The organism is Legionella massiliensis, from assembly GCF_000756815.1.
GTDB classification, from domain to species: domain Bacteria; phylum Pseudomonadota; class Gammaproteobacteria; order Legionellales; family Legionellaceae; genus Tatlockia; species Tatlockia massiliensis.
Window position 1 is genome coordinate 920,001 of record NZ_CCVW01000001.1, and the last position, 793,511, is coordinate 1,713,511.

Consider the following 793,511-nt stretch of genomic DNA (forward strand, 5'->3'; position numbering starts at 1 on the left):
GAAGGACGTGGAATCCTGCGAAAAGCTTTGGTGAGCTGGAAACGAGCGTTTAACCAAAGATGTCCGAATGGGGGAACCCGGCTGTAGTGATACAGTCATCTGCAACTGAATACATAGGTTGTAGAAGCGAACTCGGGGAACTGAAACATCTAAGTACCCGAAGGAAAAGAAATCAATTGAGATTCTCTCAGTAGCGGCGAGCGAACGGGGAAGAGCCTGGTGTGATTTATCATCAATAGCGAGTAGAACGCTCTGGGAAGTGCGACGATAGAGGGTGATAGTCCCGTATACGAAGCATTGATGAAGAACTAAGCACGCGAACAAGTAGGCCGGGACACGTGTAATCCTGGTTGAAGATGGGTGGACCATCATCCAAGGCTAAATACTACTTACTGACCGATAGTGAACCAGTACCGTGAGGGAAAGGCGAAAAGAACCCCGGAGAGGGGAGTGAAATAGAACCTGAAACCGTTTGCGTACAAGCAGTGGGAGCATGTCTTTGGATGTGTGACTGCGTACCTTTTGTATAATGGGTCAGCGAGTTACTTTCAGTGGCGAGGTTAACTTATTAAGGGAGCCGTAGAGAAATCGAGTCTGAATAGGGCGCGAGTCGCTGGGAGTAGACCCGAAACCGGGCGATCTAGCCATGTGCAGGATGAAGGTTGGGTAACACCAACTGGAGGTCCGAACCGGGTAATGTTGAAAAATTATCGGATGACGTGTGGCTAGGAGTGAAAGGCTAATCAAGCCCGGAGATAGCTGGTTCTCCCCGAAAGCTATTTAGGTAGCGCCTCGTGAATGATTACTGGGGGTAGAGCACTGTTTCGGCTAGGGGGCTGTCATGGCTTACCAAACCGATGCAAACTCCGAATACCGGCTAATTGAATCACGGGAGACACACGGCGGGTGCTAACGTCCGTCGTGAAGAGGGAAACAACCCAGACCGCCAGCTAAGGTCCCAAAGTTATGGTTAAGTGGGAAACGATGTGGGAAGGCATAGACAGCCAGGAGGTTGGCTTAGAAGCAGCCACCCTTTAAAGAAAGCGTAATAGCTCACTGGTCGAGTCGGCCTGCGCGGAAGATGTAACGGGGCTAAAACCATACACCGAAGCTGCGGATGTGCACTAAGTGCACGTGGTAGGGGAGCGTTCTGTAAGCTGATGAAGGTGAACTGAGAAGTTTGCTGGAGGTATCAGAAGTGCGAATGCTGACATGAGTAACGATAAAGAGGGTGAAAAACCCTCTCGCCGGAAGTCCCAGGTTTCCTGCACGACGTTAATCGGAGCAGGGTGAGTCGGCCCCTAAGGCGAGGCAGAAATGCGTAGTTGATGGGAACCAGGTTAATATTCCTGGACTTTTTATAGGTGGTGAAGTGGGGACGAAGAAGGCTAGGTGAGCCGGGCGTTGGTTGTCCCGGTACTTGCATGTAGGCTGAGAGACTTGGCAAATCCGGTTTCTCGCGACGGCTGAGGTGCGAAGTGGTTCCGACACTACGGTGTGCGGAGAAGTCATTGATGCCAGGCTTCCAGGAAAAGCTGCTAGCCATAACCTATAGAGAACCGTACCGGAAACCGACACAGGTGGACAGGTAGAGAATACTAAGGCGCTTGAGAGAACTCGGGTGAAGGAACTAGGCAAAATGGTACCGTAACTTCGGGAGAAGGTACGCCCTTTTTTGTGATATGCCTGCGCATTGAGCGAAAGAGGGCCGCAGAGACCAGGTGGCTGCGACTGTTTATTAAAAACACAGCACTCTGCAAATTCGTAAGAAGACGTATAGGGTGTGACGCCTGCCCGGTGCCGGAAGGTTAATTGATGGGGTCATCTTCGGAGAAGCTCTTGATCGAAGCCCCGGTAAACGGCGGCCGTAACTATAACGGTCCTAAGGTAGCGAAATTCCTTGTCGGGTAAGTTCCGACCTGCACGAATGGCGTAACGATGGCCACACTGTCTCCACCCGAGACTCAGTGAAATTGAAATCGCTGTGAAGATGCAGTGTACCCGCGGCTAGACGGAAAGACCCCGTGAACCTTTACTATAGTTTTGCACTGGACTTTGATGATAACTGTGTAGGATAGGTGGGAGGCTATGAAGTGAGGACGCTAGTTCTCATGGAGCCGACCTTGAAATACCACCCTGTTGTTATTGAGGTTCTAACTTGGTCCAGTAATCCTGGATGAGGACAGTGTATGATGGGTAGTTTGACTGGGGCGGTCTCCTCCCAAAGAGTAACGGAGGAGCACAAAGGTACCCTCGGTACGGTCGGACATCGTACCAAGAGTGTAAAGGCAAAAGGGTGCTTGACTGCGAGAGTGACGGCTCGAGCAGGTACGAAAGTAGGTCTTAGTGATCCGGTGGTTCTGAATGGAAGGGCCATCGCTCAACGGATAAAAGGTACTCCGGGGATAACAGGCTGATACCGCCCAAGAGTTCATATCGACGGCGGTGTTTGGCACCTCGATGTCGGCTCATCACATCCTGGGGCTGAAGCAGGTCCCAAGGGTATGGCTGTTCGCCATTTAAAGTGGTACGCGAGCTGGGTTTAGAACGTCGTGAGACAGTTCGGTCCCTATCTGCCGTGGGCGTAGGAAAATTGAGAGGAGCTGCTCCTAGTACGAGAGGACCGGAGTGGACGAACCTCTGGTGTACCGGTTGTGACGCCAGTCGCATTGCCGGGTAGCTAAGTTCGGACGGGATAACCGCTGAAAGCATCTAAGCGGGAAGCCTCCCTCAAGATGAGTTTTCCCATGAAGCCCGTTGAAGACTACGACGTTGATAGGTGAGGTGTGGAAGCGTAGTAATGCGTGAAGCTAACTCATACTAATTGGCTGATTGTCTTGACCATATATCCTGAATTGCTTCGGGTTGGGTTTGAGAACGAAGACAAGCTGTGCAAAAAAGCACAGGCGTTTGTGAGACCTGATTAATCAATCTTTACCAGACTGTTAAGTTGGCCAATGATAACCAACTGACAGTAACCAGTTTTCCTGGCGACCATAGCGGTTTGGAACCACCTGACTCCATCTCGAACTCAGTAGTGAAACAGACCAGCGCCGATGATAGTGTGGGGTGTCCCCATGTGAAAGTAGGTCATCGCCAGGGCTTTATCCTAAGAAGCGACTAATTTAGTCGCTTTTTTTTTAATGGAATTTTAAAAGGATATAGGGTTATGCTAGTTCGCAACATACAGGAATTTATACACAATTTAGAGCTTCGAACTGAGCGGCTAAACAGCTTTGATCGAGAGCATCTTCATTTGTTGAAGTCAAAATATGAAACACGTGACGGCAACGAAGAATTAACCCCAGAAGAACTCACCTGGATTCAGCAGATTCTTGCTGAGCGCTGTGAATCAATTAGCGACTCGCTTTACGATTACACCTTCAATATTTCTGCGGCAGCTGAAATACGCCAAGCGTGGATTATGCTCGCTAAGAATTTGGGAGCAACCCTTGAGGTGCCGTATTTATTGCTGTTGATACCTACGATGAGGCTTAGTAGCAATACTGACTTATCGGAACTAATAACTTCATTCGAAACAGGTCACCTCTTTCTTTCACATAATAATGCCCCAGACTCGACCCGTGATTTGTTCACGGCATTAGAAGCAGCTAGGACTTCTAGTGAACAAGAGAAAACAAAGAAATCACGACCAATTACCATACTCGAACTATACCGTATTCGTATGAAAGCAGCTTCGGAGGCACCACTTAGAGCCTTAGATGGCAGTGTCTATGCAAGTTTCTGGAAATACCTACAGGAGACAAAGCTGCCTTTTTTACAAGACAAAGGAGGGTTTCCTGGCGCTGCACTGATAGATTTAAAGATGATTTGCCGTGCGTATTCTTCAATACGAGTTAGTAGGAAGCCAGAGGATTTCGAATTCTTTTATCTGCAAATACAACAATTAATGAATACCTTGTCAACTTTTTCAACTGATGATGTACACCATTTATACGGGACTACAATCCAGGTACAGGGCAGAGCCTACTATTTAATTGATATCTTATTAGATTGTTTGAGCTACAGTAGTGATTTGGATGTGAAGCTAAAAGCTGTAGAGCAATGGCAACGGCAATTTCTTAGCCAAGCCTTAGATGCAGCGATGACTCAGGGCAGGTTAGCGGATATGAAACGTCTAATCAGGTATGGCGCTAAGTTTGATGTTCTCAACTCTTCTGGGAAACGAGCACTTAACTTAGTTTCGTCTCCAGAGGTCATTGATTTTATTGATTATTGTGAGATAAAAGAATTATTTTTAGCTGTGACCGCAGGTAATTTGCCAAGAGTGCAGCAACTTATTCAAGCAGGACTTGATTTGTTTGTACGTGACCAGGAAGGCCAAACGCTATTGCACGTGGTTAATAACCCTGCAATAGCAGAGTTGTTAATTCAACATGGTTTGACCTTAGATCAGAAAGATATCAAGGGGAATTTACCCTTACATTCGGCTGTTATGCGCAGCAATTTGGATGTAGTGAAGCGTTTTTTGCAAGATAAGACCGCACTTTCACAGGTTCAGTCTATTAACGAACTGGGAAATACCCCGCTTCATATTGCGGCACACCAAGATTTTGAACCCGTGTCTTATAGGCAAAGTTTAACAATATTGTCGGCAGCTAAAAAACAGCGCCTTAATAACCTGGCAATTATGAAATGTTTAGTTGATGCCGGAGCAAATCCAAATGCGCAAAACCACTTTGATTTTACTCCCTTACATCTGGCTGTGAGTTGTTGTCATGGTTGTTTTGGCGAAAAAAGAAATGTCATTAAAGCTGACTATAGCCATGTTAAAGATAAGGTTGATTTTTTATGCCGAAGTGGTGCTAATCCCGCATTGGAAACAAACTCAACAAAAATAATTAAGACGGAAGGCAGGTATCAAAATTACTGTTTTAATATTTTTGAGGAAAGTACTGCGCTAGGTATTTTGTACTTATATGGTGGTCAAGGCCCTAATATTGATCAAAAGAACAAAATTAAAACAGAAATAGCAAGCATCTTAATAAGTTACGGAGCAGCTGTCACAATCGTAGATCAGCAGCGTTTATCTTTGTTACATAGCTGTGCAAGACATGGAGATTGGCAGGGATTAGCTTATTTTATTGAAAAGAGGCTCAATGCTGATTATCAGCCAGCTCCTAATGAAGTGTCTCCATTGCATCAATTACTATATTGGCAAGGTTCAGAGTCTTGCTGGGCATCTACAGAGGCTTGCCTTGAAGAATTACTTGAAGCTGGAGCCAATCCGAATATCGGTGTTCTGTGGCCAATTAGAATCAATGTTGATATGCCTGTTGAAGATCTTAATGATATCGAAGTCAACGCTCTCTTTGAAAAAGATAATGTGATTAGCCATCAATTAAAGCTCCAAGGGGAACAAGTTGTTCCAGAAAAGCTAAGGCGGAACGTACTCAAGGCAAAATGGGTGGAGTGTGGCCGTAAGCCGCTGGCTGCAGATGTTTCGCTTTTGCCAGAAGAATATGCGCAAATGAGTCCATTTGTGGAGCTTTGTGATGAGGCAATTGAGTATTTAAGGGATTATAGGACTAGAGTAGCGCAGGAGCAGCTGAGGGTTGGTTGTTCAGGATGACGGAATGTAGGGGCGAGGGCGTGACCTATTACTCCCTTCGCCCCAAACATTGGGAGCAGGTGCCCGTAGGGCGGATGAAGGGAGGCTTGTTCGAAGCTCGTTCCCGATATTAGGCCTAGGGAGCTGACCTAAATCTAGTCTATCGCCAGGTACTTATTCTTAAGACGACTATAATGCTCAGCAGAGTACTCAAGATGATCTAGTTCTTTATCACTAAGGGGACGGACAAGCTTGGCTGGGTTTCCCATATAAAGGTAGCCGCTTTGCAAGATCTTACCCGGGGAAACAAGGCTACCTGCTGCGACCATGACATGGTGCTCAATATGGACATCATCAAGAATTAGGGCATTCATGCCAATTAAACAATAATCATCAACACGGCAACCATGTAAGACAACCTGGTGGCCGATGGTAACTCCTTTACCGATGATCAAAGGCTGGCCACCTGGGTTTGTGAAAGGACCATCGTGGGTAACATGTAAGATGGCGCCGTCTTGAACATTAGATAAGTCGCCAATAGTAATGTAATTAACGTCGCCCCGGATAACAGCCATTGGCCAAACTGACACATCGTTACCAAGCTTCACATCACCAATTACAACCGCTTTAGGATCGATATAGACTCCTTTGCCGAGTTCAGGATATTTATTATCAAAAGGACGAATTGCATCATTCATTTAAATTACACCATGGTTACTATTTCTTCTGCGCTAGTGGGATGTATAGCTACTGTATTATCAAAGTCGCGTTTACAGGCGCCCATCTTAACAGCAACCCCGAAACCCTGCAGCATTTCATCCGCACCATAGCCTATCACGTGCAAGCCGATGATTTTTTCTTCTGTACCTAAGGTAACCAGTTTCATAACAGTTGGCGTTTTCTCTTCACTAAGCGCATCAAATAAGGGATTAAAACGAGTTTTATAGATCTTGATTTGCTCAGCACCATAGAGTGCGATAGCTGCATCCTCAGATAGGCCTACGCTACCAATAGGCGGATGGGAAAAAATTACAGAGCAAATATTGTCATAGTCAAGATGGGCTTCTTTTTGGCCACCGAAGAGACGATCTGCTAAGCGCCGACCCGCAGCAATGGCGACAGGAGTCAGAGCCGGGCCATCGATAACATCACCAATAGCGTAAATCCCTGGAACATTTGTATTCTGATAACGATCCACTGTGATCAAGCCTCTTTTGTCTCTTTGTAGGTCGATCGCGTCGAGATTTAGATCATAGGTACGTGGAATTCGCCCCAAGGCAACGATAACAGTATCGAAATCTGACAAGCTAGATTCATTTTGGCATTTAATCGCTTTACGATGATCCTTTTGCAAACTAATGGTGTGGGCACGATGATTAAGATGGCAATGAATGCCTTGCTGCTGCATTATTTCAAGCAAGGTTTCTCCCAAAAGACTATCAAAGCGGCTTAAAGGGTGTTGACCGCGTATTAGCAAATGAGTTTCTGCGCCCAGGCTATGCAGTACGCCTGCGAGTTCAACGCCTATATAACCACTGCCTATGATCGCAACCTTGTTGGGCCTTGTTGTTAAGGAGAAAAACCCATCAGAATTAATGGTGTGTTCTGCACCATTAAAATCCTCTGGGATATAGGGCTCCCCACCTGTAGCGATAATAATGTGCTCAGCCTGGTAACGCTCCCCATTAACCTCGACGGTATCTGCGCTGACAAAGCTGCCCTTCCCATGCAGATAAGAGATCTTGTTTTGATCCAAACGGTTAGCATAATTTTCACGGAGCTTTTCTATAAAAGCATTACGCTTGTTTACCAGGTTTTTCCAATTCAGTTTGACATCGACAGGGTTAAACCCGAAATCAGGGGCTTTTCTGAGAGTATCTGCAACAGCAGAGGCATTAAACATAATTTTTTTAGGTACGCAGCCAAGATTAACGCAGGTACCACCTAAATATTCTTGCTCAACAATAGCAACCTTAGCGCCATAGCGGGATGCACGAACAGCACTGGCTATGCCACCACTACCACCACCTAAAACAATCAAATCGTATTTCATAGTTAGGCCTGATGTTTATATAGAGTTTTATTATGCTTTATTTTAGGGTGATCTATACTAAAGACAATAAATATAAAATAAAAAATAAATCTTAATGAGTGCAAAGTATTGCAGCATTATCCTGATCTTAGCTATGTTTGTCGGCTGTTGGTCCTCAGATAATGTAAAAACTTATCAAGGCTATGTTGAAGGGGAGAATGTTTATCTTGCCTCGCCCTATTCGGGTATTTTAAAAAAATTATTGGTAAGTCGCGGAGAACATGTCCAGCGCGGGCAATTGCTCTTTATACTTGACCAAAATCCCCAGGAGCTCATCGTTAAACAAGGTGAGGCCAATTTATTGCAAGCCAATAAGGTTCTGAATGATTTGGAACAACCGCGTAGAACCCCGGAAATTGAAGCGATTAAAGCCCAGATTGAGCAGGCTGATGCAGAGATGAAGCTCGCAGAGATCAGGGTAAATCGCTATGTTACCCTGTTGGAGAAGAATGCTGTCGATAAGGATACAGTGGATGCCATGATAACTCGCTACAGGGAACAAAAGAATTTAAAAGAGCAGTACGAGCAAAACCTGCAATTAGCAAGATTGGGTAGCCGTGACGAACAGATTAAAGCCCAAGAAGCCCAGGTTATTTCTCTAACGGCTCGTCTTAATGAGGTCAAATGGCAGTTAGCCCAAAAAACCATGAAGGCGCCTGACGATGGTTTTATTTTTGATACCTATTTCCGTGAGGGTGAATTCGTTCCTGATCAACAGGCAGTTTTATCCTTGTTGCCGCCGCAGTATGTTCGCATAGAGTTTTTTATTCCCTTGGACAAGCTTGCTGCTGTACATAGAGGCCAGCTTATTCACTTCAACTGTGACGGTTGCAAAGACAAGAACGAGGCCGAAATCAATTATATTTCGCCCGAGGCTCAATACATCCCTCCTTTAGTTTACAGCCGAGATAATAGTGACAAACTGGTTTTTCGAATCAGGGCTCAGATTAAGAATCCAGAAGGCTTTAAACCTGGACAACCTGTATCGGTAATTCTGCGATGAATGAAGAATTGATTATTGATGTAAAAGAGCTATGCAAAATCTTTGACGATAAGCCAGTGGTCAAGAGTGTCAATTTGCAAGTTAAAAAAGGGGAAATCTTTGGTTTCCTCGGGCCAAATGGCAGTGGTAAAACGACCACAATTCGCATGTTATGCGGCTTGTTAACGCCGGATTCAGGTCAAGGGACCTGCCTGGGTTATGACATTATTGAAGAGTCCAAAAAGATTAAACAGCATGTGGGCTATATGACCCAGAAATTCAGTTTTTATAATGAATTGTCTATCCAGGAAAACCTGATGCTGATGGCGAGAATTTATTGTCTTGATCGGCGGAAAGAGCGAGTTGAGAAAGCCTTGGAGGATCTTGGTTTGCAAAATCGTCGACGGCAATTAACCAAAGAACTATCAGGGGGCTGGAAGCAACGGCTTGCTTTGGCCGCTTGCTTATTGCACCAACCGAATTTGTTACTACTCGATGAACCGACTGCTGGCGTTGACCCCCTTGCCCGCCGTGAGTTTTGGGACAAGATTCATTTACTCAGTGAGCAAGGCGTTACCACCTTGGTATCGACTCACTATATGGATGAGGCAGAACGTTGTACCCGATTAGCCTATCTTGCCTATGGCCATTTGTTAATTACCGGAACTATCAAAGAAGTTATTGCGGCGACTAAACTTCATACTTGGATGATTTCGGGAGAAGCGATCACCAAGTTATTGCAAGAGAGCAAACAGCTCGATGGCGTAACACAGGTGGCCTTATTTGGTAATCAGCTCCATGTATGTGGTTATGAGATAGCAAGGGTAGAAAAGGGGCTTAATGAGCTAGCCAAAAAATACATTATTCATTGGCAACTCATCGCAACTACTTTAGAGGATGCCTTTATTGCCCTGGTGAATCAATCGCAAGGGGAACCACATTGAAATTCTGGTCTAGTACAAGGATGTTTGCCATCATGGCCAAGGAGTTTATCCAAATGCGCCGTGATAAGGGGACCTTTGCAATGATTATTGGTATTCCTCTATTACAGTTAATCTTATTTGGCTATGCAATCAATACAAACCCGCGCTATTTACCGACAGCAATAGTGAATACCGACCATAGTAATTTAAGCCGGCGGATTTTAGTTTCTATGGAAAATTCGACTTATTTCAAATTTGTCAGCCCAGCATCCAGTGAAAAAGAGGCCAAAGAATTATTACGCAGAGGCGATGTACAATTTGTTGTTAACTTTCCTATCAATTTCACCCATGATTTGGTCAAAGGGCTAAAGCCCTCTTTACTCTTAGAGGCTGATGCAACCGATCCCGCGGCAACTAGCAGAGCTATTTCAGTATTTAATGAACTTTCTTTGCAGGCCTTAAAAGAAGAATTAGTTGGTCCGCTGGCAAAGATAGCTGCTAGTTCTCCCCCTTATCAGCCCATAGTTCATGCAGTTTATAACCCGCTGGCGATCACCGCCTATAATATCGTTCCAGGCTTGCTCGGTGTTGTATTAACTATGACGATGGTGGTTATTACCGCACTTGCTATTACCAAAGAGTATGAATTAGGGACGATGGAAAATTTACTCGCCACCCCACTTAGGCCAATTGAGGTTATGGTTGGTAAGATTTTGCCTTATATCATTGTTGGTTATATACAGGTCTTAGTGATCTTAGTTATTGCTAAACTTTTATTCAGTGTCCCCATACAAGGCAGTATCTTTCTCTTATTGTTACTTTGTCTACCCTTTATTGCCGCGAATCTAGCGATGGGATTAACCTTTTCAACGATCGCAACCAACCAGTTGCAAGCTGTACAAGCCGCATTGTTTTTCTTTTTACCCTCGATTTTGCTTTCAGGCTTTATGTTTCCCTTTCGGGGAATGCCAGAGTGGGCGCAATGGATTGGTTCTATGCTACCCTTGACCCATTTTGTTGTAATCGTGCGAGGCGTTCTGTTAAAAGGAAATGGCTTTGTCGAAGTTTGGCAGGAGCTCATGCCTATTATTTTCTTTACGATAGTGGTTATGGGAATAGGTCTTACACGTTATCGTCAAACTCTAGATTAACGACGAAAAGCCATATTGGGCGCATCTTAAATACTTGTAATTTGTCGATTAATCCTAGGAATGTTAGGAAGCTAAAAATTGGCAGACCTTACTTTCTACCCGTTCATCAATTAATACACTGACATGATTGACGCCAGGTAGTAACTCTAATGAGGCATAGGGGTAATGCTCACAGAAAATAGTTGATTCATAGGGCTTGATCGAATGGTCTTCCTCACCATGAATGCATAGAAAGGGCGTTGTTGAGTGACTGATAAAATGGTGTAAATCAAGGTGTTTTAAATCGGTTGTTGCGCTGTCGCGAAAGATTTCTCGCAAAAGAATAAAACCCTTTCCACTAAGCCTTAGGCGTCTAGCTAATTTTGAAACGGGTACTCGCATTCTTGTGGGGGACGCGATTAATATAGCTTTCTCCGGTGCTTTTTTTAATCGCCACTCAGGGAACTTACTGGCTAGATTCAGTGTGTTTAACAACATTGAACCGCCAAAGGAATGGCCAACCACCCCATAGAAGGGCCCGAAGTTATTAATAGTTTGGCGTAAGATCATCACAGCATCCGTCCAGGGAAGCTGGATCCCTTTTGATTCGCCGTGAGCCGGGAAATCAATGGCATAAACCTGATAACCCTGCTTATGTAGCGCACGAATAAGGCGTGTCATATAAGCGGCACGAGACATCCATCCATGGGCAATAAGTATTTTGGGTGCTAAGGGGTTTTTCGGGTGATCAAAATGGTGAATGACATGATGCCGAGGAATGTCGAGTTTATAGCTGTGACTTCGATTCGTTGCAAAATACTCTATCGCTTTTCTGGCAAAATCGCGGTATTCCTTTTCTATAGGCAAATAAAGTGGGGTAATAAACACCTGATAACATAAATTAGCATGAATTGAATCGAACAGTTCGGCTATTGTATTGGCTATCATAATTCTTACCTATCCTTGCTTTAACTCTATAATAGTTCAATCAAAAACAACTAGTTTATATCTAGTAAGAATAGTATAAAAAATGGAAGTGTTCCTGGCTCTGCCGAAACAAGATAGCTGATCCTCTCTAAGGTCACCCCAAATGGAAATGTTTGAGAACAGTATAAATTTGGTGCTCAGACCCTGTTTGGCTTTCAAATAAAACAATCTCGTTAATCTTAGCGGCAGGGATCGGAGATAATCTAATTGCGTCAAGTGAGTAAGTCTGCTGTCTTCTATGGGCTAGACGCCCAATTGTCAGATGGCCGCGGAAATGCTCTTGAGCCGGCAGATAATTGAGGGCTGCTATTTCTGAACTGATTAGTTTTGCCAAATTTGCTAAAACCTCATTAGGTCCGGCTTGCAAGGCGAGCACAACAGGGTGTTTGATGCTTGGAAAAAATTCAAGTTGTCCTAACTGTAAGTCAAAGGCGTGGCTATCCCTTAGAATGCCTTGGATTTTCTCGCTTAACATGGCTAGATCGGCAGGTTGGAAGCTTTGTAGAAACTGTAAGGTAACATGCAAATTTTCTACAGGAGTCCAGCGTACCTGATGGGCCGGCAGACTCTGATTCAAAATAGTTTGGATTTCTTTGAGCAAGGCTAGTATAGGCTTAGGTAAGCGAATAGCAAAGAAAACACGCAGTGGTTTCATAGCTGGTTGAATTTTGTGAATTTATTTAAAAATTTATCATAAAAAATCTAAAAGGCGTTAGTACCTAAAAAATTTTATCCGGTTCAAAAGCTATTGCTCGCATTTTTCAAAGCTGTCTGGCAGAATCTGCAATACTTTAACTCAAGTTAGTGTAGAAAAAAGGATTATCTATGCACACCTCAAATTATTTATATCATCATGGTGAACAAGAACTACATGGCTTCCTGGCCTATGATGATAGTCACGATAGACCGCGACCCGCTGTCCTTGTTGTTCATGATTGGTCTGGACGTAATGATTTTGCATGTGAAAAAGCAGAGATGCTGGCAGAAATGGGGTATTTGGGTTTTGCTGTAGATATGTACGGTCATGGACGCATAGGCGCGTCAACCCATGAGAAAACGGGACTAATGGAGCCTCTTGCCAATGATCGTCGTATGCTTCGTGAGCGTATTCGAGCTGCCTTTGATGCCTTAGTTGCTATGCCTGAGGTCGATATTAACCGCATTGCAGTTATCGGCTTTTGTTTCGGTGGCTTATGTGCATTAGATCTAGCGCGCAGCGGAGCGGAAATCAAAGCGGTTGTTAGTTTTCATGGCTTACTAGGTAAACCAAAACAACTTCCTAACCATACAATCCATGCCAAGATTCTAGCCTTGCATGGCTATGATGATCCGATGGTCAGGCCTGCTGATGTCAATGAATTTTGTCTGGAGATGACCGAAGCCAAGGTTGATTGGCAGATGCACATCTATGGTCATACGCAACATGCTTTCTCTAATCCTCACGCGCATGATACCCAATTAGGGACAGTCTACAATGCCAAGGCTGAACGGCGCGCGTTACAGGCAATGACTAACTTCCTTCACGAGGTTCTTGGCTAAGAACTATTGTTATGCTTCCGGGTATTGGCTTGGTAGATACCCGGTGTTCTAATCGTTTTATAGATGGTTAAGAAACAGGGATATGTTGCAACAAATTTTCCAACGAGTGCTTGTATTAATTTTGCTTTTAGTCATGAAAAATGGGCTTGCTGAGTCGTTGGATCCTGAGCAAATAAAAGCATTGATTGCGGAGACTCGTGCATTAAGAGACGAGGTTGCCCAATTAAAAAAAGAGCTTGCTGAGCATCGCAATGAGCATAAGCCAGAGGCCATTAAAAAACAGCCTTCCTCGAAGAAAATCTCCCCTAGAGTCAAACCAGCTAAAAAGCCTAAAGCCAAGGCAACTCAAGTTACAACAAAGCAAACTCAAGCTACTCTGATTAAGGCGGAAAAACCCCAAGACAGGGTGCGAACCTTAGGCGGTTATAACCCCATAATTGCACCTTATCTCGGACAGGAACCCGCTTATGATGGCTCGGATTTATTGACCAATTTATCACAGCAAAATGCAGATCTATTGGCCTTACAATTCCGTGAAGAGATAGAAAATGCCTTTTCCAAGCAAAAGACCTCCCCGTTTTATCTAGTTCTAAGCGGTACCTTAGGTGCTCAGCTTGGCCTTGTCAGTCCTTATGTTGGGCGGGGAGATAGTGATATTGATTTAACCGTCGCTAATATTACTGGGCTTGCTGGTATCGGTAAGTGGATGACAGGGTTTTTTAGTTTTGACTATGACAACCTGTCTCCGAGCAGCCTGACGCCACCACAAATTGGTCCAAGAGTAGCGAACTCGCGGGTGTATCTTGACCAAGGGTTCATGACAATAGGGAATCTTAAGACCTCCGACTGGTACGCCTCTGTGGGACAAATGTATTTACCCTTTGGAGAGTTTAATAGTTATACAATTAATAGTCCTTTGACCGCTGCGCTGTTTACTACCTCGGAGCGTCCTTTATTATTGGGATATAGCCATAGTTCAGGGGTTACCGAGTTTGATGCCTCCGTTTATTTCTATCATGGCGAAACGGTTAATTCCGTTAATTCTAGTGCAGTTAATGAATGGGGTATCAATGCTGACTACCTGATTTCTAAGACAAATTGGAGTGCTGAGCTTGGGTTTGGTTATATTTCCAATATCGCTGATGCAGAAGGAATACAACGGAATGGCCAAATTTCAGATCTCTGTACAGTATTTGGCGGCTTTGCCTTTCCTTGTCAGCGAGGAAGTGTATTAAGACATAGAGTACCAGGGTTTGATCTCTATGGAAGTTTGACAGTTGGGCCTTATAGTCTGATTTCGGAATATATGACAGCCACTCGTGCCTTTGCTCCCATCGATATGACCTTTAATCATAAGGGCGCGAGACCACAGGCCTTTGATTTGGAAGCTGCCTATGCCTTTAGTTTCTTCAATAAACCAAGTAGCTTTGCTTTGGGCTACGGTTATACAAAGCAAGCTCTTGCCCTGTTATTGCCAGCTACAGAATATACAATGACTTTTACAACTTCCTTATGGCGAAATACCACGCAAAGCCTTGGCTATGAGCATGACATAAATTATGGCAGGCATTCTCTTGCGACTGGGCAGCAGTTACCTGTTTATCTGCCAAGGGATAGAGTTAATTTAGGACGCCGCAGTGATACAATTATTTTGGCGGTTAATGCTTATTTTTAGGTCAGCCCTGTCACCGTCATCCAGAGCACAGCGAAGGATCTCTTGAATAAGGCACTGTGCTCATCCCGGAGATCCTTCATTGCGCTCTGGATGACGGAATGTAGAGACAAGAAGGGGCGTGACCTAGTACATTTTTAGGGATTTATTTAATAGTGAGGGATTATGAAAGTAAGAAAATCTGGGATAGTACTAATACTTATGCTCTGTCTGGGTTTTACTGCCTGCAAAGAACTGGATCAGACTCCTACCTCCGCCTCAGGAGAAGAAGCGATCACTGGTACTGAGGGGGAAGCAAATAAGCCCTTAAAAATTAATTCTAATAAGAAATATGTAAAACATCGCCAGGTTAATCGACGCGTTATTCATCGAATTCACCGTTTACACAGAGCTTAGAGCCCACCCAACACTAGTGAGCCTGTAGAGATTTGTTCTTTAGAGCTTAGGCTCTTCTCTGATAGAGCTAAATTTTATTTGTTAACAAGCGATTGTCTTTAATTTATCCAAAAAGGTTACTAAAATCTTAGTTTAGTTTGAATTCTGCACAAATTTTAATTATTCTAGTGGGCTTAGTTTGCTGAATTTTCAGGTTTAATCAAAAGCCCGAAGTTTTATTGTTTGATAAATATGTCAATTTTGAAGTCCACTTTTTCCAGTATAGGTAGTGCTGCCGGGGTTGCCTGGCCGATTTTTGGTATTGTTTCAGCAAGCTTAGGCCTTGCTGGGCCGATGGTTGTAGCTTTAGGCACAGGCTGTGGACTATTGTTTGTACTCGTCAGTATTCCCGTTTTTTATATTTTGTATCGCAATGCCTTAGAAGAAAGAAATAAAATCGATGAGAAACTGAGTCGCAATTTATTGCTGTTTCTAGAAAATAGTCACGCAGCCTATCTCAACAATTACCGTGCAAATAGAACAGCTAGCCCAGGGCACTTTCTTTGTTCTTTACTTTTAGCGCAGGCTGATAATGAGCAGAATGCAATCCAAATCAAGTTCCTGGAGTTTATCAATAAAAAATACCCGTATTTTCTCCAAAAATATGCGAGATATGACTTAGAGCAAAAGAAAGAATGGATAGGATTGATAATCAAAGATTTTCTTATTAGCACTAACCTAGACAACGAGCTTGACCTTTTAGACGACCTGGAAGTGTTAAAAATTGCCGCTCTTGGTTTTATCGGAACCTTTGGTGCTGTCGCTGGTTGTAGCGCGGGCATGATGGGCGTCTTTGTTGCTATGGGGTTACTTGCAGGCTTTGGAGCCATGCCAATTTTAGGTTTTCTTGCCCTTGCGGCAGCTGTTTTGGCAGGAGTCTGCACGGCAGGTATCTCGGTGCATATTGCCTTAGAAAAAGACAAAAAATCGCAATTATCCAAGGACTTCAAAAAATTTAATCGTGACTTTGTTGCAGAATTTGACCTGACGCATTACCAAGCGCCTCAACAAGGGGACAGTGAAAATGAATTTGACATGTATAGAGCCAAGCTAAGGAAGAGAATAGTGAATCCTGCAAGGGTTAAAGGAGGGTTATTCACAGCAGAGGACGACAACCGAGATAATGTCGAACTGCAAATACTAGAACCTGCAATTCAGGGTGCTTCTCCATTGAGTATTGTAGCTAGCATTTAACAGTGATATAAAATTCAAGTTCATTTAATTATCAAGGAGTCGGTGAGATGTCACAAAAATTTAACGATGTAACTAAGGGAATCAGTACTCAACTAGCAAAAATGCGCAAAGAAATGCCTGAACTAATGGCTGGGTTTTCAGCGCTTGCTCAGGCTGCTACCAAAGATGGTGCCTTGGATAAAAAAACCAAAGAATTGATCGCTATGGCTTTAGCAGTAGCTAACCACTGCCCTGGTTGTATTGGCTTCCACTCACAAACCTTAGTCAAATTGCAAGCTAGCCGCGAAGAGCTGATGGAAACTTTAGGTATGGCTGTTTATATGGGGGGCGGGCCTTCTCTGATGTATGCTGCAGAAGCTCTGGAAGCCTTTGAGGAGTTTAGTGGTTAAGCGCTGTTCGCCCCTCAGGGGGAAGGGAAGAATCAAGGTATATCCCTTCTCCCTTCTAGGGAGAAGGTACCCGTAGGGCGGATGAGGGGTCTAGCCTGCAACTCTTAACTAAAAGAGTAACTCTCTTCGGAATCCAGCTCGATTTCCTCATCTGCATTACTCACTAAACAGTTTTTAGTTAGCAAAGCTGCGCCGACCAGTAGTATTAATAATCCGGTAACCAGGAGGCCGATACTAACTGGTAAACTCAGCGTGATAACTGCGGTAAGCGCTAAGGTAGCAACTCCCGTAACAGTGGCACCGATAAATAACAGGCCTAGGCTTGCTGTATAGGATTTGGAGTCAGTAGCTGGCTCGCTCGGTTTTTTATCCTCTGCTTTAAAAAAAGTTGCTCGCTTACTAAATCTAGGGCTCTCTGTTTCTGTGATGACAGTTTCTTTTTTCTCTACCAAGGGAATAGTTGGAAGGAGTGGGCTTTGTTCGTTTGGCTGAGGAGGCATCGCTTTCTTGCCCGTTTTTTCTTTCTTCACGGGTGGGAGGAGTAGTGAGTGTAATTCCTGGCCAAGTGTTCCTCCGCTCTTTTGCCGTTTATAAACCTCAGAGCATGTTGCTAGGGAAGCCAAATTGGCTAAGGCATGTATCCAGCAGGTCGATGTTTTTGGGGGCTGTTCTATGCCTGGGATAAATTGAATTTTAGAACTATTGGTTTGCAGGAAAGGATTAGTGTCGATATCGCGTTGGGCAGTAATCCCTTGTTTAGTTTGGGCTTTAGCGTTTAAGCGGGAGTCGGTGATTGTAATACTTTCTAATTCGCCCTTCTCATCCATTTGCGCAAACAAAGCGTGCCAATGAGCCCCTTCTCCGTTGGAGTAGTGGCGCATATGACAAATTTTAGCGTGGGGGGTTCCTGTTGCTAAAAAAACGTTCTCAGCAAAAACATCCTCCTGCTCGATTAAACCCCAAGCGGATTCATCAAAAGAGTCAATAGCGAAAGTTATGGAGCCCTCAGTGGGTTTGAAGGAGGGATCTAATTTGTTGCAAAGCTGGAGGAAGAGATCTTCGAGCGAGGATTCTACTGTTTCTCCACTCGCGAGGTCTTCATGTGTCCCTAAGGCTGAGCCAGATTTCAGAATGTCTAAGAGTGAAGGCATAAGACCTTGTTTGTGCAAATTTTGTGTTATTTAAACATATATGAGTCTGAACATCAAATTTATCTATAGCAGTGATCCAACCCACAAAGCTTAATTGATGAATATCCTTATCTAAGGAAAACCTTGATTACGCTGCGCTCTGAGTGGTCCTGGCATTTTTTTAATCAAAGTATCATTTAGATACCTATATGGACATTAATAAGTTACTTTGACTTATATTTGTGTCATTCCCGCGTAGGCGGGAAACTATTTCTGAAAGTGGTTCCTCACTTTGTTTGCACGATGGTTTCCCGCCTACGCGGGAATGACACACAAAAGAACAGGAAGAACTTATATGGCACATGCTTTCTGTTTAAAAAAATGCAAGGATTCCTCAGCGCTGCGCTGCATCAAGGTTTCATTTAAAATTCACTGCAACCAGTCTGCATTTATTTCTGCGCGTTTAAAATTGTCCCCATATGCTGCATTTGATTGATTGCACTTTGCTGCACTGGGTTCATGACTGGGGTTGTGGTAGTGTTTTGCTGTACCTGTTGTACCAAATTTGAGATGGTGTTTTGTTGCTGTTGGCAGGGGTATTTTTTTATAACGCCCAGCCAAGCAACCTGTGAAACAGTCATCCGGTTCTTATCACTTTGCTGGCTTGAAATGTCTTTATAGGTTTGTTGGATAATAGTATCGAGCTCTGCTGCATCCAAACTAGCGCCTCCTGGCAGACAAAATAAGGGTTTTCCCTGATTTTTTGCTAAATCATTTGCTTGGGTTAGAGTTTCAGCAATGCTTTCGCTGGTAATTGTTAGCACGTTTCGTGCTGAACGCGCCCAGGCTTGTGATTGTTGATCAGCTTTCATTTCCATTTGAGGGATGTTACTAGAAATATTGATGTAATTATCGATAGTGTCAGCTTGTACATTACAGGAACAGACTACGATAAATGAAAAAATTAAACGTCGCATAATTTGTCCTAAGGCCCCTAGCTGTTGTTGGCTTTATTTATATAGCCTTTTTCCAGCTGACGCAATAAGTCATCTTTATTTAGCGGCATCTGGCTAAGACCGATGTATTTATCCGGGCGTAGCAAGATTGCTGTTGCCTCATTAATTGCAAAGCGCTTATGGATATCCTGGTTATTATCAAACCATAGAGAAGAGTGCTGAATTCCCTGTTCATTGCTGTTAGCCAAAATAAGATGCGTTTTAATCAAACCTGAATAGTGCTCTTCGATGGCTGAGGCTGTTTTAATCAGCGGTTCTAATTGGCCATTATCGCGACCAGCGAAGAGAAGTAGATGATGTTCTGTGCCTTGAGTTAGGTCTCGGAAGGATTTTTTTTCCTTGGTTTGGGCCTCAGTCAAATTAAAATCTAAGAGAAACTCACCGATTTTAAATTTGGTTTTGGTGCCTAATTCAGTGACGATGGGACTTTTTGCATAACTAAGATCTAATTCAGAAACATCTTTTAAAATTGCCATTCTTACTGGTTTCAGGGAAGTAACGAGATGCAAGAATTGGTTACGTAAGCGGATAAGCAGAGGATTCCGCAGCATAATCATTCTTGTCATCAAACCTGTTTTTTGTAAAACGGCTTGTGCAATGGGGAAACGTTCAAGGTGATAACTATCCAATAATTGCTCCCTGGCCTGCCCCTTGTGAACCATGGCCAGTTTCCAGGCAAGATTATAAATATCTTGCAGTCCAGTATTCATTCCCTGACCGCCCATTGGACTATGGACATGGGCTGCGTCGCCAGCGAAAAAAACGCGATTATAGCGGTATTGATCGATTTGTTTATGGGCTATCCCAAATTGGCTGAGCCAGATCGGGTTTGACAAAGTTGCCTTCTCCGAGCAACGACGGCTAAACGCCTCTTCGATATCTGTCATAGTGGGATCTTTATATTCGATTTTTTCAGGAGCAGTCATCACTATGCGATAACGTTTTTTACCCATAGGAAAACAGACCATTGGGCCTTCATCACTAGTGAAACCGACCATCTTATTTTCAGGGAGATCCCAGTCAATGAAGAGATCCGCAAGCCACCATGTTTGCTTATAACTGGAGCCAATAAATGGGGCTTTTACCAATTCACGCAGGGTACTATGGGAGCCATCACAGGCAATAACCCAGCTTGCCTCTATCTGTTCACTGTTGCCGTCGTTCTTCTCTAAGGTCGCAAGAACCCTTGCTGATTGCTGTTCGATATTGGTTAATTCAGTATTCCACTCGACATCTAGCCCTTTACCGCGAAGGCCTTCATAAAGAATGTGTTCCGTCTGATCCTGGGCAAGATCAATGAGAAAATTATAATCTGCTTCAAGTATAGTGAAGCTGTTATCCATTAATTGCTTCTCTTTGGATTTGAGAATGATACCGTCGACCTTATGGCCTCTTGCAAATACTTCATCAAGAAAGCCACAATCCTTCAGCAGATCCAGAGTGCGGATATGGAGAGCTAAGGCTTTAGATTTATCAGTTATAGTTGGTTTTTTGTCGATAAGGCGACAGGGTAAACCATGGCGTGTTAATTCATTTGCACAAAACAAGCCTACAGGGCCTGCACCAACAACTAGTACGTCCAATGCTTCGTTAGACATAATCACTCCATAATTTTGCAATGTCTCGTTTCTAGCTTAGTCTTCTTCAATCTGAACAGCAAGAGCATCCAAAACCCGAGGAACCATTGCATAAAAACTGGCTGTCATAACAAGTTCAATAAGTTCGCTGGAGTTAAAAAATGCTGCTGCGCTCTTGTGTACCTCCTCACTAACCTTACCTTGCACAATGGCTTCTGTCAGTGCCAAGGCCGCTTTTTCTTCTGCACTGAAGGCGTGGGAGGAAGGCCACATGGCTAATTCGGCGACCTTATGCTCTGCGACGCCGGCTTTTTGAGCCATCTTGCGATGTTGATGCCACTCATAACTAGAGTTTTGTAACTGCGCGGTTCTTAAAATCATCAGTTCCCTTAGCTGCCGAGGTGTTTTAGCATCGAGACGCAGGCTATAAGCAAATTCTAACCAGGTATCGAGCATTTGGGGGTGATTGGCCAAAATGCGGTAGAGATTTATTGGTTTGCCGCCAAGCTCTTCAATGCGTTGTGCAGTTTGGGGATTGATATCAGCAAAAGAATAACGTGTCATAAAGAAATCTCCTTTTAATTTTATGTTCTAGCTAAGATCTATATTTATAATAAGCCTTAATGGTCGTTCCAGACAAAAGAGATTTAAAGATGGCTGAGTACTTAGAAATTGCTGACAGGGTTAAAGCCTGGACTCGCTACGTTCCCTTTGCAGAAAATGCCAAACAGCAGGTGCTTAATCTTGCTTCCTTGCCTATTATTTTCAAGCATATAGCTATCATGCCTGATGTTCACTTAGGAATAGGGGCGACTGTCGGAGCGGTTGTGCCTACTAAGAATGCTATTATTCCAGCTGCAGTTGGCGTTGATATTGGTTGTGGGATGATGGCTGTCCAAACCAATCTTTTCGCAGACGAGCTTCCAGATAATTTGTCAGGTTTACGTTCAGCAATAGAAAGAGCAATTCCCGTTGGTTTTGGCAAGTGGCGGGAGGATGAGATTCCCTCCTTGGCTATTGGCAAATGGCAAAAAGCACTTGATAAAGACTATGCAATAATCCTGCAACGCCATCCCATGCTTGGCCATAATAAAAAAACTAATAAGCGAATGATTAACGATATCAATGAGTTAGGCACTCTGGGAGGGGGGAATCATTTTATTGAAGTCTGTTTGGATGAGCAAGAACAGCTTTGGCTAATGCTCCATAGCGGCTCGCGTGGGGTTGGTAATTGTATCGGTAATTATTTTATTGAATTGGCCAAGCATGATATGGCGCAATTGCTTGGCAATCTGCCTGATAAAGACTTGGCCTATTTATCCAAGGGAAGCAAACATTTCGATGATTACATTTTTGCTGTCAATTGGGCGCAAAAATACGCACAAAACAACAGGGAAGTGATGATGCAACTTTTACTCAACACCCTGGCTAACGTACTTCATCGAAAAATTGATCCCCATCGCTTTGTGGTTAACTGTCATCACAATTATGTTGCCCTGGAAAACCATTTTGGCCAGGATATCTATGTCACACGTAAAGGCGCTGTTTCCGCCAAAAAAGATGAGTTAGGCATTATTCCTGGTTCCATGGGGGCGCGATCCTTTATTGTGCGTGGTTTGGGGAATGAGGAGAGCTTTTGTAGCTGCAGTCACGGGGCTGGGCGCCTGATGTCGCGCCGTGAAGCGAAAAGGGTTATCAATTTGGCTGAGCATAGAAAAGCGACAGCAACCGTTGAATGCAGAAAGGACAAGGCGGTTCTGGATGAAAGTCCTCGAGCCTACAAAAATATTGATGATGTCATGAAATCCCAGCAAGATTTGGTTGAGATTGTGTTTACGCTCAAGCAAATATTATGTGTAAAGGGGTAAAACAAAAGCACTGTGCTAATCCCGGAGATCCCTCACTATGTTCGGGATGACGAGGCCTTTGCCCCAAAGGGGCTGGGGCGCTCCCAAAGACGTACGTCATGTCGAACGTAGAGAGACATCTCCTGAGTGTAGCACTGTGCTAATCTCGGAGGCCTTTGCCCCAAAGGGGCTGGGGTGCTCCCAAAGACGTACGTCATGTCGAACGTAGAGAGACATCTCCTGAGTGTAGCACTGTGCTAATCTCGGAGATCCCTCACTATGTTCGGGATGACGAGGTCCTTGCCCCAAAGGGGCTGGGGCACTCAGGATGACGGAATGTATGGGCACCTAGGACGTGACTTGTTAGGAGTTTGAATTAGTTGTTTTTTAAATTTACTAAATAAACTATGAAGGATGCTAAAGTGCCGGTTAGCCAAAAAGCCTATCAATGGATAGCAAGCCTCTATTTTTTTCAAAGTATCCCCTTTGTTGTCGTTAGTTTGATTGCAACGATGATGTATCAACAGCAAGGGATGGATAATAGCCAATCTGCTTTGCTAACCAGTTTATTAGTCATTCCCTGGGCGATTAAACCCCTGTTTGCCCCATCTCTGGAAAAATTTTCCACCAAGAAGCGCCTAACGGTTTTGACAGAGGGATTGATTGCTGCATTATTTCTCCTTTTGGCTCTGAGCGCTGACAACTCTTATTTTATCTCGATTAGCACCTGTGGTTTCCTTTGTTTGGCGCTGAGTTCCTCAATTCACGATATTGTTTCCGATGGCGTTTATCTGCTCAATCTGGATGAGGAAAATCAAAAACGCTATGTTGCCCTGCGCAGCTTCTTTTACCAATTGGGGCGTTTGGTGATCAAGGGGGGATTACTGGCTGTTGTTGGTCAACTGGCTATTCATTATAAGGTGAATGCCTGGCAGGTTTTTTTTGCTGTAGTCTTTGCGATAACCTTCCTGCTGATGCTCTACCATAGTTTGAAAATCCCCGAAGTGGAAACGCGTTCGACGCGTTTTAATCGGGAATATTTTTCAATATTCAAAACCTTAATGACTTCAAGACAGGTTTACCTCCCGCTGATTTTTATCTTTTTATATAATTTTACCGACGCGCAAATGCAGAAAGTTGTCCCTTTGTTTCTGCTCGATAAACTAGGACTGGATCTTAGTTTAGCTCGTGTTGGTGAGATCTATGGCATTTCTGGCAGTCTTGCCCTAATGCTGGGGATTTTTATTTCTGGCTTCCTGTTGAGCCGTTTTTCGCTGGCTGCCTGCTTGAAACGATTTACGATCTTATTGCTATCCGGCCATTTCTTTTTCTTCTTGTTGGCTCTGCATAGGCCAAGTCTCTATGCTATCTATGTGACAATCTTATTTAGTCAATTTGCCTTTGGTTTGGCAAATGGTGCCTATATGGGCTATCTCTTGTCAGTAGCAAATAAGAGCGCCTATCCTATGTCAATGTACACGGTATGTACGGCTACGATGGCCCTAAGTTATGTCTTCTTTGGAGCCTTTAGCGGCTGGATTGAACAAGTTTTAGGATATAGTTATTTTTTCTTCTATATTTTTCTGGCGAATTCTATGTTGGTTTTATTAACTTATTGGATGATGCATAGACATGGATGAGTTGTTGGTGCAATTTGAAAATGATTTGGTACAGGCTAATCTCTTGAGCGAATGTGATGAGGCACTGAATCGCTATCTGAGCAAAAAGGGCATTAGTACCTATTCCTTTACGTACTATGCCTATCACCCTAATTCTTCGAACAAATTACAATACGATATGTGTTCTGCAAACTTTAAGGTCTGGCATCAGCATTATCTTGAGGAACAATACAACAATATCGATAGTACCTTGAGCTTTGTTTATAACAACCATTTGCCCATCTATTGGAATTTAAGGCAGCAATTAGCCCAGGCAAGTACCGAGGCTGAGCGCAAAATGAGGGAGGATTCTATTGCCTTTGGTGCAGAATCTGGTTTGTCGATTCCTATTCACGGTGCCCACAATAATTTTGCAATTCTGCTGTTAGTACAAATGCAACATGAGCAATCGAATTTACAGCAGCAGATAATACAATATGAATTTTTTGTTGCTGCCTATTTATATTTCCATTATATCCAGACTCATCTTCTTGCTGAGGCGCCAGAAAAAGAGTTATTCCGGCTGACCCAGCGTGAAATTCAATGCTTATTGTTGATAGCCAAACAGTATTCAGTCAAACAAATGGCTCAGCACCTTGAACTTACTGAGCGCACAATCAATTTTCATATTCAAAAGCTCAATAAAAAACTGGGAACGAAAAACAAATACCAATCTTTGGCAAAGGCACTGGAACATCGGTTGCTTACGCTTTGATAGATGGTAAACCTAAGGCAACGTCATCCAGAGCACAGCGAAGGATCTCCGGGATTAGCACTCTGCCACCGTCAGGAGATCCTTCGCTGTGCTCTGGATGACGTAGTGTTGAGACAAGAAGGGACGTGACCTATTATGATAGATGATAAATAATGAGATATTTCCCTCAATAACGATTATTCGAAGATGTTAGGCAAAAGTGAATATGGATTTTTTTCGACCCAAACTAGCGAAGTCAATAGAGCGTCGGCATGGCAGTTAATCTTATCAGATTTCAGCCATAGCCTCTTTTTTAATCCAGGATCTAAATCAATTTTGGGTTTTGGCAAAAATAGTGCCTATGAATCTGATTATTCATTCAGGCAAAAAAGTTGTGAGCCCTGGACGATTCCCCTTCGTTCTGAGCATTGGGTCAAGCAAGTTGCTGCCGGCGATGGGCATCTACTAATTTTATATGAGAATGGCTTATTGGAGGGCTATGGCCGAAGAACTGCTGGGCAATTAGGTATTGGGTCTTTTATCAATAGGAATCTAAAATCTGTATCAATTCAGCTTCCGGCTGATGACAGACCCCTGCAAATTGCCGCCGCAAGAGACTATAGCTTGGTTATTAGCGAAAGGGGAATCTTATATGGTTTTGGTGATAATCGGGATGGGCAATTGGGTTTAGGTAAGAGAAGAACCATTGAATTTCCAACAGCGATCCCCTTGCCTGAGGGGGTAATTCCTGATCAAATTTTTACTGCAAATAATCGCACAATCATCGCTTGTAAGAATGGTGAATTGTTTGGTTTCGGTTGTAATACTTCTTTCGAGTTTCCAGATGCATCGCGCCAATCTGATCAGAAAACCCCTCTGCGTCTTCATAAATTTGAACTCTTAAAGCCGCGTAGCTTTGGCATTGGAGAATATGCTGTCATTGTTTTGTCTCAGGAGGGGGAATGCTTTTTTTATGGCGTCAATATACAGAATCCCCTTCCTGTCGATTATATAAACCGACGAACCCTCATCCTGCCTTCTGGTGTAAAACCGGTACAGATAGCCTTTAGCCATAAACACCTTATTCTGCTGACTGAGCAAGGGGAAATATGGGAAACGAGGAAGGGTCAGAAGATGGCGGATGCCGCCTTTGTGCAATTGACTTTGCCTGCCAGGGAAACAGCAAAATCAATAGGAGCTGGCTGGGATAACAGCTTTATTTTCACAGAAAGAGCTTGTTATGGCTTGGGGCCTAATAGTGATTACCAGCTGGGGTTAGATGCCAAAACGAGCTTTAGCTCTCCTCAGCTCTTACCCTTGTGCACCACGTACTCAAAAAGTCCCGATAACGCTCTGCTAACTACTCCCTTAAAACCGGAAAAACTCTTTTTAGAACAGGAAAAATGGTCGAGTTATCAAGATAATACGGAAATAATTGAGATTCTGGCGAAGAATGAGGGGCGGGTTATTGAAATCATTCGCCCGCAAATCTATGACCAGGGATTGATTCTAAGTACGTTGTATACCTTTTATTCCAATAGGGTTGTGCTGGCCGAAGATTGTTTTCAGAATAAAAAAATTGCTGGCAATAGGGATATCATGAAAGGCAGGGGAACAATGCCAGTTATCCTGTTGGATTTGGGTGGCTTAGATTTCAGCTCAGGTTATGCCCTTGAGAAGAGTTACAGCAAATTAATGGCGGCCTTGTATTTAGAATATCGAATAGTTCTTTTTGAGGGATATTTGAAAGATAAAGGAGCAGAGCAAGAGGATTATCAGGAAATCGCAACAGAAGCAAATGACAGACTCCTCGGCAAAGCCTTGCTTAACTTGACCCTATATCTCTATCAGCAATATGGACAAAAGGTAAAACTTTTAATTAATAATGCAGATATTCCCCTACGATCAGGGTTGACTGAGCAAAGCTATCAGTACAGAACTGAGCAGCTTAAGGGGTGGATTAATCCTGCCATCGGTGGCTTTTTGCATGAGGCAGAAAATCCCTCTGTTTCACAAACAATTTTGATGGGAATACATCCCTCATCCTTAGGCCTGTCGAGCAAGCATATTCAGAATCTGTCGGATCTCCAGCCAAAGTACAGGCCTTTTTTAAAGGCGAGTACTGATATAGTCGCTCCGAATAAAAGTCATTTTCTCTATGGCATGAAAGTAAGTCCTGAGATTTGTGAGCAAATTGGCTGCCTCTTAGAGAAAAAGACGCTGCAGTTAGCACAGGAAGCAATAGCAGGGGAGCTTTTTCCCTGTTTAATTCAACTGGGATTGTTGCGGCAAAGTCCGCTCGATGATCGATGCTCTCTGCTATCCATTAGCGATCAGCAATCATTAACACTCATACAAGGCCTGCATAAAAAATGGCAATTACAAAACCTAAGGCGGGTCACTGTCGTTTGGGATATTGATCATGTCTTAGCTACCCATGAAAAATGCACGCCGGAAGCAGCCCTATTTTTTTTACGCCGAGGTTATATTATTTCTGCTTTGAATATTACTCATTACATCCCGCCGGGGATTATTGAGCTTATGCGGTATCAATATTCGAATCCTTTGATCAAAGTTGCCTTTTTTAGTTCGGGGGATCTAAGAAGGAACAAAGCCTTTGTTGCCGCCTTGTTAACCCTGGCTTTGGGAGAGGAACGTTATAAGGAAATTGCTGCGGATATCATCATTCTTTCTGGTGCAAATCTTAGAGACTCTAAAAAAGATATTTCTTTAGCGATTGCCGAAGAAGACGAGATTGAGAACGCCATTTTTATTGATAACGACCCAAGATTTGTCTATTTCAACCAGGATCAACATTACTTGCATTCAGAAACGGTTCAATCCCAAGATTTCGCTGATTTAAACGAAACAATAATCCCCTGTGCTAGCCCTGCTGATCCGCTTTTTCATAAGGTCAATGCGCCTTTTTATTTGGCCTCTATTTTGCACCACTGTATTAGCAATAAGGATACTGTACCTGTTGTGAAAAAGTTGGCTGAGATGCAGACTGGACCACAAGGGGCATCAAAGAAGAATCCTGCTATTTATGGGGAAGGGTTGGCTTTGTTAAAACCATTTAACTCTGATCTGATGCTGGTGAGTTCAGAAAGTTTTAGAGCCTGTATCGTAGATTTGCCTTCTGAGGAACAGAAAACAGAGATCGATGTCGCAAAAGAGCATGAATATGAAGAATGTCGCCTGATGTAGGCAGAGGTTGATAAATTACTAATGGGCAAAGTATAATTCTTGTCCACGTTGCAATTAGACCCAGGCAAATGAAATATTTCTTATATTTGTATTTTATTTTAAACAGTTTAATTCACGCCGAGACACATACTGTCAGACTTGGTAATACCAAGATCGCGATCATTAAGCATAAAGGAAAAGGAAAGACCTTTGTGCATTTGCATGAAAGCGAGGTCACTGCTCTGGCAGCTGCAAGGCTCTATGTGGCAAAAGAAGGTGGCACGTTAATAACCCTTAAACATTCGGGGGAGCGAAATGTAGTCTTTTATTTAAGGGGAGTGCGTTATGAGTTTGATCCCAATCGCATTTTTACCGACAAGGGCATTCGTACTACCTTAAAGCAATTTGGCCATTATTCTCCAGCAGCACATTTTGAAGTGAAAAAACTTGCTAACCAGATTTTAGTACTTATTCCTCCGGGCAAAGTCGTCGCGGTACATAATAATAACCGTAATTATTCGCTTAAGGAGTACTTTCCTAAACATAGCTTGGCGCGTGATGCTAACGCTTTGTACTACCGTTCCTTCTCTAATCTCAGGAATTTTTATTTTGTTACTAGGCGAGAAGAGTATCTCCGCTTGAAAAAGCTGAAATTTAATGTCGCCTTACAAGCCAAACATGCTCAGGACGATGGTTCTTTGTCCTATCATTTTGCCAACAAGAATTATGTCAATATTGAAAGTGCTTATGGCGCTTTAAGCGCTCAGCTTAAAATGCTGCGCTCTGCCTAATTTGGGGGGAAATGTTAGATAGATCAGAGAGTTCTTGAAATTTACAAATTCGCTAATTTGTTTTCTTTGGGCTATGATAAATTCGTATAAAGGATATTCATACCAAATTTAATGGAGGATTTTATGAGCTTTCATCGCCCCAAAATAACCTTGGCTGCTTTGTTTATTAGCCTCTGCCCTTTAATGGCCAATGCTGATGATACAACCACAACCAATACAACAACGACTACAACGGCACCTGCCGCAAATACCTCAGCCCCTGCTAGTAGTGGTGATTCAAATAAACAAGAATCTTTTGAAACCATTTGTATTTCCTCCTGGATGAAAAGGCTTAATGATGTTCAGGATAAGGTGAGCTATAAAAATTTCGGTGAAAAATATTGCGCCTGTGCTTTAACCCAGCCTCTGGATACTGATGCTGCTGTTGATAAGGCAATACAGGTTTGTATGTCGCGTATTTTGTTGCATGATGCTATGGATGCGGTAGAAGATGAGATTGGTTTGGACAAGGCTACTGATAAGGATGTTAATCAGTATTGTCAAGATAGGTGGAAGCTAATCTATCCGCAAATGTCAGAACAAGCTCAGCAAAATACTAATGCTTTCTGTACTTGCGCGCAGCCTAAGTTAATGACGCTGATTAACTCTTCTGATGGAATGACGGATAAAGAATATTATGCGCAAATTGATAGTGTTGCTGCATCCTGTTCTTCAGAGGTTAAACCTGCACAAAATTCTTCTTCACCATCATCAAATTAATTCCCCTGGGGCTATTAACTTAGCTCGAAATCCCGCGGCCTGCCGCGGGATATTGGCGCATGCTCTATACTAATAGTAAAGGCAGATGTTTTATCTGTTTGGCAATTATTTAGGGTAAGTGGTAATCGTATTATGAATACAATCAAAGTGTTAGATGTCTCTTTGCGTGATGGCGGTCATCGAACTAATTTTCATTTCCAAGATCGTGATTTGGAAGGAATTTTAACACCCCTGGATAATTCCGGTTTGGAGTATATAGAAGTCGGTTACCGTAATGGCTCGCTACAACCCACAAAAAATCTTGGTAGGGCAGGGCTTTGTACAAAAGACTATCTGCTTCTATGTCAGTCCTTGATAAAAAACGCCAAGATCGCAGTGATGGTTTATCCTGATAATGTCACCAAGGCAGATCTGCTGGAGCTAAAAGAATGTGGGGTCAGTTTATTACGCATCTGTATTCCTAAGGGTAAGATCGAAAAGTCTTTCCCTATCTTTGCGATGGCCAAAGAACTGGGCATGGAAACCTCAGCGAATTTTATTCTTATGTCCTATTATCAAGAACAAGAACTTGATGAGGTGCTTGCCGCGATTGTTAAACACCATCCAGATATGATCTACTTTGCTGATTCAAACGGTAGCATGCTGCCATCAAGAATTCAGGCTATTTATAGTAAATACACTAAACTTTATGCGATTCCCTTCGGTTTTCATGCCCACGATAACTTAGGCTTGGCTCAGGCTAATGCGCTCGCTGCGCTAAGCAATGGCGTACAATTTATCGATGTTTCGCTCGCTGGCATGGGCAAAGGGATTGGCAATCTCAAAACAGAGTTTTTCACCGCCTATTTACATGCTATAGATGTGAAAAAGTATCGTTTGGTTGAGATACTGGCCGCAGCTAATTATGTGCGAAATGCTTTAGGAGTTGGCCAGGAAGATATTGAGATGGAAGAGTTCATCCGCGGGATTAGCGATATTTCATAACCGATTTGAAACGGTTCTAGTCCTTATAGGTATCTACACAAGTGTCTGTAATAGATGAGCTCTGTCCCCCTAAGGCACGTCATCCAGAGCGCAGCGAAGGATCTCCTGAATGTGGCACGGTGCTAATCCCGGAGATCCTTCGCTGCGCTCTGGATGACGTAGTGTTGAAACAAGGAAGGACGTGACCTTATTATAGACACTTGTGTAGCTACCTATGGCCCCAGGCATGGGGCGAAGGTTGCATAGTAGTACTTAGATAAAAAAATTATTCTTTATGCTAAGCTGTGAATTCCCGGTGATTTCAATAATAGTTAAATAAGAGAGAAATTTTATGGATTACGAACGACTTCATGATGAGAATGGCAAGCCCTATATGGCAGTCCATGTTTCTGATTACAAACTAATTTCTAATCCCATTCTGAATAAGGGAACTGGTTTTACCAGCCAGGAACGCAAGGCTTTTAGTCTTTATGGTTTAATCCCTCCTGAATTAAGCACAATCAGGGAGCAACGTGAGCGCTCTTACAAGGCATTCAAAAGCAAGGGTTCTGATCTGGAAAAATATATTTACTTACGTGATCTGCAAGACTCTAATGAGACACTTTACTATAGCCTAATTTGCGAACATATTACTGAAATGATGCCGATCGTTTATACCCCAGTAGTGGGCGATGCTTGTCTCAGTTTTAGCCATATTTACAGACGTCCTCGTGGTGTCTTCATTGCTTATCCCGATCGTGATCGTATTGATCAGATCCTGGCAAATCCACGCTTTGATCAGGTCAAGGCAATAGTTGTTTCTGATGGTGAACGTATTCTTGGTTTAGGCGATCAGGGTGCTGGTGGGATGGGTATTCCTATTGGAAAACTTGCCTTGTATTGCGCTTGTTCAGGTCTTCATCCTTCTACAACCTTGCCAATTTTATTAGATACGGGTACGAATAATCAGGAGTTAATTAACGATCCACTATACATCGGTTGGCGGCATGAGCGAGTTCGTGGCCAGGAGTATGATGAGTTCATCGAAACCTTTATCAAGGCCTTGAAAAAACGTTTTCCGCATATTCTTTTGCAATGGGAAGACTTTGCTTTGCAAAATGCCACACGCCTTTTGGATCGATACCGAGACCAGCTATGTACCTTTAATGATGATGTACAGGGTACGGCGGCAATTGCTACAGGAACCCTGTTCTCTGCGGTGCAAGTGACAGGTATTAGTTTGTCGGAACAACGCATTGTTATTCTTGGCGCCGGTTCTGCAGGTTGTGGTATTGCTGAGCTTATCGTGAATGCCATGATGGAAGATGGGCTTTCTGAGCAAGCAGCGAGAGATCGAGTTTTTATGGTTGACCGTAATGGCTTGTTGCTTGAAGGAATGAAGGATTTATTACCCTTCCAGCAGAAACTATTAAAATCACGTCAACTTGTTGAAAATTGGCAATGTGAGAATAAAGAAAATATTAGCCTGAAAGATGTGATTAAGAATTTGCATCCGAATGCTTTATTGGGTGTATCAGGCCAACCTGGTTTATTTACCGAAGAAATAGTAAGAGAAATGGCGGCCCATGTTAAACAGCCTATTATCATGCCTCTTTCTAATCCAATTACACATAGTGAGGCTGTACCCAGTGATCTGATGGTTTGGACAGATAATCGGGCAGTTATAGGTACAGGTAGTCCTTTTGGCAATATCGTCAAAGATGGCAATCTGTTCCGTGTCGATCAAACAAATAATGTTTATATCTTCCCAGGAATGGGCTTAGGTCTGGTTGCCTTGCAAGTGAAAAATGTGACTGATAAGATGTTCATGGCTGCAGCGCGAGCGCTCGCCAGTTGTTCGCCAGCTAGACAAGATCCCAAAGCCAATCTCTTACCTCCACTTACCGAGGTTCGTGAAGTTTCCTATAAAGTAGCCTTTGCGGTGGCCAAAGAAGCAGTTAGATCAAATCTGGCAGAACCCTTAAGCGATGAGGAAATCGAGAAGCGTATCAAACAGCATATTTGGCAACCGGAGTATGTTCCTTACAAGCCTGCGAAATAATCGTAGGCTTTACGTGCTATTCACTGAAAGTTTGTATGTAATAGGTCACACCCCTACATTGTGCTCCCAAAGACGTACGTCATGTCGAACTTAGAGAGACATCTCCTGAGTGTGGCACTGTGCTAATCCCGGAGAGCCCTCACTATGTTCGGGATGACGAGTTGCCCTAAAGGGGCTGGGGCTCTCAGGATGACGGGCTGAACAGAGCAATTAGATTCACGCAACAATATCTGTCGAGCCGCGTTGGGGTAACTAGGCTGACCTATTACAAAACGTTACTAATAAAAAAAGGTAGTGAATTAAATTCACTACCTTTTTTATTATTGAGTCTTAGACTCTTATGAACCGGTATTACTGGTTGTAACAGGTGTAGTATTCGGCGCATTAAGTATCGGAGATGGTTGGGCTGCTTTGGCGTTTTGCAAGAGCAGTAATGTATTGGTCAAAAGTATACGCTCCTCTTGCTGACGATTCAGATAGAGCTGATAGTTAATTTCAGCAAGCAATACGGCCATTTCTTTTTGTACAGTAGCTGGAGATGCTCCGTTTATTTGTTTAATCCATAGGGTAGCAGAATCACTGCCACTAGCATTTGGATTTGCTGGATTAAAGAGACGCCAGGTTGCCATATTAAACTCATTAAGCGCTTCGCTTGATGGCGAGTTATTAGTACCAGCTGAATTGGGATTAGTTGGGATAGCTATCCTTTTTGACATGATGTAATAGAGGTTACTCAAGCCTACCGACATTTGTGCAGCATAAGTTCTGACACTTGTGAGGTATCCAACTAGGGTTGCTTTAGCTTGTTGTTGAGTTGGGCTGAAAGCGCCATTAGCAGTAGTAACTAGGCTATCGTATGATGAAGCGCTTGGTAAAGGCATTGGTGATACCAAACCTGAAACGTAACGGATAAAGTTGTTTGCTAGTTGGTTACCGTTTTGAGCAATCAATCCTGGGTTATCCGTTTGACCAGTTTGCTGTGTTTGAATATCTGTGTTGGAGTAGAGTAGAGGACCAATCAAGCTGTTAACATTTAATTGACCGATAAGCGTTGTATTATTCTGACTCAACAAATAGTCATTTGTACCAGGAAGAGGTGTAGATGTTATTGCAGCACTTCCTATTGCATTTTGTGGTGCGCCCAAAACGTTTGCCATAACCTGATATTCAGTTAGCTGTGGAACGTTTCCTTGGCAGGTTGCTAACCCATTTGAATCGACAGTATTTTGACAATAGGTGTAATCTGGAGTTGAGAGGATATTTAAAATGCCTTGGCTAATTGGGTCTCCTTGATAAGGCTGTTGATCAATCAAGTTAGATACTGAAATGCTAGAGGCATTATTCGGGGTATAATAACTATAGCTGCCATTAGAGCCCGTCGGATTGAAGCTAAAACCTGAATATTGGTTTATTGTATTGACTGAACCGTTAATATTTGGAGCGGTACTTGACAGGATATTGACAAGCGGGGTGGGATTACCTCGGCTATTAATCGAGACTGATGGCATTGTGAAATTAGCTGCTAAAAATGCGGTTACCGCGTTGAAGGTTGTATTTAGCAGGGTCTCTGGCATGCTTGCCGAATAAGAATCGGTAGCCCCAAGGAGGCCTTGATAAGGAATCGGTGGGACTGGCTGGGGTTGTCCTTGGGCAGGAATAGGATTAGTTGCTATGTTAATTCCAAGGTAGTAACCTAAATTTTGTAGGTATTGTTGTAGATAACTCAGATCCGGTCCGCTGGCAAAGCTGTTTGATGCTGCAGTGAGTAATAGACCTGGTAAAACTAGTCGAACAGATAATTTCATCATTCTTCCCCTTCAAGAGCGCGAGCTACAAGTTTTAAGCGATATTCAGAAAAAACGCGAGCCAGCAAGCGTAGTCGTTCAAACACAATATTTCGTTTGAGAAAAAAGCCAGCAGGATCATGGCTGCCTGTACTGGTTTCTTCTGCATGGATTAATATCCGCGAGGCACTGCCAGGATGGACTGTATCTATAGCTTGCAACAAGCGTAGACCTCTACCCGATTTTATATTACCAACCAAGCGAATAAATACATCTTCCTGAGCTAAGGTTCCCATGTCAATCTTTTCAATGTCATCTAACTCCTTACCAAGTTGATTAATTGCATTTTCCAGATCCGGGTTCCCATCAAGGGTCCAATCCTCAACGCTTTCCATAAAAGTAATTACACGATAAATCATGGGATCGATATATTCGTGCCAATACTGGGCAGATGCTTCATGACTAAGATCAGGCATTTTCTTACTCGTTTACTCTTTTTTTACGGTGAAATTAATTGATAGGATGCTCTTGTTATAACTACTATAGTATAGTAAGAAGAGTAAAAGTCTATTTATAAAAAGTAAATTTTATGAAAAAGAATCCTGGTTCTAGAACATTAAGCGTTTTTGGGCGTATATTTAATGTACGGGCATGGTTAGATTTTGACCGCATGAAATCCTATTCGACCTATTTGGGTGAGGGTTTCAAAAAGATGTTTGTGCCGCAACATAAGGAAGCCGAGGAAACTTTTGAGGAAGCGATGGTTCGAATGAACCTGAGCGAGAAGGATCTTCAGAAGAGGCGAAAGTCGTTACATCGATTAAGCCTTTTTATGTGTGGGGCCGCATTACTTATTTTTGCCTATGGCATTTATCATCTGTTTCAGAGTGATTACAAGGCAACAATAATTAGTTTGGCAGTTATGCTAATTGCGTTAGCGTTAGCTTTTCGTTATCACTTTTGGTATTTTCAAATTACAGAACGTAAATTGGGATGCTCGCTCCTAGAGTGGTATAAGAAGGGCTTAATGGGTGGTAAATGATGAAAAGAATGGCACTGAGTATACTGTCCTTATTCCTCCCCGTGTGGGCCTTTGCATCTTCTTCCTCAGGTGGTGCGCCTTTAAGCTTAGCCCCTCCGGCAAGTGATGTTTCCGTTATCTTTTTGGGCAATATCTTTGGTATTGTTGATGGAGTGCTCCATGGAAGTGGCAGCCAAATCATGGGCAACATGTTTGGTGTGTTTAACTCAGCAGTATTAGCCTTGGGTGGTATTATCATCATGTATACCTTGCTGGTATCGACGATGAATACAGCCCAGGAAGGCCAGATGCTTGGTCAGAAATGGTCATCCATTTGGGTTCCCCTGCGTGCGACACTGGGTCTTTCCTTATTAATCCCTAAGACCTCTGGTTATTGCCTGATGCAGATCTTTGTGATGTGGGTAATAGTCCAAGGTGTTGGGGCTGCTGATAAAGTGTGGTCTGCTGCTTTAAGCTATTTAAACCGCGGTGGTGTAATTATTGCGGCGCAAATGACTCCCTCAACATCATTAGCTAGTGGTAATGGGGCTGTTGCAACTGGTGCTGCAGTCATATTACAAGGCCAGGTATGTATGTATGGCCTGCAAACCGTATTGCAATCTGCGTTACAGACTTATTTAACTGCTGCCCAAGGATCAAGCCCATCAGGTCCATGTGCTCCATCAACCTCAGGTATAGTGGGACCGATGAGCCAGTTTTGTGCGGCGGGGCAGGTACCTGATTTTCTAGCTACAGTAAATCCGGTGACTGTACAGAATGCCAACCCTAATAGTACTGCAACTTATTCGGTACCAATGCCAAATTTTCCTGTTGGTTCTGCTTTTGCTTCGCTCAATGGTATCTGCGGTACTATCAAGTGGAATCCTTTCTCTCAGTCACAACTTAATTCAGTGACATCTAAAATTTCGAACGTTTCATCGTCTGAAATTCAGACAGCTCAATTATCCAGGGCTATAGCAATTCAGCAAATGTTTACGGATCTATCAACAGTCGCTCAGCTGATGGTTAATAATAATCCCGGGATTGTTCCATCTAACAATAACAATGGTCAAACTACTCCTTATTCTTCTGTTGCTGTTCAACAATTCGGTGTGCCTTATATGGGTGCTACTGGCGGACCATGTACAGGACCAGGCCCGAAATGTACCGCTTGGGGTCAGGATACAACTAATGCTGCAGCATCGAACTCAGCGCCTTTATTTACCGGTACAGAGTTTCAAGGTGCTATATCTGATTATAATGGCATTATGTTGCCGACACTCAATTTGGTACAGCAAGCCCAGTCAAATACTAATGCAAATAATCAACGTGCTTTTATTCAGCAAGCCGACGCACAAGGTTGGATGCTAGCAGGTAGCTATTTCTTCAACCTTTCTATGCTTAATGCTTCTGCAATAAATAATTCAAATCTGACAGATACTAATACAGGTCTTGATAGTAGTTCGATCGATGTGAGCTCACTGCTTACTCCATTAAGTTCTCCTGGATGTAATGGTACCTTTCCTAGTTTATGTACTTGGTTAAGTAAATATCCAAGTGGGCTAAGCGCAATGCAGTCTTTAACGATGTTGATCGATAACTATAATCCGGCTGCTGCTACTCCTGCCATAATCCTTTCTGTAATTCCTTCTGCATCTTCAACCCCAGTGCTTGGGAATGGGTCTGCAACGACAGTTGGTTTTATTAATAATTCTGTCCTTATAACTTTACCAGGCCAACCAGGGATGACTCCACCTGCCTTTGCGATGAAGTTTAATTTCAATGTGAATATCGGTCAGTTCAAGCTGCAAACCCAAACCTTCCCTTGCGGTGGTTTCATGTGTTTAGGCAGTCTCTTAGGTAATCTTTTCTATAACGTCATTATTGTGAACCTGTTTAACCTGTTCCTAAGTATTTTGGGTCCGGTTATCAATGTGATTATCCAGAGCTTCCTTGCTGCGCCCTTGGTCGCAATTGCGCAGATTTTCCAACAGTCTGTAGCGATTATTCAACAGCCATCAGTAAACCCAATCATTGCCTTGGCCAATATGGGGGTAAACTATATCAATTTGGCTAATGAATTATGGATTCTGTTGATTGGTTTATCTGGTAACCCATTAACCGTCATTGTTCTCCCATTGATAGGGTTAATCATGCCACTTTTAATGGCTTGGTTAGGTGTAATGGTTGCAATTGGTTTTGTTACGGCCTATTACATTCCATTCTTACCTTATATGATTTTCACCTTTGGCTCGATTGCCTGGATCATGGCTGTGATCGAGGCGATGGTTGCGGCCCCTATAGTTGCTTTGGGAGTAACGCATCCTGAGGGACATGATGCCTTTGGTAAGGGTGAACAGGCTATTATGATCTTAATGAATGTATTCCTGCGTCCCTCTATGATGGTGATAGGTTTTATAGCTGCAATTTCCTTATCCTATGTTTCGGTTTGGGTTATTAACGCGGGTTTTGCCAATGCGTCGGCTTTTATTCAGGGAACCGCTACAGGTACTCAGTGGAACTATTCGATGACGCAGTCGCAGAATGTATATAAGGATACTGCACAGAACCCAACCTCAAGCCAGATTGCAGCAGCACAGGCAAATAACTTTAGTTCAATGAATACTGGTTATAGTGGATGGGCTGGTATTTATGGATTCTTCTTCTCAGTTATTGTTTACACGACCATGTATGTCACGGTAGTTCAGAAGTCCTATACACTCATTACCTACCTCCCCGATAAGGTATTACGGTGGGTTGGTGGGCAGGCTGAGTCGATTGGAGAACAGTCTACCCAGTGGGCAGAGGAGTCTAAGAAACAGGTTGAAACTGCTGGTAAAGCAACCTTTGATAAGTCGCAAGCGATGGATAATCAGATGGCTGGTAAGGTTGAAGAGAAGCTTGCTGGGCTTAAAGAGAAACTTAGCGGAGGCAAGGGCTCGGATGTTGGTGGGGGTGAGTCGACACCGGGAGAATAGCGTTAATCTTGTCTATTCTTCCTGCGCTCTGTAGCTGGGAAGAATAGAGGGGCTGAGCACCGCGGTAGCCGAAGGAACTGATAGTTATATTATCAGAGATGAATTCCACTTATAAAAAGTAAATTTTATGAAAAAGAATCCTGGTTCTAGAACATTAAGCGTTTTTGGGCGTATATTTAATGTACGGGCATGGTTAGATTTTGACCGCATGAAATCCTATTCGACCTATTTGGGCGAGGGTTTCAAAAAGATGTTTGTGCCGCAACATAAGGAAGCCGAGGAAACTTTTGAGGAAGCGATGGTTCGAATGAACCTGAGCGAGAAGGATCTTCAGAAGAGGCGAAGGTCGTTATATCGATTAAGCCTTTTTATGTGTGGGGCCGCATTACTTATTTTTGCCTATGGCACTTATCATCTACTTCAGGGTGGCTACAAGGCAGCAATAATTAGTTTGGCAGTTATGCTAATTGCGTTAGCGTTAGCTTTTCGTTATCACTTTTGGTATTTCCAAATTACAGAACGGAAGCTGGGATGTTCATTCCTAGAGTGGTATAAGAAGGGCTTAATGGGTGGTAAATGATGAAAAGAATAGCGCTAGGTCTACTGTCCTTCTTCCTCCCTGCCTGGGCTTTTGCAGCTTCCAGTTCTTCAGCGCTGAGTTTAGCGCCTCCTGCAGGTGATTATTCTGTTATTTTTCTAGGTAATATCTTTGGTATTGTCGATGGAGTGCTCCACGGAAGTGGCAGCCAAATCATGGGCAACATGTTTGCTGTGTTTAACGCGGCAGTATTAGCTTTGGGTGGTATTATCATCATGTATACCTTGTTGGTATCGACGATGAATACAGCCCAGGAAGGTCAGATGCTTGGCCAGAAATGGTCATCCATTTGGGTTCCCCTTCGTGCAACACTTGGTCTTGCCTTACTAATCCCTAAGACCTCTGGTTATTGCCTGATGCAGATCTTTGTGATGTGGGTAATAGTCCAAGGTATAGGTGCTGCTGATAAAGTGTGGGCAGCTGCTCTAAGTTATTTAAACCGCGGTGGCGTGATTATTGCCGCTCAGATAGCTCCCTCAACATCATTAAGCAGCGGTAATGGGTCTGTTGCAACTGGTGCTGCAGTCATATTGCAAGGCCAGGTATGTATGGCTAGTGTGCAGGCAGCCTTACAAAATGCCTTACAATCGTACCTTGCTGCTAAAAATAGCTCAGCTGGCTCATCTGGTCCCTGTATGCAAACCACTTCAGGTGTGGTAACTGCAATGTCACAGTTTTGCAATTCGAATTCGGTTCCTGACTTTATAAACACAGTTAATGTAACAACTGTGCAAACTGCAAATCCTACAAGTACAACTCCCTATAAAGTACCAATGCCTAATTTTGGCACAGGTTCTATTTATGCATCACTTAATGGGGTTTGCGGGACTATTGTATGGAATCCCTTCTCCGCATCTAGTGTTCAATCCATTCAAAATAATATTTCCAATGTGACATCCTCTGAAATTCAGACAGTCCAACAATCAAGGTCTATAGCAATTCAGCAAATGTATATGGATTTGGCAACGGTGGCTCGGGCAATGGTTCAAAATAATCCCAGTCTTAACCCGCCGTCATCTTCACCTGGCAGTGCTGCTCAAAATAATTTCTCAACAGTAGCAGTTCAACAGTATGGTGTGCCTTTTCTAAGTTCAGGTACTCCATGTTCAGGGATTGATGCTCAGTGTACTACCTGGGGGCCGGTTCCAAACAATAGTTCTTCACCATTGTTTAATGGCACAGAATTTCAGGGTGCTATAACCGATTACAATGGGATTATGATGCCAACACTGAATTTGGTTCAGCAAGCACAGTCGAATACAAATGCAAATAACCTACGTAACTTTATTCAACAGGCTAATTCTCAGGGTTGGATGATGGCTGGAGGTTATTTCTTTAACCTATCCCAGTTAAATGCTGCATCAATTAACAGTTCAAATCTGACTGATACTAATACTGGTCTTGATAGTAGCACTATTGATACTAGTAATTTATCTGCTTCATTTGTAGGAGGAACTGGTTGTAGTACTACGGCTCCTTTCAACAACCTATGTACCTGGTTAAGTGGCAATCAGGGTACGGTTTCAACGATTATTACTGCCATAAATGGTTCAACTGCGGGAAATAATCCTATCCCTGCAAATGTGAGCCCGACTGCGCATCAGGCGGTAGGTAGCTTAGGTTCTTCAACGGCTACGGGTTACATCAATAATTCAGTAATGGTGAATCTACCTGGCCAGCCTGGAATGGCTCCTCCAAGTTTTGCAATGAAATTTAATTTCGATATTAACCTTGGTCAGTATAAGTTACAGCCTCAATCGTTCCCCTGTGGTGAGTTTGGTATCTGGCCAATTAAATTCTGTTTAGGCGCTATTTTAGGTGGTATTTTCTACAACCTGATTATCTTGAACGTGTTTAACCTGTTCTTGAGCATCTTGGCTCCCTTCATTAACGTTATTATCCAGAGCTTTTTGGCCGCACCCTTATTGGCTATTGCTCAGATATTCCAACAGTCCGTGGCGATTATCCAGCAGCCGGCAGTCAATCCGGTCATCGCTCTAGCCAACATGGGAGTAAACTATATCAACTATGCCAACGAAGTATGGATTTTGTTGATTGGCCTTTCAGCAACGCCGCTTATCACCATAGTTCTACCTTTGATTCTGTTAATCATGCCCCTTTTGCTGGCTTGGCTAGGTGTGATGGTGGCAATTGGCTTTATAACGGCCTATTACATTCCCTTCCTGCCTTATATGATTTTCACCTTTGGTTCGATTGCCTGGCTTATGGCGGTTATCGAAGCGATGGTTGCCGCGCCCATAGTTGCCTTGGGAGTAACGCATCCTGAAGGGCATGATGCCTTTGGTAAGGGCGAGCAGGCTCTTATGATCTTAATGAATGTATTCCTGCGCCCCTCTATGATGATCATTGGTTTTATTGGGGCAATTTCCTTATCCTATGTATCTGTCTGGGTAATCAACGCTGGTTTTTCCAATGCGATGTCCTTTGTTCAAGGAACAGTGACTGGTACTCAGTGGAATTACTCCTATACGCAGTCGCAGAATGTATTCTCTAATACGTCACAGAACCCAACCTCAAGTCAGATTGCAATGGCTCAGGCAAATAATTTTAGCTCAATGAATACAGGCTATAGCGGATGGGCTGGGATCTATGGCTTCTTCTTCTCCGTTGTGGTCTATACCACCATGTATGTTACTGTGGTACAGAAGTCCTATACACTCATTACCTATCTCCCGGATAAAGTGTTGCGGTGGATCGGGGGGCAAGCTGAGTCACTTGGAGAGCAATCCAACCAATGGGCTGAAGAATCTAAGAAACAGGTTGAGACAGGCGGTGAGCAGACTCAGAACAAGTCGCAAGCACGTGACTCTGCGATGGGTGGTAAGGTTATGGAAGGTGCTGCTGGGCTGAAGAAGAAACTCGGTGGGGGCGGCGGCTCGTCTGTTGGCGGCGGGGGGTAGAACCGCCGTATTTGGCGCAGCTTCCGAAAAAAACCTACCAAAAAAATGCTCACATACTGATGTATGCTCCGCTTTTTTTGGTAGGGTTTTTTCGAAATCTGCACTCAAATCCGACGGTTCTACGGGGCTCGGTATTATGTTTCTTATCCTTCGCTGCGCTCTGGATGGCGAGGCTCATTTATTATATTTCTCGAAATCTGCACTCAAATCTGAGGGTTCTACGGGGCTCGGTATTATGTTTCTTATCCTTCGCTGCGCTCTGGATGGTGAGGCTTATTATGCCAAAGGCTCCCCTCTCCACTGCGCGTAGCGTGGGGGAGAGGAGGATATAATGTTGCCGCGTAGCGACTACAAAACTAATTCTTTGTTAAGCAAGTTAATTTTTATCCGCCTCTCCCTAACCCTTACTGCCATTGAGCAAAGCCTTGGATTGCTTTGCTGTGGTTATGGGCTATCCCCATCCCGAAGTAATAGGTCACGCGATGATGTCAACTTAAGGAATAATACCCCTGGTTCGAAGACGATATGTCCTCTTGCCCCTTGGGGAGAGAATTAGAGAGAGGGGGGAGATGCGGCATAAATTTACTTAAGTTGACGCCATTGATAGGTCACGTCCCTCCACCTCTTCTCTAAGGAAAACCTTGATTACGCTGCGCTGGGATTTCGCTTTGCTATAGACTCCACGGTCAAGCCGCGGGAATTCAATACTGGAGTGGGGGCTGACCTATTACTCGCTGCGCTCGTAATGGCGGTGTGGTTGGTACCGCTCGGTGATTATTTCTGTACCGGAAGTAAGGATTCAATCTCTTTGCGTATTGTTTTAAATGAGGTGGTTGGTAGATAGCGCTTTAGGACCCTGCCCTGTGAATCAACTAAGATCTTAGTGAAATTCCAGGGGATGAAAAACCAGGGTTTTTTATCTATATGTTTTGCTAGATAAGTGTAGAGCGGCGCTTGTTCTTTGCCCTTAACGTCGATTTTGGCGAATAAAGGAAAGGTCACTCGGAAACAGCTTTCTGCGAAATTCTTGATCTCTTCATTTGAGCCCGGTTCCTGATGTCGAAATTGATTACAAGGGAATCCAAGGATACTAAAACCCCTTGCTTTATAGTCTTGATAAAGTGTTTCCAATTCGGAGTATTGTGGGGTAAAACCGCAGCGGCTTGCCACATTGACTATTAATAAAACCTGCCCCTGATAAGGCCCAAGGTTAGCATTTTGGCCTGAAGAGGTGACAACAGGGATCTGATAAAGATTACTTTGATTTGTGCTCATCATGACAGTCTTGCTGTTCAGTTGGGTATACTTAGTTTAGTAATAATTTAAGCGCTATTGCAACCTGTAAGAGATATACCCACGCAGCTTGAAGTTACTTGGGTATGTTATCGTCCTAGCAATTTAAGGATTAATTCAGTTTTATTTTGAACATGAAACTTATCTTTTAAGGATTCAATACGATCTTCAATAGTGCGAAACGAGACCCCAGTCAAAACGGCTATTTCTTTTGCTGTTTTTCCTTTCAGAAGCAATGAGGCACAGTCGATTTCCTTTGACGTGAGCTTGCTTTGTGAACGTCCGGCAGTGGCGCGTAAAAAATTCTTTCTTTTATCTGCTGTATCAGTTAAAAGCGCCTGCTTCGTTGTGATGGCGGTCTTTGCTGGTTTTTGCTCAGGATTAATCACAAGATCATAGGCCGTTGATAGAGTATTTGATTGGTTGATCTGTCTATTAAAAAAGTGAATAAAATTATCGAGTAAATCAAGATTATTAATATAGATTTGATGGATAGCTGGATCGTTAAGGTGGGTGCCGAAATGATAGAAATCTGAGAATTCCTCTTGTTGTTTGATAATGGTAAATACATGCCTAAAATCAAAAGCAGCAGCATCCTGCATCATTTCTGCTGTTTTACCCTGGCAATTGACAGCATCCCAAACCAGATACTCACCAAAATCGATAGGTTCAGGGTTGATATTGACACAGGGATCCGCGTCAAAATATTTTTTTTGCGCATAATTAAGAAGAAAATCAGGACGATTACAGAGCACGGTAAGGCGATTGTTCTTATAAACCCGCAGATGAGAAAAGGTGCTGATATCAAGATACTCCAATGGTTTGCATAAGGCCTTTAATTCTTGGGCATAGAGTAAGGATGGATGCTTTTGCCAATCATTGAGATTCATAACTGTAGGTAAGGGTTCGAATTATGAGAGCGGAATATAGCATATTTTATCAGATAATGAGTAAATATTGGCTTATTAGATTAACTTTAGTCACTTTAGTCTTTACCGTTTTCTGCAATATAGTCATAGATATACTTAGCCAATTGGCTTTTATCACCTTCTTTAGCGGTGTAGTAGAGAGGGAGTGTGTCGGCGAGTTTAGGGCTGCAATAGACTTTGGGTGTTGGAAAATTTTCAAAGAGTAGTTGAACCTTACCGGCTTCGTCTTTTCCAGCAATTTCTTCGATAAACTCAAAGGCTAAATCAATACAACTAGCGACCCCGCCTGCTAACCACAACTTGCCATTTTTGACGATCCTTTCCTCTACAATCTTTATGTTGGGTAAGGTATAAGCTTCAGGTAAAGCGCGCCAGTAGGTTGTGGCTAATTTATTGTCCAGCAAGCCTGCTTTATAAAGGAGAAACATGCCTGTACAGACAGAGAGAATATATTCTGCATGTTTGGCTTGTTTCTTAATGAACTCAATGAGTACTTCGTTGTTGGTGGCACTAAGTCTGCCCATGCCGCCGGGGATAAAAAGATAATCAATAGCAGGCGCTGAACTAAAGTCACAATGTGCTTTGACTGTAATTTCATTGACACATTTTACTTCGCCACCCTGTTCTGAGATCAGATGCATTTCGAGTGGTGCCCCTAAACCATTTTTCCAGGTGCCAAGTACCTCCCAAAGGCCAATAAAATCCATGGGTTGCACATTATCATAGAGCAATACTCCCAACACTTTTTTCATTCCTTAGTCCTCCTAGGTCGAATTTTGGGCAACATAGAGCATTACCGGAAGCGCGTCATTATTCTGTTGTCTACCTGTAACTTGCTCTTGATGCACGAGTTTCAAAGCATTCTTAAGGCATAACTGGCTAATATAATCAGGATGGTGGCTAAATCGGGCGGTGCTTTGTAATTGCCAGGGCTGGTCCTTAGAAATTTCGGTGGTAAAAATGAAATATCCTTCTGGGGCAAGCCGCTTTTTTAGAGCAGCAAACAGGTCGTCCAAATTCCCAAGATAAGGAAGGACATCCGCGGCGGTTGCTAGCTGATATAGTTCTTTATTTTCACTAATAAAACGCAGTAAATCTGATTCAATCAATTGATCATAAATACCTTTCTCGCGAGCCTGAGCTAGCATTTTTGCAGCTAAATCGACCCCAGTTAAATGCTGGCAGATGTCCCTTAAAACAATACCGGTTAAACCGGTTCCACAGCCTAAATCAACAACCCGAGCAAGATTGTTGAGCTCCAGGTTATAAATAACTCTTGCTATCTGTTGCGGCAGGCTGTAGTGAAGCTGATCTTTCATGTGCTGATCATAATAGAGGGCGTAGTTGTTAAATAAGTTTTGCGCGTATTCAGGACTGGCTTCTGTTGTTAACTTATCACCGGTTAGGGCATTGAGCATGTGGCGGCTGGATGCGTCCTTAGGATTAGCAGCCAGAGCACGTTGCAATAGTGTTTTGGCTTTTTCTTTGTCTTCCAGGCGAATATAGATAGCTGCCAAATTATTAAGCGAGGGAAAATGGCATTTATCGATATCAAGCAGTTTTTCAAAATGGAACATCGCTTCGCTTAAATGTCCCAAAGCCATCTGTGCAACACCAGAATTATAGAGATATTCAATATTGCCAGGCTCTTGTTTAAGCAGGACATCATAATGCATTAGGGCATTTTCAAAACGGTCATAATGCATAAAGATTGCGGCGAGATTATTACGGGCTTCAATATAATTGTTGTCAACTACCAGTGCTCTGCTAAAAAAATCAACGGCAAGCTGGCCTTGTTCTCTTTTTAAAGCAATGACTCCTAGATTAGTAATTGCCTGGATCTGGTTGCTGTCCTGAGTCAGCACCTTGTGGAAATGGTGCTCTGCCTCATCCAATTCATTGGCTTCAAGGCAGAGCACACCTGAATAGAAGGCCGCATCGGAGTTTTCTGGGTTTAGGGTAAGTACATTCTTAAACTGGGTTTTCGCTGCCTTCAGTTGATTATTCTTTAATAGCAGCAGACCCAGATTAAAATGTGCTGCAACAAAATCAGGTTCAGCATGAACTGCCAGACGATAATGTTCTAAGGCATCCTTATAGCTATTTTGTGCCGCATAGACTGTTGCCAGATTATGATGTGCCTGGGCATATCCAGGATTGAGCCGAATTGCTTCCTGGTAATGCTCTATTGCCTTTGCTGTTTGCTGGGCATTTTTGTAAACATTGGCCAGGTTATTATGAAAATTCGCATTCTTCGGCTCCAAGTAAAGGGCCTGGCGTAAGAAGGTTATTGCCGTCTGTAGTTCGCCAATCTGAGCATAGGCAATTCCAAGAAAATGTAAGGACGGGCTATGGTCTGGGTCAAGTTTGAGAGCTTCCCCATAGCTATTAATCGCTTCGGCTAGTTTCCCTTCGCATTGAAGGGCATAGGCCTGTTTAAATAACTCATCAACAGTCATGATAATTCAAGTTGTTTACCTAATTGGTTTAAAGCTTGCGCACGATGGCTGATACTATTTTTTATCTTAGCAGGCAATTCGGCTGCTGTGCAGTGGTGGCTGGGAATATAAAATACGGGATCATAGCCAAATCCGCTGTCACCGCAAGGTTCTAGGCTAATGGTTCCATTCAGTTTACCGGTCGCAATAATGGGTGTTGGATCCTCGGCATGTTCAACGAAGGCGATAGCACAATAGAAGTATGCCTGTCTTTGGGTTGGGGGTGTTTGCGCGAGGTTAGCCAATAATAAATCAATATTCGCGCTATCCGTTGCGTGGGTACCGGCATAGCGCGCGGAATAAATACCAGGAGCACCGTTTAAAGCCTCTACTACTAAACCAGAGTCATCAGCCAAAGCGGGTTTATTGCCCAGGCGGCTGGCGTGGCGTGCTTTAATAATGGCATTTTCTACAAAACTTAATCCGTTTTCATCCGCATCAGTAATATTTAGGAGGCTTTGGGGTATACAATGCCAGAGAGAAAGAATAGCGCTTAATTCGGCAATTTTACCTTTGTTTGATGTGGCTAAAATAATTTCTCTCATTATCTATACTCAGGATTTAATCAATATGGCTATACTATCAGTAATAGCCTTGGTTTCATAAGCATGGGAGCACAATGAATATATTTAATAACATGGGAATGTATGCCTCTTATTTACAAGGATGTTATCAGCATGTATTTGAAAAGACTCCTATTTATAGCTGGGGTTATTTCTATTATGACTTGAGTGGCCGTTGCTTGCAGCTCATGTCACATAAGCCGCTTCTCGATCTTTTTTTAGGAAAGGAATTATTTTTTGATCAAATTTCAACGCATCTTACGCAACATAAGGATAGTTTTTATTCATCAGACATTATTAATGACAAGATGATCTCGCCTTCGATCAAAGAGGCCTTGCATGATCAAAAATATACTTATTTTTTTGATATAGTCCATAAGCATGTTGATTACACAGAAATCTATACCTTTGCAACACTGACAGATGCCTTTCAATCAAACAATTTTATCCTCAACAATATCGATATTTTAAAAATAGTCAGCCAGGATATGGCTCATCGCTGCCGACGTTTGTTAACCAAAGAGAACACCTTAATATTGCCTAAGGATTTTGTCATTGACATGAATTCGCTTGTCGAAACAGCCCTGCCCTTTGATTCGTTGAATTTAAAAGATGCTATCTTAAGTAAGAAGGTTAACGCGCCAAAAATACAGGAAATGGTTAACGATTCTGTCTTCGAATTTAATAATTTGCCCTTTAATTTCATTTCAGCCAAGGATCTTACACTGAAAGAAAAAGAACTTATCTATTTATACTACCATGGCTTTAATCCCCATCGCATTGCCGATATTTTAGAAATATCAAAACGGACGGTTGATAAGCACTTTGAAAATATTAAGAAAAAGCTGGATTGTGAAAGCACAGGTCAGATTATTCCAACTTTATTGCGCTCAAATATTTCGATCAATAATTTCATTAAAAGTGGATAACTGAGATTTAAGCTGCATCCAGGTTGGGGACTGTGCTAACCCCTGCTATGTGCTTTTGTAGAGGAGCGCTGTTGCTCTTGAAACCACTCTTGCATATGTTCCTGTGCCTTAATAGGGTTATCGAGGGCAAAGGAGTTGCTTTCCGCCAAACCTCGGCCAAGGCTGGCATTGTGTATAGAGTATTTACTTTGATCCAGATATTCCTGCGCTTTATCAGTCGCATTTAAAGCTGCTTGTAGCGTTGCACAGGCTGCAAACCAATTATCGGTCTTCAGATAAAATTGTGTAACCTTGAAGAAGGCCTCTGCTAGCATCATATAAGCATAGCTACCGTAAAGCTCTAATACTGACTTGCAATTATTAATAATTTTTTTATAACAATCTTTCTTGAATTCAGCCGGTTGATTTACATCATCGATTAATTGATAAAGATAGCGGTTGTATCGTTGTATAGCATGTATGGATTGATATTTTATGGCCGCTTCAAGAAAGAGTAATTCATTATAAAGAAACTCATTTGGCGAAGATTCTTTGTGTAATTCACTTCGTACTACCTGCGATTTATTGAAGTAATAGGCTCCTCTCAATAAGTCGAAGGAGCTTGTGTTGTCATGCATTAAAAAATTGACTGCTTGCTCTTGGGGCGCTGAGATAGCATATCCTATAATTGCGTAAAGCGCTTCCCAGTGCTTATTGTTCTCTGCACTTTTACACTGCTCTTCAAATGAGGCATTTAAATGGGCAAGTTTGACAATACTATCAAGGTTATTATTCCTAACTAATTCATTGATTAGCATTTGGGCATCAAGAACCTCTTTATTTATTTTGCTTGAAAATAATAAATCGTCCATACCGGGTTCTAAGATACCCTTCAACGTGGTAAAGCTTTGTCCAATAGATCTACCTGTTTTCATGTCTAATAATGATCCTTAAATGTTAGAATGCAGACCCTACTTTTTGCGTTGTTTCTTTCTTCTCAACTATTTCTTCCTCACTATCATCAACTTTAGACTCAACTTTCTGAGCTATGAGGCTGCTCAAGGGTAAAGGAACCGTCGTGCCTTCTTTTGCTAATTTATCGCCTTTAATTGACGGAACCTCATATAATTCCGGGTCAATTTCTGTCTGGTTATCAGAAGGCGGGAAAAGACGATATCTTTCTCCAGATAGCGACAAAGGCGTCTTCGGAAGCACTGCAGGGGGGAGTTCTGTAATGCTTATGGGCGGTTGCTCTGCAACAAGGTCTAACTGCTCGATTAAAGGTACTTTGATATGTTTACCCGTTTCATCAAGTAAAACTATTTCACAGTTATCTCTATTATATTGTGTATTGGTACGCAAAATTTCCTCGATTTTTGTTCGCAATAGCTGATGATCAAGTGTATGCGGTGCATGTGCGATAAAAAAGGTTTTATTTTGTTCGCTATTATGCCGGGCAACAATATGCAGGAAGTCAGCTGGCTTATGCCCCCATTGCTCATCTTGTATAACAGTATAATGCAGAGAGAAACTTGCAACATCATCATAGCTAGAGAGGGGTAAGTGACTGAGAACCTCATTAACTCCCTTGATAAAACCTCTAAGATCATGATGGCGTGATTCGCTATTAGCCCTTTCTTCTAGCGAAGAGCCTACTCGTGTGCTGTCTTGGGCAAATTCGCTAAATACTTCGGGTTTATGGCATACGCCAAGTTCATCTCCGGCTATCATATACCAACCACCAGAACACATCATAGCTGAAATAAATACTTTTTCTCGCATGCGGAAGTTTAGATCGAGATAAAGTTGTCTTAGATCTTCATCGCTCAGTTGAAATTGTTCCTGTAACTGCTTGGCAAGATCGCTTGTATTTCGAATACCTTTTATCTTGTTTTTAAAGTCTTCATAGATGCCGTTTTTATTTGTGTGTTTGGATCTGCTGAAGGCAAGGTCAAGCATCACTTTAGCCTTAAGTGTCCCTGTATCATGATTACCAACTACACCGACTAATCCCCCAGTATTTTTCTGTTTGTAGTGGACTAAGGCAGCAGCTTTATTGATAACTGGTTGGTGAACTCTAATCTGATTATCAACGTTCTTTTTTATGACTTCTATAGCGTCTTTAATAGTCCTTAGCTGTTGATGACACTCCTGCGCAACAGTTTCTCCAATCGTTTGACGTATCGAGAGAATTCCTTGGTCCGATACCTCTTCAATGCTTAGGTTTTTTGCCAGCTCGAGAAACAACCCATGAAGCTCTTCTGGATTCCCGCCAATCGGGTGTAAAACTTGCTCATACTTCTCCGGTTTATTGTCAACTGGGCGTAAAAATTGCTCATATAACTGCTCTTCCGTCCGTTCTATAGCTGACTTGCAGAAAAACAAGGAATAGCCCCCGTCTTTCTTTAATACATAAAGTGTATTTTTCTGATATTTTTTGGGTGCCTTGGATTGTTCGAGGTCAAAATCACAGAGCTTTATGGATGCATATTTTCTTAAGGTTCCAGCTGGTTTGGGGATAGCTGCTTTGGGAGTATTAATTTGTTTAACTACAGCCGATAACAAATCAGTTATTTTGGTTGTTGCCGACTCTTTTTCTTTTTTAAAATCATTGATTTCTTCCTCATGTTCTTTCTCAAGAGATTTTATACGTACTTGCTTTGATGATTGAACACTCTTCTCAGATTGTAGATTTATTGCTTGCTGCTCGAAGCCAACCTTAAGTTCTTCTGATAACTCCCCAACAATTGGGACTAAATCCTGCTTAAGTAACGCAGTTGCAGTCATTTTTTCATTTGAATTGCATAGATACACATAAAAATTCCCTTCTTTTTTTAACACATAAATTGTATTTTTTTGATACGTCCTTTCCTGCTGGAACTCTGGGCTGTCTAAATCACAAAGCTCTGTTTGCGAATACTTTTCTAGGGCTTTAGCCTTAGTTGGTATTAAAACGACCTCCGAAATACTTTGATTCTGCCTAAGGAAGGGGGAATGCTCTGGCTCCGGATTGTAGCCACCGTCCTGGTTGTGTCCCCAAAAGAAAGAACAGGGGTGTAAACTATGGGTTAGGCCACAGGAGTTTAGGTACTTAATATAGGATTCTGGACCACCTACCATCAATTCCCCAACGACAATTGCCGCAGTCTTATATTGCGCTATTACTAGTTCTTGTACTAATGCGTAGGCTCGTGCTTGAACCTTTGGAGGCACATGGGTTAAGGCATCAGCGCGTATTCCCATAAAGCCATATTCAACAATATACTTTGTAATTAATGGTTCCCATAATAGCTTAAATACGGCATCAATTTTTTCATCATCCAAATCTTCATCGGTTGCTTCTACACCGTGATTTTTGGCCCCCTCTTTGTAATAGTCAATTCCCTGAACATCAGGCCAGCGTTTATCAGTTGAAGGAAGCAGCAAGTGTGCATCGTTTAATTTCGCAAAGAGAGGGGAGACTGGATCAGTTGAGTTATTCAGACCAACATGATTTAGCACTAAATCAAATAAGGGAAATAGTCCACATAAGCGAGCCTGTCTAGTCCAGTTCCTTAACTTGTCCTCGCATTGTTCCTTTGTACAACCAGGAAAAATCAGCGGATTAAACTCTTCATCGCTAGACATGGCGTATAAACTTCCGGAGACCTTATTGTTATTACCTGGCTCGGGATTGTCGCGAGCTAAGGTTCCTGCCTGCTGAATAGGGTTTATCCATACCGCATTGAATCCCATTGCAGCAACCTCTGGAAGGTAAGCTGTCATGCCGTCAATTCCTATACCGTCTTTATAGTTGCGGTAGGGGAACATATTATATAAACGTAAACTACCATTAGTCGGATAAGTTAAGTCTGGATTGTACATATCGATCTACCCGTTGAGTTGCTTAAAATTTAAGTATATAAGACCAAGCTTAAGCCAGGATTAAAGGTAATTAGGAAAGCTGGCTAAATTTTGCACTTTTTGCGAATGTGTAGTTCCACTGCTAGATAGACCCCGCGGCTTTTGATCTATTCGAAAGGGGCTTTATTTTGGTAGAATCTCGTTTTTTGTATATCCGCTTTCTCTTAATTTTTTCCCCATCTCGAATGTCAAAGATCGAAAAAACATCTAGGCTGGACTTCAAAAAAAGTAAAAATATGCTAAAATATAGCCCATTTATTGAACTTGTTGTTCTATTTTAGGAAAAAACATGCGTCACAGAATACACTCCGATCTCATGTCAAAATCAGAACCGTCCTATCCACATAATTCTATTTTACGGATGTATAACCAATTTCCTTTTCGCTTATATGCGGATGAAAGGCTTGGTATAGAACAGATGACAAGTTATATCCCGCAGATAGCTGCCATGAACTATAATGCGGTTTGGATAAACCCGCTGCAAGCAACCGGTTCAAAATCTCAGCTCCATCCAGATGGTAAAAATAGTGTCAGCGGAAGTTTATATGCCATGTCTGATGATAAGGCATTAAACCCATTAATTTTTCCTGTACCAAAGAGTATCTCTGAGGATGAAGAGCAAAAAGAATTGCAACAGCGACAATTAAGAAATTGGGCTAAGACGGTTCGTGACCATGGTATGTTTCCTTTGTTTGATCTGGTTTTAAATCATATCGGTATTGATGAGCAAGGTTATAACTCTTTGCAGCTGAAACTAATGGAAGCAGAGAGTCAAACTGGTTTGAACTTACTGCTTCGCGAAACTAATGCTCGTTGGCCAGATATCCAAGGGCTTGATTATTATAAAACAGGCACTAAAAAGCGGGGCATAAATACAGAGCCTAAGGATTTGGATGAGGCTAAAATTGATCTCATCTTTAAGCTGTTATGGGAACCATTAATTACAAAATATATTATTGACTATGGCTTTATGGGGGTGCGAATTGATGCCTTAACCCATATCCCTGTTCCGGTACAGCAACGTATTTATCAGTTAGTGCAAGAATTGGTGCGAGCGAAATATGGTACTGATGCGCTCATCGTTGGTGAGTTAATGGTGGGTAATGCTGAGCCCTACCTTGCTGCCTTAAGTGCATGCGGCTTAACCCATTGTATGAACCCTTATAGTTATTTTTGGGGCCCTGATATGGAGGGCGGGTATGATAACAGCCCTAAGACATCGCCCTTCTATCAGCAAAATGAACAGATAACTCATATAATCTTATCTCCGCCGAAGCCCATACAGTCTTTTAAGAGCCTTATTGTTTCACATTCTGATTTGAATACTTCGGCTAAGCTGCAGAAAGAGACACTGTATATTTTTAAAAGGGAAAATCTCTATTATTTTGCCTTTAACGAGAATGAAACGGATATCTGCTTTAATAAAGCTAAAATTACTCCTATTTATGCTCTGAATCGTCCCAGCTTGCTTACCTTACTGACGAGCCACGAATCAATTGCTGAGGAAATTAAGCAGGCAGGACGTTCTATGGGGTCACAAAAAACCATCAAAAGAGATCAGCAAAATGCAAAAGTCTTAGAAGAAGCTGAAGCACAAAGACAGCGAGTTCTTGAGAAGATGGCTCAAAGCAAAAAGGTCCAGGACACTTTATTGAAAGAAATTGAAGAGATTATGCGCTCTCCAAGCCTGCCCAATTTTCCGAGCCAAACAAAGTTTGCAGGTGGAACTGTGGCTGTACTAGGCAATCATGATGTTGGAACCCTACAAGCAAAAGTGATGCTTGATTCCGCCTATAGCCTAGCGCTAAATAATCCAATGAATGACCCTGTTTTTAAATCACAGTTATCTGAGATCTACAAAGAATTTAAGCAAGCAGTCATTAAGGGCGTAAGAAGTTTTAATGAACTTGTTGATAAGCTGCAAACTCGTTTTCAGTTAAGCGATATTGAAGTGCATCAATTGATTGTTGAATTGAACATGAAAATGCGAGAAAAGATTTTTATACAAACTATGATGAGCTCTGGTGGCTGGTATTCAATAGCTGGCGATGAGTTTTCCCTCTGTCACAAACCAGAAGTTTTTAGCGAGTTTGCGACGAGTCAATTTGTTGGTCCCTCATTAACCGAGCTTGCAGCCTCTGCAAACAGTCAAAATGATTTACGAGGATTTATAACCGGCATCAACGCTATCCTAGATAGGCTCCCAAAACCCTCAAGCCAGGATAAAGTGACTATGTATCACGCTGTATTGAGTAGCGAAGATTCTCACCCTGACAAGCATTTGTATATGGTGCTGCACTTCAGTGCAACAACCAATCAGTATCAACTTATTGCGCATAGCAGCGAAGCTATTTCCAGGAGTAGGTTGTTCCATGAAATCAATAAAGTATTTGGTGAGAAATTAACTTTATGTCAGCTGCTTACTATTGAGCAGGACGGGAAGGTTGGATCCTTAATTTATCAACGAGATTTTGCGGTTTCTGACGATGTGGAAGCTGAAGTGCCCGCAGAAGTAGAGGAGGTAGAAGAAGGTAGGCTCGGTTTTAAAGTTCTTTTAAAGAAGAATTTTTGGGCTTCTCCTCTACTAGAGTCTATAGATTCTTCTGCGGAAAGGAACGCAACAAACACCTCGAGCTCTCTAGGTCTAAGTTAACGTCAGCTCTGCTTATTATAGAGCAGCCCTAATCATTGCCAATTCATGACTAGCAAAGGCGTCTTGAAGCAGAGATGGGGCTCTTTGAAAGAGTTGTTGGGAAATAGCTGGCGCCATATTTTTAAGGATATTGATGGTTTCGCCAACGCTTAGGCAGGGCAGCATAAATTGCAGATTATCCAATACCTTCTCGGTAGACAGGCTTGCCCGGTAGCTTGTCATCACCGCACTTAACTCTTCTTCACTATAAAATTTCCATAAAATTTCCTGCTGAAGCCTTTCCTCCTCTGCTGTGTGTTGTAAGTACATCGCTATAAACTGATTAAAATAGCCATAAAGAAAACAGGTTGATTGTTTGTCGTTAATTATGTTCTCTATTTCTGCAAGCAACTCATCGATTTTCTCATGTTGTGTTTCGAGGGCAGTCAATTTGTCATTCGCTATACAATATAAAGGGTGTATGAAGGTTTCTTCATCTGCTGCGTGTTTGCGTAAATGAATGATCATCATTTTGAGCTCATTTTTTACGATGATACCCTCGCTTTGTTCAGAAAAATCGGTTTTACCAATTCTTATAGATAATTCAAAAAGACGTTGACGCTGTACTTTATGAATTAGTGTATATAAATCAGTTTTCATAATTGCTTACCTCAAAGTTAGTGGTCTAATTGCTGACAGTTCTAGTATCGACGACTACTAAATTAGAGTATTGTAAAAATGCGACAAAAGAAGCCTACTTACGAAATTGCTGTGGGGTTAGACCTGAAAATTCACGAAACTCTTTGATGTAATGTGCTTGATCATAATAATTTAAATCATTAGCAATAGTTGACCAACTAGCACCAGCCTCCAGTTTGCTTAAGACCAGCTGAAAGCGTGCAGAACGCATAAATTTTTTTGGGCTCAAGCCAATAGTGCTGAGAAAATGACGTTCAAGGCTACGCTTAGAGTAACCATAGTGCCTCGCTATTTCTTCAATCGTGCTTTTATCAGGGTTAAGACTCAGTTCTTGGCTGAGCCTGGTAATACGCCGTTCTGCTTCGTAATTGCTGTTTGCCTCATATAACTCGATAAAAAATGCTTGAATGCTGTTTATCATTGATGATAATGAGTCGGCACTAGCGATTTTTTCTTCGAGCCGATTCATTTTTTCTTCATTGATTAATTCATTAAGTCCAAGGGATTGATTCGATAACAGATTAGCTGGTTCTTTAAAAAATTTCGGAATACCCCAGGGATACAATTTGACTAAGACAGTCTTGGTTGAGGGGCTTAGCGCCTTAAACTCCTTATAGCTTGTTAGTAAGCCGGTGATGCCCATCCATGTTAGAGGCGACGTTTCTCTGTCTTTGTTCACTTGTGCAAGTTTGCCCTCATATTGCAGGCCAATGACTGGATAAAGGCCGGGATAAACCGTGTAGGGTGAAAGAGTATGTTGGCTAATAACGACTATTTCCTTGATATAAGGTGACAGCAAGGGATGTATTGCTATGGGATTATTCATATTGGTTTATATAGAAATCTGCTCAATATAAAATCATATTAACACTAATGAACATTATAACTTAATCTTCTGTTAATATTCCCATGTTATTTTGCCATCTAATTTAACTAAGAAATAAATTGCTATGCCTGGTAGAACAGAAGAAGAATTTCAAGAAGCAAAACAAACTATTGTCCAAGACGTTAATCGCAAAAATGCAAACTCTGTTTTTACTCAAGCCAGACAGGAACTCTTAGCTCGCTTAAAACAATTAAATATTGACGATCTCAATGCAATAGAAGATTTTTATCTGGTTTCATTCAGACTCTGTTACGCCCTAAGCCTCTCAGAATGCGATAAACGAGTTGCCCAGCGTGGAACAAGTTTTCAGCAAGAATTGAGTAGTTTTTCGACCGATGACACCCTTAATTTTTTAGTTGAAAACTTTGAAAATGAAATTTCCCAAGGCTATTTTGCCAAGATTATCGATATTGAAAAAAGATACAAACCTGGGATTAATCAGGAATGGTCAGCGATTCATTGCAGAATTTATTCTTTAGCAACTGAACTATCAAAAGATAAGCCGCGCTTTGAGCTAGCTAGAATTGTTCAAGAGAAATTGGACTTTTTAGAAATAAAGATAAATGAACTCGCAACAGAGGATGAGTTCTATGATATTGCTAGAACCTTAGCCGACGATATTCAGCAAGTCACTGAACGCTATTTGCTGTCGCATGATAAGACACAATGGCAGGTTGACATGGAGACTGTAATTAATAGAGCTCGTCCGTTTTTGCATGCTCAGGCAGGGTGGAAACAATTTCTCGACGACCTTGCCAATTTTATTATCGATATCTTCTCGAGTGCTGATCAACAAGTAGCGCTTGATACCCGTTTTTCCTTTTTTTCTAATCCCTTAAAAGAAAATATCTATGGGTTAAAAGCCTTATTGATCTCTGAGGAGCAAGAGCAGCAGAATCCGTCGGCGGTGAATGGTGGATGGAGCGTGGCGCAGCGTGGGGGCTAAGCCTCCAAGCAGTCCTCTTAATTTTTTAGTCAATCTTATTGGGGGCTTGCGGCTTATTCTATTAAACCGCGCAAACCCTCCATCAATACAACTAAACTACCTCTCCCTTTAAATAATGTGCTTATCCATAACTGACGTTAAGTTAAGGAAGGTTTTGTCATTCCCGCGAAGGCGGGAAACTATTTCTAGCAAAGCACAGTGCCAATGTAGAGATGGTTTCCCGCCTTCGCGGGAATGACAAATGCCCTTAACTTAATGGCAGTGGCTATGGGGCTAAGCCTTTAAAGATACATCGAAGAGCTGATTCCTGCAAAGCGCTCATCATCTCTAGCTTGTTCTTCTGCAGCAGCTTGTTCCTTCGCTTCCTCTTTTGCTTGTTTTGCCATTTGTTTCATGAGCAAAAGCATGTTCTGCTTTTGCAATTCTTCCAAAATTGCCGCTAATAAAAAGTCAGTGGTCGATTGCAAGTTCAATTCACGCTCAGCTGGTTTTTGTTTCTGTGGTGTCTCACGGGTTTCTAAGGGCGCAGCTTGTGGTTTTTGATTAAAAAAGCTTTGTAATTTTAGGATCGGTGGGGTTGGATTAGCTTTGTGCTCTTCATTTGCAACATTAGCATTTTCTTTGTCTATTTTGCTTTTGCCCATGTTGATCTCCTTATACTTGTGGGTCTCATCCAGATTAATATAATTCTCGAATAATTTGCAAATGTTTTTAGCAATAATTATAAAAATTGTGTTTTAACATTCGAAATAGATCAGAAAGTATAACAACTGAATCGAGTATTGATTAATTGCTCATATAGCTTGGTTAGCTGCTAGTTTGTCCATATTTAATGACCTCAATCATTCTTTTTATAGTTGAAACTAAAGTTCTAATAGCTTGGCTAGGTGGAATATGGACTATCAAAGAGAAATCCTTCTTGCTTAATCAAATTGCTGATGCAGAAGCTCACTGCTGGACTGAATGGTTTATTCAGGACAACCGTGGCAATTGACCAACTTTCGAAACAACCCTGAATCCCAATTGGGTATCTGACCCTACCGTTTGCCGGACAAAATGTAACGAATGATTGCTGATCGCTTTTTTGCGAATTCCCGCAGCTTGCCCATGCGTACCTACATAAGTGTCTAAAAGCCTTACAGATAAGGGTTTTAGGCAGGATAAGTGAGCCAACCCGCAAGGCATAATTGATGATTATCCTTATCTAAGGAAACCTTGATGCACGCAGTGCAATCAAGGTTTCATTTAAAATTCACTGCTCCCACTCTTCCCACTTTGGTAAGATTTGTAACAGAAATATCAAAATTAAAGAATGGGTTAAACGCTTTGTTATAATCGCCAGCCACAGAAAAACCTTCAGAATTATTATGTCTAGCACAACAGAGCTAACTATTCTTGCTAAGAAATTCAAATCGCTTATGGCTCAAAGGCCTAGAAAAGAGTTTCCTGATAATTTGCAGACTGAATTATCTCAGCTGCGCCATTTAATTCAGTCTGAAGACACTAGACTAAGCCAGGCGGCTGCCGTAGTTTTGAGTCGAGCCTATCTGATAGCGATTAATTTGCTCAATGCTAAATCGCCAATGGATGAGCGGGGAAAAGCGCACATAGCTGAAAACCTAGCGAGTTGTATCGCCTTAACAAGGGCTGTTCTAACTGAGCCCAATAATAAGAAAGCCAGGACAGCCCTAGAAAAAATGCTTCGCTCCTCAGCATTTGAATTGAGGGCTTTTAGCTCTTCCGCTAAGCACTATGCGCTAGCTTCGATAGATGCTGTCGTAAATACGATTAACAGGGGGCGTGCCTTTATATTTCAGACTGCTCCTCATCCACGAAGTCGTTTTGCTAGCCAAGATATTCTTGAAGAAAAACTGGAAAGTTTTTTATTGGTTGCTAACCAACCAAGCACAGCAAAATTATTAAGCTCTTTAAGTTTTCCCCTGAATTTGCCGGCGGAAAAGGGCGGATTTCATTATCTTATTCCTGCGCTAAAAGAGCGTTATAGGCAGTTTAGAGAGGACTATGAAGAGGATGAGGCACGGATTGTTGCAATATCTGACTTACTTAAGACTCTTGATGAGCTAGGCAGAGAGGCTGCTCTTGTAAAGGATAACCAGGCTTTAAGATCCATGGCTATACAAGCCTTTTATGCCAGCCAAGATTTTGTTATCGACCTATTGGCTGAGAAAAATCCCGCGCTGCCGCGTGTGGAGAATTTAAATGCCTGCCTGCAACAAACGATTTTGGTCATTAAAAACCCTGGCCAGCAGGCTGAAATTCTTAAACTAGACGCCTTGGTTACCAAGAGTGACTATAAGCGCTTTCAATGTGATAAAGAGAAAACAACCTACGCAGTTCTTCACATCATTGCTGCCGCTGCCTTATTAGCTCATGCGCTCTTTGAGGCTGTAGCTAGTCATGGTATTTCATTGATCATTACTGCCTGGGTAATCACTGCAGAGGCTAGCAGCCTGGGTGTTGGTTTGGGGCAGCTTTATTATTTCCTAACTGGTGAAATCAAAAATACTCTGTTCTCAGAGTCAATGGCTAACTTGTCTATCGCCGCAAGATTAAAGGGATTAGAAAACTCATCTGAAGATCGCGGGCATGCCTTATATTCGCCAAGCAATTTTGCAGATGTTGAATTAAACGAGGAAATCACAGAATTGCAGGTAGCGCTCATCCGCCTGAGAAACCATAGCAAAGATGCTAAAGCGGCCTTCCTTAGTGAACCAGCGTGGGCTGTATTGCTAACAGGTGAAGATTTAGCAAGTGATCTCCTGCGGGAAAGCTCGCCCTCAATCGAACGAATCCAAAAATTACGTGAATGTATTGAGGCTGCCGATGCTGTTGTCTGCCAACCCAATGATCTAGCAGCGACTATCCAACTGGCAAAATTAATCAATGAGGGCGACTATGAGGCCTCTAGGCTTGATAAATATGAACTCTTTATAGGTTCTGTAATTGCCTTAGCAAGCATTGCTTTATATGTCATTACCATTACTGCCACTGTCTTATCGGCAGGCAGCACTGCAGGAACAATTCTCTCCGCCGTTATGTTATCCGCTGTAGCAGCCCATAAATTGGCACACTGCGTTCATCGAGAGCAAACCTCATTTAGTGTTGAAGCCAAAGCCTTAACGGAGTACGCGCAGTTTGCTGGTAATACTTTTTTCCCGCCGCCAGAACAATCAAAGTATGCAGAGGATGGTTTATCGTATAGTCCTTCTTTTTAAATTCTCGCCAAAATTAACTATACTTTGACTAAAGGCTCGAGTTCCCGTAAAAACTCGGGGACTCACTAATAATAGGCGCATTAATTCATGGACTTGAACCGTGTAAATTTAAATTTACTAATTCATTTTGATACCTTGTTAACAGAATGCTCTGTTTCAAAAGCTGCTAGCAAAGCTCATCTTAGCCAGACCGCAATGAGTGCGATTTTGAAGCAGTTAAGAGATATCTTCGAAGATCCCTTATTTATTCGTGAATCACATGGCCTTAAACCCACCCCTAAAGCCCTAGCGTTGATGCCTAAGATTAAAACCTTTTTAACTCATGCTAATGAAATCTTTAGCAATGAAGAATTTGATCCAAGCACTGAAGTAGCGACCTTTAATTTGATTTTAGGAAGCCATGGTGAATTGCTGATTTTATCTAAATTATCGGCCTATCTAGCGCAATATGCGCCTAATTTTTCATTAAAAACAGCCTGGGTGGCTGAGAGCTTGGATTTAGATAAATTATTAGCGACTAAAGTTGATTTGACTATTGGTGCCGATTTTTTACCCCATGGAAATAGTATAAGAAAGGAGTTTTTACTTGAAGAGGAGATGGCTTGTGCGATGCGTAGCTCACATCCTTTGGCTGATCAAGAATTGACTCAAGACCTATTTATGGTCTCAGAACATGTAAACATACAATTTATTGAGCAGGCCTTAGTGAAACAATGGGTTGATTTTGGTTTTAAAAGAAATATTAAAATAACAGTATCCAATTTAATTAGTGCGCTTGAGGTTATTCGCGATACGGATTATCTAGCCATTGTTCCACGATATTTAGCTGAGTTCTTAAATGACAAGCAGCAGTTTGAGATAAAACTGCTGCCCTTCCCTAAAAAAACGTTTACGATCAATGCCTTTTATCATAAGCGTTTTGATAATTATCAACCCTTACAGTGGCTCATTAAGGTTATTAAAGAACGCTGTTTGTAAATATTCTTCCACCTTGCGATTAGTCCGTAGCCTGGATGCAGCGAAGCGAAATCCGGGAAGTCGTACCACTGCTCCCGGATTTCGCTTGGTTGCATCTAGGCTACATTCAACTTAAGCAACAATTCTTTGCTAATAGAACCTAAGAGAAAAGTGCTGCTAATTTACAAAAAAAAACTATAACAAATTGAAAATTAAATGATATTCAAACAATAAATACCAGATATCAAGACAATTACTTTGCCTGCAAACAAAGCCAAGTGGTTAAATATAGCACTAAATTTTTGTTCCACGTGGAGAGTAAGATGAAAAAAGATGAGATGAGCCCAGGTAATCATTTGGCTGCTGAAGTTTTACAATACAGTCCGCTAAATAATGAGCCCGAAAGCCATCATCAAGCCGGAGGCTATGGCGATATACATTTGCAGGGAAATAGACCTAGCCAAGAAGACGGCGGTCTTTTTGTGCAATTGAACTCTGCTGTGGAGCTAAGTCCAGCTCAAGTCGCTGAACGGATGTGGACAGCGCTCAAAAACGTTGATGACCTAGTTAAACAACAAGAAACTAATCAGCCTCAGATGAAAAACCAAGGCACCACCGCTTGTATAGCCAGTGTTCATCAAAAGCATCTTATCACTGCGAATCTTGCTGATTCTGTACTCTTTGCGGTTCTTTATAGTCCCGAAGGAAAAGTAATAGGTGCTACCCGCGTTACCCAGGATTTGCATAAGCCTACCCAAAAGAATGAGAGGGCACGCATTGAATCACAAGGTGGGAAAGTATTTTTTGGTCGAGTTAACGGATCGTTGGCGGTAGCAAGAGCTATTGGTGACCATCAGCATAACACCTATGGAGAGGTAGTTAGTGAGGTAATCAGTTCAGATGCTTCACTGGGGATTTATTCGCTCGATGAAATGCAAAAGGCTCTGAATCCCAAGGGTCTTGCAGTTGGCAAAATGCAATTCATCATGACTTGTGATGGGGTTACTGAGCCTGCTGAGAATTCTTTGGACATCGAGCATCATACATATTTGTATCAATGCTTAGATGCTATCAACAATGGCCAACCCGGAAATCTGCCTGAGTCTGAGCTTGCAAGGCTGCTTGCCGAACAAGCAATCGCAGATGGTTCAGGTGATAACGTTTCTGCTTCAGTAATGACTTACAACCCGCAAAATACAAACACAAGCTATTTTGCTATCTTTGATGGCCACGGTGGTCAACGCGTTGTCCATGAGGTTGTGCAGAATTTTGCTAATAGTCTTAACCAACAACTTACTATGACTGAAAATGTCTATCAGCAACAAGCCCAATCAGTTCAGAATAAACAAGCAAATTTCTTACGCGATAATGCAGAAATTTTCAAAACGATATCCGCAAGCAGTGTTCAACTAGCACCAGAGGCTCAGAGTCAAACTACGACAACCACGGTTGCGCCAACAGTTCAAAGTCAAACTACGACAACTACAGTTGTACCAACAGCGCAGAGTCAAACTCTAACAACCACAGCTGAGAATGACAGTCTTGCAAAACGCAAAGCCATTGAAGGCAAGGCTCACCAGTTGTTAGCTGCTGGTCAAGCTGACAAGATTATTTTCAAAAATCTGAATTATATTGCTGGCAATGCTGAGCATAACCAAAAGCAACCTTTAGGATTGGTGCAATTTATTTTTGCCAATCAAGAAAAGCAAGAAAAGTTCAAAATATTGGCAGAACAGCTGAGCAAAACCAAGGTAGCCTATTGCGGTAAAGCTAACTTAAATCCCTATGTCGTTGAACTGCTACCAGCGGTTGTTGCAACTATGGATCTCGCCGCTTTGCAACCAGCAAAAGCACCTGAACAAATGGTTGTAGAGCAGGTGCCTGCTCAGAAGAAAGGCATCACTAATTCACAAGCTGAGTTGCAAGCGCTGATGAAACTGTTGAACCTATCAGACAATTTTACCCTCGGTGAAGCAATTGATGATGGCGGTTGTTTTTTCGATAGCTTGGCACAAACCTTAAATCAATTAGGTAACACCGACATCTACAGCGAAAACTATCTACGACTCCTCTGCCAAGAATACTTTTTCGCTAATAAGGCAGAGGTCAATGCATGGAATAAGGCTGATAATGGACTTGAACTGGGTGATGACTATGCCTTTGTTAAATATAACAAAGCACAGTTAGAGGCTGATTTCTATGGTAGATCACCAATCTGGGGTAGACCCTCTGTTGAAGGCAAGATCCTTTGTCGCAAGTTGAATTTAGACGCCCTTTATGTGGTTGAGTTAATTATTGACCCTGACAATGGTTCATTAATTCCTGCTGTCTTTAAGGCGACTAAAACTGGCTATACACAATTGAGTGGTTTACCTCAGGATGTAATTGGTAAGGAGCCTGTGCTACTTGTTCATCAAGGCAAATTACACTTTGTTCCGCTCTTATCTCAAGTGAAACCTAGCCATGGGAAGGACAAGGACAAAGAGTTGCCGAAAAAAGCCGTGGTACAAACAACCACCACGACTACAGCCACAGTTGCTTCTCAAAAGAAGGGTTATGAGTTAAAAATCAGCCGTCATCCCACTGATAACAAGAAAGTATTAGTTAAAGCTAGTGTGACGCCGGCTATTGAGAGAAAACCACAGCATGTTGTTTTTGTTCTTGATAGAAGCGGAAGTATGAAATACTACGGTGCCATTGAGATGGTTAAGGAAGCTACAAAACAGCTGGTTCGTAAGGCCTTACACCCTGATGATAGCTTCAGCGTTATTGTTTATGACGGAAAACCAGAAGTGCTTGTTGCCAAAACAAAACAGAGCGAAGCACAAGCTGCCTTGAAAAAAATAAGCCAGATATCTACTGGAGGTGGAACTGAAATACAAAAAGGCTTGGCACTTATAGGTAATGGCGGCTCTTACCCTGTTCAGGTCGACGATGTTGCCAATACCAGCATTGTTTTATTGACTGATGGTGAGAATGGCACAACGATAACAGCTGAAAATGAAGTGGAACTGCTAAAACAGCGTTTGGGTTCAGATATTGCCCCAATTATCGTTTCTATGGGCGTTGGCCGGCATTACAAACCACAATTCCTCGCTGGCTTTGGTAAATTAACCGGCCTCGACACGACAATCCATATTAGCAATGGGAACTCGATGGCAGCTGGCTTTAATACTGCGGCAAAATTTATTAATCCTCATCTTGCAGAGAGTACTGAGTTAAAACTTAGTGTAACTGCTGATAATTTTGCCTCTGAACAAGCACAGAATCTAGGTGTCTTATTTGTAGATGAACCAGGGACTTATGTTTTTGAATTAGATCAAATGCCTAATGAGGTGACTCTTGCTTTAACCTCTACCTTTGATAACAAGCAGCTTAGCACAATGCAAAACCTATCTGAGATTGCTAGGGTAGATAGGGATATTGTGGCCTTGTATGCGAATCAATTATTGCTTCAGAAGGATGAGGTGCCTTATGTGGATTGGAAGACCTATGATGCGCACAAAAAACAAAGGGCTGTAGAACTTGAGAGGGAGATTCTGTCATTACTTTCTCCTGCTTATGCATCCGATAGTGATTTGGTAAAGCGTGTTCGTTCTAACCTGGTAACGATTATCAAGTCGCTCTATGGAGTCTTGGAGGATGATAATCAGGCTAAGGCAGCGAAAAGCGATTCCGGAACCACTAGTGTATCGTCAGGGGTAATCGCTGAATATGTGAAATTTGGGCTTACAGGCTTGGATAATTATAACCCTGAGACTAAGAGCCTAGCTCTAGAAGAAAATGAGTATCGCTTAGCCGGCTCAGATATCGATTATGTGAAAAGTCAAAACCCTTATCTCATTTCCTTTAGTGCTGCTTTTAGTAAAGACCACGCGGTTCTTATTGATCAAAATAGTCCTGTGATTCAAGCAAAACTTAAGTCCTTAGGTGGGGCGATTAAAGGAAAAATAACTGCCCAGGGCAAATTAGAGACTGTTGCAGAGCAAGTTAAGAGCACTTTTACACGTTCAAAGATTCACACTTGGAGTTATCACTCGAAACAGTCTCTTCAGCTTGGCGGTAATTATATTGCTTGTATTCCTTTTGAGGACTTTGTAAATACTGCTGAGGGCGAGTCTCGACATCAGTCCTTGTTATCTGCTCAATTTGTTGCTGATTTAGTCAAGAAGGGGCAGTTAGCTAATGGTTCTGTTCGTCAGTTTTTCGGGATTTCCGAAGATGGTCAAACAGCTCACTCCTGGCTCAGTTACCATCCCCAAGGTTCCGATAGTCTGTTTATTATTGATCCCTCTAATCACCCTTCTGTCTATGATTTAAGCACGCCAACAGCTGTTATTAAAGCGCGTAGAGATTATGCTGCACGAGGTCTTGCAGGCGTTCTTGATGGCTGTCTGGCTACTTATAAGAAGCTAAAACTTGAGGAGCAAGATCCTATCTCTGATAACCTGCTTGGTAGCATTGCTGACGAACAAATTTTTCAAGATAAGGGCTATGTTGATCCCATCAGCTTAGAAGTTATGGCTAAGCCAGTAAGAATCAAAGGACAGCCTGAACAGCAGGTCTTCGATGAGGCGTCACTTAAAGCTTGGTTTACTAGTTGTGGTGCTCATCCCATTAATCCCTTGACTAGACAACCCTGTTCGACAGAGCTTGTTCCTGCTATTGATATCAGAGATAGAATAATTTTTGAAATTCAATCACAGAACAATGCGATTCCGTCTGAGAAGGTTATCGAGATGTCTGAGAACCGCAAACAGAAGCAATCTAAAGCGCTTTCTAACGGTATCTATGCCTTAAAATACGCGGTGGATAATGGAATCGCTTATAGTGCAGAAGACTTAATACCCCAGAGCAAGAGCGACACAGCAACTGTAGCATTGCCTTTTTTCACTAAACCTGATTTAACTGCAATCTACCAAAAGTTCAGTGGTGTTCGTGCGGCTGTTGGGGCGGCTTCATTGATGTTAGTAAGTCCTGGTCAAGAGCTTCCTGCTACTGGCGAAATCCCCTTAGTGCAGTTGGGTTATTCTGATACTGACGAAGTACAGCTGCAGTTGTCGTTTAGAAATGAAAAAGATGCTGTTGCCTTAGCAAGTCTGCTAAATGGTGAGGGCTATGAAACAATAGGGATTGATAGGACTGTTATCAATAACCCTCAATATGGCTCGTTTAATGCGACAGTGGTGATTGGTGGTAAGGAAATTAAACCATATCTTGAGGACCTTGTAGGTATAACCAAACATGACATGGCATTTCTATTCCGCATTGTTGGTTTAGGTGGTCATTACTGTCAGCTCTACCTTGATTCTGCTAGATTGGACGGACTTGAGGCAGCATTAAGAGGGTTTCAAGAAGGTAAGTCTAAAGCAGAGGGTTCTCTGGGTATTATTAGCTCATACCTATCAGCAACATTCTTAGCGCCACCAACAGTTAGTGTTGTAGAACAAGCAGAGATTGCGACCACACTTCTGAGCATTATTGCCCAGGTTAGAGAGAATGAAGGAACAGCTCTCTATGAACGTTCAAGCTCTAAGCCAGTTCTTGAGCTATTAAGGCCTGACTCTGCTCTCAAGAATGCACTAAAAGATTATATGGACTTAGTCATAGCTCTTGTTTGTAGCAGTCAATATGTCCCGGCTAGTGCGCCAACACTGGCTGTCTAATCCTTGTCATGTCATTGCAAGGAATGTAGTGACGAAGCAATGACGGTGTGGGGGTGACCTTGTGGCGAGAGCCGCAGGATGCTTTTGCCGCCTAGGTACTGTTCTTTATACGTGGTACCTAGGCACTTTATTTTCGTCTTAGCCCATTATTGCTCCCCAAATCACTTCCTGCTAAGGTAATAACCAGCTAACATTTTTTTAGATTTAGGTGCAGGATGCTTCGTAAGGTCATTGATGTTATCCCATTTTGGTGGATGGAATTTAGCTGTATTAGTCTACTCGTAATACTCACTCTGGGAGCTGCTTATCTTTCCTCCCGATGTTTTTCAATACCGAATGATAAAAATCAGTTTGATCGCTCTAATACAGTGCTTGCTATTCTTAGTGGTGGATTCTCTGTGTTATTAGCCTTTATTATTATCACGACCTGGAATACCTTATTAAGAGCACAGGATAGTGCTGCTCAAGAAGCGAATGCAGTGGCAGTTATGATGCGCAATGTCGAGATTTTGCCTGAGAAACCAAGAGTTAAAATCACAAAGGCTCTTCAGGATTATGCGATTGCTGTAAGGGTTAAGGAGTGGAAATCTATGAAAAATGGCAAAGAAAGCCCCGATGCGGCTGGTGCCGTCACCGAATTGTACCGAGCCATGCAATCCTTTGAACCGACGACTAAAATTGAGCAAATCTATTATCAACTGGCTTTGGGCAATCTCAATACCATTCAGAAACTTCGGCGAGATCGCATTAATCATTTATATAGTGTTATCCCTGAGCGCCTGAGTTCAGCCCTCATTGTGGCTTCGATAAGTTTAGCGCTGATTATGGGTGGGGTACGTGGTTGGTCATCCTTTGCTGATTTAATTCCTATTATTATTTTTGCCGTGGTGATGGGATTTAATTTAGCAATCGCCTTTGCTTTCGATTTTCCTTTTTCTGGGGATATTTCGGTAAGAAATCATTTCTTTTATCACGGTGTTTTGGGTGCGTTTAAAGATTAAGAGGGATAGGCGTGGAGTAATAGGTCACTCCAGTTAAGGAAGGTTTTGTCATTCCCGCGAAGGCGGGAAACTATTTCTAGCTAAGCACAGTGCCAATGTAGAGATGGTTTCCCGCCTTCGCGGGAATGACAGATGCCCTTAACTTAATGGCAGTGGGGGTAGGGAGATGATCTGTCAATGACGTCAACTTAAAGAGCAATACCCCTGGTTCGAAGACGATATGTCCTCTCGCCCCTTGGGGAGAGAGTTAGAGAGAGGGGGGCGGCATAAATTTACTTAAGTTGACGCCATTGGATGCTCTATTACGAAATTAAGTTGAATCCTTCGTTGTATACCTCATCATCTGACTCAGCTGTGGGTGCAGCTAAAGATTTCATTGGTTTTGCTGAGAATATACTTAATGGCCATGCAACCGATGAACTATTAGGAATCGCTCTAGGTAAAGCCATCATTCGAATCTGATTCTCGAGACGAGTTAAACTCAAGGCTACGGGTAGATATAAGCTTGCTCCAGGCAATCTAACAGGGCCAGTTAACAACTCCTCTAAAAGGATATCTCGTTCTTGAGAGTCTAGAGGTATTAACGCATGTTTAGCTGTATGTTCATGCGCATCTTTAGCCTGGTTAGTAAGAAAAACTTGTTGTAAATAACTACTATGACAATCAGCATAACAAGGAGCAACAAACTCGACTGTTCCAATTGGATTAGTCCCTGTTTTTCTAAAGGAAATAGCAGTAATTTGTGGTTTAGAAAATTCGAAGCGTAACTTATCTGTATCCTTAATACCTACGAGCTCTTCTTTTAATTCAGAGGTAGCCGTTTCAACAACTAAATTACTCCCATCATGAAAATTTAGCCTTTTTTCTGCATCATGTGCTTCTAGAAAACCGCCTGGAAATGAATATAATCCAAGCGCTGCTCTTTGTAATAACATTGAAAAGCCGTTACGAGTGATTAATGGAGCAAGAACACCCGTTTTAAAAAAATTAAGCTGATAAAGGGTACTATCCACAGGGAATTTTTTATTACTAAGCGCAACAATAAAAGAGTAAGGCACTTTTTTGGCTTCTAAATAGAGCGTATTAGCACTTTCATCATAGGTTACGCCTGTTATAACCATTTGTTCGCCATCATAAAAACGCGGATTTTTGCTTTCTTGTTCTCTAACTACTGCAAGTCGAGCCTCTTCTTCTTCATTAGTTAGATTAACTCCTGGTAAATCATCATAAAAATCAGCAGGTTCTAAAGATGAAGTATTTTTCACAAAAATAACCTTTGGGGATTCTGTAAACTCAAAACTTGATTGGGTTGTATTCGTATCAAAATTAATTGCGGCTTGTTTTGTGTCCTGAGCATAAGAGCGAGGAAACTGCTCTGTATCTGTAGGTTGAGATAAGGTGTTTTCCCACAAACGAATAAGATCTAACATTAAAACCCCCATGAGATGCTATAAAAAAGCGCAATCGTATCATTAATTAACATGTTTGGCACTTAAACCGCTCTTTTCCACCCCTATTTCATCTCTACTATTTTTATAGTAACATCCATCTACTAAGAAAATAGTAGACAACCCTTTTTGTTGCCGGAGAAGACAATGTCCATAAAAAAAATTTCATCAGCTCAAGCTCAGGAGCGCATCCTTACTGAGGTAGAGCTTGAATTAATGACTATTATTTGGAGCCTTGAAAAGGTAACCATCAAAGAAGTAGTGGCACAACTGTCGGCAGAAAGACCTTTAGCTTATACCACTGTAGCAACGGTTATTAAGGTGCTTGAGCAAAAAGGTTTTCTCGAATGTCAAAAAAGCTCTTATGCCCATGTTTTTGTCCCCTTGGTTACCAAGTCTGACTATGAAAGTACTTGTATCGATCACATCGTTGCCAATGTCTTTGATGGCGAACCTGTTGCGCTTGTGCAAAGGCTTTTGAGTGCTAATAAACTGCAACAGGGTGATATTCAAATGATAGAAGAAGCGCTGAAACAATTAAGTGTTGCTGAGGAGCTCTGATGCTATTTATAGAAATTTTACTGAGCATTCATTGCTTGCTCTTGGCGAGTTCGTGGCTCATAAGTCGCCCTTGGTGGGTAAAACAACCGACTTTTAAACTGAAATTAGCACGCCTCTTATTAATCAGTTGTGTGGTTTCACCTTTGTTAGTGCATTGCCTTAGCCTTAATCCAACACCCAAGCAACTTCACTATATATCTCTTGATGTGCTGCAAAACTATGCGAGTCAACCGATTTTAAAAGGGGAGCCGGCAAGCTTATCCCCAAGTTCTGCACCCGAGTTTACTCTGAGTTCTATTAGTTATAGTCAGCTTTCTTATCTGATCTTTGCTTTGCTCATCGCCTTTCGTGCTTACCAGCTATTATCGGGTTTAGCTAGGTTGCGCCTAATGCTCAATGAGGCCATTCCTTATCGAAGCTCGGGCAAGTTGCTGATCAAAGTTTCTCATCGCTGCCATATCCCTTTTTCCATTTATTTATTCAATAAGGCTTATATCCTACTGCCTGTTTCCCTATTGTCTTCTCCCAGGAATGTGAAGATTGCGATTGCTCATGAAGGACAACACCATCGCAATGGGGATTGTCTCTGGGCTTATTTTATTGAAGCCCTGCGCCTCATTTTTTGGGGAAATCCTGCTGTCAAACGATGGCAGCGTGTTTTAAGTGAATTACAAGAATTTTCATGTGATGAAGTATTGGTTGGCCAGCCAAAAATTTCGGCGCATGACTATGGCCACTGTCTGTTTCAGGTTGTCCAGACAGTTTCTCAAAGTTCTCTACCATCAAACCGAGGGTTTGCATGCACGGTGGGTATGGCATTGAACAATGAAAATGAAGACCGTACTTTTATTATCAGGAGAATTTCTATGTTATCAACCTATCCAGGCAAAGTCTCTAAGCCCTTGTTTCTAGGGATGGCCTTTGCGGGGTTTGCAATTGTAGCGCCAATCTGTGTTGCTTATTCGGCTACTGGCTTATTAACCAGTCCGCAAGCAAAGGCAGTCGATATCTCTCACCTAAATCCTAAATTACAGGCTATTGCTGAGAAGGAAATTAGCGCGGCTGTTAATCGATATCATGCAAAATCGGGAGTGATTGCCATTGCTGATCCAAGTACTGGCAAGATCATTGCCTTTGCTGAATCCGCTAAGAATAGTTGGCGGTCACGAGTATTTTCACCGGCCTCTACTATAAAGCCCTTTATTGCTGCTGCGGCAATTGATTCGGGTCATAGTTCTGCGACAAAGACCTATGATTGTCGTTCACCCTATTACGTTGAGGGTAAGGCTTTTACAAACTACGATAGCGATCTTAGCTCTGCCTCATTAACAGAGGCTGTCGCAAAGTCGATTAATGTTTGTCTTATTAAGGTTTCGCAAGAGACTGGTGCCGCCGTTATTCGTAAAAAATTAACTGACTTTGGCTTTGACATGACTAGCTGGCAGGCGAAGCAAAATCAAGATTTACAGCTGGCTGAGGTGGCTCTTGGCGAGAATATACCGGTTACAGTAGAAACCCTGACAAAGTCCTATGCCATCCTTGCCAATAAAGGGCGCTTGTTTGATGCACAAGCAGGCTCTGCTGTTTCAGCGGCAACCACGGAATCCGTGACTTCTATGTTGGAACAGGCCGTAAAAAATGGTACTGGAAAACTTGCTGCTCTTCCTGGGGTTGCTGTCGCGGGTAAGACAGGAACCATAGTTGATTCTCAGGATAATCGTTTTGCCTTATTTGCTGGTTATGCACCTGCTGCGGCGCCACGTTATGTCATGCTGGTAATCATTGAGAATGGCTCCTTAAATAAAGGTTATCAGACCCTAACTAGTGGCGGCGATTTAGCGGCTCCAGTCTTTCGTCAGGTTGCAATGAATGGTGGGTTGAAATGATGGTAAATAAAACATTTATCGCCTTAGGCTTATTATTTTGCACGAGCACCTGGGCTGAAGGCACCTGCTTTCTAGCCAAGGAAAATCAAACCCTGTTAAAACAGGAAGGTAAGGATTGCGAGCAGCGCTATGCGCCGCAATCAACCTTTAAAATCGCCTTGAGTCTTATGGGCTTTGACTCTGGGATATTAAAAGACGAATCGCATCCTCTATGGCCTTATAAAAAGGGCTATGAGTTCTATTTTAATGTACAGCAATACCCCAAAGATCCCCATTCCTGGATAAGAGATTCCTGTGTTTGGTATTCGCAGGTTTTGACTCAAGACTTGGGTATGGAACGGTTTAAGGCCTATGTTGATGCCTTTCACTATGGTAATCAGGATGTCTCCGGCGACAAGGGCAAAAATAATGGTCTAACCCGTGCCTGGCTTTCAAGTTCGCTGGCCATTTCGCCAATGGAACAAATCCAGTTTATCCAACAAATCGTCAATAAGAAGCTAGCGCTAAGCCCAAAGGCTTTCACTATGACTAAAAAAATCCTCTATATCCAGGAGTTATTTGGCGGTTGGAAACTCTATGGAAAAACAGGCTCGGGTCAACAACAGGGATGGTTCGTCGGTTGGATTGAGAAGGATGGCCGTGTGATTGCCTTTGCAGACCATATGACTGAGCGCAAAGAGAGCAAGGTTCCTGCAAGTTTCAGGGCTAAAAATGATGCGCTGACGCAATTGTATTTTCTCATTAATGACTTGGAAAAAAATGCTTGACCCTATTGTTGCTATAGACCTTACCTTAGGTAATTAAGGAGGAAGCACGATGACCCAATGGTTCGTAAAAGACTTAAGTAAACTAACCGGTGTATCGGTGCAGACTCTGCACCATTATGACCGCATAGAATTGCTCAAGCCCTCATTGCGGCTAACCAATGGCTATCGTGTTTACTCTGAAAAGGATTTATTGAAATTACAACAGATTATTGCTTTGAAGTTTTTTGGTTTTGAACTGTCACAAATTAAAACCCTACTCTCTGGGGAAAGCGGTGCCTTACAGCATTTTAACAGCCAGGTTGAGGTATTAGAACAAAAAGCAAAGGCTTTGCTTGAGGGAGCGAAAACCTTGAGAAGCATTATCGGCTCTGTTAATGACAATCAATCCATACCTTGGAAAACCATTATTCAACTTATAGAGGTTTATAGAATGACAGAGAATCTTGAGCATGGCTGGGTTAAAGAAATATTTACCCCCGATGAGTTAAAACAATATGCCGCCTTTGAAAAAGAGATGAAAGCGAAGGCAACTCCTGAACAAAAAGCCGCTTTTGAGGAAAATTGGCAGCTGTTGTTGAATGAGTTGAAAGCGAATAGCAAGCAGGATCCTAAGTCAACGATTGGTATTCAATACGGGAAAAAATACATGGCTTGGGTGAATGGAATCTATGGTAAAAAATACGCCCATCTAAGGACTAAAAAATGGGAAAAAGGATTCGGAGAAGGAAAGGGGCTTGCTGAGGTTGGTTTAACACCAGAGCTTATCTCTTGGCTAAAAGAAGCGACCCATGCTTACTGGAGAGACAGGTTATATGGAATTCTTGAACAAGTAGGTAAATCACCTTCTTCTATTTTGTTGGTACGTTGGAACGAGGCCTTAGACGAGATGTATGGTGATGAGGTTTCGCGCAAAACTGCGGTTTATGAATTGATTTTAGAGGATGAGGAAGTCAGTTTAGATGCTAAAGCTTGGGTTAGAAGCCTTTTAGATTCTTAGAGTGATGCATAGGTACCTACACAAGTGACTGTAATAGACACACGTCATCCAGAGCGTAGCGAAGGATCTCCGGGATTAGCACGGTGCCACATTCAGGAGATCCTTCGCTACGCTCTGGATGACCTAATGTTGAGACAAGGAGGGACATTTGTGTAGATACCTATGGGGCGGCTCTAACTACAAAAATATTTCTCATTAACAATCCAAAAGTTAATCCCTAAAAGGCATGAAACCATCCCAAGCCTGATTTACAGTGATGAAAATTCAAACTACCATTGATTTATGTCACATAAATCAATGAGGTCTATTCATGGTGAAAGGTGGTTCTAGGCCTGGAGCAGGGAGGCCAAAGGGTGGGCGCTATGGTGAGTCAACAAAACAAATAAGGGTACCTATTTCTCGGGTGGAAGAGGTCTTCGCCTTTCTTGATAAGCCTATGTTGGCAAAATTACCCCTCTATGCAAGCTCGGTTCGTGCAGGCTTTCCCTCGCCTGCTGATGATTATATCGAGATGCATATTGATTTAAATGAACATCTTATTCAGCATCAGGCAAGCACCTTTATCGTGCGGGCTTCTGGCGATTCCATGACCGGCGCTGGTATTCAGTCCGGTGATTTACTGATTGTCGATAGAAGTTTGACGCCCACCCATGGAAAAATTGTTATAGCGGCGGTTAATGGTGAACTCACAGTAAAACGGTTGAGTTCGACTCAGGGGCGAATCCAGTTATTACCTGATAACGAGCGCTATCCACCCATTGATATTAGTGAAGACCTCGAGATGGTGATTTGGGGCGTTGTAACCTTTGTTATTCATCAGGCGGATTAATCATGTTTGCCCTTATTGACTGTAATAATTTTTACGCCAGCTGTGAGCGCTTATTCAGACCCGATTTGCGTGATAAACCTATTTGCATCTTATCGAATAACGACGGTTGCGTGATTGCCCGTTCGAATGAGGCGAAAGCACTAGGCATTAAAATGGGGGAGCCTTTTTTTAAGGTGAAAGCCCTATGCAAACAACACAAGGTACAGGTCTTTTCTTCAAATTACACACTCTATGGCGATTTATCACATCGCGTGATGTCGGTGATTCAAGAGTCTTGGGATGCGGTTGAGGTCTATTCCATTGATGAAGCCTTCCTGGATTTAAGTTCTTTGCCTGTGCCCTTACAAGAATCCTTTTGTATTCAGCTGCAAAAAAAGATCCTTAAATATACGGGGATACCTACCTCTATTGGTATAGGGCCTACCAAGACTCTTGCGAAAGTGGCTAATCATATTTCTAAGAAAGAATTAAAAATACCTGTTTTTAATGTGACGAATCAACGTGAATGGCTCAAAAAAATTGCTGTTGGCGATGTCTGGGGTATTGGACGTCAGTGGCATAAGAAATTAGTGGGGCAGGGGATTTTTACTGCTTTTGACTTAGCGCAAATGAATGCGCATCTGCTTAAAAAACAGTACAACGTCGTATTAATGCGCACCGCTATGGAATTACAAGGGAAGTCTTGCGCTGGCCCTGCAATAGACGAACCAAAGCAATCAATCATGTCATCTAAATCCTTTGGTGGCTTGCAAAGGGATTATGAACCGATTGCTGAAGCGATTAGCTCGCATTGCGCCAGGGCTTGGGAAAAATTAAGGCGACAAGGCCTGCTTGCCCATGCCCTTTTTGTGTTCGTGCAAACCAACGGTTTTCGCGACGATTTGCCGCAATACTGTAAGAGTGTGCATTTTAAATTAATCAATGCTACAGATGATTTATGCTTACTGACTAAGGTCGCAAAGTTGTGTTTAAAAAAACTGTTTCGCCAAGGTTATCAATACAAAAAGGTTGGGGTCTGTTTAGAGGATTTAAGCGCAAGAAATCCTCAGCAACTGGATATCTTTCATCAACCTGCGCAAGAGGTTTTATTGACTAAAGAAAAAATGATGCGGGTCATTGAGGAAATTAATCATAAATACGGCAGTCAAACCATTCGACTTGCTGCAGAAGGGTACTCTAAGCCTTGGGCAATGCGCGCGGAATTAAAATCACCGGCTTACACGACGCGCTGGTCGGATTTGGCAATTGTTAAAAATCAGACTTAGAAACCCTCATAGTAATAGGTCTCCCCGTCACCCTAACATACACTGCCATTAAGTTAAGGGTAGTTTTGTCATTCCCGCGAAGGCGGGAAACTATTTCTAGCTAAGCACAGTGCCAATGTAGAGATGGTTTCCCGCCTTCGCGGGAATGACAAATTCTCTTAACTTAATGGCAGTGACCCTAACATAGCCCGTCATGCCGAACATAGTGAGGGATCTCCGGGATTAGCACTGTTCTACACATCAGGAGATGTCTCTCTGCGTTCGACATGACGTACGCCTTTGGGAGCATAGCGAAGGATCTCCGAGACTAGCACAATGCCGCATTCAGGAGATCCTTCGCTATGCTCAGGATGGCAGAAGGGGAGTGACCTATTATCCCTCATCCTCTGCGGTTTTTCCCTTTACCCCTCAGGGGAGAAGGTGCCTAAAGGGCGGAAGGGGTTTCCCTTAATTATCTAAAATAATACGATAACGTGCCTTCCCTGCTCGTAAATGATCAAGCGCCTGATTAACATCCTTCATCGCAAAATGCTCTGTAATAGGTTGGATATTATGGCGAACACAAAACTCGAGCATATCCTGAGTGGTTGCAGGGCTTCCTAGCGGTGAGCCGGATAAACTGTGTTGGCCAAAGATAAGCGAAAACGCTGAAATAGGCATAGGATCCGGTATCGCGCCTACATTATGTAAGCGCCCGCGAGGAGCCAGTAGATTCATATACTCTGTCCAATTAAGATTTGCATTGGCTGTATTCAGGATAAAATCAAATTGCCCGGCTAATTTCTGAAAGGCCTTATAGTCGTTGCTGGTAACCACATAATGGGCTCCCATTTTCTTCGCTTCGGCTTCTTTGGATGCTGTAGAGGAGAATGCGGTGACTTCACATCCCCATTTATTGAGGAATTGCAGCGCCATGTGACCAAGCCCACCAATACCAATAACGCCTACACGATGAGTGGGACGCACGTCAAATTGCACTATGGGATTAAATACAGTAATACCACCACAGAGTAAGGGGCCGGCATCAGCAGCATTCAACTTTTCAGGCAAGGGAAGAGCCCATAAGGCATCGCAACGGACTATATCAGCAAACCCGCCATGTCTTCCTATAATTGTTGATTCTGCTGTTGTACAAAGATTATGGTCGCCGTGAAGACAGCTATGACAATACATGCAACTGCCGCTATACCAGCCAAGACCAACCCGCTGACCGATTTTGAGCGTTTTAACCTGTTCTCCCATTGCCATAACAGTACCTACCACCTCATGCCCAGGCACAACAGGATAACTACTAAGACCCCATTCATTCTCAATCATCGATAAATCTGAGTGGCAAATGCCGCAGAACTCTACCTTAATATCTACCTGATCTGGGCCTAATTCTCCCAGGGTAAATTCAAAAGGTGTAAGAGGGCTGGATTTTTTATTGGCCGCATAAGCGTGAACTTTGGTCATTGAAATCATCCTTGAATATAGTAACTATGTTTAATTTAGTTCATAAGAATCATTTGAGCAACTAGGCAGCGATGATGCACTCCTTTGTAGGGGGCAAAAAAATGTAATCTCATAAAAGACTCGAAATCCCGCGTCTTGGCCGTGGGATCTGCCAGTGGCACTAGCTTGAAGACCCCGCGGTCAAGCCGCGGGGATTCGGAGTGGATTAAAGGTTTTTATTTATTGCAACGTACAAAGGATGCGGTCACTAAAATAAGCATGAGGAAGATAATTGATCAATATGGTACTATGTTGCGTTTTTAGTTTTTAAAATTAACGGTTGATCATTCATGTTGCAAACAATTATCTTAAACCCTTCAAGCACGCATCAAGACATTGAGCAAGTTAAACAAAAAATTTTAGGAATACCCACTGAGAAAACAAGCGTTGAATTTATTCTAGAAAGTCAGAACAACATTGCTGTATTTGAAACGCTTTTTCCTGCCTTAGCGTCCCATATTGGTACTGTGGCGGTAAGGATTAAAGACATCAAGCAACAAAGCGCTAATGACCTGCGAGCGGGTTTTTCTGGACTCAAAAATAGCTTTGTTAATTCAGTGGATTTAAACCTGAATAAATTGATCAGGAAAACTGGCGCAGAACTGCAGCAAGCTTTTAGCGGTTTTATAGGCAGTTCGGTCACTGCAGTGACCTTAAGCTGGAATGATTTGGGCAAAAAAAGTGGTGCAGGCTTGCAGCAAGCCTTTAGCGGATTTATAGGTACTCCCGTTAGATCCGTGGCTTTAAGCTGGAATAAATTTGACAAAAAAACGGGTGAAGAACTGGGGCAAGCCCTTAGCGGATTTATAGGTAGCCGCGTTACCTCAGTCGATCTAAGCAATAATGATTTTTGGCAAAAAAATGGTATAGAACTGCATCAAGCTTTTAAGGGATTTATAGGAACCTTAGTTAATTCCGTGGATTTAGGCTGGAATAAATTTAGTGAGAAAACTGGTGCGGAGCTGCAACAAGCTTTTAGCGGATTTATAGAGACCTCTGTGAGATCAGTGGTCTTAAGCTGGAATGGCTTTGGCAGAAAAAGTGGTGAAGAACTACAACAGGCCTTGAGCGGATTTAAAGGAAGTTTAGTTAATTCAGTGGATCTAAGCTGGAATTGTCTTTGGAAAATAAGTGGTGCAGAACTGCAGCAGGCGTTTAGCGGATTTATAGATAGCTGCGTTACCTCGTTGAATTTAAGCAGCAATAGCTTTGGTGTCAAAAGTAGTGCAGAACTACAGCAAGCCTTCTTCAACTTACCAGCAACTATTCGTGAGCTTGATTTAAGTAATAACGGGTTGGGTAATAAAAGTCCCGAAGAGCTGGTCTCCATTATTTCCGCAATTCCTCCAACAGTGACTTATATCAACTTAGGTGGTAATAATCTTTTTCAAAACAAAACACCAGAAGCCAGGGATGCTCTGCTTAAGGCTCTATCCCCTTATAATAGTCATGGGCGTTTAAATCTAGATAGGAATGGAGAGCGCACTGCTGTTAGAGCGGCTTCATTACTGATTGATCTGGTCCGCCAAGAAAAAGTATCTGTAGATATAGCGAATGAGATTGCCTCCTGCCTTTATTCAAATCGGCCTTCTTTTTTTAGTGCCAATAAAATAAAAAGCTATCAAAGACAAAGCCAAGAGACTGCTTCAGTGGGTATAACAGTCTATTAAACCGATTAAATTTTGGTAGATACCTCGGCACGATGTTAGAGTGTTATATTCCTCGAAGAACTCTAAACTAGCGATGATCACAATTCAGAATGTTTCTAAGTCGTTTGATGGGAATCTAACTTATGCGCTTAAAAACATTAGTTTCACCATCATTGATGGTGAAACACTGGTATTGGTCGGTACTTCTGGGAGTGGGAAATCAACCTTATTAAAACTGATCATTCAAGCACTACAACCAACATCGGGGATGATATCAATTGATGGGAAGCGTATTGAGGATTACCCGAAAATTCAGTTGCGCCGCTCAATGGGTTTTGTATTTCAACATATTGGCTTATTTCCTCATCTGACTGTAGCCAAAAATATAGCGCTTCCCTTGCAACTGATAAATATTCCTAAAACGCAGCGTATGAGGCGTGTTTATCAATTGTTAGAGCTTGTTAATCTGCAACCCGAACACTATGTTGGGCGCTATCCTGATGAGTTATCAGGGGGTGAACAACAGCGGGTCGGTGTTGCTCGAGCTCTGGCGACCAATCCCAATTATATTTTAATGGATGAACCCTTTGCCGCTTTGGACAACATTACACGCGAAGCAATGCAAAATGAAATTATTGCCTTAAAAAGAAAAATCAATAAAACAATTATTTTCGTCACCCATGATATTAATGAAGCCTTTCGTTTAGCGGATCGCGTAGCCATCTTGCATCAGGGCAGTCTTGAACAAGTTGGCAGTAAAGAAGAGGTAGTCACTTATCCTGCTAGCGATTTTGTTAAGCAATTGCTTAGGGTGGCTAAATGAATAATTATTGGCAATTCTTAAATTCACATTTAGCTGAAATATACACCAAGCTAAGTGAACATATTGCCATCTCTGTTTCAGCTATGCTTCTAGCTATCCTGCTTGGTGTTAGCTTAGGACTGCTAATCAGCTCTTTGCCAAGGTTTAGGCCTGTTATCCTGGGCATGACGAGTCTATTCCAAACGATACCAAGTATTGCCTTATTAGGATTTTTGATTCCCTTTGTAGGGATAGGTTTGCTCCCCACCTTAATTGCTCTCGTTATCTATGCTTTATTACCAATTACTGCCAATACTTATACTGGCTTAAAGGGCGTTTCATCAGACTATTTAGAGGTTGCAAATAGCTTAGGTTTTACCCGTTGGCAACGCTTAGCCCTTATCGAATTTCCGCTTGCGTTGCCCGTTATCATGGCGGGTATTAGAACATCCATGGCCATGACTATTGGTATTACTACAATCGCAGCTTTTATAGGTGCAGGCGGCTTAGGGGATTTTATTACTCAGGGCTTATCATTAAATGATCCTCAGCTCATTTTGTTAGGTGTAATTCCAGTCGCCTTGCTTGCTTTAATCATCGACTATGTCCTTGCAACCCTGACCCTATTGCTATCGCCGCGCAGCCGTTTAAGGTTGCGCCTTAAAAAAACAAAAATAGCGCTGGTCTGTTTTGTCATCAGCAGCTTGCTTTTTTTTGCTACTGACAACTGGATTGCTGCAGCTAAAAACTCCAAAAACCAGATTGTAATTGCGACGAAAGATTTTACGGAACAATACGTATTAGGCTATTTGATGGCTGAGTTAATTGAGGCAAAAACAGATTTACAGGTTGTTAAGAAATTTAATTTTGGAACTACAGCGATTTTACAAAATGCACTAGAAGCAGGGCAAATTGACCTCTATCCCGAATATACCGGCACAGCTTATCTTGTTGTACTTAAAAAAGAGCAAATTAAAAGCTCACAACAAACCTATGATGAGGTTCGCAATCTCTACAAGAAAAATTTTGATTTGATCTGGTTAGCCCCCTTTGGATTTGAGAATTCCGAAGCCTTGGCTGTTAAGGACGAATTTGCCCAGCAACACCATTTGCAGAATCTGAGTGATTTGAGCCTCATTGCCAATGAGCTCATACTCGCCGCGCCAGCAGAATTCCTTAAACGTCCTGATGGCTTACCAGGACTTAGCCAGAAATATCATCTTGGTTTTGCGAAAATCGTACAGATGCAAACAAATCTGGTTTATCAAGCGATTAAGCACGATAAGGTACAAGTTATTGAGGCTTTTACAACGGATGGCAGGGTGCCTGAGTTTCAACTTCGTCTATTAAAGGATGATCAGCATTTTTATCCGCCTTATGATGCTGCTCCGGTTGTCCGCAGCCTTATCCTTAAACAATATCCCCAAGTTGCTTTAGCCTTGGCGCCCTTACTTGGGCGCCTCGATAATAAAACAATGCAAGATTTAAATTATCTGGTCGACGTCAAAAAAATCAGCCCGGAGAAAGTTGCCCATGATTTTTTAGTCAGGCAAAAACTTATCCCAAACTAACTTCGGCAAGGTTTTCCCCTTGCATAGTCCGTTGACTCCCTTAAATGTTTTACTTTCCTTTTGGGAATGAGTTAATCAGTTTTTCTTAAGCATCTTATATCGTTGCTGTATTGGTCGCATTTTTCTCGACAATAGTTACAATCAATCCATCAAGCTCTATCATTTGCCGAGCAATGTCTTCATGGGCTGTCTTGGTTTCAAACGCTAAACTTGCCAATTGCATTCGCTCATCGGGAGAGAGTAGGGTGGAGTTTGACAATTTATCAAGCCAGGCGTCTTTTAGTTGTTGGAATGGAGCAAGCTTTTGTTCTAATGACTTAGCCTTAGTGATAAGCGCATGCATATCATCCAAATCTGTATTTTCCTCTTTGCAACAACTGATTGCTCTGGTAATTGAACCCTTAGCGTCGCTTATTTTTTTTTCAAATTGTTTGTTAAACATTGCAATTTCATGATTTGGTGTGCCTTTATTCCACATGATTTTTTTCCTTATCTCAATGTTATTCGGCGTTGTTGCATATTCTGTAAGCTGGGCTTGTCGCCAAGATAAGAATACCCCCTCACCCTAGCCAGTTAAGGGCATTTGTCATTCCTTAACTTAATGCCTATACGCCTACAGTACTCTTTCCCTAATTATCTTAGCCTTTATAGAAAGTAGTCGTCGTAACATGTTCTTGTTCTAGCTCTGGCTTGTCAAACGCCTTTACGCTTTCTTGAAAGCGTGTTTTATATTTTTGAAAGGCTTGAGCCTTTTTAGATAAATCCCCTTCTTCCAGCGCTAGGTCTTCATATTTGCCATAAGCTTTTTTTCCAGTTTGGACTTCTTCAGCAAGATGATTTGCAGCACTCACCTTCACTTCTTTTGTGCGTCCTGTCTCAGGTTTAATATCTCTAAACTCAACCCAGGCATCTCGCAGAGGGGAGTCAGAGCGCTCATCACGATAGTGTTCAATATCGCTTTTCAGGCCGCGGAGCGACTGAATTGATTCAGAAAGGTTATTTTCTAAATTTTTATATTGTTGGATAAGTTCTTCAACTTGTTTAATTTGAGCATTTACATCCTCATAAAAAGACGCATCATTGCATCCTTTTTCTCTGGCATCTAATTTAAGGGTTTCTAATCTTTCTAATAAGGCTTGGGGATTTTGTAGACTCAACTGTTGCTGATAAGTTTGCAATTCATTGATATTGAAATGCCCGCCTTTATTCAACTCATGGGCAATCTGGGCAAAGGCTTTATGTTTTGAAATTCTATCCTGATTAATATTAGAGAGAGCTAAAGTAAGACTGGTAACTAGGGGCGTTAAGACATCGCCCACTTTTGTAAGTACTTTTTCGGTAAATAACATAGCTCTACTCAAAGCATCATCACCAAGATCATTATTTGCAACTCTATCGATCCTAGCATCAACCTCTTTCTCACGTTCAACACGTTTAGCACCAGAAACATTTTTAAGATGAGCTATCTCCTTTTTTTCTGTGATGTAGGTATCAATATTCTCGGCATAGCTTTCATTTTTGCTAATATCAAAATCATTTGTGGGTTGAAGCGAACTCGCAAGTTGGCTAGTCGCTACTGCAACTTGGGCAAAAGATAAGACCTCTCTACCAACTTGGCTAAAACTAGACCAGAAACTGTTTTCTTCCTCAGGGGGTTTTTCTTTAGTTATCTGGTTTTCTTGCTTACCGCCTTTCTTGTTCACTTCTGGTTTAGAATCGCGATTCTTAGTTGATTTAGTATCCATATTTTCAGTTTCTTTGGGTTTTCCCTTGTCTGAACCTTTCAATGAGCGCTTGATTTCATTTTTGACCTCTTCACCTATTAATGACTTCACTGTTTCACTAAAGAAGCTTTTTATATTATCTAAGGCCTTGCCCGCTTTGTTAATGGGATTTTTAAGTTCATCTATGGTCGTTATGCTATCAACGGCCGTTGTAAAAACATTTTTCCTATAGCGCGTACACTGCTCAGAACTAATTTTTTTATGCTCTTCCAGAATGCCCAAAATTTGGTGAATAGCGAAGGCCTTGGTCTTTACGTCTGCCTGAATGCTTTCGGCGTAGTTTCCCGTACGAGTTAAAATATTCATATTGGGCACTAAGGATTGCAGTGACTCTATTAGAATGCTTGAAATGTCAGGTACTTCTGGTACAGAAATTCCTAACTTATCCAAATAAGGCGCCATTTGCATCAGCATTAATGCATCAGGGTCCTTTCTCACATCGTTGACTACCTGATTGACCCCAGAAATAGCTTCAGTTAGCCCGCTAGTTTTATCCCACATAAGAACACCATATAAAAAATACAGGATATATGCATAATTATAATACAGTGTGGTGTGTTTTTTGTTTGATTGGTCTGAATATTAAAACAGGAATGTAGTAGAGCAGCCCATTAGGAATCCAGTCCTGTCATTGCGAGAAACAACGTGACGAAGCAAACCAGAGTTCGGTGCTTTGAACCTTGGATTGCTTCACTCCATTCGCAATGACGAAGGGTTGTGTTCCTAATGACAGACAGGGGTAACCATTAAGTAGCACTTAACATCAGGGGCGTGGGCTACTAGATTCTGGTTCCTTAGGCTGATCTGCTAGTTCAGTTTGGGTGTCTTTAGGCCCTAAATTATTTCGTTGGGCATCCAGTTCTTCCACTGTATCAACAGGACTACCTATTTGTGTATCAAGATAGAGTCGTTTTATTCTTGATGGATTATTTACCGGAGCAAAATTAATTTCGGCTTCAGATTGTTTCTTAATCTCATGCCATTTAGATTGTGCTGGCTTAGACATAAGGGCCTCGAAAAAATAGGACTTAATGAAAGTATACACCTTTTGTGGTCTTATTTTAACCTAACTGGTTAAAACACGTTGCGGCTCTGTGGTTAAATCTGGCTCTTGCTCTTGTCTCAACTCCGTTAGGTTTGTTTTGTAGGATTGCTGTTGAGGTTGTACTTGGTTGGCTAGAAACTGATTATATCCAGGGTGATTTACTAACATTTGCTCGAAACGTTGAAATTTAGCAGTTATCTTGGCAGTTACCTGCTGTTTACAGGTAGGATCGTCAATTGTATCTTCTAAAAGCTGAAAGATAGCCGGTTTATTTAGCAGCATTTTCTGCCAAAGGCCATACAACTCCGCCATGTTCGCCTCTGTCTTTAACTCTTTGTTGTGAAAATCTTCTGTTTGCCAGTTAGGGGATTCAAAATTTTGTGGATTATGAGGGTTCTCAAGGTCTTCTTGGCTAAACGAATATTGCTCAGCAGCAGTTCCTTTCACATTGAATATCAGAGTAGCAATGGCCCCATCATTGTCAATTTTGACAAAATTTCCTTTAGAATCGACGCCCATACTCTCTACTCTGAGATCTGCCTCTTCCAAGAACATGCTCAAAAATAAAGTAGGCAATACTCCTTTGAATCCATTTTCCTCTAACTTGGCGATTGGTTGGGGATTATTCATATTTGTAAATCCCTCTACCTCTTTGGAAAGAACAATGGCATGTTTTCCATCTTCGCTAAGTAGATACTTGGATTGAGGCAGGTGATTACCAAGGAGCATGCGGTAGGTTTCACTGATAAATACTTCTAATTGAACACGGGGTAATTTGGAAATGTCTTTTTTCTTGGCGTACCATACCGAAGAGTCGTCTCTTGTTTCCGTTACTGTATAAACATCAGAAGACACAAAAGTATTTCCAGTAGAGGAGTAGACTCTTTCCGCATCTCTCATTGCAAAATCAGATGGGTTTGCCTGATAGGGTTTTAAAAGGGTTGGTTGGGGGAGAACACTTTCACGATTTTCAGCAAAGTCCTTAACTGCCTCACGTGCTTTTCTGTTGGTTGAAATAAAGGTTGTTTCGCTTTTCGTTAAATTGTCAGGACTATAAGCATCCAATAGATCATATTGTATCTCGCCCAGTTCACCATTATTTGCTGCCGGATTCTCAGCATCCTCTATGAGCTCTTCGTAGCTCAGAATAACCAAGTTTTGTTCTAACTCAGCTTGAGTAGGATAGAGATTTCTTTCCCTTAGTTCATTTATTATTGTTTCAACATCTTTGCAGCCAGAGGTCAGGACGATTCTACAGTCTGGTCTTAATAAATCTTGGAGGGCTTTTTCAACGTTATTTGGTGGAAAATCCCAGTCAATAATGATGGTTTTCATTGAAAATTTCTCATAGAGGCTACATCTAAAGATTAGCACAGTATGAGCATTTTGATTTTTTAAGCGTCTTTTTGTTTATTATGTATTCACTGATGAGCAGTTGATTATCATCTGGTTGCCAAAACAGGAAGATTATTTGCTGTTAGCTGTTCTTGAAGCCATGATTTGAGGATGTCTAAATCATCCAATCTTGCCTCATAGAGGCTCTCCATTGCGCTTAAATCAATAGATACCCAATTCGACCATGTTGCTGCATCACGAATTACTCCTGATCTTACAGCTGCAAGCTGAGCGCCTTTGTATATCGCATAATCGCTCCCTAATTTAGACAGCGTACTAAACCAGTTTTCGTTCTCGTGGCTTATCCAATTATAAAATTGCTTTGATGCATTAGGTTGGGTACTGAATTTATGTCGAGGCTCAAAAGGTGTATCCGAGCAGTATTCATAAACAACATGCATAGGAAGAAGTTTTTGCGCGCCGCCAACCTTGGTTCGCCAAAGCAGATCTAATTCTTCCCAATTCACTAGCCTTGCATTGGAGCGATTAATCTGGGTATCAAGTGCATCAATGATGGTATTTTCGAAATCAAAATGTTTCTCTATAAATTCTTCACCATTGAGCTGATAGTGAACCCCTTTTTCTTGGACCTGCTTATATTGGCGGTCTAACTCGCTGAATATAGCCTTAGACCCTTCGTTCTGCGCTAAACAATCAAGCATTTTGGTCCATAGATGTTTATCCAGCGCCCAAAGTGCGTATTCAAAACCCGAAATATCTGCAAAGGTTCTACCGGTTCCATCTGTCACAGAACCTCTTTTAATAAGAAGATTGCTGTTTTTTTCTAATAGCTTTTTAACGGTTTCGTGATCGCTATTTACAACAGCCTGTAAGAATCGATCAACCTCCAACATTGGCTGAAATAAAGACCAGTTCTGTGTTGAGGTCGAAGCAAGATTGACTAAATCGGTGATTGATATTTTCTTCTTTATTTCCTGCCGGGTATCAGGGGCTAAGGAAGAAAATAATTCGGTTTTAAGATGCACAAATTATGCCTTTTTTGGTTAATGTTTGATTATATCATACGAGATGTGAGATTTGAGAATGATTGCTAGAAATAGGAGAGGGCAGTTGCAAATTCCACTTCCTGTGGTCAATACATCCTTGTATTGTTTCCCTTTAAGGACTTCACTGTCCCGAAATTTGCAACTTCCAACAATATTAGTATGGCTTAATTCAGGCTGTTCGTCATTAAGACATGTTTGGTAAATCTTGTAAGAAATGTCTTACAAAAAATCAGGTGCTCGTTTTGTTCGAAGACGATATGTCCTCTCTCCCCTTGGGGAGAGAGTTAGAGAGATACTGCGATTAAGTTAAGGAAGGTTCTGTCATTCCCGCGAAGGCGGGAAACTATTTCTAGCTAAGCACAGTGCCAATGTAGAGATGGTTTCCCGCCTTCGCGAGAATGACAAATGCCCTTAACTTAATGGCAGTGAGAGTTAGAGAGAGGGGGAGATGCGGCATAAATTTACTTAAGCCGACGCCATTGATAGGGCACAATCAGCACTATTCCATCCTAGCGTAATCTGTATAACCCTTTTCAGCTCCCCCATAAATAGTAGCTGGATCTGCTGTGTTAAGTGGCAAACCATTGGCAAAACGTTCAGGTAGATCAGGATTTGCAATAAATTTGTTCGCGAAGGAAATTGCATCAGCGCGGCCTTCATTAATTGCTGCCTCAGCTGTTTGTAGATCGTAGCCAGTATTAAGTACCAGCACCCCAGAGAATTGCTGCCTTATTTTCGCTGCTAAGGGTTTGGTTCCATTAAAAGATTGCACTGGTTCAACGAGATGCAACATACCCAGTCCTAACTTTTCCAACTGCTCAACCAGGTATAGATAAGTCGCTTCTGGATTGGAATCACTCATGCCATTGAAGGGGTTATTCGGTGATATACGCACAGAAACTCGTTTTGCTCCCCAAACATCAATAACTGCCTGTGTGAGCTCAAGTAAAAAACGTGCTCGATTAGCCGGGCTGCCACCGTATTCATCGGTTCTTTGATTGGAGCCATCCTCCAGGAATTGCGCTGGCAAATAGCCATTGGCGCCATGAATTTCCACACCATCAAAGCCAGCTTCCTTCGCAAGTATTGCTGACGTCTTAAAATCAGTAACAATGCCTTTAATTTCCTGTAGCTCCAAAGCTCTGGGCTTCACAATATCCTTAAAGCCTGAAGGAGTATAGGATTGTCCTGCAAAGGCAATAGCTGAAGGAGCAACTGGAAGCGCCCCATCGTGAAAGTCTGGATGTGAAACTCTGCCGACATGCCAAAGTTGTAAGTAAATTTGTCCTCCTCGAGCATGCACTTTTTGAGTGACCTTTTTCCAGCCAGCAACCTGTTCCTGGCTATGAATCCCTGGCGTAAAAGAGTATCCAACGCCCTGAGGACTGATCTGAGCTGCTTCAGAAAAAATAAGTCCTGCTGAAGCTCTTTGCCCATAGTATTCGGCCATCAAATCGGTGGGTATTTGTTGGGTAGCGCGTGCGCGAGTCATAGGAGCCATAAAAATTCGATTCTTAAAGGTCTGCTCTCCTTTACTAAGTGGTTCCTCAAGTATTAAGTTCTTCATGGTAGATTTCCTCGTTTTATCTTAATTGCGAATTTCAGGGGACTACCCTAAAATTATATTTGCCGACCAACTAATTTTAAATATAGTTGGTCGGCAAAGTATTTGTCAAGCCTTGGGCTATAAGGAGTTTTAAATGGTTAATATGAAAGGAAAAAGTGAGAAAGAAGACTTTCCCTGCAAAGATGAGGATGTTTTGCGTTTTCCAAATGCAGTCAAAGGGAATGAACTTAGTTATCTGATTTTCCTCCTTGCAAGGACACATCGGGGGATGGCAAGCGAACTCTTGCGGCCTCTTAATCTTTATCCAGGACAAGAACTCTTACTCATGCAGCTCTGGGATCGCAATGGCCAAAGCCAGATAGAGCTCATTTGCCGTCTAGGTTTAGACGCATCAACAGTCACCAAAATGGTGCAACGATTAGAAGCCCAAGGGCATATCACCAGAACCGCTTCCTGCACTGATAAACGAGTCATGCAGGTCAATCTTACTGAAACAGGCGAGAAATTAAGGGCAGAGGTTGAGAAAATGTGGGCCTCGTTAAACTCTGCTGTCACTCAAGTGCTCGATGAGGATGAACAAGAGCAAATGAGTACTCTTTTAAAAAAAATCGTGATAGGTATGCAGGAGCAGAAGAATAGAACAAATGATTGTCTCTTAGATTGTGGTCAAACCAAGCCGCTCAAGTAAATTGGTATTTTGTGAGCTTGTGTTAGAATCGTTTGCTGTCTGGATCTAGCTCTGGAGAATCAATGTTTCCTGATACAACTCAATTAATTTTCTTTCTTAGCGCAACTATTCTTTTAAATTTGACTCCCGGCAGTGATGTTTTGTACGTCGCGAGCCAAAGCATGAATAGTTTTAAACATGGTGTGGTTGCCACAATTGGTATAGCTACAGGGATTGCTATTTATGCCCTTGCCTCGGCCTTAGGCTTGTCCAGTATCCTGCAGCAATCTCCCTTAGTTTTTAATCTAATAAAGCTAGTTGGTGCTTTTTATTTGTTTTATCTTGCATGGCAGGCATTTGGCGCAAAAAACAAAACAATTAGCCCGCATAAACAAGGGGTTTCTGTTTGGAAATCCTATAAAAATGGCGTGCTTACCAATGTATTGAATCCTAAGGTAGGTATTTTCTTTTTAACCTTTTTACCGCAATTTGTAGATATTGAACGTGGGGCAGTATGGTTGCAATTGCTAACCCTGGGCTGCTGTTTTGTGATTTCAGGCACTGTGATTAATTTTCTCTATGTTTTCTTATTTGTCTATTTGAAGGATCGTATTTTTTCTAATGTCAGAGCTCAAAAAATGCTTAACAAATTAACTGCTTTTATTTTTTGTGTCTTGGCGTTGAAGGTTTTAAGTGCCGAGCCTGCTTAAATTTAAAAATTTGGATGTAATAACTAAAGGAGTGGTTTATGAAAGTATCTTTGATCGGGCTTGGCAAAATGGGGACCGTTTTAGCACAACGATTATTGCAGGCTGATTTTGATTTAACTGTATTTAATCGCACAGCAGAAAAAATGCTCCCTTTAATTGAGGCGGGAGCAAAAGGGGCTAAGACCATTGAAGAGACGGTGAGGGATGCTGAGATTGTTATCACTTGTCTTCTTGATGATCAGGCCGTTTTGGAGATAGCAAACAATTTTGCCCCCTTGATGCAGCCTCAAGCGATTCATGTCGGCACTTCAACGATAATGCCTGAAACATCCAAAAAATTAACAGAACTGCATCAACTATATGGCAATACTTACCTTGCTGCTAACGTTTTGGGGGTACCCAAAGCTGCCGCTCGCGGAGAGCTCACCACCATCGTGGCTGGAGCAACTGAAGCCATTGAACAATGCAAGCCCCTATTTGCAGCCTATTCCATAAAAGTAATTCCTGTCGGTTCAGAGCCTTATCAAGCCAATGTTATGAAAATATGCATGAATTACTTTCTTGTAACCGCTATAGAAGCGATGAGTGAACTCTATACCTTCGCCGAGAAAAGCCAGCTTGATACCTCGATGCTCAACACGATGTTTCATTCAATATTTGCCCATCCTGCCTTTCAGCTCTATGTTGATAAAATTAAAGAGCGCAGTTTTGATGATGTGAATTTTGATATGAAAGGGGGCCTTAAAGACATCAGTTTATTTCAACAAGCCTTTGCGCAAAAGGGCGTTGTGCCGGGTATCGCGAATGTGATTAAAGACAAGTTCATTATAGCTATGGCTCATCAGATGGAAAATAAGGACTGGAGCGCTATTGCCGAAATCACGCGCTTGCAGGCGAATCTTAAATGAAACCTTGATTACATAACTGACGTTAAGTTACTGTGTTTCAACAAAGGTCTTAAAATTATTTAAGATGCTTTGCCATCCCTGTTGCTGCTGTTCAATTGGATAATGCGACTCAGCGTCAAAGGTTACACGAACAGTTACAGAGTCCTCCGAAGCCTTGCTAAATTCGACCTCTACATTACGATCGCCTAAGGAATACTCAATTAACTGGTTTTCTACGATTTTTGTATAAGTTCCTGCGAAATCGAAACCCATGCTGCCATTCTTTGCTTCCATGCGTGAAGAAAAGCTACCGCCCACGCGTAAATCTACCTTGGCGGTAGTCGTATGCCAATCGTCTGATGCAGCATTCCATTGTTTAATGTCCTCGGCTGTTGTATAGGCTCGCCACACTTTTTCTATGGGTGCCAGGATGGTGGCTTCAACACTAATTTTCATGAGTTTTCTTTCCTTTTTTCATTGATTAACCAATACATCACTAAGGCCGCACGTTGGGTTTGCATCCCTAGTGATTGAATATCCAAGGTTTCCTTATCCGAATGAGCTCCAGTACCTATTGGTCCCAAGCCTGCTAATGAAGCAGACATCCTTGCCGCAATAAATGAAATGTCTCCTGCTCCTCTAACCCCTGGATCGAGCGCTTTAACTTCTCCATAGCCCAAAGCAACACTTGCCTGACTGTATTTTTTTAGCAGAGTTAAATTCTCCGAAGCAGGTGGCATGGCAGGAATGCCAGCTTGAAAAGCGATAGTTGCTTTTGTGCCAGCTAAATGCGAGTTAACAATAGTAGACATTGCTCCCTTGGCCTTATCTTCCTGCTCTTTACTAAGAAAGCGCAAATCGCCTTTGGCTAAGGCCGATTTTGCAATGACATTTCCCTTACCAAAGGCCAGGCCATGGGCATTTTTCTCATCGTAATTCAGGTCGGTTCCCCCAAGTATAATTCCTGGATTAATCGATAAATAACGTTCTTGTGAAAGCTGTTTACGCACCGTATCAAGAATTCGCACTAACTCATAAATGGCGCCATAGCCAATTTCTGGTTGAAAGATTTGCGAAGAATGGGCTTCATTTCCTTCAGTTTTGATTTCCCAACTGCTAATGCCTCTGCGGGCAATGGTTGCTGTATCTTTGGTAAAGGCCCACTCGAAATCTAAGGCGATATCACTTTGTTCAGCCGCAGCAAATAAGGGTTTTCTGGAAATTGAGGTGGGTTTACCGGAATCTTCTTCATCCCCAGTTAAGATCACGGTGATATTAGCATCAGCTAAGGCATCTATTGCCTGCAAGGCCTTTAGGGCATAGAGAATGACAAGATCTCCTCCCTTATCATCAATAATTCCGGGTCCAGATGCATAGTTTCCCTGCTGCTCGAACCTTTGGAAGGCTCCGTCTGCAGGGAAAACAGTATCAAGATGCCCAATAAGCAGTAGTCTTGTTCCCTTGCGCCCAGGGTGTTCGGCGATCAAGGTCCCAGCCCTGTGCATCTCAGCCGGCTCCTCTTGCCAACGCACCTTAAAACCGAGTGCTTCAAACTGCGGGCGCAAAAGCTCTCCTACCTGATGAACCCCACTGAGATTAGATGTACCGCTATTTATATTGACTAATTTTTCTAATAAGGAAAGTTGCTCTTGTTGGTGGCTAGAAACAAAATGGCTAATCTGAGCTACATAGGGTTGCTCAGTTGCCTTCAATGTTGGGGAAAATAATAAGCTGGCTCCAAGGAAAAAGAGAGGTCTTAATTTTCTTTCTATCTGCATAGTTCTACTCCCTATTCTTGATTTGCTAACCAATCTTCAAAGGTTAGGGCAAAACGAAAATGATCCTGCCAAATGCCATAGATTTTCAAATAGCGAGGAGAAAAGCCCTCTTTTAAAAAGCCATTTCTTGTTGCCAATTGGATAGATGAGGTATTGCCTGGTTGAATATTTGCTTCAATCCGATGTAAGTCTAAAGAAGTAAAGATCTCGCGAAGAACAAGCTTTAATGCCTGACTCATTAACCCTTTGCCAGCATAATCTATCGATGCGTAATAGCCTAAATAGGCACTTTTAAAGACACCTCGCATAATACCGCTGATATTAAAGACCCCAATAATCTGTTGCTTGTCATTCCAGGCAAGATAATACTGCTCTGTCTCTAGTTTGCTTTTCTTTAAGTAGGTTTGGAATTCTTCAGAAGAGCAGGGAGCCGCTATAAAAGGAAAATGCAAATCGCGGCTAGTTTGCATTGTAGAAATAAATACATCCTCATCCGCAGCGGAAGGTTCACGAAGTCTAATCATTTTTCAGCCAAGGTTTAAATTGTGAAACTTAGCTTAATGCGGTTATAAGAAATTTGAAACTGCTAGCATAGGAATATACCCAAGTAACATCAAGATGCATGTTTTCTGCCGCCCTGGGATATAGCTTTCAATACCTCAGATATCACTAAGTTCTATAATTACTAGTAAGGACAAATAGAAAGGAATGCTCAAAATGGACCGATCGAAGTTTTTAGGCAAAGTGCTTGGCCTCTACCTTATCCTTATCAGCCTCGCCATGTTGATAAACATGACTCAGTTTGCAGCCTACATACAAATTTTAATAAGCAATGCGCCACTAATGTTGGTTACAGGCTGTTTTACCCTGATCCTCGGATTGCTTATTGTTGTAAGTCACAATATTTGGAAGTGGAATTGGCAGGTTGTGGTAACAATTATCGGTTGGCTCATTTTGTTGAAAGGTATAAGCATAATTTTTTATCCAGCGGTTATTGATAAGTTAACAATCTTGTTTGTGCAAAACACAAAATTTGCCTACCTATCAGCTGGAATCGATTTAATTCTTGGTGTTTTGCTTAGTTATTTTGGATTTAAGCGTTAATTCCAAGCGCTCAAGAAGAGGAGGGAAAGCTAATGAACAGGCTACCACTAATTGTTGCAGGTATCGTATTTAGCATAGTTGCTTTGATACATCTTTTACGTCTGATTTATAGCTGGACGATCGTTGTTGCAGGTTATGTTATTCCAATGTGGTTTAGCGCTCTTGGGCTGTTTGTAGCGACTTCTCTAGCACTCTGGATGTTTAGAGCTACAATTAAAAAACATTAAATATGCATAATCGAGGAGCCTTAGATGCTTGTGACAAATACAAGAGTGCTCATTCTTCTTATCTTGATTGCTGTTTTCATAGAAGCGAAGGCTTATACAAAAACAATCACCTTTTCGAATCTAAAATGGGAGGTTAACGATGGCTTTGGAGGAGCAGGTCGAAATCATTGGTCTAGTGACAATGCATGGGTTGATGAAAAGGGTTCTCTCCATCTTAAGATCTCTAAGATCAATGGTATTGCTCAGAAGTTCTACCACAACTTCCTTTGGTTTCGGACAATATTGGTTTTATCTCATTGGACGAGTTGATAATTTAGATCCTAATGTGGTTTTAGGATTATTTAATTATCCTTCAAATGGAATTGGACCTGATAAAACCAACGAAATTGATATTGAACTTTCCAAGTGGAGGAAGCGTGGAGCTGACGCCGCAAATGCCTCTTATACCGTCTGGCCTGCAATATTAGAACCTAGCAGAACCGTATTAAGTTTTACAATGAGATTAAGTGGTCTTTATTCCACTTATGGTTTTGTATGGAATAAAACTAAAATTTTCTTTCAAAGCAGCTATGGTCATTATGATGATTACCGTTACCCGATTTTAACCTGGTTGTTTTCTCCACCAGATGCAATAAATTGTATTCCGCAAAGACCTCACTTCTCAATTTAGGATGTAGTCTATGTAAGTTCTTTATAAAGACACTCCACCCGCATCCAGCCCGGTTATGCAATGGGGATTTGGAATTAATGGACCTATTACCCAACACCTTTTTATCACTGCTTATTTTGCTAATCTCCGGCAAGCTTCGGCGTTTAGAAACTCACCAAATTAGGGCTATCGATATGGGGGCGTTAGCTTAAATCTATTGTTATAGAGTTTTGTATTGAACAATTCACCCAGTCGTTAACATCCCACAGGAAATACCCGTAACGGTTTTTCTTAAAAGAGGCAAGTCCTCTCTTTTCATCGCCTCAATTTGAATGAGATTCAAAGGATGGATTAAGGTTGATCTTAGTTGAATACTTTCCCCTAGCCAGGGTTGATGAAAACAAAAGTCTTTCTCACCTGTTATTTGATAAAAGAATAGGGTGGTTGCTTTGAGCTCTGACTGAAAAGGCTTGAGATATTTATTGGAACCCGTTAATTGCTGCAGGTATTGTTCCCAAATAGGGAGGTAAACCTTAGAAAGGGTTACGCCAAGTTGTTTTACAAAGGAAGCAAAAAAAGCGTTTTCCTTATAAAGCATCTTAAGTCTATTTTTTCCTAGATCATCGAGCTCTAACCAGGTAGAACCAATACCCCACCAAGTTGGAAAAAGAAGCCTTGTTTGAGTCCAGCATAAGATCCAGGGGATGGCTCGAAGTTTTCTTTGATCGGGTCCTGCTTTTCGTTTGGTCGGGCGAGAACCAATCTTCAATTCTGTCAAAAAATGATAGGGTGAGGCCTGTTCAATGGTTGGCCAAAACCATTCGCTTTGTATAAGCGCTTTGTATTTCTGACTGACTTTTGTGCAAAATAATAACAGATCTTCCCAAAGACCTACGTCATGTCGAACGCAGTGAGACATCTCCTGAATGCCAGGAGATCCCTCATTGCATTCGGGATGACGGAGATTTTTTCCGATGTTTGCCCCAAAGAGGTCAGGGGTCTCGGGATAACCATTATCAGTGCATTTATCTTTTTGTGAGTAGATATCAAGGAATTTGTCAATCTGACTTTTGAGTATAGAACTCGAACCAAAGAGTCGTGCAACCATCTCTCCTTGGATCGTCACCTTGTAATTAGCCATCATTTCCTTGGACCAAGAAGCGGTTTGCTCTTTGATGTCGCCACCTCCCCGCTCAATACTGCCGCCGGATCCATGGAAAAAGATGGGGCGAAGTTTTTTGTTTTCCAAGGTAGATTGAATCGAACTTAGACTTCTCGCAATCATGAGTCGTGAAGGCAATACCCCGCTTTCTTTCGATGAATCGGAATAGCCCAGCATGACCTCATAATTTCCACCCCAGAGCTTAAGATGTCTCTGCTTAACATCCTCAGTGATGGATTCATTTAAAATGGTATCAGCGCTGGTCAGGGCAAGTTGATTTTCAAACAAGGGTACAACAGGCAGAACGTAGCTATTAAAGACTTGTTTAACTAGGCTAATACCATTTTTTATGTCTTCAGCCGATTCAACCATGCTGAGGATGAAGCCTCGTATATAGTTTTTAGGATCAGTCCCATGAGTTATAGAATAAACTTGCTCAAGCATTTTAGTGATGGTTGTTTTTTTTATACTGGCTAAACTTTCTTTGACAACCGATGAATCCTCTCTGAGTTCTATAGGTATGACCAGAGTAGGGTAGAGCTGAAAAATGCTGGTGATGATGGAAAATTGCTCGGGTTTGAAATTTAAAAAACCTAGCGCGTCCGTTTGTATACTAGTTAATCCGTTTTTGAATGCAGAGACTCTTTCATAATCCCTTGTTTGTATTTTCCTAAGACCCTGGGCTTTTTTAATAAGCTGATTGATCTGAGTGACCAAGGCCTTGTTTTCACATAATGCCGTTGAGAGTTTAATAATGTCTAAAACTTCTTTTAGAGATTTTTGAATGTAGTGAATAAAAAAGGAGCGAGAAAGCTCAAGACTTTTAACCATGATCTTTTCATTAACACCAGAGTGCCCATCCTTATCACCGCCTACCCAAGAACGTAATTGAATGGGTACACCCTTGGTTAACAGATAATGATAAAGTTTGATGTTATGTGGGGTGAGTGCGTATTGATAGATGTAGTGTGCTTCGTCTTCTACACTTGGTTTTTCATGATTGGAAATATTAATCTGCAGCGAGATTTTAAGCATTTGATCCAGCTGAAATTCATTCATCAGATAGGGCGACTTCAGCACTTCAACAAGATAGTCACGAATGTCTTTGAAAAGCGTTAGAAATTCAGCTGTACGAGCCTCTGTTGGATGCGCAGTTAACACGTAATGCATACCATGAGGCAGGTCGGTATAGGCTTTTTCCTCTCGTTGATTGATACGAAAAATACGGTAGGCGCTTTCGCAGACATTAATGAGCTCCATCATCAGAGAAAACCCATGCGCAATTTGATAAAGCGCTTTCCTGTCAAGCTTAGAGAGCTCTATTTGCAGACTATGAAGCACATCCCTAAGTACAGAGGTTTCACTGCCAATGGTGTCTTGCATGGATAGTTGAATCTGCTCAATCCTTTCATAAGCGTCTTTTCCATAGACTTCGACGATGGCCTTCCCTAAACGACTAAGGGACCAGGAAACCATACGGCTGAGTTCTCTTGGTAGATAGGAGATATTTTGTCGCATTGAAAACTCCTTTTTCCAAAGGGGGCTTTTTGAATTGATTGTCAAATGATTCTAGTACAATTGAGAGAGGTTTGGCAGGGATCAAGCGTAAATGCAGGATGTAGGCTGGGCTTAACAGCCCAGCCTACGTTCGAAATGAAGGGGCTGACCTATTAAAGTCCAAAACTTGGAGTTTGATCTAGTTGTTCAGCATACATATTGCTGTAGGTAAGATAAAATGCAGTCATTGCGGCTACACCAAAAGCTACAGTGACAGCAGCCTTTACTGCTGGTTTTTTAAAAAATGCAAATTTATCCAATGTTATCTCCAAAAAATGCGCTATATTATGATTACTTCTTCTTTTTGTCAAATTTTAGAGCTAATTTGGGACTAAAGAAAACACTAAGCCTAAATTATAGATTACATAAAGAGAAACCAGGATGATGCCTTCTTTTGATAACGAGCACAGCTCCAATTAGGAACTTTAGAAAGTATCATAATTTCAGGAAACTCCAGGTGTTCAGCCAAAGCCTTAGATTCCTGATTAATAGATAGTGCCGCTAAACAGCAAAGCGGCCTATCTTGTATGTAATTATTGGCCACTAACGTCCAGTTCAAAGTCGATATTACCGCGTGTAGCATGGCTATAAGGGCAGATTTTTTCATGGGTTTCTTGCACTAGAGCACGTGCTTCAGCAGTTGGCAGGGAGGGGACATTAACCTCCATTTTAACAGCAATACCAAAGCCACCACCTTCACGAGGTCCAACAGAAACATGGCAGGTAACAGTTGTTCCAGCAACACTCTTCTTGTGTTGGCTTGCCACAAACTCTAAGGCTCCACCAAAGCAGGCAGCATAACCCGCTGCAAAAAGATGTTCCGGTGTTGTCGTATTTGGTAACCCTGGGCCTCCCATCGCCTTGGGAACGGAAAAATTGGCGCTGACAGAATGATCGCTTGTTTCCGAATGACCGTTTCGTCCTCCAGTGTTAACTGCTGTTGCAGTCACTAGGGGTTTTATGCTGTTAACTGACATGCTGCTCTCCTTGTTCGTAAGTATTTTTAGGTGTCATTAGAATTCTATTATTATCATCATTCTGTCTCAGGACAAAGCCTTTTCCTAGAGCCTCTGTGATTGTATCTAGTAAGGGACAAACAATAAAAATCCTCTAATCCGTTCCGAATCCCCGCGGTCAAGTCCATAGGTATCTACACAAGTGACTGTAATAGACGCACGTCATCCAGAGCGTAGCGAAGGATCTCTGGGATTGGCACGGTGCCACATTCAGGAGATCCTTCGCTACGCTCTGGATGACGTAATGTTGAGACAAGGAGGGACATTTGTGTAGATACCTATGGGCTTGACCGCGGGATCCGCTGGTTAGAAGCTCTTCACTCTGAGCCCATAGATCCCGCGGTCAAGCCGCGGGAATTCGGGATGGGGTATCCATAACTGACGTTAAGTTAAGAGAATTTGTCATTCCCGCGAAGGCGGGAAACCATCTCTACATTGGCACTGTACTTAGCTAGAAATAGTTTCCCGCCTTCGCGGGAATGACAAAACTATCCTTAACTTAATGGCAGTGTCCCTAACCCTCTCCCCCACGCTACGCGCGGTGGAGAGGGGACAAAAAGCATTTTTTACACAGCTTTCTAAGTGCTATTGGGCTGTTAAGCCCAGCGTTTATGTGTGTCGGAGGAAAATGCTGGGCTTGGCAGCCCATATCCTGACGGCTAGGAGCTTCGCGAAGAACATACTAGGATATAGTACAGACCTCTACCCTCTCTGCTTCCTCTATTGCCTGATGCTTGGCACGTTGAGATGCAGCAAGTTGCTTGATTAGGTCATAATTCTCCAGCGCATCCACATCAGATATTCGTCCCCAATCGTGACCGTTGCCAGTTTTACTACGATAAAACTCTAATTGGCCTTCGTTATTAAAGCTCGCAGAAATTAAATTATTCGATACATAGCAGGTTCCGGATCGGTAACTCTTACCCGCTCTAAAGGGAGTGGTATTGCCGAAGGCACCTTGTGGAATATCGACATGCGTACCAGAGGTTTTCGTCTTAAGACGGTGTTCTATTGTCTGATCACGTATAAATTGAGCGACCAGTTGCTTTGTCTGTTGTTGCGCTGGGGAAAGTTTTGGATCAAGAAAACTCTGGCCAACTAGGCTAGCTTGAGGTTTAGCACTCGCCTCCAAAATCTGATTGAGTAAGCCCTCATGCCCCAGAATATTTGCTAGATGAGCATCTTCAATTACTGGAATCCAGTCGCCTGAGGTTGCATCTTTATAGGCAATATTTAGCTGACCCTGCTTATCAACGTAGGCAGAATAAAAACGGTCGCCAACATAAGCTAGTTTTGACTTATGAAAATAACCGACTACAAAGGGATGGTCGCGACCGGCGAGCTCATCACTGGAAATCTCTTCGCGTGTTTTAATCTGTCTATTTTTTAATGTCTCAAGGATATAGGCAGTGATAGTTTTTTTTGCTTGAGCTACTGTAAGCACTTTACCAGAGGACAGTTTTATACCTTGAAGCTGTTGTGTTGGCAGGGGCTGTTTAGTGGGCTTTTCAAGAGGGACTGTTTTAGGTAGCGAATCGCCAAGCGGAGTGCGCACCGTTAATAATGCAGGATCAAGATCTTCCCCCACATTAATCATTGGCCCCCTGGCAGGTACTAGTCTTACCATCTCTTGATTAGTCTTTTTATAATTGGCATCGATAAAGCCTGTTCCCTTGATTTCTACCACTTGTTTACCCGCATCAACACCTTCTCGAGCTGCCTCATATTGATGTAAACGCAAAGTCACATTCTTAGGTATTAAATAGGGATGTTTTCTATAAAAACGTGTAAGGGAATCAAGTATATCCTGGCGATCATCAAAAAAATCAAACTCAATCTCTGCATCCGGGTGTTTATTGGCGATTCGCTGAATTTGGGTATAGATAATCGTTGCTTTATATTCATCAAAATCCCAGTTTGCATGGTGACCTTGATAATCTTTATCCATCGCTCGCCTGCAAGACTCGCCATCAGGTAAATCATCATGAATATCTGCGAGCAGGAAGGGATCGAATTCTAAGCCTATATATTCACAGACTCGCTTGATTTCAGGAAAACAAGAACCATTTAATTTGCTTATCCCGTTGCTAAAATCTACTGCAAACGACTGTCTGTTCGACCCAACAAAACCATAGGATTTTTGATAAGCCGCACTCTCCCTTTTAAGCTTATCCAACAGTATTTTGTTACCGACAAGTATATCTTTGTATTTGGTGCCACAAACATCAACGATGGGCAAACATCCATCATAATCAAATGAAACTACACGTATTTTCATCAAGCTTTCCTCTAATTTAATGCATTCGTAGAAACCAATTTAAGTTCGAGGCAATGACGGCTGCGCTACGTAGCAATGCCTTGTGAGCAACACAAATCCTTTATTCGAGTAAAGAGCTATAACCCAAAACTTTTATGGCTGTATAAGTTTATTTCTCCTTACTTAAGCCTTTATTGATGAAACTACGTAAAAACTACAGCAATAGGTCGCAGTGCTCTCTGATAATTATTAGAGTTGACCTCTGTTGTAACTTTCGCGATATCATTAGTGAATAAATTTTTTACCGAGCTACCTAATGAGTCGTTTTTTGGAAACTAAAAACCTAATTATTAATACGCCAGAACTCTCTGATTTTAATGACTTATATGCCTTACAAACTGATGTTGAGGTGATGAAGTATATTGGTCAGGGGGTGCGCACTAAGGATGAAATAATGCATGGCTTAGAGAAAGCCATTAGGCACTATAAGAAGCATGGCTTTAGCCTGGGCTCTGTATTCGAAAAGAAGAGCAGCCAATTCATTGGCCGGGCGGGATTAATCTATATTGCTTATGATGATAGCCAACCCGATATTGAAGTCGGATATGCCTTGCACAAAATTTCTTGGAATAAAGGCTACGGTATTGAGCTTGCAAAGGCACTAATTGCCTGGGGTTTTCAATCTCTTTCTATTGATAAACTTGTTGCCGACACGCATCTCCAAAATGAACGTTCACGTCGGGTATTAGAAAAAGCAGGCATGAGCTATGTAGGTATAGGGAAATATGGAGATAGCGATGTAGCTTGGTACTCTATTCACAATCCATCTGCTGATTACAATAAAATTAAGCTCACACCAGCTACTTTGAAAGACTATGTAACCATTCAGAATCTGGCTAGATTTTATGTTTATGACATGAGTGAGTATTTGGGCAGCGAAGAGGGTTGGGAAATTCCAGAAGATGGCTTGTATGAGTGCATTGATTTTAAAAAATACTGGGAAGATAAACATTCATTTCCGTTTATAGTCCGTTATGAAAACGAGATAGCAGGTTTTGCTATAGTCGACAAAAAGGGAAGTGAAGCTGAAGTTGATTTTAATATGGCACAATTTTTTATCGCTAGGAAATTTAAAAACAAAGGTATTGGCCGTTATGTGGCAGAGCAATGTTTTAAGAAATACCCTGGCGAGTGGGAAGTAATGGTTATGCCTGGCAATCAAGGTGCTTATCGTTTTTGGCGATCAATTATCAAAGACTATAGCAAAAATGACTTTATTGAATATTCTCGTGAAATTCCTCATTTAAATAACTGCAAAAAGAACATTTTCAGGTTTAACACTAAAGTCCCCGCCATAAAGAGCCATAGGCAGGTTAGGTAGATTTTTATACATCGTCAAATTTGCTTTTGTTCGGAATCTAATAATAACTATTAATAATCAGGCACAAACCTTAAGCTTATTTTAATGTCATCTAGTCATAATTTCTGGTCGCATTAGTCTCAACCAGGAAGTGATCATGCCAGGCGAATTAAGTACCAGCTCATCAAGCAGCCGTTCTTCTCTAATAGATTGGCAAATGCTAGTGCAACGTCACCTACCTTTTTTCTACAACCCTTCCATGCGAGCGACTAATGAGCAATGGGAAGGGTTTTATCAAAGCCACCTCATTGAGATTTTTGGAGCTTTTTATAGCCCAAGCGTTTTAGGTTCTGTAGAGCCATTACAATTACCTCTGTTATTGTCAGAGCCGGAGCAAAAGCGGTTTTTGCATAAACTGATGTTAAGGCTTATGGAACTGAGCAATTTTGATACTCAGCCACTGGACCTGGCTATTCTGCTTCACCATCGCTTATCTGACAGTTTTGCCAAAGCCTTGTATGATCACGCAATAAAGCATGTAACTGGCTTATCGCCTTTACACTGGGCACTTATCTGCCGTCAACCTATCACTGCCGAAATGGCAACAAAGATTAATAGTCGTTGCGCAAGGCCGCCGCTGCATCTAGCGGCCTGTTTCAATGATCCTGAACTTATTTCTTCCCTGGTTGGACTAGGTGCTAATATAAATCTTGCAAATTACCAAGGCCTAACAGCTTGCTATCTTGCTGCTGAAGGTGGCCAAACTGCAGCGGTTGAGCGCATAGTTCAAATTGATGGGTTTGCTGTTCACCAGAAGAGCTTCTCCGGTGAAACCCCGCTATGGGTCGCTGCTAAAAACGATCGTCTTGCAATAGTCGAGCTATTGCTGCAAGCAGGCGCTGAGGCTAATCAGGCAAATATTTTTGGTATTACTCCGCTTTTTACGGCTGTTGAACGAGGTCATATTGCAATAGTTAAGCGTCTGTTACTGCAGGAAGGTATTGCTGTTAATCGTACAGGAAATCAGCCTAATACCCTCTTGCAACTTGCTGCGGATAATAACCATATTGAGATAATTAAACTCTTAATAGCACATGGTGCCAGCGATGGCATGGTGGTTTTAAAAAAGGCTATTGAAGAAGGTAATACGAAGGTTATCGATGCTTTGTTTGCCAGTGGGCTTTATATATCCCCACAGAACAGTCCTAGTTGGTTACAACAAGAATTGTTCAAACGTCTAAAGCGTAATCGCCAAGGTGGCACTTACCTGATGCCTATTGGTTATGATTCTCAGGGCAAATGTTTACTTAGAGACGCACTTGAGGGCAACTCTGAGGCGCTTTCTTATTTCGACTCCAATTACCAAAAAGATTCGCAGGCCTTAATGGTCTGGTTTAAAAATGCCGGTAAAAACGCAGCCTTTTTTCATTTAGCGCTAAAGCTAGTGACTGCCCGTTTGGCGAAAGAGACAGGATGCTCTGAGTTTTTTGAGCTTGAGCGAGCTTTGATTTCAGGTCATATAGACGATCTAGCAAGCCAATTCTCTTATAAGATGTTTCAACGCTGGCTGAGTGCATTAACTACTGCACCGGAGATGGTTAATTTTTCTGAGCGATTCCTCATGCTGACCAAGGAGTTTCAAGAAAGGCATATCGCTGAATTTATGCCTGTGCTTGAGGAGGCTAGTGAGCCTGGCCCCACCTCAGAAACGCTCTCTGCATCTGCATCTAGTTCTTGTAATTGGCAAGAGCTTATGCAAAGCCATTTACCCTCTTTCTACAAGCCTTCGGAGCAAAGGAGCAATGAACAATGGCAGAAGTTCTATCAACATAGTTTAAAAAGGCTTTTTAAGGGTTTTTATCCAAGAACAAAGAAGTTATGGCTGGACTTCTTCTCCATGGATGCGCAGCAAGCGCCTCCTTCTCTGGAATCTGTTCAGGAAGAACTAATACTTGAACTTAAAAGCCTTTGGCGCGATTCAGCACTAAACTTGGCTACCTTCCTTCATCACCGCTTACCTGAGAACCTTGCCAAAGCCTTATATGATTATGCATTAACGCAGGAAAGCGATTTATCCCCCTTGCATTGGGCGCTCATCTTTAATCAGCCTATCAGAGTTGAAATGGCAACAGGAATGAAAAGTCTCAACAATCCGCCGCTGCTGCATCTGGCAACTGTTTTAAATAATCCCTCGCTTATTGATAATTTGCTAAAACTGGGAGCAGAGGTAAATATTACAAGTTTCCAAAATCAGGAAACTAGCTGTTTTATTGCGGCGCGGCATGGTCGTGTTGCAATGCTTGAGCGTTTACTGCAAATAGAAGGCATCGATATTAACCAGGCAAATTTTCATGGTTTAACCCCATTGGATGTTGCCGTTAGATTCGGACATCTTGCAGGGGTTGACCGTTTGTTGCAAGAAAAGGAGATTGCTCTTAACGCAGCAGGGACAGCCCTTGGTATCTCTCCTCATTGTATTGCTTACGAGGGGCGTAGCGCAGTCGTTGAACGTTTGTTGCAAGAAGGGGTTAATGTTCAGCAGGTCAATAGCGCTTTTTCTGCCGCTGTAAAAAATAAGCTTCATTCTACGATCAACGTTCTACTAAGGTATGGAACTAAAGTGGGTATGGAGGTTTTAGAAGACAGTGTGAGGAAGGCAAATACCAAGAGGGTCGATGCTTTGTTTACCAGCGGGCTTTATATTTCTTCGAGGAATACCCCGCCATGGTTAGAAAATGAACTGAGAAAGCGAATTGGAAAGAATACAGCTTTTCGCGAGAATTCCCTGCAGGAACGTGCTTTGTCTGTTTTAGAAGAGACTTTGTTTGATGAGAGTCAGATTCCTTCTCAAATCAAAGGGCTGGTAAAAAATGCTGTGATGCCTATTGGTTATACCCCTAAAGGCAGATGCATTGTTCCAGAGGCGGCTGCTGGCCAGCTGCAGGCGCTTGCCTATTTCGAAGCGGGTATCCAGAAAAATCCTAAGGTCTATGCTGCCTGGTTTAGAGATGCAGGCCAAGATCGCGAGGTCTTTCAATTAGCGTTAAATTTGCTAACCGCAAGATCTCTGCTTATAGAGTTTAATGCCGAAGAACGAGACGCTTTATACTCAGGCCGTATCAGCGATTTAGAAGTACTTTATAGCAAGTATCCCTATGAAGTGCTTAGGAAGGGGCTAAATACCTTGATTGCAGCACCAGAAATGATTAACTATCGTGAATCTTGTCTAAGGTTGGCCAATAGCTTTAATGAGAAACGCATCACTGAATTAGAGCTTTGTCAGCCGCAAAGCCAGGATAGAGTGGTGGAGACTGGCGCTTCGAGCTCTCGGTTCTTCAAGCCCTTGCGTCCGGGAGATAGGATGGTGTCTGCAGCTCAAAGCTCAAATTTAGCTACGGCGTTCTTACCCCATCCACTCTAATGCATCTAAGGAAAACCTTGATTACACTGCGCTCTGAGGAATCCTGGCATTTTTTTAAACAGGAAGCATGTGCCATATAAGTTCTTCCTGTTCTTTTGTGTGTCATTCCCGCGTAGGCGGGAAACCATCGTGCAAACAAAGTGAGGAACCACTTTGAGAAATAGTTTCCCGCCTACGCGGGAATGACACAAATATAAGTCAAAGTAACTTATTAATGTCCATATAGGTATCTAAATGATACTTTGATTAAAAAAATGTCAGGATCACTCAGCGCTGCTTAATCAAGGTTTCATTTTAAAAAAAGACTACGGACTGCTCGGAGCAAGATAAATTTTAGTTCGTATTTTTATCAAGAAAATCACGACATTGCTCCATGACCAACTCTTTCTCATTATCGACAGTAATCATATGATAGCTATCTTCTAAGATAGTTTGTTCTACAACAGATGAGGAAATACCCCCGGCAATTACCTCAATATTTTTTAAACTAGCGATATCATCCTCTTTAGCATGCATAATTAATGTTGGGCAGGTGACTAACGATAAATTTCTAACAGCTACTTTAGCTAATCGACGTGCCTGATAAATATCATAAAAAGATATCTGTGCACCTCCAGAAATAGAAACTGATTTCTCCTGCATCAATTTTGCAGAATAAGCTCTGCGTTCTAGATTTTTAATCCCGAAAGGCTCTGTCTCAGGAAGGGATAATCTATAACGTAATGGTGAGTAATAGACCAATGGAATTAACGATCTTTTCCAGTCAGTACTCCAACCATCGGTAAACAGCGCGGTTGAAAGAAGTAGTAAGGCGGATGGCTTGTTTTGCAATAGTTCAGCCAGTCTCAGCGCGACAACAGCTCCAAGACTCAATCCACAAAGTGCAACCGATTTATATCGACTATTCATTGAATAGAAAATCCCCAAGGCATCGCGAATCCAACTCTCTGAGCGATTGAATATTTTCTTTTTAACATCATAGTGATAACCCTCAATGAGTGGGATCTCAACTGAATAACCCGCTTCATTGAGATTTTTAGCTAAATCAAGAACTTCTAATGGGCTGCCGTTTAATCCATAGAAAAGCAATACGGCATTCTCGCCTCCTTCCAAATAAATATAATCCCTATTGAAACTCTGTCTTCTAATCAATGGTTTCTGATCAACGATATTCTTAGCTTCAAGTGTTTTGCTGGCATCAGCTATTACTGGATTACTCTCGGTAGTAACTATCTCCCTCAACAGATAGGCTACTGCATTTTCTATGTTTGGATTATCAAACACTAAAGTATTGCTTATAGTGATTGACGAACCGAGCATAGTTTGCAAAACATTTTTAAACTCCATTGCCATGATTGAGTCCATACCTAATTCAAAGAAGTTCTTTTTGATATCCAAACTATCAGGCTTAGAAATATTTAATATTTTGGCTAACACCCCTTTAATTTTATCAGTTAGAACTTGTTCACGACGCTCTGTAGGTGTTGCTGCAAGTAAACTAATCCAAGTACCTTGATTTAGGGTTTGAGGAATCACGCGAGGGGCAAAATGGGCTAGATAGGGATTGCTTGGAGAAACAACTTTAGACCAATCAATTTCCATAACTCCAACTAGGGCTTTAGGCGTACTAAGTAGTTCATCCATTGTCGCAAAAGCAGGTTGTGTTTTAAGTGCTGTTAGACCTTGTGCCTTATGCACTGCTTCAAGTCCTGCTGCCATTCCCACAGTACTAAAGGGCCCCCAATTGATACTTAGGGCTGAAAGCCCTTGTTGGCGGCGTTTCATTGCCAACCCATTCATAAAGGCATTGGCTGCTGAATAATTACTTTGGCCGGGATTACCCAACATAGACGATATGGATGAGAACAAAACAAAACAATCCAGAGTTAGAGCTTGGCTCAGTTCATCAAGGTTCTTAGCGCCCTGAACCTTCGGTGTCAGAACAACATCAAAATCCTCCTCACTTAAATTCAAAAGCAATCCATCATGCAGGACTCCTGCCGCATGAAAAATCCCTTTTAAAGAGAAACCACTTTGAGCAATCGCATCAAAGACCTCCTTTAATGCCTTTTTATCAGCCACATCTGTTGCATAGTGGGTAATACTGACTCCATTGGATTGCTGTTGCTCCATCCATAGCCTTAGCTCAGTTGTGGCTTCGCTTCGGCTAGTTAATGCCAAGTGTTTCACGCCTTGTGCAAGCAGATGTTTAGCTAACTCAAATCCTAGACCACCAGTACCGCCAGTAATTAAATAAGTCGCATCAGCCTGATATTGAAAGGACTGGGCTAAGGCTGAATCTTCATCGGCATTAATTAAATGAGGTACATAAACCGACTGTCCGCGTAAGATGACTTGTGGCTCGGGCAAGGAATTAGTACCAATCAAATTCAGAACTAGGTCCAAAGGCTCTTTGTCTTTAACATCAATCAGATAGCAAGGAATATTATTGGCTTCTTGACGCAGGCTTCGCCAAAAACCAAGGGCTTGGCTATGGTCTGGATTGATCTCATCTTTTGCATTAACACTAAAGGCTTGTTGAGTCACTAAGGTAAAACTCAAGGGTTTAGATACCAATAGTTTTTTTGCCAAAGAAACCAGAGTTTTAAAATTATTCTCATAAACAAAAACTATATGGCGATTGCTTAGATCTTCTTCACTAGAATCCTTAACCATCAATACGTCTCGATTGGCTTTCAACGCAGGAGACCAGTTGTATAATTCATAATGCTCAACATAACGGCCTAATGCTTCTTTCTTCGCTAGCAGAAGCTTTTCCAGCGCTTGTTTGGTTACTGCATAGGCAACGAAACCCTTTATCTCTGCTATTAACATGCCATTATTATCAGTGATTTTAATATCCGCATTTAAAGCATGCTCATCACGATTGATTAGAGTCACTTCAGCCCAGATTAAGCCCGACGCTTTTTGATACCAATCCAGGCGTCCGATAGCCAAAGGAATATAAGTAGCATTCAGTTCCTCACTCAGCGCTAAAGCTACTGCCTGAAAAACGCCATCAAGTAAGGCTGGGTGGAAATAGTCGTTATTGGAACGCTGTTCATTTTTAATCGCTACTAAGGCTTTATTGTGTCCTGTAAAGGCTTCTTGAATGGCTTGGAAAGCATCACCATAAACTAATCCTACTTGCTTAAAGCGTTGATACAAGGTTTTCATATCAACCTGAGCCAAGGTACTTTTTATCGCCGCTAAATCGATAACTTCATATCCAGGGTTTAATAATGATTCCAATTCAAAATCAGCATGATGGCTCCAAGCTAAAGCATCTTTTGGTTTAGCATAAATCGAACCTTGATAGCTATTATTTGTTCTAGGCTCTAAGTTCACCTCATAGTCTGTAATTCCATTTAAAGCTAAAGGAGTCTGAAATGAAATGTCTTTTACCCTTAAAGGCGAGTCACCCAACGCTTCTACTCCAGAAGCTAAGGCAGTTTCTATAAACCCTGCTGCGGGAAATATAATATGGTCAAATACACGATGATCTTTTAAATAATCCAAATCATTTAAAACGAGTTGATTGAGGAAGCGAAGGTCATCGCTATGGCCTGGCTGTTTGGCGCCCAAGAGCTCATGAACCATCTCTCCATAGGCTAAGGTCTTTTTCTTTTTAATCGCCAACCAGTGGGATTGCATTTCAAAGCGATAGGTTGGCAGGCTGACTTTCGATAATCTTGAAAGATAGGATGCATAATAAGACTTCCAATCGATATCCTTACCACTTAAATAAACGCTTAGCACATCATCTTCACTAGGCTTCTCCTCAGATTGCATAGTGTCAATTGGGCTAATTTGTCCTAACTTCTCAATTAACTCTTTTTTGCTAGTTGCTGTAACCGCAATACGCCATTGTAAATGAGCACGTCCTACCGCTGCGGTATAACATAGGTCTGCTAGTGAGGCGTCAGTCATCGCCAAGAATTCTTGGTAGGCCTTGATTAGCGAATCCAATGAGAATTTAGTTTTTGCAGATAAGACAAAGACATGTGCTGGAGGTAAGGGCAGTCCACTATCTTTGGTTTGTAAAGGTGCTTCCTCCATAATGATGTGTGCATTGGTACCACTAAAGCCAAAAGAACTGACTGCCGCCCTAAATTTTTTATCTGGGTTGATAGTCCCAAGCTGGGTGTTAATTTGCATGTTGTTGTTTATTTTTATTTTAGGATTCAGTGTATTGAAATTTATTTGAGGAGGAATGGTCCTGTGCTGCAGACATAAAAGCACTTTAATAAACCCAGCCATACCTGCAGCAGCTTCAAGGTGGCCGATATTGGCTTTCACAGAGCCTAATAGCAAAGGTTGTTTTCGTTGATTGTTAAATATTTTTTTAATCGAGTTCACTTCAATTGGATCACCCAAACTGGTACCTGTGCCATGGCATTCGATGTAATCAATCTCTGTTGCATCAATCTTCGAGCGTTCAAGAGCATTACGAATTAACTGCTGTTGCGCTTGTCCATTGGGAACAGTGAGGCCACTGGATAAACCATCATGCGCGACAGATGAGCCTTTAATCACTCCGATAATGTGGTCCTTATCACGTAGTGCATCGCTTAAGCGTTTTAGAATGACAACGCCACATCCTTCTCCGCGAACATAGCCATCGGCATTGGCATCGAAGGTTTTACATTTTCCATCTGGGGCAAGCATGCCTGCCTGAGAAAAACTGATAAATAACTCGGGGCTTAAAATAGCATTCACGCCACCAGAAACAGCCAAATTACAAAGTTTATTCTGCAGAGATAAACAAGCTTGATCTATAGCGGCTAAAGAAGAGGAACAAGCAGTGTCTACCGCGAAACAGGGTCCCTGAAACCCATAAAAGAAAGACAAGCGCCCACTGGCAGTACTTGTTGCGTTTCCCGTACTAAAATAGGGGCTGATTGACTTAGAATCAGTGTTTTCATAAATACAGTGCTCGTAGTCATGGGTTGAAATTCCGATAAATACCCCAGTATTAGAGCTCACTAAATCACTGACATTGATATTGGCATTTTCAAAGGCTAGCCAGGTATGTTTCAAGAGTAAGCGTTGCTGGGGATCAAGGAGCTCAGCTTCTTTAGGGCTAATATTAAAAAATGCTGCATCGAATTGATCAATCCCTTCAATAAATCCCCCTTTGCGGGTACATATTCCCCCTTTTTGACCTTGGATAGGGCTGTAATAGTCATTGATGTCAAAGCGTTCAGCGGGGATGTCTGTTACGGAGTCGCGTCCCTGGATCAAATTGTCCCAAAATTCATTAACATCATTAGCGCCAGGAAATACACAACTCATACCGATTACTGCAATGGGTTCTTGAGTAGTTAAACTTGCAACTGAGTTTGGTTTAAACTCTTTGATATTATCTCTATTAGTTATTTCAGGAAATAATTGAGAAATTAGTGCTGAAGCTGCTACCTGTATTGAGGGAAAATTGAAGAGAAAGTCTTCATCAATATCAATGTCATTACCTAGTTCTTGAGCAATTTTTTCTTTTAATTGAATAGCTTTTATGGAATCAAAACCAAGCTCAAAAAGCCCTCTATCTAGCGGAATTGCTTTGGGATTCTGAACGTCTAATAAATGACTGACTTCATTCTGAAGCAGGGTACTTAAGGTCGATTGACGTATCTCGCTTTTGACTTCTTGTAGTTGATTCAACCAGGTTTCTTTAGCTGGTTTAATTGCTTGTGTTCTAACTAGGATTGGTTGTTTGAATTCGCCATGGTAAAGAATAGTCAATTCATTTTTAGCTATTTTCTCAGCACATGAGCGGCGTTGTAATTTTCCACTGGTTGTTTTGGGGATCTTTTTGGGGGGAATGAAATAGATATTATTGGCTGTAAAATGAAAGGATTTAGCGAGGTGTTGTTGAATTTTCTCAGCAATAATCCGGTAATTTTCTTCAGATTCTCTATCTTTTATCTCACAGACAAGCGTTATTTGCTCTTGACCATCCTTCAATTCTGAATAGGCAATGACGTTGCCTTGGCGAATCTTATCAGAGCTTAAAGTCACTTGATTCTCAAGATCCTGCGGGTAAAAATTTTGTCCATTAATAATAATTAAATCTTTTTTTCGACCGCAAACAAACAATTCATTTTTATACATAAATCCTAAGTCACCAGTGTATAAATAATCCTTGTTGTCACCATTAATTTTATTGTGAAATGTGAGTTCAGTTGCTTCTTCATTATGATAGTAGCCTTGAGCAACGGATTCACCATGCACCCAAATTTCACCTACCTCGCCCTCTGGACATTCTAAGCGGGTCTGCTCATTAATGATTTTGAGCATCATTTGCGGAACACCGGAACTTACTATTTTTACTCCATTCGTATCATCAGTTAACTGCATGATGTTTTTTGTTAGCATTTCTGGGTCGATTGAAACAATTTCCTCAGGTTCCATAATGGGTTTTGCTGTCACCATGAGTGTCGCTTCTGCCAAACCATAACAAGGGAAGATAGCTCCGCGTTTTAAGCCTGATGATTGAAAGGTTTGATAAAATCGATTAACTGTATTGTAGTTAATGGGTTCAGAGCCATTAGCAATAACTTCAAGGGCGCTGAGGTCAAGTTGGGAAAGATCCAGACGATCAGCTTGTTTGACACATAATTCAAAAGCAAAATTAGGCGCTCCAGTTGAGGTGCAATGATAGGCTGACATGTATTGCAGCCATTTCGTTGGGTGAGCTATAAAATCGATTGTAGACATTAAGGTTGACGTAAACCCGCCATAGAAAGGTTCCAGTATTCCGGCGATTAACCCCATGTCGTGATAGGGGGGTAACCATGAAAATTTATGGCTTTGTGAATGATGTCTTAAGGCGTTATAGATAACGTTGAAATTGTCTAGCAAATTACCATGAGAAACCATAACTCCCTTAGGGTTTCCCGTAGAGCCAGATGTATATTGTATAAAGGCATTAGATTTGCTGTTTTTTTGATTAAGTGGCTCTAATTTCACAGCATTAATACTAAATCTTTCTTCGCTAGCCATTAAGGGGATCTGTTGCGATTTTAAATAGGTCAACATAGACGCAGTTTCTTCACTGATACCTGCCGCAAATTTTATGCTCTTAGGTAGAAAGCGATTAACAGTCATTCCTTTTGTTAACTTAGAAATTATTTCTTTATCACAAATTACTAGTTTAGGATTAGCATCCTTAAGAATGTGAATAAAGCGCTCCGTCATTGCTTTACTGACAGGAGGAAATACGGGGACCGCCACGGTACCAGCGTATAGACAAGCATAGAAACTAATGATGTATTCTAATCCTTGTTTTGCTCCTAAAATAACGGTATCTCCGGGCTCAGTGACCTCCTGTATTAAATAAGCTAATTTCGTTACTTCGTTTGCAAAATCCTGGTAATTTAAACAGTTGGTAGAACCATCGGTATTGATAAACCTATAGGCTATCCCTTCTGGATTATATTCTGAATTTATAAAAACTATATCAGCAACGTTTTTAACGTTCTTTTTAGAGTCGAACATATAATCTCACTTATCCTTAGGAGGATTGATGCTTTTTTGCTTTATTGTCTAACTGTACTTGGGTGGGAATTTTTATTTCTTTAATAAAACCAAACCAGGACAAGAACTTGATAAGCCCAAAAGAAATATCTATTTGCCATTTTTTTAGGCCGTGTTTTGCGGAGCTTGGAAAAGCATGATGACCGTTATGCCAACCCTCACCATAAGCTAAGATAGCAAATAACCAATTATTTCTGCTTTGATCCTTCGTATCAAAATCCTTCTTTCCCCATAAATGACATACTGAATTAATTGACCAGGTTACATGTTGTTGTAGACATACTCTAACCAGTCCGCAGACGATGAGTCCTTCCCAGAAATGGTACCAGCTCATATAAATTAACCCATTCAAAATAGCGGGTATTAATAGCCCGAGGGACGCGATTACAGAATAATGTTTATTGATAATTTTAAGGTCAGGATCCGTAAGCAGATCCAGAATATAATGACGCCAACTTTCAATAATATGGGTCGTCATCCATCCCATATGGGCATGATAAAAACCGAACCATGAAAATTTATCATTAATAAGAGGAGTATGGGGATCTCCCTCTGATTCGGTAAATTTATGATGGCGACGATGCGCTGCAACCCAGAAAAAAGGAGATCCTTCAAAAGCCATGCATCCAAAACAAACAAAAATAATTTTTAGCAATCGGGTTGATTTAAATGAATGATGAGTTAATAGCCTATGAAAGCCAATGGTCACACCAAACACGGTGCAACTATAGCAAATTAAAAACAAAACAAGGGTGGCAGTTCCAATGGAAAAAAGCATTCCTGAAATAATACTGTAAATTGTTGCTATGATAGGAACCCAAATAATTATTTCTGCATAAATTATTTCCGAACGATTAAGTCCTCTGTAGGGGTACAACTTATCTATTTTTAACATGTCATTTCTACTATAAAACTCTTAATGACAAAATAATTAATCCATGAATGATTTGTCGTTTACTTGGTTACATATCAGCCACTCTGTTGGTCGTTTTGTTGGTTTTCTTATAAAAAAGAATGGGGTTTTCGTCCTTTATTGCGTGAATAATGGCGGCTACATTCTTGTAAACGCCATATGAGTTTGAGTGTTTATAAATAAATTTTGATAAGCAGGACTTGGAAAAGGCCTCGTAAAAATTTATAAATTTAATATTGTTTTTGTCTGTGTATCTGCTATTAATTTTTATAAAATTTATTTGGCTTATGAAGAAAACATTTTGATGAGCTCTTATCTCATTAACCAAGGTCGGTGTCATGACATATTTAACAGATGGTCTTAAACCTGCCGCAATTCCATTTTTATTAATACCGCGAGTAACCACTTTTATCGAATACGCCATCTCATAATCCAAAAACAATCTCCTAAATTATCTCTTAATAAGGTTTGTTGTAGCTAACAGACTTTTAATCGATAATTATGTACAAATATTAGACAGCTGATCAAGAAAATGCAAATATTTGGTTTTGTATGACGGGTGATCTAAGGGGCTCTGCTATAACGTCAGTGGAGCCACCAAGGATGCAGTCTCGGAAGCAGCCGATACAACAGACTGAAAATACGCCATTCTTTCTCTATTTTGTTGTATGGATTGGCTGCATTCCCGCTGTTTGAATTCGAGAGCAACATAGAGTGGTGCATACAGTTGCTCTATTTCCGTGCTCAAGAAACGAAATAAAATATTCGTTTGTTGCCCAAAATAAGAAGACCTGGTCAGTTGGCGTAATGTGCCAACTACACGGCATGGATATTACAGTTATCAGCACCACCAAAGGAATAAACCAGATGATCCTAAGCATCAAGAAACTCTTGAATGGGTAAAGAAAATAGCTGAAGCCAGCCAGTATTGTTATGGAAGCCTATGAGTAAAAGAGGAGATTGCTGGGATAATAGTGTTATTGAAAGCTTCTTTGGTCGTTTAAAGCAAGAACGAGCTCAATGGCGAAATTATCAAACTCGATGGGAAGCTCAGCAGGATATTTTGAATTACATCACTATGTTCTATAACAGCCACAGATTGCATTCTTACTTAGGTTATTTAAGTCCAAATCAATTTGAAAAACAAAGCGATTGTTTAGTGAAAGTTGCTTAACAGGGGTGTAACATTTTGGTTGACCACACTATTTTCGTCGGGACCCCATTCTTGCAAGAACTTCTCACATCATTCAGCCCAAAAATCAATAACGTCTAGCTCAAAAGAATAATGGGCTAGGGATTGCGAAGATATTCTCTGACGACCTACAAAACTTGATTTAGCCCTTTTTGCCTAAGAACAAGCAGGCTTTGACAGAGTATTAGAGCATTCACTTTACTGTCTTTAAATAGTTTTATTAATCAATAAATTACATCATAGGGTTTAGATGCAGTTACCCCTGCAATCTTTGTTGATCACAATTTGAGCATATGTTAAATTATATGCCACTTATTGAGTCCAGAGAACAAAATGCCTCTTTCTAAAGAACAAAAAGAAACTTTATTAAAAAATTTATACAATCCACGTATTAATGGTAATTTTATTTCAACATTATGCATTGATCCTCCTATTCCTGCGCAGGATCCCTTGATGGATCAAGAAAAAGCCAAAGCATGGATATCACTACATTCCCAAGGCATAAGTCGTCAATGTGCAGAAAAGATTATTAGCAATACGGTGGTGTTCTCTTTTGAAGAGTTTTATATAGGACTACAGGAAAGTGTCGTCCAATTAAATCAATTATATAAAGATGGAAAGATTGATGCGAACCAATCTATTATTGTTGTTCCCCATACTACAGGCCGAAAAGAGTTATTGGGTGCTCGGAAAAGTCAAGCATGGGTGGCTTCCCTTGCTTTAACTTTCTTAGAATTTACTCCTTATCAAATAGTTGATCATAGTTATTTAACACCATTTTTAAAAACTCATCCTGATGTTAAACGGTTAATTTTTTTGGATGATACTGCTTATTCAGGTACAGATATGAGTGCCTATATCAGTAAATGTGAGACATATGGACTAACTGTAGATTTTATCATTCCTTTTTTAACTAATACTGCTTTATCTAAATTTAAACAATCGAATGATAAATTAAACCTTTTTTATTCTAGAATCATTCCGGTAATTACTGAAATGGATTTTACTACTGAAGAGTTAGACTATTTAAGAAAGCACAGGATTACAGGTGATACTTCAAGTCTAGATCTTTCTCGTATCACTTTGACTATTCACGCTCATAAAAAAGCAGATAGTTACTCAATTGCTGAAAAAATACTTACCTATGGTTTCCCTATTGAATATCCGAAGGAAACAAGGGATAAAATACAGATGCTCTTTTCATTGGAAAATAATAGCCTTCAAGATGATAATAGCCTCCAACGGGTTCAGTTTATTCCCGATGTTAGCCCACCTTACAAACTACAAGAGCCATTACGTTTTTTAAGCCATTTTATTAGCACTACTGTTTCTGTTGAGGAAGAAGGTAAGATGGTTAACTCTGTTGATTCTGATATAAAGGTAAAAAACAATATACAATCGAATGCATCTAATCTCTTCTTTGGACGAAATGCTACAAATAGTAATTCTTCATTCCAGTTGTCGGAGGGGACTAGTCTTAATGATGAATACAGCCCCAACTTAGATTCTGAACAGGAAACAACGATGGTCGCGCTATCTCGTTGTCATTCAGTACCCTAATAGAACCACCGCGTCATCACCTAATGGGGCCGACCCATTAGCAGCTAAAAGGACCACCTTATCTATCAAACTTTGGTTAAAAATAAGCGTGTAGTTTCTGCAAGTTTGCAGAAACTACACCAAAATTCGTGTTAGGCAATTTCATTATTTGCTTGATGATTAGTATAAGTTCGCCTAGCGGTTCTCCATTTTTCCTGAGCTTGCGGCAACAGTGCGTGACCAAGACAGGCCAGTAATTTAGCCTATAGCCTCGATGATATTAAGAGGAAGCTTTATGATAAGTGACATAGATAAACTAGACTCAGTCAAACAAGCGTTTAGACATTGGCGAACTACTCGAACAAAGCGGGGACGAAACCCCAATGAGTTATGGGAGCAAGTCAAAGAACTATTGGTTGATTATACGCCTGCAAAAATCGGCATTCATTTGGGTATCAGTCCCATCCAAATCAGGAAAAACTAGCACATCAAGAGAATAAAAACTCGCAGTTTGTCGAGGTAAAGCAAAAACATCCGATACCTGATTTAGGCGTTCTATTCAATAATGATGCTTTCTGTAGTGCCGAACTTCATCGTCCTTGTGGCAGTATACTGAAAATCAATGCATTACCTATACATATGGCATCCAAACTGATGTTGGATTTCATGGGGTAACGATGCTGCAGATTAGCCCACAACATCCTGACCTTTCTGCAATGGTGCGGAAAGGTCAGCGTACTCCTAACCCTGTCTGAATATATGATTTTCTTAATAGTAACTATTAAAAATATCCATTTCTTTTTAATAATTATTTAATTTATAAAAAGCACAATATGACTTTGCAAAATAGATGTGAAATCTATATCTCTTCGCACAATTATTTTGCAAAACGTTTTTTACTTATTTAACCTAAAAGAGTTATAGAATGCCCAAATTTATACCATATGAATCCCCAACATCCTTTCTCGCAGAGCGAATTGAATTTATTAATAAACTAAGAAATTGGTATTTTGAAACCAACAAATTTGATGATGAGTTATCTAGTTATGCACGAGATCCTCGCTCAAGATCTCTGCCTTATTTTTTGGGAGGACTTCATCCTTTTATTGCTATAAAAAAAGATATTATAGATACCTTTAAACCTTATAAGGCTAATTTTCATATAAAGAGAGATCTCATTCAACCAATTAGGGGTATTGCTAATCTAATAAAAGGAGTATTTCATTTAATTGCAGCTCCAACTATATTTTTAATAAACATACCAAGGCACATATATATGGGTGTTTTCTCATATATGTTTACTCGAAGTCTTGCCCGATTAGGTGGTGGTGTTTTAGATGGTCTTGGAAATATTATAAGAGGTTTATCTCAAATAGCATTTACACCTTTAAATTTATTGATAAAGATGCCTTTAAGGGGAATTATTACCTATATAAAAGGACAGCCAACTTTGGCACAAAATTTAGAAAATCAAATTCAAGATTTAGAGCAACTTATAGTTAAAAAGGATAAAACTAATGAAGAAGCAATAACAATTGATAGGGGAATGAAATCAATAGCTGTGAAATTAAATAAAGCTAATGAGAGAGGTCAAGTCATTGGTCCCGTTAGTTTTGAGGTGGCACTAGAGGCTTTGGATCAGTGTTCTACCTTTAGCGAAAGAAGAGTTAATGGTAGAGGAGTACTCGAAGCTGCTATATCGGGCATGCCTTCAAATGAGGGATATAGCTATAGATCAAAAGATTCAGAAATAAAACAAACCCGAGCTCTTGCATTTCTTGGGGTATTCAGAGGTAAAATTCCGGAGCCAAAGGAAGAGCCCTCTTTAAGCGAAAAGTACAATCGACTTATAGGAAATACATATATTTAATTGTTATTTCTTTGTGACTTTTCCGCAAGCTTGCGGAAACGTCACGACGATCCTTAGTCCCAGGCCATATTAATTGGTTGATTTATTTAGTCGCTTGAAAATATAAGGGAGCATGAGCTATTACTGTTTAGGTTTAGAATCGAGATTTTGCTGCTCCTCTACTAAAGGGTTTTTGCTACTTTGAATTATAGGATCACCAAGGGAAGACATAAAAAACCTGTTAGGATTCCGGTGTGACGGATGATAAAGGTCAAGTGCCTCCGCCAATAATTTTTCTTCTTGAGGAATATTACGTTCATCCCATACTTTGATGGTTAGCCAATTACTAGGTTTATCAACAGCAACAAAATACTCAGCTATTTTTTTTCCGTGCTCTTTCTCATACCAATAAGGATCACAAGCTTCCATTATGGCCTCCTCAGTGGTAATTTCATCTGATCTAAGTTTTAAAATAGCACCTTTAGTCTCATTTCCTTTACTGTTCCCACAGTCTACTTCAATTAATTTGCATCGATTATCCCATTCAAAAAACTTAACATGCTTCTCTACAATCGGCGAGTCCAGTTTTGAGTTTCCACTGAGCAAAGCAACTTGATAGTCACCGTCAATAACATCCTTCATCAGATTTATCGATTCATCTGACATTTCTAAAGCTTTATTCAAGTGTAATACCATATTTATACCAGATGCCACTTTCAGAACAATGATTAAGCACGCAGAAGCATCCTTGGAACCAATATAATCAAAACGCTGATCATCTTTATCGATAATCAACGCACATGACATGCCCACTAAGGCCAAACGAGAAAAATCAACATTAACCAAATCCACTGACTTTAAAGGAGTTATTTTTGCAACGGAGCCAGTTGAAGTATCTCTGTACTCAATATTTTGTTTGGTTTTCATTATAGTCTGCCCAATTTGTTTTGGTGTATGTTGATACTATAAACGGTGGATATTAAAAGAAGGTTAGATACTCATGACTTGTTGGCATAGGGGGATGCCAATTTGGAATAATAATGTGAATTAGTTGTGAAGTTTCTGCAAGCTTGCAGAAACTTCACGGAGGGGGGCGTGACCTATTACAATTGATCGAAGCAAGAGTTACGAGATTCAGCAACAATTCTAATGCGCATTCTGTTCAGAGTCGAAATTTACAACTCTGTTTCTACCTGCTTCTTTGTGAGGTTTCAGTAGAGTATCGATGAATGTGCTGTTAGGGGTTGTGAATGATTAGAACTACCAGCTTAGACCGACCCTGGTTATATAACCTATTGATTTTTAATTGTTAATTATTCAATCTTGCCGTCCTTAAATAAGTATTGGATTGAGAAATTACACTGTGCGCTATGCAAAGAAGTATTCTCAGCAACTATCCCCAAAAAGGTCAGCAAAGAAAAATATCATCCAAGCTTCAAAGCCATGTTGACCTTACAAAAATATTATATGGCCATGCCCTTTCATCGCCAGGACTATTTCCAATCACTGCTTGGCTTTCCTATTGCAGCATCGACTCAATGGCAATTGATGGAGGAACTGGTTTCCTGTGTGTTATTGGTATTCCCCGCATTAGAAAAAATGGCCGCCAATTGTTCCTTGATTCACAATGATGATACGGTTGTTCGCATTGTTGATGTCATCCGCAACAACAGACAAAATCCAGGGCAAAAGAGAACAGGGATGTATACCACGGGTATTCTTGCTCAAAATGGTGCCCATAAAGTCGTTTTATTTTATAACAGCAAACGCCATTTAGGGGAAAACATGGCGCGCTTGCTGAATAAGCGGGATAAGAATAAAGGGCAAGTTATTCAGATGTGTGATGCACTGAGCCATAATATCCCCGCAAACCACCGCACCATTGTTTGCAACTGCTTATCACATGGCTTTCGTAAATTTGAAGAGCTAAAGGTTTTTATCCCGAGCACTGTTAAACCTTCATGAAATGGCTGTCGATTCCATTTAAGGTTGATGAAAAATCAAAGCAATTAGGCCACAATGAGCAGCAACGTTTGCAAACACATAGCCAACCTCCCTTGCAGAAAGGTCACGAAAGAAATAGCCTGCTTTCAAGGGCTCCAAAGGACTAGCCAAAATTCAGCAATTGCAAATTTTACGTAGTACAAATAATCTTTTCATAATATAGCAAGAGCATTATCCACCTGGAGATTAAATTCATCCATGTAAACGACTTATCTTCTCTCAAAGGACAGTAGAGGACTGGAGTTTTCCTAGTTTTAATCATTAAACGGGTTTGTCGTTGAGGTAAAGATTGAGTGGGCAAAAGAGGTATTGATGAGAACCATCAATACTACAACCCTTCATGCAGCTTTTTGCTCAGCGATAAACGTGTCCTACACGACGCTCTTTCTTTATCTCTTAAACTATTTTTTTAATAGAGAGAACGAAAATGCAAAGCAAATATGAATTATTAAAACTAGGTCAGATACTCCATGAAGATACTTATTACCAGCTTTATAGCGCAGCATATAAGAAACAACCCGCAGTAGCCTTAAAAATTAAAGGGATTGTCTACGATTTTAATCTCGACGAAATTGACCAGTTAAAAGAAAAGATTTCTGTGAGTAACAATTCATCTGTGCTCAAATTGATTGATGTCGTGTCCGATCGATCTGGTTCTACAAATATGGTAATAATTGAAAACTTTTCAAATATATTCTATGAGCTTTTAGCTAATAATTTGAAATTTTCTCAACATGACATTCTAAATTATGCGCTTACACTGAGTGAAAGCTGCGCATCTCTTGTGAGTGAAGGCTATGTTCCCAAAATAAGCTTTGAAACGGTATGTCTAGACAAGCAAGGGGCGATTAAATTAATTCATCCTCATTTGCTCAAGACTCTTAGTGGATTGGTACTTACACCGCAAGAATGGAGAATGTCTAAAGCCAATAATAAAATGAAATTTCTTTTTAGGGCACCAGGATTTTCTAGATACAATTTCGATGAAGCCGCTTCAGTCTACGAATTCGGCTTGTTTTTATTGTATAGCTCTATTGGCAACCTTGATTTTATGAATAAATCAGATACTGAACTTGATAACATTGCCAAAGCAAAGGCTCACCCTGCTATTCCTGCTCATTGCCACCAAGACATTGCAACACTTATTACTAATTGTTTAAAACCTGAAGGTCGTCCCAGCTTTGCTCAAATCAGAGATTTCTTATCAATCCATCCAAAGATAGAGCAAGTTCAAACAGCAACGAAGAAGGTAGAGCAAGAAAAAAGTAGCCTGCTTTCAAGAATTCCTAGGGACATTATTAATCATGATCTGATGAAAGCAATTGATGCTTATGGTGTATTTGCTAGAAATAGTTCACTGCCTATAACCATTGATAATAGCTGTAATAATACTGCAACCCCTAAGTAACTCCTTTTACTTTTTCAACCTTTAAGGGGCCTGTGGAAGGACCCCAAAAAGTGTTAGTTCTGAGTTTAGTAGTCTTCCAGAAGTATTGTTTTAGGTGCTTTTCCATCGTATTGAGCATTGCAGCCACATCGATCTCATCATTGCTTTTTTTGAAATTATACTTACCCGTAAAAGCGATATGCGACCAAGCAATAAGTGAAGCCCTTGCAAATTCTTCAATAATTTCTTGGCTAACCCCCTTTTTTGAGCATCTTCTCATAAATCGTGTTTAGAATAATAGCATCGTAAGCAATAATACAATTTGCGATGAGACGAACAGCATGTGAAGGTAATCCCCCCATTTTTAACTTCATTTTTATGGCTTATTCTCGTTCCATTAATTTTGGCACTATTCTCCGGGTCCTACCCCTGTTGCTATGCAATAGGCTACCTCCACCCCAAACTCCCGCGGTCAAGCCGCGGGAATTCAATACTGGAGTGGGGGAGGGAACCTATTATGTTGCTATTTCAAGATCCTCCCGACATATTCGTTGGTTGATATATTTTATTGAAATAAGGAAGTTTTGACTCCACAGGAAAGAACTTTTGCAAGCACTGCAACGATTTAAAATTTGATATTCCATAAGGAGCATATTTTTCCTTTTGCTTTTCCCAAGTCATATTCTCGCCAGAATAGTCAATTTCATGCCATTCACGACCTATGATATGCGAGGTATTATTGTCAAAAGCAGGGAGATTCTTAAATTTATAAAATTTCACTTCAGTTATTAAATATTCTGCCATTTTCTCAGTTTCGTTCTTATTTAAACCTCTGTTATAGGTAGCCATCCATAACTCTGTTGTTGTTTTTGGCATCAGATCTTGTAATTTAGACAAATACAAAAAGTTAAAATCTGTGTTTTGTATATAATTTTCTAAGGCTTGTGCCTCTGAGTCTTGTAGTTTCATTTTATGCGAGGTCTGCTCAACTCTGGATTGCAAAACTGGACATAGCTTCTGCCATTCATTAGGTAAATGACATTCTCTGGCTATGACTGGTTTTGCAATGAAAATGGTTATAGCGATTACCATTGTTGCATGTAATTTCATCTCAAATGATCCTTTTTATTTTAGACTGATAGCAATATTTTCTATATGGTTAACCTCATCATCAGAAAGCTCAAAATCATTGATATCCAAATCGTCTTGCATATGTTGTGAGTTTGTTGAGCCTGTTAGCGGCAACATCCCCTTGTGTAAGGCAAAACGGAATATAAGTTGAGGAATGGTTTTATCATATTTAAGAGCCAATTTTTGCATATATGAGGTTGCAAGATAGGAAAGATTTGCAGTGAGTAATGAAAATCCTTGGTAGATAATCTTATGTGTTTTACAAAACAACCTAAGGTTTTGATCCCATCGGGAGATAGCGAAGCATCGATTTTGAATAAATGATGGTTTGATAAGGACCTTGTTGTATAACTCCTCTACCTGCTGGATGTTGACGTTTGAAATTCCGAGAAATTTGACCTTCCCCTCATGTACTAAGGTTTCCATAGCCTGCCAAATTTCCAAATCCGCATCGATTATTCCTCGAGACATTGTTGGTCCATGAAGAATATAGGAGTCAATATAGTCTGTTTGCAAATGATTTAGCGAACTGGCAAAGGATTGCTTAACCTGATTAGTCAAAGAAGCAAATTCATCATAGGGCAAACGCGAATCCTGGCCGTTTATGGACGTAAATTTTGTTTGTAAAAATAAGTCAGCGCGTGTTTTATCACTCGTTTTTAAAAATCTCTGCACAGCCAATCCAACACCTTCCTCAAAGTAATGCTTTCTCTGATTGGCGGTATCAATACCTTCATATCCTAAGGTTAAAGCCTGGGTAACAAGCAGCTCTGTATCCGCTTCTTTCCAGGCCGTCCCATATAAAATTGACGGTATTGATAGCTTATTACTACGTTGGTTCAATGCCATAATGGTTTGCCCCTTCTGAATCATTTTCGACCATAACCAACATCAACTAAATATTCATTATCATTAATTTGACTAATAATATTGCATGCCTAGGTGGGCGGCTACGAAACTCTGCACCATTATAAACTACTTCTGCTAAATGCAACTTAACGCCAAACCCAAGATAGGTAAGTACAGACTAAAATAACCCATTCATCTCATAACAATACCCAACACGATGCCAAGCGTTGATCCTACTGCACAAAATAATTTTGCAATTCGCAAGGCTGTTGGAAGGGGACCTGTAGAGGTCGCTAACTATTTAGCGTCTCTCCCTTGTTACAATCCTTTTGCAGCAAATATCTCCATTAATAAAAGGAATACAATTATTCAACTTCTAAAAGAACTCAAACTGGAACACCAGATTGTTTCTCATCGAATCAATCATAATAAAAATCTAACTTTTCTTTAATGGCCCAGGCAACCCCTTAAACAGTCTGGCTAAGGATGTTAGAGGAGTCATTGTAGAGCAAGCCAATGCTATTGATAATTTAATCTTGGCTTGTTAAGTCAACCATGCGTATATCTGTCACTATCAAAATGCGTTGAGCTATCTCAGAAAAACCGATAGCGGTTCTATAGTCAAGCATGCTGTAATGAGCCATTTAAGGTTTACTTAAGTCATTTATGATACAGTGTGCTTGTATTTTGTTCTCTCTTGGGCATTAAAATGCATTACTCAGATACTTATAATTTTATTAAGCAAATAAAAGATAAAGAGCTTGCTGCTCAATTAAAACAAGAATTAAAAAAGTTGGAAGCGAGCGCTAATGATCCTAGCTTTATTCATTACTTGAGAGAAAAACAAGACGGACAGGAAAAAGATATTTTTGCTTTACGCAAAGAGTATGACCTCATGCAATTGAACAAAGTTGTCATTGGTATTGAGGCGATAGACACTAAAATTAGTGAAGGCAAAGAAAAAGCTTATGCCGAAGATGTCAGTGCTCTGAATGCTATTCAAAGAATTCTAGCTGATATCAAAAGAACTGCTAAAAAACAAGTACAAACCTTAAACTATCGTTATAGAGATAATTATCAGCACTTCCATGAACTGGCTCAAGAGTTTGCCACACATTACCTACCATTTAATCAATCCAATGATCCGTTTAAAGGTTCTGATTTTTCGGGGTACTGCTGGGGGCATACTCACCAATATGGCAAGCTTATATCACAAGGTTTGCTCGATCATTTGTCGACGGCTTCTAACAAAGATCTATATAAAACGTTTAGGCAGAATTGGACTTTTGCAGACATTCTTTTTAGACGGGTTGGTTGGTATTTTAAAGTTAATTTAGAAGCACAAATGCGGGCGGCTATTTGGAATGCTTTAAAAGATATGGATGACCAAACCACCTTCAATTTTAATTTTCTTATTAAGAATCACGGCTTTCACTCAACCAGTTTGAGAATGGTTGGTGAGGGAATGGAATATTATGAAAACAATTATGGAGTTGTAAGATTCAATACGCGAGAAGAGGCTGTTAATTTTTTGGTTAGGCATTTGCTGCATGAAGCGAGTAATGTGTTTGGTGGTGAAGTTAGTTTCATTACCGTCTATAAGCTTCCCTATTCTAATGATCCAACTCAAGATCTGTTTGTTGACTTACCCCTGGCAAAGGTAAAAAAAGAGTCTAAATCAGAAGACCAGGTTGAACACCCTCAAGAACTGAAAACAGCCATTCATGCTTTGCAAACTTATATTAATTGTTTACAGACAGAGGGAGCTACGAAGGGAAAAATCAAAGCAAATGAACTTAGATACTTGGTTGATGAATTAAATTCGTTGCCAGTCGACGAAGTAAAGTCGCGCGTAGATGATATTCTTGCTAATAAAGAACATAGCCTTATGTTAAATAGGGGTACGGGATTATATTTCTTTATGTCGGGCTTCAAGAGTCATAGCACAACAGAAAGTTTATTGCAGGACATTTCTAACGTGGTAGGAGTTAGTGACCCCCTCAATATAATGATTTAACCAATAACAAAGCTAAATGAACTTATTGTCGGTAGTGATGAAAGAAAACCCCAATCGTTTACATATCTCTTCTAACAAGAAGAGATATTCCTCTTTCATGTTCTGAGATAACAAACTGATTTCAATTAATTCTCCCCACCGCTTATAAGTAATCCTCAATAGCTTCTAATGCCGCTTTAGCACAAAGACCATCGAGCTCTGGGTTAGCTCCACTAATACCAATCGCGCCTAAATGTTGACCCTCTTTACTAATAATAGGTAAACCGCCCTCAAGCAAGACTATCCCGGGAACAGAGGAGTAGGGGGAATTATCAAACGATTTATTTCGTTCCGCTAAGTCCTTAGTGGAGACTGGCATACTAGCAGAAGTCATCGCTTTGAGTTGTGACATTCGCACACTTACGAAGCCATTACCATCCATTCGCCGAAAGAGTTTTAAGTTGCCGTGGTTATCGAGAATAGCAACAGCAATTTTCAAATGAAGCTCAGAAGCCGTTTCTTCAGCACGAGCAGCCATTAATTCTGCCATTTGCAATGAAAGCTCTTTAACAGAAAGTAGCATAAAAGTCCCGTCCTTAACACCCAATCGTTGTAGTGAATATGCCATAACCAGAGATTAATGCAATTTACTGACAACAACTATTTTCGTTACTTTAGTAAGTGACCATAGTAAACCGCATTTGGCATATACAAATAATCTCCGATTTATTATTAATGCGGGTTAAATGGATTAGTTCGAATGCCTTATCCTCAGATACTTATCAAAGTGATTTCGCAATTGCAAAATCAGAGACAAACTGATTCTCTTTCTGATTCTTTTCATCAAAAAAGGTTTTAAGCAATTGATTCTGTGTATATGAAAAAGAGTAAATTTGCTCAAACTCATTTTCTTGTGATGAGATACTATCTTCATTAGTACAAGCTTTTTGAAATATTTCTTCTAGCTGAGGGCGCTATTAATTTCTCCCAGCATAGTATTATTCTCATCTAAATAGCTTTGCAAGATTTGTCGGCAATGCTGATTAGTAAAATCCCAGAATAAATCGGGATTTATAATATTTTCATCCCTCTTATTCATCTGCATATAATCCTGAATTAGCCTAATCGATTTTTATTAATTGCACATCGATTTCAATCGTTTCCTCGAATGATCTTAAAATACGAAAATGGGCCTCGCTCATTTGCAGTATTAAGCAACCCATTAGTTCGTTCTCCTTGTTTTAACAGGTTTTTATTTTTCGAGTTAGCTATCGTTAACTTATTTAACCATTCAAGAAATTCACTATAGCTCATAATAGACTCAATTTAAGTGTTTGATTCAGTATAAAATATGAATATTAAGAAAGTATTAACTGCAGCATTACTTAGATATGGATAGCTATCGCTATCAGCAGACAATAAGGTGGGTAGTCATTACCCTGATGGCGTTTTAGTGTAGCGGACAAAAAACCGCTTAAATATAGAACTCATTTTGTACTGATTTGTCATCAAATAGCACCATCAACTCGGATAACAGTAATTGATTGATGTTTGAAATTTGTGATTCGCGATTCGCAAATTGCGAATTCATGCTATATTTTGTTTATACCTCTAACCTGGCAGTGACAAATGCTAAAACCACAAGACATTGTGATACTGCTAAAAATTTTAGCAAGCAAACAACCTGAGCAGCTGCTTCAAAAAGATTTGGCGACATATCTTTGTATGAGTGCTTCTGAAGTACATGAAGGGATGAAGCGCTTAGAGTTATCAGGCTTGCTAGGGCCGGTTTATCGCAAATTAGGAGATTTATTTTCAAATAAAATTGTTCGAATGCCCATAAAAGCTGCTTGTGAAGAGTGCTTAATTATTGGAGTAAAATACTTTTTTCCAGGACAATTGGGATCTTATACGCGAGGAATTGCCACGAGTTATGCGGCTCCTTTGTTTAAAAAGCATATTATATTAGGTGACGATCCCATACCAGTATGGCCCTATTCTGAAGGAGAGCATCGAGGGTTAGCATTAGAACCTTTGTATCGTTCAGTACCTCGGGCGATAGCTAAACATCCAGATCAACTATTTTACGAATTATTGATTCTGATCGACGCTATACGCATAGGGAGAGCAAGAGAGCGAAATATCGCAATTAAACTATTAAGAGAGAAGTTATGCTTCAAAGAAACCAACGGGCAACCTCAAATCTAAAAATGCTGGAATTTGTCGCTCGCAAGCTTGGAGAGTTGAACAATGAGGTAGTCTATCTTGGTGGCTGTACTACCGCACTCTTTATCAATGATCCGCTTTCACTAGATGTTCGGCCAACATTAACGGTTGTGCTGATGGCCGCTTAGGCGATTATCAAAATAGCCCAGTATCGCTCAATGATAGCCGAATGATTGCTGTCTGTTCCAGGAAAAAATACTTGGTCGCTTCCAGCTATTACAAAAAATGCAGGAGCTAGCTGACATAGAAGCTAGTGCTTTGAAAAATGATTTAACTCAAGCGGTTAAACAACAACCTCAAAAAATTATTGTGTTAACTCATGTACCCCCATTCAAAGAGGCTTCTCAGCATATGGGGTAGATGAATGATGATAATTATCTACCTTACTTTAGTTCTAAAGAGATAGGTGATGCATTGATGTCTTTTGCTGTTGATGAGCCCTCAATAGATTTTTTAGTTCTATGTGGGCACACACATAGTGAAGCTGAATATCAGCCACGTGCTAATCTAATTGTGAAGGTTGGTAAAGCTGAATATAACAAGCCTGCGATACAAGAAATAATAACTATATAAGATAGAGCAATTCCTTCGATGAAAATGCTCTCATCCTTTTACAGAGCAGCTCTGGTCAACTTCTATTTCTTCATTTCACACCATTCCAGAACAAATATTTTGTATTGCTTATCTCTATATTGATACTACTCATCTGCAATACCAAGGTAAATAACGGTGTCCTTGAATCGTCTAAAAGCACCTTTACCTTGCAAGGCAATCAAAAGATTTTCTTTGTGACGCTCATCATTAAATGAAAAAGCAAAATCCTCCATCATTCTATACTCATCGACATCGTCTTGAGAGGGTAGTGTGGTAAAGTTTGTATTATCTTCTAAATAAGATTTAGCCAGTTGAACCATGTCATCCACCTACTATTATTTTAAATTGTCTTGAAGCATCTTAATATTTAAGAACAAATCAATTATTTCTGATGTAGACGTTGAGTAGGATACGCGCATCAGTAATGTTGATTTTTTCAATAAGGCATTTGAGTTACCGAGACTTAGCATATCTAATGGGAAAAGCAACGATTTAGATATTCTGTAAAATACTTCTGCCAAATCAATGCCTGTCATAATTTCTTTATTTAGGAAAAATTGTCCTCTAAAACTTGTAAAATCAATAATATGAAAAAAAGCTGCCTTTGGGTTATTGATTATGGAAATTCCGTTCAAACCATGTTTAATAAGATTTTTGTAGTTATTAACTCTCTTCTTTTCAAGAAGCTCATGAATTTTTTTTAATTCACTAGTTTTAAGATCTTTTACACTATTTAAGCCATTAATCAAAACCAACATCAATTTAGAGTTGAAGTTGAGATGTTTTCTTTTTTCTTCTAAAAAGTGATTCCTTAGTTTATCGTTAGATTTTTTGAAAAAAAAATACAACACAAGTTGTGAATGTATAGATGGAAACATAAACTCACTAAAACTGCTTATTTCTAGTGATTTGATAAATTCTCTATCTGACACAATAGATGAGACTCTAAATCCTGGACCAGCAATTTTTGATAATCCAAACATCATAGCGCTTTGGAACCCAGCTCCACCTATTGGATAGGTTTTTTCGCCATTATTTAAGTATGTGAAATGATAAGCCAGATCATTAAGAACAAAAATTTTACTGTTTTCAGGCATTCTAAAGATATTACTTAGTTCCAATGCTCTTTCTTTACTAGTAATTGTCCCAGTGGGATTATCTGGTGTGACATTATAATAAAGTATTGGATTCATATTTAGTTTTCTGGCTTTTTCAATTGCATCATTTATTTCTTTGGGGTGAACGCCATCATGGATTAGTATCTCTGAATTGGCAGAGAGAAATTTAACATTTGAAATATCTGGGATCGTGTAAAAATAATTATTTGTAATAATACAAGGGGTTTTGTCAGGCTGCTCTCTCAGACTTTTGTCACGTAAGTATTTATAAATTGTATTAATAGAAGAATTTATTCCAGGAGCTATTGCTATATTCTCTTCAGTTAGTAACTTATCATCAGATGTTTTATATCCTATTGATTTTACGGTGGCTACTAATTCTTTTCTTATAAATTTTAGACCGTTGCAGTCTTCATATCTTGTCAAAGAAGAAGGATGTTTCATAAGATATTCATTGGCTTGTTCAACTGCAAACATGGGTGGCCTACCGTATGGGTTTGCCCCGGCAGCTTCAATGCCTAGAAGTTCATGAGGCTCATCTTCTGTAATATTAAAATCGTCCCATAATACTTTAAATTTTCTCTCTAAATCGAACCTACTTACAGGTTGGTCAAGATTAATAATAGGGTTTAAAGTGTTTTTTTTATACATTAAACAACTCCGTTTAAATATCTAAGATGCTTCAAGGACTTAAACATGAACGCGTTTGGGGACGTACATGTTTGAGTCTAAATTTGCAATGCTCTTATTACTAACTCATGTTAGACACATATTTTAGGGTGACCTTTCTACAATCGTGTAGAAAGGTCTAAGAAAGGGGCGGCTTTAGCGTAACGGGACATTGGAGTCTTTTGCTCTGCTTGTCATATTGGTTTGATCTCCATCTATGAATGCAGAAGACGAAGATGGTTTTGCGAAAAACGACAAGTCGGAGTTCGATGATGGTGCAGAGACCTCTGATAATGTCTTGCCAGCAACAAAATCAATTAAACGAGCTAAGCCTGATGATAATTTTGCGACCGTTTTTTCATGCGTACTGTTGTATTGTTTAGCCGATTTCTCTTGAAGCTTATAACCATTACAATTACCCACCACTTTAATGAACATGACTGGAGTGTGAGAGGCAATTGCTACAGCAACACCTATAGCTTCCATATCCACATGACGGATTTCGCTGGTTAAAAGAGCCGCAGCTTCTTTTTTTCTCAGATAAAAAGAATCAGATGATCCCAGTGTTGCAATTTTGCAATCCAAAGATTTTGCTAGATAACTCGATGCAATAATACCGGCAGAAGTGGGACGTCTGGCAAAATTTTGCCACTTCTCATCGCCTGGGACGCGACGATCGAACGCGCAGACTTCATTGGCTATGACTAAATAGGGAAATGCTGAATCATCCAAAAATTCATCCTCGCTTCCCACTACATATCCGGCTGTACCCGCATTGATAAACAGATCCGGTTGCAAGAAACTCCTTATCCTTTCAGCCATCAAAGAGGCATCGATGGTACCAACTCGATCAACTTCTTCAGGCCCTTTTCCGGTAATAACCACAATCAATTCAACCCCACTCTTCAGTCTTTCTCCAGAGGAATAAAGGCTATAACCAAATTCAGCGATCAGCGGATTGTCCTCAGGAAGCGTTTCCAAAAAATATCTGTCAGAATAGTCTGTTAAAAATGGACGTGCTTCGACTTCCATTGTGAACTGTAAGACAACCTTTTTGAGTGGTTTGGGACCTTCTTCAAATTTTTCGATCATAATTTTGTACTCCTAAATAAAATTTTTCTGTACATGACAAAAAAACTGTCATGCTCGCGCAGGCAAGCAACCATTTTGCGTTCCGCATTGAAAGAAGTTGAAGTAACGCACTGATATACAATGAAAATAACATAATCTCGATCGCTTGCATTTTCCGATGATGTTGATCACTCGGAACGAAGTGACGGGCTCAGAGAGCAACGGAACCGCTAGCTCATGAGCTTAAAGACCTGAATGCATAAACATGCATTTTTCTCCTTCAATCTAATTTGGAATTATCTCAATGCTAGCTGAATGAATAATTAATAAAGATGTTGGATTTTTGATAGTTAGAATTAAAAAATAAGCAGAGCTAATTAAATATCTATAACTTTCTTCGCTTGGTTCACCGAAACATTGGTTGATTTACCTGGATATTAATGATTATGTCCTTAATGCACGTCCTTGGACGTAAAGCAGTAATGACTCGTCTTGAAGCATTTCCCTGCTAAGCGCTCTGACATTGAATTAGGGAAATGATTCAACCTTTATTAGAAAACGTGGTTTTTCGTTCTAATAACTTAGAGCATCAACTGATGTGGTCAACCAAAATGTTACACCCCAGTTAAGCAACTTTCATTAAACAATCGCTTTGTTTTTCAAATTGATTTGGACTTAAATATCCTAAATAAGAATGCAATCTGTAGCTGTTATAGAACATAGTGATGTAATTCAAAATATCCTGCTGAGCTTCCCATCGAGTTTGATAATTTCGCCATTGAACTCGTTCTTGCTTTAAACGACCAAAGAAGCTTTCAATAACACTATTATCCCAGCAGTCTCCTCTTTTACTCATACTGCCAATATAACCTTTACGCGTTAATAAGTTATGGTATTGGTAACTTGCGTACTGACTTTCTCTATCTGAATGAATAACGAGTCCTGCTGATGGCTTTCGCTGCCAAATAGCTCTATTCAGAGCATCACAGACTAATGTTGCTTTCATTCGAGAGCCCATACTCCAGCCCACTATTTTTCTTGAAAATAAATCCATAACAACCGCTAAATAAAGCCAGCCTTCCTGAGTCAAGACATAAGTGATATCGGATACGTAAGCTTTATTTGCTTCTTTAACATCAAACTGTCTATTTAAAACGTTGTACTGGATGCAATTTTGCGTGCGTTGAGTAGTAGAAAGGTAACTTATTGATACAATATCGTATCGAGAAGCAGCGGACTATCTGAGTTTTTCTTCTGCCAGAATAGGCTTGTTATTGAACAATAAGAGCTGATTATCTGATGATTCTTAATTAGGGTAGTTCAGCAGCTCGAATACTCATGTACTTACCACACCTCATCTTTTGCATGGTTTGGAACGAGGTCTATAATACATGTTGGGGTCGCGACTTGCCTTTCAGTTATAGTCAAATGACAAGACGCGATCCTCTTAAACGAGCCCTAGGATAATTAATGATGGTTGCAGGTTGCACCAAAATTGCGTTTCCTTATGTTATAAGCATCTTATAAAAAGCTTACCATAAGCTTAGAGGTTATCTTTTTCATAGGTTTATGCGGGGATAATATGGAAAGACCCAAAATAGGACTAGTACTTGGCAGCGGGTCAGCACGCGGCTGGGCACACATAGGCGTCATCCATGAGTTGGCAAACATGGGCATAAAACCAGATCTTGTTACAGGCTCATCCATAGGTGCTGTGGTCGCGGGGGCTTATGTATCAGGTCACCTCGACGAATTTGAAGAATGGATTTTCACACTTAGACGTGTGGATATTCTAAAATTATTAGATGTTCGCATAGCTGGTGGCGGTTTTATCCAGGGTAAACCTCTTATGATTGCCATCGAAAAACGAATTGGCAATCCTAATATCGAGGATCTGAAAGTTCCCTTTGGGTGTGTTGCAACATCGCTCTCGAATGGAAAAGAGCACTGGTTGAGAGAAGGCTCCTTACTCGATGCTGTGCGAGCATCTATCGCTCTACCTGGAATTTTTGCACCTATTGCTTTAAAACAAGATATTATGCTGGATGGTGGTCTAGTCAATCCTGTACCTATTTCACTAGCACGTGCTATGGGTGCCGATTACATCATTGCTGTTAATTTAAACAGTGATCTCGTCGGTAGACATTTCTCTTCACATCACAGCGATGTTGCAGCCGACAAACAAGAAAATAAAAAGAAATTGGAATATGCTGAAAAGAATGATCCAAACATTGCTAAGTGGGCGTCCATGTTGAAAGATAACTTCGATATTAGACTAGATTCATTTATTTCCTCACTGCGTAAAAAGAAAATCTTTGAACCAGGTCTCTTCGACGTGATCGCTGGATCCATTAACATTATGCAGGATCGAATCACCAAGTCGCGCATGGCAGAGGATCCGCCCGACGTTCTCATCACACCGAAGCTTGGCTATATCGGTCTTATGGAATTCGATCGCGCTCAAGAAACTATTAGCGAAGGTCACGAAGCGACTCGTCGCATGAAAGTCAATCTGGAAAAGCTTAAGAATAAATCATAATTTCTACTGCACAATTTGATTATTTATTTTGTATCATTGATTAGTGTAACTTTATCGTTTAGTTACTCTCCACCTTATTAACTAAAGACATATCCGTCTGCCCAAGTGTATACAGGTGGTTGAAATGTGCCTTTAAAGCAATCCTTAGTGTTGGATAACAATAATACTCCAACCCATATTCTTTAACGGTTTTCTGTACGATTCTTGCGATTTTAGGGTAATGAACGTGACAAATTGTTGGAAAAAAATGATGCTCTATTTGGTAATTTAAACCGCCAATAAACCAGGTTAATAGGCGGTTATTTGGTGAAAAATCGGAGGTGGTTTTTACTTGATGACTAGCCCAGTCATGTGCAATATTCCCACTGTTATCGGGTAATGGATAATCTGTATTTTCAATGACATGTGCGAGCTGGAATACAACCGCTAGAATGATTCCAGTTACAGCATGCATGACGATAAATCCTATTATCCACTGAAAAATATTAATATTTAGAATCATCATCGGTATAACAAGCATATAACTATAGTAAATAGCCTTTGAAATGATTAAAAACCTCAGCTCTTTCGTATATTGAGCTTTTGACTTAATTAGGCCCATTGAAAAATATCGCTTTAGTTGGGCAAATTCTTTATGTAACACCCATATTAGAGTCGTCAAAGCGTACAAGAAAATGGCGTATAGGTGCTGAAATCTAAATATAGATTTTTGTTTATCATGAGGACAAAAACGCATAAACCCATAAGGGTTTAAATCCTCATCAACGTCATGAATATTTGTGAATCTATGATGAAGAACGTTATGCTGTAGCCGCCACCATATTGGATTACCACCTATTATCAGCACATATATTAACGTACCCCACCATTTATTAATCTTTGATGAGGAAGAAAACGATCCATGGATACAGTCATGCATTACCCCCATACCCAAGCCCGCTATAGCTACTCCCATCGTTGCGGCAAGTAGAAGCATTGATATGGAATTAAGGTTATATGTTAATAAAATACCATATGGGATAAATAGCAAAGCCAACAAAACAACACTTTTTATGACTATTTTTTTACCACCATATTTAGAGATACCTAAACGGCTAAAATAGTTATTTACTCTTTGTCTAAGTACACCATGCAGGTCTGCTTTAGGGAATTGAATCATAGTTTAACACTTATATTTTGACAAACGATTTCATTTGAACCAGTTTTTACCTGAGTGTCAACATATTTAATAAAGATAGAGTATTACTCTTTACCATCGGTTTTGGTTACCTCGAAAATTCTCTTTTTTTCTTGCTGCGCTGACCCGGATAGTTCTTTCTTTTAGTTCCATTCCATCCATATTTAAAGCTTTTACGGCACTTGAATTGGATGAAAAAGTAATAAATGCAAAGCCTTTTGATTCACCAGTATATCTATCAATGATAATTTTAATATCATCAATAGAACCAAATTCTGAAAATGCCTCTATGAGCTCTGTTTCAGTTGTACACGATGATAAAGAACCGACATATATTTTATTTTGTTTCGTAATAACACCTTATGATTATTGGAGTGAAGAAAGGCGATGAAAATCCCATCCTAAACATATTCAGGGGTGTTTTTTGCATTAGCCTTTACGGTGGTTAAGAAGGTTTGGCGGCCTTGTTTATCAGAGTATGAATTAATTCCAATTAACTTTTGATTACATGAATTGCATAATCTGTAGTAGATAAACTTTCCTTCGTTCGTTTTGTATTGTCCTTGTAAGGAAAAACTATCAGAAGTTTGTAAACAGTAATGGCATATTTTAGGGCTCATAACATTCCTACCTTAACAGTCAGCTTCGAGTCAAAATGACTAAAAGGTAAGTGATTGCCTCATAATTATGAAAATTGAATCACATGTAATAGGCAAGTAAAAAAGAAGGGTGGATACAAAAATTTTTATCCACTTGGTTTAATTATATCATATTTCTAATATAAATAGTATTTGTCAATGAGTAAAAGGGGCATCTGCTGAAAATCTGAATTGTCCGGATGAAGTGCTGAAGCGACAATTTCTGAAGTCGAGTTGCATCGAATACTTAAAAAAGAAAAATGCAAACAATACGCCTTCCTTAAAACAATTATATGAGCTAGCAGACTAATTGCGACCAAAATAATGTTAAATTTCAATTTAAAAAAAATTACGCAAAACCCATTTTTGAAACCATTGTAACGACCTCCCTCAGTATAAATATAATTTGCTATATTCAAATATAGGTGTTAATGTGCTTCTATGGCTTGAGAGAAAGCCGGTTTTGCACATTACTAATTCCACGTTGTTTACCTAATTTACGCGCTATTATCAATAAAACTATCTTTTTCATCTTCCTAAACAGCTTAATATTTAAGCATATTTATAATTTTTTTCAGGTATATGTTATGTCAAAAACAACAGCTGGTACGGTTAAATGGTTTAATGAGTCTAAAGGTTTTGGTTTTATTGAACAAAGTACGGGGCCAGATGTTTTCGCCCATTTTAGCTCTATAGTAAGTAGTGGCTTTAAAACATTAACAGAAGGTCAACGTGTAGAGTTCGTCGTAACTCAAGGTCAAAAAGGCCCTCAAGCTGAACAAATCGTTTGCTTATAATTTTTTATAGTAACAAGCAACCTAGTGTCGTGAGCCCTGATGAAAAACGGGGCTTTAAACGATTTACTTTCGCACAAAATTTCTTTTCATCGCCTCTTAATCCTATAGCAATGAGTTGAATATTTTTTGTGTGGTAGTCATCTTATTGGGGTTACTGTATGGCGATTATGAATCTATGTTAGAAAGAAAATCTATTGAAACTGTTCTCTAACTATTCATTTTATCTTAAATTTTATTTGTATATATTTATTTTTAGCCAGTTTAGTCACTCCATCCTATAAGTATAAGGATAATATTATGTCAAATATAAAGACAGGAACTGTTAAGTGGTTTAGCAAATCGAAAGGTTTTGGTTTTATTAAGCAGGACTCAGGAGCAGACGTATTTGCTCACTTTTCCTCGATCATAACCGATGGTTTTAAAACTCTTATTGAGGGGCAGAAAGTAGAGTTTGTTGTAATCGCTGGAGATAAGGGGCCTCAAGCAGATAATATAGTTATAAGAAATTCATTAAGTAGTCCTCGCTATCCTTCTGCCAATGGGAGCTACTTCTCTAGGGCTCAAATGTATTTAAGACGATTTTTCAATATGTCTAACTAATAGCAACTTAATCGCTATTTTTAAAAAATAGAAATGCTATGAAGTAATAGTATGGACCCTGCCACTTTAACGAGGCTTCATAAAGAGCCAGAATGAGAGTGTTTAGTTTCATTCAAAAAAGTGGAGGATCCATAATGAATAATATTAAAGTATTAGGAATAGATTTAGCAAAAAATGTTTTCCAGCTTCATGGTACAGACAGTAATGGAAAAGGTGTTTTGCGTAAACGATTGAGTCGTGAAAAACTAGTTGAATTTATGGCAAATTTATCACCCTGTCTTGTTGGCGTTGAAGCCTGTGGAGGAGCTCATTATTGGTCTCGATTATTTGTTGAAATGGGCCATACAGTAAAAATGATGTCACCACAATTTGTAAAACCTTATGTAAAGTCCAATAAAAATGATGCAAAGGATGCTGAGGCAATATCGGAGGCTGTAACACGGCCGACAATGCGTTTTGTACCAATAAAGAATATGACACAACAGGATGTATTATTACTCCACCGAGCTAAAGAGCTTGCGGTCAAACAAAGAACCGCTCAAGCGAATCAAATTCGTGGTTTTTTAGCAGAATATGGAATTATTATTGCTCAAGGTATTCAGCGTCTTGTGCAACTACCTGAAATACTAGATGCTAATGAAGATAAGATAAGCTCATGTTCAAAGAAAATATTTTTACAGTTACACGAACAACTTAAACTTTATGATGAGCAGGCCAAGTACTACGATAAAGAGATACGTGAACAAGCAAAAACTGATCCCCGCTGTGTAGCAATTCAAAGCATAGAAGGCATTGGACCTATAACAGCCTCGGCAATAGTAGCTACAATTGGTGATCCCACTGTTTTTAAAAATGGCAGAGAGGTAGCTGCCTGGCTGGGTTTAGTGCCTCGACAGAATTCCAGTGGCAACAAGATTGTTTTAGGCTCTATCACAAAAAGAGGAGATCGTTATATAAGGACATTGCTGATTCATGGCGCACGCACAGTCATAAAAACATGCGGGAACAAAAAGGATAAAAAAAGCCAGTGGGTAATAGAGAAAAAGCTTCGTATTGGTTTTAACAAAACGGCAGTAGCATTAGCCAATAAAAATGCACGTACAATTTGGGCGATGTTGGCGACAGGCGAGTCTTATCGTAAGCCATTGGCAATTGCATAATGAACTCATAAATAAAATTTATTAATCAAATTATAGTTTCACTTAATATTACTGAATGTAAAAAGTACATTCAGCAATATTAAGCGATGTAAGTAAAACAAGAAGTTACTTTGTTCTGGAGATTGCTAAAGGTAGACAAAATTGATAGCAAAATAGGTAAGACCAGCTCTTTCAAAACCTGTATTAGACCAAGATCGTTTTCAAGATCGTTGACGTGATGAGGAGAAAGAGCGCGAATACTATCAGGGTTAGAGTGATTTATAACACTTATTAAAAACCGAATATATGACTGCATCTCAACCTATTTTTGTTAAAAATTGAAATTTACCTCTTGCGGTGCCTGGCAGGGTCCATATATGGTCTAATAGATCTATTAAACCGCTTCATTATCCATTAGGCTTTTTGCTTGACGACATGCCAAGAATTTCGGCTCTGTCGAAAATTTTTTGGATAATTGACGCTGCCCTGTCTACTTCTAACATCTCAAATGCTCCTCAATTTTTTTGGAGCATTTGATCATGACGCACTCTTTAATTCAATTCATATTTCGTGGGGATACATCAGTTCCGGAACCATAAACAAGATCTATCTTGTTGTTCTTCCTGGGAATCTTTTATTGTCTTAATTTCATCACCAATAATTTCCTTCAATCGACCTTGTTTTAGCGCCTGCATTTCATCTTCCGTCATCACTTCGCCATCGTCACCTTGCAAGATTTTAATTGCTTTTTTTGCAGCAGAAATCTTTGTTGTGGCACTATTTATGGGTGTAAAGATTTCAGCCCATTTGCTTTTATACTCAGACTTTGATGTTTGTCGCTCTCTTTCACGGTCGACGATATATTGGTTCAATTTTGCAATAGGATCATTTTCTAATTGTTTTTTAATTTCAGGATCGCGCGGATCGGCTTCATTACCATATTTTTCTTTAAACTTGGTGAGGGGGCAGCTATAGGAACCTGAGACAATCATGCAGGTCGGCTTATTGGGAAAATCAGTATCAATAACCTCTTTGAGGTTTCTCTGGCTATCATCATAATAGTCAATAACAAAATCGCTTGTGCCCATTAATTGGGGTAAATGATTTATAAGCTCCTGGCATTGTTCAACTTTTCCTTGAGGGTAAAAGTCACCAGGGCTTTTTCTCTCATCCTGCCCCAAAGCCGCCCTAATTTTTTCAACTTCTGTGCGTACTTCAAGATTAAAACTTGCAATGTCGACTTGATCACCCTTTGAGCTAGCCTCTTCTTTTAAGCGCTCTTCAAAATCTTTCAAGCGGCTCTCATAATACTCAGTAGGGTTACCGAAAAAGCGATCAACAGAGGTAGATACCTTTATTGGTTTGCCTAAAATAGTGCTAAGTGCCTGAACAGCATCGGGGGTATTGATTATCTCTTCTTTTGCAGGTACTTGTTCCGCTAAGATATATGGGCGAGAAACTTGTCCTACTTGCAAAAATTTGCTTCGTTGGGTAAACAAGATAACTTCGTCATAAGCTTTCAGTTGTTCCACTAAGGCCTGATTCAGCTTACCATTCTCAACCAAACAGCCATCAATATCTACAAAAGCGACTTTCTTAGGCATAAGGCCTCCTGACGGTTTCCTTATATTTGTTGTGTTTATTATAGGCAAGATTATATTAAGAAATGATTAAGGGGCGCGACAAACAACGGAATTAAAAGATACTCGGGGTTTGGAGTCCAATGGAGCGGAAACGGGCTGCGTTGCAAAAAATTAACTTTCCTATACTTACCTAATTAATGCTGGGGGTAAGATATGGATAAATACCAACCAAGGGATTTCAAATGGCGCCATTTTCATGGCGAAGTGATTATGCAATGCGTACGCTGGTACTGTAAATATGGAATCAGCTATCGTGATCTAGAAGAAATGATGAAGGAACGCGGGTTAGAAATAGCTCACACTACTGTGTATCGCTGGGTTCAGCACTATGCGCCAGAACTGAAGAAACGGCTGGAGTGGTATAAAAAGCGTTATTCCAACAGATGGCACCTGGATGAAACTTACATCAGGGTAAAAGGAGAATGGAAATACCTATACCGTGCAATTGATGAGCGAGGGAATACGATTGATTTCTACCTATCTGAAGTTTTGCTCAAAGTTTATGTAAATTTTTGAATGTAATTTACACATGACCCTTTTTCGCTAAGGTCCCGGCCGGAGGTCTATTAATAGGCAGTTTGGTTTATATAGCTGATTTATGTCTAAAATTTAGATTCTAGCGTTCATAATATTTTTTGCAACGCAGCCTTCATAATGACAAACTGATAAATTTGGCATGGCTCTGTGATAAGATCTCAAACGACTTTAAGATTTGATCCGGTGTGTGAATAGCGGTGATAAAAAATCGTAACCGGGCTGAATTTTCAGGAACAGCAGGATATATAATCGGTTTAACATTTAATCCATGCTCAAAGCATTGTCTAGATACATGGATACATTTTTGGGAATTTCCCAAAATAATGGGTAAAATTGGCGTATTCTCATTTAATCCTATATCAAAACCATAATGAATTGCGGTCTTTCTCGCTAATTGACTTAATTCTTTCAATTGTTTTACCCGCTCATTTTCTTTGCCCATCACTTTAATGGATGCTAATGCAGCTGCTGCATTAGCCGGGCAAAGTCCTGCAGAAAATACAAAGCCAGGGCAGGTATACTTTAAATATTCAATTAACTCTTTTTTACCAGCAATATATCCACCGCAACTAGCCAAAGATTTACTTAAAGTACCCATCCATATATCTACATCGAAGGGGTTGATTCCATAGTGTTCACCAATACCTTTACCACTTTCTCCCAGAACTCCGATAGAATGAGCTTCGTCTATCATGATCCAGGCAGCATGGCGATTTTTTACTTCGATAAATTTATCAAGCGGAGGGATGTCCCCATCCATGCTATAGACCCCTTCGATAACAATTAATACTCTTCTATAAAAACTCCGCTCTCGATTTAAAATATTATCAAGAGCTTGCCAATCATTGTGGGGGAAACTTATACGTCTCGCATTAGAGTATTCCGCACCTAACACAAGGCTATTATGTGCTAGTTCATCATGTAAAACTAAATCACCTGGCCCATATAAATGGGCAATGGTCATTACATTAGTAGCATGCCCACACGTAAAAACTACAGCGTCTTCAACACCTAACAACTTTGCTAACTCCCACTCAAGCTCTTGATGAATTATTTTTTGTCCCGAAACAAGTCGGCTCGCAGAAACAGAAGTTCCATATTGTCTAATTGCGTCGCAACTTGCAGAAACAACTTCGGGATGGGCCGCTAAACCTAAATAGTTGTATGACGTAAAATTAAGGTATTCTTTTGAATTGATAATACAAGTACTTCCAGATACCCCTTCTTGAGCATCAAAAAAAATATCATTGCCCAACGTTACTTGCATATTTTTTAGCTCAAGGTAAGGAGAGTATTTTTCAAAATCCGTATAATTTTCTGCGCTTCTCTTCTTCTCTATTTTTTTATGATTTATGTTAGAAAACACATTAAATTTACTGAAATCAGACTCGTATTTTTGCTCGTTAATGCATGTAAATAGATAGTTGGCAATTTCTTTAATATTTTCAAAATTAATAATCAGGTCATTATCAATTTTAATTTGAAGAACATCTTCAACATTTGCAAGAAAGTGTTGGATCTGTAATGAATCAAGAGCAAAGTTTTCTAATGGTAAATACACATCGATATTGTTCTTAGGTTGGTGTAGAACCTGCGCTATATTTTTTTGTAAAAAATCTTCAATTTCACTCACAGTGCAGTCAGATTCAATTGGCATTACCCTCTCCTAATTCCCATGAGTAAATTACATTTAGTGTATTTTCTGACACCATTTTCTTAATGATATTTCTTCGCAATTTACCACTAGTAGTTTTAGGAATTTTCTTAGGTGGCAGTAAAGCAACAAAATGCGGTATTAAGCCAAAACTAGAATTAATATTAGTTCTAATTTTATTTACAATATCTTCTAATTCATCTCGAGGGCAAATTCGTTTAATTTCAGCAACGATTGCCAATTGTTCAGAAGTATTAGCATTTACTGAAAAAGCTGCAATACATCCGGTTTTTAACCGAGAATCTAAAGAGCCAATAAGGATTTCAATATCATAGGGATAGTGATTTTTTCCATTAACTATAATGAGTTCCTTAATTCGTCCAGTAATGAATAAATCTCCTTTATATAAAAATCCCAAATCTCCAGTTCTTAAATATGAAATTGTATCCGAGTCTTTTAAATAGGCTTTAAAGTACTCTTTTGTTGCTTCGTAGTTTTCCCAATAACCCGAGGTTACACTGGGCCCGCTGAGCCAAATTTCCCCTATTTCTCCTTCTCCACATATTTTATGTGGGGCTTCAGATACTATACAAAGGTTTGTCATCGGTTTTCCACACCCGACTAAGACAGTTTTAGCATCATCGCTCAGTTCCACCTGATTCTTTTGTAAAGAGTTAATATCAACATTGAGTACTTTGGGGAGATCTGATTCATTTTTATTTCCACTAACAAATACTGTAGACTCAGCTAAACCATAAATTGGATAAAAAGCTTTTTTTTTGAATCCATATTTGCCAAATTTATTAAAAAAATTATTTAACGTTTTATGATATATATGCTCCGCTCCATTATAGGCAACTCGCCAGGAATCCAAGCGAAAATTCTCTTCGATAAGCTGTTCATCGATTCTTTTTTCACAAATTTCATAGGAAAAATTTGGGCCTCCACTAAGGTTTGCTTCAAAATCAGAAATGGCCTTTAGCCACAAATAGGGATGTCTGAGGAATGAAACAGGCGACATCATAAAAATACTAAAGCCAGCATACACAGGGAAGAGTAAGTTACCAATTAGCCCCATATCATGATACGGGGGTAACCAAGAAACCATACGTTCATGATTTGTCTCACCTATCGTTTTATAAACCAAACCCAAATTATCTAGCAAATTTTCATGACGTACGATAACACCTTTCGGCATTGAGGTTGATCCTGAGGTATATTGTAAATAACACATATCAGAACCTTTAATGGATATAGGTTTATATGAATTTGCCATATTAGAGGTTGACTTTTTAATGTCAATCCAGCGAACCCCCTGAAAATCCCATTCCAATAGCTCGGTCATTTTAAATGAAAATGTATTTAAAAAATTTCGAATTAAGGGAAGGGACGCAATATTTTTAATAAACCCGAGTTTCTTAATTTTTTGAATAATTTCAGTATTCGATAAAATAATCGCCGGTTTTGCATTATTAATAATGGCTTCTAATTTTTCCACAGTACTTTTATCAAAGGGTGGATAAGCTGGAACTGCAAGCACTCCTGCAAATACACAGGCCCAGAATGTGACGATATAGTCTAGTCCTGGAGTAAAAATCAGTAAAACTCTTTCTCCTGGTTTAGTTTGCTGCTGGAGTAAAGCAGATAGGCTATTAATTTTTTGGAGAAGCTCGTCGTAGGTAATTTGTTCGTTGTCTTCAAATTTACCCGTTGGTGAGAAATAATATAAAGGTTTAGATTGATTTAACTGACATCTATCCAAAAACATCTCAACAACATTTTCAAATTTATTTTTTGCATTCATTTAAATAATAATTTCCTGAGGATCAAATTTTTTTAGAACTCATTGTTTAACTTTTAAACTATAAGTTTAGTATTGTTCTAATTTTTCGCAAATCAAATTGTTTAAAGGATCCGGGGCAAAGGAGAGGTGCAGTATGCTGCGAGACCATAAAAATGAAGTTTGTAGGGGATCTGTGGAAGAAGTGACAAAAATGCTCGTTTTAGAAAAACATTAATTTTATCATAATGTTATACACACAAAAACATGATAAAAATCAGCCTAAATTAACTTTAATTTATTCATATAGTATTTAAATGTCACAAAAGTTGTGTGGTTTTTTATAGAACGAACATTCTTGTCACTTCTTCCACAGAACCCCTACATAGTTTTGAAGGATGGTTTGAGTATGAAGGAGTACAAATGATCTTGCCTCGAAATTCCGGACACCAACTTTATGCTACTAACTGAAATTCATCCGGTGTCTGATATCCCAGAGTAGAATGTAGTCGCTGCCGATTATAAAACACCTCAATGTAATCGAATACAAGTAATTGAGTTTCTGCTCTGGTTTTAAATTTCTCTCCATAAAGGCCTAGTGTGTACGTCTTCCCTATTTTCGGATTAGATTTTAGACCATTAATAAAACTATTAGTCTAAGAATTATTTAATAGTGGTTACTAATTACCATTAGTATTGATGAGAGCCACTAGCAATATGTAATTCAATAACAATGTTGATCAAATCCAAAACATTTAATGTTATTAATGCCAACTATTTAAGGCTAAAGGGAACTAATCTTGTCCGAAAACAGGTGCACGTACACACTAGGCCTAAATGCTATCGCTTAATAGCTAGGTGGTGATTCTTAACTGCTTACATTTGACTTTAAATCAATCGTTAGTGCGTTAAGGCTAGCAAAAAAATGAATTGGCTATTTCTTAAATTTCATTGCCCCTTCATACGTACTTAATTTGATTACTACAAAATTAGCTGAAACCAACAAGCGTGAGCTAATATGAAAAACCTCAAATTAACACAAGTGCCGGATACTAATTCATTTAACATTTTCGGGCCAGATCCTTTCAAACTACTACAAGTGGAAGGAAAACAAGAAGCTTTGCCCGATTTACCTGAATTACTCAATTTACATCAAACCGGCGTTCAGATAATGCCGTCAAATGGTTATGAACATAATAACCATTTAATTCCTAACCATTCTCATTTTATTTATCAAGTTAATCCTTTGCGAAACCCAGATCATCTGCAAACCATTGCACGTTTTAAAAGACTATATGAGAGTTATAATGTTATCCTGTGGGTTAACTTTTATTGCTATTCCGCAGAAGAATTACATCATCTAAAAGAAACTTGTATTCAAAATCAAGTTCATCTTATGGACTGCGCCGTAATAGATGGTTATATGGGCGAAGTTGAGCCTATGTATAAATTAGAATTACTTCGTGGAAATTACGCAGCTTCAACAGATACCTTTCGCATAGAATTGCTAAGCAGATGGGGCGGTTGGTATATGGATACTGATGTGCTCTCGCTTGATGATCCCGAAAGACTTATCGATGTAGTATCTCCCACTGGTCTATACCTACATAAGGGCCCGGTTAAATTTATTGAGCGGAATATACATCCGTTGCACCATAAACATAAAAAAAGTGATGATACCGGTATTATATGTTCCTTCGATGAATCTGATGATGAGGACGATTTAGATGCAAAATTTAAATATGATCTAATACAAAATAATCAAAATAATGATTTTATTATGGCTACTCGCCGTCATCAGTTTATCGAAAAAGTTAAAGCACAAATCGTAGAGAATTATAAGACTTCTGCGAAGGATCTTTTTGGAGAAGAAGAATTAAAGAAATATCGCGAATTAGCAGAATATAGTTATTCTCAGTTGAATGACCGCTATGGTTTATCCACCTCTGATTTTGTTTTAAACTGGACTATATTCTGCACAGGTCCAACCGTATTTAGAAATATTCATCATGAAGATTCTGACCTAAATTATCACGGAACACCTAAAAATGAAGGACCTGTACCTCTAGATTTTTTTCATTTTGCATGTGAAATAAGCTGGAAGAATCAATTAAATAAAAAAGATACACAAATTGCTGATGAAGATGCAATAAAAATAGCGATTACTGGATTATTGATTGATTTACTACGAGAACCACGCTATTTAAGATTGGATAGATATGCTCCACTTTTGACAGAAGCTCGAGCTTATACAGTGCTTAAAACCATAGACCAATATTATCCTGATTCTTTTGCAAAAGTGAGAAAAATCTATTCCTGTGGATATGATAATGTATTTGCTGAATTAAAAGCAGAAAATAGCCATTTTCTGCCTGAATATCCAAAACCAAGCCAGAGTGTGGGTTCAATATCAGGACATATCAGTCCTTTCTTTTCACCTAAGCCAGTTAATAAATCGATGGATAAATCAGCGGAAGAAGCTAAGGTCCATGTATCAACGTCGAGTGTCTCTTGCACAAGACAGTAATTCAATCAGACACCACAATTGGGCCTGGGACTAAAGATCGTCGGTTTTTCCGCCATTTGAAGGCTGATTTTTAATTATAGATTCAGCCCAGGCGCGGGATAAATGTTCATACCAAAAGAAAAAAATATAAGCGCTTAATCAATTTCACATTAAATCTTATTTTTATTAATTACTTGATAATAAACAAAATTATTAAATTACAAATTTTTTAAAATGTTTAAAATTAGCCAAAAAATTGTATTTTTAATAACGACATTATCTTATTGATTATATTGTATTAATTAAAAAATAACTCTCAAAAAATGCTTCCAGATGTCGGCAAAACCGACGATCTTTAGTCCCAGGCCGACAAGATTAGTTCCCTTTAGCCTTAAAAAGTTGGAACTAAACACTTGGAATGTTTTTGATTTGACTAACAACCTTGTTTACATAGATATTGCCATTGGTTTTCATCAATATTACTGGCAATTAATAACCATTATTAAACAATATTTAGGTTTATAGCTTTACCAATAGCCTGAAATCTTGTCCGAAAACAGGTGTTACGTACACACCAGGCCTAACACTATAATAAGTAAATTCTTCAGCAGCTCTTCGTGGTATATTTATAAAAAAACCGAATGTATTGTGCAGTGCTGTGCATATGACAAAACAATTAGATAATAGCTATGAAAATGATTTCGATGAAATTCATCAGATGATTATGGCTGCAAATCTAAGGTTTGGCAGCAAGTAAATAGTGCACTTATCACATTATATTGGGATATTGGTTCTTACATTAGTAAAAAACGAAAGCAGGTGGTTGGGGGCAGGGCGTTGTTGAGGAACTAGCGCAATATATTTCTACTAAAAGTGTATCGTTTCAATGATTTTCCGCCAGAAATATTTGGAGAATGAAGAAATTTTATGAAACTTATTTGCCCTATCCAAAACTGTCAGCACTGTTGACAGAAATCGGATGGTCTAACCATCTTCATATTCTTTCCAAAACAAAGACAATTAATACCTAATACTTGCGTCAAAACATAATTACTCTTCCAGGGAGTTTGCACGTCTTATTGATAGCTCATCGTATGAGCGAACGGTTTTAGCAGATCAGAAGCTGTCAACAGTGTTGACAGAATTTCCGGAAAATGCGTTTGGTGTTTTTAAGGATAGCTATGTTTTTGAGTTTTTAAATTTACCTGATGATCACTTAGAAAGTGATTTACGGCGAGCATTAGTGAAAAACTTAAAAAAAATTTTTATTGGAGTTAGGACCTGATTTCACCTTGATGGGAGAAGAGTATCCTATCCAGGTTGGAAATAAAGATTTAGAATAGATTGGCTCATGTTCCATCGTGGATTGAATACAATTTGTGCGATAGAGCTCAAAATTTCAGAATTTCATCCCTCACATATAGGCCAGTTACAATTTTATTTAGAAGCTTTAGATCGTGATATACGAAAGCCTCATGAAAATCCAAGTATAGGGATGCTAATTTGTAAAAGTAAAGATGATGAGGTGGTAAAGTATGCTATGAATCGCAATATGTCTCCAACTATGATTGCTGAATATGAAACGAAATTTGTTAATAAAAAACTTTAAGGGGTCTTGTCTCATCTATACCAGGTATAGGCGGATTGCTCGTTGAATATATGGATTTTTACCTTCCGAATTCTTTAGCCAACAGAAGAGATCTTTTTTTACAAGAGGTGGCTAATAGGCTAAATGAGTTAAAAGAGCAATCTATTGTTGATATTGAGTCATTAAGCAGTAACGAGTTATTTAGCACAATTATATATAATGCAATTAAAGAGTCACTTACTATTCATGAAAATGAGAAACGAGAGTATTTAAAAAACGCGGTGATTAATACTGCCCTTGAGATAAATATAACTGATGAACTACAGCTACGTTTTATTAGTGTAATCTCTTCGTTAACTCAATCTCACATTCAATTACTGAAATTATTTGAAGAAAGAGATGTTAGTAAAATTAAGTCGTATGAGAGCTTATTTGCCCTGTGTGAGTTTCCTGGCAATAAAGATGAGTTTAGAATGTTTTGTCATGATTTATTATCTCACAGCCTTATAAATATTAGTGTAGACTTTGATGACTTTGAAGATGTTGCAGCCTCTACAAAAATTATTGCTGATCAGTCTGAAGAAGAGGCGCCTTATATCAGAATTACAAGTATTGGATATGAATTTCTTCGCTATATCGGGACATAAAGACTTATTGCCTTGCTCAAGGAGCTCTACTGCTTTTATTTTAAATTCTTTTGTGTAGCTGTTCTTGCTCATCATTACTCCTGGTTTCTGGGATTATACCCATTAAACAAGATGTCCGGTAAATCGAGGTAGGTTCAGTTTGACAATGATGGTTATTTTAGTGACCATTAAAATTATGGTGGATTTTCTTCATTCAAAAATACAAATGAATTTAGCTATATTGCCCTTCTATCGGCTGTTCCTATTTTATTGAGTAATTAACGATGGATTTTTATAAAAAAATTGGATTGGGGGGCATTAGCTTTTTTCGCAAGCACTTTTATTCTTATGAAAAGTGTATGGGATAGTGGATTTTTTCAAGCGAATATGAACCATTTTCACATTTCTGTGGCACATATTGCAGTTGTTTTTTTAATAAGCATTATTCTTAGACAGTTTATTTCAAATGTTCTATTGGTCGCCTTGTACTTGCCTCTATTAATGCCTCATTCACCTTCTAATTTGAGCTTATTATCTTTAGCGGTGGGTAGCACCATTGCTGGTAATATATCTATTTTAGGTGTGGCTTCGAATATCATTATTATCCAAAATAGTGAAAAAGGTGGGATTAAAGGATTCGGCTTTTTTGAGTTTATAAAAATGGGCGTCCCACTAACATTAATCAATCTTTTAATCTATGCTTATTTCCTTCAAGGAGACTGAATGAAAAACTCACTACCATTTAGCCGTAGTTTGCTTGCATTAAGTCTAATGATATTTTTCATTGCCGATATTCAAGGAGGCATTGGTCCAATTCTCTCTATTTATTTACGATCCAAGTTAGGATGGGACCCAAGCCAAGTTGGTATGGCGTTAGCTACAACGGGTATTGCTGGTGTATTATTTCAAATACCTAGTGGAATAATAGTTGATGTCATTCGATTTAAGCGGTCACTGATAGCCTTTGCATGTATCTGTATTATTTTAAGCTGCACCATTTTGTTAAGCCAAACCTCTTTATATCTCATTATTGCAGCGCAATCTCTTGTTGGTTTGGCCTCTAGTCTGATTCCACCTTCAATTGCAGCAATATCATTGGGGTTAGTAGGGAAAGACTTATTTCCCAAGAGAGTCAGCATTAATGAATCCATCGTTCATACTGGAACCGTCATTGCTATTATAATCATAGGATTATTAGCCCAATTATACGGGCATTCATGGATAATATATGGCACCATCCTGTTTTCAATCTTGTCATTAATTCCTATCTCATTTATTAATGCAAATGAAATAAACTATTCTGCTGCTAGAGAGTTACCCCTTATACAAAATGGAATTGATGAAGCACATGCTACACCCGTTAGCTTCTTACAGCTTGCAAAATCAAAACCAATTCTGATTTTTTTTAGTGCCGTAATTGTTTTTCATTTTACTAATGCAGCACAATTACCGCTAGTTGGCCAAGAGCTTGCGAAAATCAACCCTGATAATGATTCTATTTTTATGGCAGGTTGCATTATCTTGGCGCAAATCGTTATGGTTATAGTTGCTTTTTCTTTAGGATTCATAATAAATAAAATAGGCCGTAAGCCCATTTTTTTATTTGCATTTATCTTTTTAATTTTACGATCTTTATTATTTTCTATAACAGAAAACTCCTTTTACCTACTCCTTATCCAATTACTAGACGGTATCAGTGCCGGAATTTTTGGAGTAGTAGCGGTGATTATAGTTTCTGATTTAGCAAGTGGAACAGGGAGGTTTAATTTTTTATTAGGTGTTCTTGGATTATGCGTAGGAATCGGTTCATCACTTAGTAACATTATTGCCGGATTCATAACAAAAATTTATGGGTTCCATGTGGGATTTATTTCACTATCTGTTATTGCCACAATTGGATTATTCACTTATACATTTGCATTGCAAGAAACTAGGGTACTGAGTGATAAATGATTGACCATTACTATTGGTTTTCGAGTTTAATTATATCTCATTGCCAGTTTGGGCTGGATATGCGGGAAAACCCTATTGAGTCAATGGAGATGCTCTCTACATAACCCTTTTTCGCTTAGCTCCCAGCCGGAGGTCAACATAGCCTATGGTGCTTGCAATTATGTCTTGATCATCTGTCGACTCTCCAGTATTGACCATGGATGAGAGTCTTTTAGCAATGAGCATCTGGATTTCACTGTCAAACCGCGGGAAGTAGACCACTCTCTATTCTAAATTAAAAAATCTGCTAAGATGTTACTTATCTTTTAACCCTATTTGGGCATAGTTATACCAATTTTTGTAAAGATAAGTTTCTCACGAAGAGCTCTATGACCTCTCATTCACTAGGAGAATTTGGTATGCAGCAAAAAAGAGAGATTAACAGTGCAACACGTTTATTTACTAAAGTTGATGCTCTAATTGACCCTGTGCTTCAAACCATCCCTGAAAACCCCAAATTTTTTCTTAATAGCGATAAACAATTGCGATTATTTGACAAAGATACATTAGCGGGCATGAGAGCTTCTACCCGGGATTGTCGTTCTTTAATTGTTGTCATCGATACTAGTGGGCCAACAGGTATTGGATACATCCTTACAGCCTTACCTGAAAATAGTGAACAAGCAGTTAACGCAGGGGATGAATTACTTAAGGCATGGCATGCTAAATTTCCTATGGCTAAATATTTAGACGCGGAAGAAGAACAGGATAGACAACTAGAATTATATTTTCATGAACGTAAACTAGCTACGATTGACCAGCTTTTTGATCAATGGGTTTGGGAGGCACTTCCCGAAGAAGTTCGTCAAATCCCTGTGATAGAAAAACAACTTTATGAATGCTACGATGATCTTGCTAATCTGACAGAAACCGAAGACGATGAAAATATTCAGGCTGAAATAACGCTACTCCAAGAGCAACTTGATGCAGCGAAGAGTATTCGAGCTACCCTTAGTCTTGTTGAGACAAAAGCAAAAGCCTTTATACACGCACAAGTGGCGGTGGCTATAGCTGTTGCTGAGCAAAAGAAATGGAGTGAATTACTGAATTTTGATCAAGATGATCCAGAGCACATTTTAAATGATGAACAGTTTTTGGCACTTGTCTTCCAAGCCGTTGATGCACTAGCAGCTCGCAATTATGCTCGCCTTGGTAAAGATGAATTGGGACCACTAGGAAAGCATTTGGAAGAGCGCAGAGAATTACAAAATGAAAAACGTTCAAATGCTGAAGGTAGTTTGCGCACTCTCGCAACGCTGGAGGGGGAAACACATCAACTCTCGTTAACTGAAATTAGGGATCCAATCAATCGCACCCTCTTTATCGATACTATTACAAGTAGATGTGGCAAGAAATTTCGCGATATTATTGTGGGTGCTTGTCTATTGGTAGAACAAGCATTGCCTACGGCTATAAAAGAATTTATTGATCAGAAAATGGAAACAGATAATGCTTACCCAGCCAAAGCAAAGAAGACATATTATCAATTCAGTAGAAACAGATTGAAATTACCCCCAGAACAAATGGAAGTCCTCGCGGATTTTGGTCTTCATTGTTCATTGCTTAGTATAGATATTGGAAGGGTAAGTCCTAATCTAGAGAGGTTTGGTTTGCTCAAAAGAACCAGAAGTTTAGATGATCTGGCCGATTTAGAAAGCAGCAAGTCAGCCAAGTTTTTGAACTCAACAACACCATAATCTAAGAGGATGGTAAAAGAAGGCTATCACTACCCTCCTTAGTGATTTTTCCTTTATTTTTAAGAGCCCCTAACAGATTTTCTTCTTTAGCATGCTGAATAACCGGCTTATTTGAGAGGTAATAATGATTCAGTGAAGAGGCCTGAGTTGGTTTCTAACCATTTTCTCGGGCAAACTTTATGCCCCGAATAAAATATTCACATGCTAGTTGGGCATCATTAATTGATAAGAATCCGTCTGTTTCCATTAAAACGTCTGAGTTTGCCCTTACTATTCCTATGTAAAAGGTTTTACCTAAAGTCTTATTTTCTTCAATTAAAATTTCATGCCAAAAATTGATCAACTTAACTCTCCATCAAACTAGTTTCTGTTTTTGGCCAATTATAAAACCCACGGCACGCTCAAAAGCTGATGAAGTGATGGAGTTAAAGCTCTGCCAGTCGGGTTATATGGCTTTTCGTTAACCGTAATCGTTTTAGCATAAACAAGTTCTAGTTAGCTTTAAATTGTGTTAATTCAATGCATCTCGATTTCCTAATTCACTGTGCTGTTGCCAGGAAACTTACAATAAAAAATGTCATAAATTAAAAGATCGCGGGTTATAGATATTAAAAGCAAGGATACAATGTTTATGACACCTAAACCACAATGAAGAAAAGCAACAGATTTCTCGAAATAGATGACGTCGGAGAATTTACGGCTTTTAAGCAAACTAAGTACCAAACCGTAAATTCTGTGACAAATGGGGGCGTTACCCCATCTTGAAGGCTTGTTTTGACTCCTTTATCGACTCCAATATTGACTCCTTATTCGTCTGCGCCATGGTCAATACGGCTTTAATTCTCTCATCTCCCCAATATCCCATTGCCATGTCATCTGCATAGGGTGTATTAGGTTCTGTTTCTGGGTGTTTAAATTTGAGTTCCGCACGATAAAATTCCCGGTGAACTGCAGTAAAAAACCTACCTCCGACACTCTCCAGGCTAATCTTAGAAGAAAAAAGCCAGTAGTTTTTAAGATCAGCACGGATCTCTTTCATCTTTTTAAGGGCAACTTCTGGATGTACCGGAGGATTATCCAGTATTTCAGACATTTCGAGCAGTTTTCGATAGAGCTCTTCTGCCTTCGGTATGTATGCAGGAGCCTTCGCAAAAAGAAATAAATTCTCATTTATTGCATTTGAAAAGGTAGTGCATTTTTGGCTTAACCTTTTTTGTGTATCTCTAATTAATTCTCTTACGCTATTTTCTTCAGCAGCCATGACCTACTCTCTTTGTTTATTGTGTGACCTGGATTATAGTAGAGCAATTCTTAAGTGATTATTAAAACTTCTTCTCATTTATTAAAGTGAAGTATTACGAAAAAATGATAGGCCTAGCTGCGTACAGGTGTTTGTGATGTGGTCAACCAAAATGTTACACCCCAGTTAAGCAACTTTCGTTAAACAATCGCTTTGTTTTTCAAATTGATTTGGACTTAAATATCCTAAATAAGAATACAATCTGTGGCTGTTATAGAACATAGTGATGTAATTCAAAATATCCTGCTGAGCTTCCCATCGAGTTTGATAATTTCGCCATTGAACTCGTTCTTGCTTTAAACGACCAAAGAAGCTTTCAATAACACTATTATCCCAGCAGTCTCCTCTTTTACTCATACTGCCAATATAACCTTTACTCGTTAATAGGGTACGGTATTGGTAACTTGCGTACTAACTTCCTCTATCTGAATGAATAACGAGTCCTGCTGATGGCTTTCGCTGCCAAATTGTGTCGGTTTACTAAAAACAACGGCATTACGGAAGGGTTCCATCGAAAGATGAAGCTAATTTATGAGGTTGTGTTATTTGTGCCCCACAAAATCCCCACAATGGGTTTTAGGGCTTTAAGATAATCAGTTGTATATTATTGAATTTAAAGGACTTTGTTGGTGGCCCACTAGGACTTGAACCTAGGACCAACGGATTATGAGTCATCTTTATCAATTTTAACCACTTGATTTTATTATAAATAATCCCGCGGGTTTTTACTACAAATGGCGTATTGTGTCGTACGACGTAGTACTCAAATACGACGATCTCCCGAAGGGGATTTTAATCCAGTTTATTCTGTAAAGGGAATTTGTTTTAGCTTATTAAGTACATACTTTCTGTCTTTGTTATAAGGTTCTAAAAATTGATCAAATAAATTTAAATATTATGATGCAGCCGGTGATAGCCCATTGGTTAAATTTAAAATTTGTTGATGTTGTTGTGCTAGATCCTTCCAAGGCCAGATGGGTTCGTGATGAAAAACTCGATTGCGTAGAAAGCGAATTCGATTAAGCTCTCGTGATAAGAAAGCACGAGTTCTTTGCCTTTTAGGTAGATACTGAAAAGTTCCTTTGAGTAATTTTGGCCATAAAACCTGGCTATGCTCATAACGTATATCAAATAGAGAAGTCCAGAACCCGAAAGATAACTCTGCAACAATACGACCTGCTTCTATTGATTTGTTCCTCTTTCTTAAGTCATCTATTACCTGGCTTATTTGTTTTCTCTCTCTAGGGTGCAAAAATGGTAAATCAAACCAATGTTCTGTATCAAAATTATCACTAATTGCTTGGTGCAATGAGTTACGAAAACTGATTTCTAAAATTTGTAATGCGGGATAAAGAGACTGGCTTAATTTAAGATTTCATGAGTATGTTACAAGAGCATTCATTTTACTTTGGTTACAAGTTACATGATTTAGATAACCCTCTAAACGCTCTTGAGAAAAGATAATAGATCAAGGAAATCAGGATATAGCAATGAGCTATGTTTTAATGTATCTTCCATGTCAGCCAGTTGTTTACCTAAGTTTATCGTAGGTAATGGCACAATATTTTAACCGGGCAGGGACAAAGCGCATGAAGATTGTTCGGATGTATCTAGCGGTTTTATTATTTCTTTTTTTCCATGTATTACATGCGGCATCTGATCCTGTTAGATGGTCTTATTCCCCTGCCACGGGCTTTGCAGTAACTAACGTGGGTAAGAGTTCTGTAGTAACTTATACCTTTACTAACATGCTTCCTTTTCCAGCTTTTATTGCGGTGGATGTTAATAGGCGAGACATTTTTTCTACTCAGGATTCTTGTACGGGTTTACTTATATTACCCCGCTCAAGTTGTACGGTTAGTATCACATTTACCCCTCAAGTTGCAGATCTCTATTATCTCCAAGTTAGTTATATCTATCACTATAATCGCATTAATTTACCTGCTATACCTGCAATTGCCGCTCCTATTGAGACATTTGTGGTTACTCCCGGCGGAGACAACAATGAATCAATCTTCCCAAATGCATCTCAACTGGTTAAGTATAATTATCCTCAAAGTTTCTTTGTGGTTGCTAATCAAGGCCATACCTTGACTAAAATAGTAGAAGGCACCTGTCCTATAGGCTCCTGGGCGGGTGATGTCTATACTACAGGTCCTATTACCAGCTCTTGTTCAGTTTTTTTTCGTGCTTTTCTCGACGTCTTTACTGTTTCTGCTACTCATGACGATCACGTAGCAGCTACACCTCCAGCACAGGATGTCTTTTATGGTGCAAACGCTCACATCAATGTGGTTCCAGATGCAGGCTATATTGCGCTGATTAAGAATGATACTTGTGGTGGTAGTTTAGCTGGCTCTACTTATACCACAGGAAAAGTAACAGCTAATTGTGTAGTGAACTTTATTTCCAGTTTGGAAAGCATTGTGGCGAAAAGCGGTACACCGCAAACTACTGTGGTCACTAAGGCGTTTGGCCAACCTCTGGTTGTCCAAGTCACTGATAGTAATAATAATCCTGTGCCTAATCAGCTTGTAACCTTTACTGTCCCAAGTAGCGGAGCCAGCGCAGTTCTATCGGCAATGACGGGTACAACCGACAATAATGGGATTGTTTCCGTCACTGCTACGGCGAATGGCACAGCAGGGAGTTATCAGATCACAGCTGCAATTGCAGGTATTTCTGCTCCAGCTGTCTTTAGCTTTACTAACAATCCAGGTGCGCCCGCTAGAATTAAAGCGAAGGGTGGTACGCCGCAAGCTACGACTGTCACGCAGCCGTTTGGTAGTCCTTTAGTTGTCCTGGTCACTGATAGTTATGATAATCCTGTACCTAATCAGAGTGTCATCTTTACTCTCCCCAGCAGTGGCGCCAGTGCAACACTGTCATCACTCACAGCTACAACCGATAGTAGTGGCTATGCCTCAGTAACTGCGACAGCCAATACCACTGCAGGGTTTTATGTAGTATCAGCCAAAGTGAGCGGTTTCAATGTCAGTACCGCGGCTTATTTTAGCCTGACCAATACAGCAGGAACAGCGGCCGCTATTGCTGTAAAAAGTGGCTCTGGCCAGTCTACGACAGTGGGCACAGCCTTTCCTGATGCATTGATAGCGACGGTCACGGATACGTTTGGCAATCCGGTGCCCTTTGCGATAGTGAACTTTACAGCCCCAGGCAGTTTGGCTAGTGCAAAATTGTCATCAGACACCGTTATAACTGATATTAAGGGCCATGCTTCTGTCACGGCGACAGCTAGTGATACACCAGGGGAGTATGCGGTAGTAGCCACAGTGAACGGAACCAGTGCTACGACTAATTTTGACCTGAGTAATACAGCAGGCGCGCCGGCCAATATTACTGTGAACAGTGGTACTCCCCAGTCTGCGACGGTGGGCACACAATTTACTCAGCCTTTGGAAGCGAAGGTCACGGATGCTTTTGGTAATCCGGTGCCCTATGCGAAGGTGACCTTTACAGCGCCAGCTCCTAATAGTGGTGCTGGTGCAACGCTGTCATCGTCAACCATGGTGGGTACAATAACAACAATCACGGCTACAACCGATAGTAATGGCCTGGCTTCAGTCACGGCGACAGCCAATACAAAAGCAGGGAGTTATGGAGTATCAGCCACAGTGGGTGGCGTCGGTGCCGCAGCTTATTTTACCCTGACCAATACAGCAGGGGCGCCAGCCGATATTGCTGTAAAAAGTGGTTTTGCCCAGTCTACGAAAGTGGACACGGCCTTTGCCCGGGCATTAGAAGTGAAGGTCACGGACGCTTATAATAATCCGGTGCCCAATGCGTCGGTGACCTTTGCGGCCCCTGGCGGTATTAATGTTGCTAGTGCAATGCTGTTATCGTCATCAACCACGGGTACAACAATCACGGTTACAACCGGTAACGATGGCCTGGTTTCAGTCGCGGCAAAAGCCAATACTGTCGAAGGGGTTTATCAAGTAGAGGCCAAGGTAACTGCAACTAGTATCCAGACTTATTTTTACCTGAGCAATACAGCAAGCAAGGCGACTGCGATTACTACGATCAGTGGCTCGCCCCAGTCTGCGACGGTGGGTACACCATTTGCTAATTCATTGGTAGCGAAGGTCACGGACACTTTTGGTAATCCGGTGCGCCATGCGATAGTGATCTTTACAGTTCCTGGTACTGGGGCTAGTGCAACACTGTCATCAACCACGGCTACTACCGATATTAATGGCTTAGCTTCAGTAACTGCGGCAGCCAATAACATTGAAGGAGCTTATCAAGCAAAGGCTATAATGAGTGGAGTCAGTGCTGAGGCTCATTTTGCCCTGACCAATAATCCAGGGACGCCGACCATTATTACCGTGGTCAGTGGCTCTGGTCAATCTGCGACAGTGGGTACAGCCTTTACTCATCCATTGAAAGCGAAGGTCACGGATACGTTTGGTAATGCGGTGCCCGGTGCGACGGTGACCTTTACAGCCCCGAGCGGTGGTGCTAGCGCAACATTATCATCGATGGGTACAACAGTCACAGCTACAACCGATAGCAGTGGCCATGTTTCGGTCACGGCGACAGCCAATCACACACCAGGGGGGTATGCAGTAACAGCCACGGTGAATGAATCCGGTGCTACGACTAATTTTGGCCTGAGCAATGCAGTAGGCACGCCGGCTGCCATCACCGTCAGCGGTGGTTCTAACCAAATGGTGGTGGTGGGCAACCCCTTTCCCCTGGATTTGGAAGCGACAGTCACCGACACTTTTGGTAATGTGGTGCCTAATGTGACGGTGACCTTTACAGCCCCTAACGGTGGTGCTAGTGCAGCATTGTCACCAAACGGAGCTACAACAACTACAGCTACGACCGATGCTGGTGGTGTGGCTTCAATCTCGGCAGTAGCCAATGATAAAGCAGGAGGCTACGGAATATCAGCCACAGTGGATGGCCTCAGTGCCTCACCTGGTTTTACTCTGACCAATAACGCAGGGGCGCCGGCCGATATTACTGTCAGCGGTGGTTTTGTCCAGTCTACGAAAGTGGGCACAGCCTTTGCTCATCCATTAAAAGCGAGGGTCACGGACTCTTTTGGTAATGCAGTGTCCGGTGTCACGGTGAGCTTTACAGCCCCTAGCGGTAGTAATGTTGCTACTGCAACGCTGACACCAACCGCACCCACAACCGATTCTGATGGTTACGCTTCAGTGGCGGCAACGGCTAATACCGTCGAAGGGATTTATCGAGTAGAAGCCAAAGTAACTGGTGTCAATACCGCGGCTTATTTTTACTTAGCCAACATAGCGGAGACGCCGAATACTATTACCATAGAAAGTGGCTCTGGCCAGTCTGCGACGGTGAATACAGCATTTGGTCAGCCATTGGTAGTAAAGGTCACGGACGCTTCGAGTAATCCGGTGCCTCTAGCGACAGTGAGCTTTACAATCCCTAGCAGTGGGGCCAGTGCCACGCTGTCGTCAATGTCAGTAAGAACCGGCCTTGATGGCAGGGCGTCAGTCACGGCAGTAGCCAATAGCACAGCCGGAGGACCTTATCCGGTGACGGCAGAGGTTGATTCATTGTCTACGCCGTTCCAATTAACCAATTTGCCGGTGATGTATCTAGTATCGGCTTATCCTTCTGATGGTAATGAATCTATAAGCCCTCCTACACAGAACGTAGTAGCAGGGGATACAACCAGTTTTACTGTTAACGCAAGCCCGGGCTACGACCTCAATCTAGGTGGTGTAACAGGCAATTGTCCACAAGGTTCCTGGTCAACGACGTCAACAACGACGAATACCTGGACTTCAGATGCCATCGAGAGCGCTTGCTCAGTTTACTTTAGCGCAACACAAATCCATTATCCGGTAACAGTATCGCTTACGGGTCTTCTCCCTCCCCCTCCTTCTGGTCCCGCTTACACGGTTACGGTAGAGAATAGTATTAATGGAAATGCGGGAGAGCAGTTGGTTTTTTCTGACAATATTTCACAAACATTTCAAACGGAATTAGTATATGGGGATACCTTCAGCGTCACTGTGACTCAGTCGCCAGTACCGGTAGAAAATTGTTTCATTACAAATGGGACAGGTTCGGGGACGGCTGGGACAAATCCTCCAGATCTTACTATTAAAGTTACGGCTGTGTGTACCTTAGCTCTGCCTTACTATGAATCTTTTGGAAACTCAGTGACAGATTTACCTTGGACATCACCGGGGCCTTCTACTACCGAACCACCTAGCCCTAATATTAATTCTGCCTGTTTAACTGCGTCAACAACGGAAGGAAGTACTAACGCTCTTGGTCGTTGTACAAGTTTAACTGGCAGCACATGTAATGCTAATTATGGATGTGGTGGGTATACTGGATCTCCACCAACGCTACCAGATACATCAGGGCCAGTGCCACCATCACCACCAGGGCCACCAGGGAATGGTTCTTTGCGATTAACTGATGCCGCTGGTAGTCAAGCAGGCGGTATTGTTTTTACATACCCATTCCCAACCACTACAAATGGAGTTTCTCCAATTCCAGGAATTGCAATCCAATTTACAGCCTACTCTTATGGCGAAGTGGGATCACCGCTGGTGAATGGTGCGGACGGTTTCTCTTTCTTCTTACTTGATGGATCGGAGAACGGAGGACTACCTAGTACGCTCGGTCCGACTGGTGCAGGCTTAGGATATGGTAATGGTACAAATTTTCCAGGTGATGGAATTGAGTTTGGCTACGTTGGAATTGGCTTTGACGAATTTGGTAACTTTGCGAAGGGAAATGTAGGCCAGCCGCCGACTCCTAATATGATTGCAATAAGAGGGCCAACTTCTGCTGATAATCAATTGATTACTAGCGTAGATGCGTCACTTCCATATATCTTATATTATAATAACTCCTCTGCGGACTCTACTTCTAGAAGCCAGATAGTTGATGTAAGTACCGGTCGCAATGTGTATAGAGTAGAAATCTCGTCCAGCAACCCCCCACTAGCTACAGTCTATCGTAATAATTCAGCGGTTATTACAGCATATAGTCTACCTACTGGTGCTTTGCCTGATGCAGTCTATCTTGGATTTGCAGCGAGCACAGGAGATGACTGGAATATTCATGAGATTACTGACCTGATAGTGGATAATTATGGTTACTTTCATAACATACTTGTTACTCTAAGTGGCTTTAATGGTACGGGAGCGGTTACAGTGACGAATGCAATGCGAACCTATAACGTAGATACGTTGCAACTGAGCGCTAATTCTAGTGCAAGTGTTGCTTTGCCTTCTGCTCTGCCAACGGGCTTTGCTTATAACGTAACTGTATCCACAACCTCGGGTCAAAACTGTACTGCTACTTCGTCTACTGGTACTTTGTCGGGAACAATGCCAAATGGAGATGTACAAATAAGTATCAATTGTAGTTGATATAAGAAGGATAGGCGATCTTAGGCAGACTAACGTAGGCTTGTCAGCCCAGTCTACGCTCTGTCAGCTATTTTTTGCTTGATTATCTGCGCCATAAATCAATACTTTCCTAAAAGCCGCTTTTTCCATTCTTCATATTTGCGGCGGAATATTTGCTCTGGGCGTGCTCTAAAGGACGAGGTATCAAAAAAATATTCAGCTCCTTCAGGGGATTGCTCAGAAAAATAATAATTAAAAATACAACATCTTGGCGAATCTCATAAAACAGGATTTAGGGCGTGCCGGGAAGCGCTGTTTGTTTCCATAACCAACAAGCGATTAAATAAGCGGTGGTGCATCAAAATTGTTGATCACACATTTCTAGCGAACTCAAATAGATTGATAAACAAACCAATAGCAGTGTCATGCATGAGTTCGGATTTAGAAAAGCAGATTGTTTTTCTAGCTAATCTTTTGATACGGGTACGGAAGGTTAAAATCTTACGCTCTATTTTTTGAGTATTACGCTTCCCCTCTTCATGTTGCTCAAAGGGCAATAATCGGTGAGCGCCCAGTCCATCAGTAAAATATTGAGTTATATTGAATGGTTCCAACAGGTGTTGTAATTGTTTGCAGGTCTTATCTGTTCGGTCTCCAAATGTATAAGCAAGTATTTCGCTACTGTAATGATTCAAAGCAAGCCATAACCACCGCTGATTTGACTTATCACGTACGAAAGACCATTGCTCATCAAGTTCTAACGCAACAGGTAAGAGTAAAATGGGTTGTTGCTTTAGCTCCGTATTGGTGGCTAACAGTTTTTCCCAATTCACTTTCTAATCGAACTTATCATATAAATGATTGATTTATTATTGAGATAATAAACAAAAAGATAATTATAAAGACATTGCCAATCAATTAGAGGAAATATGGTACTATTTTATAAATAAAATTACATTAAGAAGCGGTGAGGAAATTTCCTTTGACCAAAATAGCATCACTATAATTGTTGGGCCTAAATCAAAAAACATCTATGAGGAGTGAATAATGCAAATTAAAAGGATAGATCACCTTGTTATTACTGTTAAAGATATCAATACATCAGTTAACTTCTACACAACAATTCTCAATATGCAAGAGCTTACTCTGCGAGGAAAAAATGTTGAGATAAAAGCATTACGTTTTGGCGATCAACGTCTACACATTCATTTAGCGGGCAAAGAAGTTGAACCTAAAGCTTTGAAAGCTACACCTGGGTCAACTGATATTTGTCTTGTTACAGATACTGCAATAACAGAGGTAGTAAAGCATCTTATCAAACATAATATTACTATCGAAAAGGAACCCACGATAATATCAGGAACCTTAGGAGAAATGGAGTCTGTTTGGTTTCGCGATCCAGATGGAAATTTGATTGAAGTTGCACATTACAAAATAGATTAATTTTTTTCATTATCTTACCTGTAGTCTACAGTTACCAGTGAATTTGAGAGGATACCAAAAATATTTACTAAAGGTTCAGCGGATTGTTTCTGCAAATTTGCATAAATTAAGTAATGATGACTGGGGAGCGGAGAGGATTAAATAAGGAGTTGAAGTAACGCTCAGATTCCATCTATTGGTGAAATACATCCAAGTACAATAATTACTCAGAGGCTATGTTTGGCTCAACCCCAAAAGAAGGGGCACTTTAATCAAGTTAGTATAGACTAACTCTTTGATTTTACGGTCAAAAGGAAGATTAAAATGCCCAAGAAAGATTGTATCCTAAATTTACCGGGATATTCTATTAAAAAGGTGAGTGGTGAGAGCCCTGTTTATATCGAAGTAAGTTATCGTTGTGTTGTTCGTTGCATTCATTGTGGCAATAAAAAATTACGTATAAAGGATAGTTTTATAAGACGTGTCCGTCATGAGTCGATTGGCTTGGGTCGTAGCTATTTATGCATTAAGGCTCATAAATATTATTGTGGTGATTGTGGCCGTTATTTTAATCAGCGCTTTCCTGGAATAGGTAAACACCAAAGGGCGACCGAGAGCTTACGCAAACAAGTATTTCATTATCACAGCAAAGGGGTAAGTCAAAAGGACTTGTCACGCGATTTAAAGCTTGGAAAATCGACAGTCGAACGTTGGTATCATTATGGTTATGAACTTCGCTCCAAGAAGATTGCTACCCGCTCTTGTCCGAGAATACTAGGGCTTGATGAACATTCATTTAATAGGAAAGTGGGCTATGCCACCACGTTTTGTGATTTAGCGAAACATAAAATATTTGATGTGGTTGAAGGGCGTTCAGAAAAGGATTTGGAGAGTTATTTAGCGACCTTAGAGGGAAAAGAAAAGGTACAGGTGGTTTGTATTGATTTAAGCTCAAGTTACCGCAAATTAATCAGGCGCTACTTTCCCAACGCCATGATAGTCGCTGACCGCTTTCATGTGATTCGTTTATTGAACCAGATGAGCCTTCAGACTTATCATCAAATTGACCCAGACATGAAATATCAGCGAGGTCTTCTGGCCGCACTGAGAACCAATCCGAGTAATCTCAACCTAAAACGATTAAATAAAAGAGAACGTTATTTGCAGCAACAGCCTATCATTGCTGCTATCTATTATTTTAAACAGCGATTACATCGGCTACTCATGCGAAAACATCGCACCGCAAAGCAGTGTTCGCGTTTAATACCTCTCTTTCTGAAACTGGTTTCCAGTCTGAAAGAAAGCCCTTTTGAGCCTCTTAAAACTCTGGGTAGAACATTATACCAATGGCGTGAAGAAGTGGTTAGAATGTGGCGGTTTACTAAAAACAACGGCATTACGGAAGGCTTCCATCGAAAGATGAAGCTAATTCAACGGCGTGCTTACGGATTTAGAAATTTTGAAAACTATAGGTTAAGGGTTAAAGTTTTGTGTTCTTGATTCGTGCCCCCGGAAATGGGGATGAGCCTAAATAATACAGGCTGGAAAGAGGCTCGTAAGGAAGCTGGTTTGGAATTTGTGCGAGTACATGATTTAAAACATACCTTTGGCAGGCGATTGCGTTCTGTTGGGGTGAGTTTTGAAGATCGGCAAGATCTGTTAGGTCACCGCTCAGGTCGTATTACGACGCACTATTCATCAGCGGAACTGCAAAATCTGTATGAAGCTGGGAATAAGGTTTGCGAAAAACAGAAAAGTGGTGTGGTACTCACTTTGCTCCGCAATCCAAATAATAGGAAAGAAAAGGTAGTTACACAAAACCATAAGGTCGTAAGTTTATGAGATTGTGTTGTTTGTGCCCCACAAAATCCCCACAATGGGTTTTAGGGCTTTAAGATAATCAGTTGTATGTTATTGAATTTAAAGGACTTTGTTGGTGGGCCCACTAGGACTTGAACCTAGGACCAACGGATTATGAGTCATGCTTAACAATTTTAACCACTTGATTTTATTATAAATTTTGCCGCGGGTTTTTCCTACAAATGGCGTACTGTGTCGTACGATGTCGTACTCAAATACGACGATCTCCCGAAGGGGGATTTTAATCCAAGTTATACTGAATTGAAAGTTGGTTTTAGTATATTGAGCATAAATATTACATTCCATTTCTAGCTGATTTAATGTCAAAGAGATTGATCTGATTAATCTTATCCTTATGAATGATAATGGTTAGTTTTGCTGGATATTTAAATCTCATCTCGCTGATTCGAAATGTCCAGAGCATGATTTTTAAAAGATCTTCATCACTAATATTCTTGTGCCCTTTGATTCGGGTTATGCCCGAGCCAAAAATTGTAGTTGATACATTTTGTTGGGCATAAACTCTATTAACTTTGTCCCAGAAGGTAATCAGAAATTCTAAATACTCAGGCATAGTTAGGTTTGCTTTGTTGTTACTATCAAATTTTGAGAATGCTGTTAGAAGGTAATCTTCATATACACATATTGTTCCAATATGATACTGAGTGGTTTTTCCAGATTTTCTGGGTACATTGGTTGCTAAAATCTCGTTTTCGTCAAATTCATAAGTTTGAATATATTCATCGAGTTCTATGGGGCTGCTGTTCAGATGTTTGTTGATAAAAATGCCATTAAGTGACTTTTGCGCAATCACTTTATCATCAACCAACGTATCAAAATATTCATTGAACGCAATTACTTTGAATCCTTGTTGATGAAAAATATCTCCAACTTTGATATTTACGGCACTCCCTTCGATGTTTAAGTTTATATCTTGAAGGCTGTTGGCTCGATACCAAATAGCAATGTAAAGGATAGGTAACAATATCAAAAATGCTATACCATATTTAATGCGGCATTCGGTAGGTATATCAACAAAAATAACAATTGTTGTAATGACCATAGATATAACAGATATCTTTTCTAAAAATTTTCTTAATACACGTGTATCAGTGATTTTAACCTTTGTCATTTTTATTTCTAGGCCTTCCGACTTAAGTTTTATAGATGTAGATGTCCGCTTCTTTTTGGGTAGAAAACATGAAGCCCTGATTTGTTAGAGCTTGGCGAATTACTTCTTTGTCCATGGGAATATGGAGTGTGGGAACATTTTTTATTGAGTTCTTAAATATAGGTAATTTGTCCCATAAATTTTTTACGTCTTGTTTAAGATAACCATTAGTCAATAGGCTTGCTTTGGAATTGTAATCAGGATAAACAACAATCACCGGTAGTTTTTGATCGTTTATCCCATAGTCGATTTCTTCTCTAAGTGCATTAGAGTTGGTCGTTGTTGAACTGAGAAATAAAATAATGTTCTTTGATACTCGAAGCCGTTCTCTTAACCGTGGCTTCAATGTTAGTTCCCAACTACTACCGTCGCGGACATTGTATGTCTTGTCATGTGAGTCAATGAAAGGGAAAGTAGCGTCTGAGCCCTTCCATAATCTTATGAGATTGTAGTAATAGAAGTCTTTTGTTGCATGCGCTCCTAATGAGCTGGTACTAAAAGGCTCAGCGACATAGAAGGCACAATAGTTTCCATTCCTAACTGACATTCACTCACCTATTATTTATTAATCTGTTCCAATTTTTATTGGTTATTTTTATGAAAAATGATTGTCGGATAAATTACATCTTAATTCAATCAATAAATGACTACACTACCTTAATTTTTATCTTTTTTGTTGTATGTGGGTGTTGCTGTGTAAGCCCTCAAAGAGGGCTTAATAGTTTGAAAAAACATGAGTCTGTCCATTATGCTCAACCGAACAATAATCATTGATAAAAAGATCCCGGGCAAAAGCCTCAAAATCAAAATAGCAGATCAAACTATCCGGCATTTGATGGGCATAACAGTCATCAAATAATTGCCTGGCAAAATCAACCTCTGAATCATAGCAACCCTGGTAATGATCCTCCAACATGGTTTGTGCATCATCCACTGAATAATCACAGAGAAGGGCTAAGCCTAGTTCCCCATGTTCTTGAATAAATGAGGCATACTCCACAATGTTGCTTATTCCTTCATATTCATGGATTTTTATGCTGCCGAATCCCTCGTAATCATGTATGGCGTATTCCTCAGCCTTGGGTTCTGGGCTGTTATCTAGCATTTCCCAGATTTCTTTCATGATGTTATCTTCGCTTTGAGTAGCATCTATCCATACACCATGCAGGATGGCGTTGTTGTAAGAGGCTAAGCAGGCGACATAAATTGAAGGGGTGTCCATGGGATTATCTCCTTATGTGAATGGAGCAATCCCACACGGGAGCTTGCTCCCATGATTGGGTTTGACTAATACGGAATTTCTTCTGAATCCGGTTGCAATATTTCACGCATCTGAGCCATGTGTTCTTCTGCGGTTTTGTTACTGGATTCGTCAGCTGATTTTGATGAGTTGAGAAGCTGAATGTGGCTAACAACAATGCTTAAGGCTTGGCGCGTTTTGCCCTCATTGTCAGTCCATTGATTGGAACGCAATTTACCTTCGAGGTAGACTTGCGAACCTTTCTTTAAATATTCAGCGATCTTCGTCAGCTTGCCAAAAAGCACCAGCTGATGCCATTCCACTCTGGTTTGCCATTCATCATTCTGTTTGAATGACTCATTAGTAGCCAAAGTAGCAGTGACAAAAGATTGTCCGTCTTTTCCGGCGATGCTTTTAGGATCAGCACCGAGATTACCTATTAATTGAACGCGATTTAAAGATGCGGTCATTTTATTCTCCTGTTATTGTTGATGTGGGGGGTCATAACATAAAAACACCCGCATAGGCAGATGGTTTTCTGTTATGCGGATAAGGCTTTAATTACTTCAATTAACAAGCGATTCGCTGAGTATCGAACTGTTTGACAAAGGAAATTAGAGATTCCAATTTGTTTAAACTTAGCTCTGCTTGCTGGATGTCATGGGTGCTAATTTGAAGCCGGTGTCGGCTTAAATCATTCACACAACAATTCAGCTCAAAGAGCAAATGTTCAATCTCAAGTTGTACTGGTTCCTGTTGTTGCATGGTGGCTCCTTGGGGTAGGGAGGATTAGCCCCAAAAAGGACTGTTCATCCCAATTGGGTTATGCAAAAAAGATCACCGAAACATCGGTTGATTTACCTGGTTATTAATGATGATGTGCTTGAAGCACTCCTCGGGCGTAAAGCCGTAAAACATCTCTTGATGGGTTTTCCCTGCTAAACGCTTTGCCATGGAATTAGGGGAACAAGATGGCATATCACAAGACCTGGTGGTTTCGTCAGAATTACACTGACTCATCAGTTGTGTTGCTTTCAGATTATCAAGCCAGGATTGTAAATCAAGAGTTTTTTCTTGTTGATATTAAATGAACGCAAATGAAACTATTGTTCTCTTTTAATACGATAGAGGACGTGATTCGATAGTCGGTGATTCAGTGGCAGTTTGGGATGGGCGAAAGAGCCATTTATATCATGCGCCATACCAATTTTTTCCATAACTTTTCTTGAGCGTAGATTGTCTGGTACTGTGAATGCAACTATTTCGTTGAGCTTCAGTTGATTAAAGCCATAATCTAAGGAAGCCAAAGCACCCTCTGTTGCATATCCATATCCCCAGTGTTGCGAGCCTAAACGCCAACCAATTTCAACGGCAGGTGAAAAATGGGCAGGTTTATCAAAATAATTAAGACCTATAAAACCTATTAGTTCGCCCGTGTTTTGTAATTCAACTGCCCATAACATGTAATGACGGGTTTCTAACTGTGCATTTTGATGCCGCATGAATTCATTTATTTGCTCCTCGGACATGCTACCGGGCAAAAACTCCAGTACCTTTTCATCCTGGTTTATTTGAAAAAATGGTTTGCTATCTTGTTCATGCCAGGGTCGTAAGATTAACCGGGAGGTTTTGATAATGTGCATGTTATTTAACTCCAGTTACTGGTTTGTTAACCAATCTTCAAAGGTTAGGGCAAAACGAAAATGATCTTGCCAGATGCCATTGATTTTCAAATATCGGGGTGAAAATCCTTCTTTGATAAACCCGTTCTTCTTTGCAAGTTGTATTGATGCAGTATTTGTTGGTTGAATGTTGGCCTCAATTCGATGAAGATCAAGGGTTGTGAATATTTCTTTAAGAACCAATTTAAGTGCTTCACTCATTAATCCTTTTCCAGCAGACTCCGCAGTGGCGTAATACCCCAAATAAGCACTTTTAAATACGCCTCGCATGATACCGCTAATATTAAAAACACCGATAATCTGCTGGTCATCATTCCAGGCAAAATAGTATTGTTCACTTTCTTGATCGCCCTTATTCAAGTAAAGTCGAAATTCTTCGGCGGTTGTTGGGGCTGTTATAAAAGGAAAATGAAAATCGCGGCTTTTTTTCATTGCTGAAATAAAAGCTGTTTCATCTTGGGGAGATGGTTCGCGAAGTACAATCATGTCATTCTCATTGGCTAAATTATTTAGCCAGATATTATATCATGGTTAAAACAATATTTTATTTTAATAGGGCTAAGGAATTGATGAACCAATTTTACATATTAACTGGAGCACCAGGCAGCGGAAAAACATCTATGTTAGCTGAATTAGCAAAGCGGGGTTTCCCTGTTATTGATGAGCCTGCCAGACGAGTTTTAGCGCAACAAAGGCTCATTGATGGAGAGGGCGTTTATGACAAAAATCCCTTTTTGTTTAAAGAGTTGATGTTATCACGAATGCTTTATGACTATGAGAACGCCCCTAAATATGATTTGGTTTTTTTTGACAGAGGTCTTCCTGACCTTATTGCTTATAGTAAGTGTTTTGGTTTAGATATTGGTTCTGAGCTAAAGGCCAGTCGTATAAATCAATATAATTCAACAGTGTTTTTTGCTCCAGCATGGGAACGGATTTATATCAATGACGAGGAGCGACAGATCTCTTTTGAAGCGGCTCAGGTATTTGAAAATGATTTAAGACAAGCGTATTCAGAATTAGGATATCAATTGGTTGATATTCCTTTAACAACTGTTTCGGACAGGGTAAATTTTATCTTGAAAACTATTCAGGGTGTTTGAATTACAATTTATATTTTATCAGAGTTCAAATGGGTATCGACGACTTTAAAAAGCATAGATTGTCAGCCCAAGTAGATCTTCGTTATACTCAGTCTGGAATGCCCAAGTTCTTGGCTAATCAGTTCTCTAGCGGTTCTATCCCAATATTTTTCAAGGGGATTAAGTTCTTTGTAAACTCTACCCCCTTGTATCGGACATATAAGCCCTTTACCAGCTTTGTCATAGGATTTAGTTATTTCCTGATATCTTCTCTGAGCATAGGCGTGGCGAAGCCCATGGCATTTGCTTAAGCCCATTTTTTCTATTACTTCATGATAGTGTGCCAAATGATTTTTATAAGTCCTTTCTTTAGGAATGAGGGATTGTCCGGGAGGAACCTGTTTTATTGCATTGAGTAGCCATTGCCGTTGTTGTTCATTGGTGAGTTTAATATCGCGGCCAATTCCCCCTTTTGTCCAGCTGGGCTTAATAGCCAGTTTATTTCCTTGCCAGGCATCACTGAGTACGATTTTCATGGATTCTTCACGGCGAAGGCCAAATAGGGATTGAGCTTCCAGAGATAAACGGATCATCGGGTCTGGGCATTTGGAGAAATCGACGTTGTTGATTGCTTTATTGTACAGAGGAATATAATTACGTTTGTTGATTTGGTAGCTGTCGTTGCCTTGCTTTACCAGCTCTGGCTTGTCTAGTACAGAGGCTACTTTTCGCAGTTTAGCCATGTAATTTTTAATTGTTGCAGGGTTTTTATTCTGGGCTTTCCAATGTTCAACCAGGATATGGATGTGTTTCGGCTTTAATCCTTTAATGTGTGTGACCATGTAGCCTAGTTCATGTAAATCTTTGACGCAGCGATTCAGCATGTGTTTCATATCTGCCCGGCTGGCGTGGGAGTAGTTTTGGATTTTCTTAATACATTCATTGATTGAGTACTGGGCATTTTTAAGTTTGGACTTACTCATTGAGATACCTCCATAAAGAATCCCGGGATTTGATGCCCATTTCGCCGCGTATAACCCAATAGGCTTCATATTTTCCCAATAGGGGTAAAAGATACGGAGCCATTTGTTTTGCATAGAGATAGCGGTAGGCTTTGTTAATTGGTAGAGCATGTTTTTTTAACGCCTTACGCCAGGCGACTTTAGTGTCTTCGTAATCGTTAAATTCAGCAATGGATTTACCCTCAGTCAGCTTTTTGATTTCATCCAGGATGGCTTTTTGCACTTCAAATCTGATAGGGATTGTTCGGTCTAGAGAATTGAACGCGATATTTCTGGTTATCCAGATGCCGTCCTCTTGGATGTTAATTTCAGGTTTTATATAAATCGCTTCTTGAAAGGTCAGGCCAAATTCTGTTTGTAATGCCATGATGAGGCGTGGTATGGGATTGTCCCATAATTGCCAGTGGTCGTGCTGGATTTTGAGTTTTCTTTTGCGTTTCTTGGTAACTTTGCTGAGTTGCAGGGATTTATTGTCGATATTGGGAATGAGGCAATCTATGCTGGTTAGATAATGCCTGACAATAGTCATGTGATTCATAATAGTGCTTGCACGAATTTTACTCTTTTTCCAATGAGCTACCAATTGGTGGATATGGTGTGCTTGGATATTTTTCCAGGAAGATGGCACATCACCAAGGGTATATAGATCATCGATCATTTTACGAATGACGTATGCCCTTTGTTTTTTGATTTTGTAGCTGCCTTGATTGCCTAACTTTAAATATTGATTGGTAGTTTGTCTTAAGCTGTATTTTCTCATCATCCCATCCGATAAAAATTTATTTGCCCTGTCTTTGGTTTAGTGTTGAACGAGCGGCTCACTCAAAGATGAAACCTGGCCTAAGCCATTAAGCTCGAAGTGGGGGACAAATCAATCGTTATAAGGCAAACGATATCGCCGATTTACAACAGTTTTTTAGTGCTTATTTCCTCCTTTTTTTGATGATTAATAAAAACGACAAGACAATGGCTCTTGTCATACAAGTCCATGGTCAAATTGAAATAAATTGACTTAAACTCCCGAGAGAGTTGCCCTGTCGGATGACAGAGATTCCTAGATGGTTTTCCCTACTGAACGTCCAGCCACGGGGTTAGGGAATGAAGTGGCTTAGCATAAGACGTCGGTTAACGTTTCGCCGGAGTTTCACCAGCTCTTCAGTCATGCTTGATTCCAAATTAGCAAAGCGGTGCTTGCTTCGCAAGGGATTTTGGAAAGAATTTTGTCCAATCCCGATTGGCGGGATCGGACAAAATGCTGAAATGTGTTGATTTTACGCGGTAAAATCAAGGTGATTTTTCTGCGTCACTGCTGGGAAATTTGCAGTGACGCAGAATTGTAAAATTTAAGCTTGTCGTTTTATAGGTATTATAGAAGTGTCTATAATTGAAAGAAAAACAGGAGTATTACCTAATGATAGAGGAAAAATATCATGATTTTAAATATGGGGCAGTATTTAAATTTGCTCATGATATACAAGAGCAAATAATAAATCAGAATTTGGATTGCATAATAGATTTAGCATCTGATCTTGAAAAACAAATTACGAAGCCGCAAAAGAATACAATTTTACATGATGTTATTGAATATCATATTAATGATTATTTTAGCGTTGTTTATTTTAACCCATATTTTGATGTTCACAGCATAGATGATATTGAGATTTTTGAGGACAATGAGGTGATAAATCTTTTCGAAGAATATCAAATAAAATATTTGACTATTAAACAGTATTTGAAAAAGCATCCCGGAGATTATTTCACGTATGGCTATGAATATTTGCGAGGAATATTAGAAGACAAATTATCGCCGATTTTAAAAGTCGAAGTTTTTAATTTATTATTTGATGATCGAAACCTGATGAAAGAATTCAATATTTTAATTGCTGGTGAATTGGATGAAAGAGTTACAAGATGCAAATCTTGGCCTAAATGGTTAGTGCGGGCTTTATATTGTCGTGAAAAGGGGCTTTGTGCCTTATGCCAAAAAGACTTAAGTCATTTATTACACACAAAAAATAAACCTGCTATTGATCATATAGTGCCTATAGCTTTAAAAGGTGTGAATGACCCAACAAACCTCCAAATGTTATGTGATAAATGTAATGGAAACAAAAGTGATATTCATATCACTACTTCTAATTACAGGCCACTCTATTGGTAATACTCATGTTTGTCTAATTAATTTTGTATTCAGTGGAATGGGGATACGGATCTTATAAATTTCTCCGCCATTTACTATTATGAAAGCCTGTCCCTTTGGTAAGGAAATTATGTCATCCACCCCAATCATAGGCACAGAAGAAGTCTGAACCCGATCCTCATTGGTTGTATTAAAATAAACCCCATCGTCCCCATGCGGCGTATCATTCACCATAGAGACCTGGGTATGTCCAACAACGCCAACTTGAGGCAGCACTTTAACCAGTAAATTAGCTGTTTCCTCATTTTTTACGCGCAGCATAATCAGGGTATTAAAATTCCCTTCAGATACCTCAGCTTTAGCCCTGGAACCTAGTGCAACTTCCATATCCTGGATAGTCTGAGCATAAGCGGTGACCTGAAATCCAGCACCACCTGCCTTATTAAGAATCTTTACAAATGAATCTTGGATAATCTCTGACAACTCATCGCAATGCAGATTTAAAGTGTATCGTGCGTTGGGTTCTTTATAGATCTTACCAGCTGTAGACACCAGATCAGACAAAAAGGCTTTTCCTACTGCTTGGGCAATATTGGGATTGGTTAGGCTATCTAAGCCGATATAAAGCACTTTCTTATTTTTAATTACATCCATCAGTTCAATTTCACCAGGTTGAGCTTTTGACGATAAGATTTTTGAGGCATTGCTTTTATTGATTTCAGAAAGTACAGGACCAACACTGGCCGTGATTTTGTCGTAATAGTGCTTATCCATAATGGCTGCATCGTATAGGTCTATTAAGATTTGGTCGTGTAGGGCTTCTGCATTGTTGTTTTTGATGGTTTTGTTGATGTGGTCTTTGACATATTGCACGACTGCCTGGTGGCGTTCCATTGGGGATTTTGTCTTATTATTTTTGCCTATTTTACTATCATGTTCCTCGATGATTTCATCTATCTCTTGATGGTAGTTTGGGTAGTGGTTAGGAAGAATTTTATCAGCATAGGACATTAATAATTGTTCTAATCGGCTGATATAGAAAGCAATTGTTTGGTAGGTAATGGGTTGTCCCATTTCTTCTAGGCATATAGCAACGATATTTACGTATTTCCAGGCGAAGGCTGCGAACTGTTTTCCTTCACCTTCTGCGGAGATTGCATCGGTGATCCTTGTTGCAACTTCGCTGATTTGGTCGAAATTCTTTAAAGGGTTGTATTGTGCCGATTGCTCTGGAAATCCTAAGTGTACGATTTTGAAATCTTCTGTCCGGCCTGAAACCTTACAGGCTGCCATCATGTCTCTAACCAGGTCTTGATCTCCTTTGGGATCTACAACGATAACAGCATCACCATTACGGATGTCTTGGTTAATTAGAATGCTGGCCAAACGTGTTTTTCCTACTCTGGTTGTACCAACAACGAAGGTGTGGCCTACACGTACATCTTGAGGTATGTATACAGGTTTATCTTCTTCACCCACGCCATGCAAGAATGGACTGCCACCAACAGGCGGATCAGGTCTAAATGGGTTTAGTTTTGAATTGGTATTAAGCCATTTGGCTAATTTCGTGTGTTCATGTTTTTGGCAAAATCTTCTGGCAAACTGGTAGCAATAGTTTCTTTGCATGAACTTTTCATTTTTGACTTGTTTAATTTGATGCAGCTTTTGAGTGTGGCTTGGTCGCCAGCGAAAGCCCTTGCCCAGGAACAACCAGTTTTTTGATAAGGGTATTTCTGTGGTTGATAGGGCATAGGTGGGCATTGCTAATAATCTTCTGTGATAGCGCTTTACTTTAATTGCCTGCCAGGCTCGATAAATTCCAGGGATCAATAATGCGAGTGCAGCATATAATCCCATGGTTTGGGTTAGTAAAAATAAATGCGGTTGGGTATATGCCAGCATGGCGAGAGACAAACATGTAATGGCTGACCAGGCTTCTGTTGGTTCTCTTAATAGGTTATTAATGGGGTAATTGCTCATAATCGGCTCCCAATCATCAAAGCATCAATAAATACAAAAATAGCCAGCAAATACCAACGCGCTTTTAAGGCAGTATTCAGCTGCTCTGTGGTCAGCTGGTGTTGTTTCTGTAGGCGTGAAATTAGTCTTGGCCATAATAGGGCAAGGGCTAAATACAGCACACCATGAAGGCCAATAAACCAGGGTTGGATAGTAGTGAAAGTGCTTTGCCAGCGAGTAAGCAGATTGCTATTAATGAGCCAAGGAGCAATCGCTAATAAGGCAATGATTGGTAAAACGGTTTGAATTAATACTATAATGGATGAACGGATGTAATGTTTAATCATAGGGATAGCTCCAAATGAGAAAGGTATTTCGGTTGTTGGCGGTCGTTCTTGATGCTATTGTCGGCGTGGCAGAGAATAAACCTGCTAAACGCTACTTGACTGTTTATGAGGCTCAAGAAAAATTTGATAAGGGTTTGATTAGTATTCGTGAATACAATGAATCCCTTGAGTCTAAATAAGGTCTTCATCGAAGACCTCCTGAAATTACTTTAGCGCCGGCTTGGGCGACTTGCATACCTGATTGGCTTACGTTATCGCTATGACGTTCAGAACCACTGACTAAATCCATAAGACCCGCCCCAGCATCACCGCCAAAATGACTTGATAACCTTAGCAATAATACCGGTGCAACAAAGTAAAACATCACAGCCATATTCTTCATAGCAGAAATTGCTTCATTTTCCCCTAAAGGATCAAGGACTGATCGTTCAAGAAACCCGACTAAATGCCACAGGTACTGAAGAAAAATAGCCATGACAAATAAGGCGCACAAACTGCCTAATGCCCTGGGGCTGTAGCAACTTAATGACAGAACCATTGGGGTGAGAATGATCAGAAAGAACATGAAAAACGCCTGCATGACGGGCAGAGTTTGCATGATGGCTTCTCGTTTCAATGGGGTAGATGTCCAGGATTTTGTCCATTGCCCGACATTGACCAAACTATGGGTAATTGCAGATGCAACTTTGCCATTGTTATTGTCCATCAGGTTTTGTACTGAGCTTGCCTGCATGTCTTTGCTTTCTTGCAGGAGCATCTTGGCTATAAAATCTTCTGCGCTGATCTCTGCTTTCCAGGCTTTGGGATGTTTCGCTTTATACTGCCTAACTCTATCCAGCATGGCGTAGTAATTTAAGTGTTTGTTAAAAACACTGGCTTGGTTAGACACATCAACCAGATCAGATTTGATTTTAAGCCACCATTGTTGACAGCTAGGGTAGCCGTCTTCAGGTAATTGTTCTGGTGGTATATCGCCACGGTTGGCTGCTTTTTCAAGATTGCGGTTAGGGGCTTGATTAAAAGTAAATCCTGGCACAGGTTGGCGTGCATGGAGTTTGCTGTAATACATTTTTTGCAGAATTTTAGAACCCATCCAGTTTAGATCATCTTCACCGCCATAGCGTTTTAGCATGGGATCTAATTCACTGGCTTCATGCTTTTCACTGTTGAATTGGGTTCTCGCTTCAATAAAACATTGCCTATGAAAATCCAAGGCTTGTTTGCGTATATTCTGTGGCAGATAGGTTGATATCAAATCGCCTTGAATGGATTGGAGACTGTCGGTACAACCCGTTACCTTCATGAGACTGTAAGTAAAGCTCGACATAAAGTTCTGGATGATGGAAAAGCCTATAGGAATTTTGACCTGGTTAGTTAGCAGATCTGCAAAGGCCTCATCATAGGTTGTTCCACTGTCGCCAATCACGGCTGTGGTTGGATTCTTCAATCCACATAGGGGTTTAAATTGCAGGGCTTTGGTTTCCAGTGGTACACAGGGGTAGACAAAAAAACTGCATATCAGGAAAGTGATTGCCAATTCATACAGGAAATTATTTAAAGCATGTTCAACTGCATAGAACGCGCTAGCTGGATTGAGCACGTTCTTAAGAAAGCGACAACCAATGGCCAAAAAGCCAAGGTACAACAGCCCTGTTTGCCACAGGGCGTTGAATAGAACCTCGTACTGTTGCCAACCTAGATAGGTGGTGTAGAGGGATAAAGGATTAAAGACAATCATGATTATGCCCCTTTATTTTCTTTAACGTAGATTGCGCCGTTTTTAACGGCAGGCTGTTCGTGATCCTGGCCTGGTATATTTTGGCTTTGGGCTTGATGGCGTATATCCATGATGGTTCCCAGGGTTTCGGTCATCATTTTTTTACGGACATCGTTTTCAAAGGACAAGGAGTGAATGTCATCATCCAGCTTTTTCAGGGCAAATAAGACCATATTCATTGCAGGCTTTAAATTCTGTACCTCTTGAACTTGTAATCCTGCCTGTAAGATACGGCGCATCATCATGGCCTTATCCAGCATGTTTTGCACTGCGATTTCCTCAGCCAGTTTTGAGACGGTAAGCATCTGTTCTTCACGGGGTAGATGCTGAATGGTGATAATCACTTCATCGGTGATCAGTAAATTAGATGCACTGACTTTTCTAAGATTCTCTTCGGTCAGAGTCCAGGTACCATTGACCAAATTCCATAAAGCCTTGGCTATGTTCTGACTACAGGTATTGGCGTTCGCACAGCTTTGTAATAAGGTCGACAAACCTATTCCTGCTTTAGCATCATGATTTTGCTTGTTCTCACTGCTGCTGACCTGAATATCGCCAAGAACTTTCACTGCCCAATTCGCTGCATCGGTAGGCGTTGGCCAGCTTTGTGTCATGGGGATCTGGGTACTTGGTTTTTCTATAGAATCTAAAGGTTTTCTCTCTAACAGAATGTTGTAGCCAGCAATGACCACATCATTGATTACCTTGATAGGCCTTTGAAACTTACCGCCAGCATTGCCTTTTTCACTGCCAATCCAGGGTAAGCCGTAATCATCGCGTTTCTGGGCAATACTCTTGGCCGTTTCAGTGACATCAACATTTTCCTTCTTAGCCCGCTTGTAGGCTTCCAACCAGCCTTGACTGTCTGAGACGGAGAGCATGCCTTCCATGGGTGATTGATTTTGTTCCAGGGATTGTTTGACCTCCTGGCAATCTTTAACTTTCAGGGAAAACTCATTCTGGGCGCTTGATGCCGCGTTTTGCAAAACATTATAAAGCCCAGGCATGGATTGCTGGAGTTTATAAAGTGGAAACCCTGCAACAGAACCTTTTAAGTTATCAATAACACCGCCGGGGATATTGATCGCCGATTTTTTTAAATCCTGAAATGTATTGGTTATGGACACAGCAGGATTAAATCCGCTACAGGAAAAACCCAGACGGCCATCGACATCTGCCCCGATTCTCAAGGTCTGATCTTTATTGACTGGAGGGACGAATAAATTTGAAGTTCCTCCCAATTCATAATAGTAATCCGACTGAGTGGGCATGAAGCTTCCGGCAAAGGTTAAGCTTGGAATGAGTAAGGGTATTAGTAATATTTTTTTCATAGCATCGTCCTATCGTTTTTGAGGGTGTCCAACTTTGGGAAATGATAAATAGTGAATCAGCTTACCGCGGTGCTGAATGCAGCCACGGTATTTACGCCACAAGACAAAGACATAATTACCATTGCCAGCTTTTTCATCATCCAAACCGTAATCACCGGGATCGCCAGGATGGATCGTGCGGTTGAGGGGGTATACTTCCTGCCAGATCACTTTTTGATTTTTGGGGTCATAAATGGCATTGGCCACCACACAATTTTTACCGCAAGAATTGGTGGTAGATTTAGTCACATGCAAAGGGTTTTTGTTGGTAACAATATCGGCTGCATGCATGGCAGCAACAACAGAGGCGCGATAATTATAAGGTTGAGTCACTCGCATCAGTCTTGGGATTTCAAAGCCCCAATGTTGAAATGTGGTGCCAATTGGTGTGACCAAAAGATAAGGATGGGTTCCCATATAAAGAACTTCCGCAGCCTCAGTCCTATCCATTACTGCATCAGCCTCAGCTAGATAATAAGGCCGGCCAAACCCCGTTTCAGGTTTATGCGATAAGTATGGGATACGATAGAGTCCAGCAGGGCTTCCAATCACATCAACGATACGGGCGCGATCATCATTCATATGCTGATCTGTTGTTTGACCGCTGTCATTGCCGAAGCCAAGCTCAGATCCTGTCGCTGCTTTATAGGCTTGTTGGTAAACCGTCCTTGAAGCCGAGTTCTCATAAATTGCCCGAGCTTCTAACCAGGGGTTTTCCTCTGGCTTATTACTAACGGTAATAATCAAATCAGGCAAGAACTGTTCAACAGCAGGGGTGATAACCAGTTTTGGCGGTAAGTGACCAACCGCCCAGGTGCAGGAACCAATGACTTTGTAATGGCTGTTGTGAAATAATTTTTCGAGAACTCGGGCTGCAATCGTAAAGCTATTCGTAGGGTTTGGCGGGCTAGTGCTTTCCAGGGCATAAGATAAATTAGTCATAAAAGTAAACCCTGTTATCAGACTGAGCCTTAGGTTGTTCGAGCTTTTTAGCCATGATTTCAGCGGCTTCAAGGACATCATATTCTTTCTCCAAAACGTGGCGTTGTGCTTTTTCTGATTTTTCCGTCATCAAAAGGGCGAGCAGGTAGCGAGGTGGAATAACTCTAAATAAGCCCTGATACCTTGAGCCCAATAAAACGGCTTCTGCATACAATCCTTTTTGTGAATCAATATCGCGGATTAGGGTTTCTTGCTGAGGGGTTAGGGATTTAAACCGTTTCACATCAGAGATTTCCTTTTCATCAAGGCCTAATAAAATCCAGGTTTCAATCAAGGATAAAATTTTGGTAGCTTTCTCAGAGTTCATGTCAGTGACGTTTTGAGTAATCGCAACCAGCCAAAGCCCGAGTTTTCTTGCGACCTTGGCAACCAACAAACACACAGTCACCACGGAAGGGATTTGAAATTGCAAATGGGACTCATCAATAAAAAGGAAGGTTGGTCGGTTATCGTTTTGGGTGGCCTCTGCCATGGCTAAAATTCTGGGAAGCAAGGACACCATAACCAAAGCCAGTTTTCCGGTATCATCTTTAATGGCTGAAATATCGATATGAAAGATATCAAAGTCACCCAAGGGTTCGGTCGGTACATTGAAAAAGCGGGATTTGGCACTGTTAATGACATAACTATTTAATCGGTCATGCAGATCAAGAATACGGTCTTTCTTGCGTGGGACTGCTTCCTTATCCAACCGTCTTTTAAAAGCGGCTACCACATGCTCCGTCAGCATTTGCGGGATGTCATTATTAAACGAGGTAAGGATGGCATCGATTAAGACTTCAATTAATAGCGTTTCATCCGCCAGGGTAAATTGCTCTTCTTCCTGGGAATTGGCTTCAGTAATCATGGTGCGCAAAGCCAAGGCGAGCTCAGCTAGAAAGGAACGTGAACCATCACCACAGGAAAATTCTTCTGAGTTAGCTGGCTCTTTGAGGTTTTCTTTTAAAGCCATTATTTTCTGAGCAATGGAGGTTGCTTGCTCGGTACTTAGATTATCCGTGATTTCAGGAATAGCCTTATAGGCCTCGCAAAATGGGTTTAAGGGAACGGCTTCTTCTTTCTTATTGCTCAACAATAGCTGTTTGGTTTTTTTACCATGTGCTTTGGCATGAATGAGCATGCGATCAAAAGAATTACCCATTTCAAAAAGCACCACTCGGGCATTTTTCATTGCCAATAATGATTGAATCATCCACCCGGTCAAAACCGATTTGCCACCACCAGAGTTGGCGAACAAGGCACAATGTGAATTTTGGCTGATAAAGTCATGGTGCAGTAAATCAAAGAACACAGGTTCACCCAGCCGATTAAAAAAGGGAAAGCAGGGTAGATGCCTTGCACCTTGGTTACGGCCATAAACGGGAAGCAAAGCTGCGAGTTCAGTGGCATACATCAGGCGGTCAAAGCATAGGTATTTACGGGCATAGTGAGGATCAAAATTAAAGGGCAGGGCATTGAGCCAGGAGTTAAGAGGGTGAATATCATAGGAGGAGTGAATTAATGGCATTTTGGCATCATTGAAAATCGCATGCAGGTTTTTTTCTATAACTTGTGATTCTTGTTCATCTTTAGCCTGATAGATGACAGCCTGATTGACCCAGAAAAGCCGATTGCCCACGCTTAGTTCATTACGGGCGGTCTTAATGTCATCTCTGACTTCTTGCGGTTTCAGGCTGGTTCCAACAATCCCTTTTTCCAAACGGGTCAAATGGGCATCGAGGCTTTCATCATGACTAAATACAACCTGAATGGTATAAATGCTGCCCTCAGGTAAGGTATCTAAAAGGGCATATCGGTGCTTAGGATTGGCCTGCTGCCTTTCTCTCGAAACCAAACCAATTAGAGGCGCTTCTTTTAGACCATCTACATACAGGATTTTTTGTTTTATCCCTTCAAGGACAAATCCTTGCTCATCGCTTTCTGGCGGAAAAAAGAAAACATTTTGCGCCAGATTAAAACCAGCAGGGATGGGATTGGGGTAGGGATATTGCTCAAGTATTTTATCCGCAGATTGAGGGTTAAACCAATGAACCCACCATTGGTAATAATCCTGCCCGCTCAGTCTTTTAAGTTCTAGTCCAGGTGAGCGGAGTTTACTTTCTATTTGGCTAATGACTTCCTGATGCTCTTGCAGGGCTTGTTCTCGGCTTAGATTAGTTTGATGGAGATTGCGGTAAAACAGTACCCGAGTTCTGCGCCTTCTTCCTCGATAGGGTGAGCCTGTTTTGGGGTCTATGAAAAGCCCCTCAGGCCGCGTCATTTTGTTATAGAGATCTTGCAGGCGTTTTAAATAATCTTGAGTTAAAGGTGTATCGATCAGGGCTGGTGAGACATAATTTTTTATATGTTCGATAACTGGGGTTAGGCAGTATTCATCCTGAACATACATTTGCATCACCCAAGGAGCAGTAGAATGTAAGGGAACAACAGCAGCAAAGGTATCACGTATTTTATGAAAGACGGCTTCCAGGTATTCAGGCGAAGCAGCTTCAGCAGGAATATCGCCTAATTCAAAACCAGAACCTATGCTTTTCCCGTCGGCAAATAAAAAGACCTGCTCTTGCTCGTCAAAATCAACAATAGCCAGTCTGTCGGCTAAAGAGGGCAGGGGATTTGCATAACGCTTTTTGATGTCTTGTTCGGTGATAGCCTGGGGATTCGACTCCCCAAGCAACCAGTTGATTAATGACTTCATCGCTTCTCCTTAATACAATTCTGAGGCCAGGGCATACTGGTTTTGTTTATAGAGAAAAAAACGTGTGGTATAGGCAGGTTTAATCAATTGTTCATCGCCCAGTTGAGCCACATGCGCAAAGACATGAATTGGAACTTCAGGATTTGGCAGCGATTTAAACTCCTCTCCAGATTCCCCCAATTTCACCTCATGAAAGACAGGCTTATATAAAGGCTCTTGTTGGCTTTGCTGATTAAGCTGGCTGACCGTTAAGCCTTGCTCAGGAATTGCGCTTTGAGACATTCTCGCCGTGGAGCAGGCGCTTAATGCCAAATTAGCGCAAAGAATTATCATAATTTTTTTGTTGATGGTAACCATAATCTAATACCCTCCCGTGGTGTTCTTTATCAATGGCTATGGTTTGACTGAAATGTAAACTTAAGTGGTTAGGAATAAATCCAGACGGAGCGCGAAGGCTGGCTGGTACAAAGACCATGTCAAAGCTTCCTTCAATCCGCTTTTCCAGCCAGTCTGATACTTTCTGACTGCCTTCATTAATGGCACCTCCGGCAGCATAATGAGCCATATCGCCAGTCGGTGTGGTGATAGCAGTACCACCTTCAGCCTGGTAGCTCATTTGCCATTTTGAAAGGGCAGTGCCTGCACCTTGTATACCGCCAGCAACCATCAGAGTGCTTAATACTCTCGGGGCATTGGTGATGTATTGCCCTTTGATGCAGGGATTGCCAAATTGAGTCGTGAGATATCCGATGCTGTCGTTATTGACTAATTCGGCAGAACTTTTCATCTGTTCCTGGCCAACGGTTACGAAATGTCCATCTTCGAAGACAAATAAGGCTGAGGTGACGTAAGCTCTGACGCAGCTGATGTTGTCGAGAAAAGAACCTACTCCAATTGCATAACCGCTGATTTTCATGCCGGTAATTTCTGGGGGCAATTGCATGCCATTCGCAGTCATTAAATCCCCACGGCTGACGATGGCCGAGAAAGGAAATAAGGGTTGCATCAGTTTACCTTCAACTGGCACCTCACCTATTAGAGCAGAGAGCAAAGTTACTTTACTAAAATCGCTTCCTGCTGGAATGGTATAGAAAGGGGTTTTGGTCGGTTCTTCCTCTTTGGTTGGGGATTCATTATCCATAAATAAATTGGTTTTCAGCGAAGCTTTATCAAGCAGGGCATCCAGATCTTTAATTTGCCCTCCTTTGGCTACAGGACTGCCATCCATTGGATAGGTTTCGGTTTTATTGTTTGTCAGTGAAGATATTTGCTCTTTAAGGGCTTGTATTTCGTCTTGCCAAACATGGCTTGCTTCTGGTTTAGGGTTTTTTAATTGTTTTTGCAGGGATTTATTTTCCTTATTGATTTGATCAAGCTTCTTTTCCGTCTCTATTAATCGGGCGGAAACATCTCTGATGTTGTCATTAAACTGACTGGTGATAGCCTCGCCGAAGTTATTGGGATTAGTCGGATTATCATTGGCTGGAGTAGTATGACGGCTGTTCATCAGAATCATGATGACAGCAAAGACTACAGAGCCAGCCAGGATTTTAATGCCATGGTTTTTATTCATCGCTGGTACCTCCTATGGGCGGAAAGGGCTTCTACAAAGGGCTTATCAGAGACAACAAAGAGGGTGGTGCTCTCATGCTGATTGCGTTCAGGCAGGGTGCTCTTGGGGAAAAAACTTGCTGTTTGCCACTGCCCAATGATCTTGGAAAAATGTAGTTGCAGGGGTTTATTCAGCAAATTTTTGAGCTCGACTGCCGTCACGTAAAGATTACCCCCACGCCAGGAGGCTAGAGGACGAGCCTCAACGCTGGCCTCATAAAATAAGGGAATGATTTTATTGGTTTGCATAGGTGTGCGATAAATCCCCTCAGGAATTTCTCTCACTCTTTCTGGTGAATACAAGGCCTGGATGGCAAAGCGAGTGAGTTGAATGGCGTTGTATTCATACTGATTAATATTTTGTGATGGAGATAATTTAGGATTATCAATCAAGATCTCGATAGGCGTTGTATTCTTGGCAGCCTCATCAGCCTTAAGATTTAAAATAATAACCTCGCCTTCTGGCAGAAGCTGGGCTATTAAACGCGAATCTTTAAAGGGTTCCTTGGCCTTAAGATAAAGGCTGTCTTTGACCTTTAAAACTTCCAGATTGGCATTTAATTGCTGATCTATGATTTTGATGGGCTGAGGAAATTGCACTAAACGCTCTTGATTAATGGGCAACTCAATGGCAAGAGGAACCTTTTCCCAAACCAAATGTTCACTTGCCAAGGCATGGCTCAATTGCGTTAAGGCAAGACCAAAGGCAAGCAGGGTAAATTTAACGTATTTCATGGTGTTCCTCCGTGTCGACCAGTAAATCTTGTAAGCGTTCCTCAGGGCGGGTGTACCCATCGAGCGCTAATTGAAAGGGGTTATGTAGACGGGATAAATTGACTTTGACTACCCGCAAATGGAAACTAACCACTTTGTCGGCAATGACCATCGCCGAGTTGTCCTTCAGCCTTTGGGTGATCCTTAAAACCAATTGCACTTCCCAGGTATCAGGACCAATTTTTTGAATGTCTTGAGGCTCCATGAAACGATAAAGGCTTGCGACTTGAGTGCGATCAAACAACTGGGCATTTTTATAAGCTGCCAGGGTTTGATGAAGTAGTTGTTCGTGTCTCGGGGTAAAGTAATAATGAAAGGCTCTAATATTTTGGGTGAATTCGTCTTTGCCTTTATTTGTCCAGCTATAAAGGCTAGGCATTAATGAACTCACAAATCCTTGAACATACTCATTAGGCACTTCGCTGGCTTTCATGAGTCCACCATTAGCCGTCATGTTAGGGGTTAGCCAGAATTCATAGCGTTTGGGCAGGGTCATTAAGGTTATAATCAAGGCCAGCATTATCACTGACAACAGGCCTATAAAAGCCAGTAGTAATCGATTGTGGTGATGCAGGTTGTCTATTTTCTTCCAGTAGTTAAACATGAGGCTCTCCAACAGATTTATTCTTTTGCCATCGACCCTGATAATGAATCCAGGGTGATTGTTTGAACCTTAATCGCACCATCCATAGAATTGTTTTCTTCATGACATAACCATAGGGTTTACCTGCTTTTACGCGGGCAACAACTTTAGGCCAGATGGTAATGGAGAGAATGAACCCCACCACAAAACCGATGCAGCCTGAGGCCAGCGAAAACCCAATCAAAAGTCCAAAAAGGACAAATAACAGGGCGGTAACTGGTGTTGTAGTGATGACTATCCAAAACAATTCCCTCAGACTTAAGCCTTTCCAGGCTGGGAAGTCATGCGACAGATGGCGCGAAGAAGGCTGACTCATCGTTTCACCTCCTATATTTTAAATTTGGTAATCATGGTGTAGCCCACATAACCAGAAGCAATGCTGATGGCCAAATAGGTGATACCCATTACCGCAAAAGTCCCAAAGGCCACCATGGAGCCTTCGTTCTTTTTAGACTCCTCTATGCCGTGCTGCACGGTGGTAATGAACTTGATAAAGGTCACCACAGCAGTGATGAACAGCAATAAGCCCAAGCCTTGTTTGACATAGTTTCCAGTCACCGACATCATGTTTTTCGAACCATCGCCGATGTTGTCGGCATCGGAAATTTTCGGGAACCAGTTATCAGCCAGCAAGACTGGGGCATAAAGCAGGTTGACTGCACCAAGATAAATTGAACGAAGCATTGATTTCATGTTGTCTCCTTAACGAATAAAATCAGAATAAAAAGCATCAAGCCAATCACTAATCGGACTAGCCTTGAACCCAGGCGCAGCATATATCCATGCTGCTGTTTTTCTTCATCGCCCATCATGTGGTTTACAGACCACATCACCGCTAATATCACCAAAGCGATGGCGATAAAGCGGATACTGCCGGAAAAGACCTGTGCCGTGATGTTGTTGCTGGCCTGTTTAAAGGTGGTGGCAAATAGTCTGGCGATTTCGTCTTTACTCATTAGGGTTTCCTCACAAAGTCCATTTCTAGGGGTTTAATCTTGCGAGGAGCAATGATTGGCTGGTTGATGTAATCAATCAGCTCATTGCGGATATTTAATAAATCTTCCCTAACCCCTGCATGATGCTGACCTTGAGCATCTTCAAATCCCTCAATTTGCAATTGGATTCTGGTGTTAGGGGTGAGTTGGGTTTGTGCTTCATCCAGTAAAGGCATGATGGCGTTAATTTGGTTAATGATGCGTACCAGGGTTTCGTTTAAATCTGGGTTATTTGCCCAGCTGTTGAGGCTTAGAATCATCAGGGTTAAGTAAAGCAATCGTTTCATGGTTTCTCCCTATAAATACTTTTTAAAGCGGCTGGCGGTCATTGCCACCATTAAACCCATAGCTAAGCTGATGGGAACAAAGACATAAGCCGGTGTAATGCTAACTGGCACCGCAAGCCAAAGCATCAGCAAGATAACCAGCAGTTTTTTCAAATAATGATTAAGGCGGTGAAAAATATAAGAAGACTCTCGGCCTAAACAGGCGGTGCGAATAGCTCTTTGATTAAGCCCGTCAACCAGGCCTGCCGTCATGGTTAATGCAAATAGAGGCAGGGCAGCGAATAGGATAATTAATTTGATCAAAAGGCATTGGCTGGCGAGTACAACCAGTTGTATAAATTGTTGTATTTTTACCAGAAGATCGGCTGCAAATTCATTGAGGGTGAATTTATTCAAGTAGGGGATGATTAGAAGCCAGCTTGGTTTGGCTTCAAGAGGCAGAGCCGCAAGTAGTGAGCCTTGGTAAACCGGTGTAATCGCTTCTCTTTGGGTATTTACTAAGGCAGTTACAGTATCGAGGGCAGCAGGATAGCCATAGAGCAGCCATTGGCTGATAGCCCATAGAATGAGAGCCAACCAGCCCAGAAATAAAACCAGGAACAGTTGCAGGGTTAATTGCCGGGAATATTGTTTTACTGCCATACAGCCCCCTCAGCAATGATCAAGGGGTAATGGTGCTCTTTTATAAAGTCCAACAGGGGATCAATATTGACTGGCAGCAAAGGTAATTTGAATTTGTTCTGTAATGCAACTATGGTTTGAAAATCGTTGACATTTGTGATGAATCCCAACGCTTGCATAGATTTTAATTCTTCTTGGTGAGCTTCTAACCATTGGTAGGAAAGCCTGTCCGCCCCTATGATAAATAGGTTCATATTCAATAAGTTTTTCGGGATATCTTTGCGGGTTACTTTACCGACAGTAGCCTTGCTCTTGGCTGGAACTCCGATTGGGCTTGATAAGTTGAGCTTCATGGCATTATCAGATTGAGCCACTGTTAAGGGGATGACATTCATGCAATGGGCATGGAAAGAAACGATTAATAAGAGCAAAATTCGCAACATCAAAATCTCCCCAAATCGACAATCTGAGAAGTCTTGCCATTGGATAACAGCAGCAAGGGCGTTTGTTTTTTATCGAGTTTTAATGCTTCAAATTGTTGCTGGCCTGGATTTAGGGTTATTTGATGGCTATTTACCAGGCTGATTGGGATTTGATGCCGATTTGCCCATAGCTGGATTGCAGCTTTATTCATATCCAGAAAAAATAGGTTTAATTGGGTGTTAGGTTTGCGGTTTATGGCATCAATCAGCTGCATGAGGATGGTGGTAACTGGATCGTCAGGGCTTATAAAGAAATACAGTACCTCGCCTTCTTTAAGTTCAATGGGATGGTGGGCATAAGGGGAGTAGGGCGAGGGATCAAAATCGCCAACCACAGGGACATCTTTAAATAACTGATTGTAGGCCTTGTAAAAGGCATTATTCCAGGCAATGTTTTGTGCCACTTTCTGGGCTTCTTGTTGGGCTGCCAGTTCGGCAAAATGATTGCGTTCAGAGTCATTTCTGGCATTAAGTCCAAGGATATCGACAGGGGTCATGCGCAGTTCTTTATAATAAATACCGCTCCTGCTTTGCATTAATTGCAGATAGCGTTTTTCTTCTGATTCATTTAGCCCCCAAACTAAAGCTTCTTGTTTTTGTGCTTCATTCAGTTGAAATTCTTTACTATTAATCACTTCATCCTGAAGTTCAGTCAGTCCTGCCTTAGCCAAGGCATTGTCTGCCGTTTGCATAGACGGGTTTACCAGGCCTGGAATATATAATCCTGCCATGGCTTGCTGGCCTAGTAATAGGCCTAAGGTGAGGGTGGTCAGCCTATTCATTGCCCACCTCTTGTTGAGTCAAGTGAATCAGGACATGGGCTTTCTCTACATTCTCAAATTCGATGGTTTGCTTGGCAAAATTGATATCCAGAATTTTCCATCCGGCCAAGGAATCTCCTTTCTCAAGGGCTTTAGTTTTATAATCGTAAGCAACCGAAGCGACTGAAACTTCCTGTATGCTGTCTATGCTTAAAACTTTAAAAGGAAGAGCGCTTGCAGGCAGCATTTTAACTGGCTGCTTTTGGCTATCTAAATGCTTCAGTAATTCCTGGATGCCATCGAGTTGGCTTTTAATGGCGGCTTGTTCAGTTGAAAACAATTCACCTAATTGATGGTCGTCCTTGTTTTGCATTTGCTGGATAAAGTCCCCCAGCTGTTTGATATGGTCAGTAATGGGGGAAAGATCAGGCTGTTGGGTAGGTTTATTTAATTGCGACTCAATGGTTGTCAGTTTTTGTTCCAGGCCATTTAGGTTGTTATTAGAGGATGAAGATTTGTGTTTAACACACACAAACACAACCAACAGAATGTTTAAAGCAACCAGGCCAAGCCATTTGGCATCCAGGAATTTCTTCATTGCGCTCTCCTTGCATTAAGACTGAAATTGATTTCTCTTGAGAGGTCATCCTGCTTGAGGCTGAACAGGGATTTTCCAACCAATACTCTAAGCCCGTCGGCTAAGGTTAAAGGACCAAGGTTTCTGGCAACCTGGGGTAGGGGTTGCTTGAGGATCTGTTGAAGGCTTTCGCTTTGTTTATCCTGAGGCGCAAGATGGTAGCCTGAGTAGCGGAGCCAATACTCAACCGCTTCACCTATCGACTGCACAGAGCTTGGAAAATGAATCTGCTGAACAGTTTTAAGCGGGTTGATTTGTGCAGCCAATGGTTGATTATTAACCGTGGCATAACGCCCAACCTGGGTGATATTGGCAGCTTGGAGTTGCAAGCTGCTTAGGGCTAAAAAGCCGATAATGGTTGTTCTCAACATAATGACCCCTAACTTTGATTTGACTTGTTTTCTTGGTCTAACTTTTCAATGAACTTGCGGATAAAGACTTCTTTGCGATCAATATCGATGTAGTTAGGCGCTCGGACGCCAATCCCTATCAGGCCATTTTTTTCATAAAGAACGGTGATTTTGATTTTGCCTTTATTGATGTAGATTTCTTCACCAATTTTACGGTCTAAGATCAGCATGATTTTTTCTCCTTAACTGAAGGGCTGGTTAGTTTTGTCATCATCTCTTTGATGTGGGATTTAACGACTTGTGGATCGGTTCTTTTGTAGTTTTCAGGTCTAGCTTGTAGGGCTTCTTCTCTAGCCTTGATTGCTTTTTGAATACTGCTGCAAAGCTCTACAAAGACGGGGAGCACTGGAGGGCGTTGTTGCGTTCTTTTAATTTTTTCTACGGCAAAGGTTAATACCTGGCTTTCGAATTCTTTAATGCTGTCAGACCATTCCAGCTTGGCTGCTTCAAGGGCTCTTTCGTTGTTATAAGCTGACAGCCACAATGCGCCATAGATGGCATTAAAACGTAAGAACAAAGTATCCACCCGCTTGTCATACGTTTCTTGTTGAGTTGAAGTGGAGGACGTTGCTTCCTGTTTGGGGTTCGTCTTCAAAGTGGATGCTGAAGCTAGATTCTTTGCAGGATTCAGCGAGAATATCTGCGGCTGATTTTTTCCTAAAACTTGTTTGAGGCTTTGCATGATTTTGCTCCTGTTTTCTTACGGGTAAAAGTTCATCATTCCAGCATTGTTGAGCTAGCCAATTGGCAGGAAATTTCCATTTAGGAACCCATTCGCCACAGAGCTCCAGGTATAAGCGATTTTCAATTTGCGCCTTAAGGGCATCCATCATCTGCTTAAACAGGCTTTCATCAGGCTTGAGTTTATAAAATTCCTCACATGCCCTGGTCTCATCCTGCTTCTGTGGATAAAGTTCCCAAAATTTTTCAAATTGGGCGCCCACATACACACACAAATTTTCTGAGTTATGAGGTGTGTCGGGTTTTATGTTTTGAGCTGTGTTGGGTTTTTTAGAGAAACCATCGTAACTTGATGATTTGTAATTCTTTTTGTTGTCCTGGTTTGTGTCGGGTTGCTGTGTCGGGTTTGTGTCGGGTTTATTTTGAACAGAATTATCCGCATCCGCTAAAAGACATTTTACAATCAGGTTCATTCCTATAGACTCAATCTTGATTAATCCAGCTCTTTCCAGGGCGTAGATGATTCTTCGCAGTTGTTGACGACTAGGACTGCCAGATTGTTCAAGGCCTTGATGAGGTTCAATATATAAAGCCTCAGCCAGTTGCTGATAACTGATTTTCCGTTTAACCCCAACCAGAAAGGTTTCCCTATCCATATAAGGCCGAATCCCCAGCAAATAGGCTGACTGCTGGATATAAGGCAATCCCATCAGCGCTGATAATTCGGTAGTGGTAACAAACAAAAATCCCATTTTCATCTTCTTCCATCTAAAAGCACCGCTCCAAAACCAGTGCTTGCAATATCAAGTAATTTCATTTAGTATCAATCAATAACACGAAGTGTGTTGCCAATAACCCATTGTAAATAGCCACTTTTTAGAGTCAATGGGGTATTTCCTTTTGATAGCAAATGAACCTAAATGAATATGAAAAAAATTATCGGTGGTAGGATTACGCAGGCTAGAAAGGCGAATGGGTGGACGATTAAGATCTTGGCAGAGAGGACAGGGTTGGGGGCTGCTAGGATTGGGAATTGGGAGCAGGGTACGAGGAGTCCTGGGCCAGAGGAGGCTAAAATTCTTTCTAGGGAGTTGAGGGTAGCTGCTTCTTGGTTGCTTTGTTTAACAGACAACCCCCAAGGAGAGTACTTAGACAGTTTGGAGGTTATATTTTAGATGCTATTTCGACTTTAATTTACAATCCATATTAAAATAATCCAAGTAATTCATAATGATGGCGTTTGCGTGCTAACTTCTCATCTCCATTTGCAATTTTTAAGGCAGCTCTCAAATAACCTGAAGCTGAGTTGTAATCTCGACTTTGTTCACAAACTAAGATGAGTCGAGAAAGTACATCAATCAACCTAGGGTTCCGTTTATTAATTGTTTCAAGTTTTTTTCTAGCATCATCATATCTGGCCTCCATAGCATCTATTGATGCTTCGCAAATCGCTAAATCTAAGGATTCATCATTACAATGTTTTGAAATATTTAGTATGTGGGTAGCACTATCAAGACGCCTTAATTTCATGAATACCTTTATCGTTAACTCACGAATATGTGTAGTCGATTGATCTTTAGATTCAAGCTCATCTTGATCTAATTTATCTACTACTTTCGCAAAATCAAACCATCGTTCAGCACGATATAATGCATTTAGCTGTTGCAATAGGGCCAGTTTTTCCTTGGTCTTGAAATATTGATTTCCTGCTATATTGGCTGCTTTAAGGTAATCTGCTTTCTCAAGCGATGCTACAACGTCGGTAGTCCAATCTCGAAGTGACATGTTATTTGCGGGAGCAAGATGCATAATACTATTTTGTTTATTTTGAATTTCAACAGCGCTAGTAAATGCAATTTTTAGTTCTTCTATTGATTGAAAACGATTTGTTGGCTCCTTTTCCAGGCAACGTAAGATTACCTGATCCAGTTCTTTACTGATTGAATGATTAATTTCACTAGGTTTTCTAAAAGGATCATATCTTAATACTTGTGCTTGTGTATCATGTGGTAATTCACCCGTCATTAATTGATATAATAAAACACCCAAGCTATAAATGTCGCCGGCTAATAATTCCGCAAAATTACCTTTTCGACTAACGCAATCACAAAATTCCGGTGCAGAATACAGAACCGTACCGCCATTTTCTCTTGTGCGAACATATATTTCTTCTGGTAGTGCCGAGCTTCCAAAATCTGTTAATTTAACTAACTGGCCTTGGCCAATTAGAATATTATGAGGTTTTATATCTCCATGAGATATCGGGCGATCTAACTGCGAAAGAAATTCAACTGCATCTAATACCTGGGTGTATATATTAAAAAGTCTTTGATAGGTATTTCCAAAATGATGACTGCGTTGTTCAAGCTTTTGGGCCAGGCTCTCGCTGGGGAAATATTCCATTTCTATAGCATACCATTCTTTTTCTGGGGGAACTCGTCCCATATCATATATCTGGATAACATTAGGATGAGGTTTAATGCCAATTAGTTCTTTCCCTTCAGCTAGGGACCGATCAGACAAGGTGATATTTTTTGGTATTTTCACCGCCACAATTAAATTATCTGAAAGGCGTTCTGCTCGCCAAACCCAACCATGACTACCGTCACCTAAACAATCAAGTAATAAATATTTATTACCTAATTGTTTATCTCTTCCTGGTAAAAAATGAGCTGAATTTATTTTCACTTTATGCACCTATATGTCATATTCTTAAGTCGTAACAGACCATCAGAACCTTTTATAAACATCATACGATTAATTAATAGTTGGCAATTGTTAGGCACCTGTATAAATGCGCCTTTATTATTTAGAGCTCCATTTTGAAAAACTTGCTCCAACTCATTAAAGTCGGGTAAGGAAACCAAATCTTGACTCCAAAATGAGAGCACTAGTAATTCAGTGCTGCTTTGCCACCGAGCTGCCGCATCTATAAGATTAATTAATTTTTCTAGTAATTTACGCTTTCCTTTATAGGTACCGTCAAATCGTTCATATTCGATCAAGACTTTTGGTGTAACAGTTTTTTTGTCAAACCAGACGGAGTCAGAACGAATATCATTTCCAGCTGCACTTGGAGCAGGGCCTTCAACTACTGCCATATAATCAAATTCGTGTCCAAGGGTATTCCATAAGCTACAACCAATGCTGTGCACGTAGACATGCTCATCTTTAACTCCATGATGTAGCAGCACTGGAAAAGCGTTTTCAATAAAATCACTGTCAAGCTTATTTTGAATTTTCTGAATTAAGTTACTCACTGAAACTATCCCATATTTTCAATACCTCTGGTGATTCGCCCCCATGAACCAGTGCTTTTGTTCCAATCTTGACTAATAACGGTGCAGGAATAGAACGACCACAAATTAATGCTTCACCAGTTGATAAGCTTGGTAATTCGTCTAAATCAGCTTTACTCACCATATCAGATGCTTTTGCAATAAATCGCTGATCATCAGGATTTTTTAATCTCATGGTAATCAACGTATTGCATTGGGAGGTTACATCAGAATCAAGCTTAGATGGTCTTTGGCTTACAATGCCAAATCCAACACCAAATTTACGGCCCTCACCAGCAATTTTCTTAATGATTCTGTGGCTAACGGCATTGCCACCGGCTGGTGCAAAATTATGTCCCTCTTCATATACAAGAAAACAGGGGCGTAAAGGATCTGTTTTGCTAGAAGCTGCTCTGAGTATTTCACTACTTAGCAAACCACAAACTACCTGTTTTGCTGTATCACTTAGGCCTTGAAGATCTATGACTACAAGACGACCTTTACGATTTGAAGGACGACCTACCATTTGGTAAATATCAGTTGGTTCTTTCATAGTTGCAGAGTAAAAGCTCTGAGCTTCATTTAAAATTCGGCTTAATTTCATTGATGCTACAGCAGCGCTGCGTCCATTTAGTGCTTTAGCTTCGGCCTCTGACAGGTCATCCCATGCTCTGATTTCCTCAATGCCATCGCCAAGAAAAAATCTGAGTCTATTAATATCTCTTGGTTCTGTCTTATCATGTGTTCTCCAATAACGAATCGCTACATCAAGAACACGTTGTTGAGGTTCTGTCAGCCCAGGTAAAATTTCTGAAATATCATCCATTTCGAATCGATCAAATTGCAGGGCTAAAGGATTGTTTTTATTTGCATACTTATACTTGAAGGATTCATGCTGAGGTGTATAAATCTGTATTCCCGCTCCTGAACTATGAAGACGCTCCATCATTGCTTTAATTTCAGGTAACGTTTTTTGGTCGCGAACATCTTCAACATCATTAAAGTTATTATTAAAATGCAATTTACCTTTTGCAAGAGCTTTACCGTATTCCCCATGAGGGTCAAATACCACGACTGTACCATTATTAATAGCGACCAAGCGTTCAATAATTCTACCAACGGTGTAAGACTTACCTGAACCCGTCATAGCCAAAATTGCCATATGTTCTGTTACCAGTTTGTTTACATCTAAAAAAACTGGAACGGTATTTTCACCACGCTCATAACCTATTAAATTTCCTATATGAAGGCTTGTGTGCTCATTAAACTCATAGAAATCAGATAGAAATTGAAAATCAACGGTTTCAACTTTAGCACCAGGATCTAATGGCCTTCTTGGAATTTTAATCTGTCTAGTTGCAGGATCACGGTAGCCAACTAATTCAAGATTTGCATATAAATGCTCCCCGGTTACATTGGCACCAGGCAATAATTCCAGTTCGGTCACTGCATCTCCAAATCCAGAATTATAGAGCATATTGGACCGATGAATTTTCATGATGCGACCTAAAACCGGGACTGCTTGTTCATCTTGTCTCTCTTTATGCATGATACGAACAAACTCGCCCCGTCGGACTGAGAATGAATCCTCTATAATCATGGTAAGTTTTGAGGCTTCGCCTGTATTACCTACCAATTTACCTAATACTTTATGTTTCATATTTTATTCATCCTCAAATAATCCAGATAGCCATATATCTTCTACTTCATTTTTCTTCATTTCTGAAACCAGTGTATTGCGATAATAATCGGTAAATTGTTCTAGCATTTTTAATTGCTGCAAACCAAGTATTTGGGGTAGGGGTACGCTCTTATGATGGCTTTGCATATCAAGAATCATTAGCTTCCACGCAACATTATCTAATGCTACAGAATCCCAATCGGTTTCTTCACCTGCCATTTGTATCATCTGAATTTCACCCTGGTTCCCCCCTTTAAAATGAAACCCAATCAACCCCTCAGAAACGATTTCGACTGGTTCAATGCGTGTATGTTTTTCAGTTATTCGAAATGCAATGGTACGGTTAAATGATCCTAATATCCCTTTAATGAATCGATAGTCCCCAATTCCTTTAAGTTTAGTCTCTATCCCAATTAAAGAAGTTGCCTTTTCTGCTTTAAAACCATCAGACAATAACAAATGCTTACGACCTTCTTCCGTCCTTAAATCCTGATACGCTATATTGACAATGGCGCTAAATCGTTGTGCCATGATACTCACAAGAACAGGACCATTCTTATTCCATGGAAAAAGGCTATTTCTATATTGCTCCCAAAACTTTCTTATAACAGAAAGAGTTTTTGCATATTCAGCAACATGTTGAAGATGATGGCTAAGTGGTGCCATCTCCCTTTCTAAAAACAAAGGGGTGTCTATGATTATTAGTTGTGGCACCTCTTCTTTCTTGAGTGTTCGTTCAATCAATTCATAAGATTGCCTGATTGCAATTAATTCCAGTCTTTTGGTTTGTGCTTCAATGTCAATATCATCTAGCTCTGCCACTGAATCACTTCCTTGAGTGCTCACTTTATTGTCTGCAATCAGCATGTCTGTTCTGACTGCTGCTGAAGAATAAATAAATCCACCTAATGCTTTTTTGATGCAATACTTTGTTGCAATTCCAGTTAACGACAAATTCATTTGCGCGGGTCTATTTACTGGTTTTATCAACCCGGCTTCACGAAATAAGGGCGCTACAGACTCTATATCTCTAATTTGTTTTAAAAGACGGCCAGCACTGCCTGGTAATCTAATTTGACTCTCTACAGCTAATGTTTGCGCCAGACTAGCTTCTCTCATTTGACCATTCCTCTTTTAGTCGTTCAGTATAAATCCAGTATGGGGATTGCTGTAATGCGTTGATTCCTTTATCAGATAAACCATTGCTGCTTAAAAAGCCTGCTTGTTCTAATCGTTCAAAGCCAGTGTCAATCTCCTGGTCACTAAAGGAAAAGATACCCATTCGATTTTGTTTTAATAAATGAATAATTTCTTCTCTATTTTGTAGGTTAAGGGCATCTATACAAACCATTAAACCAAAATCAGTCTTTTCAAGAGATGGTTGATGTTCATCTGATATTTTATGAGGTTGAGTTCCTGGTTTGCCAGCTAACCTAAGCAATTGTAAAAGCCAGTCAGTCACTTCATCAGTGTGATTCAATAATGAAATAGACCACAAAGGCAAACAAGTTGCGGAAAATACACCACTACCTGAATGTGTTTTAAAATAGCGAGTATTAATGGTCAGATTTTTCCATTGATATCCTAGTTGTCGATCAGTCTCACCATCCATCCCGTCAATTCGTGTGGCAACCTCAGGAACGATTTGGGAATAAAGAGTTTTGAAACAATTGATATCAGCAAGATCTACGACTGTTTCTAGAAAAGAAATTCTCCAATCTAAGGATGAGTATATCTTGCCTGGATTAAAAGGAGGAATTAGTAGCAAACAACACGCGGGTTGGGAGGCCCAACGCCACCAATTTAATTTTTGATTGTCTTCTAATTCTTGAAATTGATTACCATGAATTAATACCATTCCACTATGAGGAAGCTCTTCAAATATTAGGGCGTTTAGTTGAGATTGAAAAAATCGGCCATGTCGATGTTGGCTTAATTCAGGCTCTAAATAGAGGTTCATACATTGCCTCCAAAAGTTAACTGTATTTTTAAAATACCTTCGTTTACGAGTAACTTTTGTTCATCATCTGACAGTTGGGGACTCTGATTTTTTAATAAACCCTCGGCAATTTGACACCAGCGCTCTAATAAAACTGATGTACCCGAAAGTGCTTCTTGAGCTTGTGATTTCCATTGTTGCAAATAAATATCTAAGCCAATGTTTAAATCATGTAAGGACAAGTCTTTAATATCTTCCTCTGATATGGCTTTTATTTCCTCGAGTCCTTTCGCACGTAACAATGGATTAATCAGCGGACGAAGTTGGCTATTTGTCTGATTGAGTTTCTCTTGGCGATAACGATTAAGTGCGTTTTCACAAGACCTCAATTTTCCGCCCAAGCCACTCAATTGTCTTTTTATAGGACCTAGTAATTGTTCTGGTGCATTGGTGATGGCAGAAAATTGACCTCGATGTGTTTGCTCAACAAACCGCTGACGAATTAAATCAATCTCATCTTCCATACCTTCAAAGCTTTCATGAATCAGAGCAAGTTGATTTTGTAATTCCAATAATATGAGAGGATGCTCATTATCCGGATAATCAACTGGTAGTTGCTCATCTAGGCTGGCGATAGCCTTTCTAATCCGAGCATCTAAATCCAATACTGTATCATTAACATCTTTATATTGTTCAAGAAAATGATGATAAGTTTTTAAAATGTATCTACTGATATCCTCAATTTTTTTAAACGTATTACTCGGCAAATCATAACCGACTTCTTCCGCTAACAGGGAAAGTCTTTCTGACGCTTTGTTTAATTGCAAAGATCTTAAATAATGCAGCAATGTTTCAGAACCTGCCTGAGCCTCCTTTTCTTGAGTGGCTGTGTTTCGACTCCCCTGAAGGGCGCCCTGAATAATATTACTGATTGTTTGTAGTGATAAGGTGAATAACCGGCGTGGAAATGGAAAGGCTGCCTTGAGGTCATTTTCAATATATTCTAATAAAGCGTCTACGCGTTCATTGATATTTTTAGCGCCAGTTGAAACAAATTCCGCAAATAATCTCGCACGTTCAATACGTTCATATAACGAAACTTCTTTGTCTTCTAAAGAAATATTACGTAGATTATCTAGTCTTACTCTAGGCAAGGGATTTGGATAAACTTTTTTCAAATCAGCGATAATCGCTAATCGCCTCTTAATGATTAAAGGAAGTTGTTCAAGAGCATCTTCCAGGCTACCGATTAAATTTTCTTCTTGATTTTTTAATGCTGAAAAGCACTCATCAGCGTCTTTTAAACAATCCAATGCTTCAGTAGTCTGTGTTCCCTGAGGAGACTTACCCCTGGGTGCAAATAAGTCACTAATTTTGGTAAAACCATAAACCTGTTCTAATGTAGCTATTACTTGAGGATAATCATCAGGACCAGTGCCTTCAAGCCAGTTGTTGGCTTCTGTAAGTGCATTATCAAGCTCAGCTCGAGAAATGTTGATATAACATGATGACTTTGTAGAGTTATCTTCTAATTTTAAAAGATGTAGCTCGCGGCACCACCACATCCAGTCATCAAAGACATTCTTATCATTCAAACCATTACTGGCGCCAGACCACAAATAACCCCAGTACCATTCTTTTCTGGCCTTTTCGATTGTCCATTTTGTGAGTTTTGCTGGGTTAGCAATTTTTGCCAAAAATGCAGGAAAGTGAGCCTGCGCATTTGCTGGCTGTTCAAGATCCGTAAATAACCCAGCCTGTTCATGACGGCTATAGCCTTGGGCTTGAGCTTTACTTCCCACTAACAAACGCCCAAAGAGTGATACCAATGCCTCAACGTCAATGTGATGCTCTGGTGTGAGCGCGTGCAAACCACCTAGTTTTGGCTGTTGGATTGCAAATAATTTCCACGTATTTAATAAAAGTTGACGTTCATCCAGATTTAATTTTCCAGATGGACGTAAAGGCCAGGCTATCAACCCTCGGTAGGATAGTGACCGTCGCCATTGGTGAATACGTTGATAAGCAAAATCACGTATGCTATTCAATCGTCCTTTGAATTTGGTTGTAAAAATTTCTTCCTTTAAATTAAATTGAAGGCAATGTTTTTGAGGTAACCCGATACGCTCTAAAACATCAATTTCACTAGTGTTCAAATGATAGATCAAAATATCATCATGCAGTTGTGTATCGCTTTCATTTCCATTTGCTATATACCAGTCATTTACCGCAACCGAGCCTGTAAACGCCATGACAGGTATACGACCTTCACCATCTTCACGAACTCTGGCTATTAAAGCATGTAAGCTTTGTAATTCTTGTATATTGTTAACCCAGGCAAACCAGGCTAACCCTTTCGGGTGCAGCTTCAGCCCATCACAAAATTGTAGTCCTCCTAATAATCCTCTTCCTTGGCCTCGTGGTGTTATCTGAATAGCAAGACCGTCTCGTGTTGGATATGCTGGTTCATCATATTGCCATTGTTTATCCAGTAAGCGAAACAATCCTGTTAATCTTGCCTGTGCTCGGGATAAAGGGTTCTTTGACCATTCTATCTCCGCATTTTTCATTGCTGCTTCATGATAGTCGGCCATCATAGCATCGCGAAAGATCATTGAATTATGATGTTGGCTGCGATAGCGCAAATCCAGGCGTAATAACATTGCAACACTAGGGCCAATATGTGTACTTTCAGATTCTGAAAGTTGCTGTTCTTGGCCAATAAATTTTTCCCATAGTGCATCAGCTGCAAATTCAGCCGCAGAATGACCATAAAGTAAAGCGACCAATTGTTTGAAATCGCTTCGTATTAACGGAATTAATAACCCATCAGGACCAGCATTTTTTTCCGCAACAGCAAAGGTTTTAAGATTTTGCAACAAGGTCTTTAGGTTCAGTCCTTGGTCAACACTGGGATAAAACCATTCATCTTTATCCCGTTGAAACTTGGCATCGCTCAAAGCCAATCGACAATCGCTCTCGGACCATTGGACCAGTCGATAGAGACTGACGACAGGTTCATCATACTCATTGACTAAAGGAAGTAATTCATTAATTCGTTCGTCTGCATTATTTAAAGATATTGGCAGTTGACCAAATAAAAGTGTGCGTGCTAACTGCAGCAATTGTCGGTCATTGGTTTTAATCCCTTCAATTGCTTCCGCATCGAGTACATGTCTGGCCACACGTCCGGATGCATCCAAAACACTATCAAACAGTTCACCTGTAGAGGGAATAGCTTTACCGGCATTGGAAAAAGTCTCTAGCACAGCATCAACATTAGCCATAATGACATTAAACCAGCCAAAATTGGCTCCACTCATAGCATAGGCTGCTTCCACCAGGCCAGTAGGGTAATCAAATCGAAGTTTCGAATTCTCTTTGAGCTGAGCCACATAATCAGAGACGTCAGAAAAGGCATTATGCTCAAGTTCCACTAATTCAAATCGACGAGCAGTCGATTGAATTTCTCGCAATTGTTGACCTAAAAGAGGGGAGCATAGGGCTACATAACGAAGCCAGGGTAATTTTCGGCGGGGATCTTCTTCTTTAATTGCTTTACCAATTAAACGAATTGCTTGTCCATCTAGTTGGCTCGCTTCATCTCGTTCAAGTCCGAAAGTAGCCGCTTCTGCAACTGTTTCTAATTCATCTAGGACAACCAGTACGTATTGAATGCCAAATTGTTTTAAATATTGATAAGCTGCCTGCACCAGATTGGTGGCCAGTGTTTCATCATAATAAAGTGATTCATCGCTATGTTGTTGGCTCAGTTCCAATGCTTTGGCCAATTCTTCGTGCTCAAATCCCATGGGTTCCAATCGCCTCAGCGCTTGTTTGGCAATTTCACTTTGGATGGAATGATCAAATTTTTTGCTTGCCAAAGGCAATAAGGCTTTATATAACCCATAAGCAAACCAATTATCTGAATTTTGATATTCTGAAGCTACTTGAGAATAGCGTATATACAAACAAAGGTATTGATCGCGTCGGTGTTCATCATCAAAAAGTTGTGCTGATTCCAAACCGCCTTGTTTATTACGAACAAACCAGCCTTTAGAACAATCATTGATTTGAGCGATTAATTCATAACCTAAACGTGATTTACCTTTTCCCCATTCCCCCTCAACGGCAAAAACATGAGCAAAACGATCGTCCTCATGATCAATGGTTTGAATAAAATTTTTATAGCGGTTAAAAAAAGTACTTTGTCCAACTAAAGGATCTCGAGGTGGATAATCAGAAACTCCGGTTGCAGCCCAACGGTGCTCCTTCACTGCCTTGGCAGTATAATCCTCAATTGATGTATGACTAATTTTACTCATAATTCGCCTTTATTCTTGGAGATAACTCTAATGATTTTTCATTAATTTTAGCAGTTTTTGGTGATTTTATTTCATCACGCCATTGATTAGCTTGAGATCGTATTGCATAACGCAAATGTCTGGCAAAGCGGGAAAATGCTGGTTGGCCTTTTCGTCCATAACAGACATCAGAAAAATCGGGGTGGATTTGATACTGCCCCTGTTCACCACCAATACCTTCTCTGTACTGCCAGACTTTGTGAGCTAATAGTGTGGCAATTACTGGTGATAATGCGATATTTAAATCGTGTTGCTTCAAACCCGCAGGATAAAGCGACATATTAAGGCTATTTAAAATTCTTAAGATATAGGCCCCAAGAGAACCGCAACTGAGCTCATCACTCTCTTTGCCTAGCACTAAAACCTGAATCTCAGCAGGATGGTAGGGTGATTGGCCTTCTGGCAACTCTAATAATAATCCTCCACTCCCTTCAACTTGAAGGACATTTTGCTCATATGTAATGAGGGCCAATAAATAGCACCAGGGATTTTTTAATACCCAATCAAGATTTTTAAGTGCATGATTTTTCCCTGGAGTATCTTCAGTGGTATGTTTTTTTGATAGTGTTTGATCACTCAAAAGCCAAGCGCCATCACCAACAAATAAGCCTGGCTGAACAATCGTCCGCCCAGAGCACCAATTAATATCAGGCCGACTGCCATCGGTAATGACGCCTGGCAATTTATCTAAGGATTGCTTTTGCCATTGAGATAACTGATATGCTGCCCGCAAAACTCTGGCTAAAATTAAGCTTGCTTGATTTTGTTCGGCTGTTGTTCCCAATATTGTTCGTTCAAGAGATGTAAAAGTCGTCATGGCAAGACTGGCCTGAGGATAGAATGTTTCAATCCAAGCACTCGCATCACCTAATTCGGTGATTAAATGAATTAATACATTCTCATCAGTTAATTGACCAGCTTCCATACACCGCGCAGCCATGATTTGACACCAGCTTTGTTTAATCGTCTCATTCGTGGCAAGAATTGCGGCAATCAACTCGTAATCATTAAGCAATTGTGAGCGCACCGTGATCAAGCGCTGGCTTAAAACCCAATGGTAATTGTCAACGGTTGGATGGGCCAAGCCTACCAGTAAGCCATGTAATTCACCTTCCTGTAAAGGGCAAACACCTTGGGTTAATAATTGATTTAAAGGTTTTATCAAGGTATCTAGATTCATTCATGATCCTTCTGTTCAAATGCTTCCTGACTTTCTTGTAATAAGTCATAGAGGTTATCAAGATCGTGAAACAAAGATTTTCTCTCAAAATCAAAGCCCTTATCGGTAACCCTTGATAAAATGTCTCTATCTAGTGAGTTATCTCCAGCTTCTAACGCATTTTGAGCATCGATTATTTGTTGTTCTGTGATTTGACCTTCGATTAGAGCTTCTACAAGAAATTTTGATATATCTACAAGTTGAGTGGATAGTTCATTTGCCATACCTGCTTTTAGCATTTGTTCATCACAGGCAAACCATTTTTGCTTCAAGTGACTTGGAATATTCGGGATAGGAATATTGATTTGTTTTACATCGGTAGGGTAGCTGTGAGCAGAAATACCTCTAATAGTTGATTGTATCTGAATATAGCCTATTTTTGTTTGCAAATAACAACGCACAAATGAAGCAGGGATTTGCTCGTTAGGTATTCTTATAACCATTACTTCTGTAGAAGGTAATAATGGCTTATTCGTATGGCAGTATGTGATATCACGACCTATGTAAGATTTATTATGGGCAGCGTTACAAAGGAGTAAATCATGTTTTTGAGTATATCTAGAATTATTCGATGGTTTTATAACTTGTCTAGGATTACCTTTCAGAAATACGGGTGATAAGTGAGCTACAGTAATTTGATTGGCACTATTATAATCTGTTGTTTCGTCTTGTGTTTGCCCATTAAATACTTCTATTGAGAGGTTATCCAAAGAATCAAACTCTATGTTCGAAGATGACAAATAATCTTCAACTACTGCTGGATAAAAGTGGGCATCAAATCTTTCTGTCATATTACTTGATTTTACATACCTGGTTTTTTTTCCATAATTCAGTTTGTTTTGTTCAGGAATTAGTTGGAAGTGAAATTGATTAACCTTATTTTCAATTTTCTTTCCCCAAGTCCTTAACTGTTCAGCTTGGCGGACTTTATCGCCGATGTATTTTTGGGTTTTATTTTGATATATAACTACATTTAATTTGCCTATAGCATGTAAGCTCACATGATCAAATATAGCGCCACCACTTAATCTTTTAAGTTGACTTTGACCATAAGAACTATTTAAGAATACTACTAAAAAGGCTTTGTCTATTCCTGAGTTTTCTTTAAGGCTAAAACTTATAATATCTGAAACTGAGTTCACGTATGGATATGGTGAAGCATCCAGAATAGCAGCTGCACCAACATTGCCGCTTTTATTAATTAAAATATCACCATTATTGACTCTACATTTAGCCCATTTTTTATCAGCTAAACCATTTATGTATTTAGAACCACTTATATACGCGATAATGTCGTTTACTTGCTTAGTTGTTATATAAGGAATGGCATTTGGAGTGCCTAATTCAACATAATCTTTGGCTATTGAGCCTGTAACTCCTAATTTCACTTTTCCTTCGATATAATTGCTTAGCACATCACATGATTTTAATTTATTACAAATTTCTACCAGTTGTGGTTCATACGAAGAAGCAGATAAAATATCTATGAGTTCGTCATTAGCATAAAATTTAGCAAACATCATGCCCCCTTTTTATAAGCACCAATGATTTTATCCAAATCATTAGGCACACCAGCGGCATAATCTTCAATATTATTCTTTACCAAATACCCTAAAGTATCGGCTACAGCCATAAATACATCGGTTTGTAGTTCAGGTAAGAATTGTTTGGAATCATCTTCACGAGCGGCTCGTTTTTGCAAATATAAAATAGACGTCTTAGCGCCCGTTCCTGAGAGCTTGAAGGTATCGGAAGGCAAAGAAATCACTGCTTTGACAATCGCTTTTCCGCCAACAAATTCCCCTGTTTTTTCATCTTTTTTACCCATGATGTATTCGCGCACATAACGATCACCTGAATTACACAATACGCCATCAGGTAATACGATTAATAAACGACCACCGGGCTTTAACAGTTGTAAGCAGCGGTCAATAAATAGAACTGCAGGATCGATTGAACCACCTTTAACAGGATTCCAGCTTCCTTTACTGTCTGGTTTACTGCCCATAGCAAGACCTGTAGAAGTAGGGCGTAACTCAAATTTGGATTTGTTCCCAGTGCCAACATCAACTAAATCAGTACGAAACCCGGGCCAACTTGATCCATTATCGCGATTGTAGCCTTGCAAAATACGATTCATATTATTTTCATATTGAGCTTTAGCTTCTTTACCTTTTTTATCACTGCCAAACTTAGGGGTACCGAAGGGAGGATTGGTACAGATTAAATTAAAACTATTCGGTTTTAGAGCATCGGTTGTTAATGAGTTATCGGTATAAAATATTTGCGCTTTAGGTGCTCCTTGTAAAGCCATATTGACTCTAGCCAGCATGACCATTCTGGGGGCTGAGTCAGCGCCAACAAAACCGCCGTCACGCATTTTTTGTTTTAAAGATTCTCTTTGATTATCAGAAAGTCCACCTATATTATCGATGACCGCATCAATCCGACTTAATGCTACTGAGCCAAAACCAAAAGAGCCACAGGTCGGATCGGCAAATCGAAATTCCCCTGCAACCAGTTCTTCCAGGGTTTTCTGATCATTTTGAATGTCATGTATTGCCATTTCCAACATGGCCTGTTTCACTGGGTTTGGGGTTAAGTAAACTCCAAGACCACCTTTAGATTCAAAATTGGCACGTAAAAAGACATCAAACACTCGTCCCAACATATCACCAGCGACGTCTCCCAATGTTCCCTGTTCTTTAATGATTTTTCCTTCATTAGTCGTCACAGGGCCTAAGTTTTGAATTGCTTCAAGTAGAGTACGAAAATTTTCTGGTTGAGAGAGTCTTAAGTGACTGTTTTTATCAAAAATGGCATTTCTCTGACCATCATCACTAACAGTGACATAATCATCGTGAGATTTAAATTCATCAAAAGCAGCTTGGATTTGCACTACCGCTTTAGCCCCATTATCTGCGACATATTGGTAATTAAATACGTCTCTAAAATTAAGTTGCTCACCCTCGAAATTAAATATGAGGCTTTCATCATGATGAATGCGGAATGTTTCTAAAAACAAAATCTTTGCTACTTCTTCAATAATATCGTTTTTATCAGAAACTCTATCCTTAACCGTTTGATAAACTTGTTCATGAAAGGCATCTAATTTGTGCATCAATCGAGTGTATATCTGCATGGACCATTTCAGGGTGGTATTTTTATTTAAACGTTCAAACTCTCTGATTAAATGAAGGTCGGGTATTTCATCTACAGAGTGGGTCCCATCAGTACCATCAAGACCAAACAAAGCAAAGCAGCGTTGATTTTGACTATCTGAAAGATGGGCGAAAACAGGCCAGTCATCAGGTACATTTGCCAGTAATTCATAGGCTAAATCATCTAAAAAAGCTTCTTTGGAATATTGCCAATTCCCGTCCTCTAGTGCAATTAACATAATGCGCGGTGTTAGATTACCTTCAACTTCTCCCCAGATTAATCCTGCTCTTATAAAATCATGTTGGCTTTCTAATGGCTGAAACTCAATATAACCACGTTCATGGTATTGATTTTTTAGGTTGGTTAATGATTTGTTGCTATCTATATTTTTATTCATGAGACTCTCTATTAATTATGCTCTAATAATTTCAGGATAAAATCCACAGCTTTTAAATTGTAAATACTTGGTATATTTTTATGCACAATTTGACTTTTAATATATTCATCTTCTTGTCTTTTATTTCTGAAGTTATATGCAGAATAATCTGAATTTGATTTAATATTATTTTCTTTGATTATTTCCCAAATTTGATTTTGAGCAACATCTGGACGACGTTTTTTAATGTGTGATACAAGATCTGTTGCTGATAGGGGATATGTCTTTACCAAATTTTCTTTTACTCTTTTGGTAACTTCAATTTGTTCAACAGGATATACATCACCAATAAGTTTTAAAGTTTTTTCACCGTTTTTTTCAACAAACTCGCCTTCTTTAATGAAAGAAATTTTAGACGCTAATTGGTCATCCATGACTAAAACTTGCGCATCATTTTTTTCAATTAACCCTCTTTCAGTATCCAGTATTGCTGCATTTTCAGGTCCAGCTTTACCAATTTTACTCACTAAATCCATCCATGCTAGATTATTTGCTTCTATTCTTTTCCTTATTATGCTTTCAAGCTCCGCATATTGTATTTTCTGTGTTCTTCCACCATAACGATAATAAATTTCACCGTTTTTAATTGTATGGTCTTTCCCTTCATCTTTTTTAGCAATTATAGGTTTATTGGTGCATTCTTCTATTTTAAAAACGCCAAATTGCTTTCCATAAAGTTCTATAATAGTTTGTTCCCAGCGTATATCCGCAGAAAATATTTCCAGTAAATAACCGGTTATCTTTTCAGGATCTATGTTATTAAATTGTGATATTGAATTAATATTCATACCATTAGGTATTCGTGGTGAATCTTTAACACCAAAAATCAAATAACCACCGCGGTTATTAGCAAAAGCAGCAAAATCTCTAAAATAATCAGCTAATCCTGCTAAATTAAATTGCTCTTTGAACTCCAGTTCCTGACCTTCTCTATGGTAGAGAAAATCTCCTTTCATCTTTAGTAACTCTTTAATATGAGATTCATCCATTTTTAATTCTTCTTATCAAATTTCACCAAAGGTCCAATCATCGAAAGATAAGGATGATCCTCTATTGTACTTTTCATCATTGTTTCAGTAACTATTAGTTCTTTGGGTAATTTATTTTTTATAAATGTCAATGGTAAAGGTCGTTGTTCTATTTTTAGTATTTTGATAATTTCTTCACTCAAATTTTCTTTAAAGTTCTTGTTTTGCTGACGATTAATATAGGTTGTAATACCTTCTTTACTATCATCTTTAAAAATATCAGGTTGGCAGGTCAGCCATAAACTTAACTGTACTTTACTCCAGGCAAGCGTTTGCCAAAATTCCGGATATGAAAACCATAATTCATCCAGTGTTTGTGGTTGCTGGCGGAGGTTCTCTTTGATCCGCTTAAGTTCATTCAGATCAATGGGTTGGTTCATTCGATGTCCTTGTTATATTCTGCTCAGGGTGGATAGTGCGATAAATGCTATACATTTGTTCAAGCAATAGTGATATTTCTTGCTCAAGCATTTCTTTTTCTTGTTGTAACTCTAATAATTGTTGGTGCCATGAGTAAGCTAAAGACTGCTCAATCTCTGGTATAACGATCTGTTCAAGCATTTTATGCTGAATAAATCGTTGGGTAGTTCCATGAGCCAAAGCTCGCATTTGTTCTATAATTAATTCTGTTTCCATCAGCAATGCATAAGCTCCAGGAGCATGATGAAATCGCAAGATTGCTAATTGCTCACTTACCAGAGGTAGAGTTTTAAGTTCTTGGGCTATGATTGCAACTCTAGGTTCTTGCACGAAAGTTGAAATCAAGACATCAAAGGGCATCAAAGTACTTTTAAGCGTTCGCCAGCCAAAGTCATTTTGCTCAGGTTTATTTACAGAAAGCTGGCTATTTATATCACTAATTTTAACAACATGGGTTTGCTGAAGAGGGTCAGAAACGTATTTTGATTTAGGATTAATGAGTGCTAATTTAGTGAGTTTCTGGCAGTTATAGTCAGATATTAATTCCTCAGATAAGCTGGCTTGCCAAGAGGCAGCATAGGTCAATTGATCATTTATATGCCTGGATTGTATATAAGTTGACTTAATATCTGGAGTGCCGATTTTTGTATAAAAGTTACTACCTGATAGTTTTTGTGTTAGCCAATTATTAACGGACAATCGCAAGTTGTAGAGGCGTTCTTGTGAGTAGGCTAAGGCGCTGTATTTTTTATAATAGATCTTAGCCAAGGCTACAAAGCCTGTTGGCATTTCGGCAATAGGCATTTGCTCAAGTTGTTTAACACCCGCACGGATCATCGTTGTGCCGGCACCTATTTGTTCAAGATAGCGACGGTACCATAATTGATTAAGACAAAAGCTCAACCAAATTGCCTGATTTAACTCAAGCCCTCTAATAATGGCGACATTTGCATCAACAGGGTGCTGACGATGATAGTTTGAAACGATACTTGCACAAATACTTCCAATGCGGCGAATCAATACGTCACCTTTTTTTACACAGGAAGTCAGGTGATCAATAGAGGGTGGTCGCATCAAATGAGATTCTACATTTAATTTCATTGGTTCTATATGACGCATTCTGTAAAAAAGACTTTGCTTAATTGTTTGTTCATATCGTTCAGCTAAATCAATTTCATTTGAAGTCGCTTTAGATGTTCTTTGAATATTTGTAATATGCTTTTTATACCAGTCAGACTTCATGTTTTCACTGAACCGCCATCCATCAAGAACTGTCGCATTTATTTCCTTTAATGTCGTCCAGGAATTTGTAAAGTTCGTTACTTCATCTCTCTTGCAAAGATAATTCTCTGGAAGCCAGCTATCAAACTTATCAATATTTTCTTTTTTGATGTAAATGCTATCCACAATGGCCTTTTTATTATTTTTTGAAAAAGAATAATGGTTTATTGAATTAATGTCAAATTATAGTTATGCGAGTATAGACGCTTAAATTAAAAATATTTCTGAATATGTATTGATCTTTTATCGATCATAATCGTACCATTACCGCCTGTATAAAATATAAAAATAATGTTTGCGAGTGTAAACGCAAAACAAGAAAGGATGTGTCTATGATAAAAATTATTGCAGGATTGGGTTATGGGAGCAGATTACCCAATCATCTCCCTGAATTATTGAACACTAAGATATGTGGTGAGTTAAGCCTAATTGACGAACTTGAGTTTCGCGTCGGGATTCCAAAACAAAATGAAGATAGGGCATCCAGGATTATTGCTTATTTAAATGCGTTAAAGAAAGCAAATAAACCTTCGTGCTTTTATCATGCTTCTCTTGACACTGACGCTTTATCAACTGCTGAAACATTACTTCAATGGCGGGACTGGGCATTGGCCTATGGTTGGAATCCATCTGATCAAGGAAATAATCATGGCCGTTTAGTTGATTTGGCTGAAGTTGAACATCATTTTTTTTGCGAAAGTTTAAGTCTTCCTGGACGTATTTTTCGACTTATCCCATTAGTTGGTATTTTAAAGGGAACTATTGAAGGAGTTATTCTACATACTGAACATTCTCATTGGCCTCCTGTCTATCAGCAACTTTTTAATCAACTTCAAAGTTCTGGAATTGATATTATTGAAGACGTACCTAAAATGCTTTCACCTTTAGCGTTCGAGGGATGTGATCTATGGAAAATACAGAAAGCAATATTGAATAAAAAAGTTGAGCCTCTCAGACTTTCCAATGATGGCAGCTTGCGATTATATAACTGTTCAAGTAACCAGGTTGTTGCTGATTTCATAGCTCATTTTAATCCTGATAGTAGTTTGATAATTACCCAAAGTCAGGATTATGGGATCGAAACTGCACTAAATAAGTTAAATCAAGTTTCACTTGGGCTGGGCAGTTCTTCGGTATCACGTATTCCAAATCATTTGTTGCAATTAAGTTTGCAGTGCGCCTGGCTTACACCTTCACCAGAGATAGTACTTCAATACTTAACTTTACCCACCGGTAAATTTAAGACGTTACGAAGAAAATTAGCACGTCAGTTTAAAGATCTTCCAGGATATAACCACGATGAATGGCAATACATCATCGATGAATATGTTGCTTCTGAAATTAAAAAGCAGCCTGCACTTAATGAATCCGTATTACGACAATCAATACACGAATGGCTTCCCATTAGTTGCTGCCAAAATGATGAAAATATGCCGGTCAAACATGCTATTGAAATAGCTAAGAGAATTTCTGGTTATTGGAAAACCTTATGTTCTGTTGGTGATGATGTAACCAAGGATATTTACTTGGCTTCATATAGGGCTGCAGATGCAACGGTCGAGGCTTTATCAAATTGGCCTGATTCTGAAATTAATAAGGTCCAATTAAACCGATTACTTACGATAATTAGAAAACTGAGACCCAGTACATTTTGTCAGCCAAGAGAAGTGAGCAGATTTGATGTAGTCAAAAATCCTGAAAGTATTAACTTAACCCCCCGAAATATTGAACATATAATATGGTTAGACCCTAATCTTCAAGAGGAAGCAGGCGCTCCGCCATTTTCAAAAGATGAGCTATTATCAATTCCTTGGGCGCCAACGCATGAACAGCAAGCATTAATTAAGGAGTGGGCATTACAAAGAGCATGTTCTGTATTTTTAAAAGCTAGAAAATCAGTGTATTTAATTAATTTAAATCAGCATACGGATCTGTTCAAACTATTTATAAACCAATTGGTATGCAATAGAAGGTGGTCTGATCTTGAGTCGTCATTGTTATTAACCACCACAAGAGAAGTTTCTTTGTCTCCAATAAAAGAACTGTCACTTCCTCATCCTCAGCGCTGGTGTACACTTGGTGCTCCAATCCAATCAAATAGAGCGAAAGAATCTTATAGTAGTTTGTCGTCATTGGTTAATAAGCCTCATGAGTATGTTTTTAAATATTGCGCAAAAATATCTGAAGGTACGATCGAGGCCATTGCAGTTGATCATCGTCTAAAAGGTAATTTGGCACATAGAATTATTGAAAAATGGTTTACCGCTAATCCATGGACGGGAAAAGAAGTGACGCAAGAATACATTTACGAATGGTTGAATGTCCAACTTCCCATATTTATTCGTCAATTTGCTCTTCCTCTGGCACAGCCAGGAAAGCATGTAGAGCGACTTGAATTTCATGAGGTCATGTTTAATGCAATAAGTGGCTTATGTAGTCTATTTCATCAGGCTAATGTTAAGGGAGTTGTAACAGAGAGGCATATGGAAGTACCTTTCAGCAGCGGTAACCTGGAAGGTAATATGGACATAATCTGTGAGTTTGGCGAAGAAAAATTTGCCATTATTGACATGAAGTGGGGTGGCTATGATCAATACAAACAGGAGTTGAAATCGAATACGGCTCTTCAATTAGCAACCTACGCTTATATCGCCCAAAAAGACCAGAAAAAAGAATTAATTGACGCAGGCTATTTTATCTTGAGTAAAGCCGAGTTGCTCTGTAATTCCAATACGATATTCCCCACAGCAACAGTCATTTATCCCGAACAACCTGGTTCTTTAAATAATTCCTGGGCGCAATTTGAGCGCACCATACAATGGAGGCGTGCACAGTTAAAGGAAGGATTAATCGAACTAACCTATGGAGTGGCTGCATCTGATGAATATTCAATACCACCTGATGGTTGTCTTTCTTTAGTTGATTCTGAAGAAAAGAATCTAAAGGGTCAAACAAGTTCTTATAAAAAAAATTACAAAAAAATTGATGTTTGGAGAAATCTGACAGGCAATATCAAGGAATAAACCCATGACTATCTATTATACACAAGCCAGCGCCGGTTCTGGAAAAACAACGAGCATTGAAAATGTAGTTACTGAAAAACTTATTAGTAAACAGCTTGAGCCACATCAAATCATGGCAGTTACATTTACAGAAGATGCAGCTGCTGAATTAAAAGAGAGAATCAGTCAGTCTCTTATAGCCAAAGGTAATCTATTTTTGGCAACGAGTATAATGAATTCACCGATTGGAACGGTTCATAGTGTTTTTGGTCAACTGCTTGTGGATTTTGCCTTTGAGCTTGGTCTTTCACCTGAACAACAAGTAATTGACCCGTCTGATACAGAACAAATACTTGCTGAGGCCTTGGACAACAGTCTTGATGCTAAGAGGATTAAACAGCTTAATTATCTTGGAAATAGATTGAATGTAGACGACTGGAGAACAGTGATACATGATCTGATTCAATTATCTCGTTCTAATAATTTCTCAGATGAAGATATGGCTGTTTTTGCTGAGTTATCTATTAAGGATCTTATAAATTTATTACCTCCAATTGATGAAGGGATTAATGAATCAGCATTTAGGTTGGTTATTCAACAGGCTATAGAGACTGGTCGTGTCGTAGACAATCCAACAAAAGGATTAAGCTCTACTATAGAAGATTGTGAAAAAATTTTGAGAAAGGCCAGATTTGACTGGCAGGACTGGATTAAATTAAGCAAATTAAGCCCAACTAAAAAGGGGGAACTTGCATTCGCTCAAACCAAATTAGTCGGTGCTTCTGTCCTAAAATGTAAAGATTTTCAGGAGGAACTATTTGGTTTTATCCGTGAGATTTTTACTACAACTGCAATTGTTTTGAAAGATTTTCAATTAACCAAAAAATCCCGAGGCTTCATTGATTTTGTAGATCAAGAACAATTGGCATTACATGCTTTAGATAATCCCATCATTCAGGAACGAATAAAAAATGAGATACGTTTTTTGATTATTGATGAATTCCAAGATACTAACCCAATCCAATTGGCATTGTTTTCTAAACTGTCATTACTGGTAGAAGATATTCTTATGGTTGGTGATGCTAAACAGGCTATTTATGGTTTTAGAGGTAGTGATCCTCGGTTGGCTTTAAATGTGTTGGATTTTGTACAAAAGGGAGGCGGTGAGATATCAACATTACCTAATTCATATCGTTCAAGACCAGGACTTGTTGCACTTACCAATGAATTATTTACTCAACCTTTCAGTCATTTGTTAACTCCTGAGCAGGTTCAATTGGCATCAGTTCGAAAAGATAAATTAGAAACAGCTGAAGTGGAATGGTGGACCTTGGTAACTGAAGGTAGACCAAATAAAAACATTATGATAAATACACTTGCTCAAGGTATTAAGGATCACATCCATACCGGTGTTAAGATTATGGACAGAGAAACTAAAGAGCATCGATTTGCTACCTGGCGTGATTTAGCGGTTCTTTGTCGTGGTAATTCAGAAATTTCTGAGTTAGCGGGTTCTTTGGCAAAGATGGGGGTCCCTGTTTCGTTTAAGAGAAGTGGACTTCTTGAGACGCCTGAAGTTAGTTTGGCTCTAGCTTGTTTACGTCTTCTGATAGACCCCTCTGATTCTTTAGCCAGTGCTGAAATTGTATGTTTGGCAGCAAATACTGGTCCCGAAACTTGGCTGAGAGAGCGGTTAAATGGAATAGAAACCTCCAAATCGAATATTTGGGATGAAAATGCTCATCCTATTTTAGATAAGTTAGCCAAGGTAAGAAAACAAGTAAGTATGTTAAGTACTGGCGAAGCTTTAGATTTAGCAATGCTTACGGCAGATGTTTACTCAATTGTAGCTGCATGGGGGGAGAACACAAAACTTGCAGAACATCGGTTCGCTAATCTTGCAGCACTCAGTGAGTTTGTCAATGAATATGAAAATCATTGTGAAACTCAATTTATGGCAGCCACCCCTTCTGGATTTATTCTTTGGTTAAAAAACAAAGAGCAGAATAATTCAGATAATCAGGCAGCAAATCCTGGTGATGCCGTTACGTTAACAACTTATCATGGCTCAAAAGGATTAGAATGGCCCATAGTAGTTTGCTCTAGTTTAGATAGTTCATTGAAATTATCCCTTTATGGAATCAGGATCGTTCAAGATAATTTTGATTTTGATTGGAATAATCCATTAAAAGGTCGGGCTATTCGCTATATCCCTAATCCATTTCCAGACCAGAAAGCTAATGAGCCTCTTAATGATTTGTTGAAACAACTCAATGATTGGACTGCAAATGAACGACAAGAAGTTAATGAGGCTATTCAGTTACTTTATGTTGGGATGACTCGAGCAAGAGACCAATTAATCCTCCCAACCTTGAATAAGAATGAGTATGTTGGTGAATGGTTAAAATTATTAAACAGTAACTTTTTACCTTTAAAAGGAGGGGATTTACAAATTGGTTCGAATACTTTGAAAGTAAAATCGAGAACAGTATTATATCAGGTTGAAAATCAAGTCTTACCTGCAGCCAAAAGATTGAAATATTGGTTTAATTCAGAGGCAGAGAAATCGTTGCAAGACAGGATGGTATATAATCAGCCCGCCTCTAACTGTTCTCCAATAGAAACGGCCCAAGGGAATATTATTCATAACTTTGATTCAAGGATAAAATTAAGCGGTCCTGTGGAAATGGAAGATCTTGGTGTAGCCTTACATCACTGTCTTGCAATATTGATTAATAATCCAGAAGCTGACCATAGCATCATTAATAGTATAATTAATAATAAAGTTCCGGGCATAATTAATCCTGAGCACGTCATCGCTCGAGGCAAGGAGCTATTAAACTGGATTAATTCAACTTTTCCTGAATCTAAAATGCATACAGAACTACCTTTTACTCAACATCTTGATAATGGCGGCATTAGGCAAGGTGAAATGGATCTGGTTTTGGAGACCTCGACGGGGTGGTATATAATTGACCATAAATCCAATCCACAACCATCAACAAATTGGGTTGATATTGCTCTTCAATATAGCGGGCAATTATCAGCATACAAACATACACTGGAAGCTCTCTCCAATAAAAAAGTGTTAGGTACGTTTATTCACTTTACTATTGGTGGGGGACTAGTTGAGGTAATAGTAGATTAATCACTGAATTTATAGAACTATGGTTTTTCAAGTTCAAGTATACAGCTTAAACTTAAGGAATTGGCGATGTTGAATCGCTATAATCAAAAAAGAAAATAGAACTAAAGCAAAAACTAATATTGATGGTGAGGATGCAATTTTTGTAGTTCTCACCAATAACAGCGATGCTAATGGTGCCAATCCAGCAGATAAACTAGCAGCAGTAGAGTATAAAACTGATAAAACGGTACACCTTAATTTGATAGGAAACATCTCAGATAATATCACGGGAACTGTTGCATAGTAGGCTCCAGCTGGGATTGCAATTAAAGCCTGCCCCAATAAAAGATTGTAGATATCATGATGAGAAAGGGCATAAAAAAATGGCTGGGACAGGATTAAAAACCCAATACTCGCAGCTATAACAATCTTCTCTCGATTCACTTTATCCGATAATTTCCCAATTAATGGAAATACACCCAACAAAACAATTAACGAAAGAATATTTGAAAAAATAATTTCATGATCTTGAAAGTGCCCATATAAATGAGCCTGAAGGGGACCATATATAAAAATCTGAAAGGTAGTGGTTACCCCTAAACAGCTTAAAACGAATACATAGAGCGCTTGAATTTTATTGTCTTTGATATAGTTGATTGATTCACTTAGTAAACTCCTGAACTTGGGCTTTGGTCTATCTGAATAATAAACGATGTATTCCATACTCTCGGGAATGCATAGACGGATATACAGGCCTATTGATGATCCCAGCAAAGCTAACACAAAAGGTATTCGCCAGATTAACCAATCATGTTCAGGGCTATATTTAGTAAAATAGGACACTATGAGTGCTACTAGGGAAGCTAGTAATAATCCTGACATGGCACCGAAAGAAGCCCAACTTCCTGAGTATCCCTTTTGTGATGCCTCTGCGTTTTCTACCAGATAGGCTGATGAATTCAGATATTCTGCGCCACACGAGAAACTTTGGACAATCCTGAGTACCAATAAGGTGAATACAGAAAATGCCCCTATGGCGCTATTAGGGGGTATAAATCCAATGAGCGTTGTAGATACTCCCATCGTTAGTATGGAGGCGGCGAGTATGATTTTTCTTCCATAGATATCAGAGAGCAAACCCATAAATAATGCGCCTATAGGTCTGGCAAGATAGCCGGCAAAGAAGGTTAGTAAGACAATGAAAAAACTTGTAGGTGCATCCCCAATTAAATATTTAGCTAAGTAGACAGTAAGTAGGCCGCAGATCGCCATATCAAAAGATTCAATTAAATTGCCTAGTGTGCCTGCCAATATGATTCGGGTTTGATGCTTCATATCACTATCCTTTAGGTTGCATAGCTGATCGGGTAGTCAGGGACTCTTGATCTTCCATTCTATCTAGGAATAAATAGCCATCGAGGTGGTCTATCTCATGTTGGAGTATACGGGCTTCAAGTCCTGTGGCTCTTTTAGTAATCTGATTGCCATCCATGTCAAAGCCTGAATATTCAATTTCCATAGCACGGGGTACTTGTCCCATTAATTCGCCACAGTTTAAACACCCCTCATAACCAACTTGGATCTCATCGGATAAAACTCTTAGAGAAGGGTTAATGAGCACTGTGTCTGGTATGGGATATTCCGGTTTTCTACTTTTGGTATAACCCGTACTGAAGACAATCACTCTTTTGCTAACGCCGATCTGTGGTGCTGCCACCCCTACAGCTCCTTTATCAGCCATGATGTCAAACATGGTTTTAACTAAATTCTTAAGCCATGGGCTGCCGAATTCCGATTGTGTAACAGGTTCGGCTGTCTGTTTTAGTAGAGGATCATCTTTATCCAGTAGTTCGTTCATAGTTCACCTGTTGGTTAATTATTAAAGTTAGTTTCGGTTTGGTTGAAACACTGGGTAGCTTGTCTGGAAAGGTTAAATATTGTTGAAGGTTTCTTAATGCAAATTTCCCCATGGCCAGTAGTCTGTCGCAATGCGCTGAACTTTTACTTTGGACATTGGGATTTATTCTTTTTAATCCACAGGAAATGACCACTCGGTAGGAATCATAGTCTGTTGGAATGGAGATGCCGGTTATCAGTCCAGGTTCAATTTGTTTATACTTTTCAATTTCTTCTGCGCAGTTCCAATGCGACAGCTCAGCCCATAATTTAGGTTCATCTTGATAAATAAAGTTGGTTTGGTAGCTGCCGTCAAACAACCAAAGGTTTTTCTCAATCAGGTTTTGTTCTATGGAGGGTTTTGATGAGATGAAAAAAATCTGACCCTTAGAGTTGATCAGGGCAATAGAAATATAGTCGGTTTCTATTTGCCCCAATACATCCGAAAACACTTTGCGCATAGTCACATAGTGCTCAAAGAGAAATTCCTTGGCATTGGGGTGTAGTCTTAATTCAACAGCTGATACATCCATATCTACAAACTTCTTATACTGCATGACTGTGCTTTTTTCTCTTTTCTTCGTAGGAAGAAATTGAACCAATGGCCAAGTCTATGATTTTTAGTAAATTATTGTCCGAAGTGTCAATCACTTTGACCTCTTTGATTAATCCTAACACAAAGTCAGCGTAATCGTCATTACTCCCATGCGAAACGGGGTAAAGATGATGGCTTTGTTTTAGGATGTAGTGAAGCAGCTTTTCATCGACTTCATTCTTCTTGGAAAAATTATCCCCCTCATCTCCGAATAACAGCCAACCCGGGTTAACCTGAAGATGTTGAGCCAGCTGTTTAACTTTCTCATAATCTGGAAGGGCATCACCGCGAATATAACGTCTACAGATTTGTTCAGAAGCCCCAGTGAACTCCGCCAGGGTTTTAATACAAATACCATTGGGGGAACGGGAAGCAGTATGTCCTTTATCTTTGAGGGTATTAATCAAGCGATTAGCAAATGATTGATAGGTTCCCTTACTCATAGAATTAATCCTTGTAATGCTAAGTCCAAAAAAAGTTACCATAATAATCGGTATCAATCAATATCATATCGTATCTTAATTAAAATATCTTAAAAACCGGTATTGATAAAATAATTAATATCATATTAATATCAATTTCGTGGAATGATGCTAAATGTTAATTCGGCTTGGACTTTATTAGAAATGATTTACAGGAGTATGTCGTATGTTTCACGATCAGAAGATCTCAATTTATAAAGGTATCATTCAATATTTATTGGACTCTACCGAATTTTCGTTGCAGCGCATTGCAAACATGTCTAATTCAGAAATATGTCATCTGCAATTGATTTATAACCATAATCGCTTACCCAAACATGGCAAGGTTGAGTTGAATCTACTCAAATTATTTTCCCTTGTCGTGGACATGGAACTAAAAGGCGAATGGAAGGCTCGTGTAGAGCTTAAATAACCAGGGAATGGGGGAATCAAGAATGCAGGCAAAAGATAGCAATTTCAAGCAACAGCTCTTATTTATCAATGACATTGAAATCATCATTGGAAAAGACCGACTGACCTTGAGAAGGTGGTGGATGGATGGAAAATTTCCTAAGCCAGTTAAACTTCATGGCAGAACCCTGGTCTGGCATAAAGATGATATTGATGAGTGGATAAGCCGAAATATAAGAAAGAAGCCATAAATTCAGGATGAAGTGATGAGTATGTTTAATATATTACCAAGATTGATAAGACTTAGGGATGCGCCAGCTTATTTAGGTATGGATAGGCATCGATTTAATAAAGAAGTAAGGCCTGTGTTGCGAGAAATTCAGATTGGTTCTCAAGGAGTGGCTTTCGACAGACTTGATTTAGACGCATGGGTAGACGATTATATACAGTGTAGTGATCGACCCGCGGCATCCGAGCGTAGGAGTTTGGAATTATGGGGCGAAAACGCATACCAGGGATCTACAAAAAAGGTAGTCACTGGCAAATTGACAAAAAAATCTTTGGATACAGACTTTGCGAAAGCACTGGTACAGGCGACCTCGAAGAAGCCGAGAAATATTTAGCAAGACGGATTGATGAAATTCGCCAAGCGACAGTATACGGTGTCAGGCCTAAGCGAAGTTTTATGGAAGCCGCGACTAAATTTCTGATGGAAAATCAGCATAAACGCAGCATTGATGACGATGCAGGGCGTTTACGCGAGGTAGTAAAGTACATTGGTGATTTATCGTTGGAATCTATCCATATAGGTTCGCTGCAACCTTTTATTGAAGGTAGAAGAAAGGATGGCGTATCAACCAGAACTATTAATCATGGTTTGAAGGTGGTACGGCGAATCCTGAATCTTGCAGCAAGTGAATGGATGGATGAGTTTGGCTTAACCTGGTTGGCTAACGCGCCTAAAATTAAGCTCTTACCGGAGCATGATTTGCGTAAGCCTTATCCACTGAATTGGGATGAGCAACATCGACTCTTTGATGAGTTACCGTCACACCTGGAAAAGATGGCTTTGTTTGCCGTTAATACGGGTTGTCGAGATCAAGAGATATGTGAGCTGCGTTGGGAATGGGAAATTAAGATTCCCGAAATGCCGCATATTATGGTGTTTATCATACCAGCTGAGTTGGTTAAAAATGGTGAAGAACGCCTGGTTGTTTGTAATGATACAGCCAGATCGGTTGTGAATAGTGAGCGTGAGAAGCATCCAACGCATGTGTTTAGCTTTAAAGGCAGGCCTTTAGCCCGGATTTTATCAACGGGCTGGCGAAATGCCAGAGTTAAAGCAGAATTACCACATGTGCGGGTGCATGATTTAAAGCATACCTTTGGCCGTCGGCTACGTGCTGCTGGGGTAAGTTTTGAAGACAGACAGGATTTGTTGGGACATCGTTCTGGACGAATCACGACGCACTATTCATCGGCTGAGTTACAGAACCTATTTGAGGCAGCCAATAGAGTTTGTGAGAAGCAAAAGAGCGGGGTGGTTTTGACTTTATTGCGGAACACAAATTTTAAAACCAGGAAGGTAGCAAATGGTGGTGTAAGTGCAATTTCACTTTAGATTTTGCACACAGCTCCCGAAGAAGTCCCGAAGCGGGTTTCTAGGAGTTTAAGGTATCAAGTGTAACTTGTTGATTTATATGACTTTAATTGGTGGGCCCACTAGGACTTGAACCTAGGACCAACGGATTATGAGTCCGCTGCTCTGACCAACTGAGCTATGGGCCCGAAGAGATGACATTGTAATGGTTCGTGAGGGGGATTGCTACAAAAATTTTTGTTTTTTATGAGACAGGCGTTAGCCTGTCTCAGTTCTTTTGGGGTTAGCTGTCATCGCCTTCTAGGAAGCTGCGCAGCTTTTCTGAGCGGGAGGGGTGGCGGAGTTTGCGTAGAGCTTTTGCTTCGATTTGGCGGATTCGCTCTCGGGTTACGTCGAACTGTTTGCCTACTTCTTCTAGAGTGTGGTCGGTGTTCATCTCTATACCGAAGCGCATGCGTAATACTTTGGCTTCCCTTGGTGTTAGTGTTTCTAATATTTCTAGGGTTGCTTCGCGTAGGCCTTCGGCGGTTGCTCTGTCGATTGGTGATTCGATGTTGTTATCTTCAATAAAGTCGCCTAAATGAGAATCGTCATCGTCACCTACAGGGGTTTCCATGGAGATGGGTTCTTTTGCAATTTTTAGAACCTTGCGTATCTTGTCTTCACTTAGCTCCATCTTTTCTGCTAATTCTTCAGGCGTTGCTTCTCTTCCTGTTTCTTGCAGAATTTGGCGTGAAATACGATTGAGTTTGTTGATTGTCTCAATCATATGAACTGGGATACGAATAGTTCTTGCCTGATCAGCAATTGAGCGGGTTATTGCTTGTCGAATCCACCAGGTGGCGTAGGTTGAAAACTTATAGCCGCGTCGGTATTCAAACTTGTCTACTGCTTTCATCAAACCGATGTTACCTTCCTGAATTAAATCAAGGAATTGTAAGCCACGGTTTGTGTATTTTTTGGCAATAGAAATAACCAAGCGGAGGTTTGCTTCGACCATTTCTTTTTTAGCTCGTCTTGCCTTTGCTTCACCAATAGACATTTTACGATTTATGTCTTTGATTTCGCTGATTGTCAGGCCATATTCTTCTTCAAATGAAGCCAGTCTTGCTTGTAGGCGTCTGATCTCATCGGTGAATTCTTCAATACGAACCATATCTAGCTTTTTCGCATGTTTCTGAATCAAATCATCTAACCAATTCAGATCAGTCTCTTGGCCTGGGAAGGTATCGATAAAGAGCTTGCGGGGAATACGGGCTTTTTCAATGCAGAGTCGCATGATAGAGCGCTCAAATTCACGAATATGATTTCTTAATTGACGGAAATGGCGTGTCAGTCGGTCAACCTGTCTTGAGGTTAATTTCAGTTTGAGGAAAGAGTCTGACATGACATCCAAGAACTCTATTGTTTTGCTATTGCTACGGCCATGTTCTTTTAAGGCCTTCATGGCATTATCAAAATTGCTGCGCAGTTCATCGAAATAAATTTTCGCTTGTTCAGGATTTGGACCGTCATCGGCTTCGCTTATGCCGCCGCCTTCGCCATCCTCATCTTCATCGTCAACAGCAAGTATTTCTTCTACGATTAACTCATCCTGTTGGGCTTCTTCGAGCATAGAACCGATGTTTGCAGGCGGTGCTTCTTCCTCAGAATCAGCAAATCCACTGATGATTTCGCTTAGCCGCATCTCTTCTGTTGCGACACGTTCGTAATCTTCTAGGACTAACTGGACAGTTTCAGGATAATGTGCCAATGCTTTAAGAACTTGATAAATACCTTCTTCAATGCGTTTGGCAATGCGAATCTCGCCTTCGCGAGTTAGGAGCTCAACAGTTCCCATTTCGCGCATGTACATACGAACAGGATCCGTCGTGCGTCCGGTTTCTTTATCCACAGAAGCAAGAACAGCGGCAGCTTCTTCGACGTCTTCTGGTACTTCTTCAGTGTTTCCGAGTAGAGCTAATTCATCATCACTCGGCGGCATTTCGAATACCTTGATGTTCATACCCTCTAACATGGAGATGATAACGTCAAAGTGTTCTGTATCGACAATGTTGGGTAACAGGTCGTTAATCTGGGCATAAGTAAGGTAGTTTTGTTCTTTACCCAAACTGATGACTTTGGTGATTTGCGAGCGCTGCTGTTCTTGATCATTCATGGTCATAGGCACTTAATAAGATGAGTGATTAATAAGGTACAAAAAAGGGTTTGATTATAAACCCGCCATCGCAAACTTGCCAGCATCTTATGCGTTAATTTTTATCATGAGCATTAAGATGCCGTTGTTTCATCATTTCTTGTAACATATGTCTTTCAGAAACAGTTAAGCCCTGATTTCGAGATTTTGCAAGATATTGGTTAATTTTATTTTCTAAATTTTGTTTTTGTAAAAATAAAATGATGTCTGTAAATTTTTTTACTAGCTCTTCTTCAGGCTCTTGATGTTCCCATCCAGCTAGTTTCCCCAGGGCTGTAAAATAAGATGTATCTCGCCAGGCTTCAATAAGTGTTGCTGTGTTTGCTTCAGGAGATTTTTCAACCTGGGATAAAAGTTTCTGTAGGACTTCCTGTTCTTTACTATCTAGAGAGCTAATGTCTATTTTATCTTGGCATGCCTTAAAAATTTCGGGGTTTTGAATAAGTAGGGCAATCGCTAAACGAATAGGGGAGTTCGTAATTTTCTTGCTGCTTTCCTCAGCTTTGATGGCCAAATTATCATTGATAATTTGCAGAATGCGGTAATTTTCGATATGCGTCATGCGTGATAGTTCGTTTAATAACAATTGCTTGTATGGGCCATCTTGCATTTTTAAAAGATAGGGTTTTGCCGCATTGATTAATTGGCTTTTGCCGGCATGACTGAAGGTGTCTATCTCCTTAGCAATTGTGTCGAGAAAAAAACGGTTCAAGGGGGTGGCATTTTCTAAGCGAAGCTTGAAATTTTCACTGCCTTCAGCTCTGACAAGGCTATCTGGGTCATGTTCTTCCGGTAGAAAAATAAACCCGGCATCAAGACCTGAATTTAATTCAGGCAAGCAACTTTCTAAGGCGCGCCAAGCGGCTTGCCGCCCCGCAGCGTCGCCATCAAAACAAAAAATTAACCGTTTGCTGTGTTTCGATAGCAGTTGAATATGGTAGCTACTTGTTGCGGTACCAAGGGTGGCTACAGCGTTGCGAATTCCGTGTTGGGCTAGGGCGATGACATCCATATAGCCTTCAACAATGACGAAGTTAGAGATGGCAGTTTGCTGTTGCAGAATTTGGTGTAAACCGTAGAGTTCGCGGCTCTTTTGAAAAATAGCTGTTTCAGGCGAATTGAGGTACTTGGGTTTTTGCTCATTATCAAGAACCCGGCCACCGAAGCCGATTATTCGTCCATGGCGATCATGGATAGGAAACATTACGCGGTGGCGGTAGCGATCATAAGTTTTACCATCATCTTTTTGGATGAGCATCCCGGTTGCAATAAGCTCATTGCGGTTTGCTCTGAATTTTGCTTCCAGAGTCTGCCAACCTGAGGGGGCATATCCTAGTTGATATAATTTGGCGATTTCCCCGCTAAGACCGCGTTGACGCAAATAATCAATAGCAGCCTGGCCATTAGTTTTTAGTGTTTGTTGGTAGAATTGACTGACTCGAGTGAGTAATTGGTAGAGGCTTAGCGATTGTTGGTTTTTCTCAGCCTTGCCATCTTTTGGCACTTGCATGCCTAATCTAGCGGCCAAGGTCTCTACTGCGTCAGTAAAACCTTGATTCAAATAACTCATAACAAAGCTAATAGCATTACCGCTGGCACCACAGCCAAAGCAATGATAAAACTGTTTTTTTGCAACGACATTGAAGGAGGGTGTTTTTTCGCTGTGAAAAGGGCAACAAGCGATAAAGCTGTTTCCTCGTTTTTTCAGGGGGACATAGCTATCGACTAGCTCGACAAGATCAGTACGGCTAAGCAGTTCGTCAAGGAACGGCTGCGGAATTAAGCCTGACATGATCGATGCTTAACTCAACTTAGCCTTTATTAACGAACTCACTTTGCTCATATCTGCTCTGCCTTGTAATTGTGGCTTTAGCAAGGCCATAACCTTACCCATATCACTCATTTTTTCGGCGCCGACCTCAGCAATTGCTTTACTAATTAGGGTTTCGATTTCTGCTTCGGATAGGGGTTCAGGCAAATACTGGCTGATGATGTCTAATTCAAACTGCTCTTGAGCAACTAGATCGTCGCGTCCTGCAGCTTGAAACTGAGCTATGGATTCTTTACGCTGTTTCGAGAGTTTATCGAGGATAACGAGCATACGCTCTTCATCGACCTCGATACGCTCATCAACTTCGACTTGCTTGACTGCAGCAGTAACAAGACGTAGGGTATCCAGTTTCATTTTATCTCTGGCACGCATGGCGTCCTTTAAGTCATTACTGATGCGGTCTTTAATAGTCATAATTACTTGCGTCTGTGTTTTAAGCCACGGCGGCTGGAGGTATCACGAGAAATCTTCTTAAGATGACGTTTTACAGCAGCAGCTTGCTTGCGCTTACGCTCAGCAGTTGGTTTTTCATAAAATTCGCGACGACGTAACTCAGTTAGAATTCCTGCTTTTTCACAGGATCGTTTGAAACGACGTAGTGCGTATTCAGGATTTTCGCCCTCTTTCACACGAACGGTAGGCATTAACTATTCCTCTGGTTTAATTGAACACAATAGGTTGGCAATTCTAGTGCCAGTTGTCTTCGGCGTCAAGTGTCTTTGCAGACAAGTTATTTTTGATAACGAATAATTTGCATAAGGCCGCGATTTTAAGGTTTTTTGTACCTCATGTATAATTCACAGACATTTTTCGTATCTGGAGCATTAATGCTTGTTTTAGGAATTGAATCCTCATGTGATGAAACTGGAATTGCTATCTATGATTCCGAAAAGGGTATCATTGCACATGCACTTCATTCTCAGGTGGCAACCCACCAGCGCTATGGGGGGGTGGTGCCTGAGCTGGCTTCTCGTGATCATGTTAAGTACTTGGTTCCCTTAGTTGATGAGGCTTTGCAACAGGCTGGGATCGCCAAAACTGCTATTGATGCTATTGCTTACACAGCAGGACCTGGTTTAGTGGGGGCTTTATTAACCGGTGCTTGTTTTGCCAAAAGTCTTGCTCTCGGGCTTAATATACCTGCTTTAGCTATACATCACCTTGAAGCGCATCTGCTTGCTGCCAAGCTCGACTCAGCACAATTGGATTTCCCCTTTCTGGTTTTGCTGGTATCCGGTGGCCATACGCAGTTAATCGAGGCAAGCGCTTTAGGTGAATATGAGCTATTAGGGGATACCTTGGATGATGCTGTGGGTGAAGCTTTTGATAAGACTGCAAAATTAATGGGGCTACCTTATCCAGGGGGCGCAATCCTCGCCGAACTTGCTGATCAATGTTCCATGGACGAAGGGTCGTTGGCTCCTTTTCCTCGCCCGATGACAGACAGACCCGGTTTGGATTTTAGTTTTAGCGGGCTGAAAACCCATGCCTTAACAACCTGGAATAATAGTGAGAAAGATACGAAGGCGCGTGCTGCTATTGCTAAGGTTTTTCAGGAGGCGGTTGTTGATACGCTCCTAATTAAATGTAAGCGTGCTTTGAAGCAAACTGGTAATCGTCGATTAGTTGTCGCTGGTGGGGTCGGGGCAAATCGCAAGTTACGTGCTTTGTTGACAACTTTAATGAATGATTTAAATGGAGATGTGTATTTTCCTAGAACGGAATATTGCACTGACAATGGGGCTATGGTTGCCTATGCGGGATATTTGCGATTAATGCAGGGAAATAGGGATGATAGTCAATCAATCGAAGTAAAAGCGCGTTGGCCTTTGATTGGGGAGTAAGAGAAGTCCATTCTCCCACAAGAGAGAATGGACTTGTTGTTTAGGTCTCTTTATTCTCGGTCTCTTTTGCTTCATCAGCTTGTTCTTCTGTTGCTGGTGATACAACTCGTGTTGGTTCAGTAAGCACCGCGTTAATTTCTTCATTAAGGTTATGGCTGGCTTTGATCTTAGGTTCTTCCCCATCGATCAAGCGGGTTATGTTGTTACGATGTTGGTATATAACTAGTAGAGTAATAAAAAATAATGGTGGGAAAATCTCCAAATGGCCTATTGCAAGCATCGCATAGATGGGAGCAAGGATGATCGAAACGATCGATGCCAGCGATGAGTAACGTGTGAAATTTGCTACCAAAAGCCAGGTTGCAATAACCATAACGCCAAGAATGAAGTTCACGCCTAATAAGGCGCCCAGGGCTGTAGCGACCCCTTTTCCGCCGTGAAAACGAAAGAAAACAGGATACATATGACCTATAACTGCGGCGAGGGCGGTGAAGCATATTGCAACATGGTCAGCGCCAAGTATTTTCGCTAGTAAAACTGGGAGCAAGCCTTTGAGCATATCCCCGAGCAAGACTATAGCTGCGTATTTCTTACCAGCAAGACGTAGAACATTAGTAGCCCCTGGATTTTTTGAGCCCTCAGTACGTGGGTCAGGGAGGGAGAAGAGTTGACTGACAATTACGGCGGAGCAAACTGAGCCAAATAAATAACCAACAACTATCACGAATGTGTATAACAGGGCTGTCATTAGGTGCCTCCAAGCGCAGGGATGAGTTCTGATTAGACTTAGAATCTTATTATCAAGTAAAGCAGGTTGCTTGTGAAGCATCAATCCGAAAATTGCTACTCGGGGAGGAACATCGCTTGTAAATTATTGGTATAACGACGGCCAAGCGCTGTAATTTGCCAGTTTGACTCAGTCATGGTTATAAGGCCAGTTTGCTCTGCCTTAGCTAATAATGGTTTTAAATTGTCAAAAGGAAGGCCGGTGCGCTCTTGGAATAAACTATTGTCAATGGCTTGTTCTAAACGACTGGCATTTAGCATGAATTCAAAAATCAGCGAGTCTGTACTAACTTGTTCACTCGCGGCCATGAAAGATTTGTCTGGGCTTAAATAATCATTAGGTTGGCGTTGTTTACGAGTGCGGACGATTTGACCATTTTCACAGGTTATTTTGCCATGGGCACCAGCACCAATGCCGTAATAATCACCAAAGAGCCAATAATTCAGGTTATGGCGGGCGGGTTTGTTGGCTTTACAAAAAGCAGAGATTTCATAGCGTTGATAACCCTTGGCCGTTAAATTCGCTAAACCTTGCTCCTCTAAGAGACAAACTACTTCCTCGTCCGGTAAGCTGGGTTGTTGCTTATAGAAAACCGTGTTTGGCTCAATAGTAAGCTGATACCAGGATAGATGTTCGGGGTTATGGGATAGTGCGGTGTTTAAGTCTTCGAGGCCTTGCTCAATGGATTGTTCAGGCAAACTGTGCATGATATCGATATTAATATTGTCGAAACCTGCTCGCCTTGCGGTTTCAATTGCTTTGTGTGCCTGTTTATCGTCATGAATACGTCCCAAGGCTTTTAAATGATTAGCGTTGAAGCTTTGTATCCCTAAGGACAATCGGTTAATGCCGAGTTGACGGTAATCATTAAAACGTTGTTGTTCAATCGTTCCTGGATTTGCCTCGAGAGTGATTTCGATATCACTTGTAAAAGGAACAAGCTTTTGTAATTGTGCGAATAAGGATTCATAAGCCTGTGCTGAAAATAAGCTGGGTGTGCCACCACCGATAAATATTGTATTGATTTCACGCACAGAAAATTGAGCCAAATCCGCTTTAAAATCTGCGATTAAGGCGGAGACATAATTTTCTTCCGGTAAGTTATCGGGGCTTTTATGAGAATTAAAATCACAATAGGGGCATTTGCGAATGCACCAGGGAATATGGATATATAAAGAGGTAGCTAACATCGTTTTTTAAATCAGGCTGGCTTGTTCAAAGGCACAATAGTATCATAATTCGCTGTTACTATTTAAGATGGATTCCTAGGATGCGTGAAAAACCGGTTTGTCATAAAAAAACGGTTATTGCAAAGTCAATGCTGTTCACTATCGAGCAAATGCATCTTCGGTTCTCAAATGGTGCAGAGCGGATTTATGAGCGTATTCGTAGTCATGGCCACGGTGCAGTACTAATTGTTGCCCTGACAGCAAGTGAGTCCTTGCTTCTAGTGCGTGAATACGCTGCAGGTACAGACTCTTACGAACTTGGTTTCCCCAAGGGATTAATTGATAAAGGCGAGTCTGTATTTGAGGCAGCGAATAGAGAGTTGCGCGAAGAAGCTGGCTTAGCGGCAAAACGTTTTGATAAGCTTAAATGTCTGACTTTAGCACCGGGGTATTTTGGAGCCCGTATTGAAGTTGTTGTGGCCAGGGATTTATATCCTTCTCCTTTACCAGGCGATGAACCAGAAGCGCCTGAAGTAGTGGAATGGCCTTTATATGCCTATAATGAATTGCTGGAACGTCCTGATTTTTCTGAAGCGCGCAGTATTGCTGCGCTTTTATTAGTTAAACAATGGTTAGAAGAGGAAGTAAATAATGAATAAGCGAGTGAGAGTAGCTGTCACAGGTGCTGCAGGGCAAATTGGTTATGCTTTGCTGTTTAGGATCGCCTCTGGTCAAATGTTCGGCCCAAATACCGAAGTCGAACTACAATTACTGGAGTTAGAGCAAGCTTTACCTGCTCTTGAAGGCGTTGCGATGGAATTGGATGATTGTGCTTTCCCCTTACTGAAGAATATCGTTTGTACTTCTAGCCTTGACCAAGCAATGGATAGAGTTAATTGGGCCTTATTAGTAGGTTCAGTTCCCCGTAAGCAGGGAATGGAGCGTTCTGATTTACTTAAAGTAAATGGCGGAATTTTCACCAAGCAAGGGCAGGCAATCAGTGATAATGCTGCTGATGATGTTCGTGTTTTTGTTGTTGGAAATCCTTGCAATACCAATTGCCTGATTGCCATGAATAACGCTAAAGATGTACCTAATGATCGCTTTTATGCAATGACCACGCTGGATGAGCTGCGCGCTCGTACTCAATTGGCCAAAAAAGCAGGTGTTGATGTGACCAATGTTAGTCAAATGACAATTTGGGGTAACCATTCATCCACACAGTATCCTGACTTTTATAATGCAAAAATCAATGGTTTCTCAGCAGCGACAGTGATTGATGATGAAGCTTGGTTAAAGGATACCTTTGTGACCACAGTCCAACAACGCGGTGCTGCAATTCTTAAGGCGCGTGGCCTGTCTTCTGCTGCTTCTGCGGCGAATGCAATCATTCATGGCGTTAGCAATCTAATTACTGATACTCCTGCTATGGAATCATTCTCCGTATGCCGCAACTCTGAAGGCGAATATGGTGTTGATGAGGGCTTGATTTTCTCCTTCCCATGCCGCCGTGAACATAATGAAGTTCGAGTTGTTGAAGATCTGACATTTAATGACTATGGCAGAGAAAAATTCAATCTAACCTTAGATGAATTGCGCCAAGAGCGTGATGCGGTAAAAGAGATGGGTCTTTTGGGAGACTAAGAGTAGATAGGTAACCATTCGGCAGAATGGTTACCTTTAGTAAAAAGATAAATTTTTGCCATACTTTAAGTGATTTTTCTTTTAGGGACGAAATAATGAGAAAAGGATTAATTTATTTCTTGACCGCTTTTGGTGCCTTCAGTCTCTTCTTTATTATCCTTTCAGCGAGCCTAAGTCGAACTGGTGCAACGATGTATGGTTCTATTGGTCCTGAAGGTGGGGCTATCCCAACCATTGCTACTCCTGGTAATACTACCCCGGTAGGTATGCAAACAGGAAATCAACCTTCTGATAGTGAGGTAAGAGGGATGATTATCCATAATGCTGATATTTCCTTACAAGTCGAAAATATCGATAAAGCTATGGATCAAATTACCCAGTTAGCTGATCGTTCAGGTGGTTATATCGTTAATTCCTCTATAAGCCAGTTAACTGCCGCAGCGGATAGTACTGCTCAAATTAGTATTAGAGTGCCATCACAGGGTTTAAATAATGCATTGACAGCTTTGAAAGCCTTAGCGACGCGCGTTATGCAAGAATCAATTACTGGCGAAGATATAACACAACGATATATTAGCCTTGAAAGTAGGCTTAAAAATCTTGAGACGGCAAAAGATCAGTTAGCAAAGATTATGGCTGGGGCAACAAAAACAGCCGACGTTCTTAGTGTTTATCAAGAATTAAGTGATACTCAGGAACAAATTGAGATCATTGAAGGGCAAATAAAATATTACAAACAATCAGTTGCTTATTCATTGATTAACATCAGTTTGAGCCTTAATCCCGCGACGGCAAGCGCTGCTGAGAAGCATTGGATGTTAGCTGATGTAGCCAGGGAGTCTTATCATGCACTTATTGACCAATTGCGCAGTATAACTTATGGTTTTATTGAGTTTATTATCTATTTTGTACCTTTAATTTTGTTATGGGCTGTGGTTTGCTTGATTGTTTTTTGGATTGGAAGGAAGATCTATGTTTCATTCAAAAAATAGCAGGCGGTTATCCGTTCCCAAAGGCGTACGTCATGTCGAACGTAGAGAGACATCTCCTGAGTGTAGCACTGTGCTAATTCCGGAGATCCCTCACTATGTTCGGGATGACGGGGTAAAGAGGCTGGGGCGCTCTGTAAGACGGCCCCTTGGCACTATATCCTGTTATTGTGTTCGCAATGATGTGACCTATTGCCTAGGGGAGAACAACTATCTTTGATTCCGAACAAGGGCGTTTCTGTGGCATTTCTTTCCAATCCAAGTCATAAAATATCCAATAAGAGTTATTTCTGGAGTCTTGGAATACTCTGTTTGGCCTATCTAATTTTTGAGGGTTTTTTTGTATTTTACGCCGCCCTTTCGATGGATGATTTTTGGCTTAGCTATCACAACTATCAATATAAATCAGCGCTTCCCTATCGTGATTTCCCACCCTATAAGACTGTGCTTGGTTACTATCTATTTCTTATTCCTTTAAGTCTTTTTCATGGTGTACTAAAGCCCTTAATTTATACCAAACTCTGGGTGGCAATCCTTAATGCTCTGTGCATGGGAGGGCTCGGAATTTGGCTAAGAAAATTTTTCGATTCCCTGGCAATTCTCTATGCTTTGCTGCTTGTTGCAGTATTGGAGCTTTTTCTTTTTTACTCAGTCGATATTCGCGTTGATATTATTACTTATTGGACTTGTCTAATCGCTGTACTATTTGTTTTTGAAGAAAAATATGCTTTTGCAGGTCTGACAATTGGGCTTAGTTTCTTGGTTTGCCAAAAAGCTGTCTGGTATATTATTGCGATAAATTGTGGGCTAGTCTGCCATTGGATGGTTGATGCACGGCATTGGAAGATGGTGAAAGATATCTTTATTTTCAATCTGTCTGCTTTGATTATCCTTTGCAGCTATATTCTTTTTTGGACTTATTTTTCAAGCTTTCAAACTGTATTAAATAGTATTTTTTATGAGGCTTATATTGTCTCTTCAGACAACTGGTTTGTTGACCATAAATATTATAATTATTGGCGCTTTAGTTTTATTGTGAATAATAATCCTGGTTTTCTTCTATGGCCAATTGCTTATTTAGGCCTATTTGTTTTTCCCATAAAGAAACGCGCGTTTATTACTAGTTATGCTACAGTTATTGCAATTTTTATTCTTCTCTGCAAACAACCCTTTTCTTATTATTTACTTGCAGGGCTCCCTATGTATTTGATTGTTTACTCTGCCTTTTTTTCTGCAGTTCTTAAAGGTGATAGGCTGAGTAAGAACAATAAAAAATTAATCGTTATTTTTTCCGTTTTATATATTTTATTCTTGCTGTTTTTGTTTTTTAAATTATCTATGCAAAGTAGTTATTTAATAGCGGTATTTATTCCCATTTCCTTAATAGTTTTATGTTCAGTTGATGTGGTTGAAAATTGGCAGGCTATTTTCAATAATTTAATTTTTAGTTCATTTTTGATGATAGGGATAATTTTTCCACTATTTATCGTTGCTACCCTCCTACCCTCAATGGATGGACGTTACCAGAGGTCGATGGTTTATCTGGTGCAGGATTTATTAGCAACTGGTGGCACTTACATTGCAGGTGTTCCCTTGCTCCATGATATCAAGCAGCCAGTACCGGGCCTCGAGCATATAGTCGGTTCTTCAGCTAGTTATTTAGAACATCCAACCAAGGAGCTTGCAACCTTGATGCAGCTCAAGTCACTTTATTTTAGCCCTGATACTATGCCTGAAATCATCGAGTCAATTAAAAAGGCACCTATTAAGCTCTATGTGGATAATAATCGCTTTCATTTGCTTCCCCAGCAAATCCATGACTATTTAGCGACTCAATACCAGCACTTCTGGGGATCTATTTTTCTTTACGCGCCTTTAGTGAAAGCGGGGGAGCAAAGCTTGGACCTAAAATTTGCTGGTGACTATCAGGTAGAGGCTGAAAAGGGTGCGGAAATTGATATTGATCATCAAAGGGTTACAGCAGGCTCTATTATTTCGCTTAAGCAGCAGAGCCATGTTAGCAAAGCAAATAGTGATTTTCGTTTAAGGCTGATTCCGCCATCCCTTAAACAGCCGCTTGAGCCGCAATTTAAGGATAATGCCTGGCAGAAGGTTTTGAGTTGGAATTAGGTTAAGCCTGTCAGCCTAAGGAATTTCACCATCCAAAGCACAGCGAGGACATATCACCTTCGATTGGCGCCATTACAGGTATTTTACCTAGGCTGAAGGTAGTGCTGGTACAATCGGAGTATTATCGCTTTCCTCTCCCTGTGATTGATTCAAAAACCCTAACTTCCCTAAAAGAAAACCGACTAAAGGTTCATTGCCATTTAAAGCATTTAGCTCGCGGTTTAGTGATGGGCTATATTTGCTTGTATCTCCAAGATGGAGGGTCTTGATGTTCGACGCTTGCAGAGCAGGGAGCATTGCCCTTATCTGATCCTCAGAGAAATCATTATCAGATAAATCAAGCTCGTCTAACGTTTCAGGCAAATGCCTTATTATATTTTCCAGTTCGTCTCCCGTTTTGAGGTTCAACATATTGCTACTCAAATTAAGACAAGTCAGCTTAGCAGGGAGAGCGTAAAGAGCTTTTGCCAATCCATTTCCATCTTTAGTGCCCAAATGATTGTAATATAACTCCAGCGAAGTCAGGCTAGTTGGCAACGCGGCAAAGATTTGCTCCAGCTCAGCTTCAGTTTTGGTGTCTAGTTCATTCCAACCTAAATCAAGGAAAGTAAGTGGGGCGCGAATAGCGGCTAAAGCTGCGACCAATTCAGCTCCATTGCGAGTACCCAAATTATTTTGGCCCAAACCAAGCCAAGTCACGCTAGTGGAGATAGCAGCAAAGATTTGCTTCAGGTCAGCTCCCGTGTTAAGGCCCAGATCATTACGATATAATTCAAGTGAGGTCAATTCAGCACGAATAACAGACAAACTTGCAGCTAGGTTAGATCCAAGTTTATCCAAATTATTAAAACTCAAGCCAAGCGAAGTTATGCAATCAGGGAGAGCAGCTAAAAGATCGACCCATTCTGTTCCAAATCTATAGTTTAATCTAATGTGTCTCATATCAAGTGAGGTCTCGTCTAAGGGAATGTTTTTGATTTCTTCAAGCAGTGTTGTAACAGGAATCAAACTTCGACCACTAACTCGCTGTAGTTTATATACCATTGTAAATATTTCCTTAAAATTAAAGATTGGCGTTATATACGATTAATTCTACTGATTACTGTCCGACCAAGGTCATCACTCATTACAGTTATTACTCAACACTATCAGCAAAATGCATTTTAAGAGGATAAAATTACACCGATATTAAATATTGATGTTATTTTTTAATCAGTTCTATTCGTTTTTTGATGTTCACTACGCCCTGGATGAAGGGTTGCTTAAAAAGATGCGGGCGTAGGGACAGGGAGGGGGATAATGCTTAAGTTGATATCCTTGCCTGAACGAGTACGGATCTCCGGGATTAGCACTGTGCCACATTCAGGAGATCCTTCGCTCTAAATGGCGTATTTATGCTTCAGACTTATTAACAACAACCCCAAAAGGTACAAAGAGTTCTTTGCCTTTAATCTTTACCTGAGCAAAGAGCTTAATAAATCCTGTTTTTTGCGGCTCAATATGAAAATCAAGTTCAGGGCCGCCGCGGTCAGCCGATTTTTGTGGTTCTGTGCCCATTGGATGAATGTGGACAACGCTATTAAAGTCATCAGAAAAACCGACAATATGCGCATAAGCCCCCATTACTGGTTCCAAATAATGAACAGGCTTGCCTTGACTATCGCTAATATCAATTTTCCCCATGACCGCCTTGCCTTTTTGTAGCTGTGCTTGGTCAAAACTGAGTTTGAATTTATAACCATCAACAACGCTTTCCATCCTAATCTTAGGGACAATTTCTGTCAGGCTGGATTTAGCTCGGTGCAAATCGGTGATTACATATTCCTGCTGCTTAGTTTTCACAGGGACAAGATCAGCCCAAATACGATAGTTTGCATCTTTTTTGACCGGATGCCAGTTAAAGGAGTAGACGCCAGGTTCATGGGTTGGCATGGGATGCACATGGCTATAGTCGTTAAGGTTATCATCAATGACCAACATATGGATTTTCTGGGTATGAACCTCTGTGAGATCCGCTAAGCTAATTGGTTTATGGGTTTTAATATCGCTTAGTTTGATGAAAACAATTTTTTTATTGCCTTGATCCACAATCCTTTGCAAGGATAACTGGATTGTAGCTGGCGTTGCTTGCATTGAATGCGCTGGATGAGCATGGCCGCCATGAGCTAAAGCACAAGGCTGATAGGCCAAGCTCATAAATGGTAAGCTTAGAATCAGGAGCCGTTTGGTAAAGCGATTAACAGTTAACACGATTAAGAACCTCCAGATTGATGAGCAGAGCGTTTTTGCTGATTTTGTTTCATTCTATTATAGATAGTTGGCACGACGACCATATTCAATAGGGTCGAGGTGAAGAGTCCACCTAATAAAACCTGGGCCAAGGGCCGTTCCAATTCTTTACCAACAGGTGAACCCCACAGTAAGGGAATCAGGCCTAGTGCTGCTGTCGCGGCGGTCATTAGCACCGGAACAAGGCGATCAATAGTTCCCTGGGTTACAACCTCATCTAAAGTTTTTCCTTCAGCCGCCAATTGATTATAACGGCTGACCAAAATAATACCATTGCGAGCTGCGATACCAAAGAGCGTAATAAAGCCGATCATTGCGGCCATGCTCATTTCTCTGCTTATCAGAAACAAGGATAAAATACCGCCAATTAAGGCTAAGGGTAGATTACAAAGGACTAACAAGGCTTCACTGTAGCTACCGAAGGCTTTAAAGAGAAGTAAAAACATCGCAATAACCGCTAAGCTACCTAAGAGAAGTATAGTGCGTTGGGCTTGCTGCTGGCTTTCAAATTGGCCGCCGTATTGCATAAAGTAACCTTCAGGGAGATGCAAATCGGTTTTAATTTTTTCTTGCACCTCTTGGATCACTGAACCCAAATCTCGCCCCTGCACATTGAAGCCTACTGTAATCATGCGTTGCACATTTTCTCGGCTAATGGAAAAAGGCTGTTGTTCTTCAGAGATTTGCGCAACAGCGCGAAGCGGTATTTTGTCACCATTTTCAATACCGTTGCCATGGGCATCAATAAGCATATCCTGTACGTCTCTTACCGAATTCCGTCCCGATTCAGCCATGCGCAGATAAAGGTCAAAAGAACGTTGACCTTCCAATACACTGGAAACACGAAAGCCATTTAGCAAGATTTGCACGTCCTCGGAAATCTGTCCTACTCGGATGCCATAGCGAGCTGCTTTTTCTCGATCAATTTTAATAATTAACTGCGGCACATCAATTTGTTGTTCTTTGTTAATATCAACTACGCCGTGCATTGTTTTTAGCAGCGATTCAACGGATTCACTAAGTTGATTGAGCGTCGTTAGATTTTCACCAAAGATTTTAACTGCAACCTGCGAGCGGACTCCTGAGAGTACTTCATCCATACGGTGAGCGATAAATTGCCCAACATTGAAGGCTGCGCCAGGGATTTGTGTTAAATCCTGACGAATTCTCTTAAGCAAATCGATGGGGGCAACGCTTTTGTCCTTGTCAAAATCAAGATTGACATCAAATTCACTGACATTAGGGGGAAGGGCATCCTCATCGATAGCGCTCCGACCTGCGCGTTGGGCTATAGAAATCACCTGTGGGTACTTGAGCAGTTGCTTACGAACTTGCTGGCCAATACGCATGGATTCGTTAAGCGAGGTGCCAGGCAAAGTGGTCATCGCAATAATAAAATTACCTTCATGAAATTCAGGTAAGAAAACGGTGCCAAAAAAAGGAAGTAAGGACAGGGTTAGGGCAAACCCTAGGCCTGCCAGACTGACAACTGACCAAAAATGGTTTAACGACCACTGTAAAATTTGCTGATAATGCTTTTTTATCCAGAGAACTAATTTTGTCTCTTGTTCTTTATGATTCTCATCAAAGGTTTCTGGTTCTTGCTGCCGTTCTTCCTTAGTCATCGCTCGTAAGCGAAAATTTTGTTCATTTTGCTTTTCGCTGGGATAAACCAAAAGCAGATAACAGAGGGCGGGGATTAGGGTAATCGATACTATAAGAGAGCCAATGACTGAGGCGATATAAGCAATGGCGAGAGGACTGAAAATTCGCTCAGCAACGCCGGAGAGAAAGAAAATGGGTAAGAATACCAGGCTGATGATCAGCGTTGCATAAATGACTGAGCTTCTAATTTCCAAGACCGCATCAAAAACTATCCTTATAGCAGGCTGGGGTTTAGCTAACTGACGATTAAGGCGTAAGCGCTTTAAGGCGTTTTCGACTGTGATGATACCGTCATCAACAACTTCACCAATTGCTATAGCAATACCGCCAAGGGTCATGGCGTTGATCCCAAAGCCGAATAAATATAAAACCAGAATGCCGCCCATAAAAGAAACAGGCATGGCTAGAAAAGTGATGAGTGAAGCGCGTAGATTCATCAAAAACACGGCTAGGACAATAATGACTATTAACGCTCCTTCCAGAAGTGCTTGTCTTAGGTTTTTAATAGCTGATTCGATGAAATTGGCTTGGCGAAAGACCGTTGTTTGTAATTCTACGCCCGGAGGAAGAGCCGCTTTTATTTCATCCAAGGTCTTCTGGACTTTGTAGGTTGTGGCCAAGGTATCAGCACCATAGGTTTTTGAGATAGTGCCAATGACTGCTGCTTTAAGGTCATAAGCCCCATCGCCCCTTTTTATCTCGCCTCCATAGGCCACTGTTGCAACATTGGCGATGGTAATTGGGATCCCTTCTCGCATGGTAATAATCGTATTTTTGATATCATCGAGGGTTTTTACCCGACCAATAGCGCCGATAGTTAGTTCAGCGCCTGATTTTTGCAGAAAAGCGCCGGGAACATTGCGGTTTGAGTTTTCCAAAGCCTGACTGACTTCTTCAACACTGATACGGTAGGCGAGCATGCGGGCTGGGTCCATTAACACCTGATATTGTTTAACTTCGCCACCCAGAGAAACGACAGAGGCAACACCACCAAGAGCCAGAATTCGCGGACGAATTACCCAATCTGAAATGGTACGTAAATCTTCAGGTGTTATGGTATTGCTAACAAGAGCATATTTAACTAGCCAACCAACCACGGAAATTACTGGCAGCATGACTGGGTTGGAGCCTTGGGGTAATTGTCCCATGACTTGCTGGATACGCTCGTTAATTAACTGTCTGTCACGATAGATATCCGTTTTATCATCAAAGACAATAGTAATTGTTGAAAGGCCTACCGCAGTTTTTGAGCGTACATGGGTAACTCCTGGAGTACCGTTAATGGCGCTCTCCAGGGGGTAGGTGATCAAGGCTTCAACTTCTTGTGGTGCTAAACCTGGTGCTTGGGTTTGGACAACAACCTGAGGGGGAGCAAATTCTGGAAACACATCGACAGGCATACTTTGTAAGGCATAGCCGCCTAATATGCATAAGCCCGTGATTATGGAAAGGATAAGAAGCCGGTTTTTTAGAGACCAGGCAATAAGGTAGTTAAACATCACTCAGCGCCCTCCGGTGACGGTGGATGGCCGCCGGTTAGCCAATAGGTGTAAAGCTGGCGATTTCCCTGGGTTACAACCTGTTCTCCCTCAGAGAGTCCCTCTAATATTTCAGTGTAATTGTCATCGGCCATGCCTGTTTTAACCATTACTCGATCGTATCGGTTGCCTTGTTGCTTAAAGACAAATTTCTCATTATTGGTTTCAATAATTGCTGAGCTCGGTATAACTAAGGCTGACTTGCTTTCCTGCAGAATAAGATTCGCTCGGGTAAACATTCCGGGTTTTAGTAAATCTTGTAAATTATTAACAATAATTTGCACGTTTACAGTTCGGGTTAGTGGATCAAGATTAGGCTCTATCAGGTTAACCTTGCCAAGAAAGGTGAGGTGGGGGTAACTCAGAACCCGAATTTTTGCGTCTTGTCCGACCTTAACCTTATCCAAATCCTCCTCATAAACCTTAGCAACAACAATCAGTTTAGAACGGTTTGAAATATGAAAGAGTACGGTATTAGGCACGACGGCCTGGCCGAGGCTAACATTACGTGCATCAATAACGCCTGCCATAGGCGCATTCATAACAATACTGGGCGGTGGATCACCAATTAAAAGGGATTGCACCTTAATTAGGGGTTGATTGACCTTAACCTGATCACCCAAATTCGCATAAAGCGCGGTTACATTCCCTGAGATCCTGACGCTAACATCGGCTTGTTCATTGGGCAGTAACTGAATTTCACCATTTAGTCCCAATAACTGCGCAAGTGGTTTATGACTCGCCTGAACTGTCTTAAGGTCGATTAGCTTTATCTGCTCGTTGCTTAGCTCAACAGCCCCTTTCGGTTGCCCAGAAATTTCCAGTTGCTCGCCGTGGGCAAAGGCAAAGGAAGTTGGAAATAAGCAGGCTGCAAAAAACAGCAAATAAATCAATTTATTAGGGTTTTTCTGGCGTGATTTCCCAATAAGTCCAGGCAAAACGTCATCTCGGACGCAGTGAGAGATCTCCGAAAGCAGGCGCAAAGCTAAATCCAGGAGATCCTTCACCCTGTTCAGGATGACGGTAGCCGAGTTACTTAGTCGGTTTTGCAAAAGCATGTAAATTCCCTCTATCAGACAAATATGGGCACAAAGAAGTAGTGGAGTCGTTACCAAGTGCCGTGCATAGTTTAACCAAGGCTTGCAGGTATTTTTCGAGCATATTGAGATAGGCTACCTGTAAATCATTCTGTTGGCGCTGGATTTGAAGCACTTCTAACAACGAAATCTGGCCATTCTTATAGGCATTTCTCGCCAAATTAACATTCCTGCTTCTGAGCTTTAGAGTACCTAAGCGAGATTGCTGTAGTGCCTTTTGTAAGAGCACTAACTGCCTGTAGTTAGAGGCAACCTCAGTTCGGATCGTTAAACGAAGAGCCTGCATCTTGGCAAGCGCTTGTGTCCCTGTTACACCAGCCTCTCTGATTTTGCCTTGATTGGCGTTGAGTATTGGCAGGGGGATGGCGAGGTTAACACTCAAGGCGCGATCGGGGTTTTGGGGTAAACCGCCCTGGACGAAAGTTTTGCTCTGCTGCACAGCTAAACCGAGAGTCCAATCAGCCCAGCGGCCGGAGCGAGCTAATTGTTGATCTGCTTGGGCACGATTAAGATTTAGCCAGAGAATATGCATATCCGGGCGTTGCTTGACGGCCAATTCCTGGGTTTCGTTAAAATTAGCTGTGAGGAGTTTTATATCGGGCAAGGATTTCTCTAAGGGAAGAGGGCTTAGGGCATCGCGTCCTAACAACTGATTGAGTTGTGCTATTTGGTTAATACGCAGACTATCCAAAATTTCTTTATCCTGGAGAATTCGTTGATATTCCAGACTTGCTGTATTTGTGTCTAGCTCTGAGACCTCTGCCGCATGAAAACGGTTCTGAGTCACGCGAACTAGTTTTTTGTTAATCGCCAAAAGTTTATTCTGTTGTTTTAAGCGATAGTCGGTAATAAGAATCGCATAATAACTATCTGCCACAGCTCCTCTAAGCAGGCGTTTGGCATTGTTCACTTCGGAAATAGCAATTGCTACATCAACACGCGCAACATTTTTCTGCCGACCTATGCGCCCAGAAATAGGAAAGGCTTGGCTAAATCCTGCACTGCGTGTGTATTCTCCTTCATTGGTAAACAAGCGATCATCAGTATTTGCTAAATTGATGCTGGGATTAGACCATAGTCCTGCTTGTACAAGGCGTGCCTTAGCCAGTTTGATATTGTACTGAGCCGCTTTTAAATCGTTATTATTTTCAATGGCGATTTGGGTTAATTCATTGACAGTCAAGCTGGGCTCAGCATTGACAACAGCGACTATAGCCGTAAAAAGAAGGAGACCTAAACAAAAACAAAACTTGCTCATAAACTTGTCCATCGTAAGCGCAGCGCATTGATAATAACAGAGAAAGAACTAAGTGACATGGCCGCTGCGGCAATCATCGGATTTAAGAGTGTTCCAGTGAAAGGATAGAGAATACCAGCTGCAATTGGCACACCTAAGGCATTATAAATAAAGGCAAAAAAGAGGTTTTGCCTTATGTTGCGCATCGTTGCTTCTGATAAATGGCGAGCCTTGACGATGCCCTCTAGATCCCCATGGAGCAATGTTAGGCCAGCACTTTCAATCGCAACATCAGTACCTGTCCCCATCGCAATGCCGATATCGGCTTTGGCCAGAGCGGGTGCATCATTGACACCATCACCTGCCATAGCGACCACCGCATGTTTCTGTTGTAACTCTGCCACAATACGGCTTTTATCTTCTGGCAATACTTCTGCGATGACCTTTTCTATCCCTAGTTTTGCTGCAACAGCTTCGGCAGTTTTTTTATTGTCGCCAGTGAGCATAATTACGTTGATATTCTTGCGTTTTAAGCTAGCTATTGCCTCTGGAGTATTGGATTTTATAGGGTCTTCAATAGCTAAAATCGCTGCTATTGCTTGGTCAATTGCTAAAAACATGACTGAGGCGCCTTCGGCTCGTAGTTCATTTGCCCTTGCTAATAATTCAGGTTGAGCCAAACTTAGCTCCTGCATCAATTGACTAGAGCCAATCGCAACTAGCCGGTTGGCTACTCTAGCGCGCACACCTTTTCCGGTCAGAGATGTAAAATCTTGGATTGCTGGGAGAGTTAAATTCTTTTCTTTAGCGGCTGTGACAATGGCATGGGCAAGCGGGTGTTCGCTATGATTTTCAACGGCGGCAGCCAGAGCTAATAATTCATCGGCCTTTGTTTGATCGACGCAAATGAATTGGGCCAGGCGGGGATGACCTTCAGTAAGTGTTCCTGTTTTATCCACAACCAGGGTGGTTACTTTCTCCATTAGCTCTAGGGCAGTTGCATTCTTAATCAGGACACCATTTCCCGCGCCTTTGCCTACACCGACCATAATCGACATCGGTGTTGCCAAGCCTAAGGCACAGGGGCAGGCAATGATAAGGACGGAAACAGCTGCGATAAGGCCATAACTGAAGGAGGGCTGAGGGCCAAGGAATAACCAGATAAGAAAGGCTAATGCCGCGATTAAAATAACTAAGGGAACAAACCAGCCTGCGACTGCATCGGCTAAGCGCTGAATAGGAGCCTTACTACGTTGTGCCTCGCTGACCATTTGTACGATGCGTGCAAGCATAGTGTCGCTACCAACATGTATCGCTTTCATAATGAAGCTGCCAGTCTGGTTGATAGTTGCGCCGATAACCTTATCACCACTCGTTTTTCTAACAGCTAAGGGTTCACCGGTAACCATCGATTCATCGACGTTAGACTGTCCTTCAATGACCTCGCCATCAACAGGGACCTTCTCGCCAGGACGAACTCTTAAGCGATCACCAACAATGATTTTATCTAGTGAAACCTCAAGGTCCTGGCCATTTTCATCAAGACGGTGCGCTGTTTCAGGCGCTAAGCTTAGCAATGCGCGAATAGCACCGCCAGTTTTCTCTCGTGCCCTTAACTCAAGCAGCTGGCCTAGAAGTACCAAGGTTGTTATTACTGCTGCTGCTTCAAAATAAACCGGGACTAAGCCCATGTCCTTATGAAAGCTTAGTGGAAAGAGATTAGGTAAAAGAGTTGCGATGATTGAATAGCCCCAGGCGACCCCGGTTCCCATCGCAATTAAGGTAAACATATTTAAGTGACGAGTTTTTAGTGATTGCCAGCCACGTTGAAAAAACGGCCAACCACACCAGAGTACAACGGGTGTAGCTAGTAGCATCTGTATCCAGATTGACTGCTGTGGCGGAAGTATCCCTGCTAATCCAGGTTCTGTCATAGCTAAAATAAACACAGGAAGACTTAGTATTAGGGCTATCCAAAAGCGACGGCGCATATCCAGATATTCGGGATTGGTTGTTTCTTCAACACTAAGGGTTTCAGGTTCAAGTGCCATACCACAAAGAGGGCAGTTGCCTGGGGTGGCTTGGCGGATTTCAGGATGCATCGGGCAGGTATAAATTGCAGCCCCCCGTATACTGGGTTTAGTTTGCTGTTTGGGGGCTTGGCTATGGCAACAGCTACTTGGCTGATGATGCTTGTGATGATCATTGTGTTCCATAGCTTAGACGATTCCTTGTTTTTAAATTTGTTTTGTTGCCAATTCTGTTCTACATTTAGCAATAGCTAACGTTTTGTTTTTTATTTGCATTTGATGTACGAGGAAATAATATCATGATTTTAAAAACATGGGAGATTGCTTCAGTCAATCACCTGATAACACCAGATGAAAATTTTGAAATAACTCTTGATTCTCCAGCACTTGAGATATTCACAGACTTCAAGAAAACGGAACCTCTTCTGATTGAGCAATCGATTGATTTGGTTACCGCGGAAGATTTAATGAAGAAAACACATGTTAAATTAAAGTTGGTCATGGATCATGGAAATTTTGTTGGAACCTTGGCCTATGAGGATCTAATTAGCGAAAAGGCCATGTCGCGCGCGAACCATATGAAGCGTTCTGATATTTTTGTCAATGAGGTCATGACACCGAGAAGTTACTTAAAAGCGATTCAATTTGAAGACGTGAAGCGCGCTAAAATCAGGGATATCGTTGAAACCCTACAGAATGAAGGGAAACAACATTTTCTGGTTGTTGATGGCGAAGATCATTGTATTCGCGGCATTTTTTCGGCTTCTGATATCGCTCGTCGTCTGCATGTGCCGATTAATATTGATAGGGTTTCGACCTTTATCGATATTTATAAGGCTTTGCGGCATTGAGAGGTTGGGTTTCCCCTCTCCCCTAAGGGTATTTGTCATTCCCGGATGAGAGGAATATTTAAAACCTTGTTCTCTACTTATATGTTCAGGGGGATATCTAGAATCTTGGAGAACAGTCGGAGTTGAGCGCAGGTTTCGAGAAAACAAAGGAAAAAAAGCGCAGCATAGCATTCTATGTGAGCATTTTTTTCCTTTGTTTTCTCGAAACCTGCGCCAAATACGGCTGTTCCTTGAATCAGGGTGCGATCTAATGCTTAAAATGCCTATATCCTGTGAACACCATAACTAATCCTGCAGCATTAGCTGCAGCAATAACTTCCTTATCGCGAACAGAACCACCGGGCTGAATAATGGCACTAACACCAGCCTGGGCAGCCAATTCTACGCTGTCGGCAAAGGGAATAAAGGCATCAGAAGCCATTACGGCTCCTTCAGTAGAGAATTTGGCTTGTTCTGCCTGCCACAATCCAATCCGCGTGCTCATTACCCGGCTTGTTTGACCTGCTCCAATACCGATAGTGGCACAGCTTTTTGCGAAGACAATGGCATTGGATTTTACATGTTTCACTGCTGCCCAAGCGAATAATAAGTCTTTCATTTGTTGGGGAGATGGCTTTTTCTCTGTAACAGTTTGGAATTCCTCGGTTGACACTAGAAAATCATCATGTTCTTGAACCAATAAACCGCCATCCACCCGCCGCATATCCAATTTGAACTCGTGGGTATCCTGCCAGAGACCTGTGCTAAGAACCCGAATATTGGGCTTAGCTGCCAGCACTGCTTTAGCTTCCTCGGTGATTTCTGGAGCAATAATCACTTCAGCAAACTGTTTTTCAATAATAGTTGCCGCTGTATCTGCCGTCAGTGGCTGATTAAATGCCAGAATGCCACCAAAACTTGAAACAGGATCGGTGAGATAAGCGCGTAAATAGGCATTTAGCTGGCTGTCACTCAATGCGATACCACAGGGATTACCATGTTTGACAATCACGCAAGCCGGTGTGTCTATAGGGAATGATTTGACACAATCAAAGGCTGCATCCGCATCAAGTAAATTGTTATAGGATAGTTGTTTACCCTGAATTGCTTCGGCTGTGGATAAGGAACCTGCAGGCGGATTTTTGTCAGAATAAAAAACTGCTTGCTGGTGGGGATTTTCGCCATAGCGTAATTCATATTGTTTATGAAATTGGCAGGTCAAGGTTGAAGGGAATCCGCTAGGCGATTTGTCAGTATTCAAGGTTCCTAGATAATTAGAGATAGCCGCGTCATAGGCTGCTGTATGGGCAAAGGCCTTCTTGGCTAATTCAAAACCCCAGTCTGCAGGCGCTTTTTTAGCTTTAACGTATTGGCCTAATACACTGTAATCTTCGGGAGTGACGACCACAAAGACACGAGCATGATTCTTCGCGGCTGAACGTACCATCGCAGGGCCGCCAATATCGATGTTCTCTATTGCTTTTTGAAAGTCGCAGTCATGGTTACTAATGACTTGTTCGAAGGGATATAAATTGACAACGAGCAAATCGATATGTTGAATCTGATGTTCTGCTAAAACTCTATCATCGTCTGCTGTATTACGTGCTAATAAACCTGCATGAATTGCCGGGTGCAGAGTTTTAACTCGCCCATCTAGCATTTCGGGGAACTTAGTGCATTCGCTGACATCAGTGACTGGTAGATTATGTTGACTAAGCAGGGCTGCGGTATTGCCAGTAGCAATCAGTTCTATATTTTGTTTATGCAGAGTTTTGGCTAGCTCCACCAATCCACGTTTATCGGAGACGCTTAGAAGGGCTCTTCGCGGTGTGAAAGGGGAAAATTCTTGCTTGCTCATTTTGTTATATCCGTTCGGGCTTCGAAAGTTGGGTTTTGAAGTTTGGCAATAGTACCGCCAAATAATCCATTTTAAAACGAGCTTAGGTAAAATTTTTACGTAAAGCTGTCATGATTAGTCGTTTGTAGTAGGTTGGGTTTGACTGTGGGGTCTATGCCGCGTGCACCACTGGCAGATCCCGCGGTCAAGCCGCGGGAATTCCGGTCTTTATGTGTAATTCTTAACAACGGCTAAATGCCAAAAGTGACCAGCCTTCATGATTAATCGTTTCCAGGTGGTTAAAGTCTTCTTGATAGGCCTCAATCAATCCTGCGGCTTGTTCAGCTAAGATGCCTGATATAACTAACATCCCCCTATCTTTGAGCAGCTCTTTGAAGCGGCTGCGCAGGTTTAAAAGAGGTGCAAGTAAGATATTAGCTATTAGTAAATCAACAGGCTCTTTGAGAATTTCAGGGAATCCAATGATTAATTGCTTGGATTCGACGCTATTGCTAAGGGCATTATTCTGAGTAGCTTGCAGCGCTTGCTCATCAATATCAACAGCATGCACTGAAGCTGCACCTAATTTAAGGGCGGCTAGGGCTAAGATGCCTGAGCCACAGCCATAATCGACGACTGATTTATTAGTTAAATCGGCCTGATCAAGCCATCTTAAACAAAGAGAGGTCGTAGGATGGGTGCCCGTACCAAAAGCCAAGCCAGGATCTAAGATAAGGTTAACTGCCTCAGGTTCCGGTGGCTCTATCCAGGACGGACAAATCCATAGTCGCTCACCAAAGCGCATGGGCTTAAACTCATCCATCCAAGCACGTTCCCAGTCTTGATCAGCGATTTCATTAATTGCATAGCTTAGATGTTCAAACTGAGCGCTTAGCATCGTTTTTGCCAACTCAGCCTCATCTTTTTCCTGGTAGAGTGCATTGACAATCACATCAGGCCAAAGAGGCGTAGTACCTGGTTCTGGCTCTAAAACAGGGTCATCGTTTTTATCAGTAAGGGTAATCGACAAAGCGCCAGTTTCTTCTAGCGCTTCGCTTAGTAGTTCCACCTTATCACGATGGCATTGTTCAATTTGTAATTGATACCACACTCTTTTATTCCTTCAGCATTTTTTCTAGGTAGTGAATATTTGTCCCACCTTGTATGAAGGCTTTGTCACGTAAGATGCGATGATGTAATTCAATATTCGTTTTAATGCCATCGATAATAATTTCATCCAGCGCATTACGCATTCTGGCAAAGGCTTCAGCCCGTGTTTCACCATAGCTGATTAATTTGCCAATCATCGAATCATAATTGGGTGGAACTGTGTAGCTGCTATAGATGTGTGAATCAAAGCGAATGCCGGGACCGCCAGGCTGATGGAGCAAACGTATTGTGCCAGGACAGGGCATAAAGGTTTTGGCATCTTCAGCATTGATTCGGCATTCGACAGCATGCCCTTTGATGTGGATATTCTCTTGTTTGAGGGTAAAGGGCACATCGCTGGCAATTTTAATTTGCTCTTTGATCAAATCAATACCAGTAATCATTTCTGTAACGGGATGTTCAACCTGAATGCGGGTATTCATTTCGATAAAGTAGAAACAGCCATCCTGATAAAGGAATTCAAAGGTGCCTGCGCCACGATATTTCAGGTCACGACAAGCGTTGACGACTGAGTCACCAATTTCTTTCCTTAGTTCGGGAGTAATGCCTGGTGCCGGTGCCTCTTCAAGCACCTTTTGATGACGGCGTTGCATTGAGCAATCGCGTTCACCCAGATGTATCGCATTGCCATTACCATCACCTAGCACTTGAAATTCGATGTGGCGGGGGTTTTCCAGGAATTTCTCCATGTAAACCACTGGGTTATTGAAAGCAGCCTTTGCTTCACTGCGGGTCAGGGCAATTGCATTGAGTAAATGTCCTTCATTGTGGACAACACGCATGCCACGTCCACCGCCGCCGCCTGCTGCCTTAATAATGACAGGAAAACCGATTTTGCGGCCTAGCTCAATATTATGAGCATCATCATCAAGCAGGGGGCCATCAGAACCTGGAACACAAGGAACCCCAGCCTTTTTCATCGCAGCAATAGCGGATACCTTATCACCCATCAAACGGATGGTGTCGCCTCGTGGGCCTATAAAACGAAAACCGCTTTGCTCGACAATATCAGCAAAATCAGCATTTTCAGCTAGGAAGCCATAGCCGGGATGAATGGCGACTGCATCGGTGATTTCAGCAGCAGAAATAATCGCTGGAATATTTAAGTAACTCTTTTGCGAGCTTGCTGGACCAATACACACCGTTTCGTCAGCGAGCCTTACATGCAACAGGTCTTTATCAACGTCAGAATGGACAGCAACAGTCTGAATGCCCATCTCTTTACAAGCACGTAGAATACGAAGCGCAATTTCGCCACGGTTGGCGATAACAATTTTAGAGAGCATCTAGATTACCTTTTATTCTTCGATAATAAACAAAGGTTGGTCATATTCAATGGGATCACCATTTGCGACCAGAATATCAACGATTTTACCGGCACGATCGGCCTCAATTTCGTTAAACATTTTCATCGCTTCAATGATGCAAAGCGTATCGCCAACTTTTACTAATTTTCCGATAGTAACAAAGGGGTCTGCATCCGGTGAGGGAGAGATATACATCGTACCAACCATTGGCGAACGTACCCGATGCCCTGGTTTTCCCGTCACTGCGGGTTTGTTATCCGCAACTGGAACAGCTGGAGCTGCTACTGGTTGGGCAGCTGTCATCACTGGTGGCGCTGCTGCGTAACGTACTTGCGTAGGAGCTTCCATAGGATAACTATGGCGGCTCAAACGAACAGATTCTTCACCTTCTTTGATTTCGATTTCTGAAATACCTGTTTCTTCCAGTAATTCGATCAATTTTTTGATTTTGCGAATATCCATCGATAATAACTCTCTATTAATTGAATTCGTCTATGATTGCTTGCAAAGCCAAGGAATAACCCTTAACCCCCAACCCGGATATAACCCCGCGGGCTATATCAGAAAAATAAGAATGATGGCGAAAAGTCTCGCGCGCATAAATATTACTAATATGAACTTCAATAAAAGGGATTGCTGCTGCGGCCACGGCATCGCGAAGCGCGATACTTGTATGGGTAAAAGCGGCAGGATTGATAATCAGATAGGCCACTCCCTCATCGCTCGCCTGATGGATAAACTCAATCAGTGCTGCTTCAGAATTACTTTGCTTGCAGTTTAAGTCAAATCCAGCAGCTTTAGCCTGTTCACTCAAGGTATTGTCCAGTTCTATGAGCGTTGTTGAACCATAGACCGCCGGTTCGCGCTTTCCCAGACGATTTAGGTTTGGACCGTGCAGGACAAGTATTTTCTTCATTATGAACTGGGTTAGCAAAATTCCAGGAATTCTGCCTGAACTTTGCAATAATGTCTATATTTAAGATGATATCGGCAAGATGTCGGCATGATAGGCTCATACTCTGTTTAGAGGAGCTTACCAGCCTTCAAAATACGCTCTCTGACTCCTTGCCATTGTTCCTGTTCAGGAGGTAATTCAATCACAAGGCAGTTTGCCTGCGATTGATCAGCACAACGCAATTGAAAATAAAGCTCATAGGCTGTTTGTTCCGGGGTGTTGGGAAGGCGATAGCATAGTTTGGGATTGGCTTGGGCTATTTCAGAAAAGGAAAGGACATAAACGCTAAGATCGTTCTTTTGTTTTATAAAATTGGAGATTGTGGTTGCATCATTGAAACAAAAGAGTGGTTTTTCGGGTTGGTAATGACTCTCCAATTTTCCTGGTACTCTGATAGACGTCTGATCCTTAAATTGTTGCCTGGCTAAAACGGAATGGATGTGGTTTTCATCAATGGTTCCATGCCTTAAAATTTCGTAGCTTTGTGGATTGGTTGCCGCAACAATAGTTGATTCAATGCCTACTTGGCAGCGGCCACCATCCAAAATTAATAAATCGTCATGCTGAAAACTATAGCGCACATGTTCGGCTGTTGTCGGGCTAATCTTTCCAAAAGGGTTTGCTGAGGGAGCGACCAAAGGAAAATCAAGCTTTTGCAACAGCTCTTGCGCAAGAGAATGCTTGGGGCAGCGGATAGCAACAGTATCTTGCCCGCCAGTTATAGACGGACTGACCTGCCCAGCTTTGCTTTTGAAGACTAAGGTAAGGGGGCCTGGCCAGAAGTTATCAATCAAGATCTGCGCATAATCAGGCACATGAGCAACCCAGCGGGATAAATCAGCATTTTCTGCTACATGCATAATTAAGGGATGATTTAAGGGTCTGTTTTTTAGCGTATAGATTTTGCGAATTGCCTGCTCATTCGCGGCATTACCCGCAAGACCGTAAACAGTTTCTGTAGGGATAGCTACAATATCGCCTTGTTGCAAATGAGTGAGGGCTAACTCAAGATCGGTTGTAATAGTGCTCATTTAAATTCATCAATCTCCCAAAGAACTTATCTGATTTTCCCTATCAGGAAAAAGCGAGTGTCGAATTATTACTCAAAACTATTGTGAGGCAAAGTTAAATTTATAAAATAACGTCAGTTATGGACGAGAATCGTTAAAATAATTTTTTTAAATACATAAATACAATAGTGGTATCAATTTTAACTAAGATAACAAATTGAATTACATATTGGTTCGAATTCAGATTCCCAAGCAATAAAAGTTATGTTAGCGTGAATAAGGCCTGAAGATTATTTTACGGACATTAATGAGGCCGATCTTCATTCGAAACTCGGAAAGTCAAACTTATAGGTCAGTTCCAATTTGTTGTTATCTAGCTTTAAAAGCATGGAACGTTTTTTAAGTTTAAGAGCTGGCTGCCAATTCGTACACCCACTCCCATTATTTTGATTTTTAATGCTTTTCTGACGTAATTATGCGGAGCATATTGTATTGGCAATAAGCGTTGGCATGGAAAAGTTAACAATAGGGCAAACTGGTCCTGTTTGCCTCAAGGATTAAAAGGAGAAAATATAAATGCGACCAAATTATCTAACCCCACTAGCAGCGTCATTAGCTATTATTTTAGCTCCCTCTGTGAAGGCAGCTGAAGAAGTCCTACTGCAGACTGAATCGTTCAACGTATTAAAGCAACAATTCCAGTTTTCCCTACCAGGTACAGCCAAAGCAGCTCTAACATCCCCAGAGACTCTGCAATTTATTAAGCAATATAAAGATGAGAACCAGGTTACCCATATTCGTATGCAACAAAAATATTCTGGCTTTGATGTTTATGGTGGCTATGTCATTCTACATGGTAAACGTATTGCCAAGAATTTGTTGACTACGCAAAATGAGGTGCAGGTCAATGGAAGAGTCTATCGTGATTTGCAAAACGAATTGGGACAGCCAACCGCTGACTTGGTTAAGAATGCGGATCTTGCCTTAGAGCAGTTCAAAGGACAATTTGCCGGATTGGAGCTCAGTGAGGGACAGGTTAAGCCAATTGTCTATATTGATGAAGCTCATAAAGCCCATTGGGCTTATCGTGTTAGTGTCTTTATTCAGCACTATGATCGAATCCCAGAAAGACCCTCAGCGATTATTGATGCCAAAAACTATACCCCCTTTTTACAATGGGATGATATCAAAACGGCAAATTTAGCCGTAAAAGGAATGGGTTATGGTGGTAATACTAAGACAGGGCAGTATATTTTTGATGGCCAAACCTTCCCACTTCTGGATATAACCCGTAATACCTTATTGCGTACCTGCTATATGGAAAATACTGCTGTGAAAGTGGTTGATATGAAGCATGGTTACGCCTCTTTTAATAGCCCAATGAAATTCAGTTGTAAGAAGAATACAGGGAACGATAAAAATACGTTTTGGACTGGCTATCAAGGCGATGGTTACGATAAAGAGAATGGCGCTTTCTCGCCAATGAATGATGCAATGTATTCTGGTTATGTGATCAAGCGCATGTATAAAGATTGGTATGGTATCGAAGTATTAACTGAAAAGAGCGGTATATTCGGTGAGACTAAACAGCCAATGCAGCTCATCATGCGTGTCCACTATGGCAGCAATTATGAGAATGCCTATTGGGATGGCAAGCAGATGACCTTTGGGGATGGTGATGACATGATGTATCCCTTAGTGTCGCTGGAGATTGGGGCTCATGAAGTCAGCCATGGTTTCACTGAGCAACATGCAAATCTTGAATATGTTGCTCATTCGGGTGGAATTAATGAATCGTTTTCAGATATGGCTGCGAAAGCTGCTGAATTCTATTCGACACAAAAGAATACCTGGACTATCGGTGCAGACATAGTGAAAGAGGGCAGTGGAATGAAAGCTCTGCGTTATATGGATCAACCAAGTCGAGATGGAGAGTCAATCGATTCTGCAGATAAATATACTAAAGGGCTAGATGTTCACTTCTCCAGCGGTGTGTTCAATCGCTTATTCTATCTAATATCATCAACCAATGGCTGGAATGCTCAGCTAGCATTTAAGGTGATGGTGAAGGCTAATATGGCTTATTGGCAGCCAACAACAACCTTTGCTGAAGCCGGCTGTGGTGTTCTCAATGCGACAAACGACTTTAAGCTCCCGCTTGAAGATGTGAAAGCCGCATTGCGTAAGGTTGCAATAGATCCTGACACTTGCCCTGCGTTGATCAATAGCTAATCTTGATAAAATTGAGCCAGGCACTGAGCAACAGCGCCTGGTTGCTCCATGTGTATATGATGCCCGCCCTCTAAATGGTAAATTTGTAAGTCGTTTACTGTCTTAACTCTTTCGCTCATGATGTTGCTATCAAACCCAAAGCCCTGAGATGCCCAGATTAAACAGGATTTAGCGCGAATTCCTTTTAAGCAAGATAATACTTGCCCCTCAGTCATTGTAAGAGGGCTTGTTAGTAACAAGCGCCGGTCATGGCGCCAATAGAACTGTTCTTCTTTTTCTTCCAATCCGCGCTGCGCAAGAATTGCTGCTAATTCTTTGGATAAATAACCTCGTTTAGCTCGGGCTAATGCTGCTTGCTCGAGAGATTGATAAGGTTTTGCGCTTTTGTTCGCTTCCTTGCTAATTAACTGCGAATACCTTGACAATTGATCGCGACAGCTAAAGTCTGGATTAGAAAATGGGCCTAGACCTTCGATTAATGCCATTGACAATATTTGCTCGGGAACAACACCTGCAATAAGGCTGGCTAAACAGGCACCCATAGAATGTCCCAAAAGATGGATCTGACCAAGCCCCAGGGCTTTGATAACTTGCAAAATATTAAAGATGCCATCTGAAAAATGGTAATAGCAACCCTCGGAAAGGTGAGAAGAATAGCCGTGACCCGGGAAATCAATTGCGATGAAATAAAACTGCTTCTCCAAATAAGGCGCTAATAAATCAAAGGAATTAGCATTATCGAGCCAACCATGAAGAGCTAGCATAGGTGGCAATGCCGGATTTCCCCAGGTTTTATAGCCAATTGTGAAGCCAGGAATAGTTAGTGTTGTGGAGTCCATCGCTAAAATTACAAAGAGAGAACCTTTATTAATCATAGCTTAGTAGATGCTTCATTGCTATTGGCTAAACTATCGAAGCGGGATCTGCTTGCGGGAGTCATGTATTTCATACCACCGACAGACCCCGGAGTCGGTCGGCGCCGCGGAGATTCGGCATTATTCCACATCTCACCCCGAATTCCCGCGGCTTGACCCATAGGTATCTACACAAATGTCTCTCCTTGTCGCAACATTACGTCATATTACGTCATCCAGAGCGTAGCGAAGGATCTCCTGAATGTGGCACCGTGCTAGTCCCGGAGATCCTTCGCTACGCTCTGGATGACGTGTGTCTATTACAGTCACTTGTGTAGATACCTATGGGCTTGACCGCGGGATCTAGGTATCTTGGGCCATTGCTAGTGCAAATGACTAAGCTGCTTATCTCTATAGATAGTGTTATGCTTAAATGAGTTAATTAACCAAAAGTTAGTATGTCTCAATCGCCACGCAGCCTATCCCTGATAACCTACAATATCCACAAAGGGTTTGGGTTAGGCAAGGTACGTTTTCTTCTGCCGGAAATGCGAGATGCTTTGTCGGCATTAAACCCTGATTTTGTTTTCTTACAAGAGGTGCAGGGTGAGCATCGTCGTCGTGAAAAACGTATTACTGCCTGGCCTGACTCACCGCAATTTGAATATATCGCTGAGGAGATTTGGCCTCATTTTCTGTATGCAAAAAATGCCATCTATCAATCAGGTCATCATGGCAATGCTATTTTGAGCAAATATGTGTTTGATCGCTTCGAAAATATTAATCTGTCCACAATGAATCGGGCTTCCCGCAGTATTTTGCATGGCCAAATAAGAATAGAGGGAGAGCCACCGATTACCGTACATTTACTGTGTGTCCATTTAGGCTTGTTCAAGACAGAACGAGCGTCACAATGCAGGGCTTTGATGCAAAGGATAAGTGAGGCTGTGCCTGAGAATGAACCTCTCTTGATGGCAGGTGATTTCAATGATTGGCGTCATCATTTATCAGGACTATTAGCGGATGAGCTTAATATTAAAGAGGCTTTTTATAGCATGAAAGGAAAACATGCACGTTCATTTCCAGCTATAAGGCCAGCCTTGTGTGTTGATCGTATCTATTATCGTGGTATGCAAGTTGCTGATGTGCAGTGTTTAAAGGGCAAGCCATGGCGAATGTTGTCGGATCATGTTCCATTACTAGCACGATTTGAATTTACTAATGAGTAATGTTCACGGATTCATGGAACAGCCGTAATCGCTCCACACCGTCATTGCGAGCAGAGTGAAGCAATCTAGAGTTCGCAATGACATAAGGCGCTGAGATCTATTACATCTCGCTTTGGTATTCACCAAAGCAGGCAGCACTATTCAATCGAGCGCGTTTTAGCAAAGCGTCTTGTGCAGCTTTGACATTCTCTGGTTTACCGCCCCAGGTTTTCAAACAATCTTCTTGCAGTGCACGACCGTAAGAGAAACTTAGGTTCCAAGGTTGGTAGCCTGCACTATTAATCGCATTCAAATTGGCAGTAGCTTCAACAGGTGTTTGACCGCCTGACAGGAAATTAATTGTTGGTACTGCTGCGGGAACATTATTGCGGAACACTGAAAGTGTATAATCAGCTACTTCTTCAGGTGAGCTGAAGGGGCTTACGCTTTTACCGCAGGTAACCATAGATGGTTTGAGGACAATGTGCTCTAACTCAACCTGATGAATAAACAGTGCATGGAACAGTTCATGAAGTACCATTTCGCACGCTTCTGCACAATGTTCGATAGTATGATTGCCATCCATCAGAACTTCAGGCTCAACAATTGGAACAATTCCTAAAGATTGGCAGGTTGCGGCATAGCGAGCAAGCATTTCTGCGCCGGCTTTGATTGCTGTTAAACTTGGAGTGTATTCAGAAATAGTATAAACATTACGCCATTTTGCGAATTTGGCACCTAACTTCTTGAAGTGCTCTAAACGCTCGACCAAACCATCTAAACCTTGAGTCACTTTTTCATTATCTGTATTAGCCAGGTCAACTAAACCCTTGTCTACCTTGATTCCAGGTACAATTCCCTTATTGGCAAATAATTCAGCAATTGGTGTACCATTCTCATCTTTATGCTCGAAGGTTTCTTCAAATAAAATCACGCCATTGATGTATTGCTCCAGATCGGGGGTTGTGGCTAGCAACAGGCGATAATCACGGCGACTTTCTACAGTGTTTTCAACACCAATAGAGTCGAAACGTTTTCCAATAGTGCCACTGCTTTCGTCAGCAGCAAGAATACCTTTACCATCTTGCAGGAGTATCTCCATAGTTGCTGATAATTCATCGTAATGCATAGTATTAATTCTCCTCATCTTTACATTAAATTTTGTTTGTTTGATTTATCTCGTTGGCGCAGAAATATATTTTTCACGAATAATTTGCTGCATGCCAAATCCTTGTTCTTTTAAATAATTGAAGGCTTCGTCGATCATACCGGGATTTCCACATAAATAAACGGTATCTTCCTGGGGATTTAGAGAGAGCTCGGGAAAGGCGTGTTGAACATAACCGCTGTACTCATAGTCACTAAGATTATCTTTTTCTGCACGACTTAGATGGGCACGAAAGGTTACTTGGGGGAATTCGGCTGCAAAGTCTTTAAATTCATTCCCATAAAGTATGTCTTCACGTTTTTGCACTCCTTGTAAGATAGCTACTCTTAGCTCGGGAGATATTTGCAGGCGGCGCTTAAGTTCATCAATCATAGCGCGATAAGGCGTGACTCCCGTGCTGGTCGCCACTAAAATGTAACGCTTTGGCATTTCATCTTTGAGGATCAATCGACCAAAAGGTCCGTTGATGTTAATAGTGTCGCCTGGTTTTAAATTAAATAGTAATTCAGTGCCTGGTCCACCCTTAACATAGCCAGCAGCAAACTCAATACGATTGTTTTGTCCTGGTACATTAGCGATACTATAACTACGCTTGAGAATTTTTCCATCTTTCTCAAAATGGATAGTGATAAATTGCCCAGGTAAATAAGTGAACACTGAGGGGTTCTCTACTCTGAAAACAAAGTGTTTCACAAAAGAAGACAGCATGTAGGCATCTTCTAAAATAATAGGAAAGGTTATGACTGACATAATAATTTACAACGTATTTTAAGAGAGCTACTAATATAGGGGAAAAATTATGCATTGCAATAGTAAGCAAAAGAATTGAGTATATAATTAGACTATGAGTACTGGTACTGACCTGGTCACAATCATCGGCAACGTAAGCCGTTCGATGTTTCCTGTACAATATCTTCTCTCCGCCTTCGCTTACGTGTTGGGAACCGCTTTCTTTATGATAGGAATTGCTAAATTAAAGAAAATTGGTGAATCTCGAGGACGGTCACAAGAGAAATTATTTGTTCCCATTGCCTATTTTTTAGGCGGGTCAGCCCTGCTTTTTATTCCGACAACCGTATCAGGTTTTGCGAATACTGCTTTTGGTACGGGCAATATTCTGCAATATACCAGTTATAATCCTTTTGACGTCTATAGCTCGATGGCAACAGTCATTAAGACTGCAGGAATTATCTGGTTTATACGTGGCTGTGTCTTGTTGGTAGGCTCAAGCAAACCAGGGGAGCAGCATGGACCAAAAGGCTTAGCCTTCCTTTGTGCAGGTGTCTTAGCAATGAATTTTCAAAATACCACGGCGATGGCCTCGGCAATAATGGGACAATTATCCAATCTGACAAAAGGCAGCTAGCCTAATCCTCGCAACAGTTCATCAAAATTCTGTATTGCCCCCTGAGCGGATACTATTCCTCTTCACCGCAGATTTTCAAATTATTCGCTTTAGCGAAGTCAAGAATGGCTTGATAGACTTGTGGGCTTGATTCTTTTAGTTTGGGATCAAGTAGTACACATTTGTAGCCTTCGGTATTCACGCTAGGTTGTAACAGAGGAGAGTAATGAATTCGTCTGTCTTTAAAACTAGCCATGGTCCCGCTCATCCGCTCAGCCCAGTCACTAGGACGAAAAGCCTTACCTTGCGGTGTTACTCCTTCAATAACAATTTTTTTGTTCTCGGGATCAGTCATATTTAATGTATTTTAAAAACAGTATGTCTATTATAGCACCATAGTGGTGAAACAATGAAGCGATAGCAGGCAGGGCGTTTGTTATGTTAGCATGTTAGCGTTTTTATTTAAGACGGAAAACTGTTGTGAATCAAAAAGAAAGTCATTCTGGTATTTATTTACTACCGAACCTGTTTACCACAGCAAGTTTATTTGCTGCTTTTTATTCGATTGTTGCTTCAATGAAAATGCAATATGAAGTCGCAGCAATTGCTATTTTTATCGGGATGATTGCAGATGGTCTGGATGGGCGTATTGCTCGCCTTACCAATACACAAACCGCTTTTGGTGGTGAATATGACAGTTTGTCTGATATGGTTACCTTTGGTGTTGCTCCATCTTTGTTAATGTATAGTTGGAATCTTCATAATTTGGGAAAAATCGGCTGGCTTGTTGCATTTATGTATACTGCTGCTGTTGCTTTGCGGCTTGCTCGTTTTAATACTCAAATTGAAACCTCGGATAAACGCTATTTCCAGGGGCTTGCCTGCCCACCGGCTGCTGCAATAGTCTCCTCGCTGGTATGGTTCAGTTATCAAAATCAGCTAGAACATTTTGCCTTTACTATTCTTACGGCAATTATTGCCTTCTTCGTCGCGGTGTTAATGGTAAGCAATATCCGCTATTACAGTTTTAAAGAGATTGATTTTAAAGGAAAAGTCCCCTTTCTTTATCTTCTTTTAATGGTAATTCTTTTTGTAGCGATTGCTGCAAATCCTTCCGTAGTTTTATTTACAGGATTTGTAATTTATTCCTTATCGGGGCCTGTGCAAACGCTTTTTATTTTGCAACGAATGCGCAAACAGCGTCAGCAAAATTCGGATGAGGGTTCTTAAATCTGGTTCACCTTCGGGTGAAGGGATAATAAGCGAGGGAATAGATCACTCCAAGATTTTTACATCTCACGTGAGCTATTACTAAGCAAGGGTGTGAACGCTTACAACTATTCAGCTTCGCCAAATAGATTATTGATCAAGGCTGTAATAGCTTTTTCCATTTCTACTTCGTCAGGTCCATCAATCTGTAAAGTCAATTCACTACCTTTACTGGCAGCAAGCATCATAACTCCCATAATGCTTTTACCATTCACAGTTTGGGAATCTTTGGTGACGTCAAGATGGCTTTGAAATTTCGAGGCAGTAGAAACGAATTTCGCAGAAGCTCGAGCATGCAAACCTAATTTATTAATGATTGTAATTTTCGTTTTTATCATGGCCCCTGCAATTTAGCATGTGTTGCAATTTTCTACAATGATTGTTAAGCCAATTCCTCTTGATGTGTATCTTCAGTGATCAATAAGTTATAGAGCGCTACATTATTATCGGTTCGACGGCAAGCTTCGCGAAAAGATGGCACACTACAACGCTTGATAATTGCGGCTAGGATCTCTAAGTGATGATTAACCTGCTCCTGAGGTACCACTAAACCAATGGCTAAATCGATGGGTTGCTTATCTGCCGCACCAAAATCCACGGGATTTAGCAGCCTAATTATACAAGCCTGAGCTTTTTCGAGTTTTAGGCTACGAATATGTGGGATAGTAATTCCTTGACCAATGGCAGTACTTCCCAGGCATTCTCTTTTCCAATAGGCTTCAAAGAGTTCTTGCTCATTAAGCCCAGGATGAAGCTGGCTGAGAATTTGGCTGATTTTAAGAAGCACGGCTGTCTTACTTTTTGAGACAGAATCTATGTAAACAGCGTTTAGATTAATAATATGACTAAGTTGCATGATTACAGACCAGAAATTGCTAAACACCTTTTAACTAAGATAAATTTAATAGCCAAAGCGGCATCTAGTCGTCGATGTAGTTTATATTTTACCATATTTGATCGTTAATTTAACATGTTCTCGCTCTGAAATTTATGCAACGAGCTTGAATCAGCTCAGAAATAGCTTGCTTCAAGTTGCGTGCAAGGCATTGCTGCATGAAACGTTGCTCTTGTTCCAACCAGTCCGTAGCCTGGCTGCAGCGTAGCGAAATTCGGGAAGTTGGAACACTGCTCCCGGATTTCGCTACGCTGCATCCAAGCTACATTGAATCCACAGCGAGCAATTACGTAGGAATTTTTAAATTCAGATTAATCAAATAGCTATTTTATGACCCGCTCTCAGCAATTACTCGCGGTGATCTCTAGTTTTTTCCTTATGCTTAATCAGCTGTCTATCCAGCTTATCAACCAGGGTATCAATAGATGCATACATATCTCCTGATTCTGAGCTTGCATGTAACTCACCTTTGGCGATCATAATCGTGGCCTCAGCAAGTTGGCTTAATTTTTCAATATAAAACACCACGTGAATGGATGTGATTTTGTCAAAATGTCTTTCCAGCTTGTTAAACTTCTCTTCTGCATAAGATTTTAAGGCAGGGGTAACATCGACATTATGTCCAGTAAAATTAATCTGCAGCATAACGTTCTCCTTCAATTAAATAATCTAACTACGAATAGTTTTTCGTTCATTTGATGGGGCAATACCCATCGCTTCACGGTATTTAGCTACAGTTCGACGAGCGACTTGAATACCTTGCTCACCAATTAGCTGGGCGATCTTACTATCACTCAGGGGTTTTTTGCGATTTTCTGCGGCAATTAATTTCTTGATTACTGCTCGAATAGCGGTTGATGAACATTCCCCACCAGTAACTGTTGTTACATGGCTTGAGAAAAAGTATTTTAACTCAAAGACGCCTCGAGGGGTATGCATAAATTTTTGTGTTGTAACCCTTGAAATTGTTGATTCATGCATATCCAGAGCAAGTGCTACATCATTGAGAATGAGCGGTTTCATTGCTTCTTCACCATGTTCAAGGAAATCCTGTTGGTATTCCACAATACAACGGGCTACTTTTAGCAGGGTTTCCTGACGGCTTTGAATACTTTTTAAGAACCAGCGCGCCTCTTGTAAATTGTTTTTCAAAAATTGATTGTCTGCACTGTTATCTGCGCGTTGTATCAGAGAAGCATAATGATTATTAATACTAAGGCGTGGCAGTGTGTCGGGGTTGAGAAAGGCTTGCCATACATTATCAGCCTTTTTAACTGTAATATCAGGAATAATATATTCAGCTACTTCCTCTTGAATTAAATTGCCTGGTTTAGGATTGAGGCGTTGAATAATTTGCAGGGTTTTGTCCAAATGGGATTCATTAACCTGATAGTTTTTCATTAACTGGCGATAATTATGTTGGCCAAGTAACTCAATGTCATTGCGAATAATCCGCTTAGCTAGCTCAACATCAGTATTAGTCGTTGGTAGCTGCTCTAACTGCACCAAGAGGGTTTCGGCCAAATTCTGTGAAATACAGCCAACTGGATCAAAATGTTGCAAACGATGGCGTACAGCTTCTATCTCTTCCAGATCAAGTGGATGGGCTTCGCTATCGAGACTTGTGTGAAGCTCATTGAGTGGTAAAGACAAAAAACCATCCTCATCTGTAGCATCAATCAGAGCTGTTGCAATGACTCGGTCAACATCGCTCATAGGGGTTAAATCTAATTGCCAGCGTAGATGATCCTGTAAATTGGTTGTAGCGCTGTGCAGATTTTCAAAATTGAAATCTATCTCGTCGAAACTAGTTCTTTTGCTTGGACTGTTATAAAGCTGTGACCATTGAAAATCCGAGAATTCATCTAAAATTTCTTTATTTTCAGTGGGTAAGTCAACTTTTTCATCATTAGGGGTTGATTCAAGCATAGGATTTGACTCAACAGCCTGTTGAATCTCTTGTTGTAAATCTAGTGTTGAGAGTTGCAATAGCCGAATTGCTTGTTGAAGCTGTGGTGTAAGTGTTAGTTGTTGACTAATACTGAGTTGCAACGACGGTTTCATGCAAATCCTCTTTGTTATTTTCCTCGCCTTTTCTTAAGTGTAACTGATTCGAGGGGATTATCCAGTAGGGTGTTAGATTATTTTTTATCCATTTTGATTGAAAATAATTAAAAAAAGAGGCGAAATTTAAATATCGATTAAAAAACGTCTATCACAGACATTCTTTAGAAAGAACATAAAGGAAGGGTTAACATCTCATTTTTTTTAGAAATTAAAATAAGATGTTAACAAGTGAAAAAAAGTTTACTTAACTTTTTTCTCTTTGAAAATCACGTGCTTACGAATAACAGGGTCGTATTTTCTCAATTCCATTTTTTCAGGATGATTACGTGGATTTTTTGTGGTCGTAACGTAATATCCTGTCCCTGCTGTAGATTCCATTTTGACTTTAACAGTAACAGCTGCCATGGTTTTTCCTCTTCAGTTATATTTTTTCGCCGTTGGCTCGGAGCTTGTCCAAAACAGCTTTAATTCCTAATTTATCGATAATACGCATGCCTTTAGTGCTTACTCTGAGGCTTACGAAACGATTTTCTTCTTCAACCCAAAAGCGATGTCGCTTAATATTGGGCAGAAAGCGTCTTTTGGTTTTGTTGTTGGCGTGCGACACATTGTTGCCTGTTATTGGTCGCTTGCCGGTAACCTGACATACTCTTGACATATTGTGACTCCAAAGTATTCGATAGATTTGGCTCTGCTCTGTAAAACTCAGCAACTGCGAATTTCCAACACAAGCTAGGCTAAATCAGCCGGGTGTAAAATACAAGAGCGGTTTTATAGCAAAAAAAGATTGATTATGCAAGATTGTGGATCAGAATAAGTTTTGGTTTTTAAAATCATTAGTGAAATGTCCTTGTAATTTCTCAAGAATTTATAGAGTACCTATTTTGCTTAATATTAGTGATCACAAAATTGTCATTAATGAGTATAATTCGCGCTGAAATCATGATAGGTAAATTGAATGCAACGAACAATCAAGAGTTTTGTCATAAGAGCAGGACGTATCTCTAACCGCCAGCAACAGGCTTTGGATCAAGATCTGCATCGCTATGAGTTGCTTATAAACAATAATCCTTGGGATTTACATGCCATTTTTGCTCGTGACGCAGATACCGTAGTCGAAATAGGATTTGGCATGGGGGCTTCATTAATAGCAATGGCACAGCAGCAGCCTGAAGTTAATTTTATTGGTATTGAAGTGCATAGAGCCGGTATTGGCAGCTTGGTTGCTGATTTACGTGATAATAATATTAATAATGTACGCATAGTTGCGGGCGATGCTGTCGAAGTATTTAAACATCAATTAACTGATGGTGCTCTTGCAGGCATACAAATTTTCTTTCCCGATCCCTGGCATAAAAAGCGACATAATAAACGTCGTTTAATTCAACCTGAGTTTGTTAGATTGCTTATTCAGCGACTTAAGTCTGGAGGGTTTATTCATTGCGCGACAGATTGGCAAGACTATGCGGAACATATGCAGGCTGTGTTGGCTGCAGAAGCAAATTTATTGAATACGCAGCCTGATGGTGGTTTTTCACCGCGCCCTGAGACCCGACCCTTAACTAAATTTGAACAACGTGGTCAACGACTTGGTCATGGTGTCTGGGATCTAATTTACACTAGAGTCTAAACAAAAGTGAAAAAGAACATTGCAAAATCCTAAAGGTTTTTGAGCCTTATTATTCCACTAGTTAAGATTGGTTTTCAGAAAGCCAACTGCAATAAAACACTATAGGAAGTTAAAATTATGAAATCGATTAGTGAATTAGATGGTGTCATTGCACGGGGGAACCAGGCTTTTTATGTTTTTATTGAGCAAGAGCTTAGAAATGATAAGGACCTACTGAAACGTAGATTTTCACTTAAAAATGGCGAGAAAACTACCGTATTAAACTATTTGATTCGCATTCATAACCGCTCTAAGGGATGGGATATGTCCGAGCCTATTCGCTGGCTTTTAGAGCGAGGGGCGGATATTAATAAAGATCAGCCACTGCATTTGTTAATGTGGTTGAGAAAAATGGACCTCTATTCAATTTTTGTGAATGAACGCTATCTTCCCCAAGATAGAGAGCTATCTGACTATGCAAGTAGCCTCGATACGAGCCCTGAACAACAATTGCAACTTCACTGCCGAGACAATGAAGGCAGGACCTTGTTATCACGAGCAATCGGAACCAGAGATAATCGCCTAATTTCAGAACTCGTCCGATTAGAGTTAGATCTTGATGAAGCGAGTAAAATAAAGGTTTCTGGCGAATATATTGAGTTACAGCCACTCCATCAGGCTGTGCTTAGTAATTATCCAGAGGCTATTCAACTATTTATTAATGCAAGGGCGGAAGTTAATAATCCCTGCGGTCCTAAGTTCGAAACACCGCTCATCCTGGCGGCAAGATATGGACGAATTGATGCCCTAGCTGCCCTACTTGCTTGTAGTGATAAGGAGCTTGATTATAGCTATGAGAATAAAGACGGGATGCGGGCTATTGATTTTCTTTGCCAACGTTTGCAGGATGGCGTGGATTCAGAGGAAACACTTCAGGGGATAGCGATGTTGCTCTGCCATGGCGCAGAGGCTCCCCTGAGTGAAGAGTATCGATCTTTATTGATGGATAACCGCATTGCTTTGCTTGATGAGGTTAAAAAATACACTAAAGCATCACAATATCCAGCCACCCAATTTGTCAGAGCTTGCCACGATAAAAATAATTCTTTACACAAGATTATCTATGCTTCCAGCTCCTGGGCAGAGTCTTTTCGCCGTACCTTTGGCTTCTCTAGTAAGGAATCCTTTCTTGTTGAAGAATTAGTGTTTAATGTGAATGAGCTACCTAAGAGAAGAGCATCGCTCCTTATGCGTAGCTCAGGTCTGGAGACATCTCAGCAGGAATCGCCTTCAGTTTCTCACAATCAATCTGAAAGTTTTACTCCAAAAGAGCGGCAATTTGCTGAGTTTGTCTGGCGCTATCGCGGGAGTTTCCAAGGATTTTTTGTAAACCCCTTTAGCAAGATGCATTGGAAACTTGCTACTGGAGAATACACAACAATAAAACAGGTGAGTGACTACGTTAAAGAAAATCATCAGGAAGAGCACGAGAAGAAAATTCGCTCAGAGCTGATTTGGGAGCGGATGACAAAGGGAAATCTAATTATTCATGATAGATTAGATGAGAATTATGAAGATGGGGCTAGATTAAATTACTCATAAAGCTTACTTGCTTAAAGAGAGCAGACCCCATAGAATCCTAGTTTTCTGTGCAAAAGCGGGGAGAGATTAATGGGTTGGAATGAGCCAGATAAAGGCAAAGATCCATGGAGTGGGAAGAATCAGCCACCAGATTTGGACGAAGCGTTAAAACGATTTCAGGAAAAGTTAAAGAAAACCTTCTTTGGTGGTTCTCAGCAACCGGAAGGGGATGAGATACCCCCAGCAAATAAAAATGGCGGCCTACTGGTTCTCGCGGCTGTCTTAGTGCTTTTTGTTCTTTGGGCGCTTTCCGGAATCTTTATTGTTGATGAAGGTGAACAGGCGGCGATTCTTCGTTTTGGTAAATATGTAGATACCGTTGGACCTGGACCGCATTGGATTCCGCGCATTGTTTCTTCAAAAATTGTCAAAAATGTAGAAAGGGTTTCCGACTACTCTTATTCAGCCCAAATGTTGACTAAAGATGAGAACCTTGTATCGGTCTCTTTGGCTGTGCAATACCGTATTGGCGATTTGCAAGCTTATCTGTTTAATGTTGCTGATCCTCAGGAAAGTCTACAACAGGCTACTTCAAGTGCTTTACGGCAAGTTGTGGGAACCACAACACTTGATCAGATCATTACGGAAGGCCGAGAAGCTTGGGGATCTAATGTTCAGGATTCCTTGACGAAAACTCTTGCCCAATACAAGACAGGGATTGTGATTGTCAACGTATCGCCTCAACCTGCGCGCGCTCCTGAAAATGTACAGGATGCCTTTGATGACGCAATTAAAGCCCAGGAAGATGAAAAACGTTTCAAAGAGCAAGCCTTTGCTTATCAAGCTCGAGTAGTACCTACTGCTGAAGGGAATGCAAAACGAATTAATGAAGAAGCGCAGGCTTACGCCCAGCAGGTTGTTTTGCGTGCTAAAGGAGAGGTTGCTGAGTTTCTTGCGTTATTACCCCAGTATATGCAGGCGCCAGCTGTAACCTCAGAAAGGATGTACTTGGATACAATGCAACAAGTTTTGTCCAAGAGCTCGAAGGTTATAGTTGATTCTAAGTCAAATAATCTTTTGTATTTGCCGCTCGACAAATTAGCTGCAGCTCCTAATTTAATGCCTAAGGCCGAGACGGCAAGTGGTGCTAATGCTAAATCAACGTCTGGAGTTGAAGATGAAAGTTTGGCAGTTAGCAGTCGAGATATTAGCCGACGAACTTATAGCAGTGGCCCAGGGAGAAACTAGTCAATGAACGCAACAAAAACAACCTTAGGTATCCTGGCCTTTATCGTCTTGATGGTCGTGTTAGCCAGTGTATTCACAATTACTCAGGGACAGCATGGTATTTTGCTTCGTTTGGGACGATTGGTGAATGATAAAGATGGCAACACCTTAGTCTTAGGTCCTGGTTTACATATCAAAACACCTTTTATTGAGAATGTGCGTGTTTTCGATACCCGTATTCAAACGATGGATATCAAATCTTCAAGGATTGTTACCAAGGAAAAGAAAGACGTAATTGTTGACTATTATGTGAAGTGGCGAATAGACGATTTGGCACGTTATTACAAATCAACAGGTGGGAATGAGCTTAAGGCAGAAACTTTGCTTGAACAGCAATTAAACACGTCTTTGAGAGCAGAATTTGGTAAACGCACTATTTCAGCGGTTGTTTCCGGTGGCCGTGATGATGTCATGGAGTCCTTACGCGACAAAGCTGAAGAACGGGCAGCTGAATTAGGGATTTCTGTAGTTGATGTTCGTATTAAAGGGATAGAGTTGCCAGAAAATACTTCTAATGCAATTTATCAACGAATGCGTGCAGATATGCAGAAAATTGCTAACCGCCATCGTGCGGATGGTAGTGCTGCAGCGGAAGCGATTCAGGCGGCTGCCGATGCCCAGATTACTGTATTACTTGCAAAGGCGCATAGTGAAGGGCAAATGCTACGTGCTCGAGGTCAAGCGGAAGCTGCAGGAATCTATGCAGCTGCTTTTGGACAAAATAAAGAGTTCTTTGCTTTTTATCGTAGTTTGAAGGCTTATGAAAGTAGCTTTAATGATAAGCAAGACTTATTGGTACTGGATCAAAGTTCCGCATTTTTTAATTATTTTAAACAAGCACTCAATAGCGCTAGCGCTAATGCCAAAAACTGATTATAATTGCGGATTTTGCTGAAATCGGGTTAAGCACGCTTAACCCTTTTTTATTGGGGGTAAAATTCGTAATAGGTCAGCTCACTCTGTCATTGCTTGGTGGGTAAAGGGCTGACCTATTACTAAAACTCTACTCCCTAGTGATTATCAATGTGCAGAATAAAGAGTCGATTATGGGTAAAAATGTTGTAGTAATAGGTACGCAGTGGGGCGACGAGGGCAAGGGTAAAATTGTCGATCTCCTAATGCATGACGCGCAGGTTGTTGTTCGCTATCAGGGTGGGCACAATGCTGGTCATACATTGAAAATTAAAGGGGAAAAAACAGTTTTGCGATTAATCCCTTCAGGGATGCTCCGCCCACATGTGCAATGTTACATTGGAAATGGCGTCGTACTTTCTCCCCAAGCCTTGCTTGATGAAATTAAAGAGCTGGAAAATAAAGGGGTGAGTGTTCGTAGTCGCTTGCATATTAGTCAAGCTTGTCCCTTGATTTTACCCTGCCATATTGCCTTGGATAAGGCTCGCGAAAGTCATAAAGGTAGCGTTACGATAGGCACAACTGGCCGTGGTATTGGCCCTGCTTATGAAGATAAGATCGCTCGCAGAGCGCTGAAAGTTGGTGATTTGCTTCATCCACAACGCTTTAAAACTAAACTTACAGAGCTTTTGGCCTACCATAACTTTGTTCTGAAGCATTATTTTGATCAACCAGAGGTTGAATTACAGCCTTTGCTTGAAGAAGCTCAGCTTTGGGCGGAAGAGTTAGGCGCAATGATTTGTGATGTGACTACTTGCCTGCATGAACATCGAGTAAAGGGCGATGCGATCATGTTCGAAGGAGCTCAGGGTGTTTTCTTGGATATTGATCATGGCACTTACCCCTTTGTAACCTCATCGAACACCTGTGTAGGCAGCGTAGTTAACGGCGCAGGTTTTGGGCCTCGCTATCTCGATTATATCCTTGGTATTACTAAAGCTTATACAACCCGTGTGGGTGGTGGACCCTTCCCAACTGAGTTAAATGATGAAATTGGTAAAACCTTGGCTAGTCGCGGAAATGAATTTGGTGCGGTAACTGGTCGTCCACGGCGTTGTGGCTGGTTTGATGCGGTGCTATTACGACGCTCAATTGAGCTTAATAGTATTACCGGACTGTGCATGACAAAACTTGATGTTTTGGATGGTTTAGAGACAATAAAAATTGCAGTGGCTTATCGTGATTCTAAGGGCACACTGATATCTCGACCTCCCCAGGCAGCTGAGGATTTTGAAGGGTTAGAGCCTGTATATGAAGAAATGCCAGGCTGGTCTGAGTCAACTGCTGATGTGACAGAGTTGACGGAGTTACCGGCTAATGCATTGGCCTATATAAAGCGAATAGAGGCCTTGCTAGATGTGCCCGTGGATATTTTATCAACTGGTCCAGAGCGAGATGCTACCATTATCTTACGTAATCCTTTCGCAATCTAATCTCTCTTTGTACGGGAAAAAGTAAAAATCCTCATACTCATTCTGAATCCTCGCGGCTTGGCCGCGGGAATTCGAATTTTTCTAATAGCTAAGCCCCGTTGCAAGGAACGTAAGCTGGGTTGTTAAGCCAAGCCTGACCTATTACGAATTAGCTTTTCCTATTGTAAGATGTATTTCAAAACGCAGGAGGCGAAAATATGTTTAGCAGTACTTGTGGCGCGATTGAACATAGCTCTAAATGGCTTTTTTCAGAAAAGGGATATTATCTTAAGAACTCTAAATTTAAGATGCCTCCAGCACTGGAGCCCACATTAGGAAAGAATGGTCTGGCTATCTACTGTTTCCATGGTACGGCTGATTTTCCTGCTAGTTTTCAACAATTTGGTGTGGATTTAATGGTTGAAGGCTTGCCTGAGATTATCTCTGAAATCCGTATCATTAGTTTTTCAAACCGTTTTACCGGAAGTTCCATTGAAGACCAAGCTATAGATCTTATCGAGCAGATTGTGGCAAATGGCGATACCCACGTTGTTTTGGCAGGCCATTCAAGAGGAGGGCTTGATGCACAGCGTATTGATAAGCTTAGCGCCGAATATGGCATCAAGGTTCATTTGGTACTCAATATTTCCACTCCCTATCAGGGGTCTTATTTGGCGTTGTGGCCACTAACTACATTTTCAAAGTCAGTTGGGGAAATGGCTATTTCCACTAAGTACTTGAAGACTGCTGCTGAAGAAGTTTTGAGCTCTAAGGCAGAGTATCATTTTTTTGTGGCACCCTGGGATTGGATAGTTGAGCCGAAAAAATGTTATGTCCGCGAATATGTACAAAAACACCCTGATTCATTGACTATGTTGGATGACGAGTCGCATTTATCAATAATGGGTTCTAAACGGCTGGTATCTGTCAGCCATGGTCTTATTGTAAAAAAGGCTAAATCATTAATCGCGGAAGCTTTGGCCGCTAACTTAAACTCCAAGAAAGATAGCAAGCCAGAAGATGAGCTGATGGATATAGAATTAGAGTCGATGAGTTGCAGTTAAAAGCCAGAGATAGAAAGAGAGGGCGGCTCTTCATCGGGTAGATTCTTTAATTCCGCTCTTAATTCTTGCTTTCTATTTTTAAGAGTATTTATTTGCCCATTAACAGCGGTAAAAAACAGAACGCGCTCCCCAGGACCATCTTTAAAATCCTTTAGGTCATCCTTATACCTCTTAATACTTTCCTTTACTTGGCTTAGCTGATTTTCCAGAACCTCTCTCCGTGTTTTCATTTGTTATCCCGTTGGGCTAAGGTAGATCTATCATACTGAATTTATAGAACAAGTCACGAAGAGGCGGCATAGCTGCTTTCAAACTTATCGAGTTCAAGCTCTAATTGCCGTTGTAATTTGGCTTTTTCATTCTCATTGACAAATTGTAGACAGCTTGGGCTATTAAGATTTTGGCAAGCATTTTGTGGTGTAGCCTCATCAGCATTCAGCCACAAGCTTTTACCCGGCAGGAAACTATAGGTTAGAGCATTGCGGCTAATCATTTTTAGAGTGGGGTAATCTAGGTGATGGTTTAGCGCTGCTTCAACATACTGCCGGGTTAAGTCTGTGCGCAAAACTCCCTCATCATCGGTAGACAAAACTACAGGTACACGATGCAACAGGTACTCATTGAGTGGGTGTTGGGCGCCGGAAATATTAAGAATTTTTTTATTAGAGATTAAATTGATTTCGACAGCAATTTTATCTGAAGCCATTTGTTGTAGTAATTTTTCAGCCTTGTCTTCGTAACTAATATCGACCCCATGACCAATCCGTTCGGCCTGACCTGTGAGAATTGCGTCTTGGATATGAAAGCGCAGGTTTTCAGGAACAACTCTTCCTGGGGCTAACTCACCAGCATGTAAGCTGATATGCACATTAGGATAATTCTGATGTAAAAATTTGAAGACTTGCATTTGCTTGTGATAATCACGCAGTGAAATAATGCCATCCTCAGCTTGTACTAAATTCACACTGACCAGGTCCTGTGAATTTGCGGCGGCGGCAAAGCCATTGAGTGCTTGAGCAAAGACTTTCTCAAGGGGCTGCTCCCTTAATACATAGTATTGGAATTTGACAGTTAGGTTACAGACTTCTTGTTGGGGGGCCGTTTCACAGCCAAGATTTTTACGGGCTTGTTGCAAGATGCGTTTTGTTTCATCAACGGTAAATTGGATATTGTTGCTGAAATCTTTGTTCGCAAGTAAGTCTTTGCGGGCAGCGGCAAAATTATCCTGATTGAGCTCTTTGGGGGCAAAATTTGTCGATTTTGCATTGTCGGGTAGCATCATAACTTCCAAATAAAGCTCATGCTGGTTTGCTGCTCGCTGCATAATTTCAGTAAGTAGCTCGGGTCGATAATCAGCAAGCACCCGCATAAATTTGAAAAAAGTTGCGAAGAAATGTTCATCACTGGATTCTTGACCAGCAACAAAATCTTGCAGTGACCAAGCCCTGATAGTTTGTTTGTAGAGCAGGGGTGTCTCTGTGAGCTCACTCGCGCTAATACCAATACAACGTTCAACTTTTTTGCTCATCACAAAGGTTTGCTTATCCAGACAATAATCACCTTTAGCCGCAAGTGCTAACATCGTTTCAGGATAAGCTCCTCCCGCTAGGTGATAGTGTAATTCGCCACCCTTAGGCATTTCCTTTAAAAAGGCATAGAGTGCATTGGGTCTTGTTTTGATGGAATTAAAATAGTTACTCACAGCTGTTGTTGAGTCAGCGAATACTTGGTAGGTTGGGAGTAGAAGCAAGGCGAAGAGCTTTAAAAGTCGCATGGGAATACAAGTTGATTAGCGAGGCGCAATTGTCTCATAAGGAAGGCAAAAATTAAACGCTAGATCTCGAGGCATTGGTTTTGCGTAGCTTGCTTCAGTGCTGAAATGATCGCTGAGGTAAAAGACTCGGACAAGGAGAATAAATTCTATGAAATTTGATGTCTTAGTGTTGGGTGGGGGTATTGTTGGGGTGTCCGTAGCAACTCATTTGCAAATGCGTGGGCGTTCGGTGGCTCTGGTCGATTTGAAGCAGCCAGGGAACGAAACCTCATTCGGCAATGCAGGCTTAATTCAGCGTGAAGGTGTCTATCCCTATGCCTTCCCCAGAGATATTGCTGCTTTGGTAAAGTATGCATTTAATCGTTCTCCTGAAGTGAGATATCACCCACGGGCAATGTTAAAACTAACGCCTTTTCTTTGGAAATACTGGTTTAATTCTCATCCCTTACGTCATGCTGAGATTGCTCGTTCTTATGCGACCCTTATTCAGCACAGTGTTAGAGAACATCACGCACTGGCTGATGTGGCTGGTGGCAGGCACTTAATCCGACCTGGAGGATGGTTAAAGGTTTTCAGAACTGCAAAAAAACAAGATAGAGAGTTAGAGTTTGCGGAAAAATGCCTGGCTGAATACGGCGCCAAATATGAATTTCTTGATGCAGCTTCTTTGAGGCAGATTGAACCGGATCTGCAGCAAACATTGCTATCTGCTTTGCGATATACCGAGTCAGAATCAGTTAGTGATCCCGGGGCTTTGGTTCGAGCCTACGCTAAATACTTTAGCCAACTTGGTGGTCGATTTTTTATTGGAGATGCATTCACGTTGACAGAACCTTGGTCTGTTAAAACAGACGAAGGGAATATTAGGGCTAAGGATGTTGTGATTACTCTGGGTCCCTGGACCGATGTGTTAAGTTCGCGCCTTGGTTATCATTTTCCTCTAGCAGTGAAGCGTGGCTACCATATGCATTATGGCGCAACTCCCCAAGTAAAACTCAATCATCCGGTTCTCGATATTGAATATGGCTATCTGCTCGTGCAGATGGCTCAGGGAGTGCGTTTAACTACGGGCGCAGAATTTGCCAGTCGTGATTCCAAAAAGACACCGGTACAGCTTATGCGGGTTGAGCCTATTGCCCGCAAGCTTTTTCCGATTACTAACCGACTCGAGGGCTCTCCCTGGATGGGTAGCCGACCCTGTACACCAGATATGTTACCAATTATTGGCCCAGCGCCTCGCCATGCTAATCTTTGGTTTGCTTTTGGCCACGGACATCATGGCTTGACTCTGGGGCCTGTAACTGGGCGTATGCTTGCTGAAATGATGACCGGGGAGGATTTGATTACTAACCCGACACCGTTTCGACCTGATAGATTTAAATGAGTTTTATCCCTAACTGACGTTAAGTAAGGAATTTCATCCCCCAACGTAGCCTGTCATCCAGAGCGCAGCGAAGGATCTCCGGGATTAGCACAATGCCTCATTTAGGAGATCCTTCGCTGCGCTCTGGATGACGGAATGTCGAGTGACCTACTTGATGGCTAATTTAAAATAGTCGCATATTCCTGAAAGGTACTGGTGGGTACATGACTAGCACTGGGTGCTGTATTAGTTAAGATTACTACCACCGAGCCAGTTGCCGGATGATACATAGCAAGAGATTGATATCCCAGAGAGCTACCAGTATGACCAATCCAGCCACTTAATATTGGGCAGTCGCAATACCATTGCCTGCAAGTTCTAAAGGGGCTTTCGTGATAGGAACTAGGCTAAATGTTGATTGAGAGTGAGCGGTTGAACATAGGGTGATGAGTAAACTGATAATTCTAATTATTGTATTTTGGAGCATGAGATAACAGATTGGAAGGGTAATGCGCACAATGATATCTAATTTATAGAGAGATTAACAAGTTTTCTCAAAAATTAGCCATCCTGTTAGAGCTAGCCGAATTCCCGTGGTCAAGCCCATAGGTATCTACATAAGTGTCTAAAAGCCTTACAGATAAGGGTTTTAAGCAGGAGCAGTGCTCCAACCCACAACGCTTAATTGATGAATATCCTTATCTAAGGAAAACCTTGATTACGCTGTGCTGCATCAAGGTTTCATTTAAAATTCACTGCTCTCGGATTTTGCTTCGCTGCATCCAGGTTACTGATTGATTGGAACAAAATGCCGTCATTGCAAGTATGGGGAAACCTCGCCCAGATAAAAAAACTCACTACAAGCTTGGGGCTTGTAGTGAATTAATCAAGCTTTGTTTAGCGTTTAGCGACAGCCAAACCTTTTAAGATAGTTAAAGCAGCATAAAGTTGATAATCTTCGTGCAGCAAGGTGTCATCATCTTTAACCGCTTCATTCGAGTTTTTGGTTTGTTGATCACTGTTGAGCAAGTGACCACTCAAGTCAGCTTCGCTAAAGCCAGCAAAGGCATCGCTTTTAGCTGCGGCTTTAGGTACTTCTATTTCTTCTACAACGATATCAGGTGTAATACCTTTAGCCTGTATAGAAACCCCTGATGGTGTGTAATACAAGGCTGTTGTCAGCTTGATTCCTCTCTTGTCATCAAGTGGTAATACAGTTTGGACAGAGCCCTTACCAAAGCTTTGAGTGCCAAGGATAATAGCTCGTTTATTGTCCTTTAACGCACCGGCAACAATTTCAGATGCAGAGGCGGAACCGTTGTTAATCAATACAACCATGGGTGCATTATTCAAAATGTCCTTAGTATTCGTTGACAGTGCAGTAAATTTCGAGCCAGGCAGACGTCCTTGAGTGTAAACAATCATCTCTGGTTTTCCATTTTTGTCACTGGCTAAGAATGCATCAGAAACCTGAATTGCTGTATCTAATAGGCCGCCAGGGTTATTGCGCAGGTCAAGGATAAGACCTTTTAATTTTCCGCCAGATTGTTGTTTGAGCTGATTAATCGCTTTTTCCATATCTTGACCAGTCAAGGCTTGGAACTGGGTAAGGCGAACATAACCGTAGCCATCGTCAAGCAATTTGCTTTTCACGCTCTTAATCAAAATTTTTTCACGAATCAGGGAGAAGACTAAAGGTTTGTTCTCACCTTTACGCAGAATAGTTAAATCAAGCGTTGATCCTTCTTTACCGCGCATCAGGTCAACAGCATCTTTCAAACTGAGACCTTGCACTGATTTTGAGCCTAATTTAATAATGTAGTCGCCAGCTTTAATACCGGCTTTAAAGGCTGGTGTGTCGACGAGAGGAGTAACGACTTTAACCACGCCGTCCTCCATTGTGACTTCAATACCTAAGCCGCCAAATTCGCCACTGGTAGACGTTTGCAGTTCTTTGAATGCGTCTTCATCAAGATAGGTAGAATGTGGGTCAAGTCCACTTAGCATGCCGCGGATCGCGTTATCAAATAACTCTTTGTCGTCAACAGGTTTGACATAGTATTTTTTAATTTCACCAATTGCATTAGAAAATCGCTGTACGTCTTCCATCGGAATTTGTGAGGTTCCGCTATTACTTTCTTCTGCTGTAAATGCTTGGACTGGGAAAAGCAGGGCGGTTGTGACCAATGTTGCCATGGCGCCGTTATAGAAACGATTCTTATGCATACTGTTCTCCTTGGGTAAGTTTGGCGCGCAGCAAGCGGCCTCCTTCCGGTATCAATTTCTCTACTGCAATTTAAGTGCCAGGGGCAAATTATGACAACCAATCAAGTGGGGGTACAGCCTTACCTCTATGCCTCACCTCAAAGTATAGTCCGTTTTGTTTTATACCACCGCTGTGCCCAACAGCTGCAATCTGCTCTCCTTGCATCACTGTTGCTCCTTTTTGCTTAAACAGCGATTGATTATGGGCATACAATGTCATGAAGCCCTGGCCATGATCAAGGATTAATAATAAACCATAGCCTTTTAGCCAATCACTAAAGACCACTTTGCCAGGATAAACGGCAGTAACTGGTGTTCCTTCTCCGGCAAAAAATGTCAGTCCTTGGTTCATTTTTTGTATAGATTGCCTTTCAGTTTGAACTGGGCGTGGTAATTTTTTTCGCATCTGAGTGAAAGGTTGTCTTGTCTGTATAATACTTTGTACGGCTAATGATTTTAGTAAATTCGATAGATTTTTTTTATCACGCTCATAGTCAGACAAGGTCAGTTGCTTGGTTTGAATTTCATTGTTCAGCGACTCAATAACTGCCGTATGATAATGTTTATTGCGCTCAAGCTCTTGCTGGTGCTTATTAAGTTGTTGTTGCAATTGTTGTTGGTCATGGAGTTCTTCTTTCAGCGTATCTTGACTTAAAGTGAGATTACGCGTGGTCGCATCAATTTGATCAATGATCTTCTGCCTTGATTGCACTAAATATTGATGAAAGGTAAGCAAGCGGCTGATCGTATAAGGTTCATCCTGATTAAGTAGCCATTTGAGCGGTTGGTATTCCCCCATTTTATAGCGAGTGCGGATGTGTTCGGCGAGTAACTGTTGTTGAGCAACTAGTTGCTTATTTAGCTCATTGACACGCTGTTGCAGATTGCTAATTTTCTGTTGTTTCGAATTCATATCTTGCTGAATAATTCGCAACTGATGCACACCTTCACCAATTTGCTTCTCGGTACCAGCAAGCTCTTGGTTCAGCAGGCCACGTTTATCATTGGCTGAAGCTAAGGTTTGTCTGAGCTTATGAATTTGTGTATCAAGTGCTTTGAGCTTGCTCTTTGTTTGGACTAAAGAAGAATTTTCTGCCCAAACAAGCGATGAGGCAAAGAAAACGATAAATAGAAGCTTATTCATTAATCGCTTTGCTTTGCCCCAGCCAAAATTACCGGGTCTGTTAAATAATTCGTTAATTCTCAAGATCATGGGTTTCAGTCAATAATACATTACCTGTCATTTCAGCAGGTTGCTCAATATCAAGCAAGGCAAGAATAGTCGGAGCAACATCAATTAAGCTACCTTTATTTGCCTTAAAATGCCAATCGTTATTACCGATGTAAACGAGCGGGACTGGTTCGCAGGTGTGGGCTGTATGGGCTTGTTGTGTACCCTCATCATACATTGCTTCGGCGTTGCCGTGATCGGCGGTAATCAATAATACCCCTCCTTCCTCAGCAAGAGCTTGCCCAACATCGCGCATGCAGCGATCCAGGCATTCAATCGCCTTGACCGTTGCCTTAAAGTCACCACTATGGCCAACCATATCGGCGTTAGCATAGTTACAAATTATCAGATCATAGGCTTTGCTGTGAATAGCGTCGACTAAAGCACGGGTTAATTCTGGAGCACTCATTTCAGGCAGCAAATCATAGGTAGCTACTGCAGGGGATGGGATAAGGATTCTATCTTCATTAGGGAAAACCTGTTCGCTACCACCGTTAAAAAAGAAGGTAACGTGAGCATATTTTTCTGTTTCCGCAATACGTAATTGGGTCATCCCATTAGCGGAGATAACTTCTCCCAGGGTATTACGCAGGGTTAATGGGGGGAATACACATTCAGTGTTTAAGCTTTTAGCATAACGAGTCATGCTGACAAAGTGAGACAGTGTAGGTTGCTTGCTACGAATAAAGCCACTAAAAGCATCATTAATAAAGGTTTGAGTCAATTGACGGGCGCGGTCAGCACGAAAATTAAAAAAGAAAACTGCATCTTCATCCTCAATTGCTTTGGCTTCACCAATTAAGGTTGGTGGAATGAATTCATCGGATTTCTTTTCTGCATAAAAACTTGCTATTGCCTCTTCTGCCATATCGAAATGATAGTTAGATTTTGCATCAGCTAATAAATGATAGACAGGAGATATACGCTCCCAACGTTTATCACGGTCCATAGCAAAGTAACGCCCACAAATTGAACGGATTGTAGCGACTGGATATTGCTTAAGCTGCTGATTTAACTTTTCGATACTTTCCAGGGCACTTTGAGGAGGCGTATCTCGTCCATCGAGAAATAAATGCAGGGAGACTTGATTGAAGTGATGTTCGGCACAAAATGCAAGAAAAGCAAATAAATGATTTTCATGGCTGTGCACGCCGCCTGGCGAAAGCAAGCCCATGACATGTAAGGTTTTGCCGCTTTCTTTTAATTCATTGATAAGACTGATGAAAACAGGGTTTTTCGCAAATTCCCCATTGGCGATTGCCTTATTAATACAAGTAAAATCTTGATTGATTACGCGCCCAGCACCAATATGCATGTGGCCGACTTCTGAATTCCCCATTTGCTCATCGGGTAAACCAACCTGATGTCCAGAGGCATCAAGCAAAATATGAGGTCTGCTAAGCCACCACTCATCCCATTGAGGGGTTTTTGCCGCCTTAATAGCATTGTATTCTTGGTTAGAGCTGTAACCCCAGCCGTCAAGAATCATTAAGACGAGCGGTGTATTTTTGAGCATCTTAAATCTCTGAATATAAAAAGTCCTGATTATTACCCAAGCTCCTTCAAAATGCGAGTTTTGTTGGGGATGACCTTTGTATGGGACAAAAAATAGAAATCCTCTAATTCATTCCGAATCCCTGCGGCTTGACCGCGGGGTCATGTAGCTTTCACCACGGTCAGATCCCGCGGTCAAGCCGCGGGAATTCGAATTTTTTCTGAGATTACAAGTTTTTGCCCGGAACAAAGTTAATTTTGGCTTTGTACAGCATAAGACTTAATATTTTTCTACAAAGCAGTTAGACTATTCGCCATTTTGAGTTGTAGGATGAATTGGGTTGAATGAATTAGATCCCCAGCATATTGCTATAGTGATGGATGGTAATGGGCGTTGGGCACAAAGCCGAGGTTTATTACGGGTTGAAGGGCATCGCGCAGGGGCTGAAGCGGTGCGGGCTGTTGTCCGGGGTTGTATTGAACATCAGATTCCGGTTCTTAGCTTATTTGCTTTTAGTAGTGAGAATTGGTCTAGGCCAGAAGAGGAAGTAACTTTTCTTATGCAGCTTTTTATGGATGCCCTGCATTCAGAAATCGACGAATTGCATCAGAACGGGGTCTCGTTGCGATTTACAGGTGATAGAAATCCTCTTTCTCCCGCATTGCAGGAACAAATGCGCGACGCTGAAACCTTGACAAAAAACAACACACAGTTAATTTTGAATCTTGTAGTTAACTATGGTGGCAAGTGGGATCTTGTTGAAGCAGCCAAGACAATAGCAAAAAGAGTAACAGCTGGTGAACTTAATATAGAAGCTATCGATGAAACAGTATTTGCACAGGCTTTAAGCACGGCAGGTTTGCCTGATCCTGATTTATTTATTCGAACCAGCGGTGAACAAAGGATTTCTAATTTTTTCCTTTGGCAGCTTGCTTATGCCGAACTCTATTTTTCTGATATACACTGGCCTGATTTCAATGCGGAAGAATTTGAAAAGGCTTTGGCCAGTTTTAGCCAGAGAGAGCGGCGCTATGGTAAGACATCACAGCAATTAAGTGAGGCAGATCATGTTTAGACAACGACTGTTGACTGCGTTAATCCTAGTTCCTCTTGTTTTATTTGCTATTTATTATGCAAATAGCTGGATTTTTATTGGTTTGGTTTTGTTGCTGCTACTAGGCTGTGCGCTTGAATGGCTGCCATTGATTCCTATTAGTCGCCTGGGATTGAAATTAGGTTTTATTACTGCGTTAATTATAGGGACTTGGCTAAGTCATTATATTTATGATTATTGGCTTACTTTGGGGTTGATCCTTTGGGGCGCTATTCTAGTTGCTGTACTTAACTTTCCAAAATTCCAATCTGTGTGGGGCTATCCCTGGGTTATTTTTCTTGCAGGAGTGATACTCTTATCCTTATTTGCACAAAGTATGCTCAGAGTCTATCATCAGAATCAGGGCAAGGACTTAATTGTTTATTTGCTGTTTATCGTTTGGGCAGCAGATATTGGCGCTTATCTGGCCGGGAAGCAATGGGGCAAACATAAGTTGATTCCTCAGGTGAGTCCTGGAAAAACAATAGAAGGACTTTGTGGTGGTTTTATTCTATCGATGCTTATTGCTATAGGAGGCTATTTCTATTTTCAGCCTGTATATCCACTTAGATGGTTTTTGATTGCAGTATTCACTACCCTTATTTCTGTGCTAGGCGATTTGTTTATTTCTATGCTGAAAAGACGTAGCAAAGTGAAAGATACTGGCCATTTATTACCTGGCCATGGTGGTGTGCTTGATCGTCTGGATAGCCTCATTGCGGCCTTACCTTTATTCAATTGTGGGTTGGTGTTAATAACCCCGGGATTATAAATATGGTATCAACCTTATTTTATTTTTTTTTGGCGCTTTTGTTACTGATTAACATTCATGAGTTTGGACATTTTATAGTTGCTCGTTTATGCGGCGTTAAAGTGCTGCGGTTTTCTTTCGGCTTTGGCAAGGTATTGGCTCGTTGGTATGACAAGCGTGGAACTGAGTACGCTTGGTCCCTGCTCCCACTAGGGGGATATGTGAAAATGCTTGATGAGGCCGAAGGAGAGGTTCCTGTTAATGAGCGTCATTTAGCTTTTAATAACAAATCAGTTTGGGCGCGTATTGCTATCATTGTCGCGGGTCCTTTTTTTAATTTCATCTTTGCTTTTGTTGCCTTATGGCTGGTGCTAGTCATTGGTATCCAATCCTTAGCACCGATGATTGATGATGTGAAGCCGGGAAGTATCGCTGCGAAGGCAGGATTACAGGCGAAAGAAGAAATTCTGGCTCTGGATAATAAGCCAATAAATAGTTGGCGTGATTTCCAGTTTGCTCTGATGCCTCTGCTAGGAAGTCAGGCTGAGATTCCTATTTCTGTAAAGTCACTGGACAATACCCAGAGAAAGAATTTAGTATTGCCACTTGCTAATTGGGAGCTTGACTCAAAAAAACCTGACCCACTAGGTAGTTTGGGGATCGTGCCTTTTATTCCTAAAATTCCACCGGTGATTGGTGAGGTTGTAGCAGATACGCCTGCGCAGAGTGCTGGGCTTAAGCAAGGCGATATTATTAAACAACTCAATGGAAAACCATTGGATGATTGGTTGGACTTGGTTGAATTTGTCAGGTTGCATCCCAATGAGCAATTATCCTTGTTGCTTAATCGTCAGGGGCAAGATGAGACAGTTAGTCTTCATATTGGCTCCAAAGGTGATAAGGGACAAAATGAAGGTTTTCTTGGCTTACGTTCACAGGCTGTAAATTGGCCTAAACAATGGCTTCGGCTGGAACGACAAGGGCCGATAGATGCAATGGGAACTGCTTTTCGGCAAACAGTAGAATTGACGGGCGCTACCTTCTCTTTGATTGGTCGTTTTGCTACTGGAAAATTAGCAATGCAAAGTATAAGTGGGCCAGTAGGAATTGCCCAAGGTGCTGGAGAATCTGCCCGTAGTGGTTTAACCTATTACCTGTCTTTTTTGGCTTTGGTCAGTATTAGCCTCGGAGTGTTAAATTTATTACCTATCCCGATGCTTGATGGGGGCCATTTATTGTACTGCATTATCGAGCTTATTCGTGGGCAACCACTTACCGACGGCGTAAAATCGATAGGTATTTATATGGGACTAATCTTTTTAGTGGGATTAATGTTATTGGCGTTATCTAATGATATATCGCGCTTAACGAATTGATAAAATTGAAGTATGTATTCAGCACAGTTCACTGCTAGGGGTTCTCATGAATCTTTCAGTGATAGGACAGGAACCTTCACTTTATTCAATTTCTTGACAGGGTCAGTCAGTTCCTATAAAAGGGTTGCAATTTTTATTTTCGCTGGGCGAGAAGGGCATAATGCTTCCTTTGAACTCGGTGACAAGATTTGATGTACTGGACAAAATATAATAATGAAAAAAGTCAGTAGAAAAATTGTATTGGGTATTTGTTGTTCAACAATGTTGGCCTGGTCATTACAGGTAAGTGCAGCAAATGGTTTTATAGTTCGTGATATTAAAGTTACCGGATTGCATCGAATTAGTACTGGTACAGTATTAAACTATTTGCCAGTTCAAGTGGGTGAAGAGATTAGTCCTGCCTCTACGGCACAGATTATCCGAGCTTTATACGACACTGGTTTTTTCCAAGCAGTAGAGCTTGAGAGAGAAGGCAATACCCTGATTGTCAATGTTGTTGAGCGGGCAACTATTGGTTCGGTAACCGTTACTGGCAACAAAGAAATCCCTGCTGATAAAATGAAAGAGCTTCTCAAGCAACTAGGCTTGGTAAAAGGGCGTGTATTCCAACGCTCTTCGCTGGAACGCCTAGAGAAGGAATTAAAGCAATCATACAATGCCCGCGGGAAATACAATGCCCGAATTGAAACAAACGTAACTATTCTCACCGAAAACCGTGTTGCCATAACCGCAACGGTTTCGGAAGGTCGTGTATCACGTATCAAAGAAATTAAATTTACTGGTAACCATGATTTTTCCAGCAATGAATTAATGCCAGAGATGTCTTTGTCTACCTCCAGCATATTCACTTATTTATCGAAAAAGGATCAATACTCCAAGGCTGCAATGGATGCTTCATTAGAAGCTTTGCGTTCTTTCTATCTTGACCGTGGTTATCTGAAGTTCAGAATTGTTTCTTCGCAAGTTCTATTATCGCCTGATAAAAAGGATGTCTTTATTAACATCCATGTTGAAGAGGGGCCTCAATACCGTTTTTCAGGCTATGCAGTTTCGGGAAATGCGGTGTTGCCCAAGCCACAAATTGATGCGCTTATTCAAGTTAAAAAAGGCGAAGTGTTTTCAAGGAAAAAGGTTACCGAGAGTATTTCTGCAATTGGTTTAGCTTTGGGCGATGTTGGTTATGGTTTCCCTGCAATTAATGCTGACCCGCGAATTGACGAGAACGATCAGACAGTATTTATCACCTTCATGGTTGAACCAGGACGCCATGTTTATGTTCGTCGAATTAACTTCCAAGGTAATACCAAGACTGCTGACTATGTATTACGCAATGTTATCCGCCAGAATGAAGGGTCATTGCTTTCTTTGCACAATATCAAAGAGTCCGAACGGCAAATGCGCCTTTTAGGTTACTTAAAGAATGTGAATGTAAAAACAACACCTGTGCCTGGGGCGAATAACCAGGTTGATTTGGATGTGGAAGTAGAAGAAGCGCCTTCTGCGGAAGCTACAGCTTCCTTAGGCTATGGTACAAATGGTCCTCAATTTAGTGCGGCCTTTAACCAGCATAACTTTATGGGAACCGGGCGTTCAGTGGGTTTTGGCTTTAACGCCAGTTATTGGGGTAGAGATTATTCATTCAACTACTATAACCCCTTCTATACTAAGACAGGCGTTGGTCGCGGATTTAATCTTTATTACCAAACGATTGATCCTAAGCATTTAAAAGATATCTCTGTCTACTCTGCAGATCGCTTTGGTGGCGATGTGAACTATAACATTTTGCTCAGCGAATATAGCAGCTTACAACTTGGTTATGGTTACCAGGATTTACGCATTAAATCGCCTGGTGTTGTATGGCAAATTCAGAATTTCGTAATTCAAAATGGACGTAATTTCCATGAACTTCGTTTAAATACGGGATGGAACCGCAACACTTATGATCAGATGCCTTATCCGACCAGAGGATGGAACCAACAGGCAGGAGCTGTGGTTGCTTTGCCCGCTTCATCCAGTTCCTTGTCCTATTATAAACTCTCGTACATGACGCGTGTTTATCAACCGCTTGTTAAAGGCTTTATCTTTACTATCTTAGGTAATGTCGGATTTGGAGACTCCTTTAATGATAGCGGGTTACCCTTCTTCGAAAACTATTATGCCGGGGGTATTGCTTATCCTGGACAGGTGCGTGGTTTTGATAGCTATTCACTGGGTCCTAAAGATAACAATCGCAACGCGCTTGGTGGTAACTTGTTAGTTAATGGAAGTGCTGGATTGATTCTGCCTTATCCCTTAAGCCGTGATACTGTGCGAACTACAGTCTTTGCTGATCTTGGTAACGTATATTCGAATGGACTTCCTCCTGCGTTGTCTGGTACTGATTCAGGCCCACTACGCTATTCAGCTGGTGTGTCTGTTGAATGGCGTTCACCCTTTGGTCCCTTGGCGTTTAGCGTTGCTAAACCATTGAATAAACAAAAACACGATGATACCCAGGTATTCCAGTTTACTTTATCCTCTGGATTTTAATTAGACCAAGAATCCGCAGCTGGGATTCGGTGGAAGTTCAATCTCTCGAATTCCCGCGGTGTGACTGCTGGCTCTTTATATCTTCAGTCACCTCTGTCAGCCTGCCCAGTCTTCCATTATCAAAAAAATACTATTCTGTAGCAAATTTTGTTGACAGGATGAATTGCAATTATCGCAACCTAGAACGAAGTGTGGTAGCATCAGGGTCTTTTTAATCAGGAGAGTAACAAATGAAGCGTGTTAGTGGGATTTTAATCGCGTTAGCGTTAAGCGTTTTTGGTTTCAATGCGTTTGCTGATGGTGCAAAAATCGGAGTTGTAGATTTACAAAAAATCATGCAAACATCCAGCCAGATGAAAACAATCCAACAAAAACTCGAAAAAGATTTTAAACCTCGCCGTGACAAACTAGTCGCAATGGAAGAAGGTTTAAAGGCTGATATGGAAAAGTTCAAGCGTGATAGCGCTGTTATGAGCGATACACAAAAGAAAGAACTTGAGAAAAAAATTGTTGCTACTCAACAAACCTTTGAAAGAGAAGGCCAACAATACCAACAAGAATTGAGTACTGCTCACAATGAAGCTATGGAAGAGCTCTACGCTAAAATCCGTAAAGCGATCGCAAAAGTTGCAGAAACTGACAAATACGACATCGTTTTACAAAAAGATGCAGCTCCTTTCAGCTCTGACAAATTAGATATTACTGACAGTGTAGTGAAGCAAATTGCATAATAAGTGAATCTTTTGTGTATACCCTCGCTGAGTTGGCAGATCGCTTAGATGGTTGCTTGTATGGTTATGCTGAGCAACCTATCCGCAGTGTTGCCTCTCTGAGCCGTGCCACTAAAACTGATCTGTCCTATTATGATAATCCTAGCTTGCGAGAGTCGTTAATTGCGACTCAAGCTGGCGCGGTGCTGTTGACGGAGACTAATGCTAAGCATTGTCCGGTTAATCTCATTGTTGTTGCAAATCCCTTACTCTCAATGACAATTGCTACTGAACTATTAATGCAGGTTGGCGATCGTGAAGAGGCAGGTATTCATCAAACAGCGTCAATAAGTTCCTCGGCCTTAATAGGAAGTCAGGTTGGTATAGGCGCAAATACTGTTATTGCTGAGGAGGTTTCTCTTGGCGATGGCGTGCAGATTGCTGCAAATTGTGTCATTGAAGCAGGGGTTAGTATTGGACAAGGAACCCTGGTTCATAGCGGTGTATATGTCCACAGTGGTTCAAAGTTAGGTGAGCGTGTAGTAATTGAAAGTGGAGCGATTCTCGGAGCTTCTCCATTTAATAGTATAAAGATGCAAGGGCGCTGGCATTCTGGACCTGCAGTTGGGGGTGTGATCATCTCTGATGAGGTTCATCTAGGCGCTAATACAGTTATCGCCAGAGGCGCTCTTGGCGATACTTATTTAGGGAAAGGCGTGCATATCGATAATTTAGTGCAGGTCGCCCATGATGTGACTATCGGTGCAAACACAGCGATTGCGGGTTGTGCCGCAATAGGCGCCTATGCCCGAATTGGTTCGCACTGTATTATTGGGGGCGCTTCGTGTATTGCTGCTGAAGTGCACTTAGTGGATGATGTTGTTATAACGGGTATGTCGACTGTGAGTAAATCCCTGTCTAAGTCAGGTGTTTATTCTTCAGGTATTATGGTGAGCGAACATCAAAGATGGCGACGTAATGTTGCGCGTTTCCGCAGACTTGATGATTACATGATGCGGCTTACCAGGTTGGAAAAGGAATGTAGCAACGCTCATAAATAGATTTAGATAAACAAACCAAACCTATGAGCAAGCGTAAAACTATGAATTTAAGTAATAGAGCAAGGGTGCCAAAACCTTGATAACTGGCTGGATTTGCGTGCAAGCTGCAGCAAGCAAAGCTGTGAATGGTAGAGGTATGAGCTATTACGAATATAATGAGAGCCTAAGGTATGAGTGAATCAATAGATATAATAAGAATTCTTGATTTATTACCACACCGATATCCATTTATCTTGGTGGACCGTGTTTTGGAATACAAGGAGTTTGATTATTTAGTTGCGACTAAAAATGTAACGATTAATGAACCCTTTTTTATGGGGCATTTTCCAGGTAACCCAATAATGCCTGGTGTGTTAATGTTAGAAGCTTTGGCTCAGGCCAGTGCTATTTTGTCTAATTTATCGCGCACAGCTACAGAAGGGCATGAGTTTTTATATTTTTTTGCGGGGATTGATAATGCTAAGTTTAAGCAAATTGTGACCCCGGGTGATCAATTACGATTAGAGGTTAAATTAGTTGGCCAAAAACGTGCTTTTTGGCGGATGCATGGCGAAGCATTTGTTGGTGACAAGCTTGTCTGCTCTGCAGATTTAATGAGTGCAGCGAAGGAAATTAAAAGTGATAGATGAACGTGCGATGATCCACCCCTCAGCTAAACTGGCAGAAGGGGTATCGGTAGGTCCGGGCACCGTTATTGGTGCGGATGTGGAAATAGGTGAAGGCACCTGGATTGGCCCTCATGTAGTTATTCAAGGTCCTACCGTAATTGGGAAGAACAACAAGATTTTCCAGTTTGCCTCGGTTGGTGATGAGCCACAGGATATTACCTACAAAGGGGAACCAACTCGTTTGGAGATTGGAGATAACAACGTTATTCGTGAATACTGCATGATTAGCCGTGGCACAGTAAAAGGTGGCGGAATCACGCGTCTGGGTAATAGCAACTATTTGATGGCTTATTCACATATTGGCCACGATTGCATGCTAGGTAACAATATCATTATGATTAATTATTCAGCGCTGTCGGGTCACGTTATTGTTCATGACTTTGCAACTATCGGTGCTTATGCTGCAATTCATCAGTTCTGCCATGTTGGTGCCTATGCATTTATTACACGTGCTACCTATATTACTAAGGATGTTTTACCCTATGTGATGATTGCTGGTAATACAACAGCAGCCTGTGGCCTTAATACAGTTGGTTTACGCCGTCGTGGTTTTTCTGCTTCTGCAATTGAGCATCTGCGTCGTGCCTATAAAATCATTTTCCGTAAGGGATTAACGGTGCAACAAGCTGTCGCTGAGCTGGAGCTTATGCAACAGGATTGTCCTGAAGTTATTCCTATGATCGATGCACTAAACCAATCAACTCGAGGTATAGTGAGGTAAGCATGTTAGACTCTCAATTGCTGCGTGATAATCCACAATCTGTCGCTGAGCGATTAAAACAACGAGGATTTCATTTTGATGTTGATGCCTTTGTTGCCTTAGAAGAGCAAAGAAAAGCCCTTCAAGTTGCTACTCAAGCTTTGCAAAATGAGCGGAATCAGCGCTCAAAAGCAATTGGTCAGGCAAAGGCTCGAGGCGAAGATATTGAGCCTATGCGGGAAGAGGTAAATCGACTTGCTCAGGAATTAGATAGTAAAAAAATAGAGTTGGAGCAGGTTTTAGAACAATTAGAGATAATAGTTTTAAGCTTACCTAATCTACCACACGAATCTGTACCTACGGGCGCTGGCGAAGATGATAATCAAGAGGTTAGGCGCTGGGGAACAATTCCACAGTTTGATTTTACGCCTAAACCCCATGACGAATTAGGCGAAGCCTTAGGGCAAATGGATTTTAGCCTAGCCGCTAAAATCACGGGTAGCCGTTTCGTAGTAATGAAAGCTCAGTTAGCTAGACTTCATCGAGCCTTAATTCAATTTATGCTTGATATTCATACCCAGGAACATGGCTATCAGGAAATCTATGTTCCTTATATCGTGAATGCTGACAGCTTATTAGGTACAGGACAGTTGCCTAAATTCGAAGATGATCTATTTAAGTTGCGCGGAGAGCAGGATTATTATCTCATCTCAACCTCTGAAATTTCTGTTACAAATACTGTGCGAGATACCATTATTGCCTCAGAGTCCTTACCAATAAAGCATGCTTGCCATTCTCCCTGCTTCCGTAGTGAGGCCGGCTCTTATGGAAAAGACACAAAGGGAATGATTAGGCAGCATCAATTTGAAAAGGTTGAGCTTATTTGGGTAACCAAGCCAGAAGACTCTTATAAGGCTCTTGAGCAACTCACTCAGCATGCCGAAATTATCTTGCAACGCCTGAATTTAGCCTACAGAGTGATTGTTTTATGTACAGGCGATATGGGGGCAGGTGCTGCAAAAACCTATGATTTGGAGGTTTGGCTACCAAGTCAGAATCGTTATAGAGAAATTTCTTCCTGCTCGAATACTGAAGCTTACCAAGCTCGACGCATGAAGGCACGATACAGACATCCTGAAACAAAGGAAACAGAGTTAGTCCATACTTTGAATGGTTCTGGCCTGGCAGTAGGCCGTACCTTGGTGGCAATTATGGAGAATTACCAAGACAAAGATGGAAATATTCATATTCCTAAGGCTTTGCAACCTTATCTGGGTGGTTTAGAACTTATCAGACTTTAGGATTAACCTGGCGGAGCAGCTGTATTTGACTCAGCTTCTGAGAAAATTAGGAAAAAGCGCAGAGTGTTAAGGCTGCGCTTTTTTTGTCTTATTGTAATAAGGTCAGGCTTAGGTCACGTCTCTCCTTGTCTCAACACTACGTCATCCAGAGCGCAGCGAAGGATCTCCTGAAGGGACATAGTGCTAATCCTGGAGATCCTTCGCTGCGCTCTGGATGACGTTGCGTTAGGGGGGGCAGGACTGATCTCTAATGCCTTATTTTCTCAGAATGCACCCAATTCTGGATTGTAAACTCCGGTATTTCACGGATAGTCTAATTTTATTCAATGGATTATTATTCATTGAGTTCAGGATGGATATTCAATGTATCGGGTGTCTATCTTGAAAGTACCGTTAATAATTAATAAGGATTATAAGATGAGTTTTAAAATATTGGGTTGTACTGCTTTCTTAGGCTTTTCCTTAATCTGTCAGACAGGATTTGCTGCTGAAACCATGGTATTTAAAAATGAAAATGGCTCTGTTTTGGAATTGTCGGCAGGAGAAAATTCTACGGTTAGCGGCTATTTTACGACAGCAGTAGCAACGAAAGAATGCCAACAAGCTGTTGGGCAAAAAAGACCTGTTGTTGGCTTTTTAACAGGGAACGCCTTAACACTGAGTATTGCTTATCCTGATTGTGGTTCTGCTCTGAGCATTATTGGTAATTTAAAAGATGATAATAAAGCGATTGATACGACCTGGGTCGTTAGCCATCAATTAGCTTCAGCAAAAAACCAAGGCTTAGCCGCACAATTTATTGGTCATAATATTTATCAGCGTATTAGCTAGTCATATTCTTAGCTTAATAGATCGCTTCTCCTAGATTCCGTCATCCCGAACGTAGTGAGGGATCTCCGGGATTAGCACTCTGCCACATTCAGGAGATGTCTCTCTACGTTCGATATGACTTACTTCTTTGGGAGCGCAGCGAGAGATCTCTTGAATGCACACCGCGTTAATCGGAGATCTTTCACTGCGCTCTGAATGACGGTGCATGTGAAGGCTGCTTATCGCCCTCATATTCAAACAAAACTCATTTAAATTGATCAAAAATTAAACAATTATTCTATAATTAAGGAGACCTTTTTTTTTATTCTTTTAACTGGTGCATAAGCTCCAATAGGAAAAGATGGAAAAGATGTATTTAATCAATCAGTTAAAGCTATGGATAAGCGAGTTATCACCTGCGGAAACAATGAATAGTCGGCAGTACAGACTAATCCATATAACAAGTTTGGAGCTTATACTTGTTAGTTTCTTCTTGATTTTTATTAACGTCTCCTGGGAGCTGTGGCTGATGCTCTATCTGGTTATCGCCGCTTGTTTCTTAATCGGGATTAATTTAGCGCTATTAATAATCACTAAAAATACCCTTCTCTGTGGCCATATATTAACTTTCCTTGCTTTCGTGGCGACCAGTTTAGCCAATTATTGGATGGGGGGAATATCGACCTCTTACTTTGGTTGGTATTACGTTGTTCTGATCATTGCTGCTGTGACCATCAATTGGCCTGGTTTAATCATCTACTCGATAATGTCTTTGATAATGGTCATGATTTTTGCAGCTCTTAATATTAGCCCAATCTATACCTTGTCAGATTCCAATGCTTTGATAATGAGTTTTCTTAATCGCTCCTTCTCCTTTTTTATAATTATTTCATCCTTATATACCTTGCTTCGCGAAAATACAGAATATGAAAAAGCACTTTGGGAACATAATTACTTATTGCAAGCCGATAAGGACAAATTCCACTATCTGGCGCGTTATGACACCCTAACAAATCTACCTAATCGCGCATATTTTCAAGCTTATATTGATACTTTAATGGAAGGAATCAATATAAAGACTCATAGTGTAACCGTGTTCTATATGGATTTGGATGGTTTAAAAATTGTCAACGACCGCTATGGCCATGATGCCGGTGACTCGCTGCTGCTACAAGCAGGGAAACGTTTACAGTCCTGTTTTCGTGATAATGATTTTCTAGCCAGATTAGGCGGCGATGAGTTTACAGCAGTTATTAGCCACCTTGTCGATGAGCAAACTCCCCAACTTATAGCCCAGCGCATCCTGCAAGAATTTGCTCGGTCTTTTGACATCGACTCGAATCAAATTCATTCGACTATCAGTATTGGCCTTGCAACTTATCCCTCAGATACAGTGACGGTTGATCAATTGATTAACAAAGCAGATCAGGCGATGTATCGAGCGAAAAAGGCTGGAGGGAATACCTATCGAAATTTTGCAGCCAAAAAGCTCTTTGTAGATCTTTAGCGAACTCCGCTTAAACTTGACATTAATCGAGGCGCACCATAGCATGCATATACTTTTTGCAACACCAAATGTAGGCAAAAAACATTTGGCTTCGGGCGAAATGACAATTTGAAATCAGAGGATTAACAATGTCGGTTGACCGTTTTAGAGCTTTAGTTAAAGAAGATTTTGATGCTGTAAATGCCTGCATCATTGACAATATCCAGTCGCAAGTTGGTTTAATTGATGATTTGTCGAGTCATATAGTTCAAAGCGGCGGTAAACGTTTACGTCCATTAATAGTCCTATTAACAAGCCATGCCTCTAATTATCAAGGAAAAGACCATATCACCCTGGCGACAATGATTGAATTTTTCCATACAGCTACCCTGCTTCATGATGACGTGGTTGATGAGTCAACATTAAGACGTGGCCGTGAAACGGCAAATGAAATTTGGGGTTCGAAGGCGAGTATCCTGGTTGGTGATTATCTGCTCTCTCAATCAATGCGAATGTTGGTGAGTGCGAATAATCGACAAATATTAGAACTAATTGTCGATACTGTTAACCAAATTAGTTGTGGGGAAGTCAAACAACTTGCCAATCGCCACAATGTTTCCTTATCCATCGAAGATTATTTTGATGTTATTCGTTCAAAGACCGCATTATTATTCGCGGCCTCAGCCAAAATTGGCGCGTTCCTGGGAAATCTTGGCCAGGAGGCGGCAGACAGTTTATATGCCTATGGACTGCATCTGGGGAATGCCTTTCAAATTATCGACGACACACTTGATTACTGCTCTGATGCTAAAACTATGGGGAAAAATGTAGGTGATGACCTAGCCGATGGGAAGCTCACACTCCCTTTAATGCACGCTTTACAAGAGGGTACTGCAGAACAGCAGCAAATAATTAAGATAAGCCTTCAGCAAGAAGGGGGTCTGAAAAACCTTGATAAGATATTAGAAGTGATTGAAGATACCAACGCTATAGAAATCTCGCGTAATTATGCTGCACATGAGGTTGAGCGCGCCCTGTCTCATTTGCAAGTTTTACCAGATTCCATCTACAAACACGCACTTGCAGAACTCGCGCAATTTGCTCTAGAACGTAATCATTAATCGGAGTGTAGCTCAGCCTGGTAGAGCACTGCCTTCGGGAGGCAGGGGTCGCAGGTTCAATTCCTGTCACTCCGACCAATTAAGTCAATGGGTTATTTAATGCGCCGTCATATTGATTGAATAATAAAGTGCATATAAAGTGCAAGTTTATTGAATCATGGTGATTAATACAGAAGAGATTAGTTGTATTTTCCATTTTAAGTGGCTGCTATGATTATCTATAGAGCACCATAATTCGTAAACTATCATAACAGACAAGTTTGATTGTATTTTTCGATTTTCCTCTTAAGAGAAACTACTCTGCTAGAAATTATAATGCAGTAGTTCAGTCCACATAAAATACCAACATGAAATATAATTATACACAAAGAGAGAATATATCCGGAGAAATCCCATGATATTATTAAAAAGAATCTGAACTTGCGGCAACTGTGCGTGACTAGGGACAGCCCCGTTGTATAGCCTATAGCCTCGATGATTTTAAGAGGTGGCCTTATAATAAATGACACAGTAAAACTAGACGCGGTGAAACAAGCCTTTGGCCATTGGCGAGCTACTCGGACAAGACGGGGACGAATTCCCCAAGAGCTATGGGAGCAAGTCAAGGGATTATTGGTTGATTACACGCCTTCAAAAATAGGTGTTCATTTAGGTATCAGTCCCATCCAAATTAGGAAAAAACTAGAGCTTCAAGAGAATAGAAACTTGCAGTTGAGCCGGTTGACTTCAGGAAAGGCATCGATACTCTAAAAGCGCTATGCTGACAAAAGCTGCTTGATGACCCATTTAGCGGTACTGTATTTGTCTTTACCAATCGTAGCCGAACCTCTGTAAAGCTGTTGGTCTATGATGCGAATGGATTCTGGCTCTGTTTAAAACGGTTTAATCGAGGAAATCTGTCCTGGTGGCCCACAGGAGAAACTCATTCGATTCAGATACGCGCCAGTGAGTTGGTGATACTGCTTGCCCAAGGCCACCCGATTAAAGCAGGCCTACCAGACGATTGGCGCTCTATTGCTTAGGCAGCCATGGAGGATTCCAACAAAGCCTTGGGGGTCTCATAACACCAGGGAAGCCAGGCTTTAGGCTTTTTAATAATGTGGTCTTTGTGCACCTGCAGAGCAATCAGGTACTCAAAGGGATTGATGCCAGCAAATTCACAGGTATAAATAATACTGGTTAGGATGCCGCCTACCATGGCGCCATATTCAGTCTTATAAAACAACCAGTTGTTACGTCCTCGGATAGGGATTTTTAATCCCTGCTCCATATTGTTGTTATGGATAGGCGCACCAGAGGGTTTTGTCGCAGAAAATTTGAGACTCTGTAAGTGTTTCGAAATTTTTTGGAGTTCGGCAATGCTTAGTTTCAAATGGAAGCATTTCAAACAAGATGTGATCTTGCTGTTAGTCAGATGGTATATAGGCTATTCCCTGAGCTATCGTGATGTTGAGGAGCTTGCTCTGGAGCGTGGCCTGAAAGTAGACCATTCAACCATTAATCGCTGGGTAGTTGAATATTCTCCACAACTGGAAGAAGCTTTTCGCAAGCGCCACAAGCGTACCACAGGAGGTTCCTTAAGGGTGGATGAAACGTATATTAAGGTGAAGGGACAGTGGATGTATTTGTATCGCGCAGTGGATAAAGAAGGCCATACGGTTGATTTCATGTTGTCAGAGAAACGGGATGAGCTGGCAGCCAGGACATTTTTCCTAAAAGTCATTGGTTCAAGCGGTATTCCGCAGACAGTGGCCATGGATAAGAGCGGCGCCAACAAAGCTGGCATTGATACCATCAACCTGCATCTGGCACTGCTATTCATGCTTGGCGGACTTTTCGTTCAGATCAAAGTGAGGCAGGTCAAATACCTCAACAACATTGTGGAGCAGGATCATCGGTTCATCAAGAAAGTCACCAAACCCATGAAGGGATTTAAAGAACTTCACTCGGCCAAAGCTACACTGGCTGGTATTGAACTCCATCACATGCTACGAAAACAACAGCATCTACAGGCAGAAAACCAGTCCATCTTCGAACAGTTTTATGGCCTTACAGCATAGCTGCATCCAGTATTTATCCTGCCTCGCTCTAAACAATTTTTCGCGACAAAACCGGTGTATTTGGCCGAACGTTTACGATTATTTAAGAGCAAATGAGTTACTACGCTATCCCAATATTATTCCTTTTCAAAACCTGCCCTATCGGTGTCCAGCATTTTCCCCTGATAAATCACAGACTGCTGAACTTATTGAGTTTCCCCAAAGCTAAGTTTGGAAGTTACTAGGGTATATAGTTAGTCTTATGTTGGTCTTCTAAGCTAAGGCTGGGGTTATTTTTAAAACCAAAAAAGGTGTTTATAAGAGCACCACATATTTGATCGAGTTGCTTTGAAGATAAGGCCATCGGCTTAACAACAGGAGTGGGCCTTTGTAAAGCAGCGAGACGCTCCTCTGATTTTTTTAATTCAGGATAGTTAAAAAGCAGGTAGTCTATGGCTAATACCCCTGTATTACAGTTAAATAATGATAAAGGGGTAAATTGATATCCGATTAATTGTGGAAATAAACAAAGGGTGTTCAATTGAGTATTACTCTTTTTCAGTCCATTGATGAGTGTAGTGGCGGTATCAATAGACGCTTGGTTTTCTTTGTTGCCTCCCCATAAGATTGCCTGAGTTTCTTCTAAATCAATGTTATCTGTACTGAACTCCTGTAGCATCTTTTCGAGGCTTTTTTCTAGGGCGGGATTGTCAAAATAACAATGCGCCATAAGTGTTTTTTTAGTTGTAGGATGATAAAGAATGAGTCCTATACAGGGGCCTAATCCAGATGTCTCAAGAGTGGCATCCTCTGAACTTGGGGTAGTTATGAGATATTCATCAACGTTTACAACGACAGAAGAGGTTGCAGATCGTTGAAATTGTCTTTCGCTATCATAGAGATCATAGGATACGGAAAATTCATTATAGAAGAAGGTGGTTTCGTCAAAAGTATCTGGCTTGATTTTTAGATCAGCGTTAGATTCTGAGTTTATACCTTGAATTTTACAAATTTGGTGCATAAGGCTCTTACAACTTCAATTGCCCATTAATTATACCGACTATTCATGGTTTGTGCAATCGCCGTGGTGATAGGTCACCTAATGGGATCAAGGGCAGCGTCAATTTAACAATGGGCTAAACTGTCTTTAGTTTACTTGGAGAGAAAGATGCTAAAGACGAAGCCCAAAAGATATCGCTATCCATTAGAGCTGATTAGCATAGCATTATGGAGCTATCATCGGTTTAATGACAGTTACCTAGAGGGGCGTTGTTGAGGTGTGGCAATGTTTACTGAGCGGGATTAGCTATTCTCTATGTTTTCCCCCTTCGTCCAGTGATAAAGAATTGGGCCAGGCTCTGAGTTGTTTTTTAACAGCCTCAACACACACATCAGGCCTATAACTAGTTCTTATTGATTCGTGGTGCGCAACATGCTATATTTATTGCATGATAAAATCATTTAAACACAAAGGTCTTAAGCTCTTCTTTGAGAAAGGCGAATATTCCGGTATTCAAGCCAAATATCGAAAAAGATTAAGGTTACAACTCAGTGCGCTTGACACTGCTCAAGTTATTGAGGATATGGATTTACCAGGGTATGGCTTACATAAGCTAAAAGGAGACCGTAAGGATTGTTGGTCTATTATTGTAAATGGTAACTGGGGTCTTACTTTTGAGTTTATTGATGGCGATGCTTATATTGTTAACTACGAGGATTATCACTAATGGCACAATATAATCCCCCACATCCCGGGGAGTTTATTAAAGAAACCTATATTGATCCCTTAAACATTAGTTTAAGGAAAGCGGCTTTAGATCTGGATGTTGCTCCATCGACCTTTTCTCGGTTGATCAAAGGCGAGTCGGATCTTTCGCCTGAAATGGCATTAAAGCTTTCTAAAGCATTTGGCAGAACACCTGAAAGTTGGATGCAAATGCAAGCAAACTACGAGCTTTGGAAAGCAAAGCAGACAATTAATTTAGATCGCGTCCATGTCATTTATTCTCATGCTCAACAAGCCTGAGCCCTTGGATCTACCCTGAATTCATTTTTATAAGATAGCAAATTTGATTTGAAAGTAGGCATTAGCTAATCACAAATGACAGACAATTTATTTGTAGATGCCAGGAAAACTATCTGTAATTCTTACGAGAAAACTATGAACAAAAAAATCGCTTTGCTGGTACTCGGACTATCTACCTCAACTTGCTTCGCTGCAGTTTCCTTAGAGGGAAAATATAATTGTCACGGTACGGAAATTGTGTCAAATACCTCTTTTGGCTGTGAAATGCTGATTAAAAAAACCGGCGAAACCTATGCGTCGACAGCAAGCTGCGATGATGGCAACGCTTATCAGGGAAACGCCGTTTACGATGAAAAAAAACAGATCTTAGCTACTGGCTTTATCAACCCTAAAAAAGCTGAAGAAACTGGAGTTGCTATCAGCTATGTGAAGGAAGATGGCAGTTTGCAAACTGACTGGACATATATCAATGAGACCACCATTGGCCACAGTTTGTGTATTAAGAAGAAATAAGCATGGCAAAAGCGATAGCGTAACGAAAATTGGCTTCTTTTGATTACATTGATAACGGTGTCGCTGTATCAAAGCTACATTTTATTACTAATCAGTCGATTACTTCTTGATTTAATCGCGACAAAATGTCCTCTATCGGCAAGCCCATCACATAGTAGTAAGACCCCTCTATATCTTTAACAAAAGTATCCTGCACTTGCTGAATGCCATAAGCTGCAGCCTTGTCAAAGGGCTCCCCTGAATCAATATATTCCAGTATTTGCAGTTCACTAAGCGAATGAAAGCGAATACGGGTTGTTGTGTAATCAACCTACCATCGCTGTTCTGGTAAAAAAATCAGCGCGTAACCGGTATAAACTTCATGGGCTTTGCCGCTTAGCAGACGCAACATTCGATAAGCATCCTCACGGTCTTTGGGTTTTTCTAAAATATGATTTTCATAGGCCACTGTAGTATCTGCAGCCAGGATTAAATCCGCACACTCTTCCCCAAGCTGAGATAAAACAGTCTGCGCTTTTTCTCTGGCAAGCCGAGTTACATAATTTTTAGCGTCTTCACCATTTTGCAGAATTTCTTCGATATTGGCAGGCATAACAACAGCAGATAAATCATGCACCTGCAAGATTTGTAAACGCCGTGGTGACGCACTGGCGAGAATTGTTTTTAATTGATGATTCGCTTTCATGTAGTTCAACGTCTAAACCAATTTCCTCGTTGTCTTGTATCATGAGTACTTTACAAGTGCAATGAAAGAGGATGTCTTGAAATACATAAATGATTATCAAGAGGACAACAATGACAAATTCACATGGAGGGCGTCGTGAGGGTTCTGGGCGACCCAAGAGCGAAGGAGTAAAACTGGTCAGGGTACCACTTTCCAAAATAGATGCGGTGCTCGCAGTACGCGATCGCGATTACCATCATACAATGCCACTCTATTCAAGCAAAGTCGCTGCGGGCTATCCTACACCGACTGATGACTCTATCGAAGAGGGAATTAATTTACAAGAATTTCTGGTTAAAAAGCCGAGTAAAACCTTTGCGGTTAATGCAAACGGCGATTCCATGATTGATGCCGGAATTAAATCAGGCGATATGTTAATTGTTGATAGTAGCCAGCCAGGGAAAAGCGGGCAAATCATCATTGCTGTGGTTAATGGCGAACTCACTGTTAAATTTTTATCGATTCGGGCAGAGCAAATTTATCTGTTGCCAGCAAACCCTCTTTTTTCCCCAATAGAGGTCTCTGAAGATGCGGACTTCAAGATTTTGGGAGTCGTGATTCACGTTATTCGCACAATCTAACCTTTCGTTTTAAGCAAAGAATGAAAAAGAGGGGGCCACTACTCGTGGATTCCTATTGTCCAAAATTTGTAAGAGAGAGAATGAGATGTCAAAATCAATTAAACGTATTTTACTGGTAGAAGACGAGCTTGAATCACAAATAATCATCGAGCTACTACTCAATCGCCACCCTAGTCAGATTGATATAGTCAGCGACGGGCTAACAGCTCTACAGAAAGCCTGCCCAAAATCCTACGATTGCATTTTTATGGATTTGGGCTTACCCAAATTAGGCGGTATCCAGGCGTTCATGACAATCAAAGACGTATTTAAAACCCGCGCCTTAATTTTGCCACCTGTGATTGCCATGACTGAATTTATTAATTACCCGCTCATTGAGCAATGCTTCGAATTGGGTATGGTCAGTGTTCTGTTTAAGCCACTTAAAGAGCGTCATATCGATCAATTGTTTGCACGTTTGGCAGAATTAGAAAAGAAGAATGAACGAAGCAATCATGCCCCTAAAAATACAGTCATTAGTACTGGGCATAAACCAATTTTAAAGAGCGTGAAATCTGACTCAGAACCATGCCTATTAGGAGTGCAACGGTACTCGTCATTCTTAATGGGAGCGAAGAGGTTATAATTTTTATTTTTGCCTTGTGACTGCGTTTACTTTGGATACAATAGCCGTACTTCAAATGTTGATGGATCGACATGCTTCCTCTAGCAAATTGCAAAATTTATCTTGAATTCTCAGTGTTTTTACTGCTGTTATTTAGTGCGTTTGCAATGGCATTTGCTATAGACAGACAACCAATCTATGTTCCTTGCCTAGAGGTTCTCCTCTGTTCTTTAATCATTGTTTGGTGACGTGAGAGAAAATTTATACAGGATGTGCTTAACCTATTATTCATAATTTTACTGATTATGATTTTTGTTACCATAAAAAATCCATGTAGCCTATTATTTGCGGAGGTTGCTCATGTTAATACAGTCAAAGAAGCTACTTTAAATCAATCCGCACGATACTTTATAGTCAATAATTTGTTTTTAGATAAAAATCCCCATCAATATTGGGGTTTGAAGTCCTCACAACCGAAAACGTACGCTAAGGTAAAAACCGGTGCTATTTAAATTCAATACGACTCATTAACGCGCATTTTTATTTATCAAACATTGCTATTTAGCTCATTTATATATTTTTTAATTCATTATAAATCAATTGGTTAGATCTTGGCGTGCGTTTTCGGTTGTGAGGACGGCATCGTCAACTTAACTTTGAGCTAAACTGAGTTCGATTATGACTCGACAGAGCCCGCTGCATCTGTTTTCCTAAACTATTTTTACGTCATGTATTGTTAAGTGGATACAGCTGGTAGCCATCATTCTTCTTTATGATTTTTATAGTTGATCCAATCTTCATCGTGAGTAAAAATATACTCGCAAGCGCGTTGGATAAAATAATCTTTATATGAAATTTTTGCCCAACTGCAATAATCCTCGATCTCTTTTAGAACAGATGTATGAAGTCGAATACGTAGTTGGATTTTATCATTCTCTTTTTCTTGATAAATCAGCATATTAGGTTCTCCCATTAACAAATAACTTATGATAAATCAATCATATTCAAGACGAAACATATGGCACATACTTTTAGGGTGCAAGAGACTAAACCCCAGACGAATTCAGCCCCAGGAATCCTTAGTTATTTATAGAATACTGAACTTCGCCAATGTTACGATTTTTTTGCACAATATAATCGCTTTGAATCGATTTATCAGTATGCTCACAATAAGCTAATTTATTTTCTAAAGTATACTGAATTTTAATGACCCTGCTGGGTAAAGTAATTGTATAAAGGACAATCTCACCTGCCATTGGCACTTCTTCACTAGTACCATTAATTGTAAGTATTTGCTCCGATTTACCCTTTAATTTTTCAAAAAATTTAGGCTGGATGGCTGCTCCAGTTAAGTTATTTGTTGTCATTAACAAATCATCAAGAAGATTATTTCTTAATCTGATTATAAGCCCATCGCAAGAGGGGGCTGCTGAGACAACGCTTGTCCACAAAGCTGATGCAATAAGGGTTATTTTTAATTTATTCATTTTATATCCTTTTGTCTTTTAGTGACAATTAAAGTTAAACATTAAAGCCATTTAAAGTCAACAATAGATTGACATTGCCGTCACCACAAAAAACAAATAAATGCCACCAACTATTGACAATGTTGTCATTTAGTGATGAAAATATATTTAATTCATCAACATGGGGCTTAAAATGAATAAAAAACAATGTGGTTGAATATTTTAAATAATCGTTTTTACAGAGAAACAATTATAAAGATAGGGGAAGTTGCTAGTTTTCATCGCTACTCCTCTTTAAATTTCAGTAATAAGTTTAAAAGAGGAAAAAAGTTACAAGCCATATTATTATCGGAGGAAGCGCTGGCTAAGTAATTTGAACACAAAGGACTGAAACGAAGATAGTATTGAACAATTATTATTTAGATGCAGTAACTACTGTTTTAATATAAAAGTAGAAGGAGTCTGATATGAAAAAGGATAATAAATTTCACACTATTGAACTAATCAATGATCTTTTCAAGCAAAATGGCCAAAAAGAAATCCCTGATATAAAAGAAATATGTTCGAAAGCTAATACCAATCGTAACACGGCTATAAAGTATCTTTATGAATGGTGGGAAAACTATTCAAGCGGAAAAAATGGTTTACTAAATTTTAAATTCGTAATAAATAGCGATGAATTGGAACAAGCTCTGGCGCAATTGCAATGTTTAGCTAAAGAATTAGAGGTTCATTATGATTCTCTAAATTATCTTTCTAATCAAAGCTACCCTTTAGGAAATTTTATTCTTCACTCGTTACAAGACATTGAACATAAGCTAATTAGTAATTATGAATATCTAAGAGAATTAAAGGAAGATAAAAAAGGAGTAGAAGAACAGTTAAGTGATGCCTTGCATGAAAATAGACGTTTAGAAGAAATGCAGCGTATTACAACTAGAAAGCAAGAGCAAATACAAGAACAATTAGATGCTAAACGAAGAGAGATTTTAGCAGCAAAACATCTAATTAAAGCATTAAAGCGTGAAAAAAGGAGGCCTACCCAGAAAGACATTTTTTACAATTACAATGCTATAAGTAGATAAAAGCATTGAACTAACCACTGTACAAACCCGAAATGCTTACCCTAATTTTGCAATTAACTATGGGTGAGCTTTGCTGAACCTCATTTGCTGCGCGCCATGGAAGGCTGAAAGCCGAGGCGCGTAGTCCGCGATAGGCTGTTATTTTTTAATCAACCGAGGGATGTAAAAAAAATCTATCTGCAGCCGTAGAGTCGTTATTTGAGATTGATAACGTACCTCTTTTATCACAAATCATACAAAATGGATTCTGTATACAAGTTAAAATGGTTTATTTCGATTCAACATGTTCGTAACTTCGGGCTCAGTAGAGCTTATTGCATTGATGTGCTAAATGAATAGCCTGTGGGCAAATTAATTTCCAGTTATCCAGGAGAAAGCAGTTAAGTCTTGGACTCAACTGCTTTTTCTAGGTTTAACTCAAACACATTTGTAACTTTGCATTCATTTTCTGTTCATATCTTGCGCAATCAGTGGGCGTTAATATCACTCCATTTCCTGGTTGAACTGTTTTAGCTTGGCCAGTGGTTTTTGATACAATCCCTTTCTTAGCTAAATCTGCTGTAAATAGTTGTGCTTCATTCTTTGTTTTGAAAACAACAAGGGCATTTGTTTGACCTGCAACATTCTTATCGATCGATGGAACGATGGTTGCAATCCCCTTCGCAATACCTTGTAGAAAGGTACTTTCGTGCTTAATTTTATTGTATTGTTGCTGGATAGCTGTTACATCATCTTGCGTTAATACAATTTTATTATCAACCACTGCTTTCTTATTCCCAGTCGTACTAGAGCTAATCCCCATATTAAAAAACTGGGTGCTCATTTGTTCAGCTTTATCATTGTTGCTAAACGATAACACCAAATTCGTTTTTCCTGTCTTCTTATCAACAGAAGGACTAATGTTAGCCCCGCTCACAACGCCTTGAAGAAAGTTAATTTTTTCTTTGATTGCTTGATGATGTTGCTCAATAATTACCGCATCCTTTTCTGTTATTATAATTTTGTTATCTTCAAGAATGTCTTTACCCTCACCAGGTCTTGTATTACTACCAACTTTCATAGAGAGGAGTCGCTTAGACATGAACTCTGCTTCTTCTTTGCTAGCAAAATTCAACAGTAGATTGGTTTTGCCATCCTTCTTACCAATGGACGGTTCAATATTTTCATTTCTCATCTGAAGGCAATTTATTGCAGCGTCTTTAAGCATAATAGCTACTGTTTTATCAGGAGTTTTGGGCGCAACCATCATAAGAGCCATTTTTTTATGAGAATCTGAGGGGAGAGGTAATTTAGGAGTTTTTAGCTGATGTTGTTTTTCAATATTTATTAAGGCGTTACTTACGATTTGTTTTTCTGCAGTTAATGTACTGGGATCTACTTCTCCCTTTGCTACTTTAAACACTGGGGCATTATTCCCATAAGGCAAATAAAATTTGCGATCTGCTAATGACTGATTTTCATTCATTACTTGTTTTAAACACAAGCCTTGAATTTTTATCGCCTGCTCTTTAACGTTGGCCTCATAACCCAAATAAACCCCTGATCCTGGCAATGTAAATATAATAGGTTGGTTAGGATCTTTATTAGCAATAGCTGCGAAAACATTTCGATACATAGTTAAGACTTGCTCAGCATAGGCTTGGGCTTGAAATGTGCCTTTTACAAAACACTCCTTTTGGTATTTTAAATCTGGGGCAGCCACTAGTATCTGATCACATTTTTTACCATTAGGACCAGGCACATTAGAAACATCAATAGCACCTCTTTGCAACAGAAAATCATGATATGCTTGTGAATAATGAATATCCCCCTTATCACTTATAGAATGTGCAATACCAGGAATACTTGCAAGTGCAAGGGGGCCAGCATAAGTGTCTCCAGCTTGTTCCTCTTGGGCATCGCCTGTTTTTTCTGTTCGATATAGAGAACCACCAATATGCTCAGCATTCGCAGCAATCAGCATAATGGGTTTTGATTTGGCAAAAGCCGCCTTTTCTATTGCAAGATTACCACCATCAATTGCCCCGAATGTCTCAAAATTAATAGTAGGCTTGTTATCCATCAATGATATTGCTGGTTTAGCTACGGGCGCGTTGTAACGTTGTACTTTGATTTCTTTTCTATAATTATCAAAATTTTTCATAAAATCTTCAAAAACCTCTACACGTTCTCTCCACCTTGCAACAGGCTGGCCGCTGACTGATATTGGAGGTGGATTTTGATTTTTGTTGAGTGTTTTAAGATAACTATCTAATTTCGCTTTCATAATTAATGTTCCCGTAAATAGTAAAGTACTAACTTTATTGTATTGCTTAAATATTAAGCAGTGGTTTCATTAGCTACGCATTTTGAGAACTAAACCCATGCTAAAAAACAGATAAATTCTCAGGAACATTGATGAATGGTAAGTAGATATGTTTAATTTTTAAGTTTTGGATTGCGTGCGTATGTCAATTGGACATACTCAGCTATAAATTTAATTTGCGATAGATAACGTACCTTATCTTTCACAAAGTAACAAAATCGCTTAAAATGCCATTTAATGATCCCTTGAATTCATTGAGCGCGAAAAATGATTGAAAATGAAAAAACTCAAATGTTTGTGATAGATAAGATTAATCATCCTTTGGCTGTACATTTTGACACCAATTCGCTTTCAGCTTGGTTGTCCTATTATTACTCAGTGCATGTGAAAGGGGCACCTGAAAAAACGGAACAAGCGAAAATGAAGGATTTGTCTAAATTTGTAAATTTCTTTCAAATAGAAGTTGGACATGACTTGGTTGATAGTTGGACGCCAGCGGTAAGCAAACAATTTCAACGACAACTTTGCCAAACAGTTTCGGAAAAAACAGGAAAACCTTATAAAGCGACTTCGGTCAATCGCACAATGGCAACGATTCGTCATGTGGGTCGTTGGTTACATAAACAACACCCATTACTAGCAGGAGATCCGCTAGCCCAAGTTAAAGATTTGCAAACGGATTCGCCAGATTGGAATGGCCTTACCTCCAAACAATTGATGCGCTTAAAATCAGCTTGTGAGCAGAGGCTTAAAAGTTGTACTCGTAAAAATCAAAATCCATTAATGGAAACAGCTATTTTTTATACTTTGTTGAGTACAGGTCTTCGTGAGTCAGAATTAGTTTCGCTAGATGTTTATCAATACCATAGCAAGGGACTACATCAGGTCATGCGACATAAGTCAAAGCGAATTTCAAATAAAATCCCATTGCCGCAAGAGGCGAGGGGAGTACTCGAAAGTTATCTTAAAGAGCGAAGCCCTGAGCCAGAAGAGCCATTATTTGTGAGTCGCTATGGAGCACGTCTTAAGACCTTGGATGTGTATCGGATTTGCCAGCGAGTATTAAAACAAGCTTTGGCTTTTTTACCTGACCATGAAAGATTTGCATTTACTCCACACAAATTAAGACATACTTTTTTAAAGAGGGTTACTGATAAACACGGCGTTCACTTTGCACAGGAAATTAGTGGTAATGTGTCAATAAAGGAAATTTTTCGTTATGCCAAGCCAAGCCAAGATGAGATTCAATCTACAATTGAGGAGTTATTTTCAGTTTAATAATCTGTTATCTCTTAACGGTATTTAATAGTTAGGAAAATTTTATGGGTCTCGATTTAGTTCAATATGAACAACTATGTGCAAAACTTAAGTCTAAAAAGATTTATACCTCTAAATATGGATTGAGATTTATTAACTCCATAAAAAAGGAGCTTAATCCTTTTGTATCTTATGACGGACTACCAAATATAAGGAATTTCTTCTTTGAAATTGTACCCATTGTACGAGTCGCTCAGCACTTAAATTATTCCCATTTTACTTATTTTGGAGCGAATTTTTCTTTTGATGGCTTATTAATAGATAATAAAAATAAAACGTTGAGGCACATTGAGTGTACGAGTGCTATAGATGGTGCAAAGGCAGAGCTTCTAAATCAGCATCTCATAAAATATGAGGAAGCTCCAGCGTATGATAAACCATTTACTAATAATAAAACAAAAGCATCAGGCAAAAGACAGGTATTGTTTACTCCCAGCCAATCGCATAAGGATGAGGATTTGGTAAATTTAAATCTAAAATTCTTAGTAGAGGACTCTATAAACAAGAAAATCAAAAAATCTTATGATTTTAAAAACGCAGTTCTTACGATTGTTTTTGTAGAGGATGGATTATGGAGAGTATATGATAGCATTTACCAGATGCTTGATAGTGTTATTGATGCGCATATGGATCAACTTAAAGATTCACCGTTTAGCGATATTTTTTTTATTGGTTTTAGAAATTTTTTCTATACACGATCTTTGAAATTGTAAAAAGCTTAGTTATTAAGAGAGCCATTCTAATGGTATCTATTTCCCTGCGATTTAAATAATATTGACTAAAAAGCTTCCTAAAAACGAAGGGTTTGTGAACGTATAAGCTGGGGCTTTGGATCTCAAAACCTTATAATGAATCAGCTCGATAACACATTTCATTAATCATAGTTAGATTTTAAGGCAGCGATAAAAATTATCGAACTTGTGCCTACTTACAGAGGAGGCAGATGTTCGCTCCAATGTAGTTTGCTCCTTAATGTCTCAATGTATGTTTGATGGAGTTTAGTTTATTAGCGCCATTTACTCTTAAGTCATCTCCTAAGCTCATCGTGGTTATAGGTATCTGTATTTAGCCATTTAACCTATTGTAAAACCAGATAAATCCTTTTATTACGTGACGTAAGAGTACAAAATTTTCCCTAATTATTATAATAAGACTAAAATTAAAACAATAAACTTGAAAAGAAAATTTAAAATAAAAATACGGGTTATAGAAAAAGGATTTACATGAATAAATATCAGGTTTTACCAAATAAAAAGGGAGAATATTTTTTAGGCCCGCAAAAAAATTATGTGCTTACCAAAAAAGCTTTACAACATATTATTTTAGGGGATTTTACTTCTCAAAAGATTAAAAATAACGGTTCAAGTAAGGAGATTATCCGCCTTGCCGGAGGGCTTCATACAGTAAATGGTTGGTTGTCTTTTAAAAAAAAACTTAATCAGATTGTTCATGGCAGGTTTTACGATCCAAATTTACATAATGATTGGTATTTTGCTAAAGAGTTACAAAATGGAGTTATTTTGCTCAAGTTGCCGATGAGTATATTTAAATCAAAAGCAGCAAAAATAACTAAAAATTTAGAGGTATATTATAAATCTGGCTATCTATGGAAGACATTGTTTCCCAAACAATTCTCCACCTCAGAAATTGTCGCGCTAATAAATGAAGCATTAGAAAAAACTGATAACGAAGAAACAAGTAAAAATATAATTACGGGATATGCTTTAACCGGCGATGATACCTCTGCTATAAAGATATGCATAAGTCTTCATGGTAATAATATAGGTACTGCTTATCCTACTTGGGGGCAACCAAATAATAATAATTTTGGTAGTCCTTTTTCCTCTATTGATTCAATGGGTTTTATTTTATCTTTAGCGGCAGAGATTTTTGATGAGGATCTTTTAATTAATAAGGTTTATACAAGGTTTCCCACGCGTCCAAATTATCAAGAGATCACTAAAATTACCCCTAGCATTCTTTCTGAGAGACCTATAATAAATAAAAATTTATCTTTGCGTAGATACTTAGACAAAAGAAAGAAGGCAATCGAATTAGTAGCTATAAATATATCAGAGGGAAAAGTAGATGATTTAATTAATTATTTATATGATTTTAGTGTGAGTAAAGATCCTGCTAATTTAATGATTTATGAATATGCTGAGAATTTATCTAAAATACAAAAGAATTTTAAATTTAAAAATATGTTATCTATATATCAAAATATACATGAAATATTTTTTTTGCTTTTTAAATATGATAATCACCATAAAACACAATATTCTTTGCAGATGATGGAGTATTACCTGAAAAAGAAATTTATTCATTTTGATGGGATTGATGGATGGGAAAGTAAAAGAATATTTAGTTTATTTATTGACATAGCGATTAATCATCATTGCTCTGATTCAGTAAAATTATTCATAGATTACTTGTCGGTCGCTCCTTCTCGTATTGCTGCGTATATTTCATTTAATTCTGAGTTTGCGGCGGAGCTGCGTGACTAAAGACATCTCTGTTATTTAACCTATAGCCTCTATGATTTTAAGAAGTGGCCTTATGAAAAGTGGCATAGATAAACTAGACTCAGTCAAACAAGCGTTTAAACAGTGGCGAGCAACCCGAACAAAGCGTGGATATATCCCTGATGAGTTATGGGAGCAAGTTAAAGAACTATTGTCTGATTATACGCCTTCAAAAATCGGTATTCATTTAGGACTCAGCCCCATCCAAATCAGGAAAAAATTAGAGCCTCAAGAGAATGGATGCATGCAGTTTGTCGAGGTAAAGCAACTTGGCTTAGACGTTCTCTCTAATAATGATAAGGTCTGTAGTGTTGAAGTTCATCGTCCTTGTGGCAGTATACTGAAAATCAATGCAGTACCTATGCAAATGGCATCAAAGCTGATGCTGGACTTCATGGGCTAACGATGCTGCAGATTACCCCACAACATCAGTTATTACTTGCAGTTGAGCCGGTTGACTTCAGGAAAGGCATCGATACTCTAAAAGCGCTATGCCGACAAAAGCTGCTTGATGACCCATTCAGTGGTACCGTATTTGTCTTTACCAATCGTAACCGAACCGCAGTAAAGCTGTTGGTCTATGATGCGAATGGATTCTGGCTCTGTTTAAAACGGTTTAGTCGAGGAAAACTGTCCTGGTGGCCCACAGGGGAAACTCCTTCAGTTCAATTGCGTTCCAGTGAGTTAGTGATATTGCTTGCCCAAGGCCATCCTATTAAAGCAAACCTACCAGAAGATTGGCGTTGTGTTGCTTAAGCTGCCATAGATGATTCCAACAAAGCCGTCGTGTTCGCATAGCTCCAGGGAAGCCAGGCTGTAGGCTCTTTAACAATGTGATCTTTATATACTTGCAGTGCAACCAAGTATTCAAAGGGGTTAACATTAGCTAATTCACAGGTATAAATAATACTGGTCAAAACACCACCTACCATTGCGCCGTATTCAGTTTTATAAAACAACCAGTTGTTACGTCCTCGGATAGGAATTTTTAATCCCTGCTCCATATTGTTGTTATGGACAGGCGCACCAGAGACGGATAAAAAGCGAGTAAGCTTGTCCCAGTGCTTGAGCATGTAATTAATCGCTTTGCCTAAGGATTCGTTGGGCTCAATTTGCTTGGTAGAGAGCAAGTCTTCCATATAGGCTTTGGCTTTCAACATAGACAGCTGGCTATGTGTTTGGTGATAAAGCAAACGCTGCTGCTCATTGTGGCCTAATTGCTTGGATTTCTCATCAACCTGAAACGGAGTCGATAAGTACTTCATGAGAGTTTGGCAGTGCTCGGGGTAAAAGGCGAGCAGCTCTTCAAATTTACGAAAACCATGTGATAAACAGTTGCAAACAATGGTGCGGTGGTTTGCTGGAAGGTTATGACTCAGTGCATCACACATCTGAATAACTTGTCCTTTATTCTTATCTCGCTTATTCAGCAAACGCGCCATGTTTTCCCCTGAATGGCGTTTGCTGTTATAAAATAAGGCAATTTTATGGGTACCATTTTGGGCAAGAATGCCTGTGGTATACATGCCTGTTCTCTTTTGCCCTGGATTTTGTCTGTTGTTGCGGATGACATCAACGATGCGAACAACCGTATCATCATTGTGAATCAATGAACCATTAGCGGCTATTTTCTCTAATGTGGGAAATACCAATAACACACAAGAGGCTAGTTCTTCCATCAACTGCCATTGAGTCGATGCTGCAATAGGAAAACCAAGCAGTGATTGGAAATAATCCTGGCGATGAAAGGGCATGGCCATATAATACTTTTGCAGGGCTAACATGGCTTTGAAGCTTGGATGATATTTTTCTTTACAGACCTGTTTGGGGATAGTCGCAGGGAATACTTCATTGCATAACGCACAGCGTAATTTCTCAATCCAATACTTATTTACCGAAGCCAGATTGTGGCCTTTGATATTAACAAGAATACCCGGGGGAATGCGGTAGAGCTTTCGAGTGGTTTTAGCACCCTTGCCAAAAATAAGGCGTTTTAAATTTGATATCGTTACTTTGTGCTCGACCAACGCTTTAGGTATCCATGAGGCAAGGTTAATGCAGCCAATCACAAAAGGTTTTGTTCTCTCAGGTAAGTTTGATGAGTGCACCAATGCAACGATCTGCTCAACTTCTTCCTGTGATTTTTCAATGATGATGGGTAATTCTTTGGCTGGTGTCATTAGTAAGCCTGCTCCTATAAAGGGCAGCAAGGTTAGCCAGTAGTCATAATATAATCAATAGGTTGCGGTTAAAATAATGACTCAATATTTTTTTGCTGCAAGGTCACGAAGCTTCAGGGACAATCTAGCCGCGGGCAACCGTAGATGAATCCGTAAGGAATGCGTTGAATCTGCTAGCACAAAAGCGGAGAGGAGCTAGAGATGGGTGGTATGGTTCATGGCGCTCTCTTTTTCTGAAGAGTGCTTGTTAGGCCTCTAAAGTAGTAATTTCATAGCAACTATAAAAAATCAAGAATCAATTTTAATTTTTATTTAATTTATTCCTTTCATAATCATTACTTATTTTTTAGCAGTTCAAGAGCTCCTAAAGAATGACCGCAGGCTCGATGAGAGGAGCTCCGAAGTTTTTTCTGACCTTTGTTCCTTAGTTCTGAGTCTCTATATAAAGATATTTTAAGCTGAGAAAATGATTATGCCTAAAAAATGTCCGGTAGATCTTGCCCTGTCACCTAATCAGGATCGCCAAATAGATTTTTCTTCTAGTTCACCCTCATCAAACGGTTCTGTGCTGAGTGATGAGTGCTTAAATGAGCTTGGGGCCTAGGAGTGAGACATGAGACTTAATCTTAATAATAAAACGCAAGAGAATATTATTGCATCGTTGGAAGAGCTCTCCCCGGGTACTTCCCAGCTCGATTTGAGCTGGAATGACCTCCGCACCAAATCCGGTGCTGAACTTGTAGCCATCATGCAGGCACTGCCACAAGGCCTGCAGTCGCTCGATTTGAGCTGGAATGACCTCCGCACCAAATCCGGTGCTGAACTTGTAGCCATCATGCAGGCACTGCCACAAGGCCTGCAGTCGCTCGATTTGTGCGGGAATAACCTCGGCACCAAATCCGGCGCAGAACTTGTAGCCATCATGCAGGCCCTGCCACAAGGCCTGCAGTCGCTTGATTTGGGCAAGAACCGCCGTTGCACGAAGCCCTTTCCGAATCATCAACATCTGATAGTCCGGTTTGCATGTTACGGTGAGGCTTGTTCGCAAAAAATATTCCGCGCGTGACGCGCAGGAATTTGTAGTTGTCTATGTAAAACGTGACCTTTCTGCAATCTTGCAGAAAGGTCACATTTAATTTAACTCCTTATTATTTTAACGAAATGGGAATAATTAATGTTACTCAATATCCTGAAATAGCAATACCAGAGGAAGCACCTTATAAATATGTAGCGGAAAATTTTGATATTAAATACTTTAAAATTTATGATTTCTCTGCACGAATTAATTTTGCTCGACAAACAATAAGAAAATTTGCTCCTAACATAGAACAAATGATTAAGGATTGTTTAATGTATTCAATAGGTTCTGAATTTAACTCATTTAATTATAATTTTGAAAAATTACTTAAATGCTTACTATCTGGAGAAAAGGAAATCCCGAATATTTATTCCTTAGAAAATGTTTTAAATGATTTTTATCGTTGCCAAATAACTCAGAAATATAAGAAGCTTGTTGAAAGAGAATGTATAGGGCCTCGAGAAATTGATTATTCACGCCCTAGAACACAGATTTATCAAAATCAAATTCGAGTAAAACGAGAATTACTTAATATCCGAATTAATACGTTTAATTTTTTGGATAGTTGTAAAATCTTATTTTCTAAAATGGGTAATAGTAAGTTGCTGGTAAAAGTAGATGAATTACAAACCGATTATGTTAATACAACAAAACCATCATTATTACCTAAATCTATGCCTCCCTATATAGAAAGGTAATTAGTAGCTATGGAATATTCAAAAAAATGTTTTGGGTGCACTTTGACCTTTCTGCAAGATTGCAGAAAGGTTCGTAAGTAGCCTAATAATCTATAAAAGCGGCTTTTTCATTACCTATCAATGGAGTCTAATCTTTGTGATAAGCAGCTATCAAAAAATGAAAAATCAATTTATATGATGGGGTTTATGTTATTTCGTAGCCATCTAATAAGGGTATACCTTAGTGATAATTATTTAGTTGTTTATAAAGTGAACTTTCTGCAAGCGTGCAGAAACACCACGAAAGTACAGATTACAGATTTTATTTTTGATAGTTTAATATCTTAATTTTTTATGTTACAAATTTTAAATTAAGAAATAACTATATTGATTTTAATGAGCAAATTATGGGATTGGGCAAATCGGGGTTGTATAGCTTGGACGATTGGCACTATTGTCTATCTTATTGTATGTTTGTTTAATTTGGTGCCAACTTATGAAACAAAATTTATTAAAAAAAATAGCGTGATTCCAAAAATTAATTTATTTCCTGGCCAGAAAATTCAATTAACATTTGATTCAGTTGAACATATTGATTCAACGGAAATAACCAAGGTCATATGGCAAATAGCTTACAGTGAAAGAAAAAAATTCACAGCAAATGAATTATATCCTACCATAGTTTTACCTCCATCAGACGCAGGAATTTTTAACCTTTCTCTACAAATATTTCTTCAAAATAATGAAACCATAGAAGGTGTGACTAATTTGAATATAGTTCAACCTACCCCAACAGTTATGAAAATTACGGAAGAAAGCAAGATAATGCTTAATAATAGTGATTACCCGATCATAAATTCGAGTGATGATGAGCTTGAAATATACTCTGCAGAGAACCAATGGATAAAAAAGACTATTAATAAAAATGGCGCTAGTTCATATTTAAAACTCAATCCAGGAGATCAAATTTCTCCAATTAATAATGAAATTATTATTAGATCTGCAAAAAATCCCAACAAATTAGAGTCATATAGTTCTGTACCGTTTAAGAAGTGAATTTAAAATAGAGATAATTATTTAAATAGTAAAGTTAGAGCACCTTAAAATCTCAAAATATTGAGATCAATATAAAGTTGGTCTTGAAATTCTGAGTTCCCTAGAAAAGTATAAGTCAAATAATAAAACCTTAAAATAAAAGGAGATACTATGGATTGGAATACAATTATTACCCCTCCAACTCGCCAAGGTGAGTACTGACGTAATAGTATGGACCCTGCCACTTTAACGAGGCTTCATAAAGAGCCAGAATGAGAGTGTTTAGTTTCATTCAAAAAAGTGGAGGATCCATAATGAATAATATTAAAGTATTAGGAATAGATTTAGCAAAAAATGTTTTCCAGCTTCATGGTACAGACAGTAATGGAAAAGGTGTTTTGCGTAAACGATTGAGTCGTGAAAAACTAGTTGAATTTATGGCAAATTTATCACCCTGTCTTGTTGGCGTTGAAGCCTGTGGAGGAGCTCATTATTGGTCTCGATTATTTGTTGAAATGGGCCATACAGTAAAAATGATGTCACCACAATTTGTAAAACCTTATGTAAAGTCCAATAAAAATGATGCAAAGGATGCTGAGGCAATATCGGAGGCTGTAACACGGCCGACAATGCGTTTTGTACCAATAAAGAATATGACACAACAGGATGTATTATTACTCCACCGAGCTAAAGAGCTTGCGGTCAAACAAAGAACCGCTCAAGCGAATCAAATTCGTGGTTTTTTAGCAGAATATGGAATTATTATTGCTCAAGGTATTCAGCGTCTTGTGCAACTACCTGAAATACTAGATGCTAATGAAGATAAGATAAGCTCATGTTCAAAGAAAATATTTTTACAGTTACACGAACAACTTAAACTTTATGATGAGCAGGCCAAGTACTACGATAAAGAGATACGTGAACAAGCAAAAACTGATCCCCGCTGTGTAGCAATTCAAAGCATAGAAGGCATTGGACCTATAACAGCCTCGGCAATAGTAGCTACAATTGGTGATCCCACTGTTTTTAAAAATGGCAGAGAGGTAGCTGCCTGGCTGGGTTTAGTGCCTCGACAGAATTCCAGTGGCAACAAGATTGTTTTAGGCTCTATCACAAAAAGAGGAGATCGTTATATAAGGACATTGCTGATTCATGGCGCACGCACAGTCATAAAAACATGCGGGAACAAAAAGGATAAAAAAAGCCAGTGGGTAATAGAGAAAAAGCTTCGTATTGGTTTTAACAAAACGGCAGTAGCATTAGCCAATAAAAATGCACGTACAATTTGGGCGATGTTGGCGACAGGCGAGTCTTATCGTAAGCCATTGGCAATTGCATAATGAACTCATAAATAAAATTTATTAATCAAATTATAGTTTCACTTAATATTACTGAATGTAAAAAGTACATTCAGCAATATTAAGCGATGTAAGTAAAACAAGAAGTTACTTTGTTCTGGAGATTGCTAAAGGTAGACAAAATTGATAGCAAAATAGGTAAGACCAGCTCTTTCAAAACCTGTATTAGACCAAGATCGTTTTCAAGATCGTTGACGTGATGAGGAGAAAGAGCGCGAATACTATCAGGGTTAGAGTGATTTATAACACTTATTAAAAACCGAATATATGACTGCATCTCAACCTATTTTTGTTAAAAATTGAAATTTACCTCTTGCGGTGCCTGGCAGGGTCCATATATGGTCTAATAGATCTGTACACCCCAGTTAAGAGATAATGCACTTAGCTGGAGAAAGTAATGACTATAAGAAAGAAGCCGCCGGATGAAGAATGCTTTAAATGCATTAGGTTATCCAGTAGGTCGAAGACGAACTCAAAGTTTAATGAAAGAGGCGCAAGTTTTTGTTCGTTATCGCAAGAAATATAAAGTGACAACAAATAGCAATCATAAACAACCGGTTTATGAAAACGTTTTAAATAGACAGTTTGATGTTAAAGAGGCAAATAAAGCTTACGCATCCGATATTACTTATGTCTGGACTCAGGAAGGCTGGCTTTATTTAGCGGTTGTTATGGATTTATTTTCAAGAAAAATAGTGGGTTGGAGTATGGGTTCCAGAATGAAAGCAACATTAGTCTGTGATGCTCTGAATATGGCTATTTGGCAGCGAAAGCCATCAGTAGGGCTCGTTGTTCATTCCGATAGAGGAACTCAATACGCAAGTTACCTATACCGTAACTTATTAACAAGTAAAGGCTATATTGGCAGTATGAGTAAAAAAGGAGATTGCTGGGATAATAGTGTTATTGAAAGCTTCTTTGGGAGTTTAAAACAAGAACGAGTTCAATGGCGGAATTATCAAACTCGATGGGAAGCTCAACAGGACATTTTGAATTACATCACCATGTTCTATAACAGCCACAGATTGCATTCTTATTTAGGATATTTAAGCCCAAATCAATTTGAAAAGCAGAGTAATTTTTTAATGAAAGTTGCTTAACTGGGGTGTAACAATTTGGTTGACCACGTCATATTTGGCTGGCTGAGAAAATGAAGAGACAGCCCCCGGATTTTTATACTTTTTGCAACTGTATTGAAACTTACTCATGTGAGAAAATAAAGAAAATCCAATGAAGTAAGAGAGCAGTGGTGGATAATATTCAACCAGTACTAGGCCACGAACAAAGTTTTGAAGAAATTCTTAATTTAATTAACTCCTCAAAAGAGTTGGCTTATCAAGCAGTTAATACTGTCCTGATTGATTTATATTGGCGTATTGGTGAGTACATTAGTAAAAAAATAACTTTATCTGAGTGGGGAGATGGTGTTGTTAACCACCTAGCGAATTATATTTCCAAAACACAGCCAGGAATCCGTGGATTCACACGATCAAATCTTTTTCGTATGAAGCAATTTTATGAAACCTATCACGCTGATAAAATTGTTGCACCGTTGGCGCGACAATTGCCATGGACACACAACCTGATTATTCTTGGCCAAAGCAAGAGCAAAGAAGAGCGTGAATTTTATTTGCGCAAATGCATCCAAGAACATTGGACTAAGCGAGAATTAGATCGGCAATTTAAGTCCGCTCTTTATGAGCGAGCAATACTTAATCCCGTGCAAGTTTCAAGTGCCTTAGAGAGTGTTTACCCAGAGGCAAAAAATGCTTTTAAAGATGCCTATATGGTTGAGTTTCTAGGTTTAGAAAGAGGCCATGAAGAAATTGACTTTCATAAAGCATTATTGGCAAAACTTAAAGATTTTCTTATCGAGCTAGGAAGAGATTTTTGTTTTGTTGGCACAGAATATCCACTTCAAGTAGGCGGAAGAGATTTTTTGATAGATCTTTTATTTTTTCATCGTGGTCTAAACTGCCTAGTGGCTGTAGAACTTAAAGTAGGGCGGTTCGAGCCAGAGTATCTTGGAAAGATGTCATTTTACCTAGAGGGCTTGGATCGCACAGTAAAAAAATCTCATGAAAATCCAGCAATCGGTTTATTGTTATGTGCAAGTAAAGACAAAGAGGTAGTGGAGTTTTCATTAAATAGAACTTTGTCGCCTGCTTTGATTGCAGAATATCAAATCCAGCTCCCAGATAAAAAATTATTACAAGACAAGTTGCATGAGCTTTTTTTGGATGATAGGAAAAATGATGACTGTATCTAATATTTAATTTAATTATTAATGCATGATTCAAGAACTTTTATATGAATTCAAATTGTCGCACCACTGGTGCAACTATTGCCCATAGATAAGTGCAAGAACACTAGCTTATGATTTGCTATATCGTAAATGCTATAAGACAATACACTATTAAAACAAGCATAAATGTCGGCAACACCGACAATCTTTAATCCTATGTCGATTAATGGGGTTGAGGCTCAATAACAATTATGATCAAAGGTAGTGTTTTAAATAAGCGGGTTATCTCTTCGAATTTATTGTTTTTAATTCGCATCTCCATCATTAAATCCGGGATTAAAACCAATTCTTGGCGGAAGATCGGTCATAGCATAATGTATAAATTGTTGCCCTAACTCTGTCAGTTCATATAAATCTTGCTCGTCAAAGGCTGATTTTAAGATTGAATCATCACGGTTGCTTTTTCTTGGTGTTAGTTTAATGAAATTACCTTGGTTATCAGTATAGCGATGCTGTCTTATTATTCCTCCAGTACTTAGCTCCCTGAATATTAATTTGTATAAGTCCGCATCTGCTGAATTCTCTCTAACTTTTTCTTTACCAATTTTTGCCCAAATGGCGCCGCGACTTATACCCTTACTATTATATATAGCGCCGACGATTTGAAAATGTAGTACTGAGTATTTATTTATCCAGTCAATAAACAAACGAATAACATCGTCAGATGAGATATTAGTGGATGCGGCATTTGCTAGAATATTTCTAATATATAATCTTTTTTCAATGCTTTCAGCGCCAGACCACTCTCGGAATGTTTTTCTTACTAACGATTGGTATTCAGTACTTTCTACTCTTTTTGCAATTTTGTCATCTTGTAAATCTAATCGTGCAATTATTTCAATTATTGTTTGTTCTTTTTCTCTAATCTCATCTTCGAGCATTCTGATCCATTGCTCAACAAAACGATTTGCTCTTGACTGTTCACTTTCAGACCATGCACTTGCGATAGTAGAAAGAACTCCACCAGCGAATGGTATAGCTCCGCCAGAGACTTGAAGGGCGGCTCTAAGAGTCTTTGAAATTTTGCCACTTTGGGGCATATTCATATTTTGATTGTTTTGAAGCTCTTCAGTCATACCCAGCCCTCTTTTACACTCTCTGAGAAATTAACGATATATGGCTGTTAAGATAATCCAAACTATTGTGGCAAGCAATAATAGCGTAATAGGGGCTTTGGAATTATTAAGTGTTTGAAGCCTAATGAAGCTATACGTAAATGATAGGCAAATCAGATGAGTTTATTTTGCTAGGTTTAAAAACAGGTTAAAGAGAAGAGAGGATTGTATTGGTAGTAAATCCTGTTAAGTTTCTCCAAAAAAACCAAAATGTCTGATTAATACTATAATCAGACTTATCATAATGGCATGATTTAATTGATTATAAATCGGAAAATATTGTGTTAAGTCTGGTTATTTAATAAAATACATGTGTTCTTAATACGGATAGTTCACCCAGGAAATTAGAATGTCATTTGCAAAATTAGATCCAAAACTAATTGGTAAGATTGATGTCCAAATTAATGCGATGATTGATCAAGGGCATACGAACAGTGATATTCTTAATAATCTTCAACAGTTCGCGCCTGTAGTGCTCTCCATGATTGAACGAGTAGAACCCAAACAACTTGAATTATATAATAATGCCTATCCCGGATTTCGCAGTTATCTTGCTTTGGTTCTTCGCAAAAATTGGAATTAGTACCTTTTTGGGGCGCTGTCAGACTTTTATAACCAAAAGTCATGTTTTATTAACTTATAAGGGGCCGTGGTTGAGTAGACTAGCAAGACCACTCTAGCCAGCCCCTTACTTGCTTGATGAGGTCTATGTGTCTGTGAGTCATTATTTACCCCGAACCTGTAAAAAAGGTTATTGCTTATGACGCTTTCAGAGCATGAAAAGGAAATAATTCGCCTCGTGGATGAACAGGTAAAACAGCTCGTTGAGAAAAACGCCTCGGATATATTGATTGTACAAACCTTGGCTGATTTTATTCCTGAGCTTCGATGTCTGCTCAGTTCGACGAGTGAAAAACAGTTAGACTTATATTGCAGAGAGTATCTGCATTTTAACCGCTTTTTACAGTTAATCACTCATTCACATTAGAAGAGGTTTGAAGTCCTCAAATAGATGTGTAAGACGTATGTCTTTCATTTGCAGCTACTAGAAATCAAAGTGAATCCTGTTTGATAATATTTTTATCTCCTGCTAAAGGCTCAAGAGGTACAAGTAGCCATAAAACGACGTATACAATAAAGGCTGCCCCTCCAACCAGAAAAAAAATGATAAAAAATATACGAACCCAAATTGGGTCTATATTAAAATAGTTTCCTAATCCACCACATACACCTGCAATTTTTTTATCATCTCGGGAACGATAAAGTTTTTTATAGGTTCCATTCGTGCTTTTCATGAATTACTTCCCCTTTATTTATAAGCGCCTAAAATATGACATTATAAAATTATTACTAATTGCTTTTAAATCAGCCTTGCTTGCTTTTATATCAAATTTAGCTAAAGTGTAGGCTATAGAATAAAGGAAAATATCTCTTCTAACCTTAACATCCCCTCTTCGTTGCTGAAAAAACGGTTCTGTCGCGAAAAATTTTCAGAATCAGGCTGGAGAAAGGCTGGGCGAATTTATGCAACAAGCCCATAGAATTGTTCAAGAATAGACTGATTTCCCGCCTGCAGATGCTGTCCTTTTCGGAGCATATGATGGAGTTCAATTCCAGCCAGGGTCGCTTCAGCTGAATGGAAAGCCTTGTATCCCTTCATGGGTTTTGTGATTTTCTTGATAAACCGATGATCCTGCTCCACGATATTGTTGAGGTATTTGATTTGCCTCACACCAATCTGAAGGAATACACCACCCATCATGAAAAGGAGAGCCAGCGTACGGTTGATGGTATCAATACCCGCTTTATTGGCACCGCTTTTATCTATGGTTACCTTCTCTGGTACACCGTTTGAACCAATAGCCTTGAAGAAAAATGCACGAGCTGCTGCCTCATCACGTTTTTCTGATAGCATGAAATCAATTGTATTGCCTTCTTTGTCAACTGCACGATACAGGTACATCCATTGACCCTTTATCTTAATATAGGTCTCATCCATCCGTAAGGAAAGGCCTGTTGCACGCTTGTAGCGCTTGCGAAAGGTCTCCTCCAAAAGGGGGGCATACTCAATCACCCAGAGGTTAATGGTTGAATGATCAACCTTCAGTCCTCTCTCTAGAGCTAGTTCCTCAATATCTCGATAGCTCAGAGCGTAGGCAAGGTACCATCTGACCAGCATCAATATCATATCCTGTTTAAAGTGTTTCCATTTGAAGCTGACCATCTGGGCTGATCCTGAAAAATCCGCCAACATTATCAGGTTCAAAAAATTTTCGCGACAGAACCCTTGAATTCTCTCCAGGATTGATGAGTCGTTTGAGCTTGCCATGATCTGCTTCAAGCCGTTTGAATGGAATTCAATCTAATTTTTATTTATGAAACAACGCCGATATTTTCCTGAATCTTTTCTACAACTATTCTTCACTTAACATTAAGTATTTTCCTAAACCTGTTCTAGTAAAATCTTCAAATCTAACCCACTGCTTTTCCTGGGTTATTGTAGATGGTGCATATATCAACTTGAACATTAAAATTTTGAAATTACTCATTATAAATACCTTGCTCTTTTATTGATCTTAAACATTATAAGTCTTATGGTGATTATTATGAAATTTTTTCAATTATATTTACGCCTGGCGCGTATGTGGCCTTCATTTTTTTGACAATATTTATATCGCAATCGGGTCCTATTTTATTAGGTGTTATTCCTAGTTTTCGTCATAGGACCATTTGGCTTCAATACCTGGATAAAACTCAGACAATGTCAATTTATTAGTATGATAATTTTTCATTGTTTTATCGCACAAAAAACAAAATTTTCAGATTGAAATTATATAATGATTTTTGTGAGTATCCAGATCATTGATTTTGTAATATATAAAAAATAAGAAAAGGCGTGCTTATCTAAGATGAAGCTCATCTTTTATCTTCGTTCAAGTAATTTGTGAACTTTCGGCAAATCTGCGTGACTGAAGACAGGTCTGTTGTTTAGCCTATATCCTCGAAGATTTTAAGAGGCGACTTAATGATAAATGGCACAAATAAATTAGACACTGTCAAACAAGCATTTAGAAATTGGCGAGCGACACGAACAAAGCGAGGGCAAATCCCTGATGAGTTATGGGAGCAAGTCAAAGAACTATTAAGTGATTATACCCCTTCAAAAATCGGCACTCATCTAGGCATCAGCCCAATCCAAATCAGGAAAAAATTACTGCCTTTAGATAATGATGAATTACACTTTATTGAATTAGAGAGAAAGCCTTTGACATGTGACTCAGCGTTTTTATCCAATAAAGGCAATCTTTGTACTTTTGAACTTCTTCGTCCCTGTGGCAGTACACTAAAAATCAATGCAGTACCTATGAATATGGTATCAAAGCTCATGCTGGATTTTTTGGGGTAACGATGCTTCAGATAAGTTCTCAACATCGGATATTATTGGTCATTGAACCGGTTGATTTTAGAAAGGGTATCGATGGCTTAAAAGCGTTGTGCAAGCAAAAGCTATTCAATGATCCATTCAGTGGAATTGTATTTGTCTTTACCAATCGTATGCACACGTCGATAAAGCTCTTAGTGTATGATGCCAGTGGATTTTGGTTATGTCAGAAGCGTTTCAGTCGAGGTAAGCTCGCCTGGTGGCCAACCGGAAGTAATCCTTCAGTAAGCCTTCGTGCCTGCGAGTTAATGATTTTATTGGCACAAGGTCACCCAGTCAAAGCGGGATTACCTGAAGACTGGTTAAGTGTTTCTCATGCTGCTCGTGTTGATTCTAGTAAAGCCAAAGTGTTTTCGTAATTCCAGGGAAGCCAGGCTTTAGGTTCTTTAACAATTTGGTTTTTGTAAACCTGGAGTGCAATCAGGTATTCATTAGTTCTTCCATGAATTGCCTTTGGGTAGAGGATGGAATGGGAAAGCCAATGAGCGATTGAAAATATTCTTGTCGATGAAATGGCATAGCCATGTAGTACTTTTGTAAGGCTAGTATGACTTTAAAACTTGGATGATATTTTTCTTTGTGGACATGGGTGGGAATATCGGCACTAAAGAGCTCATTGCATAAAGCGCATCGTAGCTTCTCAACCCAGTATTTATCAATCGATGCCAGATTCTGTCCCTAGATGTTAACGATAATTCCAGGGGCAATGCGATAAAGCCTGCCACCGCAGTCAAATGGGCAAAGTTGGCCTGCGCTTAGCTGTTCCAAAGTAATATGGTGTTCGACTGCATTGTTGTAGGCTGTATGTGGTAGTCTTCCGTGTCCTTTGGGGGCTTTGGGCTCATGGCTCTCATCATTTGATGTGCTGGGTGCGGGCTCTTCTGGAGCGGTGTTATTCTGTTCTTTTTTTAGAGAGTTGTCTTGTTGTTTCGTAGCCTTATCCCCTTTGCCAAAGATAAGACGTTTTAAATTGGATACAGTGATTTTATGCTCGACCAATACCCTGGGAATCCAAGAAGCCAGGTTAATACACCCAATGACAAAAAGTTTTGTTCCCTCAGATAAGTTTGATGAGTGCACCGATGCAATAATTTGCTCAATCTCATCTTGTGATTTTTCAATGACCATTGGTAAGTCTTTTGCTGGTGTCATTTAGTAACCATGCTCCACTTGGGGGCAGCAAGGGTAACTAGCAGTTGTAATAAAATCAATAGGTTAATTGGGGAAAATAATCAATCCACGCTTATTTGCTGTAAAGTCACGGATCCGTCCATTGCTTGTTGCACCCCATCTTTGCCTGGCATCCCTGGTGGATCCACGTCATTAGGTATCTTAATATTAATTGATCTCTTAAAAAGATAAGTTTATTTGTTTACTTTTTCAATCCATAACCAGTCAGAGCAAGATTACGACGCCAAAGGAGCAAAGAGTGAGCTTAGGTTATTACTGATTGGATAGCTTATGCTAAGAGCCCCAATAATACATTCTAAGGATTAGGCTATATTTAAAGAATGTAGAGTAAAAATTGACAATTTTCATGCCTTTTCCTCTAAGAAATAAATTATTGGCGCAATTATCCAAGCTAAAAAAAGGACATGATGCTGGGCTTGATGCCGAGGGTATCAAGGTAATTTTGCATAATCATAATAGGGTTAATCCGAATAAAAATCCAATTACTCTTGTTCAAAATGACAATTTTGCTGAAGTAATAAATGAAACGCTAAAGAATCATGATAAATCTAAGCCTGGACGCTATCAATTTATTGTGAAATCCGGTGCTCATTACACAACAGTTGATCTTGAAATAGATGAGCAGGGGCATGCAAAAGCGTTAGTACTTGATGCGGCAAATGATATGAGATTTATTCCTTTACTAACAAAACTTTCTAGTATTGAGGGCATAGAGCGAGTTTATTATGCTGAAGGTAAAACAAATAGAGACAATATCCAAAAAGACAATATTAGCTGTCCGGTATTTGCTCTTTCACATGCCATGGCCTTACAATCCCTAGATATATATAATCATTTAGAACAAGAGGAAGTTGATAAACACAAGATGCTTGGAGACAAGATTGTTGGAGCCTCTTGGAATCATATGCCCCCAGCAATTAATATAAACTGTCAATCTTCTACTTTATGGAATACTTATAAAAAGGAATACCAAGAAGCCTTTGGTTTGGAAGATAACTACTTCGAGAAATATGATCAATATCGAGATGAAATGCATAGAAAATCAGCTGTTATTGAACCTTCAATCTGTGATCAAGTAGGTAATATTATCCCAGCAGTTTTTCAAAGAATCGTGGTGCCGGCGCTTGGTGATGTTAGACAAATGACAGAGTCAGAGCTTAAGGGTATTATTTATGAAGGCACAGCAATTTCCAAGAAAACAAATGAGTTATTAGACTCTATTTCAAATCTTATCCAAACTACAAATTGGGAAAAATTAACTCGAGCAGGCGATAAGCCAAAAAATGTAATTGCAATTGAGCAAATTCTTGGTAATTCTGGTATGAATGTCTATGATAGGCTTGAAAAAATACAAGAAGTATGTAAATCGGCCCATGCTTCTGACTTTGAGTTTTTATTTTCTTCTGCCTTTAGAGGAAGAGATGCTTTTACTAATGAGCTATATGGTATATTAGGTGATGTAAAAGTTACTGATGCAAAGTCTCTTGATACTGCTCTTCTCACCTTGAACCAATTATCCTTAGATCAACCTAAAGCTGCGAGGCTGCAATGAAATATTTTGGACCGGCATCTGGAAATGAAAAATACTCTTACAATGAGCCAACTTATCTGAGAAGCTTCGGAGTTGCCTCATATATGATAAATGAGACTGATTTTAATAAATTAGAAAGAAGTGTAAGAGATGCATTGGAGAGAGGGGATGACAGGTCTTCACTTTTATACGCAGGCAAAGCAGCTATCGAGTATGGCGTTGCAGGACTTCTGCTTTACATCGATACCTATATTACTATTTTGTCCAAACCTTCAGCCAAAGATGAAATGATTGAGCAGGAGGTTATAAAATTGCTTGCTTATATTGGTTTCGCCAAGCAAATGTTAGAAATAAAAGACGCTAAAGCCCTAAAGTCAATGCAAATAATCTATTCTGATGATTATGATTCCGATTCCTACTGGAAAAAAAGAGAAGTAAAACTTTTATCTCTAATTGATGATACTGAACTAGTTCTGAGTGAATCTAAAGATATGGCAGATGCGTTAGTTAAGGAATGTTTAAAAGATAATCAGTCACAAAATAAACACCCTACTTATAAATAATTAGCAATTAATAGGTAACATCCCTGAAGTTTTTTTAAACACCATTTAACTCTTTTTGAGCACAAATTTTAAACATCCCCTCGATCTGCCCCCTCTCCCGCGCAAGGAATTAGAGTAGTATTATGATATTTCTCGCGGGATGAGGGTTGGGGAGAGGGAAGTGGGCAAATCTGTGCTAAGACAACGCGCTCGCGATTTACGGAAAAACAGTACAGATGCTGAAAGACATCTTTGGTATCATCTTCGAGCTAATCGACTTGGATTTATATTCAAGAGACAAGTACCAATAGGCACATACATCGTTGATTTTGTTTGTCTTGAAAAACGACTGATTATCGAGCTTGATGGCGGTCAACATAGAGATAATCAAATTGACGATATGAAGCGCACAGATTGGTTAATGGCACATGGTTTTAAGGTCCTGCGCTTTTGGAATCACGATGTTTTTCAGCAAATGCCTTCTATCCTCGAAATTATCATGTCCGCGCTACTTTAGAGCTAATAATATATTGACGAGTTGTCCGAATGAATCGACTTTAGCATGAATTTTAGTGCTAAGCCCACCAACACTAGAGCCAATAGCCTCTGCGGCTTTGTCATAGCTGCTTCTCAGCGCATCTTGATGCACTTTTACAACAGAACCATCAAGCATGTGCCATTCGTGATCGCCATCTTTTTTTTAATTCCCCCAATATTGCGGTGATATAACCTTTTTTCGACCAATAGTTATAACGATTATAAACATTTTTCCTGTGACCATAGTCTAGTGGCAAATCTCGCCATGCAGCACCAGTACGAAGCATCCAACATATTGCCTCCATAAATAGACGATAATCTTTACCATGACGTCCTTTTGGCTTTGGAAGTAATTTTTCCAAACGAGACCGCATCTCGTCATCAATGACCATCCGTGACATTCCGTCTCCCCAACCCTCATCCCGCGAAAAATATCATAATACTACTCTAATTCCTTGCGCGGGAGAGGGGGGAGATCGAGGTGATGTTTAAAATTTGTGCTCAAAAAAGAGTTAAATGGTGTTTAAAAAAACTTCAGGGACGTTACCTAATTAAACTTGTGAATTTTCAGCAAAGCATCAACAAATGCGTTTTCATGTAGCCTATCCAGTTGCAATGCAAACAAGTGAAGTTGAGAGTTCGCCTTATGGTGTCGGATTATAGAGAAATCAAATGATTTTAATAGTGTGTGTTGACAACTGGCTCCCACCGCCTACGTGCCTCAGCTTGTCCGAGGCATCCAGTGGATGTTCAAATTAAAACCTTTAGTCTAATAAACTATAATGTACACTGATCTTTCTGCAATCTTTCAGAAAGATCAGCGTTCAAGTAATTTAGCTCAGGCTCTAGGGTGTCTGATTCACAACTGTGTCCAAGTTAACTATCTTATTTAAATCAATAACATCTTAACTTAGAATAATTAACCACATATGGTTACTAATTTTATGCTTAACTTCAAGTGGCTATATAAAGATATGGGCATAGTAAATAAACCCCCCGTTTTAATTACCTATTGGAAATTTAATAATTAAGTGGCTGGCGAAGGGAAGGAGTTATCAACCCAGAAATTCTTTTGAACATATGATGTTCTTTGCTGTGTTTCTTTTGCCATGAATCCTACTTCCTCAATACTTGTCTGGCACAGCCATGTTGTCATCTGGGCTGGTGCCTTACTTTGAAAAGCTTTAGGAGTAAATAGAGCTATATTCTTTCCTTTATCTTTATCTCTTGCAGAAATAAATTGAAATATTTCTACACCAGATTCGCGCATATTTGTACCTAGTTGTTGTGTTTCAATATAAGATGAGGGTGAGGTTAAAACTAACTCGTATCTTGAAAATGGAGCTTGATCTAAAAAAATCCCCTTGTCGCTTCTCACTTTTACCGAAAAAGATGTGTATTGATTTGATATTGGATGTGCATAGGGTGTTTCTGGGCCAAGCATATAAACAAACCTATAGTAAGCAGTTTCAGATAAAGCTGTGCTTATATTTAGTGACCCATAGAACATTCCTTGTTCAAATGTTGTTCCAAATCTAGAGCCATATTTTAGAGGTGGATAGCGAAATGGGGTGGTGAGTAAATAATGTAACGAGCTTGTATCAGTAGGTAATGGGGTTTTGGTTGACTCTATTAACTCTTCTAATACACCTTGCTCATATACATCGTTTACTAATCCCAACGTTGCAATTTGTTCTTGGGATTCAACTAATCGATAAATTTTTGCCATCAAAGGCTTTATATGATTTTTTCCTTCTGATTTTAACCAAATATCAACCATTAAATCTTTCCTCTAATAGCATCTAAGTAGTTAACAACTCGAGATAAACCCAAAACTGTTTTCATCGCTTCCAGAGGGACTCCTTGAATATGTCGATTATTTGTTCTTAGCCAATGTTTCATTGCATCTATATTGCCGCCATTTAATGCAAACAGAGAGCGATAGGCCCTTATCAACAACAAAGAACATTCTCCTTCTTTGCTTTTATAATCAATTTTCTTGTTACTCAATGAACGTGATAGGGTATTGCGATGCATCCCGATAATTTCACTTATATCATTATTTGAAATATCTAGTATGTTTTTTAAATTATCTAAAGCTGTAGCTAGAACTTGGCTTTCGCTAGGTTTGGATTCAATGTTCATAAAAATCTCCCAAAGCACCATATGTTACATAATAGCATAAAATGAACAAATTAGTGCAAAGAATTGTAAAAGAAATGACAGAAGGTAAGCTGATTCCACTGAGTATCGCTCAAGATCTGGAATTGGCTTAAGAATATTGGGGCCATGTGGAGGAGGTGAGGAGAAGGGTATTAAAGGGGCCGATTCAGAAACCGACTTAGCGTGCTTTAATTTCCGTTTTCTGAATCGACCCCAAAATCAACGTTAAATTTGTATAAACCGTCGTATACGGAAGCGTACGTACGGTGGTGTGGAAGCCGGGCTTGGGAGGCTGAGCCTAGCTATCCGATCCAAGATTCCAATTAGTAATGGGATTTATTCTACGTTTTCGACAGGTTAGTGACCGGAATTAATAAACTAGGTAAGAGGCAGCAATTCTATTGATAATATGCATTCTTGCGGAAAGATAGCATTCATTCCAAAGAAGAATGCCCCATTCTAACTATTCATGCATTGTTAAGAACCACTTAATTTTGTGTCGTTATCCTAACTCAACCATTTAAAACCCATGGAGATAAATTGTGATAACAGAAGAACAACTAGATAATTTATATAACAATTTAATTGCTTTTGCAAATTCTAAATCTAATTCTAAATTACGTATTGGCATAGAATACATGGATTCTAATATATTGATTCACCTAGCTCATTTTAATATCTCTCATGTGAGCCTGTCGCTATTTAATCATGTAAATCCTGACATTAGTACACTTCAACGCTTACAAATTAGACCTAATGGTTTATCTTTTAATGCGATATCTTTTAGAGTTGAGGACGGAGGCCCAGGGGTAGCAACTATAAAATTTGAAGAAGATAAATTTGTTCTTCAAATTTACGAAGAGAGTAAAAAATATGAGTCGGATATTTCTTTTCTGTGTGATGAATTTAATCAAGCAATTGGTTACTTAAGCCCTAACCCACATTAAAAATGACATCCTGTACGCCGAAGGACTCAGAAGGTGACACAGTACAAATCATGACGTTTCTGCAGGCTTGTAGAAGAGGTTTGTCGCACTTCATGCGAGATTCTCCAAAAGTTACACTAAGTCTGATTGCTTTGATAATCAGACCTGAAATAACATATTGATTTTATAGATTATTTTTTAAAATAAGCTCACTCTAAGAAAGTTTTGGCATCATCAATTAAACTTTTGGTCTAGACTGTATTTTATTTAGGAAGACCGCGATGTTAGAAAGGAAGCCGAAAAGATACCGTTACTCATTGGAGCTAATCAGCATCGCAGTATGGAGTTATCATCGATTCAATGACAGTTACCGGGATGTATCGGAGCGCTTGCTGTATCGAGGTATTAACGTCAGTTATGAGACGATACGCCAATGGTGCATTAAATTTGGTGCTCATTTTAAGTGCGTCATTAAGAAGCGAGCGCCCAAACCATCGGATAAATGGCATCTAGATGAGCAGCAACTAAGCATTCGAGGTGAGTCTTATTATCTATGGCGTGCCGTGGATGATGAGGGTTATAAACTGGATGTATTTCTGCAAAAGCGGCGCAGCCATCCGCTTTCTGTCTCGTTTATTAAATGCCTATCCAAAGCCTCGGGTGATTGTAACGGACAAGCTCAGGAGCTACATGAAACCAGTTCGCCAGATGTGCAAAGGGGTCGAACATCGCTCGCAAAAGAGGCTCAATAATCGGATAGAAAATGCCCATCAGCCCACGCGTAGAAAAGAAAAATGCCTCATTCGTTTTAAATCACCTGCAGGGGCGCAGAGCGTCATCGCACTCATGGGGAGCACCAGGAATCTCTTTGCTGTCGTCGTGGGTCGATACACCAAACCAGCCCACCAGCGAAGATTCCAATTTCAATCGGCCAAAGACATTTGGAAGGCTGCTGCCATTGAGCTGCTTTGCGCCTAAAATTCGATAAATCTACTATTTTGAAGATTCAAAAGTTAACTTGACGGGGCCATCTGTTAGCCTTATGCAAATTACTGCGAAATAATTTCTAGGTACAACTTCACTCAATCCCTACGATTTGCATAACATTATCAAGCTATCTGGTACGATAATCATTTAATCTAATTGCCAAAACTTGCCAGTAACCAATGGGACTCAGATGGCTCAGACTCAATTGATTCAATTGCAAGAAAATTACCTCAAACAATAGCTATTCTTACTCTAGAGAAACAACCACCAAATTTTTTGAGGGCTATTAGCTCCATTTGTTCTGTATAGGACAATTTCATAGTTTGACCAAATTTCAGGACGGGATTAAAATCGCCTACTTTGTTCTTAATTGAGACACCTCATGCCTTATAAAAATTTTTCCGATTTCAAAAATATTGAATTAAAGTTTGGAAATATAGATGAAGGTTTAAATTATGGCTATACCGCAACGGCTAATTTTTCTTCTATAGAAAACTCATTATTTGACGATGAATTTTTCTTATTATTTCGACGCAGCGAATATGCAGCACAAGTTGAATTAGCCTGCGCTAAAATCTTTAAGCAATTAATGGGCTATGGTTTAGAAATGGAGCTCGTACAAGAAGGAGAACAATTTTTTATAGCAAGTCGTAAGATAAGAAATTTTACAGAAGGTTGTGAGGATGTAAAAGATCAAAGCCCTTCTACTATTCAAGGACTAATATCAGTATTTATCATTTGGTATTTTATTGGACAAACAGATACACATTCTGGCAATTTTGGCTTAGCAAATAGCGCCGGTATAAGATTGGCTTTCGGTCTAGATATGGCTGAAGCGCTTGATTTTGAGATGTTAAGCCAGCCATTAACCCTCCTTGCTTTAAAGCAAATTCCATATATTGTGGAAGAGCATTATCACGGTGTGTGTGAAGATACATTGCCACCTAGCTTTGTAACCTCTGAGCCCTTCCAACAAGAAAAATTAGCAATTACTAAAAAAATTGCAGAAACACCCTTTGAAATTTTTGAGACTATCATTAGAGAAACTATCACTTCAAATTTTTCAATTCATCAACGAATTATGTTAGAAAAAACGCTCCAATCAATAGACGATGCTTCTATAAAAGAGGAATTACTAGCTAACTTTGAGCAAGAAAATTTCAAAGATTACTCTATTGATGCACTAATCCAAGTTCTCAAAACTCGACATAAAAATTGGAAGTTATTATTTCAGGAAAATCCAGAAGAAAATTTCTCTCAAGACTATTCTTTATCTGCGCATTCAATATTTTTTGAGGCATTAGATCAATTCCATGGAGGAGCTTCTGATAGCAGTGAGAATGGTGCTGAAGAGCATCTAAATAGTTTAACCGAATATTCTAATCATCTCTTTTGGGCTAGTGAGCCTAAGGAGGTTGGACCCAATAGTGCTTCTCTTCAATACAGTTCTAACCCAGGATACAATTCTTTATAAGTTTAGAAATTGGCGATCTTAAGCTCCCCTGATATTTGGGCACCTTTAAGTTACGGATACCTGGGATTTTCAAGCAGAGCCTTTTTATTTAAAAAATGATCATGAAACGCATAGATGAAATAAAAAATTACTGGTATGAGCATTCAAGAATTTTTCTTAAGAAGAATTTACGCCCCTAAGTCCTCCGTTCTTTTGCGCTAAAATGACTTGATTGCCAGACTGATCACTTTTATCAGAGAGAATACTGAACCCCTCCTTTAATACCAATTGACTATTTTCCTCAGCAGGTTGGCCACTATGATAAAACTGCTCATCGAAAATAGCTGATTCAATGGTATATTTATCAATCTACTTAAACTCACCTTCTGGTCCATGATTGGTATCAGCAAAGGTAATTAATAGCAGACCTTTTGGTGCGATTGCAGAACGTGAAGCACTGCATGAGAAAATTGCTGATAATGTTATGAAGAATATTGATGTCACAATAACTTTCAGCATATTAAAAAATATAATTATTGAAGATCTTAGAGGACCATATTATTGTCATTTTTCTTTAATCAGGTCACAAAAATACAATGAAAATGATTTAGATAATGACGAATTAATTTAGGGTTTCATCTAATCAGGGGTATGTGTTATAACTAGTAACGCTATTAAATGGACCTGCCTCCTTTGATTCCATTTCCCTACAGGAGTAAAGGATTTTAAATAGATTTAGGAGATTTATATGTATTTAAAAAAAGTTTTATATGCTCTTAGTTTCTCTACTCTTATATCCAGTGGTACATATGCAGCATCAACTTCTATCGCAGTAATGAATCACTGGATATTGCATGATGATGCACAGATCACAATACAAGCCCCTTCAGGATGGGAAATCAGCGGCCCAAATCCTATTGCCTATAACCAGCAATTATTCATTTCAAGTTCAGATTACCCAAGCAGTTCTGTATTTAAATTGACAGTTAAGGATCCTGGTTCCTCTGCTGATGGTGATCAATGCCTTATGCACATTGATTATTTATCTACAGGAATGAATGTTTATACAACTGACTGTACAGGTGATACGATTAATGCTGCTTATAATAATGATTTTTCTGCCATTATGCTCAGTGCAATGGGATAAATAATTTATATTATGGGTGACGACCCCATCAGTGTCAGAATTTGGGGTCAAATGATTTATAATGAATTAAAAAATATAAAAATGAGCTAGAGCAGAGTTTCAAAAATTACAAGATGAAATTTTGAGAACTGATTTCTGCATGAGAATATAATAGGGTAAACTACATATCTAGGGCTCTTTAATCCAATAGTTATAAGTTATCACTGTTTAGTTAATAAATAAGGATATTAAATGTTCCGTATTACAAATAAAAAAATTTTAACTAAATTATTTGTTCTCACTCTGCTTAACGGTATCAGCTGTACTTACGCAGAAACGATGCCAACCAAAATGACTTTTTACAATCAACTCGTTGCTAGTAATTACCAATGACCTGTCACAAAATAGGTCCTATTAATTAGACAGTCTTTGTTTTAGAAAGTCGCCTACACTTGAATAGTGGAATTTAAATCACTTCGCTCCATTTTTATTCATATTAACTTTGCTTGAGGCGAGCGACATCTCGGGATACTTTGTCCCCCTGGGAAAGAATAGAGATTTCCTGAGCCAGTTATGGATTGCAGAAATGGCGCAAGTTAATCATGGTGTAAGCAATGGTTTTCATGCCGTAATGGTAAGCGCTGTGATGCTCCAAGCGTTTAAACTTGTCTTCCCAGGCAAAGATACGCTCAATTGTACGAAATCGCTCTTTGGGGTATCTATGCCCTGCCTGAAGCCAACCGGTTCAACCGCAAGTAATAACCGATGTTGTGGGGTAATTTGCAGCATCATTATCCCATGAAATCCAGCATCAGTTTGGATGCCATATGTATAGGTAATGCATTAATTTTCAGAATACTGCCGCAAGGTCGATGAAGTCCAACACTAGGACTAGCGGGAGCATTTGAACAGAAACTAACGGTTTTACTAATTTGAGTTATTCAGGAGTTCTCAGTGCTTTCAGACATGCATCAAGCCCTGGACGACCGTCCTGTTTGCCGGATGCATGATCTTGGTAAATATGATTTTCTTCAATGCCTTCCGCCATAAGTGCATCAATCTGTAAGTCCAACACTTGGCTTCCTGCATGTAAATTGTGTTCCATAATGCCAAGGAGTTGATCACCAAACCCAATGCACCAAGCTGATCTTCCTGACCTTCCTTATATCGTTTCCGGATTTCACCGCGTTGCCCGTGGCGGCACCGTCAAGTTAAGAGCTATTTATCGGGTGGTAATTCGCATTTGCCCCAGTTATGTAATTAAACCCTATAGAGGATTTTCCCGCCTGATATTTAAATTTTTGCGTCAGAGCGCAAGTTCCGGAGCGATAGGCCTAAAAGAGCCCTACATTAGAACCAGAATAAGGTATATTTTTTCGTATCAAATCGCTTCTCAAAAGATTCTCCGATTCTTTTGTTGTTAGCGAGTGAGGGTTAGACCAAAATGAATTTTTGTTTAGAATTTTTGATGGATGATGTATGACTAAAATTTTATTCTTTAAACCTCCGTCCTCTGGAGGTAATTCTTTTGCTTTTCTTTTTTCTGAAGGGGGTTTTACAAAAATTTCTGGAGGATGAAATTTCATAGAATAGACATCATGCCATCCTATATCATATTTGAAGAACACCTCAGGAGCGCGAGATTCGGAAAGTTGACTCGTCGACATATAAACATCGCTGGCTTTCATCCAATAATAATTTCCCCATTGACTAACTATGAAGCATAGCTCATTTTCCTTACTAAAAAAATATCCTGCAACCACTGCTGCATGCTCACGATTACCCGATAAATTAGTTGGTTCTCCGTCTTTATCGATATCAATAAAAATAATAGGCGCCTCATCGTTTCCTATAGATGAAATAATCCTCGCTACATAATTTGCAAATTTATCTTCCCTATAAATGCTAGAGTTTACGAACCCATTATCTTTTGCGATGGAGGCCAAAATTTTTGCACTATATACTTCCCCCACTTGTGAGTCATATTTTTCTTTAGCATGCTGACGCAGAGAATAGGTAAATTCACCTTTATTTTTTCTAAGAGGCAATGGCTTTGGCATTCCTCTGAATTGATTTAAAGAATTCATGACAACACTTAAAGCATTTAATTTGCATACTTGTCCGTGTTGTATTTGTGGAATAATGGGTAAACCAAACTTGCAAAAAAGTCCCGATTCTTTTTTTAGAACTTTTGTTTCTAGGAAGTGAGAAAAATCTGTAATAAGTGGCATGGACAAGACTGTAAAAATAAAATTCATATTTAATTAAATTTAGCTACATTGTCAAGTTGTAAGTGATAGGGGGTAACTTTGGGTTTATCCTCCTGAAACTCATACTATAAGGGGTAGTGACCGGGTAGCTGCGATAACCGCCAACTTTTAAGCGGCAACTTCAATGGGTAATCTCGTATTCATATCCAGTTCAAATACCCCATAGGGATTCACATGAGAGTAGATTAACGGCGTCAATGCCCTGAGATCTTCCAATTTCATTCGTGACAACCAGTTTGGCTCGTTAAGCACCTGCTGAATCATCAAGGTGTTAACGTATACCAGGGAGATTTGCAACAAATGCAGTGCCAGCACCGATAACTCCTGAGCCTCAAGTCGATTAGTCGCGACTTCACCACCTTTGCCATAAAAGATGAATGAATTTGCGCTGTTCCAGTTTTCTACGACATTCAGCCCTTCGTGGATCTCCTGACGAAGTTCTTCAGAATCAATGTATCGGCACAGGAAAATGGTTTTGACCATTTTGCCCAATTCGGCAAGCGCCTTGTACGTGGGATGTTGAATGTTATTTCGCGTAAAACGGCGCAGTATAGCTTCTGGATCGGAGGTGCCTTGCTTGAGCGCGGTCGCATATTTGATCATCTCATCATATTGTTGGATGATTAGTTCCCAGTTAATAGGACGTGTCAGTATCGACTCCAGATTTGGGTAATCACCAAATTTATAGTCCCCGGGCCGATAGAGTTTTTGGCTGGCTATCGCCTTAAGGCGTGGCAACAAATCAAACCCTAGCAAATGGGAGAAAGCAAAAGCGACCTCACTTTGGCCGTGACTATCAACATACTGCCGGTCAATCTCCATGTCAGTGCAGTGACGCAAAACACCTTCGATCATGGCAGCCACCTCCGACGAGGAACAGCGTTTTAGCTGCGAGTAGATGCAGGTCGATTTTTTTCCACATGCCAGTAAATCATGACGCCACGGCTACCATATCGAATGTGCCATTCAGTCATCAGGTTTTGATCCCAGGAGCCAAATTTCTTGGAATCTGAGGGACAGGAGGTCGTGCCCTCTCCCCATATCGATGGGGTACGAGCAGTAAAAATCGCATTGGCAACCTGTTCAATAGCATTGGTAAAGCAGCTTTGTGAATAAAATGGCGACGCACATTGAGCAGTTCTTTGTGGCTGATCCCATGGCGACTACCGCTGATCCGTTTCAATCCCGTGTTGGTTCCCATGCCATAGAGGCATAGCAAGATCCGCTGCTGTAAACTTTGGCGGTCAAGGTTTTCTCGGTTTGCTACGGTCTTGAAATGGTTGCTAAACCCAATCCGCAAGTCGGCTTCTTTCAACACATCGAGCAAGCTGGTCATAGGCCATCGACCGGTAATCTCACGTTTCAGGTAAGCCAGATTCATTGGCTCTTGTTGCGGAGTGAGTGGCGTAATGGATATCCGGTTTTTACCCTGAGATAAGATCCGCACCTTGCGATTTTTCGGTATCTCTCGATTAAGTAATTCCAGTGCTGAACCCATTTCGCTACGTAGTTGTTCAACAAAAGCCATTGTGTTTGTAGTCTGACCGAGATCTTGATAATAGTTTTCACGATTGGCTTCGAAGTCTAGTGGAAGATCGTCATCAAGGTTCCGATAACGGTCGGCATCCGCGACCCAAATCTCCTTGAAGGATTTCATCGCCAAATACGTAAATACACAAAAAACAAAGGGGCCTTTACCAGTGAAAACGCGCTTATTAAGCTTATTTATTGTGCCTGCCAAAAAGTAATGGAAAAATGGAATCAACCCATGCACAATTGGGCCTTAATTATCTCTCAGCTATAAATATTTTTTGAAGGACGTTTGAACTGGGAGTTAAGTTAATTTTTCTTAGCTGACACAGTTAGATGAATACTCTCATATATTTGGCGTTTTTGCGTCACAGCGCGAGTTCCGGAGCCCTAGGCCTATTAATAAAACTATGGATAAATTTTTAGGGAATTAAAAATGAATTTAGATAAAAAAAATTGGATTAGTATTTTAATCAGTACGGTAATAACTGCAAATGGAATAGGGGAGGTATTCGCTGAACCTCTTTTTGTCGGCCCGGAAGTTATTTACGCAGCTAGTAGTTATGCCCCAAGTGGGAGCAATCGATACATCTACATGTTTAATATTGATCCCCAAACTGGATTATTAACACCGCTTACAGAACCGGTTATCAATACCAATGGCATAGGTCTTTTGACAATAGACCCTTCAGGAAATTTTTTATATGGATCAGGGTGGGATAAAGACCTAAAAGGATACGCATTAGGTGCATCTCCTATTGATCAGTCAAATTTTTCATTAACTTCATTTACCTTCATGCAAAACCCAGGAAATACGCCGGGTTCATTAGCCTTTACTCCCTCAGGTCAATATGCTTATATAGGGAATTACAACAATAAAAATGGTACAGCTGGTACCATTACTGCCTATAGGGTAAATGATGCAACTGGTATGTTAGAGTTGCTACCTGATAATTACATTGTCGCCGCTGGCAACAATGTACAGAATCCCATTGTCGATCCTCAAGGTAAATTCGTATACATACCTAATTCTGGCGATAATACCATTGGCGTATATCAAATTAATTACAATGTAATGGACGGCCCATTAGGGTCTTTAAAGAACATTCAAACCATACCAAGTACGAATAATAATGTTCCACCGTACGGTGCGAAGTGGCCAATGTCACTTATCTTTGCGAGTGGTGGACAATTTGCTTATGTTCGAAATCTTTATGCCCACCCTAATCTTTCCAGCACTATTGCTTCTTTTAAAGTAGACCCAGCAACAGGCTTATTAACTTATCTTCAAGAAGTCCCAACTGGACAAAATCCTGCTAATATGATTTTGTCTCCGGACAATAGATTTCTCTATGTAATATGTGCCGGTGCTATTTATAGCTATCAAATTGACCCAGTCCAAGGAACTTTATTAGCTCAGACTCCACTTAATGTTGGAGGAGTTGATGAGGACAGGCCAGTTAATTTCAGTATGTCTCCTGATGGAAGAAATCTCTATGTCCCTACAACTGCCGGCAATATTTATATGATAGGTATAGCTAATGATGGTACATTAAGCTTACTTACCCCTGCTTCAGTGCAAGGAGGTATGGGAATCATTGATAGAATGATTTTTAGCCAAAATGGGCAATTTGGGTATGCTGTTAACGGTTATGCTTACCCAAATACTGAGCACTGCAGCCAAAATGAAGAGAATTCTATTGCCATGTTTAAACGTGAGATAGAAGGCGATAATTTTGGTCTATTAACTCCTGTAATCAATCCCCAAACCAATACTAATACAGTTCCGGTGGGACAATGCACCTATAGCCTTACTGTATCTAGCTGTTGGATAAATGGTAATTGTCTGGCATATGGTTAACAATAAATATTTTAGGCTAATAGAATCAATTGCCCAGATATCTCTATCTGGGCTTATTGACGTGGTCAACCAAAATGTTACACCCCAGTTAAGCAACTTTCATTAAAAAATCACTCTGTTTTTCAAATTGATTTGGGCTTAAATATCCTAAATAAGAATGCAATCTGTGGCTGTTATAGAACATGGTGATGTAATTCAAAATGTCCTGTTGGGCTTCCCATCGAGTTTGATAATTTCGCCATTGAACTCGCTCTTGCTTTAAACGACCAAAGAAACTTTCAATAACACTATTATCCCAGCAGTCTCCTCTTTTACTCATACTGCCAATATAACCTTTACTCGCTAATAAGTTACGGTATTGGTAACTTGCGTACTGACTTCCTCTATCTGAATGAATAACGAGTCCTGCTGATGGCTTTCGCTGCCAAATAGCCCTATTCAGAGCATCACAGACTAATGTTGCTTTCATTCGAGAGCCCATACTCCAACCCACTATTTTTCTTGAAAATAAATCCATTACAACCGCTAAATAAAGCCAGCCTTCCTGAGTCCAGACATAAGCAATGTCGGATACATAAGCTTTATTTGCTTCTTTAACATCAAACTGTCTATTTAAAACGTTTTCATAAACCGGTTGTTTATGATTGCTATTTGTTGTCACTTTATATTTCTTGCGATAACGAACAAAAACTTGCGCCTCTTTCATTAAACTTTGAGTTCGTCTTTGACCTACTGGATAACCATGAAGCTGGAAAACATTTTTTGCTAAATCTATTCCTAATACTTTAATATTATTCATTATGGATCCTCCACTTTTTTGAATGAAACTAAACACTCTCATTCTGGCTCTTTATGAAGCCTCGTTAAAGTGGCAGGGTCCATACTATTACGTCAGACAGAAGAGGAACCGCCGTATGAAAAACGGAGAAACTTACCAAAACCTCCACTTTAAATCTCATCAGGTCTATAGCTCATCTGAAAAAAATGAAGGCTACAGTTATCCATTATGACCTAAGGTTAGGCCCTCTGTTGTAGCAACGGATATTGAGAATAAAGACTGATATATGAGATTATTTAATTAGTAATATTCTATCTTCGATAAAGCATACCACTATGAATTTATATTCTTATTTTATGACACAGTCTGGGTTACAAATGATTAAAAACGCCCACTATTTTCAAGCTTATGAACGGCATTTGCAGCATTTGGTGAATAGACCTGTATTGTTATTTGAGATTGGCACAGGAGAAGGTGGTTCTTCTTTAATGTGGAAACAGTATTTTGGTCCATTGGCACGCATAGTAACTATAGATATCCGTGAGTGTCGAAAAAAATTGGATAACAGTCAGGTTTTTGTTCGTATTGGGGATCAAAGTGATGAGCAATTTTTAAGTGGTCTGCTCGATGAATTTGGTAGCCCCGATGTAGTAATAGATGACGGGAGTCATCACATGGACGATGTTAATCGATCATTTACTTATTTGTATCCACGGATGACACGTGATGGCATCTACATCGTCGAGGATTTGAATACAGCGTATTGGGAAGAGTTTGGCGGCGGTGTAAAATCGCCAGGTTCTTTTATTGAACGTTGTAAAACGCTCATTGATGAACTAAACGCTATGCATACAAGAAATCAAGTAGCTGTAACTGACTTTAGTAAAAGCACTTCATCCATACATTTTTATAATATGTTAATTGTATTTGAACGAGCCCCCTATCAGAATACGGAGCTTTTGCAATTACCGCTCTCTGCTTTGCCTTAACAGCATAAAAACGAAACGTAAGGTCACCCCCATCCCGAAATCCCGCGGTCAAGCCCATAGGTATCTACACAAATGTCCCTCCTTGTCTCAACATTACGTCATCCAGAGCGCAGCGAAGGATCTCCTGAATGTGGCATCGTGCTAATCCCGGAGATCCTTCGCTGCGCTCTGGATGACGTGCGTCTATTACAGTCACTTGTTTAGATACCTATAGGTCAAGCCGCGGGAATTCAATACTGGGGTGGGGACTGGCCTATTACAACGAACTACCCTTAAACTTGTATTTGATGATTACTGTAGGACGCACTTCTCCTCGTCTTTTGGTTTAGGAGCAGGTTTAGGGGCGGGTTTTGGTAACTTTTTGAAAATTCCAGGGTTTTCACAATAAATCGTATATGATCTTTGATAAAATTGCCTATCATTTGTTCCCAGGTGCACCCCGACTGCTTTGCTAAAGAACAAGGGATACATTATTTTTGCATTCTCCTCCGAGTGACAATCAATAGCCACCGCCTCCTTGTGGGGAGTGAATACACCAGCTGCATGAAAGCTAGTGTTTGAACCCTCTCGTTTGCCAATGCTAATAGTATTTTTATCATGTTTCACGGTTCGAAGAGGATGTTTTGGCTTCTCTTCGCTTACTTTTAAATGCTCTGGAATTGCTGCAAAAGCACGTTGAGCCTCCTCCTCACTAGGATAAATAAAACAGAGACCAGAGTCAGAAACATAACGCTCTTTGGGTTGAGGATAAGAATTATCTATAGAAGTATACTGGGCTCTTAGTTTCTCAATGTTTTTAAAATCTATCTCTATGAATTTTAGCATTAACACATTTCTTAATTCTTTGGGAAAAGTTGCTATTATTGGATTCTCATCCTTCATCAAGAAATAGAAAGCAAAAAGATATTGCAACCTCAGATATCTTGTATTATTGACTTGAATTGTTTCCCAAACCTCATTTCTAACGATTGGATTATCAAGACTTTTTGATTCCATAGAAAACACTTCTAGCTGCGGGCATTCATCCAGTAATTTAAGAATAGGGGCTTTATCGTTAATTCCGTTATGAGAAAGGTCAAGTTCTTTTAAATTTCTTAAGTATCTACAAGCCTTCATGATTGCAATACAAGCATCACTACCCATACCAAAGTTTCCAAATACAGCTAAATTAGTCAGTCCTAATTGACGGTTTTTCCTTAGTGCTTGAGCGATTGCAAGACCACCTGTCTCATTAATCCTATTCTCCCTTAACTGAAGGACCTCTAATTTGGTGTTTATTGCCAATCCCTGTGCAAAAAGCTCTGCCTCACCACTTACCATGTTACAGCTAGCAATACGTAAGTAGGATAAATTAGTATTTTGCCTTAATAGATCGGATAAACTTTGCCAATCTTCTTTAGACATCTCGACATGATCTAAATTGATTCTTACTATTCTTTGATTAGTTTTTAGTGCTGTAAATAGAAGATTGCCAGAAATATCATCTAATTTATGCCAAGATAAAGCCAATGATTTAATACTCTCGTTGCTGCAAAGCGCCTTTGAAATTTTGTTTAGACTTTCCTTAGTTATGGTTACATCGCTGAAGTTGAGCTCTTGCATGCCCTCTAATTCTCCAGACAGTTTCTCTTCATCTAAATCTAAAATAGTAGATGTGTCACTTTCATAGGTTCCGCTTATTGGAAATGGATTGTCTCTGAGAAATCTACTTTTCATAAATTTTGCTCCTAAAATAATTGGACAATAACAATCTAAATAGATTGCTTACTCGTAAAATTTCTGTGAGAGAGGATAGTTTCTAAAGATTAACGAGAAATTAAGTTGACTACGTATTGGTGCAGTTATCCAGAGATTGATATTGGGGTCAGCCCCCGATATTCCTCGTAGCCTGGATGCAGCGCAGCGCTGAGAGATCCTGACATTTTTTTAATTAAAGTATCATTTAGATACCTATGTGAACATTAATCAGTTACTTTGACTTATATGTGTGTCGTTCCCGCCTACGCGGGAATGACACACAAAAGAACAGAAAGAACTTATATGGCACATGCTTTCTGTTTAAAAAAATGCCAGGATTCCTCAGAGCGCAGCGAAATCCGGGAGCAGTGGTCAGACTTCCCGGATTTCGCTGCGCTGCATCCAAACCACATTCAATTAAGAAAAGGTTGCTCTGTTTTCCATATTAATTTCTGGGTCCTCTTTTCTAAGGTTTTGCATGAATTCCTTACCTGCTCTTGCCTTCTCAGGTGCAAACACGACTTGATTTTTAAGATTCCTATCGATTGGCTGACCTATCTGCACGTCAGATGCGAAGCGGGTGAGGTCATTTAAATCAATACTAAATTGACCATTAGAGCTTGATGTCAGGATTAGGGAGCCATATTGTTCTAAGTATTTTGCGCCGCCTTCGCCCCAGGGGTTAGCCAGCGTTATAATTTTGCTATTCTTTCCAAGCTGATTCGTCTCTTCTCGACAGCCGATGATTGTATAGGCATGCTGTGCATGTAGCCCTTGTGCTTCATCTATCTCATAAAAGGCATTATGATTTTCTGTATTCCCCATTCCACAAGTTACAGGGCAATTCCTCTCTAGTGATCCTTTGATTTTATCAAAGAGTTGATTTTGGTAGGTTGAGTATATTCCTGTTCCTGTGCTTGCGGCGACAACAGCCTTTGTTGCCAGATTTGATTTGGGTAAAATCAGGTCAGTATAATTTTTTAGAATGGATTTTATAGCTGGATTTCCATCAAAATGACTTTCGTTAAACCTTAAAAGTTCATTGATAGTGCGAGTATAACTGGCGGCATCAAATTGCTGCCCTGATGGATTATCTCTGATTTCTTTAAATTTTAAATATTCATTGATAGTGCGAATAAAATTTGTATCAAATTGCTGTCCTATTGGAGGGGTGGTGATTTCTTTAAGTTTTTCTACAATTTGTTTCTCTGTTAAATTCTTAAATAGTTCTTGCCCTGCTGGATGGTTTTTGATTTCCTCGAGTCTGGATTGATTAACTGTTTTAATCTTAGCTAAAAAGTCAAACCACAGGTTCAAATTTGCGGGATCTTTATTAAATACCTTTTCAACCATTTCTAACACCATTGGATTTACATCTAACTCTACTAAGGTATTTTTCAAATTTTCGAAAAATTTGTCATTATTTCCGTCTGTCCTCAAACATTGCATTCTGACAGTAGTTACCATGTTGTCGTCATTCCAAGGAGTGACTATTCTTCGCTCGATCAGTTGGGTTGTAGCCGCTTGCCCAGTGAGTACTTTTAACGCTTGCTCAATACTTCCTCCTTTACCATAGATAGCACGGAAGGATGGATAGGTTTCCTTACTATTTGAACCATAACCTAAACCGGCATAGGCTTTTTCAATCATATGCACCCAAGGTTGGTGGTGATGAACTGTACTATTTCCAGAATCTCGTTTATGAAACTCAGACATACCTACTTTACAAATTAGAGGTTGGTTAGTTTTTGGATCGAACAGCCTGACATAGGCAGTATCTCCTTCCTGTTTAATCATGCTCATAATTAACTCTGGCCCACCTTCTCGACTCATAATTCCATTTAGCGCAGCTAAGAGAAAGCAATCACCAAATTCACTGCCTTGTTGGATATCATTAATACTTGGTTTTTTTACAAACAAATTTTCTTTCTTGGTTAGTTTGAATCCATTAATTAATTTGACATGATCCTTTTTGATGTATCCTTCTTTTATTATTTTTATGCCTTTACCACTTTCTGGTAAATCAGAATTCATTCCCTCATTATCAACCTCATAAAGAGCTACGTGTACGTAACCGGTATCAACAAGTTGTCCTTTCTCATTTTTTACATGATAGGGACGTGATAATACAGGATGACCTTTTTCAAGAAGACGTTCGGGTTCACCTTTACATACATACTTATTGTTTTTAAGTTCTGGAGGCGCATCGAAGAGCGCGATTTGTTTTCCGGGAGTCAAGCGGCTAACTTCAGCTTCAACACCAACTGTTGCACTGATAATCTTATCAGTGCTTTTTATTTCTAAAAGCCCTTGTGCGGGATTAACAGTTTCTTTGCGTGATATTTTACTAAACATGATAGCCTCGATTTTTAAGATCAAACTGGTCTCTTATTGATCAGTATATCGGTGGCTGGTTAAGGAAAAGTGAGTTCGCTAGTAGTATTTGGAATAGGGGGTATGCTTTTGTTCATACCTTGCTAAGCTAAGGCCTACTATATTAAAAATTGTTAATTAAGATGACAAATTTCACTAAAAATAAATTTTTTGGTTGAATGAATCAGGCCATCCACTTAAAATTTCACGTCCTCTTCTGCAGGAATCGACTTAGAACGGCATCAACAAAAATTAAGGATAATTATGCGATCAAAGAATACCTCTATTAGCAAAGCTCGCGTTGCTATTGATATTGGGGGGACATTTACCGATTTAGTTGCATTTGTTGAATATGAAGATGGCCAAAGGGAAACGCTCACCTGCAAAACGGATTCTACTCCAGAGGATTTTTCAAGAGGTTTTTTTAATGCTATTGAAAGTGTTGGCTTAGATTTCTCTAAAATTGAATGCCTTGTCCATGGTACAACAATTGGTATTAATACTATTTTACAGCGAAAGGGAGCTAAGGTAGGTTTTATTACCACGGAAGGATTTAAAGATATCATTCATATGGGCAGAGGCGAGCGGCCAGAGTTTTTTAATCTCAATTTTCAAAAACCTGAGTCCTTTGTGGAGCGCCACCTCTGTTTTGAAATTAAAGAACGAATTAATGCCAATGGAAAGGTTGTTAGCCCCGTTAAGCTGGATCAAATTCCTCAGATTCTCAACTATTTTCGTCAGGAAGGTGTTGAGGCAATCGCTATTTGTACTTTGCATTCCTATGCTAATCCGACACATGAAAGAGCAATCGCTGATGAAATAAAAAAACTCTGGCCTACTATTCCGGTGGTTGCCTCAACGGATATTAGTAAAGAGCTTCGCGAATATGAAAGAAGCAATACCGCCGTAATGTCCGCTTATATTAAACCCGTTATTGAGCAATACCTTGACCAGCTATTGATAAAACTAAAGGAGCGACAATTCAAGGGTAATTTTTATATTATGAAATCGAATGCCGGCATTGAGACCGTTGAAGGGATAAAAAACTGCCCGATTCAGATTGTCGAATCAGGACCCGCAGCTGGTTTTATTGCTGCAGGTCAATTTGGCAAAAAAGTCATGGGGATCGATGTAGGAGGCACCTCATTCAAAGTCGCAGTAATCGTTGATGGAAAACCCGAAATTAAATCACTCTATGAGATTGGACGTAATGAAACCTCGCCAGGCTATCCCTTACAAATGCCCGTCGTTGATTTGTCTGAAATCGGTAATGGTGGCGGATCAATTGCTTGGGTTAACGATTACGGGCATCTATTGGTTGGGCCGATGAGCGCAGGTGCACAACCCGGTCCAGCAGCCTATGGAAAAGGAGGTTTGGCTCCTACGGTAACCGATGCCTGTCTGGTCTTAGGTTGGATTAATCCCGAAAAATTTGCTGATGGCACAAAAACAGCAGATCTTGAGGCAGCCCACAGAGCGCTTAATACCCTGGCAGCTAAACTGGGATATGAACAAATTGATCATAATAGCAGTCGAGAAATCGCTAAAAATATAATAATGATCTCACAGAATAATATGCTGCAAGCCTTAAAATCGGTTTCGGTCAGCCGTGGCTATGATCCAAGAGAGTTCGCCTTGGTTCCCTACGGTGGCGGGGGAGGGATGCATGCAGGTCGATTAGCCCAGTTTTTAGGCATGACTAAGATAGTTATTCCTCCGCACTCAGAAGTGTTTTCCGCTGATGGCATGTTGGGCAGTGATTTACGGCGTGATTACTCACAAACGGTTATAGCATCCTTAGCTAGTGAAAATTTTGCAGACTTATTAGCAGAGAGTTTTCATCAACTTGAATTAAAAGCAAAGAAATCTTTTGCAAAAGAGCTTAATAACCCTGAAGTAAATCTAAGTTATTTTGCTTGTTTGCAGTATGAAGGGCAGGGACATTCCGTAGAAATTCCTTTAGGAAAGAATGAATTTAATCGCCAAGCAATAGAGGCTATTTTTAGCGAGCAACATCGCAAAGCCTTTACTTTCAGCCTCGATAATTCACCCATTGATTTGGTTAAAATACGTATCGAAGCTACGGTAAAGATCCTCGAGTTAAATCAACAAAAACTCCAGGCCGAGGAGTCAACATCATCTAATACTAATAAAAAACGCATGATCGATTTCGTTGAAGATGGTTACTGCGAAGCTACTGTTTACGACGGAAGTCAGTTTAAACCGGGTATGAAATTTTCAGGTCCTGCCGTTATTGAAAATCAAGGTGGTACTTTTTTAGTTCTTCCAGGAATGACAGGCTGTGTCGATGAATTTGGCCAAATCAATATGGATGTTGCGCCCTTGATGAAGGATCAACAGGTTCTACGAAAAAATGAATTGATTACCCAAGAAATTATTCAACATTCCATTGTGAGTATTACCCAGCAAATGTTTAGCCAGGTTATTCGAACGGCCATGAGTCCTATTATTTATGAAGTCCTTGATATGAGCACAGGGCTTACTGATGCCCAGGGAAATTTGATTAGCTCAGGTGCTGGTATGCCGGGGTTTACTGTCTTACTCGATTTTCCAGTGAAGGCCGTTATTAAGGCGCTAGGCGGTACCTTGAAAAGAGGCGATATTATTGCCGTTAATGATCCTTATCATGGTGGAGTAACACATCGTTCGGATTTAGTTCTGGTGATGCCTATTTTTGATGATCATGATCAACTAATCGCTTTTTCCGTGGTGATCGCCCATCAAAATGATATTGGCGGCATTGCCCATGGAAGTTTGTCTCCTGAAGCAAAGCATATCGATGATGAGGGCTTCTTTGTTCCTCCTACCAAGCTTTATTCTGAAAATATTCGTAATGAGGAGTTCTTCAATAAGTTCGTAGATGCAAGCCGGATGAAAGATAATTTGAAGGGCGATATTATGGCTGCTGTGGCAGCAGTCCGAAAAGGAGAACAGGCGACGCTCGAATTAGTAAGAAAATACAGTAGCCCTGTGTTTTTAGAGGCCTTAGACGCCTACCAAAAATATGGCGAGGAAATTACTCGAGCTAATCTTAAAAAACTACCTCAAGGACGATTTGAATTTTCAGAATTACAAGATGATAAGCAAACCTTTAATGCGGTCATCACGATTAGCCCTGAAGAAATGATTATCGATTTACGCGACAATCCCAAGCAATCGACAGGCCCTTTTAATTTAAGTGAAGATGCTGCAATTGTTGCTGCGCGAACTATTTTAGCCTCGGTGACCTCTGCTGCCGTCTGCAATGAAGGAGCCTTTCGTTGCCTTAAGGTCTTAACTACCAAAGCAACCATTTTTAATCCTAACTATCCTGCGCCCCAAGGTTTTTATTTTGAAACCTGGGTCGTACTGCATAGCTTACTTCAGCAAACCCTGGCCAAAGCAGCAATCAAAAACATCCCTGCGGGCGGATTTTCTTCGATCTGTGGAACCTTGTTTGGCGGGAAGCATGCGGAAACAGGCAAATCCTGGCAAGTCGTTGAACCGCAATCAGGTGGCCATGGTGGATCCGATGGTTTAGACGGTGCCTCAGCAACTCATTCTTTTTTTCATGGAAACACCCAAAATACCTCAAACGAAGTACTTGAAGCACGTAACAACAATATCTTAATTCTTCGCCATTCCTTTAATCCAGAGGAGGGTGGCGAAGGCAAATACTGTGGTGGCAAAGGAATTTGCAAAGAGATTTTGTTTTTATCTGATGAGAATTGGGCTACAGCCTTTTACACCAGGTCAGATGTGAAACCCTGGGGCTTAGCTGATGGTAATCCTGGTTCGAATAACTATATAGAAATTGTCCATGCTGAGAATGGTCAGGTAGAGCATCGTTCCACAGTCACAGAAATTGAATTGAAACGAGGGGATATCCTAAGAATCGTTACTGGAAATGGCGGCGGTTGGGGTAAACCTTGTGAACGGCCACCAGAGCAAATCGAAAAAGATCGCAAGCAAGGTCTTATTAGTGAGAAACAATATTGGCAATTTTTTAAACCTGCAATAGTATCTATTAATTCATCCAATGCTTTGCAAAAGCAGGTTTCACTACAATGAAAGAAGATGATTTTAGATTAAAGATATCTGGCTTAATAGCCAGTTCTGGCTCGAATCAACTATTCTTTGTGAACGGCATGAAGGAGCTATTTGCACAAGGCCTGCCACATTTAACTAAATCATTTTTACTGGCAAGCACTATCCAATCAGTTGTTGAACAACAACCTGAAATATCTAATGAAAACTTATGTGACCTAATCTGTGAACTAGTGAGTTTTCTGGAAGACCCAAAAGAGTGTCTGGAAATAACCACAAAACTTAGACAGACACTTCAGCTTTTAAAAATCTATGATGAACAGGGAATTGCTGCTTATCTGGGAATCAATGTCGTTATTTTTGCCACGAATGAGAATTTTTTTAAAATCTTTAAATTTCGACGAACAGCAAATTATGAACTCTATATCGACCCTAAATATAATCTTAATACCCAATTAGAAATGCTTCAGTTAGATGCGGTTATACCTCATCAATCTAAAAACTGTTGGGTTATTCCTATAGCAGACCCTTCAAGCAGCGGCGAGGTCAAATTAGTCAAAATTTACCCGGCGTGGAGCACCCTGTTGCTTACAAATTCTGGTCAGATTGCCAATCAATTTTATAAGGGCAATGTGAGCGATCAAAGCATGCAAACAAGATTAGATAAAAGAAGAGGAAACACGCAAAAAACCATTGATAATTTTATCAGCGGATTACAGTCAACTGATAAAAAGCAAAAAATACCGGATATCAACAGCCATATTAATATTATTAGAGGGGAAGCAAACAATAATTCAGATCAATTTTCAGTTTTAAACTTACTTGATAGCTTTGCCTTGCTTGTCGAATTAGGTGGTGTGTTACACAAAAAAATTGTTTCTCATTTCAACATTGATGCAAAAACACTTAAATCGAAGAATACAATTTTGGCAACGATATTAGTGCAATTATTTAAGGACGCAATTTGTTCTAATTATCATGACGACCTTAAAGTTACGCTTGAAATTAGCGGCAATGAAGTTGTTTTTTCATTATTGGCAACACCTAATCAATTTTTTTCAGCGCCTAGTGTCTATGACCACAATACCAAGGGCGTTTTTGCGACGCCCAATTATATTAGTAGAATTCAAAAATTAATAAATGGAGTAGATATCGAATTAATACTAAATGGTAGACAAGGGATTACTCTTAAAACAGCTTTAGCCAATATTGAATTACGCGCCGATCATTTTGGCTTATATCCAAATAGTCTGACTGAGAGCGCAACAGTTGATCGAAGCAAAATCGATTTTAAGTCTAAAATACTCAATGTCGATTCTGATAATCCCTTAGAGCCCTCTTTATTTGATCAAACTCGTGGGGAACTATGCGCCTTAATAATTAAATTGGAAATCAGAAAAGAAGAGAGTAAAAAGCCAAGCGCTGAGGAAAGTACACCAGTGCTAATTTTAGAACAACTCGATTCGCTTTCTTCTAAGTTGAAAACGCGAAGTGTCACGCCCCAGAGAAAATTGACAAATAATGTAGAGCCTTTATCGATGCCCTTAAAGAAAGGTCTCCGACGAAATACAGCGACTAGTTTTTTTACATTCACAAGAGAGGAACCCTCTTGTGCATTAAAATCGAATAGCACGTCATTAGATAGTTCTAGCGACCCAGATTTACTTTCAAACTCAGGAACTATCAATAAAGTAACTGCATTAATTAACTCAGTAGTGCCTTATTTGTTAGCTCCCGAAAAATTAGCGGAGTATGCCGCTCTAACCCAGCAGCCTAATAAACCAATATCGCAACTTATTGAGATTCTAAAAACCATCGATCAACAGCTGCAAGAAAACAATACTAATAGAAACTACCATCGAAAATTACATGAACTTATTAGTAGGTTGCTACAAATTTATGTCGATTTTTCAGAGCACAGCCAAGATTTTTTCCATAACGCTCAGCCAAAGGCATTAATCACTGGCCCTCTCATTGGTGCCTGCACTATTGAGCCTGCTCTTGCCTTTCATTTGCTTGGCTTAAGTCCTAGGGGTGAAAGAGTGTGGAGTGAATATCCTGGCGCTTCTCACCCTGTGACTCAAAGACAGGGCATTCATTATAAAGCGGAGAGGAGTTTGGGGACTGATAATGGCTTAGGCACGGGTTTAGAGCAGTTCATTCATACTTTTTTGAAGGAATTCTCGCCACAACATTGGCAATCGATGGTGACCCCGATTACCCCCTTACGGATTTCAAACCTGTTCAAACCCGATCATTCTGAAATTGAACCGCAATATTTAAACGCCAGTCTCTCTGTTCCAGGTGTTACTCTAGCCAATTGGTTAGTCCTTAAAGAATGGACTGAAACTATTGCAAGTCGCGGGGGTAAGGCAAGTCTCTTAAAAGCCGTAAAACAATGGATAACTAAAGAATACTACCGTAGAGATCAAACGGTAGATGATATGATTGAAGAAATTATTAAAAATCATCTAACTATCGATTCGCCAAATCGCTTACGTGATTTTGCTGAGGCCCCGAAGGGAGCTGATCCCTCTGATCGCTTACGAGGGAGTTTTAAACGCATCTTGGCTGATTATGGCGAAGAAAAATGTCGCTTGATTTGTTCCTTTATTCATCATTGGCCTGAGTTGGTTTCTGGCTTTGAACTGTTTGAGGTCGCCAAATGGATACCTAGCTTTAGCAAATTACCCGAATATTTTCTCAATATCCCTCCCGATAAAATTAATTTAATCGTAAAAAATGAAGCTGCCTTAGAAAATGTTGTTAATAAAATTTACGAACAACTCGATAATTTCTGGAAATTACTCAATACGCCCAGTGCCTTATCCTTAGCTCTTGGTTGTTATCTCTTTGGTTTTGAAGATGGTAATGGCGATAATTTTCAAGTTGAAATTATCAAGAAAAAAATAGAGGAAAAGGGTGAGCCCTGGTACATCATTGATGAATGGCGGATTGTATTAATTGACGTTGGTTTACAGGCATTCGAAAACCAAGTTTTGATTGATAAATCAAAGCATCGTGCTGGAATCAAATGTATTTTGTTTCTTTTGGGGCAAATACAGCAATCTATCCTTGCAGATAATATTCAACTCAATGGCTCCTTAGAGCTCTTAATCTTACGCTGCCTTGAAGCCGCTAAAATTCAAAATGACGACTATACAAAATTGCAGCAAATGGAGCTTTTTCATCCACCGAAGAGTGATTTAGGCTTTCCACTTAGGTTACCGGCCAATGCCCTTTCCGAACTCTATATTTCTTTGCAGCAACTCAAAAGCTTTCTAGAAAGTCATCCTAAGGGAACCTGGAAAGATTATTTTAGCTTGAGCTCGCCTTTGCTAGCTAAAGGCTATGAAATTGCCAGGCAACAATACCCTGGCAGCACACTTAAAGCCTATTTGAAAATTTCCAAGACGCCCTTGGAAGATATTTTGCCCAATAAAGAGGCCTTCGTTATTTCTATATCGCAATTAAGAGCCTTAACTCATGAAAGGCCTCATGACTCATCAGAAGAGAAGCCGCGAAACTCACAGTCTTTATTAAGTTTATGGAAACCAAGTTCTAAAAAAACAACTAGTACTAAAAAAACTTGTGAAACCTATGGTGAGGCTTTGGCAATGTGTGTACGCCGCTCACGTATCTATGAAAAGACTGACATGGAACAAGCCCTTTGCGAATTATTAAAGGTGTTCCCCTGGAATGATGGTATTCTTATGACTTATTCCTGGCTAAATATGATAGTAAAAATATACCCGCAACTGTGCTTTTACCAATTGAAGGTAGCAAATTACAGCCTAAGTTCGCAGTTATTGGAATGTGCAGTAGCTAAGGGAAATTCAGAGGTTGCTTTATGGCTCGATAAAAATAATGTCCTAGCTATTACCGACGATTCAAGGAAAACAATAGAAGAGATGCGTCGGGAAGATGATATAAAACAAGATATGCGCTTACATCGATTTGAGTCTGATAGGTCCTTGTCACTAAGAGACCAATTAGAAGTTGAACATATTACCCTCTTGGCCTACCAATCCTGGGAAGAATTTTATGAGGCCTTTAAGCCTCTTGAACCTACAATCAAATTGGCTATTTTAAATAGTTTAAACTGGGCAAGGTTGCCCAAATTAAGTTACCTTGAGCAAAGACAAGCTACTAAAATAGCAAAACTATGTCGTTTTACACGAGTTTTTATCAATGGCGAGTTTCAAAACGAAGACATCTTAGTCCAGATCATTAAAGATTCAGAAATCCAAGAGCTAACGATAGCAAATAGTAAGAGCTTGACTATGGCAAAATTGCGCAAAATTTTGGCTGCCTGTCAAAATAAATTGATCTCTCTAACGCTTCATAATTTATCTAATATTAATGGTTGCTTGGGCAATGAACATTCGGAGGGATTGAGCTTTCCGCTGCTTATTAAATTAGAAGTCATAAAATTACCAGTGCAATCTATTTATATGACGATGCCTCGCTTACGCGAACTTAGCCTAAGCTCTTGTGATGCGCTTACCACCTTTCCAATAAAGAGAAAACCAAAGTTTATTGAAATCAAAGACTGCGACAGGCTAAAAGAAAATACGCTTGAGTCTGAGGAGTCTTCTCTCTATATAACTAGTCCAAACTAAATGATTATCATCTGTTAAAAGAACAGAATGAAACTCTGGTTAAAAGAAGACCATTTGGATTTGGTTGTGACCTATAATTAAATCATGCTGTACCTGAGTTTGTTAGCAAATGGGTCTTACTGTTTATACTTGGAAAAGTGGCTCTAAGGGATGGAGAGGATTTAAGACACCTATTAAATCAACCTTACTAGGCGGAAATGTCGGTCATGCGGCTATTGAGCTAACCTGGCCAGCAAATGAGGACGGCGATGCTCTAGCAGCCAAGTATCAGGATACCAAAGGACTTTCGATTAGCAAAAGAACGGAACTTGTTACTAAAAAGGTGGATGGCCGATATATGGCGGAAGAGAGGGTGGTTTACTTTGCTTATTTCAGTTGGTGGCCTGGTGCAGTGAATGGCCATCATATCAATAACTTTCAGGAAGACAGCTCAGCAGAATGGCGGCATGAACCTGGTGAAAAAATGGCAACGAGGTATCACAGAGGATTTTTTGGTGAAGAGGAAATTCCTTCAGCAAATAAAACGGTAGTCAAAGGAGCTTTAGTAGCTGATAAGGAAATTGTAAAAGTATTTGGAGTAGATCACCCTAGTTTGGTAAAAGATCTTGAAGACGATCTAGCCTACCAGCAATTAATAGCTCGCCAGGAAGAGCTTGTAGCCGAAAATGATCGTCTTGCGGCAAAGGGGAAAATCTTTAGTGAGGAAATTGCTAATGCACAAAGAGAGGGGCGGCCAGTTAATCAAGAGTTAAATCTGACAGAAGATGAATATGCCAGAACGGAGGTGGTTATTAGGGAGATAAATGCTCTTAGGCAACAGATTAATATCTGCAAGCTGGATTTTTCTGAGCGGCATAGAAGCCGGGGACAAGCACCAGAACATGTTGTCAACCTCCCTACAGATAAAGATGGAACAGGTATGGAGTTTACGCTCGATACTGAAAGTATGCTTGAGGAAATGGTTCGGTTAACAGAGAGTACTGACAAATATAGTTTTTGTAGACTTAATTGTTCCACAACCGCAGCTCAGGTGATAAGAGCTGGGGTGGATAATACGCTCCACGTCGCTATGAAAGAAGAAGGATTTAGTGCGTCTAAGCTGACAAAAGACACAATAATAACGCCGGCTTCTTTGCATAAACGAAGTTGCAACTTACAAACCACTTTAACTAATCTTAATAGTGCTCCTAGGTATCATTCTAGCTCTGCTAGTGCTGCTGCAGTCTCACAAAGAGATGAGGACAGGGTAGCACCTACAGAAAGAAAGAGTGGGGCAAAAACAACAAGATTTAAAGAAAAACTGCGAGAATCTGTGGGGGCTGATGAAGATGTAGCTAAGGCGGATTCAGAAATGGGTCTAGGAACCCCAAAATAGACCTCTTAGAAAGTCACATCAATCCCGCTAAAAAGTGCATAACTGCCTTTATTTTGTACGCCGTTTAATCGCTCACTAATAGGAAAACCAGCGCCAAGATAGGCAGAAATATTATTACCCATATTTAATCTTAAGCCAGGCTGTAAATAGATAGAATTACCACCGCTATTTGGATCCTTAATGTGATTGGTTTGGCTTTTAGCTAAGTATTCACCGATAATAACCGAGTTCGGTAGTACTCAGTTCTTTGATTGATTGACCAACTACTTTTCTCTAAAGTACCCGTAGTACTGGTTGTGATCGGTGTACCAATACCAGGCGAAAAATTAACTGAACTTTTCTGTGGTGTATGCGCATAACAAGGTTGTAGGGTTAAAAAACACAAACTAAGAATTATTCTTTTCATTCAGTTTTCCTCTCAAAGAACTAGTCTCATTTTCCCCTTTTCCCCAGACATGGGGAGAGGGTGCCCGATGGGCTGATGAGGGCTGCTGGTTCAAAGTTCTTCCTGATATTTGCCCCCAAGTGAGGGGTTCTTTGCTACATGAATACTCTATTCCAAATTTTCATTTAGACCTAACAGAATTTTGTAAAACAAACTACCAGACATCAGTAAAAAACGAGGCACTTACTACCGGGTTAAGTAGGTATATATCAGAACGTTCGTTTCAAAAAGAATATACAACCAGTTTTGAGATTTTCGGGAAAGAGTTTAACTTTGGGTATTCTCAAGATGAAAAAATTCAAGCAGCAAAGGCTTTAATTCAAGTATTACTTGGTAATAAAACTTTCGATACCTTAGCACCACATCAAGGTGCCTTATCAAATGGTAAATTGGATTCCCTAGTAAGGGGGCAGCCAATCAAGAAATTAATTGATTCTTATCAGCAGCAAAATTTATATACTTCTTCTGGCTATGTCTCAGACCGCTTTAAGCAAGAGATACAGGCTTTGAACACAACACAAGCAACTCACTTAACGATAGGTAGTAATTTCAAATAAGCTATACTGCATTTGCTGGTTAATTTATCAACAAAACAAAGGTTTTCCTCTATTTCCTGAGCTTTCAAGAAATTTTAGTATCGATGAGTTTCACTAGGCATGTAGAGAAAAAGATTTTGGGATCTCAAGGTTTTTTTTATGGAATCAGCTAGCAGAATTTAGTTAGCGCTTTGGATTTTGGAATTTTTTTGCCCAACAACCCCTGTAAATCAATAAAAACAAATATTTATAAATAGCAAAAAAAGTAAATTTTCCTAGCTTTTGGTACGCTATTTTGATAATGTGCCCCATTGTCGCAGGGGTAAGTTTGGCTGAGATATACCCTTATACGAGGCAAAGAAAGCAATCTCAAAAAAATTCGAACTCCCGCGGGTCAAGCCGCGGGGATTTGAGATATCTAAGAGGATCTTTAATTTTTGTCTCATACAAAGGTGATATTCATCTAGCCACTATTTTTGTAATAGCCCCCCCTTCACCCTAAGATAACCCGTCATCCAGAGCCAGCGAAGGATCTCCGGGATTAGCACAGTGCCTCATCCCCTCATCCAGGAGATCCTTCGCTGCGCTCAGGATGACGGAATGTAGGCAAAGGGGGAGTGACCTATTACCTATTTTTAAGGAATGGACTGTGAGGGAAACACCAATGAGTATTCTTTTAGATCCAATAGCTATCAAAAAACGTTTTGAAATCAAAGAAGCTGACTTAATTGCCCTTAGGCAATATGGTGAAAAAGTTCAAGAAGAAGGTGCTATCAAGCAATTTCTAGATGAATTCTACAATTGGATGGAAACCTTAGAGGAATACAATCAATTTTTTTCTGATAAGTCCGTTCGTGATCGTGTCAAAAATCAACAACAATTCTACTGGGCCGAATTTTTTAATGCTGAGATTAATGAAAAATTCTTAAAAGGCCGGCATCGAATTGGCGAAGTTCATGCAAAGATTAAGCTACCCCTGGTTGTCCATATTTCTGCAATTAGTTTTTCAGCAGAATGGTGGCTAAGCCATATCCAAGAATCGGGTCTTCCCAAAGCACAAATTAAAGCCACTGTTTCAGCCTTTACCCGTTTAATCAAGTTAGACTTAGCGATTGTATCTGAAGTATTTAGCCAGCAAAGTACAGCAGGCTGGTATCTTGAAGCCTTAGGAAAGGTTCAATGTCTCGTTGAATTTAATATGGATGGCAGCATCATTAGTGCTAACGAAAATTTTCTGAATGTGATGAACTACAGTATTAGCGAAATACAAGGGAAGCATCATAATCTTTTTGTAAGTGCTGAACATCGGGATAGTCAGGACTATAAAGCGTTCTGGGATAAACTTAACCGCGGACAGTTTGAAGCAGGCGAATTTAAGCTAATCGGCAAAAATGGCAAAGAAGTTTGGATGCAATCTTCCTATAACCCGATTCTTGATTTAGTGAATCGACCATTTAAAGTCGTTAAATTTTCTACTGACATTTCAGAACAGAAATATTTAATTGAAAAATCTCGCAAGGAAATGGAAGCTGCGATTACCAATTTAGATAGGCAAAACACGCTTAAAACCAGTTTATCGGAGTTATTCAATGTCATGCGTGGTGAGCTAAATATCGAAGAGCTTGCCAGTAATCTGCTTAATAAACTGTCTGAATTGGTCAATGTACACATTGGGGCTTTTTATCTTTTAAACAAGAACAAGTTAGAGCTTGTCGCAAGCTATGCTTATACCAAACGAAAAAATATCTCCAATATTTTTGAGCTTGGAGAAGGTTTAGTAGGGCAATGTGCACGAGAAAAGAAAGCGATAGTTATTTCTAATATTCCTGAGGACTACATAAAAATTACCTCCGGTCTTGGTGAAACCGCTCCCCGGATGATTATGGTTATCCCTATTATTTTTGAAAAACAGTTAATTGCTGTTTTGGAGATCGGTACCCTTGATCTTTTTACTGACGATCACCTGTCATTCTTGCAAAGTGCCTCGGAAAATATTGCGATTAGCCTGAATTCGGCTAGCGCAAGATCTCGTTTACAAGCGTTGCTCGAAGAGACACAGGCACAACAGGAAGAGCTGCGTTCCTCCAATGAAGAGTTAGAAGAAAAAACCAGAGAGCTAGAAAGAACCCAGCAAGGGCTTAAATTACAAACTGAAGAACTGAGAGTTTCCAATGAAGAACTTGCTGATAGAACCAAGGATTTAGAACTACAAAAAAACGATATTGAAAGTAAAAATAAGGAAATTGAAATTACCAAGCAAGCCTTAGAACGAAGGGCTAAGGAATTAGAAATTGCTAGTAAATATAAATCTGAATTTTTAGCCAATATGTCCCATGAGTTACGCACCCCCTTAAATAGTCTATTAATTTTAGCTAAAGAGCTGGCGGAGAATGAAGAACAAAATCTCACGCCACATCAACTAGAGGCAGCTAAGATAATCCACGAGGGGGGTATTGATTTATTAACCTTAATTAATGACATTCTCGATTTATCAAAGGTTGAAGCAGGTAAATTAGATATCCATATCGAACCCTTTGCCCTAAACGATCTTGTATCTAACTTGGAGCGACAATTTAGTCCTCTGGCAAAAAATAAAGACCTTCAATTTAAAACCAATATTTCGCCCAATTGCCCGCGCACTATATTCTCCGATTCCTTAAGGACTGAGCAGATTTTGAAGAATCTGTTATCGAATGCTTTTAAATTTACCTCCAAAGGTTCCGTTACCTTAGCTATTGAAAAGGCATCGGCAGAATTGATGCCACTGCAAAGAAAATCCTCTGAGGAATTCTTTGCCTTGTCTGTTGTTGATACAGGTATTGGTATTCCAGAAGATAAACAGCGCGAAATTTTTGAGGCCTTTCAGCAGGCAGATGGCTCAACTAGCCGTAAATATGGTGGCACTGGTTTAGGTTTAACTATATCAAGACAACTAGCAAAACTTTTAGGAGGAGAGCTTCACATTCGCTCAAAAACGGGTGAAGGCTCAACGTTTACGCTTTATCTCCCTTGTAAAGTAGAGGGTTTTTCCAATGAGAAAGAATTTATACGTGATTTGAATACGGTTAATCATCAGGTAAAAACGTCTCCGCCAGCTCAAAAAACTGGAGATATTAAAGCAAAGGTTCTTATTGTTGAGGATAATCACGAAAGTCAAATTGCTATTGCCTCTGTCATTCGCAATGAAAATGTGATTATTACCACGGCGCAAACAGGTCAAGAAGCTGAGATGCAACTCAAAGCGAATCAGTTTGATTTAATCATTCTTGATTTAAATTTACCTGACACCACTGGTTTTAATTTAATGAAAAAGCTGAGTGACGAGAAACAAATCGTCATTCCTCCCGTCATTATCTATACCGGACGAGATTTATCCTCAAAAGAGCATAAATTACTTAAGGAATATTCGAATAGTATTGTCATTAAGGGTGTTAACTCCGCAGAGCGTTTATTAGATGAAACGCAGCTATTCTTGCATAGCATGCAAGCTAATCTTCCAGCGAATCAGAAAACAGTCCAGCTACTTCATGCTGCTGAGGTTGTCCTTAAAAATCGTAAAATTTTACTTGTTGACGATGATATGCGTAATGCCTTTGCCTTATCGAGCGCCTTAACGAAGCATGGGCTAAAGGTGATTATCGCTGAAAATGGCAAGCATGCTATCGAAAAACTGGAACAGGAATTCGATATTGAGATAGTCCTTATGGATATTATGATGCCGATTATGAACGGTTTTGAAGCGATGACCTATTTACGCAAACAAGAGAGATTCCAAAAATTACCCATTATTGCTTTAACAGCCAAAGCGATGTTGGAGGATAGGGTCGCTTGTTTGAATGCCGGGGCTAATGATTATTTAACCAAACCTATTGATATGGAAAAGCTGGTCAATCTGATTAAGGTTTGGCTATTTAAAGAGGCGGGTGCAGAGCAGGGTGTTGCGGCGGAGTTAACAACTGAGGATGCTGTTTAAAACCATAGGTTCCCCTCTCCACCGCGCGTAGCGTGGGGGACACTACCGTTAAGTTAAGGGAGATTTTGTCATTCCCGCGAAGGCGGGAAACTATTTCTAGTTAAGCACAGTAACAATGTGGAGATGGTTTCCCGCCTTCGCGGGAATGACAAATGCCCTTAACTTAATGATAGTGAGCGTGGGGGAGAGGGATAAAATACACAGCTTTCATTCGCTATTACCCAAAATAAGAAGAGCTTATGAATCTTAAACAAAATATCGAGATTGAGCTTTTGTTGGAAGCCATGAAGAAATGTTATGGTTTCGATCTTAGTCTTTATGCGACGACCTTTCTCGAAAGGCGCATTCTCCATCGCTTAAAGTTATCTGGCTTAAAATATATTTCTGACTTACAAACTAAGCTGATCCACGATGTCAGTTTCTTTGAGCAGTTATTAAATGATTTCTCAGTCACCGTCACTAGTTTTTTTCGTGATCCTGAGGTCTTTTTAGCGATTAGAAAAACAATTGTTCCCGTACTAAAAACCTATCCCTTTATTCGAGTATGGGTCGCTGGTTGCGCTACTGGCGAAGAAGTTTATTCGCTAGCTATTTTATTGTATGAAGAAGGGTTTTTAAGTAAAACGCATTTTTATGCTACTGATTTTAATAAGGAATCTCTAGGTCATGCCAGTGCTGGAGTTTTTGATTTAGGACAGCTTGAACTTCACGAGAAGTCATACAAAGAAGCTGGTGGAAAGAGTGGCTTTTCTGATTATTATGATATTAAAAATCAAACACTAGTTATGAAGAGTTTTTTAAAGAAAAACATGATTTTTTCTTATCATAATTTGGTCTGTGATGGGGTGTTTGGTGAAATACATTTATTACTCTGCCGTAATGTTTTGATTTATTTTAATCGTCCATTACAAGAGCGGGTTATTAACTTATTTACCGATAGTTTAATTTACAGAGGATTTCTATGTCTTGGCACTAAAGAATCCATTCAGTTTTTAGCTACAAAACATCAGTATGAGGAGGTTGAAAAGGATTTAAAGATTTATCGTAAAAGAGGCATACCTAATTCAAATACTATTGGAGAATGATTTGAATACTCTAGCTTCACTTCAAAAAGAACTGCCAAAAATTTTAATTGTTGATGACAACGATAAAAATTTATTTGCTATGAAGACAATCCTGCATAGCTTGGCCGCCAACCTCGTCACCGCAACCTGCGGTAATGATGCTTTAGCCTTAATACTAAGACATCAATTTTGTTTAATATTATTAGACGTGCAAATGCCCGATATGGATGGCTTCGAACTAGCTGAACTCATCCGAGAAAATGAAGGAACCAAGCATATTCCTATTATCTTTCTTACGGCTTTGAGTAAAGAAGATTGCCATATCATACGTGGTTATAACTTAGGTGCTGTCGATTATCTTCTCAAACCAGTTAACCCAACGATTTTAAAATCTAAGGTACATGTATTTTTAGAGCTGCGACAAAAACGGGATCTTGAGGAGCTCGTAAAAGAATTAGAGGCTGCGCATAAAGAATTAAAAAACTCCGTCCACCTCATGATCCAAAATGAGAAAATGAGTACTCTTGGCCAGTTTGCAGCGGGGATTGCTCACGAGCTTAATAATCCCATGATGGGGATTTTAAACTTTGTACAATATTGCCGCACCCATACTCAGCAAGAGGACAAACGTTTTAAAGTGCTCACTGAGGCTGAACACGAAATTAAACGTTGCGCGGATATTTTAAAAAACCTTTTATCCTTTTCGCATCAAGATCATGATAAGCCAGAGTCACGAAATTTAGTCTCGATTGAGGAATTATTTGACCGGGTTATTTCCTTGTTAGCCTATCGTATTCGCCAACACAATATAGCTATCTCAGCAGTGATCGAGTCCAATCTTTCTTTAAGAACGCATAGTAATTCGCTCATGCAAGTTCTTATTAATATTGTTTCCAATGCGATTGATGCTCTCGAGACTGCTCCTCTGAGAAATATTGAGTTATCCGCTGAGATAAAAAATGACAGGATCTTCATTCAAATAAAAGATAGTGGAGTTGGTATACCTCAGGACAATTTAAGTAAAATATTTGAATTTTTCTTTACTACCAAACCGCCGAATAAAGGAACAGGACTTGGTTTGCCCATTTGTAAAAAAATCATTGAAAATTTAGAGGGTGAATTATCTTGTGAAAGTCTGCCTGGTAGAGGTACGACCTTTACAATTTTATTGCCTATGAACACTAAGACTAATCAACAGGAGTTAGATAATGAACAAAGCTATTTTAGCAATTGATGATGATCAGGCAATTCGTAAATCGTTTGTTTATGCACTAGAAGAAACTGATTTCAATATAGAGGTTGCTGAGTCAGGAGAAATCGGTATAAACAAGATTAAAACTGGCAATTATCAGTTAGTCTTTCTTGATTTAAAAATGCCAGGAATGAATGGGGTGGAAACCTTAAAAAAAATCAGAGAAACCCATCCCGATTTGACTGTTTATATTGTTACTGCCTTTCACCCGGAATATTTTGCTGAGCTCAAACCACTTTCAACCGTAGGTATTGGATTTGAACTACTCAATAAACCTGTCGGCGCTGAGGAAATTATTGAAGTAGCCATGTTTGTTTGCAATCAACCTGCAGTTTAAGGAAAAACCATGAAGTATCATTTGCAACTTTATATTGCAGGGCAAAATTTAAGATCTAAAAAAGCAATTACTAATTTGAAAGAAATTGAAGAAACCTACTTAAAAAATGACGCGCTTATAGAAATTATTGATGTGCTCGATGAGCCCGAAATTGCTATGAAAAATGGGATTAACGCAACGCCAACAATTGTCAAATTAATTCCTACGCCTATGAAGAAGTCAATAGCTGATTTAATGGATATTAGAGAGGTTTTATTTTGGCTGGGTATTGCAACCTAAAAAGGGCCAGGCTCCTGGAGAGTGTTGGGCTGTTAAGCCGAGCACTCACTGCCGTTAAGTTAAGGGCATTCGTCATTCCCGCGAAGGCGGGAAACCATCTCTACATTGGCACTGTGCTTAGCTAGAAATAGTTTCCCGCCTTCGCGGGAATGACAAAACCTTTCTTAACTTAATGGCCGTGAGCCCAGTACTCTCCTGGGCATTACAACAAATGCTGGGCTTAACAGCCCAGCCTACGTTCTGATTTTTTAGATTCAAATTGGTAATTCCATCTATGTCAAAATCCTTTTGGGGAAAATGGTCATGATTATAGAAACTCAAGCTATGTTGATGCAGCAATGGTTTCAACAGCAGGTCCATGAAAATCCTAATAAAATTGCTTTGTACTGTGAGCAGGAAAGCCTAAGCTATGGCGAACTTGATCAATTATCTGATCGCCTTGCCTCTTATTTAAGTCAATTAAAAATCCCAGCTGGAGCGCCTATTGGCATTTGCACCGAACGTCATTTTAATATGGTAGTCGGCATCTTAGGCATTATGAAAGCAGGCTCACCCTATGTTCCGATTGATCCCAATTTCCCCTCGGAACGAATCAACTATATTTTGCAGGATAGTCGATGCGCCTTTCTTCTTAGCCAAGATAGTCTTAGCGCTCATCTTAAAAGCACTATTCAAGATAGTGCCTGCGATATCCTTGCCATCGAAAAAACGCTAATAGCCAAGGGTCAGAAATACCCAGTAAACAATGAGGCCTCTGATCCCCTCGCCTACATTATTTATACCTCAGGTTCTACTGGTCAGCCCAAAGGCGTTCAAGTGAGCCATTCGAGCGTTATTAATATTATTAAGGAAATGGCCAGGGTCTTTCGTCTTTCGTCTAATGACAGTCACCTGATGGTTATTCCTCTCTGTTTCGATGTGAGCGTATCGGATATTTTTATACCGCTCTGCCTAGGTGCATCGCTAGTGATCGCAACTGAGACAGAGACAAAGAATAGCCATAAATTAATTAAGCTTATCAATCAGCATAAGGTTTCATTTATGCAGGCAACACCTGCGACTTGGCGCCTATTATTAGATGCGGATTGGAAAGGGGCTTCTTCACTGAAAGCCCTAACAGGGGGCGAGGCCTTAAGTTTGCAATTAGCAAAGGATTTAGCTTGTCGTGTTAGGGAATTATGGAATGTCTATGGGCCGGCTGAGGCAACAGTCTGGGCTAGTTATGCAAGAATAAATCCTGACTGTCAAAAAATCACAATAGGTCTCCCCTTCAATGGCGTGGCAATCTATGTCTTAGATGACGAAGGCCAACTGCAAGCGCCGGGACTGGCGGGTGAATTAGGTATCGCAGGTAAGGGGTTAGCCCAAGGTTATTTAAATCGTGATGAGTTAAACCGTGATAAGTTTATCAAGCTAGAACTTCCTAATGGTGAAAGGATACGCGTGTATCGCACAGGTGATCGTTGCCGCCAATTAGATAATGGCGAGTTTGAGTTTTTATCCCGCTGTGATAATCAGGTGAAAGTGCGGGGCATTCGTATTGAACCTGGGGAGATTGAATATCATTTACTGCAATTTTATAAAATTAAACAAGCAGTTGTGGTGGCTAAGCCGGTATTATCTGAGGACAATGATCTCATCGCTTATATTGTCCCGCATGATAAAGCCAAAGAACTCTCTAGCACAGAAATCTTAAGTTTCCTGCGGCTTTCACTTCCTGAATACCTGATTCCCAATTTTATTGTTGAACTGCATGAAATCCCCCTGACTGACAACAATAAACTGAATCGCAAGGCCTTACCTGAACCCCTGACCAATCATCTGCGCAATCATTCAGACTATGTTGCACCGATAAGTCTGACGGAACAGCGTTTAGCTAAGATATGGACTAAGGCGTTTAAATTTAGACATCAAGACATTAGCATCCATTATTCTTTTCATGATATCGGTGGCCATTCGCTTATTGCCTTATCCATTTTGAACCAAATTGAAAGTATTTTTGGCTTGAGCCTGACTATCGATCTGTTCTATAAACATTCGACCATTGAAGCCTTGGCTGATTTTATTGACAGTTCTTTGGAAGGTTCTCAGTTAAACCCAGCGGAACTTTCTTCAGAACAAACTAGTTCTTTCAAGGAGTTAGATAATAAGCAAATTGCAGCCTCATTATCACTAGAACAGCATGGCATCTGGCTGTTTGAAGCCTTATTTCCAAATCATGCTGCCTATAATATAAGTACGATTTTTCACCTTAAGGGTCACTTAAACATTGCTGCCTTGAATCTCGCGGTCAATGAGGTGATTAAACGCCATAGTATTTTAAGAACAATTTTCATTCATGATGGTGAGGAGCCAAAACAGGTCTTGTTAACTGAGCAAGATTTTGAATTAGCAATTATTCGACCTGACCCGAATGGCATTATAGATTTTTCGATAGCCTATGAATTTTTAAAAAACCAAGCAGAACAACCCATTGAACTAGAAAAATGGCCTTTGTTTAAACTGAGGCTCTACCCCTTAAATGAGAGAGAATACTTATTTTTAATCTGTATTCATCACCTGATTATTGATGGTTGTAGTCTAGCTGTCTTTCTAAATGAAATGTCATTTTTTTATAAACTGCATTGCCTAAAATATGAAACCACGGTTTTAGAGTTTCCGACCCAATACCTGAGTTATTCTCAACGGCAAAAAGAGCAGCTATTAGCCTTTTATCAATCGCCAAAATATGACTTAGAAAAAAACTATTGGCTGAACCAACTCGCTAATCTTATCCCCGTGGATTTCCCTACTGATTATCCAAGGCCAAGTGAATTATCCTTTAACAGCAAGCTTATGCAATTAACTTTGCCAAACGAGCTTGCTGAAACAATGAAAGAAATCGTTTGTAAAACAAAAACCAGTCAGTATGCATTCCTCTTAAGTATTTTAGGCGTTTTACTTTCGCGATATTGTGTGCAAAACGATCTGGTGATTGGTTGTCCCAACTCAATTAGCCAACAGGAATCAAGCGAAAATAGAATTGGTCCAGTGGGCGGGCTCTTTGTATTGCGGATGGATTTAAGCCAAAACGTATCCTTTATTGACCTATTAAAAACAAATACTAGAACAGTCAATGACGCCTTAACTCATTATCAATTGCCCTTTGAACGGCTAATAGACTTACTCAAATTAGCGATGGATAGAAGCCGGCATCCAGCTGTTCAAATCTTGTTAATTGAGCTAGCTGATAATTTTGGGACGTTTTTTTTGGACAATATTTCAATTCAATCCTATCCCTTACATCTTGGTAGTGCAGGTTATGACTTAGTATTTTTCTATCAGCTGAGTCACTCAGGGTTGCATTTAATTATTGAATATAATTCTGATTTGTTTAATTCAGAAACAATCGAAATGTTCCTGCAGCATTTCAACAATCTTCTAAAAAATGCCTTAAAAAATCCTCAATGCGGTATTTATGATTTATCACTCTTTGATATGGGGGCTAGCCCTTTGTCTTGTCAACAAAAGGAAACTCAGAATCTTGATCAACAATCAATTCCAGAGCTTTTTGCTGCTATAGCTACCCAATTTGCTGCAAAAATCGCGGTGAAGGATCAGGGGCGTCAGCTCAGTTATTGCGAGCTTGATAAGCAATCAAACCAACTAGCTAATTTTCTTATCGCGCAAAAACTTAGGCCGCAAACCCTTATTGCTGTATGCATGGAACGCAGTGTTGATGCGATTATCTCTATACTAGCCATTTTGAAGGCAAACTGTGTCTATTTGCCCATTGATTCAGAGTATCCCGAAGCAAGAATCACGCAAATTCTTAATCATAGCCAAACCCCATTCATGCTCACGCAAAATACTCACTTTTTGAGAATGAAAGCGCTTTCTGCACTCTGCCTGCATCCGCTTCATCTAGTTTCGATCGATGAGATTCAATTTGATCGTTTTTCTGATCAGCAAACCTTAGTTGGCAATAATAATAGCGATCTTGCTTATATTATTTATACCTCTGGAACTACTGGAATACCCAAAGGTATTGCTTTAGAGCATAAAACGATTAGCAATCTTGCCCAATGGCAAATGAAAAATCCTTGGTTTGCGCAGATTGAAAAAGTGACACAGTTTGCCTCTTTAGGCTTTGATGTCTCTGTTCAAGAAATTTTTTATACCCTATTAAGTGCCAGGGAATTAGCTGTGATTCCAAATTGCATGAAATACTCGATGAATAATTTTCTAAGTTATATTTCGCGAGAGCAGATCAATCAAATTTTCCTCCCTACGGCAATTTTGTGCTATTTCGCTAAGGAAGGCCTTTTATTCGATTATTCTTTGGATGCCCTAAAAGAAATTATTGTCGCTGGTGAAAAATTAATTGTTGATGATCAGATTAGAGAATTTTTCATTAAATACAAACATATACGTTTGACAAATCAATATGGGCCCTCAGAAACCCATGTGGTGAGTGCTCATACCTTAAGTGAAGATCCCCTAAGTTGGAATTATAATCCGCCAATTGGCCAAGCGATCGATAATGTCGATCTTCATGTTTTAAGCAAGGAATTAAGGCCTTTACCTACTGGAATAATTGGTGAGTTGTATATTGGTGGCTGTTCTTTAGCCCGGGAGTATATTAATCAACCAGACCTCACTCAGGAAAAAATGATTGCCAACCCCTTTGTTATGGGCGAAAAACTATATAAATCGGGTGATCTTGTTAAACGCTTAGCCAATGGCGATTTGTTATATATTGGTAGAGAGGACAACCAGGTAAAAATTCGTGGATTTCGTGTTGAACTAGGAGAAATTGAAGCGGTTTTACTGCGTCATCCAGAGGTAAAAAACTGTGTGGTGCTTGTCGATGAGCAAAGCAGATCTAAGTTGCTTGCTTATATTGAGCCCTTTGATTATCAGAATCATCCTGATACTCAAGCTATTTTGCAATGGTTAAAAACGCAATTACCGAAATATATGGTTCCCTCACAGCTGTTTTTTATTGCTGATTTTCCCTTTACTTTAAATGGAAAAATTAATAAAACGGCCTTATTAGCAAATCATCATTACATGCCAGTTGATGAGCAAATCCATGTGCATCCAAGAACAGCCAATGAAAAGAAGTTAGTCGATATTATTGTCAATGTCTTAGAGTTGGATGAGGTTAGTACGCACAAAAATATCTTTGATCTTGGGGCAACTTCTTTAAATATCATCAAAATCTTGATTGAAATTAAAGATAAATTTGCAATTGATTTACCGGCTGCACAACTATTTGAACCGATTTCCATCAGGGAATTGTCAGAGGTGATTGCAAACTGCTGCCCTCTGTCTTCTCAAAGAATCCAGAAAGTGAGTTTGGTTTAATAACCTCAGAATCTGAGTCTTCTAAAAAGGACTTTTCCCTATTCCTAACTATCCTAAAACCCTAAGAATGCATTAATCCTAAATGGGCACCATGGTATTTGAATTTAACAAATGGAGAATACCATTTGCTTGGTGGAAAGCAGGTCTTACATATAGGCTTTGGCTTTCAGCATGGAAGGTTGGCTATGTGTTTGGTGATAAAGCAAACGCTGCTGCTCATTGTGGCCTAATTGCTTTGATTTTTCATCAACCTTAAACGGAGTCGATAAATACTCCATGAGGGTCTTGCAGTGCTCGGGATAAAAGGCTTCTAGCTCTTCAAATTTACGAAAACCATGCGATAAGCAGTTGCAAACAATCGTGTCATGATTTGCAGAAAGGTTATGGCTCAATGCATCACACATCTGGATAACTCGTCCTTATTGAGCAAGCCCGCCATGTTTTCACCGGAATGGCGCTTGCTATTATAAAAGATTTTATGGGCACCATTTTGGGCAAGAATACTGGTGGTATACATACCTGTTCTCTTTTGGCCTGGATTTTGTCTGTTGTTGTCGATGACACCGACGATGCGAACAACTGTATCATCATTGTGAATTAAGGAACCATTAGCAGCCATTTTTTCTAAGGCAGGGGATACCAATAGCGCACAGGAAGCGAGTTCTTCCATCAATTGCCATTGAGTCGATGCTGCAATAGGAAAGCCAAGCAGTGATCGGAAGTAGTCCTGGCGATGAAAGGGCATTGCCATATAATATTTTTGTATGGCCAACATGGCTTTGAAGCTTGGATGATATTTTTCTTTACTGACCTGCTTAGGAATAGTTGCAGAGAATACTTCATTGCATAAGGCACAGCGCAATTTCTCAAGCCAGTATTTATTCACCGAAGCCAGATTCTGACCTTTGATGTTGATAAGAATGCCTGGAGTAATGCGGTAGAGCGTTCCCCCGCAAGCCAGCTGACAGGGATTCCCTGCGCATAGAGACTCATGGGGTATAATGTGTTCATTAGCATGGGCATACACGGTGTAGGGTAAGCGGCCATGTCCTTGCTGGAAATACACGAATTATTAGAACCAGAAGTCGTTAAATTTGCCAGTAAAGAAAAATTCAATGCCTCTTTAAAGCGAATTCAGAAAATGGATGCCAAGAATATAAAAGCTTTAGCCGAGCTAGTTTGTGATATTCAAAAGGCAACTCTTTCTATGGCTCCATCACGCGACATTGGGCTGGTTGATGGAGCTATAAATCGCGTTATTAGAGGGGGAGATAAAGGGGTTCTCTGAAAAAATAACCATATCTTGCTACTATCATGAAGAGCGCGAGGACTCTAAAATAATTAAGTATTCAGAGCAATTACTTAAAGAGTCAATAGGTTATTTTAAGAGTTAGTAATAATTGTAGGCTGGGCTGATAAGCCAGCCTACTGATGATTAACTCATTCGAGATAGATTAAATGAAGATGGATTCAGTGAAGAAACCGCATCAGATACCCTTTGAGCAGCCCTGTTGAAAAACCCTAAAGCAGAGGATTGGCTAGCTTGCATGTTAACTTCTCGACCGCCAAAGTGAGCGCTAATAACCTCGAAGGAATCAATGTTTAGTGTTGCATATTCAACCATCGCTGTTTGCCGATTTGCAGGAATATCAAAGATACCTCTACTGTAGGAAACCTCTTTTTGCTGGAACTTAGTATAGATGGCTTCATTGTCTTTAAGTTTTACCGCAAAAATCACTCGCATAGTATTTGGACTGGTCATATCCCCAGAATCTGCATGCGAAGCATTTTGCTTATGTTTTGCTTCTTCTAAGGTACGATATACATCAACCTTGCTACCTCTTGCTGGTGTTGCATTTATTATCTCCAGTTGGGGGACGTTTCTAGCTTTTAAATAATAAATACTAAATAAATCACGTGTAGTAGTTTCAACTGACTTACCGAGAATAAAATAAACTCCATCAGCAAAGATACCCTGTAAATCTTGGCGATTTTCTTTCTCTTCTTTAACTAGAGCTGCGGAGGTTTTATTAATACTGGCAGCATTTAATAAGTTTTTATTATCAAGAAAAGAAAAAATTACTTTTTGCGCTCCAACGGGTATATCGGAATAGCTAACTTTAACTTCTTCAGTTTCAGTTTGGGTTTGACTATTTGTTTGTGGCATGGTGTGCTCCGTTTATTAAATTCAAAGACCATGGTAGCTATTTAAAATTAATGCATTCTTAGAGGTTTCGGATAATTTGGAATAGGGAAAAGTTCTTTTTAGAATAATAAGGGTTTCGGCCAGCAAATTACCATTTTAGCTGGTCTTGCTTTAACCACATGAATTTACCAATCTTTTCCAAAGCACAAAAAAGTGAGATTTAACCTAAAAGGGGTTCTGTGGAATAAATGACAAAAATGGTCGTTTCAAAAAAGCATAAATAAAATTAAATGGTTATATGTGACTTTTCGGTAAATTTGCGTGACTACATAACAACTTTGCCTTTAGTCACGCAGATTTGCAGAAAGATCACAACTTATTAAATGCTGCCAGCGTTAATAAATCTTTCGAAACTCTGGTTAAAGATGAGAAAGAAAAACGCCAAGATTTACAGGGTATCTTTGCTGATGGAGTTTATTTTATTCTCGGTAAGTCAGTTGAAACTACTACACGTGATTTATTTGGTATTTATTATTCAAAAGCTAGAAACGTCCCCCAACAGGAGATAATAAATGCAACACCAGCAAGAGGTAACAAGGTTGATGTATATCGTACCTTAGAAGAAGCAAAACATATGCAGCAGGCTTCGCATGTATATTCTGGGAATATGACTGACCCAGATACTATGCCAGTGATATTTGCGGTAAAACTTAAGGCTAATCAACTATCTATACCAAGTTCCAGCAACAAGAGATTTCCTTCGGTAGAGGTATCTTTGATATACCTGCAAGTCGGCAAAAAGCGACGGCTGAATATGCAACACTCAACTTGGGGTTTTTCAGCAGAGCTGCTCAAAGGGTATCTGATGCAGTTTCTTCACTGAATCCATCTCGAATGAGTTAATCATCAGTCGGCTGGCTTATCAGCCCAGCCTACAATTATTACTAACTCTTAAAATAACCTATTGATTCTTTAAGCAATTGCTCTGAATACTTAATTATTTTAGAGTCCGCGCGCTCTTCATGATAGTAGCAAGATATGGTTATTTTTTCAGAGAATCCCTTTACCGTTAATCCTGTTAATCCCTGGTCACAATACTGCTTAGGCAATACACTCCAATCTAATCCGATTTTCACTAATTGTGCAATTGAATCTAAAGAAGATAATTCATGGTTAATGAGAAGAGGTAAATCTTTTTTATAAAAAACTTGCTCTAGGGAATCACGGATTGTAAAACCTTGCTCGGGTAAGATGCAGGAATAATTAGATAGCAATTTTATATCAATATTTTTTTCATTAGCTAAGGGATGCTTAGGAGAAACAGCTATTACCAGTTTTTCCTCTATAAGTGGATGGTGGATAAAGCCCTTGTCAATGTTAAAGGATTGAGTTGTTATAGCTAGATCAATGATTCCATTAGAGAGTATTTGCAGAATGTCCGGTCTAGCTATTTGCTTTATATGAAATCTCGGAAAATTGTCTTTTTTCTCAGATAGGTAGTGAAAAAAATGAGGTAAAAAACGCAAGGATGGATAAAGCGAGGTACCTAGAAAAACAGGTATTTCTGCAAGCTCGGGATTTTTTATATTATCAGCAGCATTATGCATAGTATGTAAAAGGAGTCTGATTGAAGGGGCAAGTAGCTGTCCTTCAATAGTTGGGAATATTCTTCCTCCTCTTGTCTCAAATAATTTTGTTTTAAATTCATTTTCTAACTTAGCGATACGTTTAGAAATAGTCGATTGAGTTACAAACAATCGCTTTGCAGCGAGAGAGAAGGAGCGGTATTCATAGACCATTAAAATGATTTAAATTCGTTACTATTCATAAAAAGTCCTTTGTATCTTATGATTCATCATAACCTATACTTAGTTTAAATAAATTTCTTTTGTAGGGGACAAAATATCTAATCCTCAAAAAATTCGAATTCCCGCGGCTTGACCGCGGGATCGCTCGTTGGTCTAGCTATATAGACCCCGCGGTCAAGCCGCGGGGATTCGGAATGAGGATTTTTATTTTTTGTCCTATACAATGTCAAAACACTTTGAGGCCGTTTATGTTAATTATCTTAAGCATCATATTATTAGTGGTTATCATCATTCCAGTTCTTTGGTTTGTCTTTGCTTATAACGGCATTATCCGCTTGCAAAACCAGGTAAATGCTGCGTGGAGTGATATCAATGTACAATTAAAGCGCCGCCATAATTTAATACCTAATCTAATTGAAAGTGTTAAGGGCTATAAAGAGTATGAAGGCGATATTCTGAAATCAGTAGTTGCCCTACGTCAAAATGCAATTAAAGCCAATTCTATTGAGGAAAAAGCAGCGGCGGAATCAGCATTAGGACTTGGTCTTGGGAAAATTTTTGCTGTTGCCGAACATTATCCTGAGCTAAAAGCGAATGAGGGTTTTCTCGATCTACAGAAAAACCTTAGTGAGCTTGAAGAATATATTCAAAATGCGCGTCGATACTACAATGGTACTGTTCGTGACTACAATACAAAGATTCAGTCTATACCTAACAATATTATTGCTAGTTTTTGTAAGTTTAACTCAAGAGAGTTTTTTGCCTTAGATTCTGACGCGGAAAAGGAAGTGCCAAAGGTAGCGTTTTAATCAGAACTACCATGTTAAAACGCTACGCCTGCTATCTCTTTATTTTGGCCCAATTCTATTGCTCCATTTTATGGGCCAACACAGTGATTAATTCCTATGATGAGATAATTAGTTTCAAGCCAGATAACCTGATGGTAGTCCAAGACAAAATTACTCTGACCACTGATGGCCTAGAAAATGCAGAGGGCCTTTATCGGGCAATTCCTAAACTACTCTTTGAAGAACGATCCGCTAATATCGTGTTTTCCCAACTCAACGTAATCTCTGCAACCCTAAACAATTCAACTATCCCTTATAGTCAAGATACAACAGCTGATGATGTTCGCATCTATTTGGGCGATAAAAACAAGCCTCTTGCTCAAGGAACTTATAGCTATTCCCTAACCTTTAGCGTCGTTGCTAAGCCATATTTTTATGATCATAAAACGCAGCTAGTTTGGAGTGTTACTGGCAAGGGTTGGAGTTATCCCATTTTAAAAGCAAGTACCTATGTGCAGCTGCCTAGCGAGACTTTTCAAAATGCAACAGCTTATGAGGCCTTTAATGATGATATTCAATATAAAGCTAGTTTATATCCCCACGAGAGTGCTATTACTTTTCAAGCAACAGATGCAATAGAGCCAGGGCAGCAATTAGGCTTTATTATCGGATGGAAAAATATGGCCGCAGCTGATTCATTTTCCCCTAGGGTTAGCGAAAAGAAATATCCAGCTGTAGTTAAGTCCGATAGCAAGCCTTTTAAGCCACCAAAAAATCTAGTATTGCTTATTTTTGGCTCTGGGGTATTTTTTATTTTTATTTTTTATTTTTATGCTTGGAGCAAATCGAGAATAAAAAAATCATCTCAAGTTATCATTCCCAGATATAAACCGCCCAAGGGTGTTTCTCCTCAAGTGTTACGCTATGCGATCCAGATGGGATATGACAGAAAAGTTCTTACCGCGGCTATCTTGAATTTGGTTGCTAAAGACTATTTGAAATTAGTTGGGGGTCAATTATTGTCTAATAATTATACCTTGATAAGAAATCCCGATTTCAAAGGCCAACTGTCATCAGATGAACTAGCTTTAACCCGGGCTTTATTCGCTCGAGGAAGGAATATTGACTTACACTCTGCCAATTTTGCGGAAGTGGAAAGAGATTTTATTGATGCATTAATGGAAGCTAATCACGATAAATATTTTGTGACTAATTCTAGTTATCGATTTTTAGGAGTCTTATTCAGTAGCATGCTCTTAGGTTTGAATTGCCTATATGATGAAAATTTAATAGGAATAGTAGCTCTGTTTATTTGGCTTATCATTATTACTTTTCTAATAATGCCGTATTTGAAAAAAGCAAGGGCTCGATCTTTAAAAGAGAGGTTTTACGTGTTGGTTATGTCAACCATGGTAGTTGCTACTTTTATTCTCGTTGGTGTGGAAGGGCCAAGAGCTTATTTTGGTTCTCAGGCCTGGGTCTTTACTTTGCTATATTATATTCTTGCTGTTATTAATCTGGTTTTTATTTATCTTTTAAAGCAACGGACTAAATTAGGCCAAAGGATCACTAAGCATGCTGAAGGTTTTAAATTATTCCTGTTGGCAACAGAAGAAGAGCGGGTGAGTTTACCTGAATTGACGCCAGTGATTATTGAAGAATATTTGCCCTACGCTCTTGCCTTGGATATTGAGCTGCATTGGAGTCAGCAATTTGCAAATATACTTGCTGCTAAGCTGGGTATAGATGGTGTTATTCAATAATTGGTCCGCTCTGTTTTGGTGATTTGTAATTCATATAAATCATAAGATTAGAAATCATTTCCTATTCATTTAGAATGAACATCTTGCAATAATAAATTCCTTGTTTTATAAACATAAGGCATGTTGCTGTATTTTTATTATTAATGTGTCTAAAAGCTAATAGGTCAGCCCCCACTCCAGTATTGAATTCCCGCGGTCAAGACGGGGAATTTCGGGATGGGGGTGACCTATTACTCTAAAAGAGCATTAATCCCTTGTTGTATTGCCATTCCTAAGGAGAGGATAGCTTTAACAAATAAGATAATGGCCATTTAAAAGGATGAATTCTGTCTTCGTGACACCGCCATTAAGTTAAGCTTATTTGTAATATCTGCAACACATGCAGAATAGCTATCTAGAGGAATGTACTCTTGTCTATACAGGACTCTAAACTTAATCGCCCCTCATCAACTCAGAAATCATTACAATCCTTATTTAATTGGCAGTGAAAAGGAAGAGACTGACATTTTCATGTATTAAATCCCTAAAAATTAATAATAAAAAGGAGTTTTTATGCAAACTAAAATAGATCAATGTCTTATTGCGATTGATGAACAAATTAGCAAATTAACAGAGGCATATAGAAATCCCCAACTGATTCATTCAGAAATTCAACCCCAATTAAGAAGGATACATGAAGAGCTTAGAGGGGAAGCCAACAATGAAATTATGAGAGCTAGAGCAATGGCTGATGCCTGCTGGAAAAGTAATTTTTATCGTTTGGATCATGCAATTAAGTGTAGTAATGAGGGGGTATTTGGTATGTATGCCATTGATAGATATTACAAAAACCCATTTTTCCAAACCCGAGAAGGCTTTGATTTTTTAGTTGCCTTGGCTGCTGCCTACGTTGCTGATGGCGGCGATATTTTTCCCGCCGTAGACTGCTGGTATCATGCTCAGAAGATTGCAGACACTTACCACTTTGAAGTCAAAGTGAATTTTGCCGACTTTGTTTTCACCCATAAAGAGCGGATTATGGCCTCCCTAAGAGCAGAAGAAAGTCGCTCTATAGAGCAGAGTCAGCCAATCTATAGCGTTCCTTATGGTCTAGTTAATATTGAAGCGATGCTACTATCGGTATTTCCCGCTGGGTCAGAAGAGCATGATTATCTAAGTCATAAAACTCGCCCATTGACACCACCGGGCGAATTTGAACGATGGGAACCAGAAAATCTACCAAAGCCAACTAGTTCTAATAGAGCTCAGTTCTTTTATTGGCAACAACAAAGGGGGGCGGCAGCTCCTGCTGTAGCAGCTACGCCAGGATATGGTAGCTAATTTTCTGAGTGAGCGTAGATAACAGAAGGTAGGTGGGGGTAATAGGTCACCCCCATTCCGAATTCCCGCGGCTTGAACAGAGTAGTGAATTTAAAAAATGAAACCTTGATTACGCTGCACTGCATCAAGGTTTTCCTTAGATAAGAGGTGGGGCGCTAAGCCAAGCCTACCTTCATCTAGTTCCTAAGGCGCTGTCTCTTGCCTGGCTCGAAACCAATTTAATGCGATTAAGGTAGCGCCATCAACAATTTTCATTTCATCCATTAAGTCGTAGATCTTTTTTCGCGGAATAATTTGGGTCAGAATCTCTTCGTCGCCTACACCATGTATTCCACTCTTAGGTGCTCCATTCACTTCTGCATAGTAGATATACATTTTCTCGGTAAGAATACCTGGGCTTTTGTAGGCTTGGGCAATTAGTTTTAGAGAATCTACTCTAAGCCCTGCCTCTTCATAGACTTCAATTTTTGCTGTTTCTTCCGGTGTTTTGTTGCTGTCAATTGTTCCTGAAACACATTCGAAGACAAAAGGATCATCTTGGCTTGCATTAAAAAAAACGCCAGGGCGAAATTCTCGACACATAACAAGACTATCCAGCATCGGGGCATAAACGAGCACGAGAACAGAATCATAGGTCTGCACTATTTCACGTTTCTTAGAAGCAATATGCTCTTTTTCAGCATCAAAACTGGGAATTTCTAAATCGTAGTTGTAGAGCTGCAAATAACCCTTGTAAATAGCTTCTTTTGTAATGATCTTTATTTTCTTGTTCATAATAGGCCTTAAGGAATGCAGTTTTGCACTTTTAAGGCTTGCCGTACTACGTTTCTATCCTGGCCCTTGTTTTGGCTAAATGGAAATAGGGAGGTGTAGTAAAGATAAGGAAGGGAGGCACTATACTGAAAATTACGATCCCCCTTCATTAAATTAGGGCCAAAAGTATTGCTAATTTGCGGGCTATTTGGATCCAATACGCTTGGATAGGCCTGGCCATACGTTGTTTGGCAGTTCACCGTTTCACAGTCTTGCCACTGGTCAAACCAGGTAATTTCTCGCAGGAAATATTCTTTATAAATGTTGTCGCTGGTATTGGTTGCTGCACTAATTACTCCGGTAGCTGGGTCTAAGTTGGCTAAGGTATAAACAAAGGCCTCTATAGGACTATTACTCCCCGGTAATTGAAATTGGCTATCAAGGCCAATAATGACGAATTTATTTAATACGACATTATAACTCCAGGAAAAGCGGTATAAGGGCGGTAGAACAGCCTTACAAAGATAAGTTGCAGGATTAGTCGATGAGTTGGGATAGCTCGGTACTAAAGGAACTGTATAGGCTCTTCCATCGAAGCCTAACCAGGACCGAGGATTCGCGAGGTTGTTGGTGCGATAAATACAAACGCCTTGAGGTGGGGCGCTCGAATTGATGGTTTTTAGATCTTGATCGATCAGAACGTAATAATAATCACCCCACTTGATAATATTGCTTTGCGCAAACATACCACCAATACCAGTCATTGGGTAAGGATAGGGGGCAACAAATACTGGGACATTATTAACAGAAGAGCTTTGTATTAGTTTGAAGGTGTTACCAGCATCCGTAGATTGGGCTGCTACCAAATTGCCATATTCATTCTCCACACTGACCTTGCAGTCTTTATCTGTGCTGGGTGGAGTACAAGGATGATATTCATTATGGACTAAGGAATAGATAGTCTGGCCATCTAAGGTATAAGGAACGACCATCCACAGTTCGTTGTTATAACTTTCGATGGGGTTGACATTGCCTTGACCTGGGCTGGTTAGCCAGGCAATACACTGTCCACTGGTATCGGTGGCGCGAACCATTTGCGCAAGAATATCCTGAGCACCCTGGCTTAGAGGAACCCCATTCGTTTTGAAGTATCCCTGGCTATTGCTGGCAAACCATAAGATAGAGTTGTTATTGCCTACAATAAAGGGTCGTACCGGAACATCAGAGTAATTACCATTTGGGGCAGATGCACAGCCATCTGTTTGAAAATTATAGACGGTTTCTTCAATACCATTGATTAGGGACATGGGACCCTTAACAGGATCACAACGCTGACTGTTTAATGATACATCAAGCGGTTGAGGAGAGGTCGTGCAGCTTGAACCATGGCAGATAGCAAAGTTAGATCTGACCGCTGAGCTGATCGTTAACTTTAGAATACAAGTTTCCAAGGCGGCTAAATTTATCGGATTTGTACAAAGATTACTAACACTGGGATCAGAAGTGCTTTGTTGCACACCAGGAGGTAAGCCAACCACAGAATAACCGTAGCGTGGAGAATGAGTTAAATTGCTTAGAGTATAATAAGCGGAAACTGTGCTTCCAAGGAGTACTTCACTAGGTAAGGTTGCGCCAGCTAGTGGGGCGATTCTAAAATTGGCAGCGGCAAAAGAGGTATTCAATCCAAAAATTAAAAGACTCAAAAAACTGAAACTTAGGCTCGGTTTACTCCTGGTTCTCAAGCAAACAAAAATAAATTTTAGCTTCATGCTAGCACGATCCATCTTTTTCATGAGTAGGTGAGGATTCTAATCTGAATTCAATGCCTTTATCAATTAAAGAAGAGGATGGATTTTATCGCTGAGTTCTGCGATGAGAGAAAATTAAATTGCTGTAGCAATGATAAAAGCAAATATTCTTAAGGTGATTTTTAACGAAGGAGCAAAATATTCGGTTCTACAACTGCTACAGATAGGTTGATTATAAGGGGAGAAGATTAAGGTCATATTAAAGTTAGTACTAAAAATGCGCAATAAGAGCATGGTTGGCATCAAAAAGGTTTAATATTGTGCTAATTATTTTGTGTTATTTTCTATTAATAAGAAAAAGTAAATGCCTATTCGACCTTTTTCTCTCATCCTGAAGTAGACCTAGAACACAACGACTAATCAATCCTATGATGCAATTGCACCAAGCTGTTCACGACAGAGAAATAACTGTGAATGAATTAAGTGACATTGCCAAATTATCCACTGCCGATTTAGAAGCTAAGACCAATGATTTACTTGTTGGAAACAAGAAAAACCACTGCTCCTGGATTTGCATCCAGGCTACGGACTGATATAAGCATAAAACCCAGTTTCAAACCCTAAGCACAACATGCAGCTGTATCTGTAGGAGTCTCGTGATGATAATGGGGATTTTCCAGCTCAAGCTGATTTTCGGATTTGAAGAGTATAAGGCTAAGAATTTCTGTCCTATTAAAATTGAGACAGCCGCGATAAACACTGTTCTGACTATTAGCAGCAGTTAATTCTTGTCGTTCAGTATCGGTTAACATAACTTTGTAGCAGGCTAACAAGCTAGGAGGCGCTATTCTTGCTGATTCTGCCTGTTGTAAGGATTCTGCTGAGCTGTAAAATTTGCGTATTCTATTTTCTTGCTTTGCCAGATCCCAGTTGGGAACGCTCTCTCTAATTTGTTCGACGATTGGAATATAAAAGCAAAGTTCCTTTTTTTCTTCTTTAATTGGCTCGCTTGTTTCCCTATTTAAAAAAAACTTCATCTTTTTCTCCATATTTAGAGGTTGTCTTATTTTCTTACCTATTCCTAATTTCCGGATGCTAATTAATATAGCCTTAATCTTTATAACATAAAATGGGCATGATGTGTAAATTTTACAAAGATAACCATGCCCAAAGAATATACTCAAATTACAAATACAGTCCGCATCTGGAATGCCTTTTTAGAAAGGATGAAGCGGAAGAACCAGGGATTTTTTGGTGATCTTGCTGGCTACTATTTTCTTGATAAATTTTTTAAAAGTCTGCAACTCAGTGACAATATGAGTCCAAGCGATTTGGTCAACGCTTTACGGCTCCTTGAAAGCATTCCCATCAAGACCAAGTCTACTATTGCACCGATGGCACAGAACCTTGGCAAAAACCGATACCGTACTTTGCAAGCCTTTGATATGGCAGCAAAACATGTACGGCTAGGTTTTTACGTTACTGAAAATTCATGGTTACATCGATTTTTGATTGAAAACCACCAAATGCTTTTATCTAATTATGAGCGCGCTTACTTACATGCTCAGGGAGAATTGCCTTTCTCCGAGGTTGATTATAACCAAAAGCAAATTTCTGAATCTCAGGCTTTTTATGATATGGAAACTACTAGCCAAGCGACGGAATTACCCGATAAATCAACAATCATGAATGATTTAAAACGTAAGGGTGTGACAATCTATAATGCGGAGATTTGTCTAGGCAATAATAATAACCCTCGTGATCCAATGGCTATAAAGTCAATTGAAGGTTTTGCTGGCGACTCGATTGATGAGCCTAATTCCAGGGCCAACAAAATTTTTAATTTTGGCGGACAATTTTTAGAAGCAGTGATGCTACAGGAATTTACCAATACCACCCAGTTCGCTGATTCTGAAATTTCCGGTATAGAGCGTGGTGCGGTGAAAGGTCATATCAATTGGACCAAGACGCCTGATACTGGGGAAATTTATGCCCAGATCACTATGAAAGTACTCAGCTGTTCCTATGCTGATCAACAAAATATCTTTGCACCTCAAAAAATTTATGCGATAGCGAGTGATGGTTGTTCGTTAATAGAGGTCGATGACGAGGCTCTGGGAACGGTTCTACAACGCTGTAGCGCTGAGGTGCTCGGAAAGACAGAGGGTAATGTAGTGCCTATCTGTGAGATGAATGCAACAGTGAAGTTAGTTCCCGATGGGATGGACGGATACAAGTTGCAAGTAGACCAATTTCATACCCAATACTTTACCCCCGATTTGGTTTCTACCAAGGCCTATAAATTTAATTACGATTTTTCAATGTAATTGACTAAATCATTCCTGGCCTGGCTTTTCGTGAATCGTTGATAAAAAATCGGCAAAAACGAAAGCAAGGCCAAGCCCATTAAAGGTAATAAGATTGCCGGGTTAAATAGGATATCTAAACTGGGTTTTTGATTCTGATCAAAGATTTGTCCCAGACCATTACCGATTAACACATAGATCGTTGTGCCAGGAAGGGTGCCTATAATCGTCGCAGAAATAAAGGTTTTCGCCCTAACGTTTAAAAGCCCGGACACAATATTAACGATAAAAAATGGGAAGATGGGCATTAGTCTTAAGCTAAGCAGATAGAAAAAGGCATTTTGCTGAAATCCTTGTTTCATCTGATTAAGCCATCTGCCTGTTTTCTTATCTAACCAGTCATGACAGGCTATTTTTACGGCAAAAAAGAGGATGCTAGCGCCAATTGTGGAGCTAATAAGCACATAGAAAATTCCTAAGGGACCAAATAAAAATCCACAGGTTAGCGTTAAAAAGAGAGCGCTTGGTACCGCTATGGCTATGGTCGAAATATAAATCCCAATAAAAGCCAAAATAGCCAAGAGGCTATGCGCTTGGGTCCAAGCAAGCAAGACCGCCCTTTGTTCATGCAGGAAGTTAAAATTTAAATACTGATCCAGATGGAAATGAAAAAACAGCAAAAACAAGATGATTAAGACTAATAATGGTGTTAAACGCTGTAATAACCTTGCTTGCATCTTTGGCCTCTTAAACCCTGATTAAATTAATTGTAATAGGTGATGCCTCCCTTGCCCCTATATTTCGTCATCCTGAGCGCAGCGAAGAATCTCCTGAATGAGGCACTGTGCTAATCCGGGAGATCCTTCGCTGCGCTCAGGATGACAGGCTATGTTAGGGTACCGGGGGGTGACCTATTACACCTATTACGACTAAATTAATTATAGGATTGAAATGATGATTTGTATCACATGTAATAGGTCAGCCCCCGCTCCAGTATCGAATTCCCGCGGCTTGACCGCGGGATCTGCTGGTTAGAAGCTCTTCACTCTGCGCCCATAGATCCCGCGGTCAAGCCGCGGGAATTCGGGATGACCAATTACTATCACATCGTCTTGCATTCTGATAGATAACACAAGTTATGACTAAGATTGAAGCCTTGCAACAAGGCTTCAATCTTATAAAGTGGATTACCTGTCAGAAGATTCTTTATGAGCAGGCTCTTTCTTCTTAGCTGATTCTGCTTTAGGAGTTGCAGAACGAGGTTGCTGGCCAGGCTGATTTTTTCGTCGTTGTTGATTAGGTCGTTGTTGCTGTTGCTGCTGTTGTTGCTGCTGCTGCTGACCTCCAGATGGGCGACGACGGCGGTTTTGCTGACGCTTTTCACCACTACCACCAACAGTCTGAGAAGAGTATCGATGCTGTGTGCCACTCCTTGAGCCCTTAGTAGTAGTCTGACGACTAGTGGGCGAACTCTCAGCTGGTGTGGATTCAGAGCTGGTATCAGTAGTTCCAAACAGACTGGACCAAAGCCGTTTAATAAAGCTGTTCTGCTGCGATTTAGCAGGTTGCTGACCAGTAAAGCCTTTAACTGCCGGCTCATCTAGTTTGGTTGCATCTTGATCAGAGCGGTCAACCGTTAATTCAGGTTGTTGGATAAGTGAAAAACTCGCTTTCTTATTTTTACCAACATTGTCTTCTTTAAGACGAGTAATGCTGTATTGAGGTGTATGCATGTAAGGATTAGCTACAATCACAACATTTACATTATGGCGCTTCTCAATATTCAGAATAAACTCTCGCTTTTCATTCATAATGAAGGTTGCTAATTCAACAGGCAACTGGACTTGGACTTCAGCGGTCTTCTCTTTTAATGCTTCTTCTTCTATCAAACGGGTAATAGATAATCCGTGAGATTGTATATTTCTTACAGTACCGCGTCCTTCGCAACGTGGGCAAACTTCTTGCGCACTTTCACCCAAGGATAGACGTAAGCGTTGACGTGACATTTCAAGCAGGCCAAAACGAGAAATACGACCAACCTGGATGCGGGCTCTATCGGCTTTCAGTGCTTCCTTCAAACGGTTCTCAACATCACGTTGATTCTTGCTGGAGCTCATATCGATAAAATCGATGACCACCAGTCCACCAAGATCGCGTAAACGTAATTGCCGGGCGATTTCATCAGCAGCTTCGAGGTTAGTATTGAGGGCTGTTGTCTCAATATCAGAGCCACTTGTTGCTTTAGCAGAGTTAATATCAATGGAAATCAATGCTTCTGTTCGGTCGATAACCAAAGCGCCGCCAGAAGGTAGCAAGACCTCGCGTTGATAAGCTGTCTCGATCTGGCTCTCAATTTGATAAAAATTGAAGAGGGGAATCGTGTTGTTATAAAGCTTAAGATTGGGTAAAAAGTCAGGTTTAACCTGTTCAATATACTGCTTCGCCTTAACGTAAGAAATATGGTCATCAATGATGATTTCATCAATGGACTTACGCAGGTTATCGCGAATAGAGCGAATAATCACATCACCTTCCTGATGAATCAGGCAGGGCGCTAATTGAGTATTGTAAGCTTGACGGATGGCTTGCCACTGATTACAGAGCATATCAAGGTCGCTTTGTAATTCATCCAGATTTTTACCGACACCAGCTGTACGGATGATAAGTCCCATTTCGTCGGGTAACTGCAAGGCATTTAACGTTTCTTTTAATTCGTCCCGATCATCGCCTTCAATCCGGCGAGAAATACCACCAGAATTTGGGTTGTTAGGCATTAAAACCAGATAGCAACCAGCCAAAGTGATGAAAGTAGTCAATGCAGCGCCTTTGTTGCCACGTTCTTCTTTGTCTACCTGAATTAATAATTCCTGCCCTTCGCGAATCAAGCTTGTAATAGGTGGTTTTTCATCGCCAAATTCACCAGGATGTTTGCTCAGGTATTCTGGTGCAATTTCCTTAAGAGGTAGGAAGCCTTGGCGTTTAGCACCATATTCAACAAAAACAGCGTCTAAGCTGGGCTCGCGCCGAGTCACTATCGCTTTGTAAATATTACCTTTTTTCTTTGCCTCAGAAGGACATTCGATGTCCAAATCATAGAGACTATTATCTTTTACCAGCGCAACTCTAACTTCTTCAGTTTGTGTTGCATTTATTAACATTTTTTCCATCTTTGTACCCCATAAAAGGGCGCAATCACTCAAGCAAAGACAGTGTAAGGCTATCCATTCATTGTTTCGAGACCGGGTTATTTGCTGCTATGCCAGTATTTGGCTTGCCCCATTATCATGTTTATGGCGCTTAAAATTTATTAGCAACCAATCGCGTCTCTTAATTTAGTGACTACTAGCAATATCCTTATTTAGGTGTTGCAGCTCTTGAGAGTTCGTATCACTAAAAATAACAAAAAATATCCACTTTAAGCATAAGCCAAGTCCATAAAGACAGACCGCACGCATGGTACCAGCAAATATTGCGGCGCATACTGGGTAAAAAACATCGGTGGCAACTGATTTTGTGATAAACAGGCTTGATAGGTCGTTTTTTCATGCATGAGATAACATCCCCTGCCTAGAATCTGCAAAATGAGTGGTGACTGATGTAAAGCATGTCTGACATGCGTGGGTATCTGATGAGTTCGTTTTCAATTCAGCTCTGGTACTTGGTTGCTTCCTTATATCTGCACTTAAGGGAAGCGCATTCGATTCGCTTTCAACTCGCAACAAGGGCTCTAAAACAAAGATTCTGTAGGCTGATAAAGCTCGAGAATCTCTCTTTCAGGGCTCATTCTGACGAGAGAATAGCAGAACCCCAACATATAAAGACCGAGTTTATTCTCGGCCGATAAACTTTTTCTTTGTTTATGCGTTATAATTCGGTCGTGTGAATTATTTTCACACAGACTCTAATAGTAACAAAAAAAACAGCCACAGCAAATAGGTTTATGCATAATGAGCGATGTACGTTATACAGAAATTAGTGCCGAAGAAGAAGGGCAACGCCTCGATAACTATCTAATGCGTGTTTTGAAAGGGGTTCCTAAAAGCCATATTTACCGCATCATCCGCGCGGGTGAAGTGCGAATTAATAAAAAAAGAGCTCAGGCAGCCTCGCGCTTGCATCAGGGGGATTCTGTGCGTATTCCCCCGGTTCGTATCTCCCAGGATAAAGAGATCCATGTCGGGGAGCGGCTCGAACAGCGTTTGCGTGAAGCGATTATTTTTGAAGACAACAGCTTAATGGTTATTAATAAACCAGCGGGGATTGCTGTACACGGTGGTAGTGGTCTGAGCTTAGGTGTTATAGAGGCTTTGCGTAAAACTCGCAGTGATATATCTTATCTTGAGTTAGTTCATCGTTTGGATAAAGAAACCTCAGGATGTTTGTTGCTTGCTAAAAAGCGTAGTATGTTGCGGGCGATTCAAGGGCTTTTAGAGGCTAGGGAAGTGAATAAAACCTATTGGGCTTTGGTAGCAGATCCCTGGCAGGGTAAGAAAACGATAACAGTGGATGTGGCGCTTGAGAAAAATATCTTAAAATCAGGCGAGCGAATTGTTGTGGCAAAAAATGAAGGTAAACCCTCACAGACCCATTTCAAGTTACTCGAGAATTATCAACAGGCCTGTTGGGTCGAAGCATCGCCTAAGACAGGCCGTACTCATCAAATCAGAGTCCACTGTGCCTATCTAGGGCATGCGATTGTAGGTGATGAGAAATATGGTAAGCCGATTGAACTTGAAGGTTTAGAGGCAATTAAATCACGACTTTATTTGCATGCTAGGGCAATTCAATTTAACCTGAACGGAGAAAATTATCTGTTTGAAGCAAATTTAGATGAACGATTTGCTGAAACATTGAAAAGATTACGTGCGAGGAGTTTGTTAACTTATGGGTAGGGCATATCGCCTAGTGGTGTTTGATTGGGAAGGGACTGTAGGTGACACACTGGGCCAAATTTTAAATACCGTAGCCACAGAGGCCAGACGTTTACAGTTTGGCGAATTAGATGAGCAGCTTGCCCGCCAATCCGTGGAGCTTGGCTTGGTCTTGGCTGTTAAAAAAACATTCCCTCATCTGAATGAGCAGCAACAGGAACAACTTTTATTGGCTGTACATCATTCATTGGTATCACGGACTAGCGAGGTTTATTTAATTCCTGGCGTGAAAGAATTCGCTCAACGCTTGCATGATGCTGGTATTGATCTCGCCATTGCAAGCAACAAAGGGCAACAGTCTTTGCAACGAGTTTTGCATGTGAGTGAATTGGACAAATTATTCAAGGTAACCCGCTCTGCCGGGCAAACCCTACCTAAACCCAATCCACAAATGCTTGAAGAAATTATAGCTGTATTTGGTGTTAGTGCTGAAGAAACCCTGATGGTAGGTGATTCTATCAGCGATATTGAAATGGCAAAAAGCATTAATGTTGATGCAATCGGTGTGGATTTTTATCACCAGCAGAAAGAAGCTCTTCGTGCTGCAGGTGCTTTAGAAGTTTTTGACGATTACCAACTTCTTGCTGAATATTTACAACTGTCTTGAGAAAAGGGAGGGGCTCCAGTGAGTAATTTAACCAGTTTGCCCAATTTGCTAACCTTGATGCGTATTGTTTTAATCCCGGTATTTATCATTGTTTTCTACCTTCCCTTCCGTTGGGCACATGGTTTAGCCGCCGCAATTTTTGCTTTAGCAAGTTTTACTGACTGGCTAGATGGTTATTTGGCACGTAAGCTGGAGCAGATGTCGCCTTTTGGCGCTTTCCTCGATCCGGTTGCAGATAAATTATTAGTAGCATGCAGTCTTTTGTTGCTAGTGGGGGCAAAGGATGTGGAATATATCACTATCCCAGCAATTGTTATTGTAGGACGTGAAATTGTGATCTCAGCTTTAAGAGAATGGATGGCGGAGATAGGAAGCCGGGCAAGTGTAACAGTCAGTTATATTGGCAAAATAAAAACAACCTTGCAGATGGTTGCTCTTTTCTTGCTAATTGCTTTTACACCAACAGAATCTTGGTGGGGTATTTTTGGTTTCATCATGCTATATGTGGCAGCAATTTTAACTATTTGGTCGATGGTTATTTACCTAAGCATTGCCTGGCCCCAGCTTATGCAGAAAGGGCATGTAGTAAGTTAACGTCAGTTAGGGGCAATCGTCATCTGACCCTAAAATAATTTAATCTAATTTGTTGACAGCGTTTTAAATTTAGGTAGAATGGCACCCCGTAGAGACGCGGGAATAGCTCAGTTGGTAGAGCACAACCTTGCCAAGGTTGGGGTCGCGAGTTCGAGTCTCGTTTCCCGCTCCAAATTAAAGCGACAACAAAGTCGCTTTTTTTTTACCGATGATTAGGTTTAAATATTATTTGAACCTAAGGTAATATGGAGTTGTCAGTACAAATTAGTTCGGCTGTGTGGCAGAGTGGTTATGCAGCGGCCTGCAAAGCCGTGTACGCCGGTTCGATTCCGGCCTCAGCCTTCAAAATAGATGCCCAGGTGGCGAAACAGGTAGACGCAAGGGACTTAAAATCCCTCGGGAGTTAAATCCCGTGCCGGTTCGACTCCGGCCCTGGGCACCATCAATGATCTCGCTTTTATGACACAGCACATAATTATCGGCAATTTCGGAAATCACTCCTTGGCAGTTATGCAAGCACTGATTGAACGAGCGGTGCCTGAACTTCATTTCCTCTATGTTGATACAGGTTGGGCGGCGGCTTCATGGCCTGAGCGCATTGCTGCTTGTACTGCTTATGCCGAAAAACAGGGTGTAGAAGTTCATCAATTGAAGGCACAGGCAAGTTTTTCCGAGATGGTTGTTGATCGTAAACAGTTCCCAAGCCCAAAATTTCAGTGGTGTGCCAGTTTTTTGAAAGCTTTGACGATATTAAACCATCTGGATAACTGTGATCCTTCTTGTGAAGCTCTGATTGTTTCTGGTAAACGCCAGCAAGACTCCAGACGCTATGCAAATCTGCAAGAATTTGACTATGAGGATGAGTATTATCAAGGAAGGACAATTTGGTATCCTCTCTGGCAAACATCTAATGACGAGTTTGTTGGCCTAATTGAAAGAGCCGGATTTCAATTACTCCCTCATCAGAGTTTAGAGTGTAGCCCTTGTATTCATAGCAGGCTAGAGGAATTAAGCCAGATAGATCCCCAAGCACAAGCGCGTTTAGAAGCTCTTGAAGAACAAATTGGCCAGGCTATGTTCCAATACCCTATAAATCAGCTTCGTGGCACTAAGGGTCTTAATAAGCGGTTTAAAGAGGATAGTGCGCCTGACTTAAACCAATTTGATCGAGGATGTGGTGCGCCATGGGGTTGTGGCGAATAGGGTAATAGGTCACGTCCCTCCTTGTCTCAGCGCTACGTCATCCAGAGCGCAGTGAAGGATCTCCTGAATGTGGCACAGTGTTAATCCCGGAGATCCTTCGCTTGCGCTCTGGATGACGTTGCATTAGGGTGATAGGGCTGACCTATTACGAAAGGAGACGTTGTTTGTTCAAGCGCAGATGATAGGATTTAGGCTGGGCTGACTATTATAAAATACTCACTCTTCTCGCGGCGAGCGGTTCATCAGGTTGGTTGTGGCTTGTTGTGCAGTAACCTGTCCTTGCAAAAGTGCGTTAACCTGTGAACAGATTGGCATTTCGACTTGAAATTGTTTTGCCAGAGCGCAGATTTGGGCTGCGTTATATTTGCCTTCAACGACTTGGCCGATTTGTTTTTCTGCTTCCAGCAAACTCACGCCATTTCCCAGTTGTAAGCCAAAACGGCGATTGCGCGATTGGTTGTCTGTGCAAGTAAGTACTAAATCACCAACACCAGCTAACCCCATGAAGGTTTCTTCGCGTGCTCCCATTTTAATGCCCAAGCGAGTCATTTCAGCTAAACCGCGAGTAATTAACGCTGCCTTGGCATTAGCGCCAAAACCTAGGCCATCACTAATTCCACAAGCGATAGCCAGAACATTTTTAACCGCGCCACAAAGTTGTACGCCAATGGTATCGGAGCTCAAATAAACGCGCAGGTTCCCCTGATGTAAAATTGCCTGTATCGCTTTTTGATAGGTTACATTATTGCTTGCCAGGGTGAGAGCTGTGGGTAAGGCTTTAGCAACTTCTTGGGCAAAAGACGGGCCAGAAATGATTGCGATTGGAAAATTTTCACCCCAGTGTTCAGCGACTATCTGGCTGAGTAGTTTGTGGCTGGTGGGATCCACCCCTTTAGTAAGCCAGGTTATGCCATGTTTTGGTTTAGTGGTTTGCTTCAATAATTCCGAGAAGGCATGTGAGGGTACTGCTACCATGACCTCGTCGGCTTGCTCCAGACAGTCTTTAAGTGAGACTGTTGGGATTAGGGATTCTGGAAATGGAATTTCAGGTAGATACCGCAGATTATTGCCTTGCTGGATCATGTCCTGAACATGAACAGGATTGTGTCCCCAAAGCAAGACACGATTACCACACTTTGCCAGATGGATAGCAACGGCGGTGCCCCAAGAGCCGGCACCAAGCATGGCAATCGTTGTTTTTTTCATGATTTAGTGAGTAGTTTCAGTCTCGTCTTGTTTAGCCTTTTGTTTTTCCTCAAGTTGTTGCATATAAAGCGCATCAAAATTGATCGGTGCTAAAACTAATTGTGGGAAACTACCACGGATAACCTGAGAAGTGATTGTTTCACGAGCATAGGGGAATAAAATGCTGGGGCAGAAACTACCTAGCAAGTGCTCAAGTTGATCAACTGGAGCACCTTGAATAGTGAAGATGCCTGCTTGTTTAACTTCTGCTAAGAAAGCGATTGCATTTTGGTTTTTCACAGTCGCAGTGACAGTCAAGACAACCTCATAAACGTCTTTTTCTAGCTGGACATTTTGGGTATTTAAATCCAAGGATAACTCAGGCTCCCATTGTTGTTGGAAAACAGCTGGGGTATTAGGCGTTTCAAAGGATGAATCTTTAATGTAAACGCGTTGGATCATGAATTGTGCTTCGTCGTTTTGCGAAGGAATATTAGCTTGTTCTGACATGGTCTTTCCTATTTCTGTAAAAGTTGATCTAATTGCCCTTGATCTTCCAGAGCGTACATATCATCACAGCCACCAATATGTTGGCCGTTTATGAATATTTGTGGCACGGTATGTCGATTGCTTTTGGCTATCATTTCAGCGCGTTTATCAGGGTTTTCATCGATACGAATATCGGTATATTCCACCCCTTTCCTCTCTAGCAATTGTCGAGCGCGAGTGCAATAAGGGCAATAGCCTGTGCTGTACATGATAACGGTTGTCATGGCTTCTATTTTCCTTTAACAAGAGGTAATTCTGCATTTTGCCAAGCGGTTATCCCACCGGATATAACCATTGCCTGCTTAAAGCCCTGTTGTTTTAATTTAGTAGCAAGAGGGGCAGATTGTAAGCCGCGAGGACAAACGAAGATAAGGGCTTTATCTTTATATTTGTCCATCCGTTGTTGGGTAAAATCTTCCGCAGAAGCCCTAATTGCATCAATAATGTGGCCGGCACGGAATGACTCTGCGTCACGCAGGTCGATAACCAAGGCATTCTCATTATTGATTAAATTAACCGCTGCTTGCGGGGAAAGTTCTGCAGCGCGTTTTCTTTGTGTGATTAATTCATTGACGTAGATCAGTAAGAGTACAACGACGAAAGCTACCCACAGTGTCCAATGATTAATGATAAATTGTCCTAACTGTCCCATTTTCTACCTAACTAAATAACTGCAAATGACGAATTATCCTTAGATTAGTGATTTAACGCAAGTTGTCCAGAGCAAGATCGTCTAAATCATGGCTGACGCCATAATTCAGACGATTGGTTTACTGTAAAGATCGACAAACACATAAAGAAATGATCAAATGCTTTGGAACATCATGCTTTTACCGGGATGCTCCATATCTTGCCATCGCTTCTAGGCGTCTTATGCGTTCGGCAGTGGGTGGATGTGTAGAGAATAATTGGCTTAAGCGCTCAGCACTGAGGGGATTCACTATAAACATATGTGCTGTGTTCGGATGCTCTTCTGCTGCCTGAAACTGCCCTTGCTGGTTTGCATTCTCAAGTTTTGCCAAAGCATTGGCTAGCCATAAAGGATTACCTGACAATTTGGCCCCATTTTCGTCAGCTTCAAACTCACAGGAGCGTGATATAGCCATTTGAATTAAGCCCGCAGCTATAGGAGCAAGAATAGTCATTAATAGGGCTGCAATTGGATTGACACGCCCCTCCTCATTATTAGAGCCCACCATGGAGGTCCACATGAAGATATTGGCGATTGAGCTAATGGCCCCAGCAATAGTCGCGGTTACTGTGCTAATTAAGGTATCACGATGAATGACATGAGAGAGTTCGTGGGCTAATACGCCGGTTAATTCTTCTTGATTCATACGGCTTAGAATGCCTGTAGTCACCGCAATACTGGCATGGTCGGGATTGCGCCCTGTGGCGAAGGCATTGGGGACTGGAGTATCAACAAGATAGGCTTTGGGTACAGGAATTTGTGCTTTTCTAGCTAAATCGCTAATGATGGCGTAGACGGGGTGACTTGGATCCAAAGGTTGAGCCTGATAGGCGTTTAAAACTGACCTGTCAGAAGTCCAATAAGCACTAAAATTCATAATAAACGCCAGGATAAGGGCTATAACAATCCCCAGTTGTCCTCCAAGTATTCTACCAAGTACAACGAGCAAAGCTGTCAGGGCTGCTAAGAGGACGAAGGTTTTAAGATTGTTTTCCATCACTAATCTCGATCTAGGCGTTTATCTAAAAATAGTTAGAACCTTGGTTAAATGCAAGAGTTATTCCTGCGCATTAAATTGCTCTAAAACCTCCTGCAAGGGCTGGCCTACGGATGCTGAAGGGGCTTTTATTAGCAGCAGGGCGGCTAAAGTTGGGGCAATATCCGTTGTATTTACAGGCTTGAATATCCGCTGTGCTTTGAAAGCTGGATTAGCGAAGAGCAAGGGAACATAGCTGTCGTATTGCCAAGGGGTTCCATGAGACACGCGGTGCTTGTTTTTCCCATCAAAGGCTTCATAGGGCAAGGGAACTAAATAAAGATCACCGATGCGCTCGGGGAAGGCCATTCTATTGACTTTATCACTGAGCCAATCGATATCCGTTTTGGTTAAGGGTAGGGGATAGACCTTAAAAATACTGGGCTGCTGATTTAAAAATTCAGCCAAATAAGAACTTACCTCACTTATCGTTAATTGCTGCTCTTCTATCAATTGATGGTTGAGATAAAGATAAGGAGGCATGATTGCTTCAAGGCTATTCGGAGGTAATTTGAAACGTTTTGCCAGAGCCTCTTCGATTAGTTTTCGTAGTCCAGTGAAATTGATGGATTGATTTTCTATAATTTTATGGGCACTGAGATAGGCAGGAGAATCACTGACACCATGATCCGCTGTGAGTACAATCAGGGTATTCTGCAAACCAACTTGTTTATCAATCGCTGCAAATAGCTTTGCTAGGGTTTGATCCAAGCGCAGTAAATTATCTTCCGACTCTAGGCTATTAGGGCCAAATTGATGACCAATAGCATCAACAGCTGAGAAACTAATTGCCAGATAGTCTGTTTTATCTGGATTTTTACCAAGATTTTCCTGGGCTAATAAATTAATTGCAAAATCAGCAGTTAGCTCATCAGCGAAGGGCGTCATCGAAAGATATTTATAGTATTTATCGGCGTTAGGTGAAAGCTGATGGTTAAACGTTTGACCAAAACCTGGGAAGCGGTTGATAAATTTGGGTGCCTCTGCAAAATGATAGCTTGCAACAGGACGGCTTAATTTCCAGGTCAACTCTTTGGCTTGATAGTGTTTATTCCAGTCATTAACCCACTGAGGATAGGCTGAATAATAATGCTGGCTGGTTATAAATCCCCCATTATGTTTATCGAACCAAAAGGCCTTAGCAGCATGCCCAGCCAGGGTTATTGCCGCACGATCCTTTAAAGAAACGGCAAAGGCGCGACCTGTTTGCGCGAGCACCATCTCATCGCTAAGCGTTGAAGCAACTAGATATTTGGGAGAACGTCCAGCCATTTTTTTCTGTGAGCGTGGTGTAGGCAGAATAGCACTTTGTGGATCGTCCACACAGTAAGGTGTAAGTCCCGTTTTTCGATCGTACCAGTTGTTGCTGATGATGCCATGTAAGGCAGGATAAGAACCCGTAGCAATCGTAGCATGGCCCACGCAAGTAACAGTATTAGCATGGGGATGGTGAGTATTATGGTAGTCAAGGCCATGAGCGAGTAAATAATTGAAGCCATCAAGACCGAATTCATTATGGTAAAGATTAATTAAATCGCCGCGCAGTTGATCAACAACAATCTGCACGACCAGTCTGGGTGGTTTAGCACTGGCAAATAAGAGGCTAGAACAAAGAAAGGCCAGTAGACCGACAGTTTTTCTCATTAACAATTCTCAACAAATAAATTGTAGGCATCCTAAAGGACTTTTAAATTTTGGTAAATAGCTGTTTAAATGATTATTTTTATCGCTCTGTGTTTTTATTTTGTAATAAAAGATCAAAATTATTAAAATTTTTATAATTCAATCAACAGGTTATTATTTGGTTAATTAGTTTAAAGAAAACTCATGACGAGAGGGTTGAATTGCTTTACACTGAATGCGGCGAAGTATTCACTGCCTATTAAAATGGAGTCTAAGGAGAGAAATATGAAGTTTAAGGTAAGGCCGTATGAAGAAGTTGTTGGCTCTAATGTTACGGAAGATGGATTTAAAGACATTATAGCGACACTGAGAGGTAAACACGACGCCGTAGTCGTTAACGAGTTAAATCAACCACGACGTCATCAGGTTCAGCTGATACAGAAAACGCAAGATTTAATCGTAGAACATGAGAATCGAGATAACATCATCACTGCTATGCTTCTACTTGAAATGTGCATCATAGCCAAAAGTTATGGTGAAAGCATCTTTGACGCAGTAAAGCCCAATTCCGCTACCATCAATGGTTCATACATGCTTGAGTCAGGAAGTAATTATTTCCGTGGAATGCTCCGTGTTATTGGTGTTACTGAAGACAATCCCTTAGAGCCAGAAGATGTGGAAGAGTTATTAACTATCGCTAGGAAGTTCATTACCTATAATATCTGTGTGAATGGTGATTCTGCCCAAGGTTTTAAGTACAAAGATGAAACACAGAAGGGTAAAGAAGAAGATCATCCTTTTGCTGAAATTGCTGCATTAGATATTACCGAATATTCACGGACCTGTGTTGATGTAATCCACGAATCTGCAATCAAGGCAATAACCCGTAATTATGATGATCGTATAAAAAACGTTCAATCTGTAGAAAAAGGTAAGCAGGAAAGAGCAAAGGCTGAGCGCGAGGCAGAAGCTGAAAAATTAAGGCTTGAGCGAGAGGCAGAAGCAGAGAGATTAAAAAAAGAGCGTGAAGCAGAGGCTGAGCGATTAGCTAAAGTCAAAGGCCCAAATTCTGGGGGGATTCTCTCTTATTTCTGGGGAGCTTCATCTGCAAACCCAGGCGCGTCTAGTGATCAGGCAAATCTAAATAGTCAGCCAAACGGCTTGACAGGGCCAACTGATAACGCAGAGCAGGGCGAGCATCGAGAAACAGAGGGTATGAATCCTTAATAAAGAAGCACCTTGTCCCTACGCTTCGTCATCCGGAGCGCAGCGAAGGATCTCATGAATGTGGCAGAGTGCTAATTTCGGAAATCCTTCGCTGCGCGTCCAAAGACGGGCGTCCTGTCGAACGTAGAGAGACATCTGCTGAATGTGGCATAGTGCAAATCCCAGAGATCACTCGCAATGCTACCAAAGACGTACGTCATGTCGAACGCAGAGAGACATCTCCTGGGTGTAGCACAGTGCAAATCCCGGAGATCCCTCACTATGTTCGGGATGACGGGGTCTTTATCGATGTTTGCCCCAAAGGGGCTGGGCGCTCGGGATGACGGGGTTACTCAAACAGAACCGCTATTTCTCAATTGGATAGCCCGATTTCGCCCATTCAGCGATACCGCCATTTATTGAATAAACTTCCTTATATCCCATGTTCGCTAAAAACTCTGCTGCATAGAGCGAACGAACGCCGCCCTGACAATGCAGATAAATTGGCTTATCCTGTTCAGGAATTTGCTTTGCAATTTTGCCTACAATTTCATCCTTCGGAATATGAAGCGCACCAGGAATATGCATTGCCTGCCATTCATTCAGTTCTCTGACATCAATTAGACAGAGTGTTGGCTCAGCATCGCGTCGTCTTTTTAACTCATGTACATCAATAGTGTGTATTTTAGGGCTTGTCATAACGATTCTCTCTAATAGCTAAAGTAGGTCTTGTTAGGGTTGAATGGTGAATAAACCAGTAAATAGCAGCGGTAATCACACCACCAATCAAAGTGGCAAAAGCCCAGGTGCTTGCAGAGACTAAAGCTGGGCGTTGACTTAATTGATAAAGATTTCCTGCATCACGGGCGACAGCACCAGCAAAAAGAACATGCAAGATGGCGTTGATAAGTAATAGTAGGATCTGAAAGGTTTGAATCTGACCCTCATAATGCTGAACTATCTCGGCTACATTCATGATATTTCCTGTGTTTGTCTGGATTGACGCCATGATAATACAATCAGAGCGCTGATAACGCATAGGATAGCTAGACTTTGTAAATTTCTTGGTTTTTCATCGAAGACAACAAAGCCCCAAAATAAGCCAGTCAAAGCAACCATTCCTCCGGTTAGACTGTAAAAAACAGGCCCCGCCAAGCGGATTAATTGGAAGAAAAGCAGATAGCCGACACTCGATAGTATAATTTCCAAGATTACCACTTGCTTGGCAACTGTGAAAGGTGCTGTCAATGGGTAAAAGGATTGCTGGTGAATCACCAAAGGGCTAAGTAATAGTGATGCTGCGACTAGCATGCCGCTCGCAGCTTGCAGAGCATTGAGGCCTGCGGGTTGCTTAGCTGCGATATAAAGCGAGCATAGTGCAAAGGATAAGGGACTTAAGAGGGCAAGCAGGGTCCAGTTCGAGAATAGACTTTCTGTTGTTGGAGTGATAATCAGAAAAATCCCGACCATGCCTAAAGACAGCGCCAGAGTGCGCCAACCATCGAAACGCTCCTGGCCAATAATTAAAGCAAGTGGATAAACCATGAGGGGCACTGTGTTAACTAATACGGCTAATAAGCCAGCAGGAATATGCTCAGCGATAAAATACATGTTGGTATTGGGGATGGCTATTCCAATTAAGCCGCATATTAAAAAATAAGGCCAATAGCTGGGTTGTAATAAGTGATTCCTTTGTTTTTCCTGCACTCGGGAAGATGAGAAAGGAAAAAAAGAGGTTAGGGTTAAAAGAATCGCAGGACCTAAGGATTGCCAGAATGCATAGCCTAAGGGAGGGACACCATTAATCATTGCATACTTAGCCAGGGTATAACCTGAGCCCCAGATAAAACCGAGAATAATTAGTGTAATCAGTGCTAACAAAGTTTTGGACTTATTCACTCTGAGTTCTCAAACCACTGAAGAAATGACTATGTTTGAGAGATTATGAAGAATATTGCAATAATGCAATATAAACTGTTATTCAGTCCTTAACCTAGGTTAACATCGATTGATATCTTTTTTGCTGGAGAGAAAATGCACGCTGAAGATGTTCCAGTTCCGCATCTGACAACTGCCCATAGTGGGCCGCTATACCATGTAGAGAAAATCATCCTAAACCAAGTGATTAATATTGAGTCATGGTTTAGGCAAAAATGGCAAGAAACACCTGCACCTATTACTTCTTCAGTGGATTTACGCCATGCAGGTTATAAATTGGCACCGGTAGATACCAATCTGTTTCCGGCTGGTTTTAATAATCTTAATCCTGATTTTTTACCCTTATGCATCCAAGCTGCACAAACTGCTTTAGTCGATTATCTACCCTCTTGCCGTCAGATCCTGATTTTGCCTGAAAGCCATACCCGTAACCGCTTTTATCTACGTAGCCTGTCTGTTTTACGTGACATTTTTATGAAAGCCGGTTTTGTTGTGCGTATAGGCAGTCTGGATCCCGAGGTTATTAGGCCTACTGAAATGGAAATCGACGATAAGGAATCTATACTGGTAGAGCCGTTGCAGAGACAGGGTACTCGAGTTGGCCTAGCTGATTTTAATCCATGTATGTTGTTATTAAACAATGACTTATCTAATGGTGTTCCTGAAATATTACAAGGTTTACAGCAAAAGATTAGACCTACAGCAAAATTAGGTTGGAGTTCAAGGCTGAAATCTAGCCATTTTCATTTTTTTGCAGAGGTAGCTACCGAATTTGCCCGATTAGTTGATATGGACCCCTGGCTGATCAATCCCTATTTCAGCGCAGTTGATGGTATTGATTTTATGGCTCAAGAAGGGGTTGATAATTTAGCTGAGCAAACAGATGCCCTACTTGCGAAAATCAGGGCTAAATATGAGGAATATAACATTGAGGATAAACCCTTTGTCGTGATCAAGGCAGATAATGGTACTTATGGAATGAGTGTCATGATGGCCCATGACGGGGAAGAGCTTCGCCAGTTGAATCGTAAACAACGTACGCGTATGGCTGCAAGCAAAGGAAGCCGAAAAGTCGAGCGGGTGATGCTCCAGGAAGGCGTTTATACTTACGAAACTATGCCGAATGGCGCAGTGGCAGAGCCGGTTGTTTATATGATAGGGCAGTTTGTTGTCGGGGGCTTTTACCGTGTCCATCAAGGCCGAGGTATAGATGAAAACCTCAATGCACCGGGTATGCATTTTGAGCCGCTTGCCTTCGAACAAGCCTGCAATATGCCCCGCAATGATCTTGCTGTGGTGGAATGTCCCAACCGTTTTTATGCCTATGGCGTAATAGCACGTTTAGCTGCTTTAGCAGCAGCAAGGGAAATAGCCGCTATTGGAGGTGAATGATGAAATTAGCTGTGTTGATGGATCCTATTCATAAATTAAAGGCTTATAAAGATTCAACAGTCGCTATGATAAAAGCCGCAGCGGCTTTAGGCTGGGATTGCGCCTATTTCACCCAAAATGACATGTATTGCCAGGGGGGTAAGGTCTATGCTTCGATGTCTTCTATCAAAGTTGTTGGTGACGAAAAAACGTCTCATTGGGCAGAGCTAAAGGACTTGGGTGTGAAAGCACTCAGTGATTTTAATATTATTTTGATGCGTAAAGATCCCCCCTTTGATATGGAGTACATCTACTCCACCTACATGTTGGAATTGGCTGAACGTGAAGGAGTGCTGGTTGCCAATAAACCACAAAGTCTGCGCGATGCTAATGAAAAATTTTTCACTACTAATTTTCCTCAGTGTTGCCCAAAGACCCTAGTCAGTCGTGATATCAACCGTTTAAAAGATTTTTGGCGGGAACAGAAAAATGTAATCTTTAAGCCCTTAGAAGGTATGGGAGGCAGTTCTGTTTTTCAGGTTGATGAACAGGGGCGTAATTTATCAGTGATATTAGAGGTCTTAACAAAGGGGCAAACGGTTAGCATTATGGCACAGCGCTATATTCCTGACATTAGTACTAAGGGTGATAAGCGAGTTTTATTAATCAACGGGGAACCCGTTCCTTATGCTTTAGCTCGTATTCCCGAGAAAGGCGAATTACGCGGGAATCTTGCTGCGGGTGCCAGGGGAGAAGTTGTCGCAATTACTGAACGCGATCGCTGGATTTGCCAGCAGATAGCCCCGACCCTTAAAGCAAAAGGATTATATTTTGTCGGTATTGATGTTATTGGTGACTATCTCACAGAGATTAATGTGACTAGCCCTACTTGTATTCGCGAAATTGAGGCGGAAATGGATTTGGATATAGCTGGCGATTATTTGCGTACACTAGCAGAAAAAGTCATATTGGGCGCATCTTGAACGAAAAGGATTCTAAAAAATACTCACATAGCGATCTATGCCCCGTTTTTTTTAGAATCCTTTTCGTTCAAGATGCACTCCAATCTGACTTTTCCTTAAGATTTGCACCTTTCCCCAGTTATGGTGAGAAGGTGCCCGAAGGGCGGATGAGGGGTTTCTAATTCGAAGTTCTTTCCGCTCAATGGCACAGAATGTAGCCTTCAAACAGCCCCCATAAAATCTAACTGCCGCCAAGCTTCAAAAAGAATTATCGCAACAGAATTTGAGAGATTCAGACTACGGTTATTAGGACACATAGGAATGCGAATGGCATTGTAGCTTTCCCTTAGTTCCACGGGTAAACCACGTGTTTCGGCACCAAAAAGCAGCATGTCTTCGTCTTGATAATTGACTGTACTATAAGATTGCTGTGCCTTAGTTGAACAAGCAAAGATACGCCTCTGCTGATTTTTGGCAATAAAATCCTGATCATTATCATAATGAATAACATTCGCCCACTCATGATAATCAAGGCCTGCACGACGCATGCGCTTGTCATCCAAAGCGAAACCCAGCGGATGAATGAGGTGTAGTTGTGCGCCACTATTGGCGCACAGACGAATTATATTACCTGTGTTGGGAGGAATTTCCGGCTGGTGTAAGACGATATGCAACATGCTGATTACCATTAGCCTTTGGCTGTTTATTTTTGGTTGGTGCGGGCTCTTCATCAACATAATCACTCGCAGCGCCCTCATCAACATAGAGAGGATCTAATTGCGTTTCTGGTTGTTCACCTGTGATTAGGAAATTACGATGTTGCAGATAGGCATCGCGCATGAAGGCATATTTATCCAGAGCCTGATCCATGATTGGGTCAGTTTCCAGCAGCTGTGAACGCAGATCCACATATCTCAGTCCTGCAATACCCCAGATAGCTGCACTACTGGGAAGATAAGGATAAGGTGTAAACATATAATCAAAGGGTATAGACATACCATCTCGAATAGTACTTGGTCCCAGTAGAGGTAGCATAATATAGGGTGATTTTTTGTCTCCCCATTTGGCAAAGGTTAAACCAAGGTCATTAAAATGTGGTGGCAGACTGAACGCTTGATTAGCGACATCAAAAATACCGGCAACCCCGAAGGTAGAGTTAATTAGGAAACGCCAACTATCTTTGATTGCATGACGCCATTCACCCTGCAAAACATCATTAGCTGCAGTCGGGAGCATATAGACGTTGTTATAGGCATTATTAATGCCTGAGCGAACTCGTGAGGGTAAGACTGCCTTGTAAAGTTTTGCAGCTGGCCTTAATGCTAACTTATCTACAACCATATTAAATTTGTAGATTTTGCGGTTGAATGGCTCATAGGGATCACTAGGATTAGTGCCATGATGAATACAGCCAGAAAGCATGAAGGCGGTTGTCAATGATGAAAATTTAACAAGTAAACGCATGATTTTTTTATTCTTTGATTGCGAATTTTGATGTTACACCACTTTGTTTAACTTGGAAACAGGGATCGCTTTTTTGTTCAGGTTAGCCCTTTTATCGAATTCCCGCGGCTTGACCCATAGGTATCTACACAAGTGTCTGTAATAGGTCGTCCTATCACCCCAACGCCACGTTATCCTGAGCGCAGCGAAGGATCTCCGGGATTAGCACGGTGCCACATTCAGAAGATCCTTCGCTGCGCTCAGGATGACGTAGTGTTGAGACAAGGAGGGACATGACCTATTACAGACACTTGTGTAGATACCTACGGGCTTGACCGCGGGATCTAAATTGAAACCTAAAACTGCAACAGGAAGGTAACTGGTCCATCATTACAAAGATGAACTTGCATATTAGCGCCAAAGACACCGCTGGCAACCTGCTCATGTTTAGCAGCAGCGATAGTCAGAAGTTTGTCGAATAAGAGCCGTCCTGTCTGTGGTGGAGCCGCTTTTGAAAAACTGGGGCGTAAGCCTTTGTTGGTATCAGCCATCAAGGTAAATTGCGGCACTAGCAAAAGACCGCCATTGATATCTTTCAGGCTCAAATTCATTTTGCCTTGTTGATCATCGAAAATGCGATAATTCAGGCATTTTTCAATCATTTTATACAAGACTGGTTCTTCATCATGCATTTCAAAACCACAGAGAATCATCAAGCCAGCTCCGATTTCTCCGGCTATTTGCTCGTCAATATTGACCCTAGCTTCGCTAACCCTTTGTACGACTGTCAACATGCATTTAAATCCTGATGTGAAAGTTCTAAGTTGGCATCAATTATGGCATCAACCATACCTACTTCGCGATCAGAGTGTCCAGCGTCTCTGACGATACTTAACTTGGACGCTGGGAGGGCTTGATGTAATTCCCAGGCACCTTGCAGGGGGCATATCATATCGTAGCGACCATGAACAAGATAAGTTGGTATATGTCTGATCTTATGAATATTATCAAGCACTTGATTTTCTTCGATAAAAAAATTATTGCAGAGGTAATGAGTTTCTAAAGTAGCAAGAGCTAAGGCAAAATGCGGGTCACAATATTGCCCAATCAAACCCAGATGGGGTTGAAATGTTCTACAGCGAGCTTGCCATAAGGCCCAGTTTTTAGCTGCTGCCATACGAGTCAAATCATTATGACCTTGTAAGCAGCTTGCATAATATTGAATGATTTGATCTTGCTCTTCCTTCGGCGCAGTGCTAACAAAATCCTGCCAATAGTCAGGATAAATAAGATTTGTACCTCTTTGGTAAAACCAAGCGATGTCCTCCTGTCTGCCAAGAAAAATTTGATGCAAAAGCAGGGCGGAGATTTGCTGTGGATAAAGTTCGGCATAAAGGAGAGCCAGCAAAGAGCCCCAACCACCACCAGATAGCACAAAACGGCTAAGCCCCAGATAATCGCGGATCGCTTCAATATCATCTAAGAGGTTTTGTGTATTATTATTGGCCGGTTCTGCATGGGGAGTAGAGCGTCCACATCCTCGCTGATCGAAAAGGATCATGCGATAAACCTGAGGATCAAAAAATCGTCTTAGATCTGTATCACCCCCCGCACCAGGCCCTGAATGCAAAATAATGACCGGGATACCTTTAGGCTCACCGACTTCTTCGAAATAAAGCACATGCGGTTCACTGACTGCTATTTCATGACATTGATAGGGCTTGATAACCGGATAAAGAGGATGCATGGCTTTCTCATTTAAATGTCTCAAATTCTAATCTTATACTCTGCGGACAGAAATTGAAAAGATCTAGGGGCATTTCCTTTTTTCTAGATGTTGGATACTCTAATGTCCACAAATCTAGGAGAGATAAGAATGCAGGTTAAAGCAGCGGTAGCGCATAAGGCTGGTGAACCATTAAGTATAGAAATGGTTGATTTGGAAGGTCCTCGGCAAGGCGAGGTGCTTGTTGAAATAAAAGCGACAGGGGTCTGCCATACTGATGCATTCACCTTATCCGGCGATGATCCTGAAGGCTTGTTTCCTGCTATTTTAGGGCATGAAGGGGCTGGAATTGTTGTTGAGGTAGGACCAGGCGTGACATCGCTGAAAGCAGGCGATCATGTGATTCCCCTTTATACCCCTGAATGTCGTCAGTGTGAATATTGCCTGTCGCAGAAAACCAATCTTTGCCAGGCTATACGCAGCACACAGGGAAAGGGGCTAATGCCGGATGGAACGAGCCGTTTTAGTTTAGGCGGTAAAAAATTATTCCATTATATGGGAACATCAACCTTCGCTAATTACACTGTCTTGCCTGAAATTGCCTTGGCTAAAATACGACAGGACGCGCCCTTTGAAAAGGTTTGTTATATAGGTTGTGGAGTTACCACAGGAATTGGCGCGGTCATTTATACAGCTAAAGTGCAGCCGGGCTCTAAGGTAGTTGTTTTTGGTTTAGGGGGTATTGGCCTGAATGTCATTCAGGGGGCTCGTATGGTTGGTGCTGAGCAAATTATCGGCGTCGATATCAATCCTGAGCGCAAAGCCTTAGCAAGTAAATTGGGGATGACTGATTTTGTTAATCCTAAAGCGCTTAATGGCGATCTTGTTGCCTACTTAGTTGAGCTGACCAAAGGTGGGGCTGATTACAGTTTTGAGTGTGTGGGCAATGTGCAACTTATGCGTCAGGCTTTGGAGTGCTGTCATAAAGGCTGGGGGGTATCTACTATTATAGGTGTCGCTGGTGCTGGGCAAGAAATAGCGACTAGGCCTTTTCAATTAGTTACTGGCCGAGTTTGGAAGGGTTCTGCCTTTGGTGGGGCACGTGGTCGAACAGATGTGCCAAAAATTGTTGATTGGTATATGGACGGCAAAATTAATATTGATGATTTGATTACCCATGTCATGCCAATTGAAAAAATCAATGATGCCTTTAATCTGATGCATGAAGGCGAATCAATAAGGACAGTGGTGACTTTCTGATGATGACCTTAGAACTGATTGAAGAGCATTCTTGCTTTGCAGGTAAGCAATTTGTTTATGCACACCAGTCCTCTTTAACGAAGTCCAGGATGCGCTTTGCGCTTTTTTTGCCTCCCCAAGCTGAAAAGCAAAAGGTGCCGGTTCTTTATTGGTTATCTGGCTTAACTTCGAATGAGCAAAACTTTATTACCAAAGCCGGAGCACAACGTGTGGCTGCTGAATTGGGTTTAGCGATTCTTTGCCCTGATACAAGTCCAAGAGATATTGAATTGCCTGGTGATAGGGATTCTTATGATTTTGGAATTGGTGCCGGTTTTTATCTCGATGCAATGAGGCAACCCTGGTCTGATTATTACCAAATGGCTAGTTATGTGACAGAGGAGTTAACCCAGCTAGTCTTGCAGAAATTCCCATTAGATGGACAAAGAATGGGTATATTTGGACATTCAATGGGAGGTCATGGCGCCCTAACCTTAGCCCTTAAAAATCCTGAAATATTCAAATCTTTATCTACCTTTTCCCCGATTTGCTCATTGATGCATTCCCCTTGGGGACAAAAAAGCCTTTCAGGCTATCTCGGGGAGGATAAAGCTCTATGGAAAAATTATGATGCTTGTGAATTAGTACTGCAAAGAGGTTGGTCTCATTCTACAATCCTCATTGATCAGGGCAGCGCAGATCCCTTTCTGAATGAACAATTGAAGCCTGATTTATTTAAGGCTGCATGTGAGCAAGCTGGGGTTGATTTAAAGCTGAGGCTGCATGAGGGCTATGATCATAGCTATTATTTTATTGCCAGTTTTATAGAAGAACACCTGCGTTTTCATGAACGGATGCTGTGAAAGGCTTCGAGACGGCCTAAAGGCCTCCTCAGCCCGAACGGATTTGAAGTAGTCAGCAGCCTGGATTTCGCTTTGTGCATCCAGGCTACATTCAATCTAATTTATCCACGCAACTTTAGACGAAATCAACGATACTCAGGTAAGGGCTGTTGATCCGGAAAGATTTCCGCAAGCGATACTGAAAAACCATCTTCTCTGACTATCCGTGCATGGGCGCGTTGTAATTGGCGAGGCTCATCAACACCACAGGAATGACAGAGAACAGCGACCTCATGAGCCATATTATTTGCATAATGAAATACACGTTCAGCCTTATCTTCAACAACCAGACCACGTTGCAAACCAAGATCATGGGTTGTGACGCCAGTAGGGCAGGTATTATTGTGGCATTTCATCGATTGGATACAACCCAAGGCAAACATGAAACCTCTTGCTGAGTTAACGAAGTCAGCACCAGCACATAAGGCCCAGGTAACGCCAGAAGGGGTAATCAGCTTCCCGCTAGCAATAACCTTAATACGTTCGCGTAAGCCATAAATTACAAGTATATCAACAAGATTGGGTAGAGATTCCTGAATAGGAATACCCATATAGTCCATAAGGCCTTGGGGTGAAGCACCGGTTCCGCCATCGGCACTATCCAGCGTTATAAAGTCAGGTGCAAATTCTTTGCCGCGTTCATGAATTGCAAAACAAAGCTCATTGAGCCATTCATAACTACCGAGAACAAATTTACAACCAACAGGTTTCCCGGTAATTTGGCGAATGTGTTCGATCTTATCAAGGAGCTCATCGACATTAGCGATATCAGTATGACGGTTGGGACTAATAGAGTCTTGATAGGGGGGAATACCTCTGATTTTAGCGACCTCTTCCGTAACCTTAACTGCAGGTAAAATACCGCCCTTACCTGGTTTAGCACCCTGGCTTAGTTTAATTTCAAACATTTTAATGCTGTCATGGGCAGCCCATTCACGTAAACGGTCATCAGATAAATTACCCTCGGCATCGCGAAACCCGTATTTTGCAGTACCGATTTGAGCAATAACATCACAACCCGCCTCAAGATGATAGGGAGAAACACCGCCCTCTCCAGTATTTAGCCAACAGCCGGCCTTTTTTGCTCCCTTGCCCAGGGCGAGAATCGCTGGTTTGGATATTGCCCCATAACTCATTGCTGAAATATTAAAGATATGGCTTGTGGTATAAGGTTGCCGGCAGTGAGGCCCTATAGTCACAGGCTGTATAGTTGCCTTATCCGTGCCTAAAGGTGGGAAGGGGGCGCTAACGAAATAAACGGTTCCCGTATTATGTAAGGGGCGGGTTGAGCCAAAACCGGTAGTTGTATCAAGCTCCTTTGCCGCTCTATAGACCCAGGAGCGATCAGATCTGTTGAAAGGTAACTCTTGTCGGTCATCGGCGAATAAGTATTGTCGAAAGAATACGCCCAAATACTCAAGAAAGTAGCGAAAATGGCCAATAACCGGGAAATTGCGTAAAACAGCATGTTGTTTCTGATTTCTATCCCAGATGTAAACAGAAATGAGCAGGACAGCTAAAGCAATAGCAAAGACCATGATGAATAATTCATCGGTCTCAAGTGCGCGTAAGAAAAATATATCTCTCTTTTTTACTTCTAAGGTTTCCACAAAATATCCTTATAAATCTCATAAAGACGGAGAGTATACATCGGGTTTAAATTGGAGTGAAACGCTGTGTTTAACTATTGAACATCAAGGAATTTTTTTAGTATATAATTAAATTAAACCAACAAGGATTTCAGGAGGGCATGATGTTAAATAATTCATCATTAGCCAATCATCTGCTAATTGCTATGCCTTCTTTAAAGGATCCAAATTTCGAACGATCAGTGATTTACGTTTGCGAACATCATGTTCAGGGAACGGTTGGATTAATTATTAACAGACCGATGCAATTTCCCTTAGGTCTAGTGTTTGAACAAATGCAAATTCAGCCTATAACTGTAGATCGTAATCAATTACCTCTGCTTTTTGGTGGACCTGTCCAACCAGAACGAGGTTTCGTTATTCATCGTCCTTTTGGTGGTTGGCGTTCAAGCTTGGCTCTGCGAGACGATGTGACGGTCACAACCTCTAATGATATTATTCGCGCCATTGCAGAAAATCGTGGTCCTAAAGATGTTTTGGTGACCCTGGGTTATGCCGGATGGAGTGAAAATCAGCTAGAGCAAGAAGTGATGGGAAATGTTTGGCTGGTTTGTCCGTATAAGCCTGAGCTGCTTTATGAGGTGCCTTTTGCTGAGCGTTGGGAATATGCTGGTTTAACAATCGGCGTTAAGATGACTCAATTGACAAGTCAATCAGGACACGCATAGTTTAGGCTTAATTAATTATAAGTGGAGTATTCATGCCTGAGGGGATCTTTTTAGGGTTTGATTTTGGTTATAAGCGAATTGGTGTGGCAGTTGGACAACAGATTACTTGTTCTGCACGTCCTTTATCAACCTTGGAGGCAAGGCAAGGTGTACCCGATTGGAGTTTAGTGCAAAAGATTATTAATGAATGGCGTCCACAGGCTCTGGTTGTTGGCTTACCAACCTGTATTGATGATACGGAACAATATACGACTGACGCGGCACGAAATTTTGCCCGGCAGCTCGGCAAACGCTATGCCTTACCTGTACATTTGGTTGACGAGCGCCTATCTACCGTTGAAGCGAGAGCTCAGTTGTTTGCTGAAGGTGGATATCGTAAAATCAAGCAATCTCAAGTCGATAGCTTTGCTGCTTGTGTTATTCTTGAGCAGTGGCTACAACATCCTGAATGAAAATCATGAAAAATTTTTTAGAGATTAGCCAACTTTCACGCCTGCAAATTGAGTCTCTTCTAGAACGAGCGCTGCATTTTAAACGAAGTAGGCAATATCCATCTTATCCCCAACATACAGTTGCCACTCTTTTTTATGAAAACAGTACACGCACCCGCGTCAGTTTTGAATTAGCCGCAAAGCGTTTATCAATGCCCCTAGTGAATCTTGACTTGCAAAACTCCTCGGAGGCAAAAGGAGAGGTTATTGAGGATACGATTAAAACCCTGGCTGCTATGGGGATTGACCTCTTTGTCATTAGACATCGTCAAGATGGTTTACAAAATGAGCTGGCAGCCAAATTAGATGCTAAGGTTCATTTGGTTAATGCAGGTGATGGGCAACATGCCCATCCAAGCCAGGCTATGTTGGATTTAATGACAATTGCTGAGATAAAACCTGAATTAAGCCAGCTTAAAATCGCCATCATTGGCAATATTCGCCATTCTCGGGTTGCAAACTCCTTGCAATGCCTTTGCTCAACCTTAAAAGTCGGCGAACTTAGCCTGATTGCACCTGAAATCTGGCAGCCATCGAAGGTTCATTATGGCTATGTTACAGATTCTTTGGTTGAAGGCCTGGCTGATGCTGATGTGATCATCTGTTTGCGAGTGCAGCATGAGCGTTTATTAGAAAATGAGCAAATGGACCTATCAAGCTACCGTCGTCAATTTGCTTTAACTCAGGATACCCTAAAATATGCCAAACCCGACGCTATGGTTATGCATCCTGGTCCCATGAACCGCGGTATAGAGATCGATAACGAAGTAGCGGATGGCCCCCAATCCTTTATTCTGCAACAGGTAGCAAACGGTGTATTTATGCGCATGGCTATTCTTGAGTCTTTGGTTAGGGGAGCGTAGCAACTACTTTCACTTAGGCGCCTGTAAAGTCTGCTTAAATGATAAGGCCTGCTGCAGAAACCGTACATTGACCTTGTCTGAGTCATTCATATCAGCAATGGTTCTTGCGACCTTTAATAAACGATGATAACCACGTGCTGAGAGTTTGAGACGTTCTAAGGCCTGGCTTAAGAATGATTGCTCCTCCTGGGTTAAGGCACAAACTGTTTCACAATCTTTGGCACCTAAAAAGGCATTTAAGCAATTCTGTCGTTCAAACTGCCGTAAACGTAGTTTTTCAACTTTTTCTCTGATCTTATCGCTTTGACCTCCAGGGGTATCATTCGGTTTAATAAGCTCTGCCTGGCTGAGGGCTTGTACAGTAATGTGCATGTCTATTCTATCTAGCAAGGGAGCTGATAACTTAGCCAAATAACGGCTAATTCGATCAGGGGTACATAAGCAATTAGCCTGGGGATTGCCCCATTGTCCGCAAGGACAGGGATTCATAGCCGCTAGTAGCTGAAATTTAGCGGGAAATTCAGTTTGTATCGCTGCTCTTGAAATGCAAATAGAGCCTGACTCCAGCGGCTCTCGTAGTGTTTCAAGAACGTTCCTCTGAAACTCGGGTAATTCATCAAGAAATAAAATACCGTGATGGGCTAGAGAAATTTCACCTGGTTTAGGGGGATTTCCGCCACCAACCAGGGCGATTGGCGAAGCGCTATGGTGGGGTGCACGAAAAGGTGGGCTGCGCCATTGACTGTAGTCAGGCAAACGCCCACGAATGGAATTGATTGATGCGCATTCTAGGGCTTCAGCCTCTGTTAATACCGGGAGCAGGGTTGCGAAACGTCTGGCTAACATAGTTTTACCACTACCCGGTGGCCCGCTTAACAGAATACTATGGCCACCGCAGGCGGCAATTTCCATCGCTTGTTTAGCGTGATACTGTCCTTTTACATCTGACCAATCCAGGGGCTCGTCTTGTTTCTTTGTTTCAGGACGTGCTGGTAAATTTTGTAAGGCTGTGCCTTGACATAGATAGCTACAAACTTCGCGGAGATTGTTAGCGGCATAGACATTTTCCTGTCCAGCAATGGAGGCTTCTTCAGCATTTGCTGAGGCGATAATTAATTGTTGTCTATCGCGATGTGCCGCTAAGACTACGGGAATAATGGCTGAAACTCCTCGTAGATTGCCGCTCAGCGCTAACTCGCCAATAAATTCATGTGAGCTTAGTTTTTCAGCAGGAATTTGTCCTGAGGCTGCAAGAATGCCAATAGCAATTGGCAGATCAAAGCCGCTGCCTGATTTAGGTAAGTCAGCAGGTGCTAGGTTTACAGTGATTCTGCGGCAGGGAAATTCAAATTGGCTGTTAATGATCGCAGAACGTACACGGTCTTTACTCTCTTTAACCGCTGTTTCGGCGAGTCCTACTATAGTGAAGCCGGGTAGGCCATTTGAAAGATGTACTTCCACGGAAACGGGCTGCGCTAAAATGCCAAGGGCTGAGCGCGTTTTACTAAAAGCGAGATTCATCATTTTTCCTGATTTAAGGTTGGATTTGCATGGCACCAGGTCTATTTGTCCAATGCTGGTGCTTATTGCTTGTTTAGCTAGATTTCTTCTTTTTAACGTCTTTAGCTAACAAACCTTCAACTTGACCTTGCAAAAGGTCCAATTTTTCACGAGTTCTGGCGAGAACCTTAGTTTGCACGTCAAACTCTTCCCGTGTAACTAAATCCATCCGGGCAAAGGTTGCTTGCAGGATTTCTTTGAATTTTTGCTGAATTTCTGTTTCTAGATTTTGGAAGCTATTAGGTAGGGTTGCAAAAAGCTTTTTTGCTAAATCATCAAACTGTTTTGGGTCAAACATGTTTATTTTTCCGTTTCAATAAATACAATGGGATACAGTCTAGCAATGCTCAGTTTTCAATTCTACAATAAACCTAAAAAAACGTTGTTAACGTCAGGTATGGATAAGGATTAGCTATGAAAATGCTCACAGCAATCATCAAGCCTTTTAAACTCGATGATGTGCACGAAGCGCTGATAGAAATAGGTGTACCCGGTATTACTATTTCAGAAACACGCGGATTTGGCAGGCAAAGAGGGCATACAGAACTCTATCGTGGTGCTGAGTATGTGGTTGATTTCTTGCCCAAGATTAAAATCGAACTGGCCTTAGCTGATGATATGGTGGAAGCAGCTATTGATGCCATTTGTAAAGCTGCTTATACAGGTAAAATCGGCGATGGCAAAATTTTTGTCTATGAACTGCAACAGGTTATAAGGGTGCGCACCGGAGAGGTTGGGACTGATGCCCTTTAATCCCGTCATCCAGAGCGCAGCGAAGGATCTCCTGAATGAGGCACTCTGCTAATCCCGGAGATCCTTCGCTGCACTCTGGATGACGGCATGCAGGAGTAGGGGGGCATAACCCTCGCTCTGGATGACGGTTCTTTGGGCAGTGGAAAAAGCAAACCTATTACACAACCAATTCCTGAGTTATAAACATCCATTCATCCTTGCTAACTGGTAAGACTGACAAGCGATTCCCCTTGCGAATTAAGGGCATTTTTTCAAGTTCTGGATAGCGTTTTAAGCTGTCTAGTGGAATCAATTCTTTGAATTTTTCTTTGAAGCGAATATCGACCATGAACCAGCGTGGGTTCTCAGGTGTACTCTTAGCATCTGGGTGTTCACTGTTAGGGTCGAAGGCGGTGAAATCTGGATAAGCGTCGCTAATTACCTCTGCAATGCCAATAATTCCTGGGGGATTGCAATTGGAATGATAAAAGAATACTTGATCGCCAATCGACATGTCATTTCGCATAAAGTTGCGAGCTTGATAATTACGTACGCCATCCCAATGAGTAGTTTGGTTTGGTGCTGTACGCAAATCATCGATACTAAAGCAACTGGGCTCAGATTTCATTAGCCAATATTTAGTCATTTTTTACTCCAGTGAATTTTGCTTTGAGTAATTATTCCTGTTAATGGTATGTCCCAACTATGTGGTTCAATATAAGGGTAATGCTGAAACTCATAGGCAATACCCATTAGCATAGGATGATTAACCTTAGCTAAGGTACGATCGTAATAGCCTGCCCCCATACCCAAACGCGTACCATAATCATCGAAGACAACCAAGGGTAAAAAAATGATATCGAGAGAGGTTGGAGAAATTGCTTCCGATTTTGGAACGTCAGGTTCATCTATTCCATAGCGATTTTTGATAAAAGGCGTTGCCGGGGTTGCTGGTAAAAATAATAAAGTCTTATCGTCATTAAGCACAGGAAAATAACAGAATTTGCCTTGTAAGGGGGCAGAGTTCCATATGGCATATAAGTCAATCTCCCCACCCATTGCATGATAGAGAGCAATGCGCTTAGCTTGGCGATATTGTTCTAAACCACGGATACGAGAACAGACTCTTGTTGATGCGGCGTGTTGGTATTCAATTGATAAATTTTCACGTATTTGCCGGCGGCTACGTCTCAGAGCGAGTTTAAAGCGATCGACCATAATTGAAGCTATTTTGAATTTTGTTTGTTGATTATTGCGTAGATAGTTCAAGGAGTTCAAGTTAATAATTAGGCTAAATTTTTTTTAGTGAGATCTGGTCAGAGAGAGAAAAATAAGGTATATACCTGTCGCATTTGTTGCTGCGCTGCTACTATTGGATGTGGTTCCATCGATTGTTGACTGACAGTGAAGCATATCTAACTGAAATCTTTGAGAGAATGTCATGAGTGATTTATTTGATGAAGAAGATGACTTAGTTGAAGGGGAATTTGTAAACACTGAGGACGAAGTAGTTGATATCGATGTCAATGAAAGCACCACTTTGGATGCACGTAGACGCCTAGAAAACATGCTAGAAGAAAAACGTTTGCGCGATGAACTCGATGATTTTGTCGATTATTGACTGCCAATGCCTACTCATATTCGATTTCAAGAAAATAAGGCAGTTTGGTCCTTCAACATCGATGATCGTATTTTTCTGGGAGAAGGTCTTTTTGAAACCATGCGAGTGGTTGAAGGTCGGGTACGATATCCCAGGCAACATTGGCAGCGTCTAAATCAGGCTGCCTTTTTTTTAGGTATAGTTTTTGAGGTATCTCTTGATTTATGGCTAGAGAAACTCAATGACTTTATCCAACTTACAAAAATGCAGAATGGTGGTATTAAGGCTATTCTCAGCGGTGGTAGTGCTCCACGAGGTCTTTTGCAACATGCCAAGGAGTCCCAGCTAGTTTTTGATGCTTTTCAATATGAGATGAGTACGCAGGCGCTTTCGCTTATTAGTGCTCCCTGGAGGCGCGATGCCAGGAATCCGATTTATCAAATGAAATCTGTGAATTACTTAGAAGCAATAATTGCTCGTCGCCATGCTCAGTCAGTTGAGGCAGACGAAGTTTTATTTTTCAATTTCCAGAATCAAGCCACAGATACTACAGTGGCAAATTTCTTTCTTATTCAAAATAATCAAGTGCTGACCCCTTCCTTGGAAAACGGGGTTGTGCCGGGAATTATTCGCCAACGCTTACTGTTTCTTTGTAAAGAACAAGGTATTGCTTACCTAGAATGTGCAATAACCAAAGAGCAGATAATCCAGGCTGAGGCAGCATTCACTACTAATGCCTTACAAGGGATACGACCGATATGTTTATTTGATGGGCATCATTTAAATACGGCTAATCCGATAATGGATTTATTACAAAGCCTATTACCAGGGGATCAGGAATAGTCCTGTTTTCTTTCCGCCCGATAAAATTTCACAAGTTTTAGAATCAACGCTAAAACAATTAAACAAAGCAGAATAAGAAGGCTGGCGTTTTTATAAAAGGGAGTTGGATTTGTAAGCACATCCATGCTGGCATAGCCGCAGTAGGTATAAATAATTTCTGCAGGTGCTAAAAATACAAAGGTTGTAAAGAGATAGTGGCTAAATTTAATGCGCGTCATCCCTAAACCATAGTTAACCAAATTAAAGGGAACTATAGGTATCAAACGTAGCAAAGCGGCAAATTGCCATCCGCCGCGCTCAACACCGGCAATTAATTTATTGAGCTTTGGCTTGTCTTGGGCTGTTAGCCAATCAATGGCTAAATGCCGTGAGATAGCAAAAGCGCAAACTGCTCCCAGAGTAGCACCAGTTAAATTAAAAAGGGTGCCAAGCAAAGGACCAAATAAAGCCCCACCGGCAAAAGTTAATACCATGGTTGGCAATAGCAAGATGGTTGCAAGGCTATAAAGCAGTAAAAACAAGAAGGGTGCTAACCAGCCTAACCCTTTGATACTATTAAGGATAAGTGGTGCATTCTCTTGAAAAACAGCTGCACATGCAATAAACGCTATTATCGTCAAAGCGACCCAGAGCGTTTTCATTGAATTTGATTTCTAAGCCACATGCCCGACACTTTATTACAGCCTCTCTATTAGAGCAAGTTAGATTAACGTCAGTTATGGAGAAGAGTCGTTTAAACTCTTCTCCATAACTGACGTTAGAGCCCTAAAGAACTATAAAAGATATCTAGGTTCCTCTGTCTCATTCCTATGACGGTTTGGTGCCTTGCTTGCAAAGATTCCACCTTGGGCAGCGCCATTCGCTGTAGTAGCCGGGCTATGACTTCTTTTTATCTGCTCAATTTTATTTTGCCAAATTTGAGCCTGCTCTGGTTTTAGATAGGGCTTGAGTTTTTCCTCGAAGAATTGGCGAGCTTGTGAAAGAGAATGGACTGATTGCTTCTCAAGTTTGAATTGATTGAGGTACAGAGAAAAGTAATAAACCGCTTTTTTCGAGTCATTAATCTCTTGCATAAAATTACCTAGAGAATTGTCCCTGCGGGCATTTGCATAGCTTTGTTCCGCTATTTCCAAAAAATCACCAACTACAGTATCGGAAGCTTCTGCTAGGTCAGCGATATTTTCCTCGTTCCAAAGAGTAAATTGGCTATGTTTATCAGTCAGTGCGTTCTGTATTTTATGAGCTAATTCTTCAGTCAAATATTGAGATTTCAGTGGCGCAAAGACATTGTCATAGAGACCTTGTAATTGCTTAGTTGAGCTTAGCTCTTTATTTTCTAGCAAATCATTAAGAGCGATTATCACTTTTTCTACCGCAGCATTTTCACGAGCTGCGTCTAATTCTTTAAAGGCAGCATTTGCATCAGCTAGATCAATAATCATTTGATCTATTAATTCCTGTGCCGAGCTCTTGCTTTGCGTCTTAGCTAGTCTGTCTAAGTCAGCAAGACCATAAGAGTTGAGTTCAGTAAAAATATACTTTACATAGCGGATAATCTCTTTGTCATTAGGTGCAAGGCGCTCTACAACACTGAGAATCCAGCTCAGCTCGTGGGGTTTTATTTGCTGTGATTGCTTAAGGTCACCATGAATGCTTGCGGCATATTTACATGATTTTTTTATAATTTTATTTTTAAGATCGGCAATCGAAGTAGCAAAGAAGTTTGCAACTACTAACTGGTTGGCAAAATAGACCGCATGCTCATATTCAGATGGGACTCTTGCTTTACGAGCATAAGGGCTAAGCAGGGTTTCGCATTCGCTAATGGTAAAGGGTATTCTCAGCCTGTCCCTTTCTTTTTTCGCCTCTTCTCCGGTGCCTAATATCGTATCACTCAAGAAGTCGAGGGTCTCGTGTAGCGTCGGATTATTCCTTATTTCAGATATCTGATGATAATTCAATAATAATTCTTGAGTAGCGAGCCTGGCTATATTTCTATAGAGAGGCTGAACCTGATAGCTATCTTGCTGGAAGTTGTCTGGATTATCAATGACTGCTCTAAGTAGATTTAAGGGTTGATTAAAGGCAGGTGAACGTGATACGCCATAGGTTGGTATCTTCAAGCCTTCTCTTTTTACTCGATCGGGTAATAAACCCACAATCTGCTTGTATATTTTCCTATCATATAAACTTGAAAGTTCTCCACAAAGAGCAGATGGCTCTTTGTTAGCTAATGCGCCTTCACTCAAAAGCGTTTTTAACGAAGGATCTTTGTTTTGTTTACACATTGATAATACTAGTAACAATTCTTGCAATGCAAAAAGACGAGAATTTGAGTCCGCACTATAGGGTAAGACAAAGATTTCCATAAGTTTTCGGCTCATCAACTCATGCTCTATAAAATCCTGGGGGCTAGGTATTTCATTAGGATTCTCGGTATAGCGCGCATAAAAGAAATTTAATGTTTTTACAGGATGTTGCTGAAAAAGTTTGGTTAGCAATGTCTGATAAGTATCTGCTCTTAAGCAATATTTGATCGCATAAAGCCTTTGGAGGATATTCTCTATATCGCTTGATTTATCCAAGGTATCGATGCGCTGTTTCAGATCAGCCAACGCTTTTTGTGGTTTAGTGAAAAGGGCGTCTTCATAACTGCTATCGTCAAGTAGGTTAGCTGAGGCTCTTGAGGAAATATCTTCTTCTGATAGTTGATACTCAGCCGGGTCAACACCCTCTTCTAAAACTTTTTTAAGGCTTGGCCCCTCTACCTGGCTCTGCCATGAAGCAGGTAAAATCGCAGAGATCCAAGACCATATCCAAGAGAGGAAGCTAGTCCAGGGCCACTCTTGGGCTTCTAATTCTTGCAATATAGCGTTCTTTCTTTCATTAAAGAGAACAAGACAAGTATTTGCTTTTTCGTCAGAATCAAGAATAGCTAAAAGCTCTTCACTACCTGGAGTTCGAGCTAGTTTTCTTTTCCAGGCTTTTAATCTAGCCTCTATAGAATTATATTGACGCATGGGAACCTCAAATAATAAGAACTTCTAGTTCAAAATTTATTCAATTATGATAACCTAAATACACTTTTCAGACTGTTAAGTTATTGTAAGGCTTTGCATCAAGTGTTTAATTTTTGTTATCTAGCCGTAGGTTGCGGTACCAAAGGAAGGTGAAAATGCGAGAACATCTTATTAAGTTTGCAAAGCTGCTATTGAGCCCGCTATTTATTTTAGGGTTTCGCATGACAATGGAAGGAACAATTAAAAAGTCTGAACGAAGGGTTATTCTTACTAATCGCTATTCTTTTCTAGATAGTTTATTAGCGGCTATTTTCTTGCCAACTCAATTGACATTCATTTTGCGGCCGCAGCCGGAAAGAGCTTTCCGAGCGAAGGTTCTATCTTGGTGTGCTGAGGTTATTTTCCTTGATTTACCATTAGATTCCTCAAAAGACAAGGTACTAGACGCGATTGCTTCCGGCCAAACTTGTGTATTTTTTCTTGAAGAATATAAAGAGAGCTTTAATGAGCTCGCCTTGATTTTATCTGAGTCTAAGGCCGAGCTTGTTCCTTTTCGTATTCAACGTCTAGGCTCTAAAATTAGCTTGCATGTTGTAGAAAATTTATCCCCGCCTTCAGCAAGTCTAGTATCAGGAAGGGATTTATTTCTTTTATATAGCGAAATAACTTTTGCTAATTACAATAAAAGCAACAGCCTTTTCAGCGCAATGCTTAGAGGTGCACAAAGAGCCGCTAAATTTACTGTATATATTGAAGATAGTAATCGAGCACCATTATCGTCTCGCCAATTTGTTACACGTTGTTTTATCTTGGGTCGGCAATTGCGCACTGAAACCCAAAGCGGAGAATTGGTTGGACTTATGTTACCGACGACCATCATTGGCCTGGTTAGCTTTTTTGCCTTGCAAGCCTATCGACGAACCCCAGCAATGCTGAATTTTAGTAGTGGTTTTTATAATCTCTATTCAGCCTGTCAAACTGCAGGAATAAAAACAATCTATAGCTCTCGCCAATTCATACAAACCGCTAAACTTGAAACCCTTGTCAGCGAGTTAGTTGCTGCAGGCTTGGAGCTAAGATTCCTTGAAGATATAGCGCCCAGGATTAAGCTCAAGGCTAAGATAGCGGGTTTAATTAAAGGCTTTTTCCCGAAATCTACCTATTGGTTTCTGGGGGGCAAAGTGAGGTCTGAGCAATGTGCGGTTGTACTATTTACCTCCGGTTCAGAAGGTGTACCTAAAGGGGTTGCCCTGACTCATGAGAATATTTTATCCAATTGCTATCAAATGATCTCTAGGGTTGATTTTTCTCCCCATGATATTTTTTTTAACGCACTACCAATCTTCCATTGTTTTGGTTTAACAGCGGGAAGCTTAACTTCTTTATTTACCGGGAATCGCTGTTTTCTTTATCCTTCACCACTTCATTATAAAATTATTCCAGGCCTTGTTCGTGAGACAAAAGCGACGATTTTTTTTGCCACTGATACCTTTCTCACAGGCTACGCGCGAACTGCTAAATCCGAGGATTTTAGTTCCTTAAGCTATGTTTTTGCTGGTGCTGAAAAGGTTAAAACAGAAACGGTTGAATATTGGCAAAAGAATTTTGCTGTCCATATCTACGAAGGTTATGGAGCGACAGAAGCTTCGCCGGTAATTTCGCTAAACTGTCCTACAGCAGAGAGATTGGGAAGTGTCGGGCTTCCCCTGCCTGCTCTTGAATATCATATCGAACCCGTTGAAGGAATAAGCGAAGGAGGGCGCTTATATATCCGTGGACCTAATGTTATTTCTGGCTATCTTGGCAAACAAAACTCTCAATCTGGCTGGCATGATACCGGCGATATCGTTAAGGTGGATCAAGATGGATTCTTATTTATAAAGGGACGGGCAAAGCGTTTTGCCAAACTTGGCGGCGAGATGATTTCACTTGCAGCAGTAGAATCGATCGCTTCAACCCTATGGCCAGAGCAGTTGCATGCTGCCTTAAGCAGGCAATGTCCACATAAAGGGGAGCAGATAATCCTGTTCTCAGAAAATTCCAGTGCAGATAAGAAAACCTTTATTCACTACGCGAAAGCCCATGGGCAATCGGAATTATTAGTGCCTCAAATCATTTTTCCAAGTGTACAAATTCCGGTTCTAGCCTCCGGTAAAATAGATTATCCGGGTTTAGAGCGCGATCTTGCTTCATTCTTCCCAGATTCTTCAACAAGAGAAACAAATTTTTTATAACTTAAGAAAGTCTTAATAATTTCTTAAGATTTCCCTGCTATTATGAAACTATCTATTAATTCCACTGGCTGGAGATATCGATGTCACAAAGTACTAAAAGTATGCTGACAATGATGAAACCAAGTGTAAAGACCACTCAAATTGCGCAAAGTCAGAGCAAGAAGAAGCCTGTTGAACAAAAGACTTCGACAAAATCTGGTGCTCGAGGCGTAGAATTTGAACAAGTGGTAGACGACTCAAATATTGATGAGCCGGTGAATAATATGAAAAACACGCTGGTGAATGATATGAAAAACAAACCAGCGATGAAAAGCACGCCGGTGAATGAGATGGAAAACATTTTAGGTATGTGTATTTCCTCACAAAATAAAAATAAATCTAAATTGACTCGAAATAATTAATTTTTCTATTTCCTCATAGGGTCTGTCTAGCTGCTATTCTGTCTGCCCTTAAATCTGCTCTCTTGAATTCTTAAGTCTGAACGATATACTTAATCAATAGATTGTTTCATTATGAGGCATTAATGGCTGGTTTCTCTGAAGCATCGCATTGGCGCGATTCAGCAAGAAGTGCGCGTTTTTTCATTGTTGACGCAAGAGCCGCGTTTCCAATTTTCCTTTTTTTAATGCATATTAGGGTTTGGACTGGTATTTTAGTTCTGATATCAGCAGTCTTTTTTGGCATTATTGAGCATTATGGGTTTACCGTACCTGTTTTTTTGCGCTGGATAAGGCATTTTCTTGCTGGTAATCTCAGATCAGCTCAACCATGGTGGCGATAGATGGAGACAGATATTCGAAAGAGTATGGCCTTAATTGCGACGGGCTTGAATGCTAAGTTTTATTTGAATGATCGTTTTGTGAGTTACGAAGAAGTGTTTTCAGATACTGGTTTGTTGCCAGCAATAGCGCGCCGTGCAGATCAATTATGTTCTCTTTGTCTTGGCTATGGTTTAGGGGCAACCTTTGATGAGGCAGAAAATGCTTTATTAGGAATACGTGTTGTATTCGATGAGGTGACACCTAATGCCTTACGCTTGCTTTGTATGACAGACGTATTAAACGAATTGATTCAGGGAGGGCCGAGTAGAGATTACACGCCCCTAGATGAATTAATGTATGATTAAATTTGTTAGAAATGTAAAAAAAATGAAAGTTTGGTTTTCCTTAAGATTCTCTTAAGGAATTATCTGCTATTGTATGTTTAACAACAGATAGTTACGGAGCGTAACAAAATGAGTATCCCCTTTTTGAAGGATTGGCAAAACCTTTCAAGAGCCTCAGCTTCGCTAGACGGCAAAGTAGTTATAACAGCAGAGCAGGCAACAGAAACGGTAGGACGGCCTCTCGTCAAATTAATTGATCCAATGAATAAGATAAATGTTATTCATCCTACTGGAGACACAAAAGAGGGGCTTCAGATTCTCACTGAGACAGCCAACGCATTTAATAATATTCTCGATAATAAGAATCAAATTAAGGATGAGCAGCAAGCCGATGTTGCACTTCAAGCCGATGCGTCATCCGAAAATACACCAAGTTTTCGCTAACATATTTATAACAGCATTCAGCCTTTCTTGCTGAATGCTGTTATACTTTCACTAGTACCAAAATTATTAAAATGACCCTTAGCTCTAGCACATAGAGACTTGTATCCTATGAACGATAAATTAACAAAACAACAAACAGACGCGATTTTGCAAGCGTTGGATAAGGCTATTACAACAGGCCCCTGGGAAAAGTCTAATTTTTTACGTGTAATAGGCAAGAACTTGCAAGATATACGTAATAACTTTGCCAATCTGTTAAGTGGGGGCCAGGAAGCAAAACAGTTAGAAACTTCTGCTCAAGAAAGTCGAGCATTGCAGCGGGCTAGCCAATTAGAGGTTTTTATTGCACTCTATGCCTCGGATGGGAGTAATTTGCAGTCTTGGGAACGTATTCTGGCTAACTTGCCGCGCCAACTTATTTCACGCCCTGTTTATTCGGAAGAAATCAATGTTGAGAACCTGATTAAATCCAAAGAAAATAAAGTCAATGAAGCCTATGTTGCTGTTTATATTCTTCAGACAGATATCCTAACTCTTCCTTCAGATAAGATACCCGTTGATAAATTTGGTAAGCCTTTACTGACCATCAAAGATCGTTCGCTTAACTTGGATAATATCAGCCGGTTTGTTCATTTATCAGGTACTTACAATTATCAGAAAGGTCGTTTAATAAAAAGTAGTTAACGTCAGTTATAGATAAGAGGATTGAACATTAACTAGCGCCCAAACTTAAGTGGGTCTATATCCAGGCTCCTTCAAAATTCGATTTTGAGTTTTTTGCTTTTTTCACCCGAGCTATTTTTAAAAACGCGCGATAGAGCTAACTATTACTTGCTATTTAAAAATAGCTCGGGTGAAAAAATCAAGGTGCCTAAAAACTCGCATTTTGAAGGAGCTTGGGTATATACTTGAAACTATATATTATCTCGTCTTATTAGAAAATATCGGATGGCTCAACAACAACAGCAAGGTTCTGGTGATAACTCGATGGCGCCTGTTTGGATTACGGTGCTTTTAATTATCACGGCATTCATAATCTGGAAAACTTCACACCAGTATATCGTTGCCTTTGTTTTTTATCTCAATGTGCTTCAAGCAAAATTAATTACCCTGTTTGTTAGTGTGCCCAAGCTTGAAAGCAATATCTATATTATGCAAACCATTGATCCAGCTTCTGTGGAGTGGGAGCAATTTGTTGGTTTAACGCAAAGTGTTGGTGATTATATTCGTTATCCAGTTGTGGTTATTTTGGTATTACTAGCTTTTTTCCTGTATCACTCTGATATTACCCTTAAATTTCGGCGGGCGCATAATATGAAAACCTTGCGAGCTCAGGAGCAACATAACTGGCTTGCAATTATGCCTATTGTCAAAGAAGACTTAGCGAATGAAGATGTTAACAAAGGCCCCTGGGCAATGGCGTTAACACCTATGGAATTTGCGCGTAAATATAATCTATTGAAAAAAGAAGATGCACTTTTAGATAATCCCGTTCCTGGTCAAGAGATGACCGCGGGTCTTAGGAAAGGAGATGCCAAGCGAGTTTTTACCTTGCAACTCGGTCCTTATTGGGATGGTTTTGAGCGTTGCCCACCCCATGCATATGCCTTGGCTGCTGTTTTCATGGCTCGTATGAATAGGGATAGGGATTCAGCAAATATGATTTTACAAACATTGGACAAAACTTTTACCGCAGGTAAACCAGATTTTAGCGTAGCCAGACCTGTTATAAAGAAATATCAGGGTGCTGAGAATGTACAGGAAATTGTTACTAAGCATGCCTATCTCTTAACTGTAATTTCGTCCTTGTTAGCAGCTTCGCGCGATGATGGTGTTGTTCCTCCCGCAGAATTTTTGTGGTTAAAGCCTCTGGATCGTCGATTATGGTATATGCTTAATAGTATTGGCAGACAAACTCCCTTTGCCGAAGTAGGGGGAGCTTTCGCTCATTGGCGCGCTGAAAAAGAAATGGGGAGAAGGTCTTTGGTACCGATGATTGATGAAGCGATTAAAGCGCTTGAAGTAGCAATTAAAGAAGTTAAATTGACACCTAAGGAAATGCAGGAGTTAGAGCCCTAATGCGTGGTATAGATTCTCGTCATGAAATTGATCCTACCTTATTGTTGCGGGATACACGTACCCTTGGTCAACGGATGGGTGACTTTTTTTCAGATCCATCGAATATTGCTATTGTTTTAGTTTCTTTGGCTGCAGTTTCCTATTATGTTTCTGAATTATCTACTTTGATGCTTGTATTCGGCATTATATTTTTTCTTTACTGTTTTTCACGTAAACAGAAGTTACCTTTTAGATTGCCACAAATCGCGCGTGTTAAGGATTACAACGATTTAAAGCCTGGCATTGGTACACCAAATATTGCCAGAGGAATCGCATTTTTCGGCAATGATCGAAAAACAGGTGAAGAGCTTTGGTTTGCAAATGATGACCTAAGAACACATATCCTCATTTTTGGTTCAACCGGTAGTGGTAAAACAGAAGCCTTAGTTTCCTTGGCATATAATGCGTTGGTTCAAGCCAGTGGCTTCATCTATGTCGATGGTAAAGGTGATAACTCGCTCTATGCGAAAGTATTTTCCATGGTTCGTAGTATGGGTCGTGAAGATGATTTGTTACTAATTAATTTCATGACTGGTGCAAGGGATATTATTGGTCCTCAAGAAAGACGCTTATCGAATACGTTGAATCCTTTTTGTCAGGGTTCTTCGAGCATGCTTACCCAGCTTGTAGTTAGCTTAATGGGATCGTCCGGACAGTCTTCTGATGGTGATATGTGGAAAGGCCGGGCTATCAGCTTCGTGGAAGCCTTAATGAAGCTGCTTGTCTATATGCGTGATGAAGGGGCTATCTTACTCGACGCGAACTCAATCCGTAATTATTTCGATCTGGTAAAATTAGAATCGATAGTGATAGATAAAATTTTTCCTCGTGATGAGCAGGAAAGTGTCAATATCGAGTCTGTGCCTAAGCTAGTAACAGATCCCTTACGTAACTATGTTTTCAACCTACCTGGATATAACAAAGAGAAAAAAGGAAAACAGGTTTCTCAGGTATTGGAGCAACATGGTTTTATTACAATGCAGTTGGTTCGTGTGTTCTCATCACTTGCTGATACCTATGGACATATTATTAGAACGAACCTTGCAGAGGTGGATTTTAAGGACGTAGTACTTAATCGACGAATTTTGGTTGTTTTACTGCCCGCGCTGGAAAAATCCCCGGATGAATTATCAAACTTGGGTAAGGTTATTGTTTCCTCACTGAAGGCAATGATGGCAGCTGGTTTGGGTGACCAGGTTGAAGGGGATTACCGCGATGTGATCTTACGTAAACCAACAAATTCACCAACACCTTATATGTGTATTCTCGATGAGTACGGATATTATGCTGTGCAAGGTTTTGCCGTGGTACCAGCGCAAGCACGTTCTCTTGGATTCTCAGCAATATTTGCCGGACAAGATTTGCCAGCTTTCCAAAAAGCATCTAAAGAAGAAGCTGCATCTATTGGTGCAAACACGAACATTAAAATATGCATGAAACTTGAAGATCCCGTTGAAACTTGGGACTTTTTTACCAAAACTGCTGGCGAAGCCTATGTGACTAAGGTGGATTCATTCCAAACCAAAGATACCAGCATTTCAAATAGTTATATGGATACCAAAAGTTCGTCCTTCGAAAAGCGTTCCCGTATCGATTTGCTAGACTTAAAAGATCAGACAGAGGGTGAGGCTCACATCTTTTTCAAATCCAAGATTGTGCGGGCCCGTATGTTTTATGCGAACCCCACGCCTGTTAAACGTTTGAAAGTTAATCAATTCCTCAAAGTAGAGCCGCCACCGGATGACTACTTGATGAAGTTGCAAAAACAACTTTTTGGATTTCAACAAGTACTGGATAGTGGAGAGCTTTCTATTGAAAAAGAGGTTGAAAACGAAGAAATTACGTTGATAACCAAGGCATTACATGAATCGCAAATCACCGAGCCGATCGAACGGGGAGTTGCGGCCTTGTTAGCCTTCCATGGCCATAATGAACCAGAGCCAATTGAAGATCTTATTGAAGAGGAAGAAGAGGGTGCTCTTACAATCTTCTCTAAACTTCGTCAGCTAGAACATGGGTTACCGTTGTTGGTTAAAGATGTTGAACAATTTTCTTTATCACTTCTGGGAATTAATGAAACTCGAAATTATTTATCTGTTATTGAGCGTGTCAGTGGCGCGAAAGATAAATATGCAGGTACTGTAGCTAATGAGTTAATTAAAGACTTCCAAATGGCAACAAGTTATCCTCCACAAGAGCGGGATGTTGTTTCGTCTGAAGATTTAACTGCTATGATTAGCGGGCTTAGTGAAAAAATCGCTAGTGAACGTGAAAAAGCGAAAGCTAAGGCTGAAGAGAGCACCTAGTCCCCTATCCCCCAAGATAGACCTTTCTTTGCTTCTTATTCATAGAGAGTCTGTATTTGGCGGAAAACCACAAAAAAATTACTCACATAGAAGCTATGGTGCGCTTTTTTTGTGGTTTTTCTCGCAAGATGCGCCAAATGCAGATTTTTGGCGAATAGGCGTAAACTGTTACCCTTTATGTTGCTATTGCGAGCAGAATGAGGCAATCCTTTCTCCAAAAGCTCATTTTTTGTTCATAATCCTAAGTTATTACCAGAATTTTTAAGAACTGCTTGTAACGCGATGATTTGTATGTTTTTATTTCATGACAATGAGAATAATTTAATTTAATCTACTGAGTACGTTGTGAGCACCCAAAGGGCAGATATTTTGTTTAAAATAGATCTTAATTTTCTTGTTTTTATACAAAAAATGGACGTTTCACGATGCACACATGGGATTAGGCGCCAAATTTGTTGTTTAGAACTCAAGTTGGCATGATTTTCTAGGTTTTAGAATAGTGAGAGGTTTTAGTGAGACGATTGCGTGCTGGCCTAACTGCTTTTTCACCATGGCATGCCACTCTGCTTGCATTCTTACTAGTGCTTGGATGTAATCGAGTAAGAGTTTACGATCCAAAAGATAGTGATGCACTGAAGTTACCTGCTAGAGTTTACGGAACAGATGATAAAGCAGTTATCAAAATGCAAAAAAGCTTAACCCGCCGTGGTGTAGCTGTTGTTACAATTGGCCAAGACTATATGCTCAGTATCCCATCTAACGCGCTATTTCCGAATCAGTCACCACAATTGACCTGGGGCTCATATGGTTTGTTAAACAACATAGTGCAATTTCTAAAGCAATTTCGTAAAGTAGCAATAACGATAACGGGTTACAGTGGAAAATATGTTTCTGCAAAACGTGAGCATGCGTTAACCTTGGCAAGAGCACGAGCTGTAGCTGATTATTTGTGGTCGCAGGGTATAGATAGCCGGTTTATTTTTACAGAAGGTGCAGGAAGTGATAAGCCGATAATGGGCTTTAGTAACGGTGGGGATAAAACGCCAAATTCGCGTATTGAAATTACTTTCAGAGACGCTATCGTTTAGTTGGGGATGCAATGGGTCGCGAGACTTGGAATATCAGAATACATGCTAAATTTTTTTATGTTCGCACTTATCGTGTGGCTGGTAGATGCCTTATACTCTCGTTACTTGTAAACCTTCTTTTGAGTTTGGGTGTTTATTATCGTTATTTTCATGAGCCTCCGCGAGATTACTATGCAACGAGCGGTATCACTCCACCTGTACAATTAAAAGTTTTATATGAACCAAATTATTCGGCAACACCACTGTTACCTGCCGATCCAGTTGCTGATGATACGGTTAAAGTAATACCGGACTAATCGAGGATATTATGGCTGAAGATGCGTTAATGGCAGTTTCAATGAGAAACGATTTCTATCGTGATGGCCAACGTAAAACAATGCTTGCATTGTTGCTCTCAATTATAATCAATTTTGTTTTAGCCTCTCTTTTGGTGTATTTGCTAACCCATCCACCAGAGCCGAGGTATTTTGCAACCAGTATTGCCGGTAGGATTACCCCCTTATTTCCGTTGAATGAGCCAAATCAATCTGACTCAGCGGTTTTACAATGGTCAAACCAGGCTGCTATCGCGGCCTTTACCTATAACTTTGTTAACTATCGTGATGAACTCCAGTCTTCTTCAGGGTTCTTTACTGCTGATGGTTGGACGCAGTTTCTAAATGCCTTGCAACAATCTAACAATTTGGATGCAGTTAAAGCGAAAAAATTGATTGTATCTGCTGTAGCGACACGTGCACCAATTATCTTGCAAAAAGGTTTGCTAAATGGTGTATATTCTTGGCGGGTACAGATGCCCATACTAGTGACTTATCAGAGTGCTAGTGAGTTTTCACAGCAGAATAACGTGGTTACCATGTTAATAACGAGGGTTCCAACATTGAATTCTCCACGTGGTATTGGTATATCTCAGTTTGTTGTCGGCCCTGCTAGTGGTGGGATAGGTGGATGAAAAAGAAAAAGAAGTTATTTCATTTAATTGGATTGGCTAGCTTAATGGTAGTCGATTCAATACAGGTTCCGGTGTATGCGGCGAATGATGCCGATTCAGCGCAGCAAGCTCTTCAGCAACTTCGTCTTTTGCAGCAGCGTTTAGCTCAACCAGGACAAAATCAGCAGAATCAGCAGAATAAGGCAGAGACAGGGAAGCCTGCGAATGCTGCAGCGCCTGCTCCATCACAAATACCGCCAACTGCAGCCAATAATACGCCTCCCAGCCCACAACCAGGAGGAGCAGCTCCTCCGGTTAGTGCTGAGGTAGATGATGACTTGATCAACCTTAAAGCGTTTGAGGGCGTTACTCAGCAACTGTTCCCGTTGAACCCTGAGCAAATCATCCGTTTAAAGCAACTGTATCAAGCTCGTGAGTTCGCCCAGACTTCCACAGCAGGAACTCCGCCCAAACCCACAGCAACCTCACAATTTGTGAATTTGTCACCAGGTTCGACGCCACCTGTGATTCGTTTATCGCAAGGTTTTGTATCTTCGCTGGTTTTTTTGGATTCAACAGGAGCACCATGGCCTATCAGTGCATATGATTTAGGTGATCCGTCCTCATTCAATATTCAATGGGATAAAACTTCCAATACCTTGATGATCCAAGCAATGAAGCTATATAACTATGGCAACCTGGCTGTGAGGTTACGTGGTTTGAATACACCAGTTATGTTGACACTTATTCCTGGCCAGAAGGCGGTGGACTATCGAGTGGATTTAAGAATACAGGGCTATGGTCCAAATGCTAAGACTATGCCAATGGAGGAAGGTATACCTCCAAGCGCAAATGATATCTTGTTGCATGTTCTTGATGGTGTACCTCCTGGTGGAAGCCAACGGTTGACTGTCAGTGGTGGTGATGCGAGAGCATGGCTCCTCAACGATAGAATGTATATAAGAACAAACCTCACTATTTTATCTCCAGGCTGGATAGGCAGTATGACTAGTGCGGATGGAATGCATGCCTATGAGATGCAGAAATCTCCGGTATTATTGGTATCTTGGCATGGAAAAGTCATGCAGCTTAAGGTAGAAGGGTTATAATCAAATGGCAGGAAAAAAAGAGAATATTAAATCACTATTTACCAATACGCGAACAAGGGTGATTATCATCTTTACAGCCATTTTACTGATTTCAGCAGTAGTGATTGGCTTTCTCAAATTCAAGGCCGCAAGCGAAATATCCGGAAATGGCTCGAATCTATCTATGGCGCCAGGAGGAATTCAATCTATTCCAGGCGCTTTAAACCAAACAGCTCAATACGCAAAATTACAACAACTGCAAAATGTTGAGCAAGCGCAATCCGCAATGAAATCAGGAGGTAGCGCTATTCCCACCATTATTAAAACTCAGGCTTTAGGAGAAGGGGTTCAACCAGTTGGTGTATCAACATCTGGGGAAGGTGGTCTTGGATTTACCGCTTTAGCCCGAGAAGATGAAGAAGCTACACAACGCAGTGCATGGATACAGGCTTTACAGAATAATAGTTGTAGTAAGTCAGCCGTTGCCCAGGTCGTTACTGAAGGCGCGTCGCTGACAGATTTAAAGTCTGCCTGTACTTGTACTCAATTAAAAGATAATGGTTATCAAGTGGGGAAATTGGAGCAGATTTGTTCTTGTAAAGAATTACGGGCTGCTGGATACAATGCACGTCAATTAAAGGATGCTGGTTTTAGCGCTGGCCGATTAAGGCTATGTGGATTCGATGCTTGCGAGTTACGCAACGCTGGTTTTACTGCACAACAAATGAAAGATGGTGGCTTCTCTGATGGTGAGTTGAAGGGAGCAGGATTTTCAGATGAAGAGATTGCTAAGGCAAGTGGTTTACCTAATGGTGTGACAGTGGCAGCGATCCGTTCTGCTGGATGTCAGGTAGATGCCTTAAAGAAATTAAGGGCACAGGGGGTTAGTGCCTCTGCAATTCGACGTATCAGTGGATGTAGTGCTGCCCAACTTAAGGCAGCAGGTTTTACCGCTGCTGAATTAAGAAATGCTGGTTTTAGTGCCGCTGATCTTAAGAATGCTGGTTTTAGTGCTGCTGAATTAAAGGCAGCAGGTTATACCGCAAGAGACTTACTCAATGCAGGTTTTACGCCAGATGACTTAGCTAATGCAGGCTTTAGCCCAGCAGATATTGCAGCAGCTGAGTCGGAATTACCGCCAGGTATAAGCCCAGCAGATGTTAAAAGTACGGGCTGTGATGTCGCTGCCTTAAAGAAAGAACGCCTAGCCGGAGTTAGTGCAAAATTAATTCGACAATACGCTGGTTGTAGTGCTAAGGCCTTAAAAGAAGCAGGGTTCACTGATAGCGATCTGGCTAATGCTGGGTTTACACCCGAGCAAATCGCTGCAGTTAGTCCGGCTGATGATAATACAATACGAGCTGCAGGCTGTGATCCAAACAAACTGAAAGCGCTGATGACCAGAGGGGTTACTGCTGCAAAAATTCGTACTTTAAATGGTTGTAGTGCCGCTCAATTAGCTGCTGCAGGTTTTGATGCTGCTCAATTGGCTGCAGCAGGCTTTACCCCACAGCAACTGTTAGCAGCAGGTTTCTCTCCTCAACAAGTTCGCGCTGCCATGGCTGCAGTAGATGATGCCATTCGTGCAGCAGGTTGTGATCCCGACAAGCTTAAAGAGCTATTTAAGCAAGGTGTGTCAGCTAAACGAATTAGAGAGTTAAATGGTTGTAGCGCTGCGGCATTAAAAAATGCGGGCTATGATGCGAAAGCTTTAGCGGATGCCGGTTTTACCCCGCAAGATTTGTTAAATGCAGGATTTACTCCAGATCAATTATTAAAAGCCGGAGTCAATGCTGCTGACGTTATTGCTGCAGGACGGACAGCTAATTGTAGCGTTGAATCGCTTAAAGCTGCTCGTGCAGCAGGTGTTTCTGCGGCTACAATCAAGCAAACATTGGGTTGCAGTGCAGCAGCGATGAAGGCAGCTGGTTATACTGCTAAAGAATTAAGAGATGCTGGATTTACCGCTGCGGAATTAAAGAACGCAGGTTTTAGCGCTGCTGACCTTAAAGCTGCAGGCTTTTCCGCTAAAGAACTAAAAGATGCAGGTTTTAGTGCTGCTGATCTTAAGGCTGCAGGCTTTTCTGCAAGTGAACTTAAAGATGCGGGCTTTAGTGCTGCTGATCTTAAGGCTGCAGGGTTTAGTGCTGCTGAACTCAAGGCAGCCGGCTATTCTGCCAAGGACTTAAAGGAGGCTGGTTTCAGTGCCGCGGATCTCAAGGCTGCCGGATTTAGTGCGAAAGATCTTAAGGATGCAGGTTTCAGCGCTGCTGACCTAAAAGCTGCTGGTTATAGTGCTAAGGAACTGCGTAATGCCGGATATAGTGCAGCAGACCTTAAGGCAGCGGGTTACAGTGCAGCTGCCCTTCGCCAAGCGGGGTACTCAGCTAAGGATTTGGCAGATGCAGGTTTTAGCGCAAATGATCTTCGAAATGCCGGTTTCAGTAATGCTGAAATTAGTGCTGCAACCTCACAAGTCGCAGGTTTAGGCGATCTCAATTTATCTGGTCAAGGTGCTTCAAATGTTACTCCAATTCCAAGTATACCCGGAGCTGGACAATCACCAAACGCAGTTGCTGCGGCCCAAGCTGCAAACGCTCAGCAATTACAAAATATTTTGAAGAAGCAAAACCAGCAACTGCAGGATCAACGCTATCAACAACAAATTCAACAACGTACTGCTCAAATGATGTCTGCTGCCAACCAGTCTATGCAAACTTGGACAAAAGCGCCTTCTCAAGCCTTCGTTGGTGGTAACGATAGTTCTGATAAAGAAGGTGGTGCTGCAGCTGGAACTAATGCGGCTACAGGTGCACCTCAGTCTTCAATACCAGGCGCAGGCCAAATTGGTGGAAGTAATCAGAATCAGCCAGCAATGATTAAAACAGGTGATATACTTTTTGCAGTTATTGATACCTCAGTTAATAGTGATGAACCCGGCCCAATCTTGGCAACTATTGTTTCAGGCAAACTGAAAGGCGCGAAATTGATAGGTAGCTTTAACCTGCCAGCTAATGCGAATAAGATGATAATAAGTTTTAATACTATGTCTATTCCTGGAGCGCCGAAGACAATATCTGTAAGTGCTTATGCAATTGATCCGAATACAGCACGTACGGCTTTATCAAGTAACACAAACCATCACTATCTACTTCGTTATGGTTCTCTCTTTGCCTCGTCGTTCCTTGAAGGCTTTGGTAACGCATTCCAATCCGCCAATACTTCTGTGACAATTGGTGGAACAGGAGGAGGACAAAATATTACTGTACAAAATGGTATTGGCCGATCTGCATTACAAAATGCGGTAATTGGATTAGCGACTCTTGGTAAATCCTGGGGACAGGTTGCTCAACAACAGTTCAGTACTCCAACCACTGTTGAGGTATACTCTGGAACGGGCATAGGTGTGTTGTTCACCCAAGATATAGCAGCACCATCAACATCATAAGCAGGTAGAAAATGGCAGAAAATGAATATAATGATGAGTATCAATTTGATGATCTAGAGACCTTAGAATCTGATGCCGCGAGCGATGATGAAACAGGCTCAGGATCAGGTGAGTCATCCAAAAAGACTAGCTCTGGAGGGGGCACGAATGTCAGACGAAATGCGTTGATCGTTGTGGCAATCGTAGCTGTATTAATGCTGGGCTATAAATTTATAGGCTCGTTCTTTTCAGGAAAAGGAAAGGATGTAGAACAGATTCCCAGTCTTCCTACTGTTGCTGAGACACAGCCACTTGTTTCTACATCTACAGTTCAGCCTTTAGAGCAACAGACGACGCCTCCTCCCTCACAGGTTGCTGCTGCGCCGCAGCCAACCACTACACCAGTGGTAATACAGCCTTCTGTTGATAGCTCCCAGATTAATCAAAAGCTATCATCTTTAGAAACAAGCCAACAAGACCTTCGCTCTGATGTAAATTCTGTCAATGGTAAATTAAGTGGTATTAATTCAAGCGTCGGTCAGGTAAATGAGAAAATAGCAAATCTCAATCAAATGATTACTGCCTTGGTAGTAAAACTTGATCAACAATCAAAAGAGATAGCCGTTTTAACTGAAAGAACCAAGCCTAAACCTGTGCCTCGTGTTGTTGTAAAAGGGCCTACAGGTCCAATGTACTATATCCAAGCAATCATCCCTGGCCGAGCTTGGTTAATTGCTGCAAATGGGTCTACAATTACCGTTAGAGAGGGAACAGATGTAGCCGGTTATGGCGTAGTTAAATTGATTGATCCAAATCAGGGGCGCGTGGTCACGAGTTCAGGGCGTGTGATAAGGTTTAGTCAGCAAGATAGTTGAGGCAATTATGGCTGGTACCGGAAGTTTAGCAGCGCAGGCGAATATTTTAAATAATATTGCAAATAACTTGCTTCCAGTTGAGCGTTTAGTTACAGGATCCGCCTATATGATTGGTTTAGCGTTCGCTTTTAAAGCTATATATACTTTGAAGGCCTATGGTGAATCCAAGTCAATGATGTCACAGAATGCTAGCTTAAAAGAACCCTTAGCCTATATGCTTGTAGCGGGAATGTTTATTTATTTTCCGACTGGTTTAGCAGTAGTTCTGCAAACAACCTTTGGCTCATCCAGTATTCTGCAATATGCGCCTGTATCGAGTAATAACCAAACATTGAATTTTCTTGGCGCTAGTCCATTATTTGGGCGACCGTTGACCATAATTATACAAACGATAGGTGTAATTGCCTTTGTTAGGGGATGGATGCTAATAGCGCGTACAGCTTCTCAAGGTCAACCTCCTGGCGGTACTGGAAAAGGTTTAATGCATGTTTTTGGTGGAATTTTGGCTATGAACATTGTAGCAACGCTGCAACTTGTCAATAATACAATATTTGGTAGTTAACTGCTTACATTATAATAAGGAGAAATGAACGTGAAGAGTCCCTTAAAAACAAAGCGAGATTTTAAGCGCTTACTAACATGGGGTTTAAGCTTTATTTTAGTCGCTATTGCAGGGGAGGTAATGGCAACAAGCTTAGGAGGAATGGCATCAAGTATTACTGGCAGTATTGGAAGTATATCTAAATTAGTTACAGCAGGCTCTTATGTTGCCGGTTTGGGATTCTCACTTGGTGCTATTATGAAGTTTAAAGCGCACAAAGATAACCCAACACAAATTCCGATTGGTACACCTTTAGCATTGACTTTCATTGCAGCAGCCTTATTGTTCTTACCTTCAATTTTAGGTGTTGCTGGACAAACAATGTTCGGAGGCAGTGGTACTGTAGCAGGTGCAACAGGTACTCTCTTCTCCTAATTTATGTATTTTAGGACTTGTTACCAATAGAGGATGCAGTTGAAGGCTGCATCTACCTACTATTGGTAACCATGCTTTTACTCAACTTAGTCATAGATAGCTTTATGTCAGATGAGGAAAGCATCGAATTGCTATGCAATATTATTTTGATGCAGATAGCGAATAGCAGTAAGTTGAAGCTGCAAACCCTGCGATGGATAAACTTAATCAAATTTCACCCCTTAGTAGTTTCTGAGGAATAATATAGAAGACAGTACCGGATGCTAAGCCACAATATGCGTCGATAAATAACCAAACACAGAATTTTCTTAGTGCGAGCCCTTTATTTTAGCGGCTACTAACTATAATAAAAGAAATGACGGGCGTAATTACTTTATTAGCAGCTTCTCAAAGGTGGTCGCTAGGAGGTACTGGAAAAGTTTACTATATGTTTTTGGTAGAATTTTTTAGCTACGAACATTGTAGCAACACTGGAAATCGTCAATAATACAATTTGTGATAGACTTAACTTTTTTATTAAGGAGAAATGAACGTGAAGAGTCCCTTAAAAACAAAGCGAGATTTTAAGCGCTTATTAGCATGGGGTTTAAGCTTTATTTTAGCCGTTATTGCAGGGGAGGTAATGGCGACAAGTCTGGGTAATATGGCATCGAGTATTACTAGTAGTATTGGAAGCATATCTAAATTAATTACAGCAGGCTCTTATGTTGCTGGCTTGGGATTTTCACTTGGTGCTATTATGAAGTTTAAAGCGCACAAAGATAACCCAACACAAATTCCGATTGGTACACCTTTAGCATTGACTTTCATTGCAGCAGCCTTGTTGTTCTTACCTTCAATTTTAGGTGTTGCTGGAGCAACTATGTTCGGTGCTACTGGTGGTTCTGTGGCTGGTGCATCCGGTACTCTCTTTGGAACATCCTGATTAGTTGTTTTAGCGAGAGGCATTTATTTGCCTCCCATTGTATTTCGAGATAGGTGTTTTTGCCAATGTAAGTCAGAGAGGTATATCTGAACTTGTTTGACTTCTGGATTAGAGTGTAGGCTGCATACAATATGGGCGGTTGGTGGAGAGCGTTTTGTAATGGCACAAGGGCGTAAAAATTTAAGGCTTGTTGCTAGCGCAGGTTCCTGGCGTTTGTATTCCGCAAGGAAGGCTGATGAGCGCTTTAAGTCCTTTGAAACTAAGGTATTTCAGCGAGATAGATATACCTGTCAGTTTTGCGGTTTTCAGGCAAGATTATTTCAGGAAATTGTGAATCTTGATCACAATTTTGCAAATAACAAGTTGCCTAATCTTGCCACGGCTTGTTGTTTTTGTGCTCAGTGCTTTTTTATTGAATCGGTAGGTGTTGGCGGTTATGGCGGAGGCACATTGATATATCTGCCCGAGCTTTCGCAAACTGAACTTAATAGTTTATGCCATGTTCTTTTTTGTGCGATTACAAATGATACGGGTTACAAGAACAGCGCACAAAATATTTATCGGAGCTTCAAATTCCGTTCGCAAATAGTAGAAGAAAAGTATGGCGAAGGTACTAGCGACCCCGCAATATTTGGTCAATTGATCATTGATTCTGGAGTTACTTCAAATGAAATTTCCAATAAGTTATTTAAAAACATACGGTTATTACCTTCTAGAGCGAAATTTCGTAAACAGATTGAGCGATGGGCTGCCAGTGCATTAGAAGAAATTACTGAGAATAAAACATAAAGTCACAGTAATATAATGATGTAATAGCTTAGATCCTCTATGCTTAGATTGACTCGAACGGTTGGATTTGAGTGCAGGTTGCGAGAATACGACCGTTCCCTGGTAGAGGCTGATCACTTACGATAATGATTTGTAACGACATTAATGTTTAGAGTAGGGAAATGTCATGGGAAAATTGGCAGATTCATTTTTTGAGAGTGTAGATACTTTTTTTGCTTGGTTAAGTACCTCTCTGAAACAGACCACAGAATCATATTGTGAATTGGAAACTGCTGATAGTCCAACTGTTCTAGTGAACCATGATGGCACCTTATTATCTATCTTAAAAATTGAAGGTGTAACAGCGCTAGCTGGTGCGGAAGAGTTTGTGCGCTTAGTTGAGGGTATATCTAATGCTTTCCAAGGTCCTCTTGGCCGAGCTGGACACGCTGTACAAGTGCATTTTACTCATGATAAACAAAATATAAAAAAGGTCATCCAAGATATTTATGCTCCAGCTGAAGCTACGGCAAAGCGTCTAGAACTGAATTTAGACGATTTATTCAATGAGCGCGTTAATTATCTCGCACAATATTGTGCAGAAGAGCGACTTTATTTTGTCCTATTTACCCGCCCCTATAATTTAACCCAAGAGCAGTTAAAGGCCGCATCTAAAGCTAAAATGAAGATGATCAAGGATACTAAGGCGCCTGCTTTTAAAAATAGCCAAACAATTTTTGCAGCTATTCCGGAATTGCGTGATACGCATGAAGCTTATGTTCGTTCAGTGATGAATGATCTGGAAACCTTCAAAGTTTATGCCAAATTAATGGAAGTTCATGATGCTGTTCACGCTATAAGAATGACAGCTGATCCTGATTTTACTGCAACAGAATGGCGTCCGAGTTTGCCTGGCGACAAACTTTATCCACGTGAAGTTAATAGTTTCGATGGTGATCCATCTGATTTATTATGGCCCTCTTTGTCTAAGCAGGTGATCCCACGAGATGCCGAAGCCTTAGATTTACGCACCGTCAGAGTGGGTAATAAAATTTATTCGTCGGTATTTATTGATTTGTTCCCAAAAGATATTCGCCCCTTTCTTAATTTATTCACGCGTATTTTACCTTCACATATTCCTTGGCGGATTTCATTTTTGATTGAAAGCGAGGGTTTAAATACTATTAAATTGAAGGGACTGCTAGCTGCTATTCTAAGTTTCTCTTCAGCACAAAATAGGCTTATAAGCGACTCAGTGAATTTGTTGAAATATTTACAGCTAAATAGCGATGACCCCATCATTCGACTGCGTGTTGTAGCGGCAACCTGGGCGCCTGAGGGTGAACTGGCTCTATTGCGCCGACGTGGTTCTGAATTGGTTAAAGCAATTCAAGGTTGGGGGTCTACAGATGTTTCCGAGGTATGTGGCGATCCCTTTGCTGGCTTTGTCTCTACAATGTTAGCGACAACTCAGCATAGTGCGGCTGTAGCTTCAGTGGCGCCATTATCTGATGTTATCTCAATGTTGCCAATTACGAGACCAGCTTCACCTTGGGATACAGGGGCATTGTTATTCCGCTCTCCTGATGGTAAGCCCTGGCCCTTCCAACCAGGCTCCACTCAACAGACCACTTGGATCGATCTGGTTTATGCACGTCCTGGTTCGGGTAAGTCAGTATTATCAAATGCTTTGAATTTGGCACTATGCTTATCTGGCGGTCTAACACGCTTACCACGCATAGCAATTATTGATATTGGCCCCTCTAGTAGTGGGTTAATTTCTCTGCTTAAAGAGGCACTTCCTGCTTCAAAACGACATTTGGTTGCCTATCATCGTTTAAGAATGACGCCTGACTATTCAATTAATCCTTTTGATACCCAGTTAGGCTGTCGTTATCCGACTGCGACAGAGCGCTCGTTTTTGGTGAATTTCCTAACCTTACTGACTACCCCCCTAGGTGCGGCTAAGCCTTATGATGGTATGCCTGATTTGGCGGGTATGGTTGTTGATGAATTGTATAAAAGCCTCGCCGATGAATATAATCCAACTCCCTATTCGCCTGGGGTTGAAGATCTTATTGATAGTATTCTTGAAGAAATTGGCTTTGTCCGCGATTCAAAATCAACCTGGTGGGAAGTCACCGATTCCCTCTATTCTGCAGGATTTGTCCATGAAGCCTTGCTTGCTCAGCGCTATGCTATGCCTTTGCTTGCGGATGGGGCTTCAATATGCAGAACCCCATCTATTGAAGACTTATATGAAAAGGTAACTGCACCAACTGGCGAATCACTGATTAATGCATTTTCACGAATGATCTCTGGTGCTGTTCGTGAATATCCAATTTTGTCTCGTGTCACAAGCTTTGATATTGGTGATGCACGTGTTGTTTCACTTGATCTCGATGAGGTAGCTAAAAGTGGCGGTGACGCTGCGGATCGACAAACCTCAGTAATGTATATGTTGGCGCGTTATGTTCTTGCTCGTCATTATTATTTAACAGAAGAGAGCTTAAGCAATATTCCTGCTCAATATAAGGAATATCACAAAGAACGTATTCTGGAGATTAGAGAAGATCCTAAACGTATTGTTTATGACGAATTCCATCGAACCTCAAAATCGGCTGCGGTACGCGACCAGGTGATTATTGATATGCGGGAAGGCCGTAAATGGAAAGTTCAGATTGCATTATTATCTCAGGCAGTGGAAGACTTTGACGCGATAATGATTGATTTTAGTACGGCTATCTATGTGATGGATGCTGGTCCGTCGCAGGCTGTTGAAAAGACAAGTCAGATTTTCGGTTTATCGAATACTGCGAAAACAGCCTTACGTACCCGTGTACATGGACCAAAGCAGGGCGGGGCAACGTTCCTCGTTCAATATGCGACCAAATCGGGTGTGAATGTGCAACTTTTAACGATCACTCTTGGCCCAATTGAGTTATGGGCTTTTAGTACAACCGCGGAAGATGCCTCTGTACGTAACCATTTATATCGTCATTTAGGTCCGGCAGAAGCGAGAAGATTACTAGCAACATTATTTCCAGGTGGTTCGGTCGCCAAAGAAATCGAGAATCGTCTGTCTATGATGAAGGAAGCAGGTGGTTTTATCGAAGAAGATGCTAAGTCTAGTGTTGTAGTGCAATTAGTGACGGATATTCTTGATGCCTATTCGAAAGACCCTAATGTGAAAATGTTGCCTACAAAACCACATTAGTGTGAGTCTCTTTAAATAGCAGAAGAACTTCAAATCAGAGCGCCCTCATCAGGTGCTGCGTGTGTGGCCGGAACATAGGTAACAAAAATGTCCGGTCACATCGGTAACACTACGTTATCATGATTTTGTTAATTTCGAGTGTTTTTTCATTAAAGAGAGCTAATGGCTTAAAAGAGAAATATATAATCCACTCTAATTCGCTATGAGGTTTCATAGCAATCCTTTCGCCTCTAAGAGTTTCGGAGACGAAAATTTCTTTTCTTTTCCATTTCATGGTGCCATTTGTTCTAATTTTTCTAGTTTTCTCAAAGCTATTATCATATTCGACAGCAGAAATTTTAGTAGGAAACTGCCGAGAAGAGTTTGTATAAAGCCAGGCAGGTCTATTAAATTGAATACCTTCGTGAGGTCTTTGTTCGTTAAATTCTTTTTTAAACGCATTAAATAATAGCTGTTGTTGAGCCATGTTTTGTTTGGGAGGTGAAGCGGTTTCTTTTTTAAGTGTAAGATGCATGCGCTCGTGACGGCCATTTTCTTCAGGATGCCCTTTGCGGATGCGTTCAGGAACGATACCTAGCTTTATTAACCACACGGATAACTCCGATAATCCTGCTATTGCATGGCTTGCAAAAGGGACTCCATTATCACTTCTAATAGCCAATGGTAAACCATGCTCTAAGAATAAACGGATTAATGCATTTTTAACTTTTATTCCTGATATTTTTTCCGAACCTTCGATTGCTAGAAGATAGCGACTAAAGTTATCCGTTACAGTTAGTGGGTAGCATAGTTGTTGATTGCCTAATGAAAATTGCCCTTTATAGTCGATACTCCAGGTATCATTTGCCTGATTACAAAGAACGAAAGGCTCGGTATATGGCGATACGCGCCTCTTCCTTTTTGCAGGCCTTACTAACCTATGCCGTTTAAATAATTCATCTATAGTACTCTTAGCTGGCCATGAAACATCTTTTTTTTCTTGTTCTAACCAGCTCTTTATTTTTTTTGCTCCCCAGCTAGGGTGCTTGTCTTTTACATCCAGTAGGCTTCCTTCAATATGACTGGGCATTCTATTAGATTGAATGTGAGGCGCACGAGAATGCTCTTTTAAACCATCAACAGCGGTTCACATATTTATAGCCAGTTTTACAGCTAATATTGAAACGCTCACATAACTCTTTGAATGTGCTCTCTTTGTTATTTAAATAGGCTGAAATAAATTTTATCTTTTCATTCATAGGTGCAGTCTCTATTCAAGGCATCGCAGACTCTCCTTCTTCGGTCTGGATGTAGATTAACTGTTACCTATGTGTCCGGGTCGGACCTCGCTCCACCTTCTCCCTCGGTGGGGAGAAGGGAAAATGCAGGAGGTCTATCTCCCTGTAATAGGTCAGTCCTCACTCCAGTATTGAATTCCCGCGGCTTGACCCTGTCTCATGCGCACAACTCAAGGAAAATTCATATTTGGCGCATCTTGAACGAAAAGCGGGCTTTTCACCAAGATTCTAAAGATGTGGCTAAGATACAGGGCTTGACCGCGGGATCCAGTGTTCGCTCTGAGCTCATAGATCCCGAGGTCAAGCCCATAGGTATCTACACAAATGTCTAAAAGCCCGTAGCAGTGAATTTTAAATGAAACCTTGATTACGCTGCGCTCTTAGTGATCAAGGTTTTCCTTAGATATGGATAATCATCAATTATGCTTTGTGGGTTGGAGCACTGCCCCGACCTATAACCCTTATCTGTTAAGGCTTTTAGACATTTGTGTAGATACCTATGGGTCAAGCCGCAGGAATTCGGGATGGGGGTGATCTATTACAGAACAGGTGGTGAACCTTATCTTCAATCTTTGGTAAGAGCGCGGGTAACGCTTGAAAATTATTATTTACCACAGCGCTTTCGGTAGCATCAAATAGGCTGGTCGCGCCTCTGTTTAGTAAGTATTCAATGATAGGGCCGTCACTACTATCGGCTGCTAAAGGGCTCTAGGTTATTTCTGGTTTAAGAACAAAGCCAGTTAAGATGCCTGGACTGAAGGGGTTGATTGGATTTTGTGTTTTTAAGACATAACGTCCGGAATTACCGTTTACTTCAAATAAAATCTGCAGGCTTGAACTGTCGTTACTATCGACTAGGACATTGACTTTTTGCAGCATTTTAAAGAATGCCCAGGGGCCTGTTTCTTCAATTTCAAAATGATTGCCGTCTATGGAATATAAAACTAGTTTGGCATTATTTTGTGGCCAGTTGAATTGAGTGAAGGAATCGCTTCCTTGGTTATCTGATAATTTAGAGCTACCAATAGTTAGTTGCAGATTAGAGACCACGGGGTCGAGATTAATTTTTTGCAGACTAAATTCAATGCGGCTTGTTTCTGCATCATCCGGGAAAAACATTTTGGAAATCACATTCGCACGAATCAGTTCATTAGTAATATCAGAGGAAATAGGCAAGACATAACCATTTAATTCCTTCGGTTGCCATTGTGGCACTGAAGTGTCTAAAAATGGTTTGATAAAATTGCTAACGAAACTATTGAGTGTTCCTTGCGGAGCAAAGAAATGGTCAAAGTCTGCCAAAGCGATTTCGTTGTTTTCTGCTGGGTCAAGTGGATAGCGGTTAGCCACGGTAGCTTGATAGTCACGGTAAACTAATTGTTGCCATTGTCGATTCAAATAATTTTTGCTTTCATGGATAAAAATAAACCAGGTATCGTCTGCTAATTGCTTAGCCCAGGTTGAAACAGGTTCTGGAAGTTGCCGTGCTCGATTATATAGAGTACTTAGAGGATCAGAGAGTGTGCCCCCGATAAATCTTGTTTTGGTGAGTTCGAAAACAGTACGCCCCTGATCATTGACCAGAGAGAGGGTCGTTAAGAATTTTTCCAGTTCATTGATATTTTGCGTAAGTTCGTTGGTTGCAGAAGCACTCATTAAATTGAGGGTGGTGAACTGATTAGCAACCTTGGAATTGAATTGGCTGGAACTATCGTTTACATCAGGTCCTGTCTGTTGCTGGATAAGTTCAATAAGTGCCGCGACAGAGTTTTTCTGATGTAAGGTCTGTGTAAGCTGGCGAGCCTGTTGATAATCCTGGTAATGGACAGGTCTTGTATGGCGTATAAAGTTTTGCCACCAAGTGACATATTCGAAGCAATAAGCTTCTTCTAAAGAAGCGGGTAAATTATCCAAATCCTGGCGTGCTAATACCCAATTTTCACGTTGCAGTTGCGCTGATATTTTAGGTAGAGCGGCAATTTCCTCTTTAAAGCCAGACCTTGTGAAATAATTGGGTAATTCCCTAGCTGGAAGGTCGAAGCCTTCAATAGCAATTTCTTGTTTTTTCGAAGAAAAATTATTTTTAGCAAGCGAATAATACAAATAAGTAGCAGGGAGGGCATTGAGGTAATTTCGTGCATCACTCACTATTTGTCTATTGATAGTTAAGGGTTGCATCGGCTGTCTAAGGGCGTTCTTAAGCAGTAGCAATTGCTTGTCAATATTCTTTTGTTGATTGGCTTGCTTCCAATAACCACTAAACCAGTTTGTGACCTCTGCTTCGGAATAATGCTCAGGATCTGAAAGCATGAGGTAAATTTTTAAAGCTTCATAGCGGGCAATTTGTGTTTGAGCCGGATCAGCAATGATCTGTTCTAAGCTAGACGTCAAATCGGGAATAAAATTATCACTCAACCGATTTGCTGTATTATTACGCAGTTGCACTTTTAATTGTTCGATAATAGGCACTGAAATAAGGGTAGATGGTATTTGCTCAAGCTTATTAGATGCCAAAGAAAGATGGTACAAGGCTGAGGTCTTATCACTCTCTGTTTGCCCTAGTAGAGCTTCATAAGTCAGTAATTCTTTGCTTGCCTCATCGAGTAATTTAGTCGTTTTAAAATGCTGGCAAATAAGCCAAATAAGCGACAAACCTACGGTTCCTGCAGCGACACCAGCAAGCCATTTTTGCGAGGAACTAATATGTGGGATAAAACGTTTAGTTTGTTCCTGGAAGGCCTTTAATGCACCCTCTATAAAATAAGCCTTATAGTTATTGGACTGAGGAAATTTATCCTGAATTGCCAGGGCATATTCATGCTGAATTTTCTCATTTAGCCTATCAACACTAACGCCGCCTTGTTCTGCGCTTGTAAAATACATTGCTTTGATACGAAAGAGATTAAGCGGTAAATTCTGAATCAAGGACTGAGCTGGCACGCGCAGACTGGCAAGCTGTAAGGGAAACTCTCTGATCAGCGTTCTTTTTTGTGTTGAACGAGCAGGGTGCAGCTTATTAATAATTTGTTGCCCTAGAACCTCGATCATCTGATCAAATTGATGTCTGTAGATTTCGAGTAATTTCTTTCTTTGTTTGACGTAATTTAGGGAAAAGCCTAGGGGCTTGGTCAGGTCGCTTGGATGATCAGTTTGATAAAAATCACTAAAACCAGCTAAGGCATCAAGTTTGGTAAAGAGCAGTGCTGTATCAACCGGGTAACCCAAAGCTTGGCCAAAGCGCTCAAGTAGCTGGGCATGGGATTTACATAATTCAAGTAAATGGACTGGCTCTACCAGTAATAATTCACTTGAATCAACACAGAGGAGAATCCCCGAAATTCGGACACTAGAGTGACAGCGATTTAATTGCTTTAAAGTATAGGCAATGAGGTTTTCTGTTTGATTAAGCCAGGCCTCACCCAGCTCGAGAATAACACCTTGTTGATTGTAATAAAAATGAGCGCTTGTCTCACCGTCAACTGGAAAATGAGTAAAGTTACTTTGGCGCAGTAAGGTCGATTTTCCCTGGTTTCTTTTACCTGTCATCAGTAAAAAGGAAACAGGATTGGATTGCGGTTTTAAATGCCCAATAATCTTTTTTAATGCGTCACAAAGTGAGGTCAATGATTTATCCATTAATCGTCCAGTTTTGCGGTTACTGTATGTCCAAACTGGACTGCCTTAGCTTGTTTTTCCAAGAGAACATGGCTCACAAAAAAGCTCAACGTCAACACACTTAAAGCAATTATGCCAACTGCAATTAAGGGTTTACGGTTTGTTGGAAAGGTTTCAACAGCTTTTTGTTCATGGAACAGGCGATGAGGTTTATTAACACGATGCTGTTGAATCAATTGGAATAACTCTTCAATTAAATTGTCTAATACTTGTCTACCATCAGCGCGCTCATGCTGTTCGCCTTCAAACCCGGTAATCAGGCAATAATAGGCCAGTTCAAGCAAGTCGAGATACTGATTGGGACTTTGTTTAAGGTGATTAGTTATATCGAAAAATCGCGTTTGCGGGCCTTTATCATCATGAGTGGAGGGTGTAAAAGCCTTAAATTCTGCTGCCTTTCCATAAAGGCGAAGGTAATTTTTTCCTAGTAGCTCATCGATAGTTGCGCACAGTAAATAATGGGCAATTGCATCTAGCTCTTCAGTATAAGCCTTGCTATTTAAGCGACTGTGAAAGGCTCGTAATTCATGTTCAATATTATCACGAATAGAATCTATTGACGGTAAAGAGGGGGCAACACATAAACGTTCAAGCAGGGAAAGAATAGGGCCTGCTGCTGCAACCAAGGGATTGGTCGTAAATGGAGCAATAAATAATTTAGAGCGATAGTAACCTTGCGGCATTTTATGGGTGCCAGGTAATGACAATCGACTGACAAGAGAGGCCGAAAGGTGTTCGGCAGCCATGGCTTCACTCCAAATGGTATTAAGTAATCGAGACTCTTCTAGTCATTTGAACTCAGAACGCTGGGTTTTGCATCTGGAATCCATTGGACAACTGATTTAAAACGGAAGAGTTCAACGATAATACGTTATCTCTGATGCCTTGTCGATAAGGCAAAATTTAAAAAGCTTGCTGGGAAGAAAAATAGCGATTGACCCAATCAGTTCCAAGGTATTCAAAACAGTCGTTAAGGAAATCAGCGAGTTCTTCAGTGGTTAATTCATGTTCTAAACCAATAGGTTCAACATCATGATGGAAATATTCGCCAAAATAATGCTGACAAAAGGCCAAATAATCCCGTGTATGCAAGATAAAGCCGTGCCAGAGCTCGTCTAAGGCTAGTAAGGGGCCGAAGAGGTAGGTTTGGCGATGATTATTCTGGCGATGTAAATTTAGCCACATCCATCCCATAAGATCGGTGAATAATTGCTTTGCCCGCTCTTCTGTGTAGCTTGGATGTTTGTGGCAGAAATAACCGAGTATGGCTTCGTTTTGATAGGCGAGCAATTCGCCAAGAGGGGGTAACTTCATTAGTAAGCGTTCACTCCATACTTTCACCAAGATTCAAACATGTCCCCTGAACGAATACGTTCATTATCCGCAGCAGGTTTTTTGCCAGTTTGGGTTTTTCTTAAGTTGTCGAATAATGCGGCAGATCATTTCTTCACGAGTCATTTGCTTTCTCCAAGATGTAAATCAAAGGAGCATAATAGCTATAAATAAGTCAAATTTGAAGCCTCCTGGTCGCCATTTGGCTAAAAGAGATGTCCTGAGTTAAAATAGATTGTCTTTTAAATAGTCAGGTATAGTCCGATGTTCGCCAAATTAATTATTGCCTTAACCCCAATGGTGCTCGCTTTGCCTCTGGCAATGGATATTTATGTACCGGCTATCCCCCATTTAACGCGAGATTTTCAAGCCACTGACACCCAAATGTTGATGACCTTGAACTTGTTTATGTTAAGTGCCGGGGTTATGCAATTGATAATCGGGCCTGTTTCGGATCATTTTGGACGACGAAAAATCGCTGTATTGATGGCCTTATGTTTTGCTCTAGGATCAATCTTCTGTGGTTTGGCAAGCAATGTAAATGAATTAATAGCCTATAGGATCATTCAAGCACTTGGTTCTTGCGGCATGATGGTTTTAGGTTTTGCTGTAGTTCGTGATTTCTATGAGGGTGACAAATCGGCAAAGGCCTATAGTTTTTTAAATGGCATGATTTCATTCTCCCCCATTTTTGCGACCTTTATCGGTAGTTATCTTGATTTGTATTTCGGATGGTCATCAACCTTTTGGGCTTTGCTTCTTGTCGCAATTCCAGCAATTTTTACAATGGGTTTCTGGCTTGAAGAAAGTTTGCCTCTAGCGAAGCGAACACCCTTAACAAAGAAAGTATTTAGCCAATACTTGCATGTGGTAAAAAATTCCGAATTTGCTATTTATACTCTAGCCTCCTCTTTTGGCCACTGCTATTTCTATTTATTTTGTGCCCTTTCACCCTATTTGATTATTCGTGCCCTGGAAATTCCTCAGACCCGTTATGGTTTTTATTTTTGCTTCATGGGGATTTCAGTATTGATCGGCAGCTTTATTGGTGGAGCTATCGTTGAACGCTTAGGTATTTTTAAAACCTGTGCCGTGGGTTATTTACTTAGCTTGATTGGCGGGGTATGGATGCTGCTTTGGTATTTGCTCGAGGGGCTCAGTATTCATAATTTTATCTATCCAATGCTGCTAATAGGTATTGGTGGAACCTTTTGCATGGGAGCAGGGGCTGGTGGTGCAATGTCTCCCTTCGATGACGCTAAGGGAGCTGCGGCGGCTGCAGTTGGCGCTATCCGTTTTCTGTTTGCTGGTATAGTGGGTTATTTTCTAATCACTAAAACAGTCAATTCAACACTACCGCTAGCGGTTCCTGCTGTCTTATTTAGCCTTATCGGCCTCTGTATCCTTTTCTTAGCTAACAGAGAGCAAGAGCAGAAGATTGACTCTGCGATAGTTAATATTGATTAAAACAATAAGAATATTCGATTTTACTTATTAATCGCTCTTTTCTAAAGTTAACAGTGAATGAACTGAATAATTTTTGAGGAGAGTAATAATGATTAGTGTAGGCAGCAAATTCCCAGAGTTTGAGCTAAAGGCAACTGTCAGTAATGACCTTAAAGAGGCTTTTGAAGTCATTTCCAGAGAAAAATATAAGGGAAAGTGGTTGGTTGTATTTTTCTGGCCTAAAGATTTCACCTTTGTTTGTCCAACAGAGATAGCTGAGTTTGGCAAATTAAATTCAGAATTTAATGATCGTGATGCGCAGATTTTAGGTGCAAGTATTGATAGTGAATTTGTGCATCTGGCCTGGCGTAAACAGCATCCGGATCTACATGATCTGCCCTTTCCCATGCTCGCTGATATCAAGCGCGAATTGAGTCAATCTCTAGGTATTCTTGATGAAAATGAAGGTGTTGCCCAGCGTGCGACCTTTATTGTTGATCCTGAGGGAATTATCCGCTTTGTCATGGTGACTGATCTGAATGTTGGGCGAAATCCTCAAGAGGTGCTTCGTGTGCTTGATGCCTTACAGACAGATGAGCTTTGCCCCTGTAATTGGAGCAAAGGCGAAGAAACAATCCACCTGTCTTGATTGGGGGCTATCATGTTAGAAAAAATAAAAGAACAATTGCCTGAGTTGGCGAAGGATGCACGTATCAATTTAACGAAAGTGCTCGATTTGACTCAAACCGATGGTTTAACTGAGCCCCAAATTATTGGGGCAGCTCTTGCGGTTGCCTATCATCTGAACGATGACCTGCTCATTGCTGAGCTACTTGAGTTTAATCCTGATGAAACGCTGATTAACGCAGCGAAACTTGCGGCAAGTCTGATGGCAATGACGAATATTTATTACCGCTTTGTACACCTAAGTGAGCAGGCTGAGTTAGCTCAGATTCCAGCTGGGCTGCGTATGCAGGGAATGATGAATCCAGGTCTTGATCGGCTAAGCTTTGAAGTATTGTCGCTTGCTGTGTCTGCTTTGAATGGTTGTGGTAACTGCATTAGTTCGCATGCTCGCCAATTGGGAGAGCAGGGGGTTTCATCCCAGGCTCTTGCGCGGATTGGTCGGATTGCTGCAGTTTTGCATGCGGTACATGTTAGCTTAACGTTGTAGAAAGACCCCTTATCTGCCCTTCTCCCCGCTTACGAAGAGAGGGGACTCTATTTTTCCCTTCGCCCCTCAGGGGAGAAGGTGCCCGAAGGGCGGATAAGGGGCGGGTTTAAGCGTATTCCTCTTATCCGTCATCGAAGGGTGATAATGCTATTTTACCGGACCACAGGCTATACGCGCACCGCCACCACCTAAAGGTGGGTTATCGCTATAGTTATCACCACCTGCGTGGATCATCACAGATAAGCCTGTAAGATCAGTTGTTTTCAAACGAGGCGCTAATATTGGTGTGCTCGCTTTGCCGTCGGCACCAACATAGAGAACAGGTAAGTCGCCAAGATGTCCTTTATCATAAGGGCCTTTATGACTATTAGTCTTAGCGGGGTCGAAATGGGAGCCTGCATCATTGCCATGATCACCGCAATCAGGGTGTTGATGTAGATGAAAGCCATGTAATCCTGGTGGAAGCGAGGATAAATTTGGCACGATTAATAAGCCAAAATCGGTATCGCTGAAGACAACTTGGCCAATCTCGTTATCGCCTTCTCCAGTGGAATTAATAGTAACGGTTGTCTGTGCTGCCTGGGTGGCTGCACAAAACAATGAGGATAGCAGTAAGACAGTTAATTTATTCACGATGCTCCTTGCTTGTTATTAAACAACTTCGAGATTGTACTGGTTTTTTATAAGGAGCAGAAGCTACTATTAGGAATCAAAAAAGGAAGTGGATGGTTAACATGCAAATTGCGTCGGAGAATCGCTGGCCTGCTTTATTAGCCTTATTTACCCTGGCTCTTTTATATCAAGCCTTACCGACAGTGTTTTATTGGGGGCCGCGTGGTCTGATGATCGGTTTTGTTGCTGTACTGACTATACCCATGATCATTACCCACTATCATGAGAACCATCGTACCCATCGCGTGTTAGCCTTGAGTGTAAATGTCTGGATTACTCTCTATATCATTATTTCTGTTGCTAGGCTTGTTATAGCAGAGCTGGAGGGGCAGATTGGGCCGAAACACCTCTTGCTTTCATCAGTGGTTCTTTGGGTAGCCAATATCCTGCTTTTTGCACTATGGTATTGGAATTTGGATGCTGGCGGGCCGACAAAAAGAGCATCAAAGGAACAGTCAGGGTTGACTGCCTTCATGTTTCCACAAACACAAATTTCACTGGTGCAGGATAAAAATCTGCCGAGCTCTATCAGCCAATGGATGCCCAATTTTATCGATTATTTGTTCCTCGCCTTTAATACAAGTACTGCTTTTTCGCCTACCGATACGCCGGTTTTATCACGCTGGGCTAAATGTATGTCAATGATTCAGGCTTTAATCTCTTTGACCATTGTTTTAATGCTAGCTGCTCGAGCAGTTAACATTCTTAGCCCGGATGTCAATTACTTTGTGTCTTAGGATAACTAACATTAAGATACTGTTATTCTTCAACAAAAGTTTTATACTGAAATTTTTAAAATCTATATGTGAGTACTCATGGAATTGAGAATTGATAACACCCCTTTTAAATCTATTTTCCAGCCTTTGGATCTTGGTTTTACCCAACTCAAAAATCGCATATTAATGGGTTCAATGCATACTGGTTTGGAAGAAGATAAAGAAGGTTTGAATCGTTTAGCTGCATTTTATCGCGAACGAGCCCAGGGTGGAGCTGCTTTGATTGTGACCGGGGGCTTTGCGCCTAACCGTGCTGGCCGTTTAGCACCCTTTGCGGCAAAACTTACCTCTTCCAAAGAACAACAACGACATGAAATAGTCACCCATACTGTGCATGAAGCTGGTGGGAAAATTGCCTTGCAAATGCTGCATGCCGGCCGCTATGGCTACCATCCATTTATTGTGGCTCCCAGCCCTTTGAAATCGCCTATTAGCCCTTTTAAACCTTGGGGAATGTCGAAGCGACGTATCGCCAAAACGATTGGTCATTTCGCACGTTGTGCACACCTTGCAAAGCAAGCGGGTTATGATGGTGTCGAGATTATGGGAAGCGAAGGCTATCTCATTAACCAATTTATCGTTAGCCATACTAATCAGCGCCAGGATGAATGGGGCGGTAGTTTTGCTAATCGCATGCGCTTTCCTGTTGAAGTTGTGCGTGCTGTGCGTCAGGTAGTAGGAACGGATTTCATTATCATCTATCGTCTGTCCATGCTGGACTTAATTGCTGAGGGTTCGAGTTGGGAAGAGGTGGTACTTTTAGCCAAAGCTATCGAGCAGGCAGGCGCAAGCTTGATTAATACAGGAATCGGTTGGCATGAAGCCCGTATTCCAACTATTGCAACGATGGTTCCAGCTGCCGCATTTACCCCGATAACTAAACGACTTAGACCTGAGGTCAGCATACCGGTTATCACTTCAAACCGTATTAATACACCAGAATTGGCTAATCAATTAATTGAGGATGGGATAGCTGACATGGTGTCTATGGCCAGACCTTTTTTAGCTGATCCGCAATTTGTTGAAAAGGCAAGATTGGGTGAGAGTGAGGCAATCAATATTTGTATTGCCTGTAATCAAGCCTGCTTAGATAGAGTTTTTGTGAATAAAACAGCATCCTGCCTGGTCAATCCTCGTGCCTGTAATGAAACTGAATTGGTTTATCAATCTGTACATCATCCAAAGCAGGTCGCTGTTGTTGGTGCTGGACCTGCTGGGCTTGCTTTTGCAGCTGTAGCTGCAGAGCGCGGCCATAAGGTCACTTTGTTCGAACGCTCTGCTGTCTTGGGAGGCCAGTTTAATTTGGCAAAAAATATTCCTGGCAAAGAAGAATTTCAGCACACGATTAATTATTTCACCTATCAATTGGAAAAATACCAGGCTGATATTCGTTTAAATACCGCAGCTGACGCTGAGACTTTGCGAGGTTTTGATGAGGTGGTTCTTGCAACAGGTATTGCACCTCGAATCCCCGAAATTGCAGGGCTCGATCATGAAAAGGTCATGACTTATATCGAGCTGATACAGGAGCGTAAAAAGCCTGGTAATCGCGTTGCGATTATTGGTGCTGGTGGTATTGGCTTTGATGTCGGTGAATGGTTGACACATCAACATCATACAGAGCACACCCAGCAGTTTTATGATGAATGGGGTATAGATATCAAAACAGAACATCGCGGTGGGGTGAAAAAGCCGGAGTTTTCTGCCAGTCCACGAGAAGTGTATCTGTTACAAAGAAAGAAAGAAAAACATGGCAAGCGTCTAGGTAAAACGACAGGTTGGATTCATCGTTTGAGTCTAAAGCATAAAGAGGTAAAGATGCTGAGTGGCGTGAGTTACGAGCGTATCGATGATGAAGGTTTGCATATTCGTATTGATGATGAGCCCCAGGTTTTGGATGTTGATTCAGTAATAATTTGCGCCGGGCAAAATGAGTTGCGTGATTTATACGAGCCATTGAAAGCAGCAGGGCAGTCCGTGCATCTGATTGGTGGCGCATTTAAAGCCCTGGAACTTGATGCGCGTCATGCAATTGATCAGGCATGTCGCTTGGCTGCATTAATCTAATAGGTAACAGGTCACTCTCTTCCGTCATCCCGAACATAGTGAGGGATCTCCGGGATTTGTACTATGCCACATTCAGGAGACGTCTCTCTACGTTCGACATGACCTACGTCTTTGGGAGCGAAGCGAAATCCGGGAACCGAGATTTGGAATTCCCGGATTTCGAATCTCTGCGGCAGTGGAATTAACTTCCGACTCCAAACCCATAAATTACGGCTTCTGATTTTTCAACGACGCGAATTTCATCAAGATCCGCGGCACCTAGGAAGCGAAGCGTTTTTTCCTCATCCTCATCACTCATTTCGCTATCGTCTTCTACAAAGCCGCAGATTCCGGTTTCATTTGCTGTTGGAATCCCCTTATAGGTTATAAAATGTTCGGCACAATTGAGTGAGTTGACAACAGTTTCGCGAAACTCTGTACAGTGGCCTATATGGGCAGCGAATAGTTCTACGGTATGTAAGCCTCGCAACCCTAAATCAATTTGAAGAATCTCTACAAACTCTTCTGCGCTGTAGCCTGCAACAGTTTGCGTGTCTTTATCTCCTTGGGCTAGGATTGTGAGTGAATCCCCCTGGTTAATGCTATTAGCGAATGCATGTAAATTATCATCATCGGCCAAATTTATTACGGTTAAATCATTGATACCCTCAATAATCGGATCGTTAAGAGCATAGATATATCGGACAGTCTGCTGCTTTTCATTTCTAAGTTTTGCGCCTATTTCGCTATTGGATAGCAGTTCGTGCTCAATTGCTGGCGGATGCGTTTCATCAGGAGAGTAGAATTCGATAACTATTGATTTTGTGCTTTTTTGATTTGTTGTTTTAAATAGCTTCATTATTATTACCTCTACTATTATTTAAGCCGTAATGCTTAAAAATTATCTAATTGTACTTTAATTTACAAGAGGGATCTAAGATATTTCGTGCATAATCTTGTTTATTTTGTTATTATAATGAGCATTTTTTACTTAATAAAACCCTTTATTAGGTGCGCTTTAAATATTTGGAACCCCTATGACACAAGAATCAGCAAGCTTCTCCTCCCTTAATCTATCAGATAGCTTATTAAAAGCGCTTGAGGATATGAAGTTTAAAACACCATCGCCTATCCAGGCTAAAACTATCCCATTATTATTGCAAGGGCAGGATGTTATTGCCCAGGCACAAACAGGAACAGGTAAGACAGCAGCCTTTGCCTTACCTATTCTTCAACGTTTATCTGCAAAATCACAGGCAACACAAGCTTTAATTCTGGCGCCAACCCGTGAATTGGCGATTCAGGTGGCTGAGCAGTTTGAAGCCTTGAGTGTCCACCAACACATTACAGTTTCGGTCCTTTGCGGTGGCCAGGACTATCGTCGGCAATTGAAGCAACTCCGTGATGGAGCGCAAGTTGTCGTAGGTACGCCAGGGCGGATTCTTGATCATATCGATCGAGGTACTTTGCAATTAGGTCAATTATCTACCTTTGTTCTTGATGAAGCTGATGAAATGTTGCGCATGGGATTCATCGAAGATGTGGAAATGATCCTGTCTAAATTGCCTGAGAAAAGGCAAATGGCTTTATTTTCAGCAACTATGCCTCATCGTATTCGCCAGATTGCTAACAGCTACTTGAACGAGCCGGTTTCTGTGGAAATACGTGCCGAAACTGCGACAGTTAAAAGTATTGAACAGCGCTTCCTTTTTGCATCAAACGCTCAAAAACCCGATGCCTTGTTACGTATCTTAGCGGTTGAGGATTACCAGGGCGTTATGGTGTTTGTGCGTACCAAAAGCAGTACAGAAGACGTGGCCGAAGTATTACAGCAGCAGGGCTATCGTGCCATGGCAATCCATGGGGATATTACCCAGGCTTTGCGTGAGAAAATAATTGCGCAATTCAGACAGGGGGCAATTGATGTTTTAGTTGCTACTGATGTTGCCGCGCGTGGGTTGGATGTAGAGCGAGTAACCCATGTTATTAACTATGATGTACCCCATGATTGCGAAACCTATGTTCACCGCATTGGTCGTACCGGAAGGGCTGGCCGTAGTGGCGTGACTATATTATTTGCGACTCCAAAAGAATCGCGTATTTTAAATACCATTGAACGCCATACTCGCCAACGTATTGAAAAGGTCATAGTACCAAATGACTACATGATTCAAACGGCAAGACAACAACGTTTTATGGCAAATATCAGTGCTCGTCTAGAGCATGAGCATCTGCCCGCTTATCAACGAATTGTTGAAGGCTTCCTAAAAGAGCATGATGTATCTGCGCTTGATGTAGCCGCAGTCTTAGCCCTGATGTTACATCAGGACAAACCTTGGCAAGTTGATTTACCCAAACCAACACGCCCAGCTAAAGAGGCTCGAGTCAGGGATAGTGAATTCAAAGCAGGTCGTGGCGAACGAGGCGAACGAAATGGCCGGGGTTCGAATGAACGTAGTCGTGGTGATCGCAGCGATAGAAAAAATTTCCGCGATGATCATCCACAAGAGTTATTCAGAATTGATGTAGGCCGTGTGCACGGTGTGAAACCGGGCAATATTGTTGGTGCCATTGCCAATGAAGCTGGCTTACAAAGTCGTCATATTACCGGACTTAAAATTCATGATGACCACTCTACGGTACGCCTACCAAAAGGTATGTCGAAAGAAGTATTTCAGGATTTAAATAACGCTTGGGTTTGCGGTCGCCAGCTAAAGTTGACCTCCCTCGGCGCAGCCTAATAACTGACTAGCGAAAGGCTGACTTTTGACGCATCTTGCGCGAAAAATCAGCCTTTCTCTCAGCAAGATCTGTAGCCTGGATGTAACGAAACAAAGTCCAGGAAGTCGAATCACTGCTCCCGGATTTCGCTTCGCTACATCCAGGCTACCTTCAATCCACGCAACAACACCTCCTCGCAAGAAGGCAAAGGCTTTTCCAGGTAAGCTGCATTCAAATCCAGCTTTTCTCTTCATGATGAAAGAAAGAACCATAGCTTTTTATTGAGCTTATTTGTGAAATTTTGTTTTATGTGCTCTTAAATTCCCCTTTTTTTTGCTTTATCATGGCTCTCTGTAATTTTTAGAGCAGATAGAAAACTCATGTTTTTAACGTTTATTATGGATGTAGAAATGCATTTGAGAGTGACAATGGCGTGTCTGCACACTCACAATCTAAAAGAGGCTGATAGGCAGATTAAGCTGGTGTATGAAAAGTTATTGTCTTGTAATGCCTATGATAAAGAAATTGAAGCCAATAGTGATTACCAAAAACGAATGGGTAGGACATTAGAATACTTTACCTACTTCAGGAACTATCTGCTCATACAAAGCATTCATTTTCTAATCCTGCGAACTAGTAGTTCCTTGTATGTATCTAACCTTGATGAGGCAGGCGTTTTACTAGGAGATGCGATAAAGCGGCTGAATTATGCTGCTGCAATTTATCAGGATGCTCTTAACAATGATTTGGGGAAGACACAGCCTTATATTTCATATCCTGACGCTCTTAAGGACTTGGATTTTAGGTTGAGAGAAGTACAAGTAAAATATAATTGTGACCGAGCTGCCAATCGAATTTTAAGCAATATAGTTAATTTTAATGCAAATCAGGTTGCTATGGGTTTAGACAGAGACAGATCTAGAGTAGATACCAATAACCCCAATGCTAGCGCTCTGAGGCGCTTTGGAAAATTTTCTCTAGTAATAGCAAGGCCTAAGCGGGAAGAACAAGGCAGCTTAGAATTGTCTCTTCCCTATTAGATGCCGTCATTGCATTCGCAATGATGGCTGCTCTGTGTTGTAGGGATAAGCAAAGTAATAGGTTACCCCGTCACCCAACATAGCCCGTCATCCTGAGCGCAGCGAAGGATCTCCTGAATCTGGTACCGTGCCAATCCCGGAGATCCTTCGCTGCGCTCTGGATGACAGAATGCAGGGATAGCGTGTCTTATTACTAAGTAAAATAGGCCAGCCTATACCTTGCTTAATAACAGTTGGCAATAAGCTCCGCAATTACCAACAGGCCCTATATTTCCTTAAGTTTATTAAAATTGCTTTTTGTTAGGTTAAAACTGTCTCGATAATATAAAAGGCAGCCTAATAGACCCACAAGCAGGGCACCCGCCATAGCACAGTATGGGATAATCACAAGAGAGCGATGGTAAGATTCCAGCGTGTATAATCTTAATCCTTCCTCAGTCAAAGTCCCTGTCCAGCCACTATCCATTCGCTGTCCTATCAGAGTATGAAAAAAAGAGCCTCCTAGCATGTTGATACAGTTAAGAAAAGCGACAGTGACCCCTAAGAGTTGAGGACTTACAAGATCAGCCCCGGTGGCGAAAACAATCACCTGATAGCAACACATCATCCCTATTAGAAAGAACAATCCAGCAAACCAATACCAGTTATAGCTAGCTGTTGCGAGCACTGAGGTAAAGGCAAAGGCCATTAACAAGCCAGCAACGAGGATGACTTTATAATTGCCTAAACGCTTGCTGAAAAAGGCCAGCATGGGGCCACCAAAAAGCATACCGATAAAAATAAAAGAAACTAACTGTGCAGCATCACCCTTCGCTAAATTGAAGGAGGTCATTAGATAGGGTACACCCCAAACATCAGCGAAGCCCTCAAGTGAGCCAACCATTAAAAAATTAGCGATAGCTAAAAGCCAGATAAAAGGTGAGCAAAGCAGTGTTTTAAAATACCTTAGTTTGAAAGAGTCAGCTCCTTGCTGCACGCTGGCTTGAGGGCTACGTAAGAATAAATAAGCACTTAGACCAAGCAAGATAGCAACAATAGCCAAGGTTTCCGCAACATTTTGCCAACTATAATGCGCTACAAGTAAGCTGACCGGCTTGCCGCCATAAATAGCGCCTAGCAGGCCGACGGTAAAGGAAAGTCCAATCATCCGAGCATAGAGATTCTTGGGAAACCATTCAGAGACAACCTTTGATACTCCCAAGAAACCCACGGCAGAGCCAGCACCGATAAGCAAACGACTTAGACAGGCAAGATACCAATTGTTGGTATAGCTGAAGGTTAAGGTCGCTAAACCACAAAGAAGGGCGAAGCTGAATACCACATAACGTGCACCGAAGCGTTCAAGCATAATTGCGACGGGAATTTGCATACCCGAATAACCATAGTAATAAAGGGCAGCAAGAAAGCCAAAATGGCTGGCATCAATTGAAAACTGCCCCATGATTTGCTGCATCATGAGGCCAGGCCACAAGCGCAGAATAAATTGATAAGCAAAAAAGAATAAAGGGAAGAGCCACATTAGATAGGAAAGAACATATTTATTTTGATAAGACATTTGCCACCTCATTGTTTAGGTGATTTAGAAGGGATTCGGTTTAATAATTGGTGTATGAGATGAGATCGGCTATTTAGCCGATAATAATTGGCAAAGTGGAGATTGAGATGAGGTTATAAGATTCAGTCAGCATTGTTCAAAAAAAGTTTCATAAGGCTATTAAAAAACTATACAGAACTTTTAAGAAACATAAAAGCCTTATTTTGTAATTATTGATAATGCCGTGCCTGCAAGAGCTCTTGTAATACCTTGGGCAAGAACGATTGCATTTTATTGGTAATCGCTACCTCATGTTTTTGCCATAAGGTTCCAAGATAGATGATGGCCAGGCCAATAAAAGTTAAGGCAAAGGGGAATAGAAGGCTGTCTTTAAAAATAGCATCGGCAAGATGGCCAAGATAGAAGCTAAACCCAAGTCCGCCAAAGATGACAAAAACCTTCCTCACGAGAATCAAGCCAACCCCGATCAGCAGGAGGTTAATGCACATATAGAGGAATTTTGATAATTCGCTATTCGAATTTAGACAAGATAAACCACCCCAGAAGGTTATGACACCAAAAAGGTAAAGCCAAAAGGCATAATCCGCTGAATGACGCGATTCGACATCGACCCAAAGGGCTAGCAAGAGCGTAGCCAAGCCAAAGTATAGGGAAACCTTAGCGCTTAAGTCGAAACTGTAGCTGTCAACGGCGATCATGGATGTTAAATCCATTGACATATACCAAAGTGTCACTGCAATCGGCATCACCATAAATGGATAACGATAAATCCAAGCTAGAATAAGGCCCACTAATAAGGTACCTAATTCCATAAAAATCCAATGCCATTGTATATAGTAGTGGTAATCACGGTAAGGTGAGTCGTCAGGCCACCATCCCATACCACGCTGTAATCCATAAATGGCCAGTGGAGTTAGGGCAACCACAAAAGTAGCGCAAATTCCGGCAGGAATGGGATAGTCTTTGTTTTTAAACATGGACGATAAATAAAGGCCTGCAAAGGCGTAAATCAGAGATATAAAAAAGATTCCCCAACCGCCAAAAGTTTCCCAACCCAGAGTCATAAATAGAGTCATCGCGCAGATGGCTATTAATCCTCCGAGATAATATAAGACATTAGTAATATTGAAACGCGGACTTTGCTCGGGTTGATTCTGCAAAAACGTTAATAGAGATTCAGCTTGTTGTTCGCTAATAATTTTAGCTTCAACCGCTTTGGCAAGAGTGTCATGTGAAATATTCATTTCATCAATCTCAATTGGATGTCTGCCTTAATTTAAAGTATAGATGTTATTAACATCAGTTATTAAAAGGGTTTTGTTTTTTCTCAGTATTTTTAGTTATAAGACCAGTAAATATTGAATATTCAACAAATTAAGAGTTGTTTACAAACCTCGAGTTATTTATTAAATTATTTTTCATATTTTTATTGATAACCGACGTTAACTTGTCGAATCTCTGAGAGGTCTCCAAATGCAGGCACAAAACCACATTCTGAAAATTTGCTTTTATTGTGTTTATGGCGCGGAATAGATATTCAGTCTGTAAAAAAATTGCTTGCTTAAAAGGTTGTTATTATAATCTGGCTGTTTCGTAAAAATTCAATTAACTAAGGTTGCAGATGAGACTTCTATTTTCAGTGTTTGCGTTAATCCTATCTGGTTTTGTTCATGCTACCCCTTTAGATAAGATCGTTGTTTTTGGTGACAGCTTATCTGATAACGGTAACCTTTATCAGCTGACAGAGCATTTTGTTCCTAACTCTCCTCCTTATTACGAAGGGCGTTTTACCAATGGACCTGTATGGGTCGAAGCTTTAGCTGAATCTTATTATCATGAGAATAGCTCCGCTTATTTACGTGATTATGCCTTTGGTGGTGCCTCAATTTCTGATGACCCCAGGCTTCCTACTTTAAAAAATCAAATAGCCCTGTATTTGAATGCCCATCAGGGAAAGGCTGATGAAAACAATTTATATATCATATGGATTGGTGCTAACAATTACGTCGCGATGCCTAATGAAGATGTTGATCAGACCGTAGCTAAGGTTACCATGGGTATCAGAGCTGGTGTGGAATCGCTAATCAAGGGTGGGGCAAAACATTTTATGTTAGTTAATTTACCCGATTTAGGCATCACACCTATGCCGAAAGAGCTATTTGATGACCCGGATAACCCGGATAAGGTAGATCAGGTTAGAGAGTTACTCTCAAGGTACTCAAATAAGCATAATGATCTTCTACCGCAGACGGTTAGTGATTTGAAAGACGCTAATCAGGGAGTTGATGTTCTGCTTTTTGATGCCAATTCGGAAATAAGCCATATTTCCGCTGAGGGGAAGTTTAACAATATTACACAGTCATGTTATGCAACCCGTATCGATAAGCCGACAGCTAATGTAAGTTTGCAAATTGCTGCGAAGGTAAAATTACCACCAACACCTAATGAAAATCTCTGTAAGGAATTTTTATTCTTTGATGCCTTACATCCAACAGTGAAGGTTCATCGGCTTTTTGCTGCGAAGGTAAAAGAGTTTTTAACAACAAATGGAATCGAATTCTCCTCAACAACAGCCGGTTAATAAGTTAGATTATTTCGAAGGTTGTTCAGGATGATGGTAGAGTTGTAAGCATCGTAAGTGTAATAGGTCCGCTTGTAAGTAGTAATTTCAGGCAGGGATCTTGCTTGCGAAGGATTAGAATAAATCAAGGAAGGTTAATGATGCGATTCTTTTTGGGACTTTGTCTACTAGCTGTATTTTCCGTGCATGAGGTTTGCGCGGAAACCCTTGAAATTCAAGCTAGTGGACAAAAAACCAAATTAACCTATTGGGCTGCGCAAAGCAAAATACAGTATGGCGGGTTGCTGATTGTTGCTGGTGGAGAACCTCAGGATGGTATTAGAGTGCTCAAAAAGCTATGCAGGCGCTTGTCGAAATCAGGATGGTCAGTTGCCTTTTTAAATGCTTATCAACTAGGCGATAAAGCAAATTGGACAGCACAATTGCCCGAGGCCTTATCTGCCTTGCGTCAGAAAAATATTTCAAACTTGGTCTTGCTTCATTATGGAGCTCAGCTAGGTCCCTTATTAGATTATTTCTCTAAATTACAACAAATTAACGGTTTAATTTTGCTTTCAGCCTTTGATCTGAAGTCCCCAACAGAATCAGCAGCTTCACTAGAAAAAATCGCATTCCCAGTATTCGATATGGTAGGGCAATTTGATTATGACACCGTTAGCAGGCAGGCTGCCTTGCGTCGAAAAACTGTTCATTCTAACAATTATCTACAGTATAAACTTCCAGGTGCAGCACATGACTATGCCTATACAGATGCTATGTTGGCTGCTTATCTCCATGGTTGGATGAGGCATTTGGCACCTAAGAAAACACCCGATAATTTATCTGCCGGTGGACCACCAACCTTGCGTATTAGGAATTAGCCACTACCAACCCTTAGACTCACAGATTTGTTCATAAGCCTTGGTAATTTTTTGTGTTTTATCATTCGCTATTTTAATCATTTCTTCTGGCAGTCCTTGTGCAATGAGCTTATCAGGGTGATTGCGGCTAATTAATCGTCTGTAGGCGCGCTTGGTTTCTTGCTTATTGGCATTCGGATTCAATTCTAAAATTGCGTAAGCCTGTGCAAGAAAGCTATCTTGGGCATTCTGTTGGGTTGATTGATAGCCACGACTGCGATTATAACTATGGCTCCCTTGGTTAGGACTATTACCGAAATCGGTGTAAAACTGATATTGCTCATGCAAGGGTGCTAAGCCCATTCGCCTGAATATGATGTCCAGTGCCTGTATTTTTGAGGCTGATAAACCATCAGTCTGTGCGGCGCGGTATTGGATATCGATAAATAGCTTTAATAATTCTGGATTATCACGGCAAGTATCAAGGAGTCGATTTACCATCTGTCCTAAATCAAAATTTGCTGCCTTACCTTGATTAAAAAAATTCTGCGCCGCTCGCTTTTGTTCGCGATTAAGACCCATGTCATGCATTAGCGTAGTCGCCATATTAATTTCTTGCTGTGATACACGCCCATCTGCCTTAGCAATATGTCCGATGACAGAGAATGTTGCTTCAAAAAATACTTTTTGGATAAGTTGGCGGCGCTCAACACGGTAATGCCAATAGGGCTTGCTGTAATGCCCTGACAAGGTGCGGTCAAAAAAATTACCAATCAGAAGGCCAAAGAGTGCGCCGGCTGAACCGCCTATTAGGAAGCCGAGGAAGGCACCAACAATTTTCCCCCACCAGCGATTAGTAGTAAAAAACTCACGAACATTCATTTAATTCTTACTTCCACTTATTGTTACTAATAATTCTAGCTGCAAAATGCTTTTGATTAAACTTTTTACTTTGAAAGTCGATTTTCAGAGGTTTACCGCGGAAGTGCGGCTATAATCGCAAATTCCCTAGTTCAAAATTACAAAATAAAGATATAATCGCTCTTTTTCAAATAGAGATGTGTATGCGGCAGCTTTATTCACTTCTAATGTACTTACTTACCCCTTATCTTTTACTACGCCTATGGTGGAAAGGGCGTAGCTTACCTGCCTACCGCGAGCGAATTGCTGAACGATTCTCCTTAGATAATAGACCAGCAGAAGACGTTGATATCTGGGTTCATGCTGTTTCTTTGGGTGAAGTGATTGCTGTAACACCATTAATTGATGCTTTATTGGATAAACAATGGCGCATTTTGATAACAACAATGACGCCTACAGGCGCTGAACGGGTGAAAACTCGATTTGGTGATAAGGTCTCGCATCGCTATGTACCCTATGATTTGCCCTGGGTTTTGCGTCGTTTTTTCAAAAAGGTACAACCTCGACTGGGGCTTATTGTTGAGACAGAGCTTTGGCCGAATTTGATTCATTTTGCTACACAGTCTGATATTCCCCTATTTCTAATTAATGCTCGTTTATCCGATAGTTCATGCCAGGGTTATAAAAAAATAGCGTTCTTAATTGCTCCTGTATTAAACCAATTTAATTCAATTTTTGCACAAAGCGAGGATGACGCTAAACGATTTAAGGCACTGGGTGCCGATGATTTTAGGGTTGTGGTGCTTGGCAATATGAAGTTTGATTTGCAGACACAAAATATCAACAGTGAAGTTTTCCAGAAATTGCAAGAGAGTTGGGGTAAAGATCGTAGTGTTGTGATGGTTGCCAGTACGCATGATGACGAGGAATCACAAATCCTATCGCGCTTAAGAAAGCTGCAACAAGGATTGCCAAAGATGGTTTTACTCATCGCGCCTCGCCATCCTGAGCGTTTTCAAAAGGTTTATCAATTAAGTGTGGAGCAGGGTTTTAACACAGGTTTGCGTTCTAAGGCTGAAACCTTGTCTACAGACAATGAGGTTGTTGTTTTGGATTCCTTGGGAGAACTTTTAGGTTTTTATCAAATCGCTGATTATGCCTTTGTTGGTGGTAGTTTGGTGCCGGTAGGCGGGCATAATGTATTAGAGCCCATCGCAATGCAGGTTCCGGTATTTAGCGGACCTGAGGTTCATAATTTTAAGACAATCTGCCGGGATTTAGAGTCTGCTCATGCTATAGAGTTGGCCGCGAATGCTGATGACTTAGTCGAGAGAATTATTGCCCTGCACCAGAATGAAGAGAAGAAGAAACGCCTGATCAATAATGCAACCTTGGTACTTGAGGCTAACAAAGGTGCTGTTGAGCGTTATGTTGCTAAGGCAGAGGGTATTTTAAAGGTCTGAGATTCTCTTTTTGAATCCCCTCTCCACTATGCGTTAGAGGACACTGCCAAGGGATTCTACATCAAAGCCGTTCGGGCTGAGGAGGCCTTTAGGCCGTCTCGAAGCCTTTCATAGTAACGCTTCGAGACGTGAGCTAACGCTCAGACCTCTCAAAGAACGGTGTCCGAAGGATAGATGAGGGATCGTGCTAGAGCAGCCCCTCATCTATCCTTCGGGCACCTTTTCCCCAGAGGGGAGAAGGGATAAATAAGAAGTCTCTCTAGGGAGCAAAGACAAGTCTCCTTTCCCCCTGAAGTTTAAGCGTGTTGAGTCGCTGCTGCTAAGTTTACTGCTTGTTCTTGTAAAAACTCCTGGTCTACGACCTGCAGTAAATAATCGAGTGTCCGGCGGGAACTGCCTTCAGTTAACTTATCATGAAATTTCATTGTCTTGCTCAGCACATGACTTTTTAACATTTCTGGATTGTTGTGGTAGCTCCCAACTAGCTCTCTTAAGTCTTTAGCGTATTTATGAATAGTAACGCTGTGCTTGCTCTTGAAGAAAGAAATAGCTGCTCGGCAGTGTATTTCTTTGTTAGTTTCAAAAAGGTTAGCAATGGTTTCTACTTTATCAGTCAGGTCTGCAAAATTGGAATTTGCCAATTGTTGCATTGCCTTGGTGAAAACATCTGTTTCTTGAGAATCCACAACAATATTACGTTCATAGTCAAGAACATGCATATCACGTATTTTTAACAAATCTGAATTTCTGACCCTAGAAAAGTCTTTATTCAATATTGTTGGCAATACTTCACGTAAGAAACCGATATTATTAGCTTTTAACAGTCTGATCACTGCTAGTTTGTAGTCAGGGCCTTTAAAGTCACTCAGCGAATAGTGCTTATAGTTACCTTCGCCATGTCGATTGAATACTTCTAAAAGATCAGGGAATTTATCGTTAAGCGCATTAAGCTCCTGGCTGTGTAAGGCATTAAAATAGCGGCCTACTTTTCTTTTGTTTTCCTCGATAATCTCACGAGAATAAGTCATGAATAATTCGGCTTGAAATAATTCCACGGCGCGTTTTTCATCCATGTCTGCGAGTGCCATATAACTGTCAATTACTTTGGCAGCATCCATATGAAAGGCATTATCTTTCGCACTTGCCCATTCTATTAAATCAGCAAAATTGTTACGGCTATAAATTTCCGCATAAAGCTCGTTTTGCAAAAAGCCGGTTACAAAGCCACTACCAGTTTGATAATGAGGTAAGTAGCGACTGTCACCGTGGTGCATGATCGAAACATCTGCTTCCAACTGACCCTCGCCCCATTGCAAGCTTTGTTGATGAGCTGCATGGATAACTACACCGCGCTCACCACGTGGAGTAGGAAAGCGGGAACGTAAATAAGGATTTACTGGTAATGATGCAATATCGAGGTCTGGAAACACCAGACTTGCTATTTTCCTTGTATAGTCTGTTATGGCGAGTTCATAAGCATTTTTATCTTCCATGCCGTTCATTGCAGCGGGAATTTCTGCACCAATATAAAGAATATCATTCGCGTAGAATACGCGAATTCGTGGTGGACGGACGAGATGCCAGCCAAATGCCGCCAAGGGTTCTTGCCATGGGGTAAGATCTAGAGAGCGTTGATTTCTTCTTAATTGATCACAGCTTAGTTTTCCCGTAATGACAAAGGTCGTCGTTCCATGTAAGGGCGTTACAGGCATTGCTTTAACATCATCCGTGGCGCCATTCACCTGAACCTTTATTTTCTCTGGATAGACAATCTGGGCTTGTTGGTCGTCATCGTGTAGAGCGCCTGTGGCTACATGGATTTTGATATCATTTTCTTCATCGATACCTTCGAGAGATGCTCTATTGTTGTATAAAACCATAGCAACTTCTCTTTGGATAGCTTCGTTAGAATCGACATCGAGTTTCTTTTTGATTAATAAAGGCGGATTAGCTTCATCTTCACATAAAGTATCAATCAATATTAATTGCAAATCGCGAATTTGAATTTGGCTGAAAGGTTTAGATGAAAACACCTTATCATCATGGTGTTGAAAACCCTGGCGTACTGAGAATTGGCGCTGGTGCATTAGACCCAATAATTTCTCTTGATTAATGCCATCAGCTAATAGTTTTGCAGTAACGTCTTCATTTTCGAAACGAAAGATATTGGCTCTGGCTCTTACTCTATCAATATCCTTGTGTTCAGGTCTTAGGCGGTCATCAATGATAACAATTTTAGCTTTGGGATCAATTCGTTTGATCTTTAATGCTCTGTGTAGATTAGCAGGACCCGCACCAATAAATACATGAACTGTCATAATAGTCTCTTTAAGAAGATTAATATAATGCGAATCCATGCCCCTTGAGTCGGAATCTAAACCTCGTTACTGAGCTTTTTTCTTTATGCTGGAACAAAAAATTTTGTCCCAGTTGAAATCATTTTTATTCTGGCCATTATATTTATGGAAACTTAAGGGAAGGTTAGTAAAGGGGGGGGTGTTGTTACAAAAGTGTAATGTTTTATTAGTAAATAGCTAATTTTATCCGTCTATCTGAATTTTGTGAAAAAAATTCTGGCTGAGATCAAGAATTTGCTATTTGGGGTTTGGCAGATCCATTAAAAAATGTCTCCAAAATTCCTACTTTTTCCTGATCATTTTTTTCTTGGGCAAGTTCCAATGCAGTCTTTCCATCGCGATCTCTGTTATGGATTAACTGTAATTGAGAAAAAACAGTGCTTAGATTCTGTAATAATTCGTTGCTGCCGTAAAGAACGGCGTAATGTAAAGCATTCCGGCCATGGGTATCAACGGCTGCAGGATTTGAGTGCTCCAACAAATAATACACTGCCTTGTCCTGGTTGGATAAAACGGCTCGTAATAAAGGTGTAACTCCCTGATTATTTTGTTTCTCCAGAAGAGAGGCATGGTCTTTTTGCACTTCTTTCAGTATCTCCACTATACCCCGCTCAGCGGCCATATGTGCTAGCGTATCGCCACTACGATTGGAAGTAGTATATACAAGAGGGTCGGCCGCAAGATATGGAAAAATATCCAGGATTTTTGCTGGATTGTTATTCGTATTAAATAAGGTCATGATTGGCGTTTGTTTGAGAACGGATTGCGATAAAGGAGATGCACCCTGCGCCAACAATAATTGCACTACTTCTGTTTGACCATTTAAGGCAGCAAGGTGCAAGGCAGTAAGTCCGCCAGAATTGGTTAGCAATAGAATGGACTTTTTATCAGATGGCTCTAGATTTTCCAGTTTTTCTTCAAGTAAAGGCACCATTCCACATTTAGCCGCATATAAAAGTAGTGGCATTTTTTCAGAGGCAGAAGAGGCTTTGTTTAATGGAGTAGAGCCTAAATCATCTTTGATCTTCATCTATATCTCTCGCATGATGTTCAATTAAACTCTAGCCCAATCTTTTGCTTATTTCAAATACAGGGATATGTACTGTGTCTAGCCAATAATTAGACAGAGATCTGTTGTTGAGCCGGGAATGCTTAATTTGATTTATTTTCAATCATGCACAACAATTATTAGTAAGTGTACTCATTGTGAGTTTTCTAATGTTAGTGTCTGTCCAAAATCCCAGGAGTGATCCGCGCATAGAAAAATTGAACATTAAAATACAGATGTACAATGAAATATCTGAGGATCTACCCTATGAGAAAAAGCTAACTCAAAAAGCACTGCTTTTAGAAGAAATTAACTATATGGCTAATTTTTTTAAAAATAAAATTAAGGATAGTAAGATGTCAGCCCATACCGTTTTCGGACTATACGGGCTTTATGAATTTCCGGGTATTAGTAGAGAAATAGCGAGTTTATCAGGCATAGATACAGCAGCATACAATAGTGAAATACAACTGATTCAATTATCAAAAGCTCGAGAAAAAATTGAAGATGTCTTTGAGGCAATACAACGTAGAGGACCGTATACGAAGGACGACACATTCAATGAAGTGTTTAATGCCTTCGAAACACTTAGTTTGCAAAAACTAGATGCGGATGGCAGTCAAGCGCAGCAGGAAGCTTATTACTATAATTTGATAAAATTCAAAGAATTTTTACTTAATAAGCTCGCGTTTGAAACCCCTGAGCCCAGTTCCAATACCGAGCATTTCCAAAAAATGCTGGCTAGTGTTAACTATGAATTACAGGCTTGTATACTGAGTATTCCTCATTTGAAAAGAGAATATACCGAACAGCTCTACAGTGAAGAAACTCTGATGACCTTGTCTTCTAAAATTGAGAGTTTTACTCTTGTGCAATTAAGACAAGCCAATGCACTACTCAGAAGCAACCCTCCTACTGAGGAAAACATCTCTGAATTAAGACAATTGTTATTCGCTGATTCACCTCATATACAATTGACTCGTTTGGGGGGAGCAAATAATGCTAACTGGAAAATATCGGATGAATTGACTGGTCGTGAATATTTGCTTCGTGCTGCCGATCCAGTGCCTAATCAAGCAGCATTAAGACAACTTTCTCTAGGCCCCATGCAGCAATTTTTTGCAAAAGACTATCTGTCTACTATTCCTGAGCTTGCGGAAAACCCATGTAGTATTTCTATTTCTGAATTCATTCCAGATGGCGATTTGTACACCCAACGGTCTAACATGGGGGAGGCGCCGGATCCTAATGAATTGACACGGCAAGCTATCAATACGATTAGCCAATTAACACAAATTGGACAACATTTGCTAGCAAGTAATTGCGCACACACAGATATCAAACTGACGAATTTTCTCATTAGAGATGGCCAAGTGAAGATTAGTGATACCAAGGGAATTCTAAAATGCAATGAAAATAAAAGGTTTCGTACCCTTGAAGTTACTACAAAGATTTACGCTCCACCTGAAGCAAGACCTCAAGAAGGGTATAGTGGGGAAGCATTTATGAGTTATCAAATTGGATTGGCGCTTTATGACTACCTGGTACAGCCTCCAAGCACATCGCCTGCATGGTCTGAAAAACACCCCCTAGATTACAGCCATCCCTATTTTAGTACCCCTCAAGGGGAAACGATGCAAGGACTGATTTCTTCCATGACAGATCCAAATCCTGAAAATCGCCTCAGTTTGTCAGAGGCACAGGAAACCCTTGGCCTCATCCAGGATTTTATTATGGAGCAAGCTCCTGCTCCGGTGGATCTGGATTTACCAGAGTTACCTGTTGTTCCAGATGCTCTTCCCTACGATTTTTTACCTGGATTACCATTTGAAGCTGAACATGATGCTACTCAAATATTTCAGAGATTTGAAGAGTTTTCTCGAGTGGAGAGGGTTATCGAGGCTGATGATCCGTCTGATGCCCCAGTTGAAACTGAAAACGTTACAGCTGAAATAAGCCAACCAATAAGTGGCACGAATGAGGAAGAGCCTGCTGCTGTTAAAGATGCGGATGAGGAAGAGAATGAAGAGGAGGAGAACGAAAAAAACAGCTCAAACTCACTGCGTATGAGATAGTGCCTGACAATAAACCCCGAATCCTTTTTAAATTCAGGGTTTATTTAGAATGATTTACTAGCCGCCTTGGTTTTGGCGCTCTTTGATTTCTGACAGGGTTTTACAGTCAATGCAAAGCGTTGCTGTGGGGCGTGCTTCCAAACGGCGAAGGCCGATTTCAATACCACAGGCTTCACAATAGCCAAAGTCTTGATCACGTAATCTCTCAAGAGCGTCTTCAATTTTCTTGATGAGTTTGCGTTCTCGATCGCGAGTTCTCAACTCAAGGCTAAACTCTTCTTCCTGGCTAGCTCGATCTGAGGGATCTGGGAAATTTGCAGCCTCATCTTTCATATGAGTTACTGTTCTATCCACTTCCTCCATTAGTGACTGACGCCAGGCAAGCAATATCTTTTCAATATGCGCAAGCTGCCTTTCGTTCATGTATTCTTCGCCTTCAGTTTCCTGATAGGGGGCTATTCCCATGCTGCTAACGGCGTCATTTTTCACTTTTAGTCTACTCTCAGTTGTTGAATTGATTAATTGTTCTGGCATCGATGCCTCCTGCTCTGCTTTTGCGTCTCTTCAACACATACAATTAAAAGGCGGTAGGTATATCAAAAAACCTGCTAGCCATCAACTAATAATTCGTCTACCACCACTGACACGGTCGTTTCCTTGCCAATCTTGCCAGCATTGTACTTGTTTATACCCATAATTATTAAGCATAGACCCTACTACAGATTTTTGATCAAAACCATGCTCCAATAATAATAGCCCGTCAGGCTTAAGCCTCGCAAGACTATGTTCAATAATATGCCTTAAGGCTGTTAATCCGTCCTCGCCACTGATCAGGGCTAGCGTTGGTTCAAAGCGAACATCGCCGAGACTTAGATGGGGATCATTGGCGGCAATATAGGGTGGATTAGCTACAATGGCATCAAAATGCTGCTTTGCAGATATTTTTTCAAACCAGTTAGAAAGAAAAAAACAAATGTTTGTCAGGCCAAGTCGGGCTGCATTTTCTTCCGCAGTCTGTAAGGCGCCATTACTACAATCGCAGGCTGTTATCTGCCAATCAGGGCGCTCTGAGGCACAGGCCAAGGCTATAGCGCCGCTACCAGTACCTAAATCAAGAATCTTTGCCTGTGGTTTGTCAGCCAGCTGACTTAAGGCCAGCTCAACCAGTAATTCGGTTTCTGGGCGAGGAATTAGCGTGTCTTCGCAAACCTTTAAGGAGAGTGACCAAAACTCGCGAGTACCAGTTAAATAAGCAATAGGAACTCCATGCTGACGTTGGCAAACTAAGCGTTGAAAAGTTTGCCACTGAGCTTTGGTTAAGAGAGTTTCTTGGTAGGCGTAAAGATAGCTACGGGTTTTCATTAAAACATGGGCGAGTAGTACCTCAGCATCCAAACGGGCACTGTCGCTAGAGCGTTCGAGCTCAGAGGTTGCTTGCAACAGTGCTGTTTTGATTTCAATCATGACGGCCTAACTCAGCGAGTAATTCAGCGTGGTATTCGCGTTTTAAAGCGTCAATTACAGGTGTTAAGTCACCAGCTATCACATCATTCAATTGATAGAGGGTTAGGTTGATACGATGATCGGTTAAACGTCCTTGGGGGAAATTATAGGTACGAATACGTTCAGAGCGATCTCCTGTGCCTACCAAGGATTTGCGTGTTTGTGCTTGTTGCTGACGTTGTTTACTTTGTTCGGCATCCAACAGTCTTGTCCTTAAAAGTGCCATCGCCTTAGCTCGGTTTTTATGTTGCGAGCGTTCATCCTGGCATTCAACAACAAGACCAGTCGGTAAATGGGTAATCCGGATTGCTGAATCAGTTTTATTGACGTGCTGACCACCGGCACCTGAAGAGCGGTAAGTATCGATGCGTAGCTCGTCGCTATTAATTTCGATATCGTCTATCTCTTCAACCTCTGGCAAGATTGCAACGGTGCAGGCTGAAGTATGAACGCGACCCTGGGATTCAGTTTCAGGAACCCGTTGTACGCGATGTGCGCCCGATTCAAATTTTAATTGTGAATAAACAGCGCTGCCGCTTATCCGGGCAATAATTTCTTTATAACCACCATGTTCGCCATGGCTGGCACTGACTACCTCAACTTGCCAACCCTGTGTTTCTGCGTAGCGGCTATACATGCGATACAAATCGCCGGCAAAAATAGCTGCCTCGTCACCGCCTGTTCCGGCGCGTACCTCGAGATAAATATTGCGCTCATCATCCGGATCTTTGGGAATGAGATGCCATTGTAATTGCTCATCAAGCTCTTCCACCTCGGCTTTTGCAGAATCAATTTCATCAGCAGCCATGGCAGCGAGATCTTTATCATCCCCTTCAATAAGCTCTTGCAGGGATGCCAGATTTTCCCGCGCCTGTATATAAGAGTTATAACAGTTCGCGACAGGTTCTAATTGAGCATATTCCTTAGACAAATTTTTAAATTTGTTTTGATCGGCAATGATTGATGCTTCAGACAGGAGGCGACCTACCTCCTGGAAGCGTTCAAGCATTTGCTCTAGTTTTGTTTCAAGCGATTTCTTCATAAGGGGTTTGAGTCTGTGGAGAATTAAATAAGTATTGTGCTAAATCAAGCAGTTCCTCGCGGCCATCCCAAGCTGCTTGGCGTAGGCCTACAGTTGGATAATGAGTGAGCTTGTTGACTAAACGATCGCAAAATTCTAGTAATACCTGCTCTTGGTTGCAGCCTGATGATAATTTACCCTGAGCCCGCTGTAATTCGTAGCGAGCCAAGTTCTGCATTTGGCTGCGATAGTCGCAAATGACATCTTTCGCACGTAATGAACGATGCCAGCGAATATAGTTTTCTAATTCACAATCAATCAATTGCTCCGCTTGCTGGGCTGCTGAGCGTCGCTCGTCCATTCCTCGATCACTCATAGATTGCAGATCATCTATGTTGTAAAGATGAACCGAATCCAACTCGGCTACATTGGCTTCAATATCACGAGGAACAGCCAGATCAAGGAAGAACATGGGCGCATTGTCACGTTGAGACAATGCATGTTCTACCATGTTTTTATTGATAAAAGGGAGAGGGCAGGCTGTAGCAGAAATAACAACATCCGCTTGCGACAAATATTGCGGTATATCGCTAATTGCCAGCGCTTTTCCGTCAAAGTCAGCAGCAAGTTGTTTAGCATTATCCGTTGTGCGGCTAGCAACCAGAAAACGCTTAACCCCTTGTTTATGCAAGTATTTAGCGACTAGGGTCGCTGTCTCACCAGAGCCAATTATAAAAACCCGTAAAGGCTTATAGTCAGTAAACATTTGACCTATAAGTTGCACGGCTGCATAGGCCACTGAAACAGGATTTGTACCAATACCGCTAAGGCTGCGAACACGTTTGCTCGCACTAAAAATATATTGAAAAACCTGGCGCAAATTCGTTTTTACAGTACCTAGCTCACAGGCATAGTGATAAGCCTGTTTCATTTGCCCAAGAATTTGTGGTTCACCAAGCATCATAGAATCTAGGCCGCTGGCGACACGCAAAGTATGGCGAATTCCGTGTGAGCCATGATGCATATAAAGGTAGGGCGATAGTAGTTCTGGGCTGAATTGGTGCTGCTCAGCAAGCCAGGGTACAATACTTTCGGGTTCGTCAGTTTCGCAATAAATTTCTGTGCGATTACAGGTAGATAGGATTGCAGCTTCATTAACTGACCTTAAATCGACAAGGCTTTGAAGCAGCTTATCTTGCATAGCAAGAGGCAATGCGATTTTTTCACGCACTTGCAAAGGAGCAGTTTTATGATTTAGTCCGCAGGCGACAAACACGATAGAATATTAGGGAAACAGAGCAATCTTGCGATTGTAAACTATTAGAGAAAGAATTTGTAGAGTAAATAAGGGAACTATAAATAGCTGCTTTGTATGGGGCAGGAGTTAAAAATCCTCTTAATCATTCCGAAGGCCCTGCAGTCAAGCTCATCGGTATCTACATAAGTGTCTGTAATAGATGAGCCCTGTGTCCCTCTAAAGCACGTCATCCAGAGCGCAGCGAAGGATCTCCTGAATGTGGCACGGTGCTAATTCTGGAGATCCTTCGCTGCGCTCTGGATGACGTAGTGTTGAAACAAGGAAGGACGTGACTTTATTACAGATACTTGTGTAGATACCTATGGGTCGATGCCGCAGGTATTCGAATTTTTTATGGATTGTCCATTAGCTAGCTATGTTTTTTATCTGGCAACACAAAATAAGATTGCTCCAAGGATAGTGTTACAGATAGTATTTTTCCTCATGGAAAAACGGATTTATTAAAGAGAGGTTTGTATGTCAAAGATTAATGGTGGGCAGCTGGTTATTAAATGTTTGGAAGCGCATGGAGTGGAGTTTGTTTTTGGTATCCCTGGTGCAAAAGTTGATACGGTTTTTGATGCATTGGAAGATTCATCGATTAAATTAATTTTATGCCGCCACGAGCAAAATGCTGCGTTTATGGCTGCAGCCTATGGTCGCCTAACGGGTAAGCCTGGTGTTGTTCTTGTGACCTCTGGCCCAGGTGTTTCAAACCTGGCAACTGGATTATTAACTGCAACAACAGAGGGCGATCCCATCGTTGCACTTGGTGGTAATGTCTCCCGCAATATGGCTCTAAAAGCCTCTCATCAAAACACTGATAATGTGCAGCTAATGAAGCCAGTTTGTAAGACCAGCGTTGAAACGCAGGTCGCTGAGGTTATTCCAGAGGCAATTGCCAATGCATTTCGCACTGCTGTCGCGCCCAAAAGAGGGGCTTGCTTTATTAGTCTTCCGCAAGATGTATTGAAGGAGCCTACCTCGGTAAGCGTCATAGAGCCTGGACCCAAAATTAGTTATGGCCCTGCATATCCTGAAACCTTAAAGGCCGTTTCAGAATTAGTTAATCAAGCAAAATGTCCTGTTTTATTATTAGGCGAGGAGGCAAGTCGCCCAGAAAATACTGAAGCCGTCCGAAAAATGCTTTTAAAAACGCATTTACCTACTGTTGGTACCTTTCAGGCCGCAGGTGTAGTCTCAAGAGAATTGGTTTCTTGTTTTGCAGGGCGAGTTGGATTATTTCGTAATCAACCAGGCGATCAGTTGCTGAATCAGTCCGATGTTATCTTAACCGTTGGCTTTGATTCGGTAGAGTACGATCCAGAAATATGGAATGCTGAACGTCAAAAAGCAATTATTCATATTGATTATTCACGAGCCAATATTCATGAAACTTATCAACCCAAATATGAAGTGCTAGGTGATATTGATGCCAATCTCAATGCATTGACTGAACGTTTAGACGCCTCCATGGCATCGAGAAGCAAAGAAAATGTTAAAGCACATCATGATGCCCACCAGAAAATTATTTTGGAAGGAAAATTGCGGTCAAACAGCGAGCTAATGCATCCCTTACATTTTATTCATGAGTTACGGGAGGCGATTGACGATGACACCTTAATTGCTTGTGATGTTGGAACGATTTATATGTGGATGTCTCGATATTTCTTATCTTATCAACCCCATCATTTGCTATTTAGCAATGGCCAACAAACCTTAGGTATTGCATTGCCCTGGGCTATGGCTGCAAAAATGGTTTATCCAGAAAAAAGGATTATTTCTATGTCAGGAGATGGTGGTTTTTTATTTTCAGCCATGGAATTAGAAACTGCGGTCAGAGCTAAGCTTGATTTTATACATTTTGTCTGGCGCGATGGTGCTTACAATATGGTGAAAGAACAAGAGTTAATGAAGTATAAACGTCCATCTGGCGTAGAGTTTGGCAAGGTAGATATAGTTGACTACGCAAAAGCCTTTGGAGCAGTAGGGTATGAATTGCAAGACCCCGCTCTCTTTGGTGAATTACTACAAGAGGCCTTTAAGCAACGTGGACCGGTATTAATTGATATTCCGATTGACTATTCTGACAATCCAGGGTTGTTTGAAACGGAGGTGTTATCTTGAGTTGTTCGAATAAAACCTTATTTCAGGTCGGGGTGTTATGCGGGTTTCTTAATAAAGTGTATGAGGGCGAGCACAGCCTCGCTCAAATTATGAAAAAGGGAAACATGGGCATTGGAACCTTTGATTCTGTCCATGGCGAGTTAATTGGATTGGATGGTCAGTTCTATCGAATAATCGAAGATGGTATTGCCCGTCCTGTCGATCCGGAGCAAAAATCACCCTTTGCCTGGGTGATTGACTTTGAGGAAACGCAACAGTTTGTCCTGGAAAATATTCAAAGTTTCGAACATTTTTCAGAAGAGTTTGATCAGCGAGTGTCATCACCTAATTACATTTACGCCTATCGTTTTGAATGCTTGATGGAAGAAATGGAGTGTCGCTCGGAAGCTTGTCAGCCGAAGCCTTTTCAACCTTTGGTAGAAACAATGGCTGATGTTCAGGTCAATTTCTCTTATAGCAACATCAACGCAATGGTTGCTGGTTTTTATTTCCCCTCTTATATGGCAACAATCAACATACCTGGTCATCACATGCATTTTGTGGATCCAACGACTCAGAAAGGTGGGCATGTTTTTGGTTTTTCATTTAAAAAGGCATTAATCAAAGTCTGCTGTATCAAAAACTTTGAACTTGCATTAATCGAGTCAGAAACCTTTGAAAAATTAGATACGCAGATTGACAATATGAAAGAAGCTACGCATTTAATTGAGAAGCAGCGTAAGTGATCTCTGCGAGGGGCTGGTGTGATGATAGGCACTGCCATTAAGTTAAGGACATTTGTCATTCCCGCGAAGGCGGGAAACCATCTCTACATTGGCACTGTGCTTAGCCAGAAATAGTTTCCCGCCTTCGCGGGAATGACAAAACCTTCCTTAAATTAATGACAGTGGGTGTAATAGGTCAGCTTTTTAGGCACTAAGTCCCGTCATTGCGAGGAACGTAGTGACGAAGCAATCTAAAGTTCGGAGCCCTGAACCATGGATTGCTTCACGCCGTTCGCAATGACGGCGTTTTTTAAGAGATAGTAAAATGCCCCTTGTTATCGTAACTACCAGAAAAATATGGGCAGCTCCACATATTTACACTGTTTATCTGCACAACAGGACTAGATACCCAAGAAATGAACGCCGTGCATATTTTCCCAGAAGGATTGAAGCCATCCATTATCTCTAAGTTAATTTGACCACTACTCAGACTAGGCGTTGAATTTGAAATGTACTGAATACATGACGTTTGGTTAGTATCGATAGGGTTCGTCGGGCCGTAATTGCCCCATACATTAGGTATGTCAGGTTCTACATTAATAGCTAGCTTAGATTTATTCACTATATAGAAAGATAATTGGCCAAGTTTAGTCGGACAATTTACTGCGTAGGCACTAGAGGAAAGAAGCAGAGCACTACTAACAGCAAGCACTATTTTTTTTAACAACATTCCATACTGAACCTCCATGTCTTATAAATAGAAATTTATTGTAATAGGTCACACCTCCCTCCACCTCGTCATCCTGAGCGCAGCGAAGGATCTCCGGGATTGGCACTGTGCCCCATTCGGGAGATCCTTCGCTGCTCAGGATGACGTGCTATGTTAGGGTAACGGACTGACCTATTACTATTTATTCTCCATGAAACCTAGTAATTCATTTCCTAACCCGCATCGACCAAAATTTTACAAATTTTATCTTCTAACTCTTTGTATTTTGCTGAGGGCTCTGTAAAACCATTGATCATGATCGAGAAAATCAAGGTTTGCTTATTTTTAGTCTCAACATAGCCTGCTAGTGAAGTCACCGCTGTCTCTGAGCCTGTTTTGGCATAGATTTTACCCCTGGTTTCCGGTTCATTTAAGCGGTCTTTAAGGGTGCCATCTACACCGGCAATCGCCAGTGATGAAATAAAGCTAGAAGATTCAGGGGAAAGGAAGATTTTTTGTAATAAGTAAACGATTTGCTCTGGCTTTAAAAAATTATAACGCGATGCGCCGGCGCCATCGATGAGCGTTGTTTTGGGTAATTTGAGTTCTAGAGTTGTGGACAGGATAGCTCGCACAGCTTTATTGCCATTGGTATAGCTTCCTGCTTCATGAGCATAGTCTGCTCCCATTGTCTTAAATAAAGCATCCGCAATCGTATTATCAGACTCCTTTAGCATCGTAGAAACCATGTCCTTTAAAGGCGGTGAGTCTTGTCTTGCGAAGGCTTTGGGGAAGGCATCAAATTTTTTAAATTCAATTCCACCAGCCAAGCTGATTTGATTTTTCTTTAGCGAATAATTTAATAAGGAACGGATGTTTTCACGGGGGCTACTAATTGCCATCTCAATAACCTGGGGTTTTGCTTTATCTAAGATACAGCCACTGAGGGTATAGCTGGATGAGTCTGTTCGCTTGACCTTTACCTGGCAATTTTTCGTTTTGTCAGAGCTTGTTACAACTTCATTGATGAACTTCATCGTTTGTGGATAATCAGGCAATTCAAGTTTGGCTGGTTCGCCAGCTTTTGCTGCGGGGTTAAGCGTAGCTGTCACGCAGTTATGATTGATTATCAGGCTGCTCATTGGTGAACCCCAGCAGAAATCCTGATCGTCCCAGGAGGATCCTGGGCTAAGGGTCATTTGATCAAAGGCGCTGTCATCTATAATGGCCTGTCCCTTAATGTGGCGGATGCCTGCTTCTGAAAGGGACTCGATCAAAAATTCAAATTGAGGAACAGTAAGGGTTGGATCCCCGGAAAATTGCAGGTAAATATTGTCATTTAAAGTGCTTTTCTTAATTTTTTTATAGTCTGCAAAAAGCTGGGTATGGTAGCTAAAGTCAGGGCCTAAGTAGCGTAAGGCGGCAAAGGCTGTAAATAACTTTTGATTCGATGCTGGCATGAAATAGCGGTCAACATCTTTTTTGTAAAGTACTTTGCCAGTTTTGGCATCTTGCACAAAAACGCCAACATTTATATTTTCACCAAAATCAGTTAAAACTTTGTTTATTTTCTCAGCAAGTATTTCTGGATCAATTTTCTGTTCAGCATAAGTCGCTGTTACGAAAAGGGAAAACGATAGTATAAGCCCCTGCAAAACGTTTTTTTTCATATCCAGTATTTCCCCTGTTATTTTCGCCGAATCCTTGAAATAGGAATAAAGGTTTCCGTTCCTGTACCCAAACGGCGTTGCTCACCCTTCCAGGCATGACCATAGACTACCTCATAACTGAGGGGGTATTTTCCTTCTGCTGTACATAAGGTTTGATAAGCAGATTCAAAATGCAGCCATGACTGTTTTCCTGTTAAGCCCTTATTACGAGACTGATTGATATTGCGAACACCCTGTGCTTTCAAATTTTGTAATAATTGCTTCAAACTAGCATAGTGTACTGTTAATAATTCCATATCAACAACTGGATCGAGAAAATGTTCTGCTAAGAGATGGTCACCAATATCATGCATATCGATAAAATCATTGGCATGGGCATGCTGATCTGCTCTAAGCCAGGCTTGTTTCAATTCTTTAAAGGTATCTGGGCCTAGGGTTGAAAACATCAGACAGCCATTGAAATTCATCACCCGATTGAGTTCCTGAGCTAGATTAGCGAAGGATTCTGACCAATGAATGACCTGATTTGCAAAGATAAGATCAAAACAGCCATTAGCAAAGGGCAGGTTGGTCATATCGCCATTAACTAAGGGCCATTTTCGTCGCCATCCTTGTTTTTTTCTGGCTTGTTCAAGCATCGCTGTCGATAAATCCAGGCCGATAATTTCTGCTTGTGGATATTTCTTTTTCAATAAAAGACTAAAAAGACCAGTACCACAGCCTAAATCTAATACGTAGCGAGGCGTGATTTTCAGATAATGCAGCCGGTCGAAGAGGCGCTCACCAATTTCGTTTTGTATTTTGGCGGCCTGTTCATATTCAGAGGCATGTTTGGTAAATGCGTTGCAAATTTCGATTTTCAGATTCATCATGAGCAAGAAATAAATTACAGGAAATCCAACGCTCGTGCGCCAGAAAATTGCCAGTATATCACAGATGCTGCGATTGCCTTCGATCTGTGTACTTTGCCAACAATATCATCGTCAACAGCTAGCCGTTTGTGAGTTATGTAAGGCTTCTCTCAAGAAAATTGGCCCGGCTTGTTACTATTGCGCCCTCCCTTTACCAGATGAAAAATTCTTGGTATGTGGGCTTTGTAGTAAAAAACAACCGGTGATTGATCATACATTGACAGCCTATCTTTATGAGGATCCACTAAGAGCTTTACTACATGACTTCAAATATAAGGAAGCCCTTTATCTGCGAAGTTTCTTAGTGGATTTGATGTTAGAGGCTTTACCAGAGCAGGCTTTATTACAAACAGAATGCTTGGTACCAGTTCCTTCTCACCCTAGGCGTATACGTGAACGCGGTTTCAATCAAGCCGCTGAATTGGCCAAAATGTTGGCTAAAACGCTGGGACTTGTCTGTGAATTAAATCTCTGTAAAAAGATAATTCATACCCAACCGCAGGCCAGTTTGAATAGTAAAGCACGCCGGCGTAATCTGCGTCAGGCCTTTCAGGCAAAGACAAAAGGTTATCAACATATCACCTTGGTCGATGATTTGTTGACAACAGGTAGTACGGCTAATGAATTAGCTAAAGTGCTTAAGCAGCAGGGTGTTTCGCGGGTTGATCTCTGGTGTTGTGCCCGTACGCCATAAGCCCTAATGGATAAACCGCTGTAAATCATTCATAAGCAATTGCACCAGAACTAAGGCAAAAATTATCACAGCAAAGTTGTGTAATAAAATTTCAAAGGCGACCGATACTGGTTGACCACGACATTTTTCAACAAGCGCATAAACAATTGATGCACCATCCAGGCCAGGAACAGGAAAGAGATTGACCAGACCTACCGAAAGGCTAAAGGAGGCAATGAAATAGAGAAATACAGCGATTCCCTGAAGAAATGAGCTGATCGAAGCGCTAAATATGCCAAGCGGTCCAAGCAGAACAGAGAAGGGAATGACCTTGGTTAATAAGAGTTTGAGCATAATTAGAAAAAAATGAAGTAAATACAATACCTTAACTGTTGCTGCATGCATAGCTGAAAGGAGTGATTGGCCAGCAACCCGCTCCAGATGTGATTGGTTTGCTACAGGTATGATCCCAATTGCGGTTAGCAAGGATTTGTCTTGTTTTGTATAGCGCCATTTTTCCAAATCCAGATTAACCTGATGTGCTTCCCCCTGAGAGTTAGACAATAAAACAGGAACCTCCGATTTGCCAACGACCATAATAAGTCCTATACCAACCTCTTGCCAGGAGTTTGTTTTTTGGCCAGCAATGGCAACAAAGCGTTCATTGGCTTGAATTCCTGCCTGAGCAGCGATACTTTGCGGCATGACCTCTTGGATATAAGGTGCACGTTGCTGATAGCCAAGCATATACATGAACGTGAGGGCTAGAAGTGCTGTAAGCAGATTTGCTAGAGGGCCGGCAAGCAGAATAAGGCAGCGTTGCCAAATAGGTTTTTTATCGAAGCAGAGGTGAAATTCGTTTTCGGGGACAGGTTCTATGCGTGAATTGCGCAGTTGCACATAACCGCCCAAGGGCCATAGTGACCAAGCCCATTCTTGTCCCGCTTTATCTTTCCGTGAAAAGAGAGTCTTACCAAAACCAATTGAAATACGTTTAATCTGTACCCCAAACAGTCTGGCAACTATCGCATGCCCAGCCTCGTGAATGCCTATTACTAAAAGCAAAGTTAATACAATAGCAACTACCGCAAGAACCATAAAAGACTCCAAGAGTGGACGTATTATCGTGTGTTATCTACTACTAATTGCAGCATAGGTTTCCCTTTTCGTCCATCTTGTCCATCCAGCTCGTACCCATTTCTATAAACACGGAAGGTGCGATAGGCGCGGGATGTTTCACTATCGATTAATTCCACATCATCTCCTTGGTCATCAACAAGGGTAACAGTCAGGTATATTTCGCGAAATTGGCTAATTTTATAACGTTCTTTGAACATGCGCAGAACGGATAACAAACTTTCCGCTGCTTCTTCACTATTATGTTTGCCTTGAAAAATGATGTCCATTGCTGCCCCTCATCAGGATAGTTATTGCACATAAGTGCTTTGTCCTTTTATCGGCATTTTAAAGAACACCTTGAGTTTTAAATTGACAAGTACGCTCAAATTTTATTTTAATTGACTTATTATCTTTAAAAGGTTGTTTTGCAATATTTTCGCGCATTGGTTAAATTAATATCCCAATTGAATTTGCAGACAATCGCAAAGGGCTATAATTTAGAACAAACTGATTAATTATTTCCCTTTGCTTGTGTTTAGGAGTGGTTATGGAATTTGTCAGTCGCTATGTTGCTCATCAACCTGATGCTCAGGGCAGAGTTGAATACTCTAAGGAAGAACACCGTATCTGGCAAATTCTTTATGAGCGCCAGATAAAGATCGTTCAGGGTCGAGCCTGCGATGAGTTTTTACAAGGTCTGGAAAGCCTGGGTCTAACTCCCGAAGGTATTCCCCAATTACCTGATATCAGTGAACGGCTAGCCGCTATGACAGGTTGGCGGGTTGCACCAGTTGCAGCGCTAATTTCAGCGCGCGATTTTTTTGAGTTATTGGCGGAACGCCAGTTCCCTGCAGCAACCTTTATTCGCTGTGAAGAAGAAATTGATTATGTTCAGGAACCAGATATTTTTCATGAAATTTTTGGCCATTGCCCAATGTTGACTAATCCTGTTTATGCCGATTTTGTTTGTACCTATGCCCGGAAGGTGTTGCAATTTCCTGAAGATAAATGGCCTTTGTTGCAACGTCTTTTCTGGTTTACCGTTGAATTTGGTTTAATCAAGACAAACGAAGGAATGCGTGCTTATGGTGGGGGAATTCTTTCTTCAATCAGTGAGACTGCTTATTCCGTCGAGAGTGATGTGCCGATGCGGGTGATCTTCGATCCAGTAGTCGCTTTTCGCACACCTTATCGTATTGATATGTTACAGCGAGTTTATTTTGTAATTGATAATTTCCAGGTGCTTTATGATTTTGTAGAGTCTGATATTGATCATGAAATGGAACGCGCTAAAGAGCTTGGGGAGTATCCGCCCGTTTTCCCGATTGACAAGAATAATCCAAGTATTCATATTTTGGCTTGTTAGAAATTGAACACAAAACAGATATACCCAAGTAACTTCAAGATGCATGGTTTTATGCGATTCGATTTTTTGTCCTGAGAATTCTTTAAAAATGAGTAATAGCCAGATCTATTGCGAGTTTTTAAAGAATTCTCAGGACAAAAAATCGATAGCAGAAACCATGCATCTTAAAGTTAATTGGGTATATAGCCTGTATTTTCACAATGAGTGTAATTGTAATGCTGAATCAGTCTTGCTAATATCGATGTACGTTTTGTGTTCATTGGCCCTGTAGTCAAGGAGCATCGCTTGATAAAAGTTCTAATTGTTGATGACCACGCTTTGGTGCGAATGGGAATTCGACGATTACTAGATGATTTACCCGATATGGATGTAGTTGCTGACGCTGAGAGTGGCGAGCAGGCATTGGCTTTGGTGAAATCGCATAAGCCTGATGTTGTGTTGCTCGATATGAAAATGCCGGGTATTGATGGTTGGGAAGTTACCAGACGTCTTAAAAAATCTCACCCCCAGGTTAAAGTCATTGCAGTGACCGCCATGTGTGCTGAACCCTTACCTACTCGTGTTCTGCAATTGGGTGCCATGGGCTATCTGACTAAAGAGTCAGGAGCTGAAGAAATGGCGGCCGCAATTCGTAAGGTTGCTAAGGGTGAAAAGTATTTAAGTGCTGAAATCGCGCAAAAGATGGCTATCAATAGTTTGGAAGCCGTGCAAGACTCTCCTTTCGATTCGTTATCAGAACGCGAGATGCAGGTCATGCTGATGATTACTAGTGGTATGACTGTGCAGGATATCGCTGATAGATTGTTCCTAAGCTCTAAAACCATCAATGGCTACCGCTACCGCATGTTTGACAAGCTGGGTATAAAAAATGACGTCGAGCTTACTTTCCTAGCGATGAAACATCGAGTAATTGAGCGCCCGAATGATGAGTTGCATGATGAGGGATAGTTGGTTATTCCCCTTTGCCCCTTAGGGGCTTGCCATTAAGTTAAGGAAGGTTTTGTCATTCCCGCGAAGGCGGGAAACTATTTCTAGCTAAGCACAGTGCCAATGTAGAGATGGTTTCCCGCCTTCGCGGGAATGACAAATGCTCCTAACTTAATGGTAGTGCCCTTAGGGTAGAAGGGGAAATACCATTAAGTATGTAGCCTGGATGCAGCGAAGCGAAATCTGGGAGCAGTGGTACGACTTCCCGGATTTCGCTTCGCTGCATCCAGGCTACGGTTCTATAATTTAATTAAGACTTAAAGCTTTATACCTATTCCTAGGCCATGAATGATATAAAACCAACAGATCTCTCTATTTTCCTCGCAAACCTTACCTCTGATCCCGGTGTTTACCGCATGTTAGATGCTAGGGGGACTGTTTTATATGTTGGTAAGGCCACTAATTTAAAAAAACGTGTCTCTAGTTATTTTAATAAGCAAAATGCCGGCGCAAAAACACGCTCCTTAGTTAGTCAGATTGTGGCGATTGAAGTGAGTGTAACTCGCAGTGAAACTGAAGCCTTGCTTTTGGAAAGTAGCCTGATCAAATCCTTGCGACCTAAATATAATGTTCTGCTGCGAGATGATAAGTCTTATCCCTATATCCATGTTAGTTCCAATCACCCCTTTCCAAGGATGGAGCTTTATCGCTCCAAGAAGAAGCCACAGAAGGGGGAATTTTATGGCCCTTACCCTAGTGTAGCCGCAGTGCGCGAGACTTTGAGTACAATTCAAAAGGTCTTTAAGATTCGCAATTGCTCTGACAGTTATTTTAGTGCCCGTTCTCGCCCCTGCCTGCAATACCAAATTAAACGCTGTACAGCGCCCTGTGTATCCTATATTTCAGCCGAAGACTATCAGCAGGCGGTTAAAGATGCAGCTCGCTTTCTACAAGGTAAATCTCAGCAGATTCTTAATGAGTTAGCTAAGAGGATGGAAGAGGCTGTAGCAAAGCTTGCCTTTGAAGAGGCAGCGATTTTACGTGATCAGATAAAAAGCTTACGCTTGATACAAGAGCAACAAGCAGTCATTCAAATGAGTGGGGATGCCGATATTATCGTGATTGATGCGCGTCCGGGTTTTGCTTGTATCCAATGTGTGACTGTCCGTGATGGCCATGTTTTGGCAAGCCAAAGTTTTTTCCCTTCTGTACCCAAACAACATTTTAATGAAGATGACGAGAGTTTGTGGTTACAGATTTTTGAAGCCTTTATTGCTTACTACTATTTAGATACGCCAGAACGCATTCCGGCAGAGATTATAACCCAGGAAAAAATGACGGAGCAGACTACCTTTGCCGCAATGCTCAGTGAATTGCGCGGCAAAATTTGCCAAATCCGCACTAAACCGCGCGCCGTGAAAGCACGTTGGCTAGATTTTGCTCTTAATAATTTAAATCAGTCCGTTGCCGATCATATCGCTTCCTCGACGACAATAAAGATGAGGTATCAAGCTCTGACCAACTTATTGAATTATCAAGACAGTATTCAGCGTATGGAATGCTTTGATATTAGTCATACTCAAGGTGAGGCGACTGTCGCTTCCTGTGTCGTGTTTGATGCAGAAGGGCCTCGCCGAACAGATTATCGACGTTTTAATATCAACAACATTACTCCTGGTGATGATTATGCCGCTATGGAGCAGGCAATTTTTCGCCGTTTTAAACGTTTATTGCAGGAGCAACATTTACCTGATGTACTTATTATTGATGGCGGTAAAGGTCAGGTTGCCGTGGCTCAGCGAGTTTTAGATGAATTGCAGATTGAAGGCGTTATTCTTTTAGGAATTGCGAAAGGGCCTGATCGGAAAGCAGGCTGGGAGCGGTTGATTTTAGTGGCTGAAAACAAAGAAATCACCTTGCCAGCTGATTCCCCAGCCTTGCATCTCCTGCAACATATACGCGACGAAGCTCACCGCTTTGCAATTACGGCCCACCGCAAAAAACGACAACATGCAGGCCTTGATTCCTCACTAGAAACGATTGAAGGAGTTGGACCTAAGAGACGTCAGGCCTTGTTGCGCCGCTTTGGTGGTCTGCGTGAATTGGCTAAGGCGCCTATTGAGGAACTAGTGAAGGTCGAGGGCATTAATAGTGAGCTAGCTGAACGTATTTTTGAGCATTTTCATTCCAACTAAATGAGGTTGCGAGCTATTAGCGAGCAACAGCAATCCCCCCCCCTGTTATCTATCTCTTTTTTGCACACAAGCTAAACTTTTTAAACAGATGACCGAAATAAACTTTAAGCATGTCTTAAAAGATAAGCACTCAAGAAAGAAATTTTACATTTAAGCATGCTTTTTGCATTGCTAATAATAAATAAAAGAAAGAGGGAATCACGATGAAAAAAATAATACTAGTGATTGCATTGATGTTCCAAGGTACCTTTGTTAATGCTGCGAGTTATTTTGGTACCGCGCTTTGTGCATACGCCGATTATGAATGTATAAAGGTAGGTCCGGGACAAACCTGGGAGAATTTGTTTCCCGATGAGCAACAGCGTGATGTCGTTCAACGTTTGAACCGTTCTTATAATAATTTATGGGCGGGTAAGGTCATTGTTGTTCCTCGTAATCTTGCTAACAAAACACTTCTCGACTTTGCTCCTTTTCCACTGACAATTAATCCTGATGGTGAAAAGCAAGTTGTTGTTGATCAAGATAAATTAGCTTGGGGAGCCTATGATGTTGAAGGAAAATTAGTCAAGTGGGGCCCAATTTCGTCAGGAAGAGATAAATGTCCAGATAGCGCTAGATCTTGTCGTACAATGACAGGTATATTTCGTTTCTTTAGTAAAGAAAACTCGAATTGCCGCTCTAACGTGTATCCCATCGGACGTGGGGGTGCAAAAATGCCTTTTTGCATGTATTTTCATAAAGGATTTGCTTTGCACGGCTCACCTGATATACCTGGATATCGCGCAAGTCACGGTTGTGTAAGGATGTTTACCCGTGACGCTGAGTGGTTAAACCGTAGCTTTGTGGAGTTATCTAATGAATCCAACAAGTTTACAGGTACTAAAGTTGTGATTCGCCCAGTCCTGACAAAAGAGAGCCAACAACAATGAAAACAACTATCAGAACAAATTTAGGCCGAGCGTTCTTACTATCACTGTTAGCTCTAGGCGTTGCAAATGCCGCAGTGGAGAATCTAGAGAAGAAGGATAAAGAGAAGGACGATAATAAGCCACCTATTGGTTGTCGCAATGTAGGGTACAAGTTCGAATTAGAAACCTTGCATTTGCTGCCTGGTGAAAATGATGGTGATAGCCAATCCATGTTTGTGGTCCACAATCTGCTAACCCAACCAGTTAATCTCTTTCAGATGCGTAGCGATGAAAGTTCGAGGAGTACCTACTTAAATCATGTACTAGGGGCTCGTGAGTGGGGTGTCTTATCCACTAGCGAAAAGCTAGTTCGGTTTATTTGCACCGTTGCTGATAAGAAATCGCTTTATGGCAAAGTGGTAGATTGTTCGCAAAGCTTGCAAGTTTGTGAATATACTAATGTTCGTTATGGTTTGAATAACCGGGGAAATTTCTGGCTCGCTAACTCCAGTACTAAAGGTGGTGCGTCAAGTGCAATAGTGCACTACGGCATTATTCCTGGGAACTAAAACTAAAAAAATCGGTTAGCTGGACAATATTGATGTTGTAAACAAAATAAAGAGGGGATTCGCCATGAAATCATTCGTACCATGGTTTTATTTGGTTGCAGCCACAGGAAGTGCTTATGCTGTCAGTGGGGTTGATGCCTACCGCCAAGGTAATTATCCATTAGCTGCGCAGACACTGATGAGCCAGTCAGGCAAAGATCCGGTTGCTGATTATTATTTGGGGCGAATGCGTTTATACGGTTACGGCCAATTAAAAAATAATACCCTAGCCCTGCGTTATTTCAGACAGGCAGGTGATAAAGGGGTTTTACCTGCCCAACAATTCCTCGCTAAATATTATCTTTTGGAAGAGAAGAACCCGGAACAGGCGCTCGTTTGGTTTAAAAAGGCTGCCGCTTTAGGTGATACGCAGGCACAGATGTATTGCGCTGCGGCTTATCTCTACGGGTTTGGGGCGAAAAAGAATGAAGATACCGCAAGACAATATTTCATTGAAGCCGCCAAAAATGGTAACGCCATCGCGCAATATACCCTGGCTGAGCATTTCATAAATACGCGAAATCTAAATAGTAAGAAACTGGGGGTAATTTGGCTATCAAAAGCAGCAGCTCAAGGTGATGTTAATGCTGAAGCCAAATTAGGCCAAATGTATGTTAGCGGCGATGTTGTCACCCGTGACAATGAGAAAGGGCTTGAACTTCTGGTTAAAGCTGCCTCCAAAAATTCCTATGCAGCGATGGTTGCTCTTGGTGAGCTGGCTGTTAAACAAAATCAATTGGATACAGCGAAGGATTGGCTTACAAAGGCCGCAGATATTGCTGGTACGGATCCCCAGGCAGAGTTAGCCTTAGCTCGGCTTTACACTGATCCTAAGTCTACCTTATTCAACCCCAAAACTGGTTTTATGTGGACTCTGCAAGCAGCGCAGAAAGGGGCTAAACCTGCGCAGCAAGCACTGTCTGTTATGTATAAGGATGGAAAAGGTGTTACAGCTAATCCGCAGTTAGCTGAGCAATGGTTACAAAAAGCCAATGAGAAAACAGTCGATAAAGAGCCTGAGGTTGCTGCTGAAGTGGAGGTTGTGCGTTGGTTATCTAATGGTAAGGCCAATAATTTTGCGGCTGATAACTATAGCTTGGGTGGTATTTACTCAGCTTGGCAAAATTCAGGTTCTTTAAAAGAAAATAACTACAATACTGCGCCAAGAATGGAGACAATTACTCGCTCTGAACTCTATAAACCTAACTTTACAATGGCTCAGCCACGGGATATTCCAATCAATGACTATTTTGATTTGATAGCCCCCACGCTAAATGCTGAGCATACTGCGAATTGGACTTTCCCCCGTTATCCTTTGAATAAAGATATTGAAGCCTTACAGCAGAATGAATCCTTGGCCGTTGAGCATAAACCTCGAGAGTCTGTTGTTAATGAGGGTTCACCCTATCCAGAGAATGCTGATCCTAAGAAATTTAATTATATTCAAGAAAAGACCGCAGGTTGGGAGAATAAATCCAATTATCAGGCAGTCTTAAGTCAATTGTATGGTCAGGCGATTTTGGGCGATCCGGCTGCACAATTTGAAATAGGACAATTGTATCAATACGGTATTGCTGTAGTTAAAAGTCCACAACAAGCGATCGCTTATTATCAATTAGCTGCCGCTCAGCAAGATCTACGTGCTGAATATAATCTGGGTATGATTTACCTTGAAGGCCAAACCGATCCTGTAGATTATAAACAGGGGCTTAATTGGATGACTGATGCCGCATTCAAAGGCAATATTTATGCGCAGTATGTCCTGGCGAATATTTATGATAAGGGATTTAAAGACGCAAGTGGCAATGTTGTTGTAGAACCTGATATGCAGCAGGCTTTGGCGATGTATTATCTTGCTTCTTCGAATGGTTATGGCCCAGCTGAATACCGCTTGGCTGATTATCTGGTCAAACAAAAACAGTCTGGATTAAGTATCGCCGCTAAACAAAATCGTGAGAAATTAATTAGACGCCTTTACCAGGGGGCGGCTAACCAGGGTGTTGCTGAGGCAGAACTTCCCTTAGCCTATTACAATGCAATGGATAGTTCTAATCCTGACAAACAAAGCAAGGCCTTTGCTGTTGCAAGGGAAGAAGCGAAAAAGGGTAATAGCGAAGCCGCGCTCTTACTCGGTATTATGTTTGAACGAGGAATTGCTGTAACCACTAATCAGATTGAGGCAATGTATTGGTATCAACAAGCCTCTTTAAACCCAGTCAATGCTTTTATTCTTGGTACTTACTATAGTGAGGGTGTTGGTATCGCTAAAGATGTTGAGAAGGGTAAGGCGCTTTTGCAACAATCAGCTGATGCTGGTTTCTCCTATGCAAATCTTAATCTGGCTGTGCTGAAAGAGCAGGCAGGTGAAGATTTCCTCCCTGATTTGGACAAGGCTCGTACTGCTGGTAATAGCACCGCAGGTTTATTATTGGCAGATTATTACTTAGCCCAAGCTAGTGATCCTGAGAAAATGCAACAAGCTCGGGAAATTTATGATTACTTTGCCGAAAAAGGAGATAAGGATGCTCAGGTAAAACTCGGTTTCCTCTATGATACCGGACTGGGGGGCGAGCTGAATTATGATATAGCTGCTAAATGGTATGATGCCTCTGCACAACAGGGACAACCCGTTGCGCAATTCCTCTTAGGGCAGCTCTATCAATTAGGCCGAATTGGTAAAGAGCCAGATTATGCTGAAGCTAAGAAATGGTATGCAGCAGCTGAGAAGGCTAATTCTAAAGCAGCAGTAGCCCTTGGTTTCATCTATGACACAGTTGATGATGACTATGCCAAAGCTGTCGATAGCTACCAATTGGCTGCTCAGCAGAATGATGCTACTGGTCAATTTGATTTGGGCCTGATGTATGCGGAGGGTAAAGGCATGCCGGTAAACTATCCCAAAGCTATCGAGTACTTTACTAAGGCTGCTGATCAGGGATATAGCGAGGCAGAAACCCAATTAGCTGAGTTGTATTTTAACGGCCAGGGTGTTGGACGAGACCAGCAGAAAGCCTTGCAGCTTTATCGTAAATCTGCAAATACAGGAGATGCTCACGCACTCTATCAACTCGGCCTGTTATCTGAAACTGGCGTTGCAACCAAGCTGGATTACTCAGCTGCAGTTAACTTCTATACCCAAGCTGCTGCAAAGGGTAATGAGAAAGGAAAACTTGCACTTGCACGCATGTATCAATATGGCTTAGGGGTTGGTAAAGACGCTGAGCAGGCAAAGAATTTTTATGGCGAATTAGCTGCAAATAATAATGCCTATGCTCAGTATCAACTAGCTCTAATGTTGTTCAATGCATCTGTTGACCGTAAATCGGATGAAGGCAAACGCTTGTTAGAGCAAGCTAGTGCAAATGGTAGTCCACAAGCTCGCAAAATGTTGCAATGGTTGAGTGCACAACAACAAGAAAGGGTTAGCTTCATTGAGCCAATTGCAATCAATCCTTCACCAGTCTTGGCTAAACAGCCTGCAGATTTGATGTATTTCGACGCGCTCTCTGAGTGGAACCGCGGGGATGAGGTTTTATCCAGACAGATTTTAAAACGTCTGATGACTCAGTACCCACAATTTGTACCAGCAAAGCGCACTTATGAGCAATTGAACCAACAACCTACCACTCTTTCAGTGGTTTATAATGAGGCTAAACCTGAGTAATTTACTCAGGTTTAGCTTTGGGTAATTGGGGTAAATATCAGGAAAAAAACTTCAAACCAGCAACCCCTTCCGCTCTGCGAAGGGGTGAAGGGAAAGATCAAAATAACGTAGCCTTGGTGCAGCGCTGAGTGATCCTAACATTTTTTAATCAAAGTATCATTTAGATACCTATATGAACATTAATCAGTTATTTTGACTTATATGAGTGTCGTTGCCGCCTACGCGGGAATGACACACAAAAGAACAGAAAGAACTTATATGGCACATGCTTTCTGTTTAAAAAAATGCCAGGATTCCTCAGAGCGCAGCCTAATCAAGGTTTTCCTTCGTGCATTATGAAGAAAACCCATCCGCCCTACGGGCACCCTTCCGGGTATAAAGGTGTAAATCACGTATACAGCTAAATAATTACTTAAGGTTTGCTTCATAAAGTAGACGAATTGCAAACAAAGTAATAGTAGAAATGAAACAAGAATTAACGACACTGGCTAATGTTGATATCAGAGCCTTCCCAAAAGAAAAAATAATCAACCCTTTAATGACTGATATTACCATTGGTGATTTGCATGCCAATCCCTTGTTATTACTTAATCACCTGGTTCGCAGAGGAATTGTTGATATTTCCCCTGAAAACTATGAGGCCTTTGCCAAGATCTACACTCTTCCAAAGCTACAACCGAAATTGGGTAATGTGTATACCTCGGAAAAAGCGCCCATTTTTTCAGCAGATAATAAGAAAGAGGATTTAGAAAATATCTATGCCCAATTTAATCAAATTGTTGGGCAAATTACTGTTATTGATAAAAAGACTCTCTTTCGTTTAATTGGTGATGAGCTCGTTGATCGCGGCATGAGTGATTATTTTGTATTAAAACTACTCCAAAGGCTGGATAAGCAAGGCGCAAATTTCGAAATAATCCCATCAAACCACGGTATTGAATTTGTTGAAGCATGCGAGAAATTTGCTCAAAATGGTAACAAGCTGGTGGCAGCAAGAATTAAGAATGTTGCTCATGGTAATTCCTTTGTAGCCTTACAAGAGTCCATAGAGGCTGGAGCAATTAAGGCTGAAGAAATATTAGATATCTACAATCAGTCCTATAAAAAGCATCTAAAACTAATATCATATTCTCTCGACAAAGAGGGTAATGAAATTCACATCTTTAGCCATGCAGGAATAGGCCTAAATCATATTAGAGGGCTTGCTGAAAAATTTGGTGTACCCTATTCAGCGCGTAATGCAGCTGATTTGGCAAAGACTATTGATAACATTAATAAACAATTTGCTCTTAAAGTCGATGCAAATGAAGTACATACGCTTTATTCGGATGAAATGATGTATAGGGGGTATACTTCGAAGGCAAAATATAATGTCAAGGATGAGGTGATTGCGGCTATCCTTTGGGGCAGAGTCTATTCTGACTTAGAAAGAGAATCTACCGATTTTATCGTAAAATTTATTCATGGGCATGATGACGGCGATAGAGATCAGACTCACCTCACTTTAAATGAGAAATTAGGGCAATTTGCAAATTATAGGGGTGATCTTAAGTTTTATAGTACAGACGGCCAGCATGAAGCACCAACTAATTATCTTGAAGAAATTAGTATTCTTAAGCAGAAAGTTAATTTGCTGCAAACAGAAGTTGATGAGCTAAAAACCACCAACTCTGCATTAGAAAAAACGCATAGCCACTTGAACGCTCGATTGAGTGAAGCAACAAGACTGCTTGTTGCGAATGTAAAACAACATTTAGCAACTAAAGATGAAAGGGATCAATTAAATTCACAAAACGATGCATTGCAACGAGAGATTGGTCAACTTAAACAGGAAAATGCGCAATTAAAAATTGACTCCGATAAGGCAGTGCAGGAACAAAAGTCTTTAGCGAATGAGCAACGGCGTATTGTTGCAGAGTTGCTTACAATAAAAGAGTTAGATTGTGCCAACCTTATCGCAACAAAGCTAATCCCATCAAGTACAACCTATTTCCTCCACCTGGTTGAAGAAGCGAAACAGCTAGATTCATCTGTTAGGATAAAAGACTATCACCAAGATTTCCCTACATTTAAAGGGGAGGTGGCAGATAAAGAAAGGTATGAAAAAATTGGGGAAAAGTACAAGGCTATGCAGCGATTATTACTCGCTTTGACTGATACAAAAAATAACCCTTTACCCAGTGAGCGTATTACTAAATTTTCTGAATCTTTAGCCAATCATAATGCTCAGATTAAGGAGTATCGTGACTCCGCATGGATTCATTATTCTAAAAGCTGCGCAATTGCTATCGGAATTGTTTGTACTGGGATAATTCCTGGAATTATAGCTCTACTTGCTTACTCGTCGTATAAAGGTAAGTCATCATCCTTGTTCTTTGTCAAGAGTATTGGGGAAGAATATGTGGACACTATGGATGCCTCTTTATTAAATTCTCCTATTTCAGTCGGTGCTGGTTAGGAGCACTAAGTTAAGAATACCCCCTCACCTTCTCCCCAAGGGAGCGAGGAGAGCCTGATTTTTCCCTTCTCCCCAGACCTGGAGAGAAGGTGCCCAAAGGGCGGATGAGGGGATAGTTTAACTATGCTTCCTTACAGCCTGCGCTTTTAAAACTATGTAGCTGTGCTAGAGGCAGCATAACTTGCCTGCTTACGCTCTTCCTCTTCCTCAGTATTACTATCATTATCAGCATCTATCAAGATAGGTGATAAGAGTCTGAAGCTTTGGTAAGAAGGTTGGGCAGTAGTTGCTTTGTGTTTGACTTTTATAGGAGCAGCACCTAGCACAGATTCTAAAATCTCAGGGAAGTGCTGCAAAATTGGGTTTTCTGCTGGATTTATGCCGTGGCTTGCCAAACATTTTGTGATGAGTGTTAAGTTATTGCGAATCCCACTTTCATGGGCATCGCCTCGGCCGCCCATTGTGCCACCAAAGTAGAGCCCCTTTTTACCCTGTAAATGATGCATTGCCTGTTCACATTCATAATAGCTGCGATCCATTGTCGCATGCCTGAACTTAGCAACATGGAGAACATTTGCTGGCATTTCTTGACCTGGTAAGATCCATGATTTTTTCACATCTTCTTTATCATTTTTAAAGGCTTTGACCATAGTGTTTGATGCTTGATCAGTCTCAGGATTATAGTGGGTATTTGCCACCGTTCCATCTTTGAATACAAATTTAGGATCTTGGTGGTGGACTATAGTGGTATCAAAAAATTTAACCTCATATAGCATTCCTATTAAGGTCTGAAACTCATCATCCTCTATCTTAGAAAGGAGTTCTCCTGTTGCATAAGCGGGTGTAGCTATAATGACATCGTCAAAGACGACAGGCTGATCGGTGTCATCAGTGACCAAGGAGCCATCACTACGTTGCAAGTGGTACTTGGTTTTTCCATCAATTTCTATAGGTATCACATGTTCAATTGGGGAATTTGTTTGTACTTTGGTTCGTGAGCTTAATTGTGCCAGCATTTTCTCGAAATAGCTGTGTATACCTTCAGGAATATCATACCAATTTCCCTTAACCTCAAGATAATGCATAGCATAATGGGCGCAGAAATTCTTTATCTTTGAAACCTGATGCAAACCCCAGCCAGCAGCAATTAAGGGATAGAGAATGTTCTCAACAAAGGCTCTACGTTGTTCCTGTACTCTTTTTATTTGCACCTTATTGATAAAATGTTCGGCGAGTTGTTCGAGAGTCATGACCTCTGATGGCTTTAATGCTTTATGTTTGGCTAATAGGATCGCATCTCTAGGTACGTGTTTATCTTCCTCGCTGAGCTCTAAGTCATAAGCTTCATCAATGATCGTTTTAAGATCTATCAAATCAAAGAAATGATCCCAGAGGGTAGATAGCGAAAGATGTTTACCTGTGGTTGTAGAGCTTTTTCCAAGGCCAAAACAGGAAAAAAAACCACAGCTAGATGAGGATGCTGCTTCTTTATCGTAATAGGGTTCAAGGGGCGGTAGCGTCAGATGTTCGCCAGTGACCTCATTATAAAAACTCATGGTTAATGGGAAGGGCACCCTTTTGACACCCAGAATATCAAAAACTCGATGAGTATCTCGGTATGATCGTTCAGGTATCTCAGGATCAGATTCGTCACCCCTTGGTCCAATGAATTCAGCACCTGCTTCTCTAGGTTGGTCTGCAAGGATAGGGCTTTGAACATTTCCCCCAACCTCTGATTCTTTCTCAAAGGCCCACACTTCGACCTCTGGACTGGCATCAGCAGCCCAGACAGCTGTGAGCCCTGTACCTAAGCCGATAGTTGCAATTCTGGCTTTTATTTGTTTTTTTTCTTCGGCAGAAGAAGATGAAGATGATGAGCTTCCTGGCATTGTTTCGTCCTTTTAACAATGTGAAAAATATTATCCTAAACTAAAAATTGCTCAAAGAGAAGGGTATCTGTGCAAAGAGTTGGTCAATTGTTAAAAATATAGAAAAAAGATATTTATTCATGAGGATGTTGGTAAAAGTTTTTATTTGAGCGCAGGTTCTGAGGAAAAGACAAAGAAATGCGCAACATAGCTGGCTATCGTAATAGGTTTCCCCTTGCATTCTGTCATCCTGAGCTGAGGTATCCCCACGAATTTGAAATTCAGATGTATGACTAAAAAAATGTATGTTAATCGCATAAGTTGATCTATTTTTCTGTCATTCCTGCGCAGGCAGGAATCTATCTCCCAAACAGAGTGATGGCCTCTGCTTGAGAAATGGATTCCCGCCTACGCGGGAACGACATAAGAAAGAGCATAATGATTTAATAAATGACTATTTTTTGAGTTACAAATTCGTGGGTATACCTCAGATCCTGAGCGCAGCGAAGGATCTCCTGAATGAGGCGCTGTGCTAATCCCGGAGACCCTTCGCTGCGCTCAGGATGACGGGCTATTACAGGAATAGGTGTGAACGTATAAAAAAAGAACCGAGTCAGTTAGCACTGACTCGGGTGTTTACGGACTTAGAGCGAACGGAAACGCTGGGTTAAGCTGCCATGGCTTTAACGCGCGCGCTTAGGCGGCTTTTGATTCGAGCTGCTTTATTTTTGTGGATTAAGCCTTTACCAGCTGCTTTATCAATAACTGGCTGTGCTTTTGCATAGGCGGCACGTGCAGCTTCTTGATTACCGGCTTCAACGGCTTTAAGAACGTTTTTAACGTAAGTGCGGTACATAGAGCGTGCACTAGCGTTATGTTGACGCAGTTTTACGTTTTGTCGAGCACGTTTGATCGCTGATTTAATATTTGCCACTTAAAAATCTCCACTCATTCGGATTTCACAAAAAAACGTGATCATGCCTAATGCATCAGAATTTGTCAATATAAACTTGAAGTTAAACAGCTATATTTTCCAGTAATAAAATCGCCAAAAACCCTATGAAAAAGCAGGTGGTTATCAATGGTGTTTCTTCATGTTCGTGAGCTTCTGTTAATAACTCCTCGGTAACTAGATAAAGTAGGGCTGCGACGCCAAAGGCTAGAATACCATCGGTAATTGCTGTAGGAAGGCCAGACAATAGCGCTGCTCCTAAAATACTGCCAATTGGGATTAGTGCAGCAAGTATGAGAGTTAAGACGAGCCGTGTTTTGACACTGACCGCGCGGGCACCCAAGGTTGCTGTGGTTGATAAGCCTAAAAACAAGATTTCCATGGCCAGAGCAATCGCAATCAAAATTCCTCCGCGAGCACCAGCTAAAAACGAAACGCCAATTAGAATGCCATCGATTAATAAATCGATGCCGACGGCGGAAATTAAACCGAGAGAAATACCTGTTGATTTTTCTTCATTTTCTGTGAGTTTTTCGGAAACCTTTTTGAGGAAGAGCATGCTAATTACGCCAAGGCTAAAGCCAATGACTAAGGCAATTGGTGCATTGTCTGCACCCAATTTGGGAAGCAATTCTTTGGCGACGGCTGCGAACACAACGCCAGCAGCAAAGTGTTGTGTTGCACTTGTGAGTTTGGAGCCTGGTTGATAAATAGAGGCAATCGCACCGCCAAGAATCATACCTAAGGCAGGAAGCAACGAGTAAAGTGCAATGCTGGAAATAGCTGGGGGCATCATCAATCCATGTTTGAGAATTTTTTTTAATTTACCCCTTCCGTTGGTTTCCTGCAAATTTTGAGTAAAAGCGCGAAATCTTACAGCTTGATTGCAGGATCTCAGTACTATTAAGGCACTCGAATCCCCGCGGCATCGACCCATAGGTATCTACACAAGTGTCTGTAATAGGTCATGTCCCTCCTTGTCTCAACATTACGTCATCCAGAGCGCAGCGAAGGATCTCCTGAATGTGGCACCGTGCTAATCCCGGCGATCCTTCGCTGCGCTCTGGATGACGTAGCGTTGGGGGGACAGGGCGTTTAATTACAGACACTTATTATAGATACCTATGGGCATCGACCGCGGGGTCCAGTGCTGGTGTGAGATACATGGATCCCGCGGTTAAGCCGCGGGAATTCGGGGATGTTTAATTTTTGTCCCATACAAAAGCAGAAAATATGCATTTTGGAGTTAATTGGGTATATCATAGGGCAATCTTTATTATTATCTTGAAACTATGTCTGCGATTGAAACCATGGTACCTAAACGACAAAGTTTGTTGCGCTCTACCTCCCTCGTCTCCTTGTTGACCCTCATTTCGCGGATGGTTGGTTTTGTCCGTGATATGCTGATTGCCCAATTTTTTGGAGCCCAGGCTGGGATGGATGCCTTTTATGTCGCGTTTAGAATTCCTAATTTTATGCGTCGACTTTTTGCAGAAGGTGCCTTTTCGCAAGCTTTTGTCCCGGTTTTGGCTGAATATCAGCAAACTCGAACAGTTGATGATGTCCGTCTTTTTATCGCTCGTATAGCCGGACAGCTAGGTGTAGCCCTTTCTATCGTTACAGTCATAGGTATGCTGGCTGCGCCCATTATTATTTTTATCTTTGCGCCAGGATTTGGCGAGCATAGTACTCGTTCAGTATTAGCGACAGAAATGTTGCGCCTGACCTTTCCCTTTCTGATGCTGGTCTCAATGACAGCGATGGCAGGAGCTGTTTTAAACACCTATGGTTATTTTGGTATTCCTGCTTTTACACCGGTTATTCTCAATATTTGCATGATCCTGGCAGCAATTTATCTTAGCCCCCATCTTGACCAGCCAGTGGTAGGCTTAGCCTGGGGGGTACTGATTGCGGGAATTGCGCAGTTTTTATTTCAAATTCCCTTTCTTTATCATCGACGGCTATTAGTAAAGCCTAAAATGGGTTGGTCTGATCCTGGGGTCAGGCGGGTTTTGAAGCTGATGGTTCCTGCTTTATTCGGTGTTTCAATTGCCCAGCTTAATCTGATGGTCGATTCGATTTTTGCTTCGTTCTTGAAAGTAGGCTCTGTGACCTGGCTCTATTACACCGATAGGTTGACTGATTTTCCTCTAGGGGTTTTCGGAGTTGCGATAGCAACTGTGATTTTACCCCATCTGTCGCGGCGTCATGCAGAGCAGAGCACTGAGAACTATTCCCGGGCTTTAGATTGGGGATTACGGACTCTACTGATGATTGGTATTCCTTCAGGCTTAGGCCTGGCAATGTTTTCCATGCCGCTGATAGCGAGTTGTTTTACCTATGGTGCCTTTACTGTTAATGATTTAATCCAAACGCAAAAAAGTCTGATTGCCCTGGGTTCTGGCGTGCCTGCTTTTATGATGGTGAAGGTACTCGCCTCTGGTTTTTATGCCAAGCAAGATATTAAAACGCCAGTAAAAGTAGGGGCGATAGCGATGGTTGTGAACTCTATTCTCTGCGCTTTTCTGATTTGGCCTCTGGCACACGCTGGGCTTGCATTGGCCTCAGCCCTGGCTGGTTATATCAATTGCGGAATTTTATTAGTTCTGTTAATTCGCCGTGGAATTTATCAACCTCTCAATGGATGGTTGAAATTTACACTACAATTATTATTTGCCAATCTTGTTATTGCGGTCTACCTCTATATGATGATTGGTAGTATGGACTACTGGCTAGCTTATTCTGCTGTGATGCGTTTGCTGTTAGTCATAGCCCATGTGTCAGCAGCTGTGCTTATCTATTTAATAAGTTTGCGTCTGGCTGGCGTGCGTTTCGCACAATTTCGCGGTCAGATGAAGGAGTAATTATGTATTCTAAAACGTTTTATGCTACCAAGGCTGCTAATGCGATACCTCTTTTTTTAGTTACAAAACCCCAATGGGAGCAAGGCTTAGAGACGCTAACATCCAATGAGCGTAATTGTTTTGCAACCCAGCAATTTACGGGGAAATTCGGTGAATTCTGTCTTATTAATGATAATGATGGCTTGCCCAGGAAGGCCTATATAGGGGCTGGAGATGGCAATCAGGTTTTAGCGCTAGCTAGTGCAGCAATTCGCTTGCCCCCAGCCTCTTATCTTGTGCAGGAACCCTTATCTCATACTGCCAAGGTGATGTGGTCGCTCGCTCAATACCGTTTTACAGACTATAAAAAACAAGAATGGAAAGCGCGGGCTTTGGTCGTTGAAGAAAATTTGGAAGCCATTCTTGCTGAAGCCGATGCTGTCTTTTTAGTGCGAAATTTAATTAATGCACCGACAAATGACCTAGGTCCAAAAGAGCTCGCAGAACGATTAGCGGCAATAAGCAGCGAGTTTAATGCAGAGTTCCAACAATGGGTTGGTGAGGAATTGCTTAGTGCTAATCTGCAAGCAATCCATGCAGTAGGGCGTGCATCCGCGAATGCTCCGAGACTGTTGAGTTTAACTTGGGGTAATGAACATGATCCGCGAATTACCCTGATTGGCAAGGGCGTATGCTTTGATAGTGGTGGTTTGGATATTAAACCCTCGTCGGGAATGCGTTTGATGAAAAAGGATATGGGAGGCGCTGCGCATGCCTTGGGCTTAGCACAATGGATAATGGCGCGCAAACTCCCTGTTTATTTACAGGTTTTTATTCCTGCTGTAGAAAATGCCATCGGGCCTGATGCGTTTAGGCCTGGTGATATTATCAAGATGCATAATGGCTTAACTGTTGAAATTGACAATACTGATGCCGAAGGTCGATTGGTACTGGCTGATGCTATTTCCAAAGCCTGCGAAACCCAAAAACCGGATTTGCTAATTGATTTTGCAACACTAACAGGTGCAGCTCGCGTTGCTGTTGGGACAGAGATTGCTGCCATGTTTACTAATAATGAGCAATTGGCACAAGCGATTAATGATTCTTCACTTGCTGTGGATGATCCGGTCTGGCGTTTGCCCTTATTTGCAGCCTATGAGTCACTATTAGATTCTTCTATTGCTGATCTGGTGAACTCTAGCCCTTCTCCCTATGCTGGAGCAATCACTGCTGCTTTATTTTTGCAGCGTTTTATACCTAAATCTTTGCCCTGGGTTCACTTTGATATTATGGCTTGGAATGTTAGCTCTAAGCCAGGGAAGCCTGAAGGGGGTGAGGCAATGGCCTTGCGTGCTTTGATGCATTATTTAGAGAAGACTTATACTGCGGTCTAGGTAAAACAAGGGTAATAGGCTACGTCCCGCACCTCTTATCTAAGGAAAACCTTGGTTACGCTGCCCTGCATCAAGGCTACACTTATTTGACAAATCGTAGCCTTGATGCAGGGCAGTGTAATCAAGATTTCATTTTATGCTGCAGGCGCTGAAAACAGAGTGCTACCGTCATTTTGTATTTCTTCACCCGATTTACACAGGCTCTTAAGATCATCTTCCCTTTGAGTTGTTGCCTTAGAAAAGAAGAAGCTATGTCCTGCTATTTTACGAGCTACACCTACTATGGCTATACCTATAACACTAATCATTAACATCACATCAGCAAAGAGTCTTAGACCGCCATCTCGTGGTGTGAAAATCGCATGAGCCGCCTTTGTGATGTTCTCATATTGTTTTGCTGGCGGGTTATCTGATAAACGTTCAGTTAATGCTGTAGTATAGAAATTCATTAATTCTTCAGAATAACGTTCTGATTCTTCTTCTGAAGAAAATTCTATAGAATCAATCTGTTGTCTTTTCTTTGCCGCATAATTGCGCAGGATCAATAGATCAGAAATGGTTCCAGTAACGAGTTTTTTTGCAGAAACCCTGCTTACCGCATCAACTAACAGCTCGTCAACAAGTCCATCCTCAACACCACTATCAAAGAGAGCTTTTAATTTAGAGTGCCTATTAATTCGACCAAGCATCATTTCAGGGTTAGAAAGCACCTTGGACTTCTTTTTAGCAATAGGGGGTTCAGCTGCTACCTCAACCTGTGCTTTTACTATTTCTATTTCAGATGGCACTGTTTCATGTTGGTTTGGATTTTCTTGAGCTGAACTAACAGCTACTGAAAGAGGAACTTCACCTCTATGCTTATTCTGAGCTTTGTTTTCAGCTTCTACAGCAGGTGAGGTATCTTGCTCTAGCTCTTCCAAGCCTACAGATATAATAGGAGTCTCTTCAACTCTCAGCATTTCTTCCACGACAGTCTCTGAGAGAGTAATTTTTAAGGAAACATCAGGCACTGTCTCCTCTTCCTCCACAACAACCGACAGTACAGCTCTTTCCTCTTCTGGTTCGGTAATCGTTTCTGTAACTATCTTGTCTTCCTGCTCAACAAGCGTTTGTGCAATTCGTCTTTCGTCTTGCTCGGCAATCATTTGTGCAATTCGTTTTTCTTCTTCCTCGGCAGCCGCTTGTGCAATTCGTTTCTGTTCTTCCTCTTTTGCCCGTATAGCAGCTTGCTCATTTTCAGTTTCAAGTGCTTCAATCAAAAGATGGATGTTGGTTTGCAAGTCGTCGAATACTTTGGGGCTAAATGCGTCCGAGAGTTGTTTATCGAGCTGTACTTTCGTCGCCAAAATGTTCTCTTTAGCACTGTGAAAACTAATTAGCGAGTCACTGGGCTCATGGGAGCGAGACTCAGCTAAGCTTCTATGCTTTTCTAAGGTCCTTTCTCTATATTCACGTTCTTCCTGAAGTTTAAGAGCCTTTTCCCGTTCTAAAGCTTCTTCTCTTGCAATAGCTTCTCTATCTATCTTTTCTTTCTTGGGTTTTTCAGCATCCATGGCCATGCCTTTTCTACGTTGTGTGAGTGCGGCAACAAGATCTACATTAAGAGCAGCTTGAGAACTCTGTTTAGTAACAGGTAGAGGCGCTGATGTCGCTTTTCTATCCTCACGGGGCTTAGCTGATGAGCCAGGTTGCCCTTTTTTCTTGCTGGCTAAGGCTATGGCCTGTTCAAATGATAGAGTTTGTTGCGGTGCTTTAGCCACGACTTGAGGTGGCATAGGAGCCATAGGGGGCGGTGGTGGCGGTATCATAGGATTGCTTGTTACAACGACGGGTTCTGATACTGCTAATACGCGTTGTTTTTCCTCTTCGAGCCTGCGCTCATTCTCTTCCTCAAGTTGCTTTTTAACTCGATTAGTCGCACTAACTCCTTTGGTTAGGTCTAATTTTAATAATCGAAGCCTGTCTTTTTGTTGTAAGAGCTGTTTATAGTACGCTTGTTGAGCCGCATTACGTTCTTTAAGGTGAACAATTAGCTCTTCCTTACGAAAAATTTTTATGCCATTGCTAGACAGTGTTGCTTCAACATCTTCTATTGAGGGTGTTGCCGGTTTTGGTTTTTCAATAGGTTGACTAATGCTGGAAGAGCCTCTGAAACTAGTACTTCTACTGGGAGAAATAGAGGAGCTTAAGCTCATAGAGCGTTGCAACAGGCTGATGAATGAATGCTCTTCGGTCTGAGTCGGCTCAGGCTCAGGGATAGAGATTCTTTGCTCTCTAGGTCTGAACTTAAAGCTAGCAAGAACATCAGAAGTAACAACAGCACTAGCTGAAGATGTTGTTGGTGGAATATCAGCACTTTGTGATTTCGGTTTATTTATTTGTAAGCCCGATGATTTGGCTGCAAATGGTGGTGGTGCCTTGGGTGGCGGTGGTGGTGCTCCCGTGAAGGGCATTGCTACGCCAACAGCTGGTTGTTTCACCGGTTGGTGTTGTTTTATCTCGGCTTTTAACTCATTCGTATCTTTTTGTATTTGCTTGAGTAATTCGTCAATTAGAAGTTGAGTCTCTTGATATTCTTTATTTAGAGCCTCTTCTTCTGTTGCCAACACATTAGTGCGTTGTTGTAGGACTTCTTTCTCTTTATTGAGAACAGAGATGTAGCTATTAATGCGGGCTTGTTTCTTCTCTGTAAATTGCTGTTCTGCTTCCTCACGAGGGGTCGTTGTCTTACGGAATACCCGTCTTATGTTCTCGTTGAATAGAGGATTGGCCAATATTGATGCCTTAAACTCACTGGCATGTAGAAAACGTTCTTTTAATTCATCGCTAAACAAATCCCGATCATCACGCTGAGGACTTCGTCCACTAAGTTCTTTCTCTAAATCCTCGAACTCGTAAATAGCAGAGCAATATATGCCAACGAGATTAGCAACTGCCGTTTTAAATTTTAGGGAGATCTCATCTTTAGTAATAGGCTTCTCTCTGGCATGGAGTGAATGCGTTTCGAGGTACTCTACTTTTTTCTCTAGAAAACCAAGGCAGTCTTTATCAAGAAGGGGAGTTTTAATGAGTAGTTCTTTATAACGTTTTACCCAAGGTAGTAGTTTCTCTTCCCACGGTTCAAACTCAATCTTTTCGGCTGTAAACATAGCGTTATTTCCAAACGGGTTGTCCATAGTTTGGCAATCATACTTATAAATTATTAACGTTTTATTAAGAAATGAGCTGTAATTAAAAAAACAGATCAATGTGCATAATAATTAATCAAAAAATAACTATTTTGATGCTATTGTTGGGCTTGTAATATGCAAAGTGATTCATGATTGGCTACATTTAAAATAGAGTTAGTCGAATAGTGATTAGTTATTATGCATCCTAGAAAAAGACAATATAGCAACGAGATTTATAACCTTGTTACCTCATCTTGTATGAATATGGCTGATGAGAAAAATAGAGCTATACCTCAGTTGTTGAACATTACAGCTGATGACGCTCGGGAATTGATAAGAAGGATAGTAACAGCCCTTCCTGATGACTATTTCTATAACGCAACAGAGCAGATGCGTTATGGAATTTTCGCATTTATTTCTAAGAATTTTATTCTTTTCCAATGCCAGGAAGATATCGATTCAGACGACTATGCCTATCATTTGATCGACTTCATTCGTAATTTATCAAGCAATATAGCCAGACGCTATTACGCAAATTAGTTAGGGGATCTCATCATGCCTATGTCGTTACAAGAGTTATCTGATGAATCTGGGATTAGCCAAGAGGTTATCCAGGGAATGAGGCTGTTGGAAAGTAAAAAATCAGACGATGCCTTGGTCCTTAGCCCTGAGGAAAAATCTGCTGTACAGGATATGTTAGTGAGCCTCATCGGTGATATGGATACCAATAAAAAAATAATTACCATTTCACCTTATTCGCGGATGGATAGTGGTATCGGTGGGATGACCGCAGCTGAAGTCAAAGATATTTCATATCGAACAAGAAACTTACATAAAATTCAACCAGAAATGGATAGAATTTGGAACAATTTTCAGGATGCTCTCAATGGTGAAAGAGAATTAGCTACAAACGAAAAGATGACGCTGAAAGAGTTTGGAATGTTGTATGACTTAGCTAATCTGAATGCAATACTTGAACAATATAATACCCTGGGACTTATTGAGGGAAATGATAGGTTGGAGGCGCTCTATCAGACTACCCAACGCGCTGCAACTATGGTTCGTCATCTCGATAATACCTTTGATCAACAGTTTAGGGCTCCAGTAGGTTCTGTTGTTTTTGATCGTACAAAATCCAAGTCAGAAATCTATGGCAAGGAACTGTCAGCCTTTGAAAAAGGAGTCACAAAAGTCACAAAATTTGGGCATGCCTCAAGAGCAGTCACAGTGGAAAATAATGATCAGGTATCCAATAAGCTTTCCCATATAAATCCTGGATATAAGGAGGAGAAATTTGCACTTCGCAACTTTTTGTATGCTGATGTTTATAGGATTAAGCTTGAAAATTTAATTAGCGAAGAAGACCAAGCTCTTTTTAAGGAACATCTTGGTGACGATTGGCTGCAACAATTAGAACAGGAATTTAGCGACATAGAACAAGAAATACATAATGGTGCCCGAGATATGCATGAGCATGTCACTGCTGAGGGTGGGACAGGTCGCTTTGCGTCGGTTGCTACTAACAAACTTCACGGTGGTTATAAGAACTTTGTCAAAAAAGACCATAAAAACCCGGAGGTAAGGGATGATGTAATGGGAAAGGGGCAATGGGATGTTGAAAACCGTGATCAATCTAAGGTGCTTTGCTCAGAGTTTGTTGGTAAAACTTTAATCGCAGCTGTACAAGAATTAAATGATAGGGTAGTTAAGAGGCTACGTGATGATGGTGTGGATAATGTCCCGGATCGCATGATAAGTTCCCCGATTAGTCAGAGGGAAAAACTTAAGTTGATGACACCAGAACGCTTGCTGCATGCTCTAGAAGAGCGTCATGTGATTGAAAAAGTGGAGTCACCGCGAGAACTCAGTCAATTTATTCATAAACATGGGGATGCACGGACTACTGGAGTAACACGCGATTTTAAAGAAAAACTTCATGCAGAAATCGATGAGGATGTTGATCATGAAATTGAATCAGGATTACAATTTGATGAAGATGATTCTGGAATGAAATTAAGTTAACTATTAAATGAATTTTTATTGCAAAATTATAACTTTTAAAGGAAATAATAATGAAATTTTTGAAGCACAAAGAAAAAGATGATGTGAAGAATGTGGTCGTTTTAGGTGGAGAAAAAAGTGGTAAAAAATCTTTTCTTCTTTCTTATAAAGATGGTCAGTTTCCTGATCAGATTTTACCTGAGATTTCAAATCTTTCTTACAAGCAAACCTTTGACGGACATGAACATCCTGTGATTATAAATTTTAAGATTCATGGCGCTGGCGACGCTGGACTTATTCCTTCAATGGGACATAAGAAACAGAGGGTAGATGCGGTATTAATTCTTGTCGATCTATCGTCTCAAAATGCTGAAAAAGATTTGGCTTATTTCATAAAATATGCTGATACGCACTTCAAAAATGCTAAAACTATGTTGGTAGGTACTAAAGCGGATTTAAGGGAAGAAATTATTCCTGATTTAGTAGAAACCTCGGCAAAAACAAGGCAGGGTTTTGAGGAATTTCAAAGCTTGTTACAGGATGCCCTAGCACCAGCTGATAGTCATAATTTGACTATGTGACAAAGGGTAATCTGTCCTCCTGGTATTACATTTTATGGTATTAGGTCAGCCCCGTCACCCTAACATAGCACTTCATCCCGAACATAGTGAGGGATCTCCGGGATTAGCACTGTGCTACACATCAGGAGATGTCTCTCTACGCTCGACATGACGGGGTGGGAGACGGGACCTATTACATTTTATGAGTCTGAATCTCATAGAGTTTTGCACGATATTCACGAAAACGAAGACGGCCATGCTCCTTGGCTGCTTCGTTATTGCCAATAACTTCAATGATTCGACGAAAACGTGAATGAAAGCTGGGTATCTCATTATGCAAGTTGACTAAGATATCATTAAATCCGCGAGGTTCTTCTCGATAGCCAATTTGAATGGAGGGCGGGGGTTCTGGTCCTTCGCCTTGCAAATTATGGGGAATGAAGGAGTTGTCTTTAAAGGTCCACAATAGTTCGTCTAAGTTTTCAGCGTCTTTTTGGCTGTTGCAATAGACAAAGACACTGTGGCCTCGCAAATAGGCTTTTTCAAGCAAACGACAGCTAAGCAGCAGGGGAGCCTGCTCAGAGCTGTCTTCTAATAGGTAAAAATCAACGCGCATTGATAGTATCACGTAGTAATTGGATTAAAAGGCTAACTGGCCGTCCTGTTGCCTGACGCTTCTTGCCAGAAACCCAGGCTGTACCTGCTATATCCAAGTGCGCCCAACGGTACTTTTTAGTGAAACGTGAAAGAAAGCAAGCCGCAGTAATTGCGCCGGCACTGCGATCAAAAGAGGCATTAATCATGTCTGCCAGAGGGCTATCGAGTGCTTCCTGATAAGCTTCATCCAGCGGCATACGCCAAATCTTCTCATCAGCGGTTCCACCTGCACGAATAATTTGCTCCGCAAGCTTATCGTCCTCTGTCATAAAACCAGTGGTTATAAAACCAAGCGCTACAATCATAGCGCCAGTCAAGGTTGCTAAATCAATGACCACTTCCGGTTTAAAGCGTTCAGCGTAGGTCAAAGCATCAGCAAGTACTAAGCGTCCTTCTGCGTCGGTATTCAGGATTTCAATGGTTTGTCCTGACATCGAGGTCACAATGTCACCAGGTTTGACCGCTGTGCCACTGGGCATATTCTCAGCACTGGCTATCAAACCAATAAGATTAATAGGTAATTGCATCAATGCGCAGGCCTTCATCGCCCCAAAAACACAGGCAGCGCCAGACATGTCATATTTCATTTCATCCATTGCATTAGCTGGCTTTAAAGAAAGACCGCCAGAGTCAAAAGTAATACCCTTGCCAACAAAAACGATAGGAGGGGTATCACCACCGCCGCAATATTGCATCTCAATTAAACGAGGTTCTTGCTCAGAGCCTTGCGCAACTGCCAGCAGAGCGCCCATACCCATAGTTTGCATGTCTTCAGGACCCATAATTTTTGTGGTCAGATTATTATGCAATTGCGCTAGGGCAACAGCTTGCTCCCCTAAATAGGTGGGTGTGCAGATATTCGCTGGTAAATCGGCCAGATGACGGGCTAGTTTGATGCCTTCTGCAAGAGCCTGTCCTTCTTTGATAGTAGGGTTTGAGGCGCCAGCTAAATAAAACTGTACTGTTTCCAGCTTGTTAGTTTTATTATTTTTAGTTTTAAAATCAGTTAATTGGTAAAGTTGCGCGTTGATTTGCAAGAGCATTTGTTGTACTTGCCAATCGGGCGTTTGCTTAATAATTTGCGGAAGGCAAAAGGTGGCGGAATGAAAACGATGCTTGAGCAAGGATGGGATTATCTCGTTGATGTATTTACGCAGGTTTTTTGCATTAAATTCAGCTTTTTTACCGCAATGAAATAACATCAGGCTATGGCCTTCAATATCGGCCTGCCATAAAGAATCACCGGCTTCGTTTAATTTGGCAAATAACCGGGTTATCAGCTGGTTGTGTTGGTGATCCAGCTTCTTGGCAAGCTCTGGAAACTCATCGTCAGCAAAAAGGCCGAGAATCAGACAGTCGTTTAATTTTAGAGTTGGCGCCTCGATAAGTCCGTAATTCATTTTTGCTTCCTAGAAAAAAAACTGTTAGTTTACCTAGGGTCTGTTTACATTTCTACTATGCTGGTGTCTCCGTGCTGATTTTTCGCTATTTAGCAAAAGAAGTTTTCATTACTTTGGTCGCTTTGACTGCTATTTTAATGCTCATCTTTATGTCAAATCAGTTCGTACGCTATTTAAATCGTGCTGCCATGGGGCAATTGCCTGGCATTATTATTATGAAACTAATGATGCTTGAGCTCCCCAATCTCATGGGCTTGCTGCTGCCCCTGGGATTTTATGTCGCTTTGCTAGTCGCCTATGGGCGTTTGTATGCTGAAAGTGAGATGACGGTTTTGCAAGCCTGTGGTTATGGGCCTTCACAGTTGCTTAAACATAGTCTGATCATGGCTGCTGTGGTTGGGGTTATCGTGACCGTGATTATGGTTTGGGCAAGTCCGATCATTCACACGGAACGGACCAAACTCTTAAAAACAACGGGGGTGCAAACCCTCATTCAACTCATTGTTCCAGGACGTTTTCAGGCGGATCCCAGCGGTGGGAAAATTTTCTATGTTGAATCAATGAGTCGCGATCATTCTAAAGCACAAAATGTATTCTTGGCTCGTTCTACCTTCAAAGGCTCCCTTCTGTTTTGGGATATTCTATGGGCGGAAAAGGCCTTTGCTGAAACCGATCCTAAGACCAAAGAAGACTATCTCGTTTTAGAACAAGGAACGGCTTATCAGGGAGTACCGGGACTAGCGAATTATGAAGTCGCTGACTTTAATCAATTTAAAGCCCGCTTACCCCACCAGAAAATTGAAGGGGTGGAAGATGATTTGCGTACTGCCAGTTTTACAAGTTTGCTGCCTTTCAATAATGCGGATAAAGCAAAGGCAGCCGAGCTGCAGTGGCGTCTAGCAGTGCCCATCATGGTTTTTGTGTTAACACTAGTTGCTGTTCCGCTAAGCCGTGTTAATCCACGGGCGGGTAAGTATGCAAAATTATTACCGGCTATTGTGCTTTATATTCTTTATGCCAATTTCATTTTTATTTCTCGCGACTGGCTGATAGCCGGTAAGATTCCAACTTGGATGGGGTTTTGGTGGCTGCATCTTACAGTTGCCTTATTCGGGCTCTTACTGATTTGGCGTAATCGAGTGAAATTATCATGAAATTACTCGATCGCTATATCGCAAAAACGGTATTTGCTGCTATTGGTCTAGTGACTTTGATGCTTATCGGCTTACAAATATTTATCCTTTTTGTTAATCAACTTGACGATTTAGGGAAGGCAGATTTTAACATCGTTCAAGCGGCCTTCTTTGTCTTTCTGCAAGTACCCTATCAGGTGTATCTGTTTTTTCCCATGGCTAGTCTGTTAGGTTGCCTGATTGGTTTGGGTATTATGGCTAATAACCGTGAGTTGATCGTCATGCGTGCTGCTGGTATGTCAATAGGGCAGGTTACGCTGGCGGTATTAAAGGTTGCTTTAATTCTCATTCTTTTTGTCACGATTATTGGGGAAACCCTAATACCCAAGTTGTCACACTATGCTAATGATCGAAAAACCTTAGCCCTCAGCGGTGGGCAGACGCTACGGACAAATCACGGTGTTTGGTTGCGTAACCGAGATGATTTTATTTTTATCTCGGCCATTGTTCCTGGCAACAGTTTACGTTTTGTCTACCAATTTCGCTTTGATGAAACGCATCATTTGCGTTTTGCCCGGGTCATTCATCAAATAGATTATGTCAACAACCTATGGATGGCTCATTGGACCAAGGAAACCGTTTTTGATAAACAAAAAACAGAGGTAAGGTTTATCCCTGATATGGTTTGGGATGTCTCAGTCAGACCCAAGGTTCTCAGCGTGAGTACCAGTGAGCCCGATGAAATGACCTTGCGTGAATTGCGTCGTTTCTTAAGGGCTCAGAAACTAAGTCACCAGAATGCCTTTAACTACCAGTTGGCTTTTTGGCAGCGAATTATTCAACCTCTAACGACTGTGGTGATGATGATTCTGGCAATTCCCTTTATCTTTGGCCCCTTACGTTCTTCGACAATGGGTTCGAAGTTAGTAGCAGGAGCCACTGTGGGGTTTGGTTTTCATATTATGAATAAATTTTTTGGTCCGATAAGTTTAGTCTTCCAGTGGCCACCAGAACTTGCTGCTGTTGGGCCAACCCTGATCTTTGCTTTATTAGGACTCTATTTGATGCGCAAGGTGAGATAGTGGTAATTTTTCGACATTTGCTTGAAGCCTTATTAAATCCGTTTTTTTTAGTTCTGCTATTGTTTGCAATTCTTCTAGCTCTTTTGTGGATTTATGGCGATAAGATTGCTATTCGAATTGGCTTTTTAATGGTTTTATTGCTGCTGATTCTATTTAGCTCAGGGTGGTTAGTTGAGCACCTAACCCGAAAATTAGAAGCAAAATATCAGCCTATAACCAAGGTGGATCCTCAGATTCGCTGGGTAGTTGTTCTAAGCGGTGGGCAGGCGCAAATTGTGAATTTGCCGACAAACTCGCTGTTGTATGGCATCAGCATCAAACGTTTGGTTGAAGGGGTGCGTTTATACCGAGAATTGCCTGGCGCTAAGTTGCTATTGTCTGGTGGTGGTTATGGTTTTGAAGTACCAGAAGCAACCCATTTATCGGAATTGGCCTCCTGGTTTGCGATTCCAACAAGAGATGTTGTGCTTGAGACAACATCCATTAATACCGTTGATCAGGTTAAAGCAATCAAACAAATGGTTCATGATGAACCCTTTTACCTGGTGACCTCCGCAATTCATATGCCACGCTCTATGTGCCTTTGTCAGGCTTATGGTTTGCATGCTATCGCCGCTCCCACTGACTATACCCTTTATTGGTATGATGATCTCTGGCAAATTCGCTATTTACCTAATGCGCATAATCTTTTTTATTTAACGGTTGTGATGCATGAATTATTAGGGAGAGGATGGGCGAAGATAAGAGGGGAGTGCTAGGGGTCACTGCCGTTAAGTTAAGGGCATTTGTCATTCCCGCGAAGGCGGGAAACCATCTCTACATTGGCACTGTGTTTAGCTAGAAATAGTTTCCCGCCTTCGCGGGAATGACAAAACCTGCCTTAACTTAATGGTAGTGGTGTTAGGGGTGAGGGGCTACCGATTCCACTCCTCCTTAAAAGCAAGAATAATAGGTATAATCTTCAAGCGAAATTCGGTAATATAGGCCACTTCAATTTTCCTAGTATTTGTCATGCCAAAACGTACTGATATCCAATCCATCCTTATCCTTGGCGCTGGTCCAATTGTTATTGGTCAAGCCTGTGAATTCGATTATTCTGGTACCCAAGCTGTAAGGGCTTTAAAAGAAGAGGGATACCGGGTCATTCTTGTTAATTCCAATCCTGCGACGATCATGACTGACCCTGAACTTGCGGATGCAACCTATATTGAGCCTGTGCAGTGGCAGGAGGTTGCGCGGATTATCGAGAAAGAGCGCCCTGATGCTTTGTTGCCTACGATGGGTGGTCAAACAGCACTTAACTGCGCCCTTGATTTGGTGCGGGAAGGTGTCTTGCAAAAATATTCAGTCGAAATGATTGGGGCGACTCGAGAAGCGATTGACAGAGCTGAAGACCGGGATAAATTTCGTCAATTAATGAAGAAAATTGGTCTGGAAATGCCGCGCTCAGCAATAGCCCATAGTTTAGAAGAAGCGTTTCAAGTACAGGCTCAGCTTGGTTTCCCTGCAATTATTCGTCCCTCCTTTACAATGGGTGGCTCCGGTGGGGGTATTGCCTATAACCGTGAAGAATTTGAGGAAATCTGTTCCCGAGGCTTGGATCTTTCCCCAACCCATGAATTGCTCATTGATGAGTCAGCCTTGGGATGGAAAGAATATGAGATGGAAGTGGTTCGTGACAAAAATGACAATTGCATTATCGTTTGTACCATTGAAAACTTAGATCCAATGGGAGTCCATACCGGCGATTCTATTACTGTTGCGCCAGCCCAGACTTTGACGGATAAAGAATTCCAGCGTATGCGGGATGCGGCAATTAAAGTGTTGCGTGCTGTCGGGGTTGATACTGGCGGTTCTAATGTGCAATTTGCAGTTAACCCTGAAGATGGGCGCATGCTGGTTGTGGAGATGAACCCGCGAGTATCGCGTAGTTCTGCCCTGGCTTCGAAGGCGACTGGTTTTCCAATTGCCAAAATTGCAGCCAAGCTTGCAGTAGGTTATACCCTGGATGAATTAGATAATGAAATTACTGGTGGCAAAACACCAGCTTCATTTGAGCCCAGTATTGATTATGTTGTGACAAAAATTCCACGCTTTAACTTCGATAAATTCCCCCAAACACCCACTACTCTGACCACCCAAATGAAATCAGTGGGTGAGGTTATGGCAATTGGTTCCAATTTTCAGGAGTCTTTGCAAAAGGCGATTCGTGGCTTGGAAATCGGTCGTTCAGGCTTGCATCCCTTATTTAAAAAGGGTGACGATCTTGCCTGTTTGCGCGGCCATTTATCGGAACCGACTCCTGACAGGCTTTGGTATATTGCTGATGCTTTTCGCCAGGATATGTCCTTAGAGGAAATTCATCAGGAATCGAAGGTTGATCCCTGGTTTCTTGCACAAATTCAGGAGCTGGTCATACTAGAACGCTCTGTTTTCGGAAGGTCGCTAGCTCAAATTGATACAGCGACTATGCGCCTACTGAAGCGACGTGGTTTTGCCGATGCCTATCTTGCTGGTCTGTTATATTGTTCTGAAGAACAGGTAAGGGCTCATCGTTTAGAGTTGGGTGTGACACCTGTTTATAAGCGTATCGACTCCTGTGCCGGAGAGTTTCCAAGTGACACAGCCTATCTTTATTCATGCTATGAAACGGTTTGTGAGGCACGGCCAGAAACTGATAAGAAAAAGGTTATGATCCTGGGCGGTGGTCCCAATCGAATTGGTCAGGGTATTGAGTTTGATTATTGCTGCGTGCATGCCGCGATGGCTCTCCGTGAAGCGGGATATCAAACGATTATGGTGAATTGCAACCCTGAAACCGTATCTACCGATTTTGATACCTCCGATAGGCTTTATTTTGAACCCTTGACCCTTGAAGATGTTTTATCCATTGTCGCTATAGAAAAGCCAACTGGAGTGATTGTTCATTACGGCGGTCAAACGCCTCTAAAACTAGCACGATCCTTAGAGGCCAATGGGGTACCTATTATCGGTACTTCACCGGATGCTATTGATCAGGCTGAAGATAGAGAGCGTTTCCAAAAGTTAGTTACCGAGCTCAATCTAGCGCAACCAGCAAATGGCACGGTTCGCAGCGAAGATGAAGCGGTAGCTCTTGCCAAACGTATTGGTTACCCTCTGGTTGTCAGACCCTCTTATGTATTGGGTGGTCGCGCCATGGAAGTCGTTTATCGCGAAGAAGATCTTCGCTATTATCTAGCTCATGCTGTTGAAGTTTCCAATGACTCACCGGTGCTCTTAGATAAGTTTTTGAATGATGCAATTGAAGTCGATATCGATGCAGTTTGTGATGGTGAAGAAGTAATGATCGGCGCTATCATGGAGCATATTGAAGAGGCAGGTATCCATTCAGGTGATTCTGCCTGTACCTTGCCTCCCTTTAGTTTAAGTGTGGTAGTACAGCAGGATTTAATAGAGCAGCTTCGGCAAATGGCATTAAAACTAGGTGTAATTGGTTTAGTTAATGCGCAGTTTGCAATTCAGGCAGATGATATCTATGTTCTCGAAGTGAACCCTCGTGCCTCACGAACAGTTCCCTTTGTATCTAAAGCCACAGGTTATCCTCTGGCAAAAATTGCTGCGCGATGTAAGATTGGACAAAGTTTGAAGCAGCAGGGATTGAGTCAGCACTACCCAATGCCTGCTTTTTATTCGATTAAATTACCAGTGTTTCCTTTCATTAAGTTCTCTGGAGTCGATTCGATCTTAGGGCCAGAAATGAAATCAACTGGAGAGGTAATGGGAATTGCAAGACGTTTTGGCCAAGCTTTTGCAAAAGCCCAAATAGGTGCTGGTTGTAATATTGTGAAGAGACGACGAGCCTTCGTTTCTGTGCGCGATGCAGATAAAGCCAGAGTGGGTGAGATTGCAAAACGCCTGATTCAATTAGGCTTCGAAATTATCGCAACCCGTGGAACAGCCTTGGTATTGCAAGCGGCTGGCATCGATTGTCGTCGAGTATTTAAGGTTGCTGAAGGGCGTCCGCATATTGTCGATTTTATTAAAAACAATGAAATTGATTTTATTGTGAACACAGCTGAGGGCAAACAAGCAACAGCTGATTCATTTGCAATCAGACGCAATGCGTTGCAACATAAGGTTAGCTATACTACGACCTTATCTGGCGCCGAAGCAGCTTGTTTGGCAATGAAATATGAAGACCGAGAAACGGTTACCCGATTACAAGATTTACATTAGAGGTGGTTATGCATAAACATCCTATGACAGTTCAAGGTGCAGAAGCCTTGAAATCTGAGTTACAACGTTTAAAAACCATTGAGCGTCCACGAATCATTGACGCTATCGCAACGGCACGTGCCCATGGTGATCTGAAAGAAAACGCAGAATACCATGCTGCTCGTGAACAACAGAGTTTCAACGAAGGGCGTATTCAGGAGTTGGAAGCCAAACTGTCACATTGCCAAATCGTTGATATCACAAAATTACCTAATCATGGCAAGGTGGTTTTTGGCGCAACTGTGCGTCTATGCCATTTGCAAACAGAGGCTGAAATTTCTTATCAGATCGTTGGCGAAGATGAGGCCGACATCAAAGTAAATAAAATTTCTTACAGTTCGCCAATTGGCCGTGGCCTAATTGGTAAAGAAGTTGATGATACTGTTTCTGTGCAAACACCAGGCGGTATTGTTGAATATGAGATTATTGAGGTGGAATACAAGTAGGTTAGGTATTCACCCGTCGTCATTGCTTCACTTCCCTTCCGTCATCCTGAGCGTAGCGAAGGATCTCCTGAATGTGGCAGGGTGCTAATCCCGGAGATCCCTCACTACGTTCGGGATGACGGAGGTTTTGTTCGGGATGACGGGCTATGTTAGGGATGACGGTCTATGTTAGGATGACGGGCTATGTTATGGTGACGGGGATGACCTATTACACGGCTACAGCTTTACAAGGATAGACTATGGCAAAGAAGTTCATTGATTTATCGATTAACATCGAAAATGACGTTAAATCAGATCCAGAGGGTTATCAACCAGCGGTTCAATATCTTACGCATCAGCAAACTGTAGGCGAGTTAACACAGTTTTTCCCTGGTTTAACTGCCGCAGATTTACCCGCAAGTGAAGCCTGGGCTTATGAACGTATCAATCTGATCACTCATAATGGCACTCACCTAGACGCTCCTTATCATTTTTCTACTTTAATGGATAAGGATAAGCGAGCAATCACCATTGATGAGGTTCCTCTGGAATGGTGTTTTCAAGATGGGATCAAATTAGATTTCCGTCATTTTCCTAATGGCTATGTGGTTACAAAAGACGATGTACAGGCGGAGCTTGAGCGTATCCAATATCAGCTCAAGCCTCTTGATATCGTTTTAGTCAACACAAGCGCTGGTTTACGCTACGGCCATGATGATTATGTCCACTCAGGTTGTGGCATGGGACGGGAGGCAACGCTGTTTCTGCTTGAGCAGGGTGTAAAGATAACAGGAACAGATGGTTGGAGTTGGGATGCCCCCTTCTTACATACCAGAGAAAAATACCTGGCCTCTAAAGATGCTTCGCTAATTTGGGAAGGCCACAAAGCTAGCAGAGAAATCAGCTATTGCCATTTGGAAAAGCTCCATAATCTGGAATGCCTACCTAGCCATGGTTTCACAGTAAGCTGCTTTCCGGTAAAAATTAAGGGAGCCTCGGCGGGATGGACACGGGCGGTGGCGATTTTATAAGGAAAACCTTGATTGCCACATTCGAGAGTTTGGATCTTTTTGAGAGTTACTTAATTTATTCTCTGTCCATTGTGCACAGCGAGAGTGACAGAAGGTTGAGTCACTATAGTAGCTGAGCTTTGAGCATTTTTCATAAAACCATCCTTAGTTAGTTGTTTTAATTCGATCTCACAAACCTGGTCTGGGTCATGGCCATGAGTACGCCAACTAACTGGCACTAGTTCAACAGTTTTTTTCACTTCAAGAACGGGTTCACTTGTAGATGCCTTAGAATCTTGAGAAGGTTGATGAAGCAACTCATCGACACGCCCAAGAATTCTATCAGCACCATGTCTAAGATCTCGTTGCTCTTTATAAATCGAGTATTGTAATTTATAGATAGAGGCTCGCTGTTCCCCAAAAACCTTATAATTTTGTTTTCTGTTTTCATAATGATAATAGGCCAGGGCTCCAGCCAATATTAAACCTACACCACAGGCAACCCCAATTCCTATTGGTCCTGTCGAGACGATTAGAGCGGTTAAGGTGGTCCCCATAATTGCTGCGGTCACTCCTAAGCCTAATCCCGCGACACCCAGTAAACCAGCATAAGCGCATAAAAAGCTGCCAGCTGAACTTAAGGCAGCGAGCATCTTATCTTGGCTAGTGACATAATCGGCAGAATTTTTTTCATTACCTTGCATAGTCGCCGGCTTTTTAAGCGATTTTGTTAATTCTTCTTGAATCGATGCTAATTCATTCTTTTCTTCGGATGTTAACGAGGGCTGGGTGGAAAGTTGGGTTATCCTTTTTCTGATATTTTGCAGAAAAGCGAACTCTACTTGCAGATCTTCTAGTTCCCGAACCGCGTTTTTTTCAAATTGAATTTTTTTATAATTGGCATACATGATAAGGCCAAATCCCAGAATGGAAATCGCAGCGAATGCAATGTTTAAACCCAAAGCGGTTGCCGCACTGGCTCCAGCCAATAATCCAGTATAGGCAAAGGACTCTACTAGTTCCGCAATCGATGCGGAAGGACAAAGCGTTTCCAGCAAAGCCGACCAAAAACTTTTTCTTTGTAAACCTTCTATTCGCTCTTGGCGTAAACCTAAGGCCTTATCTAAAGAATTTTTTGTATAGCCAGATTCAGATTCCAGCATTAAAAGTTTTTTATAGATCAGGTCGTCGTCTAAATTGGCTGCAATGATAAGTGGTATTTCTCCCTGATTGTTGGCTACATTGAGTAAGTTCAATGCTTTTCTCTCAGAGTCTTTAAGCGTGGTTAACTTATCGCTACGATCCTTATCAGTCCATTTTGCTTTTCTTTTTCTGTCTTTCGCCGCTGGCGATATTCCAAGTATCTCATTGACAATATTAAGGTAGCCTTGTTGCACCGCTATATGCAATGCAGAGTTGCCTTCCTTATTTTGTAGGGAAATATCTGCTCCTTTAGCCAGTAAGTATTTTACACATCCTAAAGAACCTTGTTGTACCGCAAGATGTAGAAGGGTATTGCCTTGAGCATCAGCTTCGTTGATTTTTTCTTTGCTTGATAATGCAAGATCTTTCTTAAATTGTTCTTTGTCGTTCTCTAAGAGCGCTTTTTTGGCTGATTCGAACATATTTTGTCCATACATGCATAAGTAGCTGTTTGGACAGTATAACAAGTGAAGATTAAGTGAAGATTACTGAGCTATTAAGGAAGATAGTAATAAGGATTAGGTAATTTAAATCCTTTCTGGCAATACCCACCTTTGATATCACTATACTGATCGCCAATTGAAGCAAGGATGGTGTAACCTTGTTCGCTAATCAATTTTCTCGCCTGTGATTTAAAAGGGACAATCGAGGGTTGTTTATAGTTATTCGGACGTAAATAGAGGCCAGCCCAACCTTTGTAACCAGCGCGTAGTAAATTAGTCTCAGTCGCTTTTAATTCTGATTGGGGTCTTCCGGTCACGAAAAAGACTTGAATGCCTTGTTCACGAGCATCGGTATACAATTTGAGCATAGGCGAAATGACAGGGGAATTAGCTGCGAGCATTTCTTTGTGAAGTTGTTCCTTGTTCGCAACGAAATCACGTTTGACCATTTTGTCATAGTTAGAAAGGCTTGTTTCATCAATGTCTAAAACAATAGCGAGCTTTTTGCAGTCTTTATAGCAGCGTTCATTTAACTTCGCTTGTTTAAGGATATAGTTTTGCGCGTTCAAAATCGCTTTGGTTAATTCTTTCTCATAAAGGCCTGAATCATGGTAGGTCTTTATGTCATTTTTCAAAAGGCCAAGATTGCTTGGTTCGGCAAAAGCTGTAGCGCTGAGAAAGGCTATACCCGATAAAAGAGTAAAAAACTGCGAACTTAAAGTATTCATATTTAGCCGGCTCTGAAAGAAAGTCAGGGCATTATATCGCTAAAAAGCAACCTGTCAATTGACCTATAAGCAACCAAATAATCCACTAATAGAACATCAGGATGTTTCTTAATAATAACTATTGAAATTTAAAGCTCTTCTTTGGCTGACAGTATTTACAAGGCTAAGTATGATCCGGCCGGAGAAAAATTGAACATTTAGGAGTAAAAATGCCTTTCTATAATCTAATTCGCAATCGTTTGTTGGAAGCTGGTATTAATCTTGAATCTTCAGATCTCGAAAACTCAGCCGTTATCGAGTATATGGTATTTGAAAAAGCAGATTGTTTACATGGAATTCATTCTAAACCCCTGCCTGGTGCATTCCGGTTTATAGGGGAAGGTAATAACCCAGATATCAGGCTAGAGCCTAATGATGAGCCTGAGTTACCTAGATCATTCTTTAAATTTTCTTCCCAGTTAACCTCTATGGCCAGCAGGTCGGCATTACACCATACCCTAATAAAATTTTTTGATTATTTTACCTCGGCTCGCTTACCTATAAAGCAAGGTTTAAAACACACTAAACTCTTCAATTTTTACCTTCCTAATAATGAAATTGAAGAAGCAATACAGTCTTCAACACTCTATCAAGCAGCTGGATCCCTAGAGGGTAAGGGGCTTCATGGTCTTTTAAAGCTAAAGAAAAAATTGGAACGCTATGAGTTTTGTTTTCCCAAGTCTAATAATTTTGTACAGCTACTGCAAAATAGAATTCAAGAGCATGTAGAGCGTTTTCTTTATCCAAAACAGATAGAGCAGCATAATACTGTTCTGCAACGAGAGTTAGAGCTACAAGATGCAATCTGTGGACAAGAAAGGAAATTTAATGAGTCCTTTTTAGAGCTGGGACTTAAATTATCTTCACTTATAGAGAATAAGTCTGAGGAATATGCCAATGTCGCAAGGGCTTCTGAGAAGCTACTGATAAATCTAAGCGAGGCTCGCAGAGCCTTTTTTGCAACGAATCCTACCTTATTACGACTCAGCGTATTTAAAACCCATTGCATGACGCATATCGAGGATGCAAAAGAAGAATTTGCCAAATACCGCCAAGATGGGGCCTGGTATAGCGAGCTACATCCCTTTTTTCAAGGGCTGATTGATTGTTGTCGAGCCTTGGTTGGAATTGTTTCGGCGCTTACAGTGATTCCTGCTGTTTTAGTTGAAGTCTATGCACCTCATGGTTTCTTGGGAACCTTTTTCCAAAGACTTAAAACAGATTCGCTGAAAAAATTAGAATCCTTTGAACACAACATTCTTGATGATGAAGGGGTTATGCGCGAATTAGAAACAACATTAACTGCTCAGTTTATTTAAAATTAGGAGTTGTTATGTCGGCTATTGAGCTAATTAGAAAACGCCTACAAGAGCGAGGCATTAATGCAGAAGTCCCAAACCGTGTAATCGGGTTTATGATTCTTGAGAGAACCGGTTATTTTGATTTTCCTGAATATCACCTCGATACAGCCTTCAACCCAGGATTGATTAGAGCATCTTTTGAGATACGTCCTGCACAAACTGGGGTAAGTTCACCAGAGATAGCGAGGCAATTATATAATTCTCAAGTAAGAGTTATGGATTATTTTGACTCAGCATCAAGTCAATACAGATTTCCTAATCAGACTGGCTTTTATTTTCATATCTCGAATGAAGAGGTAGAAGAAGCGGTAGTTAATTCTTCTTTTTATCTAGCGCTTGGCGATCTTTCCCAGTTATCTCTGCGTGAGCTTATAAAGATTGAGGATAACCTAGAGCTTTATAGAAATTATTTTAATCAGCATGTTGCTAGTGCTCTGCAACATAATGTAAGGGCTTTTATCCAGCAAAATTTCACTAAAGTGCAGGTGCGACAGGCTAGAGCTTATGCTGAGAAGGAAGATGAGCTTCGAAATGCAATGTTGCAACAAGAATATAGGTTTGATGAAGCATTCGTACGGCTTGATAAAAAAGTATCCGAGCTGATGTTAAAAGCAGCGGAATTAACTTTTATCGGGGATTCTTCTCAGAAAAATGATGACTTTAGACTCGGATATGAAAGGGTTGCAAGCCTTGCTAATGATTTATCTACAAATCTTAGTGAAGAAAGAAGAACTTTTTTCCGAATAAATCCTAACTTGCCAGGCCTCCGATTATTTAGGATACGATGTGAACACTATATTGACGTTGTAGAAGAAGAGTTTGCCAAATATCGTCAGGCTGGGGTTTGGTATGATGAATTACACCCTATTGTGAGGGGATTATTAGATTGCTGTCGAGCTTTAGCTGGAGTTGTTGCGGCTCTTACAGTGGTTCCTGCTGTCTTGGTTGAAATCTACGCACCACATGGTTTCCTGGGAACCTTTTTCCAACGGCCCAAAACAGATTCACTGAAAAAATTGGAATCCTTTGAACACGATATACTTGGAGAGGGAGGGGTGATTGATGAGTTAAAGAGGGTGGTAGCTCCGAGGCGCTAGTATTTATGCTCACTGAGAGTCTCGAATTTCCGCGGCTTAGCCCTGAGAGATCCTCACGAAATTTTTCTGCCTACGTACCGCGCATAAAGCGCGGTACGTAGATTTTTTTGTGTGGAACTCTCAGGGCTTGACTGCGGGATCTATATATAAAATTTAGCCTGGATTCAGCGAAGCGAAATCCGGGAGCAGTGGTACGATTTCCCGGATTTCGCTCTGTACGGACTGTGTAAAGCTTCGAGACGGCCTAAACGCCTCCTCAGCCCGAATGGTTTTGATGTATTGTCTGGCAATAAGCCTTATCACCTTAACGCAGCCTGTTATCCAGAGCACAGCGAAGGATCTCCTAAATTTGGCACAGTGCTACCTTCGCTGCGATCCCAAAGACGTACGTCATGTCGAACGTAGAGAGACATCTCCTGATGTGTAGCACCGTACTAATCCCGGAGATCCCTCACTACGTTCGGGATGACGGGGGAGGGAGCGGGATGACGGGGTTTTTATCGATGTTTGTCCCAAAGGGGCTGGGGTACATTCTAGATGGCGAGCATTTGTAGTATCTACACAAGTGTCGCCTTGATGTAGCAAAGCGTAATCAAGGTTTTCATTTAAAATTCATCGAAATCTAACTCACAAAAGTTCAGTTGATGATTCTCCTGTTCTAAGGAAAACCTTGATTACGCTGCGCTGCATCAAGGCTACGGTTTGTCGATCTTTACAGAAAACGAATCGTCTAAATTATGGCGTTAGCCATGTTTTAGACGATCTTGCCTTGTTCTAGATGGCGAGCATTTGCAGCAGCCCCTTAAAATAGAGTATCATTCGCCTTTTGTCTAAAATAGAACCAATTTAGTACTATATTTTAAATAGAGCTTGTTTTTCTAAAGAAAAATCTAGGATTCAGAACCTGAGTTCTGAAACAAGACTTATTTGGTACTAGATTATTTAGTGTGGGGGTGGTATGCTGCGCGTCAGCAAATTGGCCGATTATGGAACAGTTGTGATGGTGTATCTCGCAAAGCGAGCACATACGCTTTGTAATGCGCGCGACATAGCCCTTCATACACATCTTACAGTCCCAACAGTCAGTAAATTATTAAAACGTCTAACAGCAGCGGGTTTATTAACCTCTGTGCGTGGTGTTAGTGGTGGTTATCGGTTGCAGCGTGCAGCTGCTGAGATATCGGTAGCACAGATTATTTCAGCTTTGGAAGACCAGCTTGGTCTGACTGAATGTAGCCTGCATCCTAATGAATGTTCCTTACAAGGTCTATGTCATGTTCAGGGTAATTGGCGCTTGATAAGTCAGGCTATAGAAACCGCACTTGATAGTGTGAGTTTGGAAGTATTGGCAAAACCTTCTATCCAGGCTGTTGATCTGGACCGCATCAGGCAGTTAGCAAGTGGAGTTAGTCATGGCTAAAAGCAGTGAGCAAATCAACACACTCCTTGAAAGGGAGTATCAACATGGTTTCGTGACTGATATTGAAGTAGAAACCTTTGAGCCTGGTTTGAATGAAGAGGTTATCCGTCGATTATCAGCAATAAAAGGCGAGCCTGAGTTCTTGCTGGAATGGCGTTTACAAGCCTTCAGACACTGGTTGACTATGCCGCATCCAGAATGGTCTAGCGTGCATTATCCGCCTATCGATTATCAATCTATCTCTTATTATTCCGCGCCAAAAAGCAAGAAAGATGCGCCTAAGAGCCTTGATGAGGTGGATCCGGAATTACTAAAAACCTATGAAAAGCTAGGTATTCCGCTAAAAGAACAGGAAATGCTGGCTGGTGTGGCGGTTGATGCCGTTTTTGACTCTGTTTCAGTAGCAACGACCTTTAAGGCAAAGCTAGCCGAGGTTGGGGTTATTTTCTGTCCCTTCTCTGAGGCAGTGCATAAATATCCCGATTTGCTCATGCAATATTTGGGTTCAGTCGTTCCCTATCGTGATAATTTTTATGCAGCGCTTAATTCAGCAGTGTTCAGCGATGGCTCCTTTGTTTACATCCCCAAAGGGGTTCGATGCCCGATGGAATTGTCTACCTATTTCCGTATTAATGCGGCTTCAACTGGGCAATTTGAACGCACCTTGATTATTGCTGATAGCGATAGCTATGTGTCCTATCTGGAAGGTTGCACTGCGCCGATGCGTGATGAAAACCAATTGCATGCCGCTGTTGTTGAATTGGTTGCCCTCGATGGCGCTCAAATTAAATATTCAACAGTACAAAATTGGTATCCCGGTGATAAGGATGGCAAGGGTGGAATCTATAACTTTGTGACCAAGCGAGGCGCCTGTCGCGGTAAACGCTCTAAAATTTCCTGGACACAGATTGAAACCGGTTCAGCCATTACCTGGAAATACCCCTCTGTCATTTTGCAGGGTGATGATTCCGTTGGTGAATTTTATTCAGTGGCGCTGACTAATCACTATCAACAAGCGGATACGGGTACCAAAATGATCCATTTAGGTAAAAATACCCGTTCTACCATTATTTCCAAAGGGATTAGCGCAGGAAAGGCGCATAACGCTTATCGCGGCCTGGTTCGTATCGCACCTACGGCAACGAATGCGCGTAATTACACCCAATGTGATTCCATGTTAATGGGTTCTGAATGCTCGGCGCATACCTTTCCCTATATTGAAGTTAAAAATCCCACGGCGCAGATAGAGCACGAGGCAACAACCTCAAAGATTAGTGAAGAGCAGTTATTTTATTGTCAACAACGTGGTATCGAGATGGAAGATGCGGTATCGATGATTGTAAATGGGTTTTGTAAACAGGTATTGAAAGAATTACCTATGGAATTTGCGGTGGAAGCCACTAAATTACTGGGTATTAGTCTGGAAGGGGCAGTAGGTTAATATGTTAACAATCAATGAATTAAATGTTGCAATTAATGAACAAGCAATATTGAAGGGCATCAGCCTCAATGTGAAACCTGGAGAGGTCCATGCGATTATGGGGCCTAATGGCTCGGGCAAAAGCACTTTATCCAAGGTTTTGGCGGGGCATCCTGCTTATGAGGTGACAGCGGGTGAAGTGAATTATTTAGGTCAGGATTTGCTGCCCCTAACACCTGAAGCGCGCGCGCGTGCTGGTATTTTTATGTCCTTCCAATACCCTGTTGAAATCCCAGGCGTAACCAACATTAATTTTCTAAAAGCCTCAGTCAATGCCGTGCGCAAAGGCCAGGGTAAAAATCCCATGGATGCTATCGAGTTTCTAAGCTTTATCCGCGAACGATGCAAGCTTTTGGATATGGATGAAAGTTTCTTATACCGCAGTATTAACGAAGGTTTTTCTGGTGGTGAAAAGAAACGCAATGAAATTCTACAAATGGTTGCTCTTGAACCCAAACTAGCAATTCTCGATGAAACCGATTCTGGTTTGGATATAGATGCCTTAAGGATTATTTCTCAGGGTGTGAATGCAATGCGTTCGCCTGAGCGTTCGATTATTCTGGTGACTCATTACCAACGTTTGCTGGATTATATTGAGCCTGATTTTATCCACGTTTTAGCCAATGGCCGTATTGTCACCTCTGGTGATAAATCACTGGCGCTGGAATTAGAGAAAAAAGGTTACAGCTGGCTTGAGGAGACGGAGCAGCTATGAGCGAAGTCCTTGATTTTTACCAACAGCAAGCCCAGGCAGGATTTTCAGCCATTCCTTGGTTAGCTGAATTACAGGGAAACGGTTTGCGCGAATTAAAACGCCGTGGTTTTCCAAGCCGCCATCAAGAGGATTGGAAATATACTCTGGTGGATAGCTTATTGCAGCAGCGTTTTATGTCACAAGCGAAACAGCAAGAGACTCAGCCCGAAATTAATCTTTCCCTGCCCTCAGGCCTGCATTTTTCGTTTAAAAATGGCCAGTTTATAGCAGACAAAGCTCAGCAATTGCCGGCCGGTGTTATAGTACGATCCTTAGCTGAGGCCTTGGAGTCAGATGCTGAGAAACTCAAGAATTATTTAGGCAAAGCCCTGCGCCATGAGCATGGTTTTCAAGCCTTAAACACTGCAATGTTAGGTTGCGGTACCTTCATTTATTTGCCTGCTGGTGTTCGCCTTGAGCAACCCATCGTTCTATCTTATTGGCAGGATCAGGCTGAACAGGCGATTTATAATCGTTGTCTGATTGTTGCGGAAGAGGGGAGCCAGGCAACAATAATTGAAGATTTCCGTGGTGCCGAGGACTGTAGTTATTTCACTAATACCGTAACTGAGATCTTTACCGCAGCCTCTGCCAAGATTGCGCATTACAAGATTCAGCAAGAAGGAAAGTCGGCTTACCACATCGGTCATCTTGCCGTGCAGCAGGCCAGAGCCAGCCAATTTGACAGCCATTCTTTAAGTCTGGGTGGAAAACTAGTACGCAGTGATCTCTCAGTGCATTTGCAGGAAGAACAGGCTCGCTGTTTAATGAATGGTATCTATGCGCCCAAAGAGGGACAGCATATTGATCACCACACGACTGTGTATCATTTGGTTCCTAATTGCCAGAGCGAACAAGATTACAAGGGTATTTTAGCTGGACGCTCACGTGCTGTGTTTAATGGTAAGGTGATTGTGGCTAAGGATGCTCAACATACTCAAGCCAAACAACAGAACAAAAATTTGCTTTTGTCGGCCAAGGCAGAAATTGATACCAAACCGCAACTGGAAATCTTTGCTGATGATGTCATTTGTACCCACGGAGCAACAGTAGGTCAATTAGATGAAGAAGCCTTATTTTATCTGGCGACAAGAGGTATAGACCGTCGTGAAGCGAGTAGCTATTTAGTTCATGCTTTCACAGCTGACAATCTAAGGCTTGTACCTGAGCAGCCATTAGCAGATTGGATGTCTACTTTGTTAAATGAGCAATTGAGGTAATAGATTATGAGCACAACAACAGCAGCCTTAATTGAATCTCTGGATATCAACGCGATACGCAATGATTTTCCAATTCTTAAACAGCAGATTAATGATTATCCGCTCACCTATTTGGATAATGCAGCGACTACGCAAAAGCCACAGTCAGTAATTGATGCAACCAACCATTATTACAGCTTTGATAATGCCAATGTGCATCGTGGCGTGCATGCACTAAGTGTACGAGCGACCCAGCAATATGAGGCGGCTCGTAGCAAGGTTCAACGTTTTATTAATGCAAATTCAGCTCATGAATGTATTTTTGTACGAGGTACAACAGAGGCTATCAATCTGGTAGCCCAAAGTTTTGTTGCTCCTCGCATTATGCCCGGTGAAGAGATTCTTATTACTCATATGGAACATCATTCCAATATTGTTCCCTGGCAAATGGTTTGTAAGAAAACAGGCGCTCATTTGCAAGTTGCCCCTATTTCTTTTGATGGGGAAATCCTTCTCGATGAATTCGAAAAAAAGCTTAGTGAAAATACCAAATTCGTAGCCCTCAACTATGTTTCTAATGCCTTGGGAACGATTAACCCAGTCAAGAAAATGATTGAGATGGCACATGCCTATGGTGCCATAGTTTTGCTAGATGGAGCCCAGGCTACTGCGCATCTACCCATTGATGTACAAGAGTTAGATTGTGATTTCTATGCGTTTTCTGGCCATAAAATGTATGGTCCAACTGGTATTGGCGTGCTTTGGGGGAAAGAGCATCTCTTAGATGACATGATGCCCTATCAAGGCGGCGGTGAAATGATTAGTTATGTGACCTTTGAAGCCACAGAATACGCTGGTCTACCACATAAATTTGAAGCAGGCACACCCAATATTGCCGGTGCTATCGGTCTTAGCGCTGCAATGGATTATCTCTGGGGGCTGGATATGGACGCGATTGCTGCCTATGAGGCGTCTTTGCTCGATTACGCGACCTCAGCAATCAAATCAGTCAAAGGCTTTAATATTGTGGGCACTGCTCAGAATAAGGTGCCGATCATTTCCTTTGTGCATGGAAAAATCCATGCCCATGATATTGGTACTATCTTAGATAGCGCCGGTATTGCTATTCGTAGTGGCCATCATTGCACAATGCCGTTGATGGATTTCTTCGATGTTGCGGCAACCACTAGAATTTCCATGTCTTTTTATAATACTAAAGAGGAAATCGATCGCTGCGTGCAGGCGCTTTATAAGGTTAAAGAGGTATTTGCATAATGATGGAATTACGAGAGCTTTATCAGGAAATCATCATTGATCATAACCGTAACCCGCGGAATCACCATGATATGGCGGATGCTACCACGCAGGCGAATGGTTTTAATCCGCTTTGCGGCGATAAATTAACGGTTTATCTCAAGCTTGAGAACGATAAAATCTGTGATGCAAGTTTTTTGGGATGTGGCTGTGCAATATCCCAAGCCTCGGCCTCATTAATGACCGAAGCCTTATGTGGTAAGACTATTGAAGAGGCGCACAAATTATTTCAGCGTTTTCATAGCATGCTTACCATGGATGATGACAGCGGGCTCTTGTCCTTAGATAAATTGGCGGTACTCGCAGGCGTAAGAGCTTATCCGGCTCGAGTGAAGTGCGCTACCTTAGCCTGGCATACTATGGAAGCTGCGCTGAAAAAAGAAGCGGTCACTGTTAGTACGGAGTGATTAACCATGTTTGGATTTAAGAAGAAACAGGATAATGAGGTTTTGAAAGATACTGTAATAGCAGCTCTGAAGACTGTGTTTGATCCTGAAATTCCAGTGAATATCTATGATCTGGGTTTAATTTACGACATTAATATTAATGAAGAACAGCACGCACACATTCAAATGACCCTGACAACCCCTGGTTGCCCAGTCGCGCAGACCTTTCCTGGTACTGTCGAGCAAGCTGTTAATCAGGTTGAGGGGATCAGTGACTGTACAGTGGAATTGGTTTGGGAACCGCCGTGGACGCAGGAGCGAATGACTGAGGCAGCACGCTTGGAGCTGGGAATTTTTTATTGAGTCTTTGTTATTCCCGCGTCTTGACCCATAGGTATCTATCCAAGTGTAGCCTTGATTACACTGCGCTGCATCAAGGCTACATTTACTTTTTTTGTCCCATACAAAGGCGCAAGGCTTCGAGACGGCCTAAAGGCCTCCTCAGCCCGAACGGTTTCTGTGTAATGTCTTTAACTTGCAGTGATTAGACCCCCAACACATTTTCAAAATAGAGTGACTACAATGAGTGAAGAAATTCTCTGGCAGCCATCTGCAACAATCGATATCTTACGACAGCGCGCAGCGCTTCTGAGTCAAATCCGCCAATTTTTTAATCAACGTGGTTACTTGGAAGTTGAAACCCCAACTATGTCACACTTTGGTATCACCGACGTTTATTTATCCAATATCAAAGCGATTTTCAGAGAACGTCCTTATTCCTTGCAAACCTCACCTGAATACCATATGAAGCGTCTGTTAGCTGCAGGTTCAGGTCCGATCTATCAAATTGCGCGAGTTTTTCGCGATGATGAGTTAGGGCGCTGGCATAATCCGGAATTTACCATGTTGGAATGGTATCAATTGGATATTGATCACCACGTGCTGATGGATGAAATGGATGCCTTATTACAAACCATCCTGCAATGCGGTCCTATGTTCCGCAAAACCTATCAACAGGTTTTTCTCGAGGTCTGCCAAATCGATCCCCTGAGCGTGACAATTGCTGAGCTCCGAACCGTTTTACAGCGTTATGAATTAGATTATGTCCTTGCTGCAGATGAACAGGATCCGGATCAATATTTGTTTTTGCTCATGTCGCATATTGTTGAGCCAGCACTTGGCAAGGAGCCTGTTCCTGTGGCGGTCTACAATTTTCCTCCCTCTCAAGCTGCCTTAGCGCAAATTAACCAAGGAGTGGCAGAGCGCTTTGAAATCTATGTTCAAGGCATCGAGCTTGCCAATGGTTTTCACGAGCTGACGGATGCAGCAGCACAGGCCGCGCGTTTTCAGCAGGATCTGGCAATACGCCGACGTCAGGGGCTTCCTGAACCTGCGCCCGATGTTTATTTTCTCGAAGCCCTAGCCCATGGCTTACCTGCTTGTAGCGGTGTAGCACTTGGTATCGATAGACTTATTACGCTGGCGCTCGGACAGGATGCGATTGCTAAAACGCTTTCCTTTGATTTTTCTAGGGCTTGAATAGTGATTTAAGAACCCTTATCCGCCCTTCGGGCACCTTCTCCCCTGAGGGCTGAGGGAAGTTAAGGGCATTTGTCATTCCCGCGAAGGCGGGAAACCATCTCTACATTAGCACAGTGCTTAGCTAGAAATAGTTTCCCGCCTTCGCGGGAATGACAAAACCCTCCATAACTGACGTTAACTTAATGGCAATGAGGGCTGAGGGGAGGGGCTTTAGATCTCGACTTGGGTTTGCTTGAGCGAAGCTCGACAAATATAATGGAAACCAAGTTAAGCAACTTCTAGTTGAAAATGGACCTTCGAAAAATTAATCTTAATTTGCTATTACACTTCGATACCTTATTAGCAGAGCGTTCTGTGTCAAAGGCAGCGGAAAAGACGTTCATGACCCAAACTGCGATGAGTCATATCTTAAAGCAATTAAGGGAGTTATTTAATGATTCCTTGTTCATTAGACATCCTCAGGGACTGCAACCTACTCAAAGAGCCTTGGAGTTAGCGCCGAGAATTCAAGAATTTTTAAACTGCTCTAATGCGGTTTTTCGCGAGAAAACATTCGACCCACAAAAGGAAGTACTAAGCTTTAGAGCCGCTTTAGCAGGGCATGGTGAACACTTGGTTTTACCACGGCTCTGTGCCTATTTAGTGAAAAATGCACCTAATTGTTCACTAAATACGAGTCCCTTGTCAGAATATTTAAGTCTGGATCATCTACTAGCTACTGAAATCGACTTTGCTATAGCCCCAGGCTTTATTGATGTAGGGGAGCAGATTAATGCTGAGTGTTTATTGGAAGAAGAAGCTGCTTGTATCATGAGAAAGTCACATCCTTTGGCCAAGCAAGAATTAACCCAGGAAAAATATCTGCAAGCCGAGCAAGTAGATATAAGAGTTAGCTATTTGAGTAATGAAAATATCTTATATAAATCTTTAGATGACTATCGTCATAGAAATATTAAAGTGACAGTACCTGATGTAATCAATGCATTAGAGGTCGTTTTTGAGACGGACTTAATCGCAACAGTGCCATTGAAACTAGCTGTTTTTCTGAAAGAACGATATCAATTTGAAGTAAAGTCCTTTCCCTTTCCAGTGACAAAATTTCGCATCAATTTTTATTATCACGCGCGATTAAATAACTATAAGCCCTTACTATGGTTAATCGATGTGATTAAAAATAATTGCTTTGTTGGTTTGTAATTAGACCTCTCCACACAAAATTATTCCGCCTACATACCGCGCTTTATGCGCGGTATCCAGATGTATTTAAAACAATATAACTAAAAGTTCTAAAGAGTATTAGTTTAATTCATTGTTCAAATTTAACTCAAGGTGATTAAATGTAATTGTCCTTTTCGCAATTGGAGAAATCATGGAAATTAAATTTAATCAAGATAAAGCACTTGAATCCACAAAGGCTAATTTGGCGAGACAACAGAGTAATATCGTTAAGATGCTCAATGACATAATTACTCAATGTAATTACAAAAGAGCTCAGGCCAGTAAAATAGAGCAACTCGACTCGTCTAGCTTTAATTTGTGGGCAACTAACAATGAGCTGATTCCTGGCACCCATCGTATTTCAACTCCCTCTATGACATTAGTGCATGATGGTGAGTTGTATAAAGCAAAAAATATCAAGGAAAAGATAAAGGATGGTGTGCAAAATAACATCGACCTTAATGGTGGCGAGCTGCCAGAAAATGCCATTCGCTTCCTTGAGAAAACGTTGAAGGTACAAGAAGATTATCTAAAGCGCGCAATTCGTTCAGCACCTAAGGATAAGCGGCAAGAGTTGCAACAGTTTTTACAGAATAATCAGCAATATCAAAAGCTAATTCAACTTTATAAAGTTCATGCTATGCAAACCCTAACGGAAGCAGCTAGTTTGGATCGCTTTGAAAAGGCAAAAAACGTGGTAAATAAAGAGATTAATAATCAGATTATTGCAAAGCGTATTAATGAGAATATTGATGCTATGGAAGCGCTTGTTAAGAAAAATCAATATCTTAAATTTGAAGACAATGATTCTCAGCAACTTAAAGGTTCTGTGAATAAAAAGACTAATTCAATTGTCCTTGAAAGAGATCAATTTACTCCTAGTAATGTTTTGGCAGATAGAAAAGAAATGGATAACTTATTCAAAAAACTAGAAAAAAATATCGACTCTCTGGAGGGAGTAGATGAGGAAGTAAAATTAGAAATAAAAGCACATTTAGCTGCGGGAAAAGATTTTTTCTACAATAAAAATGATGTGAATTTCCAAAGTCCTACCCATATGACACTTGGCTCAAAAATCAAAAATGGGGCTGAAGGTTTTGGAGGTCTTGCGGGTTTAGGGAGTGGTATAACTGCTATTATCGCCGGCGGAGTCACTGTAGTCTTTCCTCCTGCGGCAGTAGTCACTGTGCCAGTGATGACAGGTTGTGCGGCAGTTGCTCTAACTACGGCCTTACCTGCAGGTATTTCCAAGGTAGGTACAACAGTTAAAAATGGGGTCAAATACGGAGCAGCTCCAAGTCCTGGAGAACTAGTTAATATTTCTTTATTAGGTACCTCCCTGTTTACACTTGGTTTTGCGAATGCAGTACCAAGTGCTCTTGCCCAGATACCTCAGGTTATTAACAACTCTGCCAAGGCAGGGCTTGGTCTTGTGAGTCTACCGATTAGTGTTGCGAACTTGCAGCATGAGAGAAATATCCGTTTGCATAATAGTGCCCCTGGAAATTTGCAACCTTCAGCGCACAGAGTAGATCAGCCAGCGGATATACAGCGTAGTGATAGCTCACCCCAGCTTGGTAGTTATGCTAGTAATTCTATCAAATTAGCTAATGGCGATAGCATGCCAATCAAGATTGATCAGCTTGTTTTGGATGATGATCAGGACTTAAGCAATGATAGTTCTATAGAATCTGTACAAGAACTGGATTCCTCCGATGATAGTTTCAGTAAATATAGCGACTATTTCGATTCCGATGACCTTGAAGAAGAGGAGCACTCTCTTGAAAGCCTAAGTTGTAATTGATTTTTGTAATGGGTCACGTCCCTCCCCCCGTCATACTAAGAGCCCCATCCCCTTTGGGGCAAACATCGATAAAGACCTCGTCATCCCGAACGTAGTGAGGGATCTCCGGGATTAGCACAGTGCCACACTCAGGAGATGTCTCTCTACGTTCGACATGACGTACGTCTTTGGGAGCGAAGCGAAGGATCTCCTGGATTGGCACTGTGCCCCATTCAGGAGAGCTTTCGCTGCCCTCACCTTATAATGATGGCTTATATACAAAATTGCTCTGTAAGGACCTTTAAATAAAACAAAAAAAACCAAACACAGAAACGCCTAACTTAGTCTCATCTATTTGAATAATAATAATTTAATCTTCATGCTCAAAAAATCAAATAGCAACTATTAAGAATCAATAAAGCAAATTAAGAGACTGTTAATTATTTCCATTAATAATCGTCACCTGGTCGTATCGTGGGTTTTGCTCCGCAAGATCCACCTTTTAAACGAGGAAAATAATGGGAAAATTTCAAGATCAATTTAGTAAGAAAATATCAGCAACCGATACAGGCTATAAGCGTAATCTCTACCAAACCTACTTAACAGCTATTGAATGGCGTAATGTGGAAATGTCGGGAGAATACGCCCAATTTCTCAGTACAGGTCAGCCCTTTTACCGTTATCCCTATTTCGCCCAGCTTTATGTATTTTGGAAGATTTTCTTTCAATCTTACTTCGCAGCCCAAAAGAAGGAAGGGTTTCTTAGCTTAGTTTTGTCTGAATACATGTTGATGAATGTATTCATCGCTATTACCACAACGATAGAGTTTATAGGCAAAGGTCTCAGTTCTTTATTTTTATGGCCTTTTTTTCCTGTTGCAAACAACACTGAGTTTCAAAGTCACCTTGCTGCACAAAATAAAGACTATGCAGACTTTATCCATCATACCCCTTTTTATAACTACAATTATTTCTCCAAGTTAGGCGAATTAATTGCTCGTTTCCGAGAGTGTCCTGAGAAAAGTTTTGTTGATCGTATTTCGCTAATAGCGGTAGGGCTCGACTATTTAGTCCACGGTATGCTTTCTGCACCAGTGGGATATTGGTACAACCAGGAAGAAAACAGAGCGCCGGAAACCATCGATATTATTGTGAAGGAATCCAGCGATGTAGAAGAAGATACACGGGAATTAGCTGCGCATTTAAGGCAGACAGTTACCGCGATAGAGGGTGTTTCTATCGTTCAAGACAATGAACAAGAGCAATTATTCGTTCGGACAAATTCTGAGAAACATCGTACCTATGCCTACGCACGACTTCGTGTACCACGTTATGAGCCTTTTCAAGCTACTGTTGAAGAGTTAACTCGGGCTGGAATTAAGGTGCGTGAAGTTGCTGGTCAGCAACAAATGCAAATCAAGCTTCGCGTACAAAGCGAAACGCCGGAACAACTCCAGGCGAATAGAGAGAAACTCGCTAGTCTTGAGGGTTGTAGAGAGCTTTTCAGCTACCAAAACGGGGTTGATGAGGGGCTTACCTTCTTTTCTTTGGATGTACCTACCAAGCGCCTGAAAGAGACTGTCGAAGAAATTCAACAGGACGAGGGCATAAGCATTCAATTAATGCATGATTTTTAATGTTTCTAAGAGGATATCAAATGACTTTTAAAGAGATGATACTGGCTACACTTAACCGCCTGCGCAAGGTTGGGTGCTATGCTGAGATTCCTGCGGGATGGATTGATCACATAGAATTAATCGATAAAAAGAGCTTCATACAAAAAGCGTTTTACTTTGTTCTTGAACGGCTTATTTTTATATCGCTTTTCCCAGTTTTAACACTAGTTGATGCTGCTAGCTCTTTGCTTTTTGCTCTAGGCAATTTTGTCGCAGTCTTATTCTCTTCCGATGACAGACAAGACTATTTTATTAGTCAGGCTAAAGAATATGCCACGCTGTTTAGCAAAAATTTGCTCGGATTTTTCTTCTCACCTTTAGGGCTCATTTACCCTAAATATGTATCGTTTTTCTTTACACCAGAACGAGAAATCGAAGGCGCTGAATCAGGTGGTTCTTTATATCACGCCGATGTTGAAAAGGCTCAGCCTCAGACAGTAGAAGAGTTACAGGACATCATTCGCCAGGCCAATATCAATGGCCAGTCAGTGATGGCGGTTGGTGCTGGCCGTTCGCAGGGGATGCAGTTTATCCCGCAGGGCAAGCAAGGACAGCGCGGCATTCTTATTGATATGAGTCAGTTTAATACAATTAGTATTGATGGCGAGAATAAAACAGCAATTGTAGGTGCAGGTGTACGTTGGGTTGATTTGCAACTTGCAGCAAACGCACAACATCTTGCCTTGAAAGTCATGCAAGCCTCAAATGTATTCTCTGTTGGCGGCTCAATTGGCACGAACATCCATGGTTGGGATCATCGTTCTGGTAATTTAGCCCAGGTTATTCGTACTTTGCGGATCATTAATTCTCAGGGAGAGATTGAAGATATCGATCAGTCTTCACCCAAATTTGGCCAGATTTTAGGTGGCTTTGGCATGTTCGGCATTGTTATCTCTGCTGAGATTGAATTAACGAACAATGAGCGCTTAGTTGAGCATGGCGTCGATATTCCTATTGAAGACTATGTTGATTATTTTAGGGAACATGTGCAAACGAACGACTCTATTCACATGCATTTATATCGCTTGTCTCTCGACCCGAATAATCTTTTAGGTAATGGCGTCGCAGTTAATTACACCAAGATTGATAATTCAGCGCCTCTAAGATCGGAAAAAATCTTTAGAGAGGGTGAGCGAGGAACACGCAGAGACCGAATGATGGTTAATGTGGCGCGTAATGTGGGTTGGGTTCGTAAAAGATACTGGGATGGTGAAAGAGCTCGTCTGCTGCAAAATGAAACGCCGATGACCACCAATGAAATTATGCAGCCGCCAATCAATGCGATGTTTAATAGTTCGGTGAGCGAGACTGAGTGGTTACAGGAATATTTTGTTCCAGGTGAAAACTTAGCTGAATTTAACAGAGAATTAGGCGCCTTATTGATGGAAAACCAGGTTGCTCTAATCAACGGCAGCGTGCGCTTCATTAAGCAAGATCAGCTTTCAACAATGGGTTATGCAGTGGACGGCGATCGCTTTGCTATCGTCTTATGCTTTAATCAATCCTTAAAGCCCGATGAAATTATTAAAACTAAGAAATGGGTGCGCCAAGCCAATGATTTGGTGATTAAGCATGGCGGCTCCTTTTATCTTCCCTATCAGCAATTCGCAACTCAGGAGCAGTTTGAAGCAGCCTATGGTGCTGATCGGATAGAGGCAGTACGGCAAGCGAAACAGGCAGCTGATCCGAACAATGTGTTTTATAGCGGCTTAGCGCAGCAATATTTTGAGCGCAAAGAAGAGAAGCCTAATTTATTCCGAGCGCTTATGGCCTCTGAAGAGACCAAGAAAAAATTTGCAGGTTTTCTGGAAAATGTGTTGCAACGTGTAGATACAGATAGCTTCTACACACTTCTAGAAGACATCATGAAATACAATGATAGTCATGAGGAAATTTATGCTGAATTATTGCGTAGGCTTCCTGAGATTATGCCTGGGCAAATAGGCTCACTGCGAAGAATCTTAGGATCCTTGTCGGCTATCAAAGATGAGCTGGGAGCACAGGCAAGAACCTTGTTGCCAGGTGTTGAAAGGATTAATGGTCTGGTTGAAATTGGCTATCCAGGTCGCTTTGTAGCAGGATTTAAGTCAGATTTTAACGTAGAAGGAACCATTACAGCTGTTTATGAAGAGCAATCGCTAACTGATTATATACAAGCTGGATTCCCCAGACCCTATGATCAATTTGTAAAGCTTGATTATAACCTGCCTGATTTATCATCGATTCCTGATAGCTCTGCTGATCTCATCACTTGCTACGTCGGTTTGCACCATTTTCCTGAGGAACAATTAGGGCAGTTTTTACAAAATCTGCGTCGCATATTGCGCCCTGAGGGCCGTTTTCTGTTGGTCGATCACGATGTTCGCGATGAAGAGTCCTTATTAATGGCAAATATGGCTCACACTATTTTCAATGCGGTAAATGGTGTTCCTTTAGAAGAGGAAATGAACGAAATCCGAAATTTCCAACCTATGAGCTATTGGAACGAGTTGTTGGAGGAACACGGTTTAGGCCAGGCTAATACAGGACCAGAACTGGCAATGATTCGCCAGGGCGATCCTAGCCGCAATACCATGGCAGCCTTTGCCAAACCCCCAGTCCCGAACCCCTATCTATTGTTAGGCACAGAAAGGGAGTTAGATCCTGATGATGACGAGGTTGTGGCGCCATACCAGCTACCCGGTTTAACACTGCTAAGCTCGCGGCCAAGAAAGCCTGGGGGAAGTGTAGTGGTGGATCAGCCTAGTTTGTCGTTAAGGTAAGGTCAGTTATGTAAGGAAAACCTTGATTACGCAACGTAATCAAGGTTTCATTCTAAAGGCCTCCTTAGCCCAAACGGTTTTGAGGTAGCGTTCTTAACTTAACGTCAGTTCTATCAAAATCCACACAAATATGTTATGTTTCGCGCCAAATTTAACCATCAAGTATGTAAATCAACCTCAGCCTTAGAGAATTAATACCAAACAGGAGATGTTATGAGTTGGTCACAACGCAAGAAAGAATTTCTAGATAAAATAAATGAAAACGCCCCCTCTTTATTAAACCCAGGACTACTAGTCCAACGAAGATCTTTATATGAAAAGTTTAATAAAGGCAAAAAATTTATGTTGAGCCTCGAAGAACTTAGAAGTCTTCTTTATCCTACCAATGATTATTTCTGGGAAGGTTTTCTGCGTTCGGCCACGCAAGTCTTAAATGAGAATTCAGAAGCGAACTATATCGAGTTCTATGGTTATTTAAGCCGCTTAAAGCATGAGATGAACAGTCATTCCAATTCAAATCGCTCCTGGGGTGGTCTCAATACAGTAGTTTACTCCTTATATACAGTTGCGGCCGGGACAACCTTTGTTTCTGGGGCAATGCTGCTTGATTGCGTTATCGCAGGGACCTGCGCTTTGGCAATGGGACCTTGGGGTGCCGCAGCTTTGGGTGTTGGATTCATGTTACTTGGTGCAATTGTTGCAACCTATACTGCTTATCAAGTCTATAAGAACTTCAGATTGTGCAGGGATAGCCAGTTAAAAGAAGTCGAAGACTTTGTTAACCATCTTGATCCTCAGCCAGATACAGAGCGAAGTGAGGTGCCTATCGATGTATCGCTGTTTATAGATGAACAAGTGATTTATATGGTGCCAGCCTTCGGGGCCTACTAAAAAAAGTAGTCTGGGTGCAGCGAAGCGCTGAGGAATACTGGCATTTTTTTAAACAGAAAGCATGTGCCATATAAGTTCTTTCTGTTCTTTTGTGTGTCATTCCCGCCTACGCGGGAACGACACTCATATAAGTCAAAGTAACTGATTAATGTTCACATAGGTATCTAAATGATACTTTGATTAAAAAAATGTCAGGATCACTCAGAGCGAAGCGAAATCCGGGGAGTCGAATCACTGCTCCCGGATTTTGCTTTCTGGCATCCAGGCTACGGCACTAAGTGCAGGTTGCTCCAAGCGATAAATGCCCATTATTCTGAGGGCCAGAAATACCACCATAACAAGCTTTAAGAGTAGGGATACCTGAAGTGCAACCTACGACTGTGGCAGAAAATCCAGGCATTCCACCTGGGGCGGTACATTGATTGAAGTACATCGTGCATGTTCCGGAAAAACTAGGATTTTGAGAACCATGAGGATCGACAATTGCTAAATCAAATACAGATTGGCTTGGATAACTATTTGGATTTGAATAGGTCAAAGTTAAGCAATAACTATGTGTAATAGTGTTTGAGCCGGTGCTTGAACTACCTGTGTTTGCAATGACTGTCCAGCCAGAAGAGGGGGCTACTGTAATCCCTGCACGATTATGCTCCTCCCAACTATTACATATCGAGAGAGACTGTAGTTGATTGCCATAATTAGGAGTGCAACTTTCTTGTGCAGAAATGTTACTAGAAATTAAGATAGCAATACCACTAAGGGTAAACAACGCTTTTTTAGATAACATAAGAACTCTAACATCAATTGATTAAAAAAAATTGGTAATAGGTCACCCCCGTTACTCTAACATAGCCTGTTATCCAGAGCGCCCCAGCCCCTTAGGGGCAAACATCGATAAAGACCCCGTCCATCCTAGGATCTCCGGGATTAACACGGTGCCACACATCAGGAGATGTCTCTCTACGTTCGACATGACGTACGTCTTTGGGAGCGCAACGAAGGATCTCCTGAATGTGGCACTGTGCTAATCCTGGAGATCCTTCGCTGCGCTCAGGATGACGGACCGGGGGGGAGACCTACATGATATTCATGCTCTAAGGCGCTGGCTATATCGGGATAACGAAATTGAAAGCCGGCATCGACAAGGCGTTTAGGTACAACACGTTGCCCTTTGAGTAATAAACATTCACCCATCTCTCCGAAAAGCTTGCTTACAACAAAAGCAGGCATTTTCATAAATAAGGGGCGGTGCATTGCTTTGGCCAGGCTATGAGCGAATTGTGCCTGGCTGACTGGGAGTGGGGCGCAGAGATTAAAGGCTCCTTCTAGCTTGGGGTTCGCAAGCAAAAAAGAATAAGCAGCGACGATATCCTCAATATGAACCCAGGAAAGGATTTGCTTGCCGTCGCCAATGACCGCGCCTAAGCCAAAATAAAAGCTGGGACTTAGTTTCTTGAGCATACCTTCGCCTTTTTTAAGGGCGACACCAAAACGGGTAATTGTTACAGGCATTCCCTGATCAATAGCAGGCTGCATAGCCTGTTGCCAGCGGACACCGATTTCGCTTAAAAAATCAGGCGGATTTGCAAAATTAATAGGGCTGTCTTCATCAAAGGCCTGGGGATCGCCGTTTTGCTGCATTCCATAAATGCCAATGGCATTAGCACAGTAAAAATGAGGCTTTGCTCCTTGTTTGCTTGCCCAATCAATTAATTTCGTGCTGGTTTTTACTCTTGACTTAATAAGCTCTGTTTTGATTTTGCTATTCCAACGAGAGGCGCCAATATTATGGCCACAGAGATTAATGACGGCATCGTAGGTTTTGGCATCAAGATTTTCTAGGGAATCCCAGGTACAGATTTTGCTGCCCTGAGGAAAGGTTTTCTCTAGCAAGGCGGCATCACGACCCAGTACGGTGATGTCATGGTTGGTTCTCAGCGCTTGCACTAAATGGTGGCCGATAAGTCCAGAGGCTCCTGCAATTAAGATTTTCATACTAGCTTCCTTCTAGGCTCTCTTTGATAGCCTTTGTAAAAGAGGTTATCGAGAATGATTGTCCTAGAGTAGTTTCTAATGCATTTATACGCAAGCGTTTGGAGGCCTGCATAAATTCGCGCTTTATTGGGCTTGCTCGTTCCCAGGCTTGTTGAAAAGTCTCATAAGGCGCCTTAGTTAAACCCAGCGCCGAAGCAACATGCTGTTGTAAATCACCCATTAGGCCTGGCTGACCATCCGCAAGATTATAAATCCCCTCGGCTCCATCCTGTCTGGCAAGTTGGTAGGCAAGGTTTACCAGATCCCTGACATAGATATGATTGGTATAAGGCGCTTCCTCAGGCCTAATAAGCGGGGTTTGTGCTTTAGCTGCTTCAATAGGCAGGCGTTTGGGGCCGAAGATCCCTGCTATCCGTAAAATTACAGCGCTAATATCTCTCTGTTTGGCAAAGTCTAGCCAGAGCCGTTCGGCACTCAAGCGTCGCTCCTGTCTTGGGTTAGTCAGATAGCAGGGTGAATGCTCGTCAACCCAGTCGCCATGATAATTACCATAGACTGCGCTGGAGCCGTAATAAACAATTTTATTGAGAGTCAAAGTGCTTTGTGCAAGAAAGTGTTCTAAGAGCTGGTCATGGTTGCCTTCTGCTATTGGCGGAATGAGATAGTGCAGAACGGTATTAGCCTTTGACCAGTTTAAGGGCTGGGAAATATCCTGGGCTAGATGATTTAGTCCGGGAAGTTGCATATCCTGGGCAAGATGGCGGGAGATAGCTGTGACTTCTTGCTGCTGAGCTAGTAAGGTTTGCGCTAAATGATAGCCGCAGTAGCCATAGCCGATGATTAGGTGATGCATAGAATTACTCTCCGTGGTGGGTGTATAGATCCCGCGGTCAAGCCGTGGGAATTCGGGGTAATTAGAATTTTTCGAATCCCCGCGGCATAGACCACTTTCGTCATCCTGAGCGCCCCAGCCCCATTGGGGCAAACATCGATAAAGACCCCGTCATCCCGAACATAGTGAGGGATCTCCGGGACTAGCACAGTGTTACGCTCAAATCTGACTTTTCACTTGAAACGACATAAATTCTGAAAGTCACAAAGTTGACAAATAGCCTGTGTCGCCGGCTGTGGCGGGCAATAGCCTTGGCAGAATTCCTCCGCAAGCTCATCTAATTGAGTCTGCCAATGTTGGCGATATTCTGCCCAATGCTCCTCTTTTTTTATCGTGCTGAGCCCTAGCTCGCCATGATTTTCTTCGGTTAAACCTTTACAGGATAACTGGCCTGCTTTTAATTGAGCGAATAAAAGGCCATTAATTGTTTCATCCAAAAGAGCGTAGAGTAACAATTGCGGCTCTTTGGGGCGCTCCTCCTTCCAGGGCAGGCTTGTTGGCAGGCTGCTTTTGTAGTCGATAACCCATTTATTGCCTTGCTCAAGCCTATCAAGCCGGTCAACCCGCAGGCGAAAATCGATACCGGCTAAATTGATGGTAAAGGCTTGTTCAAGGGCTTCAACCTCAAAATGCGGGCGCTGCCGTTCCCAATCCAAACAAGCCTGTACAAGGCGCCTGAGTTTTAGCTTTTCCACCTCTTGAACTAGCGTTGAAAAGGAATAAGCCCGTTGTTGGATAATGGGTTCCAAAGCTTGATGGATAGCTTGTTCAATGATGTTATCTAATTCTTTTGGATCCAGGGTTAATAAATTGTGCTGATTTTGCAATTTTTGCCAGAGCAGCTCCATAACCTTATGGATGAGCTGACCTCGTTCTCTGGCATCAGGCCCGTCGGAAAGTTCTAAGGTGGTTTTGGCATGTAAGCGATGGGCTGCAAAGGCACGGAAGGGGCATTTTGCCTGGTTAGCTAGGATAGCTGTCCCGCCAGTTGCCTTTTCATCGGCGGCTAAAGGAAGTTGGTAATCTTCCTCGTAATTAACCAGTTTTGACTCTTGCCAAATCGGTTTGATTTCCTGGGGAATGAAGGCTGGAAAACTACCAATTAAAGGGCTAGGCATATTCGGTTGGTCATTAGATAAATGAGGGTAACTTAAAACAACCAAGGGACTGCTGTTAACCAAGCGAGCTAAGGCTTTTTCCGCAAGCTTCAATTCTCTTGCCGGGCTTGCGTGGGGCATGTGATTTTCGCGTTGTAAAGAAAGTGGAATAAAAGCAGAGAGCTTGGTTTTTTGTGGTAAACATTGATCAGTCAGGCCTGTTACCCAAAGACTGTCAAAGCTGCAGCCTGCTGCCTCCAATAAGCCCAGGATTTGAATGGTTGTTTCGGTATTTTTCGCTTGAAAGATCGTCGATTTTGCTAGGTTTTTAAAGGTTGCTAAGGCTTCGGCTTCTGTCATTTCATGACTAAGCAAGGCGAGCTGTTTAAATTCATCAAACAAGGCTAAAAAACGTTGATAGCATTGGTAGGATGATGAATTTAAAGCATATTCACCCGGAAAGCCTAAGGCAAACAAACGATTGCTGAAATGATTAAGCCATCCCTGTGGTGAGTCCTTGGCTGGGTAGGGAACTAAGGTTCCGAGTAACTCAGCAAGCTTGGGGGCTGGCTTCTCAATGGCTTTCAGGAAGGATGAGTGACTAAATTGATGCTCCTGCAGAATGGTCGATTCTTCCCTGAATTGCGCCCTCGCCAACATCTCTGTTTGCGAATGAGCAAGAAAGGGCGAATGTAAAAGCAATTGAGCCTCATTCGCGCTCAATTGTTTACTATCCAAACCTAACCAACAAAAGGCATGAGCGACTAAGGGATAGTCAGCGAGAGCCTGTCCCAAAGAGATATTAAATTCTGTGGGTAGCTGCTGTTGGAGCAGACGTTTTAACTGCTGAGCTTGGCTTTGCAAGTCAGGAACAACGACGGTAATACGTTTTTCCTGCTTAGCTAGACATGATTTTAACCAAGCAATAAGTTGTTGATTCTCATCATGACTATCCTTTGCCGCATAGCGATAGATCTGGCTCGTTTGCTCAGCTAGTTCATAGTGTTGAATCTGGCAACCTTGTGCGTTGAAATAATGCTGTAAGGCGAGTTGTTGTGGCGTGTAATCGTCAAAACAGGCCCAGACTAAGCCCTGATAGGGGTAAGGGTTTTGTTGAGAAATAAGATAATTGGCCAGCTGATCCTCGGTAATTGCAGCGATTTTGTCGAGCTCTTCAAGTAAATCGATAGCCCAACGCCGAAATTGGCTGGTTTGTGGGGTTTGGGCAAAAGAGGGATGGGCAAAATCAATCTGCCATAAATGACAGCGCGTCCAGGCATCTTCCAGCGCTTCTAATAAACCTTCATTGGGTGGATTAGCAGTGGTTTTGCTTACCAGCCGGCGCAATAAATAGCGCCGCTGCTGATTGGTTAACACCAGGGGATGGTTGGAATGCGCTTGGCTATGGCAAAGTTGCTTGTAGCAATTTTGCAAAAAGGCCGAATAGGGCAGGCACAGGGGTTTATCTTGTATAAGCGCTTGGTTTTCCCTAAGGAATTCATTAATTAACTCATTAGAGAGCCGGTTATTGGGAGTAATAACCATTGCTTTTCTTTGCATCAATCCAAGTAGTTCTTTTTTATTTTTGATCATCAGACTTTGCTAACTCTTGCATACGTTGCTTATCAGCAGCCATTAAACCAGGAAAAAAATGCTTATTAAAATAAATAGCAATAAATCCTGTCAGGGGAATAAGCCAGAGTCCAATAGTGACAGTAAGGCTAAGCAGAATCGCCCCAAAAAGGACGAAATAATCTTTCCAACTTTGGACATGGCTTAAAAAACTGGCATCTTTGAAATAGGAGTGCAAGAGAATTGCAAGGCTTCCCAGGATTAAACAAAGCAAGGCTAGAACGATACCAATTAGAAAGGAACGAAGCCAACGACCTTCTTTAGCCAGGGTCTTTCCCAAACAAGAACCAGCAAGCGCACCGATGAGCAAGGAAATCAAGATAGAGGGTAGCAGGGGTAGAACAGCCGTATCTTTTATAGAGATTAGGGTGTACTTGGTAAATAACATGAATAACATCGCATAAATAGCAAAAAAAACAGCCCCAGCTAATCTGGGGCTAAGCGGAGAATAGTGTTTAGAATCTTGATTCATGGTTATTGTCTTCTTGTTAGCGTTATTTTGTTTTATGCACAGTATGGTGTTTTACCTTTATTGCCTCTGCACCATGAGGTTCTTTTAATTTATCATTTTTAGAATGTAGTATGTCGTAAACTATGTGTCCTCGTAAATACATGGCAGCGAATCCCGCAGCTATGGCCAGCCATAGGCCGGCTAAGGCAAAACTGTAGAAAATAATAACCAAATAGCTTAGGAATATATTGCCCAAGGATAAGCCGTCGAGAACTTTAGGATGGTATTGGTTGAGCAAATAGAGAAAAAATATATCGTAAAAAGGCAAGGCGGCAAGAACCATAAAAAAGCCCCATAAAAATGCTTTTCGACGGTAGGGTGTAGGCGTATAAATAATTTTTTCACCAAAGATTGCCCCAAAGCAAGCAGCAAAGACAGTGGCTAGTAAGACAGCCTGATAGGTCGGTAGTAATTGCTTGATACCCATGCTATAAAGCGCGGTGTCAATCATAATGGTTATTATTATGGCAAGTAGGCCAAAATAGGCTGCTGAAAGTAAACGTGGATTTGAAATTGATAACGCTTCATCTTTTTTCATGATTTTAGCCTCCTCTATCACGGCAATATACAATTTTGGTGATGGGATATAGCCGGATATTTTGCTTTCCTCTTTAAATATTAGACCAAGATTCGTATTTAACGTCAGTTATGGGTAAGAATCGTTTAAACTCTTCGATAAATCAAAGTACTCTTCGTTAAAAGCGCCCAAAAATGCTCGAAATAGCCCCGCTAGTCCTGCGCTTTTTGGGCGCTTTTGCCTCGATTACTTTGATTTCTCTCGATTTTAAACGGTTCTTACCCATAACTGACGTTATTTACATTGACTAATAATTTTTATTTGTTAATATCTTGCGCATTAAGTATTTATATTGTTTATCATGGTTTATTTTTACGATTCTGACCGCATAACTTTAGGCGATCCGAGTTATTCTGGACATACTGTTTATAAAAAAGCCAAGTATAGAAGGCCATCTGGTCTTTTTAAAAAAATAATTTATAAGCAAAACAAACACGCTGATTTGAACTTTTCCCGCTTTGAAGTGGGGTTTAGTGCTATGGCGGGTCGTTTTCTATTACCTGATTTAACGCCAAAACAGGCTCTAGTAAGGAATAGGGCTGGCCAGATTATTGGTGTGGCCTCAGAGCATTATTGCTATGCAGCACATAGACGGGAAGGTCTCGCTGAGTTTTATTCAATAAACATGGATGGGGAGCAAAAGAGTGACTCTGACAGCAAGCTACCATCAGCTGAACCAAGTAAATCTCAAAATAATCAAGCTCATTTTTTGGGTCAATTCCCTGTCAGCTCAGCTAAGCCAAAAGCGCCTGAAGATATTCCAGTTTATTTTTTAGATCAGTTCCCTGCAGGTTTTTTCTCCACCCTATGGCGCAGTTATAAGGATGGTGAAATTGACTTTGATATGGCTTCTCTGGCCAGTGTACTGACTAGCTCTTATACCTTGGAAGAAGATGATCTGCATAAAGGGAACTTCGGTTTTTATCTTGTTAAAAAGCAAGGTCGGATGGTTGTTGTTTTCTTTAAGATTGATAATGACCTGATGCTAGCCGACTCTGTGATGTCTTGCTATGGCTCACGAATTACCAGCTGGAGTCATGGCGATCATGCCTTCGATATTACCGTTCAGGATCTCTTGTCTTTTCCAAAATTAATTGATTCACAAAACCATTATTGGCCAACGTCCAAGCGTTATCTGGCTAATCCTATCGATGCTAAGGTCTATTCAGGTACAGATGATATTAATGCCTTTGCTGAGCTTGCAAGATCGAGGTCTTTTCGACATGCCAAATGGCGTGAGTTTTATAAACATACTCTTATTCCGCCAGAAATTATCAAACAATCATTAATGAAGGCCTTTGATACCAATGATGCTAAAGATCGCGCACAGCTTGCGGTAATTCAACAGGCAGTTGTAGCAAGGCAGGCTAAATTAAGGGCTGTTCTATTTTCAATCCCAGCCTTTCGCTCATTTGTACGTAATTTACCCACAGCAGAGTTTGAGTCTATCCAGCGGGAAATTTTACGAGGCGTGGATGATGAGAACCAGGCTTTATCCGAGACAATCTTGGCTGATATGAAGCGTCACTATTATCTCTGTTCCAGAAATGGTTTTGCTGATGGGGATACACCCTTACATGTGGCAATTCGCTTAAAAGATTACCGCCATCATGAAACCTGGCAAGCTTTTCGCCAGTTTGCTGAGGTGCCAAATGAGAATGGAGAAAAGCCTCTGGATGTTGCAGTGGCTTTAGCTGAAAGGTCTAGACAGCACAATTTTCCAGATCTAAGGCAAGATCCCTTTTTCACCATTAAATCCCTTCTCAGGGCAGGCGCGGAGAAAACAGATTCTTATAGAGCCCTACCAAGGCCAATGAAAGAATCGATTGCTAATTACCGTTTTGGCACGGATTATCTATCTCGGGCAAAAGAGATTAGTACTGGTAAAGAACTTATTGATTTAATGCGAGATGTTGGTGAAGACTATCGTCTTAGCCTGAAGATGAGAAAAGAGCTTTCTGTTTCTTGTTTGAAACAATTTATTCGATTTCAACAGAAGCATCGTGCTTGCGAAGAGATCTTGCAAACAATGAAGGTTGCGTTAAATGGTAATGATGAGCAAGAGCCTGCACCAGAATTACAATTTATCCGACAATTACGCAGCCGCTTGTGGATAGTTCGTCAAATCAGAGGGTTATTAGGTGGAACAGGGACCCAGGTGGCCTTAAATGATTTAATTGATGAAGAATTGTCGCGTTACCAGCCTTCTTGTTTTTCACTTTTCACTTTCTTTTCTTGTACTAAGGAAGAGAAAACAGAACCTGCGAGCGACTTGGGCCAAGAATTAGCTTGTCAATCATCCGTTTAATTAATTTTATTAGATAAAAAATGAAACTAAATGAATGTGTACATGATCTACTAGAGATCTTTGAGTCAGAGTTTAAAAAGAAGAAAAAGATCTATTTTCGATCAGCCAAATCTATCAATACAAATGCACATGTAATGATCCAACAAGATAAAGTGATTGATTATTATGGCAACGCTGTTCACGATCTGTTTGTCAAATATCGTTCTGTAGAGAAACACCTCCATGCAGAGATGGTAAAGTGGCAACTTAGAGAAACTTATCGCATCGTCAATGCAGCCTTGGCTTCCTATTCTGATTCACTTGAGCCCATACGTGAAAAACTAAAGTTGCTAAAGGCTAAACTTGAAGCAACTGATTATATGGTAGTGCTTTTGCACCAGATTGATTCGGGTATTATACCGGCGGATGTTGTTTGTTCCGGGCATGGGGTTTGGGTGAAGGAAGATGGCGAAATTGATTTAACCGATGTTAATAACGATGTTGTTGTCTATTCGGGCCTCGGCGGAGCATTAAAGGATAGTCTGGGAGTGGATATCGAAAATGAGAGTTACGATCCTAAATCAGTAGTTGTAAAAAGTACGACAACTGCTAAGACAGTTGAAACGATCGATCGATTTCCCAGATTTTTTGGGAATAAAGGCCCCAAGACTGTCCCTGATTTTTGCTTGATTGAATCAGAAAAAACACCTCACCCCAGGGTTCTTGAGCCACTGACTGGGCGAGTACTTTTTGATATGAACGATGTTCCTGAAGTAAATTATTTTAGCTTATCTTCTGTATTACAGCGCTTCAGTGGAAGGACTGTTCATTGGGCAGCCTGTACCGGTGTGCAGTATAACGGCAGTAAATATCCTGCGCCTTATAGCGATTTAAATTGGGGGAAATTTAAGTCCCATGATAGTAAAAGAAGAAAACTTTCTGAATCTGAGTATGAGGCGATTCCTGACCAGCCGGGGTTGAGATAAATTTTTGTTTCTTCTTCGCTGCTCGTAGCGACTACAAAACCAATCGGTTGCTTAGGCAGGCTGGTTTAACCCCCTCTCCCCAACCCTCAGTGCCGTTAAGTTAAGGGCATTTGTCATTCCCGCGAAGGCGGGAAACCATCTCTACATTGGCACTGTACTTAGCTAGAAATAGTTTCCCGCCTTCGCGGGAATGACAAAACCTTCCTTAACTTAATGGCCTAATCCTCTCCCCCAAGGGGGCGAGGGGGAAATAAAGCTGTCGCGTAGCGACTACAAACAACTAGGCTTCTAATATAGCCGCCACCCCCATCCCACCAGCCGTACAGATAGAGATCAGACCGCGTCCTTTTCCTCTTTGATGCAACATTTTAGCCAGGCTAGCCACAATGCGAGTACCAGTTGCAGCAAAGGGGTGACCTAGGGCGACACTTCCTCCTTTGATATTCATCTTAGAACGATCGATAGGGCCTAAGGCCATTTCGCGGTGAAGAACCCGTTTACAATACTCATCGGATTCCCAGGCTTTTAAGGTGCAGAGGACTTGCCCCTCAAACGCCTCATGAATTTCATAAATATCAAAATCCTGCAAACTGAGATTATTGCGTTTTAGGAGTTTGGAAACTGCGATGGTGGGTGCCATTAATAAGCCTTCGCCATGCACATAGTCAACAGCAGCAACCTGAGCATCAACAAAGCGTGCTAACAAAGGGTGATCGTATTTTTTAGCTACCTCTTCACACAAGAGATAGACCGCTGAGGAACCATCGGTCAGTGGTGTGCTATTACCTGCAGTCAAGGTGCCTGCGCCACTGAAATCGAAGGCTGGTTTGAGTTTTGCCAATTTTTCCATAGAGGTATCTTTACGCAAGATACTATCTCGTTTTAACCCCTTAAATTCAAAAACGAGATCATCATAAAAACCTTCTTCATAGGCTTTTACTCCATTTTGATGGCTTAGAAAGGCTAGTTCGTCCTGTGCCTCACGGCCGATACCCCATTCTTTTACCATTTTTTCAGTATGCTGACCCATAGACAAACCTGTCCGTGGTTCAACAACGGCAGGGAACTGTGGTTTTAAGTCACTAGGCCGGAAGGATAGAAAGACTTTCAGCTTTGCTGAAAAATCTTTCGCAGAGTTTAGGGCAAGTAATTTTTGTGCGAAGGAACGACGAAACATAATAGGAAGATCGCTATTGGTATCTACCCCTGCAGCAATACCATCATCAATCTGGAAATTCGCAATTTTCAAAGCGATTTGTAAGGTCGTTTCAAGGCTGGTGCCACAGGCTCTTTGTAAAGTATAACCGGGTGTGTGCGGATCCAGCTCAGAACCAAGGACGCATTCTCTTGCCAAATTCCAGTCAAATGAACTATTCATTACAGCACCTAAACCGACATCCCCTAAAATTCTTTTCTCAAGGTGCATTGTTTTAATTAATTCCGCTAGGGAAGCAATCATTAAATCCTGGGTAGAGATATTGCTATAACTAGTCATCGATTTAACAAAAGGAGTTCTTACACCCCCGGCGATATAAACAGGCCTTGTTTTCATGGTCATAGTCCTTTTCTGGTGGCAGCTAAAGTTTAGCAGGGATTTGGAGATCCCGCGGTCAAGCCGCGGGAGTTCGTGATATCAGAACCTTCGAATCCCCGCGGGGTCTTACGATGGTGGTGAAGTTCTTATAATTCTTACAAAGCCGCAATACTATTTCAACAGCTCTGGTTATGCCTGTTTAGCTCCCTGCAAACCCCCTCTTAATTAATCCTTAACCTTCATGTGCTAAATTTTATCAGTGGGTCGATTATTTACGCTTATAGAGATAAATAAATGGTTAAGACTATTGCAAAACAACGTGTTAATTTCGGTGTGGCCGAAGATACAGAGCTATCGCGTCATGAATATCACCGTACTCTGCGAGCGGCTATTGAATTATCGGCAACCAGCCATTCTTATCAAGAGACAGAGACTGGAGCGGTTTACCAATGGGATAATATCGCGCCGGAAATTGCTCGAGTAATTATCGATGAAGCGAAAGAAAGAGGTATTTCAATCAGTCAAGAGGTGATTCAAGAAATTGGTTTAGAGGCTTATAACAACCAAATTTTGGATAATATCCTCAGTCTGCTGACCTCCAATCCTGATTATGCCCTTTTTACCGAAAAATTAGCTCTTGCAATCAGCGATGGACAGTCAACTCAGCTTAGCCTTGAAGTCTTGCTCGCCGCAGGGATTGATAGTCCTGAAAAGCTCGATCAGATTTATACACAATTGTTGCTTGGACAAAAAAAGTTAACTAAAAATTTCCCCAATTTTAATAAAATCCATGAAACGGATGACTATGCTCAGGTCATAGAGTATCTAATTTCCCAGCCGCTCTTCGACAAGTTTTTAAGACTATTTACTGCAAGTTTGGCCAAAGAATATAACGCTGGTCGTGCGGAAGTGGATCATATACAGCCCCCAAGCCTATTTACGAAAGACTCCTTAGCTAATTTTCTGCAATCCCTTAGCACTAATCTTGTTTTAAAAGCGCCACCTGTATCAGAGAAGTTAACAGCGAATACTCTGTACATGGAAATTGTTGATGACAAGCTGGAATACACAGTTATTGCTCCCAATGGGCAAAGATCTAGCGGCTGGCTTAGCCAAGAACAGCTAGGTTTTGCTTTCAATCGCACAACGACAGAAGAAGAATTAAAACAGCATTTACCCACTATTTTGAAAATTACAGAGCAGCGTAAGCATACCGGTCATTTTATCAATGGGAATACTGCCTTATTGAAAGAAAAAGGACAGGGGTTTCTAAAGAGCGAAACCACAGAAAATATTTTTCTTTCGCATTTACCCGCTGTAGATTTGGTGAAGGATGAGGCCTACAAATTTTCTATTTATCAATGGGTTGAACAAGGCAATATGCCTGTATTGAAAGATCAGATTGTTGCAAGGGCTTGTTCTGAATATGAACGAAGTCTCAATTCGGCTATCAATAAGGCAAAACAAGCCTTCCCCATGGATGAGGACTTTGCAACCCATGCTGATGCTATTGCAATTTTAATGAGGGAAATAGCAGCCCTAACTGCTTCGCTTGAAGTAGACGCCCATGAGCAGGATATAAAATTAGATACAAAAATAGCTGAGTTAGCTGAGCATTTGACTTGGATGAAAGATTATTATGGTGAAAATCCTATACAGAAAGAAGGCGAGACCTTCCCTTCAACTGCGGGTAACTTTAATGATTTTCTTAGCAAGGTTGTTTTTGGTTCAAACTCCAAAAAGGTAGTAAGTTATCTTCCCAATCCCGAAGATCAATCGGGCTACCTAAAACTTGATTTGCTGCGACTTGTGCAGCAATTAATTAATAACGATGCGGTTGTCCGTGTTCGTTCAAGCACTCAGCAGGGGCCTGTAAATTTAGTCAACGAGTCGCATGAGCCGCTGGCTCCAGCTCGTGTGTTGCGTGAACAATTGAAAGAAAAATTAACGGCTCAGCTGAAAAATAATGTCCACCATCACTATACCTTGCAAAGTTATGAGAATGACAATCTAAAATTGCAACAAGCGCCTCTAACCTTTAGGGGTGGCAACGTAGAAGATACCTTAGAAAAAACGCGGACCTTTGCTAAAAAAATGACGAGAGGGGGTGAGTTTTCTGCTGATAGCCATTTGCTAATTGGCCAGGAAAACAATCTCAAAAAACATGAAACACGTTCAGCTACAGCGTCCAAGCAAATTGCTAGCACTGGTAATGATGGAACCCGCTCAGCGACTGAATCATTGGATGTTGCAATGAGGTTTGGCGGTAATAAAGACGTGAAAATCCTCTATATCCTACGCGGAAAGAATGCTTTTAATTCTCAGGACTTCTTAGATCCCATAGGTAAAAACTCCTACAGTGAAATAGCTTATACCCATGTTGATCCAAGCGATTATGTGATGACGATTATCTATAACAAAGACAATACTATCCTTGGCGTAATACCTGGAGATTTATCCGGTGAAATCTCTGGGATTAATGAGTTCACCAGAGAGGTATTGCAGGCTGGTATTGATTTTTACAATATAAGTCATGATTCTGAGCGTGTTGGTACCGTAAAATTACCAAAGCCTGACGATCAGGCAACGACTGCGCCCCCCCATCTTAAAAGTTCTAAGTCGCTTATGGGAATTATCGAATCGCATAAGACTGAGACAACAGCAACAAAGCAGCCCAATACAGGGCAACTAGCTAGTGTGCGAATTCAACCTACCCAAGCTGCAAATGGCAGTAAACAACTGGCTATGAGCTTGGTTCGTCCTGGAATTGTCCTGACGCCGCCATCAACCCTTAGCTTGCCTAAGCAGCCATTTCATTTTGATCCCCGGCGACTGCTGGAGGTTCAAATTGAGGCTAATCGTCAGTATCGCATGCGACATGTCTTGACTTTGAACTCCTTTACTCGATGGAGCCGCTCAGAGCGATTAATTCAAGAGAACTACAACCGCATTTTACAAAGTGGTTTTATGGATGGTCCAATTGATGAACAATTGCACCATGCTAATATTGCTCAGGAAGAATGGCTAACCGATGTTCTTGTACCTCGAGTTGATACTGCTCTTTTGTTGAATATAGCGGCAAGGTTAATCACTGACTATGCTGTTGATGTTGAAGAAGTGAATGTGCTTTCCCAAGAGATGCTCCTGGAAATTTTGTCTGAAACTGGCACCACTATTACTGATATTCGCTCTAAGATCTTCAGTGAATTTGATTCCTTAGCCGAAGCAGGGCCTTACCAGGAATGTCTGGAAAAAGCGAAAGCTAAGATGGGGAAAATTTATCCAATGCTTGAACCCGATACCCATGGTTATACAACCAAGCTGGCTTCTTGCTTTGCGATGGAGAGGAATAAATATATTAAAAAACGGACTCATGAACTAGTAGGAGAATTTTTAGATCTGCATTTCGCCAAGTATGCTGCCGCTAAGAATCTTCAATTAAAGCCTGTTTTTCCTTTGGCAGACAACAAAGATTATGTCTTCCTAGGTGCTGCTGCTAGTGGTAAGAGTACAATTTCCAATCAATATTTTTCTCCCGAAGATAAAAAGAATTTTGTATCTCTGGCAACCGATGATTATCGTGGTATTTGCAGGCCTTATACCGGGGATTTTGAAAAAGAGGAAACTGAGCAGGTCTTCGTAAGAACCCAAGATTCCGCTTATCTTGTCTCTGAGCTAGTTGAGGAGCGCATGCGTGCTAAGAAGTCGGAAAGACCTAATGTCATTGTTGATGGTGTGACCTATAAAGCCTCTCATCGTGAACTTGTCGAGCAAAATAAGAATTCAATTGTGGTCTGTGCCTGTCTGGATGATATGTCGCTGGCCGTTAAGCGCTCTTATGACAGAGCGATGAAAGAAGATGCGGGTTCTGCTGATAAAGGACGGCATATCAATACCTCCAGTTTGATTGCTATGCATAAAACCGCAAGCATCAATCTAATTAAATATTGCGCCCCCAATTCGCGAATAGCCTTTTATGATACGAATGTACCTAGAGGCACAAATCCTCCTTTAATTGCAGTAGTTGATACTCATGTTGAAAAAACCTTGACTGTAAGTAATGAACCCGGGGCTTTGATGCGAGTCACTTCCTTTTTTAATAAGGCTCGGGTCAATGTTAACGCACAAGGTGATGACAGTTTGTTCTTCAGCAAATCAAAGAAAACAGTATTTCAAATTGACTCATTATTCGCTGTGCTGGGCTTTGGTTATAAAATAGCCTTAAATGGGGAGAACGATAAACCTTATCTAAGCATTGAGAAAAACCCAAGAGGCGGCATCGTTATGCAGGTGATTGATCCACAGCAACTTGAGAAAAAACTAAGTGAATCGAGCGGGGCAGAAAAAGAGCTCATGCAAATGCTGGTGCTTTATGCTCACTATGGCAGCCTGAAAGAAGTAAACAAGCAACTCATAGTACATGATGGAAAAATAGATTCCTTGGTGGCTAAAATATTGCCAATTATCATGGCGACAAGTACAATCTCTCAGGAAGTGAAGCCTGACCAGGGTAGCGACATCTCACTCTTTCACTGAATTAACCTGGTCTCTTGATTATGGAGAAAGCCTAATGCAAGCAAAAATTGAATTGTATAAAAATGATGTAGAACAATTTATCGATGATATACGCAGATTATTTGATACAACTGAAGACCTCACTGAAAGAGCTAATCGCCAGGGTGTATTCGATACTTTGCTAACTCTAGCGACCTATGCCACCCCCAGTCAGCTTGAAAGCGAGTTTAAGCGAACCCTCCCACGCGAAGCTGATGAGACGCTGAATTATCTGCGTAATAAGCTCAAGGAAATTAATGGTGTCTGTACATCTACACTTAGTACTAGCCATGAACTGTATTCTGGGCCTTTCCTAGGATTTGCTGATGCTTCTACCCAGCAAGCATTTCGTAATGAACTAAGTGACGAAATTACAAGGCTGGTTCTTGGAAAAATGGGTCAAACCTTTGAGCCAGAGTCTTTTTCTCTAGTTTCACCGAGATAGTGTCATTAACGAAAAGCATTTTTTACACAGCTTTCGTAATAGGTCACGTCCCCCCACCTCTTATCTAAGGAAAACCTTGATTACGCTGCTCTGCATCAAGGTTTCATTTAAATTCACTACTCTGGGATTTCGCTTTGCTATAGACTCCACATTCAAGCCGCGGCACTTAGGCATCGGAGGCTCAGCCCACGGTATTTAAGATAGTTGTCGAGGGCTAGTACCAGCTTCTTCAGTTGTTATGTCTTGACCATAACGCTTTTCCATTAGTTTTCTGATTTTTTCTCGCACTTGTTCTTCTTCAAGGTCATCAGGTGAGTGAAAAAAGATAGGGCTTTTGCTTCCATGAAGGGGGACGCTTTGGTAGTCATCATAACGCTTAGGTCTAGGTGGAATATCTATTGGTTTGGTAGCGGAAGCATCATGTTTCTTGGACATAACTTTATACTCCTTGTGATCAAATAGAATATCTTTTAGAAAATATTACTAATAATGAGGCAGGCTGGCAACTATAAGGACGTAAAAGTTGCAATCCCTTTTCCCGTAATAGGTCACCCCTACCCCAGTATTGAATTCCGGCGGCTTGACCCATAGGTATCTACATAAGTGTCTGTAATTGAACGCCCTGTCCCCCCAACGCCACGTCCTCCTGAGCGCAGCGAAGGATCTCCGGGATTAGCACGGTGCCACATTCAGGAGATCCTTCGCTGCGCTCAGGATGACGTAGTGTTGAGACCAGGAGGGACATGGCCTATTACCTTTTCCCCAGATAAGGAAAAGGGATAAGCATTATTATATCTTGAACGTTTTTTCTTGAACGGTGAGAAGGCAGGCGCCTAATAAGGATTCAAGGCAGTCATAGACTTTCTGATCAACCTGCTCGACTACTGCCTTTTTGCAAAGATCTAGTGATGAGAATGAGAGTGAGCCTGAGTTAAATTTAGCTGTTTTTCCCTGGAATTTCTTTTCTAGTGCAATGTCAGCAAGACAGGCTTTAATTTTTTCAGACCAATCAGCATGGATGTATAGCTCATTACTATAATGTGTTATCTGGGCTACTAAAGAGCCATGGTTTTTATTAGTAAAGGCTGGATTAGCAGAAATCTTCAGAATGATGCTGCGAAGGATCCTAGAAACAATGTCCTTTTGAATAACAAGGTGGAAATCATGCGGCATTGGATTTAGATGTGACTCCAACAATTTATTAATAAGAACTGTTAGTGAATAATAACCATAGATAATAGTTTCTTCCTTTTTCTCACAAGACTTACGGTATTCTTGAGTAATGCTGGATTGTTCCTGCTCAAAAATAATGGATTGATGCAGGACAGTTGCCATTTGCTTTAGGGTTTCGCCAATTGATTCCCTTGCGACCTTTTGTGAATCATGCAAAAGGTAGTGCTTAAAGGCTTCAAGAGCCTCTTGGGTATCTCTATGTAAAGAGCAAGCAGTTGATAAATTGAGTTGAACATTCTTATCGATTAAGGCGAACCAGTTCCATTGTAAGGCCTCAACTCTCAGCGCAAATATTTTGCCATTAAACAAATCGTGGCTATCCTGATTACCCCTAAAAAGTGCGTCATAGGCTTTATATGCTTCGCTTTGGTACTCAGTTTGCACTTTTTTAAAGTCACCGTTTGCCATGGACTGCATGATTGACTGACAAAAATAATCAGTAATTTCTTTGCGAACCTCATGCGAAAAATGGGCGCATTTAGAAAAGTCTTCATAGCATTTATTAATTAAACCCAGGGTTAGTTCAATGTAATTAAGGAGTTGCACTTTCAATTGCTGCTGTTGCAGAGTGGCTTTAGGGCGTTCAATAAAATATCTATCATCTCGCAGAAAATGCGCTTTGCGTGGTGGCTCAGCTGCCTTCTTGAGCAGGGTGCGGTAGGCCAGCGTTTCACCATTTAAATTGACATTAAACTCACTACTAATTAAATCAGTTAATAGAAGTGAGGGAGGATAATCACCTGCTTTTAGTCTTATGCGTGCCTTTGATTTAGTTGATGTTAGTTTGTTGTCTGAGCCAGAAATAACCACACTAGAGCTTGCTGAGTTGTGTTGCTCTGAAGAACTGCGCGAATTACTTTGGGAGCGTTTGGTTTTGAAAAAAGTGTCGGTTGTTGCATAAGAACTATCAGAGGGAGCGATATCCTCAGAAATTGGCTTTAACTTGTTGGAAGTCTGTTTAACAAGCGGGCGTTTTGTTGTATAGGGATAGGTTTGCGCAAAGCTTGTTAAATCCTTAATCACTAGTTGCTGATTTTCTATTGTTATTCCAACAGGTAGTGTTGTTGGTTTGTCTGAATTAGCCTGTTGTAAATCAGAGGGGAGAGCTTGTGTTGCGCGATCGGTTTTTGTGTCGTACACCCAACTTTGTGATGGGTCTAAGCCTGGTATGGTTGTAAAGTAGATTTTCATAAATACCTAATAGATAAAATAAGCCTGGCAATTGTGCATATTTTTATCTATTTAGTCAATGGATGTTCTATGAAAATAGCCCTAAAAACGTCAAAAAAATGTCGTATTTACTTGTTTTCGTCAAAATTTTGTCTTTTTGGCGTGTTTTTGGTAATAGGTCAGCCCTATCACCCTAATGCAACGTCATCCAGAGCGCTGAGACAAGGAGGGACGTGGCCTATTACTGTTATCTTTGTGTTCAATATTTGTGTAATCGATGCTTTTGATATCTGATATCGAAAAAAGTAAATTGGCTTTTGTTTGCTATTGTCTATCTGGCCATAGCTTGTCTAGCTCTTTGGCTGTGAGCTCAGAACTCTGTCTGCTGAAGTGTTCTACTCGAGAGTCGGTCTTTCTTAATTCAGGGGCTTTACCAAATAAATTATCCAGATTCTCATGGTCAGGAAGAACCTCATGGCCGTTCTTTAATATACTTTGCGGGCCAACATGGCCATGCACAAATCTCACTTTGAAATGGCCGGCTGGCCTGGTTACTAGTTCATTACCCAGAGCACGATTCCAGATCAATCGTTGCAGAGGAATGATAAGTGGAATAGGAAACCTCAGGTCTGCTGAGCCTTCTGCCTTGATGAGTCGGGCTAGTTTATTTTGTTTTAATACCTGTTGGATCAGGCTATTAATTGCCTCAATTGTCTTTATAAGATCGCTAAGATGGGTGTCGAGATAGGGTAGGTTAAATTTTTCAGCGATGGCCTTAACTGTTTCAAGCCCGATTGGTGCGTGTGAAAAGAGGGTCAGTTCATTAGGCAAGGAGACTGTATAATTAAGGGCTTTTATCAATGGCCGGTAAGACTGCTCAACAATAGTTCGTATTTCATGTTCATCGACTAGATTCTGGCGAATTAAATAATACATATTCCAAAGGGATTCTCCTTGCCCAGCTCCCAAATCATAGTGTCCGCTAAATTGCTCTCTCTCATAATCCTGAATAAATTCGACTCCGTGATTGGAGAGAAGAACCTCCAGGTTAATCCCTTCAAGCTGTAATTTTTGCAAGACCAATAGGGTGAAATAGTCATTTTGTCCGCGATCAGCTAAGTCATCGCCAATCAGTGTAAGGGCTCGTTTTTTACTCATGTTAGCTTTTTGAATAATTTGCTTAAATTCAGAAAGGTCTTTCTCGGTCAGCTCTTGGACTGGTTTGAAATAAATTGTTTTTAGGATGTCATAGTCTTCCCTGTTTATGTGCAGAAAGCCTTCTTCAATCAAGCTATAAATTAATTTAAGGGCGTTGCCGTGCAAATCACCCAAGCTGACATGACTATGACTCAGCTCAAGTATTTTAGGATAGCTATTTAAATTTGCCTGGCGGTAACACAGAGGCATTTTATACTCCAGCTTGCTTTTTTTAATTATAGATTAAGGGAGGTTGTGTCATTCCCGCGAAGGCGGGAAACTATTTCTAAGAAGCACAGTGCTAATGTTGGGATAGATTCCCGCCTTCGCGGGAATGACCTACTCAATAATAATAGTGAGGCTATAGCTTTTTCTTAACAAGCCATAACAAGGGGAGAGCTAAAAGCTGGATGGCGATTGAAAAACCTACTAAAAGTGGAATGGATTTATCATAAAGTAAGCCCATGGCAAAACTTCCTAAAAACCAAAAGATACCAAAGCCTGTGTTGAAAATACCGTAGGCAGAACCGCGTTTTTCCTTTGGAGTCATATTGGCTACGATAGCTCGCATTAGGGATTCATGAGCGCCTACCCCGGTACTCCAGAGGATAATGCCAAGCAAGGCTTGATGGAAATTTCCTAAAAAAACTAAGGGGGCAAAGAAGGTGGAAAGCAGGGAGACAATGATTAATACAATAAAGCCCTTACGATCATAAAGATGACCAAAGAGGGGGGCTGTTAAAGAGTTCAGGCCGACTGCTATGGCATAGGAAATCGGAATCCATACCGGTGATAAAAGCCCTGTTTTCTGAAAATGATAGGCAATCAAGGGAAAATCGGCATAGCCTGCGGCTATTAGTGAAGCACCGAGAAGATAGAGCCAAAAGGCGTTTTTCATCCCCTGAGGATCCAAGTTATCTTGATGGGCTTCCAATTCATGGGGGTGGGGATAGAGCCATCTAGCGCGGGTTAATAGGGTTAGGGCAATTAAGGCAGGTATCAATAAGATGGCAAAGCCTTGCTGGTAACTGCCTTGGTAATACAAGATTAACGCGATAATCAAGGGGCCAAGCATCGCGCCAATTTGATCAATCGCTTCATGCAAACCAAAGACCCATCCCATCCCAATTTTAGGGCCAGCATGGGACAGCATGGCATCACGTGCTGGGATTCGTAAGGCTCGTCCTGCTCGTTCACTAATAATCAAGATGGCTGCCGTCCACCAGTGATTCGTTAAGGCTAAGAGTGGCACTGCTAGTAAGTTAATGGCATAGCCAATGATGGTAATCGTCCAATATCTGCCAGTTTTATCGGCTAGATAACCTGAGAAAAGGCGTAGGGCATAGCCGATGAATTCACCAAAACCGGCAACAAAGCCCACGATGGCTGCATTAGCCCCTAATAAGGCTAAATAAGGCCCGGTAATGCTGCGTGCTCCTTCATAGGTCATGTCAGCAAATAGGCTGACAAAACCTAGGAAGAGCACGAAGCGTAGTGCTTTTGATTTGGTTAGCAAGGCGAGCCCTTCAATCGTTTTTCATCAGCTTATCCTCAGACGCCTTTTTCATCACAATAATACTAATACGACGGTTATTAGGATTTAGAGGATTGGTCTTATCAAGTAATACAGTGGAAGCAAAGCCGGTTACCTGCATCACCTTATCTTCCGGCATGCCCGCTTGGATGAGTGCACGGCGGGCTGCATTGGCGCGTTGGGTTGATAATTCCCAATTACTCTTTGTTAAATCGTCAGGGCTATTGTAAGGATTGCCATCCGTATGACCTTGAATACTCACCTTGTTAGGCACTGTAGCTAGCAGTTTGGCAATTTTATCAAGAATCGGCTGTACGGCCGGATCCATTTCATCACTACCCATGGGAAACATGGGTTGATTTTTGTTATCTATTAATTGGATACGTAACCCTTCTGAAACAACATCCATTAAAAGCCTATTTTTCAGGTCTGCAAGGGTAGGGTCATTGTTAACGGTGAGCATAATATTTGACTTTAATTGCTCTAACTGCTTCATTTCAGCTTGTTTATTCTCATCCGCAACCTTAGGTTTTTCACCATCAGCCGTTTGCTCAGCGGAAACCTGGCCGTCATGTTTATCTAAATTGTCGCCGCCGCCATTAATCGTTTGTGCCCGAGAACCCATGCTATCGCCACCAATCATGGCAATACGAAAAGGCTGCTTAAAGTATTCACTCAGACCATCTTTTTGCGCTTTGTTTAATGAGGCGACAAGCCACATGAGAAGGAAAAAGGCCATCATCGCGGTTACAAAATCTGCATAAGCAATCTTCCATGAGCCACCATGATGGCCATGGCCACCTTTTATCGTTTTCTTTATGACAATCAAGTCTTTTTTGCCATCAGCATCTGTATTCGTAGACATAACTTCCGTAAGCTCTTAGGTCCTATTCACCGAAAGTCTGCTTTTCTCGCAACCAGCGCTCAAATCCAAACTTTCACCAAGATTCTATATAGCCCCCTGGGTTTAGGCAGGCTACTTTTATCTAATACTTAAGCCGCTGGGGTTTCTGCTTCTGACTTAGCCGGTTTAATTTCATCATTAAGCTCATTGAAAGTTGGTCTTGACGATGACAATAAGACCTTGCGGCCAAATTCTGTGGCAATCAGAGGTGGATTATTATTCAGGCTGGCTAAGAGTGTTACTTTAATACAATTCATCATGAGCAGCGCTTCATCTGCCCGTTGCTCCATAGCACTGGCGATTGGACCAATAAAACCATAGCCCAGCAAAATCCCCAGGAAGGTTCCCACCAGGGCATGAGCAACTAACACTCCAAGCTCTGCAGGCGGAAGGTTAATTGATTCCATGGTATGTACTACCCCTAAGACCGCCGCAACAATACCAAAGGCTGGCATACCATCAGCCAGCTTGGTGATAGCATTAACCGGGATGAGCTCCTCTTGATGAAAGGTAGCAATTTCGCTATCCATCAATGATTCTAGTTGGAAAGGTTGCATATTCGAGGTAATCATCAGGCGTAAATAATCACAGATGAATTCGATAAGATGATGTTTGGCCAACAATCGGGGATAGTTCTTAAAAATAGTAGAGTTAGCTGGCTCATCAACATCAGTTTCCAGAGACATTAAACCTTCTTGGCGAGCTTTATTGAGTAAGGCGTAAAGCAGACCCAATAAGTCTTTATATAACACTTTAGACGATTTTGGACTTCGAAAAACACCAGGTAATGCCTTAGCAATCGCTTTTAAAACACTGGCACTATTTCCCACAATCAGCGAACCTAGAGCGGCTCCGGCAATAATTAATAACTCAACTGGCTGAAAGACTGCAGCTAAATGTCCTCCAGCTAAAGCGAAACCACCAAATACAGACAATAAAATAACGAGATAACCAATCAAAATAACCATTCTCAATCCCTAAAAACGCTATCCATTTGATTTTTCAATACTAATTGAAATAATCCAAGATTTCTTTAACTAACTTTAACCTAAAAGCTTTTTGCCCCCTCTCAACTGCGCGCAGCGTGGGGGAGAGGGCTAGGGTGCTTAAGGGCATTTGTCATTCCCGCGAAGGCGGGAAACCATCTCTACATTGGCACTGTGCTTAGCTAGAAATAGTTTCCCGCCTTCGCGGGAATGACAAAACCGTCCTTAACTTAACGGCAGTGTGCCTACCCCCTCCCTCACGCTACGCGCGGTAGAGAGGGGCTCATGAATATACTCCTATCTAAGATAATCATGCACAACACGGCCATAGGGCAAGGTCAAATCAGTCAAGATGTGTACAGCCTTGACAATTCGCTTAACGGGTAAGTGTGCCAGCGGCGCTAAAGCATGGTGAGTTAGCTCCAAACGAGCAGGTCCAGTCCAGGCTCCTTTCACAACGACATTTTCCAATTGATACTCGACCAATTCACAAATGCGGGTTGTGCCATCAACATGGGGAATTATCTTTAATAAATAAGAAGGTGCCGACATTGATTTAGCAACCGCTTCCCTATCTAAGCGCTCATATTTAAAACCCATGGTTGCTGTTGCAACGCGACAGCTGCCATAGTCGAGCAGACCGATAAGTGTTTCTTTCTCAACCTTTAATGTGGGCTGCGCTAATTTTTTGGGGAAACCCCAAATTTCACGGCCACCGGAAATAGGGGGTTGATCATCAAGATACATTGCATGTGTATAGCTTCCTGCCTTTCCCTTATAACGTACCGGAATCACCTGACCTGATTCAGTATAATCACCAAAGCCAGTGGAATCTGGCATCCGAATCACCTCAAAATTTACCAGCGGTTCCACGACTTCCAAAGGGGTTGGTACGATTTCGCGAAGCAACTCAATATCAGTCTCATAAGTGATTATAAAATATTCGCGGTTAGTAAAATGATAAGGACCGCGCGGGTAAGAGGGGCTGGAGAACGGCATCGCAAAAGCATTCTCTCTAATTTGTGACTCATCCATGTTTAAATTCTCCCAGGTTTATTCCATATACCAGCCATGACTTACGACAAGTGACTGCCCTGTGAGTGCATTTGAGCCAAAGGCGGCAAAGAATAAGGCCGTTTGTGCCACGTCATCCACAGTAGTAAATTCACCATCAACAGTATCTTTGAGCATGATTTTTTTAACGACATCTTCCTCGCTGATTCCCAATTCTTTTGCTTGTTCTGGTATTTGTTTTTCGACTAAAGGTGTACGCACAAAACCAGGACAGATCACATTAGCATGTATACCGTATTGTGCCGCTTCTTTAGCAACAACCTTGCAGAGCCCTAAGAGGCCATGCTTGGCTGTTACATAGGGTGCTTTTAGTTTGGATGCTTCTTTGGAATGAACTGAGCCCATATAAATAATGCTACCGCCCTTATTGGCAGCATACATATATTTCAGACAGGCCTTGGTAGTGAGAAAAGCGCCATCCAGTTGAATGGCAAGCATTTTTTTCCAGTCAGAAAAAGCGAGATCTACAATAGGTGAAATAATTTGAATACCAGCATTAGAAACGAGGACATCAATACCGCCAAAACGCTTAGCAACGGCATCCACACCTTTATTGACATCGTCCTCGTCGATGACATTCATTGCAACAGCCATTGCCTGGCCATTTTCAGCATTAATTTCATCTGCAACTTGTTGGGCTTGATTAAGATTGAGATCAGCAATAGCAACCTTGGCACCTTCGCGGGCATAAAGCAGAGCGATCTCTTTTCCAATACCACTTGCAGCACCTGTGACAATAGCAACCTTATTTTTTAGACGCATGATGACTATCCCTGTTTAATGATTGATTTAAGAAGTATATACCCAAGAAACTTTAAAATGCTATTTTGCTTTAGGCTTTGTTGAAATTTGCTTGATGTATTTTTACAGCATCCTCGCAGCCGCTAACGTCAATTATGGATATTTATATTCGTTCGCGCTGAGCAACTCAGCCCCTTTGGGGCAAATATCAGGAAAGAACTTCGAATCAGAAGCCCCTCATCTATCATTCGGACACCTTTTCTCCACACTTAAGTGAAGGAAATAATGAAAACCGTTCTTTGAGAGGAATGTACGTAAGCACATGTCTCGAAGCGCCACTATAGACAGGCTTCGAGACGGTCTAAAGGCCTCCTCAGCCCGAACGGTTTTGAGGTAACGTGAGCCCCGCGGCTTAACCGCGGGAATGCCTGAATCAGAGTATTAGTAGTAATAGTAAGGTCTATTATAGTAATACCTTCTATCTTGTTCTTGGCCTATCTGATTACCTATCAAAGCGCCTGCTCCTGCGCCAACGACAGTCCCCAGAGCGCTACCTCCGGTAACAGCATAGCCTAGCCCAGCTCCGGCAGCTCCACCAGCAGCTGTTCCAACCTGAGTTGAAGTACAAGCACTAAGGGTAATCATTGCGAAACCTGCAAAGGCAATGGGTGCTATGATTTTTTTCATATTGATTTCCTTGAGTTATATTGTTTCCTTCAAATGAAAGTTTAGTATAAAAAAATAATTTTGTTTAAAAATTAATCAATATGTTTTTCTAAGAAAGATTTTTTGGCTTGAGAAATTATTCATCCACCAGTAGTATTGGCAAATTGTTTTCATGAAAAGAGGGCGTTATGTTTCGAGGAAGTATAGTAGCTCTAGTTACACCGATTTATCAGGATAAAGTCGATATTCCCCGTTTGCGTGAATTAGTTGAATTTCATATTTCAGCAGGAACACATGCTATCGTTGCCGCAGGGACAACAGGCGAGGCTGGTACCTTGTCGCATGAGGAAAAACTCTTAGTTATCAAAACGGTTATCGAGCAGGCTCGCGAGCGAATCCCCGTGATCGCAGGAACAGCGATGAATTCGACAAAGGATTGTATCGAATTGACTAATGCGGCTATGGAGTGTGGTGCTCACGCAGCCTTAATTATGACCCCTGCCTATATCAAACCAACCCAGGAAGGCCTTTATCAGCATTACAGCCATATTGCTAATTCAGTGGCTATGCCTATCATCCTTTATAACGTTCCAGGCCGTACTGTTTGTGATTTATTGCCTGAAACGGTGGCAAGGCTTTCTAAGATTTCTAATATAATTGGTATCAAAGAAGCTACGGGGCAGATGACTCGCCTGCAACAAATACTTCGCTTATCTGAAGGCGCTATGGATGTTTATAGTGGTGACGATGCCACTGCAGCACAATGGATGCTAGCTGGGGCAAAAGGGGTAATCTCGGTAACAGCGAATGTTGCAGCAAGGCAAATGGCTAAACTTTGTGATGCTGCTTTAGATGAAGATCAGGCGAGTTGTTTGCGTCTGAATGAGCAATTGATGCCTTTGCATCAGTTATTGTTTGTCGAGGCTAATCCCATTCCTGTGAAATGGGCATTGTATAAAATGGGCTTAGTGAGTGATGAATTAAGATTGCCCCTGACAAGTTTGTCAGCGGAGCATCATAGCGCTTTAGAGCATGTACTTCGTACCTTACAGCTTGTATAAACCCTAGAAAACTGTGTTTTTTAGGATAATGAGGATTTTGTTGTGAAAAAAATTGGTTTACTTCTTATTTCCGTGCTGCCTTTAGCCGCTTGCTCGCAATTTGCTTCTAATGGTGATAAACAATATTTACAGAGCCGAAATGGAGTAGGGGTTGTCGTTCCTTCTCCATTGACTGATTCTAATATCAGTCATTTTTATGATTTGCCGTCACAGAATCAAAACCCTTTGGTCAGTATAGCTCCGCCATCTGCTCCAGAGGTAAAGCAAGAACCTAACTAACAGTTGGTGACTATGTCAATATCAGAATCAGATGAATTAGTTATTATCCAGGAATTGTCGAAGCGCATCGTTGAGGCGCAAAGTCAAATACGCATTTTGGACAGTATTAAATGGGATGATTCGATAAGGCAGGATTTTTTTCAAAATAAAGCAAAACGCTTACCTGTTGTTGACCAGTCTTATTACCAGAACAGGCCTTTACCTTTTAATGCTCAGGAAAAGCAAGAAGAGTTTCGTTTGATTTTACGCGATGCCCAGAATCAGCTTGGCCAATATACGCCGATTACTCGCTTGATAAAACGCCAGTGCGAAGAGTATTCACAAGCAGCGCGTATGCTTGCTGTGCGTGGTACTAACACCTTTTGTGAATTAGCAACGGAACTCTATGGCAGCCCCGATGATGCCTTCTATCCTGGCGGGCCGCGTTTATCTGAACTAGGGACTCTGTTATTTGATGTGCTCACTGCACTTGATGTGCAGCTGCAATCAGAGGCCGATATTAAGCACTACACCCCTAAACAGGCACAGGAGATTTTGCAGGAACGTTTAGGCCATTTCTTTGATCAGCATCCAGGCAAAGTAACGGTGATGGTTAGTGATGGAATGGTGGCTGATGCTTCCGCAGGAGCGGATAGCATTAAGCTTAGCCAGCAGGCAATGTTCTCTGAGCGTGATCTTAAGTACCTTGAAGTACACGAAGGTTGGGTGCATGTTGGTACAACCCTGAATGGCGCCATGCAACCCTATTGCTTCTTTCTGTCCAAGGGCTCTCCTTCAAGTAGTGTCATTCAAGAAGGTTTGGCAGTAATCACCGAGGTTGTTACTTTTTCGTCTTATCCAGGGCGTGTACGTAAAATCACTAATCGGGTGATTGCCCTAGATAAGGTAAGGCAGGGCGCGAATTTTCTTGATATTTATCGTTATTTCATCGATTGCGGTTTGACTGAAGAGGATAGTTATAACCAAGCAGTCCGTATTTTCAGAGGATCTACGCCTGAGGGTGGCCCTTTCACCAAGGATTTGTCTTATGCCAAAGGATTTTTGCTGATTTATAATTACATGCGTTTTGCTATCAGCCAGCGCCATATCGACTCAATACCGCTATTATTCACTGGTAAACTGGTATTGGATGATTTGCCACTTTTGGGTGAATTAAGGGATAGAGGCTTTTTGGCACCACCAGTCTATTTACCCCCACCATTTCGCGATCTTGCGGCACTTAGCGCCTGGATGAGTTTTTCACTCTTCCTGAATAAATTTAGTTTGAATGAGATACAGAAGAATTTTCGTTTTCTTTTGGTGTAGTGATATAGCTTCATTGCTTTGATCTTGCTAACTCCTAACTAGTTTTTTAAGTCTATAATGAACATAAAAGAAACTAATGGTATTAAAATTAGTTAATTTTGAAACCGTAAAGGAGCAATATTATGGATCTAAAAACACTAGCTGGCCAAAGCCCCCAAATTCTGGCGGTTGTTGAAGCCATAAGAAGTGATCCCAGCTTTTTGAATGAGTTAAAGACTAATCCCCAGGAAGCATTGAGTAAAAAGGGCCTTCAGCTCGATGAAGAAGAACTGGGAATTGTCCAAAAATTGGGAGAGTTTGAGGCTGAAGCAGAAAACATTTTTAATAAAGTAAAAGGACTCTTTGGTTTTAATGATAAGGAAGGAAACTAGCAAAGGATTGAGCTGCTAGGATTTTGCTGTCGTAAAATGAGAGGTTGTACTACTTATGTCAATTTAAGATAGGGAGTTCAAAATGCAAAATATAAAATTCAGCAGGATCAATCAATTTATGATTGCTTTTGCTTTATTTCTGATGCCCTTAGCAGGCGTTTATGCAGCATGTTGCGCGGGGCATGGAGGAGTAGCCTCCTGTAACAAATCGACAGGTTTCCAAATGTGTAAAGATGGTACCCCTTCTCCATCTTGTAAATGTACACAAGGAAAAAGCACAACTACGACGACTCCTAAGTCTAAAGCCGCAACAACTCCAGCCGGCACTACTACCTCGCCAGCAACTACATCAACTAACAAGACTAAATCTAAATCGACATCTACCACAACACCAGCTACTACCACTGCCCCAGTAACTAAAACTACTCCCAAAAGCACATCAAGTGCAAAAGGATGTTGTTCAAACCATGGTGGGGTAGCCCAATGTAATAAAGCGACTGGGTATCAAATGTGCAAAGATGGTAGCCAATCACCTAGCTGTGGTTGTCAATAACGCTCTATCGGGTTCCCGCGGCATAGATCGCGGGAATTCGGGATGGGGGTGCCTGCTACTCTGACAAAGCGAAGTAATAGGTCACTCTCCTTCCGGCATCCTGAGCGTAGCGAAGGATCTCCTGAATGTGGCAGATGCTAATCCCGAAGATCCTTCGCTACGCTTCCAAAGACGTACGTCATGTCGAACGTAGAGAGACATCTCCTAAGTGTAGAACTGTGCTAATCCCGGAGATCCCTCACCATGTTCGGGATGACGAGGTCTTTATCGATGTTTGCCCTTATGGGGTTAGGGCGCTCAGGATGACAGGCTATGTTAGAGGAACCGGGGTGGCCTATTACAAGCGAACAAGTCTTAACCGATTAATCAAAGGGAATGCCCGCGTAATTGCTGCTGATCATCCTGATCCAAATCATCTTCTTCAATTAGATCCGTGGTGACAGAGGCTCGCTTGTCCTGGTCTACTACTCGAGCAGCATTGGAGGCTAAGTGAGTAATTTCGCTCCTTATTTTACTAGCGAAAACTTTTAAGTTAGTTGGCGTTACAATATAGGTTTTTGCCAATTTATCAACTCTAACGCCATCTTCGCGCATTGCTGAACTGAGCCTATCATCAATGCCTGCTCGTAAAACTCTGCCAGCAGTTGTTGAGCAATTGAGTTTTGTAAAATCATAGGCTTGATCGCTTCTTGATAAGGCTGCCATTTCATCTAATATTTTTTCGGTATTTAGGGTATGGGTCAAACTGCTGTTATCTCTGTCTGTTGGCATGGTAGTGATGTAATCTGGCTCATGCCCGCTTGACTTGAAACGCTCTTGAAAATCCTGTCTACAATAGTGGATTTGCCGATTGACGCTATTGATTTCTTTATTTATTGTGTCGATTCTGTCATATTCCTCGTTTGTGAGGTTTAGGCTGAGATCAGGCGTTCTTCCTTCCACTGCTGCTGATTCAATTTCAGTCCTAAAAATATTTGCTTTGTTTTGGAGCCTGTTTAGCTCTGCAAGAAGATCTTCCCTTTCCACCCAAAGCGATTCATAGGCTGGATCATCATCAAAGTCTTCTTCTAGCGAGGGGTGAACAATGTGTCTAAGTTTTTCGACCTCCCTCTCTCGAGTAAAGACCCCCTTTACTGTCGTCTTATTGACATTGGGGACTTCGGTTTCACCAAAAATAAACTCTTTGAATCGTGGAGCTATAGGCCTTGATGGCTCGTTTTCCCATTCACTGTCTTGGTCGTCTTGGAAGGTGTTAATGTGATGGCCATTGGCATGGCCTGGCCACCAACTGAAGTAGGAGAAATAAACGACCCCCTTTACTGCTCTATAACTTCCGTCTTCTTGCTTTACAGGGATGGTCTCTGTTCGTTTACCAATGACAAGCCCATCGTCATCGCCATATTTTTTTGCAAGAGCCTTACCCGCTTCATCAGCCGGCCATGTAACCTCAAGTGCAGCATGCCCAACGTTACCACCAAACATCAATGCACTGACTGCTCTTTTATATCCTAATCCTTTGTTAGCATCCTTCCATGTAAAAACGGTAATGCTCATAGTGATAACCTATAACGGACTTTTGATTAAATTATAGACCAAATGTTCTTTTTAATTTCTATTTTGTTCTTGCTGGGGGAGGGCTATCCAATCAAAGATCTAGCGAGAATAATGAGATTTATGTTTTAATAGGCCTTTGTTTTTCTATAAATTCAGAGCGTATTTATGACCTTTGTTATTACTGAAAGTTGCATTAAGTGCAAATACACCGATTGCGTCGAAGTTTGTCCAGTAGATTGTTTCTATGAAGGCCCTAATTTCCTGGTAATTCATCCTGATGAGTGCATCGATTGTGCCCTCTGTGAGCCAGAATGCCCGGTGCAAGCGATCGTCTCCGAAGATGATTTAACCGAGTCTCAGAAACACTTTAAAGAGCTCAATGCAGAGCTTGCCAAAACCTGGCCAAATATTACTTCCATGAAAGAAGCCCCTGAAGATGCCAAAGATTGGGAAGGTGTCGAAGACAAGCTTCAATACCTGCAAAAAGAGTGGGAGAAGTAATTGAGCTCGTTGATGATGTGGCTACACATTGTCAACGTGCACTAAGTGACAAAGGTCGGCTTTCCACCGCTATTCCTGGTTTTGTGGCGCGCCAGGCACAAATCGAATTATCTACGGCAATTGCTGAGGCAATTGCCGAAAAATCAACCTTGGTTGCTGAAGCGGGAACAGGTACTGGAAAAACCTTTGCATACTTGCTTCCCTGTTTGCTAAATGGCAAAAAGGCACTTATTTCCACTGCGACCAAAACACTTCAGGATCAGCTCTTCCAAAAAGACTTACCAATGCTGGTGCGCGCACTAGGCTTATCAGTGCGTGTACAAAATTTGAAAGGCCGTGCTAATTATCTTTGCCGTCATCGGATTGTCTTGCACGCCGAGGAAGGGCGTTTTGTCAGCCCTCAATGCGCGCAGGAAATTTTGCATGTACGGGAAAAATTGCCCCAGCTTAGTGATGGCGAGCGGTCTGAATTGCCAGAAATTAGTGAGGATTCTCCAGTTTGGCCCTATGTAACTTCTACAGTCGATAATTGTCTAGGTAGCGAATGCGAATACTATCAGGATTGTTTCTTAGTAAAAGCGCGTAAGCGGGCTCTAGATGCTGATGTCGTTGTGATTAATCATCACTTGTTTTTTGCAGATTCCCGTTTAAAGGAAGAGGGTTTTGGTGAACTTTTGCCTGGGGTAGACGTTGTTATTTTTGATGAGGCGCATCAATTAGCCGAGATTGCTGCAAATTTTAATGGTGAGCGTATTGGTACCCGACAGCTCCGTGACTTGGTTGATGATTTGCTGCGGGAATGGCCTGTTTTGGATCTGGCTAATCAACCTCTCAAGCAACTCAGTTTGCAAACTGATCAGGTGATTGATCAACTATTATTAGCTCTACCCAAGAGTGAGGAGCGTGTTGCCTGGGAGGCGATAAGGTCGGGTAAGGCTTTTAACGAGGCTTGGCTGGCTTTGCAAGCTCTGATTGATGAGTTACTGAGTTGCCTTAATGCTGCGGAACCAGAAAATAACCCAGGTCTTAATCGCTGTCTAAAACGGTTGGATGATTTAAGGGACTTGATTTTACACTTCGAACAGAGTGATCAGGCACAAATTCGCTGGGTAGAGCGTTTTAAACATACCTTGGTTTTTCACTCGACCCCCTTTGAGGTTGCAGAATCATTCAAAGCACTTTTAGAGCGTCAGCAAAGTGCCTATGTGTTTACTTCTGCCACTCTGACGATGGCTTCGTCTTTTGATTGTTTTACCAAACCTCTTGGACTAACTACAGCAAAAACACTTTCTCTACCCAGCCCCTTTGATTACCAGCAACAGGCCTTACTTTATCTGCCCCGAGGGCTGCCTGATCCGAAGGATGCTCGTTACTATACCTTATTATTAGAGAAGGCTTTGCCTGTAATAGAAGCTTGTGGAGGACGTTGCTTTTTCTTGTTTACCAGTCATCGCGCTTTAAAATTGGTTGCTCAACAGCTGGCCAATACTTTAAACTACCCGCTTTTGATTCAAGGTGAGGAAGCGAAGCCTATTTTATTAGCTCGTTTTCGACAACTTGGTAATGCGGTTTTATTAGGTACGGCGACTTTTTGGGAAGGTGTTGATGTAAAGGGGGAAGCCCTGTCTTGCGTGATTATTGATAAACTTCCTTTTGCAAATCCCTTCGACCCTGTTGTTCGTGGCAAAATGGCTTATTTTAAATTGCGTGGTTTGTCTGGTTTTGATGAGTTGTCTCTACCTAATGCAGTCCTAGCCTTAAAACAAGGTGTTGGCCGCCTGATTCGTGATGCCAGTGATCGTGGTGTATTGATGATTGCCGATCCACGCCTAACGGGACGGGAATATGGTCGCCATATCTTTGCCAGCTTGCCATCCTTACCAAAAACCCGTGATGAACAAAGAGTATTGACCTTTATTGATGAATTGGCTTTGAAAAATGAATCTGCTGGCAATTGATACCTCGACAGACTGTGCCTCTGTTGCCCTGAATATAAATGGGGAATTACGAAGCGAAGAGCAGGGCGCTCAGCGTAGCCATGCGCGCTTGATTCTTCCTATGATAGAAGGTCTCTTAGCAGAGGCTGGTATGGGTTTAGCTCAGCTAGATGCTATTGTTTATGGTCAGGGACCCGGAAGTTTTACCGGTCTACGGATTGCTTGTAGTGTGGCTAAGGGGCTGGCTTACTCCCAAGATCTCCCTCTCTATCCAGTCAGTAGTCTTGCTGCTATTGCAAACGAAGCCTTTTATAGTAGCGAGCTTGCGCCCAACACTTCAGTGTTAGCTGTTCTTGATGCGCGTATGAACCAACTGTATTGGGGCTGTTTTCATCAGCAGGCTATAATAGTGACCGAAGAGGTATCGGCGGCGGTGGATATCGTCCCTTCTGCTGAAAATCCTATAGTCTTGGCTGGGGTTGGTTATGAGTCGTATCTGCAACAGCTGACACCAGAATTACAGGCAAAAATTAACAACCATTTAACTATTTATCCCAAGGCAGAAGCGATGATCCGCCTCGCCTTGACTGGGGCAATCAAGCCAATTAGTGCTGCTGAAGCCTTACCTGTTTATATTCGCAACCAAATAACACAAGGAGAACCTCGTGGATAAACGTTTGCTAGAAATTTTAGTTTGCCCACTTTGCAAGGGTAAATTGCTGCTTAAAGAGAATGAATTGATTTGTCGTTTCGATCGTTTGGCCTATCCAATCCGCGAAGGGATACCGGTGATGTTAGAACAAGAAGCGCGTTTAATTCCATTAGAAGAAAAGGAAAAGCTTTGAATAGGGTATTCTGGCTCTCCTCATCCGCCCGCAGGGCGGATGAGGGGAGAATCTAACTTAGGCCGCTGCAGCAGCAAGATTCGTATACAGTTCATTACCAGTAACAACCAAGAGATCTTCAGTTTTAGTCGCACCAGCCGTAGTGAAAAAGCGGTTTTTTGTATACGATTCCACGCCTATTTTAAAACCTACATAGTGGGTTAATGATTGCACAGGTTTTAGGATGTTCGTGCGCAGCCATTGTACAAAGTCTGAACGTTTACCATCTGAGAAATGCTCCATTTGGCTATTGTGTATATGGGCTTCTACCTTGCTTAAAAGCAAATTGCCGTAACGTTCATCTCCTAAAAGGTCTAAGTTTCTGTTGATATAATTATTATTCATCAGCTTAAAATCATTAGCTATCGCTTTGAGTTTATTCAGTCTTAGATCAACCTTATCCAACAAATCAACTTGCTCTTTGCTAAGGTTGTTCCCTTGAAAAAGGGCCTGAGGGTTTTGCCGTAATTCTTCTAAAGCTTGCTGGTCATCTGGATGGTTTTTGATTGCTGCTTTGATATGAGTCTCATCAAGCAAGCGAACAAATTCCTCTTGCAATTTTACGATAAGGCGAAGTGACATCTTATATTCTTTAGATTCCATACGTCGCTGGATAATCAACGCTTTAGTAAGCATGCTGTTACGTTGTTGCAGGTGCTTTTCCGCCTGAGTGACTGCATCCTCAAGTTTGCGTACAGAGGTTAACAATTCAGTTGCTGGGCGCTGGTCCAAGGCGTTAAATTCATCATTTAGCCGAGTAGCTTCTTGGCTTGCCAAATTCTGCTTTTCACCTAAAACCGTTATAAAAGGGTTATGCGCACTAAGGGCAGAGGCATTAAAGGCTCTCAATTGATTATTAATTTCTCCAACTGTAGGGCGACAATCGTCTTTTATTTTTGCCCTTACCATTTGAACCTGGCCTTGCAAGGCGGTAATTTTGAAACTAATGTCAAATTCAATTTTGAACAGGCTCTGGGATTGATCTGACGCAATTATGTCTTCGAGAACTTTGTGCTCCGCAGCGAGCTTTTCTTTGATCTCCTCGTCCTGGTGATAAACGCCTAAAGCTGCTCGGGCATTGTTAATCGACGATCGTAGATCGTGAATCAATTTAGATTTTTCTGTATTGTAAAGACTAAGGAGGCTAAGTTGCGCTTTGACGGCAAGGCTATTAAGTCCATCAGCTGCTTTGAATTCTTTTTCAAAACTTGCTAAATCTCTAAGGAAGCTCTCTTGCAAATTAGTGACTTCTCCCAGACGTTCAAAGGGTGATTCAATAGTTAATAAGCGTTCTATTTTTTGATTGTATTCATCAAAGCTTATGGCAAGTCGGCTTTTAAATTGCTCTAAGCTATTAAGGATTTTACGTCCATGCTCAACTTCTTCATAGCTTGTAAATTTGTTTGACATTAGAGCTAATTTAGAGCGTAAATTTTCGATGGAATTATTAATGCTAATTTGCAACTGTTCAACTTTTCTGGCTGTTTCTTTATCTTGTTCGATTTGAACTGTTTTTAGGGTGTGATGATCTTTAATTTCGGAGATAGGAAATTGTTGTATTTTATCTGTGAGAGTACGTAGGGCAATGATTTGTTTTTTTAATGTTTCTACTTGAGCTTTTTCAATGGAAGACGAATCAAAAATATTGAACAATCTTTGTCCAATTGAAGGTTCAGAAAGATCATCTTGTGATGGTTTAAACAGCTCATTTAAAAAATGAGCTATAGCGTCCATTGAAATCGATTTTTTATCATCTTTTCCTAAGAGGTGCCATTTTAATTTTTCTCCAATATGCTGCTGCATTTCTTGGGAAAATTTAGCAACAGGCTTGTGGTTTATTGGTATGCCATCAGCTTGTAAATCCTGAGAGATTATCTCAATAAAGTTTTGCAGTTTTTCTATAAAATAACTGTTGTCAGAATCTTCTCTATCACGTAAATCCAAGATGGAAAAAACTGACAAAAAAAGTTCAAGCTTGTCACGCAAATTATGTTTGTCTTGCTCTAAGCAGTGCTTTAATTCAGCAACCGATGATTCTGTAGGAATAATGCGCTTCTGTTTTGACAAAATTAGATCCTGCAAAGCACTTTTTTCCTTATTTAAATTGCTTAATTTCTTAATTGCAGCATTGAGCTCATTAATCAAAGCTTGATGGTTTTCTGGCTTAATAATGTTATAGAGTTGAGTCCAAGAATTAAATGTTTTTTCAATAAGTTGCTTAGAGCTTTGCTCGGCCTCTCGAAATAAGGAAATTGCATTGCTGATAGTCGAACTATTTTGGCCCAGCTTATCTATATCCGACACTGCAAGATTGAGGCTCGCATTTAGATCAGCAAGAGCATTAAATTGTTCATAAAGATCTTCGACGTTTTTACGCAAGTAGAACTCGTTTTCCTGCTTTTCGTTATGAAAGTTAAGACCTGAGCCATCTCTTATATCAGCGGCAATTTTTTTCTTAGTATTTCTAACAGGTTGAAGTAGTCTATTTATTTCAAGATCTTCAAAACTTAAAACAGATAAATTTTCTTCAATTTTTTGTATACAAGAACTTATTTTATTTAATTTATCAGATAATTTCTTATTTCCTTGAGACTCTAATAGCGCTTTTTGTTGTCTAAGTTTTACCAAATAAGACTCATTTGTTTCTATAACAGCGATTTTAAAGTTTTCCATATTTTCACGAATAACGTCTATTTTTTGTTTGTCTTTAGATGGATTTTCTAACCATTCATATTGTTTTTTTGTTGTAGAGTTTCTCATGATAAATTCGAATAAATAACAAGCCGAATCTTCGATTTCATTAAATTTAATATTGAGTTCATCAAGCAATTCTTTTTCTTTAATTGCCTTATCTAAACAACGTTCTTTTAAGGAATTAATTTGAGAAATTATCCCGGAAAACATTGAGTGGCTATCTGGGCCAATGATGGTTATAAGATCGGAGATTAAATTTTCATATTTTTCTAATTCCGATGTAATTTTATCGCATTCTAAAACCATGTTTTTCACCTCTCGTAGCCTTCGAATGCGATAAAATTATCATTGTCAGCTTAAGACAATCTTAAAGAAATGTATCAAATGTGTAAAAAAATTTTGTGCGGGGGGGGAAGAATCTTCCAAAAGAACCGAATTCTCGCGGTTTGGCCGGCGTTGTTGCATATATAGTGCGTAGGCTGGGCTGACACAAGCCCAGCCTACAATTTTTAACGGCAATGAGCCTCTACCCCATTGCCTGAGGATATGATCCCAGCAAGGTCATCATAACGGACATGGCAGTTAATTCATCCAAGGCTGCTTGAATATGAGATTCTGACTGATGTCCCTCGAAGTCAATAAAAAAGAGATAAGACCAATTACGATGGCGATAAGGGCGTGATTCAATCAATGTCATGTTTATCTTATATTTTTCAAAGGGAGCAAGTAGCTGTACTAAACTGCCTGGTTCATGAGGCGTTGAAATGATTAAAGACGTTTTGTCGCAACCACTTGGCTCTGGCAGCTGTTTGCCGAGAATAATAAAACGCGTGGTATTGTTGGGGAAATCTTCAATATTTTCATGTGACTTGCAGAGGTTATAGATTTCAACAGCATGATCACCACAAATCGCCGCTGAGTTTGGATCTTTGACCGCCAGCTGAGCCGCTACGCCATTTGAAGCAACCTCATGCAAACTGGCTTTGGGGTAATGGACTGAAAGCCAATGTTGACACTGCGCCAGGGCTTGCTGGTGGGCATAAATTTTAGTTAAAGGCTGTTCCGGAGCCTGGCGGGCTAAATGGTGATGTATACGAAGTGTAATTTCGCCGCAAATCTGTACATTGGAATTGATAAGATTATCCAGTGTGTTGGTAACCATTCCTGCAGTGCTGTTTTCAATTGGAACTACACCATAATGCACATTAGAGTTTTCTACCTGCTTAAAGACCTCGGTAATAGAAAGCTCTGGCACAAGATTAACACTCTCGCCAAAATGCTTTTGCACAGCCACCTGGGTAAAGGTTCCTTCTGGACCCAAGTAGGCAATGGAAAGTGGCTGCTGTAAGGCGAGACAAGCACTCATAATATCGCGGAAAATCCTGGCAACCTCGCGGTCGGGTAAGAGACTATCGTTATTTTTGACGATAGAACGGAGAATTTGCGCTTCCCGTTCTGGTCGATAATAAACTGGGCTGTGCTGCTTTTCCTTAATCTTAGCAACCTCAGCAGCCAGTTTTGCTCGGTCTCGAATTAGACTAAAAAGCTGTTTATCAATTTTATCAATTTCAATGCGTATCTTTTGCAGTTCTTCGGTCATGATTAAGGCCTCTTTTTTTACGCAAATAAAGCAAAAATGCCGGGAAAATCATGATTAGAATACCACTAGCAAAGACTAAACGAAAATGGCTAGAGCCTCCCAGGTCCATGCTATTTTCTGGAGGAATAAAGCCTACAATCAGGGTGAGTGTGCAACCGAATAATCCCAGGATGCAGGTTAGGTAATAGCCTATACGTCCTCCAGGAATCACAAAGGGGCGCGGCAGATTAGCAAATTTAGATTTGAGGCGCCAGGCGGCTATGAACATCAGTACATACATTAGGATATAGAGCTCAGTGCTCAGGGCGGTAAATAGCCAGTAAATCGCATTAATGCTAGGGAATAGTAAGAAACCGCTACATAGTAGGGTTACAAGAATAGCCTGTAGTAGCAGAATGCGTGAGGCAATTCCATGCTTGTTTAAGCGATATAACCAATGCGGTAAAAAGCCATTGTCTGCAGCAAGCAACAATCCCTTCGCTGGAGAAATAATCCAGTTAACCATCGACCCCAGGCTGCCAAGTAACAATAAGATCACGATAACAGGCATTAAGGCCTGAAGATGATAGGCCTGGAAAAAATTGGTGAAAGCTTGCATAACCCCATCGACCAGACTAATTTGGGCTTGTGGTAGGACAAAGGCAATCGCAAGAGAGCCAAAAATCATAGTGGTTAGGATAAGGATCACGGAAAAAAGCATGGCTCGAGGGAAGTTTTTCTGTGGATCGCGCACATTGCGAACATGGACTGCGGCCAATTCCATACCAAGAAAAGAGGTCATAATCGCTGTTAAAGAAACCCAGGACTGTGTATCTCCCCAATGAGGTATCAAATGTTGCCAGTGCAAATCAATCGCAATAGGGTGGCCTTTCAATAGCCAGATAACTGCCAGCAGGATAATAAAGGCCATGGGTAAGATCATACCTATTACCGCACAGAAACTGGCGAAGGCGGCTGAGGCGCGTAAGCCTGCAAGGCCAAGAAAGGTCAGAGACCAAAAAATAACTAAAATAACAGAAATTAAGTAATACTTATTTTGTGCTAGGGCGGGGTTAATCAGGTAGGCGAGGGTCCCTGCAATAAATGAGAGAATTGTGGGATACCAGACCATTGTGTTGATCCACTGCAGCCAAATTGTAAAAAAAGCGATTGTGTCACCGAAGGCATGTTTGACCCAGCTATAAACCCCGCCTTCCTCATCCGGCCAGGTGGAGGATAATTCAGCAGAAACCAGTGCAACGGGAATCAGAAAAATGATTGCTGAGAAAATAAAAAAGAAAATGAGCGAGGAACCAAAAAGCGCCGTGGCTGGTAAATTACGGATACTATCGATGGCGCCAGTGATTAACAACACCAAGGCTAGTACTGAAATTTTATCGGAAGACCAGGCTTTCATAGTTGATTTGTTTCCAAGTGCCAATTGGCAAAAAAAGATACGCATTATAAATTAATGATAGAAGCGATGAAAAGACTTTTTTCTTAAAATAGCCTCTCTTTTTTCCCTACGCTCCTGAAGATCTACGTCATGTCGAACGTCTGAGACATCTCCTGAATGTGGCGTAGTGCTAAACCCGGAGATCCCTCACTACGTTCGGGATGACGGAGGTGGCTGGAACAAGCGTAATGACCTTTCTCCCTTCGCCCCTTTGGGGAGAAGGTGCCCGCAGGGCGGATGAGGGGAAACTAAACCCCATGAACCGTAACAATGATTCGCCGTGTAGTCGCTTGATTACGATGTTCACATAAAAAAACGCCCTGCCATTGGCCAAGTCCCAATCGCCCCTTCCTTAGAGGAATGGTCAAACTCGCGCCTAGCAAAACATTTTTTATGTGGGCTGGCATATCATCCTCACCTTCCAAAGTGTGCTGGTAGAGGCGGTTATCATCAGGAATGGTTCTATTGAAATAGGTTTCTAAATCCTCGGGCACATCGGCACAGGTATTTTCACTAATTGCTAATGAGGCTGAGGTGTGTTGTAGGAATAAATGGACGAGCCCCGTTTCTATTGCCGGCATCCCCTCTAAGCTTTGTCCTAACTCTTTCGTTATCAGATGAAAGCCACGAGGTCTGGCTGCTAAGATGCACTCAGTTTGCCAGTAAACAGGCTGACTAGCTTTATCCATGGCGATAACCATCACGGCAAGCAGGGGAGTTAGGTATTGCTCCACCTTTACTTTCCCATTCCTCAGAGGTGTATAGATGTAAACTCAGGGCGTGTAAGCCAGTATTTAATTCCTTTGCCAGCAAATTGTTAATCAGACGATGGCGGGCAATTCGTGTTAAATCTTTAAATTTTTCAGAGACAATAGACAATTTGAAGTGCGTTTCGGCACCTTCTGGTACATGATGCCTATTGGATTCATTCAAAACTTCTAAAAAGCTTGGGTTTAATTCCTGACTAACCAATTGGTTAATGCGTTCTTCACGGGACATAGAGATGCCATAAATTTATTCGAGATTTGTAAAGTATACTCATTGCCCCGCTCATTGTCAGGCTTATTAAGAGAACATTTTAGTTAAGAAGTGAATGAAGATAAGAATAAAAACCACGCCAACTATCCAGGATGTACTCCCGCGATTAATAGGCTTTTCTCCAGAATTAACATTAAAATTCAGACTATTGGCATTAATCGAGTCATAAAAGGTATCTTGATCGACAACAATAGCTTGTGGTGGAAGTTGCTCTGATTCAGTTTTGATACCTGAGGATTTTTTAACCGCTGTGCCAATTGCCATAAACTCTATCAGGCCATTACCTAGCTGATAGACATAAGTTTTTACACCAACGACGTCATCAGCACCAATAGCCTTGGCTTCGTCATTGATTATTGCTAGCGCATTTTCGCGGGCATCGTAAATTAAACGTGTTAATTCGTTAATCTCGCCTTTTACAAAGGATTTCAAGGCAGAGGTTATACCGCCCACCAAGCCTAGGGAGTAAACCGAGGTACCCAGTAGTAGGCGCATGGGTGCATAACCCATATTAGCCATATTCCACATTTCAATATTGGTCATATCTGAGCTAATTGGTTCAGAGCTTGTGATTTGTGGATTATGTGAAGCAGTGCCAATCATCAGCATTTCATTGACGCCACCAAAGGGCAAGATCGTGGTTTTTATCCCGAGCACTGCATTCGCCTGATTTTCCTTTGCATGGGCAACAATGCGAGTGAGGGCTAGGTGTCGTGTCTGATTAAAAATATTGGAGTACTCTTTAATTTCGCCGCGTGCCAAGGTTTTCAAGCCGCCAAGAATTCCGCGGCCGATCCCCATCGAATAAGCCACGTTGCCGAAGGCAAAACAGATTGGTCGATAACCTGAATCTAGCTGGGCGTAAAGTTCTTGGCCATCAGCAGAAGTAGAAAACTTGTCTAAGGCTGTCGAGCGTTCTGCATGGACGGCAGAGCCAATTGCTAGAAATTCAATATTGGAGCCGTGAAAAATGAGCTGGCTATCCACGCCTGTAATGCCTGAGGCCTTATGTCCATTAGCCTCTTGCAGCATGCGTTCATAAGCGGTTTCTCGTCCTTCGGAAATGAGCTGGGTGACTTGTTTTAATTCCCCACCAAGCATTGATTTTAATCCTGAGCCAACGGAGCCAATTAGGCCTAAGGAGTGGACACTATTACCCACAACAATATTCCCAGGCGCATAGCCCTTTTGTGCGAGGCAAAAAATTTCATTCCCTGACAATCCTGTTGTAATAGCCATTTTGGACTCTCCCTAGTTTTAAATTTAAGTTTAGCCATAACTGATGCTAAAAAACAAAAAAATTTCTTTTATCTCTCTTAATGCAGTTTATGGCATACTTCCACAGCTCGCATTAATCCACAGGAGAACAGTATGAAACAGAAGGGGCTCACCCTGATAGAGTTAATGATTGTTATTGCTATATTAGGTATTCTTATTTCAATAGCGGTTCCAGCTTATCGTGATCATGCCGTAAGAGCGCGTGTGACAGAAGGTTTACATTTAGCCCAGGCAGCTAAACTTTCAGTATCAGAAAGAGTGATGGCCACCAATAGCTTACCTGCTTCACAAGTTGATACTGGCTATACAAGCCCTAACTCTACTGCAAATGTCCAATCTATTGTTATCGGTGCGGAAGGGGTAATTACAATTACCTATACCAAGCTGGCTGGTAACGGCACTATCACTCTTGTACCCACGGTAGAATCCAATGGCGACCTAAGCTGGTCTTGTACTGGAGGAACTTTGCTACGACAGTATAGACCATCAACTTGCCGCTAGATGTTCAGAAAAGTCATCTTTGGCGCATCTTGAACGAAAAGGGATTCTAAAAAATACTCACATAGCGATCTATGCTCCGTTTTTTTAGAATCCCTTTTCGTTCAACCTGCACTCAAATCTGAACTTTCCTCCGGGGCCAGGAGGATCGGCTCCACGCCTTCTTGTAGTCTAATATGTACACTAAGTGTTTAATAATTGGGTTTATATGGTTTGATTAGACTATGACCTCAATTTAAATCGAGCCAAGCATGATATTTCAATGTAAGTATTGCAAAAAACGGATGGAACCTCGGGTTGAAATAAAAGAGCGGCTGCTTAGTACAAACGAACAAACCTTTTATTGTAGTTCATGTGGGAAACAACTTTTCATACTAGGCAGTCTTGCAGATAAGCCGTCTTGGAACAGGTTTGGTTTTCTCATAGATTTTTTGATCCCCCTTGTTTGGGAGGTAATTAATAGTTTGGAAATTTTTAAGGCGCTGAGAAAAAAGCTAAGTTTTAGAAAGCGCAAGCGCACTAGTACGAAAGACGAATCAAGCGAATAGATTTTCCTCTTTGAGACCAGTGCTTTCATACAGACCGCTCAAAGAACCGCCCCTCATCCTTCGGGCACCTTCTCCCTAAAGGGGAGAAGGTGCCCGAAGGATGAGGGGTTTCTGATTTTTAATCCTTACAGTTTTTGAGGAACCAAGCGATTTTTTAACCGCACATAAACGGGGATACCATCTTTGTATGGTGGATAGGCTTCGCCCTGGATTAATGGTGCCATATATCGGCGGCAGGCTTCAGTAATACCCATTCCATCTGCGGCAATAAAATCTGCTGGCATCGCTTTTTCCTGGTTTGCCACATCGGCTAAGGGAACGTGGGCAATTGACCAACGATAGGGTGAATCTTGCTCACGTTTGATGATAGGCATAACTGCGTTATGGCCACTGACAGCTAGCTCAACTGCCGCCTTACCTAAGGCATAAGCCTGGTCAACATCAACCTGAGAAGCAATATGACGTGCGGCACGTTGTAAATAATCAGCAACAGCCCAATGGTATTTATAACCCAATTCAGATTTTACTAATTGGGCAATTACCGGTGCAACTCCACCCAATTGCGCATGGCCGAAGGCATCGCGTAATCCTGCGTCGCTTAGAAACTGTCCCTGCTCATTGCGAATACCCTCAGAGACAACAACCACACAATAGCCATAATCTTTCACACAACGATCAACCTTAGCGAGAAAACGCTTTTGATCAAAGCTAACCTCAGGCAATAGAATGATATGGGGAGGTTGCGTATCGTTTTCATTCGCTAAGCCGCTAGCAGCCGCTATCCAGCCTGCGTGGCGACCCATGACTTCAAGAATGAAGACCTTGGTTGAGGAGGCGGCCATAGAAGCCACATCAAAACCTGCTTCCTTAGTTGAAATAGCAACGTATTTGGCGACAGAACCAAAGCCTGGGCAGGTATCTGTAAAGGGTAGGTCATTATCGACAGTTTTCGGGATACCGATACAGGTAATTGGGAAGCCCATAGTCTCTCCTAATTGAGAAACCTTGTGCGCTGTGTCTTGGGAGTCGCCGCCGCCATTGTAGAAAAAATAGCCGATATTATGGGCTTTGAATACATCAATTAGGCGTTCATACTCAGAGCCATTATCTTTGAGCTTATAACGACAGGAACCAAAGGCCCCTGAGGGTGTATTCATTAACTGGGCAATGTCTTCATCGCTTTCCAGAGAGGTATCAATCAAAAGCTCGTTCAAGGCGCCAATAATACCATTTTGTGCAGCGAACACTTTACCGATTTTCTCAGGATATAGTCTTGCGGTTTGAATGACACCGCAGGCAGAGGCGTTGATAACCGCAGTAACTCCGCCAGATTGAGCGTAAATTGCATTTTTAACTGACATAGGATCTCCGATTTCCTGGATTTAAGCCAAGGCAGATTCTGCCAGACAGGCTGGCAAAATGCGAGTCATAAGGGGATTTTTTTAAGACGCACTCGTCTGATAAAGGTTATTAAATTCATCAATAACTTCATCAATACTTTGGATTAATTCAGCAAAGCTGGTTTTTAACTCTTCGACACCTTTGGCATGTTTGGCTTGTTTCTCCAAACGGATGACCTGGGTTTGCAGATGAGGAACCCCACAGAAACAGCAGGCACCATGTAGTTTATGTGCTGCGGCCTCTAATCCTTTTATATCTTTATTTTGTAATAACTGTAGAAACTCAACGCGATTTTTATGTAACTCCTCAACAAAGCGAGCAAGAAACTCTTCGGCCAGTGCCTGATTCCCTGAGACTTTTTGTACGCAGAGCTGCCAATCAATCGCCGAGGGCTTAGATTTTTTGAGAAAGAGCAGGATTTGATTGAGTAACTGTTTTTCATCAATAGGTTTTTGCAAACAGAGATCAACCCCCGCCTTTTGTAGGCGTTCATTATTGAGATCACTGGAATTCGCTGAGATCACAACAATGGGCGTTTGCTTGTTTAGCATCGATTCCTGGCGAATCATGCGAGCGGCGTCAAGGCCATTGAGTTTGGGCATTTGCAGATCGAGCAAAATTACATTAAAGCGTTTGCTTTGACAGGCTTGCACGGCTTCTTCACCATTATCAACTGCTTCAATATTGGTGTGTTCGCTCAGTAAGGAATTGAGCAACATACGGTTAACAGGGTTATCTTCAGCAATCAAAAGTTCGGGATGGGCTAGGCGAAGTTGAGAGCGTAAATTATCAAGCTCGTGGTTCGATGTCAGGCTTTGTGTCACTTGGTTGACTAAGAGTTCAATAGTCTCATGTAATTTTTGAATAGAGATTGGTTTGAATAGAAAAGCGCAGCCACCAAGGGATTGGGGATCGTGAATCATCCATTTAGAAACCAAGATGCAGGCTTTGGATTGTTTTCGTAGGATCTGTGCGACCTGTTTTTCACAGCCTTCATTAACATTAATAAAGGCTAGGGTGCATTCGCTATGCTTTGTAAAGGCTGCCTCAAGTTTGTTTAAGGCTTTGACTGGTACAGACTCAATGCCCCAATAAGCCAGGCCATTGCACATCGCTTCTAAATATAAGGGATTATCATCAAAGCAAAGAACTTTAATATTATCAAAGCGCTGACTTTGGTTTTTCTCAATTTCGTAGGCTGCTAATTTTTCTAATTTTATTCGTGCAGAAAAGGTTGAGCCCTTATTGACTTCGGAACTGAGGCTAATTCTTCCGCTCATTGCTTCAACCAGTTTTTTACAGATAACCAAGCCTAAACCAGAGCCACCAAAACGCCGGGTGATTGTTGTATCTGCCTGATTGAAGGCATTGAATAATTTAGTTTGATCCTCATTTGAAATACCAATACCGGTATCCGTTACAGAGATGCAAAGCGTATAGTCTTTTTCCGTTTCCTGCTCAATGCAGGTGCGAATCAGCACATAGCCGTGATCGGTGAATTTAACGGCGTTACTTACCAGATTAGTGATAATTTGCTTGATTCGCAGAGGATCACCCAAGACAGTTTTAGGAACATTCACTTCAGTAATCGGTATGAGATCAACGCCTTTTTTATGCGAGTTAGGCGAAGCCAGGGCTAGTACTTCATCGATACAGGCACGAATATCCAGGGGAATACAGTCCAGGTTTAATTTACCTGCGTCCATTTTTGAATAATCGAGGATGTCATTAATAATAACCAGTAAATCCTGGGCAGAGGATTTGATAGTTTTTACATAATCCAATTGCAGGCTATCTAATTTAGATTCCAGTAACACGTTAGTAAATCCTATAACACCGTTCATCGGGGTGCGGATTTCATGACTCATGTTGGCGATAAACTCAGATTTTTGCCTACTTTTTTCCTCGGTCTTTTTCTTTTCCAATAACAATTCAATGTTTTTCTCTTCTAGCAATTCCAAGCTTTGCTGCAAATCGCCTGTAGCGACTTCGATATGATGGTTAAGGTCATGAATTGTATTTAAATACTGTTTCTGCAGATGAGCGCATCCTCGTTCAATCAGACCAAGCTCGCCAGAACTAGAAACTGGAATGTGGGTTTCAAATTCATTGGATAAAATTTGCTTCATGCTGCGGCGTAAACGAGAAATCGGGATATAAATTCGGCGCGAGATAAAATAATGAATCGTCAAACTGATTAAAAGACCAAGCAAGGTAATGAAAATGGTGATGATATACATGCGATAACGCTTAATCAGGATTGATTGCGTATCGATATCGATTGAAAGCCAACCTAAAATATCATCAGCCTCTAAGGCTATTGGATTTGATGAGGTTGTTTTGAAAGGCGTTGTGGAATAGAGATTAAATTTAGGGATAGTAATCGGAGCCAAAAAATTAATGGTGTAAGGTTTTATCTGCTTAGACTCGATGTAATCACCGGTGAACTCTGGTGGCTTAAAGGGCTTATGAATCGAATGTTTACCCCCTCGGTAGGCAAGCAACTGTCCTTGGGCATTATAAAAGGCTAAAGCTTGCACCTCTGGATTGATTGTTGATGCATTAATCAGACTCTGCAAAGTTCGGCTGTCATTACGCATCATAGCAAATTGCACAGCAGGCAATAGTTGTCTTATATAGGCCTCTCCCAGTCGGGACATATGTTGATTTAGATCTTTATTGAATTGACCATTGTAAAAGACAGCAAAGAGGAGGGCGACGACGAAAACGGGAATTAATGAAGTGATTCGCAGCTGGTATTTAATGCCCAATTTTTTCATGTGCCTTACCTTTTGAGGGCCCAATTAACTGAAAGCTGCAAAGTGCTTTGGTGCATTGGTTTATTTTGCGTTGCCAAGAAAGTCGGATATTATAGCGCGATTAGTTATTAGCTTACAACGGAGCACCTGATGGCAGTTAGAACGCGGTTTGCCCCAAGCCCCACTGGTTTTTTACATGTTGGTGGTGTGCGCACTGCATTATTTTCCTGGTTATATGCAAGGCACAATAATGGTCAATTTATTTTGCGTATTGAGGATACTGATCAGGAACGTTCCACCCAGGAATCAGTACAAGCAATTCTTGATGGCATGGATTGGTTAGGCTTGGACTTTGATGAAGGTCCTTTTTATCAAACCAAACGTTACTCTCGCTATAAAGAGGTTGCTGACCGATTACTTGAAGAGGGTTCTGCTTATCGTTGTGTTTGTTCTAAAGAGCGTTTAGAACAGCTCCGTGAATCCCAATTGGCTGCTAAAGAAAAACCGCGTTACGACGGTCATTGCCGTGATAAGAACCTGCCAGAAACCGATGAACCCCATGTGCTGCGTTTCAAAAACCCGCAAACTGGCTCAGTAACCTTTAGTGATGAGGTCTATGGGACGATCACTGTTGATAATAGTGAGTTGGATGATTTGATTCTTATCCGTTCAGATGGAAATCCAACTTACAACTTTGCGGTGGTTATTGACGATTGGGATATGGAGATCACCCATGTCATTCGAGGGGATGACCATATTAACAATACCCCAAGGCAAATTAATTTATTTCAAGCCTTAAACGCACCCATACCTGTTTTTGCCCATCTGCCTATGATTTTAGGGGAAGATGGCAAGCGTTTATCAAAACGCCATGGCGCTGTTTCTGTGCTGCAGTTTAAAGAATTAGGCATACTGCCTCATGCTCTGCTGAACTATCTGGTGCGTTTGGGTTGGTCAAAGGGCGACCAGGAAATTTTTAGTCTTGATGAAATGATCGCTAGTTTTGATTTGAAAAATGTAAGTCGAGGTGTTTCAAGTTTCAACTATGACAAACTTTATTGGTTAAACCAGCACTATCAAAAAAATGATCCGGCCGAGACGGTTGCTGCTGCACTGCGCTGGCATTTTGAGCAGGAGGCTATTAATGTTGCAAATGGACCAAGATTAGTTGATCTGGTTGCTGTCCAGGCAGAGCGTTCCAGGACCTTGGTCGATATGTGTAAAGATAGTCGCTATTTTTATGAGGATACAATTACTTATAGTGAAGACGCTGTAAAGAAAAATTTAAGGCCTGTCGTCTTAGAACCACTTGGAGCTTTACATCGACGATTCCAACAATTGAACCGCTGGCAGAGTGATGCCTTGCAGGAATGTATCAATGACATCTGTGCTGAATTTGATATCAACATGGGGAAAATAGCTCAGCCCCTGCGCGTGGCTGTAACGGGTAGCACCATGTCTCCAGCAATCGCTCTGACCTTAGAGCTCCTTGGAAAAGAACGAACCCTGGCGCGTTTAGAGTTTGCTTTGGATTATATTCAAAAAAGAGCTGCAGAGGCTCAGGAATAGGTCGTTCACAGTACTTTGGAAACTGGTTTTAACCCCCTCTCCCCCAAGGGGGCGAGGGGATATACAGAGGTATTTGGGGAACAATTACCAAGACTGCCTATTAAGATGCTCAAGCATTTCTTGAATATCAGTTGGGGTAAAGGGTTTGTTGAAATAGTGTTTCATGCCAACTGCCCGAGCCTTTTCAGCATATTCAGGATCTTTATGTGCAGTTACGGCAATAACAGGGGTGTTTTTGTTCATTGGGCTATGCATCCTGATTTGCGAGGTCACTTCAAATCCGTCAGGACCTTCACCGAGCCCGATATCCATTAAAATCAGGTCATACGTTTTAGTCATGGATTTTTCTAGGGCAATTTGCGCGTCTGCTGCGATATCTACAAGGCAACCCAGTTGGGTTAATTGTATTTTAGTTAGCATCTGCGCAATTAATGTGTCTTCAACTACAAGCACATGTGTAGGATTCATTTTCTTTCCTCTTCCTTGGTTGGCACTAAAACCTGGTAAACAATAAATACAATTCCTAGCGTATGTTTACAATTGTGAGCAATATTAGGTAATTTTCAGCTTAAAGTATAGGGTCTGATTTACAAGCATAGCAACATTGACTAAATTTATAGATATCAGATCATCAGCATTTATAAGGAGAAGCTATGAAAAGGATTATCTTAGCAATCGCTGCAATGACTATTCCTGCTTTAATGCATGCTACACCAGACTCAACATCACTGGCTAACGTACAGCTGGCGGTAGCGGTACAGGATAGTGGGGTATCCTTTGGTACGGACGCTGGCACTACCACCTATCCCAATGCAGGAATGAACACAACGCCCACGAAAAATATTGGCACTGACTCTAATGCAGTGGATCCCAATGCACCGATAGCAAAACCAGGGCAGGCTCCGGCCTTTAATCCGGCACCGGCTTTTGCTCCTGCACCGGCATATACACCGCCAGCAAGTCAAAATGGGACGACAAATACTAATCCCTAGAAAGTGCATCGAAGGATGACGTAGTGTTGAGACAAGAAGGGAAGTGACCTATTACCATCAAACTATCACAAAATTGTGCACCAACTGGCCAATGATTTTCTCGCATTGTTTAAGTTGATCAATGCTGACAAATTCATTGGGGCGGTGTGCCTGTTCTATGCTGCCTGGCCCGCAGATAATAGTCGGTATTTTTGAGTGTTGGTATTGCCCTCCCTCCGTTGCATAGGCGACCTTAAATTTTTTCTGGATTTTGGTTAATTCACGAATAAGCTGCGTAATCATCTCTTCTTCACTAGTGTCTAATCCTGGGCCTTCAGCAATTTTGACTAAATCGATAGTGGCATCAGTATGCTCTTTGTGTAATTCAGGCAAAAGATTTTCATGGATATAGTGTTCTATCTTGCTGATGATTTCTTTGGGATCAAGATTAGGCAGATAGCGAAATTCAAAAGCAAATTCACACCATTCCGGGATAATATTATAGGCAGCCCCTCCATTGATCATGTTAGTGGTCAAGGTGGTAAAAGGAACATCAAAGGCATTATCAAAGGGGCCTTTTTGCTTAAAATGCTCTGCCAGACTACGCAAATAAATGATTAGTTGTGCTGCGTGTTCTATAGCGTTACATCCTTGGGTGGTTAAGGAAGAATGAGTCGCAGCGCCATGGATACGGCAGCGATACAATACTCTTCCTTTATGGGCTGTAACGGGTTGCATATTAGTAGGCTCACCAATGACACAGCCCTCAGGATTCAGTCCCAAGGTTTGTAAATGCTTAAGCAAAGTAAGAATTCCCAGGCAGCCAATTTCTTCATCATAGGTAAAGGCAAAATGTATCGGCTTTTTTAATTTTAAGGTACGAAACTCAGGTAAAAGATGTAATAAAACAGCAATAAAGCCTTTCATATCGCAGGTGCCGCGACCATAGATACGGTCATCACGTTCTATGGCTTCAAAAGGGTGACTATCCCAAATTTGTCCATCCACAGGCACAACATCGGTATGCCCTGAGAGAATGATTCCTCCCTGGGTTGAGCCATCATGGGCAGGCAAGGTAGCAAATAAATTCGCTTTCTTTCTCGTTTCATCAAAAACAAGTTGCGGGCTAACTTTATGTTGTTTAAAGCAATCTTGGATGAGATCAATAAGTGCTAGGTTTGAGTTGCGTGAGGTTGTGTCGAATGAGACAAGGCGTTTGAGCCATTCGATAGTCGTCATGAAAACATCCTTATCCTATTTTGGCCTCGTTTTGTACGAGGCCTGGTAATTGACACCTAGTGTATAGCAATTTTATATGCTAGCGGAAGCAACAAGAGAAGTTGGATCTTCTTAATAACGTGCTTGAATTTGGTCGAATAAAGGCTTGTGATCTATTGGTGCCGCTGAAGGGCTAGTGAAGAAGGCAATTTGGTATCTTTGCTGAAGCCGTTTTTTCGTCTCTTTATCAGCTTCAGGAGCAATGACTAAACGTTTACCATTTTCAAATAGAATAGATGAAGGTTTGCTAGGATCAGCAGTTAAGATTTCAACCAAATCATACAAATCTCTTATCGGGCGACCATTCGCTTCAATAACTCGATGGCTTACACAGAGAGCTCCTCTGCTAAGCGCAAAATTTTCATAACCATCGGTTTCTTCAGAGGCCAAAATATTTTGTAAGACAACAATTTCAGTCAACGATTCTGAACGTGACAGTTTTTCAAAATCATTGAATATCGAGGGTCTATTCGATGTATCTGCAAGTACTCGACCAGAAGCATTATAATTGGTGACGAAGGTATCCATGAGTGACTTTGTACAGCGGCTAAACACAAAGCCCCCATTAGTCCCAGAAGGCTGAACATGGTATTTGAGTGGTTTATCATCCTTATACCCTAAAAGACTTTGTCCAAGCTGCTCTGTTAGCCTAAAGGTCAGTGTATGTTCTTCAAGTTTTCCACCGAGATTTTTCCTGAGAACCTTGATCTTTATATCATCAAAAAATTGCTTTTGTTGAATGAGGTAGCGAAAGTGAATTGGGTGCTCTAATTCAGAAACCTCAACATTCCCATTTGCTAGGATGGAGTGACCATCAATTTCCATAATAATATCGCCTTCATTAAGGATATTAGAGGCACAGGATTTCTGAGCAATCTTAGAAACATAAATTCCCTTTAACTCCTCACCTAAGGGAGTTTCTGCTAATCCGAGTTCCGCACGAAGAGAAGGATTTTTCAAGGTTTGATAGTCAAAGCTGATATCGGGGACAGTGACATGGTCAATAAAGCCTGCTGCTTTGACCTTACCGTATTTTTTATAGGTTTCGATTGTTTTTACGACTGTAACGGCAGGAATAAAATAACCTACATTACTGAGACTGGTGGCCCTTTGACTTACTATACCGATGCATACCTCTTTGTCTGCTTGTTTTATAGTAATTGGACCGCCGCTATTTCCTGGATTAATTGGGGCGCTAGTTTGTACTGTGATACCAGGGAGTCCGGATAAAGCAACGGTGGAGATTTCTATCCTTGATACATGCCCCTTAGTGAAAGAAAGCCCGCTACCCCCTGTTGGATAGCCATAGGCATTGACCTCTGTGCCTTTGGGTTGAAATTCCGGATCTATTTCTATGGGGGTAATTTTTCCTTTAATTAGCTTCTCTACTTCTGCTGAAGTTGCCTTAACGATTGCCAAATCCATAATGGGATCAACCCAAACCGCTTTTACTGGCAATTCAGTTGAGCCTTGGTTGAATTTCACCTTGAGATAGGTTGAATTGACAACGGCATGGGCATTGGTAACCAGATATAATTCACCTTGATAGCTTAATGCTGATACCGTAGCGCTTGATTTGCTGGATGAGCCAATTGACCAGGGGGTGGTATAGTTGACGGTTTGTTTATCAGCTTCTAGTTTTAATGTTGAATTAGTTAACATAGATAACCTCAAAAAAGAATGGATATGAGAAAGCTTTTTTATTGTCAATCTGTTAATAGTTACGAGAATAAATATCGACATGATTGCAAAAAAAGCGAACATGTTATTCTTTTTTTGTTTTGTCGGCAATGATATGGGTGGAAATTTTTGAATATTGGGGAGATTTAAGGGGGGGGAGGGATTGTGCTTGAACCGCCCCTCATCCGCCCTACGTGCACCTTCTCCGCAAAGGGGCGAAGGGAAAAATAATAAGCGCTCTTCTCCCCGCAAGCGGGGAGGAGGTGCACGAAAGGTGGATGAAGGGCTTTAATGAAGGGTCGAACTACGATTATCCATCTCAGCCAATACAATCGCCATGGCTGCATTTATTTTGTCAGCGACAGCAGGAAAGGTTTGGTTAAACTGTTTTCCGGCTTCATCCGGGTCGCTATGCTGAGAGACGATAATCCGAGCAATATCTGCTAAAAAGCAATGAGAATCTAGATCCTTCGCTTTTTTAATCATAGTCGTTGCCTTCTGTATCTCTCCGCGCAAGGCATAAACGAGAGCCAGACCACCCCAGCTTTCTGGGCTTTCTTCATAGATCTGAATCGCTTGTTTATAACTATTTTCTGCTTCAGAAAGCTTATCAAGAAATAGCTGGCACCAGCCTAAGCTTATCCAGTTATCACAAAACAGAGGTTCTAGCTCAGCGGCTTTTAGGAAGGCTTCTTCTGCACTATGCAGGCTAAGTTCACGTAGATGAATTGTCCCTAAGGCAAACCATAAGCGGGCGTCCTTGGTTTCTTTAGCCAATAATTTATTAATTTGCTCGAGGGTTGCATCACCATCAGTTAGATGCAGAAGAATCCTTAAAATCTGTGCTTCATAATTGTTTGGCGATATTACTAAGGCTTGTTTAGCGGCGTCATCTGCTAATTCAACTTCATTGCCATCAAAATAAAGCTGAGCAAGCAAAGCCAGGGCTTCACCTGATTGCCCATGATTTTCAATGGTTGTTTCCAAGGATTTTACCGCCTCATCAAGCCTATTACTTTGGTGTAATAATTTGGCCATAAGCAATTCGACCTCATAGGTTGAGCTGCCATGTGCTAGCAAGGGACTTAAGACTTCTATGCCTTTGTTAATTTCCTGCAGGGAATAATAGCAAACTGCCAAACCATAACGCAGAATAGGTAAGTCCTCCTTCAACAACGCTTTATGAAGTGCATCCTTCGCCTCCTCAAAATGGCCTAAGTTGAGATCAATGATGCCTTGTTGGGCAAAACAGCCTTCACTGTCAATTTTTTTTGCTTTATCAAGATAAAGTTGTGCTGAGGCAAAATCACCTAATTGACGGTAACTATCGCTAACAGAAAGTAGGAGATTAAAATTGTTAGGATCTTGCTCAAGGAAATGGAGATATTGAGTTAATTTTTCTTTACTGTCGTTGCTGATGTCCATTTAGAATTCTCTTTTATATAAATCATTAAGGATTATAGGTCTTAAGCTCATTGAAAACTACCTACCAATGCTTGAATAACCATATCCCAGCCATCAATAAGCACAAAAAGTAGAATTTTGATGGGCAAGGAAATGGTCATCGGGGGGACCATCATCATGCCCATAGTCATCAGTATGCCTGAAACAATCAGATCAACTAAGAGAAAGGGTAAAAAAATCATAAACCCTATCTGAAAAGCAGTCTGTAATTCACTCAGTAAAAAAGCAGGAATCAGTTGATACAATTTTATCTCTTTTGCGGTTGTTGGCGGAGGAGCATTGGCCAATTGTAAGATTGTTTGTAAATCTTTTTCTCTTGTTTGCCGCAGCATAAATTGTTTAAGAGGTGCTTTTGCCTTGGCGAGGGCTGTTTCTGTGTTGATCTGTTTTTCTTGATAGGGTTTATAGGCTTGGCTGTAGATAATTTTGATAACAGGCATCATGGTAAACAGTGTCAGAAAAAGGGCGAGGCTAATGAGAATTGTATTCGGCGGCGTTTGCTGCAAGCCCAGGGCATTTCGTAGCATGGATAAAACGACAACAATTCGGGTAAAGGATGAAAGCATAATTAACAGGCTTGGCGCCATGCTGACTAAGGTTAGGCTAATAAAAACTTGCAATAGTGGTGAAATATTCTCTTGATCCACATGAATCCCACCCCAAGTCAGCCCGCTAGCAGAGGCGAGACAAAGAGAGGGTAAGCCGATTAGGCAAAGAACTATAAAGTATCGCATTTCAATTTCTCTGTTGTTAGGGCATGTAAGGCCAAAGCTTGTTGACTATCAGCAAGAAGAAATTGCTGATTTTGATATTCAAGAATGTAAATTGTGGTTTTGTTGCCTAAGTGCTTTTTATCGACGATGAGGCAGGAAGACTGGGTTTGTCGGGGTTTTTTAGCAAGGAAAATGGCAAGGGCAATAAGTGCTGCAAGGGTAATCAAATAGATAAACCAGCCCTGCTTGGGTTCTATGGCTTGCTTAAAGTGAAGGTCCTCAGCCAGGGCTTTATTCGATACTAGGGAGGCAAGGAGGATATTAACGATTTTCCTCATGAACTAACCTCCGTTATTTGCAAAGCAAAACACTCCTCGGCACAGAGTAATTCTCCGCGGGCAATCACCTGATTATTGAGAAGGATTTCAATAGGTTCAGACGTTTTTTGTTTTAGCTGCACTGTCTGTCCTTGTTGCAGCCGGCCTAATTCGGCGATTGTCATGGTTGCCGTACCGAGGCGAATTTGGCATTCAACCTCAACTGAGCCAACAAGAGACAAATAATTATCTTTTAATAGTACATTGTTCCCTGCTTGAATCTGTTGCTCAGGCAAGGCAATTTTTTTTACAGTAATACTCATAATGACTTCCTTAATTGGATGGATCGGTGCAGCAACTGTTGCCCAAGTTCAACTTCGCAAATGGCTTGCTGCTGGAAGTTCAATAACAGGGGTTTGTTATGCGGATGTGAGGTTTTAACGATATCGCCAACTTGCAGCCCAGAGAGTTTAGCTACACTCAGGACAAGCGGTTCAAGTTCAACAGTCAATTGCAATTCTTTGTTTGCCAAGGCTTCCTCGAGTCTGACTAAGTGTTTGGCAGGTTTATCTGCCTTGGGTAGGTTAGCTAAAACCCAATTGGGATGTAGATAAAGATTAAAGCGACCAAGCCTTAGAATCAGGCAGGGGGAGCCTTGGTAAAACCATTCTGAATGGCTGGTTGTATTAGTAGCTAGTTCTACAGAATCAAGTGCTAATAGTTGCTGCAGCAGATGCTTAAAAAGGTCTTCGCAGATCAAATCAAAACAGGCGGCGGAATCAGAAAATACCGCCTCTTTGATTGATGAAAGATAGTTTTTATCCACTAAAGCAACTGGCTTTTCTGCCTGGTTTATCAACGCTAAGGGGCTTTCTTCTTGTTTTGTGGCACAGGAAAGTTTCAGCTTGATTTCCTTGCTTGCATAAACGGCATTCCATTCAGCTAAGATTGGCTCAAATCTTTGCTCTAAGTACATTAATTCCTTTGAATTAACCAAACGATAGGCTTTCATTTTTTATATAACTCTTCTAAAAGTTGTTTCTCAATATCCATAATTTGCGAGCAGGCTTGGAACATACGCTGCAGAACAACGATATTGGCAAATTCAGTGGTTGAATCGACGTTGGAGGACTCCAGTTTTTGCGGTTGAATGGTACCGAACCCTCCTTGATTTGCACGGCCAATTTGCCTGCCCGCTTCATTGTTTGCGCGGAATAAATTGTCTCCGGTCTGAATTAGGCAATGCTCTGGATCATCAAATTTGGCTATAGCAAGATAGGGCCCAGGGAGGGATTGTTCATTGTCATAATGATGAGAAAGTTGACCATTGTCATCGAAGGATAGGTTTACAAGTCGGCCTTCTTCATAACCGTCTTGCTTGTAGATTTGAATATTGGAGGTTGAGGTCGTGCTGTCTGCAGCCTTAAGGCCTACTGATTTACCGCTGTCTGACCAGTAGTGGCCAAAATTGAGGTTGATCGATTGCTCATTGGGTAATTTCAGCTGGATTTGAGCTGGATCTTCAGGGCTGCGGCTTGCTAGGCTAGTAAATTTAATGGATTGGCTATTAAAAGAAAATTCAATACCATCATAGCTAGCCCTTTCCAGATTCCACTCAAGACCTTCAAAGGGTTTATTCGTTTTAAATTCCAGTTCCAGGGAGTGCTTTTTTCCTTGGCTATCGTAAATAGCATCTAGGGTAATTTTGATGCTTTGATATTCACCTTTTGTCGGATCAGGGTTGGTAGCATCGCTTTTAACCAAAACAAATTCACCGGATAAATCAAGATTACAAGACGCTTTGCCTATATGAGTTTGCGTGGCAAATTTCTGGATAGGCACTAGGTTTCCTTTGCCATCATAGCCTTGGACTAGGCCATGACTGTTTCGGTCGGCAAGAAACCCCTCATTATTAAAATCAAATTCACCATCGCGGGTATAAAGGAGCTCGCCATTTTTTTGCTTGATGATGAAAAAACCCTGGCCGACAATGGCTAAATCGTAGGGGTTTTTGGATTCAAGATAAGAACCCGCACTGAAGTTTGTGCCTGTTCCGCTGATCCTAACCCCGGAACCAAGCTTAGCCTGGTTTCTTTCATCGCCCAGCGATGAGTAGAAAACGTCATTGCGCTTATAGCCATGACTTTGCATATTCGCTACATTGTGCGAGGTATTTTGCAGGCCGAAACTGGCTGCTAGCATGCCTGATAGGCTGGTGTAGTAGGTGTTGCTCATTTTTTTCCTTAATGGTTGGTTTTCTGCGGAATTCCCGCTCTGCTGGGCTTAACAGCCCAGCCTATATTTAATCCCTGCGACAGGGAGACCTACGTCATGTCGAACGTAGTGAGACATCTCCCGAATGTGGCATAGTGCTAAGCCCGGAGATCCCTCACTACGTTCGGGATGACGGAAGTCTTTCTCGATGTTTGTCCAAAAGAGGCTGGGTTCCCCGCAATGATGGCTGTGGTACCTCAAGACACCGAGCTAATATCCATAAGCTGCACAGCTAAACTTTTCCCATTAGCCAGCACATAAATTATCGGCGCCCCATTAGGCATAAACCCCACCTTATTGACAGTAAATGACTCTGTTTCATTACCTATAAGAGACACCTTGCGACCAAGCAGCATCAAACCCTTATTGTCGTAGGCCAAGTCTTTTAGAAACGCGAGAGCCTTGCTAGTTTCCTGGGCTTCCTGCAAGGCAGAGAATTGCGCCATCTGGGCCATGAATTCGCGGTTATCAATGGGTTTTAAGGGATCCTGATAAGTTAATTCCTGCATGAACAGTTTTAGATAATCGGCTTGGTTAACACTTGCTCCCTGAGTAGCATCGATTGCATCAGTCATTGTTTTACTCCATTAATTATGAGGTGCTCTAACTTAATTCCTTTGTTACTAAGCCATTGCTTAACCAGTAGGCTTAATTCCTTAATTTGTTCCTTGTTTAAATCTGCACTATTTAAGCTAAATTCAGCTTCATTCGTCCTGATGAATAATTGATGATTTTTAAAAACCAAGGGGCGGGTGAAAACCTTATTAGCTAAAGGTTCGGATATCGCAGAAGGCCTTAGTTTTTCTTGGCTGAATTCATTGCTGTCACAGGAGCTAAATTGCCCCGATTTGTCATAAACAGAGTTGATTAGCTCTGAGAATTCCTGGGTCCAAATCTTGATCTGATAGTCAGGAATAAAGGTCTCTGATTTGGCGATGGGTGCAGAAAATTCCTGTGACAAAACAAGCTTGCTAAGCTTGCGGTCTGTAGCCGGTTCATTTTCAGCAAGAGTCTGTGAATTCAGCTTGTTGATACTAGTTAAGGGCTTAAACTGCAAGGCAGAATTTTGCAGTTCTTGCTGGTGTTGCCAATAATAGTCATCTCCCGTTTTTCCGCGGCAGGAGGTTTCAAGGCATTGTGCGAATCCCTTAGGCTTAAGCTGTTCTTTGGCAAGCGGCTCCCTGAGCCTTGGCTCAACAGGGTTTAGGCTAATTCCCTTCTTTGTACAATCCATTCGTCTGATTCCTTTTGTTCTATGGCTAAAGTCTTTTTTTGCTCATTTTTTTGCTGTTTTTCCTGGTATTTTTCCAACATGATTAATTCAGTATTTAAACGAAGCTGGCGTGTTTTTAATTGGGTTTGCTGAGCTAGTAATTCTTTTTTTTGCAAGGCTAAATTTTCCCGATCCTCTTGGCTGCGAACAAGAAAATTTAGACGCGAAATTTCCTGTTCAGGTTGGATCTGTGCAGGAAGCTGGCTGGCGTTTTCAATTTGCTCCTGGATGATTGCTAGCTTGTTTTGCAGGGACTGCATCTGTTCTGCAAGCAGGGCAGAGGATTGGTTTATTTCAGCTAATTGCCAGGTCAGTTTGGTGACTAATGCTGCTAAGGTTTTATTCATTACAAATCTCGGTAAAACGTTCTAATAAAATTTCCATTGCTAAAGATTGATCCATTCTTTGACTAAGAAGCTGATTGATTGCCTCAATTCGCTCAACTGCTCGATCTAACCTAAGATTCATGCCCGGTTTATAGGCGCCAACAGCAATCATGTCTCTGTGTTGTTGATAGAGACTAAGCAGGACAATTATCTGTTGTAGAATTCTTTGCTCTTGCTCATTGAGCAGGGTTAAGCCTAGTCGCGAAACGCTTTGTAAAATATCAATTGCCGGATACTGCCCACGCTGGGCTAATTCACGGGTCAAGACAATATGGCCGTCTAAAAGGGCGCGCAGATTATCGGCAATAGGCTCATTAAAGTCATCACCCTCAACCAAAACAGTATAGAGCGCAGTGATAGAGCCTTGATTAGAAAAATTGCCGGCGCGCTCAACAATCCCTGGCAGCAGTGAGAAGACTGTGGGGGTGTAGCCGCGCGCGGTGGGCGGCTCGCCGAGGCTAAGACTAATTTCTCGCTGTGCCATAGCAAAGCGCGTGATGGAATCCATCATCAGCATGACATCCTTGCCCTGGCGACAAAAATACTCAGCAATCGCTGTCGCTGTGTAAACGGCCTGACGGCGCATGAGGGCAGAATCATCGCTGCAGGCAACGACTACTACCGATTTCTTTAAGCTTTCCTCGTCCAAATGACTATCAATAAAATCATTTACTTCGCGGCCGCGTTCACCAATGAGGGCTATCACATTGATATCACTGGCAATATGGCGGCTGATCATTCCCAACAGTACGGACTTTCCTACGCCGCTACCGGCAAAGAGACCAATCCTTTGCCCTTTTCCCAGCGGTAATAAGCAATCAATGGCATGAATACCCGTTAGCAAACGCTCCTGGATGGCTTGTCTTGTCAGCGGGTTTATCTTTGTGCTCTGGAGTGGCACCTGCTCTTTTGAGGGGATAGCACCTAGAGTATCAAGTGGCTGGGCAAAGGCATCGACAATGCGGCCTAAGAGTGCATTGCCTAGAGGTAAGGTTAGGCTATGCCCGCAGGCGCGTACTTTAAAGCCCATTGAAATGTTGGCTCTGCTGAAAGGCATTAGGAATACCCTTGCTTTATCAAAACCGATAACCTCGGCCTGGCTAACTAGCCGATTCTGATTATCTAGGATTTCACAAAGTTCTCCGACAAAGGCCTGAGGCGGACCGTTGGCCACTATTTTTAAGCCCAGGAATTGCTCTATTTCCCCGAAACGCTCGACTGCTTGTAAAGCACTTAACCAACTAGCCATGCTGTCTATGTCCTTTGAGTTGTAACAAGACTTGCTTTAGTCGATCAATTTGCCCCTCTATCCCTGCATCAAAAAGGCCATGCTCACTACGAATTTGGCAGCCGCCAAGATTCAAACGCTCATCTGAAATAACGCGCAATTCCTTACATTGACTGAAATCAATCTTCAATTCCCCTTGCTGTAACAGCGCTAAGTCTTGGGGATTTAAGGCGAGGGTGAGGTTTTGCTTGTCATTGACATGCTTGAGTGCTGCTGTAATTTGTTGGGCAATTGCTTCTTTGCTTTGTTGCTGCTGGATAAAAAATTGCTGGCAGATTGCGAGTACTATATCGGCAATTTCCTCTTTTAAGGCCAGGCGGCTCTCGTAGAGGGATGAGGCTAGGGATTGTAGCAAGGTCGTTAATTGTTGCAGGGTTTGTGCATTCTGCTGCTGAGCCTGTTCTTCACCTTGTTTAAAGCCCTCTCTAATTCCCTGGCTAAAACCGGTTTTGTATCCCTCTTCACGCGCTTGCTCTTTTAGCGCAAGATCCTTGTCTGATTCTCCGCTTGCAACCCTAATAGTTTTGTCCTCTGAAAATGAGCTTAAATTGAATAGCTCCTCGCTGAAAATTGCCTCTTTATAAATCTCAGTCATTGCTTTGCTCCAGAAAGGTATGAAAGGACGATTCCTTCTGCCATTGTTTAAACAAAGCTTGCTTAGGCGCTTCTTTTAGCGCATGCAGTTCCTTACTCATTAGCCTTTTAATCGAACCCTCCTGATCAACAGCCTGCAGAAAGGATTCTTGCCAGCTGAATTGTCCCTGCTCAAGGACAATCGCAATATAGAGAGAAGGATAAGGGCTAAGGGATTGCGGATAAGCAGGAACTTTGGGCGCAAGCTGTAAAGGCTCAGTCCGCTTTGGCAGCTTAGAGAAACGACGGGCATTTGCTAGCTCTTGCTCACCCTGCATTTGCTTAAAAAGAGTCTTTTGTTGCTCTGGCAGCTTGTTGAGAATCCAGCGTTGATCCGCCTTGGGCATGCCCGCAATTTTCACTAAAATTTCTTTTAATTCTCTAGTCATGATGGCTTAACCAGCTAGTTAATTCTGCAAGTAATAACTGTCTTTTTTGCTGACGTCTTCTGAAGTTAAAGGGCAGGAAGACGAGCAGAATAGCTACCAGACTGGCACTAGCCAGATAAAACATATCTTTAGAAACGGCTTGTTGCTTGAAAGGGATAACAGGAATTACTGAGGTTTGTTGTTCGGCAATCAGGGCTTCAACACTGATTGTATCGCCGCGCTTCTCATCAAAACCGACAACAGATTTAACCAGGCGTTCAATCTGTTTCAGGGTTTGCGAATTGGTATTTTCTGGCACAACCACTGAAATAGTAAGGCGCTCAATCTTGCCGCTAGCTCGGGTAAAACGCTCTTTTTCAGTACCGAATTGATAACTTTTCTCACGGGTTAGGTCTTGATTCGTTTGCGGTTTCTCTGCCTTGGTTGAAGTAGAATGTCGGGTTTCCTTTTCGTGGGTGATGATCCCTTCTTGCTGGGGTTTAACTAGTTCTCTTTGCAGCTCATCGTAGTTGAGAGAAACATCAATTTTTACCATGAACTCTTCATCAGCAAATACCCGATTTAGCAGTTGCAACACTTTCTCATTGAGATAGTGCTCCATATTTTTTTTCCTAGCAAAGTGGCCTGAGGCAGGATCTTCATCACTATTAGTGAGGTTATTGCCATTTTGATCAACGATAATAACCTTTGATTTTTGCAGCTTTGCCACAGAGGCACTGACCAATTGCTGGATACTACTAACCTGTTGTGGGGTTAGTGGGCGCAGTAGTTGTAAGCTGATTGCTGCACGGGGTTGATTGTCTGTCTGCTGAAATAAATGTTGCTCGGGAATAACCAGATGCACCCTGACCTGGCGTACCTCATCAAGGCTGTTGATGGTTCGTTCTAATTCGCCTTGTAAAGCGCGTTGGTAATTAATTTTTTGCGAAAAATCGGTTAAGCCAAAATCACTTTTATCAAAGAGTTCAAAGCCGACACTGCCGGAAAATTGCATAGTGCTAGTCATCAATTTGATCCGTGTTTTATCGATAAGATTTTTATCAATCAAAATATCGCTACCCTGGTTGCGCAGCTGGTAACTAATATTTGCCTGTTCTAATTGATTGATAATCTGATTAGCATCACGGCTATCTAACTGATTAAAGAGAACAGCATAATTGGGTATGGTGAACCAATAGCAAAATGCCAGGGTCATCAGTACTAGAAAAGCCAAACTTGCTAATAGGGTTAGCTGACGTGTTTTAGATTGTGAGTTGAACCAGCTTAGGTATTCCTTTAAATAATTCATCTTAGATTTGCTCCCTCAATAGCTCCTGATAAGCGGACATAAGACGGTTACGGAGTTGTTCTAAAAATTGAAAAGACAACTTTGCCTGTTCCAAGCTGAGCATGGTTTGATGCAGGCTAGGGGCTTGTCCGCTGGCTAGCTGCTGCAAGGCCTGATCTGCATTGAGCAAATGCTCATTGGTTTCACTCACTTTCCCTTGCAGCCAATTGGCAAAAGAAGGCGTTGCGGCAGCTGATTGCTCGGGTCCTCTAATGCCGCTATTCAAGTAAATGCTATCCATGGCCTCAATTTTCATCGTTCATCTCCAATACTTAGTGCCTGTAAATAGAGGTTATGGGCTGTGTTGATCACTTTCACATTAGCCTCATAGGCACGTGATGCGCGCAGTAGGGTTGTCATTTCATCCACCATACTAAGTCCTGGGTAGCTGACGTAACCTTGCTGATCGGCCGCGGGATGTCCGGGTTGGTAGGTTTTATTGGGTGCTACGTTTTCTGGCAGGATTTGCACTGAGGCAAAGGCACTTTGCTCTGGTTCGCTGAGATAAGTGCTAAAGGGTTTTGCTGTCGCGACCACCTGCATCGGTTGAAATTGCGAGCCATCTGCATTTTGTAGGCTGTGTTGGTTTGCAATATTGTTTGCTACCAGATCAATACGGAGTTTTTCCAGGCTTAGGGCTTCTCTAGCAATAGTATAAATTTGATCGTAACTCATGATTGATTGTTTCCATGTAGTGCGAGTTTCATTAGGGCTAATTTCTGATTTAATCCTTTGATCAGAGCGCGATAGTGGGTTGCATTTTTTACGCTTAGGGTGAGTTGATCATCGAGCGATAGATCAGTAGTCGCAGCTTGTAAAAAGGGATGTGCATCCTGATTGGAATTCCCGGCGAATTGCTTAAGTTGCTGTTCAAAGTTGACCTCCATAGTTTGATAACCGCTGGTGTTTACATTAGCAATATTGGTGGCAATAGCTTGGTGGCGAAGTAAACTGGCATCTAGGGCTAAGCTGGCTAAGTCTAGGGTTTTATCGTACATAGTATTTCCTGTTTTTTAAGGTTTCTCTCATCCGCCCTGCTAGCCGTCATCCCGAACACAGTGAGGGATCTCCTGGCATTCCGGAGATGTCTCACTGTGTTCGACATGACGTATGTCTTTGGGAGAAACAAAGTGGCGAAGTAGTCTCTATTGAATAACAAGTTCAGCATGTAAGGCTCCTGCACGTTGTAAACTTTCCAGAATTGCAATGATGTCGCGCGTTGATGTTTGTACTTTGGTCAGGGCTGCAATCAAATCAGCAATGGTAGCGCCCTCTGCTAACTTCACTGTGTTTGCAATGGGCTCTTTGACATCAATTGAAGTCGAAGGCGTGATGGCTGTTTGTATCTGTCGACTAACATCAGTAACCAGAGTTGGTTGGGATACGTTATAACTGGTTGCAATAGCAATCTGTAAGCTACCGTGTGAAATAGTGACTGCATCAAGTTTTACATCAGCCCCTGCAATAACAACACCAGTACGTTCATTAACTACGACCGTTGGCAAATTATCGGGTGTGATGTCGACATTTTCTAACTGGCTGATAAAGCGAATGAAATGCTTTTTAACCTTTGCGGGTGGATGTACTTCTATATCCTGAGCTGAGCGGGCAAGGGCTGTTTCAAGGCCAAAACGCTTATTAAGCGCCTGCTCCACATTATCAGCAGTGGTAAAATCAGGGCGGTTGAGAATGACGTGTATTTCGCCTTCTTTAGAGGTTAAATCGTTATAGAGTGTTTTCTCAACAACCGCGCCGCCGGAAATAAGACCGGCTGTAGGGTGATTCTTTTGAATGACATTGCCAAAGAGATCATATTTAAAGCCGCCAACCGAAATAGGTCCTTGCGCCAGGGCATAAACTTGATTGTCAGGACCTTTGAGCGGCGTGACCAGCAATGTGCCGCCCAGCAAACTTTTTGCATCGCCAAGTGAGGCAACATTAATGTCTAATTTATCGCCTTGGTGAGCGTAGGATGGCAGGCTTGCGGTGACGATTACCGTTGCAGTGTTTCTAGAGTTGATCTCATTAGGGCTGATGGTGACACCAAAGGTCTGCAATAGGTTAGATATAGCCTGGGTCGTATCCTTGTTACGTCGCGAATCGCCAGAACCGGCAAGCCCAATCACTAGGCCATAACCTGTGATTGGGTTTTCTTGCAGACCAGAAAGATGAGCAATTGATTTCAGGCGCACTGTTGCCTGAGCCGGTGTCAAACCACAAAGCAACGCAAAGAATAAACTAATAATTAAATAGAGTTTCATCAGACCAATCCTATAAACGACAAGACTTGATAGATATAGTTATGCCTTTGTGCATTCGATACAGTGCCATCGCCAGTGTAAGTAATTTGCGCCTCTGCAAGCCGTGTAGAAAGGACGGTGTTTTGGGCGCTGATATCTTCCTGGCGCACCACGCCTTTTAGCAAAATAGCCTGCTGTTCGCCGTTAATGGTTATCAGCTGACGTCCTTCAACAAGATAACTTCCGCCTGGCAAAATGGTTTTGATCCGCACGGTGAGTGCCGCTTTAATTTTGCCCTGACGGCCAGTTTTTGCTGTAGCCTTCCCTTTACCTTCTAAACCTAGACTCAGGTCATAATGACTTTTATTGTAAGTAGCCTTTAAGGCCGTTTTAATCTCCTTGCCTGAGGCTAGATCAGCGCTACTGTGCGCATCGGAGGCTTCCATGACGATCACAGTCAGCAGATCGCCGGGTAGATAAGCCTTTCTATCTGCTATAAGCGGACGATAAAAAGTTTCATCAAAGAGGTTGATGGCCTGGGCATTAGGCGTTAGGCAAAAACTGAGCATAACTAAGCTGATCTTAATTAGGAATTTCATTGGTCATTTTTTCCAATTCATCAGCGATTTGTATTGCTTTGGCATTCAACTGGTAGACGCGCTGGGCAAGTGTCAGTTGCATCAGCGTATTCACCATATCCACATTAGACCCTTCAATTTGTTTGGGCATGAGTTTGCCTAGGCCGGAACTACCAGGGCTATCAATAATGGCATCCCCCGTTTTTTCTGTTGCGTTGTAGAGTCCGGTGCCTATTGGATTTAAAGCCTCAGGCTCGAGGAATTTTGCAAGTTTAATGCTGCCTAATAATTGTGGTTCAGTTTCACCGGCCAGAACAGCTTCAACCTCACCGTTTTCTTTGATGTTGATATCCACCATGTCCTCAGGTATTTGGATATTGTCTGCGAGCCGCAAGCCATCCTGGGTTACAAGATAATGTTCTTCATCAACGGTAAAGGTTGAATTGCGTGTGTAGGAAATATTGCCATCACTGTTGATGACCTGAAAAAAACCATTGCCATCAATTGCTAGGTTTTTCCAATCATTAGTCGTTTTTAGCGGACCCTGGCTGAAGTCCTTGCTGGTTTTATATACCGCGGCGCCTAAGCCTATTTTTGCTCTGCTTTGTTTGTCGAAGAGGGGGGCGCTTCCATCAATATTTTGATAGAGCACATCTGCAAAGATAATTTTGCTTGCCTTGTAATTAGGCGTATTTAAATTGGCCAGATCATGGGCAATTTTATCGATGTAGTATTCCTGTGATTTCAAGCCGCTGGCGGCAATAGTAAGCGCATTAGACATTTCCTTCTCCTAATTGATTGATGGCGGTAGACAAGAGGTGGTCAGCAGTCTGCATGACCCGTTGAGATGCCTCAAAGTGACGGGAGGTTTTTACCATCTCTAACATTTCATCGACGGATTTAACATTCGCCTGTTCAAGATATCCTTGTAATACACGAGTGCTGCTGGTGATTGGCGACGGAACTTCTCTGGTTTCGAAAAGTCCTTGTCCGCGATATTTCAGTGCTTGAATATTGTTAAATTGCACCAGGTTAAGTTGGTCAACCTTGCGATTTTCGATATAGACTGTGCCCTGTGAGTCGATGGTAAAGGAATTATCATCAACACGGAGTACGCCGGCTTGACCGAGAATTAAGCCCCCTGTTGCTGAACAGAGCTCGCCATGTTCATTGATATGTAGATCGCCTCGTCTTGTGTAGAAAATCCCCTCGGTAGTTTGTACTGTAAAAAAACCTTCACCGGCGATGGCGAGATCCTTAGCATTTTGTGATTGCACAAGAGTGCCTTGGGTCAAAATCTGGCTGTTCTGCATTCCTTGACTGACAGTCGCTGCCTCCGGCCTTAGGTGCTGCTCGAAAACGACTGCATCCAAGAGCTGACGTTTATAGCCCGGTGTCTGCATGTTCGCGATATTTTGGTTGATTATTTGCAAGCGCGATTGATCCTGGAGCATTGAGATTTGGGCGGCTTGAATTGCATCTATCATCCTGATTTCCTTATTGTACAACTGCGAACGATTCAACCTGGATATTCACTGGCACTTCATTCATTGCCAGGACAGTCAGATGGGGAATCACTCGTTGGGTTAAAAGCCTGATATGCCTGCGTATGGTTGATGAACACAGCAGGATGGGTCTTTTCCGTTCACCAAGCATTTTTTCAACTTGCTGGGCGAGGGCTGTTATAAAATTCTCGCTGAGGCTTGGCTCAAGAGCCCAGTGCTCCTTGCCTAAACCCTGATTGAGTTTTTGCTCTAACAGCGGCGCTAAGGTTAAGACCTGTAAATTAGCTTGGTTGCTGATTAATTTCTGGCAAATCGCTGTGCCAAGATGGCTGCGGATAATTTCAGTTAATTGGCTTGGCTCAGTGACTTGTTTGGCATGCTCAAGCAAAACCTCCAGAATCATGGCCAAATGGCGGATCGATACCTTTTCCTCTAAGAGATTTTGTAAGATACGCTGAACATGGCCTAAGGGGAGCAAGGCTGGAATAAGCTCATCACGAAGGTTTCGCAGAGTTGGCTGTTCCAAAAGGGTTTCGACCTCAGAGCGGGTTAAGAGCTCAGCCAGATGAGTTTGCACTACCTCTTTTAGATGGGTTGTAATGACGTTTAAAGGGTCACAAAGTGTATAACCTGCCTCAACAGCTGTAGATCGCTGCTCGGCATTAATCCAAAGCGCCGGCAAACCATAGCTAGGATCACGAACTTCAATGGCCTGACTTAGGTTGTTTTGTTTGGTCTGCTTAGTTCGAATTGCTAAGACCTTATCAAAATGTAATTGATTAAATCCCAGGCTATTCCCCTGGACACTAATTTGATAAAAGGGGAAGTTAATTTTTCTATCGCTGAGTATTTTCACCTCGGGTATGACAAAGCCGAGCTCATAGGCTAAACGCTCGCGTATTTGCTGGATATTCTCAAGAAAGTTTGTTTCATAGTCTGTAAAGAGCTTAAAGAGTTCGTCATTTAGGTGGATTTCAATAGGGTAAATTTTTATCTTTTCATAAAGGCTTTCTTCGTTTGCCACAAGCGTCTCTTCATTCTGCCTGTTTTTAGCAGCAAACCAGGCGGCAATAGCAAAGCCCGTTAGAATAAGCATAACCGGCATTAGCGGAATGCCTTTCAAGCTTAGGAGCCCTAATAAACCCACACAAACCATGATTAGGGTTTTGGGATAAGCTGCAATTTGTTTAGTAATTTCTCGGCCTAATTGCGCATCTGTCGCGGCACGAGTCACTATAATCCCAGTTGCTGTGGAGATAATCAGGGCAGGAATTTGCGTCACCAGACCATCACCCACGGTGAGCAAGGTATAGCGCTGAATGGATTCACTAAGGCTTAATCCCTTTTGTACAAGGCCAATAGCAAAGCCGCCAATAATGTCGACTAGAATGATCAGGATTCCCGCAATAGCATCGCCTTTGACAAACTTGGAGGCACCATCCATGGCACCGTAAAAGTTAGCCTCTTTTTCAATTTGACTGCGTCTGAGCTTGGCGTCTGCCTGGGAAATAATGCCCATGTTGAGATCGGCATCGATGCTCATTTGTTTGCCGGGCATACTATCAAGAGTAAAGCGTGCTGCTACCTCAGCAACACGTTGAGCACCATTAGTAACGACGATAAATTGGATAATAATCAGAATTAAAAAGACGACCAGCCCCATGACATAGTTACCTTGGATAACATATTGCCCCATGGCTTGAATAACCTTCCCTGCTTCACCATCCGCTAAAATAAGGCGAGTTGCTGAAATATTCAGGGCAAGGCGAAACAGGGTAGATAGCAGCAAAAGAGCAGGAAAAGTCGAGAAACTTAAGGGTTTGTCGGTGTAGAAGGTCAGCAATAAAACAGTGAGCGCCCAACTGAAATTAATTATCAATAAAAGATCAAGTAAAACGGCTGGAATAGGGATAAATAGAATAAGCAAAATGCTAATGGCGAAACTAACCATGACAAGTTCGCTGTAATTTCCTTTCTTCAACATCATGCAAGCTCCCTTTGACGATAAATTTCCCTGAAAATAAGAGCGGCTGTTGGAAAATGCTCCTGACTAATCCATTGGTTTAGGTCGATTGTTGCAAATAAGGCTCTGGCAAAGGCCTTATTTTCAATAAGGGGAACCTTGTGGCGTTGTGCTAAGGCCCTAACTTGCGCAGCAAATTCCCCTTGAGCCTTACAGACAACCTTAGGTGCTGGCATAGAACCTGGTTCATATTTTAAAGCGATGGCTAGTCGGGTTGGATTAGTAACCACTACATCCGCAGTCTTTACCTGTTCCAAAGCCGCATTTTTTTGCCGCATTTGCTGTTGTAACTGCCTTATCTTTGCCTTGATTTTGGGATCCCCTTCACGTTGACGATATTCGTCTTTCACCTCTTGTTTAGTCATCCGATTGTCTTTTTTGTATTTCCAGCCAACATAGAGTTTGTCGACTAAGGCCAAGGCAAAGAGCAAAGCTAAGAGTTGCAATAGAGTTTTGAACAACAAAGACCTAATAAGCACAGGATGCTCAACGGGGCTAAGCACCATGAATTTCAACAGGGTAGCAAGGTTATGATGCAAGCTGATAATAATCAGCGAAAAGGCTAAGACTAGTTTTAGGCTGCTTTTTCCTGTGTCAACGAGCATTTTTGCTGAGAATAGTCGTTTAAGACCTTGTATTGGATTTAAACGCTTTAAGTCTGGTTTAAGCGGCACCATTGTCCAGATGAAGCCAGTTTGGCTAAGTGTTGCTAGGATGAGACTAAGAACGGCAGCCAAGGCAAAAGGCAGCCAGAGATTAAGTAAGCTTGTAAGAATAAGATGCTGGAGTTTTATTAGCGCATCAGTACTGAGAGAAAACCGGGTTGCAAGACTGAGAAGCTGAGTCAGCAGCGCTTTTAATTGCCCCAGTGAAGGCCAGAGTGCTGCACTGGCAATAATCATAAGGATTAAAAAGAAAGAGGTTATTAGTTCATTGCTTTTATTAACCTGCCCCTTTTCTTTGGCCTTTTGTAATTTATAGGGCGTAGCCTTTTCAGTTTTATCACTCATGCCATAACCCCGCGCCAGCTTTGAAAACAGATTCTGAATAAGCGTTCTAGCAAGGGATTAAAGTAATTTAGTAATAAAGCCAGTAGAAAAAAACCAAAGAGAATTTTAATCTGTAAGGTTAGGAAATAGGTGCTGAGTTGAGGCATATTGCGGGTCAGGATAGCCGCAGAGATCTCAATAACCAGCAAGGCAATAACGATAGGGCTGGCAATCATTAATGCGAGGCTAAACATTAGGGAAAATTGCTGGATAAGCAGCATAAATCCTTTAAACAGTGCAAGCCTCCCTGGCGGAATAGTTTGAAAAGAATAAGCCAAACCCTGTATTAACCAATGGTGGCAGTTTAAGGAGAAAAAGAATAAAACGGCGAGCATAGTCAAAAGACGACCTGTAAATGGGTCCGCAGACTGGGAGCTGGGGTTCAAAATAGCCAGCGAATTAAGGCCGGTTTGCGTATCAATTAGCTGTCCGGCAATCTGCAAAACTGCAAAGGCTGCATAGAGACTCATCGATAAGGTCAGGCCATTAGCAAACTCGACTAAGGCACCAGCTATCAAGGTTGCTTCATCATGTTTTTGCACCGATAAGGATAGATTTGAAACTAAAAGAATACTGAGACTGAAGACGAGTAGAAGCCGTACATGGATTGGCAACTGACGAATTGCTTGAATTGGCGTAAAAAGTAAAACGGCCCCTAGTCGTATAGCAACGAAAAAGATAGCGGTCAGTGTTGGCAGGCTTAGATTAATCATCGCAAAGCCCCAGGGATGTTTTCTATGATGTTTTTTGCAAAATCAAGAAGGGTATGCAGCATCCAACTGCCACAAAGCATTAGCATGAGTGTAAGAGTCAATAATTTGGGGACAAAACTTAAACTGGAATCTTGAATTTGAGTGGCAACTTGCAGGATAGAAATTAACAGGCCACAGAGCATGGCAGTTAATACAACCGGCGAGGATATCAATAGCGCATGCCAAAGCAATTGCTTCGATAAATAGATAGCTAGATCGTTAGACATCATCCATTTTCCATGTATGTAGAGCTTACTTGCGGTCTTCCGTGGGGAAATCCATAAAACGGAGGAGATTAGAGCAAATCTTAAAATGATTTTCAAGAGCTGTTGTTGATTTTTGTTTCTTTATAGGCTTTTTGTACATAGATCCCGTGGTCAATCCCATAGGTATCTACACAAGTGTCTGTAATTGAACGCCCTGTCCCCCCAACGCCACGTCATCCTGAGCGCAGCGAAGGATCTCCGGGATTAGCACGGTGCCACATTCAGGAGATCCTTCGCTGCGCTCAGGATGACGTAGTGTTGAGACCAGGAGAGACATGACCTATTACATACATTTGTGTAGATACCTATGGGTCAATCCATGGGAATTCGGGGCGGTTAAAGATTATCCGTTTTGCTAAGTTTGCCAAAATAGACAACTACTTAGCTTCCTTTCCATGGCAATTCTTATACTTCCTTTGACTGCCACAAGGGCAGGGGCCATTAAGTGAAATTTTGGGTTTTTGAATTTTCGTCTTATCTTTGGGCGGCTTGCCCTCAGTATAAACACCTTCAGTATAAAACCATTGACCATCGATGCGTTGGAATTTGCTTAACTCATGCATCGCCTGTTTTTTCCCTTTTTCGTGGAAGCTCGCAATAAATTCAACGTAGCCAATATTCTCGTCAGTTTCATCCATGTAACTTTTAACGACTTGTAAACCGACCCAATTAACCTGCTTCGCCCAGGCTTCTACTTCTGATTCGTCAAACCCCTCCATAGACTTTCCGCACATGGTTTTTTTGATGTAATCGGTGTTGGCCATGGTAAAGGCGGAATAACGCGAGCGCATTAGTTTTTCCGGCGTATCGGCGTGTTTTTGTCCTTCAATGAATAAACCGCAACAGTCTAAGTATTTTTTGCTGGAACCACAGGGGCATTGAGGCATGGTTGTATTCCTAATAAGATCAATGAGTTCTATTTCACACTATTTCACATCTGCGTATAATCGTTAACTAAATTTTAAAATGGAAGTAGATAGCATGATTAAATTGTACCAATTTCCTGGTTTTTGGGGATTACCTAATGCGAGTCCTTTCTGTTTAAAGTTGGAAACTTATCTGCGTTTGGCTGATATCCCTTACGAAATTAAATTCCTTAGTGATCCACGAAAAGCCCCAAAAGGGAAATTACCTTTTATCAAAATTGATGATAAAACGATTGCAGATAGTGAAATAATTATCGATTTTTTAAAAGGAAAATTGGGTGATCAACTCGATGGAAATTTAAGAAAAGAGCAAAGGGCTCTTTCAGTTGTACTTGATAGCAGTTTCGCTGAGCGTCTTTATTGGATAATAGTGTATATGCGTTGGCAATATGAGCCAAACTGGGTTCATGTAAAAAGCGCTTTTTTTGCTAAATTGCCGCTAATTTTGAAATTATTTCTTCCTAATATTGTTCGAAAAAGCACGCTAAAAGCCTTGCACAACCAAGGTATGGGACGTCATAGTTATGATGAGGTTCTTGAGATGGGCTATAAATTTCTCGATGCGATTGCAGATATTTTGGGCGATAAAAAATACTTTCTTGGCGATGAACCAAGTACTATTGATGCAACTGCCTTTGCTCTTTTAGCAAATATTGCATGGACGCCTTATGATGATGCACTTAAGACTCATTTGGCTAAGCATAAAAATCTGCTTAGTTATTGCGATAAAATGTGGAGCACTTTCTATCCGGAATTAGCTAAACCCTTTATGATTGTTCCTTAAGTGGTTGTTATCGGTTTAATTAGGAAGGGTTGTTGCAGCTTTGCAACCCTAATTTTATTTGCTAAGATTTATTTTGTTTATAACAACAGTTGGGGTTTAAAATGCCAATAATTACCGGAACTCGTTCTCAAAAGAAAGAAAAAATAAAAGCTGAAATAAGTAGCGAAACTTTTGAAAAAATTACTGCATACTGTGCCTGGGCTAATGTTGATGATATCGGTCTCTTTATCGAAGAAGCAGCAGGTTTTATTTTTGCGAAAGATCGTGAGTGGAAACAATATAGAAAAGCTGCAAAAAAACGCGCTGAATCATCTAATGCCTAATAAATAAAATATAAGCCTATCGCCATCCCGTGGTATCGACTGCGGGATCCATTCAAGGGAGTAGTAGTTCATAGGGATTTGGTATGCATTTGCATTTTCTGCAACGCCTTCGATATTACGGTACGCCTTTGGCTGCATCGGTCGTAATTTTTATTGGTTTTTTAGGCCATGTATTCTGTAGCATTATCGATATTTTCGAAGGTAAGCTGGTCATTACCAGACACAGCCTACTAAATACTGTCTATGGTTCAGGGGTAAAGCTAGTTCTTCCGCTTTTAATGATCACTTCGTTGTTAGGGGCCTCTATTATCATGAATGTTTATAGCATTCTGAGCCCCTATGACATGCAACATAAGGTTTTAGCCATCTCACAGAAGATACTTTTTTACGATTTGTTACCCTTTATAATCAGCTTGATGCTGGCTACTCAGTCAGCTTTAAATATGGTTACTGCTGGAATCAAGAAAATGAAGCGCACGCCTCATGAAGTTGTGCTTGGATATGTAATTCCTACCATGATTGGCACTAATATCAGCGCATTATTTTTATATGTGTATGCTCTTAATATTGTTTTTATCAGTATTTATTTCTGTTTTCGTTACCTGCTTCATACGGACACTCATGAATATTTGTTCCATTTAACGAATACAATCACTAGCCGATCGATCATTTATTCAATTTTAAAAATGTCATTATATTGTGCTTTAGTGAGCCTGATCGTAGGCTATTACTATTATCAAGTTGCTGCAGGGTATATGTTAATAAGGAAAGCTATGTCGAGAATTATTACTCGTAGCTTTATCTGGCTGGCAACAACCAGCTTTTATTTTAAATTCCTCAACTATTAAGGATAGAGATGCGTCAGGAACGACTGTATATTTTAGTTGGGTTGTTTGTTGGAGGAGCAATTTGCTTATCAGTGCTTACTGCTCTTTACATCTATGATGAATATTTACATGAGCGTGTTGAAACCTATGTCATGTTTTTTAAAGGCTCGTTGGCAGGGGTACATGTTACTTCTGAAGTGACTTATCGTGGTGTAAAAATTGGTGAGGTTAAGCTCATTGAAATTACCGAGAACTCAGAAAAGAGTCAGATTAAAATTCCTGTCTATGTACAATTTTTTGTTGAGAGAAAATTTGTCGGAAAACAAAATCCAATCCAATTACTGGTTAACAGGGGTTATGTAGCCAATATTCGAAAACCTAATTTTTTAACGGGTATCGCCTCGATTGATCTGATCCGAGGGCCGTCTTCTTATAAAACATCGTTAACCCATTATAATGGTTACCCAATTTTCCCTACTAATAACGCAGTGGAAGACTATACAACGCTTGATGATGCGATTAGATCAGCAAATCAAGCCTTTCAGGACTTTAGCGATCTTATTCGGGGTGAGAGGATTCGAGGCGCGATCGATTCAACATCAACCATGGCTCATAGTGTAGATAGGATGGTTCAAGATATTGATAAGCTAGTACCGCCGACAATTAACAGCTTTGCAGAAACAATAAAGCGATTTTCTGCATTGGTAGATACGCTTGATAAGCTAATGCCACCTACCCTTGCTGATTTTTCTAACAGTCTAAAAGAGGTTTCCAGCTTGGCAACGGATCTTGATCAAGTGATGACGCCTGCACTAGCGGATTTCTCTCAAGGTATGAGACAGGTCTCTGATGCTGCCAATTCGACACAAAATTTAGCGGATTATCTTGCAAGACATCCGGAATCACTAATAAGAGGGAAAAAGTGAAGATTTATTTATCAGCATTTATAGTATTAATGGGGTTAATGCTTGGTTCCTGTGGACGTAGCCCGGATTCGCAATTTTATGTGTTAAGCCCAATTGCGCCGCTGCAAAATCAAATTAAAAGTTATAAGCATTTAAAAATAGGCCTTAATGAAATCAAGGGGCCAGCTTATTTATCTAAACCTCAGGTTATTGTTCATTATTCTGCTAATGAAGTGAAGTTGGAGGAGTATCATCGTTGGGTCGAGAATTTAGATAAAAATGTCAAACAAGTTATTGTGGCAAATCTCTCCACTTTACTACCAGGTGCGGCCTTCATTTCTATGCCTTGGGATATAAAGTTCAGGCCAAAATATCAACTGCAGATAGATATTTCGCAATTTGAAGTTGATGTTAAAGGTAATAGCCTGTTTAGCGCAGACTATACTATTTATGCTGACAAGCAGGTCTATACAACGGGAACTCTTGTGTATCGCCAGAAGGTATCTCAGCCAAAAATCGAAAATCTGGTTGCTAGTATGAATGAGAATCTCAATCACTTTAGCAGGGATTTAGCTAAGGTTTTGGCTAAGCTGCAATAAGAATCTCTGCTTACAGATAAGGGTTTTAGGCAGGAGCAGTGCTCCAACCCACAAAGCTTAATTGATGATTATCCATATCTAAGGAAAACCTTGATGCAGCATAGCGTAATCAAGGTTTCATTTAAAACTCACTGCTACGGGCTTTTAGACATTTGTGTAAATACCTATGGGGCGGATGAGGGGAGCTTGTTCGAAGTTCTTTCCAGATGTTTGTCCCGAGACCCCAAGAAAGTTCAAAACTTGCGCAATTCAAATTGTCTAACTAAACTCATTTTGTGCAATTAGAACTTTAATTGCGCGAAACATGACTGTATCTCAAAATGCTTATTTAACCATTAAAAAGGAATTTATATGAATAAGATAAAATTAACTGGAGCGGCTTTAGCAATTGGTGCGGCAGCTATGTTTTCAGTGGCTCCTGCAACAGCAACAGCTTCCGGCTCATGTATGGTTAAGTGCATGGGTGTGAATGGTTGCAGAGGTTTTGGAAGTTGCAAGTCAGTTAATGCTTGTAAGGGCAATGGTTGCAAAACAGCTAATGCCTGTAAAGGCCAAAATGCATGTAAAGGAAAGGGCTATGTTGTATTGACTAGACATCAATGCACACAAATCCTTGGACCTAACGCAACAACTTGGAAATAAAAATATAAAGCTTTGAGGGCTTGCTTCGCAAGCCCTAGCCAAATTACATCTTGAACAGATCATGAATAATACTGTCATCAGAATCCACGTGGCCACCCGAATCACCCGAATCACTTGATTCGCTCACCTTATCAGCTGATGCCGAAATAGTAAGCGCTGGCGCAGGGTTTTTAAGTGCTTCTGTAAGTGTAATAAAGGTGTAACCATTGTTTTTGTACATTTGGATAATATCCGGTAGCGCATAGCTATTAAGCAAGTTTGCATGAATCAATAGAATCTGCTTTACAGGTTGTCCTTTGGAACGCTTTTCCGCTCTGAGAGTCTGCTCCCAAATATAGGCAAGGTAGCGGGGTTTTAGTTTGTTAACATAAGCTTCTCGAGAACGATAGGGGACATGGTAAAGCTGTTCATTAAAGCGAAAATCTTTAGAGTCTATGGTTACTGGGGCAATTACATAGTGGTTTTCATTAAGATAATCTAGCACCTTCGGTTTCGATGCCTTAGAACCCTCGGCTAGATAGGGGTAGCGGAAATATTTAGGCTCTGTCATCAAAGGAGTCAGAATTTTATCTGCCCTAGCGACATCAGCAATATACTTTTCAGCACTCATTTGATTCAGGTTGTAGTGTGAATAAGTATGATTTCCCAGATCAAAACCTGCTTTACGAAATTGCTCGAGAAAAGCCCATTGCCCTTTGGCAATGGCTCCGGCAATCACAAAACCAGTTGCGGGAACCTTATTTTCTGTGAGTGCTTCAATGATTTTATTGAAACGTTCAGTAGCTCTTTGCTGGTTGCCGGGAGTATCCATTTTGGATGCAACAAGTGGCAGATCGTCAATCGTAATGGCAATTTCACGAGTTTCGCTAAAGCTAGTACATGCGGAGAACAAAAGACATAAAAAGATTAATTTACGCATCGACAGTCCTTTATCGGCTATTGTAGATAAAGGTTAGTGTAGCAGGGGTTGGATGAAGATGCGAAAAATATATTTTGACTATAAAAAAGTAATAATTCAGATTTGTTTTAAATTTCATCATATATGTTATTATTGGAACATTTTTTAATCTCACTTGCGTAGGAATCATGAAAGATATTCGAAATTACTCAGAATCAATAGGGCAAAATTATCCAATTGGAACAGGTCGATTAAAGCAGGTTAGAGGCGCTCAGGAGGGCAAGGCGAAGAAGGTTGCCTTAATTGGCGACTCAACCTTAGATAATGGTTATTGGGTCGAGAAAAAAAGCGAATATGCGAATAAAACCCATAATGTGACCCATCAAACTGCGGTAGCCTTGGCTAAAAGCACTAAAAATGACGATTCCTACCAGGTTGCTAACTTTGCTGTAGATGGTGCTACCACTACAGATGTGCGTGAATATTGTCGTTTAGATAAGGTTCTTCCTTCAGATGCTGATCATCCATATAGACATGTACATCAACTCAATGCAGTAAAGAACTGGCAGCCTGATGTCGCTGTATTAAGCGTAGGAGGTAATAATTATCGCGAAGCTTTGCAGGGAGTACTGCAGCGTAATTTAAATTATTTTCAGCTGCTTTTGAGAATTACACCAGAGCGGGCTAAACCGATCATTAGGGAGGCATTCAATCGGGTTAAACAGCAATTGTTGGAAGAATACAAGCTCATTATTGATGATCTAGTTGCCCAGAATCCTGGACTTAGCCGAATTGTCCTGATGTCGCAATATTTTCCTTCTATTACTGATTTTACCCCTTATTTTATTTATACAGGTTTTTCCCATTTAGCTCGCGCAGAGGGTAAGGCGCAGTCGCCCTTTACTATGGTTGAAGAAACCATGAACGACCTTTATCGCGGTATCCTCGACTATGCGGCTACAAAAGATAAGCAAGTTGTTTTTGTTGATGTGTCCTCTTCAATGAACCCTTTAGGCGGCAATCATACCTTGCAAATTGAGCCCAATGAACGGGGTTCTAAAGTCATGGGTAAGCTTATTGCTGAAGCGGTTGAATACGATTTTCCTGCGCTGGATCTTGATTCTGATATAAACCCAATTGCTGTACTGCGTATGAATAATAATGAAGAGATATCAAGCGAAGTTTTACAGGATCAAGAGGCTATTCAAGCGTTTAGTGTAAAGAAAATAAATGATTTTATTAACGAAAATCGTTATCGCCATGTAGGGCTATTTTTCTCGCCTTCGACTAATTTGGCTGCACGTTATGTAAATGGATATGAGCTTATTATGGGAAAACAATTTGATACGGAATATAAGGGCTTATTCGCCTTTGGCTTGTTAGATCTCAGCTTGATAACCTTGATGGCATCCTATTTATGGCGTGTCGCTGTTGATGAACAGATCCATCTATCACTTAGGATTGCAGCTGGCGTTGTTGCCGCTCCAGTTTTATTAGCTAAAACGGTTGTTGGTATAGCTTTGATGTTAGTCCTTGCTTTACCTATCTTGGGCTATCATCAAATTGCGAGTTGTTTTAAAGACAATGAAAATCAACATGAAGAGGTCAATGAGTTGGAACTTCAGGGGCAGGAGTTTGTTTACTAATCCCCTAACTTCTAAACCAAAGGGGTCAGACTCGATTGATCCTTGAATCAGTCGAGTCTGACCCCTTTGGTTCTGGAAAGAACTAAGATATGGTACATACTTCTACATTTTCATTTTCTGCTTTCTCCATGGCAGCTAAATTCTTTGCCTCTTGGGATGCGGCCAGCTCCTTAATTAGATCAAAATTCTCCAGCGCTTCCAGATCAGAAATTCGTCGCCAATCGGAACCATTGCCAGTTAGACTTCGATAAAATTCCAATTGTCCTTCCTTATTAAAACTTGCAGAAATAGAGAGAGTCGAGACATAGTAAGTTCCGAGTCTGTAACTCTTACCTGTTCTAAAAGGAGTTGTATTGCCAAAGGAACCTTGTGGAATAGTAACATGTGCACCAGCCGCCAGCTTCTCAAAATTGTGTTCTATCGCTAGGTTGTGTATGAACTGGGCGACAAGTTGCTTTGTGTATTTGTGATCTTGGGAAAGTTTTGGCGTATGAAAGCGCTGGCTGTGTAATCCAGTGTTTAATTGCTGGTCGCGCTGTACCTGTAATCCGAGCTGTACCTGTGATTCAGAATGAAGAGGTGCAGACAGTATGGCCAAATAGTTGTCTTGATATTCAGGTTTTATAAAGGGAGGCAGTGTAAATGTTTTCTCATGAGGAGCTTGAGTTCCTTCCTTGAATTTAGCAAATTTTTCTGGTTGACAATAAATATAATGTTGCAAAGCTAGGTATACATCTGTTTCTTCTAATACGCTACCTTCAGGAAGTACCACAGTCTGTAGGGGACCCGTAGTTGGATTTGCCATCAATTCTTTAAGGGGTACATTGGGACGGTTAGGCCTCTTTTGGTAAAGTTGGAAAACCTCTTCAGACTCCATAAGATCAAAAGCTATCGCAAATATAGCAGAAGTATGAAGCGGATTTTTTCTGTGATTCACAGTGTATTTTGGTAGGTTATGATATTTTGCTAATTGTTCAGGATGAGCATTAAGCCAGTTTGCAGCGATATCGTAAAAGTAATCAAGAACCAAAGCTTGCAGCTCAGTATGTCGTTTAGCACGTTGCCCATCCGTATCATAGGTATACATTAAATTATTCAAGGGTTGTTTTTTATTTAGAGGTAACTGCTCTAACTTTTCTTGCATCTCACTTCTCCGAGTTCACTATTTCTAACTATATAAATGTGTTTTTTTGATTAACACACCCGGAGAATTATAAGGTTTATTTTTAATCGCTTTATTAACCTCAATACGCATTTACTGCACTCTACAGTAGTAGCGGTTAAGAAAGATGATAGGAGACCAGCTCCTTTAGGCACCAAGTCCGGTCATTGCTAGGAACGTAGTGACGAAGCAATCCAATGTTCCGTGCTTCGGCCTTGGATTGCTTCGCTCTGCTCGCAATGACTGCACGTCAAAAGATTTTTACACTATTTGCCTCCTAGCAAAGGCAGATATAAGATATCCCTTCAAAAATTAATGTTCGTTGAATATGTTTTCTCCAAATTATTTCAAGGCCTGTTTACCCTTTGTCAGATTTGCTTGTATTGGCTTTTTATTTGTTGGGGCACTTTGCTTACTTCGTTTGTTTGTTTGTGAGCCTACCTTAGGTTGGGATGAGGCAGAACAGGCTGTCATTGCCCAACAATTTTCCGCCGGTTATTTAGCCCAGCCTCCCTTGTATTATTGGTTGCAATATTTGGTCTTTCAGTGCCTTGGGATAAGCTTGTTTAGTATTGCTTTACTAAAATTTAGCCTAATTTTCCTCTGCCTTTATTTTTATCACCAGATTTGTCGTTTGCATTGCCAGGATAAGCTCCTTGCTTGGTGTGCAACCTTGTCTTGGGCTTTAATTCCCAATATCAGTATCGATCTGCTACCTCATCGAACCCATGCCGTTCTATCCTTACTTGCGGCTTGCTTGACCTGGTATTGGTTAATTAAGCCTAGCCGATTGTCAAAATCGTTTTGGTATGCTGGGTTTGGCATTATTATTGGCATTGGCTGTCTTGCCAAATCCAATTATCTGTTGTTTTTGAGTATCTTATTGCTTAGTGCCTTGACTATAAAAGAATTTCGCCAGAGATTGCTGCAAAGGCATTTATTGCTCAGCTTAGTATTTATCTGCTTGGTTTCAGGGGGCTATTGGTATTGGCTCATCGATAACTTTGCAACTGGAATGTCTTCAGCATTTAAATTATCTCTCAATAATAAAGACCTGAAAAATGGCATTTTGCAATTATTGAAAGCTTATCTGATTTATGGAATCCCGGTTGGCCTGCTTGCTTTGTTTTTCCCATTCTGGCGACAAAAGGTAGAGGCTAATTCGGCAAATAGTCTGCTATGGCGTTATCATCTATTGGTGTTGCCTTTGCTATTGTTAATTGTAATCACTGCAAATCTTCACGATTTCAAGGCACATTGGGCCTTATCATTATTCTTTTTATCGCCCTTGCTGATTGTAAGTCAGATCACTAAAACAGGTTATTCTGTTAAGAGGGCTAAGAGCTATCTCGTTCTTTGTATTCTGGTGCAATTGCTAATTTTGGCTGCTTGGGCGAATCGTAGTTACCGCCTGGCGAACTTTCCCTTACAACCCTTGGTTGAATCAATTCGCAAAGAACAGCAACCAGAAGTGACCTTGGTGTCACCTTCTCATTGGTTATTGGGTAGTTTGATGATAAACCTACCTGCTGAGCATGGATTTTTATTGCATCGAGCTTTATTGCATAAGCCATTACCTTCGGGGCGATTATTGATTGTATGGAAGGGGGGCGAAATACCCGAATGGGTTGATGTTCTTGTACCATCAAGCCCAGAACGGCAAATTAGGAAGTTGGTAGTTAATCAAGTCATTATGGCAAGCTACGTTTATAAATAGATTTATAAAAAATTGCTTGACAGTCACGGGGGGCATCATTAAACTGCGAACTCTTTTTGTGGGGTTATAGCTCAGCTGGGAGAGCGCTTGCATGGCATGCAAGAGGTCGGCGGTTCGATCCCGCCTAGCTCCACCATCATCAACTTTAGTTGATGATGGAAAGTTTTAGGTCCCCATCGTCTAGAGGCCTAGGACACTGCCCTTTCACGGCGGTAACAGGGGTTCGAATCCCCTTGGGGACGCCATTTTTGGCGATCAAGAAGGTTGTTTTTTGTAGTTGTTTTAGTTCCAGGTCCCCATCGTCTAGAGGCCTAGGACACTGCCCTTTCACGGCGGTAACAGGGGTTCGAATCCCCTTGGGGACGCCATCTTCCAGATGGTTATCTTTTATCGGTATTTCACTTCCTCATTTGTAATAGCTCAGGTTCCTTGGTTGGAGCTGATTGCTTGTAATAGGTCACCCCCCGTCACCCAATCATAACCCGTCATCCCGAACATAGTGAGGGATCTCCGGGATTAGCACAGTGCCACACTTAGGAGATGTCTCTCTACGTTCGACATGACGTAAGTCTTTGGAAGCGTAGGAAGGATCTCCGGGACTAGCATCTGCCACATTCAGGAGATCCTTCGCTATGCTCAGTATGACGGGGGTGACCCTATTACGGGTGTTGAGCTATTAAAGCCTCTCAAAAATCGTTCTGGTGTTAAACCCAAATAAACGCTCGTGCATGCGATGCGCATATTCGTCTGTCATGTTAGCAATATAATCACAGACTACACGAAAAGCGGCATCCTCATCCTCTGCACTCAGAAACAGGCTACGATTCTTATTGTCCAATAAACTTTTGGGATTGGAGCTGATTGCTTCAAAAAGCCTCAAGACTACCGTTTGGCCGCCATATTCAAAGGTACGAGCTTCTTGTGAATCTATGACGTGCTCATAAATGCATTGCATCAAATAATTAAGGAGGGCTGCGGCTTCAGGTAACAAGATAATATTGTGCTTTAATAAAGCATTCTCAAAGGCCTCATGGGTTATAGAAATCTGGGTGGCGGTTATAAAATAATTGACCATTTCACCAATGGCTTGTTTGCGTTGATAGAGTTCCTGGCTAAAGAGTAAGTCCAACAGGTGATCGCCTTCTTTGCCAAGAGCTGTTTCCCTGAGAAGATCACGAAAAATTTGGTTATCAAGATGAGAGCGATTAATTAGGCGTAAGTGGATCGCATCCTCCAAATCATGGACACCATAAGCAATATCATCGGCTGCATCCATAATTGAACAGTCAAAGCTGTGATAGGTAGATTTTCCATGTTGTTTGGGCTGTGGTTGCTTTGTGAGTGATTGAAACAAGGTTCTATCTGCTTCACTAAAAGGTGATAGTAACCAGTCAATTTCTGCTTGCTCACTATCAAAATAGGCCTTGGGGGGAAGCCAATCATTAATGCGGATTGTTTTATGTAAGGATTCAGTTGCTTGCGGTAATTCAGTGGCAACTACTTTGGAGCGTCTGACAGGATATTTAAGAATACCTAACAGGCTGCGGCGCGTTAAATCAAGGCCGTAAACCCCATAGCTATTTTCCACCTTAGTTAGTAAACGCAGAGTCTGGCCATTACCCTCAAAACCTCCGTGTTCGCGCATCATATAATTAAGAGCAACTTCGCCTCCATGGCCGAAAGGGGGGTGGCCAATATCATGTAACAGACAAATTACACTGACCAAATCATTATCTGGTAACAAGCCTACAAGAGTTGAGTGTTGCTGGTTAAGGCTTAAATTCCGCACAATACTGCGGCCAATCGAGGCAACTTCCAAGGAATGCGTAAGGCGTGTACGGTGAAAATCTCCCTCGTCTGTACCCAAAATTTGTGTTTTACGCTGTAAGCGACGAAAGGCGGGACAATGAATTACCCTAGTGCTATCTCTTTCATAAGGTCCACGGTGATCTTGGTTGCCACGTTGATTTGTTTGCCCTGAGCGTCTATGAGTCCACATAAGTTTTAGGATTACCAAAATAAAAATTAATACTCTATCACAAAAAGGATTAAAGTTTTTTTTCAGAGTGACGGATAACAGATTAAGACGTGAAAGGAATGCGCCTAAATAAGAATAAATACAATGGGAGCGTGCCATGAATAAACGGTTTTTAACACTCTGTTTTTGTTCTCTCGGCTTAACAGCCTGCGTCAACGATGATTCAACTTACCGAAGTTTTCAGAGCTATTATACAGGCTATAGTTATCAACCCTATGCTTATCAGGATACCCAATTCTATGATAATTCTTCCAGTTATGGTGGATACTCACGATCAACGGCTACTGTACCTGACTCCTACCATACTGGAGCCTTGCATTCACCAACGCCTCATAAGGAAGTGGATCGAAATTGGGTGAATAGTCAAAATCCTCAGGGTTATACCATTCAGGTTGGAGACAGTGAGAAGGCTGCGCAGGTTGCAAATAAGCTTTATAAAGCACCGAAGACTGATCGCTCTGCGGAGATAAAATATAGCCGTGATGGCCGAACCTATTACAAAGGGGTTTATGGTAGCTATAACAACTATGAAGATGCCCAGAAAGCATTGAACAATTTGCCGCCAGAAATTAAGCAGGGGGCGGATATTAAAAGTTGGTCTAAGGTGCAGGAGAATGGTGCTGAGTAACATTCTCTCTAACAGTCATATTTGGCGCAACCTATGCTCAAATCTGGTTCTAATGGCCCGAAATCCCGCGGCTTGACCGCGGGATCTATCTATTCTGTACCGCCCACTAGACCCCGTGGTCGATGCCCATAGGTATCTACATAAGTGTCTGTAATAGATGAGCCCTGTCCCCCTAAGCCACGTCATCCAGAGCGCAGCGAAGGATCTCCTGAATGTGGCACGGTGCTAATCCCGGAGATCCTTCGCCGCGCTCTGGATGACGTAGTGTTGAAACAAGGAGGGACGTGACCTTATTACAGAACTTGTGTAAATACCTAGGGGGCGATGCCGCGGGAATTCGATGTTATCAATTATTTCGCTGCTAACACAACCAATACCTTAACAACACCAGGGGTATTGCTAGGCTCTACGCTGAATTGTTTCAAGGTAATTGCGTAGTCAGAGTTTAGTTTCCAAAGCCAGTCAAGCAGCATTTTATAGGGTACACGTTCAAAGGATATTTGGATGTCTCCTGGTCCTGTTTGTTGTAGTTGATAGGTAAATGTACGGAATGCCTTATCGCTTAATTGATTGCCGATTAAGGCTAAGAGTTTTGCATTGCTTATTGCTAGCAGGGTTTTTTGGTTTTTTGGCTGTTGGCGAACCTGTTCCATCCAGGCGAGTGTCTCTTGTTTTTCAATTAATTGCTTGCTCTGAGTACTCACTGCCGTTGAGAGTGGAGAATAGATTAACAGATAAAATAGGTAGAGCAGGGTGAATAGGATGCCTAGGCCTGTTGTCCATCGTTCGCGTTCATTTAAATTATTCCAATAATTCATTATCACAGATATAACTCCAAAGTGCCCACGACCTTTCCATCCTTCGATGACGCTTGGGTTTGCTTAACATTAATGTTGCTCTTCTGTAATTTTGTTTGTAAGTCCTCAAGGGTTTCAAAGTCTTTGCTTGTTAGGTTAAGAGTTAGAGTTTGATTTTGAAAACGTAGCTGATCAATAGTGACTGAGCTGTCTTTGTAATTTTTAGCTAATTTGTTAAGAAGGATCCAAAAGGTTAAATCATTAGTACCCTGATTAGTTCTTATTAGCTGGGCAATTCGGAATTTTGGGCTGATGACTTGTTGTGCCTCAGGAAAAAATTCTCGGTAAATAACAGCTATTTTACTATCAACGGCAGCAATATCCCTGTCAATAAAATAGAGTTTAACCCCATTGATTATTATGATAGATAACAGCCAAAGCAGGCTCATAGCAACGGCTGCCTGATACAAACGTTTGATTATTGTATTGCTGTTACCATGTTGTAATTCGCCCTGGCAGAGATTGATTGGGCGTGTTGTTAATAACCGCTGAGCAATCCATTGGTAGGAGGGCTCACTAATTTCGCTAAGTTGTTCAAGCAGTGAAGAGTTGTTGAGTAGTTCTTTATTCGAGTCGGTAAAACTGTAGATAGTTCGTTCGCCTGACCATTTTGCTAAGTAGAAGGGGGCGAGATCGGGACTCAAGGCGCCTTGGAAAAACTCATCGTTAGCTAACAAAGAATTTGCCATGACGACGATTTCATCAGGCATTAAAGCAAACCAGTCAAGGGTCAGTAGGTCAAAATTAATTCGTTGCTCATCAAGAGTCGCCATTAAATCTTGTAAATAGGTTCTATCGCTTACAACAATCAGATAATGGCCGTTTTGATAATGATTGCGATCAAAAGCAAAATGCAGGGTATCAAAATTCTGAGCTAGCTTATCTTCAAGAGCAAAGGGAATAGCGGCACGAGCTTTTCTCTCAGCAAGCCAGGGAAGTTCTAGCTTATGCAAACTGAAACGCTGTCCCGAGGTGACAAGATAGGTTCGAGAGCCAACTTGTAAGGCTTGAATTTCAGCAAAACTGCGATGACTAAGGGGGGCTTCGATCTGGCCTTGTTGATCTAATTTTAAACTTAAACAACCGTCTTCCTTTAGATGCTCGGTAAACAGGAAACAGGTAGCCAAATTCATATCCTCCATTTATTCCTTCTCCCCTCAAAGAGGAGAGAAGGAGCTTGAAAGGCGGATGAGAGGGGGTTAGACATAGGCAAATCTTTTACCATTATTTGCAGCCATGGCCCATTGGCTCTTTAGTTGTTGGGAGAATAAGTAGACAGCCATTGCGTACTGTGGGCTGGAATTATAACGAGTTATCACATAAAAGTTGGGATAGGCTAACCAAAATTCCTGGCCTGTTTGTGTGGTTAATTCGATAAGGCCGACTTTTTTCGGTGCATTTATCGCAGCAGTAAGGGGGCGAATACCAGCCGCTTCTAATTGTTGGACCCGATAGCTTGCTGTTTTGCTAGCTGTATTGAATTTTTTATACATTGTTCCTTCAACCTGAGCCGGTTGCGCAATACCTTGGTTCATTTTCCAGCCATGTTGGTGGAAATAATTAGCAACACTGGCAACGACTGCACTGTCATCATTCATCAGATCGATTCTTGGATTTGCACTGAAAGCGGCAGCATAGTAGCGATAAGAGCTAGGCATAAATTGCGGTTTACCCATTGCTCCAGCATAGGAACCCATATATTGCGAAGGTGGCACATGGTGTTCGCGGCAGAGTAAAAGGTATTCGCCCAATTCCTTAGTAAAAAATGGCGAACGTTTAGGATAATCAAAAGCCAAAGTAGATAAGGCATCGATAACGCGGTAATTACCTTGATGTTTACCATAAAGTGTCTCAACCCCAATAATGGCAACAATTATATTTGCAGGTACACCATATTTTTTCTCGGCTTTTTCCAGTGCTCCTGCGTTTGTACGCCAGAAATCCATCCCAGCTTGAACGCGTTCTGGAGTCAAAAACAATTGTTTATAGACATCCCAGGTTTTTTTCTCAAAAGGCTTATCCATTGATTCAATGATTTGCGGCTGTATCTGAACATCACTCATTACAGCAACAAGATCATTTCGCTTAAAGCCATGCTCTTTGACCATTTTATTAATGAAACTTTGCACGTCTTTACGTTGTATGAATGCGGCATCGGCTTGAACAACACTAGAACCTAGCAACATTAGGAGGCTGAAACAGAGCGTAGTTAATCGGCGCATTGGTCATCCTTATTTATGAATTCAAAGAGGTCGATTGTAGATAGAAAATAAAGCAACAGCAATTTCTTTTACAATTTATCAGTTGCAGCGAAGGGGGTCAAAGTTTTACGAAAATGACTTTTTAACAATTCCGAAATCCTGCGGCTTGACCGCGGGATCCATAGAGTTCGCGCCACCACTAGATCTCACGGTCAAGCCGCGGGATTTTGAGTCTTAGCTTTTATGCCCTGTACAAAGCGAAAATTACTATTGTAAAGAGGATGGGATTCCTCGAAGCCAATAATTGAGCTAGAATAGCAAAATTTATCAGTAGGTTTTTCATTTGAGTGATCTAAAGCGAATTCGCAATTTTTCTATTATTGCCCACATTGACCATGGTAAATCCACCTTGGCTGACCGTTTTATTCAGCTCTGCGGTGGTTTAACTGATCGGGAAATGTCTGAACAAGTTCTTGATTCTATGGATATTGAACGAGAGCGGGGGATTACTATTAAGGCGCAGAGTGTTTCTCTGAATTATAAAGCGCGTGATGGTAAAACCTATCTTCTTAATTTTATTGATACGCCAGGCCATGTGGATTTCAGTTATGAGGTATCACGTTCTCTCGCTGCCTGTGAGGGCGCGATACTGGTTGTCGATGCGGCTCAGGGTGTTGAGGCGCAAACGGTTGCTGTTTGTTATACCGCTATTGATCAATCCTTGGAAATCTTGCCTGTTCTAAACAAAATCGATTTGCCACAGGCTGAGCCAGAGCGTGTTATCGCCGAGATTGAAGATATTATCGGCCTGGAAGCTCATGATGCAATTCGAGCCAGCGCAAAAAGTGGCCTTGGCGTTGAGGATGTCCTTGAAGCGCTTGTCGCTAAGATTCCGCCACCGCAGGGTAATATTGATGCGCCTTTGCAAGCTTTAATTATCGACTCTTGGTTTGATAGCTATTTAGGCGTTGTTTCTTTGGTACGTATTGCTAATGGTTCTATACGCAAAGGCGATAAAATGCGGGTGATGTCAACCGGCCGCACCTATGAAATTGACCAGGTTGGGATTTTTACTCCAAAACGCACCAAGCTTGAGGTATTACAGGCTGGTGAAGTAGGTTATGTGGTCGCTGGCATTAAAGAGATTCAAGGTGCGCCGGTTGGTGATACCCTGACTCTGGAAAAGAATCAGGCTCAAGCCCCCCTGCCTGGTTTTCAACGAGTTAAACCGCAGGTTTATGCTGGCCTATTCCCCATCAGTGCTGATGATTTTGAAGCCTTCCGTGAAGCCTTGGCTAAACTAAGCCTCAATGATGCCTCTTTATTCTATGAGCCAGAATCCTCTGAAGCCTTGGGTTTTGGATTTCGCTGTGGCTTCCTGGGTATGTTGCATATGGAAATCATCCAGGAGCGGCTTGAACGGGAATACAATCTTGATTTGATTTCTACTGCCCCAACGGTGGTTTACCAGGTGGTGACGACCAAAGGTGAAACCGTGATGATTGATAATCCTTCCCAGTTACCACCACCGCAGCAAATTAAACAAATGTTTGAGCCTATTGTGCGTGCTAATATTTTGGTCCCTCAGGACTATCTGGGGCAAATTATCACTCTTTGTGTCGAGCGCCGTGGTGTGCAAATCAACATGATGTATAGCGGGCGCCAGGTCTCAGTAAGCTATGATCTGCCAATGAGTGAAGTCGTTTCTGACTTCTTTGATAAATTGAAATCTGTTAGTCGTGGTTATGCTTCGCTCGATTATAATTTTATTCGTTTCGACGAGGCTGATTTAGTAAAAATGGATGTGCTCATTAATAGTGAGCGTGTTGATGCCCTGGCAGTTATTGTTCATCGCGATTCAGCCTATGGCCGCGGTAAGGCCTTGGCGGACAAAATGCGTGAGCTGATTCCGCGGCAAATGTTTGATGTTGCTATTCAAGCTGCCTTGGGAAATCACATTATTGCCCGACAAACAGTGAAGGCTTTGCGTAAAAATGTTACGGCCAAATGCTATGGCGGCGACGTCTCACGTAAACGCAAGTTATTGGAAAAGCAAAAGGCGGGTAAAAAACGCATGAAGCAAGTGGGGCATGTGGAGATACCACAGGAAGCGTTTATGGCTGTATTCCAGACTGATAGAAAAAAATAAAAATAAAAAACAGGTTAATTTATGAATTTCGCTCTGTTGCTAGTTGTACTTTCTTTGCTAAGTGGGATTGTCTACTTATTAGATATCCTTTTTTGGGCTAAAAAACGCGGTGCTGAACAAAAGCCGGGTAAGATTATTGAATATTCCCGGTCTTTTTTTCCTGTGTTTTTTCTTGTGCTTTTACTGCGTTCCTTTCTTATCGAGCCGTTTCGAATCCCTTCTGGTTCGCTTGAGCCAACGTTGTTAGTGGGGGATTTTCTCGCTGTGAATAAATTTTCCTATGGATTTAGACTCCCAGTCTGGGAGAAAAAAGTGATCCCAGTTGCTAATCCCAAAACGGGCGAAATTGCTGTTTTCCGTTGGCCGCCAAATCCCAGCTATGATTATATCAAGCGGGTTATTGGTGTACCCGGTGATAAGGTTTCATATCACAATAAGGTACTAACGATTAATGGCAAGGAAATGAAACAAACTTTCGTTGAGTATACGACCGATGAAAGTTCGGGTAAGGCTGTTGCTAAATATACGGAAGATTTAAATGGTGTTGTGCATGATATTTATATCCGTCCTGATGTTCCTGCTGAAGATTTTGATGTAGAAGTGCCTTCTGGGCAATACTTTATGATGGGCGATAACCGTGATGACAGTGCTGATAGCCGATTCTGGGGCTTCACTGCTGATGAGTATTTGCGTGGTAAGGCCTTTATTGTTTGGATGAGCTGGAATAGCAAGACTGGCAGTATACGCTGGTCGAGAATAGGTCGGTTTATTAACTAAAAAGCCATATTTGAGTACAGGTTGAACGAAAGTGATTGTGGTGAATATTAATATAAGAGGTTAGTGTTGGTTCCTATTGATTTAAAGCGTCTATGCCGACGTTTAGGTTATGAATTTAAAAATCTCGCTTTTTTAAAGCAAGCCTTAACTCATTGCAGTGCAGGCAGTGAAAATAATGAACGCTATGAGTTTCTTGGAGATTCCATTCTGAGCTTTGTTATTGCCAGTGCCTTATTTAGCAAATTCCCTGAACAAACAGAGGGACAGCTTAGCCGTTTACGCGCTTTTTTAGTTAAGGGCGAAATGCTAGCCGAGATCGCCGCTGAAGTTGACTTAGGTGATTATCTTTTTCTTGGCCAGGGTGAGCTGAAAAGTGGCGGATTTCGTCGTGCTTCTATTCTCGCAGATGCTTTGGAAGCGGTGATCGCTGCTGTTTTTCTTGATGGTGGTATTGAAGAAAGTAAGAAATTAATTCTTAAGCTTTACCAATCCCGATTGGACGATGAAGGTTTACATAACAATCTGAAAGATGCCAAAACCCAACTACAAGAATATTTGCAAGCACATAAGAAGCCGCTTCCTGAATATAGCCTGACTAAGATTGAGGGTGAGGAACACGATCAAATCTTTTATGTGAGTTGTAAAGTAAGTGGTATCAAAGAAATGACAGTCGGTTCGGGGCCTAATCGACGTAAAGCAGAGCAAGAAGCGGCAATAAAGTTTTTACAGCAGCTGAAAAAGTAGATTTGATTTGTACCAGAATGTAGCCTGGATGCACTGCCATTAAGTTAACATCAGTTATGGATAAGGACGCTACATTAAAGCCGTTCGGGCTGAGGAGGCCTTTAGGCCGTCTCGAAGCCTTGCACGGTGACGCTTCGAGACGTGTGCTTATGCACACTCCTCAGCGCGAACGGTTATAAAATCCCTTAACTTTGCAGCGCGCTCTGAATAATGGGCTGCGTTCTCAACTAAGCAGCTCCAAAGAACTAACCACCTCCAACCACTCTTCCTCCGCCTGAGCCAACTCATTTTGTAATCGTTTTTGCTCATCCAACAGTTTTTGCAGTTTAGACTTCTGACCCTCCTCATAGAGTGTTAGGTCAGCCAGGGTGATTTCAAGTTGTGACAGACGCTGATGGTGCTGATCAACCGTTTGCTCTAATTTTTTCAAGCGATTTTGTAAAGTCTTTTTCTCTTTATAAGCATTGCTAGTTGTCGATTGATTGTTCTCTTTAGCAGAATCCTTGTTCTGTAGCCATTGATAATAATCATCAAGGTCACCCTTAAAAGGTTGCACCTGCTTTTGGTAAACCAGATAAAAATCGTCAACAGCGGTACGCAACAGATGCCTATCGTGCGAAATTAAAATTAAAGCACCTTCATAACTTTGCAAAGCAAGTTCTATCGCGGCGCGCATCCCAAGGTCAAGGTGGTTGGTTGGTTCATCCAGCAGGAGAAGATTGGGTTTTTGCCAAACGAGTTTGGCGAGAGCCAGCCTTGCTTTTTCGCCACCAGAAAAGTGATGAATGGGTTTCATCGCCATGTCACCGATAAAATTAAATCCACCTAGATAATCACGGATACTTTGTTCCCTTGCCTCCGGTGACATCGCTTGAATCGTTTCAACCGGGCTTAACCTAGAATCCAATTCATCTAATTGGTGTTGAGCATAATAGCCAATATGCAGGTTGGGCGAGCGATAGATGCTCCCGGACAGTGGTTTGAGACTACCTGTCAAGGTTTTAATCAAGGTCGATTTACCTTCCCCATTGGGTCCAAGCAAGGCAACTCTATCGCCTGGATTGAGCAGCAGATTCATTTTCTTTAAGATCGGGTGATTTTCTTCATAACCGGCGAACACTTGCTCAGCACGTAGCAAGGGACTGCCTGCTCGATCACAGGGGTAAAAATCAAAGGAAAAGGGAGAATCCACCTGGGCCTGGGCAAGGATATCCATTTTAGCAATCGCATTGAGCCGACTTTGTGCCTGCTTGGCTTTGGAGGCCTTAGCTTTGAAACGATTGACATAGGTCATTAGATGGCTGATTTTTTGTTGTTGCTTTTCATAAAGTTGTTGCTGCAAGGCTAACTGTTGGGCACGTGTTTGCTCAAATCGGCTGTAATTGCCTGTATACAAATTCATCGTTTGCTGCTCGATATGCAGGATATGAGTCACAAAGGCATCAAGAAATTCACGATCGTGCGAAATCAAAAGAATGCTGGAAGGACTCTGCTTAAGCCATTTTTCAAGCCAGAAAATCGCTTCCATATCCAAATGGTTAGTTGGTTCATCAAGTAAGATAAGGTCTGCTGGCTTCATTAAGCAGCGGGCAAGGCTCAGGCGCATCCGCCAGCCACCCGAGAACGAGTTGACTCTGCGTTGCTGCTGTTCTGCACTAAAACCTAGGCCTGCCATAATGGCTGCCGCCTTTGCTGGTTTGCTATAGCCAGCGGTTTGAGCCAATAACTCATGACAGTGCAGCACTTCTTCATGAGCGCCTTGACTTTCTGCTTGGCTGAGTTTTTGCTGTAATCCAATATACTCTTCATCTCCAGCAAGAACGAAGTCCAGAGCTAGTTCGTCACTGTCTGGCAATTGTTGCGCTAGGTGGCTGATTCGTAACTGGGGATTAAGCAGGCATTCACCAGTATCGGGAGTGATTCCGCCCATAATCAAACTGAAAAGACTCGACTTACCGCAGCCGTTGTGACCGACAAGGCCGACTTTTTGTTTTTCATGTAAGGCTACAGAAGCTTTATCAAGTAATATTTTATTACCGCGCGAAAGGGTAATTTGGTTTAAGGTTAACATGAGATAAAAGCACCACAATTTAAGTGGCGCTATCTTATCATAAAGTTATTTCCACAGGATGCTGCATTTTTTCTTGGCAGCAGCTTCAAGCATACCAATTAATGGGACAGCTCTATGCGCTAAGCTAATGGGTGGTTCGTCATCCTCATAATCTTGTTGATTTTCCGCTGAATTCTCAGAGGAATCTTGTTCAATCCCCTTTTTTAAATTCGATAAGGCTGCAGGAATGTCATCAGCAACGAGGGCGCCAGGGATTGCCGCACTGTGCCCCATCAGGCTCAGAAGTTTTTTGGCAACATCGCCAAACATAGTAATATTTTCGTATTCTTCACAGGAGAAAGTGACCAACATAGCTATTTCCTTATTATATAGTCTGAGAAATAATCGCAAAATATCTCATTTAAGTATATACCTGAGCTCTTTCAAAAATAGTATTTTGAAAGAGCTCAGGTATATAATAGCGCCATTTAGTTGCCAGGTTGAGAAATGAATAAGCAAGATTTTTATTTTGATTTGCCGGAAGAGTTGATTGCACAGTATCCCCTCGCTAAGCGCAGTGACTCTCGCCTCTTGGTTTATAGTCGCCAAGCAGAAACGACAAACCATCATCAATTCAAGGATATCACCGATTTCTTAGAAGCAGGTGATCTTTTAGTCTTAAACGATTCTAAGGTGATTCCAGCACGGTTATATGGTTTTAAGGCCAGTGGTGGGAAGATTGAGCTTTTAGTCGAGAGATTATATGGCGATAATTCATTTTTAGGCCATATTAAAGCGAGTAAAGCACCAAAGGCAGGGGCGATTCTTCAATTAAATGATGGATGGCAGGTAAAAGTCCTGCAAAAAGTGGATGATTTGTATCATTGTCAGGTTCTAGGCGATGCAGAGCAAATGTTAGAACAGATAGGCCATATTCCTTTACCGCTTTATATTACCCGTCCTGATGAAAAGACTGACTTGGAACGCTATCAGACAGTCTACGCTAAACATAAGGGCTCAGTCGCCGCACCCACAGCTGGCTTACATTTTGAGCAAGAGTTGCTGGAAAAGATTAGAGCAAAGGGCGTAAGGATAGCTTATTCGACCTTGCATGTTGGCGCAGGAACTTTTCGGCCAGTGCGTTGCGATGCAATCAAAGATCATAAGATGCATAGCGAGCGGTTTAGCGTGAGCGACGAGTTATGCGAAGCGGTCAATAACACTCGAGCGGCTGGTAAGCGGGTGATTGCAGTAGGTACAACCGCTTTACGGTGTTTGGAAAGCGCTGCGGCAGAAGGGATTCTTAAACCTTGTAACCGTGATACGGATATTTTTATCTACCCAGGCTATCAATTTCAAATTTGTGATGGCTTAATTACTAATTTTCATTTACCAGAATCAACCTTACTCATGTTAGTTTCTGCCTTTGTTGGACACAAGCAGGCAATGACGCTTTATCAAGAAGCAATAACTCAAAGGTACCGCTTCTATAGTTATGGTGATGCGAGTTTGTTGATTTAAGAGGAATTAAAAGAATGAAGCAATTTGTTCCGGTGGTAACCTCTGAGGCTGGCGCTTGCCTAACCTTGGCAAATTGGCAAGAAATTGGGGCGAAAACACTCGCTTATTATCTTGATGCCTGGTTAATGAAGCCAGGCTATGCCTTACTCAACTCTTTGCCAAATCTGAGAAGCTATTGCGGTTGGAAAGGGACTATTGTATTAAATGCAAGCTTAGCTCCGGCTAAAATGGATGGCATTTATACGCTGCGTTCACGTTACGATGGCAGCACGGTGCGTATTAGCTCTGAGGAACTGATCTCACTGATTATCAAGCTAGCGCCTGATCTGGTGGTTCTGCCTCCTGGATTGGCTGCCTATATAGTTGAGCAGCGAATTGCTTTGCCAAAAACCATGCAGCCTTTTATCCCCGCTAAGGAATTTTTAGAGTCTGAATATCTGGGGCAATCTGGTGTCTATTTATCTTATGAATCAACAAGTTCCTTTGAGAATTTCCTTGCTCAATTCGAGCAACTCAAAGCTAAGCCTTGCTACCTTTCAGGCCATTTTGATAGACAGCAAGCCCAACTCTTATTAAAAGAAGGGGTGCAATGGCTAGAGACTGATAAACCTGCAAGCGATGCCTTCGTTGGTTTGGTTTATGGCGAAACAGAGGATGTAGGCTTGGTTGATAATGCTATAGCAGAGCAGCATCAACCGATCTATATAAACTGTTCATGCCCAACATGTGCGCAGAAATTTACCAAGGCCTACCTCCACCATCTTTTATTGCAAACCCCTCTTTTATGCCAACGATTTCTTATTCAACACAATGCGCATAATTATCAAATGATGGTAGAAACTTTGCCAGATTCTAAGTGAAATTGCTCCGGACTTCATTTACCTGGAGTAGAAATCTCGCTATGATGTCACGCTACTTTGCGCTCACCCTTTGAACGTCTATATATTAAACAGCGGATTTGAGGAGATTGGAATGGGTTTTTTTATAAGTGATGCAATGGCTACAGGTGCAGCAGTGCAGCCTGCGCAGCCTGATGGAACTTTTTCGCTGATAATGATTGCAGCTATTTTTGTGGTTTTTTATTTCATGTTGATAAGACCGCAAAACAAACGTGCGAAAGAACATCGCGAAATGGTAGGTAATTTGAAGAAGGGCGATGAAATTATTACCTCTGGGGGTTTACTCGGAAAAGTAGTCAATATTGATGAACAATATGTTAAGGTTGCACTTGCTGATGGCATTGAAGTTAATATGCAGCGAGGCGCAGTGAGTTCAGTTTTACCTAAAGGCACTCTTAAATCCCTTTAAGTTTGATCCAGGGACAAACCCATGCAGAATAAATATCCACTTTGGAAAAACCTAATGCTGATCCTGATTGTTGTGATCGGCTTGATGTATGCGATACCGAATTTATATAGTGAAGATCCTGCTGTACAAATTTCATCGCAATCACCTGTTGATACAGAGCAGTTAGCACAGCAAGTAAAAACGCTTCTGGATGATGCAAAGATCCCGCACTTTGCAATTACATCTACCAGCGATAACGTTGAAGTGCGTTTTGCTTCAACTGATACTCAATTGATTGCACGCGACGTCATCAAAAACGGTATAGATTCGCAATATACCGTTGCATTGAATCTGGCTCCAGCCACACCGTCTTGGTTCAGTAAAATTGGTGCAGAACCTATGAAACAAGGTTTGGACTTGCGTGGAGGCGTACATTTTCTATTAGAAGTTGATATTGATAGTGTGATTGGACGCCGCTTTGAGGGATTGATGAAGGGCATAGGCCAGGATCTGCGAGAGGCTGGTATTCGTTATGCAGGTATCCGTTATATAGCTGATAAGGGTATTGAGATCCGTTTTCGCAGCCCGGATATTATGGCGAATGCTTATACTGAGATTAAAGACAAGTTTTCCAATCTTGTTTTGACAAAATCAGATATTACCAATTCAATAAATGTGACCTTAGCGCCTACAGAACTTAATTCCATTCGTCAAAATACAATTGAACAGACAATGAATATTTTGCGTAACCGAGTTAATGAGTTAGGTGTTGGTGAGGCGGTTGTGCAACAGCAGGGTGCTACCCGGGTTGGTGTGGATTTGCCTGGTATCCAAGATGCAGCACGCGCTAAACAGATTCTTGGTGGTACAGCGACCTTACAATTTTATATGGTTGATCAGGATAACGATGCCCAGGTTGCTAAACAAACCGGTGCGGTTCCTGTAAATGATAAATTGTACACAATGGATGGGCAGCCAATTCTCCTGAAGCGTCAGGTCGTTTTGAGTGGTGATTCAATTACCAGTGCTGTTTCAAGTTTCGATCAACAAACAGCATCGCCTTCTGTACAAATTCAGTTAGGTGGCGGTGGTGAAAGCTTATTCACGAAAGTCACCCGCGAAAACATTGGCAAACGCATGGCGATTGTTTATGTCGAAACGAAAACAACAACTCAAACCGTTAATGGGGAAGAGCAAAGGATTACCCATCGTGAAGAGCGAGTGATTTCAGCACCTGTTATTCAAAATGCGCTGGGGTCCAGTTTCCAAATTACTGGATTGACAGACTCTAAAGAAGCAAGCAACTTGGCTTTGCTCTTAAGAGCAGGTGCTTTGCCAGCGGCGATTTATCCTGTAGAAGAGCGAACAGTTGGTCCTTCTTTAGGTAAAGAGAATATTCATCGTGGTATGGTTTCTCTTGAAGTAGGGATGGGATTAATTCTTGTCTTAATGTTGGTTTACTATCGTTTCTTTGGGCTTGTGGCAAATATCGCGCTCTTTTTAAACTTGATTTTGCTCAGTGCTTTGATGTCGATTATTGGGGCCACTCTGACTTTACCAGGTATTGCAGGCTTTGTATTAACAGTTGGTATGGCGGTGGATGCTAACGTTCTTATCTATGAAAGGATCAGGGAAGAACTGCGCCATGGTCTTTCACCTCAGGCTGCTGTTTATGCTGGATATGACCGAGCGTTTTCAACGATTATTGATGCGAACGTTACAACCCTTATTGTCGGTATTATCTTATTTGCGATAGGTACTGGGCCAGTGCGTGGTTTCGCTGTAATTCTATGTTTGGGATTGCTCACTTCCATGCTAACCAGCATCACTTATACGCGCGCTATAGTGAATTGGTACTATGGCGGTCGTAATGTGAAAAAATTATCAATCGGTATTTGAAACGAGGCTTAGATGGAATTTTTTAATCCAAATTCTAACGTAGATTTTATGGGCGCACGCAAGTGGACAGCCCTGTTTTCTGCGCTTATTTTTGTGGTATCCCTTGGTGCTTTGTTGACTAATGGTTTGAAGTGGGGATTAGACTTTACTGGTGGTACACAAGTTGAAGTAACCTACCCACAACAAGCGGCAGACTTAGCGGCTATTCGTGACAATTTATACAAGATAGGCTTTAAAGAGGCTCAGGTAGTAAGCTATGGAACATCTAAAGATGTTTTAATTAGCATTGCTCCACGCGCTGATATGGATCAGAGCGTTCTTGTTGATAAGGTCATGGGGCAATTACCCGGTGCGGTAAAGCAGAGGGTTGATTTTGTTGGTCCTCAGGTCGGACAAGAGTTAGCGACTAAAGGGGCTTTAGCAATTATTGTCTCCTTGCTTGCTACGATGATTTATATCGCGATGCGTTTTGAATATCGTCTGGCAGTGAGTTCTGCGGTCGCCTTAATTCATGACCCGGTATTGATTCTCGGTGTCTTTGCTTTGTTTGGGATTGAGTTTGATCTAAAAGCCTTAGCCGGATTATTAGCGGTTATTGGATATTCATTAAATGATACTATCGTTGTTTTCGACCGCGTACGTGAGAATTTTATTAAAATTCGCCGTGCTACTCCTCTCGAGATCATGAATACTTCGATTAACCAAACCCTGTCAAGAACAATTATGACCTCTGTCTTGACCTTGTTTGTTGTGGTCGCTCTGTTTATTTACGGTGGGGAAACAATACATGGTTTTGCTTTAGCGCTTATTATAGGTATTGTGATTGGTACTTACTCATCGATTTATGTTGCTGGCGCCTTGGCTGTGGTAATGGGGCTAGATAGGAAGGATTTTTTACCTTCACAGCGCAAAGAAATCGACGAACGACCTTAGAACAGGCGTATTTGGCGCAGCTTCCGAGAAAGCGAAAGCAAAAAAATGCTCACATACTGATGTATGCTCCGTTTTTTTTTGCTTTCGCTTTCTCAAAATCTGCACTTAAATCCGACTGTTCTCGCACTTTTTGGGGATTTTTCCCTTTCTCCCCTTTGGGAAGAGGCGGATGGGCACTGCCATTAAGTTAAGGACACTATATCAAAGCCGTTCGGGCTGAGGAGGCCTTTAGGCCGTCTCGAAGCCTTGCACTCTGTGACGCTTCGAGACGTGTGCTTGCGCATACTCCTCAGCGCGAACGGTTATAAAATACCTTAACTTAATGGCAGTGAGAGTTAGAGAGAGGGGGGGGGATGCGGCATAAATTTACTTAAGTCATAATAGGGTCACCCCCGTCATCCAAACATCGCCCGTCATCCCGAACATAGTGAGGGATCTCCGGGATTAGCACAGTGCTACACTCAGGAGATGTCTCTCTACGCTCAACATGACGTACGTATTTGGATAGGTCAGCCCCGATATCGAATTCCCGCGGCTTGACCGCGGGAATTCGATATCGGGGCTGACCTATTACCTTAAGTCGACGATCACGTTTTCAGCGCTTAGGCTAACAAAGCGTCAATCTTTGCTGCACAGATAAAATCATTGTGCGTCAGTCCCTTAAGGGCGTGAGTCATGAAGCTTACATGGCAGTAGTTGTAACCTACTTCAAGATCAGGGTGATGATTTTCGGTATTGGCTATCCAGGCTATTGCATTCACAAAGGCCATGGTTTCATAAAAATCTGCAAATGAAAATGAACGTTTGATTTCTTTATGGTTAGCACTGGTCTGCCAATTTTTATCAAGTTGTGGCATTAGATTATGAATTTGTTCGGAATTTAGCGCCTGCCCTATTCCTTCGCAAGATTCACAGTGTTTTTGACTTAAGTCGGATTTCATTTTTTTCTCCTCTAAGAGTCTGGCAAGCAGATAGCAAGTTGTTCAAATAATCGGGAATTTTGCTGAGTATTACCAATACTTATCCGCAAATGATTTCCTAGACCATATTGCAACAAGGGACGGACAATTATGCCCTTACTAAGCAGTTTTTGATAAATCGGTTGGGCATCAGTTTGGCAATCAATAGTAACAAAATTACCAGAAGAAGGAAGATACCCGATGTCTAAGGTTGCAAATCCCTCTTTGAATTGCAGCATGCCTTTTGTATTAAGTGCCAAACTCTGTTCAATAAAGTCATGATCATCAAGAGCCGCATTTGCTGCTGTAAGGGCTGTTTGACTGACAACAAAGGGTGGCTGAACACGATGCAATAAATCGGTGATCTGAGGATTTGCTATTAGGTATCCCAGTCTTAATCCCGCCAAACCATAGGCCTTAGAAAAAGTGCGTGTAATCACCAGATTAGGATAGCAGTTTAGTAGATTTATCGATGTTTTATCACCCTTTGGATAGGCGTATTCATAATAGGCTTCGTCTAAAACAAAGATTGTTGAGCTAGGGATATTGGCTATTAAGCGCTCTAGATCCTTAGACTCAATAAAAAGACCTGTTGGATTATTGGGATTCGCAAGAAAAATGATGGCAGTTTCTTCAGTACAGGCTTCAATCATGGCATCAATATCAACCTGCCAGTTTGGCTTTAAGGCGATAGTGGATATCGGTATACCTAAGGTTTGTGCCTGAATGCGGTAGGAAATGAAAGCACAGTCATGGGTTAACATATGCTTACCAGTGCCCAGGGCAAAGGTCGTAAGTAAAAAAAGAAAAAGTAAATCAGTACCATTCCCCAAAGTGAGCATATCTTCACAAATACCAAGCTTCTTAGATAATTTTGCAGTGATTGGATGATTGGCTGGCGAAGGGTAGGAGGCAATTTGAAATCTCGAAAGATTGGCTAGTGCCTTTCTTACCAAGGGACTACAGCCTAGCGGATTTTCATTACTAGCGAGTTTTATAACATCTGGCAGATTTTGTTCGCGCATTAATTCTTCAATTGATTTACCCGGTATATAAGGGTGTAAGGAACGAATTCCTGGGTGGGGTAATTGATAATAGTCACAGGGCACCGCGGCTCTCCTGATTTTGCAAAGGATCATCTTACCCAACCAGAAATTAAATGTGAACGTATTGCACCATTTAACCTAAAAACATTAGACTATTCGAGCAAAAACAACCTCTGGAATGGAAGATGAATAACTCTAAAGGGATTTCCCTTACTGAAGTCTTGGTCGCCTTAGTATTAATAATAGGCACGTCATTAGCTCTCCTACGCCATCATTGGCAACTGAGCCAACAACTCAATCAACTAGAAGCCGATTCCTATGCCTCCCTGGAAGTAGAGAATGAGCATGAGTTGCAATTTGCAGACTATGTTCTATGAAAAAACAAGAAGGGATAAGCCTGCTCGAGCTGCTTATTAGCCTATTTGTTGCCAGCCTATTAATGACTCTGATGCTGCAACAATATCTAATAACTAAAAGGCAATACAGGGAGATACATCGCTTATTAGAACGGTCTATCGAATTGCAAATGGTGACTGATCTAATTCGGGCTAGTGTGAGAATGGCAGGGTTTACACCCTGTGGGGGTATTAATTCTTTGAATTCGATTGATAGGCGAAATGCTAGGACAGGACTTAATGCAATTCTGATTAATGGCGAGAAAAGTAATAGCTTACAAATCAATAAGATGGGCGATCGTTTCGCGACTGTAATGCAGCAATTAGGACCCACCCAGCTCTTGTTGCAAACGGATATTGACTATGAGGAACAGGAAGCAGTATTGATAGCTGATTGCTTTCATGCGGAAGTCCAGCAGATTGCGGCAACCAGTAAAACAAAGGCTGGAACAGTTTTAACCTTCACAAAGCCTCTAGCTTTTGACTACCTAGCGCCAATTTATCTCGGTGAGTGGGTCGAAGAGCGCTTTTTCATTCAGAAGAATAAGATAGGCGATCCTGCTTTATTTTATAAGCAAAAACATGCTGAAGAGCTGACTAATGTCATTCAATCGCTTGCTGTTAAGTTAAGTTTTATCCGGGGAAAAATAATGGTTGAGGTTAATTTAGGCTTGCAAAAAAACTCAAATTGGCTTGTCAGGACAGTGGTACGTGCAGGATGAGTAGACTAGTGCGAAAACAGAGGGGATTTGTGCTTGTAACAACCCTTATGATGATAGTGGTTTCATCCTTGCTGGTGTTGTCACAAATGCGGTTATTCTTATTAGATTACAAGGTGTTAAGTCTGCTGAAAGAAAAACAGCAATCCCTTAGAGCTCTTGAGGCAGTAGTGGCAAAGCTTGCTGCACAAGCTACTCCGGGGGAATGTATTCTGAAAGAACAAGCACCTAATCTTATTGTCGATTTACTAAAAAATAAAAGAGGTTGTATTTTTATTCACGAAGAACATAGTTATTACTATCTCATTGAAGATTTAGGTGTTTTCCCTTGCTTGCAAATCCAAAGGGATAATCTGAATTACAGCACACATCATCTACAGATTAGCTTAGGAGCTCTTAGTCAGCGCTCTACAATTTTGCAGATACGTTTTGCAAAATTGGCAGAATTCGTTCATTGCGAAAATCAAAAGCCCGGGAAGAGTAGGCTAGGTCTATTGAGTTGGCGAGTTTTATGAAAATGAGTGGCTGCATTCAGACCGGTCTGATTCTGGGCTAACCTTTACTACTAGGGAGTCCCCAGCAGTTTTGTCACCGAAGAAGGGGAGGTCTGCCGCAGAAGGGAGGGGTGTTCTGAGGTTGGGGGCGGATTGCGTTCTCTGGCTTTGCCATTGAGCAGAAGAGCGTGTAGGAGATAGGGAAGAAACAGAAGCAGGTGAATAAGAGAGACTCGAGTCATAGTCCAGACTTCTGTCCTTATTTTGATCAAAATCAAGTTCAGAACTATCTTCTAGGGCTGAGTATTGATCTTCCAATTCTGCTAATTGATCTTGTAAGTGTTCCCTTAAATGTTCTTCATTCCATTTTAAAAGGGCATATTTAACAAGATAAACAAGGCCGATAGCTGAAAAAGCAACGATAGTAGCAGGAATTCCACCAGGTAAAAAACACCAGAGAGCCGTAATCCCTACTAATAGCAGAGCAGCGGCTAAGTTAATGCCCAAGGCATTCCTGCGCATTTCAAAACCAAAGACCCGTCGCGCATAGGCTCTATGAACACTCAGTTGATCCGCTTCGTCAATCGGGGGGCTAGTTAAATATTGAATAAACTCTTGTACTAGGCAGAAGGCTTCTTTCAAGGCATCAACAGCTGCTGCTGCGACGTATAATCCCCCAACAACGGGACTTGCTGCAGCTGAGGTAGCAATTAATAGAATATATGCCGCTATATTTGCTGATGTATTTAAAAACTGGAAGAAACTATCCCGCCATCGATTAAATTCTGTTTTTCTGTTATCAGTATAGATATCGAAAAAATAGTACAAAGAAAGGCCTACGTTATAGACCAGGCCAACTATAGGGATAGAGATGACTGAAGAGGCAAAGACTTTTATGGCATCTATTACAAACTTAAAGGCAGGCAGTGAGAGAAAATAAAGAGCAATGGAAGCTAAAACCCCACCAACAAGCACTAACCCCCATTTACTAATTTTGCTTTTATCATCAATTAAATCAAGGAGATAATCCACCTGAGGGTGCCCTTCGCGTGATAATTGCGTCAGCAGCTCGTAAACGGTTATATTCGTATTGAATGTTTTCCGCTTTTTTTTGGGAATATTCAGGTTCTTAAGAATAGATAAGACTCGGGTTCTAATGGCGGGAGAATCACTAATGCGAAGACGATGGAAATCGATATCCAAGATTTCTGGGCTATCATCGTAACGATGCATATATTTTTTTAGATACTTAGAGCTACCGCCTCTTATATAAGAGTCAAAGTGTTCCAAGCTCTCTAACAAAGAGTGCAATTTATTATTTCTCGAATCTTTGATAAATTAGCCGATTATAATCATGCTTTCTTAAAGAAATATTAAGAAAGAAAAAAGTACATCTTTATCAGCCTGGTTTTACCACAAAAAAAATCGATAATAGCACAGTATGCAAGTTTATGGGCTAGTCAATACCTAGGGGACGCAATTTTTTATGTCTTTCAAAGAGCGGATAGTTTTTTTAAATAAGGAGCGTTTAGCAGCGTTTCAGTATTGGCCACATTTGGTTACAGTAGTAATCATTGGCTTTGCGTTTTTGGGATATCGTTATTTTGCCTATCACTTTACGTACTCAAATGATGCCTATGTTTCAGCAAATGTTATTAATATGGCATCCCTTGTTTCCGGTCCTGTCTCTAAAATTTATGTCTGTGAAAACCAGAATGTTGTTAAAGGGCAAAAGCTAATTGAAATTGATCCGCGCCCTTACAAATATGCTATGGACAAGGCAAAAGCAGATCTTAATATCGCCAAGCTTGACTATGAGAATGAAAAATTTGCAATTACGGTGGCTTCGGAAAGATTAAAGCAAAACCAGGATTATCTTAATCTCTCTAAAGACCATCTTGGTCGCTATAAAAAATTACAGGCGAAGGGAGACATTGCGGATATTCAGCTAATTGATACAGAGGCGAAGATCAAGGAGCAGGAAGCCGGGGTCCTGTCAGCAATTCAGGAACTGAGAATTGCTCGAGAGAATTTTGATAATAACAGGGTGCTTGCTGCTAAGGCTGCTTATAGAAGGGCAAAATACTTATATAACCATACCTTGGTAAGAGCGCCTGCAGACGGTTATATTACTAATTTTAATTTGCGACGCGGCCAATATATATCGGTAGGGCAGGGCTTGTTTGCTTTGGTGGAAACTAGTCATTGGTGGGTAGTAACCCGCTATCGGGAAACAGCAATCAGGCTGATTCATCCTGGCGATAAGGCAAGAATAACGATTGATATGTATCCTGGCAAAGTGTTTCATGGCCATGTACATAGTATTGGCTGGGGAATAAACCGGGTGCAGGCAGGTTCTGTTGCTCCTTCGACTTTGGCTTATCTTGAGGCTACCGAAGATTGGATTAAAATCGCACAACGTTTTCCTGTGCGAATTTATATTGATGATCTAAGTCCTGAATACCCCATGCGAATAGGGGCAAGTGCTACAACTAAAACTTATCGATGAGGTGAGTATAATTTTCAAATCATTGCTACCTCAGACCCTGGAGAATAGAGCAGCATTAAGGACGGCTATTGCTACCTTAGCTGCTATGCTGATTGCTTTTTCCTTTCATTTTGATAAGCCTTATTGGTCTGCAATGACCGTTGTTCTATTGGCAAATGTATATACGGGTTCTGTCGTTGATAAAGCAATACTCCGTATAATTGGCGCTACAATTGGTGCCTGGCTTGGCTATTTCTTAGCAGGGCTGGTAGTCAATAGTCTCTTACTCTATCTCTTAGCCATTTTTTTACTGATTAGCCTTGCCATTTACTATTACAGCTTTAGCTCTTATGCCTATGCTTATCTACTTGGTGCATTGAGTGCCTTTATTGTTATTTCAGATCTGGCTTTTACCCCGCAGCAAACCTTCTATCTGGCAATCTGGCGCCCTATAGATATTAGTCTAGGCGTTATAATTTCAGCTGTATCTGCCTGGTGTATTTTTCCTAATAATATTCAAGATAATTTGATAAAAGAAGCTGATCAACTTTTTGATTTAATGTCTAATCTATTAAAAGAACTTAGTAAACAAACTGTAGCAAATGAACCTAATTTTCAAATGCTTAGCGCTGATAATTTGAAAATGAAAAAGAAAATCAGAAAGTCATTGGAAATGATTGGTTTTGTGCGGCGTGAGTTGGGTATTAAACGGGTCAAGGTTGACAAATATCGAGCCTTATTTGATCAGTTCTATAATTTCGGTCGAACTCTAACCTATTTCCTTTCTACTATTGATACTCAGCTTGATAGCGGAAAGCATGCAAAATTAAGAGCAGCGCTCGCTGATTTTTTTGTAACCGCGCAACAAGACTTAGAGCAATTAAAAAAGGAGTTTTTTGCTGTTGGGACCATAAAGCCCGTCTTGCTAGCCGAAAATAGTTTAGCAACTTTACATCAGCTTATTAGCGCAAATACAACTGAGGAGGCAAGCCCTATCGAGGCAGTAAAGAGTTATCTGGTATTAAGCCCACTGCTACAACAAGTTCAGGCCATGATAACTAACTTGAGTAATATTCTGATAAATAACCCAGTAGCAGCAAAGCATCAGACCAAATTAATTACCAATCAGCAACTGTTACGTAACGATATGGATAATATTGTCGGTGCTATTAAGACAGCCCTAGCCGCTGTTTTGGCACTGTGTTTTTGGTTAGTCTCTGACTGGCCTGGTGGCGTCAATGGTATTATTTCCAGTGTTGTCATTTCAATAAAAAAGCATTTATTTGAAATGAAAAATATAAGTATTTACCGCTTCCTAGGTTGTTTGATTGGTGGTGGTGCTGCCTTGTTCCCACTAGCTTTTTTTTCCTTAGATTTATACTGTTATGTGCTGATATTGTTTTTCTCAATTTGGCTCTTTAGTTATTTTTCTTTTAAATATATTGCTTACAGCTATATTGGCTTGCAAGCGAGTATCGCTATGGTTATTTCAATGGGGCAGGCAGGAGGCCCGCCTGTCAATCTTGAGCCTGCCTTAGAGCGTTTAGGCGGTATAGTCATTGGTATTGTTGCCAGTTTTTTGGTTGCTAATGTCCTGTGGCGAACAGATTTTTTCTCTTTATTATCAAGGCATTTGCGAAAATTATTTCGTTTTCTTATACAGAATCTTAATCAATTACTACAAACTGATACTCAGGAGAAGCGTTTATACGATTTAACGAGTTCTTTTTGGTTATGCCGTGGCTTGCTGGAAGCTTTTCCCCTTGAGCATTTTAAGAAGAAAAAGCAAGAAAAGTTAATTGATTATAAAAAGGGATTTATCCAAATGACCCTTATCCAGACAACAATTAGCCATATCTATGATGGAATTGATAGAGACAGTGCTTATGTTACTGCGGCGAACTATCAGATCGATCTGAAAGAATTAGAGCAGCATCTGCTCGCTCTCTATAACGCAGATAAAGAAGAGTCTTGTGAATTTGCCAAGCAGAAAATTGATAAAGATCTGGCGAAAATCGATTTAAGTTCTACTTATCTCAGCCATCCTAGCGATGAATTGGCTAATTGCATTACTTATATTAACGCCCTAAATCAATTAAGAAGGGCATATCCGGGTTTTTCCTGGTTTAATCGATAGAGGTTGAGCTTTGTGCAGGACAAAAAATAGAAAATCCTCTAATTCGAGTTTTCTCTGAGATTACAAATTCTTGTCCCGTACAAAGGCGGTTGAGGAGCCTTAAGTTTTTCTTAAGATTCGCTTAAGATTTCCATGCTAATATCTGGCAACAAAAATTTTCAAACTGGTGATTATATGATCTTAGGTCCCTTTTGGTGTCAACGTGATAATTCCTGGGTACGTTTTATCGTTGAAAATGAAAAGGCTAGGGCAGAGGTTGCTCGAATTTCTGATGAAGACCATCGATTAACTACAGAATGGGCGCCAGCAGCGACAGATAATTGGCCTACTAGTTATGAAGCAGGTAACCCAGAAGTAAATACCACATTTTTTGCTTTGAAAGATGAAAAACTTTATTCGACTACTGGGAAAATAACTAACCTGCAAGGTTTGTCTGCAAGCCAGTATAGGCAGCCTAACTGGTATCCCCATAATACTGCGCGCTACAACCCCTTTGCTGGTTTACAGTTTGAAGGCGAACAAAATCTGAGATCCCCTCAAAATTTACCCTTAACACCAGAAATGCTTGCAGCAAAAATAAGACAGGAACAAGAGCAGGAAGAAGAAAGGATTAGGCGAGAGCAGGAAGAAGCAGAAAGGATTCGATTAGAATTAGAAAATAAATGGAGAGCTTTCCAGCAAACCGATATACGTCATTATGGTCTAGTTATTGCGGCTGGTGCAGACCCTCTTATGGGCGAAGATGCCCTTGCGTTTTTATACAACGAACTAACTGGGGCACTTCTAGAATTTAATGTTAGAGACTTTGAAAATCCCGCAGAATATCTACAAGCTTTGAAAACGATCATTGAAGATAGTTCCAATCGTTTTCATCAGGCTATTGTTAGAGCAGCAAGTACAACTCATGTCGAAAGAGAGCAGGGGCTTGTTGGTGACGAAGGGCTACGTCAGGCCTTATTCGATTTTAAAAAATTGTTTTTCTTCAATTTGCTGAGAGAAGAGGCTCGTTTTCTCTCAGAACAATTTAAGATTGCCTGCGAGATTTTAAGCATCGATGTGCTTGCGCAACGAGAAGCTGAGGAAAGAGCTTTGCGCGAACAAGAGCAGGTGCAACACCAGCCAGTTCCTTATGTTCCGCAAATTCAACCAGGTGATTTTCTGTTAGGAGAGTTTGGTGCTAATGACCAAGTACATCAGCAGCCTATTCATGAACCAGTTGATGATCACGAACCTGTTGATAATGAAGTAGACGAACTTCAACGAGCAATAGATCTAAGTTTCGAAGAATATGAGCAAGCTTTTTATGGTGCACCAATTAATCAGGCGCAGGCAAATCAGCAGCCTGTACATGACAATGATGAGGATCCGGACATTCTTCTAGCCATAGCAGCAAGTCTTCAGCCTGAGAATAGAGTTCAACATCCCCAACCTGATCCCGATCTTGAGCGAGCGATACAAGAGAGTTTAGCTGAGCAGCCTCAACAACGCAGGGGAAGGCAGGCTGGTAACCGCCTAAGAGCAGCTAATAGCTTGGATCTTGAGGGGCTACCTGTCGATGACAATGAAACTCTTTTAGCCCGAATTCAGGTTGCAGTGGATGAGGCACAAAAAAGATACCAAGAGTGGTATGAAGATACTAATGGAACTAAAGAAATTCGCGGTAAAGACGGTTGGTTCTCTAGATGGTTTTTCAGACATAATGTATCTGGGCAAAACGCGGCAAAGCGTTTGAATAGCAATGTAGCTGATGCTCTAAATGTGGGAACGGCTGCTGATCTGGTTAATGAATTTTTAATCAATGCCAAGGCTGAGCGTCATTCCTATTTTTCCTTCTTAGTCGATGAGTTAAAGGAAATTGAAGATAGTGTTTGGTTTGGTATATCTTTCAAAGAAGGCTCAAATCTTTATGATAAGGATCTGATTGTTGAGCGTTTGCTAGGCGAAGATAATTCATCTGGCTGCTGCCCTTGGTAAAAAATAGTTGAGTTCTCGTGGGTTAAGGTCACGCCCCGTCATCCAGAGCGCAGCGAAGGAGCTCCTGAATATGGCACAGTGCTATTTCGGAGATCCTTCGCTGCGCTCTGGATGACGTACAGGTCAACTCAACCGTTTGAATATAAATCATTCTCTCCTAAATAAGCCGGCAAAAGGGCTTATCGCTTTTATCTAGACAAGTAATTTTATTTGATATAGATTCACCGGTCATAGCATGGTTTTTTTAGAAAATCTCCTTTGCATTCCTAAATAGAATTTCAAAAAAATCTGAGTATCTCTAGAAAATAATAAACCATAAAAGAAGTTTTACTCAAAAATTAAGGATAGGTATGACCGGGTATTTAAAGGTAGTTAGTGGTTTTGGTGCAGCAGCTCTGTTATTAACAAATGCTCAAGCCGGCACAATGGGGCCAGTTGTTGTAGAGAATCATCCCTTAGTTCCCTTTGTTAGCCTTGAAGGATCTTGGACTGCATTGGATTTAAGCTTATTGACCTCTAATATTAAACCAATATTCTCAAACAAAGATTCCTGGGGCGGACGTGTAGCTGCAGGGGTGCTGTATTCTTATACCAGCAGCGTCAAATTTAGTGCTGAGACAGGTTGGGCTTATATTGGTAAGAAAAAACAACATAAATCCGATAACTCAAGCGATATTAGGCTCAATTTAGATGGCGCTGATCTCTTAGTGGGGGTTCTTTACCAGCCAAATAATTTTGGATTCTTTGTTAAAGGCGGAACCTTATTTGAAAACGCGAGATACAAATATTCCACCGATAGAATGAATGGCGCATTAATAGCTAATCAGCACGTTACAATCAATAGCCAGTTCACCGGTAAGACGAATCAAACTTATGTTTTGCCTGAGATAAAAGTTGGTGCTGTCTATGATATGGAACGCTGGGGCTTATCTTTAGCCTACACACATGCCTTTGGAACATCTAAGCCGCGCTTTGATTTTCAATCCAACTCTCCACAGAACAACCTTATTAATTTGACTTCTAGCTCTAATCTGAGAGGGCCGCAAATTAACTCTGTGCTTTTCGGTGCTTATTATAAATTTGCTTAGTAGATGAGATGTTGTGCTTGAACCGCCCCTCATCCGTCGCTTCGCACCACCTTCTCCCCGTTTGCGGGGAGAAGGTGGCCGAAGGGCGGATGAGGGGGAGCTGGTTCGAAGTTCTTTCCTGATATTTACCCCAAAAGGGCTGAGTTGTTCAGCGCGAACACATGTTTTATATTGACATAACCCGCTTAATTCTTAGGCAGATGCAACAACTCAAACCGACTGGGATAGATCGAGTTATGTTGGCCTATTTGCAACATTATCAAGATTCTGCCTGTGCTGTGGTGTATTTTTCGCGACGTTTCTGGGTTTTATCCCCAAAGAAGTCAAAGCTCCTTTTCTGCGCACTTATCTCGAACAGTGCTCATCGCTCTAATTTGTTTTTTTCGTTGATGCGTGGGATGTGTTTTTCCTTTAAAAAGGTGCAAAAGGGTATTTTGCTTGTGTTAGGTCATAGTTATCTGAATAAAGAGCAATATATCAAAGCAATTTCAAAAAAAAGCTGGACCCCTATTTTTTTTATCCATGATTTAATTCCTTTAACGCATCCTGAATATTGCCGCTTTGATGAAAAGGAAAAGCATAGACGCCGTATAAACCATGCACTATCTCTGGCCAAGGGCATTATCGTAAATTCTCGTGATACCTATAATAGTTTGTCACAATTTGCTGTTTCTCATGAAAAAGAATTGCCATTGACCTGTATTGCTCCACTTGGAGTCGATTTACCCCTTGCCTCTCGAAGGTCTAGACCTAAGGTCTCACCCTATTTTGTCACGGTTGGTACGATTGAACCTCGTAAAAATCATATTTTGCTACTTCAGGTGTGGAAAAAGCTGATTGAATTGTTTGGTAGTTTGGCACCTAAGTTGATTATCATTGGGCGAAGAGGCTGGGAGTGTGAGCATGTTAGTCGTATGTTGGAGCGATGTTCACAACTAGAGGGTTTTGTTTATGAATGGAGCCAGTGTTCAGATGAGGAGTTATCGTTCTGCTTACAAGACGCCCAGGCCTTACTATTTCCCTCATTTGTAGAAGGCTATGGTTTGCCCTTGGTTGAAGCCTTAAGCGCGGGTATTCCTGTTATTGCCAGTTCAATATCGGTTTTCCATGAAATTGGTCAAGATGTGCCAGAATATATTGCTCCGTTGGATTATGAACGATGGATAAGCACGATTGTTGATTATGCCAAGCCGGATAGTCGGCTAAGACAAGCACAACAGCAACGACTTGTTCAGTATAAATCCCCAACCTGGGAGGAACATTTTTTGATTACAGATAATTTTTTGCGGTCAATAAAATAGGGCTTAGGGTTGTAGGAATGGAAAAAAAGCGAAAGGCCTGAAATAACCAAAAATACCTGCACGTTTGATCCCTGCTTTAGCAAAGCCTCGACGATGAAATCCTCGGGTATTTGCAATGATCATGGTATTTGCTTTTACACATAGAGGCTTAGGGGGTTGGATATCTATCTGGATTAGCTCTTCATCACCAATCCGCAAAGCGCCGCCACTTGATAAATTTTTATTAGAACTTATTTGGTTACTACGTTGATATTCCCAGCGTAAACGCCGCCAAGTGGAGATGTGGCTGCCAACAGAATATTCAAAAGGTCCGGTGCTTAGTTCTACATCCTGCACAAAGTACCATATTTTATATGTATGATGGAAAGTATCTCTATGAGTAAGTTTTTGCGAGTCGGGTAGTATTTCTTCATCCCCATGGCGTAAGGTATATAAAGAATAGCGGAAAGGAGTATTAAACATGCCAAATAATGCCAAGGTTAGGCGATGCACACGCAGATTCATAAAAACACGCCGCACAGGTGAGCGTCTGGAAATATAATCAAAGCGATTTAAGGTATCACCATCATAACGGTCATAACCATCTACACGTTGAATTTTATCGCCATAGAGTTGTTTTTTTAGATTGGGTAAAGCTTCAGGGAGCTGATTGACATGTTCTTCAATTTCATTTTTGACTGCAAAAAACAATTGAGGATCAAGAAAATTCTCTATTAGTAAGATGCCATTTTTATTAAACTCGCGGGCGGCTTTGGGGGCTAACAAATAAAAGGGTAATTTTCTTAGATATTCTATGGCATCACTTAATACGATTCTAAAAATGTGTAATCCACAACGATTAGCAGTGGGATTACCCAGGATGCCAGTAAACGTTTTCTTATTGGTAAAAATAGTTAAAAAATCTAACATAATTGAACAATCAAGGCTCATTCTCTCTGTTTACTCGATTATAAGAGCGAGCGTCTTGTTTACAATAGATATAAGTCTTATGATTTCGTTTTTTCGATTTATAGTGACTTGGAATATGGAAAGCAGCGAAACCAATAATGATTTTGACTTTAACAATAGGCTGATTTCCAATCATTCAGTGCTCTATGTTTGGCGTATGTCTTCTTGGAAAAAACCAATCGTCAGACGATTTTTTGAGGGACATAAACTTCGTTTTATCCGACGTGCCAGCTCAGTTAAAGCGGGTGCCTCATTATTAGTCTGGGGCTCGCGTCTCGTCCCAGCAGAGTTAGATCCTAGTGTTTCAATCATTCGCCTTGAAGATGGTTTCCTAAGATCGATTGGCCTAGGTGCTGCCCTAACACGTCCTTTATCTTGGGCTGTTGATACCCGGGGAATTTATTACAATGCAACAGGTCCTTCTGATTTAGAACATATCCTAGAAAATTCACCTTTTTCAGAGCAGTTATTAGAACGAGCAAAATTATTTCATCAGCGTTTAATAGAACATGGTGTGACAAAATACAATTTGCAAGGCCAAACTTGGACACCTCCCCAGAATGGAAAGCGTATAATCCTTGTCCCAGGCCAGGTTGAAGCTGATGCCTCAATTGCTTATGGAACTGGGGAAGTTAAAACCAATATCGCCTTGGTCAAGGAGGTTCGCGCAAAAAATCCTGAAGCATGGTTAATCTATAAACCACATCCCGATGTAGTAGCTGGGTTGAGGGCAAAGGGTGTTAATGAGGATAAGATTAAGCAATATTGTGATGAGTACTTAGAGCATGGCTCGATAGATCAGCTACTAAAATACGCAGATGAGGTGCATGTAATGACCTCTTTAGCTGGCTTTGAAGCGCTACTGAGAGGAAAGGCGGTTAGCTGCTATGGCTTACCCTTCTATGCAGGCTGGGGGCTGACGACAGATATGATGAGCACCCCACGTCGGACTCGACAACTTAGCTTAGACGAATTAATTGCTGGGGCATTATTGATTTATCCGATGTATATCAGTTGGGATAAGGGAACAAGAGTTCGACCTGAGGATACCTTGGACGAACTCATTTCGACTAAGGATTTAATAAAAACTGGAAAGATTCATAGTTTCTGGAAGGTTTGCTTCCAGCGTTTACTTAAGTTAGTTCGTTAGATCCCGTGGTTAAGCCCACGGGATTTCGGGTTGATTAATTTTTAGGGGTAGCTTCCTGCGCTGGTTTAGGTTGAAGTGTAGTAGGTTGCTTTTGTAAAGTAGGTTGTGCTTTACCTGGAGGTAAAGGTTGAGGGTTCAGAGCATAACTTAGAGAGCAAAATAAGAGCGCTGAAATCACAAGACCCAGCTTTTTCCATATTGAACTAGTCATTTCATTTCTCCTGCAATGATCTATTTAATTTTAGTTCAAAAATCGATCAGTTCAAGCAAGACGGTATGGGTTTTAGCAACCAACCAGGCTATATAATGGAAGATAAGCGTTATTTTGTTTACATATTGGCCAGCACAAAAAATATGGAACACTTTATACAGGTATTACTAGCAATCTTATACAACGAATGTACCAGCACAAGGAGGAGTTGGTTGAAGGATTTACGAAAAGATACAATGTTCATCGCTTAGTTTATTATGAAATTTACTCTGATGTTTATGAAGCAATAACTAGAGAAAAGCGCATCAAAAAATGGAACAGGCAATGGAAAATAAACCTGATCGAGCAAAGTAACCCTCAGTGGATTGATTTGAATATAGGGGGATCTTGAGCTGATGTATTCCCACGAATTTGGGCTCAAGATGTGTAATTAAAAAAATGCTTGTTTATTGCTTCCCTTAGTCAGTTTTTCTGTCATTCCTACGTAGGCAGGAATCCATCTCTCAAGCGTAGTGAGGGTTATGATTGATAAATGGATTCCCGCTTATGTGGAAACGACAGGATTTTTTGTCATGTACAGAGGAAAACGATGAAAAAATTTGATACCTATGGTCTGTTTTTCTGTCATTCCTGCGTAGGCAGGAATCCATCTCTCAAGCGTAGTGAGGGTTATGATTGATAAATGGATTCCCGCCTACGCGGGAACGACAGGATTTTTTGTCATGTACAGAGGAAAACGATGAAAAAATTTGATACCTATCAGAATCTTTGCACAGAAGTCTATGAGCTCAGCAAACCTGAAGCGCCTGAGGATGCCTATCGATTTTATCGTAGCTATGCAGCTGAATCGCAGGGACTAATTTTAGAACCCATGTGTGGCACGGGGCGATTTTTATTAGCTTTGCTAGAAGAGGGGTTTGCTGTGCATGGATTTGATGCAAGCCGCCCCATGCTTGCTAGCTTAGCTGCAAAGGCTCAGGCTAAAGGAATTACACCAAGGGTATGGCATGGTTTTGTTGAGGAGTTGCAAGGCACAGAAAAGTACGACCTGATCTTTATACCCAGTGGTTCCTTTGGTTTACTCACAGAATTAAGCACTATAAGGGCCGCCTTAGAAACCTTTTATGAGTATTTAACGAATGACGGAGTTCTCGTTTTTGAGGTCGAAACGCGAAGAGCTGTGCCCGAAGAATTAGGAGTTTGGCGAGGTTCCAGTTGGCAAAGAGCGGATGGAAAACTGATCTTACTTAGCCAATTAGCCCTGCTCGAAGGGGAAATCTGTACATCCATTGGCAAATATGAGTTGGTTGATGCTAATGCGATTGTGCAGACTGAGGTGGAGGTCTATAAGATTCGCATCTACGATAACTCCCTTGATATGTTTAACCTACTTGATGAAATCGGATTTAGGCAGGTGCGTGTGGTTAAGGCCTTTGAGCGAGAAGGGGCTATTGATGAGACTGATGATTGTTTTGTTTATGAATGCAGGAGGGGCGGATGAGGGCTTTATTGCGTCAAGGGATTAGGAACTAAGGAATAAGGATTCACAGATGCCCCAAAAATCACAGGCTCTTCCTCCTTTAAATCCGACAACAGGTTTTTATAAACGGTGGTTAAGTTTTCCTGCTGACAAAATCCTTCTCGTCTAAAGAGCCAGTCACAGGTCGGGCTCAGATCTGCACCGATCCTTGCTTCAATCACTGTTTTAAAAAGCGCCGGTCCATTTGCGCTGTTGGTCAGGCAGACTGCCGCTTGATTGGTTGCCAGGTTGATTGCTGCAAAATTTCGGCAAGTATTATTATCGCCCCAGTGAAAAGCGACCATAGAACCATCGGGGTTTTTCTGTAAGCCAATACCAAGCCCCCAACTCATTTGCTGCAAACTTGTCGTGGGGACTTGCTTCTTTATCGCCTTATCATCTTTGTCAGCAAGCTCAACTACCGGTTTAAACATCTGCTCTTTAATATAGGGATCGTTCACACAGGCTCTGAGAAATTTGCCGTAATCTTCGGCAGTGGTATACAAGGAGGCTCCTGGATGGATACCGAAAAAATGCTGATTGCTATCGACCTGGCCGGTTGCTGAATGGCCAACCGCCTGATTGTCTGAATTAGAAGGGGGAATAAAGCTACTATGGGTCATGCCCAACTTGGCAAATTCCTGCTGTGCCAAAATTTCCAGCGGAGGCCCTATGCGCTCCACAACTTCTCGCAAGAAGCGATAGGCTTCGCCAGAGTAATCAAATTTTTTACCGATGGGTGAAACAAAACAATAGCTTGCCGAATCATCAGGATTAAACTCATTTGGCAGTCCGCCCTGATGGGACAAGATCATTCTAGGTGTTAGCTTTTTATAGTTGTTAGCAAATTCCGCATCTTCATAAACTTGCTCGGGTTTCGAAATAGCATCAAAGGGTGGGCCATAGTCGCCGAATTGCTCATAGAGTGGTTTGTCTAAGTCTAGCTCGCCACGTTCAGCCATTTTTAATACAAGGTAGGCAAAGACTGGTTTTGATAAGGACGCGGCTTCAAAGATTGTTTCTTTGTTTACCTCTTGCTCCGTTTCTTTATTACTCAGACCTGCTGTTTCTGTTGTTAATTCGCCTGTCGCTGATACTGTGGCTATAGAAACGCCGGGGATCTTGGCTTGTTCTCTCATGAGCTCAAGTTGCAGAGGCTGAAAACGGCTAGGTTGAATACCATGAAAATTTGTTTTTCCTTCCAACTCTGCAAGATTGCGGGCAAAGCCATAGGTTTGGAAAAAATAATTAAAGGCATGGCCTAAGTGAATATGGGGCGAAATCAGTTGTTCTGCCAGAATATGGCCATTGTGAGAGTTGGCGAAATAGACGAGGGCTGTTTTTCGATCTAAGTCCACTGCGACCCAGGCGCGCCATTGACTCATGTCTCCAGCGTGAAAGGCTTTTTTACCCTGCTCATCGATTTGCATCCCCAAGCCTAAACCCCAGGCCAGCTTGCTTTTATCCTCATCCTCTACCTTAAGATCAACAGGCCAGTCATCGGGCAAATAACTCTCTACCATGAATTTATTAGGTTCAAAAGCGTATTGCATTGCTGGATCAGAGATCCACTTCCAAATGAATTTGGCGTAATCGCTGGCCGTAGTCCGCAGGCTATTGGCGCCCTGTGCTGTAAGTTCAGGTTGTTGTTCAGGGGGTATAAAGGTGGAGTTGGTCATATCACAGGGGGTAAAGACATATTCCTTAGCTAGGGTTTCCAGTTTTGCACCAGTAAGGGCCTCCAGGGTTTCCTGTAGGAAGGCGATACCAGGGCCAGAATAACCATAGTGAGTTCCTGGCTTAAATTGAAAGGGAATCAATCCCTTGCTGTCATCGTGGGTAATGGGTAAGCCCGTTGTATGGGCTAAGACCATTCTTGCGGTTAACTGACTTGCTTGCTCAGCATCTTCGGCACGAAATTTCTTTAACAGCTCTGGAAAAACCTGACATAAAGGCGTGTCTAAATCAAAGCCCTGGCTAAATTGTCCTAGCCCTGCTTTTGCCTTACCTGCTTTATTGCTTTCTATTAGCTTTAAAACCAAATAAGCGAATACCGGTTTGCTCAATGAAGCAGCGCCAAATTGCGTGTTCTCTTGGACCTCTTCGGAGCCCATAGTGCCTAGAAGCAAAGGAGCAGATAATTGTCCCTGCTCATTGATAGCGATGGCTGAAAGGCCAGGAATATCTGCTTCTCGCATGATGTTAGCAAGTTCAGCCTGTTTTTCTTCTGTAAGTAGTTTTGTTAGGTCTTTATCAGAGCTTGCCATAGGATCTCAGAGCTGGATTTTGGTTTCTTGATTATATTGCATCTCAATGAGTGGTTGGTTTCTAGGTAGGAAAGCTTACATTTATTTTTCAATAACGAAGTTGTTACCAGAAACCCCGAATTCCTGTGACTTGACCACGGGATCTGTACCATTGCTAGACCCCGCGGTCGCTGCCGCGTGGATTCGATAGTTATTTCGCCGCATCAGGCAAAAAACCACCCACTTGAGCATCCCAGAGTGTTTTGTATAAACCACCTTGTTGCAGCAGCTCAGCATGAGAACCATCTTCGACAATATGTCCCTTATCAAAAACCAAAATTCGGTCCATATGCAGTAAGGTTGACAGGCGATGGGCAATAACCAGCGTGGTCTTGTCTTGCATTAGTTCCCATAAACTATCTTGGATTTGTTTCTCGGTAATGGAATCAAGTTGGGAGGTTGCTTCATCCAGAATTAAGATGGGTGCATTCTTTAAAATAGCGCGCGCAATGGCAATCCGTTGCCGTTGGCCACCGGAAAGTTTGACTCCTCGCTCGCCAACTAAACTAGCGTAACCCTGCTCTAATTGGCTAATAAATTCATGGGCATGTGCTTTTTGCGCGGCGCTAATCACTTCCTCATCAGTTGCTTCTATTTTGCCGTAGCGAATATTGTCTTTTAGACTGCGATGAAAGAGGACAGGATCCTGGGGAATCATGGCGATTGCTGAGCGTAGGCTATCTTGGGTGATATCTCGCAGATCCTGTTGGTCAATAAGGATTTGGCCATCAGCGACATCATAGAGTCGCAAAATGAGATTTACAAAGGTTGATTTACCGCTCCCCGAATAGCCAACCAATCCTACTTTTTGGCCTGCGGCTATAGTGACAGACTTATCTTTAAACAGTGTTTCAGTGCCCTGGTATTGAAATTTAACCTTTACAAAATCAAGTTGCCCTCGGTTAACGAGCAATTCGCTTGCATCCTTTTTATCCTTGAGTTCATGCTGAATAATCAGGGATCTTAAACTTTGCTTGCATTTACCCTGAGCCTCGTTGAACACATCGACTTGGTACATGGTGTACCACATCATATGGCCTAGCTCCATTGAGATTCCCAAGATCAGGGCAAAATCACCAATGCTAATAAGGCCTTTATTATAGAGATGGATAAGTGAAAAGGCGGCAAAACCCATCATCAGAGCAATCATAGCACCCTGGGCACAGCAGAGTAATACGGTGTAGAGCTCCTTTCTCTGGAAGGCTTGTTGCACTTGAGTGAAAAAGAAATTCATGCGGCTTAGCTCATAGGTTTTGCGCGAAAAAATCCTGATATTGGCTTGGTTAGAAATGCTATCCACTAATTGACCAGAAAGTTGTGATTCACTATTGGCATGTTCATCAGCCAAATGCACCAAACGTTTCGATAAGACAAGGCTGACACTAGCAAAGGCGATAAACCAGAGGAATAAGATGTAAAAAAACAGGGCGTTGACATGATAAGCGGTGATAAACGATACGATGAGCAAAGAGCCACCGCGAATAAAATCAACGGAAACCCGATGCAAAATCGTCTCAATATTCTCAGCGAGGGTTGTCATTTGGTCAGCAATTCGTCCTGATAAATTATCCTGAAAATATTGATAAGACGAGCCCAGCACATAGTCAAAGGTTTGGCCAATAATTTGATTTTTTATAAGTGGCTCAAATTTATAATTTAGAAAACCAATAGAGCGCCAGGTTACATTGTCAAAAATGATAAAGTTCAAGACTAGCAAACCCGCTGTCCAATAAAGTTCAGACGTCTTGTCTGCAGGATTTGCGACCAGGGTATTGATCAGTGATTTAATCAACAGGCTATTAAAAGGGCCCCAAAAGCCGGCAAAGATCGCTAGGATAATAAACAGGCTAACAGCTCGTTTATAGGGTTTTAAGAAATGCCAAATGAAAGACCCTAAGTTGTTAGGTAAAAAGGTTGTATTCATAGTTGTACCTTGAATAAGCTAAAGCTGCTGTTATTGTTTCCGCTTAGGTACCGCGTTTTATGCGCGGTCGTAGGTCTAAATCAACGGCAAATTTCTTCATATAGGTCACGCCATGTCGGATTGAGCTCCTCAATCAAATTTAACTTCCATTGTCTGCACCAATTTTTGAATCGTTTCTCACGGCATGCGGCCTCTACATAGGTTTCATGCAATTCATAATAGACCAAATTATGTACATTATACTTGGCTGTAAATCCCTGAATTAAGTTATTTTTATGTTCCCAGACTCGTTTGATTAAATCAGATGACGAGCCAACATATTAAGGTGCCGTTGCGTTCGCTTGCCATAATATAGACATAAAATGATTGCATTTCTTTTCCTTTTTAGAGCATTGGACTCAATGAGATAATACCATTTAAGAAATAGAGATTACATCCATACCCTCCGCCTACGTACCGCGCTTTATGCGCGGTATCCAGGGGATCTTGCTTTAGGAAATAAACTCGTTTTGTACACTAGCCTCTGCCTGGATACCGCGCATAAAGCGCGGTACGTAGGCGTTTTTTCTTAGATGGTTGTACTCAATGCGCTCTGTCTATAATGCTGGATGCTTACTCGGCTGATGCTCTAAGTCTGCATCCAAGCTACATTTTATTCATGCAACAATGCGCTAAACTCTATAAAATCTTTTCGCACTATTAGCAAAAAGATCTTGCTGTTCTTGTATTGATAAGTCAGCCACTATTGCAAGATAGGCTTCGTATAAGGCTGAAACCCCTTTAGAGAGTTTGCTAATGGGTAGGTGGCTACCAAACATACAGCGTGAGGCGCCAAAGCGTTCAATAGTGGCTTTTATCCAGGGAGTGATTTGCTCTAAGGACCATTGCAGGCCAAAAATACATTCGATGGCTGTTATCTTGACAAATACATTCGGGCATTGGCTTAAATCCTGTACCTCTTTTTTCCATTTTTCAAAGCCAGAAGGGCTTTGATCAATTGGCCAGCCTAGACAGTGTAAAGCAAAATTGATTGTGGGGAATTTTTCCGCATAGTGCCTTACTAAGGGTATCTCCTGAGAATAAATTTCAAACTCAAAGCTATAAGGGTAGTCCTTAAGAATAGTAAAGGATTCTTCCACCATAGGTTCTTTAAGAGTATCTCCTCTCTCGGTATAACAATGTTGTGGATTGTTAGGATCCCAGAGCAAATGGTCACGCACAGCACGGACTATGGGGATTTCCAGGTATTCATCGAGTCGTTTTGCTAGGTTCTTATCGAGAAGACTAATGTTTGCAATCGCTGCTGAGGGATAATTGGTTTGCCTTGCCAGTTCCTGGGCAAATTGCATTTCTTTAAGGGGATCGGTAGAGACCAATTCAGCCATAACTAAATGCTCAATTTCAAAGCCTTGCATATCCTGCAAATAATCAGCAGGAAGGTAAGATTCGCCTAAACGATGGTGATAATTTTTTCCCCAAAGTAAGGCGAGCTTTTCATCATAATTTGCTAGGAAGGGGTGATTATTTATTTTTCTATCATAGAAATGAAAATGGGAGTCTACAATTTTTATCGTCATTTATTTTCCCCTTTAATTCAGTAAATCAGAACAGCTTACAAAAGCTATCTTTTTTGAGCCAATCCCCTAAACAACCGATAAAGTCTTTAATAGTGCGTTCATCTTCTCGCTTTTTAAGATAAGCCCAATGAAAATTCATGATCATATCGACCCCGGCGACATTTATAATTTTCAAAGGGTCTCCACACAGTCTTTCTTGCATAAAACTCCAGCCTATTCCGTAAGATACTAAGGACTTAATAGCATCGATAGTACTCACCCCCATACCCAGTTTAAGTGGCACATTCTGTTCATGAAATAAATCATCAACGACATCTCGAAGATAGACTCCACCTTCGGTCAGGATGGCAGGATATTGAGCGAGCTCAGAAAGCTCTATAGTATGCCTTGCCCTGCTCAACGGGTGGACTTTAGCAGCAACTGCTTTTAATTTTTCCTGCCACATTGGGGCGCTCAACAATATATTAGGTAGTGTTTTTTGCACAGGGCAAAGCGCTAAATCAATTAGACCGTAATTAAGATAATCGGCCATATCTTTTTCACTCATTGTCCTTAGGTGAATTTTCAATGTGGGGCGGGATTCTTGTAGGTGATAGATAAAAGCAGGTAAGACATAATGTGAAACATAAATAGAGGCACCAATAGTCAGGCTTTGTTGTGATTCAGAATTTTCTTCCTTGATGGAATGTATTAACCCATGATGAGAGGCAACAATTTGTCGCGCATAAGGAACAAGATTTTTTCCTGCCGGCGTTAAGGTAATGCGTGAACCCTGCATAATAAATAAACGGGCTTTAACCTCATTTTCTAATTTCTGAATCCGCTTGCTTATTGATGATTGGGTAACATGGAGTGCCTTAGCCGCTAAGGTAATTGAGTGGTATTCAATAACCGCTAGAAAACTTTTTAAATCGGAAATGTTCATTATTACAACCTTAGCTTGTTTTGTGTTGAGATGTTCCAACTAAAATAACTTCTCTAAGATATACTTATATTAGGCTATTTCAAAATGAATTAACCATTTTGTCCGAGGAAATGATGCAAGTTGTAACAAGCGTTCTGCTCGGTGGTGATGTAATGTTGGGGCGCTTGGTTAAAAAGGCGATTTTAAAATGCGGAGTTGATTATCCAATGGGTGATCTGTCTCCTTTACTGTGGCAGGCTGATTGTGTGTTGGTCAATTTGGAATGCGCGATAACTCGCAATCAAGCAATTTGGCCAGGCTCTGCTAAGGCCTTTTATTTTGGGGCTCCGCCTGAGGCGGCTATAAGCCTTGCAAATGCTAATGTAAAAATGGTTAGTCTAGCGAATAATCATATCCTTGATTATGACGTGCAAGGTTTGATTGATACTCTAATCTATCTCAAGAAAGAGCATATCGCCTATGCTGGGGCAGGGCTGAATAAGGAAGAGGCTTACTCACCCGGCTATCTAACTCTAAAAAAACAAAAAATTGCTATGGTTTCCTTCTGCGATCACCAAGACGACTTTGCTGCTAATTCTCAGTCGCCAGGCATGGCTTACTTAGAACTGAGTGATGAAAAAAAAGCCATTAGGCAATTGGAGCAAAGTTTAAAGGCAATGGATAGTGATACTGATTGGCCAATTTTATCGCTGCATTGGGGGCCAAATAAGGTGTTTCGGCCGTCTTCACATTTTATTCATATAGCCCATTTGGCAATCGATATGGGTTACAGATTACTTTTTGGTCATAGCGCGCATGTCTTTCAAGGCATTGAAATCTATAGAAATTGTCCAATTATTTATGCATCAGGTGATCTGGTTGATGATTATTATGTCGAGCCAGGATTAGACAATGATCATCAATTACTTTTCGAACTGAGAATTTCAGGGAACAGGATAGAGGAACTCAGGCTTCATCCCATTTTTATAGAATACTGTCGCAGCCTCCCTGCAAATCCAGAGCAGTTCACATACATTGCTGCACGAACGGAAAAATTATGTGGTGAGTTTGGGGTTGCTGTTGAGCAAAGAGGGCGTGAGCTTGTGATCTCCTTGTAATTTGTGTTTAGGCAAGCACTAAAATGGACGCTAAAGCTTTTACTAAAAAATCAATATCCTTGTAGGTATGTGCATGATTAATAAAGACTCTTAAGCGAGATTGATTGGCTGCGATTACCGGCGGTATTATGGCTTGTAGGTAAATATTTTTTTTACGCAGTTCCTTGCAGATATGAATGGTCATTTCCTCATCCCCAATAATAATAGGGATAATAGGAGAGCCTAGGTTTGATTTAACCTCAATAGCCTGTTCATTTAACTGTTGTATGAGGTAATTCGATAAATCTCGCAGCTGCTGAACTCTATCGGGATTTTGCTGTAGTTTTTCAAAAGAAGCTAAGGCTGCGGCAGTATCTGCGGGAGACAAACCACAACTGAATACAGAACCAGGAGAAGTGTATTTTAGGTAATTTATAAGTTGATGGTTGCCGGCAATATAACCTCCACAAGAAGCCATAGCCTTACTTAGGGTCCCCATCCATAAATCAACATCAGATCGATTAATTGAATAATGTTCTCCGATTCCTGCTCCTTTTTGACCTAATACGCCCAAAGAGTGGGCTTCATCAACATATAAAAAGAAGGGAAACTCATTTTTTAAGGCAACATATTTATCCAAGGGAGCAATATCGCCATCCATGCTAAAAATGCCCTCAGTCACAACCAGAGTTTTGTTAAATTGATGGCAAAAATCAGATAGTAAGTTACGCAAAGAATCTACATTATTATGGTTGAAAAATTTTAATTGAGCTCCAGAAAGTTGCGCGCCTTGAATTAAACTATTGTGGCTCAATTCATCTAATAAAATGAGGTCATCAGCTTGCATTAAATGGCCAATAGTTGTGACGTTAGTAGCATGGCCTGAATTAAAAATCAGGGCACTCTCTACATTTAAAAATCTAGCAATTGCCTGTTCCAGTTCGCGGTGTATTGTTTTTTGACCACCAGCTACGCGGCTGGCTGAAGCGGAGGTGCCATAGGTTTTTAGTGCCTTAATGGATGCATTGATAATGTCATTATCGTGAGCGAAACCAAGATAATTATATGAAGAAAAATTAAGCTGGCTTTGCCCTTCAATTTGTATGACAGAGGCAGGTAAACCATCACTTTCGCAAAAATAAAGATTCAAATCAGCCAATAAGGCAATTTGCTCTTCGACTGGTGGAACCAGAGGTTCTATCTCATATTGGGAATTTATCGCCAATCCAGGGAGTGATTTTTTGTTCAGAGTCTCATCGATAAATACTACGATTTCCTTAATGTTTCTAAGATTAATTAGTGTAGAAAAATCAATATTTATCTGTAACTTTCTTGTGAGCTCTCCGGCTAAAGTAATGGCATGAATTGAATTTAAACCATAGTGCACTAGATGAGTAGTTGGATTAATATCACGAGCATTTACTAGTAGTTCTTTAGCAACAATATCGGTTACCAAAAGATGAAGTTCAGTGTTATCCATATCGTATTTATTCGCTTTCTAAGAAATTAAATTTATTGTTGAGATAATCTTCTCTGCATTGGATGCGCTTTAACTTACCGCTCGTTGTTTTTGGCAGTGTTTTGGCTGCAATAAAAGAGATATTTTGTGGCGAGATAAAATGCTTTTCAATAATAAGTTCGCGAATGGTTTGGCGTAATAAAGATAGATTTGTGTTCAGTTTGCTTTTTATCTCAACCAAAATAATCAAGTTCTCACTAATTTCTGTTCTTACAGAAAAAGCAGCAATGTTACCTAATTTTATTTCTCCAAGCCCTGTTTTCACTGAACTTTCAATATCTTGCGAATAATGATTTAAGCCATTAATAATAATTAAATCTTTAATCCTACCGGTAATGAACAGCTCCTCCTTGTATTTAAAGCCTAGGTCGCCAGTGCGTACATAGTTGAAAGGGCTCTTTTCTTTAAGTTGCGCATTCAATTGTTGTTCTGATTCTTCTGAGTTATTCCAATAAGAGCGGGCAGCATTAGGACCATAAAACCATAACTCACCAATCTGACCATCGGTTAGAGGTTCTTTGGTTTCTGGGTCAGCAATGATTACCTGAGCACCAGCAGGGCAAAAACCGACGCTCACTATTTTTTGTGCTTCACTAGAGTCAGTTGCTATTTCTGCAATATGTTTCTCTATAAGCAGCTGTTTATTAAACTCTTTATAATAAGATTTTGCAGTTGATGGCAGACTGCAAACGTAGACGACTGCCTCGGCTAAACCATAACAGGGTGTAAAAATATCTTCGGTTAAGGAGTAGTCAGAAAATTTATTATGAAAATTAGTAAAAGTGTTTGGCTCTATTGTTTCTGCGCCACAAAATGCTAGGCGCCAACTACTGAGCCCAATTCCTTCAATCTCTTCAGCAGTTACTTTGTTTGTCAGCATTTTATAGGCGAAATCGGGGCCGCCTGAAACAGTGCCTTGATAAGTAGAAATAGCCTGTAACCAACGAGCAGGTTTTTGTAAAAAGGAAATGGGCGAAAAAAGCACAGCTCTAAACCCACCGTATAAGGGAAGGAAAATACCTGAGATCAATCCCATATCATGATAGGGGGGTAACCAGGAGACATAGATATCTTTTTCAGTAAAATGAGCGACCTCTTTTAATTGACTTAAATTAGCCAGCAGATTGCTATGTCTAATCACTACTCCCTTGGGACTTTTGGTGGAACCGGAAGTATATTGAATGTAAGCAATTTCATCGCTGGTGATCTGCGGCTTGACATAGGCAGCATGGTGCTTGTCATCGATTCTTGAGGTATTAATTATTTCTAATTGATTTAACTGTCGCGACACATTGATTAGAGCAGGATTTAATTTAGTCCCTAGGAGAGAAATCAGTGGGCTAAATAATTTTAATTTACGTAAATTCGTCTTAATTTTTTGATTGGTTAAAAATAGCTTGGTCTGTGAGTTATCTATTATTTTTTTTAAGGTTGAAGCCATCTCCTCGTTTAAGGGTGGATAGGCGGGAACAGGGATGGCTCCGGCATATAGGCAGCCAAACAAGGCAAAAATATATTCACAGCCTGGTTCATAGAGAATAATAACTGGCTTTTGATAACTATCATGAGCTTGTAGCTGGGCTGCTATTTTTTTTGCCTGGAAATCAACCATGATTGGCGTAATTTCCTGAACAGTGCCGTCCTGTTCTATAAAGCGATATAAGGCAAGATCGGGTTTTTTTCTAATAAGCTGATCTAAACTTTCCAAAATACTTAAATTGTTCATAACAACGGTTGTCCCTCAAGCGATTTTGCATAAACGCGATAGCTGAGTTCATTGGCCTAGTGACCTCTAAAATCCAAGCACATTCTATATTACTCATGCTAAGTTCACCACAGATCTGGCTAGATTGCCTTTGTACTACTAACTCCTAATCCCCGCGGCTTGACCTATAGGTATCTACACAAATGTCTGTAATAAGGTCACGTCCCTCCTTGTTTCAACACTACGTCATCCAGAGCGCAGCGAAGGATCTCTGGGATTAGCACCGCGCCCCATTCAGGAGATCCTTCGCTGCGCTCCGGATGACGTGGCTTAGGGGGACAGAGCTGATCTATTACAAACACTTGTGTAGATACCTATAGGTCAAGCCGCGGGAATTAGAATATTTGGGGGGGGATTGCTAAAAAACAAATTTCTTCAATAGTCTTTAATATTTTTGTCGCAAACTGTCTTTTACAATACACTTTTGAAATTAGCTCTTTTCTATGAACACGATGGCAAGAAGAAATATTTTAATTACAGGGGCAAGTCGAGGAATTGGTGAGCAACTTGCCTTAATTTATGCGGAGGAGGGCGTTAATTTAATTTTATTAGCGCGGGATAGGGACAGGCTATCCGCTGTAGCTCAGCGCTGTTTAGCGAAAAACGCAAGAGTTCTGACTCAATGCATAGATTGTTCTGACGATATTTCTTTAAAGAATTTTATAGTAGAAATAGATGAGCAATATCCCATTGATTTAGTCATTGCTAATGCCGGAGTTTCTTGTACTCTCAGCGAAGGTTGGCAAATGGAGGATGAAAGCTTAAGAGAGGAGGTTTTACGTGTGAATGTGCAAGGAAGTCTTGCCACAATCAATCCGCTCATTAACCGGATGATCAAAAGAAAATCAGGCCAAATTGTGTTCATGAGCTCACTAGCTGCTTTAAGAGGTTTGCCTCAGTCCCCAAGTTATTGTGCCTCCAAAGCTTATCTGAGTATTTACGCTCAATCATTAAGAGCCTGGTTAAAGCGATATAATATCCATGTTTCTGTTATTTATCCTGGTTATGTAGATACTGATATGTCTAGAAAATTATCAGGCCCCAAACCTTTGCTGTTATCCAGTGAGAAAGCCGCGCAAGTCATCAAAAAAGGGCTCTCTCGCAATAAAGCATGTATTGCCTTTCCTCGCCCCCTGTATTGGCTTACTAGAATGAGTCACTTGCTGCCAGCTGTCTTTGTTAATTACATTTTAAATCGCTATGAATCCTGCGTATCTTGAATATTCTTATCGTATCAGTTAGATTTCCATCCTTTCGGATTTTTATATGTTTTTTCTGTAAACATCCCCAAATATTACAGGACGTTATCTTGAATAAAGTGAGCGATTTCCTTTGTATAAGTAGGTAGCTAACGAAGATGAGTAAACGTAGATTTTTGCTGCTTCAAGGGGTTGCTTCTCCTTTTTTTGCACGCTTAGGCGATAAGCTTCAGGAACAAGGGCATTCTGTTTTCAAAATTAATTTTAATGGTGGTGATCTTGCCTATTGGGGAACTCGCTCTGCTTGGTCATATCGGCAAGATATCAAAGATCTTCCTGATTATTTAAATCAAAAATATTCCCAATTTGCCATTACTGATCAAATACTTTTTGGTGACTGTCGACCTATCCATCAAGTGGCTACAAGCTGTGCAATAACACCAGGTATCCGTACCCATGTCTTTGAAGAAGGGTATTTTAGGCCTTATTGGGTTACCTTAGAGCAAGGAGGGGTTAATAAAAATTCGCGCTTACCTCGTTGTTCTAAATGGTTTTGGGAGGTTGGTAAGCATGTGCCAGAGTATCAAGATGGCGTTGCTTTTTCTCCGTCATTTAGGGCCCGTGTTGTGCACGATGTTTGCTATCGTCTAGCTGGTATCTCTAATCCTATATTGTTTTCAAAGTACAAGACACACAAAGGAGTAATCGCAGTTGTCGCTGGTATGGCCTACGCTCGAAGGTTCTCTCAATTACTTATAAAAGAACGCCAGGAAGCTAAGAAAAAAATAGCAAAATTATTGGAGGAGGGTGTTCCTTACTTTTTTTTACCTTTGCAAATAAGTGATGATGCGCAAATCACCTCTCATTCTTCCTTTAGTAATATGAGCGAAGTTATTTTGACGGTAATGACCTCTTTTGCAAAAAATGTGCCTGCCAATACGAGCTTAGTTATTAAAAATCATCCCTTAGATTATGGATTAACCAATTATGCTGCCGTCATTAAAAAATTAGCTAAGGAGCTCTGCTTAGAGAATCGAATTGTTTATCTTGAAAGTGGTGATTTAAATTGCTTAGTGCAAGAGGCCTTAGGAGTGATCACTGTGAATAGTACGGTTGGCTCTTTTGCTTTAGGACTCGGTTGCCCAACTATCGCACTTGCAGATGCAATTTATAATTTACCCGATTTAACCTTTCAAGGCGCTTTGGATGATTTTTGGGGCACCCTTATAAAGCCAAACGCACAACTCTATCAGCGATTTCGTAATACTGTAATTCATACAACTCAAATAAACGGTGGTTTCTATTCTAAGTCCTCTATAAAAATGGCTGTAGAGAATTGCTTAACGACATTAACACAAAGGAAAACCTCATTAGATTTGCTACTATGAGAACAACAAAGTAAACGAGGATGATGAGAGGTAGGAGTGTATGGGGGATAGAGATATTGTTGTTCGTGCTGTAACTAATTTTGTACAAAAACGCGCTTTTATTGCTGTTCCATGGACGATTCATGCCCATGACCCTAATTGGATTCCTCCGCTACGACAAACTGTGGCGAAAATGCTGAATACAAGGAAACATCCCTTTTATCAACAGGCAGAACTGGCTTTGTGGATTGCTTATGAGGATAACCAGCCTCTAGGGCGAATTGCCGCGATCTTAAATCATCGACATAATCAATATAACCGGGAGCAAACAGTCTTCTGGGGATTCTTTGAGTCTGTAAATTGCTCAGAAGTAGCTGCTGCCTTGTTTTTAGAGGTAGAACTCTGGGCGAGAACTAAAAATGCACAACAATTAAAAGGGCCTGTTAATCTTTCTTTGAACTATGAATGCGGCATGCAGATTTCTGCCTTTGATTCGAAACCCTTTCTGATGATGACGCAAAATCCTGAGTATTATCCTCAGCTGATCGAGTCCTTAGAACATCGCAAAGCCATCGATACCTATGCCTGGTTAATTGATTATAAAACAATCAATATTCATCCTCGGATAAGCAGGATAAGGGGAAAATTATTAGATAACCCCGATATTGTTATGCGTCCTATTAATATGAAAAATTATTATAAAGACGCTGAAATGGTTATTGAAATCTACAATGATGCTTGGGCTGATAATTGGGGATTTGTCCCTCAGTCTGCAGAAGAGCTTCATTATATGATTAAAGAATTAAAAAATATCATTATCTCAAAGCTTGCCTATATTATTACTGTGCAAGGAGAGCCTGCTGCTTTTTCAGTCTGCCTGCCTAATATCAATCAAGTCCTGCATACCATCCCTAATGGAAAATTGCTGCCAACTGGCCTGTTCAAGCTTTTATGGTATTTAAAGAGTCGCAAAATAAACATGGAAGGGCGTATCCCTTTGTTAGGCATTAAGAAAAAATTTAGTCATTTGCCACTAGGCTCAATGCTGTATGCAAAATACGGTGAGGTTTGTGCTGAGTTAGAGATGGGGAATATAGAGTGCTCTTGGATTTTGGAAACGAATAAGTCAATGAATTTTGCTCTAAAGCACATCAATGCTAAACCTTATAAAACATATCGTATCTATGAGAAGATGCTTTAGTAGTTTTCAGATAGGACATAATTGAGTGTTGAGTTATTTAATATGCATTATCAGTAGTTTTCTATTAACGTTCTTTCTGGAACGATTTCTTAAGCCAAAAACTCGCTGGGTATGGCAACGTTCCCTTGCCGCATTTTTAGTGCATACAGGCGTGTATTTATTTGCTTTCATCTTGATAATGCTGCTTTTTCACCGCGTGTATTTTTCTTCGATCTTGGCTGCCCTTATCTTCTTGCTATTGGTATTGGTTAGTAACGCAAAATACAGGTCAATGAGAGAAGTTCTTGTCTTTCAGGATCTTGGGTATTTTACGGCTGTAATGAAACACCCCAGATTATATCTACCCTATTTGGGGCTAGGGCGTTTTTTGCTGCTACTAGGATTGTTTTTTAGCATCGTCTATTTTGATCTGCTTATGGAGTTCTCCTTACTAGAGCTAGTGAATGTTCAGATTTTCTATTCCGTGCTAGGCGCTTCTCTTTTAATGGTCGTTCTACTATTAATGAGTAGTTATCGTTATTTGCAATTACCAACCTTTAATCCAACTACAGATTTATTAGAGCAGGGCTTATTGAGTAGTTTTTTTTCATATAGGATGGCTGAGCGAGGAGAAAACAGTTTCATTAATGTAGCAGCGAAAATCCCAGCTAAGCCGAGCCATTCCTGCCCCAATTTGCTTGTAGTGCAGAGCGAGTCTTTTTTTGATGCCAGGTGTTTATATCCAGGAATTTCACCAGAAGTTTTAGCAGCCTTTGATAAGATAAAAGCTGCTTCGCTACAGTATGGTCGTGTTGAAGTCCCTGCCTGGGGCGCTAACACGGTGCGCACAGAGTTTTCTTTTCTATCTGGTTTAGATCTAAATAAATTAGGGGTTCATAAATTTAATCCATACAGGAAGATAACTAATCAAGCTCTTGTTACCTTGGTAAGCGAGCTGCGTCAATTAGGTTATCGTACGGTTTGTGTCCATCCCTATTCGCAAAAATTCTATTCTCGTCATAAGGTCTATCCTCTAATGGGATTTGATGAGTTCATTGATATTAGTCAGTTTAAGAAAGACGATTATATTGGTCCTTATATTGGCGATCTTGCTGTTGCAGAAAAGGTTTGTCATTTATTAGATAAATACACAGATAAACCCTTATTCATCTTTATAATTACCATGGAAAATCATGGTCCCTTACATTTAGAACAGATTAATCCTGGAGATGAAAAGCAATTTTATCTGCAAAGCCCCCCTAAAGGATGTGATGACTTAACCTTATATCTGCGTCATTTATCTAATGCCGATAAAATGATCCAAGTTTTATGGAATAAGTTAGATTCCTTATCGAAGAAGACTCTTTTTTGCTGGTATGGTGATCATGTTCCAATTATGTCGGAGGCTTATTCGATTTTAAGTGCTCCTGAGGGTGCTACTGATTATTTTTTATGGTCGAATCAAAAGGATTTAGATAAAAAGGCTTTAAACCAAGACCTTGCTATTTATGAATTATCTAGCTTAATCAAGTGGCATTTGTTTCAGGAGCGATAAAACTATTACAGCGAAACCCGGGAAGTCTGACCACTGCTCCCGGATTTCGCTTAAAGTACAGTTTTGAAAATCAAACTGGTCAAATTTACACGAACCCTGATTCAGGGTGATAACTTCTCAAAATGCGTAGTCACTGTAATTTTCACTTAATTTCTTAGCACTATTCTTTCGGCTCTGATCACATGCCCAAACCGCAGTGAAACTTATTTTGTCCAAATTGGAATAAAATAGCGCCAAAAAAACTTTTTTAATGTCATTTTGTGAGGCTGACTAATTTAGCAGGGTTAGCCATTTGGAATTTTTTTTATCTATAGGTACCCTATGTCACAGGAAAAAATGGAACTGGATCTTTCCCGTTCACTTGTAAAAATTACAGCATCTGTAACCCGTCCTTCCGTTTTGGAGCCATGGAAGACCCAAATTTCATCGCATACTCTTACGGGCTGCATTATCGAGCAAAATCAGGAAAAATTTATTCTGACCAGCTCAACTAAGCTCGCCCATGCAACGCACGTTAAAGGAAACTTTTCTGAGGAATCAAATTTTCTTAGGATGGAAATAGTGACAATTGATCACAGTTGCAATTTGGCTCTGCTTAAATGTTCTGCCCCAGAGTTTGTAGAGCGAGCTGTCCCGCTGGCATTGGCTGATAAATTACCAAATAGAAGAGCAAAGGGAGAGATTCACTATATCCATGACAATTACATTTCATCGTCTCCTGCACGCATTAGAGGTATTGAGAGTAATTCCCAGGGATTTATGAAACTGTCATTTGAAAATAAGAATAATATGGATGAAGGGCCTCTTATCCATGACAGTAAAATTACCGGGTTTTCTCTTGGTTTTGGAGATGCAATTCCTCTGCCAATAATCCAGCATTTTATTCTTCATCCTGGTGGATTTCCCATGCTGCCTTTTTCCATGCAACTTATAAAAAGTCCCTTGATGAAACAGAAATACGGATTAGTGGAAAAAAATCAGGGCGCTCTTTTGATTTTAGATACCAATCCACTCCTTCACGATGATGCTTTAAGGCCTGGTGATGTAGTGATGGCAATAGATGGCTATTCTTTGCTAACTGATGGAACAGTCAAGCATCCAGATTATGAAAGACCTGTCTCTTATAACCATCTGATTCAAATGCACGGATTGGGAGATATGCTTGGGCTTCAAATAAAAAGGGAGCATCAGGATATAATGGTGACAACGCAGTTAAATACAAAGATTAATCAAAATCATATAGTAAAAACTAATCTAGAAAATTATGATTATTTTGCAGCACATGGCGTCATATTTGTCCCCCTTACTAAAGAGTACATTGAGGCAGCATGTCTAAATTTCCCTCATCATACAAGACAATCACCTCAATTTTTATTGCTTCAAGAAAAACTAAAGGCTCAAAAATCGGATGACATAAGCAAATATTTTACAGTTTGTAAGGTTATACCCTGTGAAGATACCCTTGGGCTGGAAATGTATACTAATTATGTGATTAAAACTATCAATGACCAACCAATAAAGAATTTTAATGATTTAATTTCAATTCTCAATCAGAGACCGGAGGATGGCCTACATGCCATTGTTTTTGAAGATAACAAGCAAATGGTATTGAAACACCTGGATGTTGCTCAGAATCTTAAATTATTAAATTCCTCAGGATACGTCACCAATGCACCTGCTTCTCTTTTGCAAAAAAACGGAAGGCCCAAGAGAAAAGTTGATTCAGATGAAAATCAAAGACCGAAAAAAAGACCTGGCATTCTAGAAGTTAACAAAGATGATGTCTCTAAGGCCATCAGTAGCATGCAAGGAGAACTTCTCCAGAAAGGATTTGATCTATTCAGCACAACAAAAGCCCTAAATTCAAACCGATTTGAAATAAGTCCTGCTCCCGAACCAATAAAAGCTGATTTGAATTGGTCAGTCGTAAAATTAAAAATAACTGTAAAAGGAATTGATTTTCAAACACCGTGGTCTGCTTCAACTCAAACTGGCGTGGGTACAGGATTCGTCATTGAACACGAAGGGAAAAAAGTCATTATTACCAATGCACATTGTGCAACCAATATAACCCATCTTAGCGTCCAGTTTCCAAAGGATCCTACTCAATATGAAGTTAAACTTCTTGCAATCAATCATTACTATGATTTAGCCATCTTAGACTGTCAAAATCCAGAATTTCTGAACAAGGCGATTCCCATGGCGCTTGCTGATAGTTTGCCAGAAAATCAAAATAACAAAATGGAAATAATGGTTCATGGATTTCCTGCCGGCAGAGACTTTACGGAAACTTCGGGACATATTACTCGTATAGAAACTAATATAAATGCGCATAGCCGAGAACCCATGCTTAGTTTAAAACTTGATGTTACACAACAACCTGGAAATAGTGGGGGGCCTGTCACCCACAAAGGGAAGGTGGTAGGAGTCGCTAATCAGGGGCCTACAGTAATGCAGGGTACTAGTGGTTTTGCTGGAGCAATTCCTTTACCCATTTTGAAGCACTTTCTAGCCCATCCTAAGGTGCTTCCTTCCTTGAAATTTGGTGCTATGCCTATGATAAATCCCTGTCTGAGAGAAAAATACAGTTCCGTTAATAGTAAGTTGGGAATTTTAGTAATTAAGACGGAAGAAGGTACCAGTGCTGCTGAGTCATTAAGGGTAAATGATGTCATCCTTTCCATTGACGGATACCCCGTTATGACGGACGGAAAAATGCTGCATCCCGTGTCTAAAGAGCCGATTATGTATACTCATGCAATCCAGATGCATGCTTTTGGAGAAACAGTTGAATTAGCAGTTTTGAGAGATAAAGAAATACTGACAGTAAAAATTCCCCTATTAGACAAACCACGCATGCTGGTAAAAGAACTGTATGAAGATGATAAGAATAAGCGATCTGATTATTTTGCAGCTCATGGTCTCGTTTTTGTACGCCTTTCAAAAGATTATATTAGAAAGATGGAGGCTGGTTTGGCCGGGAGTGAGCTTTATACTCTATCAAAAGAACTTGAGAATTCAAAAACGGAAAAGGTCAAACATAAGGTTGTTATATCCACGATCCTTGACTGCGAATACACCGAAGGCTATGAAAATGGTTTTAAAAATAGCATCGTTGAAACAGTAGATGGTGTGCAGCTAAAGGATCTCTACCATCTTATGCATCTTTTAATGCAGGTTCCAGAGAATGGATTGCATACCCTTGTTCTTTCAAATAAACAGGAAATTGTATTAAAGCATCTAACTCCAGAGGAGAATAAGGCTTTATTACTGTCTTTCAGAATTGATGCACCACAAGCTCCAGAGCCACTTCTGAATCGATATGCTAATTTCTGGAAAAAACCAGCCCCCGCATCTACTGATCAACAGCTTAGGTCTGATCAGGAAATAGAGCCAAAGAAGAATTTATGGGTGTAGGGGTAGCAATCCCATCCGCGCCAGAATTTACGGTTTGACGCCCAGCTGTGTTCTAAAACCGTAAATTAAGCAGTTAGAGAAGAATGAGCACTCACTCTTCTCTAACTGCTTGGTATCAACGGTTGTGAATTTGTCATCTTTAGTATCTATAGGTGTCAATAGAGGACCGGAACCTTCCTAAATGCTTACTAGCCCAAACAAGTAATATCCCCCACTTATTGCGCCAATAGGAAATCATTCATAAAGTAAATTCATTCAACAAACATGAGTTAATTAATAAAATTGAATGCTATAAAAAGGCTGCATTTATCAAAAGAAAAACGATTATTCATAGAAAAACGCTTTATCATTTAAACGACACCTCACCACAAGATCTTTCAATTCAAAGTCTTGCATGTTATTTGTCGGATCAAGCCTTAGCAAATTGCTAAATCCCTTATGGTTGGTAATAGTAAAATGAATCGTTTCAAATTGATTTGAGGCTTTGACCTCAGTGGCTAGGGAAAATTGCTCTTTGAACTGAGATTGATCTTGAGTGATATAAAATAATTGTGCGGTACTCGTCTGCGCGACTTTAATCGAGGCAGCAACGTCCAAGATTCTACATTTTCGCGTTTGCGCGAAATCCCCCATATTAATCACTAAATGTGGATCATCATTAGCCGCTTTAAACTGATAAGTCTTATCAGCTGATATGAGGCCTGTTGCATTAGATACAACCATTGAGCTGAAATTGCTTGGCTCTAAGCGAAATAAAGCTAAGGGCGATGTTTGTTCCAAGGGGATTGGTGATAATTGAAAGGGAAGACTACGAGTAAATGCCGCATTTAATATCACTGCATTGATTAATCCCTTCCTGAGATCAACAAAATGTAAATCTGGACATAGTAGTTCACTATCTACAGAACCATGACCTATTAAACATTTAAGGCCATTAGAGCGTTGCACAGCGTTATCTTCATAATATTGTGGATGATTTAGGGCACCGGCATAGATTATTAAAAATACAGCTACACAATTAGTAATTAAAAAAGGCTTAACTTTTTCCTTAAATCTATAGAAAAAAACAGTAATAACCCAGGGCCATAAAAGGGTTATCCAGAAATAATGGAATCTTGGGAAACCATAAGCAAACATATCTCTATTGGTTATTATCTTTCCCGCGGGATAGAGGTATACACGACCAGCAGCAACAAGAAACAGATATACGGCAATAATAGAGAACAGCGATAGATAAATAACTCCTGTTTTAAGCGCTTCAGCTTTAGCGTTTTTAATTATAAATTTAATCGACAAATAACTGGCAACTAAACTTAAGAGGGTCGCAATTAATGCCATAGCGAAGGCAGGACGAAGATGTTCGGGGGTGAACATGAGTGAACGAGCTACTTTGCCCAGGATATAAAGCCAAAAGTTCTTTTCAATAGGCGTGCTAAAGGCTGTTCCACTATGAACACCATGTTGTACACCGAGTAAAATCCAAAGCTGGGCTAAGACAGAAACAACAGCAGGTATCAGTAAGACCAGGCCGGCATTTAACATAAATTTACCGTCGTTTTTATTCATAAAACGACTAATTAAAATAAAGAGTAAACTCTGGGTTAGTGAGCCAAAGGCGCCACTAATATATGAGAAGCCTGATAAAAGCCCGGAAATAAAAATTATTGAATAATTTAAAGATGCTCTCCAAGGTTCCCGCATGACTATATAAAGGATAGCTAGATTGAAAATCAGCGGTACTGCCTGAATGAAGGCACCATTAGTGCCTCCCCAATAGGTATCAGGCTGTAGTATTAGTAAGCTGAGGCTAAATGTTGATGCCCTGATTAATTGATTGGGAAGTACCAGGCTTAGCAGCTTCCATTGTAAGAATAGAAAAGCACCAAGAACTACAATCATAGAAATGAGTTGATAGGCAATACTATTGGCATCTAAATAATAATAAGAGAGCGCGTTAAAAATTCTATATAAGGGGGACATCGTGTCATTAACGGTATTGAATAAAATACGGGGGTTAAAGGAATTTAGAGTGCCATTAATGTAGTCACCCCATTCATCCGCGACAGGAATATCTATTCCATAGCGCAACCAAGAAATGGCATTTAAGGCTAAGCTGAGAATCGGTAATAACAATAAAAGGGTTGTAGCAAACTGGATCCATCGTTGTTTTTCTAGATACTTCCGCATGAATTTACCCTTATTAGGCACAAGATTTTTTGTAATAGGTCGGGCCTGATACCCTAAGGCGTTAAGGAAATTTGTCATTCCCGCGAAGGCGGGAATCTATCCTTACATTGGCACGGTGCTTCTTAGAAATAGATTCCCGCCTTCGCGGGAATGACAGAACCGGCAGTGTGCGTTAGGAGGTTAAGGCCAACCTACAAATTTTCGCGATTATAGCAACTAAACCTATAAATCTCGCCAATTATTAGGCACAAGATTTTTTGTAATAGGTCGGGCCTGATACCCTCACTGCCATTAAGTTAAGGACGATACATCAGAACCGTTCGGGCTGAAGGCCGTCTCGAAGCCTTGTACTCTGTGACGCTTGCGCACAGACCTCTCAAAGAACGGTGTCTGAAGGATAGATGAGGGGTTTCTGGTTCGAAGTTCTTTCCCGATATTTGCCCCAAAGGGGCTGAGTTGCTCAGCGCGAACGGTTTTAAATAATTCTTATCCATAACTGACGTTAACTTAACGGCAGTGCCTGATACCCTAAGGCGTTAAGGAAATTTGTCATTCCCGCGAAGGCGGGAATCTATCCTTACATTGGCACGGTGCTTCTTAGAAATAGATTCCCGCCTTCGCGGGAATGACAACTACCCTTAACTTAATGGTAGTGAGGGGAGAAGATGCCCGAAGGGCGGATGAGATGAAGAATTATGAAAGAAAATCTTGCCTATAAGCCATTTTTTATGCGGTTAATCAAGCCTGTTAATACCTGTTGCGGACCTAATTCCTCAAATATTGTCTCTCCTTGAGCCATTAGATAGCGAATCGACTGATTCCATAATACGGAATGAGTCATTTGTTTGGCTAAGGTTTTGGCAATATCCTGGTCATAGGGTTGGCCGCTGGTATTAGCGATGATTGTGATCATTGGCGCTGAGAAACTAAATTCTTGTAGAAACAACTCAAATTCTTGAGCTGCCTCTGCCATCATCGGTGAATGAAAGGCGCCACTTACATTGAGCTGAAGATATAAACTTGCTCCCGCTTGGGTGAAATAAGTTTCCGCGAGTTCAATCTTGGATTTAGGTCCTGAAATGACAATCTGCAAGTCGGAATTATAATTGGCTACGCTGAGTTGCTGCAGCTCAGGCTGTTCCAACACCTGGCGAATGGCTTGCTCATTTAAGCCAAGAACGGCAGCCATTTTACCGCCCGTTGCCTGACTCATCAGTTCAGCACGTTTTTGCACGATGCGTAGGCCTGTTTCAAAATCAAAAGCCCCCGCGGCATAAAGCGCGTTGAGTTCCCCCAAACTATGACCAACAACAAAATCTGGCAATACCGTGATTTCCTCCTGACGCTTCAAGTAAGAGAGTGCATTGACTACATAGAGTGCGGGTTGGGTGTAAAGGGTGTTATTCAGTAACTTATTCGGATCTTCCAGGCAAAGTGTCGTCATATCGTAACCCAGGATTTCATTGGCTAAGTTAAGATGTTGTGGAAATTTGGGAAACAGAGCCTTCCCCATTCCAATGATTTGCGACCCTTGTCCGGGAAACATGCAAGTTGTCATATTAAGAGCTCCCTAATGCCTTATAGATAGTTATAGACTATCTTAAAACAAAGTTTGTTATCCACAATTTCTGGGGATAAGTGTGTGGAAAGGGTGGGGGAGGATGTTTATATCTGTTCACCCTGAGCAACTCAGCCCCTCATCCGCCGCTTCGCGGCACCTTCTCCCCAGAGGGGCGGATGAGGGGTGATTTAAGCACGGGTCTCTAACCCCGTAGAATCAAATTTGTTTACATGCTTAAATAGTTATCTAATCTCACAATAAGGATAAATAATGAAATTATATTACTCAAAAGGAGCTTGCTCCCTTGTTGTTCGCATTGTCATTAATGAAATAGGCGTAGATTCTGAGTATGAAGCAGTTGATTTGAAAGTTAAAAAGACTGAGAACAATGAAGACTATTATCAGATCAATCCCAAGGGCGCTGTCCCAGCCTTAGAAGTCTCTAAGGGAGTGGTACTCACCGAAAACTTTATTATTCAGCAATACCTTGTCGATACTTATAAAGCTACAGCATTATGCCCTGCAGTTGGGGATTTGCAGCGTTATAAGGTTCTTGCCTGGTCTAACTATGTATCAACGGAGATTCATAAAAGTTTTTCAAATTTATTTAACCCGATGGTTCCGCAAGAATTAAAAGAAAGCCTCTTTATTCCAATTATCAAAACCAAGTTGACTAAGCTCAACAAGCAGCTTGGCGAACACCGATATCTCAGCGGCGATCATTTTGCTATGCCAGATGCTTATTTATTTGTGATGCTGTTATGGGCAGGCAGAATGAATGTTGATATAAGCGATTTACCACAACTAAGCGCTTATTTTGCTGAGTTGAAAAATAGACCTTCAATTAAAAAATCACTCAAGGAAGAGGGGATTGAGTTAAATTAGTGGTAGGTCACGCCCCTCTTGCCCCTAACATAGTCCGCTATCCTGAGCGCAGCGAAGGATCTCCGGGATTAGCACGGTGCCATGCCGGGGATCCTTCGCTGCGCTCAGGATAACGAGCTATGTTAGGGTGAATAATACAATTAATGTCAGTTAAATAGTGTTTAGCTGGCCAAATTTTGTTAATCTTGCACGCGGCTAGCATTTGCTAGCCTCTTAATTGTGCTTTAAATCCGCCTACCATTACGAATCCCCGCGGCTTGACCGCGGGGTCTAAACCTGGTGCAAATCCATGGATCCCGCGGTCAAGCCGCGGGAATTCGGTAGGGGAGAAGGAGTTTTGTAAAATTTAGATAGAGTTTAAGTTATGTTTAAAAATAAATGTAAGACCGAAAGTAGAGCTGAGCTTATAGAAAATTCTGCATCAGAAGAAGAAACTAGAACTAATAAGAAACCAGGCTTTTTTAATAGAGTTTCTATAACGCTTGGTGGAAATAAGGACCATAATTTAACGAAAGAGGAAAAAGCTGCCAAGGTAAGCCGTATCGATGGTGCTTTGAAGAGCTTAGGTCTTTAATCAATAAACAAAGGGCTTGAATATAATTCAAGCCCTTTGTTTATCCAGAACTTCCCACCAGCCTGAATTTGTCTAAAAAATAACCTAATATTGAATTATATATTCCTTATAAAGGTTTAAGACGATGAGCGCAGAGGCTTTACTTAGACAATTAGGATGTTATAACAAAGACTATCCTGAAGCTGATGAAGGGAAAGAGGCGGATGCAACCTTTGTCAGAGATCGTTTACCCCAAGAAAGTTTGAGACATTTGCACGAAGGGATTAAGAAATACCAATTAACTTATAAATTGAAGGTTCGTAGTTATCAAGCAAAACACCCTAATGTAGAGATGCCTAGAGCAGGCGAATACAATTATTTTCGTCAACAATTTATACGCTTTATGGCTGAAAAGGATGAATCTATTCTAGGACAATATTTAGCTGATCCAAGCAGGCGGGATACAAACCCCGAGTCTGCTACCATCAAAATGGTTGATTTTCTAGGTAAAGAGGGTAGGGAATTATATCGCTTAGCCTTAGAAGAAGAGATGAATAGCCCTGAATATATGAATGCGGTATTCAGAGCGTCTACCACCCATTTTGAGGGTGAAAAATGGGCACAACGACCTGTAGTAATCGTTGCCGGGCCCTCTGGTAGCGGTAAATCCTTTGCCGCCAAGGCTGCTGTTGAGAAGGCTAATCAGTTTTTACCTAAGATAGACGGTGATCAATCAGGTAATGATGTAGTTGCTGTCGATGGCGGGGTAGCTCGTGAAGTTTCGCAAATACGTAAATTAGCCATTCAAGTAGCAAACAATAAGGGTTATACCGGTATTTCAGATTTACATAGCCAATCAGGGGTTTTAAACGGGGTGAAAGACCGAATACAGGAAGCTGTTTTGAGTACAAACAATGTTGGTGTAGTAATTCCTGAAACTTTTTCACAATTTTTTAGCAAACAATCGTTATTGGCTAGAGTTGATGCTTTGGTTAATACCAAACTCATTTTCTCACGCGTCGATGGTCAAAATCCTTCTATATTTCAAAAAATCGTTGCCTTTATGGGATCAAGGCGTGCCTGGAAGACCTCTGGCTTTGAAGCAAAGAAGACACTTGATTTAAATGATACTGAGCTTGCTGAATCAAAAGCTTATGGGGCAGGAGGCTTTAGATTTGGTCAAATAGGTTCACTGCTCGCTGAGTTGTGGGTTAAAACATTCAGCAAAGATAAGCTTTATATGACAATTATTAATGACCTTTCGCTTATGAAGGAAATACCAGCGCATTCGAATAATTGGGTTGAAGCCAACCAAGGTGACAAAGGGGCTATCCTTGTCTCTCAAAAGGCCTTTGAGCAATGGCAAGCACAGCGTCCTTCGCAGCGAGAGAGATTACAGGATTTTATAAAAGACCTTAAATTACCTGCCGAAATTAAAACCTCAGGGGAGGTCAGTCTGGCTAATGCTAGGGAAACGATTCGCAAAAAAATTATATCTATGCAAGATCAATTATCTGCAAAGGAAAATTCTCCAGAATTGATTCTAATGCTAAATGATAAAATAGATAATTTGCAGGGGGTATTAGATAAAATAAGCGAGCTCGATACCGGTAATAAAGCAGCGATTTTAAACCTAAAAGAAGAGATTAGCGTTCTGATTACTAGTATGGAAGCACAGGGGCAATTTCCTCTTTTTAGTCAGACAAAAAATGCTCTGGAAACGGTCGTTTCTGCCTTAGATAAGATAAGCATACATTTAGTCATGGCGGATCAGAATACTAATGAGGACATTAAAGAAGCTTGCAAAGAGATTGCTTCTATAATTGAGACCGGTTCTTTTGTTGAACCTGGAATCCCCTTTAAACGACAAATTTATCCTAACTTATTTGGCTTGGTTGATGCTCTTAAGAAGGGAACTACAGATTTGCAAGCTCTGCAACTAATAGCCCGTAAAGGAGTAGACACTAATGCTAGTACTCTTGATAGAAATCCTTCTATGGCTTCAACGCAAATCAATAACCGTTTGAAATTGTTTGAAACAATATGCAAAGCAAATACTCTTGAAGAGGCATGCAACGCTATTCGAGAGCAATTTTCAGAGGCGAGTCCCGAAGCTGGACTAGGATGAAAAGCTGGCTTGTGCTTTGATAGTTGCTCGCAAAAACCAAGAGCATTCTCTTAGGAAAATACTGTGGAAGTGAAAAATAAGTTGGCTGCGAGTTTGCGTGATTCCTTGTTTAAGACAGAGGCAAGCTTTTCTCTTTCAGATGATCTATCTAGTCTTTCTAGCGAAGAATGCACTAATAAAATTCGGCAATATATCGAGTGGATTAACCAAGCCAATATTCATTCTGTAATGATAGTCAGCTCCCCTTCAATTGACGCGCTTTGCCTGTGTTATGCCCTTGTGTTATCTAATAAAACTTATATACCAATACATCCCTCCACATCTGCAGAGCTAATTGAGAATTATTTACAAAATTATCAGATTGATTTATTGCTAATTCAGTCGCAACTCACAACGCAAATGAATAGGGAATTTTTCAGCAAACTGACACAGGATGAGACTAGTTCTTTTTATTACTACTTTGTAGATAGGGAGCAAGCAAGTTTTTGCTTGTTACCAGGCATTTTATTTTTTACCTCTGGTACAACTGAGCAGCCTAAGGTTGTTCATTATCATTATGAAACCCTAAGTCGATATCTGTCCTGGGGGCTTGCTGAATTTAAACTGACTAAAGAAGATAGTTTTCTATTCACCACAGAGCTGACTTTCGTCGCCTCTCTTCGCCCTTTATTTATTCCCGCATTGGCAGGAGCGAGACTCATTTTTCCTAGCTCAGGCTCGACGAATAAATTGCAACTCATTATTAATGCGCTAATTAAACACAGAATTACGATTCTTAATCTGACACCAACTCTGTTTAAAATCTTGCTACGCAATTGTGAGAAAATTGATCTCAATATTTTGCGATCGATTCGCTTGGTTTTACTCAGTGGGGAAACCTTGGATATCGCAAGCATTAATGATTGGTTTTCTCGCATAAGCTCAGATACTGTCTTTTATAATTTATATGGTGCAACAGAATATCTGGTTCCTTTTTATAAAAAAATCAAAGCAGCTTTGCAAGAACAAGATAGGCTTCATCTTGGGCAGCTACGGCTAGGTTGTAATTATAAGTTGATTCCTCATTCTGATAGCTATGAACTCTATGTTGCGGGGGATTTATCAACGGGTTATTTTGATAGCAATCTCACGAAAAATAATTTTCAAGACATTGATGATTTGCGTTATATAAAAACCAATGACTTGCTAAAAGTAGATAATAATGAGTTGTATTTTTGTTCGAGAGCAGGGCGATTAATTAAAAAATTTGGGCAGCTTATTAACTTAGATCAAATTGAGTATCTATTAAAAAAGTATCATGGCAATATAGATTTTGTTAGTTTTTATGATGAGGGATCTAATAGGGTTTGTTTGATAATTCGCATTGCCGTTAATGATGAAATACTGTTAAAAAAAATAAAGAATACTCTTAATAAATATCTGCCAAATTATATGCATCCTGATGAGTTTGTTTTTACAGAAGAAGTTCCGATTACAGCGAGTGGTAAGCTTGATTATCGTTTAATAAAAATCTCTCGACAAGTTCAGAATCTAACAGACTATTTCCAGCGATTTTTCCCTGATAATAAAGTGGATCCGACTAAGCGAGTTATTGATTTAGGATTGGAGTCAATTGATTATATTGAGATGAGTGAAGCCTTTTTAAAAATCACCGGGAAGTGGTTAGATGTTTCAAGAATTAATGAAAGAACACAAATTGCTAATATTGATTCTTGTCTTATTGATTTTAATTTTATACCACCAAAATTTAATGATGCTGTGGCTGTGAGTCCAGTTCAAGAAGCAGCTTATTCGCAGGAACTTCTTGACCTAATCTCTGTACAGAAATACTTAATTGTTTCCTTTGCACTGAAGGAAAACATAGATTTAGACCGACTGGAAAAGGCTATTTCTGAGACCTTGGAAAATCATTTTATATTGTCATCTAAATTAGAATGGATCGAAGAGTGTTTTTTCTTTGTAGCTGCTGTTAAGCAAACAGAGTTCAGGTTAAAAGCGCCCATTTTTTTTCCTGGTAGACTACAGAAAAAGCTCCGTACAACTGTGAATTCAGAGCGCTTAGTACGAATTTATATTCAAACGAAAAAGAACAGATATTTCCTAACTATGGCTTACCATCACATAGCTATGGATGGTTGGTCAGCCATGTTGGTTCGCGAAGAAATTTTTCGTCGATATGAAGGAAAAGAAAAAGTAAAAACCTTAAGCAGAGAAGAGGAGATTAACTATTTAAATCTGGTCAATAAATTCTGGCTAAGAAATAGTTATAATCTTGACGATATAGAATCAATGATGAATGAGATTAATCCCTATGAATTTAATCGACTGGATTCTATCTTTAGCTCTCCCATTTCTAAGAAGCATTCATCCTTTTGTTTTCAGAAAGGAATAATCGATAAATTGGTTAGTGATTATGATCTTTCAGGCTTTCCCTATAGTGTTATTTTCGCATGGATGTTACATCGCATTATCGAGCAGGAATCAGGACAACAAAAAATCTTAATTAACACCTCTTTTTCAAATCGTAATTTGCCTGTACCGGAAGCAAAGGAACTAATAACTAATCTGGCAATAGGGTTTCCTGTATTTTTGGATGGATCTAACCTGAGCTCGAGGGATTTTGCCTTAGAGATACAAAAAAGATTGACCGCTTATTTTAAAAATATGAGCTATGGCTCACTGAGGCAAATTTGGAAAAATGGAATAATTGGGCGCAAATTTATCAATCCAAGAATGCAGCCATATACAATAGTCTACACCTATATTAACAAGATTTATGATGATGATTATGTGCAAAATAAGTATATTGATTGGCACAGTTCAATTAATAAAGTAAATACTCATAGAAAAGGGCTGATTTACCTAAGAGTTTATAATATGGGTTCACAGTTTGTTGTCTATTTTGATAGTAATTTGAAGGCAAATTGCCATGAAAATATGATGAGGAATTGGAGTGATTTTACAAAATAATCTACATTCTTTGTAATAGGTCAGCCCCCACCCCACTGCCGTTAAGTTAAGGGCATTTGTCATTCCCGCGAAGACGGGAAACCATCTTTAGATTGGCACTGTGCTTAGCTAGAAATAGTTTCCCGCCTTCGCGGGAATGACAAAACCGTTGGGGCTGAGGAGGCCTTTAGGCCGTCTCGAAGCCTTGCGCTCTGTGGCGCTTCGAGACGTGTGCTTAGGCACACTCCTCAAAGTCACTCAATTACTACTTATAAAAACATCAGTGCCATCAAAAGAAACCTTAGGATAAATGTGTTCTGGGCAATTCACTGAAATAGAACTAATTGATTCGCCTTGAAAATTAACTCCTACCGTGCAAGATTTACCGTCTAGTGGAGTACCTGTGTCGCTGAAGGAAGCGTTAAATATAGGCGAATAGCACATAATAGATTCACAGCTAAGGGTGGTGTACGTACCAGCAGAGAATGGATTTGCGCCAGTAACACTCCAATCACTAGTATTGCTAATAGTAATTGTTGATGGAGAAATTTTATTATAAATATTAAACGAATTAGCATCGGCATTAGCATTAAGTGCTACAGAAAGACCGCCAGCGAGGAAAAGCATTTTACTAAACATCATTTAAAACTCCTTGATAAATACATTCTATTTGCTGTCTTCGGACAACAGGCATATTTCATATCAACGCCAGTTTCTTTGCAACCTAATCACGCGCCATTGACCAAATAAAGTTTAATCTGACTTATTGATGTTTTTTAAGAGCTTATTCGACTTCAAACCCCAATCAAACCCTAAACCCGCAATATTGCAAGGGCAGATTCGTTTCCTGGATCCTGTGGATTTAAATTCATTCTCTTTTCAATGTGCCGCCATTGTCCTCCAGCAATTAAGCTGTCTCTAGCCTGACTCAAAAGTCTGAGGCTATTGTCTCTCTGATCCTTGACAAGTTGGACAAACCCAGTTTTTACATTGACAGAGACATCAATATTCTCACCCAGAAACCCTGGTGCCCATTTTGTCGGTACAGCGGCTTTTAACAGACTTGTTGCCTTATAGGCTAGCCCAACACAGGCCAAGGCGAATAATTGCGATTCAGGGCCATAAGCGCTTGAGGCCCAGATGGCAGTTGCGATAGCCATCACAAAACCGCTGGTAAGTTGATAGTCTTTGTGGGAATAGGAAATTTGCAGCTTAGTTAATTCCGCATAGATTGGATTGGATATATCCGAGGAACTTCTCAAGGGATTACCATAATCTCCCCCATAGAGGCGAGCGCTAATGACCCCAGCCCCCATTTTTTCTAATTCTTTGAGCATTGAGCTTGTAATTTTCGCTGCGACTGAGGGCGCATCAATATGAGCAACAGCGATAGCATGGGGTGATTCCAAGACCAATACCACACAGGATTGTGCGCCAGGAGAAATGATAAAATCATCAGCTTGGGCTTTATGCTTGCTTTTAATGGTGTAGGTCCCTATAGGAACAATTGTTGATGGCATTTTCTTGTCTTTTGCTGCGTTATGAAAGGGAGGCTTTTACACCGGACTAGCTTTGCAGTCAAATCGTCATTTTCAATAATGCTTATTTAATATCATAGATTGCAAATTCCAACCATGAAGACTAATATTTCGAAAATTTGTTCAATAGGAGATTCTTTTGAGTAGTTCACCGCAGCATGTTTTGGGCTTATTCGCCCACGACCTATCTATAGACCAACTCATAAAGATTTATTGCAAGGAACATTATCCCAACCTGGTGCTTGATGCAGATATGCTTGAGCAGCTACTGTGGTTGCAGACCAATTCAGTAATAACCAGTCAGTCTGATGGCAAGGCAAAGCCCGATGCTATTAACCCAGAAGTAAAACGTATTTTAGCTCGTTTAAATTGTTTGTATTTGCTGCGATCTGAAGAGGAACCAGCTCTGCGTTGGCAAGAATTTGTGAAATCTCAAGAAGAGGGAATTAAGTTAACACAAGAAAGCTTTAACTTTCTCTCTAGTTTCATTGGTTCACTATCTAAGTCAGATTATCAATGCTTAATAGCAAGCTGTTTTATCACCAAATCTGATAAGGCAGAGGAAAGCATACCTTCTGCTCTGAAAGAAGGTTTACCCTTCGACAGTGAGCAGTTCATCAGTTATATGGTTGAAAAGTGTCCTGAAATTTTACCGATCTGCCGGCAAATGGGGCAACCTGAGCGCGAATTACTTTGTTTTGCCTTTTATAAAAATTGCCATGCCCGCCATATACTTGATATGGAAGGTGGCCATAATATGCTGTTTGCCCTGAAAGAAGGCATTAAGACCCAAGCAATCGACCAGGATAAATTGAACCTCTGGTTCGGTCGCTGGATCCTTAATATTGCTGGTATCGATGGCCATATTGAGCCTGCTGGTTCAAGTTTTCTGACAGAACCAATTGCGGGTAGCATTTTTGCTTTGAAAAGAGAGTTAGATCAATTACTAACAAATATTGACCACCCTGTGATTGAAAATTATTTGGCCTATCGTGTTAGCAAATTGGAAGTTTCTAACAATTATCTGGCAGCCTTAGGGGCTTTGATGCGCAAAAATACGCCTGATGTGGGTGCGCAAATTCAGAGCTGGTTTAATGGCTTGTCTTTTGATGAACAACAGGAAAAATTAAAGTCTTTTGAGAAACAATTAACAATCACCAAGGTTACACCCACTTTTAAACCAACTGTTCTGTTAAATTTGCTTGGAATGAAGTATCCAGTCGATGAAGCAGTCGATATGTTTTCGAAAATTGAAATTGCTGCTCTGGATGCATGGACTGAGGCAATGAGTGCAGGAATTGTAACTGAGACTACTCCCTTATCTTTCCGCACAATTGCTTATGGAAACGACTTATCAAAAGTCATTGAGCAGATTCAACAGGGTTCACTGCATTTTGAGATGAATGCTAAGGGCTGTTTAGCCCTAGCTCCTCCGAAATCATTAATCCTTCAGTTTAGCTAGGCGGAATGAAAGAGCAGTGGAAGAGTTCCCCAAAACGCCCCTGCGTTCTGCACAAGGCCTTGTGCTGTGGAGCCTGGATGCAGCAAAATCCGAGATGTCATGACTGATGGAGCCCGCGGTCAAGCCCATAGGTATCTACACAAATGTCCCTTCTTGTCTCAACATTAGGTCATCCAGAGCGTAGCGAAGGATCTCCTGAATATGGCACCGTGCTAATCCCGGAGATCCTTCGCTACGCTCTGGATGACGTGCGTCTATTACAGTCACTTGTGTAGATACCTATGGGGCAAGCCTCGGGATCTGGCGCATGACTGCCTCCGGATTTCGCTTCTGATTGATCGGGCTAATCTCTTGATAACTATAAGAAATAAAAAATTAGATGCTAGCCTCCTATTAAGTTTCGTTTTTCTCCTGCAAATAAAGATGGCGCTTGGCACAAAAAGAATTATAATTGTGCAATTTGCGGCAATTAAAACTCTTTAAGTTGTTTTAGGAGAAAATGTCAAAATGGGTAAGTCAGGTAAGCAAAGTGAACAGATAGAATTGTTAAAACGTGCATTTCTAGGCATTAGATTTGATGGTCAAGAAAATCCCGATGTATTAACCAGAAAAATAAAAGAGTCCAAATCTCCGGTTGCTCGGAAAGAACAGGAAGACGATACTTTCGATAGCGCCAACGAAGAAGTTAAAGAACAATTACATCCCTTTGCCCAACTTATTGAGACAGACACTTTGTTTACTCGGTTAGAAGAAGCCCTAGCTGAAAAGATGAAGAAACTGACAAATTCCACTAAGAAACCAAAAATTACCCATTTGGGCGGTTCTTCCATCCCCATTTTTTTGGTGAAATTCAAAGAGGCCTCTGTCATTTTTCGGTTATTGCCTGATGGTGCCTACATTGACGCTTATAAAGGGTTGCAAGAAGGGGGAACACAGAAGCATCTCCCTAAACAACATTTGCTCGAGAGTTTTCAGTATAAACAACGAACTCGATATTTTGAGCTTCTTGATTATTGTGAACAAGGAAGTCTGGAAAAGAAGGCGCAAAATCATGCGGAATTAATCAAGGATAAACAGGCTTTATTGCTTAAATATGCGATAAACATCATGCAGATTATGGTTGATTTTAGAAAGGCGGGTGTTGTTTTTCCTGATATCAAGCCCAGTAACTTCCTCGTTACCAGTGAAGGCGATATCGTAATTTCTGACGTCAAATCCTTGTTAGGTGTTCGCGATAAACCTCGTGTTCCTCACTTGGATATTCTTCGTACGCCTATTTATGAGTCTGGCGGAGGGTTAAATACTTCGCAATCAATCGAGAGTGAGTCTTCTCGCAGTAGTACCGTCAATATTGATTCGATTGAGTCGAAGTCTAAGTATGCAGTTGGTATTACCTTATACGAATTAGCAACAGGCCACATGGTTGCAGCGGAATTAGGCGAAAAGAAGAAGGTTGCTTTAGATGCCAAAGAGGAAGCGGCTTTCAATCATCAACAAGCAATTCAAAAGAGCAAAGGAGTTGCTGATGCTCAAGCTGAACTGCAAAAGAAAGAACAGGATCTTAGTGACATTAATGCAAAAACACCTCGTTCTGAAATGGATTTAGACCATGAGGTATTTAAAAAAGGGGTTGGTGCAACCTTAAAAACGCTTATCCTATCGTTAACAGATGAACAGAAAGCGAATCGCATAGGATTTACCAATGCACTCCAGCAACTTTCTGTGCTGCTACCGCCATCACCCACACCAAAGTCGCCCAGAAAGAAATCGTTTACCCTATCTCATGGTGAAGCGTCTTCTTCTGCCTCCCCAACTTCTTCTTCTGCTAGTTTAGCTAGTGAAGTGGCTAGTTCTTCGGAACAACAGGACGAGAGTATTGAAACGCTGCAAAGTCCTAGAGAAAAAAAGAAAAGAGAAAGTTCTATAGATAAAAAACGAGGTTTTTTTGGATTAAGAACCTTTAGTACAGCTGCCGTTAAAGCTGAAAAACAGCAAGAGGAGTCGCAGCCAGAGTTAGGTCGTCAAATAGCAGAATTACAGTCAGCGATTAAGAAGAAGCGAACTAATTCAGCTAGCACATACTTGCCGCTCAAAGCAACGACAAGCTCCGACCCCTTAATGCTTAGAGACGAGGCACCCAAAAGTGCTCGCTCACCAAGACCTGGAAAAGAAGAAGCGAAAAGAGACAATTTTCGTAGAAAACGAACTGCGAGTACGCCGGCTGTTGTTGACATAAAAATAAAATCAGCAGAACTGGCAAATGAAGCGAGTGCATTGGTGCAAAATTCGGTATTCGGGGAATCAGCGCGCTTACTCAATAAAGACAAACAAGATTCGCAGTCTGTGTCGCTTGAAGATGGGCCGGTAATTTAAATAGTTGTAGTCCCCTTCCGTCCTCATTGCCGTTAAGTTAAGGGCATTTGTCATTCCCGCGAAGGCGGGAAACCATCTCTACATTGGCACTGTGCTTAGCTAGAAATAGTTTCCCGCCTTCGCGGGAATGGCAAAACCTTCCTTAACTTAATAGCAGTGTCATCTGATCCACCCATTTTCCTCATAATCACCATTTATAAAAAATTCAACAATTTAATCCTCTGATAATTCTATGAGTGCATAATTTTTTTACACAATGTAAATTAATTAGAGGTTAAACATCATGCCTTATACAGTATCTTTTTTCTCCAATACTGAAGAGAATGTCTTGGTTGCTGGCCATAAAGGAAAATTAATGCTGGATGGACGAGAAAAACCATTCAAAGGCCAGAAAGGTTTAACCTGTAGCATAGAGTCTCGCCAACGCCTTCGTTTAATTGTTGGAAAAGCAGCTGAGTCTAGTGAAGAGCTTGAGGTGCAAAATGCTCGCAAAGCGGAAAAGGCTTTGAAATCCCTTAAAGTTGTCATGAGCAAACCAGCGCTTGATTATGAGGAGTTGCATGAAACATCTGTGGCTATACTTCAAAGCTTAGGCTATGTAATAGAAGAAGAAATTTTTAAAAACCCATATTTTGTCAAATTGAAGCATGCAAAAATTGCAGGTGGTGCAATACCGGAAAGTACTTCATCAATTCGAGTCTTCAGAACTCTGGTGATGAAAGAAAAAGCACAGGTTACCTATTCTGCTGTTCTAGAAGCCTTGGATGCACAGCTTGGTCTTAAAAATGCAGAATGGTCAATTGAGTCTGGCTTTGAGGGGTTAAGACAGGCTTTGATTACTAACGGGCAAATTATGTTTCAGGGAAAGTTTGGTCGATGTTTTTATGGGGCTGGGGACGTTATCCACCATCCTGATGAAAGTACAGAAGATCGTAAGGCCTTCTATTTCCGCAAAAATACTATCCGTGCTTCAGCATGGACACACTGTGTTGTGGTTGACCAGGTCAAATTAGTAAACGGTGTTCCCTTTGTATTTTTCAAAGACCCTTATGATGTTTCAAAGCCAGGTCAGGCTGACAATGTGTACATGATAAGCTATCAAAGTTTTGTAGAGCGTCTGTCAGACCGCTATGGTATTAAAAGAGAGGCCTCAGAGGAAGCGACCTTTGGTGTTTGCAGGAAGTGGTAATATTTTTACCCCTTGTACTGGACAAAAAATAGAAACCCGCGATTAGTTCCGAATCCCCGCGGCTTGACCCATAGGTATCTACACAAGTGACTGTAATAGACGCAGGTCATCCAGAGCGTAGCGAAGGCTCTCCGGGATTAGCACGGTGCTATATTCAGGAGATCCTTTGTTAAGCTCTGGATGACGTAATGTTGAGACAAGGAGGGACATTAGATCCCACGGTCAAGCCGCGGGACTTCGAATTTTTCTGCGATTAGAAATTTTTGTTCCGCACAAAGATTTTTATCCCGAACTGGCGTTTCTTTAAGGTATTAATAGGTTTACACTCAGTTGTGTCTGTTTTCAAATTAAGGATGATTGTAATGAGGCTTCACACAACTGCGAAAAAAACCGCTGTATCTCGTGCTATTGCTGCTTTAATCTCCCCGCCATTTACTATCCTATCGATTACCTCATTGGCATTAGGGATATTTACTCCTTGGAACGCAGTTCGCGCCGCAACCTGGCCGACACCAGTAGCTATTAGCGGTGCTTTACAGACAGCCACTACTAATTTAAATCAAGCTATCAAAAATTATACTAATGACCCTACGGCAGCCAATTTTGCTAGTTTGCAGAGCGCTCAGGCAACATTTCGGGCAAATGTTGCCAGCGCTAGTTCAGCCGCAGCCCTGATTGTCAGTACAAATGACTCCATTTCCCCTGCCTCGGGAGAACTATCACTCTTTAGCCCTGAAGCAGCTACCATTCAAGTTAATAATGGCGCAACCCTAAGTATCGATGGTTTTAATCTGGGTGGTCCAATTGGCGGAACCATTGGAATATTCAGTGGTGCGGCGGTGGATATTGAGGCAGATGCGGGATCACAGATTATCTTTAGTAATAATACAGCTAGTGTTATTGGCGGAGCGATTAGTAGTTCAGGCGTCAATAGCACCCTAAGTATTAGCAATACCACTTTTCAAGGAAATAATGCCGTTGCTGGCGGAGCGGTTAATAACGATAGCTCTAGTGTGACAAGTATTATTAATTCCAACTTTAGCGGGAATACGGCTAACATTATTGGTGGTGCGATTGAGAATGATACTAGTTCGCTTGCCATAACTAATTCAAACTTTGCTGGGAACGCTGCTAGTTTGGGTGGTGGTCTAAATAATATAAACTCTTCTACGGCAGTCATTGTTAATTCCAACTTTAGCGGGAATACGGCTAACTTTTCTGGTGGTGCGATTGAGAATGAGTCTAGTTCGCTTACCATAACTAATTCAAACTTTGCTGGGAACGCTGCTAGTTTTGGTGGCGGTCTAAATAATACCAACTCTTCTACGGCAGTCATTATTAATTCCAATTTTACAGAAAATTTAGGTCTTAATTTTGGTGGGGGAGCGATTAGTAATAGCAACAATACTGCTTTAGTTATCAGGGATTCAACATTCGCAAGAAATATTGCTGATTCTGGTGGGGGGGTACGTAATGTTGTTAATAGTACTGTGGATATTGCAAACTCTAGCTTTACACAAAATATAGCAACTACTACTACCTTTGGTGGAGGGGCTATTGAGAATAACCTTGGTTCTACCATGAATGTAACGAACAGCACTTTTAAAGGGAATGGTGCCTTCGACTCCACTGGCGGAGCGATTTTTAATGCTGGTAGTACGCTCAGCATTAGTGACTCCAGTTTTAATGGCAATTTGGCTGTCAATGGCGGTGGCTTGATTAACATTAGCAATGCTATAGCAAGCATTAGTAATTCCAGCTTTACAGAAAATGCAGCCTCTGCCACCGGCGTCGGAGGGGCAATTGTGAATTCTCAGGTTAGTACCTTAACTCTTATAAATTCCAGTTTTATAGGTAATCTGGCTGGCAATGTTGCTGGGGCAATTTATAACGACCGAGGCACGCTAAACCTTGTTGCCTCAGCAGGTAATCAAATTCTATTCAGCGGAAATGCGGCTAATGATAAAGCTTCTTCGATTAGCTTTACCAGCTTCAATGGGGCTGATAGTACCTTAAATGCAGCTGTGGATGCCAACGGGCTGTTGGATATGCGCGACCCTATGGACGCTCCGATAAATTCATCAAATACCTTCATTAATAAGCTAGGAGCAGGTACCTGGGCCTTGGGCGGGACCAATCTTTTTACACAACTTGCTAATGGCTTGACGAGTTTTAATGTTCAAGGGGGAGAGCTGTATTTATACAGTCAAAATGAGGTTGCAAATCCAACTGCTATTTCTCCTAATGCCATGGTAGGTGCAGGGAATATACAGTTAAAGGGTAGTGGTTCTTCATTCTCCCTAAGCTCTGGCGCGGTCTTAGTGGCTGGCGGTGACAACAGCATAAGTACGGACGGCGCTATCAGTTTTGCAAGTGGTAGTACAATTCGTGGTGCAAATGCAAATACGGCCTTGGGAGGCAGTGATCCAACTCGTCATGAATCTGGAGGCACAACCTCCCTTAGCTTGTCTGCAACTGCTGGTATTGCTTTGAATGGAACTGTTTCGGTAGTTGCTTTAGCGGCAAATGAGCAGTTGAAGCTATCTGGTGTTTTAGGCGGAAGTGGTGGTCTCAGCAAAACCGGCGAAGGCCTTGTTGTTTTACAGAGCGACAACAATTACACAGGGAATACCACGGTTAACGCAGGAACTTTGCTGATTAATGGAAACCAATCAGCTGCAAAAGGAAGGACCACAGTTAATAGCGGAACCTTGGGCGGTAATGGGACGATAGGTGGAGATGTGCAAATGCTGGGTGGCACCATTTCCCCGGGTAATTCCATTGGGATACTGACTATTCTAGGAAATTACACGCAAAATCCTGGTTCAACCTATTTGGTGGAGCTGAATAATTCAGGTCAATCTGATCAGCTTGTGGTGGGTGGTAAGGCGACTATCAATGGGGGAGCCGTACAAGTTCTCGCAGCCAATGGTACCTATATCGCCGGGACTCTTTATCCCATTTTAACTGCTCAGGCTGGGGTGAGTGGCAGCTATGATAGTCTTGTCCAGAATCTACCCTTCCTTAATCTGTCTTTGATCTACGATGCTAACCATGTTTATTTAGATGTAACGCGTAGCACGCTTCTCTTAGCTGCCTTTGCAGCGACAACCAACCAGCAGAATACCGCTAATGCTCTCGAGACAATGGTTGCTTCTCCTCTAGTAACCGCGATTACTAATTTGGTGACGGCTCCTCAAGCCCAACAAGCTTTTGATGCTTTATCAGGTGAGGGCTATGTTTCTGTTCTGTCAGTGTTGACTGAATCAAGTCGTTATGTACGGGAAGCAACCTTGAATCGTTTACAAAGAGCCCTCGGCAGACTTAACAATAACCTATTGTTGCTGGGATCAAAGGAAGCCAAAGAGGTGGACAACAAAAATGGCTGGGGATTGTGGGCTCAGGGTTATGGCGCTTGGGGAGAGCTTGAAGGAAATCGTAACACAGCCAAGGTTGATCGCCGAAATCAAGGTTTCTTTATTGGTGCGGATCGTGGAATGTCTGAGCGAAGCCGCTTAGGGATAATAGCGGGGTACAGTCATAGCGATATCGATATTAGTGCTCGACGCAGCTGGGCAGATGTAGACAATTATACCCTCGGCGTCTACGGCGGAGCTCTCGTGCATGGTGCCTCACTTCGAGCGGGAGCTGCCTATACCTGGCATCGCGTGGATATGAGTCGCCAGGTTCTATTTAACGGCTTTTTTAATCCCTTGAGTGCTAATTACAGTGCCTATAGCGGGCAAGGCTTTGCAGAAATAGGCTATCCCTTTAATTTAAAACAACTAGCGTTGGAACCTTTTGCTGGAGTGGCTTATGTGGATGTGAGTACCAAGCACTGGCAAGAACATGGTGGTGTTGCAGCCTTAAGAGGCAAGGGAAGCCAAAGCACACCATACTCTACCCTAGGTTTGCGTGAAGCCACAGTACTCTATCAAGGGGAACGTTTCGGTATCGATGAGCAGGTCACGCTGGGTTGGCAACATGCTTACAATCAGGTTACACCCAAAACAACCTTTTCCTTTATCTCCGGCAGCTCTCCTTTTAACATTTACGGCGCACCAATTGCCAAAAATGCCTTAATGGTTGATGCGGGGCTTAATTGGCATAATTTGAGTCGTAAGCTAAATTTTCGCCTCAGTTACAATGGTCAATTGGCTGAGCAAGCGCAGGACCACGCTGTTACTGGTAATGTGGCTTGGTATTTTGATTGATTTGTCTCCTTGCTATCGTGCAGTGAAAAAGACTCCCTCGCCACCGCGCGTAGCGTGGGGTCACTGCTATTAAGTTAAGGGCATTTGTCATTCCCGCGAAGGCGGGAAACCATCTCTACATTGGCACAGTGCTTAGCTAGAAATAGTTTCCCGCCTTCGCAGGAATGACAAAACCTTCCTTAACTTAATGGCAGTGAGCGTGGGGAAGAGAGGATCATTTTTAAGGCTGCGACTCTACAGAAGGAGTATTATCATCTTCATCCGTAGTCGTGGAGGATGTCGTAAAAAAACCGGCAGATTTTGAATGAGAAAATACCTGGCTGTTTCGATAGGCTAAGACTCTTGTTTGAAATTGTTGAAATACAGCGTCTGCAGCATTGGCACTCATATGGGGGGCAAAACCACGCTGCGTACCCTCTTCTTTGTCTACGTAATATTCCAAATGCGCTTGCACTAAGGTGACATTTTGCGCCAGATTTTCTCCCACTACATCGATCATTTTGCCCCCGGAGGTTTGTGTTGAGGCGGTTGCTTCAAGACCGTGAGCCTTAGTTAGATCGTAACCTTGATGATGCATAAAGATAGCACTAAGAACCTCTTTATCGGCTGTTGCTACTAAGTGCCTGCTTGTCGAATGAAGCGGGGCTGTCGGTTTCACCTCTTTGGGTTGCAAGGTTTCAACAAAATATTGGCGTCTTTCTGGCGAATCAAGCTCTTGATAAATGGTCGCGCCATAGGAGGCTGCAATGACTTGTGAACCACGGCAGATGCCACATAAGGGTTTTGGTGCGGAAGCGCGCTGTTGCATATAGACTAAGCTAAATTCAAGCACATCACGTCTTGGGTCACTCAATTCTGGATGATCAGCATAAGTGGGTAAACCGGTCTTTGGGTGGCGTTCTTCCCCGTAAAAACGAGGATCCATATCTTGTCCTCCGGTTAACATGATGCCGTCAACCTTATCAAAAACTGCTTTGGCATGTTGGTAAAGGGCGTTCATTTGTGGGAATGCCGCTGTGTTTTTCTCATTTTCTTCTCGCATCAGTTGGATCATTAACAAAGGGAAACTGATCCCTTGTTTTTTCCATTCTTCTGCAAAAAGGGCTGCGGCGTCTTGCTCGTTTTTAGCCCGTTTTTGGGCCTTATGGAGTACCTCATCTTTTAATTGTTGTATTCTGTTTTTAGTTAGCAGGTTCAGCTGATTGATTTCTTGATCTAATTGGCTGGCATCGACTTCAGCCATGATATCCATCCGAACAGAAGACATTCCCCGTTCCAATAACATTTTTTCAGCCAAGGTGGCAGACATTAGAGGGACTCTGTCATTCCAGCAAAGGAGTATCAAAGCTACCTTATTCTTCCCATAATTTTGTTCAAAACTAGCGTCTTTCGCGCCGCCCAACATGGAAGTGCGCTCTATGAAACAATTGTCAAAATTGACTTGTGCAAATTGCTTTAAATAATTCAAATTAGTGTGAAGAAAAAGGCTATCTGCAAAATGAACCTGAGCTAATTCGCTATAGGCAAAGGAGCAGTGGTTAAATTGTCCCTCTCTAAATTGAACGTTTTGCATGGAACTATGGTTTAGTACCGCATTATTGAAAGAAGAGTTGTGAATAATTTGATCATAAAAAACTGAGCCTGTTAAGTCGCATTCATTAAAGTTACAGTTTGATAGTTCACAACCTGAGAAATCAATATTAGTTAATAAATCTGTTCTACGCGGCACGGTTGTTAGGCTTGATAAACTACCATCAGCACGTTGCAATTGCGTCATCTTGACCGTTTTTTCTGAGGCAAAATCGAGGTCTTGTAAAATGGGTGAATAGTTTTTTGCTTTAAGATAATTGGCTAGCGGGAATTTAGAGCCAGGAGGGGTATTTTTCTTAGCCTCGGCAATATCATCTAAAAGTTGCTGGAGTTCTGTCTGAGTTAAAATTGGCATTTTTTATCTTTATGCTTGGCTTGTATGGCTCAATTATAGCAAAAGGCTAGACCCCGTGGTTGATGCCCATAGGTATCTACACAAATGTCCCTCCTTGTCTCAACATTAGGTCATCCAGAGCGCAGCGAAGGATCTCCTGAATGTGGCACCTGGCACCGTGCTAATCTCGGAGATCCTTCGCTGCGCTCTGGATGACGTGCGTTTATTACAGTCACTTGTGTAGATACCTATGAGCTTGACCACGGGATCTGTCCTTAATTCATCGAATGAAAGCCAGACCCAGAAGATAAGTCCGTCAAGAGCTCTGATGATGACTCGCCCGAGGAAAGGCTATTAGTCATTTCCAATTGTAACTGTTCAGTATTTACTTTCACTTTAGCTGGTTGCTCAAGCAACCACTTGGCAACCAGCCTGTGGTCAGCATTCATAGAACTTAATGCCTGCTCAACTACATTATTCAGATAAATGGCAGGTATCTTTAGATTCTCCAGGGTCACGGTAGGAATCACTTTGATAATTAAAGATAGCCAGGATAATTTCGCCTCAGTTGGTGCGAGATCCCAGCGAAAGCGTTGCGCGACTCGAATTAAAGCACTTTCTAATCCCAGCTCCTTTGCCAGGAAAAATACACCCTTGGGGGCCGGTATTAGGCGGGAGTGGTGGTTATATTCTGTTTGTGCGAGCTCATCTCTTATGGTGTATCTGGGGGTAGGCTGCCTAGGTGTTTTCAATATATTTGAAGAGCTTGATGATCTGGGACTTGTAGGGGGGGAGCTTGTTTTTTTGAATAAGCGCCACAGAGAACTGCTTGAGTCATTCATATTAAAAGAAAGATCAGGGGGGGCAACCCAGGTTTCATCCAGAGGCAGTATCACTTCCAAACATGTTTTGGCAATTTGCAGATAGGCTTTAGTAGGACGCGTTGGAAATTGCAGATAAACAATTTCATAAGCCTTGGCCAATAAAGGGTGGGTGTAGGCAAAAAGATCTTTCCATGTGCTATCAGGATAGCGCTTGGTGAAGTTTTGCATCTTACGCAAAGTGCTATACATATCAGGTAAGTCAAAAGGACTAAATTCACGAGGGATCCCCAAACCTGACTCTGCATTAATTGGCATAAAATGTTGCATACTTTGCAATCTTGCATACTCAAGATCCTGCTGATGCGTCATTTCCAAGCTTCGCAAAAGCAGGTTTTCTGCTGAGTCGGCCAGATTGACGACTAATGCATTTTGCAAAGGAGGCAAAAAGAATAAGATACACTTCAGGCCTGCCCAATGCCTTAGAGCAGGGGGATTTGCATTAATTTTTGCCTCAACCGTCTGTTGTTCAAGGACAATCGCGTGCTCCAAGACCTGTTCGCCAAAATCAAAGCAGACAATTCTCCAGCATTTTATAGTAAAGGTATTTTCCTTGGTTTCATCCGGATTAGACCAGTCAATGCAAACCTGAAAGTTGTCCGCTGTACCATCTTCCAGATTAACCACCTGACATCCCATTGCTAAAGCTACTGTGCTGGGAAGGTCAAGTAAATCCCAAAAATAGCTTAGCTGCTCATAGATTTTATCGCTAACCACGTCAAGGATCGGTGCTTTTTTTTCTACAAGAGGGCTTATCTTGTCCTTGCTGATGCGTAGAAAAAGTTCTGGCAAACGATTAAAGAGAGGAACCCACTTGACCACTTCAAAGAGCTTTAATCCTGCAACAAGCTCTGGCCATTTCAGGATGAAGGCATAAATTCGTCTGGCCTTTTCCTCGCCTTCTTGATTGATTATTTTTCTAAAATCCTGATCCAAACGATCGGAAATCTCATCACCCTTAATCTCAATAAATTCTTCTAAACGCTCCTCAGGTTTTTTACTGAGCTGACTTTGAATAATCTCATTATATAAATCATTCGCTGATTTCTCAGGAATGTAATCCTCAGAAATCCAAGAGCCTATCGCGGCCATTAAACCCTCTTTGTGGACGCGCGCTTCAAGCATTGCTGTTGATTCCTTAATAAATAACCAATCAGCAAGTGATATGCCTTCGACTGTCAAACTAGCATTTATAAAGGTAGGTTCTATTTCTTCCTGCTCGTCGGTATGAACATTGGAAAGTTGCAACAAGGTTGTTGGTGTTAAAAAGAAGGGCCAATGATTGGGAAATAATTCCATTAATACCCGTTGTACGAATTGCTCTGTACCAGTCGCTAAACCAGAGCGGCCTCCTTGTTTATAATGAACACCATTGGCATGGACTACGAAATGAGATGCTCCGGCATAGAAGCTTGCACCTCTTTGTCCATGTGAATCAATACCCAGCAACTTTTGCCCATCTTGCTGAGGGAGCAATCTTGCTCCCAATTTAGGACCTGTTAGCAAGGCTGGCAAATCACTCATAGGAAAGTTACTATAAATTTCATGCAAGTTTCTAAGACATTCATACAATTTATTGTGCGATTTGTTGTCAAATTGGCAAAGCAAAAAAGTTAATATCTCCAGTACTTCCTGTATGGGGTTTAGAGCACCCTCAGCGCTGTTCTCATCACTTTTTTGATTTTTTAGTTCAAAGTAAGACAATAATTTTTGTGGGGGTAGTAAGGAGGGCAAGAGTTTGGATACAAGCTCTGCAATGGGAAATTCGCTGTCTTCGATTTTAAGCAGTTTTTCTGATTTTACTGGCTTTTTTGCTGATGAGGGCCGCTGTTTTTTAGGAGAAACACCAAAAAGACGCATCGGGGAAACATCCTTGAGTGACCACTTAGCCGAATTTTTCGATGCCTTTTTTTCTATTAATAGCGAGTCACTATTTGAGGAGAGGGAGCTTGAATCCTCAGCAAAGGAGACCTGAGAAGTTCTTGGTACTAAGGCATGATGTTTATCGTTGAATTGGCTAGCAACTAATCGATGTAAGATAGTTATATTATCGAGTAATTCACCCTGGCTAGAGATTTTAGGCGGCGAAGGGACTTGGAGCGTTGTTAGCAAAGCACATAATTCGCCTCTTAACTCGTGAAACAAGGATGGCTGCAAAGATCTACCATTTCCTGAGATATTGAGAATGGCTCGTTGTAAGGCGACAGGTAAATCCTTATTAGGCTTTAGGGGTGAGTGTTCTGTTAATTGGTTAGGGTAAAAACAAACGAAGTCATTGCGTATCCCTGCATTAGCTACTGGGGTGCTAAGAACAATAGTTCCCGAGTCATTATCTCTGGTCAGTGTTGTGTTGCTGTCCGCAAGGTTTCTTTGTATCTCTGAGAAGTAAGCCTCGCTGCCAAACACCAAGAGCTTGGCATCAAAATAGTGCAAATCACTTTCTGAAACAGCTAGGGATAACAAAAATTTATTATCTGATTCGCTAAAGGCAATTTTCAATTTACTGCAGTAGACCGAGCAAATAGCATCCATCATTAACCGCAGGAAGGCCTTTGCGGCCAGGGGATCATTGAGCTTAAGTGACTTAAGGCTAATTTGTGCTTCATAAGCGAGATCTTTATGAATGAAATCCCTGCCCAATTCAACAAGCAGGTTAAAGGTATCTAATAAATTAACCTCTGTAAGCAGCGATGGATTTAAGCAATCAGCGCCTAAGGCAGAAATAAGGGCAAGTTGTTTTAGGTGATCAGGATTAGGATTTGGTCGGAGGATTAATGTGGATAAGAAGAGATGAAGCGCACGATTAATCTCTTCTTTCATTTTCTGGCGTTTATTTTCAAGCGTTCTATCTTCAATATGACCTTGGAAAAACAGCGGCGCTATATCACCCTCATCACTAAGTCGCCGAGTCTTTTCGACATGATCTGTTTTAATATGGGCTTCAAAGTTGCTGGTTTTAGAAAAATTAAATAACCTGTTGAAACTTGCATTAGTCGCTATAATTGCCCGGCCAATGCCGATGTAACCTGGGATCCCCTCAGATTCTAATCTGTTCAAACGCTCTCTAGCGTTAGTCAGGGTAATTTTTAGCCTTTGCAAGACCAGATTATTTGTTTCTACTAAGGGGACTAGTTTTAGGAGGAAATTAAATAAGGTTTCGTGTGGAATATTTTCTTGTAATTCAATAAGTTGCTCAACAACGGTTATCAGAATAAACTGCGAATGCTCTTTAAGATCCTCTGAGGGAGGTGGGTGGTATTTTTTTATAAGGATGACGAGGTTGTCGAAACAACGACGATCGCTTATTTTATAAGCCCTTAGCAACTCTACAATAGCTCTTTTAAATTCTTCTTTGCTCATTATCTTTCCATGAATGGCAGTTCAATTTTCTAGTCAGTATGTCAAAATATATACTTATTGGGAAAGGATAAATCTTAGATTAAGGCTTAGTAGATTGCAACTTAAGGCGCTTTTTACAAGGCAAAATAAGAAATCCTCCAAAAAGTTCGAATTCCCGCAGCTTGACCGCGGGATCTAACGGTGGTGAAGGCTTCATGGACCCCACGGTCAAGCCCATAGTTATCTACACAAGTGTCTGTAATAGGTCATGTCCCTCCTGGTCTCAACACTACGCCATCCTGAGCGCAGCGAAGGATCTCCTGAATGTAGCACCGTGCTAATCCCGGAGATCCTTCGCTGCGCTCAGGATGACGTGGAGTTGGGTGACAAGGCGTTCAATTACAGATAGGGGGTTTAAGAAAAGCCAGAGCTCATGCTTTAACCTGAGGAGAAGAATTTAAGATGTATTCTAAAAACTGATTTCTGAATGCGTCAGACAAGGCCTTATTAACCAGTTTTGAGGGTTTATCGCTTGGCAAATCGGGATAAGTCGCTTTTAATTTTTCTAAGGCTTGATTTGTAGAGATTAAATATTGGTCTACTAAAAACTGATAATCTTCCACATTAAAATCAACTTTCGGATGAAAACGGATAGGTAATTTTTGCTGCATTTCTTTGTAAATTGTTGCCATATGCTCGAGGGTTTGTATCGAAAAACCTAAATTAATATTCCTTGGCATTTTAGTGGCTTCTGCAAGGTATTCTTCTAAGCTTTGTGGTGAATGATCAGCATCAACAACGACCAAGGTATTATTTGCGATACCCCAGTTACCATTATTCATAACCAGATCTTGTATAAAGGTTCCTGCAACAGCAAGCTTAGCTAAGCCCTCTTCTCCTATTTGCTCGATAATGTTTTCTCGTATGTTTTCCTCGAGTTCTAAATAAGGCGCTGTGCTTTTTCTAAAATGATTTGCTTTGATCACAGTTCTTGTGTAGTTGCGAGAAAGATCTTTGAAATTATTAAAATCCTCTACAAATTCTGAGGCAAGGTATTTTTCAGCACGAACTTTCTGACCTACTGATGAGACATATTTGCCATTTTTCTCATAGATAAGCTTTATATTGGGAATACTGATGCCAATATTTTCTTTAATGAAATAGAGGTTATGCATCCCTAAAAGAATATTAGAGTATCTATCTTCTGCGCCATCTACATTTCCCCAGGCTTTAAGATTATGTTTTTTGCCCTGAATCAGACAGATTTTACCCGCGCTAACCCCATTTGATTTTGATTGACAATCTCTAAGTTGTATTCCCATTTGAAGTTGCAAATTTGAACTTAGATCCTTAGCTACCAAGGGCACAGACGGTAGCGCTTGGCTGCTAGGTGGTGTTGGGACCACAGTAGTACTATTAAATGATTGTGGGGCAAAAAATCTGTTATGGCTCTCTGGCAGGAGGGCTTGTTTGGTATCAACTATCCTTATATTTTGATTTGGGATACAGCTAGCTATAGCTATACCCAACCCTAGAAGAAATATTATTTTTTGTGTGGGCGTTAATTGATCAAAATCCATCATTTCGGGAGAAAAGATAAAGGGATCGAAGTGCTCATCTCTGCTTTTTTTAGAAGAAGAGTGTCTTTTCTGGTCATAGTGATTTACTGTGTGATAAGTCGAGCGATGTGGCAGTTTTCTCTTAAAATTATTTTTATCTCTCATTAGATTCTAACAACATTATTACAAATTGTTTTGAATTTTATCATTCGTGGATTAATGAAATATTAAGAGAAAAGACGTATGTCATGTCGAGCATAGAGAGACATCTCCATAGTGTGGCAGAGTGCTAATCCCGGAGATCCTTCGCTATGCTCCCAAAGACGTACGTCATGTCGAACGCAGAGAGACATCTCCTGATGTGTAGCACTGTGCTAATCCCGAAGATCCCTCACTATGTTCGAGATGACGGGCTATGTTCGTGTGACGGGGGGGACCTATTACAATATTAAGAGATGAGATTGGAAAAGAGTTTTATGCCCCCAAGATTAACGGGCTGAGCTCTTTCACAACTAATTTTGAGCCTGCTGCAGTGAAGTGAGCACCATCATAATAGAGAGGGACTTCAGCCTTTGTCATTAGCGGACAGATATAGTCGGAGCAGAAGCTATCCATTATTGAGATATATTGAATATCATTCCTTCCCCCAAAGCGTTTAAGCATTATTTTATCCGTGCGGGCTAAAAACTCTACATCCAGCATATCTTTGGTTGGTTGCATTGGGATTTTCATGACTAAAAAGTTGGCAATTAATAGTGGGACATTAGCCTTGTATATAGGACTTATACCTAAAATAACGATCTGTATTTTTTCCTTAGCAAGGCGTTGAATGGTCTTTTCAAGCATATCCATAGTATGGGGATCAGCAAACCATATTGCTGATAAAATTAAGATCTTAGGTTTGATTTTTAAAATATTAGCAAAAGCTATTTCATTAAATCTTCTGCAATAAGGTCGAGCAGTCACATCCATATCTATGATAGGAGGGCATGCTGAAGCAGAAAGAAGCCCAGTTGAATATCCCTTCGTCGCTAAATTCTCTTTGAAGGCTTCATATAAATGGGCTGCATGGCTGTCTCCCCATAAAATGGCGGATTTATTTTGCGGTTCCTGCGGCAGGCAGTCTGCAATATCAACTTGATCAGGATTTTGATTCTCATCCAGAAAACAAGTACCGTAATGATAGCCAGGTTTATAATCATAATTCACATAGGCGAGTATTTTATTTAAGCGCTTATTCCGCTTATCAGGGAATCCATGCTTATAAATGGTTAGCGAGGAAGTAAGCGCAACAAGAAAAATTAATGCGGCCGAGCCGGCTAAGACTTTTTGGGGATTGAGTTGAGGGCGGAGATGGCGGAAGCGCTGTTCAATAAAGGTGTAATTTAAGTAAGCCAAAATGAAGGAAAGCGTTATTACTATTACAGGATAGATAAAATGCTCGGTATGAGGATAAAAACGTTTGGTAAACACTATAACTGGCCAATGCATTAAATATAATGAGTAGGATATGTTTCCTACCCATCGCCATGGATTAATACTTATCATTTTATTCAGTAAAGGGCATGCCTGCTCACCTGCCCAAATCACTAATGCCGTGCCTATACAAGGTAGCAAAGCTGCGAATCCAGGGAATCTTGTCTGGGGATTGAACAAAAATATAGCGTAAAGAATGCCTCCAAATCCTGTAGCACTGACAATGAATGGTAGCTGTTTACCTGATAAGCGAGGTAATTGGCCAATTGCTACTAAAGAGCCGATAAGAAGCTCAAAAGCTCGAAAGGGTAGCAAGTAAAAGGCTGCTGTAGGTCTGCTATACAACATCCATTGAGATAAGATTAGTGAGATTACTAGGCAAGAGATAATAGTTATAACTAGTACCTTGAACGATTTTCGGGCTAGGAACATTAAAAGGAAGGGGAAGAGTATATAAAACTGTTCTTCTATACCTAAAGACCATAAATGTAATAAAGGAATTTCATCGGCCGCGGGTGAAAAATAACCAAGGCTAGAGTAAAAATAAATATTTGCGGAAAACAGGGCAGATGCCATAACCGATTTTGCGAAAGAGACGAGCTCTATTGGAAAAAGTTGCCAATAGGCCATCAGTGAACAAAGAAGAATTGTTGAAAACAGGGCTGGGAGAATTCGCTTTGCGCGGCGCTCATAAAAAGTAGTTAAAGAAAAGCGATTATTTAGAATTTCTCTATAGATAATGCTAGAAATTAAATAACCTGAGATGACAAAAAAAACATCAACACCTACGTAGCCGCCTGGTAGTATTCCAAGATTTAAATGAAAAAAAAGAACAGCAAGAACAGCTATTCCTCTGAGACCATTGATATCCTCGCGATAACGTATTCTTTCCATTTAATACATACCTAACTTTATATTTATGTAATAGATCAGTATCTTCATTTATCCCTCCCCACCGCGCATAGCGTGGGGGAGAGGGGAATCTTTGGCGCATGAGCTGGGCCTTATCGGTCTTTTTTGTATAGCTTTCTAAGTGCCATTGGGCTTAACAGCCCAATCTACCTCAATTATTTCAATTAACCGGCGGTAAAATATACTTTAAGCCCATACTATGCAACTACTAATAAACAAAATTCTCCTTGGCTCTACTCATTAAGTCATTAAAGCGTTGCAGATGTCTTTCCGTTTTTTCAGGCGAACTTAATACTAATTCAGACATACAAAGAGCGAAGAGTAAACGACGAATTTCCCAGATAGTTTCCTGGAAAAGATCGATCTGCTCTTTGCTTTTTGCACTGACTTTATTTTCAAGTTTTAAATTTTCCGAGCTTATTGAAATAGGCGCAAAATGTTCAATCACTTGATATCGCGTTCGTTCAATAAAGAGAAAAGCATTCTTGCCTTGTTGACGGCAGTGATTGATTTCTTTGACTTTGTTTTTAAAAAAATTGTAAATCAGCATTTGATGAAAGAAATAAAGCTTCTGTGAATAACGGTAACTTTGAAAGATAAAATAATCCCCTGACAAGACAATGATGACGCCAATTAAAGTGCAAAATCCTCTATTAATCATCATTTCAAAGGGACCCTGCGGAGAATTAGCTTCTGTAGTTTGCGCTAATAAGAGAAACACACAGAGAGTAATAAAAAAAACACTAATGTCATAGCGACGAGTATTTAAGGAGGCAACATTCAATCCAATGACTACAAGAGTAAATAAAACGGGAATAAAACGATAATTTAATTGCATTAAATAAATTAGGGGAATCAAAATTAATAAAGCAGCAAAGGTTCCTCCTATACGGTGCGCAGAGCGGCGAATTACAAGCCCAGGTTCAATTCCCGCGCTAACGACTAACACAGTTAATAAAATCCAACGTTTTTCGGGGATAGTTGAAAATAAATAAAGGAACATAGCAACCATAAAGACCAGAGCCAAATGTATAAAGCGAGCATAATCTAGTTTTTTCTTTAACTGTGCCGTAGTCTGCATAAGTTATTCCAATGAGCAAAGGCGCGATTTAAGCAATCGACTATATAGTGCTGTAGTTTAGTTTGTGGTGGAAAATCAATTTTTGGCGGAGGGCAGGGCGTATAACTATCCATATTCAGGCGAAGATGATTAAGATTAGTTTTAACAGACCTCCAAAAAATTTCAGTCTTTTGCTCGTAATAAAGATTATCTAATGAAATTTGTATATTACGAATATAGACCGCCACTCTATAACTGCTTAGGAGGTATTTTTTTCCAACTAAGCGCTGATAATTTCGTACCATTTCAAAATGGATAATTGGTTCTTTAATAAATCTGCGATTATTCTCTAATAAGGCATTTTCGATGTCTTCTTCAAAATATTTTATGAAACCTTGCAAGGCCTTATTCCAAACTCTGAGATATTGGTTAGGAAAAACTTTTAAACAAATCATCACAGTAATCGATGAAAGGGCGACTGAAGAAATAATGCCATAGGCAATCTGTAAATTAGCTTCCGGTTCTGTACCTAAAACAATGGTGCCTGTTGATAAGACAAGCATCACTAAACTTTTTAAAGCGTAAAAATAACGCAATACTAAAAAATAAAGTCCAGCTAAAACGAATAAAGAAAAAAAGAAAAAGGTACCGCGGAAGGGATAAACCAGATAGAACGATACGCTAACGAAGGTGACTGCAAGACTACTGAAGAGTAGTAATTGTTCTTTCTTTTTAAAACTGGAGAGTATTGGGGTTTCATAAAGCGATACGATAAAAAAGGGCAGGATAAAAGATAGATAATTAACAGGCAAAAAGAACCAATAAACATAAGTAATGACAATAGCAATAAATAGTGCTTTGTGGAGAGCGCCTCGCTGAATAGTATAGGGGTCAACTTCCTCAAGCCAGTTCTTAAACCTGGATATAAACATAGGCGCTGCTTCCTACTCTTAGGGGAAAGTTAGGATCGGGATCGGTGACGCGAACGATCACCGGAAGGCGCTGCGGTAACAGGATCCATTGATTCTCATTCGTTACATTTTGCAGTTGAGTTCGATTATCAACAAGCTGGCGATTAGCGCCCCAATAATCAGATTCAACAATGCCATGAAACACTTTCCGACCTAAATACATCCGCGGATAAATAAGAACTCTTGAGCCTTTACGCACATCGCGCAAATCGGTTTCATTAAAATTAGCTTGGATAAATATGTTATCGCTATCCACCAGGGAGAACAGCGGTTGATTAATATTGACCGGGGTTCCCAGGGTAAAAAATAGATTTTGAATGATTCCATTGCCTTGGGCATAAACATCTGTAAGCGCCAAATTAACCTTGGCGTTTTTAAGCCTTGCTGCAAGCGATTGAATTTGATGGCCTTGCACATCAATTTGATGTTTATCAATTTCCAACTGTTTTAATGAAGCATCCCATTTATCTTTTGCTGCTTGAGTCTCTTGTTTTGAGTTTTGCAAGGTAATAAGCGAAACCGATTTTAATTGATAGCCCCTTTGATATTTTTTATCGTCTTGGTCTAAGCGGGTATAGCTACGCTGCTCATTGTCACTCAGTTTCAAATCACGCTCGTAGGTTGTTTTCAAGGCTGCTAACTGTGCTTTTGCCGCAGCTAAATCCGCGCTCAGTTGTTCCACTGCATAAAGGTAAGGCTTTTTGAATACAGTAAATAGCTTTTGGCCTTTTTGCACTGTGTCGCCATTTTTCACATAAAGACCGGTAATATACCCATTGGTAAGTGCTGCAACGGGTCTAACGTTATTGACTACGAAGGCATTATCAGTAAAGGGAAACAAGAATGAAAAAAGATAAATAATGGTTGTTAACGCGCCAATCAAAATCACTGTATGGGTAAAGGTAAGCCAATGCTTTAATCGTTTTAAATAAGGTTTAATTGTTCTTTTATACCCCGCAAATTTTTGTTTCATTGAAGGCCTGCCTCCTTATTTGCCGCATATCCACCAGCTAAGTCTTGATATAAGACAACTAAGGACATGGCTAATTCTAACTTTGCCTGATTCACTGACAAGGCCAAATTATCTAAATAGATTTTACTTTGTATTAAGTCTTTATAAGAAATTAACCCGGTTTTTAATAGACCTTGTTGTAACTTGTATTTATGGCGGTAGTCATTTTCAGCCGCTAAATAAGTCAAATAGAGCTCATTCATTCGTTTATTGGCTGAATAGTCCGTATCCACTTCTTTTAAAATACGCTTGGCTGTTTTAATAAATTCAGCAATCTTAGCCTCATAGGCTCCCTTGCTTGCCTTAATTGTTCCCAAGTTGCTTGGGGCAAGAGTTCCATTGAAATAGGCGTCTGTCATTTTCGAGAAGACTTTATGGGGTAGATGGGACTCACCGACATACTCATCCAATTGCAGGGGAGGGAAAAAATTGCTGTAAGCAATATTAATATTCATTTTTGCTGCTTTTAGCGCGTATTCGGCCATCTTCATATCAGGTCGATTATTTAAAACCTGAGCAGGCAGGCTTCCTGGTTTAAAACGACTGAAATCGATTTGTGCAAAGTTATTTTTAGACTGTATTGGACCAGGATAGTCGTTAATAAAATAACGAAGCGCATTCTGACTGACAACAAGGTTATGGCGAATAGGGGCGATCTGCGCTGCGACTTGCCGTTCATCGGCCTTTAATTGGTCTAAATCAAGGTGATTGGCCAAACCAATCTTAATATCCTGGGTGCTAAGGGTAATTAAGGTCTTTAAATCCTTATCCAACACTTTGATCAAACGCAACTGTTCTAATTGAGCCATCAATGTAAAGTAAGAGGCGCTGATCTGGCCAATTACGAGTAGACGAACTCCGGAAACCGCCTCTTGGAAGTAATTCACATTGTAGCTAGCCTGCTTTTGCTGCGAATAAAGCTGCATGATATTGACTGCATAATAGGGCCAGATCCCGTAAAAACCGCCTGGCGCACCTAAAGCGGGGTTTGTGGAATAACCTGCAAAGGTTTTTATAACAGGTATCCAGCTGAGCCTTACCTGTTGTAAAGCGCCTTGGGCTTGATGCAGGTTCGCGATGGCAATATGAATATCATTATTATTTTTAAGGCCTAATTCAATTAAACGATCTAACTCTTTATCGTGAAATTGCTGCCACCAACCAAAGGAAGGTAGGTTTTCGATAGGTTTGTAGCTGTTTGTGCTTGAAGGAAATTGTTTAAGCGGCAGATTGTTAGGGGGCTCAACTTTCTTAGTACAGCTCAAGATCCCTAATACAATAAATACCAAGACTAATCGTCTTAAAATCATGTGTCTAACTTTTAGATTTTTTCTAATCGGCTAATGCTATACAAATCCTGTAGATCAAGCTAGATATTCTTGAGCACTTTGATTTTTCAAAGAGGTACGTCATGTCAGACGGAGTGAGACATCTCCTAAATGCTAAGAGCTCCCTCACTATGTGCGCGATGACGTTGGGTGTTGCAGGCTACATTCGTGACTCAAATGACGTTACAGGGTGGGCCTTCTCTCTGGAAATTGATTTCTTCTGCACGATGCTGCCATGAAGCCAACTCTGCGCTTAAAAAATCGTTGTATGTTTTAATTCCCTTTTCTATTTTTGGATAAACAGCTTCATAAAGGGCGGTACGTAAACTATCACTAATGGTATCATCAGTTAATGCTCTGTCATATTCGTCAATAATGGCTTTAGTTTCTTGATCGTACTCTACTTCTTGGCTCTCCATATGCTCGTTGATTTTTTTGATAGCAAGATCAATGACTTCTTTTTTTAAGTTCAAAACATCATCAGATGACAATTTTCTAAATGCAATTTTAAAATTGAGGAACCTTTTTTCAAATTTGCAAGCTTCGTTATAGGCGGTTTGAAGATTTTTTAGCAACATCGACAAGTGGTTACAGTCTTCAGCAATTAGCGTTTTAACTAAAGAATAAGACTGCTCCAATAGATGTCGTTTTGAAAGCCTTCGCAAGCGTTTAGACACTTGGCTGGTAAGAAGCAGTTCTCTTTCCTGAAGAAAGGAAAGAATTAAGTCTTGAATTTCTTCAGGGAGTTCTTCTTCCAAAATTTATCCTAAATTTGCCCAAAGTAGATATAATTTTAACAAGACTTTAAAATCAAGTCTATATCATCAGTGTATTGTCAATTTGATTTTCGACAGCTGCCTGAGGTATCGCAATGATATTATGGTAAAAATCAGTGGTTTGAGTCTGGCGTTGATTAAACCAACCATGTCCTTGATAAGCCGTTGAAAGGGAGGCTTGCGCAATAATAGTGTTTAGGGTTGTAACCGCTGAGACATTATCATTATTCTGATATTGTTGATAGAGATCAAAGATAGCAGCAGCACCGTTTGGTATTTTTATCTCCCTACCGTCGTCTAGTGTGCGTTTTTTACCACCAAAGACTCCTAACTTACCATCTAAGTTAATGATATCGTTTAAAATCTCTTTAAGAGCATTTGCAGCATTCCTCTCGATAACAAGCTCTTTGGAATTTTGCGGCTCAGTGTCCCATTCTTTTTTGATTTTATTAAAAATTAATTCAGCTTTGTTCTCGCTAATATTGCAAGTGGTTCTGATATTATCGATGGTTGTTTGTTTTCTATCAGAGGCAATTGCTGTTGCTTTATATTGATATAAATTAATATCCTGATCAGGTTGATAGTTTGTCATAAAGAGTGTTTTAGCTATTAATGGCACTCTGACTCTATCCATGGTTTGCTGCACAAGCTCATCAAATTTATTAGCTAAATCCACAAGATCAAGGCGCAATGGACTACCTTCTTTATAGTCATTGTTGTACTCACCCAATTCAGCGATGATCTGGTCTTTAATATTAGGATTGTCGAGGAGAAAATCTAAAAATTTTTCGTTCTTTGTAAGCTCTTCTTTTAATATTTCACTGCGTCTGGTTTTGTGAGCTACCATGCGTTCTTGAAACTTTGGATTCTGAAGCGTCTCCTTTGCGATAGCGCGATAAATCTTCGCATCGAATAGGGCGCCTTTAATAAAAACCGAAAATACATCTTTAACAAACTCAGGATGATTTTCTATTCCGCTCAAATCTAAAAGCCTGCTATCAGTCCATTCAGGAAAATTACGCGGTTTTGCATCTACTAGATGTGGGAAGTTACTAATATCTCTTTGGGTTATCGGAAAGGTATCTTTGGGTTTTACGCCATATTCCCTTTCACCCAAATCTGTACTTACTTTATTAGGATTTCTGTTTTGGTATTTTGAAGTGATTGGCCAGGATGCCTGATCATGATCAATTTTGGAGGCAATCTTAGCGACAGGGTCATAGCCAACATTACCGCCATGCATATCGCGTTCTTCACCGAAATAGGCTGCTGCTAATATTCTACCAATACCTGCTTTGACTAGGTCTGCCTGCGGTGGCGAACGCATAGCCCCAGTCAGTTGCTGCTGTTTCAGATAATAATCATGTAAGGATTGAAAGTTATCTATCGCTCTTGAGAGCACGCCGACTCTGTTGCCATCAGCATCATGAACACTTCTGACCTTTGGGGTGCGGTCATTAAGTACAAGACGAAAGAGCATGCCATTAAAGGCTTCAATCTCAGTGATTCGTCGCCCAGACTTTTCTGTTTTTAAAATTTCAATGGGTGAGCCATCGCCTTTTGTTACTTTGCTTGCGCTATGAGAAGGTTCTGGTGCTCCACTTTCTCTCACAATTGGGGCATTAACGGGCTTATAGTTTTCTTGAGCCTTACTTTTAGGTGGTAGAGCTTTAGAGTTTTTGGGTTTAGCTAAGCGTTGCTCGATACTTCTTAAGCTGCTCAGTAACTCAGTATTTTCATCATGGTTATAATCCGGGCTTGCAAGAATAGCGTTAATAACAAGACTCACCTTTCTGTTGCTGGTGATTGTTAGAATTTGTGTTGCACCCTGAATCTCGGAGTATCCCAGTTGTTTGAATAGAGGAAAATTACGAGCTAGATAGTTGATGTGACTAGAGTCTGCTGGTAAGGTCAGGATTATAAATGGTTTCTTTTCTGGTTGCGCTATACTCTTTGGGAGTGCTTCTTCATGGGTATAAACATTTTGGAACCCGACACTTCTCTTACTTCTAATTTTCATGGATATATTTCACTATGTCTATTATTTGGTCATTCTAAACAATAAAAATTAATGAAATATTAAGAGAGCCAGAATTTTGCTATAAATCCTTTGTACGGGACAAAAACTAGAAAACCTCTAGTTCATTGCGAATCCCCGCGGCTTGACGGTGGGTCTATGGAGCTTGTGCTGCAATCAGATCCCGCGGTCAAGCCGCGGGAATTCGAGTTTCTACGGGGATTATCCATTTTTTGTCCCTTACAAAGCTATAAATCTTAAACAAATTTAGATTCTTGCGGCTAAGCCGCATAGTCCGTGTCTCGAAGCGTCACAGAGTGCTGCCCGTACGGCTTTGATGTAGTTAACGTCGGTGATCACTGCATTACTCGCAATAACAGCGCCGACTATCCTATTACACGCTTAGGCTATCCGATTATAACCCAAGACTAGCGACGGGTTCGGACTTTATAACTAGATTAGAAATAGCTTGTTTATCTAATTCATGATCATCACTATATTTCTGTGCAACCTTTGGATTTTGGAAAGATTCACTAAGGTGCTTTTTCAATTTATTGATAAGCAGCTCATACACTGGCCCATTAAAACTGTTTATTTTCCATTCTAGGTCTATGGCAAGCCATGGCGTAGTATAGGGCAGAATTGCTTCTATAACTTTTTTGAGTCTTGCTTTGTCAGCTTGGGTATCTCTATTAATCTGGCTAATGAGTACAGCGAAATTTTCATGTCTTTCAAGTGGGGTATTAGCGATAAGTATTTGAAATTGCTCGGGCGTTAAAACATTGGCAGCCATTTTACAAAAGGGTTCTTGCTTATTTTTAAAAATTTCCCAAAATTTATTTTGCTTCTCAGCTCGGATTAATTGTGGCTCAGATAAATTCAGCAAAACGATTTTTAGGCGCTCCTCACGATTATTCAGGAACGATAGTGCGTTGTTTGTCTTTGCTTCAATAAACCAAAGGTTATCTAAGAGAGAATCAAATTCAGGCAGGGAGGCACGTTCGACAAGCATTTTAATTCGGTAATCGGGTAAATGACTTAAAACCTCAACGATACTTTGTTCATAAATAAGATAGCTTTCACTATTCAAATGTTGAATGAATTCATCAAAGGCGTCATCCTTTATATCTTCTCTTTTAATGGGCGCAGTATTATAGACAGGCGTTGTCGCAGCTTGTACGGTAGCCCATTTTGAAGGTCTGCGTTCGACTTTCGGTTGATTAGGATCAAAGTCTGCGAGAAATATTTTGTTATTAATATCAATGTAATGCTGAGCTAGTTTAGCTAATTTTTTATTAAAGGATACGCGATAGGGTAAATGGGCAATCTGTTGTAGTAGCGCCTCCCGCAGAGTTTCATTCGCATAAGGCATAATTGCGAGAAGTTTGCCTAATAAATGGGGGGAGGGTTTAAGTTTTTTTACTAAGGTATTGAGCAGTTCTTGTCTTTTTGCATCGGATGCAAATAACTGTAATTGCTTGCGAGTTAAGGTAGTCGCTGCAGTTTCAGCATAGGCATCTTTATTTAGAATGTTTAGAAAAGTAGCAGAATTAAAAGCAGCTTTTAACTGTTCCTTAGACAGTGCTTTTATCAGCTGGGCAAGTTTGTCCCTGTTATACTCTCTTTTTGATGGCTCAATTTCTAGTCCATTAAAATGAAACCATACAGAATCTAATCCTCTCGAATCGAGCTGACTAACAAAAATCTGCAAGTCCTTGGGCGACATTTGCGCCAAGCGATCTAAAAACTCTGACTTGACTAAGGTGGTGTCTTGGTTAATGGAAATAAGGTTTGTAATGTATTGATCACCGACCTTCCGTTTATCACTCGGCACTTGTGACGTTTCGGCAGTTGTCTCGCCATAGGCATCTTTATTTAGGATGTGCAGAAAATTAGGGGTACTAAGAGCGGCTTTAAATTGTTCCTCAGACAGTGCCTCTATCAGCTGGCTAAATTTGTGCCTGATGTATTCCCTTTTCGATGGTTCAAGTTCCGAGTCATTAAAATGAAGCCATACAGATTCCAACCCTTCCGAATCGAGTTGGTTAACAAAATCCTGAATGTCTTTGTCCGACATTTGATCCAAGCGATCCAAAAACGCTGATGCGGCTAAGGTAGTATTTAGGTTAATGGCAATAAGGTTCGCAATGTATCGATCGCCTACCTTACGTCCATCAGTTAGCCTCGGCAGATGTGATGGTCCAGCTTTTGTATCAGCTTGGGGGAACTTTTCATCGATTTGTTTCGGGGATCCTTCACCATGGGGTTTGGGTCCACTAATTAGAGGCTCTTTCTCAGTTGTTGCGAAAAAGGTGGTAGAAACAGTGCTAACACTGGCAGATGATAATGGGCTTGGCTCTTGCGCTTTCCTACGCGGGACTTTTTTTAATCTAGTCGCTCGCTCTTGCTCTTGCTCACTATCCGAATCAATCTTTATCGATAGTTTTTCAGTTGCTAATAATTGTTTCTGGCTTGGCTCTTCATTCTCTACAGTTGCGTTTGTTAACTCTAAACCGTAAAGAGTCAGATCGAGAGAACCCAAGGAGCCAATTCTTGCGCCTACAAAGCCTGCATCCCAAGCTTTGCCGAAGAGTAGTCCGCCGAGGAAACCGATAAACCCCAGGACTAAAGATAACGGAGAGGTAAAAATAACGCCTATTGCACCGATAAATAGAAGGAAATAGCCACCAATGCGGGCTAAATAATCAGGAGTTTCAGCATTGGAAGAAATCCTTTTTGTTGGTCCATTAACCCTGCGTTTATTCCCTTTAGCCATAGTAATCTTCTTATTTCTGTAGTTTGTTGATTCCAATTTAAACAAAAATTAGATGGTCAAGCAAATTAGGTTATAACTATCACGTGATATACTGATTTATATCAATTTTTTAAACGGAACCTATGAGATATTTTGTCAGCTTTATTTTTTTGATTGTTTTAGGAGCAACTAGTGTTTTGCAGGCTGCTAATTCTAGATCTTATACAATTTTGTATACCGGCAAGGATGGTAATTCCTATTTCAAAGAAGCAGAAGAACCCCTAATTCCCGCCAAGGTTGGTTTAGTCACACGTTTACTGCCCACAAAAAGTCTATTCTTTGGTGAGGCGGGTGGGGCAGCACAAGATTGGCATAATCCTGCCCAACGGTTGTTTATCATAGTCTTATCAGGTGTGATGCAAATAGAAACAAGCAGTGGCCAAATTAAAGCTTTTAAAGCGGGTGATATTTTATTGGCTGAAGATCTGACAGGGAAAGGGCATAGAACATCTAATTTAAATGAGCAACCTGTAAATTATTTGGCAATCTTGTTAGCGGATTAGGAGATGAAGAGGGGTGGTTCAAGCACAGTCCCCAGCCACTCTTCAGGAAACTCACCCAAAAAAATGAGAAATAAAATGCGCAACTGGAACTGGGTTATCCATATGAACATGATGGCCGCCATCTACTTCATAGATTGTTAAATCGCTTAGGCATTGGGCTCTATCTTGAAAGAGCTCTTGTGGATAGGAAACCCCCTGTTTGGCACGAATAAGGCCAACAGGAACTTCAATAGCTCTAAGCATTTGTCTTAATTCATCTTCAGCAGGCAGTGTTGAACTCAGGCAGCGCAATCGCTGGTCAAAGGTCCAATACCAGCCATCCTTTGCTTTTATTGTTCCCCGCCTAACTAAAGCCTGTGCTGCATGGTAGCTTATATTGCCAATTTTCATCCTATCGCGAATGGCCGATTCCTGATCAACAAATAGGGCGCGTTGTTGTGGGTTAAAGGATAAATAGGTTTCTAAATCATGGTGGAAATAATTGATTCTTTGTTCAATGAAATTGGCTGTTGGCCCTAAAATATCAAGAAAAACCATACGGCCTAGTTGTTGGGGCTTGGCAATTGCGATGGTTGTTGCTAGTAGTGAGCCCAGCGAGTGGGCGATAATATCAAAAGACTTCCAGCCTAATTCTTTTATCAGATGTAGCATTAAAAAAGCGTCATTTTTCCAATTAGGCATCACACCTTCGGGATAGGCGCTTGATACTCCAGTCCCGGGGTAATCTACAGCGACAAATTGTCTATCTGGAAATAGGGGCGCTAAAAAATCAAAACTTGCTGCATTATCCATTTTGCCATGTAAGCAAAGTACAGGATTTGGACAATCTGCATGCCAAATTTTTAAGCCAATAGAAAACCCGGGTAGGTTGATGCTTTTTTCTTCATAGTTAATACTTTTCAAGGAAGTACTTTCCATCCTGGCCAAAGTAATAGATTGTCTTCATATTTAAAAATACGCTCACATAGACAATACCCGCTTGGGCAAGTTCGCGGTGAAATTCAAAGACTGATAGCTTTTTAGTATCTAGATTTTCGATAGCATTTTTGACTCTAGCCTCATCTAAGCTATCCCCAAAAATAAATTTAGTTTGGTTTGCTTTGTTTGTAGTTTCAGACAGTGCTAAGCGGTACAACATTGTATCTTTTGAATAAAAATAGAGACTGTCTTCTAATACGTCATAGGTTTGTCTGATAACACCTAAGGCCATTAATTGATTAGTAAATTCAGTAAAATCACCGGGTGACTTTGCTCTTGCTACACAAAGGTCCTTGATTTTTATTGCTATATTAGATGGAGTATTTTGCATATTAAAATTCCTGGCAGATACTAGATTGGAAATGATTATTAAAACTATAAATAGCCACTTTCTATCCCTCATGATTTCCCTTTCACTAGGTTTATGGCGAGGGAAGATACCCTATAATTTTATCCATTTCTATAGGAGAAGTAACTTCACCATATTTAGGAGATCCTTCGCTACACCCCCAAAGACCTACGTCATGTCGAGCGCAGAGAGACATCTCCTGAGCGTAGCACTGTGCTAATCCCGGGGATCCCTCACTATGTTCGGGATAACGGGGTCTTTATCGATATTTGCCCCAATGGGGCTGGGCGCTCAGGATGACGAGGTTGGACAAACCTGGAATTCCATGATGGGAAAAGCCCCTGAACTAAGATTAATTTCGTCAATTAGCTTTACTCCCATATGGAGATAAAAACCAACAATTTGAGGGATACTGTCAGAAATGAAACGAAATATCTGCCAACCTTGGTTTTTAGCGATATTGATGACCTCATTCCATAGCAAGCGCCCATAGCCTTTACCTATTAAATGACTATCAACAAATAAAAGATCGAGTTCGGCAAAGTCTCTTTTAAGTGTTGGCCCTCTCATGCCAATGACGCCAATAAAAAGCTCATCAGCTAGTACCTTAAGTAGAATATGATCCTCAACATAGTAGGCTCGTGGTCCCCAGATATTTACAAAGTCACGAACATAATCCTCTTTACCTGGATGAAAGTGAGTCTTCGATCGGGTCATTAACTCCAATATATCGGGTATATCAGAGATTGATGCTGGCAAAAAATGTAGGTCTATCATAAGTTAACGTCAGTTAAGTTAAAGCGCTTTAAGGTTAGAAATATCATCGATTATATAGTGAATAACGGCTAATAAAATACATTGTGACCTTCTAAGGGCTTACTATTCGGCTTAGCTAGGCTTGGCATTGAATCCCCCGACTGCCAGTCTTTGGAAACCATAGTTAGGGTCTTCTTTCGTTGCTCTAATTGTTGTAACCGAGAGAATAATCGGTTGATATGATGTTCTTTTAAGGGTTTAAATAGAATGCTCGCCATACCTAAGTCAAAGCATTGCTCAATGAGGGAGTGATTAATATATTCAGTCAGTGCAATCACTGGCGGTATAGTGATGGAACGAGCTGTTAATATTTTTTTGATGGTTATAAAGGTTTGGATGCCGTTTAATTTTGGTAAGCCTAAATCCATTAAAATACAGTCATAGGGTAGGGTGCACGCCTTTTGTAAAGCTGCTAGCCCATCACTTACTACGTCAACCTGGCATTGATATTGATTCAGTAGCAAATCAATCATTAGTTGTGATTCAAGCTCGTCTTCAACAAGTAAAATACGTTTAATTAATTTTGACATTCCGTTCTCTCTTAAAAAGGTTAAATCGTAATAAGTCAGCACCCACCCCAGTATTGAATTCCCACGGCTTGACCGCGGGAATTCGGGATAGGGGTGACCTATTACGTTAAATCTACAAATTTCAGACAATAGGAATCCACTCAGGATAAAAATCTTGCTTTTAACTGATTGTTTAAAAAGGGAAGTTATATTGTATGAATGACGTGAATCACGACCCCTAAAATCCTAAAGTCAGCCTCTTCAGATACCTCAATAGGTGAAAAAGATGGGTTTGCTGGAAGCAGATAGATTAGATTGGCTCTAATCGATAAAAATTTAACGGTTAGCTCCCCATTAACAACAGCAATGACAATCTGACCGCTTTTCCCTGGTTGGCTACTATCTACAATTAACATATCTCCAGATTTGATTCCGGCATCAATCATCGAGTCGCCAGTTGCATTAACAGCAAAGGTTTTACTTGGTTTTCTAACTAAAAACTCCTGTAAATTAATGCTGTCTTTTAGAGAGTCATCGGCAGGTGATGGATAGCCCGCTGCAACCTTGCTTGAATATAAAGGTATTGTGTGATGATAGTCAGAATCTCGCACAGCAAGTACCGCATCTACTTTAGATAAAGGGACTCGCACTAATTTAACCTCTTCGCCTTTATGCCGCCCAGAACCTTCTCGACGACCTCCATGGGTGCTTGACATGTTTATTCCTCTTGAAAAGCGTTTATATTTTTCAAGATATCCTCTTTCGTTGAACTTGTAAATAGCAATAGAGTGTCGAATGAAGATACTCCCATCTATTGTTACGCTTGTGCTAGCATAAAAATATTCATTAAAAACGTCAGTTCGGGATAAGAGTGATTTAAATGACAAAAAAGATCTTAATGAGTGCCTGCTTAGTTGGCGAGAAAGTACGTTATGACGGTAAAGACTGCTTGCAATCCAATCTACGCTTACAGAACTATATAAAAAATGGATGGGTCATTGCAATTTGCCCTGAAATGGCTGGTGGTTTGCCAACTCCCAGACCTCCTTCTGAAATCGAGCCTAATGCCAATGCCGAAGCGGTATTAAATTTTCAAGCAAAGGTTCTTACAATAAATGGTGAGGATGTAAGCCAGGAATATAGGTCTGGTGCTGAAAAAGCCTTGAAATTAGCCCAAAAAAATCATGTTTGCTGCGCTATCCTCAAAGCACGGAGTCCATCATGCGGCTCTAAACAAGTTTATGATGGCACTCATTCCAAAAAACTAGTGGAAGGGATGGGGATCACTGCTCAGTTGCTAACCGAAAATGGTATTAAAGTATTTGATGAAACAGAAATTGATAAGGCACTGGATTATATTGAGTTAAATGCGACTGTTCTCTGATAGTGAGTGTAGGCTGGGCTGCTAAGTCAAATGGCACTTAAAAATATCCCCTCTCCCCCAGGGGGCGAGGGAATAAAGAGAGAGACCAGCTACCCCCTCTGTCATCTACGCTTTAGGCCATCACTTCATCGAGCCCATAGATCCTGCGGTCAAGCCGCGGGAATTCAGGATGGGGATAACCTATTACTACTTCATCTTACGAATAACAAAAGTATTTGAAATAAATCGTGTTAGATCACCAGTACAGTTATCTTCACGAACTTCAAGTATCTCGCAGTTTAGGTTCTTAGCAATCTCGAATATTCTATGTTGAGGTATTGGATGCATTCCCATATCGGCATGATTAGACCCGTCTATCCAGGCGCGTGCTTTAAACGAATAGCCGGAAATATATGTGGGTACCTGAAATATTGCCAGTCCACCTGGATTTAGACTATCGAGAGCAAGTTTGACTAGTTCATTAATGATTGGTGGCGGATTGTGTTGAAAAACTAGACAAGAATAAAAAAGATCACAACTAGTTAATTTCTGTAAGAGATCCTTAGCAGACATAAGCTCATGGAGTACTAAGTTTGTGAGACCTAAGGATTTTGCGCGCTCAGCAGCAATGGATAAATGATTCGCAGAAATATCATAGCCATGTACGGTTTTGAGGTGCTGTGCCATTTCGGTTGTGACACGCCCTACGCCGCACCCGAACTCGACAGCAGTGAGACTTGGGGTAATTGCAAAATTATGGCGCTCTGCAATAGTTTTAATAACCTGCCATTCCGTTTTACCACTTTGCCAAAATAGCTCTGCCTTCTTGTCAATATTCTCCGGCAAAAAGTCCGAAGAGGTGATAACTGACCAGAAAGGGCGTTCTTGGCCAAATGCCGACCATGTTTGCTTGATTTTCTCAAGGCATTCCTGCAGGGTTTCTGCTGTGACTTTAATTTCAATATCATTAATGGGTAGATTAAGAGGTAGTAGCTGGAAGGCTAATGAAGCTGGTTGATGCTCAGGTTCCTGCTTAGGTTGCCGGCCTTTTTTTGCCCATATGCCTTTGATTTTTGCTAGATATTTTGAATTAAGGTTAACGGGGGGCGCATAAGACAGTGGTGGAAAGTCTGAGGGGTGGGTTGCGGATTTCAATTGATATTCTTGGGAATTCAAGAGTCTTTGCTTGAGTTGTTGTAAATCTGCGCATTCCATGTGTTCAATAATCGTTTTTTCAGACTCTGGTGGGCGACCAAGTATAAATTGAAAACCATAAACAACTTCGCTACGAGATACTGTCATTTACCTGCTCGAAATTCGAAAAGTGAGATTAGCATACCTTGTCTTTATTGGGAGTCAAGGTGCACAAACTGCTAGGTCTAGGCTGAAAAATAAGAGTAATTTATCTAAGGTCACCCTCCCAGTACCCTAATACAGCCCGTCATCCAGAGAGCCCCAGCCCCTTTGGGGCAAACATCGATAAAGACCTCGTCATCCCGAGCGTAGTGAGGGATCTTCCGGGATTAGCACAGTGCCACACTCAGGAGATGTCTCTCTACGTTCGACATGACGTACGTCTTTGGGAACGTAGCAAAAGATCTCCGGGATTAGCACAGTGTCACACTCAGGAGATGTCTCTCTACGTTCGACATGACGTACGTCTTTGGGAACGTAGCAAAAGATCTCCGGGATTAGCACAGTGTCACACTCAGGAGATGTCTCTCTACGTTCGACATGACGTACGTCTTTGGGAACGTAGCGAAGGATCTCCGGGATTAGCACAGTGCCACACTTAGGAGATCCTTCGCTACGCTCTGGATGACGGGTTGGGTTATAGGGCGGAGCTCCCCTTATTATCCTGATTCATATTTTCTGATTTGAATATTTTTTCTAACTGCTCAGGAAGTAAGGGTTTACTAAAAAAGTAACCCTGGAATCGATAACAGCTTTGCGCTTCTAAATAATCTAATTGAGATTGGTTTTCTATTCCTTCTGCAATAACATCCAGATCTAAACCTTTTGCCATTCCCAGAATGGCCTGGATAATTACTTCATCATTGGGATTAGAGCTAATATTGTGAATAAACGATTTATCGATTTTTATTTGATTGATAGGTAAGTTATGTAAATAATTTAATCCTGATTGACCTGTTCCAAAATCATCAAGGACAATGGTGACTCCAAAATCTTTCAGTTCCCTTATTGTTTCGATTAAATGCAGCGAATTGATAATTACGTTTTCAGTAACTTCAACCTCTAGATATTTTGAGTCTAGTTTAGTTTCCTCTAAAATTGACTTAATCATTGCAATAAAATTGGGTTGAATGAATTGCTTGGTAGCTATGTTAACTGCTACACGAAAAGGAGGAATTCCTTGCTCTTGCCAGGCTTTATTTTGAGCACAAGCTGTTCTAATAACCCACTCACCAAGCGGTACAATCAGCCCGGTTTCTTCTGCAATAGGTATAAAATCCATGGGTAATATCCGGCCAAGTTGAGGATGATGCCAACGAACCAGAGCCTCCACAGCAACAACTTGCTTAGATTGAGAATCATATTGCGGTTGATATTCCAAGAAAAACTCATTTTCGATCAAAGCGCGCCGCAAATCTGACTCGTGTTCAAAGCGGGATTGACAGTTTCTTTGTAATTCATTGTTATAAATTTGAAATTGATTACCGCCCAATTCTTTAGCACGATACATAGCCAAGTCGGCCGCACTTAGCAAGGCTTCTACCGTTTCACCATGAGTTGGATAAAGGCTGATACCAATACTTGCAGTGACTAGCATATCCTTTTTAGCAATTTTTATACTTTCAGAACTAATTGCATTTAATATTTTGGATGCAATCAATGAGGTATTTTCTGGGGCCTGTATAGAAGGAGTGACTGCAACAAGAATGAATTCATCACCTCCCAAACGTCCAACAGTATCTTCTGTTCGTGTTATTTTCTTTAATCTCTCGGATATAATTTTTAGCAATTCATCTCCCGCTTCATGACTCAGACTATCATTAATTAATTTAAAGCGATCGAGATCGATAAAGAAAAGGGAGAACATGGTGTTGGCCCGAGAGGCTCTGGCTATTTCTTGCCTTATTGATTCAGTTAAAAAAGCCCGATTAGGTAATAAGGTTAAATAATCGTGTTTAGCTTGATACTCCAAGGTTATAAGTGTTTTTTGTAAGGCATCAGTTCGGTCTTTGATAGTCGTTTCTAATCGCTCAGTGTGCGCTTTTGCTTCTTGCATTAATTGCCATTTTTTTGTGAGAGCACAGGCGAATTGACGTACCGCAATTGAATCAAAAGGTTTTTTTAAGATAAGTAAACTGTCGGTCACCCCGAGATTTCCTACTGTTTCTTCCCAGGTATAATCGGAATAAGCAGTGCAAATAACAATTTGGATCTCCTTATCCAAGGCCCATATTTTTTTTATGGTTTCAATACCATCTAAACCGGGAGGCATTCGAATATCAACAAAGGCAAGTGTGTAAGGGGTGCCATCGTTTAAAGCGTTTTCAATTTGCGAAATGCCATCCTTGCCCTGCGATGCGTAATCAATTTGGAAGGAGGGTAATTCCAGACTAGCAGTCTCTGCTTCATTGCCAAATATTATCGAATCTAATCGATCTAGTTTTTTAGATGAACGCTCTGTTAGTAATATTTTCTTAAAGTCCAAATGTATGGACGGGTTATCATCAATTATGAGTATTCGAAAGTTGTTATTCCTATCCATAGCCACATCTGCATTCATCGCTTTACTCCTATAGATTTGCTAAGGGATTTATCTTTTTATACGGTAAGTAGATAGTAAAAACAGCGCCCTTATCTTTTCCTTCCGAATCGACCCTAATTTCTCCACCTAATTCATTGATTGCTATTGCAGTAGCATGGAGGCCAAAGCCGTGTCCTGATTTTTTTGTGGTATATCCAAAGATAAAAATTTTGTTTAAATTTGCGCGAGTAATTCCTGTTCCATTGTCTGAAATTACTATCGCTATTTTGCCTTTAGACGTTATCGACGTTGAGATATTTAGTTGTTTATTTGCATTTGTAGAGTCTAATAATGCATCTTTTGCATTGTTAATCAAATTAGATAAAATTTGAATTAACTTGACCCTTTCAATTAGGATTGGATGAATTTCACCATAATTTTTATTCACTGTAATAGTTTGTTCTTGATCGATTCCAGATAAGAGCAATACTTCATCTAGTAACTCTTTAATTGATACAACTTGATCAATCGCTTTTACTTTTGTTACATCTTGTTGAGTGGCAATAATATTTTTAATTAGACCTATATTTTTATGAGAATCTTGCAGTTCGTTTATCAATAGTTCTTGCTCTTTCTGCAAACAAACGGCCAGTTCATCAATAAAATCTACTATATGAATACCTCGAGGATCGCTGCTAACGAACTCTCCTAAATTAGGCTTGTTTTCTTTCAATAAGCTAGATAGTTTTTGCAATTTTTGCAGGGGTGATCCTGTTAGCTGTTCTGTCATGGATTGTACAGAAACATTGATACTATTTAAAACGTTTCCAACATTATGCAAAACACTAGCGGAAATTTCGGCGATTCCTAAGGCGCGTGCTTTTTCAAATTGTTCCTGGTTAAGTGACTCTTTATAACTTGAAGCAAAAAAAGCTATGGCCAATATGACGAAAGTAACCGCTGCAATAGTAATGGCTAAGACAGAGGGATCAATTATCGCTGGCTCATTGACAAGAACTGGTTGGCAAAGCGGCGTAAATATGGAAGCAGCCATCCCTGTGTAATGCATCCCCGAAATACCTAATCCCATAATAATCGCACTTAAGACTTTGATCCGGTTACGTAAGCGCAAAACTACGGCATTTGATTTTAATGCGAACCAAATTGCAGCCCCAGATGCAATAATCGCGACAATAACAGAGAGGAAAAATAAACCAGGTAGGAAGCGGATATTTAATGAATAGATTAGTGCTGCCATGCCGGTATAGTGCATAGACGCAATCGCTAGTCCAAGAATTAAGCCACCGGAAATTAAGTGGATGACATTAATAATGGATTTTCTTAATAAAAGTAATGCAAAACCTGAGGCTGCTATAGCTACGACGAGGGAAACAGCAGTCCAGAATAAATCATATTGGAGATTTAAACCGGGGATACTGAACGATAACATGCCGATAAAATGCATAGACCAAATACCAGCTCCCATGGCGATTGCCCCACCAATTAGCCATATTAAACTAATCGTTGGGCTATTCGAGCGATCCCTTAATCGGCCAGTTAAATCCAGTGCTATATAGGATGCAAAAACAGCGACCAGATAGGATAGTAAGACTAAGCGAAGATCATAAACTCCTTCAAACTGATTGGCAGATAAATCAGCTCCTTGAAAAAAATCACTATACATATCCCTGTATGCCTTTTATATTTTTAATACAATAATAGCATCTTTGACTAAAAATTTTGCAATTTCAATCATTTCTTAAAAAAAAGAGAAAGTTACTAACTATTATTCTTATTGATTTAAGTGTGATTTTTGCACTAATTCTCTATTTCGCAGCGCTTGCTCCACCTGGGAACATTAAAATCAGTGGAATATATATCAAAAATCCGGGGCCGATTGATGATTTTAAATTGATAGATAATGTTGGCAAAACTCTTACAAAAGATAAACTCAAAGGGCAGTGGACACTGGTGTTTTTCGGTTTTACAAACTGCCCCATGATTTGTCCGACAACCCTGCAAACCTTAAAAAAAACTTATGGAATATTAGAAAAAGATTTTAGTGAAAACAAAATACCTAGGGTTCTATTTATTTCAGTCGATCCTGCTCGAGATTCTATTGAAAAAATAAATCATTTTGTTAAATCCTTTCATGCTAATTTTATTGGGGCAAGGGCCACAATCGATGAAATCAGAGCTCTTCAAAAACAATTGCATACTGCAGTTTCATCTAATCCCAATTCTCATGGCTTAGATATTTTATTATTAAATCCAGAGGTAAAAGTTCAGGCTTATTTTTCTTCGCCAATCTTGCCCTTGCAATTGGCAAATGATATTAAGGCTATTGTCATAGAATATGCTCCTAAGTAACGGGAATCATCCTATCATTCCAAGCTGGAATAAGGCATTCCATTTTCGACTTTATCCTTAAGCTACTATTAATAATTTTTTGCTAAGTTCAGCGACCCAAATAATTTGAGAAAAAAGATGCTGACGAAATTAGAACATGAGCTTCAAAAGCAAATTAAGTCAACAAAGGCTGATGATTTTTATGGGAGTTTACCTCCAACTTTTCAATACATTGAATTAAAGAATCCCGAACTATCAGTTGGTAGTAAGCCCATTAAAAAACTACGATTATGTACTAATGTAAGGGACAAGAAAGACGCTTTTTTATATATACATTATCAAGATGGCACAAAAAAGACCCATCATGTGGAAGATTCCACAGCTTTAGCTAAGTTATTGCTAGAGGCCAATGGAGCAACAGTAGATGCTTTTAAAAGCATAGATAGATCGGTATACGCTTGGCAAAAATTTTCCATGCAGGAGGTTTATCAAGTCAGCAGTTTATTCTCTACCTATGAAAAAATTCACACAGATATTATAAGTTCGCTGAGAGCTATCTTTAATAAAAATAAACAAGAACATATCACTATTATTGATGGGGGCTGTGGCAATGGACAATTGTTAAAGCAACTAGAAACTCAATTTGGGGCTAATTCAAACAATCTTAGTTTTGTTGGCTTCGATTTCAATACTCAAAATATCATAGACGCGTCTATGGGTTATCAGGGACAGTGTCACTTTATTGAAGGGAATTTACAGCAGCTTGATCAGGTCGTTTCTGAGTGTGTTGAGCAAGGATATATTAGGCAGGAAACGAATAAGACTATTTTAGTTCTTTCCGGTTCGCTGACCGCTGAAGTACAAACTGGATTCACATCACTAGAGATATTAAAAAAAGCAAAACTTGCTGGTATTAATTATCTAATTCTCTCTGGAGTTTCCGATGTTTTAGTTAACGATTCTATGGCTAGACGAATTGGATATCAACGTGAAAAAATCCAGATTAATCGAGCAAGCGAGAGAGACGTGTTTGTTTATCGCCAACTTTCTACTGAAGCTATTTTAATTAATAAAAGCGATAAATTAGCTCGCCGTAATTTTTTGGACCTTTCTTTATCACCCAATCCTGCGGGGGTTTTATCAAGTTTAAGAAGGGACATAATATCCAAATCCTATCTAGCTATTGATTTATCCTTTTGTGATTTAACTGATAAATTGACAATGGCTATTCATTCTCTTTTACAAGAAAAACACAATATCGAGCTAATTTTTTGGACTAATAATAAAGCACAAGCGAAGGAGTTTTTTTTCGAATTTGCTTGGATGTGCAAAGGGATTGATGTGCGAGTTAAAAGCAGTGAAGGCTATTTAATGGCGCCCCGTGGCTTTTTTAACTCGATTGAGCTCCCTTTGTTTTTTAGCTCGCCAGAAAAAGAGCCAAGAGATTGTATTATTTCAACACTGAGAAACCTGGCTCTAGATTCTGAAACTAAATCAAAGATCTTGCTCAGTTACCTAGTAAAAAAACTTAAAAAATCAAAACTACTCTCGCCCGATGAATTCCTAAAAATTGACGATGGTATAGTGGTTCGATCTTTATTTGCGTTCATGCCCCAAAATGTTAATGACTCACTTCCTTATATTCAACCATTCATAGCCTGCTTAGAAAAAAAGGTTTGCCTCTCTAATCAGCTCACTCTACTTTACGTTTATCAACATGGCATCATACCTCATGGGGTCGATCCCAAGACAGGTTATGGCTATCCTCGAACTCGTTCACCCAAGGGCGACCCTGGTAAGAACCGCAAAAAAGAAATAGAGCTGTACCAGCACTTGGCAAAAACTTATGCAGCAGAATTGGACAGACCTTATTTTGAGCAATTAATTCAGTGGAAACTGGAGGAAAGTACTAAGGTAGAGAAAACCATGATCTCCTTTAAGGACGTCGTCAATTTAACTATGAGCTAAACTGTCTTTAGTTTATTAATAGATAAAGAGGCTAGAGACGAAGCCCTTCGAATTATTAGTTTCTCATCCGCCCTTCGGGCACCTTTTTCTCACGTCTCGAAGCGTTACAATGAGAGGCTTTGAGACGGCGTAAAGGCCTCCTCAGCCCGAACGGTTTTGAGGTGGCGTCCTTGACTTAATGGCAGTGAGGGGGAGGGGGGGACCTATTAGTATTTTTTATCTCCAATTGGCCGAGGGAGTTAATTCCTCAGTATTCTGTTCACTTGCTATATCTAATAACTTCCCTTTTATATCATTTGACAAGACCGGTTTCGTAAGCTAACTGATAATTAGTTTTTACCTCAGATACCCAGGGGCCGCGGCCTCTTAAGGTTCGTGCATTATCCAAAGGAAGCATATTATCTTTTAAAACTCTCTCAGCAGTCAGTTCTGGTCTTTTGCTCGGGTCATAACTAAGATGTTTGGCCTTTACTAATCCATCTGTAGCTACCAGAGCAGACATTAAGGTCTCTTGAACTAACACATTCATTTGTTCAGGATTTAAGGGGACTCCCGCTTCAAAATCTAAGTCGCTTTCACAAGATTGCAAAATGCCTGCATCAGGATTACCACGTAGTTTCTCTCATGAGCCGCATGACAATCTCTAAAGTTATTTTCAGTTTTAAGATTTTTCGTAATGAGGTGATCTAATGCGTTTGACACTTGTTAGTTTGCAGAATATCTTGCTTTATAACCCGACATATCTCTGCTGTTGCAAGGCACGAGTCTGGCGTAAAAACAAAATTAAAATAGGGTCTTTTGCGCCCCAGCCTCTTAAGGGCAAACATCGATAAAGACCTCGTCATCCCGAACATAGTGAGGGATCTCCGGGATTAGCACAGCGCCACACTTAGGAGATGTCTCTCTACGTTCGACATGACGTACGTCCTTGGGAGCGGATATTTATATTCGCAATGAAGGAATGAGAGGAGGAGTGTTTGCCATCGTTTTAGTATCAAAGCGCATATCAAATGCGCTTTGATACTAAACTCGTCTAGGAAGGAGTAATACTGTGCCCTTCAGTCGCCCCAGCAGGTAAACCAGAAACACCGCCTGGGCAGAAGGTAACCTGATAGCTGGTAGTCAATAGCGTGCCATTATCCTGATTGTATTGGAATGAATAAGGGCAAAACCGATAAAGACCTCGTCATCCCGAACATAGTGAGGGATCTCCGGGATTAGCACAGTGCTACACTTAGGAGATGTCTCTCTACGTTCGACATGACGTACGTCTTTGGGAGCGGATACTTATTGGCAATGAAGGAATGAGAGGAGGAGTGTTTGCCATCGTTTTAGTATCAAAGCGCATATCAAATGCGCTTTGATACTAAACTCGTCTAGGAAGGAGTAATACTGCGCCCTTCAGTCGCCCCAGCAGGTAAACCAGAAACACCGCCTGGGCAGAAGGTAACCTGATAGCTGGTAGTCAATGGCGTGCCATTATCCTGATTGCATTGGAATGATGATGAGGGATCATCAAACTGGTATGAATAGGCAGTTGGGCAGGCCTGTTTCAACCAGGCAATGGCTTGGAAAGGCGTATAGTTACCAACTGTTGCAGAGATTGAATGGGTAGTCCAATCTAAATTCCAACCAGGCTGATAATTTGGACTGCCATTTCCGCAGGACTCAGAAGGTAGGGTCAGGTTCCAATCGAAACAGCCTCCGCAATGAGCAAAGAAGGTATTTCCAGTTTGATAGCAGGAATTAAGCGAGCCATTGTTGGTTATACCTGGGATAGACAGCAAGACATCATAGGCTGGATATTGGTTCCCTGGTAAAACAATATTAGTTCCACTTACCAGCGTTGTGCCGTAATTACTGCTACTTGATTGCCCAGCAATTTCTTTACCCATGCCATAGAGTGCGAATAAATTCCTGGATCCCCATTGAGCGTTGGCAATGTAAGCCGCATCATTGACCAAGGGATTAAACCCTAGAAAACCTCCTTGTCGTCGATTAACCGGCCCAGGCGAGTTTCCATTAGATTGAGGATAGCTATTGTATGACATACCGCAATTTACGCCATCCGCACAAGCGTTATCTGCTCCGGGAGTAACCCAGTAAAAATCGCTATTAATTGATGAAATTGGCATAGTTGCTTCAGGGTTAAAATTCCAAGAACAATTTCCAAGGGCATTATTGCTAGCCGGCTGGAGCAAGGCACCGGCGGCAGAACAATTATAAACTGTACCGGCGGTGTTACCTGTTGTAGGTCCAAAGGCCTTAACCTCTACGGGAACAGTCATGCCGTTGATTACAGAAACATCATAAACCCCATCCGCACCAGGCGTGCTGAGCATAGTTGCCTCAAACTTAGTAAAGGGGCTTTGTGGTTGAACAGGCCCTGTTCCACCATCTAAGGGCGAAAGGCAGGTTGCACTACCGGGCTTAGTTTGACAGGTCCCTGTAGCACAATTAAATTGACCATTTTGCATGGTGCAACCTGTTCTGGGCCAAAATGAGCCATTCTGATAACTGCTTAGGGAAAGATCAATGGTTGAAGGAGCAACTCCTGCAGTTTGGGCTGAGAGATGATAAGCACTTGCTGGTGCGCCAGCAGGGAAGGTCAATAAATTAGGATCGATTGTTTGGCAATTTTGGCCTGGACAATTATTGTTACCACCATTGGCTATACCATACCAGACATCAAAGGGACATTGATTGACAAAGACGACATGATGGCTAGGTTGATTATTAGATTGCACGGTCGTAGCCGTTGTACTTCCTGTCGCCGGCGCAACGCCTCCAGTTGGCACAGAAGCTGTCACTGTCAACCCACTCGGGTTAATTGGTGGGCTTGGTATTATTGAGGCCGTGATGGTGCAGCTTTGACCAGCCGCTAAGCTTGTATTTGAGCACTTATCGTAGGTTGCTGGTGGCTGAGCTGGGGTTCCAGTAACAGTTGCATTTCCAGTTGTTGCTGTAATCCCAACGGTACCTAAGTTTATAGCATCTGTAGCACAGGTATTGGTTACTTGAAAGGTGACCATATTATCTGCGTATAAATAGGTGCTTGTTGGCAAAGGTAGGGTTGCCACGACACTCGCAGAAGTACAGCCGCCACTTTGTGCTTGAATTGCAAAAGTCTTTTGGGTTGAGGCAGTCGCTTGATCACAAGTGACTTGTGCAGCGAGGGTTGCGCTGCTTGTACTTTGTAAATTAGTTAATTGCCCATAAACCACACAGGGTGGGGCATCGGGATTGAGGGTAACAGGTGAGCCTGGTATACCACAGGTCCCTACAGTAGGCTGATTGGTGGTTACTGTAGCAGCTGATTGCGGCGAAATAGTTAATTCGTTTAGACCCCCAGCAGTTCCTGCTATGCAATTAGTTAGCGGCACACTACCGGTATTGCTAAATTGTACTGCAACAAAGGGTGCCTGATTAGTAAAGAATGTGCTGGGAAATGGGTTTGGCTCTGAGAAGTTTCCTACTAAGCTGGCGGTAGAGCCTGCAACTGTTGAGTCGAAGGTCGGGTTAGCTGAAGTCTCATGACAAGTTAGTAAAGACCCAATGGTAACAGCACCAACTCTGGTCGGTTTAAATTGTGCGTTCACTACACAACTATTGCTAGCAGAAGATTGCGGCGCTAAAGCAATAGGGCTATTTACGGTACCGCAATTTGAAGAAAGTACTTGCATTTCTCCCTGGCCAACTGAATTGGGTTCAAGTATTAGCTGATTATTTCCCGCGGCATCCCCTAAGAAACAATTAGTTAATCCGGTTGTGCCGTTATTGGTATAGGTAACAGTAAAGGGGACCGCAGCACCTGGATAATTGATTGATAGGGGCAAACCTGTAATTTTTCCACTTAGCAAATAAGTTAATGGCGATGCTATCGCAGTCAATGCCGGTACGAAGATAACATTTCGATTATATTGGTAGACAAGTTGAAAGGTTGATACTACCGCCGTTGTTGGATCAAAAGACAGATGGATATTACAACTAGTGCCTCGAGTTAGTGTCCTTAGGTTACATTGATCGTTATAACTCAATGGGGATCCTGAAGATTGAATCATCGTGTAGATCACCACTGGAAAAGGCAAATTGCTTGTCAGGGTATAAACAGCTGGAGCATGCTGACCGGCTTGAATTGTTACTGGGTTAGTCGCGGGGGTTAATTGCCAGGAGACGGGATCAAAAGCAGCATAACTAAATAGTGGAGCTAAAACGCCATACATCATCAAGCATGTTTTTATTTTAATTTTCATAATCCATCCGTAGACACATCAAGTCATAAGGCTGATTAATATATTCTTGATATATCTAAAATACAATGGCTTTCGAGAGGGCTAAATATCATTTTCTGCACAGGCACATAGCTGCCAATTTAAAGAGCATTTCTTTTCGCTTGGACCTGCTCCGAAGCGCGCAGCGCTGTCATTGATTCATATTAGATTGTTCATAAGAAGTGCCAGTTCCAGAAGCATCAGTGCCTGTACCAGAAGTGCCAGTTCCAGAGGCATCAGCCCCTGGGTTTACACTAAGATTTCCAGACTCCCCATTTCCTGTACTAGAAGTAGCAGTTCCAGAGGCATTGGCTCCATTGCTTGAAGTAATATTGCTAGAAGCATTATTTCCTGCGTTGGAAGTGCCAGTTCCAGAGGCATCGGCCCCAGGGCTTGCTGTAAGATTTCCAGAGGAGTCATCAGCAAAGCTGTTTTCTATAAAGGCAGCGCTTAAAATTAATGATAGGGCTAAAATGGTGATCCGTTTCATAAGAGTCTCCATAAGAAACTAATAAATAACTAACCTTAAATATAGTTTAAAAACCGTAAAAAACCTGCCTTTCACAACGACGCATTGTAGCCTCGATTCTTCCCTTCTCCCAGACACTGGGAGAAGGTGCCTGCAGGGCGGATGAGAGGTTGTAGTCTTTAATCGCTTGACTAAACTTTAAAATTTGCCATCCACCAACTATGCTTTAATTTTAGGGAGTGGAAAAGTTGGAATGGAAAAAAAGCTATTTTACCGATTAGGAAGGCTTGTTTTTCGGTTTCGCTGGAGTCTCATTTTGGTTTGGGGGCTGATAATCTTAGCCTCCGCTTCTGTTCTTTTAACTATTGCTGCCCCCTTTAAAAGCACGGGCTTCATAGATGAAAACTCAAAAAGTGCTAAGGCGCAACAATATCTCAACGATAAGTTTGGTTACAATGATCAGAATAAGATTTTAATTATCTACCATAGCTCTAAGCTTCTGGCTAATCAGTCACTGTTTATAGAGAAAATAAAAAAATCGCTTTCTGAGTTAAAAGATTTCCCTATTAAACATGAAATTATTCTGCCTTCCGATAAAAATAAGCAAATCTCTAAGAATAAGCATACAGCCTATGTCGTATTAATCATGGAGAGCCCTGAAGTGCTTGGGTCTAAAGACATCCTTCGCATCAAATCATTGATAAACACACCAGCCAATATGACTATTGAAATTGGCGGACAGGCTTTGTTTATTAATGAAGTGAATAAACAAACTCAAAGAGATCTTTTTCGTGCAGATATCATTGCAGCACCTGTTGCAATGGTTACCCTGGCTTTTGTTTTTGGATCACTAACTGCCGCTGTATTACCGATAGTTTTAGGTGGGGGCTGTGCCTTAGTTATTTTAACTTCACTTTATATAATTGGAGAGAGTTGGACTCTGTCAGTTTATACGCTAAATATTGCTTTACTCTTGGGGCTTTGTCTAAGTCTGGATTATGCGCTATTTATCATCAATCGCTTTCGTGAGGAATTTCATAATGGAATCAGTGTCGACGTAGCAATTGCTATTACTGTCGAAACAGCAGGGCGAGCTATTTTTTATAGTGGTTTAGCAGTGTTAGTTAGTTTAAGTGCTTTATTCTTGTTCCCCATAAATATCTTATTTTCTATGGGGTTAGGTGGTGTTATTGCTGTTTTCGTTGCGGTAATTAATGCCATTTTTATACTTCCAGCAGTTCTTGGAATTATTAAAAGTAAAATTGATTTTTTACCGATTAAATTTAATAGAAAAACAAATAAAAATAAAACATCATTTTGGCATTGGTTAGCTGAAAAAGTAGTGAACAGGCCTTTAGCATTTTTCTTTCCAGTGATTGTTTTTTTATTAATGCTTGGTTATCCAATGACCTCTGTTAAATTTGGTGTTTCTGATTATCATATAATCCCTAAAAGCACAGATAGTAGGCAATTTTTTGACAGTTATGAAAAGTATTTTGATATTAAACAATTAACGCCAATTATCTTATTAGTTCATTCTCCTCATGGTTATATTTTGTCAAGAGAAAGCATATCAAACTTATATAATTTTGTGCAGAAATGGAAGGATAACTCCTTAGTAAACCGTATTAGTGGAGTTGTTTCATCTGATTCAGAGTTAACTAGTAAAGAATATTACAACTTATATTCAACTTCTAAGAATCATTTACCAGATAATATTAAACAATTACTCTCTACAACGACCAAACATTTATTCACGGTATTAAATGTTACTAGCAACTATAAGCTCAATTCTGATCAAACAACAGAGCTGGTAAAAAAATTAGAAACCACCAAATCCTCATCAACGAAATTAGATATTCAAGTCACTGGTACTCCGGCTCTAAATGCTGATGTTCTATCAAAGGTTTTTGAAATCCTTCCTTACGCCTTATTATGGATTATGGTCTTTTCCTATCTTATTTTATTGTTTTTATTACGTTCTTTATTTTTGCCTTTTAAAGCGATTTTAATGAATATACTGAGCCTTTCCGCTTGCTATGGCGCTCTAGTATTAGTGTTTCAAGAGGGACATTTAGCAGAGTATTTCAACTTTGAGCCGCAGGGTCTCTTGGATATAAACTTATTAGTCATTATTTTTTGTGCTTTATTTGGTTTTTCCATGGACTATGAAGTCTTTTTATTATCGAGAATAAAAGAAGCCTATCAAGAGTGTAGCGATAATAAAGAAAGTATTATTTTTGGTATTGAAAAGAGCAGCAAAATTATTACCTCTGCTGCCTTAATTGTTATTGTTATTTGTGGTTCATTTTTAGTTGCTAATGTATTGATGGTAAAGGCATTTGGGCTAGGCATTGCAGTCGCAATTTTTGTCGATGCCTTTTTAATACGTACACTTTTGGTGCCTTCTACCATGGTACTTTTGGAAAAATGGAATTGGTATCTTCCAAAATGGCTAGATAAGGTTATACCAGAATTGTAGTAATAGTGACCTAGAAAATGCGTAAAAAACAAAACGATGATGATCAACAAACCATAGTTTGCATGTTTGAACAGCAGGTTGTGCGAAAGCCACAAGCAGTTGCAATAATTTGTGGAAAGCAGTCTATCAGCTATGACGAACTCAATCAGAGAGCAGATCAGTTGGCCTATATCTTAGCTGAACAAGGAGTAGAAAAGGATAGACCCATTGCCATCTGCATGCCTCGTTCTATCGATTTTCTGGTTGTGATTCTTGGGATCTTAAAGGCTGGCGGAGCCTGTGTTCCCTTAGATCTAGCTAATCCTGAAGAAAGATTATTGCGTATTTTAAGCGACGATCAGATTCCAATGCTTATTACAACAAATGAGATGGATCTAAAACTGCGAGGTTATCAAGGCAGGATTTTTGTTGTTTCTAATCAATTAGAAACAAAAAAACCTAGGTTCAAAGCGACAGTCTTGCCTGAGCAACTGGCTTATATTATTTATACCTCAGGAACAACAGGGAAGCCAAAGGGTGTTTTAATCGAACATAAAAGCATTGTTAATTACACAAAATGGTTTGCTGAGGTTTGTTCCCTAGGCGCTCCCAAAGACCTACATCATGTCGAACGTAGAGAGACATCTCCTGAATATGGCAGAGTGCTAACCCCGGAGAGCCCTCACTACGTTCGGGATGACGGGGTCTTTATCGATGTTTGCCCCAAAGAAAGGGGCTGGGGCGTTCAGGAACGAATTGATTTTTCTTCCAATCATGCCTTTGATTTTGCCTTAACAACATCAATAGTTCCCTTATTACTGGGATTAACTGTTGTAATTTGTGAAGACAAAATAAAAAAGGATCCTGATTTATATATCGATTATCTTCAGGCTAATAAGATCAGTGTTATTAAATTAACGCCTAGCTATTTTCAGGTGCTACTACAGCAAGCAGAAATGAAGACTAGTTCCTTAGATTGTTTAGAAAAAATTATATTAGGAGGCGAAAGACTATTAGCAAAATATTGCGCTTCTTGGTTAGCTCTTTATCCCTCTCATATCTTGTTTAATGAATACGGTCCTACGGAAACTACTGTTGCTGTTAGCTCAAAGCGAGTTGATAAAAAAAATATTAGTCATTTAGAAGCCGATGTACCAATTGGATCGATGATCCCTAATTGTGATTTTTATATTATGAATGACGAGGGAAAACCTGTTGAAAAAGGAGAGGTTGGTGAGCTTTGGGTAAGTGGGATTTGCCTGGCACGAGGTTATTTAAATCAAGCGGCATTAACTGCGAGAAAATTCATTAAAAATCCCTATGATTCAGACCAAAATTCTTATTGGTATAAAACAGGGGATCAATGTCGTTTTCTCCCCAACTCAGAGCTGGATTACCTAGGCCGAATTGATGAGCAAATTAAGATCAGAGGATATCGTATTGAGCCTGCAGAAATTGAAGATTCTTTAAGGCAACATCCTGCATTAGAATCAGTAATGGTTGACGCTGTTGATGATCATCGAAAAGAAAAAAGACTAGTTGCTTATTATATTTTGCATAATAAAAAAATGCCGATTGCTGATGGGGATCTTCGCCAATATTTAAAACAGTATTTGCCTGATTATATGATTCCCGCTTTTTTTATAGTTATGGAGTCATTTCCTTTAAATGCAAATGATAAACTAAATCGCAAAGAATTCCCTGTACCTGACTTTATTCAGAATGTTGACTATGAGAGACCTGAGAACTCCTCAGAAAATACAATTGCTAGAGTTTGGTCAAATGAATTTGGTTATGAGGTTATTGGTATTAATGAGAACTTTTTTGAGTTAGGAGGTCATTCACTATCGGCAGCTAGAATTATTTCAACGCTAACCCAGGTAATGGGTAAAAAAATCAGCATGCAGCAGTTTTATCAGAATCCTACAATAAGAGCTTTAGCCAATTTGCTAGATAAACAGGAAAAAATTAGTCGTTTCGCTAAATTTCCTAAAAAAATTTACCAAAAAAACTTTCAATTGCTACTAAGTGATTTTCAATTTATTTTGTGGTTATCCAAAATTTTTGAACCTAAAGCCAATAAGCTAAATATATGTAGTCGCAAACGATTTCATGGATACTTGGATGAAAAAAAGATTCATGAATCCCTTGATTTAATTTTAAAAAAACATGAGGTATTGTCCTATCGGGTTTCAAGTTTTATTCCCATGCAACAACGAAGCAAAAAAAAGTTGAAAATACAAATTGAAATTAACCATTTAGAATCACTGGCAATTAATAGAAGTGAACTAATTTTAGAACAATCTATAAATGATTTAAGATCTAAATACTTATGGTCTAAAAATTACGCTCTATTTAAAATCCGCTTATTTTATCTGGAAAGAGGGATGACAGAATTACAGCTCTGTACCCCTCATATCATTTCTGATGAGCAATCTCATGAAATTTTGTTTGACGACTTATCTCAATTTTATCTCGCGAATGCTTTGAAAAAATCGAAAAAAGATCAGTCATATCGAGAATATTTATATGCAGAAAACGAGGACATTAATTCTAATAAAGATAGCAATATTTTGTTTTGGAAAGGCTATTTAAAAGAAGCTTCTTTGTTTGCTATCCCGCAACCTTATGTTGTCTCTAACATGAAAAGGTATAAATTCGCTTATTCAAGCTATACAGAAATACCTGAAAATTCCTTAGAGGATTTAAGGATTTTTTGTTCAAAAAATCATTTTAGTTTTGATAATGGCTTATGCGGGGTTTTATTGCTCGCTTTAACTAGACTTGCAGGCGAATTAAATAAAAATTCAGTGATCTGTATCAATAAAGTAAAATCAGCACGTGATAATTCTAGATATGATAGCACTATTGGTTGTTTTCTAAATTTAGAATTAGCTAAAGTAAAAATTGATGAGCAGCAGGATTTAGCTTCATTCTGTCAGCAGCTTAGTGAATCAATTATCAGAAGCAACCCTTATCAAAGCTGTTCAAATCTAATAAAACTCGCAAGTGTAGGCAGTTTTAGCAAGCTCAATAGAGTTAAAGATCTAGCCTTAAACTCACTGGTTTCACTTTATAATTTGATTTTTTCTCCTTATAAAATTAATAAAACGGTGATTAATTCTGGTCTTCGTTTAAAGACCGTTAAAGATAATTATTTTTTAATTAACGTTAATATTTATAGTAGTTTTTTACAAAGAGATAAAAGAAATGATCCTCTTTTTGGATATGCGCAAGAACCAATTCCAAGCAATAAACATGACTTATTAACAATAGACAATTTTCTTGATATTTGTTTTTTACGAATGGAAAACCATAAACCTTATCTAGTTGTATCAGCGAATTTAACCTCAGAATTTCAAGAATTACTTAGACAGCAAGTATTAGAAATTTTTGAATCAATCAGGTCTTCTGACATTTAAGCCGGCTTTGTAGCCCCGCGGCTTGACCCATAGGTATCTAAACAAGTGTCTGTAATCCCTAAGCCACGTCATCCAGAGCACAGCGAAGGATCTCCTGAATGTGGCACGGTGCTAATCCCGGAGATCCTTCGCTGCGCTCTGGATGACGTAGTGTTGAAACAAGGAGGGACGTGACCTTATTACAGACACTTGTGTAGATACCTATGGGCTTGACCGCGGGATCTAAATATCTAATATCCTATCCCGGAACAGATAAGGGGCTAACCCATTATTGTCAAGTAGAGAATTAATTATAATTCACATTCCATTTATTTAATGTTCTGATAGAATCGAGAGCTAAAATTTATAAAGAGATTGGACATGTTAAAAAAGCTCGGCTTAATTGCAATATTTTCTTTGTTTATATCACTCTCATTCGCTGCAACCTCTTGCCTTAAGGCTAAGCCTACTAATGATCCCTTGTTTTGCGCATCATTTAAATCAGTTGCCAAATGCCATTGCGTAGAGTTTGGGCTTCCTTCTGGAATGTGTGAGGATATGAATCAATTGTATTGGCGGATAGTAGCTATGTACGGATCGCTTGAGCAGGCTTGTAAGAGACAGCATGAGACATCTGCGCAAGATTGTATGGATAATTGGCATTGCTTTAGAGATGGCGGTATGGATTCTCAAGGACGAATTTGCAGCTCCAATTATAGCAGTTGTCCCGTTTGATCAAAGAGACTGGTTCTTGCAATGAAGTTTGGAAAATTAGAGATCTATAGCTTAATTCTCTTAGAGTTGTGTTCGTTCTTTTGCTATGGCGATGGAATTACATCGTCTCCCTTTAGTCGAGGCGCGTATTTTGGTTTTCTTGGAGGCTATGGCTCGACTACTTGGAAAGGATTAGTACCAGCAAAGGAAAATCAGAATGTAGCACTGAGTTTATCCACTCCCCTTCGTGCAAAAGAGGGGGGCGGGGTGTGGGGCGTACTAGCGGGCTATGAATTTATTCCTGCTCTTGCTTTAGAGGCAAGTTACATGCGTTTTTCTAAAGCAAAGGTTTTCTTTGATCAAGATAGCCTGTTTAGTTTTGATCATGATGACAATGTTAAATTAGTTACCAAAACAGAAACTCTAAATCTAATGGGTAAGATTCTGTTGCCTATTTTACAAACTCCCTTCCGAGTATTTCTTAGTGCTGGAGTCGCTGGAATTCATCGTGACGATCTTCTTGTGAAGGATTGGCGCGTTAGCCCTACCTTTGGCGGAGGTCTGAACTATCGCCTGGGTCAACATGCTATGGTCGAAATTGGCGGAAATTATACTGCCGGCTATGGAGAGTCTCAGTTAAGTCCTTCTGACACCTATTTCCCTTTTCTTTACTCAGTTAGCGCCCGTCTAAGTTATCATTTTTAAATAGTAACTATTCAATTATGGTTATTTAATCAACAGTTGCAGTCCTGTTATCCTTGCATCATTTTTTGATGTGTAGGTATTAAAAATGACCATAAGTACTCTGGCTGACTTAAGACAAAATAAAGTTTTTCTACTCTTGAATGAAATCCAAAGTGAGTATGATGCAGCAGACTCAGCTGTACTCAGCGATCGATTTACGCGTTCTCCTATGCACGCGATACAATTTTTAATTGCTTACGCAGGTCTGGATCAAAACCAACGAAGACAGGTCATTGTCAATCTAGACTATGAAATAGCTTTGCAAGAGCTAGATGCGCTGATCGATGATATTGACTGGGCCGCACTGTTAAATTCTCCGAAGCGAGAAACCTTAGACTTTGAATTTACAATTAGTTTGGCCGACAGAGGCCAATTTCTTAGTGCAGTAAAATCAAGATGTCCGCAGCTATATACAGCTTTGCATAGTAAGGAGAACGGTTTTGTGCATATTGAAAATGCTGACGAAGTCATTTTCACTACAAAAATTGCGCAAAAAGAGAAGTGGCTAAGGCCATTCGAACGATGGCCTGGAGATAATTTCTGGATTGTTCCAGACTTTCGTTTAAGTGATGCAGTACTAGATACTCTTAATTCGCTGCCAGAAGGTAAGAAACACGTTATAAATGGTTTTACCCTTAGCAAGGGAAGGGGATGGAAGGGGGCGCCGCCGGAGATAGAACTTCATATCGCTGCCCCTCGTCGTTCTAATCAATATGCAGTTGAAAGTAAAATCAAAACAAATCAGGGAATCTATGGTGCTTTTGTCGGGTTAGAAAATTTTTATGGCTTGCATCGGGTCGATGATCTGCGTGTTGAAATTGAAAATAAAGCAATGTTCTCCGATGAAGGTGCTTGGGCATCACAAACTCAAGTCAATACTTATATCGCAGAAAGTGGCCTAGTTAGCTTTGCGAGTACTGTTGAGGTAACTCAGATTAATGCTTTTTTTGAAGGTGCGGGTATTGTCGCTAGTTTTATTGATGGGACAGAAAAAGGCGAGCATTTTGATAGTCAATTTTATGTGGAACTACCCACCCAAAATCAAGAGAATGGACCTATTAGATTATTTGCTTCAGCCCCCAAACCACAAGATGCCTTTATTTTGGTAGCTAGACGAAGTGAATTAAGCTCATCGCAAAACATGGATTTTTCAGTCCTCAAGCTACAAGATGACTTTATTGTGACAGCTAGACCAAGTGGATTTGGCTCATCGCAAAACATCGATATTGAGTTTGTAAATACTCAAAAGAATGAAGGAACAACTAATTACTCATTCTACCTTAAGTGTTTATCTGGTTTTGCCTTTGTGGCGGGTGGAGCCTTACTTGTTGTTGGGCTTATTATGGTTAATCCAATCTTGTGGGGTGTCGGAGCGGCAGCCTTTGGCGTTGGCGGCCTTAGTCTCTTTGGTTTATTTGCTGCAGGAGATTGTTTCAATAGTTCGCCGAAGAATGAAAGCCAGGAACCCTCCTTTTCAATGTAGCTCTGAGGATTTAGAATGGAATGCGGTGATTAGATAGCGGCACTTAGGCGGTAGACTCAGTCTCGTCACCCTAAGCGCCACTGCTATTAAGTTAAGGAAGGTTTTGTCATTCCCGCGAAGGCGGGAAACTATTTCTAGCTAAGCACAGTGCCAATGTAGAGATGGTTTCCCGCCTTCGCGGGAATAACAAATGCCCTTAACTTAATGGCAGTCACCCTGAGCGCCCCTCATCCTCCCTGCAGACACCTTCTCCCCGGAGGGGCGAAGGGAATAGGAAAAATCCTTCGCTCTTTTAGGGAGAAGGTGCCCGCAGGGCGGATGAGGATTTTAATGAATTCTTCTAGTCTCAGAATTAAGGATATGTAATGAGTGCTAATTTGCGAAACACCCTAGGACCTCTTTTCCTTATATTGGTTTGTCCTCCTTTTGTAATGCTAATGTGGTACAGCAATACAAAATTAGACGGATCCTTTTATAACCTATGGCTTCTATTGACTAAAGAGGGTGTCGCACAAACCCTTTTCAATGTCTGGCAGCCTTATTTTGGGGGTTCTAGTACTGCTTGGATTATTATTGCCTCCTTTATTGCCTTTGAAATGGCTTTAATGCGCTTATTACCCGGAAAAATTTTCCATGGTCCTGTTACGCCTAAGGGGAATGTGCCAACTTATAAAGAAAATGGCATTTTAGCCTTTGCTATCACGATGCTTGCCTATTCTATTGCTTCCTTCGGATTCAACTTATTTCCTGCAACTATCCTTTACGATAATTTGGGTTCTATCTTAGGTGCACTGAATATTTTTAGCCTCTTTCTCTGCTTATTGTTATATCTAAAAGGCCGTTTTTTCCCTTCAACAAGCGATGCAAGTATCAGCAAAAATTTCCTATTTGATTACTATTGGGGCACAGAGTTATATCCGCAAGTTGGCGGTTGGAATATAAAACAGCTGATTACCTGTCGTTTGGGAATGATGTCATGGGGCGTATTTCTTATTTCCTATTGCGCAAAGCAAAGCGAATTGACAGGGCTAAGTAATTCAATGCTGATCTCTGCTGCTTTGCAAGGCATATACCTGGCAAAATTTTTCTTTTGGGAAAAAGGATATTTGCGCTCACTGGATATCATGCATGATAGGGCTGGATTTTATATTTGCTGGGGTTGCTTAGTATGGGTGCCCTGCGTTTACACCTCGCCATCTATGTTTCTTGTGATTCATCCAATAGAGCTAGGCTTTCCTTGGGCAGCTATCATTCTTATCCTAGGCACAGTCAGTATTGTTATTAATTATTTGGCAGATAAGCAACGTATGTTAGTTAGGGAAACGGAAGGGCGCTGTAAAATTTGGGGGAGAAAACCTCAGCTATTGTTAGTGCAGTATAAAACGCTGGATGGGGAGACAAAGGACACGGTTCTTCTGGCCTCAGGCTGGTGGGGTATTGCAAGACATTTTCATTATGTTCCAGAAATAACTGCTGCCTTTTTCTGGTCGGTTCCTGCTCTTTTTAGCTATTTTTCTCCCTATTTTTATGTTTGTTTCTTAGCGATTCTTCTGTTAGACCGCGCTTTTCGTGATGATAGACGTTGTGCTGAGAAATATGGTCAAAATTGGAAAGAGTACTGTAGTCTTGTGCCTTATAAAATAATTCCGTTTTTGATTTAAGTATTTTGAGCTTCCCCTCATCAACTGCTTTCTTCCAATTGCACCAACTCCTTATTCTCCAGAGCATTCCAGGGAAGCTCAGGCCACCAACGCTCAAAGGGAATAGGGCTAACTGGCTCTACGCTTTGCCCAGGCTTAGGTACTACGATGTGGATATTCTGCTGTTTTGCTGCTTGTAACGCGCGTTCAACAGGCTCTGTCCAACCATGGTAAGCGAGATTCAGTAAGCCCCAATGCACGGGAAGCATCATTTTTCCTTTTACCAGTCGGTGCGCTTCAACTGCCTGCTCAGGAAACATATGCCAATCAGGCCAGGATTTATCATAGCCGCCAATTTGCATCAGAGTGATATCAAAGGGACCATATCTGTTGCCTATTTCCTGAAAGGCAGCGGACATAGTTCCTGTATCTCCAGAGTAATAGACACGCTTTGTATCACCAATAAAGGCAAAGCTTGCCCAAAGCTTGCTATCGCGATCGAAGAGATAGCGCCCAGAGGCATGTCGGGCTGGGGTAGCGGCTATTGTGACATTAGCAATTTTTGTTTCTTGCCACCAATCGAGTTCAATAATTTGCTTTTCAGCAATGCCCCAATGGGTAAGATGTGCGCCAACGCCAAGAGGGACAATAAACTGTGTTGACCAGTTCTTCATAGCAACAATAGTTGGGTAATCCAGGTGATCATAGTGATCATGTGAGATAACAACAGCGTCAATAAAGGGTAATTGCTCAAGAGCAAGAGGTGCCTTATACCACCTCTGTGGACCAAATCGTTTTAAAGGGGAAGCTCTCTTACCCCAGAAAGGATCAAGAAGTATATTTTTGCCGTCGATTTCTACAAGTGTTGAAGCATGTCCTAACCAGGTAACACGCAAGCCATTAACTGGAGGATCTGCTAAGTGTTGAGCTCTGAACTCAAGCGGAGTTTTTGGTGAGGTATATTGCCTGGAACTTATAGCCCCTCTAGCCCCTTTTATCAATGTCCATAAGCTGTCATTGGCAAGTGGCTCTGGGTTTTGAAATTTTCTTTTAGACCAATTTGCAGACTTGGAGATAGTTATTTTTCTTGCACCCTGAGCTTTTTTTCCAAACACGCTAAAGGGGCTCTTAATAAAGTCAGCGCGAAGATAGCTACCGTACTTTGATATTATTTTTTTCACGATTCATTTCCTGAGAATTAAAGTCTCTTCGAAGTGGTTAACAATACAAAATCTAAATCTAACATGGAATTCTCATCGTATAGGAAGTTTCCCGCATCAAACTTATCAATATGACATATCAACACAAGTAATTGGATTTTTGTTGCTCTACATGGATAAAATTCAATCTTTTTTGAGGTTTCTTGTTAAGAGACCAACAACTAGAAGCTAATCGAATGACTATTTCAAAAATAGAAAATAATGGTATTAACCTAAGGAAAATTCGAAGAGGACTGGAGTTTTTAAATCAATTCCCCAAAAAACGGTTTTTCCAGTTATTTGTAGATGGCGATATGCATATTATAGAAAATGGCCAAAATGGGTTTGAAGAACGCGAGCCTGATTGTGTCAGACGTTTCTATGATGGATTTATTCAGGCAATTAATACTATTAATCAACCTCTCTCTCTAGAGCTTTTGCTTGCAATTCATGAAGCTGCTACCCACGGACTTAAAGGTGAGTTCAAAGCTACTGTGACAGGCAAATTTCGTGATGTCCGAATGAAAGCAATGCCCTTTCATAAAGATATGTGCACGATAGAGGGCATTAAAGAACAGATTAGAATAGCTGAGTCCTATGATCAGCGGGGAAATATTCTTGGTGCGGCGATAAAGGTGTACGTGCCCGAGATCTCTAGAGAGATTGATCTTCTGTCCCCTCGTTATTTTTCTATAATGAATAAGGCAAAAGCTATCTATGAGAACAGCGACCAATATCCTCCTTCTTTCATACCACCTGCAAATACTGATTTATTTGCTAATGAAGCCCAAAAAATTATTGATGATTACTTAACTCAAATACAAGTTGCCGAAAATATGGATGCTGAATTATTGGTAATCGTAGGCTGTGCAAAAAAAATGTTACTACTTCATCCTTTTGAAGACGGCAATTTACGTGTATTTGTTAATATCATGCTCAACTTTTTGCTCATCCAGCAAGGATATCCTGTCTGTGTTTTTTATAACCCAAATGTTTTTTATTTGTTTTCAACAGAAGAATTAGTCGATGTAGTAAAAATTGGCATGATGGATAGCCTTTTTGTTAGTAAGAATCCTAGCAAGCCTTTATTTGGTTATCAGGTAGCGGAAACCTGTTTGCCAGATATTAACAAGATGAAGCAAGCGATTGTGAACCTTAGTAATCAGTATCTAATCTTTCAGGAAGAGCTAGAAAATGACGTTCAAGAGTTGGAGCAACGTTTGCAAAACTCAGTGAATCCGACTATTAAAGCATTCCATTTGGCTGCAACACAGGGGCTTATAGAACCTCTTGCAGAAACGGATATTTTACAAACAAAAGGGCCTGAAAATACAACAACTCTTTTTCAGGGAAAAACCCTGCTTCATGTAGCCTGCTTAACAAAGCATTATCGTTTATTGAAACATTTGCTAACAATTTGTCCTCGATTGATCAATGAAAAAGACTTACTAGGTGATAGGGTATTGAACTATGCAATAGTGTATGGCCAATTTGATTTAGTTGCTTATTTATGCAGCAATCCCTATCTGGACTTAGAGTCTGAGCCAATGAGCTATCTAAATTTTGCCCTTATGCTTAATAAGGTTGATGTTGTAAAAATCTTGCTTGAACATGGGGCTAGGGTAACTGAAGACAGTTATCGAGCTATACCTCAAGATTCTATTTATAAAGCAGAATTTTATGATTTATTGGCTGGGTGCTATCATAAAACCTTGTAAATTCCCCTGCATTCCGTTATCCAGAGCAGCCTCCTTTAATGGCATTTGTCATTCCCGCGAAGGCGGGAAACCATCTCTATATTGGCACTGTGCTTCTTAGGAATAGTTTCCCGCCTCCTTTAATGACAAAACCTTCCTCAACTTAATGGCGGTGTCTGTCATCCTTCGCGACAGGCTGCGTTACTGTGACAGGACTATCCTATTCTCAAGAAAATCAACACAGGCCTTTACAACAATTTCCCGCTCATTATCAACCGTAATAATGTGATAGCTGTTTTCTAAAAACAGTTTTTCAATAGACGTTGAGGAAATTTTTTCCTGAATAATATCCGCATTTCTCAAACTGGCTGTGTCGTCTTCTTTGGCATGAATAATGAGGGTTGGACAGGAGACTAGCGATAAATTTTTAAGGGTTAAATGGTTCAATAGATGAGCCTGATGTATTTTGAATAATGAAATTTTCGCGCCACCGGTAATCGAGACGGCATTTTCTGCCATTCCCTTAGAGGCCATAGCTCTTCGTTCAAGATTCTTAATGCCAAAGGGTTCAGATGTTTATAATGCTCCATCGCTTGTTCTATCCAACGCTCAGAAGAGTTAAAAATTTCTTGACCAGCTTGGTAGGCATAGCCCTGGATATGAGGAATTTCCACGGTGAAGCCTGCTGCATTGAGTTTGGTGGCTAGATAAATAATTTCCAAGGGACTGCCGTTTAGCCCATAAAGAAGCATGACTGCATGCTCATTACCCTTTAAGTAAATTGGTTCCACTATGCACCTGGTTGCTTAGGGTCAAGGGTCAACAGGCCCTAGTTGTTCTGATAAATATTGATGAAAATAAGGAATTCCTGCTTCGCTTGGCATATGAACAATTCCTGAATCATTGAGGCCTTGTTGTACTAGCAATTTTTTTCCCTTAAAAATGCGTTCACAGATAATCTCATCTTCCCTTGCCGTTTCTTCATAAGCTAATTGTGATAATTCAACGAGTTCTGTGTTTGATTGCAAAATCTGTTTGGGGTAAAAAAAGTCAACCATATTAATGCATCGCCCTGGGCCATCGGGCAAAACAACACTGATAGTAAGCATTTCTGGGTAGTGTTCGACCATAATGTTGGGATAGAGTAAAAACCAAATGGCTCCGAATTCTGGTGGACGGTTATTGCGATAATCTAAGATAGCCTTATGCCAATTAGAGTGAATTAGAGGGCCACTTTTTAATAAATTTCGTTGTGCACCGACTTTTTGAATGGAATAGTTTTTGCCAAACTCCCAATAGATTTTTGTACAATCAACCAAGTTCCTCAGCCCGGGATGAAAGGGTTGGACATGATAATCATCGAGATAATTATCAATAAAAATCTTCCAGTTGAATTCATGGTTAAAGGAAACAGAGTTGGAATAAGCATAATCACTGAAATCCAAGCTAGCCAAGATTGTTGCTTGATCATCAACAGGAACTGGCAGGGGGGATTGCTCGCCAGAGAAAAGTAAACCATTCCAATTACTCAATTTTTTTGTTGGTAAATGCAAACAAGGTGGTACGTCAAATTGCGGGGACAATAATAATTTACCCTCATTACTAAAATTCCATCGATGAATAGGACAGATAATTTTCTTTGAATTGCCTTGACCTTCCAGCATGATAGCCTGGTGATGCCTGCAAATATTTGAAATTATTTCAAAGCCATTTTTGTTGTGAAAGAGAATTTCCGCGTTGTTTTCTAAAACTCGATAGTCGTCGAGGTTAGGAACCATTAACTCGTGACCAACATAGTTTAATTTATTATCAAAAAGTGTTTGCTCATGAGCATAAAAATCAGAATTCACATAACAATTAGTTTTAATCATATCTTAAAAACTTCTCATTAGAAGGCTATTTGCTTCAGCCATATAATCAACTCTAGCCTATTTGATGAGCAATTCAACTATTTCTTGGATTATTTTGTTCAACAAATGAGCAAATGTTTTTTAACATGGACTATACTGAAAAAATGTATCGGCTTATCTGCGAGCTTTTTGCCGGATAATATATAACAAATAGATTGCAGTTTTTTAAGTAATTTCAAACGGAATTTACCTCTCTTTAAAATAAAAAATAAGCATAATTGACTCTGGATGGAAACAACTCAAGCTATTGCTCTGGTAAAGACACTATGGAGTTGGGGTGTTGCCATGCTAGATTACAATGAAAACTTAGTTGATATATTAGAAAATGCTGCAGGAGAAAATCCAAAAAAATCCTTCACATTTACGTCCTGTGATACCCATAAATCAACATCAATTAGCTTTGCTGAACTATTGCTAGAAGCTAAAAAAATTGCTGCTGTAATTCAAAGTAAAGCAGAGGTTGGCGGTCAAGTAATCTTACTATTTTCGCCGGGAATTCATTTTATTTCTGCATTTTATGGCTGTATTTTATCTGGTGTAATTTCTATTCCTTTGCCTCCTCCATTTAATGTTTAATCTGCTTTAAGATTTGAAAATGTCATTAGAAATTCCAAGCAAAAACTAGTGCTTTCAGAGAAAATAATAACTAACAAAATTGGAACTATATCCAAAATTAAGCAAATATAAATCGCTGCTATTTTTTGAATAAATATTCGGATTTATTACAAAAATTAGTTGGCGTGAAACTGATTTTATTCATAGTAAAATTAGCAATGCGGGATTTAATTGGATTAATGTTGATGCTCTAAATGAGGACGCAAATAAATTTGAGTGGGGGCGAACTAAGATTGATGCCTCAAAGCCTTGTTATATTCAATATACCTCTGGTTCAACTCGGATACCTCAGGGGGTTATTGTAAGTCACTCTAATGTGATTACCAATCTGGATGGACTAAAGCACAATCTTGCAATTACCTCTGGTGATGTGGCTGTTAATTGGCTTCCTTTCTATCATGATATGGGGCTAATCGGTTATTTATTTGGCCCAATTCAATTTCAGTCTGACTGTTGGTTTATGCCCCCCTTTGATTTCCTCAGAAATCCCTATAATTGGCTTGGGAGTATTTCTAAACATGGGGGCTCTATTACCTCTGCTCCTAATTTTGCTTATGACCTCTGTGTGAAAAAAATTACTGAGGAACAAAAGTCTAATCTAAGGTTAGACTCACTTCGGGTTGCTATGTCAGGTGGAGAACCTATCCGCGAAGAGACAGTCAATAATTTTAGCGAGTACTTCCGCAGCTGTGGTTTTAAATCCAATGCTTTTTTACCTGCCTATGGTTTGGCTGAGTCAACTGTTGCTGTCTCTACCAAAATGGCTAATGAAGATCCTGGGCTCTTAGGTGTCGATGAAAATGATTTGAAACATCATTTAGTGTCAGAGTTAGCTGCGGATAGTAAGAATGGCAAAGCGATTTATAGCTGTGGAAAATTGCTGCCTGAGGCTGAGGTGATTGTTGTTGACCCCGAAGCTAAACAGCTTGTTAGCGGCAATCGAATTGGTGAGTTTTGGCTGCGTGGACCCTATGTTTCGCAGGGTTATTGGGGCGATCTAGCCAATAAAGATAATGCTTTTGCCTCCTATCTAGCTGATGGAACAGGCCCCTATTTTCGCACAGGAGACCTTGGTTTTATGCGTGATAATGAGCTCTATGTAACTGGACGCTCTAAAGATTTAATTATTATCCGAGGTCATAACTATTATCCGCATGATATTGAACGCACTGTTGAACATTGATCCGCTTGATTTATTCAAATATGACTCCTTTGATCGCTTGGCTGAGCATATTTCTTCATCCACAGATCTTGGCAGCTAAAAAGGAAAACCTTGATGTAGCGCTGAGTGATCCTAACATTTTTTTAATCTAAGTATCATTTAGATACCTATATGAATATTGATCAGTTACTTTGACTTATATGTGTGTCGTTCCCGCGTAGGCGGGAAACCATTTCTCAAAGTGGTTCCTCACTTTGTTTGCACGATGGTTTCCCGCCTACGCGGAAATGACATAAAAAAAACAGAAAGAACTTATATTGCACATGTTTTCAGTTTAAAAAAATGCCAGTATTCCTCAGAGCGCAGCGTAAACAAGGTTTCATTTAAAATATCTGATGTGGTCTAGGATTTATTACATCAAAGTACAATCTTGAGTGAACTCATCCTCTTTATCCTCTTCTTCAGTAATATCACTAATACCAGGTAGATTTTGCCAAAATGAAAAACCTGTACCCCATGAGCTAGTACTAAGCACGTTGCTATTATTGCTAGTCAAGCTATTTGATGATGAGCTTGTACCTCCAAACTGAGGCAAGTTGCTTACCCCAGGCCTTTGGAAAATTGTTTCTAGATTCCCCAACTGAGGAAATGACGCGGTTATCTCCGAAAACGCACTCCCTAAATCAACAATCATCGGTAGAAATATTGCCATAATCTGAGAGGGGGTAATTTTTAAATCATTAATGCCAAAAGCAACTAATTTATTTAATGACTTATTTGTATTAGCTGTTTCACCTTCTTTAGCTCCCAAACGAAGGGGGTCTGTAGCTTCTCTTTCTTTGGATACCAGCAGCATTAATTGTACAAACTCACGTTGTTTGTCAGGCGTTAAATTATTAATTCTTTGATTAAATAAAGCAAATAAACTAGTAAAAGGCTTTATTATTTTAATGCCAATATTAGAGGCAATATTCACAATATTTTCTGGAATAATTATTGTTCCTAAATTATCGGGACTTATGTTGAGTGACTCCATTAAACTCTTTAATCCCTCTTGCTTTTCAAGGCCTTCTTCTAAAGTATTCTGCAATGCATTTGGGGAGTTTTTAGAAATAAAATAGCCAAATTTTATTGCTTCAATGAAAAAATCAACAAGCTGTATTCTATTGTCTTTTATCTCATTTTCTTTTGCTGATTTTCTTGATTTGGACTGCGATCTATAGGTGCTATATGGCAATAAACTTTGGCGGTAACTATCTAAGTTTTTAAGTGTGGAGTCGAAAATTGAAGGCCACAGGGGAACAGGAATTTTGGGTAGGAGAATAGCATTAATCTTCATCGATTTTGCTATTAAATTTAAGTCAAGTTCTCCCTTGGAGAACGATTGAAACAGTGTTTTTATAAATACAGCACCTAAAGGAACACCTAGCTTATAAAACAGCAAGTTAGTTTCAATACGCTCATCCATAAATGCTTTTTCATACATTGTTGTGCCATCAGATAACACAGTATTTAAAGAAATTTTTCCTCTTTTTAAAAGTTTTCCAATTGTTCTTGCGTTATCGTCTTGGATGCATTTCTCAATAAAAGTTAAGGGGATATCAGTTAAATAAGTATAATAAGGTTCAGCGTCCTCATCCTCTCCATTTTTCAAACATTCTAAGCAGAAAGCACCTAGTTTATTTCTTGAGGTTAAAAACAAGCCCAAGCAATCAAATTGATTTTTCTCTTTTATAAAATTCGATCCAAAAAAGGTCTTTTCTAATTCAGTTAAAGATGCTTTTAGTTCCTTTGCTGTATCAGGGGATAAGGTTGGTTTTTTAGTTAATAATTTCACATTACTAACTAAGTCTTTCCATCGGGTAACTGCTGGGTTAGGCAGCCTTACCAGGTTTGCCTGCAAAGGAGTTTCTTCATCTTGATCTGAGGATGTTTTTCTTGGAGAAGTTGGCTCTTGTGGTGTCTGTTGCGCTGATGTCAGAAGCTCTCTAACAAATTCCAATTGACCCGCATGTATTTTAATTAGGGCATCCAAACTCGCAGGATCGAGAGAGCAGCGTTTTAATTCCTCTAATTTTTCAATACATTTTGTTATTCCACTTACATAGGATTTACGTTTTATTTGGTTATCTAGGGTATTGTTCTCTAACTCTCTGAGCAATCCATTATATTCATTTTCCAATTTGGCTCGTTTTTCTTGTTCCTGTTCTCTTAGTTTTCTGATCAATTGAGAAACCGAATTAATTGCACATAGACTTATTAAGTTACTATCATTCCTATCATCAAAAAAGTTAGGTAAAGGCGAAACAGGTTTATTCTCTTTTTCATTGTAAAGCCATGCTTTGGGTTCCATAGCAAGCTCATCATTTTCGTTAAAATACACTCGAACTAAGACAGGTCCTAAGTGCAGGGTGACATGATAAGCACTCAAATATCCCTCATCGTGGCTTTTTTCACTAAAAATAGTGACATGGCCCTCTTTAATTGGATATTCCCTCCCTCTTATTTGTAATTTTGGATAGATGGGTAACTTAATTAAATAATAAGGATTGTTATAAATTCCTCCTTCTTTAAAAATTACGCTATAGACTTGTTCCTCGATTTTTAATTTTGATTGCGGATTATTTTGCAGAGGATTAAGAATATTGGCGAGGAGATAGAATAAAGGGTTTTGCATAATACGATCCTTATGTCATGAAAAGGCCGATGCTAACTACAAGTTAATGCGATGGGCGAGATTTTATCTATAGAATATTTAGTGATCCTTAAGTTGGTAGGAAAGTTTGGAATGGGGTATTCGCAAATGGAATAACTGACTAGTTATTATCCAATCGAGTATTTTCTTGCAAGATCAAATGCTCTGAGAAATTAGCTGCGCATAGCATTGCTGTTGCTTTAAGTTGAGCATATTCAACATTAGTCTCATTTTTATCAACCGATTCAATTTGTTTTAGCAAGGAAACAAAAGCTTTCCTCAGTGGTTCATTGAGCTCCTCAGGAAGTTCAGCCCTGCTTATCAGTTCAATATTGAGTTCAACTAAGATCTTTTCAAGCAATTTGGCAGCCCACTTACGGCAGTCAGATGATTTTGATTGATGAATAGCATGAAGTAAAAATGAGAGATCTAATTCGGGGTTTTTATATAGTTCACTGATCAAATAATCATGGAGGCTATTTTCAATTTGCGGGCGTATATACAAATTAGAATCCAACCAAGAGCTTACTATGGATATATAAGCGTTTTTTAGCTCATCGGTCAGTATGAGTAGTATATTGCCGAAACTGCTTGTAGCTAACCAAATCAGCATTTGAATCCTTTGTATCTCGTCAGGAATTTCGGATGCTTGCTTTGGTATTTCGCTGAATCCAGCATTCAGTAATTCGCAATAAAACTCTTTATGACGTTCTGTAGTCTCCTCATCAGATAAGGAGGTTACGACAGCTAATCCTCGAAGCAGTGAGAGAGGTAAGGGACGGAGGGCAATATCTTCTGCTTTATTAGCAGCGTTTTCTCTTTTCCAGGCATCAAAATCGTTTTTTAGTTTAGTCACATAAAGCGTTAGAGGATCAGGGTTAAGGTTGGTTCTTTGTGCATATAAGTGGAATAGGGAATGAGCATCACTAGCTACTTGCAGATTTTTATTATCTAAATAGCTAAAGATTATTCTCATGCAAAGATTAGCTTGTTCCTGATCCATAGCGTCTATGAAGTCAGCCAAATAGCTAAGGATATTGATAGGGGGATTATCAGTTGCCTGGGTTAATTTGTTAAGGAGCGCGTTGATAAAAGCCTTTCTTTGATCAGGGGTTATTTCTTTTGCGAGTGGTTTTAAACCAAACCTAAATACATCGTCTACTGTGATATTGCCTTGCTCAAAATGCCTAAGTATTTTGTCAGCATATTCAATTTTCTTCTCCTTACTCATTCTAGGGATAAAGTATGAAAGACTTTTTATTAGGTCGCTTGGGCTGCTGTTTGCTTCATCCAAATTTTGAATCAGCTTAGAGGTATAGGCATTGATTTGAGGGGCTGACATATTGGTTATGAACGCATTTCGAACCATGGCTGTCATTGAATTAATAGTTAGAGGGGTAGGTCTACTACCTAAAGTAATTACAGTGTTTCCCCTAGCAAGATCTTCTCTTAAAAGCAGATCCATAGATGCGGCTACGTCTTCATCCTTCATTGAATCAGTCAAAACGGAAAGTACTTGAAGTGAGAGAAGATGTGTTTTCGTCATCCACTGTGAGTAATCTTTTTTAATAGCTAAAACTTGTTCGACAAGATGCGTTTTCAGCTCGGCATTCATCCCTTGGGCAAAGGAAGGAAGATGTTCCAGGGCAGCTCTATAATCATCACTGATGTAATCTTGCTCCTCCTCATCACATTGGGCATATCGATCTACAACGGTTTTAAGCATCTCACAACAGGATTCTAACTGGGCATCACCTGCATAAGATATGAGTTGACTAAGAACTCCTATTTTGAACTGATTTAATTGACTTAAATCACTACTGTAACTAGTAATTAGCCGATTAATACAAGCCTCACGCTTGTCACTAACCATTTCAGACATGAAGGCAGAGATCAAGACTGAAGTCTGACCGGGTAAAGGAATAATAAGTTCCCAGTGTTCAATGCATTTTTGAGTGACTAACTGTCTTTTTTCTTGAGACATTCTATCCGATAAATAAGAGAGATCTCGTAAGAGCTTGTTAATCGTTTTTTTATCTTGATCTGCTTCAGCCTGAGGAAATTGCTTGAGGAACTCATCTGCATAAGAATCAAATTGCGCTGTTGTTATTAACTTTGCCAGATCAGAAAAATCATCGTTCAGCTCCTCTATCCTAAAAAATGTATTGCTCATCTTATCTAGGAACAAAGCAATTTGCTCCTTACTTTGCCCGTCGCTCATTTTAAACGAACAGTCTTGCAGCAGCTGTAATGCAAGATGACGAGAAAATCCATAACTATCTAGTTTAGTAAATACAAGATTGGCGAAACGGTTTTTCTGCTCTTCGCTCATAATTGGAATTAGTGGGGCTAAGTCGAGAATTTTTGATGATTCATTAAAGTGTGTAAAGAAAAACTCAAAAATTTCATCGGGGACTCCAGCAAGAACTACCTTGTTTTTCTTAGCAATAAGCGCTAATCCCCATAGTGGGGGTATACCTAAGAATGGAAGTGCTTTTAATAGGGTTTGAATATCGGGAATACGGGCAGGCAGCGATTTAGCACTAAGCGAGCTCCATTGTTTCAATAGCGCTGTTTGATGTTTAATAGCTTCGGCATCCCTTTTTAGAAATAGTGCAGTTGTTAGCTGAGAGGCAAGTTGCCTATCTGAGCTAGTTAACTCTACTAAGGTTCTTGTTGGCAGACTGAGATAGTATTCTCTTGGTAGATTAAAAAAATTTGCACCCATTATTTTGTTCCTCTACAAGGTCAAAAATGTAACCAAGTAATTAATTATAGATCAATGAAGTTTGGCTCAATTGATTTTTCCTACTACATCGCAGATCTGAATGGTACTCTTAGCCGAGAGAAATATAAGGGGTTTTAGCCGTGGATAAAAATTCTATTTATTTTAAAGCTGTTCTGGAATCAACCTTAATCTTTAAAATAAAAGGGACTGCAAAATCCTTATTCGATATCTGGGTGGAACAAGCCAAGCAGCGATATTCTAATTATTTATTCCAGGCGCAAGATGAGTCTCTAGTCGATGACCTAATAACTGCTTTTGCTAAAGGCTTGGAGTTTGTCTGGAGGAATGAGAACAAGGCTAAACGCGCTATGCCAGAATGGTCTGTGAGCGTTTTTTTAGATATCGTCTCTACTACTCTAAATACTCATTGGTCTCAAGAATACATTTATAAACAAACTCATGAGTATAAAGAGTTATGCTTTCTTAAAATTCTCTCCCAATTTCTGAAAGTTGATGCAATTACCTTAAAAAAAATAGAGTCTCTTTATAGACATATGATGAAGAAAGAAAAAAACATTATAGAGCGCGACGTCGAACAGCAAGCTAAGATTATTGACCTGAATCAATTTAAAAAAAATAAAAAATCTGATGTTGTTTTTAAAAAAAATATAACTGACTATTTGGATTCAATCTATTACGAAAAACATTTCCTTATCTTTGGCGATATCCTTAAAAATAAATCTAGCTTTGTGTTGGCGGATTTCTTTAACAATGATGAGATAGAAAATCTTATTGAAACTGTTGGTAATGACTAATGAAATTGTTTGATTCTGTTCGGGTTTCTGTGAATGTTGTTGCAAAACCGTAGCCTTGATGCAGCGCAGCGAAATCCGGGAACAGTGATCCGATTTCCCGGATTTCGCTTAAAGATCAATAACAACTAACGGTAACTGTCGGAAAACTATTGTTAATTGGTCCTGAGTTATTAGATATAGTGCAATTCTGTCCATCAGGGTACTCGACTATAGTGATGTTATAACTAGTATCGTTTGTTAGGGAACTAGGCATAACGAGATTAGTACTACCATTATCAGTATTAGTCAGTGGCAAATTATCCTGAATAGTTTCACCCAGCGAATTTTTGAATGTATTTTGTAAAATCAACGTTCCATCATTAATACCTGTAACAGTGACCGGTATTGTATTCAAAGAACCGTAATTACCCACTGTTAGATCAGAGATCTCATGAATATTCGTGTTTCCTCCGGTTGCTGCGCCATAGCCAAGATATACCTGATCTGGAATCGTAGTTATTCCGTTTTGATTTGGGGTTAAAGAGACAGTAGCAGTTGGTACAGCTTGACCATTAATAAACACCGTGACACAGGCACCTGAGGAAATATCCTTAGTTGCTTTCGGTTTTTTACTACTAAGGCTTGGTGAGCATTGGCCAGGAGCAATATCTACCCTATATACATTACGGCCCAGAGTATAATCGCTGATACTTTGCCGACCTATTGTGGGAGTACAGTTAGGGTTTGAGCCTGGGCAATATAAGAATGATGATTGTTTTACAGGCACATTAAGCAAAGCAAGACCTGAATATGATGGGGGAGAACCAGGGGTATAAACTACAGGTCCTCTTATACCAACACTATTAGGGATTGGAGTTCCATAAGGAGCCGGATTCCCACTATTTGAGAAATTACCCATTTCATCGAAACCAATCGCAATGAAACCGTGCTTAATTCCTTCATTATTAAATTCAAAGGCATCACCATAGCCTAAGCCACCGCCATAAGGGCCAAGATGATCAGGTATGGAGTTGTCATTTGTTCCATCAAGTAAAAAGAAGGAAAATCCATCTGCGCCAGTTCCGCCATAGGCATAGGCCGTAAATTGAATTGAAAGGCCATTGCTCATGTCAAATAAGGGCTGGAGTACAATACCGCCTTCTTCACTATCTTGAGTAGTGTCAGTGAGTCGTAAGGCACCTGATCCTTGATTATCTGGACCGGTCGACCCGCTATACCAACCATCAGTTCCTGTGCAAGCGCCCAGTGCCATAGATCCTGGCAGTGGTATTAGAGTAGATGCTGTTAAGCAAGCAGAATTAGCAGTCTGTGCCCCACCTGTATAGGGCTTTGGTAAAATCCAATACAATTGCGTGGTTGGGTCTCTAAAGGACTCGGTGTAGGGTAAATTTACCGTACAGGTTAGATCGACTTTAGCATTTTGGCCCTCAAGAGTTCCTGAAATGCTTGTTTGTCCATTACTAAATACACAGTTTTGTCCATCAGGTTGCGATCCTGTAATTGTTATAGTGTAAGCAGAACCACTGAGTTGCTCTGGAAAAGTGAAAGTGGGTTGGGGGGTATCCGAACTAGGAGTCAATTCTTTAGTAACAGGTGGGTGTAGACTTTCATTCTGGACTGAAATTGACTCGCCAATATTAAGGCCTGAAACAGTACCGCCTACGTAGTAGCTATTAATGGTTGCACTAAAGGAAACCGAGCAAGGTTCAGTAATAGCGCCGGTGGTGTAGTGATCACTATTCCAGGAACCAGCCGGACAAGTTCCACCCACTGTTGATGAAAGCGTATAACCGATATTAGCAGTGACAGTGAATGTAGTTGTGCCATTATAGTTTACAGATTGTGGACTATCAGGTGTAAAAACTTCATTGTTATCGCCACTAGGCGTTACAGTGTAGCTACTAATGGTTGCACTAAAGGAAACCGAGCAAGGTCCAGTGATAGCGCCGGTGGTGTAGCTATTGCCACTCCAGGAACCAGCAGGGCAAGTGCCACCCACAGTTTGATCAACAGAATAGCCGGTAGTGGGGGTGACAGTGAAAGAGGTTGTGCCATTATAGTTCACTGATTGCGGGCTATTAGGAGTAAAAACTTCATTGCCATCACCACTAGGCGTTACGGGGTAGCTATTAATGGTTGCGCTAAAGGAAACCGAACAAGGTTCAGTGATAGCGCCGGTGGTGTAGCTATTGCCACTCCAGGAACCAGTTGGGCAAGTGCCACCCACAGTTTGTGAAAGGGTATAACCGGTACTAGCAGTGACAGTGAAAGAGGTTGTGCCATTATAGTTTACAGATTGCGGACTATCAGGGGTAAAAACTTCATTGCCATCGCCACTAGGTGTTACGGGGTAGCTATTAATGGTTGAACTAAAAGAAACCGCACAATTACTCGTTACATTACCTGTGGTGTAGGTATTGCCTACTAAAGTACCGTTACAAGTATCATTGGCTATCGCGGCACTATAACCTGTTGCAACATTTAGGGTGACCTGGCCTGTTGTATTGTAATCAACAGTCTGTGACGCAGGATTGACCGTAACATTGTCATCCCCTGAGGCAGTGACTGTATAGGTATCAATAGTGGAACTAAAGGAAACCGCGCAATTACTCGTCACATTACCTGTGGTGTAGGTATTGCCTACTAAAGTACCGTTACAAGTATCATTGGCTATCGCAGCACTATAGCCGGTTGTAACGTTTAGGGTGACCTGGCCTGTTGTATTGTAATCAACAGTCTGTGACGCAGGATTGACTGTAACATTGTCATCCCCAGAGGCAGTGACTGTATAGGTATCAATAGTTGAACTAAAGGAAACCGAGCAATTACTCGTTACATTACCTGTGGTGTAGGTATTGCCTACTAAAGTACCGTTACAAGTATCATTGGCTATCGCAGCACTATAGCCGGTTGTAACCTTTAGGGTGACCTGGCCTGTTGTATTGTAATCAACAGTCTGTGACGCAGGATTGACCGTAACATTGTCATCCCCAGAGGCAGTGACTGTATAGGTATCAATAGTTGAACTAAAGGAAACCGCACAATTACTCGTCACGTTGCCTGTGGTGTAGGTATTGCCTACTAAAGTACCGTTACAAGTATCATTGGCTATCGCAGCACTATAGCCGGTTGTGACGTTTAGGGTGACCTGGCCTGTTGTATTGTAATCAACAGTCTGTGACGCAGGATTGACTGTAACATTGTCATCCCCTGAGGCAGTGACTGTATAGGTATCTATAGTGGAACTAAAGGAAACCGCGCAATTACTCGTTACGTTGCCTGTGGTGTAGGTATTGCCTACTAAAGTACCGTTACAAGTATCATTGGCTATCGCAGCACTATAGCCGGTTGCAACCTTTAGGGTGACCTGGCCTGTTGTATTGTAATCAACAGTCTGTGATGTCGGGTTTACCGTAACATTGTCATCCCCAGAGGCAGTGACTGTATAGGTATCGATAGTGGAACTAAAGGAAACCGCACAATTACTCGTTACGTTGCCTGTGGTGTAGGTATTGCCTACTAAAGTACCGTTGCAAGTATCATTGGCTATCGCGGCACTATAGCCGGTTGTAACGTTTAGGGTGACCTGGCCTGTTGTATTGTAATCAACAGTCTGTGACGCAGGATTGACCGTAACATTGTCATCCCCTGAGGCAGTGACTGTATAGGTATCAATAGTTGAACTAAAGGAAACCGCGCAATTACTCGTTACGTTGCCTGTGGTGTAGGTATTGCCTACTAAAGTACCGTTACAAGTATCATTGGCTATTGCAGCACTATAGCCGGTTGTAACGTTTAGGGTAATCTGGCCTGTTGTATTGTAATCAACCGTCTGTGACGCAGGATTGACCGTAACATTGTCATCCCCAGAGGCAGTGACTGTATAGGTATCGATAGTGGAACTAAAGGAAACCGCACAATTACTCGTTACGTTGCCTGTGGTGTAGGTATTGCCTACTAAAGTACCGTTACAAGTATCATTGGCTATTGCAGCACTATAGCCTGTTGCAACATTTAGTGTGACCTGGCCTGTTGTATTGTAATCAACAGTCTGTGACGCAGGATTGACTGTAACATTGTCATCCCCAGAGGCAGTGACTGTATAGGTATCAATAGTTGAACTAAAGGAAACCGAGCAAGGACCCGTAATAGTGCCTGTAGTGTAGGTATTGCCTACTAAGGAACCTCCGCAACTATCACTGGCTATCGCGGCACTATAACCTGTTGCAGGAGTAACTGCGATCTGAGCTGTTGCACCATAATCGATATTCTGTGTCGCAGGACTAACTGTGACATGGTCATCTCCTGCCGCAGTGACAGGATAGGTATTGATAGTCGCTGTAAATACAACATTACACTCAGAAAAAATGGGGCCGGTAGTATATTGATTTCCAGACAACGTACCTGGTGTACAGCTCCCGCTCGGCTGATTTAGTGTATAGCCGGTATTCGCTGTTACATTAAACACCAGCGGTTGGCCATAGGTTGCAGTCTGCGAACTAGGTGAGATTGTCTCATTACCATCACTAGTGGTGGTCACATTATAGGTATTAGCTGTTGCACTAAAGTTAACCGAGCAGCTAGCCGTAATAGCACCGGTAGTATATTGATCGCCAACCATGGAGCCCGCTGGGCAGTCACCAGTGACAGCCTGGAGAGTATAGCCAGCCTTTGCGATGACTTCGAAATCTATTGCGTTGCTATAGTCCACATTTACTGGAAAGTTAGGCGAAAATTCTACATTGCCATCACCGTTGGGGGTAACAGTCAGGGAATCAATGGTTGCACTAAACTGTACTGAACAAGTTGTAGTGATGGGGCCTGTGGTATACACATTACCATTCCAAGAACCAGCCGGACAGCTACCGGTGACTGCTTGGAGGTTAAAGTTAGGATTGGCAGTGACTGTAAAGGAAGCTGTTTCATTGTACCCTACAGTCTGTGGGCTAGAGGGTGAAATAGATTCATTACCATCAGTGTAGGGTGTGACTGTGCTTGATTGCATAACCTTAGCGGTTTTTGTGCTGGTTATATTCGATTCATTAGAAGCCATTACTTCTTGGTTCAAAAAAAATGACAAAATCGCAGCCATGCCTAATCGAACAATATTCATGCACATCCTCCTGCTTAAAAGCGATGCTAAAATTCTCTAATATTTAGCGTTGAACTTATTTAGAATCATTTCTAAATTTTCTTTCTTGGCAATTAAAAACCATCTTAGGGTTCACTATCCGAACCAGGTGGTTTTCTTGATGCCAAAAAACTGCTGGCAATTATAAGACATTTTGAATAAACCTAATATAGCTGCTTCACAAATTTTTAATCCAATTAATTTGGTGATTTTATTGCGTACTCCATGAGTTAACTCAATGATTATTAAGAAAAATAATTATAAATATTATTGTTTTTTGTCAGGGAATTTTAAAAAATAAATTTCATACATCTATGAAATAATGGAGTTATTTAATTCTTAAATTTTTGCACTAAGAGTTAATTTTTATCGGGAAAAATACTCGGTTACTAGTGGAAAATATAGGCTATTTCTTTTTACAGCCTGGGGATCTAAGAAAACCCTCAGGCTGAAAAATCCATAGCCATCAGGCTAAGCTTCCAATGCCTACGTACCGCGGCTTGTCCGCGGTATCTAGGAGTTCAGAGTGACCTGTTCGCATCCAGCTGGATGCCGCGGACAAGCCGCGGCACGTAGGAAATTGGTGCAGAAAATGAACAGAAATCCTTAGCCTGACGGCCATGGGCTGAGAAGCCTAGCAAATTACTAAGAATGCTTTTGATCTGCGCGCACCGTTACAGGAAAATCATTTTCTGGCGCCACAGAGGTATTTTTAAGGTTCTCTATCACATGTGCAGTATCATGAAGCTTTGATGTATCGGCATTCAAATGCCAATATCCCAATCTTGCAAAGGGTGAGAGAGTTTTTTCTGCAGTTGATGTTGGTAATATGCTATTGATCAAAGCAGCGGTTACAGAGGGAGCGATGTAGGTATAAGAGGTGCCCAGGTAGTGACTGTTAAGGTGCCAGCCGGATAGACTGCAGTTATGGCGCTTTTTATTTGAGCGCACAGCCTAGTGAACCGCTCTGCCTGATCGGACTCAGGATATTCGAAGTCAAGCTCCACTCCTGTAAATTTTCCTTGCCCTAAATTAGGAAGAACCATAGTTGTCAAATCGTTTATAAAGGTTGGCCATAACTCTTCATGATCAAGAAAATAAGGGAGTTTCTGACCTGAGCCATCAGCTGTGGTCAGGGATATATTGGCAATCACATCAGGATTTTTTGCTAGGCCATGTAAAAAGTCATGTAGCCGATGACCAAAGGTAGGAAAGTTTGATGCAGATTTTTCAGGTGTCAAATGGCCAGCTTTGGTATCCATATCCCAGCCGCGAAAATTCAGGTATTTTGCCCCAGCTTTCATGCAGGTTACAAAATCAATGACAGAATCGCCTGAGCCTCGGACATAACCACCCACTGCAACATGCTGGCTGTACAAGGTTGTACAAGAAAATGCCTGGAGTAGGGTAATTACAGGGATAACATGGCGAGCTTTTTATTGAACAAAAACATAATACAACTCCATAAAGTGAACAATCCAGACACTTTGTATCATTTATATTGGGTTCAGTCAAAAACACTTAGCATTGTTGAAAAATGGTTTAACTGTGGGTTAAAGAAAGAGAAATGATAGTGGATAGTATTTAAAAGTTGTATGTAGTGAGCGGTTTTGCAACGGTTTGTTCTTCTAAGTGGATTCCTCAGGACGTAGATTAGGCTTCTTAGAATCTCTAAGCATGCACACACTACCACCAATCTGGCTTCCTCTCTTTCCGCTATTAGCCGTGCAAAACCAACTCCCTATGATTCTAAGATACTCCTTTGTTTGGTTTTAATCAATGCACAATGTCTCAATTAGGTGCAAGAAATTGGCTTGTTTTTGTTTAGGATAATTACATCCATTCGGGCTGAGAGCCCCAGCCTCTTTGGGGCAAACATCGATAAAGACCACGTCATCCCGAACGGAGTGAGGGATCTCCGGGATTAGCACATTGCCACACTCAGGAGATGTCTCTCTACGTTCGACATGACGTACGTCTTTGGGAGGTAACGTCTGCAGTGCCTACCTAGCCCAGCTTATTTTAGCCTAGCCTCGTGATTCGGAGTTTCCTTGTCCTCTGATGTAATAAAGTTCACTGCCTTGTTATAAAAGCGAAACAGCCATGGTTCTTCCTTAGTTGGTTTAGGGACAGGTAGATATAATTGTAAGCCGTTGTTTAATAAGAGGTCAGCCGCCATTGTTGTGAAAGCAAGCTCGACATTTAGTCCCGTCTTTGCACTAGTGTAAACACCTGGATAATTGACTTCCGCACAGAAGTTTTCGAATTCTTCCCGCGTTACACATTGATCCTGGGTCATATCAGCTTTGGTCGCAACAATTAGAATAGGAAGATCTGCGTTATAGTGTTTAACTTCTTCAATCCATTGTTTTATATGTCGGAAACTTTCTCTATCCGTTAAATCAAAACAGCATAGATATCCATTAGGTCTAATCATCCGGCTCGCATTAACAACAGCAAAGCGATTTTGTCCTACGGTGTCATAAACTCTTAAACTGGTTTTTACTCCCAATACATCCATCGTTCTTAGTTTGTAGTCAACGCCAATGGTTGAGATGTAACTATCTGTATAGTGATCCTCAGTAAAACGTAGTAACAGGCAAGACTTGCCAACCCCTGGGTCACCTAAGAGTAAACACCTAAAACTCTTGCTTTGCGCTGTTAGAGACGAGGAGGGTTCCGGTTTTTTAATGGGGGTATTTGGTCTTAGACATAAACTTAGTTGTTCAGAAAGATTCACAAGGGGTCTTTCTTTGAAGTCAGCTAGATTTTTTGCTGCTGAACGCTCTTTATTATCTAGTAGACTAAGGTGATCAAAATTCAAATTTAAGGTTCTAATAAAATTTTTTGCTTCTTGTTCTATTTGCGCGTGGTTATCGGTCTGAACTGGTTTTTGTACTATTTGATGACTAATAAGCTCAAGCTTCTCTAATAGAATTAGAGAACTATTGATTTGATATTGATTAAGCCTCTGTAAAATATCAGCAATAAGGCTCTTAACTTCTTCATCGGAATGGGATTTTAAGGTCTTTACTATCCCATATGCTAACTTGGGAAGTCTGCTGCGCATTTCCTGAAATTCAACCCTATATTTGTCTTTTAACCACAGATAAAGACCATCATATTTTTCGTCAAAATATCGGCATAAAGGTGAAATTTGGACTGAGCGTATCTTATCAAGAAAAAGTTGCACTTCTGGATGATGGTTTTCTCCTAGAGAAATCCCTAGTTCATCTAAAAACTGACGGTAGGTAGTGAGCATCCAAAATAGTGCTAGATCGTTCTGAAAAATAGGTGAGGATTCAGGTTTGTACCCATCGATTAGTTGATAATCTGCGGCTCTTTGCTCGAGGATTCCCCCTCTAAGACTCGCTGAGCAATAAGCACGCAGATCTTTAAGTCTTTTCTCTGCTTCTTTTAACTCGATTTCCCAACTTTTGTAATTGTGATGATAAAGCTTTAATAGGTTTTTATCTTGAGCAGAAATATTAACATCTTCATGAAAAAAACGCTCTATATGCTTTCTAAATGCAGTTTTCTCGCTTGCGGGAATTGCATTTTTTTGACCGTATTTTTCTAGTAATTGTCTCATTTTTGGATGCTTTGTATCTTCAAAAATAGCTTTTAAGTTTTGTTCTCTTTCTAAGATAGCCCGTCTCTTTTTCATATAATAGGCATATTCTTCAACCTCTGATTTTTCCTGAGGGCTTAGGGGCTTATCATTGAGTTTATGCATTTGCGCATAACGAGCGGGTAATTCTGCAAAAGCCAGTAAGGCAGAGTCAAAGGCCTTATTTTCAGGTATAAAGGCTAATCCTGTTCTTTTATCAATAACATTATTGACGGCGACGTTGCTTTCACGAGTTACATGCAAGGGAATTTGTTTTTCTAATTCGGCTGGAGTGACGTAGAGCGTTGTGGGTTGAATACTAAAAGGCTGCTCTGCCTTACCCTTTGGGTCAATGACTTTGCGGACAATTGGTTCATAGGAAAATTCATCATTAGCAAGATCTTCATTCTCGTAAAACTGTTTTAGCCATAGAGTATAAACTTGCTCGTTTGGGGCAAGCAGGTACTGGTTCCACTGTTCCCGATAATGGCGGAATGCAAGCATTAAGGGTCTATTGGGAACAAAGGGAGTTCCTTGGGCATCATAACCATTATTAGCCTTGGCATATTGAAAATCGGCCTCAGCCCAGTTTTCATTATGTCCATCTGGAAAAATTCGTGGATTTTCTAGAAAAACACCATTTTTATCGTAAAAGCAATCTGGCCATTTTACGCTTGCTGGTGAATTTGATGAGGAGCTTGAGCTTGAGGAAGAGCTTGCCCCAACTAGAACCTTTTCTGAAAAAGAGCTCACTATGCCCTGAGCTTTCTGTGGTAATAACTTTAGCAACTGTTTTGGCATAAACACGAGGTCTTGCTGATTGAAGCTTTTTACCCCAGGCAGGGTTTTTAGGGGTTGGAAGCTATCGAATTCTGGGTGTTGTTCTGCCCTGTCAAAATAAGTAGCAATCTCCCACCAGTCCTCTGATATTTTGTATAAGCTGAAATAAAGGGGTTCTTGATAGGCCTGCTGCCTTCTAATTTCTAAAAGATAGTAGCCTTCCTGACAAAAGAGATGCTGTTCTTTTGCAAAATTATCTAATTCTTCTCTTGAAGATCCAGAGTTAATTATTTCTCCCGAGGAATCTTTAATAGTGTAACGCACGTGGAACTCCTTAAGTCAATAAAGTCAAAATAAGACCTAATAGTTTAATTGCTTCTCATGACGGGGAAGTACCGTATTAAATACGATACCCAGCACTGGTAAATTGTGAATCAATACTTAGTCGTGTTAATAAAACATTAATCAATTGGTTATAAAATAAGCCAAGTTGTATGTTTTTGGTGTTCTTATGATTGATAGTATTTGGCAAAGTGTAAAAAAGGTTTTATCCCACTATGGTAAAAATTATTTTTATGGAAGGGAGCCTGCAGATGGCTACCTCTATGTCCCCTTTAAACAAGATGAGCTTTCCGAGAAGACCTTAGACGATATCAAGACGTTTAAAAAAAATAGCAAACACCAAGGGAAAAAATTTAAAATTCTTTATCATGAACATTGCGATTTAACATCCCTACCTATCAACTCAACGATTTATGTCTTAGGGCATGGACTTGATTGTGAGCCTGGTGGAAAATCGTTCGCAAGAATGACAAACCCCGCTTTAGCCTATGACTTAGTAAAACATCTTCCATTCCACGACTGGGCCTATTCAATAAGCGGCGGAAAAGCAGCGATTCCTATTGATGAGGTGGCTAATCGAATGATTGCCGATGGAGCATTGAACACAGACTATGCCAATATCAAACTATGGTTTTGCGATGTAAACGACAAAGCGCTCTCTATTGCCAAGCGATTCATGGAGCATTTTGAGAATTATGCAACCCCATTAAAAGTTGATTATTACCCAAATCATATGTTGACCAACCCACTAATAAAGGATGGGGAAATGCATAAATGGGGTAGAAACGAAGAAACAAAAGAAGTTGTAAGACCAAGTACTATAAGACAGTCTTTGTTTTCGCATAACCATCCAGTAGAGGTAGCCAAAAGAGATGCTGAGGCTGCTCATCAAGAAACTGTTGGGGTAGTACCTAACATTGTTTAGTGTAGGCTGGGTTGAAAGGTTCATCAGAAACCGTTTGGTTTGAGCAACTCAGCCTGAACGGAGCTAGTCCCCCAAGAGACTCACTGCCATTAAGTTAAGGGCATTTGTCATTCCCGCGAAGGCGGGAAACTATTTCTGGCTAAACACAGTGCCAATGTAGAGATGGTTTCCCGCCTTCGCGGGAATGACAAAACCTTCCTTAACTTAATGACAGTGCCCAACAGACCATCCTTCGTATTTTTACGTATATCCTCTAATAAGAGGCTAATTCCCCTTATGTAAACTAGGTAAGATTTGATTTACATGAAGGAATAAGCAATGCAAGAGCGATTTGAAGTACCGCAAAATAGTGACGAATTGAAGATTTATGTTAATAGGTCCAAAGGTATCTTAGCCGGAAATTTTGTCGGGGATGGGCTAGGTGTACACAAGGAATACGCTCTAATAGATTACAAGGGAATAACCCAGGAAGCAGCATCTAAACTTTCCCCTGAGGGGAAGGGTGGGCCAACAGGGGAGTTTTACAATAAACCAGGTCAATGGTCAGATGATGCCGCGCAGTCCGCATGCCTTGCTGATGCACTGGAGTACATGCGTAGAGCTAAGCTGGAGAAGTTCCCCAGTGCCTATTTTATGGATCGCATCGCTGACTGGTATACCAAGGGTCTATATAGTGGGCTTAGCCCGGAAAATTCCTTTCCATCTGTTGGTTTAGGTAAAACAGTTGGGAAAATGTTTTTCCAATGGAGTTCCCTGGCTGGTACGCAGGCGGAAATAAATCTGAGCTTTCAAATGATTGAGTATGTGGGTTCGATACCTAAACTTCCCAGTCTTCTTCGACTCCCTATAGATGATCTTAAAAGCAAGGATAAGGCTGATGAGTATAAAAATCTGGAAACCTCTAAAAAAAGCAAAGCCTTCAAAGTTAATGTCGAAACTATCGAGTGTTTACTTGAAAATCTGAATTCAAAGGAACCACTGTCTGAGCCCTTAAACGCATTAAAGAAAGATCTGCTGTTAGCAGAGGGTAAACTTAAAAAAATCATCGCTGAGGCTAAGGCAAATCCGGCTGCTTTCTCTTATCAGCAAACCATTTCTGGGGCAAAGGATGAAACTGACAGAAATAAAAAACTAGAATTTGCTAATGGTAATGCCAGTATTATGCGTCTCGGAGCCTGTGCTCTCTATGCAAAAACTCTTGAAGAAGCGATGGAGCTTGCTTATCGCCAATCCATTGTAACGACTCCTGGCAGGCAGAGTGCAGATACTTCCCGTTTTTTAACCTTCTTAATCTGGCAAGCTCGACATAGCCGCATTAAAGATCCTAAAGAGCTTATAAAATGGCTTCTTAGCAAGGAGAATCTTGACTATTTCATTCAAGTGGCCAATTCACAAGTTTTACCAACAATGGAAAGCGGATATACCAAAGAAGGTATAGTTACCCTCGCTCCCCAAGTAGAGGCCTTGTGTAAATCAAGGATCTGGGAACTACCAATGCCAGAAAAGCATGCGGAAGAGGGGATAATTAATAAAAAGGATAATGACGTTGATAGGGGATATTACGGTGCTTATGTTATGGATAACATACCACTTGTGCTCCATGCATTAAATCACTCAGAATCCTTTGAGATGCTTCTTGCAACATTGGTTTTGGCAGGAGGGGATGCTGATTCCAATGGCGCAGTAGCGGGGCAGCTTGGTGGTGCTATCTATGGCTTCGATGCGATTCCCTGGCGCTGGATGTATTGGGTTGGTCAACATACCCTAAGCCCCCGTGTTTATCCGGAAAGCAAGAACAACTTTTTAGATTTGAATAATACGATTATTGAGAGATTAATCCCAGAATCTAAGGAGGCTAAAAAGAAATATGCCCTCACTGCGAAAGAGGCGCAATATACTCAGGATGACCGTTTTGTTTATCTACAATTCCCTAGTGAACAACAGAAACAGGTAGAAGAATATCTTGCTGCATTTAATATTCCCTCTATACCTTGCCGTGATACCAAAATAGGCCAGCTCTTTTTTCCTCAACCCGAGGTAGTTGTGGAGGGAATTATTGTACGCATGGAGAAGGCTGTGTATGAAAAGTTTGTTAAAGAGTCTCCTGAAATCTATCCTATGCTCTCAAACATTGAGAAAGAGACCAGATCCTTTAAGACTTATCCTGTTATAACTGTCGCAAAAATGGCAAATAAGGAGGAAACCTGTTTCCTGGAATTTGATAATCACAGGGATGCTTATATGTTCGCAAGCTATTATGACACGAACTATAAGGGCGATTACAAAAAGTGTTTTCCTAATACAGGTCCATTGGGTAAAGGCGGTATGAGACGGGTGAGCGACCCGATAGAAATGTCTTCAGGAAAGGCTATTTATCCTATGACTGGAGAACAATATAAGAAATTTTGTAATGACAATCCGGGCTTGAATTTACCGCAATTCGCAGAGTTAGCAATTTTTCCACAAGCCAAATATGAAGAACTTCGTATAAAAACAAAAAAGGAAGCACATAGTTTACCTGGCTATCCTGTAGTAGAAGGCCAACTTGAAGCGCAACCTGAGGTACCCGCATTACCTGATTCTCCAGATAAAGCGCCTCCCCAAGCGGAAGTTATCCCTGTGCCAGAACAACCGCAAAAGGCAGCCAATCGTCAGCCCCAGGAAGAGCAACCCGCAGATATAACGCCTTCTCAAGAGGAAGTTATCGCTACACCAGAAAAACCACAAAAGGCAGCCAATCGTCAAGCCAAGGAACAGTATTCCGAGTGGGCTCATGTAAGTTTTGGTGCAGACTACGACAAGGCTGTGCGTGATGAAGCAACTGGTAATATAGAGTTTTATTATCCTGCAGCTAAGGGAGAAGCAATTTATAACAAACTAAAACAAGCTTGTAAGTCTGCTGAATCCTTTATTAAATACGATGCAACCCAAGGGAAGATTATTTTTGAAAAATCCAAAGGGACAAAACCAGGTTCACTTGGTGTTTTTGAATCATCTTTTGGGCACTTGGCTATAAATTTTGCCGAAGAAGCGGATGCAAGAAAATGTTTTGAAATTTTGCAGCTTAATAAATTTCCTGCGGTATCTAGGGATGTGCTCATGGCTTTTTTGGGAAGCGACGCTAAGAAGGCGGTTGCCTATATTCACCCCAATTTCTTCAATCAAGTACAGCTAGTTGATGAGCTTTCGGACGTTCCTCATGAGTCGTTCAAAAGTGCCTTTAAAATCATAACGACTAAAGATATTCGCGAGCTTTTTTATTTGGTTAAAGAGAGTTATTTGCAGGGTCCTGATAAAGAGAAAAAGCAAGCTTGCTTTGATAAATCTCTTAGAACCCTTGAGTATTGCTTTGCAGCCGACCCCAGTAAACTGGTTGGCGCTTTCGGTTTTAAATTTATGACTAACCCAGTCAATATCCTACGAGCCTTTTTTAAACAAACAAGGGTTGAAGGAGATAAATCTGTAAGGACCTTACAGATTTTGATAGCGGGAATGCTGCTTAAAAGGGTAGGCTTCAAATTTGCTGATGAAAATCCTGAGAAGCTGATAAATTGTATTAGCGCAGGACTGCGGAAGTTAGCAAAAAAACCAAAGCCTGCTTTACCACCTCGAAAGGTAGCTTCACCGCGGGATGCAATTCCATACCCTGATGAAGTTTGCTGGGTAGATGATTCTAATCCAGAAATGGCAAAAGCTGGGAAAATGGTCGCTTTTTGTAAATTTCAAGATGAGGCTAAAGCAACCCGCTTTGCTAAACAATGGCCAATAAAGGATCATGCCGATCCTAGACCTGCACCTTCCAACGCTTTTACGAATCCTGTTGGTGTCTTAACCGACTGTTTTTATGTGGTTGTTGGCGATGGTCGACTTGAAGCCTATCTGGATAGCAAGGATGAGAATCAATCTAATGTAGCTAAAAAACTTTTGAATTTTAAATTAACTCCAAATGTAGTGGTTTGGGGAGCTACAAAGGGTGAGACAGTTTCATTTTGCTCATTTCATTCAAGAACAGCAGCTGAGACCTGGGCAACATTCTGGAAGTTAGACCCTGATAGCATTAGCCAGATAGATACTGTTTTTAAGGTTAGGCTACCTGAAACCAGACTTCGAGAGTTTGCCAAGTTAGATGATCTCTATAACAGCTGGGCTAATGAAATATTGAAATCCAAAGAGGTTATTAAATCACCTCTGGTGCTCAATAGTATCTTCAATTCTCCTGCTCAGAAGGATGGGGTTGATAAGAAGGACCCTGAACTCAATAGTCTCTTCGATTCTCCTGCTCAGAGTGATGAGGTTGATAAGAAGGTAGCTGAACTCGATCAAGAGTCGCAAGGTTTTACTAATAGCTGATGTGATTTTTCCCTTTTCTCAGGGATGAGGAAAGGCAATGGCGTCAACTAAAGTAAGTTTATGCCGCATCCCCCCTCTCTCTAGCTCTCACTGCCATTAAGTTAAGGGCATTTGTCATTCCCGCGAAGGCGGGAAACCATCTCTACATTAGCACTGTGCTTAGCTAGAAATAGTTTCCCGCCTTCGCGGGAATGACAAAATCTTCCTTAACTTAACGGCAGTGTCTCTAACTCTCTCCCCAAGGGGAGAGAGGACATATCGTCTTCGAACCTGAGGGGTGCCGATTCGAGAAACCCCCTTCATTTTATGTACAAATTATGACATGCTTACCGCCTTTTAGTGCTTAGAAAGTTTGTTATGAAAACGGCTATTATTATTCCCGCACGTTATGCATCGACCCGTTTACCCGGAAAACCCTTAGTAATGATTCGTGGGCAAACCATGTTAGAGCGTGTTGTGCAACTCTCCTTGGCTGCGGCTCGGGGGTTGGAAAATGTCTCTGTCATTGTTGCAACCGATGATGAGCGGATTAGTGCTCATTGTAGACAACTTGGAATTGCCTTTGTAATGACCCCAGCAGAAGCTCCAACTGGCACGGACCGCGTAGCAGAGGCAGTCAGGCAAATGCCGGATAAGCCCGATTTTGTCTTGAATATGCAAGGTGATGCGCCATTGACCCCACCAGACTTTTTACAAGCAATGATTGAGTCTTTTGCAAAAGCACCTTGCGATGCAGTAACACCCGTCACCCAGTTGACCTGGGAACAGCTCGATAAGTTGCGTCAAAACAAGCAATCCACCCCCTTTAGTGGCACTACAGCCGTCTTTGATCAAACAACAGGTAAGGCTTTCTGGTTCAGCAAAACTATTCTTCCTGCCATACGCAAAGAGGATGAACTACGCAAACAAAGCGACAAGAGTCCGGTGTTCCGCCATATTGGCTTATATGGCTATTCGCGGGCAATGCTAGAAAAATACATCAGTTTGGTTGAAGGACCATTTGAACGCTTGGAAGGCTTAGAACAGTTGCGTCTGCTGGAAAATAATTACACGATTCGATGTGTCCCCGTTGATTTTAAAAATCGCGCTAATATGTCAGGCATAGATAGCCCTGAAGATGTTGCCCGCGCAGAAGCACTCATTGATAAACATGGTGAACTATTACAACAAGGCGTACCTTCAATATGACTACAAGACTTCTTATCGCAAGACATGGAAATACTTTTGGGCCTGGGGATGTTGTTACACGTGTCGGCAGAACCGATCTCCCCTTAGTTGAAAGTGGTTTACAGCAAGGACATAACCTCGGTATTCATTTGAAACAACATCATTTAATTCCTGATGTTATTTTTGCTTCCGAATTAAAGCGCGCCTTGCAAACTGCAGAACAAGCTGTTAAGGCGATGCAACTAAACATTTCGATTGAAGCCTTAGCTATTTTTAATGAAATTGATTACGGCATTGATGAAAATCAACCCGAAGAAAAGGTTGTAGCCAGATTGGGTGCAGAGGCATTAACAGCCTGGGAAAGCAATGCGATTATTCCGCCAGGGTGGAATGTTGATCCGCAGGAGATTATAAAAAACTGGAAGCTATTCGCTGAGGAGCTGCGCAAAGAATATTCTGGAAAAACTATTCTTGTTGTGACTAGTAATGGCATTGCGCGCTTTGCCCCTTATCTTACTGGCGATTTCGCTGCATTTAGGGCTAAACACAATATTAAAATTTCTACGGGCGCCTTATGCGTTTTTGAAAGTTCAGCGCAAACTGAAGACTGGCAATGTCTGCAATGGAATATCAAACCTATAACATCGAATTTATGAAAAATAGACAACCTCGGGTGTTTGCCGTAGCCGGCGCGCCTGCCGCGGGGAAAACAACCTTTGTTCAACAGCAAATTCAAACCGGTGTTTTTCCTTCCGCTGCCTTCATTCATGACTGTGATCTGACTATGCAAAACCTTAAGGGATATCAAGAGGATTTGCAGCGACATGGCTCTGCCTTTGCATTTTCAAAATGGGAGATGCCAGCACGATATCTTGCCGAAGAAGAATTGGCTGAGGCTCTAAGGCGCAAGCAAGATATTATTTATGATAGGAGCTGTGCCTTAAACAGTTCGCTTAGCTTTTTAGAGCACCTGGTGACAGAAAAAAACTACCAGTTATATTTTTATTACTTAGAGGTAGATGTTGAAACAGCCGAGCGACGTGCCTTAGCAAGAGAGAAGGCAACAGGACGGCATGTCCCTGTTTCTCTGATCAAAGAAAGAATCAGTTCTTTGCAAAAATTGCTGCCTGCTTATCAAAGGCTTGCCCATTATTTCTCTAGTTCTCCGGCAAACATATATGATTAATAAAGACAAATGGGATAAGTTAGCAGAATGGATGGCAAAACTTCAGATCAATGAAGCCGACCTCATTGAAAAATTTATTTTAGGCAGTGGCAAGGGCGGTCAAAAACTCCATAAGACAGCCTCAACAGTTTATTTGAAACATCTACCATCTAATTTAGAAATAAAATGCCAGGATTCCAGAAGCCGCGAGGAAAACCGGTATTTTGCAAGATTAAGGCTTTGCGAAAAATTACATTCCCAAGTCAGTGATGAAAAAACCAAAGAGCAGCAAAGAAAGGAAAAAATAAAGCGGCAAAAGAAACGGCGCTCAAGGCGTTCAACGCAAAAGATGTTGGATGAGAAATCTAAGCAGGGTCATCTTAAGGAATTGAGAAAAAAGCCCCAATCCTTTGATTGAAAACCATAATTAATCAAATAAATGTAGCCTTGATATCGAAAAAAACTCTATGACATATTAATATATATAATTGGCTAAATATTGTTCAAAAAGGATAGAATAAGCCCTGAAATCAATAGGCATAGATTACTATCTTAGATCCAGGAGTTTTTTTAATGGCCAAAATGAAACATGAATCAATCCAACCTTCAACACCTGTAGAAGGAATGACTAGCAGTTGGATTACTATTCGAGTAGTTGACAATGAGTATTATGAACATATTAAGACTATAACTAATGATTATGGTAATAATTATGATAAAGATATCTATATTTCTGCTGCGGATTTTGCTGCCAGACCCTTCGATGCCATTAGTGAAGCGCTAGGACAAAAGCTGCAATCCGAACCTCTTTTATTGACTAAGGAGATGGAGAGAACCAGTACAAAAGGAATGGAACAAACCGCTACTTCCATGGATATTTATCTTGCTACCTACATTGTAGAAGTTCAGCTTCCTACTGCAACAATAGAAGCAACAAAGAAAAACACGACTACGCTTTATCAAAATGCCTTTGAATTACCCCAGGGTAGCTCAATTAAGCCTGAGCAAGTTAAACGCATGGTACTTGATGTATTGACCTTGGAACGCCATGTTCTTTTATTTGCCAATAAGCCTACAAAAGAACTTCAAAACCATGAGGTTGCAGTATTTAAGGAAAACGATAGTTGGTTTTATCTTTTAGCTGGTGATGAGCAGGTTTATGACTTGCCTAATGAGTATTCCCCTGATTGGCGACCCCCTTTTTATAAAACCTTAGATCATTTTAGAAATGACTTACGAGGACGCGAATATAGAGATTTTACTGACACCCGTTCCGGGAAGATCGGAAAAAAATTCTCGATGCAAGTTCTGACCCAAATAGCTGCAGCAGGACATGTACCCAGCGATTTTGGGCTTGATTACCATTTTCCTTTGGAAGTTACTTGGATTGATCCTGTCAATTTAGCCTTGACTCTCAACCAAGCTGCTTTACAGTCTGGGTCCAATTTTTCTAAATTGCCTGCAGATTTGCTAGATAGCATTCTTGCTGCGGCAGCAGATAAAAACCCCGTACAAGTTACGCCTTATATGAATCAAATGAATAGCTCTGTTAAGGAAGTCTATAATGGCCAAATTGTACCGCAACTGATTTGTAAGGCAGACTGGGGACCAACACCAAGTCTAACCTTCTCCTGCCCAAGTGATTTACCGCTGGTGGATAAATTTTATAAAACAGGACTCATACCCTTTAACGAATTTGTAAAATTAGACAAAAAGAATTATCAAATTACTATTCAAAGCTCTAATGAGCCAGGGGTTTGCGGGGTTTATAAAGCGAATCAAGGCAAAGAGCTTGCCATTGCCTTTGCTTCGCAAGAGCAGCGGGATGCCTGGGCAAGTCTAATGGGGCTGAAACATGATTTTTATAATGAGGGTGTGGGTATTTGGGGCGATCGCCCGAATAGTATCTACTTCACCGAGAAATATTTTACTATTCAAGAAGTGAAGAAGCACATAGTGAAAAAGCAACAGGAACGAGAGGGATTTAATCTGTACCTAGAAGAAGCTGCTAAGGATTCTAGCAGTCCTCAGGTCTCTTTAGGAATGTTTGGCAATATGCCCTCGACAGTGGCTATGACTCAACATATGACAGAAAGTTTAAAAGCCTGTAATGAGCAGATTGTGGCGTCTAAATTGTTGTTAGATGTTCTTAGAAACAAAATGTCTGCAGAGGATTTACAGGATAAATATGCACCCTATGTTTCCGTGATTAAAGAGGATGAAGCTTTGGCTGGCATTTGGGAGCAAGTTGAAAAGAAAACTGCTCTTTCTCATGGAGCATAGCAATCTTTGATTAGGCTGCGTTTTGTATCAACGTTATGATTTGTAAGGAAAACCTTGATTACGCTGTGCTGCAGCGCAGCGTAATCAAGACTACATTATAGAAATGTAAAACCTTAACGGGCTGCGCGAATTTAAGAAACGGCAATAATTTGGAAATTATGAACATTAGCGAGAACGCCTTTTTCCCAGCCATCGCTAATCAAGTTCTCAGCTTTTTCTTGTAGTTCTGCTGCTACTTGGCCTGAAAAATGAGCATTTTGCGCGGCCTTATCAGCGAAGGCATCAAAGATGGCATAGGTGTTTTCATCGGCTTTCAAAACAATCCAAAAATAAGTATTAGGCTCTGTTTGCTTAATTGTTAAAGCGGCATCTTTTAAAAACTGCTCTAGTTCTTGGCTTTTCTCAGGTTTCGCCTTAAAAATAATGTATGAGGCTTCTTTAGCACTAAGCACTGTTTGGGGATTAAAAGGGCTGGCGGCAATAATATCAAAATGATTAACATTTTTGAGAACCCCATTTTCCCATCCACCCTCAACTAAGTTAGTAGCATTTTCTTTTAATGCCTTGGCCACCTGGCCGGCAAAATGCTGTGCTCTTCCATCTTCATTGGGAAAAACATCAAAAATTGCAAAGTCATTAGACCCTTTCAAGGCGAACCAAAGTAGGGTATTGGGCTCTGTTTGGCGTATTAGTTGCGAACCTTTTTCTAAGAATTTTTCAAGGTTAACCTGTGCCTCTGTTTGACTAACTAATTTTATATAGCTGGCTTTTTTAAGCGAATCTGCGTTATTCATAGTTTCTCCTAATTTGTCTATCTATCAGTAGATAGATTGTTGTGGTAAAAAAAAATTTATATCTGTTTTTGAATAAATTGCTTAACTGTTTCTATATAAGAAAGATCATCATACAAACGTGACATCAAAACTCCGCCTTCTATCTGCACTAGTAAATATCGCGGCAAATCAAAGTCTGAATGCAATAAAGCTAAGGCCTTATTGTTTAAAGTTTCCGCTTCTATCAGGTCTCTAATCCATTGTTCCAAAATGTTAAAAAAATGCCGTACTTTTAGCCTAACTTTCTCAGGTAGGGTAACCACATCGGATGCTAGCATCCCACCTAAACACATTTTCATTTCATCGTTTATGGTTAGCGACATGACAGTGTCGACCAAACACAATAATTTATCTTTTAAAGATAAGGATCTCTCATTCTTTAGGTCGTTTAATAACACAGACAAACGCTCAAGCTGCCACTCAATGACTGCAACAGCGAGATCCTCTTTAGTAGGGTAATAGTAGTGAATACTAGAGGTCTTAATTCCTACGGTAAGAGCAATGTCTTTATAGCTAAAAGCGTTATAACCCAGTTTTTGGATCAGGCTTTCAGCAGTGTTCAATATTTTTTCTTGCATTAGTGTAAGTTTCATGGGAACGCATTCTATCTTCTAGTAGATAGATGGTCAAGCGATAGTTGTAACTTAATATCTGATGTCAGCCCAATGGCACTTAGAAAGCTATACAAAAAATGACTGATAAGTCCCAGCTCATGCGCCAAAGGTTCTGCTCTCCCTAACCCTCTCCCCCACGTTGCGCGCGGTGAAGAGGGGACACAAAAGCATTTTGCGAGGAACGCAGTGACGGTTGCTCTGCTTATCCACGCAACAATGCTAGTTCGCCATGACGTAGGTCATTAATATTTTAGAGGAAATGAGCCTGTAACTTTCGGGTCGCCAAAAGGACAGCCATGCGAACCAGGTTTATGGGTTGAGTCGTGGGGAAAGAATCCATTTTTAAGCCAAAACGACCTATCAATAAGTTTGAGCCAGAGCCAATCTAAGCCGTCGTTTTGGTCCATTAGATATTTTGAATTAGAGCAATATTCATCGACCTCCGAATGGGTTTTAAAATCTAATTCATCCCCATCTTCAGTAAGATAGCTGTTTTTAGATCGAAGGCCATTACGGATAAACCCCGGTAGCTTTTGCAAACCGCCAAGACATTCAACTGCCTTGAGAGCAAAGCCTCGACTCTTAGTTTCACTGAGCCCGAGCACCTCTTTCAGTGCTTTATCGTCCGAGCCGATCACAATAGGATCGATAGGAATAGTGCTTATAATAGGAAGCGAGGCAGCTGAACTAATAAAAACAGCGCCATCCCGTTTAGAGCGGATAACACAATCACCTACTTTAATAGCAAACTCGACCACCGTTTGTTCTTTTGTTTTATCTCGAGTGCCTGGGTGTACGTCTTTAAGCTCACGGGAAATATCAGTTTCAATCATGACTAAGGATACATCAAGCTTTTGACCTGCCTTGTTGGCAAAATGCCGCTTAAACAGCGAGGTTTCTGCTGAAGATTGACTATTAAAAAAGCCAGCCTGCGCTGCAGCTTTGGGTACTTGATTGCTTGGCGATACTGGTGCAGGACGCGCTTCTTTTGGCAAATAAGATTCAAAAGCCTGCTTAAAATGCTCAAGAGACAAGTTGCTAGGCGGGGTATGACGAAAATAGGTTTCTAACTTGCGCAAAAATGATGAAATTTCTTTATCGTGTCCTGACGCATCTTTAATATCTTTCATCAGTAATTCTTTTCTATTTAATGGATTTATTGGGTTCTTCTTGATCCATTCTTTAATAGTATGGCTATCAAAATAACTCAAGACTTGTTTTTTTACATGTGCTCCAGTATCAAATTCAGTAATCACATAGGATGATTTATCAATGATATCTTGCTTAAGAGGACAGAAAAAATTATTTTCAACTAACATCTGATCGATGAGGATGCGGATTTCCTTTCTTAGATCTACATCAGCAACATGCTCTTGCAACAGTCCTTTTTTCAAGGGATTCCATCGATCGGCTTCTTGACCAACAAGCGCGTCGTAGCGTTCCTGATTTGTTTTGTTCGAGACCTCAGGCAGGATTTGACTAGAGCTATTAGAACTTGGGTTTAAGGATAATGAAAGAGAGGAACGGCAAGCCTCTTGATAGGTAGCGGTAAAGCGAGTAATAAATTGTGTTTGAAAATGTTCGGGAATGGCGCTAATCAACTGGGTTCGAGGTAGAACAATAGAAAAACTGGTTAGACTTTGATCTTGAGTATTTTTTGCTGTGTTAACTTGAATCCCTAAGGCAGTACAACTAGCACTTAGAGTATCCAATAGAGTACTTAGAGCACGCTGAGCATGAATGGATTCTTCTGCAGTTGCGGAGGGCACTATTTTATAAGTTAATTCTAAGTCTTGTGAATTAGAAAGCGCTTTGCTTAGGCAAGGAAAATGAGCCTGAGATACAGCTGATGCCCGAGCAACACTTTTTTCGATCAAATCCAAAAGCGCTAAAGAACGATAAGAGCTATTGCCTTGTAGGCTTTGCGCAACCTGTTGTTGTACCTTGCCGAGGAGCTGTTTTCTTTGAGCCGGTTGTTGTAAAAGGGCAAAGATCTTTCCTCTATTAGCAATTTCACGAGAATCTAGAATCATCATCTTTAGCACAGAGGTATGACGGTTAGAACCTAGACCAGTGGTTTCCGTAGCTACATCTTTGAAGGTCCCTGCTTTTAGCTGCTCTAAGATATTTTCTTGTAAAACAACAGCAATAGCTTCCATATAAGCATCAGTAATTGCTGTGCGAGCTAAGTTTGCATTCACTGCTAAATTAGTTTGTGTAGGCCTCATACTTACACGATTGCTATTTAGGGTTGGTGTTAGTAAATCCAAACCAAAGGGTAGGGCAGTTAACATATCATTCACCAGCAGTGAAATGGAATGTTCAATAGTATAAGCACTTGCATTTTTCCATGCTTTTTGGAAAGCAATGCGGATTTGTTCTTCTTTAAGGTTATCTCCTGGGAAAAGGGTAAATGAACTCTTAGCGCGCGTGCCTTCAGGATGATCGTAGCTAAGGTCACCGGTCGCTGCTAATTCTTCAACTGTGGCAACAAGAGCTTCTTCAAATTTAAGAACAAGGCTTTCGTCCTGACAGTTAACTTCGACTATTTGGTCCATCCATCCCTGAGATTCAATTTCTTTAGGTTCGACCATGACCTGGCGCGCATCAATATCGTGCTCTCCAAATACCTTAGATAGGGTTGCGGCTAATTCTCTGAACTTCATAACATACCTCTACTTGAGTGTAATTAAATTCTCCGTATAAACGGAGGCGTGATTGTCGTAATAGATCGCCCATAACCTAGACCGGGTCTGGCCTATTACGTTTTGTCGTAGCAACTTTTGGAGGTGTAAAGCGATGATATTTTTACATAATTTTGATCGATATGGGTATTAAATTTACATGAATTGTTGGAATGCGGCATTCCAATTTGGACTACTCTAGTGCACGTCATCTAGAGCGTAGCGAAGGATCTCCGGGATTGGTACTGTGCCGCTTTCAGGAGATCCTTCGCTACGCTCTAGATGACGTGCGTTAGGGTGGCAGGGTTTATCTATTACAGACATGTGTGTAGATACTTATGGGTCAAGCCACGGGAATTAGGTGTGCTTAAGATGGTAAGAGTCAAGATTCATTGCAAATTTCAATAATCATTATTGATAAACCACAGAGAGTTTTAATTTTTGCTTAATGGCCAAAACGTAAAATTTCTAGCACAAAGGCCATGGAATTGATCTAAAAACGGTCTTTTGTAATTAAATTTAGTCAATTTTATAAGGTTTAAACCATGCAAATGTTTATACGAACTCTTACTGGAAAAACAATTACCATAGAAACTAAGGCCACAGATACCTGGCTTCATGTCAAGCAAATGATAGCTGCAAAAGAAGGTATCCCAATGGATTCTCAGCGTCTTATCTTCGCTGGAGAGCTCTTGCGTGATCAAAGTTTTGTTAATGATCATAGGGGGGTCAGAGAGGAGGGCTGGGTTCATTTGGTGCAAAGATTACGCAATGCGCCTAATGCAGAAAGTCTGATCGAGGGTTTTGAACGCGACGAAATCCAACTGCTTTGGACAGTTAATTATTTAAACGAGAAGGATAGTGCTATTCCTACAGAAACGTTTTCTTTAACAGGTCATAGTGACTTTCAAACAGCTTATCAGTCTTTTGTTAAAAGATGCGAAAACGAGGCTTTTGGGCAAAAAACGTATCTGGCTTTAACCGCGGTCCACCGTTCAAGTCTAGTTGATCAAACAGATGCCCCAACAAAATATCAGTCAGGTGTGGGTAGCCCTATGCAAACCTACTTTGGTGATGATCAGTTCCCTATTATGACTCTTGCTACGGCTTATCATACTTCTCAAGGTATAGTACTGGTACAAAATGAGGATCGCCAGGTTCACGCCTCGGCTAAATACCAGGATAAGTTGCGTGAATATCTTAGTATAACTACCGCTCAACAAACCGCAGTACATCCTACATCGTCTTCGTCTTCGTCTTCGTCTTCGTCTTCGTCTTCATCTTCATCTTCATCTTCATCTTCATCTTCATCTTCATCTTCATCTCCGGCTCCACAACAGTATCCAGCTGGAACTTTTGCAACAGCTGAGAACTATATCGATACAGAAATTGGTTATGAGGATGATGAGTCGGTAATCATTGAAGAGTTAGGAAAATTCCTGACAGAAATGGCCTCGGCCAGAACCTTACCCGTTGCAACAAAGGCTGGTGCAGATCTTCATAATGTATTGTTGGGACATGTCAATGCTGGCCGCAAAGTTGTCCGCGATTCTGTGAGTGATACAGACTATCTGCAACACATGACAGCTTATGTAAGACAAAATTTAGCATCAAGATTTCCAGCAGCTCCAGTAGAGCCTGTCATTGAGGCAAGTGCTCCTCCCTTAGTTTCTGGCGGAACAAAAGTAATGGCTTTTGATGTCTCAGAAACCTTACAGACCTTCTCTGATAACAATGATAATGGATATGGGCAACGACAAATTGGCGATGATTTAGGAACCTTTGATGTTATGGTTGGAGGCTATACGACCGCAACTCTCCTTCAAGGTGCACAAGATCAGGGTATTACAATTGTTTTGGTAACCAATAATGGTACAGGTTATGACAAAGACGTGGTCGAGCGTACTCTAAGATTCTTCCAAAATTATGATGTAACAATCAGCCCCAAACATTACTATGGACCAACTCCTGGTGATACCGGTAGTAAAGTACCTCGTTTGGAAGAGATCTTAGCTGATTTTAATATTTCAAAGAGCGAGCTGGTCTTTTTTGATGATTCTGCAAATAACATTGCTGATGCACAGGCTGCGGGTTTTCAGACTGTTCATGTGACTGGAGCAGATGCCTTACAAATGGGGATCATAGAAGCGCTAACCGCGGGGCGGGATGTTACAGCTAATAACCTACCCCCAGTCAGTTCTGCTGCAGTTGCTTCTCCTGCAGTCGCTTCATTTGACGATTACTTTGCTCAGCAAGCAATAGAAGCTGGCTTTGGCTCAGTAGCTGATTTCTCAGTACTCTTATCAGCAGAAGACTTAGCTAATATGAGAGCAGAATATCAACGCACCAGGGCCTCTGCTTCACAGCTTCCTAACCGAGGCTTCTTTGCTCAATCTGTTGCTGCGCAATCAGTGCCTGTTGTAACTGCAGATCCCGTTGTGGCAGATCTAAACTACCGTTATGATGACCTATCTGCAGCTCAAAGAGCCTATGTCTCACAGTTGGCTATAGAATCCTCAAAAGAGTATGGAGATATAGATATTACCCCCTTTGAATTTTGGGAAATGAATGGACAAGCTCAAAGAGAAGATATTCTCAGAAGTTTTATAGCCGAAACTGAATTAGGCTCTTTCAACTTCCGTTAAAATCCAGAAACGCCATCCCCATATCTTGGGGATGGTGTTTTTTCTATACCGATTACTGACAATATTCATTGCAAATTTCAATAATCATCATTGATAAATCACAGCGAGCCTTAATTTTTGCTTAATGGTTGAAACGTAAAATTCCAAGCGTTTTTTAAATCAATTTTATAAGGCATAAACCATGCGCTTTTTTGTACGAACTCCTACTGGCGAAACATTTTTCTTAGAAACTACGAATACAGACACCTGGCTTGATGTCAAAAAAATGATAGCTGAGAGAGAGGGTATTTCAATAGACTCTCAACGCCTTATCTTCGCTGGACAGCCCTTGGCTGATCAAAGACTTGTTAATGAGCATAGAGGTTTTAGGGAAAATGGTGAGATTAATTTGCTGCAAAGTTTAGAAAATTCTCCCGAGGGTATGGTAGCGGTACAAGACGAGTATCGCCAGGTTGCCGATACAGTAGAGCCTGTTATTGAGGCAAGTGCTCCTCCACTAGCTTCTAGTGGAACAAAAATAATGGCTTTTAATGTTTCAGAAACCTTTGACGTTATGGTTGGAGGCTCTGTAGCTGCAGATCTCCTACATAGCGCACAGGAGCAGGGTATTGCAATTGTTTTAGTTACCGGCAATGGTACGAGTGATGAGGTGGTCGACCGTACCCTAAAATTCTTCGATGACTATGGTATAACAATACACCCTGAGTATTACTCTGGATCAACTCCTGATGATACTGGTATTAAAATACCTGGTTTGGAACAGATCTTAGCTGATTTTAATATTTCAAAGAGCGAGCTAGTCTTTTTTGATGATTCTGCGAGTAACATTGCTGAGGCACAAGCCGCGGGTTTTCAGACTATTCATGTGACTGGAGCAGAGGCTTTGCAAGAGGGGATCTTAAACGCACTATTCATGGATATGGAAGATGGTTTGGCAATTATAGCTAAGGGCTTACCTCCAGTTGCAGTTACTTCCCCTGCCGTCACCTCATTCCAAGAGTATGGAAGTGCGTCAACCAGTGCTGGTCCAAGTATCTCTTTGGGTGATGGAGGTATTGAGGAAGATCTCGAAGCAAACAGGGCTTATTGGTCGGATATTCAGGCAAGAGAGACTCTATTTAATGATTCCGATCTTTGGCAAGCAATGGGTTCAAGTTCGCATATAGGGCAAGAAGATTCTCAACGTACTTGGGTGTCTGCTTCACAGCTTCCTAGCCATGGCATGTTTGCTGGATCTGGTGCTGCACAATCAGCGCCCGTTATACCAAGAGCATACTATAGTTATGACGACTTAACTGAGGACCAAAGAGCCTATGTCTCAGAGCTGGCTGAAGAAGCTTCAATAGCGTATGGACATACCTTTTCCTCCCGCGAATTTTGGGAAATGAATGGGCCAGTTGAAAAAGAAGAGATTTTCCAAAATTTTGTAGCAGCAAGGGAATCAGGCTCTTTCAACTCCCGTTAAAATCCAGAAACACCATCTTCATATCTTGGGGATGGTGTAAGGAGATGTTTCTGCTTTGTACGGGACAAAAATTTGTAATTTCAGAGAAAACTCGAATTCCTGCGGCTTGACCCATAGGTATCTATACAAGTGTCTGTAATTGAATGTCCTGTCCCCCCAACGCCACGTCATCCTGAGCGCAGCGAAGGATCTCCGGGATTAGCACGGTGCCACATTCAGGAGATCCTTCGCTGCGCTCAGGATGACGTAGTGTTGAGACCAGGAGGGACATGACCTATTACAGACACTTGTGTAGATACCTATGGGCTTGACCGCAGGAATTCGGCGGATCTCTATTTTCTGTCCCATACAAAATAAGTTAAATCTTCCTGATTCTATTGTAGAAATTGCCACAAACAATAGAAAATCTTATTCTAGAATCATATCTTGACTAAAAAAATAAATTCACGTAGCTTACTGCGATTTACATCGGAAGTATGACAATGAAGGGATTACTAAAAGGTTGTCTTTTTGCTGGTTTAACCTGTATCGCTACAAATCTTGATGCTCAGGTTATACAACGTTTCTATGGAAACACTTACACAAATCCTGCTGACTTTGGTCGAACAAAGGATCTCCAGTTTGCCATGGGTGCTGTCGCAGTTAATGCTCATGTTTGGTATAAGGGTCAGGTCTTTGGTCAATACGGCAGAGCAGTTTCAAGCGAAAATGTCTTCCCTCCTTATTTTCTCATTGCTAAGCGACTTAATCCTAAATGGACCCTGGCTTTAAACATCAGCCAACCGATTTTAGCGCCTATCGATTTCCCACCAAAATCAGTGGTTGCTCCTCTTGCTATCAATAGTGATACCAGGGCAGCAGAGTTTAATCCTCTTCTTGTTTATCAGATTTCTGATAAGTTAAGTATCGGTGCCGGGCCTACTTTTCAAGACTATTACAAAAATGAAATAAGTTATGTCGATCCCAACATAGGTTATGTGCATAACAATACCAGGGGTTGGGCTGCCGGCTGGGACCTAGGTTTAAATTGGGCCTTCGATCAAAGTACTTTTATTGGTCTTGCGTTTTTCTCCAGGATGAATGTTCCTTATCATGGCACTAGCGCCGGGGGCTTCCTTGCTTTTAATAATACCCAAACAAAGAATCTACCTACCCCTGCTACGGTTCGCATGGATCTAACACATTATTTCACGCCAAAATTATTAGGCGGTATAACAGTTTTCTATACGAATTGGTCGACAGTGCAAGTAATCAGGGTGGTTAATGTGGTTCCCGCAGCTACAAATATCCCTGTGCACTATAAAAACCAAATAGCACCTGCCGTATTAACTCACTATGATGTGAATGATAAATGGGGCTTATTTGGTCTTTTAGCCCTCGACCAAACTGTAAATACAAACGAAGGGCTCTTAATCGGTTTTCCTGCTACAAATGATTATATCGCTAAGGTGGGTTTCGATTATAAGATAAACAAAGATGTAAAATTTCAACTACAGTACGGCTTTATCTGGGGGAATGCCCATATTAATCACCCTGTAGGCTTAGATGCTACGGGTAGAGAACCGATACGAGTCAATACCCTGGATTTTCGTCTGACTTATGCTGTTTAAGCGTTGTGAAGCACAAATCATCCAGAGCGCAGCGAAGGATCTCCTGAATGTGGCACTGTGCTAATCTCGGAGATTCTTCGCTGCGCTCTGGATGACGGGCGATGGGTCAAGCCGCGGGAATTCGGAATTGAAAAAGCGATTATATGCTGCTCACATAGAAAGGAAAAATCTGGAGACGCAGTATATACTTAAAATTAATGAACCCTGTGGGTTTTAAGAAGTGGCAATTTGCTCTAGGACGAGGTCAATTTTGTGAGGGATTGATGGGTAATAGGGAGCTTAATTACAAGAAAGTAGCCTCAGCAGCAGAATCTCTAAAAAGACGTGGCAAGCCTCCTTCTTTAGCTAATGTTTGTGAAGAGCTAGGGAACTTGTCTAGTACGCCAGAGCTTTTGTTATTGCTCGAAAAATGGTATGACACTCAACCTGAATCCCTGCATCTAACTATCTTTCCTGTCTCCAATACGATTAAAACTGAAACTTCTGATGTAATAGAGAAAAGAATTGAGCTCGAGAAGTCGCTCTCCTTATTAAGAGCGACTTTAGAATCTACTGCAGATGGCATAATGATGGTTAATGGCAAAGGGCAGGTCGTTGACTGGAATCAGAAATTTGTTGAAATGTGGCGTATACCCTCCTATATGCTTGAAGTAGGTACAGAAAAAATCAGCTTTGACTATATATTGGAGCAATTGATCAATCCAGAAGGCATAATCGCTGATGTGGAGTTTCTCTATCAGCACCCCGATTGGGAGGGGGACTTACCTTGTTTGCATTTTAAAGATGGCAGAACCTTTGAGCGTTTTACCCAACCCCAACGTGTTGGTTCGGAAATTGTTGGACGTGTTTATAGTTTTCGTGATGTCACCGAACATATGATGTCCAAAGAGGAATTACATATTCGTGAGCGGGCGATTGAGGCAAGCACACATGGGGTAGCAATAATTGATATCACCAAAGAGAATCAGCCTATTATTTACGTTAATAAATCCTTTGAACGCATCACTGGTTACTCAGAAAAACAGCTAATAGGGCAAAACCTTACTCATTTGCAATGCGCGACTACCGATCAAGTCAATCAAAAACGCTTAGATCTAGCTATTAGAGAACAGCGTGAAGAAGTGGTTGAAGTGGAAAGTTATCGACGAAATGGCGAAATATATTGGTGCGAAATAAGTGTTGCCCCTGTTAATGATTCCTTCAATAAAGTCAGACACTATGTTTGTATTATCAATGACATCACTCTGCGCCGTGAGATGGAAAAACAACTAATAAGGCAGGCAACCCATGATTCATTGACGGAACTTCCTAATCGTATCCTACTGATGGATAGGGTAGAGCAGGCTATATTGCTGGCAAAGAAGAAGAGATCAGAACTTGCTTTTCTTTACTTAGACTTAGACCGCTTTAAAATGACTAATGATACCCTAGGTCATAGCATAGGGGATAAGCTATTACAGGCCGTATCTAACCGTTTATTAATTATAACCAATGAGTTCGACACCGTAGCGCGAGTGGGTGGTGATGAATTTGTTGTTCTTTTGCCTGACCTCAATAGTGAAATTCAAGCGCAGCAGATTGCTGAAGAAATTTTGCATCTCATCGAGAAGCCTTTTCAAGTTGATCAGCATAATTTGAAGATTACTGGCAGCATCGGTATCTGTTACTACCCTAAGGATGGTCCTGATTACGAGACACTGATGAAAAACGCGGATGTATCGATGTATCACGCTAAAGACAGTGGTCGTAACACTTACCGCGTGTTTGAAAAAGAAATGAATAGTCGTGTCATCAACTATATGCAAGTTGATAGTGCTCTAAGAGATGCCTTAAAGAAAAATGAATTTTACCTCGTCTACCAGCCTCTTATTGATTTAAAGAGGAATACTATCGTTGGATTTGAGGCTTTACTAAGATGGAATAGCCAACTTTTAGGACAGGTATTACCCTTAGATTTTATTTCTATGGCTGAAGAGAATGGGTTGATTATTGATATTGGTAAATGGGTTTTGGAGAATGCCTGCTTACAGGCAAAGGCCTGGCATCAGGAGGGCTATAAAAATTTAACGGTGTCAGTTAACATTTCAGGCCGGCAATTTAGACAAGCTAATCTGCCTGAGATTATTGGAGAGGCCCTCAAAAAAGCGAACTTAGCTGCCCACTATTTAGAGCTTGAGTTCACTGAAAGCCTATTGATTGAAGATGTCGAACATACAATAAATACAATCTATAAATTAAAAGATATGGGGGTAAAACTGGTTATTGATGATTTCGGCACTGGCTATTCTAGTTTGTCTTATCTAAAGCAGTTTCCCGTGGACAAATTAAAAATCGATGGTTCCTTTATTAACGAGTTAGTGAATAAAGAAAATGACGCCGCAATCGCAAAAGCCATTATTGATCTTGGCCACAGCTTAAATTTAGAAGTATTAGCCGAGGGTGTTGAAACAGAAATGCAAAGGGATTTTGTATTAAACCATGGCTGTGATTATGCGCAGGGCTATTATTTCAAACCGCCAAATGTGCCAGAGGAGCTTAAAGAGTTTTTAAAGGCCTATTCAGCTTAACAATCGCTATTGAATGGAAATAAAAATGACTATACGGATATCAAAAATACTATTAGTAGCTGCGCTTGCCTTTTATTGTTTGCTATCAGCCTTTACCAATATTAATGATTATCAAGCTATCGTTCAGGGTGTAAGCCATGTTTTCATGATGGATAGTTTAATGCCGCATACCTCTATAACCTATCGAGCTATTACATCGCCAATCCTTCACTATACAGGGTTTATTTTTATTATTGCCTTGGAAATTCTTACAGGAGTTTTATGTGGGCTGGGTGCCTATAAGCTGTTTCGAGTAAAAAATGAGGATGCAGCGACTTTTAATCGTGCAAAAAAAACGGCGGTTGCAGGACTGACCTTAGGATTTTTAACCTGGCAAGTCATTTTTATGTCTATTGGTGGCGAATGGTTTGGAATGTGGATGAACCCAATGTTTAACAACGTACTTACTGCGGCCTTTCATATCTTTATTACGTTTCTTGTTTTATTAATCTATGTTGCTCGCGATGATGAATAGCTTTGAAAAAACTCGAATTCCCGCGGCTTGACCGCGGGATCTATAACAAAGCGAAATCCTGGAGTAGTGAATTTTAAATGAAACCTTGATAAGGATAATCATCAATTAAGGAGGATTGTCCCGCCATAGGATGAATAGCTACCTCTGAGCAAGCGACTATACAAGCGCATTCATTCACAGTACATTATTTCCACTCTTTACCTTGGAGCTATGAATGTTTCTTAGAATTATTGCAGCCTCTCTGACTATAACAATGTCATTTGTGGTGGAGGCAGCGTCGCCAGTTTGTCAATATATTGAAAAAGCTAATATCAAAACACTGCCGCTTGAAAGCATAGCTGATTATGTACAGCACTTTGTCTTTGAACAAAGCGGGGTTCCTGCATTAATGATTGGTATTAGTTCTGACGATGAGAGGGCAGTTCTTTCTTGCGGTGAGACCAAACTGAATAACGGCCAACGACCTGCACTCAGTACAGTTTGGCCAGTAGGTTCCGTATCAAAGGTATTTACCACTGATATGCTGGCAAAAATGGTTAACCGCGGGGATGTCAAACTGAATACCTCCGTCAATGAACTCCTTGGTCTCTCTACAGAAGCTGAGCACCCTATAACTCTTTTGGATCTGGCAACCCACAGTTCAGGCTTTCCCAGGGGCTTACCAACTATTCCTGCGAGTGACGATTACCAGATTAACCAGCCTTATGAAATGAAGGAATTTTTGAGCTGGTATCCGAGTTTTCAGCGTAAACCCGGAACACATTATCAATACTCAAATCTGGGTTACGGTTTACTGGGGCAATTGCTGGCTAAAAAAATGGCTAAGGATTATAACGGCTTACTGCAAGAGCTTATCTCTGAACCTTTACAACTTAAAGACACAACGACCTCTTTGAACAAGGAGCAGGCAGCACGTGAAGTATCAAGTTACTGGATGAATGGTGATTTAATTCGCAAAGACTGGGAGTTCAAATTTGAGCAACCCAGCGGCGGTATTTATTCAACCATGCAAGATTTAATGATATTTGCCCAATATCAGCTAGGCAATAAACCCAAAGAACAGGAAAACGCCAGAATTGCTCATGCAAGCTATATCTACCAAAATCAGTTTGATAATCCTTTGGATTTCTCTAAGGATGCAATGGCTTTAGGCTGGTCAGTTGATTTTCCTGCACAAGCACTACCACTACGGCTCACGAAAAACGGCTGGGTGGATGGTGTGAACACCCATATCGTCTTGTCACCAACCAAGGACATCGCTTTGGTTTCCTTCACCAATAAGCCTTATCTCAATATTGAGACTGATTTACACCGGATTATTGGGATGATTCTTAATACGCGAAAGAACTAGTAACAGTAGCCCCTAGATGCAGCGTAGAGCGCCTTCTCTTGAGTTTAGCACTGTGCTAACCCCGGAGATCCCTCACTATGTTCGGGATGACGGGTCTTTATCGATGTTTGCCCCTAAAGGGCTGGGGTGCTCCCAAAGACGTACGTCATGTCGAACGCAGAGAGACATCTCCTGAGTTTAGCACTGTGCTAACCCCGGAGATCCTTCACTATGTTCGGGATGACGAGGCCTTTGCCCCAATGGGGCTGGGGCTGGGGCGCTCCCAAAGACGTACGTCATGTCGAACGCAGAGAGACATCTCCTGAGTGTAGCACTGTGCTAACCCCGGAGATCCCTCACTATGTTCGGGATGACGGGATCTTTGCCCCTAAGGGGCTGGGGCGCTCCTAAAGACGTACGTCATGTCGAACGCAGAGAGACATCTCCTGAGTTTAGCACTGTGCTAACCCCGGAGATCCCTCACTATGTTCGGGATGACGGGTCTTTATCGATGTTTGCCCCTAAAGGGCTGGGGTGCTCCCAAAGACGTACGTCATGTCGAGCGCAGAGAGACATCTCCTGAGTTTAGCACTGTGCTAACCCCGGAGATCCCTCACTATGTTCGGGATGACGAGGCCTTTGCCCCTAAGGTGCTGGGGCGCTCCCAAAGACGTACGTCATGTCGAACGCAGAGAGACATCTCCTGAGTGTAGCACTGTGCTAACCCCGGAGATCCCTCACTATGTTCGGGATGACGGGTCTTTATCGATGTTTGCCCCAAAGGGGCTGGGGCGCTCCCAAAGACGTACGTCATGTCGAACGCAGAGAGACATCTCCTGAGTGCAGCACCGTGCTAACCCCGGAGATCCCTCACTATGTTCGGGATGACGAGGCCTTTGCCCCAAAGGGGCTAGGGTGCTCCCAAAGACGTACGTCATGTCGAGCGCAGAGAGACATCTCCTGAGTTTAGCACTGTGCTAATCCCGGAGATCCCTCACTATGTTCGGGATGACGAGGCCTTTGCCCCAATGGGGCTGGGGCGCTCCCAAAGACGTACGTCATGTCGAGCGCAGAGAGACATCTCCTGAGTTTAGCACTGTGCTAATCCCGGAGATCCTTCACTATGTTCGGGATGACGAGGCCTTTGCCCCAAAGGGGCTTGGGCGCCCCCAAAGACGTACGTCATGTCGAATGTAGAGAGACATCTCCTGAGTGTAGCACTGTGCTAACCCCGGAGATCCCTCACTATGTTCGGGATGACGGGGCCTTTGCCCCTAAGGGGCTTGGGCGCCCCCAAAGACGTACGTCATGTCGAACGTAGAGAGACATCTCCTGAGTGCAGCACCGTGCTAATCCCGGAGATCCCTCACTATGTTCGGGATGACGAGGCCTTTGCCCCAAAGGGGCTAGGGTGCTCCCAAAGACGTACGTCATGTCGAACGCAGAGAGACATCTCCTGAGTGCAGCACTGTGCTAATCCCGGAGATCCCTCACTATGTTCGGGATGACGAGGCCTTTGCCCCAAAGGGGCTAGGGTGCTCCCAAAGACGTACCTCATGTCGAACGCAGAGAGACATCTCCTGAGTTTAGCACTGTGCTAATCCCGGAGATCCTTCACTATGTTCGGGATGACGGGGCCTTTGCCCCACAGGGGCTGGGGCGCTCCCAAAGACGTACGTCATGTCGAACGCAGAGAGACATCTCCTGAGTTTAGCACTGTGCTAATCCCGGAGATCCTTCACTATGTTCGGGATGACGGGGCCTTTGCCCCTAAGGGGCTGGGGGCTCAGGATGGCGTGTTATGGGAATAGTGCAGGTCTTACTTACATTGCGAGGTAACTTATTACTCCTGCTAAACTATATGAAATGGAATCATTAAAAAAAGGAGCTGTAATGAAGCGAAATCTGATATGGCTATTCGCTTTATTAACAGTAGCTATAGGAGTTTCTGTTTTAATTGGCTGGACCTTTGATATTCAAATATTAAAAAGTGTTCTACCAGAATCAACTACGATGAAGGTGAATACTGCTTTTTCGCTGATTTTATGTGGACTTTCTATTATCTACCTGGACTTTTTTTCACAGTCAAAATTTTTCCGGCTTGTAGTAATTTTGCAATCCATTATCGTTATATCAATAGCCCTATTAACAGTTTTAGAATATCTGCTGCAATTAAATCTGGGGCTTGATTTGTTGGTGTTTGAAGATAGATCCAACCTCATTAATCCTGGACGCATGTCGCCAACTACGGCATTTTGTTTGTTAAACATAGCTATTGCTACCTTGCTTTTAGCGGCAACGAGAACATTATTTTTTAAAAAACCCATTGCAGCGGCGCTTACTACTACGGTCATCATCATTTCGGGTTTAATTCTTATCAGCTACCTACCCCAATTACTGTGGGGCTATCCTATCTTTAGCTATGCCAACATGAGCCTGCATACTTCATTGCTCTGTGTCGCCTTGGGTTTTTCATTACTGATGCTTATCAAAAGGGAGGATAATTTTCGCTGGGCTTTAAATTCATCGATAACCGGTGGTTGCATAGTTTGGTTGCTATCCTTATTAGTCATTTCTTCTGCTTATTACAATTTTATTAATCAAATGAAAATAAGTAATGAAGAAATCACTCAAACGCAAAAAGTAATTAAAGAACTCAGCAAAGTTATTCTAGTCCTTGATTCTTATGATACCAACGAAGACTACTATAAGAGCACAGGCAATAAGGTGTATTTAGACGCTAGAGCAGAGAATAAGAAAAATATTTATAACTATTTTGATAGGGTTGATGCGCTTATAGATGATCGCTCAAGTCAACAGAGCATATTAAATGGATTGAAAGCGCTCATTATCCAGAAAATTGATTTAGTTGAAAAAAGTGGGGGAGAGAATATTACTATAAAGGAGACTGCTGTGAATCAGCAGATTCTTGAGAAACTTAATCAATTAGAAAGTGAACAAGACAGGATATTTACCCAACGGGAGCTGAGTCAAAATATTCTCTCCAATCAAGCGCTTTTACTTTCGCCCTTAGGCATTTTTTTGAGCATATCGATGTTATCGATCGGGTTATTTATCTTCAACGCTAATAGTCTTGAGCAAAAGAAAATTAGAGCTAAACAAAGCCAGCTAGCTGAAATTGTAGAATCTTCTGATGATGGCATTATAGGTAAAGATCTCAACAGCGTGATCACCAGTTGGAACGTGGGTGCAGAACAGATCTTTGGCTATACCGCAAATGAAATGATAGGACAGTCTATTTTAGCTCTAATTCCACCTGATAGAGTCCAAGAAGAGGCTCAAATTATGGATAAAATCAAACGAGGTGAGAAAATTGAGCATTTTGAAACGGTAAGAAAAAGAAAGGATGGCAAGCCCATTGACGTGTCCGTTACCATTTCACCCATCAAAAATGCGGAACAAGAAATCATCGGTGCTTCAAAAATCGTACGTGATATTACTGAGAAAAACCAATTGGAATTGCAGTTCCGTCAAAGTCAAAAGATGAGCGCTATTGGGCAACTTACAGGGGGTGTAGCTCATGATTTTAATAATCTCTTAGGCATTATTCTTGGTAATCTTGATTTACTTGAACGCAATTTAAGTGGCAATGAAGAAGCACTTAAACGGGTAAAAAACGCTCTAAATGCGGCAACACGAGGTGCTGATCTTACGAAACGGCTTCTCGCTTTTTCAAGATTACAACATTTAAGTCCTGCCCCTACACGCTTAGAAGATTCTGTTAATAATGTCGTCGAAATGGCAAGCAGGATACTTGGAGAAGGTATCCAAATTACTACCCATTTAGATTGCTCTATACCACCAGTATTGATTGATGTTACTGAACTAGAAAGTGCTTTAATCAATTTAGCTGTCAATGCCCGAGATGCTATGCCACAAGGTGGTAAATTAGTATTCATCACAAAAATGTTAAACCTGGATAGCAATTATCTGGCAGTTCAAGCTGGGGACATTAAACCAGGAATGTATGCCTGTGTTTCTGTAACTGATACCGGCGAAGGAATGCCGCCGGAAGTGCTTGAACGAGTCTTTGAACCCTTTTTTACTACAAAACCACGTGGCAAAGGCACTGGAATGGGGTTATCTATGGTTTATGGTTTCGTGAAGCAATCGGGGGGAATTATCAGGATTTATACGGAAGAGGGTCAGGGTACAACAATATCATTGTATTTACCCTTTGCCACAACCCTTGAAGTACCCCTCGAAAAGGAAAAGGTTATAATTAAGCAACAAAGGTTTAGCGGCAAAGCCCTAGTTGTTGATGATGAAATAGATTTGCTTGAAATTGCCTCTGTGTATGTCAAGGAATTAGGATTTGAAGTATTTCATGCAACTGATGCTAATAACGCATTAAACGTACTAGAGCAACATCCGGATATTGTGCTTTTGGTCACAGATATCGTGATGCCAGGAACTATGAATGGTATTGAGCTGGCAAAACGAGTCAAGCATATTAAACAAGATATTGTCGTGGTTTATACCTCAGGATTTCCTGCAGAAACCTTGTCTGACAAATCTGCTAATATCGAGGCAATACTCATCAACAAACCATACAATCGTGAGTTATTTGAATCTACCATTTGCCGAGCAATGAGTAGTGACGCAATGTAAAAGGAGGGTGATTATGTACAAAGTAGATAAAATCATCATTATGGATGATGATATGGATTATGCTAATTTCATTGCCGATGTTTTTAAGACATTAGACTTGGATTGTACTGTTATCACCAACCCAGATGAGTTTATGAAACGCTTTGATTTAAACGTTTTCCTGGTATTTTTGGATTTAAATATTCCAGGCATTAATGGTATTGATTTATTGCGTTTTATAGAAAGGAAGCATGGCGAATGCGATATTGTTCTGATGAGTGGCGTTGAAGATAGAATCTTAGAAGCTGCTGAAGCTTTTGCTCAATCGATAAATCTTTCTATCGTTGGACGGTTCCAAAAAACTATACGCTTAGCTGAGTTGGAGGATTTATTAAAAAAGCTTACTCTTAGCAAAGCACCTAGAAGTGAACAGCCTACAACCAAAGCCAAAATAGAATTTACTGCTACTCTAGACGAGTTAACCCGTGCAGTAAAAAACAATGAATTTGTAGTCTACTACCAACCGAAAATTGAGATTGCAACCAGAGGATTCTATGGTGTAGAGGCACTCGTCCGATGGTTACTCCCAAATCAACGGCTCATATTCCCAGACCAATTTATTAGTCAAGCCGAGTCCTTTGGATTGATTGACAAGCTAACCTGGCTCATTATGAAAAATGCACTTAGGGATATAGGTGAGCTACAGAATAAGTTGCAATTTCCATTCAAATTAGCCCTCAACTTGTCACCTTTTTCCCTAAAGGATTTAGAGTTTCCCAATCAATTTAATCAGCTTGTTGAGCAATCGTCGTTATCTGCAGATAAGATTATTATTGAGATTACCGAATCTGGTTTAATAAAAGAATTATCAAGTGCCTTAGAGATTTTTACCCGGTTAAGGCTCAATAAGGTTCAATTATCCATCGATGATTTTGGAACCGGCTATGCCATGATGCAACAATTAAAAATTATTCCGGCTAGCGAACTTAAGATTGATAAATCCTTGTGTCGACAGTTCGATTCTGTCTCTGGCCACCATTAAAATCAATGAGTTACAGTCAGATATTAAAAATACCAATTTTTCATGTAGACGTAATGTAGACAGATCAAGGTTCTTTGTTACTTGCATTTATTCCCTCCATTAAATCCTCAACAATATCACGCCTCAATTTATATTTAGCTTCTTTGCTCAAAGATGAAACATAGGCATAAATATTTATATTCTTGAACTCATTATTTTTGCATAACTCAATGAAACTGCTCCAAGGCGTCACATAAGAGTATGAGTCCCCATGTTGTAATAGGATAGGCAGTTTATATTCAACTAAATTATTATTCTGCATGCTGAATTCTACAATGCTACATTTTTTAGAAAAAAATGAGCCTCTAATAAATTTAATCCCAGCTAACTCTAGAGAGATAGGCCTATATCCTGTATTTGTAAATTTGAAGATTAAATAACCACCCTCAATATTCTGAACTGAACCATAACCCTCTCCATGGATACACTGAAACCGTAAATTCAAAATTTCATCACGATACCAAAAGTAAAGAGCTAAAATCGTAGCTCCGCAAGTTCCAATAGCTCCAAATCCGGAAATAACCAAATCAAATTTTTCATAAGTAGTCATAAATTATCCTTATTTATTTCTATTATTTTAGTGCACTCTATTGAGTATGATTAAAATAAAAACAAATTTTCCGAGTACATATTGCATCTTTAGTTAATAGCCATAAAAGTCATCAAGCTAGAATGCCATGCATTCTCAAGAGAGGTTAAAGATTATGGGCAATCAAGACTTATTACTATTCTAAATATTCAGAAAAGCTGAATAGATAAGGCAAGTGTTTTGATAGACATGTTTGAAGCTAAATTACCCCTGTATTGGCTTAAATGATTATTTATTTGACAATGTAGTTAATTTTTGGTAAACTGCAGTGTTTGCTAGCCTAAAAAGGAGATACATATGGGGAGAGTGAAAGAAGTCCAGCACAATAGAGAAATTGAAGAGCAATTAATTGCACAATTAAAATTAATTGTTTTTGATGATGAAAGAGCAGAGGGGATAAAAAGACAGCTCATAAGTAAGGGTTTTCAATCTTTAAGCCATAAACAAAAATACATATACAAAACAAAGATAATACCTTCTATTAATGATAGGTTTAAACAATGTATACAATGTTTACATGATATTGATACTGAAATAGAAGCTATATCTGAATTTGAATGGTTAGGCTATGTTTGTGAGTGTTGTTATAGTCGTTTATTTGAGAGGTAATCAAAATTACATTTAACAATAAAGCAGAAATTCGGACCTTGCCCGACAAAGTTTAGTGTCAAGTAGATGAATTTTAAACTCTAATTTGTCTGCGTCACTGCAGCTTATCTGCAGTGACGCAGACAAATCCAACTCTACAGCCCTTTCATACTAAGCCTAAAATGACTATTTATCCTGACGCACTAGATAAGATAGGACAAAATATTTCCCTTTTCGCACTTGCCCCCAGATCTCCACTTTGTTATTTTTCACTAAAGCATAACTGATGAATCGGTGAAAATCCGATGAAACGCTTCGGTGTCTTATGCAAGCCACCCTAATTCCCAAACCTTGTGGCGGGACATTTAGTCGGGAACCCTCAGGAATCCTTACCGTTCGGTAAGGCGAGTTTTTCGGAACTCTAAGTCATTTTTTATTGACCATGGATTTGGAGATAAGGCCCAGCTTTATCCTGTTCATTTATTTTTATTTAGGAGAAAAAACCACTAGAGAAATCGTGTCAGTATGGCGAGATCGTTTGCCTTATAACGATTGATTTGCCCCCTTCTTCGAGCTTTACGGCTTTTGCCGGGTTTCAACAGAGAATGAGCCGCTCGACCAACACTAAACGCCACGCAGGGCAAATGTTTTATTCAATCAACTTTTGCGGATGGGAATATGCGTACACAATCATTAAGAGAATTTGCTAATCGAGAAATCAAAATGGATAGGCAGGGTAAATACCTCTATCGAAAACACCGCGCTTATGTCATCCGTAAAATGATTGATGATTTATTTGTTATCCGCCAAGTTCCTCCCACATGGCAAGCTTTGACTTCAGAGCAGGTTTTTAAGTTAGTAAGGCATTGGATAAATCAGAAGATCAATGTGATCACTATCATGCGTTACATGACTATTATCCGTCGATTTCTAGAGATGAGTCATTGTTCTATCAGCAATATCGATAACCAATCACTTGGTCTTTCAAGACCTAAGGCAAGAAAGAAGAGAAAGAAGGCTATACAACCCGAGCTTTGGCGATCATTTAACGACCCTTTCGCCAAAGTAATTATGGCGCTGCAGACTGAGTTTGGACTTACCTTCAAAGAAGCGATTATGATTAAGACTTATATTCATGTTGAAGAGGATTCAATTAGGATATCCAGGGATATCGCCTTTAATTCCAAAGACCGCTACATCCCTGTTCGCACCGAAAATCAAAAGGAAATATTGAATCTCTTCAACTGGCTCACAAACCGAAGAGGTAATCTATTACAACTAAAATCCTATGATGAAATCCGCATTTTCTGGCGAAGTGCCTTAGCAAGGCTACGTTTATCAAGCACTAAAAGCTGGCGTCATTTATACGCACAGCAAATGCACTCTTTGCTTCTACCTCAATATGGAAATTATAAAACCTGTCTGATGATACATGATGAAATGGGAATAAAATCCCGAAATACACTTTGGTTATATCTTAAGAATTAAAAATAGGCTGGGACAATTGGGACGGCTGGGACAGCATGTAAACACTGGCTTTAAACTGTCCCATTATGTCCCAAAACTTAAAAATAATGGGACAAATTTCTGGTTCATTGCAAAACTTATTCCCAGCCCCAAAACTTAATAGTAAAAACATATACTCTAGGCGTTCCTACCCCCTTGATTCTGGGCTTTTGCGTAGGCGTACCATCTGCTGCAGGTACTAACCAACCCTCATTTATTAATACCCGTACTACTGATCGTGGCTCAAATCCCTGACAAAGTTCATTTTTAAATACTCCCGGTAAAACCATAAACTCTCGATAACCTACTTCATCAGTGCGATAAAATCCCGCACGATTTTGAATCCGAGCATTATTTGGATCATTCACGCTATCAAAACGACTGGTACCATAAGATTCAAAAAAAGCCTTAACCTGAGCCAAGATTGCCCTGTCCTCTCGATTACCATCTCTACCAAAATGCTCCAGCCATGCTTGATAACATTTATAAGCTGCATTTTGGGAGTCGCCTGCTGCCCAGCCAGTCAAACCATATTGGCTGGCTAACTCACCTGCAACAGCAACTAAAGCAAAACGGCGTGCTACTCGGATAATCTGTCCCGTTGAACCCAGTAGGACAACCCTATTCACAAACTCCTGTATTGAATCAGCAATCTTTTCCGCAATACTTTGTTGATTGGCAACGACCTTCTGCAACCAGGCTAGTCCTACCGCACCATAATACTTAGAGGTATATTCTTTTAAAGATAAGGCCATAGTTGCTGGGCTAAGCTGGTTATGGATTTTTTCAAAAATTCCCATCTGTGATCCAGCATCTGCTTCAATATCTGCTAGCCGAATCTCCTGACCAACATTGGTCTTTTGACCCACTTTGGCCATGAGAGACATTAAAGACTCCTCGCCTGCGGAGAGAAAGAACAATGACCAGCGCGATGATGGCCTAACTGTTCCCTGGCGCGAGGCACGTGTTTTTCCTTGGCCATTCGCTAGCAAATAGGCAGCCTCCCCTGCTTCCTTTGGATCCATCTGACTTAACTCATCGAGGATTAACAAACCGTCATTATGCAAGGCAGCCAGGCCTTCAAGACCGTTAGTCGTGCTACGCCATAATCGACAATAAGCTTGAGGATTTCCCCAAACCGAAGCAGCTACTTTTAAAGCAGTACTTTTACCGCTTGAGGAAGCACCTCTGAAATGAAAGCCACCTGAGTCTTCACCAGCAATCTTCGCTAAGGCTGGGGCAAACGCCGCAGAGATAGCGAAAATCAATCGTGAATTGCCAGATGCGAGCTGAGCTATTGTTTCCCGCCAATTCTCAATGGTACCCGATACAGACATCGCTGATTCAACCGCATGGCTATTTTGGAAAACCACTTTCTCGGATGAATGACCAATGGTTTGCGAAGCAGCAACAAAAATATCTTCATGCCAGCCCAGCTTATCAACACATCGTGCTCTATCTTCTATTGGAAAAACCTGCAAATAACTAATCAGTAAATCGCGGGCTAGTCTATTCGGTGAAATGGTTAGACCAAGGCTAGCCAATTCTCTTCTCACCTCGGATGCATCACCTTGTAATAAAGATAGAGGCATTGCCCATTGATGAATCACCCGATCATCATCCTGCCACTGCAATAAACGTCCCCACTCTCCGCTTTTAGCATCGCGAGTTTTAGCCACTACGTGTAAAGGCGAGCAAATCCAGCGGGGAGCGTTAGGGTTTCCATCTTTGTCTTTGCCATAAAAGGACAAACCTTGCTCAGTTAACTTAAAATAACCGCCTGCATAGTCGCAGAGCACTGGATAATTATTGTTGGTGTTTTTTAATGTAATAACTTGGTTTTGTTGCATGACTGTTCCTCCAGCAGAGTTCATGGAAGAGAGAAATCTATCCTTCCGTGAACAGTTTATTCATTCAGTAACAAGTGAAAGTAACTGCCCTTCATCACAGGTAGAACGATAGATTTTTTGTTGCTGGAGAAATGACATAACGTCAGATTTGCGATACAAAACCTTACGGCCAATTTTAAGGTAAGGAACACCCTTTCCTTCCCAGCGATTACGTTCCAAAAGCTGGGTCGAACAGTCTAAAACAGCAGCCAAAGTTTGTTGGTTAAATAAAGCAGAATCTGGTGCAGATTCAAATTCGTTTAATAGTTGTAAACGGGATTGTTTATTATTCATATAGCCCTCATCAAATGATTTATTCATTCAGCTTGATACCGACGGTTTGCGTCTTGCTCGATGAATATCAGTTGACTATCCGGCCGGGTTCCCTTGAGGGGGAAAAGTCGTGATATTTCGTTTGCCGTCACTTTAATTGAACCGTAAAATTTCACAGCTCAGGCGAAGTATTGCGTGGAATTTAAAGGGCCGTCAAGGGCTTTGGAGGCTTATGATCCGAATGATACTAAATGATATCGATTGATACTCAAAAAATTTTTCTTGTAGGATTTGTCCCAGCTGTCCCAATTGAATTTTTTACTTTGGGACAACAAAACTCAATGTTTATATTGATGTCCCAGTGTCCCTTTTGTCCCGGTGATTTTTTCTTTGTTAACTGATTTTTTTAAATCGAGGAACAACATAGCCATCATATTCAACTTGTTCAAAAAACATTATTTTGGGTCGAATCCAAATTTGATCTTTACCAAACTCTTCGCACTCATAAAGTGCTTTATAAATAATCATCTCTTCTAAGGTTTCACTATGCCTTGCTACACCAATCACCTCGTATAATTTTCTATTCTTAAAGTGCTGATATTTGCCACAATAATTCTCGTTATCTGATTGCATTTACATTTTCCCTGATACTCTTAACCTAATTCTAATCTCATATAATGAAGCTTATCGCTAATAATTTCACAGCCAAGAGACTTGTTATAAAACGCTAATGCATCGATATTATCCGCAAGCAAAAAGAACTCTATTCGGCCACAGTTCTCTTCTTTTGCAATCTCCTTAAGCTTATCTATCAATAAAGATCCTCCCTTCATACGACGATAAGGCTTTTTAACAAAGAGATCATTCAGGTAAAGATTCGCCAAAGAATTTACTGTGAAATTACGATAATCAATCGAATAATTAGCGAAGCCTGCTGGCTGACCATCCATCAACAAAATTAAAAAATGTGCCAGTGGCTTTTCACCAAAAATAGCATTTTTAAAATCTTCTTTTGAATATTTGAATCGATGAAGCACTCCTTGCTCATTTAAGTCATCACGCAAGGCATCATAAATAAAATCAAAATATTCGACCGTGGCAACACGAACTTCTTTTTTCATAATTTTCCTGTGAAGACTAAAATTTTCCATAATCAAGGCAATAAATTCCTTATTCTACCTTCAATGCAGTCCCTTTCTCTGTAAGATTCATATTTGAATTTTTTGTTTTAGGACAACAAAATTCAGTTTTTGTATAGTTGTCCTGGTGCTCTGTTTATCCCAGATTTTTTATAAGTTGTAGGTTCTTAAGAGCGACTTTGCCACTTCAATTTCATTTGAGCGCAATGCATTTACTGCTTCTTTCAAAAGCGCCTTTCTAAATAGCCCATCTTTTTTTGCTCTTTCGCTCACAGTATTTTGAAATTTTTTTGTTAATATCATTTTCATTACCTTTTTTAGCCTTTTTATATTTGGCCCAACGGAATTTAACCTCTTGCGCCATAGGAGCAAAATCCCAGGGAAAGTAGTAATCATTTAAGAATCATATAGAAAATTAGCATAACAACTTTTTTGAATACTCTCGAAACTAGTCAAGAATGTGTATGCCATGCTTTTGTACAACAGCCAAAAGTTTAAGAGCCATACCACTTGGACGTTTAGCCCCTGTTTCCCATTTTTGGACAGTTGATTTGCTGGTATTTAAACAACGAGCAAATACTGGCTGACTAACATGATTCTTCTCTCGAATTTCCTTTATTTGCTCAGGAGCCATTTCAGAAATCTCTGTAAAACAAGATTTATCAAAATCACGCATGGTAGTTTTATCAATTGCACCTATCTTGTGTAACGCACTAGCTGACTGGTGAATTGCTTCAAATGCATTACTTTTAAATTTATTTTTCACACTCATTGCATATCTCCACTAAATCTTTGCTTTCTAACAATTGTCTAATTTGACTTTCAGACAATCCTGCATAAGCTTTTGCAAGCTTGCGAAAACTAGCTAACTCATCATCATCGATGTTATCGAGATCTTTTTTGGCAAAAAGAAACTCATAAATCCAATAATTTCCCCCTTTAGCTAAAATAATTGAGCGATGTTTATTTTCATTAAGCCTCTTTTTGAAAACGCCACCACCCAAATCAATAGCTTGTCCTTGTATCACCTGTTGGATTGCAGCACAAAGCTCAGAATCTTTGATTTTTGCTTTCTTAGCAACTTTAGCAAACCAACTAGACTTAAAAACTCTTTTCAATTAAATATCCCTCATAGTTTAATATAGCACCTGGTGATATATATATCAAAATTATTTCTTAGAAACCCAGCCTATTATCAGTCAACCTCTACAAGCCCAGCTAAAACGTTTACCATTTGTTGATTTAAATGATCCGCAATACGCTGCATAGGTACCCTTAATCGTTCAACATCCCGCATAATATAGCCAGCTGTCACGTCGTTTGTCATTTTGTGATTCAACAAACGCTTTAGAGCATAAGCTGGTAAGTCTAAGCTCTCTGCAGTAGTAGCAAAGGTTCTTCTTAAGTCATGTACTGTAAAAGAAACTCCTGAGAGTTCGACCACTTTTAGCATTGCCTTCCTTGGTTCCACAACATGGCCTGTTTTACTTAGTGCAGGAAAAACAAATTCATTTGTTTTGCTTTGTCTTCGTCGTAGAAATAATTCATAAAGAACATCAGACATAGGCAAGGTATGAACCTCCCTATTTTTAGTATCTTGTACTGTAAAAGTCTTGGCTTGAAAATCGATATCTTTCCAGCACAAAGAAGCTGCCTCCATCCGTCTTAAGCCTGTAAAAAGAATCAATAAAAAATAATCTTTCCACATTGTTGCTTGCGGATAACTCTCCTGCTCACCGAGCTTAGTTAAAGCCTCATGCCATGCAGCTAATTGATGATTTTTGATCATGGTATTTTTACGATCGACTCGATACCAACTGCGAGCATGTGATAAATACTCAACAGGATTAATCGCAATAATGGGTTGTCCGTCTTCTAGCTGGTATTCATGGACAGCAAAATTAAAAACAGCACGTAATACCCGCATCGCATAATTAGCCCGTGCTTTACTATTCGTTTGGCCATATTGCGCATGACGCTTGGCAATCATTTCTCTTGTAATATTAATCAGGGGTTTGCCAAGCCAATCAGGCATCACTTGCTTTAGAACACTTTGATAATCTTTGATAGTCAGCGCTTTTAAATCTTTACGGGCTTTAAGGTAATCATTAAACACCTCCTGCAAACTAAGCGATTTAATTTTATTTGTCTTC

659 protein-coding genes, 8 tRNA genes, 2 rRNA genes and 17 pseudogenes (1 of these 686 only partly in view) are annotated in these 793,511 nt (G+C 41.0%); 343 read left to right on the forward strand and 343 right to left on the reverse strand.

The window, feature by feature from the left end; all coding sequences use genetic code 11:
• The 3 genes from BN1094_RS03925 to BN1094_RS03935 all read left to right on the forward strand — a co-directional run.
• Positions 1 to 2,845 (forward strand): 23S ribosomal RNA (locus tag BN1094_RS03925) (it extends 50 nt beyond the left edge of the window).
• A 141-nt stretch (positions 2,846 to 2,986) separates the two neighbouring features.
• Positions 2,987 to 3,102 (forward strand): 5S ribosomal RNA (rrf, locus tag BN1094_RS03930).
• 67 nt (positions 3,103 to 3,169) lie between these two features.
• Positions 3,170 to 5,593, forward strand: coding sequence for an ankyrin repeat domain-containing protein (locus BN1094_RS03935; protein WP_043873049.1), 2,424 nt, complete (start codon positions 3,170 to 3,172; stop codon positions 5,591 to 5,593).
• 134 nt (positions 5,594 to 5,727) lie between these two features.
• Here BN1094_RS03935 and BN1094_RS03940 read toward each other — a convergent pair whose 3' ends face one another.
• Both BN1094_RS03940 and gorA read right to left on the reverse strand, forming a co-directional pair.
• On the reverse strand, positions 5,728 to 6,270 hold the full coding sequence (locus BN1094_RS03940) for a gamma carbonic anhydrase family protein (protein ID WP_043873050.1): 543 nt from the start codon (positions 6,268 to 6,270) through the stop codon (positions 5,728 to 5,730).
• Positions 6,271 to 6,275: 5 nt separating this feature from the next.
• The gene (gorA, locus tag BN1094_RS03945; protein ID WP_043873051.1) at positions 6,276 to 7,625 is read right to left on the reverse strand and encodes a glutathione-disulfide reductase; all 1,350 of its coding nucleotides are present in this window, start codon (positions 7,623 to 7,625) and stop codon (positions 6,276 to 6,278) included.
• Positions 7,626 to 7,719: 94 nt separating this feature from the next.
• Here gorA and BN1094_RS03950 point away from each other — a divergent pair, with 94 nt between their 5' ends.
• From BN1094_RS03950 to BN1094_RS03960, 3 genes are read left to right on the forward strand one after another with little or no spacing between them, the layout of a single operon-like run.
• Positions 7,720 to 8,667 carry an HlyD family secretion protein gene (locus tag BN1094_RS03950; protein WP_081934979.1) on the forward strand — a complete coding sequence of 316 codons (948 nt, stop codon included), beginning with the start codon at positions 7,720 to 7,722 and terminating at the stop codon, positions 8,665 to 8,667.
• Positions 8,664 to 9,590: an ABC transporter ATP-binding protein gene (locus BN1094_RS03955; protein ID WP_043873053.1), complete on the forward strand. Its 927-nt coding sequence runs from the start codon at positions 8,664 to 8,666 to the stop codon at positions 9,588 to 9,590. The genes BN1094_RS03950 and BN1094_RS03955 overlap by 4 nt, the downstream gene beginning before the upstream one ends.
• 32 nt (positions 9,591 to 9,622) lie before the next feature.
• Positions 9,623 to 10,720: an ABC transporter permease gene (locus tag BN1094_RS03960; RefSeq protein ID WP_281175041.1), complete on the forward strand. Its 1,098-nt coding sequence runs from the start codon at positions 9,623 to 9,625 to the stop codon at positions 10,718 to 10,720.
• A 63-nt stretch (positions 10,721 to 10,783) separates the two neighbouring features.
• Here the strand turns inward: BN1094_RS03960 and BN1094_RS03965 are convergent, their stop codons facing one another.
• Together BN1094_RS03965 and thpR are read right to left on the reverse strand one after the other, a co-directional pair.
• The gene (locus tag BN1094_RS03965) at positions 10,784 to 11,647 is read right to left on the reverse strand and encodes an alpha/beta fold hydrolase (RefSeq protein WP_043873055.1); all 864 of its coding nucleotides are present in this window, start codon (positions 11,645 to 11,647) and stop codon (positions 10,784 to 10,786) included.
• 133 nt (positions 11,648 to 11,780) lie between these two features.
• Positions 11,781 to 12,341, reverse strand: coding sequence for an RNA 2',3'-cyclic phosphodiesterase (gene thpR / locus BN1094_RS03970; protein ID WP_043873056.1), 561 nt, complete (start codon positions 12,339 to 12,341; stop codon positions 11,781 to 11,783).
• A gap of 170 nt (positions 12,342 to 12,511) precedes the next feature.
• Here thpR and BN1094_RS03975 point away from each other — a divergent pair, with 170 nt between their 5' ends.
• From BN1094_RS03975 to BN1094_RS03995, 5 genes are all read left to right on the forward strand, one after another.
• A complete protein-coding gene (locus BN1094_RS03975; RefSeq protein ID WP_043873057.1) occupies positions 12,512 to 13,225 on the forward strand; it encodes a dienelactone hydrolase family protein in 714 nt (237 codons plus the stop codon).
• Positions 13,226 to 13,307: 82 nt separating this feature from the next.
• Positions 13,308 to 14,900: an LbtU family siderophore porin gene (locus tag BN1094_RS03980; RefSeq protein ID WP_043873058.1), complete on the forward strand. Its 1,593-nt coding sequence runs from the start codon at positions 13,308 to 13,310 to the stop codon at positions 14,898 to 14,900.
• 162 nt (positions 14,901 to 15,062) lie between these two features.
• On the forward strand, positions 15,063 to 15,293 hold the full coding sequence (locus BN1094_RS03985; protein WP_043873059.1) for a hypothetical protein: 231 nt from the start codon (positions 15,063 to 15,065) through the stop codon (positions 15,291 to 15,293).
• 231 nt (positions 15,294 to 15,524) lie between these two features.
• Complete coding sequence (locus tag BN1094_RS03990) at positions 15,525 to 16,526, forward strand: hypothetical protein (RefSeq protein ID WP_043873060.1); 1,002 nt, start codon at positions 15,525 to 15,527, stop codon at positions 16,524 to 16,526.
• A gap of 47 nt (positions 16,527 to 16,573) precedes the next feature.
• Complete coding sequence (locus tag BN1094_RS03995) at positions 16,574 to 16,915, forward strand: carboxymuconolactone decarboxylase family protein (RefSeq protein ID WP_043873061.1); 342 nt, start codon at positions 16,574 to 16,576, stop codon at positions 16,913 to 16,915.
• 104 nt (positions 16,916 to 17,019) lie between these two features.
• On the opposite strand, the gene BN1094_RS04000 is transcribed toward BN1094_RS03995, so the two are convergent.
• The 4 genes from BN1094_RS04000 to BN1094_RS04015 form a co-directional block, all read right to left on the reverse strand.
• Positions 17,020 to 18,066, reverse strand: a complete 1,047-nt coding sequence (locus BN1094_RS04000) for a hypothetical protein (RefSeq protein WP_043873062.1) — start codon at positions 18,064 to 18,066, stop codon at positions 17,020 to 17,022.
• 428 nt (positions 18,067 to 18,494) lie between these two features.
• Positions 18,495 to 19,022: a phosphatase gene (locus BN1094_RS04005; protein WP_245614163.1), complete on the reverse strand. Its 528-nt coding sequence runs from the start codon at positions 19,020 to 19,022 to the stop codon at positions 18,495 to 18,497.
• A gap of 17 nt (positions 19,023 to 19,039) precedes the next feature.
• The gene (locus BN1094_RS04010) at positions 19,040 to 20,659 is read right to left on the reverse strand and encodes an FAD-dependent oxidoreductase (protein ID WP_043873063.1); all 1,620 of its coding nucleotides are present in this window, start codon (positions 20,657 to 20,659) and stop codon (positions 19,040 to 19,042) included.
• A 36-nt stretch (positions 20,660 to 20,695) separates the two neighbouring features.
• Positions 20,696 to 21,202 carry a carboxymuconolactone decarboxylase family protein gene (locus tag BN1094_RS04015; RefSeq protein ID WP_043873064.1) on the reverse strand — a complete coding sequence of 169 codons (507 nt, stop codon included), beginning with the start codon at positions 21,200 to 21,202 and terminating at the stop codon, positions 20,696 to 20,698.
• 89 nt (positions 21,203 to 21,291) lie between these two features.
• On the opposite strand from BN1094_RS04015, the gene BN1094_RS04020 reads away from it, so the two are divergent.
• From BN1094_RS04020 to BN1094_RS04055, 8 genes are all read left to right on the forward strand, one after another.
• Positions 21,292 to 22,506 carry an RtcB family protein gene (locus BN1094_RS04020; RefSeq protein ID WP_043873065.1) on the forward strand — a complete coding sequence of 405 codons (1,215 nt, stop codon included), beginning with the start codon at positions 21,292 to 21,294 and terminating at the stop codon, positions 22,504 to 22,506.
• A gap of 401 nt (positions 22,507 to 22,907) precedes the next feature.
• Positions 22,908 to 24,125 (forward strand): MFS transporter, encoded by a 1,218-nt coding sequence (locus tag BN1094_RS04025; RefSeq protein ID WP_245614164.1) that lies wholly within the window; start codon positions 22,908 to 22,910, stop codon positions 24,123 to 24,125.
• Positions 24,118 to 24,858: a helix-turn-helix transcriptional regulator gene (locus BN1094_RS04030; protein WP_043873067.1), complete on the forward strand. Its 741-nt coding sequence runs from the start codon at positions 24,118 to 24,120 to the stop codon at positions 24,856 to 24,858. Before BN1094_RS04025 ends, BN1094_RS04030 begins: the two co-directional genes overlap by 8 nt.
• 186 nt (positions 24,859 to 25,044) lie before the next feature.
• Positions 25,045 to 28,044, forward strand: a complete 3,000-nt coding sequence (locus BN1094_RS04035) for an AAA family ATPase (protein WP_043873068.1) — start codon at positions 25,045 to 25,047, stop codon at positions 28,042 to 28,044.
• 68 nt (positions 28,045 to 28,112) lie between these two features.
• Positions 28,113 to 28,814: a hypothetical protein gene (locus BN1094_RS04040; RefSeq protein ID WP_043873069.1), complete on the forward strand. Its 702-nt coding sequence runs from the start codon at positions 28,113 to 28,115 to the stop codon at positions 28,812 to 28,814.
• A 123-nt stretch (positions 28,815 to 28,937) separates the two neighbouring features.
• Positions 28,938 to 29,573, forward strand: a complete 636-nt coding sequence (locus BN1094_RS04045) for a hypothetical protein (RefSeq protein ID WP_099908962.1) — start codon at positions 28,938 to 28,940, stop codon at positions 29,571 to 29,573.
• A 132-nt stretch (positions 29,574 to 29,705) separates the two neighbouring features.
• Positions 29,706 to 30,557 carry a beta/alpha barrel domain-containing protein gene (locus BN1094_RS04050; protein WP_043873070.1) on the forward strand — a complete coding sequence of 284 codons (852 nt, stop codon included), beginning with the start codon at positions 29,706 to 29,708 and terminating at the stop codon, positions 30,555 to 30,557.
• Positions 30,558 to 30,888: 331 nt separating this feature from the next.
• Entirely contained in the window at positions 30,889 to 32,598 is a 1,710-nt protein-coding gene (locus tag BN1094_RS04055; RefSeq protein WP_052403122.1) for an NAD-dependent malic enzyme, read from the forward strand.
• Positions 32,599 to 32,936: 338 nt separating this feature from the next.
• On the opposite strand, the gene BN1094_RS04060 is transcribed toward BN1094_RS04055, so the two are convergent.
• Together BN1094_RS04060 and icmW are read right to left on the reverse strand one after the other, a co-directional pair.
• Positions 32,937 to 34,406: a type IV secretion protein IcmX gene (locus BN1094_RS04060; protein ID WP_141650416.1), complete on the reverse strand. Its 1,470-nt coding sequence runs from the start codon at positions 34,404 to 34,406 to the stop codon at positions 32,937 to 32,939.
• Positions 34,403 to 34,858, reverse strand: a complete 456-nt coding sequence (gene icmW, locus BN1094_RS04065) for a type IVB secretion system protein IcmW (protein ID WP_043873071.1) — start codon at positions 34,856 to 34,858, stop codon at positions 34,403 to 34,405. The genes BN1094_RS04060 and icmW overlap by 4 nt, the downstream gene beginning before the upstream one ends.
• A gap of 113 nt (positions 34,859 to 34,971) precedes the next feature.
• Here icmW and icmV (BN1094_RS04070) point away from each other — a divergent pair, with 113 nt between their 5' ends.
• The 4 genes from icmV (BN1094_RS04070) (at position 34,972) to dotA (BN1094_RS04085) (ending at position 41,900) form a co-directional block, all read left to right on the forward strand.
• Positions 34,972 to 35,424 (forward strand): type IVB secretion system protein IcmV, encoded by a 453-nt coding sequence (icmV, locus tag BN1094_RS04070; protein WP_043873072.1) that lies wholly within the window; start codon positions 34,972 to 34,974, stop codon positions 35,422 to 35,424.
• On the forward strand, positions 35,421 to 38,381 hold the full coding sequence (gene dotA / locus BN1094_RS04075; RefSeq protein WP_245614165.1) for a type IVB secretion system protein DotA: 2,961 nt from the start codon (positions 35,421 to 35,423) through the stop codon (positions 38,379 to 38,381). Before icmV (BN1094_RS04070) ends, dotA (BN1094_RS04075) begins: the two co-directional genes overlap by 4 nt.
• A gap of 127 nt (positions 38,382 to 38,508) precedes the next feature.
• Positions 38,509 to 38,961 carry a type IVB secretion system protein IcmV gene (gene icmV, locus BN1094_RS04080; RefSeq protein ID WP_043873073.1) on the forward strand — a complete coding sequence of 151 codons (453 nt, stop codon included), beginning with the start codon at positions 38,509 to 38,511 and terminating at the stop codon, positions 38,959 to 38,961.
• On the forward strand, positions 38,958 to 41,900 hold the full coding sequence (gene dotA / locus BN1094_RS04085; protein ID WP_099908963.1) for a type IVB secretion system protein DotA: 2,943 nt from the start codon (positions 38,958 to 38,960) through the stop codon (positions 41,898 to 41,900). Before icmV (BN1094_RS04080) ends, dotA (BN1094_RS04085) begins: the two co-directional genes overlap by 4 nt.
• A gap of 774 nt (positions 41,901 to 42,674) precedes the next feature.
• Here the strand turns inward: dotA (BN1094_RS04085) and BN1094_RS04095 are convergent.
• The 5 genes from BN1094_RS04095 to rdgB all read right to left on the reverse strand — a co-directional run bounded on the left by BN1094_RS04095 (position 42,675) and on the right by rdgB (position 47,165).
• Positions 42,675 to 43,178, reverse strand: a complete 504-nt coding sequence (locus BN1094_RS04095; protein WP_245614167.1) for a glutathione peroxidase — start codon at positions 43,176 to 43,178, stop codon at positions 42,675 to 42,677.
• A gap of 104 nt (positions 43,179 to 43,282) precedes the next feature.
• The gene (locus BN1094_RS04100) at positions 43,283 to 44,083 is read right to left on the reverse strand and encodes a helix-turn-helix transcriptional regulator (protein ID WP_043873075.1); all 801 of its coding nucleotides are present in this window, start codon (positions 44,081 to 44,083) and stop codon (positions 43,283 to 43,285) included.
• Positions 44,084 to 44,178: 95 nt separating this feature from the next.
• Positions 44,179 to 44,874 (reverse strand): DJ-1/PfpI family protein, encoded by a 696-nt coding sequence (locus tag BN1094_RS04105; protein WP_043873076.1) that lies wholly within the window; start codon positions 44,872 to 44,874, stop codon positions 44,179 to 44,181.
• Positions 44,875 to 44,886: 12 nt separating this feature from the next.
• Positions 44,887 to 46,581: a tetratricopeptide repeat protein gene (locus BN1094_RS04110; RefSeq protein WP_043873077.1), complete on the reverse strand. Its 1,695-nt coding sequence runs from the start codon at positions 46,579 to 46,581 to the stop codon at positions 44,887 to 44,889.
• Positions 46,578 to 47,165: an RdgB/HAM1 family non-canonical purine NTP pyrophosphatase gene (gene rdgB, locus BN1094_RS04115; RefSeq protein ID WP_043873078.1), complete on the reverse strand. Its 588-nt coding sequence runs from the start codon at positions 47,163 to 47,165 to the stop codon at positions 46,578 to 46,580. Before rdgB ends, BN1094_RS04110 begins: the two co-directional genes overlap by 4 nt.
• Positions 47,166 to 47,239: 74 nt before the next feature.
• Between rdgB and BN1094_RS04120 the strand changes: the two genes are divergently transcribed.
• On the forward strand, positions 47,240 to 48,112 hold the full coding sequence (locus BN1094_RS04120) for a helix-turn-helix transcriptional regulator (protein WP_043873079.1): 873 nt from the start codon (positions 47,240 to 47,242) through the stop codon (positions 48,110 to 48,112).
• A 35-nt stretch (positions 48,113 to 48,147) separates the two neighbouring features.
• On the opposite strand, the gene BN1094_RS04125 is transcribed toward BN1094_RS04120, so the two are convergent.
• Both BN1094_RS04125 and BN1094_RS04130 read right to left on the reverse strand, forming a co-directional pair.
• Positions 48,148 to 49,026, reverse strand: coding sequence for a DUF5630 domain-containing protein (locus BN1094_RS04125; RefSeq protein WP_052403124.1), 879 nt, complete (start codon positions 49,024 to 49,026; stop codon positions 48,148 to 48,150).
• A gap of 22 nt (positions 49,027 to 49,048) precedes the next feature.
• Positions 49,049 to 51,955, reverse strand: a complete 2,907-nt coding sequence (locus BN1094_RS04130) for an alpha-amylase family protein (protein WP_141650417.1) — start codon at positions 51,953 to 51,955, stop codon at positions 49,049 to 49,051.
• Between the two features lie 328 nt (positions 51,956 to 52,283).
• Here BN1094_RS04130 and BN1094_RS04135 point away from each other — a divergent pair, with 328 nt between their 5' ends.
• The gene (locus tag BN1094_RS04135; RefSeq protein WP_141650418.1) at positions 52,284 to 54,647 is read left to right on the forward strand and encodes a hypothetical protein; all 2,364 of its coding nucleotides are present in this window, start codon (positions 52,284 to 52,286) and stop codon (positions 54,645 to 54,647) included.
• A 15-nt stretch (positions 54,648 to 54,662) separates the two neighbouring features.
• On the opposite strand, the gene BN1094_RS04140 is transcribed toward BN1094_RS04135, so the two are convergent.
• Together BN1094_RS04140 and BN1094_RS04145 are read right to left on the reverse strand one after the other, a co-directional pair.
• On the reverse strand, positions 54,663 to 55,286 hold the full coding sequence (locus BN1094_RS04140; protein WP_043873082.1) for a hemerythrin domain-containing protein: 624 nt from the start codon (positions 55,284 to 55,286) through the stop codon (positions 54,663 to 54,665).
• Positions 55,287 to 55,380: 94 nt separating this feature from the next.
• Positions 55,381 to 56,151, reverse strand: a complete 771-nt coding sequence (locus tag BN1094_RS04145; protein ID WP_043873083.1) for a helix-turn-helix domain-containing protein — start codon at positions 56,149 to 56,151, stop codon at positions 55,381 to 55,383.
• A gap of 124 nt (positions 56,152 to 56,275) precedes the next feature.
• Between BN1094_RS04145 and BN1094_RS04150 the strand changes: the two genes are divergently transcribed.
• Entirely contained in the window at positions 56,276 to 57,157 is an 882-nt protein-coding gene (locus BN1094_RS04150) for a hypothetical protein (RefSeq protein ID WP_043873084.1), read from the forward strand.
• A 281-nt stretch (positions 57,158 to 57,438) separates the two neighbouring features.
• On the opposite strand, the gene BN1094_RS04155 is transcribed toward BN1094_RS04150, so the two are convergent.
• Positions 57,439 to 57,801, reverse strand: coding sequence for a hypothetical protein (locus tag BN1094_RS04155; protein WP_052403125.1), 363 nt, complete (start codon positions 57,799 to 57,801; stop codon positions 57,439 to 57,441).
• Between the two features lie 188 nt (positions 57,802 to 57,989).
• Between BN1094_RS04155 and BN1094_RS19760 the strand changes: the two genes are divergently transcribed.
• The 5 genes from BN1094_RS19760 (at position 57,990) to BN1094_RS04175 (ending at position 68,017) form a co-directional block, all read left to right on the forward strand.
• A complete protein-coding gene (locus BN1094_RS19760) occupies positions 57,990 to 58,151 on the forward strand; it encodes a hypothetical protein (RefSeq protein WP_176695254.1) in 162 nt (53 codons plus the stop codon).
• A gap of 373 nt (positions 58,152 to 58,524) precedes the next feature.
• Positions 58,525 to 60,393, forward strand: coding sequence for a hypothetical protein (locus tag BN1094_RS04160; RefSeq protein ID WP_043873085.1), 1,869 nt, complete (start codon positions 58,525 to 58,527; stop codon positions 60,391 to 60,393).
• A gap of 87 nt (positions 60,394 to 60,480) precedes the next feature.
• The gene (locus BN1094_RS04165; protein ID WP_043873086.1) at positions 60,481 to 61,371 is read left to right on the forward strand and encodes a LysR family transcriptional regulator; all 891 of its coding nucleotides are present in this window, start codon (positions 60,481 to 60,483) and stop codon (positions 61,369 to 61,371) included.
• Positions 61,372 to 61,673: 302 nt separating this feature from the next.
• Entirely contained in the window at positions 61,674 to 67,016 is a 5,343-nt protein-coding gene (locus BN1094_RS04170; RefSeq protein WP_043873087.1) for a VWA domain-containing protein, read from the forward strand.
• A gap of 215 nt (positions 67,017 to 67,231) precedes the next feature.
• Positions 67,232 to 68,017, forward strand: a complete 786-nt coding sequence (locus BN1094_RS04175; protein ID WP_043873088.1) for a bestrophin-like domain — start codon at positions 67,232 to 67,234, stop codon at positions 68,015 to 68,017.
• Between the two features lie 302 nt (positions 68,018 to 68,319).
• Here BN1094_RS04175 and BN1094_RS04180 read toward each other — a convergent pair whose 3' ends face one another.
• Complete coding sequence (locus tag BN1094_RS04180) at positions 68,320 to 69,447, reverse strand: hypothetical protein (protein WP_052403126.1); 1,128 nt, start codon at positions 69,445 to 69,447, stop codon at positions 68,320 to 68,322.
• Positions 69,448 to 69,612: 165 nt separating this feature from the next.
• On the opposite strand from BN1094_RS04180, the gene BN1094_RS04185 reads away from it, so the two are divergent.
• The 6 genes from BN1094_RS04185 to BN1094_RS04210 all read left to right on the forward strand — a co-directional run bounded on the left by BN1094_RS04185 (position 69,613) and on the right by BN1094_RS04210 (position 75,770).
• Entirely contained in the window at positions 69,613 to 70,026 is a 414-nt protein-coding gene (locus BN1094_RS04185; protein WP_043873089.1) for a BlaI/MecI/CopY family transcriptional regulator, read from the forward strand.
• Positions 70,026 to 71,912: a M56 family metallopeptidase gene (locus BN1094_RS04190; protein WP_043873090.1), complete on the forward strand. Its 1,887-nt coding sequence runs from the start codon at positions 70,026 to 70,028 to the stop codon at positions 71,910 to 71,912. The genes BN1094_RS04185 and BN1094_RS04190 overlap by 1 nt, the downstream gene beginning before the upstream one ends.
• Positions 71,909 to 72,679, forward strand: a complete 771-nt coding sequence (blaOXA, locus tag BN1094_RS04195) for a class D beta-lactamase (RefSeq protein ID WP_043873091.1) — start codon at positions 71,909 to 71,911, stop codon at positions 72,677 to 72,679. The genes BN1094_RS04190 and blaOXA overlap by 4 nt, the downstream gene beginning before the upstream one ends.
• Before the next feature lie 49 nt (positions 72,680 to 72,728).
• Complete coding sequence (locus tag BN1094_RS04200) at positions 72,729 to 73,676, forward strand: MerR family transcriptional regulator (protein WP_043873092.1); 948 nt, start codon at positions 72,729 to 72,731, stop codon at positions 73,674 to 73,676.
• A 310-nt stretch (positions 73,677 to 73,986) separates the two neighbouring features.
• The gene (locus tag BN1094_RS04205) at positions 73,987 to 74,505 is read left to right on the forward strand and encodes a LexA family protein (RefSeq protein WP_043873093.1); all 519 of its coding nucleotides are present in this window, start codon (positions 73,987 to 73,989) and stop codon (positions 74,503 to 74,505) included.
• Between the two features lie 2 nt (positions 74,506 to 74,507).
• Positions 74,508 to 75,770 (forward strand): Y-family DNA polymerase, encoded by a 1,263-nt coding sequence (locus BN1094_RS04210; RefSeq protein ID WP_043873094.1) that lies wholly within the window; start codon positions 74,508 to 74,510, stop codon positions 75,768 to 75,770.
• Positions 75,771 to 76,217: 447 nt separating this feature from the next.
• Here BN1094_RS04210 and ahr read toward each other — a convergent pair whose 3' ends face one another.
• The gene (gene ahr, locus BN1094_RS04215; protein ID WP_043873095.1) at positions 76,218 to 77,225 is read right to left on the reverse strand and encodes an NADPH-dependent aldehyde reductase Ahr; all 1,008 of its coding nucleotides are present in this window, start codon (positions 77,223 to 77,225) and stop codon (positions 76,218 to 76,220) included.
• A 329-nt stretch (positions 77,226 to 77,554) separates the two neighbouring features.
• On the opposite strand from ahr, the gene BN1094_RS18720 reads away from it, so the two are divergent.
• The 3 genes from BN1094_RS18720 to BN1094_RS04230 all read left to right on the forward strand — a co-directional run bounded on the left by BN1094_RS18720 (position 77,555) and on the right by BN1094_RS04230 (position 81,286).
• Positions 77,555 to 78,934, forward strand: coding sequence for a leucine-rich repeat domain-containing protein (locus BN1094_RS18720; protein ID WP_052403127.1), 1,380 nt, complete (start codon positions 77,555 to 77,557; stop codon positions 78,932 to 78,934).
• Between the two features lie 73 nt (positions 78,935 to 79,007).
• Positions 79,008 to 79,736, forward strand: a complete 729-nt coding sequence (locus BN1094_RS04225; RefSeq protein ID WP_043873096.1) for an ATP-binding cassette domain-containing protein — start codon at positions 79,008 to 79,010, stop codon at positions 79,734 to 79,736.
• Positions 79,733 to 81,286, forward strand: coding sequence for a glycine betaine ABC transporter substrate-binding protein (locus BN1094_RS04230; protein WP_043873097.1), 1,554 nt, complete (start codon positions 79,733 to 79,735; stop codon positions 81,284 to 81,286). The genes BN1094_RS04225 and BN1094_RS04230 overlap by 4 nt, the downstream gene beginning before the upstream one ends.
• A gap of 94 nt (positions 81,287 to 81,380) precedes the next feature.
• On the opposite strand, the gene BN1094_RS04235 is transcribed toward BN1094_RS04230, so the two are convergent.
• From BN1094_RS04235 to BN1094_RS04260, 6 genes are all read right to left on the reverse strand, one after another.
• The gene (locus BN1094_RS04235; protein WP_043873098.1) at positions 81,381 to 81,764 is read right to left on the reverse strand and encodes a hypothetical protein; all 384 of its coding nucleotides are present in this window, start codon (positions 81,762 to 81,764) and stop codon (positions 81,381 to 81,383) included.
• Positions 81,765 to 81,924: 160 nt separating this feature from the next.
• Complete coding sequence (locus BN1094_RS04240; RefSeq protein ID WP_043873099.1) at positions 81,925 to 83,571, reverse strand: hypothetical protein; 1,647 nt, start codon at positions 83,569 to 83,571, stop codon at positions 81,925 to 81,927.
• Positions 83,572 to 83,833: 262 nt separating this feature from the next.
• Positions 83,834 to 84,076, reverse strand: a complete 243-nt coding sequence (locus BN1094_RS04245) for a hypothetical protein (protein ID WP_043873100.1) — start codon at positions 84,074 to 84,076, stop codon at positions 83,834 to 83,836.
• Positions 84,077 to 84,136: 60 nt separating this feature from the next.
• On the reverse strand, positions 84,137 to 85,450 hold the full coding sequence (locus BN1094_RS04250; RefSeq protein WP_043873101.1) for a hypothetical protein: 1,314 nt from the start codon (positions 85,448 to 85,450) through the stop codon (positions 84,137 to 84,139).
• 107 nt (positions 85,451 to 85,557) lie between these two features.
• Positions 85,558 to 86,496, reverse strand: a complete 939-nt coding sequence (locus BN1094_RS04255; RefSeq protein WP_043873102.1) for a hypothetical protein — start codon at positions 86,494 to 86,496, stop codon at positions 85,558 to 85,560.
• Positions 86,497 to 87,016: 520 nt separating this feature from the next.
• On the reverse strand, positions 87,017 to 88,084 hold the full coding sequence (locus BN1094_RS04260) for an alkene reductase (RefSeq protein WP_043873103.1): 1,068 nt from the start codon (positions 88,082 to 88,084) through the stop codon (positions 87,017 to 87,019).
• A 133-nt stretch (positions 88,085 to 88,217) separates the two neighbouring features.
• Between BN1094_RS04260 and BN1094_RS04265 the strand changes: the two genes are divergently transcribed.
• From BN1094_RS04265 to BN1094_RS04275, 3 genes are all read left to right on the forward strand, one after another.
• Entirely contained in the window at positions 88,218 to 88,772 is a 555-nt protein-coding gene (locus BN1094_RS04265; protein WP_052403128.1) for a MarR family winged helix-turn-helix transcriptional regulator, read from the forward strand.
• Positions 88,773 to 88,834: 62 nt separating this feature from the next.
• On the forward strand, positions 88,835 to 89,461 hold the full coding sequence (locus BN1094_RS04270) for a LysE family translocator (protein WP_043873104.1): 627 nt from the start codon (positions 88,835 to 88,837) through the stop codon (positions 89,459 to 89,461).
• A 38-nt stretch (positions 89,462 to 89,499) separates the two neighbouring features.
• On the forward strand, positions 89,500 to 90,369 hold the full coding sequence (locus BN1094_RS04275) for an NAD(P)-dependent oxidoreductase (protein WP_043873105.1): 870 nt from the start codon (positions 89,500 to 89,502) through the stop codon (positions 90,367 to 90,369).
• Between the two features lie 27 nt (positions 90,370 to 90,396).
• Here the strand turns inward: BN1094_RS04275 and BN1094_RS04280 are convergent, their stop codons facing one another.
• From BN1094_RS04280 to BN1094_RS04290, 3 genes are read right to left on the reverse strand one after another with little or no spacing between them, the layout of a single operon-like run.
• Positions 90,397 to 90,804, reverse strand: a complete 408-nt coding sequence (locus tag BN1094_RS04280; protein WP_043873106.1) for an SRPBCC family protein — start codon at positions 90,802 to 90,804, stop codon at positions 90,397 to 90,399.
• Positions 90,801 to 92,126: a M20/M25/M40 family metallo-hydrolase gene (locus tag BN1094_RS04285; RefSeq protein WP_052403129.1), complete on the reverse strand. Its 1,326-nt coding sequence runs from the start codon at positions 92,124 to 92,126 to the stop codon at positions 90,801 to 90,803. Before BN1094_RS04285 ends, BN1094_RS04280 begins: the two co-directional genes overlap by 4 nt.
• An 11-nt stretch (positions 92,127 to 92,137) precedes the next feature.
• Complete coding sequence (locus tag BN1094_RS04290; protein ID WP_043873107.1) at positions 92,138 to 92,650, reverse strand: GNAT family N-acetyltransferase; 513 nt, start codon at positions 92,648 to 92,650, stop codon at positions 92,138 to 92,140.
• A gap of 193 nt (positions 92,651 to 92,843) precedes the next feature.
• On the opposite strand from BN1094_RS04290, the gene BN1094_RS04295 reads away from it, so the two are divergent.
• The 3 genes from BN1094_RS04295 (at position 92,844) to BN1094_RS18725 (ending at position 94,127) form a co-directional block, all read left to right on the forward strand.
• On the forward strand, positions 92,844 to 93,230 hold the full coding sequence (locus tag BN1094_RS04295) for a hypothetical protein (protein WP_043873108.1): 387 nt from the start codon (positions 92,844 to 92,846) through the stop codon (positions 93,228 to 93,230).
• 32 nt (positions 93,231 to 93,262) lie between these two features.
• Positions 93,263 to 93,457 carry a hypothetical protein gene (locus tag BN1094_RS04300; protein ID WP_043873109.1) on the forward strand — a complete coding sequence of 65 codons (195 nt, stop codon included), beginning with the start codon at positions 93,263 to 93,265 and terminating at the stop codon, positions 93,455 to 93,457.
• 139 nt (positions 93,458 to 93,596) lie between these two features.
• Positions 93,597 to 94,127, forward strand: coding sequence for a hypothetical protein (locus BN1094_RS18725; protein ID WP_052403130.1), 531 nt, complete (start codon positions 93,597 to 93,599; stop codon positions 94,125 to 94,127).
• Between the two features lie 223 nt (positions 94,128 to 94,350).
• On the opposite strand, the gene BN1094_RS04310 is transcribed toward BN1094_RS18725, so the two are convergent.
• The 4 genes from BN1094_RS04310 to BN1094_RS18730 all read right to left on the reverse strand — a co-directional run bounded on the left by BN1094_RS04310 (position 94,351) and on the right by BN1094_RS18730 (position 100,119).
• Positions 94,351 to 96,786, reverse strand: coding sequence for a phosphoenolpyruvate carboxylase (locus BN1094_RS04310; RefSeq protein WP_043873110.1), 2,436 nt, complete (start codon positions 96,784 to 96,786; stop codon positions 94,351 to 94,353).
• A gap of 152 nt (positions 96,787 to 96,938) precedes the next feature.
• Entirely contained in the window at positions 96,939 to 97,085 is a 147-nt protein-coding gene (locus BN1094_RS19765) for a hypothetical protein (RefSeq protein ID WP_176695255.1), read from the reverse strand.
• 273 nt (positions 97,086 to 97,358) lie between these two features.
• Complete coding sequence (locus BN1094_RS04315; RefSeq protein ID WP_081934981.1) at positions 97,359 to 97,802, reverse strand: organic hydroperoxide resistance protein; 444 nt, start codon at positions 97,800 to 97,802, stop codon at positions 97,359 to 97,361.
• Positions 97,803 to 98,523: 721 nt separating this feature from the next.
• Complete coding sequence (locus tag BN1094_RS18730) at positions 98,524 to 100,119, reverse strand: hypothetical protein (protein ID WP_052403131.1); 1,596 nt, start codon at positions 100,117 to 100,119, stop codon at positions 98,524 to 98,526.
• Between the two features lie 295 nt (positions 100,120 to 100,414).
• On the opposite strand from BN1094_RS18730, the gene BN1094_RS04325 reads away from it, so the two are divergent.
• Together BN1094_RS04325 and BN1094_RS04330 are read left to right on the forward strand one after the other, a co-directional pair.
• Positions 100,415 to 101,479, forward strand: a complete 1,065-nt coding sequence (locus tag BN1094_RS04325; RefSeq protein ID WP_043873111.1) for a GNAT family N-acetyltransferase — start codon at positions 100,415 to 100,417, stop codon at positions 101,477 to 101,479.
• A 136-nt stretch (positions 101,480 to 101,615) separates the two neighbouring features.
• A complete protein-coding gene (locus BN1094_RS04330) occupies positions 101,616 to 104,879 on the forward strand; it encodes an ankyrin repeat domain-containing protein (RefSeq protein WP_043873112.1) in 3,264 nt (1,087 codons plus the stop codon).
• Between the two features lie 333 nt (positions 104,880 to 105,212).
• Here BN1094_RS04330 and BN1094_RS18735 read toward each other — a convergent pair whose 3' ends face one another.
• From BN1094_RS18735 to BN1094_RS04345, 3 genes are all read right to left on the reverse strand, one after another.
• Positions 105,213 to 112,376, reverse strand: a complete 7,164-nt coding sequence (locus BN1094_RS18735) for an SDR family NAD(P)-dependent oxidoreductase (protein ID WP_052403132.1) — start codon at positions 112,374 to 112,376, stop codon at positions 105,213 to 105,215.
• A 16-nt stretch (positions 112,377 to 112,392) separates the two neighbouring features.
• A complete protein-coding gene (locus BN1094_RS04340) occupies positions 112,393 to 113,310 on the reverse strand; it encodes an acyl-CoA desaturase (protein WP_043873113.1) in 918 nt (305 codons plus the stop codon).
• Positions 113,311 to 113,377: 67 nt separating this feature from the next.
• On the reverse strand, positions 113,378 to 113,752 hold the full coding sequence (locus BN1094_RS04345) for a hypothetical protein (protein WP_141650419.1): 375 nt from the start codon (positions 113,750 to 113,752) through the stop codon (positions 113,378 to 113,380).
• A 519-nt stretch (positions 113,753 to 114,271) separates the two neighbouring features.
• Between BN1094_RS04345 and BN1094_RS04350 the strand changes: the two are divergent.
• From BN1094_RS04350 to BN1094_RS04365, 4 genes and pseudogenes are all read left to right on the forward strand, one after another.
• Positions 114,272 to 114,502, forward strand: a pseudogene (locus tag BN1094_RS04350) (IS3 family transposase); the annotation flags it as partial.
• Positions 114,503 to 114,853: 351 nt separating this feature from the next.
• Positions 114,854 to 116,080 carry a hypothetical protein gene (locus BN1094_RS04355; RefSeq protein WP_043873116.1) on the forward strand — a complete coding sequence of 409 codons (1,227 nt, stop codon included), beginning with the start codon at positions 114,854 to 114,856 and terminating at the stop codon, positions 116,078 to 116,080.
• Between the two features lie 274 nt (positions 116,081 to 116,354).
• Positions 116,355 to 116,543 (forward strand): hypothetical protein, encoded by a 189-nt coding sequence (locus tag BN1094_RS04360; RefSeq protein ID WP_043873117.1) that lies wholly within the window; start codon positions 116,355 to 116,357, stop codon positions 116,541 to 116,543.
• Positions 116,544 to 116,984: 441 nt separating this feature from the next.
• Positions 116,985 to 117,929: a hypothetical protein gene (locus BN1094_RS04365; protein WP_043873118.1), complete on the forward strand. Its 945-nt coding sequence runs from the start codon at positions 116,985 to 116,987 to the stop codon at positions 117,927 to 117,929.
• 120 nt (positions 117,930 to 118,049) lie between these two features.
• Here the strand turns inward: BN1094_RS04365 and BN1094_RS04370 are convergent, their stop codons facing one another.
• Positions 118,050 to 118,835: a hypothetical protein gene (locus BN1094_RS04370; RefSeq protein ID WP_043873119.1), complete on the reverse strand. Its 786-nt coding sequence runs from the start codon at positions 118,833 to 118,835 to the stop codon at positions 118,050 to 118,052.
• Between the two features lie 396 nt (positions 118,836 to 119,231).
• Between BN1094_RS04370 and BN1094_RS19190 the strand changes: the two genes are divergently transcribed.
• Together BN1094_RS19190 and BN1094_RS04380 are read left to right on the forward strand one after the other, a co-directional pair.
• On the forward strand, positions 119,232 to 119,873 hold the full coding sequence (locus BN1094_RS19190; RefSeq protein ID WP_245614170.1) for an IS66 family transposase: 642 nt from the start codon (positions 119,232 to 119,234) through the stop codon (positions 119,871 to 119,873).
• A gap of 466 nt (positions 119,874 to 120,339) precedes the next feature.
• On the forward strand, positions 120,340 to 121,320 hold the full coding sequence (locus BN1094_RS04380; RefSeq protein ID WP_043873120.1) for a protein kinase: 981 nt from the start codon (positions 120,340 to 120,342) through the stop codon (positions 121,318 to 121,320).
• On the opposite strand, the gene BN1094_RS04385 is transcribed toward BN1094_RS04380, so the two are convergent.
• The 3 genes from BN1094_RS04385 to BN1094_RS04395 form a co-directional block, all read right to left on the reverse strand.
• Positions 121,313 to 121,579: a hypothetical protein gene (locus tag BN1094_RS04385; protein ID WP_043873121.1), complete on the reverse strand. Its 267-nt coding sequence runs from the start codon at positions 121,577 to 121,579 to the stop codon at positions 121,313 to 121,315. The two genes, BN1094_RS04380 and BN1094_RS04385, sit on opposite strands and share 8 nt — an antisense overlap.
• A gap of 248 nt (positions 121,580 to 121,827) precedes the next feature.
• Positions 121,828 to 122,409: a hypothetical protein gene (locus BN1094_RS04390; RefSeq protein ID WP_043873122.1), complete on the reverse strand. Its 582-nt coding sequence runs from the start codon at positions 122,407 to 122,409 to the stop codon at positions 121,828 to 121,830.
• A gap of 15 nt (positions 122,410 to 122,424) precedes the next feature.
• The gene (locus tag BN1094_RS04395; RefSeq protein ID WP_043873123.1) at positions 122,425 to 123,279 is read right to left on the reverse strand and encodes an aldo/keto reductase family protein; all 855 of its coding nucleotides are present in this window, start codon (positions 123,277 to 123,279) and stop codon (positions 122,425 to 122,427) included.
• Between the two features lie 709 nt (positions 123,280 to 123,988).
• Here BN1094_RS04395 and BN1094_RS04405 point away from each other — a divergent pair.
• Positions 123,989 to 125,296 (forward strand): hypothetical protein, encoded by a 1,308-nt coding sequence (locus BN1094_RS04405; RefSeq protein WP_043873125.1) that lies wholly within the window; start codon positions 123,989 to 123,991, stop codon positions 125,294 to 125,296.
• Between the two features lie 142 nt (positions 125,297 to 125,438).
• Here BN1094_RS04405 and BN1094_RS04410 read toward each other — a convergent pair whose 3' ends face one another.
• The 3 genes from BN1094_RS04410 to BN1094_RS19775 form a co-directional block, all read right to left on the reverse strand.
• On the reverse strand, positions 125,439 to 125,858 hold the full coding sequence (locus BN1094_RS04410) for a GlcG/HbpS family heme-binding protein (protein WP_218054601.1): 420 nt from the start codon (positions 125,856 to 125,858) through the stop codon (positions 125,439 to 125,441).
• Positions 125,859 to 126,236: 378 nt separating this feature from the next.
• Positions 126,237 to 126,374 carry a hypothetical protein gene (locus tag BN1094_RS19770; protein WP_176695256.1) on the reverse strand — a complete coding sequence of 46 codons (138 nt, stop codon included), beginning with the start codon at positions 126,372 to 126,374 and terminating at the stop codon, positions 126,237 to 126,239.
• 53 nt (positions 126,375 to 126,427) lie between these two features.
• Positions 126,428 to 126,589, reverse strand: coding sequence for a hypothetical protein (locus BN1094_RS19775; RefSeq protein WP_176695257.1), 162 nt, complete (start codon positions 126,587 to 126,589; stop codon positions 126,428 to 126,430).
• Between the two features lie 315 nt (positions 126,590 to 126,904).
• On the opposite strand from BN1094_RS19775, the gene BN1094_RS04415 reads away from it, so the two are divergent.
• The 3 genes from BN1094_RS04415 to BN1094_RS20050 all read left to right on the forward strand — a co-directional run bounded on the left by BN1094_RS04415 (position 126,905) and on the right by BN1094_RS20050 (position 128,074).
• The gene (locus tag BN1094_RS04415) at positions 126,905 to 127,483 is read left to right on the forward strand and encodes a hypothetical protein (RefSeq protein ID WP_043873126.1); all 579 of its coding nucleotides are present in this window, start codon (positions 126,905 to 126,907) and stop codon (positions 127,481 to 127,483) included.
• Complete coding sequence (locus BN1094_RS19610; RefSeq protein ID WP_141650420.1) at positions 127,447 to 127,629, forward strand: hypothetical protein; 183 nt, start codon at positions 127,447 to 127,449, stop codon at positions 127,627 to 127,629. The genes BN1094_RS04415 and BN1094_RS19610 overlap by 37 nt, the downstream gene beginning before the upstream one ends.
• Positions 127,630 to 127,861: 232 nt before the next feature.
• Positions 127,862 to 128,074: a hypothetical protein gene (locus tag BN1094_RS20050; RefSeq protein ID WP_245614171.1), complete on the forward strand. Its 213-nt coding sequence runs from the start codon at positions 127,862 to 127,864 to the stop codon at positions 128,072 to 128,074.
• Between the two features lie 125 nt (positions 128,075 to 128,199).
• Here the strand turns inward: BN1094_RS20050 and BN1094_RS04425 are convergent, their stop codons facing one another.
• The 4 genes and pseudogenes from BN1094_RS04425 to BN1094_RS04440 all read right to left on the reverse strand — a co-directional run.
• Positions 128,200 to 128,415 (reverse strand): UPF0158 family protein, encoded by a 216-nt coding sequence (locus BN1094_RS04425; RefSeq protein ID WP_052403133.1) that lies wholly within the window; start codon positions 128,413 to 128,415, stop codon positions 128,200 to 128,202.
• 15 nt (positions 128,416 to 128,430) lie between these two features.
• A complete protein-coding gene (locus tag BN1094_RS04430; protein ID WP_043873127.1) occupies positions 128,431 to 129,864 on the reverse strand; it encodes an aminotransferase class I/II-fold pyridoxal phosphate-dependent enzyme in 1,434 nt (477 codons plus the stop codon).
• 174 nt (positions 129,865 to 130,038) lie between these two features.
• A complete protein-coding gene (locus BN1094_RS04435) occupies positions 130,039 to 130,974 on the reverse strand; it encodes a nucleoside phosphorylase-I family protein (protein WP_043873128.1) in 936 nt (311 codons plus the stop codon).
• Positions 130,975 to 131,578: 604 nt separating this feature from the next.
• A pseudogene (locus BN1094_RS04440) lies at positions 131,579 to 132,151 on the reverse strand (IS3 family transposase); the annotation flags it as partial.
• 384 nt (positions 132,152 to 132,535) lie between these two features.
• Here BN1094_RS04440 and BN1094_RS04445 point away from each other — a divergent pair.
• Positions 132,536 to 133,492 (forward strand): patatin-like phospholipase family protein, encoded by a 957-nt coding sequence (locus BN1094_RS04445; RefSeq protein ID WP_043873129.1) that lies wholly within the window; start codon positions 132,536 to 132,538, stop codon positions 133,490 to 133,492.
• Positions 133,493 to 133,550: 58 nt separating this feature from the next.
• On the opposite strand, the gene BN1094_RS04450 is transcribed toward BN1094_RS04445, so the two are convergent.
• From BN1094_RS04450 to BN1094_RS04455, 3 genes are all read right to left on the reverse strand, one after another.
• Positions 133,551 to 134,651 (reverse strand): fatty acid desaturase family protein, encoded by a 1,101-nt coding sequence (locus BN1094_RS04450; protein ID WP_043873130.1) that lies wholly within the window; start codon positions 134,649 to 134,651, stop codon positions 133,551 to 133,553.
• A 90-nt stretch (positions 134,652 to 134,741) separates the two neighbouring features.
• Positions 134,742 to 135,023, reverse strand: coding sequence for an RNA recognition motif domain-containing protein (locus BN1094_RS20270; protein ID WP_081934983.1), 282 nt, complete (start codon positions 135,021 to 135,023; stop codon positions 134,742 to 134,744).
• Between the two features lie 47 nt (positions 135,024 to 135,070).
• The gene (locus BN1094_RS04455; RefSeq protein WP_043873131.1) at positions 135,071 to 135,289 is read right to left on the reverse strand and encodes a hypothetical protein; all 219 of its coding nucleotides are present in this window, start codon (positions 135,287 to 135,289) and stop codon (positions 135,071 to 135,073) included.
• Positions 135,290 to 135,894: 605 nt separating this feature from the next.
• Here BN1094_RS04455 and BN1094_RS04460 point away from each other — a divergent pair.
• From BN1094_RS04460 to BN1094_RS04470, 3 genes and pseudogenes are all read left to right on the forward strand, one after another.
• Positions 135,895 to 136,104 (forward strand): cold-shock protein, encoded by a 210-nt coding sequence (locus BN1094_RS04460; protein WP_043873735.1) that lies wholly within the window; start codon positions 135,895 to 135,897, stop codon positions 136,102 to 136,104.
• 297 nt (positions 136,105 to 136,401) lie between these two features.
• Positions 136,402 to 136,602: pseudogene (locus BN1094_RS04465) on the forward strand (cold-shock protein); the annotation flags it as partial.
• 236 nt (positions 136,603 to 136,838) lie between these two features.
• Positions 136,839 to 137,864 (forward strand): IS110 family RNA-guided transposase, encoded by a 1,026-nt coding sequence (locus BN1094_RS04470; RefSeq protein ID WP_043872911.1) that lies wholly within the window; start codon positions 136,839 to 136,841, stop codon positions 137,862 to 137,864.
• Positions 137,865 to 138,424: 560 nt separating this feature from the next.
• Here the strand turns inward: BN1094_RS04470 and BN1094_RS04475 are convergent.
• A complete protein-coding gene (locus BN1094_RS04475) occupies positions 138,425 to 139,447 on the reverse strand; it encodes a hypothetical protein (RefSeq protein ID WP_043873132.1) in 1,023 nt (340 codons plus the stop codon).
• A 192-nt stretch (positions 139,448 to 139,639) separates the two neighbouring features.
• Here BN1094_RS04475 and BN1094_RS04480 point away from each other — a divergent pair.
• Positions 139,640 to 139,969, forward strand: a pseudogene (locus BN1094_RS04480) (IS6 family transposase); the annotation flags it as partial.
• A 166-nt stretch (positions 139,970 to 140,135) separates the two neighbouring features.
• Here BN1094_RS04480 and BN1094_RS04485 read toward each other — a convergent pair.
• From BN1094_RS04485 to BN1094_RS19200, 3 genes and pseudogenes are all read right to left on the reverse strand, one after another.
• The gene (locus BN1094_RS04485) at positions 140,136 to 141,680 is read right to left on the reverse strand and encodes an aminotransferase class I/II-fold pyridoxal phosphate-dependent enzyme (RefSeq protein ID WP_043873133.1); all 1,545 of its coding nucleotides are present in this window, start codon (positions 141,678 to 141,680) and stop codon (positions 140,136 to 140,138) included.
• Positions 141,670 to 143,481 carry a fatty acyl-AMP ligase gene (locus BN1094_RS04490; RefSeq protein ID WP_043873134.1) on the reverse strand — a complete coding sequence of 604 codons (1,812 nt, stop codon included), beginning with the start codon at positions 143,479 to 143,481 and terminating at the stop codon, positions 141,670 to 141,672. Before BN1094_RS04490 ends, BN1094_RS04485 begins: the two co-directional genes overlap by 11 nt.
• A gap of 431 nt (positions 143,482 to 143,912) precedes the next feature.
• Positions 143,913 to 144,050, reverse strand: a pseudogene (locus BN1094_RS19200) (IS3 family transposase); the annotation flags it as partial.
• A 425-nt stretch (positions 144,051 to 144,475) separates the two neighbouring features.
• Here BN1094_RS19200 and BN1094_RS04495 point away from each other — a divergent pair.
• The 7 genes from BN1094_RS04495 (at position 144,476) to BN1094_RS04525 (ending at position 151,866) form a co-directional block, all read left to right on the forward strand.
• A complete protein-coding gene (locus BN1094_RS04495; RefSeq protein WP_043873135.1) occupies positions 144,476 to 145,984 on the forward strand; it encodes a TcdA/TcdB catalytic glycosyltransferase domain-containing protein in 1,509 nt (502 codons plus the stop codon).
• A gap of 893 nt (positions 145,985 to 146,877) precedes the next feature.
• Entirely contained in the window at positions 146,878 to 146,994 is a 117-nt protein-coding gene (locus BN1094_RS20055; protein ID WP_245614173.1) for a DUF1016 N-terminal domain-containing protein, read from the forward strand.
• Positions 146,995 to 147,302: 308 nt separating this feature from the next.
• Positions 147,303 to 147,572, forward strand: a complete 270-nt coding sequence (locus tag BN1094_RS20060; RefSeq protein ID WP_281175060.1) for a PDDEXK nuclease domain-containing protein — start codon at positions 147,303 to 147,305, stop codon at positions 147,570 to 147,572.
• A gap of 35 nt (positions 147,573 to 147,607) precedes the next feature.
• On the forward strand, positions 147,608 to 148,198 hold the full coding sequence (locus tag BN1094_RS04510) for a hypothetical protein (protein ID WP_141650421.1): 591 nt from the start codon (positions 147,608 to 147,610) through the stop codon (positions 148,196 to 148,198).
• A 327-nt stretch (positions 148,199 to 148,525) separates the two neighbouring features.
• Positions 148,526 to 148,900 (forward strand): transporter permease, encoded by a 375-nt coding sequence (locus tag BN1094_RS04515; protein ID WP_141650422.1) that lies wholly within the window; start codon positions 148,526 to 148,528, stop codon positions 148,898 to 148,900.
• Positions 148,901 to 150,130, forward strand: a complete 1,230-nt coding sequence (locus BN1094_RS04520; RefSeq protein ID WP_043873138.1) for an MFS transporter — start codon at positions 148,901 to 148,903, stop codon at positions 150,128 to 150,130.
• A gap of 398 nt (positions 150,131 to 150,528) precedes the next feature.
• Positions 150,529 to 151,866, forward strand: coding sequence for a hypothetical protein (locus tag BN1094_RS04525; RefSeq protein WP_043873139.1), 1,338 nt, complete (start codon positions 150,529 to 150,531; stop codon positions 151,864 to 151,866).
• A 154-nt stretch (positions 151,867 to 152,020) separates the two neighbouring features.
• Here BN1094_RS04525 and BN1094_RS04530 read toward each other — a convergent pair whose 3' ends face one another.
• The 4 genes and pseudogenes from BN1094_RS04530 to BN1094_RS04545 all read right to left on the reverse strand — a co-directional run bounded on the left by BN1094_RS04530 (position 152,021) and on the right by BN1094_RS04545 (position 154,475).
• Positions 152,021 to 152,209, reverse strand: coding sequence for a hypothetical protein (locus BN1094_RS04530; RefSeq protein WP_043873140.1), 189 nt, complete (start codon positions 152,207 to 152,209; stop codon positions 152,021 to 152,023).
• Positions 152,210 to 152,617: 408 nt separating this feature from the next.
• Positions 152,618 to 153,127: a hypothetical protein gene (locus BN1094_RS04535; RefSeq protein WP_043873141.1), complete on the reverse strand. Its 510-nt coding sequence runs from the start codon at positions 153,125 to 153,127 to the stop codon at positions 152,618 to 152,620.
• A gap of 165 nt (positions 153,128 to 153,292) precedes the next feature.
• Positions 153,293 to 153,643: pseudogene (locus BN1094_RS04540) on the reverse strand (IS3 family transposase); the annotation flags it as partial.
• Between the two features lie 418 nt (positions 153,644 to 154,061).
• Positions 154,062 to 154,475 (reverse strand): hypothetical protein, encoded by a 414-nt coding sequence (locus BN1094_RS04545; protein WP_052403135.1) that lies wholly within the window; start codon positions 154,473 to 154,475, stop codon positions 154,062 to 154,064.
• 280 nt (positions 154,476 to 154,755) lie between these two features.
• On the opposite strand from BN1094_RS04545, the gene BN1094_RS04550 reads away from it, so the two are divergent.
• Entirely contained in the window at positions 154,756 to 160,566 is a 5,811-nt protein-coding gene (locus BN1094_RS04550) for an Ig-like domain-containing protein (protein ID WP_176695258.1), read from the forward strand.
• A 350-nt stretch (positions 160,567 to 160,916) separates the two neighbouring features.
• On the opposite strand, the gene BN1094_RS04555 is transcribed toward BN1094_RS04550, so the two are convergent.
• Positions 160,917 to 161,378, reverse strand: a complete 462-nt coding sequence (locus BN1094_RS04555; RefSeq protein WP_081934993.1) for an IS1 family transposase — start codon at positions 161,376 to 161,378, stop codon at positions 160,917 to 160,919.
• Between the two features lie 214 nt (positions 161,379 to 161,592).
• On the opposite strand from BN1094_RS04555, the gene BN1094_RS04560 reads away from it, so the two are divergent.
• The 3 genes and pseudogenes from BN1094_RS04560 to BN1094_RS04570 all read left to right on the forward strand — a co-directional run.
• Positions 161,593 to 161,988: a VOC family protein gene (locus tag BN1094_RS04560; protein ID WP_043873143.1), complete on the forward strand. Its 396-nt coding sequence runs from the start codon at positions 161,593 to 161,595 to the stop codon at positions 161,986 to 161,988.
• Positions 161,989 to 162,291: 303 nt separating this feature from the next.
• Complete coding sequence (locus tag BN1094_RS04565; RefSeq protein ID WP_043873144.1) at positions 162,292 to 163,467, forward strand: ISL3 family transposase; 1,176 nt, start codon at positions 162,292 to 162,294, stop codon at positions 163,465 to 163,467.
• Between the two features lie 33 nt (positions 163,468 to 163,500).
• A pseudogene (locus BN1094_RS04570) lies at positions 163,501 to 163,809 on the forward strand (tyrosine-type recombinase/integrase); the annotation flags it as partial.
• Positions 163,810 to 164,122: 313 nt separating this feature from the next.
• On the opposite strand, the gene BN1094_RS04580 reads toward BN1094_RS04570, so the two are convergent.
• The 7 genes from BN1094_RS04580 to BN1094_RS04610 all read right to left on the reverse strand — a co-directional run bounded on the left by BN1094_RS04580 (position 164,123) and on the right by BN1094_RS04610 (position 168,406).
• Entirely contained in the window at positions 164,123 to 164,959 is an 837-nt protein-coding gene (locus BN1094_RS04580) for a macro domain-containing protein (RefSeq protein ID WP_043873146.1), read from the reverse strand.
• A 22-nt stretch (positions 164,960 to 164,981) separates the two neighbouring features.
• Positions 164,982 to 165,545: a TIR domain-containing protein gene (locus BN1094_RS04585; protein ID WP_043873147.1), complete on the reverse strand. Its 564-nt coding sequence runs from the start codon at positions 165,543 to 165,545 to the stop codon at positions 164,982 to 164,984.
• Between the two features lie 168 nt (positions 165,546 to 165,713).
• Positions 165,714 to 166,220 carry an antirestriction protein ArdA gene (locus BN1094_RS04590; RefSeq protein WP_043873148.1) on the reverse strand — a complete coding sequence of 169 codons (507 nt, stop codon included), beginning with the start codon at positions 166,218 to 166,220 and terminating at the stop codon, positions 165,714 to 165,716.
• 65 nt (positions 166,221 to 166,285) lie between these two features.
• Entirely contained in the window at positions 166,286 to 166,708 is a 423-nt protein-coding gene (locus BN1094_RS04595; protein ID WP_043873149.1) for a single-stranded DNA-binding protein, read from the reverse strand.
• Positions 166,709 to 166,808: 100 nt separating this feature from the next.
• Positions 166,809 to 167,003 (reverse strand): hypothetical protein, encoded by a 195-nt coding sequence (locus BN1094_RS04600; RefSeq protein ID WP_043873150.1) that lies wholly within the window; start codon positions 167,001 to 167,003, stop codon positions 166,809 to 166,811.
• Between the two features lie 338 nt (positions 167,004 to 167,341).
• A complete protein-coding gene (locus BN1094_RS04605) occupies positions 167,342 to 167,881 on the reverse strand; it encodes a GNAT family N-acetyltransferase (protein ID WP_043873151.1) in 540 nt (179 codons plus the stop codon).
• A gap of 15 nt (positions 167,882 to 167,896) precedes the next feature.
• Positions 167,897 to 168,406, reverse strand: a complete 510-nt coding sequence (locus BN1094_RS04610; protein ID WP_043873152.1) for a GNAT family N-acetyltransferase — start codon at positions 168,404 to 168,406, stop codon at positions 167,897 to 167,899.
• 83 nt (positions 168,407 to 168,489) lie between these two features.
• Here BN1094_RS04610 and BN1094_RS04615 point away from each other — a divergent pair, with 83 nt between their 5' ends.
• Complete coding sequence (locus tag BN1094_RS04615; RefSeq protein WP_052403136.1) at positions 168,490 to 169,023, forward strand: AAA family ATPase; 534 nt, start codon at positions 168,490 to 168,492, stop codon at positions 169,021 to 169,023.
• A 62-nt stretch (positions 169,024 to 169,085) separates the two neighbouring features.
• Here BN1094_RS04615 and BN1094_RS04620 read toward each other — a convergent pair whose 3' ends face one another.
• Together BN1094_RS04620 and BN1094_RS04625 are read right to left on the reverse strand one after the other, a co-directional pair.
• Positions 169,086 to 169,985 carry a phage integrase N-terminal domain-containing protein gene (locus tag BN1094_RS04620; RefSeq protein WP_043873153.1) on the reverse strand — a complete coding sequence of 300 codons (900 nt, stop codon included), beginning with the start codon at positions 169,983 to 169,985 and terminating at the stop codon, positions 169,086 to 169,088.
• A complete protein-coding gene (locus tag BN1094_RS04625; RefSeq protein WP_043873154.1) occupies positions 169,978 to 170,784 on the reverse strand; it encodes a phage integrase N-terminal domain-containing protein in 807 nt (268 codons plus the stop codon). Before BN1094_RS04625 ends, BN1094_RS04620 begins: the two co-directional genes overlap by 8 nt.
• A 651-nt stretch (positions 170,785 to 171,435) precedes the next feature.
• Here BN1094_RS04625 and BN1094_RS04630 point away from each other — a divergent pair.
• Positions 171,436 to 172,185: an HNH endonuclease gene (locus BN1094_RS04630; protein ID WP_043873155.1), complete on the forward strand. Its 750-nt coding sequence runs from the start codon at positions 171,436 to 171,438 to the stop codon at positions 172,183 to 172,185.
• Positions 172,186 to 172,188: 3 nt separating this feature from the next.
• Here BN1094_RS04630 and traD read toward each other — a convergent pair whose 3' ends face one another.
• Positions 172,189 to 174,144, reverse strand: coding sequence for a type IV conjugative transfer system coupling protein TraD (traD, locus tag BN1094_RS04635; protein ID WP_043873156.1), 1,956 nt, complete (start codon positions 174,142 to 174,144; stop codon positions 172,189 to 172,191).
• Positions 174,141 to 174,470 carry a hypothetical protein gene (locus BN1094_RS04640; RefSeq protein ID WP_043873157.1) on the reverse strand — a complete coding sequence of 110 codons (330 nt, stop codon included), beginning with the start codon at positions 174,468 to 174,470 and terminating at the stop codon, positions 174,141 to 174,143. Before BN1094_RS04640 ends, traD begins: the two co-directional genes overlap by 4 nt.
• 14 nt (positions 174,471 to 174,484) lie before the next feature.
• Between BN1094_RS04640 and BN1094_RS19475 the strand changes: the two genes are divergently transcribed.
• Positions 174,485 to 174,649, forward strand: a complete 165-nt coding sequence (locus tag BN1094_RS19475; protein ID WP_099908964.1) for a hypothetical protein — start codon at positions 174,485 to 174,487, stop codon at positions 174,647 to 174,649.
• 5 nt (positions 174,650 to 174,654) lie between these two features.
• Here BN1094_RS19475 and BN1094_RS04645 read toward each other — a convergent pair whose 3' ends face one another.
• From BN1094_RS04645 to BN1094_RS04740, 20 genes are read right to left on the reverse strand one after another with little or no spacing between them, the layout of a single operon-like run.
• The gene (locus BN1094_RS04645) at positions 174,655 to 176,208 is read right to left on the reverse strand and encodes a conjugal transfer protein TraG N-terminal domain-containing protein (RefSeq protein ID WP_043873158.1); all 1,554 of its coding nucleotides are present in this window, start codon (positions 176,206 to 176,208) and stop codon (positions 174,655 to 174,657) included.
• 2 nt (positions 176,209 to 176,210) lie between these two features.
• Positions 176,211 to 177,578 (reverse strand): integrating conjugative element protein, encoded by a 1,368-nt coding sequence (locus BN1094_RS04650; RefSeq protein ID WP_043873159.1) that lies wholly within the window; start codon positions 177,576 to 177,578, stop codon positions 176,211 to 176,213.
• A 9-nt stretch (positions 177,579 to 177,587) separates the two neighbouring features.
• Complete coding sequence (locus BN1094_RS04655; RefSeq protein WP_043873160.1) at positions 177,588 to 178,559, reverse strand: TIGR03756 family integrating conjugative element protein; 972 nt, start codon at positions 178,557 to 178,559, stop codon at positions 177,588 to 177,590.
• A complete protein-coding gene (locus BN1094_RS04660; protein WP_043873161.1) occupies positions 178,552 to 181,314 on the reverse strand; it encodes a conjugative transfer ATPase in 2,763 nt (920 codons plus the stop codon). The genes BN1094_RS04655 and BN1094_RS04660 overlap by 8 nt, the downstream gene beginning before the upstream one ends.
• A 9-nt stretch (positions 181,315 to 181,323) precedes the next feature.
• Positions 181,324 to 181,671: a hypothetical protein gene (locus BN1094_RS04665; RefSeq protein WP_043873162.1), complete on the reverse strand. Its 348-nt coding sequence runs from the start codon at positions 181,669 to 181,671 to the stop codon at positions 181,324 to 181,326.
• The gene (locus tag BN1094_RS04670; protein WP_043873163.1) at positions 181,628 to 182,887 is read right to left on the reverse strand and encodes a TIGR03752 family integrating conjugative element protein; all 1,260 of its coding nucleotides are present in this window, start codon (positions 182,885 to 182,887) and stop codon (positions 181,628 to 181,630) included. The genes BN1094_RS04665 and BN1094_RS04670 overlap by 44 nt, the downstream gene beginning before the upstream one ends.
• On the reverse strand, positions 182,884 to 183,660 hold the full coding sequence (locus tag BN1094_RS04675) for a TIGR03749 family integrating conjugative element protein (RefSeq protein ID WP_043873164.1): 777 nt from the start codon (positions 183,658 to 183,660) through the stop codon (positions 182,884 to 182,886). Before BN1094_RS04675 ends, BN1094_RS04670 begins: the two co-directional genes overlap by 4 nt.
• Positions 183,647 to 184,303 carry a DUF2895 family protein gene (locus BN1094_RS04680; RefSeq protein WP_043873165.1) on the reverse strand — a complete coding sequence of 219 codons (657 nt, stop codon included), beginning with the start codon at positions 184,301 to 184,303 and terminating at the stop codon, positions 183,647 to 183,649. The genes BN1094_RS04675 and BN1094_RS04680 overlap by 14 nt, the downstream gene beginning before the upstream one ends.
• A complete protein-coding gene (locus BN1094_RS04685) occupies positions 184,296 to 184,658 on the reverse strand; it encodes a TIGR03750 family conjugal transfer protein (protein WP_043873166.1) in 363 nt (120 codons plus the stop codon). Before BN1094_RS04685 ends, BN1094_RS04680 begins: the two co-directional genes overlap by 8 nt.
• Before the next feature lie 11 nt (positions 184,659 to 184,669).
• Complete coding sequence (locus BN1094_RS04690; RefSeq protein WP_027219221.1) at positions 184,670 to 185,035, reverse strand: hypothetical protein; 366 nt, start codon at positions 185,033 to 185,035, stop codon at positions 184,670 to 184,672.
• Positions 185,032 to 185,298: a hypothetical protein gene (locus tag BN1094_RS04695; protein ID WP_043873167.1), complete on the reverse strand. Its 267-nt coding sequence runs from the start codon at positions 185,296 to 185,298 to the stop codon at positions 185,032 to 185,034. The genes BN1094_RS04690 and BN1094_RS04695 overlap by 4 nt, the downstream gene beginning before the upstream one ends.
• Complete coding sequence (locus BN1094_RS04700) at positions 185,298 to 185,624, reverse strand: hypothetical protein (protein WP_043873168.1); 327 nt, start codon at positions 185,622 to 185,624, stop codon at positions 185,298 to 185,300. Before BN1094_RS04700 ends, BN1094_RS04695 begins: the two co-directional genes overlap by 1 nt.
• A 9-nt stretch (positions 185,625 to 185,633) precedes the next feature.
• Positions 185,634 to 186,266 carry an IncC plasmid conjugative DNA transfer DtrJ family protein gene (locus BN1094_RS04705; RefSeq protein ID WP_043873169.1) on the reverse strand — a complete coding sequence of 211 codons (633 nt, stop codon included), beginning with the start codon at positions 186,264 to 186,266 and terminating at the stop codon, positions 185,634 to 185,636.
• Positions 186,257 to 186,688, reverse strand: coding sequence for a PFL_4695 family integrating conjugative element protein (locus BN1094_RS04710; RefSeq protein ID WP_043873170.1), 432 nt, complete (start codon positions 186,686 to 186,688; stop codon positions 186,257 to 186,259). The genes BN1094_RS04705 and BN1094_RS04710 overlap by 10 nt, the downstream gene beginning before the upstream one ends.
• On the reverse strand, positions 186,688 to 187,509 hold the full coding sequence (locus BN1094_RS04715) for a TIGR03759 family integrating conjugative element protein (protein WP_043873171.1): 822 nt from the start codon (positions 187,507 to 187,509) through the stop codon (positions 186,688 to 186,690). Before BN1094_RS04715 ends, BN1094_RS04710 begins: the two co-directional genes overlap by 1 nt.
• Positions 187,502 to 188,086, reverse strand: coding sequence for a hypothetical protein (locus BN1094_RS04720; RefSeq protein WP_043873172.1), 585 nt, complete (start codon positions 188,084 to 188,086; stop codon positions 187,502 to 187,504). The genes BN1094_RS04715 and BN1094_RS04720 overlap by 8 nt, the downstream gene beginning before the upstream one ends.
• A complete protein-coding gene (pilL2, locus tag BN1094_RS04725) occupies positions 188,083 to 188,496 on the reverse strand; it encodes a PFGI-1 class ICE element type IV pilus protein PilL2 (RefSeq protein ID WP_043873173.1) in 414 nt (137 codons plus the stop codon). The genes BN1094_RS04720 and pilL2 overlap by 4 nt, the downstream gene beginning before the upstream one ends.
• Before the next feature lie 8 nt (positions 188,497 to 188,504).
• Entirely contained in the window at positions 188,505 to 188,705 is a 201-nt protein-coding gene (locus BN1094_RS04730; RefSeq protein ID WP_043873174.1) for a carbon storage regulator, read from the reverse strand.
• On the reverse strand, positions 188,699 to 189,061 hold the full coding sequence (locus BN1094_RS04735) for a hypothetical protein (protein ID WP_245614180.1): 363 nt from the start codon (positions 189,059 to 189,061) through the stop codon (positions 188,699 to 188,701). The genes BN1094_RS04730 and BN1094_RS04735 overlap by 7 nt, the downstream gene beginning before the upstream one ends.
• 7 nt (positions 189,062 to 189,068) lie before the next feature.
• Positions 189,069 to 189,968, reverse strand: coding sequence for a hypothetical protein (locus BN1094_RS04740; RefSeq protein WP_043873741.1), 900 nt, complete (start codon positions 189,966 to 189,968; stop codon positions 189,069 to 189,071).
• A gap of 174 nt (positions 189,969 to 190,142) precedes the next feature.
• On the opposite strand from BN1094_RS04740, the gene BN1094_RS04745 reads away from it, so the two are divergent.
• Positions 190,143 to 190,391 carry a helix-turn-helix domain-containing protein gene (locus BN1094_RS04745; protein ID WP_245614220.1) on the forward strand — a complete coding sequence of 83 codons (249 nt, stop codon included), beginning with the start codon at positions 190,143 to 190,145 and terminating at the stop codon, positions 190,389 to 190,391.
• Between the two features lie 31 nt (positions 190,392 to 190,422).
• Here the strand turns inward: BN1094_RS04745 and BN1094_RS04750 are convergent, their stop codons facing one another.
• The 12 genes from BN1094_RS04750 to BN1094_RS04805 are packed head-to-tail and all read right to left on the reverse strand — an operon-like array spanning position 190,423 to position 208,150.
• On the reverse strand, positions 190,423 to 191,904 hold the full coding sequence (locus BN1094_RS04750; protein ID WP_043873176.1) for a serine/threonine-protein kinase: 1,482 nt from the start codon (positions 191,902 to 191,904) through the stop codon (positions 190,423 to 190,425).
• Complete coding sequence (locus tag BN1094_RS04755) at positions 191,901 to 192,476, reverse strand: hypothetical protein (protein WP_052403137.1); 576 nt, start codon at positions 192,474 to 192,476, stop codon at positions 191,901 to 191,903. The genes BN1094_RS04750 and BN1094_RS04755 overlap by 4 nt, the downstream gene beginning before the upstream one ends.
• Positions 192,469 to 194,154: an ATP-binding protein gene (locus tag BN1094_RS04760; protein ID WP_043873177.1), complete on the reverse strand. Its 1,686-nt coding sequence runs from the start codon at positions 194,152 to 194,154 to the stop codon at positions 192,469 to 192,471. The genes BN1094_RS04755 and BN1094_RS04760 overlap by 8 nt, the downstream gene beginning before the upstream one ends.
• A 3-nt stretch (positions 194,155 to 194,157) precedes the next feature.
• On the reverse strand, positions 194,158 to 195,294 hold the full coding sequence (locus BN1094_RS04765; RefSeq protein WP_043873178.1) for a hypothetical protein: 1,137 nt from the start codon (positions 195,292 to 195,294) through the stop codon (positions 194,158 to 194,160).
• Positions 195,281 to 196,135 (reverse strand): hypothetical protein, encoded by an 855-nt coding sequence (locus BN1094_RS04770; RefSeq protein ID WP_043873179.1) that lies wholly within the window; start codon positions 196,133 to 196,135, stop codon positions 195,281 to 195,283. The genes BN1094_RS04765 and BN1094_RS04770 overlap by 14 nt, the downstream gene beginning before the upstream one ends.
• Positions 196,132 to 200,439 carry a hypothetical protein gene (locus tag BN1094_RS04775; RefSeq protein ID WP_043873180.1) on the reverse strand — a complete coding sequence of 1,436 codons (4,308 nt, stop codon included), beginning with the start codon at positions 200,437 to 200,439 and terminating at the stop codon, positions 196,132 to 196,134. Before BN1094_RS04775 ends, BN1094_RS04770 begins: the two co-directional genes overlap by 4 nt.
• Positions 200,432 to 201,658, reverse strand: coding sequence for a hypothetical protein (locus BN1094_RS04780; RefSeq protein ID WP_043873181.1), 1,227 nt, complete (start codon positions 201,656 to 201,658; stop codon positions 200,432 to 200,434). Before BN1094_RS04780 ends, BN1094_RS04775 begins: the two co-directional genes overlap by 8 nt.
• A complete protein-coding gene (locus BN1094_RS04785) occupies positions 201,655 to 203,220 on the reverse strand; it encodes a restriction endonuclease subunit S (protein WP_081935000.1) in 1,566 nt (521 codons plus the stop codon). Before BN1094_RS04785 ends, BN1094_RS04780 begins: the two co-directional genes overlap by 4 nt.
• Positions 203,217 to 205,256 carry an HsdM family class I SAM-dependent methyltransferase gene (locus BN1094_RS04790; RefSeq protein ID WP_043873182.1) on the reverse strand — a complete coding sequence of 680 codons (2,040 nt, stop codon included), beginning with the start codon at positions 205,254 to 205,256 and terminating at the stop codon, positions 203,217 to 203,219. The genes BN1094_RS04785 and BN1094_RS04790 overlap by 4 nt, the downstream gene beginning before the upstream one ends.
• A gap of 11 nt (positions 205,257 to 205,267) precedes the next feature.
• A complete protein-coding gene (locus tag BN1094_RS04795) occupies positions 205,268 to 206,284 on the reverse strand; it encodes an ATP-binding protein (protein ID WP_043873183.1) in 1,017 nt (338 codons plus the stop codon).
• A gap of 2 nt (positions 206,285 to 206,286) precedes the next feature.
• Positions 206,287 to 206,703: a hypothetical protein gene (locus BN1094_RS04800; protein ID WP_043873184.1), complete on the reverse strand. Its 417-nt coding sequence runs from the start codon at positions 206,701 to 206,703 to the stop codon at positions 206,287 to 206,289.
• Positions 206,687 to 208,150, reverse strand: coding sequence for a hypothetical protein (locus BN1094_RS04805; RefSeq protein WP_043873185.1), 1,464 nt, complete (start codon positions 208,148 to 208,150; stop codon positions 206,687 to 206,689). Before BN1094_RS04805 ends, BN1094_RS04800 begins: the two co-directional genes overlap by 17 nt.
• Before the next feature lie 206 nt (positions 208,151 to 208,356).
• Here BN1094_RS04805 and BN1094_RS04810 point away from each other — a divergent pair, with 206 nt between their 5' ends.
• Together BN1094_RS04810 and BN1094_RS04815 are read left to right on the forward strand one after the other, a co-directional pair.
• Entirely contained in the window at positions 208,357 to 211,047 is a 2,691-nt protein-coding gene (locus tag BN1094_RS04810; RefSeq protein ID WP_043873186.1) for a PD-(D/E)XK nuclease family protein, read from the forward strand.
• A gap of 4 nt (positions 211,048 to 211,051) precedes the next feature.
• Positions 211,052 to 214,174, forward strand: coding sequence for a UvrD-helicase domain-containing protein (locus BN1094_RS04815; RefSeq protein ID WP_043873187.1), 3,123 nt, complete (start codon positions 211,052 to 211,054; stop codon positions 214,172 to 214,174).
• Between the two features lie 33 nt (positions 214,175 to 214,207).
• Here BN1094_RS04815 and BN1094_RS04820 read toward each other — a convergent pair whose 3' ends face one another.
• Genes BN1094_RS04820 through BN1094_RS04835 form a run of 4 tightly spaced genes read right to left on the reverse strand, consistent with a single transcriptional unit; the run spans position 214,208 to position 217,087 of the window.
• Positions 214,208 to 215,488: an MFS transporter gene (locus BN1094_RS04820; RefSeq protein ID WP_043873188.1), complete on the reverse strand. Its 1,281-nt coding sequence runs from the start codon at positions 215,486 to 215,488 to the stop codon at positions 214,208 to 214,210.
• A gap of 4 nt (positions 215,489 to 215,492) precedes the next feature.
• On the reverse strand, positions 215,493 to 216,011 hold the full coding sequence (def, locus tag BN1094_RS04825; protein ID WP_043873189.1) for a peptide deformylase: 519 nt from the start codon (positions 216,009 to 216,011) through the stop codon (positions 215,493 to 215,495).
• Positions 215,992 to 216,606: a flagellar biosynthesis protein FlgJ gene (locus BN1094_RS04830; protein ID WP_176695259.1), complete on the reverse strand. Its 615-nt coding sequence runs from the start codon at positions 216,604 to 216,606 to the stop codon at positions 215,992 to 215,994. The genes def and BN1094_RS04830 overlap by 20 nt, the downstream gene beginning before the upstream one ends.
• Entirely contained in the window at positions 216,596 to 217,087 is a 492-nt protein-coding gene (locus tag BN1094_RS04835; RefSeq protein WP_043873190.1) for a helix-turn-helix domain-containing protein, read from the reverse strand. The genes BN1094_RS04830 and BN1094_RS04835 overlap by 11 nt, the downstream gene beginning before the upstream one ends.
• 205 nt (positions 217,088 to 217,292) lie before the next feature.
• Between BN1094_RS04835 and BN1094_RS04840 the strand changes: the two genes are divergently transcribed.
• From BN1094_RS04840 to BN1094_RS04855, 3 genes are all read left to right on the forward strand, one after another.
• Positions 217,293 to 217,538 carry a hypothetical protein gene (locus tag BN1094_RS04840; RefSeq protein WP_043873191.1) on the forward strand — a complete coding sequence of 82 codons (246 nt, stop codon included), beginning with the start codon at positions 217,293 to 217,295 and terminating at the stop codon, positions 217,536 to 217,538.
• Positions 217,539 to 217,560: 22 nt separating this feature from the next.
• Entirely contained in the window at positions 217,561 to 217,767 is a 207-nt protein-coding gene (locus BN1094_RS04845; RefSeq protein ID WP_027219241.1) for a helix-turn-helix transcriptional regulator, read from the forward strand.
• Positions 217,768 to 218,009: 242 nt separating this feature from the next.
• Positions 218,010 to 219,137, forward strand: coding sequence for a tyrosine-type recombinase/integrase (locus tag BN1094_RS04855; protein WP_176695260.1), 1,128 nt, complete (start codon positions 218,010 to 218,012; stop codon positions 219,135 to 219,137).
• Between the two features lie 90 nt (positions 219,138 to 219,227).
• Here BN1094_RS04855 and BN1094_RS04860 read toward each other — a convergent pair.
• The 5 genes from BN1094_RS04860 to rpsU form a co-directional block, all read right to left on the reverse strand.
• Positions 219,228 to 219,304, reverse strand: a tRNA-Ile gene (locus tag BN1094_RS04860).
• A 95-nt stretch (positions 219,305 to 219,399) separates the two neighbouring features.
• Positions 219,400 to 221,280 (reverse strand): RNA polymerase sigma factor RpoD, encoded by a 1,881-nt coding sequence (gene rpoD, locus BN1094_RS04865; RefSeq protein ID WP_043873193.1) that lies wholly within the window; start codon positions 221,278 to 221,280, stop codon positions 219,400 to 219,402.
• 88 nt (positions 221,281 to 221,368) lie between these two features.
• Positions 221,369 to 223,105, reverse strand: coding sequence for a DNA primase (gene dnaG, locus BN1094_RS04870; RefSeq protein ID WP_043873194.1), 1,737 nt, complete (start codon positions 223,103 to 223,105; stop codon positions 221,369 to 221,371).
• Between the two features lie 9 nt (positions 223,106 to 223,114).
• Positions 223,115 to 223,558: a GatB/YqeY domain-containing protein gene (locus tag BN1094_RS04875; RefSeq protein ID WP_043873195.1), complete on the reverse strand. Its 444-nt coding sequence runs from the start codon at positions 223,556 to 223,558 to the stop codon at positions 223,115 to 223,117.
• A 2-nt stretch (positions 223,559 to 223,560) separates the two neighbouring features.
• The gene (gene rpsU, locus BN1094_RS04880) at positions 223,561 to 223,788 is read right to left on the reverse strand and encodes a 30S ribosomal protein S21 (RefSeq protein ID WP_043873196.1); all 228 of its coding nucleotides are present in this window, start codon (positions 223,786 to 223,788) and stop codon (positions 223,561 to 223,563) included.
• Between the two features lie 183 nt (positions 223,789 to 223,971).
• Here rpsU and tsaD point away from each other — a divergent pair, with 183 nt between their 5' ends.
• Positions 223,972 to 224,988, forward strand: a complete 1,017-nt coding sequence (gene tsaD, locus BN1094_RS04885; RefSeq protein ID WP_043873197.1) for a tRNA (adenosine(37)-N6)-threonylcarbamoyltransferase complex transferase subunit TsaD — start codon at positions 223,972 to 223,974, stop codon at positions 224,986 to 224,988.
• A 43-nt stretch (positions 224,989 to 225,031) separates the two neighbouring features.
• On the opposite strand, the pseudogene plsY reads toward tsaD, so the two are convergent.
• Positions 225,032 to 225,736: pseudogene (plsY, locus tag BN1094_RS04890) on the reverse strand (glycerol-3-phosphate 1-O-acyltransferase PlsY); the annotation flags it as partial.
• A 95-nt stretch (positions 225,737 to 225,831) separates the two neighbouring features.
• Positions 225,832 to 226,965 carry a radical SAM family heme chaperone HemW gene (gene hemW, locus BN1094_RS04895; RefSeq protein WP_043873198.1) on the reverse strand — a complete coding sequence of 378 codons (1,134 nt, stop codon included), beginning with the start codon at positions 226,963 to 226,965 and terminating at the stop codon, positions 225,832 to 225,834.
• An 80-nt stretch (positions 226,966 to 227,045) separates the two neighbouring features.
• On the opposite strand from hemW, the gene nudE reads away from it, so the two are divergent.
• From nudE to BN1094_RS04915, 4 genes are all read left to right on the forward strand, one after another.
• Positions 227,046 to 227,603, forward strand: a complete 558-nt coding sequence (gene nudE, locus BN1094_RS04900; RefSeq protein WP_043873199.1) for an ADP compounds hydrolase NudE — start codon at positions 227,046 to 227,048, stop codon at positions 227,601 to 227,603.
• The gene (locus BN1094_RS04905) at positions 227,596 to 228,588 is read left to right on the forward strand and encodes a malate dehydrogenase (RefSeq protein WP_043873200.1); all 993 of its coding nucleotides are present in this window, start codon (positions 227,596 to 227,598) and stop codon (positions 228,586 to 228,588) included. The genes nudE and BN1094_RS04905 overlap by 8 nt, the downstream gene beginning before the upstream one ends.
• Before the next feature lie 95 nt (positions 228,589 to 228,683).
• On the forward strand, positions 228,684 to 229,580 hold the full coding sequence (locus BN1094_RS04910) for a DUF4349 domain-containing protein (protein WP_043873201.1): 897 nt from the start codon (positions 228,684 to 228,686) through the stop codon (positions 229,578 to 229,580).
• Positions 229,581 to 229,817: 237 nt separating this feature from the next.
• The gene (locus BN1094_RS04915) at positions 229,818 to 231,707 is read left to right on the forward strand and encodes a hypothetical protein (RefSeq protein WP_141650423.1); all 1,890 of its coding nucleotides are present in this window, start codon (positions 229,818 to 229,820) and stop codon (positions 231,705 to 231,707) included.
• 87 nt (positions 231,708 to 231,794) lie between these two features.
• Here BN1094_RS04915 and BN1094_RS18740 read toward each other — a convergent pair whose 3' ends face one another.
• The 6 genes from BN1094_RS18740 to BN1094_RS04945 form a co-directional block, all read right to left on the reverse strand.
• Positions 231,795 to 232,751 (reverse strand): leucine-rich repeat domain-containing protein, encoded by a 957-nt coding sequence (locus BN1094_RS18740; RefSeq protein ID WP_052403139.1) that lies wholly within the window; start codon positions 232,749 to 232,751, stop codon positions 231,795 to 231,797.
• A gap of 348 nt (positions 232,752 to 233,099) precedes the next feature.
• Complete coding sequence (locus BN1094_RS04925; RefSeq protein WP_099908967.1) at positions 233,100 to 233,957, reverse strand: hypothetical protein; 858 nt, start codon at positions 233,955 to 233,957, stop codon at positions 233,100 to 233,102.
• Between the two features lie 2 nt (positions 233,958 to 233,959).
• Positions 233,960 to 237,160 (reverse strand): efflux RND transporter permease subunit, encoded by a 3,201-nt coding sequence (locus BN1094_RS04930; protein ID WP_043873203.1) that lies wholly within the window; start codon positions 237,158 to 237,160, stop codon positions 233,960 to 233,962.
• Positions 237,160 to 238,257: an efflux RND transporter periplasmic adaptor subunit gene (locus tag BN1094_RS04935; protein ID WP_081935007.1), complete on the reverse strand. Its 1,098-nt coding sequence runs from the start codon at positions 238,255 to 238,257 to the stop codon at positions 237,160 to 237,162. The genes BN1094_RS04930 and BN1094_RS04935 overlap by 1 nt, the downstream gene beginning before the upstream one ends.
• Complete coding sequence (locus BN1094_RS04940; protein ID WP_081935009.1) at positions 238,232 to 239,554, reverse strand: TolC family protein; 1,323 nt, start codon at positions 239,552 to 239,554, stop codon at positions 238,232 to 238,234. Before BN1094_RS04940 ends, BN1094_RS04935 begins: the two co-directional genes overlap by 26 nt.
• Positions 239,551 to 241,749 carry a copper-transporting P-type ATPase gene (locus BN1094_RS04945; RefSeq protein ID WP_043873205.1) on the reverse strand — a complete coding sequence of 733 codons (2,199 nt, stop codon included), beginning with the start codon at positions 241,747 to 241,749 and terminating at the stop codon, positions 239,551 to 239,553. Before BN1094_RS04945 ends, BN1094_RS04940 begins: the two co-directional genes overlap by 4 nt.
• Positions 241,750 to 241,862: 113 nt before the next feature.
• Between BN1094_RS04945 and BN1094_RS04950 the strand changes: the two genes are divergently transcribed.
• Positions 241,863 to 242,414 carry a CBS domain-containing protein gene (locus BN1094_RS04950; protein ID WP_043873206.1) on the forward strand — a complete coding sequence of 184 codons (552 nt, stop codon included), beginning with the start codon at positions 241,863 to 241,865 and terminating at the stop codon, positions 242,412 to 242,414.
• A gap of 247 nt (positions 242,415 to 242,661) precedes the next feature.
• Here the strand turns inward: BN1094_RS04950 and purH are convergent, their stop codons facing one another.
• The 6 genes from purH to BN1094_RS04980 all read right to left on the reverse strand — a co-directional run bounded on the left by purH (position 242,662) and on the right by BN1094_RS04980 (position 248,693).
• A complete protein-coding gene (gene purH, locus BN1094_RS04955) occupies positions 242,662 to 244,251 on the reverse strand; it encodes a bifunctional phosphoribosylaminoimidazolecarboxamide formyltransferase/IMP cyclohydrolase (RefSeq protein ID WP_043873207.1) in 1,590 nt (529 codons plus the stop codon).
• A 220-nt stretch (positions 244,252 to 244,471) separates the two neighbouring features.
• Complete coding sequence (prmA, locus tag BN1094_RS04960) at positions 244,472 to 245,341, reverse strand: 50S ribosomal protein L11 methyltransferase (RefSeq protein WP_043873208.1); 870 nt, start codon at positions 245,339 to 245,341, stop codon at positions 244,472 to 244,474.
• A gap of 4 nt (positions 245,342 to 245,345) precedes the next feature.
• Positions 245,346 to 246,686, reverse strand: a complete 1,341-nt coding sequence (accC, locus tag BN1094_RS04965; protein ID WP_043873209.1) for an acetyl-CoA carboxylase biotin carboxylase subunit — start codon at positions 246,684 to 246,686, stop codon at positions 245,346 to 245,348.
• Between the two features lie 12 nt (positions 246,687 to 246,698).
• Complete coding sequence (gene accB, locus BN1094_RS04970; RefSeq protein ID WP_043873210.1) at positions 246,699 to 247,169, reverse strand: acetyl-CoA carboxylase biotin carboxyl carrier protein; 471 nt, start codon at positions 247,167 to 247,169, stop codon at positions 246,699 to 246,701.
• A gap of 16 nt (positions 247,170 to 247,185) precedes the next feature.
• Positions 247,186 to 247,623 carry a type II 3-dehydroquinate dehydratase gene (aroQ, locus tag BN1094_RS04975; RefSeq protein ID WP_043873211.1) on the reverse strand — a complete coding sequence of 146 codons (438 nt, stop codon included), beginning with the start codon at positions 247,621 to 247,623 and terminating at the stop codon, positions 247,186 to 247,188.
• 107 nt (positions 247,624 to 247,730) lie between these two features.
• A complete protein-coding gene (locus tag BN1094_RS04980) occupies positions 247,731 to 248,693 on the reverse strand; it encodes an L-threonylcarbamoyladenylate synthase (RefSeq protein ID WP_043873212.1) in 963 nt (320 codons plus the stop codon).
• A gap of 555 nt (positions 248,694 to 249,248) precedes the next feature.
• Here BN1094_RS04980 and proA point away from each other — a divergent pair.
• Complete coding sequence (proA, locus tag BN1094_RS04985; RefSeq protein ID WP_043873213.1) at positions 249,249 to 250,904, forward strand: zinc metalloprotease ProA; 1,656 nt, start codon at positions 249,249 to 249,251, stop codon at positions 250,902 to 250,904.
• Here proA and BN1094_RS04990 read toward each other — a convergent pair.
• Positions 250,901 to 251,743 carry an alpha/beta fold hydrolase gene (locus tag BN1094_RS04990; protein WP_043873750.1) on the reverse strand — a complete coding sequence of 281 codons (843 nt, stop codon included), beginning with the start codon at positions 251,741 to 251,743 and terminating at the stop codon, positions 250,901 to 250,903. The two genes, proA and BN1094_RS04990, sit on opposite strands and share 4 nt — an antisense overlap.
• 473 nt (positions 251,744 to 252,216) lie before the next feature.
• Between BN1094_RS04990 and BN1094_RS04995 the strand changes: the two genes are divergently transcribed.
• Entirely contained in the window at positions 252,217 to 252,987 is a 771-nt protein-coding gene (locus tag BN1094_RS04995; protein ID WP_043873214.1) for an endonuclease/exonuclease/phosphatase family protein, read from the forward strand.
• Positions 252,988 to 253,087: 100 nt separating this feature from the next.
• Here BN1094_RS04995 and BN1094_RS05000 read toward each other — a convergent pair whose 3' ends face one another.
• The gene (locus BN1094_RS05000) at positions 253,088 to 254,095 is read right to left on the reverse strand and encodes a class I fructose-bisphosphate aldolase (RefSeq protein ID WP_043873215.1); all 1,008 of its coding nucleotides are present in this window, start codon (positions 254,093 to 254,095) and stop codon (positions 253,088 to 253,090) included.
• Positions 254,096 to 254,140: 45 nt separating this feature from the next.
• Positions 254,141 to 254,884 carry a ferredoxin--NADP reductase gene (locus BN1094_RS05005; RefSeq protein ID WP_043873216.1) on the reverse strand — a complete coding sequence of 248 codons (744 nt, stop codon included), beginning with the start codon at positions 254,882 to 254,884 and terminating at the stop codon, positions 254,141 to 254,143.
• 94 nt (positions 254,885 to 254,978) lie between these two features.
• On the opposite strand from BN1094_RS05005, the gene BN1094_RS05010 reads away from it, so the two are divergent.
• Positions 254,979 to 255,500 (forward strand): hypothetical protein, encoded by a 522-nt coding sequence (locus tag BN1094_RS05010; RefSeq protein WP_043873217.1) that lies wholly within the window; start codon positions 254,979 to 254,981, stop codon positions 255,498 to 255,500.
• 52 nt (positions 255,501 to 255,552) lie between these two features.
• Here BN1094_RS05010 and BN1094_RS05015 read toward each other — a convergent pair whose 3' ends face one another.
• A complete protein-coding gene (locus BN1094_RS05015; RefSeq protein ID WP_043873218.1) occupies positions 255,553 to 255,834 on the reverse strand; it encodes a DUF3579 domain-containing protein in 282 nt (93 codons plus the stop codon).
• Between the two features lie 125 nt (positions 255,835 to 255,959).
• Between BN1094_RS05015 and pssA the strand changes: the two genes are divergently transcribed.
• A complete protein-coding gene (pssA, locus tag BN1094_RS05020; protein WP_043873219.1) occupies positions 255,960 to 256,709 on the forward strand; it encodes a CDP-diacylglycerol--serine O-phosphatidyltransferase in 750 nt (249 codons plus the stop codon).
• 107 nt (positions 256,710 to 256,816) lie between these two features.
• Here the strand turns inward: pssA and BN1094_RS05025 are convergent, their stop codons facing one another.
• From BN1094_RS05025 to rpmB, 6 genes are all read right to left on the reverse strand, one after another.
• Positions 256,817 to 257,086 (reverse strand): HPr family phosphocarrier protein, encoded by a 270-nt coding sequence (locus tag BN1094_RS05025; protein WP_043873220.1) that lies wholly within the window; start codon positions 257,084 to 257,086, stop codon positions 256,817 to 256,819.
• A 44-nt stretch (positions 257,087 to 257,130) separates the two neighbouring features.
• The gene (locus BN1094_RS05030) at positions 257,131 to 257,604 is read right to left on the reverse strand and encodes a PTS sugar transporter subunit IIA (protein WP_043873221.1); all 474 of its coding nucleotides are present in this window, start codon (positions 257,602 to 257,604) and stop codon (positions 257,131 to 257,133) included.
• Positions 257,605 to 257,991: 387 nt separating this feature from the next.
• A complete protein-coding gene (gene hpf / locus BN1094_RS05035; RefSeq protein WP_043873751.1) occupies positions 257,992 to 258,285 on the reverse strand; it encodes a ribosome hibernation-promoting factor, HPF/YfiA family in 294 nt (97 codons plus the stop codon).
• A 27-nt stretch (positions 258,286 to 258,312) separates the two neighbouring features.
• Positions 258,313 to 259,707: an RNA polymerase factor sigma-54 gene (locus tag BN1094_RS05040; protein ID WP_043873222.1), complete on the reverse strand. Its 1,395-nt coding sequence runs from the start codon at positions 259,705 to 259,707 to the stop codon at positions 258,313 to 258,315.
• A gap of 243 nt (positions 259,708 to 259,950) precedes the next feature.
• The gene (rpmG, locus tag BN1094_RS05045; RefSeq protein WP_043873223.1) at positions 259,951 to 260,115 is read right to left on the reverse strand and encodes a 50S ribosomal protein L33; all 165 of its coding nucleotides are present in this window, start codon (positions 260,113 to 260,115) and stop codon (positions 259,951 to 259,953) included.
• 16 nt (positions 260,116 to 260,131) lie between these two features.
• Entirely contained in the window at positions 260,132 to 260,368 is a 237-nt protein-coding gene (rpmB, locus tag BN1094_RS05050) for a 50S ribosomal protein L28 (RefSeq protein WP_043873224.1), read from the reverse strand.
• Between the two features lie 300 nt (positions 260,369 to 260,668).
• On the opposite strand from rpmB, the gene trmB reads away from it, so the two are divergent.
• The 6 genes from trmB (at position 260,669) to BN1094_RS05080 (ending at position 267,575) form a co-directional block, all read left to right on the forward strand.
• Complete coding sequence (gene trmB, locus BN1094_RS05055; RefSeq protein WP_043873225.1) at positions 260,669 to 261,340, forward strand: tRNA (guanosine(46)-N7)-methyltransferase TrmB; 672 nt, start codon at positions 260,669 to 260,671, stop codon at positions 261,338 to 261,340.
• A 117-nt stretch (positions 261,341 to 261,457) separates the two neighbouring features.
• Complete coding sequence (ankC, locus tag BN1094_RS05060) at positions 261,458 to 262,921, forward strand: Dot/Icm T4SS effector AnkC/LegA12 (RefSeq protein WP_043873226.1); 1,464 nt, start codon at positions 261,458 to 261,460, stop codon at positions 262,919 to 262,921.
• A gap of 69 nt (positions 262,922 to 262,990) precedes the next feature.
• Complete coding sequence (gene hflK / locus BN1094_RS05065) at positions 262,991 to 264,148, forward strand: FtsH protease activity modulator HflK (RefSeq protein ID WP_043873227.1); 1,158 nt, start codon at positions 262,991 to 262,993, stop codon at positions 264,146 to 264,148.
• A gap of 3 nt (positions 264,149 to 264,151) precedes the next feature.
• Entirely contained in the window at positions 264,152 to 265,060 is a 909-nt protein-coding gene (hflC, locus tag BN1094_RS05070; protein ID WP_043873228.1) for a protease modulator HflC, read from the forward strand.
• Between the two features lie 173 nt (positions 265,061 to 265,233).
• On the forward strand, positions 265,234 to 266,532 hold the full coding sequence (locus BN1094_RS05075) for an adenylosuccinate synthase (protein ID WP_043873229.1): 1,299 nt from the start codon (positions 265,234 to 265,236) through the stop codon (positions 266,530 to 266,532).
• Between the two features lie 197 nt (positions 266,533 to 266,729).
• Entirely contained in the window at positions 266,730 to 267,575 is an 846-nt protein-coding gene (locus BN1094_RS05080; RefSeq protein WP_052403140.1) for a lipase family protein, read from the forward strand.
• Here the strand turns inward: BN1094_RS05080 and BN1094_RS05085 are convergent.
• Together BN1094_RS05085 and BN1094_RS05090 are read right to left on the reverse strand one after the other, a co-directional pair.
• Positions 267,572 to 267,805 (reverse strand): hypothetical protein, encoded by a 234-nt coding sequence (locus BN1094_RS05085; protein ID WP_043873230.1) that lies wholly within the window; start codon positions 267,803 to 267,805, stop codon positions 267,572 to 267,574. The two genes, BN1094_RS05080 and BN1094_RS05085, sit on opposite strands and share 4 nt — an antisense overlap.
• 53 nt (positions 267,806 to 267,858) lie before the next feature.
• Positions 267,859 to 269,349 carry an adenosine deaminase family protein gene (locus BN1094_RS05090; protein WP_052403141.1) on the reverse strand — a complete coding sequence of 497 codons (1,491 nt, stop codon included), beginning with the start codon at positions 269,347 to 269,349 and terminating at the stop codon, positions 267,859 to 267,861.
• 148 nt (positions 269,350 to 269,497) lie between these two features.
• On the opposite strand from BN1094_RS05090, the gene BN1094_RS05095 reads away from it, so the two are divergent.
• On the forward strand, positions 269,498 to 270,733 hold the full coding sequence (locus BN1094_RS05095; RefSeq protein WP_043873231.1) for an NAD(P)/FAD-dependent oxidoreductase: 1,236 nt from the start codon (positions 269,498 to 269,500) through the stop codon (positions 270,731 to 270,733).
• Between the two features lie 876 nt (positions 270,734 to 271,609).
• Here the strand turns inward: BN1094_RS05095 and BN1094_RS05100 are convergent.
• The 3 genes from BN1094_RS05100 to gpmI form a co-directional block, all read right to left on the reverse strand.
• Positions 271,610 to 272,908 carry a S41 family peptidase gene (locus tag BN1094_RS05100; protein ID WP_425411907.1) on the reverse strand — a complete coding sequence of 433 codons (1,299 nt, stop codon included), beginning with the start codon at positions 272,906 to 272,908 and terminating at the stop codon, positions 271,610 to 271,612.
• 118 nt (positions 272,909 to 273,026) lie between these two features.
• Positions 273,027 to 274,121, reverse strand: coding sequence for a murein hydrolase activator EnvC family protein (locus BN1094_RS05105; RefSeq protein WP_043873754.1), 1,095 nt, complete (start codon positions 274,119 to 274,121; stop codon positions 273,027 to 273,029).
• A 52-nt stretch (positions 274,122 to 274,173) separates the two neighbouring features.
• Complete coding sequence (gene gpmI, locus BN1094_RS05110; protein WP_043873233.1) at positions 274,174 to 275,724, reverse strand: 2,3-bisphosphoglycerate-independent phosphoglycerate mutase; 1,551 nt, start codon at positions 275,722 to 275,724, stop codon at positions 274,174 to 274,176.
• 319 nt (positions 275,725 to 276,043) lie between these two features.
• On the opposite strand from gpmI, the gene BN1094_RS05115 reads away from it, so the two are divergent.
• The 15 genes from BN1094_RS05115 to tnpB (BN1094_RS20275) all read left to right on the forward strand — a co-directional run bounded on the left by BN1094_RS05115 (position 276,044) and on the right by tnpB (BN1094_RS20275) (position 290,331).
• On the forward strand, positions 276,044 to 276,778 hold the full coding sequence (locus tag BN1094_RS05115) for an undecaprenyl pyrophosphate synthase (protein WP_043873234.1): 735 nt from the start codon (positions 276,044 to 276,046) through the stop codon (positions 276,776 to 276,778).
• Positions 276,771 to 277,568, forward strand: a complete 798-nt coding sequence (locus BN1094_RS05120) for a phosphatidate cytidylyltransferase (protein WP_043873235.1) — start codon at positions 276,771 to 276,773, stop codon at positions 277,566 to 277,568. The genes BN1094_RS05115 and BN1094_RS05120 overlap by 8 nt, the downstream gene beginning before the upstream one ends.
• Before the next feature lie 2 nt (positions 277,569 to 277,570).
• The gene (rseP, locus tag BN1094_RS05125; protein WP_043873236.1) at positions 277,571 to 278,923 is read left to right on the forward strand and encodes an RIP metalloprotease RseP; all 1,353 of its coding nucleotides are present in this window, start codon (positions 277,571 to 277,573) and stop codon (positions 278,921 to 278,923) included.
• Positions 278,924 to 279,136: 213 nt separating this feature from the next.
• Positions 279,137 to 281,452, forward strand: a complete 2,316-nt coding sequence (gene bamA / locus BN1094_RS05135; protein WP_043873238.1) for an outer membrane protein assembly factor BamA — start codon at positions 279,137 to 279,139, stop codon at positions 281,450 to 281,452.
• A gap of 230 nt (positions 281,453 to 281,682) precedes the next feature.
• The gene (locus BN1094_RS05140) at positions 281,683 to 282,183 is read left to right on the forward strand and encodes an OmpH/Skp family outer membrane protein (protein ID WP_043873239.1); all 501 of its coding nucleotides are present in this window, start codon (positions 281,683 to 281,685) and stop codon (positions 282,181 to 282,183) included.
• A gap of 14 nt (positions 282,184 to 282,197) precedes the next feature.
• Positions 282,198 to 283,223, forward strand: a complete 1,026-nt coding sequence (gene lpxD, locus BN1094_RS05145; RefSeq protein WP_043873240.1) for a UDP-3-O-(3-hydroxymyristoyl)glucosamine N-acyltransferase — start codon at positions 282,198 to 282,200, stop codon at positions 283,221 to 283,223.
• A gap of 170 nt (positions 283,224 to 283,393) precedes the next feature.
• Positions 283,394 to 283,852: a 3-hydroxyacyl-ACP dehydratase FabZ gene (gene fabZ, locus BN1094_RS05150; protein WP_043873241.1), complete on the forward strand. Its 459-nt coding sequence runs from the start codon at positions 283,394 to 283,396 to the stop codon at positions 283,850 to 283,852.
• Complete coding sequence (gene lpxA, locus BN1094_RS05155; protein WP_043873242.1) at positions 283,842 to 284,612, forward strand: acyl-ACP--UDP-N-acetylglucosamine O-acyltransferase; 771 nt, start codon at positions 283,842 to 283,844, stop codon at positions 284,610 to 284,612. Before fabZ ends, lpxA begins: the two co-directional genes overlap by 11 nt.
• A gap of 2 nt (positions 284,613 to 284,614) precedes the next feature.
• The gene (serS, locus tag BN1094_RS05160) at positions 284,615 to 285,892 is read left to right on the forward strand and encodes a serine--tRNA ligase (RefSeq protein WP_043873243.1); all 1,278 of its coding nucleotides are present in this window, start codon (positions 284,615 to 284,617) and stop codon (positions 285,890 to 285,892) included.
• A 417-nt stretch (positions 285,893 to 286,309) separates the two neighbouring features.
• On the forward strand, positions 286,310 to 286,723 hold the full coding sequence (locus BN1094_RS05165; protein ID WP_043873244.1) for an avidin/streptavidin family protein: 414 nt from the start codon (positions 286,310 to 286,312) through the stop codon (positions 286,721 to 286,723).
• A gap of 340 nt (positions 286,724 to 287,063) precedes the next feature.
• Entirely contained in the window at positions 287,064 to 288,209 is a 1,146-nt protein-coding gene (locus tag BN1094_RS20065) for a GGDEF domain-containing protein (RefSeq protein WP_245614182.1), read from the forward strand.
• Positions 288,210 to 288,337: 128 nt separating this feature from the next.
• A complete protein-coding gene (locus BN1094_RS05175; RefSeq protein ID WP_043873245.1) occupies positions 288,338 to 289,309 on the forward strand; it encodes a polyprenyl synthetase family protein in 972 nt (323 codons plus the stop codon).
• Position 289,310: 1 nt separating this feature from the next.
• A tRNA-Pro gene (locus BN1094_RS05180) sits at positions 289,311 to 289,387 on the forward strand.
• A gap of 396 nt (positions 289,388 to 289,783) precedes the next feature.
• Positions 289,784 to 290,059 carry a hypothetical protein gene (locus tag BN1094_RS05185; protein ID WP_218054612.1) on the forward strand — a complete coding sequence of 92 codons (276 nt, stop codon included), beginning with the start codon at positions 289,784 to 289,786 and terminating at the stop codon, positions 290,057 to 290,059.
• Between the two features lie 20 nt (positions 290,060 to 290,079).
• Positions 290,080 to 290,331 carry an IS66 family insertion sequence element accessory protein TnpB gene (gene tnpB, locus BN1094_RS20275; RefSeq protein WP_081935013.1) on the forward strand — a complete coding sequence of 84 codons (252 nt, stop codon included), beginning with the start codon at positions 290,080 to 290,082 and terminating at the stop codon, positions 290,329 to 290,331.
• Here tnpB (BN1094_RS20275) and BN1094_RS05190 read toward each other — a convergent pair.
• The gene (locus BN1094_RS05190) at positions 290,328 to 290,681 is read right to left on the reverse strand and encodes a hypothetical protein (protein ID WP_052403142.1); all 354 of its coding nucleotides are present in this window, start codon (positions 290,679 to 290,681) and stop codon (positions 290,328 to 290,330) included. The genes tnpB (BN1094_RS20275) and BN1094_RS05190 overlap by 4 nt on opposite strands.
• Between BN1094_RS05190 and BN1094_RS05195 the strand changes: the two genes are divergently transcribed.
• Positions 290,668 to 291,369: an IS6 family transposase gene (locus BN1094_RS05195; RefSeq protein ID WP_043873246.1), complete on the forward strand. Its 702-nt coding sequence runs from the start codon at positions 290,668 to 290,670 to the stop codon at positions 291,367 to 291,369. The genes BN1094_RS05190 and BN1094_RS05195 overlap by 14 nt on opposite strands.
• Before the next feature lie 220 nt (positions 291,370 to 291,589).
• On the opposite strand, the gene BN1094_RS05200 is transcribed toward BN1094_RS05195, so the two are convergent.
• Positions 291,590 to 292,369 (reverse strand): hypothetical protein, encoded by a 780-nt coding sequence (locus BN1094_RS05200; protein WP_043873247.1) that lies wholly within the window; start codon positions 292,367 to 292,369, stop codon positions 291,590 to 291,592.
• A 427-nt stretch (positions 292,370 to 292,796) separates the two neighbouring features.
• Between BN1094_RS05200 and BN1094_RS05205 the strand changes: the two genes are divergently transcribed.
• The 3 genes from BN1094_RS05205 to BN1094_RS05215 all read left to right on the forward strand — a co-directional run bounded on the left by BN1094_RS05205 (position 292,797) and on the right by BN1094_RS05215 (position 293,887).
• Entirely contained in the window at positions 292,797 to 293,075 is a 279-nt protein-coding gene (locus tag BN1094_RS05205) for a type II toxin-antitoxin system RelE/ParE family toxin (RefSeq protein WP_043873248.1), read from the forward strand.
• A complete protein-coding gene (locus BN1094_RS05210) occupies positions 293,075 to 293,374 on the forward strand; it encodes a HigA family addiction module antitoxin (protein WP_043873249.1) in 300 nt (99 codons plus the stop codon). Before BN1094_RS05205 ends, BN1094_RS05210 begins: the two co-directional genes overlap by 1 nt.
• A 135-nt stretch (positions 293,375 to 293,509) precedes the next feature.
• Entirely contained in the window at positions 293,510 to 293,887 is a 378-nt protein-coding gene (locus BN1094_RS05215) for a hypothetical protein (RefSeq protein ID WP_043873250.1), read from the forward strand.
• Positions 293,888 to 293,978: 91 nt separating this feature from the next.
• Here BN1094_RS05215 and BN1094_RS05220 read toward each other — a convergent pair.
• Positions 293,979 to 294,572, reverse strand: a pseudogene (locus tag BN1094_RS05220) (nucleoside triphosphate pyrophosphatase).
• Between the two features lie 110 nt (positions 294,573 to 294,682).
• On the opposite strand from BN1094_RS05220, the gene BN1094_RS05225 reads away from it, so the two are divergent.
• Positions 294,683 to 295,192, forward strand: a complete 510-nt coding sequence (locus BN1094_RS05225; RefSeq protein WP_043873251.1) for a LexA family protein — start codon at positions 294,683 to 294,685, stop codon at positions 295,190 to 295,192.
• A gap of 85 nt (positions 295,193 to 295,277) precedes the next feature.
• The gene (locus BN1094_RS05230) at positions 295,278 to 295,817 is read left to right on the forward strand and encodes a response regulator (RefSeq protein ID WP_043873252.1); all 540 of its coding nucleotides are present in this window, start codon (positions 295,278 to 295,280) and stop codon (positions 295,815 to 295,817) included.
• Between the two features lie 739 nt (positions 295,818 to 296,556).
• Here the strand turns inward: BN1094_RS05230 and BN1094_RS05240 are convergent.
• Together BN1094_RS05240 and BN1094_RS05245 are read right to left on the reverse strand one after the other, a co-directional pair.
• Entirely contained in the window at positions 296,557 to 296,754 is a 198-nt protein-coding gene (locus BN1094_RS05240) for a hypothetical protein (RefSeq protein ID WP_043873254.1), read from the reverse strand.
• Between the two features lie 121 nt (positions 296,755 to 296,875).
• On the reverse strand, positions 296,876 to 297,283 hold the full coding sequence (locus BN1094_RS05245; protein WP_043873255.1) for a hypothetical protein: 408 nt from the start codon (positions 297,281 to 297,283) through the stop codon (positions 296,876 to 296,878).
• Positions 297,284 to 297,729: 446 nt separating this feature from the next.
• On the opposite strand from BN1094_RS05245, the gene BN1094_RS05250 reads away from it, so the two are divergent.
• Positions 297,730 to 298,347 carry a hypothetical protein gene (locus BN1094_RS05250; RefSeq protein ID WP_043873256.1) on the forward strand — a complete coding sequence of 206 codons (618 nt, stop codon included), beginning with the start codon at positions 297,730 to 297,732 and terminating at the stop codon, positions 298,345 to 298,347.
• Positions 298,348 to 298,759: 412 nt separating this feature from the next.
• Here the strand turns inward: BN1094_RS05250 and BN1094_RS05255 are convergent, their stop codons facing one another.
• On the reverse strand, positions 298,760 to 300,613 hold the full coding sequence (locus BN1094_RS05255) for a hypothetical protein (RefSeq protein ID WP_043873257.1): 1,854 nt from the start codon (positions 300,611 to 300,613) through the stop codon (positions 298,760 to 298,762).
• 306 nt (positions 300,614 to 300,919) lie between these two features.
• Here BN1094_RS05255 and BN1094_RS05260 point away from each other — a divergent pair, with 306 nt between their 5' ends.
• From BN1094_RS05260 to tnpB (BN1094_RS05280), 5 genes are all read left to right on the forward strand, one after another.
• A complete protein-coding gene (locus BN1094_RS05260; RefSeq protein WP_043873258.1) occupies positions 300,920 to 301,930 on the forward strand; it encodes a tyrosine-type recombinase/integrase in 1,011 nt (336 codons plus the stop codon).
• Positions 301,931 to 301,974: 44 nt separating this feature from the next.
• Positions 301,975 to 302,682, forward strand: coding sequence for a hypothetical protein (locus BN1094_RS05265; RefSeq protein WP_043873259.1), 708 nt, complete (start codon positions 301,975 to 301,977; stop codon positions 302,680 to 302,682).
• A gap of 510 nt (positions 302,683 to 303,192) precedes the next feature.
• Positions 303,193 to 304,476: an EndoU domain-containing protein gene (locus BN1094_RS05270; protein WP_043873260.1), complete on the forward strand. Its 1,284-nt coding sequence runs from the start codon at positions 303,193 to 303,195 to the stop codon at positions 304,474 to 304,476.
• A 52-nt stretch (positions 304,477 to 304,528) separates the two neighbouring features.
• Positions 304,529 to 304,897, forward strand: a complete 369-nt coding sequence (locus BN1094_RS20070; RefSeq protein ID WP_245614184.1) for an SIR2 family protein — start codon at positions 304,529 to 304,531, stop codon at positions 304,895 to 304,897.
• 2 nt (positions 304,898 to 304,899) lie between these two features.
• Positions 304,900 to 305,250 (forward strand): IS66 family insertion sequence element accessory protein TnpB, encoded by a 351-nt coding sequence (tnpB, locus tag BN1094_RS05280; protein WP_043873261.1) that lies wholly within the window; start codon positions 304,900 to 304,902, stop codon positions 305,248 to 305,250.
• Here tnpB (BN1094_RS05280) and BN1094_RS18755 read toward each other — a convergent pair.
• Positions 305,247 to 306,674 (reverse strand): IS66 family transposase, encoded by a 1,428-nt coding sequence (locus BN1094_RS18755; RefSeq protein ID WP_052403143.1) that lies wholly within the window; start codon positions 306,672 to 306,674, stop codon positions 305,247 to 305,249. The genes tnpB (BN1094_RS05280) and BN1094_RS18755 overlap by 4 nt on opposite strands.
• 472 nt (positions 306,675 to 307,146) lie before the next feature.
• Between BN1094_RS18755 and BN1094_RS20195 the strand changes: the two genes are divergently transcribed.
• The 7 genes and pseudogenes from BN1094_RS20195 to BN1094_RS05315 all read left to right on the forward strand — a co-directional run bounded on the left by BN1094_RS20195 (position 307,147) and on the right by BN1094_RS05315 (position 313,091).
• Positions 307,147 to 307,278 carry a hypothetical protein gene (locus BN1094_RS20195; protein WP_281175044.1) on the forward strand — a complete coding sequence of 44 codons (132 nt, stop codon included), beginning with the start codon at positions 307,147 to 307,149 and terminating at the stop codon, positions 307,276 to 307,278.
• A 9-nt stretch (positions 307,279 to 307,287) separates the two neighbouring features.
• Positions 307,288 to 307,740 carry a hypothetical protein gene (locus BN1094_RS05290; protein WP_052403144.1) on the forward strand — a complete coding sequence of 151 codons (453 nt, stop codon included), beginning with the start codon at positions 307,288 to 307,290 and terminating at the stop codon, positions 307,738 to 307,740.
• 95 nt (positions 307,741 to 307,835) lie between these two features.
• A complete protein-coding gene (locus tag BN1094_RS05295; RefSeq protein WP_141650424.1) occupies positions 307,836 to 308,450 on the forward strand; it encodes a hypothetical protein in 615 nt (204 codons plus the stop codon).
• A 375-nt stretch (positions 308,451 to 308,825) separates the two neighbouring features.
• Positions 308,826 to 309,485 (forward strand): hypothetical protein, encoded by a 660-nt coding sequence (locus BN1094_RS05300; protein WP_043873263.1) that lies wholly within the window; start codon positions 308,826 to 308,828, stop codon positions 309,483 to 309,485.
• Positions 309,486 to 309,778: 293 nt separating this feature from the next.
• On the forward strand, positions 309,779 to 310,804 hold the full coding sequence (locus BN1094_RS05305; RefSeq protein ID WP_043872911.1) for an IS110 family RNA-guided transposase: 1,026 nt from the start codon (positions 309,779 to 309,781) through the stop codon (positions 310,802 to 310,804).
• 431 nt (positions 310,805 to 311,235) lie between these two features.
• Positions 311,236 to 311,922: pseudogene (locus BN1094_RS05310) on the forward strand (IS3 family transposase); the annotation flags it as partial.
• 149 nt (positions 311,923 to 312,071) lie between these two features.
• Complete coding sequence (locus BN1094_RS05315) at positions 312,072 to 313,091, forward strand: PDDEXK nuclease domain-containing protein (RefSeq protein WP_245614185.1); 1,020 nt, start codon at positions 312,072 to 312,074, stop codon at positions 313,089 to 313,091.
• A gap of 281 nt (positions 313,092 to 313,372) precedes the next feature.
• On the opposite strand, the gene BN1094_RS05320 is transcribed toward BN1094_RS05315, so the two are convergent.
• Positions 313,373 to 314,203: a hypothetical protein gene (locus BN1094_RS05320; RefSeq protein WP_052403145.1), complete on the reverse strand. Its 831-nt coding sequence runs from the start codon at positions 314,201 to 314,203 to the stop codon at positions 313,373 to 313,375.
• 388 nt (positions 314,204 to 314,591) lie between these two features.
• On the opposite strand from BN1094_RS05320, the gene BN1094_RS05325 reads away from it, so the two are divergent.
• Positions 314,592 to 314,825 (forward strand): hypothetical protein, encoded by a 234-nt coding sequence (locus tag BN1094_RS05325; protein WP_043873264.1) that lies wholly within the window; start codon positions 314,592 to 314,594, stop codon positions 314,823 to 314,825.
• A 177-nt stretch (positions 314,826 to 315,002) separates the two neighbouring features.
• On the forward strand, positions 315,003 to 315,230 hold the full coding sequence (locus tag BN1094_RS05330; protein ID WP_245614187.1) for a hypothetical protein: 228 nt from the start codon (positions 315,003 to 315,005) through the stop codon (positions 315,228 to 315,230).
• Between the two features lie 64 nt (positions 315,231 to 315,294).
• Here the strand turns inward: BN1094_RS05330 and BN1094_RS05335 are convergent, their stop codons facing one another.
• Together BN1094_RS05335 and BN1094_RS05340 are read right to left on the reverse strand one after the other, a co-directional pair.
• Positions 315,295 to 315,537 carry a PspC domain-containing protein gene (locus BN1094_RS05335; RefSeq protein WP_043873266.1) on the reverse strand — a complete coding sequence of 81 codons (243 nt, stop codon included), beginning with the start codon at positions 315,535 to 315,537 and terminating at the stop codon, positions 315,295 to 315,297.
• Positions 315,538 to 315,764: 227 nt separating this feature from the next.
• A complete protein-coding gene (locus tag BN1094_RS05340; protein WP_043873763.1) occupies positions 315,765 to 316,466 on the reverse strand; it encodes an IS6 family transposase in 702 nt (233 codons plus the stop codon).
• An 801-nt stretch (positions 316,467 to 317,267) separates the two neighbouring features.
• On the opposite strand from BN1094_RS05340, the gene BN1094_RS20075 reads away from it, so the two are divergent.
• Both BN1094_RS20075 and tnpB (BN1094_RS05350) read left to right on the forward strand, forming a co-directional pair.
• Positions 317,268 to 317,648: a hypothetical protein gene (locus tag BN1094_RS20075; RefSeq protein ID WP_245614188.1), complete on the forward strand. Its 381-nt coding sequence runs from the start codon at positions 317,268 to 317,270 to the stop codon at positions 317,646 to 317,648.
• 2 nt (positions 317,649 to 317,650) lie between these two features.
• Positions 317,651 to 318,043 (forward strand): IS66 family insertion sequence element accessory protein TnpB, encoded by a 393-nt coding sequence (tnpB, locus tag BN1094_RS05350; RefSeq protein ID WP_043873267.1) that lies wholly within the window; start codon positions 317,651 to 317,653, stop codon positions 318,041 to 318,043.
• A gap of 319 nt (positions 318,044 to 318,362) precedes the next feature.
• Here the strand turns inward: tnpB (BN1094_RS05350) and BN1094_RS20080 are convergent, their stop codons facing one another.
• On the reverse strand, positions 318,363 to 318,836 hold the full coding sequence (locus tag BN1094_RS20080) for a hypothetical protein (RefSeq protein ID WP_245614190.1): 474 nt from the start codon (positions 318,834 to 318,836) through the stop codon (positions 318,363 to 318,365).
• Between the two features lie 373 nt (positions 318,837 to 319,209).
• On the opposite strand from BN1094_RS20080, the gene BN1094_RS05360 reads away from it, so the two are divergent.
• From BN1094_RS05360 to BN1094_RS05370, 3 genes are all read left to right on the forward strand, one after another.
• Complete coding sequence (locus tag BN1094_RS05360; RefSeq protein WP_141650425.1) at positions 319,210 to 320,427, forward strand: YopJ family acetyltransferase; 1,218 nt, start codon at positions 319,210 to 319,212, stop codon at positions 320,425 to 320,427.
• Complete coding sequence (locus BN1094_RS05365) at positions 320,424 to 320,969, forward strand: hypothetical protein (protein ID WP_043873269.1); 546 nt, start codon at positions 320,424 to 320,426, stop codon at positions 320,967 to 320,969. Before BN1094_RS05360 ends, BN1094_RS05365 begins: the two co-directional genes overlap by 4 nt.
• Before the next feature lie 139 nt (positions 320,970 to 321,108).
• Complete coding sequence (locus BN1094_RS05370; RefSeq protein WP_043873270.1) at positions 321,109 to 321,465, forward strand: endonuclease domain-containing protein; 357 nt, start codon at positions 321,109 to 321,111, stop codon at positions 321,463 to 321,465.
• Here the strand turns inward: BN1094_RS05370 and BN1094_RS19785 are convergent.
• From BN1094_RS19785 to BN1094_RS05390, 4 genes are all read right to left on the reverse strand, one after another.
• On the reverse strand, positions 321,457 to 321,621 hold the full coding sequence (locus BN1094_RS19785) for a hypothetical protein (RefSeq protein WP_176695261.1): 165 nt from the start codon (positions 321,619 to 321,621) through the stop codon (positions 321,457 to 321,459). The two genes, BN1094_RS05370 and BN1094_RS19785, sit on opposite strands and share 9 nt — an antisense overlap.
• Positions 321,614 to 321,886 carry a transposase gene (locus tag BN1094_RS05380; RefSeq protein WP_052403146.1) on the reverse strand — a complete coding sequence of 91 codons (273 nt, stop codon included), beginning with the start codon at positions 321,884 to 321,886 and terminating at the stop codon, positions 321,614 to 321,616. Before BN1094_RS05380 ends, BN1094_RS19785 begins: the two co-directional genes overlap by 8 nt.
• A gap of 626 nt (positions 321,887 to 322,512) precedes the next feature.
• Entirely contained in the window at positions 322,513 to 323,265 is a 753-nt protein-coding gene (locus BN1094_RS05385) for an RES family NAD+ phosphorylase (protein WP_043873272.1), read from the reverse strand.
• Entirely contained in the window at positions 323,265 to 323,630 is a 366-nt protein-coding gene (locus BN1094_RS05390; RefSeq protein WP_043873273.1) for an MbcA/ParS/Xre antitoxin family protein, read from the reverse strand. The genes BN1094_RS05385 and BN1094_RS05390 overlap by 1 nt, the downstream gene beginning before the upstream one ends.
• Before the next feature lie 560 nt (positions 323,631 to 324,190).
• On the opposite strand from BN1094_RS05390, the gene BN1094_RS05395 reads away from it, so the two are divergent.
• The 6 genes and pseudogenes from BN1094_RS05395 to BN1094_RS19620 all read left to right on the forward strand — a co-directional run bounded on the left by BN1094_RS05395 (position 324,191) and on the right by BN1094_RS19620 (position 328,942).
• Positions 324,191 to 324,595, forward strand: a complete 405-nt coding sequence (locus tag BN1094_RS05395; RefSeq protein ID WP_043873274.1) for a hypothetical protein — start codon at positions 324,191 to 324,193, stop codon at positions 324,593 to 324,595.
• 260 nt (positions 324,596 to 324,855) lie between these two features.
• Positions 324,856 to 325,552 (forward strand): annotated as a pseudogene (locus tag BN1094_RS05400) (IS6 family transposase).
• A 391-nt stretch (positions 325,553 to 325,943) separates the two neighbouring features.
• A complete protein-coding gene (locus BN1094_RS05405; protein ID WP_043873275.1) occupies positions 325,944 to 327,035 on the forward strand; it encodes a hypothetical protein in 1,092 nt (363 codons plus the stop codon).
• A 376-nt stretch (positions 327,036 to 327,411) separates the two neighbouring features.
• Complete coding sequence (locus BN1094_RS05410; protein WP_043873276.1) at positions 327,412 to 327,645, forward strand: hypothetical protein; 234 nt, start codon at positions 327,412 to 327,414, stop codon at positions 327,643 to 327,645.
• A 117-nt stretch (positions 327,646 to 327,762) separates the two neighbouring features.
• Positions 327,763 to 328,161, forward strand: coding sequence for a hypothetical protein (locus BN1094_RS05415; RefSeq protein ID WP_043873277.1), 399 nt, complete (start codon positions 327,763 to 327,765; stop codon positions 328,159 to 328,161).
• A gap of 565 nt (positions 328,162 to 328,726) precedes the next feature.
• Complete coding sequence (locus tag BN1094_RS19620) at positions 328,727 to 328,942, forward strand: hypothetical protein (RefSeq protein ID WP_043873278.1); 216 nt, start codon at positions 328,727 to 328,729, stop codon at positions 328,940 to 328,942.
• Between the two features lie 135 nt (positions 328,943 to 329,077).
• On the opposite strand, the gene BN1094_RS19625 is transcribed toward BN1094_RS19620, so the two are convergent.
• From BN1094_RS19625 to BN1094_RS20085, 4 genes and pseudogenes are all read right to left on the reverse strand, one after another.
• Positions 329,078 to 329,215, reverse strand: coding sequence for a recombinase family protein (locus tag BN1094_RS19625; protein WP_342666462.1), 138 nt, complete (start codon positions 329,213 to 329,215; stop codon positions 329,078 to 329,080).
• A 2-nt stretch (positions 329,216 to 329,217) separates the two neighbouring features.
• A pseudogene (locus tag BN1094_RS20280) lies at positions 329,218 to 329,337 on the reverse strand (Tn3 family transposase); the annotation flags it as partial.
• A 137-nt stretch (positions 329,338 to 329,474) separates the two neighbouring features.
• Entirely contained in the window at positions 329,475 to 330,371 is an 897-nt protein-coding gene (locus BN1094_RS05425) for a hypothetical protein (RefSeq protein ID WP_245614192.1), read from the reverse strand.
• Positions 330,372 to 330,518: 147 nt separating this feature from the next.
• A pseudogene (locus tag BN1094_RS20085) lies at positions 330,519 to 332,055 on the reverse strand (Tn3 family transposase); the annotation flags it as partial.
• Between BN1094_RS20085 and BN1094_RS20090 the strand changes: the two are divergent.
• Both BN1094_RS20090 and BN1094_RS05435 read left to right on the forward strand, forming a co-directional pair.
• A pseudogene (locus BN1094_RS20090) lies at positions 332,047 to 332,214 on the forward strand (IS256 family transposase); the annotation flags it as partial. The pseudogenes BN1094_RS20085 and BN1094_RS20090 overlap by 9 nt on opposite strands.
• A gap of 162 nt (positions 332,215 to 332,376) precedes the next feature.
• Entirely contained in the window at positions 332,377 to 333,801 is a 1,425-nt protein-coding gene (locus BN1094_RS05435; protein WP_043873280.1) for a lactonase family protein, read from the forward strand.
• An 88-nt stretch (positions 333,802 to 333,889) separates the two neighbouring features.
• Here the strand turns inward: BN1094_RS05435 and BN1094_RS05440 are convergent.
• Positions 333,890 to 334,579 (reverse strand): annotated as a pseudogene (locus tag BN1094_RS05440) (IS3 family transposase); the annotation flags it as partial.
• Positions 334,580 to 334,914: 335 nt separating this feature from the next.
• On the opposite strand from BN1094_RS05440, the gene BN1094_RS05445 reads away from it, so the two are divergent.
• A complete protein-coding gene (locus tag BN1094_RS05445) occupies positions 334,915 to 335,568 on the forward strand; it encodes a class I SAM-dependent methyltransferase (protein WP_043873281.1) in 654 nt (217 codons plus the stop codon).
• Between the two features lie 291 nt (positions 335,569 to 335,859).
• On the opposite strand, the gene BN1094_RS05450 is transcribed toward BN1094_RS05445, so the two are convergent.
• Together BN1094_RS05450 and BN1094_RS05455 are read right to left on the reverse strand one after the other, a co-directional pair.
• Positions 335,860 to 337,284 carry a leucine-rich repeat domain-containing protein gene (locus BN1094_RS05450; RefSeq protein WP_043873282.1) on the reverse strand — a complete coding sequence of 475 codons (1,425 nt, stop codon included), beginning with the start codon at positions 337,282 to 337,284 and terminating at the stop codon, positions 335,860 to 335,862.
• A gap of 438 nt (positions 337,285 to 337,722) precedes the next feature.
• Positions 337,723 to 339,660, reverse strand: coding sequence for a C2 family cysteine protease (locus BN1094_RS05455; protein ID WP_141650427.1), 1,938 nt, complete (start codon positions 339,658 to 339,660; stop codon positions 337,723 to 337,725).
• 282 nt (positions 339,661 to 339,942) lie between these two features.
• Here BN1094_RS05455 and BN1094_RS18760 point away from each other — a divergent pair, with 282 nt between their 5' ends.
• From BN1094_RS18760 to BN1094_RS05470, 3 genes are all read left to right on the forward strand, one after another.
• Positions 339,943 to 343,749, forward strand: a complete 3,807-nt coding sequence (locus tag BN1094_RS18760) for a hydantoinase B/oxoprolinase family protein (protein ID WP_052403149.1) — start codon at positions 339,943 to 339,945, stop codon at positions 343,747 to 343,749.
• A complete protein-coding gene (locus BN1094_RS05465) occupies positions 343,746 to 348,347 on the forward strand; it encodes a hypothetical protein (protein WP_043873283.1) in 4,602 nt (1,533 codons plus the stop codon). Before BN1094_RS18760 ends, BN1094_RS05465 begins: the two co-directional genes overlap by 4 nt.
• A 109-nt stretch (positions 348,348 to 348,456) precedes the next feature.
• Entirely contained in the window at positions 348,457 to 349,722 is a 1,266-nt protein-coding gene (locus tag BN1094_RS05470) for a hypothetical protein (RefSeq protein ID WP_043873284.1), read from the forward strand.
• A gap of 202 nt (positions 349,723 to 349,924) precedes the next feature.
• Here BN1094_RS05470 and BN1094_RS19635 read toward each other — a convergent pair whose 3' ends face one another.
• Positions 349,925 to 350,128, reverse strand: coding sequence for a hypothetical protein (locus BN1094_RS19635; RefSeq protein WP_141650428.1), 204 nt, complete (start codon positions 350,126 to 350,128; stop codon positions 349,925 to 349,927).
• 131 nt (positions 350,129 to 350,259) lie between these two features.
• Here BN1094_RS19635 and BN1094_RS05475 point away from each other — a divergent pair, with 131 nt between their 5' ends.
• The 7 genes from BN1094_RS05475 to BN1094_RS05505 all read left to right on the forward strand — a co-directional run bounded on the left by BN1094_RS05475 (position 350,260) and on the right by BN1094_RS05505 (position 362,957).
• Entirely contained in the window at positions 350,260 to 350,724 is a 465-nt protein-coding gene (locus tag BN1094_RS05475) for a hypothetical protein (protein WP_043873285.1), read from the forward strand.
• A gap of 643 nt (positions 350,725 to 351,367) precedes the next feature.
• Positions 351,368 to 354,676: a response regulator gene (locus BN1094_RS05480; protein WP_052403150.1), complete on the forward strand. Its 3,309-nt coding sequence runs from the start codon at positions 351,368 to 351,370 to the stop codon at positions 354,674 to 354,676.
• Positions 354,677 to 354,915: 239 nt separating this feature from the next.
• The gene (locus tag BN1094_RS05485; RefSeq protein ID WP_043873286.1) at positions 354,916 to 355,761 is read left to right on the forward strand and encodes a CheR family methyltransferase; all 846 of its coding nucleotides are present in this window, start codon (positions 354,916 to 354,918) and stop codon (positions 355,759 to 355,761) included.
• 1 nt (position 355,762) lies between these two features.
• Positions 355,763 to 356,974 carry a sensor histidine kinase gene (locus BN1094_RS05490; protein ID WP_043873287.1) on the forward strand — a complete coding sequence of 404 codons (1,212 nt, stop codon included), beginning with the start codon at positions 355,763 to 355,765 and terminating at the stop codon, positions 356,972 to 356,974.
• Complete coding sequence (locus BN1094_RS05495; protein ID WP_043873288.1) at positions 356,949 to 357,329, forward strand: response regulator; 381 nt, start codon at positions 356,949 to 356,951, stop codon at positions 357,327 to 357,329. Before BN1094_RS05490 ends, BN1094_RS05495 begins: the two co-directional genes overlap by 26 nt.
• Positions 357,330 to 357,338: 9 nt before the next feature.
• Positions 357,339 to 357,608 carry a circadian clock KaiB family protein gene (locus BN1094_RS05500; protein WP_043873289.1) on the forward strand — a complete coding sequence of 90 codons (270 nt, stop codon included), beginning with the start codon at positions 357,339 to 357,341 and terminating at the stop codon, positions 357,606 to 357,608.
• Between the two features lie 303 nt (positions 357,609 to 357,911).
• Positions 357,912 to 362,957: a non-ribosomal peptide synthetase gene (locus BN1094_RS05505; protein WP_043873290.1), complete on the forward strand. Its 5,046-nt coding sequence runs from the start codon at positions 357,912 to 357,914 to the stop codon at positions 362,955 to 362,957.
• 146 nt (positions 362,958 to 363,103) lie between these two features.
• Here BN1094_RS05505 and BN1094_RS05510 read toward each other — a convergent pair whose 3' ends face one another.
• Both BN1094_RS05510 and BN1094_RS19640 read right to left on the reverse strand, forming a co-directional pair.
• Positions 363,104 to 363,361 (reverse strand): hypothetical protein, encoded by a 258-nt coding sequence (locus BN1094_RS05510; protein WP_043873291.1) that lies wholly within the window; start codon positions 363,359 to 363,361, stop codon positions 363,104 to 363,106.
• Positions 363,346 to 364,023 carry an IS66 family transposase gene (locus BN1094_RS19640; RefSeq protein ID WP_141650429.1) on the reverse strand — a complete coding sequence of 226 codons (678 nt, stop codon included), beginning with the start codon at positions 364,021 to 364,023 and terminating at the stop codon, positions 363,346 to 363,348. The genes BN1094_RS05510 and BN1094_RS19640 overlap by 16 nt, the downstream gene beginning before the upstream one ends.
• On the opposite strand from BN1094_RS19640, the gene BN1094_RS05520 reads away from it, so the two are divergent.
• Complete coding sequence (locus tag BN1094_RS05520; protein WP_043873293.1) at positions 364,003 to 364,245, forward strand: hypothetical protein; 243 nt, start codon at positions 364,003 to 364,005, stop codon at positions 364,243 to 364,245. The two genes, BN1094_RS19640 and BN1094_RS05520, sit on opposite strands and share 21 nt — an antisense overlap.
• Before the next feature lie 147 nt (positions 364,246 to 364,392).
• On the opposite strand, the gene BN1094_RS05525 is transcribed toward BN1094_RS05520, so the two are convergent.
• A complete protein-coding gene (locus BN1094_RS05525; protein ID WP_043873294.1) occupies positions 364,393 to 365,124 on the reverse strand; it encodes an F-box protein in 732 nt (243 codons plus the stop codon).
• A gap of 337 nt (positions 365,125 to 365,461) precedes the next feature.
• Between BN1094_RS05525 and BN1094_RS05530 the strand changes: the two genes are divergently transcribed.
• Positions 365,462 to 365,986 (forward strand): hypothetical protein, encoded by a 525-nt coding sequence (locus BN1094_RS05530; RefSeq protein WP_043873295.1) that lies wholly within the window; start codon positions 365,462 to 365,464, stop codon positions 365,984 to 365,986.
• A gap of 61 nt (positions 365,987 to 366,047) precedes the next feature.
• Here BN1094_RS05530 and BN1094_RS05535 read toward each other — a convergent pair whose 3' ends face one another.
• Positions 366,048 to 366,902 carry a LysR family transcriptional regulator gene (locus BN1094_RS05535; protein ID WP_245614194.1) on the reverse strand — a complete coding sequence of 285 codons (855 nt, stop codon included), beginning with the start codon at positions 366,900 to 366,902 and terminating at the stop codon, positions 366,048 to 366,050.
• 257 nt (positions 366,903 to 367,159) lie between these two features.
• On the opposite strand from BN1094_RS05535, the gene BN1094_RS05540 reads away from it, so the two are divergent.
• The 3 genes from BN1094_RS05540 to BN1094_RS05550 all read left to right on the forward strand — a co-directional run bounded on the left by BN1094_RS05540 (position 367,160) and on the right by BN1094_RS05550 (position 370,782).
• Entirely contained in the window at positions 367,160 to 367,720 is a 561-nt protein-coding gene (locus BN1094_RS05540) for a LemA family protein (RefSeq protein WP_043873296.1), read from the forward strand.
• An 11-nt stretch (positions 367,721 to 367,731) separates the two neighbouring features.
• A complete protein-coding gene (locus tag BN1094_RS05545) occupies positions 367,732 to 369,462 on the forward strand; it encodes a DUF2207 family protein (protein ID WP_043873297.1) in 1,731 nt (576 codons plus the stop codon).
• Between the two features lie 552 nt (positions 369,463 to 370,014).
• Positions 370,015 to 370,782 carry a hypothetical protein gene (locus BN1094_RS05550; protein ID WP_043873298.1) on the forward strand — a complete coding sequence of 256 codons (768 nt, stop codon included), beginning with the start codon at positions 370,015 to 370,017 and terminating at the stop codon, positions 370,780 to 370,782.
• A gap of 183 nt (positions 370,783 to 370,965) precedes the next feature.
• Here BN1094_RS05550 and BN1094_RS05555 read toward each other — a convergent pair whose 3' ends face one another.
• Both BN1094_RS05555 and BN1094_RS05560 read right to left on the reverse strand, forming a co-directional pair.
• Positions 370,966 to 371,556: an NUDIX domain-containing protein gene (locus BN1094_RS05555; protein ID WP_043873299.1), complete on the reverse strand. Its 591-nt coding sequence runs from the start codon at positions 371,554 to 371,556 to the stop codon at positions 370,966 to 370,968.
• An 8-nt stretch (positions 371,557 to 371,564) separates the two neighbouring features.
• Positions 371,565 to 373,238, reverse strand: coding sequence for a hypothetical protein (locus tag BN1094_RS05560; protein ID WP_218054603.1), 1,674 nt, complete (start codon positions 373,236 to 373,238; stop codon positions 371,565 to 371,567).
• Positions 373,239 to 373,711: 473 nt separating this feature from the next.
• Between BN1094_RS05560 and BN1094_RS19790 the strand changes: the two genes are divergently transcribed.
• Entirely contained in the window at positions 373,712 to 373,876 is a 165-nt protein-coding gene (locus BN1094_RS19790) for a hypothetical protein (protein WP_176695262.1), read from the forward strand.
• Between the two features lie 27 nt (positions 373,877 to 373,903).
• Here BN1094_RS19790 and BN1094_RS05565 read toward each other — a convergent pair whose 3' ends face one another.
• Entirely contained in the window at positions 373,904 to 374,320 is a 417-nt protein-coding gene (locus BN1094_RS05565; protein ID WP_043873301.1) for a hypothetical protein, read from the reverse strand.
• Positions 374,321 to 374,446: 126 nt separating this feature from the next.
• Between BN1094_RS05565 and BN1094_RS05570 the strand changes: the two genes are divergently transcribed.
• The gene (locus tag BN1094_RS05570) at positions 374,447 to 375,610 is read left to right on the forward strand and encodes a hypothetical protein (protein ID WP_043873302.1); all 1,164 of its coding nucleotides are present in this window, start codon (positions 374,447 to 374,449) and stop codon (positions 375,608 to 375,610) included.
• Here BN1094_RS05570 and BN1094_RS05575 read toward each other — a convergent pair.
• The 3 genes from BN1094_RS05575 to BN1094_RS20200 form a co-directional block, all read right to left on the reverse strand.
• The gene (locus BN1094_RS05575) at positions 375,592 to 376,326 is read right to left on the reverse strand and encodes a TVP38/TMEM64 family protein (RefSeq protein WP_043873303.1); all 735 of its coding nucleotides are present in this window, start codon (positions 376,324 to 376,326) and stop codon (positions 375,592 to 375,594) included. The genes BN1094_RS05570 and BN1094_RS05575 overlap by 19 nt on opposite strands.
• A 450-nt stretch (positions 376,327 to 376,776) precedes the next feature.
• Positions 376,777 to 378,756 carry an Rne/Rng family ribonuclease gene (locus BN1094_RS05580; protein ID WP_052403151.1) on the reverse strand — a complete coding sequence of 660 codons (1,980 nt, stop codon included), beginning with the start codon at positions 378,754 to 378,756 and terminating at the stop codon, positions 376,777 to 376,779.
• Between the two features lie 248 nt (positions 378,757 to 379,004).
• Positions 379,005 to 379,139: a hypothetical protein gene (locus BN1094_RS20200; protein ID WP_281175046.1), complete on the reverse strand. Its 135-nt coding sequence runs from the start codon at positions 379,137 to 379,139 to the stop codon at positions 379,005 to 379,007.
• A 397-nt stretch (positions 379,140 to 379,536) separates the two neighbouring features.
• Here BN1094_RS20200 and BN1094_RS05585 point away from each other — a divergent pair, with 397 nt between their 5' ends.
• The 7 genes from BN1094_RS05585 to BN1094_RS05615 all read left to right on the forward strand — a co-directional run bounded on the left by BN1094_RS05585 (position 379,537) and on the right by BN1094_RS05615 (position 382,924).
• Complete coding sequence (locus BN1094_RS05585; protein ID WP_043873304.1) at positions 379,537 to 380,481, forward strand: RluA family pseudouridine synthase; 945 nt, start codon at positions 379,537 to 379,539, stop codon at positions 380,479 to 380,481.
• Positions 380,474 to 381,127, forward strand: coding sequence for an HAD family hydrolase (locus BN1094_RS05590; RefSeq protein ID WP_043873305.1), 654 nt, complete (start codon positions 380,474 to 380,476; stop codon positions 381,125 to 381,127). Before BN1094_RS05585 ends, BN1094_RS05590 begins: the two co-directional genes overlap by 8 nt.
• 18 nt (positions 381,128 to 381,145) lie before the next feature.
• A complete protein-coding gene (pgsA, locus tag BN1094_RS05595) occupies positions 381,146 to 381,721 on the forward strand; it encodes a CDP-diacylglycerol--glycerol-3-phosphate 3-phosphatidyltransferase (protein WP_043873306.1) in 576 nt (191 codons plus the stop codon).
• Positions 381,722 to 381,817: 96 nt separating this feature from the next.
• Positions 381,818 to 381,893, forward strand: a tRNA-Gly gene (locus BN1094_RS05600).
• A gap of 99 nt (positions 381,894 to 381,992) precedes the next feature.
• Positions 381,993 to 382,063, forward strand: a tRNA-Cys gene (locus BN1094_RS05605).
• An 11-nt stretch (positions 382,064 to 382,074) separates the two neighbouring features.
• A tRNA-Leu gene (locus BN1094_RS05610) sits at positions 382,075 to 382,163 on the forward strand.
• A 17-nt stretch (positions 382,164 to 382,180) separates the two neighbouring features.
• Complete coding sequence (locus BN1094_RS05615; RefSeq protein WP_052403152.1) at positions 382,181 to 382,924, forward strand: phosphoadenosine phosphosulfate reductase domain-containing protein; 744 nt, start codon at positions 382,181 to 382,183, stop codon at positions 382,922 to 382,924.
• Positions 382,925 to 383,140: 216 nt separating this feature from the next.
• Here BN1094_RS05615 and BN1094_RS05620 read toward each other — a convergent pair whose 3' ends face one another.
• The 6 genes from BN1094_RS05620 to BN1094_RS05645 form a co-directional block, all read right to left on the reverse strand.
• Positions 383,141 to 384,130, reverse strand: a complete 990-nt coding sequence (locus BN1094_RS05620) for an NAD(P)H-dependent glycerol-3-phosphate dehydrogenase (protein ID WP_043873307.1) — start codon at positions 384,128 to 384,130, stop codon at positions 383,141 to 383,143.
• 3 nt (positions 384,131 to 384,133) lie between these two features.
• Positions 384,134 to 384,619, reverse strand: a complete 486-nt coding sequence (gene secB / locus BN1094_RS05625) for a protein-export chaperone SecB (protein WP_043873308.1) — start codon at positions 384,617 to 384,619, stop codon at positions 384,134 to 384,136.
• A gap of 8 nt (positions 384,620 to 384,627) precedes the next feature.
• A complete protein-coding gene (gene grxC, locus BN1094_RS05630) occupies positions 384,628 to 384,882 on the reverse strand; it encodes a glutaredoxin 3 (RefSeq protein ID WP_043873309.1) in 255 nt (84 codons plus the stop codon).
• Positions 384,883 to 384,887: 5 nt separating this feature from the next.
• Positions 384,888 to 385,310: a rhodanese-like domain-containing protein gene (locus BN1094_RS05635; RefSeq protein ID WP_043873310.1), complete on the reverse strand. Its 423-nt coding sequence runs from the start codon at positions 385,308 to 385,310 to the stop codon at positions 384,888 to 384,890.
• 178 nt (positions 385,311 to 385,488) lie between these two features.
• Positions 385,489 to 386,346, reverse strand: a complete 858-nt coding sequence (gene htpX, locus BN1094_RS05640) for a zinc metalloprotease HtpX (RefSeq protein WP_043873311.1) — start codon at positions 386,344 to 386,346, stop codon at positions 385,489 to 385,491.
• A gap of 60 nt (positions 386,347 to 386,406) precedes the next feature.
• Positions 386,407 to 388,029: an alkaline phosphatase family protein gene (locus tag BN1094_RS05645; RefSeq protein WP_043873312.1), complete on the reverse strand. Its 1,623-nt coding sequence runs from the start codon at positions 388,027 to 388,029 to the stop codon at positions 386,407 to 386,409.
• Positions 388,030 to 388,293: 264 nt separating this feature from the next.
• Between BN1094_RS05645 and BN1094_RS05650 the strand changes: the two genes are divergently transcribed.
• Positions 388,294 to 389,235: a hypothetical protein gene (locus tag BN1094_RS05650; protein WP_043873313.1), complete on the forward strand. Its 942-nt coding sequence runs from the start codon at positions 388,294 to 388,296 to the stop codon at positions 389,233 to 389,235.
• A gap of 345 nt (positions 389,236 to 389,580) precedes the next feature.
• Here the strand turns inward: BN1094_RS05650 and BN1094_RS05655 are convergent, their stop codons facing one another.
• The 3 genes from BN1094_RS05655 to BN1094_RS05665 are packed head-to-tail and all read right to left on the reverse strand — an operon-like array spanning position 389,581 to position 391,113.
• Positions 389,581 to 389,913, reverse strand: coding sequence for a rhodanese-like domain-containing protein (locus BN1094_RS05655; RefSeq protein WP_043873314.1), 333 nt, complete (start codon positions 389,911 to 389,913; stop codon positions 389,581 to 389,583).
• A complete protein-coding gene (locus BN1094_RS05660; protein ID WP_043873315.1) occupies positions 389,900 to 390,190 on the reverse strand; it encodes a hypothetical protein in 291 nt (96 codons plus the stop codon). Before BN1094_RS05660 ends, BN1094_RS05655 begins: the two co-directional genes overlap by 14 nt.
• Positions 390,187 to 391,113 (reverse strand): DMT family transporter, encoded by a 927-nt coding sequence (locus tag BN1094_RS05665; protein WP_043873316.1) that lies wholly within the window; start codon positions 391,111 to 391,113, stop codon positions 390,187 to 390,189. Before BN1094_RS05665 ends, BN1094_RS05660 begins: the two co-directional genes overlap by 4 nt.
• 135 nt (positions 391,114 to 391,248) lie before the next feature.
• On the opposite strand from BN1094_RS05665, the gene gshA reads away from it, so the two are divergent.
• Both gshA and gshB read left to right on the forward strand, forming a co-directional pair.
• The gene (gene gshA / locus BN1094_RS05670) at positions 391,249 to 392,544 is read left to right on the forward strand and encodes a glutamate--cysteine ligase (protein ID WP_043873317.1); all 1,296 of its coding nucleotides are present in this window, start codon (positions 391,249 to 391,251) and stop codon (positions 392,542 to 392,544) included.
• Positions 392,544 to 393,506 (forward strand): glutathione synthase, encoded by a 963-nt coding sequence (gshB, locus tag BN1094_RS05675; protein WP_043873318.1) that lies wholly within the window; start codon positions 392,544 to 392,546, stop codon positions 393,504 to 393,506. Before gshA ends, gshB begins: the two co-directional genes overlap by 1 nt.
• Before the next feature lie 200 nt (positions 393,507 to 393,706).
• On the opposite strand, the gene trmL is transcribed toward gshB, so the two are convergent.
• From trmL to pip, 4 genes are all read right to left on the reverse strand, one after another.
• Positions 393,707 to 394,162, reverse strand: a complete 456-nt coding sequence (gene trmL, locus BN1094_RS05680) for a tRNA (uridine(34)/cytosine(34)/5-carboxymethylaminomethyluridine(34)-2'-O)-methyltransferase TrmL (RefSeq protein WP_043873319.1) — start codon at positions 394,160 to 394,162, stop codon at positions 393,707 to 393,709.
• Positions 394,113 to 394,949 (reverse strand): MlaA family lipoprotein, encoded by an 837-nt coding sequence (locus tag BN1094_RS05685; RefSeq protein ID WP_081935023.1) that lies wholly within the window; start codon positions 394,947 to 394,949, stop codon positions 394,113 to 394,115. The genes trmL and BN1094_RS05685 overlap by 50 nt, the downstream gene beginning before the upstream one ends.
• Positions 394,950 to 395,284: 335 nt before the next feature.
• Positions 395,285 to 395,722: a D-aminoacyl-tRNA deacylase gene (dtd, locus tag BN1094_RS05690; protein ID WP_043873320.1), complete on the reverse strand. Its 438-nt coding sequence runs from the start codon at positions 395,720 to 395,722 to the stop codon at positions 395,285 to 395,287.
• Positions 395,716 to 396,675 (reverse strand): prolyl aminopeptidase, encoded by a 960-nt coding sequence (pip, locus tag BN1094_RS05695; RefSeq protein WP_043873321.1) that lies wholly within the window; start codon positions 396,673 to 396,675, stop codon positions 395,716 to 395,718. The genes dtd and pip overlap by 7 nt, the downstream gene beginning before the upstream one ends.
• A gap of 102 nt (positions 396,676 to 396,777) precedes the next feature.
• On the opposite strand from pip, the gene BN1094_RS05700 reads away from it, so the two are divergent.
• A complete protein-coding gene (locus BN1094_RS05700; protein WP_425411902.1) occupies positions 396,778 to 397,914 on the forward strand; it encodes an S-(hydroxymethyl)glutathione dehydrogenase/class III alcohol dehydrogenase in 1,137 nt (378 codons plus the stop codon).
• A complete protein-coding gene (gene fghA, locus BN1094_RS05705) occupies positions 397,914 to 398,756 on the forward strand; it encodes an S-formylglutathione hydrolase (RefSeq protein WP_425411903.1) in 843 nt (280 codons plus the stop codon). Before BN1094_RS05700 ends, fghA begins: the two co-directional genes overlap by 1 nt.
• A 125-nt stretch (positions 398,757 to 398,881) precedes the next feature.
• On the opposite strand, the gene BN1094_RS05710 is transcribed toward fghA, so the two are convergent.
• A complete protein-coding gene (locus BN1094_RS05710) occupies positions 398,882 to 400,405 on the reverse strand; it encodes an FMN-binding glutamate synthase family protein (RefSeq protein WP_245614195.1) in 1,524 nt (507 codons plus the stop codon).
• Positions 400,406 to 400,548: 143 nt separating this feature from the next.
• On the opposite strand from BN1094_RS05710, the gene BN1094_RS05715 reads away from it, so the two are divergent.
• The 3 genes from BN1094_RS05715 to BN1094_RS05725 are packed head-to-tail and all read left to right on the forward strand — an operon-like array spanning position 400,549 to position 402,466.
• Entirely contained in the window at positions 400,549 to 401,112 is a 564-nt protein-coding gene (locus BN1094_RS05715) for a YqgE/AlgH family protein (protein ID WP_043873323.1), read from the forward strand.
• A 32-nt stretch (positions 401,113 to 401,144) separates the two neighbouring features.
• On the forward strand, positions 401,145 to 401,564 hold the full coding sequence (ruvX, locus tag BN1094_RS05720; protein ID WP_043873324.1) for a Holliday junction resolvase RuvX: 420 nt from the start codon (positions 401,145 to 401,147) through the stop codon (positions 401,562 to 401,564).
• Between the two features lie 5 nt (positions 401,565 to 401,569).
• On the forward strand, positions 401,570 to 402,466 hold the full coding sequence (locus BN1094_RS05725; protein ID WP_043873325.1) for an aspartate carbamoyltransferase catalytic subunit: 897 nt from the start codon (positions 401,570 to 401,572) through the stop codon (positions 402,464 to 402,466).
• A gap of 9 nt (positions 402,467 to 402,475) precedes the next feature.
• Here BN1094_RS05725 and BN1094_RS05730 read toward each other — a convergent pair whose 3' ends face one another.
• Positions 402,476 to 403,987 carry a YifB family Mg chelatase-like AAA ATPase gene (locus BN1094_RS05730; protein WP_043873326.1) on the reverse strand — a complete coding sequence of 504 codons (1,512 nt, stop codon included), beginning with the start codon at positions 403,985 to 403,987 and terminating at the stop codon, positions 402,476 to 402,478.
• A gap of 73 nt (positions 403,988 to 404,060) precedes the next feature.
• The gene (ubiK, locus tag BN1094_RS05735) at positions 404,061 to 404,324 is read right to left on the reverse strand and encodes a ubiquinone biosynthesis accessory factor UbiK (protein ID WP_043873327.1); all 264 of its coding nucleotides are present in this window, start codon (positions 404,322 to 404,324) and stop codon (positions 404,061 to 404,063) included.
• A gap of 116 nt (positions 404,325 to 404,440) precedes the next feature.
• On the opposite strand from ubiK, the gene BN1094_RS05740 reads away from it, so the two are divergent.
• A complete protein-coding gene (locus BN1094_RS05740) occupies positions 404,441 to 404,779 on the forward strand; it encodes a P-II family nitrogen regulator (RefSeq protein WP_043873328.1) in 339 nt (112 codons plus the stop codon).
• A gap of 157 nt (positions 404,780 to 404,936) precedes the next feature.
• Here the strand turns inward: BN1094_RS05740 and BN1094_RS05745 are convergent, their stop codons facing one another.
• Both BN1094_RS05745 and BN1094_RS05750 read right to left on the reverse strand, forming a co-directional pair.
• Positions 404,937 to 405,404, reverse strand: a complete 468-nt coding sequence (locus BN1094_RS05745; protein ID WP_043873329.1) for an EVE domain-containing protein — start codon at positions 405,402 to 405,404, stop codon at positions 404,937 to 404,939.
• A complete protein-coding gene (locus BN1094_RS05750) occupies positions 405,401 to 405,976 on the reverse strand; it encodes a 5-formyltetrahydrofolate cyclo-ligase (RefSeq protein WP_043873330.1) in 576 nt (191 codons plus the stop codon). The genes BN1094_RS05745 and BN1094_RS05750 overlap by 4 nt, the downstream gene beginning before the upstream one ends.
• Positions 405,977 to 406,199: 223 nt before the next feature.
• Here BN1094_RS05750 and BN1094_RS05755 point away from each other — a divergent pair, with 223 nt between their 5' ends.
• Both BN1094_RS05755 and BN1094_RS05760 read left to right on the forward strand, forming a co-directional pair.
• Positions 406,200 to 406,379, forward strand: coding sequence for a PA3496 family putative envelope integrity protein (locus tag BN1094_RS05755; protein ID WP_043873331.1), 180 nt, complete (start codon positions 406,200 to 406,202; stop codon positions 406,377 to 406,379).
• Positions 406,380 to 406,385: 6 nt separating this feature from the next.
• Positions 406,386 to 407,201: an aminotransferase class IV gene (locus BN1094_RS05760; RefSeq protein WP_043873332.1), complete on the forward strand. Its 816-nt coding sequence runs from the start codon at positions 406,386 to 406,388 to the stop codon at positions 407,199 to 407,201.
• Here the strand turns inward: BN1094_RS05760 and BN1094_RS05765 are convergent.
• On the reverse strand, positions 407,192 to 407,842 hold the full coding sequence (locus BN1094_RS05765) for a TVP38/TMEM64 family protein (RefSeq protein WP_043873333.1): 651 nt from the start codon (positions 407,840 to 407,842) through the stop codon (positions 407,192 to 407,194). The two genes, BN1094_RS05760 and BN1094_RS05765, sit on opposite strands and share 10 nt — an antisense overlap.
• Before the next feature lie 132 nt (positions 407,843 to 407,974).
• A complete protein-coding gene (locus tag BN1094_RS05770) occupies positions 407,975 to 410,221 on the reverse strand; it encodes a hypothetical protein (RefSeq protein ID WP_043873334.1) in 2,247 nt (748 codons plus the stop codon).
• A gap of 155 nt (positions 410,222 to 410,376) precedes the next feature.
• Here BN1094_RS05770 and BN1094_RS05775 point away from each other — a divergent pair, with 155 nt between their 5' ends.
• From BN1094_RS05775 to BN1094_RS05865, 19 genes are all read left to right on the forward strand, one after another.
• Positions 410,377 to 412,455, forward strand: a complete 2,079-nt coding sequence (locus tag BN1094_RS05775; RefSeq protein ID WP_043873335.1) for an AMP-binding protein — start codon at positions 410,377 to 410,379, stop codon at positions 412,453 to 412,455.
• Positions 412,456 to 412,535: 80 nt separating this feature from the next.
• Complete coding sequence (locus tag BN1094_RS05780) at positions 412,536 to 412,856, forward strand: hypothetical protein (RefSeq protein WP_043873336.1); 321 nt, start codon at positions 412,536 to 412,538, stop codon at positions 412,854 to 412,856.
• 122 nt (positions 412,857 to 412,978) lie between these two features.
• Positions 412,979 to 413,236: an IcmT/TraK family protein gene (gene icmT / locus BN1094_RS05785; protein ID WP_043873337.1), complete on the forward strand. Its 258-nt coding sequence runs from the start codon at positions 412,979 to 412,981 to the stop codon at positions 413,234 to 413,236.
• Entirely contained in the window at positions 413,237 to 413,581 is a 345-nt protein-coding gene (locus BN1094_RS05790) for a type IV secretion IcmS family protein (RefSeq protein ID WP_043873338.1), read from the forward strand.
• Between the two features lie 108 nt (positions 413,582 to 413,689).
• Positions 413,690 to 414,004 carry a hypothetical protein gene (locus tag BN1094_RS05795; protein WP_043873339.1) on the forward strand — a complete coding sequence of 105 codons (315 nt, stop codon included), beginning with the start codon at positions 413,690 to 413,692 and terminating at the stop codon, positions 414,002 to 414,004.
• A 108-nt stretch (positions 414,005 to 414,112) separates the two neighbouring features.
• A complete protein-coding gene (gene icmQ, locus BN1094_RS05800) occupies positions 414,113 to 414,688 on the forward strand; it encodes a Dot/Icm secretion system protein IcmQ (protein ID WP_043873340.1) in 576 nt (191 codons plus the stop codon).
• A 264-nt stretch (positions 414,689 to 414,952) separates the two neighbouring features.
• A complete protein-coding gene (gene icmP, locus BN1094_RS05805; protein WP_043873341.1) occupies positions 414,953 to 416,083 on the forward strand; it encodes a type IVB secretion system coupling complex protein DotM/IcmP in 1,131 nt (376 codons plus the stop codon).
• Positions 416,083 to 418,428, forward strand: coding sequence for a TraM recognition domain-containing protein (locus BN1094_RS05810; protein ID WP_043873342.1), 2,346 nt, complete (start codon positions 416,083 to 416,085; stop codon positions 418,426 to 418,428). Before icmP ends, BN1094_RS05810 begins: the two co-directional genes overlap by 1 nt.
• A 512-nt stretch (positions 418,429 to 418,940) precedes the next feature.
• A complete protein-coding gene (gene icmN / locus BN1094_RS05815; RefSeq protein ID WP_245614197.1) occupies positions 418,941 to 419,516 on the forward strand; it encodes a type IVB secretion system protein IcmN/DotK in 576 nt (191 codons plus the stop codon).
• Positions 419,517 to 419,527: 11 nt separating this feature from the next.
• Positions 419,528 to 419,812, forward strand: coding sequence for a type IVB secretion system protein IcmM/DotJ (gene icmM / locus BN1094_RS19980; RefSeq protein ID WP_043873343.1), 285 nt, complete (start codon positions 419,528 to 419,530; stop codon positions 419,810 to 419,812).
• An 11-nt stretch (positions 419,813 to 419,823) separates the two neighbouring features.
• Entirely contained in the window at positions 419,824 to 420,465 is a 642-nt protein-coding gene (locus tag BN1094_RS05825) for a type IVB secretion system apparatus protein IcmL/DotI (RefSeq protein ID WP_043873344.1), read from the forward strand.
• Positions 420,462 to 421,553 (forward strand): DotH/IcmK family type IV secretion protein, encoded by a 1,092-nt coding sequence (locus BN1094_RS05830; RefSeq protein WP_043873345.1) that lies wholly within the window; start codon positions 420,462 to 420,464, stop codon positions 421,551 to 421,553. Before BN1094_RS05825 ends, BN1094_RS05830 begins: the two co-directional genes overlap by 4 nt.
• Positions 421,554 to 421,557: 4 nt before the next feature.
• Positions 421,558 to 424,980 (forward strand): type IVB secretion system protein DotG/IcmE, encoded by a 3,423-nt coding sequence (dotG, locus tag BN1094_RS05835; protein WP_043873346.1) that lies wholly within the window; start codon positions 421,558 to 421,560, stop codon positions 424,978 to 424,980.
• Positions 424,981 to 424,991: 11 nt separating this feature from the next.
• Entirely contained in the window at positions 424,992 to 425,834 is an 843-nt protein-coding gene (icmG, locus tag BN1094_RS05840) for a type IVB secretion system protein IcmG/DotF (protein WP_043873347.1), read from the forward strand.
• A 7-nt stretch (positions 425,835 to 425,841) separates the two neighbouring features.
• Complete coding sequence (locus tag BN1094_RS05845) at positions 425,842 to 426,396, forward strand: hypothetical protein (RefSeq protein ID WP_043873348.1); 555 nt, start codon at positions 425,842 to 425,844, stop codon at positions 426,394 to 426,396.
• Between the two features lie 93 nt (positions 426,397 to 426,489).
• On the forward strand, positions 426,490 to 426,810 hold the full coding sequence (locus tag BN1094_RS05850) for a type IV secretion protein IcmD (protein ID WP_425411908.1): 321 nt from the start codon (positions 426,490 to 426,492) through the stop codon (positions 426,808 to 426,810).
• A gap of 526 nt (positions 426,811 to 427,336) precedes the next feature.
• A complete protein-coding gene (locus tag BN1094_RS05855) occupies positions 427,337 to 427,735 on the forward strand; it encodes a hypothetical protein (protein ID WP_043873350.1) in 399 nt (132 codons plus the stop codon).
• A gap of 159 nt (positions 427,736 to 427,894) precedes the next feature.
• On the forward strand, positions 427,895 to 428,524 hold the full coding sequence (icmJ, locus tag BN1094_RS05860; RefSeq protein WP_043873351.1) for a type IVB secretion system protein IcmJDotN: 630 nt from the start codon (positions 427,895 to 427,897) through the stop codon (positions 428,522 to 428,524).
• 166 nt (positions 428,525 to 428,690) lie between these two features.
• Positions 428,691 to 431,720, forward strand: a complete 3,030-nt coding sequence (locus tag BN1094_RS05865) for a type IV secretion protein IcmB (RefSeq protein ID WP_043873352.1) — start codon at positions 428,691 to 428,693, stop codon at positions 431,718 to 431,720.
• A 109-nt stretch (positions 431,721 to 431,829) separates the two neighbouring features.
• On the opposite strand, the gene BN1094_RS05870 is transcribed toward BN1094_RS05865, so the two are convergent.
• The 4 genes from BN1094_RS05870 to BN1094_RS05885 form a co-directional block, all read right to left on the reverse strand.
• Positions 431,830 to 432,789, reverse strand: a complete 960-nt coding sequence (locus tag BN1094_RS05870; protein WP_052403153.1) for a DDE-type integrase/transposase/recombinase — start codon at positions 432,787 to 432,789, stop codon at positions 431,830 to 431,832.
• 916 nt (positions 432,790 to 433,705) lie between these two features.
• The gene (gene icmF, locus BN1094_RS05875; protein ID WP_043873353.1) at positions 433,706 to 436,633 is read right to left on the reverse strand and encodes a type IVB secretion system protein IcmF; all 2,928 of its coding nucleotides are present in this window, start codon (positions 436,631 to 436,633) and stop codon (positions 433,706 to 433,708) included.
• The gene (gene icmH, locus BN1094_RS05880; RefSeq protein ID WP_043873354.1) at positions 436,633 to 437,418 is read right to left on the reverse strand and encodes a type IVB secretion system protein IcmH/DotU; all 786 of its coding nucleotides are present in this window, start codon (positions 437,416 to 437,418) and stop codon (positions 436,633 to 436,635) included. The genes icmF and icmH overlap by 1 nt, the downstream gene beginning before the upstream one ends.
• Before the next feature lie 157 nt (positions 437,419 to 437,575).
• Positions 437,576 to 437,986: a glycine-rich domain-containing protein gene (locus BN1094_RS05885; RefSeq protein WP_043873355.1), complete on the reverse strand. Its 411-nt coding sequence runs from the start codon at positions 437,984 to 437,986 to the stop codon at positions 437,576 to 437,578.
• Positions 437,987 to 438,268: 282 nt separating this feature from the next.
• Here BN1094_RS05885 and BN1094_RS05890 point away from each other — a divergent pair, with 282 nt between their 5' ends.
• The 3 genes from BN1094_RS05890 to BN1094_RS05900 all read left to right on the forward strand — a co-directional run bounded on the left by BN1094_RS05890 (position 438,269) and on the right by BN1094_RS05900 (position 440,624).
• Positions 438,269 to 439,471, forward strand: a complete 1,203-nt coding sequence (locus BN1094_RS05890) for a multidrug effflux MFS transporter (protein WP_043873356.1) — start codon at positions 438,269 to 438,271, stop codon at positions 439,469 to 439,471.
• Positions 439,472 to 439,559: 88 nt separating this feature from the next.
• Positions 439,560 to 440,099 (forward strand): peroxiredoxin, encoded by a 540-nt coding sequence (locus BN1094_RS05895; RefSeq protein WP_043873357.1) that lies wholly within the window; start codon positions 439,560 to 439,562, stop codon positions 440,097 to 440,099.
• Between the two features lie 12 nt (positions 440,100 to 440,111).
• A complete protein-coding gene (locus BN1094_RS05900; RefSeq protein WP_081935025.1) occupies positions 440,112 to 440,624 on the forward strand; it encodes a carboxymuconolactone decarboxylase family protein in 513 nt (170 codons plus the stop codon).
• A 147-nt stretch (positions 440,625 to 440,771) separates the two neighbouring features.
• On the opposite strand, the gene BN1094_RS05905 is transcribed toward BN1094_RS05900, so the two are convergent.
• Positions 440,772 to 441,257, reverse strand: a complete 486-nt coding sequence (locus BN1094_RS05905; RefSeq protein ID WP_043873358.1) for a superoxide dismutase family protein — start codon at positions 441,255 to 441,257, stop codon at positions 440,772 to 440,774.
• 101 nt (positions 441,258 to 441,358) lie between these two features.
• Here BN1094_RS05905 and BN1094_RS05910 point away from each other — a divergent pair, with 101 nt between their 5' ends.
• Positions 441,359 to 442,033 carry a hypothetical protein gene (locus tag BN1094_RS05910; protein WP_245614199.1) on the forward strand — a complete coding sequence of 225 codons (675 nt, stop codon included), beginning with the start codon at positions 441,359 to 441,361 and terminating at the stop codon, positions 442,031 to 442,033.
• Positions 442,034 to 442,111: 78 nt separating this feature from the next.
• Positions 442,112 to 444,139: an NADPH-dependent 2,4-dienoyl-CoA reductase gene (locus BN1094_RS05915; RefSeq protein ID WP_043873360.1), complete on the forward strand. Its 2,028-nt coding sequence runs from the start codon at positions 442,112 to 442,114 to the stop codon at positions 444,137 to 444,139.
• 181 nt (positions 444,140 to 444,320) lie between these two features.
• Here the strand turns inward: BN1094_RS05915 and BN1094_RS05920 are convergent, their stop codons facing one another.
• Positions 444,321 to 444,977, reverse strand: coding sequence for a hypothetical protein (locus BN1094_RS05920; protein WP_043873361.1), 657 nt, complete (start codon positions 444,975 to 444,977; stop codon positions 444,321 to 444,323).
• Between the two features lie 178 nt (positions 444,978 to 445,155).
• Here BN1094_RS05920 and BN1094_RS05925 point away from each other — a divergent pair, with 178 nt between their 5' ends.
• Together BN1094_RS05925 and BN1094_RS05930 are read left to right on the forward strand one after the other, a co-directional pair.
• Positions 445,156 to 446,859, forward strand: coding sequence for a DEAD/DEAH box helicase (locus BN1094_RS05925; RefSeq protein ID WP_043873362.1), 1,704 nt, complete (start codon positions 445,156 to 445,158; stop codon positions 446,857 to 446,859).
• A gap of 360 nt (positions 446,860 to 447,219) precedes the next feature.
• Positions 447,220 to 447,879 carry a hypothetical protein gene (locus BN1094_RS05930; protein WP_043873363.1) on the forward strand — a complete coding sequence of 220 codons (660 nt, stop codon included), beginning with the start codon at positions 447,220 to 447,222 and terminating at the stop codon, positions 447,877 to 447,879.
• Between the two features lie 265 nt (positions 447,880 to 448,144).
• Here BN1094_RS05930 and BN1094_RS05935 read toward each other — a convergent pair whose 3' ends face one another.
• Both BN1094_RS05935 and BN1094_RS05940 read right to left on the reverse strand, forming a co-directional pair.
• Positions 448,145 to 449,434: an MFS transporter gene (locus tag BN1094_RS05935; protein WP_099908971.1), complete on the reverse strand. Its 1,290-nt coding sequence runs from the start codon at positions 449,432 to 449,434 to the stop codon at positions 448,145 to 448,147.
• A gap of 209 nt (positions 449,435 to 449,643) precedes the next feature.
• A complete protein-coding gene (locus BN1094_RS05940) occupies positions 449,644 to 450,678 on the reverse strand; it encodes a hypothetical protein (protein ID WP_043873365.1) in 1,035 nt (344 codons plus the stop codon).
• Between the two features lie 377 nt (positions 450,679 to 451,055).
• Between BN1094_RS05940 and BN1094_RS05945 the strand changes: the two genes are divergently transcribed.
• Both BN1094_RS05945 and BN1094_RS05950 read left to right on the forward strand, forming a co-directional pair.
• On the forward strand, positions 451,056 to 452,015 hold the full coding sequence (locus tag BN1094_RS05945; RefSeq protein ID WP_043873366.1) for an SGNH/GDSL hydrolase family protein: 960 nt from the start codon (positions 451,056 to 451,058) through the stop codon (positions 452,013 to 452,015).
• 137 nt (positions 452,016 to 452,152) lie between these two features.
• Positions 452,153 to 452,875, forward strand: a complete 723-nt coding sequence (locus tag BN1094_RS05950; protein WP_052403154.1) for a hypothetical protein — start codon at positions 452,153 to 452,155, stop codon at positions 452,873 to 452,875.
• A 3-nt stretch (positions 452,876 to 452,878) separates the two neighbouring features.
• Here BN1094_RS05950 and djlA read toward each other — a convergent pair whose 3' ends face one another.
• Positions 452,879 to 453,736, reverse strand: a complete 858-nt coding sequence (djlA, locus tag BN1094_RS05955; RefSeq protein ID WP_043873367.1) for a co-chaperone DjlA — start codon at positions 453,734 to 453,736, stop codon at positions 452,879 to 452,881.
• Positions 453,737 to 453,918: 182 nt separating this feature from the next.
• Between djlA and waaA the strand changes: the two genes are divergently transcribed.
• A complete protein-coding gene (gene waaA / locus BN1094_RS05960; RefSeq protein ID WP_043873368.1) occupies positions 453,919 to 455,178 on the forward strand; it encodes a lipid IV(A) 3-deoxy-D-manno-octulosonic acid transferase in 1,260 nt (419 codons plus the stop codon).
• A 296-nt stretch (positions 455,179 to 455,474) separates the two neighbouring features.
• On the opposite strand, the gene BN1094_RS05965 is transcribed toward waaA, so the two are convergent.
• Positions 455,475 to 457,496: a hypothetical protein gene (locus BN1094_RS05965; protein WP_141650430.1), complete on the reverse strand. Its 2,022-nt coding sequence runs from the start codon at positions 457,494 to 457,496 to the stop codon at positions 455,475 to 455,477.
• Between the two features lie 265 nt (positions 457,497 to 457,761).
• Positions 457,762 to 458,565 carry an ankyrin repeat domain-containing protein gene (locus BN1094_RS05970; protein ID WP_043873370.1) on the reverse strand — a complete coding sequence of 268 codons (804 nt, stop codon included), beginning with the start codon at positions 458,563 to 458,565 and terminating at the stop codon, positions 457,762 to 457,764.
• 188 nt (positions 458,566 to 458,753) lie between these two features.
• Between BN1094_RS05970 and BN1094_RS05975 the strand changes: the two genes are divergently transcribed.
• Positions 458,754 to 460,658 carry a protein kinase domain-containing protein gene (locus BN1094_RS05975; protein ID WP_043873371.1) on the forward strand — a complete coding sequence of 635 codons (1,905 nt, stop codon included), beginning with the start codon at positions 458,754 to 458,756 and terminating at the stop codon, positions 460,656 to 460,658.
• Between the two features lie 57 nt (positions 460,659 to 460,715).
• Here the strand turns inward: BN1094_RS05975 and dksA are convergent, their stop codons facing one another.
• The 4 genes from dksA to hemA all read right to left on the reverse strand — a co-directional run bounded on the left by dksA (position 460,716) and on the right by hemA (position 464,461).
• Positions 460,716 to 461,192 carry an RNA polymerase-binding protein DksA gene (dksA, locus tag BN1094_RS05980; RefSeq protein WP_043873372.1) on the reverse strand — a complete coding sequence of 159 codons (477 nt, stop codon included), beginning with the start codon at positions 461,190 to 461,192 and terminating at the stop codon, positions 460,716 to 460,718.
• A gap of 81 nt (positions 461,193 to 461,273) precedes the next feature.
• Complete coding sequence (gene prmC / locus BN1094_RS05985; protein WP_043873373.1) at positions 461,274 to 462,122, reverse strand: peptide chain release factor N(5)-glutamine methyltransferase; 849 nt, start codon at positions 462,120 to 462,122, stop codon at positions 461,274 to 461,276.
• The gene (prfA, locus tag BN1094_RS05990; RefSeq protein WP_043873374.1) at positions 462,115 to 463,203 is read right to left on the reverse strand and encodes a peptide chain release factor 1; all 1,089 of its coding nucleotides are present in this window, start codon (positions 463,201 to 463,203) and stop codon (positions 462,115 to 462,117) included. The genes prmC and prfA overlap by 8 nt, the downstream gene beginning before the upstream one ends.
• Positions 463,187 to 464,461 (reverse strand): glutamyl-tRNA reductase, encoded by a 1,275-nt coding sequence (gene hemA, locus BN1094_RS05995; RefSeq protein ID WP_043873375.1) that lies wholly within the window; start codon positions 464,459 to 464,461, stop codon positions 463,187 to 463,189. Before hemA ends, prfA begins: the two co-directional genes overlap by 17 nt.
• 495 nt (positions 464,462 to 464,956) lie before the next feature.
• Here hemA and alsS point away from each other — a divergent pair, with 495 nt between their 5' ends.
• Together alsS and budA are read left to right on the forward strand one after the other, a co-directional pair.
• Positions 464,957 to 466,606, forward strand: a complete 1,650-nt coding sequence (gene alsS, locus BN1094_RS06000) for an acetolactate synthase AlsS (protein WP_043873376.1) — start codon at positions 464,957 to 464,959, stop codon at positions 466,604 to 466,606.
• Complete coding sequence (budA, locus tag BN1094_RS06005) at positions 466,603 to 467,331, forward strand: acetolactate decarboxylase (RefSeq protein WP_043873377.1); 729 nt, start codon at positions 466,603 to 466,605, stop codon at positions 467,329 to 467,331. The genes alsS and budA overlap by 4 nt, the downstream gene beginning before the upstream one ends.
• A gap of 289 nt (positions 467,332 to 467,620) precedes the next feature.
• Here budA and BN1094_RS06010 read toward each other — a convergent pair whose 3' ends face one another.
• The 3 genes from BN1094_RS06010 to bioC all read right to left on the reverse strand — a co-directional run bounded on the left by BN1094_RS06010 (position 467,621) and on the right by bioC (position 470,558).
• Positions 467,621 to 468,040 (reverse strand): hypothetical protein, encoded by a 420-nt coding sequence (locus BN1094_RS06010; RefSeq protein WP_043873378.1) that lies wholly within the window; start codon positions 468,038 to 468,040, stop codon positions 467,621 to 467,623.
• Positions 468,041 to 468,252: 212 nt separating this feature from the next.
• On the reverse strand, positions 468,253 to 469,689 hold the full coding sequence (dacB, locus tag BN1094_RS06015) for a D-alanyl-D-alanine carboxypeptidase/D-alanyl-D-alanine endopeptidase (protein ID WP_043873379.1): 1,437 nt from the start codon (positions 469,687 to 469,689) through the stop codon (positions 468,253 to 468,255).
• A gap of 17 nt (positions 469,690 to 469,706) precedes the next feature.
• Positions 469,707 to 470,558, reverse strand: a complete 852-nt coding sequence (gene bioC, locus BN1094_RS06020; protein ID WP_043873380.1) for a malonyl-ACP O-methyltransferase BioC — start codon at positions 470,556 to 470,558, stop codon at positions 469,707 to 469,709.
• Positions 470,559 to 470,595: 37 nt separating this feature from the next.
• Here bioC and BN1094_RS06025 point away from each other — a divergent pair, with 37 nt between their 5' ends.
• Positions 470,596 to 471,294 carry a ComF family protein gene (locus tag BN1094_RS06025; RefSeq protein ID WP_043873381.1) on the forward strand — a complete coding sequence of 233 codons (699 nt, stop codon included), beginning with the start codon at positions 470,596 to 470,598 and terminating at the stop codon, positions 471,292 to 471,294.
• Positions 471,295 to 471,297: 3 nt separating this feature from the next.
• Here the strand turns inward: BN1094_RS06025 and BN1094_RS06030 are convergent, their stop codons facing one another.
• Both BN1094_RS06030 and BN1094_RS06035 read right to left on the reverse strand, forming a co-directional pair.
• The gene (locus BN1094_RS06030) at positions 471,298 to 472,371 is read right to left on the reverse strand and encodes a M50 family metallopeptidase (protein ID WP_043873382.1); all 1,074 of its coding nucleotides are present in this window, start codon (positions 472,369 to 472,371) and stop codon (positions 471,298 to 471,300) included.
• A gap of 23 nt (positions 472,372 to 472,394) precedes the next feature.
• On the reverse strand, positions 472,395 to 472,679 hold the full coding sequence (locus BN1094_RS06035) for a hypothetical protein (protein WP_043873383.1): 285 nt from the start codon (positions 472,677 to 472,679) through the stop codon (positions 472,395 to 472,397).
• A 260-nt stretch (positions 472,680 to 472,939) separates the two neighbouring features.
• Between BN1094_RS06035 and phhA the strand changes: the two genes are divergently transcribed.
• The 7 genes from phhA to wip (BN1094_RS20205) all read left to right on the forward strand — a co-directional run bounded on the left by phhA (position 472,940) and on the right by wip (BN1094_RS20205) (position 484,518).
• Entirely contained in the window at positions 472,940 to 473,758 is an 819-nt protein-coding gene (gene phhA / locus BN1094_RS06040) for a phenylalanine 4-monooxygenase (RefSeq protein WP_043873384.1), read from the forward strand.
• Positions 473,759 to 474,043: 285 nt separating this feature from the next.
• Positions 474,044 to 474,706 (forward strand): two-component system response regulator LetA, encoded by a 663-nt coding sequence (gene letA / locus BN1094_RS06045; RefSeq protein WP_043873385.1) that lies wholly within the window; start codon positions 474,044 to 474,046, stop codon positions 474,704 to 474,706.
• Between the two features lie 323 nt (positions 474,707 to 475,029).
• Positions 475,030 to 476,880, forward strand: a complete 1,851-nt coding sequence (uvrC, locus tag BN1094_RS06050; protein ID WP_043873386.1) for an excinuclease ABC subunit UvrC — start codon at positions 475,030 to 475,032, stop codon at positions 476,878 to 476,880.
• 203 nt (positions 476,881 to 477,083) lie between these two features.
• Positions 477,084 to 477,809 carry a L,D-transpeptidase gene (locus BN1094_RS06055; RefSeq protein ID WP_043873387.1) on the forward strand — a complete coding sequence of 242 codons (726 nt, stop codon included), beginning with the start codon at positions 477,084 to 477,086 and terminating at the stop codon, positions 477,807 to 477,809.
• The gene (locus BN1094_RS06060; protein WP_043873388.1) at positions 477,806 to 478,357 is read left to right on the forward strand and encodes a hypothetical protein; all 552 of its coding nucleotides are present in this window, start codon (positions 477,806 to 477,808) and stop codon (positions 478,355 to 478,357) included. The genes BN1094_RS06055 and BN1094_RS06060 overlap by 4 nt, the downstream gene beginning before the upstream one ends.
• A gap of 64 nt (positions 478,358 to 478,421) precedes the next feature.
• Positions 478,422 to 482,060, forward strand: a complete 3,639-nt coding sequence (locus tag BN1094_RS06065) for a tetratricopeptide repeat protein (RefSeq protein ID WP_043873389.1) — start codon at positions 478,422 to 478,424, stop codon at positions 482,058 to 482,060.
• Positions 482,061 to 482,523: 463 nt separating this feature from the next.
• Positions 482,524 to 484,518 (forward strand): Dot/Icm T4SS effector Wip, encoded by a 1,995-nt coding sequence (gene wip / locus BN1094_RS20205; protein WP_099908972.1) that lies wholly within the window; start codon positions 482,524 to 482,526, stop codon positions 484,516 to 484,518.
• A gap of 152 nt (positions 484,519 to 484,670) precedes the next feature.
• On the opposite strand, the gene BN1094_RS06075 is transcribed toward wip (BN1094_RS20205), so the two are convergent.
• From BN1094_RS06075 to BN1094_RS06085, 3 genes are all read right to left on the reverse strand, one after another.
• Positions 484,671 to 486,407 carry an NAD(P)/FAD-dependent oxidoreductase gene (locus BN1094_RS06075; protein WP_043873390.1) on the reverse strand — a complete coding sequence of 579 codons (1,737 nt, stop codon included), beginning with the start codon at positions 486,405 to 486,407 and terminating at the stop codon, positions 484,671 to 484,673.
• 646 nt (positions 486,408 to 487,053) lie between these two features.
• Positions 487,054 to 487,320, reverse strand: a complete 267-nt coding sequence (gene rpsT, locus BN1094_RS06080; protein ID WP_043873391.1) for a 30S ribosomal protein S20 — start codon at positions 487,318 to 487,320, stop codon at positions 487,054 to 487,056.
• Positions 487,321 to 487,402: 82 nt separating this feature from the next.
• Positions 487,403 to 488,131 carry a ZIP family metal transporter gene (locus tag BN1094_RS06085; protein ID WP_043873779.1) on the reverse strand — a complete coding sequence of 243 codons (729 nt, stop codon included), beginning with the start codon at positions 488,129 to 488,131 and terminating at the stop codon, positions 487,403 to 487,405.
• A gap of 499 nt (positions 488,132 to 488,630) precedes the next feature.
• Here BN1094_RS06085 and murJ point away from each other — a divergent pair, with 499 nt between their 5' ends.
• Both murJ and BN1094_RS06095 read left to right on the forward strand, forming a co-directional pair.
• Entirely contained in the window at positions 488,631 to 490,202 is a 1,572-nt protein-coding gene (gene murJ / locus BN1094_RS06090) for a murein biosynthesis integral membrane protein MurJ (protein WP_043873392.1), read from the forward strand.
• A gap of 2 nt (positions 490,203 to 490,204) precedes the next feature.
• A complete protein-coding gene (locus BN1094_RS06095) occupies positions 490,205 to 491,575 on the forward strand; it encodes a leucyl aminopeptidase family protein (RefSeq protein WP_043873393.1) in 1,371 nt (456 codons plus the stop codon).
• Positions 491,576 to 491,709: 134 nt separating this feature from the next.
• Here BN1094_RS06095 and BN1094_RS06100 read toward each other — a convergent pair whose 3' ends face one another.
• The gene (locus BN1094_RS06100) at positions 491,710 to 494,724 is read right to left on the reverse strand and encodes a hypothetical protein (protein ID WP_043873394.1); all 3,015 of its coding nucleotides are present in this window, start codon (positions 494,722 to 494,724) and stop codon (positions 491,710 to 491,712) included.
• 219 nt (positions 494,725 to 494,943) lie between these two features.
• On the opposite strand from BN1094_RS06100, the gene BN1094_RS06105 reads away from it, so the two are divergent.
• Genes BN1094_RS06105 through BN1094_RS06115 form a run of 3 tightly spaced genes read left to right on the forward strand, consistent with a single transcriptional unit; the run spans position 494,944 to position 497,327 of the window.
• Positions 494,944 to 495,285: a hypothetical protein gene (locus BN1094_RS06105; protein WP_043873395.1), complete on the forward strand. Its 342-nt coding sequence runs from the start codon at positions 494,944 to 494,946 to the stop codon at positions 495,283 to 495,285.
• A 15-nt stretch (positions 495,286 to 495,300) separates the two neighbouring features.
• Entirely contained in the window at positions 495,301 to 496,767 is a 1,467-nt protein-coding gene (locus BN1094_RS06110; RefSeq protein WP_043873396.1) for a hypothetical protein, read from the forward strand.
• A gap of 50 nt (positions 496,768 to 496,817) precedes the next feature.
• Positions 496,818 to 497,327 (forward strand): P-loop NTPase family protein, encoded by a 510-nt coding sequence (locus BN1094_RS06115; protein ID WP_043873397.1) that lies wholly within the window; start codon positions 496,818 to 496,820, stop codon positions 497,325 to 497,327.
• 172 nt (positions 497,328 to 497,499) lie between these two features.
• On the opposite strand, the gene BN1094_RS06120 is transcribed toward BN1094_RS06115, so the two are convergent.
• Complete coding sequence (locus tag BN1094_RS06120; protein ID WP_099908994.1) at positions 497,500 to 497,931, reverse strand: DNA polymerase III subunit chi; 432 nt, start codon at positions 497,929 to 497,931, stop codon at positions 497,500 to 497,502.
• On the reverse strand, positions 497,912 to 499,363 hold the full coding sequence (locus BN1094_RS06125; RefSeq protein ID WP_043873399.1) for a leucyl aminopeptidase: 1,452 nt from the start codon (positions 499,361 to 499,363) through the stop codon (positions 497,912 to 497,914). The genes BN1094_RS06120 and BN1094_RS06125 overlap by 20 nt, the downstream gene beginning before the upstream one ends.
• A gap of 71 nt (positions 499,364 to 499,434) precedes the next feature.
• Here BN1094_RS06125 and lptF point away from each other — a divergent pair, with 71 nt between their 5' ends.
• From lptF to BN1094_RS06155, 6 genes are all read left to right on the forward strand, one after another.
• Entirely contained in the window at positions 499,435 to 500,517 is a 1,083-nt protein-coding gene (lptF, locus tag BN1094_RS06130) for an LPS export ABC transporter permease LptF (RefSeq protein WP_043873400.1), read from the forward strand.
• Positions 500,508 to 501,578, forward strand: coding sequence for an LPS export ABC transporter permease LptG (gene lptG / locus BN1094_RS06135; protein ID WP_043873401.1), 1,071 nt, complete (start codon positions 500,508 to 500,510; stop codon positions 501,576 to 501,578). The genes lptF and lptG overlap by 10 nt, the downstream gene beginning before the upstream one ends.
• Positions 501,578 to 502,336, forward strand: coding sequence for a YdcF family protein (locus BN1094_RS06140; protein WP_043873402.1), 759 nt, complete (start codon positions 501,578 to 501,580; stop codon positions 502,334 to 502,336). Before lptG ends, BN1094_RS06140 begins: the two co-directional genes overlap by 1 nt.
• A 253-nt stretch (positions 502,337 to 502,589) precedes the next feature.
• Complete coding sequence (gene carB / locus BN1094_RS06145) at positions 502,590 to 505,796, forward strand: carbamoyl-phosphate synthase large subunit (protein WP_043873403.1); 3,207 nt, start codon at positions 502,590 to 502,592, stop codon at positions 505,794 to 505,796.
• An 8-nt stretch (positions 505,797 to 505,804) separates the two neighbouring features.
• On the forward strand, positions 505,805 to 506,281 hold the full coding sequence (gene greA, locus BN1094_RS06150) for a transcription elongation factor GreA (protein ID WP_043873404.1): 477 nt from the start codon (positions 505,805 to 505,807) through the stop codon (positions 506,279 to 506,281).
• A 239-nt stretch (positions 506,282 to 506,520) separates the two neighbouring features.
• A complete protein-coding gene (locus BN1094_RS06155; protein WP_043873405.1) occupies positions 506,521 to 507,291 on the forward strand; it encodes a cyclase family protein in 771 nt (256 codons plus the stop codon).
• Positions 507,292 to 507,341: 50 nt separating this feature from the next.
• Here BN1094_RS06155 and BN1094_RS06160 read toward each other — a convergent pair whose 3' ends face one another.
• Together BN1094_RS06160 and BN1094_RS06165 are read right to left on the reverse strand one after the other, a co-directional pair.
• The gene (locus tag BN1094_RS06160; protein WP_043873406.1) at positions 507,342 to 508,895 is read right to left on the reverse strand and encodes an ankyrin repeat domain-containing protein; all 1,554 of its coding nucleotides are present in this window, start codon (positions 508,893 to 508,895) and stop codon (positions 507,342 to 507,344) included.
• A gap of 74 nt (positions 508,896 to 508,969) precedes the next feature.
• Positions 508,970 to 509,644, reverse strand: coding sequence for an HAD family acid phosphatase (locus BN1094_RS06165; protein WP_043873407.1), 675 nt, complete (start codon positions 509,642 to 509,644; stop codon positions 508,970 to 508,972).
• 209 nt (positions 509,645 to 509,853) lie between these two features.
• Here BN1094_RS06165 and BN1094_RS06170 point away from each other — a divergent pair, with 209 nt between their 5' ends.
• The 15 genes from BN1094_RS06170 to BN1094_RS06240 all read left to right on the forward strand — a co-directional run bounded on the left by BN1094_RS06170 (position 509,854) and on the right by BN1094_RS06240 (position 528,566).
• Complete coding sequence (locus BN1094_RS06170; protein ID WP_043873408.1) at positions 509,854 to 511,002, forward strand: hypothetical protein; 1,149 nt, start codon at positions 509,854 to 509,856, stop codon at positions 511,000 to 511,002.
• Between the two features lie 14 nt (positions 511,003 to 511,016).
• Positions 511,017 to 512,141 carry a hypothetical protein gene (locus BN1094_RS06175; RefSeq protein ID WP_043873409.1) on the forward strand — a complete coding sequence of 375 codons (1,125 nt, stop codon included), beginning with the start codon at positions 511,017 to 511,019 and terminating at the stop codon, positions 512,139 to 512,141.
• A gap of 958 nt (positions 512,142 to 513,099) precedes the next feature.
• Positions 513,100 to 513,561: an SUF system Fe-S cluster assembly regulator gene (locus tag BN1094_RS06180; protein WP_043873410.1), complete on the forward strand. Its 462-nt coding sequence runs from the start codon at positions 513,100 to 513,102 to the stop codon at positions 513,559 to 513,561.
• Positions 513,554 to 515,002 carry a Fe-S cluster assembly protein SufB gene (gene sufB, locus BN1094_RS06185; RefSeq protein WP_043873411.1) on the forward strand — a complete coding sequence of 483 codons (1,449 nt, stop codon included), beginning with the start codon at positions 513,554 to 513,556 and terminating at the stop codon, positions 515,000 to 515,002. The genes BN1094_RS06180 and sufB overlap by 8 nt, the downstream gene beginning before the upstream one ends.
• A gap of 1 nt (position 515,003) precedes the next feature.
• Entirely contained in the window at positions 515,004 to 515,756 is a 753-nt protein-coding gene (gene sufC / locus BN1094_RS06190; RefSeq protein ID WP_043873412.1) for a Fe-S cluster assembly ATPase SufC, read from the forward strand.
• Positions 515,753 to 517,015: a Fe-S cluster assembly protein SufD gene (sufD, locus tag BN1094_RS06195; RefSeq protein ID WP_043873413.1), complete on the forward strand. Its 1,263-nt coding sequence runs from the start codon at positions 515,753 to 515,755 to the stop codon at positions 517,013 to 517,015. The genes sufC and sufD overlap by 4 nt, the downstream gene beginning before the upstream one ends.
• A gap of 6 nt (positions 517,016 to 517,021) precedes the next feature.
• Entirely contained in the window at positions 517,022 to 518,269 is a 1,248-nt protein-coding gene (locus BN1094_RS06200) for a cysteine desulfurase (RefSeq protein ID WP_099908973.1), read from the forward strand.
• Complete coding sequence (gene sufU, locus BN1094_RS06205; RefSeq protein WP_099908974.1) at positions 518,266 to 518,715, forward strand: Fe-S cluster assembly sulfur transfer protein SufU; 450 nt, start codon at positions 518,266 to 518,268, stop codon at positions 518,713 to 518,715. Before BN1094_RS06200 ends, sufU begins: the two co-directional genes overlap by 4 nt.
• A gap of 6 nt (positions 518,716 to 518,721) precedes the next feature.
• Entirely contained in the window at positions 518,722 to 519,057 is a 336-nt protein-coding gene (locus tag BN1094_RS06210; RefSeq protein ID WP_043873415.1) for an SUF system Fe-S cluster assembly protein, read from the forward strand.
• Between the two features lie 219 nt (positions 519,058 to 519,276).
• The gene (gene epmA, locus BN1094_RS06215) at positions 519,277 to 520,233 is read left to right on the forward strand and encodes an elongation factor P--(R)-beta-lysine ligase (protein ID WP_043873416.1); all 957 of its coding nucleotides are present in this window, start codon (positions 519,277 to 519,279) and stop codon (positions 520,231 to 520,233) included.
• A 291-nt stretch (positions 520,234 to 520,524) separates the two neighbouring features.
• Positions 520,525 to 521,433 carry a LysR family transcriptional regulator gene (locus BN1094_RS06220; RefSeq protein ID WP_043873417.1) on the forward strand — a complete coding sequence of 303 codons (909 nt, stop codon included), beginning with the start codon at positions 520,525 to 520,527 and terminating at the stop codon, positions 521,431 to 521,433.
• Positions 521,434 to 521,605: 172 nt separating this feature from the next.
• The gene (locus BN1094_RS06225) at positions 521,606 to 523,258 is read left to right on the forward strand and encodes a BAR domain-containing protein (RefSeq protein ID WP_043873418.1); all 1,653 of its coding nucleotides are present in this window, start codon (positions 521,606 to 521,608) and stop codon (positions 523,256 to 523,258) included.
• A gap of 497 nt (positions 523,259 to 523,755) precedes the next feature.
• Positions 523,756 to 524,874, forward strand: a complete 1,119-nt coding sequence (locus BN1094_RS06230) for a hypothetical protein (protein ID WP_043873419.1) — start codon at positions 523,756 to 523,758, stop codon at positions 524,872 to 524,874.
• A 20-nt stretch (positions 524,875 to 524,894) separates the two neighbouring features.
• Positions 524,895 to 527,675, forward strand: coding sequence for an FAD-binding protein (locus tag BN1094_RS06235; RefSeq protein WP_043873420.1), 2,781 nt, complete (start codon positions 524,895 to 524,897; stop codon positions 527,673 to 527,675).
• 213 nt (positions 527,676 to 527,888) lie between these two features.
• Positions 527,889 to 528,566: a hypothetical protein gene (locus BN1094_RS06240; protein WP_043873421.1), complete on the forward strand. Its 678-nt coding sequence runs from the start codon at positions 527,889 to 527,891 to the stop codon at positions 528,564 to 528,566.
• Positions 528,567 to 528,840: 274 nt separating this feature from the next.
• Here the strand turns inward: BN1094_RS06240 and BN1094_RS06245 are convergent, their stop codons facing one another.
• From BN1094_RS06245 to BN1094_RS06270, 6 genes are all read right to left on the reverse strand, one after another.
• Complete coding sequence (locus BN1094_RS06245) at positions 528,841 to 529,353, reverse strand: hypothetical protein (protein ID WP_043873422.1); 513 nt, start codon at positions 529,351 to 529,353, stop codon at positions 528,841 to 528,843.
• Between the two features lie 263 nt (positions 529,354 to 529,616).
• Positions 529,617 to 530,561 (reverse strand): TIGR01777 family oxidoreductase, encoded by a 945-nt coding sequence (locus BN1094_RS06250; protein ID WP_043873423.1) that lies wholly within the window; start codon positions 530,559 to 530,561, stop codon positions 529,617 to 529,619.
• Between the two features lies 1 nt (position 530,562).
• The gene (locus BN1094_RS06255) at positions 530,563 to 531,414 is read right to left on the reverse strand and encodes an NAD-dependent epimerase/dehydratase family protein (protein WP_043873424.1); all 852 of its coding nucleotides are present in this window, start codon (positions 531,412 to 531,414) and stop codon (positions 530,563 to 530,565) included.
• Positions 531,415 to 531,626: 212 nt separating this feature from the next.
• Positions 531,627 to 534,143, reverse strand: coding sequence for a PD-(D/E)XK nuclease family protein (locus BN1094_RS06260; protein ID WP_043873425.1), 2,517 nt, complete (start codon positions 534,141 to 534,143; stop codon positions 531,627 to 531,629).
• Entirely contained in the window at positions 534,130 to 534,654 is a 525-nt protein-coding gene (locus tag BN1094_RS06265; RefSeq protein ID WP_043873426.1) for a hypothetical protein, read from the reverse strand. The genes BN1094_RS06260 and BN1094_RS06265 overlap by 14 nt, the downstream gene beginning before the upstream one ends.
• 22 nt (positions 534,655 to 534,676) lie before the next feature.
• Positions 534,677 to 535,231, reverse strand: a complete 555-nt coding sequence (locus BN1094_RS06270) for a hypothetical protein (RefSeq protein WP_043873427.1) — start codon at positions 535,229 to 535,231, stop codon at positions 534,677 to 534,679.
• Between the two features lie 340 nt (positions 535,232 to 535,571).
• Between BN1094_RS06270 and ankK the strand changes: the two genes are divergently transcribed.
• Together ankK and BN1094_RS06280 are read left to right on the forward strand one after the other, a co-directional pair.
• A complete protein-coding gene (ankK, locus tag BN1094_RS06275) occupies positions 535,572 to 537,578 on the forward strand; it encodes a Dot/Icm T4SS effector AnkK/LegA5 (RefSeq protein ID WP_043873428.1) in 2,007 nt (668 codons plus the stop codon).
• 20 nt (positions 537,579 to 537,598) lie between these two features.
• Positions 537,599 to 538,543: a DUF6863 domain-containing protein gene (locus BN1094_RS06280; RefSeq protein WP_043873429.1), complete on the forward strand. Its 945-nt coding sequence runs from the start codon at positions 537,599 to 537,601 to the stop codon at positions 538,541 to 538,543.
• Between the two features lie 280 nt (positions 538,544 to 538,823).
• Here the strand turns inward: BN1094_RS06280 and BN1094_RS06285 are convergent, their stop codons facing one another.
• Positions 538,824 to 540,095: an acetyl-CoA C-acetyltransferase gene (locus tag BN1094_RS06285; protein ID WP_176695263.1), complete on the reverse strand. Its 1,272-nt coding sequence runs from the start codon at positions 540,093 to 540,095 to the stop codon at positions 538,824 to 538,826.
• A gap of 276 nt (positions 540,096 to 540,371) precedes the next feature.
• Here BN1094_RS06285 and BN1094_RS06290 point away from each other — a divergent pair, with 276 nt between their 5' ends.
• Together BN1094_RS06290 and BN1094_RS06295 are read left to right on the forward strand one after the other, a co-directional pair.
• Complete coding sequence (locus BN1094_RS06290; protein WP_043873431.1) at positions 540,372 to 544,613, forward strand: zeta toxin family protein; 4,242 nt, start codon at positions 540,372 to 540,374, stop codon at positions 544,611 to 544,613.
• A 34-nt stretch (positions 544,614 to 544,647) separates the two neighbouring features.
• A complete protein-coding gene (locus BN1094_RS06295; protein ID WP_043873432.1) occupies positions 544,648 to 545,076 on the forward strand; it encodes a hypothetical protein in 429 nt (142 codons plus the stop codon).
• Positions 545,077 to 545,271: 195 nt separating this feature from the next.
• Here BN1094_RS06295 and BN1094_RS06300 read toward each other — a convergent pair whose 3' ends face one another.
• The 9 genes from BN1094_RS06300 to BN1094_RS06340 all read right to left on the reverse strand — a co-directional run bounded on the left by BN1094_RS06300 (position 545,272) and on the right by BN1094_RS06340 (position 554,602).
• Positions 545,272 to 545,511, reverse strand: coding sequence for a hypothetical protein (locus tag BN1094_RS06300; protein WP_043873433.1), 240 nt, complete (start codon positions 545,509 to 545,511; stop codon positions 545,272 to 545,274).
• A gap of 354 nt (positions 545,512 to 545,865) precedes the next feature.
• Entirely contained in the window at positions 545,866 to 547,500 is a 1,635-nt protein-coding gene (locus tag BN1094_RS06305; protein ID WP_043873434.1) for a hypothetical protein, read from the reverse strand.
• Positions 547,501 to 547,803: 303 nt separating this feature from the next.
• The gene (gene wip / locus BN1094_RS06310; RefSeq protein WP_043873435.1) at positions 547,804 to 548,886 is read right to left on the reverse strand and encodes a Dot/Icm T4SS effector Wip; all 1,083 of its coding nucleotides are present in this window, start codon (positions 548,884 to 548,886) and stop codon (positions 547,804 to 547,806) included.
• A gap of 151 nt (positions 548,887 to 549,037) precedes the next feature.
• Positions 549,038 to 550,192 carry an MFS transporter gene (locus BN1094_RS06315; RefSeq protein ID WP_245614204.1) on the reverse strand — a complete coding sequence of 385 codons (1,155 nt, stop codon included), beginning with the start codon at positions 550,190 to 550,192 and terminating at the stop codon, positions 549,038 to 549,040.
• Positions 550,193 to 550,202: 10 nt separating this feature from the next.
• Entirely contained in the window at positions 550,203 to 551,075 is an 873-nt protein-coding gene (gene motB / locus BN1094_RS06320) for a flagellar motor protein MotB (protein WP_043873437.1), read from the reverse strand.
• Positions 551,076 to 551,203: 128 nt separating this feature from the next.
• Positions 551,204 to 552,082: a flagellar motor stator protein MotA gene (gene motA / locus BN1094_RS06325; protein ID WP_043873438.1), complete on the reverse strand. Its 879-nt coding sequence runs from the start codon at positions 552,080 to 552,082 to the stop codon at positions 551,204 to 551,206.
• A 315-nt stretch (positions 552,083 to 552,397) separates the two neighbouring features.
• Positions 552,398 to 553,135 (reverse strand): acetoacetate decarboxylase, encoded by a 738-nt coding sequence (locus BN1094_RS06330; RefSeq protein ID WP_043873439.1) that lies wholly within the window; start codon positions 553,133 to 553,135, stop codon positions 552,398 to 552,400.
• A gap of 18 nt (positions 553,136 to 553,153) precedes the next feature.
• Complete coding sequence (locus BN1094_RS06335; protein ID WP_043873440.1) at positions 553,154 to 553,936, reverse strand: 3-hydroxybutyrate dehydrogenase; 783 nt, start codon at positions 553,934 to 553,936, stop codon at positions 553,154 to 553,156.
• Positions 553,937 to 554,356: 420 nt separating this feature from the next.
• The gene (locus tag BN1094_RS06340) at positions 554,357 to 554,602 is read right to left on the reverse strand and encodes a glycine zipper domain-containing protein (RefSeq protein WP_043873441.1); all 246 of its coding nucleotides are present in this window, start codon (positions 554,600 to 554,602) and stop codon (positions 554,357 to 554,359) included.
• A 167-nt stretch (positions 554,603 to 554,769) separates the two neighbouring features.
• Here BN1094_RS06340 and dapA point away from each other — a divergent pair, with 167 nt between their 5' ends.
• From dapA to BN1094_RS06365, 5 genes are all read left to right on the forward strand, one after another.
• Complete coding sequence (dapA, locus tag BN1094_RS06345) at positions 554,770 to 555,642, forward strand: 4-hydroxy-tetrahydrodipicolinate synthase (RefSeq protein ID WP_043873442.1); 873 nt, start codon at positions 554,770 to 554,772, stop codon at positions 555,640 to 555,642.
• Positions 555,643 to 555,684: 42 nt separating this feature from the next.
• Entirely contained in the window at positions 555,685 to 555,921 is a 237-nt protein-coding gene (locus tag BN1094_RS06350; protein WP_043873443.1) for a hypothetical protein, read from the forward strand.
• A 12-nt stretch (positions 555,922 to 555,933) separates the two neighbouring features.
• Positions 555,934 to 557,226 (forward strand): flavohemoglobin expression-modulating QEGLA motif protein, encoded by a 1,293-nt coding sequence (locus BN1094_RS06355; protein WP_043873444.1) that lies wholly within the window; start codon positions 555,934 to 555,936, stop codon positions 557,224 to 557,226.
• A gap of 122 nt (positions 557,227 to 557,348) precedes the next feature.
• Positions 557,349 to 557,597, forward strand: a complete 249-nt coding sequence (locus BN1094_RS06360) for a hypothetical protein (RefSeq protein ID WP_043873445.1) — start codon at positions 557,349 to 557,351, stop codon at positions 557,595 to 557,597.
• Between the two features lie 82 nt (positions 557,598 to 557,679).
• A complete protein-coding gene (locus BN1094_RS06365; protein WP_043873446.1) occupies positions 557,680 to 558,150 on the forward strand; it encodes a hypothetical protein in 471 nt (156 codons plus the stop codon).
• 366 nt (positions 558,151 to 558,516) lie between these two features.
• Here the strand turns inward: BN1094_RS06365 and BN1094_RS06370 are convergent, their stop codons facing one another.
• Positions 558,517 to 559,704 (reverse strand): hypothetical protein, encoded by a 1,188-nt coding sequence (locus BN1094_RS06370; RefSeq protein WP_052403155.1) that lies wholly within the window; start codon positions 559,702 to 559,704, stop codon positions 558,517 to 558,519.
• 165 nt (positions 559,705 to 559,869) lie between these two features.
• Between BN1094_RS06370 and fdxA the strand changes: the two genes are divergently transcribed.
• The 4 genes from fdxA to BN1094_RS06390 are packed head-to-tail and all read left to right on the forward strand — an operon-like array spanning position 559,870 to position 562,987.
• The gene (fdxA, locus tag BN1094_RS06375) at positions 559,870 to 560,205 is read left to right on the forward strand and encodes a ferredoxin FdxA (protein ID WP_043873447.1); all 336 of its coding nucleotides are present in this window, start codon (positions 559,870 to 559,872) and stop codon (positions 560,203 to 560,205) included.
• Entirely contained in the window at positions 560,193 to 562,163 is a 1,971-nt protein-coding gene (yoaA, locus tag BN1094_RS06380) for a DNA repair helicase YoaA (RefSeq protein ID WP_245614206.1), read from the forward strand. The genes fdxA and yoaA overlap by 13 nt, the downstream gene beginning before the upstream one ends.
• Positions 562,144 to 562,815 carry a tRNA (adenosine(37)-N6)-threonylcarbamoyltransferase complex dimerization subunit type 1 TsaB gene (tsaB, locus tag BN1094_RS06385; RefSeq protein WP_043873448.1) on the forward strand — a complete coding sequence of 224 codons (672 nt, stop codon included), beginning with the start codon at positions 562,144 to 562,146 and terminating at the stop codon, positions 562,813 to 562,815. The genes yoaA and tsaB overlap by 20 nt, the downstream gene beginning before the upstream one ends.
• Positions 562,808 to 562,987: a Trm112 family protein gene (locus BN1094_RS06390; protein ID WP_043873449.1), complete on the forward strand. Its 180-nt coding sequence runs from the start codon at positions 562,808 to 562,810 to the stop codon at positions 562,985 to 562,987. The genes tsaB and BN1094_RS06390 overlap by 8 nt, the downstream gene beginning before the upstream one ends.
• 57 nt (positions 562,988 to 563,044) lie before the next feature.
• Here the strand turns inward: BN1094_RS06390 and BN1094_RS06395 are convergent, their stop codons facing one another.
• The 6 genes from BN1094_RS06395 to BN1094_RS06420 all read right to left on the reverse strand — a co-directional run bounded on the left by BN1094_RS06395 (position 563,045) and on the right by BN1094_RS06420 (position 571,032).
• Complete coding sequence (locus BN1094_RS06395; RefSeq protein ID WP_043873450.1) at positions 563,045 to 566,026, reverse strand: hypothetical protein; 2,982 nt, start codon at positions 566,024 to 566,026, stop codon at positions 563,045 to 563,047.
• Between the two features lie 220 nt (positions 566,027 to 566,246).
• Positions 566,247 to 567,320: a prephenate dehydratase gene (gene pheA, locus BN1094_RS06400; protein WP_043873451.1), complete on the reverse strand. Its 1,074-nt coding sequence runs from the start codon at positions 567,318 to 567,320 to the stop codon at positions 566,247 to 566,249.
• Positions 567,289 to 568,716, reverse strand: coding sequence for an amino acid permease (locus BN1094_RS06405; protein ID WP_043873452.1), 1,428 nt, complete (start codon positions 568,714 to 568,716; stop codon positions 567,289 to 567,291). Before BN1094_RS06405 ends, pheA begins: the two co-directional genes overlap by 32 nt.
• Positions 568,717 to 569,003: 287 nt before the next feature.
• The gene (locus tag BN1094_RS06410; RefSeq protein WP_043873453.1) at positions 569,004 to 569,444 is read right to left on the reverse strand and encodes a secondary thiamine-phosphate synthase enzyme YjbQ; all 441 of its coding nucleotides are present in this window, start codon (positions 569,442 to 569,444) and stop codon (positions 569,004 to 569,006) included.
• A complete protein-coding gene (locus tag BN1094_RS06415; protein ID WP_043873454.1) occupies positions 569,437 to 569,754 on the reverse strand; it encodes a BolA family protein in 318 nt (105 codons plus the stop codon). Before BN1094_RS06415 ends, BN1094_RS06410 begins: the two co-directional genes overlap by 8 nt.
• A gap of 66 nt (positions 569,755 to 569,820) precedes the next feature.
• Positions 569,821 to 571,032: a heavy metal-binding domain-containing protein gene (locus BN1094_RS06420; RefSeq protein WP_043873455.1), complete on the reverse strand. Its 1,212-nt coding sequence runs from the start codon at positions 571,030 to 571,032 to the stop codon at positions 569,821 to 569,823.
• Between the two features lie 132 nt (positions 571,033 to 571,164).
• Between BN1094_RS06420 and BN1094_RS06425 the strand changes: the two genes are divergently transcribed.
• Complete coding sequence (locus BN1094_RS06425; protein WP_043873456.1) at positions 571,165 to 571,572, forward strand: pilin; 408 nt, start codon at positions 571,165 to 571,167, stop codon at positions 571,570 to 571,572.
• A gap of 670 nt (positions 571,573 to 572,242) precedes the next feature.
• On the opposite strand, the gene BN1094_RS06435 is transcribed toward BN1094_RS06425, so the two are convergent.
• Positions 572,243 to 573,478: a 6-phosphofructokinase gene (locus BN1094_RS06435; RefSeq protein WP_043873458.1), complete on the reverse strand. Its 1,236-nt coding sequence runs from the start codon at positions 573,476 to 573,478 to the stop codon at positions 572,243 to 572,245.
• 81 nt (positions 573,479 to 573,559) lie between these two features.
• Complete coding sequence (letS, locus tag BN1094_RS06440) at positions 573,560 to 576,298, reverse strand: two-component system sensor histidine kinase LetS (RefSeq protein WP_043873459.1); 2,739 nt, start codon at positions 576,296 to 576,298, stop codon at positions 573,560 to 573,562.
• A 129-nt stretch (positions 576,299 to 576,427) separates the two neighbouring features.
• Here letS and gltX point away from each other — a divergent pair, with 129 nt between their 5' ends.
• Complete coding sequence (gltX, locus tag BN1094_RS06445) at positions 576,428 to 577,846, forward strand: glutamate--tRNA ligase (RefSeq protein WP_043873460.1); 1,419 nt, start codon at positions 576,428 to 576,430, stop codon at positions 577,844 to 577,846.
• An 84-nt stretch (positions 577,847 to 577,930) separates the two neighbouring features.
• Here gltX and BN1094_RS06450 read toward each other — a convergent pair whose 3' ends face one another.
• Positions 577,931 to 578,314: a response regulator gene (locus tag BN1094_RS06450; RefSeq protein WP_043873461.1), complete on the reverse strand. Its 384-nt coding sequence runs from the start codon at positions 578,312 to 578,314 to the stop codon at positions 577,931 to 577,933.
• Between the two features lie 185 nt (positions 578,315 to 578,499).
• Between BN1094_RS06450 and BN1094_RS06455 the strand changes: the two genes are divergently transcribed.
• Positions 578,500 to 578,838: a hypothetical protein gene (locus tag BN1094_RS06455; RefSeq protein WP_043873462.1), complete on the forward strand. Its 339-nt coding sequence runs from the start codon at positions 578,500 to 578,502 to the stop codon at positions 578,836 to 578,838.
• Between the two features lie 57 nt (positions 578,839 to 578,895).
• Here BN1094_RS06455 and argE read toward each other — a convergent pair whose 3' ends face one another.
• The 27 genes from argE to BN1094_RS06590 all read right to left on the reverse strand — a co-directional run bounded on the left by argE (position 578,896) and on the right by BN1094_RS06590 (position 601,139).
• Entirely contained in the window at positions 578,896 to 580,056 is a 1,161-nt protein-coding gene (gene argE, locus BN1094_RS06460) for an acetylornithine deacetylase (RefSeq protein WP_043873463.1), read from the reverse strand.
• 111 nt (positions 580,057 to 580,167) lie between these two features.
• Positions 580,168 to 581,757 (reverse strand): S1C family serine protease, encoded by a 1,590-nt coding sequence (locus BN1094_RS06465; RefSeq protein WP_043873464.1) that lies wholly within the window; start codon positions 581,755 to 581,757, stop codon positions 580,168 to 580,170.
• 306 nt (positions 581,758 to 582,063) lie between these two features.
• Positions 582,064 to 583,200, reverse strand: a complete 1,137-nt coding sequence (locus BN1094_RS06470; protein WP_043873465.1) for a tetratricopeptide repeat protein — start codon at positions 583,198 to 583,200, stop codon at positions 582,064 to 582,066.
• Positions 583,201 to 583,247: 47 nt separating this feature from the next.
• A complete protein-coding gene (gene fliP / locus BN1094_RS06475; protein ID WP_043873466.1) occupies positions 583,248 to 583,973 on the reverse strand; it encodes a flagellar type III secretion system pore protein FliP in 726 nt (241 codons plus the stop codon).
• The gene (locus tag BN1094_RS06480; RefSeq protein WP_043873467.1) at positions 583,958 to 584,290 is read right to left on the reverse strand and encodes a hypothetical protein; all 333 of its coding nucleotides are present in this window, start codon (positions 584,288 to 584,290) and stop codon (positions 583,958 to 583,960) included. The genes fliP and BN1094_RS06480 overlap by 16 nt, the downstream gene beginning before the upstream one ends.
• Complete coding sequence (locus tag BN1094_RS06485; RefSeq protein WP_052403156.1) at positions 584,287 to 584,592, reverse strand: FliM/FliN family flagellar motor switch protein; 306 nt, start codon at positions 584,590 to 584,592, stop codon at positions 584,287 to 584,289. Before BN1094_RS06485 ends, BN1094_RS06480 begins: the two co-directional genes overlap by 4 nt.
• The gene (locus tag BN1094_RS06490) at positions 584,589 to 585,281 is read right to left on the reverse strand and encodes a FliM/FliN family flagellar motor switch protein (RefSeq protein WP_043873468.1); all 693 of its coding nucleotides are present in this window, start codon (positions 585,279 to 585,281) and stop codon (positions 584,589 to 584,591) included. The genes BN1094_RS06485 and BN1094_RS06490 overlap by 4 nt, the downstream gene beginning before the upstream one ends.
• On the reverse strand, positions 585,278 to 586,504 hold the full coding sequence (locus BN1094_RS06495) for a flagellar hook protein FlgE (RefSeq protein ID WP_043873469.1): 1,227 nt from the start codon (positions 586,502 to 586,504) through the stop codon (positions 585,278 to 585,280). Before BN1094_RS06495 ends, BN1094_RS06490 begins: the two co-directional genes overlap by 4 nt.
• A 236-nt stretch (positions 586,505 to 586,740) precedes the next feature.
• Positions 586,741 to 587,118: a flagellar hook assembly protein FlgD gene (locus BN1094_RS06500; protein WP_052403157.1), complete on the reverse strand. Its 378-nt coding sequence runs from the start codon at positions 587,116 to 587,118 to the stop codon at positions 586,741 to 586,743.
• Positions 587,115 to 587,777: a hypothetical protein gene (locus tag BN1094_RS06505; protein WP_043873470.1), complete on the reverse strand. Its 663-nt coding sequence runs from the start codon at positions 587,775 to 587,777 to the stop codon at positions 587,115 to 587,117. Before BN1094_RS06505 ends, BN1094_RS06500 begins: the two co-directional genes overlap by 4 nt.
• A complete protein-coding gene (locus tag BN1094_RS06510; RefSeq protein WP_043873471.1) occupies positions 587,747 to 588,163 on the reverse strand; it encodes a hypothetical protein in 417 nt (138 codons plus the stop codon). Before BN1094_RS06510 ends, BN1094_RS06505 begins: the two co-directional genes overlap by 31 nt.
• Complete coding sequence (locus BN1094_RS06515) at positions 588,156 to 589,451, reverse strand: FliI/YscN family ATPase (protein WP_043873472.1); 1,296 nt, start codon at positions 589,449 to 589,451, stop codon at positions 588,156 to 588,158. The genes BN1094_RS06510 and BN1094_RS06515 overlap by 8 nt, the downstream gene beginning before the upstream one ends.
• Complete coding sequence (locus BN1094_RS06520) at positions 589,444 to 590,085, reverse strand: FliH/SctL family protein (RefSeq protein ID WP_043873473.1); 642 nt, start codon at positions 590,083 to 590,085, stop codon at positions 589,444 to 589,446. The genes BN1094_RS06515 and BN1094_RS06520 overlap by 8 nt, the downstream gene beginning before the upstream one ends.
• A complete protein-coding gene (locus tag BN1094_RS06525; protein ID WP_043873474.1) occupies positions 590,078 to 590,512 on the reverse strand; it encodes a hypothetical protein in 435 nt (144 codons plus the stop codon). The genes BN1094_RS06520 and BN1094_RS06525 overlap by 8 nt, the downstream gene beginning before the upstream one ends.
• The gene (fliF, locus tag BN1094_RS06530; protein WP_043873475.1) at positions 590,505 to 591,800 is read right to left on the reverse strand and encodes a flagellar basal-body MS-ring/collar protein FliF; all 1,296 of its coding nucleotides are present in this window, start codon (positions 591,798 to 591,800) and stop codon (positions 590,505 to 590,507) included. Before fliF ends, BN1094_RS06525 begins: the two co-directional genes overlap by 8 nt.
• Position 591,801: 1 nt before the next feature.
• The gene (fliE, locus tag BN1094_RS06535) at positions 591,802 to 592,095 is read right to left on the reverse strand and encodes a flagellar hook-basal body complex protein FliE (RefSeq protein ID WP_043873476.1); all 294 of its coding nucleotides are present in this window, start codon (positions 592,093 to 592,095) and stop codon (positions 591,802 to 591,804) included.
• On the reverse strand, positions 592,092 to 592,514 hold the full coding sequence (gene flgC, locus BN1094_RS18765) for a flagellar basal body rod protein FlgC (RefSeq protein WP_052403158.1): 423 nt from the start codon (positions 592,512 to 592,514) through the stop codon (positions 592,092 to 592,094). Before flgC ends, fliE begins: the two co-directional genes overlap by 4 nt.
• A complete protein-coding gene (locus BN1094_RS06545; RefSeq protein ID WP_043873477.1) occupies positions 592,511 to 592,837 on the reverse strand; it encodes a flagellar basal body rod protein FlgB in 327 nt (108 codons plus the stop codon). The genes flgC and BN1094_RS06545 overlap by 4 nt, the downstream gene beginning before the upstream one ends.
• Positions 592,838 to 592,984: 147 nt before the next feature.
• Positions 592,985 to 594,100 carry a flagellar basal body P-ring protein FlgI gene (locus BN1094_RS06550; RefSeq protein WP_043873478.1) on the reverse strand — a complete coding sequence of 372 codons (1,116 nt, stop codon included), beginning with the start codon at positions 594,098 to 594,100 and terminating at the stop codon, positions 592,985 to 592,987.
• Positions 594,100 to 594,678 (reverse strand): flagellar basal body L-ring protein FlgH, encoded by a 579-nt coding sequence (locus BN1094_RS06555; protein ID WP_043873479.1) that lies wholly within the window; start codon positions 594,676 to 594,678, stop codon positions 594,100 to 594,102. The genes BN1094_RS06550 and BN1094_RS06555 overlap by 1 nt, the downstream gene beginning before the upstream one ends.
• A complete protein-coding gene (locus tag BN1094_RS06560; RefSeq protein WP_043873480.1) occupies positions 594,662 to 595,438 on the reverse strand; it encodes a flagellar hook-basal body protein in 777 nt (258 codons plus the stop codon). Before BN1094_RS06560 ends, BN1094_RS06555 begins: the two co-directional genes overlap by 17 nt.
• On the reverse strand, positions 595,431 to 596,144 hold the full coding sequence (locus BN1094_RS06565) for a flagellar hook-basal body protein (RefSeq protein ID WP_043873481.1): 714 nt from the start codon (positions 596,142 to 596,144) through the stop codon (positions 595,431 to 595,433). Before BN1094_RS06565 ends, BN1094_RS06560 begins: the two co-directional genes overlap by 8 nt.
• A 10-nt stretch (positions 596,145 to 596,154) precedes the next feature.
• A complete protein-coding gene (locus BN1094_RS06570; RefSeq protein ID WP_052403159.1) occupies positions 596,155 to 598,149 on the reverse strand; it encodes a flagellar biosynthesis protein FlhA in 1,995 nt (664 codons plus the stop codon).
• Positions 598,146 to 599,195, reverse strand: a complete 1,050-nt coding sequence (locus tag BN1094_RS06575; protein ID WP_052403160.1) for an EscU/YscU/HrcU family type III secretion system export apparatus switch protein — start codon at positions 599,193 to 599,195, stop codon at positions 598,146 to 598,148. Before BN1094_RS06575 ends, BN1094_RS06570 begins: the two co-directional genes overlap by 4 nt.
• Complete coding sequence (locus tag BN1094_RS06580; RefSeq protein WP_043873483.1) at positions 599,192 to 599,947, reverse strand: flagellar biosynthetic protein FliR; 756 nt, start codon at positions 599,945 to 599,947, stop codon at positions 599,192 to 599,194. The genes BN1094_RS06575 and BN1094_RS06580 overlap by 4 nt, the downstream gene beginning before the upstream one ends.
• Entirely contained in the window at positions 599,944 to 600,216 is a 273-nt protein-coding gene (gene fliQ / locus BN1094_RS06585) for a flagellar biosynthesis protein FliQ (RefSeq protein ID WP_245614208.1), read from the reverse strand. The genes BN1094_RS06580 and fliQ overlap by 4 nt, the downstream gene beginning before the upstream one ends.
• Positions 600,217 to 600,629: 413 nt before the next feature.
• Positions 600,630 to 601,139, reverse strand: coding sequence for a YchJ family protein (locus BN1094_RS06590; protein WP_043873485.1), 510 nt, complete (start codon positions 601,137 to 601,139; stop codon positions 600,630 to 600,632).
• Positions 601,140 to 601,233: 94 nt separating this feature from the next.
• Between BN1094_RS06590 and BN1094_RS06595 the strand changes: the two genes are divergently transcribed.
• From BN1094_RS06595 to BN1094_RS06620, 6 genes are all read left to right on the forward strand, one after another.
• Positions 601,234 to 601,962, forward strand: coding sequence for a glutathione S-transferase family protein (locus BN1094_RS06595; protein ID WP_043873486.1), 729 nt, complete (start codon positions 601,234 to 601,236; stop codon positions 601,960 to 601,962).
• Between the two features lie 101 nt (positions 601,963 to 602,063).
• A complete protein-coding gene (locus BN1094_RS06600) occupies positions 602,064 to 602,285 on the forward strand; it encodes a hypothetical protein (RefSeq protein WP_043873487.1) in 222 nt (73 codons plus the stop codon).
• A gap of 83 nt (positions 602,286 to 602,368) precedes the next feature.
• Complete coding sequence (locus BN1094_RS06605) at positions 602,369 to 603,133, forward strand: ABC transporter permease (protein WP_052403161.1); 765 nt, start codon at positions 602,369 to 602,371, stop codon at positions 603,131 to 603,133.
• Positions 603,134 to 603,141: 8 nt separating this feature from the next.
• Complete coding sequence (locus BN1094_RS06610; RefSeq protein WP_043873488.1) at positions 603,142 to 604,038, forward strand: MlaD family protein; 897 nt, start codon at positions 603,142 to 603,144, stop codon at positions 604,036 to 604,038.
• Positions 604,035 to 604,616 carry a PqiC family protein gene (locus BN1094_RS06615; protein WP_052403162.1) on the forward strand — a complete coding sequence of 194 codons (582 nt, stop codon included), beginning with the start codon at positions 604,035 to 604,037 and terminating at the stop codon, positions 604,614 to 604,616. The genes BN1094_RS06610 and BN1094_RS06615 overlap by 4 nt, the downstream gene beginning before the upstream one ends.
• A gap of 351 nt (positions 604,617 to 604,967) precedes the next feature.
• Positions 604,968 to 605,258: a hypothetical protein gene (locus tag BN1094_RS06620; protein WP_043873489.1), complete on the forward strand. Its 291-nt coding sequence runs from the start codon at positions 604,968 to 604,970 to the stop codon at positions 605,256 to 605,258.
• A gap of 43 nt (positions 605,259 to 605,301) precedes the next feature.
• On the opposite strand, the gene BN1094_RS06625 is transcribed toward BN1094_RS06620, so the two are convergent.
• Positions 605,302 to 606,177: a polysaccharide deacetylase family protein gene (locus tag BN1094_RS06625; RefSeq protein ID WP_043873490.1), complete on the reverse strand. Its 876-nt coding sequence runs from the start codon at positions 606,175 to 606,177 to the stop codon at positions 605,302 to 605,304.
• A gap of 167 nt (positions 606,178 to 606,344) precedes the next feature.
• Between BN1094_RS06625 and BN1094_RS06630 the strand changes: the two genes are divergently transcribed.
• Positions 606,345 to 607,802 carry an SGNH/GDSL hydrolase family protein gene (locus BN1094_RS06630; RefSeq protein WP_043873491.1) on the forward strand — a complete coding sequence of 486 codons (1,458 nt, stop codon included), beginning with the start codon at positions 606,345 to 606,347 and terminating at the stop codon, positions 607,800 to 607,802.
• An 82-nt stretch (positions 607,803 to 607,884) separates the two neighbouring features.
• Here the strand turns inward: BN1094_RS06630 and BN1094_RS06635 are convergent, their stop codons facing one another.
• Complete coding sequence (locus BN1094_RS06635) at positions 607,885 to 608,946, reverse strand: hypothetical protein (RefSeq protein ID WP_043873492.1); 1,062 nt, start codon at positions 608,944 to 608,946, stop codon at positions 607,885 to 607,887.
• 346 nt (positions 608,947 to 609,292) lie between these two features.
• On the opposite strand from BN1094_RS06635, the gene BN1094_RS06640 reads away from it, so the two are divergent.
• From BN1094_RS06640 to BN1094_RS06655, 4 genes are all read left to right on the forward strand, one after another.
• Positions 609,293 to 610,681, forward strand: a complete 1,389-nt coding sequence (locus BN1094_RS06640) for a glycosyltransferase family 39 protein (RefSeq protein ID WP_043873493.1) — start codon at positions 609,293 to 609,295, stop codon at positions 610,679 to 610,681.
• A gap of 60 nt (positions 610,682 to 610,741) precedes the next feature.
• A tRNA-Ala gene (locus tag BN1094_RS06645) sits at positions 610,742 to 610,817 on the forward strand.
• A 33-nt stretch (positions 610,818 to 610,850) separates the two neighbouring features.
• Positions 610,851 to 610,926 (forward strand) — tRNA-Glu (locus tag BN1094_RS06650).
• A gap of 47 nt (positions 610,927 to 610,973) precedes the next feature.
• Positions 610,974 to 611,049, forward strand: a tRNA-Glu gene (locus BN1094_RS06655).
• Positions 611,050 to 611,357: 308 nt separating this feature from the next.
• On the opposite strand, the gene BN1094_RS06660 is transcribed toward BN1094_RS06655, so the two are convergent.
• A complete protein-coding gene (locus BN1094_RS06660; RefSeq protein ID WP_043873789.1) occupies positions 611,358 to 612,680 on the reverse strand; it encodes an anti-phage deoxyguanosine triphosphatase in 1,323 nt (440 codons plus the stop codon).
• A gap of 136 nt (positions 612,681 to 612,816) precedes the next feature.
• Between BN1094_RS06660 and BN1094_RS06665 the strand changes: the two genes are divergently transcribed.
• Positions 612,817 to 613,347, forward strand: a complete 531-nt coding sequence (locus tag BN1094_RS06665; RefSeq protein WP_043873494.1) for an SPOR domain-containing protein — start codon at positions 612,817 to 612,819, stop codon at positions 613,345 to 613,347.
• Between the two features lie 350 nt (positions 613,348 to 613,697).
• Here the strand turns inward: BN1094_RS06665 and gspM are convergent, their stop codons facing one another.
• From gspM to mltB, 3 genes are read right to left on the reverse strand one after another with little or no spacing between them, the layout of a single operon-like run.
• Entirely contained in the window at positions 613,698 to 614,165 is a 468-nt protein-coding gene (gspM, locus tag BN1094_RS06670; protein WP_043873495.1) for a type II secretion system protein GspM, read from the reverse strand.
• A gap of 2 nt (positions 614,166 to 614,167) precedes the next feature.
• Positions 614,168 to 615,346, reverse strand: a complete 1,179-nt coding sequence (gene gspL, locus BN1094_RS06675) for a type II secretion system protein GspL (protein ID WP_052403163.1) — start codon at positions 615,344 to 615,346, stop codon at positions 614,168 to 614,170.
• A 57-nt stretch (positions 615,347 to 615,403) separates the two neighbouring features.
• Positions 615,404 to 616,426 (reverse strand): lytic murein transglycosylase B, encoded by a 1,023-nt coding sequence (gene mltB / locus BN1094_RS06680; RefSeq protein WP_043873496.1) that lies wholly within the window; start codon positions 616,424 to 616,426, stop codon positions 615,404 to 615,406.
• Between the two features lie 322 nt (positions 616,427 to 616,748).
• Here mltB and lepA point away from each other — a divergent pair, with 322 nt between their 5' ends.
• The 3 genes from lepA to rnc all read left to right on the forward strand — a co-directional run bounded on the left by lepA (position 616,749) and on the right by rnc (position 620,075).
• Complete coding sequence (gene lepA, locus BN1094_RS06685) at positions 616,749 to 618,554, forward strand: translation elongation factor 4 (RefSeq protein ID WP_043873497.1); 1,806 nt, start codon at positions 616,749 to 616,751, stop codon at positions 618,552 to 618,554.
• Between the two features lie 21 nt (positions 618,555 to 618,575).
• Positions 618,576 to 619,331 carry a signal peptidase I gene (gene lepB / locus BN1094_RS06690; RefSeq protein WP_043873498.1) on the forward strand — a complete coding sequence of 252 codons (756 nt, stop codon included), beginning with the start codon at positions 618,576 to 618,578 and terminating at the stop codon, positions 619,329 to 619,331.
• Positions 619,332 to 619,394: 63 nt separating this feature from the next.
• Positions 619,395 to 620,075 carry a ribonuclease III gene (gene rnc / locus BN1094_RS06695; protein WP_099908977.1) on the forward strand — a complete coding sequence of 227 codons (681 nt, stop codon included), beginning with the start codon at positions 619,395 to 619,397 and terminating at the stop codon, positions 620,073 to 620,075.
• 223 nt (positions 620,076 to 620,298) lie between these two features.
• Here rnc and BN1094_RS06700 read toward each other — a convergent pair whose 3' ends face one another.
• Both BN1094_RS06700 and BN1094_RS06705 read right to left on the reverse strand, forming a co-directional pair.
• On the reverse strand, positions 620,299 to 622,146 hold the full coding sequence (locus BN1094_RS06700; RefSeq protein ID WP_043873499.1) for an ABC-F family ATP-binding cassette domain-containing protein: 1,848 nt from the start codon (positions 622,144 to 622,146) through the stop codon (positions 620,299 to 620,301).
• Between the two features lie 45 nt (positions 622,147 to 622,191).
• A complete protein-coding gene (locus tag BN1094_RS06705; RefSeq protein ID WP_043873500.1) occupies positions 622,192 to 622,497 on the reverse strand; it encodes a DUF1840 domain-containing protein in 306 nt (101 codons plus the stop codon).
• A 135-nt stretch (positions 622,498 to 622,632) separates the two neighbouring features.
• On the opposite strand from BN1094_RS06705, the gene queA reads away from it, so the two are divergent.
• The 5 genes from queA to secF all read left to right on the forward strand — a co-directional run bounded on the left by queA (position 622,633) and on the right by secF (position 627,765).
• Positions 622,633 to 623,646, forward strand: coding sequence for a tRNA preQ1(34) S-adenosylmethionine ribosyltransferase-isomerase QueA (queA, locus tag BN1094_RS06710; protein WP_043873501.1), 1,014 nt, complete (start codon positions 622,633 to 622,635; stop codon positions 623,644 to 623,646).
• A gap of 14 nt (positions 623,647 to 623,660) precedes the next feature.
• Positions 623,661 to 624,506, forward strand: a complete 846-nt coding sequence (locus BN1094_RS06715; RefSeq protein WP_043873502.1) for a tRNA guanosine transglycosylase family protein — start codon at positions 623,661 to 623,663, stop codon at positions 624,504 to 624,506.
• Between the two features lie 112 nt (positions 624,507 to 624,618).
• Positions 624,619 to 624,954, forward strand: a complete 336-nt coding sequence (yajC, locus tag BN1094_RS06720) for a preprotein translocase subunit YajC (RefSeq protein ID WP_043873503.1) — start codon at positions 624,619 to 624,621, stop codon at positions 624,952 to 624,954.
• Positions 624,955 to 624,975: 21 nt separating this feature from the next.
• On the forward strand, positions 624,976 to 626,832 hold the full coding sequence (gene secD / locus BN1094_RS06725) for a protein translocase subunit SecD (RefSeq protein ID WP_043873504.1): 1,857 nt from the start codon (positions 624,976 to 624,978) through the stop codon (positions 626,830 to 626,832).
• A 12-nt stretch (positions 626,833 to 626,844) separates the two neighbouring features.
• Positions 626,845 to 627,765 (forward strand): protein translocase subunit SecF, encoded by a 921-nt coding sequence (gene secF / locus BN1094_RS06730; protein WP_043873505.1) that lies wholly within the window; start codon positions 626,845 to 626,847, stop codon positions 627,763 to 627,765.
• Between the two features lie 602 nt (positions 627,766 to 628,367).
• Here secF and BN1094_RS06735 read toward each other — a convergent pair.
• Both BN1094_RS06735 and hisC read right to left on the reverse strand, forming a co-directional pair.
• A complete protein-coding gene (locus BN1094_RS06735) occupies positions 628,368 to 628,706 on the reverse strand; it encodes a 4a-hydroxytetrahydrobiopterin dehydratase (RefSeq protein WP_043873506.1) in 339 nt (112 codons plus the stop codon).
• Positions 628,707 to 628,717: 11 nt separating this feature from the next.
• Positions 628,718 to 629,833 (reverse strand): histidinol-phosphate transaminase, encoded by a 1,116-nt coding sequence (gene hisC, locus BN1094_RS06740; RefSeq protein WP_099908978.1) that lies wholly within the window; start codon positions 629,831 to 629,833, stop codon positions 628,718 to 628,720.
• A gap of 122 nt (positions 629,834 to 629,955) precedes the next feature.
• Here hisC and BN1094_RS06745 point away from each other — a divergent pair, with 122 nt between their 5' ends.
• From BN1094_RS06745 to BN1094_RS06755, 3 genes are read left to right on the forward strand one after another with little or no spacing between them, the layout of a single operon-like run.
• Positions 629,956 to 630,147, forward strand: a complete 192-nt coding sequence (locus BN1094_RS06745) for a type IV pilus modification PilV family protein (RefSeq protein WP_043873508.1) — start codon at positions 629,956 to 629,958, stop codon at positions 630,145 to 630,147.
• A complete protein-coding gene (locus BN1094_RS06750) occupies positions 630,144 to 630,887 on the forward strand; it encodes a prepilin-type N-terminal cleavage/methylation domain-containing protein (RefSeq protein WP_043873509.1) in 744 nt (247 codons plus the stop codon). Before BN1094_RS06745 ends, BN1094_RS06750 begins: the two co-directional genes overlap by 4 nt.
• Positions 630,888 to 630,916: 29 nt before the next feature.
• Complete coding sequence (locus tag BN1094_RS06755; RefSeq protein ID WP_043873510.1) at positions 630,917 to 631,399, forward strand: hypothetical protein; 483 nt, start codon at positions 630,917 to 630,919, stop codon at positions 631,397 to 631,399.
• On the opposite strand, the gene BN1094_RS06760 is transcribed toward BN1094_RS06755, so the two are convergent.
• Positions 631,394 to 632,689, reverse strand: a complete 1,296-nt coding sequence (locus BN1094_RS06760) for a hypothetical protein (protein ID WP_141650433.1) — start codon at positions 632,687 to 632,689, stop codon at positions 631,394 to 631,396. The genes BN1094_RS06755 and BN1094_RS06760 overlap by 6 nt on opposite strands.
• A gap of 175 nt (positions 632,690 to 632,864) precedes the next feature.
• Here BN1094_RS06760 and BN1094_RS06765 point away from each other — a divergent pair, with 175 nt between their 5' ends.
• The 5 genes from BN1094_RS06765 to BN1094_RS06785 all read left to right on the forward strand — a co-directional run bounded on the left by BN1094_RS06765 (position 632,865) and on the right by BN1094_RS06785 (position 640,366).
• Positions 632,865 to 633,887 (forward strand): efflux RND transporter periplasmic adaptor subunit, encoded by a 1,023-nt coding sequence (locus BN1094_RS06765; protein WP_043873512.1) that lies wholly within the window; start codon positions 632,865 to 632,867, stop codon positions 633,885 to 633,887.
• Positions 633,862 to 636,003 carry an FUSC family protein gene (locus tag BN1094_RS06770; protein WP_052403164.1) on the forward strand — a complete coding sequence of 714 codons (2,142 nt, stop codon included), beginning with the start codon at positions 633,862 to 633,864 and terminating at the stop codon, positions 636,001 to 636,003. The genes BN1094_RS06765 and BN1094_RS06770 overlap by 26 nt, the downstream gene beginning before the upstream one ends.
• 132 nt (positions 636,004 to 636,135) lie before the next feature.
• Positions 636,136 to 637,977: a hypothetical protein gene (locus tag BN1094_RS06775; RefSeq protein ID WP_043873513.1), complete on the forward strand. Its 1,842-nt coding sequence runs from the start codon at positions 636,136 to 636,138 to the stop codon at positions 637,975 to 637,977.
• A 350-nt stretch (positions 637,978 to 638,327) separates the two neighbouring features.
• Positions 638,328 to 639,065 carry a hypothetical protein gene (locus BN1094_RS06780; protein WP_043873514.1) on the forward strand — a complete coding sequence of 246 codons (738 nt, stop codon included), beginning with the start codon at positions 638,328 to 638,330 and terminating at the stop codon, positions 639,063 to 639,065.
• 161 nt (positions 639,066 to 639,226) lie between these two features.
• Positions 639,227 to 640,366 carry a glycosyltransferase family 4 protein gene (locus tag BN1094_RS06785; RefSeq protein WP_043873515.1) on the forward strand — a complete coding sequence of 380 codons (1,140 nt, stop codon included), beginning with the start codon at positions 639,227 to 639,229 and terminating at the stop codon, positions 640,364 to 640,366.
• A gap of 3 nt (positions 640,367 to 640,369) precedes the next feature.
• Here the strand turns inward: BN1094_RS06785 and BN1094_RS18770 are convergent, their stop codons facing one another.
• Complete coding sequence (locus BN1094_RS18770) at positions 640,370 to 641,296, reverse strand: phytanoyl-CoA dioxygenase family protein (protein WP_052403165.1); 927 nt, start codon at positions 641,294 to 641,296, stop codon at positions 640,370 to 640,372.
• 94 nt (positions 641,297 to 641,390) lie between these two features.
• On the opposite strand from BN1094_RS18770, the gene BN1094_RS06795 reads away from it, so the two are divergent.
• Positions 641,391 to 642,464: a capsular polysaccharide export protein, LipB/KpsS family gene (locus BN1094_RS06795; protein ID WP_081935035.1), complete on the forward strand. Its 1,074-nt coding sequence runs from the start codon at positions 641,391 to 641,393 to the stop codon at positions 642,462 to 642,464.
• Positions 642,465 to 642,498: 34 nt separating this feature from the next.
• Here the strand turns inward: BN1094_RS06795 and BN1094_RS19795 are convergent, their stop codons facing one another.
• Positions 642,499 to 642,675, reverse strand: a complete 177-nt coding sequence (locus tag BN1094_RS19795; protein WP_176695264.1) for a hypothetical protein — start codon at positions 642,673 to 642,675, stop codon at positions 642,499 to 642,501.
• A gap of 95 nt (positions 642,676 to 642,770) precedes the next feature.
• On the opposite strand from BN1094_RS19795, the pseudogene BN1094_RS06800 reads away from it, so the two are divergent.
• Both BN1094_RS06800 and BN1094_RS06805 read left to right on the forward strand, forming a co-directional pair.
• Positions 642,771 to 643,066: pseudogene (locus tag BN1094_RS06800) on the forward strand (GIY-YIG nuclease family protein).
• A 348-nt stretch (positions 643,067 to 643,414) separates the two neighbouring features.
• On the forward strand, positions 643,415 to 644,176 hold the full coding sequence (locus BN1094_RS06805) for a class I SAM-dependent DNA methyltransferase (RefSeq protein ID WP_043873516.1): 762 nt from the start codon (positions 643,415 to 643,417) through the stop codon (positions 644,174 to 644,176).
• Positions 644,177 to 644,181: 5 nt separating this feature from the next.
• On the opposite strand, the gene BN1094_RS18775 is transcribed toward BN1094_RS06805, so the two are convergent.
• The 5 genes and pseudogenes from BN1094_RS18775 to BN1094_RS06825 form a co-directional block, all read right to left on the reverse strand.
• Positions 644,182 to 646,461 (reverse strand): serine hydrolase domain-containing protein, encoded by a 2,280-nt coding sequence (locus tag BN1094_RS18775; RefSeq protein WP_052403166.1) that lies wholly within the window; start codon positions 646,459 to 646,461, stop codon positions 644,182 to 644,184.
• Between the two features lie 190 nt (positions 646,462 to 646,651).
• A complete protein-coding gene (locus tag BN1094_RS06815; protein WP_043873517.1) occupies positions 646,652 to 648,424 on the reverse strand; it encodes an ABC transporter ATP-binding protein in 1,773 nt (590 codons plus the stop codon).
• 80 nt (positions 648,425 to 648,504) lie between these two features.
• Positions 648,505 to 648,796, reverse strand: a pseudogene (locus BN1094_RS19230) (GIY-YIG nuclease family protein).
• Positions 648,797 to 649,095: 299 nt separating this feature from the next.
• Complete coding sequence (locus BN1094_RS06820) at positions 649,096 to 650,001, reverse strand: amidohydrolase family protein (protein ID WP_043873518.1); 906 nt, start codon at positions 649,999 to 650,001, stop codon at positions 649,096 to 649,098.
• 25 nt (positions 650,002 to 650,026) lie between these two features.
• Complete coding sequence (locus BN1094_RS06825; RefSeq protein ID WP_043873519.1) at positions 650,027 to 650,926, reverse strand: LysR family transcriptional regulator; 900 nt, start codon at positions 650,924 to 650,926, stop codon at positions 650,027 to 650,029.
• 110 nt (positions 650,927 to 651,036) lie between these two features.
• On the opposite strand from BN1094_RS06825, the gene BN1094_RS06830 reads away from it, so the two are divergent.
• Positions 651,037 to 652,023, forward strand: coding sequence for a CapA family protein (locus BN1094_RS06830; protein ID WP_043873520.1), 987 nt, complete (start codon positions 651,037 to 651,039; stop codon positions 652,021 to 652,023).
• Positions 652,024 to 652,030: 7 nt separating this feature from the next.
• On the opposite strand, the gene BN1094_RS06835 is transcribed toward BN1094_RS06830, so the two are convergent.
• Together BN1094_RS06835 and BN1094_RS06840 are read right to left on the reverse strand one after the other, a co-directional pair.
• On the reverse strand, positions 652,031 to 653,482 hold the full coding sequence (locus BN1094_RS06835; RefSeq protein WP_052403168.1) for an aminotransferase class I/II-fold pyridoxal phosphate-dependent enzyme: 1,452 nt from the start codon (positions 653,480 to 653,482) through the stop codon (positions 652,031 to 652,033).
• Between the two features lie 7 nt (positions 653,483 to 653,489).
• A complete protein-coding gene (locus BN1094_RS06840; protein WP_043873521.1) occupies positions 653,490 to 655,247 on the reverse strand; it encodes a fatty acyl-AMP ligase in 1,758 nt (585 codons plus the stop codon).
• Between the two features lie 491 nt (positions 655,248 to 655,738).
• On the opposite strand from BN1094_RS06840, the gene BN1094_RS06845 reads away from it, so the two are divergent.
• The 5 genes from BN1094_RS06845 (at position 655,739) to BN1094_RS06865 (ending at position 664,004) form a co-directional block, all read left to right on the forward strand.
• Complete coding sequence (locus BN1094_RS06845) at positions 655,739 to 656,506, forward strand: SDR family NAD(P)-dependent oxidoreductase (protein ID WP_052403169.1); 768 nt, start codon at positions 655,739 to 655,741, stop codon at positions 656,504 to 656,506.
• Between the two features lie 137 nt (positions 656,507 to 656,643).
• The gene (locus BN1094_RS06850) at positions 656,644 to 657,873 is read left to right on the forward strand and encodes a capsule biosynthesis protein (RefSeq protein ID WP_043873523.1); all 1,230 of its coding nucleotides are present in this window, start codon (positions 656,644 to 656,646) and stop codon (positions 657,871 to 657,873) included.
• Between the two features lie 40 nt (positions 657,874 to 657,913).
• Positions 657,914 to 659,053 carry a hypothetical protein gene (locus BN1094_RS06855; protein ID WP_043873524.1) on the forward strand — a complete coding sequence of 380 codons (1,140 nt, stop codon included), beginning with the start codon at positions 657,914 to 657,916 and terminating at the stop codon, positions 659,051 to 659,053.
• A gap of 25 nt (positions 659,054 to 659,078) precedes the next feature.
• Positions 659,079 to 660,587, forward strand: coding sequence for an LTA synthase family protein (locus tag BN1094_RS06860; protein ID WP_043873525.1), 1,509 nt, complete (start codon positions 659,079 to 659,081; stop codon positions 660,585 to 660,587).
• 321 nt (positions 660,588 to 660,908) lie between these two features.
• Complete coding sequence (locus tag BN1094_RS06865) at positions 660,909 to 664,004, forward strand: PDZ domain-containing protein (protein ID WP_043873526.1); 3,096 nt, start codon at positions 660,909 to 660,911, stop codon at positions 664,002 to 664,004.
• A 324-nt stretch (positions 664,005 to 664,328) separates the two neighbouring features.
• Here the strand turns inward: BN1094_RS06865 and BN1094_RS06870 are convergent, their stop codons facing one another.
• Positions 664,329 to 666,191: a hypothetical protein gene (locus BN1094_RS06870; protein WP_141650434.1), complete on the reverse strand. Its 1,863-nt coding sequence runs from the start codon at positions 666,189 to 666,191 to the stop codon at positions 664,329 to 664,331.
• Positions 666,192 to 666,903: 712 nt separating this feature from the next.
• Positions 666,904 to 667,749, reverse strand: coding sequence for an ACP S-malonyltransferase (gene fabD / locus BN1094_RS06875; protein WP_043873528.1), 846 nt, complete (start codon positions 667,747 to 667,749; stop codon positions 666,904 to 666,906).
• A gap of 273 nt (positions 667,750 to 668,022) precedes the next feature.
• Between fabD and gstA the strand changes: the two genes are divergently transcribed.
• The 4 genes from gstA (at position 668,023) to BN1094_RS06895 (ending at position 674,288) form a co-directional block, all read left to right on the forward strand.
• Entirely contained in the window at positions 668,023 to 668,637 is a 615-nt protein-coding gene (gene gstA, locus BN1094_RS06880; RefSeq protein WP_043873529.1) for a glutathione transferase GstA, read from the forward strand.
• 364 nt (positions 668,638 to 669,001) lie between these two features.
• Positions 669,002 to 669,211 carry a hypothetical protein gene (locus BN1094_RS06885; RefSeq protein ID WP_043873530.1) on the forward strand — a complete coding sequence of 70 codons (210 nt, stop codon included), beginning with the start codon at positions 669,002 to 669,004 and terminating at the stop codon, positions 669,209 to 669,211.
• 124 nt (positions 669,212 to 669,335) lie between these two features.
• Positions 669,336 to 671,318 (forward strand): nucleoside/nucleotide kinase family protein, encoded by a 1,983-nt coding sequence (locus BN1094_RS06890; protein WP_052403170.1) that lies wholly within the window; start codon positions 669,336 to 669,338, stop codon positions 671,316 to 671,318.
• Positions 671,319 to 671,381: 63 nt separating this feature from the next.
• A complete protein-coding gene (locus BN1094_RS06895; protein ID WP_043873531.1) occupies positions 671,382 to 674,288 on the forward strand; it encodes an AMP-binding protein in 2,907 nt (968 codons plus the stop codon).
• A gap of 237 nt (positions 674,289 to 674,525) precedes the next feature.
• Here the strand turns inward: BN1094_RS06895 and BN1094_RS06900 are convergent, their stop codons facing one another.
• Both BN1094_RS06900 and BN1094_RS06905 read right to left on the reverse strand, forming a co-directional pair.
• Entirely contained in the window at positions 674,526 to 674,909 is a 384-nt protein-coding gene (locus tag BN1094_RS06900) for a hypothetical protein (protein ID WP_043873532.1), read from the reverse strand.
• 170 nt (positions 674,910 to 675,079) lie between these two features.
• Entirely contained in the window at positions 675,080 to 675,787 is a 708-nt protein-coding gene (locus tag BN1094_RS06905; RefSeq protein ID WP_043873533.1) for a hypothetical protein, read from the reverse strand.
• Between the two features lie 157 nt (positions 675,788 to 675,944).
• Between BN1094_RS06905 and BN1094_RS06910 the strand changes: the two genes are divergently transcribed.
• The 4 genes from BN1094_RS06910 (at position 675,945) to BN1094_RS06925 (ending at position 685,043) form a co-directional block, all read left to right on the forward strand.
• On the forward strand, positions 675,945 to 677,267 hold the full coding sequence (locus BN1094_RS06910; RefSeq protein WP_043873534.1) for a hypothetical protein: 1,323 nt from the start codon (positions 675,945 to 675,947) through the stop codon (positions 677,265 to 677,267).
• A gap of 507 nt (positions 677,268 to 677,774) precedes the next feature.
• Entirely contained in the window at positions 677,775 to 679,640 is a 1,866-nt protein-coding gene (locus BN1094_RS06915; protein WP_043873535.1) for a protein kinase domain-containing protein, read from the forward strand.
• A gap of 283 nt (positions 679,641 to 679,923) precedes the next feature.
• A complete protein-coding gene (locus BN1094_RS06920; RefSeq protein ID WP_043873536.1) occupies positions 679,924 to 680,829 on the forward strand; it encodes a hypothetical protein in 906 nt (301 codons plus the stop codon).
• Between the two features lie 362 nt (positions 680,830 to 681,191).
• On the forward strand, positions 681,192 to 685,043 hold the full coding sequence (locus BN1094_RS06925; RefSeq protein WP_043873537.1) for an autotransporter domain-containing protein: 3,852 nt from the start codon (positions 681,192 to 681,194) through the stop codon (positions 685,041 to 685,043).
• 220 nt (positions 685,044 to 685,263) lie between these two features.
• Here the strand turns inward: BN1094_RS06925 and BN1094_RS18780 are convergent, their stop codons facing one another.
• The 11 genes from BN1094_RS18780 to BN1094_RS18785 all read right to left on the reverse strand — a co-directional run bounded on the left by BN1094_RS18780 (position 685,264) and on the right by BN1094_RS18785 (position 705,074).
• Positions 685,264 to 686,988, reverse strand: coding sequence for a gamma-glutamyl-gamma-aminobutyrate hydrolase family protein (locus BN1094_RS18780; RefSeq protein ID WP_052403171.1), 1,725 nt, complete (start codon positions 686,986 to 686,988; stop codon positions 685,264 to 685,266).
• Positions 686,989 to 687,242: 254 nt separating this feature from the next.
• The gene (locus tag BN1094_RS06935; protein WP_043873538.1) at positions 687,243 to 691,208 is read right to left on the reverse strand and encodes a hypothetical protein; all 3,966 of its coding nucleotides are present in this window, start codon (positions 691,206 to 691,208) and stop codon (positions 687,243 to 687,245) included.
• 410 nt (positions 691,209 to 691,618) lie between these two features.
• Positions 691,619 to 692,911, reverse strand: coding sequence for a hypothetical protein (locus BN1094_RS06940; protein ID WP_043873539.1), 1,293 nt, complete (start codon positions 692,909 to 692,911; stop codon positions 691,619 to 691,621).
• Between the two features lie 309 nt (positions 692,912 to 693,220).
• Positions 693,221 to 695,116, reverse strand: coding sequence for an acyltransferase family protein (locus tag BN1094_RS06945; protein ID WP_052403172.1), 1,896 nt, complete (start codon positions 695,114 to 695,116; stop codon positions 693,221 to 693,223).
• A 226-nt stretch (positions 695,117 to 695,342) separates the two neighbouring features.
• Positions 695,343 to 696,215 carry an FUSC family protein gene (locus BN1094_RS06950; RefSeq protein ID WP_043873540.1) on the reverse strand — a complete coding sequence of 291 codons (873 nt, stop codon included), beginning with the start codon at positions 696,213 to 696,215 and terminating at the stop codon, positions 695,343 to 695,345.
• A complete protein-coding gene (locus tag BN1094_RS06955; RefSeq protein WP_043873541.1) occupies positions 696,194 to 697,126 on the reverse strand; it encodes a hypothetical protein in 933 nt (310 codons plus the stop codon). Before BN1094_RS06955 ends, BN1094_RS06950 begins: the two co-directional genes overlap by 22 nt.
• Positions 697,107 to 698,138 (reverse strand): HlyD family secretion protein, encoded by a 1,032-nt coding sequence (locus BN1094_RS06960; RefSeq protein ID WP_043873542.1) that lies wholly within the window; start codon positions 698,136 to 698,138, stop codon positions 697,107 to 697,109. Before BN1094_RS06960 ends, BN1094_RS06955 begins: the two co-directional genes overlap by 20 nt.
• On the reverse strand, positions 698,135 to 699,487 hold the full coding sequence (locus BN1094_RS06965; protein ID WP_043873543.1) for a TolC family protein: 1,353 nt from the start codon (positions 699,485 to 699,487) through the stop codon (positions 698,135 to 698,137). Before BN1094_RS06965 ends, BN1094_RS06960 begins: the two co-directional genes overlap by 4 nt.
• A 191-nt stretch (positions 699,488 to 699,678) precedes the next feature.
• Positions 699,679 to 700,263, reverse strand: a complete 585-nt coding sequence (locus tag BN1094_RS06970) for an F-box protein (protein ID WP_043873544.1) — start codon at positions 700,261 to 700,263, stop codon at positions 699,679 to 699,681.
• Between the two features lie 58 nt (positions 700,264 to 700,321).
• A complete protein-coding gene (locus tag BN1094_RS06975; protein WP_043873545.1) occupies positions 700,322 to 702,301 on the reverse strand; it encodes a hypothetical protein in 1,980 nt (659 codons plus the stop codon).
• A 412-nt stretch (positions 702,302 to 702,713) separates the two neighbouring features.
• Positions 702,714 to 705,074: a type 2 periplasmic-binding domain-containing protein gene (locus tag BN1094_RS18785; protein ID WP_052403173.1), complete on the reverse strand. Its 2,361-nt coding sequence runs from the start codon at positions 705,072 to 705,074 to the stop codon at positions 702,714 to 702,716.
• Positions 705,075 to 705,196: 122 nt separating this feature from the next.
• Between BN1094_RS18785 and BN1094_RS06985 the strand changes: the two genes are divergently transcribed.
• Positions 705,197 to 705,616, forward strand: a complete 420-nt coding sequence (locus BN1094_RS06985; protein WP_052403174.1) for a cupin domain-containing protein — start codon at positions 705,197 to 705,199, stop codon at positions 705,614 to 705,616.
• 51 nt (positions 705,617 to 705,667) lie between these two features.
• Here BN1094_RS06985 and BN1094_RS06990 read toward each other — a convergent pair whose 3' ends face one another.
• The 5 genes from BN1094_RS06990 to BN1094_RS07010 all read right to left on the reverse strand — a co-directional run bounded on the left by BN1094_RS06990 (position 705,668) and on the right by BN1094_RS07010 (position 708,984).
• Entirely contained in the window at positions 705,668 to 706,519 is an 852-nt protein-coding gene (locus tag BN1094_RS06990) for an alpha/beta fold hydrolase (protein ID WP_245614210.1), read from the reverse strand.
• Positions 706,506 to 706,925 (reverse strand): DUF1398 family protein, encoded by a 420-nt coding sequence (locus BN1094_RS06995; RefSeq protein ID WP_043873547.1) that lies wholly within the window; start codon positions 706,923 to 706,925, stop codon positions 706,506 to 706,508. Before BN1094_RS06995 ends, BN1094_RS06990 begins: the two co-directional genes overlap by 14 nt.
• Before the next feature lie 309 nt (positions 706,926 to 707,234).
• Positions 707,235 to 707,660: a GNAT family N-acetyltransferase gene (locus BN1094_RS18790; RefSeq protein WP_052403175.1), complete on the reverse strand. Its 426-nt coding sequence runs from the start codon at positions 707,658 to 707,660 to the stop codon at positions 707,235 to 707,237.
• Positions 707,661 to 707,788: 128 nt separating this feature from the next.
• Positions 707,789 to 708,289, reverse strand: coding sequence for a response regulator (locus BN1094_RS07005; protein ID WP_043873548.1), 501 nt, complete (start codon positions 708,287 to 708,289; stop codon positions 707,789 to 707,791).
• 185 nt (positions 708,290 to 708,474) lie between these two features.
• Positions 708,475 to 708,984 (reverse strand): LexA family protein, encoded by a 510-nt coding sequence (locus tag BN1094_RS07010; RefSeq protein WP_043873549.1) that lies wholly within the window; start codon positions 708,982 to 708,984, stop codon positions 708,475 to 708,477.
• Between the two features lie 164 nt (positions 708,985 to 709,148).
• Between BN1094_RS07010 and BN1094_RS07015 the strand changes: the two genes are divergently transcribed.
• The gene (locus tag BN1094_RS07015; protein ID WP_043873550.1) at positions 709,149 to 709,652 is read left to right on the forward strand and encodes a 2-thiouracil desulfurase family protein; all 504 of its coding nucleotides are present in this window, start codon (positions 709,149 to 709,151) and stop codon (positions 709,650 to 709,652) included.
• 186 nt (positions 709,653 to 709,838) lie between these two features.
• On the opposite strand, the gene BN1094_RS07020 is transcribed toward BN1094_RS07015, so the two are convergent.
• The 3 genes from BN1094_RS07020 to BN1094_RS18795 form a co-directional block, all read right to left on the reverse strand.
• On the reverse strand, positions 709,839 to 710,933 hold the full coding sequence (locus tag BN1094_RS07020) for a class I SAM-dependent methyltransferase (RefSeq protein ID WP_043873551.1): 1,095 nt from the start codon (positions 710,931 to 710,933) through the stop codon (positions 709,839 to 709,841).
• Positions 710,934 to 711,462: 529 nt separating this feature from the next.
• A complete protein-coding gene (locus BN1094_RS07025; protein WP_043873552.1) occupies positions 711,463 to 713,385 on the reverse strand; it encodes a GGDEF and EAL domain-containing protein in 1,923 nt (640 codons plus the stop codon).
• Between the two features lie 10 nt (positions 713,386 to 713,395).
• Entirely contained in the window at positions 713,396 to 715,030 is a 1,635-nt protein-coding gene (locus BN1094_RS18795; protein ID WP_052403176.1) for an MHYT domain-containing protein, read from the reverse strand.
• 56 nt (positions 715,031 to 715,086) lie between these two features.
• Here BN1094_RS18795 and BN1094_RS07040 point away from each other — a divergent pair, with 56 nt between their 5' ends.
• Both BN1094_RS07040 and BN1094_RS07045 read left to right on the forward strand, forming a co-directional pair.
• Entirely contained in the window at positions 715,087 to 715,716 is a 630-nt protein-coding gene (locus BN1094_RS07040; RefSeq protein WP_176695265.1) for an SCO family protein, read from the forward strand.
• 117 nt (positions 715,717 to 715,833) lie between these two features.
• Positions 715,834 to 717,663, forward strand: coding sequence for a hypothetical protein (locus BN1094_RS07045; protein WP_043873554.1), 1,830 nt, complete (start codon positions 715,834 to 715,836; stop codon positions 717,661 to 717,663).
• A gap of 292 nt (positions 717,664 to 717,955) precedes the next feature.
• Here the strand turns inward: BN1094_RS07045 and BN1094_RS07050 are convergent, their stop codons facing one another.
• From BN1094_RS07050 to BN1094_RS07060, 3 genes are all read right to left on the reverse strand, one after another.
• Complete coding sequence (locus BN1094_RS07050) at positions 717,956 to 718,252, reverse strand: hypothetical protein (RefSeq protein ID WP_043873555.1); 297 nt, start codon at positions 718,250 to 718,252, stop codon at positions 717,956 to 717,958.
• 787 nt (positions 718,253 to 719,039) lie between these two features.
• Positions 719,040 to 721,916, reverse strand: coding sequence for a thaumatin family protein (locus tag BN1094_RS07055; RefSeq protein ID WP_043873556.1), 2,877 nt, complete (start codon positions 721,914 to 721,916; stop codon positions 719,040 to 719,042).
• 169 nt (positions 721,917 to 722,085) lie between these two features.
• A complete protein-coding gene (locus tag BN1094_RS07060) occupies positions 722,086 to 722,424 on the reverse strand; it encodes a hypothetical protein (RefSeq protein ID WP_043873557.1) in 339 nt (112 codons plus the stop codon).
• 232 nt (positions 722,425 to 722,656) lie between these two features.
• On the opposite strand from BN1094_RS07060, the gene BN1094_RS07065 reads away from it, so the two are divergent.
• The 6 genes from BN1094_RS07065 (at position 722,657) to BN1094_RS07090 (ending at position 732,867) form a co-directional block, all read left to right on the forward strand.
• Positions 722,657 to 724,885, forward strand: a complete 2,229-nt coding sequence (locus BN1094_RS07065; RefSeq protein ID WP_043873558.1) for an MMPL family transporter — start codon at positions 722,657 to 722,659, stop codon at positions 724,883 to 724,885.
• Positions 724,886 to 724,902: 17 nt separating this feature from the next.
• Entirely contained in the window at positions 724,903 to 728,286 is a 3,384-nt protein-coding gene (locus BN1094_RS07070; RefSeq protein ID WP_043873559.1) for an amino acid adenylation domain-containing protein, read from the forward strand.
• 360 nt (positions 728,287 to 728,646) lie between these two features.
• A complete protein-coding gene (locus BN1094_RS19235; RefSeq protein ID WP_081935047.1) occupies positions 728,647 to 729,000 on the forward strand; it encodes a hypothetical protein in 354 nt (117 codons plus the stop codon).
• 21 nt (positions 729,001 to 729,021) lie between these two features.
• A complete protein-coding gene (locus tag BN1094_RS07080) occupies positions 729,022 to 729,684 on the forward strand; it encodes a porin family protein (protein ID WP_052403177.1) in 663 nt (220 codons plus the stop codon).
• 85 nt (positions 729,685 to 729,769) lie between these two features.
• A complete protein-coding gene (locus BN1094_RS07085) occupies positions 729,770 to 731,206 on the forward strand; it encodes a hypothetical protein (protein ID WP_043873561.1) in 1,437 nt (478 codons plus the stop codon).
• A gap of 365 nt (positions 731,207 to 731,571) precedes the next feature.
• Positions 731,572 to 732,867, forward strand: a complete 1,296-nt coding sequence (locus BN1094_RS07090) for a phosphatidylethanolamine N-methyltransferase family domain-containing protein (protein ID WP_043873562.1) — start codon at positions 731,572 to 731,574, stop codon at positions 732,865 to 732,867.
• A gap of 20 nt (positions 732,868 to 732,887) precedes the next feature.
• On the opposite strand, the gene BN1094_RS07095 is transcribed toward BN1094_RS07090, so the two are convergent.
• Positions 732,888 to 734,027, reverse strand: a complete 1,140-nt coding sequence (locus BN1094_RS07095; RefSeq protein ID WP_218054605.1) for an MBL fold metallo-hydrolase — start codon at positions 734,025 to 734,027, stop codon at positions 732,888 to 732,890.
• 215 nt (positions 734,028 to 734,242) lie between these two features.
• Between BN1094_RS07095 and BN1094_RS07100 the strand changes: the two genes are divergently transcribed.
• The gene (locus BN1094_RS07100; protein WP_043873563.1) at positions 734,243 to 735,763 is read left to right on the forward strand and encodes an ankyrin repeat domain-containing protein; all 1,521 of its coding nucleotides are present in this window, start codon (positions 734,243 to 734,245) and stop codon (positions 735,761 to 735,763) included.
• A gap of 180 nt (positions 735,764 to 735,943) precedes the next feature.
• On the opposite strand, the gene BN1094_RS07105 is transcribed toward BN1094_RS07100, so the two are convergent.
• From BN1094_RS07105 to BN1094_RS07115, 3 genes are read right to left on the reverse strand one after another with little or no spacing between them, the layout of a single operon-like run.
• Positions 735,944 to 736,189 (reverse strand): alpha/beta hydrolase, encoded by a 246-nt coding sequence (locus BN1094_RS07105; protein ID WP_043873564.1) that lies wholly within the window; start codon positions 736,187 to 736,189, stop codon positions 735,944 to 735,946.
• On the reverse strand, positions 736,186 to 736,533 hold the full coding sequence (locus BN1094_RS07110; RefSeq protein WP_043873565.1) for a hypothetical protein: 348 nt from the start codon (positions 736,531 to 736,533) through the stop codon (positions 736,186 to 736,188). The genes BN1094_RS07105 and BN1094_RS07110 overlap by 4 nt, the downstream gene beginning before the upstream one ends.
• Positions 736,534 to 736,554: 21 nt before the next feature.
• Entirely contained in the window at positions 736,555 to 737,613 is a 1,059-nt protein-coding gene (locus BN1094_RS07115) for an aromatic ring-hydroxylating oxygenase subunit alpha (protein WP_043873566.1), read from the reverse strand.
• A gap of 267 nt (positions 737,614 to 737,880) precedes the next feature.
• Here BN1094_RS07115 and BN1094_RS07120 point away from each other — a divergent pair, with 267 nt between their 5' ends.
• Together BN1094_RS07120 and BN1094_RS07125 are read left to right on the forward strand one after the other, a co-directional pair.
• Positions 737,881 to 738,228 carry an AMP-binding protein gene (locus tag BN1094_RS07120; protein ID WP_043873567.1) on the forward strand — a complete coding sequence of 116 codons (348 nt, stop codon included), beginning with the start codon at positions 737,881 to 737,883 and terminating at the stop codon, positions 738,226 to 738,228.
• 214 nt (positions 738,229 to 738,442) lie between these two features.
• Positions 738,443 to 739,450, forward strand: coding sequence for an AMP-binding protein (locus BN1094_RS07125; protein ID WP_281175061.1), 1,008 nt, complete (start codon positions 738,443 to 738,445; stop codon positions 739,448 to 739,450).
• Positions 739,451 to 739,841: 391 nt separating this feature from the next.
• Here the strand turns inward: BN1094_RS07125 and BN1094_RS07130 are convergent, their stop codons facing one another.
• Positions 739,842 to 742,106, reverse strand: coding sequence for a hypothetical protein (locus BN1094_RS07130; protein WP_043873568.1), 2,265 nt, complete (start codon positions 742,104 to 742,106; stop codon positions 739,842 to 739,844).
• 139 nt (positions 742,107 to 742,245) lie between these two features.
• Complete coding sequence (locus BN1094_RS07135; RefSeq protein ID WP_043873569.1) at positions 742,246 to 744,852, reverse strand: hypothetical protein; 2,607 nt, start codon at positions 744,850 to 744,852, stop codon at positions 742,246 to 742,248.
• Between the two features lie 140 nt (positions 744,853 to 744,992).
• Here BN1094_RS07135 and BN1094_RS07140 point away from each other — a divergent pair, with 140 nt between their 5' ends.
• Positions 744,993 to 745,667, forward strand: coding sequence for a hypothetical protein (locus tag BN1094_RS07140; RefSeq protein WP_043873570.1), 675 nt, complete (start codon positions 744,993 to 744,995; stop codon positions 745,665 to 745,667).
• A 115-nt stretch (positions 745,668 to 745,782) separates the two neighbouring features.
• On the opposite strand, the gene BN1094_RS07145 is transcribed toward BN1094_RS07140, so the two are convergent.
• From BN1094_RS07145 to BN1094_RS07155, 3 genes are all read right to left on the reverse strand, one after another.
• Positions 745,783 to 750,780 carry a hypothetical protein gene (locus BN1094_RS07145; protein ID WP_043873571.1) on the reverse strand — a complete coding sequence of 1,666 codons (4,998 nt, stop codon included), beginning with the start codon at positions 750,778 to 750,780 and terminating at the stop codon, positions 745,783 to 745,785.
• 869 nt (positions 750,781 to 751,649) lie between these two features.
• Positions 751,650 to 752,156: a glycoside hydrolase family 18 protein gene (locus BN1094_RS07150; protein ID WP_043873572.1), complete on the reverse strand. Its 507-nt coding sequence runs from the start codon at positions 752,154 to 752,156 to the stop codon at positions 751,650 to 751,652.
• A gap of 659 nt (positions 752,157 to 752,815) precedes the next feature.
• Complete coding sequence (locus tag BN1094_RS07155) at positions 752,816 to 755,512, reverse strand: GTP-binding protein (RefSeq protein ID WP_043873573.1); 2,697 nt, start codon at positions 755,510 to 755,512, stop codon at positions 752,816 to 752,818.
• Positions 755,513 to 755,699: 187 nt separating this feature from the next.
• On the opposite strand from BN1094_RS07155, the gene BN1094_RS07160 reads away from it, so the two are divergent.
• From BN1094_RS07160 to BN1094_RS07190, 7 genes are all read left to right on the forward strand, one after another.
• Positions 755,700 to 756,455, forward strand: coding sequence for a hypothetical protein (locus tag BN1094_RS07160; protein WP_043873574.1), 756 nt, complete (start codon positions 755,700 to 755,702; stop codon positions 756,453 to 756,455).
• Between the two features lie 318 nt (positions 756,456 to 756,773).
• Complete coding sequence (locus BN1094_RS07165) at positions 756,774 to 760,805, forward strand: ADP-ribosylglycohydrolase family protein (protein ID WP_043873575.1); 4,032 nt, start codon at positions 756,774 to 756,776, stop codon at positions 760,803 to 760,805.
• Between the two features lie 357 nt (positions 760,806 to 761,162).
• The gene (locus BN1094_RS07170) at positions 761,163 to 761,993 is read left to right on the forward strand and encodes a 3-deoxy-manno-octulosonate cytidylyltransferase (RefSeq protein ID WP_043873576.1); all 831 of its coding nucleotides are present in this window, start codon (positions 761,163 to 761,165) and stop codon (positions 761,991 to 761,993) included.
• Positions 761,990 to 762,628 (forward strand): histidine phosphatase family protein, encoded by a 639-nt coding sequence (locus BN1094_RS07175; RefSeq protein ID WP_043873577.1) that lies wholly within the window; start codon positions 761,990 to 761,992, stop codon positions 762,626 to 762,628. The genes BN1094_RS07170 and BN1094_RS07175 overlap by 4 nt, the downstream gene beginning before the upstream one ends.
• Complete coding sequence (locus BN1094_RS07180; RefSeq protein ID WP_043873578.1) at positions 762,625 to 763,158, forward strand: zeta toxin family protein; 534 nt, start codon at positions 762,625 to 762,627, stop codon at positions 763,156 to 763,158. Before BN1094_RS07175 ends, BN1094_RS07180 begins: the two co-directional genes overlap by 4 nt.
• On the forward strand, positions 763,151 to 763,555 hold the full coding sequence (locus BN1094_RS07185; protein ID WP_043873579.1) for a peptide chain release factor family protein: 405 nt from the start codon (positions 763,151 to 763,153) through the stop codon (positions 763,553 to 763,555). Before BN1094_RS07180 ends, BN1094_RS07185 begins: the two co-directional genes overlap by 8 nt.
• Positions 763,556 to 763,710: 155 nt before the next feature.
• The gene (locus BN1094_RS07190) at positions 763,711 to 765,420 is read left to right on the forward strand and encodes a hypothetical protein (protein WP_043873580.1); all 1,710 of its coding nucleotides are present in this window, start codon (positions 763,711 to 763,713) and stop codon (positions 765,418 to 765,420) included.
• A gap of 131 nt (positions 765,421 to 765,551) precedes the next feature.
• Here the strand turns inward: BN1094_RS07190 and BN1094_RS07195 are convergent, their stop codons facing one another.
• From BN1094_RS07195 to BN1094_RS07205, 3 genes are all read right to left on the reverse strand, one after another.
• The gene (locus tag BN1094_RS07195) at positions 765,552 to 766,214 is read right to left on the reverse strand and encodes a putative quinol monooxygenase (RefSeq protein ID WP_043873581.1); all 663 of its coding nucleotides are present in this window, start codon (positions 766,212 to 766,214) and stop codon (positions 765,552 to 765,554) included.
• A 56-nt stretch (positions 766,215 to 766,270) separates the two neighbouring features.
• Positions 766,271 to 766,846: a TetR/AcrR family transcriptional regulator gene (locus tag BN1094_RS07200; RefSeq protein ID WP_043873582.1), complete on the reverse strand. Its 576-nt coding sequence runs from the start codon at positions 766,844 to 766,846 to the stop codon at positions 766,271 to 766,273.
• A 263-nt stretch (positions 766,847 to 767,109) separates the two neighbouring features.
• The gene (locus BN1094_RS07205; RefSeq protein ID WP_043873583.1) at positions 767,110 to 769,533 is read right to left on the reverse strand and encodes a hypothetical protein; all 2,424 of its coding nucleotides are present in this window, start codon (positions 769,531 to 769,533) and stop codon (positions 767,110 to 767,112) included.
• A 563-nt stretch (positions 769,534 to 770,096) separates the two neighbouring features.
• Between BN1094_RS07205 and BN1094_RS18800 the strand changes: the two genes are divergently transcribed.
• The 8 genes from BN1094_RS18800 to BN1094_RS07250 all read left to right on the forward strand — a co-directional run bounded on the left by BN1094_RS18800 (position 770,097) and on the right by BN1094_RS07250 (position 785,335).
• Positions 770,097 to 772,196, forward strand: a complete 2,100-nt coding sequence (locus tag BN1094_RS18800; protein ID WP_052403179.1) for a ubiquitin-like protein — start codon at positions 770,097 to 770,099, stop codon at positions 772,194 to 772,196.
• A 181-nt stretch (positions 772,197 to 772,377) separates the two neighbouring features.
• Entirely contained in the window at positions 772,378 to 773,661 is a 1,284-nt protein-coding gene (locus BN1094_RS07215; protein WP_043873584.1) for a ubiquitin-like protein, read from the forward strand.
• 482 nt (positions 773,662 to 774,143) lie between these two features.
• A complete protein-coding gene (locus BN1094_RS07220; protein WP_043873585.1) occupies positions 774,144 to 775,271 on the forward strand; it encodes an OmpP1/FadL family transporter in 1,128 nt (375 codons plus the stop codon).
• A gap of 263 nt (positions 775,272 to 775,534) precedes the next feature.
• Positions 775,535 to 777,838, forward strand: coding sequence for a sensor domain-containing protein (locus BN1094_RS07225; RefSeq protein ID WP_043873809.1), 2,304 nt, complete (start codon positions 775,535 to 775,537; stop codon positions 777,836 to 777,838).
• 25 nt (positions 777,839 to 777,863) lie between these two features.
• Entirely contained in the window at positions 777,864 to 778,352 is a 489-nt protein-coding gene (locus BN1094_RS07230) for a DUF2165 family protein (protein WP_043873586.1), read from the forward strand.
• A gap of 214 nt (positions 778,353 to 778,566) precedes the next feature.
• Complete coding sequence (locus tag BN1094_RS07235; protein WP_043873587.1) at positions 778,567 to 779,703, forward strand: serine hydrolase; 1,137 nt, start codon at positions 778,567 to 778,569, stop codon at positions 779,701 to 779,703.
• Between the two features lie 1,872 nt (positions 779,704 to 781,575).
• Positions 781,576 to 784,314, forward strand: coding sequence for a PAS domain S-box protein (locus tag BN1094_RS18805; RefSeq protein WP_052403180.1), 2,739 nt, complete (start codon positions 781,576 to 781,578; stop codon positions 784,312 to 784,314).
• A 13-nt stretch (positions 784,315 to 784,327) separates the two neighbouring features.
• Complete coding sequence (locus tag BN1094_RS07250; protein ID WP_043873589.1) at positions 784,328 to 785,335, forward strand: EAL domain-containing response regulator; 1,008 nt, start codon at positions 784,328 to 784,330, stop codon at positions 785,333 to 785,335.
• 64 nt (positions 785,336 to 785,399) lie between these two features.
• Here BN1094_RS07250 and BN1094_RS07255 read toward each other — a convergent pair whose 3' ends face one another.
• On the reverse strand, positions 785,400 to 785,924 hold the full coding sequence (locus tag BN1094_RS07255; RefSeq protein WP_043873590.1) for a hypothetical protein: 525 nt from the start codon (positions 785,922 to 785,924) through the stop codon (positions 785,400 to 785,402).
• A 336-nt stretch (positions 785,925 to 786,260) separates the two neighbouring features.
• Here BN1094_RS07255 and BN1094_RS07260 point away from each other — a divergent pair, with 336 nt between their 5' ends.
• A complete protein-coding gene (locus tag BN1094_RS07260; protein ID WP_043873591.1) occupies positions 786,261 to 786,572 on the forward strand; it encodes a hypothetical protein in 312 nt (103 codons plus the stop codon).
• Between the two features lie 657 nt (positions 786,573 to 787,229).
• Positions 787,230 to 788,039: an integrase domain-containing protein gene (locus tag BN1094_RS07265; protein WP_043873592.1), complete on the forward strand. Its 810-nt coding sequence runs from the start codon at positions 787,230 to 787,232 to the stop codon at positions 788,037 to 788,039.
• Positions 788,040 to 788,155: 116 nt separating this feature from the next.
• Here the strand turns inward: BN1094_RS07265 and BN1094_RS07270 are convergent, their stop codons facing one another.
• From BN1094_RS07270 to BN1094_RS07305, 8 genes are all read right to left on the reverse strand, one after another.
• Positions 788,156 to 789,907: a DUF927 domain-containing protein gene (locus BN1094_RS07270; RefSeq protein ID WP_043873593.1), complete on the reverse strand. Its 1,752-nt coding sequence runs from the start codon at positions 789,905 to 789,907 to the stop codon at positions 788,156 to 788,158.
• Between the two features lie 60 nt (positions 789,908 to 789,967).
• The gene (locus tag BN1094_RS07275) at positions 789,968 to 790,240 is read right to left on the reverse strand and encodes a helix-turn-helix domain-containing protein (RefSeq protein WP_043873811.1); all 273 of its coding nucleotides are present in this window, start codon (positions 790,238 to 790,240) and stop codon (positions 789,968 to 789,970) included.
• A 372-nt stretch (positions 790,241 to 790,612) separates the two neighbouring features.
• Positions 790,613 to 790,852 carry a DUF1653 domain-containing protein gene (locus BN1094_RS07280; protein WP_043873594.1) on the reverse strand — a complete coding sequence of 80 codons (240 nt, stop codon included), beginning with the start codon at positions 790,850 to 790,852 and terminating at the stop codon, positions 790,613 to 790,615.
• 20 nt (positions 790,853 to 790,872) lie between these two features.
• Positions 790,873 to 791,340 (reverse strand): GNAT family N-acetyltransferase, encoded by a 468-nt coding sequence (locus tag BN1094_RS07285; RefSeq protein WP_043873595.1) that lies wholly within the window; start codon positions 791,338 to 791,340, stop codon positions 790,873 to 790,875.
• A 168-nt stretch (positions 791,341 to 791,508) separates the two neighbouring features.
• Positions 791,509 to 791,754 carry a hypothetical protein gene (locus BN1094_RS07290; protein WP_043873596.1) on the reverse strand — a complete coding sequence of 82 codons (246 nt, stop codon included), beginning with the start codon at positions 791,752 to 791,754 and terminating at the stop codon, positions 791,509 to 791,511.
• A 52-nt stretch (positions 791,755 to 791,806) separates the two neighbouring features.
• The gene (locus BN1094_RS07295) at positions 791,807 to 792,130 is read right to left on the reverse strand and encodes a helix-turn-helix domain-containing protein (RefSeq protein ID WP_043873597.1); all 324 of its coding nucleotides are present in this window, start codon (positions 792,128 to 792,130) and stop codon (positions 791,807 to 791,809) included.
• Positions 792,114 to 792,476, reverse strand: a complete 363-nt coding sequence (locus tag BN1094_RS07300; RefSeq protein WP_043873598.1) for a type II toxin-antitoxin system RelE/ParE family toxin — start codon at positions 792,474 to 792,476, stop codon at positions 792,114 to 792,116. Before BN1094_RS07300 ends, BN1094_RS07295 begins: the two co-directional genes overlap by 17 nt.
• 77 nt (positions 792,477 to 792,553) lie before the next feature.
• Positions 792,554 to 793,511, reverse strand: a 958-nt coding sequence (locus tag BN1094_RS07305; protein WP_043873599.1) for a tyrosine-type recombinase/integrase, incomplete at its 5' end; no start/stop codon positions are given.

Excerpts from the sequence above, each read along its gene's own strand:
- BN1094_RS06465 (WP_043873464.1), bottom strand. The coding sequence starts at position 581,757 with ATGTTAACTAATTCAACATTAAAACTAGAAGCTGATAAACAAACCGTC.
- BN1094_RS07280 (WP_043873594.1), bottom strand. The coding sequence starts at position 790,852 with ATGCAATCAGATAACGAGAATTATTGTGGCAAATATCAGCACTTTAAG.
- gshA (WP_043873317.1), top strand. The coding sequence starts at position 391,249 with ATGCACGCTGAAGATGTTCCAGTTCCGCATCTGACAACTGCCCATAGT.
- dtd (WP_043873320.1), bottom strand. The coding sequence starts at position 395,722 with ATGTTGACAGTCGTACAAAGGGTTAGCGAAGCTAGGGTCAATATTGAC.
- greA (WP_043873404.1), top strand. The coding sequence starts at position 505,805 with ATGCATAAACATCCTATGACAGTTCAAGGTGCAGAAGCCTTGAAATCT.
- djlA (WP_043873367.1), bottom strand. The coding sequence starts at position 453,736 with ATGAATGTTCGTGAGTTTTTTACTACTAATCGCTGGTGGGGGAAAATT.
- BN1094_RS05510 (WP_043873291.1), bottom strand. The coding sequence starts at position 363,361 with ATGTGTGATGCATTGAGCCATAACCTTTCTGCAAATCATGACACGATT.
- BN1094_RS07165 (WP_043873575.1), top strand. The coding sequence starts at position 756,774 with ATGCAAGAGCGATTTGAAGTACCGCAAAATAGTGACGAATTGAAGATT.
- accC (WP_043873209.1), bottom strand. The coding sequence starts at position 246,686 with ATGCTCTCTAAAATTGTTATCGCCAACCGTGGCGAAATTGCGCTTCGT.
- BN1094_RS19610 (WP_141650420.1), top strand. The coding sequence starts at position 127,447 with ATGCTTCAAAGAAACCAACGGGCAACCTCAAATCTAAAAATGCTGGAA.
- BN1094_RS04495 (WP_043873135.1), top strand. The coding sequence starts at position 144,476 with ATGAAAAACCTCAAATTAACACAAGTGCCGGATACTAATTCATTTAAC.
- BN1094_RS04930 (WP_043873203.1), bottom strand. The coding sequence starts at position 237,160 with ATGTTTAACTACCTTATTGCCTGGTCTCTAAAAAACCGGCTTCTTATC.
- BN1094_RS05965 (WP_141650430.1), bottom strand. The coding sequence starts at position 457,496 with ATGACAGTTCATGTATTTATTGGTGCGGGTCCTGCTAATCTACACAGA.
- BN1094_RS06920 (WP_043873536.1), top strand. The coding sequence starts at position 679,924 with ATGCCTTATACAGTATCTTTTTTCTCCAATACTGAAGAGAATGTCTTG.
- BN1094_RS06335 (WP_043873440.1), bottom strand. The coding sequence starts at position 553,936 with ATGCGTCTAAAAAATAAGGTTGCTATTGTCACAGGTGCTGCAAGTGGT.
- gorA (WP_043873051.1), bottom strand. The coding sequence starts at position 7,625 with ATGAAATACGATTTGATTGTTTTAGGTGGTGGTAGTGGTGGCATAGCC.
- BN1094_RS04140 (WP_043873082.1), bottom strand. The coding sequence starts at position 55,286 with ATGAAAACTGATTTATATACACTAATTCATAAAGTACAGCGTCAACGT.
- BN1094_RS06365 (WP_043873446.1), top strand. The coding sequence starts at position 557,680 with ATGCAAAATATAAAATTCAGCAGGATCAATCAATTTATGATTGCTTTT.
- BN1094_RS04630 (WP_043873155.1), top strand. The coding sequence starts at position 171,436 with ATGATAGAGGAAAAATATCATGATTTTAAATATGGGGCAGTATTTAAA.
- icmQ (WP_043873340.1), top strand. The coding sequence starts at position 414,113 with ATGAACGATAAATTAACAAAACAACAAACAGACGCGATTTTGCAAGCG.
- BN1094_RS06370 (WP_052403155.1), bottom strand. The coding sequence starts at position 559,704 with ATGAGCATTACCGTTTTTACATGGAAGGATGCTAACAAAGGATTAGGA.
- BN1094_RS06960 (WP_043873542.1), bottom strand. The coding sequence starts at position 698,138 with ATGAAACAAAAATTTGCGGGGTATAAAAGAACAATTAAACCTTATTTA.
- BN1094_RS04285 (WP_052403129.1), bottom strand. The coding sequence starts at position 92,126 with ATGCAGATAGAAAGAAAATTAAGACCTCTCTTTTTCCTTGGAGCCAGC.
- BN1094_RS06425 (WP_043873456.1), top strand. The coding sequence starts at position 571,165 with ATGAAACAGAAGGGGCTCACCCTGATAGAGTTAATGATTGTTATTGCT.
- BN1094_RS04045 (WP_099908962.1), top strand. The coding sequence starts at position 28,938 with ATGAGCTTTCATCGCCCCAAAATAACCTTGGCTGCTTTGTTTATTAGC.
- BN1094_RS05485 (WP_043873286.1), top strand. The coding sequence starts at position 354,916 with ATGAATCTTAAACAAAATATCGAGATTGAGCTTTTGTTGGAAGCCATG.
- BN1094_RS06600 (WP_043873487.1), top strand. The coding sequence starts at position 602,064 with ATGCCAATAATTACCGGAACTCGTTCTCAAAAGAAAGAAAAAATAAAA.
- BN1094_RS04810 (WP_043873186.1), top strand. The coding sequence starts at position 208,357 with ATGATAAAAATTATTGCAGGATTGGGTTATGGGAGCAGATTACCCAAT.
- BN1094_RS06300 (WP_043873433.1), bottom strand. The coding sequence starts at position 545,511 with ATGTCCAAGAAACATGATGCTTCCGCTACCAAACCAATAGATATTCCA.
- BN1094_RS06870 (WP_141650434.1), bottom strand. The coding sequence starts at position 666,191 with ATGCGGAAGTATCTAGAAAAACAACGATGGATCCAGTTTGCTACAACC.
- BN1094_RS04315 (WP_081934981.1), bottom strand. The coding sequence starts at position 97,802 with ATGTCAGTTAACAGCATAAAACCCCTAGTGACTGCAACAGCAGTTAAC.
- BN1094_RS03960 (WP_281175041.1), top strand. The coding sequence starts at position 9,623 with ATGGCCAAGGAGTTTATCCAAATGCGCCGTGATAAGGGGACCTTTGCA.
- BN1094_RS06260 (WP_043873425.1), bottom strand. The coding sequence starts at position 534,143 with ATGATCAAAAATAAAAAAGAACTACTTGGATTGATGCAAAGAAAAGCA.
- fliE (WP_043873476.1), bottom strand. The coding sequence starts at position 592,095 with ATGAAAATTGAGGCCATGGATAGCATTTACTTGAATAGCGGCATTAGA.
- BN1094_RS18805 (WP_052403180.1), top strand. The coding sequence starts at position 781,576 with ATGAAGCGAAATCTGATATGGCTATTCGCTTTATTAACAGTAGCTATA.
- BN1094_RS06490 (WP_043873468.1), bottom strand. The coding sequence starts at position 585,281 with ATGAAAGCCTATCGTTTGGTTAATTCAAAGGAATTAATGTACTTAGAG.
- BN1094_RS06825 (WP_043873519.1), bottom strand. The coding sequence starts at position 650,926 with ATGAACATTTCCGATTTAAAAAGTTTTCTAGCGGTTATTGAATACCAC.
- icmV (WP_043873072.1), top strand. The coding sequence starts at position 34,972 with ATGAAAAAGAATCCTGGTTCTAGAACATTAAGCGTTTTTGGGCGTATA.
- accB (WP_043873210.1), bottom strand. The coding sequence starts at position 247,169 with ATGGATATTCGCAAAATCAAAAAATTGATCGAATTACTGGAAGAAACA.
- BN1094_RS07215 (WP_043873584.1), top strand. The coding sequence starts at position 772,378 with ATGCGCTTTTTTGTACGAACTCCTACTGGCGAAACATTTTTCTTAGAA.
- BN1094_RS05505 (WP_043873290.1), top strand. The coding sequence starts at position 357,912 with ATGATTATAGAAACTCAAGCTATGTTGATGCAGCAATGGTTTCAACAG.
- BN1094_RS05300 (WP_043873263.1), top strand. The coding sequence starts at position 308,826 with ATGAGCAAATTATGGGATTGGGCAAATCGGGGTTGTATAGCTTGGACG.
- BN1094_RS07235 (WP_043873587.1), top strand. The coding sequence starts at position 778,567 with ATGTTTCTTAGAATTATTGCAGCCTCTCTGACTATAACAATGTCATTT.
- BN1094_RS20065 (WP_245614182.1), top strand. The coding sequence starts at position 287,064 with ATGGAAAAGATGTATTTAATCAATCAGTTAAAGCTATGGATAAGCGAG.
- BN1094_RS05760 (WP_043873332.1), top strand. The coding sequence starts at position 406,386 with ATGCCTACTCATATTCGATTTCAAGAAAATAAGGCAGTTTGGTCCTTC.
- BN1094_RS04250 (WP_043873101.1), bottom strand. The coding sequence starts at position 85,450 with ATGAAAACCATCATTATTGACTGGGATTTTCCACCAAATAACGTTGAA.
- icmJ (WP_043873351.1), top strand. The coding sequence starts at position 427,895 with ATGGCACAAGGGCGTAAAAATTTAAGGCTTGTTGCTAGCGCAGGTTCC.
- BN1094_RS05755 (WP_043873331.1), top strand. The coding sequence starts at position 406,200 with ATGAGTGATTTATTTGATGAAGAAGATGACTTAGTTGAAGGGGAATTT.
- icmG (WP_043873347.1), top strand. The coding sequence starts at position 424,992 with ATGGCAGAAAATGAATATAATGATGAGTATCAATTTGATGATCTAGAG.
- fghA (WP_425411903.1), top strand. The coding sequence starts at position 397,914 with ATGATGACCTTAGAACTGATTGAAGAGCATTCTTGCTTTGCAGGTAAG.
- BN1094_RS05935 (WP_099908971.1), bottom strand. The coding sequence starts at position 449,434 with ATGTCTTATCAAAATAAATATGTTCTTTCCTATCTAATGTGGCTCTTC.
- gspL (WP_052403163.1), bottom strand. The coding sequence starts at position 615,346 with ATGGAGGATATGAATTTGGCTACCTGTTTCCTGTTTACCGAGCATCTA.
- BN1094_RS07190 (WP_043873580.1), top strand. The coding sequence starts at position 763,711 with ATGGCCAAAATGAAACATGAATCAATCCAACCTTCAACACCTGTAGAA.
- BN1094_RS05775 (WP_043873335.1), top strand. The coding sequence starts at position 410,377 with ATGCGAGAACATCTTATTAAGTTTGCAAAGCTGCTATTGAGCCCGCTA.
- BN1094_RS04330 (WP_043873112.1), top strand. The coding sequence starts at position 101,616 with ATGCCAGGCGAATTAAGTACCAGCTCATCAAGCAGCCGTTCTTCTCTA.
- BN1094_RS04200 (WP_043873092.1), top strand. The coding sequence starts at position 72,729 with ATGACCCAATGGTTCGTAAAAGACTTAAGTAAACTAACCGGTGTATCG.
- BN1094_RS04390 (WP_043873122.1), bottom strand. The coding sequence starts at position 122,409 with ATGAAATTACATGCAACAATGGTAATCGCTATAACCATTTTCATTGCA.
- BN1094_RS04165 (WP_043873086.1), top strand. The coding sequence starts at position 60,481 with ATGGACTTGAACCGTGTAAATTTAAATTTACTAATTCATTTTGATACC.
- BN1094_RS19795 (WP_176695264.1), bottom strand. The coding sequence starts at position 642,675 with ATGACTAGTTCAATATGGAAAAAGCTGGGTCTTGTGATTTCAGCGCTC.
- BN1094_RS05100 (WP_425411907.1), bottom strand. The coding sequence starts at position 272,908 with ATGGCAACATTGGTCACAACCGCCCTGCTTTTCCCAGTCCAAGCATTT.
- prmC (WP_043873373.1), bottom strand. The coding sequence starts at position 462,122 with ATGATTGAAATCAAAACAGCACTGTTGCAAGCAACCTCTGAGCTCGAA.
- BN1094_RS05085 (WP_043873230.1), bottom strand. The coding sequence starts at position 267,805 with ATGAAAACACGGAGAGAGGTTCTGGAAAATCAGCTAAGCCAAGTAAAG.
- uvrC (WP_043873386.1), top strand. The coding sequence starts at position 475,030 with ATGAATGATATAAAACCAACAGATCTCTCTATTTTCCTCGCAAACCTT.
- BN1094_RS06595 (WP_043873486.1), top strand. The coding sequence starts at position 601,234 with ATGATTAAATTGTACCAATTTCCTGGTTTTTGGGGATTACCTAATGCG.
- BN1094_RS06965 (WP_043873543.1), bottom strand. The coding sequence starts at position 699,487 with ATGATTTTAAGACGATTAGTCTTGGTATTTATTGTATTAGGGATCTTG.
- BN1094_RS04695 (WP_043873167.1), bottom strand. The coding sequence starts at position 185,298 with ATGAGTAAAGACGAAATCGCCAGACTATTTGCCACCACCTTTAAACAG.
- BN1094_RS07220 (WP_043873585.1), top strand. The coding sequence starts at position 774,144 with ATGAAGGGATTACTAAAAGGTTGTCTTTTTGCTGGTTTAACCTGTATC.
- BN1094_RS05580 (WP_052403151.1), bottom strand. The coding sequence starts at position 378,756 with ATGGAAAAAATGTTAATAAATGCAACACAAACTGAAGAAGTTAGAGTT.
- BN1094_RS05615 (WP_052403152.1), top strand. The coding sequence starts at position 382,181 with ATGACACAGCACATAATTATCGGCAATTTCGGAAATCACTCCTTGGCA.
- BN1094_RS06220 (WP_043873417.1), top strand. The coding sequence starts at position 520,525 with ATGGACCTTCGAAAAATTAATCTTAATTTGCTATTACACTTCGATACC.
- BN1094_RS04655 (WP_043873160.1), bottom strand. The coding sequence starts at position 178,559 with ATGACTAATTTATCTTATGCCCTGGAAAGCACTAGCCCGCCAAACCCT.
- BN1094_RS06270 (WP_043873427.1), bottom strand. The coding sequence starts at position 535,231 with ATGAAAAAAGATGAAGCGTTATCAATTTCAAATCCACGTTTACTTTCA.
- BN1094_RS04405 (WP_043873125.1), top strand. The coding sequence starts at position 123,989 with ATGCATTACTCAGATACTTATAATTTTATTAAGCAAATAAAAGATAAA.
- BN1094_RS18790 (WP_052403175.1), bottom strand. The coding sequence starts at position 707,660 with ATGACCCGATCGAAGACTCACTTTCATCCAGGTAAAGAGGATTATGTT.
- BN1094_RS06500 (WP_052403157.1), bottom strand. The coding sequence starts at position 587,118 with ATGACTGATGCAATCGATGCTACTCAGGGAGCAAGTGTTAACCAAGCC.
- BN1094_RS06525 (WP_043873474.1), bottom strand. The coding sequence starts at position 590,512 with ATGACTAGAGAATTAAAAGAAATTTTAGTGAAAATTGCGGGCATGCCC.
- BN1094_RS05195 (WP_043873246.1), top strand. The coding sequence starts at position 290,668 with ATGCTTAGTTTCAAATGGAAGCATTTCAAACAAGATGTGATCTTGCTG.
- BN1094_RS04515 (WP_141650422.1), top strand. The coding sequence starts at position 148,526 with ATGAAAAGTGTATGGGATAGTGGATTTTTTCAAGCGAATATGAACCAT.
- BN1094_RS18730 (WP_052403131.1), bottom strand. The coding sequence starts at position 100,119 with ATGAAAATACGTGTAGTTTCATTTGATTATGATGGATGTTTGCCCATC.
- BN1094_RS04815 (WP_043873187.1), top strand. The coding sequence starts at position 211,052 with ATGACTATCTATTATACACAAGCCAGCGCCGGTTCTGGAAAAACAACG.
- BN1094_RS05025 (WP_043873220.1), bottom strand. The coding sequence starts at position 257,086 with ATGATAAAAACGAAAATTACAATCATTAATAAATTAGGTTTGCATGCT.
- icmW (WP_043873071.1), bottom strand. The coding sequence starts at position 34,858 with ATGCCTGATCTTAGTCATGAAGCATCTGCCCAGTATTGGCACGAATAT.
- BN1094_RS04020 (WP_043873065.1), top strand. The coding sequence starts at position 21,292 with ATGGCTGAGTACTTAGAAATTGCTGACAGGGTTAAAGCCTGGACTCGC.
- BN1094_RS06180 (WP_043873410.1), top strand. The coding sequence starts at position 513,100 with ATGCTGCGCGTCAGCAAATTGGCCGATTATGGAACAGTTGTGATGGTG.
- serS (WP_043873243.1), top strand. The coding sequence starts at position 284,615 with ATGTTAGACTCTCAATTGCTGCGTGATAATCCACAATCTGTCGCTGAG.
- sufC (WP_043873412.1), top strand. The coding sequence starts at position 515,004 with ATGTTAACAATCAATGAATTAAATGTTGCAATTAATGAACAAGCAATA.
- BN1094_RS05575 (WP_043873303.1), bottom strand. The coding sequence starts at position 376,326 with ATGCAAGCAAGGTTATTACAGCGTTTAACACCATTATTAGTCTTAATC.
- BN1094_RS04270 (WP_043873104.1), top strand. The coding sequence starts at position 88,835 with ATGTTTCCTGATACAACTCAATTAATTTTCTTTCTTAGCGCAACTATT.
- BN1094_RS06560 (WP_043873480.1), bottom strand. The coding sequence starts at position 595,438 with ATGTCTAATGCGCTTACTATTGCCGCCAGCGGCTTGAAATCACAGGAA.
- BN1094_RS19635 (WP_141650428.1), bottom strand. The coding sequence starts at position 350,128 with ATGAAAAGAATAATTCTTAGTTTGTGTTTTTTAACCCTACAACCTTGT.
- BN1094_RS04790 (WP_043873182.1), bottom strand. The coding sequence starts at position 205,256 with ATGAATAAAAATATAGATAGCAACAAATCATTAACCAACCTAAAAAAT.
- BN1094_RS03935 (WP_043873049.1), top strand. The coding sequence starts at position 3,170 with ATGCTAGTTCGCAACATACAGGAATTTATACACAATTTAGAGCTTCGA.
- BN1094_RS05915 (WP_043873360.1), top strand. The coding sequence starts at position 442,112 with ATGGAATTGAGAATTGATAACACCCCTTTTAAATCTATTTTCCAGCCT.
- BN1094_RS04460 (WP_043873735.1), top strand. The coding sequence starts at position 135,895 with ATGTCAAAAACAACAGCTGGTACGGTTAAATGGTTTAATGAGTCTAAA.
- pilL2 (WP_043873173.1), bottom strand. The coding sequence starts at position 188,496 with ATGTTGAGAACAACCATTATCGGCTTTTTAGCCCTAAGCAGCTTGCAA.
- BN1094_RS06515 (WP_043873472.1), bottom strand. The coding sequence starts at position 589,451 with ATGGCTAGTTGGTTAAGTGCTTTACAAGCAGTCGAGCGTTTCGGGGAA.
- BN1094_RS18795 (WP_052403176.1), bottom strand. The coding sequence starts at position 715,030 with ATGTATAGTGATTTTTTTCAAGGAGCTGATTTATCTGCCAATCAGTTT.
- BN1094_RS04015 (WP_043873064.1), bottom strand. The coding sequence starts at position 21,202 with ATGACACGTTATTCTTTTGCTGATATCAATCCCCAAACTGCACAACGC.
- BN1094_RS06165 (WP_043873407.1), bottom strand. The coding sequence starts at position 509,644 with ATGAATACTTTAAGTTCGCAGTTTTTTACTCTTTTATCGGGTATAGCC.
- rdgB (WP_043873078.1), bottom strand. The coding sequence starts at position 47,165 with ATGAGAGAAATTATTTTAGCCACATCAAACAAAGGTAAAATTGCCGAA.
- BN1094_RS06290 (WP_043873431.1), top strand. The coding sequence starts at position 540,372 with ATGGTTAAGACTATTGCAAAACAACGTGTTAATTTCGGTGTGGCCGAA.
- BN1094_RS05480 (WP_052403150.1), top strand. The coding sequence starts at position 351,368 with ATGAGTATTCTTTTAGATCCAATAGCTATCAAAAAACGTTTTGAAATC.
- BN1094_RS20200 (WP_281175046.1), bottom strand. The coding sequence starts at position 379,139 with ATGCATGAAAAAACGACCTATCAAGCCTGTTTATCACAAAATCAGTTG.
- BN1094_RS04340 (WP_043873113.1), bottom strand. The coding sequence starts at position 113,310 with ATGTTAAAAATAGATAAGTTGTACCCCTACAGAGGACTTAATCGTTCG.
- BN1094_RS05325 (WP_043873264.1), top strand. The coding sequence starts at position 314,592 with ATGTCATTTGCAAAATTAGATCCAAAACTAATTGGTAAGATTGATGTC.
- BN1094_RS06225 (WP_043873418.1), top strand. The coding sequence starts at position 521,606 with ATGGAAATTAAATTTAATCAAGATAAAGCACTTGAATCCACAAAGGCT.
- BN1094_RS04155 (WP_052403125.1), bottom strand. The coding sequence starts at position 57,801 with ATGGGCAAAAGCAAAATAGACAAAGAAAATGCTAATGTTGCAAATGAA.
- BN1094_RS04690 (WP_027219221.1), bottom strand. The coding sequence starts at position 185,035 with ATGAAATCAATGCTTCGTTCAATTTATCTTGGTGCAGTCAACCTGCTT.
- BN1094_RS04835 (WP_043873190.1), bottom strand. The coding sequence starts at position 217,087 with ATGAGTAAGGGAACCTATCAATCATTTGCTAATCGCTTGATTAATACC.
- gpmI (WP_043873233.1), bottom strand. The coding sequence starts at position 275,724 with ATGCTCAAAAATACACCGCTCGTCTTAATGATTCTTGACGGCTGGGGT.
- BN1094_RS04950 (WP_043873206.1), top strand. The coding sequence starts at position 241,863 with ATGATTTTAAAAACATGGGAGATTGCTTCAGTCAATCACCTGATAACA.
- BN1094_RS05165 (WP_043873244.1), top strand. The coding sequence starts at position 286,310 with ATGAGTTTTAAAATATTGGGTTGTACTGCTTTCTTAGGCTTTTCCTTA.
- queA (WP_043873501.1), top strand. The coding sequence starts at position 622,633 with ATGAATAAGCAAGATTTTTATTTTGATTTGCCGGAAGAGTTGATTGCA.
- BN1094_RS18725 (WP_052403130.1), top strand. The coding sequence starts at position 93,597 with ATGGCTTTGGAGGAGCAGGTCGAAATCATTGGTCTAGTGACAATGCAT.
- BN1094_RS07020 (WP_043873551.1), bottom strand. The coding sequence starts at position 710,933 with ATGACAGTATCTCGTAGCGAAGTTGTTTATGGTTTTCAATTTATACTT.
- BN1094_RS06840 (WP_043873521.1), bottom strand. The coding sequence starts at position 655,247 with ATGAACAATTTAAGTATTTTGGAAAGTTTAGATCAGCTTATTAGAAAA.
- BN1094_RS06095 (WP_043873393.1), top strand. The coding sequence starts at position 490,205 with ATGTATTCTAAAACGTTTTATGCTACCAAGGCTGCTAATGCGATACCT.
- BN1094_RS06160 (WP_043873406.1), bottom strand. The coding sequence starts at position 508,895 with ATGTTCGAATCAGCCAAAAAAGCGCTCTTAGAGAACGACAAAGAACAA.
- ahr (WP_043873095.1), bottom strand. The coding sequence starts at position 77,225 with ATGACCAAAGTTCACGCTTATGCGGCCAATAAAAAATCCAGCCCTCTT.
- wip (WP_099908972.1), top strand. The coding sequence starts at position 482,524 with ATGAAACAAGAATTAACGACACTGGCTAATGTTGATATCAGAGCCTTC.
- BN1094_RS06975 (WP_043873545.1), bottom strand. The coding sequence starts at position 702,301 with ATGAAAATTAGAAGTAAGAGAAGTGTCGGGTTCCAAAATGTTTATACC.
- BN1094_RS05140 (WP_043873239.1), top strand. The coding sequence starts at position 281,683 with ATGAAGCGTGTTAGTGGGATTTTAATCGCGTTAGCGTTAAGCGTTTTT.
- gstA (WP_043873529.1), top strand. The coding sequence starts at position 668,023 with ATGAAATTATATTACTCAAAAGGAGCTTGCTCCCTTGTTGTTCGCATT.
- BN1094_RS06855 (WP_043873524.1), top strand. The coding sequence starts at position 657,914 with ATGGGGGATAGAGATATTGTTGTTCGTGCTGTAACTAATTTTGTACAA.
- BN1094_RS04145 (WP_043873083.1), bottom strand. The coding sequence starts at position 56,151 with ATGAATAATCCCATAGCAATACATCCCTTGCTGTCACCTTATATCAAG.
- BN1094_RS04300 (WP_043873109.1), top strand. The coding sequence starts at position 93,263 with ATGAACAGGCTACCACTAATTGTTGCAGGTATCGTATTTAGCATAGTT.
- BN1094_RS03955 (WP_043873053.1), top strand. The coding sequence starts at position 8,664 with ATGAATGAAGAATTGATTATTGATGTAAAAGAGCTATGCAAAATCTTT.
- BN1094_RS05465 (WP_043873283.1), top strand. The coding sequence starts at position 343,746 with ATGAAAGAAGATGATTTTAGATTAAAGATATCTGGCTTAATAGCCAGT.
- BN1094_RS05550 (WP_043873298.1), top strand. The coding sequence starts at position 370,015 with ATGCAAACTAAAATAGATCAATGTCTTATTGCGATTGATGAACAAATT.
- dnaG (WP_043873194.1), bottom strand. The coding sequence starts at position 223,105 with ATGTCAGGCTTAATTCCGCAGCCGTTCCTTGACGAACTGCTTAGCCGT.
- BN1094_RS04180 (WP_052403126.1), bottom strand. The coding sequence starts at position 69,447 with ATGTTAGATCTTATTCGTTTGTGGGAAAACACCTTATCTCAACCTACA.
- BN1094_RS04640 (WP_043873157.1), bottom strand. The coding sequence starts at position 174,470 with ATGATTAAACATTACATCCGTTCATCCATTATAGTATTAATTCAAACC.
- BN1094_RS06255 (WP_043873424.1), bottom strand. The coding sequence starts at position 531,414 with ATGCATCACCTAATCATCGGCTATGGCTACTGCGGCTATCATTTAGCG.
- BN1094_RS06785 (WP_043873515.1), top strand. The coding sequence starts at position 639,227 with ATGTTTTATATTGACATAACCCGCTTAATTCTTAGGCAGATGCAACAA.
- BN1094_RS05415 (WP_043873277.1), top strand. The coding sequence starts at position 327,763 with ATGTATTTAAAAAAAGTTTTATATGCTCTTAGTTTCTCTACTCTTATA.
- BN1094_RS04130 (WP_141650417.1), bottom strand. The coding sequence starts at position 51,955 with ATGTACAATCCAGACTTAACTTATCCGACTAATGGTAGTTTACGTTTA.
- BN1094_RS06890 (WP_052403170.1), top strand. The coding sequence starts at position 669,336 with ATGAGCGCAGAGGCTTTACTTAGACAATTAGGATGTTATAACAAAGAC.
- BN1094_RS04585 (WP_043873147.1), bottom strand. The coding sequence starts at position 165,545 with ATGTCAGTTAGGAATGGAAACTATTGTGCCTTCTATGTCGCTGAGCCT.
- carB (WP_043873403.1), top strand. The coding sequence starts at position 502,590 with ATGCCAAAACGTACTGATATCCAATCCATCCTTATCCTTGGCGCTGGT.
- BN1094_RS06945 (WP_052403172.1), bottom strand. The coding sequence starts at position 695,116 with ATGGAAAGAATACGTTATCGCGAGGATATCAATGGTCTCAGAGGAATA.
- hemW (WP_043873198.1), bottom strand. The coding sequence starts at position 226,965 with ATGTTAGCTACCTCTTTATATATCCATATTCCCTGGTGCATTCGCAAA.
- BN1094_RS04450 (WP_043873130.1), bottom strand. The coding sequence starts at position 134,651 with ATGATTCAATTCCCTAAAGCAGACCTGCATGGTGTACTTAGACAAAGA.
- BN1094_RS05365 (WP_043873269.1), top strand. The coding sequence starts at position 320,424 with ATGAAATATTTTGGACCGGCATCTGGAAATGAAAAATACTCTTACAAT.
- BN1094_RS04060 (WP_141650416.1), bottom strand. The coding sequence starts at position 34,406 with ATGATGAAATTATCTGTTCGACTAGTTTTACCAGGTCTATTACTCACT.
- BN1094_RS05080 (WP_052403140.1), top strand. The coding sequence starts at position 266,730 with ATGTTTAGCAGTACTTGTGGCGCGATTGAACATAGCTCTAAATGGCTT.
- BN1094_RS05740 (WP_043873328.1), top strand. The coding sequence starts at position 404,441 with ATGAAAATGCTCACAGCAATCATCAAGCCTTTTAAACTCGATGATGTG.
- proA (WP_043873213.1), top strand. The coding sequence starts at position 249,249 with ATGCGACCAAATTATCTAACCCCACTAGCAGCGTCATTAGCTATTATT.
- BN1094_RS04310 (WP_043873110.1), bottom strand. The coding sequence starts at position 96,786 with ATGCGACAAAATATCTCCTATCTACCAAGAGAACTCAGCCGTATGGTT.
- BN1094_RS06330 (WP_043873439.1), bottom strand. The coding sequence starts at position 553,135 with ATGGATGAGTCACAAATTAGAGAGAATGCTTTTGCGATGCCGTTCTCC.
- BN1094_RS05210 (WP_043873249.1), top strand. The coding sequence starts at position 293,075 with ATGGCACAATATAATCCCCCACATCCCGGGGAGTTTATTAAAGAAACC.
- BN1094_RS06340 (WP_043873441.1), bottom strand. The coding sequence starts at position 554,602 with ATGAAAAAAATCATAGCACCCATTGCCTTTGCAGGTTTCGCAATGATT.
- BN1094_RS06885 (WP_043873530.1), top strand. The coding sequence starts at position 669,002 with ATGTTTAAAAATAAATGTAAGACCGAAAGTAGAGCTGAGCTTATAGAA.
- BN1094_RS04715 (WP_043873171.1), bottom strand. The coding sequence starts at position 187,509 with ATGAATAGGCTGACCACCCTCACCTTAGGCCTATTACTAGGCCAGCAA.
- BN1094_RS04210 (WP_043873094.1), top strand. The coding sequence starts at position 74,508 with ATGTTTGCCCTTATTGACTGTAATAATTTTTACGCCAGCTGTGAGCGC.
- BN1094_RS06495 (WP_043873469.1), bottom strand. The coding sequence starts at position 586,504 with ATGAGCAACACCTACTACACCAGCCTATCAGGCATGCTAGCAGCCAGT.
- BN1094_RS07185 (WP_043873579.1), top strand. The coding sequence starts at position 763,151 with ATGATTAATAAAGACAAATGGGATAAGTTAGCAGAATGGATGGCAAAA.
- BN1094_RS05750 (WP_043873330.1), bottom strand. The coding sequence starts at position 405,976 with ATGGTCGATCGCTTTAAACTCGCTCTGAGACGTAGCCGCCGGCAAATA.
- BN1094_RS04190 (WP_043873090.1), top strand. The coding sequence starts at position 70,026 with ATGCTATTTATAGAAATTTTACTGAGCATTCATTGCTTGCTCTTGGCG.
- BN1094_RS04820 (WP_043873188.1), bottom strand. The coding sequence starts at position 215,488 with ATGAAGCATCAAACCCGAATCATATTGGCAGGCACACTAGGCAATTTA.
- BN1094_RS05895 (WP_043873357.1), top strand. The coding sequence starts at position 439,560 with ATGATTAGTGTAGGCAGCAAATTCCCAGAGTTTGAGCTAAAGGCAACT.
- BN1094_RS04095 (WP_245614167.1), bottom strand. The coding sequence starts at position 43,178 with ATGATGAGCACAAATCAAAGTAATCTTTATCAGATCCCTGTTGTCACC.
- BN1094_RS04945 (WP_043873205.1), bottom strand. The coding sequence starts at position 241,749 with ATGGAACACAATGATCATCACAAGCATCATCAGCCAAGTAGCTGTTGC.
- BN1094_RS05520 (WP_043873293.1), top strand. The coding sequence starts at position 364,003 with ATGTCCTTGCTGGAAATACACGAATTATTAGAACCAGAAGTCGTTAAA.
- BN1094_RS07015 (WP_043873550.1), top strand. The coding sequence starts at position 709,149 with ATGACAAAAAAGATCTTAATGAGTGCCTGCTTAGTTGGCGAGAAAGTA.
- BN1094_RS07205 (WP_043873583.1), bottom strand. The coding sequence starts at position 769,533 with ATGAAGTTCAGAGAATTAGCCGCAACCCTATCTAAGGTATTTGGAGAG.
- BN1094_RS06745 (WP_043873508.1), top strand. The coding sequence starts at position 629,956 with ATGAATAACTCTAAAGGGATTTCCCTTACTGAAGTCTTGGTCGCCTTA.
- BN1094_RS04550 (WP_176695258.1), top strand. The coding sequence starts at position 154,756 with ATGAAGATTGTTCGGATGTATCTAGCGGTTTTATTATTTCTTTTTTTC.
- BN1094_RS07200 (WP_043873582.1), bottom strand. The coding sequence starts at position 766,846 with ATGAAACTTACACTAATGCAAGAAAAAATATTGAACACTGCTGAAAGC.
- BN1094_RS04830 (WP_176695259.1), bottom strand. The coding sequence starts at position 216,606 with ATGCAGTATAAGAAGTTTGTAGATATGGATGTATCAGCTGTTGAATTA.
- BN1094_RS04325 (WP_043873111.1), top strand. The coding sequence starts at position 100,415 with ATGAGTCGTTTTTTGGAAACTAAAAACCTAATTATTAATACGCCAGAA.
- BN1094_RS03995 (WP_043873061.1), top strand. The coding sequence starts at position 16,574 with ATGTCACAAAAATTTAACGATGTAACTAAGGGAATCAGTACTCAACTA.
- BN1094_RS06155 (WP_043873405.1), top strand. The coding sequence starts at position 506,521 with ATGGCAAAGAAGTTCATTGATTTATCGATTAACATCGAAAATGACGTT.
- htpX (WP_043873311.1), bottom strand. The coding sequence starts at position 386,346 with ATGGAAAACAATCTTAAAACCTTCGTCCTCTTAGCAGCCCTGACAGCT.
- icmF (WP_043873353.1), bottom strand. The coding sequence starts at position 436,633 with ATGGATAAATCATTGACCTCACTTTGTGACGCATTAAAAAAGATTATT.
- BN1094_RS20050 (WP_245614171.1), top strand. The coding sequence starts at position 127,862 with ATGAATGATGATAATTATCTACCTTACTTTAGTTCTAAAGAGATAGGT.
- BN1094_RS19770 (WP_176695256.1), bottom strand. The coding sequence starts at position 126,374 with ATGAATAAGAGGGATGAAAATATTATAAATCCCGATTTATTCTGGGAT.
- BN1094_RS07085 (WP_043873561.1), top strand. The coding sequence starts at position 729,770 with ATGACCATAAGTACTCTGGCTGACTTAAGACAAAATAAAGTTTTTCTA.
- BN1094_RS05040 (WP_043873222.1), bottom strand. The coding sequence starts at position 259,707 with ATGAAACCGTCGTTGCAACTCAGTATTAGTCAACAACTAACACTTACA.
- BN1094_RS06170 (WP_043873408.1), top strand. The coding sequence starts at position 509,854 with ATGCCTTTCTATAATCTAATTCGCAATCGTTTGTTGGAAGCTGGTATT.
- BN1094_RS04705 (WP_043873169.1), bottom strand. The coding sequence starts at position 186,266 with ATGGCAGTAAAACAATATTCCCGGCAATTAACCCTGCAACTGTTCCTG.
- BN1094_RS04580 (WP_043873146.1), bottom strand. The coding sequence starts at position 164,959 with ATGACAAAGGTTAAAATCACTGATACACGTGTATTAAGAAAATTTTTA.
- gspM (WP_043873495.1), bottom strand. The coding sequence starts at position 614,165 with ATGAATTATTGGAATAATTTAAATGAACGCGAACGATGGACAACAGGC.
- BN1094_RS03980 (WP_043873058.1), top strand. The coding sequence starts at position 13,308 with ATGTTGCAACAAATTTTCCAACGAGTGCTTGTATTAATTTTGCTTTTA.
- BN1094_RS04160 (WP_043873085.1), top strand. The coding sequence starts at position 58,525 with ATGTCTAGCACAACAGAGCTAACTATTCTTGCTAAGAAATTCAAATCG.
- BN1094_RS06450 (WP_043873461.1), bottom strand. The coding sequence starts at position 578,314 with ATGAATCCTACACATGTGCTTGTAGTTGAAGACACATTAATTGCGCAG.
- BN1094_RS06700 (WP_043873499.1), bottom strand. The coding sequence starts at position 622,146 with ATGTTAACCTTAAACCAAATTACCCTTTCGCGCGGTAATAAAATATTA.
- rpsU (WP_043873196.1), bottom strand. The coding sequence starts at position 223,788 with ATGCCTACCGTTCGTGTGAAAGAGGGCGAAAATCCTGAATACGCACTA.
- BN1094_RS05370 (WP_043873270.1), top strand. The coding sequence starts at position 321,109 with ATGAGGGTTGGGGAGAGGGAAGTGGGCAAATCTGTGCTAAGACAACGC.
- BN1094_RS07285 (WP_043873595.1), bottom strand. The coding sequence starts at position 791,340 with ATGAAAAAAGAAGTTCGTGTTGCCACGGTCGAATATTTTGATTTTATT.
- BN1094_RS05075 (WP_043873229.1), top strand. The coding sequence starts at position 265,234 with ATGGGTAAAAATGTTGTAGTAATAGGTACGCAGTGGGGCGACGAGGGC.
- flgC (WP_052403158.1), bottom strand. The coding sequence starts at position 592,514 with ATGAGTTACGATCAAATTTATACTATTGCTAGAGAAGCCCTAAGCCTG.
- BN1094_RS04910 (WP_043873201.1), top strand. The coding sequence starts at position 228,684 with ATGAGAAAAGGATTAATTTATTTCTTGACCGCTTTTGGTGCCTTCAGT.
- icmM (WP_043873343.1), top strand. The coding sequence starts at position 419,528 with ATGGGTCGCGAGACTTGGAATATCAGAATACATGCTAAATTTTTTTAT.
- BN1094_RS04410 (WP_218054601.1), bottom strand. The coding sequence starts at position 125,858 with ATGCTACTTTCTGTTAAAGAGCTTTCATTGCAAATGGCAGAATTAATG.
- BN1094_RS05845 (WP_043873348.1), top strand. The coding sequence starts at position 425,842 with ATGGCTGGTACCGGAAGTTTAGCAGCGCAGGCGAATATTTTAAATAAT.
- BN1094_RS06060 (WP_043873388.1), top strand. The coding sequence starts at position 477,806 with ATGAAAACAACTATCAGAACAAATTTAGGCCGAGCGTTCTTACTATCA.
- BN1094_RS07250 (WP_043873589.1), top strand. The coding sequence starts at position 784,328 with ATGTACAAAGTAGATAAAATCATCATTATGGATGATGATATGGATTAT.
- BN1094_RS07045 (WP_043873554.1), top strand. The coding sequence starts at position 715,834 with ATGCTGACGAAATTAGAACATGAGCTTCAAAAGCAAATTAAGTCAACA.
- BN1094_RS04005 (WP_245614163.1), bottom strand. The coding sequence starts at position 19,022 with ATGCGACGTTTAATTTTTTCATTTATCGTAGTCTGTTCCTGTAATGTA.
- BN1094_RS05010 (WP_043873217.1), top strand. The coding sequence starts at position 254,979 with ATGAGTACTGGTACTGACCTGGTCACAATCATCGGCAACGTAAGCCGT.
- BN1094_RS06765 (WP_043873512.1), top strand. The coding sequence starts at position 632,865 with ATGTCTTTCAAAGAGCGGATAGTTTTTTTAAATAAGGAGCGTTTAGCA.
- BN1094_RS04875 (WP_043873195.1), bottom strand. The coding sequence starts at position 223,558 with ATGACTATTAAAGACCGCATCAGTAATGACTTAAAGGACGCCATGCGT.
- BN1094_RS06100 (WP_043873394.1), bottom strand. The coding sequence starts at position 494,724 with ATGTTTACAGCCGAAAAGATTGAGTTTGAACCGTGGGAAGAGAAACTA.
- BN1094_RS04560 (WP_043873143.1), top strand. The coding sequence starts at position 161,593 with ATGCAAATTAAAAGGATAGATCACCTTGTTATTACTGTTAAAGATATC.
- BN1094_RS04785 (WP_081935000.1), bottom strand. The coding sequence starts at position 203,220 with ATGATGTTTGCTAAATTTTATGCTAATGACGAACTCATAGATATTTTA.
- BN1094_RS04280 (WP_043873106.1), bottom strand. The coding sequence starts at position 90,804 with ATGAAAATTAGTGTTGAAGCCACCATCCTGGCACCCATAGAAAAAGTG.
- BN1094_RS19760 (WP_176695254.1), top strand. The coding sequence starts at position 57,990 with ATGACCTCAATCATTCTTTTTATAGTTGAAACTAAAGTTCTAATAGCT.
- BN1094_RS05225 (WP_043873251.1), top strand. The coding sequence starts at position 294,683 with ATGACAAATTCACATGGAGGGCGTCGTGAGGGTTCTGGGCGACCCAAG.
- BN1094_RS06845 (WP_052403169.1), top strand. The coding sequence starts at position 655,739 with ATGGCAAGAAGAAATATTTTAATTACAGGGGCAAGTCGAGGAATTGGT.
- BN1094_RS04035 (WP_043873068.1), top strand. The coding sequence starts at position 25,045 with ATGTTAGGCAAAAGTGAATATGGATTTTTTTCGACCCAAACTAGCGAA.
- BN1094_RS06850 (WP_043873523.1), top strand. The coding sequence starts at position 656,644 with ATGAGTAAACGTAGATTTTTGCTGCTTCAAGGGGTTGCTTCTCCTTTT.
- secD (WP_043873504.1), top strand. The coding sequence starts at position 624,976 with ATGCAGAATAAATATCCACTTTGGAAAAACCTAATGCTGATCCTGATT.
- tnpB (WP_043873267.1), top strand. The coding sequence starts at position 317,651 with ATGCTTCAGATAAGTTCTCAACATCGGATATTATTGGTCATTGAACCG.
- BN1094_RS04275 (WP_043873105.1), top strand. The coding sequence starts at position 89,500 with ATGAAAGTATCTTTGATCGGGCTTGGCAAAATGGGGACCGTTTTAGCA.
- BN1094_RS04615 (WP_052403136.1), top strand. The coding sequence starts at position 168,490 with ATGAACCAATTTTACATATTAACTGGAGCACCAGGCAGCGGAAAAACA.
- BN1094_RS05265 (WP_043873259.1), top strand. The coding sequence starts at position 301,975 with ATGGGTCTCGATTTAGTTCAATATGAACAACTATGTGCAAAACTTAAG.
- BN1094_RS04855 (WP_176695260.1), top strand. The coding sequence starts at position 218,010 with ATGGGGCGAAAACGCATACCAGGGATCTACAAAAAAGGTAGTCACTGG.
- BN1094_RS20195 (WP_281175044.1), top strand. The coding sequence starts at position 307,147 with ATGCCTAAAAAATGTCCGGTAGATCTTGCCCTGTCACCTAATCAGGAT.
- BN1094_RS07065 (WP_043873558.1), top strand. The coding sequence starts at position 722,657 with ATGGAAAAAAAGCTATTTTACCGATTAGGAAGGCTTGTTTTTCGGTTT.
- alsS (WP_043873376.1), top strand. The coding sequence starts at position 464,957 with ATGTCAAAGATTAATGGTGGGCAGCTGGTTATTAAATGTTTGGAAGCG.
- BN1094_RS04905 (WP_043873200.1), top strand. The coding sequence starts at position 227,596 with ATGAATAAGCGAGTGAGAGTAGCTGTCACAGGTGCTGCAGGGCAAATT.
- rseP (WP_043873236.1), top strand. The coding sequence starts at position 277,571 with ATGGTATCAACCTTATTTTATTTTTTTTTGGCGCTTTTGTTACTGATT.
- BN1094_RS04800 (WP_043873184.1), bottom strand. The coding sequence starts at position 206,703 with ATGAACCAACCCATTGATCTGAATGAACTTAAGCGGATCAAAGAGAAC.
- BN1094_RS05470 (WP_043873284.1), top strand. The coding sequence starts at position 348,457 with ATGGGTCTTACTGTTTATACTTGGAAAAGTGGCTCTAAGGGATGGAGA.
- BN1094_RS04620 (WP_043873153.1), bottom strand. The coding sequence starts at position 169,985 with ATGAGTAAGTCCAAACTTAAAAATGCCCAGTACTCAATCAATGAATGT.
- BN1094_RS05120 (WP_043873235.1), top strand. The coding sequence starts at position 276,771 with ATGTTTAGACAACGACTGTTGACTGCGTTAATCCTAGTTCCTCTTGTT.
- BN1094_RS06625 (WP_043873490.1), bottom strand. The coding sequence starts at position 606,177 with ATGCGTAAATTAATCTTTTTATGTCTTTTGTTCTCCGCATGTACTAGC.
- BN1094_RS07145 (WP_043873571.1), bottom strand. The coding sequence starts at position 750,780 with ATGAATATTGTTCGATTAGGCATGGCTGCGATTTTGTCATTTTTTTTG.
- murJ (WP_043873392.1), top strand. The coding sequence starts at position 488,631 with ATGTCTGCGATTGAAACCATGGTACCTAAACGACAAAGTTTGTTGCGC.
- fliQ (WP_245614208.1), bottom strand. The coding sequence starts at position 600,216 with ATGATGTCTAACGATCTAGCTATCTATTTATCGAAGCAATTGCTTTGG.
- BN1094_RS03990 (WP_043873060.1), top strand. The coding sequence starts at position 15,525 with ATGTCAATTTTGAAGTCCACTTTTTCCAGTATAGGTAGTGCTGCCGGG.
- BN1094_RS07255 (WP_043873590.1), bottom strand. The coding sequence starts at position 785,924 with ATGACTACTTATGAAAAATTTGATTTGGTTATTTCCGGATTTGGAGCT.
- BN1094_RS06865 (WP_043873526.1), top strand. The coding sequence starts at position 660,909 with ATGTCACAGGAAAAAATGGAACTGGATCTTTCCCGTTCACTTGTAAAA.
- bamA (WP_043873238.1), top strand. The coding sequence starts at position 279,137 with ATGAAAAAAGTCAGTAGAAAAATTGTATTGGGTATTTGTTGTTCAACA.
- BN1094_RS05425 (WP_245614192.1), bottom strand. The coding sequence starts at position 330,371 with ATGCCACTTATTACAGATTTTTCTCACTTCCTAGAAACAAAAGTTCTA.
- BN1094_RS05320 (WP_052403145.1), bottom strand. The coding sequence starts at position 314,203 with ATGACTGAAGAGCTTCAAAACAATCAAAATATGAATATGCCCCAAAGT.
- BN1094_RS04010 (WP_043873063.1), bottom strand. The coding sequence starts at position 20,659 with ATGTCTAACGAAGCATTGGACGTACTAGTTGTTGGTGCAGGCCCTGTA.
- BN1094_RS05830 (WP_043873345.1), top strand. The coding sequence starts at position 420,462 with ATGAAAAAGAAAAAGAAGTTATTTCATTTAATTGGATTGGCTAGCTTA.
- BN1094_RS07055 (WP_043873556.1), bottom strand. The coding sequence starts at position 721,916 with ATGAAAATTAAAATAAAAACATGCTTGATGATGTATGGCGTTTTAGCT.
- BN1094_RS06105 (WP_043873395.1), top strand. The coding sequence starts at position 494,944 with ATGCATCCTAGAAAAAGACAATATAGCAACGAGATTTATAACCTTGTT.
- BN1094_RS06705 (WP_043873500.1), bottom strand. The coding sequence starts at position 622,497 with ATGTTGGTCACTTTCTCCTGTGAAGAATACGAAAATATTACTATGTTT.
- BN1094_RS20075 (WP_245614188.1), top strand. The coding sequence starts at position 317,268 with ATGATAAATGGCACAAATAAATTAGACACTGTCAAACAAGCATTTAGA.
- BN1094_RS04135 (WP_141650418.1), top strand. The coding sequence starts at position 52,284 with ATGCGTCACAGAATACACTCCGATCTCATGTCAAAATCAGAACCGTCC.
- BN1094_RS04525 (WP_043873139.1), top strand. The coding sequence starts at position 150,529 with ATGCAGCAAAAAAGAGAGATTAACAGTGCAACACGTTTATTTACTAAA.
- BN1094_RS05725 (WP_043873325.1), top strand. The coding sequence starts at position 401,570 with ATGAAAAATTTTTTAGAGATTAGCCAACTTTCACGCCTGCAAATTGAG.
- BN1094_RS04730 (WP_043873174.1), bottom strand. The coding sequence starts at position 188,705 with ATGCTGATCTTAGACCGTAAAATTGGTGAAGAAATCTACATCAATAAA.
- dotG (WP_043873346.1), top strand. The coding sequence starts at position 421,558 with ATGGCAGGAAAAAAAGAGAATATTAAATCACTATTTACCAATACGCGA.
- BN1094_RS06285 (WP_176695263.1), bottom strand. The coding sequence starts at position 540,095 with ATGAAAACAAGGCCTGTTTATATCGCCGGGGGTGTAAGAACTCCTTTT.
- BN1094_RS04185 (WP_043873089.1), top strand. The coding sequence starts at position 69,613 with ATGTCCATAAAAAAAATTTCATCAGCTCAAGCTCAGGAGCGCATCCTT.
- BN1094_RS05570 (WP_043873302.1), top strand. The coding sequence starts at position 374,447 with ATGCCCAAAGAATATACTCAAATTACAAATACAGTCCGCATCTGGAAT.
- BN1094_RS04125 (WP_052403124.1), bottom strand. The coding sequence starts at position 49,026 with ATGAAAACAGGTAGATCTATTGGACAAAGCTTTACCACGTTGAAGGGT.
- BN1094_RS04245 (WP_043873100.1), bottom strand. The coding sequence starts at position 84,076 with ATGTCTAAGCCAGCACAATCTAAATGGCATGAGATTAAGAAACAATCT.
- BN1094_RS04795 (WP_043873183.1), bottom strand. The coding sequence starts at position 206,284 with ATGGATGAATCTCATATTAAAGAGTTACTAAAGATGAAAGGAGATTTT.
- BN1094_RS04535 (WP_043873141.1), bottom strand. The coding sequence starts at position 153,127 with ATGGCTGCTGAAGAAAATAGCGTAAGAGAATTAATTAGAGATACACAA.
- rpmG (WP_043873223.1), bottom strand. The coding sequence starts at position 260,115 with ATGGCAGCTGTTACTGTTAAAGTCAAAATGGAATCTACAGCAGGGACA.
- BN1094_RS04520 (WP_043873138.1), top strand. The coding sequence starts at position 148,901 with ATGAAAAACTCACTACCATTTAGCCGTAGTTTGCTTGCATTAAGTCTA.
- BN1094_RS07120 (WP_043873567.1), top strand. The coding sequence starts at position 737,881 with ATGGAAACAACTCAAGCTATTGCTCTGGTAAAGACACTATGGAGTTGG.
- BN1094_RS06590 (WP_043873485.1), bottom strand. The coding sequence starts at position 601,139 with ATGCCTCAATGCCCCTGTGGTTCCAGCAAAAAATACTTAGACTGTTGC.
- dacB (WP_043873379.1), bottom strand. The coding sequence starts at position 469,689 with ATGAAAAAAAACGTTTTGCAGGGGCTTATACTATCGTTTTCCCTTTTC.
- BN1094_RS05730 (WP_043873326.1), bottom strand. The coding sequence starts at position 403,987 with ATGAATCTCGCTTTTAGTAAAACGCGCTCAGCCCTTGGCATTTTAGCG.
- BN1094_RS06915 (WP_043873535.1), top strand. The coding sequence starts at position 677,775 with ATGGGTAAGTCAGGTAAGCAAAGTGAACAGATAGAATTGTTAAAACGT.
- BN1094_RS07195 (WP_043873581.1), bottom strand. The coding sequence starts at position 766,214 with ATGAATAACGCAGATTCGCTTAAAAAAGCCAGCTATATAAAATTAGTT.
- BN1094_RS18735 (WP_052403132.1), bottom strand. The coding sequence starts at position 112,376 with ATGTTCGACTCTAAAAAGAACGTTAAAAACGTTGCTGATATAGTTTTT.
- BN1094_RS04040 (WP_043873069.1), top strand. The coding sequence starts at position 28,113 with ATGAAATATTTCTTATATTTGTATTTTATTTTAAACAGTTTAATTCAC.
- BN1094_RS19235 (WP_081935047.1), top strand. The coding sequence starts at position 728,647 with ATGTTAAAAAAGCTCGGCTTAATTGCAATATTTTCTTTGTTTATATCA.
- BN1094_RS05925 (WP_043873362.1), top strand. The coding sequence starts at position 445,156 with ATGACACAAGAATCAGCAAGCTTCTCCTCCCTTAATCTATCAGATAGC.
- icmP (WP_043873341.1), top strand. The coding sequence starts at position 414,953 with ATGGCTCAACAACAACAGCAAGGTTCTGGTGATAACTCGATGGCGCCT.
- BN1094_RS04225 (WP_043873096.1), top strand. The coding sequence starts at position 79,008 with ATGATCACAATTCAGAATGTTTCTAAGTCGTTTGATGGGAATCTAACT.
- BN1094_RS04050 (WP_043873070.1), top strand. The coding sequence starts at position 29,706 with ATGAATACAATCAAAGTGTTAGATGTCTCTTTGCGTGATGGCGGTCAT.
- BN1094_RS05660 (WP_043873315.1), bottom strand. The coding sequence starts at position 390,190 with ATGAATGTAGCCGAGATAGTTCAGCATTATGAGGGTCAGATTCAAACC.
- BN1094_RS06065 (WP_043873389.1), top strand. The coding sequence starts at position 478,422 with ATGAAATCATTCGTACCATGGTTTTATTTGGTTGCAGCCACAGGAAGT.
- BN1094_RS19475 (WP_099908964.1), top strand. The coding sequence starts at position 174,485 with ATGAGAAAGGTATTTCGGTTGTTGGCGGTCGTTCTTGATGCTATTGTC.
- BN1094_RS06360 (WP_043873445.1), top strand. The coding sequence starts at position 557,349 with ATGGATCTAAAAACACTAGCTGGCCAAAGCCCCCAAATTCTGGCGGTT.
- BN1094_RS06055 (WP_043873387.1), top strand. The coding sequence starts at position 477,084 with ATGAAAAAAATAATACTAGTGATTGCATTGATGTTCCAAGGTACCTTT.
- BN1094_RS04470 (WP_043872911.1), top strand. The coding sequence starts at position 136,839 with ATGAATAATATTAAAGTATTAGGAATAGATTTAGCAAAAAATGTTTTC.
- BN1094_RS19785 (WP_176695261.1), bottom strand. The coding sequence starts at position 321,621 with ATGCTTGATGGTTCTGTTGTAAAAGTGCATCAAGATGCGCTGAGAAGC.
- BN1094_RS07130 (WP_043873568.1), bottom strand. The coding sequence starts at position 742,106 with ATGCAAAACCCTTTATTCTATCTCCTCGCCAATATTCTTAATCCTCTG.
- gshB (WP_043873318.1), top strand. The coding sequence starts at position 392,544 with ATGAAATTAGCTGTGTTGATGGATCCTATTCATAAATTAAAGGCTTAT.
- BN1094_RS06995 (WP_043873547.1), bottom strand. The coding sequence starts at position 706,925 with ATGCAAAATACTCCATCTAATATAGCAATAAAAATCAAGGACCTTTGT.
- BN1094_RS06935 (WP_043873538.1), bottom strand. The coding sequence starts at position 691,208 with ATGAGCAAAGAAGAATTTAAAAGAGCTATTGTAGAGTTGCTAAGGGCT.
- BN1094_RS06520 (WP_043873473.1), bottom strand. The coding sequence starts at position 590,085 with ATGACTGAGATTTATAAAGAGGCAATTTTCAGCGAGGAGCTATTCAAT.
- grxC (WP_043873309.1), bottom strand. The coding sequence starts at position 384,882 with ATGACAACCGTTATCATGTACAGCACAGGCTATTGCCCTTATTGCACT.
- BN1094_RS04675 (WP_043873164.1), bottom strand. The coding sequence starts at position 183,660 with ATGAAATACGTTAAATTTACCCTGCTTGCCTTTGGTCTTGCCTTAACG.
- BN1094_RS05455 (WP_141650427.1), bottom strand. The coding sequence starts at position 339,660 with ATGTTTAGTAAAATATCACGCAAAGAAACTGTTAATCCCGCACAAGGG.
- BN1094_RS05950 (WP_052403154.1), top strand. The coding sequence starts at position 452,153 with ATGATGCGATTCTTTTTGGGACTTTGTCTACTAGCTGTATTTTCCGTG.
- BN1094_RS05855 (WP_043873350.1), top strand. The coding sequence starts at position 427,337 with ATGAACGTGAAGAGTCCCTTAAAAACAAAGCGAGATTTTAAGCGCTTA.
- BN1094_RS18720 (WP_052403127.1), top strand. The coding sequence starts at position 77,555 with ATGTTGCAAACAATTATCTTAAACCCTTCAAGCACGCATCAAGACATT.
- dotA (WP_245614165.1), top strand. The coding sequence starts at position 35,421 with ATGATGAAAAGAATGGCACTGAGTATACTGTCCTTATTCCTCCCCGTG.
- BN1094_RS18755 (WP_052403143.1), bottom strand. The coding sequence starts at position 306,674 with ATGACACCAGCCAAAGAATTACCCATCATCATTGAAAAATCACAGGAA.
- BN1094_RS04845 (WP_027219241.1), top strand. The coding sequence starts at position 217,561 with ATGCAGGCAAAAGATAGCAATTTCAAGCAACAGCTCTTATTTATCAAT.
- BN1094_RS05930 (WP_043873363.1), top strand. The coding sequence starts at position 447,220 with ATGTTTTTAACGTTTATTATGGATGTAGAAATGCATTTGAGAGTGACA.
- BN1094_RS07005 (WP_043873548.1), bottom strand. The coding sequence starts at position 708,289 with ATGTCAAAATTAATTAAACGTATTTTACTTGTTGAAGACGAGCTTGAA.
- BN1094_RS04625 (WP_043873154.1), bottom strand. The coding sequence starts at position 170,784 with ATGAGAAAATACAGCTTAAGACAAACTACCAATCAATATTTAAAGTTA.
- BN1094_RS05635 (WP_043873310.1), bottom strand. The coding sequence starts at position 385,310 with ATGGGACAGTTAGGACAATTTATCATTAATCATTGGACACTGTGGGTA.
- BN1094_RS04485 (WP_043873133.1), bottom strand. The coding sequence starts at position 141,680 with ATGCCAATTGAATCTGACTGCACTGTGAGTGAAATTGAAGATTTTTTA.
- BN1094_RS06805 (WP_043873516.1), top strand. The coding sequence starts at position 643,415 with ATGAAAAAATTTGATACCTATCAGAATCTTTGCACAGAAGTCTATGAG.
- BN1094_RS05495 (WP_043873288.1), top strand. The coding sequence starts at position 356,949 with ATGAACAAAGCTATTTTAGCAATTGATGATGATCAGGCAATTCGTAAA.
- BN1094_RS07135 (WP_043873569.1), bottom strand. The coding sequence starts at position 744,852 with ATGGGTGCAAATTTTTTTAATCTACCAAGAGAATACTATCTCAGTCTG.
- BN1094_RS06230 (WP_043873419.1), top strand. The coding sequence starts at position 523,756 with ATGGGAAAATTTCAAGATCAATTTAGTAAGAAAATATCAGCAACCGAT.
- BN1094_RS04490 (WP_043873134.1), bottom strand. The coding sequence starts at position 143,481 with ATGAATGCAAAAAATAAATTTGAAAATGTTGTTGAGATGTTTTTGGAT.
- BN1094_RS06820 (WP_043873518.1), bottom strand. The coding sequence starts at position 650,001 with ATGACGATAAAAATTGTAGACTCCCATTTTCATTTCTATGATAGAAAA.
- BN1094_RS05645 (WP_043873312.1), bottom strand. The coding sequence starts at position 388,029 with ATGAGAAAAACTGTCGGTCTACTGGCCTTTCTTTGTTCTAGCCTCTTA.
- BN1094_RS06280 (WP_043873429.1), top strand. The coding sequence starts at position 537,599 with ATGAAACTAAATGAATGTGTACATGATCTACTAGAGATCTTTGAGTCA.
- trmB (WP_043873225.1), top strand. The coding sequence starts at position 260,669 with ATGCAACGAACAATCAAGAGTTTTGTCATAAGAGCAGGACGTATCTCT.
- BN1094_RS06570 (WP_052403159.1), bottom strand. The coding sequence starts at position 598,149 with ATGATGTTGAAGAAAGGAAATTACAGCGAACTTGTCATGGTTAGTTTC.
- BN1094_RS05825 (WP_043873344.1), top strand. The coding sequence starts at position 419,824 with ATGGCTGAAGATGCGTTAATGGCAGTTTCAATGAGAAACGATTTCTAT.
- BN1094_RS07160 (WP_043873574.1), top strand. The coding sequence starts at position 755,700 with ATGATTGATAGTATTTGGCAAAGTGTAAAAAAGGTTTTATCCCACTAT.
- BN1094_RS06305 (WP_043873434.1), bottom strand. The coding sequence starts at position 547,500 with ATGAAAATCTACTTTACAACCATACCAGGCTTAGACCCATCACAAAGT.
- BN1094_RS04295 (WP_043873108.1), top strand. The coding sequence starts at position 92,844 with ATGGACCGATCGAAGTTTTTAGGCAAAGTGCTTGGCCTCTACCTTATC.
- BN1094_RS04435 (WP_043873128.1), bottom strand. The coding sequence starts at position 130,974 with ATGATCGAAAAATTTGAAGAAGGTCCCAAACCACTCAAAAAGGTTGTC.
- BN1094_RS05650 (WP_043873313.1), top strand. The coding sequence starts at position 388,294 with ATGAAGTTTAAGGTAAGGCCGTATGAAGAAGTTGTTGGCTCTAATGTT.
- ruvX (WP_043873324.1), top strand. The coding sequence starts at position 401,145 with ATGCCTGAGGGGATCTTTTTAGGGTTTGATTTTGGTTATAAGCGAATT.
- BN1094_RS06420 (WP_043873455.1), bottom strand. The coding sequence starts at position 571,032 with ATGGCTATTACAACAGGATTGTCAGGGAATGAAATTTTTTGCCTCGCA.
- BN1094_RS19620 (WP_043873278.1), top strand. The coding sequence starts at position 328,727 with ATGGCGCAAGTTAATCATGGTGTAAGCAATGGTTTTCATGCCGTAATG.
- BN1094_RS05200 (WP_043873247.1), bottom strand. The coding sequence starts at position 292,369 with ATGCACCAAATTTGTAAAATTCAAGGTATAAACTCAGAATCTAACGCT.
- BN1094_RS05215 (WP_043873250.1), top strand. The coding sequence starts at position 293,510 with ATGAACAAAAAAATCGCTTTGCTGGTACTCGGACTATCTACCTCAACT.
- BN1094_RS06110 (WP_043873396.1), top strand. The coding sequence starts at position 495,301 with ATGCCTATGTCGTTACAAGAGTTATCTGATGAATCTGGGATTAGCCAA.
- BN1094_RS04110 (WP_043873077.1), bottom strand. The coding sequence starts at position 46,581 with ATGACTGTTGATGAGTTATTTAAACAGGCCTATGCCCTTCAATGCGAA.
- yajC (WP_043873503.1), top strand. The coding sequence starts at position 624,619 with ATGGGTTTTTTTATAAGTGATGCAATGGCTACAGGTGCAGCAGTGCAG.
- BN1094_RS04685 (WP_043873166.1), bottom strand. The coding sequence starts at position 184,658 with ATGAGTCAGCCTTCTTCGCGCCATCTGTCGCATGACTTCCCAGCCTGG.
- BN1094_RS05940 (WP_043873365.1), bottom strand. The coding sequence starts at position 450,678 with ATGAATATTTCACATGACACTCTTGCCAAAGCGGTTGAAGCTAAAATT.
- BN1094_RS07225 (WP_043873809.1), top strand. The coding sequence starts at position 775,535 with ATGGGTAATAGGGAGCTTAATTACAAGAAAGTAGCCTCAGCAGCAGAA.
- BN1094_RS06750 (WP_043873509.1), top strand. The coding sequence starts at position 630,144 with ATGAAAAAACAAGAAGGGATAAGCCTGCTCGAGCTGCTTATTAGCCTA.
- BN1094_RS07175 (WP_043873577.1), top strand. The coding sequence starts at position 761,990 with ATGACTACAAGACTTCTTATCGCAAGACATGGAAATACTTTTGGGCCT.
- BN1094_RS06665 (WP_043873494.1), top strand. The coding sequence starts at position 612,817 with ATGAATAAACGGTTTTTAACACTCTGTTTTTGTTCTCTCGGCTTAACA.
- BN1094_RS06660 (WP_043873789.1), bottom strand. The coding sequence starts at position 612,680 with ATGTGGACTCATAGACGCTCAGGGCAAACAAATCAACGTGGCAACCAA.
- BN1094_RS07080 (WP_052403177.1), top strand. The coding sequence starts at position 729,022 with ATGAAGTTTGGAAAATTAGAGATCTATAGCTTAATTCTCTTAGAGTTG.
- BN1094_RS06010 (WP_043873378.1), bottom strand. The coding sequence starts at position 468,040 with ATGTTGTTAAAAAAAATAGTGCTTGCTGTTAGTAGTGCTCTGCTTCTT.
- tsaD (WP_043873197.1), top strand. The coding sequence starts at position 223,972 with ATGCTTGTTTTAGGAATTGAATCCTCATGTGATGAAACTGGAATTGCT.
- BN1094_RS06085 (WP_043873779.1), bottom strand. The coding sequence starts at position 488,131 with ATGCCCCCAGCTATTTCCAGCATTGCACTTTACTCGTTGCTTCCTGCC.
- BN1094_RS06940 (WP_043873539.1), bottom strand. The coding sequence starts at position 692,911 with ATGAGAGATAAAAATAATTTTAAGAGAAAACTGCCACATCGCTCGACT.
- BN1094_RS04710 (WP_043873170.1), bottom strand. The coding sequence starts at position 186,688 with ATGTTGCGAATTTTGCTCTTATTAATCGTTTCTTTCCATGCCCATTGC.
- motB (WP_043873437.1), bottom strand. The coding sequence starts at position 551,075 with ATGTCTACGAATACAGATGCTGATGGCAAAAAAGACTTGATTGTCATA.
- BN1094_RS04445 (WP_043873129.1), top strand. The coding sequence starts at position 132,536 with ATGGAAAGACCCAAAATAGGACTAGTACTTGGCAGCGGGTCAGCACGC.
- BN1094_RS18760 (WP_052403149.1), top strand. The coding sequence starts at position 339,943 with ATGCGATCAAAGAATACCTCTATTAGCAAAGCTCGCGTTGCTATTGAT.
- BN1094_RS04935 (WP_081935007.1), bottom strand. The coding sequence starts at position 238,257 with ATGCTTTTGCAAAACCGACTAAGTAACTCGGCTACCGTCATCCTGAAC.
- BN1094_RS18740 (WP_052403139.1), bottom strand. The coding sequence starts at position 232,751 with ATGGTATATAAACTACAGCGAGTTAGTGGTCGAAGTTTGATTCCTGTT.
- sufD (WP_043873413.1), top strand. The coding sequence starts at position 515,753 with ATGAGCGAAGTCCTTGATTTTTACCAACAGCAAGCCCAGGCAGGATTT.
- BN1094_RS05555 (WP_043873299.1), bottom strand. The coding sequence starts at position 371,556 with ATGAACAAGAAAATAAAGATCATTACAAAAGAAGCTATTTACAAGGGT.
- dksA (WP_043873372.1), bottom strand. The coding sequence starts at position 461,192 with ATGCCAGAACAATTAATCAATTCAACAACTGAGAGTAGACTAAAAGTG.
- BN1094_RS06245 (WP_043873422.1), bottom strand. The coding sequence starts at position 529,353 with ATGTTATCTAAAAAAGCGTTGTTTACCCTTAGTGGTATTGCTATCTTA.
- BN1094_RS05095 (WP_043873231.1), top strand. The coding sequence starts at position 269,498 with ATGAAATTTGATGTCTTAGTGTTGGGTGGGGGTATTGTTGGGGTGTCC.
- BN1094_RS05295 (WP_141650424.1), top strand. The coding sequence starts at position 307,836 with ATGGGAATAATTAATGTTACTCAATATCCTGAAATAGCAATACCAGAG.
- waaA (WP_043873368.1), top strand. The coding sequence starts at position 453,919 with ATGCGGCAGCTTTATTCACTTCTAATGTACTTACTTACCCCTTATCTT.
- blaOXA (WP_043873091.1), top strand. The coding sequence starts at position 71,909 with ATGATGGTAAATAAAACATTTATCGCCTTAGGCTTATTATTTTGCACG.
- BN1094_RS05525 (WP_043873294.1), bottom strand. The coding sequence starts at position 365,124 with ATGCCACAAACAAATAGTCAAACCCAAACTGAAACTGAAGAAGTTAAA.
- BN1094_RS18780 (WP_052403171.1), bottom strand. The coding sequence starts at position 686,988 with ATGCCAATTTTAACTCAGACAGAACTCCAGCAACTTTTAGATGATATT.
- thpR (WP_043873056.1), bottom strand. The coding sequence starts at position 12,341 with ATGAAACCACTGCGTGTTTTCTTTGCTATTCGCTTACCTAAGCCTATA.
- BN1094_RS04765 (WP_043873178.1), bottom strand. The coding sequence starts at position 195,294 with ATGAGAGAAGCTAGTCTGGCGCAAACATTAGCTGTAGAGAGTCAAATT.
- BN1094_RS04940 (WP_081935009.1), bottom strand. The coding sequence starts at position 239,554 with ATGAGCAAGTTTTGTTTTTGTTTAGGTCTCCTTCTTTTTACGGCTATA.
- motA (WP_043873438.1), bottom strand. The coding sequence starts at position 552,082 with ATGGTTATTTTGATTGGTTATCTCGTTATTTTATTGTCTGTATTTGGT.
- BN1094_RS06735 (WP_043873506.1), bottom strand. The coding sequence starts at position 628,706 with ATGAAATCCGACTTAAGTCAAAAACACTGTGAATCTTGCGAAGGAATA.
- BN1094_RS07265 (WP_043873592.1), top strand. The coding sequence starts at position 787,230 with ATGCGTACACAATCATTAAGAGAATTTGCTAATCGAGAAATCAAAATG.
- tnpB (WP_043873261.1), top strand. The coding sequence starts at position 304,900 with ATGCTGCAGATTACCCCACAACATCAGTTATTACTTGCAGTTGAGCCG.
- secB (WP_043873308.1), bottom strand. The coding sequence starts at position 384,619 with ATGTCAGAACAAGCTAATATTCCTTCGCAAAACGACGAAGCACAATTC.
- BN1094_RS04700 (WP_043873168.1), bottom strand. The coding sequence starts at position 185,624 with ATGAAACGATTGCTTTACTTAACCCTGATGATTCTAAGCCTCAACAGC.
- BN1094_RS05175 (WP_043873245.1), top strand. The coding sequence starts at position 288,338 with ATGTCGGTTGACCGTTTTAGAGCTTTAGTTAAAGAAGATTTTGATGCT.
- BN1094_RS18785 (WP_052403173.1), bottom strand. The coding sequence starts at position 705,074 with ATGGCTAAAGGGAATAAACGCAGGGTTAATGGACCAACAAAAAGGATT.
- BN1094_RS04665 (WP_043873162.1), bottom strand. The coding sequence starts at position 181,671 with ATGGTTACCATCAACAAAAAAATTATGATAATTCTTTGCGCTAATTTG.
- BN1094_RS20080 (WP_245614190.1), bottom strand. The coding sequence starts at position 318,836 with ATGACACCAGCAAAAGACTTACCAATGGTCATTGAAAAATCACAAGAT.
- BN1094_RS06630 (WP_043873491.1), top strand. The coding sequence starts at position 606,345 with ATGAAAGATATTCGAAATTACTCAGAATCAATAGGGCAAAATTATCCA.
- BN1094_RS07100 (WP_043873563.1), top strand. The coding sequence starts at position 734,243 with ATGACTATTTCAAAAATAGAAAATAATGGTATTAACCTAAGGAAAATT.
- BN1094_RS05260 (WP_043873258.1), top strand. The coding sequence starts at position 300,920 with ATGATTGAAAATGAAAAAACTCAAATGTTTGTGATAGATAAGATTAAT.
- BN1094_RS05385 (WP_043873272.1), bottom strand. The coding sequence starts at position 323,265 with ATGGTTGATATTTGGTTAAAATCAGAAGGAAAAAATCATATAAAGCCT.
- BN1094_RS04370 (WP_043873119.1), bottom strand. The coding sequence starts at position 118,835 with ATGAAAACCAAACAAAATATTGAGTACAGAGATACTTCAACTGGCTCC.
- BN1094_RS05000 (WP_043873215.1), bottom strand. The coding sequence starts at position 254,095 with ATGCATTACGATGAATTATCAGCAACTATGGAGATACTCCTGCAAGAT.
- BN1094_RS05870 (WP_052403153.1), bottom strand. The coding sequence starts at position 432,789 with ATGCCCAGTCATATTGAAGGAAGCCTACTGGATGTAAAAGACAAGCAC.
- letS (WP_043873459.1), bottom strand. The coding sequence starts at position 576,298 with ATGAAAAAATTGGGCATTAAATACCAGCTGCGAATCACTTCATTAATT.
- BN1094_RS06955 (WP_043873541.1), bottom strand. The coding sequence starts at position 697,126 with ATGTTTATATCCAGGTTTAAGAACTGGCTTGAGGAAGTTGACCCCTAT.
- BN1094_RS04840 (WP_043873191.1), top strand. The coding sequence starts at position 217,293 with ATGTTTCACGATCAGAAGATCTCAATTTATAAAGGTATCATTCAATAT.
- BN1094_RS05330 (WP_245614187.1), top strand. The coding sequence starts at position 315,003 with ATGACGCTTTCAGAGCATGAAAAGGAAATAATTCGCCTCGTGGATGAA.
- BN1094_RS06175 (WP_043873409.1), top strand. The coding sequence starts at position 511,017 with ATGTCGGCTATTGAGCTAATTAGAAAACGCCTACAAGAGCGAGGCATT.
- BN1094_RS05390 (WP_043873273.1), bottom strand. The coding sequence starts at position 323,630 with ATGAACATTGAATCCAAACCTAGCGAAAGCCAAGTTCTAGCTACAGCT.
- BN1094_RS04170 (WP_043873087.1), top strand. The coding sequence starts at position 61,674 with ATGAAAAAAGATGAGATGAGCCCAGGTAATCATTTGGCTGCTGAAGTT.
- BN1094_RS06605 (WP_052403161.1), top strand. The coding sequence starts at position 602,369 with ATGCATTTGCATTTTCTGCAACGCCTTCGATATTACGGTACGCCTTTG.
- tsaB (WP_043873448.1), top strand. The coding sequence starts at position 562,144 with ATGAATCTGCTGGCAATTGATACCTCGACAGACTGTGCCTCTGTTGCC.
- BN1094_RS05780 (WP_043873336.1), top strand. The coding sequence starts at position 412,536 with ATGTCACAAAGTACTAAAAGTATGCTGACAATGATGAAACCAAGTGTA.
- lepB (WP_043873498.1), top strand. The coding sequence starts at position 618,576 with ATGAATTTCGCTCTGTTGCTAGTTGTACTTTCTTTGCTAAGTGGGATT.
- BN1094_RS05445 (WP_043873281.1), top strand. The coding sequence starts at position 334,915 with ATGAATTTATATTCTTATTTTATGACACAGTCTGGGTTACAAATGATT.
- BN1094_RS07180 (WP_043873578.1), top strand. The coding sequence starts at position 762,625 with ATGAAAAATAGACAACCTCGGGTGTTTGCCGTAGCCGGCGCGCCTGCC.
- BN1094_RS06950 (WP_043873540.1), bottom strand. The coding sequence starts at position 696,215 with ATGCAGACTACGGCACAGTTAAAGAAAAAACTAGATTATGCTCGCTTT.
- BN1094_RS05770 (WP_043873334.1), bottom strand. The coding sequence starts at position 410,221 with ATGCGTCAATATAATTCTATAGAGGCTAGATTAAAAGCCTGGAAAAGA.
- BN1094_RS04775 (WP_043873180.1), bottom strand. The coding sequence starts at position 200,439 with ATGAGTAAAATTAGTCATACATCAATTGAGGATTATACTGCCAAGGCA.
- BN1094_RS07275 (WP_043873811.1), bottom strand. The coding sequence starts at position 790,240 with ATGAATAATAAACAATCCCGTTTACAACTATTAAACGAATTTGAATCT.
- BN1094_RS06355 (WP_043873444.1), top strand. The coding sequence starts at position 555,934 with ATGTCAATATCAGAATCAGATGAATTAGTTATTATCCAGGAATTGTCG.
- BN1094_RS06635 (WP_043873492.1), bottom strand. The coding sequence starts at position 608,946 with ATGCAAGAAAAGTTAGAGCAGTTACCTCTAAATAAAAAACAACCCTTG.
- fliF (WP_043873475.1), bottom strand. The coding sequence starts at position 591,800 with ATGAATTATTTAAAGGAATACCTAAGCTGGTTCAACTCACAATCTAAA.
- BN1094_RS04595 (WP_043873149.1), bottom strand. The coding sequence starts at position 166,708 with ATGACCGCATCTTTAAATCGCGTTCAATTAATAGGTAATCTCGGTGCT.
- BN1094_RS04645 (WP_043873158.1), bottom strand. The coding sequence starts at position 176,208 with ATGATTGTCTTTAATCCTTTATCCCTCTACACCACCTATCTAGGTTGG.
- BN1094_RS05945 (WP_043873366.1), top strand. The coding sequence starts at position 451,056 with ATGAGACTTCTATTTTCAGTGTTTGCGTTAATCCTATCTGGTTTTGTT.
- BN1094_RS04055 (WP_052403122.1), top strand. The coding sequence starts at position 30,889 with ATGGATTACGAACGACTTCATGATGAGAATGGCAAGCCCTATATGGCA.
- rpoD (WP_043873193.1), bottom strand. The coding sequence starts at position 221,280 with ATGACCATGAATGATCAAGAACAGCAGCGCTCGCAAATCACCAAAGTC.
- wip (WP_043873435.1), bottom strand. The coding sequence starts at position 548,886 with ATGCCTCTGTGTTACCGCCAGGCAAATTTAAATAGCTATCCTAAAATA.
- def (WP_043873189.1), bottom strand. The coding sequence starts at position 216,011 with ATGAACGAACTACTGGATAAAGATGATCCTCTACTAAAACAGACAGCC.
- BN1094_RS06210 (WP_043873415.1), top strand. The coding sequence starts at position 518,722 with ATGTTTGGATTTAAGAAGAAACAGGATAATGAGGTTTTGAAAGATACT.
- icmH (WP_043873354.1), bottom strand. The coding sequence starts at position 437,418 with ATGGCTGCCGAACACCTTTCGGCCTCTCTTGTCAGTCGATTGTCATTA.
- trmL (WP_043873319.1), bottom strand. The coding sequence starts at position 394,162 with ATGTTGCATATCGTCTTACACCAGCCGGAAATTCCTCCCAACACAGGT.
- BN1094_RS05435 (WP_043873280.1), top strand. The coding sequence starts at position 332,377 with ATGAATTTAGATAAAAAAAATTGGATTAGTATTTTAATCAGTACGGTA.
- BN1094_RS06035 (WP_043873383.1), bottom strand. The coding sequence starts at position 472,679 with ATGGACATCATTTTTCAAGGCAAACATAATAGTGAAGAAGCAGCGGAA.
- BN1094_RS05540 (WP_043873296.1), top strand. The coding sequence starts at position 367,160 with ATGTTAATTATCTTAAGCATCATATTATTAGTGGTTATCATCATTCCA.
- BN1094_RS04030 (WP_043873067.1), top strand. The coding sequence starts at position 24,118 with ATGGATGAGTTGTTGGTGCAATTTGAAAATGATTTGGTACAGGCTAAT.
- BN1094_RS07025 (WP_043873552.1), bottom strand. The coding sequence starts at position 713,385 with ATGAATGCAGATGTGGCTATGGATAGGAATAACAACTTTCGAATACTC.
- BN1094_RS04360 (WP_043873117.1), top strand. The coding sequence starts at position 116,355 with ATGATAAGTGACATAGATAAACTAGACTCAGTCAAACAAGCGTTTAGA.
- BN1094_RS05975 (WP_043873371.1), top strand. The coding sequence starts at position 458,754 with ATGTTAGTGTCTGTCCAAAATCCCAGGAGTGATCCGCGCATAGAAAAA.
- mltB (WP_043873496.1), bottom strand. The coding sequence starts at position 616,426 with ATGCGCCGATTAACTACGCTCTGTTTCAGCCTCCTAATGTTGCTAGGT.
- BN1094_RS07170 (WP_043873576.1), top strand. The coding sequence starts at position 761,163 with ATGAAAACGGCTATTATTATTCCCGCACGTTATGCATCGACCCGTTTA.
- BN1094_RS06395 (WP_043873450.1), bottom strand. The coding sequence starts at position 566,026 with ATGGTTTTAGAATGCGATAAAATTACATCGGAATTAGAAAAATATGAA.
- BN1094_RS04650 (WP_043873159.1), bottom strand. The coding sequence starts at position 177,578 with ATGAAAAAAATATTACTAATACCCTTACTCATTCCAAGCTTAACCTTT.
- BN1094_RS06780 (WP_043873514.1), top strand. The coding sequence starts at position 638,328 with ATGACCGGGTATTTAAAGGTAGTTAGTGGTTTTGGTGCAGCAGCTCTG.
- BN1094_RS05450 (WP_043873282.1), bottom strand. The coding sequence starts at position 337,284 with ATGAAAAGTAGATTTCTCAGAGACAATCCATTTCCAATAAGCGGAACC.
- hflK (WP_043873227.1), top strand. The coding sequence starts at position 262,991 with ATGGGTTGGAATGAGCCAGATAAAGGCAAAGATCCATGGAGTGGGAAG.
- BN1094_RS05900 (WP_081935025.1), top strand. The coding sequence starts at position 440,112 with ATGTTAGAAAAAATAAAAGAACAATTGCCTGAGTTGGCGAAGGATGCA.
- BN1094_RS05890 (WP_043873356.1), top strand. The coding sequence starts at position 438,269 with ATGTTCGCCAAATTAATTATTGCCTTAACCCCAATGGTGCTCGCTTTG.
- BN1094_RS05765 (WP_043873333.1), bottom strand. The coding sequence starts at position 407,842 with ATGAAAACGCTCTGGGTCGCTTTGACGATAATAGCGTTTATTGCATGT.
- hflC (WP_043873228.1), top strand. The coding sequence starts at position 264,152 with ATGAACGCAACAAAAACAACCTTAGGTATCCTGGCCTTTATCGTCTTG.
- BN1094_RS05270 (WP_043873260.1), top strand. The coding sequence starts at position 303,193 with ATGAATAAATATCAGGTTTTACCAAATAAAAAGGGAGAATATTTTTTA.
- BN1094_RS06115 (WP_043873397.1), top strand. The coding sequence starts at position 496,818 with ATGAAATTTTTGAAGCACAAAGAAAAAGATGATGTGAAGAATGTGGTC.
- rpmB (WP_043873224.1), bottom strand. The coding sequence starts at position 260,368 with ATGTCAAGAGTATGTCAGGTTACCGGCAAGCGACCAATAACAGGCAAC.
- BN1094_RS06470 (WP_043873465.1), bottom strand. The coding sequence starts at position 583,200 with ATGGACATCAGCAACGACAGTAAAGAAAAATTAACTCAATATCTCCAT.
- BN1094_RS04995 (WP_043873214.1), top strand. The coding sequence starts at position 252,217 with ATGTCTCAATCGCCACGCAGCCTATCCCTGATAACCTACAATATCCAC.
- BN1094_RS06830 (WP_043873520.1), top strand. The coding sequence starts at position 651,037 with ATGATGCAAGTTGTAACAAGCGTTCTGCTCGGTGGTGATGTAATGTTG.
- epmA (WP_043873416.1), top strand. The coding sequence starts at position 519,277 with ATGAGTGAAGAAATTCTCTGGCAGCCATCTGCAACAATCGATATCTTA.
- phhA (WP_043873384.1), top strand. The coding sequence starts at position 472,940 with ATGGAATTTGTCAGTCGCTATGTTGCTCATCAACCTGATGCTCAGGGC.
- BN1094_RS06550 (WP_043873478.1), bottom strand. The coding sequence starts at position 594,100 with ATGAAACTCTATTTAATTATTAGTTTATTCTTTGCGTTGCTTTGTGGT.
- BN1094_RS05250 (WP_043873256.1), top strand. The coding sequence starts at position 297,730 with ATGAAAAAGGATAATAAATTTCACACTATTGAACTAATCAATGATCTT.
- secF (WP_043873505.1), top strand. The coding sequence starts at position 626,845 with ATGGAATTTTTTAATCCAAATTCTAACGTAGATTTTATGGGCGCACGC.
- BN1094_RS05795 (WP_043873339.1), top strand. The coding sequence starts at position 413,690 with ATGAGTATCCCCTTTTTGAAGGATTGGCAAAACCTTTCAAGAGCCTCA.
- BN1094_RS05620 (WP_043873307.1), bottom strand. The coding sequence starts at position 384,130 with ATGAAAAAAACAACGATTGCCATGCTTGGTGCCGGCTCTTGGGGCACC.
- BN1094_RS05745 (WP_043873329.1), bottom strand. The coding sequence starts at position 405,404 with ATGACTAAATATTGGCTAATGAAATCTGAGCCCAGTTGCTTTAGTATC.
- BN1094_RS18800 (WP_052403179.1), top strand. The coding sequence starts at position 770,097 with ATGCAAATGTTTATACGAACTCTTACTGGAAAAACAATTACCATAGAA.
- BN1094_RS04745 (WP_245614220.1), top strand. The coding sequence starts at position 190,143 with ATGAAAAAAATTATCGGTGGTAGGATTACGCAGGCTAGAAAGGCGAAT.
- dapA (WP_043873442.1), top strand. The coding sequence starts at position 554,770 with ATGTTTCGAGGAAGTATAGTAGCTCTAGTTACACCGATTTATCAGGAT.
- BN1094_RS04290 (WP_043873107.1), bottom strand. The coding sequence starts at position 92,650 with ATGATTAGACTTCGTGAACCTTCCGCTGCGGATGAGGATGTATTTATT.
- BN1094_RS07115 (WP_043873566.1), bottom strand. The coding sequence starts at position 737,613 with ATGATTAAAACTAATTGTTATGTGAATTCTGATTTTTATGCTCATGAG.
- BN1094_RS05585 (WP_043873304.1), top strand. The coding sequence starts at position 379,537 with ATGAGCGATGTACGTTATACAGAAATTAGTGCCGAAGAAGAAGGGCAA.
- ankC (WP_043873226.1), top strand. The coding sequence starts at position 261,458 with ATGAAATCGATTAGTGAATTAGATGGTGTCATTGCACGGGGGAACCAG.
- BN1094_RS06410 (WP_043873453.1), bottom strand. The coding sequence starts at position 569,444 with ATGGATAAAGCTAGTCAGCCTGTTTACTGGCAAACTGAGTGCATCTTA.
- BN1094_RS04395 (WP_043873123.1), bottom strand. The coding sequence starts at position 123,279 with ATGGCATTGAACCAACGTAGTAATAAGCTATCAATACCGTCAATTTTA.
- BN1094_RS07295 (WP_043873597.1), bottom strand. The coding sequence starts at position 792,130 with ATGAGTGTGAAAAATAAATTTAAAAGTAATGCATTTGAAGCAATTCAC.
- BN1094_RS04990 (WP_043873750.1), bottom strand. The coding sequence starts at position 251,743 with ATGGACTCCACAACACTAACTATTCCTGGCTTCACAATTGGCTATAAA.
- pip (WP_043873321.1), bottom strand. The coding sequence starts at position 396,675 with ATGCATCCTCTTTATCCGGTTATCAAGCCCTATCAATGTCATGAAATA.
- BN1094_RS04425 (WP_052403133.1), bottom strand. The coding sequence starts at position 128,415 with ATGGTTCAACTGGCTAAATCTTATTTAGAAGATAATACAAACTTTACC.
- BN1094_RS05535 (WP_245614194.1), bottom strand. The coding sequence starts at position 366,902 with ATGGTCTATGAATACCGCTCCTTCTCTCTCGCTGCAAAGCGATTGTTT.
- BN1094_RS04000 (WP_043873062.1), bottom strand. The coding sequence starts at position 18,066 with ATGCCTTCACTCTTAGACATTCTGAAATCTGGCTCAGCCTTAGGGACA.
- prfA (WP_043873374.1), bottom strand. The coding sequence starts at position 463,203 with ATGAAGAAATCGCTTGAAACAAAACTAGAGCAAATGCTTGAACGCTTC.
- BN1094_RS05655 (WP_043873314.1), bottom strand. The coding sequence starts at position 389,913 with ATGACAAGCCCTAAAATACACACTATTGATGTACATGAGTTAAAAAGA.
- BN1094_RS05380 (WP_052403146.1), bottom strand. The coding sequence starts at position 321,886 with ATGTCACGGATGGTCATTGATGACGAGATGCGGTCTCGTTTGGAAAAA.
- BN1094_RS04660 (WP_043873161.1), bottom strand. The coding sequence starts at position 181,314 with ATGAAGTCATTAATCAACTGGTTGCTTGGGGAGTCGAATCCCCAGGCT.
- BN1094_RS04980 (WP_043873212.1), bottom strand. The coding sequence starts at position 248,693 with ATGAGCACTATTACAACCGATCTTGAGTTAGCCCTCACTCATTTGCAA.
- BN1094_RS05105 (WP_043873754.1), bottom strand. The coding sequence starts at position 274,121 with ATGAATAAGCTTCTATTTATCGTTTTCTTTGCCTCATCGCTTGTTTGG.
- BN1094_RS07060 (WP_043873557.1), bottom strand. The coding sequence starts at position 722,424 with ATGAAACGGATCACCATTTTAGCCCTATCATTAATTTTAAGCGCTGCC.
- BN1094_RS04605 (WP_043873151.1), bottom strand. The coding sequence starts at position 167,881 with ATGCACATTATCAAAACCTCCCGGTTAATCTTACGACCCTGGCATGAA.
- BN1094_RS04770 (WP_043873179.1), bottom strand. The coding sequence starts at position 196,135 with ATGAACCTCTATTTAGAGCCTGAATTAAGCCAACATCGACATGGCCGA.
- BN1094_RS18775 (WP_052403166.1), bottom strand. The coding sequence starts at position 646,461 with ATGGCAAGCTCTGATAAAGACCTAACAAAACTACTTACAGAAGAAAAA.
- BN1094_RS05205 (WP_043873248.1), top strand. The coding sequence starts at position 292,797 with ATGATAAAATCATTTAAACACAAAGGTCTTAAGCTCTTCTTTGAGAAA.
- BN1094_RS03975 (WP_043873057.1), top strand. The coding sequence starts at position 12,512 with ATGCACACCTCAAATTATTTATATCATCATGGTGAACAAGAACTACAT.
- BN1094_RS04120 (WP_043873079.1), top strand. The coding sequence starts at position 47,240 with ATGAATATATTTAATAACATGGGAATGTATGCCTCTTATTTACAAGGA.
- BN1094_RS05090 (WP_052403141.1), bottom strand. The coding sequence starts at position 269,349 with ATGCGACTTTTAAAGCTCTTCGCCTTGCTTCTACTCCCAACCTACCAA.
- BN1094_RS06485 (WP_052403156.1), bottom strand. The coding sequence starts at position 584,592 with ATGAGTATTACTGTAAAAAAAATTGCCTTGCCTGAGCAACAGATTCAA.
- BN1094_RS03985 (WP_043873059.1), top strand. The coding sequence starts at position 15,063 with ATGAAAGTAAGAAAATCTGGGATAGTACTAATACTTATGCTCTGTCTG.
- BN1094_RS05335 (WP_043873266.1), bottom strand. The coding sequence starts at position 315,537 with ATGAAAAGCACGAATGGAACCTATAAAAAACTTTATCGTTCCCGAGAT.
- BN1094_RS05910 (WP_245614199.1), top strand. The coding sequence starts at position 441,359 with ATGCAAATTGCGTCGGAGAATCGCTGGCCTGCTTTATTAGCCTTATTT.
- BN1094_RS05240 (WP_043873254.1), bottom strand. The coding sequence starts at position 296,754 with ATGCTGATTTATCAAGAAAAAGAGAATGATAAAATCCAACTACGTATT.
- BN1094_RS06250 (WP_043873423.1), bottom strand. The coding sequence starts at position 530,561 with ATGAAAATCTTAATTGCAGGAGCCTCTGGACTTATCGGCCACCATTTA.
- BN1094_RS06545 (WP_043873477.1), bottom strand. The coding sequence starts at position 592,837 with ATGTACGATAAAACCCTAGACTTAGCCAGCTTAGCCCTAGATGCCAGT.
- BN1094_RS06580 (WP_043873483.1), bottom strand. The coding sequence starts at position 599,947 with ATGATTAATCTAAGCCTGCCAACACTGACCGCTATCTTTTTCGTTGCT.
- BN1094_RS06985 (WP_052403174.1), top strand. The coding sequence starts at position 705,197 with ATGAGATATTTTGTCAGCTTTATTTTTTTGATTGTTTTAGGAGCAACT.
- BN1094_RS04590 (WP_043873148.1), bottom strand. The coding sequence starts at position 166,220 with ATGGACACCCCTTCAATTTATGTCGCCTGCTTAGCCTCTTACAACAAC.
- BN1094_RS05005 (WP_043873216.1), bottom strand. The coding sequence starts at position 254,884 with ATGTCAGTCATAACCTTTCCTATTATTTTAGAAGATGCCTACATGCTG.
- BN1094_RS04380 (WP_043873120.1), top strand. The coding sequence starts at position 120,340 with ATGCAAAGCAAATATGAATTATTAAAACTAGGTCAGATACTCCATGAA.
- purH (WP_043873207.1), bottom strand. The coding sequence starts at position 244,251 with ATGAGCAAGCAAGAATTTTCCCCTTTCACACCGCGAAGAGCCCTTCTA.
- BN1094_RS05545 (WP_043873297.1), top strand. The coding sequence starts at position 367,732 with ATGTTAAAACGCTACGCCTGCTATCTCTTTATTTTGGCCCAATTCTAT.
- BN1094_RS04345 (WP_141650419.1), bottom strand. The coding sequence starts at position 113,752 with ATGGCGTATTCGATAAAAGTGGTTACTCGCGGTATTAATAAAAATGGA.
- BN1094_RS05290 (WP_052403144.1), top strand. The coding sequence starts at position 307,288 with ATGAGACTTAATCTTAATAATAAAACGCAAGAGAATATTATTGCATCG.
- BN1094_RS04720 (WP_043873172.1), bottom strand. The coding sequence starts at position 188,086 with ATGAAGAAATTCCTGGATGCCAAATGGCTTGGCCTGGTTGCTTTAAAC.
- BN1094_RS05340 (WP_043873763.1), bottom strand. The coding sequence starts at position 316,466 with ATGGTCAGCTTCAAATGGAAACACTTTAAACAGGATATGATATTGATG.
- BN1094_RS05970 (WP_043873370.1), bottom strand. The coding sequence starts at position 458,565 with ATGAAGATCAAAGATGATTTAGGCTCTACTCCATTAAACAAAGCCTCT.
- BN1094_RS07070 (WP_043873559.1), top strand. The coding sequence starts at position 724,903 with ATGCGTAAAAAACAAAACGATGATGATCAACAAACCATAGTTTGCATG.
- BN1094_RS06925 (WP_043873537.1), top strand. The coding sequence starts at position 681,192 with ATGAGGCTTCACACAACTGCGAAAAAAACCGCTGTATCTCGTGCTATT.
- BN1094_RS07290 (WP_043873596.1), bottom strand. The coding sequence starts at position 791,754 with ATGATTACTACTTTCCCTGGGATTTTGCTCCTATGGCGCAAGAGGTTA.
- BN1094_RS06480 (WP_043873467.1), bottom strand. The coding sequence starts at position 584,290 with ATGAGGAAAATCGTTAATATCCTCCTTGCCTCCCTAGTATCGAATAAA.
- BN1094_RS19775 (WP_176695257.1), bottom strand. The coding sequence starts at position 126,589 with ATGAGCTATAGTGAATTTCTTGAATGGTTAAATAAGTTAACGATAGCT.
- BN1094_RS05920 (WP_043873361.1), bottom strand. The coding sequence starts at position 444,977 with ATGAAGCTATTTAAAACAACAAATCAAAAAAGCACAAAATCAATAGTT.
- ankK (WP_043873428.1), top strand. The coding sequence starts at position 535,572 with ATGGTTTATTTTTACGATTCTGACCGCATAACTTTAGGCGATCCGAGT.
- BN1094_RS05885 (WP_043873355.1), bottom strand. The coding sequence starts at position 437,986 with ATGAAGTTACCCCCTCTTGGCGAATTGCTCGCCTATCAAAACGAAGCC.
- BN1094_RS06455 (WP_043873462.1), top strand. The coding sequence starts at position 578,500 with ATGAAAAGGATTATCTTAGCAATCGCTGCAATGACTATTCCTGCTTTA.
- icmV (WP_043873073.1), top strand. The coding sequence starts at position 38,509 with ATGAAAAAGAATCCTGGTTCTAGAACATTAAGCGTTTTTGGGCGTATA.
- BN1094_RS05015 (WP_043873218.1), bottom strand. The coding sequence starts at position 255,834 with ATGACTGATCCCGAGAACAAAAAAATTGTTATTGAAGGAGTAACACCG.
- BN1094_RS04260 (WP_043873103.1), bottom strand. The coding sequence starts at position 88,084 with ATGAAGAACTTAATACTTGAGGAACCACTTAGTAAAGGAGAGCAGACC.
- BN1094_RS06030 (WP_043873382.1), bottom strand. The coding sequence starts at position 472,371 with ATGGTTCTTGCGGTAGTTGCTATTGTATTAACTTTGCTTTTAGTAATA.
- pheA (WP_043873451.1), bottom strand. The coding sequence starts at position 567,320 with ATGACCGAAGAACTGCAAAAGATACGCATTGAAATTGATAAAATTGAT.
- BN1094_RS06510 (WP_043873471.1), bottom strand. The coding sequence starts at position 588,163 with ATGAATAAAACCTTAGCAGCATTAGTCACCAAACTGACCTGGCAATTA.
- BN1094_RS05790 (WP_043873338.1), top strand. The coding sequence starts at position 413,237 with ATGGAGACAGATATTCGAAAGAGTATGGCCTTAATTGCGACGGGCTTG.
- fabD (WP_043873528.1), bottom strand. The coding sequence starts at position 667,749 with ATGACAACTTGCATGTTTCCCGGACAAGGGTCGCAAATCATTGGAATG.
- BN1094_RS04780 (WP_043873181.1), bottom strand. The coding sequence starts at position 201,658 with ATGAATCTAGATACCTTGATAAAACCTTTAAATCAATTATTAACCCAA.
- BN1094_RS04680 (WP_043873165.1), bottom strand. The coding sequence starts at position 184,303 with ATGTTTAACTACTGGAAGAAAATAGACAACCTGCATCACCACAATCGA.
- BN1094_RS04415 (WP_043873126.1), top strand. The coding sequence starts at position 126,905 with ATGCTAAAACCACAAGACATTGTGATACTGCTAAAAATTTTAGCAAGC.
- argE (WP_043873463.1), bottom strand. The coding sequence starts at position 580,056 with ATGACGACTATCGAATGGCTCAAACGCCTTGTCTCATTCGACACAACC.
- BN1094_RS06405 (WP_043873452.1), bottom strand. The coding sequence starts at position 568,716 with ATGAAAGCCTGGTCTTCCGATAAAATTTCAGTACTAGCCTTGGTGTTG.
- BN1094_RS06075 (WP_043873390.1), bottom strand. The coding sequence starts at position 486,407 with ATGCCAGGAAGCTCATCATCTTCATCTTCTTCTGCCGAAGAAAAAAAA.
- BN1094_RS04355 (WP_043873116.1), top strand. The coding sequence starts at position 114,854 with ATGCCTCTTTCTAAAGAACAAAAAGAAACTTTATTAAAAAATTTATAC.
- BN1094_RS04385 (WP_043873121.1), bottom strand. The coding sequence starts at position 121,579 with ATGAGAAGATGCTCAAAAAAGGGGGTTAGCCAAGAAATTATTGAAGAA.
- BN1094_RS03940 (WP_043873050.1), bottom strand. The coding sequence starts at position 6,270 with ATGAATGATGCAATTCGTCCTTTTGATAATAAATATCCTGAACTCGGC.
- BN1094_RS04565 (WP_043873144.1), top strand. The coding sequence starts at position 162,292 with ATGCCCAAGAAAGATTGTATCCTAAATTTACCGGGATATTCTATTAAA.
- BN1094_RS04240 (WP_043873099.1), bottom strand. The coding sequence starts at position 83,571 with ATGTGGGATAAAACTAGCGGGCTAACTGAAGCTATTTCTGGGGTCAAT.
- BN1094_RS04105 (WP_043873076.1), bottom strand. The coding sequence starts at position 44,874 with ATGAAAAAAGTGTTGGGAGTATTGCTCTATGATAATGTGCAACCCATG.
- icmT (WP_043873337.1), top strand. The coding sequence starts at position 412,979 with ATGGCTGGTTTCTCTGAAGCATCGCATTGGCGCGATTCAGCAAGAAGT.
- BN1094_RS04740 (WP_043873741.1), bottom strand. The coding sequence starts at position 189,968 with ATGGGATTTTTGTTTGTTACCACTACCGAATTATCAGCGCTGATGGGA.
- BN1094_RS05590 (WP_043873305.1), top strand. The coding sequence starts at position 380,474 with ATGGGTAGGGCATATCGCCTAGTGGTGTTTGATTGGGAAGGGACTGTA.
- BN1094_RS06640 (WP_043873493.1), top strand. The coding sequence starts at position 609,293 with ATGTTTTCTCCAAATTATTTCAAGGCCTGTTTACCCTTTGTCAGATTT.
- BN1094_RS06435 (WP_043873458.1), bottom strand. The coding sequence starts at position 573,478 with ATGTCAGTTAAAAATGCAATTTACGCTCAATCTGGCGGAGTTACTGCG.
- BN1094_RS05810 (WP_043873342.1), top strand. The coding sequence starts at position 416,083 with ATGCGTGGTATAGATTCTCGTCATGAAATTGATCCTACCTTATTGTTG.
- BN1094_RS05565 (WP_043873301.1), bottom strand. The coding sequence starts at position 374,320 with ATGAAGTTTTTTTTAAATAGGGAAACAAGCGAGCCAATTAAAGAAGAA.
- BN1094_RS06200 (WP_099908973.1), top strand. The coding sequence starts at position 517,022 with ATGAGCACAACAACAGCAGCCTTAATTGAATCTCTGGATATCAACGCG.
- BN1094_RS04475 (WP_043873132.1), bottom strand. The coding sequence starts at position 139,447 with ATGCCTAAGAAAGTCGCTTTTGTAGATATTGATGGCTGTTTGGTTGAG.
- BN1094_RS06815 (WP_043873517.1), bottom strand. The coding sequence starts at position 648,424 with ATGAATACAACCTTTTTACCTAACAACTTAGGGTCTTTCATTTGGCAT.
- gltX (WP_043873460.1), top strand. The coding sequence starts at position 576,428 with ATGGCAGTTAGAACGCGGTTTGCCCCAAGCCCCACTGGTTTTTTACAT.
- BN1094_RS06620 (WP_043873489.1), top strand. The coding sequence starts at position 604,968 with ATGAATAAGATAAAATTAACTGGAGCGGCTTTAGCAATTGGTGCGGCA.
- BN1094_RS05255 (WP_043873257.1), bottom strand. The coding sequence starts at position 300,613 with ATGAAAGCGAAATTAGATAGTTATCTTAAAACACTCAACAAAAATCAA.
- BN1094_RS04175 (WP_043873088.1), top strand. The coding sequence starts at position 67,232 with ATGCTTCGTAAGGTCATTGATGTTATCCCATTTTGGTGGATGGAATTT.
- ubiK (WP_043873327.1), bottom strand. The coding sequence starts at position 404,324 with ATGTTTGACCCAAAACAGTTTGATGATTTAGCAAAAAAGCTTTTTGCA.
- BN1094_RS05230 (WP_043873252.1), top strand. The coding sequence starts at position 295,278 with ATGTCAAAATCAATTAAACGTATTTTACTGGTAGAAGACGAGCTTGAA.
- BN1094_RS04100 (WP_043873075.1), bottom strand. The coding sequence starts at position 44,083 with ATGAATCTCAATGATTGGCAAAAGCATCCATCCTTACTCTATGCCCAA.
- BN1094_RS04265 (WP_052403128.1), top strand. The coding sequence starts at position 88,218 with ATGGTTAATATGAAAGGAAAAAGTGAGAAAGAAGACTTTCCCTGCAAA.
- BN1094_RS06505 (WP_043873470.1), bottom strand. The coding sequence starts at position 587,777 with ATGGATTGTACAAAGAAGGGAATTAGCCTAAACCCTGTTGAGCCAAGG.
- BN1094_RS06265 (WP_043873426.1), bottom strand. The coding sequence starts at position 534,654 with ATGAATCAAGATTCTAAACACTATTCTCCGCTTAGCCCCAGATTAGCT.
- BN1094_RS06555 (WP_043873479.1), bottom strand. The coding sequence starts at position 594,678 with ATGAAATTCCTAATTAAGATCAGCTTAGTTATGCTCAGTTTTTGCCTA.
- BN1094_RS05500 (WP_043873289.1), top strand. The coding sequence starts at position 357,339 with ATGAAGTATCATTTGCAACTTTATATTGCAGGGCAAAATTTAAGATCT.
- bioC (WP_043873380.1), bottom strand. The coding sequence starts at position 470,558 with ATGAATCTGAAAATCGAAATTTGCAACGCATTTACCAAACATGCCTCT.
- BN1094_RS04205 (WP_043873093.1), top strand. The coding sequence starts at position 73,987 with ATGGTGAAAGGTGGTTCTAGGCCTGGAGCAGGGAGGCCAAAGGGTGGG.
- BN1094_RS06575 (WP_052403160.1), bottom strand. The coding sequence starts at position 599,195 with ATGAGTGATAAAACTGAAAAGGCTACGCCCTATAAATTACAAAAGGCC.
- BN1094_RS07270 (WP_043873593.1), bottom strand. The coding sequence starts at position 789,907 with ATGCAACAAAACCAAGTTATTACATTAAAAAACACCAACAATAATTAT.
- fabZ (WP_043873241.1), top strand. The coding sequence starts at position 283,394 with ATGAGTGAATCAATAGATATAATAAGAATTCTTGATTTATTACCACAC.
- BN1094_RS05700 (WP_425411902.1), top strand. The coding sequence starts at position 396,778 with ATGTCCACAAATCTAGGAGAGATAAGAATGCAGGTTAAAGCAGCGGTA.
- BN1094_RS07230 (WP_043873586.1), top strand. The coding sequence starts at position 777,864 with ATGACTATACGGATATCAAAAATACTATTAGTAGCTGCGCTTGCCTTT.
- BN1094_RS05685 (WP_081935023.1), bottom strand. The coding sequence starts at position 394,949 with ATGCGTTTACTTGTTAAATTTTCATCATTGACAACCGCCTTCATGCTT.
- BN1094_RS04430 (WP_043873127.1), bottom strand. The coding sequence starts at position 129,864 with ATGTATAAAAAAAACACTTTAAACCCTATTATTAATCTTGACCAACCT.
- BN1094_RS05405 (WP_043873275.1), top strand. The coding sequence starts at position 325,944 with ATGCCTTATAAAAATTTTTCCGATTTCAAAAATATTGAATTAAAGTTT.
- BN1094_RS06775 (WP_043873513.1), top strand. The coding sequence starts at position 636,136 with ATGCTAATATCTGGCAACAAAAATTTTCAAACTGGTGATTATATGATC.
- BN1094_RS07260 (WP_043873591.1), top strand. The coding sequence starts at position 786,261 with ATGGGGAGAGTGAAAGAAGTCCAGCACAATAGAGAAATTGAAGAGCAA.
- BN1094_RS04150 (WP_043873084.1), top strand. The coding sequence starts at position 56,276 with ATGCCTGGTAGAACAGAAGAAGAATTTCAAGAAGCAAAACAAACTATT.
- BN1094_RS18770 (WP_052403165.1), bottom strand. The coding sequence starts at position 641,296 with ATGAGCCTTGATTGTTCAATTATGTTAGATTTTTTAACTATTTTTACC.
- BN1094_RS05865 (WP_043873352.1), top strand. The coding sequence starts at position 428,691 with ATGGGAAAATTGGCAGATTCATTTTTTGAGAGTGTAGATACTTTTTTT.
- BN1094_RS05305 (WP_043872911.1), top strand. The coding sequence starts at position 309,779 with ATGAATAATATTAAAGTATTAGGAATAGATTTAGCAAAAAATGTTTTC.
- BN1094_RS20070 (WP_245614184.1), top strand. The coding sequence starts at position 304,529 with ATGAAAAGTGGCATAGATAAACTAGACTCAGTCAAACAAGCGTTTAAA.
- BN1094_RS04600 (WP_043873150.1), bottom strand. The coding sequence starts at position 167,003 with ATGCAACAACAGGAACCAGTACAACTTGAGATTGAACATTTGCTCTTT.
- BN1094_RS03965 (WP_043873055.1), bottom strand. The coding sequence starts at position 11,647 with ATGATAGCCAATACAATAGCCGAACTGTTCGATTCAATTCATGCTAAT.
- BN1094_RS05245 (WP_043873255.1), bottom strand. The coding sequence starts at position 297,283 with ATGAATAAATTAAAAATAACCCTTATTGCATCAGCTTTGTGGACAAGC.
- BN1094_RS04365 (WP_043873118.1), top strand. The coding sequence starts at position 116,985 with ATGCCCAAATTTATACCATATGAATCCCCAACATCCTTTCTCGCAGAG.
- BN1094_RS06295 (WP_043873432.1), top strand. The coding sequence starts at position 544,648 with ATGCAAGCAAAAATTGAATTGTATAAAAATGATGTAGAACAATTTATC.
- BN1094_RS06235 (WP_043873420.1), top strand. The coding sequence starts at position 524,895 with ATGACTTTTAAAGAGATGATACTGGCTACACTTAACCGCCTGCGCAAG.
- BN1094_RS04230 (WP_043873097.1), top strand. The coding sequence starts at position 79,733 with ATGAATAATTATTGGCAATTCTTAAATTCACATTTAGCTGAAATATAC.
- BN1094_RS20055 (WP_245614173.1), top strand. The coding sequence starts at position 146,878 with ATGAAGAAATTTTATGAAACTTATTTGCCCTATCCAAAACTGTCAGCA.
- BN1094_RS03950 (WP_081934979.1), top strand. The coding sequence starts at position 7,720 with ATGAGTGCAAAGTATTGCAGCATTATCCTGATCTTAGCTATGTTTGTC.
- BN1094_RS05030 (WP_043873221.1), bottom strand. The coding sequence starts at position 257,604 with ATGCAACTTAGTCATATTATTAATCTAAACGCTGTTTACATAGATTCT.
- BN1094_RS04455 (WP_043873131.1), bottom strand. The coding sequence starts at position 135,289 with ATGAGCCCTAAAATATGCCATTACTGTTTACAAACTTCTGATAGTTTT.
- sufB (WP_043873411.1), top strand. The coding sequence starts at position 513,554 with ATGGCTAAAAGCAGTGAGCAAATCAACACACTCCTTGAAAGGGAGTAT.
- BN1094_RS07090 (WP_043873562.1), top strand. The coding sequence starts at position 731,572 with ATGAGTGCTAATTTGCGAAACACCCTAGGACCTCTTTTCCTTATATTG.
- BN1094_RS06610 (WP_043873488.1), top strand. The coding sequence starts at position 603,142 with ATGCGTCAGGAACGACTGTATATTTTAGTTGGGTTGTTTGTTGGAGGA.
- BN1094_RS07010 (WP_043873549.1), bottom strand. The coding sequence starts at position 708,984 with ATGTCAAGCACCCATGGAGGTCGTCGAGAAGGTTCTGGGCGGCATAAA.
- BN1094_RS06900 (WP_043873532.1), bottom strand. The coding sequence starts at position 674,909 with ATGATGTTTAGTAAAATGCTTTTCCTCGCTGGCGGTCTTTCTGTAGCA.
- BN1094_RS04670 (WP_043873163.1), bottom strand. The coding sequence starts at position 182,887 with ATGAATAAAAACCATGGCATTAAAATCCTGGCTGGCTCTGTAGTCTTT.
- traD (WP_043873156.1), bottom strand. The coding sequence starts at position 174,144 with ATGAGCAATTACCCCATTAATAACCTATTAAGAGAACCAACAGAAGCC.
- BN1094_RS05715 (WP_043873323.1), top strand. The coding sequence starts at position 400,549 with ATGTTAAATAATTCATCATTAGCCAATCATCTGCTAATTGCTATGCCT.
- BN1094_RS06715 (WP_043873502.1), top strand. The coding sequence starts at position 623,661 with ATGAAGCAATTTGTTCCGGTGGTAACCTCTGAGGCTGGCGCTTGCCTA.
- fliP (WP_043873466.1), bottom strand. The coding sequence starts at position 583,973 with ATGCGATACTTTATAGTTCTTTGCCTAATCGGCTTACCCTCTCTTTGT.
- BN1094_RS06565 (WP_043873481.1), bottom strand. The coding sequence starts at position 596,144 with ATGATAGATGCAATTCAAGCCGCCCAAATCTCAATGCTCCAGGATCAA.
- BN1094_RS06795 (WP_081935035.1), top strand. The coding sequence starts at position 641,391 with ATGGAAAGCAGCGAAACCAATAATGATTTTGACTTTAACAATAGGCTG.
- BN1094_RS19790 (WP_176695262.1), top strand. The coding sequence starts at position 373,712 with ATGATGCAATTGCACCAAGCTGTTCACGACAGAGAAATAACTGTGAAT.
- BN1094_RS04610 (WP_043873152.1), bottom strand. The coding sequence starts at position 168,406 with ATGATTGTACTTCGCGAACCATCTCCCCAAGATGAAACAGCTTTTATT.
- BN1094_RS06905 (WP_043873533.1), bottom strand. The coding sequence starts at position 675,787 with ATGCCATCAACAATTGTTCCTATAGGGACCTACACCATTAAAAGCAAG.
- nudE (WP_043873199.1), top strand. The coding sequence starts at position 227,046 with ATGCGTGAAAAACCGGTTTGTCATAAAAAAACGGTTATTGCAAAGTCA.
- fdxA (WP_043873447.1), top strand. The coding sequence starts at position 559,870 with ATGACCTTTGTTATTACTGAAAGTTGCATTAAGTGCAAATACACCGAT.
- BN1094_RS06240 (WP_043873421.1), top strand. The coding sequence starts at position 527,889 with ATGAGTTGGTCACAACGCAAGAAAGAATTTCTAGATAAAATAAATGAA.
- BN1094_RS04235 (WP_043873098.1), bottom strand. The coding sequence starts at position 81,764 with ATGTGGAATAAAGGCACACCAAATCATGAAATTGCAATGTTTAACAAA.
- BN1094_RS05185 (WP_218054612.1), top strand. The coding sequence starts at position 289,784 with ATGATTTTAAGAGGTGGCCTTATAATAAATGACACAGTAAAACTAGAC.
- aroQ (WP_043873211.1), bottom strand. The coding sequence starts at position 247,623 with ATGAAGAAAATACTTGTCCTGCACGGTCCAAACCTAAATCGTCTGGGA.
- BN1094_RS04760 (WP_043873177.1), bottom strand. The coding sequence starts at position 194,154 with ATGAAACATAAAGTATTAGGTAAATTGGTAGGTAATACAGGCGAAGCC.
- BN1094_RS06125 (WP_043873399.1), bottom strand. The coding sequence starts at position 499,363 with ATGAATTACGGACTTATCGAGGCGCCAACTCTAAAATTAAACGACTGT.
- BN1094_RS06415 (WP_043873454.1), bottom strand. The coding sequence starts at position 569,754 with ATGTCCCGTGAAGAACGCATTAACCAATTGGTTAGTCAGGAATTAAAC.
- BN1094_RS06835 (WP_052403168.1), bottom strand. The coding sequence starts at position 653,482 with ATGGATAACACTGAACTTCATCTTTTGGTAACCGATATTGTTGCTAAA.
- dotA (WP_099908963.1), top strand. The coding sequence starts at position 38,958 with ATGATGAAAAGAATAGCGCTAGGTCTACTGTCCTTCTTCCTCCCTGCC.